This is a genomic window from Candidatus Poriferisodalis sp. (assembly GCF_965262965.1).
GTDB lineage: Bacteria > Actinomycetota > Acidimicrobiia > Acidimicrobiales > Poriferisodalaceae > Poriferisodalis.
Genome location: NZ_OZ253573.1, coordinates 1,378,599 through 2,301,344, shown reverse-complemented (window position 1 = coordinate 2,301,344; position 922,746 = coordinate 1,378,599). Strand labels below are relative to the sequence as shown.

At 65.7% G+C, this 922,746-nt stretch carries 841 protein-coding genes, 5 tRNA genes, 1 other RNA gene, 28 pseudogenes and 6 other annotated features (2 of these 881 running past the window's edge); of the genes and pseudogenes, 474 read left to right on the top strand and 401 right to left on the bottom strand.

Going from position 1 to position 922,746, the window contains the following annotated elements; all coding sequences use genetic code 11:
* Positions 1–727, bottom strand: partial view of a helix-turn-helix domain-containing protein gene (locus tag ACQY5K_RS10970; RefSeq protein ID WP_428115051.1) — the 5' portion only. 101 nt of this gene lie to the left of the window's left edge; the window shows 727 of its 828 coding nt (coding positions 1–727); its start codon is at positions 725–727; its stop codon lies beyond the left edge, outside the window.
* 434 nt (positions 728–1,161) lie between these two features.
* Here ACQY5K_RS10970 and ACQY5K_RS10965 point away from each other — a divergent pair, with 434 nt between their 5' ends.
* Positions 1,162–1,944 carry a DUF5131 family protein gene (locus tag ACQY5K_RS10965; protein ID WP_428115048.1) on the top strand — a complete coding sequence of 261 codons (783 nt, stop codon included), beginning with the start codon at positions 1,162–1,164 and terminating at the stop codon, positions 1,942–1,944.
* Positions 1,945–2,143: 199 nt separating this feature from the next.
* On the opposite strand, the gene ACQY5K_RS10960 is transcribed toward ACQY5K_RS10965, so the two are convergent.
* On the bottom strand, positions 2,144–2,269 hold the full coding sequence (locus ACQY5K_RS10960) for a hypothetical protein (RefSeq protein WP_419921253.1): 126 nt from the start codon (positions 2,267–2,269) through the stop codon (positions 2,144–2,146).
* A 239-nt stretch (positions 2,270–2,508) separates the two neighbouring features.
* On the opposite strand from ACQY5K_RS10960, the gene ACQY5K_RS10955 reads away from it, so the two are divergent.
* The 3 genes and pseudogenes from ACQY5K_RS10955 to ACQY5K_RS10945 all read left to right on the top strand — a co-directional run bounded on the left by ACQY5K_RS10955 (position 2,509) and on the right by ACQY5K_RS10945 (position 5,290).
* The gene (locus tag ACQY5K_RS10955) at positions 2,509–3,918 is read left to right on the top strand and encodes an ImmA/IrrE family metallo-endopeptidase (RefSeq protein ID WP_428115045.1); all 1,410 of its coding nucleotides are present in this window, start codon (positions 2,509–2,511) and stop codon (positions 3,916–3,918) included.
* 29 nt (positions 3,919–3,947) lie between these two features.
* Positions 3,948–4,728, top strand: a pseudogene (locus ACQY5K_RS10950) (DUF5131 family protein).
* A gap of 241 nt (positions 4,729–4,969) precedes the next feature.
* Entirely contained in the window at positions 4,970–5,290 is a 321-nt protein-coding gene (locus ACQY5K_RS10945) for a helix-turn-helix domain-containing protein (RefSeq protein ID WP_419921250.1), read from the top strand.
* A gap of 179 nt (positions 5,291–5,469) precedes the next feature.
* Here the strand turns inward: ACQY5K_RS10945 and ACQY5K_RS10940 are convergent, their stop codons facing one another.
* From ACQY5K_RS10940 to ACQY5K_RS10930, 3 genes are all read right to left on the bottom strand, one after another.
* Positions 5,470–5,967 (bottom strand): antitoxin Xre/MbcA/ParS toxin-binding domain-containing protein, encoded by a 498-nt coding sequence (locus tag ACQY5K_RS10940; protein WP_428115042.1) that lies wholly within the window; start codon positions 5,965–5,967, stop codon positions 5,470–5,472.
* A gap of 207 nt (positions 5,968–6,174) precedes the next feature.
* Positions 6,175–6,885 (bottom strand): hypothetical protein, encoded by a 711-nt coding sequence (locus tag ACQY5K_RS10935; RefSeq protein WP_428115040.1) that lies wholly within the window; start codon positions 6,883–6,885, stop codon positions 6,175–6,177.
* 135 nt (positions 6,886–7,020) lie between these two features.
* Positions 7,021–7,194 carry a hypothetical protein gene (locus ACQY5K_RS10930; protein WP_419921246.1) on the bottom strand — a complete coding sequence of 58 codons (174 nt, stop codon included), beginning with the start codon at positions 7,192–7,194 and terminating at the stop codon, positions 7,021–7,023.
* 348 nt (positions 7,195–7,542) lie between these two features.
* Between ACQY5K_RS10930 and ACQY5K_RS10925 the strand changes: the two genes are divergently transcribed.
* From ACQY5K_RS10925 to ACQY5K_RS10900, 6 genes are all read left to right on the top strand, one after another.
* A complete protein-coding gene (locus ACQY5K_RS10925; RefSeq protein ID WP_428115038.1) occupies positions 7,543–8,928 on the top strand; it encodes a hypothetical protein in 1,386 nt (461 codons plus the stop codon).
* 185 nt (positions 8,929–9,113) lie between these two features.
* On the top strand, positions 9,114–9,581 hold the full coding sequence (locus ACQY5K_RS10920) for a mobile mystery protein A (protein WP_428115036.1): 468 nt from the start codon (positions 9,114–9,116) through the stop codon (positions 9,579–9,581).
* Entirely contained in the window at positions 9,578–10,165 is a 588-nt protein-coding gene (locus tag ACQY5K_RS10915) for a mobile mystery protein B (RefSeq protein ID WP_428115034.1), read from the top strand. The genes ACQY5K_RS10920 and ACQY5K_RS10915 overlap by 4 nt, the downstream gene beginning before the upstream one ends.
* A gap of 136 nt (positions 10,166–10,301) precedes the next feature.
* Positions 10,302–10,610 carry a hypothetical protein gene (locus ACQY5K_RS10910; protein WP_428115032.1) on the top strand — a complete coding sequence of 103 codons (309 nt, stop codon included), beginning with the start codon at positions 10,302–10,304 and terminating at the stop codon, positions 10,608–10,610.
* Between the two features lie 115 nt (positions 10,611–10,725).
* The gene (locus tag ACQY5K_RS10905; RefSeq protein ID WP_428115030.1) at positions 10,726–11,472 is read left to right on the top strand and encodes an integrase core domain-containing protein; all 747 of its coding nucleotides are present in this window, start codon (positions 10,726–10,728) and stop codon (positions 11,470–11,472) included.
* Between the two features lie 8 nt (positions 11,473–11,480).
* Entirely contained in the window at positions 11,481–13,154 is a 1,674-nt protein-coding gene (locus tag ACQY5K_RS10900; protein ID WP_428115028.1) for an RNA polymerase sigma factor, read from the top strand.
* A gap of 42 nt (positions 13,155–13,196) precedes the next feature.
* Here ACQY5K_RS10900 and ACQY5K_RS10895 read toward each other — a convergent pair whose 3' ends face one another.
* The 5 genes from ACQY5K_RS10895 to ACQY5K_RS10875 are packed head-to-tail and all read right to left on the bottom strand — an operon-like array spanning position 13,197 to position 16,972.
* The gene (locus tag ACQY5K_RS10895; RefSeq protein ID WP_428115025.1) at positions 13,197–13,985 is read right to left on the bottom strand and encodes an SDR family NAD(P)-dependent oxidoreductase; all 789 of its coding nucleotides are present in this window, start codon (positions 13,983–13,985) and stop codon (positions 13,197–13,199) included.
* 57 nt (positions 13,986–14,042) lie between these two features.
* Positions 14,043–14,825 (bottom strand): SDR family NAD(P)-dependent oxidoreductase, encoded by a 783-nt coding sequence (locus ACQY5K_RS10890; protein WP_428115023.1) that lies wholly within the window; start codon positions 14,823–14,825, stop codon positions 14,043–14,045.
* A 1-nt stretch (position 14,826) separates the two neighbouring features.
* Positions 14,827–15,525 (bottom strand): nitroreductase family protein, encoded by a 699-nt coding sequence (locus ACQY5K_RS10885; protein WP_428115020.1) that lies wholly within the window; start codon positions 15,523–15,525, stop codon positions 14,827–14,829.
* Between the two features lie 55 nt (positions 15,526–15,580).
* Positions 15,581–16,477, bottom strand: a complete 897-nt coding sequence (locus tag ACQY5K_RS10880; protein ID WP_428115018.1) for a DNA-formamidopyrimidine glycosylase family protein — start codon at positions 16,475–16,477, stop codon at positions 15,581–15,583.
* 6 nt (positions 16,478–16,483) lie between these two features.
* On the bottom strand, positions 16,484–16,972 hold the full coding sequence (locus ACQY5K_RS10875) for a hypothetical protein (RefSeq protein WP_428115015.1): 489 nt from the start codon (positions 16,970–16,972) through the stop codon (positions 16,484–16,486).
* Positions 16,973–17,014: 42 nt separating this feature from the next.
* Here ACQY5K_RS10875 and hemB point away from each other — a divergent pair, with 42 nt between their 5' ends.
* A complete protein-coding gene (hemB, locus tag ACQY5K_RS10870; RefSeq protein WP_428115013.1) occupies positions 17,015–17,995 on the top strand; it encodes a porphobilinogen synthase in 981 nt (326 codons plus the stop codon).
* A gap of 116 nt (positions 17,996–18,111) precedes the next feature.
* Here the strand turns inward: hemB and ACQY5K_RS10865 are convergent, their stop codons facing one another.
* The 3 genes and pseudogenes from ACQY5K_RS10865 to ACQY5K_RS10855 all read right to left on the bottom strand — a co-directional run.
* Positions 18,112–18,786, bottom strand: coding sequence for an aquaporin (locus tag ACQY5K_RS10865; protein ID WP_428115011.1), 675 nt, complete (start codon positions 18,784–18,786; stop codon positions 18,112–18,114).
* 75 nt (positions 18,787–18,861) lie between these two features.
* Positions 18,862–19,263, bottom strand: a pseudogene (locus tag ACQY5K_RS10860) (peroxidase family protein); the annotation flags it as partial.
* A 41-nt stretch (positions 19,264–19,304) separates the two neighbouring features.
* Positions 19,305–19,496: pseudogene (locus tag ACQY5K_RS10855) on the bottom strand (peroxidase family protein); the annotation flags it as partial.
* Between the two features lie 260 nt (positions 19,497–19,756).
* Here ACQY5K_RS10855 and ACQY5K_RS10850 point away from each other — a divergent pair.
* Positions 19,757–20,458 carry a hypothetical protein gene (locus tag ACQY5K_RS10850; RefSeq protein WP_428115009.1) on the top strand — a complete coding sequence of 234 codons (702 nt, stop codon included), beginning with the start codon at positions 19,757–19,759 and terminating at the stop codon, positions 20,456–20,458.
* Here ACQY5K_RS10850 and ACQY5K_RS10845 read toward each other — a convergent pair.
* Together ACQY5K_RS10845 and ACQY5K_RS10840 are read right to left on the bottom strand one after the other, a co-directional pair.
* Entirely contained in the window at positions 20,455–20,916 is a 462-nt protein-coding gene (locus ACQY5K_RS10845; RefSeq protein WP_428115007.1) for a transposase, read from the bottom strand. The genes ACQY5K_RS10850 and ACQY5K_RS10845 overlap by 4 nt on opposite strands.
* Positions 20,917–21,011: 95 nt before the next feature.
* The gene (locus ACQY5K_RS10840; RefSeq protein WP_428115005.1) at positions 21,012–21,626 is read right to left on the bottom strand and encodes a transposase; all 615 of its coding nucleotides are present in this window, start codon (positions 21,624–21,626) and stop codon (positions 21,012–21,014) included.
* Between the two features lie 143 nt (positions 21,627–21,769).
* Between ACQY5K_RS10840 and ACQY5K_RS10835 the strand changes: the two genes are divergently transcribed.
* Positions 21,770–22,075 (top strand): type II toxin-antitoxin system VapC family toxin, encoded by a 306-nt coding sequence (locus tag ACQY5K_RS10835; RefSeq protein WP_428115003.1) that lies wholly within the window; start codon positions 21,770–21,772, stop codon positions 22,073–22,075.
* Here the strand turns inward: ACQY5K_RS10835 and ACQY5K_RS10830 are convergent.
* The 8 genes from ACQY5K_RS10830 to dnaE form a co-directional block, all read right to left on the bottom strand.
* On the bottom strand, positions 22,064–23,380 hold the full coding sequence (locus tag ACQY5K_RS10830) for an McrC family protein (protein ID WP_428115001.1): 1,317 nt from the start codon (positions 23,378–23,380) through the stop codon (positions 22,064–22,066). The two genes, ACQY5K_RS10835 and ACQY5K_RS10830, sit on opposite strands and share 12 nt — an antisense overlap.
* Positions 23,381–25,807, bottom strand: coding sequence for an AAA family ATPase (locus tag ACQY5K_RS10825; protein ID WP_428114998.1), 2,427 nt, complete (start codon positions 25,805–25,807; stop codon positions 23,381–23,383).
* 416 nt (positions 25,808–26,223) lie between these two features.
* Positions 26,224–27,084: a hypothetical protein gene (locus ACQY5K_RS10820; protein ID WP_428114996.1), complete on the bottom strand. Its 861-nt coding sequence runs from the start codon at positions 27,082–27,084 to the stop codon at positions 26,224–26,226.
* Positions 27,081–27,464 (bottom strand): RusA family crossover junction endodeoxyribonuclease, encoded by a 384-nt coding sequence (locus ACQY5K_RS10815; RefSeq protein ID WP_428114994.1) that lies wholly within the window; start codon positions 27,462–27,464, stop codon positions 27,081–27,083. The genes ACQY5K_RS10820 and ACQY5K_RS10815 overlap by 4 nt, the downstream gene beginning before the upstream one ends.
* A 108-nt stretch (positions 27,465–27,572) precedes the next feature.
* Positions 27,573–28,748, bottom strand: a complete 1,176-nt coding sequence (locus tag ACQY5K_RS10810) for a zinc-dependent alcohol dehydrogenase (protein WP_428114991.1) — start codon at positions 28,746–28,748, stop codon at positions 27,573–27,575.
* 13 nt (positions 28,749–28,761) lie between these two features.
* Positions 28,762–30,831 (bottom strand): threonine--tRNA ligase, encoded by a 2,070-nt coding sequence (gene thrS, locus ACQY5K_RS10805; RefSeq protein ID WP_428114989.1) that lies wholly within the window; start codon positions 30,829–30,831, stop codon positions 28,762–28,764.
* 38 nt (positions 30,832–30,869) lie between these two features.
* A complete protein-coding gene (locus ACQY5K_RS10800) occupies positions 30,870–31,049 on the bottom strand; it encodes a hypothetical protein (protein ID WP_428114987.1) in 180 nt (59 codons plus the stop codon).
* A 110-nt stretch (positions 31,050–31,159) separates the two neighbouring features.
* Positions 31,160–34,693, bottom strand: coding sequence for a DNA polymerase III subunit alpha (dnaE, locus tag ACQY5K_RS10795; RefSeq protein ID WP_428114985.1), 3,534 nt, complete (start codon positions 34,691–34,693; stop codon positions 31,160–31,162).
* 155 nt (positions 34,694–34,848) lie between these two features.
* Here dnaE and ACQY5K_RS10790 point away from each other — a divergent pair, with 155 nt between their 5' ends.
* From ACQY5K_RS10790 to ACQY5K_RS10780, 3 genes are all read left to right on the top strand, one after another.
* Positions 34,849–35,739: an HDIG domain-containing metalloprotein gene (locus tag ACQY5K_RS10790; protein WP_428114982.1), complete on the top strand. Its 891-nt coding sequence runs from the start codon at positions 34,849–34,851 to the stop codon at positions 35,737–35,739.
* Positions 35,740–35,876: 137 nt separating this feature from the next.
* Positions 35,877–37,313 carry a Fic family protein gene (locus ACQY5K_RS10785; protein ID WP_428114980.1) on the top strand — a complete coding sequence of 479 codons (1,437 nt, stop codon included), beginning with the start codon at positions 35,877–35,879 and terminating at the stop codon, positions 37,311–37,313.
* A 42-nt stretch (positions 37,314–37,355) separates the two neighbouring features.
* Entirely contained in the window at positions 37,356–38,129 is a 774-nt protein-coding gene (locus ACQY5K_RS10780; RefSeq protein ID WP_428114978.1) for a TerC family protein, read from the top strand.
* A 67-nt stretch (positions 38,130–38,196) separates the two neighbouring features.
* Here the strand turns inward: ACQY5K_RS10780 and ACQY5K_RS10775 are convergent, their stop codons facing one another.
* From ACQY5K_RS10775 to ACQY5K_RS10765, 3 genes are all read right to left on the bottom strand, one after another.
* Positions 38,197–39,633, bottom strand: a complete 1,437-nt coding sequence (locus ACQY5K_RS10775; protein WP_428114975.1) for a flotillin family protein — start codon at positions 39,631–39,633, stop codon at positions 38,197–38,199.
* A 45-nt stretch (positions 39,634–39,678) separates the two neighbouring features.
* A complete protein-coding gene (locus tag ACQY5K_RS10770) occupies positions 39,679–40,233 on the bottom strand; it encodes a hypothetical protein (protein ID WP_428114973.1) in 555 nt (184 codons plus the stop codon).
* Positions 40,234–40,322: 89 nt separating this feature from the next.
* Positions 40,323–40,826, bottom strand: a complete 504-nt coding sequence (locus ACQY5K_RS10765; protein ID WP_428114971.1) for a pyridoxamine 5'-phosphate oxidase family protein — start codon at positions 40,824–40,826, stop codon at positions 40,323–40,325.
* Positions 40,827–40,946: 120 nt separating this feature from the next.
* On the opposite strand from ACQY5K_RS10765, the gene ACQY5K_RS10760 reads away from it, so the two are divergent.
* Complete coding sequence (locus ACQY5K_RS10760; protein ID WP_428114968.1) at positions 40,947–42,263, top strand: PQQ-dependent sugar dehydrogenase; 1,317 nt, start codon at positions 40,947–40,949, stop codon at positions 42,261–42,263.
* 78 nt (positions 42,264–42,341) lie between these two features.
* On the opposite strand, the gene ACQY5K_RS10755 is transcribed toward ACQY5K_RS10760, so the two are convergent.
* The 6 genes from ACQY5K_RS10755 to ACQY5K_RS10730 form a co-directional block, all read right to left on the bottom strand.
* Positions 42,342–43,196, bottom strand: coding sequence for a TolB family protein (locus ACQY5K_RS10755; protein WP_428114966.1), 855 nt, complete (start codon positions 43,194–43,196; stop codon positions 42,342–42,344).
* Positions 43,172–43,831 (bottom strand): hypothetical protein, encoded by a 660-nt coding sequence (locus ACQY5K_RS10750; protein WP_428114964.1) that lies wholly within the window; start codon positions 43,829–43,831, stop codon positions 43,172–43,174. The genes ACQY5K_RS10755 and ACQY5K_RS10750 overlap by 25 nt, the downstream gene beginning before the upstream one ends.
* Before the next feature lie 155 nt (positions 43,832–43,986).
* On the bottom strand, positions 43,987–44,280 hold the full coding sequence (locus ACQY5K_RS10745) for a hypothetical protein (protein WP_428114961.1): 294 nt from the start codon (positions 44,278–44,280) through the stop codon (positions 43,987–43,989).
* Positions 44,281–44,378: 98 nt separating this feature from the next.
* Positions 44,379–45,140, bottom strand: coding sequence for a succinate dehydrogenase/fumarate reductase iron-sulfur subunit (locus ACQY5K_RS10740; RefSeq protein WP_428122644.1), 762 nt, complete (start codon positions 45,138–45,140; stop codon positions 44,379–44,381).
* Positions 45,141–45,187: 47 nt separating this feature from the next.
* Complete coding sequence (locus tag ACQY5K_RS10735; RefSeq protein ID WP_428114959.1) at positions 45,188–47,149, bottom strand: fumarate reductase/succinate dehydrogenase flavoprotein subunit; 1,962 nt, start codon at positions 47,147–47,149, stop codon at positions 45,188–45,190.
* A 57-nt stretch (positions 47,150–47,206) separates the two neighbouring features.
* Complete coding sequence (locus tag ACQY5K_RS10730) at positions 47,207–48,037, bottom strand: succinate dehydrogenase cytochrome b subunit (RefSeq protein ID WP_428114957.1); 831 nt, start codon at positions 48,035–48,037, stop codon at positions 47,207–47,209.
* Between the two features lie 309 nt (positions 48,038–48,346).
* Here ACQY5K_RS10730 and ACQY5K_RS10725 point away from each other — a divergent pair, with 309 nt between their 5' ends.
* Positions 48,347–49,507, top strand: coding sequence for an ATP-binding protein (locus tag ACQY5K_RS10725; RefSeq protein ID WP_428114954.1), 1,161 nt, complete (start codon positions 48,347–48,349; stop codon positions 49,505–49,507).
* A gap of 22 nt (positions 49,508–49,529) precedes the next feature.
* Positions 49,530–52,019 (top strand): hypothetical protein, encoded by a 2,490-nt coding sequence (locus ACQY5K_RS10720; RefSeq protein WP_428114952.1) that lies wholly within the window; start codon positions 49,530–49,532, stop codon positions 52,017–52,019.
* A 23-nt stretch (positions 52,020–52,042) separates the two neighbouring features.
* Here the strand turns inward: ACQY5K_RS10720 and ACQY5K_RS10715 are convergent, their stop codons facing one another.
* Positions 52,043–53,401 (bottom strand): hypothetical protein, encoded by a 1,359-nt coding sequence (locus tag ACQY5K_RS10715; RefSeq protein ID WP_428114950.1) that lies wholly within the window; start codon positions 53,399–53,401, stop codon positions 52,043–52,045.
* A gap of 26 nt (positions 53,402–53,427) precedes the next feature.
* Here ACQY5K_RS10715 and ACQY5K_RS10710 point away from each other — a divergent pair, with 26 nt between their 5' ends.
* A complete protein-coding gene (locus tag ACQY5K_RS10710) occupies positions 53,428–54,870 on the top strand; it encodes a sigma 54-interacting transcriptional regulator (RefSeq protein WP_428114947.1) in 1,443 nt (480 codons plus the stop codon).
* Positions 54,871–54,988: 118 nt separating this feature from the next.
* A complete protein-coding gene (locus ACQY5K_RS10705) occupies positions 54,989–57,025 on the top strand; it encodes a hypothetical protein (RefSeq protein WP_428114945.1) in 2,037 nt (678 codons plus the stop codon).
* Between the two features lie 60 nt (positions 57,026–57,085).
* Here the strand turns inward: ACQY5K_RS10705 and ACQY5K_RS10700 are convergent, their stop codons facing one another.
* Complete coding sequence (locus ACQY5K_RS10700; RefSeq protein ID WP_428114943.1) at positions 57,086–58,225, bottom strand: hypothetical protein; 1,140 nt, start codon at positions 58,223–58,225, stop codon at positions 57,086–57,088.
* A gap of 36 nt (positions 58,226–58,261) precedes the next feature.
* Positions 58,262–58,981, bottom strand: coding sequence for a TetR/AcrR family transcriptional regulator (locus ACQY5K_RS10695; RefSeq protein ID WP_428114939.1), 720 nt, complete (start codon positions 58,979–58,981; stop codon positions 58,262–58,264).
* Positions 58,982–59,148: 167 nt separating this feature from the next.
* Between ACQY5K_RS10695 and ACQY5K_RS10690 the strand changes: the two genes are divergently transcribed.
* The 5 genes from ACQY5K_RS10690 (at position 59,149) to ACQY5K_RS10670 (ending at position 65,646) form a co-directional block, all read left to right on the top strand.
* Positions 59,149–60,273, top strand: coding sequence for an LLM class flavin-dependent oxidoreductase (locus ACQY5K_RS10690; RefSeq protein ID WP_428114936.1), 1,125 nt, complete (start codon positions 59,149–59,151; stop codon positions 60,271–60,273).
* A 57-nt stretch (positions 60,274–60,330) separates the two neighbouring features.
* Positions 60,331–60,699 carry an STAS domain-containing protein gene (locus ACQY5K_RS10685; protein WP_428114934.1) on the top strand — a complete coding sequence of 123 codons (369 nt, stop codon included), beginning with the start codon at positions 60,331–60,333 and terminating at the stop codon, positions 60,697–60,699.
* A gap of 77 nt (positions 60,700–60,776) precedes the next feature.
* Positions 60,777–62,168, top strand: coding sequence for a Na+/H+ antiporter NhaA (gene nhaA / locus ACQY5K_RS10680; protein WP_428114931.1), 1,392 nt, complete (start codon positions 60,777–60,779; stop codon positions 62,166–62,168).
* A gap of 64 nt (positions 62,169–62,232) precedes the next feature.
* Positions 62,233–64,353, top strand: coding sequence for a sodium-translocating pyrophosphatase (locus ACQY5K_RS10675; RefSeq protein ID WP_428114929.1), 2,121 nt, complete (start codon positions 62,233–62,235; stop codon positions 64,351–64,353).
* 90 nt (positions 64,354–64,443) lie between these two features.
* Positions 64,444–65,646 (top strand): MFS transporter, encoded by a 1,203-nt coding sequence (locus tag ACQY5K_RS10670; protein ID WP_428114926.1) that lies wholly within the window; start codon positions 64,444–64,446, stop codon positions 65,644–65,646.
* 19 nt (positions 65,647–65,665) lie between these two features.
* Here the strand turns inward: ACQY5K_RS10670 and ACQY5K_RS10665 are convergent, their stop codons facing one another.
* From ACQY5K_RS10665 to ACQY5K_RS10655, 3 genes are all read right to left on the bottom strand, one after another.
* The gene (locus tag ACQY5K_RS10665; protein ID WP_428114924.1) at positions 65,666–66,142 is read right to left on the bottom strand and encodes a hypothetical protein; all 477 of its coding nucleotides are present in this window, start codon (positions 66,140–66,142) and stop codon (positions 65,666–65,668) included.
* A 281-nt stretch (positions 66,143–66,423) separates the two neighbouring features.
* Positions 66,424–68,430, bottom strand: a complete 2,007-nt coding sequence (locus tag ACQY5K_RS10660) for an ABC transporter permease (protein ID WP_428114922.1) — start codon at positions 68,428–68,430, stop codon at positions 66,424–66,426.
* The gene (locus ACQY5K_RS10655) at positions 68,427–69,536 is read right to left on the bottom strand and encodes a quaternary amine ABC transporter ATP-binding protein (protein WP_428114919.1); all 1,110 of its coding nucleotides are present in this window, start codon (positions 69,534–69,536) and stop codon (positions 68,427–68,429) included. Before ACQY5K_RS10655 ends, ACQY5K_RS10660 begins: the two co-directional genes overlap by 4 nt.
* Before the next feature lie 220 nt (positions 69,537–69,756).
* Between ACQY5K_RS10655 and ACQY5K_RS10650 the strand changes: the two genes are divergently transcribed.
* The gene (locus ACQY5K_RS10650) at positions 69,757–70,329 is read left to right on the top strand and encodes a TetR/AcrR family transcriptional regulator (protein ID WP_428114916.1); all 573 of its coding nucleotides are present in this window, start codon (positions 69,757–69,759) and stop codon (positions 70,327–70,329) included.
* Here the strand turns inward: ACQY5K_RS10650 and betA are convergent.
* Both betA and ACQY5K_RS10640 read right to left on the bottom strand, forming a co-directional pair.
* The gene (gene betA / locus ACQY5K_RS10645; RefSeq protein ID WP_428114915.1) at positions 70,296–71,954 is read right to left on the bottom strand and encodes a choline dehydrogenase; all 1,659 of its coding nucleotides are present in this window, start codon (positions 71,952–71,954) and stop codon (positions 70,296–70,298) included. The two genes, ACQY5K_RS10650 and betA, sit on opposite strands and share 34 nt — an antisense overlap.
* Positions 71,955–72,110: 156 nt before the next feature.
* Entirely contained in the window at positions 72,111–73,109 is a 999-nt protein-coding gene (locus ACQY5K_RS10640; RefSeq protein ID WP_428114912.1) for an ABC transporter substrate-binding protein, read from the bottom strand.
* Between the two features lie 157 nt (positions 73,110–73,266).
* Between ACQY5K_RS10640 and betC the strand changes: the two genes are divergently transcribed.
* From betC to ACQY5K_RS10605, 7 genes are all read left to right on the top strand, one after another.
* Positions 73,267–74,775: a choline-sulfatase gene (gene betC, locus ACQY5K_RS10635; protein WP_428114910.1), complete on the top strand. Its 1,509-nt coding sequence runs from the start codon at positions 73,267–73,269 to the stop codon at positions 74,773–74,775.
* A gap of 155 nt (positions 74,776–74,930) precedes the next feature.
* Positions 74,931–76,292: an ammonium transporter gene (locus ACQY5K_RS10630; protein WP_428122642.1), complete on the top strand. Its 1,362-nt coding sequence runs from the start codon at positions 74,931–74,933 to the stop codon at positions 76,290–76,292.
* A gap of 122 nt (positions 76,293–76,414) precedes the next feature.
* Positions 76,415–77,323, top strand: a complete 909-nt coding sequence (locus ACQY5K_RS10625; protein ID WP_428114908.1) for a DUF368 domain-containing protein — start codon at positions 76,415–76,417, stop codon at positions 77,321–77,323.
* 66 nt (positions 77,324–77,389) lie between these two features.
* A complete protein-coding gene (gene topA, locus ACQY5K_RS10620; RefSeq protein ID WP_428114905.1) occupies positions 77,390–80,197 on the top strand; it encodes a type I DNA topoisomerase in 2,808 nt (935 codons plus the stop codon).
* A 64-nt stretch (positions 80,198–80,261) separates the two neighbouring features.
* Entirely contained in the window at positions 80,262–81,716 is a 1,455-nt protein-coding gene (locus ACQY5K_RS10615) for an MFS transporter (protein WP_428114903.1), read from the top strand.
* Complete coding sequence (gene tmk, locus ACQY5K_RS10610) at positions 81,713–82,447, top strand: dTMP kinase (RefSeq protein ID WP_428114901.1); 735 nt, start codon at positions 81,713–81,715, stop codon at positions 82,445–82,447. Before ACQY5K_RS10615 ends, tmk begins: the two co-directional genes overlap by 4 nt.
* Before the next feature lie 10 nt (positions 82,448–82,457).
* Entirely contained in the window at positions 82,458–83,801 is a 1,344-nt protein-coding gene (locus ACQY5K_RS10605; RefSeq protein WP_428114898.1) for a hypothetical protein, read from the top strand.
* A 25-nt stretch (positions 83,802–83,826) separates the two neighbouring features.
* On the opposite strand, the gene ACQY5K_RS10600 is transcribed toward ACQY5K_RS10605, so the two are convergent.
* Together ACQY5K_RS10600 and ACQY5K_RS10595 are read right to left on the bottom strand one after the other, a co-directional pair.
* A tRNA-Thr gene (locus ACQY5K_RS10600) sits at positions 83,827–83,898 on the bottom strand.
* A 129-nt stretch (positions 83,899–84,027) separates the two neighbouring features.
* Complete coding sequence (locus ACQY5K_RS10595) at positions 84,028–84,618, bottom strand: TetR/AcrR family transcriptional regulator (protein ID WP_428114895.1); 591 nt, start codon at positions 84,616–84,618, stop codon at positions 84,028–84,030.
* Between the two features lie 54 nt (positions 84,619–84,672).
* Here ACQY5K_RS10595 and ACQY5K_RS10590 point away from each other — a divergent pair.
* From ACQY5K_RS10590 to ACQY5K_RS10540, 11 genes and pseudogenes are all read left to right on the top strand, one after another.
* Positions 84,673–84,837: pseudogene (locus ACQY5K_RS10590) on the top strand (helix-turn-helix domain-containing protein); the annotation flags it as partial.
* A gap of 104 nt (positions 84,838–84,941) precedes the next feature.
* The gene (locus ACQY5K_RS10585; RefSeq protein ID WP_428122850.1) at positions 84,942–85,328 is read left to right on the top strand and encodes a transposase; all 387 of its coding nucleotides are present in this window, start codon (positions 84,942–84,944) and stop codon (positions 85,326–85,328) included.
* 17 nt (positions 85,329–85,345) lie between these two features.
* Positions 85,346–86,539 (top strand): zinc-dependent metalloprotease, encoded by a 1,194-nt coding sequence (locus ACQY5K_RS10580; protein ID WP_428114893.1) that lies wholly within the window; start codon positions 85,346–85,348, stop codon positions 86,537–86,539.
* Between the two features lie 95 nt (positions 86,540–86,634).
* Positions 86,635–87,549 (top strand): tRNA lysidine(34) synthetase TilS, encoded by a 915-nt coding sequence (tilS, locus tag ACQY5K_RS10575; RefSeq protein ID WP_428114891.1) that lies wholly within the window; start codon positions 86,635–86,637, stop codon positions 87,547–87,549.
* A gap of 31 nt (positions 87,550–87,580) precedes the next feature.
* The gene (gene hpt, locus ACQY5K_RS10570) at positions 87,581–88,180 is read left to right on the top strand and encodes a hypoxanthine phosphoribosyltransferase (protein ID WP_428114888.1); all 600 of its coding nucleotides are present in this window, start codon (positions 87,581–87,583) and stop codon (positions 88,178–88,180) included.
* A 102-nt stretch (positions 88,181–88,282) separates the two neighbouring features.
* Complete coding sequence (locus ACQY5K_RS10565) at positions 88,283–88,825, top strand: hypothetical protein (RefSeq protein WP_428114886.1); 543 nt, start codon at positions 88,283–88,285, stop codon at positions 88,823–88,825.
* Between the two features lie 16 nt (positions 88,826–88,841).
* Positions 88,842–89,255 (top strand): dihydroneopterin aldolase, encoded by a 414-nt coding sequence (gene folB, locus ACQY5K_RS10560; RefSeq protein ID WP_428114883.1) that lies wholly within the window; start codon positions 88,842–88,844, stop codon positions 89,253–89,255.
* A gap of 4 nt (positions 89,256–89,259) precedes the next feature.
* Complete coding sequence (gene folK, locus ACQY5K_RS10555) at positions 89,260–89,781, top strand: 2-amino-4-hydroxy-6-hydroxymethyldihydropteridine diphosphokinase (protein ID WP_428114880.1); 522 nt, start codon at positions 89,260–89,262, stop codon at positions 89,779–89,781.
* Positions 89,782–89,807: 26 nt separating this feature from the next.
* Positions 89,808–91,259, top strand: coding sequence for a lysine--tRNA ligase (gene lysS / locus ACQY5K_RS10550; protein WP_428114878.1), 1,452 nt, complete (start codon positions 89,808–89,810; stop codon positions 91,257–91,259).
* 28 nt (positions 91,260–91,287) lie between these two features.
* Positions 91,288–91,527: a hypothetical protein gene (locus tag ACQY5K_RS10545; RefSeq protein WP_428114876.1), complete on the top strand. Its 240-nt coding sequence runs from the start codon at positions 91,288–91,290 to the stop codon at positions 91,525–91,527.
* Entirely contained in the window at positions 91,514–91,831 is a 318-nt protein-coding gene (locus ACQY5K_RS10540; RefSeq protein WP_428114873.1) for a type II toxin-antitoxin system PemK/MazF family toxin, read from the top strand. Before ACQY5K_RS10545 ends, ACQY5K_RS10540 begins: the two co-directional genes overlap by 14 nt.
* A 31-nt stretch (positions 91,832–91,862) precedes the next feature.
* Here the strand turns inward: ACQY5K_RS10540 and ACQY5K_RS10535 are convergent, their stop codons facing one another.
* On the bottom strand, positions 91,863–92,573 hold the full coding sequence (locus ACQY5K_RS10535; protein WP_428114871.1) for a PaaI family thioesterase: 711 nt from the start codon (positions 92,571–92,573) through the stop codon (positions 91,863–91,865).
* 86 nt (positions 92,574–92,659) lie between these two features.
* Here ACQY5K_RS10535 and ACQY5K_RS10530 point away from each other — a divergent pair, with 86 nt between their 5' ends.
* The 3 genes from ACQY5K_RS10530 (at position 92,660) to ACQY5K_RS10520 (ending at position 96,923) form a co-directional block, all read left to right on the top strand.
* On the top strand, positions 92,660–93,814 hold the full coding sequence (locus tag ACQY5K_RS10530) for an acyl-CoA dehydrogenase family protein (RefSeq protein ID WP_428114869.1): 1,155 nt from the start codon (positions 92,660–92,662) through the stop codon (positions 93,812–93,814).
* A 9-nt stretch (positions 93,815–93,823) separates the two neighbouring features.
* A complete protein-coding gene (locus ACQY5K_RS10525; RefSeq protein WP_428114867.1) occupies positions 93,824–95,119 on the top strand; it encodes a 3-hydroxyacyl-CoA dehydrogenase family protein in 1,296 nt (431 codons plus the stop codon).
* 541 nt (positions 95,120–95,660) lie between these two features.
* Positions 95,661–96,923 (top strand): ATP-binding protein, encoded by a 1,263-nt coding sequence (locus tag ACQY5K_RS10520; protein ID WP_428122640.1) that lies wholly within the window; start codon positions 95,661–95,663, stop codon positions 96,921–96,923.
* Positions 96,924–97,062: 139 nt separating this feature from the next.
* Here ACQY5K_RS10520 and folP read toward each other — a convergent pair whose 3' ends face one another.
* On the bottom strand, positions 97,063–97,953 hold the full coding sequence (folP, locus tag ACQY5K_RS10515; protein WP_428114866.1) for a dihydropteroate synthase: 891 nt from the start codon (positions 97,951–97,953) through the stop codon (positions 97,063–97,065).
* Entirely contained in the window at positions 97,950–98,975 is a 1,026-nt protein-coding gene (locus tag ACQY5K_RS10510) for a polyprenyl synthetase family protein (protein WP_428114865.1), read from the bottom strand. Before ACQY5K_RS10510 ends, folP begins: the two co-directional genes overlap by 4 nt.
* Positions 98,976–99,129: 154 nt before the next feature.
* On the opposite strand from ACQY5K_RS10510, the gene ACQY5K_RS10505 reads away from it, so the two are divergent.
* The 6 genes from ACQY5K_RS10505 (at position 99,130) to ACQY5K_RS10480 (ending at position 104,863) form a co-directional block, all read left to right on the top strand.
* On the top strand, positions 99,130–101,631 hold the full coding sequence (locus ACQY5K_RS10505; protein ID WP_428114863.1) for an ATP-dependent Clp protease ATP-binding subunit: 2,502 nt from the start codon (positions 99,130–99,132) through the stop codon (positions 101,629–101,631).
* Positions 101,632–101,639: 8 nt separating this feature from the next.
* Positions 101,640–102,503, top strand: a complete 864-nt coding sequence (locus tag ACQY5K_RS10500) for a hypothetical protein (RefSeq protein WP_428114862.1) — start codon at positions 101,640–101,642, stop codon at positions 102,501–102,503.
* 46 nt (positions 102,504–102,549) lie between these two features.
* Positions 102,550–103,236, top strand: coding sequence for an IspD/TarI family cytidylyltransferase (locus ACQY5K_RS10495; RefSeq protein WP_428114860.1), 687 nt, complete (start codon positions 102,550–102,552; stop codon positions 103,234–103,236).
* A gap of 11 nt (positions 103,237–103,247) precedes the next feature.
* Complete coding sequence (gene ispF, locus ACQY5K_RS10490; protein ID WP_428114859.1) at positions 103,248–103,790, top strand: 2-C-methyl-D-erythritol 2,4-cyclodiphosphate synthase; 543 nt, start codon at positions 103,248–103,250, stop codon at positions 103,788–103,790.
* A gap of 7 nt (positions 103,791–103,797) precedes the next feature.
* Positions 103,798–104,757, top strand: a complete 960-nt coding sequence (gene rlmB / locus ACQY5K_RS10485) for a 23S rRNA (guanosine(2251)-2'-O)-methyltransferase RlmB (RefSeq protein WP_419921858.1) — start codon at positions 103,798–103,800, stop codon at positions 104,755–104,757.
* A 33-nt stretch (positions 104,758–104,790) separates the two neighbouring features.
* Positions 104,791–104,863, top strand: a tRNA-Thr gene (locus tag ACQY5K_RS10480).
* Between the two features lie 51 nt (positions 104,864–104,914).
* Here ACQY5K_RS10480 and ACQY5K_RS10475 read toward each other — a convergent pair.
* On the bottom strand, positions 104,915–106,009 hold the full coding sequence (locus tag ACQY5K_RS10475) for an alcohol dehydrogenase family protein (RefSeq protein ID WP_428114858.1): 1,095 nt from the start codon (positions 106,007–106,009) through the stop codon (positions 104,915–104,917).
* A 74-nt stretch (positions 106,010–106,083) separates the two neighbouring features.
* On the opposite strand from ACQY5K_RS10475, the gene ACQY5K_RS10470 reads away from it, so the two are divergent.
* The gene (locus ACQY5K_RS10470) at positions 106,084–107,163 is read left to right on the top strand and encodes an aromatic ring-hydroxylating oxygenase subunit alpha (RefSeq protein WP_428114855.1); all 1,080 of its coding nucleotides are present in this window, start codon (positions 106,084–106,086) and stop codon (positions 107,161–107,163) included.
* Entirely contained in the window at positions 107,160–108,176 is a 1,017-nt protein-coding gene (locus ACQY5K_RS10465; protein WP_428114852.1) for a PfkB family carbohydrate kinase, read from the top strand. Before ACQY5K_RS10470 ends, ACQY5K_RS10465 begins: the two co-directional genes overlap by 4 nt.
* On the opposite strand, the gene upp is transcribed toward ACQY5K_RS10465, so the two are convergent.
* A complete protein-coding gene (gene upp / locus ACQY5K_RS10460; protein WP_428114849.1) occupies positions 108,161–108,805 on the bottom strand; it encodes a uracil phosphoribosyltransferase in 645 nt (214 codons plus the stop codon). The two genes, ACQY5K_RS10465 and upp, sit on opposite strands and share 16 nt — an antisense overlap.
* Positions 108,806–109,032: 227 nt before the next feature.
* On the opposite strand from upp, the gene ACQY5K_RS10455 reads away from it, so the two are divergent.
* From ACQY5K_RS10455 to ACQY5K_RS10410, 10 genes are all read left to right on the top strand, one after another.
* Positions 109,033–109,644, top strand: coding sequence for a LytR C-terminal domain-containing protein (locus ACQY5K_RS10455; RefSeq protein WP_428114847.1), 612 nt, complete (start codon positions 109,033–109,035; stop codon positions 109,642–109,644).
* Positions 109,645–109,681: 37 nt separating this feature from the next.
* Positions 109,682–110,743: a glycerate kinase family protein gene (locus ACQY5K_RS10450; protein WP_428114845.1), complete on the top strand. Its 1,062-nt coding sequence runs from the start codon at positions 109,682–109,684 to the stop codon at positions 110,741–110,743.
* A gap of 131 nt (positions 110,744–110,874) precedes the next feature.
* Positions 110,875–112,491 carry a chaperonin GroEL gene (gene groL / locus ACQY5K_RS10445; RefSeq protein WP_428114844.1) on the top strand — a complete coding sequence of 539 codons (1,617 nt, stop codon included), beginning with the start codon at positions 110,875–110,877 and terminating at the stop codon, positions 112,489–112,491.
* A 109-nt stretch (positions 112,492–112,600) separates the two neighbouring features.
* Positions 112,601–113,452: a formate dehydrogenase accessory sulfurtransferase FdhD gene (gene fdhD, locus ACQY5K_RS10440; RefSeq protein ID WP_428114841.1), complete on the top strand. Its 852-nt coding sequence runs from the start codon at positions 112,601–112,603 to the stop codon at positions 113,450–113,452.
* A 74-nt stretch (positions 113,453–113,526) separates the two neighbouring features.
* The gene (locus ACQY5K_RS10435) at positions 113,527–114,258 is read left to right on the top strand and encodes a chlorite dismutase family protein (protein ID WP_428114839.1); all 732 of its coding nucleotides are present in this window, start codon (positions 113,527–113,529) and stop codon (positions 114,256–114,258) included.
* Positions 114,259–114,410: 152 nt separating this feature from the next.
* On the top strand, positions 114,411–116,408 hold the full coding sequence (locus tag ACQY5K_RS10430) for a hypothetical protein (RefSeq protein WP_428114837.1): 1,998 nt from the start codon (positions 114,411–114,413) through the stop codon (positions 116,406–116,408).
* Between the two features lie 26 nt (positions 116,409–116,434).
* Positions 116,435–117,400 (top strand): hypothetical protein, encoded by a 966-nt coding sequence (locus tag ACQY5K_RS10425; RefSeq protein ID WP_428114836.1) that lies wholly within the window; start codon positions 116,435–116,437, stop codon positions 117,398–117,400.
* Positions 117,397–118,185 carry a hypothetical protein gene (locus ACQY5K_RS10420; protein WP_428114834.1) on the top strand — a complete coding sequence of 263 codons (789 nt, stop codon included), beginning with the start codon at positions 117,397–117,399 and terminating at the stop codon, positions 118,183–118,185. Before ACQY5K_RS10425 ends, ACQY5K_RS10420 begins: the two co-directional genes overlap by 4 nt.
* Positions 118,182–119,603 (top strand): DNA cytosine methyltransferase, encoded by a 1,422-nt coding sequence (locus tag ACQY5K_RS10415; protein WP_428114831.1) that lies wholly within the window; start codon positions 118,182–118,184, stop codon positions 119,601–119,603. The genes ACQY5K_RS10420 and ACQY5K_RS10415 overlap by 4 nt, the downstream gene beginning before the upstream one ends.
* A 136-nt stretch (positions 119,604–119,739) precedes the next feature.
* A complete protein-coding gene (locus ACQY5K_RS10410) occupies positions 119,740–121,116 on the top strand; it encodes an IS1380 family transposase (RefSeq protein WP_428114830.1) in 1,377 nt (458 codons plus the stop codon).
* A gap of 210 nt (positions 121,117–121,326) precedes the next feature.
* On the opposite strand, the pseudogene ACQY5K_RS10405 reads toward ACQY5K_RS10410, so the two are convergent.
* Positions 121,327–122,586 (bottom strand): annotated as a pseudogene (locus ACQY5K_RS10405) (IS3 family transposase).
* Positions 122,170–122,284, bottom strand: a sequence feature (AL1L pseudoknot). Its footprint overlaps the pseudogene before it by 115 nt.
* Between ACQY5K_RS10405 and ACQY5K_RS10400 the strand changes: the two are divergent.
* A complete protein-coding gene (locus ACQY5K_RS10400) occupies positions 122,578–122,889 on the top strand; it encodes a hypothetical protein (RefSeq protein ID WP_428114829.1) in 312 nt (103 codons plus the stop codon). The pseudogene ACQY5K_RS10405 and the gene ACQY5K_RS10400 overlap by 9 nt on opposite strands.
* 76 nt (positions 122,890–122,965) lie before the next feature.
* On the opposite strand, the gene ACQY5K_RS10395 is transcribed toward ACQY5K_RS10400, so the two are convergent.
* Entirely contained in the window at positions 122,966–123,985 is a 1,020-nt protein-coding gene (locus ACQY5K_RS10395) for a ParA family protein (protein WP_428114827.1), read from the bottom strand.
* Positions 123,982–125,187, bottom strand: coding sequence for an ATP-binding protein (locus tag ACQY5K_RS10390; protein WP_428114826.1), 1,206 nt, complete (start codon positions 125,185–125,187; stop codon positions 123,982–123,984). Before ACQY5K_RS10390 ends, ACQY5K_RS10395 begins: the two co-directional genes overlap by 4 nt.
* 227 nt (positions 125,188–125,414) lie before the next feature.
* Here ACQY5K_RS10390 and ACQY5K_RS10385 point away from each other — a divergent pair, with 227 nt between their 5' ends.
* Genes ACQY5K_RS10385 through ACQY5K_RS10370 form a run of 4 tightly spaced genes read left to right on the top strand, consistent with a single transcriptional unit; the run spans position 125,415 to position 131,028 of the window.
* A complete protein-coding gene (locus ACQY5K_RS10385; RefSeq protein ID WP_428114824.1) occupies positions 125,415–127,268 on the top strand; it encodes an acyl-CoA dehydrogenase in 1,854 nt (617 codons plus the stop codon).
* On the top strand, positions 127,269–128,171 hold the full coding sequence (gene larE, locus ACQY5K_RS10380; RefSeq protein ID WP_428114821.1) for an ATP-dependent sacrificial sulfur transferase LarE: 903 nt from the start codon (positions 127,269–127,271) through the stop codon (positions 128,169–128,171).
* On the top strand, positions 128,168–128,728 hold the full coding sequence (locus ACQY5K_RS10375; RefSeq protein WP_428114819.1) for a hypothetical protein: 561 nt from the start codon (positions 128,168–128,170) through the stop codon (positions 128,726–128,728). The genes larE and ACQY5K_RS10375 overlap by 4 nt, the downstream gene beginning before the upstream one ends.
* On the top strand, positions 128,725–131,028 hold the full coding sequence (locus ACQY5K_RS10370) for a [protein-PII] uridylyltransferase (protein ID WP_428114817.1): 2,304 nt from the start codon (positions 128,725–128,727) through the stop codon (positions 131,026–131,028). Before ACQY5K_RS10375 ends, ACQY5K_RS10370 begins: the two co-directional genes overlap by 4 nt.
* Before the next feature lie 46 nt (positions 131,029–131,074).
* On the opposite strand, the gene ACQY5K_RS10365 is transcribed toward ACQY5K_RS10370, so the two are convergent.
* Positions 131,075–131,935 (bottom strand): PAC2 family protein, encoded by an 861-nt coding sequence (locus ACQY5K_RS10365; protein ID WP_428114815.1) that lies wholly within the window; start codon positions 131,933–131,935, stop codon positions 131,075–131,077.
* Between the two features lie 85 nt (positions 131,936–132,020).
* Here ACQY5K_RS10365 and ACQY5K_RS10360 point away from each other — a divergent pair, with 85 nt between their 5' ends.
* Genes ACQY5K_RS10360 through ACQY5K_RS10345 form a run of 4 tightly spaced genes read left to right on the top strand, consistent with a single transcriptional unit; the run spans position 132,021 to position 134,119 of the window.
* Entirely contained in the window at positions 132,021–132,521 is a 501-nt protein-coding gene (locus ACQY5K_RS10360; RefSeq protein WP_428114812.1) for a GNAT family N-acetyltransferase, read from the top strand.
* Between the two features lie 51 nt (positions 132,522–132,572).
* Positions 132,573–133,079 carry a DoxX family protein gene (locus ACQY5K_RS10355; protein WP_419921874.1) on the top strand — a complete coding sequence of 169 codons (507 nt, stop codon included), beginning with the start codon at positions 132,573–132,575 and terminating at the stop codon, positions 133,077–133,079.
* A 6-nt stretch (positions 133,080–133,085) separates the two neighbouring features.
* Positions 133,086–133,511 carry a GtrA family protein gene (locus ACQY5K_RS10350; protein WP_428114809.1) on the top strand — a complete coding sequence of 142 codons (426 nt, stop codon included), beginning with the start codon at positions 133,086–133,088 and terminating at the stop codon, positions 133,509–133,511.
* The gene (locus ACQY5K_RS10345; RefSeq protein WP_428114807.1) at positions 133,508–134,119 is read left to right on the top strand and encodes a class I SAM-dependent methyltransferase; all 612 of its coding nucleotides are present in this window, start codon (positions 133,508–133,510) and stop codon (positions 134,117–134,119) included. Before ACQY5K_RS10350 ends, ACQY5K_RS10345 begins: the two co-directional genes overlap by 4 nt.
* An 18-nt stretch (positions 134,120–134,137) precedes the next feature.
* Here the strand turns inward: ACQY5K_RS10345 and ACQY5K_RS10340 are convergent, their stop codons facing one another.
* Genes ACQY5K_RS10340 through ACQY5K_RS10330 form a run of 3 tightly spaced genes read right to left on the bottom strand, consistent with a single transcriptional unit; the run spans position 134,138 to position 137,516 of the window.
* Complete coding sequence (locus ACQY5K_RS10340) at positions 134,138–135,328, bottom strand: prenyltransferase (protein WP_428114805.1); 1,191 nt, start codon at positions 135,326–135,328, stop codon at positions 134,138–134,140.
* Positions 135,318–136,172, bottom strand: a complete 855-nt coding sequence (locus tag ACQY5K_RS10335; protein WP_428114804.1) for a class I SAM-dependent methyltransferase — start codon at positions 136,170–136,172, stop codon at positions 135,318–135,320. Before ACQY5K_RS10335 ends, ACQY5K_RS10340 begins: the two co-directional genes overlap by 11 nt.
* A 6-nt stretch (positions 136,173–136,178) precedes the next feature.
* Positions 136,179–137,516, bottom strand: coding sequence for a glycosyltransferase family 4 protein (locus tag ACQY5K_RS10330; protein WP_428114800.1), 1,338 nt, complete (start codon positions 137,514–137,516; stop codon positions 136,179–136,181).
* Positions 137,517–137,723: 207 nt separating this feature from the next.
* Here ACQY5K_RS10330 and hemE point away from each other — a divergent pair, with 207 nt between their 5' ends.
* The 5 genes from hemE to ACQY5K_RS10305 are packed head-to-tail and all read left to right on the top strand — an operon-like array spanning position 137,724 to position 144,336.
* The gene (gene hemE, locus ACQY5K_RS10325; RefSeq protein ID WP_428114798.1) at positions 137,724–138,842 is read left to right on the top strand and encodes a uroporphyrinogen decarboxylase; all 1,119 of its coding nucleotides are present in this window, start codon (positions 137,724–137,726) and stop codon (positions 138,840–138,842) included.
* A complete protein-coding gene (gene hemG / locus ACQY5K_RS10320) occupies positions 138,839–140,386 on the top strand; it encodes a protoporphyrinogen oxidase (RefSeq protein ID WP_428114795.1) in 1,548 nt (515 codons plus the stop codon). Before hemE ends, hemG begins: the two co-directional genes overlap by 4 nt.
* Entirely contained in the window at positions 140,383–141,849 is a 1,467-nt protein-coding gene (gene lnt, locus ACQY5K_RS10315; protein ID WP_428114792.1) for an apolipoprotein N-acyltransferase, read from the top strand. Before hemG ends, lnt begins: the two co-directional genes overlap by 4 nt.
* 56 nt (positions 141,850–141,905) lie before the next feature.
* On the top strand, positions 141,906–144,140 hold the full coding sequence (locus ACQY5K_RS10310) for a HelD family protein (RefSeq protein ID WP_428114790.1): 2,235 nt from the start codon (positions 141,906–141,908) through the stop codon (positions 144,138–144,140).
* Positions 144,133–144,336 carry a CDGSH iron-sulfur domain-containing protein gene (locus tag ACQY5K_RS10305; RefSeq protein WP_428114788.1) on the top strand — a complete coding sequence of 68 codons (204 nt, stop codon included), beginning with the start codon at positions 144,133–144,135 and terminating at the stop codon, positions 144,334–144,336. Before ACQY5K_RS10310 ends, ACQY5K_RS10305 begins: the two co-directional genes overlap by 8 nt.
* A gap of 31 nt (positions 144,337–144,367) precedes the next feature.
* Here the strand turns inward: ACQY5K_RS10305 and ACQY5K_RS10300 are convergent, their stop codons facing one another.
* Positions 144,368–144,568 carry an HNH endonuclease signature motif containing protein gene (locus ACQY5K_RS10300; RefSeq protein ID WP_428114785.1) on the bottom strand — a complete coding sequence of 67 codons (201 nt, stop codon included), beginning with the start codon at positions 144,566–144,568 and terminating at the stop codon, positions 144,368–144,370.
* Between the two features lie 3 nt (positions 144,569–144,571).
* Here ACQY5K_RS10300 and ACQY5K_RS10295 point away from each other — a divergent pair, with 3 nt between their 5' ends.
* The 17 genes from ACQY5K_RS10295 to ACQY5K_RS10215 all read left to right on the top strand — a co-directional run bounded on the left by ACQY5K_RS10295 (position 144,572) and on the right by ACQY5K_RS10215 (position 170,854).
* Positions 144,572–144,799 (top strand): hypothetical protein, encoded by a 228-nt coding sequence (locus ACQY5K_RS10295; RefSeq protein WP_428114783.1) that lies wholly within the window; start codon positions 144,572–144,574, stop codon positions 144,797–144,799.
* Between the two features lie 446 nt (positions 144,800–145,245).
* Positions 145,246–150,510 (top strand): Lhr family helicase, encoded by a 5,265-nt coding sequence (locus tag ACQY5K_RS10290; RefSeq protein WP_428122637.1) that lies wholly within the window; start codon positions 145,246–145,248, stop codon positions 150,508–150,510.
* 51 nt (positions 150,511–150,561) lie between these two features.
* On the top strand, positions 150,562–151,011 hold the full coding sequence (locus ACQY5K_RS10285; protein ID WP_428114780.1) for a hypothetical protein: 450 nt from the start codon (positions 150,562–150,564) through the stop codon (positions 151,009–151,011).
* A 39-nt stretch (positions 151,012–151,050) separates the two neighbouring features.
* Complete coding sequence (locus ACQY5K_RS10280; protein WP_428114778.1) at positions 151,051–151,413, top strand: DUF5615 family PIN-like protein; 363 nt, start codon at positions 151,051–151,053, stop codon at positions 151,411–151,413.
* A gap of 540 nt (positions 151,414–151,953) precedes the next feature.
* Complete coding sequence (locus ACQY5K_RS10275; RefSeq protein ID WP_428114775.1) at positions 151,954–152,670, top strand: IS30 family transposase; 717 nt, start codon at positions 151,954–151,956, stop codon at positions 152,668–152,670.
* Between the two features lie 107 nt (positions 152,671–152,777).
* Positions 152,778–153,518 (top strand): ABC transporter ATP-binding protein, encoded by a 741-nt coding sequence (locus ACQY5K_RS10270; protein ID WP_428114773.1) that lies wholly within the window; start codon positions 152,778–152,780, stop codon positions 153,516–153,518.
* Between the two features lie 28 nt (positions 153,519–153,546).
* Positions 153,547–156,123, top strand: a complete 2,577-nt coding sequence (locus tag ACQY5K_RS10265; RefSeq protein ID WP_428114771.1) for an ABC transporter permease — start codon at positions 153,547–153,549, stop codon at positions 156,121–156,123.
* A gap of 48 nt (positions 156,124–156,171) precedes the next feature.
* Positions 156,172–158,811, top strand: a complete 2,640-nt coding sequence (locus ACQY5K_RS10260; RefSeq protein ID WP_428114769.1) for an ABC transporter permease — start codon at positions 156,172–156,174, stop codon at positions 158,809–158,811.
* A 70-nt stretch (positions 158,812–158,881) separates the two neighbouring features.
* Positions 158,882–162,667, top strand: a complete 3,786-nt coding sequence (locus ACQY5K_RS10255; RefSeq protein ID WP_428114767.1) for an adenylate/guanylate cyclase domain-containing protein — start codon at positions 158,882–158,884, stop codon at positions 162,665–162,667.
* Positions 162,668–162,676: 9 nt separating this feature from the next.
* The gene (locus ACQY5K_RS10250; RefSeq protein ID WP_419921908.1) at positions 162,677–163,093 is read left to right on the top strand and encodes a cobalamin B12-binding domain-containing protein; all 417 of its coding nucleotides are present in this window, start codon (positions 162,677–162,679) and stop codon (positions 163,091–163,093) included.
* Positions 163,094–163,146: 53 nt separating this feature from the next.
* Entirely contained in the window at positions 163,147–164,001 is an 855-nt protein-coding gene (locus ACQY5K_RS10245; protein ID WP_420443155.1) for a 3-hydroxybutyryl-CoA dehydrogenase, read from the top strand.
* A gap of 12 nt (positions 164,002–164,013) precedes the next feature.
* On the top strand, positions 164,014–165,087 hold the full coding sequence (locus ACQY5K_RS10240; RefSeq protein ID WP_428114764.1) for a phosphotransferase family protein: 1,074 nt from the start codon (positions 164,014–164,016) through the stop codon (positions 165,085–165,087).
* The gene (locus tag ACQY5K_RS10235) at positions 165,087–166,745 is read left to right on the top strand and encodes a S1C family serine protease (protein WP_428114761.1); all 1,659 of its coding nucleotides are present in this window, start codon (positions 165,087–165,089) and stop codon (positions 166,743–166,745) included. The genes ACQY5K_RS10240 and ACQY5K_RS10235 overlap by 1 nt, the downstream gene beginning before the upstream one ends.
* A 129-nt stretch (positions 166,746–166,874) precedes the next feature.
* Complete coding sequence (locus ACQY5K_RS10230; protein WP_428114759.1) at positions 166,875–167,705, top strand: enoyl-CoA hydratase-related protein; 831 nt, start codon at positions 166,875–166,877, stop codon at positions 167,703–167,705.
* A 108-nt stretch (positions 167,706–167,813) separates the two neighbouring features.
* On the top strand, positions 167,814–169,367 hold the full coding sequence (locus ACQY5K_RS10225; protein ID WP_428114756.1) for an MFS transporter: 1,554 nt from the start codon (positions 167,814–167,816) through the stop codon (positions 169,365–169,367).
* Positions 169,368–169,421: 54 nt separating this feature from the next.
* Positions 169,422–169,928 carry a disulfide bond formation protein B gene (locus ACQY5K_RS10220; RefSeq protein WP_428114753.1) on the top strand — a complete coding sequence of 169 codons (507 nt, stop codon included), beginning with the start codon at positions 169,422–169,424 and terminating at the stop codon, positions 169,926–169,928.
* Between the two features lie 80 nt (positions 169,929–170,008).
* Positions 170,009–170,854, top strand: a complete 846-nt coding sequence (locus tag ACQY5K_RS10215; protein WP_428114751.1) for a DM13 domain-containing protein — start codon at positions 170,009–170,011, stop codon at positions 170,852–170,854.
* Between the two features lies 1 nt (position 170,855).
* Here ACQY5K_RS10215 and ACQY5K_RS10210 read toward each other — a convergent pair whose 3' ends face one another.
* The 10 genes from ACQY5K_RS10210 to ACQY5K_RS10165 all read right to left on the bottom strand — a co-directional run bounded on the left by ACQY5K_RS10210 (position 170,856) and on the right by ACQY5K_RS10165 (position 180,205).
* Positions 170,856–171,215: a hypothetical protein gene (locus ACQY5K_RS10210; RefSeq protein ID WP_428114748.1), complete on the bottom strand. Its 360-nt coding sequence runs from the start codon at positions 171,213–171,215 to the stop codon at positions 170,856–170,858.
* 55 nt (positions 171,216–171,270) lie between these two features.
* A complete protein-coding gene (locus tag ACQY5K_RS10205; RefSeq protein WP_428114746.1) occupies positions 171,271–172,305 on the bottom strand; it encodes a TIGR03617 family F420-dependent LLM class oxidoreductase in 1,035 nt (344 codons plus the stop codon).
* Positions 172,306–172,406: 101 nt separating this feature from the next.
* Positions 172,407–172,479, bottom strand: a tRNA-Arg gene (locus ACQY5K_RS10200).
* A gap of 120 nt (positions 172,480–172,599) precedes the next feature.
* On the bottom strand, positions 172,600–174,273 hold the full coding sequence (locus ACQY5K_RS10195) for a hypothetical protein (RefSeq protein WP_428114744.1): 1,674 nt from the start codon (positions 174,271–174,273) through the stop codon (positions 172,600–172,602).
* Entirely contained in the window at positions 174,263–174,454 is a 192-nt protein-coding gene (locus ACQY5K_RS10190; RefSeq protein ID WP_428114741.1) for a hypothetical protein, read from the bottom strand. The genes ACQY5K_RS10195 and ACQY5K_RS10190 overlap by 11 nt, the downstream gene beginning before the upstream one ends.
* A 237-nt stretch (positions 174,455–174,691) precedes the next feature.
* Complete coding sequence (locus ACQY5K_RS10185; protein ID WP_428114739.1) at positions 174,692–175,999, bottom strand: ISL3 family transposase; 1,308 nt, start codon at positions 175,997–175,999, stop codon at positions 174,692–174,694.
* A 78-nt stretch (positions 176,000–176,077) separates the two neighbouring features.
* Positions 176,078–176,608 (bottom strand): hypothetical protein, encoded by a 531-nt coding sequence (locus ACQY5K_RS10180; RefSeq protein ID WP_428114737.1) that lies wholly within the window; start codon positions 176,606–176,608, stop codon positions 176,078–176,080.
* Positions 176,609–177,035: 427 nt separating this feature from the next.
* Complete coding sequence (locus ACQY5K_RS10175) at positions 177,036–178,211, bottom strand: ISAzo13 family transposase (protein WP_428122634.1); 1,176 nt, start codon at positions 178,209–178,211, stop codon at positions 177,036–177,038.
* 225 nt (positions 178,212–178,436) lie between these two features.
* Positions 178,437–179,288 (bottom strand): DUF7687 domain-containing protein, encoded by an 852-nt coding sequence (locus tag ACQY5K_RS10170; protein WP_428114734.1) that lies wholly within the window; start codon positions 179,286–179,288, stop codon positions 178,437–178,439.
* 35 nt (positions 179,289–179,323) lie between these two features.
* Positions 179,324–180,205 (bottom strand): DNA adenine methylase, encoded by an 882-nt coding sequence (locus ACQY5K_RS10165; protein ID WP_428114731.1) that lies wholly within the window; start codon positions 180,203–180,205, stop codon positions 179,324–179,326.
* A gap of 344 nt (positions 180,206–180,549) precedes the next feature.
* Here ACQY5K_RS10165 and ACQY5K_RS10160 point away from each other — a divergent pair.
* The 3 genes and pseudogenes from ACQY5K_RS10160 (at position 180,550) to ACQY5K_RS10150 (ending at position 183,949) form a co-directional block, all read left to right on the top strand.
* Positions 180,550–181,681 (top strand): annotated as a pseudogene (locus ACQY5K_RS10160) (IS630 family transposase).
* Positions 181,682–181,871: 190 nt separating this feature from the next.
* Positions 181,872–182,834 carry a hypothetical protein gene (locus ACQY5K_RS10155; RefSeq protein WP_428114729.1) on the top strand — a complete coding sequence of 321 codons (963 nt, stop codon included), beginning with the start codon at positions 181,872–181,874 and terminating at the stop codon, positions 182,832–182,834.
* Positions 182,831–183,949: a hypothetical protein gene (locus tag ACQY5K_RS10150; RefSeq protein WP_428114726.1), complete on the top strand. Its 1,119-nt coding sequence runs from the start codon at positions 182,831–182,833 to the stop codon at positions 183,947–183,949. The genes ACQY5K_RS10155 and ACQY5K_RS10150 overlap by 4 nt, the downstream gene beginning before the upstream one ends.
* 41 nt (positions 183,950–183,990) lie before the next feature.
* Here ACQY5K_RS10150 and ACQY5K_RS10145 read toward each other — a convergent pair whose 3' ends face one another.
* The 3 genes from ACQY5K_RS10145 to ACQY5K_RS10135 all read right to left on the bottom strand — a co-directional run bounded on the left by ACQY5K_RS10145 (position 183,991) and on the right by ACQY5K_RS10135 (position 187,843).
* The gene (locus ACQY5K_RS10145) at positions 183,991–184,161 is read right to left on the bottom strand and encodes a L,D-transpeptidase (protein WP_428122632.1); all 171 of its coding nucleotides are present in this window, start codon (positions 184,159–184,161) and stop codon (positions 183,991–183,993) included.
* A 593-nt stretch (positions 184,162–184,754) separates the two neighbouring features.
* Positions 184,755–186,674 (bottom strand): DUF222 domain-containing protein, encoded by a 1,920-nt coding sequence (locus ACQY5K_RS10140; RefSeq protein ID WP_428114724.1) that lies wholly within the window; start codon positions 186,672–186,674, stop codon positions 184,755–184,757.
* Between the two features lie 422 nt (positions 186,675–187,096).
* Positions 187,097–187,843, bottom strand: a complete 747-nt coding sequence (locus ACQY5K_RS10135) for an indole-3-glycerol phosphate synthase TrpC (protein ID WP_419921775.1) — start codon at positions 187,841–187,843, stop codon at positions 187,097–187,099.
* 538 nt (positions 187,844–188,381) lie between these two features.
* On the opposite strand from ACQY5K_RS10135, the gene ACQY5K_RS10130 reads away from it, so the two are divergent.
* Complete coding sequence (locus ACQY5K_RS10130) at positions 188,382–189,143, top strand: hypothetical protein (RefSeq protein WP_428114722.1); 762 nt, start codon at positions 188,382–188,384, stop codon at positions 189,141–189,143.
* A 63-nt stretch (positions 189,144–189,206) separates the two neighbouring features.
* On the opposite strand, the gene ACQY5K_RS10125 is transcribed toward ACQY5K_RS10130, so the two are convergent.
* On the bottom strand, positions 189,207–189,416 hold the full coding sequence (locus tag ACQY5K_RS10125) for a hypothetical protein (RefSeq protein ID WP_428114719.1): 210 nt from the start codon (positions 189,414–189,416) through the stop codon (positions 189,207–189,209).
* A gap of 157 nt (positions 189,417–189,573) precedes the next feature.
* On the opposite strand from ACQY5K_RS10125, the gene ACQY5K_RS10120 reads away from it, so the two are divergent.
* From ACQY5K_RS10120 to ACQY5K_RS10100, 5 genes are all read left to right on the top strand, one after another.
* Positions 189,574–190,452 (top strand): IS5 family transposase, encoded by an 879-nt coding sequence (locus ACQY5K_RS10120; RefSeq protein WP_428114717.1) that lies wholly within the window; start codon positions 189,574–189,576, stop codon positions 190,450–190,452.
* Between the two features lie 101 nt (positions 190,453–190,553).
* A complete protein-coding gene (locus tag ACQY5K_RS10115; protein ID WP_420442795.1) occupies positions 190,554–191,006 on the top strand; it encodes a helix-turn-helix domain-containing protein in 453 nt (150 codons plus the stop codon).
* A gap of 222 nt (positions 191,007–191,228) precedes the next feature.
* A complete protein-coding gene (locus ACQY5K_RS10110; RefSeq protein ID WP_428114714.1) occupies positions 191,229–192,539 on the top strand; it encodes an IS1380 family transposase in 1,311 nt (436 codons plus the stop codon).
* Positions 192,540–192,892: 353 nt separating this feature from the next.
* Entirely contained in the window at positions 192,893–193,216 is a 324-nt protein-coding gene (locus ACQY5K_RS10105; protein WP_428114711.1) for a hypothetical protein, read from the top strand.
* Between the two features lie 104 nt (positions 193,217–193,320).
* On the top strand, positions 193,321–194,274 hold the full coding sequence (locus ACQY5K_RS10100; RefSeq protein WP_428114710.1) for a transposase: 954 nt from the start codon (positions 193,321–193,323) through the stop codon (positions 194,272–194,274).
* Positions 194,275–194,338: 64 nt separating this feature from the next.
* Here the strand turns inward: ACQY5K_RS10100 and ACQY5K_RS10095 are convergent, their stop codons facing one another.
* Positions 194,339–194,590 carry a hypothetical protein gene (locus ACQY5K_RS10095; protein ID WP_428122848.1) on the bottom strand — a complete coding sequence of 84 codons (252 nt, stop codon included), beginning with the start codon at positions 194,588–194,590 and terminating at the stop codon, positions 194,339–194,341.
* Here ACQY5K_RS10095 and ACQY5K_RS10090 point away from each other — a divergent pair.
* Positions 194,526–195,374: pseudogene (locus ACQY5K_RS10090) on the top strand (S1 family peptidase); the annotation flags it as partial. The gene ACQY5K_RS10095 and the pseudogene ACQY5K_RS10090 overlap by 65 nt on opposite strands.
* A 195-nt stretch (positions 195,375–195,569) precedes the next feature.
* On the opposite strand, the gene ACQY5K_RS10085 reads toward ACQY5K_RS10090, so the two are convergent.
* Positions 195,570–196,004, bottom strand: a complete 435-nt coding sequence (locus ACQY5K_RS10085) for an RDD family protein (protein ID WP_428114708.1) — start codon at positions 196,002–196,004, stop codon at positions 195,570–195,572.
* Positions 196,005–196,075: 71 nt separating this feature from the next.
* On the opposite strand from ACQY5K_RS10085, the gene ACQY5K_RS10080 reads away from it, so the two are divergent.
* Positions 196,076–197,355, top strand: a protein-coding gene (locus ACQY5K_RS10080; RefSeq protein WP_428114706.1) for an IS3 family transposase whose coding sequence is annotated in 2 segments (ribosomal slippage) — positions 196,076–196,355 and positions 196,355–197,355 — 1,281 coding nt in all. Because the reading frame shifts where the segments join, the coding sequence is not laid out codon by codon here.
* Positions 196,354–196,482: a sequence feature (AL1L pseudoknot), on the top strand. (Overlaps the previous gene by 129 nt.)
* 225 nt (positions 197,356–197,580) lie before the next feature.
* Here the strand turns inward: ACQY5K_RS10080 and ACQY5K_RS10075 are convergent.
* The gene (locus tag ACQY5K_RS10075; RefSeq protein WP_428114703.1) at positions 197,581–197,715 is read right to left on the bottom strand and encodes a hypothetical protein; all 135 of its coding nucleotides are present in this window, start codon (positions 197,713–197,715) and stop codon (positions 197,581–197,583) included.
* 207 nt (positions 197,716–197,922) lie between these two features.
* Positions 197,923–198,342 (bottom strand): NYN domain-containing protein, encoded by a 420-nt coding sequence (locus tag ACQY5K_RS10070; RefSeq protein WP_428114701.1) that lies wholly within the window; start codon positions 198,340–198,342, stop codon positions 197,923–197,925.
* A gap of 116 nt (positions 198,343–198,458) precedes the next feature.
* On the opposite strand from ACQY5K_RS10070, the gene ACQY5K_RS10065 reads away from it, so the two are divergent.
* Positions 198,459–199,655, top strand: coding sequence for an ISL3 family transposase (locus tag ACQY5K_RS10065; RefSeq protein WP_428114698.1), 1,197 nt, complete (start codon positions 198,459–198,461; stop codon positions 199,653–199,655).
* A 466-nt stretch (positions 199,656–200,121) separates the two neighbouring features.
* On the opposite strand, the gene ACQY5K_RS10060 is transcribed toward ACQY5K_RS10065, so the two are convergent.
* The 3 genes from ACQY5K_RS10060 to ACQY5K_RS10050 form a co-directional block, all read right to left on the bottom strand.
* Positions 200,122–200,280 (bottom strand): hypothetical protein, encoded by a 159-nt coding sequence (locus tag ACQY5K_RS10060; protein ID WP_428114696.1) that lies wholly within the window; start codon positions 200,278–200,280, stop codon positions 200,122–200,124.
* Positions 200,281–200,526: 246 nt separating this feature from the next.
* Complete coding sequence (locus tag ACQY5K_RS10055) at positions 200,527–201,762, bottom strand: ATP-binding protein (protein ID WP_428114694.1); 1,236 nt, start codon at positions 201,760–201,762, stop codon at positions 200,527–200,529.
* A 641-nt stretch (positions 201,763–202,403) separates the two neighbouring features.
* Entirely contained in the window at positions 202,404–203,744 is a 1,341-nt protein-coding gene (locus tag ACQY5K_RS10050) for an IS1380 family transposase (RefSeq protein WP_428114692.1), read from the bottom strand.
* Positions 203,745–203,890: 146 nt separating this feature from the next.
* Between ACQY5K_RS10050 and ACQY5K_RS10045 the strand changes: the two genes are divergently transcribed.
* The 5 genes from ACQY5K_RS10045 to ACQY5K_RS10025 all read left to right on the top strand — a co-directional run bounded on the left by ACQY5K_RS10045 (position 203,891) and on the right by ACQY5K_RS10025 (position 206,298).
* A complete protein-coding gene (locus ACQY5K_RS10045) occupies positions 203,891–205,012 on the top strand; it encodes a hypothetical protein (protein WP_428114689.1) in 1,122 nt (373 codons plus the stop codon).
* 154 nt (positions 205,013–205,166) lie between these two features.
* Positions 205,167–205,481: a type II toxin-antitoxin system HicA family toxin gene (locus ACQY5K_RS10040; protein ID WP_428114687.1), complete on the top strand. Its 315-nt coding sequence runs from the start codon at positions 205,167–205,169 to the stop codon at positions 205,479–205,481.
* Complete coding sequence (locus ACQY5K_RS10035) at positions 205,478–205,822, top strand: type II toxin-antitoxin system HicB family antitoxin (RefSeq protein WP_428114684.1); 345 nt, start codon at positions 205,478–205,480, stop codon at positions 205,820–205,822. The genes ACQY5K_RS10040 and ACQY5K_RS10035 overlap by 4 nt, the downstream gene beginning before the upstream one ends.
* A 77-nt stretch (positions 205,823–205,899) precedes the next feature.
* A complete protein-coding gene (locus ACQY5K_RS10030; RefSeq protein WP_428114681.1) occupies positions 205,900–206,094 on the top strand; it encodes a type II toxin-antitoxin system HicB family antitoxin in 195 nt (64 codons plus the stop codon).
* A 3-nt stretch (positions 206,095–206,097) separates the two neighbouring features.
* On the top strand, positions 206,098–206,298 hold the full coding sequence (locus tag ACQY5K_RS10025; protein WP_419840507.1) for a DUF2283 domain-containing protein: 201 nt from the start codon (positions 206,098–206,100) through the stop codon (positions 206,296–206,298).
* 101 nt (positions 206,299–206,399) lie between these two features.
* On the opposite strand, the gene ACQY5K_RS10020 is transcribed toward ACQY5K_RS10025, so the two are convergent.
* Both ACQY5K_RS10020 and ACQY5K_RS10015 read right to left on the bottom strand, forming a co-directional pair.
* Positions 206,400–206,867, bottom strand: a complete 468-nt coding sequence (locus tag ACQY5K_RS10020; protein WP_428114678.1) for a type II toxin-antitoxin system VapC family toxin — start codon at positions 206,865–206,867, stop codon at positions 206,400–206,402.
* Positions 206,804–207,028: a ribbon-helix-helix protein, CopG family gene (locus ACQY5K_RS10015; RefSeq protein WP_428114675.1), complete on the bottom strand. Its 225-nt coding sequence runs from the start codon at positions 207,026–207,028 to the stop codon at positions 206,804–206,806. Before ACQY5K_RS10015 ends, ACQY5K_RS10020 begins: the two co-directional genes overlap by 64 nt.
* Before the next feature lie 290 nt (positions 207,029–207,318).
* Between ACQY5K_RS10015 and ACQY5K_RS10010 the strand changes: the two genes are divergently transcribed.
* Positions 207,319–208,626 (top strand): ISL3 family transposase, encoded by a 1,308-nt coding sequence (locus ACQY5K_RS10010; RefSeq protein WP_428114672.1) that lies wholly within the window; start codon positions 207,319–207,321, stop codon positions 208,624–208,626.
* 669 nt (positions 208,627–209,295) lie between these two features.
* On the opposite strand, the gene ACQY5K_RS10005 is transcribed toward ACQY5K_RS10010, so the two are convergent.
* The 3 genes from ACQY5K_RS10005 to ACQY5K_RS09995 form a co-directional block, all read right to left on the bottom strand.
* Positions 209,296–210,828 (bottom strand): IS1182 family transposase, encoded by a 1,533-nt coding sequence (locus ACQY5K_RS10005; RefSeq protein ID WP_428114670.1) that lies wholly within the window; start codon positions 210,826–210,828, stop codon positions 209,296–209,298.
* 54 nt (positions 210,829–210,882) lie between these two features.
* Positions 210,883–212,448, bottom strand: coding sequence for a hypothetical protein (locus ACQY5K_RS10000; protein ID WP_428114667.1), 1,566 nt, complete (start codon positions 212,446–212,448; stop codon positions 210,883–210,885).
* Between the two features lie 201 nt (positions 212,449–212,649).
* Positions 212,650–212,817, bottom strand: coding sequence for a hypothetical protein (locus ACQY5K_RS09995; protein WP_428114664.1), 168 nt, complete (start codon positions 212,815–212,817; stop codon positions 212,650–212,652).
* Between the two features lie 180 nt (positions 212,818–212,997).
* Between ACQY5K_RS09995 and ACQY5K_RS09990 the strand changes: the two genes are divergently transcribed.
* From ACQY5K_RS09990 to ACQY5K_RS09980, 3 genes are all read left to right on the top strand, one after another.
* Positions 212,998–213,198, top strand: coding sequence for a type II toxin-antitoxin system HicA family toxin (locus ACQY5K_RS09990; protein ID WP_428114661.1), 201 nt, complete (start codon positions 212,998–213,000; stop codon positions 213,196–213,198).
* Complete coding sequence (locus ACQY5K_RS09985; protein ID WP_428114658.1) at positions 213,195–213,431, top strand: type II toxin-antitoxin system HicB family antitoxin; 237 nt, start codon at positions 213,195–213,197, stop codon at positions 213,429–213,431. Before ACQY5K_RS09990 ends, ACQY5K_RS09985 begins: the two co-directional genes overlap by 4 nt.
* A gap of 147 nt (positions 213,432–213,578) precedes the next feature.
* Entirely contained in the window at positions 213,579–213,923 is a 345-nt protein-coding gene (locus ACQY5K_RS09980; RefSeq protein WP_428114656.1) for a type II toxin-antitoxin system HicB family antitoxin, read from the top strand.
* Between the two features lie 469 nt (positions 213,924–214,392).
* Here ACQY5K_RS09980 and ACQY5K_RS09975 read toward each other — a convergent pair whose 3' ends face one another.
* The 3 genes from ACQY5K_RS09975 to ACQY5K_RS09965 all read right to left on the bottom strand — a co-directional run bounded on the left by ACQY5K_RS09975 (position 214,393) and on the right by ACQY5K_RS09965 (position 216,804).
* A complete protein-coding gene (locus ACQY5K_RS09975; RefSeq protein ID WP_428114654.1) occupies positions 214,393–214,872 on the bottom strand; it encodes a YodC family protein in 480 nt (159 codons plus the stop codon).
* Between the two features lie 157 nt (positions 214,873–215,029).
* Entirely contained in the window at positions 215,030–216,328 is a 1,299-nt protein-coding gene (locus ACQY5K_RS09970) for a hypothetical protein (RefSeq protein ID WP_428114652.1), read from the bottom strand.
* Positions 216,325–216,804: a DUF4365 domain-containing protein gene (locus tag ACQY5K_RS09965; protein ID WP_428122630.1), complete on the bottom strand. Its 480-nt coding sequence runs from the start codon at positions 216,802–216,804 to the stop codon at positions 216,325–216,327. Before ACQY5K_RS09965 ends, ACQY5K_RS09970 begins: the two co-directional genes overlap by 4 nt.
* A gap of 1,629 nt (positions 216,805–218,433) precedes the next feature.
* On the opposite strand from ACQY5K_RS09965, the gene ACQY5K_RS09960 reads away from it, so the two are divergent.
* The 3 genes from ACQY5K_RS09960 to ACQY5K_RS09950 all read left to right on the top strand — a co-directional run bounded on the left by ACQY5K_RS09960 (position 218,434) and on the right by ACQY5K_RS09950 (position 220,705).
* Positions 218,434–219,615: a tyrosine-type recombinase/integrase gene (locus ACQY5K_RS09960; protein ID WP_428114650.1), complete on the top strand. Its 1,182-nt coding sequence runs from the start codon at positions 218,434–218,436 to the stop codon at positions 219,613–219,615.
* On the top strand, positions 219,593–219,754 hold the full coding sequence (locus ACQY5K_RS09955; RefSeq protein ID WP_428114647.1) for a hypothetical protein: 162 nt from the start codon (positions 219,593–219,595) through the stop codon (positions 219,752–219,754). The genes ACQY5K_RS09960 and ACQY5K_RS09955 overlap by 23 nt, the downstream gene beginning before the upstream one ends.
* Before the next feature lie 198 nt (positions 219,755–219,952).
* Complete coding sequence (locus ACQY5K_RS09950; protein ID WP_428114645.1) at positions 219,953–220,705, top strand: hypothetical protein; 753 nt, start codon at positions 219,953–219,955, stop codon at positions 220,703–220,705.
* Positions 220,706–220,817: 112 nt separating this feature from the next.
* On the opposite strand, the gene ACQY5K_RS09945 is transcribed toward ACQY5K_RS09950, so the two are convergent.
* A complete protein-coding gene (locus ACQY5K_RS09945) occupies positions 220,818–222,356 on the bottom strand; it encodes an IS1182 family transposase (protein WP_428114643.1) in 1,539 nt (512 codons plus the stop codon).
* Positions 222,357–222,487: 131 nt separating this feature from the next.
* On the opposite strand from ACQY5K_RS09945, the gene ACQY5K_RS09940 reads away from it, so the two are divergent.
* The 6 genes from ACQY5K_RS09940 (at position 222,488) to ACQY5K_RS09915 (ending at position 232,819) form a co-directional block, all read left to right on the top strand.
* On the top strand, positions 222,488–224,869 hold the full coding sequence (locus ACQY5K_RS09940; protein ID WP_428114640.1) for an Eco57I restriction-modification methylase domain-containing protein: 2,382 nt from the start codon (positions 222,488–222,490) through the stop codon (positions 224,867–224,869).
* A gap of 5 nt (positions 224,870–224,874) precedes the next feature.
* Positions 224,875–228,210, top strand: coding sequence for a helicase-related protein (locus ACQY5K_RS09935; RefSeq protein ID WP_428114638.1), 3,336 nt, complete (start codon positions 224,875–224,877; stop codon positions 228,208–228,210).
* A 174-nt stretch (positions 228,211–228,384) separates the two neighbouring features.
* Entirely contained in the window at positions 228,385–229,722 is a 1,338-nt protein-coding gene (locus ACQY5K_RS09930) for a hypothetical protein (protein ID WP_428114636.1), read from the top strand.
* Positions 229,723–229,852: 130 nt separating this feature from the next.
* Complete coding sequence (locus ACQY5K_RS09925) at positions 229,853–230,176, top strand: hypothetical protein (RefSeq protein WP_428114633.1); 324 nt, start codon at positions 229,853–229,855, stop codon at positions 230,174–230,176.
* Between the two features lie 51 nt (positions 230,177–230,227).
* On the top strand, positions 230,228–231,199 hold the full coding sequence (locus tag ACQY5K_RS09920; protein WP_428114631.1) for a DDE-type integrase/transposase/recombinase: 972 nt from the start codon (positions 230,228–230,230) through the stop codon (positions 231,197–231,199).
* Between the two features lie 177 nt (positions 231,200–231,376).
* Positions 231,377–232,819 carry a Fic family protein gene (locus tag ACQY5K_RS09915; protein ID WP_428114629.1) on the top strand — a complete coding sequence of 481 codons (1,443 nt, stop codon included), beginning with the start codon at positions 231,377–231,379 and terminating at the stop codon, positions 232,817–232,819.
* Positions 232,820–233,555: 736 nt separating this feature from the next.
* Here the strand turns inward: ACQY5K_RS09915 and ACQY5K_RS09910 are convergent.
* The 4 genes from ACQY5K_RS09910 to ACQY5K_RS09895 all read right to left on the bottom strand — a co-directional run bounded on the left by ACQY5K_RS09910 (position 233,556) and on the right by ACQY5K_RS09895 (position 238,165).
* Positions 233,556–235,376, bottom strand: a complete 1,821-nt coding sequence (locus ACQY5K_RS09910) for a nitrite/sulfite reductase (RefSeq protein ID WP_428114627.1) — start codon at positions 235,374–235,376, stop codon at positions 233,556–233,558.
* Complete coding sequence (cobA, locus tag ACQY5K_RS09905) at positions 235,373–236,164, bottom strand: uroporphyrinogen-III C-methyltransferase (RefSeq protein ID WP_428114624.1); 792 nt, start codon at positions 236,162–236,164, stop codon at positions 235,373–235,375. The genes ACQY5K_RS09910 and cobA overlap by 4 nt, the downstream gene beginning before the upstream one ends.
* Positions 236,161–236,883 carry a precorrin-2 dehydrogenase/sirohydrochlorin ferrochelatase family protein gene (locus ACQY5K_RS09900; protein ID WP_428114622.1) on the bottom strand — a complete coding sequence of 241 codons (723 nt, stop codon included), beginning with the start codon at positions 236,881–236,883 and terminating at the stop codon, positions 236,161–236,163. The genes cobA and ACQY5K_RS09900 overlap by 4 nt, the downstream gene beginning before the upstream one ends.
* Positions 236,884–236,986: 103 nt before the next feature.
* Positions 236,987–238,165, bottom strand: a complete 1,179-nt coding sequence (locus ACQY5K_RS09895; RefSeq protein WP_428114620.1) for a trans-sulfuration enzyme family protein — start codon at positions 238,163–238,165, stop codon at positions 236,987–236,989.
* A gap of 319 nt (positions 238,166–238,484) precedes the next feature.
* Here ACQY5K_RS09895 and ACQY5K_RS09890 point away from each other — a divergent pair.
* Positions 238,485–238,577: pseudogene (locus ACQY5K_RS09890) on the top strand (hypothetical protein); the annotation flags it as partial.
* Between the two features lie 402 nt (positions 238,578–238,979).
* On the opposite strand, the gene ACQY5K_RS09885 reads toward ACQY5K_RS09890, so the two are convergent.
* The 3 genes from ACQY5K_RS09885 to ACQY5K_RS09875 form a co-directional block, all read right to left on the bottom strand.
* Positions 238,980–239,351 carry a DUF2237 family protein gene (locus tag ACQY5K_RS09885; RefSeq protein WP_428114618.1) on the bottom strand — a complete coding sequence of 124 codons (372 nt, stop codon included), beginning with the start codon at positions 239,349–239,351 and terminating at the stop codon, positions 238,980–238,982.
* Between the two features lie 91 nt (positions 239,352–239,442).
* A complete protein-coding gene (locus ACQY5K_RS09880; protein WP_428114615.1) occupies positions 239,443–239,844 on the bottom strand; it encodes a hypothetical protein in 402 nt (133 codons plus the stop codon).
* A 172-nt stretch (positions 239,845–240,016) separates the two neighbouring features.
* Entirely contained in the window at positions 240,017–241,147 is a 1,131-nt protein-coding gene (locus ACQY5K_RS09875) for a citrate/2-methylcitrate synthase (protein ID WP_428114613.1), read from the bottom strand.
* Between the two features lie 170 nt (positions 241,148–241,317).
* Here ACQY5K_RS09875 and ACQY5K_RS09870 point away from each other — a divergent pair, with 170 nt between their 5' ends.
* The gene (locus ACQY5K_RS09870) at positions 241,318–242,490 is read left to right on the top strand and encodes a citrate synthase (RefSeq protein ID WP_428114611.1); all 1,173 of its coding nucleotides are present in this window, start codon (positions 241,318–241,320) and stop codon (positions 242,488–242,490) included.
* Positions 242,491–242,568: 78 nt separating this feature from the next.
* Here ACQY5K_RS09870 and ACQY5K_RS09865 read toward each other — a convergent pair.
* The 10 genes and pseudogenes from ACQY5K_RS09865 to ACQY5K_RS09820 all read right to left on the bottom strand — a co-directional run.
* Positions 242,569–242,739 (bottom strand): annotated as a pseudogene (locus ACQY5K_RS09865) (limonene-1,2-epoxide hydrolase family protein); the annotation flags it as partial.
* 27 nt (positions 242,740–242,766) lie between these two features.
* Positions 242,767–243,915: an acyl-CoA dehydrogenase family protein gene (locus tag ACQY5K_RS09860; protein ID WP_428114608.1), complete on the bottom strand. Its 1,149-nt coding sequence runs from the start codon at positions 243,913–243,915 to the stop codon at positions 242,767–242,769.
* A 39-nt stretch (positions 243,916–243,954) separates the two neighbouring features.
* Complete coding sequence (locus ACQY5K_RS09855) at positions 243,955–244,656, bottom strand: ABC transporter ATP-binding protein (RefSeq protein ID WP_428114605.1); 702 nt, start codon at positions 244,654–244,656, stop codon at positions 243,955–243,957.
* Positions 244,640–246,526 (bottom strand): ATP-binding cassette domain-containing protein, encoded by a 1,887-nt coding sequence (locus tag ACQY5K_RS09850; protein WP_428114603.1) that lies wholly within the window; start codon positions 246,524–246,526, stop codon positions 244,640–244,642. The genes ACQY5K_RS09855 and ACQY5K_RS09850 overlap by 17 nt, the downstream gene beginning before the upstream one ends.
* A complete protein-coding gene (locus ACQY5K_RS09845) occupies positions 246,523–247,386 on the bottom strand; it encodes an ABC transporter permease subunit (RefSeq protein WP_428114600.1) in 864 nt (287 codons plus the stop codon). Before ACQY5K_RS09845 ends, ACQY5K_RS09850 begins: the two co-directional genes overlap by 4 nt.
* Positions 247,387–247,496: 110 nt before the next feature.
* Positions 247,497–248,870, bottom strand: a complete 1,374-nt coding sequence (locus ACQY5K_RS09840; protein WP_428114598.1) for an urea ABC transporter substrate-binding protein — start codon at positions 248,868–248,870, stop codon at positions 247,497–247,499.
* Between the two features lie 392 nt (positions 248,871–249,262).
* Complete coding sequence (locus ACQY5K_RS09835; protein ID WP_428114595.1) at positions 249,263–250,549, bottom strand: IS1380 family transposase; 1,287 nt, start codon at positions 250,547–250,549, stop codon at positions 249,263–249,265.
* Between the two features lie 176 nt (positions 250,550–250,725).
* Positions 250,726–251,355, bottom strand: coding sequence for a response regulator (locus ACQY5K_RS09830; protein WP_428114592.1), 630 nt, complete (start codon positions 251,353–251,355; stop codon positions 250,726–250,728).
* Positions 251,352–252,536, bottom strand: coding sequence for a histidine kinase (locus ACQY5K_RS09825; RefSeq protein WP_428114590.1), 1,185 nt, complete (start codon positions 252,534–252,536; stop codon positions 251,352–251,354). The genes ACQY5K_RS09830 and ACQY5K_RS09825 overlap by 4 nt, the downstream gene beginning before the upstream one ends.
* 65 nt (positions 252,537–252,601) lie before the next feature.
* The gene (locus tag ACQY5K_RS09820) at positions 252,602–254,152 is read right to left on the bottom strand and encodes an amidase (protein WP_428122528.1); all 1,551 of its coding nucleotides are present in this window, start codon (positions 254,150–254,152) and stop codon (positions 252,602–252,604) included.
* A gap of 220 nt (positions 254,153–254,372) precedes the next feature.
* On the opposite strand from ACQY5K_RS09820, the gene ACQY5K_RS09815 reads away from it, so the two are divergent.
* A complete protein-coding gene (locus ACQY5K_RS09815) occupies positions 254,373–255,740 on the top strand; it encodes a Fic family protein (RefSeq protein WP_428122525.1) in 1,368 nt (455 codons plus the stop codon).
* A 75-nt stretch (positions 255,741–255,815) separates the two neighbouring features.
* On the opposite strand, the gene ACQY5K_RS09810 is transcribed toward ACQY5K_RS09815, so the two are convergent.
* Positions 255,816–256,205 carry a cytidine deaminase gene (locus ACQY5K_RS09810; protein ID WP_428122628.1) on the bottom strand — a complete coding sequence of 130 codons (390 nt, stop codon included), beginning with the start codon at positions 256,203–256,205 and terminating at the stop codon, positions 255,816–255,818.
* Positions 256,206–256,452: 247 nt separating this feature from the next.
* Between ACQY5K_RS09810 and ACQY5K_RS09805 the strand changes: the two genes are divergently transcribed.
* Positions 256,453–257,889, top strand: a complete 1,437-nt coding sequence (locus tag ACQY5K_RS09805; RefSeq protein ID WP_428122523.1) for a M20/M25/M40 family metallo-hydrolase — start codon at positions 256,453–256,455, stop codon at positions 257,887–257,889.
* A 19-nt stretch (positions 257,890–257,908) separates the two neighbouring features.
* Here ACQY5K_RS09805 and ACQY5K_RS09800 read toward each other — a convergent pair whose 3' ends face one another.
* Positions 257,909–258,931 carry a hypothetical protein gene (locus tag ACQY5K_RS09800; protein WP_428122521.1) on the bottom strand — a complete coding sequence of 341 codons (1,023 nt, stop codon included), beginning with the start codon at positions 258,929–258,931 and terminating at the stop codon, positions 257,909–257,911.
* 4 nt (positions 258,932–258,935) lie between these two features.
* Positions 258,936–259,433, bottom strand: coding sequence for an Lrp/AsnC family transcriptional regulator (locus ACQY5K_RS09795; RefSeq protein ID WP_428122519.1), 498 nt, complete (start codon positions 259,431–259,433; stop codon positions 258,936–258,938).
* 309 nt (positions 259,434–259,742) lie between these two features.
* Between ACQY5K_RS09795 and ACQY5K_RS09790 the strand changes: the two genes are divergently transcribed.
* From ACQY5K_RS09790 to ACQY5K_RS09760, 7 genes are all read left to right on the top strand, one after another.
* The gene (locus ACQY5K_RS09790) at positions 259,743–261,359 is read left to right on the top strand and encodes an ABC transporter substrate-binding protein (protein ID WP_428122516.1); all 1,617 of its coding nucleotides are present in this window, start codon (positions 259,743–259,745) and stop codon (positions 261,357–261,359) included.
* 32 nt (positions 261,360–261,391) lie between these two features.
* Entirely contained in the window at positions 261,392–262,543 is a 1,152-nt protein-coding gene (locus tag ACQY5K_RS09785) for a DUF917 domain-containing protein (RefSeq protein ID WP_428122514.1), read from the top strand.
* Positions 262,544–262,555: 12 nt separating this feature from the next.
* A complete protein-coding gene (locus tag ACQY5K_RS09780; RefSeq protein ID WP_428122512.1) occupies positions 262,556–263,965 on the top strand; it encodes a pyridoxal-dependent decarboxylase in 1,410 nt (469 codons plus the stop codon).
* 64 nt (positions 263,966–264,029) lie between these two features.
* Positions 264,030–265,052 carry an ABC transporter permease gene (locus ACQY5K_RS09775; RefSeq protein ID WP_428122509.1) on the top strand — a complete coding sequence of 341 codons (1,023 nt, stop codon included), beginning with the start codon at positions 264,030–264,032 and terminating at the stop codon, positions 265,050–265,052.
* 47 nt (positions 265,053–265,099) lie between these two features.
* The gene (locus ACQY5K_RS09770) at positions 265,100–265,981 is read left to right on the top strand and encodes an ABC transporter permease (RefSeq protein WP_428122625.1); all 882 of its coding nucleotides are present in this window, start codon (positions 265,100–265,102) and stop codon (positions 265,979–265,981) included.
* A complete protein-coding gene (locus ACQY5K_RS09765; protein ID WP_428122507.1) occupies positions 265,978–266,907 on the top strand; it encodes an ABC transporter ATP-binding protein in 930 nt (309 codons plus the stop codon). The genes ACQY5K_RS09770 and ACQY5K_RS09765 overlap by 4 nt, the downstream gene beginning before the upstream one ends.
* Positions 266,904–267,680: an ABC transporter ATP-binding protein gene (locus ACQY5K_RS09760; protein ID WP_428122504.1), complete on the top strand. Its 777-nt coding sequence runs from the start codon at positions 266,904–266,906 to the stop codon at positions 267,678–267,680. The genes ACQY5K_RS09765 and ACQY5K_RS09760 overlap by 4 nt, the downstream gene beginning before the upstream one ends.
* Before the next feature lie 75 nt (positions 267,681–267,755).
* Here the strand turns inward: ACQY5K_RS09760 and ACQY5K_RS09755 are convergent, their stop codons facing one another.
* The 3 genes from ACQY5K_RS09755 to cnbZ are packed head-to-tail and all read right to left on the bottom strand — an operon-like array spanning position 267,756 to position 270,134.
* A complete protein-coding gene (locus tag ACQY5K_RS09755; protein WP_428122502.1) occupies positions 267,756–268,754 on the bottom strand; it encodes an alpha/beta hydrolase family protein in 999 nt (332 codons plus the stop codon).
* A 48-nt stretch (positions 268,755–268,802) separates the two neighbouring features.
* Positions 268,803–269,372, bottom strand: a complete 570-nt coding sequence (locus ACQY5K_RS09750; protein WP_428122500.1) for a hypothetical protein — start codon at positions 269,370–269,372, stop codon at positions 268,803–268,805.
* A 12-nt stretch (positions 269,373–269,384) separates the two neighbouring features.
* Positions 269,385–270,134: a 2-amino-5-chloromuconate deaminase CnbZ gene (gene cnbZ, locus ACQY5K_RS09745; RefSeq protein ID WP_428122498.1), complete on the bottom strand. Its 750-nt coding sequence runs from the start codon at positions 270,132–270,134 to the stop codon at positions 269,385–269,387.
* A 141-nt stretch (positions 270,135–270,275) separates the two neighbouring features.
* Between cnbZ and ACQY5K_RS09740 the strand changes: the two genes are divergently transcribed.
* Positions 270,276–270,404, top strand: a complete 129-nt coding sequence (locus tag ACQY5K_RS09740; RefSeq protein WP_428122496.1) for a hypothetical protein — start codon at positions 270,276–270,278, stop codon at positions 270,402–270,404.
* A gap of 55 nt (positions 270,405–270,459) precedes the next feature.
* On the opposite strand, the gene ACQY5K_RS09735 is transcribed toward ACQY5K_RS09740, so the two are convergent.
* Entirely contained in the window at positions 270,460–271,410 is a 951-nt protein-coding gene (locus ACQY5K_RS09735; protein WP_428122494.1) for a hypothetical protein, read from the bottom strand.
* Positions 271,407–272,060 carry an RNA polymerase sigma factor gene (locus tag ACQY5K_RS09730; protein WP_428122492.1) on the bottom strand — a complete coding sequence of 218 codons (654 nt, stop codon included), beginning with the start codon at positions 272,058–272,060 and terminating at the stop codon, positions 271,407–271,409. The genes ACQY5K_RS09735 and ACQY5K_RS09730 overlap by 4 nt, the downstream gene beginning before the upstream one ends.
* Before the next feature lie 291 nt (positions 272,061–272,351).
* Here ACQY5K_RS09730 and ACQY5K_RS09725 point away from each other — a divergent pair, with 291 nt between their 5' ends.
* On the top strand, positions 272,352–273,476 hold the full coding sequence (locus ACQY5K_RS09725; RefSeq protein ID WP_428122490.1) for an amino acid ABC transporter substrate-binding protein: 1,125 nt from the start codon (positions 272,352–272,354) through the stop codon (positions 273,474–273,476).
* A gap of 1 nt (position 273,477) precedes the next feature.
* On the opposite strand, the gene ACQY5K_RS09720 is transcribed toward ACQY5K_RS09725, so the two are convergent.
* The 5 genes from ACQY5K_RS09720 to ACQY5K_RS09700 all read right to left on the bottom strand — a co-directional run bounded on the left by ACQY5K_RS09720 (position 273,478) and on the right by ACQY5K_RS09700 (position 278,479).
* The gene (locus ACQY5K_RS09720; RefSeq protein WP_428122488.1) at positions 273,478–274,260 is read right to left on the bottom strand and encodes an SDR family NAD(P)-dependent oxidoreductase; all 783 of its coding nucleotides are present in this window, start codon (positions 274,258–274,260) and stop codon (positions 273,478–273,480) included.
* Positions 274,253–274,714, bottom strand: a complete 462-nt coding sequence (locus ACQY5K_RS09715) for a cupin domain-containing protein (RefSeq protein WP_428122486.1) — start codon at positions 274,712–274,714, stop codon at positions 274,253–274,255. The genes ACQY5K_RS09720 and ACQY5K_RS09715 overlap by 8 nt, the downstream gene beginning before the upstream one ends.
* A gap of 45 nt (positions 274,715–274,759) precedes the next feature.
* Complete coding sequence (locus ACQY5K_RS09710) at positions 274,760–276,184, bottom strand: amidase (protein ID WP_428122483.1); 1,425 nt, start codon at positions 276,182–276,184, stop codon at positions 274,760–274,762.
* A 148-nt stretch (positions 276,185–276,332) separates the two neighbouring features.
* Entirely contained in the window at positions 276,333–277,127 is a 795-nt protein-coding gene (locus ACQY5K_RS09705; protein WP_428122481.1) for a short-chain dehydrogenase/reductase, read from the bottom strand.
* 83 nt (positions 277,128–277,210) lie between these two features.
* Positions 277,211–278,479: a Fic family protein gene (locus ACQY5K_RS09700; protein WP_428122478.1), complete on the bottom strand. Its 1,269-nt coding sequence runs from the start codon at positions 278,477–278,479 to the stop codon at positions 277,211–277,213.
* Positions 278,480–278,651: 172 nt separating this feature from the next.
* Here ACQY5K_RS09700 and ACQY5K_RS09695 point away from each other — a divergent pair, with 172 nt between their 5' ends.
* From ACQY5K_RS09695 to ACQY5K_RS09685, 3 genes are all read left to right on the top strand, one after another.
* Positions 278,652–279,887 carry an acyl-CoA dehydrogenase family protein gene (locus tag ACQY5K_RS09695; protein ID WP_428122476.1) on the top strand — a complete coding sequence of 412 codons (1,236 nt, stop codon included), beginning with the start codon at positions 278,652–278,654 and terminating at the stop codon, positions 279,885–279,887.
* Between the two features lie 212 nt (positions 279,888–280,099).
* Positions 280,100–281,569: a Fic family protein gene (locus ACQY5K_RS09690; protein WP_428122474.1), complete on the top strand. Its 1,470-nt coding sequence runs from the start codon at positions 280,100–280,102 to the stop codon at positions 281,567–281,569.
* Positions 281,570–281,742: 173 nt separating this feature from the next.
* Positions 281,743–282,222 (top strand): VOC family protein, encoded by a 480-nt coding sequence (locus ACQY5K_RS09685; RefSeq protein ID WP_419922072.1) that lies wholly within the window; start codon positions 281,743–281,745, stop codon positions 282,220–282,222.
* 36 nt (positions 282,223–282,258) lie between these two features.
* Here ACQY5K_RS09685 and ACQY5K_RS09680 read toward each other — a convergent pair whose 3' ends face one another.
* Positions 282,259–283,434: an amidohydrolase family protein gene (locus ACQY5K_RS09680; RefSeq protein WP_428122472.1), complete on the bottom strand. Its 1,176-nt coding sequence runs from the start codon at positions 283,432–283,434 to the stop codon at positions 282,259–282,261.
* A 180-nt stretch (positions 283,435–283,614) separates the two neighbouring features.
* On the opposite strand from ACQY5K_RS09680, the gene ACQY5K_RS09675 reads away from it, so the two are divergent.
* Positions 283,615–284,388 carry an EthD domain-containing protein gene (locus tag ACQY5K_RS09675; RefSeq protein ID WP_428122470.1) on the top strand — a complete coding sequence of 258 codons (774 nt, stop codon included), beginning with the start codon at positions 283,615–283,617 and terminating at the stop codon, positions 284,386–284,388.
* 74 nt (positions 284,389–284,462) lie between these two features.
* Here ACQY5K_RS09675 and ACQY5K_RS09670 read toward each other — a convergent pair whose 3' ends face one another.
* From ACQY5K_RS09670 to ACQY5K_RS09645, 6 genes are all read right to left on the bottom strand, one after another.
* Positions 284,463–286,136, bottom strand: a complete 1,674-nt coding sequence (locus tag ACQY5K_RS09670) for an ABC transporter permease (RefSeq protein WP_428122468.1) — start codon at positions 286,134–286,136, stop codon at positions 284,463–284,465.
* Positions 286,137–286,161: 25 nt separating this feature from the next.
* Complete coding sequence (locus ACQY5K_RS09665; RefSeq protein ID WP_428122465.1) at positions 286,162–287,199, bottom strand: extracellular solute-binding protein; 1,038 nt, start codon at positions 287,197–287,199, stop codon at positions 286,162–286,164.
* A 216-nt stretch (positions 287,200–287,415) separates the two neighbouring features.
* A complete protein-coding gene (locus ACQY5K_RS09660; RefSeq protein ID WP_428122463.1) occupies positions 287,416–288,393 on the bottom strand; it encodes an SDR family NAD(P)-dependent oxidoreductase in 978 nt (325 codons plus the stop codon).
* 62 nt (positions 288,394–288,455) lie between these two features.
* Positions 288,456–289,214 (bottom strand): crotonase/enoyl-CoA hydratase family protein, encoded by a 759-nt coding sequence (locus tag ACQY5K_RS09655; RefSeq protein ID WP_428122461.1) that lies wholly within the window; start codon positions 289,212–289,214, stop codon positions 288,456–288,458.
* Between the two features lie 46 nt (positions 289,215–289,260).
* Positions 289,261–291,063, bottom strand: a complete 1,803-nt coding sequence (locus tag ACQY5K_RS09650) for an FAD-dependent oxidoreductase (protein WP_428122459.1) — start codon at positions 291,061–291,063, stop codon at positions 289,261–289,263.
* 32 nt (positions 291,064–291,095) lie between these two features.
* A complete protein-coding gene (locus ACQY5K_RS09645; protein ID WP_428122457.1) occupies positions 291,096–291,854 on the bottom strand; it encodes a class II aldolase/adducin family protein in 759 nt (252 codons plus the stop codon).
* Between the two features lie 100 nt (positions 291,855–291,954).
* Between ACQY5K_RS09645 and ACQY5K_RS09640 the strand changes: the two are divergent.
* Positions 291,955–293,115, top strand: a pseudogene (locus ACQY5K_RS09640) (ABC transporter ATP-binding protein).
* Between the two features lie 61 nt (positions 293,116–293,176).
* Here ACQY5K_RS09640 and ACQY5K_RS09635 read toward each other — a convergent pair.
* The 4 genes and pseudogenes from ACQY5K_RS09635 to ACQY5K_RS09620 form a co-directional block, all read right to left on the bottom strand.
* A pseudogene (locus ACQY5K_RS09635) lies at positions 293,177–293,933 on the bottom strand (LLM class flavin-dependent oxidoreductase).
* Positions 293,930–295,063 (bottom strand): Gfo/Idh/MocA family protein, encoded by a 1,134-nt coding sequence (locus ACQY5K_RS09630; protein ID WP_428122455.1) that lies wholly within the window; start codon positions 295,061–295,063, stop codon positions 293,930–293,932. Before ACQY5K_RS09630 ends, ACQY5K_RS09635 begins: the two are co-directional and overlap by 4 nt.
* Complete coding sequence (locus ACQY5K_RS09625) at positions 295,060–295,986, bottom strand: aldo/keto reductase (protein WP_428122453.1); 927 nt, start codon at positions 295,984–295,986, stop codon at positions 295,060–295,062. Before ACQY5K_RS09625 ends, ACQY5K_RS09630 begins: the two co-directional genes overlap by 4 nt.
* A gap of 31 nt (positions 295,987–296,017) precedes the next feature.
* On the bottom strand, positions 296,018–297,667 hold the full coding sequence (locus tag ACQY5K_RS09620) for an alpha-amylase family glycosyl hydrolase (protein WP_428122451.1): 1,650 nt from the start codon (positions 297,665–297,667) through the stop codon (positions 296,018–296,020).
* 455 nt (positions 297,668–298,122) lie between these two features.
* Here ACQY5K_RS09620 and ACQY5K_RS09615 point away from each other — a divergent pair, with 455 nt between their 5' ends.
* On the top strand, positions 298,123–298,659 hold the full coding sequence (locus tag ACQY5K_RS09615) for a YbhB/YbcL family Raf kinase inhibitor-like protein (protein WP_428122449.1): 537 nt from the start codon (positions 298,123–298,125) through the stop codon (positions 298,657–298,659).
* Between the two features lie 81 nt (positions 298,660–298,740).
* The gene (locus ACQY5K_RS09610) at positions 298,741–300,558 is read left to right on the top strand and encodes a hypothetical protein (protein ID WP_428122447.1); all 1,818 of its coding nucleotides are present in this window, start codon (positions 298,741–298,743) and stop codon (positions 300,556–300,558) included.
* A gap of 33 nt (positions 300,559–300,591) precedes the next feature.
* Here ACQY5K_RS09610 and ACQY5K_RS09605 read toward each other — a convergent pair whose 3' ends face one another.
* Both ACQY5K_RS09605 and ACQY5K_RS09600 read right to left on the bottom strand, forming a co-directional pair.
* Entirely contained in the window at positions 300,592–300,951 is a 360-nt protein-coding gene (locus tag ACQY5K_RS09605; protein WP_428122445.1) for a hypothetical protein, read from the bottom strand.
* A 48-nt stretch (positions 300,952–300,999) separates the two neighbouring features.
* Positions 301,000–301,713, bottom strand: coding sequence for an alkylhydroperoxidase-related (seleno)protein (locus ACQY5K_RS09600; RefSeq protein WP_428122443.1), 714 nt, complete (start codon positions 301,711–301,713; stop codon positions 301,000–301,002).
* A 258-nt stretch (positions 301,714–301,971) separates the two neighbouring features.
* Here ACQY5K_RS09600 and ACQY5K_RS09595 point away from each other — a divergent pair, with 258 nt between their 5' ends.
* From ACQY5K_RS09595 to ACQY5K_RS09580, 4 genes are all read left to right on the top strand, one after another.
* The gene (locus ACQY5K_RS09595; RefSeq protein WP_428122440.1) at positions 301,972–302,901 is read left to right on the top strand and encodes a Dyp-type peroxidase; all 930 of its coding nucleotides are present in this window, start codon (positions 301,972–301,974) and stop codon (positions 302,899–302,901) included.
* Positions 302,902–302,950: 49 nt separating this feature from the next.
* Positions 302,951–303,202 carry a hypothetical protein gene (locus tag ACQY5K_RS09590; RefSeq protein ID WP_428122438.1) on the top strand — a complete coding sequence of 84 codons (252 nt, stop codon included), beginning with the start codon at positions 302,951–302,953 and terminating at the stop codon, positions 303,200–303,202.
* Between the two features lie 88 nt (positions 303,203–303,290).
* Positions 303,291–303,584 carry a type II toxin-antitoxin system antitoxin VapB33 gene (locus ACQY5K_RS09585; protein ID WP_428122436.1) on the top strand — a complete coding sequence of 98 codons (294 nt, stop codon included), beginning with the start codon at positions 303,291–303,293 and terminating at the stop codon, positions 303,582–303,584.
* Positions 303,581–304,018, top strand: a complete 438-nt coding sequence (locus tag ACQY5K_RS09580; RefSeq protein WP_428122433.1) for a type II toxin-antitoxin system VapC family toxin — start codon at positions 303,581–303,583, stop codon at positions 304,016–304,018. Before ACQY5K_RS09585 ends, ACQY5K_RS09580 begins: the two co-directional genes overlap by 4 nt.
* A 112-nt stretch (positions 304,019–304,130) precedes the next feature.
* On the opposite strand, the gene ACQY5K_RS09575 is transcribed toward ACQY5K_RS09580, so the two are convergent.
* The 3 genes from ACQY5K_RS09575 to ACQY5K_RS09565 are packed head-to-tail and all read right to left on the bottom strand — an operon-like array spanning position 304,131 to position 305,680.
* Positions 304,131–304,919, bottom strand: coding sequence for an enoyl-CoA hydratase/isomerase family protein (locus tag ACQY5K_RS09575; RefSeq protein WP_428122431.1), 789 nt, complete (start codon positions 304,917–304,919; stop codon positions 304,131–304,133).
* Between the two features lie 36 nt (positions 304,920–304,955).
* On the bottom strand, positions 304,956–305,366 hold the full coding sequence (locus tag ACQY5K_RS09570; RefSeq protein ID WP_428122429.1) for a PIN domain-containing protein: 411 nt from the start codon (positions 305,364–305,366) through the stop codon (positions 304,956–304,958).
* Positions 305,363–305,680, bottom strand: coding sequence for a hypothetical protein (locus tag ACQY5K_RS09565; protein WP_428122427.1), 318 nt, complete (start codon positions 305,678–305,680; stop codon positions 305,363–305,365). The genes ACQY5K_RS09570 and ACQY5K_RS09565 overlap by 4 nt, the downstream gene beginning before the upstream one ends.
* Positions 305,681–305,849: 169 nt before the next feature.
* On the opposite strand from ACQY5K_RS09565, the gene ACQY5K_RS09560 reads away from it, so the two are divergent.
* From ACQY5K_RS09560 to ACQY5K_RS09545, 4 genes are all read left to right on the top strand, one after another.
* A complete protein-coding gene (locus tag ACQY5K_RS09560) occupies positions 305,850–307,037 on the top strand; it encodes a phytanoyl-CoA dioxygenase family protein (RefSeq protein ID WP_428122425.1) in 1,188 nt (395 codons plus the stop codon).
* A 98-nt stretch (positions 307,038–307,135) separates the two neighbouring features.
* On the top strand, positions 307,136–307,438 hold the full coding sequence (locus ACQY5K_RS09555) for a hypothetical protein (protein WP_428122422.1): 303 nt from the start codon (positions 307,136–307,138) through the stop codon (positions 307,436–307,438).
* Between the two features lie 444 nt (positions 307,439–307,882).
* Positions 307,883–308,125, top strand: coding sequence for a hypothetical protein (locus tag ACQY5K_RS09550; RefSeq protein ID WP_428122420.1), 243 nt, complete (start codon positions 307,883–307,885; stop codon positions 308,123–308,125).
* A gap of 9 nt (positions 308,126–308,134) precedes the next feature.
* Positions 308,135–308,563 carry a hypothetical protein gene (locus tag ACQY5K_RS09545; RefSeq protein WP_428122418.1) on the top strand — a complete coding sequence of 143 codons (429 nt, stop codon included), beginning with the start codon at positions 308,135–308,137 and terminating at the stop codon, positions 308,561–308,563.
* A 184-nt stretch (positions 308,564–308,747) separates the two neighbouring features.
* Here ACQY5K_RS09545 and ACQY5K_RS09540 read toward each other — a convergent pair whose 3' ends face one another.
* A complete protein-coding gene (locus ACQY5K_RS09540) occupies positions 308,748–309,644 on the bottom strand; it encodes a LysR family transcriptional regulator (protein ID WP_428122416.1) in 897 nt (298 codons plus the stop codon).
* A gap of 83 nt (positions 309,645–309,727) precedes the next feature.
* Between ACQY5K_RS09540 and ACQY5K_RS09535 the strand changes: the two genes are divergently transcribed.
* The 13 genes from ACQY5K_RS09535 to ACQY5K_RS09475 all read left to right on the top strand — a co-directional run bounded on the left by ACQY5K_RS09535 (position 309,728) and on the right by ACQY5K_RS09475 (position 323,944).
* On the top strand, positions 309,728–311,038 hold the full coding sequence (locus ACQY5K_RS09535) for an FAD-dependent oxidoreductase (protein WP_428122623.1): 1,311 nt from the start codon (positions 309,728–309,730) through the stop codon (positions 311,036–311,038).
* A 70-nt stretch (positions 311,039–311,108) separates the two neighbouring features.
* Complete coding sequence (locus tag ACQY5K_RS09530; protein ID WP_428122413.1) at positions 311,109–311,381, top strand: sarcosine oxidase subunit delta; 273 nt, start codon at positions 311,109–311,111, stop codon at positions 311,379–311,381.
* Positions 311,378–314,242, top strand: a complete 2,865-nt coding sequence (locus ACQY5K_RS09525; RefSeq protein WP_428122411.1) for a 2Fe-2S iron-sulfur cluster-binding protein — start codon at positions 311,378–311,380, stop codon at positions 314,240–314,242. The genes ACQY5K_RS09530 and ACQY5K_RS09525 overlap by 4 nt, the downstream gene beginning before the upstream one ends.
* Positions 314,235–314,840 (top strand): sarcosine oxidase subunit gamma, encoded by a 606-nt coding sequence (locus tag ACQY5K_RS09520; RefSeq protein ID WP_428122408.1) that lies wholly within the window; start codon positions 314,235–314,237, stop codon positions 314,838–314,840. Before ACQY5K_RS09525 ends, ACQY5K_RS09520 begins: the two co-directional genes overlap by 8 nt.
* 207 nt (positions 314,841–315,047) lie before the next feature.
* Positions 315,048–316,448 carry a glutamine synthetase family protein gene (locus ACQY5K_RS09515; RefSeq protein WP_428122405.1) on the top strand — a complete coding sequence of 467 codons (1,401 nt, stop codon included), beginning with the start codon at positions 315,048–315,050 and terminating at the stop codon, positions 316,446–316,448.
* 81 nt (positions 316,449–316,529) lie between these two features.
* Positions 316,530–317,459, top strand: a complete 930-nt coding sequence (locus ACQY5K_RS09510) for a glutamine amidotransferase (protein ID WP_428122402.1) — start codon at positions 316,530–316,532, stop codon at positions 317,457–317,459.
* Entirely contained in the window at positions 317,447–318,241 is a 795-nt protein-coding gene (locus tag ACQY5K_RS09505) for a GXGXG motif-containing protein (protein ID WP_428122400.1), read from the top strand. The genes ACQY5K_RS09510 and ACQY5K_RS09505 overlap by 13 nt, the downstream gene beginning before the upstream one ends.
* Before the next feature lie 62 nt (positions 318,242–318,303).
* Complete coding sequence (locus ACQY5K_RS09500) at positions 318,304–319,707, top strand: FMN-binding glutamate synthase family protein (protein WP_428122397.1); 1,404 nt, start codon at positions 318,304–318,306, stop codon at positions 319,705–319,707.
* Between the two features lies 1 nt (position 319,708).
* Complete coding sequence (locus ACQY5K_RS09495; RefSeq protein ID WP_428122396.1) at positions 319,709–320,179, top strand: hypothetical protein; 471 nt, start codon at positions 319,709–319,711, stop codon at positions 320,177–320,179.
* 52 nt (positions 320,180–320,231) lie between these two features.
* Complete coding sequence (locus tag ACQY5K_RS09490) at positions 320,232–321,563, top strand: NAD(P)/FAD-dependent oxidoreductase (protein WP_428122394.1); 1,332 nt, start codon at positions 320,232–320,234, stop codon at positions 321,561–321,563.
* Positions 321,564–321,686: 123 nt separating this feature from the next.
* Positions 321,687–321,965, top strand: a complete 279-nt coding sequence (locus ACQY5K_RS09485; protein WP_428122392.1) for a helix-turn-helix transcriptional regulator — start codon at positions 321,687–321,689, stop codon at positions 321,963–321,965.
* 12 nt (positions 321,966–321,977) lie between these two features.
* Complete coding sequence (locus ACQY5K_RS09480) at positions 321,978–322,598, top strand: hypothetical protein (protein ID WP_428122390.1); 621 nt, start codon at positions 321,978–321,980, stop codon at positions 322,596–322,598.
* Positions 322,586–323,944 (top strand): N-6 DNA methylase, encoded by a 1,359-nt coding sequence (locus ACQY5K_RS09475; RefSeq protein ID WP_428122622.1) that lies wholly within the window; start codon positions 322,586–322,588, stop codon positions 323,942–323,944. The genes ACQY5K_RS09480 and ACQY5K_RS09475 overlap by 13 nt, the downstream gene beginning before the upstream one ends.
* A 311-nt stretch (positions 323,945–324,255) precedes the next feature.
* Here the strand turns inward: ACQY5K_RS09475 and ACQY5K_RS09470 are convergent, their stop codons facing one another.
* The 12 genes from ACQY5K_RS09470 to ACQY5K_RS09415 form a co-directional block, all read right to left on the bottom strand.
* Positions 324,256–324,666, bottom strand: coding sequence for a MamI family restriction endonuclease (locus ACQY5K_RS09470; protein ID WP_428122388.1), 411 nt, complete (start codon positions 324,664–324,666; stop codon positions 324,256–324,258).
* Between the two features lie 103 nt (positions 324,667–324,769).
* Positions 324,770–325,981 carry an NAD(P)/FAD-dependent oxidoreductase gene (locus ACQY5K_RS09465; protein WP_428122386.1) on the bottom strand — a complete coding sequence of 404 codons (1,212 nt, stop codon included), beginning with the start codon at positions 325,979–325,981 and terminating at the stop codon, positions 324,770–324,772.
* Positions 325,982–326,035: 54 nt separating this feature from the next.
* Complete coding sequence (locus ACQY5K_RS09460) at positions 326,036–327,379, bottom strand: flavin-containing monooxygenase (RefSeq protein WP_428122383.1); 1,344 nt, start codon at positions 327,377–327,379, stop codon at positions 326,036–326,038.
* Between the two features lie 107 nt (positions 327,380–327,486).
* Entirely contained in the window at positions 327,487–329,871 is a 2,385-nt protein-coding gene (locus tag ACQY5K_RS09455; protein WP_428122381.1) for a DUF1989 domain-containing protein, read from the bottom strand.
* Between the two features lie 73 nt (positions 329,872–329,944).
* Positions 329,945–330,376: a hypothetical protein gene (locus ACQY5K_RS09450; protein WP_428122378.1), complete on the bottom strand. Its 432-nt coding sequence runs from the start codon at positions 330,374–330,376 to the stop codon at positions 329,945–329,947.
* Between the two features lie 91 nt (positions 330,377–330,467).
* Positions 330,468–330,596 carry a hypothetical protein gene (locus tag ACQY5K_RS09445; RefSeq protein ID WP_428122376.1) on the bottom strand — a complete coding sequence of 43 codons (129 nt, stop codon included), beginning with the start codon at positions 330,594–330,596 and terminating at the stop codon, positions 330,468–330,470.
* A gap of 15 nt (positions 330,597–330,611) precedes the next feature.
* Complete coding sequence (locus ACQY5K_RS09440; RefSeq protein ID WP_428122374.1) at positions 330,612–330,827, bottom strand: hypothetical protein; 216 nt, start codon at positions 330,825–330,827, stop codon at positions 330,612–330,614.
* 162 nt (positions 330,828–330,989) lie between these two features.
* Positions 330,990–332,378: an ammonium transporter gene (locus tag ACQY5K_RS09435; protein WP_428122372.1), complete on the bottom strand. Its 1,389-nt coding sequence runs from the start codon at positions 332,376–332,378 to the stop codon at positions 330,990–330,992.
* Positions 332,379–332,601: 223 nt separating this feature from the next.
* Positions 332,602–333,003: a hypothetical protein gene (locus ACQY5K_RS09430; RefSeq protein ID WP_428122369.1), complete on the bottom strand. Its 402-nt coding sequence runs from the start codon at positions 333,001–333,003 to the stop codon at positions 332,602–332,604.
* Positions 333,004–333,035: 32 nt separating this feature from the next.
* Positions 333,036–333,263, bottom strand: a complete 228-nt coding sequence (locus ACQY5K_RS09425; protein WP_428122367.1) for a hypothetical protein — start codon at positions 333,261–333,263, stop codon at positions 333,036–333,038.
* A 45-nt stretch (positions 333,264–333,308) separates the two neighbouring features.
* On the bottom strand, positions 333,309–334,019 hold the full coding sequence (locus ACQY5K_RS09420; RefSeq protein ID WP_428122365.1) for a helix-turn-helix domain-containing protein: 711 nt from the start codon (positions 334,017–334,019) through the stop codon (positions 333,309–333,311).
* Between the two features lie 166 nt (positions 334,020–334,185).
* Positions 334,186–335,166: an LLM class flavin-dependent oxidoreductase gene (locus ACQY5K_RS09415; protein WP_428122363.1), complete on the bottom strand. Its 981-nt coding sequence runs from the start codon at positions 335,164–335,166 to the stop codon at positions 334,186–334,188.
* A gap of 68 nt (positions 335,167–335,234) precedes the next feature.
* Between ACQY5K_RS09415 and ACQY5K_RS09410 the strand changes: the two genes are divergently transcribed.
* Positions 335,235–335,642: a PPOX class F420-dependent oxidoreductase gene (locus ACQY5K_RS09410; protein ID WP_428122360.1), complete on the top strand. Its 408-nt coding sequence runs from the start codon at positions 335,235–335,237 to the stop codon at positions 335,640–335,642.
* A 96-nt stretch (positions 335,643–335,738) separates the two neighbouring features.
* Here the strand turns inward: ACQY5K_RS09410 and ACQY5K_RS09405 are convergent, their stop codons facing one another.
* Entirely contained in the window at positions 335,739–336,650 is a 912-nt protein-coding gene (locus tag ACQY5K_RS09405) for an MBL fold metallo-hydrolase (protein ID WP_428122357.1), read from the bottom strand.
* Between the two features lie 102 nt (positions 336,651–336,752).
* Here ACQY5K_RS09405 and ACQY5K_RS09400 point away from each other — a divergent pair, with 102 nt between their 5' ends.
* Together ACQY5K_RS09400 and vapC are read left to right on the top strand one after the other, a co-directional pair.
* Positions 336,753–336,962, top strand: a complete 210-nt coding sequence (locus tag ACQY5K_RS09400; RefSeq protein ID WP_420446279.1) for a type II toxin-antitoxin system VapB family antitoxin — start codon at positions 336,753–336,755, stop codon at positions 336,960–336,962.
* A complete protein-coding gene (gene vapC / locus ACQY5K_RS09395) occupies positions 336,959–337,396 on the top strand; it encodes a type II toxin-antitoxin system VapC family toxin (RefSeq protein WP_428122355.1) in 438 nt (145 codons plus the stop codon). The genes ACQY5K_RS09400 and vapC overlap by 4 nt, the downstream gene beginning before the upstream one ends.
* Before the next feature lie 187 nt (positions 337,397–337,583).
* Here the strand turns inward: vapC and ACQY5K_RS09390 are convergent, their stop codons facing one another.
* From ACQY5K_RS09390 to ACQY5K_RS09380, 3 genes are read right to left on the bottom strand one after another with little or no spacing between them, the layout of a single operon-like run.
* Positions 337,584–338,129: a plasmid pRiA4b ORF-3 family protein gene (locus ACQY5K_RS09390; RefSeq protein WP_428122352.1), complete on the bottom strand. Its 546-nt coding sequence runs from the start codon at positions 338,127–338,129 to the stop codon at positions 337,584–337,586.
* On the bottom strand, positions 338,108–338,314 hold the full coding sequence (locus ACQY5K_RS09385; protein ID WP_428122350.1) for a hypothetical protein: 207 nt from the start codon (positions 338,312–338,314) through the stop codon (positions 338,108–338,110). Before ACQY5K_RS09385 ends, ACQY5K_RS09390 begins: the two co-directional genes overlap by 22 nt.
* 33 nt (positions 338,315–338,347) lie before the next feature.
* Complete coding sequence (locus tag ACQY5K_RS09380; protein WP_428122348.1) at positions 338,348–338,935, bottom strand: TIGR02391 family protein; 588 nt, start codon at positions 338,933–338,935, stop codon at positions 338,348–338,350.
* A 255-nt stretch (positions 338,936–339,190) separates the two neighbouring features.
* Here ACQY5K_RS09380 and ACQY5K_RS09375 point away from each other — a divergent pair, with 255 nt between their 5' ends.
* The 3 genes from ACQY5K_RS09375 (at position 339,191) to ACQY5K_RS09365 (ending at position 341,594) form a co-directional block, all read left to right on the top strand.
* Positions 339,191–340,069 carry an IS5 family transposase gene (locus tag ACQY5K_RS09375; RefSeq protein WP_428122345.1) on the top strand — a complete coding sequence of 293 codons (879 nt, stop codon included), beginning with the start codon at positions 339,191–339,193 and terminating at the stop codon, positions 340,067–340,069.
* Positions 340,070–340,212: 143 nt separating this feature from the next.
* Positions 340,213–340,536 (top strand): hypothetical protein, encoded by a 324-nt coding sequence (locus ACQY5K_RS09370; RefSeq protein WP_428114711.1) that lies wholly within the window; start codon positions 340,213–340,215, stop codon positions 340,534–340,536.
* 104 nt (positions 340,537–340,640) lie between these two features.
* A complete protein-coding gene (locus ACQY5K_RS09365) occupies positions 340,641–341,594 on the top strand; it encodes a transposase (protein WP_428114710.1) in 954 nt (317 codons plus the stop codon).
* Positions 341,595–341,600: 6 nt separating this feature from the next.
* Here the strand turns inward: ACQY5K_RS09365 and ACQY5K_RS09360 are convergent, their stop codons facing one another.
* The 6 genes from ACQY5K_RS09360 to ACQY5K_RS09335 form a co-directional block, all read right to left on the bottom strand.
* Positions 341,601–341,756 (bottom strand): hypothetical protein, encoded by a 156-nt coding sequence (locus tag ACQY5K_RS09360; protein ID WP_428122343.1) that lies wholly within the window; start codon positions 341,754–341,756, stop codon positions 341,601–341,603.
* A 308-nt stretch (positions 341,757–342,064) separates the two neighbouring features.
* Positions 342,065–343,375, bottom strand: coding sequence for an IS1380 family transposase (locus ACQY5K_RS09355; protein ID WP_428122340.1), 1,311 nt, complete (start codon positions 343,373–343,375; stop codon positions 342,065–342,067).
* Positions 343,376–343,504: 129 nt separating this feature from the next.
* Positions 343,505–344,383 carry an IS5 family transposase gene (locus ACQY5K_RS09350; RefSeq protein WP_428122338.1) on the bottom strand — a complete coding sequence of 293 codons (879 nt, stop codon included), beginning with the start codon at positions 344,381–344,383 and terminating at the stop codon, positions 343,505–343,507.
* Between the two features lie 107 nt (positions 344,384–344,490).
* Complete coding sequence (locus tag ACQY5K_RS09345; protein WP_428114710.1) at positions 344,491–345,444, bottom strand: transposase; 954 nt, start codon at positions 345,442–345,444, stop codon at positions 344,491–344,493.
* Between the two features lie 104 nt (positions 345,445–345,548).
* Complete coding sequence (locus ACQY5K_RS09340) at positions 345,549–345,872, bottom strand: hypothetical protein (RefSeq protein WP_428114711.1); 324 nt, start codon at positions 345,870–345,872, stop codon at positions 345,549–345,551.
* Positions 345,873–346,170: 298 nt separating this feature from the next.
* The gene (locus ACQY5K_RS09335) at positions 346,171–347,481 is read right to left on the bottom strand and encodes an IS1380 family transposase (protein ID WP_428122336.1); all 1,311 of its coding nucleotides are present in this window, start codon (positions 347,479–347,481) and stop codon (positions 346,171–346,173) included.
* 433 nt (positions 347,482–347,914) lie between these two features.
* Here ACQY5K_RS09335 and ACQY5K_RS09330 point away from each other — a divergent pair, with 433 nt between their 5' ends.
* A complete protein-coding gene (locus tag ACQY5K_RS09330; RefSeq protein WP_428122334.1) occupies positions 347,915–348,199 on the top strand; it encodes a hypothetical protein in 285 nt (94 codons plus the stop codon).
* Between the two features lie 48 nt (positions 348,200–348,247).
* Here ACQY5K_RS09330 and ACQY5K_RS09325 read toward each other — a convergent pair whose 3' ends face one another.
* The 4 genes from ACQY5K_RS09325 to ACQY5K_RS09310 form a co-directional block, all read right to left on the bottom strand.
* Entirely contained in the window at positions 348,248–348,391 is a 144-nt protein-coding gene (locus ACQY5K_RS09325) for a hypothetical protein (protein ID WP_428122332.1), read from the bottom strand.
* Positions 348,392–349,056: 665 nt separating this feature from the next.
* On the bottom strand, positions 349,057–349,599 hold the full coding sequence (locus ACQY5K_RS09320) for a hypothetical protein (RefSeq protein ID WP_428122330.1): 543 nt from the start codon (positions 349,597–349,599) through the stop codon (positions 349,057–349,059).
* 82 nt (positions 349,600–349,681) lie between these two features.
* Positions 349,682–350,155, bottom strand: coding sequence for a Zn-ribbon domain-containing OB-fold protein (locus ACQY5K_RS09315; protein WP_428122328.1), 474 nt, complete (start codon positions 350,153–350,155; stop codon positions 349,682–349,684).
* Entirely contained in the window at positions 350,152–351,342 is a 1,191-nt protein-coding gene (locus tag ACQY5K_RS09310) for a thiolase C-terminal domain-containing protein (protein WP_428122326.1), read from the bottom strand. The genes ACQY5K_RS09315 and ACQY5K_RS09310 overlap by 4 nt, the downstream gene beginning before the upstream one ends.
* A 119-nt stretch (positions 351,343–351,461) precedes the next feature.
* Between ACQY5K_RS09310 and ACQY5K_RS09305 the strand changes: the two genes are divergently transcribed.
* Positions 351,462–351,749: a chorismate mutase gene (locus ACQY5K_RS09305; RefSeq protein WP_428122324.1), complete on the top strand. Its 288-nt coding sequence runs from the start codon at positions 351,462–351,464 to the stop codon at positions 351,747–351,749.
* A 26-nt stretch (positions 351,750–351,775) separates the two neighbouring features.
* Here ACQY5K_RS09305 and ACQY5K_RS09300 read toward each other — a convergent pair whose 3' ends face one another.
* The 8 genes from ACQY5K_RS09300 to ACQY5K_RS09265 form a co-directional block, all read right to left on the bottom strand.
* Positions 351,776–352,375 carry an isochorismatase family protein gene (locus tag ACQY5K_RS09300; protein ID WP_428122322.1) on the bottom strand — a complete coding sequence of 200 codons (600 nt, stop codon included), beginning with the start codon at positions 352,373–352,375 and terminating at the stop codon, positions 351,776–351,778.
* A gap of 96 nt (positions 352,376–352,471) precedes the next feature.
* On the bottom strand, positions 352,472–353,632 hold the full coding sequence (locus tag ACQY5K_RS09295) for an amidohydrolase family protein (RefSeq protein WP_428122319.1): 1,161 nt from the start codon (positions 353,630–353,632) through the stop codon (positions 352,472–352,474).
* A gap of 76 nt (positions 353,633–353,708) precedes the next feature.
* The gene (locus ACQY5K_RS09290) at positions 353,709–354,083 is read right to left on the bottom strand and encodes a hypothetical protein (RefSeq protein WP_428122317.1); all 375 of its coding nucleotides are present in this window, start codon (positions 354,081–354,083) and stop codon (positions 353,709–353,711) included.
* 228 nt (positions 354,084–354,311) lie between these two features.
* Positions 354,312–354,908, bottom strand: a complete 597-nt coding sequence (locus ACQY5K_RS09285) for a hypothetical protein (RefSeq protein WP_428122314.1) — start codon at positions 354,906–354,908, stop codon at positions 354,312–354,314.
* 58 nt (positions 354,909–354,966) lie between these two features.
* On the bottom strand, positions 354,967–355,173 hold the full coding sequence (locus tag ACQY5K_RS09280; RefSeq protein ID WP_428122312.1) for a hypothetical protein: 207 nt from the start codon (positions 355,171–355,173) through the stop codon (positions 354,967–354,969).
* A gap of 157 nt (positions 355,174–355,330) precedes the next feature.
* The gene (locus tag ACQY5K_RS09275; RefSeq protein ID WP_428122310.1) at positions 355,331–357,028 is read right to left on the bottom strand and encodes an N-acyl-D-amino-acid deacylase family protein; all 1,698 of its coding nucleotides are present in this window, start codon (positions 357,026–357,028) and stop codon (positions 355,331–355,333) included.
* A 123-nt stretch (positions 357,029–357,151) separates the two neighbouring features.
* On the bottom strand, positions 357,152–357,583 hold the full coding sequence (locus tag ACQY5K_RS09270; protein WP_428122307.1) for a nuclear transport factor 2 family protein: 432 nt from the start codon (positions 357,581–357,583) through the stop codon (positions 357,152–357,154).
* A 140-nt stretch (positions 357,584–357,723) separates the two neighbouring features.
* Positions 357,724–358,953 (bottom strand): aspartate aminotransferase family protein, encoded by a 1,230-nt coding sequence (locus tag ACQY5K_RS09265; protein WP_428122305.1) that lies wholly within the window; start codon positions 358,951–358,953, stop codon positions 357,724–357,726.
* A gap of 222 nt (positions 358,954–359,175) precedes the next feature.
* On the opposite strand from ACQY5K_RS09265, the gene ACQY5K_RS09260 reads away from it, so the two are divergent.
* Positions 359,176–360,402, top strand: coding sequence for a pyridoxal-phosphate-dependent aminotransferase family protein (locus tag ACQY5K_RS09260; RefSeq protein ID WP_428122303.1), 1,227 nt, complete (start codon positions 359,176–359,178; stop codon positions 360,400–360,402).
* Between the two features lie 120 nt (positions 360,403–360,522).
* Here ACQY5K_RS09260 and ACQY5K_RS09255 read toward each other — a convergent pair whose 3' ends face one another.
* Complete coding sequence (locus ACQY5K_RS09255) at positions 360,523–360,873, bottom strand: hypothetical protein (RefSeq protein ID WP_428122300.1); 351 nt, start codon at positions 360,871–360,873, stop codon at positions 360,523–360,525.
* Positions 360,874–361,091: 218 nt separating this feature from the next.
* On the opposite strand from ACQY5K_RS09255, the gene ACQY5K_RS09250 reads away from it, so the two are divergent.
* Positions 361,092–362,702: an SNF2-related protein gene (locus tag ACQY5K_RS09250; RefSeq protein WP_428122298.1), complete on the top strand. Its 1,611-nt coding sequence runs from the start codon at positions 361,092–361,094 to the stop codon at positions 362,700–362,702.
* Positions 362,703–362,981: 279 nt separating this feature from the next.
* On the opposite strand, the gene ACQY5K_RS09245 is transcribed toward ACQY5K_RS09250, so the two are convergent.
* Both ACQY5K_RS09245 and ACQY5K_RS09240 read right to left on the bottom strand, forming a co-directional pair.
* Complete coding sequence (locus ACQY5K_RS09245; protein ID WP_428122296.1) at positions 362,982–363,419, bottom strand: hypothetical protein; 438 nt, start codon at positions 363,417–363,419, stop codon at positions 362,982–362,984.
* Between the two features lie 56 nt (positions 363,420–363,475).
* On the bottom strand, positions 363,476–363,712 hold the full coding sequence (locus ACQY5K_RS09240; protein ID WP_428122293.1) for a helix-turn-helix domain-containing protein: 237 nt from the start codon (positions 363,710–363,712) through the stop codon (positions 363,476–363,478).
* 752 nt (positions 363,713–364,464) lie between these two features.
* Between ACQY5K_RS09240 and ACQY5K_RS09235 the strand changes: the two genes are divergently transcribed.
* Together ACQY5K_RS09235 and ACQY5K_RS09230 are read left to right on the top strand one after the other, a co-directional pair.
* Positions 364,465–365,682, top strand: a complete 1,218-nt coding sequence (locus ACQY5K_RS09235; protein WP_428122291.1) for a hypothetical protein — start codon at positions 364,465–364,467, stop codon at positions 365,680–365,682.
* A complete protein-coding gene (locus ACQY5K_RS09230) occupies positions 365,679–368,573 on the top strand; it encodes a DUF499 domain-containing protein (protein ID WP_428122289.1) in 2,895 nt (964 codons plus the stop codon). Before ACQY5K_RS09235 ends, ACQY5K_RS09230 begins: the two co-directional genes overlap by 4 nt.
* Before the next feature lie 33 nt (positions 368,574–368,606).
* Here the strand turns inward: ACQY5K_RS09230 and ACQY5K_RS09225 are convergent, their stop codons facing one another.
* From ACQY5K_RS09225 to ACQY5K_RS09210, 4 genes are all read right to left on the bottom strand, one after another.
* Positions 368,607–369,224, bottom strand: coding sequence for a hypothetical protein (locus ACQY5K_RS09225; protein ID WP_428122287.1), 618 nt, complete (start codon positions 369,222–369,224; stop codon positions 368,607–368,609).
* 340 nt (positions 369,225–369,564) lie between these two features.
* The gene (locus tag ACQY5K_RS09220) at positions 369,565–370,287 is read right to left on the bottom strand and encodes a TSUP family transporter (RefSeq protein WP_428122284.1); all 723 of its coding nucleotides are present in this window, start codon (positions 370,285–370,287) and stop codon (positions 369,565–369,567) included.
* A gap of 94 nt (positions 370,288–370,381) precedes the next feature.
* Positions 370,382–371,632 carry an acyl-CoA dehydrogenase family protein gene (locus ACQY5K_RS09215; protein ID WP_428122282.1) on the bottom strand — a complete coding sequence of 417 codons (1,251 nt, stop codon included), beginning with the start codon at positions 371,630–371,632 and terminating at the stop codon, positions 370,382–370,384.
* 63 nt (positions 371,633–371,695) lie between these two features.
* Positions 371,696–372,370: a nitroreductase family protein gene (locus ACQY5K_RS09210; RefSeq protein WP_428122280.1), complete on the bottom strand. Its 675-nt coding sequence runs from the start codon at positions 372,368–372,370 to the stop codon at positions 371,696–371,698.
* A gap of 126 nt (positions 372,371–372,496) precedes the next feature.
* Between ACQY5K_RS09210 and ACQY5K_RS09205 the strand changes: the two genes are divergently transcribed.
* Positions 372,497–375,961 carry a carboxyl transferase domain-containing protein gene (locus tag ACQY5K_RS09205; protein ID WP_428122277.1) on the top strand — a complete coding sequence of 1,155 codons (3,465 nt, stop codon included), beginning with the start codon at positions 372,497–372,499 and terminating at the stop codon, positions 375,959–375,961.
* 83 nt (positions 375,962–376,044) lie between these two features.
* Here ACQY5K_RS09205 and ACQY5K_RS09200 read toward each other — a convergent pair whose 3' ends face one another.
* Positions 376,045–377,520 carry an MFS transporter gene (locus ACQY5K_RS09200; RefSeq protein WP_428122274.1) on the bottom strand — a complete coding sequence of 492 codons (1,476 nt, stop codon included), beginning with the start codon at positions 377,518–377,520 and terminating at the stop codon, positions 376,045–376,047.
* Positions 377,521–377,675: 155 nt separating this feature from the next.
* Here ACQY5K_RS09200 and ACQY5K_RS09195 point away from each other — a divergent pair, with 155 nt between their 5' ends.
* Positions 377,676–378,740 (top strand): zinc-dependent alcohol dehydrogenase, encoded by a 1,065-nt coding sequence (locus ACQY5K_RS09195; RefSeq protein WP_428122271.1) that lies wholly within the window; start codon positions 377,676–377,678, stop codon positions 378,738–378,740.
* Positions 378,741–379,030: 290 nt separating this feature from the next.
* Here the strand turns inward: ACQY5K_RS09195 and ACQY5K_RS09190 are convergent, their stop codons facing one another.
* The gene (locus ACQY5K_RS09190; protein ID WP_428122269.1) at positions 379,031–380,320 is read right to left on the bottom strand and encodes an aspartate aminotransferase family protein; all 1,290 of its coding nucleotides are present in this window, start codon (positions 380,318–380,320) and stop codon (positions 379,031–379,033) included.
* Between ACQY5K_RS09190 and ACQY5K_RS09185 the strand changes: the two genes are divergently transcribed.
* A complete protein-coding gene (locus ACQY5K_RS09185; protein ID WP_428122267.1) occupies positions 380,319–381,584 on the top strand; it encodes an alpha-hydroxy acid oxidase in 1,266 nt (421 codons plus the stop codon). The two genes, ACQY5K_RS09190 and ACQY5K_RS09185, sit on opposite strands and share 2 nt — an antisense overlap.
* A gap of 25 nt (positions 381,585–381,609) precedes the next feature.
* A complete protein-coding gene (locus ACQY5K_RS09180; RefSeq protein ID WP_428122265.1) occupies positions 381,610–384,126 on the top strand; it encodes a GcvT family protein in 2,517 nt (838 codons plus the stop codon).
* A gap of 218 nt (positions 384,127–384,344) precedes the next feature.
* Here the strand turns inward: ACQY5K_RS09180 and ACQY5K_RS09175 are convergent, their stop codons facing one another.
* A complete protein-coding gene (locus tag ACQY5K_RS09175) occupies positions 384,345–385,025 on the bottom strand; it encodes an NYN domain-containing protein (protein ID WP_428122263.1) in 681 nt (226 codons plus the stop codon).
* A 181-nt stretch (positions 385,026–385,206) separates the two neighbouring features.
* On the opposite strand from ACQY5K_RS09175, the gene ACQY5K_RS09170 reads away from it, so the two are divergent.
* The 6 genes from ACQY5K_RS09170 to ACQY5K_RS09145 all read left to right on the top strand — a co-directional run bounded on the left by ACQY5K_RS09170 (position 385,207) and on the right by ACQY5K_RS09145 (position 396,140).
* Positions 385,207–386,721, top strand: coding sequence for an exonuclease domain-containing protein (locus ACQY5K_RS09170; RefSeq protein WP_428122261.1), 1,515 nt, complete (start codon positions 385,207–385,209; stop codon positions 386,719–386,721).
* Positions 386,722–386,816: 95 nt separating this feature from the next.
* Positions 386,817–390,359, top strand: coding sequence for a RecQ family ATP-dependent DNA helicase (locus tag ACQY5K_RS09165; RefSeq protein WP_428122258.1), 3,543 nt, complete (start codon positions 386,817–386,819; stop codon positions 390,357–390,359).
* Between the two features lie 71 nt (positions 390,360–390,430).
* The gene (locus ACQY5K_RS09160) at positions 390,431–392,263 is read left to right on the top strand and encodes a 3'-5' exonuclease (RefSeq protein ID WP_428122255.1); all 1,833 of its coding nucleotides are present in this window, start codon (positions 390,431–390,433) and stop codon (positions 392,261–392,263) included.
* Positions 392,264–392,762: 499 nt separating this feature from the next.
* Positions 392,763–393,950 carry an ATP-binding protein gene (locus ACQY5K_RS09155; protein WP_428122253.1) on the top strand — a complete coding sequence of 396 codons (1,188 nt, stop codon included), beginning with the start codon at positions 392,763–392,765 and terminating at the stop codon, positions 393,948–393,950.
* A 190-nt stretch (positions 393,951–394,140) separates the two neighbouring features.
* A complete protein-coding gene (locus ACQY5K_RS09150; RefSeq protein WP_428122250.1) occupies positions 394,141–394,842 on the top strand; it encodes an NAD(P)/FAD-dependent oxidoreductase in 702 nt (233 codons plus the stop codon).
* Positions 394,839–396,140: a hypothetical protein gene (locus ACQY5K_RS09145; protein WP_428122247.1), complete on the top strand. Its 1,302-nt coding sequence runs from the start codon at positions 394,839–394,841 to the stop codon at positions 396,138–396,140. The genes ACQY5K_RS09150 and ACQY5K_RS09145 overlap by 4 nt, the downstream gene beginning before the upstream one ends.
* A gap of 253 nt (positions 396,141–396,393) precedes the next feature.
* Here ACQY5K_RS09145 and ACQY5K_RS09140 read toward each other — a convergent pair whose 3' ends face one another.
* Positions 396,394–396,996 carry a TetR/AcrR family transcriptional regulator C-terminal domain-containing protein gene (locus ACQY5K_RS09140; RefSeq protein WP_428122244.1) on the bottom strand — a complete coding sequence of 201 codons (603 nt, stop codon included), beginning with the start codon at positions 396,994–396,996 and terminating at the stop codon, positions 396,394–396,396.
* A 102-nt stretch (positions 396,997–397,098) separates the two neighbouring features.
* On the opposite strand from ACQY5K_RS09140, the gene ACQY5K_RS09135 reads away from it, so the two are divergent.
* The 11 genes from ACQY5K_RS09135 to ACQY5K_RS09085 all read left to right on the top strand — a co-directional run bounded on the left by ACQY5K_RS09135 (position 397,099) and on the right by ACQY5K_RS09085 (position 412,031).
* Positions 397,099–398,172 (top strand): ABC transporter ATP-binding protein, encoded by a 1,074-nt coding sequence (locus ACQY5K_RS09135; protein WP_428122242.1) that lies wholly within the window; start codon positions 397,099–397,101, stop codon positions 398,170–398,172.
* Positions 398,169–399,041 (top strand): ABC transporter permease, encoded by an 873-nt coding sequence (locus ACQY5K_RS09130; protein WP_428122240.1) that lies wholly within the window; start codon positions 398,169–398,171, stop codon positions 399,039–399,041. The genes ACQY5K_RS09135 and ACQY5K_RS09130 overlap by 4 nt, the downstream gene beginning before the upstream one ends.
* Positions 399,038–399,832: an ABC transporter permease gene (locus tag ACQY5K_RS09125; RefSeq protein WP_428122238.1), complete on the top strand. Its 795-nt coding sequence runs from the start codon at positions 399,038–399,040 to the stop codon at positions 399,830–399,832. Before ACQY5K_RS09130 ends, ACQY5K_RS09125 begins: the two co-directional genes overlap by 4 nt.
* Before the next feature lie 86 nt (positions 399,833–399,918).
* A complete protein-coding gene (locus ACQY5K_RS09120) occupies positions 399,919–401,076 on the top strand; it encodes an extracellular solute-binding protein (protein WP_428122236.1) in 1,158 nt (385 codons plus the stop codon).
* A 38-nt stretch (positions 401,077–401,114) separates the two neighbouring features.
* A complete protein-coding gene (locus tag ACQY5K_RS09115) occupies positions 401,115–402,497 on the top strand; it encodes an aspartate aminotransferase family protein (RefSeq protein ID WP_428122233.1) in 1,383 nt (460 codons plus the stop codon).
* Positions 402,498–402,549: 52 nt separating this feature from the next.
* On the top strand, positions 402,550–403,821 hold the full coding sequence (locus ACQY5K_RS09110) for a Zn-dependent hydrolase (RefSeq protein ID WP_428122231.1): 1,272 nt from the start codon (positions 402,550–402,552) through the stop codon (positions 403,819–403,821).
* Entirely contained in the window at positions 403,815–404,930 is a 1,116-nt protein-coding gene (ald, locus tag ACQY5K_RS09105) for an alanine dehydrogenase (RefSeq protein WP_428122229.1), read from the top strand. The genes ACQY5K_RS09110 and ald overlap by 7 nt, the downstream gene beginning before the upstream one ends.
* A gap of 273 nt (positions 404,931–405,203) precedes the next feature.
* Positions 405,204–406,886 (top strand): ATP-binding protein, encoded by a 1,683-nt coding sequence (locus ACQY5K_RS09100; protein ID WP_428122226.1) that lies wholly within the window; start codon positions 405,204–405,206, stop codon positions 406,884–406,886.
* Positions 406,887–407,056: 170 nt separating this feature from the next.
* A complete protein-coding gene (locus ACQY5K_RS09095) occupies positions 407,057–409,555 on the top strand; it encodes a GcvT family protein (protein ID WP_428122224.1) in 2,499 nt (832 codons plus the stop codon).
* 99 nt (positions 409,556–409,654) lie between these two features.
* Positions 409,655–411,235 carry a trimethylamine methyltransferase family protein gene (locus ACQY5K_RS09090; protein WP_428122222.1) on the top strand — a complete coding sequence of 527 codons (1,581 nt, stop codon included), beginning with the start codon at positions 409,655–409,657 and terminating at the stop codon, positions 411,233–411,235.
* A gap of 208 nt (positions 411,236–411,443) precedes the next feature.
* Positions 411,444–412,031 (top strand): DNA methyltransferase, encoded by a 588-nt coding sequence (locus ACQY5K_RS09085; protein ID WP_428122219.1) that lies wholly within the window; start codon positions 411,444–411,446, stop codon positions 412,029–412,031.
* On the opposite strand, the gene ACQY5K_RS09080 is transcribed toward ACQY5K_RS09085, so the two are convergent.
* The gene (locus ACQY5K_RS09080; protein ID WP_428122216.1) at positions 412,028–413,338 is read right to left on the bottom strand and encodes an IS1380 family transposase; all 1,311 of its coding nucleotides are present in this window, start codon (positions 413,336–413,338) and stop codon (positions 412,028–412,030) included. The genes ACQY5K_RS09085 and ACQY5K_RS09080 overlap by 4 nt on opposite strands.
* A 29-nt stretch (positions 413,339–413,367) precedes the next feature.
* Between ACQY5K_RS09080 and ACQY5K_RS09075 the strand changes: the two genes are divergently transcribed.
* Entirely contained in the window at positions 413,368–413,991 is a 624-nt protein-coding gene (locus ACQY5K_RS09075) for a DNA-methyltransferase (RefSeq protein ID WP_428122214.1), read from the top strand.
* A 17-nt stretch (positions 413,992–414,008) separates the two neighbouring features.
* On the opposite strand, the gene ACQY5K_RS09070 is transcribed toward ACQY5K_RS09075, so the two are convergent.
* Positions 414,009–414,167 carry a hypothetical protein gene (locus ACQY5K_RS09070; protein ID WP_428122212.1) on the bottom strand — a complete coding sequence of 53 codons (159 nt, stop codon included), beginning with the start codon at positions 414,165–414,167 and terminating at the stop codon, positions 414,009–414,011.
* Positions 414,168–414,395: 228 nt separating this feature from the next.
* On the opposite strand from ACQY5K_RS09070, the gene ACQY5K_RS09065 reads away from it, so the two are divergent.
* Entirely contained in the window at positions 414,396–415,070 is a 675-nt protein-coding gene (locus ACQY5K_RS09065; RefSeq protein ID WP_428122209.1) for a hypothetical protein, read from the top strand.
* A 45-nt stretch (positions 415,071–415,115) separates the two neighbouring features.
* The gene (locus ACQY5K_RS09060; protein WP_428122207.1) at positions 415,116–415,658 is read left to right on the top strand and encodes a shikimate kinase; all 543 of its coding nucleotides are present in this window, start codon (positions 415,116–415,118) and stop codon (positions 415,656–415,658) included.
* An 8-nt stretch (positions 415,659–415,666) separates the two neighbouring features.
* On the opposite strand, the gene ACQY5K_RS09055 is transcribed toward ACQY5K_RS09060, so the two are convergent.
* Complete coding sequence (locus tag ACQY5K_RS09055) at positions 415,667–416,890, bottom strand: CaiB/BaiF CoA transferase family protein (protein WP_428122204.1); 1,224 nt, start codon at positions 416,888–416,890, stop codon at positions 415,667–415,669.
* A gap of 74 nt (positions 416,891–416,964) precedes the next feature.
* Entirely contained in the window at positions 416,965–418,095 is a 1,131-nt protein-coding gene (locus ACQY5K_RS09050; protein ID WP_428122202.1) for a sucrase ferredoxin, read from the bottom strand.
* A 138-nt stretch (positions 418,096–418,233) separates the two neighbouring features.
* Here ACQY5K_RS09050 and ACQY5K_RS09045 point away from each other — a divergent pair, with 138 nt between their 5' ends.
* The 4 genes from ACQY5K_RS09045 to ACQY5K_RS09030 all read left to right on the top strand — a co-directional run bounded on the left by ACQY5K_RS09045 (position 418,234) and on the right by ACQY5K_RS09030 (position 423,064).
* Positions 418,234–419,769, top strand: coding sequence for an FMN-binding glutamate synthase family protein (locus ACQY5K_RS09045; RefSeq protein WP_428122200.1), 1,536 nt, complete (start codon positions 418,234–418,236; stop codon positions 419,767–419,769).
* Positions 419,770–419,866: 97 nt separating this feature from the next.
* Positions 419,867–420,700 (top strand): phytanoyl-CoA dioxygenase family protein, encoded by an 834-nt coding sequence (locus ACQY5K_RS09040; protein WP_428122198.1) that lies wholly within the window; start codon positions 419,867–419,869, stop codon positions 420,698–420,700.
* Between the two features lie 41 nt (positions 420,701–420,741).
* Positions 420,742–421,326, top strand: coding sequence for a DUF4389 domain-containing protein (locus ACQY5K_RS09035; protein WP_428122196.1), 585 nt, complete (start codon positions 420,742–420,744; stop codon positions 421,324–421,326).
* Between the two features lie 64 nt (positions 421,327–421,390).
* Positions 421,391–423,064: a thiamine pyrophosphate-binding protein gene (locus tag ACQY5K_RS09030; protein WP_428122193.1), complete on the top strand. Its 1,674-nt coding sequence runs from the start codon at positions 421,391–421,393 to the stop codon at positions 423,062–423,064.
* A gap of 20 nt (positions 423,065–423,084) precedes the next feature.
* Here ACQY5K_RS09030 and ACQY5K_RS09025 read toward each other — a convergent pair whose 3' ends face one another.
* The 5 genes from ACQY5K_RS09025 to ACQY5K_RS09005 form a co-directional block, all read right to left on the bottom strand.
* Positions 423,085–424,323, bottom strand: a complete 1,239-nt coding sequence (locus ACQY5K_RS09025) for an acyl-CoA dehydrogenase family protein (RefSeq protein WP_428122190.1) — start codon at positions 424,321–424,323, stop codon at positions 423,085–423,087.
* 78 nt (positions 424,324–424,401) lie between these two features.
* Positions 424,402–425,523: an Ldh family oxidoreductase gene (locus tag ACQY5K_RS09020; RefSeq protein WP_428122187.1), complete on the bottom strand. Its 1,122-nt coding sequence runs from the start codon at positions 425,521–425,523 to the stop codon at positions 424,402–424,404.
* Between the two features lie 88 nt (positions 425,524–425,611).
* Positions 425,612–425,827, bottom strand: a complete 216-nt coding sequence (locus ACQY5K_RS09015) for a type II toxin-antitoxin system HicA family toxin (RefSeq protein WP_419922164.1) — start codon at positions 425,825–425,827, stop codon at positions 425,612–425,614.
* Positions 425,824–426,096, bottom strand: a complete 273-nt coding sequence (locus ACQY5K_RS09010) for a type II toxin-antitoxin system HicB family antitoxin (protein ID WP_419922165.1) — start codon at positions 426,094–426,096, stop codon at positions 425,824–425,826. Before ACQY5K_RS09010 ends, ACQY5K_RS09015 begins: the two co-directional genes overlap by 4 nt.
* 47 nt (positions 426,097–426,143) lie before the next feature.
* Positions 426,144–426,296, bottom strand: a complete 153-nt coding sequence (locus tag ACQY5K_RS09005) for a hypothetical protein (protein ID WP_419922166.1) — start codon at positions 426,294–426,296, stop codon at positions 426,144–426,146.
* Positions 426,297–426,433: 137 nt separating this feature from the next.
* Between ACQY5K_RS09005 and ACQY5K_RS09000 the strand changes: the two genes are divergently transcribed.
* Positions 426,434–426,733, top strand: a complete 300-nt coding sequence (locus ACQY5K_RS09000) for a hypothetical protein (RefSeq protein ID WP_419922167.1) — start codon at positions 426,434–426,436, stop codon at positions 426,731–426,733.
* A 262-nt stretch (positions 426,734–426,995) separates the two neighbouring features.
* On the opposite strand, the gene ACQY5K_RS08995 is transcribed toward ACQY5K_RS09000, so the two are convergent.
* Positions 426,996–428,051 carry an isocitrate/isopropylmalate dehydrogenase family protein gene (locus ACQY5K_RS08995; RefSeq protein ID WP_428122182.1) on the bottom strand — a complete coding sequence of 352 codons (1,056 nt, stop codon included), beginning with the start codon at positions 428,049–428,051 and terminating at the stop codon, positions 426,996–426,998.
* Between the two features lie 85 nt (positions 428,052–428,136).
* A complete protein-coding gene (locus ACQY5K_RS08990) occupies positions 428,137–428,679 on the bottom strand; it encodes a DUF2269 family protein (protein ID WP_428122180.1) in 543 nt (180 codons plus the stop codon).
* Positions 428,680–428,835: 156 nt separating this feature from the next.
* Between ACQY5K_RS08990 and ACQY5K_RS08985 the strand changes: the two genes are divergently transcribed.
* The 11 genes from ACQY5K_RS08985 to ACQY5K_RS08935 are packed head-to-tail and all read left to right on the top strand — an operon-like array spanning position 428,836 to position 435,898.
* A complete protein-coding gene (locus ACQY5K_RS08985) occupies positions 428,836–429,090 on the top strand; it encodes a hypothetical protein (RefSeq protein WP_428122177.1) in 255 nt (84 codons plus the stop codon).
* A gap of 3 nt (positions 429,091–429,093) precedes the next feature.
* Complete coding sequence (locus tag ACQY5K_RS08980) at positions 429,094–429,969, top strand: FAD binding domain-containing protein (RefSeq protein ID WP_428122171.1); 876 nt, start codon at positions 429,094–429,096, stop codon at positions 429,967–429,969.
* 1 nt (position 429,970) lies between these two features.
* Positions 429,971–430,558, top strand: coding sequence for a (2Fe-2S)-binding protein (locus ACQY5K_RS08975; protein WP_428122168.1), 588 nt, complete (start codon positions 429,971–429,973; stop codon positions 430,556–430,558).
* A gap of 1 nt (position 430,559) precedes the next feature.
* Positions 430,560–432,935 carry an aerobic carbon-monoxide dehydrogenase large subunit gene (locus ACQY5K_RS08970; protein ID WP_428122165.1) on the top strand — a complete coding sequence of 792 codons (2,376 nt, stop codon included), beginning with the start codon at positions 430,560–430,562 and terminating at the stop codon, positions 432,933–432,935.
* A 2-nt stretch (positions 432,936–432,937) separates the two neighbouring features.
* Complete coding sequence (locus ACQY5K_RS08965; RefSeq protein ID WP_428122162.1) at positions 432,938–433,882, top strand: XdhC family protein; 945 nt, start codon at positions 432,938–432,940, stop codon at positions 433,880–433,882.
* A complete protein-coding gene (locus ACQY5K_RS08960; RefSeq protein ID WP_428122160.1) occupies positions 433,882–434,466 on the top strand; it encodes an SRPBCC family protein in 585 nt (194 codons plus the stop codon). The genes ACQY5K_RS08965 and ACQY5K_RS08960 overlap by 1 nt, the downstream gene beginning before the upstream one ends.
* Before the next feature lie 10 nt (positions 434,467–434,476).
* Positions 434,477–434,728 carry a hypothetical protein gene (locus tag ACQY5K_RS08955; RefSeq protein ID WP_419551924.1) on the top strand — a complete coding sequence of 84 codons (252 nt, stop codon included), beginning with the start codon at positions 434,477–434,479 and terminating at the stop codon, positions 434,726–434,728.
* 11 nt (positions 434,729–434,739) lie between these two features.
* A complete protein-coding gene (locus ACQY5K_RS08950) occupies positions 434,740–434,967 on the top strand; it encodes a hypothetical protein (protein ID WP_428122157.1) in 228 nt (75 codons plus the stop codon).
* 13 nt (positions 434,968–434,980) lie between these two features.
* Positions 434,981–435,247 (top strand): hypothetical protein, encoded by a 267-nt coding sequence (locus ACQY5K_RS08945; protein WP_428122154.1) that lies wholly within the window; start codon positions 434,981–434,983, stop codon positions 435,245–435,247.
* Position 435,248: 1 nt separating this feature from the next.
* Positions 435,249–435,539: a hypothetical protein gene (locus tag ACQY5K_RS08940; RefSeq protein ID WP_428122152.1), complete on the top strand. Its 291-nt coding sequence runs from the start codon at positions 435,249–435,251 to the stop codon at positions 435,537–435,539.
* Entirely contained in the window at positions 435,536–435,898 is a 363-nt protein-coding gene (locus ACQY5K_RS08935) for a hypothetical protein (protein ID WP_428122150.1), read from the top strand. The genes ACQY5K_RS08940 and ACQY5K_RS08935 overlap by 4 nt, the downstream gene beginning before the upstream one ends.
* Positions 435,899–435,966: 68 nt before the next feature.
* Here the strand turns inward: ACQY5K_RS08935 and ACQY5K_RS08930 are convergent, their stop codons facing one another.
* The 8 genes from ACQY5K_RS08930 to ACQY5K_RS08895 form a co-directional block, all read right to left on the bottom strand.
* A complete protein-coding gene (locus ACQY5K_RS08930) occupies positions 435,967–436,434 on the bottom strand; it encodes a hypothetical protein (protein ID WP_428122148.1) in 468 nt (155 codons plus the stop codon).
* A 52-nt stretch (positions 436,435–436,486) separates the two neighbouring features.
* Positions 436,487–436,786 (bottom strand): hypothetical protein, encoded by a 300-nt coding sequence (locus ACQY5K_RS08925; protein ID WP_428122146.1) that lies wholly within the window; start codon positions 436,784–436,786, stop codon positions 436,487–436,489.
* A gap of 5 nt (positions 436,787–436,791) precedes the next feature.
* Complete coding sequence (locus ACQY5K_RS08920; protein ID WP_428122144.1) at positions 436,792–437,958, bottom strand: vWA domain-containing protein; 1,167 nt, start codon at positions 437,956–437,958, stop codon at positions 436,792–436,794.
* Between the two features lie 17 nt (positions 437,959–437,975).
* A complete protein-coding gene (locus ACQY5K_RS08915) occupies positions 437,976–438,869 on the bottom strand; it encodes an AAA family ATPase (RefSeq protein WP_428122142.1) in 894 nt (297 codons plus the stop codon).
* Positions 438,870–438,895: 26 nt separating this feature from the next.
* Positions 438,896–439,177, bottom strand: a complete 282-nt coding sequence (locus ACQY5K_RS08910) for a hypothetical protein (RefSeq protein ID WP_428122139.1) — start codon at positions 439,175–439,177, stop codon at positions 438,896–438,898.
* Between the two features lie 46 nt (positions 439,178–439,223).
* On the bottom strand, positions 439,224–440,096 hold the full coding sequence (locus ACQY5K_RS08905) for an XdhC family protein (protein WP_428122137.1): 873 nt from the start codon (positions 440,094–440,096) through the stop codon (positions 439,224–439,226).
* A gap of 109 nt (positions 440,097–440,205) precedes the next feature.
* Positions 440,206–440,361 (bottom strand): hypothetical protein, encoded by a 156-nt coding sequence (locus tag ACQY5K_RS08900; protein ID WP_428122134.1) that lies wholly within the window; start codon positions 440,359–440,361, stop codon positions 440,206–440,208.
* 7 nt (positions 440,362–440,368) lie between these two features.
* On the bottom strand, positions 440,369–440,617 hold the full coding sequence (locus tag ACQY5K_RS08895) for a hypothetical protein (RefSeq protein ID WP_428122132.1): 249 nt from the start codon (positions 440,615–440,617) through the stop codon (positions 440,369–440,371).
* A gap of 344 nt (positions 440,618–440,961) precedes the next feature.
* Between ACQY5K_RS08895 and ACQY5K_RS08890 the strand changes: the two genes are divergently transcribed.
* Entirely contained in the window at positions 440,962–442,188 is a 1,227-nt protein-coding gene (locus ACQY5K_RS08890) for an IS110 family transposase (protein ID WP_428122129.1), read from the top strand.
* A gap of 175 nt (positions 442,189–442,363) precedes the next feature.
* On the opposite strand, the gene ACQY5K_RS08885 is transcribed toward ACQY5K_RS08890, so the two are convergent.
* The 4 genes from ACQY5K_RS08885 to ACQY5K_RS08870 form a co-directional block, all read right to left on the bottom strand.
* Positions 442,364–442,981: an ISL3 family transposase gene (locus tag ACQY5K_RS08885; RefSeq protein WP_428122126.1), complete on the bottom strand. Its 618-nt coding sequence runs from the start codon at positions 442,979–442,981 to the stop codon at positions 442,364–442,366.
* Complete coding sequence (locus tag ACQY5K_RS08880; protein WP_428122124.1) at positions 442,978–443,187, bottom strand: transposase family protein; 210 nt, start codon at positions 443,185–443,187, stop codon at positions 442,978–442,980. The genes ACQY5K_RS08885 and ACQY5K_RS08880 overlap by 4 nt, the downstream gene beginning before the upstream one ends.
* A gap of 315 nt (positions 443,188–443,502) precedes the next feature.
* Entirely contained in the window at positions 443,503–445,032 is a 1,530-nt protein-coding gene (locus tag ACQY5K_RS08875; protein WP_428122121.1) for an ArnT family glycosyltransferase, read from the bottom strand.
* Between the two features lie 57 nt (positions 445,033–445,089).
* Positions 445,090–446,376, bottom strand: coding sequence for a glycosyltransferase (locus ACQY5K_RS08870; RefSeq protein WP_428122118.1), 1,287 nt, complete (start codon positions 446,374–446,376; stop codon positions 445,090–445,092).
* A 508-nt stretch (positions 446,377–446,884) separates the two neighbouring features.
* Here ACQY5K_RS08870 and ACQY5K_RS08865 point away from each other — a divergent pair.
* Entirely contained in the window at positions 446,885–447,265 is a 381-nt protein-coding gene (locus ACQY5K_RS08865) for a hypothetical protein (protein ID WP_428122115.1), read from the top strand.
* A complete protein-coding gene (locus ACQY5K_RS08860; RefSeq protein ID WP_428122113.1) occupies positions 447,247–447,579 on the top strand; it encodes a transposase in 333 nt (110 codons plus the stop codon). Before ACQY5K_RS08865 ends, ACQY5K_RS08860 begins: the two co-directional genes overlap by 19 nt.
* A gap of 150 nt (positions 447,580–447,729) precedes the next feature.
* Here ACQY5K_RS08860 and ACQY5K_RS08855 read toward each other — a convergent pair whose 3' ends face one another.
* Entirely contained in the window at positions 447,730–448,365 is a 636-nt protein-coding gene (locus ACQY5K_RS08855; protein ID WP_428122111.1) for a hypothetical protein, read from the bottom strand.
* Positions 448,366–448,594: 229 nt separating this feature from the next.
* Between ACQY5K_RS08855 and ACQY5K_RS08850 the strand changes: the two genes are divergently transcribed.
* Positions 448,595–448,909, top strand: a complete 315-nt coding sequence (locus ACQY5K_RS08850) for a hypothetical protein (RefSeq protein ID WP_428122108.1) — start codon at positions 448,595–448,597, stop codon at positions 448,907–448,909.
* A gap of 40 nt (positions 448,910–448,949) precedes the next feature.
* Positions 448,950–449,378 carry a retroviral-like aspartic protease family protein gene (locus tag ACQY5K_RS08845; RefSeq protein WP_428122106.1) on the top strand — a complete coding sequence of 143 codons (429 nt, stop codon included), beginning with the start codon at positions 448,950–448,952 and terminating at the stop codon, positions 449,376–449,378.
* 22 nt (positions 449,379–449,400) lie between these two features.
* On the opposite strand, the gene ACQY5K_RS08840 is transcribed toward ACQY5K_RS08845, so the two are convergent.
* Positions 449,401–450,258 (bottom strand): DUF429 domain-containing protein, encoded by an 858-nt coding sequence (locus tag ACQY5K_RS08840; RefSeq protein ID WP_428122104.1) that lies wholly within the window; start codon positions 450,256–450,258, stop codon positions 449,401–449,403.
* A gap of 85 nt (positions 450,259–450,343) precedes the next feature.
* Between ACQY5K_RS08840 and ACQY5K_RS08835 the strand changes: the two genes are divergently transcribed.
* The 4 genes from ACQY5K_RS08835 (at position 450,344) to ACQY5K_RS08820 (ending at position 455,368) form a co-directional block, all read left to right on the top strand.
* Positions 450,344–451,672 carry an MFS transporter gene (locus ACQY5K_RS08835; RefSeq protein ID WP_428122102.1) on the top strand — a complete coding sequence of 443 codons (1,329 nt, stop codon included), beginning with the start codon at positions 450,344–450,346 and terminating at the stop codon, positions 451,670–451,672.
* A 155-nt stretch (positions 451,673–451,827) separates the two neighbouring features.
* Positions 451,828–452,919: a Zn-dependent alcohol dehydrogenase gene (locus ACQY5K_RS08830; protein ID WP_428122100.1), complete on the top strand. Its 1,092-nt coding sequence runs from the start codon at positions 451,828–451,830 to the stop codon at positions 452,917–452,919.
* 43 nt (positions 452,920–452,962) lie between these two features.
* Positions 452,963–453,787, top strand: coding sequence for an SDR family NAD(P)-dependent oxidoreductase (locus tag ACQY5K_RS08825; RefSeq protein ID WP_428122097.1), 825 nt, complete (start codon positions 452,963–452,965; stop codon positions 453,785–453,787).
* A 33-nt stretch (positions 453,788–453,820) separates the two neighbouring features.
* Complete coding sequence (locus ACQY5K_RS08820) at positions 453,821–455,368, top strand: MFS transporter (RefSeq protein ID WP_428122095.1); 1,548 nt, start codon at positions 453,821–453,823, stop codon at positions 455,366–455,368.
* Here ACQY5K_RS08820 and ACQY5K_RS08815 read toward each other — a convergent pair.
* Positions 455,365–456,621: a Fic family protein gene (locus ACQY5K_RS08815; protein ID WP_428122092.1), complete on the bottom strand. Its 1,257-nt coding sequence runs from the start codon at positions 456,619–456,621 to the stop codon at positions 455,365–455,367. The genes ACQY5K_RS08820 and ACQY5K_RS08815 overlap by 4 nt on opposite strands.
* A gap of 152 nt (positions 456,622–456,773) precedes the next feature.
* Entirely contained in the window at positions 456,774–457,793 is a 1,020-nt protein-coding gene (locus tag ACQY5K_RS08810) for an alpha/beta fold hydrolase (RefSeq protein WP_428122090.1), read from the bottom strand.
* 93 nt (positions 457,794–457,886) lie between these two features.
* On the opposite strand from ACQY5K_RS08810, the gene ACQY5K_RS08805 reads away from it, so the two are divergent.
* The 3 genes from ACQY5K_RS08805 (at position 457,887) to ACQY5K_RS08795 (ending at position 459,789) form a co-directional block, all read left to right on the top strand.
* Positions 457,887–458,168 carry a hypothetical protein gene (locus tag ACQY5K_RS08805; RefSeq protein ID WP_428122087.1) on the top strand — a complete coding sequence of 94 codons (282 nt, stop codon included), beginning with the start codon at positions 457,887–457,889 and terminating at the stop codon, positions 458,166–458,168.
* A 98-nt stretch (positions 458,169–458,266) separates the two neighbouring features.
* Positions 458,267–458,803: a hypothetical protein gene (locus tag ACQY5K_RS08800; protein WP_428122085.1), complete on the top strand. Its 537-nt coding sequence runs from the start codon at positions 458,267–458,269 to the stop codon at positions 458,801–458,803.
* Between the two features lie 203 nt (positions 458,804–459,006).
* Entirely contained in the window at positions 459,007–459,789 is a 783-nt protein-coding gene (locus tag ACQY5K_RS08795; RefSeq protein ID WP_428122082.1) for an enoyl-CoA hydratase/isomerase family protein, read from the top strand.
* A gap of 73 nt (positions 459,790–459,862) precedes the next feature.
* Here ACQY5K_RS08795 and ACQY5K_RS08790 read toward each other — a convergent pair whose 3' ends face one another.
* On the bottom strand, positions 459,863–460,693 hold the full coding sequence (locus ACQY5K_RS08790; protein WP_428122080.1) for a carboxymuconolactone decarboxylase family protein: 831 nt from the start codon (positions 460,691–460,693) through the stop codon (positions 459,863–459,865).
* A gap of 143 nt (positions 460,694–460,836) precedes the next feature.
* The gene (locus ACQY5K_RS08785; protein WP_428122077.1) at positions 460,837–461,604 is read right to left on the bottom strand and encodes a dodecin family protein; all 768 of its coding nucleotides are present in this window, start codon (positions 461,602–461,604) and stop codon (positions 460,837–460,839) included.
* 145 nt (positions 461,605–461,749) lie between these two features.
* On the opposite strand from ACQY5K_RS08785, the gene ACQY5K_RS08780 reads away from it, so the two are divergent.
* The 4 genes from ACQY5K_RS08780 to ACQY5K_RS08765 all read left to right on the top strand — a co-directional run bounded on the left by ACQY5K_RS08780 (position 461,750) and on the right by ACQY5K_RS08765 (position 470,120).
* Positions 461,750–461,956 carry a dodecin family protein gene (locus ACQY5K_RS08780; protein WP_419922201.1) on the top strand — a complete coding sequence of 69 codons (207 nt, stop codon included), beginning with the start codon at positions 461,750–461,752 and terminating at the stop codon, positions 461,954–461,956.
* 28 nt (positions 461,957–461,984) lie between these two features.
* Complete coding sequence (locus tag ACQY5K_RS08775; protein WP_428122075.1) at positions 461,985–464,408, top strand: CaiB/BaiF CoA transferase family protein; 2,424 nt, start codon at positions 461,985–461,987, stop codon at positions 464,406–464,408.
* A gap of 250 nt (positions 464,409–464,658) precedes the next feature.
* A complete protein-coding gene (locus ACQY5K_RS08770) occupies positions 464,659–465,942 on the top strand; it encodes an ATP-binding protein (protein WP_428122072.1) in 1,284 nt (427 codons plus the stop codon).
* A 110-nt stretch (positions 465,943–466,052) separates the two neighbouring features.
* Positions 466,053–470,120 carry a hypothetical protein gene (locus ACQY5K_RS08765; protein WP_428122070.1) on the top strand — a complete coding sequence of 1,356 codons (4,068 nt, stop codon included), beginning with the start codon at positions 466,053–466,055 and terminating at the stop codon, positions 470,118–470,120.
* Here ACQY5K_RS08765 and ACQY5K_RS08760 read toward each other — a convergent pair.
* The 7 genes from ACQY5K_RS08760 to ACQY5K_RS08730 all read right to left on the bottom strand — a co-directional run bounded on the left by ACQY5K_RS08760 (position 470,101) and on the right by ACQY5K_RS08730 (position 482,474).
* Positions 470,101–470,418, bottom strand: coding sequence for a hypothetical protein (locus ACQY5K_RS08760; protein ID WP_428122068.1), 318 nt, complete (start codon positions 470,416–470,418; stop codon positions 470,101–470,103). The genes ACQY5K_RS08765 and ACQY5K_RS08760 overlap by 20 nt on opposite strands.
* Before the next feature lie 318 nt (positions 470,419–470,736).
* Positions 470,737–473,739, bottom strand: coding sequence for a hypothetical protein (locus tag ACQY5K_RS08755; protein WP_428122066.1), 3,003 nt, complete (start codon positions 473,737–473,739; stop codon positions 470,737–470,739).
* A gap of 171 nt (positions 473,740–473,910) precedes the next feature.
* Complete coding sequence (locus ACQY5K_RS08750) at positions 473,911–474,705, bottom strand: VOC family protein (protein WP_428122064.1); 795 nt, start codon at positions 474,703–474,705, stop codon at positions 473,911–473,913.
* Positions 474,706–474,722: 17 nt separating this feature from the next.
* A complete protein-coding gene (locus ACQY5K_RS08745; protein ID WP_428122062.1) occupies positions 474,723–479,981 on the bottom strand; it encodes a hypothetical protein in 5,259 nt (1,752 codons plus the stop codon).
* Positions 479,963–480,412: a RusA family crossover junction endodeoxyribonuclease gene (locus tag ACQY5K_RS08740; RefSeq protein ID WP_428122060.1), complete on the bottom strand. Its 450-nt coding sequence runs from the start codon at positions 480,410–480,412 to the stop codon at positions 479,963–479,965. Before ACQY5K_RS08740 ends, ACQY5K_RS08745 begins: the two co-directional genes overlap by 19 nt.
* A gap of 252 nt (positions 480,413–480,664) precedes the next feature.
* Entirely contained in the window at positions 480,665–481,642 is a 978-nt protein-coding gene (locus ACQY5K_RS08735; RefSeq protein WP_428122058.1) for an alpha/beta hydrolase, read from the bottom strand.
* Between the two features lie 91 nt (positions 481,643–481,733).
* Positions 481,734–482,474, bottom strand: a complete 741-nt coding sequence (locus tag ACQY5K_RS08730; RefSeq protein WP_428122056.1) for a dienelactone hydrolase family protein — start codon at positions 482,472–482,474, stop codon at positions 481,734–481,736.
* Between the two features lie 194 nt (positions 482,475–482,668).
* On the opposite strand from ACQY5K_RS08730, the gene ACQY5K_RS08725 reads away from it, so the two are divergent.
* Positions 482,669–484,387, top strand: coding sequence for an N-acyl-D-amino-acid deacylase family protein (locus ACQY5K_RS08725; RefSeq protein ID WP_428122053.1), 1,719 nt, complete (start codon positions 482,669–482,671; stop codon positions 484,385–484,387).
* Between the two features lie 5 nt (positions 484,388–484,392).
* Here the strand turns inward: ACQY5K_RS08725 and ACQY5K_RS08720 are convergent, their stop codons facing one another.
* Complete coding sequence (locus ACQY5K_RS08720) at positions 484,393–485,442, bottom strand: hypothetical protein (RefSeq protein ID WP_428122051.1); 1,050 nt, start codon at positions 485,440–485,442, stop codon at positions 484,393–484,395.
* Between the two features lie 101 nt (positions 485,443–485,543).
* Between ACQY5K_RS08720 and ACQY5K_RS08715 the strand changes: the two genes are divergently transcribed.
* The 6 genes from ACQY5K_RS08715 to ACQY5K_RS08690 all read left to right on the top strand — a co-directional run bounded on the left by ACQY5K_RS08715 (position 485,544) and on the right by ACQY5K_RS08690 (position 489,056).
* A complete protein-coding gene (locus ACQY5K_RS08715; protein ID WP_420446383.1) occupies positions 485,544–485,786 on the top strand; it encodes a hypothetical protein in 243 nt (80 codons plus the stop codon).
* Positions 485,729–486,541 (top strand): enoyl-CoA hydratase/isomerase family protein, encoded by an 813-nt coding sequence (locus ACQY5K_RS08710; RefSeq protein ID WP_428122048.1) that lies wholly within the window; start codon positions 485,729–485,731, stop codon positions 486,539–486,541. The genes ACQY5K_RS08715 and ACQY5K_RS08710 overlap by 58 nt, the downstream gene beginning before the upstream one ends.
* Positions 486,542–486,607: 66 nt before the next feature.
* Positions 486,608–487,603: a CoA transferase gene (locus ACQY5K_RS08705; protein WP_428122045.1), complete on the top strand. Its 996-nt coding sequence runs from the start codon at positions 486,608–486,610 to the stop codon at positions 487,601–487,603.
* Positions 487,596–488,318 carry an enoyl-CoA hydratase/isomerase family protein gene (locus ACQY5K_RS08700; protein WP_428122042.1) on the top strand — a complete coding sequence of 241 codons (723 nt, stop codon included), beginning with the start codon at positions 487,596–487,598 and terminating at the stop codon, positions 488,316–488,318. The genes ACQY5K_RS08705 and ACQY5K_RS08700 overlap by 8 nt, the downstream gene beginning before the upstream one ends.
* Positions 488,319–488,451: 133 nt before the next feature.
* Positions 488,452–488,661, top strand: coding sequence for a hypothetical protein (locus tag ACQY5K_RS08695; protein ID WP_419551964.1), 210 nt, complete (start codon positions 488,452–488,454; stop codon positions 488,659–488,661).
* On the top strand, positions 488,658–489,056 hold the full coding sequence (locus tag ACQY5K_RS08690; protein ID WP_420446388.1) for a type II toxin-antitoxin system death-on-curing family toxin: 399 nt from the start codon (positions 488,658–488,660) through the stop codon (positions 489,054–489,056). The genes ACQY5K_RS08695 and ACQY5K_RS08690 overlap by 4 nt, the downstream gene beginning before the upstream one ends.
* 42 nt (positions 489,057–489,098) lie before the next feature.
* Here ACQY5K_RS08690 and ACQY5K_RS08685 read toward each other — a convergent pair whose 3' ends face one another.
* From ACQY5K_RS08685 to ACQY5K_RS08670, 4 genes are all read right to left on the bottom strand, one after another.
* Entirely contained in the window at positions 489,099–489,524 is a 426-nt protein-coding gene (locus ACQY5K_RS08685) for a VOC family protein (RefSeq protein ID WP_428122038.1), read from the bottom strand.
* A gap of 11 nt (positions 489,525–489,535) precedes the next feature.
* Positions 489,536–490,309: a hypothetical protein gene (locus tag ACQY5K_RS08680; RefSeq protein WP_428122035.1), complete on the bottom strand. Its 774-nt coding sequence runs from the start codon at positions 490,307–490,309 to the stop codon at positions 489,536–489,538.
* Positions 490,306–490,551, bottom strand: a complete 246-nt coding sequence (locus ACQY5K_RS08675) for a hypothetical protein (RefSeq protein WP_428122033.1) — start codon at positions 490,549–490,551, stop codon at positions 490,306–490,308. The genes ACQY5K_RS08680 and ACQY5K_RS08675 overlap by 4 nt, the downstream gene beginning before the upstream one ends.
* Before the next feature lie 258 nt (positions 490,552–490,809).
* Positions 490,810–492,141 carry an IS1380 family transposase gene (locus tag ACQY5K_RS08670; RefSeq protein ID WP_428122032.1) on the bottom strand — a complete coding sequence of 444 codons (1,332 nt, stop codon included), beginning with the start codon at positions 492,139–492,141 and terminating at the stop codon, positions 490,810–490,812.
* A 226-nt stretch (positions 492,142–492,367) separates the two neighbouring features.
* On the opposite strand from ACQY5K_RS08670, the gene ACQY5K_RS08665 reads away from it, so the two are divergent.
* The 5 genes and pseudogenes from ACQY5K_RS08665 (at position 492,368) to ACQY5K_RS08645 (ending at position 496,720) form a co-directional block, all read left to right on the top strand.
* On the top strand, positions 492,368–492,610 hold the full coding sequence (locus ACQY5K_RS08665; protein WP_428122030.1) for a hypothetical protein: 243 nt from the start codon (positions 492,368–492,370) through the stop codon (positions 492,608–492,610).
* Between the two features lie 112 nt (positions 492,611–492,722).
* Positions 492,723–493,301 (top strand): enoyl-CoA hydratase/isomerase family protein, encoded by a 579-nt coding sequence (locus tag ACQY5K_RS08660; RefSeq protein WP_428122028.1) that lies wholly within the window; start codon positions 492,723–492,725, stop codon positions 493,299–493,301.
* A 266-nt stretch (positions 493,302–493,567) separates the two neighbouring features.
* A complete protein-coding gene (locus ACQY5K_RS08655; protein ID WP_428122026.1) occupies positions 493,568–494,578 on the top strand; it encodes a CoA transferase in 1,011 nt (336 codons plus the stop codon).
* A complete protein-coding gene (locus ACQY5K_RS08650) occupies positions 494,571–495,179 on the top strand; it encodes an enoyl-CoA hydratase/isomerase family protein (RefSeq protein ID WP_428122024.1) in 609 nt (202 codons plus the stop codon). The genes ACQY5K_RS08655 and ACQY5K_RS08650 overlap by 8 nt, the downstream gene beginning before the upstream one ends.
* Positions 495,180–495,733: 554 nt before the next feature.
* Positions 495,734–496,720 (top strand): annotated as a pseudogene (locus ACQY5K_RS08645) (IS1595 family transposase).
* A gap of 44 nt (positions 496,721–496,764) precedes the next feature.
* On the opposite strand, the gene ACQY5K_RS08640 reads toward ACQY5K_RS08645, so the two are convergent.
* From ACQY5K_RS08640 to ACQY5K_RS08625, 4 genes are all read right to left on the bottom strand, one after another.
* A complete protein-coding gene (locus ACQY5K_RS08640; RefSeq protein WP_428122022.1) occupies positions 496,765–496,953 on the bottom strand; it encodes a hypothetical protein in 189 nt (62 codons plus the stop codon).
* A 298-nt stretch (positions 496,954–497,251) separates the two neighbouring features.
* Complete coding sequence (locus ACQY5K_RS08635; protein ID WP_428122020.1) at positions 497,252–497,428, bottom strand: hypothetical protein; 177 nt, start codon at positions 497,426–497,428, stop codon at positions 497,252–497,254.
* A gap of 39 nt (positions 497,429–497,467) precedes the next feature.
* Complete coding sequence (locus tag ACQY5K_RS08630) at positions 497,468–498,013, bottom strand: hypothetical protein (protein WP_428122017.1); 546 nt, start codon at positions 498,011–498,013, stop codon at positions 497,468–497,470.
* 137 nt (positions 498,014–498,150) lie between these two features.
* On the bottom strand, positions 498,151–498,849 hold the full coding sequence (locus tag ACQY5K_RS08625; protein ID WP_428122015.1) for an IS630 family transposase: 699 nt from the start codon (positions 498,847–498,849) through the stop codon (positions 498,151–498,153).
* 194 nt (positions 498,850–499,043) lie between these two features.
* Here ACQY5K_RS08625 and ACQY5K_RS08620 point away from each other — a divergent pair, with 194 nt between their 5' ends.
* Together ACQY5K_RS08620 and ACQY5K_RS08615 are read left to right on the top strand one after the other, a co-directional pair.
* Positions 499,044–499,253, top strand: a complete 210-nt coding sequence (locus tag ACQY5K_RS08620; protein WP_428122012.1) for a hypothetical protein — start codon at positions 499,044–499,046, stop codon at positions 499,251–499,253.
* On the top strand, positions 499,250–499,405 hold the full coding sequence (locus tag ACQY5K_RS08615; protein WP_428122009.1) for a hypothetical protein: 156 nt from the start codon (positions 499,250–499,252) through the stop codon (positions 499,403–499,405). Before ACQY5K_RS08620 ends, ACQY5K_RS08615 begins: the two co-directional genes overlap by 4 nt.
* 382 nt (positions 499,406–499,787) lie before the next feature.
* Here the strand turns inward: ACQY5K_RS08615 and ACQY5K_RS08610 are convergent, their stop codons facing one another.
* Entirely contained in the window at positions 499,788–501,080 is a 1,293-nt protein-coding gene (locus ACQY5K_RS08610; protein WP_428122007.1) for an ISL3 family transposase, read from the bottom strand.
* Positions 501,081–501,665: 585 nt separating this feature from the next.
* Here ACQY5K_RS08610 and ACQY5K_RS08605 point away from each other — a divergent pair.
* Positions 501,666–502,034, top strand: coding sequence for a hypothetical protein (locus tag ACQY5K_RS08605; protein WP_428122004.1), 369 nt, complete (start codon positions 501,666–501,668; stop codon positions 502,032–502,034).
* Positions 502,035–502,166: 132 nt separating this feature from the next.
* Here the strand turns inward: ACQY5K_RS08605 and ACQY5K_RS08600 are convergent, their stop codons facing one another.
* The 3 genes from ACQY5K_RS08600 to ACQY5K_RS08590 are packed head-to-tail and all read right to left on the bottom strand — an operon-like array spanning position 502,167 to position 504,584.
* Positions 502,167–502,601 carry a VOC family protein gene (locus ACQY5K_RS08600; protein WP_428122002.1) on the bottom strand — a complete coding sequence of 145 codons (435 nt, stop codon included), beginning with the start codon at positions 502,599–502,601 and terminating at the stop codon, positions 502,167–502,169.
* 13 nt (positions 502,602–502,614) lie between these two features.
* Positions 502,615–503,388 (bottom strand): hypothetical protein, encoded by a 774-nt coding sequence (locus ACQY5K_RS08595; protein ID WP_428122000.1) that lies wholly within the window; start codon positions 503,386–503,388, stop codon positions 502,615–502,617.
* The gene (locus tag ACQY5K_RS08590; protein ID WP_428121998.1) at positions 503,385–504,584 is read right to left on the bottom strand and encodes an LLM class flavin-dependent oxidoreductase; all 1,200 of its coding nucleotides are present in this window, start codon (positions 504,582–504,584) and stop codon (positions 503,385–503,387) included. Before ACQY5K_RS08590 ends, ACQY5K_RS08595 begins: the two co-directional genes overlap by 4 nt.
* A gap of 239 nt (positions 504,585–504,823) precedes the next feature.
* On the opposite strand from ACQY5K_RS08590, the gene ACQY5K_RS08585 reads away from it, so the two are divergent.
* Positions 504,824–505,027, top strand: a complete 204-nt coding sequence (locus ACQY5K_RS08585; protein ID WP_420442854.1) for a hypothetical protein — start codon at positions 504,824–504,826, stop codon at positions 505,025–505,027.
* A gap of 64 nt (positions 505,028–505,091) precedes the next feature.
* On the opposite strand, the gene ACQY5K_RS08580 is transcribed toward ACQY5K_RS08585, so the two are convergent.
* Positions 505,092–505,286: an EamA family transporter gene (locus tag ACQY5K_RS08580; RefSeq protein ID WP_428121995.1), complete on the bottom strand. Its 195-nt coding sequence runs from the start codon at positions 505,284–505,286 to the stop codon at positions 505,092–505,094.
* The gene (locus ACQY5K_RS08575; protein ID WP_428121993.1) at positions 505,286–505,699 is read right to left on the bottom strand and encodes a hypothetical protein; all 414 of its coding nucleotides are present in this window, start codon (positions 505,697–505,699) and stop codon (positions 505,286–505,288) included. The genes ACQY5K_RS08580 and ACQY5K_RS08575 overlap by 1 nt, the downstream gene beginning before the upstream one ends.
* Before the next feature lie 627 nt (positions 505,700–506,326).
* Here ACQY5K_RS08575 and ACQY5K_RS08570 point away from each other — a divergent pair.
* A complete protein-coding gene (locus ACQY5K_RS08570; protein ID WP_428121991.1) occupies positions 506,327–506,626 on the top strand; it encodes a hypothetical protein in 300 nt (99 codons plus the stop codon).
* Between the two features lie 216 nt (positions 506,627–506,842).
* Here the strand turns inward: ACQY5K_RS08570 and ACQY5K_RS08565 are convergent, their stop codons facing one another.
* Positions 506,843–507,388 (bottom strand): amidohydrolase family protein, encoded by a 546-nt coding sequence (locus ACQY5K_RS08565; protein ID WP_428121989.1) that lies wholly within the window; start codon positions 507,386–507,388, stop codon positions 506,843–506,845.
* Between the two features lie 104 nt (positions 507,389–507,492).
* Between ACQY5K_RS08565 and ACQY5K_RS08560 the strand changes: the two genes are divergently transcribed.
* Positions 507,493–507,783 (top strand): hypothetical protein, encoded by a 291-nt coding sequence (locus tag ACQY5K_RS08560; RefSeq protein ID WP_428121986.1) that lies wholly within the window; start codon positions 507,493–507,495, stop codon positions 507,781–507,783.
* Positions 507,784–507,943: 160 nt separating this feature from the next.
* Here ACQY5K_RS08560 and ACQY5K_RS08555 read toward each other — a convergent pair whose 3' ends face one another.
* Both ACQY5K_RS08555 and ACQY5K_RS08550 read right to left on the bottom strand, forming a co-directional pair.
* Positions 507,944–508,489, bottom strand: a complete 546-nt coding sequence (locus ACQY5K_RS08555) for an RloB family protein (RefSeq protein WP_428121984.1) — start codon at positions 508,487–508,489, stop codon at positions 507,944–507,946.
* A gap of 89 nt (positions 508,490–508,578) precedes the next feature.
* Complete coding sequence (locus ACQY5K_RS08550; protein WP_428121982.1) at positions 508,579–509,931, bottom strand: AAA family ATPase; 1,353 nt, start codon at positions 509,929–509,931, stop codon at positions 508,579–508,581.
* A gap of 179 nt (positions 509,932–510,110) precedes the next feature.
* On the opposite strand from ACQY5K_RS08550, the gene ACQY5K_RS08545 reads away from it, so the two are divergent.
* The 3 genes from ACQY5K_RS08545 (at position 510,111) to ACQY5K_RS08535 (ending at position 511,494) form a co-directional block, all read left to right on the top strand.
* Positions 510,111–510,362: a type II toxin-antitoxin system ParD family antitoxin gene (locus tag ACQY5K_RS08545; protein WP_428121980.1), complete on the top strand. Its 252-nt coding sequence runs from the start codon at positions 510,111–510,113 to the stop codon at positions 510,360–510,362.
* 323 nt (positions 510,363–510,685) lie between these two features.
* Positions 510,686–510,973 (top strand): DUF1778 domain-containing protein, encoded by a 288-nt coding sequence (locus ACQY5K_RS08540; protein ID WP_428121978.1) that lies wholly within the window; start codon positions 510,686–510,688, stop codon positions 510,971–510,973.
* Positions 510,970–511,494, top strand: a complete 525-nt coding sequence (locus ACQY5K_RS08535) for a GNAT family N-acetyltransferase (RefSeq protein ID WP_428121975.1) — start codon at positions 510,970–510,972, stop codon at positions 511,492–511,494. The genes ACQY5K_RS08540 and ACQY5K_RS08535 overlap by 4 nt, the downstream gene beginning before the upstream one ends.
* 462 nt (positions 511,495–511,956) lie before the next feature.
* Here ACQY5K_RS08535 and ACQY5K_RS08530 read toward each other — a convergent pair.
* Positions 511,957–513,226: pseudogene (locus tag ACQY5K_RS08530) on the bottom strand (IS256 family transposase).
* Between the two features lie 47 nt (positions 513,227–513,273).
* On the opposite strand from ACQY5K_RS08530, the gene ACQY5K_RS08525 reads away from it, so the two are divergent.
* Positions 513,274–514,092, top strand: coding sequence for an ISL3 family transposase (locus tag ACQY5K_RS08525; RefSeq protein WP_428122619.1), 819 nt, complete (start codon positions 513,274–513,276; stop codon positions 514,090–514,092).
* Here the strand turns inward: ACQY5K_RS08525 and ACQY5K_RS08520 are convergent.
* Complete coding sequence (locus ACQY5K_RS08520) at positions 514,044–514,517, bottom strand: amidohydrolase family protein (protein ID WP_428121973.1); 474 nt, start codon at positions 514,515–514,517, stop codon at positions 514,044–514,046. The two genes, ACQY5K_RS08525 and ACQY5K_RS08520, sit on opposite strands and share 49 nt — an antisense overlap.
* 79 nt (positions 514,518–514,596) lie before the next feature.
* Entirely contained in the window at positions 514,597–515,889 is a 1,293-nt protein-coding gene (locus ACQY5K_RS08515) for an ATP-binding protein (RefSeq protein WP_428121970.1), read from the bottom strand.
* Between the two features lie 256 nt (positions 515,890–516,145).
* On the opposite strand from ACQY5K_RS08515, the gene ACQY5K_RS08510 reads away from it, so the two are divergent.
* From ACQY5K_RS08510 to ACQY5K_RS08500, 3 genes are all read left to right on the top strand, one after another.
* Complete coding sequence (locus ACQY5K_RS08510) at positions 516,146–516,436, top strand: hypothetical protein (RefSeq protein WP_428121968.1); 291 nt, start codon at positions 516,146–516,148, stop codon at positions 516,434–516,436.
* A gap of 103 nt (positions 516,437–516,539) precedes the next feature.
* Positions 516,540–516,824 carry a type II toxin-antitoxin system Phd/YefM family antitoxin gene (locus ACQY5K_RS08505; RefSeq protein WP_419551978.1) on the top strand — a complete coding sequence of 95 codons (285 nt, stop codon included), beginning with the start codon at positions 516,540–516,542 and terminating at the stop codon, positions 516,822–516,824.
* Positions 516,821–517,246, top strand: coding sequence for a type II toxin-antitoxin system VapC family toxin (locus ACQY5K_RS08500; protein WP_428121965.1), 426 nt, complete (start codon positions 516,821–516,823; stop codon positions 517,244–517,246). The genes ACQY5K_RS08505 and ACQY5K_RS08500 overlap by 4 nt, the downstream gene beginning before the upstream one ends.
* Positions 517,247–517,358: 112 nt before the next feature.
* Here ACQY5K_RS08500 and ACQY5K_RS08495 read toward each other — a convergent pair whose 3' ends face one another.
* The 5 genes from ACQY5K_RS08495 to ACQY5K_RS08475 all read right to left on the bottom strand — a co-directional run bounded on the left by ACQY5K_RS08495 (position 517,359) and on the right by ACQY5K_RS08475 (position 520,289).
* Entirely contained in the window at positions 517,359–518,048 is a 690-nt protein-coding gene (locus tag ACQY5K_RS08495) for a hypothetical protein (RefSeq protein ID WP_428121963.1), read from the bottom strand.
* A 10-nt stretch (positions 518,049–518,058) separates the two neighbouring features.
* On the bottom strand, positions 518,059–518,727 hold the full coding sequence (locus tag ACQY5K_RS08490) for a hypothetical protein (protein WP_428121960.1): 669 nt from the start codon (positions 518,725–518,727) through the stop codon (positions 518,059–518,061).
* Complete coding sequence (locus ACQY5K_RS08485) at positions 518,724–519,575, bottom strand: TIGR04255 family protein (RefSeq protein ID WP_428121958.1); 852 nt, start codon at positions 519,573–519,575, stop codon at positions 518,724–518,726. The genes ACQY5K_RS08490 and ACQY5K_RS08485 overlap by 4 nt, the downstream gene beginning before the upstream one ends.
* Positions 519,576–519,785: 210 nt before the next feature.
* Positions 519,786–520,010, bottom strand: coding sequence for a hypothetical protein (locus ACQY5K_RS08480; RefSeq protein ID WP_428121955.1), 225 nt, complete (start codon positions 520,008–520,010; stop codon positions 519,786–519,788).
* 144 nt (positions 520,011–520,154) lie between these two features.
* Positions 520,155–520,289, bottom strand: a complete 135-nt coding sequence (locus ACQY5K_RS08475) for a hypothetical protein (RefSeq protein ID WP_428121953.1) — start codon at positions 520,287–520,289, stop codon at positions 520,155–520,157.
* A 287-nt stretch (positions 520,290–520,576) separates the two neighbouring features.
* Here ACQY5K_RS08475 and ACQY5K_RS08470 point away from each other — a divergent pair, with 287 nt between their 5' ends.
* The 3 genes from ACQY5K_RS08470 to ACQY5K_RS08460 all read left to right on the top strand — a co-directional run bounded on the left by ACQY5K_RS08470 (position 520,577) and on the right by ACQY5K_RS08460 (position 524,315).
* Entirely contained in the window at positions 520,577–520,828 is a 252-nt protein-coding gene (locus tag ACQY5K_RS08470; RefSeq protein WP_428121950.1) for a type II toxin-antitoxin system ParD family antitoxin, read from the top strand.
* A 407-nt stretch (positions 520,829–521,235) separates the two neighbouring features.
* A complete protein-coding gene (locus ACQY5K_RS08465) occupies positions 521,236–522,519 on the top strand; it encodes an RCC1 domain-containing protein (protein ID WP_428121947.1) in 1,284 nt (427 codons plus the stop codon).
* Positions 522,520–523,136: 617 nt separating this feature from the next.
* Positions 523,137–524,315, top strand: a complete 1,179-nt coding sequence (locus ACQY5K_RS08460) for an SEC-C metal-binding domain-containing protein (RefSeq protein WP_428121945.1) — start codon at positions 523,137–523,139, stop codon at positions 524,313–524,315.
* A gap of 87 nt (positions 524,316–524,402) precedes the next feature.
* Here ACQY5K_RS08460 and ACQY5K_RS08455 read toward each other — a convergent pair whose 3' ends face one another.
* From ACQY5K_RS08455 to ACQY5K_RS08445, 3 genes and pseudogenes are all read right to left on the bottom strand, one after another.
* Complete coding sequence (locus tag ACQY5K_RS08455) at positions 524,403–525,152, bottom strand: hypothetical protein (RefSeq protein WP_428121943.1); 750 nt, start codon at positions 525,150–525,152, stop codon at positions 524,403–524,405.
* Between the two features lie 366 nt (positions 525,153–525,518).
* Positions 525,519–526,778: pseudogene (locus ACQY5K_RS08450) on the bottom strand (IS3 family transposase).
* Positions 526,362–526,476 (bottom strand) — a sequence feature (AL1L pseudoknot). Its footprint overlaps the pseudogene before it by 115 nt.
* A 184-nt stretch (positions 526,779–526,962) precedes the next feature.
* Positions 526,963–527,820, bottom strand: coding sequence for a transposase (locus ACQY5K_RS08445; RefSeq protein ID WP_428121941.1), 858 nt, complete (start codon positions 527,818–527,820; stop codon positions 526,963–526,965).
* Here ACQY5K_RS08445 and ACQY5K_RS08440 point away from each other — a divergent pair.
* A pseudogene (locus tag ACQY5K_RS08440) lies at positions 527,812–529,071 on the top strand (IS3 family transposase). The gene ACQY5K_RS08445 and the pseudogene ACQY5K_RS08440 overlap by 9 nt on opposite strands.
* Positions 528,114–528,228, top strand: a sequence feature (AL1L pseudoknot). (Overlaps the previous pseudogene by 115 nt.)
* A 23-nt stretch (positions 529,072–529,094) precedes the next feature.
* Here the strand turns inward: ACQY5K_RS08440 and ACQY5K_RS08435 are convergent.
* The 5 genes from ACQY5K_RS08435 to ACQY5K_RS08415 all read right to left on the bottom strand — a co-directional run bounded on the left by ACQY5K_RS08435 (position 529,095) and on the right by ACQY5K_RS08415 (position 532,826).
* Positions 529,095–529,616, bottom strand: coding sequence for a transposase (locus ACQY5K_RS08435; RefSeq protein WP_428121940.1), 522 nt, complete (start codon positions 529,614–529,616; stop codon positions 529,095–529,097).
* Between the two features lie 327 nt (positions 529,617–529,943).
* The gene (locus ACQY5K_RS08430; protein WP_428121938.1) at positions 529,944–530,318 is read right to left on the bottom strand and encodes a hypothetical protein; all 375 of its coding nucleotides are present in this window, start codon (positions 530,316–530,318) and stop codon (positions 529,944–529,946) included.
* Positions 530,319–530,433: 115 nt separating this feature from the next.
* The gene (locus ACQY5K_RS08425; RefSeq protein WP_428121936.1) at positions 530,434–531,606 is read right to left on the bottom strand and encodes an amidohydrolase family protein; all 1,173 of its coding nucleotides are present in this window, start codon (positions 531,604–531,606) and stop codon (positions 530,434–530,436) included.
* A gap of 28 nt (positions 531,607–531,634) precedes the next feature.
* Complete coding sequence (locus ACQY5K_RS08420; RefSeq protein ID WP_428121934.1) at positions 531,635–532,075, bottom strand: hypothetical protein; 441 nt, start codon at positions 532,073–532,075, stop codon at positions 531,635–531,637.
* Positions 531,960–532,826, bottom strand: coding sequence for an LLM class flavin-dependent oxidoreductase (locus tag ACQY5K_RS08415; protein WP_428121932.1), 867 nt, complete (start codon positions 532,824–532,826; stop codon positions 531,960–531,962). The genes ACQY5K_RS08420 and ACQY5K_RS08415 overlap by 116 nt, the downstream gene beginning before the upstream one ends.
* Before the next feature lie 288 nt (positions 532,827–533,114).
* On the opposite strand from ACQY5K_RS08415, the gene ACQY5K_RS08410 reads away from it, so the two are divergent.
* The 8 genes from ACQY5K_RS08410 to ACQY5K_RS08375 all read left to right on the top strand — a co-directional run bounded on the left by ACQY5K_RS08410 (position 533,115) and on the right by ACQY5K_RS08375 (position 537,343).
* Positions 533,115–534,395: an ATP-binding protein gene (locus ACQY5K_RS08410; protein ID WP_420442877.1), complete on the top strand. Its 1,281-nt coding sequence runs from the start codon at positions 533,115–533,117 to the stop codon at positions 534,393–534,395.
* A 227-nt stretch (positions 534,396–534,622) separates the two neighbouring features.
* Positions 534,623–534,865, top strand: coding sequence for a hypothetical protein (locus tag ACQY5K_RS08405; protein WP_428121930.1), 243 nt, complete (start codon positions 534,623–534,625; stop codon positions 534,863–534,865).
* A complete protein-coding gene (locus ACQY5K_RS08400; RefSeq protein WP_419551974.1) occupies positions 534,862–535,113 on the top strand; it encodes a type II toxin-antitoxin system ParD family antitoxin in 252 nt (83 codons plus the stop codon). Before ACQY5K_RS08405 ends, ACQY5K_RS08400 begins: the two co-directional genes overlap by 4 nt.
* Positions 535,110–535,436 (top strand): type II toxin-antitoxin system RelE/ParE family toxin, encoded by a 327-nt coding sequence (locus tag ACQY5K_RS08395; protein ID WP_428121927.1) that lies wholly within the window; start codon positions 535,110–535,112, stop codon positions 535,434–535,436. The genes ACQY5K_RS08400 and ACQY5K_RS08395 overlap by 4 nt, the downstream gene beginning before the upstream one ends.
* Positions 535,437–535,600: 164 nt before the next feature.
* Positions 535,601–535,888 carry a DUF1778 domain-containing protein gene (locus tag ACQY5K_RS08390; protein ID WP_428121925.1) on the top strand — a complete coding sequence of 96 codons (288 nt, stop codon included), beginning with the start codon at positions 535,601–535,603 and terminating at the stop codon, positions 535,886–535,888.
* A complete protein-coding gene (locus ACQY5K_RS08385) occupies positions 535,885–536,409 on the top strand; it encodes a GNAT family N-acetyltransferase (protein ID WP_428121923.1) in 525 nt (174 codons plus the stop codon). Before ACQY5K_RS08390 ends, ACQY5K_RS08385 begins: the two co-directional genes overlap by 4 nt.
* 227 nt (positions 536,410–536,636) lie before the next feature.
* A complete protein-coding gene (locus tag ACQY5K_RS08380; protein WP_419551978.1) occupies positions 536,637–536,921 on the top strand; it encodes a type II toxin-antitoxin system Phd/YefM family antitoxin in 285 nt (94 codons plus the stop codon).
* Positions 536,918–537,343, top strand: coding sequence for a type II toxin-antitoxin system VapC family toxin (locus tag ACQY5K_RS08375; RefSeq protein WP_428121920.1), 426 nt, complete (start codon positions 536,918–536,920; stop codon positions 537,341–537,343). Before ACQY5K_RS08380 ends, ACQY5K_RS08375 begins: the two co-directional genes overlap by 4 nt.
* Before the next feature lie 106 nt (positions 537,344–537,449).
* Here ACQY5K_RS08375 and ACQY5K_RS08370 read toward each other — a convergent pair whose 3' ends face one another.
* The 5 genes from ACQY5K_RS08370 to ACQY5K_RS08350 form a co-directional block, all read right to left on the bottom strand.
* Positions 537,450–538,151: a DarT1-associated NADAR antitoxin family protein gene (locus ACQY5K_RS08370; protein WP_428121917.1), complete on the bottom strand. Its 702-nt coding sequence runs from the start codon at positions 538,149–538,151 to the stop codon at positions 537,450–537,452.
* Positions 538,152–538,158: 7 nt separating this feature from the next.
* A complete protein-coding gene (locus ACQY5K_RS08365; RefSeq protein WP_428122616.1) occupies positions 538,159–538,455 on the bottom strand; it encodes a DarT ssDNA thymidine ADP-ribosyltransferase family protein in 297 nt (98 codons plus the stop codon).
* A gap of 50 nt (positions 538,456–538,505) precedes the next feature.
* Positions 538,506–539,813 carry an ISL3 family transposase gene (locus ACQY5K_RS08360; protein ID WP_428121915.1) on the bottom strand — a complete coding sequence of 436 codons (1,308 nt, stop codon included), beginning with the start codon at positions 539,811–539,813 and terminating at the stop codon, positions 538,506–538,508.
* Positions 539,814–540,434: 621 nt separating this feature from the next.
* Positions 540,435–540,599 carry a hypothetical protein gene (locus tag ACQY5K_RS08355; protein WP_428121912.1) on the bottom strand — a complete coding sequence of 55 codons (165 nt, stop codon included), beginning with the start codon at positions 540,597–540,599 and terminating at the stop codon, positions 540,435–540,437.
* Positions 540,596–540,862 (bottom strand): hypothetical protein, encoded by a 267-nt coding sequence (locus ACQY5K_RS08350; RefSeq protein WP_428121910.1) that lies wholly within the window; start codon positions 540,860–540,862, stop codon positions 540,596–540,598. Before ACQY5K_RS08350 ends, ACQY5K_RS08355 begins: the two co-directional genes overlap by 4 nt.
* 275 nt (positions 540,863–541,137) lie before the next feature.
* Here ACQY5K_RS08350 and ACQY5K_RS08345 point away from each other — a divergent pair, with 275 nt between their 5' ends.
* Both ACQY5K_RS08345 and ACQY5K_RS08340 read left to right on the top strand, forming a co-directional pair.
* Positions 541,138–541,632, top strand: coding sequence for a hypothetical protein (locus ACQY5K_RS08345; protein ID WP_428122874.1), 495 nt, complete (start codon positions 541,138–541,140; stop codon positions 541,630–541,632).
* Positions 541,596–541,886 (top strand): pentapeptide repeat-containing protein, encoded by a 291-nt coding sequence (locus tag ACQY5K_RS08340; protein WP_428121907.1) that lies wholly within the window; start codon positions 541,596–541,598, stop codon positions 541,884–541,886. The genes ACQY5K_RS08345 and ACQY5K_RS08340 overlap by 37 nt, the downstream gene beginning before the upstream one ends.
* Before the next feature lie 212 nt (positions 541,887–542,098).
* On the opposite strand, the gene ACQY5K_RS08335 is transcribed toward ACQY5K_RS08340, so the two are convergent.
* A complete protein-coding gene (locus ACQY5K_RS08335; protein ID WP_428121905.1) occupies positions 542,099–542,713 on the bottom strand; it encodes a hypothetical protein in 615 nt (204 codons plus the stop codon).
* Between the two features lie 608 nt (positions 542,714–543,321).
* Between ACQY5K_RS08335 and ACQY5K_RS08330 the strand changes: the two genes are divergently transcribed.
* The 3 genes from ACQY5K_RS08330 to ACQY5K_RS08320 all read left to right on the top strand — a co-directional run bounded on the left by ACQY5K_RS08330 (position 543,322) and on the right by ACQY5K_RS08320 (position 546,464).
* Positions 543,322–544,860 carry an IS1182 family transposase gene (locus tag ACQY5K_RS08330; protein ID WP_428116415.1) on the top strand — a complete coding sequence of 513 codons (1,539 nt, stop codon included), beginning with the start codon at positions 543,322–543,324 and terminating at the stop codon, positions 544,858–544,860.
* A 222-nt stretch (positions 544,861–545,082) separates the two neighbouring features.
* The gene (locus ACQY5K_RS08325; protein WP_428114711.1) at positions 545,083–545,406 is read left to right on the top strand and encodes a hypothetical protein; all 324 of its coding nucleotides are present in this window, start codon (positions 545,083–545,085) and stop codon (positions 545,404–545,406) included.
* 104 nt (positions 545,407–545,510) lie between these two features.
* The gene (locus ACQY5K_RS08320; RefSeq protein WP_428114710.1) at positions 545,511–546,464 is read left to right on the top strand and encodes a transposase; all 954 of its coding nucleotides are present in this window, start codon (positions 545,511–545,513) and stop codon (positions 546,462–546,464) included.
* Between the two features lie 46 nt (positions 546,465–546,510).
* On the opposite strand, the gene ACQY5K_RS08315 is transcribed toward ACQY5K_RS08320, so the two are convergent.
* The 3 genes from ACQY5K_RS08315 to ACQY5K_RS08305 form a co-directional block, all read right to left on the bottom strand.
* Positions 546,511–546,765 (bottom strand): J domain-containing protein, encoded by a 255-nt coding sequence (locus ACQY5K_RS08315; RefSeq protein ID WP_428121902.1) that lies wholly within the window; start codon positions 546,763–546,765, stop codon positions 546,511–546,513.
* A gap of 179 nt (positions 546,766–546,944) precedes the next feature.
* A complete protein-coding gene (locus tag ACQY5K_RS08310) occupies positions 546,945–548,117 on the bottom strand; it encodes an amidohydrolase family protein (protein WP_428121900.1) in 1,173 nt (390 codons plus the stop codon).
* A 59-nt stretch (positions 548,118–548,176) separates the two neighbouring features.
* The gene (locus ACQY5K_RS08305) at positions 548,177–548,767 is read right to left on the bottom strand and encodes a disulfide bond formation protein DsbA (RefSeq protein WP_428121898.1); all 591 of its coding nucleotides are present in this window, start codon (positions 548,765–548,767) and stop codon (positions 548,177–548,179) included.
* Between the two features lie 264 nt (positions 548,768–549,031).
* On the opposite strand from ACQY5K_RS08305, the gene ACQY5K_RS08300 reads away from it, so the two are divergent.
* Both ACQY5K_RS08300 and ACQY5K_RS08295 read left to right on the top strand, forming a co-directional pair.
* Positions 549,032–549,313: a type II toxin-antitoxin system RelE/ParE family toxin gene (locus ACQY5K_RS08300; protein ID WP_428121895.1), complete on the top strand. Its 282-nt coding sequence runs from the start codon at positions 549,032–549,034 to the stop codon at positions 549,311–549,313.
* 18 nt (positions 549,314–549,331) lie between these two features.
* On the top strand, positions 549,332–549,622 hold the full coding sequence (locus ACQY5K_RS08295) for a HigA family addiction module antitoxin (protein ID WP_428121893.1): 291 nt from the start codon (positions 549,332–549,334) through the stop codon (positions 549,620–549,622).
* Positions 549,623–549,676: 54 nt separating this feature from the next.
* Here the strand turns inward: ACQY5K_RS08295 and ACQY5K_RS08290 are convergent, their stop codons facing one another.
* Complete coding sequence (locus ACQY5K_RS08290) at positions 549,677–552,343, bottom strand: CaiB/BaiF CoA transferase family protein (RefSeq protein ID WP_428121891.1); 2,667 nt, start codon at positions 552,341–552,343, stop codon at positions 549,677–549,679.
* A gap of 111 nt (positions 552,344–552,454) precedes the next feature.
* Here ACQY5K_RS08290 and ACQY5K_RS08285 point away from each other — a divergent pair, with 111 nt between their 5' ends.
* Both ACQY5K_RS08285 and ACQY5K_RS08280 read left to right on the top strand, forming a co-directional pair.
* Positions 552,455–553,153, top strand: coding sequence for a membrane dipeptidase (locus ACQY5K_RS08285; RefSeq protein ID WP_428121889.1), 699 nt, complete (start codon positions 552,455–552,457; stop codon positions 553,151–553,153).
* On the top strand, positions 553,066–553,359 hold the full coding sequence (locus ACQY5K_RS08280; RefSeq protein WP_428121887.1) for a membrane dipeptidase: 294 nt from the start codon (positions 553,066–553,068) through the stop codon (positions 553,357–553,359). The genes ACQY5K_RS08285 and ACQY5K_RS08280 overlap by 88 nt, the downstream gene beginning before the upstream one ends.
* An 82-nt stretch (positions 553,360–553,441) precedes the next feature.
* Here ACQY5K_RS08280 and ACQY5K_RS08275 read toward each other — a convergent pair whose 3' ends face one another.
* Positions 553,442–554,797 (bottom strand): serine hydrolase domain-containing protein, encoded by a 1,356-nt coding sequence (locus tag ACQY5K_RS08275; protein WP_428121885.1) that lies wholly within the window; start codon positions 554,795–554,797, stop codon positions 553,442–553,444.
* A 155-nt stretch (positions 554,798–554,952) separates the two neighbouring features.
* Here ACQY5K_RS08275 and ACQY5K_RS08270 point away from each other — a divergent pair, with 155 nt between their 5' ends.
* From ACQY5K_RS08270 to cobO, 7 genes are all read left to right on the top strand, one after another.
* Positions 554,953–556,527, top strand: coding sequence for a class I adenylate-forming enzyme family protein (locus ACQY5K_RS08270; RefSeq protein WP_428121883.1), 1,575 nt, complete (start codon positions 554,953–554,955; stop codon positions 556,525–556,527).
* A gap of 36 nt (positions 556,528–556,563) precedes the next feature.
* Positions 556,564–557,736 carry an amidohydrolase family protein gene (locus ACQY5K_RS08265; protein ID WP_428121881.1) on the top strand — a complete coding sequence of 391 codons (1,173 nt, stop codon included), beginning with the start codon at positions 556,564–556,566 and terminating at the stop codon, positions 557,734–557,736.
* 54 nt (positions 557,737–557,790) lie between these two features.
* Positions 557,791–558,987 (top strand): CaiB/BaiF CoA transferase family protein, encoded by a 1,197-nt coding sequence (locus ACQY5K_RS08260; protein WP_428121879.1) that lies wholly within the window; start codon positions 557,791–557,793, stop codon positions 558,985–558,987.
* Positions 558,988–559,099: 112 nt separating this feature from the next.
* A complete protein-coding gene (locus ACQY5K_RS08255; RefSeq protein ID WP_428121877.1) occupies positions 559,100–560,272 on the top strand; it encodes a DUF1015 family protein in 1,173 nt (390 codons plus the stop codon).
* A gap of 248 nt (positions 560,273–560,520) precedes the next feature.
* Positions 560,521–561,585: a FecCD family ABC transporter permease gene (locus ACQY5K_RS08250; RefSeq protein WP_419922229.1), complete on the top strand. Its 1,065-nt coding sequence runs from the start codon at positions 560,521–560,523 to the stop codon at positions 561,583–561,585.
* Positions 561,579–562,487 carry an ABC transporter ATP-binding protein gene (locus tag ACQY5K_RS08245; RefSeq protein ID WP_428122614.1) on the top strand — a complete coding sequence of 303 codons (909 nt, stop codon included), beginning with the start codon at positions 561,579–561,581 and terminating at the stop codon, positions 562,485–562,487. The genes ACQY5K_RS08250 and ACQY5K_RS08245 overlap by 7 nt, the downstream gene beginning before the upstream one ends.
* Positions 562,484–563,110, top strand: coding sequence for a cob(I)yrinic acid a,c-diamide adenosyltransferase (gene cobO, locus ACQY5K_RS08240; RefSeq protein WP_428121875.1), 627 nt, complete (start codon positions 562,484–562,486; stop codon positions 563,108–563,110). The genes ACQY5K_RS08245 and cobO overlap by 4 nt, the downstream gene beginning before the upstream one ends.
* Positions 563,111–563,170: 60 nt before the next feature.
* Here cobO and ACQY5K_RS08235 read toward each other — a convergent pair whose 3' ends face one another.
* Positions 563,171–564,289, bottom strand: a complete 1,119-nt coding sequence (locus ACQY5K_RS08235) for a magnesium transporter CorA family protein (protein WP_428121873.1) — start codon at positions 564,287–564,289, stop codon at positions 563,171–563,173.
* A 103-nt stretch (positions 564,290–564,392) separates the two neighbouring features.
* Here ACQY5K_RS08235 and ACQY5K_RS08230 point away from each other — a divergent pair, with 103 nt between their 5' ends.
* The 3 genes from ACQY5K_RS08230 to ACQY5K_RS08220 are packed head-to-tail and all read left to right on the top strand — an operon-like array spanning position 564,393 to position 568,937.
* Positions 564,393–566,546, top strand: coding sequence for a M20/M25/M40 family metallo-hydrolase (locus ACQY5K_RS08230; protein WP_428121871.1), 2,154 nt, complete (start codon positions 564,393–564,395; stop codon positions 566,544–566,546).
* A gap of 4 nt (positions 566,547–566,550) precedes the next feature.
* Complete coding sequence (locus ACQY5K_RS08225; protein WP_428121869.1) at positions 566,551–568,245, top strand: gamma-glutamyltransferase family protein; 1,695 nt, start codon at positions 566,551–566,553, stop codon at positions 568,243–568,245.
* A complete protein-coding gene (locus ACQY5K_RS08220) occupies positions 568,242–568,937 on the top strand; it encodes an N-formylglutamate amidohydrolase (RefSeq protein ID WP_428121866.1) in 696 nt (231 codons plus the stop codon). The genes ACQY5K_RS08225 and ACQY5K_RS08220 overlap by 4 nt, the downstream gene beginning before the upstream one ends.
* 77 nt (positions 568,938–569,014) lie before the next feature.
* Here ACQY5K_RS08220 and ACQY5K_RS08215 read toward each other — a convergent pair whose 3' ends face one another.
* Positions 569,015–570,229 carry an amidohydrolase family protein gene (locus tag ACQY5K_RS08215; protein WP_428121864.1) on the bottom strand — a complete coding sequence of 405 codons (1,215 nt, stop codon included), beginning with the start codon at positions 570,227–570,229 and terminating at the stop codon, positions 569,015–569,017.
* 267 nt (positions 570,230–570,496) lie between these two features.
* Between ACQY5K_RS08215 and ACQY5K_RS08210 the strand changes: the two genes are divergently transcribed.
* Positions 570,497–571,372, top strand: a complete 876-nt coding sequence (locus ACQY5K_RS08210; protein ID WP_428121861.1) for an SDR family NAD(P)-dependent oxidoreductase — start codon at positions 570,497–570,499, stop codon at positions 571,370–571,372.
* 31 nt (positions 571,373–571,403) lie between these two features.
* Here ACQY5K_RS08210 and ACQY5K_RS08205 read toward each other — a convergent pair whose 3' ends face one another.
* Complete coding sequence (locus tag ACQY5K_RS08205; RefSeq protein WP_428121859.1) at positions 571,404–572,729, bottom strand: acetyl-CoA hydrolase/transferase family protein; 1,326 nt, start codon at positions 572,727–572,729, stop codon at positions 571,404–571,406.
* 126 nt (positions 572,730–572,855) lie between these two features.
* Here ACQY5K_RS08205 and ACQY5K_RS08200 point away from each other — a divergent pair, with 126 nt between their 5' ends.
* From ACQY5K_RS08200 to ACQY5K_RS08180, 5 genes are all read left to right on the top strand, one after another.
* Positions 572,856–574,064 (top strand): acyl-CoA dehydrogenase family protein, encoded by a 1,209-nt coding sequence (locus ACQY5K_RS08200; RefSeq protein WP_428121856.1) that lies wholly within the window; start codon positions 572,856–572,858, stop codon positions 574,062–574,064.
* A 178-nt stretch (positions 574,065–574,242) separates the two neighbouring features.
* Positions 574,243–574,632 (top strand): hypothetical protein, encoded by a 390-nt coding sequence (locus tag ACQY5K_RS08195; RefSeq protein WP_428121854.1) that lies wholly within the window; start codon positions 574,243–574,245, stop codon positions 574,630–574,632.
* A gap of 5 nt (positions 574,633–574,637) precedes the next feature.
* Complete coding sequence (locus ACQY5K_RS08190; protein WP_428122611.1) at positions 574,638–574,994, top strand: hypothetical protein; 357 nt, start codon at positions 574,638–574,640, stop codon at positions 574,992–574,994.
* Between the two features lie 2 nt (positions 574,995–574,996).
* Positions 574,997–575,347, top strand: a complete 351-nt coding sequence (locus ACQY5K_RS08185; protein ID WP_428121852.1) for an aminopeptidase P family N-terminal domain-containing protein — start codon at positions 574,997–574,999, stop codon at positions 575,345–575,347.
* Positions 575,311–575,880 carry a M24 family metallopeptidase gene (locus ACQY5K_RS08180; RefSeq protein WP_428121849.1) on the top strand — a complete coding sequence of 190 codons (570 nt, stop codon included), beginning with the start codon at positions 575,311–575,313 and terminating at the stop codon, positions 575,878–575,880. Before ACQY5K_RS08185 ends, ACQY5K_RS08180 begins: the two co-directional genes overlap by 37 nt.
* 98 nt (positions 575,881–575,978) lie before the next feature.
* Here the strand turns inward: ACQY5K_RS08180 and ACQY5K_RS08175 are convergent, their stop codons facing one another.
* The 5 genes from ACQY5K_RS08175 to ACQY5K_RS08155 all read right to left on the bottom strand — a co-directional run bounded on the left by ACQY5K_RS08175 (position 575,979) and on the right by ACQY5K_RS08155 (position 587,906).
* Entirely contained in the window at positions 575,979–576,893 is a 915-nt protein-coding gene (locus ACQY5K_RS08175) for a LysR family transcriptional regulator (protein WP_428121847.1), read from the bottom strand.
* Between the two features lie 661 nt (positions 576,894–577,554).
* Positions 577,555–581,424, bottom strand: coding sequence for an FAD-dependent oxidoreductase (locus tag ACQY5K_RS08170; protein ID WP_428121845.1), 3,870 nt, complete (start codon positions 581,422–581,424; stop codon positions 577,555–577,557).
* Positions 581,421–582,758: an aromatic ring-hydroxylating oxygenase subunit alpha gene (locus ACQY5K_RS08165; RefSeq protein WP_428121843.1), complete on the bottom strand. Its 1,338-nt coding sequence runs from the start codon at positions 582,756–582,758 to the stop codon at positions 581,421–581,423. Before ACQY5K_RS08165 ends, ACQY5K_RS08170 begins: the two co-directional genes overlap by 4 nt.
* Before the next feature lie 52 nt (positions 582,759–582,810).
* Positions 582,811–584,400, bottom strand: a complete 1,590-nt coding sequence (locus ACQY5K_RS08160) for a class I adenylate-forming enzyme family protein (RefSeq protein WP_428121840.1) — start codon at positions 584,398–584,400, stop codon at positions 582,811–582,813.
* A gap of 29 nt (positions 584,401–584,429) precedes the next feature.
* Entirely contained in the window at positions 584,430–587,906 is a 3,477-nt protein-coding gene (locus ACQY5K_RS08155) for a pyruvate carboxylase (protein WP_428121838.1), read from the bottom strand.
* A 174-nt stretch (positions 587,907–588,080) separates the two neighbouring features.
* Here ACQY5K_RS08155 and ACQY5K_RS08150 point away from each other — a divergent pair, with 174 nt between their 5' ends.
* Together ACQY5K_RS08150 and ACQY5K_RS08145 are read left to right on the top strand one after the other, a co-directional pair.
* The gene (locus ACQY5K_RS08150; protein ID WP_428121836.1) at positions 588,081–589,253 is read left to right on the top strand and encodes an aminotransferase class V-fold PLP-dependent enzyme; all 1,173 of its coding nucleotides are present in this window, start codon (positions 588,081–588,083) and stop codon (positions 589,251–589,253) included.
* 113 nt (positions 589,254–589,366) lie between these two features.
* The gene (locus ACQY5K_RS08145; RefSeq protein WP_419922247.1) at positions 589,367–590,104 is read left to right on the top strand and encodes an EthD domain-containing protein; all 738 of its coding nucleotides are present in this window, start codon (positions 589,367–589,369) and stop codon (positions 590,102–590,104) included.
* Here ACQY5K_RS08145 and ACQY5K_RS08140 read toward each other — a convergent pair.
* Genes ACQY5K_RS08140 through ACQY5K_RS08130 form a run of 3 tightly spaced genes read right to left on the bottom strand, consistent with a single transcriptional unit; the run spans position 590,101 to position 591,963 of the window.
* Entirely contained in the window at positions 590,101–590,601 is a 501-nt protein-coding gene (locus ACQY5K_RS08140; RefSeq protein WP_428121833.1) for an SRPBCC family protein, read from the bottom strand. The genes ACQY5K_RS08145 and ACQY5K_RS08140 overlap by 4 nt on opposite strands.
* Before the next feature lie 57 nt (positions 590,602–590,658).
* On the bottom strand, positions 590,659–591,519 hold the full coding sequence (locus ACQY5K_RS08135) for an SCO6745 family protein (protein ID WP_428121831.1): 861 nt from the start codon (positions 591,517–591,519) through the stop codon (positions 590,659–590,661).
* A 21-nt stretch (positions 591,520–591,540) separates the two neighbouring features.
* Positions 591,541–591,963, bottom strand: coding sequence for a globin (locus ACQY5K_RS08130; RefSeq protein WP_419923507.1), 423 nt, complete (start codon positions 591,961–591,963; stop codon positions 591,541–591,543).
* A gap of 121 nt (positions 591,964–592,084) precedes the next feature.
* On the opposite strand from ACQY5K_RS08130, the gene ACQY5K_RS08125 reads away from it, so the two are divergent.
* The 6 genes from ACQY5K_RS08125 to ACQY5K_RS08100 all read left to right on the top strand — a co-directional run bounded on the left by ACQY5K_RS08125 (position 592,085) and on the right by ACQY5K_RS08100 (position 597,079).
* Positions 592,085–592,852, top strand: coding sequence for an LLM class flavin-dependent oxidoreductase (locus ACQY5K_RS08125; protein ID WP_428121829.1), 768 nt, complete (start codon positions 592,085–592,087; stop codon positions 592,850–592,852).
* A gap of 194 nt (positions 592,853–593,046) precedes the next feature.
* Complete coding sequence (locus tag ACQY5K_RS08120) at positions 593,047–593,580, top strand: hypothetical protein (RefSeq protein ID WP_428121827.1); 534 nt, start codon at positions 593,047–593,049, stop codon at positions 593,578–593,580.
* Positions 593,581–593,598: 18 nt separating this feature from the next.
* Positions 593,599–593,979, top strand: a complete 381-nt coding sequence (locus ACQY5K_RS08115; RefSeq protein ID WP_428121825.1) for a hypothetical protein — start codon at positions 593,599–593,601, stop codon at positions 593,977–593,979.
* A gap of 69 nt (positions 593,980–594,048) precedes the next feature.
* Positions 594,049–595,044: an alpha/beta fold hydrolase gene (locus ACQY5K_RS08110; protein ID WP_428121822.1), complete on the top strand. Its 996-nt coding sequence runs from the start codon at positions 594,049–594,051 to the stop codon at positions 595,042–595,044.
* 64 nt (positions 595,045–595,108) lie between these two features.
* Entirely contained in the window at positions 595,109–595,306 is a 198-nt protein-coding gene (locus tag ACQY5K_RS08105) for a cold-shock protein (RefSeq protein WP_419922254.1), read from the top strand.
* Between the two features lie 369 nt (positions 595,307–595,675).
* Complete coding sequence (locus ACQY5K_RS08100; protein ID WP_428121820.1) at positions 595,676–597,079, top strand: DEAD/DEAH box helicase; 1,404 nt, start codon at positions 595,676–595,678, stop codon at positions 597,077–597,079.
* A 6-nt stretch (positions 597,080–597,085) separates the two neighbouring features.
* On the opposite strand, the gene ACQY5K_RS08095 is transcribed toward ACQY5K_RS08100, so the two are convergent.
* Positions 597,086–597,244 (bottom strand): hypothetical protein, encoded by a 159-nt coding sequence (locus tag ACQY5K_RS08095; RefSeq protein ID WP_428121818.1) that lies wholly within the window; start codon positions 597,242–597,244, stop codon positions 597,086–597,088.
* Positions 597,245–597,267: 23 nt separating this feature from the next.
* Here ACQY5K_RS08095 and ACQY5K_RS08090 point away from each other — a divergent pair, with 23 nt between their 5' ends.
* Positions 597,268–597,612, top strand: coding sequence for a hypothetical protein (locus tag ACQY5K_RS08090; RefSeq protein ID WP_428121816.1), 345 nt, complete (start codon positions 597,268–597,270; stop codon positions 597,610–597,612).
* A 207-nt stretch (positions 597,613–597,819) separates the two neighbouring features.
* On the opposite strand, the gene ACQY5K_RS08085 is transcribed toward ACQY5K_RS08090, so the two are convergent.
* The 7 genes from ACQY5K_RS08085 to ACQY5K_RS08055 form a co-directional block, all read right to left on the bottom strand.
* On the bottom strand, positions 597,820–598,143 hold the full coding sequence (locus ACQY5K_RS08085; protein ID WP_428121814.1) for a DUF3467 domain-containing protein: 324 nt from the start codon (positions 598,141–598,143) through the stop codon (positions 597,820–597,822).
* A gap of 66 nt (positions 598,144–598,209) precedes the next feature.
* Positions 598,210–599,166 carry an ABC transporter permease gene (locus ACQY5K_RS08080; RefSeq protein WP_428121812.1) on the bottom strand — a complete coding sequence of 319 codons (957 nt, stop codon included), beginning with the start codon at positions 599,164–599,166 and terminating at the stop codon, positions 598,210–598,212.
* Positions 599,159–600,346 carry an ABC transporter permease gene (locus ACQY5K_RS08075; RefSeq protein ID WP_428121810.1) on the bottom strand — a complete coding sequence of 396 codons (1,188 nt, stop codon included), beginning with the start codon at positions 600,344–600,346 and terminating at the stop codon, positions 599,159–599,161. The genes ACQY5K_RS08080 and ACQY5K_RS08075 overlap by 8 nt, the downstream gene beginning before the upstream one ends.
* Positions 600,339–601,952, bottom strand: a complete 1,614-nt coding sequence (locus ACQY5K_RS08070; RefSeq protein ID WP_428121807.1) for an ABC transporter ATP-binding protein — start codon at positions 601,950–601,952, stop codon at positions 600,339–600,341. Before ACQY5K_RS08070 ends, ACQY5K_RS08075 begins: the two co-directional genes overlap by 8 nt.
* 141 nt (positions 601,953–602,093) lie before the next feature.
* On the bottom strand, positions 602,094–603,188 hold the full coding sequence (locus tag ACQY5K_RS08065) for a BMP family ABC transporter substrate-binding protein (protein ID WP_428121804.1): 1,095 nt from the start codon (positions 603,186–603,188) through the stop codon (positions 602,094–602,096).
* A gap of 187 nt (positions 603,189–603,375) precedes the next feature.
* Positions 603,376–604,644, bottom strand: coding sequence for an acyl-CoA dehydrogenase family protein (locus ACQY5K_RS08060; protein ID WP_428121802.1), 1,269 nt, complete (start codon positions 604,642–604,644; stop codon positions 603,376–603,378).
* 25 nt (positions 604,645–604,669) lie between these two features.
* Positions 604,670–606,613 (bottom strand): primary-amine oxidase, encoded by a 1,944-nt coding sequence (locus ACQY5K_RS08055; RefSeq protein ID WP_428121800.1) that lies wholly within the window; start codon positions 606,611–606,613, stop codon positions 604,670–604,672.
* A gap of 123 nt (positions 606,614–606,736) precedes the next feature.
* Between ACQY5K_RS08055 and ACQY5K_RS08050 the strand changes: the two genes are divergently transcribed.
* Entirely contained in the window at positions 606,737–608,566 is a 1,830-nt protein-coding gene (locus tag ACQY5K_RS08050) for an alpha-amylase family glycosyl hydrolase (protein WP_428121798.1), read from the top strand.
* On the opposite strand, the gene ACQY5K_RS08045 is transcribed toward ACQY5K_RS08050, so the two are convergent.
* Complete coding sequence (locus ACQY5K_RS08045; protein WP_428121796.1) at positions 608,563–609,804, bottom strand: glycosyl transferase; 1,242 nt, start codon at positions 609,802–609,804, stop codon at positions 608,563–608,565. The two genes, ACQY5K_RS08050 and ACQY5K_RS08045, sit on opposite strands and share 4 nt — an antisense overlap.
* Before the next feature lie 89 nt (positions 609,805–609,893).
* Here ACQY5K_RS08045 and guaB point away from each other — a divergent pair, with 89 nt between their 5' ends.
* Positions 609,894–611,405 carry an IMP dehydrogenase gene (gene guaB, locus ACQY5K_RS08040; RefSeq protein WP_428121793.1) on the top strand — a complete coding sequence of 504 codons (1,512 nt, stop codon included), beginning with the start codon at positions 609,894–609,896 and terminating at the stop codon, positions 611,403–611,405.
* Positions 611,406–611,419: 14 nt separating this feature from the next.
* Here guaB and ACQY5K_RS08035 read toward each other — a convergent pair.
* Together ACQY5K_RS08035 and ACQY5K_RS08030 are read right to left on the bottom strand one after the other, a co-directional pair.
* Positions 611,420–613,556: pseudogene (locus tag ACQY5K_RS08035) on the bottom strand (DEAD/DEAH box helicase); the annotation flags it as partial.
* Between the two features lie 43 nt (positions 613,557–613,599).
* Positions 613,600–614,658: an NAD(P)-dependent oxidoreductase gene (locus ACQY5K_RS08030; protein WP_428121791.1), complete on the bottom strand. Its 1,059-nt coding sequence runs from the start codon at positions 614,656–614,658 to the stop codon at positions 613,600–613,602.
* Between the two features lie 149 nt (positions 614,659–614,807).
* On the opposite strand from ACQY5K_RS08030, the gene ACQY5K_RS08025 reads away from it, so the two are divergent.
* Both ACQY5K_RS08025 and ACQY5K_RS08020 read left to right on the top strand, forming a co-directional pair.
* Positions 614,808–616,103 (top strand): cytochrome P450, encoded by a 1,296-nt coding sequence (locus ACQY5K_RS08025; protein ID WP_428121789.1) that lies wholly within the window; start codon positions 614,808–614,810, stop codon positions 616,101–616,103.
* 85 nt (positions 616,104–616,188) lie between these two features.
* A complete protein-coding gene (locus ACQY5K_RS08020; protein WP_428121787.1) occupies positions 616,189–617,031 on the top strand; it encodes an SMP-30/gluconolactonase/LRE family protein in 843 nt (280 codons plus the stop codon).
* Here ACQY5K_RS08020 and ACQY5K_RS08015 read toward each other — a convergent pair.
* From ACQY5K_RS08015 to nthB, 7 genes are all read right to left on the bottom strand, one after another.
* Positions 617,028–618,053: an acyl-CoA dehydrogenase family protein gene (locus tag ACQY5K_RS08015; protein ID WP_428121784.1), complete on the bottom strand. Its 1,026-nt coding sequence runs from the start codon at positions 618,051–618,053 to the stop codon at positions 617,028–617,030. The genes ACQY5K_RS08020 and ACQY5K_RS08015 overlap by 4 nt on opposite strands.
* A 57-nt stretch (positions 618,054–618,110) precedes the next feature.
* Complete coding sequence (locus tag ACQY5K_RS08010; protein ID WP_419922275.1) at positions 618,111–618,602, bottom strand: MaoC family dehydratase; 492 nt, start codon at positions 618,600–618,602, stop codon at positions 618,111–618,113.
* Positions 618,599–619,732, bottom strand: coding sequence for a hypothetical protein (locus tag ACQY5K_RS08005; protein ID WP_428121781.1), 1,134 nt, complete (start codon positions 619,730–619,732; stop codon positions 618,599–618,601). Before ACQY5K_RS08005 ends, ACQY5K_RS08010 begins: the two co-directional genes overlap by 4 nt.
* A 7-nt stretch (positions 619,733–619,739) precedes the next feature.
* Positions 619,740–620,279, bottom strand: a complete 540-nt coding sequence (locus ACQY5K_RS08000) for a UGSC family (seleno)protein (RefSeq protein WP_428121779.1) — start codon at positions 620,277–620,279, stop codon at positions 619,740–619,742.
* Positions 620,280–620,326: 47 nt separating this feature from the next.
* Positions 620,327–620,698 (bottom strand): nitrile hydratase accessory protein, encoded by a 372-nt coding sequence (locus tag ACQY5K_RS07995; RefSeq protein ID WP_419922278.1) that lies wholly within the window; start codon positions 620,696–620,698, stop codon positions 620,327–620,329.
* Between the two features lie 9 nt (positions 620,699–620,707).
* Positions 620,708–621,355 (bottom strand): nitrile hydratase subunit alpha, encoded by a 648-nt coding sequence (nthA, locus tag ACQY5K_RS07990; RefSeq protein ID WP_419922279.1) that lies wholly within the window; start codon positions 621,353–621,355, stop codon positions 620,708–620,710.
* 62 nt (positions 621,356–621,417) lie between these two features.
* Entirely contained in the window at positions 621,418–622,134 is a 717-nt protein-coding gene (gene nthB / locus ACQY5K_RS07985) for a nitrile hydratase subunit beta (protein WP_428121775.1), read from the bottom strand.
* A gap of 129 nt (positions 622,135–622,263) precedes the next feature.
* Here nthB and ACQY5K_RS07980 point away from each other — a divergent pair, with 129 nt between their 5' ends.
* Positions 622,264–622,914, top strand: a complete 651-nt coding sequence (locus tag ACQY5K_RS07980) for a 5' nucleotidase, NT5C type (protein WP_428121773.1) — start codon at positions 622,264–622,266, stop codon at positions 622,912–622,914.
* 24 nt (positions 622,915–622,938) lie between these two features.
* Entirely contained in the window at positions 622,939–623,778 is an 840-nt protein-coding gene (locus tag ACQY5K_RS07975; RefSeq protein ID WP_428121771.1) for an NUDIX hydrolase, read from the top strand.
* Positions 623,779–623,808: 30 nt separating this feature from the next.
* On the opposite strand, the gene ACQY5K_RS07970 is transcribed toward ACQY5K_RS07975, so the two are convergent.
* The 3 genes from ACQY5K_RS07970 to ACQY5K_RS07960 are packed head-to-tail and all read right to left on the bottom strand — an operon-like array spanning position 623,809 to position 626,719.
* Positions 623,809–624,336 carry a protein-tyrosine phosphatase family protein gene (locus ACQY5K_RS07970; RefSeq protein ID WP_428121769.1) on the bottom strand — a complete coding sequence of 176 codons (528 nt, stop codon included), beginning with the start codon at positions 624,334–624,336 and terminating at the stop codon, positions 623,809–623,811.
* Positions 624,337–624,345: 9 nt separating this feature from the next.
* Complete coding sequence (locus ACQY5K_RS07965; RefSeq protein ID WP_428121766.1) at positions 624,346–625,497, bottom strand: hypothetical protein; 1,152 nt, start codon at positions 625,495–625,497, stop codon at positions 624,346–624,348.
* Positions 625,498–625,537: 40 nt separating this feature from the next.
* A complete protein-coding gene (locus ACQY5K_RS07960; RefSeq protein ID WP_428121764.1) occupies positions 625,538–626,719 on the bottom strand; it encodes a hypothetical protein in 1,182 nt (393 codons plus the stop codon).
* Between the two features lie 167 nt (positions 626,720–626,886).
* On the opposite strand from ACQY5K_RS07960, the gene cysS reads away from it, so the two are divergent.
* The 11 genes from cysS (at position 626,887) to ACQY5K_RS07905 (ending at position 640,928) form a co-directional block, all read left to right on the top strand.
* Positions 626,887–628,080: a cysteine--tRNA ligase gene (gene cysS, locus ACQY5K_RS07955; protein ID WP_428122608.1), complete on the top strand. Its 1,194-nt coding sequence runs from the start codon at positions 626,887–626,889 to the stop codon at positions 628,078–628,080.
* 37 nt (positions 628,081–628,117) lie between these two features.
* The gene (locus ACQY5K_RS07950) at positions 628,118–628,888 is read left to right on the top strand and encodes a ParA family protein (protein ID WP_428121762.1); all 771 of its coding nucleotides are present in this window, start codon (positions 628,118–628,120) and stop codon (positions 628,886–628,888) included.
* 64 nt (positions 628,889–628,952) lie between these two features.
* Positions 628,953–629,240, top strand: coding sequence for a hypothetical protein (locus tag ACQY5K_RS07945; RefSeq protein ID WP_428121760.1), 288 nt, complete (start codon positions 628,953–628,955; stop codon positions 629,238–629,240).
* Between the two features lie 108 nt (positions 629,241–629,348).
* Positions 629,349–630,215, top strand: coding sequence for a RecB family exonuclease (locus ACQY5K_RS07940; protein ID WP_428121758.1), 867 nt, complete (start codon positions 629,349–629,351; stop codon positions 630,213–630,215).
* Between the two features lie 169 nt (positions 630,216–630,384).
* Complete coding sequence (locus tag ACQY5K_RS07935) at positions 630,385–631,188, top strand: enoyl-CoA hydratase/isomerase family protein (RefSeq protein WP_428121756.1); 804 nt, start codon at positions 630,385–630,387, stop codon at positions 631,186–631,188.
* A gap of 26 nt (positions 631,189–631,214) precedes the next feature.
* Positions 631,215–632,105 carry a bifunctional DNA-formamidopyrimidine glycosylase/DNA-(apurinic or apyrimidinic site) lyase gene (mutM, locus tag ACQY5K_RS07930; RefSeq protein WP_428121754.1) on the top strand — a complete coding sequence of 297 codons (891 nt, stop codon included), beginning with the start codon at positions 631,215–631,217 and terminating at the stop codon, positions 632,103–632,105.
* Between the two features lie 67 nt (positions 632,106–632,172).
* On the top strand, positions 632,173–632,757 hold the full coding sequence (locus ACQY5K_RS07925) for an NfeD family protein (protein WP_428121752.1): 585 nt from the start codon (positions 632,173–632,175) through the stop codon (positions 632,755–632,757).
* Positions 632,757–633,707 carry an SPFH domain-containing protein gene (locus ACQY5K_RS07920; RefSeq protein WP_428121750.1) on the top strand — a complete coding sequence of 317 codons (951 nt, stop codon included), beginning with the start codon at positions 632,757–632,759 and terminating at the stop codon, positions 633,705–633,707. The genes ACQY5K_RS07925 and ACQY5K_RS07920 overlap by 1 nt, the downstream gene beginning before the upstream one ends.
* Before the next feature lie 33 nt (positions 633,708–633,740).
* Positions 633,741–636,044, top strand: a complete 2,304-nt coding sequence (locus ACQY5K_RS07915) for a DEAD/DEAH box helicase (RefSeq protein ID WP_428121747.1) — start codon at positions 633,741–633,743, stop codon at positions 636,042–636,044.
* 123 nt (positions 636,045–636,167) lie between these two features.
* A complete protein-coding gene (locus ACQY5K_RS07910) occupies positions 636,168–638,960 on the top strand; it encodes a RecQ family ATP-dependent DNA helicase (protein WP_428121745.1) in 2,793 nt (930 codons plus the stop codon).
* Between the two features lie 117 nt (positions 638,961–639,077).
* Positions 639,078–640,928: a DEAD/DEAH box helicase gene (locus tag ACQY5K_RS07905; protein WP_428121742.1), complete on the top strand. Its 1,851-nt coding sequence runs from the start codon at positions 639,078–639,080 to the stop codon at positions 640,926–640,928.
* Between the two features lie 2 nt (positions 640,929–640,930).
* Here ACQY5K_RS07905 and ACQY5K_RS07900 read toward each other — a convergent pair whose 3' ends face one another.
* Together ACQY5K_RS07900 and ACQY5K_RS07895 are read right to left on the bottom strand one after the other, a co-directional pair.
* Positions 640,931–641,590: an RES domain-containing protein gene (locus ACQY5K_RS07900; RefSeq protein WP_428121740.1), complete on the bottom strand. Its 660-nt coding sequence runs from the start codon at positions 641,588–641,590 to the stop codon at positions 640,931–640,933.
* Positions 641,478–641,816, bottom strand: a complete 339-nt coding sequence (locus tag ACQY5K_RS07895) for a hypothetical protein (RefSeq protein ID WP_420446466.1) — start codon at positions 641,814–641,816, stop codon at positions 641,478–641,480. The genes ACQY5K_RS07900 and ACQY5K_RS07895 overlap by 113 nt, the downstream gene beginning before the upstream one ends.
* Positions 641,817–642,215: 399 nt before the next feature.
* Here ACQY5K_RS07895 and ACQY5K_RS07890 point away from each other — a divergent pair, with 399 nt between their 5' ends.
* From ACQY5K_RS07890 to ACQY5K_RS07875, 4 genes are all read left to right on the top strand, one after another.
* A complete protein-coding gene (locus tag ACQY5K_RS07890; RefSeq protein WP_428121737.1) occupies positions 642,216–643,172 on the top strand; it encodes a P1 family peptidase in 957 nt (318 codons plus the stop codon).
* Positions 643,173–643,475: 303 nt separating this feature from the next.
* Positions 643,476–644,678 carry an acyl-CoA dehydrogenase family protein gene (locus ACQY5K_RS07885; RefSeq protein WP_428121734.1) on the top strand — a complete coding sequence of 401 codons (1,203 nt, stop codon included), beginning with the start codon at positions 643,476–643,478 and terminating at the stop codon, positions 644,676–644,678.
* A gap of 148 nt (positions 644,679–644,826) precedes the next feature.
* Entirely contained in the window at positions 644,827–645,099 is a 273-nt protein-coding gene (locus ACQY5K_RS07880) for an AbrB/MazE/SpoVT family DNA-binding domain-containing protein (protein ID WP_428121730.1), read from the top strand.
* The gene (locus tag ACQY5K_RS07875) at positions 645,096–645,419 is read left to right on the top strand and encodes a type II toxin-antitoxin system PemK/MazF family toxin (RefSeq protein WP_428121728.1); all 324 of its coding nucleotides are present in this window, start codon (positions 645,096–645,098) and stop codon (positions 645,417–645,419) included. The genes ACQY5K_RS07880 and ACQY5K_RS07875 overlap by 4 nt, the downstream gene beginning before the upstream one ends.
* Before the next feature lie 23 nt (positions 645,420–645,442).
* On the opposite strand, the gene ACQY5K_RS07870 is transcribed toward ACQY5K_RS07875, so the two are convergent.
* Positions 645,443–646,234, bottom strand: coding sequence for an enoyl-CoA hydratase/isomerase family protein (locus tag ACQY5K_RS07870; RefSeq protein WP_428121726.1), 792 nt, complete (start codon positions 646,232–646,234; stop codon positions 645,443–645,445).
* A gap of 43 nt (positions 646,235–646,277) precedes the next feature.
* Complete coding sequence (locus tag ACQY5K_RS07865) at positions 646,278–647,435, bottom strand: pyridoxal phosphate-dependent aminotransferase (protein ID WP_428121723.1); 1,158 nt, start codon at positions 647,433–647,435, stop codon at positions 646,278–646,280.
* Between the two features lie 162 nt (positions 647,436–647,597).
* On the opposite strand from ACQY5K_RS07865, the gene ACQY5K_RS07860 reads away from it, so the two are divergent.
* Positions 647,598–648,854 (top strand): cobyric acid synthase, encoded by a 1,257-nt coding sequence (locus ACQY5K_RS07860; RefSeq protein ID WP_428122605.1) that lies wholly within the window; start codon positions 647,598–647,600, stop codon positions 648,852–648,854.
* A gap of 13 nt (positions 648,855–648,867) precedes the next feature.
* Here the strand turns inward: ACQY5K_RS07860 and ACQY5K_RS07855 are convergent, their stop codons facing one another.
* Entirely contained in the window at positions 648,868–649,242 is a 375-nt protein-coding gene (locus ACQY5K_RS07855) for a DUF2784 domain-containing protein (RefSeq protein WP_428121721.1), read from the bottom strand.
* Between the two features lie 135 nt (positions 649,243–649,377).
* Between ACQY5K_RS07855 and ACQY5K_RS07850 the strand changes: the two genes are divergently transcribed.
* Genes ACQY5K_RS07850 through ACQY5K_RS07835 form a run of 4 tightly spaced genes read left to right on the top strand, consistent with a single transcriptional unit; the run spans position 649,378 to position 653,993 of the window.
* A complete protein-coding gene (locus ACQY5K_RS07850) occupies positions 649,378–651,333 on the top strand; it encodes an N-6 DNA methylase (protein WP_428121718.1) in 1,956 nt (651 codons plus the stop codon).
* Between the two features lie 19 nt (positions 651,334–651,352).
* Positions 651,353–651,799 (top strand): nucleotidyltransferase substrate binding protein, encoded by a 447-nt coding sequence (locus ACQY5K_RS07845; RefSeq protein WP_428121716.1) that lies wholly within the window; start codon positions 651,353–651,355, stop codon positions 651,797–651,799.
* Positions 651,778–653,343, top strand: a complete 1,566-nt coding sequence (locus ACQY5K_RS07840; RefSeq protein ID WP_428121714.1) for a restriction endonuclease subunit S — start codon at positions 651,778–651,780, stop codon at positions 653,341–653,343. Before ACQY5K_RS07845 ends, ACQY5K_RS07840 begins: the two co-directional genes overlap by 22 nt.
* Positions 653,344–653,348: 5 nt before the next feature.
* Entirely contained in the window at positions 653,349–653,993 is a 645-nt protein-coding gene (locus tag ACQY5K_RS07835) for a hypothetical protein (protein ID WP_428121711.1), read from the top strand.
* 48 nt (positions 653,994–654,041) lie between these two features.
* Here ACQY5K_RS07835 and ACQY5K_RS07830 read toward each other — a convergent pair whose 3' ends face one another.
* Positions 654,042–655,100 (bottom strand): helix-turn-helix domain-containing protein, encoded by a 1,059-nt coding sequence (locus ACQY5K_RS07830; protein ID WP_428121709.1) that lies wholly within the window; start codon positions 655,098–655,100, stop codon positions 654,042–654,044.
* Entirely contained in the window at positions 655,097–655,717 is a 621-nt protein-coding gene (locus tag ACQY5K_RS07825; RefSeq protein WP_428121706.1) for a hypothetical protein, read from the bottom strand. Before ACQY5K_RS07825 ends, ACQY5K_RS07830 begins: the two co-directional genes overlap by 4 nt.
* A 249-nt stretch (positions 655,718–655,966) precedes the next feature.
* Between ACQY5K_RS07825 and ACQY5K_RS07820 the strand changes: the two are divergent.
* Positions 655,967–657,469 (top strand): annotated as a pseudogene (locus ACQY5K_RS07820) (type I restriction endonuclease subunit R); the annotation flags it as partial.
* 55 nt (positions 657,470–657,524) lie between these two features.
* Here the strand turns inward: ACQY5K_RS07820 and ACQY5K_RS07815 are convergent.
* Both ACQY5K_RS07815 and ACQY5K_RS07810 read right to left on the bottom strand, forming a co-directional pair.
* Positions 657,525–658,478, bottom strand: coding sequence for a transposase (locus ACQY5K_RS07815; protein ID WP_428114710.1), 954 nt, complete (start codon positions 658,476–658,478; stop codon positions 657,525–657,527).
* 104 nt (positions 658,479–658,582) lie between these two features.
* Entirely contained in the window at positions 658,583–658,906 is a 324-nt protein-coding gene (locus ACQY5K_RS07810; protein ID WP_428114711.1) for a hypothetical protein, read from the bottom strand.
* Positions 658,907–659,058: 152 nt separating this feature from the next.
* Between ACQY5K_RS07810 and ACQY5K_RS07805 the strand changes: the two genes are divergently transcribed.
* The 3 genes and pseudogenes from ACQY5K_RS07805 to ACQY5K_RS07795 all read left to right on the top strand — a co-directional run bounded on the left by ACQY5K_RS07805 (position 659,059) and on the right by ACQY5K_RS07795 (position 662,629).
* Positions 659,059–660,573, top strand: a complete 1,515-nt coding sequence (locus tag ACQY5K_RS07805; RefSeq protein ID WP_428119130.1) for an IS1182 family transposase — start codon at positions 659,059–659,061, stop codon at positions 660,571–660,573.
* A gap of 184 nt (positions 660,574–660,757) precedes the next feature.
* Positions 660,758–662,389: pseudogene (locus tag ACQY5K_RS07800) on the top strand (type I restriction enzyme endonuclease domain-containing protein); the annotation flags it as partial.
* A 66-nt stretch (positions 662,390–662,455) separates the two neighbouring features.
* Complete coding sequence (locus tag ACQY5K_RS07795) at positions 662,456–662,629, top strand: hypothetical protein (protein ID WP_428121704.1); 174 nt, start codon at positions 662,456–662,458, stop codon at positions 662,627–662,629.
* Between the two features lie 730 nt (positions 662,630–663,359).
* Here ACQY5K_RS07795 and ACQY5K_RS07790 read toward each other — a convergent pair.
* Positions 663,360–664,904, bottom strand: a complete 1,545-nt coding sequence (locus ACQY5K_RS07790) for an RNA-guided endonuclease InsQ/TnpB family protein (RefSeq protein ID WP_428121701.1) — start codon at positions 664,902–664,904, stop codon at positions 663,360–663,362.
* A 447-nt stretch (positions 664,905–665,351) separates the two neighbouring features.
* Between ACQY5K_RS07790 and ACQY5K_RS07785 the strand changes: the two genes are divergently transcribed.
* The 3 genes from ACQY5K_RS07785 (at position 665,352) to pncB (ending at position 669,662) form a co-directional block, all read left to right on the top strand.
* Complete coding sequence (locus ACQY5K_RS07785; RefSeq protein WP_428121699.1) at positions 665,352–666,392, top strand: SIR2 family protein; 1,041 nt, start codon at positions 665,352–665,354, stop codon at positions 666,390–666,392.
* A gap of 23 nt (positions 666,393–666,415) precedes the next feature.
* Complete coding sequence (locus ACQY5K_RS07780; protein WP_428121696.1) at positions 666,416–668,146, top strand: ATP-binding protein; 1,731 nt, start codon at positions 666,416–666,418, stop codon at positions 668,144–668,146.
* 205 nt (positions 668,147–668,351) lie between these two features.
* Positions 668,352–669,662 (top strand): nicotinate phosphoribosyltransferase, encoded by a 1,311-nt coding sequence (gene pncB / locus ACQY5K_RS07775; RefSeq protein WP_428121693.1) that lies wholly within the window; start codon positions 668,352–668,354, stop codon positions 669,660–669,662.
* Between the two features lie 58 nt (positions 669,663–669,720).
* Here pncB and ACQY5K_RS07770 read toward each other — a convergent pair whose 3' ends face one another.
* Together ACQY5K_RS07770 and ACQY5K_RS07765 are read right to left on the bottom strand one after the other, a co-directional pair.
* Positions 669,721–670,383, bottom strand: coding sequence for a peroxiredoxin (locus tag ACQY5K_RS07770; protein ID WP_428121690.1), 663 nt, complete (start codon positions 670,381–670,383; stop codon positions 669,721–669,723).
* A 147-nt stretch (positions 670,384–670,530) separates the two neighbouring features.
* The gene (locus ACQY5K_RS07765) at positions 670,531–671,607 is read right to left on the bottom strand and encodes a hypothetical protein (RefSeq protein WP_428121688.1); all 1,077 of its coding nucleotides are present in this window, start codon (positions 671,605–671,607) and stop codon (positions 670,531–670,533) included.
* Between the two features lie 116 nt (positions 671,608–671,723).
* On the opposite strand from ACQY5K_RS07765, the gene thiD reads away from it, so the two are divergent.
* From thiD to ACQY5K_RS07745, 4 genes are all read left to right on the top strand, one after another.
* The gene (gene thiD / locus ACQY5K_RS07760) at positions 671,724–672,566 is read left to right on the top strand and encodes a bifunctional hydroxymethylpyrimidine kinase/phosphomethylpyrimidine kinase (RefSeq protein ID WP_428121685.1); all 843 of its coding nucleotides are present in this window, start codon (positions 671,724–671,726) and stop codon (positions 672,564–672,566) included.
* A 96-nt stretch (positions 672,567–672,662) separates the two neighbouring features.
* A complete protein-coding gene (locus ACQY5K_RS07755) occupies positions 672,663–674,303 on the top strand; it encodes an acyl-CoA mutase large subunit family protein (protein WP_428121683.1) in 1,641 nt (546 codons plus the stop codon).
* A 332-nt stretch (positions 674,304–674,635) separates the two neighbouring features.
* Entirely contained in the window at positions 674,636–675,151 is a 516-nt protein-coding gene (locus ACQY5K_RS07750; RefSeq protein WP_428121681.1) for a DUF4333 domain-containing protein, read from the top strand.
* 9 nt (positions 675,152–675,160) lie between these two features.
* Positions 675,161–675,298, top strand: a complete 138-nt coding sequence (locus ACQY5K_RS07745; RefSeq protein WP_419922308.1) for a hypothetical protein — start codon at positions 675,161–675,163, stop codon at positions 675,296–675,298.
* 5 nt (positions 675,299–675,303) lie between these two features.
* Here the strand turns inward: ACQY5K_RS07745 and ACQY5K_RS07740 are convergent, their stop codons facing one another.
* Complete coding sequence (locus tag ACQY5K_RS07740) at positions 675,304–676,287, bottom strand: MDR family oxidoreductase (protein WP_419922309.1); 984 nt, start codon at positions 676,285–676,287, stop codon at positions 675,304–675,306.
* 86 nt (positions 676,288–676,373) lie between these two features.
* On the opposite strand from ACQY5K_RS07740, the gene ACQY5K_RS07735 reads away from it, so the two are divergent.
* The 8 genes from ACQY5K_RS07735 to ACQY5K_RS07700 all read left to right on the top strand — a co-directional run bounded on the left by ACQY5K_RS07735 (position 676,374) and on the right by ACQY5K_RS07700 (position 686,897).
* Positions 676,374–677,084 carry a NifU family protein gene (locus ACQY5K_RS07735; protein ID WP_428121678.1) on the top strand — a complete coding sequence of 237 codons (711 nt, stop codon included), beginning with the start codon at positions 676,374–676,376 and terminating at the stop codon, positions 677,082–677,084.
* Between the two features lie 36 nt (positions 677,085–677,120).
* Positions 677,121–677,855: a PIG-L deacetylase family protein gene (locus ACQY5K_RS07730; RefSeq protein ID WP_419922311.1), complete on the top strand. Its 735-nt coding sequence runs from the start codon at positions 677,121–677,123 to the stop codon at positions 677,853–677,855.
* A 127-nt stretch (positions 677,856–677,982) separates the two neighbouring features.
* On the top strand, positions 677,983–682,074 hold the full coding sequence (locus ACQY5K_RS07725; RefSeq protein WP_428121676.1) for a TIGR02680 family protein: 4,092 nt from the start codon (positions 677,983–677,985) through the stop codon (positions 682,072–682,074).
* Positions 682,071–683,684: a TIGR02677 family protein gene (locus ACQY5K_RS07720; RefSeq protein WP_428121674.1), complete on the top strand. Its 1,614-nt coding sequence runs from the start codon at positions 682,071–682,073 to the stop codon at positions 683,682–683,684. Before ACQY5K_RS07725 ends, ACQY5K_RS07720 begins: the two co-directional genes overlap by 4 nt.
* Positions 683,681–684,799 carry a TIGR02678 family protein gene (locus tag ACQY5K_RS07715; protein ID WP_428121672.1) on the top strand — a complete coding sequence of 373 codons (1,119 nt, stop codon included), beginning with the start codon at positions 683,681–683,683 and terminating at the stop codon, positions 684,797–684,799. The genes ACQY5K_RS07720 and ACQY5K_RS07715 overlap by 4 nt, the downstream gene beginning before the upstream one ends.
* The gene (locus ACQY5K_RS07710) at positions 684,796–686,139 is read left to right on the top strand and encodes a TIGR02679 family protein (RefSeq protein WP_428121670.1); all 1,344 of its coding nucleotides are present in this window, start codon (positions 684,796–684,798) and stop codon (positions 686,137–686,139) included. Before ACQY5K_RS07715 ends, ACQY5K_RS07710 begins: the two co-directional genes overlap by 4 nt.
* Before the next feature lie 126 nt (positions 686,140–686,265).
* Positions 686,266–686,505 carry a hypothetical protein gene (locus ACQY5K_RS07705; protein WP_420446503.1) on the top strand — a complete coding sequence of 80 codons (240 nt, stop codon included), beginning with the start codon at positions 686,266–686,268 and terminating at the stop codon, positions 686,503–686,505.
* Between the two features lie 2 nt (positions 686,506–686,507).
* The gene (locus ACQY5K_RS07700; RefSeq protein ID WP_428121668.1) at positions 686,508–686,897 is read left to right on the top strand and encodes a PIN domain-containing protein; all 390 of its coding nucleotides are present in this window, start codon (positions 686,508–686,510) and stop codon (positions 686,895–686,897) included.
* 231 nt (positions 686,898–687,128) lie between these two features.
* On the opposite strand, the gene ACQY5K_RS07695 is transcribed toward ACQY5K_RS07700, so the two are convergent.
* Positions 687,129–687,578 carry a hypothetical protein gene (locus ACQY5K_RS07695; protein ID WP_428121665.1) on the bottom strand — a complete coding sequence of 150 codons (450 nt, stop codon included), beginning with the start codon at positions 687,576–687,578 and terminating at the stop codon, positions 687,129–687,131.
* 44 nt (positions 687,579–687,622) lie between these two features.
* On the opposite strand from ACQY5K_RS07695, the gene ACQY5K_RS07690 reads away from it, so the two are divergent.
* Positions 687,623–688,354: a DUF4143 domain-containing protein gene (locus ACQY5K_RS07690; RefSeq protein ID WP_428121663.1), complete on the top strand. Its 732-nt coding sequence runs from the start codon at positions 687,623–687,625 to the stop codon at positions 688,352–688,354.
* Positions 688,355–688,609: 255 nt separating this feature from the next.
* Here ACQY5K_RS07690 and ACQY5K_RS07685 read toward each other — a convergent pair whose 3' ends face one another.
* Positions 688,610–689,941 (bottom strand): IS1380 family transposase, encoded by a 1,332-nt coding sequence (locus ACQY5K_RS07685; RefSeq protein WP_428121660.1) that lies wholly within the window; start codon positions 689,939–689,941, stop codon positions 688,610–688,612.
* Between the two features lie 525 nt (positions 689,942–690,466).
* Between ACQY5K_RS07685 and ACQY5K_RS07680 the strand changes: the two genes are divergently transcribed.
* Positions 690,467–693,205, top strand: coding sequence for a fibronectin type III domain-containing protein (locus ACQY5K_RS07680; RefSeq protein WP_428121658.1), 2,739 nt, complete (start codon positions 690,467–690,469; stop codon positions 693,203–693,205).
* Positions 693,206–693,213: 8 nt separating this feature from the next.
* Positions 693,214–695,373 (top strand): fibronectin type III domain-containing protein, encoded by a 2,160-nt coding sequence (locus tag ACQY5K_RS07675; protein ID WP_428121656.1) that lies wholly within the window; start codon positions 693,214–693,216, stop codon positions 695,371–695,373.
* Between the two features lie 9 nt (positions 695,374–695,382).
* On the opposite strand, the gene ACQY5K_RS07670 is transcribed toward ACQY5K_RS07675, so the two are convergent.
* Entirely contained in the window at positions 695,383–696,546 is a 1,164-nt protein-coding gene (locus ACQY5K_RS07670; protein WP_428122603.1) for an ISAzo13 family transposase, read from the bottom strand.
* 516 nt (positions 696,547–697,062) lie between these two features.
* On the opposite strand from ACQY5K_RS07670, the gene ACQY5K_RS07665 reads away from it, so the two are divergent.
* The 3 genes from ACQY5K_RS07665 to ACQY5K_RS07655 all read left to right on the top strand — a co-directional run bounded on the left by ACQY5K_RS07665 (position 697,063) and on the right by ACQY5K_RS07655 (position 700,997).
* Entirely contained in the window at positions 697,063–697,821 is a 759-nt protein-coding gene (locus tag ACQY5K_RS07665) for a hypothetical protein (protein WP_428121653.1), read from the top strand.
* Positions 697,822–697,889: 68 nt separating this feature from the next.
* Positions 697,890–698,885 (top strand): hypothetical protein, encoded by a 996-nt coding sequence (locus ACQY5K_RS07660; RefSeq protein WP_428121650.1) that lies wholly within the window; start codon positions 697,890–697,892, stop codon positions 698,883–698,885.
* 105 nt (positions 698,886–698,990) lie between these two features.
* On the top strand, positions 698,991–700,997 hold the full coding sequence (locus ACQY5K_RS07655; RefSeq protein WP_428121648.1) for a cell wall-binding repeat-containing protein: 2,007 nt from the start codon (positions 698,991–698,993) through the stop codon (positions 700,995–700,997).
* 398 nt (positions 700,998–701,395) lie between these two features.
* On the opposite strand, the gene ACQY5K_RS07650 is transcribed toward ACQY5K_RS07655, so the two are convergent.
* The gene (locus ACQY5K_RS07650; RefSeq protein ID WP_428114710.1) at positions 701,396–702,349 is read right to left on the bottom strand and encodes a transposase; all 954 of its coding nucleotides are present in this window, start codon (positions 702,347–702,349) and stop codon (positions 701,396–701,398) included.
* 104 nt (positions 702,350–702,453) lie between these two features.
* On the bottom strand, positions 702,454–702,777 hold the full coding sequence (locus ACQY5K_RS07645; protein ID WP_428114711.1) for a hypothetical protein: 324 nt from the start codon (positions 702,775–702,777) through the stop codon (positions 702,454–702,456).
* A 96-nt stretch (positions 702,778–702,873) separates the two neighbouring features.
* Here ACQY5K_RS07645 and ACQY5K_RS07640 point away from each other — a divergent pair, with 96 nt between their 5' ends.
* The gene (locus ACQY5K_RS07640) at positions 702,874–704,259 is read left to right on the top strand and encodes a hypothetical protein (RefSeq protein ID WP_428121646.1); all 1,386 of its coding nucleotides are present in this window, start codon (positions 702,874–702,876) and stop codon (positions 704,257–704,259) included.
* Positions 704,260–704,277: 18 nt separating this feature from the next.
* On the opposite strand, the gene ACQY5K_RS07635 is transcribed toward ACQY5K_RS07640, so the two are convergent.
* The gene (locus ACQY5K_RS07635; protein ID WP_428121644.1) at positions 704,278–704,622 is read right to left on the bottom strand and encodes a HepT-like ribonuclease domain-containing protein; all 345 of its coding nucleotides are present in this window, start codon (positions 704,620–704,622) and stop codon (positions 704,278–704,280) included.
* Positions 704,619–704,909: a nucleotidyltransferase family protein gene (locus ACQY5K_RS07630; RefSeq protein ID WP_428121641.1), complete on the bottom strand. Its 291-nt coding sequence runs from the start codon at positions 704,907–704,909 to the stop codon at positions 704,619–704,621. The genes ACQY5K_RS07635 and ACQY5K_RS07630 overlap by 4 nt, the downstream gene beginning before the upstream one ends.
* 157 nt (positions 704,910–705,066) lie before the next feature.
* Between ACQY5K_RS07630 and ACQY5K_RS07625 the strand changes: the two genes are divergently transcribed.
* A complete protein-coding gene (locus ACQY5K_RS07625) occupies positions 705,067–706,482 on the top strand; it encodes an OB-fold domain-containing protein (protein ID WP_428121639.1) in 1,416 nt (471 codons plus the stop codon).
* A 210-nt stretch (positions 706,483–706,692) separates the two neighbouring features.
* On the top strand, positions 706,693–707,895 hold the full coding sequence (locus tag ACQY5K_RS07620; RefSeq protein ID WP_428121637.1) for an acetyl-CoA acetyltransferase: 1,203 nt from the start codon (positions 706,693–706,695) through the stop codon (positions 707,893–707,895).
* Between the two features lie 82 nt (positions 707,896–707,977).
* Here ACQY5K_RS07620 and dxs read toward each other — a convergent pair whose 3' ends face one another.
* Both dxs and ACQY5K_RS07610 read right to left on the bottom strand, forming a co-directional pair.
* Positions 707,978–709,909 (bottom strand): 1-deoxy-D-xylulose-5-phosphate synthase, encoded by a 1,932-nt coding sequence (gene dxs / locus ACQY5K_RS07615; protein ID WP_419922314.1) that lies wholly within the window; start codon positions 709,907–709,909, stop codon positions 707,978–707,980.
* Positions 709,910–709,926: 17 nt separating this feature from the next.
* The gene (locus ACQY5K_RS07610) at positions 709,927–710,907 is read right to left on the bottom strand and encodes a lysylphosphatidylglycerol synthase transmembrane domain-containing protein (RefSeq protein WP_428121635.1); all 981 of its coding nucleotides are present in this window, start codon (positions 710,905–710,907) and stop codon (positions 709,927–709,929) included.
* Between the two features lie 284 nt (positions 710,908–711,191).
* Here ACQY5K_RS07610 and ACQY5K_RS07605 point away from each other — a divergent pair, with 284 nt between their 5' ends.
* The 4 genes from ACQY5K_RS07605 to ACQY5K_RS07590 are packed head-to-tail and all read left to right on the top strand — an operon-like array spanning position 711,192 to position 715,652.
* Positions 711,192–712,625, top strand: coding sequence for a TldD/PmbA family protein (locus ACQY5K_RS07605; protein WP_428121632.1), 1,434 nt, complete (start codon positions 711,192–711,194; stop codon positions 712,623–712,625).
* A 44-nt stretch (positions 712,626–712,669) separates the two neighbouring features.
* The gene (locus tag ACQY5K_RS07600; protein WP_428121630.1) at positions 712,670–714,034 is read left to right on the top strand and encodes a TldD/PmbA family protein; all 1,365 of its coding nucleotides are present in this window, start codon (positions 712,670–712,672) and stop codon (positions 714,032–714,034) included.
* 3 nt (positions 714,035–714,037) lie between these two features.
* Complete coding sequence (locus ACQY5K_RS07595) at positions 714,038–714,763, top strand: PHP-associated domain-containing protein (protein ID WP_419922318.1); 726 nt, start codon at positions 714,038–714,040, stop codon at positions 714,761–714,763.
* A gap of 7 nt (positions 714,764–714,770) precedes the next feature.
* A complete protein-coding gene (locus tag ACQY5K_RS07590; RefSeq protein WP_428121627.1) occupies positions 714,771–715,652 on the top strand; it encodes an undecaprenyl-diphosphate phosphatase in 882 nt (293 codons plus the stop codon).
* Here the strand turns inward: ACQY5K_RS07590 and ACQY5K_RS07585 are convergent.
* Positions 715,636–716,262, bottom strand: coding sequence for a hypothetical protein (locus ACQY5K_RS07585; RefSeq protein ID WP_428121624.1), 627 nt, complete (start codon positions 716,260–716,262; stop codon positions 715,636–715,638). The two genes, ACQY5K_RS07590 and ACQY5K_RS07585, sit on opposite strands and share 17 nt — an antisense overlap.
* On the opposite strand from ACQY5K_RS07585, the gene ACQY5K_RS07580 reads away from it, so the two are divergent.
* Entirely contained in the window at positions 716,245–716,640 is a 396-nt protein-coding gene (locus ACQY5K_RS07580; protein WP_428122871.1) for a hypothetical protein, read from the top strand. The genes ACQY5K_RS07585 and ACQY5K_RS07580 overlap by 18 nt on opposite strands.
* Positions 716,641–716,786: 146 nt before the next feature.
* Here ACQY5K_RS07580 and ACQY5K_RS07575 read toward each other — a convergent pair.
* Positions 716,787–716,834 (bottom strand): annotated as a pseudogene (locus ACQY5K_RS07575) (FmdB family zinc ribbon protein); the annotation flags it as partial.
* Positions 716,835–716,844: 10 nt separating this feature from the next.
* Between ACQY5K_RS07575 and ACQY5K_RS07570 the strand changes: the two are divergent.
* The 8 genes from ACQY5K_RS07570 to ACQY5K_RS07535 all read left to right on the top strand — a co-directional run bounded on the left by ACQY5K_RS07570 (position 716,845) and on the right by ACQY5K_RS07535 (position 723,701).
* Entirely contained in the window at positions 716,845–718,281 is a 1,437-nt protein-coding gene (locus ACQY5K_RS07570; RefSeq protein ID WP_428121622.1) for a UTP--glucose-1-phosphate uridylyltransferase, read from the top strand.
* A 103-nt stretch (positions 718,282–718,384) separates the two neighbouring features.
* Entirely contained in the window at positions 718,385–719,596 is a 1,212-nt protein-coding gene (locus ACQY5K_RS07565; protein WP_428121619.1) for a molybdopterin molybdotransferase MoeA, read from the top strand.
* A gap of 94 nt (positions 719,597–719,690) precedes the next feature.
* Positions 719,691–720,713, top strand: a complete 1,023-nt coding sequence (moaA, locus tag ACQY5K_RS07560; protein WP_428121616.1) for a GTP 3',8-cyclase MoaA — start codon at positions 719,691–719,693, stop codon at positions 720,711–720,713.
* Positions 720,714–720,788: 75 nt separating this feature from the next.
* Positions 720,789–721,280 (top strand): cyclic pyranopterin monophosphate synthase MoaC, encoded by a 492-nt coding sequence (moaC, locus tag ACQY5K_RS07555; protein WP_428121613.1) that lies wholly within the window; start codon positions 720,789–720,791, stop codon positions 721,278–721,280.
* Positions 721,281–721,447: 167 nt separating this feature from the next.
* Positions 721,448–721,948 (top strand): hypothetical protein, encoded by a 501-nt coding sequence (locus tag ACQY5K_RS07550; RefSeq protein WP_428121611.1) that lies wholly within the window; start codon positions 721,448–721,450, stop codon positions 721,946–721,948.
* Between the two features lie 78 nt (positions 721,949–722,026).
* A tRNA-Ala gene (locus ACQY5K_RS07545) sits at positions 722,027–722,099 on the top strand.
* Between the two features lie 14 nt (positions 722,100–722,113).
* Positions 722,114–722,842, top strand: coding sequence for an SCO family protein (locus ACQY5K_RS07540; RefSeq protein ID WP_428121608.1), 729 nt, complete (start codon positions 722,114–722,116; stop codon positions 722,840–722,842).
* 4 nt (positions 722,843–722,846) lie between these two features.
* Positions 722,847–723,701: a cytochrome c oxidase assembly protein gene (locus ACQY5K_RS07535; protein ID WP_428121605.1), complete on the top strand. Its 855-nt coding sequence runs from the start codon at positions 722,847–722,849 to the stop codon at positions 723,699–723,701.
* 246 nt (positions 723,702–723,947) lie between these two features.
* Here ACQY5K_RS07535 and ACQY5K_RS07530 read toward each other — a convergent pair whose 3' ends face one another.
* Positions 723,948–726,554 (bottom strand): M1 family metallopeptidase, encoded by a 2,607-nt coding sequence (locus ACQY5K_RS07530; RefSeq protein WP_428121603.1) that lies wholly within the window; start codon positions 726,552–726,554, stop codon positions 723,948–723,950.
* A 101-nt stretch (positions 726,555–726,655) separates the two neighbouring features.
* On the opposite strand from ACQY5K_RS07530, the gene ACQY5K_RS07525 reads away from it, so the two are divergent.
* Positions 726,656–727,717, top strand: a complete 1,062-nt coding sequence (locus tag ACQY5K_RS07525; protein WP_428121601.1) for an adenosine kinase — start codon at positions 726,656–726,658, stop codon at positions 727,715–727,717.
* A gap of 48 nt (positions 727,718–727,765) precedes the next feature.
* Here the strand turns inward: ACQY5K_RS07525 and ACQY5K_RS07520 are convergent.
* Positions 727,766–727,885 (bottom strand): annotated as a pseudogene (locus ACQY5K_RS07520) (CoA transferase); the annotation flags it as partial.
* Between the two features lie 76 nt (positions 727,886–727,961).
* Positions 727,962–729,692 (bottom strand): phospho-sugar mutase, encoded by a 1,731-nt coding sequence (locus ACQY5K_RS07515; protein ID WP_428121599.1) that lies wholly within the window; start codon positions 729,690–729,692, stop codon positions 727,962–727,964.
* Between the two features lie 145 nt (positions 729,693–729,837).
* Between ACQY5K_RS07515 and ACQY5K_RS07510 the strand changes: the two genes are divergently transcribed.
* From ACQY5K_RS07510 to ACQY5K_RS07500, 3 genes are all read left to right on the top strand, one after another.
* Positions 729,838–731,280, top strand: coding sequence for an MBOAT family O-acyltransferase (locus ACQY5K_RS07510; protein WP_428121597.1), 1,443 nt, complete (start codon positions 729,838–729,840; stop codon positions 731,278–731,280).
* Positions 731,281–731,358: 78 nt separating this feature from the next.
* Complete coding sequence (locus ACQY5K_RS07505) at positions 731,359–732,495, top strand: DUF459 domain-containing protein (protein WP_428121595.1); 1,137 nt, start codon at positions 731,359–731,361, stop codon at positions 732,493–732,495.
* A 176-nt stretch (positions 732,496–732,671) separates the two neighbouring features.
* The gene (locus ACQY5K_RS07500) at positions 732,672–733,445 is read left to right on the top strand and encodes a DUF459 domain-containing protein (RefSeq protein ID WP_428121593.1); all 774 of its coding nucleotides are present in this window, start codon (positions 732,672–732,674) and stop codon (positions 733,443–733,445) included.
* Between the two features lie 7 nt (positions 733,446–733,452).
* Here ACQY5K_RS07500 and ACQY5K_RS07495 read toward each other — a convergent pair whose 3' ends face one another.
* The gene (locus ACQY5K_RS07495; RefSeq protein WP_419923509.1) at positions 733,453–733,539 is read right to left on the bottom strand and encodes a 50S ribosomal protein bL37; all 87 of its coding nucleotides are present in this window, start codon (positions 733,537–733,539) and stop codon (positions 733,453–733,455) included.
* A gap of 180 nt (positions 733,540–733,719) precedes the next feature.
* Between ACQY5K_RS07495 and ACQY5K_RS07490 the strand changes: the two genes are divergently transcribed.
* Entirely contained in the window at positions 733,720–734,628 is a 909-nt protein-coding gene (locus ACQY5K_RS07490; protein WP_428121590.1) for an IS982 family transposase, read from the top strand.
* Between the two features lie 18 nt (positions 734,629–734,646).
* On the opposite strand, the gene ACQY5K_RS07485 is transcribed toward ACQY5K_RS07490, so the two are convergent.
* The 3 genes from ACQY5K_RS07485 to ACQY5K_RS07475 form a co-directional block, all read right to left on the bottom strand.
* Positions 734,647–734,877, bottom strand: coding sequence for a hypothetical protein (locus ACQY5K_RS07485; RefSeq protein WP_428121588.1), 231 nt, complete (start codon positions 734,875–734,877; stop codon positions 734,647–734,649).
* Entirely contained in the window at positions 734,853–735,569 is a 717-nt protein-coding gene (locus ACQY5K_RS07480) for a hypothetical protein (protein WP_428121586.1), read from the bottom strand. The genes ACQY5K_RS07485 and ACQY5K_RS07480 overlap by 25 nt, the downstream gene beginning before the upstream one ends.
* Before the next feature lie 328 nt (positions 735,570–735,897).
* The gene (locus tag ACQY5K_RS07475; RefSeq protein ID WP_428121584.1) at positions 735,898–737,037 is read right to left on the bottom strand and encodes a CaiB/BaiF CoA transferase family protein; all 1,140 of its coding nucleotides are present in this window, start codon (positions 737,035–737,037) and stop codon (positions 735,898–735,900) included.
* A 291-nt stretch (positions 737,038–737,328) separates the two neighbouring features.
* On the opposite strand from ACQY5K_RS07475, the gene ACQY5K_RS07470 reads away from it, so the two are divergent.
* Positions 737,329–738,852, top strand: a complete 1,524-nt coding sequence (locus tag ACQY5K_RS07470; RefSeq protein WP_428121581.1) for an HNH endonuclease signature motif containing protein — start codon at positions 737,329–737,331, stop codon at positions 738,850–738,852.
* A gap of 246 nt (positions 738,853–739,098) precedes the next feature.
* Here ACQY5K_RS07470 and ACQY5K_RS07465 read toward each other — a convergent pair.
* Positions 739,099–740,368: pseudogene (locus tag ACQY5K_RS07465) on the bottom strand (IS256 family transposase).
* Positions 740,369–740,477: 109 nt separating this feature from the next.
* Between ACQY5K_RS07465 and ACQY5K_RS07460 the strand changes: the two are divergent.
* From ACQY5K_RS07460 to mltG, 4 genes are all read left to right on the top strand, one after another.
* The gene (locus tag ACQY5K_RS07460) at positions 740,478–742,376 is read left to right on the top strand and encodes a transposase (protein ID WP_428121579.1); all 1,899 of its coding nucleotides are present in this window, start codon (positions 740,478–740,480) and stop codon (positions 742,374–742,376) included.
* Entirely contained in the window at positions 742,295–744,937 is a 2,643-nt protein-coding gene (alaS, locus tag ACQY5K_RS07455; RefSeq protein WP_428121577.1) for an alanine--tRNA ligase, read from the top strand. The genes ACQY5K_RS07460 and alaS overlap by 82 nt, the downstream gene beginning before the upstream one ends.
* Positions 744,938–744,951: 14 nt before the next feature.
* Positions 744,952–745,383, top strand: a complete 432-nt coding sequence (ruvX, locus tag ACQY5K_RS07450) for a Holliday junction resolvase RuvX (RefSeq protein WP_428121575.1) — start codon at positions 744,952–744,954, stop codon at positions 745,381–745,383.
* A 161-nt stretch (positions 745,384–745,544) separates the two neighbouring features.
* The gene (gene mltG, locus ACQY5K_RS07445) at positions 745,545–746,816 is read left to right on the top strand and encodes an endolytic transglycosylase MltG (RefSeq protein ID WP_428121573.1); all 1,272 of its coding nucleotides are present in this window, start codon (positions 745,545–745,547) and stop codon (positions 746,814–746,816) included.
* A 41-nt stretch (positions 746,817–746,857) separates the two neighbouring features.
* Here mltG and ACQY5K_RS07440 read toward each other — a convergent pair whose 3' ends face one another.
* Positions 746,858–747,271 carry a PIN domain-containing protein gene (locus ACQY5K_RS07440; RefSeq protein ID WP_428121570.1) on the bottom strand — a complete coding sequence of 138 codons (414 nt, stop codon included), beginning with the start codon at positions 747,269–747,271 and terminating at the stop codon, positions 746,858–746,860.
* On the bottom strand, positions 747,268–747,477 hold the full coding sequence (locus ACQY5K_RS07435; protein WP_428121568.1) for a CopG family transcriptional regulator: 210 nt from the start codon (positions 747,475–747,477) through the stop codon (positions 747,268–747,270). The genes ACQY5K_RS07440 and ACQY5K_RS07435 overlap by 4 nt, the downstream gene beginning before the upstream one ends.
* A gap of 105 nt (positions 747,478–747,582) precedes the next feature.
* Here ACQY5K_RS07435 and aroE point away from each other — a divergent pair, with 105 nt between their 5' ends.
* The 32 genes from aroE (at position 747,583) to ACQY5K_RS07275 (ending at position 779,762) form a co-directional block, all read left to right on the top strand.
* Positions 747,583–748,476 (top strand): shikimate dehydrogenase, encoded by an 894-nt coding sequence (gene aroE / locus ACQY5K_RS07430; protein WP_428121566.1) that lies wholly within the window; start codon positions 747,583–747,585, stop codon positions 748,474–748,476.
* 43 nt (positions 748,477–748,519) lie between these two features.
* Positions 748,520–749,236 (top strand): prepilin peptidase, encoded by a 717-nt coding sequence (locus tag ACQY5K_RS07425; protein ID WP_428121563.1) that lies wholly within the window; start codon positions 748,520–748,522, stop codon positions 749,234–749,236.
* Positions 749,237–749,362: 126 nt separating this feature from the next.
* A complete protein-coding gene (locus ACQY5K_RS07420) occupies positions 749,363–750,400 on the top strand; it encodes a 3-dehydroquinate synthase family protein (protein ID WP_428121561.1) in 1,038 nt (345 codons plus the stop codon).
* Positions 750,397–750,870, top strand: coding sequence for a type II 3-dehydroquinate dehydratase (locus tag ACQY5K_RS07415; protein WP_428121559.1), 474 nt, complete (start codon positions 750,397–750,399; stop codon positions 750,868–750,870). The genes ACQY5K_RS07420 and ACQY5K_RS07415 overlap by 4 nt, the downstream gene beginning before the upstream one ends.
* 100 nt (positions 750,871–750,970) lie before the next feature.
* Complete coding sequence (efp, locus tag ACQY5K_RS07410; protein ID WP_428121557.1) at positions 750,971–751,537, top strand: elongation factor P; 567 nt, start codon at positions 750,971–750,973, stop codon at positions 751,535–751,537.
* A 38-nt stretch (positions 751,538–751,575) separates the two neighbouring features.
* Positions 751,576–752,001 carry a transcription antitermination factor NusB gene (locus tag ACQY5K_RS07405; protein WP_428121554.1) on the top strand — a complete coding sequence of 142 codons (426 nt, stop codon included), beginning with the start codon at positions 751,576–751,578 and terminating at the stop codon, positions 751,999–752,001.
* A gap of 321 nt (positions 752,002–752,322) precedes the next feature.
* Positions 752,323–754,113, top strand: coding sequence for a hypothetical protein (locus ACQY5K_RS07400; protein ID WP_428121551.1), 1,791 nt, complete (start codon positions 752,323–752,325; stop codon positions 754,111–754,113).
* Positions 754,110–756,371: a hypothetical protein gene (locus ACQY5K_RS07395; RefSeq protein ID WP_428121549.1), complete on the top strand. Its 2,262-nt coding sequence runs from the start codon at positions 754,110–754,112 to the stop codon at positions 756,369–756,371. Before ACQY5K_RS07400 ends, ACQY5K_RS07395 begins: the two co-directional genes overlap by 4 nt.
* Positions 756,368–757,078: a hypothetical protein gene (locus ACQY5K_RS07390; protein ID WP_428121547.1), complete on the top strand. Its 711-nt coding sequence runs from the start codon at positions 756,368–756,370 to the stop codon at positions 757,076–757,078. The genes ACQY5K_RS07395 and ACQY5K_RS07390 overlap by 4 nt, the downstream gene beginning before the upstream one ends.
* Positions 757,078–759,171: an ATPase, T2SS/T4P/T4SS family gene (locus ACQY5K_RS07385; RefSeq protein ID WP_428121545.1), complete on the top strand. Its 2,094-nt coding sequence runs from the start codon at positions 757,078–757,080 to the stop codon at positions 759,169–759,171. Before ACQY5K_RS07390 ends, ACQY5K_RS07385 begins: the two co-directional genes overlap by 1 nt.
* Positions 759,165–759,938, top strand: coding sequence for a hypothetical protein (locus ACQY5K_RS07380; protein ID WP_428121543.1), 774 nt, complete (start codon positions 759,165–759,167; stop codon positions 759,936–759,938). Before ACQY5K_RS07385 ends, ACQY5K_RS07380 begins: the two co-directional genes overlap by 7 nt.
* On the top strand, positions 759,935–760,702 hold the full coding sequence (locus tag ACQY5K_RS07375) for a type II secretion system F family protein (RefSeq protein ID WP_428121540.1): 768 nt from the start codon (positions 759,935–759,937) through the stop codon (positions 760,700–760,702). Before ACQY5K_RS07380 ends, ACQY5K_RS07375 begins: the two co-directional genes overlap by 4 nt.
* 76 nt (positions 760,703–760,778) lie before the next feature.
* A complete protein-coding gene (locus ACQY5K_RS07370) occupies positions 760,779–760,982 on the top strand; it encodes a hypothetical protein (RefSeq protein WP_428121538.1) in 204 nt (67 codons plus the stop codon).
* Positions 760,983–761,033: 51 nt separating this feature from the next.
* Positions 761,034–761,450 carry a hypothetical protein gene (locus tag ACQY5K_RS07365; protein WP_428121535.1) on the top strand — a complete coding sequence of 139 codons (417 nt, stop codon included), beginning with the start codon at positions 761,034–761,036 and terminating at the stop codon, positions 761,448–761,450.
* Positions 761,451–761,470: 20 nt separating this feature from the next.
* Positions 761,471–761,893 (top strand): hypothetical protein, encoded by a 423-nt coding sequence (locus ACQY5K_RS07360; RefSeq protein WP_428121533.1) that lies wholly within the window; start codon positions 761,471–761,473, stop codon positions 761,891–761,893.
* A complete protein-coding gene (locus tag ACQY5K_RS07355) occupies positions 761,890–762,261 on the top strand; it encodes a hypothetical protein (RefSeq protein WP_428121530.1) in 372 nt (123 codons plus the stop codon). Before ACQY5K_RS07360 ends, ACQY5K_RS07355 begins: the two co-directional genes overlap by 4 nt.
* Before the next feature lie 150 nt (positions 762,262–762,411).
* A complete protein-coding gene (gene pyrR / locus ACQY5K_RS07350) occupies positions 762,412–762,957 on the top strand; it encodes a bifunctional pyr operon transcriptional regulator/uracil phosphoribosyltransferase PyrR (protein WP_419920890.1) in 546 nt (181 codons plus the stop codon).
* Positions 762,954–763,985: an aspartate carbamoyltransferase catalytic subunit gene (locus ACQY5K_RS07345; protein WP_428121528.1), complete on the top strand. Its 1,032-nt coding sequence runs from the start codon at positions 762,954–762,956 to the stop codon at positions 763,983–763,985. Before pyrR ends, ACQY5K_RS07345 begins: the two co-directional genes overlap by 4 nt.
* Positions 763,986–764,001: 16 nt before the next feature.
* Complete coding sequence (locus ACQY5K_RS07340) at positions 764,002–765,333, top strand: dihydroorotase (protein ID WP_428121526.1); 1,332 nt, start codon at positions 764,002–764,004, stop codon at positions 765,331–765,333.
* 14 nt (positions 765,334–765,347) lie between these two features.
* The gene (carA, locus tag ACQY5K_RS07335; RefSeq protein ID WP_428121524.1) at positions 765,348–766,526 is read left to right on the top strand and encodes a glutamine-hydrolyzing carbamoyl-phosphate synthase small subunit; all 1,179 of its coding nucleotides are present in this window, start codon (positions 765,348–765,350) and stop codon (positions 766,524–766,526) included.
* On the top strand, positions 766,526–769,951 hold the full coding sequence (carB, locus tag ACQY5K_RS07330; protein WP_428121522.1) for a carbamoyl-phosphate synthase large subunit: 3,426 nt from the start codon (positions 766,526–766,528) through the stop codon (positions 769,949–769,951). The genes carA and carB overlap by 1 nt, the downstream gene beginning before the upstream one ends.
* A complete protein-coding gene (locus ACQY5K_RS07325) occupies positions 769,944–770,909 on the top strand; it encodes a dihydroorotate dehydrogenase (RefSeq protein WP_428121520.1) in 966 nt (321 codons plus the stop codon). The genes carB and ACQY5K_RS07325 overlap by 8 nt, the downstream gene beginning before the upstream one ends.
* Positions 770,909–771,652, top strand: coding sequence for an orotidine-5'-phosphate decarboxylase (gene pyrF, locus ACQY5K_RS07320; protein ID WP_428121519.1), 744 nt, complete (start codon positions 770,909–770,911; stop codon positions 771,650–771,652). Before ACQY5K_RS07325 ends, pyrF begins: the two co-directional genes overlap by 1 nt.
* Positions 771,653–771,717: 65 nt before the next feature.
* Complete coding sequence (mihF, locus tag ACQY5K_RS07315) at positions 771,718–772,053, top strand: integration host factor, actinobacterial type (RefSeq protein ID WP_428121517.1); 336 nt, start codon at positions 771,718–771,720, stop codon at positions 772,051–772,053.
* Positions 772,050–772,661, top strand: coding sequence for a guanylate kinase (locus ACQY5K_RS07310; protein WP_428121515.1), 612 nt, complete (start codon positions 772,050–772,052; stop codon positions 772,659–772,661). The genes mihF and ACQY5K_RS07310 overlap by 4 nt, the downstream gene beginning before the upstream one ends.
* Before the next feature lie 83 nt (positions 772,662–772,744).
* The gene (gene rpoZ / locus ACQY5K_RS07305; protein WP_428121513.1) at positions 772,745–773,083 is read left to right on the top strand and encodes a DNA-directed RNA polymerase subunit omega; all 339 of its coding nucleotides are present in this window, start codon (positions 772,745–772,747) and stop codon (positions 773,081–773,083) included.
* A gap of 88 nt (positions 773,084–773,171) precedes the next feature.
* Positions 773,172–774,449, top strand: a complete 1,278-nt coding sequence (coaBC, locus tag ACQY5K_RS07300; RefSeq protein ID WP_428121511.1) for a bifunctional phosphopantothenoylcysteine decarboxylase/phosphopantothenate--cysteine ligase CoaBC — start codon at positions 773,172–773,174, stop codon at positions 774,447–774,449.
* A 99-nt stretch (positions 774,450–774,548) separates the two neighbouring features.
* Entirely contained in the window at positions 774,549–775,739 is a 1,191-nt protein-coding gene (gene metK, locus ACQY5K_RS07295) for a methionine adenosyltransferase (RefSeq protein WP_428121508.1), read from the top strand.
* 72 nt (positions 775,740–775,811) lie between these two features.
* Entirely contained in the window at positions 775,812–777,626 is a 1,815-nt protein-coding gene (locus tag ACQY5K_RS07290) for a hypothetical protein (protein WP_428121506.1), read from the top strand.
* Positions 777,627–777,697: 71 nt separating this feature from the next.
* Positions 777,698–778,270, top strand: coding sequence for a peptide deformylase (gene def, locus ACQY5K_RS07285; RefSeq protein WP_428121503.1), 573 nt, complete (start codon positions 777,698–777,700; stop codon positions 778,268–778,270).
* Entirely contained in the window at positions 778,254–779,168 is a 915-nt protein-coding gene (locus ACQY5K_RS07280) for a methionyl-tRNA formyltransferase (RefSeq protein ID WP_428121501.1), read from the top strand. The genes def and ACQY5K_RS07280 overlap by 17 nt, the downstream gene beginning before the upstream one ends.
* A 21-nt stretch (positions 779,169–779,189) precedes the next feature.
* The gene (locus ACQY5K_RS07275; protein ID WP_428121499.1) at positions 779,190–779,762 is read left to right on the top strand and encodes a metallophosphoesterase family protein; all 573 of its coding nucleotides are present in this window, start codon (positions 779,190–779,192) and stop codon (positions 779,760–779,762) included.
* A gap of 74 nt (positions 779,763–779,836) precedes the next feature.
* Here the strand turns inward: ACQY5K_RS07275 and ACQY5K_RS07270 are convergent, their stop codons facing one another.
* The gene (locus tag ACQY5K_RS07270; RefSeq protein ID WP_428121497.1) at positions 779,837–780,745 is read right to left on the bottom strand and encodes an IS982 family transposase; all 909 of its coding nucleotides are present in this window, start codon (positions 780,743–780,745) and stop codon (positions 779,837–779,839) included.
* A 133-nt stretch (positions 780,746–780,878) separates the two neighbouring features.
* On the opposite strand from ACQY5K_RS07270, the gene ACQY5K_RS07265 reads away from it, so the two are divergent.
* Positions 780,879–781,931, top strand: coding sequence for an amidohydrolase family protein (locus ACQY5K_RS07265; protein WP_428121495.1), 1,053 nt, complete (start codon positions 780,879–780,881; stop codon positions 781,929–781,931).
* A gap of 9 nt (positions 781,932–781,940) precedes the next feature.
* Here the strand turns inward: ACQY5K_RS07265 and ACQY5K_RS07260 are convergent, their stop codons facing one another.
* Positions 781,941–782,711 (bottom strand): N-acyl homoserine lactonase family protein, encoded by a 771-nt coding sequence (locus tag ACQY5K_RS07260; RefSeq protein WP_428121493.1) that lies wholly within the window; start codon positions 782,709–782,711, stop codon positions 781,941–781,943.
* A 129-nt stretch (positions 782,712–782,840) separates the two neighbouring features.
* Positions 782,841–783,701, bottom strand: coding sequence for a crotonase/enoyl-CoA hydratase family protein (locus tag ACQY5K_RS07255; protein WP_428121490.1), 861 nt, complete (start codon positions 783,699–783,701; stop codon positions 782,841–782,843).
* Positions 783,702–783,843: 142 nt separating this feature from the next.
* Between ACQY5K_RS07255 and ACQY5K_RS07250 the strand changes: the two genes are divergently transcribed.
* On the top strand, positions 783,844–785,049 hold the full coding sequence (locus ACQY5K_RS07250) for a CaiB/BaiF CoA transferase family protein (protein WP_428121487.1): 1,206 nt from the start codon (positions 783,844–783,846) through the stop codon (positions 785,047–785,049).
* Positions 785,050–785,086: 37 nt separating this feature from the next.
* Here the strand turns inward: ACQY5K_RS07250 and ACQY5K_RS07245 are convergent, their stop codons facing one another.
* Both ACQY5K_RS07245 and ACQY5K_RS07240 read right to left on the bottom strand, forming a co-directional pair.
* A complete protein-coding gene (locus ACQY5K_RS07245) occupies positions 785,087–785,503 on the bottom strand; it encodes a CopD family protein (RefSeq protein ID WP_428121485.1) in 417 nt (138 codons plus the stop codon).
* A gap of 89 nt (positions 785,504–785,592) precedes the next feature.
* Positions 785,593–786,750, bottom strand: coding sequence for an amidohydrolase family protein (locus tag ACQY5K_RS07240; protein ID WP_428121483.1), 1,158 nt, complete (start codon positions 786,748–786,750; stop codon positions 785,593–785,595).
* Positions 786,751–786,832: 82 nt separating this feature from the next.
* Between ACQY5K_RS07240 and ACQY5K_RS07235 the strand changes: the two genes are divergently transcribed.
* The 7 genes from ACQY5K_RS07235 (at position 786,833) to ACQY5K_RS07205 (ending at position 792,026) form a co-directional block, all read left to right on the top strand.
* On the top strand, positions 786,833–787,330 hold the full coding sequence (locus ACQY5K_RS07235; RefSeq protein WP_428121481.1) for a MogA/MoaB family molybdenum cofactor biosynthesis protein: 498 nt from the start codon (positions 786,833–786,835) through the stop codon (positions 787,328–787,330).
* Positions 787,331–787,470: 140 nt separating this feature from the next.
* Positions 787,471–788,454, top strand: coding sequence for a bifunctional diaminohydroxyphosphoribosylaminopyrimidine deaminase/5-amino-6-(5-phosphoribosylamino)uracil reductase RibD (gene ribD / locus ACQY5K_RS07230; protein WP_428121479.1), 984 nt, complete (start codon positions 787,471–787,473; stop codon positions 788,452–788,454).
* An 11-nt stretch (positions 788,455–788,465) separates the two neighbouring features.
* Entirely contained in the window at positions 788,466–789,062 is a 597-nt protein-coding gene (locus ACQY5K_RS07225; RefSeq protein ID WP_428121477.1) for a riboflavin synthase, read from the top strand.
* A 10-nt stretch (positions 789,063–789,072) separates the two neighbouring features.
* Entirely contained in the window at positions 789,073–790,356 is a 1,284-nt protein-coding gene (locus ACQY5K_RS07220) for a bifunctional 3,4-dihydroxy-2-butanone-4-phosphate synthase/GTP cyclohydrolase II (RefSeq protein WP_428121474.1), read from the top strand.
* A gap of 278 nt (positions 790,357–790,634) precedes the next feature.
* Positions 790,635–790,985: a hypothetical protein gene (locus ACQY5K_RS07215; RefSeq protein ID WP_428121472.1), complete on the top strand. Its 351-nt coding sequence runs from the start codon at positions 790,635–790,637 to the stop codon at positions 790,983–790,985.
* A gap of 10 nt (positions 790,986–790,995) precedes the next feature.
* Entirely contained in the window at positions 790,996–791,712 is a 717-nt protein-coding gene (locus ACQY5K_RS07210) for a DUF222 domain-containing protein (protein ID WP_428121470.1), read from the top strand.
* Positions 791,685–792,026 (top strand): HNH endonuclease signature motif containing protein, encoded by a 342-nt coding sequence (locus ACQY5K_RS07205; protein ID WP_428121467.1) that lies wholly within the window; start codon positions 791,685–791,687, stop codon positions 792,024–792,026. The genes ACQY5K_RS07210 and ACQY5K_RS07205 overlap by 28 nt, the downstream gene beginning before the upstream one ends.
* Positions 792,027–792,068: 42 nt before the next feature.
* Here the strand turns inward: ACQY5K_RS07205 and hisG are convergent, their stop codons facing one another.
* Both hisG and ACQY5K_RS07195 read right to left on the bottom strand, forming a co-directional pair.
* Positions 792,069–792,944, bottom strand: coding sequence for an ATP phosphoribosyltransferase (gene hisG / locus ACQY5K_RS07200; RefSeq protein ID WP_428121465.1), 876 nt, complete (start codon positions 792,942–792,944; stop codon positions 792,069–792,071).
* Positions 792,945–793,024: 80 nt separating this feature from the next.
* Positions 793,025–793,483 (bottom strand): hypothetical protein, encoded by a 459-nt coding sequence (locus tag ACQY5K_RS07195; RefSeq protein ID WP_428121462.1) that lies wholly within the window; start codon positions 793,481–793,483, stop codon positions 793,025–793,027.
* 50 nt (positions 793,484–793,533) lie between these two features.
* On the opposite strand from ACQY5K_RS07195, the gene infC reads away from it, so the two are divergent.
* The 6 genes from infC (at position 793,534) to pheT (ending at position 799,443) form a co-directional block, all read left to right on the top strand.
* Entirely contained in the window at positions 793,534–794,280 is a 747-nt protein-coding gene (infC, locus tag ACQY5K_RS07190) for a translation initiation factor IF-3 (RefSeq protein ID WP_428121459.1), read from the top strand.
* Positions 794,281–794,410: 130 nt separating this feature from the next.
* The gene (rpmI, locus tag ACQY5K_RS07185) at positions 794,411–794,605 is read left to right on the top strand and encodes a 50S ribosomal protein L35 (RefSeq protein WP_419920474.1); all 195 of its coding nucleotides are present in this window, start codon (positions 794,411–794,413) and stop codon (positions 794,603–794,605) included.
* 27 nt (positions 794,606–794,632) lie between these two features.
* On the top strand, positions 794,633–795,001 hold the full coding sequence (gene rplT, locus ACQY5K_RS07180) for a 50S ribosomal protein L20 (protein WP_419920473.1): 369 nt from the start codon (positions 794,633–794,635) through the stop codon (positions 794,999–795,001).
* Positions 794,998–795,834 (top strand): TrmH family RNA methyltransferase, encoded by an 837-nt coding sequence (locus ACQY5K_RS07175; RefSeq protein ID WP_428122601.1) that lies wholly within the window; start codon positions 794,998–795,000, stop codon positions 795,832–795,834. The genes rplT and ACQY5K_RS07175 overlap by 4 nt, the downstream gene beginning before the upstream one ends.
* Before the next feature lie 95 nt (positions 795,835–795,929).
* Positions 795,930–796,982: a phenylalanine--tRNA ligase subunit alpha gene (gene pheS, locus ACQY5K_RS07170; protein WP_428122599.1), complete on the top strand. Its 1,053-nt coding sequence runs from the start codon at positions 795,930–795,932 to the stop codon at positions 796,980–796,982.
* Positions 796,983–797,037: 55 nt separating this feature from the next.
* On the top strand, positions 797,038–799,443 hold the full coding sequence (pheT, locus tag ACQY5K_RS07165; protein WP_428121456.1) for a phenylalanine--tRNA ligase subunit beta: 2,406 nt from the start codon (positions 797,038–797,040) through the stop codon (positions 799,441–799,443).
* Positions 799,444–799,458: 15 nt separating this feature from the next.
* Here pheT and ACQY5K_RS07160 read toward each other — a convergent pair whose 3' ends face one another.
* The 4 genes from ACQY5K_RS07160 to ACQY5K_RS07145 form a co-directional block, all read right to left on the bottom strand.
* On the bottom strand, positions 799,459–800,379 hold the full coding sequence (locus tag ACQY5K_RS07160; RefSeq protein WP_428121454.1) for a D-isomer specific 2-hydroxyacid dehydrogenase family protein: 921 nt from the start codon (positions 800,377–800,379) through the stop codon (positions 799,459–799,461).
* Between the two features lie 46 nt (positions 800,380–800,425).
* On the bottom strand, positions 800,426–801,265 hold the full coding sequence (locus tag ACQY5K_RS07155) for an SDR family NAD(P)-dependent oxidoreductase (RefSeq protein WP_428121451.1): 840 nt from the start codon (positions 801,263–801,265) through the stop codon (positions 800,426–800,428).
* 65 nt (positions 801,266–801,330) lie between these two features.
* A complete protein-coding gene (locus ACQY5K_RS07150; protein ID WP_419920469.1) occupies positions 801,331–802,170 on the bottom strand; it encodes an SDR family NAD(P)-dependent oxidoreductase in 840 nt (279 codons plus the stop codon).
* Positions 802,171–802,361: 191 nt separating this feature from the next.
* Entirely contained in the window at positions 802,362–805,448 is a 3,087-nt protein-coding gene (locus tag ACQY5K_RS07145) for a cytochrome P450 (protein WP_428121449.1), read from the bottom strand.
* 280 nt (positions 805,449–805,728) lie between these two features.
* Here ACQY5K_RS07145 and ACQY5K_RS07140 point away from each other — a divergent pair, with 280 nt between their 5' ends.
* Both ACQY5K_RS07140 and ACQY5K_RS07135 read left to right on the top strand, forming a co-directional pair.
* Complete coding sequence (locus tag ACQY5K_RS07140; RefSeq protein ID WP_428121447.1) at positions 805,729–806,388, top strand: DUF192 domain-containing protein; 660 nt, start codon at positions 805,729–805,731, stop codon at positions 806,386–806,388.
* 143 nt (positions 806,389–806,531) lie between these two features.
* The gene (locus tag ACQY5K_RS07135) at positions 806,532–807,188 is read left to right on the top strand and encodes a GOLPH3/VPS74 family protein (RefSeq protein ID WP_428121444.1); all 657 of its coding nucleotides are present in this window, start codon (positions 806,532–806,534) and stop codon (positions 807,186–807,188) included.
* Positions 807,189–807,233: 45 nt separating this feature from the next.
* Here ACQY5K_RS07135 and ACQY5K_RS07130 read toward each other — a convergent pair whose 3' ends face one another.
* The 6 genes and pseudogenes from ACQY5K_RS07130 to ACQY5K_RS07105 all read right to left on the bottom strand — a co-directional run.
* On the bottom strand, positions 807,234–808,004 hold the full coding sequence (locus ACQY5K_RS07130) for a nitroreductase family protein (protein WP_428121442.1): 771 nt from the start codon (positions 808,002–808,004) through the stop codon (positions 807,234–807,236).
* A gap of 56 nt (positions 808,005–808,060) precedes the next feature.
* Positions 808,061–808,531 carry a cell wall-binding repeat-containing protein gene (locus tag ACQY5K_RS07125; protein ID WP_428121440.1) on the bottom strand — a complete coding sequence of 157 codons (471 nt, stop codon included), beginning with the start codon at positions 808,529–808,531 and terminating at the stop codon, positions 808,061–808,063.
* A gap of 26 nt (positions 808,532–808,557) precedes the next feature.
* Positions 808,558–809,910, bottom strand: coding sequence for a cell wall-binding repeat-containing protein (locus tag ACQY5K_RS07120; RefSeq protein ID WP_428121438.1), 1,353 nt, complete (start codon positions 809,908–809,910; stop codon positions 808,558–808,560).
* A gap of 21 nt (positions 809,911–809,931) precedes the next feature.
* Positions 809,932–810,996, bottom strand: coding sequence for an IS110 family transposase (locus ACQY5K_RS07115; RefSeq protein ID WP_428121435.1), 1,065 nt, complete (start codon positions 810,994–810,996; stop codon positions 809,932–809,934).
* 203 nt (positions 810,997–811,199) lie between these two features.
* Positions 811,200–812,509 (bottom strand): IS3 family transposase gene (locus ACQY5K_RS07110; protein WP_428121432.1). Its coding sequence is split into 2 segments (ribosomal slippage): positions 811,200–812,230 and positions 812,230–812,509, totalling 1,311 coding nucleotides; the frame shifts between segments, so codons are not numbered across the junction.
* Positions 812,103–812,231, bottom strand: a sequence feature (AL1L pseudoknot). (Overlaps the previous gene by 129 nt.)
* Positions 812,510–812,556: 47 nt before the next feature.
* Positions 812,557–813,286, bottom strand: a pseudogene (locus ACQY5K_RS07105) (IS256 family transposase); the annotation flags it as partial.
* Between the two features lie 19 nt (positions 813,287–813,305).
* Here ACQY5K_RS07105 and ACQY5K_RS07100 point away from each other — a divergent pair.
* Positions 813,306–813,650 carry a hypothetical protein gene (locus tag ACQY5K_RS07100; RefSeq protein ID WP_428121430.1) on the top strand — a complete coding sequence of 115 codons (345 nt, stop codon included), beginning with the start codon at positions 813,306–813,308 and terminating at the stop codon, positions 813,648–813,650.
* A gap of 119 nt (positions 813,651–813,769) precedes the next feature.
* Here the strand turns inward: ACQY5K_RS07100 and ACQY5K_RS07095 are convergent, their stop codons facing one another.
* Entirely contained in the window at positions 813,770–815,002 is a 1,233-nt protein-coding gene (locus tag ACQY5K_RS07095; RefSeq protein ID WP_428121428.1) for a Fic family protein, read from the bottom strand.
* Positions 815,003–815,390: 388 nt separating this feature from the next.
* On the opposite strand from ACQY5K_RS07095, the gene ACQY5K_RS07090 reads away from it, so the two are divergent.
* From ACQY5K_RS07090 to ACQY5K_RS07080, 3 genes are all read left to right on the top strand, one after another.
* On the top strand, positions 815,391–816,086 hold the full coding sequence (locus ACQY5K_RS07090; RefSeq protein ID WP_428121426.1) for a hypothetical protein: 696 nt from the start codon (positions 815,391–815,393) through the stop codon (positions 816,084–816,086).
* Positions 816,046–818,610 (top strand): hypothetical protein, encoded by a 2,565-nt coding sequence (locus ACQY5K_RS07085; RefSeq protein WP_428121423.1) that lies wholly within the window; start codon positions 816,046–816,048, stop codon positions 818,608–818,610. Before ACQY5K_RS07090 ends, ACQY5K_RS07085 begins: the two co-directional genes overlap by 41 nt.
* Positions 818,611–818,930: 320 nt before the next feature.
* Positions 818,931–820,016, top strand: a complete 1,086-nt coding sequence (locus ACQY5K_RS07080; RefSeq protein ID WP_428121421.1) for a transposase — start codon at positions 818,931–818,933, stop codon at positions 820,014–820,016.
* Between the two features lie 81 nt (positions 820,017–820,097).
* Here the strand turns inward: ACQY5K_RS07080 and ACQY5K_RS07075 are convergent.
* The 7 genes and pseudogenes from ACQY5K_RS07075 to ACQY5K_RS07045 all read right to left on the bottom strand — a co-directional run.
* A pseudogene (locus tag ACQY5K_RS07075) lies at positions 820,098–820,409 on the bottom strand (helix-turn-helix domain-containing protein); the annotation flags it as partial.
* 181 nt (positions 820,410–820,590) lie between these two features.
* Positions 820,591–821,043 carry a nitroreductase/quinone reductase family protein gene (locus ACQY5K_RS07070; protein WP_428121418.1) on the bottom strand — a complete coding sequence of 151 codons (453 nt, stop codon included), beginning with the start codon at positions 821,041–821,043 and terminating at the stop codon, positions 820,591–820,593.
* Between the two features lie 222 nt (positions 821,044–821,265).
* Positions 821,266–822,870, bottom strand: a complete 1,605-nt coding sequence (locus ACQY5K_RS07065; protein ID WP_428121416.1) for an ABC transporter substrate-binding protein — start codon at positions 822,868–822,870, stop codon at positions 821,266–821,268.
* A gap of 287 nt (positions 822,871–823,157) precedes the next feature.
* Positions 823,158–824,546: a transaminase gene (locus ACQY5K_RS07060; RefSeq protein ID WP_428121414.1), complete on the bottom strand. Its 1,389-nt coding sequence runs from the start codon at positions 824,544–824,546 to the stop codon at positions 823,158–823,160.
* Entirely contained in the window at positions 824,543–826,639 is a 2,097-nt protein-coding gene (locus tag ACQY5K_RS07055) for a dipeptide ABC transporter ATP-binding protein (protein ID WP_428121412.1), read from the bottom strand. The genes ACQY5K_RS07060 and ACQY5K_RS07055 overlap by 4 nt, the downstream gene beginning before the upstream one ends.
* Positions 826,636–827,427, bottom strand: coding sequence for an ABC transporter permease (locus tag ACQY5K_RS07050; RefSeq protein ID WP_428121410.1), 792 nt, complete (start codon positions 827,425–827,427; stop codon positions 826,636–826,638). Before ACQY5K_RS07050 ends, ACQY5K_RS07055 begins: the two co-directional genes overlap by 4 nt.
* A 182-nt stretch (positions 827,428–827,609) precedes the next feature.
* A complete protein-coding gene (locus ACQY5K_RS07045) occupies positions 827,610–828,554 on the bottom strand; it encodes an ABC transporter permease (RefSeq protein WP_428121408.1) in 945 nt (314 codons plus the stop codon).
* 368 nt (positions 828,555–828,922) lie between these two features.
* Here ACQY5K_RS07045 and ACQY5K_RS07040 point away from each other — a divergent pair, with 368 nt between their 5' ends.
* On the top strand, positions 828,923–829,171 hold the full coding sequence (locus ACQY5K_RS07040) for a hypothetical protein (RefSeq protein WP_428121406.1): 249 nt from the start codon (positions 828,923–828,925) through the stop codon (positions 829,169–829,171).
* A gap of 199 nt (positions 829,172–829,370) precedes the next feature.
* Here ACQY5K_RS07040 and ACQY5K_RS07035 read toward each other — a convergent pair whose 3' ends face one another.
* Entirely contained in the window at positions 829,371–830,249 is an 879-nt protein-coding gene (locus ACQY5K_RS07035) for an IS5 family transposase (protein WP_428121404.1), read from the bottom strand.
* 201 nt (positions 830,250–830,450) lie between these two features.
* Between ACQY5K_RS07035 and ACQY5K_RS07030 the strand changes: the two genes are divergently transcribed.
* On the top strand, positions 830,451–831,761 hold the full coding sequence (locus tag ACQY5K_RS07030; RefSeq protein ID WP_428121402.1) for an IS1380 family transposase: 1,311 nt from the start codon (positions 830,451–830,453) through the stop codon (positions 831,759–831,761).
* A gap of 282 nt (positions 831,762–832,043) precedes the next feature.
* Here ACQY5K_RS07030 and ACQY5K_RS07025 read toward each other — a convergent pair whose 3' ends face one another.
* The 6 genes from ACQY5K_RS07025 to ACQY5K_RS07000 form a co-directional block, all read right to left on the bottom strand.
* Positions 832,044–832,304: a hypothetical protein gene (locus ACQY5K_RS07025; RefSeq protein WP_428121399.1), complete on the bottom strand. Its 261-nt coding sequence runs from the start codon at positions 832,302–832,304 to the stop codon at positions 832,044–832,046.
* Positions 832,301–832,462, bottom strand: coding sequence for a hypothetical protein (locus ACQY5K_RS07020; RefSeq protein WP_420623162.1), 162 nt, complete (start codon positions 832,460–832,462; stop codon positions 832,301–832,303). Before ACQY5K_RS07020 ends, ACQY5K_RS07025 begins: the two co-directional genes overlap by 4 nt.
* Before the next feature lie 321 nt (positions 832,463–832,783).
* Positions 832,784–834,250 carry a tetratricopeptide repeat protein gene (locus tag ACQY5K_RS07015; protein WP_428121396.1) on the bottom strand — a complete coding sequence of 489 codons (1,467 nt, stop codon included), beginning with the start codon at positions 834,248–834,250 and terminating at the stop codon, positions 832,784–832,786.
* Positions 834,250–834,492 carry a type II toxin-antitoxin system RelE family toxin gene (locus ACQY5K_RS07010; RefSeq protein ID WP_428121394.1) on the bottom strand — a complete coding sequence of 81 codons (243 nt, stop codon included), beginning with the start codon at positions 834,490–834,492 and terminating at the stop codon, positions 834,250–834,252. The genes ACQY5K_RS07015 and ACQY5K_RS07010 overlap by 1 nt, the downstream gene beginning before the upstream one ends.
* A 10-nt stretch (positions 834,493–834,502) precedes the next feature.
* Positions 834,503–834,784 carry a type II toxin-antitoxin system Phd/YefM family antitoxin gene (locus ACQY5K_RS07005; protein WP_428121392.1) on the bottom strand — a complete coding sequence of 94 codons (282 nt, stop codon included), beginning with the start codon at positions 834,782–834,784 and terminating at the stop codon, positions 834,503–834,505.
* Positions 834,785–835,214: 430 nt separating this feature from the next.
* Positions 835,215–836,123, bottom strand: a complete 909-nt coding sequence (locus tag ACQY5K_RS07000; RefSeq protein WP_428121389.1) for an IS982 family transposase — start codon at positions 836,121–836,123, stop codon at positions 835,215–835,217.
* A gap of 104 nt (positions 836,124–836,227) precedes the next feature.
* On the opposite strand from ACQY5K_RS07000, the gene ACQY5K_RS06995 reads away from it, so the two are divergent.
* Positions 836,228–836,674: an SRPBCC family protein gene (locus ACQY5K_RS06995; protein ID WP_428121387.1), complete on the top strand. Its 447-nt coding sequence runs from the start codon at positions 836,228–836,230 to the stop codon at positions 836,672–836,674.
* Positions 836,675–836,800: 126 nt separating this feature from the next.
* On the opposite strand, the gene ACQY5K_RS06990 is transcribed toward ACQY5K_RS06995, so the two are convergent.
* Both ACQY5K_RS06990 and ACQY5K_RS06985 read right to left on the bottom strand, forming a co-directional pair.
* Positions 836,801–837,673, bottom strand: coding sequence for a HipA domain-containing protein (locus ACQY5K_RS06990; protein WP_428121385.1), 873 nt, complete (start codon positions 837,671–837,673; stop codon positions 836,801–836,803).
* 46 nt (positions 837,674–837,719) lie between these two features.
* Positions 837,720–837,830: pseudogene (locus tag ACQY5K_RS06985) on the bottom strand (hypothetical protein); the annotation flags it as partial.
* A gap of 479 nt (positions 837,831–838,309) precedes the next feature.
* Here ACQY5K_RS06985 and ACQY5K_RS06980 point away from each other — a divergent pair.
* Both ACQY5K_RS06980 and ACQY5K_RS06975 read left to right on the top strand, forming a co-directional pair.
* Complete coding sequence (locus ACQY5K_RS06980) at positions 838,310–839,134, top strand: hypothetical protein (protein WP_428121383.1); 825 nt, start codon at positions 838,310–838,312, stop codon at positions 839,132–839,134.
* A gap of 564 nt (positions 839,135–839,698) precedes the next feature.
* Positions 839,699–840,985 (top strand): ISL3 family transposase, encoded by a 1,287-nt coding sequence (locus ACQY5K_RS06975; RefSeq protein WP_428121381.1) that lies wholly within the window; start codon positions 839,699–839,701, stop codon positions 840,983–840,985.
* Here the strand turns inward: ACQY5K_RS06975 and ACQY5K_RS06970 are convergent.
* Together ACQY5K_RS06970 and ACQY5K_RS06965 are read right to left on the bottom strand one after the other, a co-directional pair.
* Positions 840,937–841,524, bottom strand: a complete 588-nt coding sequence (locus tag ACQY5K_RS06970; protein ID WP_428121379.1) for a hypothetical protein — start codon at positions 841,522–841,524, stop codon at positions 840,937–840,939. The two genes, ACQY5K_RS06975 and ACQY5K_RS06970, sit on opposite strands and share 49 nt — an antisense overlap.
* Before the next feature lie 494 nt (positions 841,525–842,018).
* Positions 842,019–842,426: pseudogene (locus tag ACQY5K_RS06965) on the bottom strand (IS110 family transposase); the annotation flags it as partial.
* Between the two features lie 278 nt (positions 842,427–842,704).
* Between ACQY5K_RS06965 and ACQY5K_RS06960 the strand changes: the two are divergent.
* Positions 842,705–842,869, top strand: a complete 165-nt coding sequence (locus tag ACQY5K_RS06960; RefSeq protein ID WP_428121377.1) for a hypothetical protein — start codon at positions 842,705–842,707, stop codon at positions 842,867–842,869.
* A 212-nt stretch (positions 842,870–843,081) separates the two neighbouring features.
* Here the strand turns inward: ACQY5K_RS06960 and ACQY5K_RS06955 are convergent, their stop codons facing one another.
* Positions 843,082–843,981 carry a LysR family transcriptional regulator gene (locus tag ACQY5K_RS06955; RefSeq protein ID WP_428121375.1) on the bottom strand — a complete coding sequence of 300 codons (900 nt, stop codon included), beginning with the start codon at positions 843,979–843,981 and terminating at the stop codon, positions 843,082–843,084.
* 275 nt (positions 843,982–844,256) lie between these two features.
* Between ACQY5K_RS06955 and ACQY5K_RS06950 the strand changes: the two genes are divergently transcribed.
* The 9 genes from ACQY5K_RS06950 (at position 844,257) to ACQY5K_RS06910 (ending at position 855,364) form a co-directional block, all read left to right on the top strand.
* Positions 844,257–844,862, top strand: coding sequence for a cysteine hydrolase family protein (locus ACQY5K_RS06950; RefSeq protein WP_428121373.1), 606 nt, complete (start codon positions 844,257–844,259; stop codon positions 844,860–844,862).
* 5 nt (positions 844,863–844,867) lie between these two features.
* Positions 844,868–846,283, top strand: a complete 1,416-nt coding sequence (locus ACQY5K_RS06945) for a sugar ABC transporter substrate-binding protein (RefSeq protein WP_428121371.1) — start codon at positions 844,868–844,870, stop codon at positions 846,281–846,283.
* 74 nt (positions 846,284–846,357) lie between these two features.
* On the top strand, positions 846,358–847,944 hold the full coding sequence (locus ACQY5K_RS06940) for a sugar ABC transporter ATP-binding protein (protein WP_428121368.1): 1,587 nt from the start codon (positions 846,358–846,360) through the stop codon (positions 847,942–847,944).
* A complete protein-coding gene (locus ACQY5K_RS06935) occupies positions 847,941–848,969 on the top strand; it encodes an ABC transporter permease (RefSeq protein WP_428121365.1) in 1,029 nt (342 codons plus the stop codon). The genes ACQY5K_RS06940 and ACQY5K_RS06935 overlap by 4 nt, the downstream gene beginning before the upstream one ends.
* A 91-nt stretch (positions 848,970–849,060) precedes the next feature.
* On the top strand, positions 849,061–850,272 hold the full coding sequence (locus tag ACQY5K_RS06930) for an LLM class flavin-dependent oxidoreductase (protein ID WP_428121363.1): 1,212 nt from the start codon (positions 849,061–849,063) through the stop codon (positions 850,270–850,272).
* Complete coding sequence (locus ACQY5K_RS06925) at positions 850,269–851,525, top strand: LLM class flavin-dependent oxidoreductase (RefSeq protein ID WP_428121361.1); 1,257 nt, start codon at positions 850,269–850,271, stop codon at positions 851,523–851,525. Before ACQY5K_RS06930 ends, ACQY5K_RS06925 begins: the two co-directional genes overlap by 4 nt.
* 133 nt (positions 851,526–851,658) lie before the next feature.
* A complete protein-coding gene (locus ACQY5K_RS06920) occupies positions 851,659–852,831 on the top strand; it encodes an LLM class flavin-dependent oxidoreductase (RefSeq protein WP_428121359.1) in 1,173 nt (390 codons plus the stop codon).
* Between the two features lie 485 nt (positions 852,832–853,316).
* A complete protein-coding gene (locus ACQY5K_RS06915) occupies positions 853,317–854,132 on the top strand; it encodes an enoyl-CoA hydratase/isomerase family protein (RefSeq protein WP_428121355.1) in 816 nt (271 codons plus the stop codon).
* 26 nt (positions 854,133–854,158) lie between these two features.
* Complete coding sequence (locus ACQY5K_RS06910) at positions 854,159–855,364, top strand: CaiB/BaiF CoA transferase family protein (protein WP_428121353.1); 1,206 nt, start codon at positions 854,159–854,161, stop codon at positions 855,362–855,364.
* 466 nt (positions 855,365–855,830) lie between these two features.
* On the opposite strand, the gene ACQY5K_RS06905 is transcribed toward ACQY5K_RS06910, so the two are convergent.
* The gene (locus ACQY5K_RS06905; protein ID WP_428121350.1) at positions 855,831–856,937 is read right to left on the bottom strand and encodes an ISL3 family transposase; all 1,107 of its coding nucleotides are present in this window, start codon (positions 856,935–856,937) and stop codon (positions 855,831–855,833) included.
* 55 nt (positions 856,938–856,992) lie between these two features.
* Here ACQY5K_RS06905 and ACQY5K_RS06900 point away from each other — a divergent pair, with 55 nt between their 5' ends.
* The 4 genes from ACQY5K_RS06900 to ACQY5K_RS06885 all read left to right on the top strand — a co-directional run bounded on the left by ACQY5K_RS06900 (position 856,993) and on the right by ACQY5K_RS06885 (position 859,825).
* On the top strand, positions 856,993–857,289 hold the full coding sequence (locus tag ACQY5K_RS06900; protein WP_428121347.1) for a helix-turn-helix domain-containing protein: 297 nt from the start codon (positions 856,993–856,995) through the stop codon (positions 857,287–857,289).
* A complete protein-coding gene (locus tag ACQY5K_RS06895) occupies positions 857,286–857,675 on the top strand; it encodes a hypothetical protein (RefSeq protein WP_428121344.1) in 390 nt (129 codons plus the stop codon). The genes ACQY5K_RS06900 and ACQY5K_RS06895 overlap by 4 nt, the downstream gene beginning before the upstream one ends.
* Before the next feature lie 123 nt (positions 857,676–857,798).
* The gene (locus tag ACQY5K_RS06890) at positions 857,799–858,344 is read left to right on the top strand and encodes an integrase core domain-containing protein (RefSeq protein WP_428121342.1); all 546 of its coding nucleotides are present in this window, start codon (positions 857,799–857,801) and stop codon (positions 858,342–858,344) included.
* A 344-nt stretch (positions 858,345–858,688) separates the two neighbouring features.
* A complete protein-coding gene (locus ACQY5K_RS06885) occupies positions 858,689–859,825 on the top strand; it encodes a Fic family protein (RefSeq protein WP_428121340.1) in 1,137 nt (378 codons plus the stop codon).
* 106 nt (positions 859,826–859,931) lie between these two features.
* Here ACQY5K_RS06885 and ssrA read toward each other — a convergent pair.
* Positions 859,932–860,294: a transfer-messenger RNA gene (gene ssrA / locus ACQY5K_RS06880) on the bottom strand.
* Between the two features lie 113 nt (positions 860,295–860,407).
* On the opposite strand from ssrA, the gene ACQY5K_RS06875 reads away from it, so the two are divergent.
* Complete coding sequence (locus tag ACQY5K_RS06875) at positions 860,408–861,304, top strand: 50S ribosomal protein L11 methyltransferase (RefSeq protein ID WP_428121338.1); 897 nt, start codon at positions 860,408–860,410, stop codon at positions 861,302–861,304.
* Positions 861,305–861,331: 27 nt separating this feature from the next.
* Here ACQY5K_RS06875 and ACQY5K_RS06870 read toward each other — a convergent pair whose 3' ends face one another.
* A complete protein-coding gene (locus ACQY5K_RS06870; RefSeq protein WP_428121336.1) occupies positions 861,332–862,096 on the bottom strand; it encodes an SDR family NAD(P)-dependent oxidoreductase in 765 nt (254 codons plus the stop codon).
* Between the two features lie 145 nt (positions 862,097–862,241).
* On the opposite strand from ACQY5K_RS06870, the gene ACQY5K_RS06865 reads away from it, so the two are divergent.
* Positions 862,242–863,291 (top strand): ABC transporter ATP-binding protein, encoded by a 1,050-nt coding sequence (locus ACQY5K_RS06865; RefSeq protein ID WP_428121334.1) that lies wholly within the window; start codon positions 862,242–862,244, stop codon positions 863,289–863,291.
* A gap of 56 nt (positions 863,292–863,347) precedes the next feature.
* Here ACQY5K_RS06865 and ACQY5K_RS06860 read toward each other — a convergent pair whose 3' ends face one another.
* The 3 genes from ACQY5K_RS06860 to ACQY5K_RS06850 all read right to left on the bottom strand — a co-directional run bounded on the left by ACQY5K_RS06860 (position 863,348) and on the right by ACQY5K_RS06850 (position 866,527).
* The gene (locus ACQY5K_RS06860; RefSeq protein ID WP_428121331.1) at positions 863,348–864,526 is read right to left on the bottom strand and encodes a phytanoyl-CoA dioxygenase family protein; all 1,179 of its coding nucleotides are present in this window, start codon (positions 864,524–864,526) and stop codon (positions 863,348–863,350) included.
* A 156-nt stretch (positions 864,527–864,682) separates the two neighbouring features.
* Positions 864,683–866,098, bottom strand: a complete 1,416-nt coding sequence (locus ACQY5K_RS06855; protein WP_428121329.1) for a replication-associated recombination protein A — start codon at positions 866,096–866,098, stop codon at positions 864,683–864,685.
* A gap of 39 nt (positions 866,099–866,137) precedes the next feature.
* Positions 866,138–866,527: a VOC family protein gene (locus tag ACQY5K_RS06850; protein WP_428121327.1), complete on the bottom strand. Its 390-nt coding sequence runs from the start codon at positions 866,525–866,527 to the stop codon at positions 866,138–866,140.
* Positions 866,528–866,637: 110 nt separating this feature from the next.
* Between ACQY5K_RS06850 and ACQY5K_RS06845 the strand changes: the two genes are divergently transcribed.
* On the top strand, positions 866,638–868,287 hold the full coding sequence (locus ACQY5K_RS06845; RefSeq protein WP_428121325.1) for a fumarate hydratase: 1,650 nt from the start codon (positions 866,638–866,640) through the stop codon (positions 868,285–868,287).
* A 16-nt stretch (positions 868,288–868,303) separates the two neighbouring features.
* Here the strand turns inward: ACQY5K_RS06845 and ACQY5K_RS06840 are convergent, their stop codons facing one another.
* Positions 868,304–868,783 (bottom strand): PGPGW domain-containing protein, encoded by a 480-nt coding sequence (locus ACQY5K_RS06840; protein WP_428121323.1) that lies wholly within the window; start codon positions 868,781–868,783, stop codon positions 868,304–868,306.
* A gap of 140 nt (positions 868,784–868,923) precedes the next feature.
* Here ACQY5K_RS06840 and ACQY5K_RS06835 point away from each other — a divergent pair, with 140 nt between their 5' ends.
* The 3 genes from ACQY5K_RS06835 (at position 868,924) to ACQY5K_RS06825 (ending at position 871,881) form a co-directional block, all read left to right on the top strand.
* Positions 868,924–869,799: an MBL fold metallo-hydrolase gene (locus tag ACQY5K_RS06835; RefSeq protein ID WP_428121321.1), complete on the top strand. Its 876-nt coding sequence runs from the start codon at positions 868,924–868,926 to the stop codon at positions 869,797–869,799.
* A gap of 11 nt (positions 869,800–869,810) precedes the next feature.
* Positions 869,811–870,467 carry a BglII/BstYI family type II restriction endonuclease gene (locus ACQY5K_RS06830; protein WP_428121318.1) on the top strand — a complete coding sequence of 219 codons (657 nt, stop codon included), beginning with the start codon at positions 869,811–869,813 and terminating at the stop codon, positions 870,465–870,467.
* 127 nt (positions 870,468–870,594) lie between these two features.
* Complete coding sequence (locus ACQY5K_RS06825) at positions 870,595–871,881, top strand: IS1380 family transposase (RefSeq protein WP_428121316.1); 1,287 nt, start codon at positions 870,595–870,597, stop codon at positions 871,879–871,881.
* A 132-nt stretch (positions 871,882–872,013) separates the two neighbouring features.
* Here the strand turns inward: ACQY5K_RS06825 and ACQY5K_RS06820 are convergent, their stop codons facing one another.
* From ACQY5K_RS06820 to ACQY5K_RS06805, 4 genes are all read right to left on the bottom strand, one after another.
* Complete coding sequence (locus tag ACQY5K_RS06820) at positions 872,014–874,434, bottom strand: transposase (RefSeq protein WP_428122597.1); 2,421 nt, start codon at positions 874,432–874,434, stop codon at positions 872,014–872,016.
* 51 nt (positions 874,435–874,485) lie between these two features.
* On the bottom strand, positions 874,486–874,815 hold the full coding sequence (locus ACQY5K_RS06815; RefSeq protein ID WP_428121314.1) for a helix-turn-helix domain-containing protein: 330 nt from the start codon (positions 874,813–874,815) through the stop codon (positions 874,486–874,488).
* Positions 874,816–875,101: 286 nt separating this feature from the next.
* A complete protein-coding gene (locus ACQY5K_RS06810; protein WP_428122595.1) occupies positions 875,102–875,752 on the bottom strand; it encodes an MT-A70 family methyltransferase in 651 nt (216 codons plus the stop codon).
* A 617-nt stretch (positions 875,753–876,369) separates the two neighbouring features.
* Positions 876,370–876,561 carry a hypothetical protein gene (locus tag ACQY5K_RS06805; protein WP_428121311.1) on the bottom strand — a complete coding sequence of 64 codons (192 nt, stop codon included), beginning with the start codon at positions 876,559–876,561 and terminating at the stop codon, positions 876,370–876,372.
* Between ACQY5K_RS06805 and ACQY5K_RS06800 the strand changes: the two are divergent.
* Positions 876,560–877,819: pseudogene (locus tag ACQY5K_RS06800) on the top strand (IS3 family transposase). The gene ACQY5K_RS06805 and the pseudogene ACQY5K_RS06800 sit on opposite strands and share 2 nt — an antisense overlap.
* Positions 876,862–876,976: a sequence feature (AL1L pseudoknot), on the top strand. Its footprint overlaps the pseudogene before it by 115 nt.
* A gap of 534 nt (positions 877,820–878,353) precedes the next feature.
* Here the strand turns inward: ACQY5K_RS06800 and ACQY5K_RS06795 are convergent.
* The 3 genes from ACQY5K_RS06795 to ACQY5K_RS06785 are packed head-to-tail and all read right to left on the bottom strand — an operon-like array spanning position 878,354 to position 881,289.
* Complete coding sequence (locus ACQY5K_RS06795) at positions 878,354–879,232, bottom strand: IS5 family transposase (protein ID WP_428121309.1); 879 nt, start codon at positions 879,230–879,232, stop codon at positions 878,354–878,356.
* The gene (locus ACQY5K_RS06790) at positions 879,195–880,421 is read right to left on the bottom strand and encodes an acyl-CoA dehydrogenase family protein (protein WP_428121307.1); all 1,227 of its coding nucleotides are present in this window, start codon (positions 880,419–880,421) and stop codon (positions 879,195–879,197) included. The genes ACQY5K_RS06795 and ACQY5K_RS06790 overlap by 38 nt, the downstream gene beginning before the upstream one ends.
* 28 nt (positions 880,422–880,449) lie before the next feature.
* A complete protein-coding gene (locus ACQY5K_RS06785; protein WP_428121304.1) occupies positions 880,450–881,289 on the bottom strand; it encodes a tyrosine-protein phosphatase in 840 nt (279 codons plus the stop codon).
* A gap of 46 nt (positions 881,290–881,335) precedes the next feature.
* Between ACQY5K_RS06785 and ACQY5K_RS06780 the strand changes: the two genes are divergently transcribed.
* Positions 881,336–882,322 carry an NAD(P)H-quinone oxidoreductase gene (locus tag ACQY5K_RS06780; RefSeq protein WP_428121301.1) on the top strand — a complete coding sequence of 329 codons (987 nt, stop codon included), beginning with the start codon at positions 881,336–881,338 and terminating at the stop codon, positions 882,320–882,322.
* Positions 882,323–882,358: 36 nt separating this feature from the next.
* Here the strand turns inward: ACQY5K_RS06780 and ACQY5K_RS06775 are convergent, their stop codons facing one another.
* The 5 genes from ACQY5K_RS06775 to ACQY5K_RS06755 form a co-directional block, all read right to left on the bottom strand.
* Complete coding sequence (locus ACQY5K_RS06775; protein WP_428121299.1) at positions 882,359–883,630, bottom strand: citrate synthase; 1,272 nt, start codon at positions 883,628–883,630, stop codon at positions 882,359–882,361.
* A gap of 67 nt (positions 883,631–883,697) precedes the next feature.
* Positions 883,698–885,035, bottom strand: a complete 1,338-nt coding sequence (locus ACQY5K_RS06770) for an acyl-CoA carboxylase subunit beta (RefSeq protein WP_428121297.1) — start codon at positions 885,033–885,035, stop codon at positions 883,698–883,700.
* A 36-nt stretch (positions 885,036–885,071) separates the two neighbouring features.
* Positions 885,072–885,989 carry a LysR family transcriptional regulator gene (locus ACQY5K_RS06765; RefSeq protein ID WP_428121295.1) on the bottom strand — a complete coding sequence of 306 codons (918 nt, stop codon included), beginning with the start codon at positions 885,987–885,989 and terminating at the stop codon, positions 885,072–885,074.
* Positions 885,990–886,311: 322 nt separating this feature from the next.
* Positions 886,312–888,591, bottom strand: coding sequence for an aconitate hydratase (locus ACQY5K_RS06760; protein WP_428121292.1), 2,280 nt, complete (start codon positions 888,589–888,591; stop codon positions 886,312–886,314).
* Between the two features lie 129 nt (positions 888,592–888,720).
* Positions 888,721–889,797, bottom strand: a complete 1,077-nt coding sequence (locus ACQY5K_RS06755; RefSeq protein WP_428121290.1) for a class I SAM-dependent methyltransferase — start codon at positions 889,795–889,797, stop codon at positions 888,721–888,723.
* Positions 889,798–889,887: 90 nt separating this feature from the next.
* On the opposite strand from ACQY5K_RS06755, the gene ACQY5K_RS06750 reads away from it, so the two are divergent.
* Together ACQY5K_RS06750 and ACQY5K_RS06745 are read left to right on the top strand one after the other, a co-directional pair.
* Entirely contained in the window at positions 889,888–890,130 is a 243-nt protein-coding gene (locus ACQY5K_RS06750) for an AbrB/MazE/SpoVT family DNA-binding domain-containing protein (RefSeq protein WP_428121287.1), read from the top strand.
* A gap of 31 nt (positions 890,131–890,161) precedes the next feature.
* A complete protein-coding gene (locus tag ACQY5K_RS06745) occupies positions 890,162–890,578 on the top strand; it encodes a hypothetical protein (protein WP_428121285.1) in 417 nt (138 codons plus the stop codon).
* A 15-nt stretch (positions 890,579–890,593) separates the two neighbouring features.
* Here ACQY5K_RS06745 and ACQY5K_RS06740 read toward each other — a convergent pair whose 3' ends face one another.
* From ACQY5K_RS06740 to ACQY5K_RS06685, 12 genes are all read right to left on the bottom strand, one after another.
* Positions 890,594–891,526: a M15 family metallopeptidase gene (locus ACQY5K_RS06740; protein WP_428121283.1), complete on the bottom strand. Its 933-nt coding sequence runs from the start codon at positions 891,524–891,526 to the stop codon at positions 890,594–890,596.
* 16 nt (positions 891,527–891,542) lie between these two features.
* A complete protein-coding gene (locus tag ACQY5K_RS06735) occupies positions 891,543–893,426 on the bottom strand; it encodes an ABC transporter ATP-binding protein (protein ID WP_428121280.1) in 1,884 nt (627 codons plus the stop codon).
* A 60-nt stretch (positions 893,427–893,486) separates the two neighbouring features.
* Positions 893,487–894,491, bottom strand: coding sequence for a lysophospholipid acyltransferase family protein (locus tag ACQY5K_RS06730; protein WP_428121277.1), 1,005 nt, complete (start codon positions 894,489–894,491; stop codon positions 893,487–893,489).
* An 11-nt stretch (positions 894,492–894,502) separates the two neighbouring features.
* Positions 894,503–896,092 carry a lactate racemase domain-containing protein gene (locus ACQY5K_RS06725; protein WP_428121275.1) on the bottom strand — a complete coding sequence of 530 codons (1,590 nt, stop codon included), beginning with the start codon at positions 896,090–896,092 and terminating at the stop codon, positions 894,503–894,505.
* Positions 896,089–898,497, bottom strand: coding sequence for an HAD-IB family hydrolase (locus ACQY5K_RS06720; RefSeq protein WP_428121273.1), 2,409 nt, complete (start codon positions 898,495–898,497; stop codon positions 896,089–896,091). Before ACQY5K_RS06720 ends, ACQY5K_RS06725 begins: the two co-directional genes overlap by 4 nt.
* Complete coding sequence (locus ACQY5K_RS06715) at positions 898,494–899,429, bottom strand: hypothetical protein (protein ID WP_428121270.1); 936 nt, start codon at positions 899,427–899,429, stop codon at positions 898,494–898,496. The genes ACQY5K_RS06720 and ACQY5K_RS06715 overlap by 4 nt, the downstream gene beginning before the upstream one ends.
* A 236-nt stretch (positions 899,430–899,665) precedes the next feature.
* On the bottom strand, positions 899,666–900,799 hold the full coding sequence (locus ACQY5K_RS06710) for a D-alanine--D-alanine ligase family protein (protein WP_428121268.1): 1,134 nt from the start codon (positions 900,797–900,799) through the stop codon (positions 899,666–899,668).
* An 85-nt stretch (positions 900,800–900,884) separates the two neighbouring features.
* On the bottom strand, positions 900,885–902,513 hold the full coding sequence (locus ACQY5K_RS06705) for a Mur ligase family protein (RefSeq protein WP_428121265.1): 1,629 nt from the start codon (positions 902,511–902,513) through the stop codon (positions 900,885–900,887).
* 10 nt (positions 902,514–902,523) lie between these two features.
* The gene (locus ACQY5K_RS06700; protein ID WP_428121263.1) at positions 902,524–903,204 is read right to left on the bottom strand and encodes an alpha/beta fold hydrolase; all 681 of its coding nucleotides are present in this window, start codon (positions 903,202–903,204) and stop codon (positions 902,524–902,526) included.
* A 65-nt stretch (positions 903,205–903,269) separates the two neighbouring features.
* Positions 903,270–904,985 carry a 2-isopropylmalate synthase gene (gene leuA, locus ACQY5K_RS06695; protein ID WP_428121260.1) on the bottom strand — a complete coding sequence of 572 codons (1,716 nt, stop codon included), beginning with the start codon at positions 904,983–904,985 and terminating at the stop codon, positions 903,270–903,272.
* 207 nt (positions 904,986–905,192) lie between these two features.
* The gene (gene ppk1, locus ACQY5K_RS06690) at positions 905,193–907,313 is read right to left on the bottom strand and encodes a polyphosphate kinase 1 (RefSeq protein WP_428121257.1); all 2,121 of its coding nucleotides are present in this window, start codon (positions 907,311–907,313) and stop codon (positions 905,193–905,195) included.
* A gap of 146 nt (positions 907,314–907,459) precedes the next feature.
* Positions 907,460–908,932 (bottom strand): acetyl-CoA acetyltransferase, encoded by a 1,473-nt coding sequence (locus ACQY5K_RS06685; protein WP_428121254.1) that lies wholly within the window; start codon positions 908,930–908,932, stop codon positions 907,460–907,462.
* Positions 908,933–909,084: 152 nt separating this feature from the next.
* On the opposite strand from ACQY5K_RS06685, the gene ACQY5K_RS06680 reads away from it, so the two are divergent.
* A complete protein-coding gene (locus ACQY5K_RS06680) occupies positions 909,085–909,840 on the top strand; it encodes a J domain-containing protein (protein ID WP_428121252.1) in 756 nt (251 codons plus the stop codon).
* A 10-nt stretch (positions 909,841–909,850) separates the two neighbouring features.
* Here the strand turns inward: ACQY5K_RS06680 and ACQY5K_RS06675 are convergent, their stop codons facing one another.
* Positions 909,851–910,726, bottom strand: a complete 876-nt coding sequence (locus ACQY5K_RS06675) for a VOC family protein (RefSeq protein ID WP_428121250.1) — start codon at positions 910,724–910,726, stop codon at positions 909,851–909,853.
* A 162-nt stretch (positions 910,727–910,888) separates the two neighbouring features.
* Here ACQY5K_RS06675 and ACQY5K_RS06670 point away from each other — a divergent pair, with 162 nt between their 5' ends.
* Positions 910,889–911,773, top strand: coding sequence for a DNA-methyltransferase (locus ACQY5K_RS06670; RefSeq protein WP_428121248.1), 885 nt, complete (start codon positions 910,889–910,891; stop codon positions 911,771–911,773).
* Positions 911,770–912,546 (top strand): hypothetical protein, encoded by a 777-nt coding sequence (locus tag ACQY5K_RS06665; protein WP_428121246.1) that lies wholly within the window; start codon positions 911,770–911,772, stop codon positions 912,544–912,546. Before ACQY5K_RS06670 ends, ACQY5K_RS06665 begins: the two co-directional genes overlap by 4 nt.
* 79 nt (positions 912,547–912,625) lie before the next feature.
* Here ACQY5K_RS06665 and ACQY5K_RS06660 read toward each other — a convergent pair whose 3' ends face one another.
* From ACQY5K_RS06660 to ACQY5K_RS06650, 3 genes are all read right to left on the bottom strand, one after another.
* A complete protein-coding gene (locus tag ACQY5K_RS06660) occupies positions 912,626–914,251 on the bottom strand; it encodes a sulfatase family protein (protein WP_428121244.1) in 1,626 nt (541 codons plus the stop codon).
* A 30-nt stretch (positions 914,252–914,281) separates the two neighbouring features.
* Entirely contained in the window at positions 914,282–915,037 is a 756-nt protein-coding gene (locus ACQY5K_RS06655) for an SDR family NAD(P)-dependent oxidoreductase (RefSeq protein ID WP_428121241.1), read from the bottom strand.
* Between the two features lie 100 nt (positions 915,038–915,137).
* The gene (locus tag ACQY5K_RS06650; RefSeq protein WP_428121238.1) at positions 915,138–916,190 is read right to left on the bottom strand and encodes an LLM class F420-dependent oxidoreductase; all 1,053 of its coding nucleotides are present in this window, start codon (positions 916,188–916,190) and stop codon (positions 915,138–915,140) included.
* Positions 916,191–916,288: 98 nt separating this feature from the next.
* On the opposite strand from ACQY5K_RS06650, the pseudogene ACQY5K_RS06645 reads away from it, so the two are divergent.
* The 4 genes and pseudogenes from ACQY5K_RS06645 to ACQY5K_RS06630 all read left to right on the top strand — a co-directional run bounded on the left by ACQY5K_RS06645 (position 916,289) and on the right by ACQY5K_RS06630 (position 920,172).
* Positions 916,289–916,489: pseudogene (locus ACQY5K_RS06645) on the top strand (type II toxin-antitoxin system HicA family toxin).
* Entirely contained in the window at positions 916,489–916,719 is a 231-nt protein-coding gene (locus tag ACQY5K_RS06640; protein WP_428121236.1) for a type II toxin-antitoxin system HicB family antitoxin, read from the top strand. Before ACQY5K_RS06645 ends, ACQY5K_RS06640 begins: the two are co-directional and overlap by 1 nt.
* 60 nt (positions 916,720–916,779) lie before the next feature.
* Positions 916,780–917,758: pseudogene (locus tag ACQY5K_RS06635) on the top strand (PrpF domain-containing protein).
* A gap of 50 nt (positions 917,759–917,808) precedes the next feature.
* Positions 917,809–920,172, top strand: a complete 2,364-nt coding sequence (locus tag ACQY5K_RS06630) for a CotH kinase family protein (protein WP_428121234.1) — start codon at positions 917,809–917,811, stop codon at positions 920,170–920,172.
* 22 nt (positions 920,173–920,194) lie between these two features.
* Here ACQY5K_RS06630 and ACQY5K_RS06625 read toward each other — a convergent pair whose 3' ends face one another.
* Positions 920,195–921,505, bottom strand: a complete 1,311-nt coding sequence (locus ACQY5K_RS06625) for a cytochrome P450 (protein WP_428121231.1) — start codon at positions 921,503–921,505, stop codon at positions 920,195–920,197.
* A gap of 67 nt (positions 921,506–921,572) precedes the next feature.
* On the opposite strand from ACQY5K_RS06625, the gene ACQY5K_RS06620 reads away from it, so the two are divergent.
* Positions 921,573–921,646: transfer RNA gene (locus ACQY5K_RS06620), tRNA-Val, on the top strand.
* A gap of 105 nt (positions 921,647–921,751) precedes the next feature.
* On the opposite strand, the gene ACQY5K_RS06615 is transcribed toward ACQY5K_RS06620, so the two are convergent.
* The 4 genes in view from ACQY5K_RS06615 to ACQY5K_RS06600 are tightly spaced (at most 21 nt apart) and all read right to left on the bottom strand, a layout consistent with a single transcriptional unit that may run on beyond the window.
* Positions 921,752–921,934 carry a hypothetical protein gene (locus ACQY5K_RS06615; protein ID WP_428121229.1) on the bottom strand — a complete coding sequence of 61 codons (183 nt, stop codon included), beginning with the start codon at positions 921,932–921,934 and terminating at the stop codon, positions 921,752–921,754.
* Positions 921,935–921,955: 21 nt separating this feature from the next.
* Positions 921,956–922,153, bottom strand: a complete 198-nt coding sequence (locus tag ACQY5K_RS06610) for a hypothetical protein (protein ID WP_428121227.1) — start codon at positions 922,151–922,153, stop codon at positions 921,956–921,958.
* Positions 922,144–922,437, bottom strand: coding sequence for a hypothetical protein (locus tag ACQY5K_RS06605; protein ID WP_428121224.1), 294 nt, complete (start codon positions 922,435–922,437; stop codon positions 922,144–922,146). The genes ACQY5K_RS06610 and ACQY5K_RS06605 overlap by 10 nt, the downstream gene beginning before the upstream one ends.
* 17 nt (positions 922,438–922,454) lie before the next feature.
* Positions 922,455–922,746: the final stretch of an alpha/beta fold hydrolase gene (locus ACQY5K_RS06600; RefSeq protein WP_428121221.1), read on the bottom strand. The gene runs 575 nt beyond the window's last position; only the last 292 of its 867 coding nucleotides appear in the window; its start codon lies off the right edge, out of view; it ends in the stop codon at positions 922,455–922,457.

Below are 922,746 nucleotides of genomic sequence, written 5' to 3'. Positions count from 1 at the left end.
ACGTCACGAGGCCTGCAGACTCGAGTTCCGTGAGCACTTGGACCACCCGGCTACGACTTACCCCCACTTCGGCCAGGAGCCGTTCATCCCCAGCGTGCGTCGGTCCGTAGTGAACGAATGCGTCGAACACCTTGGACGCAGTCGCAGACATGCGCGAGCGAGCTGATCGCTGCTCGATCAACCGACTCGTTGCATCAGCCAAATCTTCGGACAGGTAGAGATCGCGAATGGCCGAGAGTGCATGCCGGGGCGTGCATGGAGCGATGGACTCGATGGCTGTCGCGACTCTCGACCGCAAGAGAGCCCCTTCGGCAGCAGTGCCGCTCGCCGCTCGTCGATCCACGAGGTCTTGAAGTCCTTCGAGGTCGAACGACTGAAGCTCGACGACGACATCGAAGAACGTGTCGGCTGGCGGTTCGAGATGCGATGACGTGCCAGCGACCACCCATTGGATCGGGAGCTCCCAGAGGTCGTCGCGCAACCTGCCGAACATTTCTTGGCAACCGTCTGAGTCAAGGTCGTCCACAAGGACGACGTGCCGGGAGGCGGTTTGCTGTTGTCCGAGTGCCACCTTGAGATGCCTCAAGGGATCCACAACCACCTTGTACTGAGTTGCGGCGAGTTGTCCGAACACCTCAGCGAAAGGATTGCCGCGTTCGCGGGGCAGAGCATCCGAACGAGTAATCGCGCGTTCAACTCCCTCCAGCCACTCCGCGAGAGTCTCCACACCTTGAAGGCGTATGTAGCGCGCCTCGGGATGTTCTCGTTCGACTTGACGCAGGAAGGAAGTACGACCGCTGCCGGGAGGGCCATGCACGTACGCATTTAGGCCGAGTTCGCGCGCCCGGCGGACTCGCTGAAGCTCCGAGCTACGGTTGGCGAACAGCCGGTTATCGGCATCGGAAGTCGTAAGCGGCCGCTGCCACAGCAAAAACATTAACACAATTTACAGTTATATATGTGAATTTGCAAGTTTTCGACCGCAGAGCCGAAGATGGCGCTGGAGTCGGTGCCCTTTTTCAATAGCAGGGGTCGCAACTAACCGGGTGCTCGACGACGTCTACTGCGTCACTTGGCTCGCCGTCGCCTGACGCACACCGAAGGCGTGGGTGCGCTGAATCCAACTTCTTGGCTGTTACACCGTGGCCCTACCGTGTGGTCGTGGCTGACAAGTCGGCGATCGAGTGGACCGAGGCAACGTGGAACCCGACCACGGGTTGCGACCGGACGTCCCCGGGGTGCGATCGCTGCTACGCGCTCACGCTGTCGAAACGACTCAAGGCGATGGGCTCGCCGAAGTACCAGCTCGATGGTGACCCACCGACGAGCGGACCAGGCTTCAAGCTCACCCTCCATCCCTCATCGCTCGACGTGCCTCGTCGCTGGGGCGCACCGCGGCTCGTGTTTGTGAACTCGATGAGCGACCTCTTCCACGACGACGTTCCACTCAAGTTCATCGAACAGGTCTTCGACGTCATCCGAGAAACGCCCCAGCACACCTACCAGGTACTCACCAAGCGAGCGCAGCGGCTGAGCCGGATCGCAGGCGACCTCGACTGGCCGCCGAACCTGTGGATGGGCGTGAGCGTTGAGACCCGCCGGTACGCCTTCCGTATCGATCACCTGTGCAAGGTGCCCGCAGCGCTGAGGTTCGTGAGCGCCGAGCCGTTGCTCGGACCGCTCGGCGAGCTCGATCTTGCGGGCATCGGCTGGGTGATCGCTGGCGGCGAGTCCGGTGCGAAGGCCCGGCCCATGGAATTGGGTTGGGTCACTGAGCTCCGTGATACCTGCGTCTCGGCCGGCGTGGCTTTCTTCTTCAAGCAATGGGGAGGGCGGACCCCCAAGGCCGGTGGCCGGGAACTCGAGGGCGAGCTGTGGGACGAGCTGCCGGTCGAGACGGCTCGGTCGAACGGCGGACGCAAGGAGCTGCTGGCGAGCGTCTAGGTGGGGTTCAGCACGGCTCTTCTAGCGATGTCTTCGGTACGATGAGCGCACCCCACCGGGGCGCGTAACCCCGGCCCGACGGCCCCGGCTTCGGCCGGGGCTGTTTAGCGTTTGGGTCCCTGCCGATAGCCGATCTGCTCGAAAAAGCATGGCTCATCAGCGCAATCGCACCACTACGGTGCGTGTCGTGGACGCTTGGCTATACGAGCCGGATGCGCAACCGAAGCTCAAGCACCACTGGAAACTCGATCGTGCGGGATTCGTCGAGGCCGGCTCGCAACAGGTCGGGAAGTGCCCGGTTGGGATGAGCTTGGACGATGCTCAAGTGCTCTTAGACAATTCGGTTCCGTACTCCCCGTCTCATTGGTCGCGGCCGTACCCTCAGCGGCTATACGCGGTCAGCGATGGAGTCGTCTATCGGGCCACGCCGACGAATCCCGGCATCTCGTACCATGGATTTCCTGAACATCCAGACCGGTTCCCGGACAAGGGCAACGCAAAGCAGGTCAAGCAGTGTCTGCTGGATGAAGCCGAACGTCAAGGATGCGGACGGGAGGTGCGCCGATGGATGAACTGGTGACGCGCTCCGCCGACGGCGAGATCGAGTTCGCGCTGAGCTGGCCATCGCGCCGACAGCCTTCGACCGGCGCCGAAGCGACCCTCGGGTGCTTGCGCGTATGCCTCCGGGGTCGGCCTGTCTGGCACGGCGTCGATGACAGGACCGGTGTCGACTGGACATGGATCGAACTTCTCGAATTTCTGGGTGAGTACTGGCTGTTCTTGTCGGTCGAAGACGGCTGTCCGCTTGGCGTCGCGCCGACCACGGCACCGAGAATGCTCGCTGCGGCAGAGGCGGCTGCCGATCGACTGCCGGCTGCCGAAGCCGAGTTCGAGCGTGAACAGATCGAGGCATACCGCTCGACGCATGACTTGGCGGAAGCGCTGCAGGGGGCGGTTTCTCCCCCGTTGTGGGTTGTTCGGGACGGAAACGTGGGCTGGATGGCTTCGAGCGCAATGACCGCTAAGACCTCGTTCAGCGAAGTGCTCAGAGTGTTGACCGATGTCGGCGATCTCATTGCGCTACGGCTCGATGGATTGAGCGATCCGCGTTCGATCCAAGCGGTGATGACGTGGCATGAGCGTGACGGCCATGACCGGCTTCGCTTCATCGAAGCGGTGACCGGCTATCCCGCTGAGTTGGTAGCTGAGGTCGAGTCTGTATTCCCATCGCTGGACGAACGTGACGCGGACACGCTTGTCTCCAACGAATTGCTCGCTGCTGCTCGTCTCGTCGGTCCTCAACCCCTCACGACGTTGCAGCCGATCGTCGAGGCCGTGCGGCGGGCAAGAAAGGTCAAGACGTCCAAGCTGGACCATTTGGCAGCTCATGCAACTGAAGCGATCGGATCGGTCGCGGACGAGCCGCCGTACGTCCAGGGACACGAGCTGGCTGGCTGGCTGCGGGCTCAACCAAGCATCGCCAACGGAAGCGGCCGGGTGAATCCGGATGAGCTCCTGCGGTCGTGGGGCGTGCCCGTCGTCGAGGTCGGCCTTGGGCTGCTGAACGTCGATGCAATCGGCTGCTGGGGTCCCCATCACGGTCCAGCCGTACTCCTCAACACCGATCGGCGTCACGCCTCGAGCTTCGGCCGCAAGCGAGCGACGCTGGCGCACGAGATCTGCCATCTCCTTGTCGATCGTTCGACGTCGCTGCCCCTGGTCGAGGTGCTCGGCGGCCGGACCGCACGACATGTCGAGCAGCGCGCCCGTGCCTTCGCGGCCGAGTTGTTGGTGCCACGCGAACTCGCCGGCCGACTGTTCTTGAGCTTTGGCGGCCAGGATGATCGTGCGGCGAAGTCGCTTCGGGCTCGCTACGGGGTCAGCTCGGCAGTGCTCGGCTGGCAGGTGCGCAACTCGAATGTCCCGCTCACGCCTGCATCACGCCATTTCATCGACCGGCTCATCGGGGAATAGCTGCGACAGCCCGCCCCTACGGCTGAGGCGTGGCGAACAAGTCGGCGATCGAGTGGACCGAAGCAACGTGGAACCCGACCACGGGCTGCGCTCGGGTGTCCCCGTTGCGACCGCTGCTATGCGCAGACCCTGGCCGAGAGGCTCAAGGCGATGGGGTCGCCGAAGTATCAGAACGACGGCGACCCGCCGACGAGCGGGCCGGGCTTCAAGCTCACCTTGCATCGGTCATCGCTCGATGTGCCTCGACGCTGGAGCGCACCCCGCCTCGTCTTTGTGGATTCGATGAGCGATCTCTTTCATGGCGATGTGCCGCCCGAGTTCATCGCGCAGGTCTTCGAGGTGATTCGGGAGACGCCCCAGCACACCTACCAGGTGCTCACCAAGCGAGCGCAGCGACTGAGCCGGATCGCAGACAGTCTCGACTGGCCGTCGAACTTGTGGATGGGCGTGAGCGTGGAGTCACGCCGGTACGCCTTCCGCATCGATCACCTGCGCAAGGTGCCCGCGGCGGTGAGGTTCGTGAGCGCCGAGCCGTTGCTCGGCCCGCTCGGTGTGCTCGATCTTGCGGGCATCGGCTGGGTGATTGCCGGCGGCGAGTCCGGTGCCAACGCCCGGCCCATGGAGCTGGACTGGGTCACCGAGCTTCGCGACACCTGCGTCTCGGCCGGCGTGGCTTTCTTCTTCAAGCAATGGGGAGGGCGGACCCCCAAGGCCGGCGGCCGGGAACTCGAGGGCGAGCTGTGGGACGAGCTGCCGGTCGAGACGGCTCGGTCGAACGGCCGACGCGAGGAGATGCTGGCAAGCGTCTAGGTGGGGCACGGCACCGCCCATCCAGCGATGCCTTCGGTACGATGAGCACACCCCACCGGGGCGCGTAACCCCGACCCGACGGCCCCGGTTTCGACCGGGGCTGTTTAGCGTCTAGGCCTCGAATGCCTGGGCGTCGTGGCCGAAGTGGGCTCGAGTAGCGCTTGGCAGCGACATCGCACTGGCGGCATCATCGCAATAATGCGATAATTGCGTGCGTCGCGATCCGTGATGGAGTCGAGCTGTGGCTAACCGATCTCGTTGGGAGGATGTCAAAGCAGGCCGCGGTGAGCCTTCCCCGCCGACTCGTGCCGCCGTCGAGCAGGATCTTGCATTGGGCCAGCTCATCCACGATCTCCGGGTGCAGGCGGGCCTGAGCCAGCGCGAGCTGGCAGAGCGCATGGGCACGACCCAATCGGTGATCTCGCGCCTCGAGGAAGGCGGCGGAGCACGAAACCGAATCGACACCCTCGCCCGCGTCGCCTCCGGGCTGAACCGACACCTCGTGTTGTCGTTTCCCGCGGAGCCTCCCAGCCAACTCCGCGACGCAGTGCAAGTTGCCTGAGTCTTCCTGATTGTCGCTCAGAGTCAAGCGACGGTCATCGCGGACGAGGTCTTCGGGGGAGATCTGGAGCAGATCCACAACGGCGACGTCTGTCAAATCGAGCACCGCTGTCATGCTGACGTCGACCTGCCACAGTTGGCGCGGCGAGAGCGACCAGCCGGGGGTCGACTTCGTTCATGTCAGGACGTGACGCCCTCCGCGAGCGCGAGCAGCAGATCAATCACGCGTTGGTACTCGCCGGCGGCGATGACGTCCAGCGGTTTTCGGTAGCCGAGGTCCGGGTCGGGTGTCCGCAGCCAGAGCCTGATGGCATCTTCACGGATGACTCTGCGGGCGAGGTCGACGACCGCTCGCAGCTCGAGCAATCGTTCCTCGGCCTCTCGGCTCGGAACTGCCACAGGGTGACGACGGTGAACAGCATTCCGAACCCGAGCAGCATCGCGATGGCGCGGCCGAATCCCTGCTCGCCGACCAGCACGCTGCGGTAGGCGTCGATCACCCAGTACACGGGGCTGGCTGGGGCGATGGCCTGCACCCAGCCGGGCAGCGCTGTCAGCTGTGCGATTGCCCCGCCGGCGCCCGCGACCGCCATGGTGCCCAGCATCGGGATGGCCTTGCCTCCCACGATGTGGATCGTGCGGATCGGGGCGATGCGCAACCGGTCCCAGGTGCCCCATCCGTGCTCGCGGAAGAACGAGAACCCCATCGACCCGGTTCCCATCAGCGCGAACAGCGAGGCCAGAGCGGGGACCGAGTGAGCCGGCCCGCCGATGATCGCGTCGGTCACGAAGAACAGCAGCACGCCCGGCATGCCGATCAGCGCGAACAGCGGGAACGGATCGCGCCGCAGCAGGCGCAGCTCATTGCGAGCGACGAAGAGCGTTCTAGCAGGGGCGGGCGGCCAACAGACCAGGCACTCTTGAGGGTTGCAGGAGGTCGGCCGCGAGAGCGGGTGCGGTCCACTGCATGACCTTCACGAGGTCACCGTAGAGATCGTCGAGAGTAAATGTCCCCTTGCGGCCGCCCGGCAGCTTCCGTGTCCAGGGTTTGGCGATGGGCTCATGGTGTGCGAGCCGATTGCGGAGGCCAAGGAGATTGATCATCGACTGTTCGAGGGTTCGTCGCCGATCCCCTGGGGCGTGGCCGGGGATGCCGGTGAAGGCATGATCGAGAGCGGTGTTCCAGAACGACTCCTCGTACCGGCCCGAAACGGTGTAGCGCCAGAAGCCGAAGCTGACTTCTGCGATGGCTGCACCATGGGAAGCCCAGGGCCCGCCGGCATGTTTGCGAGCTTTCGTGAGTGCCTTCTGGGCGTCCCGGTCCCACCAGTGGCCACCAACGGGTATCCAGGACGAGTTCCGCATCCAATCCTTGACGCGCGGTGCGACTCTTGCCACATGTCTGCTGAGTGCCTGGTCGATGAGGTTTCGGAAGACGATCTCGACTGTTCGGAAGTCGGTGAAGAGGGCTCCGGCGATGGCTCCAGTCCACTCGTACAGTTCGGCTGCAAGTGAGCGGTCTCCATGGGCGAGCGTCACGTAGGTCTCGAAGCGCTGTGGCGAGATCAGATGCTCGAGTTCAGCTGGCGAGACCACCCTTCGTTCATAGTGGATGGGTCCTTCCTTCCCACCGACGTTTTGGATAGGGTGTGACCGACAACCCCGAGGGGTCGCTTTCCGAGCGGCTTCCGGGGTTCAGTCGTTCTAACAAGGGCCTGATCACGCGGCGGGCTAGCTCTCCTTCGGCTTCTCGGCTCGGAATGCCCACAGGGTGACGGCGATGAACAGAGCCGCGAACCCGAGCAGCATCCCCACGGCTCGGCCGGATCCCTGTTCGCCGCCCAGCACGCTGCGGTAGGCGTCGATTGCCCAGTACACGGCGCTGGCTGGGGCGATGGCCTGCACCCAGCCCGGCAGGGCCGCCAGCTGAGCGATGGCCCCGCAGGCCGTAGAGGCCGCCGAAGAAGGCCAGATTCTCCGACACCCGCAGCGACAGGTACAGCGCCGTCCGTTGGGCCGCGCGGTATCTCGGCGAGCCGGGCCGGGCACCCGAGACGTCAAGTCGCGTCCCACGCTGGTCGTGCTCGTAAACGAGGAACAGCTCATCGCGTCCGAACTTGGAGGTCTTCGGACGTCTGCACGCTTTGCGCAGACGTCGAAACCGCACCGAGTACCCCGACGCTGACTTCTCCGTGCGGTCGTGGCCGCGGCAACCAACGCGCTGGGGATGCGCGCAGTTGGCAGGATGGCCCGGTGACAGATACGGCCCGCAATCGATTCGAGACGTCATCGCTCTGCGAGCAGGATGTCGGTGACGCAATCGCTCGCATCGCGGCGCGTGATCCCGAAGTGGCTCGCGAGGCCGGCGATGTGTACGAGTCGTTGACCTGGGGCGAGGGGCCCGGCGTGTTGAGTCAGGCCGGGTTGCAGCATTGGCTGTGGTACGTCGTGCCCACGAAGTACATCACCGATGAGGTGGGCTACATGGGCCAGTTGGCGGGGGCGGCCGCGGCGTTGCTCGACGAATTGGGGCTGCACGCATATGCGGCGATCTGCCGGTCGCCCGAGACCGCAGCCGTCCATGCCGCCTTCGACCGCAGCGACAACGAGGGAATTTCGGCGCTGCGCAAGGCGATGCAGCGCTCGGGGATCGATCCGCCCGACCTGGCCGATTTTGAGTGGAGCTCGGTGATGGGGCCCGAGGAAGCCTCTGCACGCTCGGCGGTGCAAGATGCGCTCGAACGAGCGATTGCAGTGGGGGAACTCGCCGTAGGCGGCCGCGGCTGGCGGGCAGCGCAGGCCGCCGTCGCTACGGCTGCCCTCGACGGCGGCCATCCGATCCTGCCGGGCCAGTCGTGGCGGACAGCGGTGATCACCGAGCGGCTGGAGCGGTGGATTGCCGCCGTGTCGGGGCGCAGCGAGCAGTTGTCCGCGGCGCGGGCGAGGGTGGCGAATCGACTGCTGCATCGGGTCGAGCCGCCGGCGGGTGCACAGGAATCGCTTGGCCCAGTGCTGTGGCTGCTCGAACGGTTCGGTGACGAGCAGACCTTGACTCAGGCCGGCTATCTCAAGCCGGCGTTCGTGCAGTCCGTGCAGCGCGACCGGCCTTGGACGTACCGCTACGAGCTCGACCGGCCGCCTCGCACAGAGACCGACGACATGGTGCTGTATCACCTTCGACGGTGGTTGCAGCGTGCCGGTGCGTTGCAGAAGCGCAAGACGTTGCTGCGACGGACCGCTGCCGGAACCGAGATGACCGCGGACTGGCACAAGGCGTGGGACAGGCTCACCCGGCATCTCGCGCCGTCGGGCTGGGATGGCTTCGTCGCTGAGACGGCGGTACTGCACTTGATCGACCGCGGCAGCGAGGTGTCGTACAAAGAGCTGACCACCTTGGTGGCTGCGGTGGCGGTGGACATGGGCTGGGCATCCACTGCCGACGGAGTGCGAGTGTTGCCGTCGGCGATGGAGGTGTCGTGGGCGTTGAGCGAGTCGCTCAGCTCGTGGAGGGCGTGCGACCTGGTCGTCGACAGGGGTGACTGGCAGGACCGGCGCCTCGCGCTGACCGAGGTAGGCGTCGCGGCGGTGCTGACCTACCTGCGGCACGTCGGGGCGGGCCCTCGCGACTCGCCTTGGTAGGCGGAGCACGGGAAGGGGAGTCCGTCGTCGGTGTCGAGCGGCATCTCGGTCGCGATTCGTTGACAACTTATCGACCGTTTCAAGTGACATTAGACACTATATATAGATTGTAGAAGGCAGATCTATCGACTATGTTTACATAGTGGATCGAAGAGCCCCTTCACCTGCTGCATGAGGTTGCGACCATGAAGAGCACACGAGCTATCGCCCGCGATCGCCTCGATGACCGCCTCTCGAGCCTCAGACCACTGGCCGACCTGGCGCGGCCGCACACAGGGTGGATTCGGGCGGTGCGAAATGCCTTGGGCATGTCCGGTGCAGACCTCGCACGACGAATGGGCGTCAGCCAGCAGCGAATACCCGCGATCGAACGCGGCGAGCAGAACATGACCATCAAGCTCGACACGCTGATGCGGGCTGCCGATGCACTGGACTGCGCGCTCGTCTACGCACTCGTCCCTCGCACGAGCCTCAACGACATGGTCACCGCGCAAGCGCAGCGACGGGCAACCGAGCATGTGCGTCGAGTCACCCATCACTCCCGCCTCGAGGATCAACAGCCCGCCGACGACGACATCGCCGCGCAGATCGAGGAGCTGGCCGCCGACTTGGCTGAACAGCGCGGGCTGTGGAGCCGCGACCGAGCGCGATGAGCCAATGGCTGCCTCTCGCCGGCGAGGGACACACCCCGTTGTCCCCCGACGACCGCAAGGGCCTGCTGCAGAGCCATATTGCAACCCGAGACGACCTCAACGACGCAGAACAGCGAAACATTTCGATCGCACTCCGTCGCCGGGCGCCCACTGTCGACATGCTCCTCGACGACAAGTACCTGCGTGATCTGCACGCTGCGATGTTCGGCGAAGTGTGGTCCTGGGCAGGCCGCTACCGCCTGCGCGAGACGAACATCGGCGTGACGCCGATACAGATCGTTCCCGCCGTCCGAATGCTCACCGAAGACGCCAAGGCCTGGGTCGACTTCCGAACATATGAACCGGACGAACTCGCTGTTCGCTTCCATCACCGCTTGGTCGAGATCCACTCGTTCCCGAACGGCAACGGCCGGCACAGCCGCATCTGCGCCGACTACCTCGTCGAGGCGCTCGGTCGCGATCCGTTCAGCTGGGGCAGCAACGTGTTCCTCGACACTGATGAACTGCGGGATGCGTACCTGACGGCCCTGCGTACGGCCGATGGCGGCGATGTCTCCGAGCTGCTCAGCTTCGCCCGGAGATGAATGAGACTCAGTGATGCCTCAGGCACGGGGGAGTGTGTTGCGGCTGACTTTGTGTCGCTGTTTGTGGTTGGTTTCAGCCAGCGTGGGAGGGTTCTGGACCGGACGTTGAGGAGTCGTGTTGAGTGCCGAGTCTGGTGTGAGGAGGAAGCGGTTCTTGTCGCCGCAGGAGAAGTACGAGATCTGGATGCAGCTTGTGCGTGGGGAGACCACGGTGAGCGAGGCAGCCGATCGGGCGCGGGTGGACCGGTCGACGGTCGCGAAGCTGCGCGAGGTCGCCCGCCAGGGCGCGCTCGATGCGTTGGCGCGGTCGCGTCCGGGCCGGCGGGACAAGCAGCGGGACGTGGAGCTGGAAGCGGCGGGGGCCGAGGTCGAGCGTCTGCGCACAGCGTTGGCCGAGATGGCGGTGAGGTTGACGCTGGCGGAGGGAAAAGAGCGTTGGGGCTGAGTGGCTGGGTCGGTTCTGGGCCGACCCGTCCACCGTGCGCCGGGTGCTAGAGCGCCGCGACCTGCGCTTTCGCGGCCCGAAGCGGCACGCGCGCTCGCTCCGCAGGCCGTGGCCGGTGTGGGTCGAGCAAGCCCCGAACCGGATATGGATCTGCGACACGACGCACTGGACGCGAGCCCGGGCGGCCACCACGGTGATCTGCGACGTGATCTCGCGCAAGCCGATCGCCGACATCACATCGGCCGACGAGACCAGCATCGAGGTCCAGGCCGTGTTCAACTGGGCACTGCGCAAACAAGGCCTCGACGACGTCATCGAACAGCGCACCCCATGGGACCCCGACTCCGACGCAGTGCCGGTGCTGCTGGTGATGTCCGACAACGGGCCCCAGATGCGCTCGGGGACGACACGGGAGTCCATGGCACTGTGCTGGCTCGCCGCCCACTACGGCCGACCCGGCACCCCCACCGACCAAGCCTGGACCGAGAGCCTGCTCGGCCACCTCAAGACCGAACAGCCCCACCTCGAACTCATCGACGACATCGATGTGCTGCGCGCCGAACTCGAAATCCAGCGAGAGCGCTACAACACCATCCGACCGCACGCAGCCATCGGCTACGCCACCCCCGACCAAGAACACCGCAGCCACCGACACACCATCCGAGCCGCCCGACGCGACAGCCTCGCCCGAGCCCGCCGACAACGCATCGCCTACCATCGCAACCAACCAATCCCGGGAACCCCAACATGCGGGCTGAATCCTCCACCAGAAGCGACATCAAGTCAGACACACGTCAGGGGTTGGCGCAACTCCAGAGTCACCCAAGAATGTGACGACGAGGCCGCCCGGGGGTCGCGGTAGCATCGTCAATGACGGGAGCGACGGCGCTCCCGCTGTTCCGATGCGTGACTGCTATGGCCCTGCGCCTTGAAGACAGAGATCTGGTCATCGCGTACCAAGCTGGCGATACCGAGGCGTTCGCCGAATTGGTGCGGGAGTACCGGCCGCAGCTGGTCAGTCACGCGCGCCGTCGCTTGAATTGCGACGAGTCTGCCCAGGATGCCGTGCAGGAGACGCTGGTGCGTGCCCTGCGGGCGATACCTCGCTTCAACGGCAACTACATGGTCGGGCCGTGGCTGCACCGAATCTTGGCGAACGTCTGCATCGACGAGGGCAACCGGCGCCGTCGCGAGAGCGAGAAGTCCGAGCGGGTCGCGCACACCGATACTTCGGTGGGTCCGTCGCCCAGCGCTGAGGTGGAACTGGGTCTCGACGTCGATCACACCGACGTGGCGGCCGCGTTGGAAGAGCTGTCCGAGCCCTACCGAGAGGCTCTGCACCTGCGTTTCGTCGAGGAGCTGTCCTACGACGAGATGGCGAAGGCCGCCGGCGTGTCCGAGGACAACGCCCGGGCGAGGGTGTCGCGGGCTCGAAGTGCCCTGCGTGCCGCGCTGCGGGTTGCGGCGTTCGTGCCGGTGGCGCTTGTGGGCCTGCTGCGCCGGGGCGAGCGGGCTGCCGCTGCGGTGTCGAGCCAGTCGCCGGGCGGTGGAAGGGCTGCGCTGAATTCGGCGATGCCGATGTTTGCCGAGACGACGCCAGTGGCGTCGCGGGCTGCCGCTGCGGTGAGCAATGCCGCCACCACAGGTGTGCCCATCGTGGCGAAGGCGGCGGTCGGGTTCGGGCTTGCTACCGCAGTGATTGCCCCAACGGTCGATTCGCCGGTCCACAGGGCCGCCGATCGGGTGCTGCCCGATTCGGTGATGGAAGTGCTGGCGCCACTTGCTATGGAATTGTCGGCGCCTGATGCGCCAGTGGTGGTGCCGGCGGCTGCGCCGGTGACTGCTGTAGCGGAGTTGGTGGACCCTGCCGACACCGAGGTGGCTGCCGAGGCAGCGACTGCGACGGCCGCAGCTGCGGTGCAGGATGAAGCCCCTCAGGCAGCTGCGTCGGCTACGCCTGTAGCTGCGTCTAATTCGGCCAGCGACCGCCAGGTCGCCGACGGGTCTGGTGACGGCACGGTGGCTGCTGCACAGACGGTGGCTGAGTCGACGGCCAAGTCCGCTGATGCGGTCGCGCCGGTGGTGAAGGTGACGGCGACCAGCAGCGTCGAAGGCGCCCAGTTGACGTTCACCCCGTCGGGCGCCGACCGCTATGACGTGTCCGGCACCCTGTCGATGACCGCGGAAACCACCACAACGACCACAACCGGCGATGACGAGACTGTGGAGACCGTCACGACGACTGAGTCGGTGTCGGTTGTGTCGCCGAGCACCGCATCGCTCGATGCGGCAGACCCGGCGGTGGACGAGCGTCGCTTCAGCGCCCTGCTGGTCTTCGCGGCTGGCGCCGACGGTGCATCCGCCGAGATGCGCCTGGCCGCCCGCGGCACCATGAATGACGATGGCTACCTGTCGATGACCGGCCGCTTCAGCGCCACGCCCACTGAGTCGCTGCCCTTCATCGTGAGCGGCACCCTCTCTGGCACCCTCACCCTCGACAGCGACGGGATGCCTCAGTCCCTCACCGTCACCCTCACCCCGTAGCCACTCGCGCTCTCGTGCCAGCAGCCAACTGAGAGGCGCAAATCAGGCGTTCTTGATGAGGAGGCCGCCGTCTACGGGGAGGATGGCGCCGGTCATGTACTGGCTGGCGGGCAGGCAGAAGTTGAGCGTGCCGTGGGCCACTTCCTCGGGTTCGGCGTAGCGGCCGAGCGCGGTGCGGCGCTTGGCGAAGATCGTCTTGTGCTCGTCGGGGATGTCCGAGGTCATAGCGGTGTTGATGGGCCCCGGGCAGATGCAGTTCACTGTGATGCCCTCACGGCCCAGCTCCACCGCCAGCGACTTCGTCAGCCCGATCACGCCGTGCTTGGCCGCCGTGTAGGGCGAGCCGAACTTCGTAGCGCCCCAGCCCTCGGTGGAAGCGATGTTCACGATGCGCGCCGCATCTGACTGCCGCAGGTACGGCAGCGCCGCCCGCACGGTGTAGGTGTGCGCTGTCAGCAGCACCTCGAGCGAGATCGCCCAGTTGTCCTCGTACTCGGGGGCATCGATCGGCGAGAAGCGTGAAATCCCGGCGTTGTTGATGACGTGATCGATGCCGCCGAACCGCTCGGCCATCTCGCCCGCGACCTCGTTGACACGGTCGCGGTTGGCCACGTCCATCGTCCAGCCCGCGGCCGAGCCGCCGGCGTCGTTGATCTCGGCCACCACAGCGTCCACCTCGGCCTGACCCAGGTCGGTCACCGCAACATGCGCACCCTCGTCGGCGAACAGGTGAGCCGTCGCCCGTCCCTGGCCCATGCCGGCACCGGTGATCAGCGTCACCCGCCCCTCGATCGACCGGTTCAATGTCGACAGTCGTCTCGTCGTCCCCACTTCGTGTCTCCCTGTTGATTGCGGTTGGTTGCGGCTGAGTGCGGTTCGCGGTTCAGGTCAGCTGGTCGCCCAGGCCGTGCCGCCGTCGACCTTGAGCACCGAGCCGGTCGTGTAGCTCGACGCCTCGGATGCGAAGTAGAGCGCAGCGCCCACCACCTCGTCGGCCTCGCCACCGCGCCGTAACGCGATTTCGCTCTCGGCCCGCTCGTTGAAGGCCTCCATGTCCCAGGCTTTCGAGATGTCGGTCAGGAACGGGCCCGGCATGATGCAGTTCACCCGCACGCGCGGCGCGTATTCGCGAGCGAAAGACTGCGTGATCGCATGGATCCCCGCCTTGGCCGCCCCATAGGCCGTCTCGATCGGTGTGGGGGCCACCGCAGCCACCGAACTGACGTTGATGATCGAGCCGCCGCCCGCTTCGTACATGCGCTTGCCGAACACCGCCGAGGCCCGGAACGGCCCCTTCAGGTTGACGTCGATCACCTTGTTGAACAGCGATTCGGACACCTCGTACAGCGACGGGTACAGCGGCGACAGGCCGGCGTTGTTGACCAGCACCTCGCAGTGGCCGAACTCGTCGTAGACGCGCTCGCACAAGGCATTGTTCTGCTCCCAGTAGCCGACATGGCATTCCACTGCCAACGCCCGCTGCCCGGTGGTCGAGCGCACCTCGTCGGCGAGGGCCTCGCAGTTGTCGAGCTTGCGCGACGCGATCACCACATCGGCGCCGGCCCGGGCGAACGCCAGCACCATCTCGCGGCCCAACCCGCGGGAACCGCCGGTGACCACCGCCACCCGGCCCGACAGGTCGAACAGCTCTGACGGCGACTTCGGCGCCATCTCAGTGACTCCAGGAGTTCCAGCTCATCACCGAGTCAAGATCGGTCCGGGTGGCCAGCTTGAATTCGGTGCCCTGGGTGTACGCCACCGGGCTGAGCGCGTACTGCCGCACCTTGTTGTAAGGAATGCCCAAGATCTCTGCCGCCTCGCGTTCATAGCCGAGGTGCAGCGTGGTCCAGCAGGTGCCGAGCCCCCGCTCGCGGGCGGCCAGCATGAAGCTCCATGCCGCCGGGATGATCGAGCCCGCTTGGCCCACCATCATCCGCGGATCGTCGGTGCGGCCGGCGATGCACGGGATGAACAGCACCGGGCTGCGACCCATGTTCTCCGACAGGTACTCAGCCGACGAGGTCACCCGAGCCTGCTGTGCGTCGCGCTCGGCCCCGAGGCCCGACGCCGCCCGGCCCGCATACATGGGGCTGTTGCGGTAGGAGTCGAAGCCCTTCTTGTACAGCGCCGAGATCTCCTCGATCTTGTCTCGCTCGGTGACGAATACGAAGTGCCATCCCTGCATGTTCGAGCCTGTCGGCGCCTGCACGGCGACCTCGATGCATTCCCGCAGCACCGATTCGGGCACGGGGCGGTCGAAGTCGAGTCGCTTGCGCACCGCCCGGGTGCTCTTCAGCACCTCGTCGGCCGACAGTCCAAGTTTCACTCCGTCGGCCGCAAGGCCGAGCTTTGATTCGTCTGTTTCGCTCATGACGCAGGAGCGTAACCGGCGCCTGTGACAAGCACCGGGGCCGAGTGGTCGGCCGCTAACGCAGGAACTTGCTGGTCGTGTTGTCGGCCAGCACCCGCCCGCCGGTCTGGCATCCGGCGCAGTAGTTGACCGAGTAATCGCGGTAGTCGACGACCCGCACCACCTCATCGCAGGCCACGCACGGTTCTCCCGTGCGGCCGTGCACTGCCGAGGGCCGCTCGGCCGAACGGCTCATCTCCGGGCGCCCTCGTTCGAAGGCCAGCGACTCGTCGCCAACCGCTTCGATAGCGGCCACCACCCGCCCCACGGCGTCGGCGTCGAGCCGTCCGACCGAAGCGAACGGCGACAGCTTCGCCCGATGGCAGATCTCGTTCGCCAGCCGCCGACCCAGCCCCGAGATCACCCGCTGATCCCGAAGGAAGTTGTGCAGGCGCCCCGAATGAGCCGCCATGAGTTCGGCCATGCTCGCTGGGTCCACCTCGGTGGCCTCGGGCCCCAGACCGGTGATCGGCTCGGTGTCGGCGGTATCCCCTTCGAGCACCCACACGCCGGCCCGCTTCTGCGTGCCGGGCTCGGTGAGCATCAGCCCCAAGCCGCTGTCGAACTCGAACCGTGCCAAGCCGTCGCGGGGCCGGCGCGGCCGCTTCGCACCCGGTTCCAGCACCCGCAGACGGCCGCCCTGCATGAGATGCACCACAAACGTCAGGCCATCGCTCCCGACCCCGTCGGCACCCCCGCCGGCCGGAGCCTGCGCCGGGGGAGCGAACCGCAGCAACAGGAACTTGGCCCGCTGGCCGACGCTGCACAGCGGCCGTCCGAGCGCAGCGCTGGGCTGCGGGCTGGCCGTGTTGAACGCGGTGAACGACAATGGCTCGACGCGTTTAAGCACCTCGCCGGCGGCCTGCGCTTCCAGTCGTTCTGCGTGCGCTCGGATTTCAGGGATCTCCGGCACGGTGGTTCAGTCCCCGTCGCCGCCGGCGTCATCGGCCGGGCTGCCGTCGTCCCCGGTGCGTCCGTCGGCAGCGCCATTCCCGTCGCCGCCACCCAACGCTTGCCCCAAAGCCGCGTCCACCATTGCCAACGCCTCAGCGGCTGCGATCAGCACCCGGATATCGCCGCTCACCTTGATCAACCCGGCCTGCAGCGCAGCCAGCGCTCCCAGCTCACTTCGCCGCACGGCCTCAGCAGTGGCTCGTGACTGGCTCATCACCACAACGCCGGCGTCATCACCTGCGTCGCCGTCGCCGTCGCCGTGGCCGCCGTCAAGACCATCGGGCGCGGGCTCCAGATGCGCCCGGCCACCGTCGATCACCAGCCGGTAGGCAACAACCGGTCCGCCATTGCCGTCGCCGATCCGCTGCTCCACCGTGGCCTGAACCTGCGGCAGCTCCACGTCCGCGAGCACCACCGACATCGCTGCACACCAGCTCTCGGACCCAATCTCCACGGTCCCGAACCTAGGCCGATCATCGGCCAATAGCATGACCAGGTGACCTTTCCGGCTCGCCGCATGCGCCGCCTGCGCCGCACCCCAGCACTGCGCCGGCTGGTCGCCGAGACCACCGTCAACCCCACCGATCTCATCGCTCCGCTATTCGTTCGTGAGGACGCCACCGAGCCGCAGCCCATCCTCTCGCTGCCCGGCGTCGTGCAGCACACCCAGGAGTCGCTGCGCAAGGAAGTCAACGAGCTGGCCGGGCTCGGCATCAGCGGTGTGATCCTGTTCGGGCTGCCCGTCCGCAAGGACGCTGTGGGTTCGCAAGCCTGGAACCCCGACGGTGTCGTGCAGGTGGCCCTGTCCAACCTGCGAGACGACCACGGCTCGGAACTGGCGGTTATCGCCGACCTGTGTCTCGACGAGTACACCGACCACGGCCATTGCGGCGTGCTGACCGACGACGGCGAGGTTGACAACGACGCCACGCTCGAGCTGTACCAGCGTGTGGCGCTGGCCCAAGCCGAAGCGGGCGCTGACATGGTGGGACCCTCGGGGATGATGGACGGGCAGGTGGGGGCGATCCGCCAAGCCCTTGACCGCAACGGTCACGAGAGCCTGCCGATCATGGCCTACTCGGCGAAGTACGCCTCGGCTGAGTACGGGCCGTTCCGCGAGGCCGTCGATGTGACCATCAGCGGCGGCGGGAACCGCAAGGGCTACCAGCAGGACTCCTCCAACGCCCGCGAGGCGATGGCCGAGATCGAGCTGGACATTGCCGAGGGCGCCGACATCATCATGGTGAAGCCGGCGCTGGCATACCTCGACGTAATCGCCGCCGCCCGGGCCCGTTTCGACCTTCCGCTGGCGGCGTATCACGTGTCGGGCGAGTACGCGATGCTCAAGGCCGCTGCGGCCAACGGTTGGATTGACGGCGACGCCACTGCGGTCGAGCACCTCACCGCCATCAAGCGAGCCGGTGCCGACATCATCCTCACCTACCTCGCACGCGAGTTCGCCGAGACGCTGCAGTAGCGGCCGGCGCGGGCGGCCATGCGGGTCGAATCACTGCCGGGCCGCAATTCGCCGACGCCCTGCAATGGCGGCTGGCTTGAACCTCGCAGCGCCCCCGATCCCACAGCGGATGGCTGCTAGCGCGCCGGGTGCGTCACCCGCGCCACGCCGATGGCGCACAGCGCCCCGATGAACTGCGCCACGATGAACAACGGAGCACTGGCGGGGGCGATGCCGGCGAACGTGTCGGAGAACATGCGCCCCACGGTCACGGCCGGGTTGGCGAAGCTCGTCGATGAGGTGAAGAAGTAGGCACTGCCGATGTAGGCCGCGACGGCAAAGGCGACGAACTGTTCCTTGCCCGAACGCACCACGCCGATGATGACGATCACCAGGCCGAACGTGGCGATGATCTCCGAACCGAACGCTGCGGGACTTATCCGGTCGTTCGTCGACCAGAACACCGCGTCGAGCTCGAAGATCACGTTGGCCGCGATGACGCCCAGGATCCCGCCTGCGGTCTGCACCACCACGTACAACCCGGCCATCCGGTTGTCCAGATCGCCCGCGAGCCGTGCCCACAGCGTCACGGCGGGGTTGAAATGCGCCCCCGACGTCGACCCGAACAGCAGGATCAGGCACGCCAACGCACCCGCCGTGGCGATCGAGTTCTCCAGCAGCTGCAGTCCGACATCGTTCGGGCTCAGCCGCTCGGCCATGATCCCCGAGCCGACCACGCCCAGCAGCAGGAAGCCAGTGCCCACGAACTCCGAGGTCAACCGGCTGGCCGTCGTCTGCCGCAGCGCCGTCATCGGGACAGCCTCGCAGCTACGAGCGAACGAGCGTCAGCGGAGCGGTCAAATCATGGGGACTCGGTCGGCGGTCTCCTAGTAGAAGCAGAGCGGCGGAACATACTTGACGGCCGCAGGGGCAGGCCCTGCTGCGGCGTTGCTTGCGGGCGCTTCGCTGGGTTCGGTTTCGGTGTTGGCTTCGGTTTCAGTGCTGCTCTCAGTCTCGCTGGTGCCCGCGACGACGAAGGCATAGTCACTCCGCTCGTCCCCAACGGAGGTGTTCCGCCGGATGATGTCCGCCAGGGTGGTGCTGCGCACCTCCGCCAAGAGATCGGCGTTCGCTACGAAGTAGGCGTCGTTCTCGAACCAGAAACGGTCGCCGTCGCGCAGGCGCCGGAACTTGTCGGAGATGATGGCCTGAAGTGTCTCGCCGATCGCCGCCCCCGACACGTGGTCTTCTGCCAGGGCAGCAGGCCAGAGGTCCAAGTCGTCGGCGTCTCCGTAGGCGTCCTCGGGGCCTGCTGGACATCAGCGTCGGATGAGATGTCGGCAAAGCCCGTCACCTCTGTCACGCCGTAGGCGCTGCGCACCGTGTTGTAATCGCCGACGCCGCGATCGCGGCCCCGCTGGATATTCGAAGACACCAGGTCGAAAGCGATGCCGTGTGGCTCTCGCTGGAGGAAATTCCGGACTTCTGTGAGCGTTTGCCGGTAGTTGCGTTCTGCGCTCACTGAATTTCGCGGTGGTGTCGGGGGTCTTCTGGCCCGGCATCACTATCCACCGTTGGGAGCGGTGGCTCCTCCAGCGTGTCGAGCGACCAAGCATCGACGTTGCTGGAGGAGCCGGTTCCCATGATGAACCAGGAGACGTTCGTGAACATCAAGAGCCTGCGAGAGCAGGGATGGACGATCGGCGAGATCGCCGATGAGACCGGTTCCATCCGGCGACGGTCTCGAAGCATTTGCGCGCGGGGCCGCCGGCGGCGAAGCGGATGGTGCCCGATGAGTCCAAGGTGATGAACGCCCGCTGGGCTGAGAGGTGCCGGAGCTCGATCGCTGCGCATCCGCGGCTGTTGGGCGTCAGCGTGTGGCGCTGTTTGACGGCCGAGGGCTTCGCTGGGGGCTATTCGACAGTGACGAGGGCGCTGCGTCGCATCCGGGGGCCTCGGTTCCGGGCTGCGGATCAGGTGTCGGTCCCGATCCATACCGATCCGGGCGAGGAAGCCCAGTTCGATTTCTGCGACCTCGACGTGTGGGCTCGGCGTTGGGGCTGGGAGGGCCGGCTGCGGTGTTTCGGGATGATCATGTGCTGGTCGCGTCAGCGGGTCTGGTGGTTCACCACGAGCGAGGACCGCCAGCACACGTTCGAGGGAATGATCCGGTTCTTCGACACTGTGGGCGGGATCCCCGCGGCGTGCCGCACGGATCGGATGGAGGCACTGGGGTCCTCCCAAGGCAAGCGGTTCGTGCTGGGTCCGCCGACGGTCGCTTTCGCGGCGCATCACGGAACGAAGATCACCTCGTGCAAGGCGCGCGACGCGAAGCGCAAGGGCAAGGTCGGGCGCCCGTTCCGCCAGTTGCAGGCCACGTTGTTGCCCGAGCCGCAAGCCCAAGGCGTCCCCGCGTCGATCGGCAAACCCAACAGTGACACTCGGATGTTCTGTGTAAGCGGGCTGGTCGGGTGGTCAATTTAGTTGAGCGGGAGTCGTCCTGGGTAGCGGACGGCGAGCTGGTTCGAGCAGCGTTTCCATCCGATGGTTCCTGTTCCTTGTGGTCCTCCTCTGTTGGTGGTGTAGATGACCCGGCGCACTTCGGGCGGGTAGTCCCGGAACGGGGTGAACTGCTCCCAGCTGTTGCGCCACAGGCTGACCACGGCGGGGTATTTGTGGCCGATGCCGGCCTCGAACTCGCCGAGGGCCGCTTCGGCTGCTTGGGCGTTGACAGCCCCGTAGACGGGCGCAGCTCTTTGGCGACGGCCTTGCGGTCGTTCCAGGTGACGTACCGGTGGGAGGCCCGCAGCAGGTGAACGACACAGGTCTGCACGGTGGCAGCGGGGCCAGGTGGCCTCGATCGCGTCGGGCAGTCCTTTGAGCCCGTCGCAGAACACGATCACCACGTCGCCGATGCCTCGGTTCCGAAGCTCGGTGAGCACCCCCAGCCAGTACTTGGCGCCCTCGCCGTCGCTGTCGCCGATCCCGGATGCCCCCCAACGTGCTTGGGGCCGTCGAGATCGACGCCCACGGCGAGTCAGGCGGGCCGGTTGGCGACGCGGCCGTCGGGGATCTTGATGTTCGGCGCGTCGATGAAGATGATCGGACACATAGCGTCGAGGGGCCGGCTGCGCCACGCCTCGAGCTCGTCGAGCACCCCGTCGGTGACACGGCTGATCAGGTCACCGGACACCTCCACGCCGTAGATCTCGGCCAGATGGGCAGCCACGTCGCGCACGGTCATCCCTCTGGCGTACAGGGCGATGATCTTGTCGTCGAACCCGTCAAGGCGTGTCGTGCCCTTGGGCACGATCCGAGGCTCGAAGCTGCCGACGCGGTCCCGGGGAGCGTCCACGTCCACAGTGCCGCCGTCGGTATGCACCCGCTTGGGCGTGGCGCCGTTGCGCGAGTTGCCCGACCCCGACCCCGCCCGATCGTCCTTCTCATAGCCCAGATGACCGGTCAGCTCCTCCGCCAGGGCCCGCTCGAGCACCGCCTTGGTCAGCTGGCTCAGCAGCCCGTCGGCGCCGAGCAGTTCGGCGCCCTCGGCGTGAACGCGTTCCATCACCGCGTCCAGCGCCTCGTCAGGCACCAGCGGCGTCATATCTGCGGCCGGCCTCGCCGGCAGCCTCTCTCGATAATTCTCAGTCATTGCGGTCCTTCCTGTCGCCTCGGCATCCATCACCGACACGACACTCTCAGACCAACCCCCTTACACAGAGGATCTGACACTCTCCATCCGGATCGCCTCGGCGGCCCCGTCGCGGGACTTGGGCACCGTCGCAGCGTCATTTGGTGTCCAGTGCATTGCTGCGCACCGAGGCTCGCCGTGCGGTTGCCGACGAAGGTCCAGAGGTGCGACATCAATGTGAGCGCCTGCTCGCTGATACCCATCTGATCGAGCTCACGGCATCGATGCTCGATGCGGCGGGCAGGATCCACGGCCGCAACCTGCGCACCCTGGATGCGATCTACCTGGCGTGCGCTCTGCAGATCGGCGATGACCTCGGCGGCTTCGTCAGTTATAACGCTCGCCAGATCGCAGCGGCCGAAGCTCTCGGCATCGCCACCTACTCGCCTGGCACATCGTCATCCGGCTGAAGCAGTCTCGGAGCCTGTCAAGTGGTCGGCGAGGGCTGACATCTGAGCATCGGTATCGCTGGGGCTACCGGACAGGTCGATGGCAACGGCGTGGAGCTTCGTGCCCAAGTTCTCGACCGTGATGGTGGATCTGGCCAGATACTCGACCGATTCCGTTCCAGCGGATTGGCCTTCGTTGGCGTCGGCGCAGTAGATGAGGGTGCCCTCTTTCAGACCGAGACCCGCTGTGTAGGCCAACAGTTGGTAGTAGTCGCCGTGCCGTCCCGCCGTCTCATCGTCGTCGAAGCGGGACTCCGCGGCACCGAACTTGTACTTGATGTCCGCCACGCCGACTGTCTGCCCCGAACGACGAAACGTGAGGTCCGGCCGGATCCGCACCTGACGGTCGACGTCGAGATACAAACTGCGCTGCGCAGCGACCTCCAGCCGTCCCCGCAGCTCCCGCTGCAGACGTGCCGTCACGAAGTCCTCGAAGAGTTGATTCATGTCCAGCATGAACGCCGACGCTGCGGTGTCCCCGTGACGGTCTTGGAGGGTGAAGTTGGCCAGGATGAGGCGGGCCAGCTTCAGCCCGGGCCGATAGTGCTCGTTCAGTCGGGTGAACTGCACTCGGCCAAGACGTTCCAGCGCCGTCGGGGCCGCCGGTTCATCCACACCGTCCAAGGCAGCCAGCACCCGACGAAGCCGTCGCCGATCTTCATTGGGAACACCAGGAACGCGTAGCGCTTGCCGTGCTGCGGTCCGCAAGCAGCGGTTCTCGTCTACATCGGCCGTGAATTCATCCCACGAGCAGGCCATCGGCACTAGAACACCGCCTCGCCGAAACTGCCGAACGAAGTCGATGCGACCACGCAGTGCAAGCAGATCGTCTTCTTGACGGCGGTAGTGGTGAAACAAGCCACGAGCCAGCGTCGTTTCCGCGGTCCGAGCGAAGAAGGAAACCAGCGCTGGCAGGAGTTCGTTGGTGCTGGCGTAGTCGGCCGCTTCCTGGCGCCACGCTTCGGGAGGCAGACCGACCTCGAGCAGCACGAACAAGTTCTCGGGCTTGATTTTCGGCCGCACGATGACTCGCAGATCGTCGACAGTGAACGCGCCCACCCATTGCTGAGCAGACATTCGCCACCAACCGGGCTCGACGTCCGGCTGGACCGACACCCACTTGGTCTGTCCCAAACGTCGAGCGAGTGCCTCGCTGAGCGGAAGGTGCTTGGTCTCCCACTCGAAGAGGGTGAGGGGCGGACGCTCGCCGTCGCCGGCTGTCGTGTCGATGGCCGCCAGACTCACCGCAGAGTCGACGAGAACCACTTACGCGTCGCCTTCCTCGGCAACGCCTTCGCTCTCACCCGTGAGACTTCCTGCTTCATCGGCAGCGCCGGCCGATTGGTCATCAGGCTCACCCGGTTGCGCACCGGACGAAGTCGCTCCGGGTCCGAAGCGCCGCCAGACGCTGCCGAACCGGAAGCTGTCGATCGCCTCCTGGCGGCCGAAGAGCTGATCTTCGACTAACGGCTCGATGTTGTACTCCCAGATCCGCCGCAAACCGTCCTTGTCCAGATTGCGCTTCATGAAGTGACTCGGACCAATCAGCGAGTGATCGTCACCCATCTGCTCTGCGAGTTCGTTGTTGACCTTGTCGACCAAGCCGGCGACCCACTCTCGGCCCGGTGAATTGCGCTGTATCCACCGGCGCAGGAGGCCCTTGGTCTGACCATGGTTCGGAAAGAACGGCACGAAGTGGAATCGTCGGCGCATCGCAGCGTCGATGAGTGCGATGGAACGGTCGGCGGTATTCATCGTGCCGATGAACCACAGATTCGACGGCAGGGTGAACCCATCCTCTGGCCGGTACTGCGTCTGAGTCCACTCGTCGCGATATTCGAGCAGGTACAGCAATTCACCCAGCACCCGCGGCAGGTTCGCACGGTTGATCTCGTCGATCACCATGACATGCCGTTCGTGGGGGTTCTGCTCGGCGCGTTGCGCCAGCCGGACCAGCGGACCCGGCGTCAACTCGAACGTCATCTGCCCGTTGTCATCGACCCGCGGGCGGAACCCTTCGAAGAAGTCCTCGTACGAGTACGCCGGATGGAATTGCACCAACGAGTACGGCCCGTCATTCTCGTACTCTTCGTCGTCTCGGATGCCCGAAAGCGTCCATGCCAAGTGGCGCGCGAAGTACGTCTTTCCCGTGCCGGGAGGCCCGTAAAGGATCACTTGCCCCTTGTCCTCGAGCAGCTCCACGATGTCGTTGAGGAACCCAACCCCGCACAGCAAGTCTTCGGCTGCGTCGCCAAGCTGTGTCGCGAGATGCTCGCGATAGGAATCGGCCTCGTCGGCATCTTCGTCATCGCCTGAATCGGCGCCATCATTGGCGTAATGCTCATCCAGCCAGTACAAGAACTGCGCCATTCCCCAAGTGTCGATGAAGTCGCCGTCTCCGAAGAACGGGTCCAGCACTTCCGCTAGCAAGTCGTTGGAGCGAACTACAAGTTCTCCGACGCTGCGAGCCCCTCGCGTTGCGTCAAGCAGAACTCGGGCCTCGTCCGCCGTTGATGCATCGAGCAGGTCAAGTCGATCCAGCAGTTCGATCATTTCAAGCTTGCCCGGCCACTGTGAACTCGTGGTGCGGAGCAAGAAGTTCGGCAGGAAACGATTGGGCCACGTGATCGCCAGCATCCGGGTCGCCATCAACTCCCCGAGGCCTCTCACGTTGGCGATGGTCTCGTCGAAGCGTGTGGCGAGGTCACCAGGACCGTGGCAGAGCGAATAGATCTGATCCCGCATACGGGGCCAGTCGGCTTCACTCACGTCGCGTAGCGCGGTGTGCATGCCTGCGGCCACGCCGGCACCGCCGTAGTCGTACTTGGAGGTATTCCAGACGGCTCTGAGCTGGTCACGTTGGCCGTAGCTCAGACTTGGAAGTGAGTTGAGCACCTGCTCGAACTCTGCTCGCGCCGCGCGGCGGTGCGGCACGTCGTCGTCTGGATATCCCCCGTCCCGAAACTGCTGGACCAAGTGACCGAGCGTCAATGCGTCCAGACCGCTGCTGCTCCAGTACTTGCACCACGCCCGAATCCGACCGCGTATGTCGTCGCGTTGTCGCGGAGAATCCACCGTGCCCCAAACGATGAATGCCTCTTCGATCGCAGGCGGATCCCATGCCGCCGGGTTCCGACCGGCCGAGCAAGCGAATCTGATCCACTTCGACAACTTCGCGCGCCTGTTGCTGATCGTGGGCTGCTGCCGCCCTCGATGCTGCAAGTAGCTCAAATATTCTTCGAGACGCGCCATCCACAGAGCGATGTCGTCGTGCAGTTCGGGCTCCCCTGTGTTGGCTTCACGACCTGCGACCGGCTCATTCGATGCCCAGCGACACCACACACTGAGATTCGAAGCGTAAGCGGCGCGGGAGTTGTCCTTCAGGTCGCGCTGCCGGTCAAGCAGCTCTTCGATGAGCAATTGGTCGAACGTCGATGGATCGTGTGCGTGAGACAGTGCGAAGTCGATCCAGCGCTCGACGATGCTTCGGTACTGGCCCTGGGCTGAAGAACCGACTCGCCGGTCTTCGCGCAGGTAATCAGAGAACTCGTCAAGTCGCTGCATCCATTGCTGACGTTCGTCCATGGCGGCGAACCTACAGCTGGGGTGCAACACGCCGATCAGCCGCTGGCGGTGCCCTTCGCATGCATGATTCGTCAGCTCTAGCTCCCCTTCGGGTGGCAGCCTCTGCATCGTGGACGTAGAAGCCGACCAAACTCCCGCTGCTGTGATATCGGCACATGAAGCCGCTCTGCTGCGGAAGCCCGAGCTGTGGCGCAGATCGAAGCTGACCAGGCGGATCCGTCACGGGCTGTTCGTTCCGAGGCGAGACGCCCCCGGACAGACTGAAGTGACTCAGTTGGTCGGTGCCGACAGCGCGCTCTGTACGGCGCGGCGCACCCAGGACGACACGGAGCGGTCTTCATCCGCTGCGGCTGCCTTCACCTGTTCGAGCACCTGTGGTGAGAAGCGCTCGGCTACCCGGTCGGAGAGGGTCGACGTGCGCCGCCGCGGCGGTCCGTGGGGCGTCTGGCTCTCCAGGCGGCTCTAGAACTCGTATTCCTCGGTGGGCGTCATTGCGACAGAGTCCGAAGTTCCTCCATGATGCGTCACAACTGATCTAGCCGTGCCCATTCGGTACCGTCTTTTTCGATGGTCCGCACTGCCTCGGCGATGTCAGCTTCGAGTGCGTTCTCGAACTGCTGCCACAGGACGTGCTCGGCATGGTGGGGTCCGCTGCCGAGCCAGACGTACTGCTCATCGCTCGTGTCGTAGGCGAGGGCCGCGTTATCGGGGGTGGCGTGGTGTGCGGTGAACCAGACCACCATGTCATGCAGGTCGGCATGCTTGCCCTCGACAGCGTCGAGCGCGAAGCGGCAAAGCCAATCGAACTGACCCGCACTCGGCGGGTCGGCACGCATGCCGTGCGCGATGGCGTCGCGTGCGCGTGCGAGAACCTTGAACTCCGCTGCTTGGTTGTCGCTGAGGACGCCCTCCATCGTGACTTGCTGGATGAGATTGAGTGCCGGCATCAGTCTCGCGGGAGCGACATCCCGCTTGTTCGCCAGCCACAGCAATGCGCCTTCGATAGCCGACCACAGGAGCTGGGTCGCACCGTCAGGTGATTCCCCGGCGATCTGGCGAGCCTCTTGTACCCGACGGTTGATGTCGTCGGGGTCCGGCACAGTTGGCAATTCTTCGGGCACGTAGGTGAAGATGTCGAGCCGCCAACTGCAGTCATCCCTCAGGATCTGTGAGAGCTTCGCGAGGCGATCGCGAGAGTCGCTGCTCAACTGTGTCGGCCTGACTTCGACGATCACGAACTCGTCGTTCCGCCGGGCGACGGCATTCGCCACGAAACCGTCGTATGGCTTCGGCAGCTGCTCATCGAGGCTGACAACGTAGCCATCAGCCTCATACTTTCTCCGGGCACTCAGAAGTGCTCTGCGCGCCGCGGTATTCGTGGTCATGAGAACGTCACTTCCCCGTCCGCAGCGGCGACTCGAACAAACACGAAGTCTCCAGTCGTCGCGATGAGCGCGTCGCTGACGATCGCTGGCGTATTCGCAAAGGGCGGGGGTCGTAGCCGATCCAATTTGCGAGCACATACATCCACGATGGTCTTGTCGTGTTCGTAGGCGACCCTCTTGAGGGCGTCCTGGATCGGCTTGATGATGTTGTCGGTGTCCAGATCGGTTGCTCGCTCGTAGAAATAGCCGATTCGCAACCGCAACGGCCCGGTCAGCGGCTCGACGGGGTCAGGGAAAGCTGCCCTTACCGCGGCCTGCCATTGTGGTCTGGTATCTGCCCGATGCGTCCTTGGCGTGCCCATCACAGCAAAGTCGATCATGTCGGCACTGGTGTCCCTGCCACGCCCATCACCCTATGCATGGGACCCGTCGGGTGAGCAAGGGAATTCTCCGGGCGCTGCGGTCGCGCTGCTCGTCGGGCAGTGCAGTCAGTCCTCGCGCAGGTCGAAGGCGATCTTGGTTGAGCCGCGGGCACCAGCGTTGGCGGCGTGCTCGAGTGCGTTGCGGTATTCCTCCAGCGGATACAGCTCCGACACCAGCCGGCCGAGGTCGCAGTCGCGCACTAGTTTGACCGCCGCCTCGAAGGTGTGGCCCCCGTCCAGCGACGGCTCGGTGCCATAGCAGTAGGCCCCCACCAGCTCGGTCTCGCGGTGCCACAGCGCTGACAGGTTCAGCTCCACCGAAGCCGGCATGCCCAGCACCACCACCCTGCCCCGCGGCCGAGTGACCGCGATGGCATCGGTCAGCGACTCCGACGACGCCACTGCGTCAATCGTCACATGGGTCCCTGAACCCAGCGTCGAGCCGATCACCCTCGTGCCGGCGGCGCGGCGCACAGCCCGCCCCAACTCGTCGGGCGACACCGCCAGATCGGCACCCAGCTCCCGGGCCAGCCGGCGCTGATGGCTGTAGCGAGCACCCACCACGATCGCCGCCACGCCGGTCAGCTGCCGCAACGCGGCAACCGCAACCAAACCCATCGTGCCGGCGCCGATCACGGCGGCCGTGCCGCCCTCGGTCACCCCCGACCGCAGCGCGGCGTGAATGCCCGCAGCTGTCGGCTCGATCATCACTGCCGTCTCGTCGCTCAGCTCGGCAGGCCCGAGCGAACCCAGCGAATGGAGCTGCGACCGGTGTGCGACAAACGTCTCGGACCAGCCGCCGCCGGTCGACGCGCACGAACCCGTCTGCAACCCGGCTTCGATCACGCCGCCGATCAAGTGGCCGTAGTCGTCGCCGTCGGCGGGTGCTGCGTCGGGCCACGGCGGGGCAACGCCGTGAGCTTCAGGTCCCAGTACCGGTTCCAGCACCACCCGGGTGCCGTCGCCGACGTGGCCGACCACTTCATGCCCAGGCACGAACGGGAATGACACCAGCGACTCGAAGTAGCGCGACACCTTCCCGTCCACCGTCGCAAGATCCGAACCGCAAATGCCCGACAGCGCCGTGCGCACGTACTGCCAGTCGCCGCCCGGCAACTCCGGCGGGTCCATCTCGGTCAAACTCAGCGGGCCCACGCCCGCACCCGAGCCGGGTTTGAGCTTGCCCGCCGCCATGGCCGCTGCGAACCGCAGCTCCTTGCGCTCAAAAACCAGCGCCTGCACTATCGCCCGAACCTCAGTCGCTCGCCGCGGCCGCGGCCGCGCCAGATTCGGCGCCTGTGCTGCTGGAGCCGCCGACATCGGTGGCTTTGCTCTCCACCTCATCGGCCAGCTGCGCGACAAACTCGCCCAGCGGAACATCACGCCGTACCGGATGGCCACGCGGATTCACGCCCACTGTGCCCGCCGCCACATCGTCGTCACCAACCACCAGCACGTACGGCACTTTCTCCAGCTTCGCCCGACGAATCCGCGCCCCCAACGGATCGTCCGCCGGCACCATCTCGGCCCGGAACCCGGCTTCGCGCAGCTGCGCGACCACCTCCGAGGCAAACGCATCGTGATCCGCCCGCACGCCCAGCACCACCGCCTGCACCGGCGACAGCCACGGCGGGAACGCACCCCCGTAGTGCTCCATCATCACACCGAAGAACCGCTCGATCGCGCCAAAGAGCGCCCGGTGGATCATGATCGGCCGGTGCAGTTCGCCGTCAGCGCCGGTGTATCGCAGGTCGAACCGTTCCGGCAGGTTGAAGTCGAGCTGAATCGTCGACAGCTGCCATGACCGCCCGATGGCGTCCTGCACGTCGATGTCGATCTTCGGCCCGTAGAACGCCGCCTCGCCCTCGGCCTCGACGTAGTCGTGGCCGCGCCGGTCCAAGGCCTCCCGCAGCGCCGCCGTCGCCCGGTCCCAGCCCTCCGCGCTACCCACGAACTTGTCGGGATCTTGCGTCGACAGCTTGAAGGTGACATCCTCGAAGCCGAACGCGCCCAACACCGACAGCACGAAATCCAGCAACCGTTCGATCTCGTCGCCCAGATGCTCGGGCGCCATGTACAGGTGGCTGTCGTCTTGGGTGAACCCGCGGATCCGCATCAGCCCGTGCAGCGTCCCCGACCGCTCGTAGCGGTACACGGTGCCCAGTTCGAACAGCCGCAGCGGCAGCTCACGGTAGGAACGCTGGCGTTGCCCGAAGATCAAGCAGTGCATCGGGCAGTTCATCGGTTTGGGGTAGTAGACGCCGTTGTCCATCTCCATCGGCGGGTACATGCCCTCGGCGTAGAAGTCCAGGTGCCCGGAGGTCTCGAATAGCCGGGCGTGGGCCAGGTGCGGCGTGTAGACGAACTGATAGCCGCCCGACTCGTGCCGGTCGCGGCTGTAGTCCTCCATGATCTTGCGGATCACTGAGCCCTTGGGGTGCCACACGGCCAGCCCGCCGCCCAGCTCGGCGGGGAAGCTGAGCAGATCCAGTTCGGTCACGAGCCGCCGATGGTCTCGCTTGGCGGCTTCGGCCAGCCGTTCGAGGTGCGCAGCCAGCTCGGCCGCAGAGCCCCACGCCGTGCCGTAGATACGTTGCAGCATCTGGCGCTTCTCGTCACCCCGCCAGTACGCGCCCGCTACCCGCATCAGCTTGAAGTGGCCAAGGCGTCCGGTGTCGGGTACGTGAGGACCGCGGCACAAGTCCACGAACTCGTCAGTGTTGCGATACGTCGTGATTACCCCGCCCTGCGGCCCCGAAGTCGGGTCGTCGGCCTCGCCGTCGAGGATTTCGATCTTGTAGGGGTGCTGCGCGAACAGCTCGTCAGCAGTGGCCCGATCCACCTCGGCACGGATGAACGGTTGCTTGGCGTCGACGACGGCGCGCATCTCGACTTCGATGGCGTCGAGGTCGTCGTCCGAAAACGTCCGTGCCGCGCCCGAGTGGTCGGTACCGAGATCGAAGTCGTAGTAGAAGCCGTCGGTGATCGGCGGCCCGATCGAGAACGTGGCCCCCGGATACAGCCGCAGCACTGCTTGGGCCAGGACGTGCGCGGTGGAGTGACGCAGCACTTCGAGCCCGTCGCCGGTGCCCGGGAACACCAGCGACACCGCTGCGCCGTCGGGCAACGGCCGATCCAGGTCGAGCTGCTCGCCATCGGCGACCGCGATGAGCGCATCCTTGGCGGCGCGACGTCCCAGCGACGCGGCAAGGTCGGCGCCCGTCGCACCAGCCGGAAGTTCACGCGACTGCCCGTCGGGCAGCACGACCGTGGTTGAAACTCCGCCAGAGGCGTTCGTGGTTGCGGCCTCGCCAACTGCATTCATCGGCCCAAACTCATCGGCGTCGGCTCATGGCGCTGGGGTTACCGAGTCGGTCCGCCATAGAAGACGACGTTCATCAGGATGATCAGGAACAAGATGCCGCCGATCACCCAGATCTGATCGGACCGCTGGAAGCTCTTGAACTTCGCGAGCGGGACCATCATCCGGGCCGGGTCCTTGAGCAACTTTTCGTCGATCTTGCGGGTATCGCCGTCGCTCATGAGCACTCCTAGTGAACTGCGTCGCAGATGGCCCCGCCGCAGCGAAAACGGCCGCGTTCACGACCATCGAGAAAGGCTAGGGGCTTCGCTGCGCAGTCCGATGCGCAGATTCAGGTGCGAACTGCGTCGGCGCCGAGAATCTCGCGCAACGGTCCGGCGAGGGCGCCGGCGTCCACCCATCGAGACTCGGGAAGCTGCACCAGCCGGTCGCCGACGCGCAAGTGCACCGGTGCATCGCCGGGATGGGAGGCCAGCATCTTCTCGAACGAGACCAGCCAGTTCTCGTCCATGTCGACGCGTTCGACGTTGAGACGCAGCGGCGCCGGTCCCTTGCGCAAATCGAACGGGGCGATCTCGTTCGCGAGGAACGCTGTCTCGCCCTCGCCTCGCCGGTCTGGGCGGCCGCGCACCAGCACGACGGCATCCTCGGCGAGGCCATCGCCGGCTTCGGCCATGGCCTTGGGGAACACCGTCACCTCGACGGAGCCTTCGGTGTCCTCGAGCGTGAAGCGCGCCATGGGCTCGCCGCTGCGGGTGAAGCGTCGCTGGAGGTTGTGCACGACGCCGCCGATGGTCACCCACTGCTGGCCGCCGTCGGGGTTCGGCGGCAGGTCGCCGATGCCGTTGGCAGTGCAGTCAGTGGCGCGCCGCAATTGGGCCTCACCGCCGCGCAGCGGGTGATTCGACACGTACAGCCCAAGCAGCTCTTTCTCCCACACCAGCGTGGTCCGCTCGTCGGCGGTGATGTCGGGGACGTCGATCCGGTCGTCGAATTCGACGCTGTCGGCGTCCGCTCCGCCGAACATCGACTGCAGGCCCGCCTCGGCCTCAGTGCGCCGCCGCAAGGCAGCCTCGATGATGCGGTCGAACACGTCGAGCAGCCCGGCGCGGGTGTGGCCGCATGATTCGAATGCCCCGGCCCTGATGAGCGACTCCACGAACCTGCGGTTCAGCACCTCGCGCGGCATCCGCTCGCAGAAGTCGTAGAAGTCGGCGAACGGCCCGTTGGCGCTGCGCTCGGCGAGGATCGGCTCGGCCACCTTCTCGCCCACGTTGCGCACCGCCGACAGCCCGAACGGGATCGCATTCCCGTCGGTCGCGAAGTCCATCTCGGAGAGGTTGATGTCGGGCACGCGCACCTCGATGCCGTGCTGGCGGCAGTCGGTGAGGTAGACGCCCGCCTTGTCGATGTTGCGCTTGGAGCCCGTCAGCACGGCGGCAAGGAACTCGGTGGGGTAGTTGGCTTTCAAGTACGCCGTCTGGTACGCAATCAGCCCGTAGGCAAAGGCGTGGCTCTTGTTGAACGCGTAGTCCGCGAACGGCTCGATGATCGCGAACAGCTGCTCTCCCAGCGCCTCGCCGTAGCCCTTCGCATCGGTGCCGGCGATGAACTTGGCGCGGTGCTCGGCGATCTGGGCGCGATTCTTCTTGCCGCACGCCTTGCGCAGGTCGTCGGCCTCGGCCATGGAGTAGCCGGCGATGTCCTGGGCGACCCGCATCATCGACTCCTGATAGATCATCAGCCCGTAGGTCTCGTCGAGCAGCTCGGCCAGATCCGGATGCGGCGGATCGGCGGACTGGCGGCCGTTCTTGCGGTGGGCGTAGCTGTTGTGCATATCGGCGGCCATGGGGCCCGGCCGGTACAGCGCCACCAGCGCGCAGATGTCCTCGAACTGATTGGGCTGCATCGAACGCAGCAGCGAACGGACCGGCCCAGATTCCAGCTGGAACACGCCCATGGTGTCCCCGGCGCACAGCAGCTTGAACGTGGCTGGGTCGTCGAGCGGCATTGTGTCGATGTCGACCGTCGAGCCGGTGCGTCGCTCGATGAGGCGCACGCACTCGTCGATGATCGACAGCGTCCGCAGGCCCAGGAAGTCCATCTTCAACAAGCCGAGGTCTTCCACACCGCCCATGTCGAACTGGGTGACGATGGGTGCATCGTCGGGGTCGGTGCCTGTCTCGGGCTTGCGCTGGATGGGCAGGTAGTCGGTGAGCGGGTCGGGGCTGATCACCACCGCCGCGGCGTGCACCGAGTCCTGACGGATGAGTCCCTCGAGCCCACGGGCCACGTCGACGACCTCGCGCACCTCGTCGTCCAGCGCGTACATGTCGCGCAGCTCGGCTGCTGCGGCGTACCCGTCGGAGTGCTGCTCGTCGCGTTCGAGGCAAGCGCCCAGCGGCGTGTCGCGGCCCATGATGAGCGGTGGCATGGCCTTGGAGATGCGGTCGCCCAGCGAGTAGGGCTTGCCCAGCACGCGGGCGGCGTCTCGCACGGCGGCCCGGGCCTTGATCCTGGAGAACGTGATGATCTGCGCCACGTGCTCGGTGCCGTACTTCTGGGCCGCGTAGTGGATCATCTCGTCGCGGTAGCGGTCGTCGAAGTCGATGTCGATGTCGGGCATCGAGATGCGAGCCGGGTTCAGGAATCGCTCGAAGAGCAGCCCGTAGTGGATGGGGTCGAGATCGGTGATGCGCAGGCAGTACGCCACCGCGCACCCCGCGGCCGAGCCGCGTCCGGGTCCGACGCGGATGCCGCTCTCGCGGGCATGACGGATGAGGTCCCAGGTGATGAGGAAGTACGAGCTGAAGCCCATGTCGGAGATGACGCGCAGCTCGTAGGCGATCCGTTCGGCGGTGGACGCCGGCAGATTCTGGCCCCAGCGCTCCTTCGCCCCTTGGAGCGCCAAGTGCTTGAGATACGCGTCGGCGTCGGCGTGAGGGGCGGGCACGTCGAAGTGCGGCAGCAGCATGCGGCCGAATTCGATGTTCACATCGGCGCGCTCGGCGATGGCCAGTGTGTTGTCGCAGCTGTCGGGATGGGCGGCGAACAGCGTCCGCATCTGTGCGGAGGTCTTCAGATAGTGCTGATCGCCGTGGAACTTGAAGCGGTCGGGGTCGCTGCGCAACGCCCCGGTCTGCACGCACAGCAGCGCGTCATGAGCGAGCGCATCGCCCTGCTGGGTGTAGTGCAGGTCGTTGGTGGCGAGCAGCGGCGCGCCGAGTTCTTGCGCGATCTGAAGCAGCTGCGGATTGCAATCGCGCTGCGCGCCGATGCCGTGGTCCTGCAGCTCGACGTACAGCGAGTCGCGCCCGAAGATGTCCTGCAGCCGGCCTGCCCGCCGTCGGGCCTCGTCGTAGTCGCCGGCAAGCAGCGCCTGCTGCACGACGCTTCCCAGGCACCCCGTGGTGGCGATCAGGCCGTCGGCGTGCTGGGCGAACATCTCCCAGTCCATGCGGGGCTTGTAGTAGTAGCCCTCGAGGAACGCCGTGCTGGCCAGCTTCAGCAGGTTCCGGTAGCCGGCGTCGTTCTCGGCCAGCAGGGTCAGGTGGTAGTAGAGCTTTTCGCCCTCGCCGTCGTCGCCCGAGTCGTCGACTTTGCTGTTCTTGGCGCGATTGCGGCCGGGACGCTCGTGGCGGCTCTCGAGCGCCATGTAGGCCTCGGTGCCGATGATCGGCGTGATCTCGTGTGCTTTGCAGGCCCGGTAGAAGTCCAGGACGCCGTACATGTTCCCGTGGTCGGTGATTCCCAACGCGGGCTGGCCGTCCGCGGCTGCGGCCCCGACCACCTCGTTCACTCGCGCTGCCCCGTCGAGCAGCGAATACTCCGTGTGGGTGTGCAGGTGAACGAACGACGCTGCCACGCTGCTCCTCGCTGATTGTTCAAAGCGGTTGGTCTGTCGAACATAGACCCGTCACAGGCGCGACTTCGGCATGTCGGAACCGTGCGTGTGGTGAGGTGGCAAAAGTCCCGGAATACATGGTTGGACGGCTGCGTGCGGCACTGCATCATGGAGGGATGACCACGCCGCACCGCGCGCCGCACAGCGCGCCGTCTTGTGATGAACGCGACGAAGTCGACGAGCTGACCGACGACGAGCTGGAGCTCGACGGCGACATCGTGCTGCCCTGCGACGAGCTCTCCAGCGTGCTGGTCGTCGACGACCCTCGAGAGGGCCTGTGGGAGCTGGTGGAGTCGGGCTGGGCCGTTGAGCACCTGCCAGAGCTGCCCGCGCTCGCGCTGGAGCAGGATCCGATCCACCGCCACAAGGACGTGCTGGCCCACACCATCGCTGTGGTGGCCCAGAGCCCGCCGCGACTGCGGGTTCGTCTGGCCGCGCTGTTCCACGACATCGGCAAGCCGCTCACGCGAGAGATCACGCACGGCGGTGTGACATTCCGCAACCACGAGGCGGTGGGCGCCAAGATGACGCGCCGCCGGATGCCGCAGATGGGCTACAGCGACCAGATGACCGAACAGGTGACACGACTCGTGTTCCTGTCGGGTCGCTTCAAGGGTTACGACACCGGCTGGACCGACGCGGCAGTACGCCGATATGCACGCGATGCCGGGCTGCTGCTGGGCGACTTGAACGACATGGTCCGCAGCGACTGCACATCCCGCAATGTGAAACGGGTGCAGGCCCTGCACGATGCGCTCGACCGCTTCGAGGTGCGCATTGCCCGACTGGCGCGCGAACAGACTGTCGCCGCGGAGCGCCCCGAACTCGACGGCGACGAGGTGATGGCCCACCTCGGCCTCGCCCCTGGTCCCGAGGTGGGTCAGGCCATGAAGTTCCTGCTGGAACTCCGCCGGACCGAAGGCGAGCTGGGCGACACCGAGGTGCGCCGCCGCCTCGACGCCTGGAGGGTCGCCCAAGCTTCTGTCGAGTATGGGAGCGAGCAATGAAAGTGAAGCGTCGCGGCGACCGCAATCGTTGTGGTGCATGCCTGCTGCATATGACACGATAAATTCGTTTGCGCGTCAAATACGTATAGAACTGGCGCGGTAAGCGGCATGTCCGGCAGTGGGAGCGAGTCGCCGTCATGGGCCTTCTTCGCACAGAGTCGTGGCCGGGAAATCCGGCGGCGCCCCGGGCTATCGATCGGCGGCCGGGTACTTTTCGCGCCTATGTCCCTCACCGCCTGACTGGCTGGCATCCGTTGTTGCCAGCCGACGTGGCGGCATTTGTCGCAGATGCCGAACGGCAACTGGTTGCGACGGCCTCAGTGCTTGCACCGGATTCTGCTTCGGTCAGCATGTTCTTCTGGGCCGAGTCGCTCGGCTCGTCGCGTATCGAGGGAGTGACACCGCAAGCTCGGCGGGTCGTGCACGCGTTGATCGCCGAGGCGTCCCCTTCCCCACCTCGTCGTCGGGGCCATGTCGGCGAGGTGATTGGCAACATCGAAGCAACGGCAAAATCTCTGCGCATCCTCGCCCAGCCGGCGGCATTGACTGTCGAGCTGCTCTGCGATGCCCATCGCGTGCTGATGAACTCGTCCCCGAATCCGGGACTCGGCGGCGCCCTGAAGACGACGCAGAACTGGATCGGGGGCAATGACTGGCATCCGCTCGATGGCGACTTCGTGCCGCCTCCACCCGATGAGTGCCGACCGCTCATGGAAGACTTGGTTGCCTACCTCCGAACCGGCAATCATTCGCCGGTCATGCAAGCTGTGGCGGCGCACGCTCAATTCGAGACGATTCATCCGTTCGGCGACGGCAACGGCCGTGCGGGCCGAGCCCTCTTGTACGCAGCGTTGAAGCATCGGTGCGCCTCGGAGGGGTTCATGCCGCCCGTCAGCCTGGCGCTGTCACAGAACCGTGGTGCTTACCTGCGGTCGCTCGCCGCGTACCAGAGCTACATCGGAGCGCCCGATGACGTGCGCAGATCAGCAGCCGCGATCCCGCTGGCCGAGGTCGTCAGTACTGCTGTGAACCAGTCGTGCGACGCGGCGAGTTCCTATGCGGTTGCCATCTCACGCCTGCAGGACCGTTGGCGCGAACGTGTCGGGCAGCGCACCGGGCGCTCTGCGGCTCTGGCTGCAGTGAACCTGCTGGCGTCGCAACCCTCGCTGACGCCAGAGATCCTCGCGTCGGAATCCGGTTTTTCGCCGCGGCGGTGCGCAGACGCGCTTCGTCGTCTGACTGAAGCTGGCATTACACGGAGCCGCCGCGTCGGTCCGCGCTTGCGTGCCTACGACGCCGACCGCATTTTCGAAATGTACGACGTCATGTCCTCGACAATGGGCGATCCGCACAGCGCACGTCAACTCCTCGGCCAGATCGCAGGAGTTCCGTTTCTTCCGACCAATGACAGCGACGACTTCTCGGGCGCCGTCGAGAGCGTCGATCTCGGGGCGCAGTGGGAGCGTTGCCCACTGCGCGTCCGCTCGACTGGCCGGCGCTGCGGGCTTGAAGCTGGGCACCGAGGACATTGCCGGGCAATTCCGCAGCGTCGCCATCCGCCGCGCACACGCTGAGCGCGACGGGCGTGTAGCGCCCTCGCTCTAGCGTGGGCGCCCGTGGAGTGGATATCGAATCCCGAGGTCTGGATCTCGCTGGCGACGCTGACGGTGCTCGAGATCGTCCTCGGCATCGACAACGTCATCTTCATCTCGATATTGGCAGGCCGGCTGGATGGCGAACAGGCCGACCGGGCTCGCGTCGTGGGGCTGTCGCTGGCGATGGGAATGCGGGTGCTGCTGCTGCTGGGCATCTCGTGGATCGTGCGGCTCACGACACCGCTGTTCTCGGTCTTCGGCCACGAGCTGTCGGGGCGCGACCTGATCCTGCTGGGCGGGGGGCTGTTCCTGCTGGGCAAGTCCACGTTCGAGATCCACCACAAGCTCGAAGGCGATGACGCTCAGGGTCCCGCCGGGAGCGCTGCCGGCTCGTTCGCCAAGGTCATTGTGCAGATCCTGCTGCTCGATCTGGTGTTCAGCCTCGACTCGGTCATCACCGCGGTCGGCATGTCCGACCGTGTCGGTGTGATGATCGCAGCCGTCGTGATCGCCGTCGGCGTCATGCTGTGGTCGTCGGGCCCGGTGATGCGGTTCGTGAGCCGTCACCCGACCGTGAAAATGCTGGCGCTCAGCTTCTTGTTGCTCATCGGCATGTCACTGGTAGCCGAGGGCGCCGACTTCCACATCCCGAAGGGCTACATCTACTTCGCGATGGGCTTCGCCGTTTTGGTTGAAGCGCTCAACCTGCGCATGAAGCGCAACCGCGAGTCACCCAAGCCGCCAGTCGAACTGCACGAGCGCCGCCTGCCCGAGGCCGACGCTCAGGCGCACTGAGCGGCCCGCACACTGGGCGGCCCGCACACTGGGCGGCCCGCACACTGGGGCCGCTGGATGTCTCGGCCTAGTCGCCGTTGCCTTCGTCGTCGCCTGAGCCGTCACCCGAGCTGTCGCGCAGCCGGTCGGCCAGTTCGCGCAGTCGATCCAGTGCCCCTTCGTCCTCGAACTCGCCAAGGAACTGCGGCAGCTTGATGCCTGCCTGGCTCGCCACCTCATGCAACGGCGGCAGCGCACCCACCAGGCCAGACACGAAGTTGGCCGTCGTGCCGGCTTGCCCGTCGCCACCCGAGCCCGAGTCCCACACCGTGATCTTGTCGATCTTCAAGTTCGAGATGGCTTTCACCTGCTCGGCCACGAGGTTCGGCAGCTGCTCGGCAATCATCAGCAGCGCTGCTTGTGGCGCCGCACCGCCGCAGGCAGCAACGAGGGCGCCGAAGCCTTCGGCGCGCCGGCTGAGCAACGCAAGCAAGCCCATCGCCTCAGCCTCCATGAGCAGCCGCTGACCGTCGGCCTCACCGGCCTTCACCAGCCTGATCCGGTCGGCCTCGGCCTCGGCAAGCGTGCGCACCCGCTCGCGTTCCACCTGGGCCGGCACCACGATGTCGGCGTCCTGTGCGGCCTTGTCGCGCTCTGCTCGCACCCGCTCGGCCTCAGCCTCAGCCGTGAACGACTCCTGTGCGGCCTGTGCCTGGCTGACGCGCTCAGCGGCGTTGGCGGCGCGCTCAGCTTCTGCTTCCAACTGGCGCCGCTCGCCGGCCGATTGAGCAATCACAACGTACGATTCGTTCTCGCCTTCGGTCGCGGTGGCGTTGGCCTGCGCCACGCGGATGCGCTGCTCGCGTTGCGCCTCTGCGGCGCCGATGTCGCCGTCGCGCTCCTGCTCGGCCACCTTGACCTTGGCCTCGCTGATGGCGCGGGCTGCGGCTTCGCGACCCAAAGCGTCGATGTATCCCGACTCGTCGGTGATGTCCTGGATGTTGACGTTGATGAGGCGCAGCCCGACCTTGCGCAGTTCGAGCTCGAGCGATTCGGTGATGTTGACGATGAGCTGCTCGCGGTCGGTGTTGATCTGTTCGATCGGCATGGTGGCGATCACCACCCGCATCTGACCGAAGATGATGTCGCGGGCCAGGTTCTCGATTTCCAGCAGGGACAAACCGAGCAGCCGCTCGGCGGCATTCTGCATGACGCCTGGCTCGGTGGAGATCCCGACCGTGAACGTGGCTGGCGTGTTGACCCGAATGTTCTGCTGCGAGAGAGCGCCTTGCAGCTTGATCTCGATGGGAATCGGCGTGAGGTCCAAAAAGGACCAGCCCTGCAGGATTGGCCACACCATTCTGCCGCCGCCATGCAGGCACTTCGCCGACTCGCCTTCGCCTCCGACGCGTCCATAGATCACGAGGATCCGGTCGGATGGACAGCGCTTGAAGCGCGATGAGATCCACAGCACGGCGATCAGCAGGATGGCGAACAGGCCACCTGCGAGTGCGATGACGGCCATAACTACCTCTATGTCTGCTTGGTGGGCTTGGTGGGCAAGGTCAGGCTAGTGAGGCGCCACGAGAACGGTCGATGGGTCGACGACGCCGACGACGGTGATGGCAGTCTGCGCCGGCAGGCTCTCGTTGGACTCCGTGAGGGCGTTGATGACCCGCAGTCGTCCCTGCACCATCACTTCGACTTTGCCTGGCTTGGCACGGTTCGCGGCAACCGTGAGATAGACGGTGCCGTGTGCGCCCACGGCGGACTGGTAGTCGATCGAGCCGCTCTCGCCGAGCTTCGCGAATGAGCGCCACAACAAGCCCACGGCAATGAACACTGCGAAGCCGGCGGCGATGGCGACGCCCACCGACAGGGCTGTGGAGCGGTCTGCCTGCTTCATGAGGACGCCCGTCCAGCCGAACGCAAACGAGAACGCGGTCAACGTCCGCACAGACAGGAACCCGCTGCCCGGGTCCTCGTCGCCAACGTCGATATCGACGTCAGCTCCGATGCCGAATGCCAGCAGCGCGATCTGCAACAGCAGGAAGAAGCTGGCGATGAAGGCGATCGCGTAGAAGATCTGCAGATCGCCGGTCAGAGCCTGCCACCAGTCGCCCATCGGTCCCTCCTCGCTCGAACTCTACGCTTCGCTGCCTGCGATGGACTTGCGCGGCAGAACCGGCGCGGCATCGTCGATCGGGACCTTCCTCAGGCTGATACTCCCGCCAAGCGATGACTTGCCATCCCGCCGGCCGGTGACCACGACTCCACCAACAGTGCGTGCTCTGCGACATGCACCAGCACGACGCGGGTGATCTCTGCGGTGAAGAGCGCAATGCGCGTGGGGTCGTCGATCTCGAAGCGGTGGCCGCGCGCGAACAGCGTGGCCAGCTCGCTGTCAGCCGGCACGGCGTGGCCCTCGATGCGCGCGTCGCCGCAGGTCATTGCCTCGTCGTCGGGTGCGGAGTGCAATCCGAACCGGGGGTCGCGCCGCAGATCACCCGCCTTTGTCGACTCGTACTCCATGCCGAGCCACAGATGCCCGTCACGGATCGGGGCCTCCATGCCCGACATGCGCGGCGAGCCGTCGGCGCGGATCGTTGCCATCACGGCATGCCGGTGGCTGTCAAAGCGCTTCTGCACCCGCTCGGCCAGCTCTGGGCTCGCTGATGCGAACTCTGACCAGGTCGCCGCGCTGCTGGCAGTGCTCATGCAAATCCTCGGCATCTCGTCGCGCCGCGGCCTGTGCCTCTCGGCTGCGCCTCAGATATTCGCAGACGGCGACGACTGCGGATTGCGCCGCTCGTTGAGGCCCGGGATACCGTCGGCCGCATGTGCAAGCTCGGGGCCGTGGCACTTGTCGCCGCGGTGCTGGTCGCGGCGTGCAGCGCGAGCACCGAGCGTGCGACAACGTCGAGCGCTGACGGTGCCGGTGGCGGCGATGTCGACCATGCGGCCACGGTCGAGCCTGGGGCGCAACCGAGTGTGACCATGGCGGCTGCGGGATCCACCGGCACGAGCACGCCGAACGCCGTCGTACCGACCGACGCCGGGGATGACGAATCAACTGCACCGAGAACGCTCGCCGACACATCGTTGCGCCTGGTGCCGGTGGCGGAGATCGATGACCCGATCGCAATGGCGGCGAAGCCTGACACGGCGCAGCGCTACGTGGCGTCGCGTTCGGGCCAGGTGTGGCTACCGGATCCGGGCGGCTCCGACGCAGCACCGCAGCTGGTGGCCGACATCGGCAAATCGGTGAGTGGGGGATGTGAGCGGGGGTTGCTCGGCCTTGCGTTCGCGCCCGACGGCTCGCAGCTGTACCTGAGCTACACCGACACCTCCGGCGCCAGCCGCATCGCGGCCGCGCCGATGCAGGGATCGGTGCCCGAGACCGATCGCATGCGGGTGCTGCTGCGTGTCGACCAGCCGGCGTGCAACCACAACGGCGGCCATGTGGCAATCGGACCCGACGGGCTGCTGTGGGCGGGATTCGGGGACGGCGGCGCCGCAGACGACCTCTTCGGCAATGGTCAGGACCCCTTTACGCTGCTGGGCACCATCGTGCGCATCGACCCGATGCCGCCGTCGGGCCGCGGCTACGCCATTCCCGCAGGCAACCCGTTCGCATCGGGCGGCGGCGCGCCCGAGGTGTGGGCGTACGGCGCCCGCAACCCGTGGCGGTTCTCATTCGACTCGACAACTGGCGACCTGTGGATCGGCGACGTCGGCCAGAACGCCATCGAGGAAATCGGGGCGCTTCGGGCCGCCGACGGCTGGTCGCCGGGTGCCAACCTGGGATGGCCGCTGTTCGAGGGCAACGACCGGTTCGCAGGCAGTGCGACGCGGGGCGACCTGGTGTTTCCCGTCTACACCTACGGCCACGACGAGGGCTGCTCGGTGACGGGCGGCGAGGTGTATCGGGGCGCTCTCATTGGGGCGCTGGCGGGCGCGTATGTCTTCGGCGACTACTGCACCGCAGAACTGTGGGGACTCGTGGCCGATGCCGACGGCGGACTTGGCCGTGTGTCTCTCGGCGTCTCAGTGCCACGACAGACGCTGGTGTCGTTCGGCACTGACGCCGACGGCGAGTTGTACGTGCTCAGCTCGGCAGGAACGGTGTTCCGCCTCGAGCCAGATCTGCGTTGACCGGTACTGCGTTGACCAGTGACGATCAGCGCGGGCCGGATCAGCGTGGCTGCCACTCACCCCAGGCGACGTCGGTCATCAACCGGTGTGCACGCGCAGCGCTCGACGATCCACAACACCGTTGCTGTCGTCGTCGTAGTGCGCGACGTAGGCCACACGCTCACCCCCCCGAGACCACTCGAGGAGATTGCCGTTCTCCTCGATGACCCCCGAACCGCCGATTCCGTTGGATCGTTCGATGCGAGGCTGGGTGCCGGCACGATTGCCGTCGGCGTCACGCAACACTGCGGTGTAGGCCACGTAGGACCCGTCGGGCGACCACAACAGCTCCCCGTCGAGTGCTTCGTACGCGATGTGGGTGCCGTCAGGCGACCACAGCTGAACGGAGCGCCATTGAATGCGGTCGATGAGCCCCAAGTCACGTGCGCTTCCACCGTCGGGCTTTGCGATCCAAAGATTCTGACTGTCGTCGCGGCCGTCGCCATCGCAGTCGCTCGACGTGCCGTAGGTGATGTGCCGTCCGTCCGGCGACCAGCCGAAGAACGTGACGTCATCGCCGAGTGTGAGCACGGGCGCGTTGGAATCCATGGACTCGATATGTGCGCGTGACGTCGTGGCTCCCGTGTCGGGGTCGGTGATCAGCCCGACGTACGCGAAGTGCTGTCCATCGGGCGACCAAAAGGCACCGGGCACGTTCGCGAACAGCAGGGTGCGGTAGGCGACGCGACCGAGGCTGCGGATTCGGCGGCCGTCCGATTCGGCGACGTACGCCTCGATGCGATCCACGCGACCATTGCCGTCGCTGTCGCTGAGCTCGAAGGCGACGACGCCGTTGCCGTCGGGCGACCAGACCGGATATCCAGCTGGCTCGAACAGGACGTTTGTGTCGCCGTCGACGGTGGAGACAATCAGGCGACCGTCGACCTCGGCCAACCCAAACTGCCGTCGCGCGGATTCCACGACCATCCGTTGTGGTCATCCGAGCGCAACTGGCGGTCTGAGCCATCGGCGCGCATGGTCCATAGGCGCTCACCCCACCCAGACCCACACGCGGCCTTGCTGATCCCCACGTAGGGAAGTGAGGTGTCGCCTGAAGGTACGCGGCTGCGTTCACCTTGGCGGACCGCCGTGAAGATCGCGCGCGCCGTGGGGACGGACGGGGACGTTTCGGGGATCGTCGCCCGCGGTTCGCCGGCGTCGGCGACCCGCTCGATTTCGATGATCTTCGCGATGTCATCGAGTGCCGCCTCAACCGCCGTTTCTGTGGCCGAGCCCACGTCGTCAGCGAGGCCCACGATCACGACACGCGCCGGTCGGTAGTCGGCGATCAGCGAGGCGGTCGCGGCGGTGCGGACATTGGCGCTGTTCCAGCCATTCGCCACGATCAGGGTCACCGTGTTCGGGCCTGCGACCTCAGGGCGCTCCAGTGCAGCGCGCGCGGCCGCCGCAGCGGTCTCGACCCGGCTGGTTCCGCCGAGGCGCTCGACCACGGTCCAGCGGCATGCCGCGCAAACGGCTGCGGTCAACTCGTCCATCGCCGCGGGCAGCACCGCAGATTCGCCGCCCACGACCAGAACGCGGTCTGGCGCAAATTCGGCGATAAGAGGCCGCGCGGATAGGTGAGCGGTCTGTAGCGCAGATTGAGGGAGATATCGGACCCCGGCAGCAAAGACGCTGGTCAGACCCCTCCCCGGCCAACAGCCGAAGCCAGTGTTTTCGCAGGTCAGCGCCTATTGGCGCATCCTCTAAGGGCCGCGGTTTCCGGCGACAGGCCGTCGGACTCGATGCACACCGCTGCGGCGTTGCGGGCGTGATGCGCCAGTGCCTGAGCGACTGCGTTGTCGGCTGGGCTCGGGCAATTCGCCACAACCAGCGTCAGGTTCGTCCCGTAGCGCACCTGGTTCGACGGCGCCTCTGCTGCCGCCGGCGGCACCGCGGGCGCAACGACGGCCAGCGCAGCAACCAGCGCGAGCGCAGCCCGTGCTGTTTGACTGGAGCGCCGGCTCTGACGCCTCACCGTCGAAATTGAAATCATGAATCGGTGAACTCTGTTCACGAGAGCGGCACGCTATCGCTCTGTCCGTTTACTGACGCTCCGCGAACGCGCCGCGTGGACTAGTGCTGCCCGGCGAGCTTGCGGTTCTTGATCTTGGCCTTGACGTAGTCGCGGTTCATGAACGCGATGAAGTCGAGGCTGATCTCCTTGGGGCAGGCCTCGGTGCACTCCCCGTGATTGGTGCATGAGCCGAAGTACTGCTCCATGGTCTCGACCATCGATTCGGTGCGCTCCCAGCGCTGCGGCTGGCCCTGGGGGACCAGGTTGAGGTGCGCCAGCTTGGCCGAGGTGAACAATTGCGCCGCCGAGTTCGGGCACGCCGCCACGCAGGCACCGCACCCGATGCACGCCGCTGCGTCGAACGCCGTCTCCGCGGCGTCCTTGGGCACCGGCGTGAGATTGGCGTCGCCAGCCGCACCGGTGTTCACCGAGATGTAGCCGCCGGCCTCGATGATGCGATCGAACGAGCTGCGGTCGACCACGAGGTCGCGCACCACCGGGAATGCCTTCGCGCGGAAGGGCTCGACGGTGATGGTGTCGCCGTCGGAGAACTTGCGCATGTGCAGCTGGCACGTTGTCGTGGCTTTCTCGTGGCCATGCGCCCGCCCGTTGATCATCAGGCTGCACATGCCGCAGATGCCCTCGCGGCAGTCGTGATCGAACTCGATCGGTACCTTGCCGTCGGCAATCAGCCGCTCGTTGATCACATCGAGCAGCTCGAGGAACGACATGTCCTCGCTGACGTTCGGCGCGTCATAGGTCTCGAATCGGCCCTTCGCATCGGCGCCCTCTTGACGCCACACTCGCAAGGTGAAATTCAGCACGCCGCCGTGGCTGCTCTGGCTGCTCTGGTCGGATGTTCCGCCGCTCACTTGTAGCTCCGCTGTGTCAGTGCCACCTCTTCGAACTCCAACTCCTCGGCGTGACGGGTCTGGACGGTGTCAGCGCCATGCCATTCCCATGCGGCGACGTGTGCGAAGTTCTCGTCATCGCGCTGCGCTTCGCCGTCGGGTGTCTGGTGCTCTGCCCGGAAGTGCCCGCCACAGCTCTCCTCGCGCAGCAATGCGTCTCGCGCCATCAGCTTGGCGAGCTCGAAGAAGTCGGCCACCCGGCCCGCCTTCTCGAGGCCCGAATTGAGCGTTGCGCCCGAGCCGGGCACCCGGAGGTCTGCCCAGAACTCGGCTTCGAGCGCTGGGATCTCCGAGAGCGCCTTCTCGAGGCCTTCCCGAGAGCGCTCCATGCCGATGTAGTCCCACACGATCTGGCCGAGCTCGCGATGGAACCAGTCCACCGAGCGGGTCCCGCCGATCGACAGGAACCGTTGCGTGGCATCGGCGACGCCGGCCACCGCCTCGGTGAACACCGGATCGTCCGCCGCCACCACCGGCTCGCCCAGCCGGCCGGCGAGGTCGTCGCCGATCGTGTAGGGCAGCACGAAGTAGCCGTCCGCGAGCCCCTGCATCAGCGCTGACGCACCCAGCCGGTTGGCGCCGTGATCGGAGAAGTTGGCTTCGCCGATCGCGTAGCAGCACGGGACCGTGGTCATGAGGTGGTAGTCGACCCAGAGTCCGCCCATCGTGTAGTGGATGGCCGGGTAGATCCGCATCGGCACCTCATAGGGGTTCTCACCGGTGATGCGCTCGTACATGTCAAAGAGGTTTCCGTACTTGGTCGCCACCGCCGTTTGTCCGTCGCGGCCGATCACTTCGGAGAAGTCGAGGTAGACGCCGTTGCGAAGCGGCCCGACGCCCTTGCCTTGGTCCACGACGGTCTTGGCGTTGCGGCTGGCCACGTCACGCGGCACCAAGTTGCCGAACGCCGGGTACTTGCGCTCGAGGTAGTAGTCGCGCTCGCCTTCGGGGATCTTCTCGGTCGAGCGGGCATCGTCCATCGCCTCGGGCACCCAGATCCGACCGTCATTGCGCAGCGACTCGGACATGAGCGTCAGCTTCGACTGGAACTCGTCGCTGGCCGGGATGCAGGTGGGGTGGATCTGCGTGTAGCAGGCGTTGGCGAAGTACGCCCCCCGCCGGTGCGCCCGCCACGCCGCTGTGACGTTGCACGCCATGGCGTTGGTGGACAGGTAGTAGACGTTGCCGTAGCCGCCGGTTGCCAGCACCACCGCATGCGCGGAGTGCGCCGCAATCTCGCCCGAGACGAGGTCGCGGGTGACGATGCCGCAGGCTCGGCCGTCCTTGGTGACCAGATCCAGCATCTCGCTGCGGGTGTACAACTCGACACCGCCGGCTGCGACCTGCCTTGCGAGCGCCTGGTAGGCACCCAGCAGCAACTGCTGGCCGGTCTGGCCACGGGCGTAGAACGTCCGGCTGACCTGTGCCCCGCCGAAGGAGCGGTTGTCGAGCAGGCCACCGTACTCGCGGGCGAACGGCACGCCCTGCGCCGCGCACTGGTCGATGATGTTCGTCGACACCTCGGCCAGACGGTGCACGTTGGCCTCACGGCTGCGGTAGTCGCCGCCCTTGACGGTGTCGTAGAAGAGCCGGTGTACCGAGTCGCCGTCGTTGGTGTAGTTCTTCGCGGCATTGATGCCGCCTTGGGCTGCAATCGAGTGCGCCCGGCGGGGCGAGTCGTGGAACGTGAACGCCTTGACCCGGTAACCCAGCTCGGACAACGACGCCGCGGCGGAAGCGCCTGCCAGCCCGGTGCCCACCACGATGATCTCGAAGCGGCGCTTGTTGTTGGGGTTGACCAGCTTCATGGAGAACTTGTGGTTGGTCCACTTGTCGGCCATTGTCCCGTCGGGCACCCGGTCGTCAAGCACGCCGTTCGATGAACCGTTCATCGCCGCGTCAGTCCCTTCTGCCGCCATCTCAGTGGGCCTCTGCGTCTTCGCTGCATCTAGTGTGCCTCAGCCTCTTCGCTGCATCTAATGTGCCTCAGCCTCTTCGGCCAAACACTCGAGATCGACGCTGCTGCACTTGGCGTTGCCCTCGTCGACGAGGCCGGCTTGCACCAGAATCGGGAAGGACAGATTGCCGATCAGGACCACGCCGGCCAGCACTGTCGCAAGATTGCGGCGCAGGCCGTTGTAGCGGGGGTTGTTCACGCCGAGGCTTTGGAACATGCTCCAGGTGCCGTGGAAGATGTGCACCGCAAGCGCCACGTTGGCCACGACGTAGACGATCGCCACCGGGACCGACGACAGCGATTCGACCACGTTGTGGTACGGGTTGCCCCGCACATATGCATCACCCAGCCACCATCCCCACGTCAGGTCGGCAAGGTGGAACAGCACATACAGGCCCACGATCGGACCGGTCCAGCGCATGGTGCGTGAGGCGTAGTTGGCTGCGATGTAGTCGCGCTTGGATTCGTACTTCTTGGCGCCACCCACGAAGCCCGCTCGATCCGAGGCCAGGCGACTGCGCTCCTTGAGCGTGTACGCCGAATGCAGGTGAACCACGAACATGGCGAGAAGCCCGACCCGCATCACCCACAGCAGCAGCGTTCGTGGCACCAGGCCGCCGCCCAGCTCGCGCAGCGTCTCGGCGTACTCGTACATCCGCGCGGGGCCCTCGTAGATGTGCAGGTTGCCAATCATGTGCACGATGACAAAGCCCAAGAGCCCGATGCCGGTCAGCGCCATGACCCACTTGCGACCGACCGCTGACTGGTAGATGTTCAGCGGGAACGGCAACGGGTGTCTGGTCTTGAACACCGGAACCGAACCGGCGGGCTGCGTGGCAGTCGGCGCCATGTGCTTCTCCTGTGGGCGACATTCGGGGGACAGTGTGCAGCGGCGGCACAGCCGGCCGGGATGGCCCGGTCAGCGAACTGGATGCGACGTTGTTTCGGTGCGAGACCGCCGAGAGCGGTTCGCGCAGCTTCGTACCGTACTTGCGCACCTCACGCCGTGCGCAATTGGGTGTCGCGGCCTGGACCTTGACCCATACGTATCCCGGCGTCTGCGAGGCTGATCCGTGCTGACGGGGGAACGATCTCGTGTCGGTCTCGCTGGTCGCACCTAAGGTACCGTCCTCGTTAGAGCCTGCTGGAGGAGGAGCACGTGGCGCACACGACGTTGGCCGCGCTGCTGGCCAAGTGGGATCCGCTACCGCTCGCAGAGCTGGCACTCGAGCTCCGCTGGGCACAGACCAACGACCGCACATTTCACCTCGACTTGTCGGAAGAAACAGCCCCAGAGGCCAGCAGACCATCAGCTCTACGGCTCTTCATTCCCTCGGTCATGACGTTGGCTAATTTGCTCGTGGGTCGTTATCGCAACGTCCCAGTGACGGTAAGTCTGCCCGAGTCGCGCGGCTTGAATCTGCAGCTAGCCCGTGGCGGCTTTTTCTTCGCGTTGGCCAACCGCGACCAAGTTCAATGGTCTGGCGGCACACCCGACGAGTGGGGCGACACGAAGATTGCGTGGGCGCATTCGTTTCACCCAGACGACTCCGCAATGTTGCGCGAAGCGCTGGTGAGTGCCCACGACCTTGAGCGAGATTCTTGGGTAATACGCGCAGCCTTTCAGCGCTATCTGTTGTCGCTGATACATCCGCACCACCGTCCTGCTGCAAGCCTGCACCGCGAGCTCTCGCTGGTCGCGGGACGCTGGCTGAGCGGCCGACTCGGTGGGCACTCCGCGAGGGAGATGCAGAAGACACTCGCCGACTGCCTCGAGGTCTTCTACCAGATTGTTGTCAATGTCCCGGACCATGCAGCCTTGAGGCGTGAGCCACGAGGCTGTTCGTTGGGACAGGTGTATGTGACGCTAGGTGGTGGCCGGGAGAGCCACAATCGGCTGCACTTCTCGGTGCTCGATAACGGCACCGGCTTGCCGCATCGTGTTAACGACCTCTATCAGGATCGACAGCGCACTTCCGAAGAAGCGCTGAGCGACGCAATTCTGGGTCATCTGCCACGTCGCGTAGGCGGCCGTGGAGTGGGGCTGAATCTGGTGCGCAAGATCGCCAGCGAGTACGCCTGGGGCGACCGAGGCGTCGGGGGCGCGAGCCGCATTTGCATCGTGACGAACGGCGATGGAGCAGATGCGGCCACGTACTTGGACTGGCATAGCGGTGACGCGGCCCCGGCCGTTTCCACCGTCCCAAAATTGCCCGTGGGGGGCACCCTCGTTTGGGTTTCGCTTGGATTGGAAGTGACGGTGCCCGACGACGATCCGCATCAACTGGAGTTGACGTTCTCCGAAGCGGCCACCCGGTAGCGGCTGAGTCCGACGGCGGACGATGGCGACGACAGCGGGCCGCTACTTGCGCGTCGACATCGATGATTCGTCGGACGAGGCATTCGCCAAGGCACCAGTAAACGTCGGCGACGATGGCCAAGCGTTCGGGCTCACGCTGGTCGATCTGCACGGTAGGAGCCGTGGCCGCTCAGGATCTGCAACAGCACTACCCGAACGGATGACGGCCGCCATACAGGAACGACTGCAGCACCTGTCATCGACGGACTGTGTTCTCGTGCGTTGGCCGTGGATCGCTGCAACCGCCGAAGAGTTCATCGAGGAAATCGAAACTTGGCTCAATCGATTGTCGGGTAACGCTGGCGGTCAGCCGGTCATCCCCTCGGGCGTCTCGAATCTCGGCGTCTTGCTGCACCGACTCGGCGGCCCACCGAGGATCGTGTGGGCCAGGACGACTGTTGCCGATGATGCCGAGCTGTGCGCACAGGCGAGGTCATTGGAACTTCGAGCGTTACTCGAGTCCCGCGAGGCGATTTGGGAGCCGAAGACCTATCACTACCGTTTGCCGAGCGGTGAACACACGGATGTATTTGTCCGCGCCGCCGACGCGTTTCATGGTCCGGAAGACGTGTCAGCCGTTGTCTGCTGGCTCACGCCATTCCTCGTTGATGGAATTGGAGTCGTAGCCGACACTGCAGGTCTTACGCCCCTCGTGCTACAGATCGACAACGTGCTTCGCCAGCATGGTCAGGAGATAGGACCGACAGCGATTCTGCCGCAGTACCCATCCGGCCGACCCACCGTTCGTCGGACCGTCGAATCAGTGCTGCAAGGGTCGACGAGTCAAGTGCTTGCACTTCTCTCAGTCAGTTCCACGGGCGGCTTGCAGCGGCTTCTCCTAGACGAACTCGAACGAGCCGTGGCGAGCCTTGGAGTGGATCACTGCGCGCTTGAGGTGCTCGTCGACAGGGCTGCACAGCTTGATATGGCTCTTGGGCCAGCCGTGGAGTCGCCTGTGCGTGTCTCGACGTGGCTTGGCTTGGCGCGCCCCAAGATTGACGGCATGGGCGCTTTCTGCGGTCTCTGCGGTAGCGCGGAAAAGGCGCAGATCGTCGCCATCGATCCCCGCAGCTATGGCGCAATGTCCTTGCCTGAGCCCCATTTGGTCATGCCCGACATCGACTACGCACAGGACGCTCAGAGCTTCTGGGAGCGTGCCGCTCGGACGGGTGGAATTTCAATAGAGGCCAACCCGCATCCGGCCAGCAGGGTTGCGCGCGGCAAACGCACCCCACTGCCCGTTCGGCCCATTTTCGAGCTGATCGTGTCTCACGAAGGACTCGAAGAGTGGGTTCATGCACAGCGAATTCGGTTGTTGAGCAGAGGTGGCTATGTCGTACCGCCCGAGGCCAACGTCGGCTTGGTCGTGGCTGCCGAGAATGACTTGAAGCAGGTGCCGCTGCCTGGATTTGCCGGTGAAGGCACCACGGATCTGCGCCGCAGCCTTCAGTTGGTGTTGCGTGCGCTTGACATCGACGAGTTTGTTCCGATCCTCGCCGAGGGCGACCCTGACTTGCGCGCGGTGCTTTCCCAGCTCACCTCCGAGCAGTCGGTCTTGATCTTCTCATGGGGAACTGTGACCGGTCTGACGCTGAGGCACATCAAGGTCGCCGTTGCCGATGAACTGCTGAGTCTGCAGCAAGAGCGCCGGGTTGACGCGTTGGTGCTTCATAGCCGACCGACATCGCCTCGCGAGTGGTCGGCAATGCAGAACCAGTTCATCCCGGGTCGATTGTCGTCCTTGTGGACGAGCTGCTTTCCGTGGCAGTCGCCGCTGCAGGAGGAATACCGTCTCCTCGACCGCTCCGGCATCTCAACAGCGCAGCTCTCCGAGCACGGCCACAACTTCGTATCGTCCCGTCTTCAGTTTCTGCAATATCACTTGACCTACCAAGACGTTGACGACGACTGGTCCCCCCGGTTCGGCGTGGCAGGCGGGGGGCCGAACCCCACCCATGTTTTCTGGGGAATGTCCGAGCCTGCGATCCACCAAGAGCGGGTGCGTGGCCGCTCTTTGTACGGCGCCCAACTGGATTGCATGGCGGCCTACGCAGCGATTGGCGCCGCTGTCAACCACACGCGGCTCTCGACGCGGCCCTCCGCCGCGCCGCGCTGGGTAATGTTCGAACTCGGCCGGGCGGTGCGGTCCTACTTCGACGCGATCATCACGTGCGCGCTTATCCGCTGGCTGTATCCAGGCGAGCTCTGGTGGGAGTCCGACAGCGGTGGTCCTGCGTCGGCGTTCGACTCAGTTGCCTTTCTTATCGATCAAGCACGCGGTGAACCGTCCGAACAAGTCTTGTTGCTACCCGAGCTACTGCTCGCGGCAGCCCAGGGAAAGATCCCGACAGTCGCACGTGGGCTATTGGGCGAGCGCGTAACGGAGGCGCGAGCGAGTTGGCCGGACGAGCCTGGCTACGACATGGCGCGCGGAGCCATCGATGTGGGGCTCTGGTTGTTGGAGTCGAACTGAGTCGTCGGTTGCCGAGCAGAGCACTAGAAACCGCCAAGCAGCCATGCGGGACGCGTGGGGTCTGCGTCGTGGAGGGCGCGGCGCATGATGCGGTCGCGAAGGGGGCCGCTTCCCGGGATGGATCGGCGTCCGCCGAGGTTTCGCAGCGGCTGCCAGGCGGCGACGCTGGGGTGATTGCCGATGTGGTCGGCGGCTGCGGCTGCCGCTCGGGCCGCGACTGCGCGGAGGCTTCGCTGACCGCCGCCGAGCACGCTGGGGTCGAGGGTGATCTGTTGGCACAACAAGGTGCCGGCGGCGTCCGCGGTCTCGTACAGGCCACGGTGGGCGAGATCGTGCGCAATGATGGTGAGACTGTCTGGTCCTGTGGGGCGAGGCTCACCGTTCACAAGCATCCCGGAGCGACGCGCACTCACCGTGCGGATGCCTGTTGTGCACTGCACGGTGTGGCTCGTCCGCTCGTTGACGGAGAGCGCGATGTTGACGTTGTAGCGGGGCTGGGCTCCCATCCCCGCCGGCCACCACAGCGCCGGCTGATCGAGGGCGACCAGCCATTCGAGGTTGTTGCGTCCTCGCGCCAGCACAGGTGACGACCGCGCCAGGCCACCACCCGGCGTTTCGCCTGTACCCGGCGTCACGCACGGCAACACAGTGGTGGTGACTTCGGATCGGTAGGTGGCGGCGCTGTCGACCGTCGCGGAGATGCGCAGCACTGCGCGGTCGTAGTCGGCCTCGATGACCAGGACGCGTGCACGCTCGATGCGAGCGGGGCCCGTTCGTTCGATCCGGATGTCAGCGACCGGGGTGTCGGGCCCAGGATGCGGCCGGTTCGGCGGGTGGGCTGCTTCGATGGCGATGAGATGTGTGGCCCCACGACCGTCACCAGGCCCCAGACGCCCCGTGATCTCGAAGGCGTGCCGGTAGTGCCGCCCGCGGACGTCGCCGAGATACGCGCCGTCCAGCCAGACATGGCCGAGCCCGCAAACGCCGCCGGTGACCAACCAGTCGCGGGCGTCGGCATGCGTGTGGGAACCGTCGGGTATCGGAGGGTCGAAGTGGCGTCGGTACAGAACGGCATCGGCCTCGCCGAGTCCGTCGTCGAGCCACCATCGCCCTGGCGAACGTGACACGAGCCAAGCCGAATCGTCCAGTGCTCGGTTTGCAACTGTGCGCCATTCGCCATGGCCGGCCGCGCGAACAAGCCACGTTCCGGCGAGCGGTGCGGCGTCTCCGCCGGACTCCTCGACGAGCGACCACTCGACGCTCACCTTGTTCCCTCCGTGCCGGCTCCCGTGCGTGACCGCCGTTCCGGCATCGCCCCCGGTGCCACCGGTCTCGCTGTGACGGTAGCGGTCGCCGAGGTCGGAACTGGCGCCTGCCACCACGTGCGGTGGGGGCTAGGTTGCCCGCCATGAGCCAACCCACCACGCTCGGCGAACTGCGCAAGATCGGCTGGGAGTCCCGGCCGGTCAAAGAGGAGATGCGTGAGAACGCCGCCGCAGCCGTCGCCGCCGGCGAGCCGCTGTTCGAAGGAGTGCTGGGGTACGAAAACACGGTCCTGCCCCAACTCGAAAACGCGATGCTCGCTGGGCACGACGTCGTGTTTCTGGGCGAGCGCGGGCAGGCCAAGACCCGGATGATCCGATCGCTGGTCAACCTGCTCGACGAGTGGATGCCCTACATCGAGGGTTCGGAAATCTTCGACGACCCGTACAACCCGGTTTCCCGGCACGCTCGCGATCTCGTCGCCGAGCACGGCGACAACACACCCATCGCCTGGGCGCATCGCAGCATCCGCTACGGCGAGAAGCTGGCCACGCCGGACACCTCGATTGCCGACCTCATCGGCGAGGTGGACCCCATCAAAGTTGCCGAGGGCAGGTACCTCTCAGACGAGCTGACGCTGCACTACGGACTGGTGCCGCGCACCAACCGCGGCATCTTCGCCATCAACGAGCTGCCGGACCTTGCCGAGCGCATCCAGGTGGGCCTGCTGAACGTGCTCGAAGAGCGAGACGTGCAGATCCGCGGCTACAAGATCCGCCTGCCGCTCGACGTGCTGCTTGTGGCCACGGCCAACCCCGAGGACTACACCAACCGGGGTCGCATCATCACGCCGCTGAAGGACCGCTTCGGCGCCCAGATCCGCACCCACTATCCGCTCGATGTCGACACCGAGATGGACATCGCCGCCGCCGAGGCTCGCCCGCTCAGCCTCGAGCATGTCTTGGGAGGCATTTCGGTGACATTGCCGGACTTCATGTCCGAGATCGTGGCCACCTTCAGCCATGTGGCCCGGTCGAGCAGCCATGTCAACCAGCGCTCAGGCGTCTCGGTGCGCATGACCGTCACGAACACCGAGACGCTGGTCGCCAACGCCGCTCGCCGGGCACTTCAGCGCGGCGAGCATCACGTCGTGCCGCGTGTCAGCGACCTCGAGGCGCTGATGAGCTCCACGGCAGGCAAGATCGAGATCGAGTCGATGGAAGAAGGCCGCGACGGCAAGATCGTCGAGACGATGCTGCGCGCCGCGGTCCTCGAGGTCTTCAAGAACCGCTTCTCCCCAGACGAGCTGACCGATGTCGTGGCCAGCTTCGGCGAGGGCAAGGTGGTCCACACCGGCGACGACCTTGGCTCTGGCACCTACATGGAGTTGCTCGAGGGCAACCCGGCGCTCGCGGTTGCTGCCGAATCGCTCGCGGCCACCTCAGTAGATGCGGGAGCGGCCAGCGAGGGCGCCGCCCCGTCAGTGCTCGCCTCGGCAGTCGAGCTGGTTCTCGAAGGCCTGCACCTGTCCAAGCGACTCAACAAGGAGCACGTCGGCGCCCGGGCCACCTACCGCTCGCGCGGTTGAGTCCCCCGACACATGGCGACCGTGACAGAGTGAAGACTGTGCAGGCTGGCGTTCGATTCCCGAGGCGCTTGGCTGGCCTCGCGGCCGACGGAGCCAGGACTGTGCAGGCCGGCGTCCGATGAAGATTCGCTGGCGTCGGGCTCGTCGCGAAGGCGCCCGCTTCCGCTACTCGGCGTGGGACGGCACCCAGACCGGCTTCGACTTCGACGCGGACAGCCTCTTTGCCGAGCTGACCGACGATCTGCTGTACCACGGCGATCTGAACGCTGCGCTGCGGCGCCTGATGCAGCAAGGCTTCACCGACGCTGACGGCAATCGGCTCGAAGGGCTTCGCGAGATGCTCGAACGGCTGCGCGAGCGTCGTTCGGAGATGCTCGAGCAGTTCGACCTCGGCGGCGTCTACGACGACATCGCCCGCGAGCTTGACGAGATCACCGACACCGAGCGCGAGGCGCTCGAAGAGTTCTCGCACAACGCCGCCGACAGCGGCGACGAGCGACGCAGCGAGATCGCCCAGTCCAGCGCCGTCGAGCGCAACCTGCAGCTCGACATGCTGCCGCCAGACCTCGCCGGGAAGATGCGGGGCCTGCAGAACTACGACTTCGAATCTCCCGAGGCCCGCGAACAGTTCGCCGAGCTCGTCGAGCGGCTGCGCCAGGAGGTGGCCCAGAGCTACTTCGACCAGATGACCGGTGCCATGGGCAACATGAGCCCCGAGGACCTGGCCCGCACCAAGGACATGATGGCCGAGCTCAACCAGATGCTCGAACAGCGTGCCCGGGGAGAGGAGCCCGACTTCGAAGGCTTCATGGACCGCTACGGCGACTTCTTCGGTGAGAACCCCCAGTCGCTCGATGAGCTGCTTGAGATCATGGCCAAGCGCATGGCCGCCATGGCCTCGATGCTCAACTCGATGACGCCCGCCCAGCGCCAGCAACTGGCCGACCTGGCGTCCCAGCTGATGGACGACATGGACCTGCAATGGCAGGCCCAGCAGCTCGCGCAGAACCTCCAGCAGGCCTTTCCCGACATGGGCTGGGATCGCAACTACCAGTTCGGCGGCGACGACCCGCTGTCGATGTCCCAAGCGGCTGACGTGATGGGCCAGCTCGGCGACCTTGATGCGCTTTCGGAGATGCTGCAGGGCGCCGTCAGCCCCTCTGCGCTTGCAGAAGTGGACCCGGAGCGGGTGCGCGAGCTGCTCGGCAACGAGTCCGCCGAGGCGCTGGAGCAACTCAGCGAGATGGCTCGGATGCTGGAGGAATCAGGGCTTGCCCAGCACACTGAGGGACGGCTGGAGCTGACGCCGCGAGCGCTGCGCCGGATCGGCCAGAACGCCCTGGGCGACCTGTTCGACCGTCTCATGGACGACAAGGTCGGCAGTCACCAGGTGCGCAAGACCGGCATCGGCCACGAACGCGCCTACGAGACCAAGCCATACGAATTCGGCGACACCTTCAATCTCAATATCGAGCGAACCGTGCGCAACGCCGTGACTCGGCAGGGGACCGGGACGCCGGTGCGCCTGACACCCGACGACTTCGAGATCGAGCGCACTGAGTTGCTTTCGCGCGCTTCGACTGTGCTGATGCTGGACCTGTCGCTGTCGATGCCGATGCGTGACAACTTCCTGCCCGCCAAGAAGGTCACGATGGCGCTGCACTCGCTGATCTCGACGCAGTTCCCGCGTGACTACCTCGGCATCGTGGGCTTCGCCGAGTCGGCCAACGAGCTGAAGGCGTCCGAGCTGCCGGAGGTGTCGTGGGACTTCGCCTACGGCACCAACATGCAGCACGGGTTCATGATCGCCCGGCGCCTGCTGGCCCGCCAGACCGGTTCGAAGCAGATCATCATGATCACCGATGGTGAGCCGACAGCCCACCTTGCCCGCGACGGCCGGCCGTACTTCGCCTACCCGCCAGTGCGCGAGACCATCGAGGCCACGCTGCTGGAGGTGGCGCGGGCCACCCGCGAGGACATCCGCATCAACGTGTTCATGCTCGACCCGAACAGCTATCTGCGGGCGTTCGTGGAGAAGATGACCGAGATGAACGGGGGGCGGGCCTTCTTCACGAGCCCCCACGATCTGGGCAACTACGTGTTGGTGGACTTCCTCGAGCACCGCCGAAAGCTGAGCTCGAGCAGCCGCTTCTGAGCGCAGCCGCTGCCGTCTCATCGCCAACGGGCGGATGAAGCGGTCGTTCTCCCGCCGCCGCTACGGGGTTGACGTGGTTGACCGGGCGTCTTGAAGGGGCGGGGCGACGTTGCGAACGGTGAAGACGCCGATGGCGGAGATCAGGACGAGCCCTGCGCCCGCAATGCCCAGCGCTGTGGTGCCGAGGCCGTCGATGAGCAGACCGCCCATCAGCGGTCCGCCGGCGCGGCCTGCGGCCATCACGGCCTGGGCGTCGCCGGCACGTTCTTCGGGATAGCGGGACCGGCTGGCCAGGACTTCGAACACTCCTGGTATCGCCAACCAGAAAAAGAAGCCCCACGCCACGAGCGCACTGAAGAACAGCCACGGTTGCGTTGATGTGGCGACGAGGATCAGGCACGCCGCTGCGGCTGCCATCGGGGGGCTGGGGATCTTGCGGGGGGCCTTCCATCGAACCGCGGGGATCGCGACCAGGGCGTTGAGACTGAAGCCGATGGCGATCACCGTCACTGACATGGCTGCGTTGCCGGTGCCCAGGACCACGGCGAAGACGAAGACCGACGAGCCGCCGAGGGTGAACAGGCCCAGACAGATCAACAGGATCCGGGCGGCGGGCACGGCGCGGTTGCGCGTGGTCGTCCTTGGGAGATGGTCCACTGCGCTTCGGTATCCGAACGCGAGAGGGATCAGTGACACGGCCGCCAGCGAAGCAAACACGAGCCGTGCGCCGCCGGCGGTGAGCAGCACCGAGACAAGCGGTGCAGCGACCAGCCCGACCATGGGGCCCGTCACCGCTACATCGTCCATTCGACGCGAGTCGCCGAAGGCCTGTACCCATCCGTACCAGGCCACAAGCCCGAGCGCGAAGCCGCTGAGGAGCCGCAACGCCACGAGCGCCGCGAATGCGGGCAGGGCGGCCGAAGCCAGATTGGCCGCCGCGGCTGCACCGAGACTGGTGACAAAGACCCACCCGCGCGGCTGCAGCCAGCGACCGGCGCCCCATGAGGTCACCACGAATCCGCCCAGCTGGAACACCCCGATCAAGGAGGCCGCGCCGAGGCTGATGTCGTAGTGATCAGAGATCTCGGACAACAGGAACGGCGTCGACACGAACGCGAGGACGCTGAAGCCGACCGCTAGGAGGATGCCGATCTTGACCGTCGGTCGCAGCAGCAGCGCGAGCCGGATGGGGAATTGCACCAGCGAAAGCTACTGCTGAGAACGACTATTCGAAGTTCAGGCGGGTTGCAGGCCGGTGAGGACCATGTCGGCGAATTGGCGGGCGAGGTCGTCGAGGCGGAGTTCGCCGCTGGGGCGGTACCAGCTCGCCAGCGAGTTGAGGCCCGAGATCATCAGCCGGGCGAGGACCTTGGCGTTGGTGTCGGCGCGCAGTGAGCCGTCGGCCTGGCCTTCGGAGATCAGCCCCACCCAGAGGTTCGCGAATTCGCGCAGCGGAACGGTGAGGTTCTCGCGGGTGTGCGGTGGCGACTCGTTGTAGCAGCGAATGTTGGCGACGGTGAAGCTGCTCGCGGCCACGATGCAGTTCACGTACGCCACGATGGTCTCGGCCAGCCGATCCGAGCCCGAGGCGTCGGGACCTAGAGCCTCAAGCGCTGCATCGATGGCGTCGCGGGCGTGGTCGATGCCGACCCGCAGCACCTCTTCGACGATCGCGTCCTTCGAATCGAAGTGGTAGTAGAGGCTGCCCGCCTGCATCTCGGCAGCGCCGGCGATGTCGGTCAGGGTCGTGGCGGCATAGCCGCGGCACGACAGCAGACGCGCAGCGGCGTCGAGAATGCGCATCCGGCTGCGCTCGCCTTTGCGGACCCGACGACCGTTGCCTGCGTCGCCGTTCTCATCGGATTCGGCGGCAATGGCGGCGTCTACGGGAACCGACTCGGCTGAGCTGTCGGTGACTGTGCCTGAACTGCCGGAGGCTGCATCGGTGCTATCCATGCCGGACGCGAACTTAGCCCTGAACGAGCGTTCATGCAGTGGCTGGACGCAAGGCGGGACACTGACACGTGCTGGTGGGTTTCGGCTGGCCGCGCCGAAGTGTGCTCACCTACACTCCGCGAGATACCCGCTACGGGCTGCAGCGAGCCGAACTGAGGGGAGCCGGGGTGAAGTTCAGCTTGTTCATGTACTGCACGATCGGTCGCCGCCACGAGTTGGAAGCCGGCCTCGCAGGACTCAACAACGACTACTACCAGCGCATGCTCGGCGAGATTGCCGAGATCGCACGCTTCGCCGACGAGGCCGGCTGGTATGGCTTCGGCCACCCAGAGCACCACTTGCAGATCGAGGGTTTCGAGATCTCCAACGATCTGAATCTGATGGCCAGCTGGATTGCCCAGCACACCACCCGGCTGCGCCCAATCGCCTGCGGCTACGTGTCGACCACCCACAACCCGCTGCGAGTCGCCGAGCAGGTGGCAACCCTCGATCACATGACGGGCGGGCGGCTCTGCTTCGGTGTGGTGCGCGGCTACCAGCACCGCTGGGTGGATCAATTCAAGATCCGTCCCGACCTCGCCGCAGTCGGCAAGTGGAACCGCGATACCCATGACGACGAGTACAACCGCCGGTTCTTCGAAGAGTTCGTCGAGGTGGTGCTGACTGCGCTCCGCAACGACACGTTCTCCTACGAGGGCGAGTTCTGGCGCTTCCCCAACGACAATCTCAATCCGCACACCCACACCGTGTATTCCGATTACGGCGCCGGCGTCGATGCGGACATGACAATCCGTGAGGTCGGCATCGCCCCGCGCCCGCTGCAGTCGCCGCACCCCCCGCTGTATGGGGGGTTCACGATGTCGATGAGTTCGGCGGTGTTCTGGGCGCGCTATGGCGGCACGCCGATCGTGCTGAGCGACAAGATGGATTTCTGCGAGGCGCTTTGGAAGGCCTACCGGGAAGAGGCCGCCCGCCACGGCGTCGAGAAGCCGCGCGGGCACGAGTGCGGCTGGGGTGGGGTGGCCGTGTGCGCGCCGACCGACGAGGAGGCATGGCGCCAGTTCGCTGACATGGAGTGGTTCTGGAATCAGTGGGCCATCCAGTTCGGCCAGGGCATGCCGCTGCCGCTCGTCGGCAGCCCCGACACGATCAGCCGCCAGATCGAACAAGCGCACACGCTGCTCGGCATCGACGAGGCGTTCTTCCTGGTTCCCCAGGGCATCCACTCTGCCGACCAGATCAACGCGTCGCTCGAGCTGATCAGCGACAAGGTGATGCCGCGTTTTGCCTGAGCTGGACCTCGGGCACATGACCCAGCAGCCCCGGCGCCGACGGCGTGGGGGGCCGCAGTGATCTCCGGCATCTCTGAGCGCACAGTCACCGCGTCAGACGGTTCGGGTGTCGTCGTCGTGACCCCGCATGGCGAACTCGATCTGGGGGCCATTGCGTCGCTGGACAGTGCGCTGCGGTCGGCGCTGGCGGCCGCGGGATCGCCGCCGAGGCTCATCATCGACCTGTCCGATGTCGACTTGCTGGCACCGGTCGTCCTCGGCGTGCTGCTTGATGTGCGGCGGCGCTGTCAGGGTGCAGACGGGCGAATGTCGCTGGTCGTCACGGACCCTGAAATCAACGACACGCTGGTCGACACCGGTGTCGAGCCGCTCTTCGAAATGGCTCCCGGGATACAGGACGCCATGGAGCGTCTTTCGGTCGACTGAACATCCGCTGACGAGGCACCCCGGAGGCTGATCGGCGGCAAGGCACCAGCGACGGTGGCCGTATCCTGTGCGCCCGTATGGCCGTACCGGAGTACCCGTATCAGCGGGAGACTTTCGCTGGCGGGGACAGCCGGCTTGCTCGCTTTTTGGCGCGGCCGATCTTGAAGTTCGTCCACCGTGAGGTGGCTGGCAGCGTGCTGTTGCTGCTGGCGACCGCGGCAGCGCTCATCTGGGCAAATTCGCCCTGGAGCGACGCCTACGTCGACTTCTGGCACACGCACATCGACATCTCGGTCGGCGGTTTTCACCTGCATCCGCTCACACTCGAGGAGTTCGTGAACGACGCGCTCATGGCGTTGTTCTTCTTCGTGGTCGGCCTCGAGATCAAGCGCGAGCTGGTGACGGGATATCTGGCAAGCGTGCGCGCGGCCACGCTGCCGGCGATTGCCGCAATCGGCGGGATGGTCGCGCCGGCGCTGCTGTACTTCATGCTCAATCCGTCCGGCGAGGCCGCGTCAGGTTGGGGCATCCCGATGGCCACCGACATCGCGTTCGCCGTGGGCGTGGTGGCGCTGCTGGGCTCACGGATTCCGCCGATGCTGAAGCTGTTCTTGCTGACCTTGGCCATCGTCGACGACATCGGCGCCATTGCCGTGATCGCCATCTTCTACACGAGCGACCTGAATCTCAAGTGGCTGCTGCTCGCCGTCGCGCTCCTCGTGGTCATCAGGCTGCTCACCGTGATGCGGGTTTGGGCCCTCGAGATCTACTGGGTGATCGGTTTGGTTGCCTGGTACGCCACGCTCGAATCGGGTGTCCATGCCACCATCGCTGGTGTCGCGCTGGGCCTGCTGACGCCTGCCAGGCCGCTGCTCGGCCGGGGGCAGGCTCAGGACGTGGTGGACCATCTGCCGGAACGTCCCAGCATCGAGCAAGTCCACCAAGCGTCGTTCCTGGTGCAGGAATCCGTGCCGATGACTGAACGGCTGGAGACGATGTTCCACCCGTTCACGGCATTTCTCATCGTGCCGCTGTTCGCCCTCGCGAACGCTGGCGTGCCGCTGTCGGGCGACGCGATCTCCGATGCCGCAGGCTCGCCGGTTACCTGGGGCGTGGTGGCGGGCCTGGTCATTGGCAAGCCGGTGGGGATCACGCTGTTCACCTGGGTAGCGACCCGCTTCGGATTCAACCTGCCCGAGGGAATGAACTGGCCGCAGTTCATCGGCATGGGCTTCGCCGCAGGCATCGGGTTCACCGTGTCGATCTTCATCACGGGCTTGGCGTTCGACGACGGCGGCATCACCAACCTCGCCAAGATCGGCATTTTGGTCGCCTCCGCCGGCGCGGGCGTGGCAGCGCTCGTGATACTGGCGCTGTCGGGCAAGGCGGGCGATCACCCCGACGAGACAACGCTCGCCATGATGAGCGACGACAGCATGCCGCCGGAGTCTGCAGCCACCGATAGCTAGCCTCGCTCCCCGTGCTTCGATCCCCCTCGATGCCCCGAACTCGACGCGACACTGAGAGGTCTCTGTGACTGCTGTTCCGTATCTGGCCCTGATTGCCTCCGTGCTGGCGTTGCTGTTGGCGTACTACTTCGCCAAGGTGGTGATGAAGGCCGATCAAGGCACCGACCTGATGCGCGAGATCGGCGCTGCCATCCGCGAAGGCGCCATGGCGTTCCTGCGGCGCGAGTACCAGTGGGTGTCGGTCTTCGTGGCTGCGATGTTCGTGCTGCTGCTCGTAGTGCCGATCGATGGCCGGCCTGCTGCCAGCTTCGCCTACCTGATGGGAGCGGTGCTCTCGTCGGTTGCGGGCTTCATCGGCATGCGAATCGCCACTGCGGCAAACACCCGCACGGCCCAGGCGGCCCGGCAAGGCGCAGCCAAGGCGCTGCCGCTTGCATTCAAGGGCGGCGCGGTCATGGGCTTCACTGTGGCGGGCCTGGCACTGCTGGGCATCAGCTTCAACTATCTGCTGTGGGTCAAGTGGTTCGGCGTGGACCAGGCCTTCCAGGTAGTGGCCGCGTTCGGGCTGGGTGCCAGTTCGATCGCGCTGTTCGCCCGCATCGGCGGCGGCATCTACACCAAGGCAGCCGACGTGGGCGGCGACCTCGTGGGCAAGGTGGAAGCCGGCATCCCCGAGGACGATCCCCGCAACCCCGCCACCATCGCCGACGCGGTCGGCGACAACGTCGGCGACGTCGCCGGCATGGGTGCGGACCTGTTCGAGTCCTACGCCGGATCGATCGTGGCGCCGGTGGTGCTCGCCTCGCTGCTGGTACCGGTCTTCTTGGAGGGCGACAGCTTGGCCTCCGATTTCGGCGATGCCGAGGGGCTCCTCATGTACCCGGTCTTGATCGGGGCGCTCGGCATGATCGCCTCGATCGTCGGAGCGCTCTTCGTGCGTGGCCGCGAAGGCCGCAGCCTGGCAGGGCAATTGCACACCGGTCAGTACGTCGCCATGGCGCTCACGGTGGTGTTCTCCGTCGTCGGCACGCTGGTGCTGTTCAGCGGCAACCCGACCTTCGGCGACGACACTGATGCCTTGGTACTCAGCGCCCCGATCTTCCTGGCACTGACCATCATCGTGGGTCTGTTCGGCGGCTGGGCCATCGGGCTCACCTCCGAGTACTTCACCTCCGAGCACTTCAAGCCCGTCAAGGGCATCGCGCAGCAGTCCGAGACCGGGCCCGCCACCGTGGTGATTGAAGGCATTGCACAGGGCAAGCTCTCCACGCTGCCGGCGGTCGTGCTCGTGGTGGCGATGATCGGCCTGTCGTACCTGTTCGGCGGGATGGCCTTCGGCGACGCCGGCAACGAGATCGGGCTGTACGGCGTGTCGCTGGCGGCCATCGGCATGCTGTCGGTCACCGGAGTCATCGTGGCGGTGGACGCCTATGGACCCATCGCCGATAACGCGGGCGGCATCGCGGAGATGGCCCAACTGCCACCCGAAGTGCGCAGCGTCACCGACAGCCTCGACTCGCTGGGCAACACGACCGCTGCGGTTGCCAAGGGCTTCGCCGTCGGCTCAGCCGCGGTGACGGCACTGGCACTGTTCAAGTCGTTCAGCCTGACCGCCGGCGACAAGGTGTTCTTGGATATCAACGACACGGCGGTCACCATCGGGCTGTTCTTGGGTGCGATGACGCCGTTCATCTTCGCAGCGCTCACCATGTCGTCCGTCGGTCGGGCAGCGCAAGCGATGATCGTGGAGGTCCGTCGCCAGTTCGCCGAGATCCCGGGCCTGCGGGAAGGCGAGCCCGGTGTAAAGCCTGACAGCCGCCGCTGCGTGGACATCTCCACCCAAGCAGCGCTGCGGGAGATGCTGCTGCCCGGCGGCCTGGCCATCGTGTTGCCGTTGGTGATTGGGTTCATCGACGTGAACGCCCTCGGCGGTTTCCTGGCCGGGGCAGTGGTGACCGGCTTCCTGCTGGCCATCTACATGGCCAACTCGGGCGGTGCCTGGGACAATGCTAAGAAGTACATCGAGGCAGGCGCCCACGGCGGCAAGGGCACAGATGCGCACGCTGCAGCCGTGGTCGGCGACACCATCGGCGACCCGTTCAAGGACACCTCAGGCCCGGCGATGAACATCCTCATCAAGGTGATGACCATCGTCAGCCTGGTCTTCGTCCCCGCCTTCATCTAACCGCCTAGCGGCTTCGGCAAGTTCCGCGAGCCCGACATCTGCATCGCGCTCGGGTACATACTGCCGACCAGTGGCGTAGCGTCCGCTGTCGTGCGCGAATCAGCAGCGGAGCGGCGCCTCGTAGCCGATGAGGTTGCCGTGCGGCCTCGGACTGTTCTGACGGTTCTGGTCGGGGTGCATGCCATCAACGATTTCTACGTGACGGTTCTCCCAGCGTTCCTCCCCGCCTTGGCCGACGAGTTCAACTTGAGCTACACGGACCTGGGCGTGCTGTCGTTCGCGTTCACCCTTCTGACTGGTGTGCTGTCGCCGCTGGTTGGCGGCGAGGCCGACCGCAGGGGCCGGCGGCGGTGGATCTTGGTCTTCGGCTTCTTGATCGGTGCAGTCGGGTTCTTGGGCATGGCGGCGTCGCCGAGCTTCTGGTTGATCGTCGCGGTGAGCCTGTTCTGCGGTCTCGGAGGCGCTACCTACCATCCGCAGGCCACGGCGTTCATCGTCTCGGCCTACCCCGACAAGCGCGGGCGCATGCTGGGTCTGCACGGCTGGGGCGGCTCGTTCGGGCACTTCGCGGCGCCGGCGGCGGTGGTGCTGGCGGTCTCGGTGCTGAACTGGCGGCTGACCATGGTGGCATTGGCCATTCCGATGGTGATCGCGGCAGCGATTCTGCAATGGCGACTCCGCGAGATTCCCGCCGCGCCGGCAGTGCGGCTGCGCGCCGCGTTCAGCGCACCGCTGCTGATGCTCTCCCTGTCGTTCGGGGCAGTGGCCATGGTGGGCATGAGCTTCATCAACTTCTCGGTGAAGATGCTCGTCGACGAGGGTTGGGACACCAACGATGCCGGCGTGATTCTGACCGTCATCCTGCTGGTCGGTGTCGTGGCGCAGCCGCTGGGAGGCTGGGCGTCTGATCGAGTCGGTGGCCGCACGGTGATGATGATCGCGGCCGTCGGTACAACACTGTTCGTGGCGCTGTTCGCGCTCACCGACGGAGCGTTCTCGCTGGTTGCCATCGGCGGCATTTCATTCTGCATGTTCAGCCTGTTCCCGGTGTCGCTGGCGATGGCCAGCCAGCTGGCGCCACCCACCCAGACCGGGGCGAGCATCGGAGTGGTGTTCGGGGTCTCCGGCTTGTTGACCGCCGTTGCGAAACCCGCCGTGGGAATCCTGGGCGATATCACCGGCGACATCCGGATGGCATTGTCGTGGCAGCTGCCGCTGGCGCTTGCGGCCGTCGTGCTGGCATCCCGTCTCGGTCCCGGTGCTCGCTACGCCCCTGCAGCGCCTCCGAGTTAACGCCGCGGCGACCACTGGCTCAGGCCGCGCCTCCGGCTGACGCATCATCCGGAGCATCGGACTTGGCATCTGGCTGGGTGGCGGCTGGCTCGGCATTGCTGTCGTCCGCATCGTTCTGCGGGGTCTTGCGGCGCTTGCGCAGGCTGACGAGCGCCGCAAGCACCCCGACGATTGCCACGATGAGCACCACGATGCCGACGTAGCCGATCCCGCCGCTGCTGGGTCCGGTTTGGGCCACAAGTCGCTCGGGAGCGCTTTGTGGGTCCGTCAGGTTGAATTCCCAACTGAACGTCGAGCCGGCCGCTATGTCGGCGTTGTGCTCAACCGGCTCACCCGGGAGCGTCACCGAAATGATGTCCGTCGGCGGGGCCAGGCCCAACGAGGAGAGCTGCGCGACCTCACCATCAGAAGGACCCTGGTCCATGAAGCTGCCGCTGAGCTCGAAGTGCCAGCCGTCGTCGAGCTGCAGGATCTGGGGACCGTCGCCAGCGGCCATGACCTCGCGGAGCGTGCCGTACTGAGCGGCGGTCCACGAGAAGCTCTGTGTCGTGCTGCATTCGCTGTCGGAGCTGACACTGTCGAAGACCGGGACGATGCTGTCGAGGTCAGAAGTGTCGACCCCGTCGGCGACGTACGAAAGACGTGCAAAGAGCGGAGCGAAATCGGGCGGAACCAGCCATCAAGCCCACCGTAGCCACGACCTCTGCAAACGAAGGAGGGCGATCAGGGCGGTCAGCTCCGATGCAACTACCGCAGACGGGCCCCAGTCCGGCGGGATCACACCGCAGGGGGTGGGCGGAGACGGTCGGCGACGGCTCGGGTGAGGCGGTCGAGGATGCCGGCGAGCAGCACGATGGCGATGCCCGCTTCGAAGCCGCGGCCGACCGCGTCGCTGCGGCGCAGGGCATTGACGGTCTCGAGTCCGAGCCCGCCGCCGCCGACCAAGCCGGCGATCACCACCATGGCGAGCACCAGCATGATCGTCTGGTTGACCGCCACCATCAGTTCGGGAGCAGCCAGCGGCAGCTCGACGCGCCGCAGGCGCTGCGTGCGAGTGGCGCCGAAGCTCTCCGCGGCCTCGTGGACCTCAGCGGGCACCCGTCGCAGTCCCAGATCGGTGTAGTGGGCCGCCGCCGGAAGCGCGTACAGGACCGAAGCGATGATGCCGGGAATGCGCCCGACGTGGAACAGCGTGATGACCGGTACGAGCAGCACGAAGCTCGGGATCGTCTGCAGGAAGTCGAGCACCGGGTTCAGCAGTGACCGAAAGCGGTCGTGGTGCGAGGCCCCGATGCCCAGCGGCACCCCCAGCGCCAGCGTGACCGCCACCGCGACGATGGTCTGCGCGAGCGTGTCCATCGACAGCTCCCACATGCCCAGCAGCCCGATGCTGAACAGTGACGCACCGATGCCGAACGCCAGTCCCGGCCCGCGTGCCAGCAGTCCGCCCAGCACGCCGATGCCGATCATGGCCGGCCACGGGATGCCGGAGGAGAACAATTCCCGCAGTGGCGTCACCATATAGATGGTCACAAAATCACTGAACGGCCCGGTCCCGATGCCGGTTCCCCAGATGTCGTAGAGGTTGTCGCGAGTCCAGCCCGTCACGTCGTTGATGTAGGGCGCGAAGTGCCACTCCAGAGATTCCGGAAACTCGTTGTGCCCGGCAATGCCACCGACCAGCGCCACCAGCGAGGCCGCCGCTGCCAGCCAGCGGATGTTGCGTGCATCGGCGCTCGACTTGGCGTCTCGGTCAGCAGCACCCTGCTGGCCCAGTGTCGCGATGCCGTTGGAGAACCGATCGAGGACGATCGCCATGATGACGATGGCGATGCCGGCCTCCGAGGCCTCGCCGACGTCGATGTCCCGCATGGCACGCAAGACGTCCTGACCGAGACCGCCCGAGCCGATGAAGGCGGCGATCACCACCATGCTCATCGCCAGCATGGTCGTCTGGTTGACGCCCGCCAGGATCGCCGGCCGCGCCGCCGGGATGCGCACGAGACGCAATGTCTGACGCTCGGTCGCGCCGAACATCTCAGAGGCCTCCACCATCGTCACCTCGACGTTGCGCAGACCGATATCGGTCAACCGCACGACAGGCGGCAAGGCGAAGACCACCGTGGCAATCAGCGCCGGCACACGGCCGATGCCGAACAGCAGCACGAACGGGATCAAGTAGACGAAACCCGGCATCGTCTGCATGGCGTCGAGCGTCGGACGCAGCACGCCGGCGAACCGGTCGTTGCGCCACGCCGCGATGCCCAGCGGGATGCCACAGCAGAGCGAGACGAACACGGCGACGCCCATCAGCGCGAGCGTGGCGAAGCCTTCGTGCCACAGGTCCATCACGCCGATGAGCGCGATGCCACAAAAGCCCACCGCCCCGGCGGTCCGGCCGCGGACACGCCACAGCCCGAGGCCCGTCAGGACGGGGTACACGTACCACGGGAACCACTCGAGAATCGTTTCGAACTGCCGGATGCCGGCGTCCGCGAGGTCAGTCACCGGATTCAGCAGCACGGTGTACAGCCAGTGCGATGTCTGATTGTTGATGAGCCATCGCCGCGTCCGGTCGATGGGCTCGGCCAGACCGATGTCCCAGGACTCGGGAAAGGTGCCGACGGAGGCGCCGACGCCCACCACGATCATGGCTGTTGCCACTGCTGCAAGGACGATGCCCAGCAGCTTCAACGGGTTGCGACCGGCCGTGCGGCCCAGCTCCACGGCCCTGCTGCCGAGCCCGTTGCGACCGGGCCTGGTAGCAGGATCAACCGCGGTCATCGCAGGTTCTGCTGCAATATCGCTGCGACGTCATCGCCATGGAGCAGGCCGACGGCCTCACCGGTGCGGTTGCAGATGACGACCGGGCGGTCCTCGGACAGCAGATGGGGCAGTGCTGTCTCCAGCGACGCTGTTTCTTCGAGCCTCGGCCACAGCGGGTCGGGCACGGTGTCGCCCAGGGGCCGCATGAGCGAACAGGCTTGGAGCACCTTCGCGATCGGGGCGTCCTGGGTGAAGGCCTTGACGTAATCGTTTGCCGGCTCGGTCAGGATCTCGAGCGGTGTGCCGACCTGGGTGAACACGCCGTCGCTCATGATCGCGATGCGATCCGCGAGCCGCAACGCTTCGGCGAAGTCGTGAGTGATGAACACGATCGTGCGCTGCAGTTCCTGTTGGAGCGCGACCAGCTCGTCCTGCATATCGCGACGGATCAATGGGTCCAGCGCCGAGAACGGCTCGTCGAAGAAGAGCACCTCGGGTTCGACCGCCAAGGCGCGCGCCAGCCCGACACGCTGCTGCATCCCGCCGCTGAGCTGCTGGGGGTAGTGGTCGCCCCAGCCGTCGAGGCCCACCGTGTCGAGAACGCTGCGCGCTCGTTCGTGACGCTCGTCGCGGCCGATGCCCTGCACTTCAAGGCCGTACGCGACGTTGTCAAGGACCCGGCGATGCGGGAAGAGGCCGAAGTGCTGGAACACCATGGACATCTTCTGGCGCCGCAGGTCGCGCAACTCTGCGTCGCTGACGTCGGCGAGAGCCGTCCCGCACACGGTCACGTCGCCTGCGGTGGGCTCGATCAGGCGAGAGACGCAGCGCACCAGCGTCGATTTGCCTGAACCGGACAGTCCCATCACCACGAAGGTCTCGCCAGCGGAGACACGGAAGCTCACATCGCGTACGGCGATCAAGCAGCCGGTCTCGTCGCGGATCTCCTCGCGTGAGTGGCCCTGCGCGGCGAGCTCGCGGGCGGCGCGGGTGCGCTTGCCGAAGATCTTCCACAACTCGCTTACGTCGACCATCTCGCCATCGCCAACATCGGGAGCCTGCGCGGGCGACGCCGGATCGGCGACCGCCCCTGGCGGGGCCTGCGATGCTGAGGTCGACTCCATGGATCTTCCCGTCGCCTGCTTACTGGTTGGCTGAGGTGGTCTGGTTGGCTGGGGTGGTTTGGGGGACAACTATCTTGGACCGACGATGGCACGCGACGAGCCACGCACGACGGCACTCACTGGGGCACTCACTGTGGCACCCGCTGTGGCACCGGCTGGGAAACCCTCGGAGCCACGCACCCAGCGGGGATCCCGAACCAGACCGGTGCAGGAGCGCGCTGTGCAGACACGGGACCGGATCTGTCAAGCCGCTATCGAGGTCATCAAGGCCGACGGCGCAGCGAATCTGACGCTGGAGAAAGTGGCGGTGGCGGCCGGGGTCAGCAAGGGCGGCTTCCTCTACCACTTCGGTTCCAAGGACGCGCTCATGGCTGGCCTGCTTGACGAGACGCTGGCGGTCCTCGATGACGAGCTGGACATACGCGAAGCCAGCTTCCGCGCCGGCGATTCTGCCGCCCGCGGCACATTCGCGCTCGCCTATCTCGACTATGTGCGCGAGCCGTACAAGGCGGCGGATGACACCTCGGCATCGATCCTGGCCGCAGCTGCGCTCGACGACGAGCTGCTTGCTCACACCCGGGCAACCTTCGAGCGCTGGCAGGAACGCCTCGTGCACAATGACGGTCTGGCGGAGACCACGGGGCTGTTGGCGCGCATCGTGGGCGACGGCCTGTGGCTCATCGACTTGTTCGGCCTTGCGCCTCCCAGCGAGGCCGACAGACGCCGGGTGCTCGACCTCGTCTCGGCCATGATCTCCGATCACGACGGCAATGAGGCTGGCTCGGCTCCGTAGACCGGTGCGTCCAGAGGTTCGAGCGGGTCGTTGTCCAGCAGCAGATCGGCGGCCTTCTCGGCGATCATCATCACCGGCGCGTAGATGTTTCCGTTCGTGACGCTCGGCATGACCGACGCGTCCACGACGCTCAGGCCTTCGGTGCCGTGCACGCTCATCGACGCCGGATCGGTGACGGCGAGCTCGTCGTTACCCATTCGCGCAGTGCCGGCGGGGTGCAGCGCGGTCTCGGCGTCGCGGGCCACCCAGTCCATGATCTGGTCATCGGTCCGTACGTCGGGCCCAGGTGAGATCTCGCCGTCGTTGTAGGGCGCGAATGCTGGTTGGTTCATGATGTGCCGGGTCACCCGAATCGTCTCGATCCACTCGCGCCGATCCTGCGCAGTGGAGAGGTAGTTGAAGCGGATGGCCGGCTTCTTCACCGGGTCGGTCGAGCGGATCCGTACCCAGCCACGAGCATCGGAGTACATCGGCCCGACGTGGACCTGATAGCCGTGCTTGCTCGCCGGCGCTGAGCCGTCGTACCGAACCGCGAGCGGGAGAAAATGGAACATGAGGTTCGGATAGGACTCGTCGGTGTTGCTGCGGACAAACCCCCCGGCTTCGAAGTGATTGGTGGCGCCTGGTCCGCGCCTAGCCAGCCATTGCATGCCGATCCACGGACGGCGCCACTTCTGCAGGTGTGGCTGCATGGACACGGGTTCCGCTGAGGCGTACTGGATGTACACCTCGATGTGATCTTGGAGGTTCTCACCGACGCCGGCCAAGTCGGACACGACCTTGATGCCCAGTGGTTCGAGCAGACTCGCCGCGCCGATTCCGGACAGCTGCAACAGCTGCGCGGACCCGAACGCTCCAGCGCACAGGATGACGTGCGCTCCGCGAGCAATCCGATGTCGCCCTCGGCAGCGGTACGCCACGCCTGTCGCCCGGTTGCCGTCGAACAGCACCCGCTCGATGAGCGCACCGGTTCGAACCGTCAGGTTCGGTCGGTCGCTGACGGGATGCAGGTACGCACGCGCAGCTGACAGCCGCCGACCCCGGTGGATGTTCCGGTCGAACGCGGCGAACCCCTCCTGGCGGAAGCCGTTGACATCGTTGGTGAGTTCGTAACCGGCTTCCTGCACCGCTTCGAAGAAGGCGTCGAACAGCGGGCTTGTGGCCGGACCGCGTTCAAGCACCAGCGGACCGTCGCCCCCGCGCCACGTGTCAGGACCCGCCAGGCAATTCTCCATGCGCTTGAAATACGGCAGGCAGTGCCGGTAGTCCCACGCCTCCATGCCCGGTCGGCTCGCCCACTTGTCGTAGTCCGCAGGGTTCCCTCGCTGGAAGATCATCCCATTGATCGAGCTCGACCCTCCAAGGACCTTGCCGCGCGCGTGGTACACCCGCCGGCCGCCCATGTGGGGCTCCGGCTCGGTCTCGTACTGCCAGTCGTAGAAGCGATTCCCGATCGGCATGGCCAGCGCCGCAGGCATGTGGATGAGCACATCCCAGCGGTAGTCGCGACGACCGGCCTCGAGCACCAGCACTCGGGTGCCGCCCTCGGTGCTCAACCGGTTCGCGAGGGCACACCCTGCCGAACCGCCGCCGACAATCACGAAGTCGTATTCGGTTTTGTTCACGAGTTCATCCGTGCAGCGGGCTGCATCGGCGCCCCGAGCGGGGTGCCAAGCTGACTGTGGCGCTGTGCGAGCGGTTCTCGCCGCGAGTGCCGACCACGGATAAGCGGGTCGGCACCCGCGACGCGGTCGACTCCGTCCTGGGACGGAATCGACCGGCTACTCGATCCAAGCGCTCCAGGTGTCCTCGTTGTCCTCGATCCACTGGGCAGCTGCATCTTCGACCGACGAGCCGTCGCTCTCAACCGCAGCCAGCATCGAGATCTGGTCAGCGCTCGTGTAGTTCATGGCCCGCAGGAGTGCATCAGCCGCCGGCGCATTGTCGGCGAGGTCGGCGTCGATGATCTTGAAGAGCACATCCGCCGGGTAGTCGCAGTCCACGCCGCCTGCGTCCGCCGTCGCGTAGCAGTCATCGCTGTAGTCGGGAAGCAGGACGTTCGTCAGGTCGTACTTGTTGAATGCCGAGTGCGGCGTCCACAGGTACACCAAGATCGGCTCCTCGCGGCTGTACGCGGAGTCGACAGCTGCGAGAATCGCAGCTTCGGAGCCGGCGTAGACAACCTGCAACGGCAGGCCCAGGTTGTTGATGATGTCCTCGTCGTATTGCACGAAGCTGGGATCGCCGCCCAGGAACTGCCCGAGATCGCCGGTTTCGGCGGTAGCGAACAGGCCCGCGAGCTCAGGATCTGCGAATCCCTCCCAGGTGGCCAACTCGGGATGCCGTTCGACCATGTAGGTCGGGATGAACCAGCCGATCTTGCCGACCGGGCCGAGCAGGCCGGCGTTGTCGACGTTTCCATCCGAATTGTCGATGAAGTCGACGACGTTTTGCGCGTGGCCGGAAGGCCACACCTCAAGCGAGGCACTGATGTCGCTGGTGTTGATCGCTGCCCACTGGGCGTTCTCGTCGATCTCCACGACCTCGACTTCGTAGCCGAGCTCGTTCTCGAGCAGCTGGGCAGCTACCTCGACGTTCAGCGCCGAACCGTTCCACGGGTTCGCGGCGAGCGTGATCTCGGACTGCGAGCCGAGGTCGTCGCCGCATGCGGCGGCAAGCAGCGCCAGTGCTGCAATCAGCGTCCCTATGAGCTTCCAACTGTGGCGCCGCGTTGTGCGGCGACGCGGACGTAGAACGGACCGCACTTGTTTTTCGGACATCGTCAACTCCCAGATTCTGTCCATGTCTGGACCAAAACCGGCTATTCAGACGGTTTTACGAAATTTTATCACGCCCGGGTCGCGCAAGATGACGCTGGACCCGAGCCCCAGGCGGGCCGTCTTTCCCGTCGCAAGAGCGCACCTACTGTTCGGCTTCATGACGTCTCCCAACGTGCTGCTGGTCATGGCCGACCAACTCGCGCCGCACTTCACCGGCACCTATGGGCATCCGCTGGTGCGCACACCAGCCATGGATGCACTCGCGGAACGCGGCGCTCGCTTCGACGCTGCGTACTGCCATTCGCCGCTCTGCGGGCCGTCGCGCCTGTCGATGATGTCGGGCCGGCAGGCCTCCGACGTCGGTGCGTGGGACAACGCGGCGGAATGGCGCGCGGAGGTTCCGACAGTCGCGCACTGGATGAACCTGGCGGGCTACCGGACCGCGCTGTCGGGCAAGATGCACTTCATCGGTCCCGACCAGCTGCACGGCTTCAGCCAGCGCCTGACCACCGATCTCTACCCGGCCAACTTCGCCTGGACGCCCGACTGGGACACCGCCGGCGTGAGGATCGACAAGTGGTACCACAACATGACCAGCCTCACCGAGGCCGGTCAGGCGCTGGTCACCTACCAGATCGACTACGACGACGAGGTGGGGTTCGCCGCGAGGCGGTGCCTCTACGACTTGGCGCGCGACGCCGATGAGCGGCCCTTCTTCCTGGCTGTCGCTTTCATCCATCCCCACGATCCCTACGTGGCTCGGCCGCAGTGGTGGGGTCTCTACGACCACGACCAGATCGATCTGCCGGGACCCTCGCCAGCCGAGCTCGATCCGCACACGGTCCGCATCCGTGCGGGCATCGAAGCCGACACCATCGGCTGGACGCAACAACAGTGCCGCAATGCCCGCCACGGCTACTACGCAAACACCAGCTACTTCGACTGGTGGCTCAGCGAGCTTCTGCGAGTGCTGGACGAGACCGGCCGGGCCGACGACACCGTGGTGATCGCCACGAGCGACCACGGAGACATGCTGGGCGACCGCAGCACCTGGTTCAAGATGTCGTTCTTCGAGCGATCCGCTCGAGTGCCGCTCGTTGTGGCCGGTCCCGGAATCTCGGCGGGAACAGTGCCCAACGTGTGCTCGCTGCTGGATCTGGCGCCGACGCTGCTCGACATCGCAGGCGAACCCTGGCCCGAACTCGGCGTCTCGTTGGCAGGCCGAAGTCTTTGGCCCGCTGCCACCGGGGGCGACGACCCGGTCGATGAGACCGTGGGCGAATACATGGGCGAGATGACGTCGCACCCCATGTTCATGATCCGCAGGGGGCGCCACAAATACATCCATTGCGACTCCGACCCCCCGCAGCTCTACGACCTCGACACCGACCCAGCCGAGCACCAAAACCTGGCCGACCCGGCTGTGGGATCCCCAACTGATGTCAATCTCGCAGCCGATTTCGCCGCCGAGGTCGCCGAACGGTGGGATTCGGCTGCCATCCGAGAGCAGGTGCTGGCCTCCCAGCGCGCTCGCCGAGTAGTTCACGCAGCCTCAGGCGAGGGATGGGACTACAACCCGCCCCGCAACGCTGCAGACGAATACGTCCGCGATCACTTGGACTGGGCCGAAGCCGGCCCCAGGCTGCGATACCCACGCATCGACTAGCGCACTACCCCGCAACGCGCTCGAAACATCTCCGCAACAGCGCCGACCCGTGCTGTGCATCGAGCGGACACGGCTCGGTGACCACGGTGCAACACGCGATTCCTAGGTTGCCCGACGTCAGCCAATTCGTCGGGAGAACGACCGTGAAACGCAAGATGCTTATCGCCGCCGCGGGTGCCGTCGGCGTCCTCTTCCTGTTCGCATCGCCAGCGAGCGCACAGGGCGACTCGATATCGGCCGAGATGGTGCAGGCCGTCATGGACAACCTGTGGGTGTTCATCGCCGGCGTCCTGGTGTTCCTCATGCAGGCCGGATTCGCCATGCTCGAGTCGGGTCTGACGCGTTCGAAGAACGTGGCGAACATCATGGCCAAGAACCTCGCTGATGCCTCCATCGGCATCCTCGCGTTCTTCCTCATCGGCTACGGGCTCGCCTACGGCAGTGACGGCAACAGCTTCTTCGGCTGGGGCTCGTTCGCGCTGTCGGGTGTCGACCTCTTCGACATATCCGAAGGACTCTCGGGGTCGACGGACTTCTTCTTCCAGGCAGTCTTCGCAGCAACCGCAGTCACCATCGCGTCGGGGGCGATGGCGGAGCGCACGAAGTTCAGTACCTACCTCATCTTCAGCCTCGTGATGACGGCGATCATCTACCCGGTCGTTGTCCACTGGACGTGGGGCGGCGGCCTCATCTCCAAGATCTCGATTGGGGATGCCGTCTACAGCGATTTCGCCGGATCGACCATCGTGCACAGTGTCGGCGGCTGGGTCGCCCTCGTCGGTGCGTGGATGCTGGGCCCCCGTATCGGCAAGTACGCCGCGGACGGCACATCGCGCAACATTGCGGGCCACAACGTGACCCTTGCAATCCTGGGTGTGTTCATCCTGTGGTTCGGCTGGTTCGGGTTCAACCCGGGCTCGGAGCTTGCAGCCGACGAGTACGTGATGTTCGTGGCGCTGAACACCGTGCTGGCAGCGTGCGCAGGAGTGATCGGCGCGACAGCGCTGAACTGGCTCCGCACGGGCCGCCCCGACGTCCCGATGGCCGGCAACGGTGTGCTGGCGGGCCTCGTGGCCATCACTGCGGGCTGCGGCACGATGACTCCCTGGGGCGCCATCATCACCGGCTTCATTGCAGGCCTCGTCGTGGTGCTGGTCGTCGGCTTCGTGGATCGCAAGCTGAAGATCGACGACCCGGTCGGCGCCTTCGCCGTCCACGGCGCTGCTGGCATTTGGGGAACCTTGGCCATCGGCCTGTTCGCCCACTACGACGATGCCTTCCTGGGCCGCGAAGACGCCGGACTCTTTTACGGCGGCGGCATCGAACAGCTCGTCGTGCAGTTCCTCATGGTCGTGATCGTGGCGGTCTGGGTGATCGTGACGTCAGTGATCCTGTTCGGAGTCTTGAAGGCCGCCATCGGCCTGCGGGTGTCGGCAGAGGAGGAAATGGTTGGTCTCGATGTGTCTGAACATGGAGGCCCCGGATTGGCGCTCGACGACGTGGTTTCGGGCGGCTGACACTCAACCACGGGCTGAGTCGTCAAGCGACCGCCTGCTCTGCTTGTCAGCGGAAGTCCCCGGGTTTGCGCCCGGGGACTTTCCGCGCCCGAAAGCAGATCGATGCGTCTAGTTTCGACAGGGTGCGGCGAGGAGTGTTCACTAACTCGCTGGTGAATGTGGCCAGGGGGCTGGTCATGGGGGCGGCGGATGTGGTGCCGGGGGTGTCGGGTGGCACGATGGCGTTGCTGCTGGGGATCTATGACCGGCTGGTGGGTCAGATTGCGCTGCTGAGCTCCGGCGCTGGGCGGCTGCTGCGGGGGCGGCCCAAACAAGCCGTCGCCATGGCACGCGGAGCGGACTGGCTCTTTCTCGTCAGTCTTGGCTGCGGCATCGCTGTCGCGATTGGCGGGCTCGTGGAACTGGTGCGGGTGCTGATCGAAGAGCAGCCGGTCTTGTTGTCGGCGGCCTTCTTCGGGCTTGTTGCCGCGACTGTTGTGACAACCCGGCGTGAGGTCGGCCGCTGGGATGTTCGGCTCGTTGTTGTGTTCGTTGCGGTTGCGGTGGCGGTGTTCTTCGTGCTCGGAATTCGCTCGGGGAGCGTCGCCGAACCGTCGAGCGCGGTGGTTCTCGGTGCCGGTGCGCTGGCGATCTGCGCCATGATCCTGCCGGGCATCTCGGGCGCGTTCGTGTTGTTGCTGCTGGGGCTGTACGACCCGATCACTGAGGCTGTGTCGGATCGGCGACTTGGCACGATTGCGTTGTTCGGACTCGGTGCAGCGACTGGTCTTGGGCTGTTCTCGCGCCTGTTGGAGCGTCTGCTCGCTCGAAGCCGAGATCTCGTTGTGGCAATGCTGATGGGCTTGATGGCGGGCTCGTTGCGGGTCCTGTGGCCGTGGCCAGCCGATACCGAAGATGTCGCGAGCTTCGCCAATGCCGCGCTCGGCGCCCCACCCGCATCAGACCTTGCGAGCGCGATCGTTGTCGCTACGGTGGCTGCGGCCGTTGCGGCGGGCCTGCACCGTCTCGGTGCACGTCGCAGGCCTGCGTGACGGCACTTCGCCGCCGCTAGTCGAGGCCGTTCCGCTACCGTCCGGCTTCGCCCACTCCGGATCCACATGCCCACTTCTCTCGTCATCGTCGAATCGCCCGCCAAGGCACGCACGATCTCGCGCTTTCTCGGCGGCGACTACATCGTGGAGTCCTCGATCGGGCACATCCGGGACTTGCCGCGCAACGCCTCGGAAGTACCCGCCGCCTACAAGTCCGAGTCGTGGGCCTCGCTTGGTGTCAATCCCGACGACGGCTTCAAGCCGTTGTATGTCGTCACGGCCCGTGACCAGGTGCGCCGGCTGCGGTCGCTCGTGCAAACCGCAGATCAGCTCTATCTCGCAACCGACGAGGACCGCGAGGGCGAAGCAATCGCATGGCATTTGCTCGAGGTGCTGAGCCCTCGGATCCCGGTGCATCGGATGGTCTTCCACGAGATCACAGCAGCGGCCATTCGTGCAGCAATCGAGAGCCCCCGCGAGCTCGACCGGCGTCTGGTCGATGCGCAGGAGGCCCGCCGCATCTTCGACCGCCTGTACGGCTACGAGGTCTCGCCGGTGCTGTGGCGCAAGGTCGCGCCGCGCTTGTCGGCCGGCCGGGTGCAAAGCGTCGCCAACCGCCTCATCGTGGAGCGCGAGCGCGAGCGGATGGCGTTTCGCGCCGCGCAGTTCTGGAGCATCACAGCGACGCTCGAGCCGGGCGCCGAGTCGAATGGGCGCAGCGATGCAGCTGTGCCCACCGATGTATCTGGGCGCTTCGATGTCGCGCTCGTCGAGCTCGACGGCAGCCGGGTCGCGACAGGCCGCGACTTCGACCGCGGGGGCGAACTTCGCTCCGACGGCACGGTCGTGCTCGACGCTCCAGCGGCAACGACGCTCGCAGAGGCCATGTCCGGTGAGCGGTTCGCCGTGATCTCCCGCGAGTCCAAGCCGTATCGCCGCCGCCCCGCGGCCCCGTTCATCACGTCGACGCTGCAACAAGCGGCCGGGGCCCGGCTCGGCTTCTCAGCGTCACGCACGATGGCGGCGGCCCAGCGCCTCTACGAGAACGGGCGCATCACCTACATGCGCACGGACAGCACGACGCTGTCGGATCAGGCGCTCGACGCTGCCCGCATCGTCATCGCCAATCGGTATGGCGCGCAGAACCTGCCGCCGAAGCCCCGCATCTACACCCGCAAGGTCAAGAACGCCCAAGAGGCGCACGAGGCCATCCGCCCTGCTGGCGAGAACTGGCCTGCGCCCGGTGGTGTGACTGATCTGGGCGGCGACGCGGCACGCCTGTACGACTTGGTGTGGCAGCGCACCGTTGCCAGCCAGATGATCGACGCCACCGGCGAGACCGTCACCATCCGCCTCGCCGGCACCGCCCAGTGCGAGCTTGTCGTCCGCGTCGCCGAGCCGCGCACAGGCGCTGACGGGCACCGAGTCGAGCTGTCCGCCGCGGGCACCGTGGTGCGCAGCCCCGGATTCCGGCTGGTGTACGCGCCTGCCCCAGGCGCCGACGAAGAGCCTGAACGCATCCTGCCGGACCTCGACGAGGGCGGTTCGGCCACTGCGGTTGCCGTCGAGCCGGCCGAGCACCGCACCAGCCCGCCGGCCCGGTTCACCGAGGCGTCGCTGGTGCGCCGGCTCGAAGAATTGGGCGTGGGCCGGCCGAGCACCTACGCCAGCATCATCGAGACGATCCAATCGCGCGGCTACGTGTGGAAGAAGGGCTCGTCGCTGGTGCCCGCATTCACGGCGTTCGCGACCGTCGGCCTGATGGAGCAGCACTTCGAACGTCTGGTCGACTACGCGCTGACGGCCCGGATGGAAGAGGACCTCGACGAGATCGCGAGCGGCGAGCGCGACGCGCAGCCGTGGCTCACCGACTTCTACTTCGGCGACGGCGACGACGAGAGCTCACGCGGGCTGCGCTATCTGGTGTCCGACGACCGGCTGTCCGAGATTGACCCGGCGGAGATCAACAGCATCCCGATCGGCGTCGATGCCGACGGCACTGAAGTGGTGGCACGCGTGGGGCGCTTCGGTCCGTACTTGCGACGCGGCGACGCGACGCGCCCGCTGCCGGACGATCTCGCCCCAGATGAGCTGACCATCGAGCGCGCACTTGAGCTGCTGGCCGAGCCAACCGAGCGCATCTTGGGCACGGACCCTGAAACGGGCCTCGACATCATCGTGCGGCCCGGCCGATACGGCCCGTACGTCTCGGTAGGGCGGCCCGACGAAACCGACGAACGCCCCCGCACTGCGTCGCTGCTCACGGGGATGGCGCCCGAATCGGTGAGCCTTGACGAAGCCACAAAGCTGCTCTCGCTGCCTCGCACGGTTGGTGTCGACCCAGCCGACGGCGCCGAGATCGTTGTGCGCAACGGCCGGTACGGGGCCTATCTCACGAAGGAAGCGACCTCGGAGACAAGCGCGGAGAACCGCAGTCTGGAATCCGAAGAGCAGCTGTTCACGCTGACGTTGGATGAAGCCTTGGCCCTGCTGGCGCAGCCGCGCCGCCGTCGCGGCCAACCAGCCGCGAGCGCCGGGCGTGAAGTGGGCACCGACCCTGACAGCGGCAAGCCGATCGTGTTGCGCGACGGCCGGTTCGGTCCGTACGTGACCGACGGCGAGTACAATGCATCGCTGCGGCAGGGCGACGAGGCGGATTCCTTGACCGTCGAACGGGCCGCCGAGTTGCTCGCGGTGCGTCGCGCGAAAGGGCCGGCAACCAAGCGAAGCCCGCGGCGCAAGCAGGCGGCGAAGAAGAAATCGCCCGCGAAGAAGTCAGCCGCCAAGAAGTCGGCGGCGAAGAAGAAGTCGGTCCGCAAGAAAGCATCCGGCACGACCGCGGCGCGCAAGAAGGCACCGCCGAAGCGGGTCTAGGCCGCCGTGGTGCGATGTCGCGGCGCGAGGGCCGCGCCCGCCTGCTTCTAGCCTGCTGAGTGGCATGAATTCGGATAGCTCGATACCCGAGTTCGAACGAGCGGACAGCAACGGACGTACCCCGCCGTCTCCGGGACTGTTTGCGTCACCAGGCTTCGCGCGACTGTGGATCGCGCAAGTCACCAGTTCGTTCGGCGATTGGATCGGCCTCCTCGCCACCATCGAGGTGGCGCGGCGCATCGGTGGCGATCAGCCCGGCTCGGCAATCGCGCTCGTGATCACGGCACGGGTGCTGCCTGGCTTCTTCTTGGCATCGGCCGGCGGCATCATCGTTGACCGCTTCAACCGCAAGCGGCTGCTGGTGATATGCGACATCGCGCGCGCCGGCGTCCTGCTCACGATCCCGTTCATCGACCGTGTGTGGGGCCTCGTTCTGGCATCACTCGCCTTGGAGCTGGCTACCTCGCTGTGGAGTCCGGCCAAGGAAGCCATCGTTCCCAACATCGTGCCCACAGAGCACCTCACCGCCGCCAATTCGCTGGGGCTCATTGCTGCGTATGGCACGTTTCTGCCTGGTGCCTTCGCGTTTGCGGGCATGGCCAAGCTCGGCGCGGCGTTCGGCTGGACCGATATCGGACAAGTGGAGATGTCGCTGGTCCTCGACTCCGCCACATTCCTGGTGGCCGCGGCACTCATCGCCACGCTGCCGCTGTCCTCGCACATCACCGCAGCGCATCGCAAGCGCGACAGCCGAGGCCGCATCAACTGGAGCCAGGGCTTCCGCGAGCTGCGCGAAGGCTGGGACTTCATCTTCCTGAACCCGCAGGTGCGCGCAGTGCTGGTGGGCCTGGGCGCCGGCATGATCGGCGGGGGGATGCTGGTGCCGCTTGGCGCGGTGTACAACGACGAAGTCCTGGGTGCAGGCAGTGCCGGATTCAGTTCGATCCTCGTGGCGATGGGCGTTGGCGTCGGCGGCGGGGTTGCCCTCGTCACCGTGTTACAGAGCGCAGCGAATCGCTCCGGCCAACACTCTCGTCTCGCCGCCGCTGGGCGGGCCCGCCTGTTCGTGGGCTCGGTGTTCGTGGCCGGCGCGTCTTTGCTGTTCGCGGCCTCGGTGTCCATCACGCTGCTGGTACTGGCCGGAGTGCTGCTGCTGGGATTGGCCGCGGGCACGGTGTACGTCACTGGCATGACACTGCTGCACGAAAACGTGGAGGAAGTGCTGAGGGGGCGGGTGTTCGCGGCGATGTACACGCTCGTGCGCTTCTGCCTGCTGATCTCCATGGCAGCCGGCGGATTCCTCTCCGACGGCTTCAATTGGCTGTTCGATGTCGCCTTCGACAACCGCATCACCTTCGGCGATTCGGTGCTCGCGCTGCCTGGCGTGCGGGGTGCTCTGTGGCTGGGAGCGGTGCTGATCCTGATGGCGGGCGTGCTCGCCGGATTGTCGCTGCGCAGCCGCCGGGGCGAGGGGCGCCGCGCGCCGCAGAAGACGGGCGACGCTGGGGACGTGTCATGACCGTCCGAGGCCGGTACATCGCTCTCGAGGGATGGGAGGGCAGCGGCAAGTCCACGCAGGCCGAGCTGCTGGCCGCGAGCCGCGATGCCGTTCTGACCCGCGAGCCGGGCGGGACAGAACTCGGCGCGTCGCTGCGCGGGCTTCTGCTTCACGCCGACGGCGACACGGCGCCGACTGATCGAGCCGAAGCGCTGATGTTCGCAGCCGACCGCGCGCAACATGTCGCACACGTGATCGCACCAGCGCTCGCGACCGGTCGCGATGTCGTTACGGATCGCTCGTACGGGTCGACTCTGGCCTACCAAGGCTACGGCCGAGGCCTGCCGCAAGAAGAGCTGCGCACGCTGGTCGATTGGGCATCGCAGCGACCGAAATCAGTGACGGGCCTGCCCGAAATCGTTCTGCCTGACGTCGTTCTGCCCGACATCGTCGTGCTGCTGGATATGCCGATGACCGCAGCCGACACTCGCGTCCACCAACTTGATCGCATCACCGGCGATCAGATGTCGCTGCTGGAGGCAGGCTCGACTCGCGAGCGCTCCGGCGACCTTCGACCGGACAACATCGAGAGCGAAGCAGTGCAGTTCGCGCTGCGGGTCTGGCGCGGCTACCAGCGGTTGTGCGACGCCGAACCGCAGCGGTGGATTCGCGTGGACGCGACGGGCAGCATCGACGCGGTGACTCGGCGTGTCGCGGACGCCGTGGACATCCACCCCGCGATGAAGGCGTAACCGCATCGCGATGTCTGAGGCGCCGCCCGACGAATCCGGTTCGCCAGAACCCGAAGTGCTGTCGCTGTTCGACTTGGATTCGGCGGCGCTCGCGCCGCCACCGACGTCGCCTGCCTCCGAGACGTCGCCTGCCTCCGAGTCCTCGGCTGAACCCGAGCCGCTCCCGGCCGTCGCGATCACGGGCGCTACATCTTTGGCGCAGGTTGCCGCGGAGGACCCCCCGCCCCCGGCGCCGAGCGCTGCGCCCACCCCGGCGCGAGACCAGCATTCACCGAGCCCATCCGTCGATGAACCCCCGGTCGGCAACCTGCTGGACGGCATCGTCGGACAGCCGTTGGCGGTAGATCGCCTGCGGTCGGCCTTGGAATCGCCGCTACCCGCATACCTGTTCGTCGGCCCGGCCGGCGCAGGCCTTCGAGATGCTGCATGTCGCTTCGCGGGTGAGCTGCTGGCTGCAACAAGCGCAACCCCCGAGCGTGAGCGCCGCCTCGCTCTCGCCGACCAGCATCCCGACCTGTTGGTGATTGACCGTGTCGGTCCGGCAATGACGGCGCAGCAGGCTCGTGACGCCGTGCGAGCCGCAGCGATTGCCCCGGCGACGAACGAGCGCAAGGTGATTGTGCTGTGCGATACCGACCGCGCCGGCACGACTGCGCCCATCCTGCTCAAGTCGGTGGAGGAGCCCCCGCCGTCGAGCGTGTTCCTGCTGCTTGCTGAAGAAGTCAACCGGTCGATGGAGACCCTGGCCTCACGATGCGTCCGCATCGACTTCGAGGCGCTCAGCGAGACAGATCTGACCGGCCTCTTGGTTGATCAGGGCATCGACGCCGACCGCGCCGCATCCTCGGCCCGCGCGGCCGCTGGCTCGATCGATCGCGCCCGGCTGCTCGCTTCCGATGACGCTGCGGCGGCTCGCATCGAAACGTGGTCAGCACTGCGATCGTCACTCAATGGAACTGCGAGCACCGCAATGGTCGCGGCCGACACAGCACTGGCAGCGGTCGAACAGGCGACCGAGCCGCTGGAAGCCCGTCACACCGCCGAACGCGCCGAAGCCGACGAGCAGGCGGAGCTCTACGGCACCAATGCTCGACGCGGCGCCATCGACGAGCGCCACCGGCGCGAGCTGCGGCGACAGCAGATCGATGAGCTTGCGATGGGGCTGGGTGTGCTGTCTGCGCAGATTCGCGACGACGCGGGTGCGAGAAAGCTGTCCCCAGGCGAGGCTGCGGAGGCGCTCACCACAGTCGCGGATGCGGCCGAAGCGCTTCGGTTCAACGCCAACGCGCGCCTCGCGCTCCAGCGGCTGTTCGTCCGTCTCGGGCGCCTGTCGATACCGAGCCTGATCGGCTGAACGCCGCCTGCTGGTGCGGTCGGCGAGCCCGAGGTGGGGATTGAACCCACGACCTGCTCTTTACGAGAGAGCCGCTCTGCCACTGAGCTACTCGGGCAAGGCGCTGAAGCGCTTCGTGGAGCGTAATCCCGTCATTTTGGTTTCAGTCGGGGCGTGGCGCTGCTCTGATTGGTGAGTTGTCGCCTGCGCGGCCGAGTGTTGCGTTTGAGGCAGCCACGTGGCCGGGTCAGCCGTCAGTCAAGGCATCTTCCGAAGGCTCAGAAAAGGACCCGATGATCCGAACGAACAATCCGATCCACTCATCGGCAGTCGGAAGCTGCCTGTCCGGCGCCGAAAGGAAAACGACCAAGTGGAGCCCAAGGCTGAGAGCTTGGCAGCCCAAGACGAGGGCGTCCGTGCTCAGCTCTGGGTCGATTGCCTTGGTGGCCGTGCCTTCACGGATAATCACCGCGAAGGCTTTCGCTTCTGCCTCAAGTACGTGGGCAATCTCCGACGTCGGTTCTGGATTGCGCCTCGCTGTCACGCACGCCTCGAAGAGCAGGGCACGGCTCTGGTTTTCTGTTGTGTTGAACAGGTGTGCACTCAGCGCAACAAGCCTGTCGGTCGCGGAGGTGTCTTCGTCGCCCACAAGGCGCGCCATCTGCACCGGCGCTACGTGGTTGACGGCGGCAAGGAAGAGTTCGCGTTTGTTTGGCCAGCGACTATAGACAGCACCGGTCGTGAGTCCCGAAAGGCGAGCGATGTCAGACACCCGAGCTGCTTCGAAACCAGATTCACCGAAGACCCTGACGGACGTCGCCAAGAGTCGTTGAGTCACCTGTTGGGATCCGGACGCACGGCGAACTCCATCGGTGGTTGCAAGTGAACGGTCATGATGGCCGTTGCCTACACATGCAGCCGACCGATGGAGGTGTCGAGTATGGCAGCGAGGCTGAGTTTGGATGAGCGGGTGTTCATCGAGTCGTCGCTGGGGGCGGGCCGCAGTGTCGCGGACGCAGCGGCCCGGCTGGGCCGTGATCGGTCCACGGTGCATCGCGAGCTGGCTCGCTGCGCCGGGCGGGCTATGACGCCCGCTCGGCGCACGCGTGGGCACGCGCGAGGGCGCGACGCGTTCGGGCCTCCAAGCCGGCGGACGATCCGGTGCTGGCTGCCGCGCTCACCGCGGTGCTGGGCCGCCAGCCCGCAGCGCTCGTGCGCAGCCTCACCTGGGACCAAGGCCGCGAGATGGCCCGCCGGGCCGACGTCGAGGCCGCGCTCGACATCGAGGTGTTCTTCTGCGAGCCGCGCTCGCCGTGGCAGCGACCCACCAACGAGCACACCAACGCCCCTGGGCAAGAGCCGGCTCACGGTACGAGTGCGGTGTCGGCTACTCGCGCAACTAGCCTTCCGGCCATGAACGCACTCGGCGCGCAGGTCTGGCACTACTGGCTCGCTGTCCCTCTCACCATCGTGACGGTGCTGACCGTCGCGAAGTTGGTCGTCGGCTACGTGAAGACGGTGACCGCACCCCGCTACCCCAAGCGCTGAGCCCCGAGACGTTGAATATGGCCGGGCGTTCGGGGGTGCTGCGGACCGCTGCGGCCCGCTCCGCCAACGACGTCGTGCGGCGGCCGTCGGCTCGGCAACGACGCGATGTCCCCGATGACGAGCATGTGGACTGGGATCTCGCGCGCCGCATCGCCGTGCGCGTCGCGGACACTGAGCCGCTCTACCGCTCGTACCTCGCTCGATCCTTGCGAGACGACTTCGCACGCTTTGTCCCGATCGCCTCGGAACTCGTCGCTGCGGAGACCGGGCTGAGCTCTGCGGGTGACGCCCGTGCCGAGGTCATCGACCGGGCCGGTTGGATCGACGCCAACATCGCCGCCTTCCGACGCCTGCTGAAGCCGCTGTTGGGCGGCACATCGGCTGACGGTGAACCTTCGGGAGCGACGCGGGCAGGGCGCACCGTGGGCGCCGTCGAGCTCGGTACGGTGCTGGGCTGGATGGCACGCCGTGTGCTCGGCCAGTACGACCTGCTGTGGGCGTCGGACGACGACACCGAGTCGGCCCCCCGGGTCGCCAGTGATTCGGCCGCCAGTGATTCGACCGGCGACGTCGTCTACTTCGTCGGTCCGAACATCTTGGTCACCGAGAAGCGCTTTGCCTTCTCCCCGGCGCAATTCCGCCTCTGGCTTGCGCTGCACGAGCTGACGCACCGAGCTCAATTCACCGGCGTGCCGTGGCTGAGGCCTCACTTCCTCGAGCTCGTGAACGGTCTCGTCGACGAGGCGCAACCCGACCCCGATCGGTTGCGAGAGGGCCTGCGGAAGCTGGTGGCACAGCGTCGTTCAGGCAATGACGTCCTGGGTGAAGGAGGTCTCGCAGCGGTGTTCGCGACCGAGCACCAACGAGGCTTGATCTCCCAAGTCGGGGGCATGATGAGCTTGGTCGAAGGCCACGGCGACGTCACCATGGCACGAGCAGCCCGCGGCCACATTCCTGATGCCGAACGGTTTGCCTTGGTGATGCACCATCGTCGCCGCAGCGCGCGCGGGATGGCTCGGCTGGTACAGCGCCTCCTGGGGATCGAAGCGAAGCTTGCGCAGTATCAGGCGGGCGAGGACTTCATTGCCGAGATCGAGGCCGAACGCGGGCCGCGGGCAGTGGATCGCATCTGGGAGCGCGTCGAGCATCTCCCTTCGATGGCGGAGATCCGCGAGCCGGCAGCCTGGCTGGAGCGTGTTCCAGCCGTCTGACGTCTGCGGACATGGCCGACGACGGCACGAGGCCGGAGTCGGCCTCATCGAGCCGGACAAAGATCGGTGTGCCAAGACCAGCACGAGGGGGTCGGGTGGGGCTCGAACTTGAGAACCTTCTCGAGCAGTGCTCGTTCAGCCCGCATGCGGGCCGCGATCTTGTGTGCGGCGTGTCCGGCGGGCCGGACTCCGCCGCCTTGCTCGCACTGTCATGCCGCTTCGCGAGCGGCAGCGGTTCCGCAGTCACCGCAGTGCACGTGGACCACGGCATCCGCGCCGACGGCTCCGCTGAGGCGGCACACGTCGCGGCGCTGTGCGATCAGGTCGGCGCCGAGCTGCGCGTCGTTCGTCTCGAACTGACGGACGGTCCCAATCTGCAAGCTCGTGCACGTGAGGCTCGCCACGCTGCGCTGGGACCTGACGCATTGTTGGGGCACACCGCTGACGATCAGGCCGAGACCGTGCTGGCGCAGCTCATGCGCGGTGGCTCTGTCGATGCGCTGGCGGGCATGCGGGCTGACCGGCGACCACTGCTTGGTCTGCGACGGTCCGATACCGAGCGGATCTGCGAGCTTGTGGGCTATGAGCCGGTCCGTGACCCGTCCAATACGGATCGCCGCTACTTGCGCACCCGTGTCCGCCATGAGCTGATTCCGCTGCTGTGCGATATCGCAGGACGCGATGTCGTGCCGCTGCTTGCGCGTTCAGCAGAGCTGGCAGCCGCGGACTCGGAGTTGCTCGACGCGATGGCGGCAGATGTCGATCCCACGAACGCAAACGAGTTGGCAGCCGCTCCGGTGGCATTGGCACGCCGAGCGATCCGTGCCTGGTTGCGAACCCCACATCCGAGACGCCATCCACCCGACGCTGCTGCGGTGGAGCGGGTGCTCGATGTAGCGCGAGGCGCGCACCGCGCCACCGAGGTCGGCGGCGGCCGTCGCGTCAGCCGCTCGGCCGGCGAACTGCGCATCGAGGCTGACGACGGGCACCACGGGGGCCAGACCGGGTGATTCGATGCGGGGGCGGCTAAGTTCGGCTCACGTGACGACGGCACCGGACCCGCAGGCCCCCGACAGTGGTCTTGGCTCGATGCTCGCCAGCGACCCGGCCGTCGGAGATGTGCTCCTCTCCGGTTCGGAGATCGCTCACCGCGTCGCAGAGATGGGCGCGCAGATCACCGCTGACTACGTCGGACGCGAGCCGCTGCTCGTCGCAGTGCTCAAGGGTGCGGTGATGTTTGCCTCGGACCTCAGCCGGGCCATCGACTTGCCGGTCGAGATGGATTTCATGGCCGTGTCGTCCTACGGCAGCAGCACCCGGTCCAGCGGCGTGGTTCGCATCCTGAAGGATCTGGACATCGACATTGCGGGCCGCGACGTCATCCTGGTCGAGGACATCGTGGAGAGCGGGCTCACTCTGTCGTACCTGCGGCGCAGCCTGCTCGCGCGCAGCCCCGCGAGCCTGGCGGTGTGCTCGTTGCTGACCCGCGAGCACAACGGCAGCCTCGACGGCATCGTGGATTACATCGGATTCCGTCTGCCGCCGGTCTGGGTCATCGGATACGGGCTGGATCTGGCTCAGAAGTACCGCAATCTGACCGAGATTCGCGCATACGATTCTGAAGCCCTTGACGAGCACTGACACACACGCGCTGGGGGCGTCGGCGCAATGGCCTCAACAGTGTCACAGTCAGATCAGCGCGGGTAGTCTCCGCCGGAGCCACAGTGCTAGGGACAACGTCGTATGAGAGGGAAGTGGGCGGAAGGAATTCAACCCCGCAACTTCAACTGGGTCGTCGCCGACCGTCTCGCAGTTTGTGAGCGGCCTGGCGGCTACGGCGCAAGTCACCGGCGCGTTCGTCGGCAGGAAGAGATCATCTGGCTGCGACGCAACGGCTTCGACATCGTGGTATCTCTCATCGCGGCACCGCACAATCTTCATAACTACGACGAGCTTGATCTGTTGTACCTGCATCGCCCGTGGCCCGCAATCGACGACCTGCCGTCGTACCTGCAGACGGTCCACGACGATCTGGCCCGGCTGAACAGCGAACGCAAGCGCGTCGTGCTGCACAAAGAGCGCGTCGGCGAGGACGTGTGCGGATTCGTGGCCTCGTACCTGCTGCTCTGTGGCAAGGTCCCCACGGGTCCGCAGGCAACGGCGATCACCGAGCGCATCTTCGGCCGCCACGTGGGCCCCGACGGGCGCCGTGTTGTGGATGTGGCTCTCGGCATCCTCGCCGCTCGCGGGTCAGCGGGTTCGCATGGCCCGGGCGGCGCGGTCTAGCTCGGGGCCGCGGCACATGGCGCCCCGATCGCAGCCGCCTTTCGGCGATGATCTTGATGCGCCGCCTTTCGGCGACCGGATCGAATTGCGCGGCCTGCGAGTGCTGTGCGTCGTCGGCGCGTTGCCGCACGAACGCGAGACACCGCAGCCGCTGGCCGTGGATGTGGACATTTATGCGGATCTGCGTCGTGCCGGAGCTTCCGATGCGCTGGCGGACACGATCGACTATGGCGCTGCATGCGAGCGCATCGTCGCAGTCTGCACCACCGCGCGGGCGCAGCTTCTCGAGCGGCTCGCTGACCTGATTGCTGCCGAATTGTGTGCCACCCAAGGCGTGACGGCGGCGACAGTGACCGTCATGAAGCTGCGTCCGCCGGTCGCCGAAGATCTGGCGACCAGCGCAGTCCGCATCACCCGCGCGCGGGATTGAGCCGGTGTCCGCATCGGGCGCCGCCGGAACCACAGCGTTCGTCGGGCTGGGGGCGAATCTGGGCGATCCCGCTGTCCAACTGACTGATGCGCTGGCGTCCCTGGCCGATGCCGGCGTGCTGGTCGCGTACTCGGGCGTGTACCGCAGCGCGCCGGTTGGGGGTCCGGACCAGCCACCGTTCTTGAATCTGGTGGCCGAGCTTGAAGTGCCCGACGGACCCTACGAGCTGCTCGCACGGTGTCAGGCCCTTGAATCGGCGGCCCGACGTATTCGCCGAGAACGATGGGGCCCTCGCACACTCGACGTCGATGTGCTGTTGTTCGGCGATCTCGTCATCGACGATCCGGTGCTGACCGTCCCGCACCCGCGCATGCGCGAGCGCCGCTTCGTGCTCGATCCGCTCGCCGAGCTCGCGCCTGAGTTGGTGTCGTCCAACGAGCTGCGCGCCGTGGCCGACCAGGACTGTGTGCGCATTGCTGATCCGGTCGAGTTGCGGTCGCGGGCGAAAAGCTCACCAGTGGCGTGAGCAGCGATCGGTACCGTGAGCCTGCGATGACAGCCACACCCGACCACCCCAATTCGCCCGAGGCGGCCCCGTCGAGCACGGTGCCGTACCGCTTCGAGCGCGATGCCACGGCGGCTGGCCTGCAGGAGTCCTGGGAGCATCTCGAAGCCGGCACCGAGACGTCGACGCAGGTGAGCGTGGCCGGGCGCCTGATGCTGCGCCGGGTCCAGGGCAAGCTCGCGTTCGGCACGCTCGACGACGGCACTGCCCGCATTCAGCTCTTCGCGCCGGCGGCGACGACACCCGATCACGCCGGGTTCTGCGGCTTGCACCTGGGGGACTGGATCGGCGTCGGCGGCGTCGTGATGACGACCCGCCGGGGCGAGCTGAGCGTGCGCGTTGACCGGTGGGAGCTCCTGGCGCACGCCCGCCGACCGTTCCCGGACAAGTGGCACGGCATCACCGATCCGGACACCCGATTCCGTCAGCGGTACGTCGATCTGTGGGTGACGCCAGCCGCGCGGCGGGCGTTCGCGCTGCGGAGCCGGATGATGTCGCAGACGCGCCGGTTCCTCGAAGAGCGGGGCTTCACCGAGGTGGAGACGCCGATGTTCCATCCCATTCCGGGCGGGGCGATGGCGAAGCCGTTCATCACCCACCACAACGCCCTTGACGCCGACCTCTACCTGCGCGTCGCGCCAGAGCTGTACCTGAAGCGGTTGGTGGTCGGCGGGCTGGACCGGGTATTCGAGATCGGGCGGGTATTCCGGAACGAGGGCCTGTCCACCCGCCACAACCCCGAGTTCACGATGCTGGAGCTGTATCAGGCCTACGCCGACTACACCGACATGATGGAGCTGACGTCGGAGCTCGTGGAGCACCTCGCGATCACGGTGACCGGCTCGACCGTGCTCGAAATCGGCGATCAGGAACTCGACGTGGCCAGGCCGTGGCGCCAGGCGACGATGGCCGAGCTGGTGAGCGAGGCCGTCGGACGTCCGACGAGCGTCCGCACCCCGATCGACGAGCTGAGGGCGCTCGCGGATGCCAACGAGATCACCTTCGGTGACGGCGACGGCTCGGGGAAGCTGCTGACCGAGCTGTACGAGAAGCTGGTCGAGCCCGGCCTGAGCGGACCGATCTTCGTCACCGAGCATCCGGCAGAGACCTCGCCGCTGGCGCGCCGCCATCGCGACGATCCGCTGCTGACCGAGCGGTTCGAAGCCGTTGTGGCCGGCCGTGAGCTCGTCAATGCGTTCAGCGAGCTCGTCGATCCTGCAGATCAGCGAGATCGCTTCGAGGCCCAGGCCGCAGCTCGTGCTGGCGGCGATGACGAGGCGATGGTTGTCGACGAGGACTACCTGCGAGCGCTTGAGTACGGGCTGCCGCCGACGGGCGGACTCGGTATCGGAATGGACCGCCTGGCCATGCTGCTCGCAGGTGTCGAGGCCATTCGCGAGGTGCTCCTGTTCCCGACGCTGCGCCCCGAACAGACCTAAGTAATACAAAATGTGATACACTTCGACAATGGCACATGCGATCTCGGTCAGGCTTGATGACGAGGCGTTCCGGGCTCTCCGGCAGGTCGAGGCGCAGGGCTTGACGCAGTCAGAGGCCGTACGCACGTCGATCGTGCACGAGGCGGGGCGCCTGCGCGAACGACAAGCGCTCGCTGCCGAAGTTGCCGCTTTGGAGGCCGACGATTCTGATCGGGCAGAGATGGCCGCCGTCGCGAGCTTGATGGAAGATTTGCGTGCGCCGGGGTGATATCTACGAACTGCGCCTGCCCCCCAAGGGCGTCGGCCACGAGCAGCAGGGACGACGGTTCGGCGCAGTGGTGCAGTCAGACGCACTCTTGCCCCGGACGGTTGTCTTGATCGCACCGACCTCGACGAGCGCACAACAAGCCTCGTTCCGTCCAGCCATCGAGATCGACCGACAGCGCACGCTTGTGCTTGTGGAGCATGTCGGGGCCGTCGATGTGAGCCGGCTCGGAGACCTCGTCGGCCACCTCACTCAAGAAGAACTTTGGGGCATCGACATCGCGCTGGGCACCGTGCTTGACCTGTGACCTGAAACACGCGGCCCCGTCGCCCCCTGTGCTAGGCCTCTGGTTCGGGGGGTGCGTCGGCTCGCAGGATGAACAGTCCCTCTGCGGTGACGCACAGGCCCTCGGGGCCGTGTACTTCGGCGTGCTGGATGATCTTGCGTCCCGATGTGTCCCGGATCCAGGCACGCAGTCGCAGGGGCTCGCCCAGCGGGGTGGCAGCGCGGTAGTGCACGGTGAGCCGGCCCGTGTAGGCCTGACGGCCCCGCATGCGGTTCAGCGCGCCCATCAGCTCGTCGATGATGAGCGCCACCACGCCACCGTGAGTTCGCTCAGGCGGTCCCGCGAACATGGGGTCGACAACGGCTTCGCCGGTGACCGCCTCGTCAGACTCCTTGAAGTACCTGACGTCGACCGACGCCGGATGGAACAGGCCTCCGCCTATGGAGAAGGGATCGAATTCGATTTCGTCGCCAACCTCGAGCGGCAGCGGGAAGAACTGGCCTTCGTAGATCTCCCGGAGGTACGGCCGAGAGAGCATGTCGTCGAGCTTCACCCGCAGCGTGCCCTGTTCCAGCCGATCGGCGGCCGCGGTGACTGCTGCGGTGACCTCACCGAGTACGGCATCGTCGACCCGCCGACCCGCCAGCGCCTGGTTCAGCCGACGCATCGCAGCGGCGGCCTGCTCGACGGCGCTCCAGTCATGGCCTGGCCCGACGGGGCTGGCTGAGCTGGCTGGTTCGCTCTGCGAATCCTGCTGCGTCACGGGCCGAGACGCTATCTGTGCTGCGCCGGCCGTCGGCTGTCGAGTCGGCCGTGGCCCGCATTGCCGTTGGGGCATACGCTGCGACCATGCGGCGCACCATCTTTGACGAAGAGCACGAAATGTTCCGTGAAACGGCCCGGGCTTTCACCGAGCGCGAGATTGTCCCCAACCACGAGAAGTGGGAAGCCGACGGCAAGGTCGACAAGGCCATGTTCCGCAAGGCGGGAGACGTGGGCCTGCTGGCCACCGACGTGGACGAGCGTTACGGCGGCGGCGGTGTGGCGGACTTCCGTTACAACGCCATCGTGGGCGAGGAGGTCATGGCGTCGGGCGCTGCCAGCTCGGGCCAGTGCATCACGCTGCACAACGACATCTGCCTTCCCTACTTGACCAAGCTGTGCAACGACGAACAGGCCGAGCGCTGGATGCCGGGCCTGTGCAGCGGCGAGCTGATGAGCGCCATCGCCATGACCGAGCCGGGGATCGGGTCGGACTTGGCGTCGATGTCCACGACGGCCATCCGCACGGGCGACGGGTATGTCGTGAACGGCTCCAAGACGTTCATCACGAACGGCATCAACTCCGACTTGGTCATCGTGGCGGCGAAGACCGATCCCGGCGAGAAGCACCGGGGCATGTCGCTGATCGTGGTCGAGGAGGGCATGGAGGGCTTCGAGCGGGGACGCAATCTCGACAAGCTGGGATTGAAGTCCCAGGACACCGCAGAGCTGTTCTTCGACGACGTGTTCGTGCCCGAAGAGAACCTGCTCGGCGGCGAAGGCAACGGCTTCATGCACCTGGTCCGGAACCTGCCCCAGGAGCGGCTGTCGATCGCGGTCGGCGGCGTGGCTCACGCACAGGCAGCGTTTGATTGGACTATCGAATATGTCGGCGAGCGCAAGGCCTTCGGCCAGACCATCGCCTCGTTCCAGAACACCCGCTTCGAGCTGGCGGAGATGAAGACTGAGCTCGATATTGCCTGGGTGTTCGTAGACCGCCAGATCGAAGCGCTGAACGCCGGCGAGCTGACCGCTACCGATGCTGCTGAGGCGAAATGGTGGGTGACCGAGATGCAGCTGCGTGTCGTCACCCGCTGTTTGCAGCTGTTCGGCGGCTACGGCTATATGTCCGAGTACCCCATCTCCAAGGCCTATGCCGACGCCCGTGTGCAGACCATCTACGGCGGCACCACCGAGATCATGAAAGAGATCATCGGCCGCGAGGTCACCGGCACCCGATAGGCAGCACTCATGAGAAGCATCAATTCAGTAGCTGTCGTGGGGTCGGGCACGATGGGCGCCGGCATCGCCGCGGCGTCCGCCGCGGCAGGATGCCGGGTGCTGGTGCTCGACGCCGACCGCGCGGCCGCCGAGCGCGCGCTCGAAGGTGTCGACTCCGAATGCCGCGATCTCGTCAGCATCGGCACCACCGACGACGACCTGGACGACATCGCGGGCTACGACTGGGTGTGCGAGGCCATCGTCGAAGATCTCGACACCAAGCGCGAGCTGTTCGAGCGCCTCGAAGCTGCCCGCAGCGACGGATCGGTCATCTCGTCGAACACATCGGGCATCCCGCTCAGCCAGATCTGTGAGGGCATGAGCGAGCGCTTCCGGCGAGACGTGGCGATCACGCACTTCTTCAACCCGGTGAAGGTGATGAAGCTGTTCGAGCTGGTGCCGGGCCCCGACACCGAGCCCGAGGTGATCGACGCGTTTGCCAGCTTCGGCGCCGAACGGCTGGGCAAGGGCGTGGTGCATGCCAAGGACACCGTCAACTTCATCGGCAACCGCATCGGCTGCTACTTCATGCTGTCCGGACTGCACATGGCCAAGCCCTTTCTGGCCGACGGCATGACCCAGGAGACGATCGACGCCGTGCTGGGCGCACCGGTGGGCTTGCCGCCGACGGGGCTGTACGGGCTCATCGACCTGATCGGGCTGGACGTGATGGAGCTGGTGGGCGCCAACTTGGCCCAGAACCTGCCGCCTGGCGACCGGGGTCACGAGTTCACCGAGTTTCCAGCCGTCGAGAAAGCAATGGCCGTCCGCGGGCAGCTCGGCCGCAAGACCGGCGGCGGCTTCAGCCGTCGCCTGCGGCTCGACGATGGATCACGCAAGACCGAGACATTCGATCTCGTCACCGAGGAGTGGCGAGCCGCATCGGCACCCGATCTCGAAGGCGTTCCCGCCGAGCTGGGCGAGGTGCTGTTCGCCGAGGGGTCCCACGGCGATCTGGCCCGTCACATCTTCGGCGGTACGCTGGCGTATGCGGCTGGCCTAGTGCCCGAGATTGCCAATGACATCGCGAATGTCGACAACGCCATCCGCTGGGGTTTCAACTGGGTGCACGGGCCCTTCGAGATGCTCGACCACCTCGAACCGCCCCGGGTAATCGAATTCCTCCGGGGCGTCGGCGCTCCTCTGCCGGCCATGCTGGCCACGCTCGAAGCCTCCGGCCAACCGACCTTCTACAGCGAAGCCCCCGACGGCACCCGCGAGCAGCTGATGCCCGACGGCACGGTGGGGCCTGTCGTCGGGAATTGAGCGGTTGATCGCCAACCGCCATGCTGTCGAGCGCCGCAGTGCGAAGGCCGCCGTTCGCACCGCGCCTGTGGTTGCAGCGAGTTCTGACCGTAATCGCGGCACTCGCGGCGGTCGGTTGCGCCGGGGCCCATGTGCAGCGATCAACGGGTGAGTTCGAGGGGGTCGTGTATGTCGCAGTCCCGCATCCTGATGGCGAGATTCAGAGCCTGGTCGCTGTTCGAGCATTCTCCCGACCTCTACAAGGTCTTCGTGCTGATGACCAAGGGCGAGCAAACCGCTTTCTGCAACTCGCCGGGATATGACGCGGATACGGGCGAGGAACCACGGCGAACTCCATCGGTCGGTTGCATGTGTTGGCAACGGTCATCATGACCGTTCACTTGCAACCACCGATGGAGTTCGCCGTCCCATCGCTTGAACCGGAACCGTAAGACTGGCGCAGGTGTACCTGCAGGAGCGTGTTTGATACATTTGAGAGTCCATATCTGATTCATTTACAATGCTGGCTTTGATACATTGACGGTATGATGTTGTGGTGGGGATGCCGATTGCCGTGAACGACTATCTCCCTCGTGTGGTCGATGGCGAGGTCAGCAGGGCCTTGCGCTCGATGCCGGCCGTGGTGCTCGAAGGGCCGAGGGGATGCGGCAAGACCCGCACCGGTCGGGAGCATGCATGCAGCGAGGTGCTCTTCGGCGGCGATGCCGGCGCTCGCATCGGGGCGCAGCTCGACCCTCACGGTGTGCTGAGCGGGTCCGAGCCGCGCTTGCTCGACGAATGGCAGCTTGCACCTGAGATCTGGAACCAGATGAGGGTCGCCGCGGACGACGGCGGTCGCCCGGGGCGCTTCATCCTGACCGGATCGGCGAGCCCCGCCGATGATGTGACGCGACACACGGGTGCAGGCCGGGTGCGACGCGTTCGCATGCGCACGATGTCCTCGTACGAGACCGGCCTGTCGTCGGGCGAGATCAGCATGGACGACCTGTTCGGTGCTGCAACAGGCTTCATCGAATCGCAGGCGCCTCAGCTCGGCGACATCATCGAGGCGGCGTGTCGCGGCGGCTGGCCTGCCAGCATCAGATTCGATCTCGATGCAGCACTGGACTATGCCAATGGGTACCTCATGGAGATCTCCCGTGCCGATGTTCCCCAACTCGGCACGCGGCGCAGCCCTACCGGCTTGTCGCGGCTGTTGCGGTCGCTCGCGCGCAACGTCTCTACTGAGGCGTCGCAGCGGACGCTCGCCAAGGGCACGGGTGCCGAAGAACTGCTCGACCCCCGAACGGTCGGGGCGTATCTGGAGGCGCTGGAACAGGTATTCGTCGTGGAGGACATCCCTGCGTGGTCGGCCCAGCTCCGCTCGCGGGCACGTCTTCGCCAAGCGCCCAAGCGTCATTTGGCAGATCCTTCGTTGGCGGTCGCTGCGCTGGATGCGACGCCGCAGCGGCTCAGAGCCGACCTTGAGACGTTCGGGCTGCTCTTCGAGGCGCTCGCCATCCGCGACCTGCGGGTTTACGCACAGAGGAGCCGTGGTTGGCTGTCGCACTACCGGGACAGCGACGACCTCGAAGTCGACGCCATCATCGAGCGCCCCAGCGGCGCTTGGCTGGCAGCCGAGATCAAGCTGGGCGGGGAGCACGCCATTGAGCAAGCGGCACGCTCGCTGACGGCCTTGGCAGCAAAAGTCTCCGAGCGCTCCGTCGGCAGACCCGCCGATCTTGTGGTGCTCACCGCCGTCGGCTCCGGCTACCGGCGCCCCGATGGAGTCGCCGTCGTACCGGTCACCGCACTGGGTCCGTGACCTGAGATCACTCGCCGTCCCGCCTTCGAGGCCACGCGGATCGGTATGCCTTCTCGTCGCGCCCCTGTTGTTTCCCGCTCTAGTTCCCATGCTCATGCGATTGGGCTCACGGGCCGCTCGGGCCCGGGGGCTCAGCCTCTCAGCGGGCGGGTCGGACGATCGCGTCGGTCATCCGTATCGCCTGGGTCATTTGGGCGGCATCATGGACTCGAACGACATCGATGCCCGCGCAGATAGCGGCGGTGATGGTCGCGGCGGTCCCGAACAGGCGGTCGTCGATCCCGGTGTTGGTGATCGCCCCGACAGTGGACTTGCGCGACGTGCCGATCAGCAACGGCAAATCCAGCGGCCACAATTCGGGCAGTCGGCGCATCAGCTCAAGATTCTGTGAGACCCCGAACCCGAATCCGAACCCGGGGTCGGCAACGATGCGGTCGGCGCCGACCCCGGCAGCGGCACAGATATCAAGGCTGATGTTGAGTCCAGTCGTCACGTCGGCGATGAGATCGGTGTGCTCACGTCCACGTTGGTTGTGCATCAGGACCGCCCCGGCACCGTGGCGCGCCACCAGGGGCGCCAGCTCGGGATCCGTCCGGAATCCGGTGATGTCGTTCACCACGTCCGCACCGGCGGTGAGCGCTGGTTCGGCCACCGCGGCAGTGGTCGTATCCACCGAGATCGGGATGTCGATTCCGAGACGGTCCAGCTCGCAACGCACAGCTTCGATCACACGAACCGCTCGGCGGCGTTCGACGGCTACCGGCGTCGGCTCGGCTCTGGGTCGGCTCGATGCCCCGCCGATGTCGATGATGTCGGCGCCCCCCTCGACGAGTTCCCGGGCAAGTGCGACGGCGTCATCGAGCCGGTCGGCCACACCGTCGCCCGAGAACGAGTCGTCGGTCGCGTTGATGATGCCCATCACGAACGTCCGCGTGCCCCACGCCCAGCACGGGCCCCGGCCGGGATTCCAGGACGCGTGCCGATATCGCCGCTGGATCGGCCACGCCGGCAGCGGGACCGAATCGGTCACAGCCGGCCAGCGCCAGACACAGCGGGGCCGGTTGCGAGAGATCCCAGCGCACCCGGCAGGTTCGAGGCCGCACCCCGCATGCCCACGATGCCGGGGGTTGCCTCGAATCCTGATAGCGCCTCGAGTGCATCTGCCGCGTAGTCGCGCGCCGTGGTCACCGACGTCGCGATCTCCGACCCGGCAACCACGACGGCCCGCGCTTGGTCGCGCTGGGAATCGTCCATCGGATGACCCAGCAGGTCCGCAACTGGATGCCCGCCGGCCAGCATGCGGATCACCGGCAGCGTGTACACGCCCTCGCGCAGGTCATTGCCTGACGGCTTGCCGAGCTCTTCGTCCGACGCCACGAGATCCAGCACGTCGTCGACAATCTGGAACGCCATTCCGTAGGCGCGCCCGAAGGTCGAGAGGCGTTCGAGCACGTCTCGATCCGCGCCTGCCACCAGCCCGCCGATGCGGCACGCAGTGGCGTACAGCTCCGCCGTCTTGCCGCGGATTGCCAGCAAGTACTGCTCTTCGGTTCGGTTGATGTCATAGATCAACTGCAGCTCGCGCACCTGGCCTTCGCAGAGCCGACCGATGGTTGCCGCCAGCAAAGCGGCGACCTCGGTGCCGAGCGACGCGGCGAGCTCGGATGCCTTCGCCAGCAGGAAGTCGCCGGCCAGGATTGCCTTGAGGTTCCCCCAGCGATGGTTCACTGCCTCGATGCCGCGTCGCGTCTGGGCATCGTCCATCACGTCGTCGTGGTACAGCGATCCCAGATGGACGAGCTCGACGGCGACACCGCCGCACACCATGTCGTTGGTCACAGCACCCGGTGCCGCTCCGTCGGGGTCGAGCGCAAGTGCCGAGGCGATGACGAATGCGGGGCGCAGACGCTTGCCACCTGCCGGAATGAGATGCGAGGTCACCTCGGTCAAGAAGTCGTCGTTGGTGACTGCCGCGGCGCGCAAAGCGGCTTCGACGCGGGCCAGGTCCTCGTCGGAGTTGGGTCGTGCCTGCAGCGGGGAAAGGGGCGCCACGGCGCAACCGTAAACGACCACAGCACCGATGCCACCCTCGGCGGTTCTGCGGCCAGCGGGCCGTTTCTGCCGACGGAGTGATCTCGGAGGGCAGCGTTACACTGCTGACACCTGACCCGAAGCCCATCGTGGAGGGCTCAGACAGGGAGGCCCAGTGTTCGAACGATTCACCGATCGGGCCCGCCGAGTGGTGGTGCTGGCGCAAGAAGAAGCGCGCCTGCTCAACCACAACTACATCGGCACCGAGCACATCCTGCTCGGGCTGATCCACGAAGGCGAGGGCGTGGCCGCGCAGGCGCTCGAGTCGTTGGGCATCTCGCTCGAAGCGGTGCGCAGCCAAGTTGAGGAGATCATCGGTCAGGGCACCTCGTCGCCCAGCGGCCACATCCCCTTCACGCCTCGCGCCAAGAAAGTGCTCGAGCTTTCGCTGCGCGAGGCGCTGCAACTCGGCCACAACTACATCGGCACCGAGCACGTGCTGCTGGGCCTTATCCGAGAAGGCGAAGGTGTCGCCGCGCAAGTGCTGGTGAAGCTTGGCGCCGACCTGTCGAAGGTCCGTCAAGAGGTCATCCAGCAGCTGTCGGGCTACAGCGGCTCGGGCAGCGGCCGGGAGTCTGTCGGTGCGTCGTCGGGCCAAGGCAGCGAGCAAGGCGGCCAGAGCGGCTCGCTGGTGCTCGATCAATTCGGCCGCAATCTGACTTCTGATGCGCGCGCCAAGAAGCTTGACCCGGTGATCGGACGGCTACGCGAGACAGAGCGCGTCATGCAGGTGCTCTCCCGCCGCACCAAGAACAACCCCGTCCTCGTCGGCGAGCCCGGCGTGGGCAAGACAGCGATCGTCGAGGGACTCGCCCAGAAGATCGTGGCGAACGACGTCCCCGAGCTGTTGCGCGACAAGCAGCTCTACACGCTCGACTTGGGCGCCCTCGTTGCTGGTTCGCGCTACCGCGGCGACTTCGAGGAACGCCTCAAGAAGGTTCTCAAGGAGATCCGCACGCGCGGCGACATCATCTTGTTCATCGACGAGCTGCACACGCTGGTCGGCGCCGGTGCCGCCGAGGGCGCAATCGACGCCGCCTCGATCCTCAAGCCGATGCTGGCGCGAGGCGAGCTGCAGACCATCGGCGCGACCACGCTCGAGGAGTACCGCAAGTACCTCGAGAAGGACGCTGCGCTCGAACGTCGCTTCCAGCCCATCAAGGTGGACGAGCCCACGCTCAGCCACACCATCGAGATCCTCAAAGGGTTGCGCGATCGCTACGAGCAGCACCACCGCGTCACGATCACCGATCAGGCGCTCGTGGCTGCCGCGAATCTGGCAGACCGCTACATCGCCGACCGGCACCTGCCCGACAAGGCCATCGATCTGATCGACGAGGCGGGCTCGCGGCTGCGCATCAAGCGCATGTCGACGCCGCCCGATTTCAAAGAGATCGAGTCGAAGCTGTCCGACGTCACCGAGCGCAAGAAACAAGCCGTCGAGTCTCAGGATTTCGAGACGGCCGGCGAGCTTCGTGACGAGGAAAAGGAGCTGCTCGAACTCCGCACCGAGGTCCTCGCCAAGGCCAAAGCCGAGGGGCACGACCTGTTCGACGAGGTCGACGAGGAGGCCATCGCCGAGGTGCTCTCGATCTGGACCGGCATTCCGGTGTACAAGCTGACCGAGGAGGAGACCCAGAAGCTCCTCAAGATGGAGGACGCGCTGCACAAGCGGGTCATCGGTCAGCACGACGCCATCAAGGCCGTGAGTCAGGCAATTCGCCGCACCCGCGCGGGCCTGAAAGATCCAAAGCGCCCCGGGGGATCGTTCATCTTCTTGGGACCGTCGGGCGTCGGCAAGACCGAGTTGGCCAAGACGCTGGCGGAGTTCCTCTTCGGCGACGAAGACTCGCTGGTCAGCCTCGACATGTCCGAGTACATGGACAAGTTCACGGTGAGCCGCCTCGTCGGCGCGCCTCCCGGCTATGTCGGCTACGACGAGGGCGGGCAGCTGACCGAAGCCGTGCGGCGCAAGCCGTTCTCGGTGGTGTTGTTCGACGAGGTCGAGAAGGCCCACCCGGACGTGTTCAACACGCTGCTGCAGATCCTCGAAGAAGGCAGGCTGACCGACGCGCAGGGCCGCTCGGTCGATTTCCGCAACGCCGTGCTCATCATGACCTCGAATCTCGGCACTGCCGACCTGCGCAAGTCGCGCGTCGGATTCGCGACGGCCGATGAGGACGCCAGCTACGACCGCATGAAGGAAAAGGTCAACGATGCGCTCAAGTCGCACTTCCGACCCGAGTTCCTGAACCGCATCGACGACACCATCGTGTTCCACGAGCTGAGCGTCGACGAAGTCGTCCAGATCGTCGATCTGATGATCAAGCGCACCTCTGACCAGCTTCGGGCGCAGGGTCTGGGGCTCGAGCTCACCGACGCCGCAAAGCAATGGCTGGCGCGCAACGGATACGACCCGCAGCTCGGCGCCCGGCCGCTGCGACGTGCCCTTCAGCACCACGTCGAGGATTCGCTGAGCGAGCGCATCCTCTACAAGGAATTCCACGCTGGCGAGATCATCGTGGTGGATGTGGAGGACGACGAGATCGTGTTCCGCGCAATCGAGGGCTTCGACCCAGCGCCCATCGAGCTCGAAGAGGCCGCGACGGCCGAATAGGCCCGCACATGCCGTTGCTCGCAGCGCCAGGGCGACGGCGAGGCAGTGCGGCAATTCGACGCCGGATCAGTCGTTGGCTGCTTGTCGCGGCGGCGTTTGCGGCGCTCGTCGGCTGCCGCGCGGACATCGGTGTTGACATCGACATGGCGCACGACGGGGCGGGTCGTGTGACCGTGGCTGTCACCTTCGACGAAGAGGTGATGCGCTGGGAGCCCGATCTTGGGGAGTTGCTCGTTTTCGATGACTTGGTCGGTTGGGACATCACCCGCCAGCGCCAGCAGACCTCGGTCGGCGAACGACTCAAGGTCGTCGCCGTCAAGCGATTCGCGAACCAGAGTGAGCTGGCCGAGGTGCTCTTCGAGATCGATCAGCCGCCGGATGGATCTGCCGGCTTGTTCAGGTCGGCCACGGTGACAGCCGAACGCGACGGGGCACACGTGCGCTACCAGCTACAGGTGGGCATCGGTCTCGATCGGCCGGTCAGCGAGCTTGTCAACCCTGCCACTGCGGACGCACTCGAGGGCGAGCTCTTCGGCATGCCGATCACCGAGATCGAAGAACGCGCCGGTGCCCCGCTCGACGAACTGGTGACACTCGTCGTGCAGGCGACGGTGCCGCAGGGCGCGGGGAGGCTGCCGGCCGAGGGCGTCATGACGCTGAACGAAGGCGGCATGCGCGAGCTGTTGGTGTCAGGCGAGCTGTTCGATGCCGAAGTGGCCGCAGCCGACGAGGAGGCTGAGCGGTTGTCGCAGCGTGCGAGCCGGGGGGCTCGAATTGCTATCGGTTGGTGGATCCTCATTGGGGTGATTGCGGTCGTTGTCGTGGTGATCGCCTTGCGTGGTCGCCGTCGGCGCGGGCTGACCTTTCGTTAACCGCTCGCTCGTCGCGTGGGGATCTCGGGCGCGCCAGACTGAGTGGGTGGCTCGGGCTTGGGCGATTGTGCTGGCTGCGGGCGCAGGGACTCGCTTTGGCGCTGAGATTGACGGCGCCACGAAAGTGTCGGCGCCGATTGGCGGGCGCTCGATGATCTCTTGGAGTGTTGAGGCGGCGCAGGCTGGCTGTGATGGGGTCACGCTTGTCGTGCCAGCGGTGATGGTTGACCAACCGTTTGACGGTGTTGATGCTGTTGTGGCTGGTGGGGACAGCCGATCGGCGTCGGTACGTGCCGGGCTTGAGACGATTCCCGACGGGGTTGACGTTGTGGTTTGTCACGACGCGGCTCGGCCGGGGGCTTCTTCGGGGTTGTTTGCTTCGGTGATTTCGGCTGTGCGGGCTGGGGCGGACGCGGCGGTGCCGGCGCTCGGGGTGAGCGACACGCTCAAGCGGGTGACGGCCTGGAGTGACGCCGGCGGTGTCGTTTCGGGGACCGTGGATCGTGCGGGGCTGTATGCGGTGCAGACGCCGCAGGCATTTCGCCGCGCGGTGCTGGCGGCGGCGCACGCCGACCGAGCCGAAGCCACCGACGATGCGGCGCTGGTCGAGGCGGCGGGCGGCACGGTGATGGCGATTCCGGGCGAGGCTGCGGCGCACAAGGTCACGACAGCGGCAGACCTTGTGATCGTGGAAGCCCTGCTGCGAGCCCGCGTGGCCAACGACGGGCTCTAGCGTCAACAAGCGTGACGACGGCCGACAGCGGCGGGCTCGGCCCAGCGATGCGTGTGGGGCACGGCTATGACGCGCACCCGTTCGCTGATGCTGCCAGCCACCCTGGACCGACGTTGGTGCTCGGCGGGGTCCGAATTGTTGGCGAGCGGCCGCTGGCAGGTCACAGCGATGCCGATGTGGTTGCGCATGCCGTCATCGATGCGATGCTCAGCGCAGCCGGTCTCGGCGACATCGGCGTGCACTTTCCCGACAGCGACGAGCGATGGCGCGACGCTGACAGCATCGAGATGCTGGCCCAGGTCGCAGCCCGCCTCGCTGAAGACGGCTGGCAGCTGGCCAATGCCGACTGCACCGTCATCTGTGATCGGCCGATGATCGCCCCGCACCGCGATCAAATGCAGAAACGTCTCAGCACCGCTGCGGGCGGACCGGTCACGATCTGCGGCAAGCGGACCGAAGGACTCGGCCACGGAGACGGGATCGTGGCGCACGCTGTGGCCCTGGTGTGCTCGCGGCCGGGTGCCGACACGCTTGAATCCGACACACAGGCATGACTCCCGGATGAGCAGGCAACCGCAACGCCGTCGAGGGCAGCCGGCCCCAGGTGGAGCGCGTAGCGCTCGACCGCAAGGTCGAGGCGGTCCGAGCGCGCCGCAGCGCAGCGGATCCGGTCCGAGGCCACGCGGTGGCGCGGGTGCGCGTCGCGGTCCGAATGCGCAGCGTCGCGACCCCTCGGCCGGTCGCGAACAATCCGCGCCCCGCGGCCTCGGCGGCGATCACGTCGAAGGGCGTCAGGCCGTGCGGGAACTGCTGCGCGCCGGCAACCGCAAGATTCACGAGGTCTTGCTGGCCGAGGACGCGCACGAGTCCGCAGTGCTCGCAGAGATTGCCGACTTGGCAGCAGAACGTCGCGTTCCGATGCGCGAGACCAGTCGCCGCAAGCTGCGGGACCGCGCACTCACCGAATCGCCGCAGGGCGTCATCGCGTCGGCTGCTGAGATCCGACCGGTTCCCCTCGACGACCTTGCTCGGCCCCATCGCGGGGCTGCTCCGCTGCTCATTGCCGCTGACAGCGTCACCGACCCGGGAAACCTGGGCGCCATCTTGCGGACCGCCGAAGTGGCGGGCGCGACGGGAGTCGTCCTGGGTCGCCATCGTTCCGCGAGCCTGACGCCTGCAGCGGTCAAGGCGGCTGCGGGGGCGATCGAGCATCTGCGCTTCGCGCAGGTCGGAGGATTGCCCGCGGCGCTCAAGCAACTGCGCGACGCCGGCCTGTGGGTGATCGGACTCGACGGCAACGCCAGCGACGGTCTCGAGGACCTGCGTGTCGCCGACGAACCCGTCGTGGTCGTCGTCGGCGCCGAGGGACGAGGCCTCTCGTCGCTTGTCGAGCGCCGTTGCGATCAGGTGATCTCCATCCCGGTCTACGGGCGCATCGAGTCGCTCAACGTGGCCGCGGCAACGGCCGTTGCCCTGTTCGACATCGCCCGCGCCCGCGATCGCGCTCAGAATTCGACCTGAGTCCGCAGCGCTGGGCCATACGCTGGGCCAGCGGCCCGAGTAGCTCAACGGCCAGAGCACCGCTCTTGTAAAGCGGAGGTTGTGGGTTCGATTCCCACCTCGGGCTCGGCTCGATGGCGACCGAGCGCTCCGCAATGCCGCAGTCCTTGGGTGCCCCTCACAGGGTGATCACCAGGCTGCCGGTGTGCTGCTTGCGGCCGAAGGCCTCCTGGGCGCCATGAATCTCCTCAAGGGGATATGTGCCGCCGAGGATCGGCCGGATCTCGCCGCGCTCGATGTACCCGACGAGGTCCGCGAAGATGCCCGGCTCGTAAATGGTGGCTCCGTAGAACTCGAGGTCGTTGAGGTACAGCGTCCGCAGATCGAGTTGCACGATCGGCCCGCCGATGGCGCCGGCAGTGACGTAACGCCCGCCGCGCATGAGCGCATCGAGCCAGCCGGCGAAGCTGTCCCCGCCCACCACATCGGCGACGGCGTCGAACGGACCGCCGTTGGCCTCGACGGCTGCGGCAGCGACTGACGGGGTCTCGCGGGCCACAGCGGCATCCGCGCCGATCTCGTGAACTTGGGCGATCTTCGAACTGCCGGCCACTGCGACCACGCGTGCGCCGCGCCGTTTCGCAAGCTGCACCAGGGCACTGCCCACCCCGCCGCTGGCACCGGTGACGGCGATGCTCTGGCCGCTTCGCAGGCCGATTCGCGTCAGCATGTGCTCTGCGGTCACCGACGAGCACGGGAATGTCGCGAGCTCGACGTCAGAGAGTTCCGAGTGCACCGCGTGAACATTCTCGATCGGAACAATTGCGAACTCGGCGAACCCCCCGTCTGCTTCGCTGCCGAGGTATCCGGCCTTGCTGCGATCGGACGGGTCGTCACGATCACGAAGACACGGATCGACAATGATCCGCTGACCGATCACGGCAGTGTCTGCGACGTCCGAGCCCACCGCCAGGACGCGCCCCACCACGTCGGCGCCCTGGATGCGGGGAAATCGGAGTCCCGTGCGGTCCCACGTGGCCTCATCGGCGCTGGCTTCGGCATAGCCGCCCTCGCTCGTGGCCGAGGTGACCGTCCAGCTGTACCAGCCCACGCGGGTGTTGATGTCGGTGTTGTTCATGCCGCACGCCGACACTCGGATCAGCGCATCGTGGGGACCCGGCGCAGGCACGGGCACGTCGCTGCGAACTTCGAGCATTTCCGGGCCGCCGCTGCCGACCAGCAGCGCCGCTCGCATGGTGTCAGGCAGGCTCATGCGTCCTCGTGGTGGTCACGTTTGGCCGTCAGCAAGCGGCAGAATACCTCCTAGTGACGGCTAGGGGATTCGCCGTGAGCAGGGCGCTGGCCGCCCGCTACTACACCGATCCCGGGGTCTTCGCGGCCGAATTGAACACAGTGTTCGCCCGGTCGTGGGTGCTGGTGGGCCACGAGTCGCAGGTCGCGCGCCACGGTCAGGTGCTGACAGCCGCCGTCGGCGACGAGTCGGTGTTCGTCGTGAACAACGAAGGCGAGCTGGGCGCGTATTACAACGTGTGCCAGCACCGGGGTCACGAACTGTTCCCGCCGCAGCAAACCGGCGGCGACGAGCTGTCGGTTCCGGGACTGGTGACGTGTCCCTATCACGCCTGGGTGTACAGCCTCGACGGGAGACTCGCGAATGCACGCAGCCGGGACGTAGGCGAGATCCGACTTCGTGCGGTCCGCGTCGAGCGGCTGGCCGGGTTCCTGTACGTGAATCTCGATGACGATGCTCCCCGCTTGGCAGAGGCCGCACCCGGCGTGGAATCGGAGTTGCTGGCCAACGCACCGCAAGCGCCGTCGCGAGTGCTCAGCTGGCGCAACACGCATCTCATCGCGGCGAACTGGAAGATTGCCGTGGAGAACTACAACGAGTGCTTCCACTGCGCGAACGTGCACCGCTCGTTCACGGCCGGTGTCGTTGATGCGGCCAGCTATCGGATCCGGTGTGACGGTGACGTAATCCGCCATGCAGCCAAGGGCGCTCCGCCCGAGCAGTCCGGTTACACGCGCTTCGACGAGGGTGACGACTACGTCGCCTACTTCGTGTGGCCCGCCTCGGCGATTCAGTGCTATCCGGGCCAGGTCGTCAACACGTTCCGGTGGGTGCCGCTCGAGGTGGATCGGACGTTGCTCGTGCGGGAGTTCTGGCTCGACCGCGCCGAGCCGACCGAGGCTCAGCACGAGGTCATCGACTTGGACTGGCAGACGACAGCGACGGAGGATTTCGGCCTGGTCGAATCTGTGCAGCGGGGGTTACGCAGCCGCGGGTACCGCCCCGGACCGCTCGCCTGCGAGCCATCAGGCATCGGCACCGTGCACAGCGAGGACTCCGTGCGACATCTGGGCGGTCTGCTGCGCGACGCGCTCGGCGAGCGACGACAGCCATGACGATTGAATTCCACCCTCAGCTCCCGACTGACTCCGTTGCGCCGCGGATCGCCGTCGTCGGGAGCTTGAACGCGGATCTGACGGTCTGGGTGCCGCGGCGGCCAGGATCCGATGAGACGCTCCATGCCGACCGAGCTGCGTGGTTCCGGGGAGGCAAGGGAGCCAATCAAGCCGTCGGCGCAGCCCGGCTGGGCGCGCAGGTGGTCATGATCGGAAGGGTCGGCGACGACGAGCAGGGCCGCTGGCTGCGCGCGGGCCTCGAGGCCGAAGGCATCGACTGCCGTCATGTGGCACCGGCCCCTGACACGACGGGCTTGGCGGTCATCACGGTCGACGACACCGACGTGTCGATCATCGTGGCGGCTGGGGCGAACGCCTGGCTCGATCCCGATGGTGTCACCGAGGCCTCTGGTGAGATCTCAGCCGCCGATGCGCTGCTCTTGCAGGGTGAAGTCGGTGCTGCTGCGGCGTATGCCGCGGCGAGGATCGCCCGCGCAAACCAGACACTGGTGGTGTTCAACCCTGCTCCCTACAACGATGTCGCTCCGATGGTCGTTCCCCTCGCCGATGTCGTCATCGTCAACCGCCAGGAATCAGCGCAGTTGCAGGCACATCGCGACGGCGGCATGTGCGACCTGCGTCCGGATGCCGTGCTCGTCGAGACGCGTGGCGAGCACGGCTGCGCGGTGCACTTGGGCTCCGTAGGCGGCCAGGACCGTGGTGTCGAGGTGGCGGCGCCGAAGGTCACGGTGCGCGATGCCACCGGAGCCGGCGACGCCTTCGCCGCAGCGTTCGCAGTGAGCATGGCGTTGGGCAGCGATCCAGCCGCCGCGGCGGAACTGGCCGTGCGTGCGGGTGCGGCGGCGGTCACTGTCGACGGCGCGCAGCCCAGCCTGCCGACTGCGGCCCAGCTCACGAGGCCGAGCGGACCCGCAGCGAGTCGCCGGGGCGAGCGCGACGTCGACAGCGAGGCCGTGGCCCGTCAGGCAGTGCCCCGCTACGAGGTGCCGTAAAGCCGGTCGCCTGCGTCTCCGAGCCCGGGCACGATGTAGGCCCGCTCGTCGAGGTGGCTGTCTATGGCCGCAGTGACGACATGGGCCTCGAAGCGCCCTGCGCCCGCGGCCTGCAGTGCCGCAACGCCTTCGGGCGCGGCCAGCGCGCACACGACGGTCAGAGGCCTGGCGCCGGCGTCGCACAGGGTGATGCAGGCGTCGATCAGCGTCCCACCGGTCGCCAGCATCGGATCGAGCACGATCGCCGGGCGATCACCGACATCAGCGGGCAGCGTCTCGAGGTAGTGACGGTGATCCACGCTCAAGGTCTCGGACGACTCGATGCGCTGTGTACCCAGGAATCCGACGGGCGCTTCGGGCACGAGCCGGAGCGCCGCGTCAAGCATTCCGAGGCCGGCGCGCAGGACTGGCACCAGCGTCGGCATCGGCTCGATCCTCATGCCGTCAGCGGTTCCCAACGGTGTTTCGACTCGCGTCGGAATTGCCGCGACGTCTGCCAAGGCCTCGACGACCAGCACGGTCGCCAGCGCATCGAGGTGTTGCCGGAACTCGTCGCGTCCAGTGTCGGTACTGCGAAGACGAGCGAGGTGCATTGCTGCGGCGGGATGCTCCACAACGGTGATCTTCATCAGCGTGCAACCTACGCGGCCATCGACGGCACGTCTGACTTCGGGGTTCTCCCGCAGCGAGCGCGTGAGCTCTGTGAGCATTGGGCGGGGGTACACCCCAAAGGGCTTGTTTGGCCCTACGCTCGCAGGGTTGTCGCTTCGATGCGGCTCGCTCCGCGGTCTGCAGCCCACACCGAGCGCGGGGCAAGCCGTGCCCAGTTGGGCGCACATCGACGGGAGGTCACCCGATGAACAGCCAAGCCGGCGAAACCAACAGCGGCGCGGCCGTGCGCGGACTGCTGCTGGTGCTGGTGGCAGTTGTGGTCGGCGTGTTGCTCCTGCGCTCAGTCGACGATCCTGACGAGGTCACCGCAACCGAGACAGCTCCGCCCGTCGTGCCAGGCGAAACGCTGCCGTCAGCGACGCAGGCGCCCGCACCGACAACCGCCGCCCCGCTAGCCGACGGCACCGTGACGACCACCCCGCCCACGGCGTCGACCATCGTCGCAACAACGACGACAGCGGCAGGAGTCGAGGGCTTTCAGCCGCGTCAGGTGTCTGAGGTTTCCGTTCAGGTCGCGAATTCCACGACCGTGCGTGGCGCCGCCGGCCGGGTCACCGACCGCTTCAAGGCGCTGAGTTACATCACCAAGTCGCCGACGAACTACGTCGGTACGCCGCTCGATCGAACGCGCATCTACCACCAGCCAGGTTCGCTTCTTGAGGCTCGCGTCATCGCCGAAGTCCTGAAGCTGGATCCCGACAACGACGTGTTCCCGATGCTGCAGGACACCGCTGCCGTCCAAGAATTCGAGACGCCTGACATCTTGATCGCGCTCGGTACCGATCTCGCCGAGTAGAGGTCCGGACCACGCCGACGCGCAGAGCCTTCCGCTCGTGAGCGGTAACCGGGGCCTCCGGGTTGTCGCGTGCCCTGACAAGTTCCGCGGCACCGCGTCCGCCGACGAAGTCACAGCGGCGATTGCGGCGGGGTGGGCATCGGGAGTCGGAGCCGACCGCGCTACGGCTGACGTGGCTTGCCTTTCGATGGCAGACGGTGGCGAGGGCACCTTGGACGCCCTGGGTGGGCCGAACCGCACGTCGCTGGTCATCGGCCCGCTGCGCGAGCGTATCGAAGCGCAATGGCGGCTGAGCGGGGACTTGGCCATTGTGGAAATGGCGCGTGCGAGCGGCTTGACCCTGGCAGGTGGCGCGGCCCGCAACGATCCGCTTGCGGCCACCACTGCCGGCACTGGCGAGCTGATCGCCGAGGCAGTCGCATCCGGCGCTCGACGCGTCATTGTGGGGGTCGGAGGATCCGCGACCACCGACGGCGGCCTCGGCGCGCTCGACGCGATGGCACCGCTCGCCCGGTTGGCGGGCGTCTCGGTGCAGGTGGCCTGCGATGTGCGGACGCGTTTCTGCGACGCAGCCCGGATCTTCGGACCGCAGAAGGGCGCGACACCACCGCAGATCAAACTGTTGACCCGCCGCCTCGACCGCCTCGTCGACCTCTATCGGGAGCGATACGACGTCGACGTGAGCGAGATGCCGCGCGCCGGCGCAGCGGGCGGCCTTGCGGGCGGACTGGCAGCAGGCCTGCGCGCCGAGCTCGCCGAGGGCTTCGATGTGGTCGCGTCCGAGGTCGGACTCGGTGAGGCCATCGCAACCGCCGACTTGGTGATCACCGGCGAAGGTCGGCTCGATGCTGGCTCATTCGACGGCAAGGTCGTGGGCGGCGTTGCCCGCCTTGCTGCCGAAGCCGGGGTTCCGTTGGCCGTCATCGTCGGCGCGCGCGAGCCCGGGATCGAGCTTGCGGAACATGCGTCTGCGGATTCCCAGCTCGTTGTGCTGAGTGAGCGCTACGGGATGGAGCGGTCGACGAGCGACACGCTCGGAGCCGTGCGAGACGCCGCCGCCGAACTGGCAGCGGATCGTGCTCGCGAAGTTGGCGGTTAGCACTCTCAGCCGTAGAGTGCTAACTGTTGCGCGGGCGTGCATCGGCAACGCGGCACGCTCGCAATCACCGCCCGGGACGGCCGTTCCGGGTGCCCCGTTGGGGAGCTAGCTGACTACAGGAGCCGGTCGATATGGCCAAGATGATTACGTTCGACGACGAAGCCCGCCGCGCGCTGGAATCGGGCATGAACCAGCTCGCTGACGCAGTTCGCGTCACGCTGGGTCCGAAGGGGCGCAACGTCGTGCTCGACAAGAAGTGGGGCGCGCCCACAATCACCAACGACGGTGTGTCCATCGCGAAGGACATCGAGCTCGAGGATCCCGTCGAGCGAATCGGTGCCGAGCTCGTCAAGGAAGTCGCGAAAAAGACCGACGACGTCGCAGGTGACGGCACCACCACTGCCACTGTGCTGGCGTGGACGATGGTGCGCGACGGTCTGCGCAATGTCGCTGCAGGCGCCAACCCGATGGCCCTCAAGCGGGGCATCGAGGCCGGTGTCGACGCCGCCGTGGCCGCAATCGAGGAGATGTCCATCAGCGTCACCGATTCAAAGACTCACGTCGCCCAGGTAGCGGCGATCTCCGCAGCCGACAGCGCGATCGGCGAGCTGATCAGCGACGCATTCGACAAGGTCGGCAAGGACGGCGTGATCACCGTCGAAGAGTCGCAGACCTTCGGCCTCGAGATGGATCTCGTCGAGGGCATGCGCTTCGACAAGGGCTACATCTCGCCCTACTTCGTCACCGATCCCGACACCCAGGAAGCCGTGCTCGACGAGCCGTACCTGCTGTTCATGCAGGGCAAGATCTCCGCGGTCCGCGACGTGCTGCCCGTGCTCGAGAAGGTGACGCAGTCGGGCAAGCCCCTTGTGGTCATCGCTGAGGACGTCGAGGGCGAGGCGCTCGCCACGATCGTCGTCAACAAGATCCGCGGCACCTTCCGCTCGGTTGCGGTGAAGGCCCCCGGGTTCGGCGACCGGCGCAAGGCGATGCTCGCCGACATGGCGATCCTCACCGGCGGCCAGGTCATCAGCGAGGATGTGGGCCTCAAGCTTGAGAACACCACGCTCGACTTGCTGGGCACGGCCCGCCGTGTCGTGGTGACCAAGGACGAGACGACGATCATCGAGGGTTCGGGCGATCAGGCTGAGGTTGCGGGACGCATCGAGCAGATCAAGAACGAGATCGAGAACACCGACTCCGATTACGACCGCGAGAAGCTGCAGGAGCGGCTGGCCAAGCTGTCCGGCGGCGTCGCGGTGCTCCGTGTCGGCGCGGCCACCGAGGTCGAGCTGAAGGAAAAGAAGCACCGCATCGAGGACGCAGTCAGCACCACCAAGGCGGCCATCGAGTCCGGCGTGGTGGCTGGCGGCGGCGTGACGCTGATTCGGGCCGAAGCTGCGGTCGGAGCAGCCGCCGACAAGCTGGATGGCGATACCGCCACCGGCGCTCGGCTGGTGCAGCGCTCCCTCGCAGGACCGCTCAAGCAGATTGCTGAGAACGCGGGTCTCGAGGGTGGCGTGGTCGTCGCCAAGGTCCGCGAACTCGACGGTGCCAGCGGCCTCAACGCTGCAACTGGCGATTACGAGGATCTCGTCGAGGCCGGCGTCATCGACGCTGCCATGGTGACATTGTCCGCGCTGCAGAACGCCGCGTCGATCGCAGCACTGTTCCTCACCACCGAGGCAGTGATCTGCAACGAGCCCGACTCGGGCGGCGGTGGCGGCATGCCGGACATGGACTTCTAGCCGAGAATCTCTTCGACACACCGCCAACACCCGAGCGGCCCGGGCCTAACGCCCGGGCCGCTTCGCGTCTCAGGGCGAAGCGATCTGAGGGCGGGGGTACCCTGACCGGATGCGGCGGGGACGCACAGCGAGGGTGCTGGTGGATCGGCTGCGGGGCGGCGAGTGGGGTCGCTCACCTGATGAAGTCGTGGTGGAGGAGCCGCTCGAGATTCGTCTCGACGGCCATCTCGTCGCCACGACGATGCGCACGCCTGGACACGACTACGAACTCGCGGTCGGTTTCTGCGCGGGTGACGGTCTGCTCGGCGGTGCGGCCGTCACGGGCGTGCGCTATTGCGGCGAGGGGCCGGCCGCGGAGTTCGAATACAACGTTGTGACTGTCGAGACCGGCGGGATGGCGCCCGTGCCGACGCCCCGGCTGGGCAACGTGAGCGCCGCGTGCGGCATCTGCGGCAGCACCACCATCGTGGACATGGCCGCCCGCCTCGGCCCGATCCTCGGCACGAGCCGGTTCAGCGTCGACGCTGTCACGACGGCGGTTGCGGCAGTGCCTGCTACTCAGGAGATGTTCGGCCGCACCGGCGGATTGCACGCTGCAGCGACGTTCGACGCCTCAGGCCGGATTGACATCGTGCGCGAGGACATCGGACGGCACAACGCGGTCGACAAGGTGATCGGGCGACGCTTGCTCGACGGACGCGACGACAGCGGGCACACGGCCCTGTTTGTCAGCGGTCGGGCCAGCTTCGAGATGGTGCAGAAGGCATGGGCGGCCGGAATCGGCACGTTGGTCGCGGTCAGCGCGCCCAGCTCGTTGGCCATCGAGGCAGCCCGAGCCGCCAGCATGACGCTTGCGGGCTTCGCTCGCGGTGACGAGCTCAACGTGTATTGCGGGAGCCTGCAGCCAGCGACGAACCATGCTCACCCATCAGAAGCCGCCGACGCCGCAACCCGTTCATAGGCTGCACGCCGAGGCGCGGCGACAGTTCATCCCGGCCGGTCAGATCACGCCGATCAGATCGCGGCCGGCCACACATGGGAGGCGTTGTGCCCGAGATCACGACATCGGTGGGATGGGGTGTGCTGCACCTGTTCTGCAAACTCACGCCAACCACGAACACCCGCGGTGTGCTCGCGGCGGTCGCGGCAGCTGCCGAAGGCGATCACCAAGTGCTCACTGTGGCCGTCCTCGGTCACAAGGCCGACATCGGCTTCATGGCGCTGGGACCTGATCTGTGGCAGCTGCGGGGGCTCCAGACCGACTTGCAGCAAACCGGATTGGAGGTGGTGGACAGCTATGTGTCGATGACTGAAACCAGCGAGTACGCCCCCGACCTGCCCCCAGAGATGAAGACCCCGCGGCTGTATCCGCAGCTGCCGCCCGAAGGCAAGCAGGCATTCTGCTTCTACCCCATGTCCAAGCGTCGCAGTGCCGTGTCCGAAGGCAGCGGCAACTGGTACACGCTGTCCTACGACACCCGTCGCGAGCTGATGTACGAGCACGGCAAGTCAGGACGTCAGTTCCGAGGCCGAATTCTGCAGGTCGTGACGGGTTCCACTGGTGTGGATGACTTCGAGTGGGGTGTCACCCTGTTCGGCGAGCATCTCGACGACCTCAAGGATGTCGTGTACACGATGCGCTACGACGAAGCCAGCGCCATTTACGCCGAGTTCGGCACGTTCTACACCGGCCTGCTCGCCGAGCCCGAGACCGTTCTCGAACGCATCGGCCTTCGCTCCAACCATTGGGGCGGTCTCGACGGATAGCAGCCTGCGCCCGGCTTGCCGTTCCAACCGGTTGGCATCCGAGCGCAACCGATGTCGCCGTCTAGCCTCTCGGTGGTGCGCTGCTTGGCTCTCGTAACTCGTTCAGATGGGAGTCGAGAATCTTGTCCTAACTCGGCGGTTGGTTGGTGCGGATGAACACGGAACGCGACGGCGATCCCGAAAGCCAACCTTGGCTATGGGAAGTGATCGATCCCGGTCGCACGGCAGTGAGCGGTGACTTCGCTAAGGAGTTCAAGAACGAGACGGTCAAGGAACCTGGCGTTCTTGCCGCCGACCACATCCCGGCCGAGGCCGGCCTGCTGGTACGCGAGACGATTCAGAATTCCTGGGACGCGGCCCGTGAGCGCTTTCAAGTCGGAGGCCCGGAGCAATTCGCTGTGCGCTTCCGGCTCTTCGAACTAGCAGGAGCCGAACGTGAGCGGTTCGTTGTTGCTATCGGCTTGCGCGACTTGGGCATGCGCGTTCGCGAAGTCAACACGGAGCATGGCACCAACAGCCGCCGGGATCTTGGACTGGGAGAACGGGACTGCCTGTCGAACCTTGGCGAGGGGCGTCCGCTACGGCTGTTGGAAGTCAAGGAAGAACACGGTGGTGGGATGGGCGGCCCGTGGGTCGGTGATCGTTCGAAGCTGTATAAGGCGATGTGCTCGCTTGGCATCACGCCATCCACGACCGGCAGAGGCGGCTCGTACGGCTACGGCAAGGCGGGCCTGATTCGGGGCTCCAAGATTCGGACCGTCGTCGCTTACACCTGTTTTCCGGAGGATCAGAACGATCTTGGAATCACACGCCGACTGTTGGGTATGACCTACTGGGGGAGCCACCAACTCGGTAGCAGCAGCTACATGGGTACTCGCCGATTCGGTGCACGGACTTCAAAGGATTCCTGCGAACCTCTCGTCGACGACGACGCAGATGAAACGGCTCGACGGCTGGGCATCGCCACTCGTCATGTGAACACGCTCGCAGAGCTGGGTACGACAATGTTGGTGGTCGATCCGATAGTGGACGCATCCAGTCTCCTGCGGGCCACCGAGCGATTCTGGTGGCCGGCGCTTTGCGATAGCGAGCTCTCCTTTGAAGTGTCGGTGGTCGACGAGAGCGGCGATGGTGTCGTACATCATCCCAGGCCGCTACGAGTCGAGGCACTGAGCGCTTTCTTGGAAACATACGAGAACGCGCTCTCATCGGCGGACGCCAAGCGTGAGCGCCACCGTGAGCATCGGCTGGGCCCAATCGGAAGCATTGCGCGACCCGGCACGGTTGCATTGGCTGCCGACCCAGACGGCTGGTCGTTTCCCCAGACAGGGGTAAACGATCATGTGGCGGACTCCGACGGCATTGAGCACCGAAGCTTGGTGGCGCTGGTGCGCAGCCCGCGCATGGTGGTGGAGTACTTCGAGGCGGCGCGGAACACACCGCATATTCGCGGAACATTCGTGGCAGCTGATGAGGCCGACGATGCGCTGCGAGACACCGAACCCAAAGCGCATGACGCGTGGCATACCGATTCCTCAGCCGGAGACGTGCCGCCCGGTTCCGCAGAGCTGGCCAGCAGCGTGCTCAGGCGGATCAGGGACCACGTCAACGCGTTCCGGCGTGATATTAAACCCAAGCCGAAGCCGAATCGCGACTTGAGACTGCCGTTCTGGGACGAGCTCGCACGGATGCTTGAGGGCAGCGTGCCCGGTCCCGGCCCAGTTCCACCTCCCCCGCCTCCTCCGCCCAGGCCGTTTTCGATTCAGCCCGGACATCGCTTGGAGATTGCTGGTGACGGTGGCATTTTCGTGTCCGGGACGGCATCAGTGGAGTTCAGCGAGCACCACGCGCCTGGTGCTCCCGACGGTGACGTGATCGAGGTTCGCGTGCGCTACCGCTTCGAAGGGGCCGACAGGAAGGAGCTTGTCAATGCCGAGTTGGACGTCGAGGCTCCCGCCGACTTCGTTAAGGTCAACGGCAAGAGCGGGGCATTCAAGGGCAAGTTACGAGTGGGCGAAACGATCGAATTCGCCTACTTGAGCGATCCCTACGATTCTGAGTGGACTGGTTCGTTGACCGTCGAAGCCGACCTCGTGGATCCCACAACTGCCCGCGGCCGGCAGCACCGAGAGGCCGAGACCCGTGAGTAGCGAGACGCGCACTATCCGTCCGTTCAATGCGGATCACCGGCTCGACGGTCTGTTTGCGGAAACCGTGCTGCACTTGGGGGGGGCAGCGTTGCGAGTCCGGCGGCAGCGTCGCCGTCGCGGAGGGCTTCGAACATTCATCGGTGGAACTGCGGTGGGCCCGCGACCAGCACTTCGCGGACTTCGTACAGAGATTACGCGAAGGCGTTGTAGGCACTGGCGTGCGACTAGTAGACACGTGCGTGTTGGTCACCGTCCGCTCGCGCTATCTGAAGACCTGCGAGGTGGCGTATTGCCACTCGTTGGAGGATCCCAGCGGTATCAGCGAAACCCCTCGGCTTGACGAACGCGCACCTGACGAGCGTCGACCGGTGTTTTGTGCATCGTCCAATGGCGTGACCATCGACGCGTATGTCGCGCTCGCCAAGAACGTGTCCAAGCGACAGCGGGTCCCGTTGCGACCTTGGAGAGCTGGCACTTGGTTGGCGCACACACGGTTCCGTGTCCGCTGCCGGAACGACGCAGAATTGTTCCGACCGCAGCCTCTAGGCGACACTGAGCGCGAGAACCTCAAACTTCCGAATGGCACGGTCACCTTCGCGGAGTTTGATGGCGACATCACCGATCCCGAAGCCAATAACCACGACGTGTGCACCTTCTGGGTCGATCGAGAGCTTCTGGAGACGATCGACGCGCAGCGGCGTGCGTCAGCTGGGGAATTCCTACAGCGCTGGCTGTTCGCCGAGTTCGTGTCCGCAGTGGTATTGGAGTTCAGCATCGTTGAAGGCGGTGAGTCCCCGACCTCTGACGATGTCGGGGACAGTCTGATTGGCAAAGTGGCCGGACTGCTCGCAGGTAGACGCGCGTCCGAAGAGCATCGCAGCGAGCTGCTGCGAATTTGCCAAGAGAAGCCACACATGGCAATCGCGATAGCTCAGGATGTACTTGGGTTGCGCGCATCCGTGGGCAAGTCAATGCGGGCGAGTCAGGGGTGATGTACCCGCACCTGCCGTTCGGGGTTGCGATGCGCGCCGCTACTGAGCGCTTGCTGGAAATGCATCGCGACGGCACCCAAGCTCTCGACGACTTGGAAAGCGACATCGCTGCCAAGGTCAGCTGGGTTGGCAGTGGGCCGCGTATCGACCAAGACTCCCTCTTGCACGCCCGTGCAACGGCAGAGGCCCTCGCCGATCCGCACCGCCGGGTCGATGGCTCCTCGACCACCGATCAAGACAAGGTGGAAGGCGAGGCAGCGGCCACGCTTTATGAGGCTGTTCGAGATAGCGGGGCGGACACAACGGCGCTGGACGACCCTGGCTTCTGGCGCTACGTCGGTTTGGCACACACGTGGAACTTTGCGGCATGGCGCGAAACCGACGGCTTCGCCGTCAAGCCCGGCGAGAACGGTGCTTTGGTGGCATCGAGGACGCTCGGCAACTATGTCGACGGTCGCAGATTCCATGAGTGCGTGCCGTTGCGGATGTACCTTCGGGTCCGCAGCTTGGGCGGTGCAAGCTATGCGGACCTCGCCTCAGCCGTGCGGCAAGGCACAGACTTTTGGCGCAGCCACATCCTGCGCGTCGTGGCAGGTGAGCATCCGCCGATTGTGCGGGCAATGGCCAAGCTCCAAGCTGATGAGAAAACACGGCTCAAAACCCCTCCATTGCGCGAATTCGCGAAACAGCTCAATCGCACTCTCGTCAACCTGGCACTCGCGTTGTTTGATGACGACGCAGCCGATGCGCTGGTGCGCGAATTGTGGGACAGGCAGCGGACATGAGTGACATGAGTGGGCGCCTTCAGGAGGTGACGTACCGCGGTGGTCGGATGGTGCGGACGGTGGAGGTAGGTGGCTATCGGCTCAAGGCCGAGATCGAGCTGCCCGCTGAAGCGGGCATCGAGTGCTCGCCGTGCCTCCATCACGATTGCAATGTCGCCGACGAGGCTCGGGCCGACCCGCTGGGTGCGTGGTGGAAGGCGTGTTTGGCTGGTGCGCAGCCTCGCAGCGTGAGCGAGCTGCCGACGCTCAATGAGGGGCATGGCCCACCAAGTCCCGGTGCGCCCGCACATACGGTCTCAACGCCAGGACTGGCGCCGATCCGCACGGTCGACCTGTTCTGCGGTGTCGGCGGGTTGACCGCCGGCGTGGCGCACGCATCGGCCGAAATCGGCCGCGACACGGTATGCGAAGCTGCAGTCGACGCCGACGCCGACGCCCTAGCGGTGTTTGGTCGCAATCATCGCACCCGCAGGCTCCTGGCTGAGTCGGTTCTGACGCTGGTCGACTACCGGGTGCGCGGCGAAGGCGATGAAGCAGGCTTTGTGTACCCGCCGGAACTGCTCGACGAGAGCCTGGCTGAAGCCTGCGCTGGCATAGACCTTGTCGTTGCAGGCCCGCCCTGCCAGGGGCATTCGAACCTCAATAACCACACACGGCGCAGCGATAGGCGGAACCACCTGTACCTGACGGCGGTGGCGTTCGCGGTTGCCGCAAACGCCGAGGCCGTCGTCATCGAAAATGTCACCTCAGTCGTCCACGACAGAGCCCGGGTCGTGGATGCCGCACGGGCCTTGCTCGCCGCCAATGGATATGGCGTTACCGATGGAGTGCTGGCAGCTGACGGCATGGGTTGGCCACAAACCCGTAAGCGTCACTTCTTGGTAGCCCGTAGGAGCGCGGGAGCACGGGCAAGTGGACCCGTTCCATTGCCTGAAGTCGCAGAAGCGCTTATGGACTTAGAGCGCCGATCCGTGACCTGGGCGATCGGCGGTAACCAGCGCCTGTCACACGACGCGTGGCTACACGAGCCGACCGAACTTACCGATGTCAACCGCGAACGCATTCGCTGGCTCTTCGAGAATGATGAGCATGACTTGGCGCTCCGCGAACGGCCCGACTGCCACCGCAACGGAACAACCTATGGCGCGGCCTACGGTCGTATTCGCTCAGACCAACCCGCGCCGACAATTACTACCGGATACACGACGCCTGGGCGCGGCCGATATGTCCATCCCACGCAGATGAGGACGCTCAACCATGCCGAAGCAGCCCGTCTGCAGGGCTTCGCTGACACCTACTGCTTTGAACCTGCCCTAGGCCGGCAAGCCACTCGAGCGCAGCTGGCCAAATGGATCGGCAATGCGGTGACTGTTCCGCTCGGATACGCAGCGGCACTCAGCGCGTTGTTGCCGCACTGATCTCGAGCACCACTAGCCCTGATTTTTCATCGGGGTTGTGGTTGTGGGTGTGCGCGTCCGCGGAAAAGCCCTTCTGACCTGTAACGATACGTGTTGTCGCAGCACGCATTGTGCAGAAAAGAAGGGCATCTCCGAGGTGAACGCTAGCAGTGTGGAAAATGTGGGTCTCGAAGGCGGCGGAGGGCAGGTCGCGTCGTATGGCGGGTTGTTCGTTCTGGGGGGTTTCGCGGACTCGTTGGGGCTGGGCGGGGAGCTGTCGGCGGCGGTAGGCCATAGCGGCGAGCGAGCGCCGGTTCATGATCGGGGCACGGTGCTGACTCAGATGGCGCTGGTGCTCGTCGGCGGCGGGGACGCGTGCAGCGATATCGAGCATCTGCGCGCCGAGCCGGCGCTGTTCGGGCGGGTCGCGTCGCAAACGACCGCGTATCGCACGCTGACGGGCATTGACGACGCCCGGCTCGACGGGGTGTGGGACGCCGCGGCGGCCGTGCGCGCCCGGGCGTGGTCGGGTCGGGTCGCGGATCGGGAACGGCCGCTGGTGCTCGACATCGATTCCACGCTGGTGGAGGTCCACTCGCAGAACAAAGCCGGCGCGGCGCCTCATTACAAGGGCGGCTACGGGTTCGGTCCGATGCTGTGCTCTACCGGCGACGGGGAGCCGCTGTGGGTCAAGCTGCGGGCTGGCAACGCCGCCGCGAACCACATAGCGGATCATCTCGAAGTGCTCGACCGCTCGATCGGCCAGCTCCCCGACGCGTTCGCCGCAGGGCACCGGCGCGGCGACGACCCCGCAGCAGCGGCACAGCCGATGCGGCTGCGAACCGACTCCGCGGGGCGCTCCGCGCTGATCGCCCAAGGCTGCAGGGACCGCAACATCACGTATTTCATGACCGCACGCCACAACACCCAGATCACCGCCGCTATCGCGGCTGCGCGCACCGATCCCGACCGCTGGCAGCCCGCCGTCGGGGGTCCCCAGTCGCGTCGCGCTCGCTCCCAGGCCCACCGCCGCGCACGCGCCCAGGTCACCGAGCTCACCGAAGCGGTCGACTTGTCGCACTGGCCTGCGCGCACACGGCTGATCGTGCGACGCGAGCCGGGCCACCCCGGCGCGCAGCGCACCTTGTTCGACTCGCCCAACTGGCGCTACTGGGGGTTCCTCACCGACGCCGCCGGCGACCCCGCACGCCTCGACGCCGACATGAGAGCCCACGCCCAAGTGGAAGACACCATCGCGAGGCTCAAGGACTCCGGGCTCGACCAGATGCCGTTTCGCGCCTGGGCCGCCAACGCAGCCTGGACAGCCCTGTGCGTCATCAGCCTCGCACTGGTCAGCTGGTTCCAAGCCCTGCGCCTCACCGGCGCGCTCGCAAACCCAGCACCCAAACAGCTCCGCTGGCAGCTCTGGCACACACCGGCACGCATCGTGCGCACCGCACGACGCACCACCGCACGCCTGCCTGACCACCACCCCGGCACCCCAGCACTGCTCGCCGCAGCCGCCCACACCTGACACCGCCACAACGGCCCCGAGCAACACCCCACCTGCCGACCCCGCACGCCCCCACACCCCCAACGCGCCCACAACCGGCCCCGACACCAGCACCGCCTGCCCGAGCCGACCGCCGCCGACCCAAAAACAAGCCACCACAAACAGCTCAAACCCTCAAAACACCCGCCTCGACATTCTCATGAAATGAACCGCTCTGGCTTTGTTGGAGACTCATTGGTTTGGTTTTCCAGCCCCGGCTGGGGTGGTCTTGTGGGCAGCGTAGAACGCTGCTTCGAATTCTGCGGGCGGGGTGTCGTTGCAGTGGCCGTGGAGCCGTTGCTGGTTGAACCAGTGCACCCAGCCCAGGGTGGCGAGTTCGAGCTGGTCGACGTCGTGCCAGCCGTGTGTGTCGGGCCCGTAGGCGCATTCGGCCTTGTAGAGACCGTTGGTCGTCTCGGCCAAGGCGTTGTCATAGGAATCGGCGACGGTGCCGATGCTGGGGCGGGCGCCGATCTCGTCGAGGCGTTCGGTGAATCGCAGCGACGTGAATTGCGATCCCGCGTCGGAGTGGGCCACGAGCCCGACCAGGCGGCGGTTGCCGCGTGAGCGGCGGGCCATCTCCAATGCGTCGAGGACCATCTCGGTGCGCATGTGCGAAGCGACGCGCCAGCCCACGATGCGGCGGGAGAACGCGTCCACGATGAAGCACACATAGGCCATGCCTGCCCGGGTCGCGACATAGGTGAGATCGGTCACCCACAACGCGTCGGGCCGATCCGCAGTGAAGTCGCGGTTGACCAGGTCGGGAGCGCGAACCGCGTCCCGATCCTGACGCGTGGTGAACATCTTGCGCCGCCGGCTGACGCCGCGTACGCCCAGCTCACGCATCAGCCGGGCAACCTGGTCCCGGCCGATCTCGTGACCCGCGCGCCGGGCGGCCTTCCACAGCTTGCGTGCCCCGTAGACCTTGCGGTTCGCGACCCACAACGCCAACAAGATCGGCATCCACACCGCGTCCGAGACCGCCCGCGCGGACGGCTCGCGCTCACGGCGCTTGGCCGCGTAGTACGTGCTCGGGGCCACCCCCAGCGCAGTGCAGATGGGCTCGACCCCGAGCTCGCCACGATGAGCGTCGACGAACGACACCGTCACCTCTGTGGGCGGTCGAGCCCCTTACGCGAAAAAAGCCGACGCCTTGCCCAAGATCTCGTTCGCCCGACGCAGCTCCCGGTTCTCGGCCTCCAGCGCCTTGATCCGCTCAGCCTGCTCGCTGTTCACACCAGGGCGCAACCCAGCATCGACCCCGGCCTGGCGCACCCACGACCGCAGCGACTCCACCCCGATCCCCAACTGGGCCGCGACCCGCTTCACCGTCCCGTGATCGGTGCCCAGCTCCTTGCGGAGCTGACGCACAGCACGCACAGCACGCTCCTTTTCCGCCTCGCTGTACCGACGCGTCGTCGGCTTCCCAGGCGACATCTCATGTGGCATGACTCCATCCTCGTATCCAAGATCAGGAGCCTTCAACCAACCCAGGGCGATTCATTCACACCGACCTACAGCTCATGGGCGAACCCCATCGAAGCGCACTTCGGGCCGCTGCGCGAGTTCGTGCTCAACAACTCCGACCACCCCGACCACACCGTGCTCACCCGCGCGCTGCACGCCTGCCTGCGCTGGCGCAACGCCAACAAACGCTCACCCGAACTGCTCGCAGCCCAACGACGCGAACGAGCCAGAACCCGCGCCGAAAAACAACACCGCTGGGGCAGACCCACCAAAGCAGCCGCATGACCAAAGCGCGCAAACGTTTACGGACACAGCACTAGCGCGCGTGGGATGCGAGTCAAGAGATCGGATTGCCATGCAGTTACTCGCCATCACCGAGTTGTGGGCACCGCACTCCGCAGCGATCTGCCACCGCACATGCCAAGTCACGGAAATCGCTATAGCAGTCTCGGACTGCATTGACGTGACCGCCGATTGCACCGTCGGCGGCAGTCAGTTTGAACATTGGTTTACGGGCACTCTGGGCGTACGGCATCAAGCTCCGATAGTGCTTGAGGGTCCCAAGACAGTGTTCGTCCGCGTCGACTGAAACACGACTAGCTCGCGGCTGATCGAGAACAGCGGTGCGGTATTCGCCCGGAATTGCATCCATCCAACGCGCGTATGCCTTCATCGGTCGATCCTGACGCACAGCGTGTTGCAGTACGACGTAGCCGATCGGGTCCATATCGCCGGCGGGAAGTTCGAGGCCGGCAAGGCCCGAGACGTTCTTTGCGTTGTCGAGGCGTTGTCGCCATTCGCGCCGCCAGCGTCGCAGTGCAGGGCCGAGATTGCGGAGCCCTTGCAGTGAGAAGAGATCGGGTGCGAGGGGCACCGCGACAAAGTCGGCGGCGATGAGGGCAGCTCTATTGATAGCGCCGAGATTGGGGCCCACGTCGATCAGTACGAGGTCGGCTTCGGCTTGGCGTTGTGCCTGCTGCAAGATTCGAGCAAATGCCGTAATGAAGCGGAACGGTCGGGCGTTGTCGCCAAGGGCCTGGGGCCACTGGCTCGAGAACTCATCCTCAGCCTGCGACAATGCCAAGTCACCCGCCAAGAGCGTCAGTGCGGGCGCGGGAATGAGAGTAGTGGGTGGGGCAATGTCGCCGGTGCCATCGATCAGGGGCACCAGCGATCCGTGCACCGTCTTCCGCGGGGCGTCGGGGCCCCACAGCCCCTCCATCGCGCGTTCCTCAAGAAACATGCTCGTCAGGTTCGCCTGTGGATCGAGGTCAGCGGCAACGACGCTGACCCCCAAGTCCGCGTACATCCATGCCAAGTGGTAGACGAGCGACGTCTTTCCGACGCCGCCCTTGTTATTGAAGAATGCAACTGCGGTCATCGAGTTGACCTGACAGTGACGTGCAACCGATGGTGCTCGCCATCGAATTCGGGATCTGGATTGCCGTTCTCGCGCAAGCTTCGCTTCGCCAAGGGGATGCCGATTCCGAAGCGCTGAGCGAAGCCGAGATTGTGCATGATTTCGGCAATGAGCTGGTTGCGATAACCGGTGACGCCTTCGTTCAGAGACTCGATGGTCATGCTGCCGAGGAGGCCGCCAGGGCTCTGGATCTCCACGCGGTCAGAAAACCAGGACAGCCGAGTTGGCGCGTTGCCCGCGTCGGGGCTGTAGCCGCGGTGCATGACAGCGTTGTAGGCAAGCTGACGCAGCGCTTCGATCGGATAGTCGGGAAAGCGCTGTTCGTGAGGACCCGACGTGATGTCGAGGCGGGTTTCGACGTTCAGTTCGATCAATCGACTGAGACCACCGAGCACATCGGCCAGCTGTCCGCCGAGCACGGTTTGGCTCTTGATCGGATCGGTTATCTCGGTCCCGTCAAACCTGACGAACTGCGCGTACGCGCCAGGAGACCAGTACAGAGGGTCACGGCCGAACGCCAGCAGCGCGCCATACGTCGGCTCGTCGTGTCGCAGCAAGCGCAGCGAGCGCAGCTGCTCTTGGAGGGTCCGCTGGTTTTCATCGAGCACGTCGGGAGCGATGGCGGACGGAAGGTACTGACGCCGAATGTAATCGGTGTCGAGGTCGGCAATTGTGGCGCCTGCCGCCGCACGGAGGTCGAACCCGATGTCCGCGGCGCGTCGTCGCTCGGCAAGAAGCTGTTCATCGGCGGCTGAAGCGAGGCGGACCGTAGGACCGATGCGCACCCACACTCGGCCCTTGTAACGAATCGGCGGTTCGGTTGCTGGCCGCACCGTTACCACGGCGACATCACATCCGTTCAAAGTGCGGCGCTGAACATCCAACGACGGCAGCGGCAGCATTCGGCCATTGTCACGGAACTCAGCGAGGCGCTTGAGCAGGTCGTCGTCGATCCGTAGGCCCTTGCAGCGACCGTCATCAGCAACGCCGATGATCACGACGCCTGGCCGGCCGTGTCCGGGCAGGTCGTTCGCGAACGCGCAAATGCTCTTGCTCACCTTCTCGGCTGCAGAACTCGACAGCGCTTCCTTGCGCTCGACCATGTCGGACTCGATGTCCGACATCATCCCTGCAAGTTCATTGTCGGTGTAACTGTCCGGCACCACAGCGCAGAGTACTTTGCCACGAGGCGCACCCGTCGTTGATCGGCCAGTCGAAAGCGGCGCCCAGGAGGGCTGCTCTCACAGTTCCGTTCCTTGCTGTCGTCGCCTTCCATGCACACAACAGCCATGGCAGCCTGCCTGGGACAAGCCGTAGTGTGTTTGCAGGTCGGATCGTCTCTGCGACGTCCCGGCTCTGCCGGACAACGAGGCCGCCACGCGAGGTTGTGATGTCTGAGTACTCCGCACCCATTGACGACATGCTGTTCGTCCTTGAACACGTGGCAGATCTGGGCGAGCTGGCCACCAGCGAGCGCTTCGCGCACGCAGATCTGGAGACCGCCGCAGCGTTGCTCGACGAAGCCGGCCGCTTTATGTCCGCTGAATTAGCGCCACTGAACGCCACCGGCGACCAGCAGGGGCTCGACTACAACGACGGCGTCATCACCCATCCCGACGGCTTCGCCGACGCGTATCGCAAGTTCGTGGACTCCGGCTGGAACGCCATGGGCTTCGATCCCGACTACGGCGGCGGCGGCATGCCGTGGTGCATCGGCCTCGCCGTCCAGGAAATGCTGACGGCGGCCAATATGGCGTTCAGCCTCTGCCCGCTGCTGACGCAGGGCGCCATCGACGCTCTCACCCACCACGCCGACGAAACCCTGCAGCAGACCTACCTGCCCAAGATGATCAGCGGCCAGTGGTCCGGCACGATGAACCTGACCGAGCCGCATGCCGGCTCCGACGTGGGTGCGCTCACGAGCCGGGCCGTCCCACAGCCCGACGGCAGCTACCTCATCTGGGGCACAAAGATCTTCATCACGTACGGCGAACACGAGTTGGCATCCAACATCATCCATCTGGTGCTGGCGCGCACACCCGACTCGCCGCCGGGGACTCGTGGCATCAGCCTGTTCCTGGTCCCCAAGTACCTCGTCAATCCCGACGGCTCACTCGGGGAGCGCAACGACCTGCGGGCGGTGTCAACCGAGCACAAGATCGGCATCCACGCCAGCCCCACCTGTGTGATGTCCTACGGCGACAACGAGGGTGCCGTCGGCTACCTCGTCGGCGCCGAGTGCGGCGGCATGCGGGCCATGTTCACGATGATGAACAACGCCCGCTTGTCGGTGGGCCTGCAGGGCCTCGCGCTCACCGAGCGGGCGTATCAGCAGGCGCGTGAGTATGCGTTGACGCGGCGACAAGGACGCGCCATCGGCGCTGAACTGCCGCCGGGCGAGTCATCACCGATCGTCGACCACGCCGACGTGCGGCGGATGCTGCTGACGATGCGCGCCAACGCCGAAGCCATGCGTTGCGTGATGTACCTGAACGCAGCCGCCATCGACCGGTCGATCGTGGCCACCGATCCCGATGAACGTCGCCTGGCCGACGAGCTCACGGCGATCCTGACGCCCATCAGCAAGGGCTGGGGCACCGACTTGGGCGTCGAAATGACCTCGCTGGGCGTGCAGGTGCACGGCGGCATGGGATACATCGAGGAAACGGGCGCCGCGCAGCACTGGCGCGACAGCCGCATCGCGCCGATCTACGAAGGCACGAACGGCATCCAGGCCGCCGATCTGGCCTTCCGCAAGCTGCCGCTCGGCGGTGGCGAAGCCATGGCTCGCCTGATCGGCGACATGGGCTCGATGGCCGCCACGCTTGCCGCCAGGGACAGCGCCGATCTGGCCGCAATCGGCGCTGCGTTGAGTGACGGCACGACTGCGATGGGCGAGGCGGCGATGTGGCTCGGCGGGCAGCTCTCTGGCGCGCCGAACGACGTGGCCGCCGGCTCCTCTCCGTTCATGCGGCTCGCTGGCGTGGTGGTGGGCGGCTGGCTGCTGGCGCGCAGCGCTCACACCGCAGCAGAGCTCTTGGCGCAGCAGGGTTTGACGGCCGAACAGGCTCGAGACGCTGCATCGACCGGCTCGAACACCGGGACCTCGCCGCAGTTCCTTGCCGACAAGATCGCGACGGCCCGCTTCTACGCCGACCAGATTCTGCCGACCGCTCGCGGCTTGGTGCCCGCCGTCACCGGCGGAGCCGAGCTGTTCTACGCGATTCCAGCTGAACGGCTCTGAGTGGCGGTGACCACAGAGGCGTCGATCAGCGGGCTGCGGGCGTTCTTCGAGCAGTCGGGGCCCGTCATCGTGGCCTTCAGCGGCGGCGTCGATTCGGCACTGGTGGCGTGGGCGGCCAACGACGTCCTCGGCGACGCTGCGCTCAGCGTGACTGCCGTCTCGGCGAGCCTCGCAACCGACGAAGCCACTGACTGTGCTGCCCTCGCAGCGGAGTGGGGCCTGCACTGGCGGACGGTCGAGACCGACGAGATGACCAGCGCCGCCTATCGAATCAATGACGCCGACCGCTGCTTCCATTGCAAATCCGCGCTGATGGACCAGCTCGAGCCACTAGCGGCAGAACGTGCTGCGATGGTGGTGCTGGGTGTCAACGTCGACGATCTGGGCGACCATCGGCCAGGCCAGCACGCTGCACGCGATCGGGGAGCACGCTTCCCGCTGGTCGAAGCCGGCTTCGCCAAGTCCGATGTCCGGCGCATCAGCGCCGAGCTGGGCCTGCGCACGTGGGACAAGCCCGCGGCGGCATGCCTCGCTTCCCGGCTGCCGTACGGAACGCAGGTGACGGTGCCGTTGCTGCGGAAGCTGGATCGTGCCGAGGCCGCACTGCGGCGCCTGGGCTTCGGTCAGCTGCGGGTCCGCGACTACGCAGATACCGCCCGGCTCGAATTGCCGCTCGAAGATCTCGCGGCAGCGATCACGCAACGTGAGGCCATCGTGGAGGCAGTTGCCGGGGTGGGTTATCGCTATGTCACGCTGGACTTGGAGGGATTCCGATCGGGGAACCTCAACGGCGCACTGACACCCGGCGAGTCGCTCGCCCAGTCCCAGGGGGCCCAGTCCCAGGGGGCCCAGTCCCAGGGGGCCCAGTCCCAGACGGCCCAGTCTCGGAGGGCACCGAGATGAGCACCGCGGGTCTCGGCACCGATCCGTCGGCTGCGACCACGCCGGCTGGAGTGCCTGCATCGCCGCATGAGGCAGCGACCACGCCGGCTGGATTGCCTGCGTCACTGCATGAGGCAGCGACTGTGCTCGCCGATCATGCGATAGCAGCACTTCCCGCGTGGGTCGAACGCTGCGTGGCCGAGGCGAGCGAGCCGCATGGCCCCGCTGTCGCAGCCGATCTGCGCGCGCCTGCGCACGCTGCGGGCGTGCGATGCGCGGCCGAGACCGGTCCTGCGCTGCGCGAGTTGCTCTTCACCGATGTCGACGCGCAGCACTCCACGCCGCTCAGCATCTTGCGCGACGCGGTTCGATTTCCGACCGAGGTGCTCCGAGCTGGCGGTGTCCCCGCCCCCGAACGCGATGAGTTCGACGCATCCCGGTTTCCTGACGATCCCTACGGCCTGACGCCGGCGTCGTTCGCAGACATCGAACCCGAGCTGGGACCCGTTGGCATCGTGTGGGGCGCCGCGAAGGCGTTCGAAGTGCTGCAGCGCCGGCGAGCGGGCCCACGGCGATGAGCGCGTTCGGCGACCGCCGCACCGCGCTGCTTGCGCGCACCGACATCGACGCCGTCGAGCTCCCTGCTGTGCTCTGCGACCTCACCGACGAGTGGCTCATCGAGCGATTCACCTCCGAGGTCGAGGCGTCCGCACGTGCCGACGACGCAGGCGTGGCACTTGTCGCGGTCGGCGGGTATGGGCGCAGCGAGCTGTGCCCCGGCAGCGATATCGACCTGCTCTTGCTGCACGACGAGGTCAACACCGGCGATCTGGCAGACCGTGTGTGGTATCCGATCTGGGACGAGAAGCTGAAGCTCGGCCACGCCGTGCGTTCGGTGGACCAAGCGCTGGAGCTCGCAGTCACCGACATCGACACAGCGACGGCGCTCACCAGCGCCCGTCATCTTGCCGGCGACGCCGGGCTGACGGAGCGGCTGCGGGCGGGTGTGCGCGATGACTGGCAGACCAATGCAGCGCAACGGCTCGAGGAACTGGAGCGAGCGGTCAGCCGCAGGCATCACCTCGGCGGCGAGGTTGCGTTCCTGCTCGAGCCAGATCTCAAGACCGGCCGCGGTGGCCTGCGAGATGTCCACGCAATCGGCTGGGCATCGCTCGCCGGCATCGATCTGCCCCCCGCCGACCAGGAACGGCTCGCAGCGGCCTACCAGACTCTGCTGCGCGCCCGGGTCGAGCTGCACCGCACGACGGGTCTGCGCAGCGATGTCCTCTCCGCTGACGACCAGGACGCGGTAGCGGAGCGGTACGGCAGCGTCGACGCCGACGCATTCATGGCCGATATCGCCCGAGCTGGCCGAGTCGTCGCATTCTTGTCAGACCAACTGTGGTCTCGGGCAGTTCGGCGTGCTGCGGCCACGTCCGCCGAGCCGCTGCAACCCGACATCGAAGTCGGCATCTCCGGGCTGTCCGTGCATGACGGCGAACTGGTGATCGACGGGGATCCTGCGACGGACGTCGTGTTGGTGCTGCACGCTGCAGTGCAATCGGCCCGCAAGAGGCTCCCGCTCAGCCGCTCCAGCCTGGCGAAACTCGCCGAGCGTCAGCCGCCGTTCCCCGAGCCGTGGCCCCATGGTGCACGCGACCTGTTCATCGAGTTGCTCGGCTGCGGCCATCGAGCAATCGGCGTCATCGAGTCGCTGGACTTCTTCGATGTCTGGACGCGCCTGTTGCCCGAATGGGCGCCGAATCGAAATCGCCCCCAGCGCTCGCGCTACCACCGCTTCACCGTTGATCGGCACCTGCTCGAAGCCGTTGCCGAAGCGGCGCGGTTCACCCACCGCGTGTCGCGCCCGGATCTGCTGCTCATGGGAGCGCTGCTTCACGACATCGGCAAGGGCTACCCCGGCGACCACACTCAAGCAGGCATGCGCCTCGCCGGTCCGATCGCCCGCCGGTGCGGTTGGAACGCCACCGATGCCGACACGCTGGTACGTCTCGTGCAGCACCATCTGCTGCTCACCGACGTCGCGACGCGTCGCGATCTGGGAGATCCGCTGACCGTCACGACGGTGGCCCGCGCAACGGGGACCCCCGAATTTCTGGAACTCCTGGCGGTGATGACCGAGGCCGACTGCACTGCCACCGGCCCGATGGCCTGGGGAGGCTGGACGGCAAGCCTCGTCTCCTCGCTCGTGGAGATGACGACGGAGCACCTCAGCGGATCCGACCCGGCACCCACCCGCCACCGGCGCCTGCTCACCGACGAGGTCGTCGAACTGATGGCGGCAGGAGAGACTGCGCTGCGCGTCGACGGCGACATGCTCACCGTCGTTGCGCCCGATGAGCGTGGCCTGTTCAGCAGAGCTGCAGGCGTGCTGGCGTTGCGTGGCCTCGACGTTCTCCAGGCTGATGCGTATTCCAGCCCTGCAGGCATGGCCGTGTCGAGCTTCCGCATCGTGCCGCCTGACACTCCAGTCGACTGGGACCGCGTGATCTACGACGTGCGCCGTTCGCTGCGCGGCCACCTCGCGCTCGAAGCGCGCATCGCCGAGCGAGCCCGCGTGTACCGGCGTCGCCGAGCGCTCTCAGCGACTCGCGCCGCCACCACGATCACATTCGACGCCGAGTCGGCCACCAGCGCGACGATTGTGGAGGTGCGCACCGAGGACCACATCGGCGTGCTGTACAAGGTGACTCGCGTGCTGGCCGAGATGGGTCTTGACATTCGCTCCGCGAAGATCCAGACGCTCGCGAACGAGGTAGTCGACGCGTTCTACGTCGTCGGTCCCGACGGGCCGGTCATCGACCCCGCACACCAGCGAGAGGTGGAGCTGGCCCTGCGCCACGTCCTGACTGCCTGAACGGTCTGAACGACAGGCTCACTCTGGTTCTTGCTGGCGCAAACAATCACTCTGGTTCTTGCTGGCGCAAGAACTGCTCCAGTTCGCTCATGAGGGCGTCTGGGTTCTCGACCATTTCGCTGAAGTCTTCGACGGCTTCGGCGGCGGACTCTTCGAGGATCTGCTGCGCGTACTGGGCCAGCGTGTTGTCGCCGGCAACGAGTTCGTCGATCTGGCGGCCGTAGTTGGCTGCGGCGCTGTGCAGTTCGGACTCGCCGAGGGTGACGCCCAAGAACTGCGCCACCCGCTCGGCCAACGCGAGCGCCGCTTTGGGGGACGGATAGTTGTGGACGTACGTCGGCACGGTTGCCCAGAACGACACGCTGGAGAACCCGGCCCGGTGGCACGCGTCGTTGAGCACGCCGATGATTCCCGTCGGTCCCTCATAGGTGGATTGGCGCAGACCCATCGTGAGATTCAGGGCAGCGTTATTGGATGCGCCCACGACATTGACCGGGGCGTTGTGATGCGTGTCGGTCAGCAGCGCGCCCAATGTCACGACCGTTGACACGCCCAGCGTCTCTGCCGTCTCGACAACGACATCGCAGAACGTGCGCCAGCGGAGCCGGGGCTCGACCCCCAGCATCGTGACCAGCGGCCGGCCGTCGTCGAGCTCGCCGACCCGCACCTCGGGCCTGGGCCAGTCGATGTGTCGCTCGCCGTCGGTGAGGCGCACGCTGGGCCGTACCGAGGCAAAGTCGTAGAAGTGCTCGGGGTCCACCTGTGCCACTGGATGGCTGCGGAAGCGGCGTCGCAAGAACTTCGCCGATTCGGTAGCAGCATCGCCGGCGTCGTTCCATCCCGAGAAGGCCGCGATCAGCACGGCGTCGGAGAGTTCAGGTCGCTTCAGCCAGTCAAGATGACCCACGGCGGCGAGGCTACCTGCGCCCTTGCCGCGCGGCCTATTGACCACGGGAGTGCTGTGCCGCGGGCCCGTGCGTACGATGCGCGCAGTGACTAATGGCAGCACCGTCTCCTCTGGTTCCGCCGGGCTCGACGGATTCGTCATCGAGGTTTGCGAGCACGTCGACGACGAGCTGGTTGCGGCGTATGCGCGCCTGCACCCCCAGCTCTCGCGCTCGTCGCCCTCACCGCACGCCGAGGCGCTGGGGCGGATCGTCGCCCACGAAGCCAACACGGTGCTGGTGGCCCGAGAGGGCATACCGGGCGGCGAGATCATCGGAGCCATGGTGCTGGTGCTGTACCCGCTGCCGAGCGGCCTGCGAGCCTGGATCTCCGACGTTGTCGTCGATGCCACCGCCCGGGGGCGCGGCGTCGGCGCAGCGCTGAACCTGCGTGCCGTCGAGATCGCCCGCGCCGCCGATGCACGCACGGTCGACTTGACGTCTCGCCCCGACCGTGACGCAGCCAATCGCCTCTACGCCCGGCTGGGTTTCAAACGACGCGCGACGAACGTCTACCGACTCGATCTCGAAAGCGATCCTGAACGGTGAGTTCACTACTGTGGCGCGGCGTACCAACCCCACTCCGCAGGAGGCGTCGCCGTGGAACCTGACAGCATCAATCTGGGTTTGCTGGTGCTGCGAGTCATCGTCGGCGTGGTGCTTGCACTGCATGGCATTGCCAAGTTCCGGGGCGGCATCGCAGGCGTCGGCCGATGGTTTGAGTCCGAGGGTCTGCGACCTGGGAAGCTCCACGCGTACCTGGCCGCGCTGACCGAGATCGGAGCAGGCTTCGGGTTGGCGCTCGGCCTGCTGACACCGATCAGCGCGATGGCGTTCATCGGGGTGATGACAACCGCCGGGTGGGTCGGCCACCGCACGAACGGCTTCTTCATCATCCGCGAGGGCTGGGAGTACGTGTTCGTGCTGGCCGCCGCCGCAGCAGCTGTCGCTGCGACCGGTCCAGGTGAGTGGTCCCTCGACAACGCCATCGGCATCGACTGGAGCGGTCCGGTGTGGTTTGTGGTGGCCATCGCGGGAGGCGTGGCTTCGACGCTGCTCCTGCTGGCGACCTTCTACCGGCCCAATGCGCCGGCTGACCCTGGTTGACACAGCTTGAAACAGCCGCTTCGCACTGCGCTTCGAACGCGGCTGGCCGGCTTCGGGGCCGTGTCTTTGGGCACCGTCGTGTTCACCCAAGGCGTGCTCTTCGTGGCGTACGGCGTGCTGGGCTGGCCCGGCGTGGTCGCCAACGTCGTGGCGGTCTGCGTGGCGGCACTGCCTGCGTACCTCGCCAATCGCCGCTGGGTCTGGCGACGAGCGGACCGGCACTCGGTATCCCGCGAGATCCTGCCCTTTTGGGCTTACAGCCTTGCGGGTCTGGCGGCCTCGACCGTGCTCGTCGCACTCGCCGATCGCGCCTGGGACGCTCCCGTAGCGGTGATGGCGGCCAATCTGGCCGGCTTCGGGGCGTTGTGGATCGGAAAGTTCCTGCTGCTCGATCGGGTGCTGTTCGCTCGCGATGACGAGACCGCGTCATGACACCCGAGCTGGCTGCACTGGCTCAGAAGGTCAAGGGCTTTATGCCTCATGACGAAGGTCTCGCGTTGTACCGCGCCGGGTGCGAGGTCGCGGCATCCGGCCCGCTCGTCGAAATCGGGTCGTATTGCGGCAAATCGGCCGTGTACCTCGGTGCTGCTGCGGCCACCGCCCGGAGTGTGCTGTTCACCATCGACCACCATCGCGGTTCGGCGGAGATGCAGTCAGGCTGGGAGCACCACGACGCCGAACTGGTTGACGAGCGAACCGGCCGCATGGATTCGCTGCCGATGCTGCGTGAGACCCTTGCGGCGGCGGGCCTCGAGGACTCGGTGATTGCCATCGTGGGCGACTCTGTGACCGTCGCCTCGTACTGGGGTGAGGCCGCGCTGGTCTTCATCGATGGCGGACACGGCAGCGAGGCGGCGCACGCTGACTACGACGCGTGGTCCCCCAAGGTCATCCCTGGCGGCCTCCTCGCCATCCACGACGTCTTTGTGGATCCCGCTGACGGGGGCCGGCCGCCCTACGAGATCTGGCTGCGCGCTCTCGAAGATGGCTTCACCGAGCACGCGGCGCACGGCAGCCTGCGAGTCCTCCGCAGGCCCTGAGACTGTGTTCTTGGCGCCTCAGCGGGGCGGACGCTCGGTTCGCTGTGCGACGCCGGGGCGTGAACGGGCACTCGGTGCTGCTGCTGGCCGAAGCGCGGGTGGCGTGCTGACGAGTGCGCCGGCGGCCGGGGTCCGGCGCTCGATGGCATCGGCGGCGAGCAGCACGGCCGCGGCGGTGTAGGTGGATGTCTCGTTGTGCGGGAAGGTCTTGGCCTGTGGCACGACCCACCCGGTGTAGTAGGCGCCGTGTTCGGTCCGCAGCGCCGATGTGGCCGCGAACAGGCGGCGCGCGGTGGTCTCGTCACCCGTGCGCACGTAGGCCAGAGCGCATTCGCACGTTTCCGCCGCGGTCACCCACGGCTGATCGGCCACGCACCGCACCCCGTGATCGCCCAGCAGGAACTTCGGTGCGCCCGCAGCAAGGTGCGCCCGCGCTTGGGCGCCCCCCAAAGCGCCGCACAGCACCGGGTAGTACCAATCCATCGCCCACCGGTCCTTGGGCTCGAAAGAATCGGGTCGGTGACGGATGAGCTGGCAGATGCGCTGTGCTGTGCGGTCCCACTCGGGGCGCTGGTGTCCGAGCAGTGCCGCCAGCGCGCTGGCGCACCGCAACGCGTGGACAACCGACGACGAGCCGGTGAGCAGGGCATATGGCCACGGTGTGCCGTCCGCGTGCACGGCCCATGGGATGTGACCGCTGGGCTTGCGCAGGCCGACGACGAAGTCGAGGGCGCGCTCGACCACCGGCCACATGGTCTCGACGAATCCGAGATCGGCGACGGACAGCCAGTGGTGCCACACGCCAACAGCGACATAGGCGCAACAGTTCGTGTCCACCTTGCGGTCTTCGACGCCGTGGGCGGTGTAGTAGTTGTGCCAGCTCCCGGCGTCGTGCTGATTCGCTGCGAGCCACTCGTATGCCGTCTCGGCAGCCGCGTGCCGGCCGGCGGCCGCAAGCGCCATCGCTGACTCGATGTGATTCCACGGATCAGCGTGGCCGCCTTCGAACCACACGATGAGGCCGTCGTCGGTCTGGCACGACTCGATGAAGTCGGCGGTGGCGGAGATCTCGGCATCGGTGAGCAGGGGGTGGGTGAGTCGCTCCGCGCCGGTGCCGCTCGTGAGCGTCGCTGGCTGGCGCCGGTGCGAACTCTCGGCGACCGAGCGCTGCTGCGTCGAGGTGGTGGCCCACGAGCGGTCAGCCCGCATGGCTCGTCTCCAGTTGTTCGGGCGACGCTGCGGGCCGGGGTGCGGTTGGCTGGCAGAACTGCGGGGCCTTGTACGCGTACAGCACGAGCGACTTGGGCAGCACCAGGTTCAAGAAGCGGTCGAGTGTGCGTGTCAGCTTCGGTGCCTCGGTGATGTCCCACACCAGCAGCCGGTGGTACGCCTTCACCAGCCGGTGGTCGTTGTCTTGGGGACCAACCACACAGCGCAGCCACCAGTACGGCGTGTGAAGGCCATGCGCGCCGTGGCTGTCGCTCACCGAGAGCCCGGCGGCGGACAGTTTCGCCCGCAATTCGTCTGAGCCGTAGATGCGGACATGGCCATCGGGCACCGCGGGCGCGTGATAGTCGCTGCTGAGGGCCCAGCAGACACGCTCCGCGGCTTTGGCGGGGACGGTGACCGCGATGGTCCCGCCGGGGCGCAGCACCCGGGCGAGTTCGGCGATGGCGGCTTCGTCGTCGACGATGTGCTCGAGCACTTCCGCAGCGATGACGCGGTCGAAGGCGCCGTTGGGATACGGCAGCGCTGTCGCATCGGCCAGCACTGCGTGATTCGACGCCGAGCCGCTGTCGTCGTTGTGGTCGGTGGCCTGGTTTGCACTATTGCCGTTGCCTCGGCCGCCGCTTGACGCCTCGAGGTCGGCCTGTGTTGCCATGGCCGCGAACATCGCGGTCACCGAGCGCAATTCGGCGTGGTCCCGATCCGAGGCCACCGTGACGCAGCCACGGCGCGCGCTCTCGAAGGCGTGGCGGCCCGCGCCGCAGCCGAGATCCAGCACCCGATCGCCCCGCCGGGCCCCGAGACGTTCATAGTCAACGGTGAGCATCAGCGTCTAGGAGGCCGAGCGCAGCATCCGACGCTGTCGAGCGGGTGAGGGCTGGCCGGCCAGCAGTGCCCGGTAGTGCTCGACGGTGTGCTGAGCGGTCGCAGTCCACGAGTAGTTGGACTTCACCCGCTCACGACCTGCCGCGCCGACCGTGGCGCGCAGGCTGGGCTGGCTGAGCGACCAGCCGATGCGCGCTGTGAGCGCTTCGGTGTCGCCCGGCGGCACCTGCAAGCAGGTCTCGCCGTCGGGTCCGGTCACTTCGGGCAACGCGCCGCCGGTGGTGGCGACGAGCGGAACGCCGCACGACATCGCTTCGATAGCGGGGAGCGAGAAGCCCTCGTACAGCGACGGCACCACCGCCAGCTGGGCCTCGTTGTACAGCTCGACAATGCGTTCATCGGTCACGCCGCTCACGAATTCGACGCTGCCGCTCAAGCCGAGCTCGTCGATCAGACGGCTCGCGGCCGAATCATCCTTCGGACGCCCGATGACGACGAGGTGCAGCTCGGGATCTTCGGTGCGGAGCTTGGCGAGCGCCTCGAGCAGGTATGCGAGGCCCTTCATCGCAACATCGGCACTGGCTGTGGTCATCAGTCGTCCCCGCACCGGCACGGAGTCGGGCAGTGGGCGGAAGTGCGCGGGATCCACGCCGACGTGGGTGATGTGCAGGCGCTCGGGACGGACGCCGTGGTCCGCAACGATGTCGTCGAAGCTGTTGCGCGACACCGTGACGATGCGGTCGAGTCGCTTCGCCACCCGCGATTGCATCTTGGTAAAGGCGTAGAAGCGGTTCAGTGCGAAGCGCTTGCCCGACGTGGGCGCGTGGGCTGTCTCGAGCCGCCGATCGACGGTGATGGGGTGGTGGATCGTGCCGAGGACGGGCATGCCGGCGCGGCGCAGCCAGTCGATGCCGTAGCCGAGGCACTGGTTGTCGTGGATCAGGTCGAAGTCGTCGATGCGCCCGCGCAGTGCACCGAAGGCTCGCAGGCTGAACGTCAGCGGCTCGGCAAATGACGCGGTGCACGTGATCGCGTACTCCAGCACGTCGATCAGGGAGCGGAACTCGGCGAGCTTCGGGACCCGGAACGGATCGGGCATTCGGTACAGGTCGAGGCTCGGCAGCTCGGTGAGCTTGATGCCGGGTTCCAGATGCGGGTAGGGAGGACCGCTGAACACCTCGACGCTGTGCCCGAGGGCTGCGAGCTCGCGTGACAGGTGCCGGACGTAGATGCCCTGGCCGCCCACGTAGGGGTGTCCGCGATAGGTGAGCAGGGCAACTCGCAGCGACCCCGACGCCGCGGCGCGCGAGGTCTGCGCCCGTCGGGTCTGTGGGTCGGCGACCATTGCAGCCTCCGCCCGCCGACGAGGCCTGTGTGGGTCAACCTCGTCGTGGGGTCGACCTGATTCGCCGCGGGTTGGGTGAGGCTACCGACGGGCCCGCTGCATCAAGTCACGGCGTCGTCGGGGTTCGGCTGCGTCGCCGTGCCCACGCCGGGTGTGCTTGCTGTGGGTGTGCTCGCGATGAGACCGCCCCGGTACCGTTCGCAGCTCATGGCTGGCTCTGATGTGCTGCCCGAAGACCACCCCAGCCGTCGACTGGCCGACAGCGCCTACCTGCGAGCAGCGCGATGCGAGCTGACGCAGCGGGTGCCCGTGTGGTTCCAGCGCCAAGCGGGGCGATCACTCCCCGAGTACCGGGCGCTGCGCGGCCCCGGCAGCATCCTGGACGCCATCGCCGATCCTGCGACCGCGGCGGAGATCACGCTGCAGCCGGTGCGGCGCTACGGCGTGGATGCCGCGGTGCTGTTCTCCGACATCGTCGTGCCTGCCGCCGCCATCGGATTCGGCATCGACGTCGTCCCGGGCGTCGGCCCCGTCGCACCCGAGCCGCTGCGTCGGCGCGCCGATCTCGATCGCCTGCCGCCCCTCGATCCCCAGGCGCACACGCCTTACGTGCTCGAGACCGTGCGCTTGCTCGCTGCGCAGCTCGAAGTGCCGCTTATCGGCTTCGCAGGAGCACCGTTCACGGTGGCCAGCTACCTCATCGAAGGCCAGCCGTCTCGTCAGCATCTGCTGACGAAGGCGCTGATGCACGCCGATGCGGCGCTGTGGCACGACCTGATGGAGCGGCTCGCCGGGATAGCGGTGGCGTCGATGCGGTCCCAAGTGCTCGCGGGCGCCAGCGCCGTGCAGTTGTTCGATTCGTGGGCGGGGGCATTGGCACCCGCGGACTATGCCGAATTCGTGGCGCCGCACAGCAAGCGGGTGTTCGACGAGCTGGCCGACCTGGGCGTGCCCCGTGGACATTTCGGCGTGGGCACCGGCGAGCTGCTCGACCAGATGGCCCGAGTTGGAGCCGACGTTGTCGGAGTCGACTGGCGCGTGCCGCTGGGCTTGGCGCGCCAGCGTGTGGGGCCCGACGTGGCGCTGCAGGGCAATCTGGACCCAGCGCTGTGCCTGCTCGATTGGCCGACGGTTCGCACCGCCGCTGATCGCATTCTTGGCGAAGGCACCGCTGCGCCCGGCTACATCTTCAACCTGGGCCACGGCGTGCTCCCCGAGACCGACCCCGCAGTGCTCGAACGCCTCGTCGATCACGTTCATGAATTCGACCCTCACGGCTTCGACCTCGCCGAACGTCAGCCGTCGAACGCAAGCCAGCGGGAGTGAACTCGCCAACGCCGACGTCTTCGGGCCGTAATCCCAGAGTGCCCAATCCCAGAGTGATAGTCATCGGCGGCGGGGTGACCGGTTTGACCGCCGCATATCGCCTGTTGCACCCCGACGGCGGCGCTGAGCCTGCGCCCGACGCGCCCGACGTCGTGCTGCTCGAATCAACAGACCGTCTCGGCGGCAAGATCCTCTCGACGCCCTTCCTGGGACGGTCAGTCGACGAGGGTGCTGATGCGTTCCTCCTGCGCGTGCCGTGGGCCTCGAATCTCTGCGCAGAGCTGGGCATCTCGACGGAGTACATCTCGCCGGCCGCGTCGGGGGCTTCGGTGGTGCACGGCCGCGCCGCCGAGTCCCATACCGAGCTCGGGTCGTCCCCGTTGCCTGACGGGTTGGTGGCAGGCGTGCCGACGCGGCTCGGGCCGCTGTGGCGGTCACCCCTGCTGGGACGATCCGCAGCGCTGCGCGCCGCCATGGACTACGTGCTGCCCCGCACTCGGATGCACCGCGGATCGGCCGCGAGCGTGGGTGACATCGTGAGCGCTCGCCTTGGTTCTGCCGTGGCGGCGCGGGTCGTCGACCCGTTGCTCGGCAGCATCAGCGCGGGCGATGTCAACCGCATCGACGCGGCAACCTCTGCGCCGATGCTGGGCACCGCACTCGGACGCAGCCGCTCGTTGATGCGAGGCCTGCGCGCTGTCCAGCCTGCCCCGACGGGGGCGTCGGGCGCTGTGTCTCCTGCCCCGATCTTTGCCAGTTTTGCCGGCGGCATGGGCAAGCTCGTCGACACGCTGAGAGAACGGATCACCCGATGCGATCTGCGGCTCGGCGTCGATGTCCGAGCTGTGCGCCGTGCCGAGCTGGACGAGTTCGAATCTGGGCGCCCGCTTGTGGTCGAAACAGCGACGCAGACGTTGGATGCCGACGCTGTGATCGTCACAGCTCCCGCACACGCGGCAAGCCGGATGCTCGCCGCAGCTCCCGCCGCCGCTGACGCACTCGGACGCATCGACTACGCCTCCGTTGCGGTCGTCACGCTCGGCGTGCGGGCGCAGGACGTGGAGGGCGAGTTCGCCGAAGCCGGCTTTCTGGTGGCCCGCAGCACGGGGCTGCTCACCACTGCGTGCAGCTTCGGCACCAGCAAGTGGCCGCAATGGTCTGACGGGGAACATGTGGTGTTGCGGGTTTCGGTCGGTCGAGATAACGACGACCGCCACACCAAGATGTCCGACATCGAGTTGCGCGACGCACTGATCGCCGAGCTGTCGCGCCTGCCGACGCTTCGCGCGCTCGGCGACCGTCCCGACGCCGTTGCCGATTGGCGCGTGTCGCGCTGGGAACGCTCGTTGCCGCAGTACCGCCCGGGCCACAGCGACCTGATCGATCGGGTCGATTCGGCACTGGCTCACGACCTGCCCGGCGTCGTCGTCGCAGGTGCGGCGTGCCGCGGCCTCGGCATCCCCGCGTGCATCCGAGGAGGCGACACCGCAGCAACGACGACAGCTGAGCGTCTTCGTTCGGCTCGGGCCGGCGCATCGCGGTGAGCCGGACGTTGCGCCGAACGCCGCTGGTGCGGCTCGCCCTTGCCGGTGTGCTGGGCGCGCTGACAATGCTGTCGCTGCCGCCGTGGGGGCTGTGGCCGCTGGGGCCGGTCGGCTTCGGCCTCTGGCTTCGCTTCTGCGACCCGGGCCCCGACGGCGGCCGCTGGCGAGATCGTCTGGCATCCGCGTGTGCCTTCTGGCTGGGCGCCTACCTGCTGGGCCTGTTCTGGATGACCGAGCTGACCGTGCCCGGCTGGGCCGCGGCGCTGCCGGTCGAGACGCTCATCATGGCGTTGCCGACATCGATCATTGCCAAGCGCGGAACGTGGCGAATGGTTACCGCAGCCGCAGCGCTGGTGGTGGGCGAGGCGGCGCGTTGGACCGTTCCCTTCGGCGGCGTGGCTATGTCGAACTTGGCGTTGGGCCAGGTCGACGGTCCCTGGCTGGCGGTGGCGTCGGCGGCGGGATCGCTCGGAATCATCGCCGTCGTCGGCGTCGGAGCGGTCTTCGTTGAGCGCCTGTGCGCACGCGAATGGGTGCAGGTGTGGCAACCAGCCCTCGTGCTGACGGTCGTGTCGGTGGCCGTGCTGGCCGTGCCCGACACCGCAGTCAGCGCCACGATTGACGCGGCGGTGGTACAGGCCGGCGGCGAGCTGGGCACCGATGTCGGAACACCGCAGCGCAGCGTCCGGCTGCGACATCTGGCGACCACCGCGGAGTGGTCGGGCACTGCGGATCTCATGGTGTGGAGCGAAAGCAGTACATCCAGCGACGGCCCGCTCGAAGAGTCACCGCGTCTCGCAGAGCTCGAGGCGCTCGCGTCCGAGCGCGACCTCGTGCTTGTCGCCAACTTCTACGAGCGCACCGCCGATGAGAGCCCCCCACGCTTTCGCAACGCGACAGTCGCGGTCGGCCCGTCTTTTGGCCTGACCGATCGCTACGACAAGGCCCACCTCGTCCCGTTCGGTGAGTACGTGCCGCTGCGCGGCCTCGTCGAGCCATTCGCCGACCTCTCGCTGATTGCGCGTGAGGCGATCGCCGGCGAGGGTCCCGGCGTTGTGAAGACGCCGCTCGGCGACGTGGCCGTCGCCACGTCCTACGAGATCTACTTTCCCGGCCTTGTGCGCGCTGGTGTGCGAGCCGGCGGCAGCATCGTGGCCAATCCCACGCTGGCTTCCTCGTACCGAAGCTCGGTGGTGCCCTCCCAGTCGCTGGCAAGCGCCCGGCTCCGCGCTGTCGAGACCCGCAGATGGGTCCTGCAAGCCTCGACCACGGGATACAGCGCCATCGTGGCGCCCGACGGGACGGTCACCGCGCGCAGCGAGCTGCGCGAACCGGCGGTGCTGGTGGCTCCGGTCGAGCTGCGTACGGGTACGACGCCCGCCGTCGCGCTGGGCATGTGGCCGCTCGCAATCGCCGCCGCTGCGGTCCTGGTGTGGCGCGGTCTGCGCTTGGGCGACCACTAGCCTTAGTAGGCCGTTTTTCGGCGGATGAGTCCTGTGAGGCAGGTTCGAGACACAGCGTGAGCCATCCTGAAATCTCCGCAGAACAAGCCCAAATTGATCGGGCGTACGAGCTGCTGGAAGCGTCGCGGCAACGCGCGACACGGCTGCGTGACATGGTCGAAGTAGGGCGCGGCGGCACGACACAGGCGCGGTTCGAACGAGATGTCATCGAGGAAGCCGTGGTCGGGCGACTCAGCCAGCTCGAACTGGGCTCGTCCTCGTTGGTGTTCGGACGTATCGACCGGCCGTCGAAGGCAACTGCGGCAAACGAGACGGCACAGCAGCGCACCTTGACCGCATCGAACGAGACCTTCTACATCGGCCGGCTGGCGGTCGCCGACGAGCGTCGAGAACCTGTTGTGGTCGACTGGCGGGCGCCCGTCGCCGAGCCATTCTTTCGTGCGACTGGCGGCGATCCGCTCGGGCTCCTGCGACGCCGCCACTTCGTGTGTCGAGGACGCGAGCTGGCGGACCTCGAGGACGAGGTGTTCGATCTCGACGCGTTCGGCGACGCTGCGGGCCCCCAAGGTTCGGGCCACAACGGGCTGACCGCCCACGGCGCGCTGTATGCAGCGCTCGAAGAGCACCGCGACGGTCAGCTGAAGCAGGTCGTTGCCACGATTCAGGCCGAGCAGGACGAGATCATCCGCAGTCCGCGCAAGGGCATTCTCGTGTGCCAGGGCGGGCCGGGCACCGGCAAGACGATCGTGGCGCTGCACAGAGCCGCGTACCTGCTGTACACGTACCGGTTTCCGCTGGCCGGCCAGGGCGTGCTGGTCGTCGGCCCGAACCGGCTGTTCCTGCGATACGTCGAGCGTGTCCTGCCCAGCCTCGGCGAGGTCGGCGTGCACCTGTTCGTGCTCGCCGACCTGCTCAACGAGCTGTTTCCCGAGGTCCGGGTGCGCCTCGGCGACGCGCCCGAGGTGGCGCGTACCAAGGGCGACGCCCGCATGTCGCAGTTCATCGCCAACGCGCTTGCGGATCGACAGCGCAAGCTCCGTCGCGGCCTGCGGCTGGACTTCGGGCTGGGATACCTGACGTTGCGGGTCGACGAGTCCCGCGCCATCGTGTCCGAGGCCCGCCGACGCTTCCGCCAGCACAACGCAGGCCGCGCCTACGTCGAGCAGGAGGTCTACGCGGCCATGTCGGCGTCGCATCGGCGCCGGCCCCACCCCGCAAAGCTGCGCGAGCGCGTGTCACGTCACCCCGATGTGATGGCGGCGTTCGAACGCATGTGGCCGCTGCTGACGCCTGCGCAGCTGCTGCGCGACCTCTACAGCTCGCGGGCGCTGTTGCGCTCGGCCGCCTCGGGGTTCCTCCCCGAAGCCGAGTGGGAATCGCTGTACCGGCCCCGCGGCGACAGCGAGGCCTCCTACCAGTGGAGCGACGCGGACGTGCCGCTGCTCGATGAGGCCTACGCACAACTCGGCCCGCACACCCGCTCGAAGCGACGGCGGAACGACAGCGGCATTCGCACGTACGGTCACATCGTTGTCGACGAATGCCAGGACCAGCCGCCGATGGCGCTGCGCATGATCGCCCGCCGATCGCTGAATGGCTCGATGACCGTGGTCGGCGACATCGCCCAAGCCACGTCCGCGCACGCTCCGACCGACTGGCACGAAGTGCTGGCCCATCTGCCGACAGCCTCAGTGGCGCCCCGGCTGGCCGAGCTGACGCTCAGCTATCGGATCCCTCAGCCCAGCCTCGATCTCGCGAACCGTGTGCTCGCCGCAACGGCTCCACAGCTCGCCCCACCAGCAGCGGTACGCATCGCGGGCGCACCGCCCCGATTCGTGGCCGCAGACGCCGAAGCCATCGCATCCGCAGTCTCCCAAGTCGTCAAAGAAGAGACCGAAGCGCTCGGCGGCGGGAACCTGCTCGTCGTCTCGCCGTCAGGGCTCATCGACGAGATCACTTCGGCGTTCACAGAGGCCGGATTGGATTTCGGCCGTGCGACCGCTGCAAGCCGCAACACCACCGGAGCGCTGCACCCGCGCGTCACGCTGGCGCCCGTTCACCTCTGCAAAGGACTCGAGACCGACGGGGTGGTGGTCGTCGAGCCCAATGCCATGGTTGCCGAAGAGCCCCAGGGCTTGCGCGCCCTGTACGTGGCGCTGACCCGTGCCACCAAGCGCGTCGCGGTGGTCTGGTCGCAACCGCTGCCCGATCCGCTCCATGCTGGCGTTGCCGCGTGCAACACTGACGCAACCGCCCCAAATGAGAGAGTCTCGGGAGATTCACATGGCTGACGTCACGGTGCAGGTATTGAACAACGGACCGCTCTTGGTCAAAGGAACCTGCGCGGTCACTGACCACGTGGGCAACACCGTCGCCGACAGCGACTCGGTGGTGGCGCTGTGCCGCTGCGGCATGTCGTCCTCGAAGCCCATGTGCGACGGCACCCACAACACCGGCTTCGACGGCACGCTCAATCCGCCCAGCTAACGCGCCTCGCCGTCGGTCGCACGGCGGCCCGCTATTCGCGCATGACATCGGCCTCGAGCGTGTAGCTGTTGCGGCGTCCTCGGCGCAGCTCGAGCCCGCTGTCGTGAAGTTCGTGGTGACAACGGGTGCACAGCAGCGCGAGGTTGTCGATGTTCGTTGACCCTCGGTGCGGCGCTTGCCAGGGGACAAGGTGGTGGGCCTCGCACCAGTTCGGGGTTGCCTCACATAGCACGCAGTGCCGATCGCGAGCAACAAGGGCACGCCACTGGGCATCGGTGACGGTGCGGACCCGGCGGCCGTGCCACAGCGGTTGGCCGTCGCCGTCGAATATGACGCCGAAGATGTCCGCACCGCACGAAAGGCGTTCGAGTTCGCGCAGCGGGATCGGTCCGGTGCCGGCAATCTCGCAGCGCGCCCACTCGTCGCCCCGACGGCCTTCACGTCAGCGACGATGACGACCTGATTGCGTCGCCGTGGCGCGTTCGGGGCATCGAATCGCCGGTTTGGCAAAGTTGCGCCGCGAGCGCAATCGCCATCGCATTCAGGTACCGCGATGTCGGCAGGCAGATGGGCGAGGTGTTCGCGCGCCAGCGGTGCCCGGGGTTCGGCTCCCCAGAAGTCGCGTAGTTCGGGCCAGAGTCGATCTTCCTCCTCGTCGAGGCAACGGCGGCTGGCGCGGTGCGCGTCGAGATCGATGAGTGCGACCAGTGCGTCGAGTCGGCAATGGGCGTAGCTGCGCGGCTCGACGGCATCGGGGCGCTGGTCGCGTTTGTCGACTTCACTGAAGCGCTGCGCCACGTCGTCGATGACGGCGCGGAATGTGGCACCGGTGGCTGGGTCCATGAGCGCGGTGGCCTTGATCATGCCGTCCGCGGTGCGCGTGATCGGCTTGGATTGTCGGTGATTCGAATGCGCACACCATCCACCTCTGACGACGTCGCAGCCGGGCGGCGCAACAGCCATCCTGCGCTGAGCGCGTTCTCGACGCCGACCGCGGAGTGGTTCGCGACGACGTTCGCTGCGCCGACGGAATGCCAGGTGGCCGGGTGGCGCACCATCGCCGCCGGCCAGCACTGTCTCATCGCGGCGCCCACCGGCTCGGGCAAGACCCTCGCAGCGTTCCTGTGGGCCATCGACCGGATCATGAGCGAACCCGAGCCCGCCCGAGCTGAGCGCACCCGGGTGCTGTACCTCTCGCCGCTGCGAGCGCTCGCGGTCGACGTCGACAAGAACCTGCGGGCACCGCTGCGCGGCATCAGCTTGGCGACCGAGCGCCTCGGCATCGAGGTGCATTTGCCGACGGTCGGCGTGCGCACCGGGGACACCAGTGCGGCGGAGCGGCGGCGGTTGGTGACCCGGCCGCCCGACATCTGCATCACGACGCCCGAGTCGCTGTACCTCATGCTGACGTCGCAGGCGCGCGAGACGCTGCGATATGTGCGATGGGTCATCGTCGATGAGATCCATTCGGTCGCGGCGACGAAGCGGGGCACGCATCTAGCGCTCTCCTTGGAGCGACTGTGCGAGCTGACTGCGGAGAAGACCGGAGGGGCTCCTCAGCGCATCGGGCTGTCGGCAACACAGCGGCCGATGTCCGAGGTCGCGCGGTTCCTCGGCGGCACCGACCCGCTCCGTCCGGCGGACCGACACGTCGAGATCACCGATGTCGGCATGACCAAGCAGATCGACGTGGAAGTGATTGTCGGGGTGTCGGACATGGGCGACCTGGCCGCAGCCAGTGCCGGGACAGGCCCCAGCGGCCGCGTCGTCGAACGCGCCGATCCCGACGACGATTTCGCACCGCCGGCGCCATTGGGAGCGTCGTCGTCGGCTACTGCGGCGCCATTGGAAGTGCCGGCGCCCGCGGACGCAGCGGTGCCATCTGAACCGGCGACCGCGGAGCTACAACCCCCTGCCCAGACCCACTCCAACAGCATCTGGCCCGCCATCCACCCGCGTCTGCTGGCGCTAGTGGAGGCCCACCGCTCCACGATCATCTTCGTGAACGCTCGCCGCCTCGCCGAGCGATTGGCAACACGTCTCAACGAGCTGCACCTCGATGGCCTGAACCGGGCGGCCGAGGCCGAGGGCACTTCACCCCCGCCGGGTGCCGAGCTGGTGCGAGCGCACCACGGCTCGCTCAGCCGCGAACAGCGGCTCGCGATCGAAGACGATCTGAAGGCTGGCCGCGTCCGCGCCATCGTTGCCACGTCATCGCTGGAGCTGGGTATCGACATGGGCGCCGTGGACCTGGTGATCCAGGTGGCGTCGCCGGGCTCGGTCGCATCAGGACTGCAACGGATCGGCCGTGCGGGCCACCAGGTCGGCGAGCCGAGCGTCGGGAAGATCTTCCCTCGCCACCGGGGCGATCTCGTCGAGGCAGCCGTCGTGGCGCAGCGGATGGGGACGGGCCAAATCGAGTCGATCCACTACCCGCGCCAGCCGCTGGACGTGCTGGCCCAGCAGATCGTCGCGATGGTCGCTGTCGACGACTGGGCGGTCGCTGACCTGCTGGCCGTCGTGCGCCGCTCTGCGCCGTACGAGCAGCTCAGCGAAGAGGTGTTCACGGCCGTGCTCGACCTGCTCGCCGGCCGCTACCCCTCCGAGGAGTTCCGCGAGCTGCGGCCGCGCATCGTGTGGGATCGAACCGCGGGAATGCTGCGGGCCCGCCAAGGTGCGGGCCGCTTGGCGGTCACGAACGCCGGCACCATTCCGGACCGGGGCCTGTACGCCGTGTTCACCACCGACGGCTCGCGCGTCGGCGAGCTCGACGAGGAAATGGTGTACGAGGCGCGCGTGGGGGAGACGTTCCTGCTGGGAGCGTCGACGTGGAGGATCGTCGAGATCACCCACGAGCGCGTCGTGGTCACGCCCGCACCAGGCGAGCCGGGCAAGATGCCGTTTTGGCACGGAGACGGGCCCGGCCGACCCCTTGAACTCGGCCGCGCCGTCGGTGCATTCATTCGCTCCGTCGCCGACGAGCTGCCCGCGAACCTCGAGGCCGAGCTGACGCGCCTCGATGCCGAGGCCGGGTTGACGCGCCTCAATGCCGGGTCATCTTCCGCTGACGCCGAGTCCAAACGCAGCACCACGGCCCGTCTGGTCGAACGATTGCAGCGCGATCACTGCTTGGACCGCACCGCAGCGGTGAACGTCCTGCGGTATCTCGATGCGCAGCGTGCCGCGACCGGTGTGGTGCCCGACGATCGCATGATCGTCGTCGAGCGGTTCCGGGACGAGATCGGCGACTGGCGTGTGTGCATCCTGACCCCGTTCGGCGCCAGGGTCCACGCGCCGTGGGGCATCGCCCTGCAGGCGAAGTTCGCACAGGATCCTGCCGTCGCCGGCGACGCCCCGGTCGAGCTGCTGTGGAGCGACGACGGCATCGTGCTGCGCCTGCCAGACGTCTGGTCACCCGACGATTGGCACGACGGCGGCCCAGCTGGCAACGGTTCGGCGTGGGATTCGCCGGCACGCGACGCATCCAAACTGAACGGCCCGGGTCTCGACGGAACAGACGTGGCGCTCGACCCCGACGAGGTGCGTGACGTCATCGTCGCCCACTTGCCTTCCACGGCGCTGTTCGCGTCCCGGTTCAGGGAGGTGGCGGGCAGGGCGCTGTTGCTGCCGCGCCGCCGGCCCGGTGAGCGCGTCCCGCTGTGGCAGCAGCGCCAGCGCTCGGCGGGCCTGCTGGAGGTGGCGGCGAAGTACCCGAGCTTCCCGATGCTGCTCGAGACATCACGCGAGTGCCTGCAAGAAGTCTTCGACGTGCCGGCGCTCGCCGAGGTGCTGAGCGACATTGCTTCTCGCAAGATCCGCATGGTCACCGTCGACACCGATGGCGCGTCGCCCATGGCGCAAAGCCTGCTGTTCGACTGGATCTCGGTCTTCATGTACGGCGGCGATGCGCCGCTGGCCGAGCGACGTGCCGCGGCTCTTTCGCTGGATCGCGAGCTGCTCGCCGATCTGCTGGGCACAGAAGAGCTGCGCGAGCTGCTCGATGCCGAAGTGCTGGCCGAGCTCGAACTCGAGCTGCAGCGGCTGGCCGACGGCCGCCGCGCTCGCAGCGTCGATGAGCTGGCCGACGTGTTCGCCCGCGTCGGTGATCTCACCGCCGCCGAGGTATCGCACCGGTGCGAACCTGCGCCTGCCGCGACTGCGCCTGCCGAGCCAGGGGGTGTCGACCCGACGGGTGCCGAGCCGACGGACCGCGTGCCGACAGACCCCGGCCCGCCGGATGCAGCGTCGGCGTTTAGCTCGCCCCCAGGACGGGATTGGCTGGCCGAACTGATAGCGCAGCGCCGAGTCGCCGAGGTGCGAATTGCGGATGAGACCCGCTACATAGCCGTCGAGGACGCCGCTCGCTGTCGTGACGCTCTGGGCTGTGCGTTGCCCGGTGGCCTTCCCGCGTCGTTGATGTCGTGGACACCATCACCCGATGCCGCAGCGACCGCTGATCCGCTCGACGAACTCGTGGCCCGCTTCGCCTCCACGCATGTTCCGTTCACCGCCGAGGCGCCGGCGGCTCGCCTCGGTGTGCCTCTGAGCCGGATCACGGCGTCACTGCACCGGCTCGAAACCGCTGGCCGCCTCACTCGGGGCGCGTTCCGGCCCGATGGCACCGGCACCGAGTGGTGCGACGTCGCGGTGTTGCGATCCGTGCGCAGGCGCTCGCTGGCCCGCCTACGCCGCGAGGTCGAGCCCGTCGAGCCCGATGCCTACGCACGGTTCCTGTGTGCATGGCACAGCGTTGACCGACCCCGCGGCGGACCGGACGGGCTGGCCGATGCCATCACGCAGTTGGTGGGCTCGCCGCTCGTTGCCTCCACACTCGAAACCGACGTGCTGCCGGCGCGTGTGCGCCACTACAGCCCGGCCGATCTCGACGCTCTCATCTCGGGCGGCGATCTGGTGTGGATGGGTGCCGGCGCGCTCGGGCCCAACGACGGACGCGTGCGTTTGTTCTGGCGAGACGAGATCGCGATGCTGGCACCGCCGCCCAGATCAGCTCCCAGTCCGCCATCCGAGCTCGAGACCGACGACGGTGATGCGAGAAGCCCGGACCCAATCTCGCAGGCCGTGCTGAACCACCTCGCCCAGCGAGGGGCAGCGTTCTGGCCCGACCTGTTTGCAGCCGCGACGGTGGCGCTGCGCGGTGACGCCGGAGACGACTCGGACTCCCACGCGGGATCGCTGCAAGGACTCTCAGCGACCAGCCCGGAATTCACCACCCGTGTGCTGACGGCGTTGTGGGATCTGGTGTGGGCCGGGCTGGTCACCAACGATACGTTCGCCCCGCTGCGCGGCCTCGGTCCCCGCAAACGTCGTGCCCCCAAGTCTGCGGCAGCGCGCAGCCGCCACGCACCACGGCACCGACGCCCTGGCGTGCTGACGCGCTCGGGTCCAGTGCCGGGATCGGGCCGCCGACCTCGCCCGGGCCGTCTGCGCGCCGGGGGGCCTTCCACCGTTGCGGGACGCTGGTCCCTGGTGGCACTGCTGCTTGAGCCTGCACCGACTCCCACCGAGCGGGCGCACAGTGCAGCGCTGGCCCTGCTCGAACGCCACGGCGTCGTCACTCGCCCCGGAGTGCTCGCCGAGGGCCACCCAGGAGGCTTCGCAGCCGCGTACGGCATTCTGCGCGCCCTCGAAGAGCGCGGCAGCGTCCGCCGCGGGCACTTCGTGGAAGGCCTCGGCGGGGCCCAGTTCGCGACAGCCGCCGCAGTGGAGCGGCTGAGGGATTTCCGCGAGCGGCCCTCGCCAAGCGCGCAGTCCCCAATGTCTGCAATGCGCGCCGCGTCGCGATCTGCCGATGGCCCCGAACCTGGCGTGGTGGTGCTGTCGGCAACCGATCCCGCGCAGCCCTACGGTGCCGCATTGAGCTGGCCGCCGTGCGAGGGTCGGCCCAGTCGAACCGCCGGGGGCCAAGTCGTGCTCGCCGACGGCGTCCCGCTCGTCATGCTGGACCGGGGCGGCCGCAGCCTGCACACCTTCGAGCACGCCAACACCGACCTGCGCTGGATCGATGCACTCCGCAATGCCCTCGCCACCGGCCGACTCGCCCGGGTCGAGCTGAGCCGCATTGATGCCGGCCCAGCCGCCGAGCACCCGATGCACGACACCCTGCTGGCCAACGGCTTCACCCCCGGCTACAGAGGCCCCACCTTGCGCGCTTGATCGCGAAAAACCGCTAGCTGATGCACGAGGCACACGCCTACGCTCTTTGTCGTGGCACGCGCGGCGTCTCTTCCGATTTCCGAGGATCTCGCTGAACGTCTGCACGCCGAGGGTGAAGCCAGCGACCAATCGCCTTCCGTGTTGGCCGCCTTGCTCATCGACGAAGGCATGAAGATTCGCCGCTTCCCGGGCATCGTCTACAGAGATGGGCCATCTGGGCGTCGAGCCAGCTTGGTCGACGGCCCAGACATCTGGCAGGTCATCCGGTCACTGCACGAAGTGCCTTCCGATGAGCACGATCCCGTCGAGACAGTGTGCGTCGAGGCCGACCTGCACGCCCGACAGGTCAGCCTTGCACTCCAGTTCTACAAGGCGTATTCAAACGAGATCGAAGCAAAGATCGCGGACAACCGCGCTGCCGCCATGCGAATCGACGAGATGATCTCCGAACGCGAGCGAGCAATTGCACGCGGACAGGTCGTGCAACGGTTCAGGCCGTAGCACGGTGATGCTCCGCGGGCCTGAAATCCTGAACGAGCCATGCGGTGGCTGCTCGACGAGATGCTGCCCCGCGCTGCCGTTGATGCACTCAACCAGCGAGGCCACGATGCTGTGAGCGTCGTGGACATTGATTTGCGGGCGGCTCCCGATGACAGCGTGTACACAACTGCGGTCGAACAAGGTCGAATTGTGGTGACCGAGGACGAGGACGACTTTGAGCGCATCCTGAAGCAGGCGTTCGCCGCTGGCGATGCCGTCGTTCCGGTCGTTGTCGTGCGCAAGGCCAGACTCGGGCGCGGCGGCGCAATGCCCTACCGGTTGGCCGATGCCCTCCACCGCTGGTCCATCGAGAATCCCAAACCCTTCGTCGGTGCTCACTATGTGGATGCACGCCGCGATTAGTTGAAGCAAGGGCAGCGGGGATTCGGATCAAGAGCGCCCATCACGTTGTAGCTAACGTCGGTGGCATGGTTCGGTTCCGTCGGCGTCGTGATCTCCGGTTACGACCACTATCCGATCTGCACGATGAGTTCTCGGCGCGACCGCACGCCCAATCGATGCTGGACGACGCAGAGGACGAGTTGGCGAAGCGTGGGCGCCTGCGTGTTCCGCACGTGGACCAGCGGTCCTGAACAACACCGGCACAGATCGGGGCTGCCGGATCCCGGGCCGGCCATCGCTAGGCGATCTGCCAGATGACCCTCCAGCGAATCGAAGCTGGGCTGAGCCTGCGAGGTGTAAGAAGCCAGAGCCGATATTCATTCGAACGGCCAGTGTGCGGCAGGCAACACGCTCATGGGGGTGTCGCGCCTGGTTCAGTCGATGGGTCCTCGTCGGACGACCCACGCGCATTGTTGGCCGGCGAACTCCATCGGTGGATGCAAGTGAACGGTCATGATGGCCGTTGCCTACACATGCAGCCGACCGATGGAGGTGTCGAGTATGGCAGCGAGGCTGAGTTGGTCCCTGCACGCAGCGGCGGCGGACCTGCGCGAGGCGGGTATGAGCGTGTGCGCGGAGACGATCTATCGGGCGTGCTACGCGAACGACGCGCGCAGTGGCCTGGCGGCGGGCACCTGGGCGAAGCTGCCGCGGCGCTGCCGGCGCCGTCGGCCGCGCAGTGTCGCGCAGGCCCAAAAGCCCGGCCCGCTGGGGGAATACCGGCGGTTGGCCGACCGGCCCGACGTCGTCGAGGACCGTGCCGAGCCCGGCCACTGGGAAGGCGGCCTCATCGTCGGCAAAGCGAACCGCACCGCCGCGGTCACCCTCGCCGAGCGCACCAGCCGCTACTGCTTGACTGCCGCGCTGCCCGACGGCTACAGCGCGCCCCAGGTCACCGCGGCGCTGGGCCGCCAGCCTGGCGGGCTGGTGCGCACCCTCACCTGGGACCAAGGCCGCGAGATGGCCCGCTGGGCCGACGTCGAGGCCGCGCTCGGCATCGAGGTGTTCTTCTGCGAGCCGCGCTCGCCGTGGCAGCGACCCACCAACGAGCAGACCAACGGGCTCATGCGCCGATGGCTCCCCAAAGGCACCAGCCTCGACATCGCGCAGCTGCGACTCTCGGTCATCGAGGACAAACTCAACCACATGCCCCGCCGACTCCACCACTGGGCATCAGCACACGACATCTACACTCAACTCACTTGCAACCACCGCTAGAGCTTGCCCACCTACGGTGCGAGTTTGAGCATTTTCTGGACATGCGCACGGCGATGGCGTGCGTAGAGTTGCCGGTCGGCTGGTGACCTTCTGGAGGCTCAGTGTCTGTGCAAGCTCCGCCCATTCACGCCGCGGCCCGCGCCGTTGCGGCATCGAAGATCTATGGCTCGGGTGACACCACCGTGCACGCCCTCGACGCCATCGATGTGACGTTCGAACAAGGCCGCTTCACGGCGATCATGGGTCCGTCGGGCTCGGGCAAGTCCACGCTGATGCACTGCATGGCCGGACTCGACACGGTCACCTCGGGTCAGGTGTTCATCGGCGATGTCGATCTGTCGCAGCTGTCCGAGCGCGATCTGACGCTGCTGCGTCGTGACGCCGTCGGGTTCGTCTTCCAGGCGTTCAACCTGGTGCCGACCCTGTCTGCGATCGAGAACATCACGTTGCCGATGGACCTTGCCGGTGCCAAAGGCGACGGCGACTGGATCGACGAGGTCGTCGACGCCACGGGTCTGGCCGATCGGGTGCGCCACCGTCCCAATGAACTGTCAGGTGGCCAGCAGCAGCGCGTCGCGGTGGCACGGGCACTGGCCGGGCGGCCGCAGATCATCTTCGCTGACGAGCCGACCGGCAACCTCGATTCCAACACCAGCGCGGAAATCCTGAGCTTTGTGAAGCGGGCCGTGACCGAGATGGGTCAGACCGTGGTGATGGTCACCCACGACGCGGTGTCCGCTTCCTACGCCGACCGGGTGGTGTTCCTCGTCGACGGCAAGATCGTGGACGAGCTCGCCGACCCGACACCGGAGCGCATCCGCGCACACATGAACCAGCTCGGCGCCTGACCGGCGTTCAACGAGACGAGCTGTCGCCATGCTGCGCCTGGGCCTGAAGTCGCTTCTGGCCAACAAGATCCGGTTCGCGCTCACCGCGAGCACCATCACCATCGGCGTTGCGTTCGTCGTCGCCGCGTTCGTGACTGCCGATTCGCTGCGTGGCACGTTCGGCGATCTCGCCGAGGACATCAACACCGGCACAGAGTTCACGATCCGGGGACAGCTGGCCTTCGGTGACCTCACCGAGGGCATCGCGCCGCCCGTGCCCGAGAGTCTGGTTGAACGCGTTCTCGCCGTCGACGGCGTGGCCGCGGCAGAAGGCGGCTTCTTCGTGGACGGCGTCATCCCCGTCGACGGCAGCGGCAAAGCGGTCACCTCGTTCGGGGCGCCTGTTGCTGGTTCGAACTGGACCGTCGACGACGAGATCTCCCAGTACTTCCTGATCACCGGTGAGAAACCGGTCGGGATCACGGAATTTGCGCTCGATGCGGGCACCGTCGCCGACTACGACTTCGAGCTCGGCGGCGACTACGAGGTCATCACGCCGACCGGACCTCGCACGTTCACGCTGACCGGCACGATTCAGTTCGGCTTTCCCGACAATGCGGGCGCCGGCGCGACGTTCTCGCTCTTCGACAAAGAGACGGCGCAGGAAGTCCTCGGCTACGGCGACGAATTCGACCAGATCGGCGTGCGCGTCGAACCAGGAGCAGACCTTGCAGCGGTCGAACAGCAGCTCGCTGCCGTGTTGCCCGACGGGGTTGAGATCATCAGCGCCTCCGACGCCACCGAAGAGTTCAGCGACGCCTTCGAGACCTTCATCGGGCCGCTGCAGACAATCCTTCTGGCGTTCGCCTTTGTGGTGCTGTTCGTCAGCGCGTTCATCATCTCGAACACGTTCAACATCGTGCTGGGACAGCGGGTTCGTGAGCTGTCGCTGCTGCGGGCCGTCGGTGCGACGCCGCGGCAGGTGCGCCGCTCGGTGCTGACCGAGTCGTTCGCCATCGGCGTCGTCGCATCGGTCGTTGGCCTCGGACTGGGCATGGCAGGCGCGCTGGGGATACGTGCAATCTTCTCGACGTTCGCCGAAGGGCTGCCGTCGGGCTCGTTGCCGCTCAGTGCCCGCACGGTGATCTGGGCAGCCGTCGTCGGCGTCGGCTTCACCGTGGCGGCTTCGCTGGTACCCGCAATCAAGGCGTCGCGCATCTCGCCGATGGCCGGCCTGCAGGAGGAATACGCCAGCACATCCCGGCAGGGCGGCGTGATGCGCCCCGTCGTCGGGGGGCTGTTCCTTGCAGCGGGCCTGGCGCTCACCGGTTTGGCACTGTTCGGCGACTTCGACAGTGCCACACCCCAGCTGATCACCCTCGCCGCCGGCGGCGCGATCGTCTTCATTGCTGTGGCCGTGCTCAGCCCGATGGTTGCCGGAGCCATCGTGGGGGCCATTTCCCGGCCGTTGCCCTGGAGGTTCGGCACACCCGGCCAGCTCGCACGCAACAATGCGATGCGCAATCCTCGGCGCACGGCGGCCACGGCGGTCGCTCTGACGATTGGCCTGTCGCTGGTGACGATGGTCGCAGTGATGGCTGAGTCGCTGAAGGTGTCGTTCGGCGAGCGATTCAGCACGGCAGTGACGGCCGACTTCGTCATCACCGCCAACACCCAAGCCGGTCTGCCCAAGCCAGCGGGTTCCGATCTTCGTGCAGCAGGCCTCGGCACGGTCGTCGGATTCGATTTTGACCGGGTGGAGCTTGCGGGACTGAGTGACGTCGACGGGATCGTCACCGAGCTCATCACCGATGTGACGGCGGTCCACGTGGCAGGACTGGCCGAGGTCGCCGACCTCGACATCACCGCCGGCTCGCTCGGCGGATTCGACCCCGCAGCGGGCTTGCTGATCCATGAAGATGCTGCTGCCGACTACGGCCTCGACATCGGCGACGAGGTGGTACTGGGATTCGTGAGCGGTGATGAGCGGGTGGTCTCGGTGGAGGCCGTCTTCACCCGGAATGCACTGTGGAGCAACTGGATCATCGACCAGTCGTTGTACGCGGAGGTGTCGACGACAGCGTTCGACGACATCTTGCTGGTGGCGACCACGATCGACGATCCCGAAGCTGCCCGCGCAGCGGTCGACCGGGTGCTCGAGAACTACCCGCAGGCCGACGTTGACGACCGTCAGGAATTCCAGGCCGGCATCGAGTCGAACCTCGACACGGTGCTCGTGATTTCCACGGTGTTCTTGGGATTCGCGCTCCTCATCGCGCTGATCGGCATCGTCAACACGCTGACGCTGTCGGTGTTCGAGCGGACCCGTGAGATCGGTTTGATGCGCGCCGTCGGCATGACCGGCCGCCAGCTGCGACGCATGATTCGATGGGAAGCCGTCGCGGTCGCCCTGTACGGGGCGCTTGTCGGCCTGGTCCTCGGCTTGGCATTCGGCATCGCCACGATCGCCGCGATTCCCGACGACATCATCGGCACCGTGGCAGTGCCGATTGTGTGGCTGGTGGTTTTCCTGGTGCTCTCACTGTTGTTCGGGCTCATCGCAGCGCTGTTCCCCGCGTTCCGAGCGAGCAAGATGAACGTGCTCGCCGCCATTGCGGACGAATAGGGCACCGACGAGCGACGCTGGCAATGCTGGGCAGGGAACGGTGAAGCAGTGCTGAAGCTCGCCCTGCGGAACCTGTTCGAGAAGAAGATCCGCTTTGTCCTGACCACGCTGTCGGTGGTCATGGGCGTCATGTTCGTGGTCGGGACGTTCGTGCTGACCGACAGCCTGCGATCTGCGTTCGGCGATCTGGCCCAGGACATCGCCGGCGAGACCGACCTGACGGTGCGGGCGTTCCAGGACATCGGCAACGAGGCCGACCGTGCGACGGTGCCCGACTCGCTGTTGGCAGATATTGCCGCAGTCGACGGCGTGGCCGAGGCTGTCGGCAACGTCGCGGCGCTCAACGTCGTCATCATCGACGATGAGGGGGAGTCCATCCGGCCCCAAGGTCCGCCAGCGCTCGGACTCAGCTTCTCGCCGCAGAACCTCTACGTCATCGAGGGGCGCGAGCCGGCTGGCTCCGGCGAGTTCGTCGTGGATGCAACGACCGTCGAGCGGAACGACCTGGTAGTCGGGAGGATCTACGACGTCCACGGCCCGCTCAGCGCGGAGCCATTCCGGCTGGTGGGCGTGTTCAACTTCGGCTCGCCGGAATCCAACACGAGCCTCGGTCAGACGATGTCGGTGTTCGAGCTGGGCACGGCGCAGCGGTTCCTGGGTTTCTCCGACGAAGTCGCCGAGATCCGCATCGGGGTCGACGCCGGAGCTGGCCTCGAAGAAGTTCGCTCGTCGATTGAGGCATTGCTGGCGAGCCAACCGGACCAGTTCCCACCAGACCGGTTCGAAGTCATCACCCGGGAGGTCACCGCACAGGAACAGCAGGACCAGTTCGACAGCGCCGTCGACATCTTCAGCGCGATCCTGCTGGTGTTCGCGTTCATCGCGGTGTTCGTGTCGGCATTCATCATCAACAACACGTTCCAGATCATCGTCAGCCAGCGGGTGCGCGAGATCGGGCTGTGGCGAGCGATCGGGGTGACGCCCCAACAGGTGTCGCGCTCGATCGTCATCGAGTCGACGCTGGTGGGCTTCATCAGCACCGCCATCGGCATTGCCGGCGGCATGGTGCTCAGCGTCGTCATGCGCGCCGTGATCCGTGCAGGCGGGTTCTCGCTGCCTGCGGGGCCGCTGGCGCTGCGCCCTCGCACGCTCGTGCTGGCGATCGTCATCGGATTCGGCGTCACGATGGCAGCCTCGATCGTTCCCGCTGTGCGCTCGCGGCGGATCGCGCCGGTTGCCGCGCTGGCGCACGACTACCGCATCGATACGGGCGGGCTGCGTCGCCGAATGGTCCTGGGCAGCGCCGTCACAGGTATCGGTCTCGTCTGCCTGGCGCTGGGCATGTTCGCCGACCTCGATACCGAACCCGTGCTCGCGCTGACCGGCGTCGGCGCGCTTGTCACCTTTGTCGGCATCAACATCGCCAGCCCAGTGATCGCCCGTCCGGTCGCCCGAGGGCTCGGCCGACCCATTCAGGCGCTGTTCGGCGTTCCGGGCAAGCTCGCCCGCGAGAACGCAGCGCGCAGTCCCCGCCGCACCGCATCGACCGCGGGTGCGCTCATGATCGGCTTGGCGCTGGTGTCGATCGCTGCGGTCGTTGGCGCATCGGTGCGCAAGACCGTGGTCGAGACGCTGTCCGACGCCGTGCGGTCCGACTACTTCGTACAGACCGAGCAAGCCGGCTTCGATCCGACGGCCGGCTTCTCCGCCCAGGTGGCGGACGACCTCGATGTGCTGGACGTCATTGACAGCACCATCTCGCTGCGCGTCGCGTTCGGCGGCATGAACGTCGATGGTGTGAGCCGCGACATCGTCACCACCGACTTCGACGTGGTCGAGGAACACCTCGACGGCAACGTCGTCTCTGGCGGCTTCGCCGGCTCGGACCCGCGCACCAGCGTGGCGCTGCATGTCGATCCTGCTGGGGATCTGGGTGTCGCCGTCGGAGACACGCTGGAAGCGACCTTCCCCGACAACGAGACCGACACGCTCACGGTGGTAGCGATCTACACCGACGCGGTCATCTACGGCAACTGGGTCATCGACAACGTCCTGTGGGACGAGCACTTCGGGCGTCGCGACGTTCGGTTTGTGAGCGTGACGGTCGCGGGCATGCGCGAGCTGACGGCGGAGAACTTTCCCGAGCTGAGTACTGAGGCACTGGCCCAGCGCCGCGGCGATCTGCTCGAACGCAGCCGCGTTGAGGTGGAAAAGGTGATGGCGGCCTACCCAGGCCTCAAGGCGGAGAACCGGGTGGAATTCCGCGAGAGCCAGGAGCAACTGCTGGATTCGTTCCTCGCCACGATTACCGGGCTGTTGGGCCTTGCATTGGTGATCGCGCTGGTGGGCATCACCAACACGCTGGCGCTGTCGGTGTTCGAGCGGACCCGCGAGATCGGCTTGCTGCGCGCCGTGGGCATGACCCGGCGCCAGCTCCGGCGGACGGTGCGGTGGGAGGCCGCCATCGTGGCGACCTTCGGCGGGCTGCTCGGCGTCGTGGTCGGTGTGGTGCTGGGCATCGCAGCCGCCCTGGCGTTGCCCGACTCGTTCGTGACTGACGTGGACGTACCTGTCGGCTCACTCGTGATCTATGTGGCCGTCGCCGGGCTGGCCGGTCTGCTGGCGGCCGTGCTGCCCGCCCGACGCGCCGGCCGAATGAACATCCTCGAAGCAATCGCGCACGAATAGCACTCGTCGGCTGTGGGGTCTTGAAGCGTCGACACCTGACCCGGCGGCGGGCCGTTTCTACACTGTCGTGATGAGTTGCCCGGTGTGCGCCACAGAAGTGCCGCCGAGCGCGCGCTATTGCCCGAGTTGCGGCAATCTGCTGGTCCAGACCGAGGAACGCCGTGTCGTCACGGTGCTGTTCAGCGACCTTGTCGGATTCACCTCGATGGGCGAGGCGGCTGACCCTGAAGAGCTGAAGCACATGGTGGATCGGTGCTTCCAACGGCTCGTGGCCGACATCACTGCTTTCGGCGGCACGGTTGACAAGATCATCGGCGACGCCATTCTGGCGCTGTTCGGCGCGCCGACCGCTCACGAGGACGATCCCGAGCGGACGCTGCGGGCCGCGTTCCGGATGCAACGTTCGCTGGAGGACTTCAACGCCGAGCGCGGGCTGGACCTGCAGATGCGCATCGGCATCAATACCGGTGAAGTGCTGGTGGGCGCGCTGGCGGCCGGTGGCGACTACACCGCCATGGGCGACACCGTCAATATCGCCAGCCGGCTGCAGACAATCGCGGAAGCCGGCGAGGTGCTCGTGGGTGGAGCGACACACGCTGCCACGTCGGGCGTCGTGGAGTACACGCCCCGGGGCGAGATCGGTCTGCGGGGACGTGACGAGCCGGTTGAGGTGTTTGTCGCCAGCGGCGAGCTGGCACCGCCGGGTCGTCGCCGCAGTGCGTCGCTGTCGCCGCTGGTCGGACGCGATCTGGAGTACGCGCTGCTGCAATCCGCCCTCGACACTTCTGTCGCTCGCCGCCGCGCCCAGCTGGTCCAGATCGTCGCCGAGGCCGGCATGGGCAAGACCCGTCTCGCGCGCGAGGCGGCCGCGGAAGCCGAAGCGCGCCACGGCGCGATCGTGCTCGAAAGCATGGCGCTGCCCTACGACGAGACAAATCCACTGCGCTGCATCGGCGATGCCATCGCAAGTGCTGCAGGCGTCGGCAGCAACGATTCCACGGTGGTCGCGACCCGACGAATCTCGTCACTGGTGGCCGACGTGCTGCAGCCGCAGTCCGCCGATTTCTCCGAGCCAGACTCATTCGCAGCAGGGAGCTATGAGGAGATCGATGAGATCACCGATGTCGTGCTGGCGGTGCTGGGCCGCGTCGGCACGGGCGACGCCGCTGAGATCGAGTGGCGTGCCGAAGCCACCTTGCGATCGCTGCGCCGGTTCCTCGGAGCCCTCGCCCGCCGACGGCCAGTCGTGCTGCTGCTCAGCGACGTCCATTGGGCCGACGAGCGGTTGCTGTTGTTGCTCGAGCAACTGCTGGCGTCGCTGGCGACACAGCCGTTCGTCGTCATCACGACCGCCCGCTGGACCGTGGACGAGCAACGCTGGCAGGTGCCTCCGGGCCGCCACAGCACGGTCGTGCTCAACCTCGATCCGCTCAGCCGAGAAGCCACGACGGAGCTGGTCGCCGAGCTGCTGGGGGCCAATGTGCACGCGCACATCGCCGAGCAGCTCTACGAACGCAGCGGAGGCAACCCGTTCTTCCTCGAAGAGATCAGCGTGCTGCTTCGTGAAGCTGGCGTTGTCGGCCCGGGGGCGCGGTCTGACCACGAAGAGCGCTCAATAGCGGAGCTGCCCCACACGCTGCGCGGTCTGGTGGCTGCGCGCCTCGACGCGCTGAGTGCTCCCGAGCGCCGCTTGGTGGACGCGGCATCGGTCATCGGGGGCGGCGGTTCGGTCTCCGATCTGCTGGCACTGACAGCGCCCGACGTCGAGGCCGAGCTCGACCATGACGCCGACTCGGTTCGCGACAGTGTCTTCCAGCGCCTCGTGGACAAGGACATCCTCACCAGCGAGACCGACTCGTGGACCTTCCGCAGCGATGTGGTGCGCGACGTGGCCTACAGCATGCTCACCAAGGTGGCGCGAGCCGAGCGGCATCTCGATGTCGCGTTGTGGCTGGCGCAGAATCGCGATGATCCGTCCGGCGAATCGGTCGGCGTGATCGCGGATCACTTCGCCTCTGCTGTCGAGCTGGGCGCCGGCGATCAAGCCGGGCGAGCCGACGCCGCCGCAGCCGAGATCGGCGGACCTGGTCGCACTGCCCCCAAGCGCAACGACGAGGACCCCTTCGAGAGCGGCATGTCCGAGGTCGCCATCGAGTGGCTGGGGCGGGCCGGCGAGTGGGCCGCCGCGCGTGACAGTCACTATGCGGCTGCCCAGTTCTACCAGCGCGCCATCGAGCTGCTGGGCGACGCCGATCCGCGTCTCATCGACATGGCGCTGGGCCGAGCGGCCGCACGCCTGCGCCTCGGCGAGCTGCACGGCGCGCGTGCCGACGCGGAGTTGGCCCGCGCGCTCGCAACGCTCGACGGAAACCGCATCGCGGCAGCGCACGGCCTGCGGGTGCTGGGCGAGATCGCGCTCGCCGAGGACGACCACGCTGCCGCCGACAAGCTGCTGGCCGACGCGCTGGATCAGTTCCGCACCATGGGCGAGGTGCGTGAAGCGGCCGAGACGCTGCGGCTGCGGGGCCTCGCGTCGCTGCGCGGTGGCGACTACGGGCGTGCCGACCGCTACATCAACGAGGCGAACGGCACCTTCGGACATCTCGGCGACGAGACAGGTGCGGCGTGGTGCTTGCAGAATCTGGCCTGGCTGTCGTTCGAACAAGGCCTGATCGCCGAGGCCGGTGATCGGCTGCACACCGCCATCGAGCGTTTCAGCGAGCTGGGCGACATGCTCGGGCTAGCGACCGCCCAAGGTCTGCTGGCCTTCCTGCGATTCCACGCCGGCCAGCGCGACGAGGCCGAGGATCTGGCCCACATGGTGCATGGCATCGCGCACGAGCGGGGCGAGCGTTTCACCGAGGCGATGATGGACTTGCTGCTGGCGTCACTCGGTCTGTGGTCTGGGCGAGCGTTGGCCGCGGTCGACCGTGCCCGTGCAGCCGAGCACGTCTTCCGCCAGGTGCACAGCGACTTCGGCGTCGTGCAGGCGCTGGGTTTGCTGGGCCGGTCCTTTGCAGCGGTCGGCGAGCTGCAGCGCAGCCGCGCTGTGCTCGCGGAGTGCTTCCAGCGGGCGACCGACATGCCCGGGCGGCCGCTTGAGGGCTTTGCGCGTGCCGTTCGTGCCGGTGCTGCCGTGCAGATGGGCAGCCCCGAGTCGGCGATGGAAGAACTGCTGCGGGCCGGCTGGGATGCCCGTTCGGGCTTCGACGGCACCGCCGCGCCCCCGGTGCCCGTCCGCTCAGGACCGAACGAGCGGACCGCGGTCATCGGCTTGCTCGACTTGGAGGTCTCGCTGGGACTGGCGCTGCTGCAGCTCGGACGTCCCGAGGATGCGGTCGCCGCGCTCGAGGCCGTGCCGGTCGAAGAGGGCCTGCCGTCCACCTACCTCAATTCCAGCTTGGCGATGGCCTACGTCTCGGTGGGTCGAACCGCCGAGGCCCTGGAGCGGTCCCGGGCTGCGATGGCCAGCGGCACCGGCACCTATCTCGATGTGCGCACGGCCCTCGTGGCCAGGGCGCTGGCGCACGCGCGCGACGCAGATCGTCCCGCGATGGAGGTCACCTTCGAGCAGGTCATCAACATCATCGACGAGACCGACAGCCGGCTCAGCCAGGCCGTCGTGCGCCTCGCTCGGGCGATCGGGCACGAGGCCTTCGACGCTCCCGACACTGCCGATCTGCAGGCCGAAACCGAGATGGCCATCATCCAGCTCGGCGCTCGCCCGACAGGCTGGGAGACGGCGTTCAGGCTGGCTGCGGGACTCAGCGTGAGCAAAGAAGTCGTCACCGGCCCTCTGCCTGAGGCGATCCCGTACCCGGGTGACTCCGATCAGCCCGCACACCCCGGCCGGTAGGGTCGCCGCATGTCCCAGCCTGCCGACAGGGTGCTGGTCACCAAGATCGGGCTCGACGGGCACGACCGCGGTGTGAAGGTCGTAGCGCGCATGTTGCGCGATGCCGGATTCGAGGTCATCTACACGGGCCTGTTCCAGACACCGCAGAGCGTGGTGGCGGCCGCGATCGATGAGGATGTAGACGCCATCGGCGTCTCGATGCTGTCGGGGGCCCACGAGGTGCTCGTGCCGCTCGTCACTGCGGGCCTCGCCGAAGCTGGCGCTGACATACCGGTGATCCTGGGCGGCATCGTGCCCGACGGCGACCTCGAATCCATGCAGCAAGCCGGTGTGGCGGCGGTGCTGACTCCAGGCGCTTCCTCGGCGGAAGTGGTCGCCGCAGTGCGCGACGCAATCGACCGCTCCCGCGCCGCTCGCAGCCAGTAGCAGCCGCGGGTCTCCGCGAATTAGGGCAGGCCGGTAGATTGCCCGGCGTGCCTATGGAGAAAATTGGGGTGGTGGGCTGCGGCCTGATGGGGTCCGGCATCGCCGAGGTGGCTGCTCGCAGCGGTTGCGACGTCAAGGTCGTCGAAGTCAACGACGAGGCGCTGGCGGCCGGCATGGCTCGCATCGAGCGCAGCTTGAACCGTGCCGTCAATGCAGGGAAGCTGGACGAGGCCGGGCGCGAGGCCGCGCTCGGCGCCATGTCGTTCTCTGAGGACCTCGGCGACATGGCCGACCGTGAGTTCGTCATTGAGGCGATCATCGAGTCCGAGGCCGCCAAGCTCGACGTCTTCGAGCATCTGTCGAAAGTGGTGGTGGACCCGAACGCGGTGATGGCGTCGAACACGTCAGCCATCCCGATCATGAAGCTGGCCATGGCCACCGACCGGCCGCAGCAAGTCATCGGCATGCATTTCTTCAACCCCGTGCCTGTCATGGGCCTCGTCGAGGTGATCTCGTCGCTGCTGACAGGTGAGGAAACTGCCGCGAAGTGCCGGGCGTTCGCAACGGATCGGCTGGGCAAGCGGGTGGTGAACAGCGGGGACCGGGCCGGCTTCGTGGTCAACGCCCTGCTGATCCCGTACATCCTGTCTGGGGTGCGAATGTTGGAGTCAGGCTTCGCGTCCACCGAGGACATCGATGCCGGCATGGTGCTGGGCTGCAACCACCCGATGGGCCCGCTCGCGCTGTGCGACCTCATCGGGCTCGACACCACCATGGCCGTGGCCGAGTCGCTGTACGAGGAATTCCGCGAGCAGCTCTATGCACCGCCTCCGATGCTCAGCCGCATGTGCGACGCCGGGCTGCTGGGTCGCAAGACCGGCCGGGGCTTCTACACCTACGGCAGCTAGCGGTTCGCCGGCGTGTCAGCGGACACAGAGACCGTCGAGGTGCCGGCGGGCATCAACGCAGTCTCCGTCAGCGCATGGTTCGCGCAGAATGTCCCGCAGGCCGCTGCGCCCTTGCGGTTCGAGCTGATTGCGGGCGGCCGTTCCAACCTGACCTACCGGGTGCACTGCGCCGACGGCAACTCGGTGGTACTGCGGCGGCCGCCGCTGGGTCATGTGCTTGCCACTGCGCACGACATGGGCCGCGAGCACAAGATCATCTCCGGCGTCGGGCTCACCGATGTTCCCGTGCCGGCCACGATCGCACTCTGCGAAGACCCCGAAGTCAACGATGCGCCGTTCTATGTCATGAGCTACGAGGAAGGCGCAGTGCTGCACTCGGCGGACGAGTCCGCGCTGGTGCCCGACGCCGAGCGCATGCCGCTCAGCCGCCGCGTGGCCGATGTGCTGGCCGAACTGCACGCCATCGAGCCTGACGATGTCGGCTTGGGCGACCTCGGTCGGCGCGAGGACTATCTGGGGCGCCAGCTGCGGCGCTGGACCCGCCAATGGGAGCAGTCCAAGACGCGAGAGCTCCCGATCATGGACGAGGTCGCAGCCGTTCTGGCGGCCCGCAAGCCCGACCAGATCGGGGCCGCGATCGTTCACGGCGACTACCGGTTGGGGAACATGCTGACTGGTGCCCGTCCGACTGGTGCCCGTCCGAATGGGCACTGGGGGATCGTCGCCGTGCTCGACTGGGAGCTGTGCACCCTCGGCGACCCGCTCGCAGATGTGGGCTTCCTCATGAACAACTGGGTGTCGCCCGACGAGCCGTCTGCGGGCTCCTCCGCGCCGACCCAAGCCGGCGGTTTCGCTTCGCGCACCCAGATGCTCGACTGGTACTGCGATGCATCGGGCCGCGATGTGTCCGGCGTCGAGTACTACCGCGCGTTCTCATACTGGCGATTGGCTGCTATATCCGAAGGTGTGCTGAACCGGTATCTGCACGGCGCCATGGCTGACGCGCAGGAGACCGACACGAGTGTGTTCCGCGACTCGGTCGACTTCCTGTCGGCAAGCGCCGCCGAACGCCTCGCCATCCGCTGATGGCCGCCACCGATCCCAACCCGAGCACCCCTGCCGAGCCGGAAGGGGACGACGAACCGACGGCTCCAACCCAAGCGCCGGATCTGGCGACTGGGATGGTTGACGAGTCGCCGGCGAAGATCGCCCGCGAGCCGCTGGCCCGTCCGGGATGCCTGCTGACTGCCATTGCGAGCGCGGTCGGGGCGATCGTCGGTGCTGTGGTGACGGGCGTCATTCTGCTGGTGGCCCTGAGCGGCGACGACGGCAACGGCACGTCAGAGTCGGTCACCGCGTCGCCAAGCGCTGTCTCGGCTACGTCGGCGCCCATCGGCACCTCACCGTCAACTGCGGTGGAGGTCGCTGCGTCCGGTGTCGAACAAGCCGAATTGGGAGACCAGGCGACGGGGGGCGATGCTGAGATCGCCGACGCTGGTTCGCCCGATGCACAATCGCGGCCGATCCTGGACGGGACGATAAGCGACGAGCTGCTCAGGTCAGAGCTCGCACGACTGCTCGCCGCAGCCGACGAAGCACCCCTTGCTGCTGACGATGTCGTCGGCACCCCGCCGGTACTTACCGAGGCCGACTTCGCCTACTGGGATCGACTGCTCCGCGGCGAGTCGGGCGAACCCGGCGCGCCGCTGGGCAATCGCCTGCAGCAGATCAACGTGAAGGCCGTGCTCGAAGCGGTGCAAGAAGCTGTCGTCATCGTGCGCATCACGACCGCCGACGGCGAGGGAGGCGGTTCGGGCTTCGTCGTGACACCGCAGGGACGCATCGTCACCAACGCGCACGTGGTTGCTGACGCCGAGACCATCGAGGTGCGCTTCTTCGGCGGTGCGCAGATGACCGCCGAGGTCATCGCCGTCGATCCGACGCGCGATCTTGCGGTGCTCCAGGTCGAGGCCGACGGCCTGCCCACGGTCAAGCTCGGCTCCAGCGACGGCGTCGAAGTCGGCGATGAGGTAATCGCGATCGGGAACGCCATCGGCATCATCGGCGAGCCGACGGTCACGAGGGGCATCGTTTCGGGGCTCGAACGCTCCATCGAGCTCGAAGACGACACTCGGCTAGTACGCCTCATCCAAACAGATGCAGCCATCAATCTGGGCAACTCTGGGGGTCCGCTGGTGAATGCCGCCGGAGAGGTCATCGGGGTCAATACTGCGATCGCCGGCGGACGTGTCGAGGGCATCGGGTTCGCCATCTCGATCGACCACGCCCGCCCGATCATCGACCTGCTCCTCGAAGGCGTCGTCAAGGCCAAGGCGTACCTCGGCGTTCGGATCATCTCCGTCGAGGACTTCCTCGCCGACAACTCCGACGACCCCGTCACCGACGATCCCATCGAGGGCTTGGGCGACTCTGGACCTGAGAGCGTCGAGCCGGGGCCCGATCCGGCCGACGAGCTCGCCGACATCGAGGTGCCCGCCGGCATCACGCAGGGTGCGCTCGTGGTCGGCGTCGACGAGGGCGAGGCTGCCGACCTCGCCGGCATCGGGCGCGGCGAGATCATCGTGGAGTTCAACGGCACCGAGATCACGAGCAGCCTCGATCTTGTGAACGAGATCCTGGCGCTGGTGCCCGGTGACAGCGCCGAGATGGTGGTCGTCGGCACTGACGGCAGCCGGCAGACGATCGAGGTGGAGCTGGGGTCGTTCGACACCGAAGCGTCCTAGGATCCTGAGGGGCAGCGAGCGGCGCGCCTGCAGCTCCGGTTCGCGATACTTCTTGGTCGGGTCGCCCTGTCGAGCCGTCGTGGCTGGCGTGGGACCATCGAGCCACACACAACAAAGGGAGTGCTCACGATGCCAGATCGAGTCTTTGACACCGGAACCGAGGACCTCGCGGTCGAGGTGGCCGACGGCGTGATGACTATCACGCTCAACCGGCCCGAACGCCGCAATGCAATGTCCACGCCCATGATGGACGGTCTCGTGGCCGCCATTGCCGACGCTGAGATAGCGAGCGATGTGGGTGCGCTGGTGCTGACTGGGGCCGGCGGCGCGTTCTGCGCCGGCGGCGACGTGAAGGGCATGGCCGCAGCCGGTGGCGAGGGCGGCGGCAGCCCGCTGCAGTACGACGCGCGTGTGCATCGGCAGCGCCGCAGCCAGCGTGACACCTCCGGGAAGCTCTACGAGATGCCCAAGCCGACCATTGCTGCGCTGCCCGGCGCCGCAGCGGGGGCAGGGCTGTCGATCGCGCTGGCGTGCGACCTGCGCTACGCCACACCCAACGCCGTGATGACCACGGCGTTCGCCCGTGTCGGCTTCAGCGGCGACTACGGCGGCACGTGGTTCATGTCGCGCCTTGTCGGCTCGGCCAAGGCCCGCGAGCTGTACTACCTGTCCGATCGCGTCGATATGGACCAAGCGGTTTCGCTGGGTTTGGTGAACGGCGTGTTCGGTGCTGAGAGCCTGATGGACGAGGTGGGTGCGGTCGCTCGCCGGCTTGCGAACGGGCCGACGGTGGCCTTCCGGTACATGAAGGAAAACCTGAACCGGGCCGTCAGCGGCGACATGGGCGAGTGCTTGGACATGGAAGCGGCGCACCATATTCACTGCGGGCAGACCGACGATCACAAGGAAGCGGCCCAGGCCTTCGTGGACAAGCGTGAGCCGGTGTTCCACGGCCGGTAGCTGACTCGCCCGCCAGGCGCTCGGGCTCAGCGTGGCCGTTTGAGTGGTTTCCTAAGGCCGATTTGTTTTTTGGCTGGCCGGTGGTGAGCGGGCCGTACGATTGAGCGGATGCGCAGCCAGATCGACCCCGGGCGGGTTGATTTGTCGCGGGTGCCGAGGGTGCCGCGGATGCCTGCAGCGCCGATGGCGACGCCGGCCATTCAGCGCGTTGATGGCGCTCAGCCGCAGCCGGCACCCGCTGCGGATGGACAGGGTCCGCCGCGTCGTCCCCGAGCCCGCGAAGCGGTGTCGGGACGGGCTTGGCGGGCGCTCACCGTGGCGTCGCTGGGCACGGTGCTCGTCGGCTTCAACAGCACTGCGACAAACATCGCGCTGGATGCGATCCAGGAGAGCTACGTCGGTGCCACCGCGGCCGATGTGGGGTGGGGCATCGCTGGCTTCATGGTCGGCACGGCCGCGTTCTTGCCGCTGGCAGGCCGCTTGGCTGACCGTACCGGGCGCAAGCGGATGTTCCTGACGGGCCTTGCGCTGTTCGCACTGTCCGCGGTCGCCTCGGCGCTGGCACCCACCGTGTGGACGCTGAATCTGGCCCGGGTACTGCAAGCCGTCGGCGGCGCTGCGATCCTGCCGGCCTCGCTCAGCTTGGTGCTGCCGCTCTTTCCTGCGTCGCGGCGCACTACCGCAGTCGGTCTGTGGTCCGCTGCCGGTCCCCTGGCTGCCGGCATTGCCCCGGGGGTGGCCGCGGTCGTGTTGGGGGCAGCCGGCTGGCGGGTTCTGTACTTCGTGAGCGCTCCCGTCGCCGCGCTGATGTTCGTGGTGGCGTGGCGGGTCCTCACCGAATTGCCGACGCCCGAGATTTCTCATCGGCTCGACGTCACCGGAGCGGCAGCAGGGACGGTGGGGCTCGCCGCGTTGGTCACCGCAATCATGCAGGGCAGCCGGGTCTGGGGCTGGACGTCGCCGGTCACACTCGCCGTAGCGGCCGTTGGTGTGGGCGCGTTCGCCTGGTTTGTCACCAGTTCGCTGCGCCATCCCGAGCCGCTGCTCAACCTGCAGTTGCTGCGCCGACGGGGCGTGTGGGTGACGCAGTTGGCCAACTTCCTGGTGGGCGTGTCGTCGCAGGCGATCTGGCTGATCTGGCCGCTGTTCATGTTCAACTTCTGGCAGTACTCCGAGAACCAAGTCGGACTCGGCGTCACGGTCGGGCCCATCGTGGCGGGCGCGTCCACCGTGTTCTTCAGCCGGCTGGGCGAACGATGGAGCGCGATCACCCTGTGCCGCACCGGTGCGGCCATACAGATCCTGGCCATCGGATGGCAGGTGGTGCGGCTGGGCACCGAGGCGGATTATCTCCGCGAGATGGCACCGACGATCGCCCTATTTGGGTTGGGCTGGGGCATGTGTGTGCCGCTGCTCAACAGCGTGGCGCTGGCCTGGGTGGACGAGTCGTACTTCGGCGAGGTCAGCGGTCTGTTCAACACGCTGCGGTACGCGGCCTCGGCGATCGGCATTGCTGGCTTGTTCGCGCTGCTGAAGCAGGACTCCGGCGAGGGCGCGCTCGTCTACTACCAGCATGTGCTGGTGTTCTTCCTGGTCTTCGCGATTGCTGCATTCGCGTCGCTCTGGATCCCCATCGGCCGATCGGACCGCTCGCACAGCTAACGATCAGATAATGCGAATGGTGCCCTGCAATCGTGTATGGCACGCTGATCAACAGTGTCGCTCGAACAGATGCTCCGGCTGTTCGCCGTGGCAGCGCTTGCCTGCAATGCGGCGACCGTTGTGGTGCTGTTCCGCCGCGCACGCGGTCGGCAGCTGAGTGCTCGCACCGTTACGGGAATCGCTGCGGCGTTGGCAGTGGGAGCCACGCTTGGCTCGTTGTACCTGTCGGAGATCGCGCACCTCGAGCCGTGCCGCTGGTGCTGGTTCCAGCGCATCGCCATGTACCCGCTGGCGCTCGTGCTGGTGATCGGCCAGCTCGTCCGCGATCGGGGGGTGTACCGCTACGGGCTGCCGATGTGCGTGGTCGGCGCCGCAATGTCGACTTGGCACTACTTGCTGCAGCACTTCCCAGGTCTCGAAGGCGCCACGACGTGCAGCCTCACCAGTCCGTGCACAGTGCGGTACGCATGGGAGTTCGGCTTCGTGTCGATCCCGTATATGGCCGGCAGCGTGTTCATCCTGGTTGGGGTGCTGTTGAACCTCTCGCGTCGCCGCTCCTGACCCTGCGCCGCTGGTGACCATGCACCAGTGCACTTGGCTCCTACGGTTGAGGCCATGACTAACAGGAGAGCGACCGAGCGATGAAGCAATTGCTGAACAGGTTGCTGATCCCCCGGACCACAGGCGGCCGCTGGACTGCTGCTGCCGGCACTGCGGTGTTAGCCGCGCTGGCCTTCTACCTGGCCTTCTTCGTGTTTGGCTTCCACCTGATCTTCGTAGACGAGGTGGTGGACGAGGAGGCCCCCGAGTTCGCCGTGGATCTCGGCGAGACCGACATCGACGAGCTCATCAGCGCGGCAGTGGCCGGCGGTGGTTCGGAAGGACGGGCTGCGCTCGCCGAGCAGCGCTCAGAGCTCGAAGCCGAAGCGGACCGCATGCGCGAAGAAGCAATGGCGGACGGCTCAGACGAGGCGATGGGCGAGATGTACGGGCATCTGGACCCGATGCAGGAAGCCATCGCCCAGATCGCGGCTGCCGAAGAGCAGATGATGACCGACGAGGAGGTCGCGCAGGCAGCGGGCGAGCGTTCCCAAGAGCGGGCCCAGACCGAGGCGGCCGCCGAGCAGATGGCTGAGGGCACCGTGCGGGTCGCCGCGGTGGGCAGCTTCATTTCGCGGTCGCATCCGTCTTCGGGCACCGCTGCGGTGCTGACTGACGGCACCCAGACGTTTCTGCGTTTCGACGACGACTTTGCGACCGACAACGGACCCGACCTGAACGTGTACCTCTCGGCCGCGAGGCCCAACGACTCGGTCGGCGATCTGGCTTCGGACTTCATCGACCTCGGCGACATGAAGGGCAACATCGGCGCGCAGAACTATGAGGTGCCTGCCGGTACCGACCTGGACCGGTATCGCACCGTGGTGATCTGGTGCGTTCGCTTCAGCGTGGCCTTCGGAGCTGCCGAGCTCGCCCCCGTCGGTTGAGTCAAGCAGCTCTCATGAAACGAATGTTGAGGTGGAGGTAGGCGTTGGTGTTGGGGTGCTTCGCCCAGATGTCCTGCCACTCTTGACTGCCGAGTGTCACCCGGAAGCCTTCCTCGCGGGCGGCCCTGCTGGGCCAACGGATGATCCAGCACACGTTCGGCTGACCATTGGGGGACACCACCGGGGCGGATCCGGCGACTTCAGGCTCGTGGCCGTCATCGACCCAGAAGTCGATGACGTCCAGGTTGGCCCTCAGCCAGGGCCCAGCGAGCTCGGACGCCCATTCCCGATAGGCCTCGAACCACTCCGCTTCGATGGTGTAGTCCCGGATTTCCACAATTGCCTCAGATGCCTCAGGCATGGCTCTTCCTTTCGCCGGTCGCAGACGTTTCGCACATTCTCCCAGGCGGTTGCGATCAGGTGGGTTGCCCGGCTGACGGGATGGCCCCGATGTCTTGGATCACGTCGGGCGGCAGATCGGCGCCGATGTCGGTGGCGACGCTGGCGTTGACCTCGTCGACGAGCCCGTCGAAGTGCTCCGCGATGGCGCCGGCGATCTCGTCGTGGCGGCCGACGGCAGCAAATAGCCGCACAACGTCGTCGTCGATGCAGCCGGCCATTTTGCCCCAGCCGTCGTTGCGCGAGAGATGGTTGAGCTTCTCGCCGAGCTCGCCCAGGTCGTGCTGTTCGAGCACTGGCCAGTACGCCCGGGTGCTGCCGTAGAAACCGATCCGGTAGCGAACCCACTCGACCATCCGGTCCACGGTCTCGTCGTCGGGCCCGGTGCAGACGAACCCGCCGCCAGTCACCCAGAAGTCGCTGCGGCTGCGCCCGGCCCGGTCGAGCCCGGTCTGCAGCTGCGGCATGACATGTTCTCGCAGGTAGTCCGGCGTGCAGAAGCCGTGCAGGCGCACCCCGTCGCAGTGCTGCCCGGCCACTCGCAGCATGGCCGGCCCGACCGCAGCGATCATGATCGGCGGCGGAGGTCCGTCCAGTGGCTCAGGTGTGAAGTTGGGTGTCATCAGCGAGAAGCGGTAGTGCTCGCCGTCGTAGTCGAGCCGTTCGCCCGTAGCCCACGTGTTCCAGATGGCCCGGATCGCCTGCACGTACTCGGTCATGCGAGGCGCCGGCGCCGACCACGGCACGCTGAACCGCCGCTCGTTGTGCCCCTTCACCTGGCTTCCGATGCCGAGCACGAACCGCCCGTTCGAGGCGGCCTGCAGGTCCCACGCAGTCGACGCCGTCACCATCGGGCTGCGAGGAAAGCTGATCGCCACGCTGGTCGACAACCGCACCCGCTCGCTGTGTACCGCAGCGATGCCCAGCGGGATGAACGGCTCGTGCCGGTTCTCCATGGTGACGACGCAGTCGTAACCGTCGGCCTCGATCCGCCGCACCTCGTCAGGCACAGCTCGCATGTTGTGCTGGGGCAATGTCGCGCTGACGTGCATGTGGCGCTCCTGTTCTCCAGCGAGCCATCTTGCTGCATGCGCCCCGAGGCTGCTCGGCTTCTCAAGACCATGCCGAACTGCAGCGGCGCTCTTGCACTCTGCGCCCTCGGCAGGACTCGAACCTGCGACGCACGGTTTAGGAAACCGACGCTCTATCCCCTGAGCTACGAGGGCGGGATGTGTGCGGATTGTAGAGTCAAATACTGCGTCAAAAGCTGCGTCAAATAAATTCGCATCTGACGCGTGCCGATTGAGGGAGTCTCGCCGCTCTGGGTGTTCTTGGCGTGTTTCGGCTCAGGCGACGAGTCGCAGCGGTGCCGTTTCGGCGCTTTTGGGCGTGTCGGCGAATCGCTGTCCGAAGATGTCGCTGAGGTTGTCGCCGGTGCGTTCTTGGTAGGCGATGAGTGCGTTGGCTGTGACGAGCAGTTGGTAGCCGATCGCTTGATACCTGTTGTTGTTGCGGGTTGCTGTGATGCTGCGCTTGTCGCGCAGGAGGCCTTTGAGTTGGCGGTTGCCTGATTCGCAGTCTTGGCGGACTCCGTAGAGGGGTCGGTACATCGGGTCGGACGCGGGGAATGACGAGACGAGGTGCGGCATGAGCACCGGGTTGTTCCCGCTGAGTGTGTTGGCTGTGGTGTCCATTCGGATGGTTGTCGTGGCGCCTTGGATTCGCGCTGGGACGATGGGATGCTCGGGCAGTGCGTATTCGTTGGTCACTGCGTATATGCCGCTGCGTTGTTTGCGTCGGCGGCGGTTGACGCAGACCAGCGGGACATGGACATCGTCGCCGTTTCCGTCGGTCATGAGCACGGTCGGGGTGCCGTCGACGGTGATGATGTCGGTTGTGAGCACGACCGTTCTGTTGGTCTTGCCGTTCTTGTGCTTGGTGACGAACGCGAACTCGTAGGCGCCGATGTTGTGCAGCACGGGGACCGTCGCGATTGGCCGACGCAGCTTGGAGACGGGCTGGATGCCCATCTTGAGGAGGCGTTCTTTGTCCTCTGCTGAGAGCGCCCCGTCGTAGCAGCATCCGAACAGGCCCCTGATGAGGTCCGGGTGCTCTTCGAGCAGGAGTTTGATCAGGTCGACGGTGTAGGTCGCGTCGCTCTTGCCGCGTTGCGCTTCGCCTTTGACGAAGATCGCGAGCGGGAAGTGCTCGTTGGGATGTTTGGAGCGGGTGATGAGGATTTCCCATTCGTAGTGCGGCGGCGGAGGGATCGTGCCGCTCTTGCGGCTCTCGGGTGTGAGTGCCTCTGTGTCGCAGCGCGCCGCCAAGCCGGTACGGCCGTTGATCTTGTTCGGATCGGCGTTGTTGTACAGGCCGCCGACCTTGGTCCCGTCGCCCGCGACGAGCTGAGTGGTATCGGGTTGGGTGTAGGTGCCCGCCCTCGGGTTGAACTGTCCGATGCGCAGGGCCGCCTGGACGCAGAACGCCCGCGTGATCTTTTCGAGTTCGTCGAGCACTTCGTCGCACAGGTAGTCCTCTCGGAGTCTGCGGTGCTGGTCGCGGGTGAATCCGCTGGGATCAAGACGCCAATCCGGGTCATCAGGCCGGGACTCTTCGAGGGATTCGTTGATCTGGTCCACCAGCCTCGGCGATGATCCCCCGCCGCGCTGAGGACGGTTCTTGAGATGCACTCCCTGTGCCCCTCCGTACAGGTAGGTGCTGCACAGGAACACGATCGCGTCGAGCCCTCCGTACCGTTTCTTGCGTCCGCGGTTCTCTGTCCGGCATTCCTCGATCATCTTCTGCAACTCACCCGCCAGCGTCCGGGTGCCGCTCATCGCTGCGACGCCGAAGATCAGCTGCTCCTTGTTCAGCAGCACCGGCTTGCCGTTCTGCTTCGGCTTGTCGTCTTCGGGGGCAGGGACCGCAGCTGCCTCGGCCAGGTCCTTAACCCGGATCGGCTCGCCGTCGGCGAACAGAGCCCGGTAGCTGGGGTACGCGGAACCGTTGCTACTTGCCATCACCGCCGCCTTCGGGCACGGCGCGTCGCAGCACAGCGATCGTGTCGTCCACCGAGTCGACGCCGAGAAACGCGGTCGCGGCGATGATCCCGTGCGCGTGCGCGATGCGGTGCGCGGTGGTGTAGCGGGTCGAGCGCGGCACCACGCCCGGCCGATGCGAGATGCCGGCTGTTTCGAGCACGCGTCGCAGCCGCACTGTCACTGAGTGCGTTGCTCGTTCCAGTAGCAGGCCGGGTGTGACGCACAGCGGTTCGCTGGGGTTGATGCAGTCTCGGTTGCGCAGCTGGAAAGCGATCTCTTTGCGTCCCCAGTCGCAAAGAGGGTTGATGCGCGCAGCGAGATAGTCGGTTCCGGGCAGACGGACGAAACCCCGATTCGCATCGATGTCAGCAACTGTGACCTTGGCGGTTTGCTGGCTCTACGCAACCAAGCTGGGACGTCGGGTTCGGATTGGAGTGACGGGTTGAGTTTGGCATGGTTGGCGGCCGGCGGCGAGCAGTATGCGGAGCCGGTAGTTGTGAAGGTTGCGGAAGCCGCGTGCTGAGCGTTTGACGTGGTTGATGCGGGCGTTGGCTGCTTCGGTTCGTGCGTTGCTGGTGCGGGTGCGCACGGCGGTTGCGATCTCGGTGTGCCAGCGGCGCAGCGTGCGGGCCAGGGTGGCGAGCTCGGGCGGGGCGCTGGGGTGCTCGCACCAGGCGATCGCTTCGTTGAGATGCTGTTGCGCGTCGAGGGGATCGTCGGCGCGGAAGATGTCGCGGACGTGTTCTTTGGCGACCCAGCACTCGCGGATCTCGTCGGTGGGGTCGGCTGCGTCGAGCGCTGCGAGCATCTTGTCCCACCCGGCGGCGTCGAGCCGTTCCGCGCCGGTGAGCAGCAGCTTGCGAGCATGGTAGAGCGGGTCGCCTTTGCGGCCTCGGCGCCCGGTGGTCTCGTTGTGGACGCGTCGGCGGGCGCCGTCGAGCGCCTGGTTCGCGAGGCGCACGATCCCGAACGCGTCGGCTGCGATCTTCACGCTGTCGCTCAGGTGCGTGTCGCGGCGTGCGCGTGTGATGCCGCTGCGGTAGCCCTCGTGGGGGTCACAGCACACGACCTCGATGGCCGCTAGCCACCCGGCGGGCTGCTGTTCGAGCCATCTGTGCAGGTCAGCGGCGTTGCGGCCGTCGAAGATGTCGATGACCTGCCCGGTGGCCGCATCGACAGCGGCGGACACATAGCGGCGACGCGCCAGCCGCGACGCTGAGCGCATCACGGTCTCGTCGAGCCCCAGCCGAGCCACCGGCCCCACCCGACCGGGATCGCCGACGACCTGGCATGCCCAAGCAGCGACCGCGGACCACACCGTGGCCCACGCCACCCCCAGCCGGCGAGCCGTCGACGCCACACTGCCTTCCACCGCTTCCAGGCGAGCGGCGGCCCACTGCTCAGCCCGGCAAGTCAGGACCCGCCGCGGCGCGGCCAGCTCGCACTCCTCAGTCCACGTGCGCGTCTCGCACCCCGCGTTCGGGCACCACCAGATGCGCTTGCGCCACCGCACCTCGCACACCCCGCCATCGCGACCCGGCGCGTCGCGCAGCCGCACCTCCCGACGGCCCTTCGAACGCGCCCGCACACCGCACGCCCCACACAAAACTCTCTGCGCGTCGGGGGTCTGCACCCACAGCACGGTCTCGCCGCCATCGACACGAACCCGCGTGATCTCCACGCAATCCGCGCCCAGCAACACCACAGAACTAGCTTCAACCACCAGGGGCCTCCCGAGTCTTGGACTGTTCAACGAGTCACAAGAATCGGCGAGGCCCCTCCCTCAACGGTGGACCCTCACATCACCCAAGTCCCAGCTTCGATGAGAAGAGCCGGTTTCCTCTGCGGACGCGCCTGCGAAGCCGAGCGCCACTATCAGAGACTGATCAGATGTGATGATCCCGCCCCTGGCATACGCGCACACTTGACGGGCTTCGGTCTCGGTCAGCGGACGCATCGCGAACTCGCTGACCTCGCGTTTGGGAGTCTCGGCGACGAGCGATGCTGCGTCGACCTCGATGCCGAGGGCCTGTGCTGCCTCCAGCGCTGCTCGGGCCGCCCATCCTCTGTTGGAAGCCGTGTTAGCAGCCACAGGCGGATACACATTTTGAGCGTTCGGCCGGGCCGTGCAGCACCAGTCGGTGACCATCCGCGGCGTGACCCTCGACCAGCACCCAGCGACGCGGTTCAGATGTCTCAGCAGCCGTACTGTCTCGTCGGCGGCCTTCTTGGCTGTTGCGGGTTTGGTGATATAGCGCGCACGCACAGCATCAGAGATAGGGGATATCCAGCATTCGATTCGTTGCTCTTTCATGACTTGAAGCTTCCAGGCCTTAAGCGCTGCCCAGATGAAAGGGCGGGGCGCAATGGAGTCGAGTCGTTGCGCGACTTGGTCCGGCGTGTTCCCGGCGAGCGGGAAAAGAGTAGGTGCGGGGTCGACGTTATATTCCATGGTACTGGTGACCGGTCACGGCGTTCCGACTGTCCATTGGGCGTCGTGGCCGGTTGCTTTATATATTCGAGATATACATAGTTTAGTGAGTTTTCCCGGAATTGGTCACGAATTGATTTTGAGCCAATCGCGGCAAAGACACAAAATACAGCCATCTGACAGTCCGAACGCTATGAATCGCGACAGCGGCGCGATCAGTGAGTGAGAGTACCGTAAGGCGTCAGATTGGCTTAAATCAAGGGTTTCGCCGACGGGCGTTGGCCCTGCACAGGTAAGGGGTCGCCGCGGGTTAGGTCGCGTGTTTGGTCGGTGTGATGGTGTAGTTCCATTCGCCGTGCCAGTCGTGGGGGCGCAGCGGCAGGTGTTGCATTTGGCGGTCGGTGATCTTGATGCCGCGTTGGTACCAGTTGGGGTCGTGGGCGGCTTGGACGGTGAGCCCGGTTTGGGTGGTGGTGGAGGCGATGAGCTCGACGATGGTGGCGATGTCGGTGAGGGGTCGGCCTCGCCAGTTCATCGAGATGAAGCTGAAGAGGCGGTGCTCGATCTTGTTCCATTTGCTAGTGCCGGGCGGGTAGTGCGCGACGGTGATCTCGAGGCCGGTGTCGGCGGCGAGGCGGGCGAGGAACCATTTCCAGGCGCGGGGCCGGTAGCCGTTGGAGCCGCCGGCGTCGGCGGTGATCAGCAGCCGTGTCGCTTGCGGGAACCGGTCGCGGCCCAGGGTGCCCCACCAGCGGCGGATGGACTCCACGGCGAACTCGGCTGTGTCGGCGGAGTCGCCGACGCTGACCCAGCCGGCGTTGTCGGCGACGTCGCAGACGCCGTAGGGGACGGCCTTGGCGAACTCTCCCAGCGCCCGGTCGGCGAAGTCGTGCACGCTGACCCGCTGGGGCTGCCCGGCGGGCTGCCACTCGGTGCCGCCGTTGGCGTAGGACCCGATCAGTTCCTTCTTCTTGGTGTCCACGCTGATCACCGGCTCCCCGGCGGCGCCGAACTCGCCGGCCAGCGCGTTGAGGTACCCGAACTGGGCGTCGCGGTCGGGGTGCTGGGCGCCCTCGTTCTGCTTGGCCGGCGCCTGCAGCGAGTAGCCCATCTGGTGCAGCAGCCGGCGCACCAGCTCCGCGGACGCCCTGAAGCCCTGCCCGGTCAGCTCGCGGGCGAGCTGGCGCGTCGACTTCAGCGTCCAGCGCAGCGGCGACATCGGGCTGCCCCGCGTGACCGGATGCACCAGCTCGTCGAGCGCCTCGAGCAGACCGGGCTGCTTGTCGACCGCCGGGCGGTCCCCGCCGCCCGCAGCGCGCTGACGGTGCGACGGCTCGACCCCAGCGCGCACCTCGCGCACCGCCCGCGACATCGTCGAAGTCGAGATCCCCGACGCTCCCACCACGAACGCCTGCCCGCCACGACCCAGCGCCTCGGCCATCGCGCCGGCCACCACACGCCGCTGACGCTCGCCCAGATGCGGCATCACCGTCTCGAAGAACACCCCGGCAGCGGCCGCCGACAACTCCACCCACCCGACACTACACCACGCGAGTTAACCTATGGCACACCCTAAGACCATGGCAGCTATATTGTCAATCTCTGCATTGCAGTGGATTTTGAAACAAGTACAGAAACCGCGTTTCGAACAGGCCAAGCACCATTTGTTACATGGTCACCATGGATGGTGCGGCGAGGCATCAACAGGTGCCTACATTTTTCGGCTGTGAGCCTCTTCGGTCCATTCGCCTACAAGAGCTGGGATGCGATCAAGGATTTCCCGACCGAAGATCACTTCGTCAACATACCCCATGTGCATGAGGTCGACTAGCCGACATAGATAAGACCTGCCCTTGCCCCACCAGGTTCTGTGAGAGTCAAGGAAGAAATAGTGGGCGACTCTCTTCTCCGACACGCTAGCAAGGTTCTTGAGTTCCATTCCATCGAGCAGAGTCTCGTAGATTCCGCCAGCGACGCGGCTCCCGAAGGTCGTGGTGTAGTAGTATTCCTTGATCTCCCAGATGGCAATCGGGTCGATGACGGAGCGATAGGCACCGTCTATCCGGCGGGCGAGAGTGCCAACCAGGCCAGCGTCGTCAGTGATTTTTGTGAGCTGCTTAGGATCGTAGTCACATTCGGTCCCATCGGTAGCATCTTCGATGAGCATGTTGATGAGACCGGTGAAATAGGCCGGTGCTTTCTTTTCGCCTTTTTGCTTGTTCATGGGCTGCGGGCAGTCGGGCTTCAGTCTTGCCAGCATGCTGCCGTAGAGTTCGCTAGCTTCATCTACATCCATCAGATGTTGCTCGACATGGGAGTTGAGCGCTTCAGCGCGGTACTGAAAGTAGTCGAGCAGGCTTGCGCCGAGGTTCGTTAGGCCTTGGGAGGCGCGGATTCGCGTATTGGGGATGCCCAGCTTCTTGGCGGTTCGGTCCAGAGCCTGCTCGTCGGGTGCTTTGACCCTCGACTTGCCGCGTATCGAATACCCGTGTTGTTCGCCGACCGCGCGGACATACGCCCAGAAGACATCAGACTGGTTCAGAAAACGTGGATCAGGTTGCACTCTTGACTCCCTAGGTGGGTACCCAGAAACGGGAGTCAGTATGTCAGCAGGAGCCTGTCGGTGACGACTTCGTGCTCAAGGGAGCTTCCCGCCATCTGAAAGCGCTTTAACATTGACCGCCCGCAGTTCACGCCGACTTCGCGTTCGAAGAGGCCGGACGGGAAATCGAACTCGACGACGGTGCGACCCGACGCCTTGCTGCCGTCGATGCTCAACGCGACAAAGATGCCTCGCCGCTTGCAGTCCGCGATCGAGTCGACGAGATCGGCGAGATCGAACGATTGGGCACCGTAGATGATGCTCTGCGTGTGGGAGTACGGCGGATCGCAGTAGATCAGATCGCCCTCGGCCGCTTGTGCCATGGTGTCTCTGAAATCTTGGTGCAGGAATCGGGTCCCTGCGGTTCTCTGGGACCAGATCGAGACGCGCCGTGAGAACGACTCGGGAGCGATGGGCGAATGCGCGCCGCATGGAGTCGACATGTGGCCATCCTTGCGGAACCGGATCACACCTCCGTAGCAGGCACGACTCAGGAAAAGAAGATCGGCTGCATTGGGTCGCGTGTTATATGAGGCGCGTATCCGCTCGTAGGCCACCTTCTTGCCAACCGAGTTCATGAGTTCCCAGCGTGACCGATACCATTCACGCAGCTCGTCTGGTCGTTCGTGAAGTGCCACAAAGATGTCGATCAGCGGCCAGAATGCATCAGCCGCCACCGCCCTCTCGGGTGCCAATGTAGCCAGTACCGCGCCGCTTCCGAGAAACGGCTCAACATAAGTACCGAACTTGTGCGGGAAACACGCAATGATCTCGTGGGCAAAACGCTGCTTGTTGCCGATCCACTTGAGAAGCTGGGTCTTGAAAGGAGCAATCGGCCTTTGGCTTTCGTCAAGGCTCGGCAGTGTCAGCTGAAGCACTTGGTCAGCATAGCCGCGGCGCGCATTCGCTGAACGGATTTCCATGGGCAAGTGCTAGTCGCTGGAATAATTGGCGTCAAGCCATTTTGCAATCGAGATCGTTCAGACTCGTGCCTGACAGGTTGACTTTGCCTGACGCAGGCCTAGATGCTAGCGAGTGTAGAATTAGTATTCCTTCGAGTCTGGCGTAATCTGGTATCGAACTGACGAGTAGTTTCGGTCTTTCAAGCGGAATTATCGGCTACTCGCGACGCGGCGTCCATGATTGACTAGTGCTGTGTCCGCAAACGTTCGTCGGGTTGGTGTCCGCGTGGCGGGGTGTGGTTTGTGGTTTGGTCGGGGGTATGAGTGAGCGTGTTCGGGTCCGTCGGTTGACCCATGAAGAAGGCCAGGCGTTGCAGCGGATCGTGCGTCGCGGCGCCGGCAAGTCGCCGGGGTCTCATGTGCGATGGCGGCGTGGGGTGGTGGTCCATGCGTCGGCGGGCGGGAACTCGGTGGCGGTGATCGCGCAGTTGGCGGCGACGTCGCCTGATCGGGTGCGCGAGATGATCCACAGGTTCAACGAGTCGGGGATGGCGTCGTCGGGTCCCTCAGTGGGCGGGTGGCCGTCCCCGCCGGATCACGACTGACGATGATGCGTTCATCGTCGAGACGGCCCGCACCCGCCCAAAGAAGCTGGGCCAGCCGTTCACGCGGTGGAGCGTCCGCAAGCTCGCGGCGTATCTGGCCGACAACCCGACCCGGGTGGTGCGCGTCGGCCGGCAGCGGCTGCACGAGATCCTCACCGAGTCAGGCATCACGTTCCAGCGCACCAAGACCTGGAAGGAGTCCAACGACCCTGACCGTGACGCGAAGCTGGACCGCATCGAGCATGTGACCGACAAGGCCCCGGACCGGGTGTTCGCGTTCGACGAGTTCGGGCCGCTGGCCATTCGCCCGACCGGCGGGGCGTGCTGGGCGCCGCGGTCGCGTCCCCAGCGGCTGCGCGCGAACTACAACAAGCTCCACGGCGTGCGCCAGTTCCACGGCTGCTACAGCGTCGGCGACGACGAGCTGTGGGGCGTCGTGCGGCACCGCAAGTCCGCGGCCAACACTCTCGCGGCGCTCAAGACCATCCGCGCCCGGCGCCCCGACGGCGGCTGGGTCTATGTGATCTTGGACAACCTGTCCGCCCACAACCGCACCGACATCGCCAGATGGGCCAAGCGCAACAAAGTCGAGCTGTGCTTCACCCCGACCTACAGCTCATGGGCGAACCCCATCGAAGCGCACTTCGGGCCGCTGCGCGAGTTCGTGCTCAACAACTCCGACCACCCCAACCACACCGTGCTCACCCGCGCGCTGCACGCCTACCTGCGCTGGCGCAACGCCAACAAACGCTCACCCGAACTGCTCGCAGCCCAACGACGCGAACGAGCCAGAACCCGATCCGAAAAACAACACCGCTGGGGCAGACCCACCAAACAAGCCGCCTGACCAAAGCGCGCAAACGTTTGCGGACACAGCACTAGAGGTGCGATGAGGCCACACCTGCGGTCATGGCCTCGCCCTGCGTACGGTGGGTTCATGAGCCGGGCGGCGGGGGAGGTGCAATGAAACCGCTGCTGACTGGTGCGTTGCTGCGGGAGGCCGGCCCTGAGGCAGTGGTGCCGTTGGACAGGGTGCAATGAAACCGCTGCTGACTGGTGCGTTGCTGCTGCTGCTCGCGGTCGGGTGTTCGCCGGGAGAGCGCCTCGGGTCGACGGGCGCGGGCGGCCTCGACGAGATGAGCTACATCGTGGTCCCGCACCCCGACGACGAGATGCAGGCGTGGTCGCTGATCGAGAACTCGCCCGATGCGTACAAGGTCTTCATCATGCTGACCATCGGTGAGCAGACCGCGTATTGCGCTTCGCCGGGATATGACGAGGGGACTGGAGAGGCATCGCCCTCTCCTTGGCCTGCTGGCAAGTGGACATCGTCGTGCGAGTCAGCCCGCCAGAACTCGTTCTTCGACTTCATCGCCGGAATGGCGCCCGGCGACGACGGTCTGCCGTCTTCGTTCACATTCGAAGGTGTCAAGGGCCCGTTCGATTCGCTTGGTTACACGATTTGTCGGCACGACGCCGAGGGCTGTGTCTCGGACCGCACTGCCAAGGTGTGGATCTCGGAGGTTGCCGCCGTGGTGTGGTTCAACCTCGGCGACGGCGACTTGACTGACGAGGAAGTCGAGTGGGCCGTCAAGACGGTTCGGGACAACCGATCGACCCTTGGAATCAACAAATCCTTGCCGAACGGAAGCCTGATCGGAGCGAGCTACTGGAACAGCTCGTACTCCGGCTGCTTCGTGTATACCCACGACGACCATCTCGCGGTGTACGAAGCGCTGTGGGACACAGACTTCGACATTGGCTATCAAGCTGCCGCAAGTTGCGACTCTGACCCCGGCGTCGCTCGAGTTGCCCAGGTGTCATATGCGCACTTCGACGATGCATTCGAGACATCTGGGTCGTCGCGTCTTGGTGCACATGTCGTCAACTATGGGTGGTTGTGGGGCGAGGGTCCTGGCTATTGGCCTGGGGATTACTCCGGGCAGGGCGAGCTCTTTCACCGTGATCAGGCGTTCCGAGTGCGGTTCAGCTCGTCATGAGCGCTGAGATTGCACCGAAGCGTGGGCGGTTTGCATCTGTCGACACGTTTCGGGGTGCCGTGCTGGGCCTCATGCTGTTCACGCCGGCCACGGGTCTGGCTGGTTTTCCCTGGCTTCGCCATGCCGAATGGGATGGGCTGACGGCGTCTGATTGGCTCTTCCCTACTTTTCTCGTGACGAGCGGGCTGAGCCTGTCGTTCCTGCTGCGGGATGCGCCGACGCGGGCGATGTATTGGCGCCTGGTCCGCCGGCTGGTGCTGCTGGTCGCGGTCGGTCTCGTGTACAACGCATACGGCGCTTCGTGGCTGGACCTGTCCACGCTGCGCTTCACCGGCGTCTTGCAGATGATCGGCGTCGCCGGGGCCGGCGCGGCTGTGGTGGTGCTTGCGAGCAGAGCCGTTCTTGGCGAAGAGAAGATCTGGTGGCTTCTGGTGGCCGCGACCGGAATCATTGGGCTGTACGGCCTGGGTCTCGACATGTCATGTACGCCAGCCGGACGCTGCAGTCCGTACCTCGACGTGGACACAGGGATCCTCGGTACCAGCCACGTGTATCGAGCTGGACAGGCCGGGTGGGACCCTGAGGGCATCGTGGCGTCGCTCGCGGCTTCGTCGCTGGTTCTGTACGGCTATGCGGCCGGTGTGCTGCTGCGGCGGTACGGCCGGTCGAACCGGCTGCAGACGTTGGCCCGGATCGGCGTGCTGGCCGGGCTGTGCTTCGTGGGCGGATTGGCTGCATCGTTGTGGATCCCGTCCAACAAGCGCCTGCTGACGCCGGCGTTCGTGCTGCTCGCAGCGGGGACTGCGCTTGCTGTGTTCTGTGTGATCTATCTGTTTGTCGACACTGGCAAGCGGGGTCCCGGCGAGCCGCGCGACTGGAACTGGCCATTCATTGCGCTTGGGCGCAATGCCCTGATGGTCTTTGTGCTCGAACGTTTCCTGCTGCAGTCCGCCAGCCATGTGCACATCGGCGATCGATCCATCGAGGCACGGCTGCTGGGGGCCCTGCCGTTCGGCGAGTCCGGCGTGCATCTGGCGTACACGGCTGTGCTCCTGCTCGTCGTCGTCGGAGTGGTGGGCCTGATGCACCGCCGCCGGCTGTACCTGGCGCTTTGACAGTTCGGTTCGCGTATCGATCAGTGCGGCGAGCCGGGCGGTCAGGCAACCACAACCACGGGCGTCCCGATCGGCGCCCAGCCGAAGAGCTGCTGCGCTTTGGTGTCGTCTTGGCGGACGCATCCCGCTGAGCGTGGCTGGCCGAGCTGGGCGACGGTCTGGATCGGGAGGCCGGCGTAGGTGCGGGGAATGGAATGGAACCCGATGGCCAGCCGGTGGTGGCCTTCACGAAACGCACCATGTGACGCATGGTGACGGGGGCCTTCGGCGACGACGAGTACTGCGACTTCGAGAAAACGCTGTAGGAACCTGGGGCGGGACTGGTGGCTCGGCCGCTTACCGGGTAGGTGTCAAAGAGCGTCCCGTCCGCTTCGATCAGCCACATGCGCTGGGCGCTGCGGTTGTACACGACGTGTTTGGTCCCGGCGAGACCCACGTCGGGCGTCGAGGTGCCCGCAGTCCACAGCACATGGCCGTCGGAGTAGCCGATGGTGACCGCTAGGAGACTGCTGATTTATTCGGAATCTGCCACTACCGCAAGCCTCTGACCAGTGGTTTTGCAATTGCGAAAGCGGCCATTCGGGCATTGCTCAGCACACTCCTAATGCTGTGACCGCAAACGTTCGCGCTGTCGCCGGGTGTGGCGTTAGCGGGTGTGCCGCCGTGTGGCTGGCGTCGGTGGCGTTGGCGGGTACGCCGACGGCCGCGAGGGGTGGGATCACGGTCACGGCGGCGCTGTGGCCCTGTCGCTGTTGTGTCGTCAATCTGGCCCGGCGGGACACACGCCCCGAGACCGCAGGCGAGATCACGGCGGCGCTGTGGGTGTTGTGTCGTTGGTTTGGCCGGTGGTGTTCGTTCGGGGTGTGGTGGTCCATCGGCGCGGGGCGGTGCGCCGCTCGAGGCGCTCGTTGTTGTTGTGGAGCTTGGCGTGGCAGTCGTTGCACAGGGCTGCCAGATTCGGGATGTCGGTGGTGCCGTTGTCGGCGGCCCATTCGTTGATGTGGTGGTCGTGGCAGCGGTGCATGGGTGCGCGGCACAGCACGCAGCCGCGGTCGCGTATCGCGATGGCGAGGTGTTGGGCGGCGTTGGCGTGTCGGTGGCTGCGTCCGAGCCACAGGATTTCTCCGTTGGTGTCGAACAGTGCGCCGCGGATGCGGGTGTCGGGTGAGAGGTTGTCGAGGATTGCGGGTGGGACGGGTCCGGTGCCGAGGAGTTCGCAGAGCCCGTGGGGTTTGGTGCCGTCGATGACGCCGGTCTCGGCGATGATGATGAGCTGGTTGGGTGCTTGGGCGGGTCGCCACCGATCGATCGAGCGGCCCGCTGGGCTGTGGGAGGCGCCATCGCCGCCCGAGCCGAGCCTCGCATCGCCGGCACCGCCGTCGCGAGGGCGTTCGGTGCGGTCGTGGGCATGTGCGTTGCGGCCGTGGCCGTGATCGCTTCGTCCGTCGTGCTCGGCATCGCAGTGCCCGCCATGGCCGGTATCGCAGTGCCCGTCGTGCTCGGCATCGCAGTGCCCGCCATGGCCGGCATCGCAGTGCCCGCCATGGCCGGCATCGCTGTCGCGGCCATGGGCGGCATCGCAGTGTCCGTCGTGCTCGGCATCGCAGTGCCCGCCATGGCCGGCATCGCAGTGCCCGCCATGGCCGGCATCGCTGTCGCGGCCTTGGGCGGCGTCGCTGCGTCTGTCGTGGCTGTCATTGGTTCGTGGGCGGCGGTCGGTGTCGGGGTTGTGTGCGGCGGGGTGGTCGATGGTGGCTAGGGCGTTGCGGTCGGTGACCATTTCGAAGAGGCTGTCGGCGAGGCGTTGGCGATTGTCGCGAATCTGGCCCGGTGTGCCGTCGCGTCCGCCGTCGAGACGCCACAAGGCGTCGTTGTAGTTCTCGAGTGCCTGGCGCACGAACGTGAAGCTGACCGGGTCGAACTCGGCGTGCAGCACACCCATCCCAGTCGACTCGTCAACAAACAACGACGCGCACCGTGCGCGGCGCTGACGGCCCAGCTCGCACTCAGCAGCGTCGGGGTCGTGACGGGCCGCGAACCTGCGGGCTTGGTCGCGCAGCGTCTCAGGCGACACCTGCGCGGCGGCTTCGAGCAACTCGGCTGCGGAATCGACCGCGTCGGCGCTGGTGCGCCGCGCAGCGTCGGCAAGTACCTGGGCGTGCTCGACGTTCAGCTCGCCCGCCGCGAGGCCGCGTGCCACGTTCGGCATCCGAGCGACCTGCTCGCTGGCCTCGACGGTGCGCTTGGCGTTGCGCTTGCTCAGCCGCGCCCGGCCCACCAGCGCAGTACGGCCCGACCCCGCACGGGCGGCCTCGAGCGCAGCAGTCGCTGAGAGCACCACCGCGTCGGTGGCGGAGCGCAGCCGAGACGCCACGTCGATGACATCGGCGAGCGTGTCGCAGCCGGCATCGCCCAACGGCACCCGCGACGCCCGCGCGACGATGTCACGCGCCCCGCACAGCACCGACAACACACCCTCCACCAGCAACACCGGACCGACCGGCGGCACCGCGAGCGACACCGCCTCAACCGGCTCAACCCGAAGCGACACCGGACCGACCGGCGGCACCGCGATCGATGCCGCCTCAACCGGCTCAACCCGAAGCGACACCGGCCCAGCCGGCGACGACAGCGCGGGTGGAGCGGCCACGGCCGCGTCGCTCGCCGGCATCGAGCCAGTCGGCATTCCCGCCGCCGAATCGGTGCGAACGTCTGAGCGCTTCATGACAATGACTGTAAGTGTGGGGTGTTATACGAAAGCCCCCGAACGACATCACCACATCCGAACCCACGCCAGCGCAACCCCCACGCACCGCAACACAGCGCACCCGTCACGGGCGCGTGCCCCTGCCCGATCACCGTCGCCGGATCAGCAGGTCGCATCGCGCCACCGATCATGCTGCGCGGGCGCAAACACCTCCGGGCCCAGCTGACACGGCTTGCGACAACTGCGGAACGCCAGCACCCGACGCGCCGACGACAGCGCAAACGTTTGCGGTCACAGCACTGGGAGACTGCTGATTTATTCGGAATCTGCCACTACCGCAAGCCTCTGACCAGTGGTTTTGCAATTGCGAAGGCGGCCATTCGGGCATTGCCCAGCACACTCCTAGGCGCGTAGGGACGCGAGAAGCCCCGCTTCCTGGGTCAACTACGCAGGAGGTTCCGTATTGCCCCGGCCGGGTTTGAAGCTGTGACCAACGCTTCCCCGACCAATGCTGCGTCGTAGCCCGCCGCTGCTATGTCGGCAAGCGGGGTGCCGTCGGGAACACCGATGCCGGATGCGGCGACCTTGATGATTCCAGGTGGGAGCTGATCGAACATGCCCGCTATGCGCAAAGCCTTGTTGTAGTCGACGGTCGGGTGGGAATTCTTCGGGTCGTCGCGTTGGTTGACCGCGATCATGTAGGCGCCTTGCCCGACCGCGAGATCCAGCTCGGCTTCGGTGCGTACCTCGGTCAGCACATCAATGCCAAGCGTGAGCGCTAGCTCTTGCAGCGGCCGGAGCTTCGTTGACTCCATGTCTTCCACGATGACCAGCATCGCGTCGGCACCCATCTGATGCGTCTCGTGCACGTGCACGTGGGTGGTCAGGAAGTCCTTGCGCAGCACCGGGAGGTCGGACGCGTCGCATGCGTCGCGCAGGTCTTGGGATGACCCACCGAACAGTTGCGAGTCCGTGAGCACCGACAGGCAGGATGCACCGCCTCTCTGGTACTCAACCGCGAGTGCTCGAGCGTCGGCATCCTCGCGCAGCGCTCCACGCGAAGGTGACCGTCGCTTGATCTCAGCGATGAGCGAAAGCCCCTCTGAGGACAAAGCGTGCCGAAAGCGGCACCCGACGCCTGCAGGGTTGTGGACCCGCGCCTCGCGGGTCAACGTTCGGGTGCTCACGCGGATGGGTGGGAAGACAAGTAGAGGCAGGCGTCCGCGAAGATCGAGGCTGCCATGGCGTGTCCTCCCGGATGCTGTGTGTTATTGCATAGTCGGGATCTCGGGGCAGTCTCACGCTGTCGCATCGTGGCTCCCAAAAGTTGATGGCGGGGCACCAAGAGAACCGCCGCTCCGAATAGCAGCACACACGATGCCCGGCAGTGAAACGAAATACGGGGAGCGGCAACTGCCGCCCCCCGGGGGTTTCATACAGGCAGCGCAGCGATAGGCCGGCTGCCTGGGGATCTAATGGTTGCTTACCCTACTATCGCCTGCTCCGAGGACGAAAGCCGTTTCGACCTTCTTGCCGTCGGCAAGCTGGGCCTTCGATGGGCCCGTACGAGATGAGTCACCGTGCCGGCCAGGATCTCCGCTCCCCGTGGGTTGCGCATGAAGCTGTCGGGGTAGGTCGTCGCGAAGTAGAGCTGCACAGCTCCCCACGCCTTGGTGGTCGCCTCTCCAGCACGTCACCGTGCCGCCGCCAGCGGAGCCGCTATGGGTGGCGGAAGCCGTTGAGTTGCTGATTCGGGACTGGGTTGCCTCGCAGGTCGTAGGCGACCTCGCCGCCGACGCTGTCGTCCAGCACGCCGGCACGGCAACATCGGTGGCGATCGAATTCAAGACTCGCGTCAATGGCGCTTCGGCTCAACAGCTGGCCCGGCAAGCGCAGCAGCTTGCGATGCCGATGGTCGTCATCGGACGTGAGATGACCCGCGCAGCGCGAGCGATCTTGGCTGAGGCTGGTGTCGGGTCGGTCGACGGACTCGGAAATGTTCACTTGACGCTGCCCGGACTCATCATGAGGACCACCGGTGAGTCGCGTGCCCGGCCTGCTCAGCCCCGCAGCCGCCTGTCCGGAAAGTCCAGTCTGGTGGCGCAAGCGATGCTCCTCGACACCGACCGGCTGGTCGACGAGATCTGCGACGGCCTCGAACGGACTGGCACCGAGTACGCGCTCACCGGCACCGCAGCAGTCGCACGCATATCGCCGCTGCTCACAAACGTTCCTGTCGTCGAAGTCTGGCTAAATGCAACCGCAGACCCCGACGCCGTATGTGAGTCTCTCCAAGCGCAGCCAGTCGAGTCAGGACCGAACTTGGTGATCCTCCAGGAACGAAACGATGCGCCCTTGGCGTTTCGGACCCGTCAGCGAGACAAGTGGATCGCCAACGTGTTCCGGCTCTACGTCGATGTGCGGCGAGACCCCCAACGCGGACGCGAGCAAGCTGATCACCTTCGCCGTGAGGTGATCGGTTTCTGATGGCGCCTGCGCAACGAAGCTGTTGCTGTGGTGCAGCAGTTCATCAAGGCCATCCGAAGCTGATCAGCCGGATCGGCCGCTGGTGACACGTCGTGCCGCCGCCAGCGTGCCCGAGCCAACGCCAGACGACAGATCGCACGCAGCCGAGCCAGCCTCGATGTACTCGTTGCCATCAGGCGCTGCCACGAACTGCACACCGCTCGACGACGAACCGAACCCGTTCATAGCGAAATCGGCCACGCCGTTGCCGTCGGTGTCGATCTCGATGCGCATAGCGCCACTCGCGGGAACTACAGACTCGTGCGTATACGGACTTGATTCTTCTACAGCCTCTACAGCGTATAACATACTTAGAGGCCGCGCGGATTGGCCATCCACGGGTTGGCTGGTTCCCCGGTGTATTGGTCGGGTTGTCCGAACAAGACAACCCGTGGAGGCCGGTTTCATCATGCGCGCTTTGGAGCCTGAGGTGGTGGATGTGATCTGGGCGGCGGTGGAGCCGATGCTGCCGGTGCGGCCGGTTCGTGACCTTGGCAGGGGGCATCGGCCCCGGATATCGGACCGGCTGTGCTTTTGGGGGATCCTGGTGCGGCTGGCCACGGGCTGCTCGTGGCAGTGCGCGGAGGCGCTGCTGGGATGGCAGGTGTCGGACACGACGCTGCGGTCGCGCCGCGACGAGTGGGTCGCTGCGGGCGTGTTCGAGCGGATCGCGGCCGAAGCGATCGCCGCCTATGACCGGATCGTGGGTCTCGACCTCGATGACGTGTGCATCGACGGGTCCACCCACAAAGCTCCCTGCGGTGGGGAAGGGACCGGCAAAAGCCCCGTGGACAGGCGAAAACTCGGCTGGAAGTGGTCGATCGCGATCGACGGGGCGGGGATCCCGGTCGGGTGGGCCGCCGCGGGCGCGAACCGCAACGACATCATGCTGTTCGACCCGACCGTGGCCGAGATCGAACGGCGGGGGCTGCATCACGACACCGAGACCTTGCACCTCGACCGCGGCTACTGGGGCGCCCGCGTCGACCGGTCAGCCGCCGCGGCGGGCATCTGCGATCTGGTGCGGCCCCCCAAACGCAGACCCGGCCACGACGGCCCCGCAGAACCGGTCACAGCGCCGCTGGGGCTGCGCTGGCGCGTCGAGCGAACCAACTCATGGCTGTCCAACTACGGCCAACTGCGACGAAACACCGACCGCAAACCCGAGCACCGCCTCGCCCAACTCGCCCTCGCCGTCGCCTTGATCATCACCATCAAACTCATCGACCACCGCAACCGCTGGCAACCCCACAACCGCCCAATCCGCTAACGCTCTTATTACATATATTTCGACTACAGGCTATAGTTCATCTGTCGCAGAGGGCGACCTGCTGTCAAGTGGCCCAGGCCAACCTGACGAGGAGGGGTGAGATGTCGAGCGCAACGATCGTGCGCGAGTACGAGATCCCGAGCCCGGACGTAGCGGTCGGAGCCGAGACCGCGCTCGCAGAACTTGTCGGGCTGCGGTCGTCGTTCGACACGTCGGCACCGGGTGAGCTCGTTGCACTCCATCTCGAATTGCCGACGTTCGCGGCCCGGTTGCTGGTTGACGCGCTGACGGCCCTGGCCGAAGGACATGCGGTCACCGTGGTCCCCGTGCCGGCCGAGCTCACCACTCAAGGCGCGGCGGACATCTTGAACGTGTCGCGGCCATACCTGATCAAACTGCTCGACGAGCGGAAGCTGCCGTATCGGCGCGTCGGCAACAGGCGCAAAGTGCTCCTCGAACACTTACTGCGCTACAAGCAACGTGACGACGAGTTCCGCCAAGGAATACTCGACGATCTCTCCCGAGAGGCTCAGGCAATCGGCCTCGAGTACTAGCTGGACAGGCCGACCGTATGGCGTTCACGGCGGTATTCGACGCAGATGTGCTCCATCCAGCGATCGTGGCCACCACGCTGCAACGCCAAGCGGATGCCTTAGCCTGAATCCACCGATTCGGTGGGTGTGTGTGGGTTGCCGCGTCCGCGAAAAAGGCCTCCTGATCTGCGACGATTGTGATGTTCGTTGTCACATTCGTCTCAAAAACAGGAGGCACTTTTTGTGTCTGGATCATCGCGCAGTCTGGACCGGTTCGCAACGACGTTCGATCATGAGGGCCTGGTGGCCAACGCGGGCCTGATCCTGGCGGGAACGCTGATGGCCCGTCTGGGCCTGTTGGGGCTGATCGAGCGGTGGGTGCGCACCGGTTCCGCGAACCCGGGTCCCAAGATCTGCACCGTGGTCGCCGCGATGCTCGCTGGCGGCACCCACATCGATCACGTCGAGATGCTGCGCGCCGGACGCACCGGGCGGGTGCTGGGGTTCGCCCCGATGGCGCCCTCGACGGTGGGGTCGTTTTTGCGGACGTTCACGTTCGGTCACGTCCGCCAGCTCGAAGCGGTGGCGTCGCGCACGCTGGCTCGCGCCTGGGCGCTGGGCGCAGGCCCCGGCAAGGCGCCGCTGGTGGTCGATCTGGACTCCACGATCTGCGAGGTCCACGGCAAGCAGAAACAGGGCGCCGCGTACGGCTACACCAGCGTGCTCGGCTATCACCCGCTGCTCGCTGCACGCGCCGACACCCGCGAGGTGCTCGGCGCACGCATGCGCAAAGGCTCCGCGGGGTCCTCGCGAGGCGTGGTGCGCTTCGCCGACGAGCTCGTCGCCAGCCTGCGGCGGGCCGGGGCGAGCGGGCCGGTCACGGTGCGCGGGGACTCGGGGTTCTGGTCATGGAAGCTGATCGACCGTCTCGACGCCCACGACATCAAATGGTCGATCACCGTCGCCCTCAGATCCTCTGTGCGCACAGCGATCCAAGCGATCCGCGACGACGCGTGGGCCGACATCGCTTACACCAAAGACGGCCGCGCCCAGGTCGCCGAGACCCAATACACCACCGGCCGCGGCAAAGCCAAGCGCACCGTTCGTCTCGTGGTGCGCCGCACCCGCCTCGCCGAGGGCGCACAGCAACGACTGTGGCCCGACTGGCGGCACCACGCATTCATCACCAACACCGACCACGACACCGCCGCCGCGGATGAGTTCCACCGCGGCCACGCCGTGGTCGAGCTCGCCATCCGCGACCTCAAAGAAGGCTCCGGCCTCGAACACGTCCCCTCAGGCCACTACGGCGCGAACTGCGCATGGCTCGCCTGCGCAGCGCTCGCCCACAACATCGGCCACTGGAGCGCCACGCTCGCCGGCGCGCCGGCGGCCACCAACCGCTCCCGCCGCACCCGACTCGTCGCACTCGCCGCCGTGCTGGTGAACCGATCAGGCACACCCACCCTGCGATACCCCGCCCGCTGGCCCTGGGAAACACAATTCACAGCCACGCTCAACGCTCTCAGGGCTCTGCCCGGACCCTCCGGCTAAACAGCACAGCCCGGAACTGACGCCCCCACACAAACCCAGCGTCGACAACCCCGAACCACACCCGCACCCCTAGCAGAACACGCCCAAACACACCAAACCACACCCCCAACAACACCGCACCACCCCAACCCGCCACCAGCCCAGAAACCCCACGCTCACCAACAGCCAATCGGTGGATTCAGGCTTAGACAATCCATCACTGCGCCTCGACGAGCTGCTGGACAAGCTTGAACTGAACGGGCTTACTCGAACTGCCGCGGAGGTTTGTTGTGCGTCTGACTTTGCCGCGGAGGGTCCACCGAGGAATGAACCAAGTCTGATCGTGTTCTCGCTGACGCGTGAAGGAGCATCAGATGACTGTCAGCGAGGGTCGGCGTCGACCGAAGAAGCTGTCCGCGGAGACGAAGTGGGAGATCTACTTGCAGGTCGCGGGCGGAGAGATCACCCAGGCCGACGCCGCCCGGAAGTGGGGGGTCGATGTGTCGACGATCATCTCCATCCGCCGGACGGTGAAGGACGCGGCGCTGGCTGCGCTGGCCCGCAAACCGGGTCGCCCGGCCACCGAACGGAACTGGGAGCTCGAAGCGGCCCGGGCAGAGATCGGTCAGCTCACCGAGGCGATCAAGGTCCAAGCGATCGAGTTGGCCATTGTCCGGGGAAAATCCGGCTGGGACTGAACGGACCGGTCCCGGCGAGAGTCCCCGCCGAGGCCAAAGAGCTGGTCCTCAACACCGTCGACGACGCCGTTGCCGCCGGGTTCTGGCACACATGGGCCACCGGTGTGTGGCAGGTCTCCGACGACCGGGTGCACCGCTGGCGGGCCCGCCGACGCGAGCTGGGCACGCTCAGCGACCTCGCCCCGGGCGGCGCGCCGGTGCATGCGGTGCTGGCCGACGAAGTCGCGGAGGTCCTCGCTGTCGCTGAAGAGTGGGGACCGGTCGACCGGTCGCACCGCAAGCTCGCCCACCGCGGTTCCTATGTGGGCCGGGTGTGGGTGGCCCCCTCGACGTTTCGGCGCGTTCTGGCTGCCCACGGGCTTGTGCTGCCCGAACAGCCGCCGACACCACGGCGGCCCAAGACGCCGTGGCCCCACTGGCTGGTCTGGGAACCGAACAGGATCTGGATCTGGGACGTCACCCACTTCGGGCGGGCCCGGCGCTGCGTGTTCGCCATCGTCGACATGGTCTCCCGCTACTGGATCACCACCCTGGTCTCGACCGAGGAGACCTCCACCCAAGTGCGCGTCATCTTCGACCAGGCGCTGCTAGCCCAAGATCTCGACGAGCTGCTCACCGACGACCGCCTCGATCTCGACATCGACGACCCCGACCGGCCGATCCTGCTCGCCGTGTCCGACAACGGCCCGGCCATGACCAGCCACGACACCCGCGCCTACATGGCGATGATGGCCATCGCCCAACACCACGGCCGACCCCACACCCCCACCGACCAAGCCTGGATCGAGAGTTTCTTCGGGCACATCAAGCACGAATGGCCCCACCTCGACGAGATCACCGACCCGGCGTTGCTCGACACAGAGCTGGCACGCATCCGGATCGACTACAACGAAGTCCGGCTGCACGAAGCGCTCGGCTACGTCACCCCCGACGACGAACACCACCAACGAGGAGAACCGATCCGCGAGGCCCGCCGGCAAGGCCTCCAACGAGCCCGCACACGACGGCTCGACCACAACCGCCGGACCACCACCAACAACCCCGAGAACACAGCATGACTTGGTTCATTTCTCAGCCGATCTCCGCGGAAGACTCAGACACACCTCAGGTTCGTCGTTACCTTCAGCCATAGACAAGGTGACGGTCGCCATCTGGCTCGTGGACCACAAGAACGCTGCGAACGCCATCGAAGAACCGACGCGAAAAGCCCCGAAGCCGGCTAGGAGCGGCGGGAGCTGACCATGAGGTCGGGTGCTTTGCCGACGAGGTCTCGGGGCTGTCGATCGGCGATGATGGCCAGTAGGCCACGATGGCGCCGCACAGCCCGGCAATCCCGGCAAGCAGCGACAGCAATGCCGCCCTCATGCGCCGCACCCGCTGGACCCTAGCCACCCATGCCAGCGCCGCTGGGTGCAGCAGCTCGCTCGGCGGCGCGTGCCCCCGTCCATACAGTTGGGGCACCATGCGATCAGCTGGCGCAATGACGCCCAACACCGCCTCTCGCTGGGCATTGCTCGGCGTCGTCCTGCTGGCGGTTACAGCTCTTGCCGCGTGCAACAGCGACGGCGGATCGGGTTCCGATTCGGGCCCGACGGCACCACTGGACACGAATCAAGCCGACACCCCCACCACACTCGAATCGTCCGATCAACCGCTCACACACTCAGACAGCGCATCCAGCCAAGACGGACTGGCTGCGCTGCCGCTCTTGCCACGCATGCAATCCGTGCTCGTCCTGGTCGAGACGCCCCAAGGCGTCGGCACCGGCCTCATCGTCGAAGGCGGATACATCGTCACCAGCTACCGCCTCGTGGCCACCTACGAGGCTGCCCAGGTGACATCGAGCGCACACGACCTGCAGGGCCGCACCGTGCCGCTGGTGGCATGGGAGCCCCGGACCGATCTCGCTGTGTTGGGCCCAGTCGACGTCGAGCTTGAGGCGCTCCCGATCGCCGAGAGTGCCGCGACGCCAGTCGGCACCATCATTTTCCTGGCCGCGTACGAGGAAGCAGAGATCGGCGTTCCGACGCTGACCATCGTCCCAGGCCGCCTGACAAGTGTCCACACGCCGGATCCCGCGGGCCCCACCTACGTCCTAACAAATGCCTACATCGAAGCGGGACGCAGCAGCGGCGTCATCATCGATTCCAACGGCACGCTGATCGGCATCGCAACAGTCGTCGTCGACGATCCCCATGGCACGCTCGGCATCCCCGCCGAGGACGCCGTACGGATCGCTAGCCAGCGAGGCCCGGTGTCCGCACCAGCCACAGTCCTCCCTCGATGCCTGGCAGCAGTGGAAGATCTATGGGCTCCCGGTCGAGGACGAGGCGATCGCTGGCGAGTGGGGCAGCTAGGTCTTGGTGCCCCGGGCGCCGTTCGGGTCCACAACGACGTGCGTGCCCGAGAGCTTCTCCCACAGGGTCTGGTTTCGGCGATCCCAGAACGGCATGAACATCAGAACGCCCAAGGTGAGGATGATCGCAACGCTGGCGACCAAGTCTGCGATGAGGCCGCGCACGAAGAACATCCTGACGAACCCGACGGGTTCGAGTGATTGGGCGTCAATCACTCGCAGCTGCAGGAGCGATTTCGCAGGTGTCTGTCCTCGTTGGACGATGAACAGCGCCCAGATGACCCAACCGATACCAAGGGTCAGACCGACCAAGACCCCTTCGAGAATGGCAGCCCCGAGTCGTATCCAGGGGCTGGCGAATTCGACGCCGCCGGGCAGCAGCGTCTCATCAGCAACCTGCTGAGGCGGATCGGCTGGGGCGGGCTTGGTCATAGCTCGATCCTCTCTGCATACTGAATCACCCCGAGTTTCGTGGAGGCTCTGTTCCTTGAGAGGATGGAGCAATGCCAGGAAATCGGAGATATCCCGCCGAGCTGCGTGAACGTGCGGTGCGGATGGTGTTGGACAATGAGCGCCTGTACGGGTCGCAGTGGGAGGCGATCTGCTCGGTCGCGGAGAAGCTGGGGCCGACGCCTGAGACGGTGCGGCTGTGGGTTCGCCGAGCTGAGATCGACGGCGGGACCCGCCCGGGCGTGACGACACTGGAGCGTGCTCGGATCAAAGAGCTCGAAGGCGAGAACCGTGAGCTGCGCCGAGCGAACGAGATATTGAAGGCGGCGTCGGCTTTCTTCGGGGCGGAGCTCGACCGCCAGTCGAAGCGATAGTGGCGTTCATCGACGCCCATCGAGGCCGGTTCGGGGTCGAGCCGATCTGCGCTGTGCTGTGCGAGCACAGCGTCGGGATCGCCCCGTCCACCTATTACGCAGCCAGGTGCCGGCCGCCGTCGGCGCGGGCGCAGCGCGACGCCTGGTTGCGCGCAGAGATCGCTCGTGTGCACCGGGACAATTACGACGCGTACGGGGCGGCCAAGGTGTGGGACCACCTCAACCGCGTCGAGCACATCACGGTGGCTCGCTGCACTGTGGAGCGGCTGATGCGCCAGCTGGGCCTCGAAGGGACCCGCCGAGGCGCCACGGTGCGCACCACCACCAGCGACCCCGACGCCGACCGGCCAGCGGACCTGGTGAACCGCGATTTCACAGTGCCGGCCCCGAACCGGCTGTGGCTCGCGGACCTCACCTACGTGCGCACCCACAGCGGCTGGGTGTACGTGTCGTTCGTGATCGACGCCTATTCGCGGCGGGTGCTGGGCTGGCAGGCCTCGCGGTCGATGCGCACCGAGCTGGCGCTCGACGCCCTGGAGATGGCCGTCTCGGGGCGCCGCCGCGACGGCCGCAGCACCGAGGGGGTCACCCATCACAGCGACCGCGGATCGCAATATCTGTCCATCCGCTACAGCCAGCGGCTCGACGACAACGACATCGTCGCCTCGGTCGGCAGCAAGGGCGATTCGTATGACAACGCGATGATCGAGAGCTTCAACGGCCTGTTCAAATGGGAGCTGATCTACTCACGAGGACCGTGGCAAGGACTGCGCGATGTCGAGTTCGCCACCCTCGAATACATCGACTGGTACAACCACCGACGCAGCCACAGCGCCCTGCTCGCCGGCCGCGGCAACTACACCACACCCGCCGAACACGAAACCGCCTACTACCGTCAAACCGTCACAGCCACCCCGGCCGTGACTCAACAACCCGAGTCTCTACTCAACCCGGGGTGATTCATACCTGCAGGGCCGCACGTCATCGCGGACGTTGGCAGCCGGCGCCACGGTAGATGGGCCGCTGGGTTGCAGACGTGATCCCACCGGAATCGCTCGGCACAGCGTCGCCCCTGCGGAGTTGGGCAGTCGAACCACTTCAGGCTGTCGTCGACGCGCACCGCAAGCTGGTCACCCGACGGTCGACGAATTCTTTTCAACACCTACAACTACACCAACGGCGTGTCATTGATCCACGTCGGCGGAACCGGGCAGCCCGGCAGCGGCTTCGAGACGGGCAAGTCGATCGGTGTGGTCCAGCAGCGTCGCGTTGATCTCGCGGAAACCAGCCTGCATTTCCGCACGCAGGCTGATGATCACGTTGGGTGACACTGTCCGATGCTGATGGCCCTTGCTTCGGGGAGCGTCCGGCTCCCGGCGTATGGGGTCCGTGAGACGACCGAAAAAAGTAAAGCCCCGCCAGTGCACCTCCGCTGGGCGGTGGTGGACGGCGGGGAAGATTGGGCGAAGCTTGCCATGTTTCGTCGTTGGTTGCAACTCGCCTAGCGACGACTGGTTGATGACCGTCTATCGATAGTCCGTGGGGTCGTCGACGTGCCTGTAGTCAAGCTCGGTCAGGCGATGCTCCCACATGAGAAACGGTTTCTTGGGAAGTCGTCGGCCGCCATCTCGCCACGACGCCGATTCGCAGGCGACGCCCGAGGCGCTCGCACGCTCTAGCGCCGGCAGCAGATCCGAGTCGCCCGAAAACAACACGACTACATCGAACTCGCCATTCGCAGCACCGAAGGCGAGATCGAGCGCCAGCTGCACATCTATGCCCTTCTCTCGTGGCTTCCCAAGGCTGTAGTCCAGAGGACGCAAGTGAATGTCAAGTCGGGGATCAGTTCCGGTCCTATTCGACCGCCACCGCGCTACCTGTCTTCGTGTTGCGCCGTAGCCGGTGGGGTCGGTCCCTGAGCCGGGTAGCCCACGATAGATCGACACCAGTTCAAGTGGCCCTTCGCCTTTTGTTGGGATGAGGGTGGGTTGAGGGTCCGTTTGTAGGGGTCGAGGCCGTGGGGGGATCGGTGTTGTGAGATGCCGAACCCTGGAGGGCCTCGATGAAGCGTGATGTTATGTCGGTGCGGCTGTGGCTGCCGCGTGTCGAAGTGCTGGGGGTGGTGGTCGACGCGCCTGAGCGGCTGGTGGTGCGGGTGCGCTCGACGGTGCGCCGCCCGTGTTGTCCTGATTGCGGGACCCCGAGCGGGAAGGCTCATGATCGCCGGGACCGGGAGATCCGCGACTTGGAGGTGTCGGGCCGGCCGGTGACGCTGGTGTTCGAGCAGCGGCGCATGGTCTGCGGCGTCTGCGGCGGCCGGCGGTTCATGGAGGACCATCCGGCGTTCGAGGGCCGTGTCACGGCGCGTCTGGCCCGTCGGCTGGTGGCCGACGCGCGTCAGATGACGGTCAACGCGGCGGCGAAGCGTCACAAGGTGGGCTGGAAGCTGGTCAACGCTTTGGTGGTGGCCTGGGCGGGTCTGGTCGCCGACCATCGTCGGCGGCAAAGGTGTCGGGTGCTGTTGGTGGACGAGACCTCGATCCGCAAGCGGCACCGGTATGTGACGGTGCTCGTCAACGGCGACACCGGCGAGGTGCTCGCCATGGTGCCCCACCGCGACACCCAGGCTCTGAGCGGCTTTCTGGCTGCCCAGGGGCATAGATGGTGCCGCGGCGTGAAGGTCGTGGTGTCCGACGGCTCCAAGGCGTACAAGGCAGCCATAGAGGCGCGGCTCGGCCACGCCCGCCATGTGCTGGACCGGTTCCACGTCATCAGATGGTTCCAAGCCGGCCTGATCGCTGTGCGCCGCGACGTGCAGCGTCGCCCCGAAGGCTCCAAACCGGCATTCGATCCCGAAGTGTTCCGATCCAGGTTCTTGCTCATGCGTCGGCCCGACAAGCTCGACGCGGCCGAGCAGTCCCGGCTCGACGCGCTGTTCGCCGCCCACCCGCGGCTCAAAGCAGCATGGGACGCGCTCGGCGAGCTGCACCAGCTCTATCTCGCCGACGACCGCGAAGGCGCCCTCGAAGCGCTCGACCGGTTCGCCGACATCTACGGCACCGGCGACATACCCGAGTTCAGCGACACCGTCGACACATTCCTCGCCTGGCACCAGCAGATCCTCAACTGGCACCAAACGGGACGGCCCAGCAACGGCCGCATCGAAGGAACCAACAACCTGCTCCAAGTCCTGCGACGCCGAGCCCACGGCTTCACCAACTACGCCAACTTCGAAGCCCGCGGCCTCCTCCTAACATGAACCCCGCCGAGCCCAGCAGCCCGAATCCCAACAAAAGACGAAGGCTCAATCATCTAGAGCACAAAGCGCACCGCGCCGCGCACCAACTCCGCGCCGCCCCCGACGCGAAACGTCTCCCACAGCTGCGCTGTGTCATCATCAGAAAGGGCCACCAGTGTGTCCTCCCCGAAGAATGGGCGATTTCTCTCACCGAGGACCACGCCGATGGCCCCCCTACCGGTGGACCCCCGCGACTACCTCAACCCCCACCACTCGGTGGGACACTGCCGTTCCGCACACGTCCCACGAGGGCGGGAGGTGCTCGCAATGCTGCGCGGATTTGCAAGACACCGTATTTCGGGGCCTGATTCGGCCCCGTTTCACTGCTGTTGCTCCAGTCTTTCGGCCATTGTGACCGAAATCACGCTTCCGGCCGCGCCGATTCAGCGCCACTGCGGCGGAATCGACAAATGGGGCGCTGTGCTGTCTATCCCGAGTCGAAGTAGTTGCCGAACCAGTAGCTGACGTCGGCTCCGGTGCGGTTGCGGTAGGCGACGAGCGCGTTGGCCAGCACGTCGAGGCGGTAGGCGAGGATGCCGAAGTCGACGTTGGTGCGTCCGATGGTCTTGCATCGCTTGTCGGGCATGTGCCGCTTGAGCCGTCGGAGGTGTGCGCCGGTGTTCTCTCGGCATCCGTACAGGTCGTCGAAGTCGGGGTCCGATTCGGGATTGCCCGCAGCGCTCGTGTTCGTCGCGCGAAGTGGCGGAGAGGCTCTTCGATCTCCTGCTCGACGTGGCCAGCGGCGCGACCACGACCAGCGAGCGGCTCGGCTTCGGCGAGGAGGAACTGTGCCCTGGCAGATGGGTGTCGTGACCTAGCGCCCGCTGTGGCACTATCCGGTGTTGTCCCCTTCTGGAACACGAAGCGAGCCCGCGACTATCGATCGCCGCAGCCAAGGCCCGATTGCCGGATGCGCCAACTTCAACCGTCCTCGTCCACCAGGGCTGACCATTCCCGACAGCAACAGCCGCCTGCGATACGCGCTGGCGCTGGTTTTGCCGATGGCGGCCTCTTCGCACACAGCGGCCACCCGGGGCGACTCATGGCTCTCGGCTAGTGCAGCCAAAGCCGCCAAGAACCGCTTGTCGGTGTCCGAGAGGCTCTGCCACGTGGGGGCGAACAAGTGGTCTTGGAGCGACTCATCGGCCTCGGCGACGGCCTGCTTGGCGTGGCTGACAGTGATCGGCCTGCCGGGACCGCCCGCTGCGCGCCACATCTTGTCCCCGACCAGTTGAAGCATGTACGGATGGCCGGCCACAGCCGAATTGGCTGTATCGAGAGCATCGTCGCCGATGAGGCCCCCGTGCGTCAGAATCGGCTCTCGCAATCCGCGACGCGCCTCCTGCTCTGACAACGAATCCACCTTGTGCACGGCAAGACGTTGCAGGAAGGTCGATTTCCGATCAGCCAACAGCGTTTCTGTGATGTACGGCAATGCGGCACCCAAGAACACCAGCGCTTGCCGCTCCCGCTTTGCGATGTGCTGAATGTACGAGCCGAGCTGCCTGGCTTTGGCGAGCGGGATCGCATGCATCTCGTCCATGGTGAGCAGCACACGGACGCCGATCCGGGCGGCGGCACCCGCGAGCTCCCCCAGGTCGCGTCGAAGGTCGTCTCCGTAGCTCGTCCGCCTCAGATCAGGCTCTTCCTCGAATGAGACACCGGCCGACACGCCTCCAGCGCCCAAGCTCACCCCCGACACCTGCCGTCTGGCTGGCTCGCCGTGAGCCTGTGCCATGGAATGTTGCGCCTGCACAACCGCCTTGTGTGTCTCGGCAATCGGGTCGCCGTCGGTCCCTGCTACCGCAAGCACCAGCCAGCCCCGCTCTTCCTGGGCGGCGCCCTCAATCTCGTTCAGCAATACCGTCTTGCCCATACCCCGCGGGGCGAGCAGCACATTCGCGCCGCCCTCGCTGGCTGGGTCGCCAGCCAACAGGGTGCACACCTTGCGGATCAGTTCGTCTCTCCCCACCAAGCAGGAAGGCGTGCTGCCGAACCCCGGAGTGAACGGCAGCGCATCAGGGACATCCGACTTGTCGGGAAAATAGCGGGGCCGGTCTCCTGCCATCCCCACAGTGTACTCCCTGGCTTCACTATTTTATTTTTCTTCATCATGTTTATGTTCTTCATAGTTTTCACTGTTTTCTTTTTCTTTCGCATTGTCCGGGAATGAGCCTCAGCGTCGGCAACCCGTCTTGACTCCATTCATGTCGCAAGAGAACTCTTCTAACACCGCAAGAATTCCCGTCGCCGATCGGCCGGCGAGCAGCGTTCAGACGTTGCCCAGTTTTCGTCAGCGCGGGGACTCGCTCAAGACCGCGACGCGGTCGGGCAGAGCCCTGACGGCTTCGGCGACTTCGACAGCCGTTTGTTGATGGTTGCGGCTCGTCAACAACCTCCGTCAGTTATAGAGACATACCAGCCGGACAGGAGCTGGCTGTTCTGCACGTCGCTGCCGCCGAGAACGCCCAACGAACGCCGTGTTCTCCAAGAGGAGGCAAGCTCTAGCCCTGATTATTCATGAGAATTCTGTTGGTCGTATTTTCGGTGTGCTTTGCGCCCGGTTTGGTGGTGTGGGGCTGTTGGGGCGTCGGCGGGAGCGTCGCAGGGGAGCCGATGGCCCCGGTTGTGGCGCTCAGGCGGCGCTGGGGGCGTGGCGGGGCTGTCCCGCCGGGGGCAGGCGTCGCGCGGGACCGGTTGGCTGGGGGGTCAGCGGGGGTGGGCGATGGCGAGGAGCGCTTTGGCGCCGGGGTGCTGTTCGGGCAGGCGCAAAAGGACGCGTCTGGCGGTGCGGCACACGAGCGCGGGGAGGTGCCACAGCTCCCAGCGGAGCCGTTTGGGGGCCGCGCGGCGCAGCGCCCCGTCGAGGCAGGCGTTCTGGAACCAGCCGAGGGGCGCGAGGCCGATGATGCACATGGCGGCCCAGGCGCTGTTCGCGTGCCAGTCGGTGAACGGCATGCGCGTCAGGCCGCTGTGGTTGAGCCGGCACACGGCGTTCTCGACGTCGGCGTGGCTGCGCATCAGCCGATCCAGTTGCACGGCGCTGCGGGGCTGGTCGGTCAGGAATCCCCAGTATCGGAAGTTCTCGCTGGGGAACAGGCTGCGCTGCGCTCCGGGGTGGCGCGGCTCGCGGCGCACGATCAGCCGGGTGCGGCCGGGCCAGCCCGACAGGTCCGCGAGGTCGGTGACCTGAGCACCGCGCCGCTTGCGCTGGGCGGGCCGCTTTGGGGCGTTGTGCCAGCGGTCCGGGTCGCCGCGGCCGCCGCGGATCGCTGCTTGGACGCCCGGAGCCGACCGAGCTGACACCGCATAGCCGATGTTGCGGTCCCGCAGTGCCGCGGCGAGTCTGGGCGAGCAGCCCGCGGCGTCGATGCGCACCACCAGCGGGCGTTCCACGAGGCTGTCGTCGTCGCCTTCGCGGCGGCCCACGGCGTCGGGCTCGGGCAGCGTCGCCACAGCGGCGTCGATCACCTCGAGGTGATCGGCGATGTCGTTCGCGGCGGCGTTGCCGGGCCGCTGCTTGATCCACAGAGGCTCCCCGTCCGCAGTGGAGCACACCATCGGATGGAACCCGAACCCGCCCTTGTAATGCGGCGCAGCTCCCGCCTTGTTCTCCGAGCGGACCTCCACCAGCGTCGAGTCGACATCGACCACCAGCGGCGCGCTGCGGTCACGGTCGGCCCACAACAGCTCGCGCACCGCTGCGGCCGCGCCCAAAAGCGCCGCGGCGCCGCCCTCGCCCAGGCCCGTGAGGGTGCGGTACAGCGTCGAGTCCGACGCCACGTCGCCGAACAGCTCCCGCTGAGCACGCAGATGCTCGATGTCGGTGCACGCCTCCCCGCCGCCGGCCAGCATCAACAACGCATGGACCAGCACCGCGCCCCGGTCATGAACCGGGGCCCGCTCGCCGCGTGGGGGCACCGCACCCGACAGCGCCTCGGTCAGCCCGACCCGGTCCGCGAACCCGCCCAAAGCGAACAACCCCACACCCCACACCACACGATCCCCGCCGCCTGCCAGACGCGCGTTTGTGACACTGCTAAGTTTCACCTCGGAGATGCCCCCCTGAACTCGCGGATGCGTTCATCACAGACACACATCGTCGCAGGTCAGAGGGGCCTTTCCGCGGACCCAGACAACCCAGTCCGCCCGACTCGTGAATAATCAGAGCTAGCAGCACCCACGAGAGCGCTCTGATGATGACAAGCAGGGATCGTCTTGCGGATTCCTTGTTTGCGAAGCAGATCAAGGACAGGCTCGCCAAAGATCTAAGCGAACACCCGGCGTTGAAGACGCTGCGCAACGAGCGCTCCCGCTACCCGGGCGCCACGGACGAGCAGGCACGCCGCACCGTTCAGGAGCTGCTGGACACGCTGATACGGGAGAACCCGGACTTGGGCAGGCTCCTCATCGACGGCACCCAGATCTCGAACCCGCACAGGCCCTTCGCACACACCGATGAGAGACCGGAACTCCGTCAGTTCCCGACCTTCTTCCGTCTCAGGGGCGCAAGAGACGGTCATCGGCATCGAGATGTGCACCTCGGACTCGACTACCTCCGGTTCGTATTCGAGACAGACGCCAAAGACGACTACTTCGATCGGGTCGACGCACCGGGCGTGAGATGCCTGGACATGGAAGCGGGTGGAGGCTCTTGGGAGAACGCCGATTATCTCGTGGACGGCTGGCATCTGAGCGAGGGCGTGGCCGAGATGAGGCTACGGCTGCCGGACACCGCAGCGGCCGGAGACGTGCTCCAGTTCAAGTTCACCGTCTTCGACGACAATCACCAGACCTCCGATTTCGTCAGCACGATCGAGCTGGCCGTCCAATCTCCCAAAGAACCCAGCGAGCCGCCCGACACGCCTCGCCAGCCGCGGCAGCGGCCACCCAAGGGCGACGCACCGGAAATCAAGGAAGTCCGCGAGGAATCCTGGGGTCAGCAGGTGCCCGAACCATTCGACGGCGACACGGCTCTGCGCAGAATCGACAACGGAAACGGCGTCTACGAGCTCAGGTACAACGCCGACAACAAGTGGCTCCGCAAAGAGATCTCACGCTCCAAGGCGAGCGAGGACCAAGCCGCCGACCTCAGGCACCAGTTCGGCGTAGTCATGGCAGCTCTCGGGCTCGCTGTGATGGGGGCGCATCAGCGATCAGCCAACGGCCGATCAGAGCACGACGACCCGACCGAGAACGGCAAGCCCGAGATGAGCATCAACGAGCTCATCGAGTGGTGCACATCAGCCGCCGCCCCAGTCGTCGCATCGATCCACAGCCTCACAACCGCATCGTCGAGCGCCGACGACAGCGACTAGAAGCCAGAGTCGAGCGCAGTGTGAGTCCGGGTCGCGCGGATCTCGTAGAGCAGATCGAAGAACACGGGCGCGATGCGAAGTGCCTGGCAATGATGATCCTCTACTTCGGAGTGAGCTTCGAGTCGCTGATCTACCGGTTGCACAATCGCCGTGAATGCCTGCAGCGGGCCGACTCGCCAAGAAAATCACTGGTCTCGCGTCGGAGGCGGTGCGAGGCTGCGCCCGCCACCGCCGGGCACCTGCCTCGGTCGACCGCACGGAGCGAAGCATGCCGACAGTGCGCGACGCGATACGGCTCGTCGAACGCGACGGTTGGACCCATGCGCGAACACGAGGCAGCCACCGCCACTTTCGACACCCCGACAAACCTGGCACGGTCACGATCCCGGGCAAACTGAGCGACAATGTAGGCCCGAGGCTCTGGGCGAGCATCATGACCCAAGCGGGGCTGAGGAGACGAAGCCGATGAAGTTGACCTACGTGGTCACGCTCGAGGAGATGCCGCACAACTTCAGTGCATGCGTGCCCGATGTCCCAGGTTGCGTCAGCACCGGAAAGACTCGGGAGGAGGCGCTGGAGATGATCCAGGAGGCGCTCGTCTTCCACATCGAAGCGATGATGTCGGATGGCGAACTGCCCCCGCCTCCGACCACCGGCATCGACGATGCCGTTGCGCACCACAGTGGGCCCGTTCCTGAGGACGTGCTCAGCTCCTACGCCGAGTTCGGCGATGGCGCCGAGACCGTTGAGACCCGATTCGAGACGGTCGAAATCGAGATTGGAAGCCATCCGGCGGCTCTCGCCGGCTGACGCCGACAGCGCGACCGCACAACGCGACTTCTCAGTCCGAGCTGGCATTTCGCCCGACAGCGTACGCTCAGCCTCTCATGGGAAATCGTGTCGATGTCGTGCGATCTGGCGAGTGGTGGGCGATAACCGTTCCCTCGCTTCGGGGCGTCTTCTCGCAGGCGAAGCACCTTGACGAGGTGCCGGCGGTTGCTCGCGAGGCGATTGCCATGATGCTCGACGTGGATCCAGCCGACGTGGGCCCAATCGACGTGCGTGTGCGGAATGCGAGGTGAGGCATGAAGCTGCGAATCGACAAGGAGGACGACGCGCTGTACTTCCATCTCGACGACTCTGCGATTGTCGACTCGCTCGAGGTCGCGCCCGGGGTGGTGTTGGATTTCAACGCTGCCGAACAGGTCGTCGGCATCGAGATGCTGAATGTGTCGGCCAGATCGCCTCATCTCAACCTCAACGCTCTCCAGTTCGAGACCGCGTAGCGGCGAGATGCGCCGCACCCTCGTGGCTATGGTGACGGTCAACGGGAGGCGCGGAGCCCACCGCTTGCGCGGGGGAACCTGAGCACTCGGAAGGCGACCGGTCAGGGCAGGATCTCGAGCCGTTCGCAGTGCAGTGGCCGGACCACGCCGAAGTGGCGGCGGTCGACGGTGGCCACGGCTGTGGCGCCCAAGCGCTCTGCAGCGGCTATGACGGAGGCATCGACCGTACCCAACGGCAGGTCGCCGTAGGTGTGAACCAGTTCGGCGATGCGCAGCCAGTCACTCGCTGCCACGGGCTCCACAAACAGGTCTCCAGAAGCGAGGTCGCCCAAGAACCGCACTTCGGCCCGAGAACCCAGTCGCGTGCCGACGAGGTACGCGACTTCGGTGATCACCAGGGTCGGCACGATGAGCGGTCCCGGATGCTGCGAGAGCAGATTCAAGCTGGCCGCGTGATGTCGATCGTCTGCGTCGATGTAGGCGTAGAGCGGCCCAGCATCGACGATCAGCGCGATGCTGGGACCTCGCCGGCCAGGATCTCCTCGATGCGTTCGGAGACGTCTGAACAACCGCTGCGACCTGCCGCCGCCGCGCCGAGGCGTCGCCGAGGCCCGAGATGGTGCTCGATCGCCTCTCTCGTCAGCTCTGAGATAGTGATGTTGCGCCGAGCGGCTTCGTGGCGAAGGCGGGCGTCGAGCTCGAATGGGAGCTTGACAGTGGTCCGATTCATGTATGCCAGCATACCCGGCGAGCTGGCCGGGGCGTAACGGGATTCGTGAGCGCGGTGCCGGCGCCGTGCAGATGCCACAGCTCGTCGGCTGGCTACCGGGCAACGCTTCGGACCACGCATGTGCCGACGAGCGCTCGCACACCGCCAGTTTCAGAATTAGGGGCTCTTCTCATCGAAGCTGGGACTTGGGTGATGTGAGGGTCCACCGTTGAGGGAGGGGCCTCGCCGATTCTTGTGACTCGTTGAACAGTCCAAGACTCGGGAGGCCCCTGGTGGTTGAAGCTAGTTCTGTGGTGTTGCTGGGCGCGGATTGCGTGGAGATCACGCGGGTTCGTGTCGATGGCGGCGAGACCGTGCTGTGGGTGCAGACCCCCGACGCGCAGAGAGTTTTGTGTGGGGCGTGCGGTGTGCGGGCGCGTTCGAAGGGCCGTCGGGAGGTGCGGCTGCGCGACGCGCCGGGTCGCGATGGCGGGGTGTGCGAGGTGCGGTGGCGCAAGCGCATCTGGTGGTGCCCGAACGCGGGGTGCGAGACGCGCACGTGGACTGAGGAGTGCGAGCTGGCCGCGCCGCGGCGGGTCCTGACTTGCCGGGCTGAGCAGTGGGCCGCCGCTCGCCTGGAAGCGGTGGAAGGCAGTGTGGCGTCGACGGCTCGCCGGCTGGGGGTGGCGTGGGCCACGGTGTGGTCCGCGGTCGCTGCTTGGGCATGCCAGGTCGTCGGCGATCCCGGTCGGGTGGGGCCGGTGGCTCGGCTGGGGCTCGACGAGACCGTGATGCGCTCAGCGTCGCGGCTGGCGCGTCGCCGCTATGTGTCCGCCGCTGTCGATGCGGCCACCGGGCAGGTCATCGACGTCTTCGACGGCCGCAACGCCGCTGACCTGCACAGATGGCTCGAACAGCAGCCCGCCGGGTGGCTAGCGGCCATCGAGGTCGTGTGCTGTGACCCCCACGAGGGCTACCGCAGCGGCATCACACGCGCACGCCGCGACACGCACCTGAGCGACAGCGTGAAGATCGCAGCCGACGCGTTCGGGATCGTGCGCCTCGCGAACCAGGCGCTCGACGGCGCCCGCCGACGCGTCCACAACGAGACCACCGGGCACCGAGGCCGCAAACGCGACCCGCTCTACCATGCTCGCAAGCTGCTGCTCACCGGCGCGGAACGGCTCGACGCCGCAGCATGGGACAAGATGCTCGCCGCGCTCGACGCAGCCGACCCCACCGACGAGATCCGCGAGTGCTGGGTCGCCAAAGAACACGTCCGCGACATCTTCCGCGCCGACGATCCCCTCGACGCGCAACAGCATCTCGACGAAGCGATCGCCTGGTGCGAGCACCCCAGCGCCCCGCCCGAGCTCGCCACCCTGGCCCGCACGCTGCGCCGCTGGCACACCGAGATCGCAACCGCCGTGCGCACCCGCACCAGCAACGCACGAACCGAAGCAGCCAACGCCCGCATCAAAGACGTCAAACGCTCAGCACGCGGCTTCCGCAACCTTCGCAACTACCGGCTCCGCATACTGCTCGCCGCCGGCCGCCAACCATGCCAAACTCAACCCGTCACTCCAATCCGAACCCGACGTCCCAGCTTGGTTGCGTAGAGCCGAATTAGGCCCGGCGGTTGATACTGCGGTCGGTGCGTTGCATTCGAGCCGATGGTTCAAATAATGTGGTGTCCGACAACCCCGAGGGGTCGCTTTTCTAGCGGCTTCCGGGGTTCAGTCGTTCTCGAACCGGCCTTGTATCCCGCCGAAGTTCTCCATCGGCTGGAAACGCCCACAGGGGCACGGTGGTGAACAGCACCGCGACGCCGAGCGATATCCCTATGACATGGCTCGCCGGCGTATCGAACACGGCCGCTGGCAAGCAGACACTTAGCGGCCCGATGTCACAACCTCAAGGCGGGCACCGACTCTTCCGACTGCTGCATCGGTCGAGAGCAGCAGCTGATCGAGGCGCCGGAGACGCTGTAGGTCCCCGTGGACGCTCTCGTCGGTTCGCGCCCGAGCCCTCGCCAACAGGGATTTCGTTACATGGGGCTGAAGGATCTTGGCGACCACTTCGAGGTTCGCGCGTGGTTGTTGAATCGCCTCAATCAGCGACTCAACATCGGATGTCGGCTCGCCGTCGTGCCACAGCGGCCCTAGGAGACTGCTGAGTAAGTCGGTTGGTGTGTCGGTGTCTTGGGCTTGGTTGGGCTGTGGTCGTGGGTTGGGGCGCGGCGGGGTTCGGTTGTGGGCTGCGGGTTCGGCTTGTCGGTGGGGGTTGGGTCAGGTGATGGCCCAGGTGGTGCCGTTGTGGTGGACCCTCCGCGGCAAAGTCAGACGCACAACAGCGGCGCGCAGCCGCAGCCAGTGCCGGTTGTTGGCGGTGCCGAGGTAGGGGCATCTTCGGTTGCGGCGCACGATCCACGCGATGGTTCTTTCGGCCATGGGCCGCACGGTGCGGTATTGGTGCTGGAACTCGTCGGTGCGGGCTTGGACGCGTGCTGCTTTGAGCAGTTCGTGGTGGGGGTGGATCTTGATGACGCGTCCGTTCTCGGCGGTGGTGCAGCGGTCGCGTTGGGGGCATCGGGCGCAGTGTCGGCCGAAGCGGGCGTTGCCTTTGGGGGTGATGTGCACGGTGTGGCCTTCGGGGCAGGCCACGGTGCCGGGGAACTCGCCTGTGTCGGCGTCGATGCTGTAGTCGATGTCGAAGTCGTCGATGCTGTAGCCGCCCTCGACAGCGACGCTCAGCGGCGGCGGCTTGATCACCGCGTCCATGGCGCGCTCGACGAGATCGGCGCGAAGCTGCCCGGTGCCATAAGCGCTGTCGGCGAGCACCGTGGTGCCGGCGGGCTCGCCGTCGAGCAGCCCCATCGCTGCGTCCGCGTCGCCGGCGTCGCCGCCGGTGAGATCAGCAGCGGTGACCAGCCCGGTGTCGGGCTCGGCCGCGATGTGGGCCTTGTAGCCGTCGCGGTAGCTGTGAGAGGTCTTGTGGGTGTGACGCGACTCGGGATCCACCACGCTGATCACCCGGCCCTTCGCGGTGCCGCGGGCGATCCGCCACCGTCCCGGCCCCCCGGCGGGCTCCACGTCTTGGCCCGCGACCAGCCCCAACAGGCCCACCGCGTCGGCCTGAGCAGCGTCGAGATCGAGATCCGCCGCAGCCGCAGCCAGTTCCACAGCGTCGTCGACCAGCTCGGACACCAGCCGCTCGGCGTCGGCGGGATCGCACCAGTCCACCACCGGCGCGGCCGGGTCCAGATTGCGTTCGCGCACCGGCACCTCGCCCAGTTCGGGAACCAGCCTGCGGACCCGCCGGATCTGGTTCGTCACCATCGTCACAGTGTCCTGACGGGCCACAGCGTCGTCGAGCACCGTGGAATCGAGCACCCGCCGAGCGCTGCCAGCCACAGCGCCCGTCACAGCGATCAGCTCGCGCACCGCGTCGAACACCCGATCCGGGCGGCCGCTCGCGCGCAGCTTGTTGCGCCACAGAGTCAAAACCGTGGGATGGAACGCCGCCTCGGTCAGCGCCAGCCCTGCCGCGGCCTTCCACGCCACATCGGTCTGCAACCGCCGACACGCCTCACGGTCCGACAGGCCCTCGAGAGCCTGCAGCACCATCACCGCAGCGATCACCTCGCCCGGCACCGACGGACGGCCCCGACCCGACCCGAACAGATCCTCGAACAACTCGTCACCGAACAGCCGGCCACGATGCTCGGCCAACAGCGCATACACCGACCCCGGCGGCACAAGATGCCCGCACACCGCCGCCGCGTCCAACAACACCCGATCCTGAACCGCTGAGCCCTGCACCCCGACATTGTCCCGCGCGCCCCCACCCCGCACGCGGAAATCGCGCCCAATAAATCAGCAGTCTCCTAGTCGGTTCTCTGAATGTCGCAGACCAAGGTCATCCACGAGCTTTTGAGGAGACAGGGAGGGGATGTTCTTTGTCACCTGAGCACACACTTGCTCGTATGGAACTACAGCGATGGAGCGTCGTGAGCCAGACGCACAAGCCTTGACGTGCCAGACAGACAGACGTCCTTCCGCCGGGTCAAGGTGCAGGAAGTCGAACAGCTCATCAGGACCGTCGTCGCAGAAGAGCCAACCAGATCGGAAGGTCCGAATGATCCAACCGAAGAGCGATCGGTCGTCGTCCTGGCCTCCGAGGCGCTTGATGTCGGCCCGAGTCCCGTTGCCAGGCTTCTCAGTGCTGATATCGGTGTTCCCAAGCGATTCGAACTTCCAACCGCCGAAGGTCGCATCGGCAAAGCGCTCCGCGACGATCCCCCGCTGGCTCACCGTGTGTCCGGACCCGTAGTACAAGATCGGTTCGACGTGACCGAGCTCCGCTAGGAATCGTCGGCCCAAGCGTTCGTTTCCCGGGCCGATAGTTGGGTTGATTGCTATGGACTTCCCTTGCCGATCCGGCTTCATCACAATCGTGCACTCAGCACCGCCGTACTCGTGAACAAGTATCCGGGCCGAGCGTCGGCCAGTTGCCTCGATACCAGCGATGTGCTGCGACAGCCAATCGCAGGCGTCCACTGCTTCGTCTGTCGGAGTCTCGCCTGGTACCTCTCCCGGCGGAACGAACGAGACGTCGTATGGCATCTCGAGCTCGTCAATGGCGTCGACGTACCGAGCGAAGACGACAAATCGTTCTCGGCCTCCACCTGCATTCAGCACGTCGTTGATCGCTGACAGGATCCTTGCTGTGATTGCAACGAACTCTGGCCAGTCCTTGGCCCTGCGGAGCCAGAAGCTTGATCGCTCCAGATTGGTGCCGATCACACCCTTGCCAAGACTCCCGAGTAAGTCCTCTCCGACTGTGGCCCGGGCACCAGCGAGCGTGTAGCGCTGGTCATCGACCTGGTCGATCGTGTCCTCCAGGTGGATCCCGTGGTGCGTCTTGCTCCTGGGTCCCCGACCACCGCGACCTGCAGCACCTTCGCCCATCCAGAAAGTAGCGACATCGCCTTGCAAGAGGGCCTCCTCCAATGCTGGCCGTGTGATGAGCCCGACTCCGCCAAGCTGCAGCTTCTTCTGCAGACGTAGGAGCTGGTCACGAATTCGCTCATCGGTCGAGTGGATCGCAATAAGCCCCTCGGACTCAAAGACGATTGCCAGATGGAGTCTTGACTCGGTTCCTTCCGCGTTCTCGACGGATGACGACAATCTGCCCCAAGGAGGGAAGCGCTGCGTCCGATATGCGATACACAGCGACAGCTCAAGCGATTCCGCAGCGCCTACTGAGGTTCCGCCAAGCCCGTCAGCGATCAACTGAGAACGCTTGTCCTCGTCGACATACCGGCGGATTGCCTTGCAAACGAAGTCGATCGATCCTCGTTCGGCTGGTTGGTCGAAAACAGTGAACGAGATGTATGGCCTTAGCCACTGCGCCGCAAGCTTCGGAATACGAGAGGACACTCAAACACTCCACCTTCTTGGCGATCGTCGCCAGTCAGTTCCGCGCGACGAATTGGCCTGGCGTCGTAGACGAGTCCGTTGGGCCGTCATCCGCGATGCTTGCCACCGATGCAGCAGGCGCGGACGTTCCCCTCCGGCTAACCATTCGCAGCCCGCTCATCTACGTGCTTCTCGCTCATGCGCCGAAAAACTGGCCGGGGGTCAGCCGGAGCCTTGCGCTCGATGCCCCAGCCGCAGGTAGAAGTTCCAGACCTCCACCCGAGCCTCCCATTCCTTGAATGCAGGGGTGTCGGCCAGCAGGACAGGGCCGTCCTCCAAGGGGCGGAATCGGCTCGGATGAAGCCAAATCACATCTATGACATTTACCATGGTCTCAACATATGAAGCCACCGTGACCAGCGCAAGCGCGAATTCTGGCGGCGCCAGCAACGCGACCTGCTGATTGACGTGAAGCTCGACACTGCGCCTTCAAGGGCCCCTGGCGACATAGCGGCAGCGATGACGAAAACATCTTGGACCCAGCGCAATCCTCGGGCGAGCATCAGCTCCGTGAAGAAGCGTGACCTCTTGCGTCAGCTCGCAGCGATCGCTCGTACGGGAGGCGTAGATTTCCACCTGCTCCGCGAAGGACGGAATCACGAGATCTGGATCTTGGGAAGCGAGCGCTTGGTGATACCGCGGCATCGGGAAATCAACGAGCACACGGCGCGCGGCATCCTCACCGAGGCTGGCAAGATGGTTGAACCATGAGACCTGACGTGACCGCCTTGGGACATCGCGTCGACGTCGTGCGCTTCGGCGAGTGGTGGGCGATAACGGTTCCCTCGCTTCGGGGCGTCTTCTCCCAAGCGAGACACCTCGACGAGGTGCCGGCGGCCGCTCGTGAGGCCATCGCCATAATGCTCGACGTTGATCCCGCCGACGTCGGTCCTATCGACGTGCATATGCAGCAGCAGGGTGGGACTGAGTTCTTGGCCGAGTAGGGCCAGCACAGCCGCCGCTGTCGGCGACGCCGGTTCGCCGTCCTGGCAAGCCGGGTACGGCCACGACCCCGGCTAGCTTCGGCACGAGGCGCCAAGGGGTACGTGGCTCAACATCCTGAGACAAGCAGGCCTCCGCGGGAGTTCGCGATGAAGCTGACCTACGCAGTCGTCATTGAGCAGACCTCGAACAACTACGGTGCCTACGCGCCCGACGTCCCGGGATGCATCAGCACCGCCGAGACCCCCGATGAGATGCTCGAGAACATCCGCGAAGCGCTCGCCTTCCACATCGATGGCCTGGTCGAGAGTGGCGACCCCGTATCAGTGCCTGCGATGTCCATCGACGATGCCATCGCGTACTACGCCCAGGCCCTCGCCGACTCGGAAGCGGAGTTGCTGGCTGAGGGCGGCGACGCCACGGCGATGCTCTCGACCCGGTTCGAAATGGTCGAAGTCGAGATCTCAACCCCTGAAGCGACTCTCGCCGGCTGACGCCGACCCGGCCCCTCACCGGTCTCTACGCTGCCAGCAGTCGCTTGCGCTGGGCGTGGGACACATAGGCGGGGCTCAAGGGCGGGCGAGAGCCGTGAGCCTGTCGAAGTTTGCGCAGCGGTATCGGGACGGCCAGCGGCTCGGGGTGATCCAGCAACAGCGCCACGCCGCAGTATCGACCTTGGAGGTAGGCGTCGAATTCGGTCCTGGACAGGGCGGTGTGGGCGTCGTGCAGAATCGAGCAAGCACTAAGTCATGGGCGGCGGGCCATGACTCATGCATTCTCCCGTGTGACCGCGGTGCCCAGCTTGGCTCCGACTGGACAAACTAACGGGTCCCCGTCAGTTTGTTCTGAGCAGCACGCCGCCGGACTGATTCCCGTAACTCGGCGCTTGAGCCCTCGGTGCGGGCTAGCGTTGATGGGGACCACGTTGACGCCACAAGTGCCAGGCCGGCTCGCAGCTCGTTGTCACGAATCTTCGGACGAATACTGTTTCTTCAGTTGTGCAGGGGGGTACGCAGCACTCTGGGAAGTGCTGCCGTCGAACCAGTCGACCCCAACCATCGTGGAGCCATCAGGTCTGCGTTCAGTACCGCTGACTGTCATGGATGGTCCGCCTGAAAGCAGTTCCACCACATCACCGGGAACGAATTTGCCTATGTCGGGATCTGTCTCGAGTTCGGTTTCGTTGAACACGGGTCTCTCGCCGAATGCCCAACCCACGATGTCAGTAGTCACTTGTTCGCTTCGCCCAACTGCGTTCCGTGGCAGTAGTTTCGCTTCGCCGCTCTCGCCACGGATACGCATCGGCCAAGCCCGTACACCGAGGCAGAACAGATAAAAGGATGCCACAATCACCGCACGAAGCGCTTTGGGAATCGCGTACACCATCGCCAGCACCAAAGCGCCCCACTGAATCCATTCTGGTATCGGGATTGTGATCATCATTGCTCCAATACAGCGCTAGTTGTCAGTTCGCATGAAGTTGTGTGCGCGTGATGCGAGCGGGCCACCAACAGCGGTATGGCGTCAGTGGCAGTTATAGTCGTGGACCCAGCAAGCGAGGTGGATCCTTCAGTCGGTCTCTGACCTGAACACCTAGGGCCTAGCAACCTGAGCCTTCTGAAACTTCTAGTTCCAGCTGTTGGCCAAGGCCTGCTGACGGTTGCGAGCGAGGGCTGCCTAATGTGGTCTGCAGTATTGCGCCATAGAGCCATCGGAGAGATCCCTCAAGTGACAACTCTCCTTCGACCCTAATGTTCCTATCCTCGTCATGTGCCATCACCGCCTGATGGTATTCCTCGTCAGAGCTTAGCCGAACGCGGTAGCGATGATCGCCATCGTCGACGCCGACGACGCCAACGATACCCACATCCTTCTTGGTCAGAAGATGAACTCGACCTTCTACGGTTACTCGCTCATTTAAATTCTCGGAGGGAGCAGAAAGTTGAACCGACGCCCGCTCCAAGATAGGCGTGTCTCCTCCCGTGAATTGGAATCGGTGAATCATGGGTTCAACATCTTGAAATAGAGAGCCTCCCATCGACGCAACCTTGACAGTTATGTCGCTTTCGTCAGCTCCGGCAGACATGTCGCGGAGAGCTCTTAGGAGTTCATAAGAGACTCCTCGGTTCACTTGCTCCTCAAATCCTGTCATTGAACCTAAGATCTTGAAATGGTCAAGCGCCTCCGTGGCGCCTTCGAGTGCTCTTATCACCGACGTACAAATCTCGCGAGCACTCACCTCATCAATACCATCATATCCAAGTGTTGCGTCAGACGACTTGCGAATAGGTACACGGGCTGTGACTGGCGCCATCGCAGTCACAATGTAGCTGCCGACGCCCGACTGGCCCATAAGCACTTGGTCAAGGTAGCGATTTGCGAATTGACCGAATCGATTGGAGAAATGGCGAGAAGGCTCCATATGTGCCTTAGCGCCTGCGACGAGTGTGTATCGCGCGCTCTCTATCAGATCTCTGCCGTCATTCCAGGGTATGAGGCCACGCGGTGCGGAAGTTTCTTTGCGAAAGTCGAATACATCGGCTGCATCCATTCCAAGAAGCGGCTCAATCGACCTATGCCATTCAATTGGCCACTCACCGCGGAGCGTCTCGAGCGCCACAGCCATCAGATCCTCGAAATCGCTTGCCGCACGATTGAGTGGTACGATTACCGAATTGTGTCTAAGGTGAGGGTCCTCACGATTCGCCAATCGGACATAACTGTTCTCTCGGTGTCCAACATCCTGAAAGCCGGTGCCCCGGAGCAATGTCAAGAGACGCTCTGGTTCTAGCCTCCCAACTAGACCAAATGTGTCAGAGAGTGGACGAGTATCTTCAGGTTGGGGTTCTTGAAGAACGGTCGGATCTTGCTTCTGTTTGAGTTCGTCGGATTCACTCACAGCGACTGGCCTTGCTGTAGTCGATCGAGGAGATCGCTGAGCGCATTAGCTGAAAACACTTGGTGCGTCGGTATCTGAACCGTGGGATACTCTGCCTGACTTACTTGGCCCTCGAGGTATGACCAGTAGCAACACTTCCTTACCGACAACGAGTCGTGGTTCCCTGAGGTCCACCTTGACTGATCCGGGTCAGTGACCATGACGAGCAGGATCGCCGTAACCGTCGATCGCGCTTTCGCGAGATGGTCGAAGTGTGCACGGCGACTGAATTTGAAAGAAAACGTGGGTTTGGAGGGATCCGGTTGCAACGTCGTGCTGCACTTGAGCTGTGCCTGAAGAATTGCCTCTTCAAGCGTGGACCCGCTTGGGCGAGTAAACGTTACGTCAATACCATTCTGGTCACGGTGCGTCAGCTCGGCGGCGCAGCCCGCTGTTGCGGCAACGCTGAACACGTATCCCTCTTGGAGCTGTTCCATGCATTGCGAGAAATTCGATGCGATTACGGGTTGGACGCTCATGGATCTAGGCCAAGCTAGCTGTGGATCGGTTGCATATCGGCGGTAAGTGGACGCAAAGGCTTCAGGACATGCCTCGGATGCTCGCGGTCGAAGACCTGGCCGGCGATGGCGGCGCAGTTCGCCGAAATGGCTTCGCGCCTGGTCGGTGCTTCGTATCCGCCCGTGGGCGAGATCGCCGTGGGGTCTCCGAAGCGGCGCGTGGGTGCGTTCGCGCATTCCGAGTGAGGTATGAAACCGTCGCGCGACCCGCGAACCGCGACGAAGGTTCTCTCGTGCGGCAGAGTTCATCGTCGATATCCAGTTTCGTTTCCTTTCTCGATCATATGGGCCAGCACAATTCCCGAAGCGCAGGTTTGAGCGATTCACGCAAACATCAACTGATTAGAATCTAATATAGTCATTATGATAGCATTTGGAGGTATTTCTTGGATGAGGTCCGCTGGGCTTGTCTTGAGAGAGCGTCCGGTAGCGTGCCACGGTCCCTACGAGCTGTCCAATTCGCGAGATTCGGTGAGTAACGCTCGTTCGTAAGGCGACAACGGGCTTCGCCGTGGCTGTTGTTTGAGCGTCGGGTCTGCCGCCGCGGGCCGCGACGCTACCGACATCGTCGCCAGCGCTTGTTCCACCGCCGTCAGCCCGCCGAGCCCCGCTTGAACCGCCTCCATAGTGGGATCAACCGTATGGAGGGCGTGTGACAGCCTGCAGCGATCGGTGCTGGGGGAGGCTCTGGTCTGAACTGGCTGTGTGAGAGACGGGACCACGAAATCTGAGTGCGGGGAAGCCAGCGTCTGGTCATGCCGCTGCGCCGCGAAATCAGCGAACACACGGCCCGTGGAATCCTCGCCGTGGCTGGCACGATTGTCGAGTCGCAAGACCTGACGTGGCCACCTCGGGACGTCGCGTCGAAGTCGAGCAGTCTGGCGAGTGGTGGGCGATAACGGTTCCGTCGCCGCGGGGCGTCTTCTCGCAGGCGAGGCACCTCGACGAGGTACCGGCGGCCGCGTGCGAGGCGATCGCGATGACGCTCGATGTCGAACGTTCCGACGTGGGCCCGATCGAAGTACGTGTGCAGCCGCAGCCGGGCGGGGCTGAGCTTCTGGCTAAGTTGGGCCACGCAGGTGACTCGCCGAGCTCAGCACGCCGCTTCCCGCAGGCCCGCGAAGTCTCAACAGGCTGAGCCAAGTGCGTTGGACGGCCGATGTCCCTTTCGTCTGACTGGGGGCCAAAGCTAGTGGCGGCGCTGAGGTCGAACGCCGCCGTTGTTGGGCAGGAGTTCTCAGTCCAGTCGGTGCGTATGCGCATGGTCCGATGGGGAGTTCGTGGTGATGGGACCTAGCAAATGTCGGGGACGAATTCGAGTCAAATCATCGAGAGAAATAGTCAATGAGGGCTTGTTTCCGTGCCCTCACACAGTCAAGATCGAGGCGGGGACAATTGCCGTTATCCCTTGGATACTGCCCTTTGTATGACTACATGTAATTTTGCAGATGTCGCATATTGCCGGTGGAGCCCACGGCGATCGTGCGCTTGCAGCGTCAGCCCATGACGACACCAAGTGGGCGAGCGTCCGGCACTGGGCTTGCGTGTGTGGGCCCGTCAGTACCGCCGGTCGAATCCAGTCAGATCAACGAGGCCAACGGCTCTTGCGAAGAGACGGATGAGCTCGGATTCTCGACGTTCGAGGATGCGACGGAACGGGGTATTCCTCAGCGCCCCAGCTGCTGGCAAGAAGTCGTCCGCGACAGCGTGGTCCTGACCAGCGAGCAACTGACTCGGAACTCGTCCCTCACACGCCCGGGATACGAGGCAATCGCCGATGTTGTCCTCCTCACAGATTCCGATGCGGAGAATCTGAGCGGACTGTTTTGCCACGAGGTCACTCACAACACGATCCGCAGCTACAGAAGTCAATGGCGGAGCTTCGTCACCTGGGCCACTACTCGGAACGTCCCGGCACTTCCTGCCGAGCCCGAGCATGTCGCTGCGTACTTGGCTGAGCGCTTTGAGCAGCGCGGGCACAAGCCGGCCACGCTGCGAGTCGCCGCCGCTGCGATCGCTTACGTACACAGCAACTGCGGCCTCGGGAACCCGTGCAGCCACCCGGACGTCAAGAGAACGCTCCGGGGGGCGACTCGAGTGGCCGGCAAGTCTCAGAAGCAGGCGAAGGGCCTCACAGCGGATGCGCTCGACGCAATCGCAGCCAGCGCCTGCCGGCAGCGACTCGGAAAGAACGGCAGACGAGAGAGCGCACAGGCCGCCGCGAGGAGAGGAAGCGTCGACATCGCTCTCGTGAGGCTCATGCGCGACGCGATGCTCAGGGTCTCCGAATGCGCCGCGCTGACCTGGAGCGACATCGAAACGGTGCCCGATGGCAGCGGGCGAGTGCTGATTCGGCGTTCGAAGACCGACCCCGACGGCGAGGGTGCCGTGGTGTTCGTGTCGACGCAGACCATGGCGGCCCTTGCGTCGATTCGCAATGGCGCCCCAGCGGGACTCCGGGTGTTCGAGCTCAGCTCGAATCAGATCTCGCTTCGGATCAAGAAGGCAGCCTTGGAGGCCGGCCTGGGCGACGGATTCAGCGGACACTCGCCACGTGTCGGCATGGCTCAGGACCTTGCACGAATAGGCGTCGAGCTGCCCAGCCTGATGACCGCCGGTCGATGGCGTTCCCCGACGATGCCCGCGCACTACACCCGCAACGAGACCGCCGACCGAGGCGCGGTCGCGCAGTTCTACAACTACCCCCGTGAGCCGCCTCAGACGGCCTGATCCGCACGGAACGGCTCAGCGCGCAGCACCTGCTCTCGTCAATCAGCGCAGCGGGCTGCGATTCGGCGCTCTCGTTGCGGCGATGGGATCCTGGATCGAACGGGGCGCGGCATTCACGCCGTTCAGCGGATTCGGCTAGACAATGGACCCGAGATGATGGATAACGGCAATTTCACACAGCAGTCGGCTGCTGCGGTGCCGAACTGCAGTTGACCGGAATGCACGGCGACATGGCAGGCGGGGCCACAGGGGTCGGGCTCGGACCGTCAGCCGACCCGGTGCTGTGCTCGCCATTTGAGGAACTCCGACAGCACTGGATGGTCGAGCGGGGCCAGCAGTGACCGAGCAGGAGTTGGCGGGGCTGTTGCAGCAGGGTGACTTCGGAGTTCTGTTTCGCCGCATGGGTTGGGACAACCCGGGGGCGATCGAGACCGTGCTGGTGGAGGACAGCAACCTAAGTCCGGTGGCGGTTGCTGACAAGCGTGGTGTGACCGCTTGGCTGGTGGAGTGTCCCGCTGGTGCGCCGGAGCGTTCGGAGCAGCATCGCGTCGTACGGCGGCTCAAGCGTTTCAGCCGAGACCAGCTCGTCGTGTTCGTGTCGCCGGGTCAGCATCTGTGGCTGTGGCCGGAGCAGCGCCCCAGCGGGGTCGGGTATCGCCTCGTGGACCATGTCTACCCCTCAGCAGCGCCTACCGAGGCGCTTCTGCAGCGGCTCGTCGGAGCAAGCTTCACGCTTGACGAAGAGGACGGGCTCACTGCCACGTCAGTGCTCGCTCGGATTCGGCGTTCGTTCAACGCCGACATGGTTACCAAGTCGTTCTACCGGGAGTTCCAGAAGCACCACAAGGCCTTTGTCGCCGAGGTCGAGGGCATCCCGACTGTGGAGAATCGGCGCTGGTATGTGTCGGTGCTTCTGAACCGGCTGATGTTCATCTACTTCATCCAGCAGAAGCGATTTCTGGACGGGGATCAGAACTACCTTCAGAATCGGCTTCGGTCTGTCCGCGAGCAGTTCGGCGAGGACCGCTTCTACGCGTTCTACCGCGAGTTTCTGTTGCCGCTGTTCCACGAAGGCCTAGGAGACTGCTGAGTAAGTCGGTTGGTGTGTCGGTGTCTTGGGCTTGGTTGGGCTGTGGTCGTGGGTTGGGGCGCGGCGGGGTTCGGTTGTGGGCTGCGGGTTCGGCTTGTCGGTGGGGGTTGGGTCAGGTGATGGCCCAGGTGGTGCCGTTGTGGTGGAGTCCGAGGCTGGTGAGGCGTTGGAGGTTGACCGCGGCGGCGCGCAGCCGCAGCCAGTGCCGGTTGTTGGCGGTGCCGAGGTAGGGGCATCTTCGGTTGCGGCGCACGATCCACGCGATGGTTCTTTCGGCCATGGGCCGCACGGTGCGGTATTGGTGCTGGAACTCGTCGGTGCGGGCTTGGACGCGTGCTGCTTTGAGCAGTTCGTGGTGGGGGTGGATCTTGATGACGCGTCCGTTCTCGGCGGTGGTGCAGCGGTCGCGTTGGGGGCATCGGGCGCAGTGTCGGCCGAAGCGGGCGTTGCCTTTGGGGGTGATGTGCACGGTGTGGCCTTCGGGGCAGGCCACGGTGCCGGGGAACTCGCCTGTGTCGGCGTCGATGCTGTAGTCGATGTCGAAGTCGTCGATGCTGTAGCCGCCCTCGACGGCGACGCTCAGCGGCGGCGGCTTGATCACCGCGTCCATGGCGCGCTCGACGAGATCGGCGCGAAGCTGCCCGGTGCCATAAGCGCTGTCGGCGAGCACCGTGGTGCCGGCGGGCTCGCCGTCGAGCAGCCCCATCGCTGCGTCCGCGTCGCCGGCGTCGCCGCCGGTGAGATCAGCAGCGGTGACCAGCCCGGTGTCGGGCTCGGCCGCGATGTGGGCCTTGTAGCCGTCGCGGTAGCTGTGAGAGGTCTTGTGGGTGTGACGCGACTCGGGATCCACCACGCTGATCACCCGGCCCTTCGCGGTGCCGCGGGCGATCCGCCACCGTCCCGGCCCCCCGGCGGGCTCCACGTCTTGGCCCGCGACCAGCCCCAACAGGCCCACCGCGTCGGCCTGAGCAGCGTCGAGATCGAGATCCGCCGCAGCCGCAGCCAGTTCCACAGCGTCGTCGACCAGCTCGGACACCAGCCGCTCGGCGTCGGCGGGATCGCACCAGTCCACCACCGGCGCGGCCGGGTCCAGATTGCGTTCGCGCACCGGCACCTCGCCCAGTTCGGGAACCAGCCTGCGGACCCGCCGGATCTGGTTCGTCACCATCGTCACGGTGTCCTGACGGGCCACAGCGTCGTCGAGCACCGTGGAATCGAGCACCCGCCGAGCGCTGCCAGCCACAGCGCCCGTCACAGCGATCAGCTCGCGCACCGCGTCGAACACCCGATCCGGGCGGCCGCTCGCGCGCAGCTTGTTGCGCCACAGAGTCAAAACCGTGGGATGGAACGCCGCCTCGGTCAGCGCCAGCCCTGCCGCGGCCTTCCACGCCACATCGGTCTGCAACCGCCGACACGCCTCACGGTCCGACAGGCCCTCGAGAGCCTGCAGCACCATCACCGCAGCGATCACCTCGCCCGGCACCGACGGACGGCCCCGACCCGACCCGAACAGATCCTCGAACAACTCGTCACCGAACAGCCGGCCACGATGCTCGGCCAACAGCGCATACACCGACCCCGGCGGCACAAGATGCCCGCACACCGCCGCCGCGTCCAACAACACCCGATCCTGAACCGCTGAGCCCTGCACCCCGACATTGTCCCGCGCGCCCCCACCCCGCACGCGGAAATCGCGCCCAATAAATCAGCAGTCTCCTAGGCAGCCCGAGCACCGACTACTCCGGAACCGAAGCCGGAGACCTAATCGGCGATGTCCCGTATGTGAATGGCGGCATCTTCGAACCCCACAACCTCGAGATGACTCATCGAGTCGAGATACCGGACAAGGCGTTCCAGTCGCTGTTCGACTTTTTTGACGACTGGCGTTGGCACTTGGATGAGCGACCGATGGGTGCGTCGAATGAGATCAACCCGGACATCCTCGGCTTTATCTTCGAGCAGTACATCAACTTCACTGAAGCTGGCCAGAAGGAGAATGGCGCCTACTACACCAAGCCTGACGTGACCGGTTACATGGCGTCCTCGACGATCCTTCCTGCGCTCGCAGACCGGTTCGCCGCTGCTGGACTAGAGGGGCCGTCCGTCCTTCTGAGCGGTTCCGGTGACACCTACATTCACGACAGCATCCTGCACGGCGTGGACGAACCGCTGCCGGAGGATTGGGACAGCGGCGATGAGGAGCCGCCCGACGGTCTGTTCCTTCCGGGCGAACGCTGGTGCGACATTGTGCATCGCCGCGAGCGTTGCGAGCGGCTTCGTGAGATTCTCTTGGACCAGAATCGCCCGTGGACGATCGACGACGCGGTTACAGAGAATCTGGACCTTCGTGAGCTGGTGTCCGACTATCTCAGCTTGCTGTCCAGTGCCGACGAATGCGACAGAGCTTTCGAGGTGCTCCAGTCGCTGACGGTGTGCGACCCGACGGTCGGCTCGGGCGCGTTCTTGTTCGCTGCTCTTGAAGTTCTCGATCCACTGTACGAAACGGTTCTCGGACGCGCTGCCGAACTGCACGGCAAGAACGAGACCGCCGAAATAGCCGAGTGCCTCGCCGAAGCACGCCGGCACCACAGCGAGCGCTACTGGATGATCAAGACCCTGTGCCTGAACAACCTGTACGGCGTCGACCTGATGGACGAGGCTCCCGAGATAGCGAAACTCAGGCTCTTCTTGAAGCTCGCAGCGCAAGTCGACGACAAGAACCACATTGAACCGTTGCCGGATCTCGACTTCAACATCAAGACCGGGAACTTGCTCGTGGGGATCAAAGACCAGCAGGACGCAGAGATGAGGCTGGGCGCGGGCCAGTTGGATCTCGGAGGCAAGATCGCTGAAATCAAGGAGGTAACTGAGCGTGTTGCTGATGCGTTTGATTCCTTCACGGTCGCCCAATCCACAGATACCGGCATATCCGAGCACGCTTCGGCGAAGCAGTTCCTTAACGTTCAACTCGAGGCAGCGCGCGAATTGGCAGACGCCCTACTCCACACCAAAAGGGCTGACGCAATGGATGTTGACTTTGACGACTGGAAGCAATCAAATCAGCCGTTTCATTGGTTCGTCGAGTTTCCGAGTGCCTGGAGAAATGAGGGGTTCGACGTCGTAATCGGGAATCCACCGTATGTTGGTGTAGCCAAGATCAAGAACTATAAGTGGGTGGGTTACAGATCTCAAGCTTGTCGCAATCTCTATGCACCATGTCTAGAACGCGCTTCAACGCTCGTTAAAGATGGCGGCCGAATGTCAATGGTGGTGATGCATTCGCTCAGCTATAACAAGGATTTTGAGCTGCTCCGGGAGTTTCTGTCCGACTATTTCTTCACGAGGTGGGTGTCGTCGTACTCGCGAATGCCAGATGGACTCTTCAGCGGATCAGCAAGAGTGCGCAACAGCATATTCATTGGTGCTCGTAACGTCTCGAGTGGGCTATTCACATCCTCATGTCGTCGATGGATTACGGAGCGTCGGCCCTATCTGTTCTCAACCACCGAGTACGTCAAGCCACCTGATGTCATGAGGACACTAAAAGGACGTAGTGTCTGGCCTTTTGTCGATTCCGAACTGATAGCTCAAGCGTTCGCCAAATTGGTGTCCACCAACGACCCCTTATCCTCGTCAATAGTAGCCGGCACCGAGCACAAGTTGGTCTTCAAGAAGACAGCGCAGTACATGATGGGCGTATCCGATGGGCCCTTTCCAACCAGTGGCGACGAGGATCACCAGAATTCGGGCCAATTCACCTTTGCAAGTCCGAGTCAACGGGACGCAGCATTATTGATGTTGGGCGGACGCTGGGGTTACTTATGGTGGCTCATATTCTCGGATGAGTTCAACGTTACCGACGGAGTGCTCTCGGCCTTTCCTGGTGGATTGAATCAGCTGTTGGCGGAAGGTACTACTGACCACTTGGGTCTGGATGCTAAGCGGAAAGTGCATCAACTTGCAGCGGCACTCAAGGACGAGATGCCAAGACACACAGCGTGGAAACTGAACGCAGGCGTGCGAGTAGGTCGCTACAACATGTTGGAGTGTCGTGCAATCACCGATGAGGCGGATGGGTTTCTGGCCCAGGCTTGGGGGATTGAAAACGCGTTCGCTGAGGCCGGAAACCTACGCGACAGAACAATCTTCGGCAACAAGGCATAGTCCTTGTGCCGAAGATCATCGACAATATCGTTCTTGATGCTGAAAGTGAGCTGCTTGATTCGCTGTCGGCGTCTTACCAGTTGGACGCAGCGATCGGCTATTTCAATCTGCGCGGCTGGGGATTATTGGCGGAGGCAGTAGATGCGCTGCCGGAGCGGGTCGATGGGCCAAAGGCGCGGATTCTTGTCGGCATGCACGAAGCGCCGGCCGATGAGATGACCCGCTTGGCTCGTCTTGAGCAGGCCGCTCCGATCGACACCGCTGGTGCCGCTCGCCTGAGAAACGAAACAGTCGGGGAGTACCGGGAGCAGTTGCAGGTCGGCTTGCCGACCTATGGCGATGAAGCGGCACTGCGGACTCTGCTGCGCCAGATCGAGTCGGGGACCGTTGAGGTCCGGGTGCACATGGCTCATCGGCTGCACGCCAAGCTGTATCTCTGCCATCGCGGTGACCATGCGGCGCCTCGCGTGGCGTACGTCGGATCGTCGAACTTGACGAGCTCGGGGCTGCGAGAGCAGGGCGAGCTGAACGTCGACGTGTTGGACGGCGATGCCACCGAGAAGCTCGCTCGTTGGTTCGAGGACCGCTGGAACGACCCGCTCAGCGCTGATGCTGCGCCTCAGCTCGCGAAGATTCTCAAGGAGTCGTGGGCTTCGGAAGAGCCGCTCGACCCGTACTTGGTCTATCTGAAGATGGCCTTCCACCTCTCGCAGGAGGCACGCGAAGGGCTTGTCGAGTACGGCCTGCCGGCGTCGATGCAGAACGAGCTTCTGGACTTCCAGGCAGCCGCGGTGAAGATCGCCGCCCGGATCGTGATGCAGAAGGGCGGGGCCATGATCGGCGATGTGGTCGGGCTCGGCAAGACGCTCGTCGACACCGCGATCGCCCGGCTGCTCCAAGAAGAGCAGGGCTTCGAGACGTTGGTGATCTGCCCGAAGAACCTGACCGAGATGTGGGAGTCGTACCTGCACCACTATGAAGTGCGCGGCAAGGTGGAGTCATTGTCGATGGTTCACAAGAACCTGCCCGACGCCCGCCGCTATCGGCTGGTCATCATCGACGAGGCGCACAACCTCAGAAGCGACAAGCGCCGGGACCATCGGGTCATCAAGGACTACATCACCGACAACGACTCGCGGACGCTGTTGCTGACCGCGACCCCCTACAACAAGCAGCTCGGCGATCTGGCGTCGCAGCTGTCGCTGTTCATTCGTCCCGACGCCGATCTGGGCGTGCGGCCCGAGCGGGCGATCGCCGAGATCGGCGAGGGCGACTTCTCGTACCTGTGCGACGGTCAAACCTCTTCGCTGGCGGCGTTCAGACGGTCGGAGCATGTGGAGGATTGGCAAGCACTCATGTCCCAGTACATGGTGCGCCGCACGCGCCGCTTCGTGGAAGACAACTACGCGCTCACCGACGAGCAGGGGCGGCGCTATCTGGAATTCGGCACGGGCAAGCGGTTCCATTTCCCCGAGCGGACACCCCTGCCGGTCGAATGGGATCTCACCGAGGACGACCCGGCATACGAGATGACCTCGGATCGCACTCTCGACGCGATCCGCGACCTGCGGTTGCCTCGCTACCAGCTCGGCTATTTCATCGACGAGAACTTCGTGCCCGGCGACAAGGACGAGCGGCAGCTGATGGAGGACCTCGAGAACTCGGTGCAGGGCAACCTGGCCGGCTTCACGAGGATCACGATGTTCAAGCGGCTGTCGTCGTCGGGGCCGGCGTTCGTGGCGACCCTTCGGCGTCATCGACTGCGGAACCTGGTGGCGGCATATGCGCTGGCGAACGGCCTGGACATGCCGATCGGCTCCGTGGACAACGCGCTGTGGGCAGCAGAGACCGACCAAGAACCCGAAGACAGCGGCGCAGACGACGACAGCGACGGTGCTGCGCTGTTCGGAGCCGATGGCGACACCGCGGCGAGCGCATACGACAAGCTGCGCGCCAAGAGCCCCAAGGCGATCCGTTGGGCGCCGCCGCACATGTTCAGCGCCGATCTCGTCGACGAGCTGCGCGACGACGCAGACATCATCAGCGGCCTGCTGGACCGTTTCGGAGACTGGGACGCGGATCGCGACGGCAAGATCGCAGCACTGATGGAGGTGCTTACGGTCCAGCACCCCGACGCCAAGGTGCTGATCTTCACCGAGGCGGCCGACACCGCCCGCTATGTGTCGGCAGAGCTAGTGCGGCGCGGCGTCAGCGAGGCGGGGCTTGTCACCGGCGATACCGACGACCCCACCGCCGTAGCGCAGCGATTCTCGCCGGCGTCGAGCGGCCGCGGCGGCGACGAGAAACCAGTGCGGGACGAGTTGCGAGTGCTGGTGTCGACCGACGTGTTGTCGGAGGGCCAGAACCTCCAGGACGCGCACATCGTGGTCAACTACGACTTGCCGTGGGCGATCGTCAAACTGGTGCAGCGCGCCGGACGGGTCGATCGCATTGGGCAGCGCTCCGGTGAGGTGCTGGTGGTGTCGTTGATGCCTGACGCCTCAGTGGAGCAAGAGATCGAGCTGCGCGGGCGCGTGCTGCGCCGGCTGGGGGAGAACGCGCAGCTGCTCGGCTCCGATGAGGCGTTCTTCGGGCACCACTCCGAGCGGCAGGTGATCTCAGGAGTATTCGACGAGTCGTCGGGCTTCGGGCTGGGCGCCGGCGTGGACGAAGTGGACCCCGTGTCGATGGCATACGAGATCTGGCGTCACGCGGCCGACGCTGAACCCGACTTGGCGGAGAAGGTCGCGGCGCTGCCCAATGTGGTGTACGCCACCAAACGGCTCGTAGACAGCCCAACCGATGCGGCACCCGGCGTCGTCATCCACACACAAACCCACGCCGGCGCCGACGCATTCGCGTTCATCGAGCCCAGCGGAAGCGGCCGGCGAGTCACTCCCCAAGAAGCGCTGCGTCTTGCTGAGTCCGTGCCGTCCACGTCGTCGGCGCCACGGCTCGACGGTCACCACGACCTGGTCGCAGCCGCGCTGAGCGGCGCTCTGCGCACCCCGACAGGCCGCACCAGCGGCGCCCTGCAAGGCGTTCGCGGCAAGATATGGAACCGCTTCGACGGCCAGCTCGACAACTTCACCGACACCCTGTGGGTCACCAAGGCCGACCTCGAAGCAGCGCTGGACGCGATCAACGCACGTCCCCTCTATGAGTCAGCTACCCAACGGCTCGCCCGCGCCCTGCGAGAACGGAGCGACGACGACCTCGCCGCGCTCATCGTGGACCTCCACAACGACGGCCGACTCTGTGTGCCCCCCGTCCCGCAAGGTGACCACGCCGAACCCAACATCGTCTGCAGCATGGGCTTCCGGTCCGTCGACGAGTGCTGACCGACGGAAACACTTTGCTTCAAGTGCCGGAGCGCGACAGGGTGGCATGAAGATGGTTCGCTTCGGCGGAGGCAGGTCTACCTGACAGGGGTGTTTGACTTCGGTCCATCTGGACCGACCATCGGGTCCCTGTCACACCGTGGCCCGCAGCGCCCCCTATGCGAACATCGGCATATGGGTGCAACGCGGCTTGAACCAGGCCTGTTAAGTCATCTGCGTGTCCAGTTCGGCGCCCACGGTGTACGTGCGGTGGACTATCTGGAGACTGCGGAGCGTTCCCTGGGGCCAGAGACGTTTGAGGTGCCCCGACTCGGTGAAGTCGTCGCATACTGCATTCGGGAGGCGCTGAAAGAGATCCCCAAGGCTTCTGGCACCGGTCCGGAAGGCAGTTGGCGACGCTTGTCGCACCGGTCCGTCTCGACGTTCGAAAACTACGAAGCGTCGGCACAGCTTTCGGATGAGGCGACGCCGCCTGATCTCATTCAACACCGGGCAGCGATCGAGGAACTTCGCAAATTCCACGACGAGGGAGAAGGTGTTCACCAAGCTCGCCTCATCTCACTGATGATTCGGCGAGCTGGCGTCGAACCGCTGACCACAGGTACTGCACCTGTGGCGGACTACCAGCGTTTGATTGCAGATGCCGACCGAGCGGCTCACGGCACGTGTTCGGTAGAAGCGTCTCGAAGGCTCTGGGAGCGATGCGTCGCGTTGCTGGCTCAGCTGTTCCTGCCGCATGAGTTGCGACACCCACAGCTCGTGCGCTTGGCTGTGATCGGCGCGCCGTCCCAAGGGGACCTGCGTAAGGTTCTCAGTCTCTCAGGCACACCGGTTCATGTGAAGCGCTTCTTGCGCGAGATCTCGAGCCCACGCTGGCTGGATCTATTCCGCGACGAAGAAGCTCTGGGCGACCCCGGCAGCAATCTGTGGTGGGAGGCCTGCTCGGCAGCGATTCGGCTGGCGGAGACTCATCGAGCGGACGTGGTGGCGTGGATGATTGCGTCATACGACGAGCACTCGGAGAGTGTTGAGCATGCTCGTTGCTTCGAGCGGGCCGCTCACCGAGTCGGCGGAGAGGCGCTTGATCTGCTTCTGCGCATCGTGCGGAGATTCCCGCAGGACAATCACATCGTGCATGCCGGTACTAGCGCGGCCGGGGAGACGGAAGCGTCGCACCCATTGGTGCAGCAGCTCGCGGACGTGCTGCTGAACGAGCCCACCTGGGATCTGGTGATCATCGCTGACGGGCTCGCTGCCCACTTGGCAGACGGCGTTGACGTTCTGAACGCTGTCGAGCGAATCGGGACGGTGTGTCACAAGCTGTCGCGAATCCCGGAGGATGATTTTGCTCTAGTGCTGTGTCCGCAAACGTTTGCGCGCTTTGGTCATGCGGCTGCTTTGGTGGGTCTGCCCCAGCGGTGTTGTTTTTCGGCGCGGGTTCTGGCTCGTTCGCGTCGTTGGGCTGCGAGCAGTTCGGGTGAGCGTTTGTTGGCGTTGCGCCAGCGCAGGTGAGCGTGCAGCGAGCGGGTGAGCACGGTGTGGTTGGGGTGGTCGTGTGTTGCGTCTGACTTTGCCGCGGAAGGTTGGTTGGGTATTGAACCGAGTCTGGTTGTGTTCTCGCTGACGCGTGAAGGAGCATCAGATGACGATCAGCGAGGGTCGGCGTCGGCCCGAGAAGCTGTCCGCGGAGACGAAGTGGGAGATCTGTTTGCAGGTCACGAGCGGGGCGATCACTCAGGCCGACGCCGCCCGCAGGTGGGGGGTCGATGTGTCGACGGTCGTCACCATCCGCCGCACGGTGACCGACGCGGCGGTGGCCGCTTTGGCCCGCAGGCCGGGCCGGCCGGCCGCCGAGCGGAACTGGGAGCTCGAAGAGGCCCAGGCAGAGATCGGCCGGCTCACCGAGGCGGTCAAGGCCCAGGCGATCGAGTTGGCGATCGTGCGGGGAAAATCCGGCTGGGACTGAGCGGGCCGGTCCCATCACAAGCTTGCCCACCGCGGTTCTTATGTCGGCCGGGTGTGGGTGGCGCCCTCGACGTTTCGGCGCGTTTTGGCTGCTCACCCGCTTGTGCTGCCCCAACAGCCCCCGGCGCCGAAGCAACCGAGGACGCCGTGGCCGCACTGGCTGGTCTGGGAGCCGAACAGGATCTGGATCTGGGACGTCACCCACTTCGGGCGGGCCCGGCGCTGCGTGTTCGCCATCGTCGACATGGTCTCGCGCTGCTGGATCGCCACCCTGGTCTCGACCGCGCAGACCTCCACCCAAGTGCGTGTCATCTTCGACCAGGCGCTGGTCGCCCAAGATCTCGACGAGCTGCTCACCGAGGGCCGCCTCGATCTCGACATCGACGACCCAGACCGGGCGATCCTGCTCGCCGTGTGCGACAACGGACCGGCCATGACCAGCCACGACACCCGCGCCTATACGGCGATGATGGCCATCGCCCAACACCACCGCCAACCCCGCACCCCCACCGACCAAGCCCGGACCGAGAGCTTCTTCAGCCACATCACCCACGAATGGCCCCACCTCGACGACATCACTGTGTTGCGGCTAGCGGCTGAGGCCATCACGGAGCGGCTGAGGGCGGGAGGTGTTGACTTCGATACTGTCGGCGGCCTGACGCTCGGCGCTGACGCTCTCTGCGCCGCCATCGCGGTGGTGGGCGGGGCGAACTGGTGCATCATCCGTAAGGAGCCCAAGGGGCGCGGCACCAACCGGCTCGTCGAGGGCACACGGATCGGCGAGGGCAACCGTGTTCTGCTGGTCGGCGATGTGGTCACCACGGCCGGATCGATCCTGAAGGCATATGACAGCGTGCGGGCCACCGGAGCGCAGATCGTTGCGGCCGCCACACTCGTTGACCGGGGCGACGATGCCTGCCGGTCCTTCGACGAACGAGGCGTGCCCTACTTCCCGATGTCCACCTACCAGGACATGGGCATCCCAGCCATCGGCACCGAAACCGTCAGCGCAGCAGCAGGCTGACACGCGGCCGACAGCAAGCGAGTGCCTGAGTCGGCACCGTCCGTGTCAACCGAATGCGGACAGGTCGTGCTGCATGTGTAACGGGGACACAAGAAGAACTGTCCACCTGAACACAAGAATGTGACAGTTGAGTGGTGTTAGTGTCGTGTTCGCAAACATTCGAGATCGTTATTCAACATGGGCCAATACCTCGAACTTGATTACGTCCGCTGGGTCGGCACCGGCCAAGTGTCGTCTCCCTACAAGGCGTACCTGCCATGCGCGCTGAATGGTTGGGTCCCATCGGTGCAGCCCGATGTGCGCGCACTGGTGAGGCTGGCCGAGAGCCGCATCGCGGATGCGAACCGGCTCGACGTTTCCGGCTCGGAGACGCTGCGCCTCCTTCTCACTCGTGCGGAAGGCCTCGCCACGAGCAGCGTCGAGAACATCAGGACCACCATGCGCTCGCTGAGCCTTCTCGAGTCTCTGCGCGGCAGACGGCGACCCGAGACTGATCGCACGGACAGATTGACGCTTGGCAGCGTGCATATGAACACAGAGGCCATGAAGCTCGCTGCCCGTGCCGACAGCGAAGTGGCGGTCCGCGACATCGAACGGCTCCATCGCGTCCTGTTCACGGACACATCGGATCAGTTCGACGCAGGACGGCTCCGCAGCGAGCAGGTGTGGATAGGGAGCGGGAACAGAACGCCGGCGAATGCGCATTTCGTGCCCCCGCCGCACACCGAAGTGCCTGCGTTGATGCAAGACCTCGCCGAGTACATCTCGGACTGCACCGTATGGGCGCCTGGTGTCGTGAAAGCCGCTGTCGTGCATGCACAGTTCGAGACGATCCACCCGTTCACCGACGGCAACGGCAGAATCGGTCGAGCGCTCACGAATCTCGTGCTGCGACGAGACGGCCACTTGCAAGTCCCGGTGCCGCTGTCAGCAGCGATCGACGCACGCCGACAGGACTACTACGACAGCCTGCAAGAGAGCCGCCTGTTCATCGGCGACCGTTCCGACGATGAGCGTTCCGCTTCCATGACGACCAGCATCGAGTTCACAGCGGATGCCGTTGTCGTCGCCTGCGACTACGCAACCGCGGTCGCCGAGTGCGTCGCCGACTGGGAGGACAGATGCAACCGAGTGCCTTCGAAGCAGCGATCCTCGGCGACTGAGATCTTGCGCGTCATGCGCACCGCGCCGGCTGCGACGCTGCCGTTCCTCGTCGAACGCTCCGGGCTGAACAAGCGCACAGCGGCGCGCTCTCTGAGCCGACTCACAGATCTCGGCTTGCTCGCAGAGCACCATGACAGCGAAACCGGGGTGCGGGTATTCGAGGCGTCCGACCTTGTGAACGTCGCCGACCGCCGCGACACCCTGCTCGCGGAAGCATGGAGGCTGCATCTCGACGGCCACGCAGACATCCCTGAACGGCTGCACGAACTCGCCGGCAGTCACAACAGGGATGCACCGCCACACAGCACACGCACAACACCTGACGCAGCCGCCGCCACTCGGGCAGCAACCAAGCCGTCTGCTTCGAACCGAGCACCGCGCTGCGGCCACATCGGCGCACGCAGCCGCAGACCGTGCCAACGACGCGCGGGACACACCGGCAACCACACCTACTGAAGTGGCTGACCGTGACCCGCGACGACCTGCACACCATCTGGAACACCGCGGATGACGATGAAGAGCGATGCATGTGCGGTGGCGTGTTCGTACCCGGAGACAACGGACCGGACTGGGTGTGCGGCAGTTGCGGAAAACGGGACTTCGAAACGGCAAGCTCTACCGGTGGTTGCAAGTGAGTTGAGTGTAGATGTCGTGTGCTGATGCCCAGTGGTGGAATCGGCGGGGCATGTGGTTGAGTTTGTCCTCGATGACCGAGAGCCGCGGTTGTGCGATGTCGAGGCTGGTGCCTTTGGGGGGTCATCGGCGCAGCAGTGCGTTGGTGTGCTCGTTGGTGGGTCGCTGCCACGGCGAGCGCGGCTCGCAGAACAACACCTCGATGCCGAGCGCGGCTTCGACGTCGGCCCAGCGGGCCATCTCGCGGCCGACGGCGCCGGCAGCGCCGCGGCAGCTTCGCCCAGGTGCCGGCGGGCAGGCCGCTGCGCGCGTCGTTCGCGTAGCACGCCCGATAGATCGTCTGCGCGCACACGCTCATACCCGCCTCGCGCAGGTCCGCCGCCGCCGCGCTACGTCCGCGACGCTGCGGCCCGCCCCCAGCGACGACTCGATGAACACCCGCTCATCCAAACTCAGCCTCGCTGCCATACTCGACACCTCCATCGGTCGGCTGCATATGTTGGCAACGGTCATCATGACCGTTCACTTGCAACCACCGATGGAGTTCGCCGTCCCTCGCTCAGAGGCACTCGGACTCGCCGACGGCAACCGCGAAGGGACCCGTCTCGTTGTAGTCGGCGAAGTGCTCCTCGGTGTCGAAGCGATCGAGATCTCGCAGGCTGCGCGCCACCGCTGATGCGCCGCCCGTTCGCTCGAGCCAGGTTGCAAACGTCTCGCCTGCATCCCGCTCGCCCACATAGCGCTCGACGATTCGCACGACCGCGTGCGGCGCATTCTTGGCGGGCAGTCGCAGCGCCCGGGACCCGAACTTGATCTGCTCTTGGCCGACATGACCACCGAGCAGCAACTGGTACCCGGGTGCCGACTTGGCCTCGACGCGCCGCTCGATGCCGAAGAAGCCGATGTCCGCGACATGATGCTGACCGCAGCTGTTCATGCAGCCCGAGATGTTGATGCGAAGCCCTGGCACTTCGGCCAGCCCGGCTTCTTCGAGCGCATCGGTGATCGCTTCTGCCAGCCCTCTCGACTGGGTCACTGCCAGATTGCACGTGTCGGCACCCGGGCATGCCACCACATCGCGCAGCAGCTCGGCGCCGGCGGAGGCCATGGCGATCTCGGCGAGCCGGCGGTAGAGGTCTCCCAGTTGATGCTCTTGCAGGTCTCGGAAGACGAGGTTCTGACGATTCGTCAGCCGCACGCTTGCCCCCAGGGCGCGCTGGGCGTCTGCGAGGGCGCGGAACTGTGCCGTGGTGATGTCGCCGAGGGGGGCATGTGCGTAGGCAGACACGGTGCCGTTGGTGGTGCCGCGCACCACGTTGACCCGCTCCCAGTCGGCGTACTCGCTCGCCCCGTCGACCGGGCGGCGGGCAGCAATGGTCACAGGGACCGATGCAGCGCCGTGGCCCACGAGGCTGACACCGTCCGATGCCTGCCCCGCAGGCTCGTCGCCCTCGAGCACCACGGCATCGGGAAGCCCGCCGGGCCAGCTCGTCGACGCAATCAGCGTTCGGCGGATGCTGAGCACCCGACGTCGGACCTCGTCGATACCCAGCGTGTCCACGAGCCACTTCATGCGGGCGCGGAGCCTGTTGTCGCGGTTGCCCGCTTGGTCGAAGACCCGCAGAATCGCTTCGATCGTCGGCAGCAGGTCTTCGCGTGGAGTGAAGTCCTCCAATGCCAGCGCGGCATGGGGGTTGGCCCCAAGGCCTCCAGCCACATACACCCGAAAGCCGGATTGGGGCTTGCCGTGTTCGTTCATATCGACGGCCGCTACAACACCGACATCGTTGAACATGGCCTGGCCGCAATCGGTGTCGCAGCCCGAGAAGTTGATCTTGAACTTCCGGGGAAGCCGCTGGGCGATGGGGTTGCGCACGAAGTGCTCGTATGCGGCCTCGGCCCACGGCGAGATGTCCAGAATCTCATACGGGCACGCACCGGCCAGATGGCAGCCCCCGATGTTGCGCACCGTATCTCCGCACGACTCCCGCGTCGTGAGGCCCACACTCGCCAGCAGCCGCAGCACTTCGCCGATCTGGCCGAGTTGCACGAAGTGCATCTGCAAGTTCTGACGTGTGGTGATGTGGGCCCAGCCCCGGCTGTAGTGCTCGGCGAGGTAGCCGATCATCTCGAGCTGCTCGGGCCGAATCGACCCGTACGGCACTTTCATGCGCACCATCTGGTTGCGTCCGCCTTGGCGCTGGCCGTAGACGCCGTTGGTCAGTCGATACGTCTTGTACACGTCCTCGTCGATGTGACCGCCGAAGTACTGCTGGGTGATCGACTCCCATTTGACGATGTCGCCCAGGAACGGCTCGGCGAGCTCCGTGTCGCATGGTATGGGCCGCTGGTGAGCAGCTGGCCGGTCGAGAATGGTCATGCTGTGCCTCCGAGGGCGCCGTGGTGAGCAGTGCTGTCGTGGGCAGTGCCGTGGTGGGTGGTGAGATGGTCGCCTTGCCACACCGGCAACCCTTCAAAACCCGCGACATCGCCGATCACGATGATTGCCGGGGCGGGAACTCGGACCTGTGCGAGCCGGGCAAGGGTGGTGCGCTCCACCTGTTGACATGCGGTTGTGGCTGAGCCGATCACCGCGACCGGCTCATCGGGCGACCGGCCGCCTGCGATCAGCGCCGTGGCGATGTGAGGCGCCAAGCGCACCCCCATGAGCACCACCAGCGTGTGATCGAGCCGGGCGATTCCAAGCCAGTCCACGCCCGCCACGTCGTGGGCGCTGGCAGCCGTCACAACGGTGAAGCCATGCGATCGGCCTCGATGGGTCAGCGGGATGCCGGCGGCCGCGGGAGCAGCAATAGCGCTCGACAGGCCGGGCACTACTTCCACGTGATGACCGGCGTTGAGCAACGCGAAGGCCTCCTCGCCGCCTCGGCCGAACACATAAGGGTCGCCGCCCTTGAGCCGGACAACGACCTCGTAGAGAGCCGCGTAGTGGGCCAGCAGGGCGTTGAGATCGGCCTGGGCGCGACGCGGATCGCCCGGCCGCTTGCCGACATCGACCAGCAGTGTTCCCGACGGAATGAGATCGAGCACGCCCGATCCGACGAGCCGGTCATGGATCACCACATCGGCCCGTTCCAGCAGTCGCGCTGCCCGCATCGTCAGCAAGTCCGGGTCGCCGGGCCCTGCGCCGACCAGATGCACCGTCATCGAAGCGCCACCGCTTGCGCCTGCCCTGCGTCGGCGGCGGTGTCCGTGTCGTCAGCGGCTGCGTCAAGGCCGAGGGCGGCGCGCAGCCGCCGACGTGCCCACTCGCCCCGGCCAGCCCTGACGGCGTCGAGGAGGCCGTCGTCGAGGGCTTCCCGCCAGCCCGGATGCTCCGACGACCCTGTAGCTGCGCGCAGTTCAGCCCGTGCAGCGCTCAAGAGCCGAGCGAGTTCTCCTGCGCCGTCGTCGAGTTCACGCTGGAAGCGGCTGCGCAGCCACGACGCCAGCGCCGGAGTGACGCCTTGCGTGCTGACCGAGACAGACAGCGTGCCTCGTCGCGCTACAGCCGGCAGGATGAACGAGCAATTGTCGATGTCGTCGGCCGAGTTGACCCAGACGCCGCTCGCTTCGCCGTCTGCGAACACCTGCGCGTCCACCTCGAGTTCGCCCGTGCAGGTGAACGCCAGCCGGTAGCCCGCCACTTCGCCCTGCTGGTAGGGCCGGCGGTGCCATCGCACGTCATCTCGCTCGGCGATTGCGGGGACCGCAGTCGGCGCCACGACGGTGACTGCCGCACCAGTGGGCACCAAGCGCTCGATCTTGCGTGCGGCCACGACGCCTGCGCCGACCACCAACACCCGACGGCCGCGAAGGTCGAGGTACACGGGGTACGAGTGCCAGTTGTCAAGGGACGTGGCGGGTGTTGACACGGGTGTTGACATAGGCGGCAGCTATATTACCGACAAATATGATCGAATTAGTCAGGAATTAGCTGCGGCGGGTCCGGTCAGCCCTATGCCGGTCCGAGACTTCGCAGTGTGGCGATCACGAGCAGGTGTGTGCAGCCTGCAGTGCCGAGCAGATGTCGGCTGTCACGTCGTCGGGATGCTCGAGTCCCATCGACATCCTGATCATCCCCTCGCCGATGCCGATTGCTGCACGCTCAGTGGGTGTGAGCTGGGCATGCGTCATCGACGCAGGATGGTTGACGAGCGTCTCGGGACCACCCAGTGAAGGCGCCAAGTAGGCCAGATGCAGCGCATCCACAAATGTGCAGGCTGCCTCGTAGCCTCCTACGAACTCGAGGGTGACGCAGCCTCCGCCCGATGCCATCTGTCTGGCCGCGAGTTCGCGCTGAGGATGCCGGTCGAGTCCGGGGTAGAACACCTCGGCGACGGCGCTGTGGGCGCTGAGAATGCTGGCAACTTGCAGAGCATTCGCACACTGGCGCTCGATGCGGACCCCGAGTGTCTTGAGGCCGCGCAGCGCATTCCAGCTGTCGAACGCCGACGCCGAACTGCCCTGCACCACCGCATAGCCCCACAGTTCATTGACCAGCGTCTTCTCGCCGGCAATCACCCCGAGAGTGGCGTCGTTGTGGCCCGACAGTGCTTTGGTGGCCGAGTGGACCACGAGGTCCACTCCGTAGTCCAGAGGACGCTGGATGAGCGGCGTGGCCATCGTCGAGTCGACCACGGTGATCGGGCCGGCGATGGCGCCCAACGCATCGAGATCGGCCAGGGCAAGCGTCGGGTTGCTGGGCGTCTCGACGAAGACCAATGTCGTGCGGCCCGGCTCGACGGCGGCCAGCCATGCCTCGGTTTGGTCCACATCCACAAAGGTGACGTCGATCCCGAATCGCGGACATACCTGGTTGAAGAGCTGCAACGTGCCAGAGAACAGTTGACGCTGGGTGACCACATGGCTTCCTTGCGAGCACATCCCGAGCACCACCGTCGAGATGGCGCCCATTCCGCTGGAGCTGCAGATGGCTGCCTCGGCACCCTCCAGTTCGGCCACGGCGTCGGCGAATGCCTGCACCGTCGGATTGCCGTACCTCCCGTAGAAATCGGTGACACGGGGACGTACGGCTCTGCGCGCGGCATCCGCCGCGTCCGCCGCCCCGAACGCTGTGGATGGCTCGAGTCCAGGCGCCAGTCCGCCTTCGGCGCTGCGCCCGGCCAACAGAGCAGCCGTTTCGGGATGGTGAGCGAGTCGGTTCATTGCTGTCTCCATATGAACGACGGCTACGCCATGGACAGCCGGAAGGCCAGTGGGGATACTTGATCGCAAATCGGGATCGGCCGCATCTGTGCCGACAGAAGAAGCGCCCGGAGCACGCGCCTAATTGCCGGACGCACTGCACCGCGATCCGCCGCTACAGATGTCGGCAGACAAGCTACAAGATGCGCGACAGCACCGATACCACTACAGTCGCCTCAACCGTCCCTGATGCACCGGTCGTCACCGTGACTCACGGACCCATAGGCACCACCAACGGACGGTTACATTGCGGAAACGTTGAACGCGTTTTCCAGCCTGTGGGGCTGACTACGGCGCCGGATCTTCACGGGACTGGGCAGCCAAGGGCACAGCCCTACTCGCGGTTCGGGCCGTAGCGGATTCGGCGTCACGAGCAGCCGCGGTGGAGCCCAAGTCTATTCGATTGTCGTTTCGCTAAGGGTCGTGATGTCCTGGGACCACGGCAAGCTGGCAGTCAACCAAGTCAACGACCTTCAGGATCACCTGGATGCCCACCGGCTCGGCAGCGGAGGCAAGTCGACGCTTGATCACGAGAACCCCACCGGTCGCGGACGTTCGGCGAGCGCGGTGCTCTCCGAGGTTCGTACAGCGATCGACGAACTCATGCGCACACATTCCGGTGTTGACATCTGCGCACGGAGCTGCGCCCCAGCCGTTCCAGGCTCGCTTCCATCGATTGATGCACGCCGTCGGCCGAGAAGTCCCACGATGCAGTGCCGACGCGGAGTGACGCCGCGCAGCAAAGTGCTGCCGGCACGGATGATGCGAGCGCGGATCAGACTGGGTCGCCGCTGAAGCGGTGGGCCTCGAGGTCACTGAGGTTCGCCCACTCCAGGGTGCGGGCATGGGTTGCTTCCAGCACGACCTGGGGTGCGGCTCCCGCGGTGAGTGCCTCGGTCCAGCGGGCCGCGCACAGGCACCAGTGGTCACCGGGGGACAGTCCACCGAAGCCGCCCGCCGGCTGCGGCGTCGACAGGTCGTTGCCAGCCGCTGAGGAGAACTCGAGGAACTCAGCGGTCATCACGACGCACACCGTGTGGACTCCGTGGTCGCCCGAGTCGGTGTTGCAGCAGCCATCCCGGAACCAGCCCGTCAGCGGGTCATATGAGCAGGGCTGCAGCTCACTGCCGAGAACGTTGTGTGCCACGGCGCTCAGTCTCTCAGGTCTCGCAAGATCCTGTGGCAGCACCCTCGCCGTCCGAGGCGCCCATTTCCTCAAGAAGTCCCGATAGGAAGGTCTAGGCGAGCAGCCCTGCGTACAGCGGCGCCATCAGGGCCGTCATGAACCCTGCCATGGTCAGCATCATCGTGCGGGTTTGCCTAGCGATTGCGCTGTCGACGTAGGCGCGCATGCGTTCCTCGAGCGCGCGCAGGTCGTCCTTGGTGGCGAATTTGCACAGGTCGTCTTTGGTGGCGAATTTGCGCAGGTCGTCTTTGGTGGCGAATTTGCGCAGGTCGTCTTTGGTGGCGAATTTGCGCAGGTCGTCTTTGGTGGCGAATTTGCGCAGGTCGTCTTTGGTGGCGAGATTGTCGGTGCCTTGGGGCCAGACGGTCTTCATGAGGGTGGCAGCGGGATCTTCGCCGAGTGTGGTAACGAGCTTGTTCACCAGTGCATTCCGTTCGATCTCGTCGATGGCCACGGGTTTCTCCTCAAGTGTAAGCATGTGCAGGCGCGGGGCCGGGCGGCCTCCCCGACGGGCGCCCTTGGACCACTGCGAGAGAGTCGGCAAGGCTCGGCAGGGGAGCGGTCTCGTGGGCAGTGTGGTGAGGCAGGCACGCCGTTTCAGCCCGGCGGCGAGGCTGAGGCTCAATCTATGGCGCGCCACAGGTGGGAGCCTGTGATTTTCGGGCCCATCGGCTGTGTGCCCCGGCTGGATCACACATCGCGACGTACCGCGCGCTCGGCCGGATGATTTTGTTGTCATTGGCCTGTTCAAGAATGTGGGCGCCCCAGCCGACGATTCGGCTTGCGGTGAACGTCGGGGTGAAGGCGTCTTGGGGGAGCCCGGCGAGATGCAGAACGACGGCGGCGTAGTACTCCACGTTGGTGACGATGACAGAACTTGGCCGATACTCATCGAGCAACGCCAGGACTTCGGCCTCGATGGCGATTGCCCGCTCGACGAGTTCGCCACCGAGCCCCAACGCGACCTGCTTGAGTGTCTCCGAGCGGGGATCTGCGGCCCGATAGACGGCATGACCGAATCCCATGAGCTTGCGTCCGGCATCGAGCTCGGCCGACGCCCATGCCCGAGCGTTCGCAGGGTCGCCGATGACGTCGAGCATGTCGAGAACGCGGCTCGGGGCGCCACCATGGAGCGGGCCCGACAGCGCTCCCAGAGCGCCGGCGATTGCGCCTGCGACGGACGTACCGGTGCTGGTGATGACCCGGGCGGTGAACGCCGAGGCGTTGAAGCCGTGCTCGGCAGTGAGATTCAGATAGGTCTCGACCGCCTTCGCATGGACTGCTCGCGGAGTCTCACCCAGCGCTGATCTCAGGTAGTGCGCTGCATACGAGGGGGTGTGATCGGGACTGACTGGCTCGCCTCCTGACCGAATCCTGTTGACGGTGCCGAGGACCGTCGGCGCAGCTCCGATTGCCTGCAGTACTGCTCGGCGGCGCTGCGCATGGGTCATGTCGATCGTCGGTCGCGGATCGACGACCAGCGGCAGCACACTGGCCAGGACGGCCAGCGTGTCGAGATCCGTACGCGACAGCCTGACGACTAGGTCGCGAGCCTCGGATGCCAGCGCCCGGTAGGCCGCCAACTCAGCTGCGAAAGCGGCCTTTTCACCGGACTCGGGCAGCACCCCGTCGATCAGCAAGCACGCGATTGCCTCGAATGACGCCGAGCGTGCGAGTTTGGTGGCGTCGTGGCCTCGGTAGTGGTACCAGCCCTCGTCGCCTCGGACCGTGCCGATCGCCGTATCGGCGACGATCAATCAAGCCCTTCAAGCCAGGCGGGGCGATGGCACCGGCGGGAACGAATTCTGCACTCATGGCGGCGAGGGTATGTGTATCTATGTACATCGACAATATTGATCAATGTCAACGTTGCTTCGCTCCACACCCGACGTCGCTGTGTGGCGCTGGCTGAGAAGAAGCCACACACATGGATGACTGGCTGACAACCGAGCAGGCAGCCGTCCGCCTCGGCGTCAAACGCGAGACGCTCTACGCCTATGTGAGCCGGGGCCTGCTGCACAGGGCGCTCGACGCCGACGGCCGGAGGTCGCGCTTCGACCCTGGAGAGATTGATCGCCTGCGTCAGCGGCACCGATCAGACGGAGAGTTCGCCACGCTCGTGTCGACACGGATCGCCCGTCTAACCGACGAAGGCCTGCATGTGCGCGGTCGCGACCTGGTGGCAGAGGCCGCACTGTCAACGTTCGAAGATGCCGCGGATCGGGTATGGCAGGCAGGCGCAGAAGAACGCTGGCCGTCCGTCGACGATGCCGGCGAACTTCTCGACGACGTCCAGTCCCGACTCTCGGGGCATACGCCCCTCATGGATCGGCTTCGCATCGGGGTAGCGCTGGCTTCTGCCACGGACCCCCTGCGCGACGATCTCTCGCCGGCAGCCGTGCGTACGGCTGGCCGTCGAGCGGTGCGGATGATGGTGATGTCGCTACAGCGTCGCTGCTCGCTTCAGGGTGACGGCGTTGCCGACGTGTTGTGGTGCCGCCTGGCGCGACGACGGGCGGGCCAGCGGCGACGGTCCGCATTGAGCCGCGCTCTGGTGCTGCTGCTCGAACATGGCATGGCGAGTTCCACGCTGGGGGCTCGCGTCGCGGCGTCCGTGCGCGCCGATCCATACTCGGTCATCACTGCTGGCCTCGGTGTGCTCGGTGGGCGCCTACACGGCGCTGCAAGCGCTCCGGTCCACCGTCTCTTCGCCGAAGCCGCACGCAGCGGCGGTGCGGCCCGTGCGCTCGGTGACGCGCAGCGAACGCTCAGGAGCACCCCAGGGTTCGGCCACATCACGCTCAAGCGACGAGATGCTCGATGCGGAGCGCTGCTGGAAGCCGTCGCCGGCGCTTGGCCCACGGATCAACGCCTCCAAACGGTGCTGGAGGTGTACAACCTCGCGGCCGACCGCACTGACGGCATCGCCAACGTGGACTTTGCGCTCGGTGCCCTGACATACCTGGCCGACATGCAACCCGAGGCCGGCGAGGCCATCTTCGCGATTGCGCGCACCGTCGGCTGGATCGCTCACGCTCTGGAGGAATACCACGAGGAGCCGCTTCGCTTCCGCTTTCGAGCCCGTTACGTCGGCGACTGATCACAGCGAGATGCCCGCACACGGCCACAAGGCCAATGCAGCCGTCGGCCTGACGCGGCGACTCGTGACAGCCGAGCTTTAGCGGATCGCAAAGCTGCCGCGGACCTGGCGCATGTAGCCGTCATTGTCGAAGTAGTCACGCCAGAACGTGATCAGCCCGTCGTTGATCTCGACCACGCCCATGACCCCCAGCTCAATGAGACGCCCGGAGCGGGTGTTGAAGCGGTCGACTCGCTCGTTCATGACGCCGCTTCCTGTGACACCCGTGCTCCTTTGCTAGTCTTGGCGCACCAGACCGAGTTCGCGCGAGATCACGATTCGCTGGATCTCACTAGTGCCTTCGCCGATCTCCAAGATCTTCGCATCGCGGTAGAACCGCGCCACTGGGGTTTCGTCGATGAAGCCGTACCCGCCGAAGATCTGCGTCGCTTCGCGGGTCGCCGAAACGGCTGCCTCTGTCGCGTAGAGCTTGGCAATGGCTGCTTCCTTCTTGAACGGCAGTCCTGCGTCTTTGCGCGCCGCCGCCGCGTAGGTCACCTGTCGAGCCGTTTCCGCAGCTACCGCCATGTCGGCGCACTTGAACGCGACTGCTTGGTTGCTGCCGATCGGCCTGCCGAACGCGGTCCGCTGATTCGCGTACGCCGTGCATTCTTCGAGACAGGCTTGGATCAGCCCCACTGCCAGTGCCGCGATGGCGATCCGCCCGTCGTCGAGAGTCGCCAAGAACTGCTGAAACCCGCGGCCGGGCGCCCCGAGCAGGTTGGATTCGGGCACTCGGCATCCGTCAAAGCGCAGCCCATGGGTGTCCGATGCGTGCCATCCCATCTTGTGGTACGCCGGCTCCACGACGAAGCCAGCGCTGCCCGAGGGAACGATGAGGGTCGAGATGCCCTCGGTGGTGCGGGCCGTCACCGTGACCAGGCTGGTGATTTCGGTGCCTGAGTTGGTGATGAAGCATTTCGATCCGTCGATCACCCAATGCGGCTGACCGCCCGAGGTGTCGAGCGCCGCGCGAGTCTTGGTCGCGCCGGCGTCCGAGCCGGCGTCGGGCTCCGTCAAGCCGAACCCGGCGAGCGCCTGGCCAGCCACTAAGTCGGGCAGGTACTCGTGCTTCTGCGCGTCTGATCCGAACTCGAAGATGGGCTTGGCGCCGAGGCAGACGCCCGCTTCGAGGGTGATTCCCAATGATTGATCGACACGACCGATTTCCTCGATGGCGATGCAGAGAGTCGTGAAATCCGCCCCTGCTCCGCCGTATTCCTCCGGGAATATGAGACCGAACAGCCCGAGATCGCCCATGGCCTGGACGGTGTTCGTCGGAAAGGTGTGGTCGAGATCCCATTGCGCCGCAAAGGGGGCGATCTCGGCGTTCGCGAAGTCGCGCACGACGGACCTGAATTGATTCTGCTCGTCGGTGAATTGCATGTGGTTACGAACCTCGTGTCTGGATCGTCTGACTGGCGACTACAGGGCCATGAACTTGCGTTGAAGTTGGCGGTCGTTGCGAAGCTCCGCAATGTCGAGGCTTTCGATGATCTCGCCCTTGTCCATGATCAGACCGCGGCGGGCGATGCGGGCGGCGAAGTCGAGGTTCTGCTCCACGACGAGGACGGCGATGCCGCGCTTGGAGTTGATGTGGTCGATGATCTCTGCGATCTGATCGAGAATCGACGGCTGAATCCCTTGGGAGGGCTCGTCGAGCAGCAGCAGCCTGGGCTCGGAGACGAGTGCGCGTGCGAGCGCCAGGATCTGCTGTTGGCCACCGGACAAGCTGCCGCCCTTGGCTCGGCGGCAAGTCGCCAACAGGGGGAACTCGTCGTAGATCTCGTCGAGGCTGCTGTTGCTGGAGCGCCCGGCTGCTGCGGCACCCACTTTGAGGTTCTCTGCCACGGTGAGGTTCGGAAAAATGTCCCGGCCTTGTGGCACGTGGGCGATTCCCATGCGGGCACGTTCGTAGGGCTTGAGTGGGGTGAGATCGGTGCCTTGGAAAGTCAGATTCCCGCCGGTGCAGCCGACAGCGCCGCTGATGGTTCGCATCAGTGTCGTCTTGCCGACGCCGTTGCGTCCGAGTACGGCAATGCGCTCTCCGGCTTCGAGGGACAGGTCGACGCCGTGGAGGACCGCCGCGGTTCCGTACCCGGCACGCAGATCAGTCGCTTGCAGCATCGGCGTGGCTCCCTCCCAGGTAGATGTCGATGATGCGCTCGTCGTCTGACAGCTCCTCGAAGGTGCCTTGAGCGAACACTGCTCCCATGTGGAGCACGGTGATCGGCGCTTCAAGCTGGCGCACGAATTCCATGTCGTGCTCGACGACGATGACGGATGCCTGTTCGCCCAATTCGGTTACGAGGCTGGCGGTGCGCTCGGTCTCATCTCGCGTCATTCCCGCTGTCGGCTCGTCGAGCAGCACGATGCCTGGATCTCCGGCGACGACCATGCCGATTTCCAGCCATTGCTGCTGGCCGTGGGACAGAGTGCCCGCGGGACGCTCAGCGTCGTCGCTGAGCCCGAGCCACTCAAGCAGTTCCGCGGAACGGTTCCGGGCCGATTCGATGCTTCGAGTCTTTGCGTAGCACGCGAGCCAGAGATTCTCTCGTGCCGTCAACGCCTTGTAGATCGAAGCGACTTGCAGCTTGATGCCGATGCCGCTGCGGGCTCTGCGGTAGGGGTGCCACTTCGTCAGGTCATGGTCGTCGAGCGTCACCGATCCCGATGTGGCGCGCAGCTGACCGGACAGCAGTGCGAGCAGCGTGCTCTTGCCGGCGCCGTTGGGTCCGATGAGACACGACACGCCTCGTGGCGGGAACTCCAACGTGACATCGTCCACCGCCGCCAGTCCGCCGAACCGTCTCGTGACGTCGCGAGCTGCGATACGGCGCGCCGGCTGCTCGATGGTGTCGCGCAGCTCGGACTCAGCCGCGAAGCCGCGGTCAACTGCGTCGTCTTCCGCCGCCGCGTCTTGGTGAGCGTGCTGACGCGCACTGCCGGCTAGACGGTTCCGGAACCAGGTTCGGACGCGGCCCAAGCTGGGAACGATCCCGCCGGGCAATGCCAGCACGATCACGATCAGCAGCAGTCCGAGAACGATCGGTTCGTTGTCGCCGCTCGCCCCGCCGAACCAGGACGAGAAGCCCTTGACGACCAGCACGCCGACAAACGCTCCGGCGACGCTGGTGCGGCCGCCTACCAGTACCCAGATCACCACCAGTGCCGCTGGTGCGAGCGAGAACACCGGCGGACTGATGAACCGGCCCCACGCTCCAAACAAGGCGCCAGCAAGTCCTGCGATTGACCCGCCGATGGTGAACAGCGCCAGCTTGTGCCAGCGCACGTCGTAGCCGAGCAGTTCTGTGCGCAGCTCGTTGTGCTGCAGGGCGACGGCGATCCGCCCGAACGGCCGTCGCGAGATGACCCGGATGATCACGGCGATGAGCAGTCCAGCAGCGACGCATACCAAGAAGAACTGGGTCCGGGTGAGCACGTGGCTTTCAGCGCCTGGCAGCCGCCATGTGAGGCGAGGAATGCGAGTCATTCCGTTGTATCCGCCGAAGGGGGCGTCGCCGATGCGGTACGCGGTGCCCGACGTCGAGTTCACGAATGCGAACAGCACCAGGCTCGTGGCCAGAGTGATGATCGCCACGTACACGTCGGTGACGTTGCCGTAGAACATGAAGTAGCCGAGCAGTGCTGCGAAAATCGACCCGACGACGACTGCGGCAACTACTGCGGTGATCGTCTCGCCGGTGTTGTCAGCGAAGTTGATGGCCCAGAACCCGTAGGTGTAGCCGCCGATGCCGTAGATGGCTGCTTGGCCAAGGCTGAAGATGCCGCCCTGTCCCCACACGAGCGTCAGCGACAGCGCGAGAATCGCCTGGGTAGCCCACAGTGACCACTCGAACGCGGTGAATTCCTGCACCAAGTTCGCCAGGACTGCCGCTACAACAAAGGCAGCGGTGGCGCCGGCAAGGTCCGTGCGCAACCTTCCATGTGCGGTTCCCCCGCCTGGTGCGCCGAGCCGCGCCAGCAAGGCGTTCACCGCAAGCTCCGACGGCCGGTGAGGCCTTGGGGCATGAACCGCAGGATGACGATCGCCGCGATCAGCAGCATGGCTTGGCCGATTACGGGCGTGAACCAATTCGTGCTGAGGTTCTCAATGAACCCCAGCAGTCCGCTGGCCGACACGGGCCCGGCGACGAATGCCGGACCGCCGACGATCACCGTCATGAATGAACGGGCCACGAATGTCTGGCCCATGGTCGGGATGACGCCGACGAGCGGAGCCAGCAGCGCACCTGCGGCGCCGGCCAGCGTTGCGCCGAACCCGAACGTCCACATGTTCACTCGGGACGTGTTGACGCCGAGGCTCTCGGCCATGGTGGGCGACTGCACCGACGCTCGCGCATGCAGCCCGTAGCGGGTGTGGTGCATGACGGCGTAGGTGACCAGCACACACGCAGCAGCGGCCCCCATCAGCACGAGGTTGTAGGTCGACATCGAATAGCTGCCGACGTTGAAATTGCCGACTGGCACCGCGATGCCCTCGGTCACCGATCCGTAGAGGTTCTCGATGACCTGCACCATGATCAACGAAAGGCCCCAGGTCGCCAGCATCGTGTCGGCCAGGCGGGCGTAGAGCCATCGGATGAGCAACCGCTCGACGATGATGCCGAACACACCGACCGCTACGGCTGCGGCCAGCATCGCAATCCAGATGTTGAGGCCGTTGCGAACCCCGCTGAGCGTGGTGAAAGCCCCCAGCATGATGAACTCACCGTGAGCGAGGTTGATGATCCCCCGCATGCCGAAGGTAATTGCCAGACCGATGGACACCAAGGCCAGAATCGAGATCGTCGTGGCGAGATCGAAGCCGAGGTTGAAGAGTCGGTCGAAGGCCATCGGCTCGGCGTGCTCCGTTGTTCTTCAGGTCGATACGGCAGTCGCAGGAGGGCGCCGAGGGGTGTTGGCGCCTTCCCGCTACTGCATACCGCAGGTGCCGTCGAGCGAGATCAGGGAGTGAACTGCTCGTTCGTGTCGGGGCTGGCGATCAGATCGCAGCTGTCCTGTTCGAACGACGGCGGGATGTTGTCGAACGTCTCGAAGACATCGAAGCCGTTGCTGTCATTGGCCCGGGCCAGGCTCACCGGCTGGATCAGGTGGTGCGAACCGCCGTCCATGGTCACCTCGCCCTTCGGGCTGCCGAAGCTGACACCGCTTTCGAGTTGTGCGATCACTGCGTCGCGGTCCAGGGTCCCCGCGGCGTTCACGGCGTCAGCCCACAGGTGCCACCCCTCCCAGACATAGACAGCAAGATCGGTGATGTAGGGGTAGTCGCTGCCGAATTCGTTCTGCCACGCAGCGACGAATTCCGCGTTCACTGCGGTGTCGAGCTCTTCGAAGTACGGGTAGGCGACGACGATGCCCTCAGACGAGGCGCCATCGAGTGCGACTTGTTCGCTGCCCAGACCGAACGTCGTCGACACGATGGGGATGTCGGCGTTGACCCCGGCGGCTGCGTACTGGCTGTAGAAGGACATGTGGGCGCCGCCGACCAGCAGCGACACGACTGCGTCGGGGCTGGCGTCTTGCACCTCAGAGATCGTCGTGCCGAACTCGGCGACGTCGAGGGGGAAGAAGTCTTCTCCCACGATCTCGCCGCCGTTGGCAGCCGCGTACTCACGGACCCAGTCGGCCGAGATCTGGCCGTAGTTGTAGTCCGCAGCCAGCACGTAAAGGCGTGGCCCCATGTTCTCGATAGCCCACGGGATCAGCACCTGCAGCTGCTGCGTCGGCACCACGCCGGTGACGAAGGTGTTGCGGTCACACACGCCGCCCTCGTAGAGGACGTTGTAGAAGTACAGCAACTCGGCCTCGTCGAAGATCGGCCGAATCGCCTCACGCGACGCGCTGGTGATGCCGGCATGAACCACGGCGAGGTCTTGGGCAACCAGCTGGTCGGCTCCGGTGATGTACTCGTTCTGATCAGACTTCGAGTCGAGCGCCACGAGCTCGAGCTGACGGCCCAGCACGCCGCCCTTCGCATTGATGTCAGCGATCGCGAGCCGGGTCGCGTCCGCCATCGGCGTGCCGTATATGTTCAACGGCCCCGTCTCGTCAAGGAGACTGCCGACACGGATCGGCTCCGTCTCCACAGGCGCAGCGGCCTCGTCGTCCGCCATGTCGGCCGTCGTGGTCTCAGTGGCCTCCGCAGCAGTGTCGGCAGTGCCCGCTTCGACGGCCGCTGCGGTTTCGGTCGCCGGTTCGGCGGCATCATCGCTGCTGGCACACGCTGCCAGCGTCAGCCCGAGTGCGATGAGTGCGACGACGAGTCGGTAAGGCTGACTTCGGGCGCGGCGCCCGGCCACGCTTGCATTTGCAGACATGAGAATTTGTCTCCCCTTTCGTGACGCTTCAGGCATCGATCGCAGGTACCGCACCGTGCGACCGCTGCGACGCAATGCGTCTGAGGCGTGTTCTGCAAGTGCTTATGTCGCAGGCTGGATGTGCCGACACACGCGATTGCAGGGTTGCGCGCAACTACCCGCGAATGCAGGTGCTAGCTAGCCCTGATTATTCATGAGAATTCTGTTGGTCGTATTTTCGGTGTGCTTTGCGCCCGGTTTGGTGGTGTGGGGCTGTTGGGGCGTCGGCGGGAGCGTCGCAGGGGAGCCGATGGCCCCGGTTGTGGCGCTCAGGCGGCGCTGGGCGGCGCTGGGGGCGTGGCGGGGCTGTCCCGCCGGGGGCAGGCGTCGCGCGGGACCGGTTGGCTGGGGGGTCAGCGGGGGTGGGCGATGGCGAGGAGCGCTTTGGCGCCGGGGTGCTGTTCGGGCAGGCGCAAAAGGACGCGTCTGGCGGTGCGGCACACGAGCGCGGGGAGGTGCCACAGCTCCCAGCGGAGCCGTTTGGGGGCCGCGCGGCGCAGCGCCCCGGTGAGGCAGGCGTTCTGGAACCAGCCGAGGGGCGCGAGGCCGATGATGCACATGGCGGCCCAGGCGCTGTTCGCGTGCCAGTCGGTGAACGGCATGCGCGTCAGGCCGCTGTGGTTGAGCCGGCACACGGCGTTCTCGACGTCGGCGTGGCTGCGCATCAGCCGATCCGGTTGCACGGCGCTGCGGGGCTGGTCGGTCAGGAATCCCCAGTATCGGAAGTTCTCGCTGGGGAACAGGCTGCGCTGCGCTCCGGGGTGGCGCGGCTCGCGGCGCACGATCAGCCGGGTGCGGCCGGGCCAGCCCGACAGGTCCGCGAGGTCGGTGAGGTCGGTGACCTGAGCACCGCGCCGCTTGCGCTGGGCGGGCCGCTTTGGGGCGTTGTGCCAGCGGTCCGGGTCGCCCAGGCCGCCGCGGATCGCTGCTTGGACGCCCGGAGCCGACCGAGCTGACACCGCATAGCCGATGTTGCGGTCCCGCAGTGCCGCGGCGAGTCCGGGCGAGCAGCCCGCGGCGTCGATGCGCACCACCAGCGGGCGTTCCACGACGCTGTCGTCGTCGCCTTCGCGGTGGCCCACGGCGTCGGGCTCGGGCAGCGTCGCCACAGCGGCGTCGATCACCTCGAGGTGATCGGCGATGTCGTTCGCGGCGGCGTTGCCGGGCCGCTGCTTGATCCACAGAGGCTCCCCGTCCGCAGTGGAGCACACCATCGGATGGAACCCGAACCCGCCCTTGTAATGCGGCGCAGCTCCCGCCTTGTTCTCCGAGCGGACCTCCACCAGCGTCGAGTCGACATCGACCACCAGCGGCGCGCTGCGGTCACGGTCGGCCCACAACAGCTCGCGCACCGCTGCGGCCGCGCCCAAAAGCGCCGCGGCGCCGCCCTCGCCCAGGCCCGTGAGGGTGCGGTACAGCGTCGAGTCCGACGCCACGTCGCCGAACAGCTCCCGCTGAGCACGCAGATGCTCGATGTCGGTGCACGCCTCCCCGCCGCCGGCCAGCATCAACAACGCATGGACCAGCACCGCGCCCCGGTCATGAACCGGGGCCCGCTCGCCGCGTGGGGGCACCGCACCCCACAGCGCCTCGGTCAGCCCGACCCGGTCCGCGAACCCGCCCAAAGCGAACAACCCCACACCACACGATCCCCGCCGCCTGCCAGACGCGCGTTTGTGACACTGCTAAGTTTCACCTCGGAGATGCCCCCCTGAACTCGCGGATGCGTTCATCACAGACACACATCGTCGCAGGTCAGAGGGGCCTTTCCGCGGACCCAGACAACCCAGTCCGCCCGACTCGTGAATAATCAGGGCTAGAGGAGTCTCAGCTCTCGGGCGATTGCCACAGCTTCGATGCGGTTACGTGCGTGCAGTTTTGACAACATCGCCTGGGTGTAGCTACGCACCGTGTTCTCGGCGAGATGCAACTCGGCCGCGATCTCCTTGCTGGTGCGGCCCAGCGCCATGACACACAAGACCTCGTATTCCCGCAAGGTCAGCGACTCATACACGCCGCCTTCCTCCCCGAGTCGCAGCGCCCGAACCTTCGGGTCCACGACAAGCGACGGATCGACGTAGATCTCACCGGTCATCACGCGGCGCAGTGCGTCCACCAGATTGCTGGCGTCCTTCAGCACGACTCCGACCGCGCCGGCGTTGAGGCAGGCCCGCAGCGGTTCCCGGTCGTCGAAGGCAGTGTGAATCACGATGCGAGACGCCCGCGAAGCCTCAGCCAACAGCCGACAAAGGTGCGGTGCGAAGCTGTCACCCAGCTTCAGGTCCAACAGCACCACATCAGGTGCCAGCGACTTTGCCAGTGCTACCCCGTCATCGCCGTTGGTGGCCTCGCCGACCATGTCGAAGTCCAGCTCGCCCGCCAATAGCTGGCGGACTCCGTCGATCACCACGGGATGGTCGTCGATCACCAGTACCGAAGCGGTCATCGGTTCTCGCCGACGGGCATCGTGATGCGGACCGTCGTCCCGCCGTCCTCTCCGGGCTGCACCTCCAAGTCGCCGCCGAGGCGTTGTGCCCCTCGCAGCATTGAAGCCAGGCCCCAGTGCCGATCGCCCGACGGAATCACCAACAGCTCGAATTCCTCTGGCAGCCCGTGTCCGTCGTCTTGGATGACCAGTGATACTTCTGTGTCTCGGAAATCCAGCGTGGCAACGACCATGGACGCCCGCGCGTGCTGTTCGATGTTGAAGAAGGCTTGGCGGGCGATGCTGACGAGCGCAGCCTCGACTCGTTGCGGCATCGGACGAATTGCCCCCCGCACGACGAAGTGTGCCAGGAGTCCCGATCTGCCAGCCAAGTCGTCGATCTCGCTCTGCAGCGCAACTGTCGCGGACTCATTGGGCCGACCCGGTTCGGTGACCTTGAATGCCTGGCGCATCCGTTGGGTTGCCTCTTGTGCCTGCCGCTCAATGCGTTCGGCGATCGCGGATTGGCTCTCATTGCCTCCGTCCCGCAGACATTGAGCGGCAACGCTGATCGAGAACAGCAGTTGGCCCACGTCGTCGTGCAGGCTGCTTGCGATTCGTTGACGTTCGGCATCGACGTGACGTCGGATGGCAGTGGCGGCCCGAATCGAGGCGACCATCATTGGCGCCAAGTTGAAGGCGGCTTCTTCGAGCAGCACCTTGGACCTGTCACCGATCGAACCAATGGAGCGCAGACCGCCGTACAGGATGCCCACGAGCTCGTCGCCGTATTCGACGGGCACTGCCACCATGCCGCCGAGTCCCTCAGCCGAAACCACGTCGGCAAAGTGATTCGTGATGCGCGGGTCGGTGGTGTAGTTCTCCACCTCGATCGGTCGTCGCTCGATCACGACGCGGCCACCCATGCCTTCGCCCGTCGACAACTGGACTTGGCGGAAACGGTCGGTGCGTGCGCCGTGGACTCCGCGCATCGCGTAGTGCGACATGCCGTCTCGCACCGCTACCGAAACGAGCGGGAGCCCCAGTATGCGATGCAGCAACGTGGCAGTGCGTTGGGCGAGCGCTCCCGGGTCGAGGAATCCGACCAGCGTCTCGCTCAGATCCGCGAGTCGTTCGAGATCCTCGAGGCCGACAGATTCACTGCCGCTGGTGCCGTTTCCTCCGGGCCTGACTTCAGCCATGGCTTCCTTGCGCTCCGAGACCGATGTTTCCACAATCAATAGAGCACGGATCGTGTGCCCATCGTTCAGCCGTCGAGCCTCTCTCTTGCCATCGGAGATTGGGCGAACCCGCCCACAAGCTTCTCATAGGCGCGACCCACCCGAATCAGCAGGGCTTCATCCCATTGCTTGCCCACGATGCTCATGCCCACCGGCATGCCATTGCCCGCTGCGACCGGAATCGTCAGGTCAGGGTTGCCGGTCACGTTGGAGACCGCCGTGTTGGGGATCATTTCCAGCGCACGGGCCACGTACTCGTCGATCGGGGCGTCGCTCGACGGAATCTTCGTTGCCGGGAACGGCAACGTCGGGTAGCACAGCACGTCGTAGTTGGCGAGCGCCGCGTCGACGGCGGCGTTGATCTGCGGGCGTACGTTGGCGGCTCGCGCATAGGCCCCGCCACCGGTATGGGAGATCGTGTGCTCCGCGCACAGCATCACGAACTTGAGCGTTTTCGATGTGAGATGGGCGTTGGCCTTCCAGCCTCGGTGTGAGTGCTCGATCTGTTCGGGGTCGAACCGGCCTCGGTAGTTCATGCCGTAGCCGTTGCCTCGAATCATCTGCCACATGGCGCCGTCGGTCGCTATGACGTTCCAGACATGCAGGGCATCTCGGTGTTCGGGGATCGAGACGGTCTCGACGATCGCGCCGGCGTCCGCGAGACGATGAGCGGCAGTTTCCACGAGTGAGTCGGAATCGGGGTCGCTGAGCCCGTCCCATCCGAATCCCTCGGCGACGACGCCAACCCTGAGGCCCTCGATCCCGACGTCCATGCCAGCGGAGTAGTCGATGCCCGATGGCGCATGGGGTTGGCGTGGGTCGTGGCCGTCAGGGCCTGCGATCGCGGTGAGGAATGGCGCCAGATCGGCCATGTTGCGTGCGATCGGGCCCAGATGGTCGATGGTCCACTCGATCGGATAGGCGCCGGTGTAGGGGACGAGGCCGAACGTTGGCTTCAGTCCCGCGTTGCCGCAGAACGCGGCCGGCATCCGGATCGAGCCGCCTTGGTCGCCCGCGATGGCCATGTCCACTTCGCCGGCGGCCACCAGGGCGCCGCTGCCGCCCGACGAACCGCCCGAGGTTCGCGACGTGTCCCATGGGTTGCGTATGGGACCAGTGGCGCACGTGTGGCTGGCGCCCGAGAAGCACAGGTCCTCGCAAGCCGACTTGCCCAGGATCGTGCCTCCCGCAGCCAGGATCCGGGTCACGACAGTGGCGTCGACGGTGGGGATGTATCCCTCCACGATGCGCGAGCCGTTCATCATCGGGACCCCCGCGACTGCCACGTTGTCCTTGATGGCGAACGTCTTTCCCGTCAGCGGACCGAACTCGGATCCGCGGAGCTCACACCGGGCGTACCAGGCACCGAGCTGGTTGTCGCTGTCGACCGGGTGGTAACTGTGACGTTCCGGGGCAGCGGGCTTGGATGCGTCGTACATCGCATCCACGTACTCGTATGACCCCAATGCACCTTCGATCAGCGCCTGATACACCGACAGCTCGTTGTCGTGAAGCCCCAGGTTCCAGCTCTGCGAGATCGCCCGAAGCTCGTTGAGGTCGGGTACTGGAATGGCCACCGCTACCCCCAGGGTCGTATGTCGTCGCGGCCCTCGACAGGGCCAAACCTTTCGCAGCGTAAGCACGGTCAAGAACGCCACGTCACCTGCAATTGCGGGTACCTGAACGGGAGGGCCAGCGTGACCACAGAGAAGGAATGGGTCGAACGACAATTCACCATCACATAGCACCTGAGATGTCGCTAACCTCGTCAGAGCGACAATTCGGAAGGGCACGATCGTGGGTTGGAACCAGCAGCGATTCTGGGACGACCGAACATTTACGTCTCGCGCAGCGCGACCGACCGACCCGAAGCAGCAGATCTTCTCTGCCTTCGTCCCTCATCTGATCAGCGGATGGGCACCGGAACTGCACGCTGACACATGGCAGCGGATCACCGCTTCGGCCCAGCGATGCGAGGACCTCGCGCAGTCGGCAGCGGATGCTCCAGGGATGGCTTCGGAGTGGCTCTTGGACCGAGCTGAGAGCATCGCCTCGAGCACGATCGAAGAGATCCGGCCGTCAGCTCGTCGGGTTGCCCGGGCCGAAGCGCAACTCAGCCTCTTCGGCACCCAGCCGCCCGTCCCCGAGATGCAGGCATTGCGCAACGTCGCGACAACAAAGAAGGCGAGTGAGTTGGCAGCGTCGGGCGCAGACCTGACCATCGATGCGTTGCGCGAGATCCACGCAACATTGATGGGGGACGACGACCCGATTGCCGGGCAGCTCCGCGACCGGCAGAACTGGGTCGGCGGCGGCGCCCTTGGTGGCCCGCTCAAAGCTCGCCACGTCGGCCCGCCAGCGGAACTCGTGCACGATCTGCTCGAAGATCTCATCGAGTTCATCAACGGTGACGGGATACCGCTGGTGCGTGCAGCGATCGCCCATGCCCAGTTCGAGACCGTCCACCCCTTCCCCGACGGCAACGGGAGAACCGGCCGGGCACTCATCCAGTACGTGTATCTGCGCGACGGGGTGATCGGGAGCGGAGCGCTGCCAGTGAGCTCGTCGCTGATGCTCAACAAGGAGCGGTATTTCGACGCGCTCGACCTGGCTCGTGTTGTGTGCGCGCCGGATGCGCCACAGCGATCGCAGGCGTTTCGGTCTTGGATGGAATTGCTGGCCGAGGCGACCGATCATGCCTGCGTTCTGCGTCGCAGGCTCAACGCACACGTCGAATCGCTCTCCGAACGATGGGCCAATCAGGCTCGTTCTTCGGGCATCCGAACCTCGAGCGCTGCGTTCCGCCTGTTGCAGCAACTCCCTCAGCACCCCGCGGTCACCGTCGGCAGCGCAATGGGCCTGTTGCGGGTTGACAAGCGAACAGCCCAACGAGCGGTCGCACGACTTGCCGGCGCCGGCGTCCTGGAGCAACGAAGCGCTGGTCGCCGCAACCGCGTGTTCGAGTGCCGCGACATGATGGACGCCTTCAACGAATCAGTGCGCCAGCAACCTGCTCAGAACCTGACGCTGTCAACGCCCAGCACGGCCACCGCTGCTCCGACGGCGCGCACATGCGGAGCTTCGACGAGCCGTGGCGGCACATGCGGCCATCCACAGCCGTCCCCGGGTGGTCGCTGCCAAGCCGGACATCGCAGAGCAAGCTGATCGCGACTTGGCCCAGCTTCTCCTCAAGGGTCATCTGCGCCACCAGCCCATCGGCTGCGGCGCGCATCTCCGCCGTCAGCGTTCCGATTTCGATTGCAGATCATCTGGGCCGAAAGCTCCCGGCAGGAGTTCGGCCACAGTCGTGGTCTCGTTGACCGCGCAGCCCACTCCGCCTGCCTCGTACAGGAGCTGGCGGCAGCGTCCACACGGGTTCAGTGGGTTGCCGTGTCGGTCCGCCACCGCCACCGCCACGAGGCGGCCTCCGCCTGTTCGGTGCAGATCGGAAATGAGGCTGCATTCGGCACACAAGGTCAGCCCGTAGGAGGCATTCTCGACATTGCATCCGACGACGATCCTGCCGTCATCGGCCAGACCGGCTGCACCGACGAACAGACCCGAGTACGGCGCATACGCATGAGCGGCCGCCGCAGTGGCGCGCTCGCGCAGCTCATGCCAATCGACCATGTCAGCGTCTTCCACGCGATCCCTCCCATTCCGAGGTCGAGATACCCAACCCGAAGCTGAATCGGCTGCCCCAGACGCTAAAGCTCGGCACGCTCGCACGCGCCGCCGACAGGTTGGGCTGCGGGTTCGAAACGCGCACCGTTGTCACGGGTCCCGCTCAGGCAGTATGTACCCGAGCTTGATGATCGACGGGGGAACGACGATGACGGTCCCCGGGCAGCGCTGAGCGATAAGGACGAACGTGAGCATGGACGCAGACGGAGTTGCGACGTCAATCGCCGCATGTTGGCGAGACGAGATCATTCCCGAGCTCGAGCGTTACATCGCGATACCGGCGCTGTCGCCGAGCTTCGACGCCGACTGGGCAGCGACGGGCCACATCGAGGCCGCAATTCAGCAGGTCTCGGCGTGGATCGAATCACGGCCAGTCGTCGGGGCAACTGTCGAGGTCCAGCGACTGCCGGGACGCACTCCGTTGATCGTGGTTGAGGTGGAGCCGTTCGGCATGGGGGTGCCAGCCGGTGATGACCCCTCCACGGTGGTGCTCTACGGGCACCTGGACAAGCAGCCCGAGATGACCGGGTGGAAGGACGGCCTCGGCCCGTGGACACCGGTGCGAGACGGCGACCGGCTCTACGGCCGGGGAGGCGCCGACGACGGCTATGCCGCCTTCGCAAGCCTCGCCGCCATTGAGGCAGTGCAAGCCTGCGGCGGCAGCCACGGCCGCTGCTTGCTGCTGATCGAAGCATCCGAGGAATCGGGCAGTCCGGACCTGATGCATCACCTCGACGCGCTCGGCGACCGGCTCGGAGACGTCGGTTTGCTTGTGTGCCTGGACTCAGGTTGCGCGACGTACGACACGATGTGGCTGACCACTTCGCTGCGAGGTCTGGTGGAGGCAACGCTGCGGGTGGACGTGATCGCCGAGGGCTGGCACAGCGGCATGGCCAGCGGCCTGGTGCCGTCGTCGTTCCGTCTGGCCCGAATACTGCTTGACCGGATCGAGGACTCCGCCACCGGCGCTGTGCTGGTGGCAGCCGCCAACGCTGACATTCCTCCGCACCGGGTCGCAGAGGCGGGGGCCATGGCCGAACTGCTCGGCGGCACCGGCGAGGACTTCGGCTTGATCGGCGACCTCCAGCTGATGGCGGAGGATCCGGCGCAGGGCCTGCTGGCGCGTACCTGGCGGCCGGCGCTCAGCGTCGTTGGCGCTGAAGGTTTGCCACCCGTCGCCTCCGCGGGCAACGTGCTGCGGCCGTTCACCGCGTTGAAGCTGAGCTTGCGCCTGCCGCCCAGCGCCAGCTCCGAAGCGGCGGCGGCGGAACTTGTGGGTCTGCTCAGCTCCGATCCGCCATTGCAGGCGTCGGTGAGCGTGGACGATGTCGAATGCGCCGACGGTTGGGACGCAGCCGACTTGTCGCCCTGGCTCGCTGAGGCACTCAACGACAGCGCCCTGCGACGCTTCGGGCAGCCGATGCAACTCTTCGGCGAAGGCGGGAGCATCCCGTTCATCGCCATGCTCGGCGGCATGTTCCCCGAGGCGCAATTCGTTGTCACCGGGGTTCTCGGCCCCGAGTCGAACGCTCACGGCCCCAACGAGTTCCTGCACGTCGCCTACGCCGAGAAGCTCACCGGCTGCATCGCCGACATCCTCGACGCCGAAGCGACACGCCCCCGCACCTGACCGAGACGGCTCCAGGCGATCAAGCGATCAATTGGTCAGTCAATGCTGCGATCTCTGGATCGACGTAGGCGCCGTCGGCCTGGACCAGTTGGTCATCGAGCCACACGGTAGGACGCAGCACCACGCCATCGGAGTGCACAGGAGAGCCCAGCTCGGTGGCACCGATGCCGATCTGCACGCATCCGAAGACTCGCTCGTCTTCCAGAATCCGCCCCGTGGGCTTGCGCACGCCAGGGTTGAAGCCATAGCAGAAGTGGTCGAACATCAGCGTCTCAGCGCTGTCGACCGATCGCAGCCATTGCTCGTACAGCTCGGCTTCTCGGCCCCCGGAGAACTGCGTCGCGTACCCGTCCACGAGAGTCATGACGATCGGCCGTTTCAACAGTCCGAGACTGGCCGGAGGCCACACTGCGCCGTCGAACACCAGCGTGCCATTGGCGGACTCCCGCACGACCATGCAGCCCGACTGGCCGCCGAGCATCTGGGGCCAGCCGCGGTCGGAGGGGGGATCCTCCCAGAAAGGATCGCCCGCCGGATCCACAGTCATGGTCACATCGCAACCGGCCGGACTGGTCAGCCGCAGCGTGCTGACCGCCTGCGACTTGCGGTACAGCAGAGTCTTGACCTCGTCGAGCAAGGCGTTGTCCACCCTTCCGATGGTGCGGATCATCATGTCGACGTCCATGCCGGTGAGCTCGACGTAGACGCAGCCGTTGGCGAGCGCCGCCTCGTAGGCAGCGCTGTAGAGGTGGTAGCCGACAGAGAAGTTGATCCAATGTCCAGCTTGCAACGCCGCCGTGGCCACTGCGGGGGGCGCCGGCCCGACGGGAGTGCCGGTGGGATAGGTCAGCACGGTCGGCTCCGCACCGAGAGCCCGAGCCGCTGCCTCCGTCGCCCTGGCCACCTGCTGGTCAGCTTGGCTGTCGGCCGTGATCAGGACGCGATCGCCAGGCGCAACCGGCCGCACCTCGGTAAGCAGGACCCGAGCCGCGTGACGGAGCTCTGACTCCAAGGCCTCAGCCTCGATCGTCTCGGCCTCCATGGCCTCAGCGTTCGCTCTCGTCGTCGGCGGAGCCCAACTTGTCGATGACTCGCCGGATGTTGAGGTTCGATTCGTACTTGACGTCGGTCACGAGGTACGAGGTCACCGACTCCACACCGTCGATGGCCTGGACTTCGCTATGAATCAGATTGCTGAGGTGGGGGACGTCGCGACAGAAGACGTCCGCGAGCACGTCGTGCCCGCCGGTCAGCGTCGCGACGTAGCCGACCTCGTCGAGTTCCGCCAGCTTGGAGGTGACGGCCTCAAGCTGCCCTGCGCGCACTCGGAGCAGCAGCGTGGCGTATATGGCGAGGCCGGACCGGTACGGGTCCAGCCAGACGTTGAGATGAAGGACACCCGCTTCGCGCATCTGGGTGATGCGGTTCCGGACGGTGCTCACGCTAACGCCGACGGTCTTCGAGATCTCGCTGTAGCTGGCCCTGCCGTCCACGCTGAGCATCCCGACGATTTCAAGATCCAGGTCGTCCAGTCGCACAGCCATCCCTCCGTTCGTCTGAGCACCGCATTGGCCTCCGACGTGACCCTTCTACATCAATCTCAATGACTCGCAACATATGTGACGCGACCGGCCCGAAGCGCCTGTTGCTGGTTTGCCTCGGTGGCATTCGGCAGACCGATCGTGCAAGAACACGTCTTGCAGTTGATCTGACTGATTCTGCAAAATATAGATCGTTGATGCGACTAGGCTATAGGAATTGCATTCTAAACTGCCGAATGTACGAAATATGTGCGCATGATTCCTCACCGGATCGAGACCGAGTGGGGAGTTCGGAATTGGGAGGACATGATCATGAGGATCAGGACGAAACTCTGCATCGCAGTGGCCGTGGCGCTGCTCGCAGCGGGGTGCTCGAGCGGCTCTGACGACGCCGACACTGCCGACACGCCAGCCCCTGCCGACGAGGCCGCGACGACGGCGCCCGTCGACGAAGAGCCCGACGTCGCGGGCGCCAACTTTGTCTACGCCAACCCGTACACGTTCGGGGACTTGGATCCTTCGAGCGCCTTTTCCAATGAGAACACGATCCTCCAGAACCTCTACGAGACGCTGACCCGGCTGGCCGATCCGGAAGCCTCCGACAAAGTGACCGGCCTCCTGGCCGAATCGTGGACTTCGAACGCTGATGCCACCGAATGGACCTTTACGCTGCGCGAAGGCGTGACGTTCCACGACGGCACGCCGCTGACCGCAGCTGCAGTCCGCGATTCCCTGCAGCGCACCATCGACCTCGGGCTCGGGGCTGCGTTCATCTTGGCGCCCATCGAGTGGATGGAGGTCGCCGATGAGCGCACCATCAGCTTCACGCTCGCATGGCCCACGCCGCTCGATCTCGTCCTGTCGTCGCAGTACTCGGTCTACGTCCTGTGCCCCTCGGCGGTCGGGAACGATGCCGTTTGGTTCAACGAAGGAAACGCGTGCGGCACCGGTCCGTACACCATCGAGGGGCACGACCCGGCGGGCAGCACGGTGCTCGCTCGATTTGACGACTACTGGGGCGGATGGTCCGCCAACCAGGTCTCCACCGTCGAAATGCGGCTGATCGAGGATCCCGTGCTGGCCGAGCAGCTCGTTCGCAACGGGGATGCCCACTTCACCTACAACCTCCCCTTCGATGTCTACGACTCACTGGAGCAGGACAGCGACATCGACGTCCTGCGAAGCCTTTCCATGACCAATCTCTTTGGCCTGCTGAATACACGCAGGCTCTCTGCGGAGATTCGGGAAGCCTTGGTGCTGTCGTTCCCGTACGACGACATCACAGCGTCGCTCTACGGCGGCGAAGCTGTCAGAGCACGAGGCATCGTGCCGCTGACCGTCTGGGGCTCCGCTCCCGACCTTGAGATTCCTGCGACCGATCTCGATCGGGCGCGGCACCTCATCGAGAGCGCCGGAGCCGACGGCCTCACCGTGACGTACAGCTTTGACGCCGGCACCACCGAGCAACAGCAAATCGGCGAAGTCTGGAAGGCGAACCTGAGCACCATCGGCGTCAACCTCGAGCTGGAGCCGCTGACGTGGGACGCACGCTGGGAAAAGGCGCAGGCTGACCCAGATGCAGCCCAGGACGTGTTCACGATGTTCTGGTTCCCGACCTATGTCACGCCGTACGACTTCCTGTTCTCGACATTCCATTCCGAAGAGGAGCCGTTCTTCAATCTGGGCTATTACTCCAATGAAGCGTTTGACGCACTGATCGACGAGGCAGATGCCATCAGCGGCACCGACCGAGACGCGGCAAGCGAGCTCTTCCGGCAGGCGCAAGAGATTCTGATTGCGGAGCATGCGGCGGTGTTCATGCTGGACGTGCCCTCGGTGGAAGTCATGCGCGCCGAGTTCACCGGCCATGTGCCGAACCCCGCGTACAACACTGTCGTGCGGTTCTACGAGCTGCGGACGACGGGCTGAGACTTCCGTCGCTACGAATCGGGGAAACACGGGTGGCTCACGCACTGGAGTCCATCGCGGACTGCGAAGACTTCATCGTCGGCTGTCTATTCATGGGCACCGGCGGTGGGGGTAACCCCGCACACGGCATCAAGGTATTGACCGCGGCCCTCGACGACGGGCTCTCACTTGGATGGCTCGAAGCAGATCACATCGACGACGATGTGCTCACGGCCATGTTGTACGAGATCGGATCCATAGCTCCGCGGTCCGATGTTCACGCGGACCTGCTGCGCGAGATGCATCTCGATGCCGACGAAGACCCGCAAGAAAACACACTTTGTGCGGCCGTTCGAGAATTGTCACAACATCTCGGACGAGAAATCGGATGCATCGTTGCAGCTGAACTCGGCGCTAGCAATTCTCCCGGACCCGTCGTTGCAGCCGCTCGCTTGGGCATCCCCATTGTCGACGGCGACTACTCAGGCAGAGCTGTCCCGGAGGAGATGCAGAGCACCCCGTTTGCCCACGGAATATCGAGCGATCCGTTTGCTGCTGTCGACTGCTGGGGCAATACCGTGATCGTCGCACGGACGGTCAATGCGTACATGCTCGAGCGGATCGCCCGTCACATCGCGATTGCCAGTTTCGACGGTGCCGCCATCGCGTCGACTCCGCTGATCGCACGCGACATGAAGCGGGTCGTCGTTGGGGGCACGCTCTCTTTGTGCCTGATTATCGGCAAAGCCTGCCGTCAGGCGATCGAAGCCGGAGACGATCCAGTCGAGGCCGCGCTCGAGGTCGTCGACGGCTGGCGGTTGTTCGACGGCGTGGTGGTGAACAAGGACTGGAAAGACTCCGGCGGCTTCATGATTGGAACGCTGGAGATCGAGGGAACGGGTGCGTGGGAGGGCCACAGCCTGCGTACGTGGTTCAAGAACGAGACGCATGTCACTTGGCTCGATGATCAGCCTTGGGTGTGCAGCCCAGACCTCGTCACACTCGTCGATCCCGGCAGTGGGCACGGCTTCACCAATGCCGATGTCGCAGTCGGCCACGAGGTAACCGCTGTGGGCATGCGCGGCCTCGACGTCATGCGCGAGCCGGCGGCACTGCTCAACGGATCGGGGCCCGCGTATTTCGGTTTCGATGTGCCCTATATCCCGATCGAGCGACAGGTGCCGCGAACATTCGGCGCTGAGTGAGCGCACCGAGCAGTGAGACCGGCAACGCCTGATCCGCTCGATCTTGAAGCTTTCCGGCGACACGGGCACTCGCTCGTGGACTGGATCGCCGACTACTTGGGCAATCTCGACAGCAGGCCTGTCTGCGAGACGGTTCAGCCCGGTGAAGTCCGTGCGAAGCTCCCCAGTCGGGCACCCGAACAGCCGGAGCCGTTCGAGGCTGTATTGGCGGATCTCGACCGTGTCGTGGTGCCGGGACTCGCTCACTGGCAGCATCCGGGTTGGCTCGGATATTTCCCTGCCGCGTCCTCGCCGGCGTCGGTGCTCGGTGAATTGGCTTCCGCCGGATTCGGCGTCGTCGGGATGCTGTGGTCCTCCTCGCCCGCGGCGACCGAGATCGAATCCCATGTGCTCGACTGGCTCGTCGACCTGCTCGGCGTGCCGCAGCGATGGAAGACCACCGACGTCGGTGGAGGCGTCCTGCAGTCGGGGGCGTCGGCGTCCACTCACACGATGCTCGTGGTGGCCCGCGAGGTTTGCCGCAAGCGGACCGGCACGGTCCCTGACGACATGGTGGTGTACACGTCGAAGGAGGCCCATTCGTCGGTCGACAAGGGCGCCCGGATGGCCGGATACCGGCACCTTCGACTGCTGGAGACCGATGCAGAATTCGCAGTCCGGCCCGAATCGTTTGTCGCGGCGATCGAGGCGGACCGCCGTGCCGGCCTCGTGCCGACGTTCGTGTGCTCGACGGTCGGGACAACCGGTACGACGGCGGTGGACCCGGTCGGTCCCATCGCAGAGATCGCTCGGACCGAGCAGATCTGGCACCACGTGGACGCTGCGTATGCCGGCTCGGCGATGATCTGTGAGGAGTTTCGCCCCCATCAGGACGGTCTGGAACTCGTCGACAGCTACACGTTCAACCCTCACAAGTGGCTGGCCACCAATCTTGACTGTTCGGTCATGTGGGTTGCCGATCGGCGGCCGCTCATCGAAACCCTCAGCGTGCTGCCGCCGTATTTGCGGAACGAGGCCTCGGCCAGTGGCCAAGTCATTGATTATCGGGATTGGCATCTGCCGCTGGACCGGCCGTTCAGGGCGCTGAAGCTCTGGTTCGTGCTTCGCAGTTTCGGTGCCGAGGGGTTGCGCAGATTGATCCGGAGCCATGTCGCGTGGACTCGCAGGATCGTGGAGTGCATTGACCGTCATCCCAATCTTGAGCGCATTGCTCCGTCGCCGTTCGCATTGGTTGCATTCGTCCACCGAGAAGGCAATGAGGCCACCGATGACCTGGTGGGGAGGGTTAACGAAGACGGCCGCTTCTACATCACCGCATCGGAAGCCGATGGCCGTCATTACGCTCGAATTGTTGTCGGGTCCACTTGGACCACCGAAGCTCATATCGACTCCGTGTGCGACCTGATCGACAAGAGCGCGTGACGGTGACCCAAGACCCTGCTGTGCCGAGTTCAGGCATCCGGACGGCTGACGTGCAGCGAACGCCGTGAGCCGCAGAAGCGTCGGGGCCAGATACCTGACGCGTCGAGCAGTGACAAGCCTGCTTGTCATCCTGGGTGTCGTCACGATCACGTTCGTGATCTCGAGACTCGTCCCATCTGATCCGGCCCAGCTCTACGCCGGTGCGCGGGCCCGACCAGAGCAGGTCGAACAGGTGCGACAGGACCTGAACCTGGATGCCCATGTGGTGTCGCAGTACGTGTCGTACCTGGGGGACCTCGTGCGGGGCGACCTGGGGGTGTCCTTCGCCACCCGCAGACCCATCGCAGCGGACCTGCGCAGATTCCTGCCGGCGACCCTGGAGTTGGCCTTCGCGGCAACTGTCCTGTCGATGGTCGTGGGGATCCCGGCTGGGGTCATGGCAGCGGCCCGTCAAAGCCGCCTGAGCGACACGTCCATTCGCCTGTTCGCGGTGACGGGCGTGTCGATGCCGGTGTTCTGGAGCGCTCTTCTGCTGCAGCTGCTGTTTGCATCGAAGCTGGGATGGCTGCCGCTTGCAGGCCGTACCGACGCATCGGTGAGTTTCGATGAGGTGACGGGTTTCTATGTGATCGACTCGGTGCTGTCGGGCAGTTTGTCGAACTTCGCGGACGTGATAGTTCATCTGGTGCTGCCGGTCTTGGTGATGGCCGCCTATCCCCTCGGTCTGACGATTCGCCTGATCCGGGGCTCGATGCTCGAAGTGCTCGGCAGCGACTACATCGAGGCCGCCACGGTGGCCCAGATCCCGCGGCGCACCGTGCTCGGCCGCCTCGCCCTGAAGAACGCCGTGCTGCCAGCACTGACGGTGCTGGGGTTGACGTTTGCGTATTCGGTGTCGAGCGCGTTCTTGGTGGAGACCGTTTTCGCCTGGCCAGGAGTGGGCAAGTACCTCACCGATGCGGTCGTGAGAGTCGACTTCCCTGTCATCACAGCGGCAGCGCTGGCCGTCACGGTCGTGTATGTGCTGGTGAATCTGTTGTTGGATCTCGTCCAGGCGCGCTTGGATCCGCGAGTGGAGCTGAGCTGATGGACGCCGAGTCTCAGTTGCCCGCCCGCCGGTTCGGACTTTCTGGCTTGCGGCGGGCCCGTAGCCGGGTTGCGGCACCGGGAAGCGCGCTGTGGCACTTCGTCCGAAGCCGGTTGGGTATGGCCGCGACGGTGATTGTCGTGCTGTTCATGCTGGCGGCAGTGTTCGCCCCGTGGCTGACGCCCTATGCCGAAGCCGGCCGCGGCGTCCCAGATCTGCCGGTCCGGCTGCAGGGTCCGAACTGGTCTCACTGGATGGGCACCGACGATCTGGGCCGCGATGTGCTTGCCCGAGTGCTGTTCGGGGCGCGCACGGCGCTGCTGGTGGCGCTTGGGGTGGTTGTGCTGTCGGTCGTGATTGGTGTGGTGGTGGGAGCGATTGCCGGGTACTTCGGTCGCTGGGTCGACGAAGTCCTGATGCGGATCACCGACACGTTTCTGGCGTTCCCGCCGCTGCTGCTGGCCGTGCTGGTCGCGGCCGCTCTGGGCGCGAGTCTGCGAAACACGATTATCGCCATCGCGATCTCGTGGTGGCCGTGGTACGCGCGGCTCGTCCGCTCGCAGGTGCTGAGTCTGCGAGAACGGCCTTACATCAAGGCGGTAAGGGCCATCGGTGTTCCGAACCGGCGCGTCATCGCCAAGCACATCGTGCCCAACGCCATGGCACCCGTATGGGTGCAGGCGACGGCCGACCTGGGCGCGGCGGTGCTCACGGCAGCGGGCTTGAGTTTCGTCGGGCTGGGACCCCGACCACCCACAGCGGACTGGGGAACCATGATCTCCGAAGGTCGCCAATACGTGCTGTCGGGCCAATGGTGGATAGCCGGCTTCGCCGGAGTGGCCATCGTGATCGTGGCCATGGCCTTCAACCTTGCCGGCGATGTCATCCGAGACGTCACCGATCCCCGCACCCGAGGCGACCAGCAATGACGGCGTTGCTGGAAGTCGACGACCTGCATGTCACGTTCAACCCGCCCACCGGACCGGTACGCGCTGTCCGTGGGGTGTCGCTGCAGGTACAGCGAGGCGAGATCTTGGGAGTTGTCGGCGAGTCTGGCTGCGGAAAGACAGTGTTGTTCCGAGCGCTGCTCGGACTGCTTCCCGCCTCGGCGGCCGTGAGCGGCGCGATGCGTCTCTCCGGTGAGGCGATACCCACTGACGGCACGCTGCAGGGTGGGGCCTCGCTCGTCTACCAGAATCCGGGGGCTGCCCTGAATCCCGTGTTCACCATCGGGCGGCAGCTCCAGCTTGTCGCCGGAACTCGCGCCCCTGAAGTGCTGTGCGGCCTGCTGGCCGAAGTGGGTCTTGCCGAGCCCGAGCGATTGCTGGACGCCTATCCCCATGAGTTCTCGGGCGGGATGAGACAGCGGGCGGTGATCGCCCTGGCTCTCGCCCAGCAGCCGCAGCTGTTGATCGCCGACGAACCCACCACGGCGCTCGACGTCACAACCCAGGCGCAGGTGCTGGACCTCATCGCCGATCTTCGCGACCGCCTTCAGCTCGCAGTGGTGCTCATCAGCCACGATCTGGCTGCGATCCGACGAGTGTGCGACCGCGTGATGGTGCTCTATGCCGGCCGGATCGCCGAGACGGGCACCACCAGCCAGGTTCTCGGCAACCCGACTCACCCCTACACGCAGGCGTTGCTCGAGTCCGTTCCCCGACCCGAGGCCGTCGGCGGGGAACTGGCGTCGATTCCCGGGAGCGTTCCTGACGGTCGCGCAGAGATCACCGGCTGCGCCTTCGCGCCGCGTTGCCTCTACGCACACGACGCCTGCCGCGCCGACCAGCCTGCGTTGCGCCCTGCGCAGCCCGGACACACCGCAGCGTGCGTCCTCACAAAGATGCCGACGTGACCCCGCTGCTGTCGCTGCAGGGCCTTCGCGTCGAGTTCGGCGCCAGAGCCGCAGGCCGCAAGCGGTCGGTCACGGTGATCGACGATCTCGACTTGGAAGTACTTGAGGGCGAGACGCTCGCGGTCGTGGGGGAGTCGGGTGCAGGCAAGTCCACGCTCGCGGAGGCCGTGGTCGGCCTGATTCATCCCACCGGCGGCAGCATTCGCTTCAGCGGCACCGAGCTCGTCGGCTTGCGGGGCCAGGCCCGGCGCCGGATGCGCAGCCGCATGCAGATGGTTGCCCAGAACCCGCTGCTCGCGCTCAATCCTCGTCAACGTGTCGGAAGCCAAGTCGAAGAACCGCTGCGCGTGCATACCAGCCTTGACCGGTCCCAGCGACGACAGCGCGCCAACGAGATGATCGCCGCGCTCGACCTGAGCCCGGCCATGCGCGACCGCCTCCCCCACGAACTCAGTGGCGGCCAAGCTCAACGGGTCGTGCTCGCCCGCGCGCTGATCCTGGAGCCGTCGATGATCATCTTCGACGAACCCACCTCTTCGCTCGACGTCTCGGTACAGGCAGGTGTGCTGAACCTGCTGCAGCAGCTCAAGGCTGACCACGGGCTCACCTACCTCTTCATCACCCACGACCTCGGCGTCGCCCGACACCTCGCAGACCGCATCGCGGTCATGCGCTCCGGCCGGATCGTGGAGCAGCAAACAGCCAGCGGTCTCTTCGACGACCCACAGCACCCCTACACCCAAACCCTGCTCGCCTCGGCGCTGACCGTGTAGCGCAACGGTTGTTCGAGACTGACTTCGGTTGTGTTCGGGTGGTTGATGAACCCGAAGGTTGAAGCTGAGCGCTGCCTACCGTGGGCTGACCTGCTCGGTCAGCCATGGCAGTAGGAAATCCAGGAATTCAGGGGCGAATTCGGGCCTCAGCAGGTCGTACTCGTCGGGGCTGCCCGTGGAGGCTGCCTGGAACAGGTGGTTTGCACCGAAGACCGTTGCGATGGCGTAGCCCGGGATGTCTCCGGCTGCGATCGCCTCGGAGATTGCGGTCGCATTGATGTCGGAGCGTACTTGGGTGTCCAGCTCGCCAAAGAGCGCCATGACGGGAACGCGAAGGGCCGCAATGGCAGGGCTCGGGTCGTAGTCCACGAACGACGCGAACCACGGACTCTGCCAAGCGGTCAACTCCTGGCTGACGATGACGTCCACGTAATTGGCGATGTCGCCTAAGGCGTTGCGCGTCCCTTCGGGCAGTCCTTCCACCTGTTGGAGGGCCAACGCTCGGGATGCTGCGGTGACCTGGTCCCAGCCTTGCCCGGTCGCTATCGCCTCGAAGACCAACCGTTGCAGCTCCTGGTACTGCTCAATCTCGTCCTGCGGGGCCCCGGCCAGCCCCAGAAGATCGAGCTGCTGCGTCTTGAGCAGTTCGGCGCCCGGCACGGCAGGCGCGGCCAAGAGAGCGACAAATGCCGTGCCGTCCGATCGGTTGGCCACAAACGGTGCAACCATGCCGCCTTCGCTGTGGCCGACGAGGCCGATGTTGTCGGCCTTTATGTCGTCCCGGGATCGGAGCAGCTCGAGCGCTGCTTCGACATCGGCGGCACGGTCCTCGATGGTGGCGGCCAAACCATCGCCCCCCGAGCCGCCGACGCCACGGTCATCGAATCGCAGTGAGGCGATGCCCCGTTCGGCCAGTTCGTCGGCGAGCACGGCGAACATCTTGAAGCCGGCTACCTCGGAATCGCGAAGTTGATCGCCGCTGCCGCTGATGAGGACGACGGCTGGATACGGCCCGTCGCCGTCCGGCAGAGTCACCTCACCAGCCAAGATGATCTCGCCGTTCGCAAAGATCACTTCGTCGCTGCGGAATCTTGAGGTTTCCTCCTCGACGGATCTCTCAAGTCAGAAGATCCCCTGTGCTTCACCCTGCGTGAATTCACCGTCGATCACTCCGTCACGCACTTCCCCGGCCCAGGTGGCCAGCCCAAGTGGTGACTCCAGTTCGAAGTGAATGCGTTGTCCGTCGAGCGTGACGTTGGTCAATTCGAGTCCGATATTGCCCTGGATGTCCATGGAGGCCCCAAGCCCGTCATCGGACACAGCGAAGGTCACGGCGAAGGGCAGCTCTCCCAGCGCCACGATCCGAGTGACGCCCTCCCAGCGCCCCTCGAGATCCGTCGCGGCGGCATCGATCTGCTTGGGTGCAGTGGTGGGTTCGGGCTGGGCAGTCGGGCGCGGCTCCGGCAGAGACGTCGGCGTCGACGATGCAACGGTTGTTGCCGGTTCGCCCGCAGGCACGGATGCCGCGGCCGTCTCGGGCGGAGATGCCTCTTGCGAGCTGCACGCGACGCCGGCCAGAACCGCCAACAGCACAAGCACAGCTGCGAGAAGCTGCTTCGATCTCGTTCCTGTCACAAGGAGCGTCATGTTGTCCTTGATCACAGCGCTGATCTCGGAGTTGGCGAACACCATAAGGCGTTCGCCTTACACCAATATCTCGTGCCGGATGCTGCGGACGTCCATTTCGAAGTCGAGGTCGTGGACCGGGGGGCGCGACCGGTACCAGCGCAGACCGTGGCGGGTCGCTGGCCCCATACCCCCGATGACAGCGTCCTCCAGCAGACCCTCGTGCATGAACACCGTGTACACGTCGGTAGTGGTGACCAGATCCCAGCTGGCGCCCATGGCAGCGAGGCGCGAACCCATGGTGGCAACCACATGCCCGGCTTTTTCGCGCATGGCCTCGGGCCCGGTCTCGCCTTTGCGGACGATGGCGTTGTCATCGAGTGTTGCTTCGGGAATCTCGCCGGCGCCCGACACCACGAACGTCGTCAGCGCATCGTCGGGCGCCTCGATGGTGTAGGAGAAGGCGTGCAGCACTGGCTCGGCAGGCGGACGCTCGGCCGGGGCCACATTGGTGCGGGCCAACGGGTTGTGTTCGTCGACGTAGAGGTCCCATGACCGCACCAGCTCGACGTAGCCGGCGTTGAACTCGATGAAGCCCGCCATGGAGTACGGGGTTGTGCAGCGAAGCTCGATCGCGCAGAGCGCCTGACGCTCCCGTCCGACAGCTGACAGGTGGGCGTCGATCAGCTCGAAGCCCTCGCGCCACGGCAAGTGTGCGCTCAGCGTGGCGTGCACCACCTCGTGGCCGCTGTGGGCAACAACCCCGCTGGAGAACGGGGAAATGCCAGTGAGGAAGCTGTATCCCCCTCGGGGGTTGGAAATGAGCATGAGTTGTCTCCTGGGTCACTGCTACGAAGTCTGCTCGCGTCGACGGTCGGTGCCACCGGCGACTGCTGTCGCGTTTGCGGTTCGCTCCGTTTGCAAGCGGATAGAACGAATGCCGCCGAATACCTCTTCTTACTGATCACGATGACTGGCAGCGACCGGGCCTTGCAGCTCGCGCAGGGCGGCGAATCGTTCAACAACTTTCTCGCCGAAGCTGCAACCCGATCGGCCCGCGAGCGCCGTCCGGTGGACATCGCCGAGATCGAGCCCTGAGTCGGCAATCCGGCACGAGCCCTAATCAGCCGCAATCAAGTGGACCCAGGTGGGCTCAGTTGACCGGAGTCGTGATCGGCGGGGCTTCGCCGAAGCCGTTCCAGTCGGTGACCACCGTGAAGGTGCCCGTGCCGTCGATGGTAGCGCTGTAGCCCACGCTGCGGATGAGGTCGTCGCCATCGACCCAGACGTCGAGCTGGACGCTGTCGAGCTGCTCGATCGACTCTTGACCGGCGACCATCAGGCCCATGCCGAGCGTCATCAACATGCCCGCACCGGCGCCCACAGGCGTTGTCGTGGTGCGATAGTGAGCGACGGCGATCCCGTCGAGCTCCTCGTCGCCAACTGTCGTGAAGTCGTAGAGATCTCCGAGGTCGTCGATTGCCACCCCGAACGTCAGATTGGACTGGATTGGAGCTGTCGAGGCAGGAGTCGGCCCTTCCCACGCTCCATCTGCGCCAAGGCGGTATGCCTGGCCGTCGACGATGATCATGGTCTGGGCTTCCATCGGGGGGATGTCCCTGTCTGGTACGCCAGGCGTTTCGAGCCACCTGACCTCGCTGTTTCCGTTGGACATGGTGCCCGCAATGGCGAGTTGCCATGGCTCGTCGAAGTCGTCGAAGTCGAACGTGATCGACGTCTCCCAGAGCGCCGAATCGCTGACCGCGATGGTGGTTGTCACGGCGTCATGCACCGCTGCGGTTGCGTCGCGACCGGTGCCGGTGTCGAAGAGGACGATCCCCGCTGCTGCTGCGACCACAATTGCGGCGGCCGCAGCCACTGCGCCGATCCAGCGAGGGCGGCGGTCTGCGGCGAAGGACGTGGCGTAGCGCCGCTCGCGCCGTGGCAGAGGCCGGGCTTGGGCTTGGGCGTCGGCGTCGGCGAAGATCGCGTCCAGCGTCCGCGCAGGCCCCGGATCAGCGGCTGACGGGAGGGTGTGGGCCTGCACGGGATTGGCGCGGCGCAGCTCTGCGAGGAGATCGTCGTGTATGTCGGTGGCGGTCATTGCGCTCTCCTTGATGAATCGTCGAGGTCCGAATCGGGCCGCTGCTCGTCGGGCTGATGTTGGTCGGCCCGCTTTCCGTCTGTATGTCCAAGCGGGCGCAGCTCTTTCACCACGGCGTCGCCGGCCGCCAGCTGATCGATGCCGGCGCTGAGCCGCTTGCGCGCCCGGTGTATGCGGATCGCCACAGCGTTGGCCGATATGTCGAGGGTCTGTGCGATCTCGGCGTGAGAGAGCTCTTCCCAAGCCACGAGCATGAGGATCTCGCGGTCGGACACGGGAAGTGCGGCAAGTGCTGTCCGCAGCAGTGCGGCGCGCTCGTCGGTCTCGAAGGCGACGGGATCCACCGACTCTGCAGGGGCGACGATGCGCAGCCGGTCCTGCGCAGCCCGGCGCCGCCGGTTCGAACGTGAGGCATTGCGGACGACGTTTCGTGCCACGCCGAACAGCCAGAGCCGCTCGCTGCCGTCAGGGACGTCGTCGCGCCTGCGCCACGCGGTCAGGAACGTCTCTGCGACGACTTCGTCGGCGGTCGCGCGGTCCACCCGACGTCGGGCGTACGCCAGCAGCGGCCTGTACGTCTCGGCGTAGACGCCGCGGAACCAATCCTGGTCATGGGCACCCAGCATGCGAACAGCCATCATGGCTGTCATGTCCGCGCGCGTCCGACCCTTTCACGACCCGCGTTGTCTGTGTCTCTGCGTGACGTCAGCCGCGACGCCTCGCGTCACGAGGGAAATGTCCAACTGATGAGCAGCAGGCAGCCGGCGAGGGCCACTGCAAGTGCGAGCAGTCCGTCGCCGGTTCGATCCTGCGAGCGATGTGGTGTGTTCATGGTGATTTCTCCGTATTTGTGATGCATGCATCTGTGATCCATGCTCTTGGTGTGCGCTCTTGGAGTGCACGTTGTCTTCACAGCAGTTCACCAAGGGGGTGTTACGCGAATGCGTGCTTCGAGTCGAAGAGTCGCCGCCGCCGCCGTCGTTGGACTGCTGGCCGCAGGCTGCGCTTCCGCAGGACAGATTGACCCTGAGGGCACGGCCGCGTCCGAAGGCTTGGATGCAACGGCAACTGACGCGGTTCTGGTACAAGCCACGCAGGACAACAACCTGCTCGACGTCGTGGTCGCCCGTGGCGTCCTGAATTGCGGGGTGTACGGGGCGGCCGTGGCGTTCTCAGAAACGCAGCCCGACGGCAGCACCACAGGCTTTGACGCCGATTACTGCCGGGCGCTGGGCATTGCCATCCTGGGCGACGCCGAAGCCGTCAACTTCGTGCCGCTGACGTCCGCAGAGCGCTTCACGGCCTTGCAGAGCGGCGACATCGACGTGCTGGTGCGCAACACGACGTGGACGCAGAGCCGCGACACGGCGTTGGGCTTCGATTTTGCGCCAGTCACGTTCTACGACGGCCAACAGATCATGGCTCGTACGAGCGACGGATTCACGTCAGATTCGACGGTCGCAGATGTCGCTGGGGCGACCGTTTGCGCGACCGCCGGCACCACGACCGAGAAGAACATCGCCGATGCTGCCGATGCCGCCGGCATCGAGATCAATCTGCGGACGTTCGAGGACCTCGACATCATCACTGACAACTTCATCACTGGCGCCTGCGACGTGATGACAACCGACGGCTCTGGGCTCGTCGGCCGTCGAGCACGCCAGCAGGGCGACCAGGAATGGGCGATCTTCCCGTCGTCACCGTTCTCGAAGGAGCCGCTCGGCCCCGTGTACCTCCCGAATCAGTCCGAGTTCGGCGATGTCGTCAACTGGACCGTGTACGCCACGATCATCTTTGACGAGAAGGGCATCACGTCGGCCAATGTGGACGATCTGGCCCGCAGCGGCCGCCTCGACACCGAAGCGGTCCGCCTGCTGGGCGGAGTCGGCGAGCTGCAGACCCGCATGGGCCTGCGCCCCGACGCGTTCTATGACGTTGTGCGCCAGGTTGGCAACTACGGCGAGATCTACGACCGGCATCTCGTCCCGGTCGGACTGAGCCGAGCCGGCACACCCAACGCGCTGTGGACCGAAGGCGGCCTGATCTACGCGCCGCCGGCTCGATGAATCACCACGTCGGCCGCGTCATCACGCCGCCGTCCACAATGAGAGCGATTCCGGTGATCCATCTCGCCAGGTCCGAGCACAGGAACACACATGCATCGCCCACGTCAGCGGCCGTTCCAAGCCTGCCGAGCGGTGTCGCTGCGTGCCAGCGGGACACGCCATCGGGCCAGTCGTCGGCGAGGCTGGGGCGGTCAATAAGACCCGGCGAGATGCTGTTCACGCGGATCCCGTCGGGGCCGTAGGCAGCAGCTGCGGCCCGGGCATGCATCAGCAGCCCGGCCTTGGAAGTGGAGTAGTGCCCGGTTCCCTCGTCGGGCTGATGTCCATCGATCGACGCAATGTGCACGATGGCGCCGCCGGAGCCCTGCGTCTGCATCGCGCGGACGGCGGCCTGGGTCAGCCGGTGCGTCGCGTTGAGGTTGACATCGATCATCTCGGACCAGAGGTCGTCGGTCAGCTCCGCGAACGGTGCAACGTTTGCGATGGCGGCGTTGTTGACCAAACCGTCGATGCGGCCGTGATGATCGATCGCAGCGGCAACGATGCGCTGCGGAGCATCGGGGGCGAGCAGATCCGCCTCGACCGAGGTAACGGGGTTGCCGGCGGCATCAACCAGATGGTCGACTGGCGACGACCGCGTGTGCGCCACCACCGTTGCACCGGCCGCTGCGAGGCGCTGGGCGATGCCAGTGCCGACTCCGCCACCAGCGCCGGTCACCACGATGACGCGGCCGTCCAGTCGCAGCAGGTCCGCTGGCGCCCGAAGATCGTCGTGATCAGCCATAGTCGGTCTCCATTCGCGTGAAGCGTGCGATGTCGGAGGCCGCCTGCGGGTAGGCGGCAACAAGCGCATCCCGCTCGCCAAGCTCGAAACCGGCATCGGAGAATGCGGGCGCCATCGTCGTGCCGACAAGCGACCAGTCGCCCGTAGTTCCCGCCGCCATCCAGACACCGGGCCCGACTGCGAGGACGGGCCGCTGTCCACCGGCCAAGTCGTCACCGAGCATCGGACGCTCGACGCCGCCATCGGGTTCCAGCAGCAGCATCTCGACGGGCGCTCCGGCGTAGTGATGCCAGAGCTCGACGCCGCCGAGACGATGCAGGGCAGAAAAGTCGTCGGGCTGCATCAGGAAGTAGATGGCAGACGAATGTTCGTCTCGCCAGGTCTGGGCCCACTGGCCGCCTTCGCTCGCAAGTGGAGTGAGGCCCAGCAACTCGGTCACCTCGTCGGCGTCCACCGGCCCAACGTAACCCCCCGCCCCGAAGCGACGTGCTCCGGCAATTCAGTCTGAGGCAGAGGCGATCTCCGGCGCGATCGGGTCGAGACCCCCCAGATCCTCCAGCACAGCAAGCGTCTGCAGCACGCCGATGTCGTCGACTTGATGGCCGAGCACCTGCAGGCCGATGGGCATGCCGTCGTCAGTGAAGCCGCAGCACACCGTTCCTGCAGGGCGCCGCGTGAGGTTGGCAAGCGGCGTGAAGCGGATCCAATTCTCCGTCTCGATGCCGTTGATGGTCCCGTCCCCGCCGACAACGGGCGTCTGGCCCGCCATCGTCGGCGAGAGCATTGCGTCGAACCCAGCCATCACCTCGCCGAGCTGCATCGACAGCTCGGCGGCTTGCTGGCGAGCCGCTGCCACCGTGTCCACCGTCACCCGCGCGAAAGCTTCTTCCAACGCCACGGCGAGCACGTCGGTGACGTCATCCCACGCGGGCGTTCCGTATAGGGGCCGAAACGCCGGCCCGATCAGCCCGCCCAGAAAGAGCGGCAGAAACGCCCCCGAGACCGTGTCGAACAGCGTCCCCATCTCGACTACCTCGACGCCCTCCGCAGCGAGCAGCTCGACCGCAGCGGCACAGCTGGCCAGGATCTCAGCGTCCACCGGGTTGCCGTCGAACGCGGGAACCCAGAGCACACGCTTCGGCAGCGGGGGATCGTCCAGCGCCCCGCGCCACGACTCCGTCGGTGCCGGCAGGCTGCGGAGATCGGACGGATGGGGGCCCACCACTGCGTCGAGGCAGTAGGCCACGTCGCGAATGCGGCGAGCCATCGGCCCCACGCACGACAGGTCGAGCAGTCCCGGCGGCGGCGGCCCGCTCGGCACGCGTCCCTGGCTCGTCTTGATGCCCGACAGGCCGCACATCGCCGAGGGAATTCGGATGGAGCCGCCCCCGTCGGAACCGGTGCCGACCGGCACCATGCCCGACGCAATCGCGGCGCCGGTGCCCCCTGACGAACCCCCGGGCGAACGGCTCAGGTTCCAGGGGTTCCACGTCGCTCCGAACACCGGGTTGTACGTGTCGCCCATGCAGCCGAACTCGGGCGTGTTCGTCTTGCCGACGATGACGGCGTCCGCAGCCCGCAAACGCGCCACCTCGGTGGAGTCGGCGGTGACCGACGGGGTGTCGCGCAGGTGCATGGCTCCGCGAGTGGTGACGAACCCGGCGGCGTCGGCCAGATCCTTGATGCCGATCGGAATGCCCGCCAGCACTCCCACCTCCTCACCGGTATCGAGGCGTTCATCGATGGCAGCGGCTTGGGATCGAGCAGCCGTGGCGTCGATGGCCACGAACGCGTTGAGGATCGGGTTCAACGCTTCGATGCGTTCGAGTGCGTGCTCGGTCACTGCGGCAGCGGTGAGCGTCCGGTCTCGCACCATCGCCGCCAGCGCTTCGACCGTCACTGTCCTGAAGTCGGGCACGTCCATGGCCGGCAACCTCGCTCGCGTCGGTTGTCGCGGGACACTAGTGACCAGGCCGCAGCGGCACGGACGCGATGGTCAGCGTGTGGACGCGGACCTGACGAGCAGTCCCGCCACCGACCGTGTTCGATCGTTGAGGGCTGATGCTGCACCGTCAGCGAGCTGTTGCGCCGCCGTCGATGGTGATCGAGGTGCCGCTGACGTGGCCGGCCCGATCTGATGCCAGGAAGGCGACCACATCAGCCACTTGTTCGACAGTGCCAGGTGCGGGATCGGCCGGGATCAGCTCTTCCCAGCGGGACTCGTCTCCCCATTCGTCGACAGCCTGGCGGCGAAGAAGGTCGCCCATGCGGTCGGTGATGATGAGCCCGGGGTTCACTGCGACAACTCGGACGCCCTCGCGCAGGCTCCGGCTGCCCAGTGCCGCGGTCATCGCCACAAGACCGCTGTTGCCGACCGCACCGGCGATGTAGGACGGCTGCGGACGCAGCGACGCCGCGCCGATGACGTTGACGATCACGCCGTTGCCGCGGGCACTCATCTGCGGAAGCACGGCCCGGCACAACTCGATGTAGCCGAAGACCTTGAGGTCCCACGCGTCTCGCCACGTCGTGTCGTCGACGGTCACGATGTCGCCGCCCGGAATGGCCCCGGCGTTGTTCACCCAGATGTCGACGAGGCTGCCGCCAGCGGCTTCGCCGTCGCAGCCGGTCTCGGCCAGCAGCGCGCGCCGTCCCTGCGTCGTGGACAGGTCCACTGCGTGCGTCGTGACGGACGCCTTTGGCGCGGCTGCTTGCACCTCCCTAGCGGCGGTCGCCAGCACATCAGCCGACCGAGCGGCGAGCGCAACATGGCAACCCTCGCGAGCCAGCGCCACAGCGCAGCCCAGCCCGATGCCCTTCGATGCGCCCGTGATCACAGCGCGTTTGCCTGCCAGCCCCAAGTCCATCGGCTCAAAGTAACCCCAGCACCCGACACATGCGGCTCGTCGAAACGAGCCTGCCGGGCGGCTTGGTCGAGAGGGGATCGCGTCTAGAAGAGCTGCGGGTGAGCAGCTGACTGCGCGACGACATATGGATCAGCGTCATCTCGTGCGAGCCGCATGCCGCGAATCTGGTGCCAGATGTCCACGAGCTCGTCGGAAGGGCGGTAGCGACGCCCGCGCTTGTCACCGACCGGCGTCAGCAACCCCGACCGCGCCATCGACTGGAGATCCCGTGACGCCATCCCATCGCTGATCGGTTCGCCGTTCGTTGTCTCGGTGCGGATGAGGTAGAGAGATCGGCGCACGGTCCAGCCTCGAGCCGCGTCGCAGAGTGTGCCCACGGCTCGTTCGGGCACTCCGCGCTGCTGCGCAAGTTGGCTGCACACGTCCCACAACGATTCGTATTCGAGAACTCGACGCAGCACCGTGCGCGCCTGGCGGAGATGCGCCGTCAGGCAGAACTCGATCCATGGGCGGGCGCTGCGCTCCGGTGACCATTGACCCGCGGCGACTGCACTCAGGGCCGCGTAGTAGCTCAGCGTGTTGTGGCCGAGGTACTCCTCGATGCTGAGAAACTCGGGTGCGAGTGGGTCGTTGTCCCGCACGGCAGATGCAGCGAGCATCAGCGTCTGCACGCAGCGTGCCATGCGACCGTTTCCGTCGCTGAAAGGATGAATCAGCACCAAATTGAGATGCGCCATGGCCGCTGTGACCATCGCTGGTACGGTTTCGTCGCCCGTGAGGTTCGCACATTGTTCGAAGAACTCACCGAGCAGCGCGTCGACGAGATTGCGTTCTGGGGCGTCGTAGACAGACTCACCGTCGGAATCTGCCACCCAGATCGCACCCGGACGCAGCTGACCCGGGTTGTGGGCGAGGTCGTGCTTGATCATCATGAAATGAAGTGACCGCAGGGTGGAGAAGTCGATCGGCAGCGGTGCGGCGGCTGACGATTCCGGACTTGGCGAGTCGTGCGCGGACCGTTCGCGGAATCGATCTGGCGGAGACACGCCGGCCGCGAGTTGCAACGCATAGGTCATGGCGTCGCGGTAGCCCGCGACTGCGCTGATCGTGTCTTCGGACACGTCCGCGAAGGGCGCATCGTGGTCGATGACTGCCGCCGCATCCTCGACACTCGCGTGGTAGCCCTCGATCGAATTCGAGCCCTGCACGGCACGCGCGAACTGCGCGCGTCGAAGCGTCCCGTACCAGCGTCGTCGCATGCGCAGGTATGGCCGCAGCTGTTCCCGCAGGCCTTCTATCTCGTCCGCAACTGCGGCATCCGCCGCGGTCATTTCTGGTACCTCGTAGATCACACGCGTGATACTACTCAGCTATTCGTTATGAGACAACGAATATTAATCGCCACATAACGGTGGACTATTTATACATAACACGCATAGGGAGGCGTATCGGCACCGTGCGCAAACGGAGCTTGTTGTTGCGCTGCCGCGGGCGCAGTTGGCGAGACAGTTCTACGCTCGGCGTATGCGCAGTGCCAACGAGGTACGTGACGAAGCCCGGACTTGGCTCGGAGAGCATTGGGATCGGGAACGGCCGCTCGCCGAATGGCGCAACCTGCTGGCGGACACCGGCTGGGGCACCCCGTCATGGCCGACGCAGTGGCACGGACGGGGTCTGCCGCCGTCGATGGACGCGGTGGTTGCCAAGGAATTCGAGGCCGTCGGCGCGGTCGGCGTCGCGGCTGGGGTCAGCATGTACCTGGTGGCGCCGACGCTGTTGGCCCATGCCAGCGACGAGCTGAAGCGCCGCCATCTGCGCCCGATCCTCACCGGGGAGAACAAGTGGTGCCAGCTGTTCTCCGAGCCCACCAACGGCTCAGATCTGGCGGGGCTCGTGACCCGGGCGGACCGCGACGGGGACGAATGGATCGTCAACGGCCAGAAGGTCTGGAACTCGGGTGCCCACAAGGCGAAGTTCGGCATTCTCATGGCGCGCACCAACTGGGAGGTTCCCAAGCACCAGGGCATCTCGTACTTCCTGCTGCCCATGCAACAAGACGGCGTCGAGGTGCGGCCGCTGCGGCAGATGAACGGCCACGCCACGTTCAACGAGGTGTTCTTCCACGATGCCCGGGTACCGCACGACGAGATGGTTGGCGGCCCCGGCGACGGCTGGCGCATCGGGCTCACGACGCTGGCGCACGAGCGCTCCGCTGTGGCGACCCGCCGCCCCCGCTACCCGGCTGACGGCGGTCCGACGGTCGAACAGGCCAAGCGCGAGAGCGATGAATACTTCGCCACCTACAAGTGGTACCCGCAGCGGGCAGGGCGGGCCAACCTTGTCATCCCCGAGGCGCAGCGGACCGGTCGTTTGACCGATCCTCTGGTGCGCCAGCAGATCGCCCGCACCGAGACGCTGCGCCGGATCTCATCTTGGACCATGCAGCGCGCCCGGGCATCCCGCGCCGCTGGCAAGCCGCCAGGCCCGGAGGGTTCGCTCACCAAGCTGAACATGTCAGTCACTGCCCGTGCTTGTCACGAGGCCCACACGCTGATCGCCGGGCCGATGGGCATGCTCGTCGGGCCTGACACCAACGCCGCTGGCATGGTCTCAGAGGTGCTGCTGTCAACTCCGGCTATGTCGATCGCGGGCGGTACCGACGAGATCCAGCGCAACATCATCGGCGAGCGAGTGCTCGGCCTTCCCAAAGAGCCCGACGACGTCAAGGACATCCCGTACTCCCAGGCTCGCCGCAACTAGGCATCTCGTTCGACCGCGAGTGACGAGTCGGTGCAGTCCGTCTTGACACATCTTTCAAGCGAAAAACATCAGACAATTGAGTTCTCGAATGAATAATGACGGATTCCGAATCTCTTCTCAAGGAAATTATTCCGCGTATTGACGTCTCGGGGCGTTAGCGTCAGATTATGGCTCGAAGAGTCTCCACACCATGGCCGACGGAGCCTCGCACAGTGTTCTTTGACGACGTGGCGTCGAGCGACACGCTCACCCGGGCCGTGGCCGGTGGCCGGATCCGCCGGCTGGCACCCCGGCTGTACTCCGCCGACCTCGTCAGCGACCCCGCCGAGATCGTGGTTGCCAACCGATGGCTCATCTTGGGTCATCTGCTTCCCGGCGCCCTGATCGTCGATCGCTCGGCCGCCCAAGACGGCCGCGTGAGCGGCGGCTGCATCTTTGTTGCAACCCAGAGCGGGCGCAAATCCATTCAGCTGCCGGGTATGGAGGTACGGATCCGCCCCGGCAGGCCTTTGGCCGAATCGTTTGAGGACCTGCCTTGGCCCAACGGGCTCGCAATGTCCAGCCCGGCTCGCATCTTGGTGGACAACCTCGCCGTCACTCGTGGCCGCAGCGGACGGATGCCCCGGACACTGTCGCTGGCCGAACTCGAGGACTGGCTGGCCGCCAAGGCCATCACTTGGGGGCCGGAACGGATGTCGCGACTGCGCGACGACGCCACCACCCTCGCCGAGGCCCTGGGCAAAGTTGATCAGGTCGACGAGATCAAGCGTCTGTTCGACCAGTTGGCGGGCGACCAGCCGTTGCGTCCCACAGCCGGCCCGTTATTGCAAGCGTTCACGCATCGTCGAGCCTGGGATGAACGCAGGGTGGAGATGTTCAACCGACTGGTTCAGAGCTTGACCGGCTATGACGACCCGGATGTGCCCGATTGGCTCCCAGCGGGACCCGAAGCGGAAGCGCTGCCGTTCTTCGAGAGCTACTTCTCCAATTACATCGAGGGCACGGTGTTCACGGTGCCCGAAGCCCGTCGCATTATTGACACTCAGCAGCCCCCACCCACTCGCCCAGCCGATGGCCACGACATCTTGGGCACCTATCGCTGTGTTGCCGACACCGTCGGACGCAGGGCCACCGCGGACAATGTTGAGGGGTTCCTGACACACCTGCGCGAGCGCCATCAGATGATTCTCGCAGGCCGCCCCGAAGTGGGTCCGGGGCAGTGGAAGCAGGCACCCAACCAAGTCGGCAGCTACGTGTTCGTCGATCCCCCCTTGGTCGAGGGCACACTGCGTCAAGGATTCGAGCTGTCCCTCTCGGTTCCCGCTGGCTTCCAGCGCGCGCTCTACATCATGATCATGGTGGCCGAGGTTCACCCCTTCACCGACGGCAATGGGAGGGTGGCACGTGTGATGATGAACGCCGAGCTTTCGGCGGTCGATGCTGCGCGAATCGTGATCCCCAGCGTGTTCCGCAATGAGTACATCGGCTGCCTGCGACGCACCTCGACAACGCAGGCTGATGATGTTGGCGCACTGATGAGGATCATGAGCTTCGCGTGGCGGTGGACGGCAGCCATGCCCTGGCATGACGCAGGGGCGACCGACGGCCAATTGGAGGCCACCAATGCCCTACAAGATCCCGACGACGCTGCCTTTGGCGGCATCAAGCTCCAGTTGCCCTAGTGCGCTGGCAGACGGGCTGAGCGCCACTGCGCAGCGTTGCGTTGGCGAGTTCAGGACCGAACGATGGACGTACAGACGGCGAACACCTGCTCGGTACGCTCCGATCGGGGCAACGGGTGCGATCGACGGCCCCGCCAGCGCGGGCGGTCCGACCAGCACCGATGGGAGGCGTCATGGCCACACTCGGCATCCGGCACGCAGTGCTGTGGGTGAGCGACCCTGAGGCGTCGGCCCGCTTCTATTCCCAGGCGCTCGGACTCGAGATCGTGAATCGCTACGGCACCGCTGTGTTCATGGCGTCGCCTTCCTCGAACACCGACCACGATCTGGGGCTCTTCGACGCGGCCGGAGAGGGCGCTCCCGCTCGGCATGTGGGCCTGTACCACTTGGCTTGGGAAATCGTGACGCTCGCCGAGCTGGCCGAGGCCAAGACCCGGCTGGGCGAGATGGGTGCCCTGGTGGGCGAGAACAATCACGGCACCAGCCGCAGCCTGTACTGCCACGACCCTGACGGCATCGAGTTCGAGGTGATGTGGGAAGTGCCGCTCGAGCTCTACGAACCCGACGCCCCGCGCAATATCCCGCTCGATCTCGAAGCCGACATGGCCCGCTGGGGTGCCGACCGGCTCAGCCGAGGGGCCACCGCTGCGTAGCGACCGCCCCTGCCGGGAACTGCTGCAACCGCTCTGCTACAGGTCGATCCTGTAGAGCTCGGCAGCGTTGTCCTGCAAGATCCGCTTCTGGACGGCGGGATCGAGATTGCCGATCGCATCACGCACCCGCTCGACGCTGTGCGGGTAGAGGCAGGTGGGGTGCGGGATGTCGGTCTCGAACATGATCTGGGTGGCCCCGATGTGGTCGATGGCCGGCGCCAGCGTCTGGGACTCGAACCAGAAGCATCCGAAGAACTGCCGCCGGAAATACTCCGAGGGCTTCATCGACAGGTGGGCCATGTGCTCGGGTGCGGTCTCGCCGCACTGGTAGTCGAGCGCGTCCAGCAGGAACGGGATCCAGCCGACGCCGCTCTCCACCGACACGAAGTTGAGGTTCGGGTAGCACTCCGGCACGTCGCTCACCAGCAGGTTCACCATCCAGCGCAGCTGGCCCAGGAAGATCGCCGCCCCACCCAAGGAAATCTTCACGTCGCCCGACCAGGTGTCATACGGCACCTTTCCGGACCAGTCGATATCGCCTTCGGAGGCGCCGATATGGAAATTGACCGGCATCTCCAGGGCTTCGCAGATCTCCCAGAAGGGGCGCCATTCGGGCTGCGCGAAGTTCGGCATGCCCGAGTCGTGGGGGTTGGAGCACATCACGATGCCCTTGGCGCCGTTGCGGTGCATGCGGTCGACTTCGAGCACGCTGGCGTCGATGTCCCACCACGGCACGAGCGCCATCGGCAGGATGCGCCCGCCCGAGCGAGCCTGCAGGTCGGCCATCCAGTCGTTGTAGATCTCCACGCAGGCAATGCGCAGCGCCCGGTCATCCACCTTGAGGAAGTTCTGGTTCCCGAACCCGCCGACGTTGGGGTACACGATGCCGTGGCTGACGCCCATGGCATCCATCAGCTCGAGGCGGGCGTCGCAGTCGTAAGACGCCGCGTGGACCATCTCGATGTCGTGCTTGAGGAACTTCAGCCCGAGCATCTTCTCGCCATCGGGCAGGATCGCCGACACAGCAGAATCGCCCGCGATGGGAATGTCGCCGTTGACCACCCACTTGCGCTTGCCGTTGTGTTCACGGATCTGCGGCACCAGATCGCGGTACTTGGCCGGCGCCAAGCTGGTCCACAGGTCGTGCGGCTCGGTCCAATGCGTGTCGGAGTCGACGATCTTGATATCCGGGAAGAACTCCGTGATCGGCATGGTCTTGTGCACCCCCACGTGCGGCGACTGCGCCCTGCTGCAAAGTAGCAGCCGCCTCTCCAACAATCTCGGTGACGACACCGGTGTCGACCCGCTCCGCCAACCCTGGGCTGCCGTTTCCCGCGTGCCGCCGCCAACTGCTGATCTAGCCTCTGCAGTCGGCGGCGAAGGGGGCAAACGATGCTGCGACTGACGTTCTTGCTGCGGCGCAAGCAAGCCATGACACGGGCTGAGATGCAGGACTACTGGCTCAACGTGCACGGACCGCTGGTGACCGCTCACTCGGCGCAGGCGAAGATGCTGCGCTACGTGCAGGTGCACACCACCGACGACGACCACAGCCGCCTGCCGGGACGGCGGGGCGAAATGGAAGAGCCCTACGACGGCGTGGCGGAAGTGTGGTGGGAGTCGCGTGACTCGATGCTCGAGGCGATGCGCACTGACGCCGGTCGCGAATTCGACCGGCTGCTGCTTAAAGACGAGCTCAATTTCGCGGATATCGAGCGCTCCGTGGCGTACTACGGCTACGAGCTCCCTCAGGTGAACCCGACGCCGGAGAACATCGTCGCGACCGACCGCTCCAGCTTGGTCAAGCTTTACTTCCCCTTGCGACACCTGGGGTCACAGACCATCGAAGAGGCGCAGTGGTACTGGCGCACGCACCACGGTCCCGTCATCCGCCGCCAGGCGCAGTCGTCGGGCATCCTGCGCTACCAGCAGGTGCACGCCGACGAGCATCCCTTCACCGCGGCCATCAACCGGTCACGCAACTCGGCCGTCGAGCCCTACACCGGTCACGCCGAGGTCTGGATGGACCGCAGCGCCATGGGCAACGCCATCCCGGAGAACCGAGCCGCGTCTCGGCGGGCCTACGAGGACGAGGCCAACTTCATCGACTTCTCCCGTTCGGTGATGTTCCTGGCCAAAGAGCACGTGATGGTCGACCACCGCTGAACAACCTGGCCCCGCCCTCTCGGGGCAATGAGCCAGGCCATCGGGGCAATGAGCCAGGCCATCGGGGCAATGAGTCAGACGTGTTCGGATCGGCGGACGACGAGGAACCACGTCAGGGCGAACGAGACGGTCACCAAGATGACGCCCATGAGGCCGGCTTCGGCGACGAAGGCGTCCTCGAACGAGCCGAAGATGCGGGTCGTCAGCGTCGAGAAGCCCAGCGGTGACACCAGCAGGCTGATCGGCAGCTCCTTCATCACCGACAGCAGCACGAGGCCCGCGCCTGCACCGAGCGCGGGTCCCATGACGGGCATGTCCACGGTGAGCAAGCGGCGCACCGGGCCAGCGCCGAGCAGACGGGCCGAGTCGTGGAGGCGATCGGGCACGCTGCGCACGGCGACCACGCTGATGCCCATCGCGAGCGATCCGAATCGGACGACGTACGCAAAGATCAACAGCGCCGCTGTGTCGCCGAACAGCTCGAAGATGAAGTCGGTCCGCAGAGTCCAAAAGCGCATCGAGAGCGCGATGAGAAGTCCGGGCAGCGCGAATGTGCTGATCACCACGGCATGGGCGAGCGATCCGGTACGGGACCGGTGACGGCCCACGAGCATGGCGATCGGCAACACAGCAGCGACCGACACCACTGCGGCGACGACGCTCACCCAGATCGTGTTGAACGTGGCGTCGGCCACGCTGGAGTAGTCGACTGCGAGCGCTCGGTCGCCGCTGATAGAACGCAGCACTCCCCGCTGCGCCCAGTCGAACAAGGCGATGAAGGGGGCGAAGACGCTGGCGAACACCGCAAGCACGACTGCCGCGGTTGCCAACGGCTGCCAGCGCCCCAGGCGGTAGTCGAGGGGCCGATGTGAGCCCGACCGCGGTGCGTCGGGAAGGCGACGCGAGAACCATCGCTCGGCCCCCACAACTGCGGCAGCCAAGACCAGCAGCATCAGGCTGAGCGCCAGCGCCACCGGCGGATTTGCCAGGTAGTTGGTGGCGATGGCGCGGGTCAGCGTGTCGTAGCGCATCAGCTGCACGGCGCCGAAGTCGCTCACCGTGTACAGAAACACCAGCAGCGTTCCGGCGCCGATCGCAGTTGCAGCGTGGGGCATGCAGATGCGGCGGAAAACGGCGAATGCGCTGTCGCCGAGCAGACGGGCGCTCTCCTCGAGGCTTCCCGGAAGCTGCCGCAATCGCGCAGCAACCGGCAGGTAGACGTATGGAAAAGTCATCAGCGTCAGCACCAGCCACGCACCGACAAATCCTCGTAGCTCGGGCACCGTCGAAATTCCGATGCGTGCGAGCAGATCGTTGGCGAGCCCCCCGGGGTTGAGCGTGCGGATGAACGCCGCGGCGCCGACGAACGTCGGGTACACGAGCGGCAGCGGGAGCAGAATCCGCCACAGCCTGCGCAGCGGCAGGTCTGTGCGCATGGCGAGCCACGCCAGGCCAGTGCCCAGCACTGTTGCGCTCGCCGAGACCGCGACTGCGAGCCGGAGCGTGCGCCACAGCGGGCCCAGAGTGCGTGCGCTCCACAGCAGCCCGTCGGGACCGATGCCATCGCGCGCGCCTCGGTACACGAGGTACGCGCCTGGAAAGGCGAATCCGCACGCCAGCACCAATCCGGCGACATGCAGCGCTGCCGGCGCGCCGCCGCGTCGCTCGGCGCCTCCCGCAGGCGCACCCATGGTCTCGTCTTCCGATTCCGCGACGCCGACGTCGCCGGACCGGGTGCGGGGCGTCACGTGGTTGGTCTCGAGTCCTCGGGCTTCATTGGTTGAGGATGCCGCTGGCCTCGATTATTTCCGTCGAGCGAGTGAAACCTTCGCCGAGCGAGCCGAAGTCCACGCTGCCGATCTCGAGTGCGGCCACGGGCGGCAGGACCTCATCGGGCTCGATGCCGGCTGCGAGCGGGTACTCGAGCGTCTCGGCGCTGAAGTATTGCTGCGCGGAAGGCCCCAGCAGGTAGGCGATCAACTCGTTTGCAGCATCGGCACGGTCGCTGGCAGCAGTCACGGTGGCAGCAGTGATGATGAGCAGTGACCCGATGTCATCGTCGGCAAATTCCCAATTGTCCGCCCGATGGGCATCGCCAGCAGTCGCAGCCGCTTGGTATTGGTAGTAGTGGTTGACAAGGCCCATATCGATCTCGCCGCGGCCGGCAGCTTCCACGATCGAGCGGTTGTTGGGGTAGTAGCGGGCCTCGTTGGCGACCATGTCGTCGAGCCACTTCGTGGCCACGTCGGTGCCGTGCTGGTCGCGCAAGACGGTGAACCAGTCGATGAACGAGCCGTTGGTCGCGGGAATCGCCACCCGACCCCGGTACTGCTCGCCGGTGAGGTCGAAGACCGAGACGGGGAGCTCGCCGGAAGCGACGCCGTCCAGGTTGTACACGAGGACGCGTTTGCGGCCCGTGAAGCCCACCCACGTTCCCGACGTTGATCGATTCTGATCGTCGACGAGGCCCAGCACATCGTCGTCGATGGCGGCCAGCAGCGACTTGCCTTCGAGAAAGCCGACCGGGCCAGGCGAGCGCGACAAGAAGACATCGGCGGGCGTCCGGTCGCCCTCCTCGGCCAGCAGCAGGGCGAGATCGGTTGAGGTACCCCAACGCACGGCCACGCTGATGCCGGTCTCGCACTCGAAGGCATCGAGCACGGGCCCGATCAGGTTCTCGGTCCGGCTCGAATACACCGTGACCCCCTGATCGCCGGAGTCTGCACACTCGCCGTCATAGATGCCGGCGGCCGGACCTTCGAGCGTGCGCGACGTCGAGCACGCGGCAGCTGTCAGCGCGATCGCTGTCACCGCAGCAATCCACCGGATCGCGCGCCGGGCGCGAGCACTGCGGGACGCAATGAGATGAGGAGAATTTGGATTCCAACGCATGGCGCCGGACTATAGCAACGGTTTCCATTGGATGTAAAGGGCGCCTAACGCACAGTGTCCGACGCGCGAACCGGCCGTGCGCGCGGGCGCATCGGCCAGTATCAATCGAAGCGCAGTATCAATCGAAGCGCAGTGTCAATCGAAGCGCAGTGGCGACTCGACACTCCAGTCCACAGGCTGCTCGTCGAGGTTCACCGACAGCCGATTCCAGATCAGCTCGATCCCCGCGGCTGCGTCGCTCTCGGCTGCGTTGACGATCAGCTCGTACATCGCGCCGTCGGTTTCGCTGGCCGGTCGGGCCAGCAACGCCATGAATGCCTCGGCCATTTCGCACGGCTCAAGCATGCGGGACTGCCAGCGTCCGAAGACGCGTTCGTTGTCTGCGTACTCGTTGGTCATTCCGGTGCGCACGAACGGCAGCAGCAATGTGAAGCAGCTCACCAAGTCGGCACTGCGACCCAGGTTCACCTTGAGGACTTTCGGCAGCTGCAGCACCGCCCAGTTGCTGAGCGCGTAGCCGGGCACGGATGGTCCGGGATCGACGGCCTGGCGCGAGGACACGTACACGAACTGTGTGGGCTCGTCGTGGTAGACGGCCTCGCCAGCCCACAGGTGAGTCGACGCCAGGAAACCGTCGACCTTGGTGTCGAGCACAAGTCGTGACTGATCCAGGTTGTCGATGAAGTGCTGGCGCACCCGGGCCCGGCGCAGAGACGTGGATTCCCCCTCCACCTGCCGCAGGGTGCGTCCTAGGTTGTAGCCCGATTCGGTCAGTCCCGAGTTGCAGATGACGAGGTTCGGCGGAAGGCCGCCCATCTGGTCGATGACGTAGCTGCGAATCGCCCACAGGTCGCGCAGGTTGGTGACGTCGGCTTGCACGGGAAAGGCGCGGACGCCCTCATTGCGCAGCCGGTCGACGAGGTCGAAGCCGTCCTCGTAGCTGCGATGGAAGTGAACGCCGACCGACTCGGCGCCGTTCAGACCAGTGCTGAGCGCGAATGCCTGTCCGATGCCGCCGTCCTTGCCGGCGCCGGTGATGAGCACACGCTTGCCCTCTACTCCGGCACGGAACTCATCAAAGCGGAACGATTCAGTGGGCGCGGTGTAGGCCATGAGAGTGCTCTCCGAGATTCCGGGCTGGGCGCTGATCCAGGCGGATCAGCCGTGAGTCTGCGTCAGCGACCGGTCCACACAGGATCGCGCTTCTCGACGAACGCCCGGGGCCCCTCTCGGAAATCCTCGGTGCCCAGGATGTTGCGGAAGTGGTTCTTGGTGATTTCCCAGCCGTCGTCCTCGGAACGAGCGTGGCTTTCCAGCACAACCTGCCGGCTCTCGCGCACGGCCCTCGGTGCGTTGGCGATGATGCGTTCCGCCAGGGCTATCGCTCCTTCGACGACTTCACCCTCGGCTGCCATCTCGTTCACGAGCCCGAGTTGGTAGGCACGCTCGGCCGAGATGGGATCACCGGTCATTGCCAGCTCCAGAGCAATGTTGCGGCCCACCACCTGTGGCAGCCGGAACAGCCCGCCGGCGGCCGCGACCAACGAGCGCTTCACTTCGGGAATGCCGAAACGGGCTCGTGGCGAGGCCACCACCAGATCGCACGACAGCACGATCTCAAGGCCGCCCGCAAGTGCCGCGCCGTCGACCGCGGCAATGATCGGCTTGGTCCGCGGGTAGCGAGCCAGCCCGGCGAAGCCGCCCTTTTCGGTCTCGATCGGCTTCTTGGCGGCGACTGATTTCAGGTCAGCGCCGGCGCTGAACACCGTGCCGGTGCCGGCCAGGATGCCGACCCACACGTCGGGATCGGCTTCGAACGCGTCCAGATGGGCCTCCATTGCAGAGGAGACCTCGTGGCTGATTGCGTTTCGGGCTTCGGGCCGGTTCAGCGTGAAGATCGCAATCCGGCCTTGTGTTTCGTAGTCAACGACCATCGTGCCAATCTACGCAGACGCGCCGTAGGTGGCTTGGGCCTGTGATCTAGCGGCGGATGTCGGGAGCGCCGAGGCGGGCGGCGTCGGCAGTGTGGTCGTCGGGGCGGGTCTGGCTGTCTCGCTCGGCTTCGACTCGGGCGCTGTAGTGCCAGATCTCGCGCTCCACCGTCTCGGGGGACCAGCCGAGTTCGGCGCCCATCAATTCGGCCGCGTCCTGCGCTACATCGACGCCGCGATCCCACGACTCAACTGACAGCCGGGTACGTCGGGTCAGCACGTCGTCGAGATGCAGGGCACCTTCACTGCGAACGGCATGGGTCACTTCGGCACGCAGGTAGAGGTGTCCGGGGGCCAGCGGCTCACCCAGATCGCCTTGGGTGGCGACCAACTTGAGCACCTCGTCGACCTGGTCGCCGTGGCGGTCCAGCAGGTGAACAACGGTGGCGCGGCTCAAGCCCGCACGGGCGGCGATCTCGTCCTGGCGCAGACGGCGCTCTTCGTAGCCCTCGGCGCCAACGAGCGGGGTGATCGTCGTCTTGGATCGGCGCGCGGAAGCGTCGCGCCGACGATGGGGGAGCCTCGGCGGCCTTCGGCCATGGGCCGCCTCGACCTCGGCGAGTGCCAGCTCGACCGTGTCGGCTGCCATGACCCGGTACGTCGTGTACTTGCCGCCGGCCACCGAGACCAGCCCCGGTGCAACCCGGGTGATCACGTGCTCCCGGTTCAGCTTGGCTGACAGCTCGGTTTCCGAAGGGGTGTTGCCCGCGACCAGTGGTCGCAGGCCGGCATAGACGCCGCAGATGTCGTCGCGGGTGATCGGGTCGGTCAGCACGCTGTTGACACGCTCCAACAGCAGCTCGATGTCGGCGCTGCTCGCTGCGGGGTGTGCGTTGTCGAGATCCCAGTCGGTGTCGGTGGTGCCGATGATCCAGCGGTTTCCCCACGGAACCACGAACAGGACGCTGGGCGGTGTCGGCACGATGAGCCCACAGTTGAGATCGATTCGTTCTGCGGGGACGAGCAGGTGGATGCCCTTCGATGCGCGGATGCGAGTCCGGGGTGTTGTCGCCTCGGTCGAGTCGCGCTCGGCGAGCTGCTCGATCTGGCTGGTCCACACACCGGTGGCATTGATAACGGCGTCAGCCTCCAGCTTGAAGGTGCGGCCGGTCTCGCCGCAGTGTGCGATCACGCCCCGCACTGCGCCGTCGGTAACGAGCAGTTCCTGGACGCGGGTGGAGGTGAGGATGCGCGCCCCATGTTCTGCAGCGGTGCGAGCGATGGCAACCACGAGCCGCGCATCGTCGGTCTGGCCGTCCCAGTAGGTAATCCCTCCGCGTACGACTCTCGGGTCGAGCGCTGGTGCGAGTCGCTGAGTGCGGCGGGCGCCGAGGTGCCGGTGAGATCCGATGCTGTGTTGCCTGCGACCGGCCATCGCGCTGTAGAGCGCGATGCCTGCCCCAGTGCGCAATCGTTCCCGCCAGCCCCGCCGTATCGGATAGAGGAACTCCACCGGCCGCACCAAATGGGGCGCAAGCCTGCCCAGCAGCAGCCGACGCTCGGTCAGCGATTCGAAGACCAGGCCGAATTCGAGGCGCTGCAGGTACCGCAGGCCCCCGTGGATCAGCTTCGACGAACGGCTCGAGGTGCCCGACGCCAGGTCGCGTTGCTCGAGCAGCGCCACGCTGCGGCCCCGCAGCGCGAGGTCGAGAGCGCAGCCGGCACCGGTGACACCTCCGCCGATGACGATGACATCGACGCGGCCGCCACCGAGTTCGTCGAGCCAGGCGGCGCGCTGGGACGGGCCCAGACGACTGTCGCGGGCGCCATCGGACGCGAAGGGTTGGGTCATTGCTCGGTCGCCGCTCGATCAGCCCGGATGGATTAGGCGAACTCGTGAGCCAGGTGGCGGCGGGTGGCCCAGCCGAACAGGTGCCAGCCGAAGTCACCTCGCGTCAGATCCTCCCGGGCGATGCGCGCCGCTTCGATTGAGATCGGGATGGCCTCGCGGGCCTTCAGCTGCACTTCGGCCACTCGTTCGGCCAGCACGAACCAGCCGACGGCGTCAGCCGGGCTCGATCCGACGGTCAGCAGGCCGTGATTGGCCAGGATCACCGTTCGGCAGTCGCCGAGGGCAGCGGCGATGCGCTTGCCGCCGTCAGTCGACAGGACCTGCACTGCTTCGTCGACGACCACGTGGTCGTCGACGAAGCAGGTTGCTTCCTGGTTGATCGGTTCGATCATTCGGCGTTCGGCCGAGAACGGCGTGCCCCACTGGGTATGTGTATGGGCGACGGCGCCGATGTCGGTCCGTGCCTCGTGGATGGGGTAATGGATGTGGTAGGCGCTGTTGTTGATCGGTGCCGTGTGCCCGTGCTGGTCGACGGCGGTGCCATCGGGCCCGACGAGCACCAGATCGTCGACAGTGGCCCGTTCGAAGGTCACTCCGTAGCGCAGCAGCCACATGTGATCGGCCCGCACCGGGTCACGGCAGGTGATGTGCCCGTCGCCCAGCTCGCCCCAGCGCAGCATGCCGAAGAGGCGGTAGGCACGGGCCAGATCGGTGAGCAGGCGGGCTCGCTCGGCGAGCGGATCGGCCTCGAAGGGTTCGGTCTCTTCCGCAGCTGGATCGTGAGTGTTCATGTCGCGAATTCTGCCACGCCGACACGTCGACGGGCCACCAGTCAAATGGGCTGCGAACTAGTCTCGGCCAACCGGGCATGTACGTCCCAGAGGGGGTCTCATGGCGACGGTCACCCTCGACCGGCTTACGAAGAAGTACCCCAACGGGTTTGTTGCTGTCAGCGAACTTGACATCGGCATCGCTGACGGCGAGTTCCTCGTTCTCGTGGGCCCATCGGGTTGCGGCAAGTCGACGGCTCTGCGGATGGTTGCCGGTTTCGAAGAGATCAGCGACGGCGAGTTGCAGATCGACGGGCAGCGGATGAACGACGTCGAGCCCAAGGACCGCAACATCGCCATGGTCTTCCAGAGCTACGCGCTGTATCCGCATCTGGATGTGGCACGAAATATCGGTTTTCCGCTGAAGCTGGCCGGTGTACCGAAGCAAGAGGCAGAAGCGAAGGTTCTCGAAGCGGCACGCCTGCTCGAACTCGAGCCACTGCTGGCCAGCAAGCCGGCGCAGCTGTCCGGAGGTCAGCGTCAGCGTGTCGCTATGGGCCGGGCGATCGTGCGCGATCCCGCCGTGTTCCTGATGGACGAGCCGTTGTCGAACCTCGACGCCAAGCTGCGCGTGCAGATGCGGGCCGAGATCACCAGCCTCCAGCATCGGCTCGGCGCCACCACCATTTAGGTCACCCATGACCAGGTCGAGGCGATGACGATGGGGGACCGCGTCGCAGTTCTGCGGGACGGGCTGCTCCAACAGGTGGCAGCGCCGACAGATCTCTACGAGCAACCCGACAACTTGTTCGTTGCCGGCTTCATCGGCGCGCCGGCGATGAACCTGCGCATGGCACGCGTGTCGAGTGGCAACGACGGCTGGCAGCTGCATCTGGGGTCACAGACGCTGGGCCTCGCGGAATCTGTGTTCGACACGCACTCCGCGTTGCGGGGCTACGACGGCGCAGAAATCGTGGTGGGCATCCGGCCCGAGGCCATCGAAGACGCATCCGTGACGGGTGATGACGGACGTTCTCGCCTGAGGGCGGTTGTATCGCTCACCGAGGCGCTTGGTTCGGACTTGCTGCTGCACTTCCCGCTCGATGCGCCTTCGGTGGAGGCAGGGGATCCAGACACGCTCGAAGGCATCGACGATCGGATGGTGATCGCACGGGTGAACCCGCGCAGCAGCGCCCGACCCGGCACGACAGTCGAGCTGAGCGTCGACACCGAGAACCTGCACTTCTTCGACCCGCAGACCGAGCTGACCATCCGCACCTGACATCGGGGCCAACCTGGTTGGCTCGGGGCTGTCGGGGCGCGCAATCGACCCAAGGACGGATCTAGGGCTGCCAGAGCTTGCGGTGGGGCATCGTTTCGAGAACGAGGCGGCCGAACAGGTCGCACTCGGCGATGTGCGGATAGCCGGACAAGATGAAGGCGTCGATGCCGACATCGGAGTAGGCGCCGAGCTTCGCAGCGACCTGGTCGGGGTCGCCGACAATGGCAGCGCCGGCTCCGCTGCGTGCCCGCCCAATTCCTGTCCAAAGCCCCTCTTCGGCGAACCCTCGCCGTCGGCGCTCTCGCGCAGCTGTGCCTGCCGCTGCACCCCGACCGAGGCGGAGTCGAGTGCCCGTGATCGGATCGCCGCCCCTGTGTCGTCGTCGAGCTGGCTCACCAGCCGCCCGGTGGCGTCGGCAGCCTCGGCGGTGGTGGGGCGCACGATCACGTGTGATCTCAAGGCGAACTGCAATTCGCGCCCGACCGCTGCGGCTCGGTCGCGCATCTCGTTGACCGTCGCGGCGACGTCCGCCACGGTGTCGGGCCAGGTCAGGAAAACGTCCGCACCGCCAGCGCCAGGTTGATGCGGCTCGTGCGAGTAGCGATGCCCGCGCCGAACGCACTGGCGTCGATGCCGAGCGCGTAGCCCGACGGCAGCAAGATGTTGTCGAAGCCGTTGCGTTCGGCTGCTTGGACGATGTCCGCGCAGTGCTCCCACGAGCTCGCCAGCGCGGGGTCCGGCACGCCCAGAAACTCGTAGTCGTCGTCGCAGAGCGCCGAGAACCACGCAACCTCGGGCAACGGTCGGTCACTCGTCATGTCGCCGCCGCACCGTTGAGCACGTCGTCCAGCATGACCGGCCGACCCTCGTCGATGGAGCGATGGGCGGCGTGACCGATGGCAACCGACCACAGCCCGTCGTCGGGCGTGCTCTCGGCCGGCGTGCCGCCGATCACGGCGTCCCGAAAATGCTCCAGCTCGATGAACGAGGAGCCGTGGTGATGTCCTTCGACCGGTGCCGCCGACGTCACTTCGCGCTCTTCGACGTTGCCGATCCAATCTCGTCCGCGCACGCCGACGCGCAGTACCGAGGCGGGCACGAGCGCCTCGAGCTTCCCGTCGTCCCCAACAACGGAGATCTCCTCCTGGTTCCGGGTGGCGTCGGCGAACATGCACAGGTCCAGCAGGGCTCGGGTGCCTGAGGCGAAATCCACGATCACGAATGCATTGTCCAAGATGTCGGGCACTTCGCCGCCGTAGCTCTCATCGAGATGGTTGAGATCCTGGCCGCCGGAGGCCAGGACGCGCACCGGGTCGCTGCGGACGATCAGTCGCATGAGGTCGAAGAAGTGGCAGCACTTCTCCACCAGCGTTCCGCCCGTGTTGCGGTTGAACCGGTTCCAGTCGCGCACCTTCGGCTGGAACGGGAAGCGGTGCTCGCGGATCGAGACCATGCGAACCCTGCCGACGGTGCCAGCGTGGGTCTCGCGGATGAGTTCGGCGACCGGAGCGATGTAGCGGTATTCCAAGCCCATCCAGACCAGCGGCGGAGTGGCAAGCCGCCCGACGCCATCGATGATCCTGCGGCAGTCAGCGAGTGTGGTGGCGAGCGGCTTTTCCACCAGCTGCGGCAGTCCTGTGGCGGCGATGTCCAGCACGATGTCGGTGTGAAGATGGTTCGGGGTCGCCACTACCACCGCGTCGCACGCATTCGAGTCCAGCAGCTCTTGATAGTCGGCGAATCGCGGCACATCGGAGCCGGTGTCGAGCAGTTGTTGGGCGGCATCGAGTGACGGCGCCCAGTTGTCGCACAGCGCGGAGACCTCGGCCCCGTCCAGTGCCATGAGGTTGGCGATGTGCTCGCGGCCCATCATCCCGGTGCCGATGACGCCGAACCGCAGCGGTCGACTCGTTGCAGCGCCACTGTCGCTTATGGCAAGGGCGCTCACGGCAGGGGCACTCCTTCGGACCCCTCGACGAGGTCGTAAACGTCGTTGCGGTCGAGTTGGACGCTGAGGGCCGCCTGTACCGCTGCCAGACGGTCGATCCGCTGCGTGCCCACAATCGCGACCGGTGCAGATGGATGCGCCAAGACGAATGCAAGGCACACCGCAGCGCGGTCGACGCACTCGCGCTCTGCCAGTCGGTCGAGCACTTCGAGCAGCTCTGGCCGCACACCCTCGCCGTGAGCAACGAGTCGCCCGCCTGCCAGCGGGCTCCATGCCAGTGGCACCATCGATGTCTCGGCGCTGAGGTCGAGCGTGCCGTCGCGCATCGGATCCAAGCACGCCGCTGAGAACTCGGGCTGCGTCGAGACGAGCGGATGGTCAAGGTGGGCCGAGAGCGCTCTGGTCTGGGCTGGTGTGTAGTTCGACACGCCGACTGCGCCCACCTTGCCGCTCGCGATCAGCCCGTCCAGCGTGTCGGCGAGCTCCGCGGGATGCGTGAACATGTCGGGCCGGTGGACTTGGTACAGGTCGATCCGGTCGGTTCGGAGGCGTTGCAGTGAGGCCTCGCACGCCCCCCGCAGTGCCGCTGCGCCGGAGTCGTAGGGGAGTGGCGGCACGATGCCCCCCTTGGTGGCGAGGACCATCCGCTCCCGCAGCTCGGGACGGGTATCGAGCACGGCACCGAGGTTGGCTTCGCACGCACCGAAGCCGGTGCCTCCCCAGTCCAGGCCATAGACGTCCGCGAGATCGACGAGGTTCATGCCCGAGTCCAGACCAGCTTCGACGAGCGCCGCATTGGCGCCGACATCGCTGCTGGTGAACCGCCACAGTCCCAGCGCCAGCGGTCCGACTTCGGGCCCGCCCGGCCCGAGACAGCTCGGCTCAATCCGCACCAGGGCCGCCGGTGCATTGGAATTCGTCACGGTCACCTCGGCCCAGTCGTCGGCTCAGTCGTCAGATGGGCCGGAGCGCAGTCTGCCCGTACGACACCGAATGCATGCGCCGATCTGTCGATTTGGAGTCCGACCGCTGCAGCGCCGAGCTGATGTCGTGCCCAGCGGAGTCGAGGGCTCCAGGGGTCTCGAAGACCGGCTGGGCGCGCGATGGGATCTCCGCGGCGGCTGCCTCGTCAGCGGTGTTCGCCGTGACGGTCACCGCGCCGCGCCGCAGGACGATGACCGACCCGTCGTCACCTTCCCAGGCAACCTCTTCGTCTGCGAGATTCGCTCGGGCGAACAAGCTGCGACGTGTGGCCAGCAATCGGCGGTAGGTACGCAGCCACGAGCGTTCGTCGCTCTGCTGCGCGGCAGCGCTGTCCGAAGCGGGCCGCCGAGCGCTGCGCAGCCAGGGCTCAGCACGCGAGAAGCCGTTGTTTGGGCTGTTGTCCCAGGGCATCGGAGTTCGGCAGCCATCGCGCCCGGCGCTGACGTCGCCGTCGGGTCCGACAGGATCCAGTTTCGCCTCAGGTGCGACATCGCCGTCTTCGAGGCCCAGTTCCTCTCCCTGGTACAGCACCGGCACTCCGGGCGCGAATGCGAACAACACGTTCATCACCAGGGTCCGCTGACGTCCCGCATCGCCGCCGCCGAATCGCGTGGGCGCGCGCGGCATGTCGTGGCTTCCAGCCGCCCACAGCAGTCGATCCGAGAGGCCGCCCGCGCCGACGAGCACGCCGCGCACTTGTTCAGGCGTCCACTCGATGTGCATGGGCGCAAACCAGTAACCGTTGTGCATGCCGTCAGGCGGCAGCAGGTCGCCCATGCCCCGCGGATCGAGGTGGTATGTCTCGCCGTGCAGGAACGCGCCGTATTCGTCGCAGATTCGTCGCCAGCGGCGAAAGACATCCTGGCTCTCGGGCTGGAAGACGTCGTGGAGGTGTTCGAAGCAGTCCCATTGCTCCCAGCGTGACGCGCCCGGCGGGATCGGCGCCAGCTGGGGGTTCGAGCGGAGCCCGCTGTCCTTTACCAGGCCGCCGGCCACATCGACACGGAAGCCATCGACACCGCGATCCAGCCAGAAGCGCAGAATCTCGTCCCACTCGTCGGCCACCCCCGGATTCCGCCAGTTGAAGTCCGGCTGCGATGGCAGGAACAGGTGCAGGTAGTACTGGCCCGAGGCGGGGTCCAGCGTCCATGCCGGTCCACCGAAGTAGCCGACCCAGTTGTTCGGCGGACCGCCGTCGGGCGCGGGGTCTCGCCAGACGTAGTAGTGGCGATACTGCTCGCGAGCTGCGTCGCCAGCGTTGCCCAGCGCCGCCTGGAACCAGCGGTGCGCACTGCTGGAGTGGTTCGGCACCAGGTCGCCCACAATCCGGATGCCGCGATCGTGAGCGTCTGCCAGCAGCGCATCGAAGGCTGCGAGATCGCCGAACAGCGGGTCGACGTCGCAGTAGTCCGCGACGTCGTAACCCCAGTCGTCGCCGGGCGAGGGATAGAACGGCGTGATCCAGATGAAGTCGACGCCCAGGTCGCTGAGGTAGCCGAGCTTGGATCTGATGCCGTCAAGGTCGCCGACGCCGTCGTCGTTCGAGTCGGCGAACGACCGGATGTAGATCTGGTAGCCAGCGGCACCCGCCCACCATTGCTTCGAGCTGCGACTAGTCACGATGGAGTTCTAGTCAGTCGAATCGCTGTGCTCAAACATGGGGGGACCGGGACGCGAACCCATAGACAAAGACCGGCCCGCGGAAGCGGGCCGGTCCTTGGTCTGTCAGTTTGGGTTGTGTGATGTGCAACCTGGAGCTTTCGCTCCGAGCGCTGAACACGCTGTATTTCTGCAACGGACTCGTCGAGCGGGGCCAGGCTGAGAGCCACAAATTTCGTGAACGTCTTGCATGCAGATATGACGGGACACTCGCAGCGCGTCAATCGAGGGCGTGCCGGAGTTCGAGGTACCTGTCATCCGACCGCATGCGAGGGAACGAATAGTGTCAACGATCGGTACGCGGGGGCGTGCCGGAGCCGCAGTCGTTGCAGAGCATTCATCTGCTGGGCCGGTCCTGCGTATCGGTGAGGAAATTCCACTCCGCGAAACTGCCGAGCAACAGAAAGGCCGCTGCCATGCCACAACCCCCCAACCCCTACGACTTCCTTCCCGAGGTGCCGTCTTTCGAAGTGCGAAGCGACGACGTGGCCGATGCGCAGATGCTGCCGATGCCGCAGGTCTCGGGCATCTTCGGCTCCGGCGGCGAGGACCGCTCCCCGCACCTCGCGTGGTCGGGAGCACCTGACGGCACCCAGAGCTACGCCGTGACGTGCTTCGACCCGGATGCGCCGACTGGCAGCGGTTTCTGGCACTGGGTCGTGTACGACATCGCGGCGTCTTGCAACGAGCTGGCGTCGGGTGCGGGCGACAGCGAGGGTTCTGGTCTGCCCGCTGGCACCAACCAGCTGCGAAACGATGCCGGTCTGTATGGGTACTTGGGGTCCGCGCCTCCCGCGGGACACGGACCGCACCGGTACATGTTCGCCGTGCACGCGCTCAACGTCGAGTCGTTGCCGATCACCACCGATGTCTCCCCGGCAATCTGCGGCTTCAACATGTTCGGCACAACGCTGGCCCGGGCGCTCATTACCCCCATCTACGAACACAGCTAGCGATGTCGACCGGGGATGCTCCCAGCGGCGGTCCGGTGCCACTGACTCCTGCGCGCGACGGTGTTGGTTCGCTACGCGGCCGTGAACGACGAGGTCGTGCAGCTCATGTCTGAGGATGGTCTCGACCCGACCGACGACGACCTTGCTGCGGTCGAGGTCATCTATCGCGCGATGTGGGAGGACGAGAGTCCAGGGCTGCACGAACTCGTGGCTCGCAGTTTTCGCGCTTGGGCTCAGACTCAACACCCGCATCTGGAAGTGGCTGACGTGGAGGGAGACAGCCGCGTCGAACAGGCGACCGGGTGCCGTGTGGACCTGACGCGTGCGACTCGAACAAACGGTGGTGTCACGACGACGACGTTGGACCTCGCTCAGCATGCGGCTCAGGGCCGGTCGGTTGTTACCACACGCGTGCTCAGTGGAGATGGCGCGGCGTGGGTGTGGGTGGATGTGGAAGCTCCACTTGCCGCGGCCACACCGGCGGGCCTCAGTTCGTCGGATCAACGAGGGGCCCCGGCATTGGGTGAAGACGCGGGACAGTCTCGCTGGGCCCAGCTCCGCGCGACTGGGGCAGAATCGCTGGTATCCGAACTGCTTGACACCGCCCAACAGCGTGGCGGGCGGCCTCACCTCGGTCGTGAACCACTGACGACTTCGCCCGTCCCTGTTCGCGATGTCGAACACGCCAAGGCGATTCGCAATGCGGTCTTGTCGCCTGACCGGCCCGTTCCCTACCTCGTCCTCGCGTGGGATCTGATCAGCCCGAACACGGCATTGGGCGAGATGACTCGGCGGGCGCAAAGCGCTGCTCTGCAAGTTGCCGGATTGGCCCGTGTCTTCGTCATGCCGCTTGAGACGTTGTTGCCGTTTCAGCGCGTGATCGGCGGGGAAATGGACCTGGAACCAGGTGAGGCGCGTCTGTACTTGCCTGGAGAACATGAACCACACCGGCATCGCACCCTTGCTGCTGAAGTCGTACGGAGCGACCCACATCAGGCTGGTCGCTGGGCGAGTCACCTACTGCGCCTTGCCGTGGTCGAGCGCGAACCGCCGCCCCTCTTCGTCCGATCTCAGGCACAGCTCGGAGGCCAGCGCAGAGCCCCCGAACTTGCATCCGGCGCGAGTCTTCGTGAGCGCATTGCCGTTCTTGAATCTGAACGCGACGACTTGTGGGGAGCTCTCTTCGAGACTCGAGCACTGCGTAAGGCAGTGCGCGACGAGCGCGACGAACTTTCCCAGCAGATTCTCGACATGCAGGAGGAGCTTGAGCTTGCACAGCGGCGCGCTGATGACCTGCAAGGGCAACTCATCGATTCCCAAGATCAGATGGTCGACTGGCTGATGCAAGCGGGCGAGAATGCAGTGTCGCCTGACGCCGATGCCTCCAAGAAGAAGTATCAGCAGGTCACGTCGATTCGACAGGCATTGCAACTGGCTCGGGCAAAACTCGTCAGAGTCGAGATACCGCCTGAAGCCGAGCAACGGATCTCCGATCTCGACAGTGCCATTGAGTCGCAGTCATGGGCCCTCAGCGTTTTTGACGGGCTCTTGGCATTCGAGGCCTACGCCAACACGGGAGCGGATTTCAAGGACTTTCGTGATTGGTGCCGGAGAAGCAAGCATCAGCGAGTTTGGTTCGCGAACGCGAAGAAGCTTGCGTTGAGCGAGTCCGAGGAAGTGATGCGCCAACCTGAACTGAGGAAGCATCGGATGCTGCCGGTGTCTGAGCAGGTCGAGTCTGGCGGGCGCATCGAGATGCAGGCCCACCTCAAGTTGTCGAATAGGTCTTTCGCGCCTCGCCTGTACTTTCACGACGACACGCGCCGGCAGGGGGGCACCGGAAAGGTGCACGTGGGCTACATCGGCCCGCACTTGCCGACCAAGCGCTTTCGGACGTGACGCCAGCTCGGCGGGCGACGCCCGCGGTCGGTGCTACTTACGGTCCGAGAAACCGCTGGCGCCCTGGCGATCGCCTTGAGGATCGCGGCGCGTCACGAAGTCGTTGAGGCCGCATGCATCGCGCACTGACCTGGTCATGTCGTAGGTGCCCGGATCCAGCGGGGTGCCGGTGCCGTCGGCGACGCGGGTCATCATGTGGAAGTTGGCGCTGACCGCCACGGCATCGACCATGACATCGGCTCCTGCGGCATCGACAACGGCGGCACGGGCCGCAGCGGTGGCTTCGCTGTCGCCTTCCCACATGGCCTCGGCGAGGCGGGCTAGCAGCGCGCCATGCTCGACGCCTCCGTCACCCGCTTCGGAGCCGTTGACGGCGTCGTAACTGACGTCCATTTCCTTCTTCTGGCCGCTCAGACCGAGCAGCAGTGCATGGGCAGACGTTCAGTAGAAGCACTCGTTGAGCTTTGACGTCCGTGCCGCAAGCAACTCGATCTGTGGCCGGTTCAGCGAGTTCTGATCGTTGATCAACTCGCCGCGCACGCGTTCCATCGGCACGTACTGCGCGTCGGACAGGATGAACAGCGCCTCATTCTCGGCCGGCACTGCACTGAGGGCCTTGATCACGTTGGGGAAGCGAATGTCGGCGGTGGGCACCCAGTGGTGCACGACTGCGGCCGGGGCGCCTTCGCGGACGGGGGGACCGGCGTCGGGTTCACCGAGAGCGACCCTGGGCAGCTCCAGCCCGTCGGCGAAGCGATCGACGCAATTGGCCTGAGCCACGACGCCGACAAGTTCGACGTAGGCGAGCGGATCGACGCCGCGCTCGACGATCGAGGTGTACCAGTCCTGGGTCAGTGTTCCCGGATGGTTGGTGATGCGCCAGATCGCGTCGACGGCGGCCGCGGGCAGCGGGCTGTCGGTGTCGATAAGCCCGTCGACCGTGCTGGGCTGCACCCATGGCGGCAGCGCGCCACCGTCGTTGGCACGATGGTCCCTCGCGGCACGTACCTGCTGGACAATGTCGCTGCGCTGGGCGGCTGTCCACCACGTTCCGGGATGGACCCAGCGCTTGGCGACCTCACCGTGCGCCGCGGCGAGGTCGTCGCGGATCGGCAGATCTGAGTCGTACACGCGTTCGCGTGTGGTGGTGCTCATCGGTGCCCCCTTCGTTTGTGACGCTGTCAGAGTGCCCGTGCAATGGTCGCACAGACAGCGACTGGATGCTGTCTGTGCAACTCGCTGAAGGGTCTTCCCGATGTCATTGCCTGACGGAGTTCGCGGTGTCGAGTTTGGAGGTGCGCAATTGGCAGCGGTTGGCCTACGATCAGCACCGCAATCTCGCTGTGGCGCCGACGTAGGCGTCGCCCGGCGGGATCGCTTTCGCTTGCATCATCGACCCCTCAAGGAGCACAGATGCCAACGCCGCAGAAGGCCATCTTCAACGAGATGGGCGCCAACCAGTGGTATGTCCACCTGAGCCGCACAGACGGCGCCGACCTCGGCGTGATCAAGTCCGCCATTGCCGATCTACGCGCTGCGTGCGACGCAGACGGCATCAACCTGACGCTCGGCTTTGGCCCCAGCCTGCTGCCGGAGCTCACCGACGACGTGCCGGACGACTTCCAGGCGTACGTCACGGTGCAGTCCGAAGACGGCTCGGGGCGCGAGGCCAAGGGCACACAGGAAGAACTGCTGCTGTGGCTGAACCACGATGCCAAGGACAAGGTGTGGAAGGCGCAGTACGACGCCCGCACGGCGCTGGCGGGCCACATGGCCGTCGCCCGTGAGACGCCCACGTTCATCTACGGCGACTCGCTGGACATGACCGGCTTCAAGGACGGCACTGGCAACCCTGCCGACGAGGACCAGCCCGCCGCGGCGATTGTCCCCGGCGGCGAGCCGGGCGCCGGCGGCGCGCACATCATCGCCCAGCGCTGGGTGCACGACCTCGACGGCTGGAACGCCCTTTCCGACGCACAGCAGGAGAAGAATTTCGGCCGCAAGAAGTTCCCGGAGACCGACAAGACGGACAGCCAGGAGCCCTACAGCCACCTCAGCCACGTCGAGCTGCGCGCGGACGGAAACCACGGCAACGAGGGCAGCGACAAGATCAACGAGATCGCTCGCCGCTCCACGCCGTACGCGTTCCACGACGGCACGGTCGGGTTGTATTTCATGGCGTTCTGCAAGGACCAGGCTCCGCTGCGTCGCCGCCTTCGTCGGATGTACGGCCTTGACGATGCCAACGGCGTCCGTGATGCCATGACCGATTACACGAACCCGGCTTCGGGCTCGTTCTACTTCGCACCCAGCGAGGAGACTCTCGACGCCATCACCGGCTGATCCAAATCCTTAGACGAGCCGGCATCTGATTCCGAGCTAGCTGACGTGGGTGTCCGCGGTGGTGCCGCCCGGTGGCCTGCGCGTCGAGGGCAGCGCGCGCAACGCAGAGCGTCAAGGCAGTTCCGCAGAGCCGGTCGCCAGTGAATCGCCCCGAGCGATCCGCACGGCTGGGCTCTTGCGGCCCGGCACCGATAGTCACCCGACGCGAGTCCAGCTTGTGAATTGGATCGGCGACGCGGTCACCGCGCCACTGGGCTATGCCGCAGTGCTGTGGGCACCGGCTCCAGCGCTGGTGAGTTGACGTCTGATGGTCTGTTCCTTCCGCACGCATCTGCGGCCCGTGCTGATAGCACCTTGACATCCAAAAAATCGGACATCATGATGTCTGCATGCGGACGACACTGACGCTTGATGACGATGTTGCTGACGCACTCAAGGAACGGGCGCGTCACTTGGATCAGCCCTTCAAACGGGTCCTCAACGACGTGCTGCGTTGCGGCCTGCGGCCGAACGCACCCCAGCCGGCCGAGCCGTACCGCGTCCGGATCCATTCGACTGGGTTCGCGCCGGGCGTCGACCCTTTGCGGCTCAACCAACTCGTGGATGAACTCGAAACTGAGGCCTACCTCGAGAAGGAAGCGCGCATCGCGCGCGCTGGGTCCGAACGTGCCGATGACCAGTGATCGTTCCCGATGTCAATCTGCTGATCTACGCCCACAACGACATGGCACCGGACCACGACGCTGCACGTAGCTGGTGGGAATCCTTGCTCAGAGGGAGCGAGCGCATCGGACTGCCGTGGATCGTCGTCTGTGGCTTTCTGCGCCTGACGACCCAACGGATGTTCTACGAACGTCCCCTGACCCCAGAGCATGCGACTGACACGGTGTCGGACTGGTTAGCGGTCCCGAGCGTCATGCCGCTGAATCCTGGTACGCAGCACTTGGCGATCTTCCGACGCTTGCTTGTCGAAGCCGGGGTCGGCGGGAACCTGGTTTCCGATGCGCACATTGCGGCGCTTGCGATCGAACACCAGGCGGAAGTCCATTCCAACGACGGTGACTTTGCGCGGTTCGGCGGCCTCCGTTGGCGCAATCCGCTATTGGGAGGCCGCTAGTCCGAGGAGTGCTACTCAGCGCTCGCGCTGTTGGCATGACTCCGGTCGGTGCGAACCGGGGCGAACTTGGATAGGACCCCTCACGGCGACAAGTGGCCGCTTGATCAGGTGACTACATCGCGGTCTCGGATTGGTCGCGGAACCATTCGCGGGCGGACATCGAGGCGATCGCCTCCAGCGCGAGGCCGGTGTGCAGGTCGTCGGCCATAGCCCGCCGCAACGGGCGCACCAGGGCGTGGCGCGTGTTGCGCAGCAAGATCGGGTTGAGCTTGGCCAGGTCCGCTGCGATTTCTTGAGCTCGGGCCATCAGGCCGTCAGCGGGCAGCACCTCGCCCACGATGCCCAGGTCGTGAGCTTCGGCCGCCTCGATCTGTTGGCCGGTGAGCAGGAAGTAGCGGCCGCGGTTCGGCCCCAGCAGCAGGGGCCACACAATCTGCATGCTGTCGCCCGGCACGAGGCCGCCGGGGAAGTGCGGAGCATCCTGGAAGTAGGCCTCTTCGGCGGCCAGCACGACGTCGCACAGCACGGCCAGTTCTGAGTGCACGGTCACGGGGCCGTTCACAGCGGCGATCATCGGCACTTCGATAGCCAGCATCTGATCCACGAGGCGGTTGCCCTCCCAGATGACGCGGTCCCACACGGTGGCGTTGGCCCGCCCCTCGGCGAGGGCGTTGACCCCGTCAGGCAGCTCGATGAACGAGTCGCCGGTGCCGGTCAGGATCACCACCTTGATGTCTCGGTCCGAGGCCAGCGCCATGAACAGCTCGGGCAGCTCGCGGTGCGGGCGGCCTCCCCACTGCAGCGGCCCGCCGCGCGTATGCATGCGGACGGTGACGACCCCGGCGTCGTCCCGGGTCACTTCGGCCGTGCGAAATCGGTCTGCGTACTCGTGAAGCTCCATGGGCTCATGCTCGCAGAGCCGCCGCTGTTCTGCCTGCTACTCCCAAGGATTTGCCAGCTCGAGGTCGAGGCCGCTGAAGCGGGCGGTGTTTCGAGTTGCCAAGGTGAGGCGGCGAACTGCGGCGGTAGCGGCAATCAGCGCGTCACCGAGCTCCAGGGTGCGACCTGCTTGGCGCGCACGAGCCCGCAATACCGCAGCGTGCTCGGCTTCGGCGTACCCCAATGGCACAATTCTGCGCACCTGTGAGGCAAGCGATCTGACGGCACCGGCGACGGCATCGCGACGGCGCCCAGGAGTCATGAGCTGGAGGCCGTACTCCAACTCGTGCACCACGATCGTCGAAAGCCATAGGTTCGATTCGTTCGAGAGGAACGCCAGCACCTTGGCGTCGGGCTCGGGCCGAGCCGTCTCAGAGACGACGTTGGTGTCAAGGAGGACACCGTTCACTGAACGTCGGTGGCGTAGTCGATAAATGGAGTCGGCCGGTCCGAGTGGCGGTCGGGGAGTTCAAGGTCGTAGCCACGCGGCATGTTCTCGATGAGCCACCGTCCCAAGTGCACCTCGGGCTTGGTGTGTTGTTCCCACACATGTTCAGGCACGACGACGAATGTCTTACGGGTCCCGATGCGCTGGGGGCCCTCTTGTTCTGCGCAACGCAAGATGTGTGACAGGCGCGCTTTGGCTTCGGCGACCGTCCACACACGGGATTCGGTCGTCGGATGCTCGGCGAGGTTGGTGGTCATGGGCTGGCTCTCTTCCATAGTAGGTAGTCTATATTGGACTAATTTAGGCAGACGCGATTCGTCGCGGGACCGCGTCAGGACCGGCCGATGCTGTCACGGCTACCATTCGTCGAGCGGGTGATTTCCGGCGCCGAGAATGCGCGCTCAACCCGAAGGCCCATTCGGGAAATGCCGCAGGGGGAATGCGATGACTGACGTTGCAGATCCAGTTCGTGCGTCCGATGCGCCGACGAGGGCCCAGCATGTAGCGGACATGGCGGAGTACCTGGCGGACGGCGAAGATCGTGCCCACCGGATCGGCAACAAGGGCCCGGTGCGCTACGGACCTGACGGCAAGCTGCACCCCGACATCGCAGACGCGTACTGGCAGCACGGCTTCTACATCTTCGAGGGCGTCGTGGACGCCGAGGAGATCGACGAGTTGCGAACCGACGTCGCTGAGGTCATCGAGCGGGCACCGGTGCACAAAGGCGCCGAGCTAGACAAGGCCGGCCGGCCGGCGTTCGGGCGTGACTTCGCCGTCGAGCCCTACACGCACGTCAAGCCGCTGTCGGATCCGTGGGGCGGCACCGACGCGTTGGCCGGTCGTCATCAGGTGCAGATGGACCAACCCGCCCCCGATGCGGACGCCCCGCCCAATGTCGTGTTCCTGATCTTTGGCATGTGCCAGTCGATGCCGTCCGCGCTGCGGCTGTACGGGCATCCCGACCTGATGTCGATCGCAGAGAGCATCAACGGCGGTGACTTCGTCCCGTACAACGACGCTATCTTCGTCAAAGAGCCTGGGCTGGGCGGCTCGGTGGCGTGGCACCAAGACGGCGTCACTCATTGGGACAACCCGAATTGGGACATGGGCATCCACGGCTTCAATTTCCAGGTGCAGCTGTACGAGACCACGGCAGCGAACGCACTTTGGGTGGTGCCCGGCACGCACAGCGTCGGCCGTCTCGACCTGCTAGAGCGGGTGGCCAGAAATGGGGGCAGCGTGATGCTGCCCGATGCCATTCCACTGCTGTGCCAACCGGGCGATGCGACGGTGGTGAACCGGCACATGGTGCATGGCTCGTACGCGAACACGTCGGCGGAGCCGAGGATCTCAGTCACGTTCGGATTCCACCGGCGCTCGTCCGTGGTCGGAGTAGCAGGTCAGCTGCGGGTGAGTGCGCGCGACGCGACCGTGGTCTACGACGAAGAGCGCGTCTTCAAGCGGTCGTCGGTGATCGCGGTGGCAATTGACGCCCGGGCCCAGCACCGCCCCGACGAGCGCCGCTACACCTATGCCCCCTTCGTCGGCCGCGAGGACGAATTCCGTTACAGCGACGAGACCTTCGATCGCGTCATCCGCGACTACAACCTCAACGACCTCGCCATCTGAGTCTCCTACACGGCCCAGCGAACAATCCTGATGAACGCCGATAGGTTCGCAGCAGGACTGAAGAGCCGACCCCTCGTCTTGAGTACCTTGGCAAGCAGTTGCCCGCGACCCTACGAACGGCGTGGGCGAACCTCGGCCAGCACCAACGCGACGTGTTCGTCGAGGGTTGCGCGAGACGTCGCCGCAGCACCGTCGCCATGGTCGTCCTGGCGGTGCTGTTCTCGATCCAGTTTTTCTTTCTGCGCAAGGCCGGACTTGGTATCGCATGCTTGCTCACAGGCGGATTCTTTGGAATCGGTTGGATTGTGTTCTGGTTCGTCACGCCCTCAATGGTTCACGAGTACAACCGCGAAATTGCGAGCCAGATAGCTCAGTACATTCGCTACGCCGAAGGCACTTGACTTACGCCCACACTTGGCCGATACATCGCAGCGTGCGCTCTGACGGCCGCAGCGCTGCTCGGCGTGGCCTGCTCGAGCGCCACCACAGCTCCAGTCAGGTAGCCGCCGAGCACCACGGGATCGCCCCCGGCGCCGTACTCGTCGTCTCGCTCATTCTGTCTTGCTGTACTTGACCGTCTTGATCATTGGCGCTGTCTTGTGGCTGGTCGGGCACTCCGACGACGACTCGGATCGCGATTCCAGGGTTCGGAGAAACTCCGACAAACGTCGAGGACGCAAGCGACGGCTCAGGCCGTGACACGCGAGCTCAAATCCGTATTGAAGTTGGTGACAGTGAGTCAGCGTTCACGGCCTGGAGCCGTCGGCGAGATGCTGTTCGGCCGCGGACCGACGTTCGTTCTTTGCTCAGTACGATGGGTTCGCAGCGTCAACCGAGGAGATGTGATGCCTGATTCGCAGGCACGCGAGAACTACGAGGCGTACGAAGCGAAGTACCGAGCCGTCCTCGAACGCGAGCATCTCGGGCGCTTCGCGCTGATGCACAACCGCGAAGTCGTCAACATCTACAACGACGAAGGCGACGCTTACTCGATTGGCTGCGAAAAATTTGGCGTCGGGAAATTCTCGCTGCAGGAAATCGGCGCGAAGCCCGTGCATCTCGGCATCATGACTGCAGCGCTGAACTGAGTTCAGCGCGTGCCGACATTCGAAGTCGAGATCGATAACCACCAGGTACTCATGGTAGTGAAGGTCGCAGTACCAGAGTCTGACGAAGAAGCCATGCCGTTCACGGCGCTGGTGGACACCGGTGCCCAGAAAACACTGATCTCGCAGAACGTGATCGACGGACTTGGTGCCGTGAGCAGCGGCATCAGCCACATCGGGCCTGCCAGTGGCGAACCGATCCAGGTCGACCTGTTCGTTCTCAACATCGCCGTACCAGTGAGCACTCCGGCCAAGAGCCATGATGGCAGTGACGTAATCTACGAGCACCTCAGCGGCCGGCAGCTCACCGCAGCGCGCCTTCCCGACGTCCCGCACAACTATGACGTCCTGCTGGGCATGGACATGCTCTCGCTCTTTCACATCACGATGGTCGGCGATCGATTCGTGATCAGCAACTAGCGACGCACAACGACGATCGGCCGGCCGCCGGAGCCCGCCTTGGTCTCGGCGGTCGGACGCCGAAATGGCCTAAGCGATGCTTGTCGAGCAAGCGGCCCGCAGTGGGCGAGCACTGACCACTTCTATTTCTTGGACCTGCAAGTTCTAAGTTCCGATAGTTGCTTCGTCGACTTTCGGGAGCCAATCAGGCGGGCGGCTGCGGGTCGTAGAGCTCGGCCACCACTTCGAGGGCGTGCGAGACCAGGGGCAGCGGTTCGCCGGCTCCCCTGAGCAGCAACAGAGGCACTGAGGCAACTGAATCCTCCAGCGGGACATAGTGCAAGCCAGGCGGCCGGAACGTCGCCACGCCCGCTGGCACGATGGCCACCCCTTCGCCGGCAGCGACGAATCCGAGAATGGTCGTGTACTCCGTGGCCTCGATCATGGGGTCGTAGGTGACGCCTTCAGCGGCGAGCATCCCCGCCAGCACGGCGTGCAGGCTGGGCGACACGCTGCGGTCGAATCCGATGATCGGCTCGCCCGCGAGGTCGCGCAGACACGCCGAACTCGGCTCGGACAGACGATGGGACGCGCCGGCGGCCAGCAGCAGCCGCTCATGCATCACGAGAGTCGCCTCCACATGGGTGGAGTCGGCGGCTGCCCGGCCGATGCCCAAGTCAATGCGCCCGGCGCGCAGGGCTTGCGCCTGCTCATCGGAACTCAAGGTGTGCAGCTCGAAATCGACGCGGGGACGTCGCCGCCGGTACTCGGCAAGCACGCGTGGCATGACCTCATAGGCAACTGAGTCGACGAATCCCACTCGAAGCGTGCCGGTCTGGCCTCCTCGGCGCTGTTCCATCAGGCGTTCCACACCGTCGGCAGCAGCCAGCAGGCGCACGGCCTCGGGATAGAGGAACTTCCCCGCATCGGTGAGGGTCACACGCCGGGTGCTGCGGTCGAAGAGCGCTGTGTCGAGCTCCCGCTCGAGCAGCCGGATCTGCTGGCTCAGAGGCGGCTGGGACATCAGCAGCCGATCGGCGGCACGACCGAAGTGCAATTCCTCCGCCACGGTCGTGAAGTAGCGCAGGCGCCGTAAGTTCACATTGCAATTATATGTATTGAGTCTGAATCGATCGAATATTGATACTTTGCCTCACCGAGAGAGCTGTTTAGGCTCGTACGGTGATGACGGGAATCGCCCGCCGGATCCGGCGTCGGCCACCTCGGTACTCGGCGGCGGCGTTGGCCTGGAAGGGCCTCCGTGGCACGAGCTGGCCACGCGTCTGGCGTGACACCGATCTGAAGCGTTCCTACGACGCGGTGGTGATTGGCGGCGGTGTGCACGGCCTGGCCACCGCCTACTACCTGGCCCGCAACCACGGCATCAAGAACGTCGCCGTGCTCGACAAGGCCTATCTCGGCAGCGGCGGCTCGGGCCGCAACACCGCCATCATTCGCTCCAACTACCTCACCCCGGCCGGCGTGGCCTTCTATGACCGGTCAGTGCAGCTCTACAGCTCGATGGCCGTCGACCTGAACATCAATGTGATGTTCAGCCAGCGCGGCCACTTGACCCTGGCTCACTCCGACAGCTCCCTGCGCACCATGCATTGGCGGGCCGAGGTCAACAAGCTGCAGGGCGTCAACTCCAGCGTCATCGGTCCCGACGAGATCAAGAAGGAGGCTCCGAGCCTGGACACGTCCGATCACCCTCGCTACCCGATCCTGGGGGCGCTCTACCACCCGCCCGGCGGCGTGGTACGTCATGACGCAGTGGTGTGGGGCTACGCCCGCGCCGCCGACCACATGGGCGTCGAGATGCATCAGAAGACTGAGGTCACCGACATCATCTGCACTGGCGGCGAGGGTCCCGACGGCAAGGGTGCCGGAGGCCGCGTGACTGGCGTCCGCACCAACCGAGGCGACATCTCTACACCGGTCGTGGTCAACTGCACCGCTGGCTGGGCATCGCTCATCTCCGCCATGGCAGGCATTCGCCTGCCCATCACCACCCATCCCCTGCAGGCCGCGGTCACCGAACCGGTGAAGATGTTCCTGCCCACCGTGGTGGTGTCGGGGTCGCTGCATGTGTATGTGAGCCAGACCGACCGGGGCGAGCTCGTGTTCGGTGCTGCGGTCGACCCGATCGCCAACTACTCGACGCGCGGCTCGCTCGAATTCACCGAGGGGCTGGCCGGTCATGTGCTCGAGCTCATGCCGGGAATCTCGCGCATGCGCCTGCTGCGCCAGTGGTCGGGGCTGTGCGATATGACGCCCGACTACTCGCCGGTGATGGGCTTCACGCCCATGGACGGCTTCCTGGTGGACGTCGGCTGGGGCACCTACGGATTCAAGGCGGCCCCGGTGTCGGGTGAGCAGATGGCCGAGGCGGTGGCCACCGGCAAGACACCCAAACTGATCGAGGCCTTCGCCCTGAGCCGCTTCGACAGCGGCGAGCTAGTGGGCGAAAAGGGCGCAGCGGCGGTGGGTCACTGATGCATCGAGCAATTGACCCCAGTGCCGTGAATGTGACCGCCGCCGCCATTGCGATTGTGGTGGGTCACTGATGCTGGTCGTGCCTTGCCCTCACTGCGGCCCGCGCAACTCGGCCGATCTCCGGTACGGAGGCGAGTCACATGCTCGCCCCGACCCCAACACGGCGTCCCCTTCGCAGTGGCGGAGCTACCTGTACCTGCGCGACAACCCGGCCGGGTGGTTGCGCGAGACCTGGTACTGCGCGTCGGGTTGCCGCCGGTGGTTCACAATCGAGCGCAACACCGCGACCAGCGAGTTTCGTGATCCGCCGCTGCCGGGTGACAAGCGAGGCGGTGCGGCATGACGATGAGCCGGCAGGGCGTCCAGCCCACCGAGGTGATCGACCGCGCCGCCAAGCTGCGGTTCAGTTGGAACGGCAAGCGGTTCAGTGGGTTCGAAGGCGACACGATCGCCTCGGCGCTGGCCGCATCGGGCGTAGGAGTCTTCTCGCGTTCGATGAAGTACCACCGTCCCCGGGGGATCCTCACGGCCGACTACTGGGATCCCAATCTGATGGTCCAGGTAGGCGACGATCCGAACGTCAGGGCAGGCCATCGCTTGCTGGAAGCCGGCATGGATGTCCGCTCGCAGAATGCGTGGCCGTCGCTGAACCGTGACCTAAAGGCGGTGAACGGTCTTCTGGGGCGCTTCCTGTCGGCAGGCTTCTACTACAAGACGTTCATGCGCCCGCAGTGGCTCTGGCCCACCTACGAGCGGGTGCTCGCCACATTCGCGCCGGGCGGCAAGATCGACATTGACACCCCTCACGGCTATCACGACAAGCGCTACACCCATCCCGATGTGGTGGTGGCCGGCGCCGGGCCAGCCGGCATCGAAGCAGCTCTGTCTGCGAGCGAGGCCGGCGCCGGGGTGCTGCTCGTCGAGCACGAGCATGCGGTGGGCGGCCATCTCCGTTATTCGAGTGACGCCGCCGACCGAGCTGCGCTGGCTGAGCTGCGAGCGGCGCTCGAATCCTCTGATATCGAGGTGTTGACCGATTCGACGGTCACCGGTCGGTATGAGGACAACTGGCTCGGCATCTGCCAGCGCAGCCACCCGATCGCGGTAGAACGGCTCATCAAGGCCCGGGCCAAGACCCTGGTCGTGGCTCCCGGACTCATCGAGCGGCCCTACGTCTTCGATGGCAACGACCGGCCCGGTGTCATCACGTCGGGAGCGGCCCGGCGCCTCATCAATCTGTGGGGAGTGAAGCCGGGTGAGCGGGCGGTGGTGTTCACCGCCAACTCCGATGGCGATGCGGCTGCGACCGACCTGGAGCGGGCCGGGGTGGAGATCGCAAGCGTGATCGACGGCCGCGACGGTCGCCGAGTCAGCGCAACTCAGGGCTCTGCGCGGGCGGTCAATGCCGTGATCGCCGACGCAGGGCTTGCCAGCAACCGGCGCATCGATGCCGACCTGCTGGTTGTGGCCGCCGGCTGGACCGCCCCGACCTCACTGCTCAACATGGCGGGCGACCGTCCCGTCTACGACGCAACCGCGGCTCGGTTCTTCCCATCCGACCCACCGAGCAACGTCCTGGCAACAGGGGGCATTGCCGGCGACGGAAGTCTTGACCAACTTCGTTCCCATGGCGCCGCTACCGGCCGCCTCGCAGCGGCCCGAGCCGCGACCGTGCGCCATTGCCTGCAGGCCCGCACGACCAGAGCCCTCCCGGCGGCAGGCGATGAGCCCGCCTGGGCGCCCGACGAACGGGCAGCGCTGGACCGTGACGCCCATCCCGAGCTGTACCGCTCCGACACCCACGGCATGGTCGACTACTCCGAGGACGTCAGCTCCAAGGACCTCGTCGCCGCCACCAAGGAGGGGTACGACTCGGTCGAGCTAGCCAAGCGATTCACGACGGCCACGATGGGACCCTCGCAAGGCAAGCTGGAGACGGTCAACACCGTCGCGGCGATCGCCGAGGCGCGGGGCGAGACGATCGCCGAGGTCGGCACCACGGTGTGGCGACCCCCCTATGCACCCCTCACGCTCGGTGCGCTGGCCGGCCGGGTGTTTGAGCCGCTTCGTGTCTCGTCCATCCATCCGTGGCATGAAGCCAACGGCGTAACCACCATTCAGGCCGGCCAGTGGATCCGCCCGGACCACTACGGCGACCCCGCCGCCGAAGTGCGCAATGTCCGTGAGAACGTCGGGCTCATCGATGTCACACCGCTGGGCAAGCTCGACTTGCGCGGCCCCGACGTCCCGAAGCTGCTCAGCCTGCTGTATGTCAACAAGTGGATGAAGCTGGACGTGGGCCGGGTTCGCTACGGAATGATGTGCGCTGAAGACGGAGTGGTACTCGACGACGGTGTCACCGGACGCCTTGGCCCCGAGCACTACGTGATGTCCACCACCAGTTCGGGCGCGGGCGGCGTGTGGGAATGGGTGGAGAATTGGCTCCAGACCGAACGGCCCGACTGGCAGGTCCATGTGACCCCGGTGACCACCGCCTACGCCAGCATCAACGTGGCCGGCCCCAAGTCGCGCGAGCTCATGAACCGGGTCACCAAAGGCGCGGACCTTTCACCCGAGGCCTTCGGTTACATGACGGTCCGTTCGGCCACAGTCGCCGGCGTTTCGGGCTGCTTCATGTGGCGCATCGGCTTCACCGGCGAGCTCTCGTTTGAACTGCACGTGCCCGCCGGGCACGGATTACACGTGTGGGAAGCCCTCATGGACGCTGGCAGCGACCTCGGCATCGGGCCATTCGGTCTGGAAGGTCAGCGCATCATGCGTCTCGAGAAGGGCCACTTCATAGTGGGCCAGGACACCGACGGACTGACCTTGGCGCCCAGCACCGGGATGGGCGGGCTGATCAAGCTGGACAAGGACGACTTCGCCGGCAAGCCCGAGCTCGTCTGGGCGGCTGACCGGCGCCTTCCCCAGATCGTGGCCATACAGCCCGACAACCCGACCATCGTCCCCGACGAGGCCTGCCAGATCGTGCGAGGAGACTCCAACGAGATCCTGGGCCGGATTACTTCGGCGCGGTTCTCGCCCACGCTCAACCGGTCGATCTGCCTTGGGCAGGTGGAGCCGGAGTTGGCGGTCGGCGGCACCAAGCTGACGGTTCTGCTCACCTCCGGCGAACGCATCAGCGCCACCGTGATCGACCATCACGCTCACTTCGACCCGGCAGGGGAGCGTCTCCGTGGCTGACGATCCATCACTTGAAAGCCCAGTGTTCGAAAGCCCGGTTGTGGCGAACTATCCGATGTCGAGCGGCGGCGACCTGACGCTCGCAGACGTCAGTGCCACCACCAAGTGGCTCGTTCGGGCCGATGCCGACGGGCCCGCAGCCGATCAGCTCGGCGCGGCGTTCGGAACATCGCAGGTCGCAGCGGGCGGCGCACTCGTGCTGGGATCCCGGCCCTGCGAGTGGATTGTGCTGGGGACATCTGAAGAGGTGTCTGCGGCGGTCACCGGGCTCGAACAGCTCGAAGGCCTCGACGCTTCGGACTTCGTATCGGCGCTGGACTGGACGCACGGACGGGCGTTGTTCCGGGTAACCGGCCGCGGCGCAGCCCGCATGCTCGAAAAGGTGTGCAGCCTCGACTGGTCCGATCCCATGACACCCGACGGCGCCGTCGCGTCGGCTTCGGTGGCCAAGGTCACCTGCGACATCGCCCGCAACGACGCCGACGGCGCGCCCTCCTACCTGATCTTCTGCGATCGGTCTTTCGGCCAGTACCTGTTCGACGCCCTGATTGACGCCGGTGACGAATTCAGCGTCTCCGTCGTCGCTGCCGCGACCTAAGGCAGCCACGGGACGTTCCGATCTTCCAAGGTCGCTCGTCTTGCATGCCTCTACTGAGAGGAAAGGGCCGCTACTCAGATTAGATATCGACGGGCGATCCGTGCTAAGGTCCTGGGAGACCCGGGGCACTCGCTGGCGAGGATTCTGGGGCGATTCTGAGGCGTTACCGTTCGTTTGAACTCAGTAACCAGCCAAACAGGGGGAACAATGGCCACCGATATTGAGGCGTTCGTCGGTGCAGACGGGCGAGAAGAGCAGATCGCCGAAGTCGAGGCCCGCATTGAAGCGGACGGCATTCGGTACCTGTACTGCCAGTTCGTTTCGGTCACCGGCCGGATCATGGGCAAAGGCATTCCCGCCAAGCACTTCGGGATGATCGCCCGCAAGGGCTTTCAGCTGGTCTATGGCTCCACCGCGAACCTGTTCATCGACCGCCACGGCAACTACATCGGTTACGGCCCCGAGGCCCGCGAGCTCGTCGGCATCGGCGAGCCCGAGACGTTCATGCCGCTGCCGTGGGATCCCAAGACGGCCCGTGTCTGGTGCACGCTGTTTCGGGGCCGCGAGGAAGAAGTGGACGGCGGCGCCTTCCTCACCTCCGACTGCCGTGGCAACCTGAAGCGGCTCCACGCGCAGTTCGAGGCCAAGCACGGGCTGCACCTGCGAGCCGGCTGCGAGCCCGAGATGATGTGGCTCAAGACCGACGCCGACGGCAAGCCGACCGTCGAGGGCATGACCAAGCCGAACTGCTATCACATCGACCAATTCGCGGAGCTGCAGCCGATCATCCACAAGGTGATCGAGTACTGCGAGGCCATGGGACTCGAAATGATCCAGGGCGACCATGAGGACGCCCCCGGCCAGCTCGAGCTGAACTTCCAATTCGACCGGGCCGAGCTCACCGCCGACCGGCTCACCACCTATCGCCAGGTGTGCAAGCAGGTCGGCCGCGAGATGGGCGCGTTCCCGTGCTTCATGCCCAAGCCGTTCATGGGCGTGTCGGCCAATGGCTGCCACCACAACATCTCGCTGTGGGATGCCGAGGGCAACAACAAGTTCATGCCCGAAGGCGACAACCCTCAGCTGCCCGGTCCCGTCGGCATGAAGGCGATCGGCGGCATCCTCGAGCACGTCCGAGGTCTCACCTGCCTCAGCGCGCCGACGGTCAACTCCTACCGGAGGCTGTGGGACACAGGCTTTTGGGCGCCCGTCTTCGCAGACTGGGGCTTCCAGAATCGCACGACCGCCCTGCGGATCAGCGCGCCGGGTCGCTTCGAGTACCGAACGGCCGACAGCTCGGTCAACCCGCACCTGTCCTTCGCGGGGCTCTTGATGGCCATGGACGACGGCCTCGACCGCAGCCTCGACCCGGGTCCGCCCGAGGAGCGCAACATCTATGAGGCCGTGGAGTCGGGCAAGGACGTGCAGAAGATCCCGCTGAACCTGGGCGAGGCGCTTGCGGCGTTCGACGCCGACGAGGTGGTCAAGGCGGCTCTGCCCGGCGAGATGTACAGGGTGTTCATGCACTACAAGACCGACGAGTGGGAGCGGTTCTTGCACACCGTCTCCGACTGGGACGTGGAGGAGTATCTCGACGTCCTGCCCTGACCGCCCGCCTGCTCTGATCCCGCGGGGCTGGCACACGACCCACCAAGACAGAACACACGCACCCACGAAGGGGGTAGCAACATGTGCGGCATAGCCGGAGTGATCCACCGCGACGGAAGCGCCGACATCGGAGCGGAACTCACCGCGATGCTCCAATCGATGAAGCACCGGGGGCCGGATTCCACCGGCTACGCGGTGTACGGGCCGGCCGACGACCTCGTCGTCATCCGGTTCGTGCTGGCCGAGCCCAACAACAGCGCCGGCTTCGGCATGGCCGAGCGCCTCGAACGCAACCGGGCCGAAGTGGAGAGTCGCCTGGCCAAGATCGGTGCCGAGGTAGCCGCCGTCACCGGCGAGACCGGTTACGCGTTCCGGGCCACAATCCGCTACGGCGGCGATCTCAAGGCCCTGGCCGACTACCTCGAGGACGTGCCCGGCTGCGAGGTGCTATCGCTGGGCAGCTCGCTGGAGATCATCAAGGACCTGGGCGACGCTGCAACGGTGAGCGACCAGTACAACTTGGGATCGTTCCGTGGTACTCACGGCATCGGTCATGTGCGCATGGCCACCGAATCCCAAGTGGACCTGGCCAGTGCCCACCCTTACTGGGCCTACCCGTTCGCGGACGTGGCCGTGGTGCACAACGGCCAGCTCACCAACTACCACCAGTGGCGCCGGCGTCTTGAACAGCATGGCCACCGGTTCCAGAGCGAGTGCGACTCCGAGATCATCGCCGTCTACCTAGCTGAGTACATGTCGAGGGGCCTGTCGCTGGAAACGTCGATGAAGCACAGCCTCGATGAGCTCGACGGCGTATTCACATACGTGTGCGTCACCGGCAACCAGATGGGAATCGCCAAGGACGAAATGGCGGCCAAGCCGTTGGTGCTGTTCGAGTCCGAGCCACTGGTGGCGGTGGCCACCGAGGAAGTGGCCATCCGAGCATTGGTGCATCGCGAGGTGGAAACCCGCGATCCCTACGAGCGAGAGGTGCTGGTATGGCAGGTGTAGGTTCCCGCAGCGGGGTCGCCTATGACGCCCGGGGGCTCGTGGAGCCCCATGCGGAGATGCCCGACAACGTCGAAGTCGACGGTGCCAGGGCCCGATTCGATGCAGCCGATCTGACCATTCGTCAGATCAACATGTTGCTGCGCAAACTCATCTACGACGACGGCATCAGCGACGTGACCGTGCTCAATCCCGCCTCGAAGCACTCGTTGGCGGTAGGGATACTGAAGCGCTGCCGGATTCACTTCGAGGGAAGCCCTGGCTGGTTTGCCTGCGGGCTCATCGACGGCCCTGAAGTGACGATCAACGGCCGTGTGGGCTGGTCGGTGGCGGAGAACATGATGTCGGGCGTCGTCACGATCGAGCGCGGCGCCGGTTCGCTGACCGGTGCAGCCATCCGAGGCGGCGACCTCATCGTGAAGGGCGATGTGGGTGCCCGCACGGGAATCGATCAGAAGGGCGGCACGATCATCGTGCTGGGCAATGTCGGCATCAACACCGGGTTCATGATGCAGCGGGGGCGCCAGATCATCTGCGGCAACGCGGGTCAGCACCTGGGCGACTCCATGTACGACGGCGCCCTCTACGTGGGCGGCAAGGTGGCATCGCTGGGCGTGGACTGCGTGCCCGGCGAGTGGGACGATGCCGACACCGAGTTCATCGAGCGCAAGTTCCGCATCCACTCACTCGGCGATCCGCCCGAATTCCAGAAATTTGTCTGCGGCAAGATGCTGCACAACTACGACTTGCTCGAGCCTTCTGAGCGCAAGCTCGTCATCCACTAGCGAGCGCCAGCTCGCACATCGCGACAGGGCGCCGGCTCGTCGTCAAGCACAGGGAAAGAGACATGGCCGATACGAACGAGGTCAACGTGAGCACCGATGTGCTCGGCAAGAGTCGAATCTTCACCCGCGAGGTCATCAACGACATCCACGTGAAGGCCGAACTCGGCCGCTATCGGATGCGGGGGTTCTCGATCTTCAAGAAGATCCCCCACTGGGACGAGCTGGTGTTCCTGCCCGGAACCCTCACCCGATTCGTGATCGAGGGCTACCGCGAGAAGTGCGACACCTCCACGGTCATCGGCTCTCGCTTCGCAGCCAAGCCGCTCGAACTCGAAATCCCGGTGTACATCACGGGCATGAGCTTCGGTGCGCTGTCGCTGGAGGCCAAGATGGCTCTGGCCAAGGGCGCGTCGATGGCTGGCACCGCCACCTGCTCGGGCGAGGGCGGAATGATCCCGCCAGAGCGCGACCTGTCCACCAAGTGGTACTACCAGGTCATCCAGAGCCGCTACGGCTTCAACCCCCACCACCTGATGCTGGCTGACGCGGTGGAGTTCTTCATCGGCCAGGGTTGCAAGGTTGGTCTGGGCGGCCACCTGATGGGCCAGAAGGTCACCGAGCAGGTTGCTGAGATGCGGTCGCTGCCGGCGGGCATCGATCAGCGGTCGCCGGCCCGCCACCCTGACTGGCTCGGCCCCGACGATCTGTCGCTGAAGATCCAGGAGATTCGCGAAGCCACCGACTACCAAGTCCCCATTCAGCTCAAGCTGGGGTCTGCCCGGGTGTACGACGACGTGCGCATGGCGGCCAAGTGCGGCCCCGACGTCATCTACCTCGATGGTGCCGAGGGCGGCACCGGTGCGGGACCGCATCTGGCCACTGAGGAGACCGGCATCCCGCTGATGGCGGCCATCCCTGAGGCCCGCCGGGCGCTCGAGGATGTGGGCCTCGCCGACGACATCGACCTCGTCGTGGCGGGCGGCATCCGCAACGGCGGCGACGTGGCCAAGTGCTTGGCCTTGGGTGCAGATGCCATAGCGCTGGGCACGGCGGCGCTGATGGCGCTCAACTGCAACAAGGAGATCCCTGGCGTTACCGACTACGAGGGCACGGTCGGCGTGCCCGCGGGCGAGTGCTACCACTGCCACACCGGCCGGTGTCCCGTCGGGGTGGCCACCCAGGATGTCGAGCTGCGCAAGCGCCTCGACGTCGATGAGGCCGCATTGCGGGTCTACAACTTCCTCATCACACTCACCATGGAAGTGCAGATGCTGGCCCGGGCCTGCGGCAAGACCGATGTCCATTCTCTGGAGCCCGAGGACTTGGCCGCGCTCACCTACGAGGCTGCCGCCATGGCCAAGGTGCCGCTCGCGGGCACCGACTACATCCCGGGTGTCAGCGAGGAGCGGAACATGCAAGAGATCCGCGACCTCTTCGACCGCTACGTGATCGACAAGGGAGTGTGATATGTCGCAGACCACGAACGCAGCATCCGCTCACACAGGCGAGAGCTCACGCGAGACCCGCACCGTCGCCATCGACGCCGAAGTCCTGGCGGGGAAGCGGTTTGCCTACCAAGAAGACATGTCGCTGGTCACCGACATAGATCTTCTGGCGGTTACCCCCGGGCACGACATCAACTGGCTCGAGGACATCACACTTCTCGAAGAGGACGGGGTGCCGGCGGTGTTTGACCGCTACTCGAACTCGTTCCTGAAGATTTACTTCGAGATCCCGCCCGGCCGCGAGGACGAGATCGCCCGCAAGGTGCTCATGAAGCACCTCATCGAGGGCAACAGCTACGGCATCACCCTCAAGGACATCCATTGCAAGTTCCCGCAGGTGGAGCTGGGGCCGTGGGTCGAAGAATCGCGGATCGTCGGCACCGACTGGCGCAAGCCGGTGCTGGAGGGCTGGACAGCCCCCGGCGGCCACTGAGCCGTCACTCAGAGAAGCCACTCAAAGAGACTGAACCGAGGAGGCTGCGGTTATGGCACTGCCGACCAGGGCCCGCTTTGTCATCATCGGCGGAGGCATTCACGGCCTGTCGACAGCTTGGAACCTTGCCCGCGATCTGCGATCGTCGGGACGGGGATCGGGCGACGACATCGTCGTCATCGACAAGACCGGCGTAGGCGCGGGCGCCTCGGGCATCGCCTGTGGCGTGATTCGCAACAACTACTTCCAGCCGGCCATGCGAGAGCTCATGGCCCACTCGGTGGACGTGTGGGACAGCGACCCTGACGCGTTCTCGTATCACCCCGTGGGGTACATGCAGATCAGCCATGAGGCGATGCGCTCCGACGTGGCGTCGATCCACGCGCAGCAAGAGGCCATCGGCTACTCGTCCACGTTCGTCGAGGGTGCCGAAGCCTCGGCCACCTACATGCGTGGGATCTTCGATGACTGGCAGGCACAGGGCATCACCAGCGTCCTGCACGAGCACCGGGGCGGGTATGCCAACAACATGGCCTCGCTCAAGGGGCTGCTCGGCAAGGTCGAAGCCGAGGATGTCAACGTCGTCGGCGGCGTGACCGTGACCGGGTTCGACCAGGACAACTCTGGGGCGGTCACCGCCGTCCTCACCGATCAGGGACCCGTGGCGTGCGATCACGTCGTGGTGGCGGTGGGACCGTGGGTGCAGAAGATCTGGGCGATGCTGGACCTGCCGACGACAACCGACGTTCTCGCCAGCGACGGCCAACTGCACAGCCGTCCGACGTGGACTTACATGTGCCTGCAGGAAGGCACGCTCACAGTCGACCCCGGCTTTCTCACCGACAATGAAGGCAACATGCCGCCGGTGGTGCACATCGACACTGATGCGCCCCTGTACGACGCCGACGGGCTCGTCACCGAAGGGCCGTGGGGCATCTACTACAAGCCGGACTTCAACTTCGGCGGCATCCAGGGCGGCTATATGCCTTACGTCGTGGATAAGCCGTCTGCCGAGGTGGCCGTCGACCCGTACGGGCCCGACTCGCCCGACTTCGTAGTGGGTGGCGACTTCTACCGCACTTGGACCGCTGCGTTGGCCCACTGCCACAAGCGCTTCGAGGGCAAGACCCACCTCATCAGCGACGAGCCTTCAGGGGGGATCGGCAGCTTCTCGCCCGACAACTTCCCTGTGTTCGACACCTTCTGCGACAACGCCTACTTCATTGCCGACTCCAATCACGGCTACAAGATGATCGGCGTGGGTGCGCTGGTGGCCAAAGAGCTGCTGAGCGAGCCTCAGGCACTGCTCGAGCCGTTCCGCTATTCGCGCTACGCCGAGGGCCGGCTCCACCCGGTGAGCAACTCGCCGTACCCTTGGAGCTAGCCGCTGCCGGAGACGGCTAGGCGCGGGCGCTCGACCCATCGCCTACTGCGCCATTCCACCGCGCGGTCAGCATTGTGCTTGAGGGTGCGTCAAGAAATACGCAACGTGTGTCACGATGCGGGTGTGGGTCGTCGCATCGACATCGATGAACTCGTCGGCGCAGCCGAGATCGCTGAGCGGCTCGGTGTCAAGCGCCTCCAGGTTGTGCATGACTGGCGTCGGCGTCATGCGGAATTCCCGCGGCCAGTGGTGGCAGTCTCGCGGACACTCGTCTGGTACTGGCCGGAGGTACGCCGATGGGCGATCCAGACCGGTCGCCTCAGCGGCGACGAGGAAGTCGCTGTCACAGGGCCTCGTGACAATGGAGCACCGAACAACGATGGCGTCGCCATGACAGCGTGACAGGAGGCATTCATGAAGACAGCGACTGCCGCGCCAGTTGATCTGGCCAGCGAGCTAGATGGCCTTCACCAGCTTCTCTACCGGCGCGGAGGAATTCGCCCTTCGAACGCTGCGGTCGATGAACTCACGAAGTTGCTGTTGTTGAAGATCGCAGCCGAGCGCGAACCAGACGCCACGATTGCCAACTTCGGAAGGCTCGGATCCATCTTGGACGATATTCGGCTCGGCGGAGACGAGAGCGTCCAGCTGGCCAAGGCGGCATTCCGAGTAGCGAACAGCCTGCCGTCCCTCGGCGCACGCTTGCCAGACGGCGAGTTTCAGAGTGTCTGGCCTCTGGATGAGCCCCTTCGAATCTCACGATCAGATGTGCTCGCGGAGGCCCTGCGCATCCTTGGGAGCATTGAATTCGGTGTTGTCGGTGCATACGACCCCTTGGGCACGGCCTTCGATGTCTTCCTCCGAGGCAGGTACGAGCACGCGGGAGGCCTCGGGACCTACCTGACGCCAGAAGGCATTGTTGATCTCATGGTGAACGTTGGCTTGGAACTCCTTGGGGCTGCTGAATTCGAGGGCGCCGGTTCAACCCTCATGGGTGACCGTGCTGTGGCAGCGGCCGCTTCCTGGTTGGTCTAATTCACGAGGCTCGGAGGCGTGGGCTCTACGAGAATTGGCTTGAGAATGGTCGCCGGCTGTTCGGAGCGGACCAGTCTGCGTCGTCGGTGGCGATGGCCCGTGTGAATCTCATGGCAGCAGGGGTTGGCGCGCCCGAGGTGTTGGTCGTGGGCGACTCGATCACAGATCGGCAGGTATCTCGACGGTGTGGTGAGTTCTCGTTGATTCTGACCAATCCCCCGTTTGGTGACAAGAAGTACGACTCGGCCGAGGGAATCGAGCGGGCTGCCTTGTACATTCCAAAGTTGGCAGGATCCCCGCGGATCGACCCCGCGCTCGCATTCGTGGCTCGATGTGTCGAGCTTCTCGCGCCGGGTGGCGTCGCAGGAATCATTCTTCCCGATGGCGTCGGTGACGGCCGAGCGATGCGACAGCTTCTTCTCGAAGAAGCACGACTTGACCTGCCGCTCAGCGTGGAGGGGGTGATCAGTCTCCCGGCGGTCACTTTTGCTCCCGCTGGCACTACTGCGAAGACCAGCGTGACCTTTCTTCGCAAGTCGGCATCAGAGCCGAAGAAGTACGTGTTTCTTGCGCGTGCTGACCACGTTGGATTCGTCATGAGCAAGGGTTCTCCAGCGCGAGATCCAAACGGCGATGACCTTCCCGGGCTCACGACCGAGATCCGGCAATTCGTCACCGATCCATATTCTTGGCGACCGTCAGGGCAGGTAGCCAGGAGACGGTTTGCCGAGATGACGTGCCTCGACGCCTCAACCCTCGACGAAGATGCAGAGGTCGCTCGCGCTTCGCTCAAGGACGCCGGGGGTTTCGAAGCGCGGACAATTCTGCACTTCGAAGGCAAGCGTCGTACGCGCCTCGCTGGCGACGTGCCGTTCGTGTCGGTCCTGCATGTGGACGAACTCGGCACAGTCGACTGGCATCTTGCGCGCATCCATAGGCCCGTGACCGCAGGCCAACTTGCAGAGCCCGGCGAGTTGCTCGTTTCGCTGCTCAACCCGCGCAAGTTCAGAGCTGCAGTAGTTCCTGCATGCATCGGTCGGGTCCAGTGTTCGGCAGAGTTTGGGGTATATCAGCCAGACATCGATCCCTATGCGGCCTTGGTGCTGCTCCAGCATCCGTTGGTTCGTCGGCAGATCGCCCCATTGGGCCGAGGTACATCGAGTTCACGACGCCGCATCGATGCCGAGGATGTGCTGTCGCTCATGCTCCCGCCATTCGACCACACCTGGACATCACGAGTTGGAGAGACTGCGAGAGGTCACTTTGACCACATTGCGACCGCGAAGGGTGGATTGCGTGATCTGTATGTGCGCCTACAGAAAACGAGTTTCCAGCTTCCGGCGTGATCGTCCCGAGGGATGAGGGGAGAAGGGGCCATGGCGTCGATTGCTGCTCGCTTGGCGCAAGTAGCGACTACGGCACCGAGCATCTGCCTGGGTTCGGATCCCAGTGATCGACCTCGAGATAGTCCACGCCTCTGATGTCCAATTGAATCGCTCGAAATGCAAGCGGAAGCGCAATGTCGCCGCTCTGGTTCGTAGCGACATCGGAATTGGGCCCAGCACGGCGGATGGAGTTGGAAGTTTCCTGACGACTGCTTCTCAGCCCACGTTCTGACAACGTTGCAGAAGACCTCATCATGCGGGGTTTCAACAACTCACACGCGGACCCGGACCGGAAATTCCTCGCCTTTCTCAAGTGTGTCGAACAGGCCGAAGTAAATCGCGGGGTTGCTCAGGTAGGTTTCGACGGCCGACGAAGTGTCCAGCTTGTTGTTCCAGCGCGGCTTGTCGACCCCGCCGAGTGTGCTCGCGATCTTGATCTCGGAACCGTCGGCGAGATCTGCTCCCTTGCCTCGGCTGCCTCGGCCCCGTCCCGGAATTCCAGAGACCAGGCTCACGAGGTGTTGGCCGAGGTATCCAGAGTCGATCTGTGCTGACTGGCCGGTGATGTGCTGCCAGCGCACGAGCTGGCGGTATTGGCCGATCACGGCGTCCTCGATGAACGACTTGGCTAGGCCACCACGCACTTGTTCATTCAAGTCTGCGACGGACGGCTCATGATCCACGGGGCGAAGCTAGCCCACTACTACATGGCTGATCTCAAGGAACGACGGGGCCCCGTGCGAGTCGAGGCAACGGCCAGTGCGACAGGGGTTTTCGAGGCGGAGGCTAGGCGCGGGCGCTCGGCCCGTAGGACAGGTGCATGAGGTCGCCCTCGGCGAAACGCGAGGGGCGCAATGCCCGGGTGTCGATCGCCGGAGCGTCACCCACCTGGTCGACGCCGAGCACGCGTGCGGCCATGATCTCGCCGAGCGCCGGTGAGAGCTTGAGCCCGTGCCCAGAGAGGCCCACGGCCAGGTAGAGGCCGTCCACCGGGGCGATCTCATTCGCCCAACCGACGATGGGGTGGTAGTCCGGCGACACGTCGTAAGCACCGCTGGTGACGCTCACGGTGGATGCAACCGACATCTCGGGAAGGCGTTCGCCGATGGCTGCTTGGAGGCGCACGTCGTGAGCTGAGTGATCAGCCTCCGTTGCCTCGGCCAGTGGATCGGCGACCACGGGCATCTCGGGCGGGTAGGCCACGGCCACGATGTGGCGTCCCATGTCGGGGCGGATGACCAAATTGGAGTTGCCGTCGGTGATGCATGTGCCCAGCGCCCGGGCCCCTGGGCGCTGTTCGAGCACCGCCATTTCGAGCCGTCGCCGCTCGACGGGAACGTCCACGCCGAGCGGATCGAGCAGGTCGCGCGCCCATGCCCCCGTTGCGGCGACGACGACAGATGCCCGGATCTCGCCCGCGGCGGTAGCGACGCCAGTGACGGCACCGCCCGAGGTGGTGATCCCTTCCACGGCGAGCGGCGCCAGCACGTCAGCGCCGGCTGCAGACGCTGCTGTGAGCCAACTCAACACCATTTTCGTGACGTCGATGTAGCCGCCGTCAGGTTCGTAGGCACCCCCCGCGAGGCCGTCCGCGTTCACGAGGGGTTCGATCTCGGTGATCTCGCTGCCCACGACGAAGCGGGTGTCGACGCCGAGGCCCTGGCCGAGATCGATGTTGTACCGGAGCCCTTCGAGTTGGTCCTCGACGACCAGCAGCATGTAGCCGAACCGGGCGTAGCCGGGATCGCCGTAGCCCACCTCGGAACTCCAGTTCTGAATGCAGTAGAAGCCCCGCTGAGCGATGCGCACCATCAGCTCGTTGGAATAGTGCTGTCGGATCTGGCCGAACGTCCGGCCCGAGATGCCCCCAACGGGCGCCCGAGCATCGACGATGGCCACTCGCAAGTCCGAGTGCCGGGCGAGCTGGTAGCCGATGCTGGCACCGGTGACCCCGGCGCCGATTACAACGACATCGACTTTGGTTGGGATCGCCCTCACAGCTCCGCCTTTCAACGCAATTTCTGGACGCGGCCCTCCGGCGTGCCCAGCCGATCAGCCCGAGTCGGCCAGATAGGACTCGAGCGAGTCATCGAGCGCGTCCTCCCAGGGCGTGTGGTGCACGGGAGCCTGCGTGCCCGTCACCGGCGAGGTATGGCCGTGGTCGCGGTAGCCGAGGATCGACTGTTTCTTGTGCTTCTTCCAGTCCTTGAACATCTTGTTGATGAGCGGTGTGTTCGGGTCGGGACAGTCGGTCTGGTCGAGAAGGTCCTGGGTGTAGTCGCCTTGGAAATCGATGGCGCCGTAGTCGTCGGGCACCTCGTCTTCCGCGGCCTGGAAGTCATCAATCCAGCGGGCTTGGGTGTCGGCGTCGGGCAGCTCGATGCGGCGCAGAATGACGTCACGGGCGTACCAGGTCTGGGCGTCGAACATGTTGAACGTGTACCACTGGTCCTGCATCCCCAAGTACAGCATCCGGTTCTCGGGCTGGAACACCACACCCCGGTAGAGCATTGACGAAGCGAGCCGGTTGGCGGTCTTCAGCCGCAGGTCGTCGTCGATGAACGGGAAGTGGTGGAGGTAGCCCGTGCAAGAGACGATGGCGTCAATCTCGGCGCTGGTGCCGTCGGTGAAATGCACCGTGCGACCGTCCACGTGGGTGAGGATCGGCTTTTCGGTGATGCCCTCGGGCCAGTCGAAGCCCATCGGCCCGCTGCGCGACGAGCAGATGACCGACTGCGCCCCGTACTTCCACAGTTGTGATGCAACGTCCTCGGCCGAGTAGCTCGACCCGATGACGAGCACAACGCGGCCTTCGAACTGCACGGCGTCACGGAAGTCGTGGGCGTGCAGAAGGGTGCCCCCGAACGTCTCATACCCGGGGTAGTGGGGCATGTTGGGCGTCGAGAAGTGTCCGGTGGACACCACGACCCAGTCGAAGTCCTCACTGGTGGTGACGGCCGTGCCGTGATTGTGCGTCGTCACCGTGAAGCCGTCGCCGGTGGACGACCGGCTGACGCGCCGCACTGATTGGTTGAACCGGACCTTGTCGCGGATGCCGCTGCGGTTGGCGCGGCCGATGATGTAGTCGTAGAGCACCTCGCGGGGCGGGAACGACGCAACCGGCTTGCCGAAGTGCTCTTCGAAGCCGTAGTCGCCGAACTCCAGGCATTCCTTGGGACCGTTGGACCACAGGTAGCGGTACATGCTCCCGTGGCACGGCTCGCCATGTTCATCGAGCCCGGTACGCCAGGTGTAGTTCCACAGTCCGCCCCAGTCGTCCTGCTTCTCGAAGCAGACGAGCTCGATGTCCGCGGCCTGTGTCGAGTTGTCGCTGGCGAACGCATGCAGCTGCGAGAGTCCGCATGGCCCCGCGCCGATGATGGCTACCCGTGTCATATCTGAATCCCCCCTGTGATTAGATGTTTATACAACGAGAGTAGAACACCGCTCAGTCTTGCATCCCCGTGCAGGGTTGCAAGACACGCTTGTCCGGGTTGTTCGGCCTAGGCGAGACCGCGGACCCGGGACTTGTCGGGATCGTAGAACGGGTACCGCACTACCTCGGCACTGATGCGCTTCTCGTGGCCGTCCAGCTTGCCCACCTCGACGGCTGTGCCGATCTCGTTGTAGGGCAACGTCATGCGGCACAGCGCGATGTTCTTCCGCAGGATGGGAGAGATGGTGCCGCTGGTGATCTCACCGACGTGGTTGCGCCCCATGTACACGCCGTCGCCAAGCCCCGCCGGCTCGCCCCCTTCAAGTTCTAGGCCCACCAGCCGCCTCTGGGGGTTGTCGCGCCGGTCGAACAGGGCATCGCGCCCAATGAAGTCGTCTTCCTTGGTCTTGAGCGGGACCGTGAAGCCGATCCCCGCCTCATAGGGGTCGGTCTCGTCGCAGAACTCGTAGCCGGCGAAGATCAGCCCGGCCTCGATGCGCAGCATGTCGAGCGCAGTCAGGCCCATGGGCACGAGCCCGTGCGGTGTGCCCGCCTCGAAGATGGCGTCCCACACTGCCGGGGCGTCGGAGGGGTGGCAGAACACTTCGAAGCCGAGTTCGCCGGTGTAGCCCGTGCGTGAGACGACGATCGGGATGCCGTCGTGGTCCCCGATCCGCGCAATCGCGAACCGGAACCAGCCCAGCTCCTCCACGGTTGGCTGGTCGGGGCGCGTCCAGATGACCTCGTCGAGTATGCGGCGGCTGTTGGGGCCTTGGACCTGCAGGTTGTGAAGCTGCTCGGTGGAATTGCGCACCCACGCCCGCAGCCCCAGCCGCGCGGCCTGCTCCCGAAGCCAGATGCCGCTGTAGCCGAGCTGGCCGCCGATCCAGCGGAAGTTCTCGCGCGCCAGCCGGAAGACGGTGCCGTCGTCGATCATTCCGCCGGTGGGGTGGCACATAGCGGTGTACACGACCTGCCCGTCAGCCAGCTTGCGTACGTTGCGGGTGACGCACGTCTGCATCAGCATCTCGGCGTCGGGTCCGGTGACCTCGTACTTGCGCAGCGGCGACAGGTCGATGGCCGCTGCGGCCTGCCGGCACGCCCAGTACTCCTCGACGGCGCCGTGTGCCGTGTAGTGGTCGGCCAGCCAGTAGCCGCAGTACTCGCTGAAGCTGCGCGTCAACTCGGACGTGCGGGCGTGGAATCCGGTCTCTTTGGTCAGTTGGGCCTCGGAGTCCGCGGTCATTCTGATCGCCGTCGCTTTCTTGAACATGTTGGCTGCGGGGTACACCCGCACCGCGATGTCGGTGGGGTTCCAGCCGTTCGCAGCGTCGACATCGCACGGACACGAGGTGCTGACGCACACCAAGTCCTCCAGCGCCCGCAGCAGCACATAGTCGCCAGGGCGCGACCACGGCTCGTCGAGGTAGATCTGATTCGCGTCATCCACCTGGGTGTTGTAGAAGAAGTTGATCGCCTCCCAGCCCCGCCGTGCAGCGACTCCGAAGGGATCGAGGACCCCGTTGATGTTGTCGGTGCAGTTGATGTGGCCGGGGTAGCCCATCTCCTCGTAGTAGCGGGCGTTGCAGGCAGTGTTGAAGGTGTCGTGGCGGCCCACCGTGTCCTGAACCACTTCGACAAGCGGCGCCATCTTGGCGTTGAAGAACTTCGAGTACAGGCCAGGTGCCGGGCAGCTCGCTCCCATGAGGGAGCGGGTGATGGTGGCGTCGAGGCCGAGCTCGGAGCCCGCTTCGAGGTCCGCCACTGCGAAGCACTGGAAGTCCGAGCACTGCCGTCCCTCCATGTCCACTACTTGGAACCAGTCGCCCTTGGACACGTGGTAGGCGCGAGCTGTGCTGGCCAGCACGATGAAGTCCTGGCTGGGGTCGGCCAGCGGTGTCGGCAGCAACGGCTCGGCGTCAGCGCCAGCAGGTTTGATGCGGTGGACGTAGGCGATCAGATCGGTGGGCGGAGCACCGCCATGAGCAGACATGGCGCCTCCAGGCGCGGACACCACGCAGGCGATGTCGGCATGCGCGACCACGCGGGCGCTGCTGCCCGCAGGAGCGTCGCCGTCGAAGAGTCTTCGTGGCGTTGCGGCCTGTATGGCGGCCATGTCGATGCCAACACGCTCGAGCCCGGCCCGCACCCGGCGCGCGTCGTGCAGTGCCGCCGAAAGGATGCCCACAGCGGCCCGCTCGTCCGACCGACCATGTCGCCCGTTGTCACTTCCGGCTGCTGGTTCCAGCAATCCGGGGTCTGAATGCCCGTCGGCGTCGAAGGCCACCAGCTCGCACGGCTGTCGGCCTTCAGGATCGACGACTTCCAGCTCGTCGTCGGCGTCGAGTGCCAGCACAGTCGCGCCGCCGCCCGTCACTCGGTAACGCTCCACTCCCGGTCCGAGCGTCATCAGTCCCGGCACCAGCACACTTGGCTGTTTGGCTGCGAGCATGGCTCTTGCTACCTCGGCATCGGCCTGATCGGTGTTCGGGCTCCCCGGCGGTGCAGTTCGACACCTCGCCGCGTCATTGTCGCCGACCCAGTGGTCCCGAGAGCCCTCGACGGGGGGGCTCGCCCGTGTCCGGGTCAGAACCGTCGCTCCCACGGACGCCTGCGAACATGTCCCACACGAGCAGGACGACAGCCACAGCCGAGGCGATGGCCGCAATCCACAGTCCGAGTCCCGGATCGGGACTGCCGATGCCGGAAGGATTGAGAATCTCGCGTACTGCGATTGCGCCTGCGAAACCGGCGCCGATCCACGCCGGGCGCCAGCCGATCTGCACCAGCGCAATGGTCACGATGCAAACGGCAAGGAGGAGCCGTCCTACACCGGCGTTGATGCCGCGCACCGTGTCGGAGCCACCGAATCCAGCGTTGATGTGCCACGGCAAGAACATCGCTGCGCCAGCCACCGCCGAGCACAATTGGGCAATTCGTTTGCGGGCGACTCTCACGTTGTCACGCTAGATCCCGAACGCACGGACAGATGCTGCGTCGCCGGTGGGCGACGCAGCATCAGCCGTGTTGATCTGGATGAGTCTGCCGTCAGGCCACAACCTGGATGCAGATGATGGCGAACACGATGCAGGCGACGGTGAAGGCCACCACCGCCATCTCGACCCGCTTGTCGTGGCCCTGCAGGCCTTGGAACGCAATCTGCTTGCGACGTGCCATCTCAGTCCTCCCGAGCTAGTTGTACTTCTCAGCGAGACGGTCGGCCGCGTGGTTGAGCAGCCTGTCCTCTCGTACGGTCACCACAACTGCCGCGATCACCGAGACCGCGATCCCGATGAATGCAAGGACGTACGAGGCGGTGTTGCCGCCCGGACCCCAAGTGAAGTATCCGGTCGTGCCGTCGGCTGCTTGGATTGCGGCTTCCCAGCTGTCGTAGGGGAAGGTGTTCATTCAGTCCTCCTTAGTGCTGAACGATGTCAGTGGTTATGCCGGTCATGTCCCTGTGCCTCCTGCTGCGCTCGTTTCTGCTTGCTCCAGTACCCGGCGGTCGCAACCAGCAGGTACATGACGACGAGTGCGAGAACGAGCTGCAGCCATGAGGCGGACACCCGACTAGCGGTTGGCGAGGTAGTCGGCCTTCAGCGTGTCGGCTGCAGGCCCCTCGGATCCGTCGGCATGGATGATGGGCTCTTCGGCTCGGCCGAACTCCGGATAGAAGTCCGTCTCGTACTCGGCCATGTCGAGGCCCTCGATCTCCACTTCGGGGGGCACCCGCAGCAGATTGAACCTTTTGAGGATCCAGGATGCGACGTAGCCGGTGACGAACGCCAACGCAAAGATTGTCGCTGTGCCCACGAGCTGGCCCAAGAAGGTGGTCTTCACTCCGGCGGGCCCTGTCGGGTAGCCACCGGCGAAGATGCCGACAGCCATGACACCCCAGAAGCCCATGACACCGTGGACCGACACAGCTCCGACCGCATCGTCGATGCGGGCCTTCTGCTCGATCCAGTTGCCCACCATGTAGGCGAGACCGGCCGAGAAGAACGCAAGGATCAGCACCAGGTTCGGGCTGTAGATGTCGGCTCCCGCCGAGACAGCCACGACGCCGGCGAGACCTCCGGAGATGGTCCAGAACGGATCGCCCTTGCTGAAGATGTAGCCGCCGGCGAAGCCGCCGGCGAAGCCCATCGTGATGGTGTAGGTGATCGCCGACAACGTGGCCGGGTTGAAGTAGATGTTGGCCCAGCCGGGCGTGGTGTCGGCCGTGATGGCCAGACACGCCGCGTAGAAGGCGTAGAAGGCGGTGAAGATGATCATCAGACCCATCAACGTGAGATGGAGGTTGTGGGGCTTGAAGGCCCGAGTACCGCCGTCCTTGTCGTAGCGGCCGATTCTTGGCCCGAGGTTGAAGAGCACACCTAGAGCGAAAATCCCAGCGACGCCGTGGACCACGCCTGAAGCGGCGAAGTCGTGGTAGCCGAAGTGGACCGTCAGCCAGCCGCCGTAGCTCCAGCCCCAAGCGGCCGCAACTACCCAGACGATGCCGCCCATCAGCGCTGTCAGCCACAAGTAGGCCGAAATTCGAATTCTCTCCAGCACCGAGCCCGACATGATCGAGCCCGTCGTCCAAGAGAACAGGACGAATGCTGCCCAGAAGACGCCGGTGATGTTGTCGCCGAGGTTCGGTCCTGCGGAGCCGTCCCACGGCAAGCCGTACTGGTCACCGCAGAAGAAAAGCCCCCCAAGTCCTGCGGGGCTTGCTCCATCGGGTGACCCGGTAAATTTCAGGCCCTCCTGCATGCAGAAGTACACGTACCAACCGATGTAATAGAACGTCGGCGTGACCACGGCGATGGTCATGATGTTCTTTATCGCCGTCGACATGACGTTCTTGCGACGGCTTACCCCTGCCTCGTAGGTCATGAACCCCACGTGCAGCAGCCACATGATCGCGACTGTGAAGAAGTAGTAAGCCTCGGTGAACACAATAGATGTGTCCATTGCGTCTCCCCCTGTTTCGGTTCGGCGCTCGAGTCCCCATCAACCCGTGCGCCAGAGCAATTGGGGAGACCGTAACACGTTCGCAATGTTGGGGTGAACATCAACCGTCTGATGGGTTGATCTTGAACCTCGTGGCCGATCGGCGGACGAAATCTGCGGATACGTCACGCGCGCCTGTCGACCTTGCGGCGGCGTCCGGCTGTGCTCGATCGAGGGGCGTCGGTCAGCTGACGTCTGACTCGCTGACGATGACCTGGCGGATCTCGCCGGAACTGGCGTGCACCCAGATGGCCGCATGATGAAGGAATTGTTCCGGTCCCCCATCGGGCTCGCCGACCGTGAAGAGCACGATCCACATCGCGGTCGGTGGGAAGCCTTGGCGGAGAATCTTGGTCTCAGTCCGCTCCGGTGTGAAGGACTCAGGGTGGGCATCGAGGGCGGCGCGAGCGGTGGCTATGGCCTGGTCCTCTTCGATGTCGACTCCAGAACAGCTTGCTGGAAAGAAGACGAGGGAAACAGCCAGGATCAGGCCGACGACGAGGAGCAGCACCGGGCGCCCCGGCATCGCTCTGAGGCGACCCCACGGGCTCTTCGAGTTCTCGGGCACTGGCTTGTCTTCAGGCATCTTGGCGTCCTACGGCTCGCAAGCTTGTGAGATCACGCGTCTGCCCGAGGGCGCACCAAGAAGCGCAGGATGACGAAGCCCGCCACATGCGTGATGGCGACGAACGCCACCCACCACAGTAAGACAGTCGTCCGGTAGCCACGTTCGCGGCATTCCCAGAACGTGAGACCCACGGACGCGGCCAGCAGGATCCAGAGCACGAGACTCCCGCGAAAAGCGCCGCTATCGCTGATCCAGTCGGCGACGATCATCAGGCCCATTGCGCCCGCCTCGTTTCAGCGACTGCGCTCAGCAGGCCCATGTGATCATCCCCCCGCTGGCGCACGCGGCTCATTGGCCGGGTACACCTTGATGGAAATGAACCGTATCGGCAACTCGACGAGCTCGACCGGGCCATGGGCTACCTCGCCGTGGATCTGCATGGTGTCGCCCGTGTTCAGCAAGTAGGCCTTGCCGCCGTAGCCGTAGTAGAGCGACCCCTCCAGGACGTGGAGAAATTCCACGCCGGGGTGCTGGTACAGCGGGAACACGCCGCCTGGCTCGGCGATGGTGGTGATCATCGGCTCGATGACGCGGTTCGGGCCGCGCAAGGCACCGAGGTCCTGGTAGAGCCGATCGTGCCCGCCCCGGTCGTGGTGGATCTCGTGACCTTCGCCTGCTCGGACGATGACCAGGTCGTGCTCCTCGTCGAGGCCCCGGAACAACGCGGTCACCGGCACCTTGGCCGTGGTGGCCAGGCGCACGAGCGTCGACAGGCTTGGCGCGCTCTGGCCGTGCTCGATCTTCGAGAGCATCCCCAGCGAGATCTCGGCTTCGGTTGCGAACGATGACATCGTCATGTTCAGCTCCCGACGGAGCTCTCGGACGCGGCTGCCGACGACACGGCACAGTTCGGCAGCCGTCAGCGGCGAGTCGATGGCGGCCTCTGCGAGGGCCAGCGTGTCGGGATCGACAATGTCACGAACGGTGCCGGGGCTTTCACGCGGGTCAGGACCCGCTGTTTCCCCACTTGTCATTGCCCAGATAGTGCCAGATGGGGGCTGCGGATCGGTACGTGGCAAGTGTTGCGGGGGCTCGTCGGTGTGGACGCGCCGGCGCTGAGATCCGGGCCGTTGCACCTGTCTATTGGGTTTCGCCTCGCGGTTCGCCGCTGCTGGTTTTGTAGTGCGAATGCGTCAGCGCTCAGATCTCGGCCGCCGCGGCGAATGCCCGCAGCTCGCGTTCGACGTCGCCCATCGGCTGGAACGACACTTCGGTGATGCCCGCTGCGGCGAGGCGTTCCATCCGCTCGCGCACCTCTTCGGCACGGCAGACGAATGGCGCGATCGGCAGCGACTCCGGCGTGAGCACCTGGCGGTCGATGGCGTTCAGCTCGGTGAGGTGGCCTTCGTGCAGTGCGAGGTGCCGCTTGTCGGGATCCATGGCATCGGTGATCTCGGCGAGGCGTTCGGCGTTGGGAAGGTTCGACAGCCGCGCATCGCGCTGCTCGAGGAAGGCGTGGTAGGCCACACTGACACCTGGGCCCGCAGTATCGAGCACCCGGGGCGATTCGATCGTCTCGTCGTCGTCCATGATCGTGCCGAAGCCGAGAAGGATCACATCGTCGATGCCGCCGTAGTCGGCGTCGGGCCGGGGGCGCGAGGTGAACACGCCGCAGCCCATCTCTGCGGCGGCAGCGAGGCCACGAGGGCCGTTCACCGCAACGATCCACGGCACCTCGATCGGCCGCTCGACCGCTTGGCCCGGCCAATGCAGCATGCGTGCTGCCCGTCCGTCGACATCGATGGTTTCGCCTCGCAGCAAGGCCTGGATGTCGGCCACCATGTCGGGGAAATCTGCCCATCGCAGCGGCTTCTGGCCCATCGCCCGCCGCCCTGTGAAACCGGTGCCGGCACCGATGATGACCCGTTCGGGTCCGACGAGCCCGACAAGCGTCGCGATTGCTGCCGCCGTCGTCATCGGGTGGCGCAGCGATGGGATCATCACTCCCGGTCCGAGACGGATGCGTTCGGTGCGCACTCCTGCGAGCGCGAGCGTCATCCAGACGTCGAGCTGCAGTGCCGGCGTGTCATACACCCAGGCGGTCTCGTAGCCCAGTTCTTCGGCCAGCACGATGTGATCGGGCGTGGCGGGAACCGGCGGGAATGCGGCGGAGATCTTCATGCGCGAAGTCTCGCGGACGCGGCCGGCTTCCGAGGAATTGACGACACCACGTGTGCGATGCTGCGCCGATGGAGATCTCGAAGGCGCTCGACTATGTCCGCAAGAACGACCGTGCGGTGCTGGCCACCAAGTCGCGTGACGGCACTCCGCAGTTGTCGCCGGTGACGGTGGCAGTCGTCGACGACACGGTGGTGATGAGCACTCGCGAGACCGCGTTCAAGACGAAGAACCTGCACCGCGATCCGCAGTCGTGGCTGTGCGTGTTCCCCGAGAAGTGGCTGGGCCGCTGGGTTCAGCTCGAATGCCAGGCCGAGATCATCTCGGGCGAGGCTGCGCTCGATCCGCTCGTCGAGTACTACCGCACGATCAGCGGCGAGCACCCCGACTGGGACGACTACCGCCGGGCGATGGTCGAGGACCAACGCTGCTTGGTCCGCTTCCACATCACCAAGGCCGGCCCCGACAAACACGGCTGAGCTGGCGAGGCTGAGCTGGCGAGGCTGGTCTCTGCCGGGGCGGCTGATCCGGCGAGGCTGGTCTCTGCCGGGGCGGCGTATCGAATCGGGCGGAGCTCAATACCAGTCGTAGGCGGCGCGGGACCGCTGTGCCCAACTGGCTTGGCTGATCTGGCGCATCTTGTCGCCGAGGCTCGACATCTGGTCGGCGTAGAGGCCGATCCCGACGTCGTGCCACGAGCCGTGGCCGGCAAACACCCACTCGACACGGAGCGTCGAGAGCAGGTCCATCGAGCCTGCGAGTTCGTCCCACGAGTGGAAGGTCTGTTGGGGAAAGACGTCGAGCTCGTGCCGGCGGTGGTTCCAATGGAGAGTGTCGCCGCTGAACAGCCACCGGTCGTCGACGTGGAAGACAACCGAGCCTTCGGTGTGGCCCGGCACCGGGATGGCGACGGTCCCCGGCGAGATCACGGCGGGGTCGTCGCCGTCGAGGATCACCGTGGCGTAGGGAGCGGCGTCTGCGTCGGCGGCATGGATCCACACCTGAGCGCCATAGCGCTCGGCCCACCGGTCGGCGTCGGCGACGTCGTCGCGATGGCTAAGCAGCACGTGCCGGATGCCACCGAGGTCGTCCACTCGTTCGGCGAGGCCGCGCAGGTAGCGGGGCGAGTCGACCATGAGGTTCCCGTCGGGCCGTTCAACGAGATACGAGTGCGCCCCGAACGAAGATCGGGCGTTGTGCCCGAGCGCCCACACACCGGGTGTCAGCTCGTAGGGGAATGGCGGGCTGGGCGGGCGACGGATTTCGAGGTTGCCGATCGACTGCGTCGGGCAGGCCTCGACGGCACGCCACAACGCCGCGGTCTCGGCCGGACTTTCAGGTTGGCGCGCCAAGTAGGAGAGCCCGCTGTCGTCCATCTCGATGAGACCGGGTGCCCAATGCCGGGCGACGTCGCATCGGATGCAGCGCGTATCGACGAACCACGGCCCGTTGACGTTGTCCGGATGCGCTGCGTCGACACGAGCCATCGCCAGCACCCCCTCGCGTCTCTCGCCCGAATGCTAAGTCCGCTGCACCGCCGCTGAGTGCCCCGTCGATGTAGCGGCCGGCGAGTAGTGTATTATTAGTGTATGGCACGCACAAACATCGACATCGACGAGGCGGCGTGTTCGCGCGTCATGGTGCGATACGGGCTCACCAGCAAACGGGCAGCCGTGAACTTCGCCTTGGAACTGGCTGCGGAGGAACCCATGTCCCTGGACGAAGCGCTTGCCATGAGGGGTAGCGGTTGGGAAGGTGACTTGGAAGCGATGCGTGGAGGCAGGATCGAACACTTGTGATCCAGTCACGGCCAAGGGCGCGTCCAGCGGTCGCGACAGTTCTCGTCGAGACGTCCGCTTGGGTCGCGTACCTGCGGGATGATCACGGTCGCATTTCTGACGCCGTGGCATCGGCATTGGCCGGAGGCGCGCTCACCTGCGATGCCATCCGTATGGAGCTTCTGGCTGGTGCTCGCAATGAAGTCCACGTAGCCCGGTTACGTGCGCTGCTTGGGCGCGCTCACGTCGTTCCTACGAACACGATCGACTACCAGCGCGCCGCACTGCTGTACCGAACGTGTCGGCAGTCAGGCTCGACCGTGCGCAACATGATCAACTGTCTCATTGCGGCAATTGCCATCAGGAACGGCGCGGAAGTGCTTCATGCCGATCGTGACTTCACGGCGCTCGCACGCCACACTCAGCTGCGCGTCCATCCGGCATCGCTGAATTGATCGATATTGGGCGTCGCAAAGAATGTGACCTGACAAGAGCCTCGGCTCAAGCGGCCTGAGTGCATTGTGCGTCGTGCTGGCCGGTGGTGCCCAGTCCATCGGAATGTTCCGAGGGGGCAGACTGCCGAGCAGCGGCAGTCCCGCGGCGATTCAGGATTCAGTCGCAGCCGTCCGGCCAGGTTGGTGACTACATGGCTCGGGTCGCCTCAACGGGATCGAAGTGCGCTGGGTTGAAGCCATGCCCGAGCCATTCGGTCAACTCCTGATGGTCCGGATGTTGCTTGTCGGCGATCGCCTCGAGCAGATTCGCGTAGCCCCACCAGCCGCCGCAATCTTCAGGCGGGCACGCCCGGCGACCGGCAACGCAGCGTGGGTAGGTCACGCCTGCCTCGGCGGGCGCTATTGCTTCGACGAGGATGTCATGCTCCCAACCGTCGCCGAAGTCATAGTCCCATCGCATCTTTGCGCCCACTTCGCCGAGCACTGTGCCGAGTCGGTACTTGGACTCGTCGCGGGACTGACGGCCAAACGGAGAGTCGTCGAATGGTCCAGGTCGCTGGTAGGTGACGCCGTCGATCTCGAACGAATGGAGGTGGTAGCCCTCCCAGCCCATCCCCCTCACCAGAAGGCCGGCGAGATTGTGAAGGGCGATATTGGACGGCACTTCGATGCGGCGCCAAACACGAGGCTTGACGGACTTCAGAGAGATCTTCAGCGTGTGGACGGTTGCCATGTGCGGAGCACCTCGGTTCGGACGGGATCGAAGATGCCGTGCAGGATGCCGACGATAACGAATTCGCCGGATTCCTCATCGCTGAGACACCGGTCGACGATTGCGTCGTTCCCGACGAGCCGAGCGATCAGCCGACGCTTGACACGGCCAAGAGCGCCAGGGCGAAACTTGTCGAAATCGTTCACACGTTCCGGCTCCCGGATGGCCTCCTCGCGGCGTCAGGAGACCCGTGCGATCGTCGCATCATCGAGTCGGCGCTGCACCATGGAAATTGCCGTGAGCGCCTCAAGCAGTTCGTCGTCGCTGATCTTGCGGCGCAGCCTTGGGTCGTGAGCCAGCGGGTTTCGGTAGAGGCCCAACAGCCCGATCGCGAAGTTGGCGAGGCCTGATTGCTCGCTGCGATCCGACGGTGTGCGGCCAGCGTTGATGGCGACGGCGGGACCACTCGACGGAGTGAGCGTTGCGTTGATCAAGTCCGCGCCATCGTCGACACGACCCGTGAGCACGCGGAGGCGATCTGGAATGCTCTTCGCAGCCTCGTGCTCTGCGTGAAAGTTGGCCCTTCGCAGAAGCTCATCAGTGCAGTAACGCAGGACATCGGGATGGGTGCCGCGTCGACGGAGCTCGGTACGCAGGCTGCCGGCTCGCCGAGCGGCCTCGTCAAGAGTCGTCGCCGCACCGTCTCGCAGGTGCGCCACCTGGCCATCGTCTTTGACGCTCAAACCCGTATGCACAAGTACCTCGTTGAGGTCGTCTTGCCGACGGCTACGCAGCGCGGGATCGTTCCGGTACTTGACCGGCAACATCGCTACCCGAATGAACGCCACAACACAGTTGCCGGCACCGTCCTGGGCTTGTCCGTCCGCGAGCGCCTAGTAGAGCCGATCGCGCTTGGTGATGGTGGGGCTTACGTCGGGAATACGGACATCCGCGAGAGTGCGTCCGATCTCGCTTCCAGTCAGGCCGTAGTGCGTTTCACCCTAAGAGGCCGCGCGGATTGGCCATCCACGGGTTGGCTGGTTCCCCGGTGTATTGGTCGGGTTGTCCGAACAAGACAACCCGTGGAGGCCGGTTTCATCATGCGCGCTTTGGAGTCTGAGGTGGTGGATGTGATCTGGGCGGCGGTGGAGCCGATGCTGCCGGTGCGGCCGGTTCGTGACCTTGGCAGGGGGCATCGGCCCCGGATATCGGACCGGCTGTGCTTTTGGGGGATCCTGGTGCGGCTGGCCACGGGCTGCTCGTGGCAGTGCGCGGAGGCGCTGCTGGGATGGCAGGTGTCGGACACGACGCTGCGGTCGCGCCGCGACGAGTGGGTCGCTGCGGGCGTGTTCGAGCGGATCGCGGCCGAAGCGATCGCCGCCTATGACCGGATCGTGGGTCTCGACCTCGATGACGTGTGCATCGACGGGTCCACCCACAAAGCTCCCTGCGGTGGGGAAGGGACCGGCAAAAGCCCCGTTGACCGGCGCAAATCAGGCTGGAAGTGGTCGATCGCGATCGACGGGGCGGGGATCCCGGTCGGGTGGGCCGCCGCGGGCGCGAACCGCAACGACATCATGCTGTTCGACCCGACCGTGGCCGAGATCGAACGGCGGGGGCTGCATCACGACACCGAGACCTTGCACCTCGACCGCGGCTACTGGGGCGCCCGCGTCGACCGGTCAGCCGCCGCGGCGGGCATCTGCGATCTGGTGCGGCCCCCCAAACGCAGACCCGGCCACGACGGCCCCGCAGAACCGGTCACAGCGCCGCTGGGGCTGCGCTGGCGCGTCGAGCGAACCAACTCATGGCTGTCCAACTACGGCCAGCTGCGACGAAACACCGACCGCAAACCCGAGCACCGCCTCGCCCAACTCGCCCTCGCCGTCGCCTTGATCATCGCCATCAAACTCATCGACCACCGCAACCGCTGGCAACCCCAACAACCACCTATCCGCTGATCCTCTAAGCCTGAATCCACCGATTGGCTGTTGGTGAGCGTGGGGTTTCTGGGCTTGTTGTGCGTCTGACTTTGCCGCGGAGGGTCCACCGAGGAATGAACCAAGTCTGATCGTGTTCTCGCTGACGCGTGAAGGAGCATCAGATGACTGTCAGCGAGGGTCGGCGTCGACCGAAGAAGCTGTCCGCGGAGACGAAGTGGGAGATCTACTTGCAGGTCGCGGGCGGAGAGATCACCCAGGCCGACGCCGCCCGGAAGTGGGGGGTCGATGTGTCGACGATCATCTCCATCCGCCGGACGGTGAAGGACGCGGCGCTGGCTGCGCTGGCCCGCAAACCGGGTCGCCCGGCCACCGAACGGAACTGGGAGCTCGAAGCGGCCCGGGCAGAGATCGGTCAGCTCACCGAGGCGATCAAGGTCCAAGCGATCGAGTTGGCCATTGTCCGGGGAAAATCCGGCTGGGACTGAACGGACCGGTCCCGGCGAGAGTCCCCGCCGAGGCCAAAGAGCTGGTCCTCAACACCGTCGACGACGCCGTTGCCGCCGGGTTCTGGCACACATGGGCCACCGGTGTGTGGCAGGTCTCCGACGACCGGGTGCACCGCTGGCGGGCCCGCCGACGCGAGCTGGGCACGCTCAGCGACCTCGCCCCGGGCGGCGCGCCGGTGCATGCGGTGCTGGCCGACGAAGTCGCGGAGGTCCTCGCTGTCGCTGAAGAGTGGGGACCGGTCGACCGGTCGCACCGCAAGCTCGCCCACCGCGGTTCCTATGTGGGCCGGGTGTGGGTGGCCCCCTCGACGTTTCGGCGCGTTCTGGCTGCCCACGGGCTTGTGCTGCCCGAACAGCCGCCGACACCACGGCGGCCCAAGACGCCGTGGCCCCACTGGCTGGTCTGGGAACCGAACAGGATCTGGATCTGGGACGTCACCCACTTCGGGCGGGCCCGGCGCTGCGTGTTCGCCATCGTCGACATGGTCTCCCGCTACTGGATCACCACCCTGGTCTCGACCGAGGAGACCTCCACCCAAGTGCGCGTCATCTTCGACCAGGCGCTGCTAGCCCAAGATCTCGACGAGCTGCTCACCGACGACCGCCTCGATCTCGACATCGACGACCCCGACCGGCCGATCCTGCTCGCCGTGTCCGACAACGGCCCGGCCATGACCAGCCACGACACCCGCGCCTACATGGCGATGATGGCCATCGCCCAACACCACGGCCGACCCCACACCCCCACCGACCAAGCCTGGATCGAGAGTTTCTTCGGGCACATCAAGCACGAATGGCCCCACCTCGACGAGATCACCGACCCGGCGTTGCTCGACACAGAGCTGGCACGCATCCGGATCGACTACAACGAAGTCCGGCTGCACGAAGCGCTCGGCTACGTCACCCCCGACGACGAACACCACCAACGAGGAGAACCGATCCGCGAGGCCCGCCGGCAAGGCCTCCAACGAGCCCGCACACGACGGCTCGACCACAACCGCCGGACCACCACCAACAACCCCGAGAACACAGCATGACTTGGTTCATTTCTCAGCCGATCTCCGCGGAAGACTCAGACACACCTCAAGGCCCAGACGGGCCATCAGCGTTCCCGCCAGGATCAGGCCCGCGTTGGCCACCAGGCCCTCATGATCGAACGTCGTTGCGAACCGGTCCAGACTGCGCGATGATCCAGACACAAAAAGTGCCTCCTGTTTTTGAGACGAATGTGACAACGAACATCACAATCGTCGCAGATCAGGAGGCCTTTTTCGCGGACGCGGCAACCCACACACACCCACCGAATCGGTGGATTCAGGCTAAGCCTGAATCCACCGATTGGCCTTTGGTGGGCGCGGGTTTCCCGGGTCGGTGGCGGGTTGGGGTGGCGTCGGGTTGTTGGGGGTGTGGTTTGGTGTGTTTGGGCGTGTTCGGCTGGGGGTGCGGGTGTGGTTCGGGGTTGTCGACGCTGGGTTTGTGTGGGGGCGTCAGTTCCGGGCTGTTCGGGTCAGCCGGAGGGTCCGGGCAGAGCCCTGAGAGCGTTGAGTGTGGCTGTGAATTGTGTTTCCCAGGGCCAGCGGGCGGGGTATCGCAGGGTGGGTGTGCCGGATCGGTTGACTGCCACGGCGGCGAGGGCGACGAGTCGGGTGCGGCGCGAGCGGTTGGTGGCCGCCGGCGAGCCGGCGAGCGTGTCGGTCCAGTGGCCGATGTTGTGGGCGAGCGCTGCGCAGGCGAGCGGTGCGCAGTTCGCTGCGTAGTGGCCTGAGGGGACGTGTTCGAGCCCGGTGCCTTCTTTGAGGTCGCGGATGGCGAGCTCGACCACGGCGTGGGCGCGGTGGAACTCGTCCGCGGCGGCGGTGTCGTGTTCGGTGTTGGCGTTGAATGCGTGGTGTCGCCAGTCGGGCCGCAGTCGTTGCTGTGCGCTGTTGGTGAGGCGGGTGCGGCGCACCACGAGGCGAACGGTGCGCTTGGCTTTGCCGCGGCCGGTGGCATAGGTCGTCTCGGCGACTTGGGCGTGGCCGCTGTTGGTGTAGTCGATGTCGGCCCACGCGTCGTCGCGGATCGCTTGGATCGCTGTGCGCACAGAGGATCTGAGGGCGACGGTGATCGACCATTTGATGTCGTGGGCGTCGAGACGGTCGATCAGTTTCCATGACCAGAATCCCGAGTCGGCGCGCACCGTGGTCGGCCCGGTCGCCCCGGCGCGTCGCAGGCTTGCGACGAGCTCGTCGGCGAAGCGCACCACGCCTCGCGACGACCCCGCGGAGCCTTTGCGCATGCGTGCGCCGAGCACCTCGCGGGTGTCGGCGCGTGCGGCGAGCAGCGGGTGATAGCCGAGCTTTTTGGTGTAGCCGTACGCGGCTCCTTGTTTTTGTTTGCCGTGGACCTCGCAGACCGTGGAGTCCACATCGACCACCAGCGGCGCCTCGCCGGGGCCCGCGCCCAGTCCCCATGCACGAGCCAGCGTGCGCGACAGCACCGCTTCGAGCTGGCGGACGTGACCGAACGTGAACGTCCGCAAGAACGACCCCACCGTGGACGGCGCCATCGGTGTGAACCCCAGCACCCGACCGGTGCCGCCGGCGCGCAGCATCTCGACATGATCGATGTGAGTGGCCCCCGCGAGCATCGCGGCGACCACGGTGAGAATCTTGGGGCCCGGGTTCGCCGAACCCGTGCGCACCCACCGCTCGATCAGCGCCGAAACACCCAAACGGTCCATCAGCGTTCCCGCCAGGATCAGGCCCGCGTTGGCCACCAGGCCCTCATGATCGAACGTCGTTGCGAACCGGTCCAGCCTGCGCGATGATCCAGACACAAAAAGTGCCTCCTATTTTTGAGACGAACGTGGATATCGACATCACAATCGTCGCAGATCAGGAGGCCTTTTTCGCGGACGCGGCAACCCCCACACACCCACCACACCGGTGGATTCAGGCTAAGAGCGTTAGCGGGTTGGGCGGTTGTGGGGTTGCCAGCGGTTGCGGTGGTCGATGAGTTTGATGGCGATGATCAAGGCGACGGCGAGGGCGAGTTGGGCGAGGCGGTGCTCGGGTTTGCGGTCGGTGTTTCGTCGTAGCTGGCCGTAGTTGGACAGCCATGAGTTGGTTCGCTCGACGCGCCAGCGCAGCCCCAGCGGCGCTGTGACCGGTTCTGCGGGGCCGTCGTGGCCGGGTCTGCGTTTGGGGGGCCGCACCAGATCGCAGATGCCCGCCGCGGCGGCTGACCGGTCGACGCGGGCGCCCCAGTAGCCGCGGTCGAGGTGCAAGGTCTCGGTGTCGTGATGCAGCCCCCGCCGTTCGATCTCGGCCACGGTCGGGTCGAACAGCATGATGTCGTTGCGGTTCGCGCCCGCGGCGGCCCACCCGACCGGGATCCCCGCCCCGTCGATCGCGATCGACCACTTCCAGCCTGATTTGCGCCGGTCCACGGGGCTTTTGCCGGTCCCTTCCCCACCGCAGGGAGCTTTGTGGGTGGACCCGTCGATGCACACGTCATCGAGGTCGAGACCCACGATCCGGTCATAGGCGGCGATCGCTTCGGCCGCGATCCGCTCGAACACGCCCGCAGCGACCCACTCGTCGCGGCGCGACCGCAGCGTCGTGTCCGACACCTGCCATCCCAGCAGCGCCTCCGCGCACTGCCACGAGCAGCCCGTGGCCAGCCGCACCAGGATCCCCCAAAAGCACAGCCGGTCCGATATCCGGGGCCGATGCCCCCTGCCAAGGTCACGAACCGGCCGCACCGGCAGCATCGGCTCCACCGCCGCCCAGATCACATCCACCACCTCAGACTCCAAAGCGCGCATGATGAAACCGGCCTCCACGGGTTGTCTTGTTCGGACAACCCGACCAATACACCGGGGAACCAGCCAACCCGTGGATTGAGGTGTGTCTGAGTCTTCCGCGGAGATCGGCTGAGAAATGAACCAAGTCATGCTGTGTTCTCGGGGTTGTTGGTGGTGGTCCGGCGGTTGTGGTCGAGCCGTCGTGTGCGGGCTCGTTGGAGGCCTTGCCGGCGGGCCTCGCGGATCGGTTCTCCTCGTTGGTGGTGTTCGTCGTCGGGGGTGACGTAGCCGAGCGCTTCGTGCAGCCGGACTTCGTTGTAGTCGATCCGGATGCGTGCCAGCTCTGTGTCGAGCAACGCCGGGTCGGTGATCTCGTCGAGGTGGGGCCATTCGTGCTTGATGTGCCCGAAGAAACTCTCGATCCAGGCTTGGTCGGTGGGGGTGTGGGGTCGGCCGTGGTGTTGGGCGATGGCCATCATCGCCATGTAGGCGCGGGTGTCGTGGCTGGTCATGGCCGGGCCGTTGTCGGACACGGCGAGCAGGATCGGCCGGTCGGGGTCGTCGATGTCGAGATCGAGGCGGTCGTCGGTGAGCAGCTCGTCGAGATCTTGGGCTAGCAGCGCCTGGTCGAAGATGACGCGCACTTGGGTGGAGGTCTCCTCGGTCGAGACCAGGGTGGTGATCCAGTAGCGGGAGACCATGTCGACGATGGCGAACACGCAGCGCCGGGCCCGCCCGAAGTGGGTGACGTCCCAGATCCAGATCCTGTTCGGTTCCCAGACCAGCCAGTGGGGCCACGGCGTCTTGGGCCGCCGTGGTGTCGGCGGCTGTTCGGGCAGCACAAGCCCGTGGGCAGCCAGAACGCGCCGAAACGTCGAGGGGGCCACCCACACCCGGCCCACATAGGAACCGCGGTGGGCGAGCTTGCGGTGCGACCGGTCGACCGGTCCCCACTCTTCAGCGACAGCGAGGACCTCCGCGACTTCGTCGGCCAGCACCGCATGCACCGGCGCGCCGCCCGGGGCGAGGTCGCTGAGCGTGCCCAGCTCGCGTCGGCGGGCCCGCCAGCGGTGCACCCGGTCGTCGGAGACCTGCCACACACCGGTGGCCCATGTGTGCCAGAACCCGGCGGCAACGGCGTCGTCGACGGTGTTGAGGACCAGCTCTTTGGCCTCGGCGGGGACTCTCGCCGGGACCGGTCCGTTCAGTCCCAGCCGGATTTTCCCCGGACAATGGCCAACTCGATCGCTTGGACCTTGATCGCCTCGGTGAGCTGACCGATCTCTGCCCGGGCCGCTTCGAGCTCCCAGTTCCGTTCGGTGGCCGGGCGACCCGGTTTGCGGGCCAGCGCAGCCAGCGCCGCGTCCTTCACCGTCCGGCGGATGGAGATGATCGTCGACACATCGACCCCCCACTTCCGGGCGGCGTCGGCCTGGGTGATCTCTCCGCCCGCGACCTGCAAGTAGATCTCCCACTTCGTCTCCGCGGACAGCTTCTTCGGTCGACGCCGACCCTCGCTGACAGTCATCTGATGCTCCTTCACGCGTCAGCGAGAACACGATCAGACTTGGTTCATTCCTCGGTGGACCCTCCGCGGCAAAGTCAGACGCACAACACGATGGCCAATCCGCGCGGCCTCTAAGCCTGAATCCACCGATTGGCTGTTGGTGAGCGTGGGGTTTCTGGGCTGGTGGCGGGTTGGGGTCGCGTCGGGTTGTTGGGGGTGTGGTTTGGTGTGTTTGGGCGTGTCGGGCTGGGGGTGCGGGTGTGGTTCGGGGTTGTCGACGCTGGGTTTGTGTGGGGGCGTCAGTTCCGGGCTGTGCCGTTTAGCCGGAGGGTCCGGGCAGAGCCCTGAGAGCGTTGAGTGTGGCTGTGAATTGTGGTGCCCAGGGCCAGCGGGCGGGGTATCGCAGGGTGGGTGTGCCGGAGCGGTTGACTGCCACGGCGGCGAGTGCGACGAGTCGGGTGCGGCGCGAGCGGTTCGTGGCCGCCGGCGCGCCGGCGAGCGTGTCGGTCCAGTGGCCGATGTTGTGGGCGAGCGCTGCGCAGGCGAGCGGTGCGCAGTTCGCGCCGTAGTGGCCTGAGGGGACGTGTTCGAGCCCGGAGCCTTCTTTGAGGTCGCGGATGGCGAGCTCGACCACGGCGTGGCCGCGGTGGAACTCGTCAGCGGCGGCGGTGTCGTGTTCGGTGTTGGTGATGAATGCGTGGTGTCGCCAGTCGGGCCGCAGTCGTTGCTGTGCGCCCTGGGCGAGGCGGGTGCGGCGCACGACGAGGCGCACGGTGCGCTCCGTTTTGCCGCGGCCGGTGACGTAGGCGGTTTCGGCGACTTGGGCGTGGCCGCTGTTGGTGTAGGCGATGTCGGCCCATGCGTCGTCGCGGATTGCTTGGATCGCTGTGCGCACAGAGGATCTGAGGGCGACGGTGATCGACCATTTGATGTTGTGGGCGTCGAGGCGGTCGATCAGTTTGCGGGACCAGAATCCCGAGTCGGCGCGCACTGTGGTCGGCCCGGCGGTCCCAGCGCGCCTGAGGCTGGCGACGAGCTCGTCGACGAAGCGCACCACGCCTCGCGAGGACCCCGCGGAGCCTTTGCGCATGCGGGCGGCGAGCACCTCGCGGGTGTCGGCGCGTGCGGCGAGCAGCGGGTGATAGCCGAGCACGCTGGTGTAGCCGTACGCGGCTCCTTGTTTTTGTTTGCCGTGGACCTCGCAGACCGTGGAGTCCACATCGACCGTCAGCGGCGCACGGCCCGGGCCCGCTCCCAGCCCCCATGCACGAGCGAGCGTGCGCGACAGCACCGCGTCGAGCTGGCGGGCGTGACCGAACGTGAACGTCCGCAAGAACGACCCCACCGTGGACGGCGCCATCGGTGTGAACCCCAGCACCCGACCGGTGCGCCCGGCGCGCAGCATCTCGACGTGATCGATATGGGTGGCCCCCGCGAGCATCGCGGCGACCACCGTGAGGATCTTGGGGCCCGGGTTCGCCGAACCCGTGCGCACCCACCGCTCGATCAGCGCCGAAAGGCCCAGACGGTCCATCAGCGTTCCCGCCAGGATCAGGCCCGCGTTGGCCACCAGGCCCTCATGATCGAACGTCGTTGCGAACCGGTCCAGCCTGCGCGATGATCCAGACACAAAAAGTGCCTCCTGTTTTTGAGACGAACGTGAATATCGACATCACAATCGTCGCAGATCAGGAGGCCTTTTTCGCGGACGCGACCACCCCCGCACACCCACCACACCGGTGGATTCAGGCTAAGGCTGGCGTCGGCCCTGCGGATGTGCCCACAAACGCGTTCCGGCCGCGTCCCAAGCCCAGCAAGCCGCAGGACGGCAGCGAGAACTAGATCTCTTCGGCGTACCTCAGAGCTGCTCCGCGGCGAACTGCGATCCGAGATCGTTGCCCGTGTCCTTCTCGAGTGAGGCGGCTGTCTGATCTCTTGTCGCAGCGCATGCCCGGACAGCCACCGACCGAGGAGGCCCTCCTAGACATTCTCACCCGGCTGGCTATGACGTCGGCGTTGGGCCTTGCAATACAGTCGTTTGGTCAGGGTATTGGAGAGGACTGATGGCGTTGTCTAGGACGTTTGATTTCCTCATCGCCTTCGATCACGACGCGAGGGCACAGCTCAGCCTTGAGCAATTCAGTGACACCACGCGAGCGCTCAAGGCTTACAGCGAGCGCGAGGAGCAGTACCGGAGCAATCCCCGGGTGGAGGTTGTGTTGCTGGGAGCGGACTCGATGGACGCCATCAAGGTCACACATTCCAACTATTTCGAAGACACTGTCGATGCCCTCGACAATCTGCGGGCGAGCCTCGGTGTGAGTCCGAAGCCAGCGCCAAGTCCCTGACCTCGTCGATCTTGCACGACGCGCTGCAGCGTCCGCGCTCAACTCGGTCTAGGAGGCGGACGCCTGCCATTGGACGAGTGTGAAGGGCGGGCTGCCGTCGTCGTGGTCCTCGAAGACTGCCTCGACGGCGCTGCTGATGTTGCAGATGCTCAAAATGAAGTTGACCATCTCGCTGTGTTTCTGCGCTTGCACTCAACCCTCCGCTCTGGCGTGGATACGGCGTTGCAGGTGCCCCGCTGCTTGGCTCGCGGACTCCGGAACTTGAGGAGTCGCGTTCGCTGCGAGATGGTATTCGTATCGGCTTCGCACGGTGCCCGTCGCCTCCCAGCGACGTGCGCTGTGAGGGGAGCGAAGTTGTGAGTTCTGGAGCCCGCTCGATTCAGCGACGCGCCGAACGACGCGGCACTCGTGAAGGGCGATCCAAGTCAATGGGGCGCGGACCAATCTGCGAAAAAGCGGGCACAGCGGTATCGAAGACCTCCTGATCTCCGAAGATGAGTCGTCAGCCCTCGTCGGAAAGTTCAATCCGGCTCGGAGGTGGTGGCTCTTCGTGCTTTACCTCGGTTGGCTCCACGCTTGGCAAGTCCGGAAGAGGTGGGGGTGTGCTCTCCGACTCTGGGGCAGGAGGTTGGGCGGGAGCTTCCTCGTTATCCACGGCGTTCAGTACGGTCTCGCTGACGTTGCGCGAGATCTCGGTAGTGCTGTGTGTCGCCTCGTTCGACGAGCGTAGGGGCGACGGGTGGCAGATCTGGCAGCGGTGGAGGCTCTGCTGGTTGATTCGACGGAGCCGGGTCGTTCTGTGGTGCGGGCGTCTCGCTGCCGCTCCCGTCGGAAGTTCGATGTGGCATGGATTCACCCTACCCAACGAATGACGACCACAAGACGACGGCGCTGAGGGTGAGCAGCACGAGGGCGAGGACGAAGCTGCGCTGCGCACGGCGGACCTGTGTCTCGTTTGCTGCGAAGACTTCCTGGTGTGAGCGAACCAGCACCCATCGAAAATCATGTGCGTCGGCTCCAAGCCGGTATGGGCCGCTGATGAGTTCTTCAATACTGGGCCCTGCTTGCCAGTCGCGGGGCCGCAAGACGCCGTAGGTGGCCCACAAGCCGCCGAGCAGCAGAAGGCAGGCGACGGTCGCGCGTACCAGCGGAATACTGCCTTCGAGTCTCGTCAGTGCTAGAGCGGTCGCCGGCAATGAGATGCCCAAGAACAGGGCAGCAACACGGCGAACATATTCCAGGCGCTCGTCCTGTTCCCGACGCTGTCGCAACACCTCCGCCAAGATCAAGTCGATGGTCTCGCGACGGTTGGCGATGACTTGTTCGGCTGAAAGATCCGTGGAGGTCGGATAGGTCCCCGATGTGGCCTCGCTCGTTCGAACCACTGGCTTCTTCGACATGCGGCGGAGCACCCAGGTACTTCTACATGATCCGCCAGCGATCTTCGGAATCGGTTTCTGTCACGGTCCGAGGCAGACTGTTTCAGCCGTTGCTAGTAGCGACCTGCCATTGGACGAGGGTGAAGGGTGGGCTGCCGTCGTCGTGGTCCTCGAAGACGGCCTTGACGTCGCTGCCGATGACGATGTCGGCCATCGGGTCGCCGAGAAGGTTGCCCAGCATCCGCAGGTTGTCGGCGTGGGGGAGCTCGACGAGCACCACGATGTAGGGGCCGTGGTTGGCGAGCGCTGGATGCACCGGGTGATAGACGCGCTGCCACGAGTAGATGCGGGCGGCGGGCTCGACGGCCACCCATTCGACGTCGAGCGACTGGCAGGCGTGGCACATCCACTCGGGACCCCACTGATGCGTGCCGCAATCGGCGCAGCGTTGCACCCGCAGTTCGTGTTCGCGGGTGCCTTCCCAATACGGAAGGTCGAGGCCGTCGCGCATCGGTGCCGGCTGGGTGAGGCCCTTCGGCAGGTAGGTGTTGCCGTTGCCGCTCGATGCGGTGCTCATCGCAGTGCCTCGGCGGTGCCGTAGATAGCCGTCGATGCGATCTCGACCATTGGGCCGGCGTTGGACAGCGAGACCTTTACATCGCGCACTTGGTTCGTGGAGTCGCCGCGCACCTGCCGGACTGCTTCTATCTGCATTCCGAGGCCGTGCATGTAGCACTCGGCGAGATTGCCGCCGCTGGTGTTCAGCGGGAGCGATCCGCCGTCTGCTCGCAAGTTCTCGAACGTCAGCATTTCGTTGGCGTTCTCGTAGGTGCACAGACCATGCTCGATCAAGCTCATCACGACGGCGCCGGTGAAGTTCTCGTAGCTCTGCACCACGTCGACGTCTTCGGGTGCCACACCTGCCTGCTCGTAGAGATGTTGTGCCGCGAACTTGAAGCTCGAGGTTGCGTAATCGGTCGGGTTGTGGACCCACGCTCCGGAGCGATGCCCGCCGCTCTGCTGGGCCGCCAGCACCAGCACGGGGGTGTCGCTGAGGTCAGCGGCTCGCTCAGCGGAGGTGACGACCATGGCGGCGGCACCGTCGTTCTCTAGGCAGCAGTCGTAGAGGCGAAACGGTTCGGTGATCCAGCGCGCCGAGTCGTACGTCTCTGCGTCCAGCGGCCGGCCGTGCATGACCGCCCGGGGGTTGTTCTGTGCGTGGTGATATGCGGCCAGTGCCACGGCTCGCATCGTCGACCGGTCGATGTCGTGCTCGTGCATGAGCCGGGTCGTGCGCATGGCATACACCTGCGCCGGGCTCATGACGCCGTAGGGAATGGTGTAGGCGTACTCGCCGCTGATCGCCGGCCGCCGCCCGCCTTGGCCGAACCGTCCGTACTGCCCTTGGGCAAGTCCGCGGTAGGCGATGACCACGTTCGCTGAACCGGCGAGCACCGCGCCGGCGGCGTTCTGCACGACGCCTGCTGCACCGCCCCCGCCGCCGCCCCACTGCATGTTCGAGTAGCGCAGCTCAGATAAGCCCAACGCATTCGCCAGCCGGGCTGGCGTGTTGCGGTCGTTGCTGTAGGAGCAGAAGCCGTCGATTTCCCGTGGGTTGATGCCGGCGTCTTCGCAGGCAGCCAGGATCGCCTTGAGCACCAGCACGAATTCCGGATCGGGCGATTGACCTCGTTTGTAATAGGTGGTCTCGCCGACTCCCGCGACAGCGGTACGACCGCGCAACCCTTGACCCGAAGCACTCACGGCGCAAACCGTAGCCAAGTGATGCCCGGTGCCGCCCGAGTGCGCAGCGGCACAGCGCGGCTGGGCGTCGGCTGCCGATCCGGTGGTTGTTGTGGCTCGATGGGCTAGAAACAGGGCCGATGTCCGACGACGAGCTCGCTGCCTACCGCCGCAGCATCGACGAGGTCGACGCTGCCCTGGTTCGCCTGCTTGCAGAGCGATTCCGCATCACGCACGCCGTCGGCATGCACAAGGCGGCCAATGGAATGCCGCCGGTCGATCCGATACGTGAGCACGAGCAGATCGACGGGTTGCGCCAGCTCGCCACCGAAGAGGGCCTCGACCCCGACTTCTGCGAGAAGTTCGTGCACTTCGTAATGGACGAGGTCATCCGCAACCACATTCGCATCGCCGAGACGAACTCCTAAGACCCCCCGGCTCGGGGGATGACGGCTCAGCGAGAGGCGATGACGGTGATTCCGGCGTCGGCTAGTTGGGTGCGCGCGACGGCGTCAGTCTCAGGAGCGACGGAGGCCACGAGGTCATCAAGCACCGTGGTGGCGTAGCCGTTAGCGGCGGCATCGACGGCGGTGGCGCGCACGCAGTGGTCGAATGCCAGCCCAACTACGTCGACGTTGGTGATGCCCGCAGCGGCCAGCACGTCGTCCAGAGTCCGACCGTTGTCGTCGATGCCTTCGAAACCGGAATACGCGGCGGCGTCCATGCCCTTGCGCAGCCTGGCATCAATCCGATCAACGACCGGGTCGAGTGCGGGATGCAACTCAGCCTCGGCGGTGCCGGCCACGCCGTGCGGAGGCCACGTGTCGACGAAATCAGGCTCGTTGCTGAAGTGGTCGCCGGGGTCGATGTGCCAGTCCTGGGTAGTCACCACCAAGTCGTAGCCGTGCTCGCCGGCCAGCAGGTCCGCCACTCGCGCGGCCACGTCATTGCCGCCTTCCACGGGCAAGGCGCCGCCTTCGCAAAAGGTCGGTTGCACATCCACCACGAGCAGGGCCGTACGGGACTGCCCACGTTGGTTCGAGTTCTCAGCCATGTCTGCTCTCCTGCGCCGCGATTCATGCCGCTGGACGCGGCTCCCGCAGCGCTCTGTGGCTGAATCTACCGCCGGCCCGCGTGGGCCTCAGCAGCGCTAGACGCCGAGCAGGAATGAGGCGTTGCCAGCCCAGAACGGCGAAGTGGCGCCTGCGCTGAGCCCAGCTGTCGTAAACGAAGCCTGGAACTCGGAGATCGGGTCGCGGCCGCCTTCGGGGTGCGGCCAGTCGGACGAGAACAGGAACAGCTCAGGTCCGCAGTTCGACACCAGCCAGCCCACGTCCTCGAAGTGCCACGGCGTGAATCGCACTTGGCGCCGGATGTAGTCCGAGGGGGCCATGGTCAGCTTGGCCAACTCGGGCTCGTGTCGTCCGAACGCCAAGACGGCGTTGTCGAGCGAGCGCAGCAGGTTCGGCACCCACCCCGCACCTAGTTCGATGAGCCCGCACCGCAACGCGGGGAACTGCTCGAAGATGCCGTCCATCACCATGCACGACAGCAGGTTCTCGGCATCGTGGAACAGGTTCAGGAAATCCTTCGCGCGCAGGTTCTCACCGCCGCCGACGAAGTCCTTGCCGGGGTTCCGGCCGTTGTTGTGGTACGTCTTCGGCAGCTGGTTGCCGCCGTTGGGCCCCAGGTGCATGAGCACGGGCACGCTCGCTTCGGACAGCAGCGCCCACAGGGGATCGAAGTCCGGATGTGTCGGGCTCAGCTCAGTTGGCACGCCGTGGGGAATCCACGCAGCCCGACACCCAGCCTCGATGGCCTCGCGGGCGCATTCAATCGTCCGTTCCGGATCCTCGAGCGGCACAAACGCCACACCGAGCAGCCGCGGGTCGACCGAGCAGAAGTCCGCGATACCGCGGTTGTGCGCCGAGGCGCCGCCGTACACCAAGTCGAGGTCTTTGCGCCCATGGAACTGGGTGTGCGCAAACGTCGTGAACACCAGTTGGCTGGCGAATCCCAGCTGGTCGAGAGCTCCCACACGCTCGTTGGCATCCATGGAGCCATAGGCGAAGTAGCCCTTCGGCCCGTTGACCACGTCGGCCACCAGCTTCGCCGTCTCGTCGGGATCGTTGCGCCGCTCCCAGCACTGTTCCACGAGTTCGAGCGTGGCCGTGTCGCCCCCGCCAGCCAGGCTGAGATCTCTCAGCTTCTCAGCAGTCGCCCCATCGGCGTAGTTCGCCAGCCAGTCCACCGGTTCCATGAGGTGGCTGTCGGTGTCATGAATGAATCGCTCACCGGCGTAGGTCGTCATAGTTCCCCCTGGGCTGTTGTTTCCGTCGCCTAGTAGGCCCGACCAGTCTCGCATTAGAGGCCGCCGTTCGCGGCGTTCATGGACCGCTCCTCTTGTGAACATTGAGAGACTCGGTCAGTTCGGCGATCTCTTCGTACTCGAGTGCTTCGGCCTCGCTCTCCGTCAAGCCAGAAGCGAGTGTTTCGAATTTGTAGTCGACTCCTGCCGCCACAAGCCTGCTCATCTTCTTCGAGCCGCCGGTGAGTCTCGTGTCGCCTGAGACATGCTCTGTCACTCTGACCCCGACTAGCCGGCTGGTGATGCCCACGTACTGCTGACCGTTCTCGAAACTGAGTCGATAGACCTTCCAGCGGCGGCTTGGTGGTTGCGGTGTGTCGGCTGGCGTCTCAAGAGACCGATATTCGAGTTCAAGCGTGAGTCTCTTCTCGTTGAGTCGACCGAGCTCGGCCATCGATGCACCAACCTTTCGTTGGCGCTTGTACTCATTGCGTGCCGCTTCGTACTTCTTCCAGCGGCTCGCGGCCTCGGCGCACGCTGAACAGGGTTCCTCGCCATGGTTCCTGTGACGTTGAAATGCTGCCCAAGTACCGCAGGGACGCCGCATGCGCCCCCCGACGTTCACGCGGGTTCGCTCGCCTCGCTCTTCCAGCGAGTACCCCTCAGCAACCACGCGCGGACCCTATCCGCTTGGCGCAGAGGCTGTCCATCCGAGGTCGCGTTGGACGCTCGCTGCTTCATCCGGGTTGCGGCGCACTGCAGCACGCAGTTGTTGAAGGTGGAACCGGTCCCGCGAGGCATCGAGCGCTCTCTGCCAGTTGGGGCGGGGAGTTACCAGTTCTTCGAGAATGCAGAACTCGATCAGATCTTCGAGACTCGGCCTGCACCTGCGTCCGCCAACCGGCAAATGGAGGTGCACTGGTCGGTTCTTGGAACGGTCGCTTGAGATGAGCATGCGCTGGAGGCCCTGCGCTTCACCGTCGATGTGGAGATGCGCTTCCGGGTACTTGTTGGGTGGATCCCGGACGTAGTCGTACGTGAGGGCAGCCGAGTTGCTGTCAGCAGTCGCGAGTGTGTACGAGCTCTTGTCTGTTGTGAGGTGCTGATTCGACTCGTCGAGCACGGGCGTGTGATGGAGAAGCAGCCGGAGTCGGGCCGGTGACCTTGCGAGATTCAGGTCAATTGCCTCGCCGTGGAGGTCGCTTTTCTTCAGCCGGTAGCCGATCACGGCGCGCCCTGAGGCATCCATCATCACTGAGAGACGGATGCCGTTAGTCACAGTGCCGTTGAGCGTTGCGGTCAGTTCTTCCGCGAAGGCTCTGGCCTGTCTCGGCAGGTCAGGCGGTTGACGGCTCAAAAGTCGAGACGATGAACCAAGTGCGCCGAGCGAGTTCGCTTGTGAAGCACCCCTCCGCCGCCTGTGCTTGGAGTTCTTCCCATGTGCAACCGGCCTCGGCGAGCGCGTTGTCGACCGCGATGCGCACCTCGTCGTCGTTCAGCACGATCACCTCGATGTCGTCGTACTGCGTGTCTGTGTCGCTCATCGGTGCGCCTCGTCGTTGTGCCAAGCGTGCTGACTGGCGTCGGCGCACCTGCTTTGGGCGTGGGCTCCGCTACGTATGTTCGCAGGTGGGTGTGCCATCAATGTAGCGGCACCGCCGCTATGGGCCGCGGTGCAAGGAGAATTCTTGCTGGGGCCGCTCAGCCGCCGTGGCGGAGGAGCTGGCCGCTGTAGGTCTCGGTTTGGGTGTCTTCGGAGATGGTTTCCTGGCCGTTCACGATGACGCTGCGGTAACCGCTGGCCCGCTGGACTCGCCGCCACTCGCCGCCCGGAAGATCGTGGACGACCTCGTTGGGCCCGATCTCGAGGTTCTCCGGGTCGTACACCAGCACGTCTGCGGGTCCGCCGTGGCGGATCAGGCCCCGGTCACGGAACCCGGCGAGCTGTGCGGGCAGCGCCGACAGGCGCCGGTGGGCTTCCTCGTAGGTAATCCAGTGGTTCTCGCGCACGTGGGAGGTCAGCGTCTCGGTGGGGTAGCGGCCCGCCGTGAGGAATTTGGTGTGCGCCCCGCCGTCGGACACGCCGAACAGCATGTGCGGGTACTGCACCACGTCACGCAGCAGGTTTGAGTTGCCCTGCGGCGGCGCCACGAAGAACAGCGTGTCCAGCCCGTCGGTCACCGCCACGTCGAGCATGAGATCCACTGGGTGCTTGCCGGCAATCTCGGCCGCTTGGCCCACCGACATCTCCCGGTACCGCTCGGTCGATTCGGTGCGCGGCGACAGGATCGTCACGGTCTCGAGCGGCGCGGTCGCCGTACGGGGCAGCGTGTCCTTGAGCGCCTGACGACGCTGCGGATCGGCCATCTTCACCAGCCGTTCGGCCTTGTCGCCCATGCAGGCTTCCATCCAGGCCTCGGAGTCGTCGTAGAGGTTCCAGTCTTCGAGGGTGAAGGTGAAGCCCGCATCGCTGGTGACGCCCTGGCCGTAAACCGGTACGCCCTGCTCGCGGCAGCGTTCCAGCCATTCGATCTGGCGGCGGTGGATGTTCGGCTTGTCCTCGAACGCCTGCACCACGTTGTGCAGCAGAGGACGGCCGCTGATCGATGCGATCTCCTCGAGGTGGGCGAGGTCGTGGGCCACGTTGCCGCTCGTGAGCGTCATCTGCACGACGCCCTCGTTGCGCTCGGCCAGAACCCGGGCCAGCACCAGTGCTGTCTCGTCGTTCATCATGTCGGTCGGCATCGGCGTGCCGTCCCAGTCGCGCTGTACCGCGGCGGGACCGGTCGGAGGCAGCCGCTGGGCAGACCAGCCACAACCGCCCGCATCCATCGCCTCGTGTACCAGCTTGGCCAGCATCTCGTGCTCGCCCACCGTCGGCATGCGGCCGTCCTTGGCGTCGTCGAGACCCAGCACCATCACCAGCATCGGCCCGATCGGCACGTACGGCAGGATGTTGAGCGCCTTGGGGGTGCGCTCGAGGCTGTCGAGGTATTCCGGGAACGTCACCCAGTCCCACGGCATGCCTTGGCGCATCGATTCGTAGGGAATGGCCTCGACCCGGGTCATCGAGCGCATGGCGTACTCGCGCATGTCGGGGTCGACTGGGGCGAATCCGAAGCCGCAGTTGCCGATGGCCACCGACGTAATGCCGTGCCAGCCCGACAGCGTGCAGTAGGGGTCCCAGAACACCTGCGCGTCGTAGTGGGTGTGCAGGTCGACGAAGCCGGGGGCGATGTGCATGCCCGAGGCGTCCACGACCTTGGCACCCTCGCGGGCGTCGACACGCCCTGTGGCGGCGATCTTGCTGCCCGCGATCCCGACGTCGCCGCGCACCCTGGGTGCTCCGGTGCCGTCGAAGATCATGCCGTCCTTGATGACGATGTCGTAAGTGCTCACGGCAGCCGCTCCTGATGCTCTTGGGTCTGTCTGTATTGATCGGTATTGATCGTGGTCGGTATTGATGGTGATCGATTGTGCCGAGTGAGGCCGTGGTCGTGCCCGAGGGCACAGCCGAGTCGGTCAGGCGTCGAGGTCCCAGCCCATCCGCTGTGCTGCGTACAGCGTGTCGGTGTATTCCTCCATGTGGGCGATCAAGCCGTCGCGGCAGTCGTACACCCAGCAGTACTGGTTGTCGTACTCGAGGCCAGTGGCCTTGGCGGTGGCCGTCAGCCGCTGCTGCACCACGGCGGTACCGCCGTCAACGATCATCCTGCGTACCTCGACGCTGATCGGCTGGGAGATGTCGAAGGTCTGCCTGACGACACGACCTCCCAAGGCCTCTACCACCTCGTTTGCCCCCGTCATCGTGTCGACGGCATTGCCCTGCGCGGCCGTGGGGGGCAGCACCCAGGTGACTTCAGGGTCGAGGCATTCCAGCATCGTGTTCTGATCGGCCGTTGTCAGCGCGGCGTAGTAACGCTCCATCAACGCCCGTGTCTCAGCAGTCTCCATGGTCGCTCAGCTTTCAACGGCCGTCATGCGCGCATCACAACCCGGGCGAGCCGGCCTTACCGCCCCAGTTGCGTCTGTCTCAGTCTCGCACCGACGAGCGCGCCCGTGCTCAGCTGCCCGGAGGCGCCTGCGAACCAGAGCTAGGCGGTGACCGGCGAGGTTGCTCGAATTGCGTCTTCGAGTCGGTCGAAGATCTGCCCGATCTCGGCGTCAGAAATGATGAGCGGCGGGCAGAACATGAGGGCGTTCGCGACCGGACGCGAGATGACGCCGCGCTTGAGAAACGCTTCACGAGTCTCGGCGGCGTCGTAGCCGAGATCGGCTGCCCAGATTGCCCCGAGGCCCCGGTAGCCCGCGAGCATTCCGTCGCCTTGCAGCGCCTGGAAGCCTTCTTCCATCTTGGTGCCGATGTAGCTCGCTCGCTCGACAAGTCCTTCCGACTCAATGACGCCGATGTTGGCGACACCAGCGGCGCATGCCGTGGGATGCCCCGAGTACGTGTAGCCGTGCATGAACTTCTCGGGGTCTGATTCCAGCAATTCGGCGATTTCGCGAGACACAACGACGCCCGACAGTGGGATATAGCCCGAGGTGACGCCCTTGGCGAATGTGAACATGTCAGGCGTCACGCCGAAGGTCTGACCGCCGAACCATGAGCCGGTGCGTCCGAAACCGCAGATCACCTCGTCGAAGATGAGCAGGGCGCCGTGCTCATCGCACAGGCGACGCAGGCCCTCGAAGTAACCGTCCGGCGGCAGGATCACGCCACCGGCACCCTGAATGGGCTCGGAGATGACGGCGGCGATACGGTCGCCGTGCTCGGCGAACAGCTGAGCCGCCGGCTCGACGTCGTCGTTGGGGATCTCGACCACGTGGGGAAGCAGATCGCCCCAGCCCGATCGGATCGGCTCGATGCCTTGCACGCTCGTGCCGCCGACGTTCACGCCGTGATAGCCGCCGGTGCGCCGCACGATGATCTGCCGGTCGGCGTCGCCGCGCAGTTGATGGATTCGCCGAGCGAACTTCAGCACCGTGTCGACAGCTTCGGAGCCCGAGCAGCCCAGAAACACGCGGCCGTCGGGATGCTGAGAGCGCGCACGCACCATCTCGGACACTTCGACAGCGGGGCCGTTCGAGAAAGGCGCGAACGTGTTGTACGTCTGCAGTTGTTCGAGCTGTGCGTTGATGGCGTCGATGACGGTGCGATTGCCATGGCCGATTTGACACAGCCACAGGCTGGCGAGTGCGTCGATGTACTCGTTTCCGGCGTCATCGCGCAGGATGACGCCCTCGCCCGAGACGATCTTGATGTACTCGTTCTCATGCTGTGCGAGGACCGAGAATGGGTGGATCAGTGCGCTGCCGCTCATCGAACAACTCCGCCTTCTGTTCTGGGAGATTGAGCGAAGCCTACGCCCGCCGCAAATGGCGGACCGGACCGCAATTGCGTCCATGCGTCAGTAGCGCCGCTCGGGTGTCGCCAGGTGCGGGCAGATGACATGCGAATGCGTGCAGGTCAGCGCCCAGGCCGTTCGTAGGCTTGGTGTTCTCGGCGGTGTGCTGTTGTTGCGTCATCGTCGAAGGGAGATGCAATGTCGATGCGATACGGACGTCCGCTGGTCATGATTCCCGGCCCGTCGGTCATTCCCGACCGGGTGCTGTCGGCCATGCACCGCTCGATCCCGAACATCTACGAAGGCGAGGTGGTGGACCTCACCTACTCCCTGCTGGAGCGGCTGCCGGTTCTGGCCCGCACCGAGCACCGGGCCTACATCTCCATCTCCAACGGCCATGGCGCTTGGGAGATGGCCATCACCAACACGCTGTCGCGTGGCGACAAGGTGCTCGTGCTCGAGGTGGGGCACTTCGCCACCAACTGGGCCGAGATGGCGGCTCAGAGCGGCGTCAAGTTCGAGGTGCTGCATGCGGCCGACCGGGCGGCGATCCACCCAGATGCCGTGACTGAACGGCTGCGAGCCGATGTCGGGCGGGAATTCGCCGCAGTGCTCGTTGCGCAGACCGACACTGCGTCGTCAGTGTGCAACGACATCGCCGCGGTGCGTCGTGCCATGGACGACGCCGACCACCCGGCCCTGCTGATGGCCGACTGCGTGGCCTCGCTGGGGTGCGAACTCTTCGAGATGGACGCGTGGGGTGTGGACGTCACGGTGGCCGGCAGTCAGAAGGGCCTGATGGTGCCACCGGGCCTCGGCATGGTGTGGGTCGGACCCAAGGCCTGGGAGGCCCACCAGCGAGCCGATCTCCGCACTGCGTATTGGGATTGGACGCGACGAACTGATCCCGATGCGCACTACTGGATCTTCTGCGGCACGCCGCCGGTCCAGCACCTCTGGGGCCTCGCCGAGGCGCTCGACATGATCGACGAAGAAGGCCTCGAAAACGTCTGGGAACGCCACCGCGTGATGGCAAGTGCGATACACGCAGCGGTCGAGGCGTGGTCCACACCCGGCGGCCTCGAGTTGAACGTGTTGGACCCTGCGCATCGGTCGAACTCCGTAACGATGATCAGAACCGGCGAGGTGTCGGCGCAGCAGCTGCGTGCCACGTGCGAGAGCGAAGCGGGCCTCACGCTGGGGCTCAGCATCACCGGCAACGCCGACGCCGAATTCCGCATCGGGCACATGGGCCATCTCAACCCGCCGATGCTGCTCGGCACGCTCGGCACCATCGAGGCCACGCTCGCGGCCATCGACGCGCCCACCGGCGCCTCCGGTGTGGCCGCGGCTGCCCAGGTCATCGCGCAGGCGACGACTCCGGCGCCCAAGCCGCCGCCCGGCCCCGAGGATCCCTGGTCCTGACCCAGCGACGAGACAGCCGCTCATCCAGCGACGCGCGCTGATTCCCGCAGCAGATCAGCTCGCCTGCCGATCTGGTGCGAGGAAACCACGCCGAGTCGCCCGGCAGGCCGACCAAGAACTTCAGCCGATGATGCCGAAGGCGTCGAGCCAGATCGGCGTGGCAGCCGCGAGTATCACGCCCATCTGCCAGTAGTGGCGGTGCTGGGCGGCGCGTTGGTCTTCTGTTCGCTGGGCTGCGTGTTCGCGGCGGTCCTCGGCTCGCTGATCTGCGTACTCGCGGCGCAGCGCGGCAAAGCCGGCGCCCATCTCTTCTTTGGTGGCGAAACGCGACAGTTCGGCAGCCAAGAATTCCTTGGTGACGAGGTCAGACACCGGCGATGGTGCCAAGCAGGACATGAGGTACTCCGCAGTGGGTTCGTCGTGCTGATCGCGAATCCAAGCATAGATGCGGCTTCGATGTTGCTCGGACATTGAGGCTCCCTTGAGCGGCAGGCTGAGCAGGTGAATAATAATAGTTTATTTCAGTATATTTCAATAATGTTCAATATCACGCACACAGCGGCTGAGGCGTGACTGCAGCAATGTCGAAACTTTCGATGGAGTTCGGCGGCGAGTTCATCGCAAGGGTCACGACGCCCGTGCCCAAGCCACCTCTCGGCCTGGAGGGTGCTTGGTCCTAACCTGTCCGCGTGACCTTCGAGGCCGGCCAGCGCATCCGACTCCGAGGCGAGCCCGAGTTCGTGACCGTGAGCGGAGCGGTGCTGCTGCCAGACGGCACGGGCGGCACGCGCCTGTTCGTGACCGACCCGGACGGCGGGCTGCGCCAGATTGACTTGGCCCCGGCCGAGGCTGCGCAGGTCGAGGTGCTCGTCCCCGACGCCGGTGCCGCCCCAGTTGCAGCGCTTGCCGGCATGTGGGCGGCATGGATGCGCCACACTTGCGGTTCACCGTATCCCTCCGCGCTGGCGAGCAGCCCGCTGCGGCCCTATGCCCATCAGAGCGAAGCGGTGTACGGGAACATGCTGCGCCAGCCCATGCTGCGGTTCCTGCTGGCCGATGAACCGGGCACCGGCAAGACGATCATGGGCGGCCTGTGGCTGCGGGAAGCACAGCGGCTGGGTCACGTCCGGCGGGCGCTCGTGGTGTGCCCCGCTCACCTCGTCAGTAAGTGGCAACTCGACTTCGAGCGCTTTCTGGGCGGCGGCCTGCGCCGCATCACCGCTGCGACGGCGCGTGAGGGCGCGCTCTCCGGCCCGAATGAGCTGTGGGTGGTTTCGATGGAACTGGCAGCGGTCAACCCCGCGGTCTATGAAGCCATCCACCCCGATGCCGCGGGCTGGGATGCCGTCATCATCGACGAAGCGCATCGGCTGACTCCCACGGCGCAGACTCTTTGGCGCGTCGGGCAGATGCTGTGTCGCGGCGCGCCTCGCGCCGTACTCATGACAGCGACACCGCATCGCGGCAACGAGTGGCTGTTCCGATCGCTCATGCACCTCGTCGACCCTGAGGTCTTCCCGGTCGTGGATGACGTGAACGACGAGCAGCCGACGAGCAAGTTGACGCCCGGCGCTATGCACTTCTTGCGGCGCATGAAAGAAGAACTGGTCGGCTTCGACGGCGAGCGGCTCTTTCTGGCCCGGCGCGCCGACAACGTGAGGGTCCCGCTGAACGCCGCCGAGCGGGCTTACTACGACGAAGCACTCTCGCTGGTCAGCCGCTACTTCCCGCCCGCCGCGCAGAGCTTGGCGCGCATGGTGTATGGCAAACGCGCAGCATCGTCGCTGTATTCGCTGGCGGAGACGTTGCGTCGCCGCATGGATCGCATCGGTATCCAGAGTCCCGCCGATGCTGCTCGCGAGGCAGACCCGAATGGCGAAGACGACGAAGCGGCGTCTGAAGCGCGGGTGGTCAACGAGGACTCGATCGACACACGCGCAGAGCGCCGGGAAATCGCCCAGGTGCTGCAGCGGCTGGACACGGACCTCGCCCAGCTTGACGGAGTCAGGGCGTCCAAGTGGCCACGCATGGTCGAGGAATGCCTCGTGCCGAACGGCATCACTGCCGGTTCGGGTGAACTGGCAGTGGTATTCACCGAGTACGCCGACACAGCGGATTGGCTGCGTGATCGGTTCGTGTCGGCAGGCTTCACGGCGCGGACATATTCGGGCCGCGATTCCCACGCCATTCGTGACGAGACCCGAGCGCAGTTCGCCTCCGGCAAGTTCGAGGTGCTGATTTCCACCGACGCCGGCAATGAGGGCATCGACCTGCAGAGCGCCCATGTGCTGGTGAACTAGGATATCCCGTGGTCGCTCGTGCGCCTGGAGCAGCGCATGGGCCGGATCCACCGCATCGGTCAGGGCCGCGACGTTCGCCTCTACAACATCGTCGCCACCGACACGCGAGAAGGCGACGCCTTGGCCCGGCTGCTCGACAACCTGGTTGCGGCAGCCAATGAGCTCGACGGCAAGATGTTCGACAGCCTCCGCCTGATCACCGAGCAAACGTTCGATGAAGCGAGCGTGCCCGATCTGGCGCAGATGCTCGGTCGGTGCTTTGAGGGAGACAGCGCGCAGTCAGCTGCGTTGGAGGCGGTCGGTCGGATCACTGCCGAGCGGCTTCGGCAAGCGCACGAGCGTCAGAGCAACGCAGAGGCGCATCTGCACAGTCCCGTCGAGTTGGGGGCGGCGCACCAGGTGCTGCACGACGATCGGCTGGAGCGCATCAACCCGCATGTCGTCGAGCGCTTTGCGAGCGTCGCTGCTTCCGCCAGCGCAATCACCTTCGAGCGGTCTGCTGCCGCAGATACGGGGTTCTGGCTGCTCGGCGGCAAGCACATGGAGCTGCCCGAATCGCTCGTGCCGAACGCCGGGGAGAAACTGCGACTGGTGGCGACCAGCAGCGCCGCAAAGCAGCAAGCGAAGTTGGCAGGGGTGGCCTCGGCTGCCGAAGCGGTGGTACTCGGACCTGGTGAGGATGCCTTCGGGGAACTGGCCGAGGCCGTCGGAATGCATGTGGCACCCGATTTGTTGCGAGGCGGCCGGCTGTACGACCCGAACGAGGCCGACGACTACGAGCTGCATGTGTACGAGGGTGCTATCGCGGAAGGACGGGCGGCTGCGAGCAGCGCTGTTCCCCAGCGCCGCACTTCTCTCATCACGGTGTGCCAATTGCAGCCCAGCTCCGCGGCGATCTCTTTGACGGTGCGGCCCCGCCCCACCCGACGCGTCGCCCAGCGCGCTGCCCGCGACGTCAAACGCGCCCGCGGCGGCGCTATCTCTGGCGACTGCTCAGTAAACGTCCCCACCGCGCAGTCCCCATTCGGGCACCGCCAGCGGCGCTTTGCCAACACCAGCCGCACCGGCCGCCCGAACGCCCCAGGTCCACCAGCTCCACACGCCTGACGCCGCTCGACCACACAGACCCGCCGCAGGACCCGCACACCGGCCGCGGCGAACGAAGCCGCACCAGGACCCTCAACGGCCGGCCCGGCTCGTCGCCCACCGACACCGCTTCCACATCGGCGCCGAGTCCGACCAGCAGCTCATTGACACGCGTAGGGTCGCTCTCCACGGGGATCCTCCAGGACTCGGCGGCATAGACACCTCCGATTCTGGGGGATCCCCCGCGTTCACACCGGGACCCTCACACCACCAACTCCACCCTCAAACGCGAAGAGCCGATTTAGCGCGATCTATTGAAGCGGTTTCCGAGACCATCCTTGGTGCCATCGAGTCAACTGGTGCTTACACCAGTGTTCTCGCCAGATACGCCGCCTCAGTCTTGGTGCGTCTGCTCCGATTTCGAACGAGAGGTGCTGCGCTTCACATTGGCCGAGATTGTGTCCGTGACATATATGCGAACGGGGCCGTGGTTCCCTTCGGGAACGACTACTTGGAAGTTGGATGCGCCAGAGGTCCCGGAACCTGGCGTTCTGTCACCACACTTTCCATCAACGCTCTTCGTCATCAGCTTGGCAGAGCCAGTGGAACTTCGGCATCGCTTGAACGTGGAAGTGCAGCGGCACTGGCGCTTGGTTCCGGCACATTGAACGCAGTCGTGACCGATCCGCCCTATAGCTCGATGGTCGAGTATTCGGATTCGTCTGACTACTTCTATGTGTGGCTCAAGCGTGCGCTGGCGAGCACTCACTCGGAGTTGAGGGTCACTGCCAATCCGGCCGGGGTTCAAGAGAAGTTCGACGAGGCAGTGGTCAAGATGGCGCACGCTCGCAGCGGCGATCATCGGACGCCGGAGCACTATGACCGGTGTATCACGGCGGCGTTCAGCGAGGCCTGTCGCGTGGTTGAGCACGCCGGTGTCGTGACGATCATGTTCGGCCACGACGACCCTGAGGTATGGCAGGGCCTGCTTGCGGCGATTCACGCAGCGGGCCTGATCCTGACGGGGTCATGGCCGGCGCGCACCGAGCACGGCAGCCAGATGGGCAAGGCCAATATCGAGACCACGCTCACGCTGGCGTGCCGGCCGGCGGAATCTGATCGCAGTGAGGGTCGACTCGCCGATGTCGAAGCAGAGATCCGCCGGGAGATCGCCGAGCGGATGCCGTTGTGGTCCGATGCCGGGCTTGCAGCGCTGCGCGATCAGCGCATGGCTGCCTATGGGCCGGCGATGGAGGCGGCAGGTCGCTATAGCGCCGTGCTGGATCATAGGGGAAGGCCGGTCGAGGCCGATCATTTCCTCACTCTTGCGCGGCGGCTGGTCGGAGAGATTGCCGACTTGCGGATCGGCTCGTTTCCGCTGGAGGCGTTCGACAAACGCACGCAATTCGCACTTTCCTGGACGCGCCAGTACCAGCGCAACCCCGCCTCCGGATCAGAGCCCAGGTGGGAACGGCTCACCCACGACATGGACGAGAGCGACACACGCGGACTGCTCCACAAGGTCAAGTCGACGTACAGATTCGCCACCGCGACTCAAAGCGGCATCGGCAAGACCGAACTCGCGCCCGGGCTGGCGGTCATCGATGTTGCCTTCGCCGTAGCGCTGGCGGGAAAGTCGGTTAGCACCATTGCTGACGTGCTCGCTTCAACCGACAGCGCCAGCGACGAGTTGCTGTGGGCGGTCATGGCGCAGCTCGCTGCCGACCTCGGCGACACCGACGCAGACGGTGACGTGTGGACCTGGGTGACCCGCAATCGCACAGCAATCCTCACTGGCACTGCCGTGATTGCCGAAGACGAGCGCAGGGCGCAACGACAGCAGCAAGACGAGGGCGAGCAGCTCTCGATGGGCATAGGAGGCACGCCGACGTGACCACATCTGGGGCGACGCCGTGGTGGCAGGCCATCAAGTTGCGGCCCGAGGTCGAAGCCGCACGAGGCAACATCGACGATGTTCAAGCGTCGCTGCACGATGCGGTCTTCGGCGGTGCCTCGGGCCGATCGCAGTATGCCGACCCGACCTACTACGGGCAGATCACCTACCCAACGGGCAGCCTTGTGGACCTCATGGCCAAAATCGCGGTGCGGCTGGGTGCGAAAGCCGAGCCTTCGAAGCGTGTACGAGCGCTCTGGCGGCTCGACCAGGCGATGGGCGGCGGCAAATCGCACGGGCTCATCGGGCTCTGGCATCTGGCGAACAATCCGAGCCACTTCGCTGCGACCGACCTCGGCGCGGCGGTCTTGGTGCAGGCCAAGGAGATCGCCGGAAGCGAAACGCTCGCCCCGGACCTCGGCGGCCCGCGCTGCGTCGTGCTGGACTGCGACAATCCCGCACCGCGCGAAGCTCACGATGGCCCGGCCCGGACGCTCGGCGAGCGCTTCCTGTGGCGTCTGTTCGAAGGTGCGTACAAGAAGTACGAGCACTACAAGGGGCAGCTTCCCAACAAGGAGGCCATCGAAGCCGCGCTCTCCGACATCGGACGTCCCGTGCTGATCCTGATCGACGAGATCATGGATTACATCCGCTGGGTGTCGAACCAGTCCGAACAACGCGCACTCGACGACATGGCGTTCTTACGAGCACTGCTCGATGCGGTGAACGACGTTGACAACTGCGCTGCGGTGGTGGTGATGATCGCGTCGGAGAAGGACCGCATCGCCCTGAACGAGACCGGCGCCAAGTGCCGTGCCGAGTTGGAGGACCTGCTTATCCGCAACGGCGAGGCGACCACGGTGACGAGCGGCGGCGATTTTGCCGACATCATCCGAAGACGACTGTTTGACGGACCCCCACCGAGCGAAGTCACCGATCGCTGCGCCGAGTGGATCACGTCGGAGATGCAGAGCCGATGGACGGAGCACGTCTTCGGCAAGCTGCCCCATTCCGACGGCGGCTTTGCGGAAGCCGTGGGGCGCTGCTACCCGTTTCATCCCTCGCTGATCGACCTCGCCGAGAACGAGTGGTCCCAGCAGGCAGGATTCCAGCGGGTGCGCTCGACATTGCAAGTTTTTGCCGCCACTGCCTACGAGCAGCTCCAGCGCGGCCAAGCGGGCGAGTGGGCCCCGGCCCTGATCGGGCCCGGCGACCTGCCGATGTCGTCTCGCGAGGTGCGCGATGCGCTGCTGGACTCGGGGCTGGTCAGCGATCAGCGCACCCAGTCGAGCCTGCGCGAGATTTGTGCCGGCAACATCGTCGACCCCGACCACCTCGACCGCGGCGCCGCACGCCTGGCTGATCTGCGGCGCTCGAGCACTGGCTGGGAGCAGCTCAACCCTCGTGCGGCCGAGCGCATGGCCACGGCGCTGTTCGTCTACTCGCTGAGCCCGCGTCCCCAAGGCCGCCGTGGTGCCACCGAGGCAGAGCTGCTGGCGGCATCATTCGTGCCGTCGAACGCCTTCGGGTACGGCGACGCCGAGGTCGTCTGGCAGGAACTGTGCCACCCCACTGACGGCCTCGCCGCAGTCGACTCGACTGCCGGGTCGGGCAAGCAGCCGAAGCGGTGGCACATCGAGACCCGTCAAACGCTGAACATGCTCGTGCGGAGAGAACGCGAGGCGGTCACTGACGCCGAACGGGACGAACGAGTCAGCCGTGCGGCATTCGAGGGGGCGAACAGCGGGCCGTTCGACGCCGTATTGCCAGTGGATGGCGAATTCGATGTTGCCCCCGAGACAGCTGAGCTTCGTGAACTGCTGGGTAGTGCAGGCATCGATCAAGCGCGTAAGTGCCGACTCGTGGTGCTGGATTCCCGCTGGTTCAGCCTGCTCAACGGAGTCGATGCGGCGACGCGTCTGGCCGCCGAAGCGGCGATGGGCCTCGGTACCGAGGCGCTGCCCATGACGTGGGCGTCATCTGCGGTCTTTGCGGTCATCAACACCCAGAGTCGGCGGCAAGCTCGCAACCTTGCCGCCGATGTGATCGCGTGGGAACGCACCTTGGCGTTGGCGGCGGTCCAACAAGACGCGGAAATGTCCAAGAGCGCCGGCGGCCAATCGCGTGAGACGCAGCGCCGGTTTGGGAGCCTTGTCAACAAGGCGTACGCGCATGTGCTGTACCTGGCCGAGGGGCCCGACGGGCGTGTCATGCGCGATATCCGATTCCAGTCCGAGAATCAGTCGGCGCTCGACGGTTCGGTGGTGTGGTCGGCATTGCAGGAGGCCGGCAAGGCGTTCGCAGCCGGTGACCTCGACCGGCAGGCGCTGATGCACAACCTGCGGACCAACGACTGGAACCGCCCGCTGTGCGAGATTCGAGACGACTTCTGGAAGGCGCCCCGACTGCCGCTGCTGCCGGGGGGCGAAGGCGACCTGCGCCGGGCCCTGTTCGAGGCAGTATCGGGTGGCGATATCGAGATCGTCGACTCCGGCGACCAAGTGCGGCAGGTGGCCAACGAGGGGCACCTCAACCTGGGGTCGACCGATCTGCGGATCCGCCAACCGGCGCAGGAATCAACCGATGATCCCGACGGTGGCGACCCCCCAGTAGTCATTGATCCGCCGGTCGGCCCGGACCCTCCGGTTGATCCACCTCCCCCAGAGCGCACCGAGTTTCGGGTGAGTGCCTCGGTCACGCAATCACTGCGGGACGACAGCAGTCCCCGTGACGCCGTGCGGCAGTTCCTTCTGGCGGTAGCGAACGCCGTGGATGATGACGCCGTCCACGTTCAGATGAGCCTCAGCATCACCGCGGGCGCGGCCACCAAGGACAAGCTGGTCGCTGCCGCTCAGACAGCAGAAATCAACTGCGTCGCTGCCGAGTTGTGATGGCCCCATCAGGCTGCCAGCGCCGTGAAGCCTTCAAGAACTTCCGTCATCGCTGGCGGCGCGGCGGAGTCGTGTGCGCTCTCCGTCGTCGTGTGCTTGGCGAAGCTGGGCGATGCGATGGTCGTCGGGATCCTCCAGCAGTTCTGCGATGAGCGTTGTCATCTCTGCCAGATCGATCGAGCGCGCTTCGAACATCTCGCCCAGGTCGAACCAGTCCTTTCGCCGGTCGAAGAACGCCTTGAAAACGGCGAGGTCTGAGCAGCACAGGAACGGCATCTGCTCGCCCAGGAACGGATGCTGGACGACGCGTGTTGCCACTTCGGTGTGAAACGGATCATTCGTGAGGAAGACATCGACCGGAATGGTGTCGCACATCAGACGCGTTTGGCCCGTCGTGCGCAGTTCGGACTTTGCGGCATCGGTGGCGACGATCTCGGGGGGCAGCGCAGCCACCGCAACCTCCGCGGACTCGGCCTCGATGAAGATGTTGAGGTCCACATCTCGGGTTGTACGCGGCTCGGGAATGCACCACGCCAACGCCAGCGCACCGCCGAAGGCGTACGGCAGGCCTGAGCGCTCAAGGGAATGATGCAACCGCCGGATCAACCCCAATATGTCGGGAGCAAGAACCTCAGCCGGCTGGTCGCTCACGCCGGCTCCTGAATACGGGGTACTCCAGCTCGGGTGAATTTCGCCTCGGCAAATGCATGGCGAGGTGGAGCAGGCTCGCCAACACCTCGCCGCGCTCCACTTGGGACATGGATCGAGGCGGGTACTCCCTCAGCAGAAGCCGTGGGCGCTTCGCCGCTGACATGAGGCCAGTGTGCCCGATCCCAGCTGTTGCTGCAGCAATTCAGCTCTCCAAGGCCGGATACGCACGGCACATCAGGCGGCGCAAGCCATCGCCCCGGCCATCAGGCCAGCGCGCCGACTGGCACCGGGCCCGGAGGACCTCTGGTCCTGATCGCAGTCGCGTAAGCCGCAGATTTGCTCAGCCGCTGACGAACTGGCGGATCAGCACCACGGTCGCACTGGTGGCTGCGACGCCGAGCACGATCATCCGGAAGCGCGGGCCGGCGAGGCGGGGCCGCAGCCACCGGCCGATCGGGAGGCCGAGCGCGACCGCGGGCAGCAGGCCCAGTCCGAGCCACAGCTGGCGCAATCCGAAATCGCCGATGATGACGAGGGCGACGATGATCGCGGTGCCGACGATCAGCATGTAGGTCGCCAGGGTGGCTCGCAGTGCTGCTGGCTTCCAGTGGCTGGCGAATACGGCGTACACCGGACCGGGCACGGCTGCCACTGATGATGAGAACGCCGTGCCGGCGCCGGCGGCGTAGTCGGCCAAGCGACCTTCGGGCGGTCGTGTGCCGGCGGCTTGCACGGCAACAGCCAGCAGCACGAACAGGCTCACGGCGATTGCCAAGGAGCGATCGCTCAAGGCGGAGAGCAGCGCCACGCCCCCCACCAGTCCCAATGGCGCCGCTGTCAGCTGCCGCCGCAAGGCCGTGGCTTTCAGCGAGGTCCGGTCGGCGATCGCGTTGCGCAGGTTGATGCCCCCCGCCACCATCAGCATCGGACCCGGCACGAAGGTGGGTTCCATGACCACCAGGATCGGCCCGGCGATGAGGCCCATGCCGATGCCGATGCACGCTTGCGTGCCGGCCCCCACGGCGATGAAGAGAGCCGCGACCACGTACTCCGCGACGCTCATCGTGCGCTCCTAGCGCGGTTCACTGAGCGCTCCTCGCGCGGCTCTTCTTGCGCTGCTCGTGCGACTCACCTGTTGCCGATCGCTGGAGCCATGGTCAGATGGGCAGGTTGCCGGTAGCGGCTCCAGTGTCGCCAGTATCGGTGTAGGCGGCGATGGTGCGCTGGGCGATGCGCATCTGGTGGACCTCGTCGGCTCCGTCGGCAAAGCGGGCCCAGCGGGCGTGCTGGTACATGTGCGCCAGCGGCGTATCGGTGGAGTAGCCGAGCGCGCCGTGTACTTGGATCGAGCGGTCGATGACCCGGCCCAGCATGTTCGCTACGAAATGCTTGGCCATCGACACCTCGGCCTTGAAGTCCTCGCCGGCGCCGGCTTGTGCGCGGTCCACCTTGTAGGCCGCGTGCAGCACCATCAGCTTGGCCTGGTACAACTCCACCGTGCTGTCGGCGATCATCCACTGGATGCCTTGCTTCTCGGCAAGCAGCGAGCCATGGGCATACCGGTTGAGCGACCGGTCCACCATCATGTCGAGGGCCGTCTGGGCCTGAGCTATCCAGCGCATGCAGTGCGCGAGCCGCGCCGGCCCGAGCCGGTACTGGCCCAGCAGGTGCCCTTGGCCGCGGCCGCCGAGCATTTGGCCGGCGCCGACACGCAAGTCCTCGATCATGATCTCGCTGTGGCCGGTGGAGCCGTGCATGGTCTCGATCTGTCGAACCTCGGTCCACCCGTCCGCAGGGAGGTCCACAATGAACGCAGAGTTGCCAGCTTGGGGGATATCGGGATTGTCCTCGGTGCGGGCGATCAGGATCGCAAACTTCGAGCGGTGCGCATTGGAGATGAACCACTTGTGGCCGTTCAGCACCCACTCGTCACCGTCGGGATAGCCCCGAGACTGGATGAGCGTCGGATCCGAGCCGGCCACCTCGGGCTCGGTCATGGCGAAGCACGACTCGGCTCGGCCCTCGCACAGCGGCGCCAGGTAGCGCTGCTTCTGGTCGTCGGTGCCCCAGTGCAGCAGCGTGTGCATGTTGCCCTCGTTGGGTGCCTGGCAGTTCAGCACCCACGAGCCGAAGCGGGTCTTGGCGGCCTCGGCCTGCACCATCGCCATCTCCACATGGCCGAGGCCCATGCCGCCCCATTCGGTCGGCATGTTCGGCAGCCAAAGTTCTTCGGTGCGTGCGCGCTTGCGCATGCCCAGCAAGGCCGTGACGTACGCATCGCGATCGGTCTCTTCGAGTCGCTCCGCGTCGATGCGTCCCTCAACGGGGCGCACTTCGGCGTCGATGAACGCTGCGATGCGCTTGCGGAGCTCTTCGAGTTCCGGGGTCAAGCTGAAGTCGATCGCCATCGTGCGGCCTCTCTTGAGTAGCGATTGTCGCCGCGTCAGTTGCCCGACGCACGTTTCACGGTGCTAGAGCGTGAAGGGCTCCCCGTCGCCCCGCTCGCGAACTGCAATCTCCTCAACAGGCTTGCGGCTCAGCTTGGTGAGCTGCTTGGTCGGTTTGCCGATCGGGAGCAGGGCGCAGACTGCCTCCCAGTCCTCAAGCCCGAGGAACTCCTTGGCTGCGGGCTCATTTGCCGAGAGCAGCGTGGTCATCGCTCCGCCCAAGCCCTCGTTTCGAGCACCCAGCAGGATGTTCCAAGCAAACGGGTACACCGATGCGCCGCTGACCACACCGACGCGGTCCTGCTCCTTGTCGATGGAGGCGACCACGCGCAGATCAACGGTGATCACGAGCACCACCGGCACCTGGTCCATGTGCGAGAACATCGGAAGCGGGAACTTCAACGACTCGTCGGCCATGGCTTCTTCGATATTCACCGATGAGGGGTTGTAGCTCTGCCAGTAGACCTCGCCGGCAGCGACCTGCGCCGCGGCGACGCGCATCGCCGGGTAGCACAACTCGCCGAGACGCTTCTTGCGGGCGGGATCGCGCACCACGATGACCTTTTGGCCCTGGCGATTTCCGCCGCTGGCCGCGAAGCGGGCGTTGTCGAAGATGCGGTACAGCACCTCGTCGGTGACTTCGTCGTCGGTGAAGTCCCGGGCCGCGAAGGTCGTGCGCATGACGTCGTAAATCTCCATCGCGTCAGTCTCGCATCGTGGGGCCCGACTCGTGCTGTGCGAAACCCCGGTTCCCGTGCGGCGAAGCGCCACAGCGACCACAATCGCAACACCGACAGCGCGTACGGCGCCGAGCCAGGGGGAATAGTGAGCTTTGACAGGGTTCTCATCGCCAACCGCGGCGAGATCGCTATCCGCATTGCCAAGGCCGCTGACGCGCTGGGCATCGAGTCGGTTGCCGTCTACGCGCCGGTCGACGAGCGCTCGCTGCACCTCACCGCCGCGACCACTGCGGCTGTTCTGCCAGACGGCGATCCGCTGGCGGCGTATCTGGACATGTCCGCGTTGCTTGTGATCGCGGCCGAGCACGGCTGCGACTGCGTCCACCCCGGCTATGGCTTCCTGGCGGAGAACGCGGCCTTCGCCCGTGCATGTGACGAAGCGGGACTCGCATTCATCGGTCCGTCGTCCGACACGCTCGAACTCTTCGGCGACAAGGTGCGTGCTCGGACGCTGGCCGTCTCGCTCGGCGTACCTGTGGTCGGAGGATCACCGGGGGCAGTCGCCGACGCGGCTGCCGCAGCCGACGCTGCCGCCGAGGTCGGATTGCCGGTGATGCTCAAGGCCGCAGCAGGCGGCGGTGGCAGAGGCATGCGCGCTGTGGGGCGCATCGAGGACGTTGCCGAGGCGTTCGAAAGGTGCTCGGGCGAAGCCACCGCAGCGTTCGGTGACGGAACCGTGTTCGTCGAGCGTCTCGTGGACCGACCACGCCACATCGAGGTGCAGGTGCTCGCCGACCTCGGTGGGAACGTGGCACATCTGCATGAACGGGATTGCTCGGTCCAGCAGCGCAACCAGAAGGTCATCGAGATCGCTCCGGCGCTGGGTCTTGGAGATGAGCTGCGCGCTCGACTGCACGCCGATGCCGTGCGGCTCGCAGCTGCGGCCAACCTGGTGAACGCGGCCACGGTGGAGTTCTTGGTGACGCCCGAGACTGGCGAGCACTATTTCATCGAGTGCAATCCCCGGATCCAGGTCGAGCACACCGTCACCGAGCAGGTCACCGGCGTCGATCTGGTGGAGGCCCAGTTCAGAATCGCCGCTGGAGTGAGTCTGGGCGAGATCGGAATCGCCACCTTCCAGCTCGACGCGGGCGACATGGCAGGAGCCTTGGCAGAAGTCGGGCGACACGCGATTGCACCTCGCGGGTATGCCGTGCAAGCCCGCGTCGTGGCAACCGGCTCGGGTGCGATCTCGGCGTACCAGGAACCGTCAGGCGTGGGGGTGCGTGTCGACGCCGCTGGGTACGCCGGTTACGCGCCTCCGCCGCACTACGACCCGCTGCTGGCCAAGGTCATCGGAACCGGGAGCACACTTGATGCAGCAGTGGCTCGCACGTCGTCGGCGCTCGCCGATTTCCACATCGGCCAGCTGCCCACGAACATCGGCCAGCTCTGCGAGATCCTGGACCATCCGGCGGTGCGCAGCGGCGACGCGCGCACCACGCTGCTGGCTGAGATGGCGACCGCACCCGGTGGAGGGGCGGGCAGTGCCAACGGCATGCGGGGAGGCGCCGCGTCACGCCGTGCCGCACTGTTGGAACCTGCGTCACCGGGTGCCGCTGGTGCGCCGGTCGCTGTGCCAGCTTCGCCACTGTCGACATGGCCCGACCGCGACCTCTTGGATGAGGAGACCGCCATTGTGAGCCCGCTGCCGGCGAGCGTCGTCGAGGTGCGGGCGAGCACTGGGGACTTCATCACAGCAGGGCAAGCGCTCGTGGTGTTGTCGGCCATGAAGATGGAGACCGAAATCACCTCACCGTGCGATGGGACAGTCTCGGCACTGCGAGACCTGCAGCCCGGCGACCAGTTGGCGACCGGCGACGTGTTGGCGGTCGTGATGACCGGCACAGCCGCCGGTGGCGCTGACACGGCAGGCACAACCCTCAGCGGTTGGGAGCCGCTGCTGGATGGGGTGCAGACGTTGCAGCGGCTCGCCGAAGAACGCCTGGGCCCCGACTCGGACGAGCCCGGCGTGGTTCGCCAGCGCAACCGGGGGAAGCTGCACTGCCGGGACCGCATTCGCCTGCTGCTCGACGACGGCAGCTTCCGTGAAGTCGGCAGCTTGGCGGGTTTCGCCTCCTACGACGACGAGGGTGAGATCGCAGCATTCACGCCCGCCAACCACGTCGGAGGAACTGGCAGGATCAACGGCAGCGACGTGGTGGTCTGCGCCGACGACTTCACCTCGCGGGGCGGCCATTCCGACGGGGCGATCGGCGCCAAGAGCTTCTACCTCGACCTGCTCTCGACCGAGCTGGGCGTGCCGTCTATCCGGCTGCTGGACGGTTCGTCGGGCGGCGGCAGCGTCGCCTCGATGGTTCCTGAGCAACGCAAGGAAGGGGAGAGCTCAGCCAAGGAAAGCACCGGAGCCATCAAGGCCGGTCGTCCGCGGGTGACGGGAGGCGGCGGTTCGTTCCTGCCCTCGCACCTGGGCAGCACCGAGTACGCCGAACAGCTCGCCACCGTGCCGGTGATCAACATGCTGCTCGGCAGCGTGGTCGGCATCGGCGCGGCGAAGGCCGTGCTGGGGCACTTCGCCGTCATGGTGCGTGACATCTCGCAGCTGTTCGTGGCAGGGCCGCCGGTCGTGAGCCACGCCATGGGCTACGACATCACCAAGGAAGACCTCGGCGACTGGCGGATCCACTGCACGAATGGCTCAGTCGACAACCTGGCCGAGACCGAGGAGGAGGCAGCCGCGATGGTGCGACGGTTCCTGTCGTACCTGCCGTCGTCGGTGTACGAGACGCCGCCCGTGCTGGCGCCCGACCCCGATGACCCGCCGGACCGGCAGGACGACGAGCTGCTGACGCTGATTCCCCGCAAGCGAACGACGACCTTCGACATTCGACGGGGCATAGAACTGATCTGCGACCGGGGCTCGTTCTTTGAGATCGGTCCGCTGTGGGGCACCGACCAGGTGGTCGGGTTCGCACGCATGCACGGCTATCCGGTCGGAGTGCTTGCGTCCGACAGCCGTCACCCCAATGGCGGCGCGCTCACCGCCGACGGCTGCGACAAGCTGACCCGCCACATCGACCTGTGCGATCTGTTCCACATGCCGATCCTGAACCTGTGCGACAACCCCGGCTTCGCGGTCGGCGTCGAGCACGAGATCGCCGGGACGATCCGCAAGGGCGCGACGTGGATGACGGCGTTCGCTCAAGCCGCTGTGCCGATCTTCACCGTGCTCATGCGGCGAAGCTTCGGCGTGGCCGGCAACAACTACGCCACACCGCGGCGCCAGAACAGCGCACGGGTGGTGTGGCCGGCCGCCGATGTGGGCGGCATCCCGCCCGAGGGCGGCATCGAGGCCGCTTACAGGCGGCAGCTGGCCGAGGCGGACGACCCGGTGGCGCTGCGGGCCGAGCTGGAGGCGCGGATCGAAGCCGCTCGTGGACCGATCGGTCCGCTCAACCGCTTTCAGATCGAGGAGATGATCGACCCTCGCGAGACTCGCCGATTGATCTGCGAGTGGATCGAGGGCGCCTATCGAATCATCAGCCGGCCGGCTCAGCTCGTGGCCCGCCCGATTGCTTTCCGTCCCTGATCTCGCTGGCCCCTCCGCATGCCCACGCCGCCGTTCAGCTTGTTGGGCGTCAGGGCATCGAGATGGTCGCGGAGGGCCTGGGTTCAGACGGGTTCGACCGACCAGACCTCGGGCGCGCCGCGTGGACGGATCAGCGGGATGTCTCGATCGTCGGCGCCGTTCGCGCTGGCTCCGATGAGTGCCTCGTGGCGGTCGGCGGCTGCGCCGTTGCGGGCGATGGCAACCACGGGCCGGTGACCGCCGGCGAGCGGGCGCGGCGCGATCGGTGCCGGTCGAGTCCGCTGCACCGGTGAAGGCGGTGGCGTTCGGAGGTAATCCCGAGCGGGTGCGCCGCCGAAGCTGTACACGGTCAACCCGACAATCGCGATCACCGCTATGGCGAAGAAGCCCGTTCGGTAGTCGTAGAGATCGTGCAGAACTCCGACGAGCAACGGCCCGGTTCCGACACCGGTGATCATCAGGAGCGAGCCGAGTCCGTAGATACGGGAATAGTCACGGACGCCGAATGCGTCGGCGAGTATCAGCGGGTGCAACATGAGCAAGTTGCCCATTGCGCTGCCGAGCACGATGATTCCTGCGAGCACCTCGAGGCCGGTGTCGGCGACCGCCAAGATGCACAGCCCGCACACCTGCACTCCGACCAGGAACATCGCCAGATAACGCAGCGGAATCTTGACGGCGGCCAATCCTCCGCAGAGCCGAGCCACGATGCTCGTTACCGCCAGAACGGCAAGTGCGGTGCCGGCGGCCGCCACACCGAGACGATCACTGGTCAGCTTGTAGACGTGCTGAATTGCGCCAACTTGGCTCCCCATGACCAGCACGAAACCGATTGACAAGAGAACGAAGAAGCGGGAGCGGACTGCCTCTGCGAACGGCGTCCCGATAGGCGGAGGCGGGGGAGTTCCATCTGAGCTGTCGTGGGGGGCGGCGCCGTCGGCTTCAAGGCCCACCGACTGCGGCGACGCGACCACCAGCAGCCACGTCGCCAGCAGCACAGAAATGAAGAACACCACAGCGAACGGAAATGCCCATCGCACCAGTGAATCTGCGTTGATGAGGCGGCCGATCTGGGGAGCAATAAGTGCGCCCCCCAACGACAGACCGGTCGAAGCGATGGCCAACGCGACCGATCGGCGGTACTGGAACCAACGGGTCACGACCGTGGTGGTCGGCACGAGCCCTGTCAGGCCGAAGCCGGCGCCGAACACGATCATGACCGCGAACATCTGCCACTCGTTGCGAACCTGTCCGAGCAGCGCAAGCCCGACAGAACTGACGACGGTGCCGAACGTCATGACCCAGCGCACGTCGAAGCGATTGATGAGCCCACCAGTGAAGTAGCCGCAGAGGCCGGACGCACCGAAGAAGACCCCGGTTCCGGCGCCCGCCATTCCGGTGCTGAAGCCCTGCTCGTCCACCAGTGCCTTCAGGAAGACGCCTTGGGAATAGAACGCAAAGCCCGACGTGATGGTCATGATGAGGAACACGCCGGTGAGCACAACCCAGCCGCGAACGAACCGCTGGTTGCGCTCAGCAGTAGCCACCGGCACATTCATCGCGAAACAGCCTGCCAGCTAACTTGCCCCGATGCGCTTTGTGAGACCCTGCGTTATCGACTGGGGACGATCGGTCGATGCGGCTGGGCGTTCATGGGCCAGTATTCGCGGGTCGACTGATTCGCCACAGGAGCCGAGGGGCAGGGAGCGGGCAGATGGAGATGATGAAGGCCGGCCGCATGGTCGACGTGGGTCGTATGGAATGCGAAGAGATTGCTGTGCCGCCGCTGGACGAGGCCTCCTCAGATGCCGCCCCGTCGTCCAGGCCAGACGCCGCCTTGGGCATGACGGCGGTGAACTACGACGTGCTCATTCGCTCCGAGATGGCCTCGATCTGCGGGAGCGATCTGCACATGGTGATGATGGGCGCGGGCCTGGCGCACCGCCCGCCGTGCCCGCATGGCTTCCCGGGCCACGAGGGCATCGGCATGGTGGTCGAGAGCCGTACGCCGAGCCTCCCCGAGGGCACTCACGTGCTGACGTTCCCGAACCCGCCGGTGGGCGAGTGCTTCAACGCTTTCCAGCGCATCAACTCCCACTACTGCGTTCCGCTGCCGGCGAGCGATGTGCCTCGCTCGCATCTGCTCATGGGCCAGCAGCTCGGCACGGTCATCTACGCCATGCGCCAGCATCCCCGCGACGTTTCCGGCGAGACTGTCGTCGTGATGGGACAGGGCTCCGCAGGGTTGTTCTTCACGTACCTGTTGAAGCGGGCCGGCGCCGAGCGGGTCGTCGTCTCGGACCTCTCGCCGGCGCGCCTGGCTGTGGCGGAGGCCTACGGCGCGGATGAGTGCCTCAATGCTGCGGAGCTCGGCAACGCCGGGGTCATCGAAGCGGTCAAGGACATGACCGATGGCCGCGGTGCCGACTACGTCGTCGAGGCGGTCGGCCGCTCGGACACGTTCTTGGATTCGGTGGAGCTCGTGCGCATGGACGGCCAGCTGCTGTGGTTCGGGCTGCCGTCGACCGACGACAACATTCACGTCCGCTTCCAGAAGTTCTTCCGCAAGCGGCTGTCCGCGGCCAGCACCTACGGGGCCCAGGACGAGCCCGGCTCCATGTCGTTCCGTCAGGCGTTGCGCCTGATCGCCTCGGGCGACCTCGACGTGTCGCCTCTGCTCAGCCACGTCTTCGACGTGAGCGACATCGGCAATGCCTTCCGGCTCGCCCACGAACCCCACGACGCTGGCGCGCTGAAGGTCTCAGTCAGCTTCGATTAGCGGGCCGGGCCGCGCGTTTGCGACGGCGTCGTCGTCGGGGACGGCGTGCTGGATCGATGCGGTGCTTCCCAAAGTGCCGCGAGGGGGACTGAGTGGAGCCTGATCGCCAACGACGGCGATACGGGGCCCAGGACGAGCCCGGCTCCATGTCATTCCGCCAGGCGTTGCGCCCCGTCAACGCAGCACCGGACCGTGCTGGCGCATCACGAGTGAAAAACCGCAGCGCTTGCGAGAATAAGTAGTGTTACCGAGATGGCATCGCCGTCGTGCCCGCCGGGGATTCGACGTGCTCAGTCGAGCGCTTCGAGGACCTCCACGAGCATGTCGAGGCCTTCGTCCAACTCGGCTTCGGTGACGTTCATCATCGGCGTGATACGGATGACGTTGCCGTAGAGGCCGCCCTTGCCCACAAGCAGGCCGCGGTCCTTGGCGGATTCCAGCACTGCCGACGTGGTTGCGGCGTCGGGCTCGATGCTGCCGGGGTGGCAGAACTCGAGGCCCTGCATGAGTCCCTTGCCGCGCAGCTCCGCGACATGCGGCGACGCGTCGCACACGGGAGCTAGGCGTTCGTGCATCTGTGCCCCGCGGGCAGCGGCGTTGGCCTGCAGGTTGTTCTCGAGCAGGTAGCGCAGGGTGGCCCGACCCGCCGCAGTCGAGAGCGGATTCCCGCCGAAGGTGGTGATCGAGTTGCGAGTCAGGCAGTTCATCAGCTCGGCCCGGGCGACGATCCCCGCCAGGGTGATGCCATTGCCGACGCCCTTGGCGAACGTGATCGCGTCGGGCGTGATGCCGTGAGCCTCGTAACCCCAGAAATGCTCGCCGGTGCGTCCCCAGCCGGATTGCACCTCGTCGGAGATGAACAGGATCCCCTCCGAAGCCAGCACCTTGCCCATCGCCCCGAAGAATCCGTCGGGCGGTGTGGCGAAGCCACCGACACCCTGGATGGGCTCGGCAATGAGCGCCGAGAAACCGCCTGAGTCAGTCATGTCGATGAGCTGGACGAGATCCTCCACGCAGGCGTTGGTGAAGGCGTCGTCGTCGAGGTTCCTGAATGGGCTGCGCAGCCGGTAGCCGCCCTGCACGAACTGCACGTCGAGCCCGCTGAAACTGCTCGTCGACCAGGCCCGGTGGCTGGTGATCGCCTGGGCCGTGAGTGAGCGACCGTGGTAGCTGTTGCGCATCGCCAGCACCTGGTTGCTCTTGCGGTAGTTGGTGGCCAGCAGGATCGCGGTGTCGTTGGCCTCGCTTCCCGAGGTGGTGAACAGCACCCGCGGGTCGGGGATGCCCGACACAGCGGCGACTTCCTCGGCGAACGAGATCATCTCCTCGTTCAGGTACAGCGTGGAGGTGTGCATCACCTTGGCTGCCTGGGCCTGCACGGCCTTGACCACCACGGGGTTGGCGTGCCCGATCATGGTCGTGAGGATCCCGCCGAAGAAATCCAGGTAGCGGTTGCCTTCGTTGTCGAAGACGTAGCTCCCCTCGCCGCGGTCGATCGAGATCGGCTGGGAGTACAGCGGGCTGATGAAGCTGGGCAGGATTGCGCGGTAGCGCTCCGCGAGATCGGCAGTAGCAGCCATGGCGGACATCGTAGAGTTTGCGTTCATGGCGGGGATGACGAAATGGGTCACACAGGCCTATGAGACCGCCCGCAGCGTCATGCAATTCGGCGAGTTCGAGCATGATGCGGACAAACGGCACCTGATCCGTGCCGCCGACGTATCCGACTTGCGCCGCATGGCGAAGCGACGGATGCCCGGCGGTTGCTTCGACTACATCGACGGAGCTGCAGAGGACGAGGTCAGCGCCGAGCGCAGCGTCTCCGCATATCACCGCTGGCAGTTCCGGCCGCGAGTGCTGCGCGACGTGACCGAGGTGGACATCTCAGGCAAAGTCCTGGGCGAGACAGTGCCGATCCCGCTGGTGATCGCTCCGACGGGCTTCGACCGCATCGCCCATTCCCAAGGCGAGCTGGCCGTGGCACGAGCGGCGGAACGTGCCGGCATCCCGTATTCGCTCTCGACGATGGGCACGCGCTCAGTCGAGGAAGTGGCCGATGTGTGCTCGGGGCGCAAGTTCTTTCAGGTGTACGTGTGGCGTGACCGAGAGCTCATGGCCGACTTGCTGAAGCGCTCAGCGGCCTGCGGGTACGAGGCGATCATGATCACGGTCGACACGGCGGTGCTGGGACGCCGGGAGCGTGACGTGCGTCATGGCTTCAGCCTTCCGCCCAAGCTCGGGCCCGACACGATCATCGACGGCTTGCTGCATCCGCGATGGCTGCTCGATTTCTTGAGCAACGAGCCGATCAAGTTCTCCAATTGCGAGGGGGCGACCGGCGGTGACGGCGGCGACGCAGTCGCGCTGGCCGACTACATCAACAGCCAATTCGACCCGTCGTTGTCGTGGGACGACATCGAGTGGTTCCGCGACCGCTGGGACGGCCCGGTGATGCTCAAGGGCGTGCTGTCGCCGGACGACGCGAAGATCGCCGCCGACATTGAGCTCGACGCCGTGATCGTGTCCAACCATGGGGGACGCCAGCTTGACGGTGCGCCGGCACCGGTGGAGTGCGTACCGGCGATTCGAGAAGCAGTCGGCGATCGCTGCGAGGTGATCTGCGACGGCGGGATCCGGCGAGGCAGCGACATCGTCAAGGCGCTGGCGCTGGGGGCCGACTCGGCGATGATCGGCCGCGCGTACCTGTATGCCCTCGGTGCTGCCGGCGAAACCGGCGTGGACTGGGTGCTCAACTATTTCGTCGAGGGGATGACCCGAACGATGCGTCTGAATGGCGTCCGATCGGTCGCCGACCTGACGCCTGACTTGCTTGAACGCATCTGAACCAATGGCGACTGCAAGAGCAACTGTGGGGCGCAGCCTGCCCGACCGAGCCGAAGTGGTGGTGGTCGGCGGCGGTGTTGTGGGCTGTGCGATCGCCTACCACCTTGTGCGCCGGGGCATTCGGGACGTGTTGCTGCTGGAGCAGAACCAACTCACGTCGGGCACGACATGGCATGCCGCCGGGTTGGCGGCGCAGCTCAAATCGACCTACAGCCTGACCAAGCTTGCGACGTACTCGGTGCGGCTCTTCGAGGCGCTCGAGGATGAGACCGGTCAGGCCACGGGCTTCCGGGCACCGGGCTCGATCTCGGTGGCGTCGGATGCAGAACGCTGGGACGAGATCCTGCGAGGCGCCTCGATGGGCGCCTCCATGGGCGTCGAATCCCGGCAGATCGACATGGACGAGCTCTCGGAGATGTGGCCGCTGATCCGCACCGACGATCTGGTGGGCGCGCTGTACCTGCCCGACGACGGCATGGTCTCGCCCGTTGACGTGACGATGGCGCTGGCAAAGGGGGCGCGAGCGCACGGCTGCCGCATCGTCGAAGGCGTCGCGGTGACGGGGCTCGAAACCCGCAACGGCGCAATCTGCGGCGTGCGCGCTGAATCGGCAAACGGCGGCGGGGATGATGCCCCCGATCACCTCATCGAAACCGAAACGGTGGTGCTGGCCACGGGCATGTGGACCCGCCACTTGGCTGCGCAGATCGGTGTCAACGTGCCGTTGCAGGCCTGCGAGCACTTCTACGTCGTGACCGAGCCACTCGATGGCGTCGATACGACGACGCCCATCATGCGCGATCCCGGCAACTTCTCGTACTTCAAGGAAGAGACCGGCAAGCTCATGGTCGGCTTCTTCGAACCGGAGGCCAAGGTCTGGCGCCTGGGCGGCGTTCCTCGGGACTTCAGCTTCGGCACCCTCGACGAGGACTGGGACCACGTCGGCCCAGTGTTCGAGCGCTCCTGTCACCGCGTGCCCGCACTCGAGGACTGCGGCGTGCAGCTCTTCTTCAACGGTCCCGAGTCATTCACGCCCGACGGCGTGTACTACCTCGGCGAGGCTCCCGAAGTGGACGGCTGTTTTGTGGCGGCCGGCTTCAACTCCGTCGGCATCCAGTCCGCGGGCGGAGCCGGATGGGTGCTCGCCGACTGGATCGCTGACCGGCACCCGCCGATGGACCTCTCGGCTGTGGACATCCGGCGTGCCATGCCGTTCCAAGCCGACGAGGGCTACCTCGCCGAGCGGATCAGCGAGAGCCTCGGGCTGCTGTATGCGATGCACTGGCCGTTCTTCCAGTACACGAGCGCTCGCGACCAGCGCCGCTCGCCGCTGCACGACGCGATGGACGCGGCAGGCGCCGTCTTCGGCGAGACCGCCGGCTGGGAGCGGGCCAACTGGTTTGCCGAGCCGGGCCAGGAGCACGAGTACCGCTACAGCTACGGCAAGCAGAACTGGTTCGACAATGCGGGTCGGGAATGTGACGCGGTGCGCAACGGCGTGGCGCTGTTCGACCAGTCGTCGTTCGCCAAGTTCACGGTTCGCGGACCCGATGCCCTCGACGTGCTCGACACCCTCAGCGTGGCGTCGGTGGATGTGGAGCCGGGTCGGGCGGTGTACACCCAGTGGTGCAACGAGCGCGGTGGCATCGAGGCCGATCTGACGGTGACACGGCTGGGGGATGATGACTTCTGGGTCGTCACATCCGCGGCTACGCAGACACGTGATTGGGCGTGGCTGCGGCGGGCTTGCCGTGGCCGGGACGTTGAGATTGCGGACGTCACCGACGAGTGGGCAGTGCTGGGGCTCATGGGACCACAGGCGAGGGACCTGCTCAGCCGGATCACCGATGCGCCGCTCGACAATGAGACGTTCGGGTTCGGCAGCGCCAGGCACATCGACATTGCAACGTCAGCGGGCTCAACGTCGGTCCTGGCGGTACGCATGAGCTACGTCGGCGAGCTCGGCTGGGAGCTGTACGTGCCGAATGCCCAGGCGGTCGTGGTGTACGAGGCGCTAAAAGATGCCGCCGAGACCGCCGACGGTTTGGAGCTGGCGCACGCCGGCTACCACGCCATGAACACGCTGCGCCTCGAGTGCGGCTACCGGCACTGGGGCCACGACATCAGCGACGAGGACACGCCGCTCGAATCAGGACTCGGGTTCGCGATCGCATGGGACAAGCCACGCGACTTCATGGGCCGCGCCGCGCTGGAAGCACAGCGTCACCAGCCGCGCACCCGCCGACTCATCCAGTTCCGCCTCGAGGATCCAGATCTGCTCGCCTACCACGACGAGCCGATCCTCCGTGACGGCGAACTCGTCGGCCGGGTCACCTCGGCCATGTGGAGTTACACCGAGGACCGCTGCCTGGCGATGGGCTACGTGACCCATCCGACCGCGGCCGATCCGGATCCGCAGCCAGTGACCAAATCCTGGCTCGACGCCGGATCCTTCGACATCGAAGTCGCCGGGCGCCGTATCGCTGCCACACCTTCGATCCGCAGCTTCTACGACCCCACCAACCAGCGCGTCCGCATGTAACTGCACAATCCGAAAGTTCAAGTTTCAGATTGCACACAAATGCGGGTCCGAGCATCCACGCCATAGTGGCGCGACTGAATGGATGGCCGTGCCGGAATCGGGATCAGCGCCGAACCAGAGATGTAGCGGGTGTCACGCGGCTGATGTACGCTGCGGCCATATCCCCCCAGTCGCTTCCGGTGGCTGGGCGAAGGCCCGCTTCGGCGGGCCTTCGAGCATTATGCGTCGCTGGTCCAGGCTTGGGGCTTGCGGATCGGTCCCTTTGAATCGTGCAGCACCGCTGGCAGCTGGGCTCGCCCGAGCAGTTGACGCGGAACCTGTTTGTAGAACAAGCAGTTGAGTCCAAGGAGTTCACGAGATCGCTGGTGCCGGGGGTGCGGATTGACGATGCCCACCCTCACGCCCAACTCAGACTGTGCGACTCGAATCGCCTGAGAGAGATCCGAGTCATTGCTGATCACGACTGCCGTGTCGCAGGCGTTCTTGAACGCGTCCAGCAGCAGGTACGTGGCCAGGTTGACGTCGGAGCCCTTTTCTTCCGTCCTGATGACTTCCACCGTTCGGGGGCCGGCTGGCTCGGGTTGCGCCAGCGGCAGTCGGACCGGCCGAGTCTTGAAGTACCCGTAGTGGATCTCCAAGAGCGGCAGTGTTGCGAGAGCCCGAAGGTAGATGTCTTGGCGGTCGGCCTGCTGCGGGTCGTCCGGGCGGGCGCTCACGCGAGCCGTGAAGTAGCGGATCTTGACGATGCGGTCGCGCGGCAGAAGCAAGCGACACAGCGCCTCGAAGTCCAGCCACTTGTAACCAGTCCCCTTGACGGTGCCGTAGTAGAAGTTGAACCCGTCGATGTAGACGATGGTCCGGCCGAGTCGGTGCATCTTGCTCGATCCGAGGTCGCTCATTGCTCAGCCGAGGCTATGGCCCCTCCATCACAGAATGCCGTGGCCGGGTTCCCGCAACGCGCCTCTGCAGCAATCTGCGCTGGTCCGCGCGGATGCCGTGACCGTTCGCGTCGGCACAAATCCCAGCGGCCCCGAGGCAGCCAATATTGTGAACCGGGCCATGCATCGCCTACTCCCGCACGTGGTCTTCGACTTGGAGACCATTGCTGATCGGCCCGATGCGTCTGATCACGAAATCGTTCAGATCGGGGCCGTGCGGGTGAACGAAGACGGCAGGCTCGAGGAGTTCAACACGCTGGTGCGGCCTGAGCGCCGGCTTCCATCGCACATTGCGGAGATGACCGGGCTCGAATACGGCGACCTCGAATTCGCGCCGAGCCCCGAACGTGCACTCGAGGAGTTCTTCGAGTGGGTAGGTGAGAGGCCGACCGTCGCGCACAACGGGTTCGGCTATGACTTCATCGTCCTCGATGCAGCCGCGTCGGCTGCTGGCCTCGATGTTCAGCGCGGGTCGCGCCTCGACACCTTGGAACTGGCGCACCTGGTGTTTCCCCGCGCAGGCGCGAATGTCGTTCGCAGCGTCGATGGTTCTCGGCCGCCTGCGGGTCGCGACCTCGACGAGTTGGCAGTACTGGCGGGCCTTGGAGCGCGAGCCAAGCACGACGCGCTCACCGATGCCCGCATCACGCGCACCGTGATGCTGACACTGCTCGAAGAACTGAACCGCCCCACCCCGGCGCGTCAGTTGCAGCGCTGGGTGCTTGGCCGAGCGCGTCATCCGTGGTCGGACTTCTTGGACTCACAGCCGGATCCGATCGCCCTTGCCTCCGTTGTCCCCGAGGTTCCTGGGTCGCCACCGATCGCGCCAAGCGGCTCGCTCGACATTGCCGACATCGTTGCGGCCTTCGGCGATGGCGGCTCGCTGATGACCGGTGACCGAACGCCTCGCCCCCAGCAGGCAGAGATGGCCGAATTGGTGTCGCATGCATTTGCTCGCCCGGAACAGCGACTGATGATCGAGGCCCCGACAGGTACCGGCAAGACCTTGGCGTATCTGTACCCCGCCATCGAAGCCGCTCGGGCCTCAGGTCGCTTGACGGTGGTGGCACCCCATTCCCGGGTGCTGCAGGACCAGATTCTGGAGACCTTGGAAGGCTTGGAACCCGTACTTGCACCCTTCTCGGTTGTGGTGCTCAAGGGCCGCCGCAACTACGTCAGCCTCAACTCCCTCCAGCGGGAGATCGAGGCGTTCGCCGACGAGACGGTTGGCTCGCCCGCAGACCACGAAACGGCCATAGCCCTGTCCATCTTGTGTAGTTGGGTCGCACAGACGCCGACTGGCGACTGGGCCGATCTGCGCTGCAACGCCATCGATGAGCGCCTCACAGCGCTGCAGTTTCTTCGATGGAAGCTGCGGGTGGAATCCACCCCAGGGCCAGTCCAGGACCCGCTCGATCGGCTCGACTTCTACCGACGAGCACGGGCGAAGCTGTCACGCGCTCATGTGGCAGTGCTGAACCACGCCTTGCTCGCGTCGGGTCCCGCTCTGGACGGCCGGGAGTTCAACCTACTGGTTGACGAGGCGCACGACCTGGAGGACTCCATCACCGCGGCCTGCACCAAGCAAGTGGACGTGGTGCAGCTTGAGCAACTGTGCGCAGCGATTTGGATCCGGATCACCGCCGCGGTCTGGTGACGAGGATTGCGAGAGCGACTCGGACGAGTCCCGAGGATGTACCGCTCAGGTTGGTTCGCACAGCCACGCAGGCGGCTAGATCGGCGATCGCCGGCGTGTCTGCGCCGCTGGTCGAGTACGTGCGGGACCGTACTGGCGTCACCCGGGCGCAGGCCGTTCGTTACGGCGCCTCCCACCGAATCGTCCGGGGAGCGGATCGGCACCACGCGACCTACCGCTCGGCCTTGGACGCAGCGGGGGTGTTACGAGATGCATTGCGCCACATCGCCGATGCTCTCGACGCCATTCACATACCGTCGAGCCTGAGTGGCCGCTCCCGGTCTGACGCTCTTGAGGAGGAGAAGGCTCGGCTCGGCGGAGAGGCGCGCAACAGCGCCGAGTTGGTAGATGCCGTTCTGTGGGCGGAAACTCAGTTGCGCCTCATCGATGACGACCTCGACGAAGACGCGGACCTCAAGCTGTGGGTCAACGTTGCCGAGGTCCGGTTTGTCGGACCTGATACGGCGGTCAGCAGGACGGCCCACGGTCAGCCCGAAACCCAAGATGTCACTTCAGACCGGGACACTCATGCTGTGGCACGGGGACAGTGGCAATGGGAATTGAGGCGCGCGCCGGTCTCTGTGGCGGGCCTGTTGGCCGATGTCTGGGAAATCAGCAGCTCGGTGGTGCTCACCTCGGCAACACTGGCGGTTGATGACGATTTCAGCTTCGTGGGGAATCGGCTGGGTTTCAGCGGCACCGAAGCAAAGTCAATCCCATCGCCGTTCACCGACATCGCACAGCGGCACCTCGTGCTGCTCACCGACTACCTGCCGTCGCCGCGAGGCCAGCTCATCGATCGGTTTGCCGAGACAGAAGCCGCTGAGATTCCTCGGCTCTGCGTGGCCTCCGACGGGGGCGCAATGGTGCTGATGACGGCTCGAGCCCGCCTTGAGTACGTGCGAGATCATGCCCGCGGCCATCTCGCACCGCTCGGAATCGAGTTGTTGGCTCAAGATGCCGAAGCTGGCTCAGCCGCAGCGCTCATCGACCGAATGAAGAAGGACCTGAGCGCTTGTTTGCTGGGCTTGAGGTCCTTCTGGGAAGGCGTAGACATTCAAGGCGACGCGCTGCGGCAACTGATCATCGAGAAGATTCCCTTCGATCCGATAGGAGAGCCGCTGGTCAACGCCCGGATGGACCTGCTGGAACTTCAGGGTAGGGACCCATTCGCGCACTACTTGGTACCTCGCGCCGCCATCGCCCTTGCACAGGGAACGGGCCGGCTCATTCGCAGCGCTACCGACCGCGGAGTGACGGTCATCCTCGACAACCGAATGCGACGCCCGCTCGACTACGCCGACAAGATGCGGCGCAGCCTCGCCGGTCCTCCCGCAATACGGCCTGTCGATGCGCCTCATGAGGCCTACCGGGCGATTGCAGAGCATCTTGGCTTTGCCTACGACGACGCGCGCCGCTCGCGTATCGACCAGATTCCGGGCGTCGAAACGCTCTCGAAGGCCGCGCTTGACGTAGGCGACCCGGAAGCCCCGTTGGACGACGCCGACATCGAACGCCGCCTGGAAATCGCCCGGCGATGGCTCGGATTCGACGAATGGCGACCTGGACAGCGTGAGGTGATGACCCGATTCATGCGGGGCGAGGACGTGGTGGCGGTGTTGCCGACCGGTTCGGGCAAGTCGGTGACCTATCAGATACCAGCCTTGGTGTCGCCGGGAGTGACCGTGGTCGTGTCGCCGTTGGTGGCGTTGATGCGGGATCAAGTCGACAACCTGAGGGCACGGGGCGTCAACGAGGCAGCCGCGATCCACACCGGGATCAGCCAAGCCGAGCAGCAGGCTGTCCTGCATGCGGCAGCCCAGGGTCACATCAAGCTCCTGTATGTCAGCCCGGAACGGCTGTGGTCCCCCGCTTTCCTGAACATGCTGCGAGTTATCGAGGTAGCCCGGGTCGCGGTGGACGAGGCCCACTGCATCTCGCTGTGGGGCCACTCCTTCCGTCCTGAGTATGCGTCGATCCCGCGAGCGCTTGAGGCCGCAGTCGGTGGGCGTCTGCCCGTCGTTGCAGTCACAGCGACTGCAACGCCGGATGTTCTCGACGACATTGCTGAGCTTCTCCGGATGGCACCGGTCGGTGGACCTCTCGTCGGCTCGGTGGATCGGCCCGAGATCCGGTACTTCGTCGAGACATGTCGTAATCGCCGTGACCGTGACGTGCGAGTGGCACAGATCGTGGAGGCCTTCCGCCGACGAAGCGCCATCGTGTATGTGCCGACCCGCAACGACACCGTCCGGCTAGCGGCGCTGCTGCGTACCTTCGGTCATCGGGTTCGCCCATACAGCGGCGCCATGGAGTTGACGGAACGCCAACACACCGAGGACGCGTTTCGCCACGATGAGATCGATGTGGTGGTGGCGACCAAAGCGTTCGGACTCGGCATCGACAAGCCCGACATCGCGTTGATCGTGCACCTCGAAATGCCGGCCTCCATTGAGGAATATGTGCAAGAAACGGGCCGGCTTGCCCGCGGTTCGCGGGACGGTTCCGGACCCGAGACCGGCACAGCGGTGCTGCTGATGATGCCTGGGGACTGCCGCATCCACGAACACTTCGTACGGTCGTCTGCCCCCGACCTCGAGGTCGTCCGCCAAGTCTGGTCCGAACTGTCGGACGGTGTGAACTTCATCGATCCAGACCGCCGTGCGGCGAGGACCGGAAACGAGGACGGTGAGCGCGACGAGTCAGCGATGCTGGCGCTGCACTATCTGGAGCAGATCGGAGCCGTGCGCCGCCACCGGGACTTCGTGCTGCGGGGTCGCCTGATGGCAACTGAGGCCGCCGCTCAGATTCTGGAGGAACTGCGCGCAGATGATGCCGATTTCGCGGCAATGGCCGAACAGATCCTGACCCTTGCCGAGCAGGAGGGCGGCGACTACCGCGGTCTGCGATGGCGGACGCTGCTCGAGATGGTGCCGAGCGACATCGAGGAGGTGGCCCATGAGTTGCAGCATCGTGGAGCGTGCAGCTTCACGAGTTGGCGGTACGGCTGGGCATTCGAACGGGTGGAGCCGAGCGCCCCAGACTGGCACCGCCTGAGCAAGCTCATTGAGGAACGCCGTCGGACTGTCGCCTTGCGTGCCCGCGAAGCACACGAGCTTGCGCATGGCAGGCCGGTCTGCCGCAGGCGCGACATGCTGAGTTACTTGGGCGAACCCGACCGACTGCACGATGTCGTCGCATCGTGTGGTGCCTGCGACGCCTGCACGCCAGGGTTGCCGCGGCCTTGGATTGACTCGGAGATCGTGTTCGACGATGCCGCCGAGGCGGTGCGGGCTAACGCTTCGGCAGTTGCATTAGTCCTGATCTACGGGTCCGAGGGTGGCCAGTGGTCGCGCCGCAACTTGGTGCGTGCCCTGCGAGGTCAGTCGGGCGGCAAGTATCCCCTACACGAAATGCTTCGGGTCAACGGCTGCTTTGGGCGCCTCGCACTCTTGTCCGATCGTGAGGTCGACGACCTGTTCGATGGACTGATTGCCGATGGCTGCCTGGAGCAGTACACGCCTGAGGGCCGCGACTACAGCTCTCTGCACCTCACGTCTGAAGGCCGGAGACTGGCAACAGGCGGCCCACGGGTGTAGATCGCCGATCACGGCCTCTGCAGTCGGAAGAAGGCAGCTGCCACCGCAGTACCGCTACGTTCAAGAACTGCATGGCATTCCTGCTGCCTGAGAACTTGGCAAGCCGCTCCGACGTGCCGTTCCGGCTTCGTGGGGTCGCAAGGGCGTTTCGGCACTTCACGCCCGACGAAGTCACGGTGTGGCTGCGTGAGACCCAGGCCGGTCCGCCGTACCTCGTTGCGCTCGACCCAGCCTGCGGGATCATGGTGATCGACGCCCCATCGCTCTCCGCTCGGCGCCGTCGCCGCCGACGCAAAGGGGTCTTCGACTCGCCGGATATGCCAGGTGTGCCGCAGGAGATCGCCGAGCAACTTGAGGTCGCCCGGCAGGCGGGCCAAGTGAGCCGGGCTGTTGAGCTGAGCAAGATAGAGGATCTGCCCACAGCGCATGTGAAGTTCGTCGCTGACGGCCCCGATCTTCCCGACCATCGACTCTTCGGTGCCGATCTAGAGTTACCGATCCTCTCAGGATCAGACTTGACACATGAAGGCCTAGTGCCAGCGATCCGTCGCATCTTCGGTGGTGGACGCGACTGCGCCTTGAGCGGCCAAGAGGAGCAGCGTGCGCGTGCAGCCATCAACCCGCACATCATCCTGCCTGATCGTTCCACTGAGCAGCTACCGCTGTTGGGCGAACCCGATCTCAGTTCTGAAGACGTCATCCGTGCGATGGACCGCGATCAGGAGCGGTTGGCAGAGCACCTGAATTGGGGTTATCGCGTGATTCGCGGTGTGGCAGGCAGCGGGAAAACGCTGATCCTCATCAGCCGAGCTCGGCACCTGCACCGCCACTGGCCGCATCTGCGGATACTGCTCGTTACCTTTAACCGTGTGCTGGCATCGGCGCTGGAAGGTTGGATGGCTGGCGGAGATCTCGATTCCGCTGAGCGGAATCTGCTGGTGAGGAACATCGACCGCCTGCCCTCCTACGTGGTCGAGACGCTCCCAGGAGAGCACTTGGTCAACGAGGCTGGCTTCGACGCCCGTATCAAGCAAGCGACCAGCCTGACCGAACGCCTCGACGACAGTCGGCGCTTCGACGTGGTGCTGGTGGACGAAGCTCAGGATTTTGACCATCTACGGCTCGATTTGTGCTACAAGCTGCTGAAGTCTCAACGCAGGGATCTGTCGAGCAAGTCCCATCTGTTGGACTCGGGCGGGCATTTCCTTCGCGTGTATGACAGCGCTCAGAATGTGCTCAGGCGCCGGGGTGCCACCTGGAACCCACCGGGTGTGACTGCTCAAGGAAGAACCGAGGTGTTGCGGGTCAACTACCGCAACACACGCGAGATACTCGAATTCGCAATGAACTTCCTCGCGGAGTCGCACCAGTGGGCGCATTCACCTTTGGACTTGGACGACCCGGCTTCATTGATCCCTCCGGAATCGGCGCGGCGATCATGGAAACGGCCGCACCTCATGATGTGCACCAGCCTCAGGGCCGAAGCGGAGATGATCGCTTCACGCACGGCTGAGTTGATCGTCCGCGACGTTTCCCCAGAGGACATTGTTGTGATGCATGGATGCGCGGACTTGGAGGCCGAACTTACGAGAGCCTTGGATTATCGAGGTGTCAGGTATTTCTTGGTGCGCAAGGATCGAGATGGTGCCGTGAACGTTCGTGACCGGGTGCGTGTGTCAACTCTCACAAAGGTGAAGGGCCTTGAGTTTCGGCACGCATTCGTCTGTGGAGCAAACCAAGTCCGTGTGCCTGACGTAGCCGAAGACGATCAGTTCGCTGCTGCCAAGAGTCAGCTCTACGCGGCAATGACCCGGGCCATGGATGAACTCGAGATCATGGTGTCGGGGAATGGGCAGATCGGGGCCGCGCTGCGCGTCGCCGAGCGTCTACAGCGGGTGGGCTAGGTCTCGGGCCGCGCGCTTGCTGGTCCGAACCAGATGGCAGTTCACGATCCGATCTCGGCTCGATCGTCGTGCACGGGTTTGGCGAATCCGACTGGCGAGCGGTAGGCGAGCTACGGCGTCGTGCATCGCAGCGGGAATTCGCCGAGGTGCCTGATCCACTGGCGAGTCGCATCGAGGGCGAATTGGATCCTTCCGCGGCCAGCGGACATCAGCATGCCGGACTTCATCTAGCGGCTTCGGTGGAGCGATTGTGAGCGCACCGGGGATGGTGTGAGAGGATTGGCCGACGGCACCGGGCATCACCTCGCGCAGGGCGCTACTCGTCCCCCAGCAAAGGGCCGGTGGGGTTCTGTTGTCATTGTTGGACGTTGTTGCATCTGTCATATGCGGAGATGGTTGTGACCGGCGCAATAACGCCACCCGCTTCTGAATTGCGCAATACGGCGGCATAATCGTCAGATTGTGCACACACCTCTGGGCGAGGCTGTAACCTTCGATCGTGATCGAGCGCGAGATTGCGACGGAGCTGCGTGAGCGGTTTCGCCGGTACCCGTTCGTCGTCGTCACCGGTCCGCGTCAGTCGGGCAAAACCACGCTGTGCCGCAGCGTGTTCGAGCAAACCGGATGCGCGTATGTCAGCCTCGACGCTTTGGACAGACGCGCGCAAGCCGAGGCCGATCCACGAGGATTTCTCGCATCGCTCGGCACACCTGCCATCGTCGACGAAGTCCAGCATGTGCCTGACCTGTTCTCCTACCTCAAGGAATTAGCCGACCTCGATGGCCGCAACGGCCAATACGTCCTGACAGGCAGCGAGAATCTCAAGCTCTCCGGCACGGTTCGCGAGTCGCTCGCTGGCCGCGCGTCTCAGCTCCGGTTGATGCCGTTCTCCCTGAAGGAGATGCGGATGGCAGGTGCATCCACATCGTTCGGCGAAGTCGCCTACAGCGGGTTCTACCCCCGCATCATCAACGAGCGGCTCGAACCTCGTGAGGTGCTGGCCGACTATTTCGAGCTCTATGTGGAACGCGATGTCGCCCGGATGGGCGGAGTCGGCAATCTGTCAGCGTTCCGGCAGTTCGTCGCCCTGTGCGCGGGCCGGGTCGGCACGTTGCTGGACCTGACATCGCTCAGCGATGACGTCGGTGTTGCCCGCAGCACCATACGCAACTGGCTCACCGTGCTTGAGCGCAGCTATATCGCGTTCTTGCTTGCTCCCCACCATGTCAACGTCAGAAAGCGTCTCGTCAAGTCGCCGAAGCTCTACTTCTACGATGTCGGGCTCGTAAGCTACCTGCTGGGAATCGAGAATTCTCGACAGCTGGTGACTCACCCGCTGCGCGGGCCGCTGTTCGAGAACATCGTCGTGTCCGAGGCAGTCAAGCATTGCTACAACCGGGGCCGCGAGCCGAGGCTCACCTTCTTTCGCGACTCACGCGGACTCGAATGCGATCTGCTGTACGAACGAGGACACGGGATCAACGCGATCGAGGCGAAATCCGGCGCAACGGTCACATCAGAATGGATCACACGAATGGGTCGCGTCGCAGCAACTGTGCGGAGCATCACCGAGCAGACCATCGTCTACGGCGGTGACACCGCCATGACCTGGCGAGATGTCGGCATTGTCCCACTCGAGGGACTCGCCGAAGCGCTCACCGGATTCGACTCAGGAACGCAGCCATGAACCCGGTGTCCGCTGGGTAACTGACGTAGCACTCTCTTGGGACGATATGCGCGCAGTGGTGCGCGGAGGGGTGATAATTTGCGCACACTGCGTCGGCATGCCACGGGGCCGGTACCGGGGGGTACGGCTCTCGTCTGGCTTGGAACATTGGGGACCTGTGTATGGCTGAGCAGGCCCGGCATCACTGAGGATGCCTGAACAAGCGCGATGCGTCATTATCGGCGGCGGGGCAATGGGCGCCGGCCTGCTGTATGCCCTCGGGCACGAGGGCTGGACCGACACGATCCTGGTCGAGAAGGGCGAGCTGACCTCCGGATCGACCTGGCACGCCGCCGGGCTGATCCCGAACTTCATCGGCGATCTGAACATGGCGAAGTGCCACCAAGAAGCGATCGCGCTCTACCCGCGGCTGGAAGCCGAGACGGGGCTCTCCGCCGGCTGGCACGGCTGCGGTGCCATCCGTTTGGCACGCACGGCCGACGAGTCCGACTGGCACCACTACGTCCACGCCATGCTCACCCAGATCGGCGTCGAGTCGCACATCATCGGGCCCGATGAGATCGCCGAGCGGCACCCGCTGCTGACCGACCTCAGCGATGTCCGTCTCGGCTTCTACACCCCCAACGACGGCTGGACCGACCCGTCGAGTTGTACCAACGCCATGGCCAAGGGCGCCCGCGATCTCGGTTGTCGAATCATGCGGCACACGCTGGTGACCGGGATGTCCCAGCGCGCCGACGGCACCTGGGACGTGACCATCGTTCGCGGCGGCGCGGATCCGGGGCGGCGTCGCAACGGGTCGAACGGCGACGATGAGCAGGACACCATTCATTGCGAGCACGTCGTCAATGCCGCGGGGCACTACGCACCGCAGCTGGGGGCGATACGGTGAACGGGACGGCGCGCGAGGTCTCCGGCTTGTACATCGCAGAGCAATGGACCTCCCTGGACCCGGGTTGGCGAGTGTCCCTGACGCTCGCGTCCGCGGTGACGGCCGGCGACACGGTGACGGTGGGGTACACGATCCCGACCGGTGCGGATGCACATCCGCTCATGGGTTCCCAGTATCCGGTTGCATCCTTCGCCGGTGAGGTCGTCACGAACGAGACTGCCCCACCGGCGGGCAACGTCGTGTCGACGGGTCGTCTGTTGATATCGGGAACTGCGCAGGTCGGCGAGACGCTGACTGCTGACGTGTCGGGCATCGCGGATGCGGACGGTCTTACGCAAGTGGTGTTCCGATATCAGTGGGTCCGCGACGACGGCACCGGGGAGTCCGACATCGCTGGAGCCACCAGCAGTACCTACACGTTGGTTGACGCGGACCAGGGCAACACCGTCAAAGCGAGGGTGAGCTTCACCGACGACGCCAACAACGGCCAGACGAAGTACAGCGCCGTCACCGACGAAGTGGCCGCTGCGGTGCAGAGCGGGCCGGTGTGGTCTGCGTCGGTCACGGTGGGTGAGGACTCGTCGACGCTGCCGGCGTCCTTCGGGTTCTCGACCTATAGCCGGCTGGGGTCGTTGTCGGAACGCGACTTCACAGCGGGCGGTGTCCGGAATCGGGTGCACGTGATCGCGGAACGGACCGACGGCCTCTATCTGGTGCTGAGCCGGGAGCTGGCCTCGGACTTCAGGCTGGTGATCGGGGATCAGGAGTTCTTGGCCAGCGACAGCTCGGAGCCGCCCAGCGGTGCTGGGAACGGCCGCTACTGGTGGCAGACCAGCGGTCTGGGATGGAGCGCCGGCGACGTGCTGGATGTGAGCATCGAGCTGGTCGACGGTGATGTAGCCGACCGGCCGACGTCTCCTCCGACCGCCTACGTCAAGGGTGCGCCGATCAGTCATGACGGATCAACCACATTCAGCTTCCGGCTCTTCTTCTCAGAGAACGTCCCATTGAGTTTCCGCACCCTCAAGCATCATGCGATCGAGGTGACCAACGGGACGATAAAGAGCATGAAGAGAGTCGAGAAAGGCTCAAATAGTGAATGGCGTGTCACGGTGAAACCAGATTCGGATAGTGAAATCGTGGTGACCGTCTTGGCGACTGCTGACTGTGCCGCGAACTCGGCGATCTGTGCTGAAGACGGACGCAAACTGCACAACAGTGTCGAGTTCACAGTATGGGGCCCGAGCAACACCGACGCCGGCTATTTGCCCCGTGCTGTTCCCGGTTGGGACAATTGAGTATCGGGCACGTCAACTGAGGACATCATCGTCTCGGGCAGCCATTCGAGCGGGCTCGGGTGCGGCATCAGCGATCTGGCGGGGGTGGGCCGCCTGAGTTCCGAGGCTGCCGAGAAGCGTCGGCCTGACAGAACGAGAGCCTCTGCAACTGGGGCCTCGCTTGTCGACCTCGGGATGGCGACAGAGGGTGCTCCCGACAGGCCCGATTCTGCCGCAGCTCTTTTCCCAGGGCCGCCGGGATTTCGCTGTTGGGCTATCGGGGAAGGTCGACGGTGGCCATGAGGCCGTTGAGCAGCAGCCGCAGTGTTGCCTGGTGGTGGTCGGCGGGCCGTCCGGCCTCCATGGTTTCGGCGACCAACGGGAACTTGTCCTGGCGGTTGTTGATCTCCACGTCGACCTCGGTGTTGAGTGCTGCGCCGATGCAGTAGTCGTCGATGGCGAACAGGAATCTCGCAGAGTCCTGTGCCGTGAGGCCGGCGCCTCGCAGGCGCTCGTGCATTCGTTCGTAGTAGGTGAGAGAGGGATCGGTCCGGGCTGGCCTGGTGGCCAGCACTCCCATCATGTTGGGGTGCGCTTGGAGGGCCTTCAAGAAGGCGAGCGTGCCGCCGTAGACGGCTTCTTTCCAGTCTGGGTGGTCGAGCGGGTGCAGGTCGACGCCGGCGAGGACCTTTGCGTTCAGCAGGTCCAGGAGCTCGTCGCGGTTGGCAATGTGGTTGTAGAGCGAGGCTTGTCCGACGCCGAGGCGACCGGCAATCGTCCGGGTTGTCATTGCCTGCATTCCGCTCTCGTCGACGATCGCCATTGCGGCGTCGACGATCATCTCTCGTGAGAGCAAGGGTTCTGAGGGGCGACCCACGCTGGCGAGGCTAGGCCGCAACGCTGTTTTCTGGATCGCCCCCTTGCGCTCGGTGTCGGGCGCCCCTAATATAACGATCAATGATCGTTTATCGGCCGGGTGATGGCTGAGGGACTGCAGCTGCGCAACGTCTCCAAGACGTTCACAGCCCCCGAGGGCGATGTCGTGCGCGCCCTCGACGATGTGTCGATGGATGTCGCGAGCAACGAGTTCGTCGTGCTATTGGGACCGTCGGGCTGCGGCAAGACGACGCTGCTGCGCACGATCGCCGGGCTTGAGAATGTGGACTCGGGCGAGATTCACCTTGACGGAGAACGTCTCGACGACGCGCCGCCTTTCCGGCGGCCCGTCAACACCGTGTTCCAGAGCTACGCGTTGTTCCCCTTTCTCACTGTCGAGAGAAACATCGCGTTCGGGCTGGAGATGGAGAAGCGGCCCAAGGCCGAGATCCGTCAGCGGATCGTCGAGGTGCTCGACTTGGTGGAACTCTCGGGCTACGCCAAGCGGACTCCCGCTCAGCTCTCTGGAGGCCAGCAGCAACGAGTGGCACTGGCACGCGCGTTGGCCAAACGACCCAGCGTGCTGCTGCTCGACGAGCCGCTCGGGGCGCTCGATCTCAAGCTTCGCCGTCAGATGCAGACAGAACTCAAGCGGATCCAGCGCTCCACCGGGATCGCGTTCGTGTTCGTCACTCACGACCAGGAGGAGGCGCTGGCTCTCGGTGACCGTATAGCGGTGCTCAACGCCGGCCGCATCATCCAGATCGGCACGCCGCGGGAGATCTACGAAGCCCCGGCCACACGATTCGTGGCCGACTTCATCGGTGAGACGAATCTGCTGCCCGCTACCTATAGCGCGAACGGAACACTGGTCGTTGCGGGCCAATGGACGCTCCGCATCGCAGACATCGGGAACGTCGACGGGGCGGCCCTCTCGAGTGCCGAATCTGTCTCGCTCGCCGTGCGTCCCGAGCGGGTATGCCTGCATCCCGATGGGGACCTGCGGGGTGTAGTCGTCGAAGCCGCCTACCTCGGAGCCGACGTGCACCTGACGATCGACTTGGGGGACGGCCTGCGGATCAACGCTCGCGAAGACGCCCAAGACCACTCCGTCGAGATCGGGGATTCGGTGTCGTTACGCATCGAGCCCCGGCACACGAGGATTCTCACGTCGTGAGGGTCGGCACCAGATGGCTCGCATTCCCAGCGCTGGGATTCATCTCGGTCATGGTCGGCGGGCCGATGGCGGTAATCATCTGGTACTCGCTGCGGACCCGGGGCCCGGGCGGCGTCGGCGTCGGCGACGGGCTGACGACCGACGCCTACGAACGGCTCGCGGTATCGGAGAACTTCACCGGCGACGTCGGGTTCGACCCGACATACCTGCAGGTCATGTGGTCCTCGATCCTGCTCGCGGCGGTGACGATGCTCGTCGCGCTGGTCATCGGATTCCCGACTGCGGTGTGGATCTCGAATCGGCCCCGCCACCTGCAGCCGCTGCTGATTCTCGCTGTCACGATCCCGTTCTGGACCAGCATGCTGGTCCGCACCTACGCCTGGATCGTGATCCTGCGCGAGACCGGCCCGCTCGCGTCGGCCCTCGACGCGGTCGGGGTCGACGCCCCTCAGATGCTCAACACACGCGGGGCGACCCTCATTGGGATGGCCTACACGTTCCTTCCCTTCATGATCCTGCCCATATATGCGGCCGCTGAGCGTTTTGACCATCGGATCGCCGAAGCCGGGCTCGATTTGGGCGCCACCCCAGGCGTCGTTCTGCGCCGCATCGTGTGGCCTTCGGTGCGACCCGGCGTCGTCGCGGGCTGCTTGTTGGTGTTCATTCCTGCGATTGGCGCCTTCTTGCAGCCTGAGCTTCTGGGCGGCGGCCGCTCCTTGATGATCGCCAACCTCATTCAGCAGCAATTCGGAGCGTCACGAAACTGGCCGTTCGGGTCGGCTCTTGCCATCTTGCTGCTCGTCGTCGTCGGGACCGTCTTGGTCACCGCCCGTCGCGCTGCACATGGCGCTCAGGTGGTGCTGTCATGACCGGCCGGCTGGACACCCGCAGCTACCCGGGGGTCGGTTCCGCGGCCCGGGTGGCATTCGTGTTCCTCTACGCGCCGCTCGCCGTCGTGATCGTCTACTCGTTCAACAGCGGACCCATCGTGTCCCGTTGGGAGGGTTTCAGCCTGGTCTGGTACCGGGAGGTGCTGGAGCGCTCAGATGTCCGAGACGCGGTGTGGAACTCGTTGCGGGTCGCCGTCGTTGCGTCGGCTGCGGGGACCGTGCTGGCGATGCTCGCTGCGCTGGGCATTGTGGCAATGATCCGGCGGGGCTCGTCGCTTGCTGTGGGCTTCTTGTCCACTCCGCTGTTGATCCCCGAGATCGTGACGGCGGTCGGCACCCTGTCGTTCTTCGTGCTGTTGGACTTCGGGCGCGGCATGGCGACGCTGGTATTGGCTCACACAGCGTTCTGCATTCCGTTCGCATTGCTGCCGATCCGGGCGTGCCTTGCAGAGCTGGACCCCGCAGTGTTCGAAGCGGCCAGCGATCTCGGGGCCTCCGGGATTCGACTGTTCAGGCGGGTGACGCTTCCGCTGTTGGTTCCCGGGATCGTGTCGGGCGCCCTGCTCGCCTTCATCATCAGCCTCGACGACTACCTGATCTCGGCGTTCGTAGCTGGTCCTACCTCGACAACGCTGCCGATCTTTCTCTTCGGACTCATCCGCAGAGGTGCAAGTCCCCTCATCAATGCGGTGAGCACTCTGCTCCTCCTTGTGACGATCGCAGTGCTCACCGCCTCATACATCACAGCCAAATGGAGGAAACACAAGTGAGACCCACCAATGGAGGATCCATGCATGGAACAACTGCCGCAAGCGGCGGGACTACAAGACGCCGCACTAGTCGCCTGCTCTTGCCAGTGCTGTTGGCGCTGGCCCTGCTGGCAGCGGCATGCGGCTCAGACGACGACACCGACACGGCTGCACCGGAGCCGCCGGCTACGACAGCATCGGCAGCGGACGACGAAGGCGCCAGTGCCGGGCCCGACGCCGACGAACCGGCGAGCGGCGGCGAGGACGACCAATCAGCCGAGGCGCCGGATCAAATCGGCGGCGAGCTGAATCTGTACAACTGGACCGACTACATCTCTGAGGACCTGCTGTCTCGCTTCACCGACGAGACCGGCATCGCGGTCAACTTGAGCAACTACGACTCGAACGAGACGATGCTCGCCACCTTGGCCGTCGGCGGCACCGGCTATGACGTGATCGTCCCGTCGGACTACATCATCCCGCAGCTCATCGAGCAGGACCTGATCCAGCGGATCGACGCGTTTGCTCTGGAAAACGCTTCAAACATCGACCCGGCGTTCCTGAATCCCTACTTCGACGACGGGCGGGTGTACACAGCGCCGTACCTCTACGGCACCACCGGACTGGCCGTGGACACTTCACAGGTTCCTGATCCTCCCGACACATGGGCCGAATTCTTCGCGGTCCCCGAAGGATCCAACGGCTCGATCGGCATGATGAACGATCAAATCGAGGTGATCCACGCCGTGCTTCGCGCCGTGGAAGCAGAGCCTTGCTCGACGAATCCAGCTGACTACGCGCGGGCTGATGAACTGCTCGAAGAGTTCAAGCCTGCGGTCTCGGTCATCAACTCCGACGGAATCATCGAGCGGATGGCGGCCGGGGAGAACTCGATGCACATGGAGTGGAATGGCGCCGCGTACCGGTCGGCGCAGGAGAATCCCGACCTCGTGTACGTGTACCTGAGCGACGGGTTGACGCTGTGGCAGGACAACTTCGCCGTTCCTACAGGAGCACCAAACTTCGAGCAGGCCCTGGTGTTCATCAACTGGATGATGGATCCGCGCAATATCGCCGAAGCCACCAACTGGAACGCCTACGGCAACGCGATCACCGGCAGCGACGCATATGTGGATCCCGAGCTGGCTTCCAGCCCGATGGTCGTGCCCTCCGCCGAGCAGCTCGCGCATGCTGCGCCGGTGGAGTCGTGCTCTGTGGAAGCGATCGATCTCTATGACCGGCTCTGGACCTCGTTCCGGTCATAGGAGTCACAGATGTCGCAACCGAACCCCCGCTGCGCGCAATGAGCACTTCGCAGCCAGTCGACGGCGCCGATCATGTCGGCGATCTGAGCCAGGCCGCAGCCCGCCATCTGTGGAGCCACTTCAGCTCGCCAACAGCAGTTCCGATCATCGAGAGTGCCGACGGCTGCTACATGTGGGACGACGCTGGTCACCGGCTGCTTGACGGCCTCGCCGGTTTGTTCGTGACCCAGGTCGGTCACGGGCGCACCGAGCTTGCCGAGGCGGCTCGAGACCAGATGAGCAGGCTCGCTTACTTCCCGATGTGGGGCTACGGCCACCCGGCGGGTGTCAAGCTCGCCGCCCGGCTCGCGGACCTCGCTCCGGGTGACCTCAACCGGGTGTTCTTCACGAGCGGCGGCAGCGAAGCCATCGAATCGGCGTGGAAGCTGGCCCGCCAGTACTTCGCCGCAATCGGACAGCCGACCCGCTACAAGGTGATCAGCCGCAACCTCGCGTATCACGGCACGTCGCTCGGCGCGCTGTCGATCACCGGCCTGGCGTCGATCAGAACGGCGTTCGAGCCGCTCGTCCCCGGGGCGATCAAGGTGGCCCACACAGACGAGTACCGCGTCGGAGGATCCTGCGGCCACGAAGGCGATTGCCTGTGCGCTGCCGACGAAATCGAGCAGGCCGTGCTCCGCGAAGGACCCGACACCGTGGCGGCTGTGTTCTTGGAGCCGGTGCAGAACTCGGGCGGCTGTTACGTACCGCCGGACGGCTATTTCCAGCGGGTTCGTGAGATATGCGACGAGCACGGCGTGCTGTTGGTGTCCGATGACGTGATCTGCGGATTCGGGCGGTTGGGGCACATGTTCGGCGCTCAGCGGTTCGGCTACCAGCCCGACATGATCACGATGGCCAAGGGTCTGACCTCGGGCTACGCGCCGCTCGGCGGCGTGATGATCAGCGACCGGATAGCCGAACCGTTCTCGTCCGGCGGCAAGGATTTCACCCACGGCTTCACGTTCGGAGGCCATCCCGTAGCTGCGGCTGTCGCGTTGGCCAACATCGACATCCTGGAGCGAGAGGACCTTCCCGGGCGTGTGCGGATGCACGCAGACGCGTTTCGAGCCGGTCTGGGGGAACTGTGCGACATGCCGATCGTGACTGACCTGCGCGGCGACGGGTATTTTCTCGCGTTGGAACTCGACGCCGGCGGACCGTCGGAGTCCTCGAAGGCGCAGGCGCATGCCGTCACGGTGTGCAAGTACCTGACGAAGCGGCTGTACGAGCTGGGGCTGACCTGTCGGGCTGCTGCTCGGGGGGAAGTGCCCGTCATTCAACTCTCGCCGCCGCTGATCGCCGGACCGGAGCAGTTCAGCGAGATCACGTCAGCACTGAGGATCACGCTCGGTGATGCCATGGCCGAGTTCGACCTGTGACCGGGCGGACGAACTCTTCGCTCGTCGGGCAGCGTTGCCCATGGGGGAGACAATGAACGCCGAAGTCTGCACAGATGCCGGCCGCCTGTGGTCACGATTGATGGCCATGGCGAAGATCGGCGCGACCGCCGGCGGAGGCTCCAACCGCCAGGCACTCTCCGATGACGACAAGGCGGGCCGGGACCTGTTCATCGAATGGGCCCGGCAGGCGGGCTGCTCGATCGAGCTCGACGGCGTCGGCAACCTGTTCGCCCGCCGATCCGGGACCGACCCCGACGCCCCGCCAATCGTCATGGGCAGTCACCTCGACACCCAACCGACCGGGGGACGCTTCGACGGCGTGTACGGGGTGCTCGGCGGCCTTGAGGTGATCGAGGCGCTCAACGACGCCTCGATCACCACCCGTGCGCCCTTGGAAGTGGCGGTTTGGACTAACGAGGAAGGATCCCGATTCCCGGTGTCGATGATGGGCTCTGCAGTGTGGGCCGAGGTATCGGACCTCGACTCGATCCGGGCGCTCACAGACCGCACCGGCGTCACCGTCGGCGCCGAACTCGACCGTCTGGGATGGGCCGGCACTGCCGCTTTCGGCAAGCCGTTGAGCGCCTACCTGGAACTGCACATCGAGCAGGGACCGATTCTCGAAGCGAGCGGCTCCTCGATCGGGGTCGTCACCGGCGTTCAGGGAATCAGATGGTTCGAGGTGACCTTCGAGGGCTTCGCTGCCCACGCTGGCACCACGCCGATGGATCGCCGACGCGACCCCGCCCGCGCGCTGGCGGACACTTTGCACGGGGTCTATGAGATGGCAGCGGCCGACGCACCGCGTGTCCGTGTCACTCCGGCGCAGTTCGCCTCAGAGCCGGCCTCACCGAACACGGTGCCCGCCCGAGTCTCGTTCACCGTCGACATGCGCCATCCGGACGCCGCAGGGATGGACGGACTGGACGCTGCGCTGCGCAGCCTGGTCGCCGAAGCCGCGGACCAGCACGGCTGCGGGCATCGGATCGTCGTCATCAACGACTGCGCTCCGGTCGTTTTCGATCCCAAGTGCGTCGGCGCCGTCGAGACGGCGGCGCGACGCTGCGGATTCGCCTATGAACACATCGGGTCCGGTGCCGGCCACGATGCCTGCCACGTCGCCATGCGCGCACCCACCGGGATGATCTTCATCCCCTGCCAGGACGGTCTCTCACACAACGAAGAAGAGTCGATTGAGCCTGGCGACGCCGGTCGAGGAGCCGAAGTGCTGCTGCACGCCGCCTTGGAGCTCGCCGGCGTCGCAGTCGGCTCGGCGACTGCCGGAAGGACAACCGAATGCTGATCGGAGTACCTCGCGAAATCAAAGAAGGCGAACGACGCGTCGGACTGCCACCGCCCGCCGTGCGCGAACTCGTGCTGCATGGACACCGAGTCATCGTGGAATCCGGTGCCGGCGTCGGCATCGGCGCCTCGGATGCGAACTACGAATCCGCAGCCGCCGAGATCGCAGCACACCCCCAGGATGTCTGGGGACAGGCTGAACTCGTCGTCAAAGTCAAGGAGCCTCAACCGACGGAGCGGAAGATGCTCAGCGAGGGCCAGATTCTCTTCGCGTACCTGCACCTTGCCCCCGATCATGAACAGACCGCCGACTTGATCGCATCAGGAGCGGCTTGCATCGCCTATGAGACAGTGACCGACTCGCGAGGCTCGCTGCCGCTACTCGCACCCATGTCGAGAGTCGCCGGCCGCTTGGCGGTGCAGGCGGGGGCTTGGGCGCTGGAAACAACTCATGGCGGAGCCGGGGTCCTCATCGGCGGCGTGCCCGGAGTTCCGCCCGCCCGCGTGGTGATCATCGGAGGCGGCGTCGTCGGCGAGAACGCCGCGGAAATCGCCATCGGCATGGGCGCAGACGTGCGAGTGCTCGACATAGACCCGGCGGCGCTCGTCCATCTAGAGCAGCGCTTCGGCGCAGCTGTCGTCACGGTCACCTCCACTCGGTCAGCGTTGGAATCCGAGGTGCTCGACGCCGACCTCGTCATCGGCGCTGTCTTGGTTACGGGCGCCCGGGCGCCGAAGCTCGTGACGGCCGCGATGATCGAAACGATGCGTCCGCGCTCTGTCGTGGTAGACGTCGCCATAGATCAAGGCGGCTGCTTCGAGACTTCGCATCCCACCACACATGCCGAGCCGACGTACGTCCACGGCGACATCGTCCATTACTGCGTGGCGAACATGCCGGGCGCTGTACCCCTCACCTCGACCCGCGCGTTGAGCGACGCCACACTGCCCAGAGTGCTCGCTCTCGCCGAGAACGGCCTTGAGGCGTTGCGCAGCGATTCCCACTTGAGTTCTGGCCTGAACGTGTATCGGGGCCAGATCACAGAACCCAGCGTCGCAGCGGCAATGGGAGTTCCCTTCGTTGAGCCTCGAACGGCGCTTGCTTCCTAACGACCAGTTCCGATGCGCCTTGTGGCGCGTTCCGAAACACTTCTCCACACGCTCTCAACAAGCTGACGCTCTGCACAGCCCTTCTCCGCCTCGCTGTGCCGACGCGACGCCGGCATTCCAGGCGACATCTCATGTGGCATGACGCCATCCTTGTGGGCAAGATCAGGAGGTTCCTGCCAACCGAGAGCGATTCAACAACTGGTGAAGAGCCCATGGTTGCACAATCTGAAAGGTGAAGTTTCAGATTGCACGGACTTGCGATACGCTGGAGCTGTGATCGAACGTGAGATCACCGGACACTTGACGAGGCTGTTCCGGCAGTATCCGTTCGTGACGGTCACGGGTCCTCGGCAGGCGGGCAAGACGACGCTGTGCCGTTCGACCTTTGGAGATGTGGCGTACGCCAGTCTCGAGGTCCCGGATGACCGTGCCTTTGCCGAGGATGATCCCCGAGGATTCCTGCAACGTCTGGGCCCCCCAGCAATCATCGACGAAATACAGCATGTGCCTGCTTTGCTCTCCTACTTGCAGGTCATTGCCGACGAAGACGGCCGCAACAGCCTGTATGTGCTGACCGGAAGCGAGAACCTCAAGCTGTCCGAAGCTGTCTGCCAGTCGCTCGCCGGCCGCACCGCGCTGCTGCGCCTTCTGCCCTTCTCACTTGAGGAGCGCCGACGCGCGGGGGTAAGCGAGGCACTGGGCGACATCGTGTTCGGTGGTTTCTACCCGCGAATAGTCGATCAACGGCTCGATCCGCGCCAAGCGCTGGGCGATTACTTCGAGACGTACGTCGAACGCGACGTCCGACGAATGGGCGGCGTCGGCGATCTGTCGGCGTTCAGAAGATTCGTGGCGTTGTGCGCCGGACGGGTGGGACAACTTCTGAACTCGTCGTCGCTCAGTGGCGATGTCGGGGTATCCCATACGACGATTCGCCACTGGATGACTCTGCTTGAGCGCAGCTACATCGCGTTCTTGCTGCCCCCCTTCGCTGCGAGTGTTCGCAAGCGGCTGGTGAAGTCCCCGAAGCTCTACTTCTACGACGTGGGACTCGCCGCTTACCTGCTTGGGCTCGAGAGCCCGGGTCAAGTGGCGACGCATCCGTTGCGCGGATCGCTCTTCGAGAACATCGTGGTCGCCGAGGCCGTGAAGCACAGCTACAACCGCGGGCGCGAACCTCGGCTCTCGTTCTTCCGCGACTCGAGCGGCCTCGAATGCGATCTGTTCTACGAGACCGAGCGGGGCATCAATGCCATCGAGGCGAAGTCTGGTGTCACGATCGCGTCGGACTTCTCGCTTTCGCTCGACCGCGTTGCTGAACTGCTCCCAACGGTGGCTGCGAGAACCCTCGTGTACGGCGGCGTTGATGTCGAGGCGCGCGGCGAGTGCGACATTGTTCCGCTGGGGTCCCTTGCCGATTCCTTGCGAGAGTTCGACGCCGACATTTCAGTTCGCGTGACCTGCGGCGGAGCGCCGGTCGCCGGAGCGGATGTCCTGGCTCTGTTTCCGAACAACACATGGCAGCGAGCGACGAGCGACTTCACGGGGGTGGCGTCGCTCAAGCTGTACACGGACGATGCTCCGATGACTGTGTTCGTCGCAGGGGAAGGGCTGAGTGCCAGGGTTGAGGATGGATGGATTCCCGCCGAGGGAGCGCTGGCGGTGGAACTCGAGGTGATCACCGATGGAGGGTCGGTGATCTTTGCGGACCAAACGGGATATGTCCCAGGCATCGAAGGTCGGCTCAACCCGATTCTCGACACCTCCCATCGCACGTATCTGCACACCACCAACGTCGCGGTCAACGGTGGTCAGCAGCGACCAGTCCACTTCAGGGTGGGCGAAGACGTCCTCAATCTCGTCGATGCGGCCGGCAATTCGCGCGACCTGCGGGTCGTCGCCATGCGCGGCCAATCCTCGTTGCTGGAATACCGCATGCCGTCTGAGGAGGGCTGACGCGGGGTACGTGCAGAGGTGCGCGGAACGGGTGATAATTTGCGCGCATCACATCGGCATGCCACGGGGTCGGTACCGGGGGGTACGGCTCACGTCTGGCCTGGATCATTGGGGACCTGTGTATGGCTGAGCAGGTGCGCTATGGCTGAGCACGCCCGGTATCACTGAGCATGCCTGAACAAGCGCGATGCGTGATCGTCGGCGGTGGGGCGATGGGCGCCGGCTTGCTGTACGCGCTCGCGCACGAGGGATGGACCGACACGATCCTCGTTGAGAAGGGCGAGCTGACGTCGGGGTCGACGTGGCACGCGGCTGGCCTCATTCCGAACTTCATCGGCGACCTCAACATGGCCAAGGTCCACCAGGAGGCCATCTCGCTGTATCCGCGCATCGAGGCCGAGACCGGGCTGTCAGCAGGGTGGCATGGCTGCGGGGCGATCCGGTTGGCACGTACCGTCGACGAGGCCGACTGGCATCACTACGTCCACGCCATGCTCACCCAGATCGGCGTGGAGTCGTACCTCATCGGGCCCGATGAGATCGCCGAGCGGCACCCGCTGCTCACCGATCTCGACGACGTCCGTCTCGGCTTCTACACACCCAAGGACGGCTGGACCGACCCGTCGAGCTGCACGAACGCCATGGCCAAGGGTGCCCGGGATCTCGGCTGCCGGATCATGCGCCACACGCTCGTCACCGGCATGACGCAGCGGCCCGATGGCTCCTGGGATGTCGCAGTCGTTCGGGGCGGCGCCGATCCGGCCCGGCGTCGCAACGGAGCCAACGGCGATGCGGAGCGCGAGATCATCCACTGCGAGCACGTCGTCAACGCGGCCGGGCACTACGCACCACAGCTCGGGGCGATGATCGGGCTCGACGTGCCCATCGTGTCGGTCATTCACCAGTACCTCGTCACCGAAACGGTGCCCGAGGTCGCCGCACTCAGCGCCGAACTGCCCGTCGTTCGCGATCCGCGCGCCTCGTGCTACTACCGGCAGGAAATCGACGGGCTGCTCATCGGCCCCTACGAGATGAGCGGTGCTCGGGCGTACGGAGTCGACGGCATCGACTGGGATCTGCACTTCCACCTGCCGGGCCAGGATCTCGATGTGCTCGAGGAATGTCTCGACTTCGCTCAGCAGCGCATCGGTGCGCTCGCGTCGGCCGGCATCAAGCAGGTCGTCTCGGGGCCGATCACCCACACGCCCGACTCTGGCTACCTGATGGGGCCCGCTCCGGGAGTGCGCAACTACTGGCACTGCAACGGGGCGTCCATCGGCATCACGCAGGGACCGGGCGCCGGCAAGTTCCTCGCGCAGTGGATGGTGCACGGTCAGACCGAGATCAACGTGCGCAGCATGGACCCGCGCCGGTTCGGCGACCACACCGGACCGAAGTCCGCCTTCGCCTTCGAGAAGGCCATCGACGAATACCACGAGATGTACCAAGTGCGACTGCCGGGCGAGCAGCGCGACGCAGGTCGACCGGTCCGCACGACACCGCTGTGGAGCCGACTGGATGCTCTGGGTGCGCAGTGGCAGGAGATCTACGGCTGGGAGCGTCCGCAGTACTTCTCCCCCGACGGCAGGCCCGAGGCTCACTCCTTCCGACGCTCGAACGCGCACGACGTCGTCGGTGCCGAAGTGCGCGGTGTACGCGAACGTGTTGGCATCGCTGATCTCAGCGCATTTGCCAAGTTCGAGGTGACCGGTGCCGACGCGGCAGCGTTGCTTGATCGCCTCTCGGCGAACCGCCTGCCGGCGCGTGACGGCGGCATTCGCCTGACCCACATGCTCACTCCGCTCGGCGGTATCGAGTGCGAGATGACGATTGCCCGACTGGCGCCGAACCGGTTCTGGCTGGCCTCGGCGATCATTGGCGAGAGCCACGACTTGGACTGGCTGCGAGACCACGTTCTGGCCGGCGAGCAGGTGAGCGTGCGAGACGCAACCGATGCGACGGCGATCGTGGCAGTCACGGGCCCGCGAGCTCGCGATGTGCTCGCTCCGCTCAGCGACACGGGCGTGGGCAACGACGACTTCGGATGGCTGACTGCCCGCGAGATCTCGGTCGCGGGTGCGCGGGCGATCGCGCTCCGGGTGTCCTACGTCGGCGAGCTGGGCTGGGAATTGCACTGTGCCATGGACGACGCCGCACGCATCTATGACGCGCTCGTCGAGGCGGGCGAGCCGCACGGCGTGGTCCACTTCGGCAGCTACGCCATGAACGTCATGCGTATCGAGAAGGCGTACAAGGCGTGGGGCAGCGAGCTGACCACCGAGATCACGCCGGTCGAGGCCCGCTTGGGACGCTTCGTGGACTACAGCCGCCCCTTCATCGGGCGTGACGCCACCGTGGCCCGCCGCGAATCGGAAGAGCGCGGCGAACCGCTCTCGATGGTGCTCGTGTACTGCGAGGTGGATGCCACCGACAACGACGTGCGCGGCAACGAGCCTGCATTCGCCCCTGGCACCAACGAGCCCATGGGCATCGGCACAAGCGGCGCCTGGGGCCACACGGTGGGTCGCAGCCTGGCGTTCGTGTACGTCGATCCCCGCTTCGAGGCCCCCGGCAGCACCTTCGAACTCGACCTGCTCGGCGAGCGCCGCACCGCAACCGTGCTCGCCGAGGCCGCCTACGACGCCCGCAACACGGCGTTGCGCGCTTGAGCCTTCATGGCCGCGCGACCGCATCGCTTTCCCTGAACCTCAAGTATCTGGCGCCCGCGCCACCCGCAACACAACTTTCCGCAGGAGGTGTTCCTGAAGATGGCTGACACAGACGCACCGTCGGATGCTGCTGAGGCACCGCGCCGTCGCCGAGGCGGCGGCAGAGCCGGCCGCATTGCTGTCCGCGAGGCAGTCCCCGAGCGCGACCGCCGACCGGTCCGCCCTGGCCTGCCGGCGGGCCGCTTCAAGCCGCTGTCCGACAGAGACCTGCAACAGGTCTACGACACCGCCCTCGGACTGCTCGAAGACGTTGGCATGGGCGAGCCGCTCGACGAGTTCATTGAAGCGGCGACGCCTCTCGGCGGATGGGTCGACGACAACGGTCGCCTACGACTGCCTCGCGGCGTCATCGAGCGGGCCATTTCCACAGCAGCCAAAGAGTGGATCTGGCACGGCTTTGACGACGACCAGTCGGTGCACGTGGGCGGCGAGCACGTCTACTTCGGCACCTCGGGCGCGGCGGTGCTCATATACGACCACGTCACCCGCACGTTCCGGCACTCGGTGGCCCAAGACGTGTACGACTGCGGCCGCCTCGTCGACACGCTCGACAACCTGCACTTCTACGTGCGCACGGTCGTGGCCCGCGACTTGCCCGAAACCCGTGACCTCGACATCACCACGGCATACGCAGTGATGTGCAGCACAACGAAACCGGGCGGATCCTCGTGGTTCGACCCACGCTGGGTGTACGAAACGGTCGAGATGTTCGACCTCGTGCTTGGTGGCCCCGGCGAGTTTGCGAAGCGCCCGTTCATGGCGGCGAACAACACGTTCGTCGTCCCCCCGCTGCGCTTCGCTCACGATTCGGCGCGGTGCCTGGTCGCACAGGTGCGCACCGGCATGCCCATCAACCTGCTCTCGGCACTGCAAGCCGGCGCCACAGCACCCGCGGCACTCGCAGGCTCACTGGCACAGGCGCTGGCAGAATGCCTCGGCGGGCTTACCTTCGTGAACCTGCTGTCGCCCGGGCATCCATGCTTGCTGGGCATGTGGCCGTTCGTGTCCGACCTGCGCACGGGAGCCATGAGCGGGGGATCGGGCGAGGAAGGCATCCTCAACGCCGCCGCGGCCCAACTCGGCCACTGGCTCGGACTGCCCACCGGCGTGGCGGCGGGCATGACGGACTCCAAGGTGAATGACGCCCAGGCTGGCTACGAGAAGGGTCTGAACGTGGGGCTGGCCGCGCACGCCGGAGCGAACATCGTCTACGAGTCGGCAGGGATGCTGGCGAGCCTGCTGGCGTGCTCACCTGAAGCACTGGTCATTGACAACGACATGCTGGGCTCCATCAATCGCACCGTGCGGGGAATCGAGGTGAACGCTGAGACACTCTCGGCCGATCTCATCGCCGAAGTCATCGCCGGTCCAGGGCACTTCCTCGGCTCACCGCAGACGCTCGAGCTCATGGAAACCGAGTACCTGTACCCGCTGGTCAGCAACCGGGACACTCCCGAAGACTGGGCCGATGCAGGCAGCCGGGCCGCACACGATGTCGCGCATGAGTGGGTGAACGCCACGCTGGCCGATCACTGGCCGTCGCACATCAGTCCCGCTGTCGACGCCGCCATCCGCGACGCCTTCGCGATCAGCCTGCCGCCCCAAGGCAGGTCTGCCTAAGCGGTCGCTTCCTAGAGGGGGCATGGCACGCACCGAGTCGATGACGACGGCGAACAGATCGCTCCCGCCTTCGAATGGCCCACTCACAATCCAGATTGATCGAATCTGTCCCCAATGGGCAACTCCGACCGACCTCGGAGAATGCGCTTGTGGCGCGAACGGCTTTCGGTCGCTGTTCGCGTCACAGCGGCTGGCTACTGTCGGCCGCATGACGCGGGACGACACATCGGCCACGGCGCCTACCGCGCCTGTCGACCCGGGCGTCGCTGTTTCACGGTTGCTCGACGAGGGAGTGGTGTGGGGCGATACGGCCGACTGGCTCGAGCGCTTGCCGTCTGAAAGCGTCGACTTGTTCCTTACTTCGCCCCCGTATGCGGATGCGCGTCGTTATTCGGAGATCCACCCAGATCACTACGTGGAGTGGTTCTTGCCATTCGCCGAGGCGATGTTTCGTGCCACGGCACAGACAGGTTCGTTTGTCCTGAACATCAAGAACCGAGTAGCCGCCAGCGGAGCGCTGCGAGGACAGCGGCATCCCTACGTCTACGAGCTAGTGCTGGCCCTCCAGCGCATGGGCTGGCGTTGGCTGGAGACCTACATCTGGTCTAAGCCTGAATCCACCGATTGGTTGTTGGTGAGCGCGGGTTTCTGGGCTGGTGGCGGGTTGGGGTCGCGTCGGGTTGTTGGGGGTGTGGTTTGGTGTGTTTGGGCGTGTTCGGCTAGGGGTGCGGGTGTGGTTCGGGGTTGTCGACGCTGGGTTTGTGTGGGGGCGTCAGTTCCGGGCTGTGCCGTTTAGCCGGAGGGTCCGGGCAGAGCCCTGAGAGCGCTGAGCGTGGCTGTGAATTGTGTTTCCCAGGGCCAGCGGGCGGGGTATCGCAGGGTGGGTGTGCCCGAGCGGTTGACCAGCACGGCGGCGAGGGCGACGAGTCGGGTGCGGCGCGAGCGGTTCGTGGCCGCCGGCGCGCCGGCGAGCGTGTCGGTCCAGTGGCCGATGTTGTGGGCGAGCGCTGCGCAGGCGAGCGGTGCGCAGTTCGCGCCGTAGTGGCCTGAGGGGACGTGTTCGAGCCCGGTGCCTTCTTTGAGGTCGCGGATGGCGAGCTCGACCACGGCGTGGCCGCGGTGGAACTCATCCGCGGCGGCGGTGTCGTGTTCGGTGTTGGCGTTGAATGCGTGGTGTCGCCAGTCGGGCCACAGCCGTCGCTGTGCGCCCTGGGCGAGGCGGGTGCGGCGCACCACGAGACGAACGGTGCGCTTGGCTTTGCCGCGGCCGGTGGCATAGGTCGTCTCGGCGACTTGGGCGTGGCCGTCTTTGGTGTAGTCGATGTCGGCCCACGCGTCGTCGCTGATCGCTTGGATCGCTGTGCGCACAGAGGATCTGAGGGCGACGGTGATCGACCATTTGATGTCGTGGGCGTCGAGACGGTCGATCAGTTTCCATGACCAGAATCCCGAGTCGGCGCGCACCGTGGTCGGCCCGGTCGCCCCGGCGCGTCGCAGGTTCGCGACGAGCTCGTCGGCGAAGCGCGCCACGCCTCGCGACGACCCCGCGGAGCCTTTGCGCATGCGTGCGGCGAGCACCTCGCGGGTGTCGGCGCGTGCAGCGAGCAGCGGGTGATAGCCGAGCACGCTGGTGTAGCCGTACGCGGCTCCTTGTTTTTGTTTGCCGTGGACCTCGCAGACCGTGGAGTCCAGATCGACCGTCAGCGGCGCACGGCCCGGGCCTGCTCCCAACTGCCATGCGCGAGCGAGCGTGCGCGACAGCACCGCTTCGAGCTGGCGGACGTGACCGAACGTGAACGTCCGCAAGAACGACCCCACCGTGGACGGCGCCATCGGGCGGAACCCCAGCACCCTCCCGGTGCGCCCGGCGCGCAGCATCTCGACATGATCGATGTGAGTGCCGCCAGCGAGCATCGCGGCGACCACCGTGCAGATCTTCGGGCCTGGGTTCGCGGAACCGGTGCGCACCCACCGCTCGATCAGCCCCAACAGACCCAGACGGTCCATCAGCGTTCCCGCCAGGATCAGGCCCGCGTTGGCCACCAGGCCCTCATGATCGAACGTCGTTGCGAACCGGTCCAGCCTGCGCGATGATCCAGACACAAAAAGTGCCTCCTGTTTTTGAGACGAATGTGGCTTTCGACATCACAATCGTCGCAGATCAGGAGGCCTTTTTCGCGGACGCGGCAACCCCCACACACCCACCACACCGGTGGATTCAGGCTAAGCCGAACGCGGTTCCGGGTCGCTTTGGGCCACGCACCAAGGACAGTTTCGAGTACGTATACCACTTTGCCAAGGGTGCTCAGCCCTACTTCGATCTTGACGCAGTCCGGGTTCCGTATCGGGCCAGCGAAGCGGAGATCGAGCGACGCCGCCGCGACCGCAACGGCCGTCGCAACACCGAGGCGGGATTCGGTCGCGACCGCCGCAACACGTACGACAAGGGCGGTGCGGACCCCGGCAACGTCATTGAGGCGTGCCAGAACTACAACCAGCACTGGGGTCTCGCCGGCCAGCACACCGCCGTGATGCCTGAAGGCTTGGCCGAGTTCTTCGTGCGGGCTATCTGCCCATCGGGCGGTCTTGTCGTGGACCCCTTCGCTGGCTCGGGGACCACCGTCGTAGTTGCACGACGCCATGGTCGACGCGCCAGTGGATTCGAATTGCATCGCGAATACGTCGAAGTCGCGAGGGATCGAATCGCGAACGACGATGCCGAGCCCGAATCAGGCGAACTGCGACTCGCTATCTGAATATGGCGCTCTCGGACTCAGAGAAGAAGATTCTTCGCGAGGCTGGTGCGGACCGAGATCCGGTATCGCGCCAACAAGCCGTCGGCATTGTGCTCGCCAAGCACGGTGAGGATGCAGAGGAGGCGCGCGAACTCTTGACGCGGGGCTACCTCGAACATGTGAGCCCGTCGTTTCACCTCGTTCCCCGAGGCTTACGGAGCTCTAGCTGAGGGCACCGACCACTTCGCTGACGTCAGCGCCCGCTCCCTCGCCATGACGCTGCTCGCCGTTCCAGCGGCATTGGCACCACTGCGCATGATCCTCGGGTTGACGCACAACGAATTGGCATTCGCGATCCGGCTGCAGATCCCCGAGTCACGAGTCAGCGGTGGAAGGCTCAAGAAATTCGAGCGCACGCCTTCCCCGTGCGGACGACAGCCGCACGAGAGCAACTTGTCGGGTCCATCGCCGATGCTGCTTTGGCGCTGATGACTGGAGATCTCTTGCCGGTGCCGCCGCGCGTGGATTCGTACTTCCATTCCAAGCTGCACAAACGCGACACGTTCGGGGGCTGGGAGAGTGTCCGTGCACACACTGCTGGCGTGCCGTACTCAGCGCTGCTCTTCCAGCGTTACGTAGGAGGTGTTTGGCGACAGGTGCAGGATGCCTATTCCGAAATAAAGGGGGACGCCGTCTTGGAGTTTCCGTTGCGCGACTTGCTTGACGCACACTCGGTGCCGTACCACCGCACAGCACGGGGTGCGGCGGGCGCTGCGGAAACCGCTCAGCGATTCGGCGTCAAGCCCGGACCCGACTTCGTCATTCCTGACGAGTCACCAACGCTTGTGGTGGAGTCCAAAGTGGCTGAGGACGGCGGCACAGCCCGCGACAAGGCTGCGCGTATTCGAACACTTGCCGACGCTGCGAGTGGCCGCGGCCTCAACGCTTGCGTCCTCATCGATGGCAAAGGCTGGACAGAGCGTCCCAATGCCCTCTGTGACGTCGTCTTGGCGACACAAGGGCGCACGTACACGTTGGCGACCATCGAGCAGATTCTCGAACTTCCGGAAATTCAAGCACTCACGCGAGATCAGGCTTAGATTCCGTCTGCGCTCCTGACACAAGGGGTCGCCTAGCTTGAGCCTGTGGCGCGAGATGTGGTTCTCAACGTGGTGCTGACCGGCTTCATGGGGACCGGCAAGTCCACGGTTGGACGGCTCATCGCTCGCGAACTTGGCTGGGCGTTCGTGGACACTGACGATGTCATCGTGGATCGACGAGGGCCTATCGAGGCCATCTTTGAGTCGCGCGGCGAAGACGCATTCCGGGCACTCGAGCGGGGGGTGGCCGCTGAGGTGGCCGGGCGTCAGCGTCACGTCATCGCTACCGGTGGTCGGATGCTGCTTGACGCAGCGAATGCCGATGCATTGGGTGCCACGGGCCGAGTCTTCTGTCTCGTGGCGAACGCCGATGAGATCGTCCGCCGACTGCAAGCTGATACCGACGGCCCGGTGCGACCGTTGCTGGCGGGCGAGGACCCGACTGCCGCTGTCACTCGCCTCTTGAACGAACGCGCTGCTGGCTACGGACAGTTTGAGCAGATCCCGACCGCCGGTCGTTCCCCGGAGGACATCGCCGCGGACATCATCGGGCGCCTCGACATCGCACCGGCTCCGGTGCAGCGCTGAGAGGGCGTTCAGTCCGAGGCGACGACCCCGCGTTCGGTCAGGTCGGCAATCTCGTCGGCATTGAGACCCAGCAGGTCTGACAACACCTCGACGGTGTGCTCGCCCGCTCGCGGCGCAGGGCCGCGCACGCCTACCTCGGGGGAGTTGTGCATCCGGAACGGAGCGGCGATGGTCTCGAATTCCCCGGCTTCGGGATGGTCGATGGTCTCGAAGGCGCCGGTGGCGCGGACTTGCGGATCCTGTACCGCCGACGCGGTGTCGTTGATGGGCGCCCAGATGCAGCGGTATTCGTCGAGGCGTGGCATCCAGTACGCGGACGGTTTCGACTTCAGGGTGTCTTCGATGTCGGCCACAAGGACACCCATCGCCCGAAATCGTTGCCGACCGGTCTGGTAATCGGGATTGGTGAGCAGATCATCGCGCTCAATGGCCCGGCAGAATCGCGGCCAGGCGTCACCGGTGTCGGGCATCGTGAAGTGAATCCAGCGACCGTCAGCGCACTCGAATGCCTCGAGCATCGGCGACAGGCCCCGATCGCGGGGCCGCTCGGTGTTCGGGCGCCCGTCCACGAGCGACGTCGAGAGGTCGATCGCAATCGTCCACGCTGCGGTACGCAGCAGCGACGATTCCACAACCTGGCCCTCGCCGGTGACGTCCCGGGCGCGAAGCCCTGCCATCACGGCGCCGAAAAACGCAAGGCTCGTGGTGTGGTCGCCTTGGCCCGGACGGGCGTGGGGAGGCAATCCGCCGGGCGGCGTGGAAGCCCCGTACAACCCAGAGCGCGAGAAGAACGCCGTGACGTCATAGCCGGGCCGGTCGATTTCGTCGCCCATTTCGCCGTATCCGGACAGCACGCCGACTACCAGGTCGGGCTTCAACGCCAGCAGATCGTCGGTGCTCAGCCCGAAGCGCGCACGGCGCTCGGGGAGCAGGTTCATCACCACGACATCGGAGGCCGCGACTAGGCGGCGGGCGATGTTCGAGCCGTCGGGATCCTCGAGGTTGAGCTGGATCGATTGCTTGCCCCGGTTGATGAACTGGAAGGCGACGTCAGGGTTGTGCGTGCCCTCGGGGACTTTGGCCTGCTTCATCAGTCCGCGGATCGGGTCGCCGCCGATGGCCTCGACCTTGATCACCTCCGCCCCGAGGTCGGCCATGATCGCTGCAGCGGACGGCGCCGCGGCGAAGTTCGCGAACTCGACAACGCGGATGCCCTCGAGCGGTGATGTCATGCGGCTGTCCCCTGCTTGGGTTGACGACCTAAGAAGGCTAGATCGCGTGCTTGGACTCTGCCCTTCGCACTCGATCAGCTCTCGCGCAGTTCGGTGACCTCGAACTCTGTGGCGGGCTTGGCCGGGAGGCCGCCGAGGGTGCGGCACGCGATCGTGGGCACGGTGCGACTCGCTGCCACGGACACCGTCCACGTCCGTTCAGCTTCGGCGGCGCTGACCTCTACATCCCAACTGGTCCCGTTCGATCTGAACCGGATCTCGCGAGCCATGTCTTCGAGCGGCCAGCCGACGTGCCCGAATACCGCGCGCTCAGCTACCTGCGGGGGACCCGTGGGTGCGCCCCACCAGCCTCGGCAGCGCGGCGCCATGACTGCGGCGTCGGCGGTTCGATCCAAGACTGCGGCAAGTTCGCCTGCCTCGATGCCTGCCCACATCCGGCCGTCGGGCAGCGTCATTGCTGTGGGGGCAAACCGGTGGCCGCCCGTATGGCTGACGCGGTACACGGTTACCTGCCCGGTACTGGTGGGCAGGTTGTCGGCGACATCGTCGGATTGGGAGCTGTATGCGCGCAGCACTGCTTCGAAGTCGGCGGCGAGACGGGTCCCCTCACTGCCGCAGCACACGTCGTGGCTGCCTTGTGTGCAGATGAGCACGGCCCGCTCGTCGCGCCCTACCCCCGTCAGGACGAAGCCAGCATGCTCGGGGATGGGTTCAGTCGGCATGCGGCGGGCCAGGTGGGCGAACAGCAGCCGCAGGCCAGCAGCGCCATCGGCGGCGAATTGGTAGCTCTTCGTCCCTGCGCCGGTTCGACAATGCAGCGCAACCCGAACAGTGTCGGTGTGTGAGGTGTCGCCGGCGAGTGCGCCGGGTCGGCCGCTGACAGCACCCCGTGTGTCGTAGCTGGCCGTCGGTACGGCTGCGAGCACCCGAGTCGGGCCGACGGCAAGGTCTGTCATGGGCATGAAGCCCTCAAGCAAGCCGCCCGCGAACACGGGCTTCGGCCATGGAAGCGGCACCTCCACCAGCGCGACAGCATCGGCGCAGATCGACGTGCCGCCCGGGTCGACGCCGATGTCGGCGGCGTGGACAGCGCAGCGCGGCATCTCGTCGGCAGCTGGCAGCAGCGCGAGGACTTCTGAGCTCAGCGGCGGCATTGGCGGACGCGTGCCGCCGAGTGGTGCGCTGGTTGCCGGAGTCGATGCCACGGCGTCAGCATAGGAATGGACTGCCGCGCCGATCCGATCGCGTGCCGCCGGTGAGCGCCGTGCGCGCCGGGCGACGTTCGCCAGCCGTCGCGAACTCATTGCCGAGGCGTTGCCCCCGAGCGCAGTAGGTTCGGCTTCGTGCCGTGGTGGTTGTGGGGGCTGATCATCGTTGGGGGTGTCGTGGTGCTCGTCGCCATCAGCGACAGCACCCAGAAGCGCCACTCGATCCTGCGTACCTATCCCGTCGTCGGGCATCTGCGGTTCCTGCTGGAGAAGATCGGCCCGGAGCTGCGCCAGTACATCGTCGCCGACAACGAAGAGGAACGCCCCTTCAACCGTGACCAGCGCCGCTGGGTGTACTCCACCGCCAAGCAGCAGAACACCTACTTCGGCTTCGGCACCGACAGTGACATCGACCAGCCGGGACACATCACCTTTCGACACAGCGCATTCCCCCTCGGGCGCACGGTGCCCGACGATGCGCCGATCCCCTGCGGCAAGGTCATGGGCGCTTGGCGAGACCGCCCGCAGGCATTCCGACCTGCGTCCATCGTGAACATCTCGGCCATGAGCTACGGGTCGCTGTCTGGTCCCGCCATCGAGGCCCTGAATCGGGGGGCGAAGCTCGCGGGCTGCATGCACAACACGGGTGAGGGCGGCGTTTCGGACTTCCACCGCAGCGGCGGCGATCTCGTCTTCCAGATGGGGACCGGTTACTTCGGCTGCCGGAATCCCGATGGCAGCTTCTCAATGGAACGGTTGCTCGAGACGGTCGAGTCGGCGCCTGTGCGCTCCATCGAGATCAAGTTGTCCCAAGGGGCGAAGCCGGGCGTCGGCGGCTTGCTGCCGGCTGCGAAAGTGAGCGTGCAGATCGCCAATGCTCGGGGCGTTCCGGTCGGCCAGGACGTTGTGAGCCCCAGCAGGCACTCGGCCTTCGGCTCCGTGGGTGAGCTCGTGAACTTCGTCGAGGAAGTGGCATCGGCCACAGGTCTCCCCGTTGGCATCAAGTCCGCCATCGGTCAGGAAGCCTTCTGGACCGAGTTGGCTGAGCACATGGCCGAGACCCGCCGCGGACCGGACTTCGTGACGGTGGACGGTGCCGAAGGCGGCACCGGCGCTGGGCCATTGGTGTTCACCGACCATGTGGCGCTGCCGTTCTGGCGGGGGTTCGGGGTCGCGCACCGGGCATTCGGCGAGGCAGGTCTCACCGATGACATCGTGATGATCGGCTCCGCCAAGCTGGGGTTCCCTGCCCCCGCGGCGCTGGCGTTCAACATCGGCGTCGACATGATCGGCGTCGCACGCGAGTCGATGATGGCGATCGGCTGCATCCAGGCACAGCGCTGTCACACCGATCACTGCCCGACGGGTGTCGCAACGCAGAACAAATGGCTCTCACGTGGCCTCGACCCGACGAACAAGAGCGTCCGGCTCGCCAACTACATCGTCGGGTTGCGCAAGGAGCTGTTCCGCCTCGCCGACGCGTGCGGGGTGGAGCATCCCGGGCTCATCGGTGCCGAAAACGTGAACGTTGTCAGCCCGTTCGGCGATCTCGTGCCGGCACATCACGCCTTCGGCGTTCATCGCGAGCGGACCCACAGCTCGGCTCGCATCGCAGGTCTGCGGGTGGCAGTGTGCGCAGACGGCGAGCCGGACACCGACGCGCGTGCGTAAGCGGCACCGGGTCGCTGGCAGAATCTGTTTCAACAAGATTCTCCGTGGTATCGGCGCCAGCCGGTCCCGGCGACCTCGCGTGTGACGGGAGAAAACGATGAGCCGACAGCAGGTGCTTGAAGCAGCCAGGACCCGCATCACCGCAGAGCACAAGGCAACGTTCGCAACCGACGGCGTCGTCAAGGTCCGCGGCGCTGTGGGCGAAGACTGGATCGAGCGGGTGCTCGAGGTCGCCGAGCAGCAGCTGCGTGACCCCGGCAAGTGGGTGTCGGACACCAACCCCGGCGCGAGCTCGAATCGACTGTTCACGACGCGCTATCGCTGGCAGGAAGATCCCGTGATCGGCGGCTTCGTCTTTGATTCAGGCATGGCGCAGATGGCGGCGGAACTCATGGGTTCGTCGTCAGCGCGGTTCTATTTCGACCATCTGCTCATCAAGGAACCGCGGACCGCGAACCCCACACCGTGGCACCAAGACATCCCGTACTGGCCCTTCATGGGCAAGCAGATCTGCTCGTCGTGGGTGGCGATGACGCCGGTGACCGTCGCGGAGAGCTCGCTGGAGTTCGTGCGGGGCTCGCACAGCTGGGATGCGTACTACGCGCCCGAGTCGTTCGACGGCTCGAAGGGTTTCATGGCCGACTTCGAGGGCGAGAAGATGCCTGACGTCGAGGCTGATCGGGCCGGCTACGACATCGTCGGCTTCGACGTCGAGCCCGGCGACGCCTTGTTCTTCTCCTCGTGGATCATCCACGGTTCGCCCGGCAACGCGGGCGATCACCGGCGTGTGGCGCTGTCGACGCGCTGGCTCGGCGACGATGCGGTCTGGTACCCGCATCCGGGCTGCGACCCCATCGTCACTGACGACGACACCACCGCCGTGGCCGGCAACTATCCCGCAGACGACGGCCGGTTCCCACTGGTTGCCTAATCATGGTCGGGCCGTGACCGACTGCTTGTTACGTTGGAGGCATGGCCTATCCAGCTTCCATCAGCGTCGAGACACCCGAGCGAGTTGCCAACTGGCGACCACTGTTTCAGTGGATCATGGCTCTGCCGCACCTCATCCTTGCCGGAGTGTTGGGGTACGTGTCGCGGGTCGTGGCGATCATCTCGTGGTTCGTCGTCGTCTTTACCGGCCGGTTGCCCGCAGGCCTCGCGGGTTTCCAGGTGTTGACCCTGCGCTACAACGCTCGTGCCAACGCGTACGCGGGCTTCCTGCACGACGCATACCCACCGTTCGCCTTTGATACGAGCGACGACGATCCCGGTGGAACCCCTGTCCACGTGCGCTTCCAACCACAACTGGAGAACCGCAACCGGCTGACGGTGGCGCTTCGACTGATCCTGGTGATCCCAGCCGGTCTGTTTGCCTTCGTGATCGGCCTCATTGCGTGGATCTGCCACATCATCAGCTTCTTCTCGGTGCTCTTTACCGGCCGTTGGCCAGAAGCATTGCGCCGTTGGATCGTTTCGGCACTGGGCGTGGGCCTGCGGCTGAATGCGTACTTCTTGCTGCTGACTGACGAGTATCCGCCCTTCAGCCTCGACGATTAGGCGGCACTCGGACCGCAGTCCGCCTCCGGGCGGTCGGCCCGGTGATGGGGCTACCGTGCGGACCATGAGTGAGATGACCGGCGGCGAGGCTGTTGCAGCGACCTTGGCGCGCATGGGCGTGCGGCATGTGTTCGGGATCGTCAGCGTGCACAACCTGCCGATCTACGAGGCACTGTCGGTACGCGACGACATCGAGGTGGTAAAGGTCCGCCACGAGCAGGCGGCCGCACACGCCGCCGATGCCTACTTCAGGGCCACGGGCGAGATGGGCGTGCTGCTGACGTCGACTGGCCCGGGCGCGGCCAACGCCGTGTCAGGGCTGTACGAGGCAGGTTTCTCCAGCTCGGCTGTGCTGATGGTGACGGGGCAGACCGAGTCGCGCTTCTACGGCAAGGGCAAGGGATTCCTGCACGAGAACGAAGGTCAGCTGGCCATGCTGCGCTCGGTGTGCCGCAGTGTCGCCTCGGTTCGGCATCCGGGAGAGATCTCGACCGAGATTGCCCGGGTTGCCGACGACATCCGCACCGGCCGGCCCCAGCCCGGTGCCGTTGAGATCCCCATCGACTTCCAGTACGCACGCGTGGGAAATGCCGCCGAAGCTGGTTCGCCGCACGTGGCTCGCCTTGGGCCCAATGGAGCATTGCTGGACGACGCCGCAGAACGTCTTGCGTCCGCAGAGCGCCCCGTCATCTGGGCAGGCGGTGGCGTCAACATTGCCGATGCATCCGGTGAGCTGACGGCGTTGGCGCAGCGGCTCGGTGCGCCAGTGTTCACCACCATCGAAGGCCGAGGCTCGATCAGCGAAGAGCATCCGCTGTCGCTGGGGTTCCGTTCGGATCGCCCCCAGATGGCCGACGTGTTCGCAGAAGCCGATCTGATGCTGGCCGTTGGCACCCGGTTTCAGAACTACGCCACGCGAGTGTGGGCGCTGGAGCTGCCGGCAGAGCTGATCCACCTTGACGTCGACCCCGGTGTTATCGGGCTCAACTACACGCCGTCGCTGGCAGTGATCGGCGACGCGAAGCTCAGCCTGGCGGGCCTCGTCGAGCGACTGGGCGACGGTGCGCCGACGATTGACGACGGATTCGTGGAGCGCTCCCGCAAGCACCGGGCTGCCGACATGGAAGCGCTGCGTGATGAGGTCGGCGCCGATCATGCCGCCATCTGTGACCTGATGCGGCAGCTCTTGCCCCTCGACGCGCGCGTCGTGCGCGACACCACGGTTCCCGGCTACATGTGGGGCAATCGACTGCTGCCGATCGTTGCGCCTCGAACGTCAATCCGGGCTGCCAATGCCGCCATCGGACCCGGCGTGCCGATGGCTATCGGCGCCGCGCTCGGCACTGGGAAACCGACGGTCGTCATCCAGGGCGATGGCGGGCTGATGCTGTCGATCGGCGAGATCTCGTCGCTGGCCGAGCACGGCCTGCCGGTCATCGTCTGCGTGTTCAACGACGGCGGCTACGGCGTGCTGCGCATTATCCAGGACGCACTGTGGGACACCCACCACGGCACCGAGATCGGCGGCATCGACTTCGTCGGCGTCGCCCAGGCGATGGGCGTGCCCGCCGAACGCGTCGCCAGCGTCGTCGAGTTCGAGGCAGCGTTCAGCCGTGCCGTCGATCGTGCGAGCGGCGCGTCAGGTCCGGTGGGTCCCACCCTGCTCGACATCGACCTCACCGCGTTGATCCCGATCACGTTCCCGCTGCCCGCGCACCAGCGCCGCCGCGAGGGCTGAGCCGACGGCGCGCCTGCCGGTTACAGGCTGGCGCTGTCTGTGTCGGGATCCAGCATGGTGCGGCCGGCCAGTTCCATCACGGGCATCGCGACCATGAAGTGAGCTGACGCTGTTTGTATGTCGCGCAGGTGACGCTGCAGCGGCGACGACTCGAAGATGGCGGTACCGCCGACGGCAGTGTTCATGGCCTCGATCACCTCGACGCTCGTTTGTGTGGCGTGCACGGTGGCGGTGCGCAGTTCTCGTCGTATTTCGAGGCTGCCCACTTCGGTTTGAGCGCGTTGCCATGCCGCCTCGGCGGTCTCGTACAGCAGCGCACGCGCTGCGCGCACCTTGGTGTCAGCCACTGCAACCGCCGTGTGAAGGCTGGGGCGCTGCGCCAGCGTTCGTCGCGAGCCTTGGGGCACTTTGGTCTTGGCGACGTCGATGACTTCGTCGATGCTGGCCCGCGCCATCCCCAATGCGATCGCGCCGATCGGCAGCGCCAGCAAACCGAACAGCGGGAAGCGATACAGCGGCTCGGCGGCGTGGAGCGACCGCAAGATGGCGGAACTCTTCGCGATCCGGGTCGCGGGGAGCCACACATCGTGTGCCTCGAAGGTGCTTGAGCCCGAGCCCCGCAAGCCGCTGGTGTGCCAGTCGTCGTGGACCACGATCTCTTCAGGGCGGAAGAAGGCACGACCGTCCGCCGGCTTCGCTGTGTCGGTTGGGTTCGCGGCGCGATCGACACCGCTATTGACACCACTATCGACGTGGTCGCCATGGTCGATGAGAACGCCGCCCGAGATCCACTCGGCGTTATGACAGCCCGAGGCCCACGCCCAGCGCCCGCTCACGATGTAGCCGTCGGCGTTGTCGGGACCGCGCGCTGGCGTGGCCCGGCCCGACGATGCGAACACTCCGGCGGTGATGACGTCAGGGTTGCGCAGGATTCCTGCCAGCTGTTCCGGTGTCAGCGCGGCGAACATGATCTGCGAGGTGGCGCCAATGAACGTGCACCACGCAGCCGACGCATTGCCGGTTGCGAGTGTCTCGCTCACCTGTGCCACGGCGACGGGGGATAGTCCCAGGCCTCCGAGGGACGGCGGCACCAGCGTCCGGTAGAAGCCGGCTTCGGCCAGCGAGTCCGCCAGATCCTGCGGCAGCTGCCGCAGCCGGTCGATCTCGATGCTGCGTTCGCGCAGCTCAGCCAAGAAGTCGGCCGCAGCTGCAAGCATCGCCGCGCCGTCGACAGCGTCGGACGTCTTGGCAGGCGTCATCGCGGCACGGTAACAGCGTCCGCGCAGCCGATCCTCATGCATGCGGGGTGTCTCGCTTGCCCCGCTTCGGCGCAGTCATCAGCAGGCTTCGCAGTCGAACGGCACGCCCAGTTCGTCGCCGACACGGCGAAGTGAGCGGACGACCGAGGCCGGGTAGCTCACTGTTCCCGCTGCGGTGCGACGGTCCATCTCCGACTGCTCCAGTTCGCCGGGCAGGTACACCTTCTGACCCGGCAGAGCGTCTTCGGCACCGGCGGCTCGGATCTGGTCGACCATGGACTCGATGTCGTCGTAGTAGCCGTCGAGGTCGCGGAACACGCCAGGGTCCATCAACAAGAAGAACTGGCCCCGATGCCCGACGGAAACGTCTCCGGTGTGGGCTGAGCCTCCGAGAATGCCGGCGGCAATGTTCGAAGCGATGACCATGCCGATGCCCTTGTAGCCCCCGATCGCAGGCACGATGCCGCGCATCGCCACGTCGGGATCCACGGTCGGGTTGCCGTCGCGGTCCAGGAATCCCCACGCCTCGGGAATCTCCTTGCCTTCAGAACGCGCCCGCAGCACCTTGCCGAGCGCTACAGGGGTGATCGCCATGTCGAGCACGATCGGCGGATCGTTGCGACGGGGGAACGTCCACACGATGGGGTTGTTGCCGAAGAGCTTGCGGTGGCTGCCGAACGGGGCCAGGTTCGGCACCGAGGTCGTCGTGCCGTAGCAGACGAATCCCGCCTCAGCGGCGCTATACGGGTAGTTCGCCCCGCAGCCCCAGTCGTTGGAGTTACGGATCACGCCCGCGACCAGTCCGCTCTCGCGAGCGGCCTCGATGAGCTGCTCCATGAAGCGGGTGATGACGAGCTGCCCGAGTCCGTGGTGTCCGTCGGCCACCAGCACCGACGGCGTGCGGGTCACGATGTCGCACTGCGCTGTCGGATCGGTGGTGCCGTCGCGGAACCAGTTGACGTACCAGCTGACCCGCTGGAAGCCGTGAGTGTCAACGCCACGCCGGTCCGACCACAGCTGGTTCTCGACAACGGTGGCCGCGTCATGCTCAACCATTCCAGCGGCCACATACGCAGTGATGCCCCACGGCCGCAGCTCGTCGAGCCGGAATGACAGCGGAGCACTGGGGTCTCCCTCAGCGGGGCGGTCGTCGGGGATGCCTCTCGGCAGGGTCTCGTCTCTCGTGGACTTGTCGCTCATGTCTGGTTGCACTCCTCCGGCTTGATCTGCAGCGAGTTTGTACACCCACGGGCATCCCGCTGCCGGTGTATGACCGCCGTTCCCCCCGCTAGCGGTTCAGCCAGTCTCGGCGTGTGTAGCCCGCCTGCTTAAGCAGTCGCAGCAGAAAAGGGGCGGAGATCTCGCGGTCACTTGGTATGACCTGTCGGTGGGTCGCCTTGATCATGTAGTCGTGACTGCCGCCGGATCGAGGCCCATCCCATCCCCGCTCACTCAGGAATCTGATGAGTTCGCGACGTGCGGCCGGAGGGAGCCGGCTGGTCATGCAGTAACGGCGATTTCGCCTTCACGGAACGAAGGGATGGGGTGACCGAGTTCTTGACCGAGTTCAACCCATCCGGCGAGAACCTCACGGAGCTTGTCGCGAGCTTCGTCCGGTGTGGCGCCGTAGGCCGATGCGCCGGGACACTCGGAATTCTCGGCCCACCAGCCGACGAGGTCGCCGTCGTCATCACAGACCTCTTCGAGGGTGGCTCCGACGAGCGCAGCGTCGAGCCAGCTCTCCAGCTGATGCTTCGATGAGGTCTCGGTCATGGCCCCAATGTAGTTCTGGGCTCCCGGGTACCCACTTCGTTTTCCCGCTACAGCGCGTCGATGACGGCAGTGGCGAACTCTTCGGTTCCCGACGCGCCACCCTGGTCCGGCGTCACGTGCTCGCCCACTTCGCACACCTCCGCCTGGGCCCGGTCCAACCGGTCCGCTGGAGCCTCAAGCTCGAGGCAGCGAAGCATCATCACGGCGGGTTCGAGCGCGGCAGCCGGGTTGATGACGCGTAGTTTGTTGGCCGACGACCGATGGTGTGAGCGGTGGAAAATGGCATGATCTGCGTCCGCAGGTGTGCAATCCTGCCGATGTGCGCAAGATGTCGCGGGTGGAAAGCACAGACGATGTCGGCGTCAACGCGCTGATGACGCTGCCTGACACCGTGCTCACCCGCTTGGAGGCCCGTTTTGAGAAGCTCCGCCCTGCGCTGGTGCGCGAGCACCCCAACCAGTGGGCACTTCTCATCTACCGCGGCTCGAAGCGGGTGCCGGTGCTTGACGTATGGGCCGACGAGTGGGACGCCATCCGCGCTGGCTATGCCGATCCGCAGGCTCGCCGTTTCTGCGTGAAGCAAATCATCGAAACCGACGAAGACGTGTTTGTGAGTTCGCTGGGAGCTTGGCATTGAGGCTTTGGCGGGTTCTTGGCCGCTGACGGCCCCTATCAGCGCTAGTGGTGCGCCATCGACTTCGAGCTGAAAGCGACACCCGTCGACGTGCAGGAACACAGGATGGTTGCACGCCCCCTGCCCCTGCCGCCACGCTTCACCTTCGGTCCCGCGGCTGACGAACGTGACTATCGCGGTGTCGCGGGTCCCGCGGACAGCGGCTGGCGGGTACATCGTCAGCACGAACTGGTGTCGCGAGGTGAATTGCCCTGCGTGGTGGCTGTTATAGGGCTTCGATGACGGCGGTGGCGAAGTCCTCGGTGCCTGTTGTGCCGCCCTGGTCAGGCGTCAGGCGCTCGCCTTGTTCGTAGACCTCTTCCAACGCCCGGTCGAGCCGGTCCGCCGGGGCGTCGAGCCCGAGGTGGCGGAGCATCATTTCGGCGGATTCCAACGTCGCGGTCGGGTTGATGATGCCCAGCCCGGCGATGTCGGGAGCCGTGCCGTGGGCCGATTCGAAGTACGCCCAGTCGTCGCCGTAACAGCCCGACGGTGCCAGGCCCATGCCACCGATCGTGCCGGCGCCTTCGTCGGAGAGGATGTCGCCGTACAGGTTGGGCAGCAGCAGCACATCGAGGTCGTGAGGGCGCACGACCAACCGGTGTGCCATGTCGTCGATGATGAACTGCTCGTATTCCAGGCCCGGATACTCCGACGCAACCTCACGCGCGATGTCGCAGAACCAACGATCGGTGGCGGGCAGCATGTTCGTCTTGGCAGACACGGTCAGCTTCCCGCCTCGCTGTAATGCCAGCTCGCAGGCGAAGCGGGTGACCTGTTCGGTGCCGGGCCGGGTGATGATCTTCGCCGCGAAGCGGCCATTGGCGGCATCAGGCGGGACACGGGAGCGGCCGTCGGTCAGACCAGCGTCCAGCAGCGCCTTGGCGGGACCCATCACACCGACGTACATGTCCTCGAGGTTCTCGCGCACGATCACGTAATCGATGCCCTCGGGCCGAGCCAGCGGCGAGGCGTAGCCCGGCCGCCAGCGAACCGGACGAACGTTGGCGTAGGTCTTCTTGCCCCAGCGCATGAAGCCCGCCCCTGGCGTCGTGCCATTCGACGAGCCGAACAGCACGGTGTCGGCGTCGTCGATGTGTTCGCCGACCAGTGCTTCTCGTTCTTGCGGTGTCAGGGCTGCCAGTTCGTCGCCGACGGGGACGTGGTCCCACTCGATCGGCAGGTCGAGGTCGTCCAGCACTCGCAGCGACGCTGCCATCGCCTCCGGCGCAGCGTCGTCGCCGGGTATCACGCACACCTTGTGCCGCCGATCTGAGGTCATGCGCCGACGCTACGCGGCCCAGTTGTCGTATTGCTCGGCGTCGCCGTGCGCGAGGCGATCACCGGGGTGCTGTGAGAATGCGAGCTCAGAGGCCGGGCTTGGTCACCATCACCGCGATTGCAGCGACGATGACGAGGCTTGATATTGCGTCAAATGCGCGCCAGCGGCGAAGCAGACGGCCGACTGCCCGACGCTCGCTCCCGCCGGCGTCGAGTGCAGCGATCAGCTTCTGCGTCGTGGGCCGCACGGCCCCGTGCGCGAGGGCCACCCAAGTGAAATAGAGGACAAAACCAATCGTGACCCAGCATTGGCGGAAGTTCCAGCGATTGTCGAGCAACACCGCAGCCAAACCCGTCAGACCGGCAACGTAAACCGACGCGTCCGCGAAGCGAGTCAGGACATAGTGGTTGGATCGCTGCGCCACCGCCGCTGCGGCTGGGTGCGCGGGCTCGTTCGACTCGGGGGAGTCCTCGAGCGCGTCGTTGATGGCTCGGCGTGTTGCAAATGCAGTCATCGCTGCACCGCCGAATCCGAAACCGGCGGTGAGCAAATGAATCACCAGCAGCACTTGATATGGCCCCGAGTTGAATCCGGCGGCCAGCAGCGAACTCACAGCATCGTGATACATGACCTGAGTATTCCGTGCCCACGGGTCGATCGGCGCGCGGGTAGCCGGGCGAGACGTGAAGCCGCCTGCCCGGTTTCGTTCTTGCCACCAGCACCGTCAGTGGTAGGTTCGCAATGCCGCACAGACACGGCCGGATCTCCGGGGGAAGGGGAGTCCATGCCGATCGAGTCATCAGGCCATAGCGCCACCAACCCGAGGCTGTACGAGGTCATCGAGCACGCGCCCAAAGAAGGCGCCAGCCCGACGATCTGGGCGTGGCCGCAAATTGTCGACTATCTCAAGGTCGCCGGACAGCCGGTCCAAGGGCCTTGGCCGCCGCACCAAGAGCAACGTCCCGATCCCGATGCCGACGCGATGCCGCGGGCTGTGCCGGATCCGCAGGGACCCCGTGGGCAGGCGACAGGGGGCTGAGGTATGTATCCATCCCGCTTCCGCTACGAAGCCCCCTCGACACTCGCCGAGGCCATAGCCCTGCTCGCCGCTGCTGACGGCGAGGCGAAGATCCTCGCGGGCGGCCAGAGCCTCATCCCGATGATGAAGCTGCGTTTCGCCGCCCCGGCGATGCTCGTCGACATCAACGGCATCAGTGGACTCGACTACCACCGGGCCGATGCCGATGGCACCTATCGCATCGGTGCGTTGTGCCGTCACGCCGACCTTGAGAAATCGGCAACGCTCGGCGATCATCAACCCACGCTCGCTGCGGCGGCGCCAGTTGTGGCCGATCCGCTCGTTCGTACCCGCGGCACGCTTGTCGGTTCAGTCTGCCACGCCGACCCGCAGGGCGACTGGGCCTCGGTGATGGTCTCGCTGGAGGGAGCCATCGTGGCCCAAGGCCCGAGCGGGCAACGGATGATTCCGGTCAACGACTTCATCGACGGTCCGTTCCAAACGGTGCTCGCCAACGACGAGATCGCCATCGAGGCGGTGGTTCCGCCAGCGCGTGGGACCCGGGCCGGCGGTTACCTCAAGCTTGAACGCCGAGTCGGCGACTTCGCCACCGTCGGCGTGGCGGTCTCGGTGGAGATGTCGGGCGACAGCATCGCCCGGGCGGGCATCGGGCTGACCGGCGTCGGGCCTGCCACCATCAACGCTTCCGACGCCGCCGCGGCTTTGGTCGGCACGGCGCTCGATAGCGACGCGGTCGATGCGGCGGCTCAGCTCGCCGCCGAAGCGGCCCAGCCCCGCTCCGACCACCGGGGCAGCGCCGACTACAAGCGCCACGTCGTTGCGACATTCGTGAGACGCATCGGGGCGCAGATTCAGCGGTCTGGACAGAAGGCGGCCTGACATGAGCTCGTTGTTCGAAGTGGTCCCGCCGAGCTTTGGTGACGAGGTGTCGGTTCGCCGTGTGGAATTGACCGTGAATGGCGAACGGCGTGCTGCCGACGTCGAGCCGCGGCTGCTGCTGGCACACCTGCTGCGCAACGGCTTCCGACTGACGGGGACCCACACCGGCTGCGACACGACGAACTGCGGTGCATGCACGGTGCTGTACGACGGTGTGCCCGTCAAGAGCTGCACGATGTTCGCAGTCCAAGCCGACGGCCACGAGATTCTCACCGTCGAAGGCCTCGCGACCGCGAGCGAGCTGCATCCGATCCAGGAAGGCTTCAAAGACGAGCACGGTCTGCAGTGCGGTTTCTGCACCCCCGGCATGATGCTGTGCGCCACGGCCCTGCTGGAGGAGAACCCGAACCCGAGCGAGGACGAGATCCGCTGGGCGCTGTCCGGGAACCTGTGCCGCTGCACCGGCTACCAGAACATCGTCAAGGCGGTGATGTGGGCCGCTGAGAAGCTACGTGGCGCCGCATCCGACAGCGACGACCCGGATGCTGGTGGCGATGCCGCCGGCGACGGGGCCGGAGAGGAAGGCTGAGATGGCGCTCGACGAAATCAAGATCGGCGGCCTCGGCGCCAGCCGGCGCCGGGTCGAGGACAACCGCTTCATCCGCGGCAAGGGCAACTACGTCGACGACATCGCCCTGCCCGGGATGCTGCACATGGAGATCCTCCGCAGCCCCTTGGCGCACGCTCGAATCAGGTCCATCGATGTCAGCGGCGCCTGGGCGATCCCCGGCGTCCGCCTCGTGCTCACGGGCGACATGCTTGCTGCACGGAATCTGGCATGGATGCCGACGCTGTCCTATGACACCCAGGCGGTCCTTGCCACCGACAAGGTCCGATTCCAGGGGCAGGAGGTCGCGTGTGTCATCGCCGACGACCCCTACCTCGCGAAGGACGGCTGCGAGGCCATCGTCGTCGACTACGAACCGTTGCCGCCCATCGTCAACCCGACCCAGGCGCTGGCCCCCGACGCGCCGCTGATCCGCGACGACAAGACCGGCCAGACAAACAACGTGGTGTTCGATTGGGAGATCGGCGACCCCGAGGGCACCAATCGGGCCTTCGCCGAGGCCGACGTGGTCTCGGCCATCGAGATGCACTACCCGCGCTCTCACCCGTCACCCATCGAGACCTGCGGTTCGATCGCCGACTTCGACCGGGCGACCTCGAAGCTCACCGTATACATGACCACCCAGGCGCCGCACATCATCCGGGCCGCAGTGGCGATGGTGGCCGAGTTGCCCGAGCACATGATCCGCATTGTCTCTCCCGACCTCGGCGGCGGTTTCGGGAACAAGGTGCCGGTGTATCCGGGCTACGTGGTGTCGATCCTGGCTTCGATCCTGCTCGAATGCCCCGTCAAGTGGATCGAGGACAAGAGCGGGAACCTCATCTCCACCGGATTCGGCCGCGACATCTACTTGAAGGGCGAATTGGCGCTGCGCAACGACGGCCGCATGCTGGGCGTGCGCATGCACACCGACTCCGACCATGGAGCGTTCTTTTCCGATGCCCAGCCGAGCAAGTTCAAGATCGGCCTGATGCACTCGGCGTTCGCCTGCTACGACATCCCGGCTGCCCACCTCACCGCCCAGGGCGTCTACACCAACAAGGCGCCGGGAGGCGTCGCGTATCGATGCTCCTTCCGGGTCACCGAAGCCATGTACTTCCAGGAGCGCATGGTGCAAGCCGCCGCCGACGACCTCGGCATGGACCAGGCCGAAATCCGCCGGATCAATCTGGTTCGAGACGACGACTTCCCGCATCGCACTCCCTTCGGATTCCTGACCGACTCCGGCCAGTATCAGAAGTGCCTCGACCTCGGCCTCGAAGCGATCGGCTACGAAGACTTCCTGCGGCAGAAGGAAGAAGCCCGAAAGCGGGGCCGGCTCTTGGGCATCGGCATCTCGACGATGACCGAGCCCCTCGGGGCCGGCAACAGCCGGGAATACGACATCTTGGGCATCAAAATGTTTGACTCCGCCGAGCTGCGGGTGCACATGACCGGCAAGGCGCTGCTGCGCACCGGTGCCAAGTCCCAGGGTCAAGGCCACGAGACCACATGGGCACAGATCGTCGCCCACGAACTCGGCATCCCGGCCGAGGACGTACTCGTCGAGGAGGGCGATACCGACACGGCCCCGTTCGGCATGGGAACCTACGCATCGCGCAGCACCCCCGTGGCCGGGGCGGCCGTTGCGATGGTGTCGCGCAAGATCCGCGCCAAGGCCCGCAAGATTGCAGCTCACCTGCTGGAGGTGTCCGAAGAGGACATCGAGTGGGAACTCGGGCGGTTCTCGATTCGCGGCGCCCCTGACCGAGGCGTGACGATCCAGGAATGCGCAATTGCCGCCTACAGCAACATGCCTGACGGCATGGAGCCGGGCCTTGAGAACCACGCCTACTACGACCCTCCCAACCTGACGTGGCCGTTCGCCTGCTACATAGCGACCGTCGAGGTCGATCCCGAGACCGGCGTGTGGGATGTCTTGCGGGTGGTGGCCGTGGACGACTGCGGCGTGCGCATCAACCCAATGATCGTCGAGGGCCAGATCATGGGCGGCCTCACCGAGGCGTATGCCATGGCCAGCATGCAATTCATCACATTCGACGAGGACGGCAACTGCATCGGCTCGAACTACATGGACTACTTGCTGCCGACGGCTTGGGAGACACCGGGCTTCGAGCTGCACGAGGTGGTGACCCCGTGCCCGCACCATCCCATCGGGGCCAAGGGCATCGGGGAATGCGCCACCGTCGGCGGTCCTGCAGCGTTCGTCAACGCCGTCATGGACGCAATCTCCGGCACTGGCGTGCGCAATATCGACATGCCGCTGCTGCCTGATCGGGTCTATGAAGCCATCACCCAGCGTCACGACGTCTCCGGCGCACCGCCGGTGAAGACATAGCCGTGAGCGAACACCGTTCGGTCACCGACGGGGCCGTCGAAGGCTGGGGCGTCCTGGAACAGGCCGTCGAACTCGCACGCAGCGGTGAGGCATTCGTGCTGGCAACGGTTGTCTGGCGCGAGGCCCCGACCTCGGGGCAGCAGGGATCTCGTGCCATCTACACGGCCTCGGGCGAGATCTACGGCTGGATCGGTGGCGCGTGCGCTGAGCCGGCGTTCATCCGGGAGGCCATGGCAACGCTTGAAGCCGGGACGCCGCGGTTGCTGGCGCTCGGCGCGAGCGATCGTTTCGGTGAACTTCGGGACGGCACGACCGCGGTGGCCATGTCGTGCCAGAGCGAAGGCGCCCTGCAGATCTATCTGGAGCCCGTCGTGGCCGTGCCTCACCTGGTGATCGTCGGAAGCTCGCCGATGGCGACGACCCTGTCGGTGCTCGCCAGTCAGCTCGACTGGCGTGTCGAGCTGGTCACCGGCTCGGAGTTCAGCGAGGGTTTGCTCTCACCGCAGTCGATCGTGGTCGTCGCCACCCAAGGACACGGCGACGAAGACGTGCTGGGGGCCGCGCTCAAGGCGGCTCCGGCTTATGTGGGCCTCGTCGCGTCGAGCCGCAGGGGAGACAGCGTGCGTGCGCTGCTCGTTGCCCAGGGGGCCGGCCAAGCCGAACTCGACGCCTTACGCGTCCCGGCAGGACTGGATCTCGGCCGCACTTCTCACAAGGAGGTCGCTGTTTCGATCCTGGCCGAGCTGGTGCAGTTGCGAGCACAGGGTGCGTTTGCTGCGGTGGTCACCACCCAAGCGCCCACGAAAGCGACGGCTATCGACCCCGTCTGCGGCATGGCGGTCCAGATCGATCCGGCTGCTGTCTCACTGCAGGTGGGAGACGAGGTCTTCTACTTCTGCTGCGCAGGGTGCCGGACGGCATATGCGCGTGAACAGGGAGTCGCCTGATGCAGATCACCAATCAGTTCGGGGTCGCTCAACCGCTGGAGGCTGTGTGGGACTTCTTCGGTGACGTCCCGCAGGTTGCCGCGTGCCTGCCCGGCACGGAGCTGACCACCGATTTGGGGGACGACCGCTTCGGCGGCACGGTGTCCATTGGTCTCGGTCCGATCAAGCTGGACTTCGACGGCGGCGCCGAGATCACCCATCGCGACGCGCAGGCCCGCACGATCTCCGTCGCCGCCAGCGGCAGCGATCGCAAGGGCCGGGGCGAAGCCACGCTCACGCTCGACGCAAGCCTTGCCCCGGCTGAGGACGGCACCACCGTCGACGTTGCCATGGACCTGCAGCTCTCCGGGGCGGCCGCGCAATTTGGGCGTGGCCTGGCGAGTGACATCACCGCAGTGCTGCTGAACGATTTTGCCGCCAACGTGCAGAACCGACTGGCTGCGGTCGCGACGGGCCGTGACCCCGACCAAGTCAGCCAAGCCCAAGCCGCCGGCGGCGTTGCCATCGGTGTGCGCGCCGCGCGAATGGGGCTCGCGCGCGTGGTACGTCGATTCGTCCTGCCGTACCGCCCCGAGGCTGTCTGAGGAGGCTGTTGTGCTCTGGTGGATTGGAAACCTGATCCTGCTGCTCGTGGTAGTGCCGGTGGCAGTCGCGCTGCTGAACCGGGTGCTGGCTGCCATCGAGCGGATCCGCAAAGCCAGCGACGAGATCCTGACTGGGGGCGTGGCGGTCATCGGCGAACTCGACACCACGCGCGATCTGCTTGCAACGACTGACGAGACGATCGAAGAGGTAGCAGACGGTGCGGTGCGCTACGCCGGTTCGGTCGGGAAGCTCTTGGGCTGAAGGGAGTTCTGATGCCTGCTGTTGCCTGGGTCACTGTCATCATCGGCGGCCTGATCATTGTTGCCGCCGCTGTCGGGCTGCTGCGAGTGGGCCTCCACTTGCGGGCGGTCCACAGCACGCTCGTGGCGGTCGCGGGCGGTGTTCGTGTCATCGCCGACCAGACCTCGACCGTCCCGACCGTGCTGCCGTCGGTGAATTCGACGCTCAAGCCCGTGCGGGACTTCTGCGAATCGATCTGAGGGAGGGAATGCCGTGATACCGCTACTCGCTCAAGAGTCGACAACCGGGTGGACAATCGGCTACGTCATCGGCATCGTCGTTGTCATCGCGGTGGTCGCGCTCGTCGTGCCGATCCTGATGCTGGCTCGTTCGATCGGCAATCGGGCATCGGAGATCAACGCCGGGCTGGAAGACGCGGCCACCAACACGGCGTCGCTGGCGGAGTTGAACACCACGATCGAGGCGGCATCGACAATCGTCGCCGGCCTCAAGCGTGGTCGGGCCCGGTTAGGAGGCTGACATGGACCTACTGGCTCTAACCGACACTCAGGAGAACCTGTGGTGGGGACTCATCATCGGCGGCTTCGTCGTGATTGTGGCTGTCGTTGCCCTTCTCACCATGCTGGTGCTGCTCGTGCGGACGATCGAGCAGCGGGTGAGGATGATCAAGGACACGCTCGAGCGTGCCGCCGCTAACACCGGCGACACCGCCCTCATCGCAGAAACCGCCGAGGGGGTCGATGCGGTCCTGACCGAAGGCCTCGAACACCACCTGTTCCTAGGCCGCGTTCTCGACAAGGTGCGCTCATGACGACGCTCGTAGTTCTCTCCGTCATCCTGATCGGCCTGCTGATTGCCGGGCTGGCCTTCTACCTGTTCATCGTGGGAAGCCAGCTGACCCGGATCGCCGGGCTGCTGGAAGAGTGCTCGCAGATCGTGTGGAAGATCAAGGCCGACGCCGAAGCTGTCGAGCCTGGTGTCGAGCGCATCAACAACACCAGCGGCGTCATCGCAGGAGCGCTGCCGCTGCTGTACGGCATGGCCGAAGGCATCGTGGCTGGCGCCACCTATGAGCCCGACCCAGAACCTCGCGAGCCAGTGCCGGCCCGGCCCGCGAACCGCACGCGCCGCAGCCGACTCCACGACGCCGTCGGTTACCACCCCGAATAGCCGCCGGCGGTCAGCTCGCGTCCGGCTTCACGACGCCGTCGGCTACGGCACCCGATAGCCGTCAGCGGTCAGCTCGCGTCCGGCTCAGGGGTTCGCCCCGTCGAACCAGCGGGATCGCGCGTGGTCGTGAGCGGGCCTGCGGTGGGGGCCCGGTAGCTGCCGATCCACTCGTCCTCCCACACCTGGTCGAACTGGTCGGGCGCGCAGCCGGGTCGGTAAATTGCGATCAGCTCGTGGACGATCTGTTCGCGATGCGATGGCAACCCACCCGGAACTTCGTAGGTGCAGATGTGGAGGTTCCACTTGTTGCCGGCGCGCCGCTCCCAGCACTTGGCGCGCGGGTGGCCGAACGGCAGCCCGGCCGCAGCCAGGTTGTCCGCGTGGTCAACGTCGAGCACGGCGTAGTCGTATGGGTGGCCGTCGGGATCGGCTCGGCACAGAATCGCGAACACGGCCGCCGTTGCAGGCGGCGTCCAGCCACCGAGCACTCGTGGTCCCTCGAAGGGGTACCCGGCGAGCGAACCCAGTCTGATCATCGGGGGCAGATCATCTGGGCCGGATCACATGAGCCGGATCATGTGGGCCAGGTCATTCGTCGATCCCAACTTCGCCTGCCTCAAACTCGTCCTCGCCGATCACTTCAGCACGTGTCATCGGCCAAGCCGGCAGGTTCGCTGTCTCGACGGCTGCGGCGAAGGCTTCCATTGCCGCTTCGACGGCCTTGTCGGCGTTTTCGGCCTCGATCACAATCTGAGCGCCGTACGCCAACGCGCCGACGCCCGATGCGATGCCGCCGAGCGGCGCGACCGCGTCGGCCAGCGCCACAACCTCCTCGAGGTCTACAGCGCGATCGCCCTCTGCCTGGATGGACACGCTCCACTTGCTCATACCGATCAGCCGATGTGAGGCAGTTTCTTGGCGAAGGACTCGAGGCTGGCCAGGTCGTGTCCGGATTCGAGGGTGTCGATGAACGGACCCGCAACCATCATGGCGAGCGTGTTCGGCGGGACATCGCTGTCGTCGCCGACGAGCGGGTTCATCCAGATGATCCGGTGGCAGAGCCGGCTGAGGCGTTCCATTGCTTGGGCGAGGACGGCTGGGTCGCCGCGGTCAAGCCCGTCGGAGCAGATGACGACGGTGGCGCCCCGGCTGAGGCCTTTGCGGCCCCACTTGTGAACGAAGGTGTCCAGCGACTTGCCGATCTGCGTGCCGCCGTCCCAGTCGAGCACGCGGGCGGCAGCGAGCTTCATCGCGTCGTCGGGGTTCCGCCGGTCCAGCACCGGCGTGATGCGTGTCAGCCGGGTGCCGAAGCAGAAGACCTCGACTTTGCGGGCTGCGCGGCGCATCGAGTACGCGAACTGCAAGAGGTTGCGCGAGAAGTCGGCCATTGATCCCGAGACGTCACAGATGAGCACGAGGGGCCGAGGTCGCAACGATCGAGACAGGCGGCGCAGGCCCGGTGCTGTGTGGCTGAGACGCATGGCGTCGCGGGCCATCCGCCGGATGTCGATCTGGGCACCCGAGGGATCCGGGTGCCGCCGTCGTGTTCGGCGTCGCGGAGGCTCGAGCCCGATGCGCGACATGATTCGTCGCAGCGCTGCCAACTCTTCGGTTGTGCACTCGGCGAACCGCTTGTCACGCTGGATCTCGACCCCCGATGCCTGCAGTCCGAGCACCATCGGCCGGTCCTCATCGGTGTGCTCGCCAGGTTCGCTGTCGGGAACCTGCAGCGTGCCGCTCAATCGTGACGTCACCGGTTCGTGCGGTTCGGGTTCGGGGGCGCGGGGAGCGGGCAGGCCCATGAAATAGCGGCGGAATACGTCATCGAAGACCGGCAAGTGCTCGCGGCGATGCACCAGCGTCGCTCGGCCGCTCCAATAGACGTCGGTGAGATCAGAAGGCGTGAGTTCGGCGACCCCTGAGCAGAACATGACGACGTCGTCGGAGCCCACCGGCAGGCCCTCGTCTCTCAGCGCGTGACTGAAACCGACGAGCCGCGCCACGATCTCCATTGACGGTGAGCCAGCCTCGTGCGCTGTCCCAGGACCCGTCTCAGGCACGGGCCACCACATCGATGTCAGGCATCGGCAACGACCCTGTCGAGTTCGGCTTCGACAAGTTCGAGGTCGTCGCGATCTTTGATGACCGCACCGAGTGTGTCGGCTGCCGACGCCGCGTCGAGCTCGGAAGTGCCCAGTACGCCGAGCGCGTCCACCCAGTCCAGTGTCTCCGCGACGCCGGGATGCTTGACCAAGTCCATGTCCCGCAGTCGCTGGACCGCCGCGACAACTTTGCGCACGAGCGCCTCGACCGCACCAGGTGCACGCAGGCGCACGATCTCGATTTCTTCTTCGAAGGTGGGGTAGCCGATCCAGTGATACAGGCACCGTCGCTTCAGGGCGTCGTGCAATTCCCGTGTGCGATTCGATGTCAGCACCACGGTCGGTCGGTCGTCGGCGGCGATGGTGCCGACCTCGGGAATCGTGATCTGGAAATCTGACAGCAGCTCCAGCAGGAACGCCTCGAATTCGTCATCTGCACGGTCGATTTCGTCGATCAGGAGCACCGCTTCGCTTCCGGCCCGGACCGCAGCGAGGAGCGGGCGTTCGATCAGGAACTCAGGGTTGTAGAGGCCGCTGACTGTCGAGGCATCTGACAGCTCGCTCTCCGACAGCGCCCGGACGTGGAGCATCTGCCGTGCGTAGTCCCACTCGTACAGGGCCTGGTGGGTGTCGATGCCCTCGTAGCACTGGAGCCGGATGAGCTGCCGTCCGCCGATGTGGGCGAGGCACTTGGCCATTTCGGTCTTGCCGACGCCGACCTCGCCCTCGAGCAGGATGGGTCGACCGAGCCGTAGCCCGATCAGGGTTGCCGTGGCCAGGCCGCGGCTCGCGAGGTAGCCCGACGAGCGCAGTTGTGCCTGCAGGTCGGCAACGCTTGCCGGCGCCTCGTTGTGGGGCTGGTCGCTCACCGTAGGCAGCCGGGATGTTGCCGGCCTCAGTCTCCTGATTTCGGACCGAGGACCAGATCGCGCACTGAGGTGCCGTCGGGGGATGATTTGCCCTCACGCTCAAGCAGCTTCCGCCATGACGTGGCGAGGTCCTCGTCGTCTTCAGCGATGCCGTCGAATGTGAAGTCACGCGCGTTGCGGCACACCTTGGTGGGACTGCAGTCAGCATCCAGACCGACGTCGTCGGCGCCCTGCCACACGTCGTCCAGCGCAGGCAGCGACTCGGCGTCGAGGTCTGTATTCGTCAGGATGGGATCCGTCGACGTCACTGCGTCGATGGTAGCCGCAGGCGGCAGAACTCGATCTTCGAGCCCCTCACGACGTTGGATGCTGCCGTACGGCGATCATCTCGGCGAGGACCGACACAGCGACTTCGCTCGGTGTTCGAGCGCCGATGTCAATGCCGGCCGGAGCGCAAATCCGGTTGGTGTCGGTGACACCCCGGTAGGCGAGCCAGTCGATCCTCGCCGCCTGGATCGACTGCGGACCCACCGAGCCGATGTAGCCGGCGCGCGAGTTCACCGCCGCCAACAGCACGCGGCCCGTTCCCTCGATGTCATGGCCCATGACGACGATGCCGTCGAGCGGGGACAGGGCGCCGGCCAGGCCGATGGCCGCCTCAGGCCCGTTGCACTGCTGGACATTGCAGCCCACGAAGTCGCCGGCCGCCGCCACCGCGTCGGCCATCGGACCCGGTCCCATCACCACCAAGGTCGGCCGCGGACTCCACGTCGTCGCCACCGAGTCGGGCTCGAACACGACAGCGCTGTCTTTGGTGCCGTCGCCCAAGATCGTGGTTGCGGTGACCGTGTCGCCGTCGAGTTCGGCCACGAGGGTGACACGCTGGCGTTCGAGCAGTTGATCCCACAGCTCTTCGGGGAGCCTGTCGGCCGGGGCCATCAGGATGCGGACGATCGTGCCCTCCTCGACGCCGACTGCGGAGCTCTCGATGGCGTCCAGCTCGATCTCGACGACTCGCCCGCTCGTCGGCTTTGCTGAGGCCAACTCGATGAGGCGACTGTCGAGGGCCCCGCCCAGGAGCGTGCCGAGTTTGCCGCCCCCGGGGGTTATGCCGACGGAGTCCGCGGGGTCGAATCGCGGTGTGAGGGCAGTATCCAGGTTCCAGGCCACGTCAACCCGGGTGCCCCCGCGCAGGCAGGCCGTGACGCTTACCGCGATGCCGTACACGGCGCAAACGTACTTGGCGCTGCGGAAGCCAAGGCGTCGTTGGGCGCAGATATCGCCGTGATTCAGACCTCGATCTCCGGCGGCGGCTGCTACTCGTGATTCTGGTGAGTCAGGAATTGCGGGCCAGACCACGGCTCTGGGTTTTCCAGCGACCAGCGGTGAAGTGCGGTCGCGAGATGCTGCGGACGCTTACGGCGTTGTGACCCAGTCGCCGTAGTACCTCGGCAGCGGCGTCGGGCAGCATCTCGTCAAGCAGCCACCGCATCGCGGGATTAGAAGCTGAGGCCAGAGTCGAGATCGTGCTTCTCGGATATGTCGGACTGGTCCGCCTGCGCGAGCGCGACGTCACGTTCCGCGATCATCGTGTCGATGAGATGAATAGCGGCAGCGTCTTTCGCGATCATGGCCTCCACCTCATCGGGGTATGCCTCGCAGTACTGGATTGCGAGATTGACCTGACGCTCATGAAGGTCCGCCTCAATGCAGACCGTCTCGACAGGGTCGTACCGGTCCGTCGGCACCTCTCGCAGTGCGCGGATGACCTGCCAGACATCGGGTCCTCCCGACAGGCAAGCTCGACGACCAGCCGTTCCAGCCAGCGGCCGGACCGTCGGCCGGGACGGTGCAGGGTGCCACAGCCATGATGTTGGGGTCAGCAGTCGGGCCCGGGTCTGACCCAGGGTGTCACGGGCTTTGTGCCTTTTTCGTGATTTGTCGGCTCGGTGTCCTGGCTGCTGGCGCGCACCGGCCGGTCGGGCGGACGTGACTTGATAGGAGCCTTGGCTATGCACCGTGGCTGTGCTGTCCGCCGTCCCGGCCGGTGGTGCCTTGATCACCCGGTTAGGGAGAAAGGCAGGGGTTCATCATGGCTGATGAGGCGGTCGGCGTCTACGGGGGCGTCGACACGCACAAGGAGGTCCATGTCGCTGCGGCGGCCGACCAGGCGGGCCGGGTGCTCGCCACGGCGTCGTTCGGGGCGGACCCGGCGGGGTATCGCCGGCTCGCAGAGTGGCTGGGGTCGTTCGGCCCTGTGGTGCGCGTCGGCGTGGAGGGCACCGGCTCTTATGGGGCGGGGCTGACGCGCCACCTGGTCGGCTCGGGTGTCGAGGTGGTCGAGGTGAACCGGCCGAACCGTCAGATGCGTCGCCGCCGCGGCAAGTCCGACACCGTCGACGCCGAGGCCGCGGCACGCGCTGCGCTCAACGGCGAGGCGGCCACCGTTCCCAAGGGCGGCGACGGGATTGTGGAGTCGATCCGGGCGATCCGGGTCGTGTTGTGCTCGACGCGTGCTCATCGCACCCGCATCTCCAATCATATCCGCGATCTCATCGTCACCGCTCCCGACCGGCTGCGCAGCGCCCTGGAGCCGCTCACCACTGCGCAGCGGGTGGCTCGGTGCGCTCGGTTCCGTCCCGGCGACCCCGCCGAGCCCGCCGAGGCGGCAAAGATCGCGTTGCGCACCCTGGCCCGCCAATACCAGGCCCTCGACGCCGACCTCGACGAGCTGCGCCGCCATCTCGACAAGCTCACCAACACCGCCAACCCGGCGCTGCGAGCCGCCAAAGGCATCGGCGCCGACACGGCGTCGATCCTGCTCATCGCAGCCGGCGACAACCCCGCCCGGCTCACCACCGAAGCCGCGTTCGCGGCGCTGTGCGGCGCATCACCCGTCGAGGCGTCATCAGGCAAGACCACCCGCCACCGCCTCAACCCCGGCGGGAACCGCCAGGCCAACCACGCCCTGTGGCGCATCGCCATGGTCCGCCTCGCCACCTGCCCCCGAACACGCGCCTACGCCGCCCGCCGCCAAACAGAAGGCAAATCACGCCGAGAGATCATCCGATGCCTCAAGCGCTACATCGCCCGAGAAGTCTTCGCCCTGCTCGCCGACCCCCACCACACCAACAGCGCCGACAACCCAGGCGAGCTGCGACACCGACGACAAGCAGCAGGCCTCAGCCTCGCCCACGCCGCCGACCAGCTCAACACCTGGCCCGCAACCATCTCCATGATCGAACGCGGCAAAGCACCCCACCACCCCCTCATACCCGCCTACCGCGACTGGCTCAACACACTCCAACCCGCCGCTTGACGAACCATAGGAGCATCAGAGACTGAGCCAGGGGTGACGCACGGTGCCCCCCGTGGGCCGGTCAGTTGGTTAAGGCGGGGATGGTTCCTGCGGTGTGACGGTTGTGGGCTTCGTACTCGTTGGGTGTTCGGCAGGCCTGGTTGGTGTGGCGTCTGGTGGTGTTGTAGCGGGCGAGTCATTCGAAGATCGATCGGTGTGCTGTTGCTCGATCGGTGTAGCGGTGCCGGTCGAGTGTCTGCTCGTGCCACGCCAAGAACGTGTCGACGATGCTGCTGAACTCGGGGATGTCGCCGGTGCCGTAGATGTCAGCGAACCGGTCGAGCGCCTCGAGGGCGCCCTTGCGGTCGGTGGCGAGATAGAGGCTGTGCAGCTCGCCGAGCGCTTCCCGGGCTGCTTTGAGCCGCGGATGGGCGGCGAACAGCGCGTCGAGGCGTGCCTGTTCGGCCGCTGCGAGCTTGTCGGGTCGGCGCATCAGCAAGAACCCGGGCCTGAACACGTCGCGGTCGAACGCGGGCACTGAGCCCTCGGGGCGGCGCTGCACGTCGCGGCGCACCGCGGTGAGCCCCGCCGCGAACCATCTGATCACGTGGAACCTGTCCAGCACATGGCGGGCGCGGCCGAGCCGCTTATCGATCGCGGCCTTGTACGCCTTGGAGCCGTCGGACACCACGACCTTCACGGCTTTGCACCATCGGGGCCCTTGCGCGGCCAGAAACCCCGACAGTGCCTGGGCATCGCGGTGGGACACCATGGCGAGCACCTCGCCGGTGTCGCCGTTGACGATCACCGTCACGTAGCGGTGCCGCGACCCTCGAACGCCCGATGGTCCTCGACGAAACGGCTGCCGCACGGCACCCACACCATGCGCCGCCGATCCCGCACCAGCGCCGCCGGCCGCCCCGACACCTCCAGGTCGCGGATCTTGTTGTCCCGGCGGTCATGAACCTTCCCGCTCGGGACCCCGCAATCGGGGCATCTGGGCGACGCACCGTCGAGCACACCCGCACCACCAGCTCCTCGGCCGCGTCGACCACGACCCCCACCGCTTTGATGCGCGGCAGCCACAGCCGCACCGACACAACATCACTCGCCATCGAGACCCTCCAGGGTTCGGCGTCTCCAAACACCGACCCCAGCAGGGCCTCGACCCCTACAAACAGACCCTCAACCCGCCCTCATCCCAACAAAAGACGAAGGGCCAACAAACCCCACACTGCCACGGAGGCTCAACTCATCCCACGAACAGGCCCGTCAACAACGTCGATGGGCATTTCAACAGCGGACTGTCCAGCACGCTGGCGCGGGATGCCTTGGCTATTGCGACAATGATGCGGCACTGATGACGTGGAAGTCGCCAATTGACGCCAAGGGATCTGTGAGGGCATCGGCCGGGAAGAAGTCGGGGACTCGGCTGGCTCGCACGACCACGATGTCGGAGTCGTCGATCTCCTCGAGACGGCTCTCGTCGAGTTCCCATACGGGCGTGTCGAGGTAGTACGAGACCCATCGAGGTGCCGGAAGGCCTGGACCGGTCCAGGTCAGTTCGGCACGAGCAACCTCGGGTGATATGGCAACCTGCTCGAGCGCCTCGCCGAGGTGGGCCGGATTGGTGATGTAGCGGTCACGAGTAGAGCCGGTTGCCACGGCGAACATCGTGATGGCGAGGACTGCGCCTGCAGCGACGGTCGCAGCACCGCGCACGCAACCGGGGAGCTTCCGCCGCACGCCGTCCAACAGCGCTGCCAGACCGATCGTCACCGGAACCAACCAAGGAAAGTTCCACAGCCGGTGGATCCACGCGCCTTGCTGTACGCCGAAGGTCAGCGCTGCTGCCACGGTCAGCGTGATGGCGGTCGGCACCCGGGTGCGCCGGTCGATCGAGCCTGCGAGCAGCGCCGGTATCAGCAACAGACGCAGCCAAGGCGGCACGAGCAATTCCTCTGTGGCAAAACGCCATTGCCGCGACAGGAATTCGCCGAATGTAAACCTGATGGACTGCTCACCCGACGTCACTTGATTGCCGACGCGCACGCCGACTTGCTCACTGAGTTCTGTGAAGCCAGTGGCATACAGCATCCAAGCAGCCGTGATGGTGGCCCCGACAGCGGCACCGACCGTGAACGCGGTCAGCGCCGGAGACCAACCGTCTCTTACTCGACCCCAGGCCGCCGACAGCGGTCTCGCTGACCCACTTCTCGAGTCAGAACTGCGTTGCAAGTGACTTGCGAAGAGCCACACTGCCAACAGTCCGAGACCTGCAAGAGCGATCCACGACTGCATGGCCGCGAGCGCCGCGAGCACCCCCGTGCCGAGGAGGGCAGTCCGGGATGGTCGTTCAGACTTGAGCAGCCACGCCACTGATGCGGCAGATGCCACGAGGAGCGAAAAGCTGACCCCGAGCCGGCCGTACACGTAGAAGAAGCCGGTGCATGCCATAGCTCCGACCGCCAGCATGATCGGCCCCCACCGAAGGTCGCACGCACGCAGTAGCGAGGCCATGAACATCAAGGTCGCTGCGCCCAGCAGAAATATCGGTACCCGCAGCGCTGGAAGGTTCTCGCCGAGGAGACCCGCAGACCCGATCGAAAGAAACTCCTTCAGCGGGGGATGGTGGGCATAGGTGACGGCTTCGACGGGAGGATCGGTGCGTGGGGCGACGTCGAATTCGGGTCTCACGTACGGATCGACGCGGGCCCCCAACCGCGATTCCACCGGACCCATCTCCCAGAAATTGCGTGCGTGCAAGCCCGAGAAGGCCACGAGGCGCCCGTCGTCGCTATTGCCGAGAGGCAGGTCCAGGTCGGGCAGCCAGAGCGCGAGAACAGCCAGCGGCAAGAGGGCCATCGCCGTCCAGCCGGTCCGTAATCGAGCGAGCACTTGAGATCCCGGGGCCGATCGCTATCAGTTCACGCCAGCGAAGCAAAGGTCGCAGCCATCGCGTGACTCATGCGCTTGCTCCAAGAAGTACGAGTCGTCAGCCTCCCAGGTGTGTTCGACACCGTGTCGCACCAGGAGATATCCCGAACCGTGTGTCCGGTACACACTGCCGCCGCTAGCTGCGATGTCTCGAGTCAGTGCTTTGTCTTCGCCAACGCTCATCGCTCGCCATCCGCCGATGGTGTCGAGTGCTTCGCGTTTCACCAATACAGCGCCGCCGGCAACGCTCGAACGATCTGGGTTGATAAAGCGTTCTCCTAGGTCGACAAACCGTCGGATTGTGCGGTTTGCACCGGCCAGATAGACGTACTCGGAAACCTTGCCAACCATCGCAGCTTCTGAGTACCCAGCGGCGAGCACGAGGTCCCAAAGATGAAGTGGGCCATAGAGGTCGTCGTCGTCAAACTTTGCGATCATCTCGCCCGCCGCGACCGCAAGAGCGGTGTTCAGCACCTCGCCCAGAGAACGATCCGCTGCGACATCGATGGCTTGGGCAGGACACTGCAGACGACCCAATTGCGCTTCGGTCGAGGTGCGCTCGAACTCACTTCCGTGCAGTCCAAGCACCACTTCGACATGCGGGTACGTCTGGGCCGCGACGGAGTTGATCACGGCGGACATACGGTCGGGTCGTCGGGTGGGCACGAGCACCGACACCAGTGGGAGATGGGTCTTTCCCAAGCCGGCGGCGGCGAGCACCTGTCGGGCCCGGGCTTCTCGGGAATGGTCGCGAAGGGCGGCACGTCTCATAGAGATGCTGAGCGCCTCTCGCTCGTCGGTGTCGGCGCTCTTGATGCGGCCGGCATCTGACATCAGTCCGTACAACTCGGTGCCGAGGCAAGATTCGAGCTCGGTGCTCTCGCCCTTGACGCAGACAACGGCGCCCACAGCAGCAGCGGAAACCAGTTCGCCTGCACGCACAGCGGGATCGGCGTCGCTGTGCGTCCAATCCGGTACGTGATGGGCGCGACGCATATCCGATGTACTGCGAGCCGTGGCGGCCGCGGGCTGGCCTGATGGCTTCAGGGGCGGATCGTGGGCTCGCTTCCATCCGATCGGGTTGACCGCTGTCACGTCGAGCGCTGGCACCGCGAGCAGCGGCGCGACCGATGTCAATGTCACTGCTGCGATCCCGGGAGGCAGTGCTGCCGAATGCTCCGGCGTGTCCGCGAGAACGATGGAGATTTCACGGTGCGGACCGACGACGTCATGCGAACCAACCGCGAAAACGGCATCCGAACGCGGTCCCATGGTGCCGATCCCAACGCCGACAACATCGCCGTATTCAGGCCGGATCTGGGCTTTGGAACGGTTGGTCGGTCCCTGAGCGGGGCGCTGCGCGGATCGGGGGGGGGTCTTCGGCGCTGCGGAGCCATGAGTGCTTGTCCGCGAAGCCGTTCTTGTCCGCAGCAACCGCGCTACCTTGGCCAGCCGGATCTTCACAGCGGGATTCTCGCGCAGTGCGTCCGGCAGCGATGCGACCGTTAGCCCTGTAGCGGCCCTCGGGCCACATGCACACGGCGCTCCATCCTGACTGGAGCTGCGGGCCGAGCGCTGTTCATGCCAGTGCTCGCGATGCCGGCGCCCTTCCCGATTGTGTGGATCCTCGTCGTTCTGAATCAGCGCATAGCGGGCCCGGGTACACCCTCGCGAGCCCCTTTAGACGGCCCTTCGTGTCTTGTTGGGATGAGGGTCCGCTCGTAAGGGTCGAGGCCCTGGGGGGATCGGTGTTTGCGACGCCGAACCCTGGAGGGCCTCGATGAAGCGTGATGTTATGTCGGTGCGGCTGTGGCTGCCGCGTGTCGAAGTGCTGGGGGTGGTGGTCGACGCGCCTGAGCGGCTGGTGGCCGACGCGCGTCAGATGACGGTCAACGCGGCGGCGCGCCGCCACCAGGTGGGCTGGAAGCTGGTCAACGCTTTGGTGGTGGCCTGGGCGCGTCTGGTCGCCGACCATCGTCGGCGCCAAAGGTGTCGGGTGCTGTTGGTGGAGGGGACCTCGATCCGCAAGCGGCACCGGTATGTGACGGTGCTCGTCAACGGCGACACCGGCGAGGTGCTCGCCATGGTGCCCCACCGCGACACTCAGGCTCTGAGCGGCTTTCTGGCTGCCCAGGGGCATAGATGGTGCCGCACGGCGTGAAGGTCGTGGTGTCCGACGGCTCCAAGGCGTACAAGGCAGCCATAGAGGTGCGGCTCGGCCACGCCCGCCATGTGCTGGACCGGTTCCACGTCATCGCATGGTTCCAAGCCGGCCTGACCGCTGTGCGCCGCGACGTGCAGCGTCGCCCCGAAGGCTCCAAACCGGCATTCGATCCCGAAGTGTTCCGGTCCAGGTTCTTGCTCATGCGTCGGTCCGACAAGCTCGACGCGGCCGAGCAGTCCCGGCTCGACGCGCTGTTCGTTGCCCACCCGCGGCATCCTCGTAACATGAACAGCACCGATGCTGGCAGGTAATCCCCCAAAAACGCGAAGGCTCGAATTGAGTCCCGGCGCTTCACAGCAAGCGCACCGCCTGCGACCTCGCCGGAATGATCGACGCCGCGACTCGGTGACAGCCTGCAATCCCACCGCAAGCGCGCCCAGTACGTCTCCCAACGCCTCCGATCAGGTGCCGCACAGCTTCGCCACCCCTGGGCAGCCACTGCCGGCCCGTGTCGGGACTGGGTCACGTTCACACGACGATCGTGAGTGGGTAGCCGGCGTCGTCGATCGGGACGTGACCATAGGCAGCGCCGAGCTGGGCTGCGTTGCCGGGTTGTCTGCGGTGCCATCTACCAAGACCGTGGTTGCGGTGACGGTGTCGCCGTCGAGTTCGGTCACAAGGGTGACCTGTCGGCGTTCGAGCAGCTGATCCCACAGCTCCTCGGGAAGCGTGTCGGCCGGTACCGCCAGGATGCGCACGACGTTTCCCGTCGCGACGCCGACCACCTGGCTCTCAACGGCGTTGAGCTCGATCTCGACGACTCGTCCGCTGGTCGGCTTCGCTGCTGCCAGCTCCATGAGGCGACTGTCGATGGCTCTGCCCAGGAGCGTGCCGAGCTTGCCGCCCGCGGGCGTCATGCCGACGGCATCCGCCGGGTCGAATCGCGGCGTGAGAGCCGCATCCAGGTTCCAGGCCACATCAACCCGGGTCCCCCGCGCAGGCAGGCCGTGACGCTCACCGCGATGCCGTACACGGCGCAAACGTACTTGGCCCCTCAGCCGGACTGCCGACTCGCGTTGGGACTCGGTCGCACGCACACGACGATGGTCAGCGGATAGCCAGCACCGTCGCGGTCTGAGCCAAGCGCCCGCTGGTTGGCGTCAAGCTGAATCTGCGAAGCCGACGAGCCGGTGTAGTGCCGGTCTGCGAGACACCAATGACATTGTCGCTGAATTCTTGGCTGCGGGCCGGATTCTTGGCACGTCAGGTTGAGGCGAGCACGCAAAATGTAGATGACTGCCCAGACAAATATGCGAGGATGAATACGTGGTTTCCGTGCCGGAGGGTCGTCCTTTGCAGCTCCACCTCGGCGGGATGTCGCCGGGCCCTGTGCTGGATTCGATACTGGTGCGGCTCGAACGCCGATTCGACCGGCTGCGCGCCAAACTCGTTGTCGGACATGCGGGCCAGTGGGCGCTCTTGCTTGACCGGGGTTCTCGCTTGGTGCCAGAACTCCAGGTCTTTGACGACCAGTGGGACGCGATTGACGCGGGCTATCTCGATCCTGAGGGTCGACGATTCTGCGTGAAGCGAATCGTGGAAGCCGACGAGCCGGTCGTCGTTCGGCCGGCAGGTATCTGATATCGATTCGAGCGCGAGTCCGACGCTGATCGAGGCGGACGTGACGGCGAGTGGGGCGCGCATCGGATACGAGCTCACGGTGACACCCTCGAGTCGCCAAGCGCACCAGTTTGATGGTCGGCACTTGCCACCGCGGGTACGCGGTGCCGGCCTCATTGACACCGGCACTGTCATGTCCGTTATCAGCGATGCGACCGCCGATGCGCTCTCGCTCGAGATCATCCACTCGGTGGAGCTACATACCGCGCTCAGTTCGACTATGGCACCTTGCTACGCCGTCGAGTTCCAGTTCGTCGGAAACTCAGGTGCCCGCACGCGGCCGTTGCGTCTCGTCGTGGCCCGGGCGCCGAACTTGCGCGAGGACATGCTGATTGGACTTGATGTGCTCCGGCGATGCCGAGCCGATTGGGATGGTCCCGCAGGAACTCTCCGCCTCTGGCCTGTGGACGGCCCTCGCGCGCCGGATTGAGTGCTCCGAGCTGGCCTTGTAGTCACACGACGATGCCCAAGGGAAAGCCGGCGCCGTCGGTCTGGACGCGCCCATCGTTCGATCCGAGATGGGTTGCGCGGCCGGCCGCGACTCGGCGGGCGGTCCATGCTGCGGCGGCGGCGTCGAGCAGGTCGTCGAGGGTTGGGTGCGGCGGACCAACCAGCGGTTCGAGCACGGCCGACTCGGTGATGCGGGCATAGCACAGGCTGAGCAGGGTCAAGCGCTCAGCGATGCCCGCTTGATAGCGCTTCGGGTGGTGCAAGGGCTCGGAAGCGGTCGCTTGCTCGCCGTCGGAGATCGGGTTGTCTGACTGACCGGGCGACTTCGCCATGCGCAACGTGGCGGCCATCACAGCGAAGCTGAGTTCGGGATGGACCTCGGCGGCGCACGGCACCGCACCCACTGCGAAATCGGCTGGTGAGAGCGCGGCGCGGACCTCACGGATCTTGGGCAACAGGTTGTAGGCCTGCTTCGACAGGCCCATGCCGAGATGCTTGCGGGCAGCACGGTTGGCCTCGCTGTAGTCGCTCGCGTCGAGCGCAGCCGCAGGCGGCGACCAGAACAGCGACGACCGCCGCTGGCCGAGCAGGGCACGGGCCTCGACATCAGCTGATCGTGGCGCACCCTCTGGCAGCCCGATCGGCATGTCGATGCCGACGGCTGCCAACGACCGTCGGCGCGCTTGCGCCCAGAGTTTGGTGAACGACGTCCACAATGAGAACTCGACTTCGGCGCCGTCGTTTGCGCCCGTTATCGCCATGACCCAACCGCCAGCGGCGCCGTCCACGCCACCGACGCGCCCAGTGCCGGCTTCGATGCCGCCGCCTGCCATCTCGCTCGCCCGCTGCCTCTCGCTCATCTGATCGGTTCGCAGTCAACCGCGGCGACAGGCATCGATGCACATCGGAGCCGTAGGCTGCGCGCTAATGCGCGGGGGCGGGGCTGTGAGAGACGCGCCGCGCCCGGGGCCGGAGGTGCGCAGCGGCGGGGCCTTCGCCGCCAGGGGTTTTGCGCCCCTGTGGTTCAGCGGGCTGTGCTGGCACTGGGGCCGCTGGGCCATCGCATTCCTGTCGAGCTACCACGTCAACCAGATCACCGACTCGCCCCGCATGGTGCAGCTCACCGGCGCCGTCATGTGGGCGCCATTGCTGTTCGGCGGTGCCATCGGCGGCGTGATTTCAGATCGATTCGATCGACGGCGAACGGTGCGGCTCCAAACGGCGCTGCTGGTTCCGTTCGTTGCGGTGATCGGGTTCGCCGAACGAGCAGGTCAGCTGGGCATCTGGCTGCTGTACCCGTTCCTGCTCTTCGCCGGCATCGGCTGGGTGGTCGACATGACCAGCCGTCGCGCTCTCGTGCTCGACATTGTGGGCCCGCACCGGCTGCACAAGGCGATGGCGTGGGAGACGATGGCGCTTGCCTCGGGCGTTGCCGCGGGTCAGCTGCTGGGCGGCGCCGTCGCCGACAGCGCCGGCGTCGGTGCGGCCTTCTTGGGAGTGGCCGCAATGCTCGGCGTGGGTCTGTTCCTGCTCATGTGGGTGCCGCGGGTGGCCCCGGCGCAGTCCGGCGTGGCAGCAATAGACCGATGGTCTGACGCGCTGCGGGACCGCATCTTCGAGGTCGTGCCGCTCAGCGGGACATTCCGTCGTCCGGAGCCCGCTCGAAACTCGACCATCGCGGAGTTGCGTGCGGGCATGCGTCTCGCCCGCACCAACCGCGGCCTGCTCAGCATCCTCGGCGTCACGGTGATGGCGAACTTCTTCATGTTCGCCTACTTCCCCGCGGTTCAGCTCATCGGCGACGAGGTCGACGCCACCGCATTTCAGATCGGAATCATCGGTTCGATGACCGGATTCGGCATGATCACCGGGTCGCTCGTCACCGCCAAGTGGGGCAGCGGCCGCTGGGGACTCACCTACACGTTCGGCGTCTTCGCAGCCATGGCGATGCTCATCGTGTGGGCCTTGTCGCCGAATGTCCTCATCGCCGCGATCACCCTGTATGTGGCCAGCTGCGGCAGCGGGCTGTTCGCCGCGACACAGTCCACGCTGGTGCTGACCACGGTGTCCCCCGAGATGAGAGGCCGAGCCATGGGCCTGCTCAGCATGGCGATAGGGGCGCTGCCGGTGGGCACCTATGTGCTCGGTGAGGTGGCCCAGCAGCTCGGCGCCCGTGCGGCCGTGGTCCTCATGGCCTGCTTGGGACTTGTCGGCATGACGCTGTGGCTGATGATCCGTCCTGAGGTAATTCGGCGCACCGGCCCGACGCCCTGAGGGCCGAAACAACAGCCTCGCGGCCGACTGACTCGGCGTCTGGCAGCCGACGCAGCACCGCCGGGCTGAGCTTTCATGCGGTTGCCTGCGGATGACTACGCTGCGGCGTGGCCGTGTCGCGCCGCAGATGTGCGCGACGGGAGGGGAGCCAGACCATGAAGGCAGCAGTGCTGAATGAGATCCCGGGGGAACTCGAGATCGAGGACATCACGGTGGATGCACCCGGTCCCAATGAGGTCCTGATGCAGGTAGTGCACGCGGGCCTGTGCCATAGCGACTTGCACTTCATGGATGCGCACTGGCCTTATCAGCTGCCCGCCGTCATGGGCCACGAGAGCGCCGGCGTCGTCCAAGCGGTCGGCGAGAACGTGTCCTACGTCCAGCCCGGCGACCACGTCATCTCCTGCCTGTCGGTGTTCTGCGGCCACTGCGAGCGCTGCCTGACGGGACGCCCCAACATTTGCCAGAACCATGCAGCAGTGGCTCGAAACGAAGGCGACAAGCCGCGGCTGTCGAAGTCGGACGGAACCGAGGTCGCGCAGTTCGCCCGGCTTGGCGGGTTCGCCGAGGAGATGCTGGTGCACCAGAACGCCGTGGTGAAGATCCGCGAGGACATGCCGCTCGACCGAGCATCGCTTATCGGCTGCGGCGTCACCACCGGCCTTGGCGCCGTGTTCAAGACTGCTCGCATCGAGCCTGGCGCAACCGTGGCTGTCTTCGGCGCCGGCGGCATCGGCCTGTCGGCCGTGCAGGGTGCCCGCATTGCTGGCGCCGGACGCGTCATCTCGGTCGACGTCGAGAACGCAAAGCTTGAGACTGCTCGCTCCTTGGGCGCCACTGACACGGTCAATGGCGCCGAGGTCGACGCTGTGCAGGCGATCCATGAGCTCACCGGCGGGGGTGTGGACTACGCCTTCGAGTGCATCGGGCTCAAGAAGACCTGCGAGCAGGCGTGGTCGGCGTCGCGCCACGGCGGCACCACCGTCATCGTCGGCATGATGCCGTTCGGCGAGAAGATCGAGATCACCGGCTATGAGGTGTTCATGATGGAGAAGCGTCTCCAGGGCTCGATGATGGGCTCGAACGCCTTCCGGGTTGACATGCCGCGCTACGTCGACATGTACCTCGACGGACGGCTCATGCTCGACGAGATGATCTCGGCGCACATTCCGCTCGAAGACATCAACGTGGGCTACGACCAGATGCGTCAGCGCGTCGGTACGCGCACCGTCATCGACTTCGACTAACAAGACAACAAGCAGGCAATTCAACAGATTTAGGCGAGGGGTCATGCAGGTCGAAGGCAAGGTTGCTGTTGTCACAGGTGCTGCCAGCGGCATGGGTCGCGCGATGGCCGACACGTTCGCCGCTGCGGGCATGAAAGTCGTGCTGGCCGATATCGAAGAGGCACCGCTGTCCAACGCGGTCGAGACAATCGCGTCCACCGGCGCGGAGGCGATCGGTGTGCGCACCGATGTGTCCAAGCTCGACCAGATCCAGGCGCTGGCCGACGCCGCCGTCGAGCGGTTCGGCACGGTCAACGTGCTGTGCAACAACGCCGGCGTCGGCATACCCGGGCCCGTCGGGGACATGTCGCTGGAGGACTGGCGCTGGACCCTCGACATCGACTTGTGGGGTCCGATCTACGGCACGCACGTGTTCCTGCCGATCATCGAGGCCGCGGGCGAAGGTCACATCAATTCGACTTCCTCGATGGCGGGGCTGTACTCAGGTGCGTCGCTGGCCGCCTACAACGTCGCCAAGCACGGCGTTGTGGCGCTGATGGCCAGCCTCGAACGCGACCTGCGCCTGCGCAACTCGGCGGTGCATGCATCGGTGCTGTGTCCCGGTCCGATCAACACGAACATCGTGTACAGCCAGCGCAATCGCGACCCTGCCGACGCCGAGCACCACGTCCGCACCGAGCAGGGCGACAAGTTCTGGGAAATGATGATCGGGTTCCTCGCAGAAGGCATGCATCCGGCCGAGGTCGGTCCGATGGTGCTCGATGCAGTGCGCACGGAACGCTTCTGGGTGCTGACGCACCCTGATATGGGCAAGATCGCTCGCTATCAGATCGAAGCGATGCTCGACGACGGTCATCTCACTCGTTGAGTCAATTCCTACCGGCTCGCGTTTACTGATCCTGTGAGACCCGGCGGAACGATCCCGCGCGCCCCGGCGCGCGTCGCGGCGGCACTGCCGTCTGTCTTCGCGGTCGTCCCCCAGATCCTCGACGCTGGCGAGCGACCGTTGCCAGCAGCTGTCGCTCCGCCGTTGGTGCGCTCAGGCGATCGGCCACCGGTCGTCGATGCACCCGAATCGGACAGCTACCAGTGGCGGCTGCTGGTCGTGATCGGTGTTGCGGTGCTGGGTTTCGGCTCGCTGATGACGCTCGTCAACGCGGCATTGGTGCCGATCGCCGACGAGTTCGGCACCACCGTGCCCAACGCCGGCTGGGTCATGACGGGCCTCATGCTGGCGATGGCGGTGTCCACGCCGGCGGGCGGGAAGCTCGCTGACATCTACGGGCATCGCCGCATGTTCATGATCGGCATGGCAGGCATGACCGCCATGATGATCGCCAACTACTGGGTCTGGAACCTCGGCTCCTTTGTCGCCGTGCGGGTCGTGTTCGGCCTGTGCGGCGGCCTGCTCATGCCCGCAGCGATGGCGCTGCTGATGCACGCGTTCGGTCCCGGGCGCCGTGCTCAGGCGGTGGGTTGGTTCCAGTTCGCCATGACCGGCGCGCCGTCCATCGGTGTGGTCGCCGGCGGACCGCTGCTGGACGTCGTCGGCTGGCGGGCGATCTTCCTGCTGTTCGGCCTCATCGGGCTGGCCGGCACCTTGCTTGCCGCATTCGTCGTGAAGCCGATCCCGAAGGGTCAACGAGTGTCGATCGATGTGCTCGGAGCGCTGCTGCTGGCGGCCGGGACGCTGCTCGTTCTGCTGGCCATCACGCGAGTGCCGACGCTGACGCGCACAGGCGCACCGGTGCTGTCGGATCAGACGCTCATGCTGATGCTGGGCGGGGCGATAGCGGCGTTCGTCGTGTTCGTGCTGTGGGAGCTGCGCGCCGCATTTCCGCTGCTCGATGTCCGCTTGTTCCGCCGACCCAACTTCTCCATGCCGCTGATCTCTGCGGGGTGCAACCAGTTCGCCTACATGGGCGCGTTCGTGATCGTGCCCATCGTGCTGCAGGAGCGCTATCTGTACTCCGTCGGGGTTGCTGCCTTGCTGATGGTGCCGCGGCCTGGCGCATTTGCGCTCGCATCGCCGTTTGGCGGCACGCTGGTGACCAAGATCGGCGCACGCTTCCCGATGATCTTTGCGTCGACGGCCATGATCGGCTCGATGCTGGCCTTCGCCGCCGGCAGCAATCCCGGCGACTGGGGGCTCACGCTGATCATGGTCGGGCTCGTGCTGTCGGGCGTGTCAGCTGGCTTCGGCTCGCCGGCCTATCAGATGCTGGTGGCCAACTCCGTGGACGATAAGGACATCGGCATCGCCAACGGCATGAACCAGACCGTCATGTGGATCGGCATCATCTTCGGCATCCAGTCGATGCTTGCGTTCTCGGGTGCAGACCCGACGCTGGGGCGCACCCAAGCCACCTTCATCTTCGGAGCCGTCGTCGCGGCGTTCGGTTTTGTGACGCCGATGTTCGCCTCCCGCCGCGTCACGCGACTGGCCTAGCGAATCCCACCCCGCTCGAGCAATTGCCAACGCTCGTCGAGCAGCCTGTGCCGGTTGTCGACGAGTTCCAGAATGCGCGGAACCTCGAACACTCGCAGACCCGTGTGCGGATCCTGTGACTCGCTGATCGCTCCCGCATCGACGAGTTGGCTCAGCGCCCGGCTGACTGATCGTCTTGGCCTCTCGGTCCGGGCGACCAGAAAGTCGATGCTTGCCGCAGGCATCGTGGCCATGGCTTCGATGATTCGGCTCGCCGCGGAATGGGTGCGCAATCCCAATTCGCCCCACTGCTGGGAGATCTCATCGGTGACGGCGGCTGCAGTTTCGGCAAAGTCGCAGGCGACGATGATCGCATCAGCCATGTACCCGATGGCATCGCCGGCCACCTCTGAGCGGGCATCGTCGTTCCCGTCGCCGATGAAGGTCTGGTACCGACGAAGGCTCGCGTAGTACGCCTGCCGCCGCACGTCGATGGCGGCCGAGACTGGCACCGCCACAACACCTTGGAGGTCCCTCCGCAGCGGCAGGTGGATCAGTGCCCGCCCAACTCGGCCATTGCCGTCGGCGAAGGGATGGATCGTCTCGAATTGCAGGTGGGTGACGGCGGCTTTCGCAAGTGGATGCATCCACTGCAGAGCCGACACGAACACTGCGAGATCGTCGGTCAGTGGCGCCACCGTCTCGGGCGGCGGTGGTATGAAGTGCGCGCCCGCCGGCGTGGGTTGCCGCGGGTCACCCACCCAGTTCTGCTCGTTGCGGAGCCCGCCACTGTCCGACGCTTGGGACGTGTCGGCAAATAGCCGGCGGTGCAGCTCGCAGATGTCCGCAGTCGTCACCTGGTCAGTCCGCCGATCGCCGAGATCGAGGGCGTACGCATTCAGGCGGGCGCCGCCGAGCGCTTGGCGGTCTTCTTCCGGATCAGGCGCTCGCTTTCGCGCCGTGGCCGTGCGAGCGTTGCCGGCCCGCATCGACTCGAGCAGGCTGAGAGAACGCAGCGTTGTCACGATGCCCTCGACACTGCTCGATGCGATGCCCTCTGCGCGATTCAGGCACCACATCAGCGCGGGCGATGCTGACACTCCGCGATGGAGCCGGTCGAGGCGTTCGGCAGCCGCGCCGACCCGTTCGGATGCTTCGGAGCTCGGGCGCAGTCGCCAGCCTTCGAGGGGATGGGGAACATAGGCAGCGAAGTCCACCGAGAGCTGGGAGGTTCCGCGCCAATAGCTGAAAACCCGCTCGACGGTGTACCCCATGAGCTTGCAATCTACTGAAGTGGATGGCGCATGCGGTCATTTCGACAGTGAAAGTGACCGTATTTTGAAGTTGGCAGTCAGTTTGGTAGAGAAAATGACCAGTTTGGCGCGCCTGCGGTCACTTTCTCGAAACGATGTCTGACCGGAGCGAGCTAGAGCGCGGCGAGGAAGTCGAGCAACTCGGCGTTGAGTTCGTCGGCGGCTTCCTGCTGGACCCAGTGGCCGATGCCGTCGAGGATTACTGACTTGTGCAGGTTGGGCAAGGTTTCGGCGAACTTGGCGATCGATCCTGCGCCCCAGACCGTCGGTCCGTCAACCTCGCCCCCGACGAACAGGCTCGGCTGGGTGATGGGCGCGCCATCGAATGCAGCCATGTCCTCCCAGTCGCGGTCGACATTGCGGTAGCGGTTGAGTCCACCCGACATGCCGGTGCGCGTGAACTCAGAGGCGTAGTAGTCGAAGTCGGCCTCGGACATCCAGTGCGGCCAGGTGCCGGGTTCGGGCCAGATGAAGCGGTCCGACAGCTTGCCGCCGGGCGCCACCGTGAAGCGTCCGCCCGACGAGTCCGCTGACGCCACGCGTGCCCGAACACCGTCGCCCGAGGCGGCGTAGTACATGCCCAGCAGCCAGTGGGGCAGGTCGACTTCCATTTCGGCTTCGGCGCGGCCGGGCTCCTGGAAGTACTCGATGTAGAACTCTTCGTCGCCGCCCATCATCCGGAACGCAGCGCTGGGCTTGAAGTCGCTGCGGGCGTTATAGGGCACGCTGACCAGCCCGAGGGCGGTGAAGATGTCGGGTCGCAGCAGCGCCGAGCTCCAAGCGATGGGCGCCCCCCAGTCATGTCCCACGATGACGGCGGAATCCTCGCCCAGCGCCCGCACGACACCGACGTTGTCGGCGACGTGACGCAGCATGCGGTAGTCCTCCACGGCCGTCGGCGCTGACGACCGGCCGTAGCCGCGCACGTCGATCGCGACGGCCCGATATCCCGCCGCGGCCACTGCCGGCAGCTGGAGACGCCACGAGTACCACGACTCCGGAAAGCCGTGGACGAAGAGCACCATCGGCCCCTCACCCATCTCGGCCACATGAATCCGCGTCCCCAACGCATCCACGCCGTGATGCTTCACACCAGACAGATCAGGGTTGGCCGTGCCATTGCTCTCGCTCATGGGCGACAGTCTGGCCGCCGTTCGGAGTCTCCGCCTCGCCTCACGCTCCAAGAGGCAGTGACCTACTGGCATACGTGGCCGAATGGGTACGTATTGAGTGAGAAGGACGGCCAACGCGATCTGCTTGCAGCGATCTGCGCCCGCTTCCACGCAGGCGAGGGGGTCGCGGGCCGCTGCTTCCGCATGACGAACACGTATTTGTTCGTTGGCGACTACAAGTACTGGCTGATGACCGACTTCCGCAAGATCGATCCGCACGCCGACGAGGACGCCGCGACCGACGCCCTCGCCTTCATCCTCAACAAGTCGGAGGCGTGCCGAGCGGCTACGTCAAGCACCTGGCCTCCGACGGGCCAGCGATGCTGCTCTTCGTAGCTCCTGAGGTCCGCAGCGAAACGCTCTGGAGCAAGATCGAACGACAGTTTGACGAAGCAAAGTGCCCGCGGCTTGAACAGGCCCGCAACGTTGGTTCGATGAAGGCTGCCAACGTGGACGGCACTGAGAATGTCGTCGCGTTGATGACCTGGGGCACGCTGCTTGACCGTCTGGAGCTCGCTGATTCGTCGATGGTCCACAACGTTCGGCAACTGAAGGTCTTGGCACACGCACAAGACGATGTTGCTTTTGCACCGTTGCATGCCGAGGACTTCAGCGCAACGATTCCCCGGCGGATTCTGGAATTCAACCGGATCGTCGATGACGTGGTCTGGGGGCAGAGTTGGATGGTGAACGAGGGGCTTAAAGCTGCGCCGCAATACGACGGGTTCTTGCGGTTCTTCAGATTCTGCTCGCAAGACGGCAACCGGACGACGAGCGATCATGCACTGTGTGTCAGTTGCGAACGGTGGGCGAAGTCGGGCATCACGCCGCTGTGGCTGCGCTTCTGGCACAACCGGCAGCAGGACATCGATGCCATCAGACATCACAGCGGGGTCGAGCACTTTTGGAGTCCTGGCAACCATATGTGGATACCGCTGCGCTTGAGGGTCAGTCCATGGAGGAGCACTTAAGGGGCGAGCTGGCACGGCTCGCTGCCACGCCATCGGTGGCAACTCTGATCGAAGAGATTCGGCGCCGCAAGGAAGCTGCCGGTACTCGGGTGACAGCAGCGGAAATCCTTGCTGTACGCGACTCAGACCGGCGGTGAGCGTCGTCGTCCATGCTTCAAGGGTCCTCGCTATGCCGGCTCCGTGGGTCGGCAAGGATGGGCGGCATGAGTTTGTTGTCGTTTGATCTGCCGTCGTTGGAGACCATCGAGCTGGAGCCTGACGGGGAGACGCTGCGGGTTTGGCTGAATCGGCCCGAGTCGCGCAATGCGCACAACCAGCTGATGATCCGTGAGGTTGGCGACCTGTTCGGGGCTCTGAACGGGCAGACGCAGTATCGGGTTGCGGTGCTCGCAGGCCGGGGCAAGTCGTTCTGCGCTGGGGCGGACCGCAAGGAGCTGCCGCCCGTGCCTGGCAATGACCGGGAGGCTCGCTACATCAACCAGATGGGACGGCGAGCGGCCCGCGCGATTGAGGACTGCGAGGTCGTCACGATCGCCCGCGTGCACGGCCACGCCATCGGCGGGGGGTGCTGCTTCGCCACCAGCTGCGATTTCCGGGTGACCTCAGCCGATGCGCTCTGGTATGTGCCCGAGGTAGAGCTCGGCGTTCCGTTGCCGTGGGGTGCCACGCCGCGGCTCGTGTCGGAGATCGGTATGTCGCGGGCGCGCCAATTCGTCATGACCAGCGAGCGCATCGACGGCAGCAAGGCTGCCGAGTGGGGCCTCGCGCACGAGGTCTGCGATGACGAATCAGGACTCGACGAGGCCGTTGATCGCTGGGTGGACCGGTTGCTGGAACTGCCGGCGCTTTCGGTGCAGATGACGAAGTACCAGATGCGGGGCTACAGCCAGTTGGCGCGCCTCGGAGATCTGTCCGAGTTCGACGGCGACGCTTCAGCCCGCGCGATCCGGACCGACGACGCGCAGGCCCGATTCGGCACGTTCTGACATCGGCCCGACTCGGGCGACGGGTGCTGGTCTCGTCGCGGCGTCAGTCGTGATTGTCGATCTCGTTGCAGCGTCAGCTGCGAGCATCAACCTTCGCGAACGCAGCTTTCATCGCGTGAGTGCCTTCGACGGCGCGGGGGATGCCGCCGTAGATGGTCAGCTGCACCATGATCTCTTCGATCTCGGTGCGGGTCAGCCCATGGTTCAGCCCGGCGGGCACATGGAAGGCCAACTCGTCGGTGCGGCTCAGCGCCGTCAGGATCGAGATGACCACGATGCTGCGGTCACGGCGTGACAGTTCTTCGCGCGACCACACATCGCCGAACGCCCAGTGATACGCGATGCGACCCACCTCGCCCAGATGCTCGACGAGCCGCCCCATGTCGGAGGCGGGATCAGTCGAGGCGCGGCCAGCGGTGAGCGTCTGGCGGACTTCGACGGCCCGCCGTTCCCGCTCGTCGTCGTCGAGTTCGGCACCGCCGATTCGCTCGGGCAGCCGGTCCACGCCGTCCAGCTGGCGGAAGCGATCATCGACCACACGGGACGCCGCCATCGCCATCGGGAATCCGGCATACGCGGCCACCTGCAGCAGGATCTCCTCGATCTCAGTACGGGTCAGGCCGTGATTCAGCCCGACTTCGGTGTGCAGCGAGAGTTCCTCGCTGGAGCCGATGGTGGCGAGGACGGTGATCACGATGAGGCTGCGATCGCGGCGCGACAGCTGCGGCCGCGCCCACACGTCGCCCATAACGACGTCGAAGGCGAACGTCCCGAGGGCACCGAGGCGCCGTTCCATCGAACGCTGCGCTCGCTCGGCATCCACCTCGCCGTTCGTGAAGCGCTCGAACACCTCCAACGCGGCAGCGCGCCGTTCGGCGTGCGTTCGTACTGCTGTGTCAGCCATGATCGTCCCTCTCAGTCGGACTTCTCGCGGAATTGCGCCCGCCATCTTCGCCGCAACCGAAGGGGTCGTGCCGCGCCGCGATCGCGCCATGCCGGGGCGATGCTTGTGCCAAGGCGTCGGCGGCCTCGCGCGGAGGCCCCCGGCTACAGCTCGCTGGGCGCGGCGCCGGGCAGGTAGGTGACCGGCAAGTTGGTGATGCGGCGGACGCGGCTCGGCAGGTCGCCGCGCACCAGCCGAGATGCTCCCGCGGGCAACGTCGACAGGATGATCCCGTCGAAGCTGGCGCGTGCCAGCACCGCCTGAATGGCTCGGAGCGGATCCGGATCGCCCAGTTCGCCGGTTGCGGCGTACGACGCCGCTGCGATCTTGGCGAGCTGCGCCTCGAGACGCTTCTGTGCCTGCTCCATGCCCTCGGTGTCGGGACCGAGGAAATCGGCTCCGCCTGGCAAGTGCTCGGAGGGAATGCCCGTGACCGGGTCTGCGGCCAGCATCGACAGCCGCCGCGCCCGCGCGTAGCTCTTCGAATGCGTCATCGGCACCAGCAGGTGGAACTCGCACGGGCCGTGGGAGTTCAGCCGGTCGATCTCAGCCACGACTTCACCGGTGCCGAGCGTCTGGTTCGCGACGATGAGCCAGCGCGTGACTTCGACGTCGGGTGCGCCTGGCGTCAGGCCGGGGCGCATCCGATCCACTCGGAACGCCAGGCTCAGCCTGATGCGATAGACAGCGACCTCGCCGCCGACGATCAATACATCGCGTTTCTCGACGTGTGCCACGGACAGGTCGCGGATTGTCTTGGTCGCCTCCGCCACACCGCGCCGAGCAGCGTCTTCCCACGAGACGGGGCTGGCCGCAACCAGCGTGACGACCTTCTCGACGGCGTTCGGGCTACGGCTGGGTGCTTCGTTCACAGTGGGGCCCGTCCTGGTCAGCGGGGAGTGGCGGGTCGCGGTGGGGCAAACTGTAGGCCACACTGCGATTGGGCGGCACAATGCCCAGGTCGGACACCGCCGGTCGGATCGATTCCGAAATGGCGGTCGCGACGAGGAGAGGTCAATGAGCGTTTACAACGTGATCGAGCTGATCGGGACAAGCGACGAATCGTGGGAGCGTGCCACGCAGAACGCAATCGCTGAGGCTTCGAAGACCTTGCGCGACTTGCGCGTCGCCGAGGTCATCGAGCAGGACGTGGTGATCGAAGGCGGCGTCATCTCTGCCTATCGCACCAAGGTCCGCCTGTCGTTCAAGCACGAATCCGGCTGAGTCTCGCCTCCAAAGAGGGCTGACGGAAATGGGGACCGCGCGCGGGCTTGACGGCATTCGCGTCGTCGAGCTGGGCCAGATGGTCGCCGCACCATGGGTAGGCAAGCTGCTTGCCGACCTCGGTGCGGATGTCATCAAGGTGGAACCTCCGACAGGCGACCGAGCGCGCCGACGCGGTCCGTTTCGACCTGGTGAGGGCACCCCGAACGGAACCGGCGGCGAGGGCATCGGCGGTCTGTTCGCGGCCCTGAACACCAACAAGCGCAGCGTGACCGCAGACGTGTCGAGCAACGGTGGCCGCGCGGTGCTCGCAGATCTGCTCGCGGAAGCCGACCTGTTCCTGCACGACTTGGCCCCTCGGATTGCGTCCGACATCGGCTTGGTCGGCGACGAGCTCCGCTCCCGACATCGGTCGTTGGTCACGATGTCGATCACGCCGTTCGGACAGACCGGGCCGTACGCGCACTGGCGAGCCGAGGAACTGCAGGTCGTCCACGGCGGCGGCTGGGGCTGGCTGGCCCCAGGTTGCGTGACCGATCCCGACCTGCCGCCGCTGAAGCCCCACGGTCACCAAGCGGCGTTCCAGTCCGCGTTTGCAGCCGCCTGTGCCGCGCTGGCGTCCGTTGATCGGGCGCAGCGCTCCGGTCATGGTGAGCACATCGACTTCTCCACGATGGCCTATGTCGTGGGAATGCTCGAGGCCGCGTTCATCAGCTGGTCCTACACCGAACAGAACCCCAGTCGACTCGGAGCACGCATTCTCAATCCGTGGCGGATATTGCCGACAACCGACGGGCACATCTTCGTCTTGTGCGTTGAGGCTGATCAGTGGGAGCGCTTGAAGGACCTCATGGGCCGACCCGAGTGGGCGGACATGGAGATCTTCGACACCGTGGAGAGCCGCTTCGAGAACGAGGACCTGCTGCACATGTGGCTGGGCGAGTGGGTCGCCACCCAGTCGGTAATGGAACTGTTCCATCGCGGTCAAGCACAGCGACTCGCATTCGCGCCTGTCAACACCGTTGCTCAGATGGCCGAAGACCCACACCTGACCGCCCGCGACTTTCTGGTCACGTACGACCAGCCGGGATTGGGCCGCATCACCGTTCCCGGCGCGCCGTCCCGCCTCGCGAACGAGTGGTGGTCCATCCGACGTCCGGCACCGGCGCTCGGCGAGCATGCGGGCGCAGTATTCGAGACAACCCGGGCGGGCACCGCGTCCGCGGCACCGACGCAACCCGGCGGCGACCGGCCCCTCGACGGTGTGACCGTGGCGGACTTCACATGGGTGTGGGCGGGTCCGTTCTGCACGCTGCACCTCGCCCACCTGGGCGCAACGGTGATCAAGATCGAGTCTGCCGCCCGCCCGGACCTCGGACGCCGTTTGCCGATGTACTCGATTCATCACGATCAGACGCTCGACACCAACGGCTATTTCAACCAATACGGCCAAGGCAAGCGCAGCATCACGATTGACATGGGTACTGCTGAAGGCAGCGCACTCGCGAAGCGGCTCGCTTTGAGCTGCGATCTTGTGGTGTCGAACTACGCCACGGGCGTCATGGACGGCTGGGGTCTCGGCTACGAGGCGCTGGCGGCGCGGCGGCCAGACGTGATCGTCGGCGCGATCAGCGGCTACGGGCAGCACGGCCCGTACAAGTCCTACATGGGCTACGGCCCGACAACCGGGCCGCTGTCGGGCCTCGCATCGCTGACCGGCTATCCCGGCGGTGGTGCCTCCGAACTCGGCGTGTCGCTGGGCGATCCCGCCGCCGGCATCGCAACTGCATACGCGCTGGTGGCTGCGCTGGCGGCGCGGCGGCGCACTGGCGAGGGCCAATTCATCGACACGTCCATGTGGGAGGCCACGACTGCGTGTATCGCCGAGGGCTGGATGGAAACCGCACTCACCGGTGAGCAGCCCGAGCCGATGGGCAACTGGGATCCGCTGATGTCGCCGCACAACGTGTACCGCTGCAGCGGCGGCGACGACTGGGTGGCCGTCTGCTGCGCCGACGCCGGCGAATGGGAAGCACTCGCCGGCGTGATCGGCCTCGATCCTGCCGATGCACGGTTCGCAACAGCGGCCAACCGCAAGGCGAACGAGGTCGAGCTGGACGGGATCATCGCCGCGTGGACCTCAGCACACGACCAATGGGCGGTCACCGAACAGCTCCAGGCCGTCGGTGTGCCTGCATTCCCGTCGCTCAGCCCTCGCTCGATCGAGACAAACCCGCACCTGGCGGCTCGTGGCCTCATCGAACGCCTCGATCACCCTGCCGTGGGCCAGATGAGCCACGTCGGAATCCCATGGCTGCTCCACGACGGCTCCAACGGCGTCCGCTCGCCCGCACCCACGCTGGGTCAGCACACTCACGAAGTGTTGAGCGAAGCACTCGGGCTCGGCCCCGCAGAGATCGCTGCCCTAGAGGCGGCAGGCGCCCTGCGCTGAACCGGCCGCGTCGCTTCATCGCTGCGAACCGCCGCTACCGCGACCTCGAACGTTATTGAGCAGTCTTGCTCAATAACGTTCGAGTCTGATATTCAGAGTCCACATCCTATGAAAAGCAGAGTCCACGTGGCGGCTAGACCAGGGTGTGCACTCAGCCGCCCTTGGTGCGCCCCCGGCGCAAGATGTGGAGTTGGTGTACGCTATTGAGCAGAGTTGCTCAATAGCGTACACATGACGCTATACTGGTCACATGCCGGAGTATCAGCGGCCGCTGGTCGCGACGATCGTGGAACGGCTCCAATCGAGGACTGAGCGCGTGATCGCGGTGTTCGGACCGCGACAGTCGGGCAAGACCTTTGCCGTCCGCCAAGCCCTTCGTGCGATTTCGCACGGTTGGAGGATGGTTGCGGTAGAACCCGGCGGCACCGACGTGTCTTCGGATGCACCGGGGCCGTTCGATTCGAACGCAGCAGTCGGAGGCCAAGCCCGGTTGACCTCAGCACCGCGAGACTTTCAGTGGCTGGTCGAGGTGTGGGAACAGTGCCGTCACCGGGCGAACTCGTCGCCTAGTGGCTACGTATTGGTGCTTGACGAGATTCAAGAGCTGCCGAATTGGTCGGTTGCCGTCAAAGGCCTCTGGGATGCCGATCGTGCTTCGGGCTGTCCCTTGCAGGTTGTAGTGCTGGGCTCGGCCCCGCTCCAAGTCCAAGCCGGACTCAATGAGAGCCTCTTGGGCCGCTTCGAGCCGGTTGTTTCACCTCACTGGTCCTACACGGAGATGGCTGAGGCGTTCGGCTTCGGCTTGGACGAGTACGTGTTCTACGGCGGCTACCCAGGAGCCACTCGCTACTTGGCGACCCACGAGGAGTGGCACCGGTACGTCCGAAGCGGGCTCGTCGAGCCCAACATCGACCGCGATGTGGTCTCGATGACGAACATCCGCAAGCCAGCTCTGCTGCGGCGTCTCTTTGAAGTGGGGGCCCGGTACTCGGGGCAGATCCTCTCGTACAACAAGATGGTCGGCCAGCTGCAGGACGCCGGCAACACCACCACGTTGGCGGGGTACCTACACCTGCTGTCACAGGTCGGTCTGCTGACCGGACTGCCTTTGCATGTAGAGCGTGCAGTGTCAGCCAAAGCCTCGACGCCCAAGCTGAATGTGCTCAATACCGGCTTGATGTCAATGGTGTCGGGCTATTCGTTCGAAGAGGCGCGCGCTGACCGCACCTTTTGGGGCCGCCTTGTCGAGAGCGCCGTCGGGGCACACCTCGTCAACACGATGCCGTCGAGCGGAGATATCAAGTACTGGCGCGACAGTCGCGGGCGGTCGGCGGTTGAGGTCGACTTTGTCCTTCAGCGGGGACCCCATCTCGTGGGTATCGAGGTGAAGAGCGGAGCAGCGCGCGATGCACTGCCCGGACTCGATGAGTTCAAGCGGCGCTTCGGCGCACGCACGCTTGTGGTCGGCGACGCCGATATCCCGCTGGACGCGTTCCTTTCGCTGCCTGCGAGCGAGTGGATTGAGGAAGCGTGAGAGAGACGTACGTCGCGCGCACATGTACTTGCCTTACGCAAGGTTCTGACGAGGACGGATCGCTGGCCGAGCCACGATCGCTGAGCCACTTCAGATCCGAGCGTGCTTATGTGCTGCTTGGTGACGCCGGCTCGGGCAAGTCGACCGAGTTCGAGATGGAGTGCGAGAGACTCGGCGACGAGGTGGTCTACCGCACCGCTCGAGATTTTGTGAACCTTGAGGCCCGGGCTGAGTGGAGGGAAAAGACGCTCTTCATCGACGGCCTCGACGAAGTCCGCGCAGGCACGGCAGACGGTCGGCCAGCGCTGGATGAGATTCGCAAGCGCTTGGACCAGCTTGGCTGGCCGAGCTTCCGCATCTCTTGTCGCGAAGCCGATTGGCTCGGCAACAACGACCGACGCAACCTTGAGAGCGCAACTCCAGGGGGAACTGTCGCTGTACTGAGGCTTGAACCCCTAGGTGCTGAATCACAACGGACGCTCCTCGCCCAATACCTAGACGGCGGCGATGTCCAGATGTTTGTGGACGAGTCCCAGAGGCACCAACTGAGCGGGATGTTGGACAACCCGCTGACGTTGAAGTTGCTCGCCCAGGCCGTAGCCCAGGGAGGCGGAACCTGGCCCACGAGCCGACGGGACGCGTCCGAATTGGCATGCCACCGCATGGCAGAAGAGCACAACGACGAGCACATTGCCGCGGCGGAAGTCTTGTTGCCAGTTGAGGCTGTGCTGACGGTCGCCGGAGAGCTGGGCGCAACTCAACTGCTCACGGGCATTGAGGGTTTCTCGCTCGGCCCGGCCGATGATGATTCGTCGTATGTCGCGCTGAACGGCCTCCAACCGTTGGACCTTGATGTTTCTGAGGGGCAGCCCAATCTGCGCCGATGGTCACTTGGTACCAAGCTGTTCGCGGCGACGTACGACTCGGAGGCGGGCTGGCCGAGGCGCGTACCCCTGCACCGGCACATCGCCGAATTTCTTGGTGGCCGCTACCTCGCACGACTCGTCGAAGATGGCTTGCCGGCCCGACGCGTTGTGGCACTCATGATCAGCCCACACGACGGACGGGTGGTGACTTCGCTACGAGGCCTATCGGCCTGGTTCGCTGCGCATTCGCCGGAGGCGCTCGACCTTCTCATCGACGCCGATCCCGTCGGCATCGGGCTGTATGGCGACGTTGGCGGGTTGAATGGCTCACAAGAGCGACGACTCCTGCAAGCACTCGCGGCTCACGCAGCCGAGGGCCCATTGCTTCGCAATGCATGGCGTGACCGAAGAGACACCAGCTATCGGGACACGACGGTGTGGGCGTTCCGTTCGATAGTCGATGCGGAGACCATCGACGCCGTGAAATTTCTTCTGAGGGCTTCTCCCCACGACCCCCCGGGCGAGCGGATCCGAGAATTCCTGCTGGAAGTCCTCTCAGTTGCAGATGAACACCAGCTCAGCTTGCTGCGCGAACTGACGCCGCAGGTCGCGGCATTCGCTCGCGACGGGCGGTGCTCACGGCATGTCCGGCTAGCGGCGCTCGATGCTCAACTTCGTCTCACATCAGGAGGCGTCGAAACACGGCGAGTACTGCAAGGACTGCTCGATGACATCTTTGCTGGAAGCGTTACTGATCCTGACCGTCAGCTCGCAGGCAGATTGCTCGAAGAGATCTATCCCGACACGATCCGACCGGCAGAGGTCTGGGAGTACCTAGGGCACCCCAGTCGCACTCGAATCATTGGGCTCTTCGAGGGTTTCTGGCGCACAGGACTCTCGGAGCACTCGTCTGGCGAGCAAGCTGGCGAGCTCTTGGATTCCCTTCACAATGACGCTGCCCGATTGGTGCCCGCCTTGCGCACACGCCATTTCGACAGCGTTCCTGTGGACCTTCTGGCAAAGGCGCTCATTGGGCTGGGCGACAAGGTCGACTCCGAGCGACTGTTCTCTTGGCTCAGCGTTGCCGGTGCTTCCGAGCCGGAGGTGATGCCAGCGAGAAGCCCTGCTGCACCGATCATTCGAGATTGGTTGGAGACTCGCCCCGAAGTGCAGCGAAGTGTGTACTTGGATTGGCTGCGCCGCCGCGATCCGAATGATCCGCTGGGTTTCAGGACGTACGACTCGTGTCTCTCTCTGCACGGCAGCATGCTGCCGTCGGATGTTGGCCGGTGGTGCTTGGAACGCGCAGTTGAGCTAGCTGAGCCAGAGCCACTTGTTGCGCGTGAACTCTTGCGCATCGCGTATCAAGCACTCGAGGACCCGACGAGGAACGAGGGCCTGACAGCCGATGTCGTGCGAGAGACGGTGAGCGACAGCAGCGAGCTCGCAGCGTTCGTGGAGGCGCTGTTCGCCACGGTGCCCCGCGACCCGAACGTCGAGCGAGTGCTCATGGAGCATGACGAGCGCGCCGCGAGGTGGGAAGAGGAGAAGCAGCGGCGTTCGGAAGAATGGGCGACTGGTTTGCGCTCAAGCTTGGCTGAGCTCCAGGGCAACACCTTCTCAGCACCCAATCTGCATTGCCTCGCGCTTGCCTACATGGGCTTGTATGCCGAGACCGATGACGAGTTGGCCGAGCGGGACCGTCTCAGCGAGTTCATAGGCGGGGACGCCGACCTTGTTGAAGCCGTGCTACAGGCGTTCCGCGAGTCGATCACGCGCCCCGGCCTTCCTAGCGTCGAGGAGACGATCACTCTGCACAGCGAGTCGAAGCACGCATGGCTTGCACTTCCGGCACTCGCCGGCCTGAGGCTGTTCGACGACGAGGACCCAGCACGGCTCGACAGTCTGGTTGACGGCCTCAAGCGTCAAGCGCTAGCGCTTCTGTTCTGCGTGCCGACGGGCACCTCGTCGCCTCCGTCTTGGTTCGAGCGTTGGTTCGAGCAGAATCCGCTGCTCGTCGCTGAGGTGGCGATTCGGTGTGCAACAGATGCAATTCGAAGTGGCGATGAACACCCGCCGGGACTCAACGAACTTGACACCGTCGGCGGCGATGAGGACGTCAAGCACATCTTCAAGCTGCGACTACTGAAGTCCTTTCCGCCGCGCGGCTCGAACGCTCAGCTCCGGCTGCTCGATCGACTACTGCTTGGCGTCATGGTGTGTCCGGGAACACGGGGCCTCCATGAGCTCATCGACAAGAAGCTCGCACTAGCGCGTATCACGGTTGCCCAACGCACTCGCTGGCTTACGGCGGCGGCGTTGCTGTTCGAGGGTCCCTATGTCTCCGAACTCGCTGAGCACGTCGAGCGCCACCGATCCGGTGCGCGTCACGTCGCAGAATTCCTTCACGAGGACCATGGTCCGCGAGTGTCCGGGCATTCGCGCCTGACGGCAAGTCTCAGCTCACCCACCCTTGGAGTACTCATCGAGCTACTCGGACGCGCGTTTGGGCCGCTTGATCGAGATGGGCTCATAACGGTCGACATCGACGCGGCAGACCGGATCAGAGACATGATCAGCCAGCTCTCGCAGATGCCGGACCCCGAGGCCACAGAAGCGCTCCAACGCTTGGGGAATGACCCGGAGCTGGGTGAGTGGCATGACGTCTTGCGCTGGAGGCGTGAGGAACAGAGCGCCATCCGACGCGACGCCGAGTACCGCAACCCGACTGTCGAAGATGTCCAGCGAACCCTCAGCGGTGGTGCCCCCGCTAATGCTGCTGACTTGGCTGCGCTATTGCTGGATCGGCTCGATGACATCGCCGATGAGATGCGAGGCGCCGTGAGCGATCCATGGCGCCCGTACTGGAACGAGGATTCGCACGGTCGCCCGGAAAACCCCAAATCAGAGAATTGGTGCCGCGATTCCCTCCTAGCGGCCTTGAACGTCCGCCCGCCGCAAGCGTTCGAGGTTGTACGTGAAGGCAGCTACGCGGCTGGCAAGCGGGCAGATGTCCGTGCGAGCTGCGCTGGTTTCAACGTGCCCATCGAGATCAAGCGTGAGGCACATCGTGATCTGTGGCACGCGATGCATAACCAGCTCATCAGCCAGTACACGACTGACCCGGCTACCGACGGCTACGGCATCTACCTCGTGTTGTGGTTCGGCGGCAAGAAGATGCCGACGCCGCCGTCGGGTCAACGACCCGGAACTCCGGTCGAATTGCGAGAGCTACTTGAGCAGAGTCTCAGTATCGACGAAGCCCGCAAGATTTCCGTGCGCATCATTGACGTCACGAGCCCGGGCCGCTGACACGCTTCGTTGGTCGCTTGGCCAAGCTCTCGAGGGAGCCCGCTGTCCGCTTCTTGTCCTTGGGATCGATCACGGTCTTGACGCGTTCGAACGCGTACCACAGCGCCTCGAGCGCTTCCCGACGCACGGAGAGGTCGGAATCCTGATATTTGCGCAACGCAGTCGCGATCTTGACATCGAGCTGGGCGTCACCTGTTTCCGGGACGGGCGACTGCATCACCACGTCCGCAGCGACGGCGCCGACGCGGACCACGCGACCGTCGGGCTCCTGTCGCAGAGCGACTTCGTTACGGCCCAAGATGAAGTTGATCTGCGAACGCCACTGTTCGCGCCCGGCCGCGGACCCCTACCCCAATACTCCCCCTTCAATTCCGAAGAGCCAGATTATGGGCGTCGGCTCAAGCCAGGACGATCGGGCTGCAGGACGTCAGCATGCTAGGAGCGCAGGACACCAGTGCTGCCGGACGCTCCCGAGAATCACCACTGCTACGGGGATACAGAGGCCCCGACTTCAGGCTGCCGGTGGCTGGTGGGCCTCCGTTCAGGGGAGGGAACGTGAGCCTTGGAGCCGGTAGCTCAGACCTCGGCTGGTGCAGTTCGCAGACCACCGGGGTAGCTAACCGATTGGCGGCGCTGATGCTTGGCCACCATGAACCGTTGGCTCTTGACACCATTCTCGACGCAGGACGTCGAGCGAATCAAGGAATTCGCCCTTGTTGACGCCAGCAGTGACGTGCAAGTCCAGGACATCGCTCAGCATCGCCTCGTCGAGGGCCTGACGGGTGTCGTCGCGCCAAGCCTCGTTGGCGGGGAGCAGCGGCCGATTCTCGAAGTTCTCGAAGACCTGATCCATCGCTGCGAGTTGGCTCGAAGACAGCGCACGGCAATCGAGAGCCGGCAATTCGGGTAACAACCGAATACTCAGCATCGCCCGGCCGTTCTGCTGCCGAGTGCCGATCCACCAGTGCCCGAGAATGCCCAATGTTGTGTTGGCCCACAGCAGGAGAGGCTGCTCCCATGCAATCTCATTGGCAATGAAAGACGGCCACGCACGACCACCGAGGCACCGCTCAGGGGTGAAGCAGGCGCCCAACATCTGGCTGTTCAGTCGGAAGTCACGATTGAAGTGCAGGCGCGTCGCCGTCTCCCATATCTCCTTGGCGCGTTCTTGATGCTCGGGCCAAGGTCGCAGGTCTCTATCGGGCTCGACGACAATGCGGGACTCTCGTCCGGAAGCGGCATCGTGGGCCCACAGAGTGGGGTAGTCGACAACTTTTCCGGCTGGCAACAGCTGCGATATGTCGAATGCCCCATTGTGGATGGGGTTCCCGGATGAATCGGTGCGGGGCTTACCGGTCTTTCTGTCGATGCGAATGCGGACATCGTCGAAGACGCGATTCTGAGGACCGGCTTTGCCGAGTTCGCCGAGGCGTGTGATCGGGGCGTCGAATTCGGTCAGCCGCGGCAGCCGCAGCCGGCCTTTCCGCAGCTGGCTCGCCGTCGCCGGCACCGACGGATCGGCGGCATGTGCACAACCGCCCTCTGTGAGGGGTGCTCGAATGTGGCAACCGATGACCTCGGTGCCGATCTTCATGAACCCTGGCGGCGCAGCGATGGCGGCAGCCACGCTCCGAGCCATGGCAACGGCCTCGACCGGATTGACGGGTCGGTGCGTCACGCTGACCCAATCGACATCTTCGGAGAGGCCCGAGTCGATGCTGACCTCTGCGTCCCGCTTGGTTGCGACGATTAACGCCTCAGCCATTCCGGTGTCTGCCGAGAATGCGCGGTCGGTCTCAGCCGCCAGAGTGACGACTGAGATGTTCTCGTACTTGCGGGCGAGCAGGCGACGCGTGGCGCCCCAGCCATTGCCCGAGACGACCGTTGCTGGTAGGACCAGCGCCAGCACACCGCCAGGCCGAAGTTTGGCATCGGCGAGATCGATGAAGCTTGTTGCCAAGCCTGCGTTGCCCTCGGCCGCCGGTGATTTTCGATCTCGGTAGACGCGCTTGAGGCGCCGTGACATGGCCTTTTGCTCGGCTTCATCGGTGTCGAAGCCAGCAAAGGATGGGATCGGCACGCCCAGCTTCTCTGCCTCCGGACCGTTGGGCCGGGTGAATGGCGGATTCTGGATCGCCAGATCGACGGTGGAGTCGTCGATGGCGAAGCTTGCACCATTCGGCTCGCTGTCCTCGATGTCGCCCGTTCCGCCGGCGCGCATTCGGCCGGTGCCGAACAGAGAGGTAACTGTCTCATCGCCGAGGAGTTCGAGAGAGCCGATGGCCGCGGGTTGTGACTTGTCGCCGTCCGGGTAGCCATACGGCATCAGGTGAATGTTCGTGTCCCCGAACGGTGTCGCTGGATGCGCAGCCGACAGCATGCTCGCTGTCAAGTGCACCGCGGCAGGCATGATGTCGCAGCCAACCAAGATGTCTTCCATGAAGACTGAGTGCAGCCGTTTGGAGGTGTCGGTGCCGTCGGTGAGGTTCGCGCGTCGCACGCGAGAGGCGATGCGGCGGTACGCAGCTGACAAGAGCGCACCGGTGCCGCATGCGAAGTCGGCAACTCTGAGCCCACCGACTGACGGCAGGTCGCTCCAGTCGACACGGTCGTCGAGCTGGCTCACAGCGAGTTCCGCGAGTAGCGCTGCCGAGGCAGGCAGTGTGTAGAAGGTCGCCAGGAACTTGCGGTCTGCAATCAGGCGTCCGAACATCTGACCGGCGAGGTCTTGCACCGTCGTGGCGCCCGCGCCGGAGAGTTCGGCCACAACTGTCGCCAATTGGGCGAGCATCTCCTGCGCTGGAGCCTCGGGCATCGGACGCAAGATCCTCGAGGCGATAGCGAAGACGGGCCAGTAGTTGATGCCCAGGATTTCTCGCCATGCATTCAGCACGTCGCCAACAGCGAAGATGCCGCTCTGGGATCGCATCTCCTCGATCGAGGGCGTGTTGTGAACGCCAGCGAGCGCTGACTGAAACACCAGCGCATTCGCCAGCACTGCAATGGCCATCAACGTCGTTTGCTCACTGTCGTCCTGGTGCAGCGCGCCGGAGACCTTGTCGAGGGCCGATTGGGCATCACGGGCCAACAGGCTCGTGCGGAGGTTCGTTGCAGCCTGGGAAACGCCCGCTTCGAAGGCGTCTGCCGCCGCCGCAATTCGGCGTTCCGACACTGCGACCGTCTCGACAAAGCCAGCGAGATCGTTGATGTCGCCGCGAAGCCAACCCGACTCCGGAAATCGCACTGCGCCGGCTCCTTCGATCCAAACGCACCATTCAAGATCGTCGCGTCTCGTGAGCGCCTTGGAAACAGCGGCGGGCTCGGTGTCGCCCAACGCGGTTGGCAAGCGCACCGCCACCGCGACCTCGATCACTCGCCCTGTTGTCGACAACGTTTCGCCGATGCGCGAAATCGCCTCTTCTTCGACATGGGGAGCCGGGATGTACTCGGTCTCGATAGCGACTGGTGCGGCACCGGTGTTGACCACGATGTCCGGCCGAAGTCCAGCTTTTGTCAGGGTCTTCGTCGCTTCCGCCGAGACGGTCCAACCCCCGAGGCGATCTCCGAGTGCACTCGCCACGAAGGAATTGAGGGCCGGCTCGACCATTCGTGGACTCACAGCACCCTCCTCGACGCCATCGCCTTGCACAAGCGGTTGGACATGTCGCACGGTACCGGCGAGGTGCCACACGGGCCGGAATGAGCGATGGTGACTTGTCGATGCGGAATTTTGTCTCGACGCTTCATCGCGCCAACGCGGTGCTTGAAGCTGTTGAGCAGAAGCGGGGCGCTATTCGGGCCAGTCGCTCAGGGTGATGAGATCGAAGACCGCTCCCGCAGGATCAGCCACGGTGGCCACGCGGCCCGGACCCCAGTCGGTCGGAGGCATGAGCACCGTGCCGCCATTCGCCGTGGCGGCCTTGCAGGCGGCGTCGACGTCGGCTGCGCCGAAGCTCACCTTCCAGTGCGGCGGCACGCCCGGCGGCGGTTGACCCGAGATGCTGGCGATCGGTTCGCCACCGAGTGTGAACACACGGCCCGAGGGTCCGAACTCGTCCCACGATGACGCTTCCCAGCCGAACAGCTCGCAATAGGAGGCAGACGCTGCGTCGAGATCGGTGGTGAAAGTCTCGGCCCAGGTAAACGCGCCGGGCGCGTTCACAATGTCAGTTCCGATGGCGCCGAGCGTCTTCCACGCACAGAACACCGCGCCGGTTGGATCGGCGCCGATCACCATGCGCCCGGCGGGATCGGCCGACCCCTCGGGCACATCGAACGGCGGTCGCACCATGGCCCCTCCGAGGTCGGCGATGCGCTGTGCGGTGGCGTCCGTGTCGCCGACAGTGATGTACACGTTCCAGCACGGCGGGACGTTCTGATCGATCATCTCAGTCGGCAGTGCCATCACGCCGGCAGCGCGATGTTCGTCCACCGTTGCCATGACATAGCTGATCTCTCCGGTGGGATCTCGTTCGTATTCCCAGCCGAGCACCGCCCGGTAAAAATCGAACGCACCCTCGACGTCGCTCGTGATCAGATCGACCCACGAGGGCGTCTCGGCCTGATAGCTGTCTCGCAACGGCATGTCGCTACCGATCCTCTCTACGTACTGCGCGCAAATCGTTCCGACTGGATGTCGTGCATGCGGCCGTGCGAGTCATAGGAATCAGCGACGCGTCGAAGAACCTGCGCAGTGCGTGGCCAGCGATCCCCGACGATCTTGGCTTGCTCGTTGTAGCGGAGGACAAGTTCGCGTTCGGCGTCGCCACCATCCATTAGGCCCCGGCTGTGGACACCGCGCAGGTTTGAGATACCGATGGCGAGACCGTGTTCGACGTCTGGATTGCGCAGTTCTTCGAGTAGGTCGCGGACAGCGGGGGGCGGCACAATGCCGCTGCTATCGCCGCGATCTGCAGGTGCCTTGGCCAGCATCTGCCCAAGGTGCTCGTACCCGAGGCGTGACACGTCGAGTTCTTTGAACCCTTCTAACGCTCGGCTAATCCAGTCGCGCAGCTTCACGAGGTCAATAGTGCTGTCATCTCTCGTACCCGGAATGCGATTCCAGTAGTAGAGGATCGTCCAGGCCTTGCCCGCCGCCATGGCGGCGAGCGTCTCTGTAGTGTCGGCATCGACGGCATCATCAAAGTCACGTGGTTCGCTCTCGTCTGAGTGCGAGTACATCCTGGCAACGAGTTCGACGAAGAATCTCGGCTCCAGCGAGAGCCTCGCATGCAGCAGCGACGGTCGCCTGCGGCTACCCGGCATGTCGTCAAGCATGAGTTCTAGGCGTGCGAGTCGAACCCGGTGCGGATCGTCGAGATTGAGTTCGGTCAGTGGCAGTCGATCGCTGAGCCAGTCGAGCACTTCTTCGGCTCGGAATCGCAACCGCTGCGCCATCCGCGGTGTGTCCATAGCGTCGGCGACGGCCTCGAGCGCTCGTAAGGCGAGATCGACCAGCCATGAATTGTCGCTAACGGCTGTCTCATCGGGGCCGACGGTTGCGAAGCAGTGATACGCGACGACTTCGATGGCCGCGTCAGCCCTGCCCGCGGCTAGCAGCCGTTCGGCTGCCTCGGCGGTGAGTGTGAAGTCCGCGCCATATGGCAGCGAGTTGTATCGCGCCCAGTACGCCGCATCGACCTCAGGTCCGAGAGCCTCGGAGATTTCCCAGACAAGCGGGAAGTCCCTGAGTGTGGCTAACAGCCGCGCCACGTTTGTGGCACTCAGATGGTGATCGCGCAGGTTTGCCAACCACGCTGAGAGGTCTGCGTCGGCGCGGCGCAAAGATCTGAGCATCTCAGCAAGGAAGCCCAGTGCCACGAGGTCGCACGGCACAGTGTCGCCCTCTGGGCTGATTGCCGGCGGTGCACTTGGGTCGAGAGCGCCAACGGGTGGCTCGGGTGGTACATCGTCTGCGAGCCAGCCAGCGAGGGTGGACGGCAAGGCACTGGCATCGACCCTCTCGCCGCTGTCGAGTGTCAGTTCATCCGAGTCAGCGAGATCGGTTAGTACGCGCCCGATGTGCTCGACGCCGGATACCTCACGGTCACCGTGCGCTCGAACAGCGAGCCTGCGGATGCCCTCAAATCCGCCTCCCGAGTACGCGTGCGTGACTGCGACGCGGCGAAGCTCAGCGAGGCGTGTTTCCTCCGCTTCCCGATCATCGCCGATTTCGGTCATATCAATGTCCGGTGCATGTGATTCGAACAGCCATGCGCCTGTGGTGGCCGGGTCATCGTCTCCGATCCTCTCCGCGACCTGCTCGACACTCGCGAGTTCATCGGGCTCAAGGGTCCAGAACTCGTCGGTGTACCGACGGTGCAGGCCGATGAACGACCGCAACCGATCACCGAGCAGCGACCTGTCGAGGGCACCTTGAGTCGCGGTCTGTTCAACGATGACCAAGGCTCTTGCTCGTGCGTCCGGCGGCAAGCGCATGAACATTCCACCCTCATCGAGCGGCCAGTACATGTCGGCCAGATGGCTGGACTCAACCGCGCTCGAAGCAAAATGTTCGACCATGTCCAGCAGCAGTGCGATGACTTGGCTGGTCGCCGACGCCTCGTCCTCAAACGGCGCTGGCTCGACCACGGCTGGCCAGTCCCGGATCGTCGGCGCCGCATTCGGGGAACCTCCAGACCGATGGGGCGCGAGGTCCCACAAACAGCGCCACAGCGCAGTCCGCCGTTCGCTGGTGCCGGATGCCTCGTCGCTCTGAGTCCGGTCGCACAGTCCCACGAGCACTTCGTTGCGTCGGTCGGTCGACAGCCCTGATTGGGGCAGCCACGGCCTGAACAGCGAAACAAGACATCCATGCGCCTTGGCGGCTAGGTCGTCGTTCCCGATTGCAGCGATCGTCAGCAGGACATCTGACACGAGTGCCAAATGCCCGGATTCGGGAGACCAAGCGAGCGTCTCCAGAGCGTGACTCAGCCCGTACCAGCCAGCATCGGACGAGGGTCCGGCACTGCCTTTGTTTAGGACTTGCAAGCAGTCGGGGGCCTCCCGCGCCCGTTGGAGGGCGCGAGCGATGGCTTCAAGAAACTCATCCGGTGCTGCCTCCGCGAGCAGCGGCAAGACATCGGCCAGATCGACGATGCGCTGGAGCGTGCGGCGAACTGCTCTTTCGATTTGGCCTAGCGCGGTGTCCGCTACCTGCGTCTCTTGTTCCAGCTCATGGCCATCGTCGGCATCATCGGTGCCGAAAAGGCCGCGGACGATCAATGCGGCGCGTGTTTCAGCGCTCATTCCGCTCGCCAATGGTGCGTCTATATCGATTGTCCCTAAGAGCGCCGCGGTCTGCGCGAACCCGTGTCGCAGTTCATCGCTGTAGGTGGCCTGCGTGAACTTGACCCCGGCGATCTCGAGGTCGGTGCCGTCAGGAGATTGCAGCGTTTCAATCTCTGTGAGCACACGTGACGCTGCCCCTGAGTACCGGTCGAGCACGTAGTCGGGGATCTCGGCCGAGAGGAGTCGCCATGCCTCGGCAGGTGCCACGACATCCCACTGGTCGCCGACACGCGCAATCAGCGGGTCGGCACCTTCGCTGAGTGGCCGGAGTATGAGCCGTAGCTCTTCGTAGCTCAGGCCGGTGCCGGCCAATTCGCACAGGACGTATTGGTCGCTCACGCGCCGCTCGGACCAACGGCAGGCCAGCAGAGCGGCCCAAACTACGGCACGGTCCTTGTCCTCTGGCAATTGACCTCGCCAGGCAGGCGTGGCGGGCCTTGGACCCAATTGGAGTGTTCTTCGCAGCGCGCCAAGGCTGCGACGCCCGAGTGCCGCCAAACGCCACGCTTCACTGCGGTCAAGACCTTGTCGTTCGAGCGCCTTGGCAGCAGCGGTCGGATCAATCCGCCCGATTTCAATCAGTGCTTCATGCTCCACGGAGCCCGTACTCGGGCGATTGGCATGGACGAGGGGAACAACCGTGCAATGCCGGGATGGCTCCGAGCCGTCCGCTATGTCGAGTTCAGCGGCAACCAGAATCGCCCCGCCGCCCGGTTCACGCTTGAGACGCCGCCAGGCAGCGGCATCGGACACGAGCAGCATCCGGTCGAGGAGCGCCATTTCGAGGATGTCGTCACGGGCACCTGCCGCCAAGACGAACTCGATCGCATCTCGAGTGCTCTCGGCGACGACGTATACGGTCCCGCTCCCGGTCGAACATCTCTCGACGAGTTCATAGAACTGCCGCTCGCGGCCGGCAAGCAACACCTCCGCGGTGAGCCGTCCGCCGGTCTGCGCGAGTTCATGTTCCCAACGTCTGCGGGCCGACGTGAAGCCATCAGGCACGAGGCCAAGACGTTCCGAGAGTCGGGCCCGTGTGGCCGGAGCTTGGATCAGCCAATTGAACAGGTCGTCAACATCAAGCGCTCTGACTTCGCGCCAGTGCCCGTCCTCGCTGCGCTGCTCCTGCCATCGGCGCTTCGATTGCTGCCGGCTGGCTCCTGCGCTTGTCGTGCCAGTTGGGTCGGACATCGTGGGCCGTGCCGCCTTCGCTTCGGGCCAAACGCGGGGGGTGAGATAGACGTACGTGATCTCGCTGGCGCCGGGTCGTGCTTCGCCGGTCCTCCTGCGGTAGTTGGTATCGGCGTTACGCGCGACATCAGTCGACGTCGAGACTTCCCAGCAGGAGTGCCCAGCGGGCACCCACGCCGGGCCCTGACGGCTTTCGACCAAGAGATCGAAGTCGGGACGCCCGATTCCCTCTGCGGTCGGACAGTCGATCCGGGTCAGGTCATGCGCGGGCGTTGTCTCCAGGACCAGGTCTCGGATGAGTTCGGGAAGCTCTTCTCGCGCCCCGATCCTGTCCGCCCATTGGAGGATGTGGTGACGTTGAGCGAGTCCCAGATCGAACTGAATATGGCCAACAACTGGAATCTCTGGTTCGATGGGCTGATCTGCCTGAACTGGTGTCGCCGTTTGCGCCACGGTGGGAGGATCGCAAAGATCGCCGGGACGAGCGGACGCGGGATCGCGGGATGCCCATGTGAGCCCGTCCTGCTCGATGAGGAACACGGTCCGGTCCAACGACGCTCGTTCGGAATCACCGAAGCGTGTGCGGAGCACGGCTCGCGCGTCGTAGGGCCCCGTACCGAGCCACACATAGTCGCCCGTAGCTGAGTCAGCTGCGACGCCAGCTTGTTCAGGGGTGCAGAAGTGCCGTTCGAACCAAGCGAGCATTCCAGCAACGACTTCAGCGTCTTCGGCGCTGCAACGTGCCGCGATCTCCAAGGCAGCCTCGGTCAACTCCTCGTCGGGCAGGCCTGTGTCCCGCGGTGAGCCGTCGGTGGCGACGGCGGCATGGAAGCTGCGGAGCGTCTCGGCTTCGTCAGCAGAGATGGCACCATCGGTCTCTAGGCCGCTGATCAGCGAGCTCGACAGATCGGGTGGCTCCCGGTAGCGCTCGCCGCGTGCAACTTCGAGTCGGAAGAGAGCGCTGCTGACAGCGCGTCTCGCGAGTGCCACGGCGCCTGTCGGGGAGATGGGCACAAGACGTCGCGCCTCGGCGATCCAGTCAGCGACGACTTCCTGCGATGGCGGACGGGAATCGGACGGACGTCCGAACTTGACTATGTCGAGGTGCCACCCAGGCCGACCGTCGACGACAATTCGCAGCGCCGCTAGGCGGGCATCCGACTTCTGGTCGCAGTCGGCTGGTGTGAATTCGACGACGCGAGTCTCGGTGTCGTCCCCCTCGCCCTTGCGTGCGACGAGATGGACCACGATGCCCGCGCCCTCGCCGCGCCAGTCGGCGGCTGCGAGGTGTTCTGAAGCGGAGATTGCGTAGCCCGCCGCCTGGTATCGCCGTCGAGCTTGGTCAATTGCGGCCCAAATGTTCAGTGCTGAGGCAGCCATGGCGCCTCGAGCAGGTTCGGTGGGTCAACGATCTGGAGGTAGACGAATTCCTCAAGTTTCTCGGCGAGTACGAAGTGGCTGACGAGTTTCGTCGGCCACGACTCCCAGTCTGCCGCAATGGAACGGTCGCGACTCAGCGAATTCAAGTCGATCCGTGCCGCACGAATGTCGGTGAGCTGATAATCGTCGGCGAAAACGAGTGCCTGCAGCGCATCGAAGGTTGGCTTGAGCACGTTGTCAAGGTCGGGAATACGGGCAGCGCTCACATCGCAGAACCAGTGAAAGCAAGCGTGTACCGGACCGGTTTCGTAGACGGGTCCGTGCGGAATGGTCGCTCGGGCGGCCTCTTCAACCGACTGCCTCCAGCCATCAAGGCTTCTGGTGCTGCTCTGAAGCGACTTTGGACGGCCCACGACTATCAGCTCGATCATGACTCTGCCGCGGCGGGGGTACGCGGGGCTGATTCGGCAAGTTTCTGCGCATGAGGCGTTGCGACGCGCCGGATGGGTTCATGGGATGTCTGCCACCTATTTCGCAGCACCGCTCTCGACAGCACAGATGGAGCGTATGCAGTGATGTTTCGTGATGTGAGAGTAATTTTCGGGTCTGCACGGAACTCTCGGGCGCGCTTCGCTGACTGAAACGCTGCACCCCCGGTGATGCTCTCGACTCAGTCGGAGGAGCTAATCGCCCAGAGCGGGGGAGAGCGCACGCCCCATGGCGAGGGCCGTGATCTCTTGGGCTTCGTGTGCTTGGTCCAAGAAGCGGGTCATGCCGAAGAACCCGTGGAATTGGCCGGGGTACTCGACCAGCGTCGTGGGCACCCCGGCGTCGGCGAGCTTCTGTGCGTACTCGACCCCTTCGTCGCGCAGCGGGTCGTGGCCGGCCACGATGACGAACGCGGGTGCCGCTCCGGACGGGTCGTCGACCGCGAGCGGGGCCGCATAGGGGTTCTTGCGTTGCGACTGCGGGCAGTAGAGGTCATCGAACCACGCCATCGTGTCGCGGGTGAGCAGGTAGCCCTCGGCATTGGCGATCATCGAATGGGTGTCGCGGTCGAAATCGGTGACGGGATAGATGAGCACCTGAAGCGCCGGCTGAGCGCAGGCGTCGCCTCGTGCTGCGCCGTCGCGGCACATCAGTGCCACTGCGGCCGCCAGGTTGGCCCCGGCGCTGTCGCCGCCGACAGCGACACGTTGCGGGTCGACGCCCAGCTCGGCAGCGTTGTCACACACCCACTGCGTCGCCGTGCAGCAATCGTTCGGTGGCGCCGGGAATGGGTCCTCCGGCGCCATTCGGTAGTCCACCGAGACCGTCACGACCCCGGCCAGCATCGTCAGCGACCGGCACGTCCGGTCGTGGGTCTCGATGCTGCCGACCACCCAGCCACCGCCGTGGAAGTACACGAGGCAGCCGAGTGCGCCGTTGCGGTCAGCTGTCGCTGCTCCGTCGCCGGGTCGGTATATGCGCACGGCAATGTCGTTGCCGTCAGGCCCTCGAATCGTGCGGTCCTGAGTGCTCGCAACGTCGACGAACTCGCCGGCGGGCGGCATCTCCTCAAAGCCCTTGCGGGCACGTTGGGGACCAACGTCCTGAAACGTCGGTCGGCCCAAGGCGTTGAGCTGGGCGATGACACGTGATGCTTGATCTTCGAGAGTCACGGCCGGGAGCATATTTCCCTGAGTTCAGGCCGTGCTGAATTCATCACGTGCCGAGTTCAGGCCGTGCTGCTCTGCGCGCCTGTTGTCGGCGTCAGTTGAGCTGGCGATCGAAGAGGTCGTGCAGGAGCTCCCAGTGACGCTCAGCGGCCGGCTTGTCGTACACGGGTCGTTGCGGGAAGACAAATCCGTGGTGGGTGCCCTCCAGCCAGTGCGTGTCCGCGTTGGTGCCGGCCTCCGCGAAGGCAGCGCAGAGCCGGTCGAAGTGGGCTCGATCGACGTAGTCGTCGAACTCCGCGGACATAACCAACACCTCTCCCTTGATGTCTCCGGCGCGGCGGTGCGGCGAGTCGTCAGCGTCCACAGCGAGTCGGACGCCGTGAACGGAGGCGGCTGCGGTAATGGTGTCGGGGAACTCGGCCGCGAGCCAGAGCGCCATTGGGCCGGTCATGCAGTATCCGGTGGTGCCGACCCGCTCGGTGCTGGCCGCGCTGTCGGCACGGGCGTGGGCCAGCATCGTCTCGGCGTCGCGGGCGATCATCGCGTTGGACAGCCCCATCATCAGCTCGAACATGAACGCGACGCTTTCGGGGTCGTCGCGCTGCGCGACGAAGCCCGACACTTCGCGGTAGTACAGGTCCGGAAGCATCACGTAGTACCCGACGGCGGCAATGCGCCGCGCCATGTCGTGCAGTTCTTCGCGCTTGCCCGGGGCATCCATCAAGAACAGCACGGTCGGGAACGGACCCGGCCGGCGTTCAGATGTCCCGGGACGCACGATGAACGTGCTCATCGTGCCCTCGCCGGTTTCCAACGCCACGTGCTCTTCGAACATCGCTGCCTCCTTGTGTGCGTGTCACGTTGGATCCAAGAGCGAATTGCGGCCCTGCCAACACACGTCTTCTGCCGACGAGAAGCTAGCTGCGGCCGAGTTTCGAAGCCGGAGACGAGGCACGTCACGCATCACGGTGTCGTTGTCGTTACCGTGCAGGTTGACGGCGAGCGAGGCCGCAGCAGAGGGGGACAGCCATGGGAGATCTGCTGATTCGAGGCGGGACTTTGGTGGACGGCACGGGTGCGGAGCCGCGCCGAGCCGACGTCCTCATCTCCGACGGTGTCGTGGCCGAGATCGGCGAGTTTCCCAGCCAGCTGTCCGGACGTCGCGCCGACCGCACAATTGACGCTGAAGGCCATGCCGTGACGCCGGGCTTCGTCGATGTCCATACGCACATGGATGCGCAAATCGCCTGGGATCCCATGGGCGAGAGCTCGTGCTTTCATGGCGTGACCACGGTCGTGATGGGAAACTGCGGCTTCACGCTGGCCCCGGCCCGCTCCGATGCTCGCCACCTCGTGGTGCGAAACCTTGAGCGGGCAGAGGACATCTCCGCTGAAGCGATGGCCGCCGGCATCGAGTGGACCTGGGAAACTTTTCCCGAGTACCTCGATTTCGTCGAGGCCACGCCCAAGGGCATCAACTACGCCGGCTACATGGGCCACTCGGCGCTTCGGACCTGGGCAATGGGCGAGGCGGCGTTCGATCGTGGCGCCAACGATGACGAACTCGCGCTGATGCTGGCGCAGTTGCGAGACTCGCTGCGTGCAGGTGCCATCGGCTTCACCACTTCCATCTCGTACAACCACGAGACCGCCGACGATCGCCCAGTGGCTTCGCGGATGGCGGAATGGTCCGAGATCGATGCTTTGGTCAGCGAAATGGGCGTCATGGGTGCCGGCATCTTCGAGCTGGCCAACCACGGCGACCTGCGCTCACGTGACGCCGAGCGGAACGATGCCTACGTGGCCAAGCTCGTCGAGCTAGGCGCCCGCACTCGTGTCCCGATCACCTACGGAATGCTGGCCCCCTCCAGCGAAGACCACCACTGGAAGCCGGTGATCAAGCTGCTGGACGGCATCAACGCCGCGGGCGGCATCTCGTGGGGTCAGGCGCACAGTCGCTGCCTCGGCACTCTGCTGTCGTTCCGCACCACGCTGCCGTTCGACGCGCTGCCGCTGTGGCAAGAGATGCGCGCGGGCTCACGGGGCGAGCAGTGGGCAGCGCTTCGAGACCCCGAAACTCGAGCTCGGCTCGTCGACGAGGCTGAGAATGGTGACTACGGGAGGGCCCTCGGCCCGGAGGCCCGCAAGCCTGTCTGGGCGCACATCTATCCGTTGACGCGACCGTTGCCGCCGTTCTGCACGGTCGAAGAAATTGCAGCAGAACGGGGCGTGACCCCGATGAATGCATTCGTCGACTTGGCCGTGGACAGCGACTTGGAGCTGTTCTTCGTCCAGGCCATCGCCAACCAGGACCAGGATTTGGTGCTGCGACTGCTGAAGCACCCACGCGCGATCCCCACGTTCTCCGACAGCGGGGCGCATGTCACCCAGATCATGGACTCGTCGCTGCAGACCCACCTGCTGGGGCACTGGGTTCGCGACCGTCAGGAGTTCACACTGACCGACGCGGTGCGCCGCATCACGCAGCTGCCCGCGACGGCCTGGGGCTTCGATGACCGTGGCGTGCTGGCTGTCGGCAAGGCGGCCGATGTGAACGTCTTCGACCCCGAGACGGTCTCGCCCGACATGCCCGAGCTGGTGCACGACCTGCCGGCGGGTGAGCCACGCCTGCGCCAGACCGCAACCGGCTTTGCGGCCACGATCGTCAACGGTGAAGTCATCACCGAGCACGGCAAGGTGACCGGTGCCGTCCCGGGTCGCTTGCTGAGGGGCCCGCTGGCTCGCTGAGCAGCTCAGCCGGTCACTGGTTTCGGCCGCGAATCGGCCGAGTTCAGGCTCTCTCGTTTTTCTGAGACACCGGGGTTGGGGCGGTTGCCGACATACGCGCTGCCGTAGTTGGGTTCGCTGAGCCAGTCGATGCCGGCGATGGTCTCGTCGAAGCCTTGCCGTAGATCCTTCCAAGCCGCCACCAGCCGATCCTCGGCCTTGTAGTCGAAGGGATCACCCAGTCGCTGCTCGAGTGAGCCACCGCGCTCAAGCGGATTGTCTGCCAGCCACCGTGCGGGAGCTGCAAGGTCGTAAGGCAAGGACACCAGCTCAAAGCTGTGGTCGAGTTCGGCGGCGACGATCTCCGCGATCTGCGCGATCGCCAGCGCGGACGAGTCGGCCACGTTGTAGATGCCGCCGAGAGCTGCAGTGGGCGCGTCGCAGGCCAGCAGCGTGGCGTGGGCAGCGTTGCCGATCCAACCCTGGCTCTTCACCGTGAGGCCGCCGTCGGCCACGACGAGGTACGGCCGCCTGTCGAGCGCCCGTCGCACGAGGGGCCACTCGCGTGGCAGCGGCTGGCGAGGCCCGTAGAGCTGCGGGTAGCGCAGGTGGATGGCCGTGGGGTGGTGTTCAAGCACGGCTTCCTCGGTGACCCGGATCATCCGCAGCTTGCGGAATTCCTCGCCGTCGCCGATCAATGCTGCACTGTGCGGCAGCGGGACGGGCATGCCAAAGGGGAACAGATCATCTGGACTGCCGAAGCCGCGGTACACGCCGACACCGCCGATCGACACGAAGTGGTTGCAGTGTCCTGCCAGCAGCTGCGCCAGCACTCTCAGTCGCCCGTACATGACCACGGCAACGTCGAAGTCCTCGCCGCTGAGCGCTTCGCCGGTGGCCTCGCCGTCGAATGGATCGGTATGGATGTGTCGGACTTCTGGGTCGATGAGCTCGGTCTCGTGCCGCCCCGTGTGCAGGATGGTCACGTCGAAGCCGCGTTCGATGAGCCCGTTGACGACGAGCGGACCGGTGGGCCCGGTGCCTCCCACCACGAGCGCTGTTTGTCGTACGGTCACTGCGTCATTGTGTCTGTTCTTCGTGAGGTAATGCGGGTGCGCGACGTGTAGCTTCGTGGCGACCGCATTCCGCATTGACACGATGAGACCAGGGGGATCCTGTGGCAACCAAGGCTGGAGAGCGTCTGGACTTCGACGGTGGTGTGCAGGTCATCGTCACCAAGGGTGGCGAGGCTGTCATTTCCTCGTCCGCCGGTGGCGAGGGCCTGAAGGTCGGCAAGCGTTACCAGGACGAAGATTCCGGTATCGAGGTGCTCGTCACCAAGCCGGGCGCGGTGACCTTGCAGTGCGACGGCAAGGACATGGCACTGCAGGAGCCAAAGAAGACCAAGTCGGCCGACTGAGGCCGATTGAGGTCGTATCGGGGCAACCTGCGCCGGCCACCCAAGGGGGTGGTGGCATTCTGAACCGCATCGAACACACCCTGAGCGGCGGCGATCTCGACCGCGCCGCAGCGCGTGCGCTTGCCGACCTCTGTGCGTCTGTGCGCGAGGCACGCGAACCGGCCGTGCTGGTCCTGCGCAACGAACCCGGCACCGACTTCTGTTCGGGCATCAGCTTCGATCCGCTCGAACTCCAGCCCGATCCGGCAGCAGCGCTGGCAGCAGTGAGGAGTCCGGTGATCTGCGCCATCAGCGGCGCTTGCTACGGACCCGGACTCGAGTTTGCGCTGGCCAGCGATGTCCGTCTGTGCGATCAGACCGCTCGCTTTGCGATGCGCGACGCCGTCGATGGCCGGCTCCCGGCCTGGGGAGGCACGCAGCGCCTGCCTCGTGCAGTCGGGGGATCCCGGGCCAGTGCGATGTTGTTGCTGGGAAGCGAGATTGACGCACCGACGGCCCTGGAGTGGGGCCTGATAGGTGCGGTGGAAGAAGACCTCAACGGTGCTGTCGAGCGCTGGCTCGACGAGCTGGCCGGCGCAGGGCCGTTAGCACTTGAGTTTGCGAAAGAAGCCGTCCACCGGGGTTCGGAGCTTCCTCTCGCCGACGGACTCCGTCTCGAGGGCGACTTGAACCACCAATTGGCCGCCACCGACGACCGCGCCGAGGGCCTCGCCGCATTCTTCGACAAGCGCCCGCCGGACTTCGCAGGGCGTTAGCCATGCGAAGCATCAGACTCGGTGCAGGGCGTTAGCCATGCGAAGCATCAGACTCAGTGGTGGGCGATGAGCGTCTGGCTTCCACCGGGTCTGTTCGCGTACGGATCTGAATTGGCTGCGGCCATTGACAGTCGGCTGGGCCGCACGTTGGTGGGAGACGGGGAAGCGTGGATCGACCTGCCCCGCCGGCTCGGTACTGCCGACGTGCCGAGCGCCCCCGTGCCCTGGGGCAATGGCGCGCTCTGCGTCGACCTCGGGCCCGACGACGTCGAGACGTGGGAACACTTCGCCGAGGTGCACCGAGACGAGCCTGACCCCGACGCCGTCGCCGTTGCCGCGCAGGAATGGCGCCTTCCAGTCACGCCGTATCGCCGGATACCTGCGGCAGCTGTCGGCCAGGTCGCGGCCCCAACTGGCAACGAGCCAACTAGCACGACCAGCATCGACGGAGCGAAGGTGGTGGATCTGACCTCGATGTGGGCTGGCCCGCTGTGCACCGAGCTTCTCGGTCGTGCAGGTGCTGAGGTCCACAAGGTCACTTCCGCAGCCCGACCCGATGGCTTGGCGGGCACACCGATGCACGCGGAGCTGAATGCCCACAAGACCGTGGTCGACCTGGATCTGCGGCTCGCAGCAGACCGACGCTCCCTCGATCAGATGCTGGCGTCTGCCGATCTGCTGGTCACCTCGCTGTCGCCGCGGGCGCTTGCCAATCTCGACCTGCTGCCCGAGCAGCTCTGTGGGTGGCACTCGCGCTTGCGCACCATGGCAATTACTGCATTCGATCCGGGTGGGCCTGAACGCGACTGGATTGCATACGGAACGGGCGTGCATGCCGCGTCGGGTTTGGGCTGGCTGGGCGACGAGCCGCAAGCGCCCGCCTATTCCTATCCCGATCCTCTCGCCGGGCTTCAAGCTGCTGCCGCTGCGTTGGATCAGCTAGCCGGCAGCGCGCCACCACACCAGCGGGTGTCGCTCGCAGGTGCGGTCGCACCGCTTGCGGCCCGGGCAGCTTGCACCCCGACCTCCGGAGCCCGGACCGATGGGAACAGTCATGGCTGAGCGAGTCCGGCTGGTCTTCGATCACGACGGCGTTGCCACGATCACGCTGTGCCATCCGCCGCTCAACATCTACGACCTCGAGATGCGCGACGGGCTGATTGAGGCCATCACGGCAGTCCGCGACGTGCCCGATGTGCGCTGCGTGGTGCTCGCTGCCGAAGGCAAGCACTTCAGCGCCGGGGCCGACCTGTCCGAGTTCGGCACAGCCGAGTCCATCTTCGAGGCACGGCAAATCCGCTGGGACCGTGACCCGTGGCTGCCGCTTGTGAATCTGCCGGTGCCGACGCTGTGCGCGTTGCACGGCTACGCCCTCGGCTCGGGACTGGAGATGTCGCTGCTCTGCGATCTGCGCATCGCCAGCACCGATACGATCCTGGGACTGCCCGAGGTGAAGCTAGGCATGCTGCCCGCTGCAGGCGGCACTCAGAGCCTGACCGCCGCAATAGGACCGACTGCAGCGCTGCCACTGGTGCTCAGCGGACGCAGCATTGACGCCGTCGAGGCTCAGCGTCTGGGCATCGTCTGCGAGGTCGTCCCGCCCGATGACCTCGAAGGCAGGACTGTCGAGCTGGCGAGCGAGCTTGCGCGCATCAACCCGCTCACAGCACGGGCGCTCCGTCGCTGTCTTCGCGCCGCGAACGATCTTCCGCTCGAGCACGGCCTCGCCACCGAGCGTCGCTGGGCCAGCCTCGTTGCCGCTGGCGCAGACGCCTGAGGGACAGCAACTCTGCTGTGCTCTTGACTGCCGCTCATCGTCACGCCGCCTGAGCGCGCAAGGCAGCCTGCGTGGATGCCTGCTTCGGGGCGCGTGCGAGGACTCATGGGTGGTATCGCGATATCATGATCTCATGACAAGACAGACGACGGTCCGGCTGCCGGACGATCTGGCGCAGGAAGCTGAGGTCGTCGCCCGCGTTCAAGGTTCGAGTATGAATCAGCTCATCGTCGACTCGTTGCGCGCCGAGATCGGCCGGGTGCGCGCAGACGACGATTTCACTTCCACGGCGAAACGCCTGCTTGAGAGAGATCGCGAGCTGCTTGAGCGGCTCGCACGGTGACCAGGTATCTGAGCATCGCTGAGTATCTCTGGCTCGCCGAGCAGGTCACTGGAGTTCAGGCTGAAGAGCTATCCAGATCTGCCCGCATCGAATTGGCTGACTCTGCGCTGCACGCCCCGCAAGCGAGCTTCGGCGGGACGGATTTCTACCCGGACTTGATGGACAAAGCAGCGGTGCTCTGCTGGCGCTTGGCACGCAACCATCCGCTGCCAGATGGCAACAAGCGAGCAGCTTGGGCAGCACTCGTCATGTTCATCGATCTCAATGGCGGACGCTGGGATCCTGATCCACCCGATTTCGACGACGCAGAACAGACGATGCTCGCCGTGGCAGCTGGCGACATCGACGAAGAATCCCTCGCAGCATGGCTCCGTGAGGGAGTCACATTCTCCTAGGAGGGTGGTCGGGGGTGACGGAGTGGGAGATGGGCGCTGCGTCTAGCGGGAGACGACGCAGAACTCGGAGCCTTCGGGATCGGCCATGACGGTGGCGCGGAAGCCGAGGTGACCGTCAGGTTCGGTCTCGGTGTTGGCCGGCACCAGCACGGTCGCGCCGAGCGCCACCAGGCGGGTTACCTCGCTGTCCATGTCACCGGTGAACAGGTCCAGATGGGCCCGCAGTTTCGCCGTCTTGGCTTCAGGCACGCGCTGGATGGTCAGGTGGTTCAGCATCCGGCCGCCGCCCGCGTCCGACAGCGTGATGTAGGGACGGCCGTTGCCGACCCGCTGAGCAAAACCGACCGCTGCCTGCCAGAAATCGGCAGTTCGCTCCGGATCGGAGCAGTCAATCGTCACGCCCACGGCCCGCAGCGGCGAGCCGGTCTCAGTGGCGCTGTCGGTGGTATCGGGGGCCGATTCGCTCATGGCAGCGGACGCTACTGGACGCGTTCGGTGCCCTCAGCGGCGGGCTCGGCGGGATCGCACACGAATCGAATCGCGGGAATCTCGATGTCCTCAAGCGACACCGAACAGCTCACGACCCAGTACGGATCAAGCAGCCGCTGACCCCAGGCCTCGGCATCGAATGCGTCGATACGGGCGGCGAGTCGCTCCACGCGGGACGGCATGTGATGGGTTTCGACCTGGACGAGCCGCAGTCCCAACGGGGTGTGCGCCAGGTTCATCGAGCCGACCTGCTGAAGGTCGCCAACCGACAGCGGATCGGGGTCGAGGGCACTCACTGCGAGCATCGGCCCCGCGCCATTGCGACTCGCCGTGTCGTCGCTCGCCTCGCCCCTCGGGGCGACCGTCAGGTCGACGCCGTCGTAGTGGCGGCGCAACGAGACCTCGGCTTGCAGTGCGGGGAAGCCGAGTTGCGACCGCAAGCCGTCGACGGCGTCTTGGGTGGAGGCTGTGGCGCCGACACAGAACGTTCGGGCGCGGGCGCCGCTGCGGCACACGACTCGCACAAACGCGGCGCTGAACGCCCCCCACGGTGAGTTGCCGACATCCCAGGCAACGAGCGACATTGCGGGCGGCACGATGGGATGCAGTCCCGGTGGTAGGACTTCCTCGCGGGCGCTGCGCCGCAGCTCGGCGACCAGCGAGAGACCGGTGACGCCGCTCAGCGTGATGGGTTCGCTGCCGAACGATGAGATTTCCGCCGCACCTACGGCCAACTCGTCGACCGACGCGGTCCCCGAGATCATCGGCTCGCCCCGGTTGGGGTGGTTGACGAGGTGGCCGCATTCGACTGGCCGACGTCGGGAACTGTTGTGGGCGTCGTCACTGGCCGCGCCCGTTCGGCCGGGGTTTGGAACTGCGGGATGACCTCGGTCGCGAACAGCCGCAGGCTGTCGAGCACCTGTTCTTGGGGGATCATCTCCATGGCGTTGAGCAGAAAGTTGATGCCGGTCACACCGACGTCTTCCCACTGGCGAATTGTCCGCACGAGGTGGTCGGGATCGCCGATGCCGACGCCTTCGGGCAGACCCCTAGCCCTGATTATTCACGAGAATGCCGGTTCGGTGTTTTTGGGTTGTGTTTTGGTGTGTCGGGCGGGTTAGTCGGCTTGACGGGACCCGGTGGGTGTTGTTTGGTGCCGCTGGGGTGGTCGCAGGGCCGGTGTTGGACCCTGACATGGGTGTGTGGGCGCGACGGGTCGGCCGCCGCGTGAGCGGCGCTGTTGGCGGCTGGGGGTACGGGGTGCTCAGTTGGAGTGCTGGGCGGCGAGCAGGGCTTTGGCGCCGGGGTGTGCTGTGGGGAGCCGCAGCCAGGTGCGTCGGCCGGTTTCGCATACGAGCGCGGGCAGGTGCCACAGCGTCCAGCGGAGCCGTTTGGGTGCTGCGCGTTTGAGCGGTCCGGTGAGGCAGTGTGTCTGGAACCAGTGCACGAGCGCGGCGCTGATGGTGCACAGCGTTGCCCATGCGCAGTTGGCGTCCCGGGCTGTGAAGGGCATGCGCGCCAGCCCGGAGTCCTTGAGACGCGCGACGGCGTCTTCGACGTCGGCGTGCTTTCGCATGAGCTTGTCGAGCTGGGCTGGGCCGGCTTGGGCGTCGGTGAGGAATCCCCAGCAGCGGAAGTTCTCCGACGCGAACAGGCTGCGCTGCGCGCCCGGGTGGCGCGGTTCGCGTCGGATGATCAGCCGTGTGCGTGCGGGCCAGCCCGACAGGTCCACCAGATCGGTCAGCTCCGCGACGTGGGCTTTGGGATGGCGCTGGGTGGGGTTCGCCACCCCGGCGGTCCACCGTCGGGGATCGCAGCGCGCAGCCGCGATGGCGACGTCGATGCCCGCGGTGGCCCGAGCGGACATGAAAAACGTGATGTTGCGGTCCCGGCATGCTGCTGCGATGCGCGCCGAGCAGCCCCCGGCGTCGACCCGCAGCACCATCTCGCGTCCCCCCAGCGCCGCGTCGTCGCCTGCGCGGTGGACCGCCGCGTCAGCTGCGGGCAGCACCGAGACCGCCGCGTCGAGCACTTCTATGTGATCGGCGATGTCGTTCGCGGCGGCGTTGCCCGGGCGCAGCTTGGCCCACAGCGGCTCCCCGTCGCCAGTCGAGCAGATCATCGGCCCGAACCCGTACCTGCCCTTGTAATGGGGCGCAGCGCCCTGCTTGTTCTCAGAGTGGACCTCCACCAGCGTCGAGTCGATGTCGACCGCCAACGGGCCGCCGGCTCGGCGCTTCGACCACGCCTCGGCGCGTGCGGTCGCCGCGGCGCCCCACAGCGCCCCCAGTCCCGAGCCGTCGATGCCTCGCAGCGTCCGATACAGCGTCGAGTCCGACCCCACCGCCCCGAACAGGTCCCGCTGGGACCGCAGATGCTCGATATCTGTGCACGCCTCACCGCCCCCGGCCAGCACCAACAACAGATGCACCAACAACACGCCCCGGTCATGGACCGGGGCACGCTCGCCGCCCCGCGGCACCGCCGCCGACAGCGCCCCGGTCAGCCCGACGCGGTCCGCGAAACCGCCCAAAGCGAACAGTCCCGCGCCCCACGCCACCCGATCACCGCCGCCTGCCAGACGCGCATTTGCCACACTGCCAAGTTTCACCTCGGAGATGCCTCTCTGAACTGCACACTGCGTGTGTCGACAACACGCATCGTCGCAGATCAGAGGGGCTTTTCCGCGGACTCACACACCCAAACCCACCAGACTCATGAATAATCAGGGCTAGTTGTTGCCGCGAGGTAATGCGGGTGCGCGACGTGTAGCTTCGTATCGACCACATTCCGCATTGACACGATGAGACCAGGGAGATGATGTGGCGACCAAGGCTGGAGAGCGTCTGGACTTCGACGGTGGCGTGCAGGTCATCGTCACCAAGGGTGGCGAGGCTGTCATGTCCGCGTCTGCCGGCGGCGAGGGACTGAAGGTCGGCAAGCGTTACCAGGACGAAGATTCCGGTATCGAGGTGCTCGTCACCAAGCCGGGCGCGGTGACCTTGCAGTGCGACGGCAAGGACATGGCCCTCCAGGAGCCGAAGAAGACCAAGTCGGCCGACTGAGGCCGACAATCGAACGTAGGGTCGACTTGTCGGACCGACCTCTGCAGACGGCAGGCGACACTCGCCGGCCACCCGAAAGCGTGGTGGTGCCCTGAACCGCATCGAGCACACCTTGGCCGGCGGCGAACTCGACCCCGCCGCAGCACGTGCGCTGGTTCGGCTTTGCGCGTCGGTGCGCGAAGCGCGCGAGCCGGCAGTGCTGGTCGTGCGCAACGAGCCCGGCACCGACTTCTGCTCGGGCATCAGCTTCGAACCGTTCGACGTGCAACCCGATCCGGCTTCCGCGCTGGCCGCTGTGCGGGGCCCGGTCATGGGCGTCATCAGCGGCGAGTGTTCGGGCGCAGGCCTGGAGATTGCGCTGGCGTGTGATGTCCGGCTGTGCGACGCGGGCGCGAGCTTTGCTCTGCGTGACCCGCTGGACGGCCGACTCCCGTCGTGGGGAGGAACACAGCGCTTGCCTCGCGTGGTCGGGGCTTCCCGAGCGAGCGCAATGCTGCTGCTGGGGAAGTCTCTCGACGCACGGGCAGCCCTCGAATGGGGACTCGTCCACGCGGTGCCCGAAGATCTGGACGGTGCCGTGGACCAATGGCTCGACGAACTGAGCGGCGCGGGGCCGCTCGCACTGGAGTTCGCCAAGGAAGCTGTGCATCGAGGCTCGGAGCTGCCCCCCTCCGGCTCGAAGGCGACCTGAACCACCAGCTCGCCGCCACCGAAGACCGCGCCGAAGGCCTCGCCGCCTTCTTCGACAAGCGCCCGCCGGACTTCGCAGGGCGTTAGCCATGCGAAGCATCAGACTCGGTGCAGGGCGTCGGCCTTTGATGGGGGCCCGCGGGTCGGGTCCTGGCACCGAACACCCCGCAGTCCTCGCAAGCTGCGGCTGCGGGGGCCCGTTCGTTGCCACCCGACCCGCTGTGTTGATCGGTGCGCGAGTGTTGAACGCAGCGCGGGGCGTTGACCGTGAGTGATTGGCTGCCGCCGGGTCTGTTCGCCTACGGAGCTCAACTTGCCGCAGCGATTGACGGTTGGCTCGGGCGAGTGCTGGTCGGCGATGGGTCGATGTGGATCGACATGCCCCGCCGGCTCGGTACTGCTGACGTGGCGAGCGAACCGGTCCCTTGGGGCACTGGCGCGCTGTGTGTGGACCTCGGACCGGACGACACCGGGGCGTGGGAGCGGTTCACCGCGGTGCACGGGCACGAGCTTGATCCAGAAGCCGTCGCCGTCGCCGCGCAGGAGTGGCGCCTGCCGGTCACGCCGTATCGCCGGCTGCCCGTTGCGCCTGCACCCCCAGTTGGGATCCTGTCGGGCGACGAACATCGCGCCACGACCGGCGTCGACGGCGCCAGAGTGGTGGACCTCACTTCGATGTGGGCAGGCCCGCTGTGCACGGAATTGCTGGGCCGCGCAGGCGCCGAGGTCCACAAGGTCACCTCGGTTGCCCGACCCGACGGCCTGGCTGGGTCACCGATGTACGCCGAACTCAACGAACACAAGACCGTGATCGAGTTGGACCTGCGGCGGGAGACAGATCGCCGGGACTTGGACGCGCTGCTGGCATCGGCGGATCTGCTGGTGACCTCATTGTCGCCGCGGGCGCTCGCCAACCTCGATCTGCAGCCCACCCAACTTTTCCCTCGCCACTCCCGGCTGCGCTCCTTGGCGATCACCGCGTTTGAGCCGGATTCGCCGGAGCGCGACTGGATCGCCTACGGCACCGGGGTGCACGCCGCCTCGGGCCTGGGCTGGCTGAGCGACGATCCGCAGGCGCCTGCGTACTCCTACCCCGATCCGCTTGCCGGACTGCAGGCAGCGTGCGCCGCAGTGGGCCAGCTCGCGGGCGTCGCGCCCCAGCACACGCGTGTGTCGCTGGCGGGCGCAATGGCGCCGCTGGCTGGGTGGGCGGCATGCAGCCGCGCCGGAGGCGCCCTGACCACCGGCGCCTGGACCGATGGGAACTGGCATGGCTGAGCGAGTCCGGCTGGATTTCGGCCATGACGGCGTTGCCACGATCACGCTGTGCCATCCGCCGCTCAACATCTACGACCTCGAAATGCGAGACGGCCTGATTGAGGCGATCACGGCTGTGCGTGACGTCCCCGATGTGCGCTGCGTGGTACTGGCCGCCGAGGGCAAGCACTTCAGCGCTGGTGCCGACCTGTCCGAGTTCGGCACCGCGGAGTCCATCTTCGATGCCCGCCGGATTCGCTGGGATCGCGACCCGTGGCTGCTGCTGCTGAGCCTGCCGGTGCCGACGCTGTGTTCGTTGCACGGTTACGCCCTCGGCTCGGGCCTGGAGATGTCACTGCTTTGCGACCTCCGCATCGCCAGCACCGATGCGGTCCTGGGACTGCCCGAGACCAAGCTGGGCATGCTCCCCGCGGCGGGCGGCACGCAGAGCCTCACCGCGGCCATCGGACCGGGCGCCGCGCTGCCGATGGTGCTCAGCGGACGCAACGTCGATGCGGCCGAGGCGCACCGACTGGGCATCGTGTGCGAGGTCGTCCCCACAGACGATCTGGACAGCCGCACGGAAGAGCTGGCCGGCCAGCTCGCCCGCATCGACGCATAGGCCGCCCGGGCGCTGCGCCGCTGCCTGCGCACCGCGAACGACCTTCCACTGCCTGAGGGCCTGGCCGTCGAGCGCCGCTGGGCCCACTTCGTTGCCGCCCGTTCAGACGGCCAAGCACAGACGCTATAGCTGCCGGCGCACCTTTCCGTGCAGCCACTCAGCGGGAGACGACTCAGAACTCCGAGCCCTCGCGGTCAGCCACGCGTCACCAGAACGTTGGCTGATGTGGCCAGTGCGATTCTGTGAAGAACTACACTTGACGTTCAAGCCACGGGAATCTCACATGAAGGGACTTATACGCGTGGCTACACAGCTTGAGAGTCCTACGCCAAGCATTCGCGCGCTCCGCGCGATTCATCGGGTACCGTCACCGATAGAAAGCAGCCCAGCCGAACGAATCCGACTGGGCTGCCATGCCTCGAATCAGGGGTGCCATCCGACCCTCGGCATTACTAGTGCCGGGGGTCGGCTCGTCCCAAGATGGCGTGTTTCTGGTTGCCGCGCGCGGACCCAGCGGCGGTTTCGATGTCACACCCCCCTGCGACAATATGGACATGGGCAAAGCACCTGGAAGGCACTACCGCAAAGGGATCACGCTGGTGGAACTGTTCAGCCTGTTCCCCGACGAGCAGGCTGCGGAAGCATGGTTCGTGGCGTAGCGCTGGCCGGACGGGATGCGTTGCCCGCATTGCGACTCGGCGGACGTGTGCGAGCGCAAGAACCGCAAACCGCAGCCGTACAGATGCCGGACGTGCCGCAAGGATTTCTCGGTGAAGGTCGTCACGGTGATGCACGGCTCGAAGCTCAGCCTGCGGACGTGGGCCATCGCCATCTATGCGCTGACGACGAACATCAAGGGCATCTCGTCGATGAAGCTGCACCGCGATCTCGGGGTGCGGCAAGCAACGGCGTGGCATCTGCTGCATCGGCTGCGCGAAGCACTCGACGACAACGCCGGTCTGGTGTTCGACGGACCCGTGGAAGCGGACGAGACGTTCATCGGCGGCAAAGCGAAGAACATGCACGCCCACAAGCGCAAGCAGCTGACGGGACGCGGCGGGGCGGACAAGACCCCGGTTGTAGGTGTCAGGGACCGAGCGACCGGCAAGATCGCGGCACGGGTCGTGCCGAGCACCGAAGCCCCGAACCTGGTGCCGTTCGTGGAAGGTCACACCAAGCCCACCGCACACGTCTACACCGACGGGCATCGGGCGTACCAGGCGCTGTCACGCCGCCACGATGTCGTCAAGCATTCGGTCGGGGAGTACGTGCGGGGCATGGCGCACACGAACGGCATCGAGTCGCACTGGGCTTTGCTGAAGCGTGGTTTCATCGGCACCTATCACCAGATCAGCGCCAAGCACCTGCATCGCTATGTCGCGGAGTTCGCCGGACGGCACAACGTCCGCTCGTTCGACACTCACGACATGATGTCTCGCACCGTGCAAGGCATGGAAGGCAAACGGCTCCCCTACGCGACGCTGGTCGGCGAGCCAGTCGTCGGCACGGCCGTGATGTCGGACCTGTCGGAGCCGTGGTAAGCCCGAACACTCGCGCGCGTTAGGGTTGGGATATGGCCGAAGACTCAGTTCGGGAAGTCGAGCACGAATCCGATCCAGTCCCCGTCGGGGTCAAGCTCCAGTCCCTCCGCGAGTTTCTCCAGAGACTTCGCGACGCTGGCCTCGAATTCCCTCGCGTCGTATTCCAGCAGCCGCCCAGCGCTCTGTAGCTTCTCCGCTTCCGACGTCGTGTGACGACGCAGAGCTTCTCCCAACGCGCTCCGCTATTGACTATCGAGAATGATCGTTGCATATCTCAGCGCGATGGTGAGCGCGACTGCGACAGCAGTGTCGTCGGGCATCCGCGTACGATGCCAGCTCGCACCCGTCGTGCAGGACAGCCAAGGGGAGATACACAAGCCAAGCGCCTGGTAAAACGCAAGGGCCCGCCGAAGCGGGCCCTGCACCCAGCCACCGAAGCGGCTGGGGGGATATCGCCGCAGGGTATATCACCCGTGTCACAAGTTCCACGGTCGCGGCGGGAACGGCCAAGCCGCCGGCCAAACCGCCGGGTCAGACGACGCCGGTTGCCTCGAATTCACGGAACTCTGTCTCGAGCTGTGGCGACTCTTGCTGATCGTCGCCCGACGGCTGGCCGAGGATCTGCACAATGTCGGGTAGTGCGAGGCCGGCGAACGCAGCCGCGGTCGGCGGTGACATGACCCCGGTCACGACCGCTTGACGCAGCATCCGCAAGAACGACCTGGGGAAGCGTTGATTCCTCCCCAGCTACTGACATTCCTCGAGCCATGTAGCCAGCAACAACGCCGCGTGGTCGAACTCTCCCTCGTCGTACAGCACTTGGCTGGCCTGGATCATCGTCACGCACCACGCCGTTTCGGGATCAGTTCGCCGAGTCCATGTTGTTGCCGTGGCCGCTACGTTGCGGAGCTTCGACGCGAACTCAGCGTCGATCTCGCTTTGGCAGCGTTTCAGGGTGATCCTCGCCAGCCGCGGGGATTGTCGGTCTTCGCGCCAGTTGCGGTACGCCGTTTTGCATCCGGGAGACGGGATCGTGTTCGCGGCCTCTACGAGTTTGTCATGGAAGCTGGCGGTGATGTGCGGCTCGCACTCGTAGGCAGCGGTGCGGGCTGTTCGTGCGGTCTGAGCGTTCTTGTGAATCTTGTACGCAGTCAGACAGTCGTCGTATGTGCGTGTCGGCTCCGTTGTGGACACGGATTCGGGGAGCGCCGGTCGTGCAGCGTTCGCAGGCTCATCGTTGTCCGTGCAGGCGAACAGCAATATCGCGGCGATGCCGATGGCGAGTGGTCGCATGGCGGTGCCCTCCGAGCGGGAGCGTGGTGTGTGCGACCACAACCGTGCTGACCTGTCCGGAGGGAACCATGTGGCTCCCGCAAGAGGTCAGCACGCACCTTGTCGTGAGTTGTTCGGTTGTGGTCGCAGCGGCGACACTAGTGGTGTGTCGCGGTTTTGTTTAGGGCGGTTCGGGCTCGTTTGACTTTGGCGATGATCTGGTCGGCTGTCTTGGTCCATTTGAGGGGCTTGGGGTCGTGGTTCCAGTGCGCGGCCCAGTGCTCGATGACGTCTTTGAGGTGTTCGACTGATGTGAACGCTTGTGTCTTGAGGGCTTTGCGGGTCAGGATCGAGAACCAGCCTTCGACGAGGTTCGCCCAGCTGGAGCTGGTGGGTGTGAAGTGCAGGTGCCAGCGCTTGCGGCGGGGGTGGGAGAGCCAGGTGCGCACGGGCTCGGACTTGTGGGCGGAGACGTTGTCCAAGATGACGTGGACGTCGAGGTGGCGCGGGGTGTGCAGGTCGATCCATTTGAAGAACGCGAGCACGTCGGCGCCGGTGTGGCGCTTGCGGGTCTGGGTGAGGACCTCGCCGGTGGCGACGTTGAGAGCGGCGAACAGGTCGATGGTGCCGTTTCTCTTGTAGTCGTGGGTCATCGTGCGGTTGCGGCCCGGGCGCATCGGCAGCGACGGCTGGGTGCGGTCCAGCGCCTGGATCTGGGTCTTTTCGTCGAAGCTGAACACCACCGCGCGCTCGGGCCGCCATCTGGCGCGTCGACCAGCACGTCGCCGCGTCGGGCGGCTCGGCGCACAGCGTGTCGGCCACGATCGCCACCCCCTCCAACGACAAACGATCCGCATCCGACACGACAAATCCAGCAGTCATGCCCCCACCATATGCGCCCCAACCATTTCAACGACGAACCACTAGCCGCGGGTTCGTTGGCTGTCCTGAGAACGTTCGCGCGCTAACGTTTTTCCTATGGGTGTCGCAACCTCGCGTGTATGGTGTGTGTTGCAGCGGCGGTTTGGGACGCTGCGGAGAGGATCACACGATGACCGATAACGGCGCTGCGGAGCCGATCACATTGATGACTCTGCACGACTACATGGTCGGCATGAACACGGTGCTGGCAGAGCACGTTCAGCGATTGAACAATCTCGAAGGCCAGGTCAGCGAGATTCAGTCCGGCACGGCCCGCATGGAGGGTCGCATCAGCCGAGTCGGAGCGAAGCTGGATCAAGTCTTGGAACTGTTGTCGTGAGCAAGCAACGCAAGCGTGCGTCGCGGGCTGCGATGAAGGCCAGCCCCGCACCGGAGCCGGACTCCCTGCCGGTCACCCCCGAACAGCTCGCACGCGTCGTTGTCACATCGCCGCCGAAAGACGACTGGGACTACCAACGCGAAGCTGTGTAGCCACGCGTATAAGTCCCCACATGAAACACCAAGCTTGCCGCCACCGGCGGCCAATTCCAAGACTCAATCGCTGGCTAAGAAGCGTCCTAGCGATCTCGTTAGTGGCATCCGTGGCTGCCATCCCGAGTGCTAGCTCCGCGCAAACTCCTGAATCAACTGAACTGACAACTTACCGCGACGTGGCTATCTCTGTTGAGGGTCACGAACCTCAAGTGATCTGGTCCGGTGAAGTGTCGAGCTATTCAGAGAGTCACATCGATGGGTTGGTTGACGATTTCTTGGAATCGCACGGTGGCGGCACTGGCGGGTCGGCAGTTAGCGGAGCCGCGGCAGCTAGCGAAGCAACGTCCTCCGTTAGACGGGATATCGGGCTCTTCGCGTTTTAGCGTGGAGTGAGTGTGTCGAGCAGGCTCCAGTCGGGCTTTCCGGCGTAGAGCAGGACGCGGATGCGGTAGTGCTCGAAGTTGGTGATCCCGAACGACACGCGCTTGATGAGTTTCGCCAGATTGTTGGCGGCCTCGGTCGGTCCGTTGGACACGTGTGATCGGTGCCAGTTGGTGATCTGGGTCCGCCAGCGGCGCAGAGTGCGGCCGAGGCGGTTCAGCTCGGGGCTGAACGCTTCGTCTTGGAGATCGCGGGCGAGCTCGTCGAGCGCTTCGACGGCGAGCTTGCGGCTGGGGACCCGGTAGACGAGCCGCAGGGTCTCCTTCGCGTGCCACGCGTCGCGGACCTCGCCTCGTGGGTCCCCGGCGGCGAGCAGGCCGCGCAGCTTCGCATGGCCGGTGTCGGTGACGCGCTCGGCTGCGGTGAGCAGCAGCCGCCGTATCCGGTACAGCGGGTCGTGGGTGGTGCCGCGCCCGCCGGTGGTCTCGTTCTGCACGCGGCGGCGCACATCGTCGACGGTCGTGTTTGCGAGCTTGACCACATGGAACGGGTCCGCGACCTGTTTGGCGTGCGGCAGTGCCGTGCTGAACGCCTTGCGATACGGGCCCGACAGGTCCATGACCGCCCAGCGCACTCGCTTGCGCCATCGCACCGTGCGGGCACGGATCCACCTGGTCGCCCCCGCAGCGTTGCGACCAGGCACGATGTCGGCCAGCACGCCCCTTCGGGCGTCCACAACAGTGGTTCCCCAGTGCTTTCGGCGGTATCGGCCGCGTCGGAACATCAAGATCTCGTCCAGGCCCAACGCGGTGACCCCGTCGATGCGTTCTGTGTCCGCTTCGAGCAATGCCCGGCCCCACCGATGCACCGCTCTCATCACGGTGTGCCAGCCGATGCCCAGCTCGGCGGCGATCTCGCTGACGGCTCGCCCAGCACCCGTTCGGCGGGTCGCGTGCCGCGCAGCCCGAGCAGTCACCCGCGCCCTGGGCGGAGCGATCCGCGGCTCTTGGTCGGTGAACGTGCACACCGCGCACGATCCGTCGGGGCAGCGCCAGCGGCGCTTGTTCCACACCAGCCGCGCCGACCGGCCGAACGCCGGCAGGTCCGCCAGGCTCACCGAGCTCTCGCCGTGAGCCCACACCGGTCCCCCGCAGCCTCCACAGCACGGACGACCCGTCAGAGCCACCTCGATCTCCAGCGGGTCGCCCCGGCGGCCCCCGACCCCCAACACCGCCACACCAGGACCCAGACCGACGATCAACAGCAACGCACGCGTAAGGTCAACAGCCACAGGGATCCTCCCGAATCGGGGCATCGAACACCACCGATTCTGGGGGATCCCCCCCTATCCGGCCGGGACCCTCACCCAACTACTCCACGCGCAAAGACGAAGCGCCCGATATCGTTACCTGCGACAGAACTACCGACGTCAACTTTCATACCTATCCTTACCGCGAGGTGATCGGCGAAGCTTATGCAGTGTGTTTCGGCCAATTCAAGTGGGTAGTTCTAACTGGCTCGCTGAGGCTTAAGCGTCGGTGGCGAACAGACAAAGTTCTAGACGAAAGGACTGACACCGCATATTATCCATGGGAATCCATGAATGCGACACCATATGCACTGTGCGACGGCACTTCTACATCGGCGTTCCGCGCCCGAAATGAGGTGGAGATTACCTTTAATGACGGCAGGACACTACATCTGTGGCCCCATCGAGAGACTCCGTGGCACTGGTACCGTTGCAGTGTGTAGACTGGCTTATGCGTTCCGTCGCTGGTTCACAAGACACATTGTTGAGGACGACGGGTACCCTCACAAACATCTCTCGAACCATATTCGGGAAATTGCATCGTTGCCAGGGCCGACTCAGAGATTTGTGGCGCTGTGGACCGGTCAGGACGGTTTATCCGAGGAGCGATTCATCGATACCCCGACTATGGGCCTTCCCAGGAGTGACACTAGTAAATCGCTGCTGCTCTGTCCTCCCTCGTCTAACTCCTACGCTGTGCTCAGGCGCGCGCTGTATCTGGCACTTGGCAGCTTTCATGCCAATCCTGCCGGCATGCTCGTGCAGATCTGGGCCGAGACCGACGACAGATCCAATGACCCGATGCCGCCGGAAGAAGAGCCGATTGGACTCACCGCTGGAGTGCGTCGCCAGCTTGACAGCGACACATTCGCCGACGGAAAGATAGCCGTTCGCCAATACAGACAATCAGAGCCGCTGGCCGCGGTGCGAAGGTGACTCCAGTCCAATTGTAGGCAGTCGCGGATCCGGTGTTGGCTGGGTTGCCGACGCACGCGCACGGTGGGATTGGGCGGACCACCCGTCCCGTATTCGGCGTGTGAGTTCCAGCTTTCCGCTGCAATTCCGTGGTCAGCGGGAGACGACGCAGAACTCCGAGCCCTCGGGGTCAGCCATGACGGTTGCCCGGAAGCCCAAATGCCCGGCGGTCTCTTCCGCAGCGGGCACCAGCACGCTCGCGCCCAATGCCACAAGGCGCGCAACCTCGGTGCCCATGTCACCGGTGAACAGGTCCAGATGCGCGCGCAGCTTGGCTGTCTTGGCCTCGGGCACTCGCTGGATCGTCAGATGGTTCAGCATGCGGCTGCTCCCGCCGCCTTCGGACAGGGTGATGTAGGGACGGCCGTTGCCGACTCGTTTCGCGAAACCCAGAGCTGCCTGCCAGAAGTCGGCAATTCGTTCCGGGTCGGCGCAGTCGATCGTCACGCCCACTGCCCGTAGCTGCGGGCCGGTCTCAGCGGCACCGTCAGCAGCGCTGCTCGTCGTCTCGGGGGCCGATTCGCTCATGGCAGCGGAAGTTTTACTGCACCCGTTCGGTGCCCTCAGCGGTGGGCAACGCAGGATCGCAGACGAAGCCGATGGCGGGAATCTCGATGTCTTCCAGCGACACCGAGCAGCTGACGACCCAATACGGGTCCAGTAGCGATTGCCCCCAGGCGTCGGCGTCGAATGCGTCGATTCGGGCGGCCAGCCGCTCCACGCGGGACGGCACATGATGCGTCTCGACCTGGACGAGCCGCAGCCCCAGCGGGGTGCGCGCCAGGTTTATCGAGCCGACCTGTTGGAGGTCGCCAACTGACAGCGGATCGGGGTCGAGGGCACTCACTGCCAACATCGGCCCGGCGCTGTTTCGATTTGTGGTGCCGTCTCCCGCCTTGCCGATCTGGGCGACCGTCAGGTCGACGCCGTCGTAGCGGCGGCGCAACGCCACGTCGGCGCGCTGTGCGGGGAAGCCGAGTTGCGACCGCAAGCCGTCGATGGCGTCTTGCGTGGAAGCTGCGGCACCGACACAGAACGTTCGGGCGCGGGCGCCGCTGCGGCACACGACTCGCACAAACGCGGCGCTGAACGCCCCCCATGGTGAGTCGCCCACATCCCACGCAAGAAGAGACATTGCGGGCGGCACGATGGGGTGCAGTCCCGGCGGCAGGACTTCCTCGCGGGCGCTGCGCCGCAGCTCGGCGATCAGCGAGAGACCGGTGACGCCGCTCAGCGTGATGGGTTCGCTGCCGAACGATGAGATTTCCGCCGCACCGGCCGCCAACTCGTCGACCGACGCGGTCCCCGAGATCATCGGCTCGCCCCGGTTGGGGTGGTCGACGAGGTGGCCGCATTCGACTGGCCGACGTCGGGAACTGTTGTGGGCGTCGTCACTGGCTGCGCCCGTTCGGCCGGGGTTTGGAACTGCGGGATGACCTCGGTCGCGAACAATCGCAGGCTGTCGAGCACCTGTTCTTGGGGGATCATCTCCATGGCATTGAGCAGGAAGTTGATGCCGCTGACCCCGACGTCGTCCCATTTGCGGATCGTGCGTATGAGGTGGTCGGGATCGCCGATGCCTTCGGGCAGACCCTTGGCTGCACTCGGATCGTCAGCTGCAGCGGCCCCGTTGGGGGCGGCGCGGCTGCGCAGCGCAGCGCCCGCGTTGCCGAGTGTCTGGTAGGCCCTCGTCGGGTACGCCTCCCTCGTGAAGTACAGGTGCGCGTTGGACATGCTGAACGCGCCAACCATCGGAAGGCCCAGCGCGGCGGCCTGCCGGTAGTCCTCGTGGCAGTACAGGAAGTTGAGCGTGTGGACCTGGTCGTTCACGAAGCTGCCGACCGGATCGCAGTTGGCAACCCGGCGGTAGTACTCGACGGTGCGGCGCTCCTGTTCCGCGAACGGTGCGGCGCTCACGCCGAGACAGCCCAAGCCGCGCTCAGCCGCGTCCAGCTCGGTGCCGGGAGTCGTGACCGTCACCCACATCGGCGGGTGAGGCTCCTGGAACGGCTTGGGAATGACGTTGCGCGCCGGCATCTCGAAGCGCGCACCCTCCCAGCCGAAGTCGTCGCTGGTCCACATCTGCGGGATCACCCGCACGAATTCGTCCCATGTCTTCTTGGTGTCGTCCGGGTCTGCACAGAAACCGCCCAGTTCGGTCCAGGTGCTCGACCGTGCAGTCCCCAGTTCCAGGCGGCCGTTCGAGACGATGTCGAGCGCGGCGGCTCGTTCGGCGACGCGGATCGGGTTGTTCATCTCGGGCACGCATACCACTGCGCCGTGTCCCACCCGGATGCGCTGTGTCTGCGCGGCGACCGCGGTCAGGAATACCTCGGGCGCGGGGCAGTGGGAATACTCCTCCAAGAAGTGGTGCTCCACTGCCCAGACGTGGTCGAAGCCCAGCTCGTCGGCCAGCCGGCACTGCTCCAGAGCGTTGTGGTACGTCAACCACTCATTGGCTCGGCTGAACGGGCGCGGCACCGACAGCTCGTAGAAGATCCCGAACTTCATCGCGCAGTTCTAGCCCAGCGCAGCGCACTGGCGACGGGGCGTCGCCGTTTCAGGCTTGCTTCGGACGAACGAAGCTGATGCTCGGCGCACACAGGAAGATCTCTCTTGACGTGATCAGGAGGCTTACGGTGGCAGGACGGTGAAGCCCAAGCACCTGCGGGCGATGCTGGTCGAGAGGGTGGGGCTGACCGAGGACGAGATCGAGGCGTTACTCTGAATTTCCCAATGGAGGGCATGACATGGCGCAGGTCGTGATCACCAGAGACGATGACGGCAGCGGAGATTGGCTAGCCGAAGGGGACATCGGTGAATCCGCGTATTTCGCCAACGCCTCCACGCTCGCTGAACTTGAGGCATTGATTCAGCAAGCCGGAGAATTGCTCGGCGCCGACCCAGAGGTTGTCGTCTTGCCGGAAACCACCGTCGACACCGTCACAGCCTGACCACCACGATCCTCCCCAACTCACCCGTAACCGGTCCCAGCCCGACCGGGCTCGCCAAGGGCGATTACGTCAGCTTCGTGCGGGACTGGTCAAGCACCACTGCGGAGACCGCGAACATCACTACCGCCATCCCGACGAACTGCCACAGCGACACCTGATCGCGCAAGAACGCCCAGGCCATCAGCGTGCTGGTGATGGGGATCGCCAGCGTCATCGTGGAGCCCAGCCACGACGGGATCCGCACGAGCGACCAGTTCATCAGCCTGAGACGAGCGACACCGCCATCGGCGCGACGACCGCCACAAGGATCGACACGCCGAACGAGACGACGATGCCCACCAGCCACCGAAACTGGCTCTTCGCCTCGGCCCGATCAGACGCACGCTCGGCCGCCCGCTCGGCACGGTCAGCCGCACGCTCGGCCACCCGCTCGGCACGGTCTGCGTCACGCAAAGCCGTCGCCTCGCCACGGTCTGCTTCGCGCAGGTCGGCCAAGCGCACGACGGCTGTCTCGACCCGCTGCACGTCGGTCTCGAGCCGCCGTATGTCGTTCTTCGTGGCCAACTCGTCCAGCGGCACGGTACTCAAGCGGGACACGACGTACTCCGCGAGCCGCTCGTCGGTCTCCTCACAGAGCCAATCGTAGAGACGGGATCGATCCCCTTCAAACATGGACGCCTCCGATCCGGCGGGCACCGAACCACCGGCCGCGCACTGTAGCCAGCGACCCAGCCGCAGCGAAATGAATTTCATTGCCTTCCATGCGGCTACACAAGCTGCTCGCCAACAGTCCCTCACGCTCTCAGGGGTCGCATCGTCTCGCTGTTGACGTACGGGTGGGGAAGTGCGCTTGTGCTCGGCTCGATTCTTCGCCGTGCAGCGCAGCGTAAAGGCTCAGGTCAGGCAAGCCAGTTCATGAATGCCAAAAGAAGGGAGATCAAGACGATGACGAAGACGATGGCTACGAGCGCGTCGCCAACCCGGTGAAGTGCCCTGCTCACGCGCCGCCAGGACCGCATCGTCAGCACGGTAGTCGGCTTGACAGAACGGGTCACCAAGGTCCTGAGACGGTACCGGCAGGTCCGCTAGCGATCCGATCGGCGTAGCGGTTGGGATGGAGTTCCTTGGGATTCGGGTGCGTTCGTTGCTGCCAGCGAACAGCACTAGCAGGGTGCTGAAAGAGTCGATTTTCGGGTGGTTGCCGAACGCGAACCCGCAGGTCAGGGGAGTGCACTTCCGGCCAAACCTGCATATTTCAGCATCCTGCTAGCGGCGCGTGACGGTCCGTAAACTCGATGTATGGGACGAACACCCGCATTCATCGTCCTAGCTGCCGTCACGGCAGGGATCATGACCGGGTGCCGGGACCGACAGTGCGACGAGCTGAGTAATGCTTACAAGGCCGCCAGCTACGCTTGGGAGGCAGGCCCCATTCGCCCGTACCTGATCCGACCGGGGGAGTCGAGCGCGGAGCATCTGGCACGCATTTCCCCCGACGGCGGCCCGTACCTAAGCGAAGAAGAGCTTGCCTCGGAGTCGCTGAGGCTGCATAAGGAACTGAACGCTGCCCGCGACGCCTACCGGACGGCTTGCCGCTGAGAAGCTGGCGGCTCGCGCGTGTTCGACGCGCACCATCCAGCGAGAGCCCGACCCTGAGTCGAACGCAGATGAGCCGCGTCAACAGCCTCTGTGGTCATTACACGCGTGTCACCGTTCGGCGGGTGGCCTACTCCGAGCAAACGGTGTCTACGCCTGAGTTCATCTGAACTGGGCTTCTCGGAAGCCGACCAGGAGGTTGACAGGTGCGAAGCGGGGTCAGATGTCGATGTGGTACAGCTCGGCCGCGTTGGCAGACATGATGCGCTCGACGTCGTCGAGGGGGATGCCCTCGAGGGCTCTGGCCAAGTCGTGGTCGTCTCGTGGGTACAGGCAGGTGGGGTGCGGGAAGTCGGTCTCGAACATCAGCGACTGTGCGCCGACGTAGTCCACCGTCGGCTTCACGGTGGACCGCTCGAACCAGAAGCAGCCGTAGAACTGCCGGCGGAAGTACTCCGAGGGCAGCATCGAGAGTTCCGCCAGCTCGTTCGGCGCCGTCTCAGCCATCTGGTGTTCGAGTACCTCCAGGAAGAACGGCAGCCAGTCGACGCCGCTCTCGACGGAGACGAACTTCGCGTCCGGGAAGCGCTCGGGCACGCCGGAATAGATCATGTTGCCCACGACCCGGGCGTTGCCCATGAACAGATTCGCGGAGCCCACTGCCAGGCGCCGCTCGGGCCCGAACGACGGCCACGGCGCCTTGCCGTAGTAGTCGAGGTTCCTTGGGGAAAGGCGTTCTGCCCGTACTCTGGGCAACGTCAGCACTTGGACTGCGCCGTGTCGGTGTCCGGTACGCCTCGAAGCGGCGGCAACGAGGCGCGTGGACTGCGAAGGCGTATCCGGTGGTGCCAGAGAATCGGCGAGGGGCCATGACTCAGCGACCTTCGACGGAACGCAGCCCGGTCCATCACTTCGTGCTGGTCACCGACGGGCTTGACTTGCTCGACGGCGACAATCTCGAAACGCTCTACGAGGCGGGTTGCACCGATGCCAGCATCGGCCACCGCACCGTCGAGTTCGACCGCGAAGCCCCGACTCGCTGGGATGCCATCCAGCAGGCAATACGAGACGTGGGCGCGGTCTCCGGATTGCGGGTCGTCGACGTCCGCGACAGCATGGACGCCATACCCGCTGCGCCGACAGATCACGCGCTTGCGTAACACTCACGGCCGGTTGCGCTCCCGACGGAGGGCATGACATGGCACAGGTCGTAATCGCGGGTTGGCGACCGACGCGCGGGCGATGACGGTCGAGGTCATTCCCCATGAACAGGGTCCCGTCCGGAATGGCGCCACGCCCCCCTTGTGGCTGCTGGACTCCTCAGGCGTTCAGAGCATCCAGCAGCGTGAACACGCCGGAGGAGGGGTTGTCGTTGGGAAGGAAGCGTCCGTTGGCGCTGTGACGCTCGGCGAGGCGACGAGCATGGTCTGCTGCATCTTGGCGCATTGGCAGGTAGAGGCTGCCGTCCACCCGCTTGCCGTTTGTCCCGTCAAGCAGCTGCCGCCGATTGACGGCTTGGGCGGTGGTCATGGGCTGGGACACTCGCTGCCAGTGGAAGATGAGCCACGCTTCGAAGCACGGATTCGAGATGGCCACGTCGATGTCGCTGTTTCTGGCGAAGCTCACCGCGCGCATGAGCGAGGGGTGAGGTCGCGGTTGCTCTACGTCGAAGACGCACCAGACGGAGTCGAAGCCCTCGCCGCCGCGCTGGTTCCGCCTCGGTGCTCGTGCGGCACCGGTGACGATTTTGATGGGTGTTCGCCCGCTCAGGGACGGGTCGATCTGAATGTCAAAGCGCTGACGCACATGCGGCAGTTCGGCGATCGCGGCGAGGTAGTCGGGCTCGGTGCGACGGCCTTCGGTCATGATGAGTACCGATGACTTCGGCCGTCGTGTAGTGCGCTTGCGGCGATCGAGACCGCCGGTTCGTCCCGCGGACCTGAGGGGCTGCGCTGTCACGAGGCCATGCGCTCGTCTGCGGGCGTGCCCTCGGGGTCATCGTCGATCTCTGGCACGTCGAGCATCCGATAGAGCGCCGCCTGGTCGGCGCTCGGCACAGCGCCGAAGCGACCCTGAAGGTAGGCACGCTCGAGATTGAGCGACTTGCGGACCCGTTCACCCTCAAAGTCTGCGAGCGCATACAACGTGGTTGCCCCGGTGGCGTCCTTGTCGGTCAGCCAGACCTCGTCGCGGTTGAGCGTGCCGAGCAGCGACGTGTCGTGCGTGGTGAAGATGAGCTGCGCGCCCAACGGGTTGGTCACTGGGTCTCGGAAGGCTTCCAGTACCCGCTTGGTGATCCGCGGGTGCAGGCTGGCGTCCAGTTCGTCGATGAGGAGGGTTCCGCCGAAGCGCAGCTGCCACAGAACGGCACCGAGACTTTCGAACCAGCGCTGCGTGCCCTGCGATTCTTCCTCGAGACTGAATTCGGCGGTGCTGTCGCCTGAGCGATGCCGAAAGCGCAACTGGCGTCCGCTGGCATCCTCAGCTGTGTCGTGCCATGACTGATGCCATGTCGCCCCGCAGATGGATGGGTCAGCCAGTTGCATCAGGTGCAATGCGGTCGCCCGGAGGTTCGGATCACGTTGAGGTGGCTCACGATCAGGCTGGCCCGCCTCAGACGGCCACATGACCTCCCGCTGGTCGGCTTGGGCTCCGAGCTCGTAGTCGTCGCCGAAGAGGTCTGTCACGGAGTATCCCAACAAGGCATGTTGGCGACCCTTGACATCAGCTGCCAGAGTCCCCGCATTCATCCTGCGAATCGCATTGCAGGCGATGCGGATGTCAGCGGCACCCAGCCTCCAGCCAGCCGAGAGCACGAGCGTGGTCGGCGTCAGCAGTTCGCGGATGCCGCGCACACGCTCGGTGCCACGCCGAAACGTCGTCGCGATGCCCTCGCGTTCGAAGATGCGGCGGCGGCGTCGTTCCGGAAAGCTGTATAAGGCCTCGAACTCCACCTGGTCGTCGCCAACGGCCAGGTGGTACTGGTAGCGCACACCTTGTACCAGCACATCGATACGGAACTCTGAGGGCAAATCGGGGCCTTGCCCATATCGGTGCGCATCCCGCGGCACGCCCGGGCCCCACTCCCACCAAACACGCTCGATTGAGTCGACGAGCCACGCAATGGCAGACAGAACGTTCGACTTCCCGGACGCGTTGGCGCCGTAGATCCCTGCGGTCGTCAAGACGTGCCTGCCGAGCCGCTCGTGCCAGCGCGCCCCAGGCCGATCCTCGTCAATGGCGATCATCGAGAGTTCGACCGGCTCCAGGATGGAACGGTGGTTGGAGACCTCAACGCTGATGAGCACGCCACTCTCCTTGCCGATCGCTGCACTCTCAGGTAGAAATCCGTCGAGTGAATGCAGGTTAGCTGCCGAAATTGTCGCTGACGAGCGTCGCCGCGGAGGATTGGCGCGCCGCATTGCCGCCGGCCATGCTGTGGTCGCCGTGTGTAGACAACAGTTGTCAACGCAGGCAGACTGGCGGGGTGAGCCGGAACACCATGAGCTTTGCGCTTCCCCCCTCGATGCGGAGTTACATCGACGAGCGGGTGCGGGGCGGCGAGTACGGCAACACCAGCGAGTACCTGCGTGACCTCATCCGGCGCGATCAGCAGGCCGAGGAGGCACGTCGCTTCCGCATGCTGATCGCTGAGGGGCTCGAGTCGGGTGAGGGTCGCCCATTGACGTCCGAGGTCGTCGACGAATTGCGTGCGCGGGCGCTCGGCCGAGCCGTGTGACAGACGTCCGGCATCGATGGCCTGCGGTCCCGTCGGCTGGCGCGTTTTTCGTGCGGCTGGTTCTACTTCGAGCGGGGTGACTGGGTCGATGTGGTCAGTCTCCTCGCCTGGGCGCAAGGCCTCGAAACGATCCTGGGCGACCTGAACCAAGACCGATGAGACGCAAGTTGTCGCCGTCGGGCAGCACCGTGAGCGTGCTCACGTCAGCGTTGCCACGAGAATCAAGCCACTGGCCCGATCAGTGGCGGTATCGTCGTCCTCAGTGTGGCCGGATGATGGCCGTACACTGTCGAGCACGGTGGAGCGGGACGGGAGCGGGCGCCATGGCAGACACAGTGAACCGGGTGCGGAGCGCACGCCTCGAGGTGCGCATGACGCCCGACGAGCGTCGGCTCATCGACGAGGCGGTGGCCGCCACGGGTGTGCTGCTGAGCGATTTCGTGTTGAGCAGCCTTTGCATCGCGGCTCATGATGCGCTGGTGGACCGGACTGAATTTGCGCTCGATGACGACGGTCGTCGTGCGTGGGACGAGCTGAACCGGCGGCCTGCCGTCGAACTCGTCGGCTTGCAGTCGCTCATGTCCCGCTCGTCGCCGTTCGTCGAAGAGTGACGACCGGGTACCGGTCGCCTCGCCTGCTGGAATCTGCGGACGACGTTTCGGGCTTCGCCTGCCGATCCGCTGCGCAGACGCGCTGGCTTCGACGGTTTGGCCGCCAGGCCCATGCGACCGGCACGACACGGGTGTTCGTGGTCACGCCCGCCGACCGCGTCGAGGTGGTCGCTTACTACGCCTGGTGCATGGCGAGCATTTCCCCCAGCGACGCGCCCGACAGGCTGCGCGCCGGTGCCGGGAAGTATCCGCAGCCGGTCGCATTGCTCGCGCGGCTCGGCGTGTCGACCAGCCACGAAGGGCAGGGGCTGGGGGCAGGACTCTTGGCAGACGTCATGAGGCGAGCGTCGGCTGCGGGACGAGCTATCGGCTGCAGGGGCCTGCTGATTCACACCGAATCCGACGACGCCCGAGCCTTCTACCTGCATCTGATCCCGGAGTTCGAGCCGTCCCCGACTGACCCCCTGCATCTGCTCCTGATGATGAAGGACATCCGCCGCACGGGTTCTGCGTCGGGATAGGTGGCGATCAGGTGGAGGTCGCCGCCTGTGGCACGCACGAACGAGCGCAGCGTCGACAGCAGCGCGACGGGCCTGTGCCTGGCGCTGGCTGTGGCCGGCAAAGGCGCCCTACGCATCGAGGCCGCCAGTTTGTCCCACGGGCCTGCGGGGCTGCGGTGGCAACGAGGCGGGTTGCACTGATGCCAGCATCGGCCACCGCACTGTCGAGTTCGACCGCGAAGCCCCGACACGCTGGGACGCCATCCAGCAGGCAATTCGAGACGTGAGCGCGGTCTCCGGATTGCGGGTCGTCGACGTCCGCGACAGCATGGACGCCATCCCCGCCGCACCGACAGATCACGCGCTTGCGTAACACTCACGGCCGGTTGCGCTCCCGCCGTCTCGCCACGCGGCATGCGTCTCCTTAGCCTGAATCCACCGATGGGACTGTCGGAATTTTTGTGTAACCGGCCGTGATGGTGTTCATCGGATGTGGTCGGCGATGCGGTCGCCGTAGTGGACGGTCAGTGTGTTCAGGATGGTTGTCCAGCCGTTGGTCTTTGCGGTCAGGTTGGTTCGGTTCTTGGGTTTGGCGGTGGCGACAAGGTAGAGGATCTTCATTGCTGCTTGTTCGTTGGGGGAGTGTCCTCGATGGCGCACTGCCCTGCGGAAGCGGGCGTTGAGGCTCTCGACGGCGTTGGTGGTGCAGACGACGCGGCGCAGCTCGGGCGGGAACTCCAGGAACGGGACGAACTCGTCCCAGGCCTGGCGCCAGGAGCCGATCATGGCGGGGTAGGTGCCTTCCCAGTCGCCGGCGAAGGCCTCGAAGCGTGCCTCGGCGGCCTCGACGGTGGAAGACGTGTAGATGTCGCGCGTGGCCTTGGTGATGGGCCCCCAGTGCTTGGTGGATGCGTAGCGCAGGCTGTTGGCGCCATGTGCACCGCGCAGGTGGGCACCGTCGCGTCGGGCCAGGTCGCCCGGATCGAGGAAGGCAGTCCTTTGAGTCCGTCGCAGCACACGATCAGCGCGTCGGCCAGACCCCGGTTGCGCAGCTCGGTGAGCATCGTCGCCCATTGTTTGGCGCCCTCGCCGCCGGCGGGGCCCAGCCACAGGCCCAGCACGTCGCGTTCGCCTTGAAGATCCACGCCGATGGCGACATACACGGGCCGGTTGGCGACCTGGGAGTCGCGGACCTTGATCACGATCGCGTCGATCAAAAGCACCGCGTGCACCGCGTCGAGGGGCCGGTTCTGCCACACCGCCATGTCCGCGACGATCCCCTCGGTGATCTACCGGGATCGTCTCCCGGCTCACCGAGGTGTCATAGATCTCTTCAAGATGCGCCCCGATCTCTCCGGTGGTGAGCCCCTTCGCGTACAGCGAGATCACATTGCCCGACAGCCCGTCGAGACGGCGCCGATGCTTGGGCACCGTCACCGGGCAGAAGGACCCCGCACGGTCACGAGGCACCCGCAGATCGACCTCGCCGATCTCGGTGGTCACCCGCTTGGGGGTCGACCCATTACGAGAGTTCGGGGTCCCGCGGCCCTCGACCGCATGACGCTCATAGCCCAGATGCTCAGTCATCTCGACCTCGAGACCGGTCCGGGGGCACCTGGCGCACCAGCCCGGTCAACAAGCCGCCGTCGCCGGTCAGCTCCACGCCCTCGGCGCGTGCCTGGGCCACCAGCCGCTCGGCCCAGTCGGCCATCGCTGCCTCGCCGGCAGCTTCGCTCACCGGCACAGCCGGCATGTCATGATCAGTCACAGACATGATCCTTCCCAGCCCACAGCCCACAGCTGCGGACCCTCAGATCACGCCCGATACACAAACTTTCTGACAGGCCCCCCACCGGGCAGGTCATCGACATCTTCGACGGCCGCAACGCCGCTGACCTGCACAGATGGCTCGAACAGCAGCCCGCCGGGTGGCTAGCGGCCATCGAGGTCGTGTGCTGTGACCCCCACGAGGGCTACCGCAGCGGCATCACACGCGCACGCCGCGACACGCACCTGAGCGACAGCGTGAAGATCGCAGCCGACGCGTTCGGGATCGTGCGCCTCGCGAACCAGGCGCTCGACGGCGCCCGCCGACGCGTCCACAACGAGACCACCGGGCGCCGAGGCCGCAAACGCGACCCGCTCTACCATGCTCGCAAGCTGCTGCTGATGGGCGCGGAACGGCTCGACGCCGCCGGGTGGGACAAGATGCTCGCAGCGCTCGACGCAGCCGACCCCGCAGACGAGATCCGCGAGTGCTGGGTCGCCAAAGAACACGTCCGCGACATCTTCCGCGCCGACGATCCCCTCGACGCGCAACAGCATCTCGACGAAGCGATCGCCTGGTGCGAGCACCCCAGCGCCCCGCCCGAACTCGCCACCCTGGCCCGCACGCTGCGCCGCTGGCACACCGAGATCGCAACCGCCGTGCGCACCCGCACCAGCAACGCCCGCACCGAAGCAGCCAACGCACGAATCAAAGACGTCAAACGCTCAGCACGCGGCTTCCGCAACCTTCACAACTACCGGCTCCGCATACTGCTCGCCGCCGGCCGCCAACCATGCCAAACTCAACCCGTCACTCCAATCCGAACCCGACGTCCCAGCTTGGTTGCGTAGAGCCAGTTGACCGGCATCGCGAGGTCCGAGCAGACCTGCCAGACCGGGTCCCAGTGGGGCATCGCCATGTCGGGCAGCCCGGCTTCCTCGGGGTTCGAGCAGGTCACGATGCCCCGTAGCCCGTTGGCGTGGCAGCGCTCGATCTCGCGCACCGCAGCGTCGAGGTCCCACCAGGGCAGCAGCGCCATGCCGAACACTCGCTGGTTCGTGGCGTCCTGGAACTCGGCGAGAGCGTCGTTGTAGATCTCGACCGAGATGAGCCGCAGGGCGTCGTCGGGCGACTTCAGGAAGTTCTGATTCCCGAAACCGGCGACGTTCGGGTACATGATCTGAGCGGCGAGGCCGAGCTCGTCGAGCATCTCGACCCGAGCCTGCGCGTCGTAGCTGGCACGGTGCACCATCTCGTTGTCGAAGTCGAAGAACACCGTTCTAGCCCAGCACCGCCCAACCATGACGGTCGAGGCGACACCGAACTAACAGCGTTTCGTTCTGCTTGCCGTCAGGTCAGGGGGCGAGAGCGGTGATGGGGGCCACGGCGATGCCGTCGGGGCGTTCGTAGGCGTAGCCGGTGGCGGTGATGACGGCGAGCCGGGCGAGCGGTCCGGTGCGGGACTGGTCGATCCTGTCTCGGAGCCGCAACAGGCTCTTCGCGGCGTGGTCGATGGCCTGCGCGCCGCCGAGCTTGACCTCGAGTGCAGCCCAGCGTCCGTCGGGGTGCTCGACGATGGCGTCGGCTTCGAGGTGGTGGCTGTCGCGGTAGTGCGACAGCGCGCAGCGGTTGGCTTGGGCGTACACCAGCAAGTCCCGCAGCACCAGCGATTCGAAGAACCGCCCGGCGAAGGCGAGATCGGCCAGCAGATGATCAGTGCCGATGCCGAGCGCGGCGGCGGTGAGCGAGGGATCGCACAGCATGAGCTTGGGCGAGCGGCGCGCTTGGGCCCGCGAGGCGATGTGGGGCCGCCATGCAGGTATCTCCTCCACCACGAACAGGCGGGCGAGCGCGGCCAGGTAGCCGGCCACGGTGCGACGCTCGACCGGCGGCTCGCCAGGCGCCGCGGTGTCGGCAGCGAGCACCGTGTGGCGGACCTCGGTGGCCACGTTGCGGGCGACCGAATTCAGCAGCCGGCCGACGCGCACCGGGTCGCGCTGAACCCCGTCCACACGCGACACGTCGGTGCGGCTGATCTCGCCCAGGTAGGCGCTGTGCGCCCGAACAGCGAGGTCGAGGTCTGCGTCGAGCATCTGCGGCCAGCCGCCCCGACACCCCAGCGCGAGCACGTCGGTGAGTTCATGCCCGGCGTCGGCGGCGCGGCACGGCTCGTCTTCCAGCAGCCCGTGCAGCGACACTGCGCCGCTTGAGTCGCCGCTTTCGTGCAGGCTCATCGGGCGCATCCGTACCCGCATCACCCGACCCGCCCCCGAATGGCGGGTGACGTCATCTGGCGGGTCAGCCGAACCGGTCAGGATGAACTGGCCGGGCTGGCCCCGCGCATCGCATGCTCTGCGCATCGCGTTCCAGATCCCCGGGGCGAGCTGCCACTCATCCACCAGACGCGGCGTCGGCCCGTCGAGCAGCGCCGCTGCGCTCATCCCTGCCGCGAGCGACGAGTCGACGCTCTCATCGACGAACACGGCGCTGCCGGCGAACCGCCGGCCCGTCCACGTCTTGCCGCACGCACGCGGCCCCTCCACCACCACCGCAGGCATCACCCGCAGCGCCGTGCGCAGTTCCTCGTCCACCACGCGAGGCCGGTAACCGTCCGGTGCCAAGTCGACGGCATCCCCGACAACGCTCATACATGCCTCCTGACTGTCGCACACAGATGATAGGCCAACAAAGTGGCAGTTCATAAGCCAATAAAGTGGCAGATGGCACGCAGATGAAGCCCAAACCCTCGCGGTGCAGTGCGAGTACTCCTTGAGGAAGGGGCGATCCACGGCCCAGACGTGGTCGAACCCCAGCTCGACGGCCGTCCGGGGGCCTCGAAGCGGCGGCAACGAGGCGCGTAGGGTGCGAGGGCGCACGGCGGTGCCAGAGAATCGGCGAGGGGCCATGACTGAGCGACCTTCGACGGAACGCAACCCGGTCCATCACTTCGTGCTGGTCACCGACGGGCTTGACCTGCTCGACGACGACAATCTCGAAACGCTCTACGAGGCGGGTTGCAACGATGCCACCATCGGCCACCGCACTGTCGAGTTCGACCGCGAAGCCCCGACTCGCTGGGATGCCATCCAGCAGGCAATTCGACACGTGAGCGCGGTCTCCGGATTGCGGGTCGTCGACGTCCGCGACAGCATGGATGCCATCCCCGCCGCACCGACAGATCACGCGCTTGCATGACACTCACGGCCGGTTGCGCTCCCGCCGTCTCGCCACGCGGCATGCGTCTCCTTAGAGCCGTTGCTGACCTTTCAGGTTGTATTGCGCTGACTAGTGTGGTCATATGAGTGCTGGCGCAGTGTCCGTTTCGGAGTTGAAGGCGAATCTGTCGCGCTATCTGCGCGAAGTGCGACGAGGCGGCGAGATACAGGTGACTGATCGCGGCACGCCGGTCGCAAGGCTCGTGCCGCCCGCTGAGCCCGAGGACGAGCACCTGAGCCGTTTGATCACCTCGGGTGTGCTGCGGGCGGGACACGGAGATGCCGCGGACATGCTCGACGAGCCTCCCTTGCAGGTCCCGACCAGCCTCACCGAGGCGTTGGCCGCCGAGAGAGAGGATCGTGTGTGAGGTACTGGGACACCTCGGCGCTGGTGCCGCTCTTGTTTGGCGAAGCGACGTCTGAGGTGGTGCGGTCGTGGCTGGGCGAGGACAGTGTCATCGCAACGTGGGCATGGACGCGTGTCGAGATCGCAAGCGCCGTGGAGCGGCGAACGCGTGAGGGCGATCTCTCGCGGGAGCAGCGCCGCGCCATCATGAGCCGCTTGGACGGGTTCAGCGCTACATGGCACGAAGTGGTCGAGGTGCTGGCCGTGCGGTCGCGTGCGACCTCGGTGCTGGCACGGCATCCGCTTCGCGCTGCCGACGCCGCCCAGCTCGGCGCCGCATTGCATGTTCAAGACCAACTCGGTGCTCCGTTGCAGTTCGTGAGCCTGGACCAACGCCTCACCGAAGCAGCCGAACGCGAAGGACTCGCCCTTGTGTCCACCTGACCGGCCAACGGGGGGAAGCGCCACAGGGGGAGGCACCTGATTTGGGTCCGTGTGGCGTGGATCCGATAGTCGGTCCAGTCGCGACCGCACACACTTCCTGCTCGCCGGAGCGTCAGCCGTGTGCGAGGTGGTGTCTCATGGCTCGGCGGACTCCGGCACGGCGCTGCGCATCGGTGAGTTGTTCCTGTGGTGAGGTGCCTGATTCGTCAGGGGACCGGACCCATTCGTGGAACGCCGCCATAGATTCCTCTCGCCCGGCACCGCGCTGGATCGCCCGAGTCACCCACTCTTCTTCCAGCTCGGCTTCTTCGAAGACTGGCGCGGTGGCTTCGGCCAGTCGATGAGTAGGCACGAGAAACCGTGTGAGGTACCAGATAAAGCGCTGCTGCAGCAGGTGGATGCCGTACGGCGACAGACTGGCGATGCGCTTGGTGGGCAACAACGATGCCGATTCCACAAGTCCCATTTGCTCGAAGCGGGCCGCGTAGTGCCCACCGTCGAGTTCGGGCAGCGGCATCACCTTGAAGTGTCCGTCTTGCCACTTCCGCAGCGAGATCTGCTGGCTCGCGGCGACACGTGCAACATGCAGCCGCGGATTCAGCCGGACACCGTCCGCGCGCATCGAGCAGGGATGGGTCAGCACGATGCCAAGTCCCTCGGATTCTGGTGATAGCCCGGGAACGGTGATCCCATCGAAAACGTCACCGGTCATGAACGGCCGCGCCTGCTCCACTTCCGCAGGCGAGGACGCGAGGTACAGGTCAGACGGTGAGCCAGGGGCTTCGAGCGCTTCGGCTGACAAGCGAGGCGGCCTAGCTGTCCGAACCGGTGAGTCGCAGGCCCGGCAGACCGTCTGCGGCGGTGAACACCTCCACATCGGAGCGGTACCGGGCGCGCCAGTCGGGTTCGAACTCGTCCAAGACCCGCTCAGGGTCGCCAGGCTGCTCGCGGGCCAGTGCGAGAACGAGATCGAATCGCTCAGACGCCATCAAGTCGAGTCCGGTGAGCGGCGCATCGGGGTGCAATGGTGTTTCGAGCCATCCTGCGACGTCAGCGATGATGTAGCGCTCCGCTGCTATCTCGCAGAGCGCGACGATCCGGGCGACGCGCTGACGGTTGTCGCCGGTGGCTGACTCGCCTCGCCGCCACTTGCGCACGGCAGGGACCGACACTCCGGCGATCTTGGCGATATCCCGCCACGACAAGCCCAGCGTGCTCAGCCGGTCCAGCAGCGCCGGCAGGTGTTCCCGAGCGTGACGCACCGCCAGCGAGCGCAGTTCCTCGTCGAGGCTGTCCGAATGCAGCTGCCCGATGGACTCGTGAAGGTCCCGAGAATCGTGGACCAACAACTCGCTGCGGTTGCGCAAGCAGCCGATGTCGTCCACGACATCCTGAATTGTTCTGGTCCGTTCCAAGCGGGGCGGGGCATGGCCGACCGACGCGCCCGTGGGTGCGTCATCAATGCGGCGGATTGTGCTCATGTCGGGTCCTTGGTGTGCTGATCGAACACTTCTGCGCGGAGTCTGTCGGTGACGGCAATCTTGAAGAAGTCGCTCGCCGCCTGATGCACTTGATCGCAAAGTTTCAGGATGCAGCCCGCCGCAAACTCGGGGATCTCATCGTCGCCACTCCAGAACGCATCGGAGTCAAGCAGGAAATACGGCCCGGCGGGTGCGACCGACTTGCGACGGGTCGGTCCCTGCGGGTCCACGGCGTAGCCCTCCTGGGGCCCGTAGCGCACAGTCAACGCGCAAGAAGCTTCTGTCTGATACTGGATGAGGCCCTGCCACGTCGTCGGATTCATCCCGTCTGGCCTCAGGTCCGCGGAGGCCGCTGCCAGCAGGCGCGGGTTGATGTAACCGTCCCAGTCGTCGGGCCCACCGCCGGCGCCCGGCGCCCGAATCTCGTCGATGTACCGCAGGCCGATCCGCAACAGGCCATCAGGCGCACAGATGCGCTCTAGTGCCTCGGTGACCTGCTTCGCCAGCGGCCGAAAGTGCTCAGCCCACCCCCCGTAGACGGTGGTCTCCAAGACCAGTGCGTCGCGCCTCACCACCAACGCGGTCGCCTGGTCACTGGCGCAGAACCTCGGCGACGAGCGCTGCTCCACCTGCGGCGGCATCGAAGCATCGATGGGCACACCGATCTGGTGCTCAATCTGCGGCGCCATAACCGGCAAGCTGTCGCGCACAGCCTCCTTCATTGCGGCCACGGCAGCATCGGTCAGGCCACCCGCAATTTCGGGGTACCGAATCTCCAGCACGGTCAAGACGAGCGGCGGGTTCCGGAACGGCGGCGTGCTACCGGCGCGATGGTCTGCGATTACCAAAAGTGTAACCAAATGTGTTACACATCCGCGCCGCGAGCACCTGCAAGGAAGGCTGGCCTGACCCCACCGAGCCCAGCAGCCACAAGCTTGCGGATGCGGGAACGCTCAGAAGGCGACGACGCCAAGGGCGAGCGCGACTCTTGCTGCCCCGCCGTACTTGGGATGAGCTGATCTGGCGGCCGGTGTGACGGGTGATGCCCTCCCGGCCGATCAACTGGTGGCTGATGTCGGAGCGGCCGGCTCGGCTGGCTCGCTGCCGACGAGGAGGTGGACGGGTTCTGCGGCGGGGTGGGTTCGGATTCGTTCGAGCACCGGCCCCAGCGAGAGGTCCCGTTCCCATGCGTCCGGCGGCACATCATCGAGGCCCGCCGTGTCCACGGGAAGCTGTTCCAGTCGTTCGCTGTCGTTCATTGTGTTCTTCCCGAACCACCTCATGGCACTCAGGATCGCCGAGATTCCTGCCATGGCGCTCCAGCGCTGCCAGCGATGTAATGCCCAGAGGTTGTTGACGCGGCTGGCGGGTGTGCCTGCGATGGCGGATGGGTGGGTGAGTGTGCCTGCGCCGCTTGCGTCTCTTGGTTATCGCTGTAGCCATCCCTGCCAATTGCTCACGTACCGCCGCACGCTCTGCTTGGTGCGGTCAGCCATCAACCCGTCTGCTTCGAGTTTCGGGGTGCCATCGAGGTACATACCCATGAGGGTCTCGTTGGGCACGGAAGGGTCACGGTCGTTGCAGAGACACCAAAGCACGTAGCGGCCTACACGCCTTTTGCACTCCGTCGGATCGTCGCACTCGGCGGCGGCGAAAGCTTCAATCTTCGAATCCCACTCACCGCCGAACCGCCTGCGGTGACGCTCCCACCAAGACACGAGCGCAGCCTATTGCCAGGGCTCCGATGCGGTACAGCTCTGCGGCGTTGAGCGACATGATGCGCTCGATGTCGGGATTGCTTTGGCGACGGAATGTTGACAACTGTTGTCAACAAAGGCAGACTGGCTGCGTGAGCCGGAACACCATGAGCTTTGCACTTCCCGAGTCGATGCGGAGCTACATCGACGAGCGCGTGCGGGGCGGCGAGTACGGCAACACCAGCGAGTACCTGCGTGACCTCATCCGGCGCGATCAGCAGGCTGAGGAAGCACGCCGCTTCCGCATGCTGATCGCTGACGGGCTCGAGTCGGGCGAGGGTCGCCCGTTGACGTCCGAGGTTGTCGGTGAACTTCGCGCTCGGGCGCTCGGCCGTACCATGTGACAGACATCGGGCTACGCCCACTCGCCGAAGCCGATCCGGACAAGCGAGGCGAGTAGTACCGGTCTGAGGGCGGCGATGGCCTCGGTCGACGCTTCTTCGATGCAGCGATCGAGGCGTTAGGAGACATCGAGCGCATGCCTGGCGCAGGCTCGCCGCGGACCGTAGAGCGGATGACGCGTAACTCACCCTGAGACGTTCCTATGACCGCCGCGTCGCCGAGGGCAAGACCAAAAAAGCAATCCGGTGCCTCAAACGCTTCGTCGTCCGCGAGTTCGACCGCGCCCTGCGCGCCGACCTCGCCACCCTTACAACTCGCACTTGACATCTATAGAAACGCCCCAGGATAAAGTCCCGAACCCGACCTGACTTCGGGCCGCGGATTCGACGGAGCAGTACGCTCGCGTCGTGTGAGGCCCAACAAAGCGCTGTGCCGCATGTTGGGCACCAACTTGCTCGCTGCGACGCTGACTGTGTTGCTGGTTGCGGCGTCCGCTGTGCCAGCGGCAGCGCACCCGACGCCTGAACCGCGATGCTCCGGCGAAACCCATGCCGTGGTAGCAGCTGCAGGTGACGCGGCTATGGCCGAGCTCATCTCGTCATGGCAGGTGCTTGACACGACATGCGTGTGGACGCCGGACCGGCGCGGTGCGTTGTTCGACGCCATCGAGGACTACCACATTGAGCACGTTGTACTGCTCGGCGGCATGAGAGCGGTCAGCATCACGGTTGCGGACATCGAAGCGTTAGCAGGCGATACGACTGCGGAGCGAATCTGGGGAGTGGACCGTGTGGAGACCGCGCGTGCTGTGCTCGCATGGATCGACGCTCGTGCGGCCGCAAACGACGAACCCGAGACCCAGACGCGACCCGCCGCAACTGGCGACCGGCGGATCGCCGCCAGCGGCAACCATTCGTGTGCGATTCGCGCTGACGGCACCGTCGCTTGCTGGGGCATGAACGACGACGGCCAGTCAGTTGCGCCCGCTGGCACCTACACAGACATCACTACTGGAGGTAGCGCCTTCACCTCTAGCCATTCGTGTGCGATTCGCGCTGACGGCACCGTCGCTTGCTGGGGCAGCAACAGTGATGGCCAGTCAGACGCGCCCGCTGGCAGCTACACAGACATCGCCGCAGGCTGGAACCATACGTGTGCGATCCGCGTCGGCGGTGCTGTCGCCTGCTGGGGTGACAACGAAGTCGGCCAGCTCGACGCGCCCGCTGGCACCTATACAGACATCGCCGCTGGCGGTCTTGATTCGTGTGCGATCCGCGCTGACGGCAAAATCGTCTGCTGGGGCAGCAACAGTGATGGCCAGTCAGATGCGCCCGCTGGCATCTACACCGACATCGCCGCCGAGTTCACTCTTTGGTGTGCGATCCGCGCCGATGGCACCATCGCCTGCTGGTACAGCAACCGCGATCGCCAGCTCGACTTGGCCGATGGCACCTACACGGACATCGCCGCAGGCTTTGGCCATGTTTGTGCGATCCGCGCCGATGGCACCATCGCCTGCTGGGTCGGTATCAACTTCTACGGCCAGCTCGACGCGCCTGCTGGCATCTACACGGACATCGCCGCAGGCTCGAACCATTCGTGCGCGATTCGCGCCGATGGCATTGTCGCCTGCTGGGGCAGCAACCCTGACGGCCAGACCGATGTGCCCGACGGGCTGCGCGCTGCCGCGTGAGTGCCTCGGCGACGGCTATGCGTGCGCGACCCCGGGGAGTCGGCGCGCCGGCCTTCCCGCCACCACCTTGAGGCTGTGCCCCGGTCGCCGAGGATCGCCGCACAGCGATGGCGCTCGCGGCAGGACACGAAACAGAAACAAGTGCTGGCCTGCACCGGTCGGTTGCCCGCAGGATTCTCAATTCACCACCGCTCACCGTGGTGAACCGCCGCAGTGACCTGGTCCCTTGTTGTCGGACTTTGGTTGTCGGAGTTGATTCATCTCGGGTTTTGCGCAGGCTGTGGGGTCGCTGACTTGGAGGAGGCGGATTATTGGATTCATGCTGCTGTTCGGCGTTGATGTCAAGCTAGGGGCTCAGCGAGCACAGGCCGACAAGGGCCGACAATGCGGCGGCTAGCAGAGTCGGCGGGCTTTCGGCCCTTACCATCGGCCCTATGGGGAACCAGCCCGATAGTCGCCCAAAATTGCGAGGGACTCCCTCTCATGAGCCGGCGCTCGCAGCTGGGAAGGTCCGGCCAAGCGATGTCGCAGCTATCTGAACTGCTGAGCCCCAGGACGCGATGACAGCAAGCTGGGGAGCGGCGAGCGAAGAGGCAGCCCGCTGGTACGCGGCCGACTTGGGCGTACCAGACTTCGTCTACGAACCGGTGATTCTGCCCAAGGGCAACGCTAGGCGCGAGGTCTCGGACGGCCTCCTCATCTCGCAGGGACGAGGCGTGATTCTCCAGACGAAGGCGCGAAGCCCCCGCACTCCTCCCGACTTGGATCGTCAGTCTGCATGGGCACGGAAGCAAATCGGCAAGGCGGCCAGCCAAGTTCGTGGCACTCGTCGCACACTTGCTTCGGTGCCGGAGCTTCAGTTGACCTCACGACGCGGCCACTCACTCACGCTTGCCGCTGATAGCAAGCGGGCATGGCCGGGTGTCGTCCTGCTCGACATGCCTGGTTGCCCTTCGGGGATCGATGCCACATGCGATGACCCGGAGACGATTGTCATGACACTCGACGATTGGCACACGCTTAACGACCTCGTCCGCTCGACTTCCGGTGTCATCGATTACGTGCATCGAGCCATCGACGCGCAGACCCTCCAGATCGAGCTCGCGAAGGAGGCGGTTCGCTACGCCAATCTCGCTGCGGCCGACAACGAGTTGGTACGGCAGGAAGGTGGTTATCCCGTGCTGCCATCCATGGGTCTCTCGCCTCGGGAAGAGCAGGTCATTGCCACTCTGGACGACTGGATCGACTCGGACATTGCCGTGGCGGCGGGACCAAACGGCGACCTCGATCCGGATGCCACGCGTCGTGCGATCGAGGTGATCGATGCGATTCCAGTCACGGTGAGGGTCGAAACGGCCCGAACTTTGCTGCACAAGGTCCGCAAGGCAGACGTCGTCGGCCATGCCGTCTCGGGTGTTTGTCAGATTCCTCCATCACATCACCGGTTGCTGTTCTTCTTTGATCAGGCTGCCAACTGGAGCAGTTCCGAGCACTTTTCGGCCTATGTCTTCGCCTACACCGCTACCCGCCATGAAGAGCTGGATGATCTCTACGGTCCGGGGGTATCACTCTTGTTGGCTCGGTTGAGCACCAAGAGTGGTCACGTCTTCCGGAAATTTGCGCTGATCGACGGAGACGCCGCCGAGCTACAACTGCCCAGCGATGAGCGATGGTCGATTCTCGAACGCCATGGGATGCTCACGTCCGGTGGCATTCGCCCGACGGAGAGCCTGCAAGCGGACGATCCTTGTCCATGCCGATCAGGCAGGAAGTACATACGCTGCCATGCGGCCTGATGAGGATTCACCTGGACATCCCGGCACGCCGCCTACTTGCATGCGGAATGCCGGGACGGTTAGATGCTCCCTTGTCAAGTGGGTTCGTCATCTCGGCTCGGTAGCGCGTACGAGTTCCCACATCAAGCCCCGGTCACCGAGCACCAAGTCAAAGCAGGCATCGAAATCCGCTTGTTGCAGTTCGTCGGTATGCACTGCACGGTTCCGGTACTGCGTCGTCACCTGCTCCAAGACGGCGAGAGCCCCGTCCGGTTGGAGCAGCCATGGCGAATCGGGCCACCGGCTCATCGTCCGACGCAATGCCCGCAGGAGACTGCTCGTGTCCCGTCGCGATCGGGAGTAGCTCGCCGTTTGGAGACAGTGGCGAATCGTGCCCAATTCAGGCGGCGTGCGTGACCGCCCTATACAGAAGCGGGCGACTCGCTCGAGATCCTTGTCTTGGGCATCTTCGTCGAGGTCAAGGCCACGACATTCGGCTGCCAAGGGTGCGACCAAACGCTCCACGAGTTCGACCTCCACTGCCTTGCACATGCCGACAACCGCCGCTGACCAGTCAAGGCCCGTGGCATTGGCGAGATGCCGTGCTACGAATTCCGAAGTCGCGAGCAGCCGTTGGGACCGTTCGGTGAGCTGGTCGAACCCGCTGATCCGGGTTCGAAGCAACTGAACGGCTTTGCGCAGTTCTTCCTCAGATACAAGCGCCAGCAGCTCTTCAGCGAGACGGTCAGCAAGTTCTGAATCGTCAGTCGCTCCGGCGCGAATGTCGTGAAGCGAGAGCAGGCGCCCGTAGCACCCGTTGCACAGCAAGCGATTCCAGTCTTGCCGGAAGACCGTCATGAGCTTCGAGGTCTTGGCCTGACCACAGCGAAAGCACCTAAACGACGTGGCTGAGGTCAATCGGTATTGTCGCATCGGCCCGCGCTGCGGGTAGGTCTTGACGACCTCATAGCGCGCAGTAACCCCCGTATCAGTAATGACGCACCTGATTCCACGCCGGAACCGGTGACGAGTTCAGCACCGGCCCCGGCCCCGCAACGGTCGGCGACGAGACAGCCTGCTGAGCGCGTGCGCCGCGTGCTCGTACGCAGGACCAGTTCTGACAGGCCTTGTCATGCTTTTAGCCTGAATCCACCGATTGGTTGTTGGTGAGCGCGGGTTTCGCGGGCCGGTGGCGGGTTGAACCGCTCTGGCTTTGTTGGAGACTCATTGGTTTGGTTTTCCAGCCCCGGCTGGGGTGGTCTTGTGGGCAGCGTAGAACGCTGCTTCGAATTCTGCGGGCGGGGTGTCGTTGCAGTGGCCGTGGAGCCGTTGCTGGTTGAACCAGTGCACCCAGCCCAGGGTGGCGAGTTCGAGCTGGTCGACGTCGTGCCAGCCGTGTGTGTCGGGCCCGTAGGCGCATTCGGCCTTGTAGAGACCGTTGGTCGTCTCGGCCAAGGCGTTGTCATAGGAATCGGCGACGGTGCCGATGCTGGGGCGGGCGCCGATCTCGTCGAGGCGTTCGGTGAATCGCAGCGACGTGAATTGCGATCCCGCGTCGGAGTGGGCCACGAGCCCGACCAGGCGGCGGTTGCCGCGTGAGCGGCGGGCCATCTCCAATGCGTCGAGGACCATCTCGGTGCGCATGTGCGAAGCGACGCGCCAGCCCACGATGCGGCGGGAGAACGCGTCCACGATGAAGCACACATAGGCCATGCCTGCCCGGGTCGCGACATAGGTGAGATCGGTCACCCACAACGCGTCGGGCCGATCCGCAGTGAAGTCGCGGTTGACCAGGTCGGGAGCGCGAACCGCGTCAGGATCCTGACGCGTGGTGAACATCTTGCGCCGCCGGCTGACGCCGCGTACGCCCAGCTCACGCATCAGCCGGGCAACCTGGTCCCGGCCGATCTCGTGACCCGCGCGCCGGGCGGCCTTCCACAGCTTGCGTGCCCCGTAGACCTTGCGGTTCGCGACCCACAACGCCAACAAGATCGGCATCCACACCGCGTCCGAGACCGCCCGCGCGGACGGCTCGCGCTCGCGGCGCTTGGCCGCGTAGTACGTGCTCGGGGCCACCCCCAGCGCAGTGCAGATGGGCTCGACCCCGAGCTCGCCACGATGAGCGTCGACGAACGACACCGTCACCTCTGTGGGCGGTCGAGCCCCTTACGCGAAAAAAGCCGACGCCTTGCGCAAGATCTCGTTCGCCCGACGCAGCTCCCGGTTCTCGGCCTCCAGCGCCTTGATCCGCTCAGCCTGCTCGCTGTTCACACCAGGGCGCAACCCAGCATCGATCTCGGCTTGGCGCACCCACGACCGCAGCGACTCCACCCCGATCCCCAACTGGGCCGCGACCCGCTTCACCGTCCCGTGATCGGTGCCCAGCTCCTTGCGGAGCTGACGCACAGCACGCACAGCACGCTCCTTTTCCGCCTCGCTGTACCGACGCGTCGTCGGCTTCCCAGGCGACATCTCATGTGGCATGACTCCATCCTCGTATCCAAGATCAGGAGCCTTCAACCAACCCAGGGCGATTCAGGTTGGGGTCGCGTCGGGTTGTTGGGGGTGTGGTTTGGTGTGTTTGGGCGTGTTCGGCTAGGGGTGCGGGTGTGGTTTGGGGTTGTCGACGCTGGGTTTGTGTGGGGGCGTCAGTTCCGGGCTGTGCCGTTTAGCCGGAGGGTCCGGGCAGAGCCCTGAGAGCGCTGAGCGTGGCTGTGAATTGTGTTTCCCAGGGCCAGCGGGCGGGGTATCGCAGGGTGGGTGTGCCCGAGCGGTTGACCAGCACGGCGGCGAGTGCGACGAGTCGGGTGCGGCGCGAGCGGTTCGTGGCCGCCGGCGCGCCGGCGAGCGTGTCGGTCCAGTGGCCGATGTTGTGGGCGAGCGCTGCGCAGGCGAGCGGTGCGCAGTTCGCGCCGTAGTGGCCTGAGGGGACGTGTTCGAGTCCGGTGCCTTCTTTGAGGTCGCGGATGGCGAGCTCGACCACGGCGTGGCCGCGGTGGAACTCATCCGCGGCGGCGGTGTCGTGTTCGGTGTTGGTGATGAATGCGTGGTGTCGCCAGTCGGGCCACAGCCGTCGCTGTGCGCCCTCGGCGAGGCGGGTGCGGCGCACCACGAGACGAACGGTGCGCTTGGCTTTGCCGCGGCCGGTGGCATAGGTCGTCTCGGCGACTTGGGCGTGGCCGTCTTTGGTGTAGTCGATGTCGGCCCACGCGTCGGTGCTGATCGCTTGGATCGCTGTGCGCACAGAGGATCTGAGGGCGACGGTGATCGACCATTTGATGTCGTGGGCGTCGAGACGGTCGATCAGTTTCCATGACCAGAATCCCGAGTCGGCGCGCACCGTGGTCGGCCCGGTCGCCCCGGCGCGTCGCAGGTTCGCGACGAGCTCGTCGACGAAGCGCACCACGCCTCGCGACGACCCCGCGGAGCCTTTGCGCATGCGTGCGCCGAGCACCTCGCGGGTTGAATCGCCCTGGGTTGGTTGAAGGCTCCTGATCTTGGATACGAGGATGGAGTCATGCCACATGAGATGTCGCCTGGGAAGCCGACGACGCGTCGGTACAGCGAGGCGGAAAAGGAGCGTGCTGTGCGTGCTGTGCGTCAGCTCCGCAAGGAGCTGGGCACCGATCACGGGACGGTGAAGCGGGTCGCGGCCCAGTTGGGGATCGGGGTGGAGTCGCTGCGGTCGTGGGTGCGCCAAGCCGAGATCGATGCTGGGTTGCGCCCTGGTGTGAACAGCGAGCAGGCTGAGCGGATCAAGGCGCTGGAGGCCGAGAACCGGGAGCTGCGTCGGGCGAACGAGATCTTGGGCAAGGCGTCGGCTTTTTTCGCGTAAGGGGCTCGACCGCCCACAGAGGTGACGGTGTCGTTCGTCGACGCTCATCGTGGCGAGCTCGGGGTCGAGCCCATCTGCACTGCGCTGGGGGTGGCCCCGAGCACGTACTACGCGGCCAAGCGCCGTGAGCGCGAGCCGTCCGCGCGGGCGGTCTCGGACGCGGTGTGGATGCCGATCTTGTTGGCGTTGTGGGTCGCGAACCGCAAGGTCTACGGGGCACGCAAGCTGTGGAAGGCCGCCCGGCGCGCGGGTCACGAGATCGGCCGGGACCAGGTTGCCCGGCTGATGCGTGAGCTGGGCGTACGCGGCGTCAGCCGGCGGCGCAAGATGTTCACCACGCGTCAGGATCCTGACGCGGTTCGCGCTTCCGACCTGGTCAACCGCGACTTCACTGCGGATCGGCCCGACGCGTTGTGGGTGACCGATCTCACCTATGTCGCGACCCGGGCAGGCATGGCCTATGTGTGCTTCATCGTGGACGCGTTCTCCCGCCGCATCGTGGGCTGGCGCGTCGCTTCGCACATGCGCACCGAGATGGTCCTCGACGCATTGGAGACGGCCCGCCGCTCACGCGGCAACCGCCGCCTGGTCGGGCTCGTGGCCCACTCCGACGCGGGATCGCAATTCACGTCGCTGCGATTCACCGAACGCCTCGACGAGATCGGCGCCCGCCCCAGCATCGGCACCGTCGCCGATTCCTATGACAACGCCTTGGCCGAGACGACCAACGGTCTCTACAAGGCCGAATGCGCCTACGGGCCCGACACACACGGCTGGCACGACGTCGACCAGCTCGAACTCGCCACCCTGGGCTGGGTGCACTGGTTCAACCAGCAACGGCTCCACGGCCACTGCAACGACACCCCGCCCGCAGAATTCGAAGCAGCGTTCTACGCTGCCCACAAGACCACCCCAGCCGGGGCTGGAAAACCAAACCAATGAGTCTCCAACAAAGCCAGAGCGGTTCAGGTGTCGGCGCGTGCAGCGAGCAGCGGGTGATAGCCGAGCACGCTGGTGTAGCCGTACGCGGCTCCTTGTTTTTGTTTGCCGTGGACCTCGCAGACCGTGGAGTCCAGATCGACCGTCAGCGGCGCACGGCCCGGGCCTGCTCCCAACTGCCATGCGCGAGCGAGCGTGCGCGACAGCACCGCTTCGAGCTGGCGGACGTGACCGAACGTGAACGTCCGCAAGAACGACCCCACCGTGGACGGCGCCATCGGGCGGAACCCCAGCACCCTCCCGGTGCGCCCGGCGCGCAGCATCTCGACATGATCGATGTGAGTGCCGCCAGCGAGCATCGCGGCGACCACCGTGCAGATCTTCGGGCCTGGGTTCGCGGAACCGGTGCGCACCCACCGCTCGATCAGCCCCAACAGACCCAGACGGTCCATCAGCGTTCCCGCCAGGATCAGGCCCGCGTTGGCCACCAGGCCCTCATGATCGAACGTCGTTGCGAACCGGTCCAGCCTGCGCGATGATCCAGACACAAAAAGTGCCTCCTGTTTTTGAGACGAATGTGGCTTTCGACATCACAATCGTCGCAGATCAGGAGGCCTTTTTCGCGGACGCGGCAACCCCCACACACCCACCACACCGGTGGATTCAGGCTTAGCCATGCCACTCCTCCCCGGTCTCATAACGCGGCATCCCGCCGAACCCTTCCTCCGGCTCCCAGACTCGCTCACAGTCGTAGCACAGACGCCTCGGTTTCAACCCGAAACCGTGAGCACGCCACAAGCCCGGCTTCCCGCAGTCGCAGCGCTTCTTCCCGGCCGCCCTCAAACTGACACGCTCAAGCGGCTCCCAATGGATATTCATCGCGTTTGTCTCCGTCCTAGCCCTGCGAGCACTTCACGCATCGGAGGCATCGGCCCTGGAAGCTGCCCGCCTTCCGGCTGCTCCGCTCCGATGTCCGGCATCGATAGACCGGGCTGCGTCTCCGGTGCCCCCTGCGGAGCCTCAGTCGCCTCCCGTTCCTGCGCTTCCCTGTTCGCCTGAGTCACCGCCTGGATCAGACTCTTGCGGACCGTGCTGACCAGCTCAATGATCCAGGCCAAGTCCATCATCGCCATCTCGCCTGCCACAGGCTGCTTCTGAATGGAAGGCAAATCTGCTTCCGTCAACCGTTCCGTCAGAATTTCGTCCAACTCCGCTTCAACACCGTCCACCGTCGGATCGGTGCGCATCATCGTCGTTCTCGGAGCCTTCGTGTTCTTCTGGGATGGGCGCTGCCGACTTGAGTTCATCTGACCTGGGCTTCTGGGAAGCGGTGCCGACCAGGAGGTTGACAGGCGCGAGCGCGGGTCAGATGTCGATGCGGTAGAGCTCGGCGGCGTTGAGGGACATGATTCGCTCGATGTCGTCGCGAGGGATGCCTTCGAGCGCCCTGGCCAGGTCATGATCGTCGCGGGGATACAGGCAGGTGGGGTGGGGGAAGTCGGTCTCGAACATCAGCGATTGGGCGCCTACGTATTCGAGGGTGGGCCGGACCGTTGATCGCTCGAACCAGAAGCAGCCGTAGAACTGGCGGCGGAAGTAGTCGGAGGGCAGCATCGACAACTCGGCCAGCTCGTTCGGTGCTGTTTCGTGCATCTGGTGGTCGAGCACTTCCAGGAAGAACGGCAGCCAGCCGATCCCGCTCTCGACGGAAACGAACTTCACGTCCGGGAAGCGCTCGGGTACCCCGGAGTAGATCATGTTGCCCACGACCCGGGCGTTGCCCATGATCAGGTTCGCTGAGCCGACCGCCAGACGCCGCTCGGGTCCGAACGACGGCCACGGCGCCTTGCCGTAGTAGTCCAGGTTGCCCTTCGACGAGCCGATATGGAAGTTCACCGGCATCCGCAGGTCCGAGCACACCTGCCACACGGGATCCCAATGCGGCATCGCCATGTCGGGCAGGCCCGCCTCCTCGGGGTTCGAGCACGTCACGATGCCTCGCAGGCCGTTTGAGTGACAGCGCTCTATCTCCCGCACCGCGGCGTCGAGATCCCACCACGGCAGCAGCGCCATGCCGAACACTCGCTGGCCGCTGGCCTCTTGGAACTCGGCGAGGGCGTCGTTGTAGATCTCGACCGAGATGATCCGCAGTGCATCGTCGGGCGATTTCAGAAAGTTCTGATTCCCGAAGCCGGCCACGTTGGGGTACATGATCTGCGCTTCGATGCCCAGTTGGTCCAGCATCTCGACCCGCGCCTCGGCGTCGTAGCTGGCGCGATGCACCATCTCGTTGTCGAAGTCGAAGAACACCGTGCCGGTGACCTTCTCGCCATCGGGGCCGACAACCGACGACGCGATGGGCAGACCGATCGGGATCGAGTCGTCGAACCACCAGCGGCGCTTGCCGTCCTTGGTGGTCATCCGCGGCACCCGGTCTCGGTACTTCGCAGGCGCGCGCGACGTCCACAGGTCATAGGGCTCAGACCAGTGGCTGTCGGTGTCGATGATCTTGAGATCGTCGAGGATGGTGCCGCTCATCGTCCCAGAGGCCGTTGCTCGGGGCCGGTCAGCCGACCGGCGCGACGGTCACCGGACGCTCGCCGAACTCGGGGCGCTCGGTGCGGGTCTTCTTCAGCTCCCAGAAGCCGTCCACATCCATCATGGCGATCATGCCATCCCACAGCTTCAGGGCTTCTTTGCCCTGGGGCGCCCGCGTGATCACCGGGCCGAAGATCCCGACTCGCTCGCCGTCGCTGCGGTCGAGGGCGATGATCGGCGTGCCCACATCGGTGCCGACAAGCGCCAAGCCTTCGTCCATGCGCGTACGGATCTCGGCGTCCCATGACTCGTCGGTTGCCGCCTTGGCGTGCTCGGGATCGATACCGAGCTCTTCAAGTGCCTTCGCAATGTCGAAATCGCGGTCGCCGTCGTGGTGGATGCGGCTCGCAAAATCCCAGTACACGCCGAACACGGCATCGTCGCCCTCCGCGGCGCGGATCGACTCCATCACCCGCAGATGCCCGTGGGTGCCCACGGTGGCAGTACAGGAAGTTGAGCGTGTGGACCTGGTCGTTCACGAAGCTGCCGACCGGATCGCAGTTGGCAATCCGGCGGTGGTACTCGGCAGTGCGCCGTTCCTGCTCGGCGAACGGGGCGGCGCTCACGCCCAGGCAGCCAAGTCCCCGCTCGGCAGCGTCCAGTTCCGTGCCTGGCGTGGTGACCGTCACCCACATCGGCGGGTGCGGCTCCTGGAACGGCTTGGGGATGACATTGCGTGCCGGCATCTCGAAGCGGGCACCCTCCCAGCCGAAGTCGTCGCTGGTCCACATCTGGGGGATTACCCGCACGAACTCGTCCCACGTCTTCTTGGTGTCGTCGGGGTCGGCGCAGAATCCGCCGAGCTCGGTCCATGTGCTCGACCGGGCCGTGCCCAGCTCCAAGCGTCCGTTGGAGATGATGTCGAGCGCGGCGGCCCGCTCGGCGACCCGGATCGGGTTGTTCATCTCGGGCACGCACACCACCGCGCCGTGGCCCACCCGGATGCGCTGGGTCTGCGCGGCAACCGCCGTCAGGAAGACCTCGGGAGCGGGACAGTGCGAGTACTCCTCCAAGAAGTGGTGCTCTACCGCCCAGACGTGGTCGAACCCCAGCTCGTCGGCCACCCGGCACTGTTCGAGCGCGTTGTGGTACGTCAGCCACTCGTTGGCCCGGCTGAACGGCCGCGGCACCGACAACTCGTAGAAGATCCCGAACTTCATTGCGCAGTTCTAGCCCAGCACCACCCCAGCGTGACGGTCGAGGCGACGCCGAACGAAGAGGGTCCCGTCTGGAACGCCGGCACACCTCGTCCCCGTCGAAGCGCCCAGGATTGCAGTTCTTGGATCATGAATGTTGCAATTCATGGCTTGGGTGTGTTGCGAATAGCTGGGTGGTATATTTGCAAATCACTGAACATAATCGTTGCAAATCACTGAATTGGATAGGTGGGGGAATGCCGAGACGGATCGACTGGTTGCTTGGAAGGGCCGTTCAGCAGGGGAGGCAGCATGCCTGATACCGAAGCCGCTGCAGGTGCCACCGGGTACCAGCCGCGGATTGTGGACGCTCTGCTGGCACAACGGCTCCGTTCGGCGCCTTGCGTGGTCGTGGAGGGCGTGCGCGCGTGCGGCAAGACGGCCTCTGCACGCCAACAAGCCGCGAGCGAGGTGCTGTTCGACACCGACCCCGTTGCAGTCGAACTCGCACGCGTCGAGCCCAAGCGCCTGATCGAAGGCCCTGAGCCCCGCCTGTTCGACGAATGGCAGGTCGCTCCCGAGATCTGGAACCATCTTCGACGGGCGAGCGACGACGGCGGCCGGCCGGGCAGGTTCATACTCACCGGTTCCGCCGTGCCCGCCGACGATGTCTCGCGACACACCGGCGCAGGCCGGGTGTCGCGTATCCACATGCGGCCAATGTCGCTGTTCGAGACCGGGCTGTCCACAGGGGAGGTGTCGTTGGGCGGGCTGCTGCGCGCCGAGGACGCGGTGGGATCGTCTGTGGGCCTGACGCTGGATCACATCGTCGACGCGGTCTGCCGTGGAGGCTGGCCCGGAATGCTCGGTGCCGAACTGACGGAGGCGCTGAGGTTCGTTCGTGATCATCTCGACGAGACGAGACGGGTTGAGATTGCCAACGGCGGCGGCCGACGGCGCGACCCGGCCCGATTTCGGCAATTGCTCCGGTCGCTCGCGCGCAATGTGGCCTCCGAGGTGTCGATGGCAACGCTGGCAGCCGACGCGGGCGGCGAGAATCCGTTGGACACGAACACCGTGCGGGGCTACCTAGACGATCTTGAGCGCATTTTCGTCGTCGAGGACCAGCCGGCATGGTCGGTGCGGCTGCGGTCGCGGTCGCGGCTGCGCTCGGCCCCCAAGCGGCACTTCGTCGACCCGTCGTTGGCCGTGGCGGCTCTGCGCGCTGGGCCGGAACGGCTGCTCGCCGATCTCGGTTTCTTCGGGTTGCTCTTTGAGTCTCTCGTCGTGCGCGACCTGCGGGTTTACGCATCGGTGCACGACGGCGAAGTTCTGCACTATCGGGACAACACAGGGCTGGAGGTGGACGCCATCGTCGAGAACGGTGCGGGAGAGTGGCTCGCAGCCGAAGTCAAGCTCGGCGGGACGGCCGCCATCGACGAGGCGGCAGGCAATCTCCTCAAACTGCGTGATCGAGTGGACACCTCCATCGTCGGGCAGCCGACGAAGCTGGTGGTGCTGACGGCGTTCGGCTATGCCTACGACCGTCCCGACGGAGTAGCGGTCGTCCCCATCACCACCCTCGGCCCCTGAGCCGGCACATACTTGCGGCGGCGGGCGCGGGCAGTGCGAGTACGCCTTGAGGAAGCGGTGTTCCACGGTCCGGACGTGGTGGATCGCCAGTTCGTCGGCCGCCCGGCACGCCTCGAAGCGGTGGCAACGAGGCGCGTAGAGTGCGATGGCGCACGGCGGTGCCGGCGAATCGGCGAGGGGCCATGACTCAGCGGTATTCGACGGAACGCAGCCCGGTCCATCACTTCGTGCTGGTCACCGAGGGGCTTGACCTGCTTGACAATGACAGTCTCGAAACGCTCTACGAGGCGGGCTGCACCGACGCCAGCATCGGCCACCGCACCGTCGAGTTCGACCGCGAAGCCCCGACTCGCTGGGATGCCATCCAGCAGGCAATTCGAGACGTGAGCGCGGTCTCCGGATTGCGGGTCGTCGACGTCCGCGACAGTATGTTGACAACTGTTGTTAACACCGGCAGACTGGCGAGGTGAGCCGGAACACCATGAGCTTTGCGCTTCCCCCCTCGATGCGGAGCTACATCGATGAGCGCGTGCGGGGTGGAGAGTACGGCAACACCAGCGAGTACCTGCGTGACCTCATCCGGCGCGATCAGCAGGCTGAGGAAGCACGTCGCTTCCGCATGCTGATCGCTGACGGGCTCGAGTCGGGCGAGGGTCGCCCGTTGACGTCCGAGGTCGTCGACGAATTGCGTGCGCGGGCGCTCGGCCGAGCCGTGTGACAGGCATCCGCCTGCGCCCGCTCGCCGAGGCTGATTTGGTCGAGCGAAGCGAGTGCTACAGGTCGGAGGGCGGCGATGGCCTCGGTCGACGCTTCTTCGATGCAGCGATCGAAGCGTTGCGAGACATCGAATGCATGCCCGGCGCGGGCTCGCCGCGGATTGGCGAGATATGCGGCATCGATGGCCTGCGGTCCCGTCGGCTGGCGCGTTTTTCGTGCGGCTGGTTCTACTTCGAGCGGGGTGACTGGGTCGATGTGGTCAGTCTCCTCGCCTGGGCGCAAGGCCTCGAAACGATCCTGGGCGACCTGAACCAAGACCGATGAGACGCAAGTTGTCGCCGTCGGGCAGCACCGTGAGCGTGCTCACGTCAGCGTTGCCACGAGAATCAAGCCACTGGCCCGATCAGTGGCGGTATCGTCGTCCTCAGTGTGGCCGGATGATGGCCGTACACTGTCGAGCACGGTGGAGCGGGACGGGAGCGGGCGCCATGGCAGACACAGTGAACCGGGTGCGGAGCGCACGCCTCGAGGTGCGCATGACGCCCGACGAGCGTCGGCTCATCGACGAGGCGGTGGCCGCCACGGGTGTGCTGCTGAGCGATTTCGTGTTGAGCAGCCTTTGCATCGCGGCTCATGATGCGCTGGTGGACCGGACTGAATTTGCGCTCGATGACGACGGTCGTCGTGCGTGGGACGAGCTGAACCGGCGGCCTGCCCGCGAGCTCGTCGGCTTGCGGTCGCTCATGTCCCGCCCGTCGCCGTTCGTCGAAGAGTGACGACCGGGTACCGGTCGCCTCGCCTGCTGGAATCTGCGGACGACGTTTCGGGCTTCGCCTGCCGATCCGCTGCGCAGACGCGCTGGCTTCGACGTCTTGGCCGCCAGGCCCATGCGACCGGCACGACACGGGTGTTCGTGGTCACGCCCGCCGACCGCGTCGAGGTGGTCGCTTACTACGCCTGGTGCATGGCGAGCATTTCCCCCAGCGACGCGCCCGACAGGCTGCGCGCCGGTGCCGGCAAGTGTCCGCAGCCGGTCGCATTGCTCGCGCGGCTCGGAGTGTCGACCAGCCACGAAGGGCAGGGGCTGGGGGCAGGACTCTTGGCAGACGTCATGAGGCGAGCGTCGGCTGCGGGACGGACTATCGGCTGCCGGGGCCTGCTGATTCACACCGAATCCGACGACGCCCGAGCCTTCTACCTGCATCTGATCCCGGAGTTCGAGCCGTCCCCAACTGACCCCCTGCATCTGCTCCTGATGATGAAAGACATCCGCCGCACGGGTTCTGCGTCGGGATAGGTGGCGATCAGGTGGAGGTCGCCGCCTGTGGCACGCACGAACGAGCGCAGCGTCGACAGCAGCCGACGTCCGCGACAGCATGGATGCCATCCCCGCCGCACCGACAGATCACGCGCTTGCATGACACTCACGGCCGGTTGCGCTCCCGCCGTCTCGCCACGCGGCATGCGTCTCCTTAGAGCCGTTGCTGACCTTTCAGGTTGTATTGCGCTGACTAGTGTGGTCATATGAGTGCTGGCGCAGTGTCCGTTTCGGAGTTGAAGGCGAATCTGTCGCGCTATCTGCGCGAAGTGCGACGAGGCGGCGAGATACAGGTGACTGATCGCGGCACGCCGGTCGCAAGGCTCGTGCCGCCCGCTGAGCCCGAGGACGAGCACCTGAGCCGTTTGATCACCTCGGGTGTGCTGCGGGCGGGACACGGAGATGCCGCGGACATGCTCGACGAGCCTCCCTTGCAGGTCCCGACCAGCCTCACCGAAGCGTTGGCCGCCGAAAGAGAGGATCGTGTGTGAGGTACTGGGACACCTCGGCGCTGGTGCCGCTCTTGTTTGGCGAAGCGACGTCTGAGGTGGTGCGGTCGTGGCTGGGCGAGGACAGTGTCATCGCAACGTGGGCATGGACGCGTGTCGAGATCGCAAGCGCCGTGGAGCGGCGAACGCGTGAGGGCGATCTCTCGCGGGAGCAGCGCCGCGCCATCATGAGCCGCTTGGACGGGTTCAGCGCTACATGGCACGAAGTGGTCGAGGTGCTGGCCGTGCGGTCGCGTGCGACCTCGGTGCTGGCACGGCATCCGCTTCGCGCTGCCGACGCCGCCCAGCTCGGCGCCGCATTGCATGTTCAAGACCAACTCGGTGCTCCGTTGCAGTTCGTGAGCCTGGACCAACGCCTCACCGAAGCAGCCGAACGCGAAGGACTCGCCGTCGTCTCCGCGTGAGCCGACAGCGTCAATCGTGAAGGTCCATATTGACAGCCGAGGTTTCTCGTAAGAGGAAATCCTGATGGACGATTGAGAACAGTGGCAGTGGGGTAAGTCGACCTGTCTAGAGGAGTCGATTCTGGCTTGGTTCGACTCCATACCCGTGCGTCGTCAGCAACTCAATGAATGTGTCGGGGTTAGTAAGAGCGAGCGCGAGATCTCCGCTCTTCTCAAGCGCCACATACAATGCACACGATCTCGCTTGACAATTGAATGACTTATCGGGATTGAATTCGATATCAGTGAAAGCGTCGAAGTGATGCAGCACTCGATTGACGTCATCATCTTGGTCGGTGAGTTCGCGGAGGCTGTTGAGGTAGAGCCAATCGTAGAATGCTGTCCGAGGCTCCAACGGCCAACTATATCCACAGAATTCAAACCGCACTAAACGGTCTTTGGAATACGCGCGCATGAATCGTTTCACTTCACGTCCATCATTCCATCGGTATAGATGCGTCAAAGGATCTTGGGATTCGAAGACTTTTGAACCCTGGTATGCGGCCTCTAGCAACACTGGTGAAGGCTCTGCATCAATCCTAACCGAAAGGTTGAATGCGCTTAGCCTCGTTCCGAAGGGGTCCATTGACTTAGTCGACACTTCAAGCACCTTGTCAAGCCCTAATTGCTCTGTAGCGCTTCGGTGGAGTGAGGCGACACTTCGCTGTTTCTGGGCAACTGCGAATCCTGGGAACCACTGGAACTCAACCGCGTGTTCGATGACGAGTCCGCCGTTAACAGACGGTACAAAAACTGGTCTTGAAGCCATTTGTGTGCTAGTCTTCCCGTACTGCGATGCGAATGTCGTGACCGCTTCGGACGAGATCGCGGACATACGACTGCTCAAAGAAATGTGGCCGAGTGGAACACACGGGTGGCGTTCCTTTCCAGTTCAAAAGGAGTTGCTTCACCTGTCGAAGATTACTGTCAGTTTCGCAGACCAAACCAATGATGCTGTTGGCAGAGACAGACCGTTGGATGAGCACTTCGGCCTGGAGATCTGTGGGGCAGCTCTTGAGGTGACTTGACGGGCGCTTGATTCCGTATTTTGAAGGAGGGCATGGCCGAAACATCGCATCGAAGCCTTCAAATCCATCGGAGACATGGATCCCTTTATCGGGCTCTACGCAACCAAGCTGGGACGTCGGGTTCGGATTGGAGTGACGGGTTGAGTTTGGCATGGTTGGCGGCCGGCGGCGAGCAGTATGCGGAGCCGGTAGTTGCGGAGGTTGCGGAAGCCGCGTGCTGAGCGTTTGACGTCTTTGATGCGGGCGTTGGCTGCTTCGGTTCGTGCGTTGCTGGTGCGGGTGCGCACGGCGGTTGCGATCTCGGTGTGCCAGCGGCGCAGCGTGCGGGCCAGGGTGGCGAGCTCGGGCGGGGCGCTGGGGTGCTCGCACCAGGCGATCGCTTCGTTGAGATGCTGTTGCGCGTCGAGGGGATCGTCGGCGCGGAAGATGTCGCGGACGTGTTCTTTGGCGACCCAGCACTCGCGGATCTCGTCGGTGGGGTCGGCTGCGTCGAGCGCTGCGAGCATCTTGTCCCACCCGGCGGCGTCGAGCCGTTCGGCGCCGGTGAGCAGCAGCTTGCGAGCATGGTAGAGCGGGTCGCGTTTGCGGCCTCGGTGCCCGGTGGTCTCGTTGTGGACGCGTCGGCGGGCGCCGTCGAGCGCCTGGTTCGCGAGGCGCACGATCCCGAACGCGTCGGCTGCGATCTTCACGCTGTCGCTCAGGTGCGTGTCGCGGCGTGCGCGTGTGATGCCGCTGCGGTAGCCCTCGTGGGGGTCACAGCACACGACCTCGATGGCCGCTAGCCACCCGGCGGGCTGCTGTTCGAGCCATCTGTGCAGGTCAGCGGCGTTGCGGCCGTCGAAGATGTCGATGACCTGCCCGGTGGCCGCATCGACAGCGGCGGACACATAGCGGCGACGCGCCAGCCGCGACGCTGAGCGCATCACGGTCTCGTCGAGCCCCAGCCGAGCCACCGGCCCCACCCGACCGGGATCGCCGACGACCTGGCATGCCCAAGCAGCGACCGCGGACCACACCGTGGCCCACGCCACCCCCAGCCGGCGAGCCGTCGACGCCACACTGCCTTCCACCGCTTCCAGGCGAGCGGCGGCCCACTGCTCAGCCCGGCAAGTCAGGACCCGCCGCGGCGCGGCCAGCTCGCACTCCTCAGTCCACGTGCGCGTCTCGCACCCCGCGTTCGGGCACCACCAGATGCGCTTGCGCCACCGCACCTCGCACACCCCGCCATCGCGACCCGGCGCGTCGCGCAGCCGCACCTCCCGACGGCCCTTCGAACGCGCCCGCACACCGCACGCCCCACACAAAACTCTCTGCGCGTCGGGGGTCTGCACCCACAGCACGGTCTCGCCGCCATCGACACGAACCCGCGTGATCTCCACGCAATCCGCGCCCAGCAACACCACAGAACTAGCTTCAACCACCAGGGGCCTCCCGAGTCTTGGACTGTTCAACGAGTCACAAGAATCGGCGAGGCCCCTCCCTCAACGGTGGACCCTCACATCACCCAAGTCCCAGCTTCGATGAGAAGAGCCCTTTATCGGTTGCCGCGTTGACTGGGGAAAAGCGAGTCGACGATGATTCAAGAAGATTCGGGTCGAGCAGCACCACTACCCATGAGTCGTCGGAGTCTCTTCGTTGCCGGAATTTGTCGAGAACGAACAGGTTGGGATACTGGACGGAACACGAGAGGTAATCCAAGTGGCCGTCATGTCGATAGTAGTCGTTCCGGCAGACTGTTTGCCCTCGGTTCATAAGCTCTTGGTTGGAGAGAATCTCATGGTCACTGATGATTCGGCCCAACAGCTTCAATCGAGTAAAGTGACAGAGCCGGGTGATTCGGCGTCGGCCGATCTCGTTTCCAATACTTGACATCTGGAGCCTTGATTCAGTGTGTAGACGAGCGTGTGTCGAGGCCACGGGCGACACGCCGTTTAGGTGGTCTGCGAGTGACCTGAGTGTATACGTCGGTGACTGATTGAGTCTCCGTCCTCTGTTGGGATTCGGGCTGCTAGGCTCGGCAGGGTTCATGCTATGAGGATGCCGCGGGCTTCATGGTCGGCGTAGTTGGTGAAGCCGTGGGCTTTGCGGTGTAAGACTTGATGAAAAGCCCGACGGGGTACCCACAACCTGGCGAGCACGAAGTACCCCGCCAAGAGGTTCGTCAGCCTTTCGTACCCTTCGTTGCTCACAGCGGCTTCACCCTGAGCCAACCGACAACCTCCTGACTTCCCTCGGCGAGCGTGACTAACGCCGACGCCGAATCCGTGTGGGAATCAAACACTGGCGCGGCAGTCATCTTGAATTCGGGCCACTTATGAAGCGCTGACTGGATGGCCCCCATCGGGGAGTTACTGCTGACCTCCGCGCTGTCGTTCGAGATGTGCTCGCGGCCATCGATCGCCTCGCGGCGTATCAGGCTGGCCTCCCATCTCATGATTCCGTTCGGCGCCATGTCTCGTCCTAACGGGTCGGGGTCCTCGAGTGCCCACCCTACGGTGGCGTGGCGGTACGAGCGGAGCGCGTCGCCCGGCGTCACAGTGACACGACCGCTACCGTCATCCGCGTGAGGGGCACCGTCGGAGTCCGACTCGTCGCGCCACCGTTGCGGCGTTCACCCTGCTGGCAGGTTGCTCCGCTGACAGCGACGAGGATATCGAGGCGCTCATCGACGAACGCATCGAGGCTGCGCTGGCCAAGCAAGCGGCGACCACGTCCACGGAAGCCGCCGTGGATATCGAGTCGCTCATCGACGAACACATCGCGCGCCAGGCCGCACGCATCAGCCAAGTGAATGAGCACTTGATCCAATACATTGACTGCAGCCATGCGCTCGACGACTTCGCGCTGAATATCAAGCATCTATTGATCCTCGACGAACTTCTAACGAGTACCCCGTTCTTGAGGCACAACGGCTCCGATGACCGCCCGTTCGGCGACATCGCGCGCGGAATGGGCCGCTTGTTCACGGGTGACGGCAAGATGTTGGGGGAGGTGCGGGCAGAACGACTCTGTTTCGACGACGGGTACGGGCTTCCCCTTTCGAGATTGGAATATGACCGTCTCGTAGTCAGCTTGGACGAGTTTCTTCAGATGGGCCGCCCGCTTACCGTCTCTACGCGGTGGAGGGATAGTTGCGAACGCGGGTGGAGCCTCGAAGGCAACTGGGCGAGCAGTCAGATGGATGAGTGGTGCGAGAAAGTCTTGGCGCGGTATCGCGACTAGACGAAGCTGACTTGCGAGGTGCCGTGCTCGATGGCGCCGTCCTGTCCAATGCCCGCCTATTGGGAGCGGACTTGGGCACGGCAAGCCTGCGCGAAGCCGACCTTCGTAGAGCATGGGTTGTGGGTTCTGATTTTCGATTTGCCGACTTGAGTGGCGCCGGCCTTCGGAACGCAAGAGTTGACTCAAGTCTGACTGATTACGATCCAACCGATTTCAGGGACACCATAGTGGAAGGCTGCCGAGGCTGCCCGTAACCACTTGGTTTCGGTGTGCCAACGGAGAACGGGCCACCGGTGCAGTCATCAAGAGCATTTGACTGCGGTGCTGGTCGGTAGCGTTGGGGAGTATCCGGCTGCAAGGAGTTTCAAGAGTCGGCAAGGCGCTCACCCTATCTGCGGAATCTCAACCTACGCCCATCCCAGCTTCGAAGCGAAGAGCCGGTTCTCGACGTTGGATGCTAATGACATCATTCGATACTGCTGAGGCAAACAGTGAGGGGGTCACGTTCATTCTTGAGATGCACTTCATTGAAGAGGAACACTGGTTCGGAATTCTCAGGGCATTCGACTGTGTCGTCGATGATCGCGAGAACTTTGGAGGTGGCGCGTCCCGACGCACAGTCGACTAGTTCAGACAAGCCGTCTTCAGTCGAGACGCAGGCCCCGACACGCCATTCATGGGCGCGGTAATCCCATTCGTCGATACATGCAATCCGGTTGCCGACGGCCTCGACAACGTGATCGGCACGGAATGCGCAGTCCGAGGCGTCGGGGACCATGGCCACGATGGTGCCGACAGCAAGCCCTGAGGAACACGGAACCAGCACGGCGTGCTGCCGTTCAGGGTGGATTGCAACGCAACTATCCGCTTCCCACTCAGACGAAACCGATAGCTGAGCGCCGGATCCTGTGTCGCTGTCGAGCCGCATGTCAATGCATGCGAACTGGTTCACATCTATTTCGACCCATGGTCCTGCGGGTTCAGGACACTCGGTGGCATCCTCGACGATCGCCAGAATCTGGCCTTCCGCTCGACTCGACGAGCAGAGCACCGGTTCTGCACGCCACACATCCGCGCTCATTGTGACGCAGCTGGAGGTGTTCCAACCGAACACTGTCTGCGTCGCGGAGCGCCCCGAACTGCCAACTTCAGAGCGAGGGCTGTTTGCATCCGAGTCGGCAATGTTGGAGACGATGATGAACCCGGTCACGAGCAGCCAGACGATGATTACGCTCGGCCGCAGCAACACTGGACGGCCCTTGAGCATTCGCTCGATGACCGGGTCGCTCGGCTCCGGGGTCTTCAGAGCTCGAAGTCGTCGGTGTTGAATCAGATTGCCGACCAGGTAGAACCATGTTGCGAACCACCCGATGAGACTCCACCAGCCAAACGCGACATTGCGGGCTTGGAACTCCCGGAACACCCCAATGGCGCAGTGCTTGCAGACGCGACCGGCGAAGCTATAGCGGACACGGCGTAACAGAAAGCCAGCATTGGACTCGAAGGCAACTTCTGTTGTCGGCCACCGACCGCAGATTTGACAGTGATGGCGGCGCTCTCGCCGATGCTGCTGCAGATGGTCCTCGACGGAGTCCACCAGCGACAAGTCGATGCCGCAAACTAGGAGACTGCTGATTTATTGGGCGCGATTTCCGCGTGCGGGGTGGGGGCGCGCGGGACAATGTCGGGGTGCAGGGCTCAGCGGTTCAGGATCGGGTGTTGTTGGACGCGGCGGCGGTGTGCGGGCATCTTGTGCCGCCGGGGTCGGTGTATGCGCTGTTGGCCGAGCATCGTGGCCGGCTGTTCGGTGACGAGTTGTTCGAGGATCTGTTCGGGTCGGGTCGGGGCCGTCCGTCGGTGCCGGGCGAGGTGATCGCTGCGGTGATGGTGCTGCAGGCTCTCGAGGGCCTGTCGGACCGTGAGGCGTGTCGGCGGTTGCAGACCGATGTGGGGTGGAAGGCCGCGGCAGGGCTGGCGCTGACCGAGGCGGCGTTCCATCCCACGGTTTTGACTCTGTGGCGCAACAAGCTGCGCGCGAGCGGCCGCCCGGATCGGGTGTTCGACGCGGTGCGCGAGCTGATCGCTGTGACGGGCGCTGTGGCTGGCAGCGCTCGGCGGGTGCTCGATTCCACGGTGCTCGACGACGCTGTGGCCCGTCAGGACACCGTGACGATGGTGACGAACCAGATCCGGCGGGTCCGCAGGCTGGTTCCCGAACTGGGCGAGGTGCCGGTGCGCGAACGCAATCTGGGCCCGGCCGCGCCGGTGGTGGACTGGTGCGATCCCGCCGACGCCGAGCGGCTGGTGTCCGAGCTGGTCGACGACGCTGTGGAACTGGCTGCGGCTGCGGCGGATCTCGATCTCGACGCTGCTCAGGCCGACGCGGTGGGCCTGTTGGGGCTGGTCGCGGGCCAAGACGTGGAGCCCGCCGGGGGGCCGGGACGGTGGCGGATCGCCCGCGGCACCGCGAAGGGCCGGGTGATCAGCGTGGTGGATCCCGAGTCGCGTCACACCCACAAGACCTCTCACAGCTACCGCGACGGCTACAAGGCCCACATCGCGGCCGAGCCCGACACCGGGCTGGTCACCGCTGCTGATCTCACCGGCGGCGACGCCGGCGACGCGGACGCAGCGATGGGGCTGCTCGACGGCGAGCCCGCCGGCACCACGGTGCTCGCCGACAGCGCTTATGGCACCGGGCAGCTTCGCGCCGATCTCGTCGAGCGCGCCATGGACGCGGTGATCAAGCCGCCGCCGCTGAGCGTCGCCGTCGAGGGCGGCTACAGCATCGACGACTTCGACATCGACTACAGCATCGACGCCGACACAGGCGAGTTCTCCGGCACCGTGGCCTGCCCCGAAGGCCACACCGTGCACATCACCCCCAAAGGCAACGCCCGCTTCGGCCGACACTGCGCCCGATGCCCCCAACGCGACCGCTGCACCACCGCCGAGAACGGACGCGTCATCAAGATCCACCCCCACCACGAACTGCTCAAAGCAGCACGCGTCCAAGCCCGCACCGACCGGTTCCAGCACCAATACCGCACCGTGCGGCCCATGGCCGAAAGAACCATCGCGTGGATCGTGCGCCGCAACCGAAGATGCCCCTACCTCGGCACCGCCAACAACCGGCACTGGCTGCGGCTGCGCGCCGCAGCAGTCAACCTCCAACGCCTCACCAGCCTCGGACTCCACCACAACGGCACCACCTGGGCCATCACCTGACCCAACCCCCACCGACAAGCCGAACCCGCAGCCCACAACCGAACCCCGCCGCGCCCCAACCCACGACCACAGCCCAACCAAGCCCAAGACACCGACACACCAACCGACTTACTCAGCAGTCTCCTAGGCACATTTGTTGTGCGTCTGACTTTGCCGCGGAGGGTCCACCGAGGAATGAACCAAGTCTGATCGTGTTCTCGCTGACGCGTGAAGGAGCATCAGATGACTGTCAGCGAGGGTCGGCGTCGACCGAAGAAGCTGTCCGCGGAGACGAAGTGGGAGATCTACTTGCAGGTCGCGGGCGGAGAGATCACCCAGGCCGACGCCGCCCGGAAGTGGGGGGTCGATGTGTCGACGATCATCTCCATCCGCCGGACGGTGAAGGACGCGGCGCTGGCTGCGCTGGCCCGCAAACCGGGTCGCCCGGCCACCGAACGGAACTGGGAGCTCGAAGCGGCCCGGGCAGAGATCGGTCAGCTCACCGAGGCGATCAAGGTCCAAGCGATCGAGTTGGCCATTGTCCGGGGAAAATCCGGCTGGGACTGAACGGACCGGTCCCGGCGAGAGTCCCCGCCGAGGCCAAAGAGCTGGTCCTCAACACCGTCGACGACGCCGTTGCCGCCGGGTTCTGGCACACATGGGCCACCGGTGTGTGGCAGGTCTCCGACGACCGGGTGCACCGCTGGCGGGCCCGCCGACGCGAGCTGGGCACGCTCAGCGACCTCGCCCCGGGCGGCGCGCCGGTGCATGCGGTGCTGGCCGACGAAGTCGCGGAGGTCCTCGCTGTCGCTGAAGAGTGGGGACCGGTCGACCGGTCGCACCGCAAGCTCGCCCACCGCGGTTCCTATGTGGGCCGGGTGTGGGTGGCCCCCTCGACGTTTCGGCGCGTTCTGGCTGCCCACGGGCTTGTGCTGCCCGAACAGCCGCCGACACCACGGCGGCCCAAGACGCCGTGGCCCCACTGGCTGGTCTGGGAACCGAACAGGATCTGGATCTGGGACGTCACCCACTTCGGGCGGGCCCGGCGCTGCGTGTTCGCCATCGTCGACATGGTCTCCCGCTACTGGATCACCACCCTGGTCTCGACCGAGGAGACCTCCACCCAAGTGCGCGTCATCTTCGACCAGGCGCTGCTAGCCCAAGATCTCGACGAGCTGCTCACCGACGACCGCCTCGATCTCGACATCGACGACCCCGACCGGCCGATCCTGCTCGCCGTGTCCGACAACGGCCCGGCCATGACCAGCCACGACACCCGCGCCTACATGGCGATGATGGCCATCGCCCAACACCACGGCCGACCCCACACCCCCACCGACCAAGCCTGGATCGAGAGTTTCTTCGGGCACATCAAGCACGAATGGCCCCACCTCGACGAGATCACCGACCCGGCGTTGCTCGACACAGAGCTGGCACGCATCCGGATCGACTACAACGAAGTCCGGCTGCACGAAGCGCTCGGCTACGTCACCCCCGACGACGAACACCACCAACGAGGAGAACCGATCCGCGAGGCCCGCCGGCAAGGCCTCCAACGAGCCCGCACACGACGGCTCGACCACAACCGCCGGACCACCACCAACAACCCCGAGAACACAGCATGACTTGGTTCATTTCTCAGCCGATCTCCGCGGAAGACTCAGACACACCTCACATTGCTGGTGCGCCAGAGCGCTCAGCGGCTTGCGCGCTGCGCGTCCGGTCATAGATGCGGCGCCGGGCCGGGTCCGAAAGCAGCGTGTAAGCGGCGTTGACCTGTTTGGCAGCTTCCTCGTCCCCGTTCTTGGTATCGGGATGCACGGAACGCATGCGCTGCCGGTAGGCGCGGCGGAGTTCATCAGGCGATGCCGCCGCGGTCACGCCCAGCACGGCGTAGGGGTCATCAACCGAGTCGTTGGGAGACACGGGTCAGCGACCTACTTGCCCGGCTCCGGAGTTGGCCTCGAACCGTACGCGCCCGAGCGCTGCGTCTCGGAAGGATGCCTCCCATCGCTAGGCACTGCATCATCCTCGCAAGGAACGCCTGAGCCTGGACCAAGACACCGGCGGTTCATCGAGTCAGTTGCATTCGTAGCTGAAGTGCGTCAGATGTCGATGCGGTACAGCTCGGCCGCGTTGGCAGACATGATGCGCTCGACGTCGTCGAGGGGGATGCCCTCGAGGGCTCTGGCCAAGTCGTGGTCGTCTCGTGGGTACAGGCACGTCGGGTGTGGGAAGTCGGTCTCGAACATCAACGACTGTGCGCCGAGGTAGTCCACCGTCGGCTTCACGGTCGACCGCTCGAACCAGAAGCAGCCGTAGAACTGCCGCCGGAAGTACTCCGAGGGCAGCATCGACAACTCCGACAGCTCGTTCGGGGCCGTCTCAGCCATCTGGTGATCGAGCACTTCGAGGAAGAACGGCAGCCAGCCAACGCCGCTCTCGACCGAGACGAACTTCACATTGGGGAACCGCTCTGGTACGCCGGAGTAGATCATGTTGCCCACGACCCGAGCGTTGCCCATGAAGAGATTCGCCGAGCCGACCGCCAGGCGGCGTTCGGGCCCGAACGACGGCCACGGTGCTTTGCCGTAGTAGTCGAGGTTGCCCTTCGACGACCCGATGTGGAAATTCACCGGCATCGCCAGGTCCGAGCACACCTGCCACACGGGATCCCAGTGCGGCAATGCCATATCAGGCAGGCCGGCCTCTTCGGGATTGGAGCACGTCACGATGCCCCGCAAGCCGTTTGCGTGACAGCGCTCGATCTCGCGCACCGAAGCGTCAAGATCCCACCACGGTAGCAGCGCCATGCCGAACACTCGCTGGCCGCTGGCCTCTTGGAACTCAGCCAATGCGTCGTTGTAGATCTCGACCGAGATGATGCGCAGCGCATCGTCGGGCGACTTCAGGAAGTTCTGGTTCCCGAAACCGGCGACGTTGGGGTACATGATCTGCGCTTCGATGCCGAGTTCATCAAGCATCGCAACCCGGGCTTCGGCGTCGTAGCTGGCGCGGTGAACCATGTCGTTGTCGAAGTCGAAGAACACCGTTCCGGTGACCTTCTCGCCGTCGGGACCGACGACTGACGAAGCGATCGGCAGGCCGATCGGGATCGAGTCGTCGAACCACCAGCGGCGCTTGCCGTCGCGCTCGGTCATCCGTGGGACGCGGTCGCGATACTTCGCGGGCGCCCGCGACGTCCACAGGTCGTAGGGCTCGGACCAGTGGCTGTCGGTGTCGATGATCTTGAGATCGTCAAGGATGGTGCCAGCCATCGCGCTACTCCGTTGGTTGTTGCTGTGTTACCGCGGTGCGCGGGTGCGCCGCCGCGCGCTCAGCCGACCGGTGGGACGGTGACCGGACGGTCGCCGAATTCGGGGCGCTCGGTGCGCGTCTTCTTCAGCTCCCAGAAGCCGTCCACGTCCATCATGGCGATCATGCCGTCCCACAGCTTCAGGGCGTCTTCGCCCTTGGGCGCCCGCGTGATCACCGGGCCGAAGATGCCGACGCGCTCGCCGTCGCTGCGGTCCAGAGCGATGATCGGCGTGCCGACATCGGTGCCGACGAGCGCCAACCCTTCGTCCATGCGTGAGCGGATTTCGGCGTCCCACGACTCGTCCGTCGCGGCCTTCGCGTGCTCCGGATCGAACCCCAGCTCTTCGAGCGCCTTCGCGATGTCGAAATCGCGGTCACCGTCGTGGTGGATGCGGCTCGCAAAATCCCAGTAGACGCCGAACACGGCGTCGTCGCCCTCCGCGGCGCGGATCGACTCCATCACCCGCAGATGCCCGTGGGTGCCCACGACCGCGTCGTAGTACGGACTGTCAGTGGGCGGATTGTTCTTGAAGAGCAGGCTGATCGGCTGCCATTTCACGTTCAGGTTGCGCTTGGAGGCGACTTCGTCGACGACCCACCTGGCCGTCACCCAGCACCAAGGTCAGATGGGGTCCACCCAGAACTCGATGTCGTTGGCCGCGTCAGTGCCCGTGTCAGTTGCCATGGGCGCAATCTACCCGTGGCGTGCGACTCGCGTCCCTGGCTGTCCAGCTCAGCATCGGTCGCTGGTCATGGTGGTCGACCACAGCGTCTGACGAATCGGAAAGCGCACCTCAAGGCCGACTTTCGCTCCGGCGCCGTTCGCGAGGTGTACGATTGACGTACGCCGTCAATACTGGCAGGATGCGGAACAGTGATCCTCGGCTACAAGGACAAGAGGACTGAGATGTTTGCCAATGGGGTGTTTGTTCCAGCGTTTCAGGGATTCGAACAGCAGGCAGCGAAGAGGCTGGCGATTCTGAATGCGGCACCCTCGCTGGAAACTCTGAGAGCGTTGCCGAGCAACCGACTCGAAGCCCTCAAGGGCGACAGAAGGGGTCGGCACTCCATCCGGGTCAACCGGCGGTGGCGGGTCTGCTTCGTTTGGGCGGAAGGGCAGGGGCCCGGCGATGTCGAGATCGTGGACTCTCACTAGAAAAAGGGAGGTTCGGAGATGTTGCGACGAGTCGTTCACCCAGGAGAGGTGCTCAAGAGCGAGTTGGAGGAGTTTGGGATCACGCCCACTGAGTTCGCTCGCCAGATTTCCGTGCCGCCCAATCGCGTGTCTCAGATCATCGCTGGCAAGAGGTCGATCACCGGGGACACCGCATTGCGCCTTGGGCACTGGTTCGGCGTGGAGTCTCAGTTTTGGATGAACCTGCAAACGCAGTTCGATCTGGCGGTTGCCGGCCAGGAGATCGGCGAGACAGTGAAAGCTCTGCCGACTGCACGCCAACTCGTCTGACAAGCAACCTCCATGGCTGGCTGGGGTAAGCGGGGCACAAATGTTGGCGCTGCGCTACAGCGGGGTGCCGTCGGGCTGCAGGTAGTCGCGGCTGATGTGGCCTTCGTCGCAGAGCGCCTGCCACTCGGCGTCGTCGAGGCTCAGGATGTGCCGGAAGACGTACTCGTTGGCGTCGCCCAGGATGCCGATCGGCCTCCACGGCATCTCAGGGCCGTCCCAGCCCCACTGCCGCCCCGGAAAGCTGTGCCAGCCCTGCTCGACCGAACCGTTCTGGCGGAACCAGCAGCGGTCCGCCATCTGCGGATCGGCCCGCAATTGCGACTCTCGCAGCACCGGCCCAGCCGGCACCCCCGCCTGCTGGCACTGACGAAATACCTCAGCAGAGGTGAGCTGCTGCGTCCAGGCGCTGATGCGATCGTCGATCTCGTCGTGGTGCGCGATGCGGCCATCGAGTGTCGCGAACCGCTCATCGTCTCCAAGCGCCAGTGCGCCGTCCGGTCGGTGCCGGTCGAGCAGATCGGCGAGCGCCTGCCAGTCGGCGTCGTTCTCGCATGCGATGACTGCCCACTCATCGTCCTGGTCCGGACGGGCGGGGTCCACAGCGCAGCGGTAGCAACCCTGGGGTGCACGTGCGACGGACCGGTTGCCGAGCGGCTGATGACGGGTTCCGTTGGCCGCAGCGTCGATGAAGTACTCGCCGATGTGCTGCATCACGTTTTCCGATTGGGAGAACTCGATGAGTTCGCCGACGCCTGTTCCGCCTTCCTTGTCGGCGCCGTCCCGTCGGGCCAGCACTGCCAGCACAGCGAAAGCAGCCGTTGCAGCGCTGGCGGGATCCATGTGGAAAACCGACGTCAGGCTCGTGGGGTCGTCGTCGGCGTAGCCGCGCAGCCCGGTCAGCCCGCACATCGCCTCGAAATTGGCGCCGAATCCCAGCCAATCGGCCGACGGACCGTCGAGGCCCATGGGCGGCATCCGCGCCATGATCGTCCGCGGGTTTGCTGCGTGGACCGTCTCCCAGTCCATGCCCAGCTTCGCCAGCACGCCGATGGAGTTGTTCTCCACGATCACGTCGACGTGATCCAGCAGCCGCCGCAACGTCTCGCAGCCCAACTCGGTGCGCGGGTCCAGCGTGCAGCTCAGCTTGCCCCGGCCGTGTGAGCTGAACATGTTCTGACGGTTCCACGGCCGCGGTCCCGGATCGTTGTCGGGGTAGCCGGACAGCGGCCCCAGTTCCTGCACAATCTCGGCAGGCGGACGCGCCATCAGGCCCCGCGTGGCGGTCGGGAAGACGAACGGGTTGTCGACCCGGATCACCTCCGCGCCGAGGTCGGACAGGTACATCGTGCAGCCGGGGCCTGCCCACACCACCGTGAGGTCCAGAACTCGGATGCCGTCGAGCGGAAGGCCGGGTGGCTCGCGACGGACCAGACCATCAGGGTGATCCGAGCGTGCAGGAGCACCGTCAGCGGGGCCTTCAGTGACGCGGGCACGTACTTCAGCGTCGTGCTCGCCGAGCAACGGTGCCGCGGTTGGTACATCGGGCGAGCCATCCGAAAGCGAATCCGAACCTTCGTGCATACGGAACGGTGCTGTGAGCTGGGTGACGGTCCCAGCAACAGCGTGCTCGACTTCGACGAACGCACCGCGGGAGACGAAATGCTCGTCGTCGAGTACATCGACTGGCGCGTTCAGCGGCGTCACCGCCCACTTGTGGACTTGCGCCGCCGCCGCCACGCTCGCCTTGGAATGGCTGAACAGCCACGGATACAAGGCGGTCTCGACCATGTCGGGCAGGTCGGGATCGAAGACCCAGCCGGGATTCGCGAATCGTTCCGCCAGCGAACTGCCTTGCTCGCCATCGCCCAGCCCCAGTCCGGCCGCAGCCAGCGTCTGCACCATCCGGGGTGCCCACGTGGGGAGGGTGAACACGAGCGCCCAGCCATCCGTCACGGGGTAGAAGCCGACGGGCGACGCCCGCTGAGGCTGACGGGGCTCGCGTGCCACATCGGCACCGGTGTACGCCTGGTAGATGAGGTACGAACTGCGCCGGTCGATTGTGCCCGCTTGTGCCTCGAAGGCTGACACGTCCACATGTGCAGGCCGTCCGCTGCGTCGGCTGATGAGGTACGCAGCCAGCGTTGGCACTGCTGCCAGATTGCCGACCTGATACGAGGTCACATCACCGCTCAGCTTCACCGGCTCGCGCTCGTCGATGCCGGTGCCCCACATCGGCCCGCCCATGGCGTAGGTGACGATGTCGCTGCCCTGATAGCCGGCCTCCACGTACGGACCCGTCTGGCCGAACGGCGTGATCGAGGTCAGCACGATGCCAGGGCGCAATCGGCACATCGTCTTGTAGCCGAGCCCGATGCCATCGAGATGTCCAGGTGCAAACGACTCGATCACAATGTCGGATTCCGCCACGAGCGTCCGAACGAAATCGACGTCGTCGGCGCTCGGCGACGGCGTGCCGAGGTCGGCGATGACGCTGCGCTTGTTGGTGTTCAGGTGCAGGAAGAGCGGCGAGCGCTCCAGGCTGTCGGCCCCTGACGGCGTCCCCGAAGCGCCCCACGGACCGTGGCGCCGCGCCGGATCACCACCGGACGGCTCCACCTTGATGACGTCGGCGCCGTGGTCGGCAAAAAGCTTGCCCAGGTACGGACCCGAGATTCCTGTCGCCAGTTCTACTACCCGGATGCCTGCCAACAATTGGCTCACCGCTGCCCCCATTTCCGGCCACGAAGGCCAGTCCCGACGGGGCAAGTATGGCCGATTACCCAGATTCGCTGGCCGGCCGGTCAACCCATCGTGGCCAGGATCTGGGCCAGCGTGACGAGCGACATCGAGGTTGGCGACCTGAGCATCCGAGCCCACTGTCTGCCGTATGGTCATTTCTTCGGGGACGAGGATGCCATGGACTCAAGTGACGAAGGTGGGCTCAACGATGCCGCAGCGTTGCATGACGCAGCGTTGGTGGTCGACGGCACATGTCCCCTGTTGGTCAGGCCCCACTATGTCGATTGGTACATCGAAGGTGGGGTGAACATCGTGACGCCGACGGTGGGTGCCACTGGAACGGCGATGCAGTCGTTCGGATTGATCGCGTATTGGCTCGAATTCATGCGGGACCGGCAGGATCTCACGCTGGTCAGCAACGCTGCCGAGGTGCGCGCCGCCAAGCAGGCGAATCGCACAGGGGTGGTCTTCCACTTCCAAGGCACCGATCCCATTGAGTCCGAGCTTCGGCACATCGACGCCTTCAGCCAGCTCGGCGTCGGCATCATGCAGCTCTGCTACAACGTAGAAGACGCAGCCGGTTTCGGTGCACAGGTGCCCGACGGCGGCCTCAAGCCGTTCGGTCGGGAACTGGTGAAACGCTGCAACGAGGCACAGGTCATCGTCGACTGCGCTCATACTGGGCACGCCACGTCGATCACTTTGTGTCCGTCGCCGGAATCGACCACGTCGGGCTGGGCATTGACTATTACCTCGGCCAGCACTTGGTCGCAGATGATGCGCAAGCGCTGAGCAACTATGAGCGCGAGAAGGCGGCAGGAAGATGGGCGGGTTCTGACTACCCTGCGCCGCCGCATCGGTACCCGGAGGGCATCGAGACCCCGCGAACTCTGCCAAATCTGACTCGTGGACTGCTGCGCCGCGGCTACTCAGCGGAGCAGACAAAGGCGATCCTGGGCCTCAATTGGCTGCGCCTCTACGAAGCCGTATGGGGCTGAGCAGCGCCGAAGCTTGCAGTGCCGCGGGCAACGGGGCGATTCGGGCTTCATCGCCGCCGGCTTCGAGTCACCCGAGCGCCGGTCAGCCCATGGTCGCCAGGATCGGGGCCAGTGTGACGAGCAGCTCGTCCACGTCGTTTTCGCCGTCAATGCCGAGCAGGTTGGCGGTGATGGCGATGCCAAGGTCAAACGCGGGCACGTACGCAGCGATGGTGCGGAAACCCGGAACGCCGCCCCCGTGAGAGTGCACCGTCAGGCCCATGACTTCGTCGGTGCTGATGCCCAAGCCGTCGTTGTCGGCGGGATCCGGATGGCCAGTCGTCATGAGGGCGACTTGGCTCGCATTGAGGATGTCGCCTGCGAACAGCCCTCGGATCAGCAGCGCCACGTCGCCGATGCGTGCTTCGATGCCCCCGCCGGTCCACCCGGCGGAACGGGCGAGCTCTTGGGGCATCGTGCCGATGTCGACGTAGATGGCGCCGCTGTGTTCGATCTGGTTGGCAGTGGTCAGCCCCAGGATCGGGCCCAGCACGTAGGCGAATGTGCCGCCGACGTACCCGTTCGCGGTCGGCTCAGGCGGGAACTCGCTGGGCGTCAGATAAGTGTGCGACAGACCAAGCCGATCGAACACCCGAGTTCGGATCTCATCTGCTGCGGTGGTGCCGGTGACGGCTTCGATGAGCAAGCCCGCAGCGACGTAGCCGGTGGTGTTGTAGTGGCGTTCGGTGCCCAACTCGGCCACTGGTCCGTAGGCCGCAGCGAACTCCAGGATCTCCTCGGGCGTTGTCGGCACATCCAGCCGCGACGCCGCAAGTTGGAAGAACCTCGGGTCGACGGCGAACTCCACGAAGCCTGAGGTGTGCCCGAGCAGGTCCCGCACGGTCACCGCCGCAGCGTGCTCGTATCCCGGTGCCCAGTCATCGCCCAGGTAGCGCGCGACCGGCGCGTCTAGCTCGACCAGTCCTTCGGCGACGAGCTGCAGAACAACCGCCGCCGTGACCGACTTGGTCACCGACCCGATGCGGACGTAGTGGTCGACGGTCATTGGCGCGCCGCTCGCGAGATCGCTGACGCCCCAGGCGAAGGTGACCGGCTCGGCGCCTCGTTGGGTGACGCCAAGCACGACTCCGGGTGCGCCGGTCTCTTCGATCCAGCCCAACACGGCTGCGCTGAGTGGGTCCACGGGCGCCCCATCCGCCTCAGCGGCGACGTCGGCCTCATCTGGGGGCGCGGCCGTTGTCGCCGGTGCCGGGGCCCGCGTGGTGGGAGCCGGCGCCGCGGCGGTCGCCGGCGCGGCAGCACTGGTTGGAGCCGCGGCTGCGGTGGCCGGTGCCTGGACTATTGCGTCGGTCACCGTGTTGGGCGAGGCGTCATCGGTGCTGCTGCACGCGGCTGCGAGCAAGCCGAGACTCAGCAGGGCGCATGCGAGTCGCTTCATACGCGCAGCGTACGGATCCCACCCGAAGGCGTGCGAGTCATCGCGCACAGCGCTGGGCACACTGTGCTGTGTCGCGCGCCGCGGTTGGCGCGGGGGCGACGACACCTGCGAGTATCTGCCGTTATCTACGCGCGTGCGGGCCACAGGGGGCTGATGTGAATCTCGGAATGCTGCTCTTCATGCCGGCGATCATCGCCGGCGACCAGGTCATCCTGGTCGATACCTCAGCTGAAGCCAGTGGCGGAACTGCACGCGAGGTCACGTACCAGGCGTTGCTCGACAACGTGGCGCGCACCGCTGGGATGCTGACAATGCTCGGTGTCGGTGTCGGCGACCGCGTCGGGGTATTCGCTACCAACAGCGTCGAGTGCGTCGAAGCCATCTTCGGCGGCGCATTCGTCGGTGCAACGGTGGTCCCGATGAACTTCCGCGCTGGCGCGCAAGAGACAGCCCACCTGCTCAGCGACAGCGGTATCAGCGTCCTGTTCACCGAATCGCGTTACAGCGATCTCGTCGAGCAGAACAAGCCCGCTGATCTCGAGCACGTCCTTGTGCTCGATGATCCGGCGTCCTACGCCGCCGCACGGGACGAGGCCTTCGAGCTGCCCGTTCCCGAAGACGTCGACACTGACGGACTGTGCACGCTGCTGTACACCAGCGGCACCACGGCCATGCCCAAGGGCGTCAAGCTCACCAACGGGGCGATCACGGGCTACGTCATGGGGACCAACGACGCTGCGACCGGCGAGGATATGGGCCGCATGGCCGTGGCGGCGCCGCTGTACCACATCGCGGGTCTGACCTCGATGCTGAATGCGCTCTACAGCGGGCGCGTCGTGGTGTTGCTGCCGCAGTTCGAGGCATCGTCGTGGATCGATTGCGTGCAAGCGCATGCCGTGACGCACGCCTTCTTGGTGCCCACGATGCTGGCCCGGGTGCTCGAGGCGCCCAACTTCGCACCGCAGGCATTCAGCGGTCTCGAAGCAGTCACCTATGGCGCGGCGCCCATGCCTCCTTCAGTGATCCGCCGGGCGATCGACATGTTCCCGCCGAACGTGGCGTTCGCCGGCGCCTACGGCCAGACCGAGACAACGTCCACGGTGGCGGTACTCGACCCCGACGATCACCGCATCTCCGGGACAGCCGAGGAGCAAGAACGCAAGCTGCGCCGGCTGTCGTCGGTGGGACAGGTGCTCGAGGACGTGCAGGTGCGCGTTGTCGATGCCGACAGCGGCGAGTCGGCTGCACCGGGCGTGATCGGCGAAGTGCAGCTGCAGACGTTCCGTGCGATGGACGGCTACTGGGGCAACGAAGAGAAGACCCGAGTGACCATCGACGACGAGGGCTGGGTGCACACGGGAGACCTCGGCTACCTCGACGACGACGATTACCTGTTCCTGGCTGGCCGCACCGGCGACATGATCATCCGTGGTGGCGAGAACGTGCTTCCCGACGAGGTCGAGGGAATTTTGTACGACCACCCGTCCGTTCTCGAAGCCGCCGTGGTGGGTCTGCCCAGCGAGGAGTGGGGCGAGCGCGTCGCCGCCGCTGCGGTCATTCGCCCTGGCAGCGGCGCCACCGGTGACGACCTGGTCGCGCACGCGCGCGAGCGCTTGGCCCCGTTCAAGCGGCCCGAGTTCGTCCACCTGATGGACGAGCTGCCACGCACCTCCACCGGCAAGCTGCTGCGCCGCGACCTCATTCCGATGCTTGAAGAGCTGGGCGTCTAGGCCGTCGGCTCGCAAAGTCGTGTCGCAGCGTCGGCCGTGAACGCTGCGGCCACACCGGGGTATCTCGACGATCACCTGCACTTGCTGGCGTGCGCAGCAGCGCGCCGCTCGGTGGACGTCAGCGATGCTGCATCGATCCCCGACATGCTGGCGCTTGTTCGACGAGCAGTCCGCGGCCGCAGCGACCATGGCTCAGGCGGTGACATGGCCGCCGATGCCTGGCTGCGCGCATGGGGCTACGACGACGCACTGCTTGTCGAACGGCGCCATCCCACCGTCGCGGAACTCGACGCTGCGACGGCTGATCGGCCCACGGTGCTGTATCACATCACGGGTCACGTCGCAGTGGTGAACACCGCTGCTGCGCACGCCCTGGGCCTCGCGGCCGCAGATGTGCTCACCGAGCGGCACGACCTGCTGGCGCGTGTGCCGCGCCCGGACCGGTCGACGACCGTCGCTGCGGTCGGCGAGGTGCTTGTCGAGCTGGCCGCCTCGGGCTTCACGGCATGCACGGACACCACCCACACCAATGACGTGGCGGCGCTCGAGCTCTTGGCGGATGCGTCGGCGGCTGAGCCGTCCGTGGAGATCACAGCGATGATCGGCTGTGACCGGCTCGACACGCTTGGCGATGTGTCCTTCGGCATGGACGTCACGGGATCCCGCGCAGCCGCGGCCGCGCAGGGGCAGGGCTGCGTGCGAGTCGGTCACGTCAAGGTGATGCCGCCGCACGACGACGAGGGCGTTGTCGCAGAGATGGTCGCCGTCGCACGCGATCGAGGCTTTCCCGTTGCGGTACACGCCATGGACATCGACACGCTGCAGGCGACACTCGACGCGTTGGAGGCTCAGCCGCCATCGCACCCCGAGCCCGGTCGCCCCGAGCCCGACCGCATTGAACATTGCGCCCTCGCGTTACCCGAGCAGCTCGATCGCATCGCCCGGCTCGGCATCGCGGTCGTCACGCAGCCCAGCTTCGTCACGCGTCGCGCCCAGAAGTACCAAGAGCAACTGTCCGCCATTGAACAGGGCTGGCTGTGGCCGCTGGCGAGCCTCGTGCGCCGCGGCATTCGGGTCACGTTCTCATCCGACGCGCCGACGGTGCCTGCGGATCCGCAGGAATGGATCGAAGCGGCAACCAGCCGCACGCTTGCTCCCGCCGAGCGCGTCGATCACACTACTGCTCGCCGGTTGTGCCAGCGGGGTTGAGTACCCTGCGCCGGCACTGCAAAGACGGGTCGTGCTGAGTGCGGGGAGGCATGGATGGCCGGGCCGATGGAAGGCATCCGCGTCGTCGAGCTGGGGGTGTGGGTCGCTGGCCCGGCATGCGGCGGCATCCTCGCTGACTGGGGTGCCGATGTCGTCAAGGTCGAGGGGCCGCAAGGCGATCCATTCCGTTCGCTGGAATGGCTGTACCCAGGTGCGGGCAACCCGCCGTTCGACCTCGACAATCGGGGCAAGCGCAGCATCGCGCTCGACTTGCGCCAGCCGGACGGCATGGCGGCGATGCACGCACTGCTGGCCCCCGCCGACGTGTTTCTGTCGAATATCCGACCAGGCGGACTCGAGAGGATGGGTCTCGACTATCCGTCGCTCGCGGAGCTATACCCACGTCTGATCTACGCCAGCGTCACCGGCTTCTCGTTGCACGGCGACGAGCGGGACCGCCACGCCTATGACGTCGGCGCGTTCTGGTCGCGCGCCGGGATCGCGCGATCGCTGACGCCTCAAGACGGTGAGCTGCCCTATCAGCGCGGCGGCATGGGCGACCACATGACCGGCATGTCGGCCGCGGCAGGCGTGGCTGCGGCACTCTTCCACCGCACGCGCACCGGCAAGGGCCAGCTCGTGGAGGCGTCGCTGCTGCGCTTGGGTGCGTACATGCTGGGCTGGGATCACAACGTCACCGCCATGACGGGCTCCGAGACCGTCGCTTGGGGTCGTCACAATCCACCGAACCCGCTCATCAACTGCTACCGCTGCGCCGACGGAGAGTGGTTCTGGATGCTGGGCCTCGAGGGCGATCGCCACTGGCCTGCGGTGACCGAAGCCCTCGGCCGCACCGATTGGCGCGCGGACCCGCGCTTTGCCGATATCGAGCTGCGCTACACCAACTCAGAAGCGCTGATCAGCGAGATGGACCAGGTCATCGCGACACGGACCCGCGCCGAGTGGGGCGAGATCTTCGATGCCGGCGATGTCTGGTGGGCGCCCGTGCAGTCCACGCTCGAGATGCTGTCGGATCCCCAGGCACGCGCAGCGGGCTGCTGGGTATCGGTGCCGACACCCGAAGGAGACACCACTGAGATGGTCGCGACGCCCGTGGACTTCTCCGCTTGTGCCTGGGAAGTCACGGCGCCGGTTCCGGAATTCGGCCAGCACACCGAGCTGATCCTGCTGGAGCACGGCTACGAATGGGAGACGATCGCGGAGCTGAAGCAGGCCGGCGTCATTCCCTGAGCCTTCCGGTGCGAAGCGGCCCCTGTCGCCCCGCGGTAGGAGGCACCTCCAGCGGTGAGATAACTTCGATCCGCTGCACGCGACTGACGGGCCGTGCGTGGGGAGGGAGCTGATGATCGAGCCGGTGCGCGCTCGCATCTTGACGCCCGAGTGGGCGCCGACGGTGATTCCCGCGCCATACGACTCGCTCACAGCCGACGAGCAAGCCCAGCATCTCGCAGACAACCCTGACTCCTTCGCGCATGTCGCCGGTTCGCCGCCAGAGAGTTTCGGGCACCCGACCGAGCATCTTCATCACGCCACTCGCAGCACCAAAGCGCTGGAGCGGCTGATCGGTCTGGGGGCGTTCGGCACAGAACAGGACCCGCGCTTGTACGTGCAGCGTGTCGAGGCCGACGGGCATACCCAGCATGCGCTCCTCGGTTCCGTCGGGCTCGAAGAGCACGAGCTGCGGCCGCACGAGGACACGCAGCCTGCCCGGGTGCACGGACTGGCAATGCACTTCAACGAGGTTGGCCGGATGTCGAGTCCGGTGGTCCTGACCTCACCCCGCCCTGTCGCCGTCACCGAAGTCATCGAGGCCACGGTGGCTGCAGCGGACGCCGATCCGCCGGTGCCCGCAGTACTCGACACCAAGACAGTCGACGGCGCGCGCGTCACGCTGTGGCGGGCTGTAACCACTGCAGCGAGCACCGGTGTGGCAGTCGAGGGGCCGCTGTACATCGTGGACGGACACCACCGGATTGCGGCGGCGCGGCAGGCGAATTTCCGCCGGGTGCTTGTGGCGTGCGCACCGCCGGCTGAGCTGCACCTGGGGAGCTTTGATCGCACCCTCGACGAACTCGACATAATGCCGCGCCGCGTCGCCGAGCTCTTGAGTGCACGCTGCGACGTGACCGAGGTGGCCGATGCTCGCGAGGCGAGGCCGGCGCAATCAGGCAGCATCGGCATCGGCGTCGCTGATCACTGGTTCCGCGCCGAGCGCCACGAGTCGGACGCGGTGTCGCTCGGCGAAGCCAGGCTCACATCTGCGGCTGATCTGGACGCGGCCTTTGTGCACGACTTCGTGCTGACGGATGTCTTCGGGGTGACGAGCCCGTCTGATCCGAGGCTGAGCTATCGACCCACGACGGTCACCGCCGCCTACTCGCCGGTGACCATCATGCTTGCCCCGGTGCGTCTCGACGCAGTGTTTGGTGTGGCGGATTTCGGTGGCGTGATGCCACCCAAGACCACCTACTTCCTGCCCAAAGCCCGCTCCGGCTTGCTGCTGGTCCGCTGCTAAGAGGCCGAGCCGATAGACAGCGAAACGCGGGCGCACAACGACATCGACCGCGCGGCCGTGGCCCGACACCTGCTGTGGACACCTACACTCCCCATGTTCGGTGGGCAGCGAAGCTGGTGCGATTCCAGCACTGTCCCGCAGCGGTGATGCTCGGACACCCCGGCTCGCAAGGACCGGGGAGTCGAGACGAGTCCGGTCGCCTGCCCGTCGAGCGACGAACCAACCCTCGAGGACGGGGAAGGCGTCAGGTGAACGCATCGACGGCGACGCAGCCCGCAGCAGTAGACGGCAGCCGTCTCGGCGCAGGGGCGCTCGCGGTCGCGGGTCTCGTAGTGGTGGGCGCGGTCGTCGCTGCACTCACGATCGGCCCGGTTTCGATAGCGCCGCACCGGGTTGCGCTCGAACTCGGGGACGCGTTGCCGTGGGTGTCGGCCGATTCTGGTCTGTCAGTGACCCACGCTGCGATCGTGGAGCAAATCCGACTGCCACGTGTGGTTCTCGGGCTGCTGGTCGGTGCCACGCTGTCGGTGAGCGGTGCCGCCTACCAGGGCGCGTTCCGCAACCCGCTCGCTGACCCGTACCTGCTGGGCATCGCCGCCGGTGCCGGCCTGGGCGCGACCATCGCCATTACATCCAACCTCGGCGACGGCGCCGGCGCATTCGATTCGGTACCGCTGGCGGCGTTCTGCGGCGCGATTGTGGCGGTCACGGTTTCGTACGCTGCCGGACACATTGGTGGGCGGTCGACCGCATCGCTGGTGCTCGCGGGTGTTGCTGTCGCGAGCTTTCTCACGGCATGCCAGACCTATGTGCTGCAAGCCAACAACGAGGCGTTTCGCGAGGTCTACGCCTGGATCCTGGGACGGTTGGCGACCTCGGGCTGGACCGAGCCGGCGTTGATGGCGCCGTACTTCGTAGTCACCACCGCCGTCATACTGCGATACCGGCGGGCGCTGGACGTCCTGGCTGTGGGTGACGAGGAAGCCACCTCGTTGGGCCTCAATACGAGGCGAGTTCGCGTGGTCGTCGTGGTCGCGGCCTCGTTGGGTACCGCGGCGGCGGTGTCGGTCAGCGGTCTCATCGGATTCGTCGGGATCATCGTGCCTCACGCGGTGCGGCTCGCTTTCGGAGCGAGCCACCGGGTCCTGCTCCCGCTGACGGTTCTGCTTGGTGGCGCTTTCATGGTGTTGGCGGATCTCGCGGCGCGCACGATCGTGTCGCCCGCCGAGCTGCCGATCGGCGTCGTGACGGCATTCCTCGGCGCACCGTTCTTCGTTCTGGTTCTGCGCACGAGTCGCCGGGAGGTCTGGTGATGGCCTCGGTGCATATCAGCGGACTCAGGGTGAAACTGGGCGGCACGCCGGTGCTGCGCGGGGTGGATCTGTCGGTCTCGGCGGGCGAGTGGGTCAACGTCATCGGCCCGAATGGCGCCGGCAAGACAACGCTGCTGCGATCCCTGCTCAGCCGATCGCTGCAGGGTGTGGGCACGGTCGAAGGCCGCGTCGACATCGACGGCCTGGCCGACCGGCGCCCGGCGAACTGGGCCCGCACGGTGGCCTACGTGCCGCAGGTACCGGTCATTCCTGCAGGAATGACCGTTGCCGACTACGTCCTGCTCGGACGCACACCGCACCGAGGCGTCTTCTCTGCGATTACGGGTGTCGATCGCGCTGTGGCGGCAGAGGTTCTGGAACGGCTGGACCTGACGGGCTTTGCCGCGCGCGAAGTGCGCTCGCTCTCGGGGGGCGAGCGGCAGCGAGCCGTGATGGCGCGGGCGCTCGCGCAGCAGGCTGCCGTGCTGTTGCTGGACGAGCCGACCACTGCGCTGGACCTGGGTCATCAGCAAGAGGTGCTGAACCTCGTCGACGATCTCCGGCGTGAGCGGCAACTGACCGTTATCGCCACCTTGCACGACCTGACGCTCGCTGCCCGCTACGGCGACCGGATTGCCTTGCTCGCCGCAGGTCGGTTCGTGACGACGGGATCGCCCGCTGAGGTGCTGACCGTGGGCAATATCGCCGAACACTTCTGCGCTGAGGTGCGAATCATCGACGATCCGCATGGACCCGTCATTGTTCCTGCAACGTCGGCGGCGCGATCGTCGCCGAGCCCAGTCCCATCGTCGCCAGTCCCATCGTCGCCAGTTCCGTTGTCGCCAGTCCCGACACCCCCAACCCCGTCGTCACAGGCGGTCGCCACAGGAGGACACTCATGACCGAATCCGAATCCGAATCCGAAGCTGCAGTTGCCGCAGACGAAGCGGCATCGGCCGCCGTCGACACGCCACCGGAAACCGATCCCAGGCCCGATCGGCTGCGCACTGTGAGAAGCCTGGTCGTGCTGAACACCGGTGACGGCAAGGGAAAGTCATCGGCGGCGTTCGGTGTGGCGATGCGCGCTCGTGCGCGCGAGTGGCCCGTCGCAGTCGTGCAGTTCTTGAAGTCGCCGGATTGGGTCACCGGCGAGCAGCTGATGGCCGAACCGCTGGGCATCGATTTCTGGTCGCTCGGCGAAGGCTTCACCTGGGACAGCGACGACCTGAGCCGTGACGAAGCTGAGGCACGCGAGGCGTGGCGCCACGGCAAGGAGTTGGTCCAAGCGGGCGACCACCGACTCGTCGTATTTGACGAGATCACCTATCCGCTGAACTGGGGCTGGATCGATGCCGCAGACGTCGAGGCGACGTTCCGCAACCGTCCCGAACGGGTCTCGCTGGTGCTGACCGGGCGCGACGCGCCGCAATGGCTGATCGACCTCGCCGACACCGTGACCGAGATGCGCAAGACGAAGCACCCCTACGACGACGGCATCGCCGCCAAGAAGGGCATCGACTACTGATGCCCCCCGTTCAATGCTCGTAGTGCTCACCGCGGTGCGGGTGCGGCCGTCGTCAAGCAATCAGTCGTGGCTCGGTTCGGCGGGCCGGTGACGGCGAGCCACTGAACCCGCAATGGTCCGCAATGGCGTGGTGGATATTTCGAAGACAGCTCCAACCAGCTGAGCTGGTGCGCGGGCGGCCTCGATGAGGCCTCGACCGAGCACGTCTCCGGCGGTTCGGCCCGAGGGCCGAGGCATCCAGCCCACCGAGACGAAGACCCCGAGCGACAGGGCTGCGACCAGCGCCATGAACGCTGTGACGATGATCCAACCGCCAGGCCGACCGATGAGCGGGAGGTCCACGAAGTTCATGCCGAAGAAGCCGACGACGAGTGTCAACGGCAGCATGATCGCGGCGTACACGGTGAGAACTTTGGTCACCTCGGTTGCTTGGCGGGCTTCGGCGCCGCGGTAGGCATCCAGGCTCTCCGCCAGTGCGGTCCGCGCCCCATCGACACCTTGAGCCGCTCGTGATGCCGTGTCGAACACATCGGAGAAACGACGCCGACCCGCGTCAGTGACCACCTGCGAGGTGGAGCGCCGAAGGATGTCGAGCGCTTCGCGCTGGGGATGCACGGACCGGCGTAGCGCTGTCAAGTCGGCGCGCACAGCAGTGATCTCGTTGAGGAAGCCGGCGTCGGCCCGCAATGCCAGCCCAGTCAATTCCTCGTTGCGGTCATCGAACACATCCAGCACCGTGACGAGCCGGCGAGTGGCGACATCAGCCAGCCGGGCGAGTGTCTCGTCGGGGCCGCCGTTGGCGACTTCGGGCTGGCACATGACGCCGTCCCAGAGCACGTCCACCGACGGCGACTGCACCCGGTGAATGGTGACGAGACACTGCCGCGAAAGGAAACAACTGAGCTCGTAGCAATCGATTCGCTCGCCGCTCAGCGCATGCAGAACGACGAACACCGAGCTGCCGAAGTCATCGACCTTGGGGAGATCGGTGTCCTGGACCGCGTCCCGGGCCGCAAGCGCATCGAGCCCCAGCGCTTCGGTGAACACGTTGACTTCTTCGACCTCGTCTGGCGCCGCCGTGATATCGATCCACACCCAGCCGGATGCAGGCAGTGTCGTCGGCGGCTCCATGGCCTCGGCGCACTCACTCGCGCCGAACTGAAGTGCTCGAATCAACACTGACACGATGCTGGCACGCCCGCACCGCAAACTGGCTGATCCGCGTTCAGGCGGGTGGCAATCCGCGGCGTGGAGGCGACCGCCTAAGCAATAGCTTCGAGCTATGAGAATCGCGATCGTCTACAACCGCGATAGCCGCAACGTCATCAATCTGTTCGGTATGCCGAATCAGGAGAAGATCGGCCTCAAGACCATCAAGCGGCTCAGCGACGCGCTCCGAGCCGGCGGCCATCAGGTCACGGCGCTGGAGGCAGACAAGGAGCTGATCTCCAAATTGGAGTCGTTCATGCCCAGGGTCGTCAAGGGTGAGCGACCCGGCATGGTCTTCAATGTCTCCTACGGGCTGCAGGGCCAGGCGCGCTACACGCATGTCCCGAGCATCCTCGAGATGATCGGAATCCCCTATGTGGCGTCGGGCCCGCTGGGGCATTCGCTGGCGCTCGACAAAGTCGTCACGAAGATGATGCTCCGCCAGAACAACATCCCCACGCCGGACTTCGTGGTGCTCGACACGCCCGAGGGTCCCGTACCCGACGGCTTGGCGTATCCGATGATCGTCAAGCCCAAGAACGAGGCCGTCTCGTTCGGGCTGGCAGTGGTCAACAACGAAGCGGAGTTGCGGGACGCCGCGCAGGTCATCTTTGACCGGTTCCGTCAGCCCGTCCTTGCCGAGCAGTACATCGAGGGCCGCGAAGTGAACGTGGGGGTGCTGGGCAACGCCCCGCCGGAGGCCTTCCCGCCCGTCATGCTCAGCTTCGGCACCGACGGGCCCCAGATCTACACCTACGAGGACAAGACCGGACGCAGCGGGCGCACCATCGAGCCCCTGTGCCCTGCTCCGATCTCCGATGAGCTCTCCCAGCAGGCCCAGGACATCGCCGTCCGCTCGTTTTCGGTGCTCGGGCTCTACGACTGCGCCCGCGTTGACATGAGGGTGGACGACGACGACAACATCTACGTGCTCGAAGTCAACAGCCTGCCGAGCCTCGGCGAGCACGGGTCGTACCTGGTGGGGGCCGCCCATGTGGGCATGGACTTCGCAGCGTTCGTCAACCGCTTGGTCGAGGTTGCCAGCGCCCGCTACTTCGGAACGCCGCAGCCGCCGGCGGTCGACGCCAAGGCGGCCGATCCGTCCGAGCGTGCCTTCGCGTTCATCACCCAGCGCCGGGACCAGATGGAACGGTCGCTGCAGCAATGGGTGGAGCTTCCCAGCCACACCGACGACCCGCTCGGGCTCGCACGTGCCGCCGAGCGAGCCGGGCGAATTTTCACCGATCTCGGCATGCGGGCGGTAGCGGAATTCACCGATGAGCCCGAGTCGTACATGTGGGAGACGGCACGGGGGTTCGGCGGCGGCGTCCTGTTGCTCGCCCACCTCGACGTGCCCACGACGGGCAGTACGCTGCGACAGGGATACCGCCGAGATCCTGAATGGCTGTACGGCGAGGGTGTGGGACGGTCCCGCGGATCGCTGGTGATGCTGGAGTACGCCCTGCGGGCGCTGCGCAGCGTGCGGACGCTGAGACGGGTGCCGCTGGGCGTGCTGCTGTACACCGACGAGGGTCGCGACGGCGCCCAGAGCCAGGGACTCATCAGGCGAGCGACGGCGCGAGCGGGCCAGGTTCTGGTGTGCAGGCCGGGCACGGTCGGCAATGGCATCATCACCGAGCGACGCGGAAGCCGCCGCTATGAATTGACCGTGGAGGGTCAGAGCCTGAGTCCCGGACAGGTCGGGCGCCGACGCACGGTGGTCAACTGGACGGCCGAGAAGCTCGTCGCGATCAGCAAGCTCAACGCCCCGAACAAGCGCCTGTCGATCGCTGCGCTCGACGTCCGCACCGAGCGGCACGCGATGTTCGTGCCTCATCGAGTCGAGGCGTCACTGATGATGTCGTACATCGACGCTGCCCAAGCCGACGAAGCCGAAGCATCGATGCGGTCCATACTCGGGCGCCGCGGGCCCAGATGGAATCTCACCCGGCTCACCGACCGGCCGCCGATGGTCGACCGGCCCGCCAACCAAGATGCCGTCGCGGCGCTCGAAGCCGCGGCATCCAAGTGGGACATCCCGATCGAGCACGAATCGTCGGGTTGGTCTTCGGTGGCCGGACTCGTGCCCGACCCCACGGCCGTAGTCTGCGGGGTCGGTCCGATCGTGAAAGACCGGGGAACTCCCGACGAGGCCGTGCAGCGCATCAGCCTCGTCCAACGCACACTGCTGCTAGCGGAGTACCTCATCGGCCGGCTCGAACGATGAGCGCATGATCGAACGCGAGCCACAATCCAACCCGGCCGTTGCCGCGCCACCGGCCGCGGGACCGCGCAGGCGGCGCGCTGCGTCGGCCGATACCGAACTGCTCGAGCTGTCCGACGCGCGCATTCACGAGCCGCAACGCATCGCGGCATCCGAGCACGGGATGGTGAGCACCGCTCACTACTCGGCGACAGCAGCGGGTGTGCAGATGCTCGAACGCGACGGCAATGCCATCGACGCCGCCGTGGCGGCCGCGCTCGCGCTCGGGGTGTGCGAGCCCGCAGCGTCGGGGCTCGGCGGCCAGACTATGATGGTCATTCACGACAGTGCCTCAGGCCGCACGATCGCCCTCGACGGCTCGTCGAGGGCGCCGAATCGAGCACTCGTCGAGCGTTTCGCAAACCTCACTGAAGACCGCAGGCGGGGCCACCTCGCGACCACCGTGCCGAGTTCGCCTGCCGTGTACGCCCATGCGCTTGCGAACTACGGCAAGCTTGACTGGTCAACGGTTTGCGAGCCGGCGATCGTGCTGGCCGAAGAGGGCTACGAGGTCAGCCTCCTGCAGTATCGCCTCACCCGGCGCGAACGCAGGCGCCTCGCGGCTCATTCAGGCAGTCAGTTCTTCCTCCAGGACGGGCGGCGGGCATGCCGCGCCGGCACCACCATCACCCAGCCGGTGTTGGCTCGGACGCTGCGTCGTCTGCGCGAGCAGGGCTTCGAGGACTTCTACCTCGGCGAGACTGCTCGCCTGATCCATGAGGACATGGAGGCCAACGGCGGGATCGTGCTCGCCGACGATCTTGCCCAGATACCCCATCCCATCGAACGGCGGCCGCTGTCGGTGCGCTTCGGGCGCGACCGGGTGCTCACGATGCCGCTGCCGGGCGCCGGACGCACCCTGGTGGAGATGCTCAACATTCACCAGAGCCTCCCGAGCGAACTCCAGGACATCGACACGCCTGAGGGCGCTGTCTGCCTGGCGGAGACCATCCGGTTGGCGCTCATCGATCGCAAGGACCGCCCCTTCGACCCGAATCTGTACTCCCCGGCCTCGGACAAGCAGATGCTCAACCGCGAGTACGCCCGGGCTCTCGCCAGCGGGGTGGCCCAGCGCTTCGGGCACGGCGAGACCACGCACCTGTCGGTCATGGACGCGCACGGCAACGTGGTGGCGCTCACCCAGTCGATCGAGAACGTCTACGGCTCTTGCGCTGCGTCTCCCGAGCTCGGATTTCTCTACAACAACTACATGAGTGCCTTCCAGACCACCGATGTCAGCCACCCGTACTACCTGCGCCCGAACGCCGTGCCGTGGGCCAGCGTGGCCCCGACGATCGTGTTCCGGTCCTCCGAGCCGTGGCTGGCGATTGGCTCGCCCGGCAGCGAACGCATTCCGCCCACGATTCTGCAAGTGCTGCTGCGTCTGCGGAACTCTTCGCCGATGGCAGCAGTGGACGCACCCCGCATCCACTGCTCGCTGGCAGGGGAGGTCTCGGTGGAGGCGTCGCGGATTGCCACCGATGTGCTCGCGGCGTTGGAGGATGCGGGTTTTGTGCTGAATCGCCGGGAGCCCTATTCGTTCTATCTCGGCTGCGCGCAGCTGGTCATCAACAACGGCGGACGGCTCATCGGCGTGGCCGATCCGCGGCGCGACGGAGCCGCGGCAGGTCCTGCGTCTGTGCCCTCGCCTGAGCCCGCATGAGCAAGCTGCCGCTGGTCATCTCGGTACCGCACGCCGGCTTACGAGTTCCCGCCGAAGTCACCGACGTGTGCTCGCTGTCGGCACAGGAGATCGCCGACGACGGCGACGGCGGCGCTGCGGAGATCTACTCGATCCAATCCGAAGTCGAAGCGTTCATCACCACCGACGTGGCCCGCGCCATCGTCGACATGAATCGGGCACCCAACGACCGCCGGACCGACGGCGTCGTCAAGACCCACACCTGCTGGAACGTGCCCGTCTACCGCCGACCGCTGCGCGAATCCGAAGTCGAGGGTCTCTTGGGCACCTACCACGCGCCCTATCACGACCAGCTCAGCGAACTGGGGCGCAGCGGCCAGTGGCCCCTGGGTGTCGACTGCCACACGATGGCCGCGAGCGGCCCTCCCGTCGGACCCGACCACGGCAAAGAGCGACCGTGGATCTGTCTGAGCAACGGCGACCGAACCTGCCCGCCGACTTGGATCGACGGCCTGCGGGCGTGCTTCGCCGAACTCGTCGACGGACCAGTGATCGTCAACGATCCTTTTCGAGGCGGATACATCACCCGTTCACACGGAGCCGAGATGCCGTGGATGCAGCTCGAGATGTCCAGAGCGCCGTTCATGACGAACCACGACAAGCGCCAGATGGTCCTGACTGCGTTCAGCAACTGGGTCGAGACGCATCTGTAAGCGCCGCACCACCGCGGCCACCCAGTCGGCGGCCGGCAACTCACCGGTCAACGGCGGGCAACCCCGGAACGGACGCGCTAGAGGTCAAACAGGCGCTTGGCGTTTCCGCCGATGAAATCGGTCTGGTGCTGGGCGGGGAACATGTCGACCAGCTCGTCGAGATCCATGACGTATTCGGGGGTGTGATCGGCGTGAGGGAAGTCGCTCGCCCACATGAATCGGTCGTGTCCGTAGCGCTGCGCGAGCGCTGGAATCGTGCGCTCGTCAGGGTCGCACGAGATCCAGACCTGGCGCATGAAGTACTCGCTGGGCTTCATTTCCAGCGGCACTCGGGTGCCGGTGTACGTGTGGGCGAAAACTGCGTCGATGCGGTCGAGGCAGTAGCCGATCCATCCGCCGCCTGATTCGAGCACCAGCACCTTCAGCTCCGGGAATTGTTCGAAGATGCCGTAGTCGAACAGCGAGACGAACTGGTGACGCACCCCATCGGACGCTGTCATCGATGCCGTCAGCCGCAGGTCTCGCACGTGTTCCCAAGTGCCCATGCGCGTGCCCTTCGTCCACTGCGGCTCGAAAGTCGGGTGGATGGCGAAGGGGACGCCGAGATCCTGTGCGGCCTCGAACACCGGGTGGTGATCGGGATGGCCCAGCGGCTTGGTGTTGTGGGTGAACGGCGCGACGAAACAGCCACGCGCCCCGTCCGCCACCGCACGCCGCAGCTCGGCCGCGGCGGCGACGGGATCGGTCAGCGACAGATGAGCCGTGGGAATCAGCCGATCGGAGTGGTCGCGGCAGAAGTCGCAGATCCAGCGGTTGTAGGCGCGTGTATACGCCTGGCTCAGCTCTGGGTCCTCCAGCTCGGCCTCCCACAGCAGCCCCACTGTCGTGTACAGAATCGCCATGTCGAGCCCCTCGGCGTCGAGCAGGTCGATGCGCTGGTGGGGGTCCATGGCGCCGTAGGGAATCTCGCCCAGATAGGTGCGATCCGGGTTGAACATGATGTCGGGCAGGTCGGGCGCGCCCATCGCGCCCAGCGTCGACACCATCCCAGCTCGGGCCAGCTTGCTTCGCTGGCCGTCGATCATCAGGATCTCGAGCCCTCGCTCGTCCTCGATGCCGATGTGCAGTGCCCGATCCTTGTAGCGGTCTTCGAGGTATTCCTCCCACAGGTCGGGCGGCTCGAGGATGTGCCCGTCTGCGTCCACGCCGCCGGCGTGCGCGATCTTGTGCACCTCGTGCATGTGCCGCTGGCCGCCGTCGGCTGCCACGGTCCGTTGGATGGTCGTGCTCATGCTGGCCCCCTCATGCTGGCCTCACGCTGCCCCGGTCCGCAAGCGTGCATACCCGCTTGCATTCTCGCATGGCGAGCGGTGACACGCGGTGGCTTGCGACACAGTGCGGACGACACAGTGCGGGCGATCGCGCAGTGCCACGGCGAGGAGGCTGGGCACGCCGACGCGTCATCGGCGACAATCTCGTGTGGCGCCCGAGCAGTTCGCCTCGTGCGCAGGGGTGCCCGAACGCGGTCGGACCGGGGATCGGGACGCAAGGAGGACGACATGAGCAATGGCGAGGGGCGACTGGCCGGCAAGTCGGCGGTGATCACCGGCGGCGCGAGCGGAATGGGACGCTCGACCGTTGAGCTGTTCTTGGCGGAGGGCGCGTCCGTCGTCGTCGGCGACCTGAATGCCGACGCGGGCCACGCGTTCATGGACGACCTGGGCGCGGCCGGCCTTGGCGACCGAGCGCGATTCACGCGCACCGATGTTTCGGTCGAGGACGATGTCGCTGCCATGACCGAATTGGCAGTCGAGGCGTTCGGCCGGCTGGATGTGGTGTTCAACAACGCTGGCATCGGCGGTGCCTTCGGTCCGATCACCGAATTGGAGGTCGGCGCCTGGGACGAGACGTTTGCGATCCTTGTGCGCTCGGTGATGCTCGGCACCAAGCACGCGGCGCGCGTGATGATCCCGCAGGGGACGGGTGGCTCGATCATCAACACCGCGTCGATCGCGGGTGTGGGCGGCGGCGCCGGCCCGCAGGCATATTCCGCGGCGAAGGCCGCAGTCATCAGCCTCGCCCAGACGACGGGGCTCGAGCTGGCACCGCATCGCATCCGGGTGAACGCGATCTGCCCGGGGCTGATCTTCACGCCGCTCATGCACAGCGGCAACCAAGCCCAAGCTGCGGAGGTGATGGCCGAGTTGCAGCCGTGGCCAGAGCGCGGCGAGGGTGACGACATCGCGGCGATGGCGCTGTTCCTCGCCAGCGATGAGAGCAAGTTCGTGAGCGGTCAGCAGCTTGTCGTGGACGGCGCCTTGCTAGCTGCGGGGCCCCGCATTCACGGCAAGATGCACAACACCCGCAACCTTCACCGCATGTCGGGCATGGCCTATGGAACGACGGGGAAAGCTGCAACCGTCCGCCGCCTGTGAACCTCGTGCGGCCGGCTCTGGTTGGCCGCGTTCACTGCGACAGTGACGCCTCGAGTTCGGCACGGTGGTCTGGATGCGCGATCGAGGTGAGCAGTTCGGCGCGCTCGGAGAGGGTGCGCCCGCGTAGCTCGACAGCACCGAACTCGGTCGCCACGACGTCGGCGACATAGGCGGGAAGCGTGGTCGGGGCGCCTCGGTCCAGCTGGGGCACGATCCGCGAGATCTTGCCTCTAGCCGCCGTTGACGGCATCGCCACGATGGCGCGGCCCGCCGTTGCGACAGACGCCCCGAACGCAAAGTCGGGCGCACCGCCCGGCCCGGAGATGTAGCGCCCCCGAACCATCTCCGAATTCGCTGAGCCATCGAGAGCCATCTGGACGGTCGATTGCAGCGCGACGAAGTTGCGAATCTGAGCGATGCCCTCGATGCCGTGGCTCAACGAGCCGCGCACCAGCCGTACTCGCGGGTTGCGGTCGACCCAGTCGTAGAGGCGCCTCGTCCCCATCACCTCGGCGGCGACACTCACGCCCACGCCGAAATCGATGTCGGTGCCCTTGTGCCGGTTGTCGATCACGCCGCCTTCGATCAGCTCGATGCAGGCGTCGTTGATCATGCCGCCGTGCAGCCCCAGGTGTCGTCGGTCGCCCAGGCTGGACAGCACCGCGTCGGGCACCGAGCCGATGCCGAACTGCAGCGTCGAGCCGTCGATGATGTAGGGGCCGACGTGGGATGCGATCGTGAGAGCCGTGTCGTCGATGACCGCGGGCGCCAACTCGGCGAGCGGCTCGTCGATCTCGACGAGGGCGTCGAAGTCGCTGCGGTGACACTCGCCTTCGCCGTGCACGTACGGCATCTGCGGGTTGATCTGCGCGATGACCAGTCGGGCTGAGCGCAGCAGTTCGACATGACCGCCGACGCCGGTACCGAGGCTCATAGAGCCATCGGCGTCGGGTGGGCTGGCTTGGCACAGCAGCACATCGGCTTCCAGGCCGCCGCCGGGGCCCGCCAGCCCGGAGATGTCGGAATAGCGAGCCGGGACGACGCCGAAGTGACAGCTGTCGAGCGCATCGCGCAGCGCGCCGCTTGGTTGCAGCGATGTCCAGCGGAACGGATTTCCCAGATGGTCCAACGGCGCTGGCCGGGCCAGCAGAAAAGCGCTGACGAATTCGATGTCTGCGAAGCGGTCGTGGGCAGCATCGATGGCGTCGAGGAGGCCGAACGGTGTCGCTGATCCTTGGGAGACGTAGACGCGGGCTCGCCGGGGGATGCGTTCGATTGCGTCGTCGGCTGTGACCAGTGTTCCAGCACGGTCGCCCACGCGGCCGCCGTTCGAGGGATCGCTGCGTTGCTCACTCATCGCTGCGGTGCTCCTGGCCTCGGAAGCGTCCTGGCACCGTCAGCGACGGTGGCTGCGCTTGAGGCGCACTCTAAAAGGCCGAGCGGAGAGCCAGCGGGTTGGCGGGAGCGGGCAATACTGCTCGTCATGGAATCCCTCGGAAACGACCTCGACGTCATGCCTACAGCCGACCTGATCGCAGACCTGACACCAGACGTCGATGACGCAGCAGTCGACGCGTCCGAGCAGGCCATCATCGATCGCGCTGCGGAATGGGCGTGGACATACGTCGCGCCGCGTGCGGAAACCTGGGAACGGGAACGCCGATTCGCATCTGAGGCATTCGCCAGCGCCGCCGCCGAGGGCCTCTGCGGACTATTGGTGCCGCCGGCCGACGGCGGCAAAGGCATCAGTTCGGTAGCGCTCGCTCGTGTGCTCGAAGAAATAGCCGCAGTCGACCTCTCCGTGGCCTTCTCATTGGTGTGCCACAACAACTTGGCCGGCGCTGTGAGCCGGCGTGCTCCGGCCGAGCTGCGCGCCCGAGCACTGCCGTCGCTCGTGTCGGGCGAGCGAGTCGGTGCATTCCTGCTCACCGAACCGGGGGTCGGCAGCGACGCGGCGGCGATCACTACCCGTGCGCAACGAGACGGCGATGAGTGGATTCTCGACGGTGCAAAGGCGTGGGTGACCAACGGCACCACGGCGTCGCTCCTGTCGGTGTACGCGCAGACAGACCCGGCTGCAGGGCATCGTGGCATTGCCGCATTCCTGGTCGACGGGAACTCCGACGGGATCGAGCGCACCGCCGGCTACGACTTGTTCGGCGGCCACGGGCTGGGCACAAATGGCATCAGCTTTCACGAGTGCCGAGTGCCCGATGCCGACACGCTGGTGCCGGTCGGTCAGGGCTTCGCTGCAGCCATGGAGGGCATCGACCTGGCCCGCATTCTCGTTTCAGCGATGTGTTGCGGGATGTTGCGCACCGGATTGGCGACCGCTACGTCGTATGTGCGCGAACGCCAAGCGTTCGGCAGCCGTCTCGCCGACCTGCAGGCCGTGCGGTTCCGGCTGGCCGACGTCGCAACCGATCTTGAAGCCGCTCGCCTGCTGGCCTACCGAGCCGCGGTCGCACTTGCGGCAGGGCGACCTGCTGCGGTCATGGCCGCACATGCGAAGAAGTTCGCTACCCGGGCCGCCGAGCGCCGGCTGGCGGACTGCATGCAGGTGATGGGAGCCAACGGCGCGCGTCGGGACCATCCGCTTCCTCGCCACTTGGCAACCGCCCGGCTGACGCACTACCTCGACGGTGCGACCGAGATCCAGGACGTGGTCATCAGCCGGGCACTCTTGGACTGAGCGAGGCTTCTCGCGGTCACCATGCACAGCTTGTATGTAAAACCCACCAAGGGATGTAGTTGTTTCATAACTCAAGAGGGTGTTGGCTAGGCCCAGAGGCGGTCCCAACCGAAGTCTCAGCTCGTTCGAGCAGACCCGGCTTCCGTCTTGGACATGACGATTTGCAAGTGGGGAGGCTGTGAGTTCTTCAGTGCTATACGCGAATCCAGAGGGTGATGTTCTGGATGACATTGTTGATACGAAGCGGTATCCCGTCGGCGGAAGCGCCGGCGGCATCGATCGGGTGGGCTGGGATGAGGCGGTCGGGGCTGCATGCGCAGAGCTCGCCGAGCATGGCTGCGCCACCCTTCGGGGGTTCCTGAGTCCGTCTGGCCTGGCGCAGGCGCATCGCGAAATCGAGTCGATCGTGCCGAAGGCACCGATACGCAGCGAGACTTCGAACGTGTACGCAAGTCCCGATGCCGGCAAGGGCCTTGACCCCGACGATCCGCTGGCCGGACTCATCGTCACGATCGTTCCGCCGGGGGCGAGCTTCACTGGCACTACGACACCAACGAGTTCGTGGTGACCCTGATGGTCTGCGAACCCGACGAAGGCGGACTGCTCGAATACTGCCCGTGGCTTCGCGGCCCTGGCGACGAGAACCTCGATGGCCTCGGGCGGGTGCTGCGCGACGAAGCGCCCGACGCGGTGCGGGCGATGAAGATGCATGCAGGCGACCTTCAGATCTTCATGGGTCGGTATTCGCTGCACCGGGTCACCAAGGTGCTCGGGAAAACGACGCGCAGTGTCGGTGTGCTGGGCTACGCAAACCGGCCAGGCGTCATCGGCCCCGTCGAGCGGACTCGGTCCGTGTACGGGCGGGTCACTGAAGCTCACTTGCTCGCGGCTGAATTCGCTCCGCAGTCGGGTGATGGGCTGATCTTGTGATCGTGCCGGCTGCCGAGTTGGAGCTCGAGCGGCTCGCCCGGTTGCAGCATCGACTTGTCGCCGCGGATTGCGACGCTGGGTTGTTTTACGACCCGTTCAACATTCGGTATGCCACCGGCACCTCGAACATGTCGGTGTATGCGCTGCATCATCCGTGCCGCTACGCACTGGTCCCTGCGCAGGGCCACGTCACCCTGTTCGACTTCAAGACCTGCGAGCACCTCTCCGACGGCCACCCTGGCGTGGGCGAGATCCGCAGCGCAGTGAGCTGGTACCACTTCATCACCGGTCCCCGGACCGAGGAGTTCGCCGAGCGTTGGGCGGCGGCGAGTGGTTCGAGACCCGACTGCTGACGTCGGGGCCGCGCACCAACCCGTGGTACCAGGAGTGCTCGGATCGAGTGATCCGCGAGGGAGACCTCGTGGCATTCGATACCGACCACGTCGGGCTCGGCGGCTACACCGTGGACGTCTCGCGTACGTGGCTTGCCGGCGACGTCAAGCGCACGGCGGAGCAACGGGACATGTATGCCGCGGCGTACGAGCAGGTGCAACGCAACGTCGAGCTGCTGCAGCCCGGAGTGACGTTCGCCGAGGTGTCACAACGGGCACACCTTCCTCCCGACGGGTTGCACTCACCGGCAAATGCCTGCGTTGCACACGGCATGGGCTTGTGCAACGAGTACCCGCTGATTCTCAATCGCGACCAGTTCGCATCCGACGGCTACGACGGCGTGCTCGAGCCCGGCATGGTGCTGTGCGTGGAGAGCCTGGTGGCCCCGCAGGGTCGCCCCGAAGCCGTCAAGCTCGACGAACAGGTGCTCATCACGCCGACGGGACCCCAAGTCCTGTCGGCGTCGCCGTTCTGTGAGTCGTTGTTGAGCTGACGGGCCAAGGCAATCGGGCTAGGGCAAGCGAGCCAAGGCAATCGATCCGGATGCCGTGTCGTGCTGCGCTAGCCCGGGCTGCGTCGGTCCGACCTGCGTTAGTTCGACGGATTCCCGCCGTTGCCGAGCCACTCGACGATGGCATCGGCGACTTGCCGTTCAGGCGCGTCGAGTTGTGTGTCGAGCCGGGTCAATGCCGACCACTCCAAGTCGAGACCGCGGCGACTGCAGCGCACTGCGGCAAGCCGCTCGACCTCGATCCATGGCGACATCGCCCAACGGCTGAGGATGGACACGCCGAATCCCGCGGCGACCATCTCTGCGATGGCACCGGTCTGCTCCAGCACGGTGATGGTGCGAGGGGACACACCTGCAGGTCGAATGAACCGCTCGTACTCGAAGCCGGGTGCGGGTTGACGGTTGTAGGTGAAATAGTGCTCGTCGCCAACCGATTCGGGTCCGATCCATGTTCGCTCCGCGAGCCGGTGATCTGGACTGGTGATGAGCACCAGCTCGTCGGTGAACAGATGCTGCGCCGTGCATGCGCCTCGCGGCTGCCCGGGGGCCAGCACCAGGTCGGCGGTGCCGTCTGCGAGCCGCTGTACCGGCGAGTCGCCAACGACGACCAGTTCGAGCATCAGATTCTGAAGCTGTTCACTTGCTGTCGCTGCGAATTGCGCCAGCCAGTGGTAGCAGTCGTACGAGCCGATGCCGATGCGTACGGTAGCGGTTGTCCCTCCGGCGCTGCGCATGAAGTCGCGTTCGGCGCGGGCCAAGTCAGGCATCGCGCGGTGGGCGGCTTGGCAAAGTGCCAGTGCGGCCGGCGTCGGCTGCATGCCCCGCGACGGTCGTCGCTCGAACAATCGACCGCCGAGCCGTCGCTCGGCTTCAGCTAGTCGATGGCTCACGGCGGACTGGCTGACGTGAAGTCGACCTGCCGCAGCAGTGACTGAGCCAGTGTCCGACACAGCGACAATCGTTTCGTAGTGATGCATCTCCAGGCGCGAAGTCATAGCGACCAGCCCGTTCGCTTAGTTGTGCAATATGAATCAAATAGATTATTTATATGAAAATTGCACATAGACTGTTTGAAAGGGAAATCAGATAGGACCAAGATTCTCGCGATTGAGGACAGTCGTCGTGTGATCTGTGCCTCAGCGTGGCTCAGCAGTTGTGTGCCCATCCGGATGAATTCCCTGTATGTCCAACGCCCAATTGGGAAGGTCAGACAGTGTAGATCACACCTTTCGGACCACACAGGGGGGCCAAGGTTGTAACCGAAGCCCGCACGAGTGCTCTGTGAAGTCACTGCGAGACGAAAACGCTCAACCGTACACATATGTATTGCATGAACGAGAATGAGTCGCCACCGAGGACCTCAGTGGTTGTGATTCCGTTACGCGTCCGCCCGGTTGACCTATTGAGAGCCGCATGAGGGCTTGATATACATCTAGAGAGCACAAGAATGCTGATGTCCATGATTATGCAGCACGTGCGCAATGACGTTCATAGGTTCTGAAATATTTCACGAAAATCGCCCAAACATCGAACGAATTGACGTTGTCAGCCCGGACGCGCCGCCCCGTTATTAGCCGCTCGGTGATGCTGGCTATTGGAGTACCTACGAACGCATTGTGACGTGTGTCTGACTTGATGTCGCTTCTGGTGGAGGATTCAGCCCGCATGTTCGGGTCCTCGGGGTGGGTGGTTTCGATGGTAGGCGATGCGTTGTCGGCGGGCTCGGGCGAGGCCGTCGCGTCGGGCGGCTCGGATGGTGTGTCGGTGGCCGCGGTGTTCTTGGTCGGGGGTGACGTAGCCGATGCCGGCGTGCAGTCGGATGGTGTTGTAGCGCTGTTGTTGGGTTTCGAGTTCGGCGCGCAGCACGTCGATGTCGTCGATGAGTTCGAGGTGGGGCTGTTCGGTCTTGAGGTGGCCGAACAGGCTCTCGGTCCAGGCTTGGTCGGTGGGGGTGCCGGGTCGGCCGTAGTGGGTGGCGAGCCAGCACAGCGCCATGAACTCCCGTGTCGCCCCGGACCTCATCTGGGGGCCGTTGTCGGACATCACCAGCAGAACCGGTGCCGCGTCGGAGTCGGGGTCCCATGGGGTGCTTTGGGGGTTGCGCTGGTCGATGACGTCGTCGAGGCGTTCTGCGCGCAGTGCCCGGTTGAACACGGCCTGGACCTCGATGCTGGTCTCGTCGGCCGAGGTGATATCGGCGATCCATTTGCGGGAGATCACGTCGCAGATCACCGTGGTGGCCGCCCCGGCTCGCGTCCAGTGCGTCGTGTCGTAGATCCATATCCGGTTCGGGGCTTGCTCGACCCACGCCGGCCACGGCCTGCGGACCGAGCGTGCATGCCGTTTCGGGCCGCGAAAGCGCAGGTCGCGGCGCTCGAGCACCCGCCGCACGGTTGACGGGTCGGCCCAGAACCGACCCAGCCACGACCCCCGGTGAGCGAGCTTGCGATGCGATGAGTCGATGTCGCCCCACTCGTCGAACACCGCCACGATCTCGTCTTCCTCGCCGGGAGTGAGCCCGTGGACCGCGCCCCCGCCCGGCGCCGCGTCGTCGAGGCCCTCACCGTCAGCGACGCGGCCACGCCACCGCTCCAGGCGGCGCTGGGACAGCTCCAGGCGCACGCACGCCGCCCGGGTGCTCCACCCGCCCGCCTCGGCACGCACGACCAAATCCATGAGCGCTGTCTTGGCGGCCGCATCCACCCGTCGTGGGACCCGGCCACTGCGCCCCAACGCTCTTTTCCCTCCGCCAACGTCAACCTCACCGCCATCTCGGCCAACGCAGTGCGCAAACGCTCGACCTGGGCCCCCGCCGCCTCGGCCTCCACGTCCCGCTGCTTGTCCCGCCGGCCCGGACGCGACCGCGCCAGCGCATCGAGCGCGCCCTGCCGGGCCACCTCGCGCAGCTTCGCTACCGTCGACCGGTCCACACGCGCCCGATCGGCCGCCTCGCTCACCGTGGTCTCCCCACGCACGAGCTGCATCCAGATCTCGTACTTCTCCTGCGGCGCCAAGAACCGCTTCCTCTTCACACCAGGCTCGATACTCAACAGAACTCCTCAACGCTCCGCCGAGAACCCTCCCATGCTGGCTGAAACCAACCGCCACTAGCGACACAAAGTCAGCCGCAACACACAAGCCCGAGCGCCCCGGCGCCGTATCAACAGTCCACGTGCGCAACGTCATCGCACCCGGCACGGCAGAACCACCACTGGCCCCGCCGCCCTGCGCCCCGTATTTGTCGACAAGCGCAGCTCGCCCCACAAAGTCCTCGCCGGCGTCGCCCGCTCTCGTGAACCGCACAAAGCGGCCAAGGCCCGCCTCGAACGGGTCATAGGTCGGCCGGTACTCACGAGCCCAGCTGCCAAAGCTCTTGTCCAAGCGAAGCGAGTTCAGCGCATGCAGGCCAAACAGCCGCAAACCATGCGCCCGACCCCGCTCGCGCAACAGCGTGAACACATGCCGCTGATACCCGGCCGGCATCCACAGCTCGTAGCCCAGGCTCCCTGTGTAGCTCAGCCGGCCGCACCACACCCGGGCCCACCCCACATCGAATTCGGAAAAGCTGCCGAATCGCATGGCGTCATTCGACACGTCAGCGTCAGCGACCTCGGCCAGCAATTCCCTGGACTTCGGCCCGGCCAAAGCGATCCCGCACACGTCAGTGCCGAGCGTGCGATACGTCACCGCCGGCGCCCACCCAACCAGCGCTGCGTCAAACCACCGCTCGTAGTAGCGCTGCGCCACGCCCGATCCGAAGATCACGAACCGCTCGCCGCTGCCGCTGCGTCCGCCAATGTTCGCCGTCGCACCGCCGGTCACCGTCTCAGCAGGCCCGTCAGCTCGCCCCGTCGCTGGCGGCAGGCACGCAATCGTTAGATCGCCCGTGAGATTCCCCGATTCGCCGCACATCGGCGCCAGAGCAATCCGCCCAGGCCCCGGCACCCGCGAAGCCACGAGGTGCGCCAGCCACTCCCGAGCCCGCGGACCCTCCACCCCGAACTTGGCTAATCCTGACGACTCCATCAGCCCCAACCCGCCACGCACCGCAGCCACTTCTTCACGTACATGCGGCCATGCATTCGAACGGCCGAACGTGATGTCCTCGACGGCCCTCGCCTCAGGAGCGAACCACAGCGGCACTTCCAAACCGAACGAATCGCCGAACACCCCTCCGGCCTCGCACTGATCGGGGTAGATCGGCGTCGTGACCAGCGGCCGGCCCTCACCCAAGAATTCGTTGGGGAAGCTGATGCTGAAGCGTCGGCGGTAGTTCTCGCGCACCTTGGTGTTGGTGTAGGCACGGCTCGCCCAGTCGCCGAAGCGGGCGACGTCCATGGCCCACACGTCGAAACCCGGGTCGCCCGTCGTCATCCAGTTCGCCATCGCCAAGCCGACACCGCCGCCCTGCGACAAACCCGCCATCACCGCGCACGCCGACCAGAACCCCGGCAAACCCCGAATCGGACCGACAAGCGGATTCCCGTCCGGCGCAAACGTGAACGGCCCATTGACCACCCGCGCAATCCCCACATCGGCCAGCGCCGGGAAGTGCCGGAACGCCGTGTCCAGCGATGGGGCGATCCGCTCGAGGTCGGGCGTCAACAGGCGCTTGTCGAAGTCCCACGGCGTCTGGCGGCGCTGCCATGCCACGGCGGCCTGCTCGTACGTGCCCACCAGCAGCCCCCGGCCCTCCTGGCGCGTATAGATCTCGCCGCCGAAGTCGATGACGCCCATCAGCTCATCGCCGGTGCGTTCGTTGTGGGCGACCACGGTGTCCATCGGCTCGGTCAGCACGTAGGTGTGCTCCATGGCCAGCACGGGCAGCTCGAGGCCCACCATCCGCCCGACCTCTCGCGCCCACAGTCCGCCCGCATTGACGACGTGATCTGCCTCGAGCCAGTCGCCGACCTCGCCGTCCACCTCACCCCCGGCCAGATCTCCTCGAGACGTGTCGTAGATCCCGACCCGCCAATGCCCCGCAGGCGCCCGCTCGATCCGCCGCGCCCACGTATGGCGGCGCACGTCCGCGCCCGCTGCCACCGCCGCGCGCGCATATGCGAACGTGACACCTGCCGGGTCCACATGTCCGTGATCCGCATCGAACATCGCGCCCGCAAACTGGCTCGGGTCGATAATCGGCAGGCGCCGAGCGGCCTCTTCCGCGGAGATCATCTCGGACTCGATGCCCAGGTAGTGGCCCCGCGCATGCGTCATCCGCAGCCAGTCCAGGCGCTCGGGCGTGTCGGCCAGGTTGATGGCGCCGGTGAGGTGGATGCCGCAATCCACCCCAGAGATCTCCTCGATCTCGCTATACAGCTCGATGGTGTACTGCTGCAGCTTGGCCATCGTCGGATCCGAGTTGATCGGATGCATCCCGCCCGCCGCATGCCACGTCGAGCCCGCAGTCAGCTCGGAGCGTTCCAGCAGCACCACGTCGGTCCAGCCGGCTCGTGTCAGGTGGAACAGCACGCTTGCGCCGACGACGCCGCCGCCGACGACGACCGCCTGCACACGGTCGGTCATGACGTCGCCGTCGCCGGGGCCTCCGGTGCGCTTGAGGCTGCTGCGGCTTCGGTGGCCGGCGGCATGGGGTTCGGATCGCTTCCGTAGAGGTCGATGCCGCCGGGCCGGTCACCTGCTGGCACTGCCAGTTCAGCAACGGTCTCCAGCGTCATGAGATCGGCTGTCATCTTGTGGAAGCGATTCAGCGGCTCTTCGAAGCGCGGCGCCAGCGGACCCGGCGGCGCACCCCCGCGAGCAATGCCGCGCTGGGCACGCTCGCAGATGTCGATGTCCTCGTCGTTCACATCGATCCAGAAGCGCCGAGTGACTTCGAACGCCTCCGCGAACTGCTGCGCGCCCGCCTCGTCGGATGCCGGCGACGTGCCCGGCGGGAACACGAACGAGCAGTGCTCGATGGTGCGCCCTGCCGACACCGGTTCGAGTCGCATCACGAATGCGTGGCTCGGCAGCACGGCAATCAGCACGTTCGGGAACAACGCGATGAACCTGCCGCTGGCGGCATCGGACGCATCGAGGCCGTCCGCGGCCGGCAGCGTCAGCCAGTCGTCGCGCTCATCGCCGGAGATGGGAGTCGTTGTCTGCCCGCAGTACATGCCCGGCCCCTGGTAGCGGTGGTGGTCCTCCACTCGGGACATCTTCGCCAGCTCGGGATGCACCCACCCCAGGTGGTAGTACTCCGCGAAGTTCTCGAAGATCAGCTTCCAGTTGGCGGCCGGCTCGAACGTGCAGTCCGCCGGTGAGGGTGTAGCGGGCTGCCACTCGTCGAAGCCGTAGCCGGCCATGCGCTCGTCGAGGTCGCCTAGCCACTGTGCGAGGGGCGGTGTGTCGGCGTTCAGGCACGCGAACACGAACGGCCCCCACGAGTCCACTCGCACGGGCACCAGGCCGAAATCTGCTGGGTCGAAGTCGTCCCTTGGCACCGAATCGAACATCGGCGTGGCCACGAGCCGCCCGTCGACGCTGTAGTGCCAGCGGTGATACGGGCAGCGGATGGTCTGTGCGATGTCGCAGTCGGCCTCGGCGAGCTCGGTGCCGCGGTGGCGGCACGAGTTCAGGAAGCCGACCAGCCCGTCGTCGGTTCTGGCCAGCAGCACCGATCGCCCGCCGATCGACCGCACCAGCAGCCGGCTCGGTCGTGCCAGCTCTGCCGTCAGCGCCACGCAGACCCATGCACGGCCGAACAGTCGCTCTTGTTCGTCGGCGAAGAAGCCCTCGTCGGCGTAGACCGCAGGCGCCATGGCGAACGACTCGTCTACAGCGTTGCGATTGGGAGCCCAGAATTCAGACTCCGGCTGTGTCCACGCAGCCGTCGGCTGGGTCCATGAAGTCGCCATATCTTAGTTTTAGCCCGTTCTCGCTGACGCTCCGAACACTGGTGCGCGGAGGTCAGCCGAACTGCTCGGCGAGCAATGGTTTGAGCACTTTTCCCATGGCATTTCGGGGCAGCTCACCCACCGCGATCAGCTCGCGTGGGCACTTGTAGTGGGCCAGCCGGTCTCGCACGAATGCGACGACATCGTCCGGATCGGGCTGGCAGCCCGCGCGCGGCACGACGGCTGCTGCGACTCGCTCGCCCCAGCGCTCGTCGGGCAGTCCAACCACAGCGGCTTCGGCGATCTGCGGATGCTCGACGAGGACTCGCTCAACTTCGGCGCAGTACACATTCTCCCCGCCGCTGATGATCATGTCCTTGACGCGGTCCACGATCGCCAGCCGGCCGTCGTCCGCCATGATGCCCACGTCGCCCGAGCGGGCGAAACCGTCAGGGGTGTGGGCCGCATCGGTGGCCTCGGGCCGGCCCAGATAGCCTTCGAAGGGCACCACTGACATTGCGACTACCTCGCCCGCGACCCCGACTGGAACCTCATCGCAGGTGTCAGGGTCGACGACCTTGACGACGGAGCCCGGCGCGGGGCCGCCCACGCAATGCGGCACGAGAGCGGCACGATCCTTGATGTCGTACGTCACCCAGCCAGCTTCGGTCCAGCCGTAGCCGTCGGTGATCTCGGCGCTCGGAAAGATGTCGAATGCCTCGTCGAGCAGGGACATCGGTCCTGGCGCCCCTGCTGAGAGCAGGTATCTCAATGCGCTCAATGGCGGCTGGCCCGCCCCCCGCCACGCCTCGGCGATCGCAGCGGTCATGGAGGGCACAAGGAACGCCCAGGTGCTGTGCTGGGCGTACTCGTCGAGGGCGGCTTGCGGCTCGAACGAGGTCATGACCCGGACCCGACCGCCGGCCACCAGCTGCGCCAGCGTCAGGCCGCCATAGGAAAGGTGGAACATCGGACCCGGCGTGGACACGACTTCTCGACGGGACAGCCCGAACGTCCAGCTCCAATGCATCAGTCGAGTCAGGAATCCGGCATTGGTGTTGATGCTTCCCTTCGGGAAGCCGGTCGTCCCTGAGGTGTAGGCGATCATGGCGGCGCGCTCGTCGGTGGCGGTGTCGGTTGGCGCGACGCTTGGCACCAGCCGACCCGTGCCGGGATCGATGTCGGCATAGGGCCCGATGGGCCGCGACCATCTCGTTGGCGCCGAGGCGGGAATCGAGGTGGCGTCGATCAGCCTGATGCCGAGATCGGCCGTGACCCGCTGGGCGATGTCGATGAACGGCACCGCTGCCAGCAGCACCGCGGCGCCCGAGTCTTCGAGCACGTAGTGGATCTCGGGTTCGGCAAGTCGGCTGTTGACCGGGACTGCAGCTGCGCCAACGAGCTGGCATGCCAGGTACGCGGCGGCGTAGTCGGAGCCGTTTGGAAGCAGGAGCCCGGCCATCTGCCCATGAGCCCCCGGCTCGACTGGCCCCAGCGCATCCGTGAGGGCCTCCGTTCGGGCCCAGAGTTGGCCGTACGTCCACGTCTCGACGGGCTCGACGCCTCCGGTGAGGCGTGGGTCGAGCACTTCGATCGCGCACCGGTCCGGATAGGACCGAGCGTTCGTTGCGACGCAATCGGCAATGGTGAATGGCTGCAGCATGATGCTGCGAAAATTAGCGGCGATGCCAGCTACGCGTCGTCTTCGGTCTCGGGGCTGGCTGAACGGCCGGCGGGACGGATCTCAGCGATGAGGTCCCCGGGCTCGAGCAGCGCGCCGGGCGCCGCAGCGATGGCGCCGACCGTTCCCGTCACCGGAGTCGAGATCGACGACTCCATCTTCATGGCCTCGATCACGGCGATCGTGTCGCCCGCCGTCACTTGATCGCCGACGGAGACCGAGACGCTGATCGCGCCCCGGAACGGAGCTGCGATCTGACCTGGCTCGTTCGGGTCGGCTCGTGCGTGCTCGGGACGATCCGAGGCGACATTGCGATCGACGGTGTCAATGTCGCGAGGCTGCCCGTTGACCCTGAAGCTGATGATGCGGATGCCCTCGTCATTGGGCTCGCTGATCGACCGCAGGCCAAGCAGCAACCGCACCCCGGGGCCAAACACGACAGCGGTGTCGTCTTCGTGGGCGTCGAGCCCGTACCAGAACAGCAGCGACGGCAGCACCGAGAGATCGCCGTAGCGGTGCGCGTTCTCAGCTTGGGCCGCCGAGGGTGTGGGAAACAGCAGCCGGTTCAGCGTGGCCCGACGATCACCCGCAAGGCCCGCCTCGTCGTTCGCGGTGAGATCCTTGGTCTTCGACGACCAGTGGCGCTCCGCAGTCGCACGCGAGCGAAACGGCTCAGGGAATCCTCCCGGGGGAGTGCCGAGTTCGCCGTGCAGGAAACCGATCACGCTGTCAGGCAAGTCCACGCTTGCGGGATCGTCGGCGAGCTGAGCCGGCGTGACGCCTGACGCCACGAGATGCAGCGCCAGGTCGCCCACGACCTTTGATGACGGTGTCACCTTGATGGGGCGCCCGAGCAGCTCGTTGCACGCTGCGTAGAGCCGCTCCACCTCTTCGAAGCGGTGGCCGATCCCGAGCGCACGCGCCTGAGATCGCAGGTTCGACAGCTGCCCGCCGGGTATTTCATGGCGGTACACGGTGCCCGTCGGCGATGGCAGCCCCGCCTCGAATGGCGCGTAGACACGCCGCACTGCCTCCCAGTAGGGCTCGAGATCGCCGATCGCGTCGAGACTCAGCCCGGTGGTCCGGTCGGTGTCGTCGGTCATGGCCACCACCGAAGCGATCGATGGCTGCGACGTCATGCCCGACAGCGGCGGCGCAGCGGCGTCGATCGCGTCCACACCCGCGTCGACCGCAGCGAGGTACGTCGCAAGCTGGCCGCCGGCGGTGTCGTGGGTGTGCAGGTGCACCGGCTGGCTGAAGCGTTCCCGCAGCGCCGCCACCAGCGTCGTAGCGGCAGCGGGCCGCAGAAGCCCGGCCATGTCCTTGATGCACAGGATGTGAACGCTGGCGTCCGACAGATGCTCTGCGACATTCAAGTAGTAGTCGAGGGTATACAGGTCCTCGGATGGGCTCGAGAGGTTCCCCGAGTAGCAGATCGTGCCTTCAGCGACGGCACCCGCATCCAGAACGGCGTCGATAGCGGGCCGCATCTGGTCGATGGAGTTGAACGCGTCGAAGACCCGGAAGATGTCCATGCCCGTTGCGGCCGCTTCCGCCACGAAGTGGCCAGCCACCGAATCGGGATACGGCGAGTACCCCACGGTGTTGCGACCACGCAGCAGCATCTGGGTGCAGATGTTCGGCGCCGCAGCACGAATCTGCGTGAGCCGCTGCCACGGGTCCTCGTGAAGGAACCGCAACGCGACATCGAACGTGGCGCCGCCCCAGCACTCCATGCTGAGCAGCTGCGGCATCGCGTGAGCCATCTGGCGAGCACCCGCGACGAGGTCGATCGTGCGCAGCCGGGTCGCCAAGATCGACTGGTGGGCGTCGCGCAACGTCGTGTCCGTGACCGCCACTGCTGTCGCAGCCCGCAGGTGCGCCGCGAACTTCTCCGGACCCAGCTCGACGAGCCGTTGCCGGGATCCCGCATGTGGCGCGCCCGCCGGGCGCGGCGGCAGTTTCGACACCGGACTGACGCGCGTCGGCGCCGGGCCGTTCGGCAGGTGCACGGTGACATCGGCCAGGTAGCGCAGCAGGCGTGTCGCTCGGTCAGCCCCGACGGAAGCAGCCGTCAGCTCGGGCCGATCGTCGATGAACGTCGTCGTGACCGGCCCACTGCGGAACTGCTCATCGGCGAGGATCGCCTGCAGATACGGCTGATTGGTGGACACGCCCCGAACTCGGTACTCCGCAAGCGTGCGCTGCATGCGGCGCACCACCGTGTCGAAGTCGGGGCCCCGACAGGTGATCTTCTCGATCATCGAGTCGAAGTGGGGCGTGATCTCGACGCCCTGGTACACGCACCCGTCAAGACGAACCCCCGCACCGCTGGCGGGCCGGTACGCCACGATCCGGCCCGTGTCGGGTCGAAAGTCGTTCGATGGGTCCTCGGCGGTCACCCGGCACTGCATGGCGTAACCGCGAAGCGTTATGCGATCCTGGCTCAGGCCCAGGTCCGCCAGCGACGCACCCGCGGCGATCCGTAGCTGCGATTCCACCAAATCGACGTCGGTGACCTCTTCGGTCACAGTGTGCTCGACCTGGATGCGGGGATTCATCTCGATGAAGACGTGACGACCACTGCGGTCCACCAAGAACTCCACCGTGCCGGCGTTGACGTAGCCGATCGACCGGGCAAACCGCACGGCGTCGTCCAGCAACTGTGCACGCACGGCCTCGTCGAGGTCGCGCGCAGGCGCCATCTCGACGACCTTCTGGAAGCGCCGCTGCACCGAGCAGTCCCGTTCGTACAGATGCACGACGCTGCCCCCGGCATCGGCGAGAACCTGTGTCTCGATGTGGCGGACATCGGTCATTGCTTCTTCGAGAAAGACCGTGCCGTCCCCGAACGCGCTGTGGGCTTCCCGCCGGGCAGCGTCGATGGCCGCCGCGAGATCCGCAGGCTTCTCCACCCGGCGCATGCCTCTCCCGCCGCCGCCGGACGCAGCCTTCACGAACAGCGGGTAGCCGATCTGCTCTGCGCTGGCCGCGACGGCATCAAGATCTGGGCCGCCCGAGCCGCCCGAGCCGTCCGGATCGCCCGGGCCCCCCGCGCCACTGCCTTCATCGATCGGAAACGACTGGCGCAGCACTGGCAGGCCGGCCTCGGAGGCTGCTTGGCGGGCACGCATCTTGTTGCCTGTCAGCCGCAACACCTCCGCGCTGGGCCCGACGAACACAATGCCCGCCGATGCGCAGGCTTCGGCAAGATCAGGACTCTCGGACAAGAACCCGTACCCCGGATAGACGGCATCGGCACCCACCTCGACCGCCTTCGCGACGATGGCTTCATGGTCGAGATAGGCGCGGACCGGTCGGCCCTCGACACCGATGACGTACGCCTCGTCAGCTTTGATCCGGTGCAACGCACCGCTGCGTTCTTCCTCGATGGGCAGGATCGCGACAGTCCGGATGCCGAGCTGGGTGGCGGCACGAAACGCGCGGATAGCGATCTCGCCGCGGTTTGCCACGAGGAGCTTCTGCATAGCGACCTCCGGTGCTCAGACATTATGAGCGTCGGCGGAGAGGTTGCGGTGCCCGTCAGCCCCGTATGCCTCGACTCTGCGCAGAAATGCCGCCTCAGGCGGCAAACTTGCACACAGAAGGCGTGGCAGCAGTTCTCCGCGCGGCCTCTGTGTTCGCTGACCTAGCGTGACTGCGTGACTGCGTGGCTGCTCGACCCGGGGGTACTGCATCTCAATCACGGCTCGTTCGGCGCGACCCCTGCAGCGGTGCTCGAGGCCCAGCAACGGATCCAGGAGCGCATCGAGCTGAATCCCACACAGTTCTTCTTGGAAGGCGAGTACCAGGAACGGCTGGACCAGACACGGCGGGCTGTGGCCCGCTTCGTCGGCGCCGACGAAGCAGGCTTGGTGTTCGTCACGAATGCGACCGCTGGCGTGAACGGGGTGCTGCGTTCCTTGGAGCCGAGCTTGAAGCCCGGCGATGAGATTCTGGTGACCGATCACGAGTACAACGCCTGCGCCAACGCCGCCGTAGTGTCGGCGTCGCGTGCTGGCGCGGTGGTCACGACAGCGCAAGTGCCCTTCCCGCTGGAGCACAGGCGCGACGTGGTCGATGCAGTGCTCGCCGCCGTGACCGACCGGACGCGTGTCCTGCTCATTGACGCAGTGACGTCAGCAACAGGCCTCGTGCTGCCGGTTGCCGAGCTCGCGGCACAGCTGGAGCCAGACGTGCGGGTTCTGGTCGACGCAGCGCACGCTCCCGGCATGATCGACTTCGACGTGGCCCGGTTGGGTGCGTCTTATGTCACGGCGAACTGCCACAAGTGGATGTGCTCGGCCAAGGGTGCCGCGTTCTTGTGGGTGCGTCCCGACCGGCGGGATGACGTCTACCCGGCCGTCATCAGCCACGGGTACAACGGCGGCTGGCCGTCTGCAGGAGGCCACCTGCACGCCCAGTTCGACTGGACCGGCACGCATGACCCAAGCGCATGGCTGACCATCCCCGATGCGCTGGCCGCGGTGGAGGCGATGCACCCTGACGGCTGGCCCGGCGTGCGGAGCGCGATCCGAGAGCTGTGCCTGCGGGGGCGCGACGTGCTCATCGAGGCTCTCAGCATCGAGCCGTCAGCACCTGCGGACATGATCGGCGCGATTGCGAGCGTGCCGTTGCCGTCGGCCGCTCACTCGGGTTCCGCGATCTTCGACCCACTCATGGGGGCGCTACGGGACCGGCACGGCATCGAAGTGCCAGTGTTCACGTGGCCCGCCCCGCCGGACCGCGTCCTGCGGATCTCTGCCCACCTCTACAACCAGCCAGGGGACTACGACCGCCTGGCCGAGGCGCTCGCAGCCGAGTTGGGCGCCTGACGTCGCAACGCCGGCGCGACTGCGGCGCTGCGACGGCCGGGGCTAAGTGGCAGGATCTCCGCACGCGGGCAGTACGCACATGCCGCCCGACCGCCCTTGTCGAGGAGGCATCCATGTCAGGCACAATCACGGCCAACCCAGCGGCGAAAATGATCTTCCTGATCAAGCGGCGTCCCGAAGCCTCACGTGACGAGCTGGTGGCGAACTGGTTCAAGAACCACATGCCGAACGTGATCGAGGGCCAGCAGCGGCAGGCCGCGGCGGGCAAGCTCCACGCGCACAAGTACATCGCCACGCTGTTCGAGCGTCGTGATGACGGCAGCGACGCCGCGTGGGACGGCATGGCCCAGCTGTGGTTCGAGCGGTCGTTCCCGCCCCCCGCCGAGCCGCACGGGACCACGCCGGCCGACACGTTCCAGCAGAAGGCTGAGCCGTATGTGCAGTGGCCGGTGACGGAGTACGTGGTGCTCGACGGCAGCCTGCCCGTCGTGCCCAACACGCTCAATGAGCCGTTCCCGGCGACGCGTTCAGGCTTCTACAAGGTGACGTTCTTGGTGCCCGCCCGCGACGGCGTCGAGGTCGACGAGGCGTTCCGGCACTGGCTCGAGGTGCATGCACCGAACGTGCGCGGCGTCATGACCGAGATCGGCGGATTGCGTTACGTGGTCAACCACAGCGTCAACCCCGCCAACGAGCCTTACATGGGCATGGCCGAGCTCTATTTCGCCGACCCGGACGGCTGGGAGGCGTACAAGTCGACGGTCACCGAAGACGGCTTTGGCGCCTTCGTCGACATCAAGCGCATGGTGGTCCTGCGTTCACGCACCCAGATGATCGGCATTCCCGGCTAGGCCTCTGCGGTCGCCTTCATCGCTTCGAGCGTCGCTCGGATGCTGGTGCGAGCGTTGTGGGCTCGTTGATCGACCTCGCCATGACCGTGCTCGACCATGCGGGGTGACAGCTTCCGCAGCGTCCACGTCTCTGTCAGCGTGGTGCCATCGCCGTTGGGCGCCAGCTGGTAGCGCCACAGGACAATGTTGTATTCGAGGCCGCCGGTCACGAACGCGAAGTCCTCGTTCTCGGCGCGTCGGATGATCTCGACGGGCGCCTTCCACTCCTCGCCGTCGAGCCGGTTGATGCCGACGAACATGTCGCCGACCTGGCCGGTGCCGGGCTCGCCGTCGGGACCCTTGCGCCAATAGCCGCCGGTGTTCTCGCTGCTCCACTCGCCGTAGCGATCCAGCGCCGTCACCATTCCCCACACCTTCGAGGGAGGTGCGGCGATGTCGATGGAGTCTGTGTGCTCCATGACCGGGTTGTCGACGTGTCCAGGCAGTTGCTCGCTCATACCCCGAAGCCTTGCAGATGCCGTCGCGTCGTGGTTGTGGTGCCGTGTGGGCGAGCCTCAGTCGGCGCGGGTTTCGTTGGAGGGATACAGCTCGCGCCAGTCGATCTGGTCGTCTTTGGGCAGCAACGCATTGATGGGTGCCATGTCGGCGAGCAGGGCGTCGGTTATCTGGTCTCCCAGAGCGGCCCAGTGGGCGCCGTCGAGTCGGTCGGTCATCGCCTCGATCTCGGCACGACCTTCATGCCCGGCTTGAGTGGCCCAGCCGTCCGCGTCCACCCAACCGCGGGCTCGCAAGCTGTCGTACGCCAGCGCAGCCTCCGCTCCGGTCCACCCGGCTTCCTGGCTGATCCACTCGTGCGGCGCCTCGTCGACGGCGACCTGGGACACCACCGACTCGCAGCCCGACAGTCCCGCCGCCGTAAGCGCGACCAGATGGCACCCGCTGCGGTACTCGCGCAGCAACGTGCATCCGTGCCACAGCGCCAGATGGGGTTCGTCGGGCCACTCGAGCGACGCCCAGCCCGCAAAAAGCACCCGGCCGACCGGATCGGCAGCATCGCAAGCTGCGTGCACGATGTCGACGCATCGACGCACCTCGTCGCCCCTAGCCAACTCGCCCAGCTCACGTCTCAGTGCGGCGTCCATGCCCTCGTAGCGCGCCGCCAGCACTGCTGCAGGTGACGAGTACGTCCAGGCATCTGGGATCGCGCGCCGAACTCGCGCTGGTGCGTAATAGCAGAACAGCGACGCCGCCACGCTGGCTGGCACCGGCCCGAGTGGCGCCACCCGCGTCGCGAAGTAGTTCATCCAGAACCCCCGCAACCCCGCCACAGAGCCCGTTTCCCGCACCTCCGGCGCCCAGTAGCACAACTGGTGATACCGCTCCACGCACTCCCACATCCGCCGCGCTCGTTGCATGGGTGACGATCCCCGTCTCCGCTAGCTCGGCTTGTTGATGAGGTGGGTGGCGGCGTTGTCGAAGTGGGAGAACATGGCGCTCGCGATGTCTGCGGGCAGCTTCGAGCCGTCGGGCAGTTCGGCAGCTTCGAGCGATGCCAGCATGTGGCGCATCCAGGTATCGCGTTCGGCCTGACCGATAGCGAACGGCATGTGACGCATCCGAAGGCGCGGGTGGCCGCGCTCGGCGCTGTAGTCAGCCGGGCCGCCCCAGTACTGAGCGAGGAATCCGGCCAGACGGTGCCGAGAGGGTCCCATGTCGGGCGGATACATGGGGCGCAGCAGCTCATCGGCCTCGACCGCGTCGTAAAACCGGTCGACAAGCGCGTCGAAGAAACCTTGCCCACCCACTGCAGCGAACACTGTGGGTGGCTGCTCCACAGCATCGGCCAGCTTGCCGCCCAGCGTCAGTCCGCCGGCTCCCCATGCGGAGCCCTCGTCCGCAGCTGCGTTCTCGCTCGACCCGATGGCGTCGGCGTCAGTCACGGCGATCAGGCTAAGAGCGTCGGCGGGTCAGCTTGCGCGGGTGACTTCGGCGCAGCACGACTCCGGCGATGGACCGATGCAACTCGGGGCGAGCATCGGGCAACAGAACATGACCGCCTCTGGGATGCGTGACCTGTGGAAGCGACTCGATGCCGGAGGGGCCGACTGGATCTCCATCTGGGACCACCTGTACGAGGCGCCCCGGCTCGGCGGCGTCCTGCCGCACTTCGAGACTCTCTCCACGCTCGGCTCCCTGGTGGCGGACACTCGTAACGCCCGCATCGGCTGTCTCGTCTTCTATGTCGGTTATCGCAACGCCGGTTTGCTGGCCAAGGCCGCCACCACGCTCGATCACTTCAGCGGGGGACGTTTCACACTCGGCCTCGGCTCGGGCTGGCACGAAACCGAAGCCGCAGCTTTCGGCTACGACTTCCCGTCGCTCGGTGAGCGATTCAACATGCTCGAGGAGTCCTTCGAGCTCATCCGTTCGCTGCTCACCCAAGAGCGCACGACGTACGACGGCCGCTGGGTTCGTGCACACGATGCCTCGTGCCTGCCCGCTCCGATACAGGAGCGGCTGCCGATCTGGCTCGGCGGGATCGGCGAGCGGCGCACCATCCCGATGGCAGCCCGACTCGCCGATGGCGCGCTCGTCGGCACGCCCGAGATGGCGGTCGAGCGGATCTTGGAATACCGGGAAGCCGGCGCACAGGGACTCAACGTGGCGTTGAGGGCGCCGATCCGCGACGACGCGCTTGATGCCTACCTCGAAGAGGTCATTCCGACCGTTCAACGCGAGACCGCCTGACGCGCTGGGCGCCCGCGCTCGGCCGAGCCCGTTCGCGTTCGCTGCCGCACGGCGGAGCATTCGCGCACGCAGCGTGACGCGGTTGGTGGGCAGCACCTTGGCGTCGGCGCGTACAGTTTGCGCGCGTCGGCCGCTGCGGCCGGCTCGCATCTGACGAGGTGCGGCGAACGAGCCAGGGCTTGCGGCCTTCGGGTATGAGTCCGGAAGAAGGGGACGGCATGTCGAACGGACGGCGGGCACATCGGTCGTATCTGAGCTACATCGACAAGTCGCGCGAGTACTACGCAGCGCATGGCTATCCGCAGCCCTACCAGTGGGCGTACAGCCACGAGGTGGCATTCACCCCACTGGGAAAGCCGCTGTCGGAGTGCACAGTGGGCTTGCTCACGACGTCGTTCTTCCGCGCAGGCAGCGAGCCTGCCGGCGTGCCTGCGGCCCGACCGAAGCAGCCGTACGCAGCGCGCTGCGAGGACGCCCTCGGCGGCCTCTACAACAGCGATCTGTTCTGGGACAAGGACAACACCCACACCGAAGATCTCGACACGTACCTGCCGATCAACCGGCTGCGAGAATTCGCCGCCGAAGGCCGCATCGGCGCTGTGTCACAGCGCTTCTACGGCATTCCCACCGACTACAGCCACCGCCGCACTCAGCGCAACGACTCACCTCGCATCGAAGCGTGGATGCGCGAAGACGGTGTGGACGTAGCGCTGCTGGTCCCGCTCTGACCTGTCTGCCATCAGACCGTGGGTCTGATCGCACGACACCTCGAAGAAGCGGGTATCCCCACCGTGGTCGCCGGCAGCGCGCGGGACATCCTCGAGGAGTGCGGCGTCGCACGCTTCGTGTTCACCGACTTCCCGCTTGGCAATCCGACTGGCAAGCCGGGCGACGTGGCAATGCAACGCGACATCGTCGGCACGGCGCTCGACCTGCTCGAGCGTGCATGGCTCCCGCGCACGACCGTGCAGACGTCTCACGTGTGGGATGACGACGACAACGACCGCTGGCGCGACCATTTCATGCGCGTCGACGATTCGAACCGTGCGGCATTGGCCGCAGCGGGCGAGGCCCGTCGACGTGATCAGGCCGCCGCCAAGGCCGACGGCCGAGCACGGACTTCCTGAGCGCTCCGCGCATCGGCAGACGCCCTCGGCGCTGTCGCGCACCGAGCTCAAGCGAACGAAAGGCTGGACATGACCCAGCAACCGCCCGGCCAGCGCTATCGGCCCCTCGTCGACCTCGCAGACGCAGACGCCCCCGACTTTGTGCCGTCCGAGCCGGCCGGCGCCGACGTCTACTCCCATCCCTCCGAGCATGGAGATCGCATCACCGGCGCGCCGGACCCGGATCTGATGATCGAAGCGTCCGGAGGCGTGCGCGTCGCGGCCGACGTCTACGGCGACAGCGGGCCGTTGGTGCTGCTGCAGCACGGCGGCGGCCAGACACGCCACGCGTGGAAGGGCGCGGGCCAAGCCCTCGCTGATGGCGGCTACCGGGCCGTCAGCCTCGATGCTCGTGGCCACGGCGACTCGGACTGGGCGCCCGACGGCGACTACACGACCGAGGCGTTCGTGGCCGACATAGTGGCAATCGTGGCGCACTTCGGCGAGATGCCGGTGCTGGTCGGTGCCTCGATGGGCGGCGGCACCTCGCTGACTGCTGTCGGGGAGCGCGCCGTGACCGCCAGCGCCCTCGTGCTCGTCGACACCGCACCGCAGATCGAAGCGGCCGGAGTGCGCAAGATCCGCGACTTCATGGCTCAGGGCGCTGACGGTTTCGCGTCACTCGAAGAAGTCGCCGAGGCCATCGCGAACTACCAACCGCATCGCAAGCGTCCGCGCAACCTCGACGGCCTCGCCAAGAACGTGCGCCTGTGGCCCGACGGCCGCTATCGCTGGCACTGGGATCCGGCGTTCATGCACCGGCCGCGCAGCTTCAAAGAGCGCATCCCGCGCCAGCAGGCCGCTGCGGAGAACCTGACGCTGCCGACGCTGCTGGTGCACGGCGGCCTTAGCGACGTGCTCTCCGAGGAGGGCGCGCAGGCGTTCCTGGCGACGGTGCCCCACGCCCGTTACGCGAACGTGGGCGACGCAGCACACATGGTCGCCGGCGATCGAAACGACGTTTTTGTCGAGGCAACACTGGGTTTTCTCGCCGAATTTGTGCCGGTCAGGGGAACGCGAGCCTGATCGCCGAGTTCACGGCGTACCCTTGCAGCCTTTGGCCGACCCGGCCGAGTTCGAAAGACATCAAATGCGCGGTACCGTCAAGTTCTTCAACAGCGAAAAAGGCTTCGGCTTCATCTCCCGTGAGGGAGCCGATGACGTCTTTGTGCACTATTCCAACATCGTCGGTGAGAATTACCGCACGTTGGAGGCAGGGCAAACGGTCGAGTTCGACATCGGACCCGGCCGCAAAGGCGACGAAGCCCAAAACGTCAAGCCGGTCTGAGCGCATTCGCCACTGAGCCTCGCTAGCCGAAAAGGCTGGCGGCGTTGGGAGCCTGAGGCCGAGACATATCGGTCACCAGAGTTCCGTCGGCAGTCACATCGGGCAGGGGCGGCGTCTCACGTCACCTCTGGCGACACATCTCGGGCAACACATCTCGGGCCACCCGGCGCGTTCCGCTCGGTGAGGATTGCGCAGCGTGCGCCGGTACCCTCCCGTCGTCTGGCCGACATGTTCGGCCGACGGGTTCGCAGGCTGGTCTTGGTTCTTCCTGTCAACGTGGACCAGACCCGTACTACGCCGACCTCTTCACCCCCCGTTGAGGTGCCACCGAACCCGTGCAGAGCCCGCGCGCAGCGGGCCAGGAGAAACATGTCCCCCACCTTTGCCCAGCTGGGCGCCCCCGACTTCATCGTCAGCGCCCTCGCTCAACGTGGCATCAACCATCCGTTTGCCATCCAGGCGGCCACCGTGGCCGATGCCTTGGCCGGACGCGATGTCTGCGGCCGCGCGCCCACCGGATCCGGCAAGACGCTGGCGTTCGGTATTCCGCTCGTGGCCAGCGTCGGCACCGCCCAGCCGCGCAAGCCCCGGGCGCTCGTACTTGCGCCGACCCGCGAACTCGCCGATCAGATCATGACCGAGCTGCGCACCTTCGCAGGCAAGCGCCGCGTCAGCGTTGCCTATGGCGGCGTGGGCTACGGCTCTCAGATCGGATCCCTGCGCCGCGGTGTCGACATTCTTGTGGCGTGCCCCGGTCGCCTCGAAGACCTGATCGGTCAGGGCGAAGTCGACCTGTCCGCGGTTGACAAGGTCGTCATCGACGAGGCCGACCGCATGGCTGACATGGGATTCATCCCAGCCGTGCGGCGCCTGCTCGACCAGACCGCCACAAAGCGCCAGACCATGCTGTTCTCCGCCACGCTCGACGGCGATGTGGCAACACTGACCCGCGACTACCAGCGCGACCCCGTGCGTCACGAGGTTGGAGACGAGATCCCCGACGTCAGCGCTGCCGACCACGTGTTTTGGAGCGTGGCCAAGACCGATCGCACCGATGTCTGTGCGGAAGCGATCGACGCCGCAGGATCGACGGTCGTGTTCTGTCGAACCCGGCATGGCTGCGATCGCGTGGCCCGGCAGCTGCATAGCCGAGGCATCCGCACGGCGGCGCTTCACGGCGGACGCAGCCAGAGCCAGCGCACAAGGGCGCTGGCCGAGTTTTCCGCTGGCAAGGTCCAGGCGCTGGTCGCAACTGACGTCGCTGCCCGCGGCATTCATGTCGAAGGTGTCGGCGCCGTCGTCCACTACGACGTTGCGGCCGACCACAAGACCTACCTTCACCGATCGGGCCGCACCGCCCGGGCCGGCCTGGGTGGCGTAGTGGTCTCGCTGATCCTGCCCGAGCAGATCAAAGAACTCAAGTCCATGCAGCGCAAGATGGGCCTGCAACAGCCCATTACCGAGGTGGACGTGGCTGCGATCCGGACAACCGCTCCACGCAACGGCAGCGCCAGTGCCCGCGGATTCGCCACCGATTCCAGCCCGCAAGGCTCGAAGACCAGCAACTCCAACGCGGACGCACCGCAGTCACGCTCTGAGCGCCGCAAACCCAGCGCCGACGCGAACCGCCAGCGCCCAGATTCACAGCGTCCAGGCTCGCAGTCGCGGCGTCGCACGCTCGAGCGCCCGGCAGCCAAGAATCAATCCCGGCACCGTGGAAGCAACAACAACCGTTCGAGGTCCAAAGGTCACCAGCGCTCGCCCCAGCGCTGAGCGCGGTCAAGCGTCAGGGCCGTCCTGCGGCTCATCGGTCGATTCGAGACTGGACGGCGCAAGGTTCGAAGCGAACTTGGACATGTTGTCGCTCAGCGCGCTGATGAGCTGCTCCACGAGCAGACATGCCGATCGCGACGTCCGGCAATCAATTGCGGGAGACATCCCGACACGCTGTGCGAGTATGAATGCCGACGGTTGTCAAGCGGGAGAGCGGAATGGTTGCCGATGCCGTGTTGGCGAGACTTGAAGCGCGCTTCGTGAAGCGACGTCGCCGACTGCTGAAAACTGACGCCGGCCGGTGGGCTCTCGTCGTTGATCGCACTCGCCAGAGTGACATCGAGGTGTTCGACTCCGAGCGTGATGCGCTGGCCGCAGGTGCCCAGTATCCGTCACGTCGTCGCTTCTGCGTTGAGCAGATCGTCGAGACCCATGAGGTAGTACACGCCGCTCTTGGACCACGCGAGGTCGGAGCCGTGATGTCAGCACCCGCTCGCAGCCGCGACACGCAGCTCCCAGGTGGTCCCCGATAGAGGCGACGCCCGGCGTCTCGACCTCGGAAGTGGTCGAGATCGTCGTACCAATCGGGAGCGAGGGCGCACTCGTCGATGTTGTGATCGCGCTGCCGGCCTACGAGGTTCACCGCCGACAGATGGAGAACCGGCCCTTGCCGCTGCCCTTGCATCGCCGTGCTGCGCATACAGCGAATTAGTCAGTGAATTCGCGGTTGTGGTCGGGCTTTAGTCGGGATCGTCGTCGTGGTCATCCAGCGATTCGAGACTGGACGGTGCAAGGTTCGAGGCGAACTTGGACATGTTGTCGCTGAGCGCGCTGATGAGCTGCTCCACGAATTGCGGCGACATGTTGACGCGCTGCACGACGACGCCTCGCCGGGGTGACTGCTTGCCGCTGAAATCCAGCCGGATGAAGTCGAGCGTGAACTCATAGGGCGAGTGCCGTACCACGGCGAAGTTGGACCACACACCGGCTTCGAGCTCTGGCGGCAGCCGGATCTGCAGCTTCGTGCCGTCCGGTAACGATTCGTGCGGGGTGCCCTCGGCCATCCGGGAGACGCTAGCCCGCCCCTGTCACGAGGCCGGCAGCGGTCTCCCCAGCGCCTAACAGCGCTCTCAGCGTTCCTCGCGCCGGTAGGGGAGCGTTAGAGCGGCGGGCGCTGGGCTCGGCCGATGGCGGGCCCGGAAGCTGATGGCGATGAGGACCACGACAGTCAGCAGGAACGGCAGGATGCCGAGCAGCGCCGGCGAGATCGTGTTGACCTCGAGGCCGAAGAGGCTCAGGTCGAATGTCTGAACGCGTGGCTGCAGCGCAAGCGTGAATCCGAACAGCAGCGAGCCAGCAGCGAGCCGTCCGGGCCGCCAGGCGCCGAAGATAACCAGCGCCACGGCAATCCAGCCTCGGCCCGCGATGAGGCCCTCCGTCCAGCCAGCGGCCATGTAGAGCGACAGGAAGGCACCTGCTGCGCCGGCGAATGCACCACCGACCAGCACTGCGCCCGAACGCAGCAGCGTCACCGAGTGGCCCACCGAGTCGGTCGTGGAAGCGGATTCGCCAACAGCTCGCAGCGCGAGGCCGAGCCTGGTCCGATTGAGCACAAACCAGGCTGCAACACCTAACCCGGCGGCGAGATACACCACGGGTGGTTGATTGAACAAGATCGGTCCTGCCCAGGGAATATCTGCCAGACCGGCTATCCCCAGATCGGTGAACACTGCATCGGCCCGTTGGCGCACGGCGTCCTGACCGATGAATGCGGCAAAGCCGAGACCGCCGATGGTGATGGCGAGACCGGACACGACTTGACCAGCGCCCATCACGACGCTGACCATCGCGTGCACGCCTGCAACTGCCATGCCGACGAGCGCCGCCGCCAAGAAGCCGATCCACGGCCGGTCGGTGGCGAGCGCCACCATGAAGCCGCTGACGGCGCCCATGGCCATCATGCCCTCGACGCCGAGATTCAGGACACCGGAGCGCTCGGCGATCAGCTCGCCCAGCCCGGCCAGATACACAAGCGTGGCGAACTGGATGGTGGCCACCAGCAGCCCGATGATCGCGGCCTCAGACACCTGCTGCTCCCGTTGTCCCGGCGGCGTCCGCGGCCTCAGGCAGGTCGGTGTCGCTTCCCACGGGACGCACCCAGCGAATCCGATAGTTCAACAAGACGGCCGCGACCAGTGCAGCGATGAGGATCATCGCCTGCAGGATCGTGGCGATCGAGCTGGTGACCCCGAGCGTCTGGATGGATTGGCCCCCAACCTGCACCGCGCCGAACACAAAGGCCACTGCTGCCACGCCGGACGGCCGCATCAGCGCCAGTGCAGCCACGATGATGCCAGCGAAGCCGTAGCCGTTCGAAAGGCCGGGATCAAGCCGTGTGGCCGTCCCAGTGAGCTCGACGGCCCCGGCCAAGCCCGCCAGCGCACCGGAGAGCAAGAGCGCGGTCAGCACCTTGCGCTGCAGCGAGATTCCTGCATAGCGAGCGGTGGCCGGCGACGATCCGGCCATTCGCAGCTCGTAGCCCCATGCCGTTCTCGACACCGCCATCCAGAACGCGACGAGCAAGGCGATCGCGATCAGGACGCCGATGTGCACGCGGCCGAACAGGCCCGGCAACGAGGCTTGATCGGGCAGAGGCTCGATCAGAGCGAAGCCCTGCGACTCGGGATCCTTCCACGGACCCGTTTCGAGCCATTCCACGATCCGAATCGAGACCTCCACGAGCATGAGGGTTGTGATGATCTCGCTGACGCCGAGGTACGCCCGAGCCAACGCCGGGCCTGCCATCAGGATGACGCCGCCGACTGCCCCGGCACCGATCATTGCCAAGATCAGCAGAGGTCCGGGCAGGTCTCCTGCCGCAATCGCTACACCCGCGGCGACGGTGGCGCCGGCCATCATCTGACCCTCGGCGCCGATGTTCCACAAACCCATCGAGCCGGCCACGGCGACAGCCAGGCCGGCCAGCGCCAGCGGTGTCGCTCGCAACAGCGTTCGGGAAATGGAGTTCAGGCCGCCCAGCGAGGAATCGATCATCCGGCCGTAGACCGTGCCCGGGTCGTGGCCTGCTGCCAACAGCAGCAGCGCGCCCGCTATCAGCGCTGCGGCGATGCCGATCAAGAAGGCGATGGCCTGCGCAGCGGGCGCGACATTTGTCCGTCGTTGCAACACCGGCCGAATCACGCCGTGATGCCAGCGAGCCTGCCCGCGCGACACCGTGTGCAGCGGAGCGTGTGTGGGATCAGTCACGAGCCGCCGCCCTGTGTTGTGGCTGTGCCGTTGGATCGGCGGCGGGTTGGCGGGTGTGCGGGATCGGTCCCGAGCTGCCGCCGCCGGCCATCGCTGCACCCACTTCGGCTCGGGTCGTGTCGGACGGGTCGAGTCGAGCCGCGATGCGGCCCTCGTACATCACGACCAAGCGGTCCGACAGCGCGAGCAGCTCGTCGAGATCTTCGGAGATGAGCAGCACGCCGACACCAGCGCTGCGCTGCGCCACAATCTGCTCCTGGATGGCGGCGATGCCCGCGACGTCGAGACCTCGCGTGGGTTGCGCCGCCACGAGTACTCGCGGTTCGCCGGTCAGCTCGCGTCCCAGCAACAGGCGCTGCAGGTTGCCGCCCGAGAGAGCGCTGACGTCCTCGTGCAAGCGTCCCACTTGGACGCCGAAGCGCTCAACGAGACCCTTGCAGAACTCTTCGCAGCGTTTCAGATCAAGCATGGCACCTCGCCGCAGGGACGGGTACGAGCGCACGACGGAGTTGTCGACGACCGACATGTGCGGCGCCAGGCCCATACCGAGCCGATCTTCGGGCACGTAGGCCAAACCGCTGCGGGAACGAACCCTCGGTGACGCGCCGGTGATGTCGGCGCCGGCGAGCCGGACTGTTCCTTGCGTGGTGGCCCGCAAGCCTGCGACTGCTTCGGCCAGTTCTCGTTGACCGTTGCCTGACACGCCGGCGATCCCCACGATCTCGCCGGCTCGCACGTCGAGGTCGACAGCGTGCAGCGCCGGGAATCCTCGATCACTGAGCGCCGAGACGCCCTCGAGAGCGAGCACGACATCACCACTCGGGCGGTCCGCTGGGCGTCGCACTTCGGCTGCTGTCTCGCCGACCATCATCTGGGCGAGGTCGGATCGGTCGACCCCCGCAAGGCTGCCCGGCTGAGCGACGGTGACACCCCCTCGCAGCACGGTCGCCTCGTCGCAGACTGAAAGCACCTCGTCGAGCTTGTGGCTGATGTAGATCACCGAGCGGCCACGGTCGGCCATCGCTCGCAGCGTCTCGCCGAGGTCAGCGGCCTCAGCAGGCGTCAGCACGGCCGTCGGCTCGTCAAGCACCAGAACATCGGCGTCGCGCCACAACGCTTTCAGAATCTCGACGCGCTGCCGCTCGCCGACGGACAGCTGCCATACCGGTCGAGTCGGGTCGGCATCGAGCGAGTACGTCGCAGCGAGATGGCGGACTCGTTCGACGATCTGGCTCATGTTGAGATAGCGGGGCGCCGAACCCAGGACCACGTTCTCGGCGACGGTCAGCGTCGGCACAAGGCGGAATTCCTGGTGCACCATGCCGATTCCTTCGGCGATGGCGTCAGCCGGCGAGTGAAACTGGCGTTGTTCGCCGTGGATCCGGATCTCGCCCCCGTCGGGGAGATAGACGCCGCCCAGCACATTGACGAGCGAGGTCTTGCCAGCACCGTTCTCGCCCAGGAGCGCGTGGATGGTGCCGGGCCGCACAGCCAGGTTGGCGCCGTCGCAGGCCACGACGCCAGGGAACTCCTTGCGGATGCAGCGCAGGTCCACCGCGAGTGTTGCCGCGGCACCCTCGCCGCCGGACCCCTCAGGCGGGTTCACGTTGCCAGCAGGCTCGCAGCACCGATGCCCGACGGAGTTGTGGGCGCGGCACCACCGCTGGCTCTGGACGACCTGACTTCGGTCAAGTCAGGGGTCTCGTCCAGCGCCAGCGGCGATGTCAGTGCGATTCGATCAATCGGATCAGGGGCTGGCGTCACCCACGACGCCTTCAACGAACCAGTCCATGCCCAGCATTGAGCCATCGTCGAGGGTCTCGCCGGCGGCGACGCGTACGTTGCCGTCCTGATCGCGGATCTCGCCGGTGAACACGTCCCATTCGCCGCCACTGAGTTGGTCGGCGACCTCATCGATGCGATCGGCGATGTCGCCTGGCACATCGTCAGCCAGCGGTGCGAGTCCGACGATGCCGTCGTCCATGCCGCCCCAGTATGCGCCCGGCTCGTATGTGCCCGCAGCGACCGCCTCGATGATCTCGGCGTAACGCGGGCCCCAGTTCCACACTGGTGCCGTGATGAAGGCATCCGGAGCGAAGTCACGCATATCGGAGTTGTAGGCAACCCAGCGCGCTCCGGCCTCCTGGGCCGCAACACCCGCAGCCGTGGAGTCTTGGTGCATGGCGATCACGTCGGCGCCCGCCTCGAGCAGGGCCTTGGCCGAATCGCCCTCAACCGCCGGGTCGAACCAGGTGAAGGTCCAGATGACGTGGACCTCAGCGGACGGGTTCGTCTCGCGCACGCCCAAGGTGAAGGCGTTGATGCCTCTGATCACCTCGGGAATGGGGAACGCCGCCACGTAACCCAGCTGACCGCTCTCGGTCATCGCGCCCGCAGCCATGCCCGACAGGTAGCGGGGCTGGTAGATGCGACCGAAGAAGTTGCCGAAGTTCGTCTCGTTCATCTTGAAGCCGGAGGCATGCTCGAATACGACGTCGGGATACTCGTCGGCCAGTTCGAGCATCGGATCCATGTACCCGAACGATGTGCCGAAGATGATGTCGGCGCCTTCGTTCTCGATGAAGTCGACGGCGACCGCCTTGAAGTCCTCGGCATTCTCAGGAACGCTCTCGACGAACAGCGTCGTGGCTCCCGTCTGATCCCCGGCGTATTGGCGTCCCTGGTCGTGCGCCCAGTTCCAGCCGGCATCACCCACCGGGCCGACCAGCACAAATGCGGCTGTGACGTCCTCCGGGTCGCTGTCGTCGCCGCCGCACGCGGCCCCGAGCAGCGCTATGCCGACCAGTGCGATGCCCAGCTTTGTCAAGATCCTCGAGCGCATGATCTCCCTCTCCGCCCGCGCCCGCGGACACACCACGGGCGACATTCAACGAGCCTAATCTCGCTCACATTGACGCGCGGCCAACGGTGCGCGGCGCGGTGCCGTGGTGTGGTGGCGGCCTGTTCGCATCCCGTTCGCGCTGGGGGGCCACACTGCGTGGCGGTCCGCTTGGCAGGGGCCAGCGAGACTAGAACGGATTGAGCTCCAGTCCGAGCAGGTGACGGCCCAGTTGATGGGTGACGCGGTCCTGATGCACGTTGATGTGCACCGGCATCGCCCGGAAGTCCCGGTAGCGCCGTTCGAATGCACCGCCTTCTCGCAGCGCTGTGCCGCCTTGTGTGCGATGCAGCAGCGACATGGCTTCGTCGAGCTGCTCGACTGCCATTGTTGTCACCGCCATCTGCCGCAGGTAGTCGGCTTCGTCGGGAGTGTCTCCCGCGGCGATGCGACGGTCGACGTCATTGCAGGCGGTCTCTGCGGCCGCGGCGGCAGCCGCCAGCAGCGATGCCGCCCGCCCGAAGTTGACCTGCACGGTGGGCCGCTCGACCATCTTGCCGCCGATGATCACCCGACGGCCGCCAGCTGCGTCAGCCGCCTCGGCAAGCGCCCGGCGTACAAGGCCCACGCCCATCCACGTCAGCCACAGGTCTGAGATGCCGACCCAGTCCTCGCGGTACCGGTGGTGAACCACCGGCACACTGCGCAGCGACTCGGCACGATTCACTCCGTACCAGTTCACGCAATCGTTGAGCTTCACCCCCACGTCGGTGTAGTGGACGTCGTCGGTGGCCGAGGCCCGCAGTCCGGCGCCGTCCCACGACGGATCGATCTTCATCCCCTCGGTCTTGGTGGACACAATGGTGAATCGGATGTCCATCGGGCGCACCGGCTTGCCCTCTGGGCCAGTGATGGCGAAGGCCACGCCGCAGTAGTCGGCGTAGCGGGCACCGGTGCCCCAGCGGCCGGTCCCGTTCAGGATGGCCTGATCACCTTCGATGCGTCCGTACACGGAACTGCGGGCACCGCCGGGGAACGACACCCAATGGCCCTTGGTCACGATGTCGGTGAGGAAATCCTGCTGTTCGGGGCCCATGGATCCGACGAACAGGTGGAACACGCACAGGTGGTTCCACAGGCACCACGCCAGGCTGGGGCAGCGGGCGGCCACCGCCTCGAGCTCTCGGCCCATACCGAGCATCGTTTCCTCGACGCCGCCGATGTTCGGGGTGGCGGACATGCGCATGAAGTCGGTGCCCCGGATTGCCTCGATGACCTCCGTCGAGACCGATCGAGTCCGGTCTGCCGTTTCTGCCTGCGCCTCGATCGCGTCGAGCAACGGCGCGATGCGCAGCCCCTCAGTCGGTGCCGGGGAGAAGTGCTCGACGAGCTCAACGCCGGATAGACCGGCCTCAGGGTTTGTCAGGCTCGGTTCTTCGGATTCGGGAGCTCCCGCCATCGGGCCACAGTAGGCCGCGACGGGCTCAGCCGCAGTGGCCGTTCGATGATGGCGGCACGTCGAGCATCGGATTGCGGTCGAAGAAGCCGTCTGGCACCAGCCCGAAGCTGACGTACTCGGTGGGCATCACCGGGAAGTCCTCGGGACGGGCGTCGTGGGTGATCCCGAACGTGTGCCACACCGTGACGTCAGTGCCGACGATCGGCCGGTCGCCCGCCGTGTAGCGCTCCAGCCCGTCGCCAGCGTTGCGCTGCGTGGGGAACCGGCCAGCGGCATATCGCTCGTCGGGGTCGGTCGGCGACACCCACAAGTTGTGCCGGCCGAAGGTGGCGCGTTCGGAATGCGGGCTGTCGGCCGCAGCGAACATCGTCGTCGTGGGCGACGGCAAGAGCCGGAACGCCGTCGGGCGTCCGAGCCGGTTGATGTGGTCGCCGCTCTCGATCCGCCAGTACCGGCTGGACGACGAGTTGGTGTCACGGCGAGCAGCCAACTCGCTCTCCAGCACCGTTTCACGTGCGGCGAACGCAGTGCCATGCGGATTGTCGGGGCCCGGCGGCAGCGCTTCGGTGTTCACCTCGACCACGGTGTTGGCAGTGCCGTCGACCGCCATGTCCAATCGCACGCAGAAGATGTGCTGGTGAATTGGGGCGGACACGTGCGGGGCGACCTGCCGGGCGAAGGTCATATCGTCGCCGTCGCGGTGCGAGCGAGTGGTGAGGATGCCGGTCAGCTTCACCTCATACCGAATCGAGCCGTCGAGGTAGAAGTACCAGAAGAACCCGTACTCATAGTTCCCGACCGTGTGGATGGCGCTCACCACCAACCGGCGAGATCGACGCACCTCGGTGGTGTCGGCATTCCAGTCGAAGTGCTTCCAGCCGATGCCGAAGTCCTCCTCGTGGATGCAGAGCGCATTCGGCGTGGTGACCACGGAGCCATCGTCGAACACCTGGGTGGAGTCGAGGTAGGCGATCTCGCCGAGGCAGTCGCAGCCCAGCTCGAGTGAGTTGTTCATCAGGCCGAGGCCGAACTCCCCAGAGTCGAGCGCGTGCTTGAACGTCTGAGACGGACGGGTGTCGCCGTAGGGCACCACCATCTCGGCCAGTGATGCCCGGTCGATGATCGGACGCACGCGGCCACCGTCGTCATAAGTGATCCGGTGCAGCACCAGGCCTTCGGTGTCATCCATGACGACGCGCATCGACCACTTCTGCCAGTGCAGCTCGTTGTCGTCGAGTGTGAAGCTGGTGCCCTCGGGCTGGGTGATCTCGATCGGACGCAAGTCGGTTCGCATCGGCCCGAAGTCCTCGGTGACGGCGTCGACGTCGAAGTTGCCCCGCTCAGAAGCCACCGGCCACTGGTCGAAGTCTTCGATGTGCAGCACTTCCAGCGTGTCCACGTCGACATGCACCATCAGCCCGTCCAAGGGGTAGGCGTAGCCGTTGTCGGTGGGATTCGGGCGCCAGAAGGCGATGCAGCGTTGCACCCGCCGATTCGTCTCGAATTCGAAGCCATAGTCGCCGGTCGGCCATGGGTCGATCTGGACTTGCGACGGATCGGTGATGCCGCGCTTGGCGATGGCCGCAGCGAATCCCGGGTCGGCCCGGCAGGCGTCCATCACCGCGAACAACTCCGCCATGCCGACCCGCGGCACGACGCCTGGATGGTGCTCCCAAGAGTCGACCTGACCGCGAGTCACCGAGACCACGGCGGTGTACACCTCGCCGTTCTCGCGTACCACTATCTCGAAGCGGCGGTCGGTGCTGGCGGAGGGCGTCCAGGCCGCGACCTCTGCCTTGGGCGGCTCCCAGATGCAGAATCCGTGGAAGCGAGCGCTGTCGCCGATGCGCCCACTGCGGCGCAGCACCTCGATGGCGGCATGGGCTTCGGCTTCGGTCATCATCGACAGCGGGTGGCGCGGCGGCGTCGCGGCGGTATCGCTCGGTCGGTCGAGCAAGGTCTCGGTCATGTGACCACGCTACGCGGCCGCCGGCAGGAACGCGGCCCGATCCCAGGCGTTCGGTAGTGTCGCCCGGTACGGCTCCAAGCTCAACGGGCAGGCGAACGGGCCAGTGATGGGGGTCCTCAGGACGTGACGGTGGGGGATCTTCGCAGCCGTGTCCGGCGCCACCTTGAATTCGTCTACCCCCAGCTGCCCACACTCAAGCTGGTCGACGACGTGCTCGCCGCGATCGGCGGGGAGCCGGCTGGTGAGGTGTCCGACGCCGGGCCGCGTTGGGATCAGCGCGACATTGCGGTGATCACGTACGCCGACTCGATCACCGAGGCGGGCAGAGTGCCGATGCACACCCTCCTCGAGATGCTCGACGACCTGACGGGCGATGTCGTGACCGTCGTGCACGTGCTGCCGTTCTACCCGGCGAGCTCCGATGGCGGCTTCGCTGTCACCGACCACCGAGCGGTCGACCCACGGCTCGGCAGCTGGGACGACATCACAGCGCTCAGCGACACCTACACGTTGATGGCTGACCTCGTCGTGAACCATGTCAGCGCCGATCACCCTTGGATGGATCAGTTCTGCCAAGGGGAAATGCCCGGCAGCCGGCACTTGCTCACCGCAGAACCCGAAGACGACACCTCGAGCGTGGTGCGACCACGGACAGCGCCGCTGTTGCGCGAGGTCGAAACCCCCGACGGCCCCCGGCTGCTGTGGTGCACCTTCAGCCATGACCAGATCGACCTGGACTTTGCCGAGCCCGAGGTTCTGCTGGACCTGTTGCGCACTGTCGCATGCCTCGTCGACGCTGGCGTGCGTTGGTTCCGCCTCGACGCCATCGCCTATCTCTGGAAGGAGCCGGGCACCTCGTGCGTGAACCTGCCTCAGACCCACGAGATCGTCAAGCTGCTGCGAACACTGCTGGATGCGCGCTGTCCTGGCTCGGTCATCGTCACCGAGACCAATGTGCCTCACGACCAGAACGTGGCCTACTGGGGCGCAGGCGATGAAGCCCATCTCGTCTACAACTTCAGCCTCCCCCCGCTGGTCGCCCACACAATGCTGTCGGGGTCGGCCGTCGCTTTGCAGCAGTGGCTCGCTCAGCTGGAGCCGCCGCCGGCGGGAGCGTCGTACTTCAACTTCATCGCCAGTCACGATGGGATCGGGCTGCGTCCGGTAGAGGGACTGTTGAGCGGTGCCCAGATCTTCCGGCTTATCGCGGCGGCACACAGCGCAGGCGGCACTCACTCGGAGTTCGAGACCCCCGCCGGCCCCAAGGCGTACGAACTGAACGTCTCGCTGTGGGATCTGTTCGCCGGTGACCGGGACGTGCTTGGAGTAGCGCAGTTCCTTGCCGCGCACACGGTCATGCTGAGCCTCGCCGGCATTCCTGCGCTGTACGTGCATGCGTTGCTGGGCACCCCCAGCTACTGGGCGCCGATCGGCGCACCGCCCCGCATCGTCACCGATCACGGTCTGCCGCCTGTCGAGCAGAACAAGCGCACCATCAACCGGCGCAAGCTGACGCTCGACGAGGCAGTCGACCTGCTTGGCTCACAGGACGGCGTTCGTCGCAGGGTGCTGGTGGAACTGGTGCGCCGGATGCTGGTGCGGCGCGGCCAGCCGGCGTTCCATCCCGACAGCGCGCAGGTGTCGCTGGACTTGGGCTCCCGGGCGTTCGGCGTGATCCGGGGCGGGCCGCAATGGGACCAAACGGTGGTGTCGATCACCAACGTTTCGCACAGTCAGCTCACCATCGACTTCGAAGTGCTGTCCGGGCTGTGCCCGCCTGGGAGTGCTGGGGCGCAGTTCGTCCACGAAGGCTGCGTGGATCTTCTTGAGGACCGGGTGTACGGCCCAGGTTCGAGAGCATCCCTGACTGCGGGCCAGACGATCTGGCTGTGCTTGGAAGCCGAGCGCAGGGGGCCTGCGCTTTCTGGCCGGGAGGCAGCCCCGCAGCGCTAGGCGTTGTCAGCCTCGACAGCGTCGTAGAGCTGCTCTAGCACCCCGTCCACAGCACTCTGCACCCGCGACCAGTTCGGGATGAACGGTGTTTCCATCGGATCGTTCAGGAACTCGTCGCCCGCTTCCATGATCGCCGCCGCGAACAATTCCACGGCGGTCTCCTCGGCATGCAAGTCGAAATCGAAGCCATTGAACGCGGCGTCGTTTCGATAGTGGCTGACGAGGTCCAAAGCGTTGCGGTAGTAGACGGCCTTCACCGTGCGGAAGGTCTCAGTGCCCAGCACCGTGCCGTCGATCGCCAGCTTGCGATAGATGGCCTTCGCGATGTCGCGGCTCATCTTGTGCAGCCCGGCGTTCGCATCGGCCACCGACAGCTCCTGATGCTTGTGGTCGTACCGATCGGCGATGTCGACCTGGCAGATCCGGCGCCCCTGGTAGATGCGGTACACCTCTGACAACACGCCGATCTCGAGACCCCAGTCGCTCGGTATGCGGATGCTGCGCGTCATGTCGAGCTTCATCGCGAACTCACCGGCGAGCGGGTAGCGGAACCCGTCGAGATATCGCAGGTAGTCGTGCTCGCCGATAGTGGCGCGCAGCGCTCTCAACAACGGCGTGACCAGCAGGCGCACCACCCGCCCGTTCATCCGCCCGTTCACGCCGCGGCCGTCTGCGGACACATCGCCGCTGGCCCGGAAGTAGTAGCCCTTGGAAAATGAGTAGCCGAAGGTGGGGTTCAGGAGCGGGTACAGCAGCCGGGCCAGCATTCCCCGGTCATAGGTGAGGATGTCAGCGTCGTGGAGCGCAACGTTCTCGCAGCGGCCTGACGCCAGGAAGTAGCCGAGGCAGTACCAGACGTTGCGTCCCTTGCCCTGCTCGCTGGGGGCGAGCACCCGATCGGCGAGCTGTTCGTCGATGCCGCGCAGCCGAGGGCCGTCGTTCCACAGCAGCCGGGTTCGCTGCGGCAAGCGAGAGAAGAACTGTTTCGCCTCCGCGAATTCGGCGGGGTTGGCGCGGTCGATGCCGATGATGATCTCGTCGAGATAGGTGATCTTGGCGATTTCGTCGACGATGTGGCCGAGCGCAGGTCCGCCGATCTCGCTGTACAGCGCCGGAATGATGAGGGCGATGGGACTTCGGCGCGAGCGCTCGAACAGATCTGCTTCGAAGCTCTCGACGGGGCGATCACTCAGTCGGTGGAGCGTTGCAATCGACTCGTGCTGCTGGAAATCGGCCACATCGCACTCCGTCGGTCGACCCCGTGCAACCTACCGTGCCCGCCGTTGCCGGTCGCCGGATCGCGGAGGGCAGCGCGGTATCGTGCGCCATGGTCTCGACACCGCAGCAACCGCCGGTCGGTTTCCCGTCTCTGGAGGCCAAATTCGTCGCCGACGGCCTCACGTTCGACGACGTGCTGCTGGTGCCCGCAGCATCCGACGTGCTGCCCGACACGGTGGACACAGCGACCCGTTTCAGCCGCAGGATCACGCTCGCGGTGCCGCTCGTCAGCGCCGCCATGGACACCGTGACCGAGGCCCGGCTGGCGATAGCGATGGCCCGCCACGGGGGCATCGGAGTCATCCACCGGAACCTGGCGATTGCCGACCAGGCAGCGGAAGTGGACCGGGTGAAGCGCTCGGAGTCCGGGATGATCGTCGAGCCCATCACCCTCGGACCGGACGATCTGGTGTCGGATGCAGAAGCGCTGATGGCTCGTTTCAAGATCAGCGGCGTGCCCATCACCGACCCGACGCGGAAGCTGGTGGGAATCCTTACCAACCGAGACCTTCGCTTCGAGACCGACTGGTCGCGGCCAATTCACGAAGTGATGACCTCGGAACGCCTCGTCACGGCGAAGGCGCCGACGACGCTTGAAGAAGCGCAGGTCGTGTTGGCACGCCACCGCATCGAGAAGCTCCCGATCGTCGACGACAACTTCCGTCTTGTCGGGCTGATCACGGTGAAGGACATCCAGAAGCGGATCCAGTTCCCGAACGCGTCCAAGGACAAGCTCGGGCGGCTGCTCGTCGCCGCCGCCGTCGGCACGGGACCTGAAACGCTGGATCGGGTCGCGGCGCTGGTCGAACGAGACGTCGACGCCATCGTGGTCGACACTGCCCACGGTCACAGCCGTGATGTCATCGAGATGGTCGCGAAGATCAAGGCCAACCATGGCACCGAAGTCGTGGCCGGCAATGTGGCAACTGGCGATGCGGCCCGGGCACTCATCGATGCCGGCGCGGACGCGGTCAAGGTCGGCATCGGACCAGGCTCGATCTGCACGACGCGGGTCGTTGCCGGGGTCGGCGTGCCACAGATCTCTGCAGTGTTCGACTGTGCAGCAGCGGCGTCGGAATCCGGTGTGCCGGTCATCGCCGACGGCGGCATGCAATTCTCGGGCGACTTGGCCAAAGCGATCGCAGCGGGTGCCGATTGCGCGATGGTCGGGAGCCTGCTCGCTGGCACCGACGAGTCGCCCGGCGAGGTGGTGCTGTACCAGGGCGAGCGCTTCAAGGAGTATCGAGGCATGGGCTCGGTCGGCGCCATGAAGGGCCGCAGCTTCTCGAAGGACCGCTATTTCCAGGACGGCCGAGACGCCGACGAACTGGTTCCCGAGGGCATCGAGGGACGTGTGGCCTACAAGGGCCCGTTGTCAGGTGTGCTGCACCAGCTGGTCGGCGGTCTGCGCCAGGCCATGGGCTACTGCGGCGCCTCGACGATCGACCACATGCGCACGCGCACGCGTTTCGTGCGTGTCACCGCGGCTGCGCTGCGAGAGAGCCACCCCCACGACATCGTCATCACCAAAGAAGCGCCCAACTACAGCGCTCCGAACTAGCCGGCAGCCAGTGCCTGGAGGCGTTCCCATTCGTCGATGATGCTGCTGTCTGTCTTGCGGACGGTTTCGCCGAGCCAGCGGGTCAGCTCCACGATGTCGTCGGTGCGGTGATGTTCGGGGATGTTTCGCGAGAGTGCTTTGTAGGCGTCGCTGAGGTAGCGAAGGAGCACGCCTTCGGAGCCTTTGATGCCGTAGTGGTTGACGTACTCGCGGAAGGTCATGGCGCGTTCGGACATGTCGCGGGCGACGGATTTGGGGCGGACGTTCTCGCTTCCGAGCCAGGGGTGGTTGGTCGACCAGGCGTTGAAGCTGTCGTAGAGCCAGTCGCGCAGCGGCTTGGGCCATTCGACCTCGTCGAGGCGCTCGATGCGCTCGTCGTATTCGATGCCTTCGGCCTTCATCTCCGCCATCAGGTCGGTGCGGGCCATGTCTCGCTGGCGCTCCAGTACAACCGTGGGGTTTTCGAGCGTTGACTCCAGCACGCTGAGCACGTCGAGTGCGTAGGTCGGTTCGTTGCGGTCCAGAAACTCGATCGCGACGAGTGCGAACGGCGACAGCGGCTGGGTCAAGTCGAACTCCAGTTGCAGATCGACGTTGACGCGCACCAGCCGGTCCTCATCATCGGGCTCGTCGAGCTGTTCGACGACACTTGCAGCCACCAGCGCCCGGTAGATCGCGATGGCCCGCCGGATGTGGTTGCGATTGGATTTGCGCGTCTCGTGGTTGTCGGTCAACAGCCGCTTCATTGCGGCACGGCCGTCGCCGGGCCGGTCCAGCACGTGCATGAGCATCGAGTGCGAGACGTCAAAGCGGGACCGCAGCGCTTCAGGCTGGCCCGATGCCAGCCGCTCGAAGGTGTCGGCGTTCCACGCCACATACCCGCGCTTAGGCGGAGAGGGCCGCCGCACCTTGCGGAGCTTGGCCGCGTCGTCGCCGAACTTCTCGCGGGCCTTCTCAAGAGCGATGGCGTATTCCACTTCGTGCTCTGGGGCCTGGCACCAAACGAAACCGTCGTGGTCAAAGCCTCGTCTGCCGGCCCGCCCGGCGATCTGCTGGAAGTCGCGCACCGTCAGGGTGCGGGTGTCGCGCCCGTCGTACTTGCAGAGCTGAGTGAACACGACCGTTCGGATCGGGACGTTCACGCCGACGCCCAACGTGTCGGTACCGCAGATCAGCTTGAGCAGTCCCGTTCCGGCGAGCCGTTCGACGAGCATCCGGTACTTGGGCAGCATCCCCGCGTGGTGCACGCCGATGCCGGCCTTGACGAATCGTTGAACGTCGCGCCCGAACGGCGAATCGAACCGGAAGTCGACAATCTCGGCGGCGACCGCAGACTTCTCGTCCTTGGTGAGCACCTTCATGCTGGTGAGCGCCTGGGCACGCTCGGTGGCGGCTTTCTGGGTGAAATGGACGATGTAGGCGGGGACACGCCGCAGTTCCAGCAGCTCTTCGAGCGATTGGTGCAGGGTTGTCTCGCGGTAGGTGAAGGTGAGCGGGACCGGACGCTCTGCGCCTGTCACGGTGGCGACCTCCCGGCCCGAGCGACGTCGCAGATCCTCGGCGAAACGTGCCGTCGGCCCCAGCGTCGCGCTCATGAGCACCATCTGGGTGTGGTTCAGCTCCAGCAGCGGCACCTGCCAAGCCCAGCCCCGGTCACGGTCGGAATAGAAATGGAATTCGTCCATGACAACGCTGTCGACTCGAGCGTCAGCGCCGTGGCTGAGTGCGAGGTTGGCGAGGATCTCCTGGGTGCAGCACACCACCGGCGCATCGGGGTTCACCGCGCCGTCGCCGGTGATCATGCCGACGTTTTGTGCTCCCAGTTCGCCGCAGAGCACGAAGAACTTCTCCGAAACCAGCGCTTTGACTGGCGCCGTGTAGTAACTGCGAGCGCCGCGAGCGACCGCTTCGAAGTGCGCCGCAAGTCCGACGAGCGACTTGCCAGAACCGGTCGGCGTGGTGATGATGACGTGGTTGCCGCCGAAGATTTCGAGGATCGCATCTTCTTGAGCCGGATAGAGCTCCAAACCGATGTCGGCGGTGTAGTCCAGAAAGCCGCCGAGCAGTGAATCGGCGTCGGGCTCGCGGGGCAGGAACGCCGCCAACTGTCCGGCCGCTGATGCCGTGTCTGCCATCGGTACCTGAGGCTATGGCGGCGCTTGGGACGGCGTTGGCGTGCCGCCCAATCACATGGTCACGCGTTGCGGCCCGGCCAGGCTTGCGGGTTCAGCATGTTCGGCGGTTTGCTGCCGTCCAGCGCGGTCATCACCTCTGCGACGGCGTGCATGAAGATGCGCCGCCGACCCGCCACAGTCGCCGAGGCCACGTGCGGGGTGACGACCACGTCGGGGCGTCCCAGCAACGGGTGGTCTGGCGGCAGCGGCTCGGGCTCGGTCACGTCGAGCGCGGCGCCACGCACCTTGTCGGCGCTCAGTGCGGCCAGCAGTGCATCTTGGTCGACCAGGCCACCACGGGACGTATTGACGACATAGACGCCGTCGATCATCGCCGCAAGCAAGTCGGCGTCGACCAGATGGCGTGTCGCGTCGCTGAGCGGCGCATGCACAGAAACCACGTGTGCCACAGACACGGCGTCAGCAGGCGTGCTCGCTCGTTGCACACCCAGTTCGGCGATGCGCTCGTCGCTCACATACGGGTCGTACGCGACCACGTTCATGCCGACGGCGGACATCACGCTGGCCACGTATCCGCCGATGCGGCCGAGTCCCAGCAGCGCGAGGGTCGAGCCGCGCAGTTCGAGGTGGCCGTGGCGCGCCCAGTAGCCGCCTTCGGCCGCTTCGAGCCGATCGACCGATTCCCGCACACCCTTGGTGATTGCGAAGATCAGCGCCACCGCCTGCTCGGCGGTGGACACGGTCGGTCCATCGGGCGTGTTGCAAGCAGCGATGCCGAACTCGGTGGCGTCGTCGAGGTCGAGATTGTCGAAGCCGATCCCGGCGCGAGCAATGACCCGCATGTTGGGAGCCCGTTCGTAGACGTTGCGGTCGTAGCGGATCGCAGCACCCACGATCGCGCCTTGCGCAGTCTCGATGCCTTCCAGCGGGTCGTTGCCGCGCACGTCTGCGATGCGTGCGCGGCCTTCGAGCAGCTCTCGCTGCAGGCGTCCGGCTGGGCGGTCGAACCACACGACCGGAAGTTCACCGCCGCCCGAGGCGTTGGCCGATCCTGCGTTGGCCGATCCTGCATGTGCCGATCCTGCATCTGCCGAACCTTCATGTGATGGTGTGCTCATGTGCACAGTCTGTGGGACATGGCGCGACGAACGCACCTTCAGTTGAGCCGGAGCCGGAGCCAGGCACGCAACACCGGTTGGTCAGTACATTGCGCAGCAGGCACGGTGGCCCAGCGACGGTGCGGGTCGTTGAGACGAAGCGAGCGTTCATGCAGGTCGACGATGTGGTTATTCACGACACGGATCGCTACGCGGCGCAGGGCTACCCGTGGGCCGAGTGGGATCTGCTGCGCGAAGAAGCCCCGGTGTACTGGTACGTGCGGGACAACATCGTCCCGTTCTGGGCCATTACCCGCCACGAGGACGTGAAGTGGGTCTCGGGGCAGAACAAGACCTTCATCAACGGCGGCGGGCGACTCCGCCTTGCCGACGCCGACCGGGATCTGCGCTTTTGGTCCAAATACCGGCGCCGGGCAATCGAGTTGGGCTGGGAGCCTGACGAGCCGCCCGACTTCATCTTCAAGGACCGGCCCGACCATTGGGACATGCGGCGGCTGGTGGTGCCGGAGTTCACACCCAAGGCCATGCGTTCACGGTCCGAATCGCTACAGCACCACGCGCAGCGATTCGCGGAGGAGTTCGTGAACCGGATTGCCACCGAAGGCAGCGCCGACATTGTCGAGGACTTGGCCGTGAAGCTGCCGCTGGCCGCAATCTGCGAAATGGTGGGCGTGTCCGCTGACGACTGGTCCCAAGTGCACGCGTGGACGTCGGTGCTGTTCGACGATCCCGATCTGGATCGCTATTGCCTGCCGGGAGAAGCGCACGTCGACATGCGGGCGCGCATGATCCGCGAGTTCGACGATTGGATCAGCGAACTCATCGACAAACGGCGACGTGACGGCGCCACTGGTCGTGACCTCGTCAGCATCCTGCTGCGCTCTGAAACCGCGTCAGGACCGTTGACGCCGCAACAGCTGGTGGGCTACCTGCGGCTGATGATCGCAGCGGGAAACGAGACGACTCGCAACGCCGCCAGCGGTGGCACGATCGCCCTGCTTGAGCACCGAGACGAGCTCGACGTGCTGAACGAGCGGATCTCCGCCGACGATGTCGATGCGCTCGAGACCGCGGTGGAGGAGATCCTGCGCTGGACGTCGCCCGTGATCCAATTCGCTCGTACTTGCAGCAAAGACACCGAGCTGCGTGGCCAGACCATCAAGGCCGGAGAGCACGTCGGCGTGTGGTACCCGTCGGCGAACCGCGACGAGCGCCGCTTTCCCGAGCCCTACCGCTTCGACGTGCGCCGCACGCCGAATGACCACCTGGCATTCGGTCACGGGGCGCACTTCTGCCTGGGTGTTCACCTAGCCCGCTGGGAGTTGCGAGCGTTCTTCAAGGTGGTGGCGCCGATGCTCGACGGGCTGCGGCTCGACGGTGCCCAGAGCCGCATCGGCCATCTCCACGTCGGCCCCATCAAGCACCAGATGGCAGTCGCTCGCTGACCCTTCTTCGTGGCTTCGCCGAGCGACTCCGCGTCGACGGGGCGGCTTCGGATCGAGTCCTTGAGCGGCACTAGCGTCGGCGGCCATGACGACGACTGAGGTAGTGGTAACCGGGCTCAGGTTCGGTGAAGGTCCACGCTGGCACGACGGCAAGCTGTGGTACAGCGACTTCTACCGCCACGGCATCTTCACCGTCACGCCCGACGGCCACGAGGAGCTTGTGCATACCGTGCCGACCCAGCCGTCGGGGCTCGGATGGCTGCCTGACGGCGACCTGGTCTTCGTTTCGATGCTGGACCGCCAGCTCCGGCGCCTCGACGCCCACGGCAACGAAACGCTGCACGCTGACTTGTCGCTGATCGCCGGCGGGCCTTGCAACGACATGGTTGTGTCGGCCGACGGCACTGCATATGTCGGGAACTTCGGCTTCGACGACAGTGCGGGGGAGACGTTCGCGCAGGCCACCTTGGCCATCGTTTCCCCTGACGGGACGCCACGGCCCGGTCCCGACGGCTTCGATTTCCCGAACGGGACGGTGATCGATCCCAGCGGGAGTCACATGGTCGTTGCCGAGAGCTACGGCCGCCGCATGACAGCGTTCGATATCGAGGCCGATGGTTCGCTCAGCGGGCGGCGCACATTCGCTGAACTCGGCGAACGTGTGCCCGACGGCATCTGCTTGGACGCCGAGGGAGGCATCTGGGTTGCCGATCCCGTCAACGCCAGCTGTTTTCGGGTGGTCGACGGCGGCGAGGTCACCGACGTCATCGAGCTGGAGCTGAACTGCTTCGCGTGCATGCTCGGCGACGACGATCGGCGCACCCTCTACATGGTCACTGCGCCGACGTCCCGCCCGCCATCCGACGCTCCCGCGGGCGGTCGCATAGAGACGGTCCGGGTCGAGATTCCCGGCGCCGGCCTGCCCTAGCGGTTCGAATCTGCGGCGCCGAGACGGCGCAGGTGGCCGGAACGGATCTCGGCGGTCTGGCCTTGGACGACCAAGAACAAGGCCTCGCGAGCGAGCCGCTGTCCGTGATGGCCAAGCGTGATGGCTCGGCCGCCGACCGATGACACAAGCGCGCTGGTGGCGCGGATGCCGACGTAGCCAACCTGAGCGCGGCATTCGGGCATGTCGTCCACCTCGGCGGCGTGCAGAGCACGGCGCGCTGCGTCCAGCTCCGCGTCGAGCGGTGACGGGCCAAGCAGTGCGAGCGCCCGAGAGGTGACACCCAGCATGAGGGCTCCGTTGGTTCGCAGTCCCAGGCGGTAGCCAGCAAGCCATTCGCCGTATCCGATGACCTCGACGACATGGTCGTCGCCGACCATGTGACCGTCGAAATGCAGCTCGACGGTCACCGACGAGTCCACCGCGGCCAAACGCAGCCGGCGCGACGCCAACGTGGTCGCCTCGGTCGCCGGGATCAGCATCCAGACCAGACGGTCCGCGGTGTGCGCAGCGGTCAGCACGGCGTCGATGTGGCCCCACCCGGTGACGAACGGTGCGACGCCGCGCAGCGACCAGCCGTCGCCGCAACGTTCGGCGAACAGGCACGGTTCAGGCCGAAGCACGTGCGCGAATGCCACTCCGCTGCGGGACTCGCCGGTTGCCAGCGCACGGGCCCACCGATCGTGCAGCAGCGAACCCGGAGGTGTCCGTGCCGCGGCCGCCGAGCCGCCGCCGTGCTGTGCCCACACGAACGCTGTCGTGAGGCAGCCGCCAGCCAGGGCCTCGATAATGGCGAGCCGTTCAAGCTCGTCGAATCCGCAGCCGCCCACCTCGCGTGGCGCCCACAAGCCGTAGAAGCCGGCGTCGCGCAGCCGGTCTAAGTTGTCGTGCGGTACCACCCCGGCCGCGTCCGCATCGAGGGCGCGCTCGAATAGCACCTCGTCCGCAAGCCTCCGCGCGACCTGCAACAGTGCCCCGGCGTCAGATGCGGTTCGATCGCCCACGAGCGTCAAGTGTGCATCGGCGCGGACCCGCCGGGATGGGTACCGGTGCGCGGGACGTCAGGAGCCCGCTGAATCCGCCGGCTCGCGCCACATGAGGGCGTTGCGGCGCATGATGGCGACCAGCGTGTCGCTCTGGTTGTAGGCGCGGTGTTCAAACAGCACGATGCCTTGGTCGGGCTTGCTCTTCGACGCCCGAGCCGAGATCACCTCGCTCTCGACGCGCAACGTGTCGCCGTGGAACACGGGTGCGGGGAAGTCCATGCGCTCGAAGCCCAGATTGGCCACGGTGGTGCCGTGTGTTGTCTCATGCACTGAGATGCCGACGACGACGGCCGCGGTGAACATTGAGTTCACGAGCGGTTGGCCGAACTGCGTCTCGGTGCGTGCGTACTCGAAGTCGAGATGCAGCGCGGCGGGGTTCATCGTCATGGTGGTGAACATGACGTTGTCGGCTTCGGTGATGCTGCGTCGCAGTCGGTGGTGGATCACCAGCCCCGGTGTCAGCTCCTCGAACCACAGGCCTCCGTGCGGCCGTGGAACAGCGCTCATCTGAGTCCTCCGACGCCGAGTGCTTCGCCTGTGTCTGATGCGCCGTCGCCCAGTGCGCCCGCGATGGGGGGCACCTCGCAGGCCTGGTCGAGATCGATCTCGGCGTGGACCACCGGGTTCTGGTGCGGCCCCGCACACCAGGACGGCATCACCATCGTGTAGAGGCCCTTGCCGCCCGCTTGGAACACGACGATCCGACTCGGGTCCTTCAGGATCGGCACCATCTCGTCGGGCGGCGAGTCGTTCCCAAGATGGAATACAGACCCCATGGCGACGAGCATGGCCGTCGAGTTGGCGGCCCGAGCAGCGAGTTCGGCCTGGACGTCCTCACGGCTCAGTCCTGCCCGGGCCAGCACGGCCGTGTGGTCCGGATTCATGATCACCACGAGCGAGCCGTGGCGAAGGTGTGCATTGTTGCTTCCTGGATTCGCCATCACGGCGGCGATCACGTTCAGCAGGCGGTTGGCCGACTCGGGATCGTCGGCGTCGCCGGTGAAGAACGTCGAGTGGGGCGCCTCGGCGCCTGTCACGATCACGGCGCTCTGGTCGGGCTCGTAGCCATACGAGGTGTGCAGCGGCGCGAACGGGCTGTTCTCTGTGTCTTCCGCGATGCAGTAGGTGAACTTGCCCGGATGCCCGTGCAGCGCCATGTCGGACACGCCGGGACGGGCACCGCCGATGTTCATCATCGTCAGCCGGAGCGCCCGGCCGATCGAGGCATTGGCACGGTGACCCGGTCCGAGCGCCCCGAAGCCTGAGGCGACGCCCCCGCATTGGTGCCGAGCAGGCCCGCACACCACGATGAGCGGCGCGGTGCAGTGGGTGGTGCTCTGCATCTCGGTCAGGTCGAACTCGGGTTTGCACACGGCTCGCACGGCGGCCACGACAACGGGAATGTGGTCGGGCAGGCAGCCGGCCATCACTGCGGCGGCAGCCACCTTCTCGACGCTGGCCACGCCGTGCGCGGGACCCATGACGCCCAGTTCAAGGTCGGGATCGAGGCCGGTGGCGAGCACCATCGCGGCTACTCGTTCAGGAGTCGGGATGATCACTGGCAGGCCGTCGGTAAGCCCGAGCGCGTGCAGCTGTTCGAGAGCGTCGGCCTCGCTGCGGGCCTCTAAGAGCGTCACGGCCTGATCAGTTGGTGACGGCGCCGCTCAGGATCGCCACGATCTGCGGTGCGATGTCAGCGGCCACCTTGGCCATGTTGTCCTCGCCGCTGCCCGCAATCGGGTGCGGCAGGCGAATGCGGGGAACGGCCGGCATGCCGGTGGCGGCTGCCACGAAGTCGCCTTGCGGCCAGAACGCATCGGTGACGAGTGCGATGGCGGGAATGCCCTGCCGGGCGACGGAGATGCTGTCACGCACGGTGCCAGAGGTGCAGCTGCCTCAATGGCCGTACGCGGCGATTACCGCAGAACACTCGGAGCGGATGTCGGCGAGCATCGGTTCGCCGACAACCGACGATGCGTCGCCCTTGTCATAGCGGCTGAACGACGCTGAAGGGAGCCGCTCGGCGAGCGTCTTCTCAACATGGTCGAGGAAGCGGACGCTGTCGGGGAAGCCATTGGCGACCAGGCCGATGGTGATCGGCTTGTCCAGCTGTGTGCTCAAGCTGTACGGCTCGGGCGCAGTCTTGGCCTCGCCTCGCGGATCATGGAAGGTGAGGGTGCTCATGGGTCCAGTCTGACACCCGCACGAAGGGCGCGCGTGTGCTTCGGCATTCAGTGGTCGTGACCCGCGGGTCGCAGTGCGAGCTCGCAGGCGCGCTGTGTCAGCGATTCGGGGCTGGCGAGGCCTGCGGACACCACAGCGTTCTCGAGCGCCGTGAGCCAGCAGCTGTAGTAGTCCCACGGATCGGGGGCCGCTGTGGCCGCGTCTTGTCCGCCGCGTTGATCGACTTGCGGATGGGCGGATTCCCAGCTGGCAATGGCCTCGATGAGGTGCGAGCGAAACCCGTCCCAGGTGAAGTGGCCCTCGGCGACGAGGTCAGCCGCCAGACCGAATGCGCGTGCCTGCCACGGAGCCCCGAACACCAGCTCGCCATTGGACCGCGGCGGCCCCGCGGGTGTGCCCTCGAGCACGTCGATGCTCATGTCAGGGCCTCAGTCCGCTTGCGGCGATGTGGCGAGCGCGACGCCGATCATCGAGTCGCGGCCCACCAGCGTCGCCAACTGTGCGGCGGACCATCCTTGGGTGCCTGCGGGGCGTTCGGGCAGCACCAAGAAGCGTGTCTCCGAACTCGAATCCCACACTCGCACCTCGGTGTCGGTGTCGAGTTCGAGGCCCATCTCGGCCAGCACCGCACGCGGCTCGCGCACCGCCCGTGCGCGGTACTCCGGGCTCTTGTACCAATTCGGCGGCAAGCCCAGCAGCGCCCACGGGTAGCACGAGCACAATGTGCAGACCACGACGTTGTGCACACCGGGCTCATTCGCCTTGACCTCGATGTGCTCGATCTCGGCGCCTCGCACGTCGAGTTCGGCAACGACGGCGTCTGCATCGGTGAGCAGACGCTGGCGCAGCACCGGATCGGTCCAGGCGTGGGCCACCAGTTGCGCTCCGATCATCGGGCCGATGTCGTGTTCGTAGCGCCCGATGGTGGCGTCGATGCGCGCCCGGTCAGCCAGCCCCTTTTGGACCAGCAACTCTTCCAGCGCCTCCACCCGAACCTGCGGCGACGACGCGTCATGATGGTCGTGATCGTGTCCTTCGTGTTCGTAGTTGTGATTGTGGCTGTCGTCGTGGTCCATGGGGGTCTCCCAGATCGGTCAGCTGCAGCGGCGCGAGGCGGCAGGACGAACCCAACGCAGCGTCACGACGCGGGCCGCAAGTAGCACTCGTACAAGTCGATGTGGACGGTGGCGTTGGGCTCGGCGTCGGGCCACAGCGACTGCGCCTCGTAGCCGACGCAATACACGTGCTGGGCACGCTCACCGAGGTCGTGCGCCGTGCTGTCAGGCAGCACCTCAGCGGGATGCACCTTCACCACGGTGCCCGGCGTGTCAGCGACATAGGCCGGAAGGCGAGTGTGTCCGGACTGGGGGCTCGGCGGTGCGACGACGAGGTCGCCGACGGCGAAGCGGGGCGGCTCGGAGAGATCTCGGCGCACGGTCCGTCGCTGTGGTGGGGGCGTCGGTCGATCCGACGGCAGCAATGCGGGATTCTTCGCGACGAACGGTACCGCACGGCCCGCGGGCGACACTGAAGCGATTGGGGCGGCCGAGCCGCCGACTCGGCGAGCAACCACTTCACTCATTTCCTCGGGACTGACGACGCCGTACTCGGCGAGCAGCAACTCGAAGCCCGCTAGCCAGCGGCCGTAGTAGCCGTGACCGAAGTAGTCGTCGGGAGCGAGCCGTTCCAGTGCGTAGCGAAACTCGCCCGGACGCTTGGCGGAGGCCCCCGCCACTGCTCCCAGCAGTCCGAAGACGCGGCGTTCCCAATCGGCGTGGAACGGCGGCTCGTCGGGCTCATGCGGCACCGGCCCGTAGCCGGCAGCTCCTCCGAGGTCGTGAACTCCGCGCTCCATCGTCGTTCAGCATCGCATGTCCGGTGTCCGTGGCGATGACTTGGTGTCAGCCCTCGACGCTGCCGCCGAACACGATCGGGCAGTCCAATCCTGCTGCGATACGCGAGGTGGTGTTGTTAGCTTGCGGGCGTGCCCGCGTTCGTACTGGCAGTCGACCTCGACGGCGTGTGCGCGCAGCACACCGAGGCATTCCGGCGCATCGTCGCCCAGGAGCGCCGGGTGAGCGAGGACGAACTGCCGCTGCTGCGCAGCTGGAGCTTCGCTGAGTGGGGTTTCGGCGAGGGCGACTTCGAGGCCTTGCACCGCGTCGCCGTGCAGGACTACCGGATGTTCCGCGACATCGAACCGATCGAGGGTTGCTCGGAGGCGCTGTGGCGACTCTCGGACGCGGGCGCGTGGATTCGGATCGTCACGCACCGCCTCTATACGAGCTGGGGCCACCGCATCACGGTGAGCGACACCGTGGAATGGCTTGATCGCCAACGCATCCCGTATCGCGACATCTGCTTTCTGGCCGACAAATCGGTCGTGAACGCAGACGCCCACATCGAGGACGCTCCGCACAACATCGAGGCCATTCGGGCTGCCGGCGGCCATGTCATCACCTTTGACCAGCCGTACAACACGCACCTCGACGGCCCTCGTGCTCACGATTGGAACGAAGTCGAGGAGATGATCGTGGAGCTCATGGCGGCACACGTCGGCGCGGTGGCACGCCCGCTGCCGGGAATGGATGCCGGCTCCGACCGACTCGACCTGCGCACGCGCGACACCTCATGACGGGCAATTCATGACGGGTATGGCATGAGCAACTCCGACACCCCGCGCGGCACCCCAGGCGACACGATCACGGCGCCCATCGACGCGGCCACCGTCGTGGTCCTGCGGGATGCGAAGCCGGCGGCGCCGCCCGGGCACGGTTTCGATCTGGCCGAGAGCGACACCGGTGCACATCTCGAAGCGCTGATGCTGCGTCGCAACTCACGCGGCTTCTTCGGTGGGATGTGGGTCTTCCCCGGAGGCCGGGTCGATCCGCCCGATCGGGAGTACCCGGGCGACACGGTGGCGCCGTGCGATCCCCGCACGGCGGCGGGCGCCGCAGGACTGAACGACGGCGACGAGCGCGGCTTCCGCACTGCGGCGGTCCGCGAGGCGCAGGAGGAAGCTGGCATCGACTTGTCCCGCGCCGAGCTGGTGCATTTCGCCCACTGGCTGCCGCCGCCGATCCGGCCCAAACGATTCTCGACCCAGTTCTTCATGTGCGCAGCGCCCGCCGACCTCGACTCGGTGACCGTCGACGGCAGCGAGATCCTCGACTACGCCTGGGTGTCGCCTGCGGCCGCGCTCTCCCGCCGGGCAGCAGGTGAAATCGAATTCGTCACACCCACGTTCGTGACGCTGACGTGGCTGTCGGGATTCAGCCGCACTGCAGACGTTCTCGCCGCAGTAGGCGAGCACGAGTGCTTCCATACCGAGCTCATCATGTCGCCCGACTCCGACCCTGGCCACATCGCGGTCTATGTCGGCGACGCCGCCTTCCCCGACGGCGATCTCGACGCGCCCGGTCCACGCCGGCGCTGTGTGATGGTCCGCTCCGGCTGGCGCTGGGTAGAACACGACGGCAACGGGGCCGCTGTCGGCTGAATCGAGCTGGTCGAAGTCAGTTGGCCGAACTCAGCTGGTGGCTTGCAGATGGCGAGCTCGTTCGGCGAGGCGGGCGATCTGCCGTTCTTGTGGGGGGCCGTCGGGGCCGCCGCCCGGTCGTGCCGCTCGGAAGTCGATCGGAGCCTGTTGTGGATCGGCGCCGAACGCGAGCATCGTGAGGATGCCGATGACGGCGGTTCGCGCCATTCCTGCCCCGCAGTGGACGAGCACCCCGTCGCCTGCGTCGAGTGCGGCGACGACCGCCGTGACGAGTTCGAGGACGGGCTCATCTGCGATGACGCCGCCGTCGGGCGTCGGCAGCCAAGCTGCCCGAGCGTCGCCGCTCCCAATCTCGGACTCGTGGGACCGCAGCCATTCGGCGTAGTCCGGATACCGCAGCTCGACTTCGCGGGATGTGAGCATGCAGACCATGAGCGAGGCGCCGACTCGATCAAGCGCTGCTTGTGGGTCGGGGCCGACGGCGGAGAAGTTGGTGACGAACAACCGCCCAGCGCGTTCGGGTGCCAGCAGGGGCACCTCGTCGATGCGGTGAAGCATTGCCAGCGGCTAGTCGGCTGTCGTGCGGCGGCCGAAGCGCCGACGCTTGGTTTCTTCGGGCGGTTCAGGAAGCGGTGGCCAGGCTTCGGAGAGTTCTTGCTGACCGGTGCGCCGCACGGCTTCGAGTTCATCGCGGCTGTACGGCTCGGGACGCGGGTCGAGTGCGCGGTAGCGTGCCTCGGCGCTGTCGAAGTTCTCACCGGTCAGCAGATCACCGATCAGCGTGCAGGGTGACCATTCCTCGCGTGGGCCGAGATAGATGTAGCCATCGGCGATGTCGCGGAGCCGCAGCCCGGTGCCACTGCCGTCGATCGTGCCTCGCACGGATGCCGCAGCGACGCTGCCAAGCGGCGACGCCGCCAGATCCAAGCCGAAGCGAACGCCGGCACGGCCGCGAACCTCCGGTGACTGGGCCACCAGGTCTTCGACGCGCTGGGTGGCGGCGGTGTCAGCAATGACGCCGTGGAATAAGACGCGCCGGCAGCCGTCGCGCATCCAGCGCCACAGCAGATTGCCGGCGCTGGCGGTGGGCACGCCGTCAGCCCACTCGATGAGCTTCGTTGTCGTGGCTGTGACGTTCATGTACACGAGTGCTCGCTCGCCTTGGCGGAGCACCTCGTTGGTCAGCACGCTCGCGGCGTGGAAGGCCGACATGTCGCGATAGTGCCCGCCCAGCCACCAGTTGCGCAGGCCCAGCTCTGCGGCGGAGCGACCGTCCAGCAACTGAGGATCCTCGACGTAGCTCGGCAGTCCGAGGGCGACGACGCGGATGGGACGTTGGTCTGAGCTGCGTTTGCGCTCGGCGGCGTTGTGCTCCCACGCGGCCCGCAGCACCTCGGCGTATTCCTGATAGCCGAAACCGGCTCCGAGCAGATCCACGAAGAGGTCGCAGCACGCCCGCTCATCCCATTCAGATGCGGCGAGCAGTTCGTCGAGTGCCGATTGGCTGCGTGAGTTGGTGAATTCCCAAGCCAGGATGGTCACGCCTGCATCCGCCAGCTCGGCGAACGCGCCGGCCAGAAAGCTCAGATGCTGCTGCACGCCGATCTGGTCCCCGAGGAACACGATCTGATGGCCGCCGCAGATGTCGGCCAGGTAGCTCTCCGGCGATGGGAGCGCGGTCGACGACGACTCGTCAACGGGAGTCTCTGCGTCCGGCACCGATGAGAGTGTGCCCGATCGGCGACGTCAGTCGTGCTGGCTAGAGCACTTGGGTCCACGCAAGCTCGGCCGCTGCGGCCGATGCCGACACCGCCGCAGCGAAGTCGAGCGCAGTCGAGCGCTCGCATCGCAGCGCTGGGTCCAGTGCGTACCTGCGGGCATTTTCGACATGCACAGCGGGAACGGGCTCGGGCAGCGGCGTCGGGGCCCGGCGTTCGTAGTCGCGCTCGAGGTAGATCCAGCCCGTGGCCAGCGCGCCGAGCGGCTGGCGATCGAGGCTGCTGGCACAGTTCAGCCTCGCTGCGGGGCCGCGGTCCACGTCGAAGGCAAGCGGCACGGCTAGGTTTGAGTTCGTCGCGAACGCGGCGTCCACGACGCCGTCGGCAACCAAGGCGTAGTCGCAGAGTTCGCCGTCCGCGGGCAGCGGCTCGTGAATCAGCACCGTGACCGCTCGATCCGCAATCACTTCGTAGAGCCGGTTTGCCGCCCCGACCACGTGACCACCGGACATCTCGGCGTCGAACGCGTCCCAGACGCGGTGCGGCAGCCGCCGCAATCGAGTCATCGCGTGCGCAGTACGCGTCAGTACCAGCGCGCGATGACCTGGCTCGATCACCTCCCGCAGCAGCACCTCGGACATGTGCGCCGACACCGGTCCGCGACTGCGCAAGTGTGGCCACGCAAATGAGCTGCGCAGGTCGGCAGTATCGGTGACGGCATCGAGATCGAGGTCGTAGTCGAGGCCGAGGACGCGCATCGGCGGCGTCTTCTCACCAGCAAATCGTCGGTTCACTTCCCAGACGGCGCCCAGGACGTCGAGGTACTCGCGGTAAGCGAAGTGGTGGCGGATTCCCCAGCGCAGCAGCGACTCGCGTGCGAGCTGCTCGTCGAAGGTCGGCCCGGTGACGACAGCGTCGAGGCGCGCTTGGTCGTCCACACATGCGTACTCCATCGCCACGATGTTGACGCCACAGCGGAACGCGGCGGCCACGAGATCCTGCAGGAACAGCCCCACGCGCCGTGTCGGCGTGTGGTGCCCGACGAACACGACTTGGTGCCGATCGAAGAGATCGCACACGTAGCTGAGCGGGTCCGCTCCGTGTGCGGTCAGCCATTCCGCCAACTCGCGCACCAGCGTTGGTTGGATCGGAGGCAGCTCGCGACGGTGTCGGTACATAGCGATTCGCTCCAGTAATGCGCGGTCGCCGAGCTGCCTGTCCACCTGCTCGAACAGTACCGGGTTCAGACTCGCTGGAACCAGAACCGGCCCCGATTCGGACGCTCGCGGCACCGACGCGTATGGTGGTCGCCGTTCCGAGCACGCCCGCCCTGCACTGTTGGGGCGCAGCGACCGCTACGACGTCAAGGGAGCGCGAGACCGCCGTGGGAATGCGCCTGTTCGACACCGCTCGGCGATCGGTCGTCGATGTGAAGCTCGACGATCACGTCGGTATGTACGTCTGCGGTATCACGCCATATGACGCCACGCACCTCGGACACGCTGCGACGTATCTCGCGTACGACCTCGTGATCCGCCGCCTCGAGGACATCGGTCACACCGTCACGCTCGTGCGCAACTACACCGACGTGGACGACAGCATCCTGCCGAAAGCGGCTGAGCTGGGAGAGCACTATCTGGCATTGGCCGAGCGCGAGATCGCCCGGTTCACCGCAGACATGTCAGCGTTGGGAGCACGGCCGGCGGCGCACGAGCCCCGTGCGACGCAGTCCATCGAGGCCATGGTGACCATGATCGGCACGCTCTTCGAATCAGGACATGCGTACACGTCCGGTGATCGCATCTATTTCGACGTCTCGACCTTTCCGGAGTTCGGGAAGCTGTCGGGCTACAGCGCCGACCGCATGGCTGAATTGGCAGCCGAACGGGGCGGAACGCCCGGCGATCCCCGACAGCGCAACCCGCTCGACTTCGTGCTGTGGCAGGCAAGCACCGACGGCGAGCCGGCGTGGCCGTCGCCATTCGGGCCAGGCAGGCCGGGTTGGCACATCGAGTGCTCGGCAATGGGACACACTGCTCTGGGCGAGACGATCGACATTCACGGTGGCGGCGGCGATCTGGTGTTCCCGCACCACGAGTGCGAGATCGCGCAGAGCGAAGCCGCTCATGGAGCTCCGCTCGCGCGCTATTGGGTCCACGCCGGCCTGGTGGGCTACCAGGGCCACAAGATGTCCAAATCGCTGGGCAATCTCGTGTTCATCTCTGACCTGCGCACACGCATCGATCCCCGCGCCATTCGCCTAGCGTTGATGGCGCACCACTACCGGTCCGAGTGGGAATGGTTCGACGACGAAGCCATGGCTGCTCAACGCGACCTGCAGGAGCTGGCAGGCGCCGCAAGCCGTACCCCGGCGGTCGACGGCGAGGCCGGCCTCGTTGCCGACGTGCGTGGCGCGCTGGACAACGACCTCGATGCGCCGGCGGCGCGGGATGCGCTGCTCGGCGCCGCGGCCGCAATCCGACGCGGCGGCGCGGGCCCGGCACTGAGTGACGAGCTGTGTGCTGCGGCGCTGCTGTGCGGCATTGACCTGCGCGCCACAACGATGGGGGAGGGACCGCCGTGAACCGCCGGACGGCCGCGGCCCAGGTCCCGCAGCGACGATGACGACGCTGGCAGTGGTGAACCAAAAAGGCGGCGTCGGCAAGACGACTGTCGCCGTCGGTCTGGCCGAAGCCGCTAGCTCGGTGGGTCGCAGCGTTCTGGTCGTGGACCTTGATCCGCAGTCCAACGCGTCGGCAGGACTCGGCGTTTGGAACGTGTCTCCCAATATCGACGACGTGCTCGCGGATGCCGTGCCGGGATCCGCACTTGCGGCGGTGATGGACTCGCAATGGCCGCCCGACGGACCCCACCCGCAGCTCGTCGCGGGCAGTTACGCGCTTGCGAGTCGCGAGCCTCAGATGGCCGCGGACTTGGTCGGGGCGCAGGACCGGCTGCGCATCGCGCTCGCCGGAGTCACGCATGACCTCGTGCTCATCGACTGCCCGCCGTCATTGGGGCTGCTGTGCATCAATGGCCTCTTCGCGGCAGATCGGGCGCTCATCGTGACCGAACCCGCAGCGTGGGCTGCCGACGGCGTCGACTTGATGCGGTCCACGATCGCCCGCATCGCGCAGCGGCAGGGCACACCCACAGTCGCGGGCATCGTGCCGAACAGGGTGGGCCGGACGCGCGACAACGCGTACTGGCTCGCTCAGCTGACCGAACGGTTCGGGACGGATTTGCTCCCGGCGGTGCCCCAGCGAGCGGCGGTTGCTGAGGCATCCGGGAAGTCGCTGCCATTGAGAGCGCTCCGCAGGCGCCCCGGAGCACCGCAGGCAGTGGCGGCCTTCGACGAACTCTGGGCCACCTTGGAGAGACGGCTGATCTGAGCCGTCAGCAGTACGATCAGCAGCGCATCTGCTGTGGCCTCGACTCGGTGCGCAAGGCTTGCTCATGGTCAGCTACAACCCGAACCGACCACGGCCGAACATGGACGCGGGGGCCTCGCTTCCCGGAGATCCGCCGCAACTCGGCGGTTCGGCGCTCGCGCACGAAGCCGTTGCGCGCGACCCGGAGCCGGAATCGGATCCCGCGACACCGCCTGCGTCACATCTTCTGCCGAGGCAGGCCAAGCCCGTCGACCCGCAGCTGCTGTACGCGCTCGGCGGCGCAATGGCGTTCGGCGGGGTCCTCGTCGCTGCGATGGCGTGGTGGCTGTGGCGACGCTGGCGTCGCCGCTGAGACAGGCATTCGAAAAGTGCGACAACGAGCCATGCTCGGACCGAATCAGCCCAGTGCGGGGCGCAGAGACAACGGTGATGCGGCAATATCCGCGTCCACTGTCTCGGGATGGGCCACGCTGTGACTGTGGATGCTGTGACCGTGGATGTCGTATCTCCTGTTACGAGGACGCCTCAGAGTCTGAGCCCATCCGGCGCGTCGACATTTCGGCAATGCCCGCGACGTTGGAAGCTTCGTTACATCGACAAGCTGCCGGACCCGCCCGGCGAACCGGCAATGCGCGGCACGTTCGTGCATCGGGTGCTCGAGGAACTGCTTGCAGCGGCTCCCGGACAGCGCACACTCGATCGAGCCCGCTCGATCTGCGGTGACCTCTGGCCGCAGACAGCGTTGGATCCTGATTTCGAAGCGCTCGAGCTGAGTTCCGACGACGAGCGCTCGTTCCGTTGGAATGCATGGCGTGATGTCGAGGGTTATTTCCAGCTCGTCGATCCAAACGACGTCGACGTCGTTGACCGTGAGCGCGACATGCGCACCGAACTTGGCGGCGTGCCGTTTCGCGGTGTGGTCGATCTGGTCGATCGCACAGCCGACGGTCTGCGGGTGAACGACTACAAGACGGGGCGGGCCCCGGGCGCGCGATTCGTGGACAGCCGGTTGACACAGGTGTGGCTGTATGCCGCTGCCATCGAATCGGTGGGCGACGAAGTCTCCGAGGTGCGCCTGCTGTACCTCGGCGAGACGGCCCGAGGTCGCGACGACCGCCAACCCATCGAGATTTCCCGCCACTTCGATCGGGCCGAGACCAACAGCGCAGTCGCCGAGCACCGCGATACCTGGGAGCGCATCGGTGACGCGGCCCAGACAGGCCGTTTCGAGCCGAAACCGGGTCCGCTGTGCAGCTGGTGTCCCTACCGCGCCGAGTGCCCTGAGGGCCAGGTCGAACACCAACGTCGGCACGGCATCGCTGCGTGAGCGGTGCCGTCGTGGCGCCTATCGCTGCGTGAGCGGTGCCGTCGTGGCGCCTATCGCTGCGTGAGCGATTCCGTTTGGCGTCTGTCACTGCGTCGCTGGCACTGCAGGGTGACGGCGCTTCGCGCCATGCTGTAGGCCTGATACGACCCGAATCAGCGAGGCAGACGCAATGGACTACGAGCAGATCACTGTCGAAGACCACGACGACGTGCGTGTGATGACGCTGAACCGACCGGAGAAGCTGAACGCTTGGACGCCGCGCATGCACGCGGAGATGACCCACGCGGTGCGAGCGGGCAATGACGATCCCGCCATTGGGGCGTTCGTCGTCACGGGCGCGGGTCGCGGATTCTGCGCGGGCGCCGATATTTCCGAAGTCTTCGCTGCACGCATCAGCGCCGCGGACGACCGCGGAAGCGATGTCGGGACCGCGGCCGCTGCCGATGACGCGGCAGCCGACGACTGGGTGGAGCTGGTGCGCGCATCCAAGCCCATGGTGGCGGCCATCAATGGCGCCTCGATCGGCATCGGCCTCACCATGGTCCTGTCGATGGATTTCCTGGTTGCTCACAGCGAGGCCAAGCTGTCGTGCCGGTTCGTGAAGATGGGGGTGACGCCCGAGCTGGCTTCGTCGCACATTCTCATCCAGCGATGTGGCTGGGGCGCTGCTTCAGACCTGGCACTGTCAGGCCGCATTGTGACCGGCGTCGAAGCTGCCGAGATGGGACTCGTCGACGAAGTCACCGATGGTGACGTGCTGGAAGCAGCGATGGCGCGTGCGCGCAGCTACGCGGAGAACCCGCCCACCATGTTGCGCTTGACCAAGCAGCTGCTGACTCACAATGGCTCCGACACGGATCTCGCTTCGGTGCAGCGCCGCGAGCTGGACGCGCTGAACGTGGCCCGTGCATCCGACGATCATCGCGAGGCCGTGGCCGCCTTCCTTGAGAAGCGTCCGCCCAAGTTCCGCTAGCCCCAGACAACCGCACGAACCCGCCGATGCCAGAGCTGCCCGAAGTTGAGGTGGTCCGGCGCCAGCTGCATCCGCGCCTCGTCGGCCGCACCATCGTCGCAGCGGGCAGCCACCCGTCTGCGAAGTTCGCGTCGGCGTGTGAGGTGACCGGCAGTGCTGTCGACGAGTTGAGGCGGCGGGGCAAGTACCTCATCGCCGAGATGAGCTGCGAGCGCGAACTCATCGTGCATCTCGGCATGACGGGCCGGCTCTGCTTTGATCTGTGCATCGATGGACTGTCGGGCCGCCACGACGACCCTGCGGGACCGGTCGGGCCGACTGACGGTGATGCGGCAGACGCCATGGCGCCTCGCCGAGCCAGCGCCTCCGACCCGTACGTGCGCGCCTGGTGGCGCCTCGATGACGGCGAGGTGTTGTGCCTGCACGACGTCCGCCGATTCGGCCGCATCGCGGTCTGCGACCGAGGCGACTACCGCGAGCTCCCGACACTGGCAGCCATCGGTCCCGAGCCGCTGGACCCTGACTTCGACGTCGCCGCGTTCTGGCGGTCGAGCAGGCGGTCGAGCCAACGCATCAAGACGCAGTTGCTCAACCAGCGACTCGTGGCCGGCGTCGGCAACATCTACGCCGACGAGGCGCTGTTCCTGGCGGGCATCAACCCAGCGGCGCGCTCGATTTCGAGGCCACGAGCCGAGCGCTTGGCCGAAGCATTGTGCAACGTGCTCACGGCCAGCATCGAGCGTGGCGGCAGCACCTTGCGCGACTACTACAGCCTCACCGGCGCCGGAGACAATCAGAAGTACTTCGTTTGCTACGGGCGCGCCGGGGAGCCGTGCGCACGTTGCGGCGCTGAGCTTCGGCGGCGCGTGCTGGATCAGCGCTCCAGCACGTGGTGCCCCACCTGCCAGCGCCGCTGACGCGCCATGGGTGGATGCGTGTCAGGTGCATACTGGCTGCACGCCCATCGCGTGATCGGGGGTCGGCGTGGACAACGAACTGTGGCGATGGGTCTGGGTCGCGGTGGCAATGGTCATGGGCCTCGGCGAGATCTTTACCGCCGGCTTCTTTCTGGCTCCGTTCGCGATCGGCGGCGTGCTGGCCGCAGTCGCAGCGTGGCTCGACTTTCCGGGCGGCGTCCAGTGGCTGCTCTTTTTCGCCGGCACCGGTGCGTCGATGCTGGTGCTGCGACGATTCATGGGCCGACAGGACAGTCCTGACGATCTTCCGGTCGGCTCGTACCGCTACGTCGGCATGGAGGCTCGGGTCATCGAGGACATCGACCTCGTCGAGAACACGGGCCGCGTCCGAGTCGAGTCCGACGAATGGCGAGCCGTCACTGATACCGGCCCGGTGAAAGAGGGGTCCCTGGTGCGAGTCATCGCAGTTCGAGGCACCAAGCTCCTGGTCGAATTCGTCGAGTCACCGCCGCACGATTATGTGCCGCATGGTGCGGCCCCGGCCCCGGCGCCGGCTTCGGTTGCCGAGGCTGCTTCGGAAGGCGACGCAAGTGACGCAGGCGCCGTCGAGGGCGCACAAGACGACGACACCCAGTCTCCGAGGAGCGAGTAATGGACAACATCGACGCAGGAGTGATTCTCCTGGCGATCATCGCACTGGCGATATTCGTCATTGCGGCCAAGGGCCTGCGAACCGTGCGCCCGTTCGAGCAGGGTCTCATCGAGAACCTCGGCAAGTACCGCACGACGGTCGATCCAGGGCTGCGCTTCGTGATCCCCTTCATCCAGCGGATGCTGAAGGTGGACATGCGCGAGCAAGTGGTGGACGTGCCGCCCCAGGAGGTCATCACCAAGGACAACGTCGCGGTGACCGTCGACGCTGTCATCTACTACGAGCCGACCGACCCCGTGAAGCTGAAGTACGCGGTCGGCAGCTTCATCATCGCCGTGACGAAGCTGGCGCAGACCAATCTCCGCAACGTGATCGGCGACCTGCAACTCGACGACGCACTGGTGTCGCGTGAGCTCATCAACTCCAAGCTGCGCCAGATCCTCGACGACGCGACCGACAAATGGGGTACACGCGTCGTGCGCGTCGAGATCCAGCGGATCGAGCCGCCGCCCGACGTCACCCAAGCGATGCACCGCCAGATGAAGGCTGAACGCGACCGCCGCGCAGTGGTCACCGAAGCTGAAGGCGACAAGCGCTCCGCGATCCTGAAGTCCGAGGGCGTGAAGGAGTCGCAGATTCTGCGTGCCGAAGGCGAGGCAGAAGCCATCAAGCGAGTGGCCGATGCCGACAAGTACCAGAAGCTCACGGTGGCTGAGGGCGAGGGCCAAGCCATCGAGCGGGTGTACGCCGCAATCCACAACGGCAACCCCACCGACGACCTGATCGCGATCAAGTACCTCGAAGCACTGCAAGGCATCGCCGACGGTCAAGCCACCAAGATCTTCCTGCCGCTCGACACCAGCGGAGTGCTCGGCGCCGTGGCAGCCATGGGCGAGATGTTCCGCGAGAGCAGCACCCCCGCCGGCAACGTCGCCGCTGACGACGAGTAGCCGGCCTACGACTGTCGACCTGACCTAAGACCGGTGAGCAATTCGAGGTCGCTGGCCACCGCGGATGACGTGACGCCGCATGTGCGGCAATACGTTGTGCTCGACATCGAGACGATGCCGTTGGTGGGCCTCGGCCCCAATCAAGACATCCGCGAGATCGGCGCACACCGAGTCGAAGTCCTGGCGGACGGCAGGCACTCCGTGCATCCGGGTGCATTCCACCGATTAGTACGCAGCGAGTTCTTTGGCACAGCTCCCGACACGGGATCCCTTCCGTGCACAGCGGTGGACACTGTCTCCAACAATCTGAGCGCCGGCTTGGTTGCCTGCCGGGACGCTCTCCTGGACTTGGCGCAGTACTGCATCGGAAGTCCCGTGGTCGCTCACAACGGGCGGCTTCACGATTTTGCCGTGCTCGATGAAGCCTGCCGCCGTTGCGATGTCGCAGCGCTCCACGACGACCGGCTCGACAGCTTGGATCTTGCTCACCTGGCTGCTCCACGGGTGGGAAGCGAGATGCGGCCGAACGCCGACGGGTCGGTGCCACCGGCGAGTCGCAGTGTTGACGATCTTGCGACGTGGCTCGGTGCTGCTGTTCGGCCGTCGGAGCGGCATCGGGCCGTTCCTGATGCGCAGCTGACGGCGGTGCTGATCGAGCGGATGCTGAAGATGATCTCCGACCCGTCGCCGGCACGCCGGCTGCAGCGCTGGATCCTGCACGCTGGCCAGCATCCGTGGGCGCGCTTCATGGAGGCACCGCCTGCCGGCACGTCTGTGATCGATTGCTTAAGTAGTGCCGAGGCACGCCGTCTCGCAACAATCAGCGGTCAACCGAGCGCCGTCGACATGGATCATGTGATGCGCGATGACAAGGGCAACGCGGCGAACGCCGAACCCGTGGTAACGCTCGACGAGGCGGCGGTTCTGGCGCCGTTGAGCCCCGGCGGGGTACTCGTGACCGGCGATGGCCGTGCCTACAGATCCCAGCAACGTGAGATGGCCGCTGCGGTGCTCAGGTCGCTCGCTGACGGTCTCGGCGTCAACAATGAAGACTCGGCTGCCCGGACGCGACGGCTGGCGGTCGAAGCGCCGACTGGCACGGGCAAGACGTTGGCGTATCTGGTGCCTGCTGTGGCATGTGCGCAGGCGCGAGGGCACCCGGTTGCGATTGCGACGCACTCCAAGGTGCTCCAGGATCAACTCCTCACCGACATCGAGCTCTATCGCAGGGCTGTTGGCGACGTCCGATGGGTGCTGCTCAAGGGCATCGCCAACTACGTTTCCGTCGCCTATCTTGACGCAGCCATCGGAGCCGGACCCGACGGACCGGTCGAAGCGCTTGGTCTGGCGGTGATGACCGGGTGGGCCGCTCAGACAGTCACCGGCGACTGGGATGACTTGAGCATCTCACAGCTTGAAATCTCATGGCCACAGCTCGTGGCCCTGCGATCGCGACTGAGCGTGGACGAAGTACGTGAATTCGCCGCTGACGACGCCGATCGCATGTGCTTCTATCGCCGCGCGCTGGCCGGCATTTCCTCGGCGGACATTGTGGTCGCCAACCACGCCGTGCTCGTGACACTCGGCAGGCTCGTCGAAGAGGTGCCGCATGTCATCGTCGACGAAGGCCACAACCTCGAAGACGCCGCGACGAGTGCGCTGACCGAGACCACGGGCGGAGCGGCGCTTGCCGCGTTATTCGACTGCGTAGCGCACGTCGACAGCGGTGCCGGCGTGCTGCGCCGATACTCGGTGGCAGCTACCGGTGAGGTGTCACGGGAGCAAATCGCCGCGGCTCGGGATGCCTTGTCGCAGTGCCGTGAGGCGCTGACAGATCTGGATCGACGCATCGTCGACTACATACGAGGTCGTACAGAGGTAACCGTCGAGGCAGCTGTGAGCTTCGGAGTCGCGTACCGGCTGAGGCCCGGACTCGATACCAGTCGGGCTGAGTTCGCGCCCGCGCGCCGAGCGGCGCGGGCATTGTCCGAATATCTGCGGCGGCTCAGCGGTTGCATGGCATTCGAGCCGCCCGCAGCTGCGCTCGGAAGCGTTCGTTGGCGTCACATCGAGTCAGAGCTGGGCTGCATCGGTCGTCGCGTGCGAACCGCAGCCGAAGTGCTCGCCAACACCACGTCCGCACGCGACGACAACAGTTGGATCAGCATTGTCGATCTCCGTTGTCGCAGACCCGTCTACGACGGCAAGACAACTTGGGAGTGGTCGATGCGGCGGGTGCCGGTGTCCGTTGCCGACCACTTGCGCTCCAAGTGGGAAGAACTGGATTCGGTCGTGCTGACCTCGGCCACTCTGCGCGTCGACGGCGAGTTCTCCTAGGTGCTCGAGCGGATCGGGTTGTCCGATGCGCAGCGACTCGCCTTGCATACACCGTTCGAGAATCTCTCACAGAATGAGCTTCTGGTGCTTCCACGCCACTTGCCGGTGCCCCGCGGAGGATTGATGGCGGAGTTCACCAAGGCAGAGGCCGACGAGATAGCGCGCCTTGTTCTGGTCGCACGCGGTCGCACACTCGCGCTGTTCACCGCCTCGGCTCGCATGGCACATGCACGTGACCATCTGTGGCGCGTGCCCGCGCTCCGATTGCACGGACTTGGTGTGATGTGCCAAGGCGATGCCCCATCGGGTGAACTCGTGGAGCGGATGCGCACCGACGCATCGTCGAGCCTGCTCGCCACACGCTCGTTCTGGGAAGGCGTGAATGTGCCCGGCGAAGCGCTGAGCCTGTTGATCATCGAAAAGTTGCCGTTTGCTGCACTAGGAGATCCGGTGGTGGCGGCACGCATGGCCGAACTTGAACGCCGAGGAGAGGATGCCTTCAGCCGCTACCTCGTGCCCGAGGCCGTACTCCGATTCACACAGGCAGTCGGCCGCTTGGTGCGAAAGGAGACGGACCGTGGCGTGTGCGTCGTGCTTGACAAACGGATTCGAGGCAGCGCGCCGTATGCCGCCGCGTTCCTGGACTCGCTGCCCGGCCCGCCGTCAATAGAACGGCCTCATACGGCGAGCGCGGCCTATGCAACGGTCGCCCGGCACTTGGGACTCCCCTTTGGCGCATCCGACGAAGCCGAGCTGCGTGCACTGCCATCCTCCGACCCGTGGCGAGAGCTAGAGACGTTGTCAGACGCGCGCCACGCTGCAACCCAAACGGAGAATGTCGACGAACTGCTGGAGCGAGCGCGCAAGTTGCTTGGCTTCGAAGAGTGGCGTCCGGGCCAGCGAGAAGTGATGCGCAGCTTCGCAGAGGGCCACAACACGCTGGCGGTGATGCCTACCGGGGCTGGCAAGTCGCTCACGTACCAGTTGCCGGCAATGCTGCGTTCAGGTCTGACACTGGTCGTGTCTCCCTTGGTGGCGTTGATGCGCGATCAGGTCGAGGGTCTGCGCGATCGAGGGTTGACCCGAGTGGCGGAACTGCGTTCGGGCCAGAGTCAAATTGAGCAGGCTGAGGTGCTGCGACGCGCACGCGACGGCGAGTACAAGTTGCTCTACGTTTCGCCAGAACGGTTGTGGTCAAGCCGCCTACGACAGGCACTGGCTGGCGTCGAGATCTCAGCTGTAGCAGTCGACGAGGCGCATTGCATCTCCCAATGGGGCCATAGCTTTCGCCCCGAATACCGAGCTATCGCCGAAGCACTGCGTGAGCTGTCGCCGTCGCGACGCCCGCCGGTATTGGCGGTGACAGCCACGGGCACGCGTGAGGTCACCGAAGACATCGTGGCGTGCCTCGGCATCGGCGGAACGTTGCACCGGCACCAACTGGACCCGGACCGCAAAGAGCTCCTTTACTACGTCGAGGATTGTGATTCGCTCGACGACCGCGATGTGGTCGTAATGCGCATCGCTGAGGCGTACCGGCGTCGGGCGATGATTGTCTATGTGCCGAAGCGAGCGACGGCGGTACGCATGTCAGAGCTCTTGCGACTCGATGGTCACACGGCACGGTCGTATCACGGCGGCATGTCGTCGGCGCAACGGGTGCACACCGAGGAAGCCTTCCGTGCGGGGGAGATCGACATCGTTGTCGGCACCAATGCGTTCGGCTTGGGCATCGACAAGCCTGATGTGGAAGTGGTCGTCCATCTCGAAATGCCCGCGTCGGTCGAGAGCTACGTGCAAGAGGTGGGGCGAGCGGCGCGAGGTGCCACTGCTGGCAGCGGCCCGAGCCTTGGACGCTGCATTCTGTTGAGGGCCCCTGATGACTGCGGCGTGCACGAGTCATTTGTCAGGGACGCAGCGCCCAGTCTGGACACGGTGAAGCAGCTCTGGAGGTCGTTGGAGATCGCTGCTGAACGCACGGGTGGGCCGGTAGCGCTGACTCGGGTCAACGGGGACCGCCGCGCTGCTAGGGACAGCGACAGCAGTCACCTCGAGCTCGCTGCACATCTGCTCGTTGAGCAGGGGTGTGCTCAGCGCGTCGAGGACATGATCGAAGAGGGCATCGTTCGAGTCCTGCCCGGTGCGGCTCGGCATCACCGGTCCGAGAGTGGCCAAGGAAGGCTGAGCGAGGATGCGCGCGAGATTCTGAAATCGCTTGAGGGAGCGAGCGAGCGGTCGTTCGGCATTCGCTCTTGGGCAGCGGAGATGGACTGGTCGTCAACGCGCAGACTCGAACGAGCGCTGATTGACCTCAGTCATGGCGAGGCAATCGAACTGACGGCATGGCAGGTCTCGCCTCTATGGCAGCGTGTCCCCGGGAGCACTCCGGACTTCGCGGCAATCGGCGAATCGCTCGAACAGCGCAGGCGTACCGTTCGCAGTCTCAGCGACCTGGCGAAGCTCTATCGAGACAACCGCCACGACTGCCGTCGTCGAGTGCTGCTCGAATATCTCGGTGCGGCCGCAGCGTCGAGCTGTCATGCGTGCGATGTGTGCAGAGGCGATCTTGAACGACCGTGGGAACAGGTCGTGATCTCTCGCCAGCACATTGACAAAGCCATTGACGCGGCGACCGTCATCTTGGAGATCGCAGGAGAGGTGCCGCCGGGCGATCCGAACCGCCGGTCGCCGTCGCGGCGCAACATCGAACGGTGCCTGGCTGGCGAGTCCGGCGAGGGCACCCGCAACGAACTCCCGCTTCCGCTGCGCACACACCGGCTGTACGGCCGTCTCGCTGCGCTCGGCCCGCGCGGAGTGCGGCGTGAGATCGATCGCCTCTTGCGCTCAGGCGAGCTACGCATCGAGTGCATCGACGAAGAGCGCGGAAGTTGGGAAACGCTGCGCATCCCGTCGTAGGCAAACATTCGCTCTTCGACATCGCTGGCAAGCAAGAATTCCACTCCGTGTGCACTGGCGATCGCATCGTGCAACCACCTACTGCGCCGAACGTCGCCGCTACCGTGAATGCCACTCATGGCCTTCTTGCTACCTGCGAATCTTGTCAACAACATGGCAGTGCCGCCGCCACTGCGGCAGGCAGCGCAGGTATTCCGGGACTGGCTTCCGGAGCAAGTCACGGTGACGCTGTATGCGCCGAACGTGACCCGATCTGACGATGACGACTCAACCTCGGCCGATTCGCAAGGCACGACGAGCAGGCCGTACCTTGTTGTGCTGCACCCGTCGCTTGGCATCGTGTTCTTGGACTTCGTTCCTGGCAGCACCGCTCGTAACCTCGCGACCAAGCGGCGGCCCCAGCGTGTCTTGCAGCGACTCGCCGAAGAAACACGGAGCAGATTGGGGCAACTGTCCGAGGAAGTCCGGGACCGGCTTGTTGCCCAGGGTCTCAGTGAAGCGAGACTTCCGGTTGCGCTCGCGGTGGCGGTGCCTCGATTGACGAGGGCGAAGGTTCTGGCCGCGGGCAAGTCCGGCGCGGATCAGTTCCTGCTGCAAGAAGACTTCTCCGCCTCATCGATCGAATCGGCGCTCGAGCGGGTGCTCGCCACTTCGAATGGCGGGCGACGGCGCGCCGACGTGGGCCTCAGCGCGGCCGAAGAGCGCCGGGCACGAGCAGCGCTGAATCCGCGACTCCTCGTGAACAGCGCTGCGCAGGCCGAGCAGGGTCAGCTGGTCTTCCGGCCACCAAAGGATGGCGCAGACGTTGTGCAAGTGCTGGACCGCCAGCAGGAACGCCTTGCCGAACATCTCGGAGACGGCTACCGGGTCATCAAGGGCGTAGCCGGATCTGGCAAGACGCTGGTGCTGGTGTTCCGGGCACGGCACCTTGCACGGCACTATCCCAATTGGCGAATCCTGCTGACCTGCTTCAACCGGCCATTGGCACTCTCGTTGGCCCGGCAACTCGAGGATTGTCCCAATGTCCGTGTGCGAACCGTCGACAGTCTGGCGTCGGCCATATGCAGGACACTTGAAATCCAGACCGGACACCTCGGAAATTCAAGGTTTGACCGTCATGTGGAGGAGGTGAACCAAGCGCTCGATGCTGGTCGAGTGCCGGAGCGCTATCGCTACGACGCCGTGATGATCGACGAGGCACAGGATCTCGACGCAAGCAGGACACGCATGGTGTTCGGGCTCCTGCGGTATCCGTGGAGTGATTTCGTGGTCGCCCTTGACTCTGCGCAGAACCTCTATCGGCGTCAGCCTGGACTGCCGCCGCCTGCGCAGCACCGGCCCGACTCGACCGATACCACCGAAATCAGCGGCCGCGGGCGGACCGAAGTGCTTCGAGTCAACTACCGCAACACCTACGAGATCCTGAAGTTCGCCGATGACTTTCTTCGGGCTGGCGGCGTGCCTGAGGGTGGCGATGAAGAAGATCCGGCGACATTCATTCCGCCCGAAGCCGCTGAACGGTCGGGCCCCGCTCCCGATGTGCGCCCATTTCAATCGCACCTCGAGGGGTACCAATCTGTGTGTGCAGCGTTACGCAGATCACATGCCGAACGGGTTCCTTGGTCGGACATGGCGATTCTGGCTGGGAACTGGGACGCACTGAACGAAATCGAGCAGGAGGCCCGTCAGCTGGACATTCCGACGTTCAAGCTTGTCGACCTCAATCCGGACGGAACCGAAACTGATGACGGAGTGCGCCTGTCGACGATGCAACTCGCCAAGGGCCTCGAGTTCGCACGGGTGTACATCATCGGAGTGGACGACATCCGGGGCGGTCCGAGCACCGATGACACCCTGCGCCGGCGTCTGCTTTATGTCGGCATGACTCGCGCCACCGATCTGCTGAAGATTGCGGTCAGCGGTCGTGGATCGATTGTGGATGCTTTGCTGGAAGCACGAGTTGTGTGAGTTCACAGGTATGGGCTGAGATCCTCAGTCTTGACGAGGTGCACCCGGCCTTCGGGCAGTCGGTCTTCGAAGAGGACGATCGCGTGCCCGATCCCGGTAGCGGACGGTGCACGTAAGCCTGCGTAACCGGCCAGTGCAGCTGTCTCGCCGATCAGCTGGCACTTGGACCAGTCTGCGGCACGGATGTCGTCCCGGCTGAGTCCGAGTGCGTCGAGAGCACCGGGTACAGCAAGATCGACGAGCGGCATCTGATCGAGGTGCACATGGCGTAGCGCGCGGGGCAGCAGCGCGGAGCTCCCCCGGCCTTGTCCTGCTGCCATCCGACGGAATTCGGCCGCACACCCAGGCACGGAATCCGTGAGGTAAATGGTTGCGCTCCTTCCGCGACGATTCCAGCGGCCGCCGAGGGCTTGCGCTCCGCGACCGGACAGGGGCGGACGGTTGCGAGAAGTGTGCCGGTAGGCGATGAGATCCAGTGGTGTCGCGCCGAGCGAGTTCAGAGCCGATAGCGGGTCGTCCTCGGCCGTTTCGGTTGCATCGTCGCTGTCACTAGACCGTGATGCCGTCTGCGAGCGCCTCGATGAGGGCGAGAACGGATCGGTAGTCGCCCTGAGCGATTCGGTCGGCAGGCGAATCGTGGTCGAGCAGCCGATTTGGGGCAAACAGCCAAAGCGAGAATTCCGAAGGCTGGATGACTGTGGACGCCTGGTCAGTGACGTACACCAGCTCGAGCAGCCGCTGGCGGGCCCCGGGTTGGGGTGCGCAACTGCCACGATCCCAACGGGCGACCGTGCGCGCCGATGTACCGACGACGCGCCCGATGTCACTTTGGGTAAGCCGGGCTGCGTCCTGGAGCTCCCGAACCCGTTCGGCGATTCCTGCCGCCATGGAGCCTGTCCTTTCGGGAGGATGTCGACACGCTTGGATGTCATGTATTCTGTCGAAGTTCTGTCAGTAACAATAGCTGCTGAAATGACCGAGCCCTTGCCGTGCTGTCCTGTTCGGCCGAATGCTCGGTGAGTTCTCGGCAATTGAGGGCGCGGCCTGAATGAGCTTGGTCGATCGCGGTCTGCGGTCCGCGCGCGCACATCGATGAGACTGTCGCAACCTGGTGCTCGGTCAAGCGTGGTTTTGTGTCCGGTCGGCCATCGCGCGCCGCGGCTTTCGCGAATCAGTTGAGCCAGAGCTGCCGCTCGAGAAATCTTGCCCGAGTGCTTTTGGGTGATATCGGAGCGCGCTGGGGCGCGGTCCGGCGTTTTGGAACCCCAGCGCGTAGGGTCCGCGCCCATGGCGTTGGGGTTGGATTCGGTGCTGGTGGGCTGGTGGACCGACGATGAGGCTGGCACTGGCGTGACGGTCGTACTGCCACCAGCGGGGACCCTGGGAGCGATCGCTGTGCGTGGGGGCGCTCCAGGCACGCGGGAGGCGGCGGCTCTTGGCCCAACGGGCGCCGGGGTGGAATGCCACGGCGTCGTGTTGTGCGGCAACAGCGTGTTCGGGCTCGCGGCGGCCGACGGCGTCGTTCGCTGGTGCGCCCAGCAAGGCCGCGGGCTGAACATCCGCGACAGCATCGTTCCGGTCGTGGGCGCCGCTGTTGTCTACGACATTGCCTCGCCGCAGAGCACTCGACCCACGGCGGAGGCCGGCTGGGCCGCCTGCGAGGCCGCCACGATGGCGGAACCCGCCATTGGTCGGGTCGGCGTTGGGCGCGGCTGCACCATCGGCAAGATCGCCGGGCGGGACTACTCCGTGGCGGGCGGGCTGGGGACGGCAATCGTGCGCTCCGGGGACGTGGTTGTGGGCGCGGCCATTGCGGTCAATGCGCTCGGCGACGTCATCGGCGCTGATGGCACTGTGCTCGCTGGCACCACTGCGTCACCGGAAATGGATCGTTATCCGTACGCCCCGATCGAACTCATCGCCGGGTTCACCGGACGCGGCACCGAGGTGCCCGATGGTGCCGACCCGGCGGGCGCGACCACGACACCGGACCATTCCGAGCGGACCAACACCACGATTGGATGCCTGGTGACCAACGCGCGGCTCACGAAGCCCGAGGCCTGCCGCGCCGCCGACCTGGCGCACACCGGCATCGCCCGCGCAGTTGAACCGCCGCACACCAACTTCGACGGGGACGCCCTGTTTCTGCTCGCAACCGGTGAAGTGGAGACGCGTGCTGACCTCGTGGCTGCGCTCGGGGCCCAGGCGGTCGCGACCGCGATCCGAGCCGCGGTCTCCAACTGACCACTCGCGGTGTGGCATTCTGGGCGCACCAGAGAAAGGGGGTGGTCCACACAATGCCGAAACGCAAGAGGACTCTGGAGGTGGCCGGGCGCTGAGGCGACCCGCTTCCGAGAAGGGGGCGCCTGCGTCAGGTGGCGACTCCAACCCGGACCACCGAACCCCACAAGATCCGCGTGTTGGTCCTCACGCGGCGCCAGCCTCGCTCAAAGCAGAGGCGCGACAGACGATCTTCGGGTGAGCGCAGGCCCCGGCAGCAACGCCGGGGCCTGCTCGCGTCTGAGGAGCCACCACTAGGGTCCGCTCATGGATTTCGACTGGCCGGACGATGATGATTCTCGCCGGGTTGCAGTGCGCGACTGGCTCGACGACCATGACGGTGCGCCCAGCCAGGAAGCTCTGGCGCACGCCGGTTACGTGGCACCGCACTGGCCGAAGCCCTACGGCCTCGGGGCCGACCCCATCACGCAACTACTGATCGACGAGGAGCTCGCCAAAGCTGGCGTTCGCCGACTCGCTGGCGGCATCGGACTGGGCTGGGCAGGCCCCACAATCCTCTACGGCGGCACCGAAGCCCAGCAGAAACGCTACCTGTGGCCGATCCTGACCGGCGAGGAGGTGTGGTGCCAGCTGTTCTCCGAACCAGACAGCGGCTCGGACCTCGCTAACCTGGCCACGCGGGCGGTGCGCGACGGCGATCGCTACATCGTGAACGGCTCGAAGATCTGGTCGTCAGGAGCGCACCGCAGCAAGTTCGGCATCCTGATTGCCCGCACCGATCCCGACGTGCCCAAGCACCGAGGCGTGTCGTATTTCATCTGCCCGATGGACGTGCCGGGCCTCGAGCTGCGCCCGATCATCGACATGACGACGGCCTACTCGTTCAACCAGACGTTCTTCACCGACATGGAATTGCCGGTCGAGAACCGCATCGGGGACGAGAACGACGGGTGGCGCCTCGCGAAGATCACGCTGGGCAATGAACGGGTGTCGCTCTCGGGCGAGGGCGCACTGTGGGGCAGTGGTCCCAGCGCTGCCGACCTGCTCGACATCGTCCGTTCCGCTGGTGGCCTCACCGACCCGGTCATGCGTGACCGCGCAGCGCGGCTGCACATCGAGGGTGAGGTGCTGCGTCTCATCCGGCTGCGGACGCTGAGCGCGCGCCTGCACGGACGCCAGCCCGGACCCGAGGCCAGCGTGCGCAAGGCGCTTGCCGACGATCACGGCCAACACGTCATGACGCTGGCAAAGGACCTCTCCGGGCCCCATGGTCTGCTGACACACACGGGCCCGCTCGGCACGTCGCCCGAATTCCCGAAGTCTCAAGCCGTCGTGGAAGGCTGGAACGGCTGGCACGGCGGCTACCTCTTCAGCCCGGCGCTGACGATCGGCGGCGGCACCTCGGAGGTGCAGCGAAACATCATCGCCGAGCGAGTCCTAGGCCTGCCTCACGACGTCGACGTGGAGTCCGGCAAGACCTGGGCAGAATCTCGCGCGTCGCACGCCTGATCCGCCCCGGTCGATCAGCGTCGCCGGCTGCCCCGCGGGAGACTGAGATGGTGGTACCCCATCTTCGCTGCACATTGCTGATTGTAGCTATAATGTAATTACAATTCGCGGGTGTCGGCGATGGTGCCGACGATGGATGGAGGCAGGCATGGACGCGAGAATCGTGCCGATCGGCAACTCACGCGGTGTCCGGCTGCCGAAGCCGCTCATCGAGGAGGCTGGCTTGGGCGAGCGTGTCTCGTTGCGCATCGTGGAAGGCGGCGTGCTCATCGAGCCCCGCCTTGAGGCGAGGGCAGGGTGGGCCGAAGCAGCCCGACTGGCTCGCGAGCGAGGCGACGACATCGGCACCGAGTCTTGGCCGCCGACCAGGTTCGACACCGACGAATGGGAATGGGAGCCCGCGACCGATGACGCCCGATGACGCCCCGACGCGGGGACGTGTACCTGTGCAGCCTGGATCCCGCCGTCGGTTCGGAGATTCGCAAGACCCGTCCCGCTGTGGTGATCTCGCCCGACGAGCTCAATGAGCACTGGGCGAGCTGTCTGGTTGCGCCCATGACCACCGGCAGCCGCCGCTACCCGTTCAGGGTCGCCTGCCGGTTCGACGGCGTGAGCGGCCACGTCGTGTTGGATCAGATGCGCGCGGTGGACAACACGCGGCTTGTGCGCAACCTCGGCCGGTTCCCGGCGCCGACGACCGCACGTGTGCTCGCCGTCGCGCGCGAGATGTTCGCCGACTGACCTCCCCGGCGGGCGGGCCGCAGCTACCGGCCAGTGAACGTCGGGGGCCGCTTCTCAAGGAATGCCTTGACGGCTTCTTTGGTGTCCTCGGTAGTGAAGTTGAGCGACTGCGCCATGCCCTCACCCTCGAGCGCGGTGGCGAAGTCGGCGCTGGCGTTGAGAGTGAGCAGACGCTTGGTCATCGCGACCGCAATGGGGGGACCGGCGGCGAGCCGGTCAGCCCAGTCGTTGACGAAGGCGTCGAGCTCACCGTGAGGCACCACCTTGTTGACGATGCCGAAATCCTCCGCCTGCTTGGCGTCGATGACGTCTGCGAAGAAGGCAAGTTCCTTGGCGCGGTGCAGGCCGATGAGCCGAGGCAGGATCCACGTCCCGCCGAAGTCCACCGAGAGGCCGCGGCGGGCGAAGATCTCGCTGAAGCGCCCTTGGTCTGAAGCCACGATCAGGTCGCAGGCCAAGGCAAGGTTCATGCCGGCGCCCGCGGCCACACCGTTCACCTTGGCAATGACGGGAACCATGATCGAGTAGAGCGCCGACACGGTCTGGTGAATCACGTTCAGCCCCTGCAGCGGGTGCCTCTTGGGCCCGTCGTCATCACTTGCGAGGTCGGCGCCGCTGCAGAAGGCGTCACCCGCGCCGGTCATCACCACGCAGCGCACCGTGGGATCACCGCCGATCGCGTTCCACGTTTCGCGCAGTTCGGTGAACATCGTGGGGCTCGCCGCGTTGAGGCGGTGCGGCCGGTTCATGGTGATGGTGATGACGCCGTTGTCCGCAGCGTCGATGATCAGTGTTTCGAGCTCTGCCGATTCCATGCGCAGCGACGCTAGCGGTGGGTCTCGCGCTGCGCCCGCTGGCTCAATTTCGCTGTTTGGCCCAGTTGGTGAGCCGCTCGACGGTGTGTTTCATGTCGCCGTTGCTGCCAGCGAACGAGAAGCGAATGTAGCGATGTCCCTCGGTGGGGTCGAAGTCGATGCCGGTCGTCGTGGCGATGCCGAGCTCTGCCAGCCATGTCGCTGCCAAGGCCGCGCTGTCGTCGGTGAGGTGATCGACGTTGGCGTAGATGTAGAACGCCCCGTCGGGCGGGGCGATGCGGTCGATCCCCGCAGCCGGCAGCCCTTCGAGCAAGATCTGTCGGTTGGCGGTGTAGCGCGCCACGTTTGCCTCGAGCTCGTCGATGCTGTCGAAGGCTCCCAACGCGGCGTGCTGGGAAACCGTGGCAGCGGCGATGGTGGCGTTCTGGGCGAGTCGCTCGACGGGCGCGACCAACTCGGGTGGCAGCAGCAGCCAGCCCAGGCGCCATCCGGTCATCGAGAAGTACTTGGAGAAGCTGTTCACCACCACCGCGCTCGGGCTGTGGGCCGCCGCTGTGGCGGCCTCCGTTCCGTACGTGATGCCGTGATAGATCTCGTCGGACACGAGCCGCACGCCGGAGTCGTGGCACCAGCGAGCAAGCTGGCCCAACTCGTCGACTATGAGCATGGTGCCGGTGGGGTTGGCGGGGCTGGCGACGACCAGCCCGTCGAGTGGGCCGGCGAGTTCGACCATGTCGGCGGTGAGCCTGAACCCGGTCTCGGGCGTGACCGCGATCTCGACGACGTCGATGTCCAGCGCTTCGAGCGTGTTGCGGTAGCACGGGTAACCCGGAGCTGTCACCGCCACTCGGTCGCCTGCCTCGAAGCATGAGAGGAACGCGAGCGTGAACGCGCCGCTGGCACCTTGGGTGACGACGAGACGGTCAGAGTCGGTGCTGTGGCCGTACCAGTCGGCGTAGTGCTGGACGAGCCGGGCACGCAGCGGCTCGATCCCGACCGCGGCGGTATAACCCAGCACGTCGTTGTCGATCGCGGCCTTCGCGGCAGCACGCGCGCCCGCGGGAGCGGGCGTGGACGGCTGGCCGACCTCCATGTGCACCACGTCGCCGCCCGCAGCTTCTCGCTGCGCGGCGGCTCGCATCGTCTCCATGACGAAGAACGGCGCAATGTCTGCGCGCCCGGAGACCTTGAGTCCGCTCACTTCACGCTGCTCTGCCGCCGCATGGCGTCAGATGCTAAGAGCCGAGTGAGCGGGACCTGCCGAAGCAACCGCAGGTCGTCGCGTTTGTACCCTGCGCGTGGTGGCACCGAGCAGCTTCTTGGCACGAGCCGGCGCCCAAGACGCCGAGAGGCGATGAACGCACTGGCGCCTGGCCTGATGGTGTGCGGGACGGCCTCCAATGCAGGCAAGACGACCCTTGTCGCCGGTCTCTGTCGTCTGTTGGCGCGACGTGGTCTGCGGATCGCTCCATTCAAGGCTCAGAACATGGCGCCGAACTCGGCGGTGACGGCCTCGGGGCACGAGATCGGCCGGGCACAGTTCGCTCAGGCGCAGGCTGCAGGTGTCAATGCCACTGTCGCCATGAACCCCGTGTTGCTCACGCCCACTGGGGATCTCGACGCCCAGGTGGTCGTGGCGCGCGACATTGATCTCGGCGGAGTTTTTGCTTCATTGGCGGGCACTGTCGCGCTGCTCCCGCCCTCACAACGGCGCCTCGTACGCCGATTCGTGATCAACAAGTTCCGTGGCGACCCGGCCCTGCTCGGCGACGGTCTCGATGAATTGGAACGACGTTGCGGAGTGCCCACGCTCGGCGTTGTCCCGATGCTCGGTGATCTGCACCTCGACGCGGAAGACTCAGTCGCACTGACGGCGATGCCGCCACCGCGAGCTGACGCCCAGCTTGATGTCGCGGTGATCGCCTTCCCGCGGTTGTCGAATTTCACCGATCTCGATCCGCTCGCGGGCGAGTCGGACGTTGCCGTGCGCTTCGTTCGCTCGGTGCGCAAACTGGGACGTCCCGACTTGATCGTGCTGGGAGGTTCCAAGGCCACCGCGGAGGACTTGTCCTGGATGCGGTCCCGGGGAATCGCCGAAGCCGTGTTGGCGGCCGTCGCGGACTCCGGAGCATTCGTGCTCGGCATCTGCGGCGGCTACCAGATGCTTGGCGGGAGGATTCACGACGACATCGAGTCGCGGCGAGGGACGGTGCAGGGCCTGGGCCTGCTCGGCATCGAGACCGTTTTCGAAGAGGACAAAGTGCTCGCTCAACGTCGAGACGAGGCTTGTGGTGCCGCCGTGTGGGGCTACCAGATCCATCACGGCCGGGTTCGACCCGACCACGACGGCATCAGCGAGCCATGGCTGTGGCTGAATCGCGAACCTGAAGGTTGGCGCACCGGGCGAGTCATGGGCACGACGCTTCACGGTCTTTTCGAAAGCGACAGTTTCCGGCACGCATTCTTGGCCCAGGCGGCCACCCAGCGCGGCTGTTCCTGCGAGCCGGCGCCTGGTTCTTTCGCCGGTCGCCGCGAGGCACGATTCGATCGGATTGCCGACGCCATTGAGGCGCATGTCGACATCGGCGCGCTCTTCGAGATCATGGGCGTTGACACGTGACCGAACTCGCGCTCTAGGCGTTCTGGGACGCCTGGCCCGTCTTGCGAAGCCGCCAGTAGCTGATCGCGTTCGGAATGACCAAGCAGCACAGCAACACAAAGTTGACCCCGCCGTTGATACCCGGTCGGTAGATCGGCTCGACGAGGTAGTGCGAGATGAAGCCGGTCTCGTACGGAACGTCCCCGGCCTGGCGCAGGAACCACTTCTCCCACACCGTCAGCGGGCAGTCCGAGGCGGTGATGTTGACCACTGCCGCCGCCACGATCGCGCCCACATGCCACTTGACCAGCTTCGGCTTCCGCCATGCCAGGAATCCGCCCACGATGAGAAACACGACATAGGCCAAGTGGGAGCCAGCAACCAGCCGCGCCAACCAGCGAGCAGCCATCGACACGAAGCTACTCGGGCCTCCTGGGGTGTCGCCGTGTGTCGGGTCGCGTCGGATCGAGTCGGCTTCAAGTAGAAACAAGCGCAGGCAGGCGCGTCCCGTCTCGTGGGGCCCGAGGAAGTGCGGAGTCGATGAATGCCCACTAGCGGCACCGTTGCCACGATGATCTCAAGAGTCGAGGGCTTCGACGTGTCATTCGTAGACGACGCCGGAGAGATAGTCGACGATGCGAGACTTGCCCCGTACCCCTACAACCGGGCCGCACGTAACTCCTGGACCGTAACGCAGTGGCGCCAGAAGCGGATCGAGACTGCGTACCTGGATCTGTGGCTCGTGGCGTGGCGCCCCGACGGGGAGGAGGCTCACGGCAATACCCGGCTGGAGACGCTGCGGCGCTTGTACGACGACGACGGAGCGTTGTATTCGAATGGCGACAGGGACGAAATCGATATCGACGACGGCACGGCTTCATCGGCCAACGCCGACGGTGGCGACGGCAAGAGTGTCGCGACTGAGGCCGCAACGGCAACTGGCGGCGATCTCGCGGAAATCGAGCGCACGCTGTGGGCCGCAGCCGACAAGCTCCGCGGCAGCATGGACGCCGCTGAGTACAAGCACGTCGTACTTGGTTTGATCTTCCTGAAATACGTGTCCGATGCGTTCTTGGAGGTGAGGACACAACTCGAAGACGAGATCGATGATGGTGCCGATCCGGACGACGTCGACGAGTACCGCTGGCGCAATGTGTTCTGGGTGCCGCCGCCCGCCCGCTGGGACCGTCTCCAATCCCAGGCGCGTCAGCCGAACATCGGGTCGATCATTGATCGGGCCATGGATGAGCTCGAAGCGTTGAATCCGGTGCTCGTCGGCGTGCTGCCGAAGGACTACGCCCGTCCGGCGCTCGACCAGCAACGTCTCGGGCAGCTCATCGACATGATGGGCAATATCACGGTCGGCGATGCCGCAGCGCGCTCACGCGACGTGCTCGGCAGGGTCTATGAGTACTTCCTGTCGATGTTCGCCGATGCGGAAGGGAAGCGGGGCGGCGAGTTCTACACCCCTCGATGCGTGGTGAAGCTTCTCGTTGAGATGATCGAACCGTTCCAAGGTCGCGTGTACGACCCGTGCTGCGGCTCGTCAGGCATGTTCGTGCAGTCAGTGGAGTTCATCGAAGCGCACGCCACGGGGAACGGAAACGGCGGTTCGCATCCGCGCAGCACCCGCACCGACATCTCGATCTACGGCCAGGAGTCGAACTACACCACCTGGCGGTTGGCACGCATGAACCTGGCGATTCGGGGCATAGAGGGGCGCATCGAGCACGGTGACACGTTTCTCGACGACCGTCACCCCGACCTGCGAGCCGACTACATATTGGCGAACCCACCGTTCAACGTGTCGGACTGGGGCGGTGAGCAATTGGCCGACGACAAGCGCTGGCGATATGGCACGCCTCCACCGGGCAACGCCAACTTCGCCTGGGTGCAGCACATGGCGCATCACCTGGCACCCCGAGGGGTGGCCGGATTCGTGCTGGCGAACGGCTCGATGTCGTCCAGCCAGAAGGCCGAAGCCCAGATTCGACGAGGCCTCATCGAAGCCGGCCTATTGGATGCGATGGTGGCGCTGCCTGGTCAGTTGTTCTATTCGACGGCGATTCCGGCCTGCCTGTGGTTCTTGGCCAAGGATCGCTCCGGCGACGAGCGATTACGCGCCCGGCAAGAGGAGGTGCTCTTCATCGACGCGCGGAAACTGGGGCGCATGGTGGACCGCACCCACCGCGAGTTGACCGACGACGACATCTCCCGCATTGCTGGCACCTACCACGCGTGGCGAACCGGGGACGGCGACAGCGACACGCGGTATGCCGATGTCCCTGGTTACTGCAAGAGCACAACGCTCGACGTGTTGCGCACGCACGACTACGTCCTCACCCCCGGCCGGTACGTTGGCATTGCGCCTCAGGTTGACGACAGCGAACCATTTGCCGAGAAGATGACGCGCCTTGCCACCCAATGGCGCTCCCAGCAGGCCGACGCTGCGGAACTGGATGCGCAAATCGAGGCCAACCTTCGCACCCTAGGTTTCTGATCGAGCGACGGAGGCAGCGGTGACTGATGTAGAGGGCGGGATTGATTACACGAAGTTCCAACTCTCCCTGGTTCGTCTAGAGGAGCAGTACGAACACTTGCGGCGAGACATCGATGGCTTGCCTGACTGGATAGTGGAGGGAGTCAAGGAATCAGTCATACAAAGGTTCGAAACCTGCTACGACACCTGTTGGAAATTGCTCCGCCGGTATCTCTCCATCGAGATGGGAGTTGGTGAGGTTCCAAATGGACCCAGGCCGGTACTTCGTCTTGCCGCCGAGAATAATCTCCTTGGCAATGAGCTGGTTGATTGGCTGAGTTACGCGCAAGCGCGAATCGACACGGCACATGACTACAACGCTGAGAAGGCAGATGCTTGCCTCGCGCTCATGCCAAGGTTCATACAAGATGCAACGAATCTCTATGAAAAGCTAACGGGATTAAGATGGTCAAAAACCAAGCGATAGATCTCGACCCCGAGCATTTGGCTGCTGTCTCGGCGTTGCTCGCAAGATTCGTTCCGGGATACGAAGTGCGTGCCTATGGATCACGAGTCAAGTGGACCACAGGATTGAATTCCGATCTAGACTTGGTAGTGATCGGCGACGAGCATATGAACCCGCTGCAACTCCTTGAGTTACGTGAAGCCTTCGAAGAGTCGTATCTGCCATTCTCTGTGGATGTCTTAGAGTGGTACTCGATTGCCGAGAATTTCCGTGAAGAAATATCTCGAGACCACGTCGTATTGCAGCCGTGTGTACACAATGACGAATGGCGAGATACGACACTGGGGAAATTTGCACCGTTTGTGTATGGAAGATCGCTTCCCGCGCGTTCGCGGGTAGCTGAGGGCACAGTGAAGGTGTATGGCTCAAATGGGGTTGTTGGCAGCCACGATACACCACTAACGGGCGGCCCAACTGTCATTGTGGGCCGCAAAGGAACGGTTGGTGCTGTTCACTATTCGCCGGAACCGTGTTGGCCCATCGACACAACGTTTTATGTTCAAGAAGACGATCCTGATCTAGCCAGGTTCAAGTACCATGCACTCAGCGCGCTTGGTCTAGGAGAAATGAACTCTGACAGTGCCGTTCCGGGCCTAAATAGGGGCGCTGCACATGCTCGCGAGATGCGGGTGCCCGACGAGGCTTCACAGCGGCGCATCGGATCAGTGCTTGGGGCGCTGGATGAGAAGATCGAGTTGAACCGGCAGATGTGCGAGACTCTGGAGGAGATGGCCAGGACACTCTTCACGGCGTGGTTCGTCGATTTCGAGCCCGTCCGAGCCAAGGTGGAAGGCCGCTGGTGTGAAGGCGAATCGTTACCGGGCTTGCCCGCTCATCTGCACCCCCTTTTCCCGGACCACCTCGTCGACTCAGAACTCGGCCAAATCCCTGCCGGTTGGCAGGTCAGACGCCTAGGTGAATTGGCCGATTCAATTCGTGGGCTCTCATACCGGTCAACGGATCTGCGAGAGTCGGATACGGCGCTAGTGTCGCTCAAATCGTTCAAGAGGGGTGGTGGTTATCGATTCGACGGTCTCAAACCTTATGTTGGTCAATACAAACCACAGCAGGTAGTTAACCCGGGCGAGGTCATCATAGCTTGCACAGATGTTACTCAAGACGCGGAGGTAATTGGTCGCCCGGCCGTCGTGCCACCGACGAAGTCGGCCCGAACTCTCGTCGCATCTCTCGATGTCGTGATCTTGCGTCCAAGAGATGGCGCCGATGTGCCGAACGCATATCTCCATCAGTTAGCATGCACGCATTCATTCACGGAATATCTACTTTCCCATACAAGCGGTAGTACTGTGCTTCACCTCGATAAGAAATGCATTGGTGAGTATGAATTGGCTGTTCCTCCGAATCCCGTGATGCAAGTATGTGGTTCCCAACTAACGTTGGTTGTGCAGCGGGTGTTGGATACATCCGCTGAAATTGGGAGTCTCAGCAGCACGAGGGACACTCTGCTGCCTCAGCTCGTCTCCGGTGCCCTCCGCTTGACATGATAGTGGTGAGTACGAATATTGTGAACCTCTATCGATATATCGTCAGGTACGACACGGGTTTTGCTCCGAATCCGTATCACGAGTTCTGCACGATCGCAACGTGCAAGCCCAAGATCAGGAAGGCGGCTCAACCAGGTGATTGGATCATGGGACTTGGCAGTGCGCAAGCCGAACGCGATGGTCAACTGGTTTACGCAATGCGCGTCTCGGAGACGCTGGCCTTCGACGAATACTGGAATGATCCCAGGTTCGCATACAAGAAGCCGAGGCAAGGCTCGAACTACGAGGGCACTTGCGGTGACAATGTGTATCGGTGGCACGACGAGATGGGTGTATGGATTGAAGAGAAGTGTTTTCATTGCGATGACAACCTCGCCGAGGACACCAGCGCAGACCGAGTGCTCATTGGAGCGGAATTTGTCTACTACGGTGGCGCAGCGATTGACTTGCCGGTTGAATTTCTAGCCCGGGGCGAGGACTATTTTTGTCGATTCCGTAACCACCAAGTACACAACCTGCCGACAGATCTCAAGAATGGCGTGATCGAATGGCTCGAATCGCTATGCCGTGACGGTGGCCGCTTAGGTGAGCCCGCGGAACGACGAGAGATCACCGGCTCGGAAGTAGTCAAGCCGACTGTCCACTGTTGACGCTCAAGAAGTGGACACGTCGACTCTTCGCAGAAGATCGCAGACGTTTTAAGAAGCGACTATTGAGAGTCGGGCACCCTGCAGAAACGGTGGCGGATCGCTCGCCAACGGGGCAACGCCGACGATTTCTCCGGCTTCGGCCCGATTGAGGCCTGCTTCAGCGAGTGCACTTACGAGCCGCAACGCCAAGCTGGGTGTCTCTGGAGCCAGTTCGTCGCTCAGAGGTTCTTTGGTTCGCCAACCGCGTTTGCTGAGCGCTTTGTAGAGCGAGGTCCGCTTCGCGGGGGAGAGCGTGCCCAATCGATGTGCGCGCTCGATGAGTGCTTGCATGGAGACTCCCCATTGACGCTTGAGCAGGTGGAGCCGCCCGAGGTCGAGGTTGCGCAGATCCGGCCGGATGACCGTAGCCGGCATCAAGAACTCTGCTGCGAAGGCGTTCGCTTCATCCTCCGGATCATTCCCCAGCTCCCCACTGTGCAGGCAGATGTGCCCCAGTTCGTGCGCGAGTGTGAGTCGCAGCCGGTCCGTCGGTGCTCGTTCGTTGACCAGCATGACCGGGTAGTCGTGTGACCACTGCGACAACCCGTCCACGCGACTTCCGCCTGACATCTCACCAAAGTCCTCAGCAACGATCAGGCAGCCAGCGGATTCGAGCCAACCTGTCAGTCCACGTACCGGGCCGGAAGGCATACGCCATTGCATACGCACCATTCGGGCTGCCTCATCCGGCGAGTACTCCAGCGGGTCAAACCTCGGAAGCCCAAGCCGGGGCACCATCTCGACGGCATCCGTGATGGCTTCCAGGTGCTGTCGGTACACGTTCAACTTGGCTTCTAGCCGACGCCAGACGGTCGGCTTCGCAGTCGCTCGACGACGCATGTGCACGTCGATCATGAATGCTCCCTCAGTTCGCTCGGACCGCTGTAGGAAGGCGGCGGTGACACCGAGGGCATCAGCGAGATCGGCGACCGCGGCCGCATCAGGCATCCGCAACTCGTTCTCGTACCGGGACAGCGCTGCTTGAGTGATCCCGGCGACGTGTGACAGTTCCTCTTGTGTCAGGCCTTTTGCCCGCCGGAGCGTGACGATTGCCTCGCCCAAGCTCACTGTTCTCGGGACCTCGGATCCTCGCGTCGAAGACGCTCGAGCCGTGCTCGTACCTGGGTGTCCTCAAGGTCATCGCGAGGCGGCAGCGGCGTCACGGAAGTACCGGCCCCAGTCTCGGGCAGCTCATGGACCCATAGCACGTCGTCCCGTCCGTCCCTCATGGACACCACCGCAGGCCCGATTTCCGAGCTCTCGCCGATCCACACGTATCCACTGATGAGGTTGATCTGCTCAAGCCCTTCGAGCACGAGCTGCTCGGGGGCTTGACTCATGAAATCCATCGCAGTTTGCGTGGGGTAGCTGGCGACTTGCGCGGGCGGGTGGTGGCGCTTCACCCTGATGCGGTAGCGGTCTCCAGACACTATTTCTCTCGTCGTTCCATGTTCGACGAGAAAAACGGAATCGGCATCGCCCAAGAGCGCGCACACTTGGTACCAGAGACGGTCGTGGATCCAGTTGGCCAGTCCTCGCGCGCTTGCTTGGGCCACAAACTCTGGCAACGCCGACAGGTAACGCTGAAAGTCCGCGCGGGTGTTTGCGACGCTCGAAGCAAGGGCCTCAAGCAGTTTGTCGCCGAGTTCGTCGAGGACCCTTGCCTTGTCACGGATTCCGGTCATCCAGCGTCTCCCAACGTGGTGGCACAACGCGGCGATTTCATACCAAAAAATATACCACCTCCCGGAGGTGTGCAGAGTCATGCGGCTGTTCGATGGATTTCTCGCCGCACGTTGGTCTCGGAGCGGTGCGCGGAAGGAGTTGCCTAGGCTCCCAACAGCACTAGTCCGCGTCGCTTGACGACACGACGGTGAAGGCTCAGGCCGCGCCGGGACTCAGTAACTCTCTGGTTTGGCAGCGATGGGGATGGCGTGACGGGTCTGGATGAATCTGCAGTCGAGCAGCTGGCGCTGCAGTGGCTTCGAGACCTTGGATGGGCCGTGGTCGGGGGTCCGGATCTGCTGGGCGATGCGGGTGCTGCGGAGCGCACAGACCACGGCGAGGTGGTCTTGGCCGGGCGAGTTCGGTCGGCGCTAGAGCGACTGAGTCCGGAGCTGCCGGGCGATGCGGTCGCCGATGCGTACCGGGAGCTGACGCACGCTCAAGGCTCGACGCCGGAGGGTCGTAACCGCGCGTTCCACCGAATGTTGGTGGGTGGAGTCACTGTTGAGTACCGCACCGCGGACGGAGGCATTCGGGGAGCTCAAGCCCGGGTGATCGACTTCGATCGACCCACCGACAACGACTGGTTGGCCGTCAACCAACTCACCGTGACCGAGGGGGAGCACCGACGGCGCCTCGACATCGTCCTCTACGTCAATGGGTTGCCGCTCGGAATCATCGAACTCAAGAGCCCAACCGACCCCGATGCGACGGTGTGGTTGGCATGGCAACAACTCCAGACCTACAAGGCTGAGCTGTCAACTCTCTTCGCACTGAATGCGGCTCTCGTCGTATCTGATGGCATAGAGGCGCGCATTGGAACTCTCACTTCAGGGCGTGAATGGTTCAAGGCGTGGCGCACCGTTGACGGTGACGAGGTCGCCGATACCGGTTCGCCTCAGCTCGACGTCCTCCTGCGCGGAGCGTGCGCGCCTGCCCGGTTCCTATCGCTGGTGCGCGACTTCATCGTCTTCGACGACGACGGCAGTGGCACGCTGGTGAAGAAGATGGCGGGATACCACCAGTACCACGCCGTCGACGTCGCAGTTGCTGAGACCTTGCGCGCCGCTGGCGTGCGGCACGACGGCGCTTTGCCGACGCCCGCCCGTCCGGCGCGAAGCGAAGCATCAAGCGCCGGAGACCGCCGCATCGGCGTGGTGTGGCACACGCAGGGCTCGGGCAAGAGCCTGACGATGGCGTTTTACGCCGGTCGCATCATTCGAGAACCGGCCATGGCCAATCCCACACTTGTCGTGCTGACCGACCGCAACGACCTCGACGACCAGTTGTTCGCGACTTTCTCGCGATGCTCAGATCTTCTGCGCCAACCGCCTGTGCAAGCCGAGAGCCGCGCCGACTTACGCAGCCGATTGGCGGTCGCTTCGGGCGGAGTCGTGTTCACGACCATCCAGAAGTTCTTCCCGGAAGAACAAGGCGACCGGCATCCCGTGCTCTCAGACCGGCGAAACATCGTGGTGATCGCCGATGAGGCACACCGGAGCCAGTACGACTTCATCGACGGCTTCGCGCGTCACATGCGTGATGCCCTGCCCAACGCCTCCTTCATCGGCTTCACGGGAACGCCAATCGAGCAGGTGGACGCGAATACGCGTGCAGTGTTCGGCGACTACATCAGCGTCTACGACATTCAGCGCTCCGTTGAGGACCAAGCCACTGTCCCGATCTACTACGAGAGCCGACTGGCCGAGCTAGGAGCCTGAGGTGTGTCTGAGTCTTCCGCGGAGATCGGCTGAGAAATGAACCAAGTCATGCTGTGTTCTCGGGGTTGTTGGTGGTGGTCCGGCGGTTGTGGTCGAGCCGTCGTGTGCGGGCTCGTTGGAGGCCTTGCCGGCGGGCCTCGCGGATCGGTTCTCCTCGTTGGTGGTGTTCGTCGTCGGGGGTGACGTAGCCGAGCGCTTCGTGCAGCCGGACTTCGTTGTAGTCGATCCGGATGCGTGCCAGCTCTGTGTCGAGCAACGCCGGGTCGGTGATCTCGTCGAGGTGGGGCCATTCGTGCTTGATGTGCCCGAAGAAACTCTCGATCCAGGCTTGGTCGGTGGGGGTGTGGGGTCGGCCGTGGTGTTGGGCGATGGCCATCATCGCCATGTAGGCGCGGGTGTCGTGGCTGGTCATGGCCGGGCCGTTGTCGGACACGGCGAGCAGGATCGGCCGGTCGGGGTCGTCGATGTCGAGATCGAGGCGGTCGTCGGTGAGCAGCTCGTCGAGATCTTGGGCTAGCAGCGCCTGGTCGAAGATGACGCGCACTTGGGTGGAGGTCTCCTCGGTCGAGACCAGGGTGGTGATCCAGTAGCGGGAGACCATGTCGACGATGGCGAACACGCAGCGCCGGGCCCGCCCGAAGTGGGTGACGTCCCAGATCCAGATCCTGTTCGGTTCCCAGACCAGCCAGTGGGGCCACGGCGTCTTGGGCCGCCGTGGTGTCGGCGGCTGTTCGGGCAGCACAAGCCCGTGGGCAGCCAGAACGCGCCGAAACGTCGAGGGGGCCACCCACACCCGGCCCACATAGGAACCGCGGTGGGCGAGCTTGCGGTGCGACCGGTCGACCGGTCCCCACTCTTCAGCGACAGCGAGGACCTCCGCGACTTCGTCGGCCAGCACCGCATGCACCGGCGCGCCGCCCGGGGCGAGGTCGCTGAGCGTGCCCAGCTCGCGTCGGCGGGCCCGCCAGCGGTGCACCCGGTCGTCGGAGACCTGCCACACACCGGTGGCCCATGTGTGCCAGAACCCGGCGGCAACGGCGTCGTCGACGGTGTTGAGGACCAGCTCTTTGGCCTCGGCGGGGACTCTCGCCGGGACCGGTCCGTTCAGTCCCAGCCGGATTTTCCCCGGACAATGGCCAACTCGATCGCTTGGACCTTGATCGCCTCGGTGAGCTGACCGATCTCTGCCCGGGCCGCTTCGAGCTCCCAGTTCCGTTCGGTGGCCGGGCGACCCGGTTTGCGGGCCAGCGCAGCCAGCGCCGCGTCCTTCACCGTCCGGCGGATGGAGATGATCGTCGACACATCGACCCCCCACTTCCGGGCGGCGTCGGCCTGGGTGATCTCTCCGCCCGCGACCTGCAAGTAGATCTCCCACTTCGTCTCCGCGGACAGCTTCTTCGGTCGACGCCGACCCTCGCTGACAGTCATCTGATGCTCCTTCACGCGTCAGCGAGAACACGATCAGACTTGGTTCATTCCTCGGTGGACCCTCCGCGGCAAAGTCAGACGCACAACAAGCCTGCTGATTTATTGGGGCGGATTTCCGCGTGTTGGGGGTGTGCGCGCGGGAGAATGTGTGCATGCAGGGTTCGTGCCGTTTGGATCGTGAGCTTTTGGATGCGCGGGCGTTGTGCGGGCATCTGGTGGGCGTGGGCTCGGTGCATGCGTTCTTGGCTGAGCATCGCAGTCGTCTGTTTCCTGACGGGTTGTTCGCTGATTTGTTCGGGTCGCGTCGGGGGCGTCCGTCGGTGCCTGGCGAGGTGGTCGCGGTGGTGATGGTGCTCCAGGCGCTCGAGGGCTTGTCGGATCGGCAGGCGTGCCGGCGTTTGGCGACTGATATCGCGTGGAAGGCTGCTGCGGGTCTGGCGTTGACTGATGAGGCGTTCCATCACACGGTGCTGACGTTGTGGCGCAATCGGCTGCGTGCGAGCGGTGATCCTGATCGGGTGTTCCGGGTGGTGAGCGAGTTGATCGCTGAGTGCGGCGCGGTAGCGAAGAGCCATCGGCGGGTGCTCGATTCCACGGTTCTTGATGACGCTGTGGCCCGTCAGGACACCGTCACGATGCTGGTGAACCAGATCCGGCGGGTCCGCAAGCTCCACGGCGGGCTCGCCGATGTGTGGGTGCGCGAACGCAATCTCGACACCGGCGGGGCGGTGGTGGACTGGGGCGATCCCGGCGACGTGGAACGGCTCGTGAGCGAGCTCGTCGACGACGCACTGGAGCTGATCGGCACAGCAGAAGATCTCGAATTGGACGACGCTCAGGGCGACGCGGTGGCGTTGCTGGCGCTGGTGGCGGGCCAAGACGTGGAGCCCGGCGACGGTCCGGGGCGGTGGCGCATCGCGCGGCGCACCGCGCCGGGGCGAGTGATCTCGGTGGTGGATCCCGAGTCGCGTCATGTGCATAAGTCGCGCAGCGTCTACCGGGACGGCTACAAGGCCCACATCGCGGCGGAGCCCGACACGGGTCTGATCACCGCAGTGGACCTCACCGCGGGCGATGTCGGCGACGCGCGGGCCGCGCCCGGCCTGATCGCCGACGAGGCGGCGGGCACCGAGGTGTACGGCGACAGCGCGTATGGCACCGGGGATCTGCGCGCTCATCTCGCCGAACGCGAGATGACCGCTGTGATCAAGCCGCCGCCGATCCAGACCGCGGTCGACGGCGGGTACAGCATCGACGACTTCGACATCGACATCGACGCCGGCACCGTGACCTGCCCTGAAGGCATCACCGTGACGATCAGCCCCACCGACACCGCCCGCTTCGGCCGCCGCTGCCGCACATGCCCGGTGCGAGCACGCTGCACCACCGCCAAAGACGGGCGCACCATCAAAATCCACCCCCACCACCAGCTCCTCAAAGCAGCCCGCAAACTGGCCCGCACCGACTGCTTCGACCATGACTACCGCCGCCGGCGGCCCATGGCAGAGCGCTCCATCGCGTGGCTCGTGCGCAACAACCGAAGATGCCCCTACCGAGGCATCCACAAAAACCGGCAATGGCTCACCACCCGCGCCGCAGCAGTCAACCTCAAACGACTCACCAACCTCGGACTCACACACAACGGCCGCCACTGGGCCATCAACTGACCCCCACCACAAAACACCGCCAACAACCCACCGCGACACCCAAACCCAACCCGAACCCCACACACACGACCCCGAACAGCCACCGCCACACCGCCAACCACCCCTCGGACCGTCACAACACGCCCGACACAAACACTTTCAGACAGGCCCCCACCCACCCAGACCCGACTTGCTCAGCAGGCTCCTAGGCCTCGACCCGGACGCGCAACCGAGCATTGACGAGGACTTCGAGGAGGCAACCGAGGGCGAGGAGCTTGAGAGAACCGAGAAGCTGAAGACGAAGTGGGCAGCACTCGAAGCTGTGGTCGGCACGCCGAGCCGTATAGCCCTCGTGGCGGCCGACATTGTTGAGCACTTCGAGGATCGTCTCGATGCCATTGACGGCAAGGCGATGGTGGTGTGCATGAGCCGGCGGATTTGCGTCGAGCTGTACGAAGCACTGGTGCGGCTGCGACCGGACTGGCACGACGGCGATGACGCCAGCGGAGCAATCAAGGTTGTCATGACAGGCTCGGCGTCGGATCCAGAGCACTGGCAGCATCACATCCGGAGCAAGGCCGGTCGCGAGACGCTCGCGAACCGGTTTCGAGATCCCGAAGATTCGATGCGCATCGTTCTCGTACGCGACATGTGGCTCACCGGCTTCGACGCACCGAGCCTGCACACGATGTACGTCGACAAGCCCATGCGCGGCCACGGACTGATGCAGGCCATTGCGCGCGTCAACAGGGTGTTCCGCGACAAGCCCGGCGGTCTCGTCGTTGACTATCTGGGCCTCGCACACGAGTTGCGCCGGGCTCTTCGGACCTACACGCAGAGTGGTGGAAAGGGCGATGCAGTCCTCGATCGCAGCCAGGCAGTAGCCGTCATGCTCGAGAAGCACGACGTTTGCTGCGGCTTGATGCATGGCTTCGACTGGTCGAAATGGCTGGATGGCGTCCCAGCGGATCGTCTCGCTCTGCTGCTGCCCGCCCAAGACCATGTCCTCGCACAAGAGGATGGCAAGGATCGCTACACCCGGGCCGTCCGCGAGCTGTCGCAGGCGTTCGCGCTCGCAGTGCCCGATGAAGCAGCCATCGCAATCCGAGACGACATCGGGTTCTTCCAGGCCGTGCGCAGCCGGCTGATGCAGCGGTCTCCGGACGAAGAGCGGAGCCAAGACGATCTTGACCACGCCGTTCGCCAGATCATTTCTCGAGCGGTTTCATCGGGCGAGGTCACCGACATATTTGAGGCCGCCGGACTTCAGAAGCCCGACATCTCGATCCTTTCCGAGGAGTTCTTGGCCGAGGTTCGCAACATGCCGCATCGCAACCTCGCAGTCGAGTTGCTCCAGAAACTCCTGCAAGGTGAAGTCCGCCGACGCCAGCGCCGCAACGTCATCCAGGGTCGCTCCTTCGCTGCAATGCTCGCCGAGACCATTCGTCGCTACCAGAACCGCAGCATCGAGGCCGCGCAAATCATCGAAGAACTCATCGAGCTGGCGCGCGAACTTCGCAAAGCGGACGAGCGCGGCGAGCAACTCGGCCTCACCGATGACGAACTGGCGTTCTACGACGCCCTCGAAACGAACGACAGCGCCGTTGCGGTTCTGGGCAATGACACTCTCCAGGCGATTGCACGCGAACTAGTGGAGTCCGTCCGAAACAGCGTCACCATCGACTGGACACTGCGGGAAAACGTCCGCGCAGGTATCCGCATCAAGGTCAAGCGAATCCTGAGACGGCACGGGTACCCGCCCGACAGGCAAGAACGGGCAACTCAGACCGTCCTGGAACAGGCTGAAGCGCTTTCCGCCGACTGGGCGGTGGCCTGAACCAGCGTCACACTTCTGTGAATCGGGCGCTTGACAACAATGGTCCTATCCGCGAACTTGCGGAGCATGGCGACGTACGAGAGCTACAAGGGCCTAACGCTCCCCGAAGCGTTGCTGCAGCTCGTTGAACACCATGGCAACCCCCAAACACGGCATCTGAGTCAAGACGAGGTAACGCTGCTGGAGCGGGCCGCCGACTGGATGGACCGCAATGGGTGCATGGTGGTCGTGTCGCCATAACGTGCCAAGGTGGCAGCGAACTGAGCTTGAATACACGCATCGCTCTCGCTTCCATGAATTCTGGGTGGCAGCAGCGGCGCGGTGTTCAAACGGGTTTCGCCTGGCGGCGGCGGGAGGTCCCAGTCGAAGATGCACCAACATGGAGGCATGGCGCGCGCCCCAGCGTTGGACCCGATGCGGATGTTGCGGAATATTGAACCCAGCGGTCAGGCAAGCAAGCTCGACACCAGCAAGCGGGGCTTCTGGCCGCCACTGCGTGACCGCAACCTGCAAGGCCGGTTGTTTGGAATGGTCCGTTTGGATAGCGGCAGTGCCCGCGAGATGCACCTCCCTGGCGACCAAATGCTGCCAGTGCTGACGGAAACACTTGAGTCGTCCCCGATTGCGACGATAATATGGCGACTCTCGCACTCGCCGAAGGAACAATGTGCATCGTGCAGATGGGCGTATTGCACCGGATCCTCGTGACCAAGCCAGGACGGGCTGCTGTTAGGCGACCCCCGATCGACGCGGCGTACGCTAAGCGCAGCGTTGAGCCACGCAACACCAGTACAGCGACCTACCGAGCGTACAAGAACACGCCGAGTTCGCGAGCTCTCTCGGCGACAGCTCCGATCTCGCCTTCAAATAGGTCAAGTTGACAGCTTTATCAAGCCTCGACACCTACAATGGGAAGAGGCACCCAATCAATTCATGCGATGTAGACCCGACAGGCGAAAATACGGATAAGTTAGGGGCTTATATCGGGTGTTAGCCGTTTGTTTGTGAGGATCTCGGTAGCCGCTGGTGCGGTTGGGCTGGTTTCCCTCCGGCCCGGTCCTCTTTCGACGGCGAAGTCCCGCGCCGCCGGTTTGGTGTCCTGGTTGGCTGTGAGGGCTTGCCAGGAGAGTTCTTTCACGTTGCGGGCTGCGAGAGTGTCGGCGTTGCCGACGATCCCGCAGTCTTTGCACCAGTAGCTGGATTGGCTTTCTCTGGCTACTAGCGCACCGCATCGGTGGCAGAACATCGACGTGCCCGCGGCAGGGACGCGTATCACAAGGATTCCGCGTTTGACGCCGGCGCGTTCGAGGGTGGTGCGGATCCCGCCGAAGCGGGCGTCCGACAGTGCCCGGTTCAGGCCGCGTTTCGCGGCCACTCCTTTGCCGGGGTGTTCTTTGGTGCCTGCTGCTGAGGCGAGCATCCCGACGGTGTTGGTTCTCTCGACCCCGACCACGGACACACCCGGCGTGGACACGATCTCAGCAGCGATCTGGCCGGCGCTGTTGTCGCGCCGGTTCGTGCGCTTGGCGTGCAGGCCGCGCAGCTGCCGCGACAGCGTCCGCCAGCGACGCGACCCGTGATCGCAACGCGAGCGTTGCTGTTGCAGTTCCCGGATCTGTGTGTTGAGATCGGTTTCGTCGGCCATGTTCAGCATCCGACCGTCCGACAGCGCCATATGCTCCACCACCCCGGCATCAGCGCCGATCACCTCATCACGTGACTGGGGGGCTTGCACCGGTTCGGGATCGGTGCGGCGCAGCTGCACATGCATCACATATTTGCGATGCTGCGGGCGGGTGCGGACAGTGACTTTGCGGGTGGTGTCCACGATCTGTATCGCGCCGGTCCATTCGTGGCCCTCAGGCGGACGCCACCCGGGGTCAGCGAGCCGCAGCCGTTTGCCGCCCGGCAGCCGCACCGACCCGTCTGCGCCGAGGATCACTCCTCCGCGGTACACCAACGCAGCAGCGTTCGCGGGTTCGCTTTCGAACCGTTTGCGGGACCGGAACAGGCGACCGGTGCCCTGCTTGTTGTGCCGGTCTTGTCGCTGGCGGGCTTTGGCCAGCCTCGTCTCGCAATAACGGACCTCGCCGGCTGCGGTCTTGCGCAGCTTCCCTTTCGAGTTCACCGCCCCGCGCACCGCCGAAGCTGACCGGTGCTCACCTGCAGCGTCGAGCTCTGCTGCCGCGAGCCGCACTGCCCAGAACACCACACTGCGCTCCAGACGGCCACGGGCCTTGTCCCATTTGAGGACAGCGTCGCGGCCCGCTTCGATCCCCGGACGCTGCAACGCAACCGGCACCTCGCCTGGCATACGGCCGCTCGCACGGTCCGCTGTCAACAGTTTGTGAAGATCGAACTTCGACGGCACCCGGTTGCCTGACTCGACCGCTTCGAGACACAAACCCACACCGCGATTGAACGCCTGACGCTGCTCACCCAGCAACAACCAGATGCTCAGCCGATCCCTCCGACCGCTCAACCGCACCGGCACACGCACCGTCACATACGACACCACCCGAACATAAACAGCACCCCCACCCGGTGGAACGGCTAACACCCGATATAAGCCCCATAAGTTAGGACTAGAATGCCCTTTTGACTAGCGTGTATTTCACGACCGATCCAAATTGAGCTGATCGCGCGCCGGGAGGCGTAGCATTCCGGATTGGCTTGACTCAAGTACGGCGTACACTTGGGTTCATGGTCGGAAGAAATGGATGTGTAGACGAATTACTCGCCTTCCAAGTCTTTGTTGGCGCTGTCGATTCCAATGTCGAGGAGCGCGCATCCACACGTGCAGCTAATATGAGGCAGTATGAACACATGCTGTGAAGCAACTCCTAACGCAAGTGCCGCAAGTGAGAACCAGCTAGCGCGCGCTCGAAGACAGGTAGGCACCTTGCTCCGCAATGGACAGCCGTCTTTTTTGCTTGGTGCCGGATGCAGCGTTTCGGCGGGCTTGCCGCTCGTCAACGAATTGGCGGGTCAAGTTCTTGAAGACGCCGAGGTACGCGATCCTACTAAGATTGCGCTTCAAGCTGTTATCCAAGAATTTGAATCTGACACCGACGAGCGATCTGCACACATCGAAGACTATCTGAGCGAGCTTGTCGACCTCAGATCGATCGCGACGCGGCGCCAAACTAGAGGCAATTCGGGTGCGAGCGTCGGTATCGGCTCTAAGGGCTATAATGCGTCGTCACTCGCAGATATCATCGAAGACATCAGCCACGCGATCGTCCGTTCGGTTGATGTAAACCTGACCGAAGACAAACTCGACGTACACCGACTGTTCGTTAGGACGATACACCAGCCTATTCGAGACGGCCGGTCGGAGCGGGCTAAGCCCGTGAGCTATATCGTTCTAAACTACGACACGCTTATTGAAACCTCCTTGGCCTACAAGCGAATAAAATATGCCGATGGACTCGACGGAGGTACGATTGCCTGGTGGGACCTAGAAGTCTTCCGGCAACCAAGCCTAAAGGCCCGAGTCTACAAGATACACGGATCTATCGATTGGCGCGAATCAGTTGATGACCCACTTCGATTTCCAAGACGCACACTAACGTCGACTACTTCAGAACCTAACAACAATGGCCGCGTCATGATATGGCCTGCTGAGACTAAGTATCGAGAAACCCGGCAAGATCCATTTGCTCAACTCGCCGAACAAGCGTGGTTCTCTTTACGTCAGGCGTCGAACGCGCCTTCTTTGTTGTTGACATGTGGCTATTCGTTTGGCGATGCACATATCAACGAGGAAATCACACGCTGTCTAAGGGAAATTCCGGATTTGACTCTCATCGTTCTCATTGGCGCTTGTTGCCCGGCCCGTGTACCAGAACTCGCGAAGTGGCAGGACGACCCAGTGTTGGGACCTAGGATCTTGATCTATTCTCAGCATGGCTTCTACCATACGCCAGAGTCATTTGTCTCGAATGCTCCGCTCGATTGGTGGAAATTCGAGAACCTTGCATCACTGATCGAGGAGGCATAATGTCAGGTCTAGCTTCGTCCCATATGCACATTAAACTACTTGCCATCGGAAAAGTGATTGAAGTTCGAGGGAGTCAGATTGTAGCAGAACTAGATCTGGATATCATCGAACTATCTCGCGTATACGAAGGCGAAGTATATGATATCGGCCAATTTGGCTCAATCCTAAGAATTCATTTTGGCCGAAAAACGATATTCGCAATGGTCAACCGGCTTCGAATGAAGGCCGAATATGAAATGGAGCGAATAGGTCGATCGGATGCGCAACCGGACCAAAGAGTGCTCGAGGCCGATCTCATCGGCGAAGGGCGCTACATATCGACGGCATCAGCGCAGGGGCAACCAATCCTTAGATTCGAGCGAGGTATTTCGACATATCCGCTGCCATTGCAAACAGTATACCTTACTCCTAAAGACGAACTTCGAGCAATCTACACGGGCGAACATGCCTCACCAATTGAAATCGGGACCTACGTTGGCGCAGAAGACTCACCTTGCCTACTTGATTTGAGCGAGCTTGTTGGCAAGCACGCCGCCATTTTGGGAAGTACCGGCACAGGAAGATCGGCTTGCGTAGCCGCCCTTCTTAAGGGAATAATGGAGTTAGGTGAAGGTGGAGACAAGGACACGTGGAGACCTACTGTAATTGTCTTAGATCCCCATAACGAGTACGCGAGGGCTTTCCCGCAAGGGTGTGTTTTATCCCCGGATGATGGGACGTTGTCGCTCCCGTACTGGCTGATGAGCCTGCAAGAAACTGTGGAACTACTGACGGGTCGCACGGAACAGGCAGCCACAGCACAAGCGAGTATTATTAAGGATGCCCTAGCTGCAGGCAAGCATGTAACGTCACAGGATGACGAAGAGACGGCTGGCGAGATCACTGTTGATTCTCCGATACCTTACAATCTGGATGCATTCACTGAGCACATTGAGAGTGAGAAACCCGGAACCAAGACTGGCCAGGGCCCATATAATTCGGTCCTCGAAAAATTGCGGATTCTTCGCGAAGACGTGCGCATGTCCTTCATGATGTCACCTGAGTCCGGTGCAAACGAACCTGCTGGCACCGATCATGTCGATGCTTTGGTGTCTATCATGCGATCTCTGCTGGGCGATGGCCGAGGCCCAAGTATTGTGGACTTGTCAGGAGTGCCCAGCGAAGTTGCCGGTATACTCACCGGTACCATTGCGCGATTGCTTTTCTCGTGGCGGCTTTGGCAGTCGAGTGAGGAGCGTGAGCGTAACCCTATCCTTCTAGTCTGCGAAGAGGCCCATTTGTATGTGCCAAACAGAGGCAATGCCCAGTTCGCAGAAGCACAGCAAGCCGTTCGTCGGGTAGTGCGCGAAGGTCGCAAGTATGGGCTTAGCCTGATCGTTGTTTCCCAAAGACCAAGTGAAATAGACGAAGCAGTATTGTCTCAATGTAACTCGTGGATTGTTTTGCGAATTGGGAACGACAATGATCGCGAGAGAGTTCGTGCTGCGCTTCCGGAGTCGATGGCGGGATTGGCGTCGGTCTTGTCGTCGCTTCGACGTCAAGAGGCGGTCGTACTTGGGCAGGCGACTACCCTTCCTGCGCGGATCCGGATTCGAACGCTGGCGCCCTCTGAATTGCCGCTTTCGCACGACATCGACTACCTGGAAGGTTGGAGTCATGGAAACGCCGATCCCGCGGTGATGAGGAGAATCGCCCGGCGTTGGCAGACTCAAGGTAGGGACGCGCAGCCTCTAGCTACTGGCGAACTGCCCTGAGCCAAGAGGCTGCTTGGTGTGTGCGATGCCGGTTTCTTAGGCGGATGTTCGGGACGACACTTAGATTCCTCATAAGTGGACTCGTGCAGCGTCCTCTCGACACCGACCATCGCCGCGACGCTACTGGCGCATGCTCTCGCTCCTCATAGCTGGCTGAAGCAGCGTCGGTGAGTGCGGTCGGGGCGCGAGAAGGCAGACTTACCGAATGGGCACGGCGATGATGACCGACCTGTACGAGCTGACCATGCTCGATGCGGCTTTGCAGTCGGGGGTTGCGTCACGGCGCGCGTGCTTCGAAGTATTCGCCCGGCGACTTCCGCCAGGCCGTGGCTACGGCGTCGTGGCGGGCCCGGGGCGCCTGGCCAAGCTACTGGCCGACTACCGATTCGAGGCCGAGGACCTGGCGTACTTGGCGGGCCTTGGCCGGTTCAGTGACGACCTGCTCGAACACCTCGCGACGTTCCGTTTCGATGGCGACGTCTGGAGCTACCGAGAGGGCGACTTCTACGTGCCCGGCAGCCCGGTGCTGCGGGTGGATGCCTCATTCGGTGCCGCGTTGCTGGTGGAGACGCTGGTGCTGTCGGTGCTGAACCACGACTGTGCTGTGGCCTCTGCAGCAGCCCGGATGCACGATGCCGCGGTCGGACGTCACCTCATCGAGATGGGTGGTCGCCGTACGCACGAGCTGGCGGCGGTCGCAGCTGCACGCGCCGCCTGGCTGGTCGGCTTCGACGCCACATCCAATCTGTTGGCCGGCACGCAATACGGCATCCCGACCGCGGGCACCGCCGCGCACGCCTTCACACTCGCGCACCACGACGAGGAAGCCGCATTCGATGCGCAGATGCGCGCCCACGGACTCGAGACAACGCTGCTCATCGACACCTATGACCTGCGCACAGGCCTCGAACGTGGGCTGTCTGCGGCGAAACGGCTCGGCGGGGTGCCCGGCGCAGTCCGCATCGACTCGGGCGACCTGACAGTGGAAGTGCCGCGGGTCCGTCAGTGGCTCGACGATGCCGGCGCCGAAGCGACCCGCATCGTGGTCTCGGGCGACCTCGACGAGTACCGCATCGACGACCTGGCCGAGCTTGCGGTGGATGGATACGGCGTCGGCACGCAGCTCGTCGTGGGCTCGGGTCACGCCACCGCAGGCATGGTGTACAAGGCAGTGGCAGTGGCCCGCCATTCCGGCACGTTCGAGCCGGTTGTCCCGGTTCACAAGGAATCCGAAGGCAAGGCCACTCGTGGCGGCGTCGTGCGGCCGTACCGGGTTCTGTCGGACGGATTTGCGACCGCCGAAGTGCTGGTCGAACGCGATCGGCCGGGTCCACCCGACAGCCGTCCGCTGCACGTGCCCCTCGTACGCGCCGGACGCGCCGTCTACCCCTACACGCTGGGCCAGGACCGCCGATTCCACCAGCGCGTCCGCGCCGAATTGCCGGAACCGATGCGGCGGCTCGACGGAGCGCCTCAATTCGAAGCTGAGGTTGCGGCCGATCCGGATGTGACCTGAGTCGAGGCCAGTCTTGCTCAGCCTGCCAGTTTGGCCCCGGTGATGAGCCGGGTGAGTGCTAGGCGCCGGGCTGCGGAACGAGGCGCAGGTACGGCAGCGGCGATTCCCACCCGTCGGGGTACTTCTCGGCGGCAGCCTCATTCGACACTGCGGGCACGATGATGACGTTGTCGCCCTGCTGCCAGTTGGCGGGAGTTGCGACCTGCTCGGCGGCCGTCAGCTGGCACGAGTCGAGGAGCCGCAGGATCTCAGCGAAGTTGCGACCGGTGGTCATCGGGTACGTCAGCGATGCCTTGATCGTCTTGTCCGGCCCGATGATGAACACGGTGCGAGCGGTGGCGTTCTGTGCAGGGGTGCGACCCTGCGACGTGGCCCCGGCGTCGGCGGGCAGCATGTCGTAGAGCTTCACGACATTCAGCTCGGGATCGCCGATCAGCGGGTAGTTGACCTCGTGGCCGGTGGCCGAAGCGATGTCGGCCTTCCAATTCGCGTGGTCGCTCACGCCATCGACGCTGATGCCGATGATCTTGCAACTGCGGGCGACGAACTCGTCTTTGAGTGCGGCGACCGCGCCCAACTCGGTCGTGCAGACCGGCGTGAAGTCCTTCGGGTGTGAGAACAGCAGCGCCCAGCCGTCGCCGATCCAGTCGTGGAAGCTGATCTCGCCTTCGGTGGTGTTGGCAGTGAAGTCAGGTGCAGTGTCGTTGAGGCGAAGTGCCATGGAAGTCCTCCAGTGGGCGGTGCCGTGCGTGGAAGTGCACGGGCGTCGCAGCACAGGTTAGCGCCAATCAGTGACAAATCCGACTGGATTAGTCAGGAATTGGCAGATGATGTGGCGGCAGGCCCGGACTGGACTGTTGGGAGCCGCTCAGCAGCAATCGCGAACCGGGGTGCCGTCGGCGCGGTGGTAGTGGATCGTGCCCAGCTCGTTGAGCGCCCGGTTGCCGGTTGGAGCGCTGTCGGTGGCGAACACGCCGGCTGCGGCGCCGAGCTCGAGTGCCCGGTCGACGTTCACGACGCGGGGTCCACTGCGGCGAACAACCGCCGTCGCCACTGCCTCGGCGTCGATGACATGTTCTCGGTCGCCGTCGAAGGACAGCACGGCAGGGCCCCGCAGCTCGACCGGTGTCTCAAAGCCGACGCAGTAGTGCTCCAGCACCGGCACCGTGCGATACAGACCCGGCGCGAGAGGCGCCCGCATCGGACGCCCCCCTGGGCCGCACTCGACGATGACCGCGGCGTCCTCATCGGGTCCGCACGGGTGCAGCAGCCCTGCCAGCGAGCTGAGGCCGATGCTTGCTGGGTGCGAGCGTGACACAAGCACTTGGCGCAGCAGGTTGCCGTCGGCTGGCATTCGGTTTCCGACGAAGTCGTCGGCGAGGGTGACGGCGTCGATGAGCGCAATGTCGGTCGATCCGTCCGCAAGGCGGACTTCGATCATCTTCGAGCGGGGTGCGCAGGCGTCGGCGTCGACGATTCCGCACGCCACGAGGCCTGCGGCCGCACCTGCCACGGTCGGTTCAGTCAGGCTGGGGAACACGTTGTTCGTGCCGGTTGACATCGGCACGAGGGTGGCTTCGGGCCACACCTTCGCGACCGTGCGGTTGGTGCCGTCGCCGCCGAGAGTGATCAGCGAGCCGACCTCGCGCAGGCGCATGGCCTCGACGGCGCGCACCGTGTCCGCCGGCGACACGGTTGCGGCGACATCCACGATCTCGATGTCGGCCTCGATACGCAGGTCGGTGAGTGCCCCAGTCGCGATGCCGAACGGCTCGGCCATCGCCACGATGCGCGTCGCACCCGCAGTGACCGCGCCGATCACGGCTCGAGCGATCCGGTTGCGCTTGTCCTCAGTTGTCGACACTGCACCGCGTGCGGCGACGCGCCGGATGTCGCGCCCCGAAACCGGGTTCGCAATGATCCCGACGACGCCGTTTGTGGCCATTGCGGGCCGACCCTAACCAGCACCTCATCGCTCGGGCGAGGCCGTCGAAGACATTCGAACAATATTGACGGCCGTCGTGCCTGCTGCGAGCGCGATTGAACTGTTGTACTTGTGACATGCCCGGCGGAACGGCAACTGACACGCCACAGCCGCCCACAGCGCGGTCCTGGTCGCCGGCCGCGCTCACCATCGCGGGCGCCGATTCATCTGGCGGGGCCGGTCTCGCAGCCGACCTGCGGGCGTTCGCTGCGTGCGGCGTGCACGGCGCGTTCGCCGTGACGCTGGTCTCAGCTCAAAACACCGTCGAGTTCCGCGGAGCGCAGCCCATCGATGCCGAGTTCGTCGCTGCGCAAATCGATGCCGTGCTTGACGACATGCCGATCACAGCATCCAAGTCGGGTTTGCTGCTGACGACAGAGTCCATTGCCGTCGTGTCCTCTCTCGCAGCACGCCGGCTGCCGCAGCTGGTCGTTGACCCGGTTCTCGTCAATGGCGCAGGCACGCCCATGCTCTGCGCGCAAGCCGAGCGCGCCGTTGCGACACGGCTGCTGCCGCAGGCCCGGGTTGTGACGCCCAACCATCTTGAAGCCGGACGGCTGCTCGGCCGCGACCTCGGTGACGATCCCGAAGCTTGGTTCGATGCTGCGCACGAGCTTGCCGCAGCTGGGCCCGAGGCCGTCGTCATCACCGGCGGTCGACTTCGAACCGGCGACTCGGTCACCGATGTCGCTCTCGTCGACGGCAACGTGCGGCTGCTGTCGGGCCCCCGGATCGCCACGCGCAACGTCCGAGGCTCTGGCGACACGTTCTCTGCGGCGATCTGCGCCGAGCTCGCCAAGGGTGCTGGCCTCGCTGACGCCATCGAGCGCGCACACGACCTCACCGCCCGTGCGATTGCCGCATCGGCACAGCGGCGACTCGGAAGCGGCCAGGGGCCGGTCGACCCGATCGCTGCCTGAGCGATCGAAAACTGAGCGAATCACACCTGCTGCGTACACTGCGAGCGTCGTATTCGAGAGTGATCGACGACGCCGCAGGCGACAGGAGGCACCGCTGTGACACGCGAGCGCTGGCAGTCAGAACTTGAGGCCACACGGGTGCGCGACGCCGATTTCGAGACGATGAGCGGCATCGAGCTCGATCCCCTTTACGCGCCCGACGGCGAACCTGACGCGGCGGTCGGCTGGCCGGGTCAGTACCCGTATACGCGCGGCGTGCACGCGAGCGGCTACCGGGGCCGCCTGTGGACCATGCGGATGTTCGCTGGCTTCGGCACCCCAGAGGACACCAACGCGCGCTTCCACGAGATCCTGGCTGCCGGCGGCGGCGGGCTGTCCACGGCATTCGACATGCCCACGCTCATGGGCCTCGACTCCGACGATGTCATGTCGCTCGGCGAGGTGGGCCGCTGCGGTGTGGCCGTCGACAGCGTCTGTGACATGGCCACGCTGTACGACGGAATCGACCTCGAGGCCACCACGACGTCGATGACCATCAACGCCCCCGCTGCGACTGTCTGGGCCATGTTCGTCGCCAACGCCGAGGAACAGGGTGCTGATCGCCGCAACCTCGGCGGCACGCTCCAAAACGACATCTTGAAGGAGTACCAAGCCCAAAAGGAGTGGGTGTATCCGCCACGCCCGTCCATGCGCCTGGTCGCCGACACCATTGAGTTCGCGACCAACGAGATGCCCCGATGGAACTCGGTGTCCATCAGCGGCTACCACATCCGCGAAGCCGGCTCCACCGCGGCCCAAGAGCTTGCGTTCACACTTGCAAACGGCTTCGCCTACGTCGAGTCCGCCGCGCAGCGGGGGTTGTCCACCGACGAGTTCGCGCCTCGTCTCAGCTTCTTCTTCAACGCGCACATCGATTTCTTCGAAGAGATCGCCAAGTACCGCGCTGCGCGGCGCATCTGGGCGCGCTGGATGCGCGATCGCTACGGCGCCCAGGACGAGCGGTCGATGATGCTCCGCTTTCACACGCAGACGGCGGGGGTGTCCCTCACGGCCCAGCAGCCCGAGATCAACATCGCCCGCACCGCGATCGAGGCGCTCGCCGGCGTGCTGGGCGGCACCCAGAGCCTGCACACCAACTCGATGGACGAGGCGCTGGCGCTGCCGACCGACAAGGCAGCTCGCATCGCGCTGCGGACCCAGCAGATCATCGCTCACGAGAGCGGAGCGGCCAACGTCATCGACCCGCTCGGCGGCAGCTGGTTCATCGAAGAGCTCACCGACAAGCTCGAAGCCGAGGCCGAGGAGATGTTCGCCCACATCGACGCTGCGGGAGACGGCTCGATGCTCGAGGGTGCGTTCCGGCTGATCGACGAGGGCTGGTACCAGTCCGGGATCGCCGATGCCGCGTACGAGTTCGAGAAGAAGGTGAATGCAGGCCGGCGTGTGGTCGTCGGGGCGAGCGCATTCACCGAGGGCAGCTCCGACGACGACATCGAGCTGCTGAAGATCACCAACGACGATGAGCAGAGGCAGATCAAGCGGCTGGCACAGGTGCGGGCCCACCGCAATCAGGCAGCGGTCGACGAGGCGCTGGTGTCGCTGCGTCGCGCGGCTGAGACCGATGTCAACCTCATGCCGCAACTGATCGAGACGGTGCGTTCGCGCGCCACGGTGGGCGAAGTCACCAACACTCTGGCCGAAGTCTTCGGGCGCTTCCAGGAGCGCCCGTTCATCTAGGGGGCCGAGCAGCCCGTGAGCGCAGCACACGAGAGCAGGAGACGACTGGCTTCACAACGCAGGTCGCCAACCATCGGTGGGTTTGTTCAGAAGCGTCGCCGTAGCCGGACATCTGCCGAATGCTTCGGGGTGCATCCGCGTTCTGCACTTCGATTTCTCGGACAGTGCCGATGACCTGCGGTTTCGCCCCGTCTGCTGAGCGCGTGAGCAGTTCCTGCGATGAGCTAATGTCCCGTCAGCCCCAGGGGGAGGTCGGCACATTGCAGAGACCATCCGCACTGGAGTCAGACCGTATGCGAGGGCGATCGGCGCCGCTGCGAACCGTGCCGCCGATGCCGAAAAAGCGGTCAGCGAGGCTCGCTGCACTTGTGGCGACCGTCGTCCTGCTCGCAGCTGCATGCGGCGGGGACCCGGAACAGACTGCGATCGAGCGCGAGGTGCAGAACTACCTGCAGAGCGTGGTGGCGCCAGCGGAGATTTCAGACATCGACTGTCCTCCCGACGCTCCGATCCGGCCCGGATCCAGTTTCCTGTGCGATGGTCTGGTGGAGAACGAGTTCTACGAGGCGCAAGTCACCATCATCGATGAGCAGGGCCGCAAGGAGATCCGTCCTCGTCATGCCGTGATGCAGGTGATCGCGAAGGAGGCGAGCCTGGCGGCCGAAGCCGCTGAAGCGCTGGGGTTCGACGTTCAGGCCGATTGCGGCGACAGCCTGTATCTGGTTGTCTCGGTGGGCCAGCCGTTCCTGTGCACGCTCGAGCAATCAGGCACTGATCTCACTCAGGACATCGAGGTGAAGGTCCAGAACGAGATTGGCACCACCGTCTGGAAGCTGAAGAGTTCGTAGGCCCGCAAGATGCCACCGAATCGTTACGACGCTGCGGGAAATCTCCGCCCCCTGCGCCAGCGCAGCCCAGGATTGTGGTGGACCGCGATCCTGATCGTCGCAGCGATGCTGCTCACCGGATTTGCCGCGATCACCTCGGTGCTGTAGCCGATTCAGGCGCGCACGTCCACGACGGTGCGGCCCTTCACCTCACCGGCAAGGATCTTCGGCCCCAGCGCAGCGACGTCGCCGAGTCCCACCGTCGTGGCCATCGAGGCCAGCAGGTCACGGTCGGCCAGCTGATCGAGACGTTCCCAGGCTCGCTGGCGCGGCTCGAACGCACACATGACCGAGTCAATGCCCAGCAGATTCACGCCGCGCAGCAAGAAGGGGATCACCGTGGTGTCCAAGCCGTTGCCGCCCGCAAGTCCGCAGGCCGCCACGCTGGATCCATACGACATCTGCGTGAGCGCGTTGGCGAGCGTCGTGCCGCCGACTGCATCAACGCAGCCGCCGAATCGCTCGCCGGCCAGCGGTCGCTGCGGTGGCTCTGCCAGCTCGGCCCGGTCGATGATCTCGGTGGCGCCGAGGCTGCGGAGGTAGTCGGCTGTTAGAGGTCGGCCGGTCGAGGCGGCAACTTCGTGCCCTGCGGCGGACAGCAGCTGGATTGCCACGCTGCCGACGCCACCGGCGGCGCCAGTGACCAACACCGGCCCAGAACCGATGCCATGGTCCTCAAGCGCAGCCATCGCGAGCATCGAGGTGAATCCAGCGGTGCCGATGGTCATGGCGTCGAGGGTGGACAGCCCGTCGGGCAGCCGGACCAGCCAGTCACCGTTGACGCGTGCCTGCTCGGCGTAGCCGCCCCAATGCACCTCTCCGACACGCCATCCGGTCAGCACGACGCGATCGCCCGCAGCAAACCGGCCGTCGTCCGATGCTTCCACCACGCCGGCGAAGTCGATACCTGGCACGTGGGGGTAGTTGCGCACCAGCCGGCCGATGCCGCCCAGGATCATCCCGTCCTTGTAGTTGAGGGTGCTGTATTCCACCGCAACCGTGACGTTGCCGTCCGGCAGCTGGGCCTCGTCGACATCGGCCAGCTCAGCGGTGACCTTGCGGTCCTGTTCATGGAGCATCAGCGCACGGAATGCCATCGGTCGTTCTCCTCGCGTTCGCTTCGCCGGTCCGGTGTCGCGGATCCGAGCCGCGCATCCCGGCGAATCGGCCGGACACTACCGCGATGCCGTTGCCGAGCCGCAGCCTGCCCAAGGGCTTGTCGCAGCGCATCAGTAGGCTCTCGGTCATGGCCCTCCACGATGCAGTGCGCGAGTCGGTGATGGAGGCGCGACGCGAGACATTTGATGTCGCGCCGGTAGCGCTCTCCAAGGTGATCGAGCTGCGCGACAGCGAGGTCGACGGCGACCAGCTGGCGCTTCGCATCGAGGTAACGGGTGCGCAGGGTGTCGACTACACCTACGACCTCGCCTTCGAGCTGCTGGCCGAAGCCGACTCTTCCGACGTGCCGTTCGCGGTCGGCGGCGGCTTGACGGTGTTGATTCCCGACCGCGATGTCGCCAAGCTCGACGGCGCCTCGCTCGACTTGCCGTCCAATTCGAATCAACCGGGCCTCGTGCTGCGCAACCCGAACCGGCCCGATCTTGGCCCAAACGCTGCGCTCGAGCTTGACGGCACGGTCGAGGAAAACGTCCATGAAGTGCTCACTAAGCGCATCAACCCGTCGATTGCCGCCCACGGCGGTTTCGCCGAACTGGTGACGGTCGACGGCGACACCGTCGTTGTTCGTCTCGGCGGAGGCTGCCAGGGCTGCGGTATGGCCAATGCCACGGTCACCGCCGGCATCGAGAAGACGCTGCGCGAGCTGATTCCCGAGGTCGAGCGAGTGGTCGACGTCACCGATCACGACTCTGGCGAGAACCCGTACTTCGACTGACCCGGCGACATCGATCGCACCGATCGTTCGATCTGCATGGGCTCCATCGTCACGGACAGCGGCGAGCTAGAAGCGCCGTCGCGGGTACTGATCGTCGTCGCGCATCCCGACGACATCGACTTCGGGATGGCGGGGACGGTCGCATTGCTGACGTCCGCAGGCAGTCATGTTGAGTATTGCCTGGCAACGAGCGGGGATGCCGGCGGCGACGACCTCGAGCACACGACCGAAGAGCTGGCAGCGCTTCGGCAGGCCGAGCAGACCGCCGCCGCTGGGTGCGTTGGCGTCAGCGAGCTGCACTGGCTGGGGCATCCCGACGGCATGGTCGTTGCCGACCTCGGACTGCGGCGCGACATCGCACGGGTGATCCGCATGGTCCGCCCCGACGTCGTGATCTGCCAGACGACGATCCCGGACTGGGACCGGATCTACATCTCGCATCCCGATCATCTGGCCACCGCGACTGCGGCGCTGGCTGCCGTCTACCCCGATTCCCGTAACCCTCGTGCGTTCCCTGAGCTGCTCGACGAGGGCCATCAGCCGCACACCGTGGAAGAGCTGTGGCTGATCGGGACCGAACCGAACCGCTACATCGACATCACCGACACGTTCGACGCCAAGGTGGCGGCGCTGCGCGAGCACCGCAGCCAGACCGAGAACATGGAAGACCTCGACGGCCGCCTGCGCGAGTGGTGCACCGAGACCGCCCGCGCCGGGGGACTCGCGAACGGTCGCCTCGCCGAAGCGTTCAGAGTCGTCCCGGCCGTGTAGCACGGCGCGCTGCACACTGAGTTCCTCTGGCGAGGTTCGGCGCAGTCGTCTGCCAACTGGGCAAGCACCGGCCGCATGCCGAACGAGACGCGTGTTCATGTGACATGCAGTAGCTACGTTCTGCGCCGTGGGCACTGCCGTTGACGATCCGCCGACGCGCTGGCGACTTGAGCGCGCCGGGATCATGAACGTCTACCAGTACGGCGACGAGGTGCTCGACTTTGCCGGCGGTCGGCTGCTGCTGCGAGGCGTGAACGGCTCGGGCAAGTCGACCGCGATGAACATGCTGCTGCCGTTCCTGCTGACGGCTCGCCAGCGCAACATCGACGCTGCCCGCGATCAGAGCGGCTTGTTGGCGTCATGGATGCTCGGCGGACGCGACGACTCCCAGCCTGTGGGTTACCTGTGGATCGAGTTTCGGTGCGGCGACGCGTTCTTCGTCTGCGGCTGCGGCATCAAGGCGAACCGGGCGGCCAACAATGTCGTGACGTGGTGGTTCGCAACCTCGAAGCGCCCGGGCATCGACATCGATCTCGTCGTCGACGGTGTTCCGCTGTCAGCCGAGGTGCTGCGCGACAAGCTCGACGGCGACCCGGTGTTTGCCGAGCGCGATCGGCGGGAATACCGGCGCCTCATCGAACAGCGACTGTTCGGCGGTGCCAGCTTGGACCAGCACATCCGGCTCCTCGACAAGGTCCGCAATCCGCGAGTTGGCGACCGGATAGATGTCGATCTGCCGCTCGATCTCGCCGATGCTCTGCCGCAGCTCTCTGAACAGGCACTCACCGACGCAGCGGCACCGCTCGACGACCTCGAAGATCACCGCCGCAACGTCGCCGAACTCGAACGGACGGTGTCCGCGGTCGGCGGGCTGCTCGATCGTTACCGCTCGTACTGCGCGAGCGACCTGCGCCAGCGAGCAGCGCAGGGGCGGCGCCAGCTCGACGAAGCCCAGCGCTTTCGTCGCGACGAGGCAGCTGCGCGCAAAGCCGTCGACGCCGCTGAAGTCGAGGTGGTGCGGTTTGAGGCCCAGATTGCAGACGAGCAGCGCGGCACCGAGCGGCTGCGCAGCCAGATCTCGGCGATCGAGGAGTCGAGTGCCTACCAGGAAGGGCGCCAGCTCGACGGCGTGCGCGATCTCGTCACCAATCTCAGTCGGCAGCATGGCGAAGCGCAGCGCAGCCTCGAGGGTGCCGAGGAACGTGTGCGGCGCGCGGTTGAGGACCTCATCGGTGCCGTCGGCCGAAGCGAAGGCGATCTCAACAAACTGAACGGAGGACTCGCACAAGCCGAGAAGATCGCGGCCCGATGCGGCCTTGCCGAACGTCCGCCCACCGCGCTGGTCTTTGAGCGCCACCGGCTCGAAGACCTTGACATCGCCGTCCCTGAGTCGTTCGATGCCACCCCTGCCAAGCGTCGTCTTGATGCATCCGCGGCTGCGGCACAGCAGCGACGGCGTGACATCAAACAGGTCGCCGAAGCGCGCACACGGTGCGATCAGGCCGAAGGACAGTTCACCCGAGCAACCGACGCGCTTCAGGTTGCAGCCAATGCCAAGCAACGGGCCGTTGATCAGCATGCGCAGCGGCGGACGGCACTGGCGGCGGCCCAACGTGACTGGGCAACCCAAGTCGGGGTGTGGGCCTCGACGGCAGTGAAGTTCTGTGCGTCTGTCGGCTCGCCGTCCGATGTTGCCGCAAAGGCCTCAAGAAATGCTGAATTGCCGGGCGGCGACCAGATACCGTCAATCGCTGCTCTACGGGTGGGCCTGCTCGCCGAGTTCGACGCTGCCGTGGGGGCACAAACGGGCACGGTCGCGCAGACCCGTCGGGCTCTTGATGACAGTCGCGACGCGGTTCGCGACCAGCAAGCTGTGCTCGACAAGCTCTTGAGCCGAGCCGAGCCTGAACCGCCTCGGCTCGACTGGCAAGTTGTCGCCGATCACTGCTTCGCGGACCTTGTCGACTTCGCGCCCGAACTGGACGCTCCCGAACGCGCCAGCGTCGAGGCAGCGCTCGAGGCGGCGGGACTGCTCGCGGCCCGGGTGGCGGCCGACGATGTGCTGGAACTTGCCAGCGGAGAACTTGTCGTCGTTGCAGCCTCGCCTGTCGCACGCCCCCTGCGCCGCTTGCTGCGCCCGGCGGTTCCAGCAGCGCTCGCTGGGTCGATTGACGAAAGCGTTGTTGCGCGTCTGCTCGACTCGATCAGCTGCGATGTCAATGCCGAGGGCTTCACCGTCGCGGCTTCCGACGGGTCATTCCGATCAGGTCTGCTGCGTGGTCGGCACTCCAAGGAGCGCGCAGAGCTCATCGGTGCAGCAGCCCGGCGAGATGCCTTGGAACGCGAACGTGCCGCAGCGCGGCTGGAACTGGAAACGCTGCAAGCCGAGGTGCAGCGTCTGGTTGACCTGAGCGATCGGCAGCAGGAATCACTCGATGACCTCCACCGCCACCGCGCGGCACTGCCGGACACGAGCGGCATCGAACATGCGGCTGGCGCTGCGGACACAGCAGCCAGCGAATTGGCGGCCGCCGAAGCCCGTCACGGCGATGCAGCACACGACGCGGCGCAAGCCGAGCGAGCCGTCAATGATGCTGACACTGCGCTGCGCCGAACCGCCACGACACTGTCGCTGCCGCGAGACCGTTCTGAGCTGGACAGCGTGGCTGCCGAAGTGGCCGAGTTCGACCGGCTGGTGTCATCCTGCGTCGCCGGACTCACGACGTTGCAACGTTCTGTTCAGGAATGCGAGCGCTATGCCACACAGAGCCGCAACGACATCACTCAGCGTGACGAGGCGAGCGCTCGACTCGCGCAAACCGAGTCAGAACGAGCCCGAGAGCAAGCCCGCCTGGACATGCTCGAACGAACTGTCGGCGCGGACTACGAACGGATTCGCCAAGAGCGTGACCGGCTCGCTGCCGACCTCGAGATGCTCGAACGTCGCCTGCCCGAGACGCGCCGGCGCAAAGAACACGCCGTTGAACGCCGGGCGTCAGCGCGTGCCGCGTCGTCAAGTGCGCAACGAGCGGCATCGGGGAGCGAGGAGTCGTGCGAGACCTGCCGGGTCGAGTTCGAAGAGGTGCTCAGGGTGCCGGGCTACTTCGACGCACTCGCGAGCGATGAAACCGCATCACCGCCCGCAGCACAGAGCGGCGGTTCAGCTGGACTCGCTGCGTCGCTCGACGACCTCGGCCGGCTGAATGCCGCGGCAGACGGTGAACGCGGAGCCGACTCGGCGGTGAATGCCGACAGCGTGCGCCAGTCGCTGCAGCAGCGCCGTGACTCGCTCGGCGCGGGCTGGGATGCGGTGGCACTCCAGCCCGATCCAGCCAGACCGTTGTACGTCGAGGTCACGGGGCCGTCGGGCATTGCAACTCTGCCTGCCGCACTGCGTGTTGCGAGTGCTCAGCACCGCCAGCTCGCTGGCCTGCTCGACCGCAAGCAGCAAGATGCACTGCGAGAACTCCTGCAAGGGCTGATCGCCAAGGAAATCGCAGAAAAAATGCACGGCGCAGGGCACCTGATCGAGCTCACGAACGAGCGGCTCCGCTCGGTTGCCACCGCGCACCGAGTGGGTGTGCGGCTGCGATGGCGACGCTCGCCCGAGCTTGACGCCTCGACGAAGCACATGGTCAAGCTGCTCGCCAAGCCGCCCGATCTGCGCACGCCCGACGAGATCGCCGAAGTCCGCGACGCGCTGTCGCAACGGCTCGACGCAGCGCGCGCCGATCAGCCTGACGCGTCCTACCGCCAGCTCATCGCCGAGACGCTCGACTACAAGACGTGGCACGACCTCGACGTGATGGTGACACGCCCGGAAGCGCCTGAGGGGAGGCTCAGCCGCCGGACGCCGCTTTCGGAGGGCGAGAAGAAGCTCGTCACGTATCTGCCGCTGTTCGTGGCGGTGGCCGCGTCCTACGACGCACTCGCTGAAGCAGGCGCTCAGCCGGGCACCCGCGAGATGGGCATCGCACGGTTCGTGCTGCTCGACGACGCCTTCGCAAAGGTCTCCGCGGACAATCACGCCGCCCTGTTCGGGCTGCTCGTCTCGTTGGATCTCGACTTCATCGCCACCAGCGAGCGATTGTGGGGCGATCATCGCACGGTGCCCGAGCTGTCCATCGTCGAGATCGTGCGCGACGCCGGCCTGAAATCGATCCTGCTTGATCGCTATAGCTGGCAGGGCGACACGCTGGAACGCGTGGTCACGTCATGAGCGAGGCTGCCGCGGGGTCAGCCGAAGTGCCGCCGGCGGCCAGCAGCGAGCCCGACGCGCAGCGCGTCCGCCACCTGTTCCGATACCTCGGCGGCGAGGAGTGGGCTGAGTACCGCGCCATTCTCGCCGTATTCGCGGACACCTTCTTCACCGAGTTCAGTCCCGAAGAGGTACAAGCCCGCCTGGTGGGCGTGCGTCTGAGCGCCGAGGTGGTGCGGGACCGCCTCGACAGCCTGCGGCGCTGGGGCAATCTGACGGTTTCCACCGATGCGGGCAATCCGACCAGCTTGGAGGACTACAACCGCAGACGCCATCGCTACCTCATCACCCCTGCAGGTCAGCAGGTCTTCGATCTCACCGAGCGCATGCTTGCAAGCATCGACGAGGTTGCTGACCCCCAGGCCGGCCGGCTGAGCGATCTGAGGGGCCACCTGCAACTGCTCGCAGATCACGCCCGAAACGGGTATCGCGATTTGGGCATCGAGGACACAACCGCTGCGGTGCGCGCTGTGTTCGACATCCACGAGCGATTCGCCGAGGAGCTGACCGGATTCTTCAGGCAGCTCGCCCAATGGCAGAGCCGCTACGACCTCAACGCCGACGAGGTGCAATTGCTCGCGGGCGTCATCGTCGGCTACGTCAGCGAGCAGCTTGCCCAGATCGAGCGACTGCAGCAGTCGATCTCGCGCTGTTTGGAGCAGATCATGCCGCACCTCGACGCCTTGCTCCCGTCGATTGACGCGGGCCTTGCGGAGCGTGTCGACGAAGCCGGCCTCGCCGACATGTTCTCGGCGCGCCGCCTTCGCGGTTCAGAACGAGACGACTGGTACTTGTTGAGCCGCTGGTTCAGCGATGCACCAGCGCGTCCATCTCGCCTGAGCCAGCTCACCGACCAAGCCTTGGCGGCGGTGCGAACCCTGACCTCCAACCTCAGCCGGCTCTCGCGCCTGGGCACAGCGACTACATCGCGACGCGCCGACTTCCTGCGACTGGCGGCGTTCTTCGAAGCGGCGACGACACCGCATGAGGCTCACGATGTGGCTTCTGCGGCGCTAGGGCTCGGGTCGTGCCGTCACGCCGGAACGCTTGCCGCCGACGCCGACGATCCCGCACCCACCACCACACCGTGGGCGAGCGCCCCACGGGCACAGGTGCCGATCTCGCTGCGCGAACGAGGCGAACGGACTCAGCGGGGCAACACGACGCCGATGCGCGACCGCAGCAGCGAGCATCGGATCATTCGGGAGCGACTCGACCGAGAGCGCGTCGAGCGGAATGCGACGGCACGCGAGTTGTTGTCCAAGGCCGATGCCGCGGGCCGGATCGACGGGGTATCGCTGTCGACTGCTGCTTTCGGTTTGCTCCGGGAACTCATCGGCCTGTGCGGGCACCAAACGGCCGGCAGCACCGGCGCCCGAGTGGCGGAGTCGGCAGGCGTTCGCTGTGAGCTGCGGCGCGACGAGCATGCGCAGACGGTGGTCAGTTGCCCCGAAGGACGGTTTCGGCTGCATGGCTTGACGATCTCGGTCGCGGACACCGCCGCTGGGCGGCGAGTGTCCGAGCCGGCGCTGGTGGCGACAGCGGCCGAGCCGACGGAGACGGCGGCATGAGTCCTTCCTCCGATGCCGATCAACTCGCCGCGGATCTCCGCGAGGCAGCACGGTGCCTGGTTGTGCGGCCGTTGATTGCGGCCGAACATTCCCCTGATGAGTTCGCTCTGATACGGCGTCACCGCCAGCAGCTCGACCAGTGGTTCACTCAGCGCTTCGGCTACCGGCTGCAGGTGACTGCGGACACCGCCCGGCTGTCCAAGACGACCGCAACAGTGCGACGTCGCCCGCTCCGCACAGCAACTGCGCAACGACGTCCCTTCGGTATCTCGGAGTACCTGATGCTGGCGCTTGTTCTGGCAGCAGTGGTGTCAGGTCCCAGCGTGATCAGCTTGCGCGATCTGGTGCAAGAGCTTCAGGGCGCTGCCTCTGAGGCGGGTGTGACTATCGGGAGCGAGCCGTCGGACCGGCGGGCACTCGTGATGGCGTTGCGCTGGATGATCGCCCACGGTCTCGCGACCGAGCTTCATGAACGCATCGACGAGTACGCACATGACGCCGAGGCCGACGCGGTGCTGGCGATTCGGCCCGACCGAGTGGCGATGCTGCCGCAGCCGGTGTTGGCTCGCGCCCAGACCGCCGAGCAGCTCTTCGAGCGTTCCGACAGCCGCAATTCGGCCCGGGCCTGGATGCGTGCCCGGATTCTTGAGGAACCCGTCGTGTATCGCGGCGACTTCGATGCCGACGAGTGGACTGAGTTGCGGCGACGCCTCAGTGAGGAGTCCGGCTTCTTCGACGAGATGTTCGGGCTGCACATCGAGGCTCGTGCCGAGGGTGTCATGGCCGTCGATCCCGTCGGCGAGCTCACCGATGTGCGGTTCCCGCTGACCGGCACTGTCGGCCACACGGCGTTGCTGCTCGCCGACCGGCTGTCACAGCGCGGCGACGCGCCGGTGGGCCGTGACGTCGTGGTCGGGATCGTCGCGGATCTGGCCGCCGCTCATCGTTCGTGCTGGTCGCAGCTTGCCGACAGTCCCGAGCGACTGGCGGGCGAAGCCCTCGAATTGCTCGCCGACCACCGGCTCGTCGATCTGGTCGGCGACGAGGTCGTCGTGCTGCCCGCAGCGGCGCGGTACGTCCTCGACGTCTCGCATGAAGAGGTATCGATGCTGTGAGCGAACCTCCCGTTCCGGAGTCTGATGACCCTGAGGGTTCGCAGGCAGTGGCGGCTGGCGTCGAAGCCGTGAGTCATCGGTCGGTTCCGGCGTCCTTGGCCGATCCCGGCCTCGCTACGTTGTGGGGAGCGGTTCGACAACGGCATGACCGCGGCGACGGGGCCATGCCCGGCACGATCCGGATGCCCGTCATTGAGCCGCGCTGCGAGCCGGCAGTGGCTGCGCTCATCGGCCGCTCGCCGACATCGCGGCTCGATGTTTCCGAACTCGAAGCAGGCTTGGTTCGACTGGGACTCGGTCATGACCTTGACTCGGCGTTGACGCTCCTCGGCTGCCCGCCTGATCCTGCCAAGCGCAAACGGAGCGAAGCCCGGGCGCGGGCGCGACAGGCTCGACAAGCATTGGAATCGGCACTGGAGAGATGGCCAGAGACGTGGGCCGCTCACTGGGGCCAAGACATGCTCAGGTCCGGGTTGCTCAGCGGCCTCGACGGGGGCGAGGTCGCAGCTCTGCTGGGAAATGTGCGCCGGCTCATCGACGCTCGCGCCGATCCGCTGGCGCGGACTGCCTCGCGCACGGAGTTGGCGGCACAGCTGTTCGGCTCGGCTCACTCGCTCGACAGGCAGACGAAGCTCGCTGCGGCTGCTGAGCGAGCGCTGAGACATGTGGTCGGGCTCAGCGAAAGCGCTGTCGAAGGCCGAGCACTGTGGGAGGCGGCAGGAATAGCCGCGGACTCGGTCTCCGCTCCGGCGCTCACATGGGGCTTGAGACCGCTCGGTGCGTCGCCGCTGGCGTCAATGCTCGGTTGCGCCGCCGATGCCGGCCTGCCCATGCACGTGAGCTTGCGGGCACTGCGCCAGCATCAGGTCGAGGTTGCGCCGGGCACGCCAATCCTGGTCGTGGAGAACCCGAGCGTCGTCGAGAGCGCCGCCGACGCGTCTGCCGTCTTCGGCCTCGTGTGCACCAACGGTAACCCGACATCCACGGTGACCGAACTCATCGACCAGCTTGCTGCGAGCGGCGCTGATCTGCGCTATCACGGCGACTTCGACGCAGCAGGCATCGCCATCTGCCGGCGCATGCGCGACCGCGGGTGCACGCCGTGGATGATGTCGGCCGCCGATTACCGCCATGCCGTGCAACGCGCCGCAGCACAGGGCGTTCCGTTGCCACACGACAGCGCGGCCGCCGGGCCAACACCGTGGGACCCCACGCTCGAGGCTGAATTCGACGGAGGCCGTCGCATCGTGCATGAGGAGTTTGTGGCCGCGGAATTCCTGCGCGAGTTCGGCAGGTATGCGGCCGCAAAGCTCGGCCGGCAGTCGAATGAAATTCGCTGAGGGATCGTGCCGGATTCCCCACGGCCGGTGAACGCTCGGCCGCAGTCGGTTGATGTCGTGTTCGAGCCTGCGAAAGGTGTCCAGAGTCCGTAGAGCTGAATCGGTGACGTGTGTATAGTAACGCACATGCGTTTACACATACAGCTCGAGGACGAAATCGTCGCTGATATCGACCGGCGGGCTGGCCCAAGGCGCCGCAGCGCATTCATTACCGCGCTCATCCGGCGAGGGCTTGACGATGAGCATCGCTGGGACGAGATCGAGGCATCGTTGGGCTCGATCTCTGACTCGGGGCACGAGTGGGACGACGGTCCCGCCGCATGGGTGCGCGCCCAGCGGCATCGCGATGCGCGACGGTCTGGCTGAGCGTGTCCCGCCTGCTGTTGGACTCGACAGTCCTGATCGACGCTCTGCGAGGCCGCCCCGCCGCTGAGCGCCTCCGAGGCCTTCGGCGAGTCGGCGTGGAGCCGTGGGTGTCTGCGGTATCGGTAGAGGAGATCTGGCGTGGTCTCCAGCCTGAGGAGGAGCCGCTGGCACGCCGTCTAGTCGGAGCGCTGCGCTTGGCACCGTTGGGCGCCGCCGAAGGCCAGCGGGCCGGTCGGTGGCGCCGCGAGTTCGCGTCACGCGGGATCACGCTGCACCAGGCCGATTGCCTCATCGCATCCGCAGCAGTCGGCGTTGGTGCCGCACTCGCCACAGCTAACGTCTCGGACTTTCCGATGCCCGAACTCGAAGTTCAGCACTGGGAGGCCAGCTAGCAGGGTGCAAGAAGCAGTCTGTCTTGAGCAGATCACAAGACTGTTGATCAGCGGCTTTGTACCGGCAGAAGCGCGTATCAGGCACCGCTTCAACAGCCGGCTGGTGCCGTGTTAAGCAAGATTCGCGTACGTGGTGAATCGGCGTGCTCTCGATGCTCAGCCATCATGTCGAAGTGCTGGGAGCCGTTTCCGCGCAAGCGCAGCGCAGCGGTGAGACGGTGCAGTCGCTCGTCACTCGGCTCCAGGACTGGCTTCCGAGCCTGCTGACGGTTGGGAGCCCCTGAGGCGCCAGTCTCGCGCCCGGTCAGCTTCGGGCGACGGTGACGCTTCGATGTACTCACCGTCGTCGTGCGGGTAGGCGTGATGGCCCGCGCAGTCGGCGCACCAGCCCCACCCCTCATGGGATTCAGGGGCGTGGTGGTCCAGCACACTTTCGATGGCGCTTACCTCGTGTTCGACTGACATCTCGCCGCCGTCGCATTCGTAGTCGCGTGTTAGGTCGCACATGTATGCGGCAGCGATAGGCGAACCGTTCGAGATGTCGCCTCCTGTCAAGCGAGCGGCTTGGTACCGGTAGATGCCGCTGCCATCCAGAGTCTTCTTGTTGCTGCGGTCACAGACGGCGAGCCACAGCAACGCCCGTTTCAGCTCGTCATGAGGCCACCCAGCGGCTGCCGTCACAGGAGGCTGCTTGTTCTTCGGATCGATGCCGCTTCGCCCCAGGCTTGGGCGAACAGCCAGCACTTCTTCCAGCCGCGCTGCTGGGGCCGCGCCAGTCGGGCAAGACGACGCTGGCCAGGCAGGTCACCAATGGCGGCGTGTTCTTGAGGCTCGACAATCCCGACACGCTCCAAGCTGCTCTTGGTGACCCCGTCGGGTTCGTCTGGGACCGTCCGAGGCCCGTTATCGAAGATGTGCATCGCGACACGGCGTTCGGCAGCTCGCAGACCACTGCTGACTACATCAGGTACCTGGAGATGGTGTATCTGACGGTGCTGCTTCCGGAGTGGTCGACGAGCGCGGCCACCCGTGTCAAGCGGCGGTCCAAGCTGCACATGGCCGACTCAGGATTGGCCGCGACGCTGTTGGGGGCAACCCCTGACTCGCTGGCCGATCCCACAGAGCCGTTGCGCGGACCGCTGTATGAGACGTTCGTCGCCAACGAGGTCCGCAAGCAACTGTCGTTCGGGGGCTCGGGTGCGGCGCTGCATCACTTCCGGGATCGTCGCCAACGTGAGGTGGACCTGATTGTTCGGCTGGCCAACGGGAAGCTCATCTGCATCGAGGTCACCGCTGCGATGCGCGCCCACGGCCGCAAGGCAGAAACGCTCGGCTGGCTCCGCGACACCATCGGCGACCATTTCGAGCTCGGCATCGTGCTCTACGCCGGTGAGCAACCACTGCGACTCGGGCCCCGCATCATGGCACTGCCGATCTCGTACCTGTGGGAGATGTGATCTGCGGGGCGGGACCCGCGCTGTGTCGACGGACTCGTACTAGCCCTGATTGTTCATGAGAATGCCTGATCGGTGTTTTGGGTTGTGTTTTCGGTGTGCGGGGCGGGTTTGTCGGCTTGGCGGGACCCGGTGGGTGCTGTTTGGCGCTGTTGGGGTGGTTGCAGGGCCGGTGTTGGTTCTTGACATGGGTGTGGGGGCGCGGCGGGGCGGCGCGCGTGGTGCGCGCTGTGATGTTTGGCTGGGGGCGCGTGGTGCTCAGTTGGGGTGCTGGGCGGCGAGCAGGGCTTTGGCGCCGGGGTGTGCGGTGGGGAGCCGCAGCTTGACGCGTCGGCCGGTTTCGCACACGAGCGCGGGCAGGTGCCACAGCTGCCAGCGGAGCCGTTTGGGGGCCGCGCGTTTGAGCGGCCCGGTGAGGCATCGTGTCTGGAACCAGTGCACGAGCGCGGCGCTGATGGTGCACAGTGCTGCCCATGCGCAGTTGGCGTCCCAGGCTGTGAAGGGCATGCGTGCCAGCCCGGAGTCCTTGAGACGGGCGACGGCGTCTTCGACGTCGGCGTGCTTTCGCATGAGCTTGTCGAGCTGGGCTGGGCCGGCTTGGGCGTCGGTGAGGAATCCCCAGTAGCGGAAGTTCTCCGACGCGAACAGGCTGCGCTGCGCGCCCGGGTGCAGCGGTTCGCGTCGGATGATCAGCCGTGTCCGTGCTGGCCAGCCCGACAGGTCCACCAGATCGGTCAGCTCCGCGACGTGGGCCTTGGAGCGGCGCTGTTTGGGGTTCGCCACCGCGGCGGTCCACCGTCGGGGATCGCAGCGGGCAGCCGCGATCGCGGCGTCGATGCCCGCGGTGGCCCGAGCGGACATGAAAAACGTGATGTTGCGGTCCCGACACGCCTCAGCGATACGCGCCGAGCAGCCCCCGGCGTCGACACGCAGCACCATCTCGCGTCCCCCCAGCGCCGCGTCGTCGCCTGCGCGGTGGCCCGCGGCGTCGGCGTCGGGCAGCGCCGATATCGCAGCGTCGAGCACCTCTATGTGATCGGCGATGTCGTTCGCGGCGGCGTTGCCCGGGCGCAGCTTGACCCACAGCGGCTCCCCGTCGCCGGTCGAGCACATCATCGGATGAAAACCGAACCCGCCCTTGTAATGAGGCGCTGCGCCCTGCTTGTTCTCCGAGTGGACCTCCACCAGCGTCGAGTCGATGTCGAGCACCAACGGACCCGAGCCGCGGCGCTTCGACCACGCCTCGCCACGCGCCGTGGCCGCGGCGCCCCACAGCGCCCCGAGTCCCGAGCCGTCGATGCCGCGCAGTGCCCGATACAGCGTCGAGTGCGACCCCACCGCCCCGAACAGGTCCCGCTGAGACCGCAGATGCTCGATATCTGTGCACGCCTCCCCGCCCCCGGCCAGCACCAACAACAGATGCACCAACAACACGCCCCGGTCATGAACCGGGGCGCGCTCGCCGCGCCGCGGAACCGCCGCCGACAGCGCCGAAGTCAGCCCGACGCGGTCCGCGAAACCGCCCAAAGCGAACAGCCCCGCACCCCACGCCACCCGATCACCGCCGCCTGCCAGACGCGCATTTGCCACACTGCTAAGTTTCACCTCGGAGATGCCTCTCTGAATTGCACACTGCGTGTGTCGACAACACGCATCGTCGCAGATCAGAGAGGCTTTTCCGCGGACTCACACACCCAAACCCGCCCGACTCATGAACAATCAGGGCTAGCCGCTGCGTCTCTAGGGGGCGACAACTTGCGCGCCGCTATTCCAGGCGCGGCGGGGTCGGGACACCCGCATCAGCTCGGCCTATGAGAGCGAGGCATTCGATCATGGACGCATTCGTTGGCTTGCAGCGTTGACAGCACGCCGTTAGTGTCCGTCGCCAATGTCGATTGAGCCAGCCGCGGCGAGCAAGTGCGTGATCTGCGCTGCTGAGGCGTGCGTGCCCTCTGGCGCAGCCCCCCCCCCGTTTGGTCGGCCACAACTTCAACCGTTAGTTCCCACGGGGTAGCGACAACCAATCTTCAAGCCGGAACCAGCGCAAGCCTGGCTCGGCTGCTTCTTGCCGCTGCACTGTTATCGGCGGTCCTTGCTGTCGCAGCGCTGCCGGGTGTGGCCGCTGCATCCGCGCCTGCACTGCCGCCGAACGTTGACTGCGGCGATGCAGCCGTGGTCGCCAAGCTCTCTGTTGTCGAGGACCGCGCGGCGGCGAACATGCTCGCTGAGGCTGTCAGGCTCCTCGGGTTGGGCGGCCGCTGTCTTGTTGACGCAGGCGATCCGGCATCAGGCCAGCTCCCAGCAGGCTCCCGCAGCGAGTTGGCGGGTGTTCCACGTGTTTATGTCGTGGGAGGCCCAGCAGCCATTCCGGATGACTGGCTGGTTGATCGGCTAGGGCTCGGTCCCTTTACGAGGGTGAGCGGCAGCGACCGCTGGGCAACCCAGGCGGCTGTCGCTTCCGCGATCATCGGATTGGCTCAAGATCCAACGTCTGACCCGACACCGCGCTCGGTGGAGTCACCGTTGAATACGGATTGTTCCGGCAGCGCGGTACTTGCGAAGCTTGGTATTGCCGAGGACCGAGCCGCGGCGAACATGCTTGCCGAAGCACTGCGCTGGCTCGCCACCGACAATGCCAAGTGTCTCCTCGATGCTGGCGATCCGGATGCTGGTGGGCCGCTTTCGCAACAGGCGAAGGATGACTACGACGACGCGGCTGTGCACTTCGTTGTCGGCGGTATTGCTGCGCTTCCCGAGAGCTGGCTTGATGTCCACTTCGGGCGGCGTGATTTCGAGCGGCTGGCTGGTCTGGACCGCTGGGCAACCCAGTCTGCTGTGGCGGTTCAGATCATCGAGTTGGCACAAGGCGAACTCGGGTCGACTGACGATGTAGTGGAGTCTTCGAGCGGCGAAGGTCTCGTTGCTGATGCACAGTCCTCCATACGTGATGTCACGGTGGGTGTCTTCTATTGCGGCGCTGCTGGATCCCTTGATCTGCCACAGCTCGAGGCCGAGGTGCGCAGAATTGACAACGCGGTCGGTCGTATCTACCGGGTGCAGTTTGGGGACAGCGATTTCTCGCTGAGCTTCAGCGTCGGTGGCATCTTGTCGCCTGACCTCGTCTGGGCGGACCAGTCAATAACCAAGTGGAGGACCAACAAGGGCAAGAGCGGCTGCCACGACGCGTTGGCTGATGAGATCGACCGATCCGATGGCGCCTTCTCGAAGCGAACGGCGCTGATCATCGGCGGAGTCGAGACCGGGAGTCGGATTTGGGGGTTCGCCACGACGCCTGTGGGACCGGCCGTGGTCGCTGCGCGCAACATGTATCCCGCCTCACACAGCAGGTATTCGCAAGAAAACTACTACTACAGCGCCATCGCTCATGAGCTCGGCCACTTGATCTATGGCTTTGACCACCCGCACCCTGATGACAACACGTGCGGCGGCGGCTCAGTCAGCGCCGAAGAGCTCCGTTCGATCATGGCGTGGCCGAATTGCGGGGCGAATCAAGACATCACCGGCTTGACGGCCTATATCGCTTGCGTGCAGCGGGAGTCGATGGGTTGGGTTCCGGCAGGATCATGCGACGGCGATGGTCCGCCTCCAGATCGTCCCACGATGACCGGTCTGCATCCAGGAGATGGTTCGCTGACCGTCGAATGGGATGAGCCGAACAGCTATCGCACACCGGTATCCGGCTACGACGTTCGCTACCGGCCTGCCGACGGTTCCCAGGAGTGGCGAGCTTGGCAGCCCGATCGTGTGATCACCGGGCAGTCCGTGACTATCACCGGCCTGAGCAACGGCGTTGCCTACGAGGTCGGCGTCCGTGCCAAGAGCCGCGCAGGTGACGGCGCGTTCTCTCGGCCGCTGCGGGAAACCCCCCAGCGGAACACGGCCCCTCGGCCGACCGTCAAGCTCAGCATCGGCGGGGATGCGCAAGGGACCGTCGGGACGAGCGGCTCGTGCACAGGCGTTCATTGCCGCTGGCTGCATGTGGAAGTTGAGGGTCTGGGACCGGGGCCGCACACGCTTGCATGCGCCCACAATGGAGCTGGCGGCTACAGCCGAGGCGTCTACCGCTCGGCGACGGTGACCAGTTGGCCGAACGAGACATCGTGCGTTTTCGGCTACCCGGGGGCTGAGGTCTTCGTGATCGTCGGCGCCGAGCATCGAGACGGTGCCTGGCACGGCGGCCACTACTCGAACGTCGTGACATGGCCCGACTGCACCCAAGAGCCATCCAGGTGCCCCAGCCGCACAGCTGCACCCCGCCTGCGAGCCGCCGACGGTTCCATCGCTGTCCGCCTCGGAGCATCCATCGCCTTCGATATTCAGTACCGACAAGCCGGTAACAGCACATGGCGTAACTGGCACGCACGCGACTACGTCGACATCGCCGGCGACGGCAGGTGGACCACCATCGACGGTCTCACCAACGACATCACTTACGAGGTGCGCATCCGATCTCGTGAGGCAACCGGCGATCAAGACTGGTCTAACCCAATACAAGCGGTACCCGGCACTACTGGTGGCAATACATCAAATCCCTCAGTAACGCTCTCGCTGGGTCGTAGCGCACAAGGCGCTATGGGCGTCACCGGTCCGTGCACCAGCATCCATTGCCGATGGTTGCACATCGGCGCCGAGAACATCGGCCCCGGACCGTACAACGTCGAATGCTGGCATTACGCCTTCGACAACTACGTACACGGCCCCTGGAAGCGAACGACAGCGACGGCGTTGCCCAATGAGTCGGCATGCCTCTTCGGCTTCCCCGGAGTAACCGTCTACACAATCGTCAACGGAATCAAATCAAACGAGGTCACCTGGCCTCGCCAACCGCGATGAACAGGAAAATGAGAATGGGATCTCGTCACAACTCAGTAACCGACAGTATTGCGACATGGCATTGGCGCGTTCTCGTCGGAGTTGTGATTGTCTGCCTCGTGATACCTATATCAACGGTCGGCGCGGCGTCCGCGCCGGACAGCATTGACACGCTTGACGGCCACGATGTGGCCACTAGGAGCGCAAGGCTCTTTCAAGCACAAGGCCTGGGGCCGACCTCAGGCGGTGGCACAAATCTGCACCGAGAGTGGTACGTCAACGACGATCCATTCCTGTGGGGACCTGAGAAATTTTGGCACGACGGTGCTCAGGGTGCAGGATATGGCAGCAACAACTTCAAATACACTGACGCCAACGGCAATTCAGCTACGGCAGTGAATTGGGTTCATTGGTACATGGGAGACCGTTCCGGCAGGCAAGAAGTCGAAGTATATGTGCCAACACAACAGGCCACGTCAACCGTTTTGTATGAAGTATCCCTGAACAATTCGGCATATGCCAGCGCGACGATAAGACAAAAGGAAGCGTTCGGGTGGACGCAACTTGGCGCGTACGACTTCAATGGTGGCGATGTAGTCATTACCACCAATGACAATACGACCCTAGAGGATGCCGATGACCTGAACGACTACGGCCGCCGACTCATCGGCATAGATGCGATTCGTATGCGCTGCGTCGAACGTTGCCCTGGTCAGCAGCTTGCCGTGCCCACTGGGGTTGTCTATAGCGGCCAAGCATTACGGTGGAACCGTGTCCCTGGGGTGAGTTCATACGAAATCGAATGGAGATATTCGTCAGAAACCGCGGTGACGCGGGGAACCAAAAATTGTCGTACCGCAGATTGTTGGTTCCAATTCTTCCCGGACATCTCCAGACGTTTTCAAGCCAGAGTACGCGCGCAGTCCGGCGATATGACAAGCGCCTGGAGCGATTGGTGGATTGTCGGGGCCCAAAATGTTGCGCCAGGCGCCGTGACGGGCGTGACCTACGCAAGCGGAACGATTACTTGGATTGATTTGCCCGAAGCGAACGCTTATGATGTCGAACTACATGACAGCGGCGGCGGCATCAGAACGATCCACAATGCCGCGTGCTGTGCTCTGCGTCTTCAATTTACCGGTGTCGACAGGAACCTTCAGCACTTTCGCTTACGCGCAACGAATGGCTTAGACGGACCATGGACAGCTTGGACGGCGATCACGAGGCCAACGCAGGAACTGAATCCGACTCCGCCTAGGAATGTTATCGTAGACACAGTCAATGAGATACAGTTGAGAATAACGTGGGAACCGCCCTCAAATAGCGGAAGTGCGGCGATCAGCAACTATCGCGTTGTAGTGTCAAGGCCGGCGATTGGATCATTGGCCGCCTGGAGCAGCGGTACGGTAAATGTTGCTGGAACATCGTTCGCTACGGGCAATCTTCGTTACGGCACTACCTACACCGTGACCATTGCGACCGTGAATCACGATAATCGAACTAGCCCGACTGTCAGCGCCCGTGCGACGACCGATGGGCGACAAACTACACCTCCGGGCGTGGTGCGTGACTTGAGGGCCGTTGCTCATGGAACGCAAGAATTGAGAGCAACGTGGTCAGCGCCATCCAATAGCGGAAGTTCGGGAATCAGAAACTACCAGGTAGTGGTTTCAAGGCCCGCGATCGGAACAGATGCCGCCTGGACCAGCGGCACAGTGACTGTCAATGGTACGTCATTCACTTCGGGAACTCTGCGTTACGGCACTACCTACACCGTGACCGTGAAAGCGGTGAATGGTGACCGTCTATCTAGTCAGTCTGCCAGTGTCCGTGCGACCACGAGTACGCAGCAATTCGAACGTCCGGGTAACGTCCGTGATATAAACGTTGATCCTCATGGAGAACGAAAGTTGAGAGTAACCTGGTCAACGCCCTCAAGTAGCGGCAGCTCGGGGATTAGAAACTATCGGGTCGTAGTGTCAAGGCCTGCGATTGGATCATTAGCCGAATGGACCACCGGTAAGCTGCCAGTCGTTGGTACGTCGTACACGACAGGCACGCTTCGTTACGGCACGACTTACACCGTTACGGTGACTGCGGTCAATCAGCACAGCAAGGTTGGCACTTCCGCCTCCGCACAAGCACGTACGAGAAACCAGGTAACCGCATTAGGGTCCGCCGCGAGTTAGGTCGCGTGTTCAGTTGGGTGTGATGGTGTAGTTCCATTCGCCGTGCCAGTGGTGGGGGCACAGCGGCAGTTGTTCCATTTGTGTGTTGGTGATCTTGATGCCGCGTTGGTACCAGCCGGGGTCGTAGGCGGCTTGCACGGTGAGTCCGGTTTGGGTGGTGGTGGAGGCGATGAGCTCGATGATCGTGGCGATGTCGGTGAGGGGTCGGCCTCGCCAGTTCATGGAGATGAAGCTGAAGAGGCGGTGTTCGATCTTGTTCCACTTGCTGGTGCCGGGCGGGTAGTGCACGACGGTGATCTCGAGGCCGGTCTCGGCGGCGAGGCGGGCGAGGAACCACTTCCAGGCGCGGGGCCGGTAGCCGTTGGAGCCGCCGGCGTCGGCGGTGATCAGCAGCCGGGTCGCGGTCGGGAACCGGTCGCGGCCCAGGGTGTTCCACCAGCGGCGGATGGACTCCACGGCGAACTCGGCTGTGTCGGCGGAGTCGCCGACGTTGACCCAGCCGGCGTTGTTGGCGACGTCGTAGACGCCGTAGGGGATGGCCTTGGCGAACTCGCCCAGCGCCCGATCAGCGAAGTCGTGCACGCTCACCCGCTCGGGTTCCCCGGCGGGCTGCCACTCGGCGCCGCCGTTGGCGTAGGACCCGATCAGCTCTTTCTTCTTGGTGTCCACGCTGATCACCGGGTCGCCGACGGCGAGGCGCTCCGAGGCCAGCGCGTTGAGGTAGGCGAACTGGGCGTCGCGGTCGGGGTGCTGGGCTCCCTCGTTCTGCTTGGCCGGCGCCTGCAACGAGTAGCCCATCTGGTGCAGCAGCCGGCGCACCAGCTCCGCGGACGCCTTGAAGCCCTGCCCGGCGAGCTCGCGTGCGAGCTGATACGTCGACTTCAGCGTCCAGCGCAGCGGCGACATCGGGCTGCCCCGCGTGACCGGATGCACCAGCTCGTCGAGCGCTTCGAGCAGACCGGGCTGCTTGTCGACCGCCGGGCGGTCCCCGCCGCCCTCGGCGCGCTGACGATCCCACGGCTCGGCCCCGGCGCGCACCTCGCGCACCGCCTTGGACATCGTCGAGGTCGAGACCCCCGACGCCCCCACAACGAACGCCTGCCCGCCGCGGCCCAGCGCCTCGGCCAACGCGCCGCTCACCACACGCCGCTGACGCTCGCCCAGATGAGGCATGACGGTCTCGAAGAACACCCTCGCATCGGTCGCCGAAAGCTCCACACACCCGACACTACACCTCGCGTGTTAACCTGTGGCGCACCCTTAGGCAAAGTAGCCAACGTGGACTACGAACTAGGCAAACACAAGAAGATTGGTCTCAATCTATTCAGCGTCGACAAAATTACCTGGGACGCGGTCCTAGGTGCTAGTTCTTACGAACTGCAATGGGAATACCCCGACCCATACCATAAGCAAATAGCTGACGCCGGTGCCAGCTGTCGAAATGATCGTTGCGAAGCCGAGTTCTTACGAAACCCGTTGCAACGAGAGGTGACCATTAGGGTTCGAGCTAGGGCGGGTTCTCGAAGCGGTGACTGGTCCTACAACAAGAGGTTTGACGAATCAATTCCATGCGACGCATCTCTGAGAAATGTAAGGTGGGAAGTAAGGCGAGAAGGACTCATCATCAAGCATTTAAGGATATATGCAGCAAAGGATTTCACTACAACTCCGACAAATGGCCAGGCTACGATGATCTCCAAGGGCCAAAGAGGCGGCAAAATCGCAGGCCCTGGAAACATTGGCATACAGGGGTGTTCATGGATTTTTCCCGACGCCTCGGTACAGGAACATGCCGAACTATCAGGGAACGCTCTGATCTACGGGAATGCCGAGGTTTCGGGCAGCGCTAAGATACATGGAGAAGCCAGAGTCTCCGGAGACGCGAGAATTTCGGGGAATGCTGAAATCTACGGTAAAGCAATCGTATCGGGCAACGCGCGCGTCAGCGGCGATACGGTAGTTAAAGGCGATGCGTTAATCGCTGGCGACATGAATCTCGAAAGTGGCATCTATGACGGAAAGGCGGAATTTAAGCGCGCCGCGCAAGAGCTGTATAAGGCTAATCGTGACGCCATCGTTTCGGGTTTGGTGGCATGCAAGTCGTTTGCTGACGCGTTCAACAACACTCATTCTCAAGCGACCCAAATTGCAGCCGACCTTTTAGCGGGCAAAAATACAATCGACAGCGCATTGGCCCCGCTAATCTTAGCATGCAAGAATTTGAAGGTGATTAAGAGCATTATCGACAGCTTCACGGGCAAAAAGAGCAAAATACTCACGGCGATTAGTTTTGCGTTACCTGTCGTTGGATCGCTGCGGCTGAGCCCAATGTTGCTCCACATTGTAGAGCTTGGAAGTGCTGGACTCGATGTGTACATGCTAGGAGACGCAAAAGTCCTGCACGACAGACTAGCGGCTGAGTATAACACGATATTGGGCGCGAATTGAGGAGCGACGATGGGGCATACTGCAACATTGGCGCCGCTGACGATAGCGAACAGGACCATTGGAGAGATATGTATCAGCAAATAGCGATCAAGAAGCGATTCCTGCCAGTAGTACTATTTGGATTACTTCTGGTCATGGTGTTGCCGAGCGTGGCGATCGCACAGGATTCGGGCGAAACTGGGGGACCGATCGAGGACCTTGATGAAGATGATTCGGATGCTGAGCAACTTGACGGTGACGGTGATCCGATCAGCGACCCAACTGTTGAAGTTCCTGATGATCTCAGCCAAGCCGGAGCCGCAATCGATGATGTCGATGATACGGATGACCCAATGCAGGCGGCTATTCCGCCTGTGGGAATGTCAACGTGCTCGGGCGAGATTGCGATTGTTGTGGCTTCCGATGTGGCGGCGCAATCGGATATCTATAGTGCGGTTACGCTTGCTGGAGTTGTCGGCACGGATTGCATTGTTCTTGCTGGTGCTCGCAATGGAACGATGTCGGCAGATCAGCGCGCTCGTCTTGACGATGCGCTGTCAAGTGGATGGATAGTTGGTGGAACCGCTGCTGTTCCGCCGTCGAAGACTGCTGGTTGGTCGATGAAGCGTATTGCCGGTGTTGATCGGTGGCACACAGCACGCCTCGTCGGAGCAGTCGCCGCGAACCCGGATGCCGACATTGCCCGATTGCACGCAGCTATAGTGGCATGGAATCCCTTGGCGAATGAAACTGACTGCTCTGGGTCCGTAGCGATTGTGGTGGCTTCGGATGTGGCTGCGTTGTCTGATATCTATAGCGCAGTGACGCTTGCGGGTGTTCTCGGCACGGATTGCATTGTCTTCGCCGGTTCGCGTGGTGCCGCGATGCCCGGGGATCAGCGTGATCGTCTCGACAGCGCGCGTTCAGGCGGATGGATTGTCGGTGGGTCCGCTGCTGTGCCGGCGTCGAAGATTGCTGGTCGGTCGATGAAGCGCATAGCCGGTGCTGATCGATGGCATACAGCGCGCCTCGTCGGAGCAATCGCCGCGGACCCGGATGTCGATATCGACTCCCTTGTGCCATAGGCCGAATTGGTGGCGCGCAAATGCAAATGTTTGCGCGCGATTCGATTGAGCGGTCCTGACGGGGACCCAATAGTCCGTAGCTGAGCGACGCTGTTTGGAGGTGACGTGCGATCAGTCTTGGGCTGGAGCGTCGCGTCGATTGTCATCGCCGCGAGCATCGGGCTGTCACCTCCAGCTGGGGCTTTCGATTTCGCTACCTCGTATGTCGAACGCCTGGCGGGTGCGGATCGGTATGCGACGTCGTTGGAGGTTGCTCGGGCGTATGCGGAAGAGCGCGGCGGGAACCTGGATTCAGCCGTGCTGGTTTCCGGGACGTCTTGGCCCGATGCAGTGACGGCTGCCGGGTTGGCGGGGCTGCTGGATGGGCCGATCTTGCTGGTGGGTCCGGCTGGCCTGAGCACGGAGGCGCTGGAGTTCTTGGAAGGCACCGGCGTCTCGGAGTTGATTGCGGTGGGCGACGAGTCGGTGCTGCCGTCTGAGGCTCTGGCTGCGGCTCGTCGCATCGATCCTGACATCGAGCGGATCTCCGCGGCCGATCGCTACTCGGCGTCGGTTGAGGTGGCTCGGCGGATGGGTGCCGGCGGTCATGGGTTCGGGTCTGCTCGCACGGTGATCCTGGCGAACGGGGACGTGTTCGTGGATGGCATGGTGGCCCGCACGTTCGCCGCCCGCGGCACGCATCCGGTGCTGCTGACGCCCGGCGATCGGCTGCACCCTGCTGTCGCGGCGTTCATCAGGTCTGACCTGGTGGAGCGCGTGGTGATCATGGGCGGTCATGCGGCTGTCTCCGCCGAGGTGGAAGCCGCTGTGGACCCGGTCGACAAGCACGTGGTGCGCCTAGCGGGTGCGACGAGGTTCGAGACAGCGGTCGCCGCAGCGGACTATCTGCGGGACCGCTACTCGTGGACCGCTGGGGGCGAGTGCTTCAGCGACGAGATCGTGGGGCTGACCACGGCGCTGGCACCCTACGACGCGTTCGCCGCGGGGCCGCTGCTGGGGCGGCTGTGCGCACCGCTGCTGCTGACCGAACCGTCGTCGGTGCCCGATGCCACCGCGCAATGGCTTGGCCCCGACACCAACCAGCTGATCGTGCTCGGTGGGTCGGCTGCGGTGTCTCAGCAGGCGGTCAGCGGGCTCGTCGCCGAACGCAGCATCGGCGGCCGGGCTCAGGCAGAGGCGTACATGACGACACTCGTCAACGAGTTGCGTGCCGGCTTCGGCGTCGAACCGTTGCGCCATCACGCCGGGTTGCGCCGGGTCGCACGTGACTGGTCCGAGCAAATGCCCGAAGACGGCAGGTTCGGCCACAACCCCGACTGGCTTGACCAGTACCCGCTCGGGTGGCATCTGTACGGGGAGAACGTGACTCGCGAGTACGTGGCCGGAACGCTGGACGAGGCCGTCAAGGCCGCCTTCGAGGAGTTCAAGGACAGCCCTCCGCACTTCTCGAACATGGTCAACCCCGAGTTCACCGACGTCGGCATCGGCATCGCTGTGGGCGAGCGCAAGATCATGGTCACCCACAACTTCTCGTCCTACCCCGTCGAGCCCGTCGAGGTTCCGCCGACCAAGCCCCGGCTCGGCGTGAGCGCTTGGGCTGACCGGTTCCAGCTTCGGTGGGACGCCACCACCTCGGATCTGCCGATCACGCACTGGCAGATCGACGACGGCGGGCTGCCAGGCGATCCGCCTGCATCCGCCTGGGGCTACATGTGGCACGACCCCCCGCAAGGCATCCACCGTGTACGCGCCGCTGCCTGTAACGCCGCCGGCTGCAGCGAGCCCAACGCCTACACCTTCACCATCGGCGACGCCGAGCCGGTGCCCGGAACACCTCTCGAACCGAGCGTCTCCGTGGCCATCGACGGGCCGAAGGTCACCGTGAGCTGGGACGCCGACGCCGACGCCGACGTTTCGACGATCGAAGCGTGGACTTACCATCTCGAAGGCGAGGACTCGGTACGCCTCTTTCACGAGTACCTGCCCGTCGCGCAACGACAACGTGAGCACTACTCGCTCGGGCCCGGAACCTACGTCGTTTTCGTGCTCGGCCACAACGCCCACGGCCCAGGCGCCTGGGCACGCGCCGAATTCACCGTTGCTGAACGGTAGAACGGCGCCTCGGGATCTTGAACCTGTCCGTTATGGCGGGATTGAGCTGCCGAGCGTTGCTGCGTAGTCGTCGAGGCCCCCATCTCAGCAGCGGACCCTCACGTCACCCAACGCCTCGCTTCGACGCGAAGAGCCACAAGTGGGCTGTCGTGGCACCGTCGGTGATCGTCGTAGTCCCGTTGGTGGGGCACTCGTTGCTCGGTGACGATCGGCGGCGGCTTTATCGCGCTGCTCATGATGTGGGCAGCAATTTGTTCCGGGCCATCGGCCATTCGCTGGACAACGTCGACACGTTCTTGGACCGAGGAAATTTCCGTCCGCTCGGTCGTGCTGTGGAGAACGTCGAAAGTGAGGTGTGTCTGAGTCTTCCGCGGAGATCGGCTGAGAAATGAACCAAGTCATGCTGTGTTCTCGGGGTTGTTGGTGGTGGTCCGGCGGTTGTGGTCGAGCCGTCGTGTGCGGGCTCGTTGGAGGCCTTGCCGGCGGGCCTCGCGGATCGGTTCTCCTCGTTGGTGGTGTTCGTCGTCGGGGGTGACGTAGCCGAGCGCTTCGTGCAGCCGGACTTCGTTGTAGTCGATCCGGATGCGTGCCAGCTCTGTGTCGAGCAACGCCGGGTCGGTGATCTCGTCGAGGTGGGGCCATTCGTGCTTGATGTGCCCGAAGAAACTCTCGATCCAGGCTTGGTCGGTGGGGGTGTGGGGTCGGCCGTGGTGTTGGGCGATGGCCATCATCGCCATGTAGGCGCGGGTGTCGTGGCTGGTCATGGCCGGGCCGTTGTCGGACACGGCGAGCAGGATCGGCCGGTCGGGGTCGTCGATGTCGAGATCGAGGCGGTCGTCGGTGAGCAGCTCGTCGAGATCTTGGGCTAGCAGCGCCTGGTCGAAGATGACGCGCACTTGGGTGGAGGTCTCCTCGGTCGAGACCAGGGTGGTGATCCAGTAGCGGGAGACCATGTCGACGATGGCGAACACGCAGCGCCGGGCCCGCCCGAAGTGGGTGACGTCCCAGATCCAGATCCTGTTCGGTTCCCAGACCAGCCAGTGGGGCCACGGCGTCTTGGGCCGCCGTGGTGTCGGCGGCTGTTCGGGCAGCACAAGCCCGTGGGCAGCCAGAACGCGCCGAAACGTCGAGGGGGCCACCCACACCCGGCCCACATAGGAACCGCGGTGGGCGAGCTTGCGGTGCGACCGGTCGACCGGTCCCCACTCTTCAGCGACAGCGAGGACCTCCGCGACTTCGTCGGCCAGCACCGCATGCACCGGCGCGCCGCCCGGGGCGAGGTCGCTGAGCGTGCCCAGCTCGCGTCGGCGGGCCCGCCAGCGGTGCACCCGGTCGTCGGAGACCTGCCACACACCGGTGGCCCATGTGTGCCAGAACCCGGCGGCAACGGCGTCGTCGACGGTGTTGAGGACCAGCTCTTTGGCCTCGGCGGGGACTCTCGCCGGGACCGGTCCGTTCAGTCCCAGCCGGATTTTCCCCGGACAATGGCCAACTCGATCGCTTGGACCTTGATCGCCTCGGTGAGCTGACCGATCTCTGCCCGGGCCGCTTCGAGCTCCCAGTTCCGTTCGGTGGCCGGGCGACCCGGTTTGCGGGCCAGCGCAGCCAGCGCCGCGTCCTTCACCGTCCGGCGGATGGAGATGATCGTCGACACATCGACCCCCCACTTCCGGGCGGCGTCGGCCTGGGTGATCTCTCCGCCCGCGACCTGCAAGTAGATCTCCCACTTCGTCTCCGCGGACAGCTTCTTCGGTCGACGCCGACCCTCGCTGACAGTCATCTGATGCTCCTTCACGCGTCAGCGAGAACACGATCAGACTTGGTTCATTCCTCGGTGGACCCTCCGCGGCAAAGTCAGACGCACAACAAAAGGGCGGTGGTCTATGACGCAGCGGAGGCGACCGGTCTCGCTCCGCACGCAGTCAACGGTGTGCTCCGGCTGGTGTTGATTGGGATGCTTGCAGTCGGATCCTTTGGACTCATGTCGGCGGTGTTGCGGTCCGCGGGAATCGGGCGATCCGGCCGCCATCCGGCTGTCGTGCTGTATCCGATGGTCCTGGCGGCGACCTTGGTCGCCGGGGATCACTACAGCCCCATCACCAGCTACAACGTTGTTCTCATCGGCTCAGTCATCTTGATGCTCGCGGCAGCGTTGTGGGTGGCGCGGGACAAGGACATGGTGCAAAGGCGGCTCGCATGGCATGAGCCGGTCGCGATGCTTGGGCTCGGCGCGGTCTTGGCGGCCACGTACGACCTCACCTATGTGGCCCCTCCGTTCGTGGCCGCGTTTGTGGTGGCGCGTGCCGCTGCGGGTTCCTCGGCTCGACAACTGCTTCGCATGGCGAGCGTTCGCCGCTGGACGTATCTCACTGCCGGATTCCTCGCCGTGTTCATTCCGGCTCGTATTGAGATCGCCAGGCGGTGCAGCGGATCGTCCTGCTATGTGGCTTCCGATGTCGAGTTGACAACGGACGTATTCGGACGCACCGCTGACCGCTTGTTGACCGGGGCATCCCCGGCGGGCTGGAGGTACACCGCTGGCCTCCTCGACAGGGCTGGCATCAGCTTTGGATTCGCCGATCTGGCGAGGAATGTGCTCCTGATCGTGCTACTCGCAGCGGTTGCATTCATCACCGTCATCGCCGCCCGAAATGCGCGAGGCTCTCTGCCGGTTGTCTCGGAGGATTCCGTGGGTTGGAGGCGGCCGGCCGCGAGTCTGGGCGCTCTCGGAGCAGTCACAGCGCTCCTGCCGGCGCTCCTTGTCGGCCTGTCAAGGCGAACCCAAGAAGTTCGCCCGCAGGTCGGCGAGGCCTGGCGCGAGACGATCATGGTCCAAGTGGGCTGGTCGCTCATGGCCACCGCAGCACTGGTGTGTGTCTTCGGTATCGCCCGCAAGCCGGGAACCGCGCGAATCGCGGCTGCGTTGGCCACCGCAATTCTCGGCGCCACCATGGCGCTCACGCTGCTTGCCAACGCTCGATTGACCCAGGTCGACCGCGTCACCCCACTTCACGCCATCACGAGCGAGATGGCAACCGCGGCCATCCACTTCGACCCGACCGAGAGCGGAAACGCCCGGCGCTGCCGGCTCATTGACGACTACACGGCGATCCTGCCGAACCCCCGACAGTGGGTGAGCGGCCCGAACGTGTGGTCAGAACTCGACGAACTCATGCTCAGTGTCCAGGGCATTCCCTATTGCGACCCGGTCCTCCACGGCGGTAACAAACCAGCCAATCCTGAGATCGAAGATGCGTCGTAACCGCGGCGGTGACACGCCTCATTCCGGCGAAACGTTGTCCATAGCGGCACGTAGTTGTCGGATCAGCGGCGGAATGTCCATCTCGAGTGTTCGCCAAATGACTTCGGCTCGGACATGGTGGTACTCGTGCGCGAGAAAGTTGCGCATCCCGCGTAACCTCGACCATGGAACGTCGGGCATTTGCGTGGCCGTTTCGTCGTCGAGGTGCCGTGCTGCCTCTCCGACGATCTCGAGCATGCGCTCGGCAGCGGCCAGCAGCTTCCAGTCGTCTGCGAACGCCTCCGAACCCTCATCAAGGATGCTCGCTGCACGTTCGGCGGCGCGGAGAATGTCGATGATGCGCTGATGCTGGCTGCGGGTCACAGCGGAACGGCATCGTCGAGCATTGACACGAACGGTGCCTTCAGCGCTCGGGCATCGACGATGTCGACATTGCACCCGAGAAGATCGGCCAAGTCGAGTTGAAGACCCGCGAAATCAAGCAGCGTCGCGTCGGAGCTGAACTCGCAGACGAAGTCGCAGTCACTTTCGGGCGTGTCTGTACCTCGTGCGACCGAGCCAGCTAAGGCAATGGCAGTCGCCTTGTTCTTGGCTGCGATGCTGCGGATCGTTGCGCGGTGGCGATCCAGTATCGCCTCGCGGCGGGACACAGTCCGGACTGTACTGCGGACATTCGGCTTGCCAACTCGCCGGGATGAGGGCGCCTCGTCGGGCGCGTGGACCGCTGGGGCACATAGGCTCCTGCGCTGGCCGGTGTGCGCCGGACCAGGGCCGTGGGGGCCGCTCGAGGGCCCAAGACGATGGTCGATGGGAGACGGAATTATGGGACGAGGGATCATTGCGTACGGGGCGTACGTGCCGTACTGGCGGCTGGACCGCTCCAAGATCACTGCGGTAATGGGCTCGGGCGGCGGCAGGGGGCACCGTGCGGCGGCCAGCTACGACGAGGACACCACGACGATGGGTGTCGAAGCGGCGCGCAATGCACTGCGGGGCAGCGAGCTCGTGCCCGACTCGGTGCTGTTCTCGACGGCGAATCCTGCCTACATGGACAAGACGAACGCTGCGGCAATCCACGCGGCGCTCGATCTGCCCCAGTCATCGTGGGCGGTGGACGTCGGCGGAGCGCCGCGGTCATCGGAGGCCGCCTGGGCGCTCGCCGCAGCGAATCGGGGCACCAACCTGGCCGTCGCCTCTGACCTGCGCACTGGTCGTCCCACCAGCGGCGACGAGGCCACCGGAGGCGACGGCGCGGCTGCGTACGTCTTCGGCGATGACTCGGTTTCGCCGGTGCTGTGCGAATGGCTCGGGGGAGCGGTCGCCACTGCGGAGTTCACCGACCGTTACCGGCAGCCGGGCGATGCGTTCTCGCGCATCTGGGAGGAACGATTCGGCGAGCAGGTGTATCTGCCGCTCGCAAACGACGCCATCGAGCGTGCGCTGGGCGACGCGAGCGTCAGTCTCGATGACATCGACAAGATCGCGATCGTCGGCCTGCACGCGCGGGCGGTGCGCAGCCTGTCACGGGTGGCGGGCGACAATCTGGTCACCGACTTGACAGGCGAGATCGGCAACACCGGAACCGCTCACCCGGCGATCGTGCTGGCATCGATTCTGGACGAGGCCGAGCCCAACGAGACGATCCTGCTGGTCCATCTGGCCGATGGCGCAACGGCCGACGTGCTGCGCACGACCGATGCCATCGCCGACCACACACCGTTTGCGTCCGTGCGGTCTCAGATCGATCGCGGAAATGACGCGCTCGACTACAACAAGTACCTGACCTGGCGCGGCTTCCTCGATCGTGAGCCGCCGCGCCGTCCGGATCCCGAGCGGCCGGGCGCGCCACCGGTGTTCCGCTCCGAGGACTGGAAGTACGCGTTCGTCGGCTCCCGTGACCGCAGCTCGGGAGCGATCCACCTGCCGCCGATGCGCGTGTCCATGGATGGCGGCGCGGTTGACGACATGGAACGCATCCGCATGGCGGACACTCCTGCGACGATCGCCACCTTCACCGTCGACCGTTTGGCCTTCTCGCTGTCGCCTCCCATGGTGGCGGTGGTCATCGACTACGACGGCGGCGGACGCTTCCAGGCTGAGATGACCGACGTCGACCCCGACGCGGTCAGCATCGGTGACCGCGTCGAGATGACGTTCCGGCGCTTCTACAGCGCAGAGGGAATCCACAACTACTTCTGGAAGGCACGCCCAGCCGCCCCCTAACGCAGCACGTACCTGCTGTGAGAGCAGCAGCAGCAAGCACAGCCTGCGTTAGCAGCAGCAAGCAAGCACAGTGCTCAGCGGCCATAATGTCGCTGGGAGATCTGGCATTCTCGCGCTCAGCGACGCACGCAGTGCGTGAGCGGTGCGGGCACTGGCACAACCTCCACTGGTCCATCACCCACAACCCAACTCACCACAAGGCAGGCACTTATGGCTTCACATGGCATTCGCGACCAGGTCGCGATCGTCGGAATGGGCTGCACCCAATTCGGCGAACACTGGGATCGCAGCGTCGATGACATGCTCATCGACGCCGCGCACGATGCGTACGCATCCGCGGGCGTCGAACAAGACGACATCGACGCCTTCTGGCTCGGCACGATGGGCTCGGGGGTCTCGGGCCTGACCCTGTCGAAGCCGCTGCAGCTCGACTACAAGCCGGTCACCCGGCTCGAGAACATGTGCGCCACTGGCTCGGAGGCGTTTCGCAACGCCGCTTACGCAGTCGCATCGGGCGCCTACGACATGGTTATGGCGATCGGCGTCGAGAAGCTGAAGGACTCCGGGTACTCGGGTCTGACCGGCGCTCGGCCACCGAGCGACGGCACCGATTCATCGATCACCGCTCCGGCGACGTTCAGCCTGCTGGCACCGGCATATGCCCACAAGTACGGGCTTGACGAAGACACCATGAAGGAAGTTCTCACCCGCATTGCCTGGAAGAACCACCGCAACGGAGCGCTGAACCCTCGGGCTCAGTTCCGCAAGGAAGTCGCCAAGGAGACCATCGCCGGCTCGCCACTGATCGCTGGTCCGCTGGGCATCTTCGACTGCTCCGGCGTGAGCGACGGCTCGGCCGCCGCCATTCTGGTTCGGGCCGAAGACGCTCACAAGTACTGCGACAACCCGCTGTACATCAAGGCGCTCAGCTTCGCTTCAGGCCCTGCGACCGGGGCGCTTGACAGCACCTATGACTACACCACGTTCCGCGAGGTGGAGGCATCGGCAGCCGAGGCCTACAAGCAGGCTGGCATCACCGATCCTCGCTCGCAGATCGCGATGGCCGAGGTGCATGACTGCTTCACGCCAACCGAGCTCGTCCTGATGGAGGATCTCGGATTCGCCGAGCGTGGCCTTGGCTGGAAGGAAGCCATGGCCGGCACGTTCGACCTCGACGGCGACCTCCCGGTCAACCCCGATGGCGGCCTGAAGAGCTTCGGCCACCCGATTGGCGCATCCGGCCTGCGGATGCTCTTCGAGTGCTGGCTGCAGCTGCGTGGTGAGGCACCGCCTGAGCGGCAGATCCCCTCGGTTACCGAACAGGGCAAGACCCTGGGAATCACGCACAACCTCGGCGGCCAGCCGGGCGCCTGCGTGAGCTTCGTCTCGGTTGTCGGGTCTGAGCTGGGCTGACCCCCGCAGACAACCTAAATCGCTGAACGGCCCGGGGGTAGTTGCCCCCGGGCCGTTCGCGTGCGTCCGGGCTGTGAGGGGGTCAGTTGGTGATGTGGGTGAGGGTCTTGCGGACGGCTGCGGCTATGCCCACGGCGTCGAGGCCGAGTTCGGCGTGAAGCTCTGCGGCGGTTCCATGGGGGAGGTAGGCGTCGGGGGTGCCGAGCTGGCAGATGCGGGGGACGCTGGGAGCTTCGAGCTGCTGCAGAGCGTCGTTGACCAGGCTGCCGAAGCCGCCGACGCGGACGCCATCCTCGACGGTGACCACGAGTGGGTGGGCTGCGGCGTCGAGCACCATTTGGCGATCGAGCGGCTTCAGCACGCGCGGGTCCCAGAGCGAGACTTCGACGCCATCGGCATTGAGCATTTCGGCTGCTTGCGTCGCGGCCGCGAAGGTCTGACCGGCGGCCAGGATGCATGCATCGGGACCGGACCTGGTTTGGCGGGCGTGGAGTCGCTCACCGGTAGCGGTGTCGATCGCGTCACGCACACCGGTGACGGGGCCCTTGCCGCGTGGCCAGCGGATGGCGACAGGGCCGTCGGTGATCTCGAGTGCCGCGGCGAACGCCATTGGCAGCTCGTCCGGTGACGAGGGCGCGAGCACGGTCATGCCGGGCACCCGCGTGAACATGGCGATGTCGTACAGCCCGTGGTGGGAGGCACCGTCGGGTCCGGTCACCCCAGCGCGGTCCACGCACACGATGACGGGCAGGCAGTGAAGGCCGACGTCGTAGAGCGTCTGGTCGAAAGCACGCGCGAGGAACGTCGAGTACACCGCGACGACGGGTCTCAATCCGGCTCGGGCCATGCCGGCCGCAGACGTCAGTGCATGCTGCTCGGCAATGCCGACATCGTAGAAGCGGTCGGGAAACTCGCGCTGGAACGGCAACAGCCCGGTGGAGCCGGGCATGGCGGCGGTGATGGCCACGATCTCGGGATGTCGCCGGGCGGCAGCGACGAGCGTCTCGGTGAACACGGCTGTGTAGTCGCGCATGGCCGGCTCGGGCGCGACGACAGGCGATTCGGCGGTTGTGGTGACGCGGCCGGGAGCACCGCCGGTGGCGGGGTCGAAGAGGCCGATGTCGTGAAGGTGCTTCTCGGTGTCGTGTTCCGCAGGCGCGTACCCGCGGCCCTTGTCCGTGATGACATGCACGACGATGGGGCCTTCGGTGTATGCGGCGGCATCGCGAAGCGCCGACTCCAGTGCTGCGATGTCGTGGCCGTCGACAGGCCCGAGGTAGCGCACACCGAGCGTTTCGAAGAACGCCGGTGGCTCCCACATCTCTCGCATCGCGGCAGCGGCGCTGTCGATGCTCCTTCGTACGCCGTCGCCCAGCGGAACTCGGTCCAGCAGGTGATCCACGGCCCGGCGACCTTGCACATAGTGCGGCGACTGGCGCACTCGGGACACCACAGTGGCCAGCCGGCTGACCGTGGGCGCGTAAGAGCGTCCGTTGTCGTTGAGCACGATCAGTGCTCGCTGGGCGTAGTGGCCCAGGTTGTTCAGCGCTTCGAAGGCCATGCCGCCGGTCATGGACCCGTCGCCGATGACGGCCACGACACGTCGGTGTTCGTGGCCGGTCATCGCGAACCCTGCGGCGAGGCCCGATGCCCAGCTCAGCGATGTCGACGCGTGGCTGTTCTCGACGATGTCGTGGGCGGATTCCGCCGCGCTGGGGTAGCCGGACAGTCCGTGGCGCTGGCGAAGGCGACTGAAGCCGTCCTTGCGACCCGTGATGAGCTTGTGAACGTAGGCCTGATGGCCCGTGTCCCAAACGATCACATCGCGTGGCGACTCAAAGACGCGGTGGATCGCAACGGTGAGTTCCACCGCCCCGAGGTTCGAGCCGAGATGTCCGCCAGTGCGCGACACGGCTTGCACGATGAAGTGCCGGATCTCCGCGCATAGCTCATCGAGCTGTGCGGAGTTCAGCGCACGCAGATCGGCTGGGCTGGTGAGCTTGGCAAGGTGCATTCGCGGCCTAAGGGTACTCAGGCGTCGAGCTGGGCTTCCGCGCTCGCGCCACCATGCCTTCGACGGCCCCCGAGGGCCAACGTCGGCGCCCCGCTCAGGCTCACCAGCAGGGTCAGCGCGTACAGCAGCAAGCCCACCAAGACGGCCTCGGCGTGGCTGACGCCGTGTGCGTCCAGGAACAGCACAAGCGCGGCCTCACGCACGCCGAGCCCGCCGATCGCCACCGGCAGAACCTGCACGATCAGCACCATCGGGGCGAATGCCATCCAGGCGCGCAAGCCCGGGTTGACACCGATTGCCGCGCCCGCGAGGGCGGTCGCCACGACCAGCAAGAACTGGTAGGCCAAGCCCACTAGCAGCAGGCGCCCGGCTGCGCCGGGGTGACGTCGGAACACGCTCAGGCCCATGTGAACCGCGCCCAGACCGTCCCGGATGCGGCCGCCGCCGCCGAGCCGGCCGAGCCCGCGGGGGTGCTCGGCAACCCAGACGATGAGCCCGAGCAGCACCAGCGTTCCCAGCGCCAGACCCGCAGCGATCTGACCTCCCGAATGGCGAAGAAGACTTGGTTGGGATGCCAACGCGGTGAGCGTCATCATCGGCAGCACGATCCAGCCGGTGAGCCGCTCGATGATGACGGTTGCGAATGCACTGGTCTGGCTGCCACATATTCGCCCCAGGCGTTTGATGCGCAAGACATCGCCGCCGATTGTCGTGGGCAGGAAATTGCCGAGGAACTGCGCAGCTAGGTACATGGACAGCATCGAACGCCGCGACGCCTTCACATCCAGCGTGGATGCCACCTGCCGCCATCGGGCGGCGGCAGTGACAAACGCGGCAGCCGTGACGAAGGCGGCCGCAACCAGCCAGGCCGCTGCTGCACCTTTCGAATCGAGATCCAGCGCCGAGAGCTTGTCGCGGCTGATGACGAACAGGATCGCCAGCAGGCCGGCACTGATGCTGAGACGAATCGCCGTGACGAGGCCTCGCGGGATACGCATTCAGGCGGCTTTCGCTCTTCGCCAGTTCGCCGCCCTCGGGACGAGCGGCCAGCGGCGCAGCGGCCTGACGAAGCGTTTCACGTGGCTTTGCACAATAGTGTGGCTGGGCACCCCAGCGGCATTCGACTGGACGCTCGAATGACCGACGTCACGCCCCTGCAACAGTTATTGATCCCACACCTACGCCACGTCGCAGCGCACCCGCATCACAACGCCCAGAATGTCCGCCTACGAGGTCGGATCGCAAGCCTCGCCCCGCAAGATTCCAGAAGGAAACGGCACAGATGACGCAGGACACGGCGATTTCTGGAACCCATAGCCCAGGGGCGCTGGTGGATCTCGATGTGGTCGACGCCACCCTCCGAGCGGCACTCGACGCCGGGGGCGAATGGGCCGAGCTCTTTGCAGAAGACCGGGAATCGGTTGGCGCGATATTCGACGAGGGTCGGGTCGAGGAGATGAACTCCGGCCGTGACCGCGGTGTCGGCATACGTGTCACCGCAGGCGACGTGACCGGCTACGCGCACACGGCGGATCTCTCGGCCCAGGGCCTCACCGACGCGGCGCGCACTGCTGCGGCAGTGGCGGCGGGTCATGGCGGAACCGTCGAGATGACGCCGCTTGGGGGATCTGGCACTGCCGCCGCGCGGGTCGCAGTGCTGCCTGCGAGCATCGGAACCGAGCGCAAGGTGGCGCTGCTGCGGATGGCTGACGACGCCGCACGCTCAGTTGACAGCGCCATCACCCAGGTCACCGCTCGCTATGCCGAGGGTCGCCGACGGATCCTGGTTGCGAACACCAACGGGCTGTGCGCCGCCGACGATCAGGTGCGCACGCTGTTCTCGGTGGGCTGCGTCGCGAGTGGCGACGGAGGCCTGCAGACCGGTCGTGAGACGGTCGGATACACGGTCGGTTGGGAACTCTTCGACACCCACGATCCAGCGGAGCTGGCGCGGCGTGCTGCGAGTCGAGCAGTCACGAAGCTGGCGGCGCGGCCGGCGCCCAGCGGTGAAGTGCCTGTGGTGATCGCCCGTGGAGGGGGCGGCGTGCTCTTCCACGAGGCATGCGGTCACGGCCTTGAAGCCGACCTGGTGCGCAAGGGCGCGTCGGTGTTCGCTGGCCGCGTCGGCGAGCAGGTCGCCGCGCCGGGCGTGACGCTGGTGGACGACGGCACGATGGGCCCCGAGTGGGGAACGCTGGCCATCGATGACGAGGGACACCTCACGCAGCGAAACGTGCTCATATCCGATGGTGTGCTGACTGACTACATGTGGGACTGGCTGCGATCGCGTGACGTTGGGCGCGCTCCGTCGGGCAATGGCCGCCGCCAGAGCTACACCCACCTGCCGATGGTCCGGATGACGAACACATTCGTGACGAATGGCGAGATCGATCCCGACGACATCATCGCTGATACCCCGTGGGGTGTGTACGTGGCGCAGCTCGGCGGAGGACAGGTCAACACCGCCACCGGCGACTTCGTTTTTGGCATGACCGAGGCGTACCTCATCGAGGACGGGGTCATCACGGAGCCATTGCGGGAGGGAAACCTGATCGGCAATGGTCCAGCGGTATTGGCTGAGATCGATGCCATCGGCAACGATTTCGCCATGGGCAGCCCCGGAACCTGCGGCAAGGACGGACAGGGCGTCCCGGTCGGCGACGGCCAGCCGACCCTTCGCGTGCGTGCCTTGACCGTCGGGGGCACCGCCGCGTGAGCGGCGGCGTGAGGTCGCGCGTGAGCGGCGGCGTGAGGTCGCGCGTGAGCGGCGGCGGAGGGTACGACACCGACGAGCTGGCCCGCCTCGCGCAAGGCGTGTGCGAACGCGCCACGCCGCACGAGGAGATCGAAGTGTGCGTGTCGACCGGCCGCTCGACGACGGTGCGTGCCTACCTTGGCGAGGTCGAGTCGCTGAAGTCCGGTGTGAGTGCCGCAATCGGCGTTCGGATCGTCTCCGGCGGTCGCCAGGGCTTTGCCTCCGCCGGTTCGTTGGACCACGACGTGGTGGCCGACACGCTGGAGGCGGCTCGTCGCAACGTCGAGTTCGGTGAACCCGACCCGCATCAGGCCCTCGCGCGGCCTGACGGCGCTTTGCCGCCTGGACTGGATCTCAGCGACGCAAGCGTGCTGTCGATCCCAGAGTCGGACAAGATCGCAACTGCCATCGATATCGAACGGCGCTGCCTGGCGGCGGATCCACGCATCAGCGGTGTGCGTGTGGCGGCGTGGAGCGACGCTTGGTCTCAACGGGCCTTGGCGTCGAGCGCCGGAATTTGCGCCCAGAGCGAGAGCGGCAATTGTTCTGTGGGCGTTCAGCCGCTTGCGGTCTCCGGGGACGAAACCCAGATCGGCTACGCCGGCGATGCGGCGCGTCGATTCGACGACTTGGACATAGATCGTGTGATCTCCGAGGCTGCCGAGATGGCTACCGGTCAGCTGGGCGCCACCAAGCCGCGCAGCGAGCGGCTGACTGTGGTGCTCGAGCCCAGCGTCGCAGCAGCATTCCTGCGCGTCGTGTCAAGCGTGTTCACCGCCGACAGCGTGCTGAAGGGCAGGTCGCCGTTCGCAGACCGTGTTGGTGAACAGATCGCAGACGAACGCCTGCATTTGGCCGACGACCCGACCGATCCCAGCACGCTGGGCGCAGCGAATCACGATGGCGAGGGGCTCGGGGCCAGGCGCAACGAGCTCATCAACGCCGGCGTGCTGCAGGGATTCCTGCACAACGCATACACAGCCCGGCGCTCGGCGACGGTGTCGACAGGTTCAGCCGTTCGGAGCACGCGTTCGGTGCCAGGCGTCGGCCTGCTTGCGATGACGGTGAGCCCTGGCGACGTTGCTGCGGAAGATCTGCTCGCCTCGGTCTGCGATGGTGTGCTGGTGCGCGGTGTCAACGGATTGCACAGCGGCGTCAACCCCACAAGCGGCGATTTCTCCGTAGGCGCTTGGGGACACCGCATTGCTGGCGGGGAGCTTGCGGAGCCATTCCGGGAGGCCACGATCGCGTCCACGTTGCAGCGCATGCTGCTCGACATCTGCGGCATCGGTGCCGAGGCGAAGCGCCTCGCAGGAGGCATGGACATGCCTCCGCTGGTCATCGCCGACGTCGCGCTGTCGGGAGTGTGAGCGATGCCCCAAAGTCCTTCGCCGTCCGCGGTCGAGCGCCACCCGCACCTTGTCGAGGTTTGCCCCGAAGGCTGGGTGCGGGTCGATTTTCACACGCACACGATGTGGTCAGGCGATTCGACGACGACGCCTGACGAGTTCGCGCACTGCCTGCACGAATCAGGCATCGACGTGGTGTGCATCACCGATCACAACGCCGTGCGTGGAGCCCAAGAGCTGCAAGGCGAGCTGAGAGCCCGTGTGGTGATCGGCGAGGAGATGAAGACCCATGCGGGGGAGATCATCGGTCTGTTCCTGTCCGAGCGTGTGCCCCAGGGTCTGCCGCCCGTCGAGGCGGCGCAAGCCATCCGCGACCAGGGCGGTCTGGTCTACATCCCGCATCCGTTCGACCCGCTGCGCAACAACCTGCGTGCCGATGTCCTCGATGAGCTCGTCGCCGAGGGCCTCGTGGACGGCATCGAGATTCTCAATGCGAAAACGAGCCTCGCCAGCATGAACACTCGGGCTGCGCGCTACGCAGCCGAGCATGGGCTCGCGCCCGGCGCAGGCAGCGACGCCCATGTGGCCGAAGCGCTCGGCGGCGCCTACCTCGAGATGCCTGACTTCGACGACGACGATCCGGCCGGATTCCTGCAATCGATGCGTCGGGGATGGGCGGTGGGCCACCACTACGACCCGCCTCGGCGATGGCGACCGAGGATCGTGCCGTCCGTTCGCAGCGACGACTGACGCCCACATGAGCCTCGTGCAGGCAGTCGTCTTGGGCCTGCTGCAAGGCCTGACCGAGTTCTTTCCTGTTTCGTCAAGCGCTCATCTCGAGCTGGCTCCGTGGCTGGTCGGGTGGGATCTGTTCGACGGCGATACGGAACTGGAGAACACGTTCGACGTGGCTGTACATGTCGGCACTCTCGTGGGCGCTGCCGTGTACCTCCGCCGCGACATCGCTCGGTATATGGGCGCACTGTGGGGCGCCGCGCGTTCAGGAGGGCTCCGAGGACGGCCCGATGCGCGAGATCGGCCCGATGTGGTGGTCGCGCTGAGCTTGGCGGTGTCGGCGGTGCCAGCGGCGCTGGTCGGTGTCGCGCTGGAGGATCGTTTGCTGAGCCTGGCGGAGGAGCCGCTGCTCATCGCCACGTTGCTGGCCGGTTTCGGCTGGCTGCTGTGGTGGTCGGACGCAAGCGCAACCGCGGAACGGCAACAGTCCGGGTTCGGGATCCGAGATGCGCTGACCATGGGCATCGCGCAGGCCGCCGCACTGCTGCCCGGGGTCAGCCGCTCAGGCGTCACGATGACGGCGGGACGGTGGCTGGGCTTCGATCGCGCTGCAGCGGCGCGCCTGGCATTCCTGATGAGCCTGCCCCTGATCGCCGGCGCCGGTGTGTACCGTGCTGCCACTCTGTCGGCTGCCCCGACGGGCTCCCAAATAGCGATGCTGGTCGTCGGCGGAGTGACGGCCGCAGTGTCGTCGTGGGCCGGCGTCGCAGCGATGCTGTGGCTGCTGCGTCGGACGGGTTCGGGGTCAGGAAACGAACGGCGATCACCGTTCGCCCTGTTTGCCGGTTATCGGACAGCGGTTGCCCTGGTTGTCGTTCTCGTTATCGTCACGGGATTGCGTTGACGCCCACCACTACTGGCACGACGATGCCCGTCGCGCTGGCACGAGCAACAGCGTCGACGTGCGAAAGTTCGATCTCCACGAACCACCGCTCTGCCGAAGCGGCCAGGACATGCGCCGGAACCCGGACAGCCTCGCCTGCAGCGACGTTCGGCGCGAAGGGGTCCACGTCCGCGTAGAGCAACAGCTCGACCGCAGTGCCTGGCGCGACATCGGGCGCATGTCGGGCTGCGTCGATGCCGATGCCCCGCCGTCCCGCGCTGACCGACGCCGCCGGGTCGACGTCGAGCATCGTCAGGATTCCTCCGGCGGGCACCGAGCGTGCCAGCTCTCGAAGCTGGGTCGAACTCTTGAGCGCACCGTCGGGAACGAGGTGGGCCGGTACCTCCATTGCGACGACCTGCGTGCTGCCAGGCGTGACACCGATGCCGAGTGACGATTGCGCGATCAGCACCCTCACCGGTGTGCCCCACGCAGCCGCGGCCGATCGCGCCCGGCCCTGCGTCCCACCAACGACGATCACCGCAACCAGCGCGACGGCCCCAATCGCGGCCCAGTGCATGATGTTCGGACGGCGTTGCCAGATTCCGGCGATGTGAGAGATGAGCGTCATCGAAGCCTCCGCGGGGCATCGGCCGCCGCAGCGACGCCGGTGAATCGGCGTGCACTGCTGCGCCTCGAGCCGCATCACTGCGTGCCAGCGCTGGCTGCGATGCGCGACCAGCCAGCACAGCAGCAAGCGGCGTGTCTGAAGTGTCGGGTTGGCGCGGCGTCACCCCAATGGCGACGGCGCCGAAGCGATGGGCGTCAGCCTGACGCCGAGGAGGCTCCAACGGCCGAAGAATCGCGCTCCGAGCTGCCGTTCGACGAGCTTGATGAGCTTGACGAAGTCGACGGCGTCGACGTGGTCTCGGAGCCGCTGGCGGGACTGGACGGGCTGTCAGAGGGCTTCGATTTCGATTCGCCGTCTGACCTGCTGTCGTTGCGGTAGAAGCCGCTGCCCTTGAACGAGATGCCCACGTTCGAGAACACCTTGCGCACCTCGCCGCCGCAGGTCGCAGCGGTGTCGTCGGCAGCTTCGATGTCCAACGGCAACGGGCAGATCGTGATCGGGTCGTCGGCAAAGCTCTGATAGCGCTCGAACGACTGCGCACAATCGACACAGCGGTACTGGTAGGTCGGCATGAGGTCTCCGGTGCGGTTTCCAGCCAGCGACCCGAGCCGCGTGATTCAAGCGGTATTCGGGCCGTTGGAAATTCTAGCGACGCCGAACGCTCGGATGCTCAAGCCTTTCGTCGCGACGACGCTCGCCAGCTCTGAGTTCCTCAACTCTGTGCAGAAATGCCGCCATAGACGGCAAATCTGCGCAAAGAATGCGCACCGAAGGCGTGTCAGCCGTTGTCCGAGTCGCGAACTGTCTGCGCCGCCTCTAACTTTCGACGGCGTGAGTGCTGGCGACGCTGAAGCTGTTGTGGCGATGGCCGATCGCTACGGACTCGACGCGATGACCGCTGCGACACTGCAGCGCTACGGCTTTGATCCCGTCACGTTCGATCTGTTGCGCTGCCGCGTGGGCGACCGCGCACACGATGGTGACGCAAGCGCTGCGGACAACCGGGTGCGCGGCAACATCGAACCCCCCAACTCCGACGACCTTGTCGCATTGCCCCCGCCGGACTCGGCCGAGCGCGGCCAGTTCACCGACGCAGGCCGCGAGGCCATCGCACTGGGCCGCGTCGGCGTGCTGCTGCTGGCGGGCGGCATGGCCACGCGTTTCGGCGGCGGTGTCAAGGCGCTCGCCGAAGTCCTCGACGGCCTGACCTTCGTCGACGTCAAGCTCGCTGATCTTCGACGGCTGGCCCGCGAGCTGGACTGCTCGATCCCGTTGACGCTCATGACGAGCTTCCAGTCCGACGACGCACTCGCCTCCTGGGCAGAAACCGCGGCCCTCAGTACTGGCAGCGGCGAGCCGCGCCGTGTGCCCGTCGGCCTTGCTCCACAGGGCGTCTCGATGCGTTTGCGAGCTGACGGAGAGTTGTTTCGCGACGACACGTCGGGGGCTGTCTCGCTGCATGCGCCCGGCCACGGAGAAGCGCCGTGGGCCATGCGGCGCGCCGGGATCCTCGATCAGTTCGCAGCGGATGGCGGCCGACACATCTTCGTGACGAATGTCGACAACGCAACGGCCACGCTGGACCCGGCAGTGATCGGCGCGCATCTGGTGCATGAACGGCCGCTCAGCTGTGAGGTCGTCGCCGGGGAGGCGTCGGGCGGCGCGCCGTGGCGTGTCGACGGTCACCTGCAGATCCTGGAATCGTTCCGCTTGCCCTCAGGCGTCGACCCGACGGCCGCCGGAGCGGTCAACACGAACTCCCTCGTCGTTGATGTGGAGGTCTTCGCAGCGCAGTGGCCGCTGACTTGGTTCGAAGTGCGCAAGAGGGTCGGCCCCGATGAGGTGGTGCAGTTCGAACGTCTCATCGGCGAGCTGTCGGCGTTCGCCGACACGACGATGCTGCTCGTCGACCGCGACGGCCCCGACGGTCGCTTCCAACCGGTCAAGGACCCTGCCGAGCTTGCTGCGCGCCGCCGCGAGATCGCCGACATCCTCACGGCCCGGGGCGTGATCTCGTAGCTGGCCGCCGCGCAGATTTGACCGATGGTCGACCGACGAGTGTGTCCGCATCGACGCGGCGCCGACGGCACCAGCGTGAGCTGCGACCAGTACATTTCGCAGCGTGCTGCCGCTCGATGCTGCCCGCGAGTTCGTTCTGGAGCGATGCGGTCGGCGCAGGCCGGCTCTCTGCAGGGTCGCGGATGCGCTGGGCCTGGTGACAGCCGCTGAGATCGTAGCTGCCGAGGACATCCCGTCGTTCCCCAACACGGCGATGGATGGCTTCGCCGTGCGCTCCGAAGATGTCGCGATTGCGCCGTGCGAACTGCGTGTGGTCGAGACCATCGCGGCGGGACATGCGCCGGAGGTGACCGTCGGGGCGGGCGAGGCCAGCCGGATTATGACGGGGGCCATTATCCCGCCCGGCGCAGATGCGGTAGTGATGGTCGAACGCACCATCGTGACTCCCGCCGAGAATGGCAGCGACGAGACAGTCCGAGTCGAGATCAGCGTGCCGCCTGGCAACCACGTTCGTCCCGCCGGTGACGACATCCGTGCAGGCGAGCTGGTGTTCCAGGCCGGAACGGTGCTGACCGCAGGCCATCTGGGCGTGCTGTGCAGCCTCGGGATGACCGACGTCGAGGTGTATCCGCGGCTGCGGGTCGGCGTCATCTCAACCGGTGACGAGCTGGTGGACGATGGCAGCCCGCTGCGTCCCGGCCAGATCCGCGACTCCAATCGACGGACCCTGCTGTCGCTGCTCAAGCGAGCCGACGTCGAACCCGTCGATTTGGGCCTGGCTCCGGACGATCTCGACGCGATCACCGAGGCGATCAGCAGCGGTGCTGCGACGTGTGACGCGATCGTCACGTCTGGCGGCGTGTCGATGGGCGACTTCGACTACGTCAAGGCTGTGCTCGACCGTATCGCTGACATGCGGTGGATGCAGGTGGCGATCAAGCCGGCCAAGCCGCTGGCGTTCGGCACTATCGGCGACGTGCCAGTGTTCGGCCTGCCGGGCAATCCGGTCTCCTCGATGGTGTCGTTCGAGCTGTTCGCCCGGCCAGGCCTCCGCTCGATGATGGGCCACCCGCATCCCATGCGACCCACGGTGGTCGCTACCGCAGCCGAGGACCTGCTCCGACGCACCGACGGCAAGACCCACTTCATGCGTGTGCACGCGGCCCACGTCGACGGCGGGGTCGAGGTTCGCTCTGCGGGCGGTCAGGGCTCGCACATGTTGTGGGCGATGGCGAAGTCGAACGCGCTCGCTGTCGTGCCCGATGGCGACGGAGTGCGTGCGGGTGAACCGGTCGATGTGCTGCTGATCGACTGAGCGTCACAATTCATTCGGCGCCGGCGATTGTTCGCGGCGGCTCGCCGGCGGCTTCGCGGAAGTGTCCCGTCCTGCTCTGGGTACGCTCAGCCCTGTGAGCGTTGCGACAACCGCGCAGAGGCCGGCTGAGGATCTCGTCGATCCGTTCGGCCGGACCGTCGGCGACTTGCGCATCTCGGTGACCGACCGCTGCAATTTCCGCTGTCAGTACTGCATGCCCGCTGAGGGCATGAAGTGGCTTCCGCGCTCAGAGATCCTGAGCTTCGAGGAGATCGAGCAATTCGCTCGCGTCTGCGTCGAGCGTTTCGGCTTCGAGAGCATTCGTCTGACGGGCGGCGAGCCCCTTGTGCGCGCCCATCTGCCGCGGCTGGTGGAACGCCTGGCCGGGCTCGGTGTCGATGTCGCACTCACGACCAACGGTGCCACCTTGCGAATGCACGCCAAGCCGCTCGCGGATGCCGGCCTCAGCCGCATCAACATAAGCCTCGACTCGCTGCAGCGCGAGCGCTTCTTGGAGCTCACCCGCCGCGACGAGTTGGACCGTGTGCTCGACGGAATCGACGCCGCGATCGACGCTGGACTCGCACCGGTGAAGATCAACACCGTCATGATGCGAGGCATCAACGACGACGAAGTCGTTGACTTCGCGCGCTTCGGCCGCGAGCGAGGGGTGGAGGTCCGCTTCATCGAGTTCATGCCGCTCGAAGCGGGCGATGTGTGGACGAGCGACGTGGTGGTGCCGGCCGACGAGATCCTGGCGGCTATCTCGGCCGAGTTTGCGACCGAGCCGATCCTGCGCTCGAGCGAGCCTGCCGAGCGGTACCGCTACCTTGACGGCGGCGGCCAGGTCGGCGTCATCGCCAGCGTCACCAAGCCCTTCTGCGGGAACTGCGACCGTGTGCGCCTGACCGCTGAAGGCCAATTCCGGACCTGCCTGTTCGCACTGAACGAGTTCGATATGCGCACGATCCTGCGCAGCGACGCTGTCGGCGGGGAGCTGGAGGACCAGCTCGTTGAGGCCATCCGCAGCGCGGTGGGCACCAAGTGGGCCGGCCATTCGATCGGCCAGGTCAACTTCATCAAGCCAAAGAGAACGATGAGTCAAATCGGTGGCTGATGGCCACCGATTCATCAAACCCAGTGGTGGCTGAAGGCCGTTCAGTCTGAACACATCGCCGAGGAAGCACAGGTCATGACCGATTCGCCATTCACGCATCTGGATCCGCTCGGCCGAGCGCGCATGGTCGATGTCACGCCGAAGGATCCGTCGTATCGCCGGGCCATCGCCCGCTGCCGGGTCTACATGTCCGATGACACCGCGTCGCAGGTGGCACGCGGCACCATCGCCAAGGGCGACGTCATCGCCGTCGCCCGGGTAGCAGGCATCCAGGCCGCCAAGCGCACACCCGATCTGATCCCGTTGTGCCATCCGCTGCTCGTCGGCTCGGTCTACGTCAACTTCGAGATCGCCGACACCTGGATCGAGATCGAGGCCCAGGTCGAGACGGTCGACCGCACCGGCGTCGAGATGGAGGCCCTGACGGCGTGCTCGGTAGCTGCGCTGACGATCTACGACATGTGCAAGTCAGCCGACCGCTCGATGGTCATCGGCGATCTCACGCTGTGGGAGAAGACGGGGGGCAAATCGGGAACCTACCGCCGTGAGGCGGACACCTCGGACTGATGTTCTTGCCTCGCCGCAGCTCGTCAGTTGAGCGAACGATCGCGTGATAGCCGACGGCAATGCCGAGAGACTAGTCTGCAGCGATGCGCACGCAGCGGAAATGCACGGTGCGCCCGCGGCGGAATGGCACCCTTTGTGGACAGGCCCGCCGACAAGGCAGGTGATGCGTGACACAGCTGGTCTTGGTGTTCTTGGCTGTTGCGTGGATCGTCGTGCTCGCACCCGATGTGGCGCGCCTGTTCCGTCCACGGCAGCAAGCCCGGACGTCGGTTGATCACTTCCGCCAGCAGCTCGATTCGCTCGGTCGATCCGCACCCGCTGTGGCGAGCATCCCTCGTGTGCCGGATGCATCGAGCACGCAGAGCCAGGAGCGCTGGTCGCGGCCGCCGACAGCGATGCCGGCGAGTGCGAAGCAAGCAGCGATTCGCAGGCGAGACATCGGCACGCTGCTGGCGTTGTGCGTTGGCGTAACACTTGCGGGTGTCTTTGCCACGAACTCGTCGTGGGCGCTCGGCGCCTGCGTCGTCGCAGTGGTGTTGGCGGCGGCGTACGGCATCGGCGCGCTGCGGCGCCGTCGCGCCGCGCCGACCGCGCAAGTCCACTACTTGCCCCACGCCGGCACCGAACCGTCCACGGTGACCATGATTCGCCGGTCGGCGAACCAGTAGGGCTGCGCCGCACAGCGCACAGGGCGAGCCCCGATCGGCCGTCAAGCCGCGCAGATATATTCGACCGGACTTCCAGTCGGGGGTGTAGCTCAGTTGGTAGAGCGCTTCGGTCGCATCGAAGAGGCCAGGGGTTCGATTCCCCTCACCTCCACAAAGGCGTCTCGTGTGTCTCACGCACGTCCCGGTCGAGGACGCACGCGCCGGGCACACCTGCGGATCGTCGCGTCAGTTCTGGTCGCTGTCGTCTTCGTGGCAGCATGCGGAGGCGGGAGCGACACCGAGTCGCGCTACGAAGGCCTCGCGGTGGCCCCCTCCGAGCTGCGGCAGATCCCCCATATGGTGCTATCAGACACCGCTGGCAACGATTTCGGTCTCGCGGCCGATACGGAAGGGCAGGTGCGTCTCGTGTACCAGTTGTTCACGAACTGCCCCGACATTTGCGGGGTGCAACTGGCGCAGCTCGCCAGCGTGCTCGGCCGGCCAGGTGCTCCGAAGAACGTGCAAGTGTTGGCGGTCACCGTCGACCCTGACCGGGACACTCCTGAGATCCTGCGTGCGTATCTCGACCAGTTCAGCGCTGACTTTGTTGGACTCATTCCCCGCAGCGAGCAGCAGTTGACCGACCTGCAGAACGTGCTGGGCTCGTTGGCCTCGTTCAAGATCTTCGACACCACCCCGACGACGGATCACGACCACAGCACAGATGTCGATGCCGACGCGGCTCACGACCACGGCGCCTACGACATCGGCCATGACGGCCGTGTGTTTGCCTTCGCCCCCAACGGGTACGGCTACGCGCAGTACCCGTATCCCACACGTCAGTCCCAGTTCGATCACGACCTGCCGATCCTGGCCGTCATCGACCCGGACGCGCCGTCCGGCGCGGGTCTGTAGCACCATGCGGTTCTGGTGCTCGGCGCTCGAGGTGCCGTGGACGTGGGGGTGGCGTGCCTACCCAGGCGTCTGGGCGGCGTCGCTGGCCATTGCGGTCCCGTACCTGATGGCTCGTCGCCGCGAACGCAGCATGCGCATTCAGCCGCTGGACCCCGCCGAAGCAGCGACGCAGGGTCGGCAGAGGTGGCTATTCCTGGCCGGGGTCGCGGCGTTCTGGGTGGCCTCCGATTGGCCGCTCGGTGTGCTCGGTGCGGGCTATCTGGCTTCGGCCCACATGGTGCAGTTCATGCTGTACACGCTGGTCGCTGCGCCGCTGCTGGTGCTGGGCGTGCCCGAGCCGATGGCTCGCAAGATTCTGGCGAAGCTGCGCCTGTACCGCGTGATGACCCGCTTGACCAAGCCGGTTGCTGCGGGTGTCGTCTTCAACGCGTGTTTGGTGGCAACACACTCGCCGTGGGCGGTCGACACCCTGCGAGCGAACCAGTTCGGGTCATTCGTCATGGACCTGATCTGGCTTGTGTCGGGCGTGTTGGTGTGGCTTCCGATCTGCTCGCCGCTGGCCGAGCATCGACTTCGCAGCTATCCCGCCAAGATGGTGTACCTGTTCCTCGCGTTGGGCGTGGTGCCCGCTGTTCCAGCTGGATTCCTGACGTTTGCGGGCTTTCCGCTGTACGCCACCTATGAGCTGGCGCCGAGGTTCTATGGCCTCGACGCTGCAACGGATCAGCAGATGGCGGGCCTCATCATGAAGCTGGGCGGCATCCCGATCGTGTGGGGGACCATCATCGCCATGATGATGCGCTGGGCCGATGAGTCGAGGGCGTCCAGCCCGGCAGCCGCTGAGGGGCCGCGCGGATAGTTCACGGGTCGGGGCAGGCAGGCAGGCATCGCCGCCTCTGCGCTAGCACTCTCAGTCGACGATGACGAGCGCCCAGTAGACGACCGCCACGACGAGTGCGGCAGCCGCGATCATCGCCCGCACGGACAGCCACGCTTCGTCGCCTGCGCGCATCGGTCGGCGCGGCGGTCGCCCGAACATCAGCGTCCTGCGAACCGTCGTGCAGTGCCGTCGCTGCTCATGTGGCCTTGCTCATGTGGGCCCTGTTCATGTGGCCCGTCCGAGGCGCGCACCCTCGCGCTCGCGCAGCCTCACGTTCACCCACATCTTCTCCAGATGCTGAGCCACAGTGAGCGCTCCCTGAGGCACCTCGTGATCGGCGAAGAACGCTTCGACCTCGGTGGCGAGACTTCTGGTGGACAGCCCGCGTACCCCGCCTGCCATGCGAGCGATGGAGTTCTGAGGAAAGCGTTCAGTGAGGTCGTCCCACTGATCCCGCACGAATTCCCAGGCGACGGGACCCCAGTCGAGGTGCGTCATCGCAGCGCTCAACAGGTACGGCGCGTTCTGGGTGCGCACCTCGGTGGCGAACAGTTCGAGCGTCCGTTCGAACAGGTCACGTCTGTCGAACAGCAGTAGTGCTTGGAGGTAGCGCAGCTCGCTCTGCGGCGTGTCGGCACCCCGGTACAGATCGACCATGCGCTCGTAGTCGGTCTCGTCACCCGCCGCCGCGGCGACCTGGACGGCTGCGGCGGCCAGGTTCGGCTCGACCGAGGCGGCGCCGTCTTGGGCGGCAGCGTCGAACAGATCGCGGGCGCGGGTCCGAACCAATTCGTCTCGACCGCGTCCGCCGGCGGCTTCGAAGAGCACCCCACGCAGCTCGCGGTCCAGATCCGGCTCGTCGGAGCGGGGCTCGAAGCCCAGGACTCCCAGGGCCGTGGTCGCCAGGTCACGAATGAGCACAGCCAAGGTTTCACGACCGTGGGGCTCGGCGATCGCGTGCAGCCCCTTCAAGCCCCACACGATCCGTTGCCAGACATGCAGATCGGTCTCGGAGGCGAGATCGGTCACCAGCTGCACGAATTCTGACGCTGGTGCATGACCAGCCACCACAGCGGCGTAGGTGTCGTCGACCAGGCCGTATCGCTCGATCGGCGCCATGACCTCCAGCGCTTGGCGAGCGGTGCGCGCCAGCAGCTCGCCGCTGTACCGCACCCGGTAATAGCCATGACCGCCGGCGTTGACAACGGCCCACTCAACCGAACCACCCATGTCGAGTCGCACCGATGGCCCTTCGAGCAGCAGCCGCCGTTCGACGATCTTGCCGTCGACACGTGCCCGCACGATCACCGGCACGCTCCATGTGCTGGCTTCGGCGGCAGCGCCATCGCCGCCGCTGCCGCCGTACATGAAGCGATGCTGCGAGATCTCCAAACCCGCGGAGTGCACCTCGACAGCGAGAATCGGGTAGCCGCCCCGGAAGATCCAGCCGTCCATGACGGCCCGGACCGGCTCACCGCTGGATTCTTCGAGAGCGTCCCACAGATCGGTCGTTGTGACGTTTGCGTAGCTGTGGCGGTTCAGGTAGTGCCGCACCCCGGCCGCGAACCGCGCAGCGCCCAGGTACTGCTCGAGCATCCGCACGACTGCGGCGCCCTTCTCGTACGTCAGCACGTCGTACATGCCCTCGGCGTCTTCGGGGGAGACCACCTCGTACTCGATCGGGCGTGTCGTGCTCAGCGCATCCACGTCGAATGCTGCGCCGCGTTCGATCGAGAATTCATCCCAGCGCTGCCACTCGGGCCGGAAGGCGTCAGTGGTGGTGACCTGCATGAACGTGGCGAAGGCCTCCTTCAGCCAGATGCCGTTCCACCAGTCCATGGTCACAAGATTCCCGAACCACATGTGCGCCAGCTCGTGCGCGATCACATCGACGATGCGCAGCAGCTCCGCCGTGGTCGCCTTGGCGGGATCTGCCAGCAGCAGCGTCTCGCGGAACGTGATGGCGCCCATGTTCTCCATCGCGCCGAACGCGAAGTCCGGCACAGCGATGAGGTCCACCTTGGTGCCTGGGTAGTCGATGCCGTAGTAGTCGACCAGCCACGCCAGAGCGAACGCTGCGGCCTCGAGTCCGAAACCGGTCAGCGACGACTTGCCACGTACATGCACGATCCGCAGCGGCACCCCGCCGACGTCGACCGGATCGGTTGCTTCGAGGTCGCCGACGATGAACGCCATGAGATATGTCGACATGAGCATGGTGTCGGCGAACGTGTCGCGCCGCCGTCCGTCGGCGGTCGGCTCGGATGACACGAGCTCGCCGCAGCTGATCGCCATGAGGTCTGACGGCACGATCATCGTGACGCCGAACACGGCCTTGAAGTCCGGCTCGTCGAAGCACGGGAATGCGCGCCGCGCGTTGGTGGACTCGAATTGCGTCGTGGCGATCGTGCGGGTCTCACCGGCATCGTTGACGAACGTCGAGCGATAGAAGCCGCGGAGCTTGTCGTTCAGCTCGCCTGCGAACCTGCAGGCGATGCGGACGTCGCCCGGTTCGAGCTGGACTCCGTCGAGCGGTCGAAGTGTCATCCGCTCGTTTTCGGCATCGAACGAGATCTCGGCCCCGACGGTGGTGTCGCCTTGGCGCAGCGTCGCATCGGAGCATTCGAGCTCGGCGGTGTTCAACGTCACGCTGTCGACTGGCCCCCGCAGCGTCGCCGCAATGGCGACCTCGCCCACGAATCGAGCCGAGTCGAGGTCGGGTTCAATCACGAGGTCGTACCGCACGGGGCGCACATCGCGCGGCAGCCGGTACGGGTTGACACTGGTCATGGCGGGACCGTCGGCGGAGGGACTGGAAAGCAAGAACGTCACGGCGCGCACACTACCGACGGTCTGCGCGGTCGTTGCTGAGACCACCTTGTCCTCCGAATCGAACCTGCGAGCCGGCAGGCTGAGATGCTAAGCCCACTGGCGTGGAATCTCAGCATCCCGATGTCACCGACAACGGCGATGCACGTGATGTCGTCGGCAGCGGCAGTGCTCTCGATGTCGTCGGCATCGGCAATGCGATGGTGGACGTGCTTCTGCGCACCGATGAAGCCATGGTCATCGAGCTGGGCATCGTCAAGGGGGCGATGACGCTGGTGGATACCCAGCGGGCGGTCGAGCTCACCGCGCTCGTGGAGCTGCTTGGGGGCCCAGACGAGATGACGCCCGGCGGCTCGGTCGCGAACACGATGCTGGGTATCGCGGCGCTCGGCGGCAATGCCGGCTACATGGGCCGCGTGAGCGAGGACTCCCTAGGGGACCTGTTCATCTCCGACATGGCCGCGCACGGGGTCGAGCACGCTACCGCGGGGGCGCCAGCCGACGATCCGACGGGTCGCTGCACGGTCGTCATCACGCCCGACGGCGAGCGCACGATGAGCACGTACCTGGGGGCCTCCGCCGGCTTCGCGCCAGCCGATGTGGACTGGGCCATGGTGGACCGTGCTCGCACGGTGCTGCTCGAGGGCTACCTCTGGGATCCGACAGCGGCCCGGGTTGCGCTGCGCGAGGTGGCTGAACACTGCGCCGCTCCCGGCAACGATTGCCACGTTGCCCTCAGCCTGTCTGACTCGTTCTGCGTTGAGCGCCACCGGCGCGAGTTCATCGACATGGTGGATCGCTGCACCAACGTCTTGTTCGCCAACGCAGCCGAGCTCAAGGCGCTCTACGGGACCGATGACCTCGACGAAGCGCTCGCGACGGTGCAGGGCCGGGTGGACATCGCTTCGGTCACGCTGTCGGCGGCCGGAGCCGTATTCGTCACCCCCGACGAGATCGTGGAGATCCCTGTCGAGCCGGTCGATGAGGTCGTCGACCGCACCGGCGCTGGCGACCTGTACGCAGCGGGCGTGCTGTATGGATTGGCCCGCGGCTACGACCTCGAACGATGCGGCCGGCTCGGCTCGGTTGCGGCCGCCGAGGTCATCACCCACGTGGGAACCCGGCCGCTCGTGCCGCTCGATTCGCTGGCCGCTGATCTGATCTAGAGGGCACGCAGATTGGCTCGGATGCGGTGACCCCAAGACTTAAAGCCCTTGCCGCATTGCGAGGACTTCAGCCCCGAGCAAAGCCAGCTGGTAGGTGCAGTAGGGACCGGCGAGCACCTGGGTCAGGTCGATCACCCGGATCCCGTCAAGCGGTGCCGGTCGCGTCATGAATCCGACCGGTCGATGTCTGAGGTCATCGCCAGTCAAATGTATGGAGCGGGATTGCACGTGCGCTCGTGCCGACCTATCCGACAGCGAACAGAGAGGCCGACATCTCGGCGGCGACGGCGTCGAGCAGCGCTTCCAGATGACGGCGGTCGGTGCGGATGTCGCCGGGGGTCGGGATCACGGCTTCGAGGTAGATCTTCGCCTTGGGCTCGGTGCCGCTTGGCCGGATGCAGATGCGGACCTGGGCCTCTGGGTCATGGCCACCGCCGTTGGCCGTGGCGAGCGCCAGCTCCACTTCGACGAGGTCAGCAGGGTGGGGTTTGCTGGGGTCGAGCCAGTCCACGACGTTCGTCACGGCGCGGCCCGCGATCGTGCGCGGCGGATGAGACCGCAACTGCGCCATCGCGGAGGAGATTGCTTCGGGGCTCGCGCGCACCGAGGCTGCAGCAGTGACGTGGAGGCCGACTTCGGCTACGAGCTCATCGAGCCGTTCGAGCGGCCCGATGCCGTGAGCAGCCAATGCGCCGGCCAACCGCACGAATTCCACGGCGGCTGAGATGCCGTCCTTGTCCAGCACGGCGTCGGTGACCGAGTAGCCCAGCGCCTCTTCGTAGCCGAACACCCAGCGGGCGTCGGGATGCGCCAGGCGAGGCTCCATGATCCACTTGAAGCCGGTCAGGGTTCGGTGGTGTTCGACGCCCCGAGCGATGCAGAGTGCTTCCGCCATCCGTCCTGAGACGACCGAAGAGGCCGAGATGAGCGGTCGCGTTTGGCTCTCGTCGCTCGCCAGACCGATCAGCCAGTCGCACAGCAGCACGCCCAGTTCGTCCCCGCTCAGCCGGTACCACTTGCCGCGCCGGTCGCGCACGGCGACTGCGAGCCGGTCCGCGTCGGGATCGTTGGCGAGCACGAGATCGGCCCCCTGCTCGTCGGCCAGTGCCAGCGCGTCATCGAGCGTGCCCGGCTCCTCGGGATTCGGGTACGGCAGTCCCGGGAACGAACCGTCGGGGTGTCGCTGGTGCTCCACGTACAGCGGCGGTGGCAAGCCCGCGACCGCGAACGCGTGGCCAAGTGTCTGCGAGCCGACGCCGCAGAGCGCCGTGTAGACGACCTGCGCGATGTCGGGTGGGGGATCGGCCGGCTCGCTCGACGAGTCGAAGGTCGGTGGGCGGATGGTCGCGCCGACGTATTCGGCGATCACCGATCGCACGTCGAGACTCTCGACCTCATGTCGCACAGCGAGATCGCCATCGTCAGGGAGCGACGTCAGATCCATGCGAGCTTCGATGAGCCGGTCCAGCGGCGGTCGGATCTGGGTGCCGTCGGCCCAGTACGCCTTGAGTCCGTTGTCGCCGCGAGGGTTGTGGCTGGCGGTGACCATGAGTGCGGCGCCCGCGGAGCGGGCAAGCAACTGCCGGGCGAGCAGCGGCGTCGGTGCAGCGCCATCGATGATCGCCGTTGGGATGCCCGTGCCGGCCAGAAGGCGAGCGGCATCGACGGCCATGTCCTGGGAGCCGGGCCGTGCATCGAAGCCGACGACGGCACCTCGCGAGGCCAGTCCCGCAGAGATGAGTTCGGCCCCGACGGCCCGTGCGACCAGCCGAGCCATGACGCGGTTCATGCGATTCGGCCCCGGTCCGGTCGCGCCTCGAAGCCCCGCCGTGCCGAAGCGCAGCACGTTGCTGAAATGCTCATGCACCCAAGCGGGGTGACCGCGTCCGTCCTCGATGGCGCGGCGCGTCCACGGATCAGGGTCGGCGGCGAGCCAGACCTCCAGCAATTGCGTTGGCCTCATCTCGACGGTCATCGCCAGTCACCGACGAATCGAGGCGACTGCGCGCTCGTCGACGAATCGAGCCCGTTCATACCGGGCGGTGGCCCGACGGAGGCGAGAGTCGTAGATCACAGATGCACATCGTGGCAAAGCCGACCCCAGTAGTTTCGCTGTAGTCATGCTGTTTCCGACGTTTGCCTTCGGCGCGTTCTTCGTCGTCGTCTTCGTCGTGAACTGGCTGACGCGGCCGCACCCCACGCTGTGGAAGCCATTGATGCTCGGTTTCAGCATCTTCTTCTACGGCTGGTGGAGCTGGCGCTTCGTGCTCCTTCTGGCCGCCACCATCGTCATCAACTGGGTGGTCGGGCATTTCACGGCGGCGAACCTGCAGGGAACCGGTCGTGACGACGCACGAACTGCGCGCTGGTGGGTTCGCATCGGAGTCGTTGCCAATCTGGGCATTCTCGGCGTCTTCAAGTACTGGGATTTCTTCGCCGTCGAGCTCTCGAACCTGCTTGAGAGCGTGGGCATCTCGGGCACCTTGCCGATCCTTGAGTACACGCTGCCGGTCGGCATCTCGTTCTACACGTTCCAGGCGATGAGCTACATCATCGACGTCGGTCGCCGAAACGTCCGCGAGATGGCGCCGATGGACTTCGCGGTGTACCTCTCATTCTTCCCCCAGCTGGTGGCTGGGCCCATCGTGCGGGCGTCGGAGATGGCGCCGCAACTGGCCGCACGACCTGATCCGCGTTACGTCCCCGCCGCCGAGGCGTTCGGGCTGATCCTGAATGGCCTGTTCAAGAAGGTCGTCATCTCGAGCTTCCTCGCCAGCGAGATCGTGGACGGTGTCTTTGCCGACCCGGGAGGGCACAGCGGCCCCGAGGTGGTGCTGGCTGTGTATGCGTACGCAGTCCAGATCTATGCCGATTTCTCGGGATACACCGACATCGCCATTGGCGTCGCGCTGCTGCTCGGCTTCCGCTTCCCCCAAAACTTCAGCGCGCCGTACCGGGCGCTGACGCTGCAGGACTTCTGGCGACGCTGGCACATGACGCTCTCACGCTGGCTGCGCGACTACCTCTACGTGCCGCTTGGCGGCAATCGAGGCAGTCGTGTCGCCACGTACCGGAACCTGATGCTGGTGATGCTGTTGGGCGGTCTGTGGCACGGCAGCACGTGGAACTTCGTCATCTGGGGCGGCATCCACGGCGTCGTGCTGGCGGTTGAGCGGCTGGTCCGCGAGCGACGCGAGCGGCACGGCTTGGGCCCGATCCTCCCCGTCGGCATCGGCGAAGCCGTGCGGTGGCTGGTCACGTTCCACGTTGTGTGCCTGGCGTGGGTCTTCTTCCGGTCTGAGTCGCTGTCGGCTTCTGTTGAGATGCTCGGTGCAATCGCCAACTTCGACAACTACGCGGGGACCGCGACTCCGCTGGTGATTGCCGTCACCTTCGGCGCTCTTGCGTTCCAGTTCATGCCGCAGGCATGGGCCGACCAGATTCGCGAGGGATTTGCCGACCTGAGCTGGCTGGCTCAGGGTGCCGCCGTGGGTCTCGCGCTGGTTGCCATCGACGTCCTCGGCCCCTCAGGTGTGGCCCCGTTCATCTACTTCCAGTTCTGATTGGTCATGACGATCTTGCAATCACCATCCGGAGAGCGTTCCGGCCCGGCTCTGTCGGCAACCGACCGTCGAAACGGTGTGGCAGCTGGACGCGTCCTCGCAGCGGGGGCGCTCGGTCTCGTGCTGGCGGTGGTGCTCAATGCGCAGCAGCTTCTGCGAGAAGCGCAGCAGAAGCCCTTCGGATGGGAACGCGACACGTCCGTGGCAGTGTGGGAACCCATCGAGGACGTTTCGAGCGCTGTTGGGCTGCATCTGCCGCGGCTGTGGGCCGACGAGGCACTGGGCCGGTCGAAGCCGGACCCGGGTGCGTCAGTCGGCGAGGCGCTTCAGGTCCCCGAGACCCCGACGGCGTCAGGCGGCGTCGTTGTGGCCGAGACCTCCGTCATCGGTGAGACCGAGACGCAGAGCACCCCCGATGTTGCGTCGGTTCCGGACCCGCAGTCGCAGGGCGGAAGCACCGCGGACGCATCCGTCGATCCGACGGTCGTCGGGGCGACGCCATCGGCACAAGACGCCCCGGCGGCCAGCGTGCCTGCCACCACGATTCCGTGGTTTCCGACCCCTGCGGAGCCCCTGAAATTGCGTGTCATGGGCGATTCGATGGTCCAGTTCTTCGGCGACACAATGGTCGGCTTGGCCGAGGCGACCGGGGTCATCGAGGCCGAAACCGAGAATGTGCTCTCAAGCGGGCTGACGCGCCCGGACTTCTACGACTGGCCCGAACGCATCATCGAGGTCATGGTCGCCGACGACCCCGACGCGGTCGTCCTCATGTTCGGCGGCAATGACGCGCAGGCGCTGGTGGTGGACGGCCAGATCGCCCGGCCATTCTCCGAGGCGTGGGTGCAGGAATATTCCACACGCGTCGGCCACGTGATGAACCTCGTCGCGACCGATCCGCAGCGGGTCCTGATCTGGGTCGGTCAGCCGATCATGCGCGATCCCAACTACGACGACAAGATGCACCAGATCAACGCGATCTATGCCGCCGAGGCCGCAGAACGCCCCCAAGTGCACTACGTCGACATCCGCGACCTGTTCCGTGGACCCGACGGCGGCTTCAGCCGCTACGTGATCGGCCAGGACGGCCAAAGAACCGACGTGCGCCTGACTGACGGTGTGCACCTCAGCACCATCGGCGGCCGCTGGCTGTCAGAAGTGCTGTTGGATGAACTCGGCCTGTTCGTCGACCTCGACTCTGGTGGGCCTTCGTGATCGCAGGCCCTGGGCCACTTGTGCGACGCCGGCCATCTCGACTCACACGGGCGTCAGGCCACACAAAGCGATCGCTGTGGGCAGCAGGGGCGGCTGTGTGCATGGTCGCGACCTCGTTGCCACACGGACCAGTTGCGGCGCAAGCCGGCGACGAGACGTCAGAGACTGTCGAGCAAGTGTCGACAGTCTCCGAGCCGCCCCCGCGTTACACCGACGATCCATGGGCCGACCCGGTGCTGCGCTGGCCCGATCCGCTCGCAGAGTCCCAGCTGGGCACCGAGCCCACGTACTACTGGTTCGCCCGCGACGACCGCCGATCGCTCTTGCCCGCGGCGACAGCGGAACGTCCGCTGCGGGTGTGGGCCGGAGGCGATTCGATGTCGGGCGGTCCGGTGTACGGATTCCGTCAGCTCATCGCCGACGAACCAGATTTCAGGTTCACTGAGGACATCATCACGTCCACGGGCGTCGTCACCGAATGGTTCTTCGACTGGATCGACTACATGGCCAGTGATGTGGCCGAAGGTCCCTACGACGTCATCGTCCTGGCGATGGGCGCCAACGACAAGCAGAGATTCCGCGGGCTGGAAGCGCGTTTCGGCGAGGACGAATGGACCGAGCGCTACCGTACGCGGGTCCGCGATCTCGTTGCCGCCGCCGCCCGGCCTGGCCGGCTCGTGATCTGGGTCGGCTTGCCGCCGTTGCAGCCGCGGCATTTTGCGCCGTTGCCCGGTGTCGTCAACCCGCTCGCGGCAGCGGCCGTCGCCGATGTCGACGGCGCGATCTTCATGGATTCGTTCGACGCAGTGGGGGTAGATGGCGCCTATGCACAACGCCTCGGCCCCGGGCAGCGCAACGTCCGCACCCAGGACGGCATTCACTACACCTACTACGGCGGAGTCGTGCTGACGGAGCCGATCCTCGCTGAGATCGAGCGCCGCAGCGGCTGACGCGTGACTAGCCGCGGCCGCAGTTGGGCCGCTTGCCGTGGTTGGCCTTGTTGCGGCGCGCCCGGAGCTTTCGCTTGTTGGTGCGCTTCGACATAGGCATATCAGGCTATCGACGCCGCCCCGGCATCAGGCTCCGGCGCTGGCGCGGCGGATGGTGTGTGTGGGTTCGGTTGGTCTAGATGATTAGTTCCAAGGGGTCGGGTCCACCGGTTGTGGGGTGAGGGTGTCCAAGCTCGGGGTGTGAAACAACACCTCGATCTCGCAGGACCGGAGCATGAACCCGGACTTGGACACCCTTGCGACCGCACTGTATGTGCGGATCGATGACCTGTTGGCGCAGAACCCTCATTGGGTGCCGCAGCGGCCTGCGGTGGGGTTCGCCCCGAAGCTGTCGGACGCGGAGCTGATCACCCTGGCGGTGATCTCGGCGCTGCTGGGCTATGACAACGAGTCGCAGTTCGTGCGCTACGCGAAAGCGCATCTGGGGCCGTGGTTCGCGTACCTGCCCAACCGCGACGGCTACAACAAGCGGCTGCGGCGCAGCGCCGAGATGATCGCTCGTGTCATGGGATGCCTCGCACGCGAGTGCGAGTCGTGGCACGACGACGTGTGGCTGGTCGACTCCACCCCGGTCGAGTGCGGCACCAGCCGCGAGACCCAAAAGCGCTCTGACCTCGCCCGATGGGCCCAATACGGCTGGTGCGCGTCGCATTCGCGGTACTTCTGGGGTCTGCGGCTGCACCTTGTGGCCACGCCGGCGGGGCTGCCGATCGCGTTCGCTCTCGCCGGCGCGAAAGCCGACGAACGCGAAGTCTGCGCGGACATGATCGCCGCGGCCGGGATCGCCCGGCCCGGCCAGACACTCATCGCCGACAAGGGCTACAGACGCGCCGCGTTCGAACGTCAGCTCAACCAAACCGGCATCACCCTGCTCCGCCCCGCCACCCGATCCGAGGCCCCACGGCCCGGCGCAAGGTTCCTGCGGCCCTTGCGCCAGATCATCGAATCGATCAACCAGACCCTCAAAGGCCAGCTCAGCCTCGAACGCCACAAAGGCCGCACCCGCTCCGGCGTCGCCGTGCGCATCCTCACACGGCTCCTCGCCCTCACCACCGCCATCTGGCACAACGAGACCCACCGACACAGCCGACCAGCACGCTCACTCACCGCCTACGACCACTGACCCCTTGGAACTAATCATCTAGGCGGGTCCTGGGATGGTGAGGGTGACCGGGCTGTTGAGGGTCCTGCCGTCGGTGGCGCAGATCGCGCCGGTTGTTTCGCAGTCGGTGGGCAGTGTGATCTGCACGGTGTTGTCGCCGTCGGGGGCGATGGTGAGTTCCCAGCGGCGGTTGCGGTCGTCGCTGCCGGGGTGCAGTCGCCGCACCTTGGTCACCTCGCCGCCTGTCACCTCGAGCACGTCGTCGCGCACGGCCGCGAAGCCGATTCACACGTTCTCGCTGAAATGCAGCTCACCGGTGAACGCAGCCGAGCCGTCATGGCTGTCGGGGAACCTGCGCAGCTCCCCGGCCAGGTCAGCGTCCGCCTCGCCGCCACCTGCTGGGCCGCGTTATCGACATCACAGTTGACGTCACCGAACACACGGCAGTTGGAAGCGACCTTCACGATGATGCTGTCCAAGATCGCGCACGCATCACCGTCGATCGTCACCCGGCCGAAGCCGAGCCCGTCATGGCACTGCAAGCTCGACAACAGCATGTACACCGTGCGAGTGGTGCCGTCCTGCGCAGTCGCCGTCACGGTCACGTCACCGGCAGCCGACAGCGGCCCCTCCAACGCGACCTGACGACCGGACGCGACCAAATCGGCGTCAACGGCACTCACCGACACCTGGGTCCCATAGTGGTCAGGCTCGACCGAGACGGTCACATGCGACAGGTTGGGCTCCAGCTCGACCCGCTGCAAAATGTGATCCTCGCTGCCCACCGAAGTGCTCGTGTCGCTGAGGGCGGTCCTCGCCGACGTCGGAACACCGTCCGAATACTCCTTGCCGCTGACATCGAACCGAAAGCTGGTGTTGCTCAGCAATGGCAGCCGATAGGCGTAGATCCTGTCGTCAGCAGGGTCGTGGATGCTCTCGGCAGCCTCGCTGGCGACCCACATCGTGATGCCGTTAGACCAGATGCCAGCGGAGAAGTCGTTGTCGGCCGCTTCCAGACCGGTCAGGTTGGCTGCGGGCGTCCGCTGCGCTTCAGCGGGGGGGGGGGGGGGGGGTAGACGAGCACTGCCGCCGCCACCGATACGGCAAGTAACAACGAGACCGTACGAATGCGCATCTCCGGGACCCCAATTTGCTGCCAGAACTCAGCCGGGCGCCGCATCACGCTGCGCCCAAGGCCGCGCCGATCAAAAAGCGCAGCCCTACCGATTGAAGAGTATATGAGAACTCTTCAATCAGCCATGCGAGAAGTTATATCTGCTGAATGTGGGCTCAGCCGACCGCGCCGACCTCGTGCAGCTTCGCGATGTCGTCTGCGTCGAAGCCCCAGTCGGCGAGCACCTCGTCGGTGTTCTCGCCCGGTGACGCCGGCGGCCGAGCGACCGTGCCAGGGGTACGGCTGAATCGGGGTGCAGGCGCGGGCTGCATCACGCCTTCTACCTCTACGAAGCTGCCGCGGGCCACGTTGTGCGGGTGCAACGGTGCTTCCTCGAGATCCAAGACCGGGGCGTAGCAGACGTCCGAGCCGGCCATGATGGCGTCCCACTCGTCGCGGGTCTTGGTCCTGAACACCTCTGCCAGCCGGGCACGCTTGTCAACCCACGCATCCCGGTCGTTGCGGTCCACGGTGGGAGCGTCGGCCAGGCCGGTCTTGGCGAGCAGTTCGTCGTGGAACTTGCCCTCGATCGACCCGACCGAGACGAACTTGCCCTCGGAGGTCTCGTACACGCCGTAGTAGTACGCCCCGCCGTCGAGGAAGTTGGACTCGCGCTCGTTCGCCCAGCCGCCCGATCCGTAGATGCCGTAGATCGCAGCCATCAGCGATGCAGCGCCTTCGGTCATGGCGGCGTCCACAACCTGGCCCTCGCCCGAGGTGCGCGCTTCGAGCAATGCGGCTGCGATGCCGAACGCCAGGTACATGCCGCCGCCGCCGAAGTCGCCGACAAGATTCAGCGGCGGGCTGGGCGCATGGCTCGGGCCGATCGCGTGCAGCGCGCCGGTGAGCGCGATGTAGTTGATGTCGTGGCCTGCGGCATGCGACATCGGGCCTTCCTGGCCCCAGCCGGTCATGCGTCCGTACACCAGCTTCGGATTGCGGGCGAAGCACTCGTCGGGGCCCAGTCCGAGCCGCTCGGTGACGCCGGGGCGAAAGCCCTCGATCAGCGCATCGGCCTGTTCGACCAGCTTCAGCACGGTCTCGACACCGTCCGGTGACTTCAGGTCGACCGCGACCGAGCGCCGGCCACGGTTGAGAACGTTGTACTTACGGCCCCGGTCGATGCCCAGATCGGCAGGCGCCATGCGGTCGACCCGCACCACGTCAGCGCCGAGGTCGGCGAGCAGCATGGCGCAGAAGGGGCCTGGACCGATGCCGGCCAGCTCGATCACCTTGATTCCCTGCAGCGGTCCCATCGGTTCCTCCCCGTCGGCCAAAGCGGCTGAAGCTGTCGAAGTCGTGCTCTCGAAGTCTGGCACGCCGCACGAGACGCCGCCCGGGGGTGAGAGGCGTGGGTTGCGTTGCGGTGTGTGGTGTGCGGTGTTCGGGGTGGTGCTGGTGTCGGTTTGGGTGCGGTGATGTCGTTGTGGGTTGATCCGGGTGTGGTGATGTCGTTGGGGGGTCGTTGCGAGGCTTTTGTATGACATCCCTGTTTTACAGTCTTTGTCATGAAGCGCTGAGATGTTCGCAGCGATTCGGCGGCGGGAATGCCGACTGGCTCCGTGGCGCCTGCGCTGTTGTCGCCGGCTGAGCGGGTGTCGCTTCGGGCCGAGCCGACATCGCTTCGGGTCGATCCGGTGTTGCCGGTTGGGCCGGTGTCGTTTTCGGTGGAGGGTGTGTTGTCGGTGCTGCGCGGGGCGCGTGACGTGGTCACTCGGGCGTCGCGGGTGCCGCTGGGCGACACCGGCTGCGAAACCCTCGACGATGTCGTCGCCGTCGCGGCACGGTTGCGGTCAGCAACAGACGCTGTGCTGCTCGCAGCGACCGCCGCACTCGAAGCCGCGCGTGCGGGTTCGGGCCGTTCGGCGTTGCGTGAGCGGGCGCGTGTGAGCAAGCGCGACGCCAGGCGCACCGCCGAGGTCGGCGAGCAGGTCGCACAGATGCCGAATGTTGCGCGGGGCCTCGCAGTCGGCGAGTTGAACGTCGAGCACGCGGCTGTGCTTGCCGACGCTGCGCGGCGCACGAGCCCTGACGCGGTCGATTCCGCTGCCGGCCTGCTCGAAGCCGCTGCTCAGGTCTCGCCTGAGACGCTGCGCGACCAGGCCAAGAAGTTCGCGGCCCGCCACGACCCTGGCGCTGTGGAGTGCGAGCTGGGCCGTCAGCGCCGCGAACGGTGCGCTTCGTTGTTTGTCGATGAGTCCACCGGGATGGGCGTGCTGCACGCCGAGTTCGACCCGGTCAGCTTCGCGTTGGTGCGCCAGGCACTCGAGAACTACAACGACGCCCTGTGGCGTCTCGACGGCGGACGCGACGCAACACCAAACCAGATCCGCGACAACCGCCAGCGCCTCGCCGGCAGCCTCTTCGAGATGGTCACCGACCGCAACGCCCTGGCCACCATCGGTCGCCCCGCCGCACACCCCCCCAACCGCGGGCCTCGCCCACAAACCGACGACGAACACCGCGGGCGCAGCGATGACAGGCACGGCGGGCGCAGCGATGCCAGGCACAGCCGAGACGGCGATGCGGGCGGCGATGCTGCCTCTGAGAGCCCGGCGGACCGCTCGATCGATCGCTGGCGGGCCGCGCAAGCACCCAACCAGGTCGTGATCATCGCCGAGACCGGCGTCATCGACGGCACCAAACCCCACGGGCTCTGCGAACTGCTCGGCGCCGGACCGGTTCCGCCGTCAATCCTCGATGATCTGTCACCGGACACCCGCATCAGCGGCGCACTGTTCGACACCGACGGAGAGATCCTGTGGCTCGGACGCAGCCGCCGACACGCCAGCGTCGCCCAACAACTCGCCATCGCAATACGCGACCGCGGCTGCGTTTTGTGCCGTGCCCCGATGCACCGCTGCGATGACCACCACATCGACGAATGGAAAGCCGACAACGGCAACACCGACACCCCGAATCTCGCAGCCCTGTGCGGCGACTGCCACAACAAGCTCCACAACAACAACGAACGACTTGAGCGACGCCCCGGCCCCGGCAGATGGACCACCACACCACGCACCCACACCACCGGCCAAACCAGCCACACAACAGCGACCGGACCACCGTGATCCCACCCCCGCGGCCGGCGACACCACCACCAACGCCACCGTTGGCGTCGGCCTCGGCGTCTGCGATGCCGGCGACACAGTGCTTTGTGTCTGACTTTGCTGCGGAGGGTCCACCGGGCTCACCAGCACCTCCAACCCCACCGGCACCGACCACCACCCCAACCACCCCAACAACACACCCAGCGCCCAGCACCCGACAGACCCTTGGGACTGTCGGAATTTTTGTGTAACCGGCCGTGATGGTGTTCATCGGATGTGGTCGGCGATGCGGTCGCCGTAGTGGACGGTCAGTGTGTTCAGGATGGTTGTCCAGCCGTTGGTCTTTGCGGTCAGGTTGGTTCGGTTCTTGGGTTTGGCGGTGGCGACAAGGTAGAGGGTCTTCGTTGCTGTTTGTTCGTTGGGGGAGTGTCCTCGGTGGCGCACTGCCCTGCGGAAGCGGGCGTTGAGGCTCTCGACGGCGTTGGTGGTGCAGACGACGCGGCGCAGCTCGGGCGGGAACTCCAGGAACGGGGCGAACTCGTCCCAGGCCTGGCGCCAGGAGCCGATCATGGCGGGGTAGGTGCCTTCCCAGTCGCCGGCGAAGGCCTCGAAGCGTGCCTCGGCGGCCTCGACGGTGGAAGACGTGTAGATGTCGCGCATGGCCTTGGTGATGGGCCCCCAGTGCTTGGTGGATGCGTAGCGCAGGCTGTTGGCGCCATGTGCACCGCGCAGGTGGGCACCGTCGCGTCGGGCCAGGTCGCCCGGATCGAGGAAGGCAGTCCTTTGAGTCCGTCGCAGCACACGATCAGCGCGTCGGCGAGACCCCGGTTGCGCAGCTCGGTGAGCATCGTCGCGCATTGTTTGGCGCCCTCGCCGCCGGCGGGGCCCAGCCACAGGCCCAGCACGTCGCGTTCGCCTTGAAGATCCACGCCGATGGCGACATACACGGGCCGGTTGGCGACCTGGGAGTCGCGGACCTTGATCACGATCGCGTCGATCAAAAGCACCGCGTAGACCGCGTCGAGGGGCCGGTTCTGCCACACCGCCATGTCCGCGACGATCCCGTCGGTGATCTACCGGGATCGTCTCCCGGCTCACCGAGGTGTCATAGATCTCTTCAAGATGCGCCCCGATCTCTCCGGTGGTGAGCCCCTTCGCGTACAGCGAGATCACATTGCCCGACAGCCCGTCGAGACGGCGCCGATGCTTGGGCACCGTCACCGGGCAGAAGGACCCCGCACGGTCACGAGGCACCCGCAGATCGACCTCGCCGATCTCGGTGGTCACCCGCTTGGGGGTCGACCCATTACGAGAGTTCGGGGTCCCGCGGCCCTCGACCGCATGACGCTCATAGCCCAGATGCTCAGTCATCTCGACCTCGAGACCGGTCCGGGGGCACCCGGCGCACCAGCCCGGTCAACAAGCCGCCGTCGCCGGTCAGCTCCACGCCCTCGGCGCGTGCCTGGGCCACCAGCCGCTCGGCCCAGTCGGCCATCGCTGCCTCGCCGGCAGCTTCGCTCGCCGGCACAGCCGGCATGTCATGATCAGTCACAGACATGATCCTTCCCAGCCCACAGCCCTCAGCTGCGGACCCTCAGATCACGCCCGATACACAAACTTTCTGACAGGCCCGTCGGAAAGTCTGGGTGTGGGTCCTGGTGTTGGGGGGCGTGATCGCGGATGATGGTGGGGTGCGCGGTTCGGCTGATGGTCAGGGTTCGATTTTCGATGTCGGGGTGATGGTGGGCGGCCTGCTCGACTCTGAGGGTTTTTTGGCGACGTTGGGGCAGGCTCGGGGCGAGTTGTTCTGTGATGCCGATTTTGATGCGTTGTATGCGTCGGGCCGTGGTCGGCGGTCGCATCCGCCGTCGGTGGTTGCGGCGTTGTTGTTGTTGGGGTTGTTCTATGGGGTGTCGGACCGTGAGGCGGAGCGGCGTTCGCGGTTCGACATGTCGTGGAAAGCGGCGCTGGGTCTGCCGTTGGAGCATCGCGGGATCGCGCATGTGGTGCTGGTGGAGTTCCGGGCGCGTCTGGTGCGCGCCGGGATGGAGAGCTTTTTGGGGGATCGTGTCAAGATCGCGGCCAAGCGCGCCGGGGTGATCGGCCATCGACGCACGATGGACTCGACCGGTGTGGCGGACTCGGTGCTGACCCAGGACACGATCACGCTGATCAGGTCCGGGGTCCGCAGGTGCGTCGGGGCGCTGGCAGCGCTCGACGCCGATGCCGGGGCGCAGCTGGCCGGGCTGTTGTCGCGCGACGACTACGGGCGGCAAGGCAAGCCGCAGGTCATGTGGGCAGACCCCCGGGCGCGGGCTGCTTTGGTCGCGGAGCTGTTCGGCGACGCCGAGACCGTCATCGGGTTCTGCGCCCGTTTCGACGATCCCGGCCTGGGAGCAGCGGTCGAGATGTTGAGGGTCGTGGCGGGCCAGGACATCGAGATCGCCGCCGCCGACGACGGAGCCGAAACGGCACGGATAGCTCAAAGGGTGGCCCCGGGCCGGGTCGTCTCCACAGTCGATCCCGACGCTCGGCACGGGCACCGTTCGCGCACCGACCGCTACGACGGATACAAGCTGCACGTCTCTGCGGATGTGGACTCGGACCTGATCTGCTCAGCGACCGCGACGCTCGCGACCGTCCACGACGCCGCTGTGATCGGTGACCTCATCGACGCCGACCCGGTCCCGGTCGCGGAGATCATCGCCGACACCCACTACGGATCCGGGCCCACCCGCCGAGCGATGGCCGACCGAGGCATCGACCTCGTCGCCGCCGCCGCGCCGATCCCGGCCCGCGAAGGCATGCTCACCAAAGCCGACTTCGACATCGACCTCGAAGCAGCGACGGTCACCTGCCCGCAGGCAAACACCGCACCCATCCCGCCGCCGCGCGGCGCCAAACGGCGCCAGGTGCGGTTCGCGGCAACGGATTGCTCCCAATGCGAGCTCAAGGCGCGATGCACCACACGCGACGGCGGCCGCATCATCGAGATCAACCCATACGAAGAACTCCTCGCCCCCGCAAGAGCACAACGCCACGAACCCGAATTCCTCGCCAGATACCGACTGCGATCCCAGGCCGAACGCAAGATCGCCCAGATCAAGTCCCGCACCAAAAACGTCCCCTGGCGCGGCCTCGACAAAGCCAACCTGTGGCTCGACCTGCGCATCGCCGCCCTCAACCTCGACCGCGCCGGCCGCCTCGGCATCATCAGGCAGAACACCCGCCCCGACCAGCGACCCCGGGCCCCACTGGCCGACCGACGATGTGCCTGGGCATCATCACGCAGAACACCCGCGCCCAACCCACCCCGAACCACCGACCAGACAACCGCGCACGCACAACAAACAACACACACCACACCCCAATTGCCGACCACCCTCCTAGCGCTCCCGCGGTCGGCAGCGAGAACCGCCACCTGTCCCGAAAGCCTCACAGGGGCGCCAAGTATCCTTGCCGGATGCGCGCTGGGGAACTCCGTCGAGCGTTCAGCTCGTTCTGGGCCGAACGAGGCCATGAGGTGCGCGCCTCTGCGAGCCTGATTCCCCACGAGCCCTCGCTGCTGTTCACGGTGGCGGGCATGGTGCCGTTCATGCCCTATTTCCTGGGCGAAGAGGTGCCTCCGTCACGCCGCATGACCACCATCCAGAAGTGTGTGCGGGCGGGCGGCAAGCACAACGATCTCGACGACATCGGCCGGACGAATCGGCACTTCACCTTCTTCGAGATGATGGGTAATTTCAGCTTCGGCGACTACTTCAAGGCCGAGGCCGTCCCGTGGGCGTGGGAATTCGTGACCGAGGTGCTCGGCCTCGAACCCGAGAAGCTGTGGATCACCGTTCACGTCTCTGACGACGAAGCTGCCGAAATCTGGCGTGACTCGGTCGGCATTCCCGCTGAGCGCATCCAGCGCCTCGACAAAGACAATTGGTGGGCGGCGGGCGACATCGGCCCGTGCGGGCCCTGCAGCGAGATCTTCTACGACCTCGGACCCGAGCACGGCGGTGACGGTGGACCGGCACTGGGCGGAGAGGACCGCTTCATCGAGGTCTGGAACCTCGTGTTCATGCAATTCGCGAACGACGGCACGGGTGAGCTGACCCCACTCGATGCGCCCGGCATTGACACTGGCGCTGGCCTCGAACGCATCCTCGCCGTGCTGCAAGGCGTTCCGTCGGCCTGGGACATCGACCTGTTCGCGCCGCTGCTGGCCGAGGCTGAGCGGATCTGCGGCAAGTCCTACGGCGCCGACTCAGAGACCGATGTCTCGATGCGCATCTTCGCCGACCACGCGCGGGCTACCGCAATGCTGATTAGCGACGGCGTCTTCCCGTCCAACGAAGACCGGGGCTACGTCCTGCGCCGCATCATCCGCCGTGCGGTGCGGCACGCGTGGGTGCTGGGTGTCGAGGAGGTCGTGATGCCACGGCTGACCGACATTGTCGTCGACGTGATGGGCGATCACTACACCGACCTGCGCACGAATCGGGAGTTCATCAGCGACGTAGTGGGCCGCGAGGAGGAGCGCTTCCGCACGACGCTCGCAGCAGGTCAGCGGATTCTCGACGAGGCCATTGCGAAGCTGGAAGGCGGCGCCGACGGTCCTGTGCTCGATGGGTCGGTGGCCTTCCTGTTGCACGACACGCACGGCTTCCCCGTCGAGGTCACCGAAGAGATCCTCGCTGAGCGGGGCATCAGCCTCGACGGTGCCGGCTTCGCAGCAGAGATGGAGGCCCAGCGCCAGCGAGCACGCGCCGGGCGAGCGGGCGGGCCAACCTTCGCCGACGAGCGCTACCGCGAGATCTTGGCGCAGTTCGGCCCGACTGAATTTATCCGTGACGCGTCGGCGGTGTCTGAGGCGCGGGTACTGGCGGCCTTCGAGATCGACTCCGCCGCAATCGAGCCAGCTCTGCTCGCTGATGCCGATGAAGCACACGGTTATGCGTACGTCGAGGTGTACTTGGATCGCACTCCGTTCTATGCCGAGAGCGGCGGGCAGATCGGCGACGTTGGCACCATCAACGGTTCGGCCGGGAGCGTCGAGGTGCTCGACTGCACCTACGCCCTTGCTGACCTTCACCGCCACATCGGGCGTGTCCGAGGGGGCGGCGTCGAGGTTGGGTCACTGGTGGAGGCTCAGATCGACGATGTGCGACGTGCAGCGATCCGGCGCAACCACACGGGCACCCACATCCTTCACTGGGCACTGCGCGAAGTGCTAGGCCAGCATGTCAAGCAGGCAGGCTCGCTGGTGGCTCCCGATCGGCTCCGTTTCGATTTCAGTCATTACGACGCGGTCACGCCCGAGCAATTGCGCGAGATCGAGCGACTGGCCAACGCCGAGATCATCGCCAACGGCCGGTGCCGTCACTACGAGACCTCGATGGACGACGCGCAGTCCATCGGCGCCATCGCCTTCTTCGGCGACAAGTACGGCGACGTTGTGCGCGTGCTGGAAGCCGGCGAGCACTCAGTGGAGCTGTGCGGCGGCACTCATGTCGCGGCGCTGGGAGACATCGGGCATCTGCGGATTGTCTCCGAGTCCAGCATCGGCTCGAATATGCGGCGCATCGAGGCAATGTCCGGTCTCGCGACCGTCGAGCGTCTTGCGGACGTCGAGGACCTGCTGGGCGGGCTGGCCGAGCTGGTCAACGCGCCCGCCGACGAGTTGGCCGGCGCGGTGCGCAGGCGGCTTGACGAGACCAAGGAGCTTCGTCGGCAGGTTCGCGACCTCCAGCGCGCCCTAGCGTCGGGTCGGGCCACCGAGCTCGCCGAGGCAGCCACCGATGGCGTCGTCATCGCAGATCTTGGCGATCTCGAGCGTGATGCTCTGCGAGATCTGGCGGTCTCAGTGCGCGACCACGACGGCATCCGGGCGGTGGTGCTGGCGTCAGCGCCGTCGGGGGGTGGCGTGGCGCTGGTGGCGGCAGTGGATCCTGCGGGGACGCTGTCCGCGGCCGACCTTCTGCGAGATGCGGCTCGAACCGTCGGTGGCGGCTTCGGCGCGAAGGGCGACCCGCCGCTGGTGATGGCGGGCGGCCGCGATCCTGAGGGCATCGGCGCAGCGCTGGACCAGGTCCGGGCCGCGGCGCTTGGCGCCTGAGGCCTGCGGGGATCATGCCGCGGCCCCCGAAGCGGGCGATCGGCGTCGATCTCGGCACCAAGCGGATCGGCATTGCCATCTCGCCTGCCGATGCGGCGGTGGCGGTGCCGTACGAGGTGCTCAATCGCAGCGGCGACCGCGCCCGAGACCACCGCGCGCTCGCCGGTATGGTCGCAGACGTGGGTGCTGAGGTGGTCGTCGTCGGCCTCCCGATGTCGCTGGATGGCAGCGAGGGTCCAGCAGCCGTCGCAGCTCGGACTGAAGCTGGCGAGATCTCGGCCGCGTTGGGTGCGAGCGTGCGCGTCGAGATGTACGACGAGCGCTTCACCACCGTGACTGCGGATCAGATGCTGGCTTCGCAGGGAGTGAAGGGCCCAGCCCGACGCAAGATCATCGACAAGGTCGCCGCGGCAGTCATCCTGCAGTCCTGGCTGGACGGACAGTGACCGACGGTTCCCCAGTGCCCGGTTCCCCAGTGCCCGGTTCCCCAGTGCCCGGTTCCCCAGTGCCTGGCTCCCCAGCGTCCGGTTCCCCAGCGTCCGGCCCGCCAACCAGCGGAACCGACTCGGCGACGAAACTGCGCCTTCCGACCGCCGCAGACCGCCTGTTGCGCAACGCACTGCGTGTCGTCGGCCTCGAGGCGCCGTCGGACTCGCCGCCCGCAGAACCTGGGCTCGCTGCGGGGCCGGCCATCGAACCCGAACGCAAGACGCTGGCCGCTCCGCGTGCCGACGGTGGAGAACCCCAGACTGCGGTGCCCCCGCCAGAGCCGCCCGGCGGACGCCGAGGCGTCGACTACGAGGTCGTCAGCAAGCGCCGCGGCCCGGGCACATTCGGCGCGCTGTTGTTCCTGGCGCTGCTGGGTCTCGTCGCGTGGACCGCGGGCAGCCGCGGCTACCGATGGGTTCAGCACCAGCTGGACCCTCCGGGCGAACCCATCCACGAGATTGTGTTGACGCTGCCGCCGGGCTCGAGCACCTCGAGCATCTCTGACTTGCTCGCAGGCCAGGGCGTCATCGAGAGCTCGCGGGCCTATGAGTGGTACGTGCGGCTCAAGGGAGGGCCCGCGTTCCAAGCTGGCGAGTACACATTCCGCGCCAACTCGTCAGTCTGGGAGACCATGGAGGTGCTCGAAGCGGGACCCTCACGGGTCGCACAAGCCTTTCAGCGGCGCATCACGATCCCCGAAGGGCTGACGGTGGCGCAAATGGCCGAACTGCTCGACGAGACGCCAGACCTCGCCTTCGGCGGACAGGAATTCATCGAGGCAACGCGGTCGAGACGGCTCTCGCTGGTGGCTCCCGCGCCGCTCAACCTGCCCGACGGCGTGATCGATCCTGCCGAGGGACAGCTCTTCGCCGACACCTACTTCGTCGACGGCGACACGAGCGCTGAGCAATTGGTGGCGCTTATGGTCGATCGTCTCGATGCCGTGCTCAACGAACTGGAGTTCAGCGACGCGCCGCAGAGGGTCGGCCTGACGCCGTATGAAGCGCTGATTGTGGCCAGCATGATCGAGCGCGAAGCCCAGCGACCGGAGGATCTGGCCCCCGTCGCCCGGGTGATCTACAATCGCTTGCAACAGGGATGGTCGCTCGGCCTCGACGCCACGGTCGTGTACGCCGTCGGAAGCAGCGAGCTGACTGTCGAACTGCTGGCGGTCAACTCGCCGTACAACACCCGTCTGTTCGTCGGGCTGCCGCCCACGCCGATCGCGGCGCCGGGCCGAGCGTCGCTTGAAGCAGCGCTGAATCCGGAGCCGGGGCCATGGATGTTCTTCGTGCTGACCGACTCGGACGGGACGCTGTCATTCTCCGAGACGATCGAGGACTTCCAGCGCGACAAGGCCGTCTGCGTCGAATTGGGGCTCTGCGGGTGAGTCCGACCGGGCAAAGTGAAGCGAGATCAGAGTCGGCCGAACTACGTGGGGACAATGTGGAGCGGCTCGCCAGAGAGGGATCGAAGGGCGCCGAAGTGACGCCGGTCCAGGGTGAGAATGGTGTTTGTCCGGTAGCGCTCGGCGAGCACCACCAATGAGGCGTCGATGAGGCCGATGCCCAGATCTCTGTCGCGCTCTATCACACTGGCGGCCACAGCGACATCGGCAGGGCCAATCTCGGCGAGTTCGTAAGCACCGCTCGCCAGCTCGGTCAACACTGCCAGCTCGGCATCGACGCCCTTGCGTGTTGCTACGAGGTAGTCAAGCTCGGCCACGACATACGGCGACACGACCATGGTTCCGTTGTGCTCGGCAAGCCAGCTGGCTACTGCGTCGTGCTGAGGTCCCGATTCGCTGTAAAACGCGATCAGAGCGCTGGTGTCGGCGACGATCATCGTTCGCCAAATCCCCGCAGCAGTTCGTCGGTCTGCTCGGCCCATGCGCTGTCGCCCGGAATGATCCCCGGACGGGGCAGCGGCCGGGATACTGCGTCCGCGACTGCTTGGCGGATCACCTCAGCCTCTGAGCACGACCGCAGCCGCGCCTCGCGTTCGACGCCGGATTTGATGGATGCCGGGAGGTAGACAGTGGTCTTGTGCATGCCATATATGGTACCACCACCAGCTAACGAGGAGTTCCAGAGCGACAAGGCTGTGTGCGTCGAATTGGGTCTCTGCGGGTGAGTCGCGTCGGGCAGAGTGAGGAGATGAGCGACGAACAGGCGCACCAGCGCCCTAGCGGGCGCACCGAATTGATGCTGCGCCCTAGCGGGCGCACGAAGGTCGCCGGAGTGATCGGTGATCCCGTGCAGCATTCACTCAGCCCGGCGCTGCACAATGCGGCGTTCGAGCATCTCGGACTGGATTGGGTCTACACGGCGTTTGGAGTGCCCGCCGGACAGGGCGCCGATGCGGTGGCAGCGATGCGCGTGCTGGGGATTGAGGGCCTGTCGGTCACCATGCCCCACAAGGATGACGTTGCTGCTGCCTGCGACGAGCTGTCGTTTGCAGCTGCATTGCTCGGCGCCGTCAACTGCGTGTGTCGTGACGGCGGCCGGCTGATCGGGGAGAACACCGACGGTGCCGGCTTCGTCAATTCGCTGCAAGCGCAGGCGGGCATGTCCCCAGCAGGCCTCGACGCGTTGGTGTTGGGGGCGGGAGGCGCCGGGCGCGCGGTGATCGCGGCGCTCGCGGCCGGCGGCGCCTCGGTGACGGTGGCGAACCGCTCGCCTGCAGCTGCGGAGCGAGCCGCCGCAATCGGCACATCAGCGGCGGGCGGCGGCGGCGCGGTCGTCGTCGGAACTGCGGCGGCTGCGGGATCGGCCGATCTGGTTGTGAATGCCACGTCGCTGGGGATGTCCGCCGGTGATCCGCTGCCGCTGGAGGCGTCCTTGCTGACCGAAGGTCAGGTTGTCGTCGATCTCATCTACCAGCCCGAGCGGACACCACTGCTTGAGGCCGCCACAGCCGCGGGCGCCACGACGCTCAACGGTGTCGGAATGCTCTTGTTCCAAGCGGCCGAGCAGTTCAGGATGTGGACCGGCCACGAGGCACCCGTCGATGTGATGGCGTCCGCCGTCGGCTTGCAGCTCGCCGGGTAGAACCCCGGTCACGACTCATCGGGGCAAGGGAGCGACTGGCGCGGTGCCAACCATCCTCATTACAGCACTCGCCGACGTGGGCATCGCTGCTTCTGGGTTCGTGAGCCCCTCTCTGGTCGTTCCCGGCGCGGCCGCAGCGCTCGGCGGTCTCGCTGCAGGTGCGGTGGCGGTTCGCTGCGCTCGGCGTGCCTTCGGCGTGCACGTTCCCCACGTGGCTGTGGCGGTGGCGTGCGTCGGTGTCGCGCTGGCATTGGCGCTGCGTCTGGGATCGAGCGTGTTCCTGGCCCCGCTGCTGGTGTTCGGCTGGGCAGGAGTGGCTATTTCGAGCATTGACCTGCGCACGCACCTGATCCCGACGCGCCTGCTGCGCGTAGCGACGGCTGTGGCCGTGCCGCTGCTGTGCGCCGCAGCGGTGGTCGACGCGGGACCGGCGGCGGCGTTGGGAACCACCGGATCGGCAGCGGTGGGCGGTGCTGGCGCCTGGCTGATCATGCATCTGGTGTGGATGGCTGCACGAGGCGGCCTCGGCTACGGGGATGTGCGCCTTGCCGGCTACCTGGGCCTGCATCTGGGGCTGGCCGGCTTCACGGCAGTGCTGACCGGATTGCTGGCGGGCTTTGCGATTGCATCGGCGACCGGGGTGGTCGGCATCGTGGCGCTCGGCCGCGAGACCGATCACCGGTTCGCGCTCGGTCCGTCGCTGGTCGCTGGCGCGCTGGCGGTCATCTGGTGGATCGGGCCGACGGCACTGGGGGCGTGACGGGCACTTCCTTTCAGGCGTCGGTCCTTCGGGTGTTCGTCCTTCAGGCGCCCCTCCTTCAGGCGTCCGTCCTGCCGTCGTCCGTTCCGGCAGGCGTCCGCACGAGCATCGGTACCCTCGCATCCGATGTCACCGATCATCCGAGTCGACGTGCCGCTGGGGGATCGCTCCTACCCCGTGCTGGTCGGCGCCGGTGCGCGTCACGAATTGGGTGCGGTGCTGCCGGCGGGCGCGCAACGAGCGGCGGTGGTCACCCAGCCGGGCATTGACGTCGGCGTCGATCCAGGTGTTCCGTTCGAGACTTTCGTCATTCCCGACGGCGAGCAAGCCAAAGAGCTGGCCACCATTGGGAAGCTGTGCAGCGGATTCGCCCGTTTCGGCCTGACGCGGCGCGATGTCGTCGTCGGCGTCGGCGGCGGCGTCGTCACCGATGTCGCCGGTTTCGCAGCCGCGGTGTACCACCGCGGCGTCGCAGTGGTGCATGTCGCCACGACACTGCTCGGACAGATCGACGCCGCGGTGGGCGGCAAGACCGGCGTCAACCTCGCCGAAGGCAAGAACCTGGTCGGCTCGTTCTGGCAGCCCGCAGCGGTGCTGTGCGACACCGACACCCTTGCGACCCTTCCGCCGCGAGAGCTGCGAGCCGGCTTGGGCGAGCTTGCGAAGTACCACTTCTTGGGAGGCGACGAGCTGGCCGCAGAGCGTTTCGGCGGCGAGTCGCTGGACGCCCTGCCGCTGGCGGAACGCGTGGCCGCGTGCGTGGCGATCAAGGCCGACGTCGTTGCCGCTGACGAGACAGAGGGCGGCCGCCGCGCACTGCTCAACTACGGCCACACGCTGGCCCATGCCCTCGAGATCGCCGGGCGCTTCGACCTCCGTCACGGTGAGGCCGTCGCCATCGGCCTTCGCTATGCCGCACTGGTGGCGCGGCTCGCCGACCGCATCGACGACGATCGAGTCGCGGAGCACCAACGTGTGCTTGATGCCTACGAGCTGGGCTCGCAGCTTCCGAAAGGCGTCGACCACGACGAGATCATCGAGCTGTTCGGCCGCGACAAGAAAGCCACCGACGGCATCACCTTCGTGCTCGACGGCCCCCGCGGCCTCGAAGTCGTGCCTGGCGTGAGCCCCGACCTGTTGCGCACTGCGCTCGAACGGATGTGAGCGCCGACATGCCTCGCCACGTCCTGCTGCTGCTGTCAGGCCCGAACCTCAACCTGTTGGGCACCCGCCAGCCTGAGATCTACGGCACCGACACCCTGCAGGATCATGTCGATGCGGCACGGCGCGCAGCGATCGAGCGCGACTGGGACCTCGAGCATCGCCAGAGCAACCATGAAGGCGACCTCGTCGATGCCGTGCACGCCGCCATCGGCCGTGTCGAGGCAATCGTGATCAACCCGGGCGCGCTCACCCATTACGGATGGTCGCTTCACGACGCCCTCGCGGCGTTCGGCGGCCCGATCGTGGAACTGCACCTCTCCGAACCACGCAAGCGCGAGCGGTGGCGTCACCTGTCGGTGGTCGAGCCGCTGGCCAGCGCACGTGTTGCCGGCGAGGGCGGCGCGGGCTATCCGCGTGCAGTGGCGCTTGCCATCGAAGCAGCGACCGGGGCGGGGTCCGCCGCAGGCTGAATCGCGCCTGTACCGTCACCGGGTTCCGATCCAGCGAGCCTGGCACGACGAGGTTGACCCAAAGAGGTAGATCCAGAGAGGTAGATCCAGAGAGGTAGATATGGCCATCTCCACTGCTGACTTCCGCAACGGCATGACCCTCGACCTCGACGACGGGCTGTTCCAGCTGACCGAGTTCCAGCACGTAAAGCCCGGCAAGGGCGGCGCTTTCGTGCGTACCACCCTGCGCAACGTGCGCACGGGCGCCACCGTTGAGCGCACCTTCCGGGCCGGCGAGCGCATGGAGCGCGCCGTCATCGACCATCGCGAGATGCAGTACCTGTACGCCGACGGCGACGACCTGGTGTTCATGGACACCACCGACTACGAGCAGCTGACGGTCAGCCGTGCGGGTGCGGGAACTGCGCCCAATTTCCTGGTGGAGGGCGAGATGGCCACCGTGGTGCGCTACGGCGACGAGGTTCTGGGTGTCGAGCTGCCCGCGTCGGTGGCACTTGAGGTCGCCGACACCGACCCAGGCCTACAGGGCGACCGCGTCTCTGGAGCACGCAAGGCCGCCACGATGTCGACGGGCCTGGTGGTGCAGGTGCCGCTGTTCATCGAGATTGGCGAGCGGTTGAAGGTCGACACCCGCAGCGGCGACTACATCGAGCGCGCCCGCGGCTGACCGCCGACGGGATCGCTTGCCACACACTGGCCACTGCCATGAGCCGCCGCCGCGATCCGTTCGGTGCCCCCGATGAGCCCACACGACGTCGTGAGGCGCGCGAGCGCTCGGTGGAGCTGCTCTATGAGGCCGAGATGAAGTCGTGCGACGTGGCCGACGTTCTCGCCGATCAGGTCACCGAGCTCGATCCGTTCACCGTCGGGCTCGTCACCGGCATTGCCACCCAGCGCGACGAGCTGTCAGCGCGGCTGGGTGAGCTGCTGAACGAGGGCTGGACCGTGAACCGGCTCGGCACCTGCGACCGGATCATCCTGCTGCAGGGTCTGCTCGAGCTCGAACGCGGCGCTGCCCCGGTGGCCGTGGTCATCAATGAGGCCATCGAGCTGGCTCATCGCTGGGGCGCCACCGACCGCAGTCCGGCGCTCATTAACGGCGTTCTCGCCGCAGCTGTCGAGACTCGCTGAGCGCCGACAGGCACTGAGCCTGCGAGAGATCAACACATGCGCGCCTGCGTCGGAGACTGAAACATATTGAAAATAATTGGAATATAATAAGCGCCGCGCCTAGAACTCGCGACGGCCCGGTGGCGACAGTCTCGAGACAGCGAGGCGGCCTCCGTGCTCTCGTCCCTCGGGAGTCTCGCGATGGCATCAGTCCTGCGTCGAATGGTGACCTTCGGCGGTTGTGCCCGTCCAGTTGTCGCTGCGTTGGCGCTGCTTTGCGCAGCGTGCACCTCAACGGACGCGGAGCACATCGAGCCAATCACTACCAGGGCTGGCGGTGCGGTGACCGCGACGGATGCACCTGACGATGTCTCCGTTGCAGGACAGGCTGTCGCGCAACCGCGACCGGTCATCGCCGATGGCGGAACATTTCCGGTCTCGCAGGCACAGGTGCCGACGCTCACGCTTGCTGACGCAGTAGGGATCGGCGGCGGCCGTTTCTGGGTTTCGTGGCCGTCGTATCCCCCCTTAGCAGCAGACGGCGCGCCATCGGTTCGAGGCTCGCAATCCGCGCTCCTCGATGACATCGGGCGCGGCTACCGGCACATCGTGGCTCAGCGCTCCCAATGGGATTCCGAGATGCCGCCCTACACGGCCGAAGCCAGCGCAGCGTTCGCTGACGGCAGACGTGTCGCTCGGCGTCGCGCCGGCACCGAGACGGCGTGGGAGCTGATCGTGGACCCCAGCGGTCTCGACTACGAGACGCGCATTGCCCAAGACCAGACCGCTGCCTACGACCACGTTTCGCTGTGCCCGCCACATCCGACCGCCGAGGCACTGGGTGTCGGCATCGGCGACAGTGCGGTCGAACGAGGCCAAGCAGCGACGGTCATCGAGGCGTTCATCTTGGGGATGCGCTCTCCGGGGGGCCGACCGGTGCACTCGTGGGGCACGACGGCCAATGACGTGGCACAGATGCTCGTGTACAGCCCGGGCGAGCCGATGGAACTGGGCACTGGCGGCCACAGCCTGACTGACCGCGGCTACTTCGGCGGCGACTGGTCTTCGGAAGCGAAGCAGTGGCTGATGCGCCGCGCAGCCCAGGGTGCGGTGACCGACTCGCTTGTCGGTCACGCCGTCGTCAGCACCGGTCCGCAATCGATCTGGGAGGCGTGCAGCGACCTCGCCGCGATCGTTCCCGGCGTCTACACCGCGTCGCATCGCACCCGGCAGCTCGAATCGCTGTGGGCGCGCGGTCTGCGTCTGCAATTCACATCACCGCCGCCCGAACGGGCCTGGGTCGCCGACATCAGCGCTGCGGGCCATGCGCTGGCGGTCGTTTGCCACCAAGCGGGCCGATCCCACCTCGTTGATGCGTCGACGAGCGAACGGCTTGACGCAGGCGAGGACCAATCGGCGCACGTCGAGGCGATGTGGCTCACCTGGTCGCGGCTCAGCTATCGCGTTCTCGACAACGCCCTGTTCGAAGGCGACTGCGACAGCGATGCATTCCGCAGCGCTGTCGAGTGGATCCGCGACGCCAAAGCGGAGCACGCGGCCTCGGTGGATTGGAGCCAGCCGCATGCGTGGGCGTCGGGCGTCCGAAATCAGTGGGTGGTCGTGCGCGAGTGGGTCGAGGTGCCTCAGGCCGAAGCATGGCGTGCTCACCGCGACCACAGCTGGCACCTCGAGTTCTGGTGTCGCATCGGCATTCCCGTCGGCGAACTCGTCGACGGCGAGCTGCGACGCCCCGACCTCGAGGCCCACTGCTCGCCGACGCAATGGGCGGCACTGTCTGCGGCTGCGGTTGTCGCACCCGCAGTGACGTCGGAGCTGTCCGCCACCAAGTGGCAGCCCGGCGCCACCTGGCACGAGCGGATGTACCTGTCGCCGTTCAAGTCACTGGAAGAAATCCTCGGCTGTGAACCCGACGCCGCACTCATCGCCGAAGCGCTCGAACGGCCCACCGAGCGTCGGGTCAAGAGGCCGTGGCCGCCGGGCGCGCTCGGCACCGGTGACACCGAGCGGGCCTATCCACGCCCGATGCCGCCGTGTCCCGAGGCGGGCTGGCCGCCCCAGCGCGACAGCTTCTGGTGGCCGCCGGCACCACCGCTTGAGGCGGTATCGCAATGAGCGCCGCCGACGTCCAACCCGACGACGCGACGGTGGTGTGCAGACGTGAACTTCGCAGCATTCGGGCAGCCCTCATGCTGCTCACGGCGATCGCAGGTGTCGTCGCGGTGATTGTCGTCGGCGCGGGCGGCAGCGTCGGTGAGCGGGCTGGCGCGCAGACCGAGGTGTCGCCAGTGCTGAGCTGTCCAGGCTCGATGGTGCTCGATTCACAGAACGGGCAGTGCCGGACGCCCCGTACCGAAACCGTGCTGCGACCGTCGGCCTGCTCATCAGGATCAACGCGAGTACCCGGCCAGTACGGCGGCCACGAGTGTCAGCGGCGCGTCCAGTCCCAGCGCAATACGGGCCGCACCCGGCAGGTGTACAGCCACACCGCATACGACGCGGTTTGGGTGCCGACCGGCACCGAGCGCCGCCAAACCGGCACGAGTCGGGTATGGATGCCGCCGAGAACGGTGACCGAACCGCTCGTTCCCCCGGTCCGAGTGCAGGTCGGCACCGAACGACGATGCGATTTCGACGTCCTCTCGGGCCAGCACTTCAACTGCCGAAACGTGCCGGTCTATGGGTGGCAGGGGTTTCACACCGTCACGGTGCCCGGCTACTGGGACGAAGAACCCGTGTACAGCCAGGTCGAGACCGGCTATTTCGACCGCGTTCCAACCATCCATTACACAACGGAGCCCGTCTACGAGACGGTGGTGGAGTGGCAGACCACGTCACCGTCCGTTGGTCCTTGCGCGGTCGGTTGGCAGCCGGCGGGCAGCCAATGTCAGCGAACGGTGCTGGGTGAGCCCTCGGCTGCCCCCCATCAGAGCTGTCCGAGAGGTTCGACGCCGCGTTACGGCGACGGCTTCGGAGGCGGGGGACCCTCAGTGCTGTTGTGCGAGTCGGGCCAGCCCGGCACCAATCTCGACAATGGAGTCGATCAAGACCGCAGCGGTGGCCCGATGACAAGTCCTGACGGTGGGACCCGACCTCTGCATCACCTCGCGGGCGAGAGCGACGAGCGGCTCGCCGAGTTGGGCATTCACCGCTGCGCCGACGGATTGCTGTCGTACGTGGCGTGCAGCGAGCTGCCCGGACGAGAGTGGGACAGCGACTCTGATGTGTGCGACGAAATCGAAGGCACTGTGTACCGGCCCGACCACGGCGGCAGCTGTGTCACCGCCAACGACCTGCTCAACAAGTGCACAACGCCAGGCGATTGTGAGACGACCACCATCCGCACGTACTGCCCCGCCATCGGTGAGCTTGTGCACACCGAGATTCAAGAGCATGTCCATCCACACCGTGGCACCGAGACCTATCGGGTGTGCATCTTCGAGTGCGCCAACTTCGGCACGTTGCCGTCGTATGTCCAGCTTCGGATCGACGGCTCCAACGACTACGCCTGCCGACCGTCGCCGCAGCCGGAGCCCGACGAGGACGAGGATCCGGACCTCGACGACGAGGACGACAACCGCCGGCCCGATGACGACAACATCGAGCCCGGCGACCGCAGGCCAGATGGCGGATCAATTGGCGGGCCTCCGGGAGAAACCGGACCCTCGGACCCAGATCCGGAGCCGGGCGATCCCACTTCTCCGCTCGACGAGCCATCCGATCCTGACTGCGATGTCGTGCCACCCGAAACGGACGCGCGCGTCTCTGCGGGTGACTTGGTGTGGGCATCATTCGTCCGCGCCGCATCCGATGTGCTCAGCTCGCAACAGCACATGCCTGGCGAAGGTCGGTTCCTGCAGGTGGCGCCAGGCCGCGGTTGGGTCGAGGCTCATGGTTCGCTGGAAGTTGCAGCGGCCGACTGCAGTTGGGTTGCCACCCGCATTCGGGTGATCTGGTCGGAGTTGCGGCCATGGGTGCCGGCTGAGCGGCAGCTGATGTTTGCGACCGCGAGCACACGGCATCTGGTGAATCGCTGGGATGAACTGGACCTCGATCAGCAGCAGCTCGTCCGCCAATGGCACCAGCCCGGTGCTTCCCCGCACGTCGTCGAGTGCACAACGCCCCAAGCTCGGCGAGCCGGCGGTTCGACATCGTGTGGGTGGTTGCTTCGCAATCCGGCGGCGTTCGAATGGCACGCGCACCTCTGCTTCGAGCAAGCGTCTCCGGCACCGCCCGCAGGAGGATCCGTCGTCCACCCCCGCAGTGCCGACGATTGCTGGGTCAACGTTGCGACCGGCGTTGACTGGATCCGCTCTGCGGGCGATTACGCCGACGGGCGCCTGACGGTCGCGACGAGTGGTCCCGCCCGATGAGCATGGCGCCACAGTTCGGCTACCCGACCGAAGAGCAGCAACCTGTCGCACGCCACGTCGCGCGTCCCGGTGTCGAGCCATGGCGGTTGGCAGCGGCCGGCGCAATCGTCGGTGTCGTGGTGCTCGCCGTGTGGCTCTGGGGTCGCCCAGACGCTGAGCCGCCTCGCGCACTGGTTGCTGTGACCGCCGAAGCCTGGATTGCAGGTCAGCCACCGGGCTCGTTCGAAGTCGTGAATGTGTCGGCTGAGCTGGCGACGCGGCTGGTCGAACCGGATGCCATCGCCGATCGGGTCGTGGCGCACGATGTGCCCGCTGGGACGTTCGTTTCCCCGGCGTTGCTCACGTCAGCCGAACGTGTCACCGGAGCGATGACGGCGATGCGATTTGGCGTGGACGCCTCGGCCTGGCCGTCACCTGGTCCCCGGGCGGGCAGCAATGCCGTCGTGTCGACAGTGAAAGGCGGCTGTGCGATCGGGGTGACGACGCTGCTCGACGGCGACGACGACAGCATTGTGATCCGCGTCGACGCCGATGAGGCCGCTCGCTTGGCCGCGGCGGCGCAGTCCGACGGTCTTGTGGTCTGGCCAGCACCTCCCGACGGATGGCCGGAGTGTCGCAAGCGGGTCGGAGCCGTCGGATTTCCCTCGCCGTTTGCAGCCGAGGCGGAGACGTCACTTCCGGTCCATTCATCCGCAGGAGCCGGGTGATGCTGCTCGTGATCTGCGATGAGGCCGTCGGAGCACACGTTCAGGCACAGTGTGTCGAGGCGCTGCGTAGCGGACTGGAAACCGCAGCTGGGCCTGTCACGCTCGTGGCAGATGCCGCGGACGTGCCAGCGGCCGCAGCGTCGGGCGGTCCGTCGGTGGTCTGGTTGCCGCGCAGCACTGAAGGAACCGTCATTGAGACCGCAGCGGCGTCCGCAGCCGAAATCTTGCTGCTGCTGGAGGTCGCTGCGGGGGTCGGTCAGCCGTTCGGCGCTCGCGGGGCGCATGCTGCCGCTGGGTGGAGGTTTGTCGCGGCATTCACCGCCCCGTGCATCGCGGTGTGGCTCTGTGCTTCTGGCCGAGGTCGACCTGACCCAGCCGGCGAGCTCGCGGCAGCACTTGGCGCCCATCGCACGGTGCGGATCAGACAACCCGGCAGCCGCCAGGCGCGCCGCCAGATGCAGCGGCTCGGACGCGCCCTAGTGACCGCAGCCTGCGCGCCGCAGCGCCTTGATCGATCCGATGGCGTCGTGCGTCGCCGCAAGGCAGCTGGAGCAGCAACTGATTCGCTGCAGGAATTGCTGTCTGAGCCTGGCGTGGAGGAGTTTCAGATTCGCGGCGGCGAGGCCATGATCGTGCAGCATGCCGGTGGGCGTGTGGAACGACGGCCGTCTCCGTTTGCGGCGGATGAGGATCTCATCGAGGCCGTGCGATTCCTGGCGGCGTACTCGGGCGACCGCCCTCAGCGCTTCGACGAGTTGGACCCGCGGCTCGACGTGCGGGTCGGGGACCGATGGCGCCTTCACGCCGAAGCATTTGTGACAAGCCCGCCAAACGTGGTGCTCCGGTCAAATCTGGCGGGTCGGATGCAGCTCGCGGATCTCGGGTTCGTCTCGCCCGAACTTGGAGGCGTGCTGATCGAGGCCATCGCGGGTCGCACTCGAGCGAACGTCGTTGTTGCTGCCGCGATGGGGGACGGCAAGACGACACTCTGCCAAGCGCTGCTCGCAGCAGTTCCTGATCACGAACGCATCGACACGATTGAAGACACCCCCGAACTGCGCCTGCACCAATATGGAATCCACCCGAACACCTATGAGCGTCTGACACGCGATCCGAATCAGGACGGCCATGGTCGGCACTCGATGGCTGACCACATCCGCGATGCAAAGCGGGCGAATGCCGGCAAGCTCGTCGTGGGCGAGATACGAGGCGATGGCTGTGAGGCCCTCCTTGATGCCATGTCGTCGGGGCTCGATGGCTGTTTGGTGACGTTGCACTCCCAAGCCGGCAAGGGCGTGTTGGAAAAGCTCGTGGCCTATGCCTGTTCGGAGGGTGCTGAGCCCGGCTACGCGCGGCGACAGATCGCAGCGGCGGTGGATCTGTGTGTGTGGATGGGCCGCAACACCGATGGGCAACGCGTCGTCGCCGACGTGACTCAGCTCACGGGCATCGATGAGGTGACTGGTGTCATCTCAACCGCATGCCTGTGGGCGCTTAACTCGGGTGAGCGTTGGGCCACACCGGTCGGTAATCCAGTTGGACGCGTCGCCAGCGTCTACTCCTCAGCTGGACTGCGGGTCGACGGGAGCGCGCAACCGGACGTGCCGACGCTGTTCTCGCTCATCGTTGACACACCTGCTGCCAACGCGGAGTCGCTCACGGCTCAACCAAGCGGGCTTGCTGCGGTGTCGGCACTCGCTGATCAAGAGCCGCAGCGGCGGGCGCAAGTACTCGCATCCACACCCGCCGCAGCAAAGCAACCGAAGGGTCCCGTTGCCGGTGCCTCGCAGCGTGCCGAAACCCTGCATGCGGCGCCCGCGGCGCCCGACGAGGCCTGCATCCCGCCAGCGACTGCGCCGATGTTCGATCCCTTGACCCAGGACGCGACATCACCGGGTGAGGCCTTGTGGGATCCCGGGCCGCTCGTGCCGATTGATGATGCGCCGCCGTACGAGCCTTTGGTGCCTGAGTCGTGGCCGCGGGGCGCCAACTGCGCCGATGTGGGCGTCCGCGCCGCGCCAGAGCGCCGTTCAGCGCGTCGGAGCGGGCATGAATTCGGCGGCAGTGCTTCGGTGGATTCGGTGCCGTGCTGAACACCGTGGCGTTGGCTGCTGCGGGTGCCAGCGGCGCCCTTTGGGTTCTCTGGGGGCGCGCGCCGGATCGACGGCGATCCGCTGCCGCCACGCCCCGGTGGCCCTGGGGCCTCGCGCTCGGTTCAGCCCTCGCCGCCGGCGTCATCGCTGGTCGCACGGCGGGTGTCGTCGCGGGCACCGTGGTGGCGATCTGTTCGTGGTGCGCGGCGGCTGTGCCCACAAGTCGTCGACGCGTGCATGCGGCCGAATCGGCAGCGCAGTTTGCGGCGATCCTGGCGAATCAGGCGCAGGTGTCACGAACAGTCGTGGACGCGCTGGAAACAGCTGCACCGCTCGCGACCGGTCCGATGGCGCGTGCCGCCGCGAACCTCGTGTCCGAATGCCGCAGCGTGGGCGTCGAGACCGCAGCCGGGAATTTCGCCGCAACTGCCGAAACACCGGCGGCAGAGTGGCTCGCTGATGTCGTCGCAGTCGCAGCGGCGAGCGGCGGTCAGTGGGCACCGATCCTGGGGGTGCTTGAGGCCGAGGCAGCTGAGACTGCCGCGACAACGCGTCGCTTTCACCGCCAGGTGGCCGCAAATCTGCCGCAACTCGCGCTCGCGACGGCCCTTGGTGCTGCTGTCGTGGTCGGTGCTGCGATCTCAAACCCCGATGCCTGGGCATGGCTGACAGGTCCCCAAGGTGAGAGCGTCAGCATCGCTGCGGCGGTGCTGGCTCTTGTCATCTGCGCCCGCCCGCTCAGCGCTGCCTGGGAAGCGCTGCGATGAGCCTGTCCCTGCCGGCAGCTGGATCGGTTGCGCTGTGGATAGCGGTCGCGGTGGGCGCTGCAACGGCGATGCGCATGCTCGCAGGCTCGCAGCGGCAGCAACGAGACCGCCGCCACTTGGCCGCGTTGGGTTGGAGCCCACAACGGCTGTCGAGCCTCAACGTTGCGGTGACGGGATGTGTCGTGGCGATCGCTGCGTTCGGCGGCATACGGCTCGGCAATACTGAATTCTCGAGTAGCGCAGCCTCATTGCCGCCGGCTCTGCTTGCCGCAGTGATCGTGCCCCCGCTGGTGCCCGGCGTTGTCGCCAGCGTTGTGCTCGCAGGTCAACGCCGCCGGCTCGATGCTGCCGTGCTGCTGTGGCTTCGCCGCATTCGCCTCTTCGTAGCTGCCGGACGACCGATCAGCGCGGCGGTGCTCGATGCAGCCGAACGCGTCAGCGACCCCGCCTTCGCGCCTGCCGCAGGGGCAATCAATGCTGCGGTCATCGGCGGGCATGACCCGCTCGCAGCTGTCGCAGACCAGCTCGGGGACTCACCGACCGCCGCGCTGTTGGGCACGGTGGATGCCGCCGAGCGATCCGGTGCCGCAGCGTCCGAATTGCTTGACCGGGTCCTTGATCGAGTCGTGCGATCTGTTGACGATCGACGCCGCGGGGCCATTGACCGACTTGGCCGCGGCGTCGGAGCCTCCGCCTCGATGCTCGCTGTGCTGGCTTCCGCGGTGGTCATGGTCACGGTCGTCATGACGCTGCCGTCGCTGTGAGGGCATCGAACCGAACGCCGCACTGCATCGAATTCCCAAACCCGAGCGCCCGCGACAGCGGGCAAGGAGCACACCCATGGACTCACCGGTCACCAAACTCATGTTCATCGCCGCTGCCGTGGCAGCCGCGGCCCTCGTCGTGGCCGTCATGTGGACGACTCTGGGTAAGAACGCCCCGCAGACGGACGACACCGTCAAGTACGACAAGATCGAATCGAAGAACCTGTGCGACGCCGTGGGCGGCACGTGGGGCGGCACTCCGGCTGCATGCACCGGATGACATCCGCATCGTTCAGCCTCGATTGGCAAACCGCTAGGTCGATGGTGCGCCATGGACAGCTCGATCTCGCTCTTACGCCTGTACGCCGTGCTGGCGGTGTTCTTGGCGCTCGCTGCCTCGGTGTTCGTCGGTCAAGTCGGCGCGGCAGCCGCGCAGGGTGCCGCAGACGCAGCCGCTGTCGCCGTGGCAGATCTGGTGTCCCCGGATTGGGATTGCACTCAGGCCGGCTTGCCTGCCGATGCCGAGGCCATTGCGGCCGAGGTCGCCGTCGACCGCATCTCGCAGCTTGCAGCCGTGCTGCCCACGGCGCTCGACGTGCGAGCCGATGAGACCTGCTCAGTCATCGTGTCGCTGCGTGTTGAGACCCAGGGCTGGCTCGGCGCGCGAACAGCGCTCGGGGTGGCGTGTCGACGCCCAGCGGGCATCGCTGGACCAGTACTGCGCGCTCCGGTCGCGCCAACCTGTTGACCTCGTTCGGGGCGTGAGCTGTGGATGAGTCCGTCGGGATGCTGAGCGTGGTCGGCGTTCTGGTGCTGGGCATTTGGCTCGTCGACTACTCCGGCGACGCCTCGCGAGCGTCGGCCGGTGTACGCGCGGCGAGTGTGGAGGCAGCCCACTACGCCGCCAGCGCGTTGGCCTCCCCGCCCTCGGGTACCACGAGTGCTGAGTTGTCGGGGCTGGCGACCGAGGTCGCAGGTCGCGTGGTCGGCGCCGCCGCCATCGGCGACTGCGACACCACTGACCAACGATTCAACGTCGAGGCCACGGTTCACCAGCTTCAGGGAGTCGGCGGGCCTGCTGGGGTGTCGGTGGAGGTGACCTGCCCGCTGAGCGTTTCGTCGCTCTTCTCTGACATCGTCACCACTCGGGTCGCTGTGCCCGTTCCCGAGCTCCCGACGCGCTCGCCGTGAGCGCACCGATACTCGCTCTGGCACTCGCGGCCATGTGCGCGGCCTTCAGCGCCGCCGTCTCCGACACCGCCTTCGCCATCGCTCATCGGAACGAAGCGGCTGACGAAGCCCGACGCGTCGCCACGCTCACGCTTGACGGCTGCGCGCTCGGCGACGGCGCAACCCGCCGGTGCGCAGCACCCCCAACCTGCACGAAGCCCGGGTGCTCGGTGTGCTGGCGAGACGGTGCCTTGCGGGCCGATGTGTCGGTGGAATGGTCGCCGCTGCTGCTGCGGGGCCTGACTCCTGCGTCCGGCCGTCATGCACTCAGCCTCGCTGCGTTGGACGTAGCCGATCTTGCCGGATCGACACTGCCGGCCTGCATCTGATCTCCGTCGCTCGAAGACGCGCCGATGAGCCCAGTAGCGCGCGCCGATCTCGGACCTTCCCGCGCTAGCGTGCGTGTCTGACCGTGAAGCGGGTCCTGTGAGGCTCGTACGGACAGGAAGGACCTGCGCGTGGCAGACCGCGAGCGACGCATGACGCCCCCCTACGGGGGCGTTTTCGTTGCTAGGTCGACCGTTCTCGATGCCAGCGGGGTCCACCGGGCGCTCACCCGTGTCAGCCACGAGATCATCGAGCGCAACCAAGGCCTCGACAACGTCGTGGTCGTGGGGCTGCAGACCGGCGGCGTGCACATCGCGCTGCGGCTGGTGCGCCTGTTGTTCGAGATCGACGGCACCGACGTGCCGTTCGGGACGCTCGACGTCGCTATGCACCGAGACGACATCGGCCTGCGCCCCGTCATGGCCGAAGCCGTCACCGACATCCCCTTCGACTTGAGCGGCACCACCGTCGTGCTCGTCGACGATGTGCTGTTCACCGGTCGCACGATTCGCGCCGCGCTCGACGCCCTCAACGACTTCGGCCGCCCGCGTGCCGTGCAGCTGGCCGTCGTGATCGATCGCGGGCACCGCGAGCTGCCCATCCGCCCCGACTTTGTCGGCAAGAACCTGCCGACGAGCCGCGAGGAAATGGTGGACGTGAACCTCGAAGGCGTGCTGCTGGGGGAGATGCGCAAGTGAGCGGGCACCTGCTGACCCTGGGCGAGCTGGGAACCCGTGGCATCAGTGAACTGCTCGCACTCACCGATCGGTTCGTCGAGGTGGGCCAACGGCCGATCCCCAGGGTTCCCGCCCTGCGAGGCCGCACCGTGGCGACGCTGTTCTTCGAAGATTCCACCCGCACGCGGCTCGCCTTCGAGACGGCCGCCAAGCGGCTCTCGGCCGACGTGATCACGTTTGCCGCAGGATCGTCGTCGCTCAGCAAGGGCGAATCGCTGCGCGACACGTTCGAGACCGTGCAAGCCATGGGCATCGACGCTGCCGTGGTGCGCCATCACAGCGCCGGCGTGCCTGCTCAGATCGCACGCTGGGCCCACGACGGCGTCTCGATCCTGAACGGCGGCGATGGCTGGCACGCCCACCCCACCCAGGGCCTGCAGGACGCCTACACGCTGTGGCGCCACTTCTGCCCTGCGCCCGACGGTCCGCCCGCGTCCGAGCCGCTCGACGCGCCGAGCCTGTCCGGTCGCCGCATCGGCATCATCGGCGACATCGTCCACAGCCGCGTCGCCCGCAGCGACATCGAGGCCTACACCGCCCTGGGCGCCTCGGTCACGCTGATCGCACCGCCAACGCTGCTGCCCGCCTGCTCGCGTGAGTGGATCGACGGCTGGCTCGAGCCCGACGCAGCCAAGCGTGTCGAGATCACCGACTCATTCGACGACGTGCTCGGCGAACTCGACGTCGTGGGCCTGTTGCGCTGCCAGCGCGAGCGGATGGTGAACGGGCTGATCGGCTCGGTTCCTGAGTACGTGGCCCGCTACGGCCTCACGGCGCAGCGAGCGCAGCGGCTGCATCCAGACGCCGTCATCACCCACCCGGGTCCGATGAACCGCGGCATCGAGATCGCAGGCGCCGTATTCGAAGACCTCGCCGACGCCAGAGTGCTCGTCACCCAGCAGGTGTCCCACGGCATCGCAACCCGCATGGCGGTGCTGTTCCGCCTCATCGGCTCGGGCGCCGCGTTGCCAGGAGACGGCCTTGCCTGAGTCCGAGCCGTCGCCTATGCCAGGCGCCAGGGTTGCCAACGCCGCCATGCCGCTGGTCATCGCCGGCGGCGACATCCTCGACCGCTCGGGGCGACGCCGAGCAGATGTGGTCGTGCGGGACGGCCGGATCGAGACCATCGAGACGCCGTCAGAGCCGGATGCCGCGGCGAGGGTGATCGATGCCACCGGCTGCGTCGTCACTTCGGGGTTCGTGGACCTGTTTGCGCGCCTCGGCGAGCCCGGCAACGAAGAAGCCGAGACCATCGCCACCGGCAGCGCCGCAGCTGCGCTCGGCGGCTTCACTGCCGTCGTCGCACAGCCCGACACCGAACCGCCGCTCGACCGCTCGGGCGAGCTGGCCGAGCTGCGCCGCAACGCCGCAGCCGCTCGATGCCACATCGTTCCGGCTGCCACGATCTCCGCCGAGCGCGCCGGCACGCGCCTGTCGCCGATGGCCGAGCTGGCCGACGCAGGTGTGGCCTGGTTCACCGATGTCGGCCCGCTTGGCGACGCTGGCTTGCTGCGCCGCGCTCTGCAGTACGTGGGGCCGCTGGGAGGCACAGTGTCAGTGCGTCCGTCGACCTCGGATCTCGGCGGCGACGCCGCGATGGCCGAAGGTGCGGTGTCCGCACGCATGGGAGTAGCGGGCGAACCGTCCGCTTCAGAGGAGCTGGCGGCCGCCACGGCGATCGGTGTCGCACGGCTCACCCGAGGCCGACTGCACCTCGACCGGATCAGCGCCGCCCGAACCGTCGAGCTCGTGCGCGCCGCAAAGGCCGACGGCCTGAACATCACCGCGTCGGTCACGGCCGAGCACCTGTTCTTCATCGACGCTGACGCCGACACCTACGACCCGCTCATGCGCGCCGAACCGCCGTACCGCACCGCCGCCGACCGCGAAGCGCTCGTCGCCGGCGTGGTCGATCGCACCATCGACGCGGTGGTGAGCGGCCACTCCCCGGTGCCGCCGCAGGCCAAGGACCTGCCCTTCGACGAGGCTCCGCCCGGCATTGCTGCGCTCGAGACCTGCGCCGCGCTCGTGCTCGGCCACCCCGACATCAGCCTCGATGCAGCACTCGATGCGCTGGCGTGGCGCCCGGCGGAGCTGGCACGGGCCATGCACCTGGGCGGCGCAGCGGTGGCGCCCGACTCGCCAGCGAATCTTGTCGTGCTCGATCTGGATCGGCCCTGGACGCTGCGCGAGCGCGGCTCGGCCTCGATGGCTCGCAATACCCCGCACCGCGACCGACCGATGAGCGCCATGGTGCGTGCCACCGTCCTGGAAGGCCGCGAGGTCGTCGCCGACGGCGAGTTGTGCCCGGCGGCCGAGAACGGAATTCGCCCATGACCCCAAGGAGCTCGATGACGCCGTCAGCGGCAAAGTCGCCGATCCCGAACGACCGCAGCCCAACCCCCGGCTGCCTCGTGCTCAGCGACGGCACCACGTTTGAAGGCGAGATGATCGGTGCACCCACCGAGATCGCGTCGGGCGAGGTGGTCTTCAACACCGTCATGACTGGATATCAGGAGGTGATCACCGACCCCTCCTACGCCGGGCAGATCATCTCGTTCACTTACCCCCACATCGGCAACTACGGGACCGCCGCCGCGGATGCCGAATCGCGCCGGCCGTTCTGCCGCGGCGTGGTCATCCGCGACCTCGCCCGACGTCGCTCCAACTGGCGCTCCGAGGGCGATCTCGACAGCTACCTCGCCTCGCACGGCATCGCCGGCATCGCCGGGGTGGACACGCGCCGGCTCACCCGGCACGTCCGAAACTACGGCGCGATGCCCGGCGCGTTCGGTCCCACACCGAACGACGCCTCGCTCGGGCGGCTCCGCGCTGCCGCGAGCGCCGAGCCGGGAACGTCCGGCGTCGATCTCGTCGCAGAGGTCACCACGTCGGAGCCGTACACGGTCGGCGACGGGCCATGGCGCGTCGTGGCCTACGACCTCGGAATCAAGCGCGCCATCACCACGAACCTCGCACGAATCGCCACCGTCGAGGTCGTGCCGGCCGGCACGTCCGCGGCCGATGTGCTGGCCCGCGAGCCCCACGGCGTCTTCCTCTCCAACGGCCCCGGCGATCCCCAGATGTCCGGCACTGTCACCACGGCGTTGGCCGACCTGCTCGGCACAGTTCCCGTCTTCGGCATCTGCTTGGGCCAACAAGTGCTCGGCCTGGCTCTCGGGGGACGCTCGTACAAACTGCGGTTCGGACACCACGGCGGCAATGTGCCCGTGCGTGACGAGGACAGCGGGCGCATCGAGATCACCAGCCAGAACCACAACTTCGCCATCGAGTCCGGCTCGGTGCCCGGCGTGCGTGAGACGCACTTCTGCTTGAACGACGGCGCGCTGGAGGGCTTCGCCTGCAAAGACGTGCCCGCCTTCGCGGTGCAGTACCACCCCGAAGCCAGTCCCGGCCCGCATGACTCGCGTCACCTCTTCGACCGTTTTGCCGACCTGATGTCGTCGTACTGGGGCACGACGCCCGCCAGCGGCCCCAGGGCGCCGAGCGCCAACTCCGGAGCGCGCTGATGGGCCGTCGCGAGGACATCAGCTCGATCCTCATCATCGGCTCGGGGCCGATCGTCATCGGCCAGGCGTGCGAGTTCGACTACTCGGGAACCCAGGCGTGCCGGGTGCTTCGTGAAGAGGGTTACCGGGTGATCCTGGCCAACTCCAATCCGGCCACGATCATGACCGACCCCGAGTTCGCCGACGCCACCTACGTCGAGCCGCTGGATGCGTCGGTGCTCGAGGCGATCATCGCCCGCGAGAGGCCCGACGCCCTGCTGCCGACCCTCGGTGGGCAGACCGCGCTGAATCTCGCGACCGAGCTGAGCAACAGCGGCGTGCTCGACCGGTACTCAGTCGAGATGATCGGCGCGTCCGAGCAGGCCATCAACACCGCCGAGGACCGCGGCCTCTTCCGCCAGGCAATGACCGAGATCGGCCTGGTGTGCGCTCGCTCGGCGATCGCCCACACGATGGACGAAGCGCTCGATGCGGTCGCCGACATCGGCCTGCCGGTCATCATCCGGCCCGCATACATCCTCGGCGGCGAGGGCACCGGCTTCGCTACCACACCCGACGAATTCGAATTGGCCGCCGCCGCGGGGCTCGACGCAAGCCCGATCAGCGAAATTCTCATCGAACAGTCGGTCCGGGGCTGGAAAGAGTTCGAGCTCGAGGTCATGCGCGACCGCGCCGACAACTGCGTGGTGATCTGCTCGATCGAGAATTTCGACGCCATGGGCGTGCACACCGGGGACTCCATCACGGTGGCCCCCACGCAGACGCTGTCCGACGTCGAGTACCAGACGATGCGTGATGCCGCATTCGCGTGCATCCGGCGCATCGGCGTGGAGACCGGCGGCTCGAATGTGCAATTCGCGGTGAACCCTGAGACCGGTGAGCAGATCATCATCGAGATGAATCCGCGCGTCAGCCGCAGCTCGGCGCTGGCTTCGAAGGCCACCGGCTTTCCGATCGCCAAGATCGCCGCTCGCCTCGCAGTTGGATACAAGCTCGACGAGATCCGTAACGACATCACCGGCGAGACTCCCGCCAGCTTCGAGCCGACCATCGACTACGTCGTGACGAAGATCCCGCGCTGGGCCTTCGAGAAGCTGCCCGGCTCCTCGGGCGTGCTGGGGCCGCAGATGCAGTCGGTCGGCGAGGTGATGTCCATCGGGCGAACGTTCCCCGAGAGTTTGCAGAAGGCGCTTCGCAGCCTCGAGCAGGGCCGGTTTGGCCTCAATGCTGACGCCGGCGAGATCCAGTACGCCGAGCGCTCCGACGACGAGCTGCTGGGCCAGATCGCTGTCCCGACGCCCGAGCGAGTCTTCGAGATGGCCGAGCTGCTGCGTCGCGGCACAGTCCCCGATGCATTGAGCGCAGCAACTGGGATCGACCCCTGGTTCGTGGACCAGATGCTCGCGGTGATAGAGGAACGCCACGCGCTCGAAGCCGTCGATGGGCCCCCGGCGATGGACCGTCGGGCCTGGCGGCGCGCCAAGCAGCTCGGCTTCGCGGATGCGCAGCTGGCCTGGCTGTGGGGCGTGGCGCCCTCCGACGTACGCGCGGCACGGCTGCATGCCGGCGTGCGCCCCACCTTCAAGACCGTCGACACGTGTGCCGCCGAATTCGACGCTCACACGCCGTACCACTACTCCACCTACGAGGACGAGGACGAGATACGTCCGGGCACCCGGCCTCGCATGGTCATCCTGGGCTCGGGTCCGAACCGGATCGGCCAAGGTATCGAGTTCGACTACTGCTGCGTGCACGCCAGCTTCGCCCTGCGTGAGGCCGGATATGAGACCGTGATGGTGAACTGCAACCCCGAGACGGTGTCCACTGACTACGACACGTCCGACCGCCTCTACTTCGAGCCGCTCACCTCCGAGGACGTGCTGAACATCATCGAAGCCGAAGACCCGGTGGGCGTCATCGTGAGCCTCGGTGGCCAGACACCCCTCAAGTTGGCTTCCGAGCTCCCCGCCGAGCTGGTGTGCGGCACTCCGGCCGATTCCATCGACTTGGCCGAGGACCGCGAACGATGGAACGCGCTCTGCACGCAGCTCGACATCCCGCAGCCCCCCGGAGGCACCGCTGCGGGCCCGGATGAAGCCGCTGCGATCTGCGACGAGATCGGCTTCCCCGCGCTCGTTCGCCCCAGTTACGTGCTTGGCGGCCGGGCGATGACCGTGGTGTACGACCACGACGAGCTGGCGCGCACCATGGACGAGCTGGCGACGTTCTCGTCGCTGGGCCGAGAGGGCGGGCTGTCGGCGGAGCGGCCGGTGCTCGTGGACCAGTTCCTCGAGGACGCCATCGAAGTGGACGTGGACTCGCTTCGGGATCGCACCGGGCAGTGGATGCTGGGCGGGATCATGGAACACGTCGAGCAGGCCGGCGTGCACTCCGGCGACAGCGCATGCGCGATCCCGCCGCAGAGCCTCAGCGCCGAGGTCCAGCAGGTCATCGTGTCGCACACCCGGCGGCTGGCCACCGCACTCGGAGTGGTTGGGCTGCTCAACGTGCAATTCGCCGTCAAGGCCGGCGATGTTTTCGTCATCGAAGCCAATCCCCGGGCATCGCGCACGGTGCCGTTCGTGGCCAAGGCCACCGGCGTACAGCTCGCCAAAGCCGCCGCACGGGTGATGGCGGGGGAAACCCTCGACGAGCTGGAGGCCGCCGGGGTGCTGCCCCGGTGGGCCCGAATGGGGCAGCTTCCCCACGGCATGCCGCTCGATGGCGATCTCGCGGACGCAGCGGCGTCGGATGCCGCGACCTCGGGTGCGGGCGCCAATGGCCACCGCGCTGTGGTTCCGGGCCACGTTGCTGTCAAGGAGGCCGTGCTGCCGTTCGGCCGCTTTCCCACGGTGGACACGGTGCTGGGCCCTGAGATGCGTTCCACCGGCGAGGTGATGGGCATCGACACCACGTTCGGCCTGGCCTTCGCGAAGAGCCAGATCGCTGCGGGCGACAGGCTGCCGTCGGGTGGAACGGTGTTGTTGACGCTGGCCGATCGGGACAAGGCCGCGGGCACGGAAGCGGCACAGATCCTCGCCGATCTCGGTTTCGAGATCGCTGCCACATCGGGCACCGCCGCGTACTTGCGGTCCGCCGGTGTGCCAGTAGGCGTCGAGGTTGCAAAGCTGTCGAGTGACGGCGGGGAGACCTCGCCCGGCGAGGATGCCACCCAGCTCATCGCCGCCGGTCGCGTGGACCTCGTCGTCAACACCCCGCGCGGGCGCGGCGCCCAGCTCGACGGGCGTCACATCCGAGCCGCCGCTCGCGCTCACCACGTTCCATGCCTGACGACTGTGGCTGCGGCACGCGCCGCCGCGGGGGGCCTGCGGGAATGGCTGGCAAGCGATCTGCGGGTGCGCCCACTGCAGGAGTTCCACGCTGACCTCGCCGAGTCATTCGGCCAGAGCCCTCGTCATGGCTGAGACCGTCGCGCCGGTTGACCTCTCCGTACGCATCGGCAGCGTCGAACTGCCCAACCCGGTGATGACTGCATCGGGCACTGCGGGGTACGGCACTGAACTTGGCGCCTATATGGACCTGTCCGAGCTGGGCGCGCTGGTGACGAAATCTCTGTCGTCGTTTCCGTGGTCGGGCAATCCGGCGCCGCGCGTCGTGAGCGCGCCGGCTGGGATGCTCAACGCTGTCGGACTGCAGAATCCCGGAGTCGAGTCGTGGCTCGAGCGGGAGCTGCCGAGCGTGCTGCGAACCGGGGCGCGTGTGGTGGCGAGCATCTGGGGCCGCACGGTGGCCGAGTACGCCTCGGCTGCCAGCGCACTTGCCGGAGCGGGCATCACCGCGCTCGAGGTGAACGTGAGCTGCCCGAACCTCGAAGGCCGCGGCGAGATGTTCGCATGCGATCCTGCCGCGACGGCCGATGTCCTTGGTGCCGCGGCGGCGGCGGGCGTGCCGCTATGGGCGAAGCTCACCCCCAACGTCACCGACATCACCGAGATCGCTGCTGCAGCGCTGGGGGCGGGCGCGGAGGCGCTGACGCTCACCAACACGGTGCTTGGCATGTCGATCGACCCCGACACGGCTCTGCCCAGTCTTGGCAACGGAGGCGGCGGCTTGTCAGGACCCGCCATCCGGCCTGTCGTGGTGAGGGCCATCTACGACGTGCGCGCTGCGCTCGGCGACGTGCCGATCGTGGGAGTGGGCGGCATCGCCACGGGCTCGCACGCAGTCGAGCTGATGGCAGCGGGGGCTTGCGCGGTGCAAGTCGGCACGGCGTCGTTCTATGACCCTCGAGCGCCAATCAACGTGCTGTGCGAACTACGCGACTGGTGCTTGGGGCGCGGCATTGCCACCGCAGCCGAACTGACCGCACGCGCCCACCACACACACGAGACCCACCGCATCACCGAGACGGGACACCGCTGATGCCATCACGAGCTTGCGAACTTGCCCCACTGCGGGCCGCGAACGCTGCACGGGACCGACTCGTGCTCGCGCTCGATGTCGCCGATCCGGCCGCCGCTGTGGAGTTGGCGCAGGCGATGAAGCCGAGCTTCGGCGTAATGAAAGTGGGTCTCGAGCTCTTCATCGCGGGCGGCCCCGACATCGTCACCGACGTCCTGGCTACCGGGTGCCGTGTCTTTCTCGATCTCAAGTTGCACGACATTCCCAACACCGTGGAGCGAGCAGCAAAGCGCGCCGGCGCGTTGGGTGTTTCGTTTCTCACGATTCACACGCAGGGCGGCGCCGACATGCTCGCAGCGGGCGCTCGTGGCCTCACCGCGGGCGCAGCCGATGGCCCCCGCACGCCGTCGGCGCCGACGGTGCTCGGCGTCACGGTGCTCACCTCCGATCGCGATGCCCCCGAAGGCGTTCTCGCAGAGCGTGCTGCGATGGCGAAGCGGGCTGGCTGCGGCGGCGTCATCTGCGCGGCAGCGGACCTCGGCGTCGTCAGCAACGCTGCGCCGGGGCTGCTGCGAGTTGTGCCCGGAATCCGACCCGCCGGCGTAGCGGCAATGGACCAGGGTCGCGTCGCCACTCCGTCGGCGGCGCTGTCGGCTGGCGCTGACCTGCTCGTCATTGGTCGGGCGGTGACGGCCGCTTCCGATCCGCTCGCCGCCGCCGCGGCGATCCTCGCCGAGTCTGGCGGGGCGCTGGACGGCGCTTGACGCCACCGTCACCGCCGCCGGGGCGGTCCAAGTCGCCTCTTCGGGCGCAACTACACTTCGAGCGCATGAGTCCGCTGCCTAAATTGACCGACGAGCAGCGAGCCGAGGCGCTCCGCAAGGCAGCAGAGGCCCGCCGTATCCGAGCCGAGGTCAAAGACCGGCTGAAGATGGGCTTCCTCACGTTCGACGAGTTGCTGGCCGAAGCCGACACGATCGAGAACGTCGGCAAGCTCAAGACGCTTGCTGCCCTCGAGTCGATGCCCGGACTGGGCAAAGTCAAGGCGCGCCGGCTGATGACCGAGATCGGCATCGCCGAGAATCGGCGTCTGCGTGGGCTCGGCGAAGCGCAACGGCGTCGCCTCATTGCGCACTTTTCACCGGGATCCGCATCGGGCACATGACCGCTCCAGCGCCCGACGGCGCTGCGAATCCCTCCGCGACGTGGGGCGTCACGCTGTACGTGGTCTGCGGGCCAGGGGGAGCGGGCAAGGGAACGATCGTCGCCGAGCTGGTGGCTCGCGACCCAACACTGCTGCTCAGCCGGTCGTGGACGACGCGCCCCCGCCGAGTCGGCGAGTCCGCTGAGGCGTACACGTTCGTGATGGAGGAGGAATTCGACGCACGCATAGCGGAAGGCGGTTTCCTCGAGTGGGCTGACTTCTTCGAGCATCGCTATGGAACGCCGATGCCGCCCCGCGATCTCGACCGGGACCTGGTGCTGGAAATCGATGTCCAGGGTGCCGTCTCGGTGCGCAACCGTGACCCTGCCGCTCTCGTGATCATGGTGCTGCCGCCGAGCCGTGCCGAACAGGAGCGTCGTATGCGCCGCCGCGGCGACCCGGACTCGGAGGTCTTCCGCCGGCTTGTCAAGGCCGACGAGGAACTCCCAGTGGGCTACCGAATGGCCGATCTGATCGTCGTGAACCGAGACATCGGCAGCACCGTCGACGAGATAGCGGCCTTCGTCGACCGCACCCGGAGCCAGCGACCGTCATCAGCACAGGCCTAGCTGCCACACAGCGCTCCTGCGGGAGAATTGATGCTGTGGGCTCCATCGTTGTGGTCGGCGGTCTCGGTAGCCTGCGAGATGCGATGACTGAGCCAACTGACACCATGATCAACCCAGGCCTCGAGGACTTGCTGTCCAAGGTGGACTCCAAGTTCACGCTGGTGAGCTTGGCTGCGATGCGGTCCCGTCAGATCAACTCGTACTACAACCAGCTCGACGGCGGCATCGGCTCAGTCGTGCCCCCGCAGGTGGCTTCGGTGGCGCGCAAGCCGCTCTCGATTGCCTTCGAGGAAATCGACGCCGACAAGATCACTTTCGAGCGGTTCGATCCCGAAGAGCGGGCTCGCCTTGAGGCCGAGGCACTCGTCGCGGCCGAGGCTGACGCCGCAATGCTCGAGATCGTCCCCGACATCGACGCCTGAGCGCACCCGCCCCCTGCCCGAAGGCGCCAGGCCGCACAGCTGCGAGGCCCTACCGCGGCTGGCCGTGTGGGCGTACCCTTTCGCGGCAGTGACAGAATCCGCCGGCCATCCGGCATCTGACCAATCGCCTTTCGCGGGTCGCCGGGTGGTGCTCGGCGTCAGCGGCGGCATCGCCGCGTACAAGGCGGTGCTCTTGTGCCGCCTGTTGGTCGACGCAGGCGCCCACGTCATGCCGGTGATGACCGCCGCAGCGCAGAAGTTCGTCGGACGTGCGACGTTCGACGCGCTCGCCAGCGAGAGAGTCCGCACGTCGATGTTCGGCGAAGACGACCCGATCCCGCACACCACGCTCGGCCAGAGTGCTGACGTCGTGATCGTGGCGCCGGCGACAGCCCGCCTCATCGGCAGCTACGCAGCGGGCATTTCCGACGGGTTGCTTACTGCCGCGCTGCTCGCGACGCAAGCACCCGTCGTGGTCTGCCCTGCCATGCACACCGAGATGTGGGAGCACCCCGCAGTGCAGCACAACCTTGACGTGCTGGCCGGTCGGGGAGTCCACATTGTGGTTCCCACCGACGGCCGTCTCGCGGGCGGCGACATCGGCACCGGACGCCTCGCTGAGCCAGAGACCATCTTCGAGGCAGTCGCAGCGGTTCTGGCCGCCGAAGCGGCAGCGGACCACGCGCGACAGCCCGAGTCCAAGCGGGACGACTTCACGGGCATGACGGTGACGGTCACCGCCGGAGGAACCCGCGAAGCCATCGATCCAGTGCGTTTCATCGGCAACCGGTCGTCAGGCAAGCAGGGCTACGCGGTTGCGACTGCGGCACGAGACCGCGGCGCTGCGGTCACGCTCATCACGTCGGCATCCCTGCCGGCGCCCGCCGGCGTCACCGAGGTGAGGGTTGAGTCCGCGGCCGAGATGGAGGCCGCAGTGCGTGAACGTTCCGGCGCCGACGTGATCGTGATGGCGGCGGCGGTTGCCGACTTCCGCCCCGCTGATGTCGCGCCGCACAAGATCAAGAAGGGCGAACTCGGCGACGCCGACACGGTGCCCCAGATCGTTCTGGAACAGACCACTGACATCCTCGCCGGGCTGGGCGCAGCCAAGCTCGCGGGACAGGTGCTGGTGGGCTTCGCTGCCGAGACTGCCGATGTGCTCGACAATGCCGCCGACAAGCTGGCTCGCAAGAACCTCGATGTCATGGTCGCCAACGACGTCTCTGCCGACGGCGCTGGTTTCGCACACGACACCAACATCGTGACCATCCTGCTGGCCGATGGCACCGTGCGCCCGATGTCGAAATGCTCCAAGCGCGAGGTCGCCGACGCCGTGCTCGACGCCGTCGCCGCGCTGCGCCGTTAGCTACGCCGCCTGCTGCGGCGCGGCTCGGTCCGTCTAGCCTTGCCGCGCTGCTGCAATGGGCTGCTGCGATGAGCCGACGACACGTAACGGGGAGCCACGGTGAGCCAGTGGACCTTCACCTCAGAATCGGTGACCGAGGGTCATCCGGACAAGATGGCCGACCAGATCTCCGATTCGATCCTGGACGCGATGCTGGCGCAGGACATCCACGCCCGCGTTGCGGTGGAAACCCTGGTCACCACGGGTCTGGTCGTTGTTGCCGGCGAGGTCTCGACTGAGGCCTACGTCGACATCCCGCGAGTCGTTCGATCGACGGTCACGGGCATCGGCTACGACCGCGGCGAACTCGGCTTCGACGGCAACACCTGCGGCGTCATGGTCGCACTCGACGAGCAGTCCTCCGAGATCACCGAGGGCGTCTTCGGCAGCTCCGAGGCGGCGGCCACGATGGACCTGATCCCGGATCAGGGCGCTGGCGACCAGGGCATGATGTTCGGGTACGCCTGCCGTGAGACTGACGTCTACATGCCGTTGCCGATCCACGTTGCGCACCGCATGGCCGAGCAGCTCACCGAGGCCCGCCGCTCGGGCTCCATCCCGTACTTGCGTCCCGACGGCAAGACCCAGGTCAGCTTCGAGTACCGCGATGGCGAGCCGGTGGCGCTTCGGACCGTCGTGGTCAGCGCTCAGCACCACGACGGCGTCGAAATCGAAGCCATGATGCGCCCGGACCTCATGGAGCACGTCATTGCCCCGACCTTGCCTGTCGAGTTTGCCGACGACGACTTCGAGCTGCTCGTCAACCCGTCGGGAAGCTTCGTGCGTGGCGGGCCTGTCGCCGACGCCGGTCTCACCGGGCGCAAGATCATCGTCGACACCTACGGCGGGTACGCCCGGCACGGCGGGGGAGCCTTCAGCGGCAAGGACCCGTCCAAGGTGGATCGCTCTGCGGCCTATGGGGCACGTTGGGTGGCCAAGAACGTGGTTGCGTCGGGCGCCGCGGATCGCTGCGAGATGCAGGTGGCCTACGCCATCGGCCGAGCCGAGCCGGTGTCGGTCCTCGTGGAGACCTTCGGCACCTCCCATGTCGACGGCGACGCCATCACCGCTGCGGTCGCCGAGATCTTCGACCTGCGACCGGCGGCGCTGCTCACGGATCTCGCGCTGCGGCGCCCGATCTACCAGGCCACCGCCGCGTACGGCCATTTCGGCCGGCCGGCCAACGGCGACCAGTTTCCTTGGGAGCGCCTCGATCGCGTCGACGATCTGAAGTCCGCGCTCGGTCTCTAGCGGCACCCGGACGGCCGGTCCAGACCCTGAATCAGTTGTAAGCGGCGCGCACCCGGCGGGCAGACTGCAGGGGTGCAGCGGGTCGTTCGAGTTCTGGTCGACGAGCCAGCCATCGACCGCGAGTTCTTCTACCTGCTGCCGGAATCGCTGGCCGCTGGTCGGGTGCCAGTATCGGTCGGGACGCTGGTGCGCGTCGTGCTCAACCGGCGTCGCTTGCGCGGATGGGTCACCGAGCTCGACTCCCACCCGCCCGACGGCCTCGAGCTGACCGAAGTGAGCGGCGTTATAGGAATGGGGCCGCCGCCACATGTCGTGGAGCTCGCCGAATGGGCAGCGTGGCGCTGGGCTGGCACCAGAGCTCATTTCCTGCGCACCGCCAGCGCCGATCGAGTGGTGGCCGGACTTCCGCTTGCACCAGCCCAAGTGACCAAGTCCGACGAGGCGCAGACTCCCGCATGGCTGGCGGCTGCCTTCGAGCCGGGAAGCGACGCTGCGCGCGCCGTGCGGTTGGGGCCGTGTGCAGATGAATGGCCGCTGGTGTCGGCTGCGCTGGAGCGCGGCCGGGTTCTGGTGCTCGTTCCCACAGTGTCGTGGGCGGCGCGGCTGGCAGGGCGGCTGCGTCACGCCGGTGTCGCCACGGCGCTGTTCGGTCGCGACTGGGCGGCGGCGGCCGCAGCGCAAGCGGTTGTCGGCGCCATGACCGCCGCGTGGGCGCCATGCGCTCGCCTCGACAGCGTGATCGTGTTCGACGAGCACGATCAGGGCTACCAGTCCGAAGCGGCGCCGACGTGGAACGCCCGCGATGTCGCCGTCGAGCGTGCACAGCGAGACGGAGCGCGGTGCCTGCTGGTCGGGCCGATGCCCTCGCCGGATGCGCTGCGGGCGGCAGGCGTCTGCGACGGCGAGGGCAACGGCGGCGATGACGAAGGCGACAATGAGAATGGCACCGCAGCGGCCGAAGTGCTGCGCGCGCCCGTCCCCGACGAACGCGAAGCGTGGCCGATGGTGCAGGTTGCCGATCGGCGCCAAGACGATCCCGCGATGGGGGAATGGTGCGGCACTGCGTTCGCAGAGCTGCTGCGCGCCGGCGGCGACGTTGTGTGCGTGCTGAATCGCAAGGGCAGAGCGCGGCTTGCCTACTGCGCGTCGTGCGGGGCGCTGGCCTGCTCGCCGGCCGGTCGGGCGTTGGCGCTCGACGGTCAGCGATTCGTCGATCCCGAGAGCGGCGATGTGCGTCCTGCGATCTGCGAAGAGTGCGGGGCAACCCGATTCCGCCGGGTGCGGGTCGGGGTGAAGGGTGTCGCCGACGAGATGGAGCGGCTCGCTCGTCGCCCGGTCACCCAGGTGGTCGGCGAGTCCCCGGTGGCGCCGGCCGCCGAGGCTCTGTACATCGGCACTGAAGCGGTCCTGCATCGTGTGCCGGCTGCGGATGCCGTGGTGTTCGTGGACTTCGACCAGGAACTCACCGCGCCTCGGTACCGGGCGGCCGAGGAAGCCTTCGCTCTGCTGGTGCGCGCCGCACGTCTCGTTGGGCCGCATTCGGGCGGCGGTCGCATTCTGGTGCAGACCCGCATGCCTGACCACCCCGTGCTGGTCGCAGCCGAGTCGGCCGATCCCGCCGATTTCGTCAACGCAGAGGTGCTGTGTCGATCTCAGATGCGCCAGCCTCCCTCGGCCGCGTGGGCTCTCGTGTCGGGCGCCGCAGCGCAGACCTACGTCGAGCGGTTGTCGAACCCTGCCGACGCGGCTGCGCTGGATATCGCCGGACCAGCCAATGGTGTGTGGCGCGTTCGCGGCGACGACCGCGGAACCCTCCTCGATGCACTGGCCGCCACGCCACGTCCGCCGGGCAGGCTACGAGTGGCAGTCGACCCACTGCGAGCGTGAGCAGGATCGCCGCTGCGGGCCGGTGTCTTCGCCAGAGAGCCCCGAGGGCGCGCCGCTAGCCTGCGATCGCAATGAATTCGGCCTACGAGATCCGGCTCATGGGCGATCCGGTGCTGCGTCAGCGGGCCGCCGAGATCACTGAGATCGACGGCCGCGTTGCGCGCATGGTCAACGACATGCTCCCCGCCATGTACGAGGCCGAGGGAATCGGTCTCGCGGCTCCCCAGGTGGGCATCCAACGCCGCCTGTTCGTGTTCGACCTCTACGAAGGCGACGGTCCACAGACGCTCGTCAATCCCGAGATCGTCGATTCCGACGGAAAGTGGGAATACACCGAGGGCTGCCTGTCGGTTCCCGGCTTGACCTTCGAGATCGTCCGCCCCAAGCAAGTGCATCTGGTCGGTCGCGATCTCGACGGCAACGAGGTCAGCATCGAAGCCGACGAGTTGCTTGCACGCCTGTTCCAGCACGAACTCGACCACCTCGACGGCGTCCTGCTGCTCGACCACTTGGAGAAATCCGAACGCAAGGCTGCCCTAGCGCAATGGCGCACATGGCGTGCGCAGATCGAAGCAGGCCAGCAGGGTCCACCGGCGGCACCCGGCGCGACACCGCTGGTGGGCCGCAATGGCCCAGACGTCTAACCCCGCCCAGCCGCTGCCGCTGCCTCCGGAACGGCCCCACCGAGTTGCATTCGCAGGCACGCCCGACGACGCGGTTCCGGCACTGAGCGCGCTGGCCGAATCCGGCTTCGACATCCCGGTCGTCGTTACCGGCGCCCCACGCCGCCGCAGCCGCCGAGGCAGCGACACCCCGACCCCAGTGGCCGCAGCGGCAGCCAAGCTCGGCCTGTCGATCAGCCTCGAGCCCGTCGACCTCGCCAACTGCAACGCTGACTGTGCCGTGGTCGTGGCTTTCGGTCAGCTCATCAGCTCTGACCTGTTGGCCCGCACACCGATGCTCAACCTGCACTTCTCCCTGCTGCCGCGCTGGCGTGGCGCTGCTCCGGTTGAGCGAGCGTTGCTGGCCGGCGACGACACGACCGGCGTGTGCCTCATGGCACTGGAGCCCACACTCGACACCGGCCCCGTCTACTGGCGCCACGAATTGCTCATCGGCCCGGCCGACACCGCAGAAAGCCTCCGCGCACGCTTGGCCGACGAAGGCGCCCGGCTGCTCGTGGACTCTCTCGCCGCAGGTCTCGGCACACCCGAATCTCAACAGGGCGAGCCCACGTACGCCCGAAAACTCAGCCCTGCCGACCGAGCGATCAATTGGTCCCAGCCCGCAACCCACATCGACCGCCAGATCCGGGTGGGCGGTGCATGGACCATGCTGGACGGACAGCGCTTCATCGTTCGCGAGGCAATCCCGCTTGCGGCTGAGCCTGGTGCCTCGCCGGGGACACTGCTCGACGACACCGTGGTCACCGGACACGGCCTTGTGCGCCTCGTCGTTGTCCAGCCCTCGGGTCGCCCAGCCACCGATGCTCAGGCATGGCTACACGGCGCCCGGCTGCCATCGGGCACCCGCCTCGGCTGACGACGCGCATAGCGTGACGCGATGCGAATCGGGCTGATCTCGGACACCCACATCCCCGAAGCAGCGCCGCAGCTGTGGCCCGAGGCCTACGCGGCCATGGAGGGATGCGACGCCATCCTGCACGCTGGCGACATCTATGACCTCTCGGTCATCGACCGCCTGAGCGAGATCGCGCCCACCTGGGCTGCTCGGGGCAACGGCGACGACGGCTCGTCCGGCCGCGAGGTACAGCCTGACCATCCGGCCCTCGCAAACGCCTGGGCCCACGACTTCGGCGGTGTGCGAGTCGGTCTCACCCACCACATTCCGGTGCCCGAGATGTCCTTCTACACCGTGGCCGACGCGATCAAGCGCCACTTCGGCGACGAGCAGCTGGACGTGTGCGTCTACGGCGACACGCACGTCCACCGCATCGACACGCTCTGCGGCGTGCTGTGCGTCAATCCCGGCTCGCCCACGTTCCCCCGCAACCTCAGCGCCCAGCTCGGGACCATCGGCTACCTCGACATCGAGGACGCGATTGCTACGCCGTCGCTGTGGCAGCTCACACCTGAGGGCATCGAGCCCACCGAGTCCTGGGATCGCGTGATCTGAGAGTGCCGGCGGGCTTGGCCTTGGTGCACCGGTCCGGCGCCCCCGGCCAGCACTAGATGATTAGTTCCAAGGGGTCAGTGGTCGTAGGCGGTGAGTGAGCGTGCTGGTCGGCTGTGTCGGTGGGTCTCGTTGTGCCAGATGGCGGTGGTGAGGGCGAGGAGCCGTGTGAGGATGCGCACGGCGACGCCGGAGCGGGTGCGTCCTTTGTGGCGTTCGAGGCTGAGCTGGCCTTTGAGGGTCTGGTTGATCGATTCGATGATCTGGCGCAAGGGCCGCAGGAACCTTGCGCCGGGCCGTGGGGCCTCGGATCGGGTGGCGGGGCGGAGCAGGGTGATGCCGGCTTGGTTGAGCTGACGTTCGAACGCGGCGCGTCTGTAGCCCTTGTCGGCGATGAGTGTCTGGCCGGGCCGGGCGATCCCGGCCGCGGCGATCATGTCCGCGCAGACTTCGCGTTCGTCGGCTTTCGCGCCGGCGAGAGCGAACGCGATCGGCAGCCCCGCCGGGGTGGCCACAAGGTGCAGCCGCAGACCCCAGAAGTACCGCGAATGCGACGCGCACCAGCCGTATTGGGCCCATCCCGCGAGGCCGGAGCGCTTTTGGGTCTCGCGGCTTCGGCCGCACTCGACCGGGGTGGAGTCCACCAGCCACACGTCGTCGTGCCACGACTCGCACTCGCGAGCGAGGCACCCCATGACACGAGCGATCATCTCGCCGCTGCGCCGCAGCCGCTTGTTGTAGCCGTCGCGGTTGGGCAGGTACGCGAACCACGGCCGCAGATGCGCTTTCGCGTAGCGCACGAACTGCGACTCGTTGTCATAGCCCAGCAGCGCCGAGATCACCGCCAGGGTGACCAGCTCCGCGTCCGACAGCTTCGGGGCGAACCCCACCGCAGGCCGCTGCGGCACCCAATGAGGGTTCTGCGCCAACAGGTCATCGATCCGCACATACAGTGCGGTCGCAAGGGTGTCCAAGTCCGGGTTCATGCTCCGGTCCTGCGAGATCGAGGTGTTGTTTCACACCCCGAGCTTGGACACCCTCACCCCACCACAGGTGGACCCGACCCCTTGGAACTAATCATCTAGTGTTCGGCGAGCCCCGCAGGCCACGATGAGTGACATGACGGGGAGCAACGGCTCAGTCGAGGCAGGGGGAACAGCAGTGGCCGACGAAAAGGACACGTGGCTGGCAGCAACCGTCGAACAGCCCTTCGATGCCGACGAAGAGATTGTCGATCCGCATCACCACCTTTGGGATTTCCCAACAGGCACGTACCTCGTACCCGAGTTGCATGCCGACACCGGAGCGGGCCACAACGTCACCCAGACGGTGTTCGTGGAATGTGCCGCGGGCTACCGCACCAGCGGTCCCGAGCACATGCGGCCGGTGGGCGAGACCGAGTTCGTTCGTGACCAGGCCGCAGCGTCGGCCGAGGCCGACGGAGCAACCATCTCGGCCATCGTCAGCTTCGCCGATCTGACGCTCGGCAACGCCGTCGAAGAGGTGTTGGCTGTCCACGACGAAGCCGGCGAGGGCCTCTTCCGGGGCATCCGCCACGCGAACGCCTGGGACGCCAGCGACCAGATCCGCGAGAGCCACACCAAACCTCCGCCGGGCCTGCTGGGCCAGTCGGACTTCCGCGCTGGCTACGCAACACTGGGCCGCATGGGCTTCAGCTTCGATGCCTGGATGTTCCACCCCCAGGTCACTGAACTGGTCGGTCTTGCTCACGCGGTGCCTGACACGCCGGTGGTGCTCGACCACCTCGGCGGCCCGTTGGGCATCGGCCCCTACGAAGACCGCCGAGATGAAGTGCGCGCCGTCGTCCGTCCAGCGCTCGAAGCGCTCGCACGGCACCCGCAGGTCACCGTCAAGGTCGGCGGCATCGGCATGAGCATCTACGGCGTCGGCTTCAAGCGCCTGCCCCAGGCCCCCAGCTCAGAGCACGTGGCAGCAACGTGGAGCGACGACATCCGTCACTGCATCGAGACGTTCGGCCCCGACCGCGCCATGTTCGAAAGCAACTTCCCGGTCGACAAGCAAGGCTGCTCGTACACCGTGCTGTTCAACGCCTTCCAGCGAATCTGTGACCAAGCCGGCTACACCAAGTCCGAGCGCGCCGACCTCTTCGCCGGAACCGCCCGTCGCTTCTACCGAGTCACCGCCGCCTAGGCAGCGCCGCTAGCTCAGCCCGACAGCGTCGTGGGGCAGTGTCGCCCACTGCGCATCGTCGTGCCCATACAACAAGCGGCATCCGTCGTCATCGCGCAGCGACTTCAGCTTGCGCATTGACTCCAGCTGCATGTCGTGGTCGAAACCGAACGGCGGCAGCGCCATCTGATCGAGCACCGCTTCCCAGTAGACGCAGTCTCCGGTCAGCACGACCGGCCCGCTGTCGAGTTGCACTCGAAGCGACTGGTGCCCGGCAGTGTGACCGGGTGTGGGAATGCAGGTGACAGATCCGTCGCCGAAGACGTCGTGCTCACCGTCAATGAGCAGCAGTTCGTGACCGAGGTCGAAGTCGGCTGGTTTGTACACCTCGTACTCGATCAGCTTCGGATGGTGACCGGCTTCCCACTCAGCACGCTGGCAGATCAGCCGGGTGTTGGGCAGCAGCTCGGTGCCGCCGCAGTGGTCGAAATGCAGGTGGCTGAAGATCGCGAAGTCCAGCTCGGCGGGGTCGACATCCACGCCCTCGAGTCGGGCTGACACCTCCTCGCCGGAGGAGAACTCTGACGTGAACGAGCGCGCCATGAGCGGGTAGCGGGCACCCACGCCGTCCTGTACTTCTTGGTGCAGGCCCGTGTCGAACACCAGCGTCTGGCCGCTCGGGTGGCGCACCAGCCAGCTCGGGATCGGCAGCCGAACGTCACCGGGTGCGTCGGCGATCACCGAAGCAGTGGCGGTGGACAGCCATCCGCACTCCAAGGGAACAAGGGAGAGTTCGGACATGGCAGCAATCCTTTCCGTCGGGCGACGTGCCCGACGCGCACCTTGTCAGGTGCGGTGTCTGATGCGCACCTTGTCAGGTGCGGTGTCTGATGCGCACCTTGTCAGGTGCGGTGTCTGATGCGCACCTTGTCAGGTGCCGATGCCGTGGTGCAGGGGTCGGTGGTCGGGGAAGCTCGCGTCTCGCCGGTCGATCTGCGACTTGAACGCCTCGCCCATGTCGTCGGTGTCGAACATGGCAGCGTTCCAAGTGGCGATGTATTCCAGCCCGTCGGCCACGGAGTGGTCACGGCCGTAGTTCATGGACTGCTTGGTGCCCCAGATCGCCATCGGGCTTTTCGACGCGATCTCGGCGGCCACTTCGTTGACGGCTTCTGTCATTGCCGCGTGATCTTCGTATACGGCATTCACAAAGCCGCGATCCAGCGCTTCAGCAGCGTCCATGCGGCGACCGGTGTACGCCATCTCTCGCACGATGCCCTCGGGCACCAGCTTCGGCATCCGTTGCAGCGTGCCGACATCGGCGGTCATGCCGATGTTGATCTCCTGGATGATGAAGAACGCGTCTTGCGTGGCGTAGCGAAGGTCGCAGGCCGAGACCATGTCGATGCCGCCTCCGACACATGCGCCCCCGATGGCCGCAATGACGGGCAGCCGGCTGTGTTCCAAAGCGCTGAAGGAGTTCTGCAGCCGCAGTGCCGTCGAGCGGAACTGCGCACGCATCCGGCTGCTGTGACCAGTGCTGGCCGAATTGTCCGGCCCGCCTGCGCTGCCGAACACCGACAGGTCCATGCCCGAGCAAAAGTGCCGACCGATCGCGGACAGCACGATGACCCGTGCATCGGTTCCCGCTGAGAGGTCGTCGGCGATTTGGGGCAGCTCGCTCCAGAAGGGGGCGATCATCGAGTTCGCCTTTTCGGGGCGATTCATCACCACGTGAGCGACGTGGTCGCGTACCTCCACGTCGAAGCAGGTGTAGTCAGTGCCGGTCATCTGATCGCCCTCTCATGGATCGGTTGCCGCACTAGTCAAGAGCGCCCACCGTCAAGCTGGGCGTCCAGGGTCCGACTCCAGCGCACGCAGTGACCTACTGCGGCGCTGAGCGTCTCACTCCGCGGCGCTACTGTCGCCGGCCATGGCGAGTGGGCACGAAACCGAGGCGCCGCTTGAAGGGCTGCGTGTCGTCGAGTTGACCATCTACGTGCAGGGACCGGTTGGGGGCCTGGCGCTGGCCTCACTGGGCGCCGATGTGGTCAAGATCGAACAAGTCGGCCAAGCGGACTACATGCGCAGCTTCCACAGCGCGTTCGGAGTGACCTTCGACGACCGCGGGCGGGAATGGATGTACGCATCGCTCAACCGCAACAAACGCTCCATCGCGCTCGATATCCGCTCCGAGGCGGGGCGCCCAGTGTTCGAGCACATGATTCGTGGCGCAGATGCATTCATCACCAACCTTCGAGCGTCCGGCCTTGCGCGCTATGGCGCGGACCCTGACACTCTGGCCGATCTGAATCCGCAGCTCGTGTACTGCCGCGGCGGAGGGTTCGGCCTGCGGGGCCCGCTTGCGGAAGACCTGTGCCAGGACACGGTGGGCATGGCACACGCCGGTTTCATGGATGCGATCGCGCCCACCGAGACCCCGACGTATCCACCCGGCTCGCTGAGCGACATCCTGACCGGCACCAACATGGCCGCAGCGGTCATGGCGGGATTGCTCAAGCGGGCGCGGACTCAGCAGGGCTGCGTCGTGGGAACCTCGCAGACTCAGGCGCTGCTGTGGCTCGCGGGCCAGGCAGTGGGCGTGGCCTCGAACCTCGGTACGCGTATGGAGCGGTTCGATCCCAGGCAGTCCACGAATCCGCTCTTCACCGTCTATGAGACCACGGACGGGTGGCTTGCGATAGCGGCCCTGCAGGCCCCACAGTGGATCGCTCTGGCCGAGGCGGTGGGCCTCGAGTCGTGGCTCGACGATCCGCGCTTCGCCACATTCGACGACGTCGTCCGCAATCGAGACGAGTTCGCGCCGCTGTTTGCCGAGCACCTGCGAAGCGGCACCACAGCGTCGTGGTGGCGCGCCATCCAGGGCTGCGGGGTGTGGGTGTCGCCCGTGAATCGGCTGGAGGATCTCGCCGAGGACGAGAGCATTCTCGCAAACGAGTATCTGGTCACGTTCGACGACGGCTTCATCGGCCCGCCGGCGGTCTTCGACGTTGACGAATACCGGGGAGCACGCGGCGTCGCCGCGCACTATGGCGAGCACACCGAGGAGATCCTCACCGAGCTCGGTTACGACGAACAGCAGATCCTCGAGCTGAAGGCCGTCAACGCAGTCTGGTGATGGCGGCCGCGGCGCGGCCGAACAGCCAGATCGAGCGCTAGAGCATCACGCCGAACAGCAGCGCCGTCAGGGAGCACAGCAGAGCGAGGCCTGCGGTGATGCCTCGCTTGGCAGCGTTGTCGCCGGCGTTCTGGTGCACCAGCGCGAAGATGCCCGACACGAGCACCAGCACCATCTTGATGTTGAGCAGCATCGACCAGCCAGAACTGGTCTCTTCGCCTGGAATGCTGAGCATCGACCACAGCCCCGTCACAACTGCAATGGCGAACGCAGGCCATGCCACTCGCGAGAACGCCTTGGCTGCAACCTTGCCCGAGCCTGGATACGCGCGGCCCACGACGGGCACCACGGCACCGACGACGATCTGCCCGCCAACCCAGACGGTCACAGCGAGCACGTGCAGCGCGGTGCGCACGGCGTCCAGATTGAAGGTGACTTCGCGGAGTTCGTTCACAGGTGACCTCGGTGTTCAGAAAAGGCGGAAATAGCCGCTCGAGTATGTCTCCGGCTTACCAGAGCCGGGACTGTCCGCGGCGTCAGGATCTAGGCCTCGAGCAGATCGGCCATGTTGTCGCAAAAGAAGCGGTCGAGCACCTCGTCGTCGAAGCCTTCGAGGGACGAGTTGAAGCGCCCCAGCGGATTTCGGCCGCCCTCGATGTGGGGGTAGTCGCTCGAGAACAGGTACAGGTTCTCGTTCGACTCTCGGATCATCGCGCCGACGTCCTCGAACGGGTACGGCGTGAACGCCATCTGCCGAGTGATCTGGGCCGACGGCGCTTCGCCCAATGCGGCGAGGTCGGGCTCGGACCGCTTCCAGATCTCGACGGTCTGGTCCAGCCTGCGCAGCATCTGCGGCACCCAGCCGGCGCCAAGTTCGATGACGCCGCCACGCAAGCTGGGGTGTCGCGCCAGTACGCCGTCGAGCACCATCACGCCGACGAACGTCTCCGCTGCGTGATGCAGGGCGACCATGTCCTTGCCGCGGACGTTCTCGCCTCCTCCGAGCCAGTCGGTCGGAACCGGACGGCCAGTATCCATCCACGCGGGCTTGATCTGCAGCGGCTCACCGCCGACGTGCAGTACGAACGGCACCCCGGCTTCGGCCATTCGCGCCCACACCGGGTCGAGGTCGTTGTGTCCGGGCGAGGCACCGCCGGCGGGACGGTGGGGGATCCACATTGCGCCCAGCCCTAGCTCGAGCGCGTGCTCCATCTCGGCCAGCGCCATCCGCGGATCGTCCAGCGGCAACAGTGCCACGCCGATCAGCCGGTCGTCGTCGGCGCAGAACTCGGCCATGCCGCGGTTGTGCGCCCGTGCCGCCCCGTACCGCACGTCGAGGTCGCTTTGGGGGTTGAACGCCACGCCGACACTGAAGGTGGCGAACACGAACTGCCGGGCGAAGCCGAGCATGTCGAGCGCAGTCGTGCGTTCTCCGGCGTTGAAGGCCCCCAGCGCTTGGTAGCCCTTCGGCCCTGCAATCAGGTCGTCTCCGAGCGCGGTCAGCTCCGCGACCGTCTCGGGCGGATGCGCGCCGGTCAGCGCGGCGACCTCCAGGTCCTCCGTGAGGCGCCCCCCGTTTGAGAAATCGATTTGGGGGAGGCGGTCACGAATGCCGGGATCCGCATGCGCTGTCAGAAAATCCGGCAATTCCATCAGGTGGCTGTCGGCATCGAGGTACGTCCGATGGCGCGCGTAGGTCATCGCCAAACACTAGTGAGACGGTGCGCGACGCACCGGTGTGTCGCGTGGAGGCCCGGTCAGGGGCCGTCGGTAGTCTGCGGCGATGGCCGAGTTGCACGACTCGTCGACTGCGAGGTCGTTTGCGGCGAAGGTGCTGACGGTCTCTGACGGCGTCATCGCTGGCACGCGTGAGGACCGCAGTGGCGAAGCCCTCGACGATGCGATGAGTTCCGCGGGCTACGAGGTTGTCGAACGTCGCGTGGTAGCCGATGGGGTCGAGACCGTGGCGGACGCTCTCGTGGCGATGGCAGACGGCTTCGCGGGGCTCATCGTCTCTACTGGCGGCACTGGCTTCACCGAGCGCGATCTGACGCCCGAAGGCACCCGGGCAGCGATCGAGCGAGAAGCGCCTGGCCTTGCTGAAGCGATGCGCCTGGTCAACCCGCTGGGCCGGCTCTCGCGTGGCATAGCGGGCATTCGGGGCCAGGCGATTGTGCTGAACACACCCGGATCCACGAAGGGTTGTGTGGAGTGCTTCGAAGCGGTGGCCGATGTGGTGCCGCATGCGCTGGCATTGCTGGCGGGAGAGCGCTTGCACTGATGCCGCGCCGTCGCCGTCGCAAGTTCGAGCGGACGAACGTGAGTACCGCGTCCGCCGACGCGAGATCGGGCCTCTCGCGGAAGGTGCACAAGCAAGCTGTCAGCAGTGCCTCCTCCAACGATCCCGATGACGCGTCGAAGATGGCTGAAGCCGTACGCCTCGGCGAGTCGGTGCGGGGCACGACGGCCCCGAACCCGTGGGTGGGCGCTGTGCTCACCACAGTGAGCGGCGAAGCGTTCGGCGGAGCGACCGAACCGCCTCCGGGACGGCACGCTGAGATCGTGGCGCTCCGTGCGGCGCGTGCGGCAGGCTCGGACCCTGCCGGGGCCACGCTGTACACGACGCTGGAACCGTGTTCGCACACCGGACGAACGCCGCCGTGCGTCGAAGCGATCATTGACGTCGGAGTCACCCGCGTCTGCATCGGCGTGGCTGATCCCGATCCGAAGGTGTGCGGCCACGGCATCGAATCGCTGCGCGCCGCGGGCATTGAGGTGGACATAGGCGTGGCTGCTGGGACGGTCGAGGCCTCGCTTCAGCCCTACCTGCACCAGCGGCGCACTGGTCGGCCGTGGGTTGTGCTGAAGCTCGCGGCCACGCTTGACGGCCGCATCGGCGCGCCTGACGGAACCTCGCAGTGGATCACGTCGCCCCAGGCACGAGCCGACGCCCACGCCCTGCGGGCACGCTGCGATTCGGTTCTGGTCGGTGCGGGGACGGTTCGCGCCGACAACCCGGCACTGACCGTCCGCGACGCGCCGGGGACTGACCCGCGCCGCTTCGTGCTCGGATCGACGCCGGCTGGTTCAGCGGTGCATCCCTGCACCGAGATGAGCGGTCCGCTTCCGCAGGTGCTGGAGAATCTGGCCGCCGAAGGCGTCGTCGAGCTGCTGGTGGAAGGCGGCGCGCACGTCGCCGGCGACTTTCACCGATCGGGGCTGGTCGACGAGTACGTCGTGTATCTCGCGCCGGCGCTTGCTGGCGGCGATGACGGGTTGCCGATGCTGGCCGGGCCTGGCATGTCCACCATCGCAGACGCCTGGCGCGGCGACCTCACCGACGTCCGCCGCGTGGGACCGGATCTGCGTGTCACGCTGATGCCCAGCCGAGGCATGCAGGGCTGAGGAGACACGCGATGTTCACAGGGATTGTCGAAGAGCTCGGCAGCTTCGCAGCCAGCGTTGGCGAGCGCTTCCGATTCAATGCGGAATTGGTACTCACGGACAGCTCCGTCGATGACTCCATAGCGGTCAACGGCTGTTGCCTGACGGTGGTGGACATCGGTGACGGCTGGTGGGAGGCCGATGTCACTGCCGAGACGGCACAGCGGACGGCGCTCGGATCCTTATCGGTCGGCGATCCGGTGAATTTCGAGCGGGCGATGCGCTATGCCGACCGACTGGGCGGCCACATTGTGCAGGGCCATGTCGACGGCGTCGCCACGGTCGTGCGGCCAGGCCTGGATCTGCGAGTGGCTGTCGGCCCGGAGGGCGGATTGCGCCGCTACCTCGTCGAGAAAGGCTCGGTGACGCTCAACGGCGTCAGCCTCACGTGCTTCGACATCACAGATGACGACGGCGGCGGTTGCGAATTCTCCGTGGCGCTCATTCCTCACACCATGGCAATGACCACGATGGGTACGGCGCGGCTGGGCGATCCCGTGAACTTCGAGGCTGATGTCCTCGCCCGTTACGTGGAGCGACTCACCAATCTGAGCCCGCCGACACCATAATGAGACGGCCATGACCGAGACCGTTGCCACCGCAGACCCCACGGAGTCATCGCCGCTCGCACCCATTCCTGATGCAATCGCAGCGATTGGGCGGGGCGAGATCGTGGTCGTCGTCGACGACGAGGATCGCGAGAACGAGGGTGATCTCATCATGGCGGCCGAGTACGCCACCCCGGAGGCGATGGCGTTCTTCGTGCGCTACACCTCAGGCGTCATCTGCGCCCCGTTGCTGGGCGAGCGCCTCGACGAGCTGGCGTTGCCGCTGATGGTCACGGTCAACACCGAGTCCATGCGCACTGCGTACACGATCACGGTCGATGCGGCCGAAGGCACTTCGACAGGAATCTCTGCGGCCGATCGCGCGCTGACGCTGAACATGCTTGCCAGCCCGAAGAGCGATCCGCACGACTTCAATCGACCGGGACATGTCCTGCCGCTTCGCTACCGGCCCGGCGGCGTGCTCAAGCGTGCCGGGCACACCGAGGCCGCGGTGGACTTGGCTCGGCTGGCTGGCTGCCAGCCCGCCGGCGTGCTGTGCGAGGTCGTCAACGACGACGGCACGATGTCCCGCCTCGGTGACCTGGCCGAGTTCTGCGAAGAGCACGGTTTGGTGCTCATCTCGATCGCCGACCTGATCCGCTACCGGCGCGCCAACGAGCGGCTGGTCGACCCGGTGGCCGAGGCACGCATTCCCACGATCTACGGCGAGTTCAAGGGACACGTGTTCCGCGACTTCGACGACACCGAGCATCTGGCGTTGACCTACGGAAGTGTGATGGGTTCAGAGCCCGTGCTGGTGCGTGTCCACAGTGAGTGCCTGACCGGCGACATCCTGGCCTCGATGCGCTGTGACTGCGGCGCACAGCTTCATGGCGCTCTGGAAGCCATTGCCGACGCGGGAGCCGGTGTGCTGGTGTACCTGCGCGGTCATGAAGGCCGCGGCATCGGCATCGGCCACAAGATCGCTGCGTACTCGCTGCAGGACCGTGGTCGCGACACTGTCGACGCCAATCTCGAGCTCGGCTTGCCCATCGACAGCCGCGAATACGGCATCGGCGCACAGATCTTGGTCGAGCTCGGCGTGCACAAGATGCGCCTGATGACCAACAACCCGAACAAGATCGGCGGCCTGTCGGGATACGGACTCGAGATCGTCGAGCGGGTACCCACCTCGTCGCCTGCGAATCCTCACAATCAGGCCTATCTGCGCACCAAGAAGATGCGCATGGGGCACCTCATGGACGATGACCAGGGCGAAGTGGATCTCGAAGAGGCGCCCCCGCTCGCGGACTAGCCCTGAATCCTTATAGGAATGCCGATGCGGATGTCGTGACGGCTTGAGTCGTTGATGCCGTTTGTCGGCTCTGCGCCAAACCTGTCGCACCCCCTCAGTAGACAAGACAGAGAAGAAAGACGGACAAATACATACATTTGTTCGCATCGCGTGATACGCTTGCGGCAGTTCAGGGAAGGGGGGTGTTGGTGATGGATGAGGTTCGGGACCGCGGTTTGCATCAGTCCGATGGGTCGCAGCTACTAGGTAGTGCCGAGCGGGTTGTTCGGCCTGGTGTCATGCCGTTCGCCACCCCGGCCGATCTGGATGCAGCGGGCGCTTGTTTGGGCCCGGCAGAGCTGTTGGGCGAAGTCGCTGTGTTGATTCGTTCGGCGGTGGCGTTGGGTCTGTCGCGTGATGACCTCGAGGCGGGTTTGCGCGAGATGGTCGGCGTGCGGTCGGCTTTGGATGCGTGCGAGGCGCGGTTCGCAGCCGAGATCGACCGGCTCGACGATTTCGGCGACGGGTCGGCTGTGGTGCTGCGGCGAGTGTCGGGCTGTTCGGGGGCCGCAGCCAAGCGGTCGGCTGAGCGCGCGGCGGCGCTGGGTGCTCGGCGGGGTTACCGGGCCATGTGCGCCCCGGTCGGCTGAGCGCGCGGCGGTGCTGGCTGAGATACCCAATGTCGGGTCGGCACTGAGCGAGGGCCACATCACTGCCGAACACGCAGACGTGCTCGCAAGTGCAGCAGGTCTGGCCGGCGCGGGTGCGGTGAATGATGCGTCGCGGCTGTTGGAGGTTGCGTCCTCGACGAACGTGGAGTGCACTCGCCGTGCAGCCAATGACTGGGTGCGCGGGCTGCGTGCCGGGCTCACGCCCGCAGAGGAATTCCGCCGTCAGCGGGCGTTGCGCAGCCTGCGGATCAGCCAGACCGCCGAGGGCCTCACCAAGGCAACCGCGCTGATGGATCCCGCCACCGGAACGGCGTTCAAAGTGATCATTGACGACATTGCACAGCGCTTCGCCGACGCCGACCGGGCCGACAAGCGCCCCGACGCGCCCGAGCCGCGCACCTACACCCAATGCCGCGCCGATGCGCTCGCAGCGCTGATCGGCACCGACGAGCGCCGCGCCGCGCTGCGCTGGTACACCGAGGTCGACCACCGCGACGAAGAGTTCTCCGCCCAGCAATGGGGCACGCCGCGCCCTGAGCCGCTGCCGCCCCTCGCCGGCGAGCACCTTGCTGGGCTGCCCGCCGACATCGACCTCGCCGGAGTACGGGCGCCCGCGCCGTGCTCGGCCAGGAATGGGCCGACTGCGAAATCCCCGGCACCGGCCCGGTCCCCGCCCGAGTGCTCGAACGCCTCGCCTGCGGCGTAGACATCTTCGGCCTCATCTTCGACGGAAACGGCCAGCCCCTATGGCACGGCCGCAAAGTCCGCACCATCACCGACGCCCAATGGCAAGCCCTGGTCGCACGCGACCGAGGCTGCGCGCTGTGCCGCGCCGCACCCGCATGGTGCGAAGGACACCACATCGTGCCCTGGAAGGCCCCCGCGCGCGGCCGCACCGACATCGAAAACCTCGCCCTGCTGTGCTACCGCTGCCACGGCGAACTCCACGACACCGCCAGCCACCTCCAACGAACCGGATCAACCAGCTTCGACGTCATCTACGGCCGCCAACGCGAATAGCCCGCGTGGCTCGGGCGTGCCAGCCCGTTCAGCGACGAGGGCTCAGGGGACGATCTTGGAGATCGGCATCTCGACGATGTCGGTTGCGCCCCGCTCGATGAGTTCGGGAATGAGCACGTTGATCTCGTTCTTGGGAGCAACCGTCTCGACTGCGTAGGCGTCGCCGCCCCACAATTCGTTGACCGTCGGGGCCTTCATCGACGGCAGTACGTCAACGACCGCGTCGAGGTGCTCGCGGGCCACGTTCAGCTTGACCAGCACTTTGCCCCGGGCGTCGAGGACTCCGTCGAGGAGGGTCTTGATCTGGGTCATGGCACGGCGCTTGGCCGGGTCGTCGTAGGCGGCACGGTTGGTAAAGATCTCGGTGTAGCTCGTGAGGATCTCGTCGATGATCCGCAAGCCCGCAGCGCGTAGTGCGCGTCCGGTCTCAGTCAGATCCACGACAGCATCGACGATGTCGGGAGCCTTGGCCTCTGTAGCGCCATAGCTCAGCCGCACGTCCGCCGAGACGCCTCGTTCGGCGAAGTGGCGGCGGGTGAGCTCGGGATACTCGCTCGACACTCGCACCCCGTCGGGGAGGTCGTCCAGCGAGTCGTAGCCGCTGTCGTCCGGAACGGCGACAACGATCCGGACCGGCCGCGAAGTGGCCTTCGAGTAGCGCAGCTCGCCCAGCGAGATGACATCGCTTCTGGTCTCCTCGATCCAGTCCCGCCCCGCGATGCCGAGGTCGAACAGTTCGTCGGCCACGTACGAGGGGATCTCCTGGGGCCGCAGGATGCGCACATCGTCGATACGCGGATCGTCGATCGTGGCGCGATAGTCCACGGCTGAACTACGCCGCACGGCCAGGTCGGCATCGGAGAACAATTGCATGGTCGCCTGTTCAAGCGACCCCTTCGGAAGCACAAGCTTGAGCACGGGCCGAAACGGTACCCGGGGCACTGCGCCGTGCGGCCTGATTTTTTCCGTGGTGACGTTCCGCGGTCGCGGCCTGCTGTTCAGGCCTGGGCTTGTTGCTTGTGAATCTCGACGTAGGCCATCCGGATTTGCTGCAGCGCACCCATGAGCGTCTCGCCTGCGGGCAGCTGATCGGCCAGGTTCTCCACGAGCAGTCCCAAGGCGTCAATCGGCAAGCGAGCCTCGGCCAGATCTGGCGGTTCGCGTCGCAGGTGCAGTGCCGCCAACTCGAACAGCCCCATCATGTGGTTCTGCACGATCTCGGCTGCGGGCACTGAGGTCAGCTGCTCCTGCGCCTCCCGCATCTGTGCCTCCATCTCGGCCAGCTCGCCAGGATCGAACGGCTCGCCGGTGCGCGGGTCGATCGGAATTCCAGTCTCGGGATCGACCTCGAGACCGCCGTCGTAGGCCTCCGGTGGGTCGCTCGGCGCAGCCGCCGCGGCGTTGGGATCATCCCGGGGAACCTCGTGCTCGCCTGAGGGGGTCCACAACGTGCTCATCAGCAACCTCCGCAGTTCGGTCGGCCGTCCAGTGCCGCGTCTCGTCTCACATGCGCTCCGCGCGGGTTGGCCCGCAGCGTGGCACGCCCGCAGCGCTGTTACCCTACGCCGCTGACAACAGCAACAAGCGGGGTCTGAACCCCCACCGGGCCGCCGACGGGCGTGTTTCGGTACCGGGCTCGCGCCGGACGCCGCACGGACGAGGAGCGTCCTTTGGACAAGCGAGTACGGCCATAGCACGCGCAACGGACGGTGACGCCCGGATCAACGAGGACATCAGAGTCCGCGAGGTCCGACTGGTCGCCCCCGACGGCGAGCAGATCGGCATCACGGCCACGCCTGACGCACTGCAAATTGCCCGCGACATGGACCTTGACCTCGTGGAGGTGGCCCCTAACGCCGCCCCGCCGGTCTGCCGGATCATGGACTACGGCAAGTACAAGTACGAGGCGGCGCAGCGAGCGAAGGAATCGCGGCGCAAGTCTTCGCACACGGGGCTGAAGGAGATGAAGTACCGGCCGAAGATCGGCTCGGGAGACTTCGGAACCAAGACCGGCAAGGTCTCCAAGTTCCTCGAAGACGGTCACAAGGTCAAGGTCACTGTGATGTTTCGAGGCCGCGAGGTGTTCCACCCCGAGCTGGGAGGCCAGATTCTGGAACGGGTCGCCGACGCAGTGGCTGACGTCGGCAAGGTCGATCAGTTCCCCCGGCTGGACGGACGCAACATGACCATGCTGCTCAGCCCTGATCGAGTCTCACGCCAGCGCCGCAAGGCCAACGACACTCCCGCCGACTGAACGTCGCAGGACGCGGCGAGGCGAAATCGTCGTCGCAGTTGAAGTTGAGCCAAACACACGCCGTCGCCCGGAGCGACAACCAACGCACACGTCGTCGCAGTGAGCGACGAGCGAGACACACGGAGAAACCATGCCCAAGATGAAGACCCACAGCGGCGCCAAGAAGCGCTTCAAGACGACTGGCACCGGCAAGCTCGTGCGCCGCAAGCGGAACCGCAATCACTTGCTCGAGAAGAAGTCGTCGTCACGCAAGCGGCGGCTCGCGCTCGAGGGCGAAGTCGCCCCTAGCGACCGCAAGCGCATCAACAGGATGCTGGGGCGCTGAGCGTCCCGAGGGCAAGAGGGATCAATCATGGCAAGAGTCAAGCAATCCGTAGCCAGCCGAAGCCGTCGCAAGGCGACGCTCCAGAAGGCGAAGGGCTACTACGGCAACAAGAGCAGGTCATTCCGGGCTGCCAACGAGCAGGTCATGCACAGCGGGCAGTACGCGTTCCGCGACCGCCGTGCACGCAAGGGCGAATTCCGGCGGCTGTGGATCCAGCGCATCAATGCGGCTGCCCGCCAGAACGGCATCTCCTACAGCCGGCTTGTGCACGGCATGGCGACGGCCGGCATCACCGTCGACCGCAAGAACCTTGCGGACCTTGCTGTGACTGATCCGGCGGCCTTCGCTGTCATCGTCGAGCGGGCCGAGGCTGCCCTCGAAAGCACAGCCGCCTGAACGCATCGGCACCGATCACGCCGTCGAAAGCCGCGCTGGCGCGGCTCGCTCGGCTCGTTCGCGATCGACGCCAGCGCGACGCAGCTGGCCTCGCAGTCGTCGAAGGTCCGCGCGCCGTCGACGGTGCGCTGGCCAGCGGCGCAACGCTTGAGGCGGTCTTCGCGCGCCCGGAGCTCGTGAGTCGCTACGCCCCGACCGGCACCGATACGCCCCATGGCCGCCATCCGGATGCGCGCCGGCTGGGGGAGGGCTACCGCGAGCGGATCGGGGCCGTCTATGAGGTTGCCGCGGACACGCTGGATCCGCTCGCAGATGCGATGAACCCCCAGGGTGTGCTCGCAATCGCCCAGTTCGCCGATTCCGAGCTCTCTGCTGCGGTCGCGGCGGAGCGTGTCGTCGTGCTTGAGGCGGTGCGCGATCCGGGAAATGCAGGCGCAGTGGTTCGCAGCGCCGTCGCAGCCGGCTTCGGCTCGGTGATTGCGACCGAGGGTACGACCGACTTGTGGAGCCCGAAAGCTCTGCGAGGCGCCGCTGGGCTCACGTTCGGCCCTGCCGTGTGCCGTGGGCGTCCTACCGCAGAGATACTCGAAGCCCTCGCGGACGCGGGACACCTGCGCGTGCGGGCAGCGCTCGAGGGGGACACCTCGCTGGGGGATTTGCCCGAAGCTCCACGCATGACGCTGGTGCTCAGTAACGAGGCCCATGGCCCGACGGCTGACGCCGTCGCCGGAACCGACATCGCAGCAGCGATACCCATGCGACATCCCGTGGACTCGCTGAACGTGGCTGTCGCCGCCGCCGTGCTGATGTACGCGATGCAGCCGTCGTCTTAAGAGGCCGCGCAGATGGATCGCGGTGTCGTACCCTGCCAGCCGTGAACAGGCCATCTGCTGACGGCCCCGCAGGTGTCGACGTGCTGCTTGCGAGTATCGGCGACGCACGTGCACGCGGGCTCGCCGCCGTTTCAGCTGCAGCTTCGGCCGACGAGCTGGCCGAGGTGGAGACGACCCTGTTCGGGCGCAAGTCGGTGCTCGGGCAGATCAAGCAGACGCTGGGGTCGTTGGACCACGAGCACCGTGCCACCGTCGGACGAGCGCTCAACGAGGCCCAGCTTGCACTCCGAGAGGCCCACGCCGCCGCGGCCGACGATCTGTCCACGGCCGCACGCCGCGAGCAGCTGCGCAGCGAGCAGCTTGATCTCACTGAGTCGCTGGCGGGCCCGGGGCGCGGACACTTGCACCTGGTCACCCAGACCACCGAACGCCTCGAGGACGTCTTTGTCGGGATGGGCTTCACGGTGTCCGAAGGGCCCCAGGCCGAAACCGACTGGTACAACTTCGAGGCGTTGAATCTGCCCGCTGCGCACCCTGCACGCTCGATGTGGGACACGCTCTACTTGGATCTGGGCGAACGCACCGAGCTGGGCGACGGCGAGGGGGGAGAGGCCTCAAACGTGTTGCTGCGCACTCATACCTCGCCCGTGCAGATCCGGGTGATGGAAGTGCAGCCGCCGCCGATCTACACGATCTGCCCGGGACGGGTATTCCGCCGGGACACCGCCGACGCCAGCCACATGCCGGTCTTCCACCAGATCGAGGGCCTGGTCGTCGACCGCGGCATCTCGTTCACTGACTTGGCTGGGACGCTGGAAGAGTTCACGTCCGCGTACTTCGGCAAAGCCATCTCGTCTCGCCTGCGGCCCTCGTACTTCCCGTTCACCGAGCCGTCGGCGGAGTTCGACATCACCTGCGTGCTCTGCGAAGGCTCGGGCTGCCAGACCTGCGGTCGCACCGGCTGGATCGAGTTGGGCGGCTGTGGGATGGTGCATCCCAACGTGCTGTCCAACTGCGGCATCGACTTCGAGGAATGGACCGGCTTCGCATTCGGATTCGGTATTGACCGGCTCGCGTTGATGCGGCACGGCATTGACGACCTGCGCGACATGTACACCAACGACACCCGCTTCCTGGCCCAATTCTGATGTTCAGTTCTGATTCCGCTGCGGCGGCTGGGGGAGCGCAGGCGGTGACGCCGCGATGAAGGTGCTGTTGAGCTGGCTGCGCGAGTTTGCGCCGATTGACGGCGACCCCGCAGAGCTGGCCGACCAGATGAGCGACCTCGGCATGGCGGTCGAGGAGATGCGGGTACTGCCGCCGCTCGACGGCGTGGTGGTGGCTCGTGTTGCTGGCTTGCGACCCCACCCCAGCGCCGACCGCATCCAGCTCGTCGACGTGGAACTGCCGGGCGCACGAGGTGAAGGCGTCGACGGTGCACTGCAGGTGTGCTGCGGGGCGTTCAACATGTCCGTCGGCGATCTCGTGCCCCTCGCGACGGTGGGCACGACCATGCCGAACGGCATGGAGATCGGCGAGCGCCGCTTGCGCGGAGAGCTGTCGCAGGGAATGTGCTGCTCGCCGGCCGAGCTAGGCCTCGGCACTGATCACGACGGCATCATGATCCTGCCCGACGCCATGGTGCTCGGCTCGCCGCTGATGGACCAGCTCGGTCTTGCCGGCGACGTGCTGTACGACCTCGAGATCAACCCAAATCGTCCAGATGCGATGTCGGTCGCCGGTGTCGCCCGCGACCTCGCTGCCCGCCTCGGAGTGCCGTTCGAGATGCGGAAACCCGTCGTCGACGAGACCGACCCCGAGATCGCATCAGTGGCCTCCGTCGAGATCGTCGACGCCGACCTGTGCGGCCGGTTCGGAGTACGCGCTGTCCGCAACGTCTCCGTCGGTGTGTCGCCGCTGTGGATGCAAATGCGGCTCGTGCTGTGCGGCATGCGACCGATCAACTCGGTCGTGGACGTCTCGAACTACGTCATGCTCGAACTGGGGACGCCGAACCACACCTACGACCTGGCGCTCGTGCCCGGCGGGCATCTCGGCACTCGCCGCAGCCCTGGAGGCGAGACGGTCGTCACGCTCGACGATCAGGAGCGCACGATGCATGCCGGCGACGGCGTGATCATCGATCGCGATGACCTGCCCATCGGCATCTCTGGCGTCATGGGCGGTGCCAGCACCGAGATCGGCGAGACCACCACATCGGTGCTGGTGGAGCTGGCGTGGTGGGACAGCCTCTCGATCACGCGCACCTCCCAGCGGCTGGGCTTGCGCTCAGAAGCCTCGATGCGTTTTGAGCGGGGCACCGATCACGAAGTCGTGCCCATCGCGTTGGACCGATTCTGCGAACTGCTCAACGAGGTCACACCTGGCGGGGTTGCGACATGCCGTGGCCGCATCGACGAGCGCGGCAATCTGCCCGACCCGCCGAAGGTGGCGGTGCGTCCCGCCCGCATGAGCCACCTGCTGGGCCAGGACTTCACCGCCGACAAGGTGCGCTCGTTGCTGGAGCCGATCGGCTTGCAGTGCGCCACTGAGTCTGGTGGTGGGGCTTCGGTTGAGGTGACGGTGCCCAGCTTCCGTCCCGATGTCGCAACCGAGACCGATGTCGCCGAGGAAGTTGCCCGTCACTACGGCTACGGCCGGCTGGGCCGCAGCGTGCCGCGGTCTCCGGCCCCCGGCAGGCTCAGCCCGACGCAGCGGCTGCGTCGCGAGCTGCGGCGAGTGCTGGTCGGGGCCGGCTTGTCCGAGGCCATGCCCAACCCGTTCCTCGCCCCCGATGCGTTGCACCGTGCCGGCATCGCTGACTCGGACCCGGTGCGGTTGCTGAACCCGCTGGCCACCGAGGAATCAGTGCTGCGCCCGTCGCTGCTTCCGGGCTTGCTGGCAGCAGCCGCCCACAACGAATCACACCGCAACGACCAGGTATCGCTGTTCGAGATGGGTGTCGTCTTCGCGCAGCCCGGGTCTGCGGGAAGCACCGGAGGCCTGCCCGTCGAAACCGAGCATCTCGCCGCCATCTGGACCGGCGGCGAGGCGGCCGACGCTGTCCGCCTGTGGGACCTGATCGCGACAGCTTTCGGGATCGACGCAGCCCTCGTCAACACAGCAGATCTCGACGCGATGCACCCCGGCCGCGCCGCCCTCGTCGTGCTGGCCGGCAAGCAGGCAATCGGGGTCGTCGGCGAGATCGATCCCGGCGTGTGCGGTCGCCACGGCATCGACAGCCGCTGCGCCTGGCTGCAGCTCGAAGTGGCCGCGTTGCTCTCCGCAGCCGCCGCAGCGTCCGATCGGACCTACCGGCTGGTGTCGACGTATCCGTCCAGCGATATCGATCTCGCCTTCACCGTGCCCGACATCGTCCAAGCCTCAGAGGTTGGCGACACGCTGCGCGCAGCCGGCGGCAACGAACTTCGTTCAGTCGAGCTCTTCGACATCTACCGAGGCGATCAGATGACCCTGGGCACCCGCTCGCTGGCCTACCGCTTGCGCCTCCAAGCCGACGACCGCACCCTCACCGACACCGAAGTAGCCCAAACCCGCCAACGCTGCATAGAAGCCGTAGAAAGCACCCTCGGCGCCGCACTCCGCTAACCCTCGGGCTCTAGATCAGTAGCCCAGCTCGAGGAAGACGGGCCCAACCAGTTCCTCGCCCGCCAGCCGAAGCGCCACATTCGCAGTCACCCGATCAGCCAACAGCGCCAAGCCCATCTCGGGCGTGTTACCGATGTGGGGTGTGATGAGGCAGTTGGGAAAGCTCCACAGCGGGTGATCGTGCGGCAGCGGTTCAGGGTCGGTCACGTCGAGCGCGGCGCCGCCGATCTGGCCCGTTCTCAGCGACTCCACGAGGTCATCGGTGACGATGTGGCCGCCGCGGGCCACGTTCACGATCCAAGCGTGTTTGGGCAGAGCTGCGAGTTCAGCGGCGCCGATGATCCCGGCGGTGTCGGGTGTGAGCGCAAGCGCGAGCACCAGCACATCGGTGCCGGGCAGGATTTCGGTGAGCGCATCGGGCCCGACGACCCTCGCAGCACCGTCCATGGGTTCGGGACGGTTGCGCATCACGGTCACATCGCAGCCGAACGGGCCCAGCAAGCGCAGCAGCGACTCGGTGATCCCGCCGCCTCCCAGCACCGTGACCGACGCACCGAGCAGGTTGCGCCCTTGCGGTGCACTCCACTCGGCGGCTCGAGCGTACGTGCCCATGCCGCGCATGCCGGCCAGCGCCAGCATCAGCGCGTGTTCGGCGACCGGCTCGGCGTAGACGCCCTTGCCGCAGTACCACTCGACGTGGGGTCGAGCCGTCACCACGTCCACTACCGGCTCGATGCCTGCGTAGGGGAGCTGAACCCACTCGATCCCCGGGTTGGCGTCCACCGTCTCGCCGATCAGCTGCGCTTGGGTCGGCTCAGCCCACACGAGCGCCGTGGCCGTTTGTGGCGCGCTCACCGTGCCGCCGCCCCGCTCGACGGCCTCAGCGAGCACGGGGCGCCGCCAGCAGTCAGGCTCGACGGCGACGCGCACGCTCATGGTGCTGACGGCCAGCCGTTTCGCACGCGAGTCACGTCCGGACCACTCAGCGAATGTCGGCAGCCAGGCCGCCGTCAGGTGCGATGATCTCGCCGGTCACGAAGCTGGCCTCGTCGCTGCACAGGTACAGGCACGCGTTGACGATGTCGGCTGGCTCGCCGAGCCGCCCCAACGGCGTCTCCTTCTCGCGCGCACGCACCCACTCGTCGCTGTCGGTCATGAACGCCGTCATCGACGTGCGGATGTACCCCGGAGCGACTGCGTTCACCCGGATGCTGTAGCGGCTGAGCTCGAGGGCTGCGCAACGTGTCAGCATCCACACACCGGCCTTCGACACGCAGTAGTCCGAACCCGCCGGCAACGCCATCAGGCCCGCCACCGAGGAGATGTTCACGATGGCGCCGCCCCCGCTGTCACGCATACGGCGCGCCACCGACTGGTTCGTGAGCATGACGCCGGTCAGGTTGACGTCGATCACTCGTTGCCACGACTCGAGTGACTTCTCGAGCAGCCACTGGTCGCCTCTGCGGTAGACATCCTGGCCTGGCTGTTCGGGTACTTCGCGACTGACATATCCGGCGTGGGAGATGCCGGCGGCGGCCACGCAGGCGTCGAGCCGCCCGAACGCAGCCACGGCGGCATCGGCCATCGCCTCGTTCTGCTCTGCATCGGAGGTGTCGACCGCCACCCAGGCCGCCTGCCTGCCACGGTTCGTGATCTCGGCTGCGACGGCTTCGGCCCGATCCGGATTCAGATCGGCCACCACCACGCACGCACCCTCTTGCGAGAAACGCAGCGCGCACGCCCGACCGATGCCCGAGGCCCCGCCGGTGATCACTGCCACTTTGCCGTCCAAGCGGCCTGGTCGGGAGTCGTTGTCTGCCACGGCACTCGTCCTCTCGTCGTCGATTGATGCTGGGTGCCTGATGTTGGTCGCCTGAACCTGGGCGCCTATCGACCGGCGGCCATGACGCCGCCGTCGGGGAAGATGATCTCCCCGGTCACGAAGCTGGCTTCGTCGCTGCACAGATACAAGCACGCGTTGGCGATGTCATCGGGCACGCCGAGGCGACCCATCGGCGTCTCGCGTTCGCGTGCGGCCACCCAGCGCTCGTTGCCGAGCACGGCGCCGCTCATCGAGGTCTGGATGTAGCCCGGCCCCACGGCGTTGACGCGAATGCCGTATCGACTCAGCTCCAGCGCCGCGCACCTCGTCAGCATCCACACGCCTGCCTTTGAGACGCAGTAGTCGGCGCTGCCCTTCAGCACGTTGGTGCCGGCGATCGACGAGATGTTGACGATGGCACCTCCGCCGCCCTCGGCCATCTTGCGGGCCACAGCCTGGTTGGTGAGCATCACGCCGGTGAGGTTCACGTCGATCACCCGCTGCCACGACTCGAGCGATTTTTCGATGAAGAACATGTCGCCCCGGTCGAAGCGGTCGTTTCCGGCTTGATCGTCGATCTCGCGGCTGACATAGCCGGCGTGCGAGATTCCCGCGGCGGCCACGCACGCATCGATACGCCCGAAGGCGTCGACTGCGGCATCGGCCATAGCGTCGTTCTGTTCCTGGCTTGAGGTGTCGACGGCGACGGCGACGGCGGGGCGGCCCAGCTCGTTGATCTCGTCGACGACGTTCGCGGCGCGATCCGGGTTCAGGTCAGCAACCACGATCGATGCCCCCTCAGCAGCGAAGCGAAGCCCGCACGCTCGCCCGATCCCCGACGCGCCGCCGGTGATCAGCGCCACCTTGCCGTCCATGCGGCCCCCTGTGCTGTCGTCAGATGCCATTGCCCCTCCCGCTTTCGCGCTGTTCCTGTTGAGGATTCACAGCCGGGTTCGACCCGTCATGCGCCCAAGATCATGCCGCACGTGCGCTCGTGGGGTCGGATCGAGCCGTCGACCAAGCCGAGTTGGGTCAGTTCGAGCCGTCGACCAAGCCGAGTCGCGTCAGTTCGAGCCGTCGACCAAGCCGAGTCGCGTCAGTTCGAGCCGCCCACCCGAGCCGTGAGTTCCTCGCGCCGCCGGCGGATGAGCCGCCAGGTGACGCGGCGCTCCTTGGGGGAGATGCCCATGGCCTGGCGGATGACGTCCTGGTTGACGGATTCAGGAGCCGGAGAGAAGCCGATCTCGGCGGCCATGCGCACGCCGTTTCGGGCGAAGAACGACGAGGCGATGCGCTCGAACTGCGCGAGCACCTCCATGTCAGGCTCCAACTCGCCGATGACCGAGTTCAGGTACGCGAAGTTCTTCACGAACAGCATCAGCTCTTTGGGAATGCGCGCGCCGTTGGCCAACAGGCCTGAGATCAAGGCGCGGAACTCGGCGGTGAACTCTTCTTCGGTCAGCTCCAGCGGGTCGAATCCGGGTCGGTCCAATTGCAGGTCAGCGATGACCCGTTCTGGGTTGCTGCCGGGTCCGAACGCGCCTAGGTCCGACATGCCGTCGATCTGTGCCCGCAGATCGCCGGTGAGAAGGCCCACGACGTAGCGCAGGAAGGCGACGCGCCGGGCCCCCTCGAGGCGACCGGTGATGCCGAAGTCCACCAGCCCCACCGTCGGCGGGCCGTTTGCTGACGCAGCGGTGTCGACGAAAACGTTGCCGGCGTGAAAGTCACCGTGGAACACGCCGGACAAGCACGCCCCTTCGAGCAGCGCGTCGAGCATCTGCCGGAAGATTGCCTCAGCCTCGCCGTCGGCGAGTTCGCCTGGCTGCAGATCGCTGAGCGGTCGACCTTCCACGCGACTCATGACGATCACGCGCTCGGTGACGGCATCGAGGCGGGGCTCGGGAACCTGCCAGCGTCCCGGTGCAGTGGTGTGCAACGCGCGCTCGACTTCGAAGAGGTTCGCGACCTCAACGCGGAAGTCCAGTTCTTCGGAGATCGTCTCGGCGAACAGTTCGACCAGTGCGGGAGGGTTGGCCAGCGCTGCGATGGGGATGCGGCCCACCAGCTTGGGGGCGAGCCAGGCCAGCACCGTGAGGTCTCGCTCGATGCGTCGGCGGATGCGGGGTCGCTGCACCTTGATCATCACCCGGGAGCCGTCGGCCATCGTGCCCTCGTGCACCTGCGCGATGGAAGCCGCCGCGGTCACCTCGCTGTCAATGTCGCAGAATCGCCGATGCAGCGGTCCGAGATCGGCCTCGAGGATCTTGCGGATCGCCGGCCACGGTTCGGCCGGCACTCGGTCGAGGCAGCGACGACACTCGAAGACGAGGGCGTCGGGAAAGACTCCCTCGCCGGCAGCGATGAGCTGTGCGAGCTTGATGTACGCGGGCCCCAGCTTCTCCGCCGCTCGGCGCAGGCGCCGGTAGGTCCGTGCCCGGCGCTGTTCGGGGGCGAGCCGCCGATCCAGCAGCCGTCCGGCATAGACAGCCCAGCCGATCCGCGCTGCGGTTACCGCCAACCGTGCGAGCGGCGGGAGTTTCGGTCGCTCGATCAATTCGGGCACTGACGCCCTGATGGCTGCGCGGCGGAGCGCTACGGACACGAGATACCGGTCGTGTTCAGCGGAGGCTGCGCGGTCCGCTGGCAACCGCGCGGGCGGGAGCGTGCCGGCGTCGAAGTGATCGCTTGCCGAGCGTTGCGGCGCCGATCCGGGCGAGTGGACCACGACGCTCATCCGGGCCGGCCCCCAGATCCCCATCGAGAGCGGCTTCCACTCCACCGGTTCGCTCAGCTCGAAACTCTCGACTCGGTCGGCGAACGCCCGAAGGGCCTCCTGCAGCTCTGCGCGGGCGAGGAACGCGCCCAAACAGTGGTGTGCACCGCTGCCGAAAGCGAGATGCGGCTGATCGCGAGGTACCAGGGGATCAAACGTGTACGGGTCGAGTCCGGCCGCATCGAATTCGTCCTCATTCGGCGTGTACGCATCCGGCATCGCGTCGCGTGCGCCGGCGACGCCGTTGTGTGCGGCGCGGGCGCTGTCGCCGTTGGTGGCCGCGTGCGCCGGGCAGCCTCCTGAGAGGCTCGCGGCGTGCAGCCCGACCATGATCGTCGTGCCGGCGGGAAAGGCCAACCCGTCCACGACGACGTCGCAGGTGGCAATTCTCGCAGCGATGCGGACGGCGCCGATGTAGCGAAGCGACTCTTCGATGAACTGGGGTATCTGCGATGGATCGGCTCGCAGCGCCGCGTACTGCTCGGGCCGATCGGCCAGCACCGCGAGCGTCGCTCCCAGTTGATTGCGAGTGGTATCGGTGCCTGCGAGAAGGAGTGCTTCGACCATTCCGATCAGCTCGTCTGCGCTCAGACGGTCGCCGTCTTCGGAGACAGCGATGAGTTCTGACAGCAGATCGTCGGCTGGTGCCTGCCGCCGCTGCTCCAACAAGTCGATGACGTACGCCGCCAATTCGGCTTGCGCCGCGGCGATGTCTCCCAGCTTGGCCATGACAGCGTCGGCATTGCCGTCGAAGAGGCCGAAGATCGTCTCGGCCCATCGGCCGAAGGTTTCCCAGTCGTCGTCGGTCACGCCCAGCAGTCGGCAGATGACCGGCACCGGATACGGGCTGCACAGCTCGCCAACGACCTCGCCGCCTCCGGCAGCGACCAGCGGCTCGATGAGCGCTTCGGCGTGCTGCGCCATGAACGGCCGCAGGCGATCGGCGGCGGCGGGGGTGAATGCGCTCCCGAACAGCCGCCGCAACCGGCGATGGTCGTCGCCTTCCAGCGAGAGCACGTTGGGCCTGGCTCTGCGCGACACGGGCATGCCGTCGCCGTCGCCGTCGCCGTCGCCGTCGCCCTCGGCACCGTCCGCGCCGCGCTGAGCCAGCGCCATCAGTGCGCAGACGTCGACCGGCCGGTCTTCCATGCCGTCGAGCATCGAGACGCCCGCCAGAACTGAGATCCAATTGGGGTCGCGCAGGATCGTGCGCGCTTGGCTGTATCCGTGCACGAACAACCCGAACGGCGTGCGCACCACCCAGTCGCCGGTGCGGCTGAGATCGCGGCTCATGGCCACCAGATCGGCGAAGTCGCCGAAGGCAAGATCTGCGAACGGAATGGCGCCGGCCTGGTCAACTGAGCGCGTCGGTGGAGGAGCCGTCACTCGGGTCGTCGCAGCTGTCACAGCCCCTATCTCATCACGGGCTGCCGTTGCTTCCACCGCGCGGCGCGACACTGAGCGCTCACGACGTCACCAAACCGGATGCGTGGCGGTGCTGCAACGGCCCACGGCGAGCCCCCAGGCGGGTTCGAAGCGGCAGACTGCGGGGGTGCGTGTACTGGCTCGCTGGCTGATCCCCGTTGTTGTCGCCGTATGGTCGGCGGCCGGTTGCTCGGTCCAAGAATCGACGCGCTCAGGCGGTCTTCTGGCTCCCGCGAGCACCTCGGTAGCACCATTGGTAACGGTGGCCGCTTCCTCGGCGGTCGCCGACACGGTCCAGGTCCGTTCCACTGCTGATGCGGACACCGCGACGACGGTGCTTGCCCCCACAATCTTCGTCGGCGCGAACGTCGGCGTGAACGCGGACACCACGATCGCTCGCAACCCCCCCGAGACAGAGCCCGCAGCCGTTCCCGCTTCGGCCGACGTCTCGGCCCCCGAAGTCGACGAGAGTCCGGATGCTTGGGCGTTGCAGGTCCTGGACGCCGCCGAGCCGCCCTCCGGATTCGACGAAGGACTGTTGCGTGTCGAATCGTCATCGGAGGCGACGGTCTGGCCGGTCATCGTCGCAGCGACCCCGCAGTCGCGGTCAGCGGGCTTGATGAGTGTCGAGGATTTCGATGCGCTGGGCGGATACGCCGCGATGGTTTTTGTGTTCGACGGGGACACCACGGGTGCGTTCTGGATGCGCAACACACCGCTGCCGCTGCGCATCACCTTCATCACCGCCGACGGGGAGGTGGTCTCGGGAGCCGACATGGTTCCGTGCCTGCCGCCGACACCTGCGGGAGACTGCGCGCGCTACTACGCCGACGGTCCGTATCGCATCGCCATTGAGCATCCGCTTGGCCCGTCGTTCGATCTCGGTCTCGGCAGTGCTGCGGGCGTCACTCTGGCGCGATGATGCGCCGCGGAGAAGGTTCCACGGTGCCGGTCCGAGACGCCTACGTGGAGGCCGCGCGGCACCGATGCCCACTACGCTGCCCCATTAGCCGCTCGCTGCGGTGAGCCCGTCGATATCGACTTGTCAGGAGCTGGACGGACGCCATGCTGAGATTCGTTGAAGAGATTCTCCTGTTGCTGCTGCGCGATGACGACGGGAAGCTGATTCATGTCCCCGAGCGCACGCTGGATCGAACGATCGCCGGCGCTGTGCTCATGGACTTGGCCATGGAGAACCGGATCGACACCGACCTCGAGAAGCTCATGCTGATCGACTCGACGCCGGTCGGAGATGGCCTGCTGGATCCCACGCTGGCCCACATCGCAGCGCAGCGCGAAGAAAGCGATGCCCGCTACTGGGTCGAGCACACTGCCGCGCGCGCCGAGGGAATCCGCGAGGAGGCGTTTGCCCGGCTGGTGGACCACGGCATTCTCGAACGCCACGACGACCGCCATTTGTGGGTGTTCCGCTCCCGCCGCTACCCGGTGGTCGACGGCACGGCCGAGCGTGAGGTGAAGCTGCGCATCATGGGCGTGCTGTTCAGCGACGAGATTCCCAGCCCACGCGACGTCGTCATCATCTGCCTCGCCGATGCCTGCGGCATCTTCGGCGAACTGCTCTCGAAGGTCGAGCTCGAACAAGCTGCGGCGCGCATCGAGCAGGTGCGCAAGCTGGACCTCATCGGTCAGGCCATGACTCAGGCGATCCGAGACATAGAGGTGTGGCTGGCCAGCTCGACGGTCAGCCGTTTCATGCTGTAGGCGCTTGCGCGCGGCCCGCTGCAGTCGGGCACCGCAAGTACCAGCTCAGTCTTCGAGCGTCTCGCTGCCGCGGTACATGGCCTGTCGGCGAACCCCGCTCACGTAGGTCTGCACGGCGTCATCGGCTGGAGTGCGCTCAGGATCCCAGCGACCCCAGTGGATCAGCTCGTCGAGGGGGTGGCGATACCGCGAATCAGCGCGTCGATGAGGCCAGCCGATCGGGATCGTCGCTATCGGCACCAGCAGCTCGGGCACGCCGAGCAGTTCACGCAGTTCGGCTGCAGTCGAGTCCTCGCCGCCACCGCTCAACCAAGCCGTCGTCAGGCCGTACGCGGCTGCTGCGAGGTGCATGTTCTGGGCCGCAGCGCCGACCGAGGCGAGCAAGATCTTCTCGTTGTTGGCGTCGTACTCGTCAGCCCAGCCCTCGTGGTCGCTGACCGGATACGAATCGACCCAGCGGGGGTCGCAAAACAACAGCACGATGGCGAGCGAGTTGTGCAGCCAGTGCTTCTTGTGGACGTGAGGGAAGCCGCGGCAGTGCTCGACCAGCCGGTCGGCTTGGCGGACGAACACGTCTGAGACGGCCAGCACATCAGCCCGCTCGGCAGCCACCACGAAGTGCCACGGCTGGGTATTGGCCCCCGACGGTGCCCAGCGGCCGGCCTCGCAGATTCCCCGCAGCACCTCAGCGGGCAGTGGCTCAGGCGGCGGCTCGAAGCTGCGCACCGAGCGCCGCAGCCGGATGACGTCCATGAGGCCGTCGAAGCGCGGCGCCGTGAGATCGGCATTGGAGGGGCCGGTTTCGCCAGCATTCATGGGGCGAAGATATCGCCCGCCGCTGCGGCGGATTGGTGAGGGCTGCCGGTTGCGGGCTATTGCGCCCTGGCGGCCTCGTCTCTGGCATCGTCCAGTATTTCGTCGGACAGAGCCGCTGTCCAGCCGATGGCGATCAGCGTGAGCATCTCACGGTCCAGCTCAGGACCGCTCAGGAATCGCCGCACGACGCTCGGAATCGGCGGGTCGGTGGGCAGCAGCAGCATCGGTCCGCGAACCAACGCCATGAACGGGCCCGCCGACAAGCCGTCGGCGAATTCGTAGCCGACTGCCAGGCCGATTTCGTCGTTGTCCAAGCAGGCGCCCTCGCCTGGGGTGCCGCTGCCGAGCGCGTACTCGCCAAGCCGCACTGCGGTGTCGAAGCGGTCGCGGCCACCGATGCGCACGGGGCTCAGCCCGAGCGTGCTCAGATCGCTGGTCACGGCATTGGAGATCGTCGCGGTGCCGCCGGCCACCAGCACTCGCTCGAAGATGCCGTCCTCGTGCGCGTCGACCAGGTACTTGCGCACGCTGGCGGGGAACTCGTCGGTCTCGGTCAGCAGCAGCGGATGCGGCCCGATCGCAGCGATCGGGGCGAATGAAGGGCATCGGCGAACTCTTCGCCGGTGGCGAGCAGGATAGTGCGTCGGGTGGTGCCGCAGAAGTTCGCTGCACCGCCGACCGCTTCGGCGATCTTCACCGAGGTCTCGTAGCGGTCCGCGCCGCCGAGCCGGATGATCTGGCGCACCGACGTCAGATCATCGATGGCGTTCTCGACTCGAGTGGCAGCGGCGGCGGTTCCGCCGACGATGTACACCCGCGAGATCGAGTGCCGCTTGATGTAGTCGGCGACTGGCTTGGACAGTGTGTTGGGCTCGGTGAGCAGGATCGGAGCGTTCTGCGATCCTGCGAGCGCCGAGGCGGCCAGAGCATCGGGGAAGCGACGACCCGAGGCAATGATCACCGTGTCCACGGTGCCCGTCGATCGAGTCGTCGTCGAACTGCCGCGCCCGGCCGACGCGTCCCGGTATTCCTCGGCAATCTCGGCCGCGGTCTCGAACCGGTCTGCACCCCAGATGCGCCGCAGCCGCACGTTGGCGTCGCCGCCGTCCACCTTGTGATCGGCCTGGTTGCGCAATCCGCTGTGGGTCGCATTGACCGAGTTGCCCGAGAGGTCGGAAATCGAACCGGTGCGCAGGTCCACAGCGCCGCGCCGTACCGAGACGCCGTTGGTGTCCGAATCGCCCGGCCGGACTGTGTAGGTGCAAACGATCTTGTTCTCGTCCGACGGTGCCTCGTCGCAGACGGCGACTCGGTCTGAAGCGCCGATCTGGAGGTTGACCTTCGGCGTCTGGTCGACGTTCACCGGCTCGTCGAACTCGATCTCCAACCGGACGATTTCCTCGCGCTCGTAGGTGTCGTCGCGCCGTGGCGTCGAGATGCTCTCCATGTCGGTGATGCGTGGCATCGAGGTGTCGACCTGCTGATTCGGGTCATCCTCGATCGCCTCGTACTTCCGGTCGGCGTTGTCGTTGTCGGAGTCCCGGATGGTGCCGCTGGACAGGCGGTTGGCGGGAAGGCTGATGCCGTTGTTGTCCTCGTCGCCGTTGCGAACCTTGTAGCGGAACAGCAGCAGATCGGTGGTGCTTCCCGAGACAAAACGTGCTTGGCGGGTGACCGAGCCGATGACGACGGCGATCTGCGGTGTGCCCGAGACGAAGACCTCTTCGCTCCAGCCGACTTCGATCTCGATGTCGTCGTCCTGCCCGTAGGCACCGGAATTGCTGTCGGGATCGCTGGTGATGGCGACATCAGTGATGTACGGCACCGGCAAACGACTGCCGTGGACCTGATGGCCCCCTGCGTCGGGGACTCCTAAGCCCTGATCCGCCGGTGGGGTGTGAATCACCCCGAGACGTTCCTATAGATGTCAAGTGCGGGTTGTGAGGGTGGAGAGGTCGGCTCGCAGTGTGCGGTAGAGCTCTCGGGCGACGAAGCGTTTGAGGCAGCGGATGGCTTCTTTTTTGGTCTTGCCTTCGGCGAGGCGGCGGTCCCGGTAGCTGCGGGTTCGTTCGCAGTAGCGGAGCCGGACGATGACGACCATGTGCAGAGCACGGTTGGCGTCGCGGTTGCCGGCGAAGTTGAGCCGGTGACGCTGGGTACGCCCGCTCGATGCAGGGACCGGCGCGGCTGCGCACAGGTGAGCGAACGACGCCTCGGAGCCGAACCGGTCGATGTTCTCACCCGCGGCGACGAGCAGCGCCGCAGTGTGGTGAGTGCCGCACCCGAGGCGCGACAGCGTTGTGGGTGCTGCAGTGGCGACGAGCCGGTCGAGCCGGCGCCCGAGCTCGTCGGCCTCAGCGCCGAGCTGAGCGACGCGGCGCCCCAAACTGCGCAGCGCTGCTTTAGCGGCTTGGGCGGGATCGGCGAGACGGTCCGTGTCGGGCCGCAACCGAGCGCACACGGCGGCCTTGCCCTCCAGGGTCCGGCGGGTGTCGAGCTGCTCGCGCAACGCGGCGGGAGCGGTGACGAGCAGATCGCCGAGCTGGCACAACGCGGCGGCGCGGGCCTTGACGGCGCTGTTGCGGGTCACGCTGAGCTGGCGGATCGCCTCGACGATGCCGGTGGTGTCGGTGGCGGCTGCGGTCGCTTCGCCCGAGAGCACCTTGCGGGCAGCGGCCTCAGCGTCGATGGCGTCGTTCTTGCCGCGACGCGAACGCAGATGCGGGTGCGGCTGGTTGACCTCGATCACTCGACAGCCCTGATCGACCAGCGACCGCGTCAGAGCCGCACCAAAAGATCCGGTGGACTCGACACCGACCGTGGTGATCTGGCCGAACGACGCGAGCCATGTGTGGGTCAAGCGGTAGCCGGCGCGGGTCGCAGGGAACGATTCTGTGCCCAGTACTCGGCCGAGCGGGTCGAGCGCCGCGGCGACGTGGAAGTCGGTGTGGCAGTCAATCCCGCCGATCACCGCCTGGTGTGGATCTGGCATGCTGAAGTCCTTCATCTCGGAGCGGCTCGCGTGCCGGAACGGGACGGACATAACAGTGATGAGGCATCTGTGGCACAGGTTCCTATGAGGTCACGTCGCTCGTTCCGGACCGGCCGCAGCTGACAAGTCCAAGAAGCGGGCCGGCGACATCGACGAGTCCCAGGCAAGGCACCCACAACGCGCAGGGCCAGTTCAGTAGCAAGTCAGACGTCGACGGCCCACTCCCCGCACACATCTTCACTGTTGAGTAGAGATTCGGGTTGTTGAGTCACGGCCGGGGTGGCTGTGACGGTTTGGCGGTAGTAGGCGGTTTGGTGTTCGGCGGGTGTGGTGTAGTTGCCGCGGCCGGCGAGCAGGGCGCTGTGGCTGCGTCGGTGGTTGTACCAGTCGACGTATTCGAGGGTGGCGAACTCGACATCGCGCAGTCCTTGCCACGGTCCTCGGGGGTAGATCAGCTCCCACTTGTAGAGGCCGTTGGAGCTCTCGATCATGGCGTTGTCATACGGATCGCCCTGGCTGCGGACCGAGGCGACGATGTCGTTGTCGTCGAGCCGCTGGCTGTAGCGGATGGACAGATATTGCGATCCGCGGTCGCTGTGATGGGTGACCCCCTCGGTGCTGCGGCCGTCGCGGCGGCGCCCCGAGACGGCCGTCTCGGGGGCGTCGAGCGCCAGCTCGGTGCGCATCGACCGCGAGGCCTGCCAGCCCAGCACCCGCCGCGAATAGGCGTCGATCACGAACGACACGTACACCGGTCCGCTGCGGGTGCGCACGTAGGTGAGGTCCGCGAGCCACAGCCGGTTCGGGGCCCGCACTGTGAAGTCGCGGTTCACCAGGTCCGCTGGCCGGTCGGCGTCGGGGTCGGGGTCGGTGGTGCGCACCGTGGCGCCTCGGCGGGTCCCTTCGAGGCCCAGCTGGCGCATCAGCCGCTCCACAGTGCAGCGAGCCACCGTGATGTGCTCGACGCGGTTGAGGTGGTCCCACACCTTGGCCGCCCCGTACGCGTCGTAATTGTCCCGGTGCACACGAGCGATCTCTGCGCGCAACCAGGCGTCGCGCTGCGCCCGCGCCGACGGCGGCCGGCACCTGGCTGCGTAATAGGCGCACGGGGCGATCCCGACGCTGTGCTCGCACACCACAGCGCAGATCGGCTCGACCCCGAACCGGTGCCGATGGGCGCCGATGAACGCCGCTATCGCTTCGACTGGCGGTCGAGCTGCGCCCCGAAGAAAGCCGACGCCGCCTTCAATATCTCGTTCGCTCGGCGCAGCTCACGGTTCTCGCCTTCGAGCTCTTTGATCCGAGCACGCTCCAGTGTCGTCACGCCCGGGCGGGTCCCGCCGTCGACCTCAGCTCGGCGAACCCACAGCCGCACCGTCTCAGGCGTCGGCCCCAGCTTCTCCGCGACCGACCAGATCGCCTCCCACTGCGACCCGTACAGGCGCTCATTGTCGAGCACCATCCGCACCGCACGTCCACGCAGCTCGGCGGGATATCTCCGATTTCCTGGCATTGCTCCATCCTCTCAAGGAACAGAGCCTCCACCAAACTCGGGGTGATTCAGTCGCCGTAGTGGACGGTGGGTGTGTTCAAGATGGTGTTCCATCCGTTGGTCTTGCCGACCGGGTTGGTGCGGTTCTTGTGTCTGGTGGTGGCGACAAGGTAGAGGATTTTGATCGCGGCTTGTTTGTTGGGGAAGTGGCCTCGGTGGCGGACTGCTCTTCGGAGGCGGGCGTTGAGGCTTTCTGTGGCGTTGGTTGTGTAGACGACTCTGCGCAGCTCGGCGGGGAACGCCAGGAACGGCACGAATTCGTCCCAGCTGTTCTCCCGGGACTGGATCATGGCCGGGTATGTGTCGGCCCAGTCGGCGCAGAACTCGGCGAAGCGGGCCTCGGCGGCGCCCACGGTGGGTGCGGTGCAGATCTCTTGCATGGCTTTGGTGATCTGGCCCCAGTGCTTGGTGGATGCATAGCGCAGGCTGTTTCGGACCATGTGCACCGCGCACGTCTGGGCTGTCGCGCCGGGCCGGGCGGCGCGGATCGAGGAGGGCAGGCCCGCCATTACCGTCGCGGCACACGATCAACGCGTCGGCGAGACCTCGGTTGCGCAGCTCGGTGAGCATGGTCGCCCACTGCTTGGCACCCTCGCCGCCGGCGGGCCCGAGCCACAGGCCCAGCACGTCGCGTTCGCCGGCGAGATCCACGCCGATCGCCACGCACACGGGCCGGTCGGCGGCCTGCGCGTCGCGGACCTTGACCACGATCGCGTCGATCAAAAGCACCGCGCAGACCGGGCGGTTTCTACCGGCCATGACCAGCCACGACACCCGCGCCTATACGGCGATGATGGCCATCGCCCAACACCACCGCCAAGCCCGGACCGAGAGCTTCTTCAGCCACATCACCCACGAATGGCCCCACTTCGACGACATCACCGACCCGGCGCTGCCCGACACAGAGCCGGCACGCATCCGCATCGACTACAACGAAGTCCGGCAGCACGAAACGATCGGCTACGCCACCCCCGACGACGAACACCACCAACGACCAGAACCGATCCGCGAGACCCGCCGCCAAGGCCCCCAACGAGCCCGATCACGACGGCTCGACCACAACCGCCGGACCACCAACAACAACCCCGAGAACACCCCATGACTCGGTTCAATACCCAACCAAACTCCGCGGAAGAGTCAGACACACCTCAGTCCTGAGGTTCGCTATGCGCTTGTGGGGGCTCCGCCGTCGTGGGGCCTGTCAGACGCTCCCTTGTCGTTCTAGCGGGGCGGGTAGCGGTGCTGGCCGATGTGGCCTTTGGGGAGCCAGCAGTGTTTGTTGGAGCGCGGGCCGAGGCAGCCGCATGCTGTGTGCGTGGGCGGTGTGTGCGGCGATGGGGTCGGCGTGCTCAGTGCGGTGCCGCGGTGGTGAGGCAGTCCGCCGTCAGGGGTCATGCGCCGCAGCATGCCGACCATGTCGGGGACTGTGTATCTCCGGTTGCGTCGGCCGCCTGTGGGACTGACAATGCCCGCTGCGTCGAGAGATGCCAGTGCGGTCCGCGCTGCCCTTTCGGTCACGCCCAGTCTCTGCGAGGCCATTTGGGCATCAAGCACCGGCATGGACGGGAGCGCTTCTAGGAGTATCGCCGCTGTGCTGTCGCGGCGGAATGTCGCAGCCTGCTGCCATCTGGCGACCATGCCCTCGACCGTCTGTGTGACAGATGCCGCTTGCTGGTTGGCTTGTTCGCATGAGTTGGTGAACACCCTCAACCAGTCGTGCATGGCGAGGCTGCGGGCTGCTGTGTCATGGGATTCGCACACGATCCGTGTCGCGTTGAGCGCGTCGTGGTAGCCGGAGCGGTCGTGGCTGAGCGCGGTGCTGATCGGAACCGCTGCGCGCGTCGCGCCGGCAGCGACCAAGACGGTGTGGACGAGAGCACGACCCGTTCGGCCGTTGCCGTCTTCGAAGGGATGGATCGTCTCGAACTGGGCATGAATGACCGCCGCCCGCAACACTGCTGGGTGGTCGCTGGTGTTGAGGTAGTCGACAAGATCGTTCATGAGCTCGGGCACATGCTCGGCAGGTGGCGGCACAAACGACGCGTCGTCCACAAGACACCCAGGAGGTCCGATCCATATCGGTTCGTCGCGAAAGGCCCCTCCGATGTCGTGTTCTCGTGTCTCGGCGAGGAGACACCTGTGGACATCGAGGATGTCTTCCAGCGTGGACGTGCTTCCAGCACGCATCTTGTGCCCGAGTTCCACCGCGGCTGCTACCTGTCTTGCAGCACCGAGCGTGAGCGCGTCGTTCTCATCGGTCACCGGCCTGCCGGCCTGATTCAGATAGCGCGCCCACTCCAGGCCTGGCCCTGTGGCTGCGACGCCTTCCATGACGCTTGAGCGGATGCTCTCGTCGCGAGCCATCATCCAGTCTGCAAGCGTGCCGCCCAGGGTCGTATGCGGCAGCGTCGCGGCCGCGACGAGCGCTCTGTCGGCGGCGGTGACTGCGTTCATGGAATCGACGCCTAGGCTGGGGTCCCATCCTGCCAGCGGGTGTGGGACGAAGGCACGGTATGTCCTTCGCCCGAAGCCGGTCGGGCCGGCCAGCCACCCTTCGGCAGCGACATATCTGCCCACCCCGCCGACTATATCTGGTCGTATGAGCTGTTTGGCCGTTTCTGGCGACGCGAAAACGTCGCTAAATAGCCGTATGAGCTATACGAGGACACGCCTGAGTTGTTCATGTCGCCAGTCGAACCCCAAGCGTGTCGCTCGAGTCCTGTTCTGGCTTGATCCGGCACGGGTGCCATCCGGGATCGCCGCTGAGAATCCGACATGGACACTGACCCAAGTCAAAGACTTGATCGCCGCACGACGGGTGAGCTGCCACCCCCGGGAATCGATGCCTCGAAACGGGACGGTCTCCCCGCCCGAATGCCCCGACGGGCAGAGCTACCGAACGGCTCCCAGCAGCGGCTGCTATGAGTCCGAGACCTATTACGACTCGCGGCCCTATGACTATTCGTGCCCGTCGACCTCCACGCTGGGCACCTCTGGCGGGTCGCGTACGTGCACCAAGACCGAGACTTACCGGCAGCGGGTGTGCAGCTTCGACCCGATCGCGGGCCAGCAGTACTGGTGGGAGACTCGCACCCGCACGCTTACTGCCGCGGTGATCGAGTCGTGCGCGTCGGGCTATTCGGCCGACGGGACCGGCTGCACCGCGAACAGCCCCTCGACGCGGTGGGTGGCCATGGGCAGCACCCCGACGAGGTACCGCTATGACCCGGCGACGAGGTCGTGCCTCTCGGGCTGGTCCGACAACGGCAGCCAGTGCGAGTCCGACACAGCGTCGACGCGGTGGGATCCGACCGGCAGCACTCCGGTCACGAGCCGCACCGGACAAGCCGATCGCTCCTGCGACACGGGCTTCACATGGTCCGGCAGCAGCGGGAAGTGCGAGAACACCACCTACACGGACCCCACCGCGCCGCTGACGACCGTGGTGGGGGACCCGCCGGCGGTGTCGTGCCCCGACGGCTATGCGCCCGCTGGGGGTGGCCCGACCGCGGCCGCATCAGGCATCCGCAACTCGTGACGGCTATGCGCCCGCTGGGGGTGGCCGCTGCTCGCGCACCACCCTCGGTCCGCCCACCGCACCGCCGACCGACGCGGGCTGCAACGAGGACTTGGGCACGCTCGGGGCGGGCGCTGTGTCTCGCAGCGGCACATTGGCTGCGGGCTGTGTGTCGCTGCGCAAGGGCGACGCGCAGTCGTTGCACTACGCGCGCCGGTTCTCGCTGCGAGTGTCGGCGGCGTCCACCGCGACGTTCACGGCGTCGTCGTGGGCCGATGTGTTCATCTATGTGCTGTCGGGGTCGGACACCAGCGTCGCCGTAGTGGACTCCGACGACGATTCGGGCACCGGCACCGACGCCACGGTCACCGATGTCGCCCTGGCGGCTGGCACCACCTACACGATCGACGTCACCACCTCGACAGCGGGCGTCACTGGCGCGTTCACGCTGACCGGCACCATCGCGCTCGATGAGCCGCCGGTGGTGATCACCGACCTGCGGGACGGCACGGGCTACGGCTTGGCGGGGGCGACGGTGACTGCCGAAGACGAGTTCACCGTCGAGCCCGCAGACGCCACCTGCACCGCTACCACCATGACTGTCGGGGTCACGCCTGCGGTGACGGCGGGCACAGCGGCGGACAAGCGCAAGGTCACCTTGGCGCTGGCGGCGCCGTTCAGCCATGAGGTGACGGTGAGCTGCGACGCGCCGAACCGTTCGGCCGCCGATGCCGAGGCGACGCTGTCGGGCAAGGTGGTGATCAGCTCGGTCACGGTCACCGCGGGCGCCATCACCAAGACCGTCGCCATCGACGTGGACTGCGCCGCCCCGTCGGATCCCTGCGACGACCCGCTCGGCAGCATCACCGACGACAGCACGACCCGCACCGGGACGATCATCGCCGATGCGTCGTGCACATCATCCCAGCGCCGCCCGAGCAGCACCGGCACGTATTACGCGCGCCGGCACACGTTCACTCTCGACGCTGCGGCGACGGTCGCTGTCGATCTGGGCTCCGCGTCGTCGAACTCCTCACGGCTGAACACCTATCTGCTGCTTTTGGGAGGCCACAACGTAGGCACCGGCACCGTGGAGGGCCGCGACGACGCCGCCGGGCCCAGCACCGACAGCCGCCTGCGCAACGTCCGGCTGGCTGCGGGGGACTACACGATCGAGGCGACCACGTTCCGGGTCGAGGCGACCGGCAGCTACGACCTCACCGTCAACGCCGCGTTCAATCCAGCAGTCAAGTCGGTCACGATGGCGTCGCACGGCGCGTGCGACCCTGATCCCGACGCCCCACCCCAGGGCATCGACGCGGCGCTGGAGTGCGAGCTCGTCAAGTGCGGGACCACTGCCGTGGCCGCGACGGCGGTGGCGAACCACGCCACGATCGGCTTGGCATGGGCCGCGACTGGCAGCGCGTCGGTCACCGCTGCCGCGACGCCGGCGGCGACGGCGATCCTCGGGCCCGACAACGCCGCGACCGGCGACTGGCAGACCACCGCGACCGCGGGCCTGTCGTGCACCGCGGACGGCATTGTGACCTTGACGGCCACGGCGGGGCCCTCGGGCAGCGCCGACACCCACACCACCCGGCTCGTAATCGCTTGCCGACAACGCGTCGACATCACCGGCCTGGCTGACACCGCAGAGGCCGGCGCGGGCACCGTGACGGTCACCGACACCGACACCTTCACCGTCAGCCCCGCTGCCGCTGAGTGCACCGCGGCACCGGTCGGCGCCGTCGCCGCATCCACCGGCGGCGCGGCGGGCGACCGCGTCCTCAGCGTCGACCTTGCCACGCCCGCCGTGACGACGATCACTGTCACCTGCACGAACGACGGTTACGCCGACGGAGTTGAGGACGTGGTGTTCACCCACGCAGGCGCCGTGACGTCGCTTGGTGTGCGGGCGATCGAGGGCGGCCGCTGCGAGCGAACGCCGATAACGCCACCGGGTGTTGACGTTGCGTATGTGTGCGTGATGGCTCCGGACCGTGCCTCCCGGGTAGCGGCGGATGCCTCAGCGACTGCGAGCGGGCTGGCTGTGGCATGGTCGGTGAGCGGCAGTGTGACGATGAGCGGCGAGGAACCAGGCACGGTCACGCCGAGCTTCGGGCCGGACGGCCCACTGGTCTACCGAACCGAACAGGATCTGGATCTGGATCTGGATCTGGGACGTCACCCACTTCGGGCGGGCCCGGCGCTGTGTGTTCGCCATCGTCGGCATGGTCTCGCGCTGCTGGATCACCACCCTGGTCTCGACCGAGGAGACCTCGACCCAAGTGCGTGTCGTGTGCGACTAGGCGTTGCTAGCCCAAGATCTCGACGAGCTGCTCACCGAGGGCCGCCTCGATCTCGACGTCGACGACATCACCGACCCGGCGCTGCCCGACACAGAGCCGGCACGCATCCGCATCGACTACAACGAAGTCCGGCAGCACGAAACGCTCGGCTGCGTCACCCCCGACGACGAACACCGCCAGACGAAAGAACCGCACCAACCCGGTCGGCTAGACCAACGGCTGGAAAACCATCTTGAACACACTGACCGTCCACTACGGCGACCGGATCGCCGACCACATCCGATGAACACGATCACAACCGATACACAAAATTTCCGAGTGTCACTGTTGGGTTTGCCGGGGCCCTCATGCCAGGGGGTTACGGTCCGGTTCCATGCTCGACGGTGACTCCACAAAATATTGGCTTTGTGCCTGTTGTGTGACCTGTCGCGTCGAGTGTGGGGCCGGCGGGAGCGCTCCTGTCTTGAAGGGAGCCTGACTGTCTCGACTCGGTTGCGGCGAAGCGCCCCTGCCGTTCCCGGACCCACCGGAACATCACTTCCAGCAGGAGCACCCCATGACACCGCCAGTCGGGGGAATCGACCCCCACCAGGACACCTTCACCGTCGGGATCGTCGACCCCCACGGCGTCGAGATCACCCATGAGACCTTCGACAACACAGCGGCTGGTTATGTCACAGCGATAGAACTGCTTGACGCTGCGGGCGTCCGCCAGGTCGGCGTGGAGGGATCAGCCAAGTGGGGAGCCCATGTCGCCATCGCGTTGTGCGCGGCAGGGTTCGACGCCCGCGAGGTCCCCGCGTCGCGCTCGGCAGCTCAGCGCCGTTCGCGGCGGCTGGAAAAGACCGACGCTGTCGACGCGGTCGCCTCGGCCCGGGCGCTGTTGGCCGAGCCGACGCTGGGGCCGGTCCAGACCCTGGAGGTCTATGACCCGCTGGCAGCCGAGATCGAGGCGGTGCTCGAACACCGCCGAGCCCTGGTAGCGGCCCGCACACTGGGTTTGCACCACGTCGCGGACCAGATCTCCAAGCTCCCCGCCGAGATCCGCGGCCAGCTCACCAGCGACGACAAGATCGAGAGCCGGCTGCGCCGCCTCGACCGGACCGACCCCGCCATCGACACGACCCCGGCTGGCGCGTACCGCCTCGAATGGCTCCAAGCGTTCATCGAAGCCGACCGCACGACGCGGCGCGAGATCCGCCGCCTCGAACGGCTCATCGACGAGCTGCTCGACCGCCACGGCACCACCCTGCGCGACGAGGACGGAATCGGCCCCATCGCAGCAGCGACCCTGCTGTGCGAGGTCGGCGACCCCCACCGGTTCGACCGCGAGTCCAAATTCGCCCGCTGGTGCGGCACCGGCGCCGTCGCACTCTCATCAGGCGAAGGCGCCGCCAACCCCGTCAAGCACCGACTCGATTCCAGAGGCAACCGGCGCATCAACAGCGTGCTCCACATCGCCTCGGTCACCCAAGCCCGCCAACAGCCCCAAGCCGCCGCCTACCTCGCCCGCAAAGCCACCGAAGGCAAGACCCGACGAGAGGCCCGGCGAGCCCACAAACGCCACCTCGCCAACCGAGTCATCCGCAAAATGTGGCGCGACGAACAGACCCGAAAACAACCTCACGCACTCGCCGCTTGACAAGGGAGCGTCTGACAGTCCCACTGCTTTGGCCATCGACCGCGTCGACCAGTGCGTCGCGTCCGGTGGGGCGGACTCCAAGGTGAGCACGATCACCTCCTCGACGGTGGCGTCGTCGATGGTGCGCGGCGGACCCGGCCGCGGATCGTCGCAGAGCCCGTCGAGGCGGCGCTCGGCGAACCGCGAGCGCCACTTGGCCGCCGTCGCGGGATGGCACCCCAGCTCAGCGGCGATCTCTTTGTTGTAGCGACCCTCGGCGGCCCCCAGCACGATCCGGCACCGCAGAGCCAGCGCCCGAGACGACTTCGGGCGGCGAGCCCACCGCTCGAGCGTCTCGCGCTCCTCGCCGTCCAGCAAGATCACAGCCGTCGGCCGTCCCCGCCTTGCACCCATATCCGTCCCCGTTCATCGCCTGCCGCAGCCACGCTGCCCCCCCACCATATTACCGCGACCAACTAAACAAACAGGACACTAGCAGGATGCTGAAAAAGTGCCGAAAACGCGCTTCCGCCAGTGTAAAACCACTGGTCAGAGCGTTGGCGATGTGCTCGAAACCGGCTTTTTCAGCACCCTGCTAGGCGCGGTCGGCCCCGACGTCGTCAGCAGGTTCGAGCAGGACGATCGGGAATTCGCGGTCGGTCTTGCGCTGGAATCGGACGTAGTGGTCGTCCTTGACGGAGATCTGCGCCCACAGCGCGGCGCGCTCGTCGCCGTCGGTGAGACGGGCCGTCATCTGCTGGGTGCCGTCGCGGTTGCGAACCGTGATCGCCGGGTTGTCGCGCATGTTCAGGAACCACGCTGGGTGCTTCGTGTCACCGCCACGGGAACCGATGACGGCGAAGGCATCACCTGGCTGGGCGACCACGGACAGCAGCGTCGAGCGGGACTCGCCGCTGTGGCGGCCCGTGGTGGTCACTTCGATGATGGGTGTGCCCTGGTAGATCCAGCCGACACGGCCGCCGCTGAGCCGGATCGCCGTGCGGTTCAGCCAGTTGGCCGCCTTGAACGTGAAATCAGATACCAGCAACCTTGCCTCCAGCCCGGCGTGGCAGCTTCGCCAGCTTCTATCTTCCCAGCGCAGATAGAGCCTGCTGGACCCACGGGCGCCGGCTGCGACACGCCGATTCGGTGCAGGCCACACCTGGCAGCGACCGTCCGGGGCAGGCGTAGCTGCGATGCGTTCGTGTGGATGGCGGCAAGAGGTGAGCTGGCCGCGACCAGTCGCGGCCAGCTCACTCACCTACCGATATCAGTTGTCCAAGTCCAGCCAGGCGTCCTGGAAGAGCGGCCAGCTCAACGGATGCGGGCTCACGCCTTGGACGTAATTCTGCACCGCGATCAATTCCGGCCGGAATGCCGCAACGATCGCCGGCACGTCCTCGATCAGGATCCGCTGGACCTCCGCGTAGCTCTCCTGCTGGCCCGCGAGATCCTGGCCCTTGGCCTTCTCGATCAGCGCGTCAAGCTCCGGGTTGACGTAGTGCGGCGCGTTGTACGGCGATGCGCTGTGGAACTGCTCGCTCAGAGCTTGGTCCGGATCGGCGCCCCTCCAGGCGTCGATCGTCAACGTCTCGTTCTGCCACACCGTGTCCCAGAACCCGGCTGAAGGATTGACCACGACGTTGACCCGGATGCCCGCGGGTGCAGCACTCTCCTTGAACGCCACCGCGATATCCATCGCCCCAGTCGTGATATCGGCCGTGTGCAGGTCGATGTCGATTCCGTCTGGGTACCCGGCCTCGGCCAGCAGTGACCTGGCCAGCTCTGGGTCATAGGGCGGGGGCGCATATTGCGACGCGAAGACGGCGTTGCTGGTGCCGATCGGGTGGTCGTAACCGGGCGCTCCCAAGCCCAGCAGCGCCACCTGGTTGACAAGCTCCCGGTCCATCGCTGCTTGGAAGGCCTGCCGGAGCAGCTTGTTGTCGAAGGGTGGCCTGGCGTTGTCCATGGCCAGCCCCAGCCAGCCCCAGCCTTCCAGCACCAACACGTGGGTGTCGGGATGGGCGTCGATTTCAGGGACGCTCAAGGGGGCCATGCCGTGTTGAATCAGGTCCACGTCGCCGGCCAGGAGTGCCGCTACCCGACCTGCGGGCTCGGGGATGTTCAGAAAGACAATCTCATCCACATAGGGCTTGCCCTCTTCCCAGTAGTTGGGGTTTCGCACCATCGTGATGCGTTCACCCGGCAGGTGCTCGTCAAGAATGAAGGGCCCCGTGCCGACCGCTCCCAAGACCAAGTCGGCGAGATCTAGGTTGGCGGGAAGTATCCGTGCCTCAGACTTCTGCAGGTAGCTCGGGAAGTACCCGTTGGGGCCATCGAGGTCAAAGCGGACGGTGAAGTCGTCGAGGACGACGATGTCCGTGATGATGTTGAGAATGGCCCGCAGCGGTGAGTCAAGCTCGGGATCCAGCAGACGGTCGAACGTGAAGACGACGTCCTCCGCACTGAAGTCCTTCCCGTTGTGGAACGTCACCCCCTCCCGAAGGTAGAAGGTGTAGGACGTGAGGTCGTCGTTGGCCTCCCACGAAGTGGCCAGCTCCGGCTTCATCGTGAGATCCGGCTGGATCATGAGCAAGTTGTCATAGGTGTGCTGGGTAACAGCGGTGGTCACCGCGGATACCGAGATGGCTGGGTCCAGCGTGTGCGTGTCCGCGACCAGCGCGACCCGTAGCGTGCCGCCGTACTTCGGCCCCCCCTCGTCGGGCGGGGCGGTGGTCTCGGGCGCAGCAGCGGCGGCGGCGGTCGTCGCCGGTGCCGCGGCGTCATCGCCGGTTCCGGTGCACGCCCCGGCCACGAGCGCTAGCGCTATTAGCGGTACGCCCAAATTCAGGAATCGTCGGTTTGATGCTCGCATGTCGGTTCACCCTTCGAACTACCCCACTGTCGAAGGGATTCCGGCAGCGAAGTCAAGGCATCTTGTTGGCATGCCCAGTACTTCGGTACATACCTTTATTGGCAAAATGGATAAACAACAAGTCATCATTTAGTTAATGACAACTGTTAATAATGCCTACTACGCGTGGAGACTACTGTCAAGACAGTTTGTCCTCTCTGTCTGGGGTTACGTTTGACTCATGCAGACTTGAGATCTAGGCCGTCATATCTTGATGAACGACCGCCCTTTTTAACGAAAACAATGTGCTATCCGACCAATTCGTTCACGCACTCGCCAAACACGCCGACGTAGTAATCGACGTCCTCCGCTGTCACCGCTGGAGAGTTCAAGGCCGAGAGTGCCAAGGCGAGAATGATAATACCGCGATTGACATAAAAAGCATGGAAATATTGTATGAGTTCACTGCCGCGGATACTGAAGCTCTCGTCGTCGCCCCGGATCTGAGCCTCCGACATCGTACGAGGCCTGTCCAAGGAGAAGCCGACTCGCACTCCATAACCGAGCCAGCGGCTGACTCTCCACGGGAGGTCAGCAGCCGTGACGACTTCTTGCATGCCCTTGGCCATCCGCTCACCGGCCGCCATCATCCGCTCGTAGGCCGACTCGGTCATGACGTGCTCCAGGTTCGCCCGCAGCGCCGCAACTGCCAGCGCGTTGCCCGACAGGGTGCTGCCGATGCCAGCGACGAAGAAATTCTCGAATAGCGGCATGACGCTGTCTGCGACCTCGCGGCTGAGGCCCATGACTGAAGCAGGCATGCCGCCGGCGATCCCTTTGCCCGCGACAAAAATGTCTGGCTCCAGGTTCCACAGACGTGTGCATCCTCCCCAGGCGGCGCCGATGCCATGCGTCTCATCGATGATGAGCTTGGTGCCATAGCGACGCGTCAGATCTCGGAGGGCGACGTGGAAGTCCTGATCAAAGGGACCACGAAGAGCCTGAGAGAACGTTGGCTCGGTAATGACGCAGGCAACGTCCCGTGGGGACAATGCTCTCTCCACAGCATCGAGATCGTAAGGATCAACAACACGGGTCCTCGATTCGGGGTTGGGAAGCATCCCTATGCCGAAGTGGACGGCCTTCGGATGAGTAATCATCTTGCCGTCCACGACCGCGACGCACGTTTCATCCACGGTGCCGTGGTAGCTGCCATTGAACATGAGCGTCAGGTGTCGTTGGGTGACTTCGCGAGAAATCTTGATCGCAGTCCTGACCGAATCGCTGGCGGACATATGGAGCTGCCATAACGGCAGACCGTAGCGACGCGTCAACTCCTCGCCGATCCAGATGGCGTCTTCCGAGGGAAGTGTGAACATAATGCCCCGCTGCGCTTGTTGAGCTATCGCATCAGCAACGGCCGGAGGTGAATGCCCGAATATCGCTCCAAGATCACCTGCAAGAAGGTCGAGGTAGCGATTGCCATCGACATCGGTCACATAGGCTCCCCGGCCCTCCGCAATAAACAGGGGAAAGGAAGGATCCATAAAGCCATTCATGAATGAGAACGGAACACCACCCAAGAGCGAGTTCTTTGCTCTCTCATATAGCGCCACCGACTTCGGGTGGTTCGCCACGTAGAGTTCCCGCTCACGTTGCATCAATAACTTGAGCCGCTCGGGGTCGATGGTGTTCATGATGCCCCTCCTATTCCTGTGGCCTCAGTAGATCTGCCCACCTGGAGCTGCGCGAGTTCTTCTAGCGGGATGTGGCAATACAGCACATGATCTCCACCAACTGCCGTCTGTGCCGGCGGTGGTGTCTCGTCGCAAACGTCCCCGATCTTGCGAGGACAGCGACTGGCGAAGACGCAACCCTGAAACTCGGCCCGCATCGTGGGCACAAACCCCGGCAGTCGGATCGTCGTCCGCTGCGCATCGGGATCAGGGACTGGTGCCGCTGACAACAGTGCCTCGGTATAGGGATGGGACGGCGTGTCGAGCACCTTGTGGGCCTGTCCTGACTCGACCACATGGCCCGCGTACAGCACCAAGATCTCGTCGGAGAGATAGCGCAGCACGGCCAAGTCATGGGTGATGAACACGTAGGACGTGTCGGTCTCTTCCTGATGAGACCGCAGCAGATTGAGCACCTGCGCCTGGACGGACACGTCCAAGGCGGAGACTGCCTCATCGGCAACGATGATGTCCGGTGAGGCGGCGAAGGCCCCAGCGAGCGCCACGCGCTGTTGTTCACCCCCGCTGAGCTCCCTCGGAGGCCGGTTCAAGTACGCCGGATCCAAGCCCACTGCCTGCAACAGCTCCTCGGCGTGCTGTTGACTCTCCCGCTTGTTCAAGCCTGAGAACTTGCGCAGCGCCCGGACAATGGCGTGACCGACGGCAAGCCTCGGATTGAGGGAAGCCGTCGGGTTCTGAAAGACCATGCGCATGGCCGCCCGTTGAGCGTCGGTCCGCTCGTCGACCTCGGGCGCCAGTTCCTCTTCCTTGAGCCGTAGCTGTCCCTGGTCACGGGGCACCAGTCCGACGATGACCCGGGCAATGGTGCTCTTGCCAGCACCGCTCTCACCCACGATTCCCAGAGTCCGTCCCAGCCCCACCGTGAAGTCCACATCGGTGACGGCACGGACCGGCGGCCGAGTCCGTGGGCCGAACAACCAGTACTTGCGGCCCCAGCTTCCATAGAAACGGCGCAGATCCTTGGCGCGCAGAACCGGTTCTTGCTGGACGCGCCCAGTTTCCACACTCGTGTCCAACTCGCCCCACACTCCCGGTGCGATGTCATTCGGGTACAGGCAGCGTGACGAGTGCCCGACCACTGGTTCGGCCATCGGCGGAGCCTTCTGACTGCACAACTCGGTGGCCATGGGACACCGCGATACGAACAGGCAAGCGTCCGGCGCCGGCTCGCTGGCCGGGAACACCGCACCGGGGATCCGGGTGAGCCCGACGGTCGCTCCGTCTTCCGTCGGTGGCTTGGGCACACAGTGCAGCAGCCCCGTCGTGTACGGATGCTTGGGATCTCTGAACAGTTCCCGCACCGAGGCCTCTTCCACCGTCTCGCCGGCGTACATCACCACGACTCGATCTGCGACGGCTGCGATCACTCCTAAGTCGTGTGTCACATACAGGATTCCCGCGTTGGTGCGGTGCTTCAGATCGACGATCAACTCCAGGATCGTGGCCTGCGTGGTGACGTCCAGCCCCGTCGTCGGCTCATCCAGGATCAGCAGATCCGGCTCGCAGGCCAGCGCCATGGCGATCACCACGCGCTGCTGTTGACCCCCGCTCAACTCGTGGGGATACCGTCGGAGAACCGCCTCCGGTTCGGCGAGCCGCACGCTCTCGAACAGCTCGATGGTGGCGCGACGGCTCTGTCGGGCGTCCGCGTTCAGGTGTTCGCGCAGCACCTCGGAGACCTGCGGCCCAACACGCATGGTCGGATTCAGCGACGTCGCCGGGTCTTGATACACCATCGCGATGCGGTTGCCCCGCACTCGGCGCAGCTCTGCCGCGTTCATGTCCGCAACTTCTCGACCTTCGAAGAGAATTCGGCCGCTCACCCGTGTCGTGCCCGGCAGGTAGCCCATGGCGGCGAACGCAGTGGTCGACTTGCCGGATCCCGACTCTCCCGCGAGTCCCAAGACTTCACCGCGCCGCACGTTCAGCGATGCATCCCGCACGGCCCGGACGGTGCCCCGCGGCGTGAGGAAGGTGACGCCCAATTGCTCCACCTCGAGCAACGGCGCTCCGCGGACTGCGTTGCTGCTCATCCGACGACCTCTCGGGGCATCCCGCGGGCGTGCTTGATGCCATCGGTCAGCAGATTGACGCCCACCACCAACGTGGCGACCGCGCCTGCCGGCGCCAGCGTGATCCATGGCGCGCTGCCGATGAACTGTCTGCCCTCCGCGATCATGAGGCCCCAATCCGGCGAAGGCGGTTGGACTCCCAGACCCAGGAACCCCAGGGAGGACACCAGCAAGATCGAGTAGCTGAGCCGCACCGCGAACTCCACGCCGAGCGTCGGCAGTGCATGAGGCATGATTTCCCTGAAGATGATGTAGGTCGACGACTCGCCCCGCAGGCGGGCGCTCATCACGAACTCCAGGTTCTTGGCTTGCAGCGTGACGCTTCGCATGACCCGCGCCGCTGAGGGTGCGAAGACGAGGCCGATGGTGATGATGATCAGCGAGCCTTGCCAGTAGGCCTCAAGCCACCGCCAGGGGGCGTCTCGAGCACCCAGTGTTGTCAGCATCAACAGGGCCAGCAGCAGCGCCGGGAACGCCATCATCCCGTCCATGACGCGCATCACCACTTGGTCCACGCGGCCACCCTTGTAGCCGCTGCTCATCCCGATCAACGTGCCCCAGAGCAGACCCAGCAGCGCACCAGCGAGAGAAAGGAGGATCAGAGAGCCCCCGCCGGACAGCACGCGGCTGAAGACGTCGCGCCCGAAATGGTCGCTCCCGAACAGATACGTCCAGCTCGGCCCCGCAAGGCGATGCGTTGCGGGATAGTCCGGAGGCACATGAAACTCGGTAATCGAATATGGGGCCACGATTGGGCCAAGAATCGCCAGCAATATATGGAATATGACGATGAGCAATCCGATGCGTCCAGCCGTGGTGGAGAGAGAAAGTCGCAAGAAGGTGCGGACCCCCCGACCGATCGCCGATCGAGCGTGTCGAACGGTGTCGGGCACTTCAGTTTGCTGCCTGCTCGTGTCCCGCCACATCGAAATCAGGTCAATCGAATGCGCGGATCTAGGATCCGATAGCTGATGTCTGCAAAGAGGTTGCTGAAGGTATATGCCACCGCAATGAGGAGAGCACAGGCCTGTAACAGAGGACCGTCACGGGTCTGGATTGAATTTAACAACAGCTGACCCAGGCCTGGATAAGCAAAGACGTTCTCGACGATGATGAGACCCCCCAGGAGCCATCCGACGGTGGTTGCGACGACAGTAATCGTGGGCAGCATCGCGTTGGGAACGGCGTGCCGGAATATGACCCTCTTTCTCGAGAGTCCCTTCAGGATCGCCGACCGCACATAGTGGCTGTCCATCGTCTCGATCACGCTGGCTCGCGTCATACGCATGATGTATGCAAAGAGCGCGATGGTCAGGGTGAGGGTTGGCAATATCAGGATTTCGGGCTTCGTCAGCGGCGTCTCGCCGCGGGGTATGGCGCTGGTAGTCGGCAGCCAGCCAAGCTTTAACGCGACGATGATGGTGAGGAACAGCCCGGTCACGAACTCGGGCAGTGAAATACCGATCATTCCGATCAGGCTCACGGCGCGGTCGCCCTTGCTGTTGGGACGCACCCCGGCCCATATGCCCACCAGCACTGCTGTTGGGACCGCAATCAGCAACGCAGATACAGCAAGATATATTGAAGGTAAAAGACGATGACCCACAATGCCTGTTATTGGCTGTCGCTGTACCAAGGAGGTGCCCAGGTCGCCTTGCACTGCGCCCCAGATCCAACGTCCATATCGCTCAGGGGCGGAGCGATCTAATCCCAGCTCTTCGCGCAGGTGCTTGATGTTCTGCTCCGTGCCGTACTGCCCCATCAATCTTTCCGCGGCATCACTCGGCAGGGCCTCCGAAACCGCGAAAATGACCGCCGAGACCACCAAGAGGGTGACCACGATCAAAGCGAAGCGCAGCGTCAGAAAGCGAACCATGTGTCCGGCACCGTCTCAGAAGCGTTTGGGACCAATCGTGTTCAGCTGTCTGTGGGCACCGCGATTCGCATCGTAGTGCGGGCATGACGTGCGTACAGCGTCTGAAACTGATCAAGTTCGTTGTACGTCGGGGTCTTTCGTGAGTTGGAGACCTGATGCCGGTTGAATTCTCAAGTACCGCCAGCTGGCCGAGGCGCTGACTGCTTGTCTGCACACCTTCCTGGCTGCGGACTCCTAGTCCTTCTCCACCCGACCCGGACCAGGACGGACGACGGCCGAGACGGCCGCTCGGTTCGTTCGAACCGCATGGGTGCGAGGCGTACGCTGGCCTTGCGCTCTTCGTACGTTGAGCGCTGAGTCAGGTTCGAATGCCAACGTTCTTGTCGATCGTGTTCTTTGGGTCTCTCGTCGGTGGGCTCGGCGCACTCGCTGCGGCCATCGTGTTCCCGGAGCGACGCGTGAGCGCTCTCTATGTGTCGACGGCGTTGCTGGTCGTGGTGGGCTGGCTCTCGATCCTCTCCATCGGGATCTTCATCCTCATAGTGCCGTTCTGCACAGGTCTCGCTGCCGCCTCACTGAGCCGCCGGCGACGCCGCCACACCGAGAGCCCGCAGTAGCGCCCCTGACGAGTTCACCTCGTTTCGTTCCCCCACGCGCCCGCCCCTCGCGATTTCATCTCGGCGTGCACGTGGCACTTGCGTGCTGGTCGCGCGAGCCCGGGCAGCTCAACGCATGGTTGACGCTGCGCTGGAGGCGAAAGCACTGTCAGGCCTCGTCGAGCTGAACCACCCAGCAGACAGCCAAGCACTAAGAGCGTTAGCGGGTTGGGCGGTTGTGGGGTTGCCAGCGGTTGCGGTGGTCGATGAGTTTGATGGTGATGATCAAGGCGACGGCGAGGGCGAGTTGGGCGAGGCGGTGCTCGGGTTTGCGGTCGGTGTTTCGTCGCAGTTGGCCGTAGTTGGACAGCCATGAGTTGGTTCGCTCGACGCGCCAGCGCAGCCCCAGCGGCGCTGTGACCGGTTCTGCGGGGCCGTCGTGGCCGGGTCTGCGTTTGGGGGGCCGCACCAGATCGCAGATGCCCGCCGCGGCGGCTGACCGGTCGACGCGGGCGCCCCAGTAGCCGCGGTCGAGGTGCAAGGTCTCGGTGTCGTGATGCAGCCCCCGCCGTTCGATCTCGGCCACGGTCGGGCCGAACAGCATGATGTCGTTGCGGTTCGCGCCCGCGGCGGCCCACCCGACCGGGATCCCCGCCCCGTCGATCGCGATCGACCACTTCCAGCCGAGTTTTCGCCTGTCCACGGGGCTTTTGCCGGTCCCTTCCCCACCGCAGGGAGCTTTGTGGGTGGACCCGTCGATGCACACGTCATCGAGGTCGAGACCCACGATCCGGTCATAGGCGGCGATCGCTTCGGCCGCGATCCGCTCGAACACGCCCGCAGCGACCCACTCGTCGCGGCGCGACCGCAGCGTCGTGTCAGACACCTGCCATCCCAGCAGCGCCTCCGCGCACTGCCACGAGCAGCCCGTGGCCAGCCGCACCAGGATCCCCCAAAAGCACAGCCGGTCCGGTATCCGGGGCCGATGCCCCCTGCCAGGGCCGCCCACCGGCCGCACAGGCAGCATCGGCTCCACCGCCGCCCAGATCACATCCACCACCTCAGGCTCCAAAGCGCGCATGATGAAACCGGCCTCCACGGGTTGTCTTGTTCGGACAACCCGACCAATACACCGGGGAACCAGCCAACCCGTGGATGGCCAATCCGCGCGGCCTCTAAGCCTGAATCCACCGGTGTGGTGGGTGTGTGGGGGTTGCCGCGTCCGCGAAAAAGGCCTCCTGATCTGCGACGATTGTGATGTCGAAAGCCACATTCGTCTCAAAAACAGGAGGCACTTTTTGTGTCTGGATCATCGCGCAGGCTGGACCGGTTCGCAACGACGTTCGATCATGAGGGCCTGGTGGCCAACGCGGGCCTGATCCTGGCGGGAACGCTGATGGACCGTCTGGGTCTGTTGGGGCTGATCGAGCGGTGGGTGCGCACCGGTTCCGCGAACCCAGGCCCGAAGATCTGCACGGTGGTCGCCGCGATGCTCGCTGGCGGCACTCACATCGATCATGTCGAGATGCTGCGCGCCGGGCGCACCGGGAGGGTGCTGGGGTTCCGCCCGATGGCGCCGTCCACGGTGGGGTCGTTCTTGCGGACGTTCACGTTCGGTCACGTCCGCCAGCTCGAAGCGGTGCTGTCGCGCACGCTCGCTCGCGCATGGCAGTTGGGAGCAGGCCCGGGCCGTGCGCCGCTGACGGTCGATGTGGACTCCACGGTCTGCGAGGTCCACGGCAAACAAAAACAGGGCGCCGCGTACGGCTACACCAGCGTGCTCGGCTATCACCCGCTGCTCGCTGCACGCGCCGACACCCGCGAGGTGCTCGGCGCACGCATGCGCAAAGGCTCCGCGGGGTCGTCGCGAGGCGTGGCGCGCTTCGTCGACGAGCTCGTCGCGAACCTGCGACGCGCCGGGGCGACCGGGCCGACCACGGTGCGCGCCGACTCGGGATTCTGGTCATGGAAACTGATCGACCGTCTCGACGCCCACGACATCAAATGGTCGATCACCGTCGCCCTCAGATCCTCTGTGCGCACAGCGATCCAAGCGATCAGCGACGACGCGTGGGCCGACATCGACTACACCAAAGACGGCCACGCCCAAGTCGCCGAGACGACCTATGCCACCGGCCGCGGCAAAGCCAAGCGCACCGTTCGTCTCGTGGTGCGCCGCACCCGCCTCACCAACAGCGCACAGCGACGGCTGTGGCCCGACTGGCGACACCACGCATTCAACGCCAACACCGAACACGACACCGCCGCCGCGGATGAGTTCCACCGCGGCCACGCCGTGGTCGAGCTCGCCATCCGCGACCTCAAAGAAGGCACCGGGCTCGAACACGTCCCCTCAGGCCACTACGGCGCGAACTGCGCACCGCTCGCCTGCGCAGCGCTCGCCCACAACATCGGCCACTGGACCGACACGCTCGCCGGCGCGCCGGCGGCCACGAACCGCTCGCGCCGCACCCGACTCGTCGCACTCGCCGCCGTGCTGGTCAACCGCTCGGGCACACCCACCCTGCGATACCCCGCCCGCTGGCCCTGGGCACCACAATTCACAGCCACGCTCAGCGCTCTCAGGGCTCTGCCCGGACCCTCCGGCTAAACGGCACAGCCCGGAACTGACGCCCCCACACAAACCCAGCGTCGACAACCCCAAACCACACCCGCACCCCTAGCCGAACACGCCCAAACACACCAAACCACACCCCCAACAACCCGACGCGACCCCAACCCGCCACCGGCCCGCGAAACCCGCGCTCACCAACAACCAATCGGTGGATTCAGGCTAAAGGAACGGTTCGGCTGGCCGATGAAGCCACGGTTGGGGCCCGAGAGGACGTGGCAGCCCGCGTTGCCGATGGCCCGCCACGCGTAGTACAGCTGCTCAGGATTGTGTCGGCCCGGTTTCGACGATGGCGGTCACTGTCTTGCGGCCGAGTCCTGACACCTCGGCCAGATGCCGGAGTGATGCGCCGGCACGGTGGGCAACACGGATCATGTCGTCGCGAATCGCTGCTTCTTTGTCCGCACGCTCGGCGCTGAGGCCGACGACCGCCAAGGCGGCTGCAATCTCGCCGTCGAGGCCGCTGCGGTACTTGTCCATCGCAGCCTGAGCCGCCGACACGTCGACTTCGCTGTAGCTCATTGCAACTCCCTCAGGCCTGTGGCGAGCTTGTCACGTATCGCCATCAGTGTCGCTACCCGAGGCGACAGGTCGCCGACTGCCTCGGCGTCGTTGAGATGAGCCAGAACCATGCCCAGCAGTTCGAGGGCTTCCACCCGCTCCAGCTCCATGCCTACCATTGGTCCAAATGTAGCCGTTCATGGCTCGAAATGGACCACTTAGAATCGTTATCAAGGCGCGAGCAGTCACCCGGCACGCTGATCAGACAAGGGCGAGCCAGGTGACGCAGTAGACGTCGTCGGGGGTGATCTCGGGGAGCGGTTCGGGCGGGACGAAGGGCTGCAGGCCGAGGTCGCGGATGACCCGGACGATCGCTTCGGCTTGTTGGGCGGGGTTCTCGGAGCTGTTGAGCGCTGCTTGGAAGGTTCGGATGGTGCGTTCGGGGTAGGGCGCCTGGATGGTGTCGATGTTCCGGTCGATACGTCCGTGGCGTCCCAGGGTCAGCTTGGCGCGTCGCGGTCCATATGGCTAAGGCGGACTTTGATCGCTGCCCAGAGGGTCTCGGCGTATTCGCGAAAATCCTGATATGTCGCTAGCACGGGGTCGCCGTCGTGCAGGATCGAATCGATGTCCCACAGGTAGGTCGGGGGAGCCAACCTTTGTGGACCCCATTCGTCGAGCATCGACTCGACGAGGCCGAGAGCTGAGGTGTACCGGCCGAGCGACGCCAGTGCGAGCACACGGTTGAGGTTGGCGAGATCGGCATCGCCGCGCCCGGAAGCCACTGCCCGTTCGAGCACGTCGAGAGCGGCCTTCGGCTCGTCGGGCAAAAGGCAGAATCCGAGGTTGTTGAGCGCAATTTGGCTGTCGGGCTCAAGGTGGAGAGTGGCTTCGAAGAGCGCCACTGCTTCGCGTCGTCGACCTTCGGTGATGAAGCTGGCAGCGCTGCCGACGAGTCGTGCTGAAAGCTGGGAATAGGGCGGTGGTTCGGCGGCGAGCCGGTCAGCCATAAGCAGGGCGAGGTCGTTCTCGGAAACTGCGCGCACCTCCATGTCTTCCGCTGAACACGGCGCTGGGTGTTGACCGTGCAAGTAGAGCCATTCTCGGCGCAAGGACGGGACAGACCACTCCCAAAGAAACGTTCTCGTGAAGCGTTCGACGATCCATGTTCCATCATCATCGGAGTGTGGGTCGGGAAGCGCGAGCGGTCGTGAGAAGCGCTCCGGAGCCGGCGGCATCCAGTCCAGGAGTTCCTCGAGGCTGCAGGCGAGTGACCATTTGATGATTGCTCCGTAGAGATCTCCCAACCATGCTCCATCGGAGCGGAATGGCCCGGAATCTGAATCATCTGTGCCGAATTGCTCGGCTACCGCTGCCCATCCACCTGTGTGATCGAACGATTCAGGCTCGTCACGTCTGTGGAGAGACCCGAGGAGGTGCGCAAACGCGCTTCCTGCGACAGCGAGACGAACATGGGGCAAGAGGTGCTCATCAGGGTCGAGGCCTCTCAGTTCCGCGCAACGGATGAGCTCGTAGATCCGGTCCTTGCGTTCTGCGGCTTGGTCGTTGTCTGCCGGCGGCGGTTCACACGATTCCTCGAGGATCCCCCGCAGAATCGCAGCGAGGCGCCAGCGAGACGGAGGCTTCGTCGACTGATCGTGGAGGTACACCTCACGCGAGTCGTACGCCTTGAGGTGTTTCTGGGCATTCCTTCGAGGGCGAGGCCGCCGAACCCTGATTGCCGTCAGGCCATCACCGAGAGGGAATTCTTCGGTCGGTCCCGGAGCACCGTGTCGAGCCAGCAGGTCCATGCATTCCTCACCGCAGCCCCTCAGATCCGGCGAGATGTCGATCGAAGATGGGCAGTCAGCCGTGAGTTTGGGATGTTCGCATCGCTCGCTGTAGTCGCGTAGCGCGCGCAGGAATATCTCGCGCTCCTGCGGGTCGGTAGGCAAGTCGTCGGCCATTAGCGGTAAGCGTCCTTGCGCGCTCTGATTGTCAGCACGACGATGCTGCCCTCGTTCGCCGCATAGATGATGCGGTGGCTTCGACCCAGTCGCGCTGCCCGCTTGCCCTGAAGCGATCCCTTCAGCTTGTGCCCGATAGCGGGGTCGTCATCAAGACGGCCGATGATCTCGCGTGCCTTTTGCGCAAGCCTCGGTGGCAGCTGTGCAAGATCCTTCGATGCGCGACGCGTGAGCCCTGGCATTGATCTTCGCTCAGTCCAGTTCTTCGAGCGGGATTACGTCGCCGGATGCCAACTGTTCCTCGGCCTCGGAGATGGCGGCCATGGAGTCCGCGTCAGAGAGGATGTTGAGAGTCTCGATCAGCGCCTCGTATTCGTCGTGGCCGATAATCACCGCCGCAGCACGACCGTGCTTGGTGATGATGAAGTCAGCGCCGGTGGTCGCGGCTTCGTCCACGATCTCGCTCAGCCGGTTCCGAACTTCGCTCAGCGGCGCTGACACTCGGTTGCGGATTTCTGCGGGGTGCTCTGTCATGGCCGTATTGTACAGAAGTTAAGGCAGATTGCTAGCGCGTTATCGGTCGGCGGTCGCCAGGTATGGGACGCGTGTATTGCCAGAAGCGCATTGCCTCGGCAACTCCAGGCTTTGGCAACGACAGCTCGAGGATGCGATCCATCGTCTGGTCCGGTCGGTTTTTCGCTTCATCCATGACAGTGCCTCACGTTGATTTGGACACTACTGAGCAGCCGCGGAACCCCTCGGTTGATTTTCTGTGCCCCGGCCGGCGGCGATCGTCGCTCCAGGCTCTGCTGCCGCCTGCGGTGCGTCGCCGAAGGAGGCGGCTCAGCAGTCGCCGTAGCGAGTGACTGGACTTGCTCGTCGGGCCTCGGCTCCTATCGGGAGGATGGAGCTCTCAAGTTCTTGGCCTCCGTGCTTGTCGCACTAGATGGTTAGTTCCAAGGTTTTAGTGGTCGTATGCGGTGAGTGAGCGTGCTGGTCGGCTGTGTCGGTAGGTGTCGTTGTGCCAGATGGCGGCGGTGAGGGCGAGGAGCCGTGTCGCGATGCGCACGGCGACGCCGGCGCGGGTGCGGCCTTTGTGGCGTTCGAGGGTGAGTTGGCCTTTGAGGGTCCAGTTGATCGATTCGATGATCTGGCGCAGGGGCCGCAGGAACTTTGCGCGGGGCCGCGGGGCCTCGGTTCGGGTGGCGGGGCGCAGCACGGTGATGCCGTCGTCGTTGAGGTCGGCTTCGAACGCAGCGCTTCGGTAGCGGTTGTCGGCGATGAGGGTCTGGCCCGGCCGGGCGATGCGGGCCGCGTCGATCATGTCGGCGCAGACTTCGCGTTCGTCGGCTTTCGCGTCGGCGAGAGCGAACGCGACCGGCAGACCTGAGGGTGTGGCGACAAGGTGCAGCCGCAAGCCCCAGAACCAGCGGGAATGCGACGCGCACCAGCCGTATTGGGCCCATCCCGCGAGGCCGGAGCGCTTTTGGGTCTCGCGGCTTCGGCCGCACTCGACCGGGGTGGAGTCCACCAGCCACACGTCGTCGTGCCACGACTCGCACTCGCGTGCGAGACATCCCATGACCCGAGCGATCATGTCGGCGCTGCGCCGCAGCCGCTTGTTGTACCCGTCGCGGTTCGCCAGATACGCGAACCACGGCCGCAGATGCGCGTGGGCGTAGCGCATGAACTGCGACTCGTTGTCGAAGCCCAGCAGCGCAGAGAACACCGCCAAGGTGACCAGCTCCGCGTCGGTCAGCTTCGGGGCGAACCCCACCACAGGCCGCTGCGGCGCCAACCCAGGGTTCTGTGCCAACAGGTCATCGATCCTCACATACAGTGCGGCCGCGAGGGTGTCCAAGTCCGGGCCCATGCTGAGAACCTCCAAGATCGAAGCGTGAATACACACCCCGAGCTTGGACACCCTCACCCCACAACCGGTGGACCCCACCCCTAGGAACTAACCATCTAGAACCCATGGGCAACGAGGGGCAGTTCATGTCGCAGGCGTCCTCAGTCGAAGAGGTCATTCAACGACCCGCTCCGCAGGTGTGGGAGGCCCTCACCGATTGGCCGAACGCCCACCGGTGGATGCCCGGAATCGAATCGATGACGGCCGAGGGAGAAACCGCCGAAGGGACGAAGCTGACATTGCGCGCTCGCGGCGCAGACCGCTCAAGCACCATCGCCCAATGTGACCTCGGTCGGTCGATTGTGCTGCGTTCGGCCCAGGGCGGCGTGACGGCGGACTACACCTACGAAGTCCACGAGTTCGACGAGGACTCGGCTCGAGTCACACTGGTCGCCAACTGTCAGATCACGGGACTGTGGTGGAGCTTGGTCTCGCCCCTGCTTCGCGTCGCTGTGCGACTCTCCGACGGCAAACAGCTCAGACTCCTGAAGGCCATGGTCGAGGGAGGCTGACGGATCGGTCGTTCACTGCGCGGAAGTTCGACCTCGAAGCACCCCGTCGAGATCCTCGGACCTCTCAACGACGTGTTCGCCGACCCTCAATGCGCAGGCGCACTCTCGCCGGTGTTCGTGGGCCGACTACCCGAGCGTCGCATCAACGATGTCAACACTGCGTCGCGCTACCGCATCGAGAAGGCGGGTGGGTGCGCCGGATGATCGCACAGCAGGCGGCAGTTCGTCGATTTCGGCCAAGAGATGAGCGGGTGCCTCGCGGGCGATGCGAATGACTTCGGCAACGGCCCACTCGGGATCGGCCCCGATTTCGCGCGCCATGGCACGCCAGTCGTCTGTGCGAGCACCCACACCCACGTCGTATCCGCCTCCCAGAGCCATGGCGAGGTGGACGTCACGGGCGGGAACGTCGATGTATGGCAGCCACGAAGCGACGTCGTACAAGGGCGCCAGCCGGCAGGCACCGCCAGGAAGATGCAGGAGAGCGTGGTTCTTGCCATGGGCATCATTGGCGACGATGACCCAGCAGTAGACGAGCCGTTTGAACAACGCAATTGTGTCGGCGGCGACGTTGCTGCTGTGCGAGCGAAGCAATCCAGCGATGTCTTGCGTCGACGGCCCGCCGTCGCGCTGGAATCGCAGAGCGGCGGGAAGTCCGAACGCCTGGCACATGTCCTCCTGGTGAATGCGCTCGAGAGCTGCGATTCCTGATACCGGGCGGGCACGGTCAAAACGCTGCACGATGAGCGTCTCGAGCCCGCCGATCAACCCGACTTCGGCTTCGGAGACCCTTTCGAGAGCCGATGGGCGGTCCACAGCGTCGGTTGCCCCGTCGGGCTCGAATTGGACAGCGCCAGCACACTCGGTACCAATCGGCGTGCTGAGCAGATTGAACGGATCGATTGAGGCTGCCCCGACGAGCAGGCGCCACTGCTCGCGGTCTGCGGGCAGATCTGGTAGCAGGCCATCCAGCCAGGTCTCGATGAGGGGGGCCGACATGGGGTTGGGTGCGCAACGGCAACGACAGCGACACTGGGACCGCATCGGGTTGAGCGAGGTAGTCGGCGCCGTAGGTCAGCCGGGTGCCTCCGGGATCTCGCGAGATCCTTGCGGCTGGAATGCCGCCGATGCGCACGAGCAGCGGCGGCGGCGTCATTCGAACGGCGCCAGTGCGTCTAGGTAAGTGAGGCGATCGGGGGTCTGTTTCGCGAACGACGAGGTCGCATTCGAGTGCAATACAGATCTTGATGAGGCCGTCAACCTGCATGGTCAGTTTGCCTGCCTCGGCGTCGCACACCAGCTTGCGCGACACGCCGGCCTCGGTCGCCAGCGCCTGCTGTGTCATTCCCAGGTGGCGCCGGCGGTCGGCGACCACGTTGGCCAGCGACCCCGGCGTGCGAACAATGAAGGCTGCCAACGGCTTCATTCGGACAAGCGTGCTGGAATGTCACCGTTCGCATACATTCTTGCAGACGTCACCGCACGCACACAATCGGGCATGTGTTACTGAACGCACACACCGCCAAGAGCGTCTGACCGACATTCCCCAACCCGGCACCAGCCACCGCCATGGGCGATGTCACCGACGGAGGCTGGATGCAATAGCCCGAAAACGCGGCGCAGTACTGTGGTCGGGTGACGTCACAGACCGAAACGGCCACTGTTGCCGAACTCAAGAATCTCCTCGCCGATCCAGCGTGCCGCATCAAGCTCCATGACTTCATCAGCGACGAGACAACGCAAACCATCAACGACGTAGTCGACACTCAGTGCGAGGGGCATGACGAGTGCCTGCAGGCCTACGAGAGTGCCTCCGCAGGTCTGCTCAAGCTGCTGGTCACCGGCTCGTATTTCTCCAACAGCGCCGACCACGACAGGGCATGGGCACACGCGATCCGTTTGCTCGCCAATCGGATGCCGTACACGAACTCGGCCCACGAGTCGGTCATCAATTTGCAGCACCACGTCACGCTGCTGGCCATTTACGCAGTCGCCTTCGGTGCCGCTGCGGCCGACCGCATTGACCCGATCGCTCGAATCATCGGCACGGTGCGAGCTGAGGAGGATGACCGGCCGGGGCGAATCACGTACTTGGTCAACTGTGATCGGCTGAAGAAGCCGGACGAAGCTCCGATTCAGGCATCGCACCGTCTGTGGGTGGTACTGCGTTCGGTCACAGAGGAGTTCATCCCGAGCACCCAGGAAGATGCCGTATTCGATTCCGTGCTCGATGAAGTCGAGTACTTGATCGGTGTGACCCACGGCCGAACCACAGCTGAAGGAAACGGCCCCGTGGGGTTTGGGGCGATTCAGATGCAACTACCCCGCACCCCGCCTGATCGTCTCGTGCGGCGCCACCTGGACACCCTGATCGCGCATGGCGCTTTCGAAAGCGTCGAGCAGTTCTATCTCTGCCGCGACCGATACAACAAGGCGTACGCAGAGGCAGCTCCATCCTGAAGCCGGTGCGCGAGAGCGCATTCGTTCACTTGCCAGCTGAACCCGGTGGGCATCTGGGGGTTTGAGCCGATTGGCGTGCGCATCAGCCAGCCCGGCACTGCGGATCAGGCGGCTACCCGTCGGCGTCGGCCTCCGTCACCTTGTAGCCCGAACGGCGGATTCCCACCCGGGCGGAGTCGCCCTCTGACTGAAGCAGGCATTCCACTCATCACCGACTTCTTTGCCATGCATTTCCCGCGTTTTATGGTCGCGAGCTTCGGTTACTTTCCGGACTCAGCACGCTGGTGGTTCTATCTCGGGCGTGCTCCTGGGTGGGAGACGCTCAGTTCCTCCGAGCACGCCTCCACTTGCTCCACGTACCACTTGCCTTGAGAAGTGATGCGCGCCCTCAGGAGTCCCCGTGGCGTCCCGTTGAGGTCGCGCAGCTCCTATTGCGGCTCTTCTCATCGAAGCTGGGACCTGGGTGATGTGAGGGTCCGCTGTTGAGGCGGGGGTCTCGCGGATTGTTGTGGCTCGTTGAACGGTCCAAGACTCGGGAGGCCCTTGGTGGTTGAAGTTGGTTCTGTGGTGTTGCTGGGCGCGGATCGCGTGGAGATCGCGCGGGTTCGCGTCGAGGGCGGCGAGATCGTGGTGTGGGTGCACACGCCCGACGCGCGGATGGTGTTGTGGGGTGCGTGCGGTGCGCGGGCGCGGTCCAAGGGCCGCTGGGAGGTGCGGCTGCGCGACGCGCCGGGCCCGGGCGGCGCCGGGTGCGAGGTGCGGTGGCGCAAGCGCATCTGGTGGTGCCCGAGGGTCGGGTGCGAGGTGCGGGCATGGATCGAGGAGTGCGGGCTGGCGGGTCCTCGGCGGGTGCTGGCCCGCCGGGCCGCGCAGTGGGCTGTGGGCCGTCTCGCGGCGGTGGAGGGCACCGTTGCGTCGGCGGCGCGTCGGCTGGGGGTCGCGTGGGCCGCGGTGTGGTCCTCGGTCGCCGACGACCCGAAACGGGTGGGTCCGGCGGCGCGGCCGGGGCTCGACGAGACCGTGACGGGCTCGGCTGGGCGGCTGCGCCGGCGCCGCTATGTGAGCGCCGCTGTCGATGCCGCGGCCGGGCAGGTGCTCGACGTCTTCGACGGCCGCGATGCCGCTGACGTGGGCAGACGGCTCGCGTCTGAGCCTCCGGAACGGCTCGCAGGCATCGAGGTCGTGTGCTGTGACCCCCACGAGGGCTACCGCAGCCGCATCACACGCGCACGCCGCGACACGCACCTGAGCGACAGCGTGAAGATCGCAGCCGACGCGTTCGGGATCGTGCGCCTCGCGAACCAGGCGCTCGACGGCGCCCGCCGACGCGTCCACAACGAGACCACCGGGCACCGAGGCCGCAAACGCGACCCGCTCTACCATGCTCGCAAGCTGCTGCTCACCGGCGCGGAACGGCTCGACGCCGCCGGGTGGGACAAGATGCTCGCCGCGCTCGACGCAGCCGACCCCGCAGACGAGATCCGCGAGTGCTGGGTCGCCAAAGAACACGTCCGCGACATCTTCCGCGCACACGACCCCCACGACGCCGCACCGCACCTCGACGAAGCCATCGACCGGTGCGAGCACCCCAGCGCCCCGCCCGAGCTCGCCACCCTGGCCCGCACGCTGCGCCGCCGGCACACCGAAATCGCAACCGCCGTGCGAACCCGCACCAGCAACGCCCGCACCGAAGCAGCCAACACACGAACCAACCACGCCAAACGATCAGCACGAGGCTTCCCCAACCTTGCCGACAACCGGCCCCGCATCCTGCTCGCCGCCGGCCCCAAGGCACGCCAAACTCAACCCGTCACACAAATCAGAACCCGACGTCCCAGCTTGGTTGCGTAGAGCCGGCAATGCACCTCGGTGTCGCTGCGGCTCAGTTCCACGAGAACGGTGCCCGGCCAGGGGGCGTACACACGGCTGATCCGCCGCGCGAGTTCCACAGAGACGTAGCCACCGTCCTCGGCGATTGCGGCGTTCGTGGAGAACCGCGGGTAGCAATCGGGGAACGGGGCCACATCGGCCACCGGTTGGGTGCCCGACTTCGTCTCGGTTTGGGTGCGCCCCGACTGCTGCACCTCGAAGAGCCGATCCACAATTCCGGGCAGCGCCGCGAAATCCTCGACGGATAGGTCGGATGCGACGACTGCCATCCCGTCGAGCGAACACGACGGGTGTGGCTCGGTCTTCCACTCGGAGATGTCGGCGACACCGAACTGCCGATCGACCAGCAGCAGATCCCCTGGACGGGCCGCGCCTACTTCGGCGGCACCGAAATCGTCGCCCTCGGAATTGCGAGGCCAACGCAGGGCTCCGCCGATCACCGGCTCCGCCCCGGTCTCGTCAACCTGCTCGTCGTTCGCGAACAGCAGCAGATGACCCATGCCGAAGCGGTCGATCCCCACAACGCATTCGTCGGCGATGTCGAGTTCGACGAACGCGGGGTCGAAGGCCTCGAAGTTGCCAACTGAGACCAGCTCAACCGTCGCGGTATCGGCCGCTGGGGCGTCATCGGACGACGCATCAGTGAATCACTCCGAGACATTCCTATAGATGTCAAGTGCGGGTTGTGAGGGTGGCGAGGTCGCCTCGCAGTGTGCGGTAGAGCTCTCGGGCGACGAAGCGTTTGAGGCGGCGGATGGCTTTTTTTGGTCTTGCCTTGGGCGAGGCGGCGCCCGAGGCTGCGCAGTGCTGGGTCGGCGGCCTGGGCGGGATCGGCGAGGCGGTCCGTGTCGGGCCGCAATCGAGCGCACACGGCGGCGGTGCCCTCGAGTGTCCGGCGGGTGTCGAGCTGCTCACGCAACGCAGCCGGAGCGGTGACGAGCAGATCGCCGATCTGGCACAACGCGGCGGCGCGGGCCTTGACGGCGCTGTTGCGGGTGACGCTGAGCTGGCGGATCGCCTCGACGATGCCGGTGGTGTCGGTGGCGGCTGCGGTCGCTTCGCCCGAGAGCACCTTGCGCGCAGCGGCCTCAGCGTCGATGGTGTCGTTCTTGCCGCGACGCGAGCGCAGATGAGGGTGCGGCTGGTTGAGCTCGATCACCCCGCAGTCCTGATCGATCAGCGACCGGGTCAGGGCCGCACCGAAAGACCCGGTCGACTCCACACCGACCGCGGCGATCGCGCCGAACGACGCGAGCCAGGCGTGGGCCGAGCGGTAGCCCGCACCCGTCGCCGGGAACGACTCTGTGCCCAGTACTCGGCCGAGCGGGTCGAGTGCGGCCACGACATGGAAATCGGTGTGGCCCGCAATCCCGCCGATCACCGCCTGTTGTGAGTCTGGCATGCTGATGTCGGCCATCTCGGAGCGGCTCGCGTGCCGGGACGGGACGGACAAAATAGTGATGGCATCTGTGGGCGCAGGTTCCTATGAGGTCACGTCGCTCGTTCCGGACCGGCCGCAGCTGGCAAGTCCAAGGAGCCGGCCGACAACATCGACGCGTCCCGGGCAAGGTACCCGCAAAACACGGGGCCGGTTTCGCGCCAAGCCAGACATCGACGGCCCGCTCCCCGCGCACATCTTCACTGTTTCGTGGAGGCTCTGTTCCTTGAGAGGATGGAGCAATGCCAGGAAATGGGAGATATCCAGCCGAGCTGCGTGAGCGTGCGGTGCGGATGGTGTTGGACAATGAGCGCCTGTACGGGTCGCAGTGGGAGGCGATCTGCTCAGTCGTGGAGACGCTGGGGCCGACGCCGGACCCGACACATAGTTGGCGAGGTCGGCCATGAGGGACGGGACCAAGTCGTGCGGCGGTGCCACATACATCGCCCCATCGGGTGCTCTCTGCTGGCCCCCGACCCACACGGGTCCCCGTCAACGACTCGGGGGCTGTATGTGATCGAAGATGCGCTCGAGTATCTCGATGCCATTGTCGCCGCATGGCATGAGAGCGTCAGAGGTCGGTGCGGTGAGCTGTCTTCCCACCGTGAAGCTCCTGTTGCTAGATCATGGTTTCTCGAGCGAGTGTTGAGAGATTGCTGATTACCGCGTCGAGATAGCCAGGATCTTTCCGCTGTGGGTCGTGCACCGCGCTCAGCTGGAGAGTCAGAGCCGCGCCAGCGTGGGTGATGAGGGGGACTGCGCCCAGGTCCATGCCACGGAGACCGACAGATGACGGGAGAATCGCCAATCCTTCGCCGGCGGCGGCCATGGCGAGCGCAGCGTCTGGAGCTGAGGTCTCGAATGCGATTTCGGGGCTGAGATTCTCGATGCGACAGGCTGAATCGAAGAGAAGTCTGCTCCCAAACGTCTCGTTGAGAGCCAGAATAGGGAAGGTACACGCTTGTTGAATTGTCATTGCATTTGGCCCCGAAGAAGGCGAAGACCTCGATTGACGTCTGATGGCTATGAGGGTGAGATCGACGAGAGGATGCTGCACAAGTCGCGGTGACGGCCCTATGAATGCGACGCCGAGTCGGATCTCATGCGCCTCGATGAGCTCGGCGACCTTCGCTCCTCCGGCCTCGACCACTTTGCACTCCACGTTCGGAAAGTCCTTTCGGAAGGTCTGCAAGAACGGAGCGATGAGCCGTTCGATCGTCCACGGGGTTGCACCGATACTGAACTTCCCGAGTCGCCCCCCACGCAGTTGCCTGGCGGTTTCAAACAATGAACTCTCGCTCTGCACAAAATCCGTACAGTGTCTCCGCAGAGCTTCACCAGCCTCAGAGAGCCTGATCCCACGACCGACCCGGTCAAACAGAGCGATTCCAAGTTCGGTCTCGATCCGTTGGACCTGGCGAGACAAGGCGGATTGGGAGATGTTGAGATGTGTGGCCGCAACGGTCATGCTCCCAGTTCTGGCAATCTCGAGGACGGCTTTGACGTACCGTGCATCCATCGATGCATTATACGCAAGCCCAAGGACGACTCGCGTGCTAATCTTGCATCATCAGCGGCTTCGGCCCGTGGGAAGAGAGCGCGATGGCACCATCAGGGGCGGCACCGGCCGTCTCCGGATCGGTAGGAGCTTGGCTAGGCCCTCAAGCCCAAGGGTCTGCTCGGGCCACCGTCTTGATGCGAGGTGCCGCGTCACCAAGCAGCTTGAGGACCATACGCGGGACCGTCGATCGCATGCCGAACATGGACCAATAGAGGGATGGTGGGTACAGACAGATGAAGAAGGATGAGATTGCTCTCGTATTGATGGATCTCCAGAACGACGTTGTTCATCCGGAAGGTCTCTTCGGAAAGTCGGGACTTGCAGATGTCGTCAGAGAGAGGAGCGTCCTCGAGAACTCCCATGCGGTTCTCGAGCGAGCCAGGCAGCTTCGGATGCTAGTGGTCCATGTAGCTCACCAGTATCGAGCAGGTCACCCCGAGGTAGGCCAGGGAATGGCAATCTTCGACTCAATCAAGACAGCAGACGCAATGACCGAAGGCAGTTGGGGTGCCGAGCCCCACGAAATGGTTGCACCGATCGAGAACGAAATCGTTGTACCCAAACGCCGAGTCAGTTCCTTCTATCAGTCAGACCTTGACCTCGTTCTTCGACTTGCCGGAATCAAGACAATTGTCTCGGCCGGTGTTGCCACGAACATGGTGGTCGAGGCAACAGTGCGAGATGCCGCCGACAGGGGTTTCGCAAATATCGTACTTGAGGACTGCTGCGCGAGTTTCGATGCTGAGGACAACGAGTTCTCGCTCAAGAATATCATCCCCAAATTCGGACGAGTGATAACAACACTAGAGTTTCTCGATGAGTTCACAGGAAGAAGTTAGAGAAGATGGTAAAACAGCCCAGAATCAACGTGCCCGATTTCAGTGACAAAAAGGTTGCTGACACCGTCCTTGAACAGCTAGATGCGCCTCATATGTCTCGGCGCGATCTACTGAAGCTTGCATCCGCAGGTGTTGTTGCTGCGGCTGGTTGGCCGCTACTCAGCGCCTGCGCTGGGGCGACCACTGGAGGGAGCACAACTACAACGGCTACAACGGCGGCTGGCAGCCCGTCGACCACCGCAATCGTTGCGCCGAAGAGTGGGCAAGTCGCCAACATCATTCGGGTTGAGCAGGCCTACTTCCTCGATCAGGACGATGGGGCTAAGAAGGCCGCCAAGATCCTCGGCCTTGACTACGCGGCAACTTCGTCAAATCAGGATGTGCTTCAGCATATCAGCCTGGTGGAGCAGTTTGTAGCGGGCGGTGCAAAGATGATTATCCAGGGCAATGTTGATGGTTCAGACCTTCGGCCAATCATCGAAGCAGTTACCGCGAACGAGGCGTACCTTGCAAACATGTTCGTAACTGATCCGTGGTTCACGCCATTTGACGCAGGCGAGTACTACGTGTGGTATCTCGACTTGTTCGAGTCGGAGAATCTTGCGCGGACAACCAGGATAGTGCTTGATGCGATTGGCGGAGAGGGTACGGCAATATACGTTGAGGGCCTTACTGGCGCCTCAGTGGCAACCACGCGGAAAGCCACGACCCTGAACGTCCTGGAGAATGAGTTCCCCAACGTTAAACTCTTGGCCAGCCAAGACGGAAAGTGGAATCCGGTCGATGCGCAGAAGGCCGTTGAGGACATGGTCGCTGCGGTCGGCATGCCTGACGTTATCCTGTGCGACAACGACGGCGAGGCAGCAGGCGCTGTCGCGGCGGTCGAAGGCCTCGGAATGACGCCCGGGGTTGATGTCCTTATCTCCGGCCAGGATGGCAATCGAGACGTCCTTGACATGATAGAAGACGGACGTGTCTATGTGACTGGATTCCACTCACCAGCCTATTTCGGAGTGGCACCGGTTGTGAGATGCTTCGACGCTCTAAACGGGGTGAAGCTTTCAGCACCCGAAAGGCAGATGGGAGTAGCCGGGGCCATCCCCGTACTTCAGGACAATGTAGCCCAGGTCAAACGACGTTTCATTGAGACGGACAACCTCCCATTCGACCCAGTATTGATGTCTAAGGTTCACCATCCTGACGATTGGGACCCGATGCACGAACTCCGCGCTCTCGTCCTCGAAGATCACTGGGCACCGTTTGGCGAGGCAATCTTTGAAAAGCCCGACGGTTGGGGCCCGCCTGAGTACGTAAGAGCTCTGGAGGCTGGCGAGATGGAACAAGTAACCCAGATGTATGCCGATCACTACCAGATTAAGATGGATGACTTCAACTACAAAGGTGTCCCGGTTCCAGAATAAGTTCTCCCGAGGAGAGGACGCCGGTCAATTCCCGTCTTGCCGTAAGGCAGAGCACAGAAAGGTTGGGCATCTGAGTGCCTGTGCTAGAAGCGCCGCTCCTAGAGGTCCGCGAACTCTGTAAGTCCTTTCGCGCAGTAGCCGCGTTGGATCATGTTTCGGTGCAATTCAACCGAGGGGAGATCGTAGGTATCGTCGGTGAGAATGGGGCCGGAAAGAGCACCCTACTCAACATACTGTCAGGGACAGAACGTCGGGACTCGGGCAAAATTCTGCTCAACGGCGACGGAGAGATAGCTCCGAGGAACTACCTAGAGGCCAACCGCCTCGGAATCTGGCGAGTCTTTCAAGATCCCGCAGTTATTCCAGGGATACCTGTCTATGAGAATCTCTTCTTAGGTCACGCAGACAAGTTCTCCCGACTTGGCTCTGTCTTGGACAAGCGAGCGATGGTTCGCGAGGCGAAACGCATTGTACATGAGATGCGGCTCGAGATTGATGTCACCCAACCCACATACCGGTACAATTTCGCAGTTCGGCAAGCCCTGGAGGTCGCCAAAGCATCGATGCTTTCCGAAGTCTTAGGCCTCGAGTCGAGCGTCGTCCTGTTTGACGAGCCCACCACAAGCCTGTCTCACGTCGAGGTTGAGGCCCTCTTGGCTCTTATGCGCGAACTACAACGGCGCGGATCATCTGTCGTCTTCGTATCCCATCGGCTGAGCGAGATTTTCTTGGTATGCAGTCGCCTATATGTAATGAAGGATGGAGTCCTAGCTGCCGAGGTCATGGCGGACGAGACGGAGCCGACTGAACTTCACGAGCTGATGGTCGGCAGGGTCAGAGAGAAGGACTATTACTTGGAGGGTGAGCAGGTCGAGGTGACCGGGAAGCCGGTCAGCGTCAGAGTCACTGATCTGAACCTGACCGGTGAGTTGTCGGACATTAGTTTCGAGGTCAGGCAGGGCGAGATATTGGGCCTTGGCGGAGTGATTGGCTCTGGAAAATCTGAACTTGGACGGGTACTGGCCGGACTGTCGAAACCGGATAGCGGGACAATTGAGATCAACGGCACTGGAGTAGTAAACAGGCTGAGCCCTTCGAAGGCTAAGGCCGCCGGGATTGGCTATGTGCCACCAGATCGCTCATTCGAGGGGATTATCGCGAATTTCTCCGTCGCATCGAATATTTCCCTGCCGAGCGGCGAAAGCGATCGATTGGGCTTCACCAATAGGCTCGGTGTATGGAACCTCGGCAGAGAACGACAAGTGGCACGAGACGCTGTCGAGAAATTCAGAATAAGGGGTACGCCTGGCGCCCTCGCGGCTACTATGAGCGGCGGAAATCAGCAGAAAATAGCTGTAGCGAAGTGGGTGCGTCGAGAACCCGTGGTCCTCATCCTCGACAATCCAACTCGGGGGGTCGATGTAGGCGCAAGGGCCGAGATTTACCGGATCATTCGAGATCTCGCCAGAAGTGGGGCGGCGATAATTCTGATTAGCGACGACCTGGTTGAGCTTGTAGGATTGAGTAACCGAATACTGGTGCTGAACTCGGGGACTATCGCCACAACGGTCGACGCGCCGCCGGATCAGAAACCAAGTGAACAAGAAATCGTTAGCCACATGATTGGTGCGCTCCAGTTCGCTGAAATGGGTGACCCTTGAGTACAGACGACGGTTATTCGACGCAGACGGATTCAGAGCCGCGCCGCGAACTAGCTGCTCGTGGCGGGCTCTCCTTCCAGTTATCGCCCGGCCTTAGGAATAAAATACTGCCATTTGTGTCACTACTTGTCCTCGTCATGTTCTTCGGCGTACTCGAACCCCGATTCTTGACTATCTCGAATTTTACGATTGTTGCGTCCCAAGCGGCTCCGTTATTGTTCATCACGTTGGGAGCCACGTTCGTTGTGCTAATGGGCGGCATCGACCTGTCAGTTGGATCGGCGGCAACGTTGGCGTCGGCGTTCGCTGCGGTGTTGGTGCGTGACTACAATATTGGGTATTTGGCTATGCCCGTCGCGATCGCCGTCGGCATCACGACAGGTCTCCTCAACGGCCTGATAACGACCTATTTTCGGCTTCCATCCTTTCTGGTGACGCTGGGTACTCTTTCGATCTTTGGCGGGCTTTCTTTACACCTGCTCCAAGGCCGCTCGGTCCCCGTTGGAAATCCGCCATTTAGACAACTAGCTATCGGCCAACTCATCCCCAATCTTCCAAATGCCGCGCTGTTCGCTCTAGCGTCATCTGCCGTACTAATCTTCGTTGGAAGCTGGACCAGATTTGGCCGGTACATAGCGGCTATAGGCGCGGGCGAGGCCGTGGCGACCGTAGCCGGAATTCGCGTTCGACGGTACAAGATCTACGCATTTACGGTCTCAGGTGCGTTTGCCGGCGTGGCTGGTGCATTCATCTTGGCGCGTCTTGGCTCAGGCTCACCTCAGGTTGGTGCGAACTTTCTCCTAGATAGCATTGCTGCCATCGTCGTTGGGGGAACAGCGCTAAGCGGAGGAGTCGGTGGGGTCCACAGGACGCTTCTGGGTGTCACGATAGTCAGCATTCTAAGCAACGGCCTGGGTATCATGGGCGTCAGTTCGTTTACTCGAATGATGATCGTCGGATTTGTGGTGATTTTGGCGGTCGCTACCACGATCGACCGCGAACGGATGATGAATGTTGTCAAGTAGATTTGGCCAGTTATTGCGGCCTGGCCACGTTCTGGGCGCGAGATAGACGGCGCAAGATTGTAACTGCCAGTGGGAGGTGTGCGAGAAGATCATGGCTAAACGAGCAGAACAAATTAGGGGCCCTTTTGATCCGCACGGGCAGCCTAACTTCGAAAGTCAGAATTCTGTCTACCTGGGAGTTTTTGCATGGAACCTTGCAGGCGGCGGAGCCCCGACGATCGCTGTGATGTCAGATCCAGAGAGGCGCCGTGACTATTGGAAATGGCCTGCCGCATCCCATTTGATCAAAGAGGCGGACCGAATCGGTTGTGAGTTCCAGGTGCCGTTCGGTCGTTGGCTCGGTCATGGCGGTATCACCGAGTACAACGAGAACACCCTCGACTTCCTCACCGTGGCGGCTGGACTCGCCCCGCTGACCTCGGACATCCTCCTGCCGTCGACAGCGCACATCGGGTATCAGCATCATCCGGTGCAGTTCGCCAAGTGGGGAGCGGCCATCGATCACATGTCCGATGGTCGATGGGGTCTCAACATCGTCGCCGGCTGGATTCGCGACGAAGTCGAGATGTTCGGCGAGACGTTCATGGACCACGATCTCCGGTACGACGTGTGTGACGAATTCGTCACGTTCATGAAGCACTGTTGGTACGCGGACGAGCCGTTCGACTTCGAGGGCGACTACTTCACCGGCAAGGAGATCTGGGTCACGCCAAAGCCCACACGTAAGCCCCGGCCGGTCCTCGTCAACGCCGGCTACTCGCCGGCCGGCGTGGATTTCGCTACGAAGCACTGCGATTGGCTCTTCGCAGCCAACCCGAGCGGGGATCCGCAAGACCTCGGTGATGTGGCCAACCGGGCCAAGGAGCAAGCGGAGAAGTACAACCGCCAGGTCCGAGTCATGAGTTTCTGCTACTGCATCTGGGAGGAGACCGACGAGAAGGCCGAGGCCCTTCTCGCCGAGCAGCAGGGAATGATGGACGAGCTGGCGACGAGCTGGCACCTGTACCGCGGGCTCGACCAGCCGGGCACCAAGACAGGTGCATCGTTCTCACTGCCACTCGGCGGCGAGACGGCGACGCTCAAGCAGGCCGTCGGCGCCGAGAACTTTGTCCGCTACGGACTCGGCATCGCCGGCCGTCAAATCGTCGGCGGCTACGACTCGGTCGCGGAGCACATCCGGATGCTCCACACCGACTACGGACAGGAGGGTCAGCTCTTCTGCTGGCTCGATCCACTGCGAGGGATCCACCAGCTGGAGGACCACATCATCCCCCGGCTTCGCAAGATGGGGCTACGCAAGTGACATCGGAAACGACAGAGGCGCATTCGCCCGAGGGCGCGGAGCAACCGGAAGAGGAGATCACCCAGACCGTCGCGCTCCAAACGCTGCAGCCGCAGCGAAAATTCCATCAGAAAGTGGCTATCACCCGAGGCCCCTTCGATCCAGGCGGTCAGCCCGACGTCGAGAGCCCGCATCGCCTCTTGGTGGGTCTCTGGGGCTGGAACGCGTCCTGCGGAACCGTGGCGTCGAGGGCGGTCCTCGAGGACCGCGACCGCTTCCGGGACTACTGGCAATGGCCCCGGGCCTCGGCGCTGGTGGAGTCGGCGGACCGCGCCGGTTTCGATTTCGAGCTCCCATTCGAGCGGCGCTTCGGATACGCCGGCGAGATCGGCTTCCACGAGGACAGCCTCGACTCATTGACGACCGCCCCGGCACTGGCCCAGGTGACCGAGAACCTGACGCTCTTCTCGTCGATCCACATGAGCGAGCATGCCCATCCGCTGCACATCGCCAGGTTCGGCGGCAACTTCGACCACGTGTCGAACGGACGCTGGGGCCTGAACATCGTTCCCGGTTGGAGTCGTCGTGATGCCGAGGTGATCGGCCTGGACACCGACTACAGCCTCCGGTACGAGATCGCCGACGAGTTCGTCACCTTGATGAAGCACTGGTGGTCCCTGACGACGCCGTTCGAGTTCGAAGGCGAATACTTCAAGTCCACCCGTGTCGGAATGGTCGGCCCCAGGCCGACGCGTCAACCGCGACCGATCTTGATCTGTGGCGATGCATCCGAAGGCGCCGTGGACTTCGCAGCGAAGCACTGCGATTGGCTCCTCTGCAACGCCCCCGAAGACGACTTGAGTCTGCTGGCCGAGCACGTCGAACGCACGAGGGTCTACGCCGCGCACAACTACGGCCGGCGACTCAAGATGCTCGTCCAGGTGTTCGTGACGATGGCAGAGACCGCGGAGTCGGCGCAGGCGGAGTACGACGAGCTTGTCGCGGCGATCGACTCGACTGCGGCAGACAACATCGTCAGGAGGCGTTGGAGCAGCCCGGAGAAGCGGAAGGACTTCTGGACACCGCCATCGCCGATCGGCTCGGCGATGGTTCGCTCGAGGAGCTCGTCGGTACGGCGAACTACCGAAAGCTGGCCATCGGGTTCGGCGGGATCCACCTCATGGGCAGCTTCGACGACGTCGCCGAGCAGTTGCGAGACCTCGCCGACGACCACATGCAGGACGCGGTTGCGTTGTCGTTCCTCGACCCCATGAAGGGAGTCCACGAGGTCGAAGACGAGCTCATGCCGCGGCTCAAGAAGATGGGCCTTCGCGCCTAGGCCGTTCCGAACGCAGATCGAAAGGAAAGACAACCATGAGTCGAGAATCGACATTGACCAAAACGGCAGTGAGAAAGAGGAACAAGTTCGTCAAGTCGATGCGCCTCGGGTTCTTCCATCCGACCGGGTGCCTCCACACCACGTCCCGACGTGTCGCCGACGCGAACCCCGACTGGCTCGACGTCGAGATGCACACGCGACTCGCGAGCCTCGTCGAGGAAGTTGGATTCGACTACATCTTCATGCTCGACTTCCCGATCCCGTACGGGCCGGAGAGCACGCGGGCCAAACACATGGATCCGCTGCTGCAGCCGATAATGCTCGCCCCGTACCTGTTCGCCGCGACGAAGCGCATCGGCGTGGTGACGACCATCTACACCACGACGTTCCTACCGGCGGCAATCGCCCGTATCGGAGCAAATCTGGACGTGCTCAGCGGTGGGCGCTGGGGGTGGAACGTCGTCACCGGTATCCCACCCAGAGGCGAGTACACCGGTGAGGTCTTCGGCGTGGACTTCCCGTCTCACCAGGACCGCTATGACGCAGCCGATGAGCTGATCACGATCGTCAAGGCGCTATGGACCACCGATGAGCCGATCGACTTCGAGGGGGAGTTCCATCGATCGAAGGGCAAGATCGTCGGTCCGAAGCCCTTGCAGGAGCCGTGGCCCCTGATCGTCCAGGCCGGCGGGTCACCGCGCGGTCGGGAGTTCGCGGCGAAACACACGGACTACAACTTCATGATCGCGATGGAGCCGGAGAAGGGCGCCGAGCTCCTCGCAGATACGCGGGCGCGGGCCGTGCAGCACGGACGGCAGGAGGACGACGTCGTCTCGCAGTTCGCCATCGTGATCTTCATGCGAGACACCGACGAAGAGGCGAGGGAGTTCTATCGGTCGGTCGTCGACTCACTCGATTGGGGCGCGGTCGCGGAGTACTACGACGCCGCGGCTGACCCGGGAGGCGTGAAGGAGACAGCCGACATGTATGCCGGACTCTCCAGGAAGGAGATCCTCGAGCACTGGGGAATCGGTCAGGGCCTGTTCCGTCTCGTCGGGAGCCCGGAGACCATCGCCGAGGGCCTGCTGAAGATGTATCAGGTCGGCTGTCTTAATGGCTTCTCGCTGTCCTTTCCGATTTGGTCAGAACACGCGATTCGCGACTTTGCGGAGAAAGTACTGCCGATCCTCAAGGCGGAGGGCGTTTGGATTCCGCCTTGGGAAAGAGACTGGTGTTGGTGAAGGTTGTCTAGGTTGCAGGTGGAGCCGGGTCTGGTAATGGTTGCGGTCTACTTTAGTCCATATGTAGATCGACTGGAGGAGCGAGGATTTGAAGCAGAAGTCACATACCCATGAATGTCCTTCGTGTGAGAAGGTGTACGAGTGCGCGGAAGGTGGTTGGCACGCAATCGATTATCGCTGGTTCATTCGTTGTGAGGAGTGTCTGGCGAAGGAAGAAGGTCGAATTGCGGCATCGACTTCCCAGGGAGACGACGCCTAGCATGAACCACGCATGAGCGAGAGCCACTGTTCGGCCACGGAGCGGCAGGAGCGCACACGAGGGCGTAGGAAGGCAGATGCCCGGTCCACGGTCAACTGTGCCTGCTTCATCCACCCCTTGGCGATCGCCCAGCCGTGGCAGAGAGCGTCGTTCGCCTCAACAATTGAGCAGCGGGCTGACTCTGACACTTGCCGGATAGCCACTCGATAGCCCCTAGAGGAGCCCGATGAAGTTGGATAACGTATTGGTCAGCGTCGATGATCACATTGCCTCGATAACGCTGAACCGTCCCGACAAGCGTAACTCGATCCGCCCCGAGCTGGTTGCCGATCTCTTCACAGCGCTCGACTGGCTCGAGAGCCAGGTGGAGGCTCGATGCCTCGTGATAGATGCTGTAGGCCCGGCGTTCTGCGCTGGTGCCGATTTGAAGGATTTCTCGGAGGAGTGGGTCGAGCGAGCGGCCCGACCTTCTGGCGAAGCGATTCGGGGTCTGTTGGAAATGATGACAGCCCTTTCGGACCTCGTATTCAGGCTGCGCGGGATCTCTTACCCAGTAATAGCAGCTGTGAACGGGCCAGCAATGGGTGGAGGATGCAATATAGCGCTAGCATGCGACATCCGCCTAGCAACACCGAGCGCGCGCTTCGCCTCGAGCTTCGTGAAGATCGGGCTGAGTTCTGCCGCAATGGGTGGCACATACCTGTTACCGAGGGCGATCGGTGAAGGTCGGGCTCTTGAGCTGCTTCTGACCGGACGCGACGTCACCGCTGAGGAGGCCGACCGCATCGGCCTCGTCAACAGGGTCGTACCGGACGAGGACCTCGCGGACGAGGTGCGCAGCCTGGCGGCCGAGTGTGCCGCTCTGCCGCCGCTTGCCCTTGCTGCAACGAAGAGGGCCACAAGACTGAACGCGACTGCCACGTTGGAGCAGACGCTCGCATTGGAAGCGCAGTTGCAAGCCCCCTTGTTTCTCTCGTCGGATCACCAAGAGGGGATGCTCGCGTTCCTTGAAAAGCGTCGGCCAGCATTCGAAGGTCGATAGCCGGACAGGACATCGGGAGGCTACACATGCAGGAGGACCGGCGGCTGCCATTGGAGGGTATTCGTGTCTTGGAGGTCGGTGAACTGATTGCGGGTCCCTTCGCATGTACTCTCTTGGGAGAATTTGGTGCGGACGTGATAAAGATCGAGCGGCCGAAGAGGGGCGACCTTATTCGCCTTTTTGGACCCCAGACTGACGGAGAGTTCGTCTACTGGTCAATGCTTGCACGAAACAAGAAGTCGGTTGCGGTCGATCTGAGTAACACGGCAGGACGCGCGATTCTCGGAGATCTGATTAAGCAATCAGACGTTCTGATGGATAGTCTGCGCCCGGGGTTGTTCGATACTTGGGGCTTCGACGATGAGACGCTTCAATCTATGAACCCGCGCTTGATTACTCTGCATATATCAGGGTTCGGAAGAACCGGTCCGTATAGTTCGCGTCCGGGTTATGACCCGGTTGCCCAAGCAATCAGCGGTCTTAGTTACATGACGGGAGATCCAAGTGGGCCGCCAATGCGCGCAGGAGGCAGCATTCCGGTATGTGATTTTACTACGAGTTTCCTGGGCGCTCTTGGCATATGCCTTGCCATCATAGAGCGCTTTTCCTCGGAGCGAGGACAGGTCATTGACGTCGCACTCTACGACCTTGCATTCCGCGTACTGGCACCGCTGCTAACGCTGTACGACAGATCTGGAGAAGTATACGGACGTCACGGGAATCGCAGCCTTGGAGGTGGACCCACCGGCCATTTTCGCACCAAGGACGACACGTGGTTGGCAATTTCAATACAGGGCGATGACCAGTTCGACCGATGCGCTCGAGCAATCGGTCGTGAGGACTGGACTGAGAAACCGGAGTACCAGACGATCGACTCGCGCACCATACATCGAGAAGTCATTGATGGCGTGATGGCTGATTGGATTGCTGCTCGGACGGCAGAAGATGTGGTGGATAAGTTGGAATCGAATGGACTAGTTTGCGGCGTAATATTGACGCCCGCCGATGCGGCTCAGGACCCGCATCTGAATAGTCGCAGCCTCCACCGCAGCGGCACGGACGGCTCACTTCTTCCGTGGCCGGTTCCGATGCTCTCCTGCACGCCTGGCCAGTCTGAGGGCCGAGCGCCCGATCTTGGGGAACAGACTGCGGAGGTGCTGAAGCAGGTCCTCGGGTACACCGACGATCGTGTCGAGTCCCTCAGATCAGCAGGGGTCATTGAGATTCTCTAGAAGCTGAGGTTGACCGGATGTGGCTGCGGTTATGTTGAAAAGCACGAGGTTCTGTTTTCGTGAGTACTGGCGTGTACCGCAAAGATGACCAAATCCTCGCTAACAGCGAATTTGACGGGTTTCATAAGGGGCACCATAGGTTGGTCGTGAATCGCCATGGCTTGGTTGGAGGCTCCTGATCTTGGATACGAGGATGGAGTCATGCCACATGAGATGTCGCCTGGGAAGCCGACGACGCGTCGGTACAGCGAGGCGGATGCCGAGCGTGCTGTTGCCCAACGGGGGGGATGAACCGGCGTAGCGGCCTAGCCCGACGGAAGCTCGGGCGCCTCGAAGGTGTAGATAATGTCGTCGAAGTTGTCGGCCACCCAAACGGTCGTGCCATTGGACCACAGGCCCGTGGGGTGCATATTGTCGAGCCTTCGTCTTTTGTTGGGATTGGGGCTGCTGGGCTCGGCGGGGTTGATTATGTCAGCAGGATGCCGCGGGCTTCGAAGTTGGCGTAGTTGGTGAACCCGTGTGCGGTTCGGCGCAGGACTTGGGGCAGGTTGTTTGTTCCCTCGATGCGGCCGTTGCTGGGCCGCGCGGCGTGGTGCCAGCCGAGGATCTGGTTGTGCCAGGCGAGGAATGTGTCGACGGTGTCGCTGAACTCGGGGATCAGCCCGGTGCTGTAGATGTCGGCGAACCGGTCGAGCGCGGCCATCGCGCCTTTGTGGTCGTCGGCAAGGTAGAGGCCGTGCAGCTCGGCGGGCGCGTCCCAGGCTGCGGTGAGCCGGGGATGGGCGGCGAACAGCTCGCCGAGGCGGGCCTGCTCGGCTTCGCTGAGCTTGTCGGGTCGGCGCATGAGCAGGAACCTGGACCTGAACACGTCGCGGTCGAACGCGGGCACCGAGCCCTCGGGGCGTCGCTGGACGTCGCGTCGCGCCGCGACCAGCCCTGCTTGGAACCATCTGATGACGTGGAACCGGTCCAGCACGTGGCGGGCGTGGCCGAGCCGGGCGTCGATGGCTGCGTTGTATGCCTTTGAGCCGTCGGACACCACGACCTTCACTCCTTTGCACCAGCGGTGCCCCTGGGCTGCGAGGAACGCCGACAGGGCTGCGTGGCTGCGGTGGGGCACCATCGCGAGGACCTCGCCGGTGTCGGCGTTCACCAGCACCGTGACGTAGCGGTGCCGCTTGCGGATCGAGGTCTCATCGACCAACAGCACCCGGCATCGCCGCCGCCGGCGGTGATCGGCGACCAGTCCCGCCCAGGCGACCACCAACGCGTTCACCAGCCCCCAGCTCACCCCATGACCACGAGCCGCCGTGTTGACCGGCATCGCCCGGGCATCAGCCACCATCCGGCGCGCCAGACGCGCCGTGACGCTGCCCTCGAACGCCCGATGGGCCTCCACAAAGCGCCGGTCGCAGACATCGCACACCATCCGGCGCCGCCTCCACACCAGCGTGGTCGGCCGCCCCGACACCTTCAAGTCCCGTATCTCGCGGTCTCGGCGGTCATCACAGCGTCCGCTGGGCGTCCCGCAGTCCGGGCACCACGGAAGCAACACCGCCGAGACCACCCGCACCACCAACTGCTCAGGCGCAACACAGAGTTCGCAGGACCGAAGACCGAAGACGCTGTTGACAGCAGAGCAGAGGTACGACTTGTGGGTGCGGATGCTGTCGGGGCAGGTCACCCAGGCGCAGGCGGCCGCGGAGGCCGACGTGGACCGCTCGGTGATCAGCCGGCTGCGGGCTGTTACACGCGACGGCGCCATTGCGGCGTTGGGATCGTCGAGGCCGGGCCGTTCTCGCCAGTCGCGGGCCGAAGCGGCGGCGGCGGCGGCGCTGCGGGCCGAGGTGGAGCGGCTCGGGCGCACGGTGGTCGAGCAGGCCGTCGAGCTGGCGGTGCTGCGGGGGGAAACGGGTTGGGGATGAGCGGTCCTGTCCCCGCCCGCGTCGGCGGGGCCGCCAAAGCCGTGCTTTTGGGTCTGATCGACGACTCCACGGCAGCGGGCTGGACGCTGGGCCGCGTGTGCACGGTGCTGGGACTGGACCGGCGCAGGGCGTGGCACCGCCAGCAGCGCCGCGCTGGGGGGACTCTCGACGACGCCCGCCCCGGAGGGCGGCCGATCCACGGGCTGCTGGGCTGGGAACGCGACAAGATCGTGCGCCTGTTCGACGAATGGGGCGACGTGGACCGGTCCCATCGCAAGCTCGCCCACCGCGGCTCCTATCTGGGCCGGGTGTGGATGTCGCCTTCCAGCGTGGACAGCGTTCTCGCAGGCCACGGCCTCGCCTTGGCAGGCACGCCGAGGCCTTAGCGGGCAGCCAAGACGCCGTGGACGGCGTGGTGCGAGTGGCGGCCCAACTAGCTGTGGTGCTGGGACGGCACCCAGTTCCCGGCATGCCGCCCGACGAGACACGCGTACGCGATCGTCGATGTCGTGTCCCGCAAATGGATCGCCACCCACCACGCCGCAGCACCGGACTCGGTCGCCGCCAGAGTCCTGTTCGCCGAAGCGCTCGACAACGAAGGGCTCCTCGACGACGAGCTCGCCGCCCGCCTCGCCGATCCCGCCCCGCCCCGCCCCACAGCGGACGGCATCCCGCTGCTGCTTGCCGTCAGCGACAACGGCCCCGAGATGCGCGCCCGCGACACCGCCAAGTTCATGGCCCTGTGCTCCATAGCTCAGCACTTCGGCAGGCCTTCCACGCCCACCGACCAAGCCTGGATCGAGTCCCTGTTCGGACACGTCAAGACCGAGCACCCCCACCTCGAAACGCTCGACGACCCCGCCGACCTCGCCCGAGAGCTCGAACGCGTCCGCAGGCACTACAACACCGTGCGGCTGCACGAAGCCATCGGATATGTCACCCCCCACGACGAGCACACCGGCAAAGGCGACCAGCTCCGCGAAGCGCGCCGAACCGGGCTCCAAAGAGTCGACGCCCAACGACGCGCCTGGCACCGAAACCGACCACTACCATGACCAACCAACCACCACCGCCCACCCGCCGATGCGACTCGAAAAAACCGGCGAACTGTCGCGAAGAGTCAGAAACACCTCACGCACTCGCCGCCGGTTTCGGCAACCGCAGAGGCATCGCCTACGCCGCATGGCGAGAAGCGGGCGTACCAGCCGAACTGCTCGCCAGGGCTGGGATCACACGAAGCCAATAAGGCACGATCTACCTCGCTACAGCCCCGATATCTGCGGTTGCCGTGATTTCTGGTGTCGTTAGTCTTTCCAAATTGGGGGTATTTGGAAAGACTAAGTCGTTATCGTTGCCAAATTAGTGGCATTTGGAAAGACTAACGTGCTATCCTTTCCAAATGAGTTTATTTGAGGACGGCGGAGCTGGCACAGTCGTCACCAGCGAATGGAACGATAAACCAGTCCGCGCATGGAAACCAGCGAAGCTGAGCGAGCGCTCTTTCGACTTGAACGCGAAAGAAGCCCGTGTCACCGAACAGGCAATCACGGCGGTGCGAACCGCTGACCAACTGGTGCCGAACACATGGGAAGCGTTGTCGCGGCTGCTGCTGCGGCACGAAGGCATCGCCTCATCAGGCATCGAGGGCCTCCGAGAACCGCTGACCTCTGTGCTGCTAGCCGAACGCACCGACGCCGGTGGCGCCGCAGGATGGGTGGCAGACAACCTCGCTGTGATCGACACTGCCTTGGAAAGCGCACATCTGCCCCTCAGCGTCAACCGGCTGCACTCGTGGCATGCCCGCCTCATGCGCAACAGCAACCTGCATTCTGATCTGATCGGAGTGTTCCGTCCCCGAGTCGGCTGGGTCGGAGGCAGCAACCCTTTTGACGCCGCTTATGTTCCGCCGCCACCGAACGAAATCTCCGAACTCATCGACGACCTCATCCGGTTTGCGAACGAACCGACCGACTTGGACCCAATCTCACACTCAGCGATCCTGCATGGCCAATTCGAAGCGATTCACCCGTTCGGCGACGGCAACGGCCGACTCGGACGGATACTTGTCAGCAGAAACCTACGGCGCGCAGACTTGACGCGTCATTCAACGGTTCCGATCAGCGTGGCCATAGCACGAGACACTGGCGGCTACCTCTCGGGGCTGCTCAACTTCCAACTAGGCAACACCGGTCCGTGGATCAGATGGTTCGCCGAAGTTGTGCAAAAGGCCGCAGCGGTCACCAATCAGCTCGCTGACAGAACTCGCCAGATCCTCGACTCGTGGAACGACAAGTTGAGCAAATTGCGTTCCGACAGCGCTGCGCACTCCCTCCTGCCACTGCTGATCGCCCAACCAGTCCTCAGCGCTCCCGACGCAGGCAAGCTGCTGAACATAACCAGAGCCGCTGGAAGAAACGCCATACAAGCGCTCACCGACCAGGGCATCCTCGAACCCGTCCAAGCCCAGACACCAGGCGTAGGACGCAACCGCAACTGGTACGCCGCCACCGACCTCATCAACATCTGGTCAAACTGACCGTTTGCGTTGCCGGCCCGCTTCTCGGACTTGACCGTCTTGGGCGTCGACCCGTTGAGCGAGTTCGGCGTCCCGCGGCCCTCACGGGCGTGACGCTCATAGCCCAGCGTGGAGGTGGCGGGAATCGAACCCGCGTCCTTCAACGTTTCGGTGAGTCTTCTCCGAGCGCAGTCGCTGTGCGATTGTCGGGCGACCGAGGGCAGCGACACCCTGGCAGTCGCCTTAGCCGTCTGTGAGTGTCCCCGTCACCCCGTCGGCACGGGTGGCGGGCAAGCCCTGCAGATGATGGCGCCGACGCCCGCAGGACAGGGGCAGTCGGGCCGAACTCACAACCTAAGTTCAGGCTGCGAGCACCAGATCGTCGCGTTCGACGTTGGCGTTTGTATGTTTTCCGGCTCTTTAGCGTGGATCCGGAGACCACGGCTCGCTTCTCTCACTTCAACCGTCAAAGTCGAAACCGATCACCCCCAGGTGGTTGCGGGAGCCGAACTCGTTGGGCTCCCTCGGCGAGATACAACCCTACCGACGGCGTGTGACAGGCCGAACGCGGCGCGGGCGCCGGTTGGTGGCGACAATGCAGGGATGAGCGAGCGGCCCCGACCCACTTCGCCGTGCGGCGATGTCGGCGTCGGCGGCGCGTGCGTGGTGCTGGCCGACTCCACAGCGCCGGGGGATCAGGCTCGGCTGCCGCCCAGCTTGCCGTCGCTGCTTGGGGCTGTGGCGCTGGCGGTGTCACACGAGCGGCTGGCGCGGGGCCGCTGGGTGAGCCGGGTTCGAGTGGCCGACGATCAGACCGCTCGCGAGGTGGTGGCGCTGCTGCGAGCCGAGGATCATGCGGCCACGCTGGGACCGCCCGACGCAGCGCACGCAGTCGGCTGGCTCAATCGCAACCGCCCGGTGACGGTGGGGGAGCGATTGGCCGTGTGCTTCCCGTGGACCGAGGCTGGTGCGCCGGCAGTGGTGGAGATCGATCCCGGCGGAGCATTCGGAGCCGGCACGCATCCGTCTACGCGGCTGCTGGCCGAGTGGCTGGCGGCACAGATTGCGGGCGGTGAACGGGTGCTCGATGTCGGCTGCGGCAGCGGGGTACTGGCGCTGGTCGCCGCTCGGTTGGGCGCTTCCGAGGCTGTGGGGATCGACATCGAACCCACGGCCGTCGCAGTGGCCGAGGCCAATGCCCGCCGCAACGGAGTCAACGAACTGGCCACATTCAGCACTGCGCCAGCGGGTGCGGCCGAACTAGAGGCGTTCGACCTGGTCGTGGCCAACATCACCGCCGACTTGCTGATGGCGCTTGCGCATGACATCGTGGCTCGCGTCGCGCCTGGCGGCCACCTTGCGCTGAGCGGCATCTCCGCTGCGCAGGCGTCGACGGTGGCCGCGGCGTACCGAAATCAGGGCATCGAATTCGGCGCTCCTGTTCGGCTTGACGACTGGGTGTCGCTGGCCGGCCGTCGATCCGCCTCGGCGCTGCACTAGAGATCGGAGCGGGTCGGCCCTTCGCTGCTACGAAGCTGGCGCTGGGTAGTTCGACCAGGCGGTGACGCCTTGGTAGCCGCCGTCGACGGTGATGGTCTGGCCGGTGATGTAGCGGGCCTTGTCGCTGGCTAGGAAGGCGACGACGTCGGCGATCTCTTCGGGCACGCCCCAGCGGCCCAGGGCGATGTGGCGTTCGAGGCCGTCGGCGAGACCGGGGATTTCGCGGCCCGCCGCCCACATGTCGGTGATGATGAGTCCCGGCGCCACGGCGTTCACCCGGATGCCGAAGCGGCCGTAGGTGGCCGCCTGCGAGCGGGTCAGCGAATCGAGCGCAGCCTTCGTCGCCCCGTAGGTGGCCAGCTCGCTCACCCCGACCGAGCCGGCGATCGACGACATATGGATGACCGAGCCGTGTCCTCGCTCGCCCATCTGGCGGACCAGCGACCGGGTGAGCTCGAGCGGCGCAAGGTAGTTGAGCTGCAGCACGGCCTGGTCGCCGCCCGGTTCGCGCAGCTCGCCGCGGCCGGCGTTGTTCACCAGGATGTCGACGCCGCCGAGCGCCTCGACAGCCGCCGCGGCCAGCTCGGCGCCAGCGCTGACTTCCCCGAGATCGCTGGGGATCACCACCGGATCGTGCGGCAGCTCGGCTGCGACCCGCTCGAGATCATCGGTCGCTCGTGCGGCCAGCGCGACACGTGCCCCGTCTGCTGCCAGAGCCCGGGCGCAGTGCTCGCCGATGCCTCGGCTTGCCCCAGTCACCAACGCCGTCCGTCCGCTCAGCCGATTCGCCATGTCCTGATCCTTCCGTGGCACGCTCCGTTGCCGCATCAGTCTGCGCCAGGACTGCCTGGGCCTGCTCACTCACCCGGCGCGGTCGGCGGGACGGCCGTCGAAATTGTGGCCCGGCAACCCCTGATGAGTGCGTAGCGTCAGGGCTGTGGCGACGACAGGAACCGGCGGCGGGACACTGCGCATAACGGGCGCCCACGTGCGCTTCGACACCACGTTGGCGCTCGACGGGGTCGACCTCGCAGTCGGCGACGGCGAGATGGTGGTGCTGCTCGGCCCGTCGGGCTGCGGCAAGACCACCCTGCTGCGAGCTGCCGCCGGGCTGCAGCCGCTCGATGCCGGCCGGATCGAGCTCGACGGCCGGGACCTCACCGGCCAGCGCCCTGACCAGCGCGGCATCGGCCTGATGTTCCAAGACGAAGTGTTGTTCCCGCACTTCGACGTCGAGGGCAACGTGGCATTCGGGCTGCGCATGGCCAAGGTGCCCGTGGCCGAACGGCGCCGGCGAGTTGCCGAGGTGCTTGAACTGGTCGGCTTGTCCGGTTTCGAAGGCCGCGATGTGGCCACGCTGTCGGGCGGTGAGGCCCAGCGGGTCTCGCTGGCCCGGGCTCTCGCGCCCGAACCGAGGGTGCTGCTGCTCGACGAGCCATTCGGCTCGCTGGACCGACTGCTGCGCGAACGGCTCATCGACGAGCTGCGCCCTGTGCTCGACCAGGTGGGCGTCACAGCCGTGCATGTCACCCACGACCATCACGAGGCCTTCGCTTTGGCGGACCGCATCGCGGTTATGGCATGGGGACAGCTGCTGCGCATTGGCACCCCCGACGAAGTCTGGACCGATCCCCAGACGTCGCAGGTCGCCCGATTCTTGGGCCACACCAATGTGTTCGACGCCGAGGTGCCGCCGGTGCTGGCCTCTGCCGCTGGTCGTGACCACGGTTTCGTCCTGCGTGCCGACCGCATCGAGGTCGGCGCCGCAGATGATCCCGGAACCGCAACCGGCGACGACCGAGTTGTGCAGCTGCGGGCCGCCGTGGCCCGGCGCCGTTTCCGGGGCGATCGCTACGAGCTACGCCTCGAAGCGGACGTCGGTGGGGCGACGACCAGGTTGGACGCCATTACACCGGCGGGCCCGGCCGTCGGTACCAGCGTGACGCTGCGCATCGGGCCCAGCGCCGCTATTCCGCTTGACGGCTGATCCCGCTCGACGGCTGATCCGGATTTGCCGCAACGCACTGCTGCGGCCAGCCTGGGCTAGATACCCAAGTCCTTCAGGTTGTAGTCCTTGATGGCTTCGCGGGCGGCGTCGTCCCAGACGAACTCATGCTCGCGGCCCACGTTGGGCGCATAGACGAAGGGCGTCTCACCACCGAATCGCTTGTGTCGAGCGTCGATGGCCCAGCCGATCACCCGGGACCGCTCAGCGATGTATGCCTCGTCGTAGAGCGAGATCGGGTTGTGGACGCCGCCGCTGCGCACGCCCAGCACCGAGCGGCGCCGATGGAAGCCGAAGTTGATGGTGACCCGGGGTCGCTCGGACGTGTTCGCGAACGAGCCGTGAATGGCCTGACGGCTGGTGATGGCCACATCGCCGGGGTTGCACAGCATCGGCACGGCCTCGGGCAGGCGGTCCGAGCCCGCAGCGAGCGCCATGGCTGTGATGTCGAGCTTGCCCATGCCGTGTGAGCCGGGCACCACCCACAGGCCGTTCGTCGCGTCGCAGCCGTATAGCTGGGCCATGAAATTGAAGCCGTGCGTGCCCTCGTCGAGATCGGGATGATCCCAGTGCGTCCAGCCGTCCTGGTGCCACGAGACCGAACCGCCCAGACCGGGCTGTTTGATCCACACCACCTCATTGAATGGGGTGAAGTCGGGCCCGTTCAGCGCCGCAGCGACGCCCAGCAGGCCCGGATGGCCGTACACCCGCAGGCAGGCCTCGGAGAACTGCAGCGAACCGCTGATGATCTGCACCACCCACTCTGGGGCGCCATCTGGGACAGCGGGTTCGAACATCTTGTGCGGGTGGCGGCCGTGGGCGACATCGGTGCCGCCGTAGGGATCCGACAGCGGTCGCACGAACGACACTGCACGGCCCTGGTGATCGGCGCCGAGCGCGGGCCGACCATGGCGGTCAGTGGAGGCGTCGGGGCCGGTGGGGCAGTGGTCGAGCATGTCGATGACGTCGGCTTCGATGTCGGCGAGCTCAATGGGGCTGAGCACGTTTGTGAAGACATAGAAGCCGCAGCGCGAGTAGGCCTCGGCGATCTGGGGGTGCATCTGGCCGTCGTCGGTGAACCGGATCGGCCCCCGGTTGCCGAGTTGCATCGCCCGCTCGGTGCCCGATGCGCGGTAGGCGACCATGTCGTCCTGGGCCTCGCCGTAGCCGACGATCGGTACCTCGGCGAGTCCCAGCGTTGCCGCAGCTGCACTCATGTCACACCCCCACGCGAGGGTCTGGGCCATGCCATCGCGCCTCCGCCGTCACTGTCATTCAACCACGGCCCGCGGCCCCCCCTGCCGGTTGAGCCGGGGCGTGGGGGCGCGCCGAGGTCGGCTGCCGTCGAGTCGCCACCGCGGCCTCAACGGTGCTCACTGAGTGCCGTGCTGCTCGTCGCCGTCGCCGTCGCCGTCGGTTTCGCGAGCAGTCCGCAGGTCGTGTTCGCGGCCGTGGTCGGAGGGCTCCCAATAGACGTTGCCCGCCACCTCGTCGGGACGGTATTGCTGGGGCACCCAGCCGGATGGGTCGTCGTGGGGGTACTGGTATCCCTCACCGTGACCCAGCGATGCGGCGCCGCGGTAGTGCGCATCGCGCAGGTGGGTCGGCACCTCGCCGGTGCCCGCAGCGCGGGCATCTGCCATCGCACGGCCGATCGCGACGGTCACCCGGTTCGACTTGGGCGCAGTGGCGAGGCGCACTACTGCGTGAGCCAGGTTCAGATGTGCTTCGGGCAGCCCGACGTACTCGATAGCGCGGGCGGCGGCTTCGGCCACGAGCAGGGCTGTGCTGTCGGCCATGCCGATGTCCTCGGACGCCAGGATGATCATGCGGCGGGCGATGAACCGGGGGTCCTCGCCGGCGTCGAGCATCCGGGCCAGCCAGTAGAGGCCTGCGTCGGGGTCTGAGCCGCGCAGCGACTTGATGAAAGCGCTGATGATGTCGTAGTGGCCGTCGGCGCCATAGCGCACGGCCTTCGCATCGACGGCGTGTTCAGCATCAGCCAGCGTGACATGCGGCGCCGCGGTTTCGGCGTTGCCACCCCGGGACTCGACGTTCGCTCTGTTCGTGCTTCCCGTACGGCCGGCAGTGGCGGCGGCAGATGCTTCGCCGGCAGACGAGCGTCGTGTTGCGAGCGCCACGGCGACTTCGGTGCTGGTGAGCGCATGGCGGCCGTCGCCGCCGCTGCGGGCTGCGATGTGGTCGATGGCGTCGTCGTTGGCGGTTGCGCTCTCGGCGTCGAGCCCACGGCCGATCAGCGTCCGCAGCGCTGCGTCGTCGAGTGCTTCGAGACGGAACAGCGTCGAGCGCGACAGCAGCGGCGGGTTGACCTCGAAGTGCGGATTCTCGGTGGTTGCGCCGATCAGCACGATCAGGCCGTCCTCCACCGCGGGCAGCAGGGCGTCCTGCTGGGCCTTGTTGAACCGGTGCACCTCGTCGAGGAACAGGATCGTTCCGGTGCCGTACTCGCCCAACCGCTGCTTGGCCCCGGCGATGATCTCCCGGACATCCTTGACGGTGGCGCTCACCGCAGACAGCTCGCAGAACGTCTTCGCCGTCGTCGCCGCGACCACTCGTGCCAGCGTCGTCTTGCCGGTGCCCGGCGGACCCCACAGGATCACCGACGAGAGGCGATCGGCCTCGACCAACTCCCTCAACGGACGCCGGGGCGCGAGCAGGTGCTCTTGGCCGACGATCTCGTCGAGCGTCTGCGGTCGAAGGCGGGCTGCCAGCGGAGCCTGACGCGCCAACCGTTCAGCCCCCGCTGCCTCGAACAGCCCGTCGCTCACACCCCGACGGTACGCGGCAGGCGGTGATGTCGCGGTCGATCAGACGGCTGGATGGTCCAGTTCGTAGGCGCGGATTCTCTTCGCAATGCTCAGATCGTGTCCCGAGGGATCCGAGATCGGGAACATGCGCTCGCCCCACGGAGCATCTTGGGGCTCGGCTTGGGGAGCCAGGCCAGCCTCGAGCGCTCGTTGGTAGATCGCGTCCACGTCGTCGACGTGGAAGATCACGCGGCCCCAGCCGGTCTCTGCTTCTGCGGGCGTGGACACCCGGATCAGATTGACGAAGCAATGTCCGCTGCGCAGCGTGCTGAACGGGGCGTCGGGTCCGCCGTAGCTCAACTCGAAGCCCAGCGCCTCGTAGAAGGGAACCGACGCCGCCATGTCGGCGGTGCGAAGTGTGATCGCGTTGATGGACTCGATGCCTGCCACGCCCCCATTGTCGCCTCCTGGTCACAGATCCGTCGGCACAACGCCGCCGCGAAGCACCTGCGGGCCCGCTGCGTTCCGGCGGATTGGTGCCTGTTCCGTAGCATGAGGCCATGAGCGAGTTCTCTCACGTTGAGCTATTGCCGACGGGCCCGGCCGACGTCTCGTACCGGAAGATCTCCGCCGATCATGTCTCGACCATCACCGCGGCAGGACGCCGGTTCTTGCACGTCGAGCCGGAGGCGCTGCGGCTGCTGACAGCCGAGGCCATGCGGGACATGGCGCACCTTCTCCGCACCGATCACCTGGCCTCGCTCGCCGCGATACTCGACGATCCCGAGGCATCCGCCAACGACCGCTTCGTGGCGCTTGAGTTGCTGAAGAACGCCAACATCGCCGCCGGCGGCGTGCTCCCCGGATGCCAGGACACGGGCACCGCGATCGTGTGGGGGCACAAAGGCGAACGCGTTCTGACCGGTACGCCCGAAAACCCCGACTTCGACGACGATGCGGCGATTTCGCAAGGCGTGGCGGACACGTATCTCACCTCGAACCTGCGGTACTCGCAGCTCGCGCCGCTCGACATGTTCACCGAGCGCAACACGGGCAACAACCTGCCCGCGCAAATCGAGATCTACGCCGCGCCGGGCGAGGAATACAAGCTCGTGTTCATGGCCAAGGGCGGCGGCTCGGCCAACAAGAGCTTCCTGTTTCAGGAGACCAAGGCACTGCTGAACCCTGTCAGCCTCATGCGTTTCCTCGATGAAAAGCTGCGCACGCTGGGCACGTCGGCTTGCCCGCCGTATCACCTCGCCGTGGTCATTGGCGGCACGTCGGCCGAGTTTGCCGTCAAGGTCGCCAAGTACGCGTCGGCTAAGTACCTCGACACCTTGCCCACAGTGGGCGGCCCCGAAGGCCACGGTTTCCGTGACCTCGAATGGGAGCAGCGCATCCTCGAGCTCACCCGGCAATTCGGGATCGGCGCGCAGTTCGGCGGCAAGTACTTTTGCCACGACGTGCGGGTGGTGCGCCTGCCGCGCCACGGCGCGAGCTGCCCAGTCGCCATCGCGGTGTCGTGCTCGGCGGACCGTCAGGCGCTCGGCAAGATCACTGCGGACGGCATCTTCCTTGAGCAGCTCGAGACCGACCCGGCTCGCTTCCTGCCGGCGACAGAAGAGACGCAGTTGTCCTCCGACGTGGTGCCCATCGATTTGGACCAGCCGATGGACGCCATTCGGGCCCAGCTCAGCGCCCACCCCGTCAAGACGCGGCTGTCGCTGAGCGGCACGCTCGTGGTGGCCCGCGACATCGCCCACGCCAAGCTCAAGGAGCAACTCGACGCAGGCGACGGCATGCCCGGCTACATGCGCGACCTCCCGGTGTACTACGCGGGACCGGCCAAGACGCCCGAGGGCTATGCCTCGGGGTCATTCGGCCCCACCACCGCAGGCCGCATGGACCCGTACGTCGAGCAGTTCCAGGCCGCGGGCGGCAGCCTGGTCATGCTGGCCAAGGGCAACCGCTCGCGCCAAGTTGTCGAGGCCTGCGCGCGCTACGGCGGCTTCTACCTCGGCTCGATCGGCGGCCCCGCAGCCCGGCTGGCCAAGGACTCGATCCGCAAGGTCGAAGTGCTCGAGTACCCCGAGTTGGGCATGGAAGCCATCTGGAAGATCGAGGTCGAGGACTTCCCGGCTTTCATCGTGGTCGACGACAAGGGCAACGACTTCTACAGCGAAGTCTCCACCCCGGTACACATCAGCTGATCTCCGGCAGGTTCAGTCAGTTCCGCCAGAACAGCACGTAGTCGATCGGATTCACATCGCCGACCGCGAACGCGATCGATACGGCAATACCCGCGGCAGCGATCACGACCATCGTGATGATGGTGGAACGGGGGAGCCTGCCGCCGGCATCTGACGGCAGCCGCTCACGCACCTTCCGAAGCAGGCGATCGGCCCACGCGACGTCCCGGGCCAAGATTGCCAGGCCCACCGCGACCACCAGCATTCCGGGACCGGGCAGCGGCATCATGATGATGCCGAGCACCACAACGCCCAGCCCGATGCCCATGCGCACCATGCGGAAGATCGACTGACGCCAGGCTCCGCGGCGGGTGGGTTCCCGCTCGCCCGTTTCGAGCTCGGCCGCGATGGCCGCCGCGCGGAACCGCTCGCCGCGATCGAGCGTGTGCTCGTGCTTGGCGGCATCGCCGGAGCCTGCATCGCCGGCGTCGGAGTGCTGCGTGGTCGTGTCGTCCATGGTGGTGGCTGTCGGCGCTCATCGACGTTCGGCTCGGCTGTGAGTTGGCCCGCTCGTCCCCGGCGGCAGGGCCACGTGCCGCAATAGTGTGGCGTGCCGACCCGCGAAACCCTGCGCGGACCCGACGAGGAGATGCGGCGATGCCGACCGTTGACAAATCTGCCCCGATCAGCTGGACCGTGGGCGACGCCCAAATCACCCGCATTACAGAGCTCGAAGTGCATTGGCCGTTCAGCATTCTGCTGCCGGGCGCCGACGAAGTGATCGACAACTACGACTGGCTGCGACCCGACTTCGTCACCGATGACGGCCGCATGCGGCTGTCCATGCATGCGCTGGTCATCGAATCGGCGGGCATGCGGATCATGGTGGACACCTGCGTCGGCAACGACAAGTCACGCCCCGGGGCACCGCCGTTCGAGCAGCTCTCGACGCCGTTCCTGGCCGATCTCGAAGCGGCCGGCTTCACGCCCGAGTCGATAGACGTCGTCGTGTGCACGCACCTGCATGTGGATCATGTCGGCTGGAACACTCGGCTCGTCGACGGCAAGTGGGTGCCGACGTTTCGCAATGCCCGCTACCTGTTCGTGCAGACCGAGTACGACTACTGGCGGACCGAGCCTCAGGACTACGGGCCAGTGTTCGAGGACTCGGTGCAGCCTGTGATGGACGCCGGGCTCGCCGATCTCGTCGCGCCCGATCAGCGCATCAACGATGAGGTGTGGCTGGAGTCGACGCCGGGGCACACACCGGGCCACGTCAGCGTGATCATCGAATCGGCAGGCCAGACAGCCACGATCACCGGCGACATGACCCACCACCCCCTCCAGTTCGCTCACCCCGACCTCGCCTCGACCGCCGACTACAGCCGCGACGGCACCTCGACGAGAACCCGCCTCGACGCCTACCCGCGCTGGGCCGACGGCCGTCTCGTCATCGGCACCCACTTCGCCGGTCGCACAGCCGGCCACATCGAGCCCGCCGACAAGCCCAACACCTGGATCTTCGCCCCATAGACGCGCGGCTCATGGATCTCACTCAGAGCTACGGCAGCGTTGTGCCGGCTGCGCTCTTGCGCCGATACGAATGGGCCGAGGTACGAAATGCCGCGGTGATTGTCAAGGCCACGAATCCGACGGAGTGGCAAGATCTCATTGACGTCCTGACGGCGTTCAGGCTGACCGCCGCCGAGATGATGATTGCGGGAGGCAACAAGTCAGGACTGACGGGACGCTTGGAGGATGACTTCAAGGATCGCGGCTGGCGCGAAGCGCGACTTGACACCGAGGTCACGTTGACCACTGAGCGGCGGCCCTATCGACCAGCCGGAGAGCGGAAGTCCGCCACGGAACGGACAAACGTGACGAACCGCGGATATCTCGTCGACGGAATGAAGGGCCGGATCGCGCTTGACGTCGAGTGGAATGCGAAAGACGGCAACCTCGATCGTGACATCGGCACCTATCGGGCGATGCACGAGGCCGGTTTCCTGGATGCCGGAGTGATCGTCACGCGTACACAGGATGACCTGCGTGAGATAGCGGTCGCGCTGCAACCTGAGACCACTAAGTTCAACACTACGACGACGACGAACCTCGACAAGCTCGTGCCTCGGCTGACCCGTGGAGACGGCGGCGGTTGTCCTGTGCTGGCTGTAGCCATTTGCGCCCGCACGCTCGACTGACCGCTAGCCCTGATTTTTCATCGGGGTTGTGGTTGTGGGTGTGCGCGTCCGCGGAAAAGCCCTTCTGACCTGTAACGATACGTGTTGTCGCAGCACGCATTGTGCAGAAAAGAAGGGCATCTCCGAGGTGAACGCTAGCAGTGTGGAAAATGTGGGTCTCGAAGGCGGCGGAGGGCAGGTCGCGTCGTATGGCGGGTTGTTCGTTCTGGGGGGTTTCGCGGACTCGTTGGGGCTGGGCGGGGAGCTGTCGGCGGCGGTAGGGCATAGCGGCGAGCGAGCGCCGGTTCATGATCGGGGCACGGTGCTGACTCAGATGGCGCTGGTGCTCGCCGGCGGCGGGGACGCGTGCAGCGATATCGAGCATCTGCGCGCCGAGCCGGCGCTGTTCGGGCGGGTCGCGTCGCAAACGACGGCGTATCGCACGCTGACGGGCATTGACGACGCCCGGCTCGACGGGGTGTGGGACGCCGCGGCGGCCGTGCGCGCCCGGGCGTGGTCGGGTCGGGTCGTCGATCGGGAACGGCCGTTGGTGCTCGACATCGATTCCACGCTGGTGGAGGTCCACTCGCAGAACAAAGCCGGCGCGGCGCCTCATTACAAGGGCGGCTACGGGTTCGGTCCGATGCTGTGCTCTACCGGCGACGGGGAGCCGCTGTGGGTCAAGCTGCGGGCGGGCAACGCGGCCGCGAACCACATAGCGGATCATCTCGAAGTGCTCGACCGCTCGATCGGCCAGCTCCCCGACGCGTTTGCCGCAGGGCACCGGCGCGGCGACGACCCCGCAGCAGCGGCACAGCCGATGCGGCTGCGAACCGACTCCGCGGGGTGCTCCGCGCTGATCGCCCAAGGCTGCAGGGACCGCAACATCACGTATTTCATGACCGCACGCCACAACACCCAGATCACCGCCGCTATCGCGGCTGCGCGCACCGATCCCGACCGCTGGCAGCCCGCCGTCGGGGGTCCCCAGTCGCGTCGCGCTCGCTCCCAGGCCCACCGCCGCGCACGCGCCCAGGTCACCGAGCTCACCGAAGCGGTCGACTTGTCGCACTGGCCTGCGCGCACACGGCTGATCGTGCGACGCGAGCCGGGCCACCCCGGCGCGCAGCGCACCTTGTTCGACTCGCCCAACTGGCGCTACTGGGGGTTCCTCACCGACGCCGCCGGCGACCCCGCACGCCTCGACGCCGACATGAGAGCCCACGCCCAAGTGGAAGACACCATCGCGAGGCTCAAGGACTCCGGGCTCGACAAGATGCCGTTTCGCGCCTGGGCCGCCAACGCAGCCTGGACAGCTCTGTGCGTCATCAGCCTCGCACTGGTCAGCTGGTTCCAAGCCCTGCGCCTCACCGGCGCGCTCGCAAACCCAGCACCCAAACAGCTCCGCTGGCAGCTCTGGCACACACCGGTATGAGGTGTTTCTGACTCTTCGCGACAGATCGCCGGTTTTTTCAAGCCGCATCGGCGGGTGGGCGGTGGTGGTTGGTTGGTCATGGCTGAGGTGTGTCTGAGTCTTCCGCGGAGATCGGCTGAGAAATGAACCAAGTCATGCTGTGTTCTCGGGGTTGTTGGTGGTGGTCCGGCGGTTGTGGTCGAGCCGTCGTGTGCGGGCTCGTTGGAGGCCTTGCCGGCGGGCCTCGCGGATCGGTTCTCCTCGTTGGTGGTGTTCGTCGTCGGGGGTGACGTAGCCGAGCGCTTCGTGCAGCCGGACTTCGTTGTAGTCGATCCGGATGCGTGCCAGCTCTGTGTCGAGCAACGCCGGGTCGGTGATCTCGTCGAGGTGGGGCCATTCGTGCTTGATGTGCCCGAAGAAACTCTCGATCCAGGCTTGGTCGGTGGGGGTGTGGGGTCGGCCGTGGTGTTGGGCGATGGCCATCATCGCCATGTAGGCGCGGGTGTCGTGGCTGGTCATGGCCGGGCCGTTGTCGGACACGGCGAGCAGGATCGGCCGGTCGGGGTCGTCGATGTCGAGATCGAGGCGGTCGTCGGTGAGCAGCTCGTCGAGATCTTGGGCTAGCAGCGCCTGGTCGAAGATGACGCGCACTTGGGTGGAGGTCTCCTCGGTCGAGACCAGGGTGGTGATCCAGTAGCGGGAGACCATGTCGACGATGGCGAACACGCAGCGCCGGGCCCGCCCGAAGTGGGTGACGTCCCAGATCCAGATCCTGTTCGGTTCCCAGACCAGCCAGTGGGGCCACGGCGTCTTGGGCCGCCGTGGTGTCGGCGGCTGTTCGGGCAGCACAAGCCCGTGGGCAGCCAGAACGCGCCGAAACGTCGAGGGGGCCACCCACACCCGGCCCACATAGGAACCGCGGTGGGCGAGCTTGCGGTGCGACCGGTCGACCGGTCCCCACTCTTCAGCGACAGCGAGGACCTCCGCGACTTCGTCGGCCAGCACCGCATGCACCGGCGCGCCGCCCGGGGCGAGGTCGCTGAGCGTGCCCAGCTCGCGTCGGCGGGCCCGCCAGCGGTGCACCCGGTCGTCGGAGACCTGCCACACACCGGTGGCCCATGTGTGCCAGAACCCGGCGGCAACGGCGTCGTCGACGGTGTTGAGGACCAGCTCTTTGGCCTCGGCGGGGACTCTCGCCGGGACCGGTCCGTTCAGTCCCAGCCGGATTTTCCCCGGACAATGGCCAACTCGATCGCTTGGACCTTGATCGCCTCGGTGAGCTGACCGATCTCTGCCCGGGCCGCTTCGAGCTCCCAGTTCCGTTCGGTGGCCGGGCGACCCGGTTTGCGGGCCAGCGCAGCCAGCGCCGCGTCCTTCACCGTCCGGCGGATGGAGATGATCGTCGACACATCGACCCCCCACTTCCGGGCGGCGTCGGCCTGGGTGATCTCTCCGCCCGCGACCTGCAAGTAGATCTCCCACTTCGTCTCCGCGGACAGCTTCTTCGGTCGACGCCGACCCTCGCTGACAGTCATCTGATGCTCCTTCACGCGTCAGCGAGAACACGATCAGACTTGGTTCATTCCTCGGTGGACCCTCCGCGGCAAAGTCAGACGCACAACATGGCAGTGGTCGGTTTCGGTGCCAGGAGCGTCGTTGGGCGTCGGCTCGTTGGAGTCCGGCTCGGCGTGCTGCGCGGATCTGGTCGCCGTTGCCGGTGTGCTCGTCGTGGGGGGTGACGTATCCGATGGCTTCGTGCAGCCGCATGGTGTTGTGGTGGCTGCGGACGCGTTCGAGCTCTCGGGCGAGGTCGGCGGGGTCGGTGAGCGTTTCGAGGTGGGGGTGCTCGGTCTTGACGTGTGCGAACAGGGACTCGATCCAGGCTTGGTCGGTGGGCGTGGAGGGCCTCCCGAAGTGCTGGGCGATCGAGCAGAGGGCCATGAATCGGGCGGTGTCGCCGGCGCGCATCTCGGGGCCGTTGTCGGACACGGCGAGCAGCAGCGGGATGTCGTCGCTGCGGGGCGGTTCGGCGTCGGGGTCCGCCAGGCGGGCGGCGAGCTCTGCGGTGAGGAGTCCTTCGTTGTGGAGCGCTTCGGCGAACAGGACTCTGGCGGCGACCGAGTCCGGTGCTGGGGTGAGGTGGGTGGCGATCCATTTGCGGGACACGACATCGACGATCGCGTAGGCGTGCTTGGCCGATTTGCATGCGGGGAACTGGGTGCCGTCCCAGCACCACAGCTGGTTGGGCCGCCACTCGCACCACGCCGGCCACGGCGTGCGCGCTGCTCGCTTCGGGCGCGGCGTGCCCGCCAGGGCGAGGCCGTGGCCTGCGAGAACGCGGTCCACGCTCGAAGGCGACACCCACACCCGGCCCAGATACGAGCCGCGGTGGGCGAGCTTGCGATGGGACCGGTCGGTGTCGCCCCATTCGGCGAACAGCGCCACGATCTCGTCGCGTTCCCAGCCCAGCAGCCCATGCACAGGCCGCCCGCCGGGGCGGGCGTCGTCGAGTGCCCCCTCGGCGCGGCGCTGCGCCCAGCGCCACGCCCTGCGCCGATCGAGGCCCAGCACCATGCACACCCGGCCCAGCGTCCAGCCCGCCGACGCGGGCGGGGACAGGACCGCTCATCCCCAACCCGTTTTTCCCCGCAGCACCGCCAGCTCGACTGCCTGCTCGACCACCGTGCGGCCGAGCCGCTCCACCTCCGCGCGCAAAGCCGCCGCCTCGGTCGCCTCGGCACGCGATCGCCGAGGCCGGCCCGGCCTCGAGGAACCCAAAGCCGCAATCGCGCCGTCGCGTGCAACAGCGCGCAGCCCGCTGATCACCGACCGGTCCACGCCCGCCTCCGCGGCCGCCTGGGCCTGGGTGACCTGCCCGGCGAGCATCCGCACCCACAAGTCGTACTTCTGCTCTGCTGTCAACAGCGTCTTCGATTTTCTTTCCTGCGAGCCCATCAGCCGCAGCCTCCTGCCCTGAGACCGCAAACCCCGCCCGACGCTGCTTGAAAAAACTCAGAACCTGTCGCGCGAAGTCAGACGCAACCCACCCGACCGACGATGTGCCTGGGCATCATCACGCAGAACACCCGCGCCTAACCCACCCCGAACCACCGACCAGACAACCGCGCACGCTCAACAAACAACACACACCACACCCCAATTGCCGACCACCCTCCTAGGCGGCAGCGCGAGGCGAGTGGCGCAACGGCGCGACTTGACTTAGGACAGCGAGGTTGATCGCTCAATCTGCGAGGAGCAGTTGCTCCTGGTTGGGAACCAGCGGCTGTACTTGGCCCGGGGGTCGATATCCGGGGTGGACGCGGCCACGTGGCGTCGTGGTGGGGGAGGCTTCATCACCCCAAGCGGACCAGCCCGGGCGCGGGTATCGAGCGAACAGCTCTAAGTAAGGACCGGGGGAGCAAGACTCGATCACTCCGTACTGCTCGTCAGGTTTGCGTGAGTGCTCCCGCTTGCGCGACTCGATGATGTTCACTTGGCGCCGCGCCGGCGGCAGCGTTCGCAGCCTGCCTCGCACGCCGAACAGGATGGGCTCGGTGGTGTTGCGGAAGTAGAAGCCGACGCCTCGCCCGTCAGGCCCGCCGTCCTTGCGACGCTTCGCCCACACCAGCATCGCCTTGTATGTGAAGCCCCAAGCGTCCAGTGTCGCCAAGCCCTCCTGCAGTAGCGCGTTCGGCACCCACAGGTAGCAATGCGACTGCTCCGCCATGAGGTTGCCGACTCCGAGTGCCGCGATGTCCTCCCACTCCATTGTGTCGTAGCGCGACAGCCGCTTGTGCTCAGGCGCAACCTTGCCTGTGCGATTCTGGAATCGCCACGGTGGGTCGGCAAGCACAGTGCCGAACGGGGTCCCGCCGAGACCCGCTAGCTGCATCTCAAGAGATTCGAGCGGTTCCAGATTCTCCGCAACCAACGTCACGAACTCCTCCTCCGACAGTCTGAGAGATGCGCAACGCCCATGCCAAGAGTCCATGCGTTGCTTCCTACCCATTCGATGCTCTCTCTTATCAGAGCTGTCCGGGCAATGGGTGGCAATTTTGGCAGACGCCGGTCTCGACCCCCGAGACGCGGTAGCTCGACGGCGTCAGCGGCGACGCTGGCCGAGCGTCCGGCGTCGTAACGGGGGCGACGTCAAAGCTCTCTGTACATCCGTTCGAGCTACCTTCGACCGCACAGACGTACTACCAATACTCCCCGCACCGCCGCTGTAGCAGGTGGCAACTTCGGGTGCACGGACTCCACGAGACAAGTACCTGAACATGTCACAGGTTGGTTTTGGAGCACTAGCCCTGATTATTCATGAGAGTTCTGTTGGTCGTATTTTGGCTGTGTTGAGTCGCCCGGTTTGATGGTGTGGGTCTGTCGGGGTGGCGGCGGGGCTGTGGGGCAGGCCCCGGTTGTGGTGTTCAGGCGGCGTCGGGTGGGTGTGCGGGCGTGGCGGGGCTGTCCCGCCGGGGGCGGGCGTGGAGCGGGACGGGTCGGCCGCGGTGTTCAGCGGGGGTGGGCGATGGCGAGGAGCGCTTTGGCGCCGGGGTGCTGGTCGGTCAGGAATACCCAGTATCGGAAGTTCTCGCTTGGGAACAGGCTGCGCTGCGCTCCGGGGTGACGCGGCTCGCGGCGCACGATCTGAATCGCCCTGGGTTGGTTGAAGGCTCCTGATCTTGGATACGAGGATGGAGTCATGCCACATGAGATGTCGCCTGGGAAGCCGACGACGCGTCGGTACAGCGAGGCGGAAAAGGAGCGTGCTGTGCGTGCTGTGCGTCAGCTCCGCAAGGAGCTGGGCACCGATCACGGGACGGTGAAGCGGGTCGCGGCCCAGTTGGGGATCGGGGTGGAGTCGCTGCGGTCGTGGGTGCGCCAAGCCGAGATCGATGCTGGGTTGCGCCCTGGTGTGAACAGCGAGCAGGCTGAGCGGATCAAGGCGCTGGAGGCCGAGAACCGGGAGCTGCGTCGGGCGAACGAGATCTTGCGCAAGGCGTCGGCTTTTTTCGCGTAAGGGGCTCGACCGCCCACAGAGGTGACGGTGTCGTTCGTCGACGCTCATCGTGGCGAGCTCGGGGTCGAGCCCATCTGCACTGCGCTGGGGGTGGCCCCGAGCACGTACTACGCGGCCAAGCGCCGCGAGCGCGAGCCGTCCGCGCGGGCGGTGCGCGACGCGGTGTGGATGCCGATCTTGTTGGCGTTGTGGGTCGCGAACCGCAAGGTCTACGGGGCACGCAAGCTGTGGAAGGCCGCCCGGCGCGCGGGTCACGAGATCGGCCGGGACCAGGTTGCCCGGCTGATGCGTGAGCTGGGCGTACGCGGCGTCAGCCGGCGGCGCAAGATGTTCACCACGCGTCAGGATCCTGACGCGGTTCGCGCTCCCGACCTGGTCAACCGCGACTTCACCGCGGATCGGCCCGACGCGTTGTGGGTGACCGATCTCACCTATGTCGCGACCCGGGCAGGCATGGCCTATGTGTGCTTCATCGTGGACGCGTTCTCCCGCCGCATCGTGGGCTGGCGCGTCGCTTCGCACATGCGCACCGAGATGGTCCTCGACGCATTGGAGACGGCCCGCCGCTCACGCGGCAACCGCCGCCTGGTCGGGCTCGTGGCCCACTCCGACGCGGGATCGCAATTCACGTCGCTGCGATTCACCGAACGCCTCGACGAGATCGGCGCCCGCCCCAGCATCGGCACCGTCGCCGATTCCTATGACAACGCCTTGGCCGAGACGACCAACGGTCTCTACAAGGCCGAATGCGCCTACGGGCCCGACACACACGGCTGGCACGACGTCGACCAGCTCGAACTCGCCACCCTGGGCTGGGTGCACTGGTTCAACCAGCAACGGCTCCACGGCCACTGCAACGACACCCCGCCCGCAGAATTCGAAGCAGCGTTCTACGCTGCCCACAAGACCACCCCAGCCGGGGCTGGAAAACCAAACCAATGAGTCTCCAACAAAGCCAGAGCGGTTCAATCAGCCGGGTGCGGTCCGGCCAGCCTGACAGGTCCGCGAGGTCGGTGAGGTCCGCGACCTGAGCGCCGCGGCGCTTTTGCTGCCGGGGCCGCTGTTGGGTGTTGTGCCAGTGGCCCGGGTCGCCCAGGCCGACGCCGACCCTCGCTGATCGTCATCTGCTGCTCCTTCACGCGTCAGCGAGAACACAACCAGACTCGGTTCAATTCTCAACCAACCTTCCGCGGCAAAGCCAGACGCAACACAGCACGAGGCTTCCGCAACCTCCGCAACTACCGGCTGCGCATCCTGCTCGGCGCCGGCCGCAGACCATGCCAAACTCAACCCGTCACACCAATCAGAACCCGACGTCCCAGCTTGGTTGCGTAGAGCCGGATTGTTGACATCAGTTCATCGGCGCCGGGGCGCCGGACATCGTGCCAGCAGCGTGCGAGGCTTGTTGACTGGTCGGTGACAGGACCTGACCAGCGGGCGACAGCGCAGATGTTGGTGGTCAGATCCCTAAGAGCGTTAGCGGATTGGGCGGTTGTGGGGTTGCCAGCGGTTGCGGTGGTCGATGAGTTTGATGGTGATGATCAAGGCGACGGCGAGGGCGAGTTGGGCGAGGCGGTGCTCGGGTTTGCGGTCGGTGTTTCGTCGCAGTTGGCCGTAGTTGGACAGCCATGAGTTGGTTCGCTCGACGCGCCAGCGCAGCCCCAGCGGCGCTGTGACCGGTTCTGCGGGGCCGTCGTGGCCGGGTCTGCGTTTGGGGGGCCGCACCAGATCGCAGATGCCCGCCGCGGCGGCTGACCGGTCGACGCGGGCGCCCCAGTAGCCGCGGTCGAGGTGCAAGGTCTCGGTGTCGTGATGCAGCCCCCGCCGTTCGATCTCGGCCACGGTCGGGTCGAACAGCATGATGTCGTTGCGGTTCGCGCCCGCGGCGGCCCACCCGACCGGGATCCCCGCCCCGTCGATCGCGATCGACCACTTCCAGCCTGATTTGCGCCGGTCAACGGGGCTTTTGCCGGTCCCTTCCCCACCGCAGGGAGCTTTGTGGGTGGACCCGTCGATGCACACGTCATCGAGGTCGAGACCCACGATCCGGTCATAGGCGGCGATCGCTTCGGCCGCGATCCGCTCGAACACGCCCGCAGCGACCCACTCGTCGCGGCGGGACCGCAGCGTCGTGTCCGACACCTGCCATCCCAGCAGCGCCTCCGCGCACTGCCACGAGCAGCCCGTGGCCAGCCGCACCAGGATCCCCCAAAAGCACAGCCGGTCCGGTATCCGGGGCCGATGCCCCCTGCCAGGGCCGCCCACCGGCCGCACAGGCAGCATCGGCTCCACCGCCGCCCAGATCACATCCACCACCTCAGGCTCCAAAGCGCGCATGATGAAACCGGCCTCCACGGGTTGTCTTGTTCGGACAACCCGACCAATACACCGGGGAACCAGCCAACCCGTGGATGGCCAATCGCGCGGCCTCTAAGACGCGCGGCTCTCGTGGCAGCGCCAAGATTCGCTCCCCGATGATGTTGCGCAGGATCTGCGTCGTGCCGCCCATGATCGTGTATGCGGGCGCGTACACCACATTTCGAGATACCCGGTTGGCGAGCATCGTGTCGGCCCCGGCCACATCACCCACGAAGCGCGACACCTCCTGCTCGAACTCGGTGCACCACGTCTTGGTGACCGCCGAGTACTGAGCGAACGGCGTCTGGCGCAGCACGTTGCGCAGCACCATGTCGCGCCCGATCCGGTAGCCGGTTTCGATGCGGGCCATCCGCTGGCGAATCAGCGGGTCCGACGTGTTGGCTCTCGGCTTCGTGTCCAGGTACAGCCGTTGGTTCGACGCCAGCCGATCGATCCCGCCCCGTTCGTGCTCCAGCTGGCGCATTGTCTGGGAGAAGCTGTTGTTCAGCTCGCCCACCAGGTTCTCGACAGGCACCGCCACCTCATCGAAGAACACCTCGTTGAAGTGAGCGTCACCGGAGGCATCCCGGATCGGCCGCACCTTGATCCCGGGGCTGCCCATCGGCACGATCAGCTCGCTCATGCCCTTGTGCGGCGGCGCATCGGGATCGGTCCGGCAGATCAGGTAGCACCAGTTCGCCGTTGCTGCGCCGCTCGTCCAGATCTTCTGGCCGTTAACGATGAACCGATCGCCGTCACGCACAGCCGTCGTCCCGATGGCCGACACATCGGAGCCGGCATCGGGTTCGGACATGCCAATGCACCAGCGAGAGTGTCCCGCACGCATCTCGGGCAAGAACCGGGCCTGCTGATCAGGCGTGCCGTAGGCGAGCAGCACCGGGCCGATCTGGCGGTCAGGGAAGAACGAACTGGCCATCGGTGCGCCGCCCAGCAGGAGCTGCTCGGTCACCACGAACCGCTCGACTTCGGGTCGCCCGTCGCCCCCTGCTGAGGTTGGCCAGCACATCCCTATCCAGCCGCGCTCTCCCAGCCGCAGCGTGAACTCGTCGGAATAGCCGACCAGCCAGCCGTCGTCGATCATGAACAGGTCGGCCGTGGCCTCGCGCACCCACTCGGCCGCCTCGTCGGCCAAGTCGGTCAGCTCCTGGGGCCAGACGTAGTCCATCGCCCGGACAGTACAGCCGAGGTCGCGATCAGATCAGAAGATTGGCGCGCAGCATCTCGGGTACACCGGGGTTGAGACCGGCGGCCAGCAGGTAGCCCTCGGGACCGGACGCCGCACTTCCAGACGCCGCACTTCCAGCGCTGCCGTTTCGGCCGGCAGTGCCGTTCGCGCCAGCGTGTGATCCATAGCGGGTGTCGAGTTCGGCGAGCACCGCCGCCATGACCGGACGTGGTGCGCTCAGAATCGGCCGGACGTCGTCAATGTCGATGTCGACTTCGGCAAACTGCGGTGTCAGCTCCGAGATCCGCTGAAGCGATCGAAGTTCGTTGGTGAGGCAGTAGTCGTCCAGCACGGTGGCGCGATCTACGCCGAGCACCTCGAGCAGCAACGCGGCGGCAAGACCGCTTCGATCCTTGCCGGCGGTGCAGTGGAACAGCATCGGGAGGTGGTCGATGTCGGCGGCCACCGAAACGAACTGGGCGAACCGCTCGCCGTAGGTGAGCAGCATCTTCATGTAGAGCTCGACCATGTCGGCTTCGGAGACCGAATGCAGGCGTCCGGCGAGGATCTGGTCCACCATGCTGATGTCACCGTCGACGGTGTCTCCCACGGGCAGCGAGATGTGCGAGGTCACGCCGGCCCACAGGCGCGAACGATCACGTTCGATCTCGGGACCCGCCCGGAAGTCCACGACCGTGCGGATGCCGCGGCTGGCCAGCTCTTGGAGATCATCGGCACTCAGGCTGTTCAACCGATCGGATCGGAACAGCGCACCGGGTCGAACCCGGCGACCGCTCGCCGTCCGATAGCCGCCGAGATCACGGCAATTCCGAGCACCTTCGAGAACAACAACGGCATCGCGACGCACGGCGGGGGAGGCTAATCGGGACCGATGCGCACTAGCGTCGCCGCCCATGCGTGCAGTGGTGATTCCCGAATACGGCGGCGTCGAAGTACTCGAGGTACGCGATGTGCCCAAGCCGGCACCAGGGCCCGACGAGGTGCTCGTCGACGTCGTGTGCTCTGCAATGAACCGCGCCGATCTGCTCCAGCGCATGGGTCAGTACCCCGCACCCGGACCGAAGCCACCCTTCGAGATCCCCGGCATGGAGTTCGCCGGGCGAATCGCCGCCGTCGGCGAGCGCGTGACCGGCTGGACAGCCGGCGACCACGCCATGGGCATCGTGTCCGCCGGTGCGATGGCAGAGCGCGTCGCGACGCATGAGCGCATGCTCCAGCGCATCCCCACCGGAGTCGCCCTGAGCGACGCTGCAGCAATCCCCGAGGTGTTCATGACGGCGCACGACGCGCTCATGACCCAGGGCGGCCTCGCTTCTGGCGGCACGGCGCTTGTGCACGCCGGCGCATCGGGAGTGGGCACTGCGGCCATCCAGATCGCCAAGGCCATCGGCGCCCGGATCGCCGTGACATGCTCGACCGCAAAGGTCGCGGCCTGCACCGACCTCGGCGCAGATCTCGTCGTCGACTACACCGGGGCCGATTTTGCCGAGGCGGTCAAGGAGTGGACCGGCGGCGTCGGCGTCGACGTGGTGCTCGATGTCATCGGCGGCGACTACCTCGCCCGCAACATCGCCTCGGTTCGCACGCAGGGCCGCATCATCCAGGTCGGCGTCATGGGCGGACCGAAGGCCACCTTCGCGCTCGGCATGCTGCTGCCGAAGCGAGCGGCGCTCATCGGCACCGTGCTGCGCTCACGTCCGATCGAGCAGAAGATCGACGCCAACCAGCGTTTCTGCGCCGAGTTGCTGCCACGCTTCGACGACGGCTCGCTGCGGCCGATCATCGACTCTCGCTACGCCCTTGAAGACATCGCCGACGCACACACCTACATGGCCACCAACGCCAACGTCGGCAAGATCCTGCTGGACGTGCAGGACTGAGCCTGGGCCCGGCCCCAGCGGACCCGGCGCAGCTCGCTAGCGCTGTTCGATGCCGACGTAGTCGCGTTCGCCCACGCCGGTGTACTTCTGGCGAGGCCGATAGATCTTCTGCTCGGGGTCGCCCAGCATCTCCACCCAGTGCGCCAGCCAGCCGGGTGTGCGCCCGATGGCGAACAGCACCGTGAACATGTCGAGCGGGAAGCCCATCGCCTCGTAGATCAGACCCGAGTAGAAGTCCACGTTCGGGTACAGCCGGCGATCCATGAAGTACGAGTCGCTGAGCGCGACCTCTTCGAGCTTCATGGCAATGTCCAGCAGCGGATTCAGCCCGGTCACCTTGAACACCGCGTCGGCGGTCTCCTTGATGATCTTGGCCCGCGGGTCGTAGTTCTTGTAGACGCGGTGGCCGAATCCCTGCAGCAGCACGTCGCCGGACTTTGCACGTTCGACGTAGGCGAGCACGTTGTCGAAGCTGCCGATCTCGTGCAGCATCTGGATGACCTGCTCGTTCGCGCCGCCGTGCAGCGGTCCGTACAGCCCGCAGGTGGCCGCTGCCACCGCCGAGTATGGATCGGCACGGCTGGAGCCGACCGTGCGCATCGTGGTGGTGGAGCAGTTCTGCTCGTGATCCGCATGCAGGATGAACAGCACGTCCAGCGCCCGCGTCAGCGTCGGGTCGGGTTCGTAGTCGGGGTCGGCCACGCTCCACATCATCCGCAGGAAGTTGGCCGTGTAGCTCAGGTGATTCACCGGGTACTCGTACGGCAGCCCCATCCGGTTGCGGTACGTGAACGCCGCCATCGTCGGCATCTTGGCCATCAGCCGGATGATCTGCACCAGCCGCGTGTAGGGATCGTCGATGTCCTTCGCCTCGGGGTAGAAGGTGGACAGCGCGGCGATCGTCGAGACGAGGGTGCCCATCGGGTGGGCGTCATAACGGAAGCCCTTGATGAAGCGGGTGATGTCCTCGTGTACGTAGGTGTGGAACGTGATGTGGTGGATCCACTCGGCTGCCTCGGCCTCGGTGGGAAGCTCGCCGTGGATGAGCAGGTAGGCGACTTCGAGGAAGCTGGATTTCTCAGCAAGCTGCTCGATGGGATAGCCGCGGTAGCGCAGGACCCCTTCGTCACCGTCGATATAGGTGATCTGGGAATCGCAGTTGGCCGTCGAGAGGTAGGCCGGGTCGTAGAACCACAGGCCTCTGTCCAGCTCGCGCAGCGCGGCCGCCGAGATCGTCCCGTCGACCACGGGAACGGTCACCGTCTCACCAGAGCGGTTGTCGGTGATCGTAAAGCTGTCCTCTGGCATCGGTTCCCCTCGTGCGTCGCCGCCGAATGTACCCAATCAGGCGGGCCGCTGCGAAGTCGGCGCTGGCTCAGAGCGGAGAGTTGTCGTGGCGGCGGGGTCGCAGGCGCTCGCGCTTGGTGGACAGCATTCCGAGCGTGTTGACCAGCGCGGAGCGCGTCTCGGCAGGGTCGATGACGCTGTCGATGTAGCCGCGCTCTGCTGCGGTGTAGGGGTTGAGGTAGGTGTCCTCGTAGTCCGAGACGTAGGTGGCGACCTCGTCGGCATCGGCACCACGGCGCAGGATCTGGGCCGCTTGGGAGGCGCCCATCACCGCGAGCTCAGCGCTGGGCCACGCCAAGTACACGTCGTTGCCCATCGTCTTGGAGTCCATGACGATGTATGCGCCGCCGTAGGACTTGCGCAGCACGACGGCGACGCGGGGCACCGTCGCCCGTGCGTAGGCGAACGCGAGCTGCGCGCCGTGGCGGATCATCCCTCGCCACTCGAGGTCCTTGCCGGGATAGAAGCCTGGCGTGTCCACAAGCGTCACTAGCGGCAGGCCGAATGCGTCGCAGAAGTTCACGAAGCGGGCGCCCTTTTGGCTCGCGGCGATGTCCAGCGTGCCAGCGATGCTCATCGGCTGGTTCGCCACGATGCCGACCGAGTAGCCGTCGAGTGATGCCAGGCCAGTGACGAGGTTCGGCGCCCACCCTGCGCGCAGCTCGACCATGGCACCGTCGTCGACGAGCGCCGAGATGACGTCGCGAACGTCGTAGGCGCCCGTGGGCACCGTCGGCAGCAGGTCGCCGGCTTCGGGTGTCAGCCGATCGCGCGGATCAGCGGTCGCCAGCCGCGGCGGCAGCTCGTCGCAATGCGCAGGCAGGTAGGCGAGGATCTCAGTGAGCGCGTCGAGCACTTCGCCTGGTTCTGTCACAGCCGAGGCAGCGCCTGAGGCGCTGGCGTGTATCGACGCGCCGCCGAGCTCGTCGGGGCCGATCGCTACACCGGTCATTTCGCGCACCGGCACCGGCCCGCTGACGAACGCGTATGCGTCGGTGGCCATCACCACGATGTCGGCGAGGCCGATGAGCAACGCGATGCCCGAGATGGCGGGGCCGGTGACCCCCGCCAGGATCGGCACGACACCTGAGCACCGCACAAGCACCTGTGCTGCGCGCCCCCAACCGTGCAGTGCTGCCAGGCCGTGGTGTGCGTCGGCCCCGCTTGAGGACAGCATGAGAACGACGGGCAGTCGCTTCGCCAGCGCGGTCTCGAGCGCAGTGACGATCGTCTCGCTGTCCGCTGGAGCGAGCGCGCCGCGCCGCTCGGGACTGTCGGCGGACACGAGGATGACGGTGCGTCCGCCGAGCGAGACCGCACCGGCGGTGACATGCCCAGTTGCGCCGGCGCGGAGCTGGAGGTCCACCGCGGTGAGGCTACGCATGATCCACGTCGAGAATGGTCACACAGGCACAACCCCGTGCGTGCGCGTCGCCACGATGCGGATCACATGGCGCAGGACCTCCCGAGCGGCGGTGGCGGGGGCGGAGAGCATGCCGCGCTGGCGGATGGCGAGCGCAACCTGACGGGGCAGCAGGCCCGAAACGGTCAGGACGCTCCAGTCGCCGCGCTCGGTCCACTCGGGGATCGAGGTGATCGGGACGATTGCAGGGCCGTAACCCTGGAACGCGAGCGTGGCCGTCAGGCGGATGCCGTCCAGCTGGGCCATTGTGGACAGCGTCACCCGATGACGCGCGGCGGCGGCGTCGATGCGGCCTCGCATGGCCGATCCCGGCGGACTGAGCAACAGCGGATGGTGCTCGAGTTCGGCGAAGCTCACCTCCCGGTCGCCGTCTGCGGCGAGCGGGTGAGTCGATGGCGCGATGACGACGAATTCCTCCTCGAACAGGGGAGTGGCCGCGAGTTCTTCGTGGTCCACCGGGGCATTCACCACGGCGAGGTCCAGCTCACCGCCTTCGAGAAGACGGATGAGCGCGAGCGTGGTGGAGTCCACGACCGTTGCGGTGACGTCAGGGTGGAGACGTCGCAGCTCATCGAGAAACGGGGGCAGCAGCCACCGGCCCGGCGTGCCGATGATGCCGAGATGCACATCACCGGTCACGTGCGATGTCATTGATGCCACGTCAGCGCGCATCGCAGCGATCTCCGCGTTGATGCGTTTGATCCGCGCCAGCACCACCTCGCCCTCAGGCGTCAGCGATCCCATGGCACGATCCACAAGCAATGCGCCCAGTTCATCCTCGAGCTTGGCGACGTGGCTGGACACGTTCGACTGCACTGTGCGCAGCGCGCGTGCAGCCGCCGAGAAGCGCCCGTGGGTGGCTACCGCAGCAAGAGCGTCGAGGTATTTGAGGTCCATACGCGCACGCTAGCTGGGACAATGGCACATCGCTGAAACAGATGGAAAATATCTGTCCTAACTGCTGGTGCGATTGATATGTCAGCAGTACCTTGCTGAACGTCGAATGAAGCGGCTTGTCCCAATCCGTTCGACACAACGCTCCGCCGCAAGGTGCCCCCCACCTAGGCGAGCGTCAGCCGGATCGGAAGCCCCCGCTCCGTCCGGCCTCAGGTCCGAGCGTCCCCCACGCCTGCAGACCTAGCGAAGGAGCCGGCCCACCCCCCGGGCCGGCTTCGTCGCGTTCAGTGCGTCGAGCAGGCCGCTCGCCGCCGACGCCGTGCTACAGCGAGGCCCGGATGATGTTGAGTGCCGAGCCCGCCTTGAACCACTCCACCTGATCAGTGCTGAAGGTGTGGTTCGTCTCGATCGAGAAGACCTGGCCCGACGGCTGGAGAACTTCGACGGTGACCGGCTGTCCCGGTGCCAGATCGGCGAGGCCGCGCACCGAGATCCGGTCGTCCTCGTCGATGCGGTCGTAATCCGCTGGGTCCGCGAACGTCAGCGCCAGCATGCCCTGCTTCTTGAGGTTGGTTTCGTGGATGCGGGCGAAACTGCGCGCCAGCGCCACCAGGCCGCCTCGGAAACGAGGCTCCATCGCGGCGTGCTCACGGCTCGATCCCTCACCCATGTTCTCGTCGCCGATCACGACCCAGTTCACGCCGGCTTCGTGGTACGCCTTCGCGATCTCGGGATACGGCTGGGTCTCGCCGGTCAGCTGATTCTTGCCGTGGCCCACGTCGTAGCCGTCGAAGGCATTCACTGCGCCCAGGTACAGGTTCCCCGAGATGTTCTCAAGGTGGCCGCGATAGCGAAGCCACGGACCGGCCATCGAGATGTGGTCGGTGGTGAACTTGCCCTGAGCCTTGACCAGCACGGGCAGATCTTCGTAGTCGTTGCCGTCCCAGGCCTCAAACGGGGCCAGCACCTGCAGGCGGTCCGAGTCAGGCGAGACGCGGACGTCGATACCCGAGACGTCTGCGGGCGGAGCGACGAAACCGCTCTCGCCGGGGTCGAATCCCGCAGGCGGAAGCTCGACGCCGACAGGGGTCGGCAGCGCGACGGGCTCGCCCGCGTCCGTGTGCAGCACCCCGTTGACCGGGTCGAATTCCAAGGTGCCCGCCAGCGCGAGCGCCATCACCGTCTCGGGCGAGGTCACGAACGCCAGCGTGGCGGCGTCGCCGTCGTTGCGCTTGGGGAAGTTGCGGTTGTAGGAGGTGACAATCACGTTGGGTTGTCCGGGGACATAGCCCTTTTCGTCCGAGCGGTCCCATTGTCCGATGCACGGCCCGCAGGCGTTGGCCAGCACGGTGGCGCCCAAGGCTTCGAAATCGGCCAGCAGGCCGTCGCGCTCGATGGTGGCGCGCACCTGCTCCGAGCCCGGAGTCACCAGCAGCCGCGTCCGCGCGCGCAGCCCCTTGGATGCGGCATCTCGGGCGATCGACGCGGCGCGGGTGATGTCCTCGTAGCTGGAGTTGGTGCAGCTGCCGATGAGAGCGGCACTGATGTCGAGCGGCCAGCCCCGCTCATGGGCCTCGGCGCCCAGCGCCGATACCTCGCGGGCCAGGTCCGGTGTGTGCGGCCCGTTGATGTGGGGTCGAAGCTGCGACAGGTCGATCTCGATCAACTGGTCGTAGTGAGCCGCCGGATCGGCCATGGCGGCGTCGTCGGGACGCAGGTGCGCGGCAATGGCATCGGCCGCGGCGGCGACTGCTTCGCGGCCGGTGGCTGCGAGGTAGCGGGACATCGCTGCGTCGTAGCCGAACAGCGACGTTGTTGCGCCGATCTCGGCGCCCATGTTGCAGATCGTGGCCTTGCCGGTGGCGCTCAGCGACTCCGCACCGGGCCCGAAGTACTCGACGATGGCGCCGGTGCCGCCATTGACCGTGAGGATCTCGGCCACCTTCAAGATGACGTCCTTGGGCGCGCTCCAGCCAGACAGCTCGCCGACGAGCTTCACGCCGATCACCTTCGGCCAGCGCACGTTCCAGGCGAAGCCGGTCATCACGTCCACGGCATCGGCGCCGCCGACGCCGACCGCGATCATGCCGAGGCCGCCCGCGTTGGGGGTATGGCTGTCGGTGCCGATCACCATTCCGCCGGGGAAGGCGTACTGCTCCAGCACGACCTGATGGATGATGCCGCTGCCGGGCTTCCAGAAGCCTGCGCCGTAGCGGGCGCACACGCTCTCGAGAAAGTCGTAGACCTCTTCGTTGTTCGCCGAGGCGGCAAGCAGGTCGCGCTTTCCGTCCTCCCGGGCCTGAATGAGATGGTCGCAATGCGTCGTCGTGGGCACGGCGACTTCGTCGAGTCCTGCCGTCATGAACTGCAGCCAAGCCATCTGTGCCGTGGCGTCCTGCATGGCGACACGGTCGGGCGCAAGGTCGACATAGGACACGCTGCGCTCAAGTTCCTGATCTCGGCTCGACAGGTGGGCGATGAGGATCTTCTCCGACAGCGTGAGCGCACGACCCAGCCGTTCGCGACCGAACGCTGTTGCGTCGGCCAAGCCGGTGTACACCCCTTCGATCAGTTCGATCGGCGTGCTCGCGTGCACAGCCATGGGCAATGTCCCCCTGTTGTCGTGGTTGTCGATGCTCCGTGCGTTCTGGTCCAGGTGGCCCCAAGCGGCAGGAGCGCGGCGAGGAGCGACTGAGAAGCTACGCCCAAACGCAGGTTCGAACTCGCAGCGTCAGGGACGGACTTCGTAGTAGAGGTTGGCGGCGTCGCCGAAGTCGTGCTGGGTGAAGCGGGTGAAGCCGGCGGCGGTCGTGAGCTCGCGAGCCTTGTCCGGGTAGAGCCCGAGCGTGCCGAGGCCCAAGCCGCCTGCCTCGCTGAGCGCAGATTGCAGGCAGCTCGTCACCGAGAAGCCGTAGAACATCGCCAGCATCGGGTTGCGCTTGTCCTGGGAGAAGTCGCCTCTGGAGCGGATGTCCTTGATGAGCAGCGTCCCGTCGTCGCCGAGTGCGCCACGAATCGCGTCGAGCGCATCGTCGGGGCGTGGCATGTCGTGCAGGCAGTCGAAGGTGAGCGCGAGGTCGAAGTCGCCTGTGGCGGGGATGTCGGCAGCTCCCGCGACGACGAAGGTGGCGTTCTCAAGATCGTCGTCCTCGGCTCGCTCGCGGGCTTGGGTGACGGCGATCTCGGACGGATCGAAGCCGACCACTTCCGTGCGGGGCCAAGCCGCTGCGATGAGGCACGCCGACACGCCGGCGCCACAGCCGACGTCGAGCACCTTTGCGCCACGCTCGAGTTTGGCGGCCACGCCGTCGAGTCCAGCCAGGATCGTCGAGGTCAACGCTTGGCGGCTGAACGGGCCAGTTGTGCGCGCCAATCCCGCGGCGGCGCGGGGTCCCTGCTGCTCGTAGGTCATGCCGATGCCAGTACGGAATGAATCGATGATGAGGTCCAGCGCCTGGTCGCCCGTGCCGCCCCGGAACGCACCCATGGCGAATTGGGTCGACTCCTCCTCATCGACAAGCAGGGCCTCGGCTTCGGGCGACATGGTGAACGCACCCTCGTCGTAGGTGATCATCCGTGCGGCTGCCATGCCCATCAGCCATTCGCGCACGAGACGCTCGCTGAGTCCCGTAGCCGACGCAATGTCGTCACTGGTGGCAGGCTGGGCGTCGGCAAGCGCCGCGAACAGCCCGAGCTCGTCGCCGATGTGCAGCATCAGCGACACCATTTCGCCTTGCTTGTAGGACCACACCTGGAAGGCGAACTTGCCCAGAAGGTCCGGATCGATCTGACGAGTAGCGGTAGCCATTTGCGAGACGCTACCTGCCCGGCCGGGCGGCTTCCCGCTCGCCAGCCTTCTACAAGGCAAGAGATCATTGTGCCTTGTAGACTCAGTGCCATGTCCAGCGCCGGGGACCTCAAGGTGTCCTCCCGTGGCCAGATGAGCCTCCCCGCCGAGGCTCGCCGTCGCTGGGGCCTCAATGAGGGCGGTCGGGTGGGGTTCCTCGACATCGGCGGCGCTGTCCTCATCGTGCCGGGCGGTGTCGAGCCGTTGCGCCGCGAAATCCTGGACCTCGTCAGCGAGTCCGAGTGGGAAGCTGCGCGAACCGGCTTCGGTGATCCCGACCTCGCAAACGAGTGAAGCCGGCCCACAGAAGTTGAGCCAGGGCCTGGTGACTCACATCGTCGACGACCAGCACCTCGGTGCGATCCTGCGAGGCGACGACCCGCCTCGTCCCGGCGAAGCCGTGTACACCACCGGCTGCTGGTATGTGCGTCTGTGCCACGCCGTGCTCAGTGCTACCGAGCGTGCCGGATCGCTGTCAGCTCCATTCGCCACTCTGCCTGATTCGTTGCGCCGACGTGCCACCGGAGCACTGCTGGAGTTGCCTCCCGAGATCGGGCTCGTGAGTCTGCGGGAGCTGGGGCCGTTGATCGGGAGGCTCCGCCAACGTCACCAGCTCAACGTGCTCGGCATCGAAGTGCTTGCCGCAGCTGTCTACCTCGGTGCCGACGTGTATCTCTGCGCACCCGCGCCCCGACTCCAAGCAGCTCTGGACGCCGAAGGCCGTACCCACGTGGTCACGTAGCGACGCCAAGCGCGTTCAAATGCGGCAGAGGGGGTCGCCGGCGGGTGGGCGTTGGTGGAAACAGAGGATGGCGAAGCGGCCGACGTAGGTGAATTCCCATGGTTCGGGCACGGGACCCTGCCGTCCGCCGTCGGGTGGGTAGCTCGGGATCCAACCGTGCTTCTTCGCGTTGGCGAAGTTTTCGGCTGCCAGCCAGGCGTATGCAGGCGATTGACCGAAGCGGAGGTAGCCATCCTGGGCGACGTCGATGGCGTATCCCGTGTGGTGCTTTGAGTACCCCGGCGGTGCCGACATCTTCAGCCGTTCGACCATCTCCTCGTACTCGTAGGGCTCGCTCAAGGTGCGCAGGAACACGGTCCGCTGGTAGGTCTGTCCCCGGTACGCGGATTTCAGTTCGATCTCGATGCCGTTGGCGGCGGCGTCAGCACGCAGTGCCAGCCAGGCAGACGCAGCGGGGCGTTGGAGCACTTGCCCTTCTGCCACGAAGCGCATCAGCGCATAGTTGGCTGGAAGTGGGCGTAGCTGGTAGCCACGTTGCTCGGCGTGCTCGCGTATTTGCTGGTCCATTTCTTCGGAGTCAGTGATGGCCAGCACCGAGCCGATCGACGCGAGGTTCGGCAGGTTCGCCGTGTTGAAGAGCTGATTGAACTCCGGCCCCGTGAACGTGGGGAGCATGACGGCGTCCCCCGCGTTCGGGGGCCGCACGGGTACCGGATCGGGCTCGTTGAGCGTCTTGGGCTCGTCGGGCAACTTTGGCGCAGGCCGCAGTGTGGTGATCGGCTCTGCGATGTGAGCCGACCGATGGCCGTCGACCGGCGCAGCAGCCGCCGTCGGCGCATGCAGCGCACTGACGGCGAGTACCGCTGACGCGACGGCCCAGCCGAGCCGCGACCTTCGGCGGGGAGGCGCATTTCGGGGACATCGGAGGGGGGGCTCGGAGGCGGACATGGCGGCAGCGGGATGTTCAGGACACAACGGTGGGGTGATCAACTAACGTTCGGTAGAGGTCGGCGTAGAGGCCGCCCCCGACCATGAGTTCTTGGTGCCGGCCTTGCTCGACCAATCGGCCTCGATCCAGCACCAGGATCTGGTCAGCATCGGTGATGGTCGACAGGCGGTGGGCGATGAGCACCGCGGTGCGACCCGCCAGCGCGGTGGACAGTGCGCGCTGGACGAGGGCCTCGTTCTCGCTGTCGAGATGGCTCGTGGCCTCGTCGAGCACCACGATGGCTGGATCGCGCAGCAGGACTCGGGCGATGGCAAGGCGCTGCTTCTCGCCGCCCGAGAGGCGGTAGCCGCGCTCGCCGACGACCGTGTCCCAGCCGTCGGGCAGTCCCAGGATCAGCTCGTCGATCTGCGCGGCCCGGCATGCGTCGAGCAGTTCGACGTCGGTTGCCCCTGGTCGGGCGTAACGAAGGTTCGCGGCGATCGTGTCGTGGAACAGGTGAGGGTCTTGGGAGACGACGCCGATGCTTGCCCGCAACGACTCACCGGTGACGTCGCGCACGTCCTGACCGTCGATGAGCACGGCACCGGTGTCGACGTCGTACAGGCGCGACAGCAACGCCACGAGCGTCGTCTTGCCCGCGCCTGAGGGACCCACCAACGCAACCGTCTGACCGGGTTCGATAACCATGGACACCCCGCTGAGCACTGCGTCGCCTGCCGCGCCGCTGGGTTGTTGGGGCGTCGCTGCCGCGCCGCCCAGCTCGGCGAGCATCTTGTCGTCGGCGGGGGGATACGTGAACGTCACGTCGCGCAGCTCGACGCGACCTGAGACATCGGACAGATCGACGGCGCCGGGTCGGTCGGTGATCGGATTGGGCAGGTCGAGCACAGCGAAGACCCGCTCGAACGACACCAGCGCCGTCATCACGTCCACCCGGGCATTCGTCAGGCCGGTCAACGGCATGTAGACCCGAACGACCAGCAGGCTCATCGCCGCCAGCGTGCCGATGGTGAGCGAGCCAGAAATCACAAGGTGAGCGCCGACCCAGTACAGCACCCCAACGCCGACGGCCCCGACGAGGCTCAGCGCGATGAAAAAGGTCCGCCCCCACATGGCGCTTCGGACGCCGATATCACGCACGGAGCTCGCTGTGGCGCTGAACTCGGCTCGCTCGTCGTCATGGCGTCCGAACAGCTTCACGAGCAGCGCGCCAGCGACATTGAGGCGCTCGGTCATCACGGTGTTCATGGATGCGTTGTGCTCCATGCCCTGGCGGGTCAGCGCTTGCAACCGCCGGCCCACTCGTTTGGTGGGCGCGATGAACACCGGCAGCAGGGCCAGCGCGAGCAGCGTCAGCCGCCACTCGAGCACCAGCATCGCGACGAGCGTCGTGGAGAGCACGATGGTGTTGGACACCACTGAGCTGAGGGTCCCGGTGAAGGCCCGCTGCGCGCCGATGACGTCGTTGTTCATACGGCTGATGAGCGAACCCGTCTGCACATGCGTGAAGAACGCCACCGGCATGCGCTGGACGTGGTCGTACAGGCCTACCCGCAGGTCAAAGATCAGGCCTTCGCCGATGCGCGCCGACCACCAGCGCTCAATGAACGACAGGCCGGCCTCGGCGAACGCCGAAGCCACGATGATCGCGGCAAGCACATTGACCTGCCGCCGATCTCCGGCTGGGATGGCCTGGTCGATGATGCGTCCGAACAGAAGTGGCGGCACCAAGAACGCGAGAGCTCCGAGCAGTTGAGCACTGACGAAGCCGGTAAGCATCGACTGGTACGGGCGCGCCAGCGAGACTGCCCGGCGAATGGTGCCGCGTGCCAGGTGACGACCTTCGACCCCGGCTGGGTCGTGCCCCATGGCGCCGTGCGCCGATGCCATTGACTGCATGGATCGAACGATACGAGCCGCCCTGCCGCGAGCCGCGGCACGTCGTGGGTGTCTGCGGAGCTACACGTAGGGCCAGCGGCGCTTGGACGCAGCAGCGTCACCCGGAGACGCTTCGCCGCTTTTCGGCACGGGCTCGGTGAGGGTCCAGCGGCGCCGCCACGCAGATGCCGCGGGGCCCTCGAGGCCGGGGCTGTCCGCACTGTGCAGCCGCCGCCTGGCGGCAAACCAGTTGCCGGTCGCCGTCTCGTCCGCCAGGCCTTCCACGGCGGCTTGCAGTCGTCGTGTGAAGCGCCGATTGTTGTCGTCGTCGGCGAAGTCCAGCGGCCGGCCGAAGTTGACAACCGCTCGTGCCCGTTTGGGCCAGGCCCGGCCCTTGCGGAGGATGTCGAACGTGCCTCGAATGTGCACCGGCACTACCGGCACGCCGGCTTGCTTTGCCAGGTACGCAGCGCCGGGCCGGAACTGCTGCCCCCAGCCGTCGCGGGATCGTCCGCCTTCGGGATAGATCACGAGGCTCCAGCCGCTGCGCAGCAGCGCCACGGCCTGGTCGATATTGCGCCGATTCACCGAGGTTCGCTCGATCGGGATCGCACCCACGAACAGCGCCGAGATCGCCGAGCTGAACCGGTTGCCGAAGAAGTAGTCGGCGGCTGCGCCCACTACGAGCCGGTTGCACCACGGCTCAGGGATCGAGGTGACCATGACAGCGGTGTCGGCATGGCTCTGATGGTTGGCCGCGAACACCGCGGGGCCGCGCAGGTCGCTGAGACGGTCCACGCCCTTGATTGTCGGGCGGGCGTAGTAACGCACGATCGCACGGCCCAGCGTGTCCCGTGCAACGCGTCGCGCCACCCGGGCGGGAAAGCGACGAGCCCAGTCTGTCTCATAGTTCGAGCCCACGTTGGCCGGCAGCGGTGTCTGGCCCTTGGGCGTTGTCCCGGCGCGCAGCGGAAACTCTGCGTTTCGAGCGATCCGCGTGACGGAGGCCTTCTTGCGGCCCGAGCCCTTGCCCGACCCTCTGCTGCCGAAGTGCGGCACTGCCGTTCGGCGATTGGGGTCGCTCACCGTTCGCTGCCTCAGACGACGTCGGCCATCAGGACCGGCGGATTGTGAATATGGGTGATCGACGGATCGCGCCCGACCACATCGGTGGCGATCTCCAGCGCATCGTTGAGCGTCGAGGCGCAACGGAATCCCATGCGCCGGACTGCCGCTTGGTCGCCGCCCACGATGATCACGCCGCCGAGATGCTCGAGCGCGTGTGCGCACCAGTACCACATGTAGAACGGATGCACGCCGTGGTAGGCGTACGACGTCCGGTACAGGTGCCGATACCACTCGTCTTCCGCATACCGCTTCTCATAGCGGTGCTCGATGACCTCCGGATCGGTGGTGTCGGCGAGGACTTCTTCGAAGAAATCGATGTAGCTGGGATGGTGTACCGGGTGGAATTCCCACGGCGTGGGGTGCGTCATAATCACCACGCCGCCAGGGCGTACCAGCGGCTTGCCCCGGTACAGGTTGAAGAAATACCCGAGCCCCAGGCAGGCCACCAGGATCGGGTTCATGATCGAGTTGACGTTGTAGGGGCACAGGTAGGGCAGCCCCATCGTGAGCACGTCGGTCTGGCCCTCAACCCGCACGAGGTGCTGGCGATAGACGTTCTCGAGTGTCACCCGGTGGACCGCTTCGACCTCGCCCGCCTGGACCGACGTCAGTCCGTACGGCGCGCGGATGCCACTGAAAATGCGCCGGGTCGCCCGGCGCGACATCACATCGAGCGCCGTCTTGGTGCCGACCAGCATCAGCCGATCCTTCGGCGACATCTCCCATTCTCTGCGCTGCAGAAAGCCGTAGGGCGACGGGAACGTGTCGTTGTTGAGTGTGGTCTCGATCTGGAACACCTTCACGCCGGCCTCGGCCAGCAGGCGGCCCTGACGCCAGTTGCGCGTGTGCAGCTCGGAGTGCTCGGGATCCATGAACGATTTCGAGTGCCGCATGGTGTGCACGTTGTGATGGTGACGCAGCGCCGTGTACCCCGACAGTCCGGTGGCGACGCTCTTGTGGCCGCCGTCCATAGAAACCAGGTTGATGTTCACGTACACCAGCAGGTCTGACTCGACGGCCCGGGTGGAGATCTCGACTTCTTCGCCGGCTTCGGTGGTGCCCAGATGCGTTAGCCCGTCGGGATCCTCGGCATCGAAGTTGTACAACTGGCCGTGCGGGGCGAATGCGTCGTAGACCCTGTCGCCGACAGCGTGTCGAAGCTCGGCTTCGGTCATCCGGCGATGCAGGGCGAGTGCTGCAATGAGATGGACGTCGTCGACGCCTGCGGCAGCGGCAATGTCGAGTACCTGCTCGATGATCCGGCCGCGGATGTCGGGGGCTGCCATCGGCGGCAGGGGCAGCGAGATGTCGTCGAACGCAATCGTCAGCTTCATGCCGGGTCGCATGAGCGCAGCCAGCGGCTCGCTGTCGCCGAGAGGGTTCGCGAGCGCAGCGGCGATCTCGCTCTCGGGATCGCGCACCGCATCGAGCGGCTCGTTGGGGTACACCACGCGGCTGCCGACGGGGAGTTTTTCCAAGCGGAGTCCCTCGCCGTGGTGGAACAGGATCGGCGGGGTCGTCCGGTCGACGTCGAGGACGAGACCCTTGCGGGCGGTCACCGGGGGCCTCCTGTCGCGACACGCGTACGCCGGTCGAGACGGCCGGTGCTCGCTCGAATTCGATAGGGCGGGGCGAACGGCAGTAGCGGCCGCGGACCTCCCGACGACCGCGTCCAGTTCTCGCACAGCCATCCCCGCTTGTCAGCGATCGTGACCAGCCGGGTCTCGGGATTCACCGCCACGGGATAGCCCACCGCCTCCAGCATGGGCATGTCGGAGGCGGCATCGGCGTATGCAACGCCTTGAGCCAGCTCGAAGCCCTCGGCCGCGGCCCATTCGACCATCATCTGGGCGCGGACCTCGCCGGTTGGCGGGACATCGATCATCTCGCCGGTATAGCGGCCATTCGCGCTGTCGATGCGCGCAGCGATGATGTGATCGAACAGCGGTGCGAGCGGCCGCACCGCCAACTCGAGCGCGCCGGTGATGAGCACCGTGCGATGGCCCGCCGCTCGGTGCTCGCGCACACGCCGGAGTCCGGCGGGGAACGCCTTGGTCAAGATGAGGTGGCTGAGCATCTCGGCCGCGTCGGCATCCAGCTGGCCGACGGGCGCGCCTTTGTAGCGCCGGTAGAAGTAGCGCAGGAAATCGGTGCGGTCGTGGCGGTCCCTGCGCCACAGCCCCGGAGTCTCAGCCAGCGTCCGCAATGCGAACCGGACGCGCTGGGGATTGTCCAGCCTGCGGGTGGCGAGCCAGGCGTAGCTCTCCACGACATTGCTGGCGATCAAGGTGTTCTCGAGATCGAACGCTGCGAAGTGCCGGGCCGGGTCGAGCACGGCTGTGCGAAGCCGCTGGTTGCGGCTGGGGCCAGTGCGTGGCTGCGGGGTGGTCTTGACGCGGGCCTGGATGACGACGGTCGGCAGGTGCACCTCGGCGATGTAGTGCGGCCAGTCCACGACGCGGGGGTCGAAGCCGAACCGTTCCTGATCGGCTTCGGGCAGCGAGTCCCACAGCTCCAAGGTGCGGTCGATCCCGTAGAGCGCTTCGCACTTGCCGTACGCGCCGTAGAGCTGCACGTAGCCGAGGATCTGCTCGAGACTGGCGCGTCGCTGCGCCAAGCGCACGGTGAGATCGTTGCGGCCTCGCATCGGCAGCCGGTTCACCACCTTTTCGGCGGTGTTGAATACCGTCATGACCCGTTCGAGTTGCTCTTCGAGCCCGCTTGAGCCGGCGTATCGCCACTGGGTGCTGGCCGTCGGGTGACCCTTCGAGTCGTAGACGGGGTGGTCCTCGAACCACCGCATCACGGTGTCGAGCAACACCTTGAAGCGCAGCGGGTTCACCGCACCCGATGCCACCTGAAAGATCTCGGGGGCTCGCGAGGGCCCTCGGGCGGCAACGGCGATGATTGCGGCGGCGACCATGTCCACCGGGATGATGTCGATGACCCCTTCGGGGTATCCGGGGAACGTGTCGAGTTCGCCCTTTGCGAACGACACGATGAGCGGTTCGGCCATACGGAAGCCCCGGATCCATCCCGGCGCCGGCTCGGCGAGCGCCGATTCGATGATGGAGGGGCGCACGATTGAGATCGGCACGTCGCCGTGCAGTTCGACGAGCGCTTGCTCGCCCAGCGCCTTGGAGTAGGTGTAGACGTCGGGCCAGCCCAGCGACGCTGCTCGGCTGCGCCCCGCAGTCACCATCTCGGCGTCGACCCATTCGCGGCGCAGCTGCTCGGTCTTGGCCGCCAGCATCGGCAGGCCGGCGGGACCGAGTTCTTCGCGGGCATCGCGATGGAACCGGCGCAAGCGATTGGGGGAGCGACTGGAAGCGTCCAGGTCTGCGCGTGTGCGCCGCGCTGCGGAGACCTCGGATCTCCAGTCGACGTCGAGAGAGAACGGCGTGTCGGCGAGGAACACCTCTGCGGCAGAACCGCGCCGGTTGCCGGCCACGTAGCAGGTGGACACCGCAATGACGTGTGGTGACACGCCCGCTTGCTGACACGCGTCGAGCACCCGGTTCGGGCCGAGCAGGTTGATCTCGATCGACGCGTCGAGCGGGCTGTCGAAGCTGACGGTGGCGGCCGAGTGAATGATGACGTCGCAGCTGCAGAACGTCTCGCGATCGTCGTCGCTCAGGCCGAGGCCGTCGACGCTCACATCACCTGAGACGACGGTGATACGCCGGGCGCAGATCTCGTCGAAATCATCGCCCCAGGCCTCACGGAGACGGTCGAAGGCGTCGTTGCGCAGCACCTCGCGTTGGATCCGGCGATTCACGTCCGTGCGACGACCCGGACGCACCAACGCGACGAGCTCGCAGTCGGGGACCGAACGCAGCAGCCGTTCGGTCAGTGCTGTCCCCAAAAAGCCCGTAGCGCCGGTGATGGCAATGCGCTTGCCTGTCAACGCTTCGGCGATCACGGCCTGCTTTCTACCGAAGTCCGGCGCATGATCCGCGCTCACGTTGCCAACTGGGCAAACAGGCGGGCACACGGAGTCACCGCGCGCCAGCCGCACGACAGGGCGAAACGCTCGTAGTCGCTTCCTGGCGGACCAAAGGTTGCGAGGTCGCGGCACGCTGGTGCGCTGAGCGCTCCGCATCGCTCCCACAGTCCGTCGAGGTACTCATCTGCGCCCGGTGGCTCGTCGTTCGGAGAGCGTCCGCTGAGCACGGGCGGCGGACCGTCGTCACCCAGCAGCGATGCGCAGTCGAGCGTGGTGCGGCCTCCACAGGCCCATCCGAACGTTGCGTACGCCGAACCGCCCGGCGCGGACAGCACGAGTTGCGCGCAGGCGCGGCTGCTGCCGTCGCCGCAGGATTCCCACCAACCGTCAAGCTCTGCGATGTTCCCCGGTGCAGGCGTCTGCGGTTCGAAGTCGACAGCGAGCAGGCCACCCTCGCTGCCGTCGCCGAGGAGCACGCTGCAGTGCAGGTTCTCACGTCCCCCGCAACTGAATGCATACGCCTCGTACTCGCTGCCTGGCGTTGCCTCGTACAGCAGCGCGTTGCAAGCGCTGGCGGAGCCCGCACCGCAGGATTCCCAAAGCTCGTCGAGCACGGGGTCTGCACCCGGCGGGGGGTCGTCGGGATCGAAGAGGGCTGGCGCACGCACGAGAGCGGCCGGCAGCGCTGCGTCGCGCTGTTCGCTGGGAGAGAGCACCCGTGTGTCTGCCGGCGCGGTCGATCCCGGATCGCTGCTGTCCAGCGCGCAGATGTCTCTGGCGATGTCTGCGAGCGGCTCGTCGATGGGATCGAGGGGCAGAGACAGCTCAGTCACGCCGAGGGCGGCGCCCAGGCGGGCGCGTTCGCATGAATTGAGGTCGGTCCCGTCGCCAGCATCGCGGGCGGTACCCGATGCGTCCGGGCTACTGCAACCCAGCGCCAGCAGCGTCACCGCGGCGCAAGCTGCCAGCACTCGGAGAGGGCGCGCGAACAGGCCACCTCTCGGGAAACGACGCTGACGCCTTCTGAGTGCAAATTTGCCGCCTGTGGCGGCATTTCTGCGCAAAGTCTGACGCCAAGCAATTCTCCGCGCAAGATTGCTGCCAGCAGCGGCATTTCTGCACAGTGTCAAGGCGGTCGGTGCTGACAGCCATCGCCGCCGATGCACTAGCGCTCTCACCAGCATCGCTATGCCAGCTTCGCGGCGATGGTCCCCACGGAGCGGAGGGCCGTGCCGTCGGCCCCTTGCGTTACGAAGTGACGGGTGGGTCCGTCGAGCGCCTCGGCGATCAGATCGTCGAGCAACTCGATGAGGCTGTCGCCTTCACCGGACCAGAAGTACCAGCTCAACGAGCCGGGAATCGGGTTGATCTCATTGACCCACAGCCCGTTGGGATCGTCGCCACCGTCCCACAGGAAGTCGATGCGCGCGACCGAGCGGGCCATGACGAGGTGGCTCACCTCGACCGCAGCGGCGCGCAGGCCGGTCTCGATCACCGAGGGCAGCGTTGCGGGAAGCTCTCGTGCCGCAGTCGCCATGCCGCCGCCGCCGACGAGGTACTTGTCGGCGTAGGTGTAGATCTCGGCGTCCGCGCTGCGCAGGGGTCGCTCGACGGCGCTGAGGCGCAACTGCGGCCACGTTCGCACCGAGATGTTCAGATCGATCACGTCGGTGAGGTATCGCTGGACGACGGCGCCGTCGCGCAGCAACAGCGAAGTCTGTGCCAGCGCTTGCGCGGTCGCCAGATCGGCGACGATCTCGATTCCGATCGACGATCCGCCGAAGCGCGGCTTGACGATGAGCGGCCCTTCGACCAGTTCCGCAGCCAGCCCTTCGGCACGCAGGTCGTCGGTGAGCAGCCACAACGGCAGCGTCGGCAGCCCAGCTGCCGCAACGGCACCGGTGAACGCCAGCTTGTCCATGCTGATCGCGGCACTGCGCTGGCTGGGGCCGGTGTACGGCAGCCCGGCGAGGTCGAACTGCGCAGCCAGCGCGCCCTCCTCGCCGGGTCCGCCATGGCAGCAGTTGACAACCACGTCCAGGTCGACGGCAGCGCGCTTGGGACGACGACCGCCGCGGACGAACCCGCCGCCGGGCCGGCTCAGCAATTCGATGGCTGTGGCCCCAGATGGCAGGCCGTCGGCGAATGCCGCGGCTTCCAGATCGGCGGGTACCTCGTGCCAGGTCCCGTTCGGCGACCAATACAGCGCGACGGGGTCGCGCCCCGCCTCGGCGAGCGCGTGCACTGCCTGGAGGCCCGTCAGAATCGAGATGTCATGCTCTGGTGACGGGCCGCCGAAACAGACGCCAGGTCGACTCATCGGAGCGCCGTCGATGCATTTGCCAATCGGCCCATGGATGCCATGAAACCGCATTCGAGGGTCCGCGAGCGGCCATGTCGCGCGATCACGGGTAGTGGTCGGGGAGATCGTTCTCGTAGAGGACTGCGTCGCCGTCGCGCAGATTCGTACGAACCCACCGCACAGCCTCCTCCCGAGTAGCCATACATCGCACGGTGGCGCGGTTCTTGGTGCGGTCGTGGATGAGGCTGCGAGCCCTGCGGCCGCGGGTAGCCGCCCGCGCTGTGCGCGGATCCCAACCGGTCGCTCCGCCGAGCAGCGCCGTGCGATTCGTGCGGCCCACGATGAGCACGTCGTCAGCGATCTGAGCAGCCAGTTCTCCGAGCAGTCGGTTCTCGTGGGCCTGGCCGCGGCCGAGCTCGACCATGCCCGGCGTGACGACGACGCGGCGACCGGTCCCGACGGCGGCCAGCATGCCCAGCGCTGCCCGAGCGCCCGCGGGATTGGAGTTGTACGTGTCGTCGATGATCACGACGTCCGAGTCGCTGCGGGCCACAGTGCGGCGGTGCTCGGGTGACGCAAGCTCGCCCAAACGTGCGGCGATGGCCGCGTCGGCAACGCCGAGCACGGACGCGGCGGCCACCGCGCACGCCACGTTGGCCGCGGACGCGTGCCCCAGGTTCTGATCGGCGATCTCGCGGCCGAACACGGCGACCCGTGAGCGTCGAGGCTGAGAAGCGTCGGTATCAGCCAGCGGATCAAGCGATGCCTCCGATGCCAGCACCGTCACGTCGGCATTGGCATCCTCGCTCGAGCAGCGGATGACGCGCAGCCCCGACGCGGCCAGCCGATCGGCTTCCGTGCGCAGTCCGTAGGCGTCCACATTGATGATTGCGGTCCGGCTGGTCGCGAAGATCTCCGCTTTCGATGACACGATGCGATCGAGGCTGCCGAAGCGCTCCAGATGCACGGGCCCGATGGAGGCCAGGATCGAGACCGACGGTTTTACCCACCGTGTCATCGCAGCGATCTCGCCCGGTCCGAACGTGCCCATCTCGGCGATGAACACCTCGGTGCCCGGAGCCAGGTGCTCGTTGACCGCGCGGCACAGACCGGCCGTGTTGTTGAAGCTCGCCGGCGTCGCAACCGTCGACCGGGTGCCGGCGAGCAGGTGACGCAGGTACCCCTTGATCGTCGTTTTGCCGTACGAACCCGTCACTGCCACCCGAATCGGGTCGACGCGATCGAGTGCGGCCTGCGCGCTGCGAACCCAGCGCCGCGCGAGCAGCGCCTCGAACGGAGCAAGAATCGCCAGAGCCGCATCAGTCCACAGCGGCAGACCGAACAGCAGCACTGCCAATGCCGGCGCGCCGAGGCCCGAAAGCAGGCCCACGCCGACGACCACCGCGGTAAGCACAGCGAGCATCGCAGCGACGGTGAACAGGCGCCGCGTCCATGCCAGCGGGCTGGTCCGGCCGTAGACCTCGAGTCCGTGGGGCCCCACCAAGACAGCGGCTGCGGTGATCGAAGGCGCCCACCAGTAGGTACCGCTGAGGACGACACCGGCGGCGGCTATCGCTACGAGCACCCGGTTGTTCCAGTCGAGCAGCCACCAGCGCCGAGCGAAGCGGGACGTGCGGCCGACGCCGTAATGTTCGCGCTGGGCCACTCGCAGCCAGCGAACCGCCCCGACCGCTCCGGCGACCAGCGATGTCCACAGCACGATTCCGTTCATGCGGGGCCGTTCATGCGAGCTCGTCAAGGCGTCGCCGAAGCGCTGAGGCCAGCGCGTCGGGTGCTTCCATAGGCGCGAAGTGACCCACGTCGTCGAGCACGGTCAATCGCGCATCAGCGAGGATCTGCGCCGCCCGCTCGGCGATCTCGACCGGCACGGTCTCGTCGAGGCGGCCCCACACCAGCTCGGTGGGTTGGGAAACTTGGCGCAGCTGAAGCTCGTAGGTTTCGTTGACGACTGCGGTGAGCACGTCGCGCATCACGCCCGTCGCGGTGCGATAGTCGGCGCTGCCGAACTGCTGACGCATACGCTCCATGGTGCCGTCGCCGAGCAGACCGCGGCGATGCAACGCACGGGCCAGCCTGTACCGCAGGGCGGGACGCGCTGTGGGTCGATCCGAACGTCGCAGCAGCGGCACGCCGCACAGCACGAGACCGGCCACCGTGTCCGGGTGGCGAACCGCCAACTCGACACAGACCCGGCCGCCGAAACTGTGTCCCATGACAACGACACGCGGTGCGCACTGCGCCAACAGCGGCTCGACGGCATCGGCGTACGACGCGGCACCGCCCGCGACGGCGGGCGCGGGACTGGAACCGAACCCGGGGAGGTCCACTGCGATGGCATCAGTCCCTGCCGTGCAGGCCAGCAGATCTCGATGGTTGCGGCCCCAGCCGTGTAGTGCGAGCACCGACGCTGGCCGGTCACCGACGCGGCTGCCGAACAGGGCGCCGCCGGCAAAGCTGTGCAGTGGGTTCAGCGGGCGCTTACCCCTTCGTGTGACCGGTTGATTGCCGACAGCAGGGCTCGGAAGCTGGCCGTGACGATGTTCGGGTGCAGCCCGACCCCCCAGTAGACGTCTCGAGATGGTGTCTCGATCTCCACGTACGCCGCGGCAGTTGCGTCGGCGCCGGCGCCGACCGCATGCTCGTAGTAGTCGACCAAGCTCACTTCGATGCCCAGCGAGTCGGCCAAGCCGTCCTTGAACGCCGACAGGGGACCGTTGCCGCGGCCTTTGGTCCGAACCTCGCCGTCGGGCCCCTTGATGGTTGCCTCCACCTCGGATTCGTCCGACGACTCCGAGTCGAAGTGGCTGCGGTGCCCCACGTAGGAGTACGGCGATTCGGCGTGAAGGTACGTCTCGTCGAATGTCTTTTTGATCGCCTCGGGCAGGATCTCGCCGCCCTCGTCGGTGATCGACTGGATCACGTTGCTGAACTCGATCTGGAGCCGCCGGGGCAGGTCCAGTCCGAAGCTGTTCTTCATCACGTAGGCCACGCCGCCCTTGCCGGACTGGCTGTTCACCCGGATGACGTCCTGGTAGGTGCGTCCGACGTGTGCCGGGTCGATCGGCAGGTAGGGCACTTCCCAGAAGCCGTAGTCGTCGTCCAGCGCCTCGAAGCCCTTCTTGATGGCGTCCTGATGGCTGCCGCTGAACGCGGTGTAGACGAGATCGCCGCCGTAGGGGTGCCGCGGGTGAACTGGCAGCTGGTTGCAGTACTCCGCGACCCGCCGCAGGTGGTCGATGTGGCTGATGTCCAGCTCTGGGTCGACACCTTGGCTGAACAAGTTCATCGCCAGCGTGATGATGTCCACGTTGCCGGTGCGCTCGCCGTTGCCGAAGAGCGTCCCCTCGATCCGGTCGGCGCCCGCCATCACGCCGAACTCGGCCGCGGCTACGCCGCATCCGCGGTCGTTGTGAGGATGCAGCGACAGCACCACGGCCTCGCGGCGGTCGACGTTGCGGTGGAAATACTCGATGAGGTCGCCGTACATGTTCGGCGTCGACATCTCCACCGTGGCGGGCAGGTTCAGGATGATCGGATCGTTGGCCGTAGCGCCCCATTCGGCGCTGACTGCGTTGCACACCTCGAGCGCAAAATTGATCTCGGTGCCGGTGAACGATTCTGGCGAGTACTCGAAGCGGATCTCGCCGCCCGAGTGATGCTGCGCCAGTTCGGCGCACAATCGGGTTCCCGTTACCGCAATGTCGCGGATGCCCTCGCGGTCGAGCCGATAGACGACGCGGCGCTGCAGCTCCGAGGTGGGGTTGTAGAGGTGGACGATGGCCTTGCTTGCGCCCGCGATCGCTTCATAGGTGCGCTCGATCAGCTCGGGGCGGCTCTGGGTGAGCACTTGGATCCACACGTCGTCGGGCACCAGGTCTTCTTCGACGAGCATCCGGCAGAATTCGAAGTCGGGCGCCGAGGCCGACGGGAAGCCCACCTCGATCTCCTTGAAGCCCATGCCAACGAGCTCGGTGAACATGTGACGCTTGCGCGGGACATCCATCGGGTCGATCAATGCCTGGTTGCCGTCGCGCAGGTCAACGGAGCACCACAGCGGCGCTTCGGTGACGAGCTTGTCGGGCCAGGTTCTGTCGGGTAGGTGCGCCGCGTATGCGTAGTGGCCGTACTTGTCGAACGGCATCGGACTCGGCTGTTGGGCACTGATGCCCTTCACATCTGCCATGGGAGTCTCCCGTGTCGGTTGAGTCCCCTTGTCTCTTGCTACAAGGCGGACCATGAAAAAACCTCCTGGCCCGAAGGCGCAGGAGGTTGGGCGAGGACCTGTGCGGTCCTCGCCTAGATGAGAAGCAGCAGGCCGGTTGCGGAATGCAGCGTTGTGATCGAGGTTCGAATCACGTCAACAAGTTTACCACGGCGTGCTCTTGGGCAGCTAGCGACGTCGATCGTTGTGGTGGGCCAGCATCAGGACGTGCAGATCTTCGCCGCGGTGCTGGGTCCAATCGCCGTCGCTGCCGAGCTGCCAGTGGGCGATGCCGTCGTCGAGATACATGTCGGTGACTGCGGTCAGCTCATCGACCAGGGGCGGCGCGTCGACGGGTGCGAGTGCCTCCACCCGGTAGCGGAGGTTGCGCGGCATGGCATCGGCGGAGCCAAAAAGGTACGTGTGGCCCCGCCGGGCGCTGCCGAAGCGGTATATCCGACTGTGCTCGAGGAATCGGCCGACGACGCTGCGAACCGTGATGTTCTCGCTCAGGCCTTCCACACCGGGCACGAGGCAGCAGATCCCGCGAACGATCAGGTCTACGCGGCAGCCCTGCACCGATGCTTCGTACAGTGCGTCGATGACTTCGGTGTCCACGATCGCATTCATCTTCATGAAGATGTGGCCGTCCGGCTCTGCGGCTTCGGCAGCGATCCGGTCGACGAGTGTTTGAGCCAAGCTGTGAGGCGCCACGGCCAGCTTGCGGTACTTGGTCTGGCGGCTGTAACCCGTGAGCGAGTTGAACAGGCCCGTGACATCGGCCGCGAAGTCGGCGTCGGCGGTGAGCAGTCCGAAGTCTTCGTAGATGCGAGCGGTGTCGGCGTTGAAGTTGCCAGTGCCGACGTAGGAGTAGCGGGCGATGCTGCGGCTTTCGCGGCGCACCACCATGGCCAGCTTGCAGTGGGTCTTGAAACCAACGAGGCCAAAGGCGACGTGCACGCCGGCGCGTTCGAGCTGCCGCGCCCACTCGATATTGGCGTGTTCGTCGAATCGGGCTTGCAGCTCGACGACCACGACGACCTGCTTGCCGCGTTCCGCGGCACGAATCAGCGAATCGACCAGCCGGGTCCGTTCTGAGGTCCGGTACATCGTCATCTTGATGGCCAGGACATCGGGATCGTCTGCTGCGGCACGCAGGAACGCATCGAGACTGTTGGTGAATGACTCGTAGGGCATGTGCACCAGCACGTCCTGGCGCTTCAGCACAGCGAAGAAATCCACGCCGATCTCGTGCTCATCGCGTCGGTCCGCACGGCCGACGTCGGCCGCTCGCATGAGGCCTTGCGCATCGGGGGAGGTCTTGAACGGCGTTGGAGTGCGGGGGCTGTGCGGTGGCGTCTTGAGGTCGTCGCGGTCGATGCCGTACAACTCGAACAGGTCGGAAAGGCCGAGGAGCGCACCGGATGCGTACACATCGTCGTGGGTGAGCTTCAGTTCCCGGGTGAGCATGTCGATGGCGTCGGACCCCAAGTCGGGAGCGACCTCGAGCCGCACCGTTCCGCCGAAGCGTCGCTGACGCAGCTCCATCTCGAGCTGCTTGAGCAGATCGTCGGTGTCGGTGTCGTCGATGTCGAGGTCGGCATTGCGAGTAACCCGAAAGGCGCTGTGGCTGAGCAGCTTCACGCCGGGGAACAGTTCGCCGAGATGGGCCCCGATGACTGATTCGAGCGGGATAAACCTGTTGCCGTCGGGAAGGGCCAGAAAGCGGGGCAGGATCGGCGGCACCTTCACCCGCGCGAAGGACGGGCTGGCACTGTTGTGCTCGACGAACACGGCGAGGTTCAGCGAGAGGTCAGAGATGTAGGGGAAGGGGTGCGCCGGATCGACGGCGAGCGGTGTCAGCACTGGGAACACCTGCTCGCTGAAGCGTTCTGCCACCCACCCTCGGGCGGTGTCGTCGAGCTCGGCGGGAGTGACGAACTCGATGCCCTCCGCTGCAAGCGCCGGTCGCAGCTCCTCGTCGAACAACGCCGCTGCGCCGCTGAGCTGTTCGGCAGCAGAGGCGCGCAGCGCCTTCAGTTGCGCACGGGGCGTCAGCCCGTCGGGGCCGGAACGCCGGACACCGGCATCGATGGACTCGAGCACGGTCGGGACGCGCACCTGGAAGAACTCGTCGAGGTTGGATGCGTGAATTGCTACGAACTTGATCCGCTCGAGCAATGGCAACTCATCGTTGTGCGCAAGTGCGAGCACGCGATGGTTGAAGTCCAGCCAGGACAGTTCCCGGTTGAGATACCGCGGTGAGTTGCGAGCCGGCGTGGCGGCGGACATATCGGTCAGTGCCCCCATCTCGTCCGGATCGAGGCGCCGTGGCGGGGGCGCAGCACCTCGTCCCCGTGAGGGTACGCAAGCATCAGCGCGAGCGCCAGACCGATCTGTGGCTTGTGGAAAACGTGTGGACAGACGGCGGAACGCGCCTGTGGACAATTGCCGGCTCAGACAGGGGCGAACTCGAAGTCGTCGTTGACGACGACATCGGCGCCGATGTGCTCGGAGCGCGTCATCTCGGCCATGAGCACCGGATCGGCGCTGCGGGCCCATTGCCGGCCGTGCGGTGTGCGCACGGCGGCCAGCGCCACCTCAGGCCCAGACCGGCCGTGCATCACCGTGTAGGCCTCAACGGTGGCCTCGCCGGAGTAGTTGGCGTCGAGCTCGACGGACGGGAACTGGTCGATCTCGTCCTGGCAATCCTGATGGCGGAAGCCGTCCGCCGGCGGGGTCGTGGAGTAGATGCCGAACGCGTGCTTGGTGAGGTAGCCGCCGTTCGCTGAACACAGCCCGATGGTGCCCGGGTTGTCCCGCAGGACGCCCGCCATCGTGGCGATGGAGTGGGTGACGTAATTGTTGAGCGGCCCGCCGGCGAAGGTGAGTCCGCCCGTGAGCGTCAGCGAGCGATCCAGTCCCAGTCCGAGCTCGGTGGCAGAGATCTGCACCGCGGAGGGAAAGCACGAGTACAGGTCGACGTGGTCGATGTCGTCGACGCCGATGCCGGCAAGCTCCATGGCTCGACGTCCTGCGACGCGAATGGCGGGGGAGCTGTGCAGGTCGCCGCGATTGGACACGTAGTCGGTGTCGTGGCCATCGGTTCCTGCATGGGGGAACAGCCAGCGATCCCTCGGCACACCGGCGCCCGACGCGGCCTCGGCAGAACACACGATGAGCGCAGCGGCGAGGTCGAGATCCCAATTGGAATTCATGCACTTGGTGTAGGGGAAGCCGACGAGCCGGTTGGTGGGGCTCGGATTGCGGATCTCCTCAGCGGTCATCGGTGTGCGAATCCACGAGTACGGGTTGGCCACCGCCGCCTGGTTGAACTTCTCCCACAGCGCTGCGACCCGGTCCCGATGCCCCTCCATGGTCTCGCCACGTGAGGCTCGGAAGGCAGATTCGAAGACGGGGTAGAGGTTGATGGGGTCCCTCAGGCCCCGTTGGGCCTCGACCTTGTTGTTCATGACGACGTCGTGGCCCAGCACTTCGTCGGGCGTGACGCCGGTCTGGTCGGTGTAGGGAATTCGCTGATCCGCACGGCGTGCCCGGCGACGGCTCCAGATACCTTCCGCGCCAGCGATCAGCACGACGTCGGCTTCGCCGGCTGCGATGCGGCGGCAGGCCATGTTCACGAGCGACTGCGGCATGTTTCCGCCGTCAGTCGACAGCCCGGTCTTGCCGGTCGCGCCGAATCGTTGGTTGAGCAGGGCCGCTGGATCCGGGTAGGGCCACGCGCCCTTGATGACCCAAGTGTGCGTGGCGCGGGCGGCCAGTCCCAGGGCCTCTGCGTCTTCGAGCGCGGCGGCGAGCGCTTCGCCCATCATCGCCACGGGTTCAAGCGCCTCGACAGGGTTCTCGGGGCGCTGGATGAACTGCCCGGCGCCGACCAGGACGGGGGTGCGTGATCCGATGTCAGACATTTCATACCGCCTTGCGTAGTCGTGGCATCGCACAGTAGCGAGCCGCGCTCGGTCGAATCCGGTGAGTCAACCCGGCGGTGCGTTGTGAAATCGCAGTTGCAGCGGCATGGGTGTCATCGAGCGGAAGTAGCGTCGCAGTCGGGAGGCCGCCGGTGGCCCAGTTGCCCGATCATTACGCGACGCTGGGTGTGCGCCCGGACGCCGATACAGCGGAGATCCGGCGCGCATGGATCAGGGCGGCGCGGGCCAACCATCCCGATCAGCGTGGCGATGTTCCCCAGGCGCAGGGCGAGCGTTCAGACCGTCGAATGCGCGCCGTGAACGAAGCCTGGCGGGTGCTCGGCACCGATGGGTCGCGACGCATCTACGACTCCGAGCGCGCCGACCTCGCCAAGCCAGCGGCCGACGTTGCCGCTGCGGCCCACGGCGCCAGTAGTGCCCCCCAAAACGGGAGTTCACCGGCGTCTGATGCTGAGTTCGAGGATCCTTGGGCGCACGAACGCACGGGCACGACGACTGAACCCGGTGGCCCTGGCGGCTTCGTCGTCAACCATCGCGGTGCCGCCATCGTGGTGCGCGTGCTTCCGTGGGCTGTGGCGGCCACCCTCGGCATCGTGATCTTCGTGGCGAGCGCCTACATGTCCGCCGGCAGCGACCAAGAGCAGACTTCGGCTGCGGTTCTCGAGGTCGGGGAGTGCTTCTGGACGACTCCGGATGGAACGCTGCGAACGGTCGCGTGCGATTCGCCCCAGAATGACGGCGTCCTCGATCAGATCGTCACGATATCCCCCGGTGACCGCTGTCGCCATCCCCATGCCGTGATACACGAGGCGCCGATCGCCGGTCGCCGACTTTGCTTGGTCCCCGTCGAACTGTGGGAGCCGCCCGCGACGACAGCGCCCGGCTGATCACACAAGCTCAGCCCGGCTCGGTCAACAGGAGGCGGACGCCGAGGTTGTGCTCGGGAGGGACTGAGTAGCTGGGGCTGGTCGATCCGGCCCCCCTGAACATCGCGTCGTGCGCCTCGCCGCCTCCGCACCTCTCGACGCGGCGTGCGCCAGGAACGAGACCGGGGTCGTCAAGCTTGAAGTGCAGCAGTTGAAGCCGGCCTGATCGGTTGCCCATCCAATGCGCCATGGTCGGCTCCGCCGGCTGGATGAGTTGCAGGTTCCATGGCCCCGAGCGCAACTCGACCCCCACGCCGATGTTGGCGTCTTTCCATTCGTCCACCCGCTCCATGCCCAGCGGCCCTTCGAACATCGCTGCAGCGGCCTGCACATCGGCCGCCAGGTGAATGACCGACGCGAGCGCCGTCGGCTGTTCGTGGTGGGTGGGCGGAAGGGGTGGCGCGTCATCCCAGCCGCCGCCGTCGTCCCAGGCGATCTGGATGACAATGCCCCAGCTGTTCTTGGGATGCAGGAACGCTTCCTTCCACATCGGGTTCGACTCGTTTGTCCCGATGACCTCGTAGCCCGCGGCGGACAGGGCGCCGACGGTGTCGGCGAAGTCGGGCGTCTTGAAGGTGAAGTGGTGCGGGCCGGGGCCATTGCGGGCCAGAAAGCGATGGAGGAAGTCGCTGCCTTCGTGCTCGATCGGCTCGAGAATCTCTATCCTCGTGCCGCCGTCGAACGAGACCTGACAGAAGTAGAAGTCGTCGCCGGCTTGGGACGCCGGGTCGTTGTCGGGGCCGCCGATCCAGCGACCGCCGAGGTCGCGGCCGTAGCGGATCACGTTGTCCCAGGCACGGTCGCTGACCACAGCGACATGGTCCATGACGAGCTTGTCCGTCGGCATGACGGGTGAGGCTACGAGTCCCGCTCAGGCGGCACTCAGGGGCATGCCGCGAGTCGGCTGTCACACCTGCGACTTAGCGTTCTGAGCATGGATGAACAATTGTTTCCAGGTGGCATTGGGGATGCGCCAAAGACTGGTTTGAAGCGGATACGGTCGGCGGTCATGGGTCGCCGAGTTCCCGGAATGCTGCACAGCCACCGGCGATACGATCTGCCGTGCGCTGAACCTCTTCGCGTTCTCAACCGGCCGGTGCTTCTGTGCGGGCGGGCCGAAGAAGGTTTGGACCTGCTTCCCGACCAGAGCGTTCAGACTGTCGTGACATCGCCGCCGTACTGGTCACTGCGGGACTACGACGTAGACGACCAGATCGGCCGCGACGACGCTCTTGCTGACTACATCAAGAGCATCGTCGTGACGTTCGACAAGGTTCGGCGCGTACTCACTGACGATGGAACCGTGTGGCTAAACGTCGGCGACAGCTACACCTCGGGCAACCGGCGCTATCGCGCACCGGACCGGAAGAATCGAGCACGTGCGATGAAGGTGCGGCCGGCGACGCCCGAGGGCCTCAAGCCGAAAGATCTCATTGGCGTGCCTTGGCGCTTGGCATTCGCGCTTCAAGATGCCGGGTGGTGGCTGCGCTCGGAGGTGATTTGGCATAAGCCCAACGCCCACCCCGAATCGGTCCGAGACCGTCCGACCAAGGCTCATGAGAGCGTATTCTTGTTGTCCAAGAACAATGACTACTTCTACGACGTCGATTCCGTCCGTGGACCGAACGACCGCCGATTGAGGACCGTCTGGGACATCAACACCGAGCCGCGACGGCGCGATGACTGTGGGGTCGAAGATCACCCGGCGGTCATGCCGCTGACGCTCGCTGCCCAGTGCGTCACCATCACCAGCGAGCCCGGTGACATCGTCTTGGATCCCTATGCGGGCTCCGGCACGACTCTGCTTGCCGCACGAGCCCTCGAACGCAGCTGGGCTGGCATTGAACTCAACCCGGCCTTCGTGGATCTCATCGAGCGACGATTGGCTCAATGAGCGACCGCGACGTCCTGAGGCGCAAGATCGATGATCTGTCGCCGATGGGCGTTCGCTTTGTCGCACGCATGGTCGATTCGCTCTCGGAGCCGCCCCAGGCTCAGCGTTCGGCGGTGGGGCAAACCTGGATCACCGCCGAGCCGGATTGGATTGAGTACTTCGGCCTGCTTATGTCAGCGCACCATGGTTTGGCGGTTGATGCGCTCGGATTGTCCAGTTTCGAGTCTGCCTTTCGGGATGCTTGCGAAACCGTCGGTTGGAGCGTCGATCCGCCGGGCTCCGCGACCCAGCGCTTCTTGGACCTTACTGTCGAGACTCCCGACGGTCAGCGGCGCCGACTGTCACTAAAGTCGACTGCTGCCAAGCGGATGTCCAAGTCGACTGTCGAGATTTCCAAGCTCACCGAGGCTGCGTGGATTCAAGATGTCCGATCAGCCAAGACACGCCGGGTAGAGACGCTCGCTCTCTTCGAGAAGTACTGCAACGCAGTTGACGCAATTGTGATGCTCCGGGCCTTTCGCAACGATCCCCAGTCGATTCCCTATCGGTATCAGCTGGTCGAGATACCGAGCTCGATCTTCGCGTCGCTGCGGTCACTTCCTCTGTCTGAGTTCGAGGCCGACGGTCCAACTCTCGACTGCTCATTCCGAGGTGACGCTGCGGCGGCCCGCGTTTCACTGGACAGGTCGGATGCCAAGGTGACGGTCAAGCAAATCAAGCTCTCGGCGTGTGTCATCCACGAAGAATGGGAGCTCGGCGAGCGCCGCTCGTAGCGGTCGGCCCCTCCGCTGACCAGTTCGCGCTTGCTGGCAGTAGCAAGCGCTGCGGCTTGGTTTTCCTGATGGCCGGCAGTTATGCCGGAATGAAGGAGTCGCTCACGTTGGGCGAGTCGGGGGGCGGGTGCAGCGGCATGCCGCGGGCGAGGTCGTCGGCTTCCATGAGGGCCGCGGCCAGCCGTTCGTACATCTCGGCGCGCCGGGCCGGGTCGGTGCGGCCGAGTGGCGCCACCTCGTCGGGGTCGGCTTCGGTGTCGAAGAGCTGTTCGGAGCCGTCGCTGTGGCGTGTCAGCCTCAGGTCGGCCGTGACGAGCGTCCGGGTCTTGGACGGGATCGGGAGGTTCAACACGAGCGCCCCGGGGAAGTCGTCTTCGATGAGCACCTCGTCACGCACGCTGACTCCAGCATCGTCGAGCACCGGCACCAGGCTGCGGCCGCCGATGCCGTCGTAGCCAGGCACGTCGGCGAGTTCGAGCAGCGTCGGACCCAGATCGATGCTTCCGGCCAGCGAATCGGTGCGGCCCGGAGGGCGCCGCGGGTCGACGACCACCATCGGCACCGCCAGCGTGCCGCGGTAGTGCAGGAAGCCCTTCAGCATCAGGCTGTGGTCGCCCATCATGTCGCCGTGGTCACTGGTGAACACGATGATCGTGTTGTCGGCCTCACCCGCACGGTCGACCGTGGCCAGGATCTGGCCGATGCCGTCGTCGATCATCTCGATCATCCCGTAGGTGGCGGCCATGGCCTCTCGCACGAGCTGGTGGTCGCCGGCCACACCGCACGGCGTGACCCAGTTGCGCTGACTGCTCGGGTGGACCTGGCTGACGGCCTGCACGTAGTGGGGTGCCGCTTCGAGCAGGTCGTCGACCGTCGCGGGCAGTTGCATGTCGTGGGGGCTGTGCCGATCGAACCATTCGCCGGGAGGTGACATCGGGTGGTGCGGGTCGGGGAACGAGGCCCATGCCAGCCAGGGCTCGCCCCGTCTGGCGGCATCTTCGATGAAGGCGATGGTGCGCTCGGTCACGAACGTGCTGGAGTGGAACTCAGCGCTGTAGGGAGGCTCGTACACCTGCCACCAGCGCTCGGAGCGGCGTCGTGCGGGTGACTCGGCAGTCATCGGCACCATCAAGTCTTCGAGCCGGCCGCCGCGATCGAGCGCCCACAGCAGGTGATGCCCACTGACCCGTGCGCCATGGTCGATCGCCAGCTCGACGTGTTCGAACCCGTAGAAGCTGTCGGGGAATTCGGGCGGGCCGTCGAGGTAACGCTCGGCGTCCTCGAGGGTGTCCCATCCCGTCGGCCAGTACTCGTCGACCGCTCCGGATGCTTGATTCGACGGGAACACGGCGTTGCGGGACATGCCGTGCTGCAGGTGCGACTTGCCGATGAGTGCAGTGCGGTAGCCCGCTGCGCGGAACTGCCGCACATGAGTGTTGGCGCCGGGTTCGAGCGAGCGGTCGTTGAAGACCACGCCGTGGGCGCTGGGCATCCGCCCGGTCATGATCGTGGAGCGGTTCGGCATGCAGACCGGGTTCGCTACCCAGGCGTTGTCGAAGACCATGCCCCGTGCGGCCAGCGCATCAAGGTGGGGGGTGCGGACCACGTCGTTTCCGCCGAAGCCGGTGTGATCTGCCCGGTGCTGGTCGGTGATGATGAACAGCACGTTGGGCTGCGACGGTGCACCGTTGCCGGGAGTGGTCATCGGCGGGTTCCTCTCGATGCGCCAGATCGCTCAGCCGAAGTTCATGGCGGCGGGGTTGCCGCCGTCCACCACCACGGTCTGGCCGGTGATGGACTTCGCTTCGCACAGCATCACGGTGGCGTTGGCGATGTCGATCGGGCTGCCCACCTGGCCCAGCAGCGCCGCCCGCCTGGCGCCTTCGGAGATCTCATCGGGCAGGCGGGCTGCCATGCGGGTGCCCTCCACCAGGCCGGGCGCCACGCAGTTGACGGTGACCGCAGGAGCGAGGGCGACGGCCATGCAGTGAGTGAGGTGGATGAGCGCCGCCTTCGAGCAGCTGTAGGCGATGCTGCTGGAGCCCGGGAGCAGCCCGCCGACTGAGGCGATGTTCACGACCCGCCCACCGCCGTTCGCCAGCAGTCCTGCCAGCGCCCGGGTGAGCAGGAACGGCCCGCGAAGGTTGGTCTCCTGCACCCGGTCCCAGGTTGCGGAGTCGAGCGTCGCAAGATCCCTGAACGGAATGCCGATGTTCCACGCAGCGTTGTTGACCAGCAGGTCGCAGCGGCCGTGCTGAGCAACCGCGGCGGCAGCGGCGTCGATGGAGGCTTCGTCACGCTGGTCAAGCTGAAGCACGCTGGCGGTGCGGCCGGCTGTACGCACGATCTCCGCGCTCGCTTCGGCTCGCTCCTGGTCGCCCAAATAGGTCACGATCACGTCTGCGCCCGCAGCGGCCAGCGCTCCGCAGATCGCACGACCGATATCGCCCGAACCGCCTGTGACTACTGCCAGTTTCCCTGTCAAGTCCATGACGAAGCATCATCGCGCGCCGACCAGCTGTGCGCGCCCCGAACCGGGCCCAGCTCAGTTAGCGATGATCAGAGCGAGAAGCGGCAGCCGCTGCAGTGCTTCAGCGGGCGACGAGTTCGGCCATCGCTTCAAGCAGCTTGGGTGGGCCGGAGATCTGCAGGGTCGTCACGACGGTGTCGTCCCAGCGGCGCAGGTCTGTGGCGATCTTGTCCATCGGGCCGATGAGCGCCACCTCTTCGACCAGCTCCACGGGAATCGCAGCGGCGGCTTCGGACTTGCGGCCGTCGAGATACAGGTCTTGCACCTCGTCGGCGATGTGCTGGTAGCCCATCCGGCAGAACACGTCGTAATGGAAGTTGGCATCGCGGGCACCCATGCCGCCCATGTACAGCGCCAGCATCGGGCGCACCCGATCGGCGGCACGCTCGACGTCGTCATCGGGCACCACGCTGACCATGCACACGACCTCGAAGTCGGCGTCGTCAGGGATGCGGCCGTCGGTGCCGATCTGCGGTTTGCCGGCAGCGGCGAAGCCCGAATTGAGGGCGTCCACGTAGAACTGGTTGTCCTTGGGCGCGAAGAAGATCGGCAGCCAGCCGTCACAGATCTCACCGGCGAGCGCGACATTGCGCGGTCCCTCGGCGCCGAGGTAGATCGGCAGATCCGGCCGGTACGGATGCACGGTGGACTTCAGCGCCTTGCCGAGTCCCATACCGCCCGGGTATGGCATCTGGTAGTGGTCGCCGCTGAAGCTGACCGGCTTGTCCCGCTCCAGAATCGCCCGGACAATCTCGATGTACTCGCGGGTGCGTGCCAGCGGTCGCGGGTACGGCTGTCCGTACCAGCCTTCGACCACTTGGGGGCCGCTTACGCCGAGACCCAGGATGAAGCGCCCCCCACTCAGGTGATCCATCGTGAGTGCCGCCATGGCGGTCGCAGCGGGGGTGCGAGCCGAGATCTGCACGATCCCGGTGCCCAGGCCGATGCGTTCGGTGTGGCTGCCCCACCACGCCAGCGGTGTCAGGCAGTCCGAGCCGTACGCCTCAGCCGTCCAGAACGAATGAAAGCCCAGACGATCAGCGAGCTGCAGCGTCTCAAGTGCGTCGGGCGGGGGTCCTGCCGACCAATAGCCGACGCCAGTTGCAAGTTTCACGCCGCCCAGCTTGGCAGGCGCCGCCCGCAGATGTGCCCCGGTGCTTGCGTGTGGAAGTGAAATAGATTGAAAATTAATGAAAACTTAGATTCCGCTGGATGCCGACGGTGCGAGAAGCGATACGGATCGTCACGGCTGATGGTTGGCGTCTCAAGAACGCTCGCGGCAGCCATCGTCACTACGTGCATTCCGACAAGCCGGGTTAGGTGACCATCGCCGGGAAGCCCAGCCGTGAACTCCCGCCGGGGACGTGGAAGAACATCATGAAACAGGCCGGACTGGAAAGGGGGCGGTTCTAATGAGCACCTTGACCTACACCGCGATCGTGGAACGGGGCACCACTGGCTATTCGGCGTATGTGCCAGATGTCCCCGGCTGCATCGCAGCGGGAGAGACCTTCGAGGAAACCACGAAGATGATGCAAGAGGCACTCACGTACCACCTCGAATGGATGCGCGAGGACGATGACGAGATTCCCGAGTCGATCTCGTCTGCTATCGAGGTCGAGGTTCCAGCGAGCATCGGCTGACACGCCAGGGTTCACTCTCCACGTACGAGTCCGACGCCCCAACGGTGGCAGGCTGCGGAGATGACGGCCGAGCAGCGGGAGGCGCAGAGATCCGTCCCGTGTGTGCTGATGCGGGGCGGTACGTCTCGCGGGCCGTATTTCCTGGCTGACGACCTGCCGGCTGACCCGGCGCTGCGCGATGCGGTGCTGCTCGGCGCCTTGGGCTCGCCGCAGGGGCGGCAGATCGACGGGCTCGGGGGCGGCACGACCGTGACCAGCAAGGTCGCAGTCGTGGGCCCGTCGGATCATCCCGACGCCGACGTGGACTATCTGTTCGCCCAGATCGACCCCGTCTGGGGCACCGTGGACACCAAGCCGACCTGCGGGAACATGCTGGCCGGCGTGGGCCCGTTCGCCATTGAGCACGGGCTGGTGTCAGCGGGAGATCCGAGCACGTCGCTGGTGGTCCGCAACGTGAATACCGACACCTTCATCGACGTTGTCTGCCAGACGCCGGGAGGCGAGGTGACCTACGACGGCGACTGCGCCATCGACGGGGTCGACGGCACGGGCATCGGATCTTGGCTGCACCGGTGGACAGACACCGGACGAGTTGGAGTCCGACAACGCCTTCATGGCCACGATGGAGGCCATTCGCCGTGAGGCTGGCGCTCGCATGGGTCTCGGCGACGTGTCGCAGAGCGTCGTCCCCAAATTCGGGATGCTTTCGGCGCCGCTGCACGGCGGCACCATTGCTTCTCGCTACTTCACACCGACGCAGTGCCATCCGACACATGCGGTTTCCGGCGCGATCTGCGTGGCAGTGGCCTCGGTGATCCCCGGCACTGTCGCAGCGTCGCTCGCCGCAGCGCCGCGGCTCCCTGAAGGTCGGTCCGATGCGGCGATCACGATCGAGCACCCGAGCGGCAAGTTCGATGTCTCGCTGCTGGCGGAGCGACGCACCGATGGCGTCCGCATCCACGCAGGAGGCGTCACCCGCACGGCCCGCAAGATCATGGCTGGCATGGTCTACGTACCCACCGACGTCTGGCCGGCCTGAGACCAACCCAACCCTCGATCCTGCCGGGGTAGCTCCCATAGCCTGTGGCCGTGCGCAGGACCCTTGCCACCGTGCTGGCAGTGACAGCGATCATTGTGGCCGGTTGCGCAGGCGAGTCCGACGACGCCGGCGGATCCCCTCCCGCGACTTCCGCAGCAGAGGCGTCCGCCCCCACCACGACCGCTACAGCCCCGACGACCGACGCCACAAGCGACCCGGCGGGCGTTGACACCGCGACCGCTCCAGCCCCGCAGGAGCCATCGCCCGAGCCGACGGCCACGCCCGCCCCGACACCGGACGCCGCCGCCGAAGCCCATCCCAGCGATACCTACTTCTCCCTCGAGCGCGTGCTGGACATCAGCATCGAAATCGCCGACGATGGTTGGGACACCCTGCGCCACCAGACCCGGACGTTCGCCGACGTGATCGCAGAAATCGCCAAATACGGCCTGTCCCGGCCCTTTGCCGACATCTATGACTGGTTCTCCGCCACGGTGACCGTGGACGGCGAGACCCACGCTGACGTCGGCGTGCGCAAGAAAGGGTTCCTCGGCTCCCAGAGCGACACCAAGCCGGCTCTCAAGCTCCGCTTCGACAAGTACGTGGACGACCAGACGCTCGGCGGGGTCATGGAGCGGATGACCCTGAACAACAGCATCCAGGACCCCTCCATGGTCAACACCTGCCTGTCGTACCGGGTCTTCGCCGCCGCCGGCAGTCCCGCGCCGCGCTGCAACTTCGCCACCGTGTCGGTCAACGGGAAGGACCTGGGGCTCTACGTCCACGTCGAGGAAATCAAGGCTCCGTTCCTGTCGCGCCACTTCGAGAGCGCGGCGGGCAACCTGTACGAGGGCACGGTCAGCGACTTCACGCCGGAGTACCGCGGCACCATTGAAAAGAAGACCAATGAGGACGACGCCGACTGGTCCGACATAGACGCCGTGGTGGCGGCGGTGGGGGACCCCACAGACGCCGGCCTGGAGGCGCTGGGCGAGATCGTGGACCTGGACCGGTTCCTGTCGTTCTGGGCGACCGAGGTGCTGGTGGGGCACTGGGACGGATACGCCGGCGACCGCAACAACTATCACTTCTACCGTGAGCCCAACGGCCCGTTCGTGTTCATACCGTGGGGCCCAGACGACACCTTCCACTTGAAGGACGACCCCAATCCCTTCGACAACATCGGAAATCCGCCCCCGTCGGTGCTGGCCCTCACGGCCATCCCGAACCGCCTGTACAACAACCCCGATTGGCGGGTCGAATACGCCGCCCGACTGACCGAGATCCTGGACACCCTCTGGGTCGAGGACGAGCTGCCGGCTGCAGTGGACGACATGGCCGCCATCGTGCAGCAGCACGCTCTCCCATCCGCGACAGCGGCTGCGGCCGCCGACACCGAGCGGGTGCGCAAGTTCATCCTGAAGCGGAGAGGCGAAATCCTTGCTGACCTCCTCCCCACGCCGCCGGACTGGCCCGGGCCGGCGTACATCTCGCCTTCCGCCGAGTCAGGAACCCTGGAAATCATCTTCCAGACGACTTGGGGCAGCAACCTGAGTCCCAACCCCCTGGCGAGCGGGACCATCGACAGCCTGTTGGTGAACGGTTCCGATGAATGGGGCGAGAGCATGGGAGTCTTTGCCGGTCACTCCAGCCCGCAGGAGAGTGCCCTGCTTCCGGAGGTTGAGGGGCTCGCGTCCATAGTCGTTGCGGGACTCAACGATGACGGCTCCGTCTCCGGGATGACGCTGGCCGTGGACCTGGACCTGTTGGCGGCGGGCACCACGCTGGTCATCGGCGCAGACAACATCGCGGGAGGAATATGGTCCATCCGGTCCGGAGCGTCGACGCCAGAGGAGTTCTCGCCCTTCACCGAGGGCGTGCTTGAACTGTCGACGGCGGGGACGACACCCGGCGCCGCCATCGCCGGCACCTTCTCCGGCGTGTACGGGTATTCCCCGTCGCCCAGTGCTGTCGACGCCCCGAAGGACTCGGGCGCCGACCCCGGCACGGCTCCGGTGGATGTTGGCCTGGTCATCAACGAGGTGGCCGCGAAGGGCGACCCCCTGGACTGGTTCGAGCTGCACAACCCATCGCCCGACCCGATAGCGCTCGACGGCTTCGACGTGGCCGACAGCCTCACGGACGCCGACAAGCGGGTCGCCTTCCCGGCGGGCACGACCATCGCACCGGGCGCGTACAAGCAGTTCCGGTTGGACAAGGACGCCTGGCCCGGCTTCGCCTTGGGCAGCGACGAGGAATTGGGCATTTGGCGGTTGGACGGCACCCACGTCGACAGTGTCGACTGGAACGAGGGCCAGTCCGCCGAGGGCCAGAGCTATGCCCGCGTGCCCGACACCACCGGCGACTTCCAAACCGTGGACAACCCCACCCCGGGCGCCGCCAACCAGCCGTGATGGTCGTCGATGCTGGCTGATTTCAATCCCAGTCGAGCCAGAGTTCCTCGGGGCCTCGGAAGGTGATGTTCGGGAACGTCCAGTAGTCCTGCGGGGGCAACCGCAACGACGGCACTCGCTGGGTCAGGATCACGAGTGCGATCCGCGCCTCTATCCGGGCCAGGTTCGCCCCCAGGCAGAAGTGGATGCCTTTTCCGAAGCTGATGTGACGGTGCGGATCGGGCCGGTTGAAGTCGTAGTCGTTGACATTGAAGCTGTCGGTGTCGGCGAACGCACACGGCTCCCGGTTTGCCGCTGCGAAGTTCAGGAAGACCCGTGTGCCCTTGGGCAACTGCACTCCGCCGAGTTCGGTGTCGCGTGTGGTCACTCGGCGCCAAGCCACCTGGCTGGAGTCGAATCGCAGGGTCTCCTCGACCGCGGTGGGGATGAGCGAGGGGTCCGCGCACAGGGCATCCCACTGGTCGCGCCGTGGCAGCAGGCACCGCAGCGTGTTGCACAGCAGATTCGTGACCGGATCGTGGCCGGCGAACGAGATCCCGTAGATGATCGACTCGGCTTCTCGGTAGGTGAGGCCGGTCCCGCCTTCGGGGTCCGGGTCGGCGTCGTGGGCGTCGAGCAACTCCGAGCAGAAGTCGTCAGTGCGGTTGCGATGTCGCTCGGCCACGAAATCACGGCAGTAGCGCCAGTAGGCGAGCATGCCCTCGGCCATGTGGGTCTGCTCGGCGGGCGTGGGCTTGCCCCAGGCGAACGCCTTGCGGTTGACGCACCACGACTTGAGCATGAGGTCGTCTTCGGGCGGGAACCCGATGAAGCGAAACACGATTTCCGCCGGCAGCGGGAACGCCACGGCCTTGACGTAATCAGCCGGCTTGGGACCAGCCAGCATCTCGTCGATCAACCCGGTGGCCCGCGAGCGCATGTAGCCCTCGAGCGTGCGCAGCCGACGCACCGAGAACCCGCCCCGGGTGTGGACGCGGATGCGTCCATGGTCAGGTTCGGCCCGGTTCGACATGACCGCTTGTGGGTCGTAGTCGGACGCCGACAGCACTTCAGCCGCCTCGGGAGCCAGCGGGAAGATGGGGTCCTGCACGTTGGATGAGGCGTAGGTGTGGGGGTCCATGAACACGGCCTCGATGTCGGCCATGCGCGTCAACACCACGTGACCCATCTCGGCGGCGTAGAACACCGGGTGGTCTTCGCGCAGCTTGGCAGCGATGGGGTACGGATCGGCCAGGTACTCATCGCTGAGCGGCGACCAGCTGTCGTGCACCGGGCAGCCCGGAGGTGGGGGAGCCAACCGATCTGGTGCGGTGTGGTACGAGTCTGTGCTCACCTGGCTGCCTCCTAGCGGACCGTCGTGCGCTCGCCGGTACTGGCAACGCCTATCATCGTCGGCCCACGGGCGATTGGCTCAGATGGTTAGAGCGCTGCCTTCACACGGCAGAGGTCACTGGTTCGAGTCCAGTATCGCCCACTCCGAAAGCGCAAGAGCCGCTCACGTCGGTGAGCACTGTTTCTCGACAAGGCCCAGGAGCTTGGCGGCATTGGGGGCGTCCGAGGGTCGATACACCAGGCGACCTCATCGCCGGCGGTCGAGCGAACTCAGCGGCATGCGGGCCGTCCTCGCCGCAGCACCGTCGGGGTACACCGCCAGTGTCGAGCGTCGCACTGCGTTCCAGACCCGGTTGTCGGCGATCAGCGTCAGCAGCCCGAGACCCTGCGATGCCGCCGCGTGGTGCACCGCCATCGGGTTCGAGAACACGTATGAGCCGTCCCCGGTGGCCTACACCACGAGCCGGCCGGGATCGGCCAGCTTGGCCCAGAGTGCAGCGCCGCCGCCCCATCCCAGGCCGGCTGAGGTGGTGGGTCCGAAGAAGCTGTGAGGCCCGGTGAACGACATCACCGCGGGTGCCAAGCCGAGTTCGTTCACGACGGTTGCATCGGCTCCGATGACATCGCTGAGCGTGAGGCTCAGGTACACCGGCCGCAGGGCTCGGCTTGAGCGATGGTCAACGCCCGGTCCACCTGATCCACGACTTGCTCGCCGGCTCGCAGCTCGTTGTCCCACTTGACGAACTCGCGGACGATGCCGCCCTGGTCGAACATTTCCTGACCCCAATGGATCGGAGCGTTGCGGCTGGCGAGCCTGCCGTGCTCGGTGATCGGCGCGAAGTCGGTACCGGCATTGCCGAACATCCACTCCACACCCCGGTCTGCCAGGGCGGCCCGGAAGCCTTCGGCGACGGTGCGGGGCTGTGCGTTCATGGTGAGCGAGCGCCCCGTCAGGCCGGGTGCTCGGCGATGTGGTCGAGCAGCAGTTCGGTGAACACGCCAGGTGCCTCGTCGGTGACGAAGTGGTTGACGCCCCGAAGTTCGGTGAAGCAGTACGGGCCGGTCACGAAGTCGGCGGTGTTCTCCGCGGCCATGCGGCCCACGGTGGCGTCCTCGTTCCCCCACACGAACATCGTGGGAACGTCGATCGCCGGCGCATCGGCGGACTGAATGCTCGACTGGCCCATCGCCCGGTACCAGTTCACGGCCGAATCCAGTGCGTCCCGATCGCCCAGCGTTGCC

Coding starts and splice junctions, on each gene's coding strand:
- ACQY5K_RS08925 (WP_428122146.1), bottom strand. CDS start 436,786: ATGAGCAAGTGGAGCGTGTCCATCCAGGCAGAGGGCGATCGCGCTGTA.
- ACQY5K_RS08725 (WP_428122053.1), top strand. CDS start 482,669: ATGGGAGATCTGCTGATTCGAGGCGGGACTTTGGTGGACGGCACGGGT.
- ACQY5K_RS07840 (WP_428121714.1), top strand. CDS start 651,778: ATGGTCAAAAACCAAGCGATAGATCTCGACCCCGAGCATTTGGCTGCT.
- ACQY5K_RS09110 (WP_428122231.1), top strand. CDS start 402,550: ATGAACGCCGAAGTCTGCACAGATGCCGGCCGCCTGTGGTCACGATTG.
- ACQY5K_RS09410 (WP_428122360.1), top strand. CDS start 335,235: ATGGAGATCTCGAAGGCGCTCGACTATGTCCGCAAGAACGACCGTGCG.
- ACQY5K_RS07435 (WP_428121568.1), bottom strand. CDS start 747,477: ATGCACAAGACCACTGTCTACCTCCCGGCATCCATCAAATCCGGCGTC.
- ACQY5K_RS06755 (WP_428121290.1), bottom strand. CDS start 889,797: ATGGCTACCGCTACTCGTCAGATCGATCCGGACCTTCTGGGCAAGTTC.
- ACQY5K_RS08695 (WP_419551964.1), top strand. CDS start 488,452: ATGACAAGACAGACGACGGTCCGGCTGCCGGACGATCTGGCGCAGGAA.
- ACQY5K_RS06840 (WP_428121323.1), bottom strand. CDS start 868,783: ATGGACGACACGACCACGCAGCACTCCGACGCCGGCGATGCAGGCTCC.
- ACQY5K_RS07720 (WP_428121674.1), top strand. CDS start 682,071: ATGAGCGAGGCTGCCGCGGGGTCAGCCGAAGTGCCGCCGGCGGCCAGC.
- thrS (WP_428114989.1), bottom strand. CDS start 30,831: ATGAATGCAGTTGGCGAGGCCGCAACCACGAACGCCTCTGGCGGAGTT.
- ACQY5K_RS09705 (WP_428122481.1), bottom strand. CDS start 277,127: ATGGACTTGGGGCTGGCAGGCAAACGCGCTGTGATCACGGGCGCATCG.
- infC (WP_428121459.1), top strand. CDS start 793,534: ATGCGCTCCGCGCGGGTTGGCCCGCAGCGTGGCACGCCCGCAGCGCTG.
- ACQY5K_RS09505 (WP_428122400.1), top strand. CDS start 317,447: ATGGCAGGTGTAGGTTCCCGCAGCGGGGTCGCCTATGACGCCCGGGGG.
- ribD (WP_428121479.1), top strand. CDS start 787,471: ATGGCTGAAGCCGTACGCCTCGGCGAGTCGGTGCGGGGCACGACGGCC.
- ACQY5K_RS09195 (WP_428122271.1), top strand. CDS start 377,676: ATGGAGATGATGAAGGCCGGCCGCATGGTCGACGTGGGTCGTATGGAA.
- ACQY5K_RS08220 (WP_428121866.1), top strand. CDS start 568,242: ATGAGCAAGCTGCCGCTGGTCATCTCGGTACCGCACGCCGGCTTACGA.
- ACQY5K_RS06790 (WP_428121307.1), bottom strand. CDS start 880,421: ATGGACTACGTCTGGCCCCAGGAGCTGACCGACTTGGCCGACGAGGCG.
- ACQY5K_RS07010 (WP_428121394.1), bottom strand. CDS start 834,492: ATGCCAGGGCTCACGCGTCGCGCATCGAAGGATCTTGCACAGCTGCCA.
- thiD (WP_428121685.1), top strand. CDS start 671,724: ATGCCCGGCGGAACGGCAACTGACACGCCACAGCCGCCCACAGCGCGG.
- ruvX (WP_428121575.1), top strand. CDS start 744,952: ATGCCGCGGCCCCCGAAGCGGGCGATCGGCGTCGATCTCGGCACCAAG.
- ACQY5K_RS09870 (WP_428114611.1), top strand. CDS start 241,318: ATGGATGACTGGCTGACAACCGAGCAGGCAGCCGTCCGCCTCGGCGTC.
- ACQY5K_RS08060 (WP_428121802.1), bottom strand. CDS start 604,644: ATGGCGGGAGCTCCCGAATCCGAAGAACCGAGCCTGACAAACCCTGAG.
- ACQY5K_RS09300 (WP_428122322.1), bottom strand. CDS start 352,375: ATGGCTGAGAACTCGAACCAACGTGGGCAGTCCCGTACGGCCCTGCTC.
- ACQY5K_RS06675 (WP_428121250.1), bottom strand. CDS start 910,726: ATGCCGACGGACAAGCTCGTCATGGACCATGTCGCTGTGGTCAGCGAC.
- ACQY5K_RS08160 (WP_428121840.1), bottom strand. CDS start 584,400: ATGCTGCAGCCATTCACCATTGCCGATTGCGTCGCAACGAACGCTCGG.
- ACQY5K_RS08065 (WP_428121804.1), bottom strand. CDS start 603,188: ATGCGCTCGAGGATCTTGACAAAGCTGGGCATCGCACTGGTCGGCATA.
- ACQY5K_RS10520 (WP_428122640.1), top strand. CDS start 95,661: ATGCCGATTGCCGTGAACGACTATCTCCCTCGTGTGGTCGATGGCGAG.
- ACQY5K_RS08105 (WP_419922254.1), top strand. CDS start 595,109: ATGCGCGGTACCGTCAAGTTCTTCAACAGCGAAAAAGGCTTCGGCTTC.
- ACQY5K_RS10850 (WP_428115009.1), top strand. CDS start 19,757: ATGGTGCCCGATGAGTCCAAGGTGATGAACGCCCGCTGGGCTGAGAGG.
- ACQY5K_RS07365 (WP_428121535.1), top strand. CDS start 761,034: ATGGACAGCTCGATCTCGCTCTTACGCCTGTACGCCGTGCTGGCGGTG.
- ACQY5K_RS08780 (WP_419922201.1), top strand. CDS start 461,750: ATGAGCGTTTACAACGTGATCGAGCTGATCGGGACAAGCGACGAATCG.
- ACQY5K_RS10770 (WP_428114973.1), bottom strand. CDS start 40,233: ATGGGCGACTGGTGGCAGGCTCTGACCGGCGATCTGCAGATCTTCTAC.
- ACQY5K_RS10415 (WP_428114831.1), top strand. CDS start 118,182: ATGAGTGACATGAGTGGGCGCCTTCAGGAGGTGACGTACCGCGGTGGT.
- ACQY5K_RS06830 (WP_428121318.1), top strand. CDS start 869,811: ATGGATCTCACTCAGAGCTACGGCAGCGTTGTGCCGGCTGCGCTCTTG.
- ACQY5K_RS08810 (WP_428122090.1), bottom strand. CDS start 457,793: ATGAGCGAGAGCAATGGCACGGCCAACCCTGATCTGTCTGGTGTGAAG.
- ACQY5K_RS08515 (WP_428121970.1), bottom strand. CDS start 515,889: ATGAGCGTTGTCGGGGATGCCGTCGACTTGGCACCGGACGGTTACCGG.
- ACQY5K_RS09025 (WP_428122190.1), bottom strand. CDS start 424,323: ATGACGCCTGCCAAGACGTCCGACGCTGTCGACGGCGCGGCGATGCTT.
- ACQY5K_RS06845 (WP_428121325.1), top strand. CDS start 866,638: ATGAGCGAGTTCTCTCACGTTGAGCTATTGCCGACGGGCCCGGCCGAC.
- ACQY5K_RS09175 (WP_428122263.1), bottom strand. CDS start 385,025: ATGAGCGACCTCGGATCGAGCAAGATGCACCGACTCGGCCGGACCATC.
- ACQY5K_RS08960 (WP_428122160.1), top strand. CDS start 433,882: ATGCAGATCACCAATCAGTTCGGGGTCGCTCAACCGCTGGAGGCTGTG.
- ACQY5K_RS08390 (WP_428121925.1), top strand. CDS start 535,601: ATGGCAGACACAGTGAACCGGGTGCGGAGCGCACGCCTCGAGGTGCGC.
- ACQY5K_RS10180 (WP_428114737.1), bottom strand. CDS start 176,608: ATGAAAGAGCAACGAATCGAATGCTGGATATCCCCTATCTCTGATGCT.
- ACQY5K_RS07660 (WP_428121650.1), top strand. CDS start 697,890: ATGTATCAGCAAATAGCGATCAAGAAGCGATTCCTGCCAGTAGTACTA.
- ACQY5K_RS08865 (WP_428122115.1), top strand. CDS start 446,885: ATGAAGCGTGATGTTATGTCGGTGCGGCTGTGGCTGCCGCGTGTCGAA.
- ACQY5K_RS09595 (WP_428122440.1), top strand. CDS start 301,972: ATGCCAACGCCGCAGAAGGCCATCTTCAACGAGATGGGCGCCAACCAG.
- ACQY5K_RS07065 (WP_428121416.1), bottom strand. CDS start 822,870: ATGCGAGCATCAAACCGACGATTCCTGAATTTGGGCGTACCGCTAATA.
- ACQY5K_RS10430 (WP_428114837.1), top strand. CDS start 114,411: ATGAACACGGAACGCGACGGCGATCCCGAAAGCCAACCTTGGCTATGG.
- cysS (WP_428122608.1), top strand. CDS start 626,887: ATGCGCCTGTTCGACACCGCTCGGCGATCGGTCGTCGATGTGAAGCTC.
- ACQY5K_RS10500 (WP_428114862.1), top strand. CDS start 101,640: ATGCCGTTGCTCGCAGCGCCAGGGCGACGGCGAGGCAGTGCGGCAATT.
- ACQY5K_RS09370 (WP_428114711.1), top strand. CDS start 340,213: ATGACTGTCAGCGAGGGTCGGCGTCGACCGAAGAAGCTGTCCGCGGAG.
- ACQY5K_RS07405 (WP_428121554.1), top strand. CDS start 751,576: ATGAGCCGCCGCCGCGATCCGTTCGGTGCCCCCGATGAGCCCACACGA.
- ACQY5K_RS09085 (WP_428122219.1), top strand. CDS start 411,444: ATGACGCGGGACGACACATCGGCCACGGCGCCTACCGCGCCTGTCGAC.
- ACQY5K_RS08950 (WP_428122157.1), top strand. CDS start 434,740: ATGCCTGCTGTTGCCTGGGTCACTGTCATCATCGGCGGCCTGATCATT.
- ACQY5K_RS07920 (WP_428121750.1), top strand. CDS start 632,757: ATGGACAACATCGACGCAGGAGTGATTCTCCTGGCGATCATCGCACTG.
- ACQY5K_RS08995 (WP_428122182.1), bottom strand. CDS start 428,051: ATGACCTCAGATCGGCGGCACAAGGTGTGCGTGATACCCGGCGACGAC.
- ACQY5K_RS06605 (WP_428121224.1), bottom strand. CDS start 922,437: ATGAACGCACAGCCCCGCACCGTCGCCGAAGGCTTCCGGGCCGCCCTG.
- ACQY5K_RS07150 (WP_419920469.1), bottom strand. CDS start 802,170: ATGGCATCTGACGACAGCACAGGGGGCCGCATGGACGGCAAGGTGGCG.
- ACQY5K_RS08680 (WP_428122035.1), bottom strand. CDS start 490,309: ATGATCTCGGGGACCGCGTCGGTCGACGAGTTGGCCGTAGGTGCGGCG.
- ACQY5K_RS09910 (WP_428114627.1), bottom strand. CDS start 235,376: ATGACCATTCTCGACCGGCCAGCTGCTCACCAGCGGCCCATACCATGC.
- ACQY5K_RS08335 (WP_428121905.1), bottom strand. CDS start 542,713: ATGAGCGCGGATGTGTGGCGTGCAGAACCGGTGCTCTGCTCGTCGAGT.
- ACQY5K_RS10820 (WP_428114996.1), bottom strand. CDS start 27,084: ATGACCACGAATACCGCGGCGCGCAGAGCACTTCTGAGTGCCCGGAGA.
- ACQY5K_RS10065 (WP_428114698.1), top strand. CDS start 198,459: ATGAAGCGTGATGTTATGTCGGTGCGGCTGTGGCTGCCGCGTGTCGAA.
- ACQY5K_RS08750 (WP_428122064.1), bottom strand. CDS start 474,705: ATGCCGTTGCGAGACAGCTATCAGGCCGAGACGCCCTCGTGGGTCGAT.
- aroE (WP_428121566.1), top strand. CDS start 747,583: ATGAGCGACGAACAGGCGCACCAGCGCCCTAGCGGGCGCACCGAATTG.
- ACQY5K_RS09010 (WP_419922165.1), bottom strand. CDS start 426,096: ATGACCGAGACCTCATCGAAGCATCAGCTGGAGAGCTGGCTCGACGCT.
- ACQY5K_RS07100 (WP_428121430.1), top strand. CDS start 813,306: ATGACCAGCCACGACACCCGCGCCTATACGGCGATGATGGCCATCGCC.
- ACQY5K_RS08795 (WP_428122082.1), top strand. CDS start 459,007: ATGAGTTTGTTGTCGTTTGATCTGCCGTCGTTGGAGACCATCGAGCTG.
- ACQY5K_RS06820 (WP_428122597.1), bottom strand. CDS start 874,434: ATGGTGCTGGGCCTCGATCGGCGCAGGGCGTGGCGCTGGGCGCAGCGC.
- ACQY5K_RS10175 (WP_428122634.1), bottom strand. CDS start 178,211: ATGCCGCATCTGGGCGAGCGTCAGCGGCGTGTGGTGGCCGGCGCGATG.
- ACQY5K_RS09855 (WP_428114605.1), bottom strand. CDS start 244,656: ATGCTGCAAGCGACTGATCTGCGTGCCGGGTACGGAACCGCGGCGGTC.
- ACQY5K_RS06655 (WP_428121241.1), bottom strand. CDS start 915,037: ATGGACTTGACAGGGAAACTGGCAGTAGTCACAGGCGGTTCGGGCGAT.
- ACQY5K_RS09135 (WP_428122242.1), top strand. CDS start 397,099: ATGGCTGAGGGACTGCAGCTGCGCAACGTCTCCAAGACGTTCACAGCC.
- ACQY5K_RS08100 (WP_428121820.1), top strand. CDS start 595,676: ATGTCCCCCACCTTTGCCCAGCTGGGCGCCCCCGACTTCATCGTCAGC.
- ACQY5K_RS09445 (WP_428122376.1), bottom strand. CDS start 330,596: ATGGCACGTCGCAAGCAGATTGCGTTCCAAGGCCTGCAGGGCCACGAC.
- ACQY5K_RS08860 (WP_428122113.1), top strand. CDS start 447,247: ATGGTGCCGCACGGCGTGAAGGTCGTGGTGTCCGACGGCTCCAAGGCG.
- ACQY5K_RS10125 (WP_428114719.1), bottom strand. CDS start 189,416: ATGCGCATCGAGATCGACACCGACGGCAACGGCGTGGCCGATTTCGCT.
- ACQY5K_RS08570 (WP_428121991.1), top strand. CDS start 506,327: ATGGGACGAACACCCGCATTCATCGTCCTAGCTGCCGTCACGGCAGGG.
- ACQY5K_RS08685 (WP_428122038.1), bottom strand. CDS start 489,524: ATGAGCGAATCGGCCCCCGATACCACCGACAGCGCCACTGAGACCGGC.
- ACQY5K_RS09020 (WP_428122187.1), bottom strand. CDS start 425,523: ATGAGCGACAAGTCCACGAGAGACGAGACCCTGCCGAGAGGCATCCCC.
- ACQY5K_RS10840 (WP_428115005.1), bottom strand. CDS start 21,626: ATGACTGAGAATTATCGAGAGAGGCTGCCGGCGAGGCCGGCCGCAGAT.
- ACQY5K_RS09710 (WP_428122483.1), bottom strand. CDS start 276,184: ATGGACGTGCCCGACTTCAGGACAGTGACGGTCGAAGCGCTGGCGGCG.
- pyrF (WP_428121519.1), top strand. CDS start 770,909: ATGCCATCACGAGCTTGCGAACTTGCCCCACTGCGGGCCGCGAACGCT.
- ACQY5K_RS07535 (WP_428121605.1), top strand. CDS start 722,847: ATGCGGTTCTGGTGCTCGGCGCTCGAGGTGCCGTGGACGTGGGGGTGG.
- ACQY5K_RS10705 (WP_428114945.1), top strand. CDS start 54,989: ATGAAGATTCGCTGGCGTCGGGCTCGTCGCGAAGGCGCCCGCTTCCGC.
- ACQY5K_RS08295 (WP_428121893.1), top strand. CDS start 549,332: ATGTTGCGACGAGTCGTTCACCCAGGAGAGGTGCTCAAGAGCGAGTTG.
- ACQY5K_RS10425 (WP_428114836.1), top strand. CDS start 116,435: ATGCGGATCACCGGCTCGACGGTCTGTTTGCGGAAACCGTGCTGCACT.
- ACQY5K_RS09190 (WP_428122269.1), bottom strand. CDS start 380,320: ATGGCTGCTACTGCCGATCTCGCGGAGCGCTACCGCGCAATCCTGCCC.
- ACQY5K_RS08455 (WP_428121943.1), bottom strand. CDS start 525,152: ATGACGGTCTTCCGGCAAGACTGGAATCGCTTGCTGTGCAACGGGTGC.
- alaS (WP_428121577.1), top strand. CDS start 742,295: ATGCGCGCTGGGGAACTCCGTCGAGCGTTCAGCTCGTTCTGGGCCGAA.
- ACQY5K_RS07770 (WP_428121690.1), bottom strand. CDS start 670,383: ATGGCACTTCGCCTCAACGACACTGCACCTGACTTCACTGCCAACACC.
- ACQY5K_RS08940 (WP_428122152.1), top strand. CDS start 435,249: ATGGACCTACTGGCTCTAACCGACACTCAGGAGAACCTGTGGTGGGGA.
- ACQY5K_RS10385 (WP_428114824.1), top strand. CDS start 125,415: ATGTCTGAGTACTCCGCACCCATTGACGACATGCTGTTCGTCCTTGAA.
- ACQY5K_RS07870 (WP_428121726.1), bottom strand. CDS start 646,234: ATGGAATCGGCAGAGCTCGAAACACTGATCATCGACGCTGCGGACAAC.
- ACQY5K_RS09495 (WP_428122396.1), top strand. CDS start 319,709: ATGTCGCAGACCACGAACGCAGCATCCGCTCACACAGGCGAGAGCTCA.
- ACQY5K_RS10345 (WP_428114807.1), top strand. CDS start 133,508: ATGACACCCGAGCTGGCTGCACTGGCTCAGAAGGTCAAGGGCTTTATG.
- ACQY5K_RS09845 (WP_428114600.1), bottom strand. CDS start 247,386: ATGGCCTTCGACCGACTCTTCAACCTCGGCTTCGATCTCGCCACGACG.
- ACQY5K_RS07470 (WP_428121581.1), top strand. CDS start 737,329: ATGCCGACTGGCTCCGTGGCGCCTGCGCTGTTGTCGCCGGCTGAGCGG.
- ACQY5K_RS10630 (WP_428122642.1), top strand. CDS start 74,931: ATGCTTATCGCCGCCGCGGGTGCCGTCGGCGTCCTCTTCCTGTTCGCA.
- ACQY5K_RS10055 (WP_428114694.1), bottom strand. CDS start 201,762: ATGGCAGGAGACCGGCCCCGCTATTTTCCCGACAAGTCGGATGTCCCT.
- ACQY5K_RS07885 (WP_428121734.1), top strand. CDS start 643,476: ATGGATTTCGACTGGCCGGACGATGATGATTCTCGCCGGGTTGCAGTG.
- ACQY5K_RS08600 (WP_428122002.1), bottom strand. CDS start 502,601: ATGAGCGAATCGGCCCCCGAGACGACGAGCAGCGCTGCTGACGGTGCC.
- ACQY5K_RS09750 (WP_428122500.1), bottom strand. CDS start 269,372: ATGGTGTTCGCCAACTCCGAGATCAGCGCTGTGATCAAGGACAACATG.
- ACQY5K_RS09030 (WP_428122193.1), top strand. CDS start 421,391: ATGAGTGAGATGACCGGCGGCGAGGCTGTTGCAGCGACCTTGGCGCGC.
- ACQY5K_RS10370 (WP_428114817.1), top strand. CDS start 128,725: ATGAGCGCGTTCGGCGACCGCCGCACCGCGCTGCTTGCGCGCACCGAC.
- ACQY5K_RS10060 (WP_428114696.1), bottom strand. CDS start 200,280: ATGCCCGACAAGCGATGCAAGACCATCGGACGCACCAACGTCGACTTC.
- ACQY5K_RS10825 (WP_428114998.1), bottom strand. CDS start 25,807: ATGCAGAGGCTGCCACCCGAAGGGGAGCTAGAGCTGACGAATCATGCA.
- ACQY5K_RS08260 (WP_428121879.1), top strand. CDS start 557,791: ATGGCCGGGCCGATGGAAGGCATCCGCGTCGTCGAGCTGGGGGTGTGG.
- ACQY5K_RS09035 (WP_428122196.1), top strand. CDS start 420,742: ATGGCCTATCCAGCTTCCATCAGCGTCGAGACACCCGAGCGAGTTGCC.
- ACQY5K_RS10250 (WP_419921908.1), top strand. CDS start 162,677: ATGTCCCAGCCTGCCGACAGGGTGCTGGTCACCAAGATCGGGCTCGAC.
- ACQY5K_RS09830 (WP_428114592.1), bottom strand. CDS start 251,355: ATGACCGCTTCGGTACTGGTGATCGACGACCATCCCGTGGTGATCGAC.
- ACQY5K_RS08830 (WP_428122100.1), top strand. CDS start 451,828: ATGAAGGCAGCAGTGCTGAATGAGATCCCGGGGGAACTCGAGATCGAG.
- nthB (WP_428121775.1), bottom strand. CDS start 622,134: ATGGAGCGCGGAGTTCACGACCTCGGAGGAGCTGCCGGCTACGGGCCG.
- ACQY5K_RS09305 (WP_428122324.1), top strand. CDS start 351,462: ATGTCCGACGACGAGCTCGCTGCCTACCGCCGCAGCATCGACGAGGTC.
- ACQY5K_RS10775 (WP_428114975.1), bottom strand. CDS start 39,633: ATGGCCGTCATCGCACTCGCAGGTGGCCTGTTCGCCATCCTGCTGATC.
- rlmB (WP_419921858.1), top strand. CDS start 103,798: ATGAGCAGGCAACCGCAACGCCGTCGAGGGCAGCCGGCCCCAGGTGGA.
- ACQY5K_RS09790 (WP_428122516.1), top strand. CDS start 259,743: ATGAGGATCAGGACGAAACTCTGCATCGCAGTGGCCGTGGCGCTGCTC.
- ACQY5K_RS10280 (WP_428114778.1), top strand. CDS start 151,051: ATGCGGTGGCTGCTCGACGAGATGCTGCCCCGCGCTGCCGTTGATGCA.
- ACQY5K_RS09600 (WP_428122443.1), bottom strand. CDS start 301,713: ATGAGCACCACCACACGCGAACGCGTGTACGACTCAGATCTGCCGATC.
- ACQY5K_RS07495 (WP_419923509.1), bottom strand. CDS start 733,539: ATGTCGAAGCGCACCAACAAGCGAAAGCTCCGGGCGCGCCGCAACAAG.
- ACQY5K_RS08815 (WP_428122092.1), bottom strand. CDS start 456,621: ATGGGGTACACCGTCGAGCGGGTTTTCAGCTATTGGCGCGGAACCTCC.
- ACQY5K_RS06815 (WP_428121314.1), bottom strand. CDS start 874,815: ATGGGCTCGCAGGAAAGAAAATCGAAGACGCTGTTGACAGCAGAGCAG.
- ACQY5K_RS09440 (WP_428122374.1), bottom strand. CDS start 330,827: ATGAACACCTTCCCCTACGACAGCTGGGAAGCCGCAATCCAAGCAGCC.
- ACQY5K_RS08490 (WP_428121960.1), bottom strand. CDS start 518,727: ATGAGCACAATCCGCCGCATTGATGACGCACCCACGGGCGCGTCGGTC.
- ACQY5K_RS08595 (WP_428122000.1), bottom strand. CDS start 503,388: ATGATCTCGGGGACCGCGTCGGTCGACGAGTTGGCGGCCGGTGCGGCG.
- ACQY5K_RS08110 (WP_428121822.1), top strand. CDS start 594,049: ATGACCCAGCAACCGCCCGGCCAGCGCTATCGGCCCCTCGTCGACCTC.
- ACQY5K_RS08210 (WP_428121861.1), top strand. CDS start 570,497: ATGAGCAATGGCGAGGGGCGACTGGCCGGCAAGTCGGCGGTGATCACC.
- ACQY5K_RS07780 (WP_428121696.1), top strand. CDS start 666,416: ATGCACATTAAACTACTTGCCATCGGAAAAGTGATTGAAGTTCGAGGG.
- ACQY5K_RS08275 (WP_428121885.1), bottom strand. CDS start 554,797: ATGAAGCGACTCGCATGCGCCCTGCTGAGTCTCGGCTTGCTCGCAGCC.
- ald (WP_428122229.1), top strand. CDS start 403,815: ATGCTGATCGGAGTACCTCGCGAAATCAAAGAAGGCGAACGACGCGTC.
- ACQY5K_RS08380 (WP_419551978.1), top strand. CDS start 536,637: ATGAGTGCTGGCGCAGTGTCCGTTTCGGAGTTGAAGGCGAATCTGTCG.
- ACQY5K_RS10245 (WP_420443155.1), top strand. CDS start 163,147: ATGGAGAAAATTGGGGTGGTGGGCTGCGGCCTGATGGGGTCCGGCATC.
- ACQY5K_RS07000 (WP_428121389.1), bottom strand. CDS start 836,123: ATGGGCCCGGACTTGGACACCCTCGCGGCCGCACTGTATGTGAGGATC.
- ACQY5K_RS10015 (WP_428114675.1), bottom strand. CDS start 207,028: ATGAATCGGACCACTGTCAAGCTCCCATTCGAGCTCGACGCCCGCCTT.
- ACQY5K_RS09805 (WP_428122523.1), top strand. CDS start 256,453: ATGGACGCAGACGGAGTTGCGACGTCAATCGCCGCATGTTGGCGAGAC.
- ACQY5K_RS09925 (WP_428114633.1), top strand. CDS start 229,853: ATGACGATCAGCGAGGGTCGGCGTCGGCCCGAGAAGCTGTCCGCGGAG.
- ACQY5K_RS10475 (WP_428114858.1), bottom strand. CDS start 106,009: ATGAGCCTGCCTGACACCATGCGAGCGGCGCTGCTGGTCGGCAGCGGC.
- ACQY5K_RS09160 (WP_428122255.1), top strand. CDS start 390,431: ATGGCATTCCTGCTGCCTGAGAACTTGGCAAGCCGCTCCGACGTGCCG.
- ACQY5K_RS09280 (WP_428122312.1), bottom strand. CDS start 355,173: ATGAGCGACACAGACACGCAGTACGACGACATCGAGGTGATCGTGCTG.
- ACQY5K_RS07735 (WP_428121678.1), top strand. CDS start 676,374: ATGCCGTTGCCGAGCCGCAGCCTGCCCAAGGGCTTGTCGCAGCGCATC.
- ACQY5K_RS09765 (WP_428122507.1), top strand. CDS start 265,978: ATGACGGCGTTGCTGGAAGTCGACGACCTGCATGTCACGTTCAACCCG.
- ACQY5K_RS10615 (WP_428114903.1), top strand. CDS start 80,262: ATGAATTCGGATAGCTCGATACCCGAGTTCGAACGAGCGGACAGCAAC.
- ACQY5K_RS09245 (WP_428122296.1), bottom strand. CDS start 363,419: ATGCATTCCGACGGCCTCGGCCAGTTCCCCGAAGGCATCCTCACCAGG.
- ACQY5K_RS10900 (WP_428115028.1), top strand. CDS start 11,481: ATGACGGGAGCGACGGCGCTCCCGCTGTTCCGATGCGTGACTGCTATG.
- ACQY5K_RS10660 (WP_428114922.1), bottom strand. CDS start 68,430: ATGACCGCGGTTGATCCTGCTACCAGGCCCGGTCGCAACGGGCTCGGC.
- hemE (WP_428114798.1), top strand. CDS start 137,724: ATGGCTGGCTCTGATGTGCTGCCCGAAGACCACCCCAGCCGTCGACTG.
- ACQY5K_RS06740 (WP_428121283.1), bottom strand. CDS start 891,526: ATGTCCGCCTCCGAGCCCCCCCTCCGATGTCCCCGAAATGCGCCTCCC.
- ACQY5K_RS07195 (WP_428121462.1), bottom strand. CDS start 793,483: ATGAGCACGTTGTGGACCCCCTCAGGCGAGCACGAGGTTCCCCGGGAT.
- ACQY5K_RS09200 (WP_428122274.1), bottom strand. CDS start 377,520: ATGAATGTGCCGGTGGCTACTGCTGAGCGCAACCAGCGGTTCGTTCGC.
- ACQY5K_RS08350 (WP_428121910.1), bottom strand. CDS start 540,862: ATGGCGCCGAACGGAATCATGAGATGGGAGGCCAGCCTGATACGCCGC.
- ACQY5K_RS07040 (WP_428121406.1), top strand. CDS start 828,923: ATGCCAACGTTCTTGTCGATCGTGTTCTTTGGGTCTCTCGTCGGTGGG.
- ACQY5K_RS08055 (WP_428121800.1), bottom strand. CDS start 606,613: ATGACCGAGACCTTGCTCGACCGACCGAGCGATACCGCCGCGACGCCG.
- ACQY5K_RS09565 (WP_428122427.1), bottom strand. CDS start 305,680: ATGGAAGAGAGCCAGCCCATGACCACCAACCTCGCCGAGCATCCGACG.
- ACQY5K_RS07875 (WP_428121728.1), top strand. CDS start 645,096: ATGACGCCCCGACGCGGGGACGTGTACCTGTGCAGCCTGGATCCCGCC.
- ACQY5K_RS07475 (WP_428121584.1), bottom strand. CDS start 737,037: ATGGGACCGCTGCAGGGAATCAAGGTGATCGAGCTGGCCGGCATCGGT.
- ACQY5K_RS10545 (WP_428114876.1), top strand. CDS start 91,288: ATGGCACATGCGATCTCGGTCAGGCTTGATGACGAGGCGTTCCGGGCT.
- ACQY5K_RS08590 (WP_428121998.1), bottom strand. CDS start 504,584: ATGAAGTTCGGGATCTTCTACGAGCTGTCGGTGCCGCGCCCGTTCAGC.
- ACQY5K_RS07890 (WP_428121737.1), top strand. CDS start 642,216: ATGGCGTTGGGGTTGGATTCGGTGCTGGTGGGCTGGTGGACCGACGAT.
- ACQY5K_RS10140 (WP_428114724.1), bottom strand. CDS start 186,674: ATGAAGCGCTCAGACGTTCGCACCGATTCGGCGGCGGGAATGCCGACT.
- upp (WP_428114849.1), bottom strand. CDS start 108,805: ATGAAGATCACCGTTGTGGAGCATCCCGCCGCAGCAATGCACCTCGCT.
- ACQY5K_RS09430 (WP_428122369.1), bottom strand. CDS start 333,003: ATGCCTGAAGACAAGCCAGTGCCCGAGAACTCGAAGAGCCCGTGGGGT.
- ACQY5K_RS09825 (WP_428114590.1), bottom strand. CDS start 252,536: ATGGCTGAAGTCAGGCCCGGAGGAAACGGCACCAGCGGCAGTGAATCT.
- ACQY5K_RS09295 (WP_428122319.1), bottom strand. CDS start 353,632: ATGACGACCTACGCCGGTGAGCGATTCATTCATGACACCGACAGCCAC.
- folB (WP_428114883.1), top strand. CDS start 88,842: ATGGCGCCCCGATCGCAGCCGCCTTTCGGCGATGATCTTGATGCGCCG.
- ACQY5K_RS10210 (WP_428114748.1), bottom strand. CDS start 171,215: ATGCCTGAGGCATCTGAGGCAATTGTGGAAATCCGGGACTACACCATC.
- ACQY5K_RS09330 (WP_428122334.1), top strand. CDS start 347,915: ATGGCGTTGTCTAGGACGTTTGATTTCCTCATCGCCTTCGATCACGAC.
- ACQY5K_RS09965 (WP_428122630.1), bottom strand. CDS start 216,804: ATGGAACAGCTCCAAGAGGGATACGTGTTCAGCGTTGCCGCAACAGCG.
- ACQY5K_RS07440 (WP_428121570.1), bottom strand. CDS start 747,271: ATGATCGTCGCCGACACCAGCGCTCTGATCGCGTTTTACAGCGAATCG.
- ACQY5K_RS10735 (WP_428114959.1), bottom strand. CDS start 47,149: ATGGCGGCAGAAGGGACTGACGCGGCGATGAACGGTTCATCGAACGGC.
- leuA (WP_428121260.1), bottom strand. CDS start 904,985: ATGGCAGATGTGAAGGGCATCAGTGCCCAACAGCCGAGTCCGATGCCG.
- ACQY5K_RS09975 (WP_428114654.1), bottom strand. CDS start 214,872: ATGATGATCACAATCCCGATACCAGAATGGATTCAGTGGGGCGCTTTG.
- ACQY5K_RS10865 (WP_428115011.1), bottom strand. CDS start 18,786: ATGACGGCGCTGCGGCAGACGACGGCCAGCCGGTTGACCTCGGAGTTC.
- ACQY5K_RS09380 (WP_428122348.1), bottom strand. CDS start 338,935: ATGTTGCCGGTCAAGTACCGGAACGATCCCGCGCTGCGTAGCCGTCGG.
- ACQY5K_RS06660 (WP_428121244.1), bottom strand. CDS start 914,251: ATGACCACTCCCGGCAACGGTGCACCGTCGCAGCCCAACGTGCTGTTC.
- ACQY5K_RS09090 (WP_428122222.1), top strand. CDS start 409,655: ATGGCTGACACAGACGCACCGTCGGATGCTGCTGAGGCACCGCGCCGT.
- ACQY5K_RS10335 (WP_428114804.1), bottom strand. CDS start 136,172: ATGCTCACCGTTGACTATGAACGTCTCGGGGCCCGGCGGGGCGATCGG.
- ACQY5K_RS08560 (WP_428121986.1), top strand. CDS start 507,493: ATGACTCAGCGACCTTCGACGGAACGCAGCCCGGTCCATCACTTCGTG.
- ACQY5K_RS07765 (WP_428121688.1), bottom strand. CDS start 671,607: ATGGCCACAAACGGCGTCGTCGGGATCATTGCGAACCCGGTTTCGGGG.
- ACQY5K_RS08190 (WP_428122611.1), top strand. CDS start 574,638: ATGGTCTGCGAACCCGACGAAGGCGGACTGCTCGAATACTGCCCGTGG.
- ACQY5K_RS08155 (WP_428121838.1), bottom strand. CDS start 587,906: ATGCAGAAGCTCCTCGTGGCAAACCGCGGCGAGATCGCTATCCGCGCG.
- ACQY5K_RS07750 (WP_428121681.1), top strand. CDS start 674,636: ATGCCGAAAAAGCGGTCAGCGAGGCTCGCTGCACTTGTGGCGACCGTC.
- ACQY5K_RS06990 (WP_428121385.1), bottom strand. CDS start 837,673: ATGTCGGCCCCCCTCATCGAGACCTGGCTGGATGGCCTGCTACCAGAT.
- ACQY5K_RS08970 (WP_428122165.1), top strand. CDS start 430,560: ATGGCGCTCGACGAAATCAAGATCGGCGGCCTCGGCGCCAGCCGGCGC.
- ACQY5K_RS07715 (WP_428121672.1), top strand. CDS start 683,681: ATGAGTCCTTCCTCCGATGCCGATCAACTCGCCGCGGATCTCCGCGAG.
- ACQY5K_RS06915 (WP_428121355.1), top strand. CDS start 853,317: ATGAAGTTGGATAACGTATTGGTCAGCGTCGATGATCACATTGCCTCG.
- ACQY5K_RS08980 (WP_428122171.1), top strand. CDS start 429,094: ATGTATCCATCCCGCTTCCGCTACGAAGCCCCCTCGACACTCGCCGAG.
- ACQY5K_RS07325 (WP_428121520.1), top strand. CDS start 769,944: ATGGCTGAGACCGTCGCGCCGGTTGACCTCTCCGTACGCATCGGCAGC.
- ACQY5K_RS09585 (WP_428122436.1), top strand. CDS start 303,291: ATGCGGACGACACTGACGCTTGATGACGATGTTGCTGACGCACTCAAG.
- ACQY5K_RS10230 (WP_428114759.1), top strand. CDS start 166,875: ATGCCAGATCGAGTCTTTGACACCGGAACCGAGGACCTCGCGGTCGAG.
- ACQY5K_RS08975 (WP_428122168.1), top strand. CDS start 429,971: ATGAGCTCGTTGTTCGAAGTGGTCCCGCCGAGCTTTGGTGACGAGGTG.
- ACQY5K_RS07310 (WP_428121515.1), top strand. CDS start 772,050: ATGACCGCTCCAGCGCCCGACGGCGCTGCGAATCCCTCCGCGACGTGG.
- ACQY5K_RS07395 (WP_428121549.1), top strand. CDS start 754,110: ATGAGCGCCGCCGACGTCCAACCCGACGACGCGACGGTGGTGTGCAGA.
- ACQY5K_RS08370 (WP_428121917.1), bottom strand. CDS start 538,151: ATGGCTTCAAGACCAGTTTTTGTACCGTCTGTTAACGGCGGACTCGTC.
- ACQY5K_RS10525 (WP_428114867.1), top strand. CDS start 93,824: ATGAGAAGCATCAATTCAGTAGCTGTCGTGGGGTCGGGCACGATGGGC.
- ACQY5K_RS09740 (WP_428122496.1), top strand. CDS start 270,276: ATGACTGGCAGCGACCGGGCCTTGCAGCTCGCGCAGGGCGGCGAATCG.
- ACQY5K_RS07675 (WP_428121656.1), top strand. CDS start 693,214: ATGAGAATGGGATCTCGTCACAACTCAGTAACCGACAGTATTGCGACA.
- ACQY5K_RS09150 (WP_428122250.1), top strand. CDS start 394,141: ATGCCTGAACAAGCGCGATGCGTCATTATCGGCGGCGGGGCAATGGGC.
- ACQY5K_RS08630 (WP_428122017.1), bottom strand. CDS start 498,013: ATGCGACCACTCGCCATCGGCATCGCCGCGATATTGCTGTTCGCCTGC.
- carB (WP_428121522.1), top strand. CDS start 766,526: ATGGGCCGTCGCGAGGACATCAGCTCGATCCTCATCATCGGCTCGGGG.
- ACQY5K_RS07260 (WP_428121493.1), bottom strand. CDS start 782,711: ATGTCCGAACTCTCCCTTGTTCCCTTGGAGTGCGGATGGCTGTCCACC.
- ACQY5K_RS07740 (WP_419922309.1), bottom strand. CDS start 676,287: ATGGCATTCCGTGCGCTGATGCTCCATGAACAGGACCGCAAGGTCACC.
- ACQY5K_RS07370 (WP_428121538.1), top strand. CDS start 760,779: ATGGACTCACCGGTCACCAAACTCATGTTCATCGCCGCTGCCGTGGCA.
- ACQY5K_RS07880 (WP_428121730.1), top strand. CDS start 644,827: ATGGACGCGAGAATCGTGCCGATCGGCAACTCACGCGGTGTCCGGCTG.
- ACQY5K_RS06955 (WP_428121375.1), bottom strand. CDS start 843,981: ATGGATGCACGGTACGTCAAAGCCGTCCTCGAGATTGCCAGAACTGGG.
- nthA (WP_419922279.1), bottom strand. CDS start 621,355: ATGGACCACGACGACAGCCACAATCACAACTACGAACACGAAGGACAC.
- ACQY5K_RS06950 (WP_428121373.1), top strand. CDS start 844,257: ATGAAGAAGGATGAGATTGCTCTCGTATTGATGGATCTCCAGAACGAC.
- ACQY5K_RS06860 (WP_428121331.1), bottom strand. CDS start 864,526: ATGAGTGCAGCTGCGGCAACGCTGGGACTCGCCGAGGTACCGATCGTC.
- ACQY5K_RS06780 (WP_428121301.1), top strand. CDS start 881,336: ATGCGTGCAGTGGTGATTCCCGAATACGGCGGCGTCGAAGTACTCGAG.
- ACQY5K_RS08540 (WP_428121978.1), top strand. CDS start 510,686: ATGGCAGACACAGTGAACCGGGTGCGGAGCGCACGCCTCGAGGTGCGC.
- ACQY5K_RS07895 (WP_420446466.1), bottom strand. CDS start 641,816: ATGGCGGCAGGAATCGCCGAACGGGTTCGGGAGCTCCAGGACGCAGCC.
- ACQY5K_RS09125 (WP_428122238.1), top strand. CDS start 399,038: ATGACCGGCCGGCTGGACACCCGCAGCTACCCGGGGGTCGGTTCCGCG.
- ACQY5K_RS09185 (WP_428122267.1), top strand. CDS start 380,319: ATGGCGGACATCGTAGAGTTTGCGTTCATGGCGGGGATGACGAAATGG.
- ACQY5K_RS07280 (WP_428121501.1), top strand. CDS start 778,254: ATGGCCCAGACGTCTAACCCCGCCCAGCCGCTGCCGCTGCCTCCGGAA.
- ACQY5K_RS07610 (WP_428121635.1), bottom strand. CDS start 710,907: ATGCGTATCCCGCGAGGCCTCGTCACGGCGATTCGTCTCAGCATCAGT.
- ACQY5K_RS09320 (WP_428122330.1), bottom strand. CDS start 349,599: ATGTCGAAGAAGCCAGTGGTTCGAACGAGCGAGGCCACATCGGGGACC.
- ACQY5K_RS07225 (WP_428121477.1), top strand. CDS start 788,466: ATGTTCACAGGGATTGTCGAAGAGCTCGGCAGCTTCGCAGCCAGCGTT.
- ACQY5K_RS07215 (WP_428121472.1), top strand. CDS start 790,635: ATGCCGTTCGCCACCCCGGCCGATCTGGATGCAGCGGGCGCTTGTTTG.
- ACQY5K_RS09915 (WP_428114629.1), top strand. CDS start 231,377: ATGGGCCAATACCTCGAACTTGATTACGTCCGCTGGGTCGGCACCGGC.
- ACQY5K_RS09550 (WP_428122420.1), top strand. CDS start 307,883: ATGCCTGATTCGCAGGCACGCGAGAACTACGAGGCGTACGAAGCGAAG.
- ACQY5K_RS07605 (WP_428121632.1), top strand. CDS start 711,192: ATGACGCAGGACACGGCGATTTCTGGAACCCATAGCCCAGGGGCGCTG.
- ACQY5K_RS08825 (WP_428122097.1), top strand. CDS start 452,963: ATGCAGGTCGAAGGCAAGGTTGCTGTTGTCACAGGTGCTGCCAGCGGC.
- rplT (WP_419920473.1), top strand. CDS start 794,633: ATGGCAAGAGTCAAGCAATCCGTAGCCAGCCGAAGCCGTCGCAAGGCG.
- ACQY5K_RS09405 (WP_428122357.1), bottom strand. CDS start 336,650: ATGGCTCGTGTCGACGCAGCGCATCCGGACAACGTCAACGGGCCGTGG.
- ACQY5K_RS08085 (WP_428121814.1), bottom strand. CDS start 598,143: ATGGCCGAGGGCACCCCGCACGAATCGTTACCGGACGGCACGAAGCTG.
- ACQY5K_RS09040 (WP_428122198.1), top strand. CDS start 419,867: ATGAGCCGACAGCAGGTGCTTGAAGCAGCCAGGACCCGCATCACCGCA.
- cnbZ (WP_428122498.1), bottom strand. CDS start 270,134: ATGCTCATTTCCAACCCCCGAGGGGGATACAGCTTCCTCACTGGCATT.
- ACQY5K_RS08170 (WP_428121845.1), bottom strand. CDS start 581,424: ATGACCGACCGTGTGCAGGCGGTCGTCGTCGGCGGCGGCGTCGTCGGC.
- ACQY5K_RS07620 (WP_428121637.1), top strand. CDS start 706,693: ATGGCTTCACATGGCATTCGCGACCAGGTCGCGATCGTCGGAATGGGC.
- ACQY5K_RS09720 (WP_428122488.1), bottom strand. CDS start 274,260: ATGGCTGATCACGACGATCTTCGGGCGCCAGCGGACCTGCTGCGACTG.
- ACQY5K_RS10640 (WP_428114912.1), bottom strand. CDS start 73,109: ATGTCCGAAAAACAAGTGCGGTCCGTTCTACGTCCGCGTCGCCGCACA.
- ACQY5K_RS08930 (WP_428122148.1), bottom strand. CDS start 436,434: ATGATCAGACTGGGTTCGCTCGCCGGGTACCCCTTCGAGGGACCACGA.
- ACQY5K_RS10940 (WP_428115042.1), bottom strand. CDS start 5,967: ATGGGGCACCTGGGACCGGTTGCGCATCGCCCCGATCCGCACGATCCA.
- ACQY5K_RS08325 (WP_428114711.1), top strand. CDS start 545,083: ATGACTGTCAGCGAGGGTCGGCGTCGACCGAAGAAGCTGTCCGCGGAG.
- ACQY5K_RS07250 (WP_428121487.1), top strand. CDS start 783,844: ATGGCGAGTGGGCACGAAACCGAGGCGCCGCTTGAAGGGCTGCGTGTC.
- ACQY5K_RS10290 (WP_428122637.1), top strand. CDS start 145,246: ATGCGCACACCATCCACCTCTGACGACGTCGCAGCCGGGCGGCGCAAC.
- ACQY5K_RS08025 (WP_428121789.1), top strand. CDS start 614,808: ATGCAGGTCGACGATGTGGTTATTCACGACACGGATCGCTACGCGGCG.
- ACQY5K_RS07095 (WP_428121428.1), bottom strand. CDS start 815,002: ATGAACGCAGTCACCGCCGCCGACAGAGCGCTCGTCGCGGCCGCGACG.
- ACQY5K_RS07795 (WP_428121704.1), top strand. CDS start 662,456: ATGGCGACGTACGAGAGCTACAAGGGCCTAACGCTCCCCGAAGCGTTG.
- ACQY5K_RS07115 (WP_428121435.1), bottom strand. CDS start 810,996: ATGCCAGATCCACACCAGGCGGTGATCGGCGGGATTGACTGCCACACC.
- ACQY5K_RS08010 (WP_419922275.1), bottom strand. CDS start 618,602: ATGAGCGCTGTTCCACGGCCGCACGGAGGCCTGTGGTTCGAGGAGCTG.
- ACQY5K_RS10215 (WP_428114751.1), top strand. CDS start 170,009: ATGAAGCAATTGCTGAACAGGTTGCTGATCCCCCGGACCACAGGCGGC.
- ACQY5K_RS09290 (WP_428122317.1), bottom strand. CDS start 354,083: ATGGCCGAGCTCGGTCGACTCAACGAGAAGAGACTCACGCTTGAACTC.
- ACQY5K_RS10730 (WP_428114957.1), bottom strand. CDS start 48,037: ATGGCGCCGACTGCCACGCAGCCCGCCGGTTCGGTTCCGGTGTTCAAG.
- ACQY5K_RS08985 (WP_428122177.1), top strand. CDS start 428,836: ATGCCGATCGAGTCATCAGGCCATAGCGCCACCAACCCGAGGCTGTAC.
- ACQY5K_RS08580 (WP_428121995.1), bottom strand. CDS start 505,286: ATGAACTGGTCGCTCGTGCGGATCCCGTCGTGGCTGGGCTCCACGATG.
- ACQY5K_RS07160 (WP_428121454.1), bottom strand. CDS start 800,379: ATGAGCGTGCGCGTCGCCGTCGAGCCTGACTGCTGGCGGCGCCCCGTG.
- ACQY5K_RS09900 (WP_428114622.1), bottom strand. CDS start 236,883: ATGTCAACACCCGTGTCAACACCCGCCACGTCCCTTGACAACTGGCAC.
- guaB (WP_428121793.1), top strand. CDS start 609,894: ATGGTCTCGACACCGCAGCAACCGCCGGTCGGTTTCCCGTCTCTGGAG.
- ACQY5K_RS10030 (WP_428114681.1), top strand. CDS start 205,900: ATGGGAAATCGTGTCGATGTCGTGCGATCTGGCGAGTGGTGGGCGATA.
- ACQY5K_RS09340 (WP_428114711.1), bottom strand. CDS start 345,872: ATGACTGTCAGCGAGGGTCGGCGTCGACCGAAGAAGCTGTCCGCGGAG.
- ACQY5K_RS06685 (WP_428121254.1), bottom strand. CDS start 908,932: ATGTCTGACATCGGATCACGCACCCCCGTCCTGGTCGGCGCCGGGCAG.
- ACQY5K_RS10565 (WP_428114886.1), top strand. CDS start 88,283: ATGAGAGGGAAGTGGGCGGAAGGAATTCAACCCCGCAACTTCAACTGG.
- ACQY5K_RS09685 (WP_419922072.1), top strand. CDS start 281,743: ATGGCCACACTCGGCATCCGGCACGCAGTGCTGTGGGTGAGCGACCCT.
- ACQY5K_RS08175 (WP_428121847.1), bottom strand. CDS start 576,893: ATGACTTCGCGCCTGGAGATGCATCACTACGAAACGATTGTCGCTGTG.
- ACQY5K_RS08585 (WP_420442854.1), top strand. CDS start 504,824: ATGGCGCAGGTCGTGATCACCAGAGACGATGACGGCAGCGGAGATTGG.
- ACQY5K_RS10455 (WP_428114847.1), top strand. CDS start 109,033: ATGAACAGCCAAGCCGGCGAAACCAACAGCGGCGCGGCCGTGCGCGGA.
- ACQY5K_RS10435 (WP_428114839.1), top strand. CDS start 113,527: ATGGGAGGCGTTGTGCCCGAGATCACGACATCGGTGGGATGGGGTGTG.
- ACQY5K_RS09390 (WP_428122352.1), bottom strand. CDS start 338,129: ATGGCAACCGTCCACACGCTGAAGATCTCTCTGAAGTCCGTCAAGCCT.
- ACQY5K_RS10265 (WP_428114771.1), top strand. CDS start 153,547: ATGCTGCGCCTGGGCCTGAAGTCGCTTCTGGCCAACAAGATCCGGTTC.
- ACQY5K_RS07080 (WP_428121421.1), top strand. CDS start 818,931: ATGACACCGCCAGTCGGGGGAATCGACCCCCACCAGGACACCTTCACC.
- ACQY5K_RS09535 (WP_428122623.1), top strand. CDS start 309,728: ATGACGGGAATCGCCCGCCGGATCCGGCGTCGGCCACCTCGGTACTCG.
- ACQY5K_RS06805 (WP_428121311.1), bottom strand. CDS start 876,561: ATGACTCCATCCTCGTATCCAAGATCAGGAGCCTTCAACCAACCCAGG.
- ACQY5K_RS08420 (WP_428121934.1), bottom strand. CDS start 532,075: ATGGAGTCGATCCGCGCCGCGGAGGGCGACGATGCCGTGTTCGGCGTG.
- ACQY5K_RS07910 (WP_428121745.1), top strand. CDS start 636,168: ATGGCGGAGTTCACCAAGGCAGAGGCCGACGAGATAGCGCGCCTTGTT.
- ACQY5K_RS07745 (WP_419922308.1), top strand. CDS start 675,161: ATGCCACCGAATCGTTACGACGCTGCGGGAAATCTCCGCCCCCTGCGC.
- ACQY5K_RS10105 (WP_428114711.1), top strand. CDS start 192,893: ATGACTGTCAGCGAGGGTCGGCGTCGACCGAAGAAGCTGTCCGCGGAG.
- ACQY5K_RS10330 (WP_428114800.1), bottom strand. CDS start 137,516: ATGGTCGCCGACCCACAGACCCGACGGGCGCAGACCTCGCGCGCCGCG.
- ACQY5K_RS08840 (WP_428122104.1), bottom strand. CDS start 450,258: ATGAGCGAGAGGCAGCGGGCGAGCGAGATGGCAGGCGGCGGCATCGAA.
- ACQY5K_RS08415 (WP_428121932.1), bottom strand. CDS start 532,826: ATGAAGTTCGGGATCTTCTACGAGTTGTCGGTGCCGCGGCCGTTCAGC.
- carA (WP_428121524.1), top strand. CDS start 765,348: ATGACGCCGTCAGCGGCAAAGTCGCCGATCCCGAACGACCGCAGCCCA.
- ACQY5K_RS10765 (WP_428114971.1), bottom strand. CDS start 40,826: ATGAGCACTGCCAGCAGCGCGGCGACCTGGTCAGAGTTCGCATCAGCG.
- ACQY5K_RS10375 (WP_428114819.1), top strand. CDS start 128,168: ATGAGCACCGCGGGTCTCGGCACCGATCCGTCGGCTGCGACCACGCCG.
- moaC (WP_428121613.1), top strand. CDS start 720,789: ATGACCGATTCGCCATTCACGCATCTGGATCCGCTCGGCCGAGCGCGC.
- ACQY5K_RS09895 (WP_428114620.1), bottom strand. CDS start 238,165: ATGAACCGACTCGCTCACCATCCCGAAACGGCTGCTCTGTTGGCCGGG.
- lysS (WP_428114878.1), top strand. CDS start 89,808: ATGACAGCCACACCCGACCACCCCAATTCGCCCGAGGCGGCCCCGTCG.
- ACQY5K_RS07275 (WP_428121499.1), top strand. CDS start 779,190: ATGCGAATCGGGCTGATCTCGGACACCCACATCCCCGAAGCAGCGCCG.
- ACQY5K_RS06710 (WP_428121268.1), bottom strand. CDS start 900,799: ATGAGTCGACCTGGCGTCTGTTTCGGCGGCCCGTCACCAGAGCATGAC.
- ACQY5K_RS07730 (WP_419922311.1), top strand. CDS start 677,121: ATGGGCTCCATCGTCACGGACAGCGGCGAGCTAGAAGCGCCGTCGCGG.
- ACQY5K_RS09515 (WP_428122405.1), top strand. CDS start 315,048: ATGGCCACCGATATTGAGGCGTTCGTCGGTGCAGACGGGCGAGAAGAG.
- ACQY5K_RS07015 (WP_428121396.1), bottom strand. CDS start 834,250: ATGGCCGACGACTTGCCTACCGACCCGCAGGAGCGCGAGATATTCCTG.
- ACQY5K_RS08095 (WP_428121818.1), bottom strand. CDS start 597,244: ATGTCTCCCGCAATTGATTGCCGGACGTCGCGATCGGCATGTCTGCTC.
- ACQY5K_RS09695 (WP_428122476.1), top strand. CDS start 278,652: ATGCGCAGTGCCAACGAGGTACGTGACGAAGCCCGGACTTGGCTCGGA.
- ACQY5K_RS07385 (WP_428121545.1), top strand. CDS start 757,078: ATGCTGCTCGTGATCTGCGATGAGGCCGTCGGAGCACACGTTCAGGCA.
- ACQY5K_RS10195 (WP_428114744.1), bottom strand. CDS start 174,273: ATGGCAAGTAGCAACGGTTCCGCGTACCCCAGCTACCGGGCTCTGTTC.
- ACQY5K_RS08090 (WP_428121816.1), top strand. CDS start 597,268: ATGCCGACGGTTGTCAAGCGGGAGAGCGGAATGGTTGCCGATGCCGTG.
- ACQY5K_RS10040 (WP_428114687.1), top strand. CDS start 205,167: ATGCCTGCAGCGGGCCGACTCGCCAAGAAAATCACTGGTCTCGCGTCG.
- ACQY5K_RS08635 (WP_428122020.1), bottom strand. CDS start 497,428: ATGCTGCGTCAAGCGGTCGTGACCGGGGTCATGTCACCGCCGACCGCG.
- ACQY5K_RS10760 (WP_428114968.1), top strand. CDS start 40,947: ATGTGCAAGCTCGGGGCCGTGGCACTTGTCGCCGCGGTGCTGGTCGCG.
- ACQY5K_RS06875 (WP_428121338.1), top strand. CDS start 860,408: ATGAGCGAGCGGCCCCGACCCACTTCGCCGTGCGGCGATGTCGGCGTC.
- ACQY5K_RS06945 (WP_428121371.1), top strand. CDS start 844,868: ATGGTAAAACAGCCCAGAATCAACGTGCCCGATTTCAGTGACAAAAAG.
- ACQY5K_RS07995 (WP_419922278.1), bottom strand. CDS start 620,698: ATGAGCATCGACGTGCTCGAGGGCACACCCGCGGGGCCGCCGCGGTCC.
- ACQY5K_RS10225 (WP_428114756.1), top strand. CDS start 167,814: ATGCGCAGCCAGATCGACCCCGGGCGGGTTGATTTGTCGCGGGTGCCG.
- ACQY5K_RS08730 (WP_428122056.1), bottom strand. CDS start 482,474: ATGTTCGAAGAGCACGTGGCGTTGGAAACCGGCGAGGGCACGATGAGC.
- ACQY5K_RS06640 (WP_428121236.1), top strand. CDS start 916,489: ATGAGCACCTTGACCTACACCGCGATCGTGGAACGGGGCACCACTGGC.
- ACQY5K_RS10720 (WP_428114952.1), top strand. CDS start 49,530: ATGGCGACGACAGCGGGCCGCTACTTGCGCGTCGACATCGATGATTCG.
- ACQY5K_RS08030 (WP_428121791.1), bottom strand. CDS start 614,658: ATGAGCACACCATCACATGAAGGTTCGGCAGATGCAGGATCGGCACAT.
- ACQY5K_RS10025 (WP_419840507.1), top strand. CDS start 206,098: ATGAAGCTGCGAATCGACAAGGAGGACGACGCGCTGTACTTCCATCTC.
- ACQY5K_RS10255 (WP_428114767.1), top strand. CDS start 158,882: ATGAGTTGCCCGGTGTGCGCCACAGAAGTGCCGCCGAGCGCGCGCTAT.
- ACQY5K_RS10530 (WP_428114869.1), top strand. CDS start 92,660: ATGCGGCGCACCATCTTTGACGAAGAGCACGAAATGTTCCGTGAAACG.
- ACQY5K_RS09220 (WP_428122284.1), bottom strand. CDS start 370,287: ATGAGCGTCGCGGAGTACGTGGTCGCGGCTCTCTTCATCGCCGTGGGG.
- ACQY5K_RS08875 (WP_428122121.1), bottom strand. CDS start 445,032: ATGGCCCTCTTGCCGCTGGCTGTTCTCGCGCTCTGGCTGCCCGACCTG.
- ACQY5K_RS09645 (WP_428122457.1), bottom strand. CDS start 291,854: ATGAACACTCACGATCCAGCTGCGGAAGAGACCGAACCCTTCGAGGCC.
- ACQY5K_RS08650 (WP_428122024.1), top strand. CDS start 494,571: ATGGCTGAGCGAGTCCGGCTGGATTTCGGCCATGACGGCGTTGCCACG.
- ACQY5K_RS10915 (WP_428115034.1), top strand. CDS start 9,578: ATGAGCCAATGGCTGCCTCTCGCCGGCGAGGGACACACCCCGTTGTCC.
- ACQY5K_RS07590 (WP_428121627.1), top strand. CDS start 714,771: ATGAGCCTCGTGCAGGCAGTCGTCTTGGGCCTGCTGCAAGGCCTGACC.
- ACQY5K_RS10235 (WP_428114761.1), top strand. CDS start 165,087: ATGGCCGCCACCGATCCCAACCCGAGCACCCCTGCCGAGCCGGAAGGG.
- ACQY5K_RS08480 (WP_428121955.1), bottom strand. CDS start 520,010: ATGAGGTGGTTCGGGAAGAACACAATGAACGACAGCGAACGACTGGAA.
- ACQY5K_RS09260 (WP_428122303.1), top strand. CDS start 359,176: ATGTCGATGCGATACGGACGTCCGCTGGTCATGATTCCCGGCCCGTCG.
- ACQY5K_RS09005 (WP_419922166.1), bottom strand. CDS start 426,296: ATGATGCTTCGCTGCCTCGAGCTTGAGGCTCCAGCGGACCGGTTGGAC.
- ACQY5K_RS07240 (WP_428121483.1), bottom strand. CDS start 786,750: ATGACCTACGCGCGCCATCGGACGTACCTCGATGCCGACAGCCACCTG.
- ACQY5K_RS09255 (WP_428122300.1), bottom strand. CDS start 360,873: ATGTCCGAGCAACATCGAAGCCGCATCTATGCTTGGATTCGCGATCAG.
- ACQY5K_RS09650 (WP_428122459.1), bottom strand. CDS start 291,063: ATGACCCAACCCTTCGCGTCCGATGGCGCCCGCGACAGTCGTCTGGGC.
- ACQY5K_RS10275 (WP_428114775.1), top strand. CDS start 151,954: ATGGCAGCGAGGCTGAGTTGGTCCCTGCACGCAGCGGCGGCGGACCTG.
- ACQY5K_RS09930 (WP_428114636.1), top strand. CDS start 228,385: ATGGGTGCAACGCGGCTTGAACCAGGCCTGTTAAGTCATCTGCGTGTC.
- ACQY5K_RS09615 (WP_428122449.1), top strand. CDS start 298,123: ATGCCACAACCCCCCAACCCCTACGACTTCCTTCCCGAGGTGCCGTCT.
- ACQY5K_RS10400 (WP_428114829.1), top strand. CDS start 122,578: ATGTGGCATGACTCCATCCTCGTATCCAAGATCAGGAGCCTTCAACCA.
- ACQY5K_RS07235 (WP_428121481.1), top strand. CDS start 786,833: ATGGCCGAGTTGCACGACTCGTCGACTGCGAGGTCGTTTGCGGCGAAG.
- ACQY5K_RS09480 (WP_428122390.1), top strand. CDS start 321,978: ATGAAGACAGCGACTGCCGCGCCAGTTGATCTGGCCAGCGAGCTAGAT.
- ACQY5K_RS10890 (WP_428115023.1), bottom strand. CDS start 14,825: ATGGCGCCGAAGTCGCCGTCAGAGCTGTTCGACCTGTCGGGCCGGGTG.
- ACQY5K_RS09500 (WP_428122397.1), top strand. CDS start 318,304: ATGGCCGATACGAACGAGGTCAACGTGAGCACCGATGTGCTCGGCAAG.
- ACQY5K_RS08215 (WP_428121864.1), bottom strand. CDS start 570,229: ATGAGCACGACCATCCAACGGACCGTGGCAGCCGACGGCGGCCAGCGG.
- ACQY5K_RS06895 (WP_428121344.1), top strand. CDS start 857,286: ATGAGCGGTCCTGTCCCCGCCCGCGTCGGCGGGGCCGCCAAAGCCGTG.
- ACQY5K_RS08255 (WP_428121877.1), top strand. CDS start 559,100: ATGATCGAGCCGGTGCGCGCTCGCATCTTGACGCCCGAGTGGGCGCCG.
- ACQY5K_RS08700 (WP_428122042.1), top strand. CDS start 487,596: ATGGCTGAGCGAGTCCGGCTGGTCTTCGATCACGACGGCGTTGCCACG.
- ACQY5K_RS07045 (WP_428121408.1), bottom strand. CDS start 828,554: ATGGTTCGCTTTCTGACGCTGCGCTTCGCTTTGATCGTGGTCACCCTC.
- ACQY5K_RS07005 (WP_428121392.1), bottom strand. CDS start 834,784: ATGACAGAGCACCCCGCAGAAATCCGCAACCGAGTGTCAGCGCCGCTG.
- ACQY5K_RS08900 (WP_428122134.1), bottom strand. CDS start 440,361: ATGCGGTGGCTGCTTGACGAGATGCTGCCCGACGCCGCTGCCGAGGTA.
- ACQY5K_RS07340 (WP_428121526.1), top strand. CDS start 764,002: ATGCCAGGCGCCAGGGTTGCCAACGCCGCCATGCCGCTGGTCATCGCC.
- ppk1 (WP_428121257.1), bottom strand. CDS start 907,313: ATGGGGGCACTGACCGATATGTCCGCCGCCACGCCGGCTCGCAACTCA.
- ACQY5K_RS08775 (WP_428122075.1), top strand. CDS start 461,985: ATGGGGACCGCGCGCGGGCTTGACGGCATTCGCGTCGTCGAGCTGGGC.
- ACQY5K_RS07020 (WP_420623162.1), bottom strand. CDS start 832,462: ATGGTAGGCATGGAGCTGGAGCGGGTGGAAGCCCTCGAACTGCTGGGC.
- ACQY5K_RS07420 (WP_428121561.1), top strand. CDS start 749,363: ATGTCACCGATCATCCGAGTCGACGTGCCGCTGGGGGATCGCTCCTAC.
- ACQY5K_RS07490 (WP_428121590.1), top strand. CDS start 733,720: ATGAACCCGGACTTGGACACCCTTGCGACCGCACTGTATGTGCGGATC.
- ACQY5K_RS09210 (WP_428122280.1), bottom strand. CDS start 372,370: ATGGAGATTTACGACGTCATGCGCACGACCTTCGCGGCCCGGGACTTC.
- ACQY5K_RS10465 (WP_428114852.1), top strand. CDS start 107,160: ATGACGATTGAATTCCACCCTCAGCTCCCGACTGACTCCGTTGCGCCG.
- ACQY5K_RS06670 (WP_428121248.1), top strand. CDS start 910,889: ATGGGTCGCCGAGTTCCCGGAATGCTGCACAGCCACCGGCGATACGAT.
- ACQY5K_RS07510 (WP_428121597.1), top strand. CDS start 729,838: ATGCTGTTTCCGACGTTTGCCTTCGGCGCGTTCTTCGTCGTCGTCTTC.
- ACQY5K_RS09985 (WP_428114658.1), top strand. CDS start 213,195: ATGAGACCTGACGTGACCGCCTTGGGACATCGCGTCGACGTCGTGCGC.
- ACQY5K_RS08990 (WP_428122180.1), bottom strand. CDS start 428,679: ATGTATCACGATGCTGTGAGTTCGCTGCTGGCCGCCGGATTCAACTCG.
- ACQY5K_RS09675 (WP_428122470.1), top strand. CDS start 283,615: ATGCTGCGACTGACGTTCTTGCTGCGGCGCAAGCAAGCCATGACACGG.
- ACQY5K_RS06835 (WP_428121321.1), top strand. CDS start 868,924: ATGCCGACCGTTGACAAATCTGCCCCGATCAGCTGGACCGTGGGCGAC.
- ACQY5K_RS09315 (WP_428122328.1), bottom strand. CDS start 350,155: ATGAGCACCGCATCGAGCGGCAACGGCAACACCTACCTGCCGAAGGGC.
- ACQY5K_RS10035 (WP_428114684.1), top strand. CDS start 205,478: ATGAAGTTGACCTACGTGGTCACGCTCGAGGAGATGCCGCACAACTTC.
- ACQY5K_RS08425 (WP_428121936.1), bottom strand. CDS start 531,606: ATGAGCGGCACCATCCTCGACGATCTCAAGATCATCGACACCGACAGC.
- ACQY5K_RS07390 (WP_428121547.1), top strand. CDS start 756,368: ATGAGCATGGCGCCACAGTTCGGCTACCCGACCGAAGAGCAGCAACCT.
- ACQY5K_RS08625 (WP_428122015.1), bottom strand. CDS start 498,849: ATGCGGATCGTTTGTCGTTGGAGGGGGTGGCGATCGTGGCCGACACGC.
- ACQY5K_RS09055 (WP_428122204.1), bottom strand. CDS start 416,890: ATGACATCACCGCTCGAGGGCATCCGCGTTGTCGAGTTCGCGAACTTC.
- pyrR (WP_419920890.1), top strand. CDS start 762,412: ATGACGCCCCCCTACGGGGGCGTTTTCGTTGCTAGGTCGACCGTTCTC.
- ACQY5K_RS08445 (WP_428121941.1), bottom strand. CDS start 527,820: ATGTGGCATGACTCCATCCTCGTATCCAAGATCAGGAGCCTTCAACCA.
- ACQY5K_RS09265 (WP_428122305.1), bottom strand. CDS start 358,953: ATGAGCGGCAGCGCACTGATCCACCCATTCTCGGTCCTCGCACAGCAT.
- ACQY5K_RS09810 (WP_428122628.1), bottom strand. CDS start 256,205: ATGGTCGATTGGCATGAGCTGCGCGAGCGCGCCACTGCGGCGGCCGCT.
- ACQY5K_RS07265 (WP_428121495.1), top strand. CDS start 780,879: ATGACGGGGAGCAACGGCTCAGTCGAGGCAGGGGGAACAGCAGTGGCC.
- ACQY5K_RS07130 (WP_428121442.1), bottom strand. CDS start 808,004: ATGAATGCTGGCGAAACCGGCCCCTCCAATGCCGATCTCACGGCGCCG.
- ACQY5K_RS09400 (WP_420446279.1), top strand. CDS start 336,753: ATGGCACGCACAAACATCGACATCGACGAGGCGGCGTGTTCGCGCGTC.
- ACQY5K_RS09605 (WP_428122445.1), bottom strand. CDS start 300,951: ATGGACGTCAGTTACGACGCCGTCAACGGCTCCGAAGCGGGTGACGGA.
- ACQY5K_RS10115 (WP_420442795.1), top strand. CDS start 190,554: ATGTCGAGCGCAACGATCGTGCGCGAGTACGAGATCCCGAGCCCGGAC.
- ACQY5K_RS07850 (WP_428121718.1), top strand. CDS start 649,378: ATGCCCACTAGCGGCACCGTTGCCACGATGATCTCAAGAGTCGAGGGC.
- ACQY5K_RS08870 (WP_428122118.1), bottom strand. CDS start 446,376: ATGGGACCGCGTTCGGATGCCGTTTTCGCGGTTGGTTCGCATGACGTC.
- ACQY5K_RS08705 (WP_428122045.1), top strand. CDS start 486,608: ATGAGCGTCTGGCTTCCACCGGGTCTGTTCGCGTACGGATCTGAATTG.
- ACQY5K_RS07670 (WP_428122603.1), bottom strand. CDS start 696,546: ATGCCTCATCTGGGCGAGCGTCAGCGGCGTGTGGTGAGCGGCGCGTTG.
- ACQY5K_RS09980 (WP_428114656.1), top strand. CDS start 213,579: ATGAAGCTGACCTACGCAGTCGTCATTGAGCAGACCTCGAACAACTAC.
- ACQY5K_RS06995 (WP_428121387.1), top strand. CDS start 836,228: ATGGGCAACGAGGGGCAGTTCATGTCGCAGGCGTCCTCAGTCGAAGAG.
- ACQY5K_RS07025 (WP_428121399.1), bottom strand. CDS start 832,304: ATGAGCTACAGCGAAGTCGACGTGTCGGCGGCTCAGGCTGCGATGGAC.
- ACQY5K_RS09435 (WP_428122372.1), bottom strand. CDS start 332,378: ATGGACACATCTATTGTGTTCACCGAGGCTTACTACTTCTTCACAGTC.
- ACQY5K_RS09560 (WP_428122425.1), top strand. CDS start 305,850: ATGACTGACGTTGCAGATCCAGTTCGTGCGTCCGATGCGCCGACGAGG.
- rpoZ (WP_428121513.1), top strand. CDS start 772,745: ATGACTGAGCCAACTGACACCATGATCAACCCAGGCCTCGAGGACTTG.
- ACQY5K_RS09730 (WP_428122492.1), bottom strand. CDS start 272,060: ATGACAGCCATGATGGCTGTTCGCATGCTGGGTGCCCATGACCAGGAT.
- fdhD (WP_428114841.1), top strand. CDS start 112,601: ATGCGGCGGGGACGCACAGCGAGGGTGCTGGTGGATCGGCTGCGGGGC.
- ACQY5K_RS06760 (WP_428121292.1), bottom strand. CDS start 888,591: ATGGCTGTGCACGCGAGCACGCCGATCGAACTGATCGAAGGGGTGTAC.
- ACQY5K_RS09800 (WP_428122521.1), bottom strand. CDS start 258,931: ATGGAGGCCGAGACGATCGAGGCTGAGGCCTTGGAGTCAGAGCTCCGT.
- ACQY5K_RS08365 (WP_428122616.1), bottom strand. CDS start 538,455: ATGTTTCGGCCATGCCCTCCTTCAAAATACGGAATCAAGCGCCCGTCA.
- ACQY5K_RS10790 (WP_428114982.1), top strand. CDS start 34,849: ATGACCACGCCGCACCGCGCGCCGCACAGCGCGCCGTCTTGTGATGAA.
- ACQY5K_RS08225 (WP_428121869.1), top strand. CDS start 566,551: ATGATCGAACGCGAGCCACAATCCAACCCGGCCGTTGCCGCGCCACCG.
- ACQY5K_RS07595 (WP_419922318.1), top strand. CDS start 714,038: ATGCCCCAAAGTCCTTCGCCGTCCGCGGTCGAGCGCCACCCGCACCTT.
- ACQY5K_RS08410 (WP_420442877.1), top strand. CDS start 533,115: ATGCCTGATACCGAAGCCGCTGCAGGTGCCACCGGGTACCAGCCGCGG.
- ACQY5K_RS06930 (WP_428121363.1), top strand. CDS start 849,061: ATGGCTAAACGAGCAGAACAAATTAGGGGCCCTTTTGATCCGCACGGG.
- pncB (WP_428121693.1), top strand. CDS start 668,352: ATGGGCACGGCGATGATGACCGACCTGTACGAGCTGACCATGCTCGAT.
- ACQY5K_RS10605 (WP_428114898.1), top strand. CDS start 82,458: ATGTCTGAGGCGCCGCCCGACGAATCCGGTTCGCCAGAACCCGAAGTG.
- ACQY5K_RS08120 (WP_428121827.1), top strand. CDS start 593,047: ATGAGTCCGGAAGAAGGGGACGGCATGTCGAACGGACGGCGGGCACAT.
- ACQY5K_RS07975 (WP_428121771.1), top strand. CDS start 622,939: ATGAGCAACTCCGACACCCCGCGCGGCACCCCAGGCGACACGATCACG.
- ACQY5K_RS08745 (WP_428122062.1), bottom strand. CDS start 479,981: ATGGCTGCCTCAGCACTGAACATTTGGGCCGCAATTGACCAAGCTCGA.
- ACQY5K_RS08575 (WP_428121993.1), bottom strand. CDS start 505,699: ATGTTTGAAGGGGATCGATCCCGTCTCTACGATTGGCTCTGTGAGGAG.
- ACQY5K_RS07935 (WP_428121756.1), top strand. CDS start 630,385: ATGGACTACGAGCAGATCACTGTCGAAGACCACGACGACGTGCGTGTG.
- ACQY5K_RS10340 (WP_428114805.1), bottom strand. CDS start 135,328: ATGCGGGCTGACCGCTCGTGGGCCACCACCTCGACGCAGCAGCGCTCG.
- ACQY5K_RS07970 (WP_428121769.1), bottom strand. CDS start 624,336: ATGCTTCACCGCATCGACGAGGTGCCCCTGCTGGCACCCGAACGCGCT.
- ACQY5K_RS07905 (WP_428121742.1), top strand. CDS start 639,078: ATGGCCTTCTTGCTACCTGCGAATCTTGTCAACAACATGGCAGTGCCG.
- ACQY5K_RS06810 (WP_428122595.1), bottom strand. CDS start 875,752: ATGCAGCTAGCGGGTCTCGGCGGGACCCCGTTCGGCACTGTGCTTGCC.
- ACQY5K_RS08790 (WP_428122080.1), bottom strand. CDS start 460,693: ATGGCTGACACAGCAGTACGAACGCACGCCGAACGGCGCGCTGCCGCG.
- ACQY5K_RS07950 (WP_428121762.1), top strand. CDS start 628,118: ATGACGACGCTGGCAGTGGTGAACCAAAAAGGCGGCGTCGGCAAGACG.
- ACQY5K_RS08230 (WP_428121871.1), top strand. CDS start 564,393: ATGAGAATCGCGATCGTCTACAACCGCGATAGCCGCAACGTCATCAAT.
- nhaA (WP_428114931.1), top strand. CDS start 60,777: ATGGCCGTACCGGAGTACCCGTATCAGCGGGAGACTTTCGCTGGCGGG.
- ACQY5K_RS07855 (WP_428121721.1), bottom strand. CDS start 649,242: ATGGCTGCTCGCTGGTTGGCGCGGCTGGTTGCTGGCTCCCACTTGGCC.
- ACQY5K_RS10695 (WP_428114939.1), bottom strand. CDS start 58,981: ATGGATAGCACCGATGCAGCCTCCGGCAGTTCAGGCACAGTCACCGAC.
- ACQY5K_RS10665 (WP_428114924.1), bottom strand. CDS start 66,142: ATGGCCGCTGGCGACGGTCCCCAGATCCTGCAGCTCGACGACGGCTGG.
- ACQY5K_RS10710 (WP_428114947.1), top strand. CDS start 53,428: ATGAGCCAACCCACCACGCTCGGCGAACTGCGCAAGATCGGCTGGGAG.
- ACQY5K_RS08890 (WP_428122129.1), top strand. CDS start 440,962: ATGGCTGATGAGGCGGTCGGCGTCTACGGGGGCGTCGACACGCACAAG.
- ACQY5K_RS08165 (WP_428121843.1), bottom strand. CDS start 582,758: ATGGCGACTTCATGGACCCAGCCGACGGCTGCGTGGACACAGCCGGAG.
- ACQY5K_RS10955 (WP_428115045.1), top strand. CDS start 2,509: ATGGATGAACTGGTGACGCGCTCCGCCGACGGCGAGATCGAGTTCGCG.
- ACQY5K_RS06735 (WP_428121280.1), bottom strand. CDS start 893,426: ATGCAGTCAATGGCATCGGCGCACGGCGCCATGGGGCACGACCCAGCC.
- ACQY5K_RS08935 (WP_428122150.1), top strand. CDS start 435,536: ATGACGACGCTCGTAGTTCTCTCCGTCATCCTGATCGGCCTGCTGATT.
- ACQY5K_RS09995 (WP_428114664.1), bottom strand. CDS start 212,817: ATGGTAAATGTCATAGATGTGATTTGGCTTCATCCGAGCCGATTCCGC.
- ACQY5K_RS07055 (WP_428121412.1), bottom strand. CDS start 826,639: ATGAGCAGCAACGCAGTCCGCGGAGCGCCGTTGCTCGAGGTGGAGCAA.
- ACQY5K_RS07060 (WP_428121414.1), bottom strand. CDS start 824,546: ATGAACACCATCGACCCCGAGCGGCTCAAGTTATTGATGCAACGTGAG.
- betC (WP_428114910.1), top strand. CDS start 73,267: ATGACGTCTCCCAACGTGCTGCTGGTCATGGCCGACCAACTCGCGCCG.
- ACQY5K_RS09215 (WP_428122282.1), bottom strand. CDS start 371,632: ATGGCGATCGACTTCAGCTTGACCCCGGAACTCGAAGAGCTCCGCAAG.
- ACQY5K_RS07255 (WP_428121490.1), bottom strand. CDS start 783,701: ATGACCGGCACTGACTACACCTGCTTCGACGTGGAGGTACGCGACCAC.
- ACQY5K_RS10305 (WP_428114788.1), top strand. CDS start 144,133: ATGGCTGACGTCACGGTGCAGGTATTGAACAACGGACCGCTCTTGGTC.
- ACQY5K_RS07805 (WP_428119130.1), top strand. CDS start 659,059: ATGCAGGGTTCGTGCCGTTTGGATCGTGAGCTTTTGGATGCGCGGGCG.
- ACQY5K_RS08200 (WP_428121856.1), top strand. CDS start 572,856: ATGGAATCCCTCGGAAACGACCTCGACGTCATGCCTACAGCCGACCTG.
- ACQY5K_RS10885 (WP_428115020.1), bottom strand. CDS start 15,525: ATGAGCGAAACAGACGAATCAAAGCTCGGCCTTGCGGCCGACGGAGTG.
- ACQY5K_RS08140 (WP_428121833.1), bottom strand. CDS start 590,601: ATGAGCGAGCAACTGCCTGGACACGTCGACAACCCGGTCATGGAGCAC.
- ACQY5K_RS08135 (WP_428121831.1), bottom strand. CDS start 591,519: ATGCAACGAGCGCGGCGGATGTGGGAGTGCGTGGAGCGGTATCACCAG.
- ACQY5K_RS10045 (WP_428114689.1), top strand. CDS start 203,891: ATGATGACAAGCAGGGATCGTCTTGCGGATTCCTTGTTTGCGAAGCAG.
- ACQY5K_RS06960 (WP_428121377.1), top strand. CDS start 842,705: ATGCCAGGAAATGGGAGATATCCAGCCGAGCTGCGTGAGCGTGCGGTG.
- ACQY5K_RS07135 (WP_428121444.1), top strand. CDS start 806,532: ATGCTGAGATTCGTTGAAGAGATTCTCCTGTTGCTGCTGCGCGATGAC.
- ACQY5K_RS10395 (WP_428114827.1), bottom strand. CDS start 123,985: ATGACCGCAGTTGCATTCTTCAATAACAAGGGCGGCGTCGGAAAGACG.
- cobO (WP_428121875.1), top strand. CDS start 562,484: ATGACCGAATCCGAATCCGAATCCGAAGCTGCAGTTGCCGCAGACGAA.
- ACQY5K_RS09510 (WP_428122402.1), top strand. CDS start 316,530: ATGTGCGGCATAGCCGGAGTGATCCACCGCGACGGAAGCGCCGACATC.
- ACQY5K_RS08620 (WP_428122012.1), top strand. CDS start 499,044: ATGACCGATAACGGCGCTGCGGAGCCGATCACATTGATGACTCTGCAC.
- mihF (WP_428121517.1), top strand. CDS start 771,718: ATGAGTCCGCTGCCTAAATTGACCGACGAGCAGCGAGCCGAGGCGCTC.
- ACQY5K_RS10815 (WP_428114994.1), bottom strand. CDS start 27,464: ATGATCGACTTTGCTGTGATGGGCACGCCAAGGACGCATCGGGCAGAT.
- ACQY5K_RS09655 (WP_428122461.1), bottom strand. CDS start 289,214: ATGGTCGTTGACTACGAAACACAAGGCCGGATTGCGATCTTCACGCTG.
- ACQY5K_RS07945 (WP_428121760.1), top strand. CDS start 628,953: ATGGTCAGCTACAACCCGAACCGACCACGGCCGAACATGGACGCGGGG.
- ACQY5K_RS08555 (WP_428121984.1), bottom strand. CDS start 508,489: ATGACCGAAGGCCGTCGCACCGAGCCCGACTACCTCGCCGCGATCGCC.
- ACQY5K_RS07665 (WP_428121653.1), top strand. CDS start 697,063: ATGATCTCCAAGGGCCAAAGAGGCGGCAAAATCGCAGGCCCTGGAAAC.
- dxs (WP_419922314.1), bottom strand. CDS start 709,909: ATGCACCTTGCCAAGCTCACCAGCCCAGCCGATCTGCGTGCGCTGAAC.
- ACQY5K_RS08800 (WP_428122085.1), top strand. CDS start 458,267: ATGAAGGCTGCCAACGTGGACGGCACTGAGAATGTCGTCGCGTTGATG.
- ACQY5K_RS09095 (WP_428122224.1), top strand. CDS start 407,057: ATGCCTGAACAAGCGCGATGCGTGATCGTCGGCGGTGGGGCGATGGGC.
- ACQY5K_RS09015 (WP_419922164.1), bottom strand. CDS start 425,827: ATGACCAGCCGGCTCCCTCCGGCCGCACGTCGCGAACTCATCAGATTC.
- ACQY5K_RS06775 (WP_428121299.1), bottom strand. CDS start 883,630: ATGCCAGAGGACAGCTTTACGATCACCGACAACCGCTCTGGTGAGACG.
- ACQY5K_RS10920 (WP_428115036.1), top strand. CDS start 9,114: ATGAAGAGCACACGAGCTATCGCCCGCGATCGCCTCGATGACCGCCTC.
- ACQY5K_RS09425 (WP_428122367.1), bottom strand. CDS start 333,263: ATGGGCCTGATGATCGTCGCCGACTGGATCAGCGATAGCGGCGCTTTT.
- ACQY5K_RS07375 (WP_428121540.1), top strand. CDS start 759,935: ATGAGCCTGTCCCTGCCGGCAGCTGGATCGGTTGCGCTGTGGATAGCG.
- ACQY5K_RS08205 (WP_428121859.1), bottom strand. CDS start 572,729: ATGAGTGAGCAACGCAGCGATCCCTCGAACGGCGGCCGCGTGGGCGAC.
- ACQY5K_RS07705 (WP_420446503.1), top strand. CDS start 686,266: ATGCGTTTACACATACAGCTCGAGGACGAAATCGTCGCTGATATCGAC.
- efp (WP_428121557.1), top strand. CDS start 750,971: ATGGCCATCTCCACTGCTGACTTCCGCAACGGCATGACCCTCGACCTC.
- ACQY5K_RS09460 (WP_428122383.1), bottom strand. CDS start 327,379: ATGACACGGGTAGCCATCATCGGCGCGGGGCCATGCGGACTCTCGCAG.
- ACQY5K_RS09680 (WP_428122472.1), bottom strand. CDS start 283,434: ATGCCGATCACGGAGTTCTTCCCGGATATCAAGATCGTCGACTCCGAC.
- ACQY5K_RS09530 (WP_428122413.1), top strand. CDS start 311,109: ATGCTGGTCGTGCCTTGCCCTCACTGCGGCCCGCGCAACTCGGCCGAT.
- ACQY5K_RS07810 (WP_428114711.1), bottom strand. CDS start 658,906: ATGACTGTCAGCGAGGGTCGGCGTCGACCGAAGAAGCTGTCCGCGGAG.
- ACQY5K_RS07090 (WP_428121426.1), top strand. CDS start 815,391: ATGCCTCGAAACGGGACGGTCTCCCCGCCCGAATGCCCCGACGGGCAG.
- ACQY5K_RS10785 (WP_428114980.1), top strand. CDS start 35,877: ATGGGCCTTCTTCGCACAGAGTCGTGGCCGGGAAATCCGGCGGCGCCC.
- ACQY5K_RS07625 (WP_428121639.1), top strand. CDS start 705,067: ATGGGAGACGGAATTATGGGACGAGGGATCATTGCGTACGGGGCGTAC.
- ACQY5K_RS10580 (WP_428114893.1), top strand. CDS start 85,346: ATGGCCGGGCGTTCGGGGGTGCTGCGGACCGCTGCGGCCCGCTCCGCC.
- ACQY5K_RS07825 (WP_428121706.1), bottom strand. CDS start 655,717: ATGACCGGAATCCGTGACAAGGCAAGGGTCCTCGACGAACTCGGCGAC.
- ACQY5K_RS09115 (WP_428122233.1), top strand. CDS start 401,115: ATGAGCACTTCGCAGCCAGTCGACGGCGCCGATCATGTCGGCGATCTG.
- ACQY5K_RS10155 (WP_428114729.1), top strand. CDS start 181,872: ATGAAACCGCTGCTGACTGGTGCGTTGCTGCTGCTGCTCGCGGTCGGG.
- ACQY5K_RS07220 (WP_428121474.1), top strand. CDS start 789,073: ATGACCGAGACCGTTGCCACCGCAGACCCCACGGAGTCATCGCCGCTC.
- ACQY5K_RS09660 (WP_428122463.1), bottom strand. CDS start 288,393: ATGGCCTACACCGCGCCCACTGAATCGTTCCGCTTTGATGAGTTCCGT.
- ACQY5K_RS09735 (WP_428122494.1), bottom strand. CDS start 271,410: ATGACCGCCACCGACATACACGACGATCTCCTCGCAGAGCTGCGCCGC.
- ACQY5K_RS07940 (WP_428121758.1), top strand. CDS start 629,349: ATGGGCCACGCTGTGACTGTGGATGCTGTGACCGTGGATGTCGTATCT.
- ACQY5K_RS10655 (WP_428114919.1), bottom strand. CDS start 69,536: ATGGAGTCGACCTCAGCATCGCAGGCCCCGCCAGGGGCGGTCGCCGAT.
- ACQY5K_RS06870 (WP_428121336.1), bottom strand. CDS start 862,096: ATGGCGAATCGGCTGAGCGGACGGACGGCGTTGGTGACTGGGGCAAGC.
- ACQY5K_RS09455 (WP_428122381.1), bottom strand. CDS start 329,871: ATGCTCGCAGCCAAACAGCCAAGTGTGCTGGTGCCGGGACTGATGACG.
- ACQY5K_RS09795 (WP_428122519.1), bottom strand. CDS start 259,433: ATGGCTGTGCGACTGGACGACCTGGATCTTGAAATCGTCGGGATGCTC.
- ACQY5K_RS09490 (WP_428122394.1), top strand. CDS start 320,232: ATGGCACTGCCGACCAGGGCCCGCTTTGTCATCATCGGCGGAGGCATT.
- ACQY5K_RS06665 (WP_428121246.1), top strand. CDS start 911,770: ATGAGCGACCGCGACGTCCTGAGGCGCAAGATCGATGATCTGTCGCCG.
- ACQY5K_RS09860 (WP_428114608.1), bottom strand. CDS start 243,915: ATGCAATTCACCGACGAGCAGAATCAATTCAGGTCCGTCGTGCGCGAC.
- ACQY5K_RS08505 (WP_419551978.1), top strand. CDS start 516,540: ATGAGTGCTGGCGCAGTGTCCGTTTCGGAGTTGAAGGCGAATCTGTCG.
- ACQY5K_RS09420 (WP_428122365.1), bottom strand. CDS start 334,019: ATGACAAGTGGGGAAACAGCGGGTCCTGACCCGCGTGAAAGCCCCGGC.
- ACQY5K_RS06970 (WP_428121379.1), bottom strand. CDS start 841,524: ATGGGTCATCTGCTGCTGTTCGCGAACGACGAGCAGGTTGACGAGACC.
- ACQY5K_RS07515 (WP_428121599.1), bottom strand. CDS start 729,692: ATGACCGTCGAGATGAGGCCAACGCAATTGCTGGAGGTCTGGCTCGCC.
- ACQY5K_RS09575 (WP_428122431.1), bottom strand. CDS start 304,919: ATGGAGCTTCACGAGTACGCAGACCGATTTCGCACGGCCGAAGTGACC.
- ACQY5K_RS06765 (WP_428121295.1), bottom strand. CDS start 885,989: ATGGACCTCAAATACCTCGACGCTCTTGCTGCGGTAGCCACCCACGGG.
- ACQY5K_RS06705 (WP_428121265.1), bottom strand. CDS start 902,513: ATGAACGGAATCGTGCTGTGGACATCGCTGGTCGCCGGAGCGGTCGGG.
- ACQY5K_RS08430 (WP_428121938.1), bottom strand. CDS start 530,318: ATGATGCGCACCGATCCGACGGTGGACGGTGTTGAAGCGGAGTTGGAC.
- ACQY5K_RS09415 (WP_428122363.1), bottom strand. CDS start 335,166: ATGAAGATCTCCGCCGCATTCCCGCCGGTTCCCGCCACGCCCGATCAC.
- ACQY5K_RS07585 (WP_428121624.1), bottom strand. CDS start 716,262: ATGACGCTCATCTCTCACATCGCCGGAATCTGGCAACGCCGTCCGAAC.
- ACQY5K_RS08145 (WP_419922247.1), top strand. CDS start 589,367: ATGTCAGGCACAATCACGGCCAACCCAGCGGCGAAAATGATCTTCCTG.
- ACQY5K_RS06910 (WP_428121353.1), top strand. CDS start 854,159: ATGCAGGAGGACCGGCGGCTGCCATTGGAGGGTATTCGTGTCTTGGAG.
- pheT (WP_428121456.1), top strand. CDS start 797,038: ATGAAGGTGCTGTTGAGCTGGCTGCGCGAGTTTGCGCCGATTGACGGC.
- ACQY5K_RS10085 (WP_428114708.1), bottom strand. CDS start 196,004: ATGACCAAGCCCGCCCCAGCCGATCCGCCTCAGCAGGTTGCTGATGAG.
- ACQY5K_RS10800 (WP_428114987.1), bottom strand. CDS start 31,049: ATGAGCGACGGCGATACCCGCAAGATCGACGAAAAGTTGCTCAAGGAC.
- ACQY5K_RS09525 (WP_428122411.1), top strand. CDS start 311,378: ATGACGATGAGCCGGCAGGGCGTCCAGCCCACCGAGGTGATCGACCGC.
- ACQY5K_RS06750 (WP_428121287.1), top strand. CDS start 889,888: ATGTCCAGCGCCGGGGACCTCAAGGTGTCCTCCCGTGGCCAGATGAGC.
- ACQY5K_RS07480 (WP_428121586.1), bottom strand. CDS start 735,569: ATGTGGGTCGCCAGCGAGGCTGCCGAGAGCATCCACGACCCTGCTGAC.
- tmk (WP_428114901.1), top strand. CDS start 81,713: ATGACCGTCCGAGGCCGGTACATCGCTCTCGAGGGATGGGAGGGCAGC.
- ACQY5K_RS09840 (WP_428114598.1), bottom strand. CDS start 248,870: ATGTCTGCAAATGCAAGCGTGGCCGGGCGCCGCGCCCGAAGTCAGCCT.
- ACQY5K_RS08510 (WP_428121968.1), top strand. CDS start 516,146: ATGACTGAGCGACCTTCGACGGAACGCAACCCGGTCCATCACTTCGTG.
- cobA (WP_428114624.1), bottom strand. CDS start 236,164: ATGACGGTGCATCTGGTCGGCGCAGGGCCCGGCGACCCGGACTTGCTG.
- ACQY5K_RS10205 (WP_428114746.1), bottom strand. CDS start 172,305: ATGCACGTCAGCGCGACATTGCCCCAGCACAACATGCGAGCTGTGCCT.
- groL (WP_428114844.1), top strand. CDS start 110,875: ATGGCCAAGATGATTACGTTCGACGACGAAGCCCGCCGCGCGCTGGAA.
- ACQY5K_RS07270 (WP_428121497.1), bottom strand. CDS start 780,745: ATGAACCCGGACTTGGACACCCTTGCGACCGCACTGTATGTGCGGATC.
- ACQY5K_RS08770 (WP_428122072.1), top strand. CDS start 464,659: ATGCCGGAGTATCAGCGGCCGCTGGTCGCGACGATCGTGGAACGGCTC.
- ACQY5K_RS07645 (WP_428114711.1), bottom strand. CDS start 702,777: ATGACTGTCAGCGAGGGTCGGCGTCGACCGAAGAAGCTGTCCGCGGAG.
- mutM (WP_428121754.1), top strand. CDS start 631,215: ATGCCAGAGCTGCCCGAAGTTGAGGTGGTCCGGCGCCAGCTGCATCCG.
- rpmI (WP_419920474.1), top strand. CDS start 794,411: ATGCCCAAGATGAAGACCCACAGCGGCGCCAAGAAGCGCTTCAAGACG.
- ACQY5K_RS06885 (WP_428121340.1), top strand. CDS start 858,689: ATGAGTTTATTTGAGGACGGCGGAGCTGGCACAGTCGTCACCAGCGAA.
- topA (WP_428114905.1), top strand. CDS start 77,390: ATGCCCACTTCTCTCGTCATCGTCGAATCGCCCGCCAAGGCACGCACG.
- ACQY5K_RS08310 (WP_428121900.1), bottom strand. CDS start 548,117: ATGGCTGGCACCATCCTTGACGATCTCAAGATCATCGACACCGACAGC.
- ACQY5K_RS08740 (WP_428122060.1), bottom strand. CDS start 480,412: ATGATCGAGCTGATAGTCGTGGGCCGTCCAAAGTCGCTTCAGAGCAGC.
- def (WP_428121503.1), top strand. CDS start 777,698: ATGAATTCGGCCTACGAGATCCGGCTCATGGGCGATCCGGTGCTGCGT.
- ACQY5K_RS09725 (WP_428122490.1), top strand. CDS start 272,352: ATGCGTGCTTCGAGTCGAAGAGTCGCCGCCGCCGCCGTCGTTGGACTG.
- ACQY5K_RS09270 (WP_428122307.1), bottom strand. CDS start 357,583: ATGGAGACTGCTGAGACACGGGCGTTGATGGAGCGTTACTACGCCGCG.
- ACQY5K_RS10150 (WP_428114726.1), top strand. CDS start 182,831: ATGAGCGCTGAGATTGCACCGAAGCGTGGGCGGTTTGCATCTGTCGAC.
- ACQY5K_RS08020 (WP_428121787.1), top strand. CDS start 616,189: ATGACGACGACTGAGGTAGTGGTAACCGGGCTCAGGTTCGGTGAAGGT.